Genomic DNA, 922,746 nt, shown 5'->3' on the forward strand with positions numbered 1-922,746 from the left:
GGCTTATGTTTTAATTATGATACGGCTAGCCCGATGTGCCCATCTTTTAAAGCAACAGGAGACCGACGCTACTCTCCCAAAGGTCGTGCGGGTTTGATGCGCGAATGGTTACGGCAATTAGCGAACTTAAAAATAGATCCATTAGAGCAAGAGCAAAAACTCAAAACTCGCTTTGTTGCTCCGGATAATTTGTTGTTAAAAATTCGAAATAGCATCGCCAAGAGTAAAGGTGAGTATGACTATAGCCATGAAGTATATGATGCGATGCAAAGCTGTTTGGCTTGTAAAGCCTGTACTACGGGCTGTCCAATTAAGGTTGATGTGCCGACTTTTCGTTCGCGCTTCCTAAATATTTATCATGGCCGTTATCTACGACCTATTAAAGATTATTTTGTTGCTTATGTTGAAAGCTATGCTCCACTGATGGCAAAAGCGCCAAGACTCTTTAATCAGTTGATGGCACCGCAGTGGGTTGACGCCTTGGTGACCAAAACCATTGGTATGGTTGATATTCCCAAGCTTAGTTTTCCAACCTTAAAACAACGGATCCCCGAATCCTTAGTTAGTCAGTATGACTATAAAATATTGCAAAATTTAAGCGAGCAACAAAAGCAACGTACAGTACTCATTGTACAAGATCCCTTTACCAGTTTTTATGAAGCGGAATTGGTGGAAGATTTTATAAAGTTAGCCCAGAAATTAGGGTTTAATCCGGTATTGTTACCATTTAAGCCCAATGGTAAACCTCAGCATATTAAAGGCTTTTTAAGTAAATTTGAAAAATCTGCGCAAACTTCAGCTGACTTTTTGAATCAGGTGAGTGAATTAAATATACCAATGGTGGGCGTAGAGCCTGCCTTGGTATTGTGTTATCGCGACGAATATTTGCATGCTTTGGGAGATAAACGCGGCAACTTTGAGGTTCAAGTTGTTCAAGAATGGCTGCAGCAGGTTCAAGTTTCTCAAGATTTGAGCTTTGGCGTGAGTGATCATGAGCCGTGGTACTTATTTGGTCACTGTACCGAAAAAGCATTAAAAGCAGATGCTTTTGCTCAGTGGCAACAGGTATTTCAATACTTCGATGCTCAGCTGCAAGATGTTGCTGTTGGTTGTTGTGGAATGGCTGGTACCTATGGTCATGATGCCAAGCAGTTGGCAACTTCTAAAGCGATTTATGATTTAAGCTGGAAACATAAAATGGCAACTTTACCGGTAGAACGTATTATGGTGACTGGCTATTCTTGTCGTAGCCAGGTGAAACGCATCGAAGGTCACAAACCAAAACATCCGCTGCAGATATTATTGGAGATTTTAGTTTGAGTATATGGCAGTTACCGATGTCTCTGGAAAAGCTGAATGCCATGGGCGAGGGCAATATGCTCGCTTATTTAGGTATTGAGTTTATCGAGATTGGTGACGATTATTTGGTAGCAACGATGCCTGTGACAGCCAAAGTAAAGCAACCTATGGGCTTGTTACATGGTGGGGCTAGCGTGGTTCTTGCTGAAAGTATTGCAAGTTGTGCGGCCTATTGTGTTGCGGGGGACGGCGCAATGGTACTCGGCTTGGAAATTAATGCGAATCATATTAAAGCGGTTAGGAATGGCGAGGTCACAGCGAAAGCTCAGCCAATCCAGTTAGGCAAATCGATTCAAGTTTGGCAGATCAATATTACTCAACAGCAGCAATTGGTCTGTAGTTCCCGTCTCACGGTGATGGTTAAGTCAAGCTAAGCTTGCCAGACGGTTCAGTCCTTCTCTTGAGAACTGCGAACAACATTATCATGGGAATGCACCGCATCGATTAACCAGGCAAGGGGAGTTTGCGCATTAAATTATAGCAATCGAACTCATTATCGCTTGATTCTTGCTTGTCTGAATCACCGCTAACTGCGTCATGTATCTTGTCATGAGAGCCACGAGTGACTGCGCTCCATGCCTAGTTATCGGCAGATTTATTCTGCGCAATAAGTTGATCATATAATGAGTCAGATTAGTATTAGAAAATATTAAATAGAAGGAGGGCGTTCGAAGTCTTTAACTAGTTTTGCTGTGTGGCCAGGCAGCATTGAAGCTGTTGATTTGTGCTAAGAGTTTTCCGGATTCATATTAGGGAAAGCAAACGAGTCAAAATAAAAAGGGATTTGATTGGACAAAAATTGGTTGCGGGAGCCGGATTTGAACCAACGACCTTCGGGTTATGAGCCCGACGAGCTACCAGACTGCTCCATCCCGCGTCCGGTCTTAACTATAAAAGCTAAGTGATAGTGAATAATTAATTGGCCTAGCTATTCAAACTAGTTAATCGCTACCGAAGTAGAGATTGGTTGCGGGAGCCGGATTTGAACCAACGACCTTCGGGTTATGAGCCCGACGAGCTACCAGACTGCTCCATCCCGCGTCCGGTCTTAACTATAAAAGTTAAGTGATAGTGAATAATTATTTGGCCTAGCTATTCAAACTAGTTAATCGCTACCGAAGTAGAGATTGGTTGCGGGAGCCGGATTTGAACCAACGACCTTCGGGTTATGAGCCCGACGAGCTACCAGACTGCTCCATCCCGCGTCCGGTCTTAACTATAAAAGCTAAGTGATAGTGAATAATTATTTGGCCTAGCTATTCAAACTAGTTAATCGCTACCGAAGTAGAGATTGGTTGCGGGAGCCGGATTTGAACCAACGACCTTCGGGTTATGAGCCCGACGAGCTACCAGACTGCTCCATCCCGCGTCCGGTCTTAACTATAAAAGCTAAGTGATAATGAATAATTAATTGGCCTAGCTATTCAAACTAGTCAATCGCTACCGAAGTAGAAATTGGTTGCGGGAGCCGGATTTGAACCAACGACCTTCGGGTTATGAGCCCGACGAGCTACCAGACTGCTCCATCCCGCGTTCGGTCTTAACTATAAAAGTTAAGTGATAGTGAATAATTATTTGGCCTAGCTATTCAAACTAGTCAATCGCTACCGAAGTAGAAATTGGTTGCGGGAGCCGGATTTGAACCAACGACCTTCGGGTTATGAGCCCGACGAGCTACCAGACTGCTCCATCCCGCGTCCGTAACGAGGTGCGGATATTACGCAGAGCTCGCTTAGATTACAAGAGATAATTTCCTGTTCTTAACCAACTGCCGAATATTTGTCCGAAAGCCCCTTTTACTACTGATCCTCGTTAAAACAGGTATAATCCTTGGGTTAATTTAATTGAGTATCAAAATGGCAGATTTTTTCGCTTCGACCGCTAAAGGTTTAGAAAGCTTATGTTTAGATGAGTTAGTGGCCTTAGGGGCCGACAACTGCAAACAAACCGTCGCGGGTGTGAGTTTTACCTGTGATTGGCCTACCGCTTATAAAATATGTTTATGGACACGTTTTGCTTCGCGGATCCTGTTACGTTTGGTGGAAACCCAAGCGGACAAAGTAGATGACTTATACGATAGTGCCTATCAAGTGCCTTGGGATAAGTACTTTAGTGTCGATCAAACCTTCTCCGTGCATTGTAGTGGCACCAATCATTTCATAGACAATAGTCAGTTTGGCGCATTGAAAGTGAAAGACGCTATTGTCGACCAATATAAAGAGAACTGCGGTACTCGGCCTAATGTTGCCAAGATAGATGAAGATGCGCGGATCGTGGTGCGGATCGCAGGTAAACATTTGGCTATTTCTTTAGATCTATCAGGTAGTGGCTTACATAGACGCGGATATCGAACCGAACAGGGTGAGGCTCCGGTACGCGAAAACCTTGCAGCAGCCTTGGTCACAAGAAGTGCTTGGACAGAAAAATACCTCATCGATCCGATGTGTGGCTCGGCAACCTTACTGATTGAAGCGGCGATGCAGGCTGCCGATATCGCGCCGGGTCTACAGCGCCAGTTTGGCTTCGAACGTTTAAGTAATTTTGCAGCGTCTGCTTGGCGGGATATTAAAACCGATGCGCAAGCCAGAGCTGAACTTGGCTTGGCTAATTGTAAACAAAGATTGATTGGCTACGATATTGATAAACGAATGGTGGCGATAGCCAAAGCCAATATCGAGCGTGCAGGTTTAGATAAGTTGATTTCAGTACATGTACATGATGCTGCCAATTTGCCTGTAGCGCCGAGTGAACCAGGGCTAATTTTGTCAAACCCCCCCTATGGGGAGCGATTAGGTGAGTTAACCAAATTGATTGGCTTGTTTCTTTCTTTTGGTGCCAGCGTTCGACAAAACTACGGTGGTTGGCGTTTATCGCTATTTACCGGTGCGCCCGAATTACTTGATTACTTGCGCTTACGTGCCGATAAAACCTATAAGTTTTTCAATGGTTCGTTGGCTTGTGTATTAAAGATTTATCAAATTGCCGAAAGTGGTCAAGCGGAAAATCGCCAATATGCGGCTGATTTTGTCAATCGTTTAACCAAGAATCAAAAAAAGTTACAAAAGTGGATTAAACGCGAGCAGATCAGCTGTTATCGCTTATATGATGCAGACTTACCCGAGTATAATGTTGCAGTTGATCGTTACGACGATTATATGATTGTCCAAGAGTATCGAGCTCCAAAAACCATTGATCCTAACAAGGCTCGCAGACGCTTACTGGATTTGCTTACCGGACTTTTGCAAAGCGGTTTAGTGGACAACGATAAGCTGGTGATTAAACAACGTGCTCAGCAAAAAGGGAAACAACAATACCAACGTCATAGCGATGAAAAAGAGCGGGTTGTGGTACAAGAGTATGGAGCTAAGTTCTACGTTAACTTAACCGATTATCTCGATACCGGACTCTTTTTGGACCATCGAAATATGCGGCATTATATTCAGCAACACAGTCAAGCGAAGAGCGTGCTTAATCTGTTCGCATATACGGGCTCGGCAAGTGTGCATGCGGCTTTAGGGGGGGCTAAAAAGGTCACCACAGTTGATATGTCGAATACATATCTGAACTGGGCCAAAGATAATTTCCGTTTAAACCAATTGCCAATCAATAAACACGAGTTTATTCGTGCTGATTGTATGGCCTGGTTAAAAACTCAAATATCTCAGCGCTGGGATCTGATTTTTCTTGATCCGCCCACATTTTCTAACTCAAAGAAAATGGATGAAGTATTTGATATTCAAAAAGATCACGTTGATTTGATTGTGTCGGTGGCGCGCTTGCTTAATAAGGGGGGTGATTTAATATTCTCCAATAATAAACGTCACTTTAAGCTTGACCAAGAGGCTTTAGTTAAACATGGTTTGAGCCTGGAAAATATCTCCTCGAAGTCTTTGTCTGCAGATTTCGAACGCAATAAACATATCCACAATTGTTGGATGATCCACAAGGAATAGCGCTATGACTTGGGTGTTATACAGTACCGATGGTTGTCATTTGTGTGAAGATGCCAAAGCATTGATATTAGCCAGTCCTAATATCAGCGAACTGAGTGAACAAGATATTATTGATGATGAAGCTTTGACTGAGCAGTTTCGCTATAGTATTCCGGTGCTGTGTCATGCGCCTAGCCAGCAACAGTTAAGCTGGCCTTTTGATGCGAGTCAGTTAGAGCAATTTATAGAGAGTTGTACGTGTTAATTAACTTACAAGATGCAGTTTTGGCTTATGGTGATACACCTCTGCTAAACAAAGCCAATTTACAAATTAATAAGTCAGAAAGAGTATGTTTGGTCGGCCGTAATGGCGCAGGTAAAAGCTCTTTATTACAAGTGATTGAAGGTGCCGTATTACTCGATTCTGGGCAACGGCAGTTGGTGAATGATGTTGTGATTACTCGATTACAACAAGATCCGCCGCAAGCCAGTGATCAACGTATTTTTGATTATGTTGCTGAAGGTAAGCCACATATCGGTAAGTTGCTCAGTGAGTTTCATCACCTAGCTAACCATATTGGGGATGGTAGTGATGAAAAATTACTAAAACGTTTGCAAGATGTTCAGCATCATATTGATGTCGTTGATGGCTGGCAATTTGATAGTGAAATCCAAAAAGTACTTACAACCATGAAATTGGATGGTGATAAGCCTTTACAGGGTTTATCTGGGGGTTGGCTACGTAAAGTTGCATTGGCTAAAGCCTTGGCCGGTGAGCCGGATATCTTGTTGCTAGACGAACCCACGAACCACTTAGACATCACGACGATTAAGTGGTTAGAAGATTTTTTGATTAACTTTAAAGGCACCATTGTCTTTATTAGTCACGACAGAGCATTTATTCGAAAAATTGCCACGCGGATTGTAGATATTGACCGTGGCGTTCTCACTTCTTGGCCCGGTAACTATGATGCCTATCTCGAAGGTAAAATCGAATGGTTGCGGGTTGAAGAAGAGAAAAATGCCTTATTCGATAAACGCCTCGCCGAGGAAGAGAGTTGGATCCGTCAAGGTATTAAGGCCCGTAGAACCCGTAACGAGGGGCGCGTTCGTGCACTTAAGGCAATGCGTAACGAGCGTGGAGAGCGGGTTAACCGTTTGGGTACCAGCAAGATGCAAATCGATGATGGTTTGCGTTCAGGGAAAATAGTCTTTGAAGCCGAGAACATTAGTTTTAGTTACCCTAATCAACAGCCAATTATCTCTCCGGTTGATTTATTGGTGATGCGCGGTGACAAAATTGCCCTTGTGGGTGCCAATGGTTGTGGTAAATCTACATTGATTAAGATATTACTCGGCCAGTTGCAGCCGAGCAGCGGTCATGTGAAGGTAGGCACAAAACTCAGTGTTGCGTACTTTGACCAATATCGCCAAGAACTTGATCCCGAGAAAACACTTATCGATAATTTGGCCGGTGGTAAACAGGAGGTCGAGATCAATGGTGGGAAGCGCCATGTGATGGGCTATTTACAAGATTTTTTGTTTCACCCAAAACGTGCGTTTACCCCGGTCAAGGCATTGTCTGGTGGTGAAAAAAATCGCCTGATGCTCGCCAAGCTATTTTTAAAACCAGCAAATTTATTGGTGCTTGATGAACCAACCAATGATCTCGATGTCGAAACGCTGGAGTTATTGGAAGAATTAGTGAGCCAATATCCGGGGACTGTACTGTTGGTGAGTCACGATCGAAGTTTCATCGATAATACTGCCAGTCATGTTTGGTATTTTCCCGGTGAAGGGCAAGTCGATACTTATGTCGGCGGCTATTCGGAAGTACAGACTTATATCGAGCAACAGCAGCAAGGGCAACGCAGCAACTCGGTACAGAAAACAGAAGTGGGTAGCCGTAGTGTTAAGCCCACTAAAAAGTTATCTTATAAATTACAACTTGAGCTTGACCAATTGCCTCAAAAGTTAGAAGCTGCCGAAAACTTACTCGAAAAGCTACAAAAACAAGTAAATGAGCCAGAGTTTTATAGTTTAGAACAAAGTTTGGTTCAGACCACCCTAAGCCAACTGAATGAAGCTGAAACAGAATTAGAAGTGCTTTATTCACGTTGGGAAGAATTGGAAGAATTAAAAAATTCATGAAGAAGTCTATTATTAATCGTTCGTTATCGCTGGTATTTGCGCCCTTATTACTTTCTGCTGGTATGGTCCATGCCGCGCAAGTTGAGGCGTACTATTTGGTTGAAGAAATTCCTATTGAAATGGCGAATGGCTTAGCAGAAGCGAATAGCAGTTTTAATGTCACCGCTGTTAGTGAGGATGGGGAGTATGTTGCGGGCAATGCCTTAACTTTTCGTAGCCCATTTCGTTTTTATGATTTCTCCGACCGCACTAGTTTTGACTACGGCTGTCAATATGCTGTAGAAGTATGTGATCTGTTTTTTGAAGGTGACAATAGTTTTTATGGTACCTATCGACATCGCTTATTTAATCAAGCCTCGGTCTTATATAAGTCTAATGTATTAGCATTCATTGCGCAGCGCAATGTGACAGGGACTCACCTTAACGGAACTAACAGTGAGATCCCGACCTGGGACACCGTTAACGATAAGTTGTTCATTTTTGACGATAGTAGTCAGCAAACTTATACGACAGATACTCGAGTGAATCGAATTAATAGTTCGCTTGGTTGGGCTGTCGGTTACGATTCCGCACCTTTTAGTAATGGCTCTAGCGCGGTCTATACTCGAGAGTTTATTCAACGCGGGTTTGCGCTGCGCCTTAGTGACGATGCCAAAATTACTTTATTACCAACACCATTTAGTAGTGATGGACAATTGAGTAGCGACAAAGGTGGTGTTTCGTCGGGTTTACAAGTCATTCAGAAAGACGGTAAGACGCTTGTGATTGGTTTGAGTAGTGTTAGTTACTCGAATAGCGATAGTTTTGGCGAATGTCAAACTGGTGACCAGGATTATTATTATCGCTGTTCTGGTTTTAATACGCAGGCTTGGGTGTGGGATATTACTAACGCCGACGATGGCGATGCGGTGGAAGGCGTGCCCTTGGTTGAAGGTTACGTTCGTTCTCAATATGGCGATGCACCCAATTATAATTTCATCAAGGACTACAACAGTCATGCGGATATATTTGTTGGGATCTCTTCTGACGATGTTTATGATTCAACCGTAGGTTCTCGCGGACGAGCGGTATTTTATAGCGCAAATGACGATGGAAGTTATTCACTAAATCAAATTCCTAACATTAACATCGGTGGTGATAGTGCAGACTTTGAAGACTCGGTCTCACATACTTGGGCAAATGCCGTTAATGATGCGGAATTGATGGTTGGCAACTTGCGTTATACGCAAGTGAAATCACGTAATCGCCCAGTAGAAGCTTTTGTTTATGATAATGATCAAGCTTCTAGTTCTTATCAACAAGTGGTTTGGCCACTGCGTGACTTGCCATTTAATGGCGCTAATAGCGAATTTAGTGATATTAATAATGATAATTTGATTGTCGGTTGGGTTGATGCGGATGGTGAAGAACAGCCTTCTTATAGTGGTACGACTCGTTGGCAGAGTGCAATTTTGCTAGATTTTGATCGTTATAAGAATGGTGAAAGTACCTATAACTGGAGCCTCAATTCCTTAACTTGTTATGAACAAGACGGACAACCACGGATGCCACTATATCGGATTGAGTATGCTTCTCAAATCCTCGATGACGGCACTGTTTACGCGAGTGGGTATCACTACGAAACACCGGATGACCTTATTCATGGTGTTAATCCGAGACCCGTGTTACTGCGTTTAGAGCGTAACCCTGTAGTCACTGATATCAATGATATTGCTCGTTGCCCAATGCTTGAAGAAGCGTCTTATGAGCGCCAAGGTGCAGGCGTTTCTTGGTTTGGTTTATTGTTATTACCCTTAATTTATGTGAGACGCTTCAAAAAACGTTAATCTTTTTGTTGGTTGTAACAAAAAGATCAAATGCTTAGCGAATACTTAAAAATTTGTTTTTGATCTTTGTAAAACGATAGGCGATAGTAGAACGGTGGTCCTAAACGGACCGCTGGTTTATTTTCTGATCTTGATGAGGAATAGTCTATGAAAAGACAAAAACGCGATCGTTTAGAAAGAGCGCATGCCAAAGGTTATCAAGCAGGGTTATCTGGTCGTTCTAAGGAGACCTGTCCGTACGGAGGAGTTGACGCGAGAGGGCATTGGTACGGAGGATGGCGCGAGGCGCTTGAAGAACGCGTTTCAGGATTAGACAATCATTAATGAATAAAAAAAGCCCTGTTGGTTAACAGGGCTTTTTTATAGGAGATGATTTACTTAGAAGCTTGATGTGTCAGTAAATAAACCAACTTTCAGGTCATTTGCGGAATAAATTTCTCGCCCATCGACCTCTACAATACCATTGGCAATACCCATCACTAATTTGCGCATGATTACGCGTTTCATTTGGATTTTATAGGTCACTTTCTTTGCTGTGGGTAAGACTTGTCCAGTAAATTTAACCTCACCAACACCCAGAGCTCGTCCTTTTCCTGGACCGCCACTCCAACCTAAGAAAAACCCAACTAACTGCCACATCGCATCGAGCCCGAGACAACCTGGCATCACTGGGTCGCCAGGAAAGTGGCAACCAAAAAACCATAAATCTGGATCAATATCTAATTCGGCAATAATTTCACCATTTCCAAATTCACCACCTTCATGACTAATTTTGAGAATGCGATCCATCATTAACATATTGGGGGCAGGAAGCTTACTATTTCCTTCACCAAATAAAAGACCTTGGCTACAGTCGAGTAATTCTTGGCGTTCATAGCTAGTTTTACCTAGATCTTTTTGTGAAACCTGAGTCATGATTTAAACCTTTAAAAAATTTGCCGCTACTTTAGCGAACAGGTGTGCGCTAAACAAGTCCGATGACTAATAAATTTGTTAGAGTTTGAATACGCCGAGTATTTTTCTAAGTAAGTAAGCGAAAAAACTGTTGTTTTGGCCTTCAGGATGAATGTTTCTATGGATCTGTCCATAGACACTTTGCGCATCATATACATCACCGGCAGGTTGATTAAAGAGTAACTGAACGGCTTGTTCAATATGCTCAATAGCAAACAACTTAAGTTTACCTTGAGTGCAGGCCTGTATCACATCGTGATTCAAATTTAACTGATTAAGGTTGGCTTTGGGAAGTATCAATGCAAAGGGGCCTGCAATCTTACTTTGTTGAGCTATCCGATAGAAGCCTTCAATTTTTTCGTTAAGCCCACCAACTGCGAGAATATTACCTTTTTGGTCGAGCGCTCCGGTTACGGCGAAGCTTTGTTTAATGGGAAGGTTCGCCAATGCGCTCATCATCACCAAAGCGCCCGCCATTGAGGCACTATCACCATCGATCTCATGATAAGATTGTTCAAATACGATGTTACCAGACAGCGGGAAATGGTGTTCTTTGGCAAATAACTCGCTGAGATAACCTTGAATAATCATCATGGATTTTGCATGAATATTGCCGCCTAGCTCAGCTTTGCGTTCAACATCGGTAAAATCACCTTCGCCTTGGTGAGCGGTCGCAGTGATCCGGATTGGCTCTCCAAAAGACAAACCGAGACCGTTAAAGTCAATAACTGATAAGCCATTGATTTGACCTATTTTTTCACCAGAAAGCTCAATCTTAGTTTGTTGATCTCGATATGCTAGATCACTAAATTGTTGCTGGCTATTGATGTTTCTATGTAGTGTATTTAATGCGCTGGCGAAGCCCTCGGCATTATGGTTCAGCTGTAAATGGGCCAATAAACGAAGTGGCTTGATGATGTGGAGAATATCGAGGCTGAGCAAGTCGTTATGTTCACACAAGCGTGAGGCATAACCAAGTACCGAAGTATAAAGTTTAGCATCGAGTGGTGCTAGTTTCGTATCGCTCAGCGTAGCATTAATCTGACTTAGATAGGCTTCGATATTGACACTGTTTAGTTCAACTTCACTGGGTAGTTCGGTTTCAATCAAGCTGAGTTGATATATTTCTGGGTCGAGTTCTAACAGAGCAGAGATAGCCATCGGCTCACCGAGTAATACGAGCTTCGGTTTGAAGTCTGAGGCTTCTGGTATCATTGTCGCTTTGTGACTCTTCGCTCGAGACCAATCCAAACGGGATGATTTTAAGCAAGCCTTTAATTCAAACCACAATCCGGGATCTGCTATAACATCATCACTATTGAGCACAAATACACCGTGCGGAGATTGTTGGAACAAACCTAAGTCGATGCCTGTTAAATCGGCAGCAGAGCTACCACTGCGAATTGAGCCAAACAGAGCAGCTCTTGAAAACTCTGGACACAGTATTGGCTGATGTTGGCTTTGCCAAACTTTGTAATAAGCTGAAATATCATTCGCCGGCTGTTGTTCAATTAAAGCATGATATAAGTCTTGAACAGCATCAACTAAGCCGAGTTGTTGCTGGCAGCTGTGTAGCTGTATAAATAGCGACTCATTGGCTTCAGCTTGTACGCTTATGCTCGATGCTGGCTCAGCTCTGATGAGTTCGTTTAGTTGTTGCATGAGTTGCTTAAATAACGGTAGAGAGCCTGTTTTAAGCTGAAAATAACTGGGCTGATAGGGCGTTTTTGGCCGGTACAACATGACATAGTTTGATGGAGGCGCGCTGGTTATGGTTGGTGAGCGCAACAGGGCTTGAAGTATTGACTGATGTTGTAGGTAACTGGCTGCTTGGCATAGCATGAGAGGCAGACTAGGAGCTTGTGACAAAAAATAATCAAAGCTTGCTTTTGCCAAAGGCATTAAGTCTGCCCATTGGTGATGACTATTGGGAGTCACATTAGCCAAATTAAATGTAGGCTGTAGTTTATCGAGCGGTATTTCAAAGTTGGTCAAGTTGGTGTTCCCATAAAATATTAGTCGTCAGACGCGAGTCGTTAAATCACCAGTAAATCAGATTGTTATCACTTTTTATAAAACAATAACTGCTATCCAGCCAAATACCAATAATGGTAGGTTGAAGTGGATAAATGTTGGTACAACCGTATCCCAAATATGATCATGCTGGCCGTCACTATTTAATCCCGCCGTTGGACCTAAAGTTGAATCGGATGCCGGTGAACCCGCATCACCCAGTGCCGCCGCTGTTCCCACTAAAGCAACGGTTGCCAGTTCCGAAAATCCTAAAGAAATAGCTAAGGGGACATATATAGCGGCGATAATCGGGATCGTTGAAAACGATGAGCCGATCCCCATGGTGATTAACAGACCCACAATCAGTAATACTGCTGCGGCTAACATTTTATTGCTACCTAACATATCTGCGGCGCTCGATACCAAGTCGGGTACGCCACCGGTTTCTTTCATTACGGCGGCAAAGCCCGCTGCGGCAATCATAATAAAGCCAATCAAAGCCATAAGTTTTACGCCTTCAATGAATAAATCTTGGCTGTTTTGAGGGCGGATCCCTGATGCTGTCGTTAATAATAGAAAGCCAGCTAAAGCGCCGATAATGATCGAGTTACTATAAAGCTGAATCGCCAGAGCTGCGAATATAGCAATAATGTTAATCAACAGCTTTTGAGTCGGCATTGCAGGCGCGGAACTCGCCGAAGCCTTAAGCATATCACTACGATATTCGCGTGGTTTACGATAAGAAATAAAAATCGCACTCAGCAAGCCGACAACCATCCCAAGAGCCGGGATGGTCATAGCCAAGGGAAGTTGTGCTTTATCGATACTTAAACCATTGTTTTGTAGATTGGTAAATAAAAGTTGATTTAGGAAGATGCCACCAAACCCAACTGGCAACCACATATAGGTTGTAACCAAGCCAAAAGTTAAACAGCAAGCGATTAAACGGCGATCGATTTTTAGCTGATTTAAAGCACCAATCAGCGGTGGAATTAAAATGGGGATAAAGGCAATGTGCACTGGCACCAGATTTTGCGAAGCGATGGCCATGAGAATGATGGCGCTTAACATCAACCATTTCACTAAGCTTAAGCGGCTTTCTCGGTGTTTGTCTACGCGGCTGATAATCTTTTCGGCAATAAAATCAGTCAGTCCACTGCGAGATATTGCCACAGCAAAAGCACCAAGTAGGGCGTAACTGAGAGCAATTTGAGCACCATTGCCTAAACCTTGTTCGAAGCTAGAAATTGTTTCCGCCAGGGGCAGTCCTGAAACGAGGCCTCCGACTAACGCGCTAATGGTGAGCGCTAATACTACATTTACCCGCATGAGACTAAGTATTAGCATTAAACAAACGGAAACAACAACGGGGTTAAACATGAATGAGATCCTATGGTTCTTCAGGGGTATCTTGTGGAATAGGAAGCGGCCAACCACCTAAGGTCTGCCATTTATTTACTATTTTGCAAAATAGTTCTGCGGTTTTTTGCGCATCGTAAAGTGCCGAATGAGCTTCTTGATTACTAAATTCAATATCAGCTTCCCGACAGGCCTTCGCTAACACGGTTTGGCCGAGCGCTAAAGCGCTCAAACTTGTGGTATCAAAACTCACGAAAGGGTGAAAAGGGTTACGTTTGATCCGACATCGCTCAACCGCAGCGTTAAAGAAACTCATATCAAAAGCGGCATTGTGAGCCACCATGACAGCACGGCTACAGCCGTGGGCTTTCAAGGCCTTACGAATTGGCTTAAACATTTCTTTTAGTGCGAACTCTTCACTCACCGCAGCACGGAGCGGGTTTGTGGGATCGATACCGGTAAACTCTAAAGCAGCTTTTTCTAAGTTTGCTCCCACAAAGGGATCAACGTTAAATTGCACGCTGTCGAGTACATATAACTCGCCATTTGCATCGAAGCTGAGTAAGCAAGCCGCTATTTCCAATAATGCATCGGTGTTGGCATTAAAGCCTGCCGTTTCAATGTCGATAACAACCGGGTAATACCCTCGAAAGCGGTTCGACATAAGCTGAGAGCTGTGTTCTGTAATGGTCATAATCTGGCATAGTATTTACTGAGGCGCGCATTATTACAAAAGCAGCAAAGAATCGCGAATTTGCTTTAAAGATAATTGGCCTTTGGCCGATATTTTAAGGAGAACAGAGGATTTGCGACTATGAAACCTTATTTATTGTTAACTTTGGCGCTTGGGACGACGGTCACTCACGCTAGTGTACGCAGCTATTCAGCATCAATGGACGATTCAACCTGGGTCATGTCCAGCCAATCTCCTATTGAATGTCGTATGGACCATTTTATTCCATCGTTTGGGATCGCTAGTTTTGTTAGTCGCGCCTCGAAGAATGTTAATTTAGACTTCTACTTAGACATGTACAAAATTTCGCCGCAGACGCATCAGGTTTCATTACGCAGTGTGCCGCCGATGTGGAAACCTGGGGCAAGTTCTAAAAAAATTAGTGAATTGTCTTTTTACCAGCAATTTGACGGTTACGTGCATGCCCAGCCAGCTTGGCAAATGCTGAGCGAATTAGAAGACGGTAATATCCCCACTTTTTATTTTGACGATTGGTATGCTAATAATGCGACGACATCGGTGGGGATCTCATCGGTTAACTTTAAGCAACAATATAACGATTTTTTGAAGTGTGTGGGGCGATTGTTACCTTACTCATTCGATGATATCGCCTTCACGGTTTTGACTTATCAATCCAATAGTAACGAGTTGACTCCGCGTTCTAAACAACGTTTAAGATTGATTGGTGACTATGTCAAGAATGACCCAGACATTGATGTTGTATTGGTTGATGCTTACACCGATAGTTATGGTGGTAAATGGACAAATCAAGAATTGTCGGATAAACGCGCCAAGCGAATCAAAGATTTTTTTAAATCGAGTGGTTTAGACGACAGCGTGATCGAGGTGGCGGGTCATGGTGAGCGGCGCCATGTCGCAAGTAATGATAATACCTTAGGTCGCGAACGAAATCGCCGAGTGGTTATTTCCTTAGGTAAAGATCTACTCTAAATTTCTATGATGTGCTGTAATGGTGGCGCTTTATGACTCAAGAGCCAACAGCTAATCGCCTAGCGAATGTCGCCCGCAGCTAAAGGCTGCGAGCAGCTTGTTGAGGACGAGCATTAACAGCGTCAACTTAGGCGTAAATACTTAGCTTCTTTGATTAAAACGAACCTGAAAGGTATTATGCTGTTGAGTGCGCGGTAATAAGCGTACCGTCGCGTGATGTAGCTCTGCAATATCTCGGCTAATCGACATCCCTAAACCCGCACCATCGCCTTTTTCGGTATTTGCCCGATAGAAGTTATCAAATAGTTTCTCTCTGGTGTCTTGGCTGATGTCCGTACCACTATCACTGATCGTGACTTCGATGTCATTGGCTTGCGCCTTCAGTTTGACGTCAATTTCACTGTGGCTTCCTGAGTATCGGATTGCATTATCAATTAGATTCCTAAATAAAATACTTAATAGTATTTCATCACCATCAATGTAACAGCTATCGCCTTCAAAACTGAGTTCTTGATGTTGGCGCAGTGCAATGGGGGCTAAATCTGCTAAAGCTTGCTGTAGAACTTTGGCAAGATCAAAATTTTGGCTGATTAAATCTGTGATACTTTCCACTTTGGCAAGTGTGAGTAGTTGATGTAACAAACGATCGGTACGATCAATGCCTTTAAGAATGTTATCTAAATCTTGCCTTAGTTGCTGTGGATTTTCACTAAGAATAGCGTTTTCAGCATTGAGTCGTAAGATGGTTAATGGGGTTTTTAGTTCATGAGCTGCCATACGAGTAAAGCGTTTTTCCCGTTGCCAAGCTTGTTCCAGCTGCACTAGAAGCTGGTTTAAAGCATCCACTAAGGGGGACAGCTCTCGAGTTTGATTGGTCACATAGATCCGATCTAATTTGTGTGCACTACGTTGAGCAATGGCGGTACCCAATTCGGCAATCGGTTTGAAGTTTTTGTCGATTAGAAGTACCAATAGCATGATCAGGCAGGGGACCAGGATCAATTGCGGTAAGGTTGCGGTAAAGGCAATTTTATCGATCACTTCTTGGCGGATACTTTGTTTTTCTGCCACCACTATATATTGCTGGTGCTCAGAAGTATTCGCCATTGCTAGTTTAAAATATCGCCACTGCTCATTTTTCATTGAAATGTCACCATAGCCAGAAGCGTGTTTTAGCAGTGGCAGTGGTCCAAGCCGCTTGTTTGAACTCCATAGTAGGTGCTCATCTTGATAGAATTGGAATAAGATGTTTTGCTCATAAGGATGGCCGTAAGCAGTCGCAGGGCTGTCATCATCTTCGGTCAATTTTTGAATACGATTCATCCATAAATCAAATTGTTGCTGTTGCTGAGTAAACGTTAAGCGGTCGGTCGCAACAGGACTTACCATGAGCAGCAATTTTGCCGATTGGCCGAGCCGGGCGTCATAGACTTCTTCAATTTCATCGCGAGCAGATAAAAGACTAAAATACAGTGAGACCACCAGTAATAAACTTGCAACTACAATGATCGATATTGTTAATCGGCGCTTTATTGAGAATGTTTTATTTTTCAATGATATAACCCACACCTCGAATGTTCTTGATCACTTTGTTTGGTACTTTTTTACGCAGATTATGAATATGTACTTCAATGGCGTTGTCACTGGTTCCTTCATCCCAGCCATGCAGTGACTGTTGTAGTTTCTCTTTACTCAGAACTCGGCCTGCATTAGTGATTAAACTTGCTAATATTTTGTATTCGTTGCGGGTGAGTTTTAGAGGATTTTGCTGAAAGTTAATGGTTTGTTCAATGAGAGAAAGTGATAGTTCTCCTAATTGGATTGTTTCATTTGCGCTACCGGATTGACGGCGGATCAACACCCGCAAACGGGCTAATAACTCTTCGAGGGCGAAGGGTTTGCCGAGGTACTCGTCGGCACCAGCATCCAGCCCTTTAACGCGGTCGTTAATATCATCGCGGGCCGTTAAGATCATCACCGGTAAGTCAAAACCAGTTCTGCGAATTTCATGCAGTACTTCTAAACCGTCAATGTCGGGGAGTGTCAGATCTAAAATAACGGCAATAAATTGTTCGGCTTTGAGTGTTGCTGCGACCCCCATGCCACGCTCAAGCCAATCTACAGTATAACCGTGGCGCGTCAGTGATGCAGTCATTGATTGGCCGAGTAATACATCATCTTCTACTAGTAACAAACGCATAGGTTATTTTAAGCTCTCCAAACGTAAGGCGATTTGTTGTTGCCGACCTTTGTCTGCCAGCGGTCGATCTGGCCGAGCTGCGGCTTGCTGGGCGCGGGTTAAATATTCAATGGCCTGTTGCTTACGGCCATCTTCAGCCAAAAAGTCACCATAAAAATAGTTTGGGTCAATCCCATCGGGATTAAGGGCTAGTGCTTGTTTAAGCATCGCTTCTGCCTTGTCATCGTCGCCAAAACCGATTGGCCATCCTGGCACTTTGTAGTATAGCGAACCTAAGCTGGTATAGGCAGAGCCATCTAAAGTTTTTGGGTTTTTATCAATTACTTGCTCTAAGAGTTGCTTCGCTTCTTTGGCTAAACGTAATGCGGATAAACCGCCTTTGGCGCCAGCTAGTGAGGCTTTGTTAATTGCTAACCAAACTTGTAACTCCAAATCCTTGGGATCGTTATTTACGGCTTGATAGTTGAGCTCGATGAGTTGTTCAAAACATTGTACTTGTGCTTTGTTTGGTTCAACTTGGTATTGGCAATGCGCCCAGTCACTTTGGATCTGTGGTAAGTTGTCGTTTGCAGCGAATGAAGCGCTGCTAGCGAAAAGGCTACTCACAAGTAAGCCGCTTAAGGTAAGAGTCGTTTTCATTGTATGTTCCTTGTTTATTGGCTGTTGTGATTAATGAATTGGTGGATTGTCGCCTGTTGTTTACGAATCGAGTTTGCGACCAGCGACGGGAATATTTGATTCACTCGAGCAAATAGCTTTTCTGGCCAACCGATCCATTTCGCACGGTGTTCATGCTGGAGTATATTCAGCACATGCTGTGCAACAATTTGCGGTAAGTCGCTATGGTTGCCTAATTGTTGGTTGAGTTGACAAACTGCATCGCTATTGAGTTCGGTGTCGGTGGCGCGCGGCGCAAGGTAAAGCATTCTGATTCCGGTACCATCCAGCTCTCTATCCATGGCTTCACTAAAACGATGTACGCCCGCTTTTGCGGCGCAATAGCTTGCGTAGCCTGGATAGCCGATCGAGCCAAAAGTGGAACCAATGTTAAGAATGATCCCTGGGCGGCTAATCCAATCCAAAGCTGCCTGACTTAGTATGATTGGGGCCATTAAATTTAGCTGCATTTCTTGTTGTAGTGACTCAGTGCTTCGTTGCCTGAGAAAGCGAAATTGATTGCTACCAGCATTGTTGATCACAACACTAATCGTTTGCCCCTGTTGTTGGTAGTCAAGCGCCACAGATTTGAGCCGTTTGATGTCGTGAGAGGACAGTAAGTCAATACTTAAACTCTGGTGTCGTTCAGGGGCGCTAAGGGATTGGCGCAGCACTTCTAGCTTTTGCTGATTTCTTGCCACTAACAATAACCGTGCACCTTGCTCACTAAGTTGCTTTGCGATGGCTTTTCCAATCCCGCCAGATGCGCCTGTTAGTAACACTGTTTTGTCTTGAATAAGCATTTCTTATCCTTATGCTGCCTGCTCGGCAGCACTAATATTGAGCTCTCTTAACATCTGCCCGTAGAGTGAAAACACCATATTGGCCGAATCAATAATGACCTTTTGATCATCCTGATCTGTGATTTGATTCATTAACTCTTCAAAAAATAAAATGTGCTGTTGGTCTAACTCACTATGCGAAAGCAAGTAACTAAGAGCTTCATCGGGAAGGTCAAGCGTGCTCTTCACTAGCTTTGCTATCTGAGCGCCAACTCCCACGCTAGTGCCTTCCAATACCCAAACCATGCCAAATAAAGCCAAAGGATTATGACGATCAATCTGGTGATACAGGTAGGCAACCATCAGCTCGATAGCTGGGCTCACTTTACCTTGGGCTTGATTGTCTCGAACTAGTTGGGCGTTGCCATGACAAGCTTCGATATCATTCAAGATCCACTCATGATGACCTTGTTCTTCGGTAATATATTCTGCGATTGCTTCTCGTACCCACTCGTAGTCCGCTGATAGTCGGCCACCGCAGGCCATGAGTAAGGGCACGGTATGTTTCACATGGTGATAGGCTTGAGTGAGAAAGGCGAGGTACATTTCGCGATTAATTTCCCCGCGACTACAAGCAGCGAACACTGGCGCTTGTAACATTTGTTGTTGAGCAGCTCGGGTTTGTTGTTGTAAGGTTTCAAAAAAAAGACTCATTGGACTCTCCTGCAAATTTGCTTAGTTGATTTCGGTTATTTGAATATGGTCGAGTGCGTCACTTGGCGTATCCAAGACTTCCTGTACCCATTGTTCAAGCACCATTCGTTTGGGTCGACCGTTAGCGGTGAACCATTCTTGATGAGAATAAAGTGATGGAATCGCTATCACTCGCTTGATTTGCGCGTAATCGGGGAGCTTTTGGTTGAGTACTTGTATACGTTGGTTGATGTTTGCTTGGCTCTCAGTGACCGCAGTTAGAAAAGCTTGGGCATCTCCGGTTATGATGAATGGGCGACCAGCAAAATGACTCTGCGCTTCAGATTCAATCCACTCTGGAGAAATATTGCGACCAAAACTAGTAATAAGCTGGTTTTTCTTACGGCCCAGTAATGTGACAAATCCCTGATCATCTATGGTGGCTAAATCTCCGGTTGCGAGCCAAGGGGCGGTGAAAGCCATACCTAAGTAACCAAGTGCAATATTACCTTTTACCAGCAATTCACCGTCATCGGCTAGCTTGACTTCTACATGCTCTAATACTTGGCCGCAGCTCCCAGGTTTATACGATTTCTCGGTGTTAATACATACCACTGAGCCGCATTCAGAAAGACCATAGCCCTCATAGGCTGGGATCGAAAGTTGATGAGCGAGCTGGATAAGCTCTGGCGCAACGCGAGCCCCGCCAACAGCAACAAAGCGTAACGATTCTGCCAACTGAGCTTGCTGTTGAACCAGTTGGATAAGCGCCATTAATAATGCGGGTGTCAGCACCAAGCTATTGGGTTTCTCGCGTATTAGGGCGCTGGCAAAAACGTTAGCTTCAAATCGACTGGAACCATGTAAACCGAGGCTCTGGCCATGATAGATCTTCGCCGTAACACCGAGTAATAGCGGAACATAAACCCCAGTAATATTTTCTAGTAAGGTTGATAAAGGGAGTAACACTAAATGTTGCTCGCTTTGATCTCGAATTTTGTCGGCTAAAACTTCGCTGACTCGTTGTAAGTTTTGCTCGCTAAGGCAAACCCCCTTTGGGTTCCCGGTCGAGCCAGAGGTAAAGGTAATTTTGCAAGTCTGTTTTAAGGGAAGCACCGCTTGTGTCACTGGTCGTCGATAGGCGGCTAAACCTGCAATTTGTAAGTCTAGTTGAGCGTATTCAGGCCAATCGCCAATTAATAAGTCAGCAGCTGATTGCTCAAGACTATGTTCGACTTGTTGTGCTGCAAAGAAGGTCGGAATGGGGATGATTACCACCCGAGCCTGCATCGCTGCTAAGTCGGCGATCACCCAGTCTAAGCAGTTTTCTGCTTTCAAGGCGATGGCATTCACATTTAGCGAGACGATACTTAAGGCTGCGGCATCAACTTGTTGTTTTAGTTGGCGATAAGTTAAGCTACTTGCTTGACCTTTAACATCGTGACCGATAAAAGCAAGTTGATCAGGGTGATCATTAGCGTGGCGGCTAATTGCTTGTAAAATGCTGTTCATTTAGAGACCTATCTGTTGCATATTTGTTATACCCACGCGACTAGTTAGGTGGTTTAATCCCACTTGCAGATTACCTGCGAAGATCCGTGGTTGATGTTGGTAATAACTCCCCCAACGTTGTTTTGCTCTTGGGACTCGTTGTGGATCCGCTTCAGCAATCAGCGTAGGGACAAGACCAAGGCGCTTCATTAGGGCGTATAAGGGATCTGTTGCGGTGAATATGCACCAAGCAAACCCACGCTCAACTAAGGCTTCAGCCATCAATAAAAAATGTAAGGGAGAAGCGCCTTTGGTAAAAGATGCGAGCTGGCCGAACTCAATTAATTGGTTTCGCTTGATGCTTTGATTGAACGCTTTTGAGAGCAACAGCTCTGCTGTTTGATCTAAGTATTGTTCCAAAAATAAAGGCTCATGATTGGCGAGGCGATAACCGCATAAAGATTTGATTTGACCGTTTTCGGTCAGAGCCATATAAGTGGGCATGAACGAGTCTAGTTTGGCATCAAAAGCTTGTTGGTATCGAGTGGTTATATACTGAATAACTTGCTGCCAGAGTGGGTGGGCAGCCGTGATAAATTCCAAACTTACCGAGTCTCGTTGAAAGTCTTGATTCATTCGCTAACCTCATCTTCATCATTTATTTAAAGATAAGGGGGGAAACTTAAGAAACGCTTAAGAAATGATGGATTAATGTAGGTATTGTAAGTTACAGATTGTTAGATAAAGTTGCGTGAGATTTTTCGAACTCGGGATTCAGAGCGAGTGCCGCTTTTAAAATATGAGTTAGGTGACTTGATATTTAGGCAAGTGTGGTCCGGGTAAGTACAGGCTAAAGGGCCGGATTAGGCGATATGCATATTGGCTGTCCAATTGAGCTTATCGCAAACGGGGGAGTGGTCACCGTGCTGCCCACTAATATCAGCGAGCAGCTCCTTAAGGGATGCTACAGCTCGGTCTTGTCGGCAAACTCACATAAATCTTCAATCATGCAGGAGCCGCAACGCGGCTTTCGCGCAACACAGGTATAGCGGCCATGCAGAATGAGCCAATGATGCACATCAACTTTAAATTCTTTGGGTACAACTTTAAGTAATTTTTGTTCGACTTGCTCAACATTTTTGCCCATGGCAAATTTTGTACGGTTTGAAACGCGATAAATGTGAGTGTCGACAGCTATGGTTGGCCAGCCAAAAGCCGTATTGAGCACAACATTCGCCGTTTTCCGCCCCACACCGGGCAGCGCTTCTAAGAATTCTCGATTTTCAGGCACCTTTCCCTGATGCTGATCGATTAAGATCTTACAGGTCTTCAGTAGGTTTTCAGCTTTAGAGTTATATAAACCAATGGTCTTAATGTAGCTTTTCAGCGTGTCTAAGCCGAGTTCTAAAATAGCTTTTGGCGTATTGGCCACTGGGAATAGCTTAGCCGTTGCCTTATTTACTGACACATCGGTTGCTTGTGCCGATAGTAATACCGCGGTTAGCAGCTCAAAAGGGCTTGAAAAATTAAGCTCCGTTGTGGGATGCGGGTTATCGTTACGTAGTCGCGTTAAGATTTCTCGTCGTTTACTGTTATTCATTGTGTTGAAGATCTTCCATGACTAAGTCAGTGGCTTGTTGTTTGGTTTTTACTCGATGATCGATGATATTCTTCAAGGCGATAATAAACCCCATGACTAAGAAAGCGCCCGGCGGAAGGATCGCAACTAGAAAATGTTCGTTAAAATTGATGACTTGTACATGTAAAACCGATGCCCAGTCACCCAGTAACAGCTCGATACCTTCAAACAAACTGCCATTGCCTAATAGTTCACGAATGGCCCCAACCAGAGTTAATACTAACGCAAAACCTAAACCCATCATTAAACCATCGAAGGCTGCGGCGGGGACAGGGTTGCGAGCCGCAAATGCTTCGGCACGGCCGATAATAATGCAGTTAGTCACAATTAAAGGAATAAAGATCCCCAGATTTTGGTACAAGCCATAGCTGTAGGCATTCATTAATAACTGAACGCATGTTACAAAAGAGGCAATAACCATCACAAATACGGGAATGCGAATTTCTTTGGCGACCCATTTCCGGATCAATGACACGGTCGTGTTTGAGGCGATAAGTACCAACATGGTGGCAAAACCTAAACCTAAAGCGTTACTGATCGTAGACGTCACCGCGAGCAGGGGACATAGGCCCAGTAATTGAACTAAACCGGGATTGTTTTTCCATAGCCCTTGCCAAGCTATTTGTTTGTAATCACTCATCGCTTTTCCTTCGGGTTAACAATCAACAGCAGAGATGCCGATGGTTTGATGATTTTTGGCATGATAAATCAAAGCTTTCTTAACCGCCTTAACTACAGCTCTAGGCGTTATGGTTGCTCCGGTAAAAGCGTCGAATTGACCTCCATCTTTTTTAACTGCCCAACGACTATCATTTTCATCTAACAAGAACTGTTGATTAAATTGATAAATCCAATCCGATTTACGGGTTTCTATCTTGTCACCTAAGCCTGGAGTTTCATTATGTTGGACAACTCGTACCCCACTTATCTTACCGTTTGCCTCAACCCCAACTAACAAGGAAATTGCACCGCCATAACCATCAGGTGCAGTAATTGGGTATACATAGGCTTGAACTTGGCCTTTGTTAGAGATCACACGAATGGTTTGCGCCTTATCACTCCCTAAGTACCCTAAATTAGTGTCGATATAACATTGCTGCTGATAGGCAATACTCGTTAATTGAGTGGGGAGAACTTCATTCATCGATTTTCTACGTTGCTGTTCAATCTGGTGCTCGATTTGTGGTGCAGTAAAGTAGTTCACCACGACGACTAGCAAGGTGCAGCAGAAGGCAAAAGTGGCCAACATAATGGCATTGCTGCGGATGGATTGGCTCTTAGTGCTCATGTTTGTTTCCTTCGCCGTATCCGTAAACTTTTGGTTTGGTAAAATGGTCAATCATTGGCACCGCCATGTTACTCAGTAAAACCGCAAAGGCTACGGCATCAGGATAGCCGCCGTAATTTCGGATCAGAAAGACGAATAAGGCGACTAAAGCACCATAAATAATCCGGCCTCGGTTGGTTGTGGAAGCACTGACCGGATCCGTCAAAATGAAGAACGCGCCAAGCATTGTTGCGCCAGAAAAGAGCTGTAGCAAGATTGGCGTCGTATGATCTGGGTTAATTGCGTTAGAGATTAAACTTAGTAACAATAATACTGATAAGAAAGCCAAGGGAATATGCCAGCGAATAACTTTCAAGTAAAGTAGCGCTACACCTCCGAGTAAGTAAGCGAGGTTTATCCACTGCCAACCAACACCAGCTAAGGCGCCATAGATTGCTTTACTTGCGATCTCTGATGAGGTGAAGCCAAGCTTGAGCTGGGTTTTCATTTCATCGAGTGGAGTGGCAATGGTATGTCCATCGATGCTGGCAATTTGTTTTAAGCTAAAGCCGTCGACAGTGAAACCATTAAAAATTAAGCCCAAACCGTCAACACTGTTAAATGATTCGTGTAATAAGGCCTGGGGTGGCATCCAACTGGTCATGCTGACTGGAAAAGAGACCAGCAACAATACATAAGCCGCCATGGCTGGATTAAAAATGTTATGACCTAAGCCGCCATATAAGTGTTTGACCACGATAATGGCAAAGCAAGAGCCTATTAGAGTCATCCACCAAGGCGCATAAGCGGGTAGGGCTAAACCGAGTAATATTCCGGTGACTAATGCGCTGTTGTCACTTAACGTTGGCCATAGGGGACGTCGACGTAGTAACAGTATTAATGTCTCACTTGCTATCGCGATGCTACTTGCTAACAGCACTTGCACTAATGTGCCGATCCCAAATTGGTAAGTTTGTACCAAGAAACCGGGAACAAGACATAAAATAACCCAAAACATCAAAGTCTTGGTTTTTACAGGCTTGTGTACAAACGGCGAGCTTTGCAGGGTATTACTGGTCATTTGGCTTGGTCTCTTGTGGTTTGGTTTGCTCTGCACGTTTCTTCGCTTTAGCCTTGGCGCGAGCAACTGCAGCGGCCACCGCAGGATTCGTCGACTTAGTGGTGGCAGTTACCTTGGCATCGTCTGCGACTGGCATTTCTGTTTGCGCCGTATCGGTTGCGGCTAGCTTTTTAGCCTTGGCGCGGGCAATTGCTGCAGCCACCGCTGGATTAGTCGATTTGGCTTTGACAGCTACCTTGGTGTCGTTTGCGACTGACGTCTCTGTTTGTGCTGCGTCAGTTGCCGCTAGCTTTTTAGCCTTGGCGCGAGCAACTGCAGCGGCCACCGCAGGATTCGTCGACTTAGTGGTGGCAGCTACCTTGGCATCGCTTGCGACTGGCGTTTCTGTTTGTGCAGCGTCGGTTGCCCCTAGCTTTTTAGCCTTGGCGCGGGCAATTGCTGCAGCCACCGCAGGATTAGTTGATTTGGCTTTGACTGCTACCTTGGTGTCGTCAGCGACAGGGGTCTCTGTTTGCACCGTGTCGGTTGCGGCTAGCTTTTTAGCCTTGGCGCGGGCAATTGCAGCGGCCACCGCAGGGTTAGTCGACTTAGTGGTGGCAGCTACCTTGGTGTCGTTTGCGACTGGCGTTTCTGTTTGTGCCGTGTCGGTTGCGGCTAGCTTTTTAGCCTTGGCGCGAGCAATTGCTGCGGCCACCGCAGGGTTGCTTGATTTGGCTTTGTCACTGTGGCTTTCAGCTTGAGTCTCGTTTGAATCACTAGAGGCCTTGAGTCCTTGTTCTTTAGCCAAACGGCGCTGTTGTTTACGAGCTTCACGTTCGGCGATTGCTTGTTGATTATCGGGGATCCATTCTCCGCTGGTCGTTTGTATCGCTGCCGGAGCTTGAGCTTTCGATTGTTTTACCCGCGCCAAGGCCGCAGCAACAGGATCAGGCTTGTTGGCCGAAGAGTTGGCATTGGTTTGCTCTTGTCTACGGAGCGCAGCTTGTTGATGTTTGGCTTTTCGCTCTAATTTATCTTTTTCTAAACGCGCGAGGCGGGCTTCAAAACGTTGTTTGGCAATATCAGCTTCTTGTTTCGCTAGATCTTCGGCTCTAATTTTAGCTTTGGCAGTGCGGTAGTGCTGCACTAGCGATATTTGACTGGGACAAACAAAGGCACAGGCACCACATTCGATACAATCCATCATGTTGTAGCTGCGGGCTTTGTTGAGCTCATCCGCTTGGCTAAACCAGTAAAGTTGTTGCGGTAATAAGCCCATAGGACAAGCTTGAGCACATTCACCGCAGCGAATACAAGGGGATTCCGTCGCGGCTGCTTGTGGGTGGTTGACAATTAAACAGTTACTGGTTTTTACGATAGGAGCCTGATTATTGGGCAGCATGAACCCCATCATCGAACCGCCCATAATTGTCGGAGTATTGTTGGCGACTTGCAGTTTTTCACTCAATATATGTGCGACGCTGGTCCCGAGGGGTAGCCAGTAGTTAGCTGGCTGCTCAACCAAATCTCCGGCGATAGTTACGATTCGAGAGATCAATGGTTCACCGATATCAACTGCACGATGAACCGCATAGGCAGTTCCAACATTCTGCACCAACATTCCTAAATCGATAGGTAGTTGACTGGCAGTGACTTGTTGTCCGGTTAAAATTTCGATCAGTTGTTTTTCCCCGCCAGAAGGGTACTTGGTGGGAATGCTACGGATGATGATCGAATCATTGGTGTGCTTGCTTAAGGCTTCAATTGCTTCCGGTTTATCATTTTCAATGGCAATAATTGTTAACTTCGGCTGCAGCGCTGTTTGTAATATTTGTACCCCTTTAATGACTTCGGCTGGGTAATTGCGCATTAAACAGTCATCAGCCGTAATATAAGGCTCACATTCGGCGCCGTTAATAATGAGTATATCTAAGGGCTTATGTGGGCTTATTTTTAGAGCCGTGGGGAATCCAGCTCCGCCCATACCGGCAATCCCAGATTGATGGACTCGCTGGCAAATAAGTTCTGGGGTTTGTTGATTTTGGCTAAGGGGGGCAGGCCAAACCGCATCTCGTTGTTGTTCATCGACCTTAATCACGATCGCTAACTCTGGAATCGCTGAGGCGTGCGCTGTGACACGAGGTTCTATCGCAACAATGGTACCGGAGCATGAGGCATGCACCGGAGGCGCTTGATAAAACTGCGACTCATTTAATGCTTGTCCACGGAGTACTTTTTGGCCGACGACAACTAATAATTTGGCAGCGCTGCCAATGTGTTGCTGTACAGGAATGGTGAGATACTCCGGGTTCGCCAGCCACTCTGGTTTTTCGCAATTAATCAGCTGTTTATTGGTTTCAGGATGAACCCCACCTTGGTAGTTCCAGGTAAAGCCTTGTTTTATTTTTTCTAGCCAAGCCACCATCTATTTCATTTCCTCAATGATTGAGACGTCAATTTGGTTTAATTTCCAATCCCAATTTTTGGTGGTTGTCTCAATTGGACGCATTTCGATACAATCAGTTGGGCAGGGGGCAACGCACAACTCGCAACCGGTACATTCTTTTGCGATCACCGTGTGCATGTGTTTATTGGAACCCATAATCGCGTCTACTGGACAAGCTTGAATGCACTTGGTGCAACCGATACAAGCATCTTCAATAATAAAGGCGACTTTTTTACGGTCGTCTTCTTTCACTGCAGCTGCATCTAAAGGGATTGCTTCCACACCGAGTAAATCTGCGATTTTAGCGATAGTTTCGTCCCCGCCGGGAGGGCACTTATTGATGGGCTCACCATTGGCGATGGCTTCGGCGTAGGGACGACATCCAGGGTGACCACACTGGCCACACTGCGTTTGCGGCAATAAGCTTTCGACTTGATCCGCAATTGGATTGCCTTCCACCTTATATTTAATTGCGGCATAACCAAGAATGGCGCCAAATACTAAGGCCAATAGAGTAATGGTAATTAAGGCTACTAACATGCTGTGGTTACTTAATTAGGCCGGCAAAACCGACGAAGGCTAAAGACATGAGTCCAGCGGTGATCATCGCGATCGCAGCCCCTTTAAAAGGGAGGGGAATATCGGCAACGACTAAACGTTCGCGCATGGCAGAAAATAGTATCAGTACTAATGAGAAACCGACCGCAGCCCCAAAACCATAAATGATGGACTCAAATAGATCATGCTGCTCATTTATATTTAATAGCGCCACGCCCAACACCGCACAGTTGGTGGTAATTAAGGGTAAATAGATCCCCAATACGCGGTGCAATGCGGGGCTAGCTTTTTGGACAAACATTTCCGTAAATTGAACCACAACTGCGATCACAAGGATAAAACTCATGGTACGCAAATAGGTGATATCTAGTGGTGCCAAAATATACTGTTCGACCAGATACGAGCACATAGAAGCCAGAGTCAATACAAATGTAGTGGCTAATGCCATTCCTATAGCGGTTTCTACTTTGCTAGAAACCCCCATGAAGGGACACAGGCCCAAGAACTTAACCAGTACAAAGTTGTTAACCAGTACGGTACTAATCAATAACAACAGATATTCAGTCATTTATATAAGATGCAGCCAAACAAAAGCGTATTATCCCCGTTTGTGGTCTTTATAACAACCGTGAGATCACTGTGGAAAAAGGCCATAAATTTTGCCGTGATTTGTGGAGCATTTTTAGGCAAACAGATCAGCTTTTTTAGCTTAGCTTGATCTTGATCATTTGATTTTGCTTTAACGTTTAAACTTCTCGACTACCATATCTAGTGGGAACTACAATTCTCAACCACAATATATGGTTATCCGATCATCCAGATGCTTTTTTATACAATATCGACAGCTAAGCCTTTGGTAGCGCGGGTTCCGCAATTTTCTAATGAATGAGTGAGTAAAATTGGAGCGTAAATCGTGAAAACAGTCGTGATCAAGCGAGACGGAAGCCGTGTACCTTACGACGCTAAACGGATTGTTGACGCCGTATTGAAAGCCGCAGAGGCTTTAGGCGTAAAAGATAATCTTGTCGCATTACAAATAGCGCAGCAGGTGACCGAACAATTTATCAATCTGGCAGAAGTTGATATCAACGACATTCAAGCCTCAGTTGAAAATTGCCTGATGGAAAATGACAATAAGACTTTGGCTCGCGCCTATATTGAGTATCGTCATGATCGAGATGTTGCCCGCGACAAACGTAGCGTTTTAAATAACGAAATCAGAGGACTGGTCGAGCAAAGTAATGCCGCCTTGCTTAATGAGAACGCCAATAAAGATAGCAAAGTGATCCCGACTCAACGTGATCTTTTAGCCGGGATTGTTGCAAAGCATTATGCGAAAACCCATTTGTTACCTCGAGATGTTGTTAAGGCTCACGATAGCGGTGAGATCCACTTCCATGACTTAGACTACGCTCCATTTTTCCCGATGTTTAATTGTATGCTAATTGACCTTGAAGGCATGCTCACTGGTGGTTTTAAAATGGGCAATGCTGAAATTGAGACGCCAAAGTCCATTTCTACAGCAACTGCGGTGACAGCGCAGATTATTGCTCAGGTTGCGAGTCATATTTATGGTGGCACGACTATCAATCGAATTGATGAGATTCTGGCGCCTTATGTTCTCAAAAGTCATGAAAAGCATTTAGCTACTGCTAAACAATGGGAAATAGCGGATCAAGAGGCTTATGCGAAAGCACAAACTGAGAAAGAATGTCATGATGCTTTTCAGTCTTTAGAGTATGAAGTGAATACTTTACATACAGCCAACGGGCAAACACCGTTTGTCACCTTCGGTTTTGGTTTAGGCTCCTGTTGGGCGGCACGGTTGATTCAGCGCTCAATTTTGCAAAATCGTATTGCAGGTTTAGGCAAAAATGCCAAAACCGCAGTATTCCCTAAATTGGTCTTTGCGATTAAAGATGGTTTAAATCATAAGCCTGAAGATCCGAGTTACGATATTAAACAACTTGCCTTAGAGTGTGCATCCAAACGAATGTACCCTGATATTTTGAACTACGACAAAGTCGTTGAAGTGACCGGTTCTTTTAAAACCCCAATGGGGTGTCGCAGTTTCTTGGGACCTTATCAAGAGGGCGGTAAAGAAGTCCATGATGGTCGAAATAACCTCGGTGTTGTCAGTTTAAATTTACCGCGGATAGCCATCGAAGCAAAAGGGGATGAACAACGATTCTATGAGTTGTTAGACCAACGATTAAGTATCGCCAAGCAAGGTCTTGATACCCGAATAGAGCGTCTAAAAGGGGTGAAAGCCAAAGTTGCTCCTATTTTATATATGGAAGGAGCTTGTGGTGTTCGCTTAAACGCCGAAGACGATGTCTCCAAAATATTTGAAAATGGTCGAGCTTCTATTTCATTGGGTTATATTGGTCTACATGAAACAGTAAATGCTTTATATGCTGATGACCAACATGTTTACGATAGTAAACAGTTACGACAAAAGGCCCTTGGGATCGTAACGGCGCTGAAACAAGCAACTCTGCGTTGGGAGAAAGAAAGTGGGTATGCTTTCAGCTTGTATAGTACGCCTAGTGAGAATTTATGTGACCGTTTCTGCCGTTTAGATGCGAAGAAGTTTGGGGTGATAGCAGGAGTCACGGATAAAGGTTATTACACCAATAGTTTCCATTTGGATGTAGAGAAACAGGTCAATCCCTTTGATAAGATCGACTTTGAACAACCTTACCCTGCGATCTCTAGCGGCGGGTTTATTTGCTATGGTGAATATCCAAATATGCAACATAATACAGAAGCCCTAGAAGACGTTTGGGACTATAGCTATGATCGGGTGCCTTATTATGGGACAAATACACCGATTGATGAGTGTTATGAATGTCATTTTACGGGCGAATTTAACTGTACCAGCAAAGGCTTTGAATGTCCTTCATGTGGCAATAGTGAAGCCAGTAAGGTATCGGTTATTCGTCGGGTTTGCGGTTACTTAGGTAGTCCTGATGCACGTCCGTTTAACTATGGCAAACAAGAAGAAGTGAAACGTCGGGTCAAACATCTGTAAATGCATTATCTTAGCTACCATACGATCGACGTGGTGAATGGACAGGGTACGCGTTGTACCTTGTTTGTTGCTGGTTGTGAGCATCAGTGTAAGGGCTGTTATAATCAGAAGTCTTGGCGTTGTGATGCGGGGCATGAATTTACCGATGCCTTAGAACAGAAAATTATTGATGATCTAAATGACCCTCGAATTAAACGCAAAGGTTTAAGTTTGACTGGTGGCGATCCACTGCATCCTAACAACCTCGCAGCGATTAAACGTTTAGTATTACGAGTTAAAACTGAATGTATTGGCAAAGATATTTGGTTATGGACTGGTTATCGCTTAGCCGAGCTTAATCCTGCGCAACAAGATATCGTACGAATGATTGATACACTTATCGATGGTAAGTTCGAACAAAGCTTAGCCGATGCTAAGTTAGTTTGGCGGGGCAGTAGTAATCAGGTTATATATCAACACCCCTTGCGTGACTCAATGTATGAGCTTGGGTCGGGCAATTAAATAGCCTTGCAAGCTATCAACATACATCGATTCCAAAAGTTGTTTTTGTTCTAATGTCTCAACGCCTTGAGCGATAACTTGGCAGCCTAAGCGGTGCGACACTTCCACCAGCATACCGACCAGTTGCTGGTTGGATTTGTCATTTGCAAGTTGTTGCACTAAATCGCTGCTAATTTTTACATAGTTTGGCTTCAATTCTTTAAATAGCTTAAAAGAGCCGATCCCCGTACCAAAGTCTGCAATAGCGGTATGGCAACTGTTTTTCCTTAATATTTCGAACAATTTTTTTGCATTGCTTAAGTGCAAATTCAGAACTTCTTCTTCTAGTTCAAATACGACTCGTGATTGCAGGTTGGGGTATTTTGACAATTCTTGACTTAACCAAGTGCAAAAACTCGGTTCGATTAAAACTAACTTACTCAGGTTGATCCCCCAGCGATATTCTGCATTCTGTTCGGCGATGGTTTGCAATACATAAGCAAGGGTCGATTGTTCGAGTTTTGCAATTAACCCAAGACGTTCAGCCATAACTAAACATGTTTCGGTAGGCAATTGTTGCTGGTCTTCAGATAAGAAACGAATGAAAACTTCATGATAAGCGGGCATTGTACGATGCAGTGATTGAATGGCCTGAGAAGCGATACGAAAGCGCTGGTGTGTTAATAATGAACTGAGGGTCGTATGCCATTGTAGTTCGCTACTCTCGAGAGTATGGCTATCTTCGAGTACCAGCTCCCAAGCATTTGGAGAAAGACTTTGGGCGATTTCTAAGGCGGCATCTGCTCGGGTGATGATTCGCTCGATAGTATCCCCATTTTTAAATTCGGTGATACCGATGTAGGCGGCACTTTGCATTTGTTTACGATGACTCAAATCACTAAATGACGCGCTTAAGTTTTGCGCAACTTGACTGATTCGAGTCGCAGGTAGTCTTGGAATGATCAACGCAAATTCAGCGCCAAGCAAACGGTATAATAAGCTGTTGTGGTATTCTTTACGGTTGTAATCGATGATATTAGCCACTTCTTGTATATATTCATCTCCGGCTTGATGACCTCGCACTTTATTAATTTCTTGTAACTGAGAAGCTCTGACTAAAAATAGTACCGTATCTTTGAGTTCAGATTTTAATAGACTTTGCATTTTCTGGCGAAATGAATGGCGATTTAACTGGCCAGTTAAAGGATCTAATGCAACTTGTTTTTCTAATTGGCCAATCGCATGTTTTTGTTCGCGGATTTGCTGAGTGAGTTGTAATTTTTGTTCTTTAATCAATTCTCCCACGGAGCCTAATACGGGTTGTTCATCGACATAACGTTCGGTATTTAGTAGCGTTTTAAGTTTACTTTTTACGCGCGAGATTGAACGCAAGAATAGAAGGCTGGTTAATACATAACCAAATAAACAAATACCAGCAATGGTTAAATAGAGCTTAAGGTAGTTGTCGCTGACAAATTCGAAAGACGGCTTATAGTTAACCTGGTAATTGTCGACGGTGATCGTTTGTAGTTTTGTTTTATTGGGTTCAACCAGCTCTACCAACCAATGTTGGGGAGGGCCAACTAAGGCAAGGTTGTTATCAATGGCTAACTGCGTTGAAATAAAACTGAGTTTATGCTGCTCAAGCAGCTGTTGTAAGTAAGTTTGCTTGAGCTGTGCATCATCATTTAATTGCAGCTGTAGTAGGGTATTAATTTGTTGATTTTCGTGTGCTAAATCTTGCTTAAACAGTTGCACATGAACACTGACTAATCCACCCCATAAAGCGATAAATAAAAGAGCGTTTACAACAAAGAATGTTCTAAGGCCTTTCATAATCTACCTGTTCATTAAATCAGCAATATTTAATGATAATACATGTAAACAATAGACTTATCTATCAGATGGTTAGTGAATTGAGATCAACTAGCTAGAATAAACAATATTTAACAGAAGAGTGAGCTAGATAATGGCTCCCCAGGTTGGGCTTGAACCAACGACACATGGATTAACAGTCCACCGCTCTACCAACTGAGCTACTGGGGAATTATCAGCATTTACCTATGATAGTTTTGATGTGGCTCCCCAAGTTGGGCTTGAACCAACGACACATGGATTAACAGTCCACCGCTCTACCAACTGAGCTATTGGGGAATTATCAACACTATCTGCTTATATGATTGGCTCCCCAAGTTGGGCTTGAACCAACGACACATGGATTAACAGTCCACCGCTCTACCAACTGAGCTATTGGGGAATCATATAAGGTCTAACTTATTGTCATCAAGATTGGCTCCCCAAGTTGGGCTTGAACCAACGACACATGGATTAACAGTCCACCGCTCTACCAACTGAGCTATTGGGGAATCTTGATATGTACTAAAGCGAAACAGATTGGCTCCCCAGGTTGGAGTTGAACCAACGACACATGGATTAACAGTCCACCGCTCTAACCAACTGAGCTACTGGGGAATCGCTTTGCTTAAGTGCGGGGCGCATAGTAATAATTGCCCTGATAGCTGTCAACTAATTCTACCTCAAAAATGATAAATAGTGTTTGTTTGCTCAAACTACATCCACATATCACCCATCTTCGATCAAATCTTGCTCAGCGGTGATGAAAAACTGCTGAATTGGCGTCTGATGTAATTCGTTGTACGTAACCAACAAAGTCATGCTGGCTGCCTATCGTAAAGTAGTTTGTGATGCCTTGCCTAAAGTCTCGCGTTGTTATGTTTACTTACTGCAGAGCTGGTCGTTTATGCCTGTCTTAAATAATAGGCAGCGGTTAGCATTACCTTATGCTTGTATTGAATCGTTACCTTAAAACATGCGTCAATAATGGAAGAATAGTGGGGTGAGCCTAAATGATGTTGTTCACGAATCTGCCGTAAATTGAAATAGCCAACAACGCTCACTTTATTTAGGTGTCGAATAACAAAGGTCTTATACCTACACATGGCGCGAAAAAGTCGTTCTAACCAAATACCCTAAAACCAATTTGAAGGCTTGCTCTGCACTGCGCTTGTCACGCATTTAGCACCTGGCTGCCGTTTAATTCATAGCAAAAGTTTGCGGTGAGCTTAGGAAGATAGTTTTGTGAAGCTCTGTGACATCGGGTTTGCGATATTTTCAAAATTGCTTGCCAAAATTTTTTAAACTCGGTGTGTCATCATGGTTAAACTCTTGCGGTGCGCTACACTTTATTGCTGAGATTTATACACAATCCCGCAAAGCCTTTGGTTGTGGATGTTTCTATGACTTATCCACTGATTTTGTGGATAACTATGTGCATTAAAATATTATATCTGGCTGCAGGCCAATAAAGACGCGGGGTCAAGAGAAATTAAACGAAATTCAAAAATAAGCTTAACTCTATATATAACAAACACTTATTGTTATTTCTAGGATAAAAGCTCAAAATTCGACCGAGAAAATAAATATTGCATTTAACAAAAAAATCGGTGTGCATTACTTTTTGTTACAAGAAGTTTACTGTACACAATTCAGCAATTTCTGCTGTTAATTATACAAAACCGATATTCTCTACTGAACCGCAATAAATTGGCTGATAGCTATCGCGCGCTTATTTAAACTGAGCGACATTCGAGTAGAATGACGCTCATCTGGTTTTTAGTTGGTTATCGATTTATGAAAAAAACTTTCGATTTGGTTTCTGAATATACGCCTGCAGGCGATCAACCTAAAGCGATTGAAAGTCTAAATGAAGGCTTAGCAGATGGCTTAGCTCACCAAACCTTGCTAGGTGTCACTGGCTCCGGTAAAACTTTTACCATAGCCAACGTGATTGCCGAACAAAACCGTCCAACAATTATTTTGGCGCCAAACAAAACTTTAGCTGCGCAGCTATATGGTGAAATGAAGGAATTTTTCCCTCATAACGCCGTCGAGTTTTTTGTATCTTACTACGATTATTACCAACCAGAAGCCTACGTACCGACCACTGATACCTTTATTGAGAAAGATGCTTCGGTTAACTCGCATATTGAACAGATGCGACTCTCGGCCACTAAGGCGCTATTAGAGCGTAGGGACGTGGTGTTAGTTGCTTCAGTTTCTGCAATTTATGGTTTGGGAGATCCACAGTCGTATTTACAGATGATGTTGCACTTGAGTGTTGGGGATATGATTGACCAACGGGCCATTTTACGACGTCTCGCGGAATTACAATATTCTCGTAATGATGCGGCATTTCAACGCTCAACCTTTCGGGTTAGGGGAGATGTAATCGATGTTTTTCCTGCTGAATCCGATAAAAATGCTTTACGTATAGAATTATTTGACGGTGAAGTAGAACGACTCAGCAGCTTTGACCCGCTCACCGGAGTAGAAGAAGCTTCGATGGTCAGGGCAACCATTTTTCCTAAAACGCACTATGTGACTCCTCGCGAAACTATCGTTAACGCAATTTCTTCCATTAAAGAAGAGTTAAATGAGCGTAAAAAGCAGTTGCTTGACGTTAATAAGCTTATTGAAGAGCAACGAATTTCCCAACGGACTTTGTTTGACATCGAAATGATGAATGAATTGGGATATTGCTCTGGGATTGAAAACTACTCCCGATATCTCTCCAGTCGCGCCCCCGGCGAGCCACCACCAACCTTATTAGATTATCTTCCTGCTGATGGGCTGATGGTGATAGATGAGTCGCACGTCACCGTACCGCAAATTGGCGCGATGTATAAAGGTGACCGTTCACGAAAAGAAAATTTAGTGAATTACGGTTTTCGCTTGCCTTCAGCGCTGGACAATCGACCATTAAAATTTGAAGAATTCGAGTCGATTGCGCCGCAAACTATTTTTGTTTCGGCGACGCCGAGTACCTATGAACTTGAGAAAACTAATCAAGAATTTGTTGAGCAGGTCGTTAGGCCCACAGGGTTGCTGGATCCGGTCATTGAAGTGCGACCCGTTGCCACCCAAGTAGATGATTTACTATCAGAGATCCGAATTAGAACAGCGATTGATGAACGAGTGCTTGTAACTACGCTGACCAAGCGAATGGCCGAGGATTTAAGCGAGTATCTGGCAGAGCATCAAGTTAAAGTGCGCTATTTACACTCCGATATTGATACTGTAGAGCGGGTTGAAATCATTCGAGACTTACGTATGGGGATCTTTGACGTACTGGTTGGGATTAACTTGCTACGAGAAGGTTTAGACATGCCGGAAGTTTCGTTAGTCGCTATTCTGGATGCGGATAAGGAAGGCTTCTTGCGTTCAGAACGGTCTTTGATCCAAACCATTGGCCGTGCTGCCCGACATCCGCAAGGCAAAGCTATTTTGTACGGGGAAAAAATTACTGGTTCGATGGATAAAGCTATCTCTGAGACCAACCGACGTCGTGAAATTCAACATGCTTACAATCAAGAGCGGGGGATTATTCCGCAAAAACTCAACAAAAAAGTTGTCGATATTAGTAACTTTGGAAAATCAAAAGCGCTGCAAGCTACAGAACCACAAGCACAATATCGAACTCTGACTCCAGAGATGATGTTAAAGAAAATTGCTGATTTAGAAAAGCAAATGATTGGTCATGCTAAGGAACTTGAGTTTGAACAAGCCGCAAGCTTGCGTGATAGTATCGCAGAGTTACATCAACAACTTATTAAAATTAGTTAAAAAAAAGCCGCGATGCTAAACGTCGCGGCTTAATAACAATGAATCGTGATTAGTTCGCAGCAAGAATAATTGCGCCAAACTCTTCAGCCATTAATGAAGCTCCGCCAACAAGCGCGCCGTCAATGTCAGCTTGAGAGAACAATTCTTTTGCAGTCGCAGCTTTTACGCTACCGCCGTAAAGAATTTGAACTTTTTCTGCAACACTTGCGCTTTGTGCTGCTAACCAGCCACGGATATGAGCATGAACCGCTTGTGCTTGCTCAGAGGTTGCTGACTTACCAGTACCAATGGCCCATACCGGCTCGTAAGCAATCACTGCATTAGCTAGGGCATCAATACCACAAAGCTCAATTACAGCTTTTAATTGAGCTTCAACAACAGCTTCAGTTTTTCCGCTTTCATTCTCTTCAAGCGTTTCACCAATACAAAGAACAGGTACCAATTGGTTTTCCTGAATTGCTTTGAATTTTGCGGCGACGACTGCGTCAGTTTCGTTATGGTATTGGCGACGTTCGCTGTGGCCAACCAAGCTGTAAGTACAGCCGAATTCTTTTAACATGACGGGTGAATTTTCACCTGTAAATGCACCAGAAACGTTCACACTAGCATCTTGAGCGCCGTAAGCGATAGGAGCGTCACCGACTAAGGCTTCTACTTGACCTAAGAAAATCACTGGGGGGCAAATCGCTGTTTGTACATTGGTTGCAGCTTTTGCTGGCTCAATTAAACCATTCACTAACGCAGTAACTGAATCTTTCGTACCGTTTAGCTTCCAGTTACCCATTACAAGAGGTGTTCTCATCACGCTTTCTCCTTTAAGTAAATTGGCTCGATTATAGAGAATAAATTACAAAATCGTAGTGTTTACACGAAATTATCTGGTTAAAACTGAAAGTAGCTGATCTAAAACAAACGATTATGAAAAATGGTCACGAATTTTTTGCCACCAAATCCCCAATTTCTCGTGCCAAACCGCATCATAACGATAGATGAAGCGAGCATCCGGTAAAAATTCGTAAAGGCGTTGTTTTCCTTGGGCTTCTTTCCCTAAGTAATCCGTGGGAACAGGACTAATGTTGTTCGAGTATTGACGGAAGTACTGCAGTGCGCGTTGCATATGGGTTGCACTGGTAATCAGCGCTGTAGGTCGTTGACCAATATAACTAGCGATGACTGCGGCTTCTTGCTCTGTATCCATCGCTTTTGGAATGGTGATAATATTGGCTGGCGGAATATTAGCTGCTGTAGCAACCTTTTGCATTAATTCAGCATTACTATTGGGATCGCTTCCACCATAACCAGATACGATTAAGCGGCTCTGTGGATTCACAAGACTCAATTCGATGCCCTTAGTGATGCGGGCAAAAGATGAACGACTGAGTTGCTCAGTAGGGGACAACAAGGGGTCACTGATATGTCCGCCCCCCAAGACCACAACAAAGTCAAAACTATTGACCAGCTGACTCGGAGGCAGAACTTGTCGCTCGTTTGCGATTAACTGCTGATTAACCCACCAAGGATTACTGGTAAGCAATAATATGACTAAAGCAGGTAAAAGGGTGATCGCGGCGCGATAAGGCCGTTTAGTGAGGCAAAAGTAAAGTGATAACACCAAAAAAAATAGCGAAATGTTGAGAGGCATCAGTAACGAACCTAACCATTTTTTTACAATAAAACCTAAACTTAAATCCATATAGCTGGTTCTCTAGTTTGCGATGCAAGCATCTTAATCTATCCTTATTCATAGGTGTTTAAAATTATCAAAAATCTCGACTTAATCCAAATTAATGCGTTAAATCAAAATTTACTTGTTATTTTTTCCTCTACATAAAGACAGCTTTCTAAACTTAAGGTAATCTTCGCTCAATACAGGCAAGTAATTAGCAGTGAGGAAAGTATGTTTGAGCGTGTTTCCGCGGCCGCGGCAGATCCCATTTTAGGTTTAACTGAAGCTTTTAAAGCCGATCCCCGTCTTAACAAGATTAATCTAGGAGTCGGTATTTATAAAAACGAAGCTGGTGCAACTCCAGTTTTAAAGACCGTTAAAATTGCAGAGCAGAAGTTACTGGAAACGGAAAGTAGTAAGTCTTATCTTAGTATTGAAGGTAATCCTGCTTATGGCTTGGAAGTACAGAAACTGTTGTTTGGTGAAAATAGTGAAATCGTAAGCAGCCAACGCGCTTTTACGGCTCAGTCGCCAGGTGGTACCGGGGCTCTGCATAATGCCGCTGAATTCGCTTATAATCATTTAGGTGTACGTACTGTTTGGGTGAGTAACCCAACTTGGGCCAACCACGGCAATATTTTTAAAGCCTTAGGCCTTGAAGTAAAAGCTTACGATTACTACAACCCAGAGACCCAAGATCTCGACTTTGCAGCGATGTTAAGTTCTTTAGAGCAAGTTAGTGCGGGCGACTTAGTACTTTTCCACGGCTGTTGTCATAATCCTACTGGCATCGACCCAACAATTGAACAATGGCAGCAATTAGCCAACTTAGCAGCAAGCAAAAAGATATTGCCATTGTTTGATTTCGCTTACCAAGGGTTTTCTATAGGTGTGGAAGAAGACGCCGCTGGTTTGCGACTTTTTGCCGAACAAATTAAAGAGTTAATGGTTGCCAGTTCTTTTTCTAAAAACTTTGGCTTATATAATGAGCGGGTGGGTGCATTCACTTTGGTTGCTCAAAACAAAGAGCAGGGCGCCGCGGCATTTAGCCAAGTAAAAGCAGGTATTCGAGCGAACTACTCGAACCCACCATCTCACGGCGCTGCTGTGGTGACTACAATTTTGCAAAATCCAGAGCTAAAAGCGCAATGGCATAGCGAAGTCACAGAGATGCGTGAGCGGATTAAAGAAATGCGTGACTTGTTTGTTGCCACGTTAGCTGAAAAAGGCGCTGAGGGTGATTACAGCTTTATTCAGCGCCAGAATGGTATGTTCTCGTTCTCTGGTTTAAGTAAACAACAAGTGCAAATCTTAAAAGAGCAACATGCGGTATATATTGTTGGCTCGGGTCGGATCAGCGTCGCCGGGATGACCAAAGACAATATGCAAGCATTATGTGAAGCGATAGCAGCGGTTGTGTAGCAAGTAAACAATAAGGCTTAGCTTGCTAAGCCTTATCCTATCACGACATTGCGCCCCTTCTTTTTCGCTTCATACAAGGCATTATCTGCATCTTTTATCACTTCCTCTGCACTGGCGTGTAGATTAGATTTCTCTGCCACTCCAATACTTACCGTAATTTGTACCGTATTTTTAGGCTCGGGTTGTTCCCCTCGGCGTGATTTATCGCTGGTATTACGACTGTTATTATCACGAATAGCGAAAGGGGTTTGAGCAATGAGCTCGCGTATGTCATCTAAAAATATTTTGGCATGCTCGAGTTGCTTGCCCTTAAATAATACAGTGAACTCTTCTCCCCCATAACGAAACACTTGACCTCCACCTTCAATTTGGTCCAGCTTTGCTGCCACCATCGCCAAGACATCATCACCCACATCATGGCCATAGGTATCATTAAATTTTTTGAAATGGTCAATATCCACCATGGCTAGGCAATAGTTTTTAGACAATCCCGCTAAGCGCTCAAATAACATGCGTCGACCTAATAATCCGGTGAGCTCATCGCGATAAGCCAGTTCATGTGAAGCATTAAATCCGCTGAACAACATGATTAACATCGATGCTGTAAAAAAAATTGAAGAAATAGCTTCTCTGTCGAGAAAAATCAACGGAAAGGTACTGGCTAAGAAACTAAAAAACAGTCCAATCGAAATACTGGTTGGTTTATTGATGAAACGAATAAATGAGATAACCAAACAAAACATGATGAACCCGAGCGCATTTAGGCTAATCACGAGGCCTTCGAGCGGGCGGGGGCTAAACCATTGTTTAATCATACCTTGCATATCGAGGGCAAAAAAGTCGATGATGACTGGTATGCTTAGCATTTGTAATGCTAAGCAAATATACCAAACGAGAGCTCGCCGAGTTATCCAGCCGTTATCTTTGACTAATTGATTAAGAAACAAGTTGAAAGGAATGAATAAACCGAGCACAGTAAAGCAGGTCGAAGCAGTTGGCTCTGCGAGCGGTTGCTGTAAGTAGTTGACTATTAACCAATAACTAAAAGTGTTTACAAGTGCTACCACGAATAACTGCCGTCGATTAAACTGCAGCGCCAGCATTGTGATAATGGTAGCAAAGCCATAGGGTAACCAATAAATGAGTTCGCGAATATTGGTAGACAAGCTTGAATACCAAATTAGTGTCCCTGTCGCTATCATCAAAATGGCGAGGGACGGGAATACATTATGGCTTGTTAAGCGACTTTCCATAAATTTCAAGTAATTGAGTTTGGAATGATTTTATAGAATATTTAACTATTTTAAAATCGATATAGGCCAATAAGCAGGCTGGCCTCGAAGTTTTCTACAGTAACTGCATATTAGTCTTTGATATTATGCAGTTACTGTCCTAATTTTATTGTAACGAAAAAATACGGAGCGGCGCATGAGTGACTTTCTGTTCATTGATGATACTGAAGAACCAGAAAAAAAAGTTACCAAGGCATCTTGGAAGTTATTGGTTATTGATGATGAAGCTGAAATTCACTCAGTGACGCGCTTAGTGCTGTCTGGGGTTGAAATTGATGGTTATGAGTTAGAGTTTCTTTCTGCTTATAGTGCGGAGGAGGCGCGCCAAATATTTAATGAGCATGATGATATCGCGATTGCCTTAGTTGATGTGGTGATGGAAACCGAACATGCGGGCTTGGAATTAGTTCGCTGGATCCGCGAAACCAAGGGAAACCATGCCACGCGCTTGATTCTAAGGACCGGCCAGCCAGGGCAGGCTCCTGAAGAGTCGGTGATTAAAGATTACGATATCAATGATTATAAGAGCAAAACAGAGTTAACCGCCACCAAGTTAAAAACCATTACTTATTCAGCGATCCGTTCTTATCGAGATATTCTATTCATCGAACGTCATCGCTCTGGTTTGTTGAAGGTTATAGAGTCCACATCCTTAGTTTTAAAGAGTAAAACGCTTTACCACTTCGGTTCAGCGGTGTTAGAGCAGTTGGTCGAATTGTTCCAGTTAGAAACGTCGGCCATGTATATCACGACCTTAACTGAAGACGTATTACATCATCAGTCGTTTAATGTATTGGCTGCGACCGGTGATTTTGTGACGAATGAGCACAATGAATCTGATTTTGATCAGAGTAAGATCCCTGACAACGTAAAAGCATTGCTCAAACACGCGTTACAAGAGCGCAGGACCATCGTAAATGAAGACTGTTATGTTGGATTTTATTCAACCGATAATCGCAGTGTTAGTCTGCTTTATGTACAACATGAAAAACCGCTTGATGATATAGAAAAGGGCTTGTTAGAAGTATTTGCGACTAATATCGCATTAACTTTTGAAAACCTCACGATTAAAGAAGAGATCCAAGATACCCAAAAAGAACTTATTTTCATTATTGGTGACGCCATCGAACAACGTAGTAAAGAAACTGGGTCACACGTTAAACGGGTGTCGTTGATTTGCGAACTAATGGCCAAAAAATTAAATTTTGACCCTGAATTTGTTGAATTGTTTAAGTACGCGGCCCCATTACATGATTTGGGTAAGATTGCTATACCGGAGTCGATTCTGCATAAACCTGGTAAGCTAGATGCTCAGGAGTGGGAGGTGATGCAAACTCACGCTCAAGTTGGTCACGATTTGCTTGCCGATTCCAATAAGATTATTGCCCGTCTCGGAGCCGAAATATCTATTTGCCATCATGAAAAATGGGATGGTAGCGGATATCCTCGTCAATTAGCGGGGGAAGACATTCCTTTAGTGGGCCGAATCATGGCTATTACCGATGTATTTGATGCTTTGGGGTCGAAGCGCTCTTATAAAGAGCCCTGGTCGAACGCAGAAATCAAACAATTTATCATCGAACAAAAAGGAAAACACTTTGATCCAACCTTAGTTGATCTGTTAATCGAGAATTTTGACGAGTTCTTAGAAATTCGCAACAGCCATCCGGATTAACGATCGATAGCTAATAGGCCAAAGGCTAATATTTTCGTGTTATTTCATTGAATTTACTTAATAAAAAGCGCATTCTCTTCATTTAACTAGCTCTGTGCCTAAGCGCTCAGAGCTCAGCTATCTCGAATAGGCGCTACAGTGGCACTAAAACCCACCATCTATAAATTGCGGATCTCTCTCTCTGATTTAAACCGTAATTACTATGACACACTCAATTTAACCATTGCCCAACACCCTTCTGAAACGCTTGAAAGGATGATGGCTCGGGTAATGGCTTATTGCCACAGTGCAGAACAAGGTTTGGAGTTTACCAAGGGCTTAAGTGAAATCGAACAGCCCGACCTTTGGTCGAAGTCTCTCGATGGTCAGGTTCAACTATGGATTGATGTGGGGGAACCCAGTGCTGAACGTATTAAGAAGGCGACGCGTCTCGCGGAAACGGTAAAAGTGTATAGTTTTAACTCTAAATCAAATACTTGGTGGCAACAAATCCAAGGAAAACTGACTCGGTTGGATTTGCAAGTTTGGCAACTTGATTGGCAAGAGGTTTGTAAACTGGCATCTTATGTGGAGCGAACCATGGATCTATCTGTGACGATTACCGAACAATCCGCCTATGTCACGATTGGTAGTCATGAATTAGATATTAACTGGAAGCCGCTTCAGTTGCCGATTTCAGATTAAGTGAGGGTTAAATATTCAAGCTTAATTCCACCAGAATTATCAAGTATATGAATCGCTTAACCACAACATTTTTTATATTTTTTACCGCTGCCACAGTGGCAAGGGTCATTGCGTTTTGGGGTTTTATCAAAGGTAGCTGTTTGAGGTGTATCTAATAAAACTTTTAGCGCTTGGATATCTTCCTCGGTCTCAGGTGCTAAGACGATATTGGCAATCAGTTGTAGCTCTGATAACTGGGTTTCAAGCTCAAGCTTTCGAGCCTCAGTTTGTACCCTCAGCTGAAGAGGCTTTTCAGCCGAACCAGGTTTGATGTTTCGTTTTGTACTAAAACCAAAACTTTCATATTTAGGTCTTTTCTCGATTTTTCCCTTATAAAAAAACTTTGACATCACTCGAGTCCTCTTGCTAAAAATAATCCGGAGCATGCTTATACAGCAATTACGAGGCTAAAGAAACCTTCTCGTTGGGTAAAGTTTATAGCTTGTGGACCCGACTTAACTCATAAGGCAATGTAAATTTATCATTGGCATTTTTTACTCTAGCCAAGAGTGAAGTCTAAGGCGGCAAGCATAAGCTTTCTATAGAGAAGTCATTTGCATCAGGACGTTCAATGGATAAAAAAAACCACTACATAATAGAGTGGTGTCCATAAGGGAGGATTTGTTTTCAGCCATCGCTGAAAATATATCGTCACCAAGCAAACTGTAACGATGAAAGTAGTTTAAAAACGCGAGAGCTAATCAAATAATTGATAAGTTCTATTTGATTAAAGCAGAGCATTTCAATTTTATTAACTGTAAACATTAACAGTTGTGAAACCGAACTATTTGTACGCGATATTTATGTCTTTCTATTTAGTACAAAATTGACATGTCTTTCACTTATGGGGCAGTCTATCAAGCAAACTTTCCCTTGATTATGGTTGGGATAGATTGGTGAATAGTGTATATATGTAGCCAATGCCATTTATGTAGATTTAACAATGCCTAGACCCAAAATACCTCGCAATATATGCGGTACGGCAGCAGATAGCTGTTTTAAGCCAAATCGGATCCCAATGAGTGAACTGGAGAAGGTTCAGTTGGATAAAGACGAATTTGAAGCTTTACGTTTGGTTGATCAAATGAAAATGCAACAGCAAAAAGCGGCGATAGAAATGGGGGTTTCACGGCAAACTCTTGCTAACATTCTTAAGTCAGCTCGCTTTAAAGTGGTCGATTGCTTAAGTAATGGTAAAGCGTTAATGATGCATAGTGAAAATGATGAGAATATTGAGTGAAGCTAAAGCGGAGCATGTTTAAAACAAAAAAGGCGAGATAACAAGTTGTTGCTTCACTTAAAGGCTCCAATCCTATCGGGCATGGTTATCTACATGTCGTTTTATCGAAGAGCACCAGGGTGAAACCGATTGCAATCGTTATAGGGCTAAGTAAAATCTTGTTCGCTCGTTTAGAACAACTATAGGTATCGGCATGTCAGAAGTTATAATTAACAGTTTTTATTGTCATTTACGGGCAAAAACTAAGTATATAAATTGGATTATTCCTTTCTGCGTTTGTGTATGTGTTGTGTTTGCGGTTCATTACGTGTTAGTTCACCGTGAGTTAAAATTATTAGAAAGTTATGGTGATTCTGCTTTTGCAACAGCAATGGATATTGGAAACGAGGTCGATCACAGTATCCGCATCGCGAATAGTGTTAAAGATGACTTTTGCTCTAGTAGCGATATCCGTTTTTTGACAGAAGTGATGTTTGCGTATGAGTATATAGTCGATGTTGGTCGAGTTGATAATGGCCATGTGGCTTGTACCGTTAAGCTTGGTTCCTTAACCCCCCCAGTAGAGCTTGGCACCTACACTATTAAACACAAGGAAAAGCTGATTCAACGGGATAATGGTCTGTCTGCAAAAGAAGCGAGTAATATAAGAGTATTTTCCAAGGGAAGTGTGATTGTCAGCGTTAACGACATGTTTTTTCATAATGTTGACTTATCGTCTCTATCTTTACATGGCATGGGGGGGATCTTATACAACAAACAAACTAAGCAAGTGGTTCAAAAGTTTGGAGAAGTTTCCGAGATAGATGTTTCTAGTCTATTAGGAAAGCAAAACTTTAATTGGTTGCCGTTACCGAATAACTTCTTGGAGCATCGAGAATGTAACGATGACTATAATATTTGCTTAGTGGTGTTTCAAATCAAGCCCGGCATTTATCAATTGGATCTATTTTTGATAGTCTTTCTTGGTCTGATTGGGTTCTCAATTGGTAAGTTATTTTTATGGAAATATAAAGATTACTACTACGGGCAGCAAGCATTTACCAGAGCCCTGAGTCATGCGATAAACAATAATCAAATCTATCCGGTTTATCAGCCAAAGGTTCATTTAAGCAACGGTAAAATGGCTGGGGTTGAGGCGTTAGCGCGATGGCACGATCCGCAATTAGGACAGATTTCGCCAGAAATCTTTATTGCTGCAGCAGAACAATCACTACTGATTAGTAAACTAACGCGTAAATTTATCGTGAAGGTTTTCGATGAGCTAAATACCCCCGAGTTTGTGAATGCTGGTTATACCGTGAGTATTAACATTGCAATTTCAACCTTGTTAGAAGAAGATTTTTTCGATTTTATTGAAAGTCAGCGGATTAAAACGCAACTGCCAACAGAAAATATTATTTTAGAAATCACGGAACGTTCTTCCGCTGACTTCAAGCAGATGTCTGCCTATGCCAAGCGATTTTCGAGAGCGGGTTATAAAATATCTTTAGATGACTTCGGTACGGGAATGTCCAACCTTACTTGGATAAATACCTTTGAACCGAATGAAATCAAAATAGACAAAGAGTTTACTCAGGCGATTGACTGCGACACTCTAAATAAATTAACTCTGGAAGGTATATTTGGCTTGTTAGAGAAGTTCAACGTGCACGTTGTTTTTGAAGGGATCGAAACACAAGTGCAATTGAACTATATATTGCAACGTTCACCTCAAGCGATCGGCCAAGGCTGGCTGTTTGCTAAGCCGCTAGAGCCATCGGCTCTATTTGATTATATTGAGCGAGATGGTTAATACCTCGATTGTTTGAAGGCTGCATGTTGCTTTTTATTCGAGGGTAATTGAGAGCCGTAGCTAACAGCTTCTTAGTATTTTTTCTACACCGAGTTGTATCGCAAACAGCATCGGCTTAAGCTCGAGTGGTAGGCTTACAATAAGCGGTGTCGAGATTCTAATAAGGAAGAACCAGCTTGCTTGATGCAGAAAGTAGCGGTTTTTCAGTTTTATCGAAAGCAATATATTTAGAATAAAAAGCCCAAGCTGGTGCCTGGGCTTTTAACTTGGTGAACTTAAGCTGGAAGTGAAGCGTGAGCTTTTCGTCTAAATCCCATCACGCCAAGCCCCATCAACAACATCGCCAGTGACGCTGGTTCTGATACTTGAGGCGTGTTGGCGATTTGGTCACCAAATGAATCTGCGATATAGACGTTGATGAACTCAAATGATTGGGCTGAAAAAGCCGACTGAGCGGTAAAGCTCGCACTGGCTAGTTCAAACACGCCAACCGGAACGTCTAGGTTATCAAACCATAGGCTGTATACACTTAGTGTATTACTGGCTGATAAGAACGCATCGGTTACCATTGCCCACTGAGTGTTTAAGACATTAAATCCGCTGTCTTGGTAGCTGGCCAAGGTCTCATCAAAGCGCAGACCAAAATCTAGTTCGGCGATATCTGCTGCCGAATTATCAACCATCATACGTACATCCACTAAGTCACCAGCGGCATATTGACTGGCATTTGTTTCCAGTGAGATAAACGCTGCATTGGCTTGTAATGTGAACAATGTTGCAAGTAGTGTGATTATATATTTCATCGGTAATTCCCTTAGTGAGTTGCACAACGAGCGCGAGTACAAAGATCCATTAAACCACGTAGGTCACGGCGATTAATCTGGCCATCATGATTGAAGTCGTAAGCTAAGTCGCTTATCGAAGCCGAGCGGATCGCTTGATAAAACGAAGATACATCTAATGAATCAATATCAAGATCTCCATCAAAGTCGCCAAGCAATTGCTGAGGTTTAAAGCTCAAAGCAACAATCACGGGGTCATGGTCTGATGCTCGGTAGGCGTCAGCGTACTTTGGCAAATCGCCGCTGTACTCGGATGAATATTCAAATAAGCTCGATTCAACGGCGTTAATGTTCCATTCAGCAGCATCCACTAGATGTGATATCAAACTAGGAGACGCCAATATGTAATCTAAGGTGCCGACTTCATCATTGTAAGAGTAGCCATAGGCGTTTGGATGGAATGTTTTTACCACATTGGTGTATCCATAGGATTTGGTGATAACAGCCCCTTCATCACCGTGTAGCGGGGTCTCTCCCAGATAAGTGCTACGAGCAGCCTTCACTTCGTAGTCGGTTGGTAAATGAGTCATATCGGTTAATACACTAATTGGATCTTCAGCCGCGTATGAGTTTAAATCGCCAATAATGAGCTTGTGTCCTGACACCGCCATTAAGCTTTCACCCAGTTGATAAGCAGCCGATACTCTTAGATTCTCACATGAGCCTTGACGGTTTGGATCTTGTCCTTGTTGTATTGCCACGTCTTCCCAGCAGGTTGAGCCCTTTGACTTGAAGTGATTGACTGCAACCGTCAGTGTTTGGTCGCTACCATTAATGCTAAAAGTTGGAGTGATCGCATCGCGCTGATAGTTATTACCATCTTCATCGCCTACAGCAGGCGCATGTTGTTCTGGCATTTGCAGTACCCGCATTTGCTTCAGAGTCACCTTCGCGGGTTTATAAATCACTTGATTGGTGATTGCATCGCTGCCGACTTGTTCAAGCTCACCGTCCCAAGCAATCTGGTATTGATCCGCTAGCGGTAATTCAGCATTTAACTGGCTAACCAGATCAACAATGGCTGAGTTAGCCCCAAAACCATTATTCTCTATCTCCATTAAACCGACAATATCTGCGTTCATCGCTTTAAGTGCAGCCACTATCTTATTAGCCTGCATTTCAAAATCTACCAGTGTCGTTGCGCCCCGGTTTTGTCCTTTAGGGTTAGCAGCTCCACCAAATGGTGAATTAAAGTAATTCAGCACATTAAAGGTTGCGACCTGTAGGTCCCCTTTGGTGAGTTCAGGCGTATTAGTACGGTCATTCTCTTCATGAATAAAGCTGTCAGTGTGAGCTTGGTTGGTCACATATAAGCGATATTCAGCATATGAATATCCCAGCACACCGTGCAGGCCGTCCACTAAGTCGCCAATTCGAATGTAGTCCTCGGTCGATCCGTTTTGATCAATGTCAGTAATACCAAACTCCGGATACCAAGGCACAACGCCATTGCTTGCTTTTTCAAAACTTTCGATAACGATTCGTTGGTCTTTATTATTAGCCAATTGCTGCTCTGCAGGGCTATCAATCACATCATCGTAAGTAACTGGCGTATTCAACTGATTGGGATGGAAGTTGACTCGTTGATGAGCGACTACCATATTGTTGCGGTAAGCACTGTAATCAAAGCCGTAAGTTCGAGTGACTCGCAGATCAGATGCTTTCTCTAACGATACGAGCATGCCTTCGTAGCGTTCTAAGGTCTCACGGAAACTCTCATCTGAACTCAGGGTTTGTAGCGACGTTGCTTCAATTGATTCTCCAGAAGAAACGCGTTCTACTTGAGATCCTAATAAAGTTGTCCAACCATAGTTTTCATTCACCTTACCAACCACCACCACTTTATCGCCAACATTCAGGCCGGCTAAATCTGCGTAGTCAACAAACAGACCGTCTGAGGTTAGTGGGTTGTTGTCACCTTGTTGGTCTTGGATAAAAAAACCTTGGTTAATGTCGTTACCAAGCGCTTTGTTTTGGATCGCAGTGATCACACCTTCAGTTTGATAATTTTCAGTTGATAGATAACCGGAATCAATTAATGGTGAAAACCAAGAGTCGCCTTGGATATCCATAATAGTCACTTCGCTTGCTTCTACAGCTGGGCTATTTCCATCAGCCAGCTGCCCTAAATCAGAACTATCGTTTTTGCGGCGAACTTCCCATTGCGCCAGATTAAACGCTGTACTAGGTGTGTAGTCGATACGCACTAGTGTTTGGTCTTTCCCAAAATTAATGTCACCCATAACACCAATAATGTCGACGATGGTATCGTTTAAAAATAGCGCGATAGGATCATCGCCATTAAAGTTAATAACATTAGCGTCTGACTGATCTGTCACTAGCTGAATATCGCTGTTTGCACTGGGGTGAGACAGTACAAATACAGAATGAGGCGCGATAGTCACATTATCGAGAGCTATTGATTGCCCCCAAGTATCTCGACCATTGGTTGCTTTTTTTAGACTATAACCGTTGAGGGTTATCGCATTCTCTGAATCATTGGCAATTTCAATCGCCTTGTTATACGAGCTACCTTCAATGTACTCCGACAAGAAGATTGTCGATTGCGCCTGCGGTGCCAGCAATGTGGCCACCGTAGCCGCAAGAATATTCATTTTCATAGTCAATCCATTTTCTATTGGTTAAAAACATGCACAAAAATTCAAGGAAACCGCGGCAGCTAAAAGCAAGTGCATTTTCCTTGGATAAATAGTGGTGAGGCCTAGCGTTAAGGATGTTTTGTTGCATTGATTAGGGATGTGACCAACGAAACTGAGAAATATCGCGCAGAAGGGCACAGCAATTAGATTTGCGTGATAATTCATTTCAAACTCCATTTTGAACGAATAACTAGGGCTTCTAAATTATGGAACGCATAAGATCTGCAACAAATTCAGGGCTTAGCGACGAGGATTAAAATAGAATGATTTTTTGACAGTTGTGTGTCAATCGGGTGAAGTTATTGTCAATACTAAGTTTGTATCGTGGATGCATCTAGATGCTGGCAGGCCAATATCTGATTGAAAGCGCAGTATCTCATCGTTTGTTAAATACGCTTAAAAATCTGTGGGAGCGAGAAAGAGTCTTTAATTTAAAAGCTCGCCACATAGCGAGCTTTTAAGGCTTATAGATGATTAGGTCTCAGTTGCCGTTATTGAGGGGGGGATGTTTCTGCCTTATTACATCGGGCACCACGGCTAAGCCATGTTGAGTCGCTGATGCGCCTCTGAAGGCTTATCGGCTACTGACTGAACGATGTCTTTCCAAATCTGCTGAAAATGACCGCGAAGACACTCGCTTTGCGTGGTTCATTGAATATAGGCGAATGAATGATCAGATGAAGATCCCGATATAACTTGGCAAGATTCCCAACAACCCGTAATTTTGCCATCCTCAAGTTGGAAATGTGCCAACACCTCCAGTAATGACTCTGAATTGTCTTGTTTGACAAGATGGACATAATGATGAGTTAGTACGTCAGATCCTTGTTCTGCAATGGCCTTAAACTCTATAGTCAGGCTTTTCGTTTCATTTTTCAGTTTTTTTAAATGTAAATAAAATTCTTCATAATTGAGTTGATGTCCATCCGCATATTGGCGGTAGGTCTTTGAAAAAAAACGCTCGACCGTCGACAGTTCTATAAGTTCTGAACTAAACAACGTTGTAAAAACATGGCGAACTAAATCTCGATTATTTGAATATTTCATGCTGGATCTCATTAGAGGGGAATTGAGTGCCTATGCTACCTGCGTATTTAGCGGTATTCTTTCTACATTAGGACAATTTATATAGAATATAGGCCAACATGAATCGCATGAAGATCTCCAATATTCAGCATATACACGATCACGAAACTGCTTGGCATCGCCACGCCATAGGCCAGTTATTCTGGGTGACTAAAGGTATACTTAGCGTGGATACTGTTGAATCCAGTTGGACTTTAGCACCCGGTTGTTTAGGTTGGATCCCCGCTGAGTGTCCACATCGGGCAAAGGTTATCGTTGGTTGTCAGGGAAAAATACTAAGATTGGATCCAGACGTCATTACGGCTGATAACACGATGGAAAAACTAGTAAAAACACCGTTGCTTATACATGCAATATTGCTTCGCTTAACCGCCACAGAGCATTTAGTCATGGAGGGGGCGATGCACCGTTTGTTGGGTGTTCTGTTTGATGAAATATCATCAGCGGAGCGAACTAACTTTGAGCTTCCAATGCCTCGTGATAAACGATTAACAAAGTTAGCCGCTTATTTATTGTCTACTCCCGATGCTCCTTTCTCAAAAGCAATGCTCGAAACAAAATTTGCCTTAAGTGGGCGTTCAATTTCTCGCTTGTTTATGCAACAAACTGGGATCACTTTTAAGCAATGGAGAGCATTAGCAAAATTACAGCATGCGCTTCGTTTACTTGAGAGTCCGTTATCGATTAGCGATATCGCCTTATCTTGTGGCTACAGTAGTACCAGTAGTTTCATATATGCATTCAAACAACATCTTGGTGAGACACCGAATAACTATAGGAAGGGCCAATTGAGTAGCAGGCTTAACCAATCATAAGGCAGTGCAGTGATGTAATTGAGAAGGCATTTAGTAAATTTAATGATTCTGGGTAGCAGCTGTATTGATGGACACTCGATATACAAAATAAAAAGCCCAAGCTGGTGCCTGGGCTTTTAACTTGGTGAACTTAAGCTGGAAGTGAAGCGTGAGCTTTTCGTCTAAATCCCATCACGCCAAGCCCCATCAACAACATCGCCAGTGACGCTGGTTCTGATACTTGAGGCGTGTTGGCGATTTGGTCACCAAATGAATCTGCGATATAGACGTTTATTAACTCAAATGATTCGGCTGAAAAAGCCGACTGAGCGGTAAAGCTCGCACTGGCTAGTTCAAACACGCCAACCGGAACGTCTAGGCTATCAAACCATAGGCTGTAAACACTTAGTGTATTACTGGCTGATAAGAACGCATCGGTTACCATTGCCCACTGAGTGTTTAAGACATTAAATCCGCTGTCTTGGTAGCTGGCCAAGGTCTCATCAAAGCGCAGACCAAAATCTAGTTCGGCAATATCTGCTGCCGAATTATCAACCATCATACGTACATCCACTAAGTCACCAGCGGCATATTGACTGGCATTTGTTTCCAGTGAGATAAACGCTGCATTGGCTTGTAATGTGAACAATGTTGCAAGCAGTGTGATTATATATTTCATCGGTAATTCCCTTAGTGAGTTGCACAACGAGCGCGAGTACAAAGATCCGTTAAACCACGTAGGTCACGGCGATTAATCTGGCCATCGTGATTGAAGTCGTAAGCTAAATCGCTTATCGAAGCCGAGCGGATCGCTTGATAAAACAAAGATACATCTAATGAATCAATATCAAAATCTCCATCAAAATCGCCAATCATTTGCTTACCCCATTTATTGAGGATCGCTCGATACTCTTTTGCGGTGACTGGTAACACGGTTCCGTGGCGTGGTCGCGACGGTAAAGTGTAATCCTTGGCTAAGCTCCAGTTACCACTGGATAGGTCGGTTGTTTCAAAGGGAATGTAACCACGGCCACCAAATTCATCGATAAACAAGTACCACTTCTGCTCGGTATTGGATTTAAATACTAAGGGACCTTCACCTTGGCTCATATCCCCTTTACCAATACACTCACTTTGGAAATCCCAATTATCGTTATTAAGAGTCGTTGATGTTTCCGAAAGAATGAACTTACCACAGGCCGACTCCGACGCTGAGCGCTCGTCTTTAGTAAACCGGTAATAAACATCATCATGTTTGATCAAGGTTGAATCGATAGTGGAGTAGCCTTCATCGACCCATACCTGAGCGTCACTAAAGTTCACAAAGTCACGGGTGAGGGCATACATCATTTTATTGTAGGTACCATTGGAATGGCTGGCGTCGTTATATATTTTAGAGGCCCAAAAAACCACGTACGCATTTCGCTCGGGATCCCAAAAGGCTTCTGGTGCCCAGGTATTACCAGCAGTGTCTGGTGAGACTTGCACCAGGCGTGCATCACTCCAGTTCACCAAATCGTTAGATTCCCAAACGAGTAGCGAACGAGACCCCCAAGTTTGAGAGCGTCCCCAATCCCAATTACCGTAGATTTTCAGATCGGTTGCAATCATGAAGAACTTATCGCCTTCGGGGGAGCGAATAATAAATGGATCGCGAGCTCCTTTTTCTCCTAATGTGGTGGATAGTACTGGCTGTTCGCTATTTAAAGTTTGCCAATCGAGCGGGTTGTTACCATTAGACAGGGCGAAATAAACCTGCTCTCCATCGGCTGTTCCTTCACCAGTAAAGTAGCTGAACATATACGCTTCGAAATCGTCTAATGTGGTGAGTGGCGGTACGGTCGCAATAAAGGTTTTGGTAGCCGACTCTTCGCCTTTAGTTATCGTAGCTGTTAATGTCACGGTTTGAACTAAACCGCAGAGCTTGTTACGCGGTTCGGCAACACAGACCGGAGCCCGTGTGACGAGACCATCGGGGGTAATCACATCGGTATTATCTGATGACCAAGAAATGCTGGTTTCATATTTACCCTGGGTTGCGAGAAATATATGTCCACGCACATCATCAACATTAACGATTGCTAACGCTTCGCTATCAGCTGCGACAGACTCGGCATCATCGAGCTGAATTTCAGCAAGCGCTTGTTCTGCGGTAGTGGCTATCACGCTGGCGCTTAGAGCCCCATTCCAAATTTGGAAGTCGTCAAAGCGACCATGTAAGAAGTTATCGCCGCTGTAAAGTGACCGACCGAGGAAATTGGCAAGGGTGGTCCCATCACCGATGTCGGCAGGTGTGATTGTGATATTGGTGTTGCGCGCAACTTCTACGCCGTCTAAGTACACAATCCCAATACTGCCTTTTAAGCTATAAGCTAAATGATGCCATTCGCCCCGACTCAAATTACTACCAGAAGTCCCGGTATTTTGCTCACAAGACCAATGACAAGTTGACAGGGTGGTTCGGTAATAGTTACCCGTAGTGAACAGATATCCGTTACCATTACTCCCCGAAGTATTTCCTAAACCATAAATGAAATAGGGAGATGGCTGGTCGTTTTCGATAAAGACCTTAGTCATCACCGTGATTTCATCGAGGCCCGCCATTAAGTTATCGGGCAGATCGATATAAGCATCTTTACCGTCTAGTTCTGCAACGTCGCCGTCTAAAGTAACCCCTCCTTCAACGGTTCCATGGTGGTTGTTACCGGAAGCATCGGTGATCACACTTGAGGTTGGTGCGTCATCGAAGGGATACCACAGCACCAGTTGCGGTACCGTTGCGGCTATTTCTTCCGGACTTAAGGCACCGTTCCAGATTTGGAAATCCGCAAAATCACCATAGAAGTAATTATCGGCACTATACAGCGAGCGTCCCAAGAAGTTATCTAAGGTGATACCGTCGCCAATGGTGCCAGGCATGAGAGTGATAGCATCGTTTCGAGCGACTTCAACCCCATTCAAATATAAAATGCCGAGGTTATTGTCTTGGGTATAAGCAATGTGTTGCCAAGAACCCCTTGGTAAATTAGCACTCGCAGTTGCGGTACTTTGTTCGCAACTCCAGTGACAGCTAGACAGCGTGGTACGGTAATGATTGCCGGTGGTGAACAAATAACCATCACCATATGCGCCAGAAATATTGCCTAATCCATAAATAAAATACGGAGAAGGCTGACTGTTCTCGATAAAAATTTCAGCGGTAATCGAAATCGCGTTTAAGCTTGTGAGTAAATTGTCTGGCAGGTCGATGTAACCGTCTATGCCATCAAAATGCGCGGCTCCGCCAGTGAGCGTGACGCCGCCAATAATGTCAGCATCATAGCCATGACCAGAGGCATCAGACAGAGTAGTTGAACCGGCAGGATCGTCAAACGGATACCACAATATTTGCTGAGCTGCATTGGCTGCATATGAAGCACTTAGCAGGGATACCGCTATACCGACTGACCGCACAATATTGCAGGGTCGCCATCGGCTAACATGTGGTAAGTTCAGTTGTATTTTCATCTCGTATATTCCTTATACTTATTATTTTATTTGTAGAGTTATCAATTACCAACATCAGGGTTTGAGTTGGTAATCTGAAAGACTAGACCAATTCAGAAAGTTTGACCTATTTTTATTTCGACTGGTGTATTAAATTAGAATAGACCTCCAAAAATTTAGCCTATTAAGGTAAATCAGTTGCTGATAACCGCTGTGATTTTTTAGTTAACGAAGGTCTCGAATAACGTTTGCTGGAAGTGAAAGCAAATGATAATGACAGTCTGAACTGCGCATATTGGTCGCCAGTGCTGCTGTTCATTTAGCAATTGCCCTTGAGTTACCCTCACAGCCTTAGTCTCAAGACTAAAAAGGGTGTTGACCTCAACTTAGCTTGAGGTTTTATCTTTATCCCAAATAACGACGAAGGGATAAAGAATGCAAAATAATTACGTAAAGGAACTTGCCAAGAGAAGTTTTCAAGAAGGGCCGGTAAAAGCGCCTTATAAGAAGCGTAAAGGTTTTAATCAGGGACCGAATATCTTTATCGGCGTATTCGCCTCGGTGATGTTAAGTGCAGTTGTTTACTTCATTTAATATAGAATCAAGTCGCTACGCCAGCCTAAGTCGGTCTGTTGTAGCCGCGACTAATTGCGCTAAACCTTGGTTTTTTCGGTTATGCTTTAAGTAAGGTACCAGTAGGGCATTCTATTCATGTAGTACAGGTAAAGGTTGTAGAGTAGGGAAGGCGAGAGTCTGCACCAAGAACATGAGAAGAGCATGGACATCCATGATAAAAACTACAGGGACAGTAACAGTGTTAGTGAAGTGAACACCACTGCCATTATTTAGTTCTCAGGCGTTAATCATGCTGATTGGCGGCTCGCGCAATGTGTTCGTTTAAATGGCGCATAAACCAGCTTAAGTCATACAGGCGAGTCCGATACACTTCGGCGGTGGCGCAAATGGCTTCTCACTTAACTGCGGACGTAACTCAAGGTTGAGATACATCTGAGTCAGTAAGGTGCCCTGATGCAAACTATGCCAGCGTTCTAAGACTTCATCCATTGACCAAGCTTCTGCTTGCGGCTGATTAACATGTAGCACGAGGTGGGTATGATTACTCATGACAGCATAAGCACAAACATCAATGGCGAACACCGACGCTAATTTGAGCAGATAATCTTCGACCCACTGGCGGCGGTGCTCATAGCTTTTACCGGTTTGTTGGTCTTCGCCACACAGAAACGCCCGTCGAACACAACGGGAAACACAATGATAGTAGGGTGTATCCGATAAGCTCACTTGCGAGCGTCTTGACCTAGGCATGATGATAACTCCCCAAATAAATAACTATTGATAGTTTAGAGTATAAAAACGTTTCGTTAGTTTGGGTGTCTTGTTTGCCGACCCCCGGACTGTGATGCAAATTCAATAACAGGTGTTAACCCTTTATTTCCATTCAATAACCACATAGAAAGTGATAGATTGTTGTTTGCGTAATCATGAAAGAATAAGGACATTCTGTATGAAGCTTGCGAACATCCTCTCTGCTGTCAACCAAGTCGAAAAATCTAAGTTTATCAATTTCATTGATCGCATCTGTAATGATGCTATAGAGCACGATAAAGAGCTTGCTCGTCGAGTCCGAAACCTAGATGGCCAGATAAAGAACGCCTCTAGTAGTGAAATCACGCAACTGTTCAAATTGGTACTCCCATATTACGAAAAGAGTGTCAAAGAGCAGCTGGCAATGCTTGGAGTTCAGGCATCTTTGTTAGTAAACATACTAAGTCGAGATGGCAATTGTATCGCTAGAATTTCCTGGATCGAGTCGCTGTACACAAAAGAGTGGAAGCTTATTAACCAACGTTCTAAAGAGTTGGCGGAAACCATGCAGAGAACAAGTGAGCAAGATGCCTTTGATGAATCGAAAAGATTGGATATTTATTTCTCATGTCTCAGCGAAGCTTACACAAACGATGAGAAAAACAATCGTGAAGCGAAAATTACTGATGACGAACGAGGGGTCCTAAATTTACTCGCACACAAGCTTGACATTACATCCGACGATAAATCTGCTCTAGAGCATTTAGTAAATGCTATTCCCCAGACTGGCGTACAAGATGCGTTAAACACATTGCGCGAAATTGGCTTACTGTTTATCAGCCGAAAGCGCCACATGGTCTATGTGCCAGATGAAATTGTGTCCATGCTTAACAACATGCTAGGTAAAGATCTTGCGGATAAGCATGTCCTGAGAATCTTGCGGACATTCAGCGATGCAGAACTGTCAAACATCCTTAAAAATCATGGAAAACGAATCCGTGGGGTAGAGCGCTTACAAAAAATAAGCACCGTAATGCATATGTGTTTACCGTGTGCTCAGCTTTTACAGAGCGACTTGTTTAGCACTGATGCCGCGCTTAATGAACGTAAGGAGCGCCTCAAACAACTCATCGTAGATCTCGATTTGACGGTCGATAAACTCGGCTCGACTATCGAAGAACGTACCAACCTCATCGTATCTGCTTTAAATAGTTCAACAGAAGCTGAGTTTAATTCGCTTAGCGCCACAGGATTTCGAGAGTTGTTTAATGGGTTACAAGCTCACTTTTCACCTTTATCTAAACGCCTGCGACAAGAGTTTGAGCTGGAAAATAACGACGAAATTGATGTCGACATGCTTAGAGCTTTAAGCATCACGCCACATGACATTTTGTACATGCTGACCAATGATGAAGTAAAAGATGTAAAAGACAGTATGGGCATAAGCAAGCGAGGTAACCCTCGTCTCGTCATTCTGGAAAGCTTTGCAGATGCGACAGATAAGTTGATAGACAACTATGACGTGCTAGCACGTAGAGATTTACAAGAGCTCAAAAAGCAAGGAATTGAGCTACCTGAAGCCGAAATTGGCGTTAAATTTGAGGAAGTTACCAAGGCCATCTTTGAGCAACTAGGTCTGGAAGTAGACGAAGATTTACGGCGTTCGATTAATACAGCCAAAGATAAAGCCGATATCCTTATTGCATTAAGTGACGATGACGTAATTGTAGGCGAAGCAAAAACATGCAAAAACGGTGATTTTGCCAAATACTCAACTACTTCTCGCCAGGTGAAAGCTTACGTAAACCGCTGTGAAAATACTGGTAAACGTGTAGCTCAAGTACTTATCATCGCTCCTTCATTTTCGGATGACTTTGTTGAGTCAGCCGAAATGGATACTGAAGTAAATATTTCCTTGCTCGAAGCTTCCGGTCTCAAGCAGATCTTAGATGCATACAAAGCGCGAAGAGCCCCCAAATTCTCTGCAAAATTGTTTACTAAAGGTGGATTACTGAAGTCTTCACTGATAGCTAAGAATATATAGATGCCAAAGGGTTTAAGTACAGTTACTTAAAGTGGAAAAACTTGCTCTAGGGAGTATTAGCATGCTGAGCTTAAAAACCCATAAGGATAAATAATGACAAGCGTCAGATTGATTAATGGTGGTTTTTATATTTACGATTTAACATAATATACATTATGCGCCTTAAGGGCGTAGGTTTGTAATCTGACACGATTTATGAGTCTAGACTGTGGTTATTCTCAGTTTTCAGCTAAATGATCCAAAGGCTTATGTTCTGCAGATTGGTGACGCTCTACTCGGGAGACATGAAGATATTGAGAAGTTGTTTCGATACTATCGTGGCCTGCATCGGCTTGCACATGCGCCAATGGTCGGCCTACTAAATTAATATCGTGGGAAATCCCCGTATGACGAATACTGTGTGGTGTAAGTTGGCGCATTTCTAAAGCATCTTGAGTAAAGCCATCTTTTTCGGCTATCTCTGCGGCGTGCTCGATCACGATATATATTTGTTCGCGCAACTGTCTTATCCCAAGGTTCGCATTGAGTAGTCCGCTTTGGCGACCTCTACCTGGCGCTCGGTGGCGAACAAATAAAGGTGTATCTTCGCTCGGCGCTGGTAATGGCGTTAAACCAAGAAATAAGCGATATCGTTTAAGCGCTGCAAGTAGTTGCTTAGAAACTGCGACGGTTCTTTTTTTGCCACCTTTGCTGCGAGGAATGAAAAAACCCCAGACTCCAGTTTTTTTATCTCGGCGAAATTGTCCCATGACGGGTGAAAATCCTGGTCGCGCTGCAGCTTCCGATATTCGCAAATAACAGCCGTAAATAAGGCTAACTAAAAACAATAAACGTTCATTCTCTGGTGGATTCATCTTGGCGAGTTGTTTTGCGCTACTCATGACATAAGACCACTGCAAGTCGCTGAAGGACTTAATATCTTCTTGATCTTCATGGCTAACAAGGTGTTGGCTACTGGAACGAAAACGGCCATTTTTCATCAGCATCATTGCTGGGTTTATTTCGCTGTATTCTTCGTTAATCAGATAACTATAAAATGACGATAATATCGCCAGTTTTGTTTTTAGTGCTTTGTCACTAATAGTATAGCTTTGTTCGACACCGTCCTTTTTTTTACCTAGAAACGGTCGCCATGCTGGATTTGGACGACGTAATTTTAGTTCTTTGTCGAGTACAAACTGCGCAACATTACGATAAGCCACCAGATACTTTGGCGGATTACAACAGTAATCGATGTATTTAGATAAGCTACGGCGCTTGATTTCTCCTACCGAGATTTGTTCAACGCTGTAAGCCCAATGCAAAAAAGTCGTGAGTTCACTACGGTAGGTTTTATAATTGTTTTCGCTAAAACGCTGCTCCAGCAACCACTCAACAGCAAATTCATAAACATAAGCCGCGTCATTCACCGCATTCATGGTGATGTTGGCTAAATAGAGGTTCACTTCAGCATTGCCATCTTCTAGATGATGAACTGAATCAAATAAAGGTAAGGCGGGTGGTAGATCTAGCATAAGCGGTCTCGAAGAAATTAATGATTTTACTTAAAAATCAATGAAATGGCAATTGCCGATAAATAGCATTATCGGCAATGTAGGGTCTAAACATCGGTAGATTTAAAAACAAATGTTTTTACAATGGTAACGACTAGAACTGTTATAATGCACCACTAATAACTCTATGTGTCTTACGTTCTATTTTATTTGTATTGAGATCAGTAATGAATTTAAAGAAAGAAATCCAAGAAATTAGCAATAAATTGGATTCAGCTAAGCGAAAACTTAATGCCGCTCATGAGCGCGGAGATAAGGTGATGATTCAGCAATTTAATCACACCATTGAAGTTTTAAATAAACGCTTGAAAAGTGTGAAAGGCCAGCACACTCAGCAGTTGAGTAAAAAAGGGGGGGAAATAAAAGGCCTACCCTACAGTCGCGTACTCACCAAGACTGAACAAGCAGATATGGGCAAGCTTAAGAAGTCGGTGAAGGGTTTAGTGGTTGTTCACCCTATGACAACGCTTGGCCGTGAAATGGGAGTAAAAGAAGTCACGGGGTTTGCGCCTAAAGAGTTTTAAGCCTTATTTTTCGGGACCGAGTGATCCTGCTTTGTCCCCTACTCTTTTGGTTATTGCCTCACATAGTTTAACTTGCCTCCCTTCGACCCTTACGCAAGCACGTCAGCTTGTTGTTTGCTTTCAGGCTGATGCACTGGTGATTCCTTAAATTTTTCTTTCACTTCTAGAATTTCATCGGTTGCTGCGATAAATAAGGGGACAAGTTTAGGGTCGAAGTGCTTACCGGATTCTCGTTCAAGTAAATCAAAGGCTTTGGCTACAGGCCAGGCTTCCTTATACGGGCGAGCAGATGTTAAAGCGTCAAATACGTCAGCAATTGCGACGATCCTGCCGACAATTGGGATGGAGTCTGTTGTGAGCCCATGAGGATAGCCACTACCATCCCATTTTTCATGGTGACTTAGAACAATGGTTCTGGCAAGTTCGATTAGTTCTGGGTTATCGTTGTTGCCAAGAATCTCGGCGCCAATATAGACATGGCTTTTCATAATAGCCCACTCTTCTGAGTCTAATTTCCCCGGTTTTTGTAATATTTTATCTGGTATCCCAATTTTACCTATATCATGCATCGGCGCTGCGTTCATGAGCATATCTGCGTCCGCTTCGCTCATCCCAGCGGCTAGGGCTAGGATCTTAGCGTAATAACTCATCCGTATTACATGCATACCGGTTTCATTATCTTTATATTCAGCGGCTCGCCCTAAACGTTGAATTATTTGTAAACGGGTATCATGAATAACCCTCGTCTGCAATTTTACCTTTCTGTCTAACTCTCGGTTTTGGTTAAACAGTGCTAATTGAGTTTTTACTCTTAGTTTAACCACTGGTGGGCTAACTGGTTTGGTGATGTAGTCTACAGCACCTAATTCAAGGCCTCTTAGCTCATCGGCAGGAGTAATTTTGGCCGTCACAAAAATAACGGGAATGTGGCGCGTGGTAAGATCTTGTTTGAGGCGATGGCAGACTTCATACCCATCAATCCCCGGCATCATAATGTCTAATAAGATTAAATCTGGTTTGTTCGCTTTTGCCGCAATTTTGAGGGCCATGTCGCCATTCCTAGCGACTTGTAGTTTATATTCGTCACGTAAAATACCGGCTAATACATCAATGTTCTCAGGGGTATCGTCGACAATCAGAATCGTCGCTCGGTTTTCCATCATATGTCCCTTCCTGAAAATTCGGATCTACTTAAGTGTTGAATTTAACTATAGTCATCAAATCAACAATACAGTAACAAGATGAGGTACTTTCATGTTAAATCTATCAGCGTATATAATTTTTGCATTTCATGAATTCGGGTAAAATTCATTCACAAAGGCAGAGGCGATAAGCTTAAGAGCTGACTATGCTCGTTGGCAGTTAATGTCATTAAGATGTGAGTTTAAAGCCAAAAATAATTATTGATCTAGATCAATAGAGTACATAGATTGGAAAGAAATTGTTAATAATTTGGCTTAGGTATGCAAATAACTAGTTTTTCAATCTGTTATTTGCTGTATCGATCAAGTATGATCTTGCGGTTAGTTTAGCGTTGGTGTTTGAGGACTCTGCGCAATCATTCGTTAAACTAGCATGTCGTTCCATTTTGTTAATGCACCCGCATTTAACTCGCTTTAACAAATAATAATAGCAACGGAAGCATCTATTTATGAACCAAGCAGCTAGCACAGAATTGGACTACAACTATACGGTTGTACGCCAATTCACTGTAATGACCATTGTTTGGGGTATAGTTGGAATGAGTGTTGGGGTATTAATTGCAGCGCAATTAGTTTGGCCCGCACTAAATTTCGATACCCCATGGCTAACCTATAGCCGACTCCGCCCACTTCATACCAATGCGGTAATTTTTGCATTTGGTACCAGTGCATTAATGGCCTGTTCTTTTTATGTGGTACAGCGTACCTGTCAAACCCGGTTATTTGGCGGTTCCCTCGCCGCCTTCGTATTTTGGGGGTGGCAAGCTATTATTTTGTCAGCCGCAATCACCTTGCCGATGGGCTTAACGTCCTCTAAAGAGTATGCCGAACTTGAGTGGCCTATCGATATCGCAATCGCTGTGGTATGGGTGGTATATGGCATCGTGTTTTTTGGCACGATCGTGAAGAGAAAAACGTCTCACATTTATGTGGCAAACTGGTTTTTTGGTGCCTTTATTATCACGGTTGCGGTGCTGCACATCGTTAATAATGCTGCCATACCGTTAACGATGACCAAGTCCTATTCGGTTTATGCGGGTGCAGTTGATGCCATGGTGCAGTGGTGGTATGGCCACAATGCCGTAGGCTTCTTACTTACCGCTGGTTTCTTAGGTATGATGTACTATTTCGTACCGAAACAAGCTGGGCGTCCGGTTTATAGTTATCGTTTATCGATTGTGCATTTTTGGGCGTTAATCTCTATTTATATTTGGGCTGGCCCTCACCATCTTCATTACACTGCGCTACCTGATTGGGCGCAATCGCTTGGTATGGTTATGTCTTTGATTCTATTTGCCCCCTCTTGGGGCGGTATGATTAACGGTATTATGACCTTGTCGGGTGCTTGGCATAAGTTGCGTTATGACCCTATTTTACGGTTTCTTATTGTTTCATTGTCTTTCTATGGTATGTCCACCTTTGAAGGTCCGATGATGGCGATTAAAACGGTGAACGCCTTATCTCACTACACTGACTGGACCATTGGTCATGTTCACTCCGGCGCTTTAGGTTGGGTGGCCATGGTATCGATAGGCAGTATTTACCACCTTATTCCTGTGTTGTTTGGCCAAAGTCGCATGCATAGCGTTAAATTAATCAACGTGCATTTCTGGTTAGCAACCATTGGCGTGGTTTTGTACATCGTTGCGATGTGGATTTCTGGTGTTATGCAAGGTCTAATGTGGCGCGCAGTCAACGAAGACGGTACCTTAACTTATTCTTTCGTTGAATCGCTGCAAGCGTCTTACCCATTCTATATTGTCCGCTTTATTGGTGGCCTATTCTTCCTTTCTGGCATGTTGGTTATGGCATATAACGCCTACAAGACTATTTTCGCCGAGAAAGGCTCATTAGAAGCCATCGAGCAGGCATAGGAGGCATAACATGAAGCACGAGTTAATCGAAAAAAATATAGGCCTACTTGCTATTTTCATCGTTATTGCCATCAGCTTTGGTGGTTTGGTGCAAATTACGCCGTTAATCTTTCAACCTGAAACGACCGAGCCAGTTGAAGGTTTAGTGCCCTACACTGCTTTGCAAATGGAAGGTCGCGATATCTATATTCGCGAAGGCTGTAATAACTGTCATAGTCAGATGATTCGTCCATTTAGGTCAGAGACCGAACGTTATGGCCATTACTCAGTGGCTGGCGAAAGTGTTTGGGAACATCCCTTTTTATGGGGTTCTAAACGGACAGGTCCTGATTTAGCACGAGTTGGTCAACGTTATTCAGACCAGTGGCATCATGTACACTTAATGAATCCGCGGGATGTGGTTCCAGAATCGAATATGCCGGGATTCCCTTGGTTGGCTGAAAATATGGTTGATAGCTCATTGACCAGTAAAAAATTAAGCCTATTTAGAAACCAATTTGGTGTTCCCTATACCGATGCCGATATCGACGGCGCAGCAGCAGCGGTTCAAGGTAAAACAGAAATCGAAGCACTTATTGCTTATCTACAAGTGTTAGGTACTGCACTGAAATAAGGAGTTAGTTATGGACTTTGGCACATTCAGTGGCCTTTACACTGCGTTCTTGATGGCTATTTTCTTTGGCATTATTGCTTGGGCTTATAGTAAAAAACGGAATAAAGATTTTTCTGAGGCCGCTAACTTAGTGTTTGCCGATGAACCGGCAACTAAGCTCGAAAAGGATTTTGAAGGAGCACAGAAAAAATGACAACATTTTGGAGCGTGTGGATTACGGTAATAACCCTAGGTAGTATCGCTGGATGCTATTGGTTATTAAGGACTTTCACAAAAAATGATACTGGGGTTAAAGAAGGCGAATCAATGGGCCACAGCTTTGACGGAATTGAGGAATTAAACAACCCTCTTCCGAAATGGTGGACCTATCTATTTCTTGCAACCATTATTTATTCATTGGGTTACTTAGCGCTTTACCCTGGTTTAGGAAATTGGGAAGGCCTATTTGGTTGGAAAAGTGCCGAAAAAGACATCAAAACTATCGCTGAAGGTCAACAACGTGAAGCGGCTTATGATGGAACGGTTGCCAACCAATACCACAATGAAATGGGTAAAGCAGACCAACGTTTTGGCGAAGTTTTTCGCAAAGTTGCATATAACGATTCTGGTGAGTATCGCAGCGTGGAAGAGTTATCAACCGATCCTGATGCGATTAAGATTGGACAACGTTTATTCTTACAAAACTGTTCTCAATGTCATGGTGCTTCGGCTCGTGGCGGGAAGGGTTTCCCCAATTTGACCGATAATGACTGGCTATATGGTGGTAGTGGTGAAACCATTAAAACAACCATCATGAATGGTCGCCAAGGGCAAATGCCAACCTGGGAAGCCGTTTTGGGTGACGATGGTATCAGAGATGTCACTGCATACGTATTAAGCTTATCGGGACGTAAGGTGAATGACGTTGATGCGGCGAATGGTAAAAGTCGGTTCGTTATTTGTGCCGCTTGTCACGGTGCTGATGGAACTGGTGGTCAGGCGGTCGGTGCACCGAATTTAACGGATAGCATTTGGTTATATGGCGGTTCTAAACGGGCGGTTGAACAAACCCTACGTTATGGCCGTAACGGTGTGATGCCTGCGTGGAAGGATATTCTAGGCGAAGATAAGATCCAGCTTATTTCTGCTTATGTTTATCAGCTTTCTAAAACTGAATAAACTAAAAACTTATTAAAGGCGACGCTTTCGCGTCGCTTTTTTTGTTATATTTAAACCCTCTTATTTCTGGAATCCTATCCTTATGCAACAAGCATGGTACAAACAGTTTTGGCCTTGGTTCTTGATTACTCTTCCCATGTGTGCAGTTGTCGCGAGTTTTTATACTCTGTATCTAGCACTGACAAGCAACAACGACCTGGTGGTTGAGTCTTATTATAAAAAAGGTAAAGCCATTAACGCTGACCTTTCTTTGCTTCACCGAGCACAAGAACTAAATATTACAGCGAAATTAAGCCAAGTTGCTTCAGGTCTTATTCTGAACATAGATCTACCCGATACGATTAAAAACCAACCTTTAAAAATCGCTTTAGCCCATAAGACTTTAGCTAAGTACGATCGCAACTATATTGTGACCGCCGATGCAAATGGCTTATATCGTTTTGGGGATGACTTAACCGATGATAGTCGCTGGTTTATTAGTGTTAGTCCAATGGACGATAGCTGGCGTTTACAAGAAGAACTACAACTACCGCTGTATAAGGTAGAAGAGATTGATGGCCAATAAAGGGAGTCACTGTTTTCATTGTAATGAATTAATTCCTAAAGGTTTTAAGCTAGATGTAATGATTTTGGGCAAGCCACAACCAATGTGTTGTCAGGGTTGCGCCGCGGTTGCTAAAACCATCATCGATAGTGGCTTAGAAGATTATTATAAACATCGCACAGCAGCAGCGCCCAGCGCGCAAGATCTGGTGCCAAGCGCCTTGATGAAGATGCTCGAATATGATGATGAGAACGTTCAATTAGAGTTTGTTGCAAATACTGAACAATATAAAGAAGTATTGCTGTCTATCGAAGGTATTAGTTGTGCCGCTTGTGCATGGTTAATTGAGAAACAGTTATCACAAATGGGTGGGGTTCACAAAATTCATGTGAACTCTACCACGCAACGCGCCACGTTGCTGTGGGACGACCAACAAGTAAAACTGAGTCAGTTGTTAAATGCTGTTCAGCATATTGGTTATCAAGCCACTCCCTTTCAAACGGATGAACAAGAAAAGATAGACCGTAAGCTTTACCGCAGTCATCTACTTAAACTCGGAGTGGCGGGCCTTGCGAGTATGCAGGTGATGATGTTTGCAATTGCCTTGTATGGCGATTTTTTAGATGAAATGGATTTGCTGTATCGGGATTACTTTCGTTGGGTGAGCCTAATTATGGCAACGCCGGTATTGCTTTTTTCTGCTCAACCATTTTACTTTGGTGCTTATCGCAGTTTAAAAGCCAAGACGCTGAATATGGATGTTCCAGTCTCTATTGCGTTACTAAGCGCGTATAGCGCCTCTTTTTATGCCACCTTGAAAGGAACCGGCGAGGTTTATTTTGAATCGGTGTCAATGTTTACATTCTTCTTATTATTAGGTCGTTTGCTGGAACTTAGAGCGAGACGAAAATCCAGTGAAACCAGTTCCAACCTATTGAAGTTGATCCCTAAGTTAGCACAGCGTTTACGCGATGATGGCAGTCAAGAAAGAGTCGCAGCAAGCCAATTAAAAGTTGGTGAGCGTATTGTGATCATGCCGGGCGAAGCGGTCGCTGCTGATGGTGATATTTGCTTTGGCGAAAGTGATTTCGACGAGTCTTCGCTTACTGGAGAATCTTTACCGGTAAACAGACGTTTAAATGATAGGGTATATGCGGGCACGATTAATCACGAGCAAACGGTCCACTTAAGGGTTCGGGCAGTGGCTCAGAATACCTTTGTCGCAAATATATTACGCTTACAAGAACAGGCGCAAAGCGAAAAGCCTAAAATAGCGACCATTGCAGATCAGGTTGCACGTTACTTTATTTTTGGTTTATTACTAATAGCGGCCGCAACTTATACTTTTTGGCACTATTATTCGCCACAAGACGCCTTTTGGATCACGCTTGCAGTATTAGTCGCAACCTGCCCCTGCGCCTTATCGTTAGCCACCCCTGCCGCATTGACTGCTGCGACGCATCAGTTGTCAAAGAATGGTCTATTGGTCAAGCGAGGACACGTATTAGAAACTTTAGCCAAACTGACCACCGTCGTCTCAGATAAAACTGGGACTCTGACCGAAGGCAATTTAACCATCTCTCAAGTTATTTGTGAGCCTAGTTTTACAAAACAGCAGGTGTTGAACTTCGCTGGTGCTTTAGAAAGACAAAGCTCTCACCCAATTGCCCAAGCTTTTGCACATTTCAACGATTTGAATGCTACTCAACTTATACACCATACAGGCTTGGGATTAGAAGGAAGCATTGAGGGTCGCCATTTCACGCTTGGCAAAGCGTCTTTCTGCAAGCAAAGGTCCATTCATCAACCCGGAATGTTAGAGTTAGTTTTATGCTGTGACAATCAGCTTGCGGCACGCATTTATTTGTCCGACGTAATAAAGGCAGATGCTAAACTATTTTCAGAAGGTCTTCGTAAACGAGGCATTAGCTTAACCATGTTAACTGGTGATGACTCAGGACAAGTTGCGTTTGTAGCAGAGCAACTTGCCATCGATGATGTGATGAGCGGTGCCCTGCCTCAAGATAAGTTGAAATTGGTGCAGCAAAAATGTATGCATTATCCCCACTTACTGATGTTGGGCGATGGCGTGAATGATGGCCCCGTGTTAGCTGCGTCACCGCTATCGATTGCCATGGGTTTGGGGACGGATGTTGCAAAATCTAGTGCCGATGCAGTTCTACTGGGCAGTAAGCTGTGCACTTTATTAACGGCAATTGACCTTGCCAAGCGAACAAAAACAATTATTACTCAAAACCTCGCTTGGGCGCTGGGATATAATGCTCTTATCTTGCCTTTAGCCGCCGCTGGTTGGGTGACGCCATACATGGCCGCTATTGGGATGTCTTTATCTTCGCTGGCAGTTTTAACTAACTCCTTAAGGCTAAATAAATAATGTCTATCATTTTTGTATTAATTCCTATCGCCTTAATTTTTATAGCAGCAGGGATCGGCGCTTTTTTTTGGGCGGTTAAAAGTGAGCAGTTTGAAGATTTGGATCGTCAGGGCGTAAATATATTGTTTGATGAAAAAAGCTCTGACAAGAGCAAGAAACAGCATGACAACGATGCAATCTGATTACTTGGCTGCTTTTATTACCGGCTTACTTGGAGCAAGCCACTGTGTTGCGATGTGTGGTGGTATCGCTTGTATACTCGGTAGCCGAGTGAGCGACAATAGCTCAAAATTTTTGCTTAGCCTAGGTTTTAACTTTGGGCGAATTATAAGTTATTCAATAGCAGGCGCCTTTGTTGCTGGTTCTTTTCAGGCTATAAGTCTGGTTCATTCTTCATTCCAGTTACTTTTCTTATTGCAATGGCTCGCTGCCATTATGTTGATCCTACTGGGGATCCATCTCACCCGTTGGTTTTCTGTACTTTCGCCGATTGAAGCCTTAGGCCGGGGATTGTGGGGTAAAATTCAACCAACAGCGAGTAAGGTAATGGCGATTAAACATCCTTTGGCCAGCTTACCTTTGGGCATGTTATGGGGATGGCTACCTTGTGGTTTGGTTTATTCCAATTTGACTTTAAGTGCTAGCCAGGCAAATTGGTTTAATGGGGCGATTGTGATGTTCTGTTTTGGTTTAGGAACCTTCAGTGTGATGTTGCTCGCCGTGATGTTGGGCCAAAAACTCACTCGAATATTAGCCAACCGCTATCTACAGATTTGTTCCGGCTTAATGGTATTTAGTTTAGGACTATATCAAGTTGTTACATTGTTGTAGCAATAACTATAGAAAATGACTTACAGAAAGAGTAGAATTGCCTCGAACTCCAGTAGCATAGTTTGAGTATGAGCATTAACCCAAAAGCCAATCAAAGAATCCAAACCGGTGGATGTGAGATCCATTGCCAAGATTGTAGTATTGCACAATTGTGTATCCCGTTTTCATTAAATGAAACTGAGCTCGATCGCTTAGACAGCATTATTGAAAGAAAAAAACCAATTCAAAAAGGCGAAGAAATTTTTGCTGCTGGTGACAAATTGAAAAGCTTGTATGCTATTCGCTCGGGCACAATTAAGTCTTATACAATCACCGAGCAAGGCGACGAACAAATCACCGGTTTTCATCTAGCGGGAGATTTAGTAGGTTTTGATGCCATTAATAATCAAGTCCATCCCAGTTTCGCTCAAGCCCTTGAAACATCAATGGTTTGTGAAATACCATTTGATACCATGGATGAACTTTCTGCAAGCATGCCCAAATTGCGTCGGCAAATGATGCGTTTAATGAGCAACGAAATTGTCGCTGATCAAGAAATGATTTTGTTGCTTAGTAAAAAGAATGCAGAAGAGCGTTTAGCTGCTTTTATTTATGGCTTATCACAACGTTTTTCAGAACGTGGTTTTTCTCCGCGCGAATTTCGTTTAACCATGACTCGAGGCGATATCGGAAACTACTTGGGCTTAACTGTAGAGACTATTTCTCGACTCCTAGGTCGTTTCCAAAAAGCGGACATGATCGCTGTAAAGGGTAAATATATTTCAATTACCGATCGTGACGCGCTTCGTCATTTGGCCGGCACGAAACCAAGCTAAGCTATTAAAAACACTGACCTGATTTATATCAATCAACTGCATAATAATGAGGTCAGTGTTAACCACCTCTAATATATTTTCAACAATATGAGCTAAAGTTAAGTAGCTATTCCAGACAAATTCTAGGAGCTGCTTTATGATTAAGTATCGTAATATATTGGTGGTAATTGATCCCCTACACGACTCTCAAGCGGCATTGTCTCGTGCTGTTTTCTTAGCAAACAAAGAAGATAAAGCCAAGATCAAAGCGCTACTCACTATCTATGATTTCTCTTATGAGATGACTTCAATGCTCTCGATTGAAGAACGTGAAGCGATGCGTTCTGGGGTGATCGAAGAGCGTAACGTTTGGCTTCAAGATATCGTGGCTAATACCCAGACTCATGGTATTGAAGTTGAAACCAAAGTGATATGGAACAATCGCCTGTACGAAAGCGTGATTCAAGAGGTGTTAGATTTTGGTCACGATTTAGTGGTTAAAGCGACTCATCCGCACCCAACTTTACAGTCAATTATTTTCACGCCAAATGATTGGCATATTTTACGAAAATGCCCCACTCCAGTATTAATGGTGAAAGAACATCAATGGCCCACCAAAGGTAAAATTTTGGCGGCGATTCATGCTGGTTCTGAAAACGAAGATCATCATAAACTTAATCTCAATATCGCCAACGAAACTAAAGATCTGTGTCATCTATTAGATGCTTCAGCTCATGTCGTAACGGCCTATCCTTCAGCACCAGTGAATATCGCTATAGAGTTACCCGATTTTGATCCTTTAAAATACAACCAAAATGTGAAAGAGTTTCACGAAAAAGCCTTGGCTGATTTTGTAAAACAAAACTTTGAACATGAAGTGAAAACACACCTTGAAGAAGGCTTACCAGATGATGTTATTCCAGAAGTCGCTAACAATATTGATGCTGAAATTGTTATTTTGGGTACTTCTGGTCGAAGTGGATTTAGCGCAGCTTTGATCGGCAACACCGCTGAGCACGTAATTGATCAATTAGATTGTGACCTTTTGGCACTTAAACCAGATAATTTTGTGAGTCCATTTCAAAAATAACGCCAAATAAGGCGTCGTTTAAATAGTTGCGTCGTGTTAGCGGGGATATATAATAGCCCCGCTTTTTCATTGGGAACACGACATGTCATTTACAGCAAAACAACAGTACAACCATAACAAACTACAAAAACGGATCCGTCGTCATGTTGGACAAGCGATTGCCGATTACAACATGATAGAAGCGGGAGACAAAGTGATGGTTTGTCTATCTGGTGGTAAAGACAGTTACGCCATGTTAGATATTTTGCTGAACCTTCGGGCCCATGCTCCGATCGATTTTGATGTGATTGCGGTGAATTTAGACCAAAAGCAACCGGGATTTCCAGAACATATCTTGCCAGAATATCTTTCAAGTTTAGGTATTGAATATAAAATCGTTGAAGAAGATACCTACTCCATCGTAAAAGACAAAATACCTGAAGGAAAGACAACATGTTCCTTATGTTCACGCTTACGTCGTGGCATTTTATACCGTACTGCAACTGAACTTGGCGCGTCAAAAATCGCCTTAGGCCATCATCGCGACGACATCTTAGAAACCCTTTTTCTAAATATGTTTCATGGCGGGAAGCTTAAAACAATGCCGCCAAAATTAGTGAGTGATGATGGCAAACATGTGGTCATTAGACCGATGGCTTATTGCAAAGAAAGTGATATGCAACGTTATGCGGAATTAAAAAACTTTCCAATTATTCCATGTAATTTATGCGGATCTCAGGAAAATTTGCAGCGCCAAGCGATAAAACAGATGCTCAATGATTGGGAAAAGAGGTTCCCTGGACGAGTAGAATCTATGTTTAGATCGGTGCAAAATATCGTCCCTTCTCATCTACTTGACCATCAACAATTTGATTTTAAATCGATTGACCGTAATAGTGGCATTATTGATGGAGGGGATATTGGATTTGATCAGCCAGAGCTGGACACCAGTCCAGCAGCCCAACCATCTTCAAGTCTTGTTCAGATCGTCGAATTGTAATCTAGCTTGAAGTGACAGCGATAGAAGATGGCCATAATTTCTGATTAATTTGTATCATCTTCTTTAGTTCTTCGACATAAGCTTCGCCACGTTCCGAGTAATTTGTAAGGTGTGAAGCAAGATCGATGGCATTAAGCGCACCGGTTTGTCGCGCTTGCTGTCGATACTGCTGAAAATCCGAATAGGCAGGGTTACTGTTGAGGTTCAACATATATGCGCTCACCGATTGATACACCGAAGTAAATTTTCGGACCTCATGGCTGGCTCCACTAACCCGGCTTAATGGAACCAAACCGCAGCCTTTTGTATAACACCACTGACCAAACAGATTATTACCTTCTCGAGCAAATCGAGACGTTCCCCAAGCCGATTCATTTGCTGCCTGCGCCAAAACCAAAGCAGACGGGATCACATCAACCTTCATTAATAGTTGCTGTAAAACACGATTGATATCAGAATCAAACGCTACCCGATATGTTTTGGCCAGTTGCTCAACACGCTTAAGTTTAGTCTTATTTAATTTGTGGTTTGAAGCAGACTCTTGATACCCAATTAGTTGTTGGCGAAGCTCTCGTAATTGTTGGTTGTTGACATCAACTAATGGCAAAATAAAATCAGTAAAAGCCTGCTTTTTCTCTGTAACATCACTTATTGATTGGAAATTAGGCAATTTAGCCTTAGCGAAGGCGGAAGGATCTTGTTGCGGTGTTTTGTCACAGCCAACTAAGGCGCACAGTAACAACGCCGTTAATATTTTATTTTTCAAGCAGTTTCTCTTTAAGGTGATAATTGCCCCAAAAACTGAGGTACCAAGTCGCTAGCGGGACCATAATAGCGTTCAGCGAATTCACTCTGCATTTCCGATGGGGCCAAGTTTAATTCTATAGTTCTTGCATCGTGACTAGCCGCTTCATGAACAAAGCCTCCTGCTGGAAAAACGTGTCCAGAGGTACCAATCGCAATAAATATATCACAATGGCTAAGTCGGTGGTAAATCTTGTCAAGGCCGATGGGCATTTCTCCAAACCACACGACATGAGGCCTAAGTCGTGCTGGGAACTGACAGCAAGTACACAATGCATTTTTACCAAGATCCCCTTTCCATTCGGTGGTTTGATTGGAGACTGGGCAACGTGCCTTTAATAACTCGCCATGCATATGTAAAACATTTTTGCTGCCTGCTCGTTCGTGCAGGTCATCGATGTTCTGAGTAATCAGCAGCAATTCTATATTTTCTTGTTGCTCTAATTCCGCCAACGCAAAGTGAGCCGCGTTGGGGTGAACTATTTTATTCTGCAATTGCTGACGGCGTAAGTTATAAAACTGATCAACAAAGTCCGGATCTCGAATGTAAGCTTCAGGTGTTGCAACATCTTCTACTCGATGTTTCTCCCATAAACCGTCGGCATCGCGAAACGTTTGGATCCCCGATTCAGCAGATACTCCGGCACCAGTCAACACCACGATATTTTTTCTCATATTCATCTTCTATTAATCCGAGAACCAAATAATAATTCATAAATATATAATATCGCCGCGCCCTTCCCCATCAGACTTAAGTTGTAATGTGACATAGAATGGTGAAAAGTTACCAAGCCTTAACATAATTTGTAGTATTATTCTCGACAGTCCTTTAAATATCTAGTTACTCTAACTAAGTTAAGAAAGCAATTGTGCTTTATGCAACATTTCTCGCTTTTAGCAAGTTAGTAAGAGTTAAATCAGAGTATTAAAGGGACTTGTGCTAAAATTGACTTAGCGCAAATAAAATATGGATTTTTGAGCAAAATATGTAGGTGAGACTATATTCATTAATAGTGAATAATTTTTCGCTTATGGTCACTTATTCGGCATAAGCATCGAATTTCAGTGTTACAATTTTGTTGACAGCGAATATTTGAATGTTTATGTTGTTATTGGCTCTGGATATATCTCTTTTAAATCTTGAGATTTGTACATACATAAACAAATGACAAACTGTACAGGGAAGAAAACATGTTAAAAAACACACATATTAAAGCCGCTGTGGCAGCTGTTGCTTTAGCATTCGCTGCTAATGCGAGTGCTGCTGATAGCATATTAGACAGTGTTAAAAGTAAAGGATTTTTGCAGTGTGGTGTAAGCACCGGCTTACCTGGATTCTCTAATCCAGATGCAACTGGTAATTGGCAAGGCTTAGATGTAGACGTTTGTCGTGCAGTTGCTGCCGCAGTACTAGGCGACGCATCTAAAGTGAAGTACACACCTTTAACTGCGAAAGAACGTTTTACTGCGCTTCAATCCGGCGAAATCGATATCCTTTCACGAAACACAACTTGGACTCTGACTCGAGATAGTTCTCTAGGTCTTAACTTTGCTGGTGTGAACTACTATGATGGTCAAGGCTTCATGGTCAGTAAGCAACTAGGTGTATCAAGTGCGAAAGAGCTTGATGGCGCCGCGGTTTGTATCCAATCTGGTACAACGACTGAATTGAACTTAGCGGATTACTTCCGCGAGCATGGCATGAAATACACTCCTGTTGTGTTTGATACTTCTGACCAAACCGTTAAAGGGTTTGAAGCTGGCCGCTGTGACGTATTAACTTCTGACCAATCACAATTATATGCATTACGTATTAAGTTAGCTAAACCTGATAGCGCAATGGTACTACCTGAGATCATTTCTAAAGAGCCTCTAGGCCCAGTGGTTCGTCAAGGTGATGACCAATGGTTGAATATTGTTAAGTGGTCATTATTTGCAATGGTCAATGCCGAAGAGTATGGATTAACTTCAACCAACGCTGATGACATGTTGAAATCAACTAATCCTAACGTTCGTCGTATCTTAGGACTAGAAGGTCCAAAAGGTAAAGGCTTGGGTTTAGATGACAAATGGGGTTATAACATCGTCAAGCAAGTAGGTAGCTACGGTGAGTCATTTGAAAGAAACGTAGGTTCAGGTTCTCCGTTAGGCATCGCTCGTGGCGTGAACGCGCTATGGAGCAAAGGTGGTTTCCAATACGCGCCGCCAATTCGTTAATATCATCGTAATAACTTAGAGCAGGCCTAGCCTGCTCTCTTTTCATTTAACTTCCACACTAGGTTGATTTATATGGCTGCTCATCCTTCTACCAAGGATAACTCAGCAAACAGTCTTCGTAAGATCTGGTTTGATCCCAACGTAAGAGCGCTAGTTTTCCAAATTATTGTTGTAATTGGTGTAATCGGATTTTTTTATTACATTATTAGCAATGCTCTTTTTAATTTAGAGCAACGTGGTATTACAACCGGTTTTGGTTTTCTAAACCAAACCGCTGGTTTTGGTATTATTCAAACCCTAATTGAATACGACGAAAGCCACTCTTTTGGTGATACTTTCATTGTTGGTTTGCTCAATACTATTCTTATTTCAGTTCTCGGGATAATTTTTGCAACGATATTGGGCTTTATTATGGGGGTCGCTCGACTTTCGAATAATTGGCTCATCGCAAAAGTTGCGACTGTTTATATTGAGACACTACGTAACATTCCTTTATTACTTCAGATCTTTTTTTGGTATTTTGCGGTTTTACGTGCATTACCAAGTCCGAAACAGAGTATTAACGTCGGCGACGCTCTATTTTTAAATGTCCGTGGTTTATATTTACCCTCGCCAATAATGGAAGCTGGATCCAATGTTGTTGTCATCAGCTTCATGATTGCTGTGATTGGATGTTTCTTGATGGCCCGATGGGCTAAAAAGCGTCAGGTGTTAACCGGACAACCCTTTCCTACCCTATTGGTATCTTTAGCCGTTATCGTATTGGTTCCTTTAGTGGTTTTCTTTGCGATGGGGGCCCCTATAGGCTTGGATTACCCCGCATTAAAAGGTTTTAATTTCCGCGGTGGGATGGTCGTGATTCCTGAGCTGGCGGCCTTATTAGTGGCACTTACATTTTACACTGCTACTTTTATCGCAGAGATCGTTCGCTCCGGTATATTAGCAGTCAGTAAAGGGCAAAGTGAGGCAGCAGAGTCTTTGGGGCTCACTAGAACTCAGGCGCTTAAATTGGTTATTATCCCGCAAGCCATGCGGGTGATTATTCCACCCTTAACTAGTCAATATCTAAACTTAGCCAAGAACTCCTCTTTGGCAACGGCAATTGGTTATCCAGATTTAGTATCGGTTTTTATGGGAACGACTCTCAACCAAACGGGTCAAGCGATTGAAGTGATTGCGTTAACGATGGCAGTGTATTTAACCATCAGTATTACCACGTCTTTCCTCATGAATCTGTACAACAAAAAAATGGCTTTAGTGGAGCGTTAATATGTCAGAACATCAATTTAAACCTGATCTTGCTCCACCAAATATGAGTGTTGGATTTATCGGTTGGTTCAAGAAAAATCTATTCTCTTCTTGGGGGAATACGATATTAACCTTGCTTATTGCTTACATCATCATACCGCCGATTATATCTGCATTTCAGTGGGTGGTTATCGATGCGGATTGGATAGGTAATAGCCGTGAAGCTTGTACCAGTGATGGTGCGTGCTGGGTATTCGTAGCAGATCGCTTTTCACAGTTAATCTACGGTTTTTATCCGCATGCCGAACGCTGGCGGGTAAATATTGTTTTTGTTAGCTTTTTATTATTAATCGCCGCATTGGTTTATGAAAAAACGCCACACAAGCCTAAAATTGCGATTTTTACTTTAGTGATTTATCCGGTGATCGTGTTTTTCTTACTTATCGGTGATTCATTTGGTTTACCTAAAGTAGAAACCCATCAATGGGGTGGCTTAATGCTAACTTTAGTATTAGCCATTACTGGTATCGTTGCGGCATTACCATTTGGCATTTTACTTGCTTTAGGTCGCCGTTCACATATGCCTATCGTACGGAGTTTTTGTACGATATATATTGAGTTCTGGCGAGCAGTACCATTGATTACCGTATTATTTATGGCCTCTGTGATGCTCCCTCTATTTGTTGGTTCAGAAGTTGACTTCAACAAATTGTTAAGAGCAATTATCGGTATTATTTTGTTCCAATCTGCTTATATGGCAGAGGTTATTCGTGGTGGCTTACAAGCAATTCCGAAAGGTCAGTACGAAGCGGGAGAAGCACTTTGCTTAACTTATTGGCAGTCAATGGGCTTGGTGATTTTGCCGCAAGCGCTAAAAATTACAATTCCTTCGATTGTGAATACCTTTATTTCCTTATTCAAAGACACTAGCTTAGTGTTAATTGTTGGTTTATTCGATTTACTAGCCATTGGGCAGTCAGCATTAGCCGATCCGGCTTGGTTAGGCTTCTCAAGCGAAATGTATGTATTTATAGCGTTTGTATTTTGGGTGTTCTGTTTCAGTATGTCTAGGTATTCAATTTACCTCGAGAAGAAACTACACACAGGACATTAATAAGGAAGTTTGAAATGAATTCAAATCAAAATAGCCCTGAAGTGGTCATTCAATTAAAGGGAATGAACAAATGGTACGGGGAGTTTCACGTATTAAAGGACTTAGATCTTACCGTCACGAAAGGCGAAAAGATCGTTATTTGTGGTCCTTCTGGTTCAGGTAAATCAACGATGATCCGTTGTATTAACCGCTTAGAAGAACATCAGAAAGGCGACATCATCGTCAATGGTACTGAACTATTGAGCGATCTGAAAAGCATCGAAATGGTACGTAGCGATGTTGGTATGTGTTTTCAGCACTTTAATCTGTTCCCTCACCTAACGGTATTACAAAATTGCTGTTTAGCGCCAATTTGGGTAAAGAAAATACCAAAAGCTGAAGCTGAAGCCACTGCCATGAAGTACTTAGAAAGGGTCAAGATCCCCGAGCAAGCCGATAAATTTCCAGGACAATTGTCCGGAGGCCAACAGCAGCGTGTAGCAATTGCCAGAAGCTTATGTATGAATCCATCGATTATGCTGTTTGATGAACCCACCTCAGCGCTTGATCCAGAAATGGTCCGAGAAGTGCTCGATGTGATGGTGGAATTGGCAGATGAAGGTATGACCATGTTGTGTGTAACGCATGAAATGGGTTTTGCAAAGCAAGTTGCAGACCGAGTTATCTTTATGGATCGGGGGGAGATTATTGAAGAAAACGAACCAGTTCAATTTTTCGAAAACCCGCAATCCGATAGAACCAAGTTATTCTTGAGCCAAATTTTAAATCACTAACCATCGTTAGAATCATTTGGATAAAAAAAGGAAGCCATCTGGCTTCCTTTTTTATTACGGTTAAAATCTATTTCGGTTCAGCGTTCTCTACCCGGCTCTTGAGCTTTTGCCCAGGACGAAAGGTGACTACTCGACGCGCAGAAATGGGGATATCTTCACCAGTTTTGGGGTTACGACCAGGGCGTTGATTTTTCTCCCTAAGATCAAAGTTCCCAAAACCTGAAATTTTGACTTGCTCCCCATTTTCCAAAGCGACCCGTATTTCTTCAAAAAATGCTTCTACAACTTCTTTAGACTCTCTTTTGCTAAAGCCTAAGTTTTCAAATAAATTTTCTGCCAGGTCAGCTTTAGTTAATGCCATAACTAGTCCCTCAAGGATGCGTCAAACTCGGTACGTAACGCCTCTACAATAATATCAACTGTAGCGGCAATCTCTTTTTCTTCAAGGGTACGGCCCTGCTCCTGCAAAGTTAAGCTAATCGCTATACTCTGCATATTGTCTGCAATACCTTTCCCTTTGTATACATCGAATAAGTTTACGCCAACTAATTGATTTCCGCCAACTTTCTTAATGCAATTTAATAAATCACCTGCTTGAACGTTTTGCGATACCAATAAAGCTAAGTCTCGGCGGTTTGCTGGAAACTTCGAAACGGGCTTTGCTTCGGGCAAACGGCGTAAGCTTACAGCGTTCATTTCAAGCTCAAACAAGAATACTTTTCCGCTGAGACCAAAGGCTTTTAGATGTTGTGGATGAAGCGCGCCTACATAACCAATCACCTCCCCTTGATAGATTACTTTTGCCGATTGTCCTGGATGCAATGCGGGGTGACTTCCCACAGCAAAGCTAAAGGCATCGTCGTTAGCGCTTAATTGTAATAAGGCTTGTACATCGCCTTTGATATCGAAAAAATCCAGTTCACGATCACTGACATTCCAAGCTTCTTGGTTTGCATTACCACAGATAACCCCTGCGATCATGGGTGTTTGCTTCACTCCATTCTCGCTATTTTCATCTGGTACAAAGCGTAAGCCAGACTCAAAAACTCTTACCCTCGTCTGTTGACGTTTCTGGTTGTAGGATAGGGTATCGAGTAATCCGGTCCATAAACTTAAACGCATTGCTGACATCTCAACCGAAATTGGATGCGGTAAAATCATAGCCTGCTGTTCTGGGTGAAGTAGTTGTTGTCGTTTAGGGTCGACAAAGCTATAAGTAATTGCTTCTTGGTAACCACGCGCACAAAGTAACTGTCGTAACTTAGCGCTGGGTAAAATGTTTTCTTGGTGTTGAGCGGTCGTTAATGAGGCTTTAGGCGACAGATTCGGGATATTATTATATCCATAAATACGTGCGACTTCCTCGATCAAATCTTCCTCAATATCCATATCAAAACGGTAGCTTGGTGCTAAGGCTTGCCAACCCTGCTCAGTTGCTTCCACCGTCATACCTAAGCGGGTTAAAATGTCGGTCACATTAGACTTTTCAAATGGATAACCAATCACTTTCTCTAAACGAGCATGACGTAAGGTGATATTGGATGACGTTGGTAGTTGCTTTAAGTCTCCGGATTCAAGTACAGGGCCGACTTGTCCCCCACATATTTCAACTAACAGTTGGGTGGCTCGTTCCATCGCTTGGTTTTGTAATTCAAAATCAACGCCGCGTTCGTAGCGATGAGAAGAATCAGTGTGCAAACCATATTGACGGGCACGCCCAGTGATCGCTAGTTTGCTGAAAAAGGCACATTCCAAGAAGATATCTTGGCTAGCATTAGTGACACCAGTGGCTAAACCACCAAAGATACCCGCCATGGCAATAGGCCCACTTTGGTCACAGATTGCCAGTGTATTTTCTTGTAACTCAACTTCATTACCATCTAGAAGCACTAGTTTTTCGTTTGCTTTGGCTAAGCGAACTTCAATACTCCCCTGCAGTTTCGCAAGATCGAAGGCGTGCATCGGCTGGCCTTGTTCAAGCAATACGTAGTTGGTGACATCAACAACAGGGTCAATTGAACGAACGCCACTACGGCGTAAACGCTCTTGCATCCATAACGGTGTAGTCGCTTGCACATTCACACCTTTAATGACCCGACCTAAGTAGCGAGGGCACTCTTGGGTTGCAAGCACATTGACAGCAAACGTATCGTCGATGGTCACCGCAGCATCAACCCATTGAGGTGTGACTACATCAATTTGATTTAACACGCCAACTTCACGAGCTAAGCCGCGTAGGCTAAGACAATCAGCACGATTGGGGGTTAAATCAACTTCAATCGCTACATCATCTAACTGTAGGTAGTCGCGTAAATCGGTGCCAATTGGCGCATCACTTGGCAGTTCCATGATGCCATCAGACTCATCACTAATGCCTAACTCACTATAGGCACATAACATACCGTGAGAAGCTTGGCCGCGAAGCTTAGCTTTTTTAATTTTAAAGTCGCCAGGCAGTACAGCACCAACCATCGCCACGGCAACTTTTAAGCCTTGGCGGCAATTCGGCGCACCACAAACGATATCGAGTAATTCGTTTTGACCGACATTTATTTTGGTTACCCGTAGTTTGTCCGCATCTGGATGTTGGCCACATTCGACAACTTCACCAATCACAACACCACTAAATTCGGCAGCGACGGGCTCAATACCGTCAACTTCTAGCCCTGCCATAGTAATTTGTTCTGCTAGTTGTTCTCGGGTAATTGCAGGGTTAACCCACTCTCTTAGCCAGGATTCACTAAATTTCATATCAATTAACCCTTAATTGAATTGTTTTAAGAAGCGTAAGTCATTTTCGAAAAATGAACGCAAATCGTTAACGCCGTAACGCAACATGGTTAAGCGCTCCACCCCAATCCCAAAGGCAAAACCTGTGTATTCCTCAGGGTCAATATTTACCGAGCGAAGTACATTCGGATGTACCATGCCGCAACCTAGAATTTCCAACCAACCATTTTTTCCGAGTACATCAACTTCTGCGGAAGTTTCGGTAAAAGGAAAGTAAGATGGTCGGAAGCGCACTTGTAGGTCGTCTTCAAAGAAGTTTTGTAAGAAATCGTATAAAACGCCTTTTAGTTCGGTAAAGTTAACATTTTTGTCAACCATTAAGCCTTCGACCTGATGAAACATCGGTGTATGTGTCTGATCGTAATCATTTCGATACACCCGACCTGGAGAAATTATGCGTATTGGCGGCTTCTCTGTCTCCATCGTGCGAATTTGCACCCCAGAAGTTTGAGTTCGCAATACTAAATTAGGATTAAAGTAAAAGGTATCATGGTCGGCGCGAGCGGGATGATGCTCGGGGATATTTAGGGCATCAAAGTTATGGAAGCCATCTTCAATTTCTGGCCCTGATTTGACTTGAAAACCGAGTTCACCAAAGAAGGTCTGAATACGTTCAATGGTACGTGTCACGGGGTGTAAGCCCCCCAGCTCATCGGTGCGACCCGGTAAGGTTACATCGACGGTTTCCGAAGCGAGCTTGGCATTAAGCTCTTGTTGTACCAAGGCTTCGCGTTTTTCATTTAACGCATCTTGGATAAGCTGTTTGGCTTGGTTAATAAGTTGCCCCGCCTGCGGACGTTCTTCTGGCGATAATTTGCCAAGTCCTTGCAGTTGTTTGGTCATTAACCCTTTTTTACCTAAGTATTCCACGCGAACAGCGTCAAGTTCATTCATCGCTGAAGCTGCATCAATGTGAGTCTTAGCCTGATTGATTAGCGCATCAAGATCTAGCATGATTTCCTCATATTCCCCCAAGGGAAAGGCTGATTTTTTAGTTTTAAATAAGACCGGAAATAGTACTTTAATGAACCGCTTATAGCTAGACTTGTTCCCGGAAAAAGGCTGGATGTTAGTGATTTTTATATATAAAAAAAGGGAGCCTAGGCTCCCATTTCAAACATTAGCGACGCTTATAAAGCAGCTTTTGCTTTTTCTACCAACACTGTGAAGGCTGCTTTATCAAAAACAGCAATATCAGCTAGGATCTTACGATCGATTTCGATAGATGCTTTTTTAAGTCCGTTAATCAAACGGCTGTAAGACAAACCATTTTGACGAGACGCAGCATTAATTCGTGCAATCCATAATTGACGGAATTGACGTTTACGCTGACGACGGTCACGGTAAGCATATTGACCTGCTTTAGTTACCGCTTGGAAGGCTACGCGATAAACACGTGAACGTGCTCCGTAGTAACCTTTGGCTTGCTTTAAGACTTTCTTATGACGTGCACGTGCTTGTACACCGCGTTTAACTCTGGCCATTCTTAACTTCCTCTAAACTTATGCGTACGGCAACATGCGAACAATTGATGCAACATCAGATGCAGCAATCATACCCTTCGGACGAAGGTGACGTTTAACCTTAGTACGGCGCTTAGTCAGGATGTGACGAAGACCAGCTTGTTTGTATTTAAAACCACCAGAAGCAGTTTTCTTAAAGCGCTTCGCAGCACCTTTGTTTGATTTCATTTTTGGCATTTACATGCACTCCGCATTGCAATATGAACAACATATAGTTAAAGGCGAACAAAAACAGCTTACTTATAAAGTAAGCTGCTTGTTACTTGTGAGCCTCAACTACTTCTTTTTAGGGCCTAACACCATCACAGCTTGGCGACCTTCCATTTTTGGAAAAGCTTCCACAACTGCAATCTCTTCTAAATCCGCTTTAATACGGTTTAGTAGATCAAAGCCTAAGCTTTGGTGTGCCATTTCACGACCACGGAAACGTAGCGTTACTTTAGCTTTGTTACCCTCGCTTAGAAAACGAATCAGGTTGCGTAGTTTTACCTGATAGTCGCCTTCATCAGTTCCAGGTCGGAATTTAATTTCCTTAACCTGAACCTGTATTTGCTTTTTCTTCTGCTCTTTAACAGATTTACTCTTTTCGTAAATGAACTTACCGTAGTCCATGACCCGACAAACAGGTGGTTCAGCATTCGGACTAATTTCAACTAAATCTACGCCTGATTCTTCGGCGGTGTTTAGCGCTTCATCCAAACTCACAATGCCAATGGCTTCGCCATCTAAGCCCGTAAGGCGTACTTCTTGTGCTTGAATTTCTTCATTTATCTTGTGTGCTCTTGCAGCTTGTTGCTGACCACGTCTTCCGGTTTTTATAATTTATACCTCAATACAATTATTATCACGATTGGCAATTTCTTGTTTTATCTGTTGAATAAAATCATCAACAGCAAATTTACCAAGATCATCACCCTTACGAGTTCTAACCGCAACCTCATTGCTGGCGACTTCTTGATCACCGACGACTAGCAAGTATGGTATACGCTTTAGAGTATGTTCGCGGATTTTAAAGCCTATCTTCTCATTTCTCAAGTCCGCAATGGCTCTAATACCCTGTTTATTTAATTTTTTTACAACTTTATGGACAAAATCAGCCTGTTTGTCAGTAATATTCATCACCACGACCTGTCTTGGCGCTAACCAAGTTGGGAAGAAGCCCGAATACTCTTCGGTTAAAATGCCAATAAAGCGCTCTAAAGATCCTAAAATGGCGCGGTGAATCATCACCGGCACATGGCGTTCGTTATCTTCTCCAACAAAAGAAGCGGATAAACGACCCGGCATAGAGAAATCTAGCTGTACAGTACCACATTGCCACGCTCTGTCTAAGCAATCATGCAATGTAAATTCAATTTTAGGTCCGTAGAAAGCTCCTTCTCCTGGTAAATAGGAGAATTCAATCCCTTTCGAGCTCAATGCATCGGCCAAAGCTTTTTCCGATTTATCCCATGTTTCGTCATCACCAACGCGTTGTTCTGGGCGAGTTGACAGTTTTACTTCAATTTCTTCAAAACCAAAGGTTTTATAAGTCTCGTAAACCATGTCGATACATGAAGACACTTCATCTTGAATTTGATCTTCTGTACAGAAAATGTGCGCATCATCTTGGGTGAAGCCACGAACGCGCATCAAGCCATGCAGAGAACCAGATGGCTCGTTTCGGTGACACGAACCAAATTCAGCCATCCGCAATGGTAAATCGCGGTAGGACTTTAATCCTTGGTTGAAAATTTGAATATGCCCCGGACAGTTCATCGGCTTCACCGCATATTCGCGGTTTTCCGACTGGGTGGTAAACATCGCATCGGCATACTTATCCCAGTGGCCCGACTTTTCCCACATGCTGCGGTCCATGATTTGAGGCGCTTTAACTTCCTGGTATTGGTATTTAGTGAGCTGCTCACGCACATAGCTTTCCAGCTGACGGAAGATTGTCCAACCAGAATCATGCCAGAACACCATGCCGGGTGCTTCTTCCTGCATGTGGTATAAATCTAATTGTTTACCGATTTTACGATGGTCTCGCTTCGCCGCTTCTTCCAAACGTTTTAAGTAAGCTGCCAATTGTTTTTTATCTGCCCAAGCGGTGCCGTAGACCCGTTGCAGCATTTTATTTTTGCTATCACCACGCCAATAAGCACCCGCAACCTTCATCAGTTTAAAATGCTGACAAAATTTCATGTTTGGAACATGTGGCCCACGGCACATATCAACATATTCTTCATGATGGTATAAACCCGGTGTGGCGGCGCTATCGATGCCCTCGATAATCTCCAGTTTATAGGGTTCTTCACGTTCGACGAACACTGCTTTTGCATCGGCTAAGGGGACGGTCTTTTTAATGACATCGTAATTGGTTTTTGCTAAAGCCTTCATTCGTTTCTCAAGATTATCGATATCTTCTTGAGTGAGTGAATGATCTAAATCGACGTCATAATAAAAGCCGTTATCAATCGTCGGCCCAATCGCCATTTTGGTGTTCGGCCAAAGCTGCTTGATCGCGTGACCTAAAAGGTGCGCACAAGAGTGGCGAATGATCTCTAAACCATCCTCATCTTTCGCGGTAATAATCGCAACTTTTGCATCATGGTGAATCAACTCGCAGGCATCGACTCGGTTTCCATCTACTCGGCCAGCGATACAGGCTTTGGCCAAACCAGGGCCAATATCTGCGGCGATGTCCATAGTAGATACAGCATTTTCGAATTGACGTTGACTACCGTCGGGGAGAGTTATAACTGGCATATTTATCCTTGCTTTTACAGTGGTGATGCCTACTAAACATCACGTGTCTCGTCGATAAAATAAGTGCATTGAGGCACTAAAAAGAGAGCAATATTAATGCGCTGGGCGAATAACTTCAATAGCGGAAGTTTTATTGACCGAATTGCTCGTTGTTCATAGCGGTTTGCGCCATACTTAAATCGTGGACATATGGAGTGATTGCCATGAAAAACTATGTTGAAAAAATGATTAGCTGTCCAAACTGTGGTCACCATACCCCATTAGTGTTAGATGCGAGCAATGGTGACCAAGATTATTATGAAGATTGCCGCGTTTGTTGTTATACCATCCACTGTAGACTGTCAGTTGATGAACAAAACAGCAAAATTGTCGCTTATATCGACGCCGACGACGAGCAAATTTTTTAGTTTAGCCAGCGTTTAATATCACCGTTGCTCATGAGATGCTTCAGGGTATCAATCACCGTCTGAGTGCTACTGTCTATCTCGATATTCACCAGGTCATTAACTTTTTTATCACCAAGCGTGGTGGTTCTTAAAGTTTCAGGTATGAGGTGTAGCCAGAATCCTGATTCACTTAACTGCCCGACCGTTAGGCTTGCCCCGTCTACGCAGATAAATCCTTTGTAGATGACGTAATCTTGCCACTGCTTATCGAGCGCGAGGTGTATGGCTAGGTTGTTCTCACTGCTTCGTTTTTCTTGGATGCGTGCGGTTGTATGGATATGACCCGAGACGAGATGACCACCAATTTCGTCCCCCACCTTTGCCGCCCGTTCAATATTCACAAAATCTCCTTCGTGAATCAGCTCTAAATTTGTTAAACTCAGCGTTTCTTGAATCAAGTCAAATTGAACGCCCTGCTCGCTGATAGCAACAACGGTTAAACAAGTGCCATTAATTGCTACACTAGCGCCAATACTTAAGCCCTCGGTCTCTCCTAAATCGACCCAAAGTTGCATAAGCCCGGGTGATCTTTTAACGCTGATTATTTTTTTCTTACTCTGAACTATTCCGGTGAACATGAAGTATTTTATCCTCGGTTTTAAGCAACGCTTTGCTAAAGAATGTTTTGCTATTTTAAGACTTGCGGGGCCAATTGTCGTGGCCCAATTAACAATTACTGGTATGGGGTTTGTTGATACGTTGATGGCTGGTTCGGTGAGTCCAACCGATTTAGCAGCGGTTGCCGTTGCGTCCAGCTTCTTTAACCCAGTGATCTTATTGTTGCAAGGGATCCTCATGGCAGTCACGCCCTTAGTCGCTTATCAAGTGGGTGCAAAACAAGCGCATCGAGGGGGCATGATATTTCAGCAAGCGGTGGTTATCTCCTTAGGCTTAACCGTTATTGGATGGCTGATCCTTTGGTTTGCACCGAGCGTATTTAAATTGATGGATGTCGATCCTAAGCTCGTGGGTTTAACCCAACAATATCTGTTATTTGTGAGTTTTGGGCTACCTGCTTTTGCCGTCTATCAAGTGCTTAGAGGGGTGAACGAAGCCTGTTCGAATATAAAAGCCATCATGGTTATTGGAATTTTGGGACTATTGGTAAACATCCCGGTTAATTATATTTTTATTAACGGTTTATTGGGTTTACCTAAATTAGGCGGAGCGGGTTGCGGTGTCGCCACTGCAATTGTTAACTGGTTTATGGTTATTGCCATGATCATTTATGTGTTTAGAAGTCAGACCCTCGAGAAACTTCATTTATTTGAAGCTAAGCTCACCATTGACTGGCCAACCATCTCGAGAATTTTTAAATTGGGCTTGCCTATAGGCTGTGCGATATTTTTTGAAGTGACCTTGTTTTCAATGATTGCATTATTACTATCGCCTTTGGGTGCAGATATTGTGGCTGCTCATCAAATTGCGCTTAACTTTACCTCAATGGTGTTTATGTTGCCCTTAAGTATCGCGATTGCGCTAACCATTCGTGTCGGCAACTACATGGGCGAGAAATCTTATGATAAGGCGCAAATTAGTGCCTATAGCGGCATTATATTGTCGGTAATAGCAACCGTATTTATCGCATCTGCTACCATTTTGTTCAGACTCGAAATTATTAGTTGGTATACCGATAACGCAACCGTTGCAGCGATTGCTGCACCGCTATTTTTACTTGCTGCGACTTATCAGCTATCAGACTCATTGCAAGTATGCTGTGCAGGTGCCTTAAGAGGTTATCAAGACACTCGCTTTATCTTGTTGGTGACTCTTATTAGCTTCTGGCCAATTGGCTTAGGTATTGGTTCGTTGTTAACCTTTACCAATACCTTTACCGAGCACCCAATGGGTGTACAAGGTTTTTGGATTGCGATTGTGATTGCCTTAACGGCATGTGCGATAGGCCTACTTGCTCGCTTGGTTTGGGCATCGAATAATCCAGGGCGACTCTATCTCATCAATAAGGAAGCATGAGCCTTAGGCAATGCTTAAAAATACTAGCAGCTACTTTATTGCTGCTAGCAGCCATTGCATTGGTTCACGATGGGTTGCTCCCCCGCAGCGACAAGTTATTTAATGATTACCGACAACGTTTACAACGGGTACTCAATATTAAGATTGGCGTTGTGAACCCACATCAACTTGGGCAAGGCACCATTATATGGCGAAATTACCATCTCACTGAGCCAGACTTAAGGCTTTCCTTTGTGGATAGCTTTAAGTTGAATCGCTGCGGTTTGCAACAGACCGTTTTCCAGAAAAACTCCAGTTTAGGCAAACAAGCCAGTGCTGTGTATAAATTGATTTGGCATTCTCAAATTATATTTGGTTTAGCTCGTTGTTCAAATAACGCGGATATCGACCCTAAGTTTTCTTTAGTTCTAAATCGCCTGCTGAGCCGAAAGCTGCAAGCTAGCGCGATTTATTGGCATAATTTCTTAGTGGATGAGATAAGCCTAAGGCAATTATGGACTCGGCGAGATCGTTTATCCCAGACGCCTAGCGGAGCCTATCGCAAATTAGCTGAGCGAATCAAGCACCTGGCGAGTTACCAAACGGTATTGCAAAATGGGGCTGCGCTAGATGAAGCCGCTTTACTTTTACAGCTAAAACAACTTGATCAAAGCCCTAGCATATTCAGCTTATTTAGCGAATTAAATCGGGCCACCATTTGGTTAAAATCTATTTCCGAATCCTTAAAGCATGCTGAATTTCGCTGTGTTTCTTCGAATCAACAACAATACAAGATCTTAGATAATGTGCTAAATAAGGTGTACATGGCGAAAGTACAGCGCTATCTAGCCGAACTCGACCAAAGTGCAAGTGTGGTGAATATTGCCCTCGCCCAACTGTATCATGCTCCCTCCTTCACAACACTAATCAGCAAGACGCAATTGATTCAGCAAAGGTTTCATCAAGCAAATAGACAACACGTTATTCAATGGCAGGAAATTATTGCGAGTTGCACTGCAACTTGAAGCGGAAGCGAAGACCTTGTTGAGTTGAATTGACGAGTAGAACGAAAAATCAGCAAAAAAGCGTCCCTTGCCTTTTGGTTGATTAATGATTAAGCATACAGTTCGCATATTCGCGAACAGCAGTTGACGGACGCATTAACTTGCAGTACCTTTCACGCCGTAGTTTGTTCACAAGCACAATACAACCGTAGCTCAGTTGGTTAGAGCACCACCTTGACATGGTGGGGGTCGGTGGTTCGAATCCACTCGGTTGTACCAAAATATTCGCGTAGCTCAGTTGGTTAGAGCGCTACCTTGACATGGTAGAGGTCGGTGGTTCAAATCCACTCGCGAATACCATCTGACTCCCCCCAGTCAGATAATTTAGATTTCCCGTAGTGATTATTTAGCCTTGGAATTTGCCTGTATGTATATGGTGGATTAAAACCTCGCTAAGTTATTTGTTTGGCTTTTATAGTGCACGCCCCATGAGTAAGCTAAAACCTTTATCGCATATAAGCCAATCACCTCTCCGGATTTGTGTTGATAAGAAGCAGCGGCTTTACTTGATTAATCAGGAAAGATCACCTTGTTCCAAGCGGGAAATGGAATATTATTCGGATTCAGTCGCCATGGTAAGGCTCTGGTTTTTTGCTTGATGATCTTACAGTAGAGGCTCAAATCGATGGTTCGATAGCCTTTGGCTAATTTAAAATGTTCCTGTTTTGCCTCCAGTTCCATCCATACGGTATCTCGCCCTGCGACTAACTGACAACGGATAGGCTGGTCAACATTAGAAGTTATGGTCACTTTAAGTTGGTCGTTTTGTAACATGGTGGTCATCGACCCAGGATAGGCAAAACTGATGTTTGGCCAAATGAGGGCAACACTAAAAGCAGTCGCCCAGCACAGTCGAACCACGGTTGAGTGCCACATCTTATTCCCCCCGTTTTTTAAACCATTTCGCCAAATAGTTACCGGTATTTCTCAACTCTCCTAGCGTTTTGGCATGGGCGTTAAAGTTGGCAGATTTGGGCACCGCTATCCGTTGTGAAGAATAGATCCCCGTATGCCCACTAAAATAGTAGGCAACAAAACAGGCGACCGCAAAATACATCAAGTGTTCTGAGCCAAATAACTCGACCCCCATGATGGTACAAGCTAAAGGCGTATTGGTGGCTGCGGCAAATACCGCAATAAATCCAATCGCGGCGAACAAATCAATTGGAGCCCCCATTAGCCAAGCAAGCGTATTGCCTAAGGTCGCACCAATGAAAAATAGTGGTGTAACTTCGCCACCCTTAAAGCCGGCAGCAAGGGTGATAGCGGTAAGCAATAATTTTAACATCCAGCTGTACCATTCAGCGCCACCTGGACTAAAAGCGCTAATGATGCTGACTCCGCCTTCGCGATAGCTATTCACGCCCAAGCCAACATAATCTTGATTACCTATCAGAGTCACTAAAACAATCACAATAATGCCTCCCATCACAGCGATGAGATAAGGGTTTTTAAAGACAAATTTAAAAATGTCTTTAAACATAAACACCATTTCGCCAAACAAATATCCGACCAAACCAAAGGCCATTGAGGCAACCACAACTTTCGCTAATAACAGCAGATCAATATGAACTATATGATGAAATAACATCACCTGTTCTAAAAAATCGACTTTATATTGAGTGTGTGGTGTGCCCCAGGCGGTACAAACCAAGTCAGCTAAAATTGCGGCAAATAGTGCTGGGATAACGGAGTCGAAGCGGATCCGACCCACTGCCAATACTTCTAGAGCAAAGATAGTGGCGGCTAAAGGAGTACTAAATAAAGCAGAAAAACCGGCAGCGACACCGGCAGCGAGAAAGACTTGATAGTCTCGCCCTTGTAACTTAAATAATCGACCATAAGCCGCACTGCAAGCGCCACCAATTTGTATTGCGGTACCCTCGCGTCCGGCAGAGCCACCAAACAGGTGGGTAACGACCGTAGAAAGTAAAACTAAGGGGGCCATCCGCGCAGGGATCCCAGCACCTGGTTGATGAATTTCATCGATAATGAGATTGTTTCCCGATTCCGAGTTTTTACCAAACCGTCGGTAGATAAATACCACCACTAAGCCAGCAATTGGCAAAAAGTATAATAAGTAAGGCTGGTCGGCTCTAGTTCGGCTCGCAAAGTCCAACAGCCACAAAAACAAGGCATTCAGAGACCCAACTACTAAGGCCATTGGAATTAACAATAATAGCCAACGACATAATACAAATAAGGTACTGGGGCTATTTTGAACGGGGTTTGGCATGTAGCTTCCTTAAAACTCTAGCTGCTATGGGTGTGGCGTGGTTCATTTTGGGTTAGAGATAACGTATTTTAATCGCGGCGTGTGGTGCAGCTTAGCATTCTAAGTAAATACCTCGCAATCATCCCGTGAGTTAAGCAAGCGAATAAGCTCACTCTAGGCGACTATTGTGATGAAAATAACCAAGACTTAACGCTGCTTTAACTCATTCTCTACAGCATTGCGATAGGATTTATCAACCCTAAAAAAAGCGAACCAAATGGTTCGCTTAATGAGAATGACTGGCAGCAGTATATAATGCTGAGATGCGCTACTCGGCAGCGGCTTGAAACAACTGGGTAAACTTAGCCATGCCCTCGTCAACAATTTCGTCTTCAATGGTAAGCGCAGGTAAGAAACGAAGCACATTTCCGTAGTAACCACATGCAAGCAAGATCAAACCAAACTCGGCTGCTTTAGCAATGAGCTTTTGTGTCAGACTGGTGTTGGCCAACTCTGGATCGCCATCACAGATCAGTTCTAAAGCGATCATCGCCCCAGAGATACGAATTTCACCAATTAACTGAGGATAGTCAGCTTTCAATTGCATCAAGTGTTCATTAAAACGCAGACCAATCATTTGCGCACGACTAACTAGCTGTTGTTGTTCAATTTGTTCCAGAACCGCCAAGCCTGCTGCACAAGCAACGGGAGAACCACCATAAGTCCCGCCTAAACCGCCAGGTAAAGGTGCATCCATGATATGGCTCTTACCAACCACTGCAGAAAGCGGGAAACCGCCAGCAATGCCCTTGGCCATGGTGATGAGATCCGGTTCAATGCCGCTATCTTCACAACAGAACATCTTACCGGTACGACCAAAGCCAGTTTGAATTTCATCCAAAATTAAGACGATGCCATGCTCATCACAAAGCGCTCTTAATGATTGCAATAAAGCATGAGGCGCAGGATAGAAACCTCCCTCGCCTTGTATTGGTTCGATAATGATAGCCGCCACGTCTTGTGGGCCAATATCTACCTTAAACAGATTTTCCAGCGCTTTTAAAGTGTCTTCGGTGGTCACTCCATGGGCAGCCATCGGAAAAGGCACATGATAGATATCGCCAGCGAAAGGACCAAATAGATGTTTATATGGCGTAATTTTACCGGTCAGCGCCATTGTGAGATTGGTTCTTCCGTGGAAACCGCCGTTAAAGGCAATCACGCCACGACGTCCGGTAGATGCCCGAGCAATTTTGACTGCATTTTCTACTGCTTCAGCACCAGTGGTGACAAAAATCGCTTTTTTCTCACTCTCGCCAGGAGCAATTTCGACTAACTTTTCGGCTAAGGCGACAGCACTTTCATAGGGATTCACCATCACGCAAGTATGACTGAACCTATCCAGTTGTTGTTTCACTGCAGCGACTACCGCCGGATTCGAATGACCGGTATTACATACCGCGATCCCGGTGGCAAAATCAATGTAGCGATTGCCTTCTACATCCCAGACTTCGGCGTTAAGTGCCTTATCGACAAACACTGGATAGGCGTTACCTTGACCCCGAGCGAATACCGCTTGTTTTCTTTGTTGTAGTAATTGATTAGACATTGCTGAGTTCCTCTAAACTAGGCGTTTAAGCCACCTAAACACAAATATTTAATTTCCATGTAATCGTCTAAGCCGTAATGCGAGCCTTCGCGTCCGTTACCGGACTGTTTAACCCCCCCAAAAGGAGCCGCAGCATTAGAAATAATCCCCTCATTGACGCCGACCATGCCATATTCAAGCGCTTCGCCAACACGCCAAACGCGACCAATATCTCGTGTATAAAAATACGCCGCTAAACCATATTCGGTATCATTAGCCAGTGCGATTGCTTGTGCTTCATCTTCAAACATAATTAAGGGCGCGACTGGGCCGAAAATTTCATTCGCGGCAATCGGCATGTCATTACTAACATGAGTCATAATTGTTGGACTATAAAATTGTTTTCCGGCTGGATGCTCTTCACCGCCACACAGGATCTTGGCACCAAGCGCAACCGAGTCAGTCACCAGTTTGTGTACTTCTTGTTTCGCTTGTTCACTGATCATTGGACCGATGACAGCTGCTTCACTCAAGCCATCAGCAACCTTCAGTTGACTTAAAGCCTGGGCCAATTTCTCGCTAAAGGCCTGATAAACACCTTTTTGTACCAAGAATCGATTGGCGCACACACAGGTTTGCCCTGCATTACGGTATTTTGACGCAAGAGCACCTTGAATAGCAGCATCTAAATCTGCGTCATCAAATACAATGAAGGGGGCATTACCTCCTAGTTCCATCGATACTTTTTTCACCGTACTGGCACATTGTGCGATCAGTTGTTTACCCACCGCGGTTGAACCAGTAAAGGTGAATTTGGCAACATCTGGACTTTCGGTTAGCACCCGCCCCATACCGCGCGCATCTTCACCAACCACCACGTTAAATACACCTTTGGGGATACCTGCTCGGTCGGCTAATTCGGCCATAGCCAGCGCTGATAAAGGCGTGAGTTGGGCAGGACGAACCACAAAGGTACAACCCGCCGCCAGTGCCGCAGCCGCCTTACGAGCAATCATTGCATTTGGAAAGTTCCATGGAGTGACCGCCGCCACAACTCCAACCGCCTGTTTGATCACGACAATCCGTTTATCTGACGCGGGGCCGGGTATCACGTCTCCATAACAACGTTTACCTTCTTCGGCGAACCAATCAATGTACGAAGCGCCATAGGCTATTTCACCTTTGGCTTCGGCCAAAGGTTTACCCTGTTCAAGGGTTAAAATAGCGGCAAGATCGTCTTGATGCTCCAACATCAGCTGATACCAGCTACGTAATAGTTTTGCTCGCTCAGCAGCTGCCATATTAGACCAAGCTTTAAAGGCAGCCTTGGCGGCAGCAATCGCACTCTCCACGCCTTGAATTCCAGCATCGTCTACTTGAGCTATTGCTTGTTGATTGGCCGGGTTATATACAGAAAACTGCTGTTCGCTAGCCATCCATTGGCCGTTAATGTAAGACTGATGACGAACTAATTGTTGGTCGATGATTCTATCCATGGCTCTGGCCTCATGTACGAAGTTGAAATAACAATTTAGCGTTATTGAATACCAAGTAAAAACAATGTTAAATATCAAACAATAAAACTAAAGTTTGAAGTAGATAAAACTATGCTCGATCCAAATAATGGCAAACAACTCAGCGAATACGATTTACGTCTATTGCGGGTATTTAAAGCGGTAGTTGAACACGGCGGATTTGCTGCCGCAGAAAATGCCTTAGGTATTACCCGTTCCACCATTAGTGTCCACATGTCTAGCTTAGAGAGCCGCATGAATATGCGGCTCTGCGTACGAGGCCGCAGTGGTTTTGCTTTAACCGAGCGTGGGCAAACGGTTTATCAGGCTTGCTTAAGGTTATTTTCAAGTATTAGTGAATTTAGTGCCCTCGTCGACAACCTTGGCAAAGCACTCACCGGTGAGCTAATTATACTGTACTCCGATCTCCTTGATCGCTTGAGTATTCAAAAAATTGGAAAAGCCATTGCCTTAATTAAGCAGCAGGCGCCTAGCTTATGTATCTGCCTGAACATGGATACGGTCGCTAATATTGAAGCTGCCCTTATCAATAATAGGGCTCACATTGGCTTTTATCCGGCTTATCGAAGTATTGATGGGCTGACGAGCCAAGTAGTCTTTAGTGAATCCTTATATTTATGCGCAAGCGAACAATCGGAATTATATGCGATGAATGATGGTAATATTGATAACGAAGAACTCTCCAAGCATGCCGCTATCCATCCCGGCATCGAGCTAAACCCAATGGGAAGAGCGCAGCTACAAGCCTTAAATTTTGGTGCAAAAGGCTATCAGTTTGATAGCCGTGTGGCCTTGATCCTCTCGGGTGCTTATATTGGTTATCTGCCTTTGAGTGAGCTGAAGGGTTATTTAGAAACAGAATTGATACGGCTGATAAAACCAGCGGAATATAGCTACCCTTTCGAACTGAGCTTAGTGCATAAACAAAATCCTAACGATAAAGAGAAGGTTCAGTTGGCTATGGATAAACTCAGTTTGGTATTCAACTAAAATTGTTTATGTTGCATGGTTGCAATAATTGCTTCGTCGGTGGGCAACATTGCGGTTTTGGACAAGAACCCCAGTTGTTGAATACTATCATCAGCGGAATCAAATACGATCCCCTGTTGCGCACTCACCGTATTTCCCGAGACAGCCAAAATAGCTGATTTAACTGCACTCCCCGCGCCCGTCGAGACTTTCATTGCACAACCAGCCTTCGCACCATCACAAAATACACCCGAGATGTCCCCTACCATGGCATTAATTGCCCGATGAATTGCGGCAAGGTCTCCGCCCAACAACCAAGTTAATCCTGCCGCTGCGCCCATAGATGCAGTGGTAGCGGCACATAAAGCCGACAGTTTGTTTTGTTTGGATTTAACGTAGATAGCAACGAGGTGGCTTAGCATCAGCGCTCGGGTAAATTGCTCGTCACTGAGTTGGCGTAATTCGGCAAAAGCAATAATAGGCATGGTCGCTGCTATTCCTTGATTACCGCTACCGGAGTTACTCATCGCAGCATGTGGTGCGCCCCCCATGCGAGCATCTGACGCAGCGGCTCCCAAACGCATGGCTCGCCCCATTAAATCATCGCTCAATAAGCCCTGAGTAATTTGTTGCTGTAAACTTGCTCCTAAGGCTAGCCCATACTCTCCGGTCATCCCAATGCTGGCCAACGCTCGATTTAATTCCGCGGCACGTTTTATAAATATGATTTGATTAAGCGGGACCTGAGTTACAAATGTATAGATCTCAGACAGCGTTAATAATGGCAAAGGTGGTACCGCTAAATGCTCACCACAAGCATTGTCCGTCACTTGCGGGCTCCGCTGACCGTTTACTTCGATATATTCAAAATGAGTATGTGATTGCGCAATACACACTTCAACCAAAGACTCACCAAGACCAGCTTGGACAACGGTATACAATACATCTGGATGAGAAATCATCTCAATCTTGACACGTTTTTGCACGAGCATCTGGTTCGCTTCAGCTAAGGCGGCACTGGAGATATCAGCCAGTACCTCCAAACCCTTATCGGCATTCCCTGCACAAGCTCCTGCCGCAGCAGCAATGGCAAGACCAGCTTTACCTGTGCCTGGAACCATAACACCCATCCCATTTTTATAGAGATTGGGCGTGACTTTAACTTTAAGGTTATCTGGTGTGGCACCAAGAATTTGTCTTGCTTTCGCGCTGGCCAAAGCGACTGTAACTGGTTCGGTGCAACCCAAAGCGGGTACAACTTGAGACTGAACGAGGTTTATGTAAGCTTGCCACTGGTGCATAAAGCTATCCAACTGATTAACTGATAAACCATGTTAACCTCGACTCACTAGAAAAAACTGGCTGATTTAGCTAATAAAAAAGAACGATAGAGAAATAAATTCTCAATATAACTAAATTTATAGTATTTTAATTTATATTTTGATGAGTGCTCAATATCATTTCGCGCCAATAATTGATGATTGAATATCTACCAGTCAATCCCTTTACGTGCTTTGATGCCATTTTCGAAGGCATGTCTCTGACTTTTTACTTCTGATATGGTGTCGGCAATTTCCAAGAGTTTTCGATGACAAGCTCGTCCAGTCACAACAACTGTTTGTTCTCTTGGACGCTGCGCAATAGCTTCAACAACCTCATCAACATCCAAGTAGTCGTAGCTCAACATATAGGTGAGCTCATCCAGCAAAACCAAGTAAATGGACGGATCTGTCAGCCACTGTTTACAACGCTGCCATACTTCCTCGGCCGCTTGGCGATCTAAGTCGCGATTTTGCGTTTCCCAAGTGAAACCAGTCGCCATCGTCGCAAATTCTACACCATGTTGACTCAGCAACTCGCGTTCACCGCAGTCCCAACCGCCTTTAATAAATTGAGCGACTACTGCCTTAAAACCATGGCCCACAGCGCGGGTTACATTGCCAAATCCGCCAGTGGATTTTCCCTTGCCGTTTCCGGTAATCACCAGTAGTAAGCCGCGTTCTATTTGCGCTTGTTCAACTTTAGCATCAACGTTTTCCTTTATTTTTTGTTGGCGCTGTTGGTGTTTTTGCTTGTCTTTACTCATCTACAATCCATTTAGTTGACATCGTATTAGTAAGTGTAACTCGCGGGAAAGCCAACAAACCAGTACTGTTTCTCTAGAATAGCTAGAAACCTTTGGGTATAGTGCCTGCACAATGTATGACGGATCCCTTTATGCTTAAAGATAACCCTCTATTAGCCCAGCTGAAACAGCAAATTAGAGAGACCATTCCCACGGTTGAAGGCGTGGTGAAAGCCACCGATAAGAATTTTGGTTTTCTACAAACCGATAATAAAAAAAGTTATTTTATTTCGCCTCCTTCGATGAAGCAGCTGATTCATGGTGACCGAATCAAGGCCGCTATCCGTGAAAATAATGGCAAAGAAGCCGCTGAGCCAGAAACTTTAGTGGAAGCAGCACTAGACAGCTTTGTTGCACGGATCAAGTTTGTTGATAATCGCACTAAGGTGATCGTTGATCATCCACTGATTAATCAAGCCTTGAGTGCAAGGGTGAAGAAAGGTAGTGATTTCACCATCAAGCAAGGAGACTGGGTAATCGCTCGTTTGTTGAAACACGCACTGAGAGATAAGCAGTTTCAAGTCGAGATCATTGAATTTATTGCCGATAGTGATGACAATTTTGCGCGCTGGAAAGCAACCACGCTAAAACATGGTTTAGTTTGGGATCAACCTGATCTTACAGAGCCACTTGAACTCATTGATCCTCAAGAGGCACGCCGTAACGTAGTCGATGAGCTATTTTTCACCATTGATGGTGAAAGTACCAAGGATATGGACGACGCGATTGCGATTCAGCGTCACGATAATGGCTGGTGTCTTAAGGTAGCTATCGCAGACCCCAGTGCATATTTCAATCCAGAGAGTGAGTTGGAAGCCGCTGCAGCAAAGCGTGCTTTTACGTTGTATTTGCCTGCTCGTACTGTGCCGATGATGCCAAATCAATTAGCCAACGAAAAATGCTCATTGCACGCGGACCAGCAGCGGCCCGCTTTAATCTGTGAAATGAATATTAGCTTGGACGGTGAATTACTTGATGATGCCACGTTTTATCTGGCGACTGTGGAATCTAAATATCGTCTTAACTACCAACAAGTTTCCGATTTTATAGATAATGAAACCGGAACGTTTGATGGTTTAGAAGATTTGCAGCAAGCACTAAGCCAGCTTCATCAACTTAGCGAACAACGTTATCATTGGCGCGCTGCACATCGTTCAGTATTTGGTGATCAGGCTGATTATGAATTTGTTCTGGACCATAAAGGGCAAGTCATCGATATCCTTCGTCAATCACGGCGCAGTGCTAATCGAATGGTGGAAGAAGCGATGGTGGCTGCCAACATATGTGGTGGACGATTGCTTGATGAACGACTCGGTCACGGGGTGTTTACCTGCCATTCTGGTTTTAAAGTTGAAAAACTAGAAGGCCTGGTTGAACTACTGAAAAAGTTTGAGTTTAGCGTCGACAGTACACGATTGGATGACTTGGATTATTTCTGTGAATTACGTAGAAAGATTAGTCAATCGGGGAATAAGACTTTAGATCAATTAGTAAAGCGTCACTTCAACTTCAGTGTTTACAGTGCGCAGTGTCAAGCCCACTTTGGCTTAGGTGAAGCCAAATACGCGACCTGGACGTCACCAATTCGAAAATACAGTGATTTGCTGAATCATCGATTGATTAAAGCAGCAATTAGAGGTGACCAAGTTGACTCACCTTTAACCGAGGCCCTCACTGAACATTTAAGCGATTGTCGCAAAAAACAGAAATTTGCAGAAAGAGAAATGGCCAACTATCTCTACTGTGAATATTTCAGTGAACAAGCTGCCACAACCAGCTTAGATGCAGAAATTACGAATGTGAATCGAGGGGGCTTAAATGTTCGCTTACTTGATAGTGGAGCCACTGCGTTTATTGCTAAGGGTAAATTAGCTAAATCAGCTGAAGAGCTAAAAATAGATAATGAAATGGGCTCCATCTCAAGTGATAGCTACCATTATCAAATTGGCGATATTATTCAGGTCAAAATTATAGAAGTTAAAAAGCTGCAACAATCCATATTGGCTAGCCCTGTGTTCTCTGATTAAACGCTTGTCATCAACACAAAAGCCAGCGTAAAGCTGGCTTTTTTTAGGTGGATTACATATTTAGCTGTTCTTGCTGAGCGCCAAATAGTCTAAAGAAATTTCTGCAGCTTCATCTAAAAAAGCGTCATCAATTTCAAAATCCTTTGGTGCATCATCTAAACTTTTAACTGGCTTTTTACCCAAACGAGTCAAGCGCTCATTTAATCGAACTAACTGCTTCTGTTCTTTGTCATCGCGTTGGGCGACTCGAGTTTTCTCGTTGAGACTTATCTCAACCATATCCTTATCTTTTCGAAAATCGGCAATATCATTAATAATATACTGAAACTCAGGATCATGACTGATTCTCGCTAAATGCTTCTTCTCAAGGGTCGCAATATACGGATGAATATTACTTAATACTTTATATTCCGCAGGTTTGATCTTATCCCAAGGTAAGGCATTTTTCTCTAAGCTTTCTCCGGTTTCTTCCGGCAACAATGCCACCGGGTAAGCAATGTCAGGGATCACACCTCGATGTTGAGTACTGCCGCCATTAATTCGATAAAACTTAGCAATTGTATATTGTACATGGCCAAGTTCGTTTTCATATAAATCATAAATACGGCCTAAACCACGATGCTGTTGCACAGTACCTTTACCATAGCTTTGTTCGCCCACAATAATTGCTCGGCCGTAATCTTGCAGTGCTGCAGCAAAAATCTCAGACGCTGACGCGCTATAACGATCGATTAAAATAACCATTGGGCCATCGTAATTCACATGGTTACTGGTATCGCTATTGACACTAATTCGTCCCAATTGGTCTCGAACTTGAACCACCGGACCTTGCGGGATAAATAAACCAGTTAACGCAGTGGCTTCGGTCAACGCGCCTCCGCCATTACCACGAAGATCAACCACTAAAGAGCTAATATTTTGCTCTGCTAGTTTAGCCAGTTCTTTGCTCGCGTCCTTGCTCAGATTAACGTAAAAACTAGGGACATTCAGTACCCCTACTTTCTTTCCTTCAATCTCTAATACTTCACTTTTAGCGGCGCGATCTTCCAGACGAACTTTATCGCGAACGATGCCAACAATTTTAGTTTTACCGTCGACCTTGCCATGAGAAGATAATATTTCTAAGCGAACCGTAGTTCCTTTAGGTCCTTTGATAAGATCGACAACATCATCTAAACGCCAACCGATAATATCAACAAATTCGCCTTCGCCTTGTGCTACACCAACAATTTTATCGTCAGGCCCTAATTGGTTACTCAGCGCCGCAGGGCCTCCGGGAACCAAACTACGAATAATGGTGTATTCATCTTCGCCCTGCAGTACTGCCCCAATCCCTTCTAAAGATAAGTTCATCTCCATTTGAAAGCGTTCGGCGGTACGGGGAGAAAGATAACTAGTGTGAGGTTCGATACTGCGAGAATAAGCATTCATTGCAGTTTGAAAAACATCTTCACTCGAGGTTTGTACCAGACGTTTAATCGCGCTGTTATAACGTTTTGCTAAAATTTCAACGATTTTATCGTGGTCACGCCCCGCCAATTTAAGGCTTAGTGCATCGTACTTAACTTTTAATCGCCATAGCTCCTTGACTTCAGCTTGATCTTTTGGCCAATCTGCCTTGCTACGGTCAAATTGAAACTGTTCGTCTTTACTAAAATCCATTTGCTCGTCAATCACCTGCAACGAATATACTAATTGCTGATAACGACGTTTTAGCGACAAGTCAAAAATAGAATAAAGCGGTTCCAAACGGCCAGCTGGAATATCTTGGTCTAAAACATAACGATAACGTTCAAAACGAGCAATATCTTCTTTTAGAAACAAGCTACGATTGTAATCAAGTTGTTGGATGTATTTATCGAAAATCTCACTCGATAATTCATCGTCAAAGGGAATACTACGGTAATGCGAGCGAGAGTAGAGCGCACTTATCCTTTTAGCCGCTGTAGCATGTTGACTTTGCTGACTTAATGTCGGTAAAGCTTCTTCGCTTAAATTAGCCGTTTGAGCTAACAAAAATGTTGAATAACAGAGTGTTAAAAAAAACAGCCAAAGACGGCTCGAATATTTCATAGGCACCTATCTCACTACTAAATTAATTTATGCAACGATATGCTCAGCTTTCACTTTTACTAACATACCGCTTTTAAGCGTGACCGCAATGCCATCTTTACTGACTTCGGAAATCTGCCCAGGCATAGGAGTCTGACCAACTAATACCCTCACTTCTTTGCCTGCAACCAAATCTTTACTATCAATTTTCTCGATTGGTTTTTTCTCTACCGCAGGTTTACTAACACTGGCTTTGGGTTTCTCGTTGCGTTTTACATCAGCTTTTGCCTTACGCTCAGCCAATTTAGCTTTGTTAGCTTTTTCTGCTTGCGCCTTTTTGTGAGCAAAGGCTTTATCTTTACTCTCTTTTAAGGTTTTTTGTGCATGTTCAACATGCTCTTGCTCAATCTCTGCACCTTCAACGCCGTCTAGGTCAACTCGTTTGGAGCCCACCTTCACGCCATGTAAGTAACGCCAACTTGAAGTGTATTGACGTAAAGCTGAGCGCAATACGGTATTACTGATCTTTTCATCTTCTTTAAGACGTTCAGCTAAATCCTGAAAAATACCAATTTTAAGTGGCTTAGCTTCACCTTCCGTCGAAAAACAAAGCGGAAATTGAGTCGCTAAATATTGAATAACTTCTTTACTATTTTTCAGTTTATTAGTTTGTTCCATGATGACCTTTCTTATACATCTTTACTGGTACAGCGATAGGGCTGATTTCGGCTATTATAGTGAGGGTATATTGAAAAGCCATTAAAAATGCACTTCTGATAAGTTATTTTCTAGCTCTTTAACTAAATACTCGATACCAATTTGATCAGAATCGTCGAATCGTGAAAGCTGTGGGCTATCGATATCAATCACTCCTATCAGTCGACCATTTAGATGAAACGGGACCACGATTTCCGACGCGCTTGCGCCATCACAAGCAATATGGCCGGGAAACTGGTGGACGTCGGGAACACAGATAGAGCTTTGTTTGGCGAAGGCTTCTCCGCAGACACCTTTGCCCACAACAATGGAGCTACAAGCTGGTTTTCCTTGAAAAGGACCTAACAACAATGTGTCGTTGCTTTGATTAATGAGATAGCAGCCGACCCAATTAATATGCTCTAACTCCATCCATAACAAGGCCGAAAAATTAGCCAAATTAGAAATATAGGGTAAATCTCTATCAAGCAAGGCTGAAATTTGCTTGGCGAGGGTTAGATACCTGCTAGAAACTTGCTGCAAGCGCTATTCCTCTTCTGCTTCAATCATTGATTCCGAAAACTCTTGGCCTTTTAATAACTGTTGCACCGCATTACGTTGCAAAGACAAGAAGTAACCTAGGTTTTCAGCTTGCGCCTCACTCATTTTAGGATCGGCATGTTTCACTAATAAAGTAAGCTGATCGGCGACATCTAACATCTTGTCGTAACTGTCGGCTTGTTTTTTTGAGCTAAAAGTCATTTTTTCTACACCGTTACGTTCGACGACATATTTAATAATTACAGCCACGGCTGCCTCCATCTACTGTTTTTATGTACAGGTTATTATGCATCATCAATCACAAAACTACTAGAGAGAAAAATTATGCAGTATTCTGTAGCTTAGTTGAGCTAATATACATAACTATGAATTCTTTAGAAATATCAAAGCTGTCCATTTGCCCTAGCTGTGACTTGTTGCTCGAAAAGCAGCAACAATGTAAGGCTGGCCAAGTGACCACTTGTCCCCGCTGTGACCAGGTGTTATTTCGTGGTTCTTCGCTTCGTTTTTCAAGTCAACTAGCGCTTTCTTTAGCCTGTTTAGTCATGGTTATTCTCGCCAATACCTACCCGCTACTCAGCTTCACAGTATTAGGGATCCCTAACTCAGCAAACATACTGCGTGGCACGGTATTATTGCTGGAGCATGGGCATTATTTAGTCGGCTTTTGTGTTTTTCTTGCCAGTTTTATTGCGCCAATCTTACTTTTTAGTTTAATTTCTTACACGTCTTTTAGCCTCGCAATCGCTTGGAAATCGCCCGGTTTGGCTACCGCGCTGCACTTTCAAGACGACTTAATTGATTGGAGCATGATCGAAGTGTATATCGTCAGCTTTTTAGTGGCCTTAGTTAAACTGGTTGATTTTGCAGATATCCACCTAGGTTACGGGCTATGGTGTATTTGTACCACCTTGTTTTTGTCCACTTATTTGGTTCAACGCTATCGAGCGGCTGATTATTGGGATCGTTATGTTCACATCAGCTAAACAACTCGGTTTAAAGTTATGCAGGCATTGCGAATTAACGATGCCAGTTGAACAGGCGACTTGTCCACGTTGTCATATGCCAGTGCATAGTCGATTACCGAATAGTTTACAGCGCTGTTGGGCTTTCGTTATCACCGCTACCATCGGTCTATTCCCTGCGAATTTATTACCGATTACGGTGCTGACTACTCGGGGGGCTCCGCAATACGAAACCATTATGTCGGGAGTCGCTTCATTGATTAAAGATGACATGGTCGGAATTGCCATTGTGGTTTTTGTCGCCAGTATTGTTGTTCCGGTCATGAAACTCATCGGCTTAGCGGTCATATTATTAAGCTTACATTTCCGTTTTAACTTAACTAACAAGCAACGTATTGTTATTTATCGGATCATCGACATTATAGGTAAGTGGTCAATGTTAGATTTATTTGTATTGTCGATTATGATCGCGGTATTTGAGCGTAATAATTTGGTTGGCGTGGAAGCGGGTGCAGGGGCAACTGCCTTTGGTGCAGTGGTGCTATTGACCTTATTTGCTGCGAAGTCTTTCGATACCAGACTCATTTGGGATAAAGAAATTGAATAAAATTAGTACCGCAGAGTATAAAAAAGAGCGAATTATTTCTCCCATTTGGCTGCTACCCATTTTGGCTGTATTACTCGGCGGATGGTTACTATTTAAGGCCTGGTCAGAAGCGGGGATAAAAATTGATATTGTTTTCGAAAGCGCCCAAGGCATCACAACAGGTCAAACCCAAGTATTTTACCAAGGGCTCGATATCGGTGTGGTTAAGTCAGTCAAACTGGGTCCTAAACTTCAGGGCGTGGTGGTAAAAGTTGAAATCAAACGCGAAGCAGAAAGTCTTCTTACTAGCGATGCCCAGTTCTGGTTAGTTCGTCCAAAAGCATCAATCACCGAAATTAGCGGTTTAGATGCCTTAGTATCCGGAAACTACATCGAACTAAATCCAGGAACTGGAGAACTTGCCGATCAGTTTGTCGCGCTAAATGAGCCTCCCAATATAGTGCGTGGGGAAGGTTTAAACTTAAAACTAAGTGCCGCTGATTTAGGTTCTTTAAATATCGGCTCCGGTATCTACTATAAAAAGATCAAGGTTGGGGATGTACAGCGATTTCAGCTTAAAAATGACCTACAAGTTGAATTTGACATCTTGATTAAGCCGCAATTTGCACATTTAGTGAAGACTAATTCGCACTTTTGGAATGTAAGTGGTTTTAAAGCCGATATCTCTCTGGACGGGATGCAAATTAGCAGTGAAGGTTTAGCCAGTGTTATTACGGGCGGGATCAGTTTTGATAGCCCCCCGGATTCTCCTGTCGCAGTCAAGGGTCACCAATTTAAACTTTTTAATAACTTGCAAGAGGCCCATCGCGGCAAAGTCATTGAAATTACCATGGCAAAACAATATGGCCTGATTGCGCAACGTAGTAAATTGCTCTATCGCGGCGCTGTCGTCGGTTTCATTACTGAGATAAACACTAACAGTAGCCAAGATGATTTTGTGGCCAAAGCTCTAGTTGAACCCAAGTACGAAGGGCTGTTTAACCAGAGCACACAACTGGTACTAATTAAACCGAACATCAGTCTTAAGGGGTTCAAAAATATTGATGCTTTGATCGGTGCAAAACAAATTGAAGTCTATAGCGACCCCTCCCCTCAAGAACTACAAAATAGCTTTCGATTATCGCAAACCGTAAAACCACCTTTAGGCAGTAAGTCGTTACGCTTACTAAGCGATAACGTGCGCGATCTTACCATTGGTAGTCCTGTTATCTATCAAGGCCTGAGCATTGGTCAATTAAGTAATATACGTTTAGTTAAGCGTCATTTTGAGATAGATGCCTTTATTGAGCCTGATTATGTATCACTGGTTTCAAAAAATAGTCGTTTCTACTTACAGAGTCCCTTAGCTCTGCGAGCTGACATCAATGGTATTAGTGTGGAAAGTAGTGGCTTAAGTGGTTTTTTAAACACGCCGATTGTCTTAATGCCGGGAACAAGCACCACCGCTTCGACCCAAAAACAATTCACTCTCTACCCAAACCAACAAGCTGCGAAACTTTCTAAAGAGAAATCGCAACCGGCGCTTAAGTTACGTTTAATGACTGAAGAATTGGGCTCACTTGGAGAAGGCTCGCCGGTTCTATACCACAAATTACCGATAGGAAAAGTGAGCCATTATCAATTGGCCGCGAATGGCGAGTTACAAATTGATCTTATCATTGAAGGGCAATATAGACACCTTATCACCAACCACAGCCGTTTTTGGCACGCATCAGGCATCGAAATTCAAGCCAGCCTTGATGGGCTATCAGTGAATAGTGAGTCGCTCAAAAGCCTAATGATTGGCGGAATAAGTGTTGACCAGTTTGATCAATTAGCCAAAGAAACCCAGAGAATAGTCCACAAAGATAAGCAATCTGCGACCAAACGACAACTGACCATCAAGCTGCATAGTCAAGATGCTCAAGGTTTACGCCGGCATATGCCAATAAAATACCAAGGCCAGCAAATTGGAAGAATCGTCGATTTAAGCTTTGACGATTCGCTCAGCGGATTAACCGCAACAGCTGAACTTGATTATCCTTATTATCGTAATTTTGCTCGAACTGGTAGCCTCTATTGGCAAGAGAGTGCACAGCTCAGCCTTTCTTCTGTTAAAAACTTAGACACGCTAGTAAAAGGTGACTTTATCAGTGCCTTACCTGGCAAAGGTCAGCCTAGGCTAGAATTTAGTTTACATAAACAGCAACCCAATACCGATCGTAAGGCCTTGATTGTGTGGCTTAGTGCTAGCCACTTTGGTTCTTTGAAAGTTGGTAGCCCAGTGTTATATAAGCAATACCAGGTGGGTAAAGTCGATGCAGCTAAGTTAAGCCTTGATGGTTCTAAAATCATGGCTAGACTGAAGATAAACTCTAAATATCGTCACTTAGTGAGAGCCAATAGCCTTTTTTGGAATGCATCCGGTATCGATGTGAAACTGGGTTTAAGTGGCGCAGACATTCGAGTGGATTCAATGGAAACACTACTCAGTGGGGGGATTGCTTTTGCAACTCCAGATAAACTGCCCTTAGCGAAAGCAGCCGCAAACGAAGATAAGTTTGAATTGCAGTCCACTTATGATGAAAAATGGCTACAATGGAGCCCATCAATTCAACCTTAACTGAAATCTATTTATTTTGTCGAAAACGATTAACTTTCCCAGCCAGTTCATTTCGCGTATTGAACAAGATCTACCTAACGATTTGAGTTTGGCAAGCTTTAAAGACATATGCCAACAACCTTTGCGCAAGAGTATTCGAGTCAATACTTTAAAAATATCGGTCTCGGCATTTATCAGCCTTGCAGACCAACTTGATTGGCAATTGCAGCCTATTCCTTGGTGTGAACAAGGCTTTTGGATCGATCGTGCAGAAGACAGTGTTTCTTTAGGTAATACTGCTGAACATATGGCCGGGCTATTTTATATCCAAGAAGCAAGCTCGATGTTGCCAGTGAGTGCTTTGTTTAATTTTTACCAAGGACAAGACGACAGCCTCATTTTGGATGCCGCCGCCGCCCCAGGGTCAAAAACCACTCAAATTGCCGCTCAGCTCAACGGTTGTGGCGTCATCATTGCCAATGAGTTTTCAGCTAGTCGAATTAAAGTGCTTAGTGCAAACTTATTACGCTGTGGTGTAAATAACGCTGCTATCACTCACTTTAGCGCGGAAGTATTTGGCCAGTGGATGCCTGAAAAATTTGATGCCATTTTATTGGATGCACCATGCTCTGGTGAAGGCACCTTAAGAAAAGATCCCTTAGCCTTAGAAAACTGGAGTGAACAGCACCTGAGCGAGATCTCCGCCTTACAATTTAAGCTCTTGGAAAGTGCTCTGTTTGCTTTGAAGCCTGAAGGCTTATTGGTATATTCCACCTGCACCCTCAATCGACAAGAAAACCAGCAAGTTATCTCCCGCTTGATGTCTGAATATCCGAAGCAGTTAGCCCCACTTCAACTTGCCGATTTATTTCCCGGTGCTGAGCGAGCCTTAACCGAGGAAGGTTACTTGCATATATGGCCGCAATATTTCGATAGTGAAGGCTTCTTTGTTGCAGCCCTGCGTAAAACAACGCATGGATTGTCAGCAGAGAAAATACAAAAAAATATTAAGGGTTTTACTTACCATAAAGCCAATACCAAACAATGCCAAGCGATTAAACGGCACTTTACGGATGGTTTTGCTTTAAGTCTGCCAGAATCCTATAGCGTATTTATAAAGGGCGACAGCTATTGGTTAATCCCCGATACGTTCTTAGCCATAAAGGATGAAATGCGTTTTGAACGAGTTGGTCTAAAGCTTGCCGAATCATTCAAGCAAGGTTTTCGAACCAGCCATGATGCGATCACCAGCTTAGGCGCTTTGATCGGGAAAAATACGGTCACACTTGATGAACAGCAAGCACATCACTTTTATCAGGGAAAAGATATCGCCTACCCAAATAGTAATCGTGGTGAAGTAGCCTTAATTTATAAAGACCAAGTGATTGGTTTAGGAAAGTGGATCCGCAACAAAATTAAGAATGCTTACCCGCGAGAATTGGTCAAAGACAAAGGCCTATATTGAGTTTGCAAAGTCAGTGTTGACAGCTAGACTTATACCAATCTGATTCATCATATGAGTAACTTATTGCGCACAATAAATCTGCCGATAACGAGGCATGAAGTGAAGTCACTAGTGACTCTAACTACAAGATACATAACCCCGTTAGCAGTGATTTGGGCCAACAAAAATGAACAGATAATTAGTTAGATTGGAATTAAATGATTATTAGCGCAAGGCTCTTTAAAGAGCCCTTCCCCTACTCTCCACTCAAGGATTAGAGTGGAGATGTCTTTTTAAGGTTTAGCTAAACTAAATAACTCAAAGAAATTATGACTGGTCTGTTCTGCGACTTGCTCAAAACTGATGCCTTTGATATTCGCTAAACACTCCGCTACCACCCGGGTATAGGCTGGTTGGTTCTCTTCACCGCGATGTGGGATCGGCGCTAAGTAAGGACTATCCGTTTCAACGAGAATACGTTCGAGGGGGATCTGCTTAAAGGTCTTTTGTAATTCTTTTGCTGAATTAAAACTAATAATGCCAGACGCTGATATATAAAAACCCATTTCGATGGCCGCGAGAGCCATCTCTAAACTTTCGGTAAAACAGTGTAATACACCGCCACATTGCTCTGCCCGATGCTCAGCCAATAAACGTAGGGTATCGTCTCGAGCATCACGAGTATGCACAATTAAAGGTTTGTTGTATTCAACCGCTAATTGGATCTGCTCAATAAATACAGTCTGCTGTAACTCTTTATGTTCTTTTGCATAAAAATAGTCTAAGCCAGTTTCACCCACAGCAACCACTTTAGCTTGCTGAAGATATTGAGCGAGTAAAGCTTTATCGAAGGCTTGCTCTTGAACATACAATGGATGCATACCACAAGAGGCAAATACATTATCGAATTGTTCGACTTTTTCCATCATCGCCGGAAACTTATCCGGCGAAATAGCAACCGCCAAACAATAATCGACCCCCGCTTGTTTCGCTTTACTTAAAGCATCGGCGACATTGTTATGTTTGCCTGGGTAATCTAATCGGTCTAAGTGGCAATGAGAGTCAACTAACACGAAACGGGTTCCTTAAATCGATTGAATAATGGGTAGAGCTGCTGGCCAAGATTTAAACTTGGAAATGATTCTAGCTGTTTCACCAACAATAACCAATCTTGGTAGGCTTTGTTTAAGGTTGAAGCTGATAACTGCTTGACTGGTAATTGTGGGAACAATGCTTGATTAAGTAATCCTCCACGAATACTGCTGCTTAAAGCCAGCGTATGGCCTAACCATGATAGTTGTGCCGGTTGTTTTTGTATTATATCGCCGAGTTTATGTGTTTGACCATGAACCATCTGCTGGTACTGCGTTAAAAACAGCTGTAAATCTTTCAGTGATTGCTGGCGATAAAACTCAGCCATGATTAACGGCGCACCATTACAAAAACGGTGTATCAGCAGAAAATTTTCATCGAGTCTTATTTTTTGTTTCACCAGCCAAGTTTTGACTAACTCAAGTGGTGGAGTTGGAAGGTTAAATGATTGGCAACGACTGCGAATGGTTGGCATCGCTTTAAACGGTAAGTGGTTAATGAGTATGAAAAAGGTGCCATCAACAGGTTCTTCAAGTGTTTTCAATAAGGCATTATTAGAAGCATCGTTGAGTAAGCTAATATCGTGAATAATAGCAACCTTATGTGGCCCGAGGTGACTAGTTTGGCCCGCCCAAGCGCTAAGCTCTCGAATATCATCAAGCTTTGGCTTGTCTTGATTCACCTGATACAAGCCACCATGACTATTCGCCTCAAATACCTGACAGCTATGACAAGCATTACAAGCTTGGTGAGTCTGTTCAGTACATAACAGTGTTTTCGCAAGAAATTGTGCCATTTGCTGCTTGCCCAGGCCTTTCTCTCCTCTTAATAGTATGGATTGAGGAAAGTGCTGTTGTTGTAGCTGTGAAGCTAACTGCTTCCAAATTGGGCCTAACCAGGGCAAACTCATAAATGACTCTCGCTTAGATATTATCTACATATTGGATAAGTATCGCCGTAATGGACGCGGCGACTTGCGCCATGTTTTGGCTGGCATCGATAAGCATGATGCTCTCTTTTTCTGCAACTTGCTGTAGATAAACTTCTCGAGTACGTTCAAAGAAGTTCAAATCTTGCTGCTCGATACGATCGAGCTCTCCGCGCTGGCGGGCTCGACTCAAGCCTAAACTCGGCTCAATATCTAAGTACAAGGTGAGATCAGGTTCAAAATCACCAATTGCAATCTGCTTAATCGCTTTTAGCTTGGCCATTCCCAGCTCTCGCCCGCCACCTTGATAGGCGAGTGAACTTAAGTCATGGCGATCACCGATAACCCAGGTACCGTTCGCTAAAGCGGGACGGATCAGCGTTTCTACCAATTGCGCGCGCGCGGCATACATCAGCAACAATTCCGTACTATCACATACATGTTCGTTTGCCATCCCCTGCTTCACAATGTCTCGTAGGGCTTCAGCAATTGGCGTTCCACCGGGCTCTCGGGTGCTAATAAATGGGATATCACGGTGATTCAGGACCGTTTTAATCGCGCTAACTGCACTGCTTTTACCTGCGCCTTCCAAGCCTTCTATTACAATAAATTTTCCAGGAGTCATCATCTACTTCTTTAAAATGTATTTACGTACAGCACGATTGTGCTCTGCTAGCGATTTTGAAAAATAATGTTCACCACGACCCTTCGCGACAAAATATAAATATTGGGTGTGTTCAGGGTTTAAGGCTGCAGCGATAGCGTCTTCACTCGCCATCGCTATCGGTGTGGGCGGTAAGGCTTTAATTACATAAGTATTATATTCGGTAGCCTCACGTAGATCTTTACGACGAATATTACCATCGTAACGGTCCCCCATGCCATAAATAACCGTAGGATCGGTTTGTAAACGCATGCCTTTATTTAGACGGTTAATAAATACCGATGCAATTCGCGGACGCTCGAATTTTGCGCCCGTTTCCTTTTCAATAATAGAGGCTAAAATAAGCGCGTCATAGGGCTTGGCTAAAGGTAAATGTTTATCCCGTAGCTGCCAATGAGCAAGCAGTGTTTTGTCTAAAGCTAAATAAGCTCGTTTAACAATTTCTTCCGCAGAAGTACCGTGGACGTAAAAATAGGTTTCCGGTAACAACAAACCTTCTAACTTGCTCCGTTCACTGCCCAACCAAGAGGCTAGTTCTTGCTCAGTTTTCGAACTCGATTTGATGCCTTCGGCTTGGTTTAACTTTTGCCAAAATTGTTTAAAGGTTTCCCCTTCAATCAAACTTACTTTCAGCTGCACCACATTACCGCTCGTTAACAACTGACTAAGCGTCGCATAGCTAAGGTGTTTAGCCAGTTGGTAGTGACCAACTTTTATCTTCCCAAATTGTGGATTGAGCTTAATCCAAAACCTTAACCACCAATTGTCTTGCTCGGCATCAGTAAATGCCAAGTTAACCATCTTATAAAAATTATCGCCTGGCTCAACAGCAAGCAATGCCACTTGGCTGCTCCTCTGTTGGTTCCATTGTTGTTCCAGAAAATGTTTGAAACTTATAAAGCCAATGCTTACCAACATGGCTAACAGCATGACGCTAATAAAAAATTTACGCAAAACGAATTACCAACTGTTGAAACCAACGACAAGCATGATGCTCTGTGAATACTCGCTCATTGAACTGTTTTATAGGTGCAAACTGAAGGACGGCATTGCTAATAAAAATTTCATCTGCTGCTGCGAGTTCATCAAGTTGAAATTGGCCTACCTGCCATTTGTAAGGCGAATGATGACAGTGGTCCATCAGAAACCGACGCTGGATCCCTGCGACACCAGCCGTCTTGAGATCAGGACTATATAGCGTATTTCCTTTTAACCAGAATAAGTTAGAAGATACACATTCAATCAAGTGATCAAAAATATCCAGACAAATCAAATCATCAAACTTAGATTGATCCGCTTCCTTGCGCAACATCACTTGTTCTAAACGATTGAGCGTCTTTATGGAAGAAAAGCTACAGCCAGCTGCCAAGCGTTGGCCGGCCACCCCTAAACTTAAGCCATCTTGTTGCCAACATGTATAATGCTCGGGGTAAGCAGACATCGAAATAAGCAGCGTCGGTTCAACTTTGTCTGGAATTGCATACCCTCGCCCACCGACACCTCGGGAAATCAATATTTTTGCAACCGCATGTGGATGCTCAATTCGACTTAATAGTTCTATGTACAGACTATCTAAATCAAGTTGTGGAAATCCCAATTGTTGTTGCGCGGCTACCAGTCTCTGGCAATGGTAATCCCATAGCACAGGTTTGCCTTGAGCAATTAACACCGTGGTGAAAAAACCATCTCCATAGTTTAAACCACGATCATGACTATTAACGTTAACCACTTTCAATTGTGATGCCCCTAAACATAAAAAAGCCTGATATGAACATCAGGCTTTCAATTTTTCATAGTATCGAAGTGAGTTTAATCGTCAACTTTCTTAAATACTAACGAACCGTTGGTGCCACCAAAACCAAAAGAATTGGATAAAGCGTAATCGATTTTAGCTTCGCGTGCTTGACCAACCACATAATCTAAATCACAACCTTCACTTGGGTTTTCCAAGTTGATGGTTGGCGGAGCGATTTGATCTCGGATTGCTAATACAGAAATAATCGCTTCAACAGCGCCTGCGGCACCTAATAGATGACCGGTCATCGATTTAGTCGAGCTAACCAATACGGTTTTAGCATGTTCACCAAATACCGTTTTCACCGCTTGAGTTTCTGCGATATCACCTGCCGGAGTCGAGGTACCGTGGGCATTAATGTAATCAATATCCGCAGCATCAATGCCGGCATCTTTAATCGCTGCTGCCATCGAACGTGCAGCACCATCACCGTCAGCTGGTGGAGATGTCATATGGTAAGCGTCACCACTCATCCCAAAACCAACGAGCTCTGCATAAATCTTAGCGCCACGAGCTTTTGCCGCTTCATATTCTTCAAGCACAATCACGCCAGCGCCATCGCCTAATACAAAACCATCGCGATCCTGATCCCAAGGCCGACTCGCCTTTGATGGATCATCGTTGCGAGTGGATAGCGCTTTGGCAGCACCAAAACCGCCCATACCTAAATGAGTTGATGCTTTTTCAGCACCGCCAGCCACCATCGTATCAGCATCGCCATAGGCGATCATTCTGGCAGCCAAACCAATAGCATGAGCGCCTGTGGTACAGGCTGTCGTAACCGCAATGTTCGGTCCTTTAAGGCCTTTCATAATAGAAAGATGCCCAGCTACCATATTGATAATGGTTGATGGAACAAAAAACGGACTAATTTTACGCGGTCCATTTTTTAAATAATGTTCGTGATTTTGCTCAATTAAGCCTAATCCGCCAATGCCCGAACCAATTGATACACCAATCCGGTCAGCGTTTTCTTCGGAGACTTCAATACCCGAATCTTCGAAAGCCATGATGCCAGCAGCGACACCATATTGAATAAACGCGTCCATTTTACGAGCATCTTTCTTACTCATGAACTGTTCTACATTGAAGTCTTTAACGAGACCAGCAAAACGGGTGGGAAATGCGGATATATCGAAATGCTCAATTGGCCCAATACCACTTTGGCCTGCTTTGAGTGCCTGCCAAGTTAATTCAGCGGTATTACCTACTGGTGATAACGCACCAATACCAGTAACAACGACTCTACGCTTAGTCACTGAAATGCCTCCAAGGGGGGATTTACTTATCTTAGGGGGATGCAAAATGGGCGACCTATGTCGCCCACTTTTTAACTAATCTTGATTATTTAGAACGTAATCAATTGCAGCTTGTACAGTAGTTATTTTTTCAGCTTCTTCATCAGGAATCTCAGTATCAAATTCTTCTTCCAAAGCCATAACCAATTCTACTGTATCTAAAGAATCAGCACCTAGGTCATCAACAAAAGACGCTTCGTTTTTAACTTCGTCTTCACTTACACCAAGTTGCTCAATGATGATTTTTTTAACACGTTCTTCAATTGCACTCATGACAATATTTTTCCTTAGTAATACGCTTCTGCGTTGTTGCGATAGTGTATTCAAACCGAGATACTTTGCAAGCCTAACCGTAGTGGTCTAACCACATTTTTCGTAGTTATTTTTATGAAAAACTTGCGATCTATCAATTTTTTGCGTTTTTTTTAAGCCATTGCTTAAACCATGTACATTCCGCCATTCACATGAATGGTTTCACCGGTAATATAAGCAGCATCGTCGCTGGCCAAAAATGCAACCGTCTTTGCTATCTCTTCAGCATCACCTAAACGGCCCATAGGCACTTGCGACAAGATAGCACCACGTTGATTCTCGTCAAGTGCCCGAGTCATATCTGTTTCAATAAAACCAGGAGCAATCGCATTTACGGTGATCCCTCTAGAGGCAACTTCGCGCGCTAAAGAACGGGTGAAACCAAGTACACCGGCTTTCGCAGCCGCATAATTTGCCTGACCCGCATTACCCATCGTGCCAACCACGGAACCGATGCTGATAATACGCCCATGGCGTTTTTTCATCATCGAGCGTAATACCGCTTTACTTAAACGAAAGATAGAGCTGAGATTAGTATTGATTATGTCTTCCCACTCGTCATCTTTCATTCGCATCAACAGGTTATCGCGAGTAATCCCAGCATTATTGATCAAAATATCGATATCGCCATATTTTTCTTTAATATCGATAAACAACTGCTGAATAGATTCGCTGGAGGTGACATCCAAGGCGAGCCCTGTACCATGCTCTCCGAGGTAGTCACCGATTGACTCCGCCCCTTTCTGCGATGTTGCGGTACCAATAACGATAGCGCCTTTGGCAACCAACGTTTCGGCGATTGCGCGACCAATTCCACGACTGGCTCCCGTTACTAGTGCTACTTTACCTTGTAAAGTCATCAATATTCCTCGTTACTTATCTAATGCAGACTTAATCGATGTCAAATCATTAATAGTCGCTGCTACCAATGGTTTATGAATTCGTTTTACCAATCCTGTCAATACTTTGCCCGGACCACACTCATATACAGTGTCAATGCCTTTGGCTGCCATGGCTTCGATGGTTTCAGTCCAACGTACTGGGCTATAAAGCTGCTTAATTAACGCTAATTTAATCGCTTTGGCATCTTTCTCAATGGCAACATCAACGTTATTAATCACGTCGAATTTGGGCTCAGAGAATTGAATCCCTTCAATATAGCCTGCTAATTCATCGGCTGCAGGCTGCATTAACGCGCAGTGAGACGGTACGCTTACCGGCAACGGCAAGGCTCTTTTTGCACCCGCTTCTTTACATAATACGTTGGCTCGCTCGACTGCTTCTTTGTGCCCGGCGATAACCACTTGACCCGGAGAATTAAAATTAACAGCTGTCACCACTTGGTCTTGCGCAGCTTTCTCGCAAGCATCAATAATGTCTTGATTACCTAAACCAATGATTGCAGACATGGCACCAACCCCAGCAGGAACAGCTTGTTGCATCAACTGGCCACGGTATTCAACCAACTTCAGTGCATCAGCAAAATCTAATACACCGGCGCAAGTTAAGGCTGAATACTCGCCTAAGCTGTGTCCAGCTAATAAGCTTGGCATTGTGCCACCAAGTTCCTGCCAAAGTCGCCATAGGGCGACTGATGTGGCTAATAATGCAGGTTGAGTACGACTGGTGACATTCAAATCTTCGACAGGCCCATTCGCAATAAGTTCGGCTAAATCATAGCCTAGAACTTCAGATGCTTGTTTTAAGGTATCCGCTACCACAGAATACTCGTTCGCCAATTCAGCCAACATGCCCACACTTTGTGAACCTTGGCCTGGAAATACGAATGCTAAATTATTCATCTTCTATCCTAATTGTTAAAATCTAACTAGGGCACTGCCCCATGCAAAACCGCCACCAAAGGCCTCTAATAATACAAGGTGCCCGCGTTGAATGCGACCATCGGTTACCGCTTCATCTAAAGCAATCGGCACTGATGCCGCCGAAGTATTACCATGTCGGTCCAAAGTCAACACAACTTTCTCTATCGGCATAGCGAGCTTTTTGGCTGTGGCTTTAATAATTCTAAAGTTAGCTTGGTGAGGAACTAACCAATCTAATGCTGATTTTTCGACTCCGTTTGCCTGCAATGTATCGGTCACAATTTCACTGAGGCGAGTCACGGCAACTTTAAATACTTCATTACCACTCATGCTCATATATGATTCCATGGTAGAGCCTGACATACCACGGCGTGGATGAGGTAATTTAAGCAATTCACCAAATCGACCATCAGCATGAATATGAGTAGACAAAATTCCGGGTTCTTCGCTTGCTCCCAATAGAACTGCGCCAGCACCATCGCCGAATAGAATAATGGTGGAACGATCATCGGGATCACACATATGAGACAACTTGTCTGCGCCGATGACTAACGCGGTTTTAACAAGACCACTCTTAATATATTGGTCCGCAACACTCAGTGCATAGGTAAAACCTGCGCAAGCTGCGGCGATATCAAAAGCCGGAACCCCGGGTAACTCCAATTTAGCTTGCACTTCACAGGCCGCAGCGGGAAATGCATTTTCGCTTGAAGTCGTGGCAAGGATGATTAAGCCAATGTCGCTTTTGTCAATAGCTGCACGCTCAATTGCCAACTGTGCTGCATAAAATCCCATGTCTGCAACAGACTCATCGTTACCCGCAATTCGACGCTCTTTAATCCCTGTACGATCAGTGATCCACTGATCGCTCGTCTCTACCATGCGCTCAAGATCAGAGTTGGTTCTCACGTTAATTGGTAGGTAACTACCGGTAGATAAAATTTTTGAGTACATAAATGATTTAATGCTTATCAATTAATAATGATTCAAGTTTGTCGGTAATACGGCTAGGAACTTGTTGCTGTATTTCGGCAACCGCTTGATGAATAGCTTGAAGAAATGCTTGTTCATCGGCATGACCATGACTTTTAATCACAATACCGCGCAATCCTAACAGACTGGCGCCATTATACTGGTCGGGGTTCAGTTGTTTTAACTGAGTTTTAAAACTCGGAAGAAATAGTTTGAGTACAAAACGCGCAAACCAATTTACATCAAATTGGTTTTTTAATTTTGACAGTATCAGCTGAGAGACACCTTCCGCTGTTTTTAGTGCAACATTACCAACAAAACCATCGCACACGATCACGTCAGCCTTACCACTAAATAACTGATTACCTTCGACAAAGCCGATATAATTTATTGCGTTTAAGTTTTCAAGAAGTTGGGCCGTTTGTTTTACGACATCGTTACCCTTAATTTGTTCCTCACCAATATTTAGTAATGCAACCCGTGGACGAGTCATTCCCCAGACACTCTCGGCCAAAGCAGAACCCATTAGGGCAAATTGCATTAAAACATCGGAGTCACAACTCGAATTCGCACCCAAATCCAATAATAAACTGCCTCGCCCATTTTCCTCGGGTAAATGACTGACCAATGCAGGGCGTTCGATCCCCGGAAGCAGCTTTAGCACAACCTTGGCCATCGCCATTAAAGCACCTGTATTACCGGCACTGATGCAAGCATCAGCTTGGCGCTGATGAACTAGGTCTAAGGCAAGGCGCATCGATGAATGTCGACGGGAACGAAGTGCGATTAACGGTTTATCATTCGCACTCACTACCTGTGAGGTATGAATAAAATTGAATCGAGGGTGAAGATTGATTTTGTGGCTAACGAGCAAAGTCTCAACCACCTGCTTGTCGCCAGTTAAGATAATATTAAGATGAGGGTAATAGTTAAGTGCCTGCGCAACGGCAGGCACTGTAACATGGGGGCCAACATCGCCCCCCATTGCATCAACTGCAATTGTAATTTTTTGCAAAATGCAAAAATTTACTTGTTGATTACCTTGTTACCGCGGTAGAAACCGTCAGCAGTAACATGGTGACGACGGTGAAGTTCACCTGAAGTTGCGTCAGTTGTTAATGCAACATTGTTTTCAATTGCGTCGTGTGAACGGCGCATGCCACGTCTTGAACGTGTAACTTTACTTTTCTGAACAGCCATTGACCCAGTCTCCTAGTCTTTCTTTTTTAAACTTTCTAACACTGCAAATGGATTCGGTTTCGATTCTTCCACTACTTCCTCAATCTCGCCAAATACTTGTTCGCTTTCTTTCACTAAACAATCGCTTAATGAATGTCTAGGAATAATCGGTAACGCCAATAATAGCTCGTCTTCGATCAACTCTTGCACAACAAAGTAGTTATCGTCATTAAGTTGTAGTGGTTCGTAATCTTCAGTTAACGCTTCCACTTGCGATTCATCGCAGACTGGCGAATAGGTAAACTCAACATCAATGGCGTAACTAAACGCTTCACCACAACGTTGGCATTCCAACTCCACCTCAGTTAACGCTCTGCCTTGAACGACAACCAACCCAAGAGGGTCAGTTTCAAAGCGTAACCAGACGTCTACATCACTATTCACTTTCAAGCTTGCTTCGCTTAGACGGGGCAAACGCTTAACCTCAAGAGTACCTTGATAGTCTAACTTTCGCTTAGCCGCCCTAAACGGGTCAATCTCTACTGGTAATTTCACTTTCTGCATAAGGCGCGCATAATATAGTTACAGTTAGCGATAGTCAAAACAAATTCTGCTTTTTTCATGGCTTTAAAGCATCGCCATTGCTGAAGATTGTGTTTAAAATCATCGTTCTCTCATTTTTGGTTAAAAAACGATGAAAAATCGCCTAGTTCTTGCCTCTAGCTCTCCGTTCAGAAAACAGTTACTTCAGAAAATCGTTCCTGAGTTTAGCACTTTCAATCCCGATATAGATGAGACGCCATTCGCAAATGAAACAGCCGAGCACTTGGTTAAGCGCCTAGCTGAACAAAAAGCGATAGCTGGTGAGTCTCGATTTCAGCAACATTTGATTATAGGCTCCGACCAAGTTTGCTGTATTAACCACAAGATTGTCGGCAAACCAGGGGATCACCAAACTGCAATTAAGCAACTCACTGAAGCCAGCGGTCAAACAATTACCTTTTATACCGGCATGGCTTTATATAATAGTGAAAATAAACAAATGAATAGCTTGGTTGAACCCTTTGAAGTTAAATTCAGAGATTTAAGCGTTGAGCTCATCGAACGATATCTTCAGCTTGAACAACCTTATAATTGTGCGGGCAGCTTTAAAAGCGAAGGTTCGGGTATTGTATTGTTCAAACACCTACGCGGAGATGATCCAAATAGCTTAATCGGGTTACCGTTAATTAAGCTATGTGCTTTACTCGAGGCTCAGGGCTTCACATTGCTGGTTTAGCAATAGATGGCAGGCAAAAGCCAAAGGGAGGCTCACCTCCCTCACTTCACCTAAATCGGCTTTAAACAATCGCAAACCGCTTGTAACTCAGGATCTAATGGCGCAGTCAACTGCATTTGCTGTTGAGTGCCTGGATGTTCAAAGCGGATCTGCCAAGCATGCAGAAATAGACGATGTAAGCCGATATCGGCAACTTCGGCGATGAGTTTCTTATCAGTATACTTATCGTCACCAGCAATACTATGCCCTGCATATTGGCTATGTACACGGATTTGATGAGTTCGTCCGGTGACCGGGCTGGCTTTCATCAAGGTCATATCGGTGTAACGTCGTTCTATTTTGTAGCGAGTAAGAGATTGTTTCCCTTCCATTGGGTCAACCACCACAACACGTTCGCCAGAAGCCAAGGCATTCTTTCGCAATGGCGCGTCTACCGATTTCGTTCCTTTAGGCCACTGACCATGAACTAAAGTGAGATAGTCCTTCTGAACAAGCTTCTCTCTTAACTGTCGATGCATTTCTCGCAACGCGCTACGTTTCTTCGCGACAACCAGTAATCCCGATGTATCACGGTCGATGCGATGCACCAATTCCAGATAGCGGCAATCTTGGCGCAATGAGCGCAGTGCTTCAATCACACCAAAACTTAATCCGCTGCCACCGTGTACTGCCATCCCAGAGGGTTTATTCAAAACTAACAAATAATCATCTTCATAGACAATTTGTTGTTCGAGTTGAGTCACTTGATTAAGTTTATTTGAAGGTAAACTATTCGGCTCCGCGACCCTAATCGGCGGGATCCTGACCAAGTCTTCAGTTAGTAACTTATATTCGGGCTTTACCCGCTTTTTGTTAACCCTAACCTCTCCTTTGCGTAAAATACGGTAAATACGACTTTTAGGAACCCCTTTTAGCCGCTTTAGGAGGAAGTTATCTATTCTTTGTCCAGCCTCGTCGTCACTTACCGTGACCATCTGAACCGCTTTATTTTCGGTATTCATAGCAAAAAGTGTAACATGTTCATAAATAATTTGATGGAAAAATATAGCTTTGCTATATTTAACAGGCTTAAAGTGCCCGTTTTTAAACATTTTCCTAATTTGGCACCAACTTCAAGCTGTTATTTTTTGTAAAAAACGCAAAGCTTGATAGTAAGAATTTTCATAGCAACCTGATAGGCAATCAAAAATACTTGCCTTAAATCAACGCTATATAGAATAGATTTTTCAGTTCTGCAAGACTTTTTTGCGGCACTTATTATTTATAAAAGCGCCAAAATGCGCCCTAAGGATTAGAGTAGCTAACCGAGAGGTTACCTAATCGCTCTAACAAAAAACACAGGGTCTGGCCATTTAAGGCAGGTTAATTGCTGCTTGTGAGGTTGTTTTAATCAAACAAACCCCAAGGCAATATAAATGAAAAGAATGTTAATTAATGCAATGCAGCTAGAAGAGATGCGCGTTGCATTGGTCGATGGCCAGCGGCTATACGACTTAGACATAGAAAGTCCTGGTCACGAACAGAAAAAAGCGAATATCTACAAAGGTAAAATTACTCGCGTAGAGCCTAGTTTAGAAGCTGCATTTGTTGACTATGGCGCAGAACGTCATGGCTTCCTTCCCATGAAGGAAATAGCTAAAGAATACTTCCCCGAAGGCTATGTTTATCAAGGCCGCCCCAGTATTAAGGAAGTGATCAAGGAAGGCCAAGAGGTCATCGTTCAAATCGATAAAGAAGAACGTGGCAACAAAGGCGCGGCCTTGACCACTTTTATAAGTTTGGCGGGTAGCTATCTGGTTTTAATGCCAAATAATCCGCGTGCCGGAGGCATATCTCGTCGTATCGAAGGTGATGAGCGAACCCAATTAAAAGAATCGATGAACGGATTAGAGCTACCTAAAGGTATGGGCTTAATCGTTCGTACTGCAGGTGTTGGTAAGTCAGCTGAAGAATTACAGTGGGACCTAAAAGTTCTACTTAATCATTGGGGTGCAATTATTGATGCATCCAAGTCAAAACAAGCCCCATTTTTAATTCACCAAGAAAGTAACGTGATTGTTCGGGCTATTCGTGATTACCTTCGTCGCGATGTTGGTGAGATCTTAATTGATAACAAAACTATCTTTGAACAAGCGAAAAAACATATCGACTTGGTTCGCCCCGACTTCGTTAATCGCGTGAAACGCTACGAAGGCGAAGTACCAATGTTCAATCATTATCAGATCGAATCACAAATTGAGTCTGCATTTCAGCGTGAAGTTCGCCTTCCTTCTGGCGGTTCCATTGTAATTGACCCGACCGAAGCCTTAACTTCTATTGATATTAACTCGGCCCGAGCGACAAAAGGCGGAGATATTGAAGAAACAGCCTTACAAACCAACTTAGAAGCTGCAGATGAAATAGCTCGTCAACTTCGTTTGCGTGACCTTGGTGGCTTGGTGGTTATCGACTTCATCGATATGACACCTGTTAGAAATCAGCGAGAAGTCGAAAATCGCTTCCGTGACGCCATCCGTCAAGATCGTGCGCGAGTGCAAATTGGTCGAATTTCTCGCTTTGGTTTATTGGAAATGTCTCGACAACGCTTACGCCCTTCTTTAGGGGAATCTAGCACCCACATTTGTCCTCGTTGTAGTGGTCAAGGTACTATTCGAGATAATGAATCTTTGGCGCTTTCGATCCTCCGTTTATTTGAAGAAGAAGCGTTAAAAGAAAACACCTCTGAAGTACACGCTCAAGTACCTGTGCCAGTCGCCGCTTATTTATTGAATGAGAAACGGGTCGCGATTAACAAACTAGAAAAACGTCATGATGTTCGCTTGATTATTATCCCAAATCAGCACATGGAAACACCACATTATGATGTGACTCGGGTTCGTAGTGGCGAAGAGACTCAAGAAACCAGTTATCAATTGACCGCTGAAAATCCATCTCCGGTATATCAACCAAATCAAGTAGCCAAGGAAAAAACTGAGGCAGAACAACCCGTTTTACAAGGCTTTTCTGCTCCAGCGGCCCCTGCCCCGACTGCAGCGCCTAAGCCTGTAGCTAAGAGCCCTAAAGCTGAAGTCCAACAAACCAGCGGACCTTCTCTGGGCGCCCGTATCGTTGCTTTTATTTCTGGCCTATTTAAAACCGAAGAAGCACCGGCTGCTAAACCAGCGCCACGCAGTCAGTCGAATGAGAAGGACAAGCGTAATCCTCGACGCAATAATCCTCGAAATGATAAGCGTAATGGCAAAACCCAAGAGCGAACAGAACGCAGCCGCGGCGAAAACAGCAGCAACAACCGTCGCCGTAAAGAACCGCGGAATAATAAAGGTGGACGCAACAACGCACTAAACGATGAAGCAAAAGCAAGCGTAAACACTTCGAATACTGCCGTTGCAGAAAAATCGCAAGTATCTAAAGCGCCAAAAGAAGCGGCTGCACCAAAAGAGCAACGCGTAAAAGAACGTAGAGAACGTCGTAATTTGCGTAAAAAAGTGCGTATGACAACTGAAGTATCCGAAGAACTCAGCCAAAGTGCATCGGTTGCAGAAAAGGTTAGTCAAGAGATTACACCAAAAGCAAAGGCAAAAGCTAAAGCGGTGGAATCGACTTCACTTGAAAATACGCTAGACGCAACTGAGACTGAACAAGCAGAAGTCGTTAAACCTAAACGCCGTCGTCGTTCTTCAAGCAATGCTGGGCGTAAACGCTTTAATGACTTACCAAAAGCGGAAACTAACGCAGAAGCCGTCGATTCACGTTACCCAGAAGCAGAAGCACCTGCAGACACAGTGAAAGCCGAAGCACCTGCAGAAACAGCGAAAGCTGAAGCACCTGCAGAAACAGCGAAAGCCGAAGCACCTGTAGCAGCAGCGAAAGCCGAAGCACCTGTAGCAGCAGCGAAAGCCGAAGCACCTGTAGCAGCAGCGAAAGCTGAAGCACCTGCAGCAGCAGCGAAAGCTGAAGCACCTGTAGAAACAGCGAAAGCCGAAGCACCTGCAGAAACAGCGAAAGCTGAAGCGCCTGCAGAAACAGCGAAAGCTGAAGCACCTGCAGAAACAGCGAAAGCTGAAGCACCTGCAGAAACAGCGAAAGCTGAAGCACCTGTAGCAGCAGCGAAAGCCGAAGCACCTGCAGAAACAGCGAAAGCCGAAGCACCTGTAGCAGCAGCGAAAGCTGAAGCACCTGCAGAAACAGCGAAAGCCGAAGCACCTGCAGAGCCAGTGAAAGCCGAAACTCCTGTGGAAACAGCGAAAGCCGAAGCACCTGCAGAAACAGCGAAAGCTGAAGCACCTGTAGCAGCAGCGAAAGCTGAAGCACCTGCAGCAGCAGCGAAAGCTGAAGCACCTGCAGAAACAGCGAAAGCCGAAGCACCTGCAGAAACAGCGAAAGCCGAAGCACCTGCAGCAGCAGCGAAAGCAGAAGCACCTGTGGAAACAGTGAAAGCTGAAGCACCTGCAGACACAGCGAAAGCTGAAGCGCCTGTGGAAACAGTGAAAGCCGAAGCACCGGCAAAAGCGATTGTTAAAGCGAAACGTAGTAATCGCGGGAAACTAAAGCCTAGCCCTGTCGACACCAAGGGCAGCGCTTCTGCTGCTATGGCAAAACCTGCAGCTCCGGTAGTAAGGTCAGCCCCTGTGCAGGAAGAAGTGAAAAAACCTTATGTTCGTAAGCCGATTAAAACTGGGACGCGACGCATATCAAGCAGCAGTTCAACCAGTTCGTCACAAAGCCCAATGACGAAGCCGAATAAATAGTTTTAAACGGTATAACAAAAAGGCCAGCATATGCTGGCCTTTTTTAATACATCTATTTTTATAGATTCGTTGGTCTTTAAAGTTTTAGTCTGGTAATGAGGCCATCGCTAGCTTGCTCTATTAGTCCCAAAACTTGTTTAAACCCTTGTACGCTGCCGTAATATGGGTCTGGTACTTCTTCGATATCCAGACCACCAGAGGGCAACAACAGCGCTAACTTGTGGCTATAATGACTAGGGCAATGTTGTTGCAAGTAACTAAGATTTTTTTTATCCGATGCAAGAATCAAATCAAATTTCGTAAAATCTTTATCAGCAACCTTACGCGAACGGATCCCTTTAAAGTTATAGCCTTTCTCCTCTGCAACTCTCATCGCTCTAGGATCTGGCTTATCACCACGGTGGTAATCGGTGGTGCCAGCCGAATCAACTTTAACCTTCAACGCTTGCTGTTTAAATTTCTCTCTGAGTACCGCTTCTGCGGTTGTCGAGCGACAAATATTGCCCATACAAACAACAAGAATCGATTTGACACCATTTAATTTATCCACTCAGTTCCCTTTACTCGCACCATCAGACCATTATAAAAGTTCTATTCCATTGGTAATAATGTATGCCTCTATTTAAAGAAGCTACCTAAACTATCCAATAATTTTTTATTACCTTCTTTTCCACCTAAGGCTTTATTCAACTCTTTATTCAGTGCTTCCTTCGCTTGGCCTTCAAGTAATTTCTTCATATCTAACTGCACTTTTGGTTGCGTCCAAGATCCACTGATTTTCAAAGGAATATCTAAACCTGCTAAATCATTAGAAGCCCCCTGTCCCTCTAAACTGGCAACAACCTTGGTAATAAAACTAAAATCTAAGCTTTCGTTAACTAAATGAGTTTTCCCTTTGCCATCAACCCTTAATAAGGGGGATACCATTTGAGCCTTAGTAACCGAAGCCAATGACTGACCGAGTTTGGTATGAATAACCAGTTCACTAAAATCAGTTTTTTGCTCTTGTTGAGCTTGTTGCTTATCACCCCCTTTTAAGGATACCGTTGCAGCTCGGATCATTTGTGGAATATTAATGCCATAAATTGCACCGTCACTAAAAGTCGCATTAATCGGTCCACTAATCCGCTGCTTGACCGCCATCGAAGTCAGCCCCTTACCTTTTAGGTTAAGGTCGACATCTAATTTTCCAGCAACAAACTCAAAGTTAGCAGCATCACTTAACAAAGGCTGAGCTTTCACTCCAGACAATTTAGCCGACATTGAATAACTCGCTTGCTTCTCATTGCCATTCACAAGCGCGCTGCTATCCAGTTTGCCGCCATAAAGATCTGCGCTTAACTGCTTAAGGCTTAACACGCCACTTTTAATGACTAAGTGCTGCTTAATATTTTCCAAATGTAATTTTTGGTGCTGCAGCTTCGTAATGGTCAAACGCCCGTCGAGATTAATTGTTTTAAGCGCACTCAGATCAGGTTCCTGTTCAGTGCCAGAAGTCTGCTCAGGCGAAGTTTTAACCGCATCAGTTTGTTGAGCGTCTTGGCTAGGACTAATGAACGCAGAAGTATCTAGTAATGGGATCATCAGGTTAAAGCTCAAACTTGGTATGGCATCGCTAAGCTGTAAACGACTGCTACCGCTAAGTTGAGTCTTACCATCAATATCGACGTTCAATGAAGATAGTTCGGCTATTTTCTGTGAAACCAAGTATTCCAAGTTCAGGTTAGACTGAATATTCATTTTACCATTCGGAATCGCATCACCATTTATTTCAAGGTTATTGTCTAAGTCTTTCACTGACAAACTTGAAAAATCTTTAGTGACAAACAAAATGCCGTGAGCTTGCTGTATTAAACTTAACTCTCCGTCGCTGTATTGGCTGGTCAATTCAAAACGATTGTCTTTACCAAGTTCTAAACCCTCTAACTTAAAGTCAATTGGGCCTACTTTTTGTGTCTTATTAGTTTTTAAATCAATCAGTTCAATGTTGGCATCTTTAATCACAAGTCCGGATAAGCTGATATTCCAAGGACTTGCTGCTTCCGTTGCGACTTGCTCGCTAGGAGCTTGACTGACCGACGGCTCTGTTTGAGATGCTGCGTCGCCAGTTTTGGTCAAATCATCCAAATTGCTTGAGCCGTCAGCATTGGTTTGATAACGAAAAGATAAACCGGAAAGCGAAATCTCACCCAAATCAATAGTCTTACTAAATAGGGGCATGAGTGCGACCGACATTTCTGCACCGTCAATGCTCAATGTTTCCCCTTGACCAAAGTTAGGATGATCTAATAAATGAAGCGAGCCTAACTGAAAACCAATACTTGGGAAAAAACGCCAAGATAAATCGCCATCAATCACCAGCTCTCTGCCAGTGGCCTCCTTGGTCTTACTTACAATAAGCTGTTTAACATCGTTGGTATCAACCAAAGAGACAGCAATCACTACCACAACGAGCAGCAACACAACGATAGCAATAAAGCCATATAGCAACTTCTTCATAACTTTCCCTACTTATAAAAGCGCTTGAATAATATGTAAATGACAATTAGATAATAATAAACTTTGTGATACTGCGTGTACTTTGTTTAGTAAAACAAGTGAATAGCACTCAAGATCCCAGTAAATGACGTATTTTACTTTTAATAATATCGATCGCGATTCGGTTTTTACCGCCACGAGGCACAATCACATCGGCATACTGCTTGGACGGTTCAATAAATTGCAAATACATTGGTCGTACCGTGTTGTGATACTGAGCCAATACCGAATCGAGAGTACGACCTCGCTCTTTAATGTCTCGCTGAATACGACGAGCCAGGCAAATATCTAAAGGTGTATCGACAAAAATACTGATATCCAGTTGTTCTCGAATCGCTGGGTCGGTAAACAAAAGTATACCTTCTAATACAATAATCTTAGTCGGCCACACAGTTTTTGTTTCGCTCATTCGATTGTTGACTGTGTAATTGTATTGCGGGCGCTCGATGGTTTGCCCCTGTTTAAGCGCTTGCAAATGTGTTGCTAATAAGGCGTGATCCATCGATTTAGGGTGGTCATAATTGGTCAGTTTACGCTTTTCCCTTGGAATATGGCTCTGATCATTGTAATAACTGTCTTCATTGATAACTGCAATACAACTATCACCGAGTTCATTACGAATATCACTTACTATCGTTTTAGAAAATAGGCTTTTACCGGATGCAGACGCCCCCGATATCCCGATAACGACAACATGATGATTTTGATTTTGCATTGAATTGACCTAAAATTTTTGCCGCAATTATAGGTGGTAAGCGTCGATTAGTCATTAGACTAATCGCTTTGTATCAGTGATTTATCATATATTAAACGCCCTTCCCTCTGCTCATACCAGCGAACAGTTTGAATTTTAGGTGGTGCACTATTTCGCGGCAATAGCGTTCATAAATTGACCCTTGAAGCAGCATCATGACTAAGCGCTATATCGTAAGTCATATCAATTCATCTATATCACAAAGCACTGAGCACAGTTAGATGAAACGAAGTGTAGATTGCTCATAAATACAGCATTTTTTGAGAATTCATCTGGATTACTAGATTAGATAGGAACAGCCGTGCTCAAATCATCCATAAACGACTGTAAACCAAGCTTCAAAGGCCAACAGCCTCTAGGCATAAACCTTTGCTTAAGGTAGTATTACATCCCTTGATTCCCCTGTTTATTGACTGAGCTTACAGTAGATCACATGACAAACGAACAACGAGAAATTCTGGTCACCAGCGCTTTACCCTATGCCAATGGACCCATTCACCTTGGCCATTTATTAGAATATATTCAAACGGATATATGGGTTCGTTTCCAAAAGTTACGCGGTCATACCTGCACTTATGTGTGTGCCGATGATGCCCACGGAACGCCAATCATGCTAAAAGCTCAGCAGATGGGCATTAGCCCTGAAGAAATGATCAATCAGGTTCATAGCGAACATAGTGCCGACTTTAAAGAATTCAACATTGCGTTTGATAACTATCACTCTACGCACAGCCCTGAGAATAAAATTTTATCAGAAGATATCTATAGTCGATTGAACCAAGCCGGTCACATAAAAACGCGGACTATTTCTCAACTATACGACCCTGAGAAAAACATGTTTTTGCCCGATCGATTTGTTAAAGGAACCTGCCCTAAATGTGGCAGCGACGATCAAAATGGCGACAACTGTGATAATTGCGGCGCAACCTATAGCCCAGCGGATCTAGTTTCACCTAAATCGGTAGTTTCAGGTGCCGAACCGGTCCTCAAAGATTCCGAGCACTACTTCTTTGATTTGCCAGCCTTTCAGAAAATGCTGAAAGATTGGACTGTATCTGGATCGCTGCAGGATGAAATGTCTAACAAACTAAGCGAATGGTTTGAACAAGGCTTGCAACAATGGGACATCAGTCGCGATGCACCGTACTTTGGTTTCCAAATACCAGAGACCGACGATAAATACTTTTATGTTTGGCTCGATGCGCCGATTGGTTATATGGGCAGCTTTAAGAATTTATGTGACAAACGTGACGATTTAGATTTTGCTCATTATTGGAACCAAGACTCAAAAGCAGAAGTTTATCACTTCATCGGTAAAGACATTATTTACTTCCACAGTCTGTTTTGGCCGGCAATGTTAGAAGGTGCAGGTTACCGTAAACCAACCAGTGTTTACGCGCATGGTTTCGTCACGGTGAATGGTGCCAAAATGTCTAAGTCTCGTGGTACCTTTATTAAGGCGCGCACTTATTTAGATCATCTAGATCCTGAGTATTTACGCTACTATTATGCAGCCAAATTAAACAATAAAATCGATGATTTAGATTTAAATCTTGAAGATTTTGCGCAGCGGGTTAATTCCGATTTAGTTGGCAAGGTGATCAACATCGCCAGTCGTACTGCTGGCTTTATTAGTAAACGTTTTGACTCCCGTTTGTCTAGCGAACTGATTAATCCGGGCTTATTAAAAGAATTTACCGATGCAGAGCAAACCATCGCCGCACTCTATGAAGATCGTGAGTTTGGTAAGGCGATGCGAGAAATTATGGCGCTGGCTGATAAAGCTAATCAATATATTGCCGAAGAAGCACCATGGCAACTTGCCAAACAAGAAGACACCTTAGAGCGTGCGCATCAAGTCTGCTCTATGGGGATCCACTTATTTAAAGTGCTGATCACTTACCTCAAACCGGTTCTCCCAGAACTATCAATTAAAGTAGAAAAGTTCCTCAATGTTGAATTGAAGTGGAATGAAATTGGCGAGCACTTGGTGGGTTGTGAAATACAAAGCTTTAAGGCCTTGATGCAACGTATCGACATGAGCATAGTTGAAGCCATGGTTGAGGCCTCAAAAGACAACTTACAGGCATCGAGCCAAACCACCACTGAAACAGAAACCGCGACACCGGCCAAGTCTGTCGAAATTGAACCAATTGCAGAAACTATCAGTTTTGATGATTTCGCAAAAATTGATTTACGGATCGCTCGTATCGTTAAAGCGGAACATGTGGAAAAAGCCGAAAAGCTGCTTCGCCTCGAACTCGATATTGGTGGTGAAAATCGCCAGGTATTTGCGGGGATTAAATCCGCTTATTCCCCTGAAGACCTAGAAGGTAAGTTAACCGTAATGGTGGCAAATCTTGCACCTAGAAAAATGCGCTTTGGTAATTCTGAAGGTATGGTGTTAGCCGCTGGACCGGGTGGAAAAGATTTATGGATCTTAAGTCCCGATGATGGTGCTCAACCGGGCATGCGAGTCATGTAATTTACCGACGATTGGTCATCAATCAATGGTTCTATCCGAGTCTAAGGGCTCGGATTTTTTATCTTTAAAATAAGTGACACTTGCCTTATAACAATTTAACTAATTGTCGGTTCATTGTTGCTGCCTAAATCACCGTTCACTGCATGATGAACCTTGTGATTAAAGCGACTAGTTACGCCCTTCATACCTGTTTATCGGCAGATTTATTCTACGCAATAAGTTGATCATATAACCAACCAAATTGGTATTAACAAAACGATTAACGACTATGTTTTAAACGTCGTAATTTTCGATAAAGCGTATTACGGCTGATCCCTAGCAGTCTGGCACTCTGGCTAATGTTGCCATGGCAACGTTGATAAACCTGTAGGATATTCTCATCAATCGTCTGCTTTAACCCCACCTCTCCAGAAAGTCTATCTTCAGCTGGATGACCAAGTTGCTGTTGCAGAGACTCCGGTAAATCATCCCATTGTAATAACTTTTGATGTTCCGCCATCAAACAAGCAACCTGCATAAAATTATCTAATTCACGCAGATTTCCCGGCCATTGATATGCGCAGAGAATAGCCAGTAACTGAGGACAAATACGTTGACCTGCATGGCAATGCTGCAAATGGATCTGTTCGATCATTTGTTGAATATCTCGACGCTCGCGTAATGCTGGTAAAGTTAGCTGAAATCCATTTAAACGATAATATAAATCCTCTCTAAATAATCCCTGCTGTACTCGTTGTTTCAAATTTACGTGGGTAGCGGCAACCACTTGAACATCGACCGCAATCGCTTGATGTCCACCCACCGGGACCACTTCACGCTCTTGCAATACTCTCAATAAACGAGTTTGTGCCGATAGAGACATTTCACCAATTTCATCCAGAAATAGAAACCCGCCTGCCGCTTGACGAATTTTTCCCAAAGCGCCTTTTGGAGCGGCACCGGTAAAAGCACCAGCTTGATAACCAAATAGTTCACTTTCGACTAAGTCGTGCGGCAAGGCCGCGCAGTTCACGGCTTGTAAAACGTGATTCGCGCGTTGGCTAGCCTGATGCAGACGTTTTACAAATTGCTCTTTACCGACCCCTGTTTCCCCATAAATTAACAAAGGAATAGATTTCTCGATCACCTTGAGAGCATGCAGCCAAGCGCGTTGAATTGATGGTTCTTTAAAACCTGAAAGTTTTGGCTGTGCCGGAGGCCTCGCATGCACAAATTTAGGTGTGCTTAAGGTTTTAGTCTGCATATGTAAGCGCAAGTTAGCTGAGCGCACCTTGCTTAACCACTGCTCGCCTAAATGAGTCGTCAAACTCTGGCCCACTTCGAGTTGTTTGATCAACTGGCGAGCCATTGGGTTATGACCCAATACTTTACCTTCTTCATCGGCCACTACAATCCCCTGCCAGCCAGAATGAAGCAGATGCGGTTGCGCAGCTAAGTCAATCCGGTAAACACTTTGGGGGAGTCGACACAGCAAGGCAATCTCAACTTGTTGGGCGAGACTCGCTACTAAAGACATAGCTTGTTGGTTATGGCGCTGTTGTTCACTGGTGATATCTAACACTGCGACCATCTCGCCCTGTGGAGAAAAGATTGGACAGGCACTACAGCTCATAAAGCGATGGTGTTTAATATAATGCTGTTCACCAACCACAGATACAGCTTGTCCGATCGCGATAGCGGTGCCAATGGCATTGGTCCCTTTATACTGCTCTAACCAGTTCACTCCAGACTCAAGAGCCACATTCGCGAGTTTATCGGCGAACTTGTCTATTCCCCAATGATCAATCACAAAACCATCTATATCAGACAAAATCAATCGACAAGACGTGTGGGCCATCAATTGCTCAAATAATGGATAGGCATAAGTTTTTACTAATTGAATCAGATCGTCATACCGTTGGTGGCGCATTTTTAATTCAGCCTTGGCTAAACGAAGTTCGTCTGGTGAATAACTCTCCGATAAGCCCGCATTTTGGCTTCTTAACCAAGAGGCATTGAGTGAATTGGGCAGTTGGTACTTTACGCTCATAACACTGTTCCAAAATGTAACACATTGTGTGTGCCAGAATATAACAGTGTGACAGCCCACCTGATGACTCAACAACCAGCCCGCCACACCTTGAGAAAATAGTTTATTTTACCAATCATAACTTTACATTTCATTAACAACAAGCCCTGATTAATTGGTTCATCACTTGCAATACGCTGATTAAGTGCAATATATCAGCACCCACGAAAGCAACAACTTGATAACAAAAAGTAAATTATAGAAGGATTTGACGATGCTATATGCGCAGCCAGGAACCGAAGGTTCATTGATTACTTTTAAAGAACAATACGACAATTTTATCGGTGGTCGGTGGGTCCCACCCAAAAATGGACAATATTTTGAGAATCGTTCACCGGTCAACGGTGAAGTCTATTGCAAGGTCGCTCGTTCCGATGCTCAAGATGTCGGTTTAGCACTCGATGCCGCTCATGCAGCAAGTGCGGGCTGGGGCAAAACTTCGGTCGCAGATCGCTCTAAGGTCTTATTAAAAATAGCCGATCGCGTCGAACAACATTTAGAATCGCTTGCTGTTGCCGAAACTTGGGGAAACGGCAAAGCAATCCGCGAAACATTGAACGCAGACATACCACTATTTGTTGACCACTTCCGCTATTTCGCGGGCTGTATTCGAGCCCAAGAAGGTGGTGCTGCCGATATAGATTCAACCACTGTCAGTTATCACTTTCCCGAACCTTTAGGCGTTGTAGGACAGATTATTCCTTGGAACTTCCCTTTACTCATGGCGGCATGGAAACTAGCGCCAGCACTTGCTGCTGGTAACTGTGTGGTATTAAAACCCGCAGAACAAACCCCGGTATCGATTATGGTACTCATGGAGCTAATTGAAGATCTAGTGCCTGTCGGTGTGATTAACGTGATCAACGGCTTTGGTGCTGAAGCTGGGCAAGCACTGGCAATCAGTAAGCGTATCGCCAAGTTAGCCTTTACCGGCTCCACTGAAGTTGGTCAGCATATATTAAAATGTGCCGCCGATTCACTGATCCCCTCAACGGTTGAACTTGGCGGAAAATCGCCCAATATCTATTTTGCCGACGTGATGGCTCATGAAGATGACTATTTGGATAAAGCTGTGGAAGGTATGCTACTCGCATTTTTCAATCAAGGGGAAGTTTGTACCTGCCCTTCCCGCGCGTTGATCCAAGAATCCATTTATGACCAATTTATGCAACGAGTCCTAGAGCGTGTAAAAACCATCAAGCAAGGGGATCCACTTGATCTGACAACTCAAGTGGGGGCTCAAGTTTCTAAAGAACAACTGGATAAAATTCTCAGTTATTTTGAGATCGGCCGCAATGAGGGTGCAGAGTTATTAACGGGTGGTGATACCTGTAAGTTACCCGGTCAACATAACAACGGTTACTTTGTGAGTCCCACGATTCTAAAAGGGACCAATGACATGCGGATCTTTCAGGAGGAAATATTTGGACCGGTGATTTCGGTCACCACGTTTAAAGATGAAGCCGACGCCTTACGTATCGCCAACGATACCGAGTATGGTTTAGGCGCAGGCGTGTGGACCCGCGATATCAATTTAGCACAAAGAATGGGGCGAAATATCCAAGCTGGTCGCGTGTGGGTAAATTGTTACCACGCCTACGCCGCACATGCTGCTTTTGGTGGCTACAAACGTTCCGGTATCGGTCGTGAAACCCACAAAATAGCCCTCTCACATTACCAAAATACTAAAAATATGTTGGTTAGTTACGACGTGAACCCGCTGGGTTTCTTCTAAAAGCAAATAAGCTTAGCCAATAGCAAACAGTGGCAAAGTATGTAAAGCCACTGTTTGTTATTCATTACAAAATAATTCGGAAGTGAAACACAGAAGAACAGCTAATAGCAGACAAAGTTGGTTTTGGATTTTTGATCGATAGAAATAAATTCCAAAGTCTCCACCTCAGACACCCGGCCAAGCGGTGATGCATGATATAAAAATGAAATAAGTTGCTCCAAATTGGTTTGTTTTCCTTCGGCAAATATTTCAACATCACCGTTTGCCAAATTCTTAGCGTAACCAACAATATCTGATTTACTTGCTTGTTGCATCACATGATATCGATAGCCTACGCCTTGAACATGACCTTTAACAACCGCCAATAAACGATAATTTCTCATACTACCTCATTAACGAAGTCGCACAGTCTAACTGCGAATAGTCAAAACTCAAGCCCTCAACAGAAGGCCTATCCAGAGGCACTTTGCAATGTTCCAAATCCAAACGAAAATAACGTTGTAACTGATAATGGGGGTTCAGTATCTCTATTTCTTCAAAACCAAACTGACCCAAGGTCCAACGAAGTCGTTGGTCTTGGCAATTGCAAATAAGACTCAGCAGTGTATATCCTTTTTTTAAGGCACTGCAACGCGCCCAATCCACCATTGCCTTGGCAATACCTTGACCCGCAAATTCTCGTTTAACGGTTAGCTTATGCATAAATAAGCTTTCGCGTTTTTCTTCTAAACCGACATCAATAATTCCACTGTTTTTGTCTAAAATCATCGCGGCGACAGGTTTACCAGCGATATACCCCATATACATCTCATCTAAACGATGACTTGCTAACATGGAGTGAGGAGTGATGTGATGGCATTTCCACAAGGTTTCCCCCCGTGACTCAAACCAAGACGCAGCTTCCATCAATAACTCACAAAATTGATAAAGCTCGATGCTGGAAATAGCACGAACGACTAGATTCGGACTCGGCTCTGTGGACATATAAACTTCCTTGAAAATATTCTGGCCTAAATTTGCCACAGCTGTAACAAACCAGTTAAATCATAGCTGTATTATGTTAATCCGTAACATAAAAAATAACAAGCCGTTAACTTTTGATGGTTTCACATTTAATATTATTAAATCAACCATTCATAGTACATTAAACTAATGCGTGTTCGCTATACTTAAGCAAAATCAAAGGCGAGTTAGTTATACAGTATTTTCGACTAAATTGTTTTTTTAATGAATTCCCTGCCCCTACAGTCAAAGATACGATAATCTTGTTATATTAATAATCAAGCACTCATATATAGGAAAATCAATGGATTGTTGTCACCAACCTGGACTATTACCACTGGAACAAGCCAAAGCACTGCTCAATGAAAATGTAAAAGTAATCACCAAGACTGAAATGGTCGGTTTAGATTCAGCCTTAAACCGAGTGCTCGCTGCTGATCTTATTTCACCATTGAATATCCCTCCCTTCGATAACAGTGCCATGGACGGTTACGCACTATGTGTGAGTCACTTACCGGCCAATCAACAACTTCCGCTCAGTGAAAAGGTGTTTGCCGGAGACGTAAACAAACACCAACTTAAATCAAAGCACTGTGTCAGGATCATGACCGGAGCACCTCTACCATGCGGTGCCGATGCAGTCGAAATGCAAGAAAATACCAGTGTCGATGGTTCTCTGATTACCTTTAAACAGCCAATATCCATCGGGAATAATATCCGAAAAATGGGAGAGGATATCACTCAAGGGCAAATCGTGATTAGCGCGAATACTTTGCTCAATTCAAGTCATATTGGCCTATTAGCCAGCTTAGGGTTCGATCAAATTGCGGTGCAAACTCGTCTGAAAGTAGCGCTGATGTCCACAGGAGATGAACTTATCGCCCCCGGCAATCCGTTAAGTCATGGGCAAATTTATGACAGTAATCGCTTTGCAATTAAAGCGATGCTAGAACGCTTACCTGTTGAAGTGCTCGATTTTGGGCTTATTCCAGATCAACATTCATTGATCAAACAAGCATTCGAGCAAGCAGACCAACAGGCTGATATTGTGATCTGTAGTGGCGGCGTATCAGTTGGTGAAGCAGATTATACAAAATTGGTGCTGGACGAACTGGGAGAGATCGGATTTTGGAAAGTGGCAATGAAACCGGGTAAGCCTTTCGCTTTTGGCCAGTTAAAAGAGTCTTACTTTATTGGCCTTCCCGGCAACCCAGTTTCCGCTTACATTACTTTTTACAAATTGGCCTTGCTTGTCATTGCAAAGGCAAGTGCCTGGAATTATCAAGCGCCACCGCAAATCAGCGCTCAAACGACGACAGCGTTGAAAAAACGTCCCGGAAGACTCGATTTCCAGCGTGGTATTGTGAGTACAGATGCGCAAGGTCAGCTGCAAGTATCTCCCACAGGAAATCAAGGCAGCGCTATTTTTAGCAGCCTTAGTCAAGCAAACTGTTTTATCGTGTTAGAACAAGAGCGAGGCAAGGTGATGGCAGGAGAATGGGTCAAAATAGAGCTATTCGCCAGCCCCATGATTTAATGCTAGGTTTGATCTCTATCTCGATGCTAGGTGCTCCACTAAACAAGGCAAAGCTTATGAAAGCTTAGCCGTTAACCAACAAGGCATTAGGATCGCAAAATGAAGGACCATCAGTGTAAGGCTATAGGTTGAAGCCCTTAAAGCGTTACCATTTACTTGTGGCACGTAAATCAGACTGTCTCGCATCGAGCCAAGATTCGCCCTGCTGACCACGTTCCTTTTTCCAAAATGTAGCTTGTGTCTTTAAGTAATCCATGATGAATTGACACGCGGCAAATGACGTTTCGCGGTGTTCACTATTCACTCCAACAAACACAATCTGTTGGTTAACTTCCAAATCCCCCACTCGATGGATAATATTAGCATCTTGGATCGGCCAACGTTGTTTGGCCTGCTCAACAATATCAGCCAGCTGCTTTTCGGTCATCCCGGGATAGTGCTCAAGATGCAAGCTGTCGACTTGCTCTCCAAGATTCATATCCCGCACTAAACCGACAAAAAACACAATCGAGCCGGTGTGGCAATTGGTTGCCAAACGTTGGTATTCGGCGCCTACATCGAAATCTTGTTGCTGAACTTTAATCATCTAACCACCTGTAACGGGAGGGAAAAATGCGACTTCGTCACCAGCATGTAAAGCCACATCGTGGTTTACATGCTGGTGATTAACGGCCATTAATAACGCTGGATCTTGCAATGCAGTCCAGCGAGAGCCTAGGCTCAAAAGCTGCTGTTTTAGTGTGGCAGTGTCGCCGCCATTGGTGAGTTCGATAGTCACCGCCGATTGGCCGAGCTGATCTTTTAAGCGAGCAAAAAATAACACCTTAATTAACATTTATTTTCCTCACGGCCACTCACTTGGAAAGAACCAGACTTACCGCCATGTTTTTCAAGTAATCGAATATCTTGAATGACAATATCCTTTTGAATCGCTTTACACATATCATAAATAGTTAATGCTGCAACGCTAGCAGCAGTTAAAGCTTCCATCTCGACCCCAGTTACGCCGCTTAATTTAACAGTACTTACAATCAAGATCTCTCGACGAGATGCATCTAGAGTTAAATCGACACTCACTTTGCTCAGCATCAAGGGGTGACAAAGCGGGATTAAATCGGAAGTTTTTTTAGCCGCTTGAATACCTGCAATACGAGCACAAGCAAAAACATCTCCTTTGTGCTGCTCTGCACCTAATAAATTATCAACCACCTGCTGGTTAACCAATACTAAAGCCTGAGCCTTGGCCACGCGGCTGGTCGCTATCTTATCAGAGACATCAACCATGATGGCTTCGCCAGAAGCATTAATATGACTAAATTTACTCATCAAAAATCACCTGATATGGGGCATAAAGTTACAAGGCTTGTGGGTACTATTAAGTTGTTCTAAAAGTATTTTTTGCCATGCGGTCTTACAGGCATTGGTTGACCCTGGGACACAAAAAATCACAGTCTTATTGGCAAAACCTGCTAAAGCACGACTTTGCACCGTAGATGTGCCTATTTCTTGATAAGAAATACTCCGGAACAATTCGCCAAAACCTTCAATGTCTTTATCAAATAATACGCTCATAGCTTCCGGAGTATTATCTCTAGCAGTAAAGCCTGTTCCGCCAGTGCTAATCACGCAATCAATCTCAGACGAAGCAATCCATTGGCTGACAATCGCGCGAATTTGATAAACATCGTCAATTACGATGTGCTTATCCGCTAACCGGTGTCCTGCTTGCTGAAGTGCCTCCGCAAGATATTGGCCGGAACTATCGGTAGCTTCATTACGGGTATCTGAAACCGTAAGTACCGCAATATTTAAGAATGTTTGTTGAACGGTAGCCAAATGGCTCATGAGTGTTCTCCATTGGTTTTTTGGGCCGCTTGCCATTGGTCAGGCGTATTAGTATTGACCATCACTGTTTGATATTCAGCGGGTAACTCAATGACGTTTGCACCAATCGCTGAACTAAAGGCAACAATTGAAGCGCGCTTGGGATCTTGTTCATCTAGCAGCGAGCGTAAGATCGATTCTGTTTGTTGATTCCGAACCACATAAAGTGGAAACATACTATTTTGGCAATAGGCACTCCGATTTGTTTGCTGAAAGCATGCCAATAATTGGCGGAGGACCACATCGGACAGTAATGGCATATCAACCGGTACAAATAAAAACGCTGGCGACTCCAACTGATTTAAACAACTATAAATACCTGACAAAGGGCCGCGGGAAATATCAATATCCACGATACACTGATAGCCCGGATATTGGCCGCTCACATATACTGCAGAGCCAAGCAGCCTTTGTAATTGTTCAACCTTGGTCTGCAATAGAGTTTTGCCCTGCCAGTGAAGAAGCGCTTTGTCGCGCCCCATCCTGCTAGATCGCCCGCCTGCAAGTACTACCCCGATAATTGCCTGCATAAATAACGACTCATCAATCCTTTTGTTGCATCGGCTTGCTCACCATAATAATGCCTATTTAGCGTAATGATTAAAAGTATTAATATAATATAAACTTATTGGTGTTTCTCTTGTTCGGCTCAGCGGCCAATTTAAGGGCCTTGGCTAAAGGGATAAACGGAAATAACGTGACTTCGACCTTCCCGATGACTCACAATGATACATCATCGTTAACAATTAACCGCCTATTGACGCTAAATGAGGCGTGGCGCCAGTATTACCATCATGAAGGAAGTGAGTCCCTTTTTTACTCAACAAGGCTTGTTCAATTCGTTGAGTTAAAGCGGCCTGCTGTAATGGGGAGTACAACAAATCACGCAGTTCAATCCCCTCTTCACCAAACAAACACAGATGCAGCCGCCCTTGAGAAGAGACGCGTAATCGATTGCACGTACTACAAAAATCTTTAGCATAGGGCATGATTAAACCAACCTTACCGGCGTAATCTGGATGGTAAAAAACCTCAGCAGGGCCGGCATTATGGGCTCTTATCTGCGCTTGCCATCCGCGAGACAGCAGTTGCTGTTTAAATCCCGTCCCAGCAATATGATGTTGTTCAAAATATTCGGGATTTGCCCCTATTTCCATCACTTCAATAAAGCGGACTTCGACCGGACGGTGTTTGATCCAGTTTAGATATTGTTCAAAGCCATGTTTTGCAAGCTGCTTAATCAACACCGCGTTCAATTTTATAGAGCGAAAACCTTGGTTGAGAGCCTCGTCAACCCCCGCCATAACTTTCACAAAGCTGTTGGTGCCAGTAATCGCAGCAAATTGACGCGGGTCCAAACTATCAACACTAATATTAATATGGTTTAAGCCGGCTTGTTTCCATTGCTTGGCATGTTTAGCTAATTTAAAACCATTGGTGGTCATCGCCAAGTGCTCAATTCCCTCGGTTTGGGAACAGATTTCGATCACTTCGACTAAGTCTTTGCGTAAGCTGGGTTCACCGCCAGTTAAACGGATCTTATTGGTGCCTAAGTCTGCAAAACAACGCGCGAGCAACGCGATCTCCGACAGCTTAAGTTCGCTTTTAGGCGTATCGCAATGATAGCCATCGGGAAGACAGTAGTTGCACTTAAAATTACAAACTTCGGTGAGCGAAAGCCGCAAATAGCTAAACTGTCGGGAAAATGAATCCGATAACATAAATCAACCTTTCCAAATGCGGGAGGCAAAGGCATTTCTGTCCTTTACCCTGCTTAGACTATTGCTAAGGGTCTAAACGCCATATCGTTATGACTTAGGTCGATTTAGACTTCGGTGATTGCTGAATGCTAAGCAATAAATCGCTGTTTGTTAAGTAATTTATTTCGAGTGATGGGTTTATGTAACATGCTTTTAGCATTAAGCTGGTGGAACTAAAAGGAATTTGGCTTGGAAATTTATCTCACCAGACCTTTGCTGTCGTTCGCTATAACTGAAAGTCAAATACGATAATGTCGTCTAATAAAGGTCTGAGTACTTGCTTAAGCGCAAGGTGCTCGGGATGAGGTAAATAGTTTTGTCGCCCAGCCTCGTCTGCAAAAGTCATCAGTACCGAATGCGTATATCCCTTATTTCGATACTCTGGGCTGTTGTTTACGCCCCATTCAACCGTAAGCACCCCAGTAACTTTTTGCGGCATCGCTTCAAATAAGGTTTGCAAGTGCTTAATCTGCGCCGTGTCTGCCGTGGCCAGGAACTTAATCAGCAATATATGCCGTATCATGATGTTCTCCTTCAAATGCCTATATCGGAGCGATAAACATTGAAATGATTCAACAATCTATCGCTCCGTTGAGCCATGCCGCTATAACCTAGAGGCTGAAACTAAGTCACTAATAAAAAGAATATTCAAATCAACCACCAGCCTATTTACGTTTAAATTGCTTATTGGTAAATCGGGTGGCGGCAAACTGGCTGTTTTTGGCACCTTTAAAACCACGATTACCGGCGCGACGACCATCACGACGACCTTCGGCAGGTACCAGATGGTGTAAGCCATTCCCAATTAACTTGGTTAAGCCCATGTTGGTTAAACCTTCCCGAATAATTGGCCAGTTCTTCTCATCATGATAACGCAGTAAAGCCTTATGCAAACGCCGCTGACGCCCTTTTTTAGCCACTGGAACTCGCTCGCTGCTATGGCTGATCTTGTGCAAAGGATTGCGCTCGGTATGATACATCGTGGTAGCATTGGCCAGCGGCGAAGGATAGAAATTTTGCACCTGATCTAAGCGAAACTTATTTTTCTTCAACCACAATGCAAGGGTGACCATGTCTTCATCTTTGGTTCCCGGATGAGCCGAAATAAAGTACGGGATAAGGTACTGCTTCTTCCCTGCTTCCTGTGAGTACTTATCAAATAACTCTTTAAATTTATAATAAGTTCCCATGCCCGGTTTCATCATCTTTGATAAGGGCCCTTCTTCGGTATGCTCAGGCGCAATTTTCAGATATCCACCCACATGGTGCAGTGCTAACTCTTTAATATAGCGCGGATCTTCAATAGCAATGTCGTACCGCACACCAGAAGCAATTAGGATTTTTTTGATCCCTTCAACCTTGCGAGCCCGCCGATATAGATCGATGGTCGGTTGGTGGTCGGTGTCCATATGATGGCAAATACTCGGATAAACGCAGGATAAGCGTCGACAAGTTTCTTCGGCCTTGGGGCTCTTGCAATTCAGCCGATACATGTTTGCTGTTGGTCCGCCTAAATCCGAAATAACCCCCGTAAAACCAGGAACTTGATCTCTGATCTGCTCGATCTCTTCAATGATCGAGTCTTCCGAGCGACTCTGAATAATTCGCCCTTCATGTTCGGTGATCGAACAGAAGGTACAGCCGCCGTAACAGCCCCGCATGATGTTGATGGAAAACTTAATCATGTCATAGGCTGGGATCTTCGCTTTGCCATAACTGGGATGTGGAATGCGTTGATAAGGCAGACCAAATACCCCGTCCATATCTTCAGTACTCAAAGGTAAAGCCGGTGGATTTAACCAGACAATCCGGTCGCCATGACGCTGCGCTAAAGCACGTGCACAACCGGGATTAGTTTCGAGGTGAAAAATACGCGAAGCATGAGCGTATAACACCGGGTTCACTTTCACCTGCTCGTAGGCCGGCAAGTTAATGTAAACTTCTTCCCAAGGCCGTTTCTTTTCCATCTGCACCACAATCGGCTTGGCTTGCTGTGGATCAATCGTTTCTACCGAATCATCTTGAGTAGAACAGCTTTCTTCAATCTCGGCATAAGGGCTAATAATCGGATCGATTTTACCGGGTTTATCCAAATGACTGGAATCTAAACCGCTCCAACCGGGCAGCGCTTGTTTACGAATAATCGCAGTACCACGCACATCGTTGAGCTCGGCGATAGCTTCGCCCTGACTCAAACGATAGGCCACTTCAACCAAGGGACGTTCGGCATTACCGTAAATCAATAGTTCAGCCTTGGCATCAAACAAAACCGAGCGACGCACTTTGTCAGACCAATAATCATAATGGGCAATTCGTCGTAAGCTGGCTTCAATACCACCTAAGATCACCGGCACATCTTTATAGGCTTCTTTACAGCGCTGTGAATACACAATTACCGCCCGATCGGGTCGTTTGCCACCTTCATTGTTTGGCGTGTAGGCATCGTCATGGCGTAATTTACGATCGGCTGTATAACGATTAATCATCGAGTCCATATTGCCGGCCGTCACCCCAAAAAACAGATTGGGTTTACCAAGGCGCATAAAATCATTTTTGTTGGTCCATTCGGGCTGCGCAATAATGCCGACCCGAAACCCCTTGGCTTCCAGCATTCGACCAATCACCGCCATACCAAAACTGGGGTGATCAACATAAGCATCGCCAGTCACGAGTATCACATCGCAACTATCCCAACCTAAAGCTTTCATCTCTTTGCGCGACATCGGCAAAAACGGCGCAGCCTTACGCTGACGATTCACGCAGCTTTCAGGTTTAAATAGGGTTTCAGCGGTGTGCATAGGCTTAAGGTCTCGAAAATGAAGGCCGCATATTATATACGTATTCACCAAGCTAAGGAAACGGATTAACACCAAATTAACAAACTAACTTTTTATCTGCCTGTTGGTTAGCTAGCTTAAACACTAAATAACAGCTAACATTTCTTTGTAATTTAAATAGTTAAGCAAAGCGAGAGGCCTTCGGCCCAAATTCACAATATATACCATTGGTGATAGCGCTTTTGGTTTAGATCAATCGTATGGCCAAACAGATTGCAACGCTTAGTAAAAAACGCTGCTTACCGAGCCTTAGGGAGATAACGACTGCTCGATGAAAAAAGCGCTTACTGGGCGATGTTCGCAGCCAACCCTTGGTCCTCAATTCAATTTATTTGGAAAAGAACAAGCACATGGACGCGACTAAATTTTTAGTAAAGTTAATCATCATGGCATTCGCTGGCCTGGTATTTTTTGGTTGTGCACAGCGTCCCGACCCCGCACTTATCGCCCAATACAAACAAGCGAGCTACGCACTAATTGCGCCAGATGAGCTGTCCAATAAACAAAGTATCATGCAACTTCAGAGCTACCAGCCGGGTAAAAATGGCATTGCGATATTACCTGATGGGGTGAGTGCGCTGGCCGCACGAATAGCCCTCATCGAAAAGGCTCAGTTATCGATAGATGCCCAATACTATATGATTAAGGAAGATCTAACGGGGGCAATTTTTCTGGGTCATTTGTTAAAAGCTGCGGAGCGAGGGGTACGGGTGCGCTTGCTCATGGACGACATTAACACCAATAACTACGACGATATGCTCAAAGCCATTACGATGCACCCGAATATCGAAGTGAGAATATTCAATCCCTTCTATAATCGACGCTTTCGCGTGACCAATATGCTGGGAGATTTTCAGCGTTTAAATAGCCGGATGCACAATAAATCATTAACCATCGATGGCTTGATCAGTGTGGTTGGTGGTCGAAATATTGGCGATGAGTATTTTAGCGCGCGGGATGACCTCGACTTTGCCGACATCGACGCCATGGCTTTTGGGCCGGTGGTTCAGCAGGTGAGCCAAGCCTTCGACTTGTACTGGAATGATCGACGTAGCTACCCGATGGAAGCCCTCAACCTTAAATCGGTCGACCAAGATGCCCAATTACGACGTTTAGAACAACAATTATTCAGCCAAAGCCTTAAGCCGCTGCTACAGGCGCATACTCGCTATCAACAGCTAATTAGCAACCATTCTTTACGCGATGTACTGTATTGGTGTGACGCTGAATTATTCGTCGACCATCCCGATAAAAACCCCGATTTTGCGCAAGATGTTGCTAGCAATCTGGCACAAGTATTGGGTCGGGCTAAACAAACTATCCTGCTTAGTTCGCCATATTTTGTACCCGGAGTAGCAGGTAGCCAAGGTTTGTCCGCTATAGCCAAAAGCGGCGTAGATGTGAGTGTGATTACCAATTCTTTAGCCGCAACCGATGTCGCAGCGGTGCATGCCGGATATAAAAACTACCGCCAGCAACTGCTGGAAGCAAACGTGTTTATTTATGAAATAAAACCCGATGCAAAGCAACGTCAACGGCTTGCTTTTTTCGGTAAGGGGGCCTCTCGAGCCAGCTTACATAGCAAGTTGTTTGTTATCGATCAGGAAAAATTATTTATCGGCTCCTTTAATTGGGATCCTCGCTCCATCAATTTAAACACCGAAATGGGCTTGTTACTAAGCTGCCCTAATTTGGCGGACAAGGTCACCCAACAAATACGTGATAATCTGGATTATAAAAGTTATCAAGTTCAGCTCGATAGTAATCATCGGCTACGCTGGCGCGAAAAATTACGCAATCAAACCGAGATTATTTACAGCCAAGAACCGAAAGCCACCCTATGGCGGAAATTTCAAGCCTGGTTGGTGGGTTTGTTGCCACTGGAAGATCAACTGTAATCGCTCGCAAACGAGCCATATTGGATAATTATTTGCGGGGTGAATAGTGATGTTACGACGATAAATACTGTCGCTCGCGAGGCACGCCTCGCAACAAGCTGGTTATTGTTGAGCCACCAGCTTGCGCGACACTTTAAGCCGCTTCGTCTTAGTGGTGGTGACCACAACCGCCAGCCGCATGAACGTGCCCATGGGCCAGTTCTTCTTCGGTGGCCTTACGCGTTTCAACCACTTCGATACTAAACGCTAAATCAATACCAGATAAAGGATGGTTACCATCAACAATGACTTCATCATCTTCGATACCAATAATAATCACCGATTGCTCACCTTCATCGGTCGTAGCTCGGAACTGCATGCCAACTTCCACTTCAACTTCGCCGAACATTGATTTAGGCACGGCTTGCACAAGGTTATCATTACGCTCACCATAACCGTCTGCGGCAGCGATCTCTGCGTCAAACTTATCGCCAACTTTTTTACCAAGTAGCGCGTTTTCTAGACCTGGTACGAGTTGACCTTGACCAACAATCACTGCCAGTGGTTCTTTACCTTCAGAGGTGTCTAATTGCTCACCGTTTGCATGTACCGTGTATTCGATTATGGCAACATCGTCTTTTGCGATAGTCATCAATGATTCCTCAATTTATGGGTTGTGGCGATGCCACGAAACCGCCAATTCTAAAGCTTTGGCTTACAAAATGCCACGCTAACGGCTTAATCCGTACTTCCAGTTGCGATAATCAAGCTATAAACCCTTGTAGTACTGCTTAATTTGAGTCGGGCTTATATGGCTATGTAATGTTTGATCTGCGTTTGGCTCTGCATTTAATAAACTGACAAACTCGGCGATTAAAGCTTGCTTAGTAAGGTGCGCCGCTATCCTTGTCTGATTTTTCACATCTCTAAGATCAACTAAGACGTCGCTAAATATGCCAGGCAATTTTGTTAAGATCTCACTGTTTAAGAAATGTTGCTGACTATACAAACTATTATGCTCACCAGCCTTTTTACTAATCACATATTCAGCGTCTTTCAAATTAATAATCGAGCTTGTTTTTACGCACTTACGTAAACACTTATGATCAACTTGAGTTTTCTTACAACCAACCACTTGCTGAAATAAACACTGACGGCTGGTCAACATCTTGATTGGATGGTAAATGCTGTAAAAGCAACGAAAGCCTTGCGGTGCTTTTAATTGGCGCATTTGTCCGGCATTAAGTTCGTTACTCACAAATGCGCCAACGCAGCCCCCCTGCTGTTGAAGGGCCTGCATCGCCCATGAATTTGCTGTATTCAACTGTGGCCCGGCAATCCAGTTGAGCCCTAATTGTTGTGCCAAAGCGCCGATCCCACTATTGTTGGTCACCAACAGTTTCGGTTGAACCACCCTTAAAAACTCCCCCGCAGCTTGGTAATGCTCACCGATTAAGATTGCAGGAAACCAGGCCTTAAGCCTTGGTTTAGCTTGGAATAATGCAATGCTGTCATCAAGAGAATCAGCGAAGGCATTTGGTAAGTGCCAATATAAATCTACCTCTTCTATTTCAGCCAACTCAAGATCATTATGATCATCAACCAAAACCGCAAGTCGAGGCACAGTTATTGGTTTGTCGGCGCTTGCCACAACGGAACAACTCAATGCAGATGGATCAAGCACTTTTACCTTTGGCGGCTGCCGAAGTACCAATTGATCAAACTGTTGCTTGAGCGCAAATAACGATTTGACCGAAATAGCCAACCCAAGGGAAACTTCGCTCACATCAAGCGCTGCTAGGCAATAGCCCCGATTGTTGATAGTAAATAAATCTTGCAGTCGTTGGGTCGACAAACCCTGTGAGTTAGCTGTCTGCAAATTTTCTTCGCTGCAGAGAATAAATTGTTGCGAGCCGCAGTGAGCGATTAATTTGAGTGGTTGAGCAAGCTTAGCAATCAGCTTAATTTTTACCGGGATTTGGCTGATGCTTAAGCGGTCAATCACCTGCTGCATGTTTGCAATGAGCGCGCTATTATCATCATATAGCGACTGTTTTAACACTTGCCGTGCCGACTCGCTCAGTGCAGATTGTTGCTGAGAAAAATGTTGTAGTGCATGATTCCGAGAGTTATCAATATACATCTGTTGGCTAAGCTTGCCCTTTAAATAACCGTTACTAAAATCACGATTAAACACCTTATACAAAGGCGTGCTGTCGCTTAACAACGGCTGACTCTGATAGTAGCGGTCTAACTGCTGGCGCCATTGTCCAACGACTGTGTATACGTAATGCGCTTGTTTCATGCGCCCTTCCACTTTTAAGGAATAAACACCAGCATCGGCCAAAGCCTGAAGATCATGAAAAGCAGAATTATCTTTTAGGTTTAACGGAAAGTCTTTGCCCATTTGGGTAGTTTGGTATTGATCGCGACAAGGCTGACTACAGCGGCCGCGATTTCCAGAACAACCGTTACGTACCGAACTGATGTAACATAGTCCGGAAAAGCCAATGCAATAGGAACCATGTACAAATACTTCCATCAGTACATTGTGTTGATGTCCGTAGTCTGCCAATAATTTAATTTCTTCAATATTGAGTTCTCGAGCAAGATTTACACGACTCACCCCAAGTTTGTTCAACAAACTAATTTGCCCAATGTTATGGGTATTTAGTTGGGTTGAAGCATGCGCGTCCAGGCTGGGAAAATGTTGCTTAACCATATGCAACAAGCCCAAGTCTTGCGCGATAATGCCGTCAATCGCGATGTTCACCAAACGATTGAGTAAGCGAGTCATCGTAGGCAGTTCGCTCTCTAATAAAATAATATTTAGTGCGACAAAAATTTTACAATTTTGCTGATGTGCCAAAATGCACAGATCATCAAGCTGATCCAGTGAGATGTTGCTTGCTCGACTCCGAGCATTGAACTTCTCCAAGCCTAAATAAACCGCATCGGCCCCAGCTGCGATAGCAGCCTTTACCGAGCCAAGATCTCCTCCAGGAGCCAACAATTCAAACTGAGATTTCATAAGCACAAACTTTACACGACTCGTCAGGATCAAAGCCGTGCATTCTACCGATTGCTCAGCGCAAAGGGATAACTAAGCGCCACAAGTTTAATTTGAATCAAATAAAATTTTAATTAATAAAAACATGATTAATACTGAACCTAGTCCCAAGCACTCCCCACTTCCTGCAAAAATAATCGCTTAAAATAAGCCAGCCTTGAGCATGATTAATCCAAAACCAATTTGCAAATGATAATCATTATCATCTATAGTAGTGTGGTTATTTACCTAAAAGGAAACAGTCATGGCACTTCGGTTTTGGCTCACGAGTTCAATTTTGTTGTTTGCAATTGGTGTTCCTTACACCGCACACGCTAAGTTCAAAGTTGTCACCACTTTCACCATTATTCAAGACATTGCTCAGAACGTCGCCGGAACAAATGCAGATGTGCTATCGATAACCAAAGCGGGCGCAGAAATTCACGATTATCAACCAACACCCAAAGACATAGTTAAAGCACAAGCGGCCGATCTTATTTTGTGGAATGGCTTAAACCTTGAGCGTTGGTTTAAACAGTTTTTTAGTAACATGCCTACAAAGCCGTCAGTGGTGGTTACAGAGGGGATCGAACCGATCTCTATTTATGCAGGTCCCTATCAAGGAAAGCCCAATCCACACGCATGGATGTCGACCCAAAATGCATTGATATACATTGAAAATATCCGCAAAGCCTTGGTGAAATATGATCCCCAAAATGCTGCCAGTTATAACCGTAACGCTAAGAATTACGCCCTACAGATCAGCCAGCTAGAACAAACAATCAAACAGAGTTTTACAACTCTTCCGGTAAGCCAAAAATGGTTAGCCACCAGCGAAGGCGCGTTTAGCTACCTAGCAAGAGATTTAGCGTTCAATGAAACCTATTTATGGCCAATCAATGCCGATAGACAGGGAACTCCCAAACAAGTAAAACGATTAATCGAAACCATTAGGCAACACCACATCCCGGTGATATTTAGCGAAAGTACTATTTCGGACCGAGCAGCCAAGCAAGTGGCCCGCGAAACCGGGATCCACTACGGCGGAGTACTTTATGTGGATTCACTGTCTGAAAAAGGCGGCCCGGTTGCAAATTATATCGATTTATTACGCGTGACCACCAGCACCATTAAACGGGGGTTTGATTTATGAGTAAAGCTGTCAGCATTCAGGCCCAAGAGGTCAGCGTGATTTACAATAATGGGTTTACCGCAATCCAAGATGTGAGCTTTGATTTATCTGGGGGAACCATATGCGCTTTAGTTGGGGTCAATGGTGGCGGTAAGTCCACGCTATTTAAAAGCATAATGGGCTTGGTAAAATTAACCAGCGGCAAAATACTTTTATCCGGTATGTCCACCCAACAAGCCTTAAAAAGTAACTTAGTCTCCTATGTGCCACAATCCGAAGACATTGATTGGGATTTTCCAATTTTGGTTAAAGATGTGGTGATGCAAGGGCGCTATGGGTATATGGGCTGGTTAAAACGACCCACAAAAAAAGACCATGCAATTGTCGACCAAGCGATGCAGCGAATGGGCATTGCTGAATTAGCCACCCGACAGATCGGCGAGTTGTCAGGCGGCCAAAAGAAACGCGTGTTTTTAGCTCGGGCATTGAGCCAGCAAAGCCGCATCATGCTGCTTGATGAACCATTTACCGGCGTCGATTTCAATACCGAAAATGCAATTATGGATTTACTTAAGTCTCTAAAAAAGCAAGGCTATTTGATTCTCGTATCGACCCATAACTTAGGTAACGTGGCCGACTATTGTAATGATGTGATATTGATCAATCGCAGTGTGGTCGCAACGGGTACGGTAGAAACTACCTTTACCCAACAAAACCTTGCTGCAACCTTCGGTGGCGTGCTCAAACAGATGGGTATTTCTGGTTCAGACCTGCATAAGGACGACGACCAACGTACCGTAACGATTATTTCTGACCATGAAAAACCAGCGGTATTTTATGGGAGTAAAACCGAACACAGCCAACTGTTAACAGAAACCAGCAGGCAAGATTATGATTGAGTATTTGTTGGAACCTTTCAGTTATCAATATATGAATAATGCACTACTCGCAGGTGCATTAGTGGGCTCAGTCTGCGCATTTTTATCCACTTACTTGGTGCTGAAGGGCTGGTCGCTAATTGGTGATGCCCTATCCCACTCTGTCGTGCCAGGTGTTGCGGTGGCTTACACTCTTCACCTGCCGCTTGCTGTGGGCGCATTTTTTGCTGGTTTCTTAGCCGCTGGCAGTATGGCGATCATTAAACAGCTTTCCCATCTAAAAGAAGACGCCATTATTGGTTTAGTGTTCACCAGTTTCTTCGCCTTAGGCTTGTTAATTATTTCGCTAAATCCAACCTCAATTAATATTCAAGCGGTGATCTTTGGCAACATCTTAATGATTACCCAGAGCGAGCTACTGCAAATACTCATTATTTCCGTCTCAACCTTTGTCATTATCGGCTTGTTTTGGAAACCCTTATTATTAGTTTTTTTTGATGAAAACCAAGCGGCCACCACCGGTATCTCTGCCCGTGGATTCAAACTGCTATTTTTTGTTCTGTTAAGTGCTTGCACCGTTGCCTCTTTACAGGCTGTTGGCGCGCTACTGGTGATCGCCATGGTGATCATCCCTGGCGCCTCCGCCTATCTCTTGAGCGATAGATTTGGAGTAATGCTGATTATTTCTACGCTGTTTGGTCTGGTCACCAGTTTAGTTGGAGTGTACCTCAGTTATTTTTGGGATACCTCCACTGGCGGCTTAATCGTGTTGAGTCAAGTGAGCATTTTTGCCACAGCGTTATTGTTCGCCCCCAAGTACGGACTGCTCAACAGCCATCACCGACAAGCTCGGTCGCTAAACAAATTACTGTCAGGAATTAAACATGCTTAATATGCTGATAGAGCCACTGCAATATCAATTCATGCAGCACGCCTTATTCACCGGGCTGGTCGTCAGCCTGGTTTGTGCTTTGCTTTCTTGTTTCTTAGTTCTGAAGGGCTGGGCGTTAATGGGAGATGCAATATCTCACGCAGTACTCCCCGGCGTAGTGATAGCCTATTGCTTAAGCATTCCACTTTTAATCGGCGCATTCATCTCTGGCTTTAGTTGCGCCCTATTAACTGGTTATATAAAACAACGCAGTCGAATCAAAGAAGATACTGTGATGGGGGTTGTCTTCTCCAGTATGTTTGCCCTTGGCTTAGTCCTATTTACCCAAGTAGAAACAGACCAACACCTAATGCATGTATTATTTGGCAATATCTTAGGCATATCAAAAAACCTGATGCTACAAACCATCACCATTTGTTCAGTGGTATTGCTGTGTACGCTCTGGTTCCGTAAAGATTTAAAATTATATTGTTTTGACAAAAGTCATGCTCGGGTGGTCGGCTTAAATACTAACTTTCTTTATTACTTATTGTTGGTTCTTATGGCGATGACCACGGTGGCAGCCATTCAAGTGGTTGGCATTGTATTGGTGGTTGCGATGTTGGTTGGACCCGGGGTGATTGCATTAATTCTTAGCAAACGCTTTGAACAAATGCTAATCATCGCTTGTCTGGTTGCGAGCTGTTCGACTTTTATGGGAGTCTTAATTAGCTACCATATTGATGGTTCAACTAGCGCCTGTATCGTCTTGTTTCAAGCGCTCGTGTTCATCTGTGCTTTTAGCTACAAGAGCCTGTATAACAAAGGCAAGCGACGCGCGGCGAAACTAGCCTCGCAGCCAAAAACCGTACTTTCATCGACTCAGCCCTAAACACGCCCATGGTGTCAGCGCTTTGCTGGCACCGACTTATTCATCAAACTGGCGATTGCGACTATGCTGCAACACCTGATACATATAGAGAACAATGGCTAAGTTAAGCAGTAGCACCACCACACTTAAAAGGTTCTGTTGGGTCAACAGCTCATAGATTTCAAAGGGAAGGTAAATCGCACCACTTAGTAAAGCGAACCATTCGGTCCACACAAAGCCATGCCATAAACCATAGGCTTCGATAAATCGAACCATGGTATAAACCAGCGAGCCAATTAAAACCAGATACAAGTTTTGTTCAGTCACTAAACTTGCGTCATGTAATAAAATACTCGCGAAGTGACTTGCAGGGTTAAAATGCAAATGTTCTAACAGCCTTAATAAAACCTGCTGTAAATTTTCACCCGCCAGTTGAAATAGTCCTAAAGCCACAATGAACGACAAGCCCCCCTTGCAGGCTTCTAACATTGCCACGGCTCGTAAGCCTTTCTTTATTTTTAGCATAACGACTCTTTCATGGCAGGGGCTGATGAATTTGCCTTCTTAGCAGCATACGACAGAAGACGAATTGAGCACAGCGCCAGCTGCGGGCTTCAACTTCGCGGTGATATTCACGCAGCAGCTTAGCACTCAAAGTAAATACCTCGCAACTACCTTTGAACAAACACCACCGAAGGTCTGCGTTGCTCAACGCGGCACCTTAAAATGCTTCACCAGTATTCATCGTGGCACGGCACTCTGCAAACGCCTAAACCTCACTGTCAAATTTCAATGATTGACATTAACTATTAGTATTTCCTCAAGCTTATCCCCTAAGAACGACTATATTGATCAATTAAGCTCTGTCGCTTATGTCTTACTATATAAAGCATAAAATAATCGGATTAAAGAGCGCGTGCTAAATGTAAGCCAATCGCGCGCTCACTTTTGGAGTCAATGGATATGTTTTTTAGAAAAAGGATTTTCGCTAAACAAGAGCAAACCGAGGTGTCGGTGAGCATCACCCGCGCCATAAACAGTCAGCAACTCAAACTCGCAGAATTGAAAGATTTTGAGTTAGAGGGAGGCACTGCATTGGTACTCGCTTTTGTATCACCCCACTGCAATTTTGCAGAAGTGAACCGACAGCTGAAAACAGCGCTGCCTTTTGCCGATCATATTATTGCGGTGATGACAGCCGGTGAGTTAGGCGGCGGACGTACAAAACTGTATCATGAGACCCCGCAAACTTGGGATGGGATGGTATTGCATGCATTCTCACGTAAAATATTAAGCGATGTATCGATCCACCGTATTACACTCAAGGCCACAAGTGCGCATGCCACCGATGATAGTGCCGAACGTCGAATTAAGCATATCCTCGGCGAACTGAAAGCGATTCAGTTACCCTTTCAAGTGGAAAGTCGAGACACCCTTGCCCTCACCTATTTTGATGGCTTAGCTGGCAGCGAAGACTTTTTCACCCAAGCCCTTTATCGCAGCCAACGTTTCCCCTTAGTGCCGAACGTCGAATTAAGCATATCCTCGGCGAACTGAAAGCGATTCAGTTACCCTTTCAAGTGGAAAGTCGAGACACCCTTGCCCTCACCTATTTTGATGGCTTAGCTGGCAGCGAAGACTTTTTCACCCAAGCCCTTTATCGCAGCCAACGTTTCCCCTGTTACTTCATTGGTGGCAGCGCTGGCGGAAAACTGGACTTCAAACAAGCCGAAGTCGGTTTAGATGGCCAGGTACTCAGCGAGCAAGCAATTGTTGGTTTTTGTAAAGTTGCCCCCGCTTATCGTTACGGCATCATGAAGAGTCACAACTTTGAAGCCACGGGTCATGGCTTCGACGTGGCCGAATTCGACCCATTTACTCGCGTATTACATTCGGTGTTAGACGACAAGATGCAACTCCGCAGCCCGGTCGATTGCCTCAGTGAGCATTTTCATTGCAGCGCAGAGCAAGTCGAGCAGCAACTCAATAAACACTCCTTTGGTATTCAGATCAACAAGGAATTATTTATTCGCTCGGTTGCGGCAATCAACGCGGATGGTAGCATTCGTTTCTTTAGTGATTTTAGTTTTGGCGACCGTTTATTATTGGTCAAAGCAAAAGACTTTAACCAATCGACTCAGCGTGACTATCAGCAATTTATGCGGGGTAAACCTAACAAGCCGCTGGCGATGATCGCCAACGACTGTATTTTACGACGGCTCAACAATGGCTCCAGTCTAAATCAAGCCAATAGTTTTGATGGGATCTGCCTATCGGGATTTTCCACTTTTGGTGAGTTTTTAGGCTTACACCAAAATCAAACCATTACCGCCGTTGCTTTCTTCAAAGTAGATGACCATAGCCAGTTTAGTGACGAATATGCCGACAACTACCCCTTTTATTTAGCGTCTTTTAACAATTATTACTTACGCTCGAAATTGGTGAGTACCCAGAAGATAAATACTTTGCAAGCCGATGTAATTCAGCACATGAGTAAAATTCACCCCTTGTTACAATCGGCAACCGCACAACTGCAGCAGGGCTCGAGCCAAACTGCAGACTCCGCCCAACAGCTGCGAACTTTAGGCGAACAATTTGCTACGTTTATTCATCAACAGAGCCAACGCCAAGAATTGATGGAAGGTGTAAGCACCCTTAAAAATAACGCCGATAAAATCGTTAACATTATTCAATCAATCAGCGGGATTGCCGATCAAACTAACCTACTGGCACTAAATGCAGCCATCGAAGCGGCACGTGCCGGAGAAGCAGGCCGCGGATTTGCGGTAGTGGCCGATGAAGTACGTCAATTATCCAAACGTACCCAAACCAGCGTTCATGAAACTGGCGAGACGATTAAAGAAGTAACCCAGTCGATTAACCATATCACCCATGGGATAGACAGTATCGACACCGTTTTAAGTGATATAGAGCTTGGTTCTCAATCTTTTAGCAACGAACTGACAACGCTTTCAGATAACTCGCAAAATGCGGCCTTAAGCGCCGAACGAGATATCCAGCAGGCGCAAGATGCTCAGCAAAGCATTACTTTAATCGAAGAAGAAAGTCAGCTGATCGATCAACTCAGCCAAATCGCCATCCGGCAGAGAAAGTAAGTAATACTGATCTGATTCATTATATGATCAACTTATTGCACAAAATAAATCTGCTAATAACCCGGCATGAAGAGCAGTAATGAGCGGCTCTAATGGCAAGATACATAACTTAGTTAGTGGTGGTTTACAGCCACGAGCAACAAATAATGAGTTAGAACAGTATAAAAGCCCAAGCGTCTGAAGCAAAAACGTTTGGGCTTTGTTCCACGATTATGCTTATAAACTACGTTAACTAATAACTGGGACTTCAAAACCAGATTGGCTTCTAATATCGAGATATAGTCAGCTAACGACTAACATTGCTGCGCCCACATGCTTCAAGATATCAACTACGCCAATTGCACACTCAGCATCGATTCCAGAGGAGGCTATGCTCTTCACTTTCTGGTGAATAAGCAACACATCCTGATGCCGGTTCTCGAGGGGGCAGGTTGCGGGGGTTTATTTCCAATGGCTCCAATTGCTAACCGAGTCACTGGCAATACAATTCCCTGGCGTGGACAAAACCTATCCTTACCAAATGTCGAGTGGGACGAGCTGTTTTTTTTACATGGAGATGCCTGGAAGAAACCATGGCGCGTCCTCAACAAAAATAAAAGCACCATTCAATTAGTTTTAGAGTCGCATATTAGCCCGCAAATTGATTATTTAGCGATGCTTAGCTATCAATTATCCGAGTCATCCTTAGCGGTGACGCTTCGGGTGACAAATCAATCTGCAAATGCGTTCCCATTTAATATCGGTCTTCACCCATTTTTCTCCGCCAATGATAAAACTGAACTGTGTTTGTTGCATCAAGGATATTGGCCTGAGGGTGAGCATCACCTCCCCATGGCTTACCAAGAACGCGTCGCAACACAATATGATTTCAGAACAAAAAAAGCGTTGTTGAAAGGATGGTTGAATCACTGTTATAGAGTCTCAGCCCCGGCAACAACCCTGTTTCGTCCGGATCTCGGTTATCGTATCGTGATTACCTATAACACCCACTATATAACACTGTATCAACCTTCAATAAGCGATGGCTATATCTGTATCGAGCCACAGGCTTACCCCATCGATGCTCACCATCAGATCATAATGCCAGAAATAGAGCCCAAAGCCTGCCAGGAGGTTAAAATGACCATCAAGGTATTGCCACTCTAGGGCCATGTTGAGCTTTTGGGGCTATTTTTAAGCCTTACGGTTGGTGCGTTTTATAATAAAGATGAGATGTATAAAACCACTAAAAGTCTTCCAAGATTTTTTCGATAAACAAGTAGCCTATTCCCTTGAGTAACTCTGTATCACTCAAATCTCCAAATCGAATACTGGCTTTTTGTTCTTTAACCGAGGCTACATTGTCTTCAAAAGGATTGAAATGAGCTTGGTCCTTAACCTGAGCTAACCACTGCTCACCTAATTTTCTGGCTTCGCCATAAATGACGATATCATTCACACTCATCGTGACCAAAAAATTATAAATACTGATCCCCAATGTGCTTGCCGCTTTATTACAGACGCGGCGAACCAGCGGATCGTTTTCAAAATACCGTTGAACCGCTTGCTCAAATTCCAGCTCATCGAACTGGTACAACTCGTCAGAAAATCGGTTTTTTATTTGTTTTCTAATATCTGCCAACATGGCTTTAGTTGACGATATGGTTTCCAGACATCCGTAGCGACCGCAGCCACATTTTCGACCATCTTGATCGATGATTGAATGGCCTATCTGTCCGCTGCCATAAAGTGGCCCTCTAAATATTTGATCATCAATCAAAAATGAAGAACCAATCCCATAATCGACATTAATCACGCAAAAATCACGAATATGCTCGGGATTGGTCCACTTCTCCGCCAGAGCCAGCATCACACAGTCGTTATCAACCGCCACTTGGGTCTCTAATTCAGCTTCGAGAATATACTTAAAATCAATCGGACTATCCCAAGGTGCTTGGGGCATAAACATTGAAGTGCCAGCATGGACGTCTACCTGACCATGCAGTGCCAAAGCAATTTTTAATTTACCAACCGCAGCCGCGTTAACGCACTGCCGATAAGCCTTAATCACCAACTGCACCAACTCTTCGGGAATAGCAGGCGCTATATGCCACTCACGCAGCTCAAGTAGCAACTCCATTTTACCGTTAACCACTAACGCTGATATTTTACTGGGCGTGATGTGTATACAAATGATTGGACTGGATTTGTGAGATATTTGATACACACCGCTAGAGTTACCTCTTCCGATATGCTCGGTATGCACATGCTCTACCCAGCCCCTGTCTTCCAAAAACAGTAAAATTTTACTAATGGCAGGTATACTCAATTCAAGTAAGCGAGACAGACGTGACTTACTTAATTGTTGGTACTGAAAAAGGAGCCTAATAATCAACTTTGCGTTATAAGTTCTCACCGACTGATTATTCATGCCTTTCAGCATTTTAGACTCCTTGCTCATCCACTAAATAAGTTACCCTCTTTCGGCTAATCGTTGACGATATTGGTCTGCGCCAACTGCAAGCAACAAAATACCACCGCGTACTAAGTATTGGTAAAACGAGTCAATATTAAGCAGGTTCAGTGCATTTTCCACCGTTCCCATAATAAGTACCCCGACCGCAACCCCAACAATACTGGCCTTCCCGCCGTTTAGCGATACACCGCCCAGCACGCAAGCCGATATCACACTCAGCTCAAAACCTAAGGATGCGTTGGGTTGGCCACTGGTAATACGCGACGCCAGTATGACACCTGCAATGGCACAAATTGCCCCTTGTATCGCAAAATTGGCAATTCGAACTTTATCAACATCCACCCCGGCGAGTTTTGCCGCATCAGCATTCCCACCCACTGCTAAAGCATTTCGTCCATAAGCGGTATTTTTCAGCAAGAAGCCAAATACAATAAAGCACAATATAGTGATCACAATTGGCGTTGGTACTCCCAGAACCGTCGACTGGCCTAACATAAAGAAGTTCATGTTAACCACGCCTACCGCATTCCCACCGGAGATAATATAAGCGCCGCCGCGGACAATTTCCATCATCGCTAAGGTTGCAATAAGCGCATTCACCCGAACTTTAGTCACAAAAATACCATTCATGAGACCTATGAAAATACCCGCGACAAGCGCACCAAAAATCCCCAAGATAAAGCTATCGCTTGCGTTCACAATGAGTGCCGCCAATACGCCGTAAAATGCGACCTGAGAGCCCACCGATAGATCAAAATCTTTCGATGCGAGGCAGAACATCATCGTACAGGCCACCATGCCAATTTGTGAAATTGAAAGCCCAAGGCCCACCATATTCCTCAGTGAGAAAAAATAAGGGACAAATATTGCCAGTGCAATAAACAACAATATGTACACCACAATAATATTGAAGTTCTCACTACTGCGGATCAACGACCAAGTTGAGGTTTTTGCCGGGCTAGATAGATCGATCTGGGCCGTTTTATTTAAAGCGGTCATGCGCTCATCTCCTGTTCAGGGAAAGCTTTAGAAAGAATGCTTTCTTCTTGATATTCTTCACGTTTAAATTGGGCCGATATCTGATTTTCTCGCATCACATACAAGCGATCAGTAATGCCCATAATCTCGGGTAACTCGCTGGAAATCACAATAATCGATATTCCCTTGTTCGCTAATTCGTATAACACGTTATAAATTTGGTTCTTTGCCGAGACATCAATGCCCCGCGTTGGCTCATCGACAATCAATACATTGATACTGGGCTCTGCCAACCAACGGGCAAGGATCACTTTTTGCTGGTTCCCACCGGATAAAAACTGGATCTCTTTCTCTAAAGATGGCGTTTTAATATCCAGCCGTTTTACAAAGCGTTCCGCTTCCGACAACTCTTTAGCAAGATTGAGGATACCACCGAACCGCCAGAAGTTTCGGCGACTACTGACAGTGATGTTCTCCCAAACCGAACGAAAGGTGATATTGCCCTCTTTTTTGCGATCTTCAGAGCAATACAAGATCCCCTTTTGAATCGCCTTTTTAGGCGTTAACGACGGCAGCTTACAATGATTGAATGAAGCACTGATCTGCTGACTCGATATCGCGCCAATGATCGACTTCATCAATTCGGTACGGCCCGAACCAACCAAGCCAAAAAAACCTAGAATTTCACTTTTACGAACATTAAATTCAACGCTTTGAGGAAACTGATGGCTATGAATGCTGTCCAGCGAAAAATTAATTGCTCCGAGTTCTCTTGGGGAATAGTTATACATATCGCCCAAGTTACGGCCGATCATTTTCTCAATAATGGTTTTGCGATCAATTTGTTTCAAATCGTCATAAGAAATCACATGCTTCCCGTCTTTCATCACGGTGCACGAACTACATAAGTCGAATATCTCCGCCATTCGGTGTGAGATATAAATCAGGATCCGACCTTCGGCTTGTAACTGGCGGATCACTCTAAACAGAACTTTGGTTTCGGCCGACGACAAACTGCTGGTCGGTTCGTCTAATGCAATAATATTGGCATTTAATATCAACGCTTTGGCTATCTCCACCATTTGTTGCTGACCCATCGATAGCCCACTCACTTTATCTTTGGAAGAAAAGCTCAAGCCAAGGCTTTGCAACTGAATGTCGGCCTGTTGATTCATCTTTTTCCAATCAATTTTTCCCCGATGTGACGGAAAGCGACCCAAAAAAATATTCTCTGCAACACTCAGTTCTGGAACCAATTGCAGCTCTTGATGAATAATAGCGATACCGCCTTTAATCGCTTCACTGGGAGAACGAAAGTTGACGCTTTGGCCGTTGATGGCCACATGTCCCGAGCTCGCTGGGTAAATTCCCCCAAGTACTTTCATCAAGGTACTTTTGCCAGCGCCGTTAGCACCGATAAGACCGTGAACTTCGCCATGGCCTATCGAGAAACTAATGGCGTCGAGGGCTTTCACTCCGGGAAAGTTTTTAGATACATCGCAAAATTCGAGTTTGTTATTCATTCACACAATCCTTGATGAAATCGGGGTGAAACACCCCGAACATTGTACAATTACAAACCTAAACTTTTACGCACTTGTTGATAGTTATCTCGGGTTGCCAGATACCCTGAGGTATAAATTAACTTCTCAGGCTCGACTCCATTGGCGATCCAGTTATACATATTGATCGAGGTTTGATAGCCATGTGCTTTGGCACTTAAAATAATGGTCCCGTAGAATCCGGTAGAAACAGGCTTGCGGAATTCATTAATCGCTTCTTCGGTACCGTTAATACCAACACCAATAATGTCCGATGAAGCAATTCCGTTCCCTTCTAAGGCCCGAACGCCACCGATCACCACTTGATCATTCATGCCATAGACAATCCATTTTTTAAATTGGCCTTTCTGGGTGATTAAACTATTCGCGGCATTAAATGCTTGTTCGGTATTATCGAGTCGATGCGGTGCTTCAAACATATTGGCGGCTGGGTAATTTGCCTCGTTTAAAACATCAGTCGCCCCTTTGGTTCGTTGGTAAGCCGTTGGTAGCTGTTTGTAGGTGAGTGCCATCGCCGCCACTTCGTTGCGGTCCCAGCCACGCGCATCTATTTCTGCCAATAAAGCGTCCCCCACTTCACGTCCGATGTTATAAGCAGAAATCCCCATATGAACCACATCTTCAATGGGATTACCTTTGCCATCAATCAGTCGGTCATCCACCGACATTAACTTGAGTCCGTTTCTGTTGGCAGCAGCAACAACGGCAGGGCCTAATTTTACATTAGGGACACACACAATCACCCCATCAGCCTGTTGAGTGCCTAAGTTGTCCAACGCCGACATCAATTTTTGACCATCTTGCGCGCCAATTTTAATTAACTCGAAGCCTTTTTCTTTGGCCGCTACCTCTGCAAACTTCCATTCATCTTGGAACCAGCCTGCTTCGGGTTGTTTAACAATAAAACCAATTTTCTTTTTCGCTTCGGCAGCTGCGCCTAAAGACATAGAGCAAAGCGATGCAGTTAGTAATGCGGTACCAATTTTTTTGTAGAGTATATTCATAATTTGACCTATTTTAATCACCCAAAATGGTAATGCGTTCAGCCCTTGTTCAACTGAAATTCACACATTTCACGTCGTATTTTATATTTCTAAACTGCCGTTATTGTTTAACAGCTATCGTTATTATTCATGCTGATGTTAATGTAATGTTTGCTATATATTGTGAAGTTCAATCACGCTATATAGTAATCTTTGTTTAGTATTAATGTCCCTCCTCATTCGCTTTTAAAAAACTGCCATAGAGTTGGCTTATTAAACACAAGCTGGCAATAACAATGGATAAAGGCTTTCGATCAGACTGATCTTGGCGTGCCCCGGCTCCAATTGAAGAACCGCTAATCGGTCTTGGTTTGTTTCTGCGACACCACTATTGCTAAGTAGACTGCAGCCAAGTGATGCCAAATAGCGAATAAACCGACAATGAATTTGATGGTTTTTAGCAATGTCGCGATCAAATACGATCAGTTCTGGCAGCGACACCGCAAAAAAGTCCTCAACAACTGGGTCACTCAAGTGCGCATCGGCCCAGCGCTTCATCTCGGTGAAACGCGCCAGTGCTTGCTCTCGTTGACCACACTTGGCTAAGGCTAGCGCCTGAAAGAAAAGGTAATCGGCTGGTTGATCGTTGTAGTAACGGCTTTCGCTTAAGCTGGAACAACCGAGCATCGCTTTTTGCCAACACTGCTGTGCGTGCTGTAAATTTCCTCTCCATTCAGCAACACAACCTAATAAAAAATAAACATCATTGTCGGTTTGGCCTACCAGACGACCTTCGCTGAGATTATCAGGATAAGCAAAGGCATCGGACAACGCTTGTTCGGCTTCGGCGTAGTCTTTATTCATCATCAAGCTGCAAGCTTTGCGGATCAGCGAATTAATGTATTGACCGGTTATTTTCCCCTCGCCCCCCTCCCAAGGATGAAACTTTTTCTGTTGAAGGACTGAAAAAGCTAGCTCATGACGCCCTTCAATATTGAGTAAGCTGATCCATTCCGCAGTTAAATCATCTCGCTGCAACACCACATTTTGATGCAGATCCAATGCCTCGAGACGCTGTTGCGGTGAATAAGCGGCCAGCTTTCTTAAATGGTCGAGTTCAAACAAAACCCTCGCATCGCTTAAATCTAGCGCCCAAGCATAGGACATATGGCTAATCGCGTGTTCATAATCCCCATGTTTATTAGCGTGGTACACCGCCAAATTACGATGACAAGCTTTAAAACTAGGCCTATTGGATAAAGCTGTCTCCCATAACTTAACCGCTTTTGCGTAAGACTTTTTCGCATAGAAAAAACAACCGAGCAGATAATCGGCAAAGGGCTGACCAGCTAACTTGCTTAATGCAAGGCACTCGATAGGCGTATTCGGAAACAATACATTTTGATTAAATTGTTGTTCCGCCAGCGCCAACAAGGCTTGTGGATGCTGTTCACTTAATCCCGCTTTGATGAGCAAGGCATTTGCTCCTTCCGCATCGATTAAATCGATGGCCTGAATGGCTAAGTGAGTTAAACCTAAAGAATGATACAAACCGCTCACATGAACCGCATTAGCTTGTCGACCCTGACACAGCGTGATAAATCGCTGCTTCGATTCATGAGTTTGTTCAAGCCGGTAACGCTCCATAAATAGCGCGTAACCCAATGGAAACTGCTGAATTGCCGATTCGATATGTGCCTTCGCTTGTTGCTGGTGGCCCAATGCGATCAAAATCGCTGCTTTTACAAACGCGGCCTGGTAACTGGTTCCGTTGAGCGCTAACGAACGATTAATCTCATCCAATGCGTCTAAGTAACGCTGTTGAATAAATGAGATCCGCGCAGCCGCCAACAAACCACTATCACGACAGTTGCCACTCCAAGTCGATTTATAATAATCGGCATAGGCCAAATCCAACTGACCCAGTTTTTCATGTACACAAGCCCGAAGAAAACTAGCACGGCCGCAAGCCGGGTTCTTATTGTAACGATGCACTCGTTGGAGTGCTTTATCGAGTAAGGCCAATGCTTGTTGGTAATCGCAACGGTCATACTCTTGATGTGCCAAAGCAAGATTGCAGCGATAATCTAAGGGGTCTCTGGCCAAAGCTTCTAGATAATAGGCTTCTGGCTTACCACTAGCATGATGATACTGTTCTAAGTGTTGTCCAATTAAATACAGCTCGTCGACGGACAACACCTCCTTAGGTGGCAAAGGCGCATCGGCGGGATCTGGAATAGCCTGATCCGAAGCCCCGTGTTCCTGATAAACAAGCACCTTTTGACCATTCTGAGTAGTCACCGTGATACTTAATCGCTCGTCGGCAGAATAATCCAAGGTTTGTAAATACACCTCGCAAGGCTCAAACGAGAACGCTTCATCAACCAAGATCTCTTCATCGTTACGGATCACTACCCGTGCATGTTCAATCTTCGAGATAGCATATAGTCCCCACTGCACTTCATCTGCATCACGTTGCAGCTTTAATGCAACATCAGTATTGGCCTGATGCACCATGCCAAGTTGACTATAAGGAAGGAAGTTTTGTACGAAGATCTTCTCTTCGTTGGGATCGATCCAAGTAAAATCAGGCTGATTATCGGTAAATACACCAGTCATTAACTCAATGTAAGGGCCATTGCTATCGGTGAGATTTTTATCCCAAGCTAGGCCAAAATCGCAATTTCCCCAGGTCCACTGCTTTTTCCCCGGAGACAAATGATGGTTAGCGATATGTAAAAGGCCGCCTTGTTCATGATGGCTATAGGCCCCCACAAAATCGTAATCGGAACCAGCAGCCATATAAGAGGTCGGTACTGGCAGGTTTTTATATCTGGATATATCGGTACCCGGCGAGTAATCCACCTTATAATAAGTGCCCTTAGCTATCGGGAATTCACTCACATCGCGCTTGCCGTGATCATAAACTGCCGTAACATCGGGCGGGAAAATGCTCTGATGATCGTCGCCGCCTTTCACCGCTGGGTTAGACCACCATAGAAAATGCCGAGGCACAGCATTACCGTTATACACTTTACCCGTGATCTCAATAAGCGCCTTATCGGGATAAAGCTTAAAGCCTGCACTTACTTGTAAGCCATACATGTGCTCGACTTCACCCAGCCATACTTCTGCGCTACCATCGTTCAAGCTGCGAATATTCACATCAACTGGCATATAAGTGGTAGGCCGATGATGTTGCGGCCAGTTAAATTCAATCCCGCCAGATATCCACGGACCAACTAATCCAACCAGCGCCGGTTTTACCACCTCGTTGTAGTAAACAAAATCTCGTTGATTGACCTTATCGTAAGCGCGATGAATGCGACCACCAAGCTCTGGCAACAGCATTACTTTGATATAGTCATTTTCTAAATAGATGGCTTGGTATTCTTGGTCGACCGCTTGCTCGCGAATCGAATCAATCACCCCGTAGGGATACACTGCCCCAGAAGAGCCTTGGTAAACCCGCTTCTCAAGAAATAGTGGATTGGGATCCACAGAACCGGTGGGGTATGTTGGCAAAACAATTGTTTCTGACCATACATTCACGCTATTTCCCATACATATGCCTCAAAAGTACACGCTTCTAATTAAAAATAATGAAGATGCGGCAAGCTTATGCGCTATTTGAAATGAATTATTGTGAATGCTTCACGCTGTTTAATAATCTGAGTTTACTAACAGCGTTTTGATGAAGGGCTAAGCGCAACGTAGCCATGCGCGGCTTTAGAATTGTTATTCGAAAACGACAACACCCCAGCCTCTAAGTAATGAGTCAATTGACAATAGAGTTTTGTGTCAATATAGTGCCCTTTAATTTGTGATGATGGAATATCACTGCAAGATAAGATCTGCCCAGTGATCATCAATGTTAAATTTAACGACGCGAGTCGCCAAGCGATCGACGATATAGAGCCCATATTATTAAAGTAAAAAAATAGGCTGGGTAGTGATGCTTGTTGGCCAACTCAGTCTTATTTTTGCTGGTGGTGCTTTCAGAACAAGCGCTCGTGGCAAAATAATTGAAAATAGTAATCTTTTTAAGGTGATGTCTGCTGACGCCAACCACGTTTCATAGAGCATATACCAAACCAATTGAGAGTATTTTTTTAATAGCTTTTCTTCGTTAGATAGGCACGCTAATAGCCAAATTGAAAACTTGCTCTACAGCAACATTTGAGAACATCAGCGAGCCCAAAAGAGAAAATTTCGGGGGCGCTATTTACAAAAAATGTAAGGTAAAATAACGCGATGAATCATATTATTTTGGCTTTTGGCATTTTATGCACATTGAGCTGCGAAGCGAATACTTCAAGCGAGGTGATAGATTTTGGAAAAGATATATTACAAACAAGATATGAAGCATTTGCTGACAAAATGAACCAATGTGATAAGCAAGCAAGAAACACAAATGTATCAAACGAAACCTTAGTCCAATTGCAAAAAATCCCCTCTGAGGCTGCCTTAGCCTTAGCGGTGGTAAATTATAAAGCATTACAGCAATGTGCATTGTACGAATACAGCGAAGCGCTTAGGACCCTAGTATCTCTGGAAAACTTAGATGAGTTCAATCCGAGCACTGATGAAGCGTTAAAAATCAACAGGATTAAAGCCCTACTTGTTGCTGACATGAATATGTATATTGAAAAAGAATATGCAGAGATTTCCCCTGAGCTAAAAGTAAAACTAGAGGGAATGGCAGAACTCAAGTTTCCTTTTAATTTAAGTAACACGATTGAAAAAGCCTGGCCAAGCTCTTTCTAAAAATAGTATCACGTTGTATTTTTTTTATTCAATTTATCATTCCGGTTTAAGATGCCCTAGTGTGGTAAGGCTATCGGTTTTGTGTTTATGGACTACAGTCGTATCTCATATGGCTAACTGCCAAGTGTAAATAATACAGTGCTAGGGATTAAGGGAGTAACCAAAGCAATCGGCACCACATTTTTAAATACTGAACTGCCAAATCATCAAACACCGAATCAGGAGTCTAGCAATGATAAAAAGTGTACTCATTAGCCTTATTTACTGTCTGGTCATCTTTAGTTTTGTTGCATGGTACTGGCAGCAATCTGCAGAGCCACAACGTACTTGGCTATTTTATTTTGTGTTTACCATAGCCTTTGGCCAGAATGTTTATTACAGCTATAAACGCTCAAAAAAGTAATTTTAAACAGCTTAATCAAACCAAACCTTCGAGTGAGCAACTTCAAGGTGCTGGTCTAGGAGCTGCCGCGGGTTTATTGTTCGCTCATAGTAATAAGTCGAAGAACTCATTAGTGTATATATTGGCCAGTGGGCTTGTCGGGTGCATGGCTGCCAACGCCACTCGAAGATATAATTGTGTGGTATAAAAAAAGAGTGGGATGCATAGAGTCCCAATCCTTTTCCTAAACTGTATTAGTATGATTACCAAGCAATTTTGACGTAATCACACTGATACAATTAATAGATAGACAATTTTTCAGAAAGTCTCGCAGAAACCAATCTACACCCAATCCAAGGGTGATTAAATCATACGCTCTGTCATACCCAAAATCGCCGAACGTTATGAGACAAACCGAAACAAGATGAGATGATAAGCTATTGATTTAACTATTATATTACAGGCATAAAAAAAGACGCCCTTAGACGTCTTTTCATTTGAATATGGCGGTGACGGAGAGATTCGAACTCTCGATACCTTGCGGTATACACACTTTCCAGGCGTGCTCCTTCAGCCACTCGGACACGTCACCTAAATTGTTTTTCGCTCGGGGCGATAATGAGGCGCTAGATTACGGATAGCGTTGGCGAGGGTCAACTATTTTTTTCTAAAAAGGCGTTGGTTGCTGACTTCTTGCACAAGTATTGCTGTTGCAACGATAAAAGTACTCACAAAAAAAGGAAGCCGATGCTTCCTTTTATCCCTTTATCCATGCTTTGAATCGATCAACTTTAGATACGGTAGCCATTGCTTTGACGCAAATAAGCCGATGCGCCTTGTAAACCTGGTTGTTCTTCGGTGATCACATAAACGGGTACTTTAGCGACAAAATTTGCAAAACGCCCTTTAGCTTCGAAGCGCGCGCGGAATTCACTATGTTTAAAGAATTCCATAAAGCGACTAATAATACCGCCTGCAATGTAAACCCCGCCAAAGGTCGACATGTTTAAGGCAAGGTTGCCACCAAAGGAGCCAAGGGCGCGACAAAATACTTGCATCGCTTCAACGCATACCGGGCAACTTTCTTGCAAACCGCGGGTAGTAATGTCGGCAGGCTGTAAGTCTTCGGCTGCTTTGCCATGGTAGTCCATTAAGCCGAGATAAATATTGACCAAACCGGGTCCCGATAACAAGCGTTCTGCCGAAACGTGATCATAACGCTGTTGTAGGAAGCTCAAAACATGTGCTTCAAGTGCATCATTGGGTGCAAATTCAACATGCCCTCCCTCACCCGGAATGCACACATATTCGCTGTCGTGATGAATTAAATGCGCCACGCCTAAACCAGTGCCGGGGCCGTATACCGCGATAGGCTCTCCAGATTTGGCGGGTTCACCACCAATTTGTATTTTCTGGCTATCGCTCAAGGTTGGGATCGACATGGCAATGCCGGTGTAATCGTTGATCACATAAAAGTTTTCAAAGCCCAGTTGCTCTTGAACCGCCTTGCGAGAAAATGCCCAGCTATGATTGGTCATCGCAATCCAGTCTTGATCGGTTGGGCAAGCAATGGCGATACAGGCTTGGGTGACCGTTTCTTGTTGTTCGCTCAAGTACAACGACATAACATCAGCAATGCTGGGGAAGTCACCACACAGGTACTTCTGTAAACGACCTATTTCGCCAGTCTTTAACTCGACTAACGCCAAACGAATATTTGTGCCACCTACATCAGCGATCAACCCAAAACCGGCCATTATGTTTTCCTCGATAACAAATTAAAAAATAAAAACAAAAATATCATTAAATAACTCTAACAAACTATCATTAAATAGCTGTTGTTCTTAATTATCTGTGGATTTTAGCGCTTTTGTACTGGAATTTCGTTAGTAAATTACTAATATTTAGATTGATTTCAAAAATATTAGACCTAGCTCATACTATGAAAACGTTGTCTGGTCTATCATTCATGCTAATTTATCTTGTTTCAGCCAGCGGTCTATGTAATTGTATTACATATCTATATGTTGAAAAATTATTACATTTGACAATTTAACCTTAACAAATGCGCTTAATATAACGAGTATTATGAATACGCTTGAAAAAATAACAAAAAATTTAGAGAACTTTAGTAAGTCCGAACGAAAGGTTGCTGAAGTTATTATTGCCTCTCCTCAAACGGCAATCCATTCAAGTATTGCCGCATTGGCTAAATTAGCTGATGTAAGCGAACCGACCGTTAACCGCTTTTGTCGTCGCTTAGATACTAAGGGATTTCCCGACTTTAAACTACATTTAGCGCAAAGCTTGGCTAACGGTACACCTTATGTGAACCGCCATGTAGATGAGGAAGACGGACCAGAAGCCTACACTGCCAAAATATTCGAATCTTCGATGGCCAGTTTAGAAGCGGCAAAAAATAGCTTAGATCCGGTGGCGGTGAATCGTGCTGTCGATTTACTCACTCAGGCGAAGAAGATTTCATTCTTTGGTTTAGGCGCTTCAGCCTCGGTTGCCCAAGATGCATTAAATAAGTTTTTCCGCTTCAACGTGCCAGTAAGCTACTTTGATGATGTTGTGATGATGCGCATGAGCTGTATTGTGGCCACCGAAGAAGATGTGATTATTTTAATTTCACATACTGGTCGCACCAAAGCGATGATCGATATTGCAATACTTGCCCAACAAAATGATTCGATGGTTATTGGCATCACCACTAAAGACTCCCCACTCGCCAAAGAATGTAATTTGGTGTTGTCGATGGATGTTCCGGAAGATACTGACGTTTATATGCCAATGGCATCACGTATTGCGCAAATGGCTCTTATCGACGTACTCGCAACAGGCTTTACACTGCGTCGTGGTGAACGATTCAGAGAGAATTTGCGTAAAGTGAAACAAAGCTTAAAAGACTCTAGAACCGATAAAGGTATCGAATAATCAAACGCAGCCTGCTAAGCGCTAGTCTTTATACTAACTTTTAGCAGGCTTACCATTAGATGTTCCCTGAACTGTTACCACAGTTCGTGATTCTATCTTTGTGAATACAAAAAAAGGATGCAATGGCATCCTTTTTTATTTGTAGTCGCCAAATGAATTAGGCAACATGCACAGCGCTAATTGGCGTGTTTTTCGCTTCTAATACGCCAGGTTCGAAGTGGTCAACCTGAATCGCCTTGGAACGTAAAGCATCTGCTTTGAGTAACTCAGCGGCTTCGGTCTCACTTAAGATATCCTGCGCCTGAGCAGCAGCAACGATTTCTGCAAGCTCAACCTTACGTGGTAACTGACCCGCTTTCTGAGCTTTGGCGATCTTCCGCTCGAGTGGTCTCACTTTATACATCGCCAAAAATGCCTGCTCAATAATTGCAACCGCATCTCCTTTACTGCCATCGGTCACACATAACTGACTTAAGCGCTCGCGAGCGGAGCCTGGTGTCATCATGGTTTCACAAATTTTATGGCCTATTGCATCATTCGCGAGCTTAAAGCGATTGCCATATGGGAACACCACCGATTTTAATACTCGTGCCACCACCCGACTCGAGAAGTTTTGAAAGAAACCTTCAAAAGCTATACCAATTTCGTAAAGATTACGTTCTATCGCCCACTTCACAAACGGTAGATCTTCTGCCGGACGCCCTTGATCTTCATAATGTTTTAAGGTGGCTGACGCTAAGTAAAGATGACTCAGCACATCACCTAAGCGCGCAGAGATCCGTTCTTTACGTTTTAATTCTCCACCTAGAATCAACATCGACATATCGGCACACAAAGCTAATCCTCGGCTCATCCGGGTTAATTGGCGATAATAAACAGCGGTTTCTCCCGAAACCGGGCTTGAATTAAAATAAGCACCGGTTAAGCCTTGGAATAAGCTACCCACAAAGTTGCCTGCGCCAAAAGCGATATGTTTGATTAACAGGCCATCGAATTCGGCGAGTCCTGCGGCTTCGTCTGGATTAGCAGCCGCCTGCAATTCTTTGAGAACATATGGATGACAGCGTGTAGCACCCTGACCAAAGATCATTAAGTTACGGGTGAGAATGTTGGCACCTTCCACCGTGATCGCAACTGGGATCCCGTTATAGGCATGGCCTAAGTAGTTCATTTCACCCAGTTGGATCCCCCGTCCCGAATGAATATCCATGGCATCATCTAACACGGTACGCGCCATTTCGGTCATATGGTACTTAGCAATCGCGGTGACAATGGCAGGGCTTTGATCTAAATCTAAAGCGCCTGCGGTAAGACGACGGGCAGCCTCTAATTGATAGGTCATGCCGCCAATCCGAGCCAAGGCCTCTTCAACGCCTTCAAAACGCCCAATCGATAAACCAAATTGTTTACGAACATAGGCATAAGCACTGGTAGTTCGTGAACTCATATGGCCCACCGCCGTACCCAAGGCTGGAAGCGAAATACCGCGACCGGCCGATAAACATTCAACCAGCATTCGCCAACCTTTACCGGCGTAATCAGAGCCACCAATAATCCAATCTAAGGGAATGAATACATCATCACCAAACGTTGGGCCATTCATAAAGGCTAAACCTAACGGAAAATGGCGATCGCCGGTACGCACACCGGGATGGTCGGTTGGGATCAGCGCACAGGTAATACCCAGCTCTTGCTGCTCACCGAGCAGATGTTCGGGATCATACAGTTTAAAGGCTAAGCCAAGAACCGTAGCAACAGGTGCCAGCGTAATGTAGCGCTTATTCCAATTTAAGCGGATCCCCACAACCTCTTCACCATTAAACTCCCCCTTACATATAATCCCTTTATCGGGTATCGCTCCTGCATCAGAGCCTGCTTCTGGGCCAGTTAAGGCAAAACAAGGCACATGAGTGCCATCGGCTAAGCCGGGTAACCAATGATCTTTCTGTTGCTGGGTGCCATAGTGCAGTAACAGCTCACCTGGGCCTAAAGAGTTAGGCACCATCACCGTTACCGCAGCCGATAAACTGCGAGTGGCAATGGTGCTAACAATGGTTGAATTAGCAATTGCCGAAAACTCTCGTCCGCCATAACTTTTAGGGATAATTAATGCAAAAAAACCTTCGGCTTTTAAGTAATCCCATACCGGTTTGGGCAAATCGCGTTGGTTTTGCACAATGTCGAAGTCATCTAGTAGCTTGAGTAAGCTTGCAACCTGATTATCCATAAAGGCTTGTTCGGCTTCACTTAAACGCGCTTTAGGATATTGATGTAATTTACTCCAGTCGGGTTTTCCTCCAAATAGTTCGCCGTCCCACCATACCGACCCCGCTTCCATGGCTTCTTTTTCAGTTTGCGACAGGGGGGGCAAAATCTTTTTAAACATCTTAAAGGCTGGTCGCGAAACCAGCTTGATCCGTGTCTCGGTAATACTTAACAGCACCACGATAGCGGTCAGCAACATTAGTATAATTGTCATGGCTGTATCCTTTATTTCACGTCGTATTTTTGGCTCACTAGCCTATCGTTATTATGGGTTATTTGGCGCACCGACCCCGGCGGCCAGATAAGGAATCACCTTACGGATCAGTCCTTCGGTATTAATTTGTTCGTTAAAGTCGGCGCTGGCGATATCTTTTAAGGCCGCGCTTGATGCCATAGTGAATACCACCGTACCGAGGGTAAAGTGTAAACGCCAAAAGATGTCACTGTCAGATAACTCCGGATAAGCACGCTTCACCGCTTGCTGGAAACGACTTAATACTTCTCCGAAATGGTGAGTAATAAATTTTCGTAGGTGACCTTGGCTATCGGTATAACCTCGGCCTAGCAGTAACAACAACATTGCAGTGCCGTGCTTTTTAATTTGATTCATCGCCAGCAAGGGTTCAATAAATGAATTGAACACCTGCTCCAGACTGGGCGCGTGCTCGCTCTGCGTATGCACGAGCATCGCCTCGTCAACTAACGGCATAAACTGCTCTAAATAGCGCATCAACACTGCTTGGATCAGCTCTTTTTTTGAACCAAAATGATAGTTCACCGAAGCAAGGTTCACTTCTGCCTCCGAAGTAATTAGTCTCAATGAGGTATCGGCAAAACCGCGTTCTGCAAATAAACGCTCTGCTGCATCGAGGATCTTACTTTTTGTTCCTTGTCTCACCATCACACCTTTAAAAATTAAACAACTGTTTAAAAACTACGTTTAAGACCCCGCGATGTCAATGTTTATGGCATGGATATTTGGTGAAGAGAACAAAAAACGAGAACTGTCGTCGACTTTTTTATATAGAAAATAAAAAAATTTGAAACTTTCTAGAAAACGGCGGGTCTTAATCTATGCCACTGCAATTAAACACTTAAATTGAACGCCCAGCATCCCTGTAGCTGGGCTTTTTTTTTGCCTTCGAAAACTTAAGGCCGAATAGCGTCGACTTTCAAATGCGCAAAGATACGGTTTATCACATAATCAACACCCTCAGGCTTAAGCTTCAGCTTTCTACGTCCCTGTTGATCGATTTCCACCGCAGCAAAGGCTTGCATACTTAACTGCCAACTGGGGCGACCTGAACCAGGCTGATATAAACTGAGGTATAGAGTTGCTCGCTGAAAATCTTGATTGCCATCATCGGCTAAACCGGGAGACACCCCAAATAAACTCATCAGTTGCAGGTCACTAAGTTGCTGGCTGCTAGGAATAGCAAAGGCCAACCAATAGTCACAACTTTCGCTCGCCTTACTTTGATAAGCAAGCCCGCGCTCGAGCAATGCATTGGTAAGTGCGTGGTGCATCAGATCATAGGCTGCTAAATCCGACAATTGTGGATTACGCAGCGCTTCGGCCAACATGGGATGGTCACATACGGTTTGTTGGGCTATTAAAGCAAAACCCGTGTCGGCGCTCACCACTATCGTGTCGCGCTGTTGCTGAGCACTGCGTTGCGGTTGGTTTAGCGGCACCTGCGGACTACAAGCGCCTAACAATAAAACCCCTACACTCCAGCAAATTGCCAGTTTCATATCGTTCGCCTCTATTTATTGAGTACTTACATGATTCACTATGAATGGCGGTTCCACAAGCATTGTTGCCCAATACCCGCTGTCAACTCGCCTCAAAATATCGAGAGCCCCCTGTTTTTTCCTACGCTTCGTTTCACTTCCAGCTAACATTCTGGCTACTTAATACACAATTGACTCGACTTCACAAAATATAATCTAATTTCCAACTCACACCCACAAGCATCTGTTAAATATACATTTATTGTAAAAACCAACCGGACTAAAACAGCCATTATCATTAAATAATTAATATTTTTTTCATGCATCGTGAAATCTTTTTTTAATAAACTCGGTTTCATTAGTTACAACGAAGTAAGCAAGTTGTAACAAACACCAGACTAAATGAATAAGGGAACAACCATGAAGAAATCTAACCTCGCCGTCGCTACTGCCATATCAGGTTTAATCGCTTTAGGAACTTTGGGTGCAAGCCCTGCATTCGCAGCAGATAAAGAAAAATGCTACGGCGTTGCCAAAGCGGGTCAAAATGATTGTGCCACTAAAAACAGCTCTTGTGCTGGCACTGCAAAATCTGACAGCCAGAAAGATGCATTTGTGGTTTTACCCAAAGGTCTCTGCGGCAAATTGGCCGGCGGCAGTACCCAAGCTAGCTAATAAATAACATTGAATAAGCAAACCAACATTTAAAGATCACTACATTAGGAATCAACTATGAAAAAATCTAACCTCGCCATCGCTACTGCTGTTTCAGGTTTAATCGCTTTAGGAACTTTAGGTGCAAGCCCTGCATTCGCCGCCGATAAAGAAAAATGCTACGGCGTTGCCAAAGCAGGCCAAAATGACTGCGCGACTAAAAATAGCTCTTGTGCTGGCACTGCAAAATCTGACAGCCAGAAAGATGCATTTGTGGTTTTACCTAAGGGTCTTTGTGGCAAATTAGCTGGCGGTAGCACCGAAGCTAGCTAAGTTGATGATGTCGAACCAAGTTTGGTTCGACAGTCCCTTCCCACCCCGTAAAGATGACGATAAATATGACTAAAAAACAATACGGCTTGGGTTTACGATCCGCCTTTGCGACACAGCTATTAGCCAAACATCCCAACATCGATTGGCTAGAAATTCACGCCGAAAATTATTTCAATCTACATAGCTACGACTATCACCAGCTGACTCAAATTGCTGAACACACCCCTATTAGCGTACATGGCGTTGGGCTATCACTAGGTTCTAGCGATGCATTGAGTATTGCTCATTTAAGCAAACTAAAAACCTTAATTGATCACATTCAACCTTTTATAATTTCCGAACATTTAAGCTGGAGTAGTATAAATGGCCGTTATTACAACGACCTGCTACCCCTACCTTATACTGAAGAATGCTTAAAAGTATTTGTTGACCACGTGAATCAAGCCCAAGATTTTCTAGGACGACAGCTATTAATCGAAAACCCTTCCGCATATTTGGCCTATGCAGAAAGCCATATCCCTGAACCCGAATTTTTAAACCAACTCGTGGCGCAAACGGGCTGTGGGCTCTTGCTTGATATTAACAATGTATATGTGAGTGCTTATAACTTAGGCTGGGATTATCAGCAGTACCTCGAGCACCTCAATCTTAACGCCGTACAAGAGATCCATCTAGCGGGCTACACCGAAAAACAATTTGATGGAAAAACGGTGCTGATTGATAGCCATAACCAAGCCGTCCATCAACCCGTTTGGGATTTATATCAATACTTCCAGCAACACTTTACAAACCAGATTCCTGTACTCATCGAATGGGATAGTGACTTCCCTGCGCTAGAAGTACTGTGCCAGGAAATGGATCGAGCGCGCGCAATTGATCAACTAGTGACAGAGGTGGCTTGTGCTTAAACAATTACAACAGCAGTTTTCAAATGCACTAAACCATCAAGAAAACGCCATCCATCAACATCTTCAGCAAGGCCAGTTGACTGCCGACGAATCGATGCAGATATACCAAAACAACTACTTGTTGAGTTTAAGCGAAGCCCTCTCTGCGAGCTACCCAACCATCCAAAAATTGGTTGGTGAAGAATATTTTTGTCAATCGGCTAAGCGTTTCATCTTGGCCAAAGGACACGATCAAGGCGACTTGAATTTATTTGGTCAAGGTTTTGATTTATTTCTGCAACAACAACCCGAGTTAGCCGAGCTCCCCTATTTGCCAGCAGTTGCTCAACTCGATTGGCTGATTGAGCAAACCGCCGGGCAAGCATTGAGTTCCACGTTTTTGTCTATCGCTGAACTGCAAACCATTGCGCCTGAAAACTTGGGGTCTGTGGTTTTGCACTTGGCCCCGCAATATACCTTGTTATCCAGCCAGTATCCTATTTTTGATATTTATCAGATGGTACAGACCGAGCAAGTTGAGGCGATCGAGCTACAACAAAATGACTATCTATTACTCACTAAACAAGCCAACTTTGAAGTTGCCATAGAACAAATATCGGCTCTTAGTTTTGAGTTCTTAGCCCACTGTCATCAGCAACGGCCTTTAGAACAATTACCGGAACATTGTCTGTTTGAACTAGAAGCCTTATTGGGTGATGCCATCCATCAACAAAGGTTTGCCAGCTTTAGCGACGCAAACGCCACCGGAGGGCCAGAGCATGGCAATCTATAATCTCTATTTAAAAGCTGTCACGGCGATGCAATCACTTCTGATCCCGCTGTTACTCACCATCACCCGACTGTGGGTTGCTTCGGTGTTTTTTCGTTCTGGTTATCTTAAGATCAGTTCATGGGATTCAACTCTTTACTTATTTGAAGAAGAATATCAGGTTCCGATTATTCCTTGGGAGTTAGCCGCTTACTTGGGCACCGCCGCAGAATTAATTTTGCCAATCTTTTTAGTCTTGGGTTTATTTACCCGTATATTTTCCTTAAAACTGTTCGTATTCAACATTATTGCGGTCGTGTCTTATCCTGTGCTGTGGCCGGGCGGATTCTATGATCACCAATTATGGGGACTGATGTTACTGATCAACTTAATATGGGGCGCAGGTCCTCTTTCATTGGATCGTTACCTCACGCATAAAATGGCACAAAAAAAAGCGGCCTAAGCCGCTTTTTCATTAAGCTTTCATTTTTGCATCCAGCTCTTCAATCTTGGCCTTCCAAATAGCAGGGCCTTGTTGATGAGCTGAGTTGCCATCACTATCTACCGCTACCGTGACTGGCATATCTTCAACTTCAAACTCGTAGATGGCTTCCATACCTAAATCTTCAAACGCGACGACTTTGGCTTGCTTAATCGCTTTAGACACCAAATAGGCGGCGCCACCTACTGCCATTAGGTAAACCGATTGGTGCTTCGCGATAGAATCAACGGTTGCTTGGCCGCGTTCTGCCTTACCAATCATGCCCAACAAACCGGTTTCTTCAAGCATCATGTCGGTAAACTTATCCATCCGAGTCGAGGTCGTTGGGCCTGCAGGGCCTACAGCTTCGTCGCGTACCGCATCAACTGGCCCTACGTAGTAAATAAAGCGACCGTTAAAATCGACGCCATTGGGGAATGGTTTACCTTGCTCTAAGTATTCTTTAATACGCTTATGCGCTGCATCGCGACCCGTTAAAATCTTACCATTAAGCAATACCGTTTCGCCCATTTTCCAGCTGGCTATTTCTTCTTTAGTAATGCTGTTTACATCAACACGGCGTACATTGTCACCCACATCCCAGGTAATTTCTGGCCAGTCTTCCAGCTTCGGTGGCGTGAGCAGTGCTGGACCACTACCATCCAAAACAAAATGAGCATGCCGAGTCGCCGCACAGTTGGGGATCAAAACCACCGGCTTGGATGCCGCATGAGTTGGGCAAGATTTTACTTTGACATCTAAAACCGTGGTTAAGCCCCCCAAGCCTTGCGCACCAATTCCCAGCTTATTAATACCTTCCATTAATTCTAAACGTAGCTCTTCATCGGCGTTAGTTGCGCCACGCTCCTGTAGGTCTTGAATATCTACCGGATCCATCAGCGATTCTTTTGCCATCACTGCAGCCTTCTCTGCGGTACCACCAATGCCAATTCCAACCATGCCGGGAGGACACCAACCGGCTCCCATGGTCGGCAAGGTTTTAAGTACCCACTCGGCCACAGAGTCAGAAGGGTTAAGCATCGCCATTTTTGATTTGTTTTCACTACCACCGCCCTTCGCGGCGACCATAATTTCCACTTTATCACCAGCGACTAAATCGATGTGAACCACCGCGGGCGTATTATCTTTGGTATTTTTCCTCGCCCCATTCGGGTCGGCGACAATAGAAGCGCGCAGTGGATTATCGGGATTGGTATAGGCTCGTCGCACGCCTTCGTCGACCATTTCCTGCACGGTAAGGTCGCTGTCCCACTGAACCTGCATACCGACTTTGACAAAGGCTGTAATAATGCCGGTATCTTGACAAATCGGTCGTAAACCTTGGGCGCACATTCGTGAGTTAATTAAAATTTGTGCGATGGCATCTTTTGCCGCGGTACTTTGCTCTTTCTCGTAAGCCGCAGCCATCGCTTTCACAAAATCGAGAGGATGGTAATAAGAAATGAATTGCAGTGATTCAGCGACACTGTCAATAAAGTCTTGTTTTCGGATGATGGTCATAAAGTCTCCACAGGTCCTTATTTTGCCTTGGTACATTGAGTGAACTCAGTCCTTGGCTATTCGGGTTATAATCGTTATCCTTCCCGCCTATAATACGCTTGCGCTATAAAGCCTGCTATAACCTAGTCCGAAATTTTTACAATTTATCTACGTATTTATAATACCTTTAGCTAATGGCCAGTAAAAACCAACCCTATGATTGTTAGTAAATCTTTTTGTTTAGAATCGGCAACGCTATTCGAGCGGATCGCCAACCAACAGTGGTGTTGCTTCTTGCAATCCGCATCCAGTGAGCATGAGAATAGCCGTTACGACATTTTAGTGGCTGATCCCATCGCCACGGTTTGTACTCGAGCGGAAATATCCACGGTTAGACTTGGCGAGCAACACTACCAAAGCAAACAAGCCCCCTTCGATTTATTAGAAAAACTGCGGCTGCAATTATTTTCTAAGGCGACGGATCAGCAACTTGAACTCCCATTTTGCGGTGGTGCTCTGGGACTTTGGTCATACGATTTGGGTCGCCAATTGGAGCCGCTACCACAGCGTCTTCAAGCTGATCTGCGTAGTCCGGATATGGCAGTCGGATTTTATGACTGGGCCTTGATCTATGACCACCAACAACAACGTAGTACTCTCGTGCACTACGCTGATCATGATGATCAATTAAGCGCCTATGCGCAGCTGGTAGAACGCGAGCAATGGTTATTACAACAGCAAGCGGCACCTGAGCAAACATTTAGTTTAACCAGCCAATGGCAGAGCAACCTTAGTCAGGCACAGTATCAGCAACGTTTTGCTCAGGTGCAACAATACCTACTCAGTGGCGACTGCTACCAAATTAATTTAACCCAACGCTTTCAAGCCAGCTATCAAGGTAGTGAACTCACTGCTTATCAAAAACTGATTGCAGCCAACAAAGCACCATTTTCGGCGTTTTTACGCCTCGAAGACAGCTGTATTCTGAGTGTATCGCCCGAACGTTTTATTCGCCTGAAACAAGGAATGATCGAAACCAAACCGATTAAAGGCACTCGCCCGCGCAGTAGCGATCCGGCTAAAGATAGAGCTTTAGCCGAAGAACTGGCCATCGCGGAAAAAGATCAAGCCGAGAACTTGATGATTGTCGACCTATTGCGAAATGACATTGGCCGAGTCGCCAAGTCTGGCAGTGTGACAGTGCCCAAGCTATTTAATATAGAATCGTTCCCTGCGGTGCACCATCTGGTGAGTACCATTCGCGCAGAACTTGCCAAACAGTACTCAAGCGAACAACTTCTAGCGGCCTGTTTTCCTGGAGGATCAATCACTGGCGCGCCTAAAATCCGGGCGATGCAGATTATTGAAGAACTTGAAGCAAACCGCCGTAACGCCTATTGTGGAGCTATCGGTTATATCAGCGCCAATGGCGATATGGATACCAATATCACGATCCGAACTTTGGTATGTGAACAACAGCAGATCTATTGTTGGGCTGGCGGCGGGATTGTGGTTGACTCTGAGGTCGATGCCGAATACCAAGAATGTTTCGATAAGCTCAGTCGTATTTTGCCAGCCTTACAGTAAGGCTGAGACTCAAGGATCCAATTGTATTTATGCATACCCACCACTACCTACAACGCTATCTATTGCATCCTGCTGTGGCCAACTCAGCCAAGTCAACAAAGCAAGCTGCGGCAGTCTTGGTGCCAATCATCGCCCAGCCAGGACAAACGGAGCAACTGGTACTGACTCAGCGCAGCGCTCAGTTACGGCATCACCCCTCGGAGATCAGCTTTCCCGGCGGGAAATACGACAGCACCGATCACAACTTACAACACACTGCATTGCGTGAAACCGAAGAAGAAATAGGAATTAACCCCAAGTTATTTACCATTTTAGGGCAACTTCCGCAGTTAAATACCGTCAGCAATTTCTCGGTGAGTCCCTTTATCGCGACCGCCAAGCAAGACCTTGCGTTTAAGATCAACGACAACGAAGTGGCTCAAGTGATTGTTTTACCCTTGCAGCCTTTTTTGTCTTTAAGCAATTATCAGGGCTATCGTTTTTATCGCAAAGGCCGCGTGAAACAGGTTTATTTCATCGAAGTCGAAAAGCACGTCATTTGGGGAGCAACCGCGCAAATATTGTATAATTTGGCCTCTCATTGTTGCGGATAACTAGATATACTTAGCACAACAGAATTAATAACTTATTCGATTCGATTTTTTAGGTAACAACATAAATGGTAAGTTTATTTGACCTTTTTTCCATTGGTATTGGTCCATCCAGCTCTCATACCGTAGGCCCGATGAAGGCGGCGAAACTATTTGCTGAAAATTTACAACCGCAATTCCAGCGGATCAATCACTTACAAGTCGAGCTATTTGGCTCGTTAGGCGCCACCGGGAAAGGCCACGGCACAGGTAAGGCAGTCATTCTCGGCCTATTAGGCGAAACTCCCGAGTCTATTGATATTGATGCCGTTGAGCAAATGTTACAAGAGGTAGAACAAAGCCAAGAGTTAAATTTATTAAACTCTAAAATAATTAACTTTCCAAAAGTTGGCGCGATTGTTTTTCACCGACGTAGAAGCTTGCCTGTGCACAGTAATGCCTTACGTTTTACCGCCACACTCGACAATGGTAAAACCATTTCGGCAACCTACTACTCGATTGGTGGAGGTTACATTATTGAAGATGGCGAAGCCGTTGCAGCCCATGAGGCTAACTACCCCTACCCTTACGACAGTGCCGATTCCTTACTATTACGCTGTAAAGAAAGCGGTAAAAGCATCGCTGCGGTGGTTTCTTGCAATGAGCAAGTACATTGTTCTACGCGTAGCATTAGCGCGTATACCCAACAAATTTGGCAAACAATGCAAGCCTGTGTGGCTCGCGGTATGGGAGAAGAGGGGATCTTACCCGGCGGCCTTAAGCTAGCTCGACGAGCCCCCTGCTTAAAGCGCCAGCTCAATTCGCAACAAAACCTAAGCTCTGATCCCCTCAATGTTATGGACTGGGTCAATTTATATGCGCTTGCCGTTAGCGAAGAAAATGCCGCAGGTGGACGCGTGGTTACCGCTCCGACCAATGGGGCCGCGGGGATCATTCCTGCCGTATTACATTACTATCACAATTTTGTACAAGCCTTAGACCAAGATGCCCTAAATCAGTTTTTTTTGACCGCCACCGCAATTGGCTCTTTATATAAAACCAACGCTTCAATTTCTGGTGCCGAAGTTGGATGTCAGGGCGAGGTGGGCGTCGCCTGCTCAATGGCGGCAGCTGGCTTAACGGCTCTATTTGGCGGCAAACCCGAACAAATTGAAAATGCAGCCGAGATCGGCATCGAACATAATCTAGGACTCACCTGTGACCCCATCGGTGGTTTGGTACAAGTTCCTTGTATCGAACGCAATGCGATGGGCGCATTGAAAGCGATTAATGCCGCACGTTTAGCGCTTCGCGGGAGTGGAGAACACAAGGTATCGCTAGACAAAGCGATAAAAACGATGTGGGAAACTGGTCGTGATATGAAGAGTAAGTACAAAGAAACATCGCGCGGTGGTTTAGCGGTCAACATTATCGAGTGTTAAAGCAGCCAGCTAACTAGCGAATTAAAATCAGAAACAATAAAAGCAGTCACTTCGACTGCTTTTTTGAACACTTAAATGGTTGGTAATTGGATCTCGTTGAACAAAGCTTCAACTTCATCGAATGATTTTGCTTGTACTGCCCTATCGACTAAATCGCGAGTCAAATGAGGAGCAAAGCGTTCGATGAAATCATACATATAGGTCCGTAGGAAGGTTCCTTTTCGGAAACAAATTTTAGTGGTACTCGCTCTAAATAAGTGACTCGCATCAATCGCGACTAAGTCCTGATCTTGTTGCTTATCAATCGCCATCGTTGCCAATACCCCGACACCAATGCCCATTCGCACATAAGTTTTAATCACGTCGGCGTCGGTGGCAGTAAAGACAATTTTGGGTACCTTACCCGCACGGCCAAAGGCGTCGTCAAGGTCTGAGCGTCCAGTAAAACCAAAAATATAGGTGACAATTGAATGTTTAGCTAAATCATTAATGGTCACAACTTCACCATTCAGATGTTTCTTCGCCAGCTCATGATCGGGTGGTACGAGAATACTCCGGTTCCAGTGATAACACGGCAACATCACCAAATCGGAAAAGATATGCAAGGCCTCGGTCGCAATCGCAAAGTCTGCACTGCCCTTGGCAACCGCTTCGTTAATTTGATTGGGCGTGCCTTGATGCATATTTAACGAAACATTCGGATAACGATGAATAAAACCTTGAATCACTTCTGGTAGGGCATAACGTGCTTGAGTATGGGTGGTGGAAATGTTTAATGAGCCTTGGTCAGGATGAGTATGCTGACTAGCCACAGCTTTAATGCTCTCCACCTTCGCCATAATTTCATTGCTGATCCGTATAATTTCTTGGCCAGCAGGGGTGACTTGGCTAAGATGTTTGCCACTACGTTTAAAGATTTGTACCCCTAACTCGTCTTCTAACAAGCGGATCTGCTTACTGATCCCCGGTTGCGAGGTATATAAACTTTCGGCAGTTGCAGATACGTTAAGGTTATTATTAACGACTTCTGCGATATAGCGTAATTGCTGCAATTTCATTTTGTTAGATTCTCTAGCGCCAAACTGTCTTAACCACAAATATACCCGCGAGTTAAGCTCTTATTACATTTTTTCATAAGTATATAGCCATTGCAGACCATAATGAAATCACTTTCCATTGATTTTAACAAAGCGGAAGCAACATTAGCTTAGATTGGGCTGCGACTTACCACTTAAGTGAATACAAAGACCACTAAAGCGAGAAAAGCTTAACGCAAACTTCTCACCAACTGAGCCGAGTTTCGCTTCAGTAAACGTAAGGTTGAACTCGCCCCCATACTGGCAATCACCACCATTCCCAACACTGGGCCAATCAACCACAGGCTCCAGTTCAACATCGGTCGGATCTCAAACACTTGAGTTTGTAGTAACAATAATACCCCTTGAGCTGCGCACGCGGCGATGAAGCCAGATAATAGACCGAGGATAACAAATTCATAAATCACAGCATTTCTCAATACTTTACCGCTGGCACCTAGAGTGCGTAGAATCACCGTTTGCAGTCGGCGTTCTTGTAACGAGCCCTGCACTTGAGCAAATAGCACTAAACTACTGGCTAACAGTACCACCACCAACACCAATCGAAGCGCCAGTGATACTTGGTCAACCACTTGGCTTAACTGCTGAATCAGAGCCTTCACATCAATTAATACCAAGGTAGGAAAACTCGCCATAGTTTCAGCCATCCAAGCACTTTTATTGGCTGGTAAATTAAAAGAACTCAAATATCCACTTGGAAAAGAGGCCATCACATCTTGACTCAATAGCACAAAGAAATTTGGTTGCATGGTATTCCAATCAACACTGCGAATACTGCTTACCTTTACTTCAAAGGTACTGGCTCCCACCATAAAACGCAGCGTATCACCGAGTTTAATCGCTAAACGCTCGGCAAAATCTTGCTCCACCGAAGCTTGCTGCTGGCTTTGAGGGCTTAACCACTGGCCATCAATTACTTGATTTCGATAGGGTAAGTCTGCAGTGCTACTTAAATTAAGTTCCCGACCAGCCCCACGACGACGCGACGATTCCTTATCTGAATATTCGCCATTGGCTTGCTGACTCACTAGCTCATCATTGATCGCCACTAAGCGCCCACGCAACATCGGAAACAAGGGGCCCAAATTAATATTCTCGGCAGCGAAACGATCGATTAATGGCTGTTTTTGCTGTTGGCTAATATTGTAAACAAAATGGTTAGGAGCCCCGGCCGGCAGTTGTTGCTGCCATTCGCTAATGAGATCCTGTTGAATCACCCACACCACTAAAGCAAGTTTGATGGCAACGGTAAAGCCAATCAACTGAACCCGATTCTGTTTCGCTCTTTTATAAAGCGATGAGACCGCAATTTTAAGGCTCACGTGACCTAAATTGCTTGAACGTTTTTTAAGTAGCCACAGCAATAGCTGGCTGGTTAACAACAGCACCAACACCGCCAATAAACCTACGCCCAATAGAATAAGGCTGAGCGATAAAGATGCGCTATACAACCATAATAAGCCAAACACGCTCAGCAGCATCCATAGGCCGACCCATAACGGCTTCACCACACCATCGTCACTGTCACGACGGATCACCCGCATTGGTGCCACATTAAATAACTGTAAGAGAGTTGGCAAAGTAAAGGCAAAGCCACAAATCAAACCACTACCCACCGCCATCAGATAAGGTTTCAAACCTGCGCTTGGCAAGGTAATGTTAATACTAGCTTCCACATAATTGACCACAGGCCATTGCAAAATGGAGGCAAGTCCCAATCCCAGCAATGTTGATAACAAAACGACGCTAGATAAATGTCCAATGTAAATGCGTCTGATCTGTACTTTACTTGCCCCAACAACTTTAAACATCGCCACCGTATCGTAATGACGTTGACAGTACAGCCTGCTGGCGACCGCAATCGCCACGCAAGCCAACAAAACCCCAATTAAGCCCGCAAGCAATAAAAATTGCTGCGCCTTGGTTAAGGCATTGGCTAGCGGAGAGCTACCACTACTGACGTTAATGAAACGTTGATTATCCGCGAGCAAGGGCTTTAATTGCAGCTCTAAGTCGGCTAAACGAGATTTACTTCCTGCGAACATGTAGCGGTAAGATAAGCGACTGCCAGGCTGAACCACCTCGGTTTGAAGCACATCGGCGATATTCATCATGACCCGAGGCGCAGTCATAAATACGCTAAATGGCGCATCTGGTTCATTCACGATACGCCCGGCGATCTTTAATGTCGCCTCGCCTATCTCAATTTGATCGCCAATATTTACGCCAAGCTGATAAAACAAACGTTCGGCTAAATACACTTGTCCTATCGGAACGCCTTTTATCGAGGCACCACCACTGCCAGTCGGCTGTTTACTCACTCGCAACGCCCCCTTCAGTGGATAGTGATTCGACACCGCCTTCACACTCGCCAAAACTAACTTATCATTGGCATATAACATCGATGGAAAGAGCAATTGCTCCGCGTAATCTAATTGTAAGCGGCTTGCTCGCTGCGCCAAATCAAGATCAACGGGATGTCCACTACGAACCAAGCGGTCGGCGGCAATAAAGTCTCCGCTCTTAGAAAAAATGGCCTGTTCTAAACGATCAGTAATACTACTGAACAACCATACTGAGCTCACCGCAAGCACAATAGCAGCGGCAATAATCGTCAGTTCCCCACGCCGCAGTTCAGCACGAAATAAACGCCAAATCAGCTTATTCATCGAAGATTCCTTATCCGTCAATCATTTGCCCAGCTTGTAAGGTTATTTGCCTTGAGCAACGCTCCGCCAAACCTCGTTCATGGGTCACCAAAACTAAGGTCGCACCCGATTGTTGGTTTAATGCAAATAACAAGTCTTCAATGTTTTTTCCGTTGTCACTATCTAAATTGGCGGAAGGTTCATCCGCAAACAAGACCTCAGGCTGGCAAATAAAGGCTCTCGCAATTGCGACCCTTTGTTGCTCGCCACCAGACAGTTGATTAGGATAATGATGATGGCGCTCGGTTAAGCCCACCTTATTTAGCCACTGTTCCGCCAACTCCTTAGCCTTGGCGATCCCTTTTAATTCTGCCGGTAACATAACGTTTTCCAGAGCGGTTAAGGCCGGAACTAATAAAAACTGTTGAAAAATAAAACCCACTTTATCGCGTCTTAAACGTGCCCGTTGCTCTTCATCTAAGGCCGACAATTTTTCGCTGCATAATTCAACCTCCCCCTGGCTGGCGCTATCCAAGCCAGCTAAGATACTGAGTAAGGTAGTTTTTCCTGAACCAGATGCGCCCACAATGGCAAGTGATTCACCTTGGTTAATTTGCACATTGATATCTTTTAATAAGCTCAAACTCCCATTTGGAGTGGCAACCTGATGATTGAGTCCAGTTGCATTTATGATTATCTTAGGGGGAGACGACTGTGATTCTACTGACATAAATAGGTACTCAATAATGATTGTTACTCGGAAAACTGGGTATTACGTATTCAGCTTATTGCTGGTTTTACTCTGTTTGACAATAAATACCAAAGCTAGAGCAAATAGCAAATCGATGTTAATCCTCGGTGATAGTTTAAGTGCCGCCTACGGTATGACCCTTGAGCAAGGCTGGGTATCACTCACTGAACAACACTATCGAGACAACAATAAGCCGTTATACTTAATTAATGCAAGTATCAGCGGTGAAACCAGCGCTGGTGCTTTACGAAGATTACCAGATTTATTGGCGGAACATCCTGTCGATTGGCTACTTATTGAGCTTGGCGGTAATGATGGCCTACAAGGCCAGGCGATTAACAGTATCACCGATAATCTTACAGCAATGGTGCAACTCGCCAAGCAGCAAGGTATACGAGTGGCGGTGATGCAAATCCGCATCCCGCCAAACTATGGCAAACGTTACACCACTGCCTTTGAAAGCTTATATAAAACGCTGGCAGAACAACAACAGATCAATTACTTACCTTTTTTTATTGAAGATATCGCGACCCAAAGCGAATTGATGCAAAACGATGGGATCCATCCCAATCAGCAGGCGCAAGCCTTGATTAGTCGGCGGATGCAGCAGCAATTACTTGAATTAGTTCAAGATTAGCCACAGTAACTTTAAATAATTAATGCTTCGAGAAACGGCTTATTCGTCCGTAAAACAGTCTATTGATTAGACCGAGCTGACGCTGATAACCGACAAGCTTGATTTGAATCAGAACGCTCAATTATCCATCAATCAGTTTGTGGTAACTATATATGAATGTGAAACCAAGCTTATGCCCGAAATGAAGCAATTGAGGAGGCCTAAGCTGTTTGGGCGAAACCGCGAGATGGTTGAAGTAAACGAGAGAGAGGCATGACCCGATCGTGCATCACTTTAATGGCTTCAAATTGACCTAAACTTTTACGCTGGTCCAATTGCAAGCCTGCTTCAATGGTCATCACCGTATAGCTTTGCTCACTGCGCTCAACAATCACACAGCGACTATGCGCGTAATCACTTTGTAGTACCACCAGTTGACCCAATTGCAAATCGCTTTGCTGAACGGTGCCGATACTCTTGAAAAACCAACTTTGCGGCATCAACGGTTTAAGAAATTGCGCGGCGGCTAAAGCATTTAAACAAATTTGAACTTTAATCGCTTCAGACCAATTAACCTCTTCTAATTGCTCTAAAAATTGATAATAAAGCTGAGTCTGTTCGGTCGTGAAAGGACTGTCTTCTTGAGCATGTAGAACACAACGCTTTTTACACAACTTAGACACAAACAGCATATTAGGCCCCAAGTCCAGAGTCATTACTCCTTTATTGGTATCGAATATCCAGTGCCATTGTTTATTAGGTTGTATTAACATTTTAAAAAGACAGATCTATCCATGTGAGTTCACTTAATAAACAAATGTACTACGTGAACTCAATAATAACAAATAAATTTAAAAATTTTTTATATAACTTTGGAAATCTGCTTAATTAATTCGGGACCTTTATAAATAAATCCACTATATATTTGAACTAGTTTGGCTCCCGCTTCCATTTTTTCTTTTGCAGCCATCCCTGAGTCTATTCCGCCAACACCAATGATCGGGATCTCCGATTTTAAATAATGATCTAATTTACGAATAACTTCTGTCGATTTTAATTGCAAAGGACGCCCGCTTAAACCTCCAGCCTCACTAGCATGGTTCATCCCCTCAACCATTGAGCGCTCTAGGGTGGTATTGGTTGCAATCACCCCATCTAATTTATAACGGATCAGACTGTCACTAATTTGTTCAATTTCCGCTTCTGATAAATCAGGTGCTATTTTAATCAACAGTGGTACATGTTTATTATATTGTTGGCTAAGTTGATCTTTTCGCTCAGTAAGATCCTTTAATAGATCTTCTAGCGCTTCACCATATTGTAAGGATCTTAAACCGGGAGTATTTGGACTAGAAATATTAACTGCGATATAAGAGGCATGGGCAAAGGCTTTATTCATACCGATTAAATAATCGTCTTTACCATTTTCAACAGGCGTATCAAAGTTTTTACCAATATTGATCCCAAGGATCCCTTTGAACTGGCTTTGCTCAACCTGATTGATTAAATAATCGATCCCTTTATTATTAAAGCCCATTCGATTAATTAAACCTTCGGCTTCTAATACCCTAAAAATACGAGGCTTTTCGTTACCTGACTGAGCGCGAGGGGTTACCGTTCCAACTTCTATAAAACCAAAGCCCATTGCAGCAAAAGCTTGAATACACTCGCCATTCTTATCTAAACCAGCCGCTAAGCCGACCGGATTAGGAAACGTAAGTCCCATTAGTTCTACTGGGTTGGCTGGAACTTGTTGGCGGTACAGTCTGTCAAGTAAGGTTCCGCCAGTACGCTTAAACATCTCGATAGTCAGATCATGAGCGGATTCAGGATTTAGTTGAAAAATTAGTTTACGAGCGAGTGGGTAATACATTTAGACTCCTAGTATAAGACCCCCGAAGATGCAGGGCTTCGGGGGCAGTATTTTATACTAGTTTACCGAGCAATTTAAATTTAATAGATTCAATTCCCTTAATAATACTGAAAATTTCGCAAATTCATGGATATTTCCGGTTTTGAAGTCGGCCAACATCTGATTCCAGCGAAGCAAAAGGCTCTCGTGAGCGGCTAACCAATCATCCAAAGCATTTTCACTTTCCATCTGAGTCGCCCATTTTAGAGCACTCATGGTAAGCTGCCGTTGTTGCCAGTCGAGATCTTCTCTAAAAGAAGAACGCGCTAAGGCCTGCCAATGGTTATCTACCGCTTGGATATTAATTTGCTCTAGGAACCAATGTAAGCCGATATTTGCACCAAGATTAAAGTACAGTCTTGCCACCGTAACAATATCTTGCTCGCCTTGTTCAGCAATCTCGGTGAGGTCTAAGATCGAAAACATCGAATCCATCTTGGCCATGGTACTCGCTAACTCTGCTGGCACATGCTGCTGCTGCAGTTTATCTGCTTGCTGATTTACCAAGTCCACCTCATCGCTGGCAAGTACGTCCAGTAACTGCTGATGTAGTTGCAAATAACTCGGGCGATAACGTTCTATTTGCTCTGCGATGGTCAAGGAGCGATCTCTTAGTGTTAAGAAACGTCGCGTGGCTCGACGTATATTCCTGCGCAAGCTGTTAATCATGCTTAATTGAAGTTGCGCATTCACTCGATTATCCAAGGCTTCAATTTGCTCATAAAGCTCCCATGCGCCAAAGACTTCACAAGCAATCATATAACAAGTACAAATTTCTGCGGCGCTCGACCCCGTTTCTTCAATCAGGCGAGTGACAAAGTTAAAGCCAACATCATCGACCACTTGATTCGCCAAACGAGTCGCCACAATCTCTTGGCGAAGTGGATGCTGATGCATCTGTTCAACATAACGTTGCTGCAATAAAGCAGGGAAAGACTTAATCAAAGTTTGACTGAGATAGGGATCCTCGGTTACTTCGGACACATTAAACCATTCTTTCAAGGCCATTTTGCCATAAGCAACCAACACCGCTAATTCGGGTCTGGTGAGCCCTTGACCATTTGCCTCTCGCTCTAATAACTCTTCATCGCTAGGCAAAAACTCTAAACTTCGGTTTAAGCGCCCTTCCCGCTCTAAAATATGCATAAAACGGCTAACTTCTTTAACGGTACTCTCACCAAGTTGTTCCGTCGCACTGATCGATTGACTCTGACGATAGGCATTTTCTAATACAATAAGTGACACATCTTCGGTCATTTCAACTAACAATTTGTTACGTTGTTTTTCTGTAAGATCACCATTTGTCACCAAGCCATTGAGCAAAATTTTAATATTCACTTCATTATCGGAGCAATCTACACCACCCACATTATCGGTGAAATCGGTATTAATTCGACCGCCATTCTCGGCAATTTCAATACGGCCAAGCTGAGTAATCCCAAGATTCCCCCCTTCACCAACAATTTTCGCGCGAAGTTGCTTACCATTGATCCGCAACGAATCATTAGCGCGATCACCAACGTCGGTATTGGATTCGGAACTGGCTTTGATATAAGTCCCAATACCACCGTTCCAAAATAAATCAACAGATGCACATAGGATCAACTGAATCAAAGCATTTGGCGTAACACTGCTTAGTTTGGTATCGAGTAGACGCTGAATTTCAGGGCTTAGCTTAATCGACTTAGCACTACGTAAGAAAATGCCTCCACCTTCAGAGATTAAACTGTTGTCGTAGTCTTGCCATGAGGAACGCGGTAATTCAAATAGCCGTTTACGTTCTTGGTAAGAACGCGCTGCATCAGGACTGGGGTCAATAAAGATATGCATATGGTTGAAGGCAGCAACTAAACAGGTATGTTCCGAAAGCAACATCCCATTCCCAAATACATCACCTGCCATATCCCCAACTGCGACACAGCTAAAGTCGGTGGTTTGACAATTTACGCCAATTTCTCGGAAATGACGTTTTACCGACTCCCAAGCCCCTCGAGCAGTAATCCCCATACCTTTATGATCGTAACCGTTACTGCCACCGGATGCGAAGGCATCCCCCATCCAGAATTGATACTCCTGACTAATTTGGTTGGCAATGTCAGAGAAAGTTGCGGTACCTTTATCGGCGGCCACCACCAAATAAGGATCATCAGGGTCACGTCGAACCACTTGGGGAGGCGCAATGATCTCTCCCTTAATATTATTATCGGTAATATCCAATAAACCGCGAATAAAGGTGCGATAACACTGTTTGCCTTCGGTTAACCAAGCATCTCGATCACTCGGCGCAGGCAAACGCTTACAAACAAAACCACCTTTAGCACCGACTGGTACGATCACCGTGTTTTTCACCTGTTGAGCTTTGACTAGACCTAGTACCTCAGTTCTAAAGTCTTCACGTCGATCAGACCAGCGCAGTCCACCTCGAGCAACTTTACCTCCCCGTAGGTGAACCCCTTCGACTCTCGGCGAATAAACAAAAACTTCGAACATTGGCACAGGCTGCGGCATATCCGAAATTTGCCGAGGGTCAATTTTAAAGGAGATATAGTCTTTAACTTGTTTGTCTGCAGTAAGCTGGTAAAAATTGGTCCGTAAAGTTGCTTTAATCATCTCTAAGTAACGACGAATAATTCGGTCATCATCTAGGTTTTCGACACCATCCAACAAACTAATCAACTTCGCTTCTATCTTTTCTTCGGTCTTTTCAGAACGCTTTAGACTGGGATTAAAACGACGATGGAATAAATCCATTAATAAGGTAGATATTTGCGGGTAACTTGCGAAGGTTTCTTCAATATAACTTTGGTTAAAATTACTGCCGATCTGACGCATATACTTCGCGTAGGCTCTGAGTAAGGCAACATTTCTACCGGACACTTGCGCAGCCAAAACCAAGCGATTGAAACCGTCGTTTTCAAGCTGTCCAGACCAAATTTCAGCAAAGGCTTGTTGGAAATTATCACGATTTTTTTCGATGTCCAAAGCTTGTTCGCCCACAAACAACATCGAAAAGTCCAACAACCAATATACTTTATTATCGCTGCTGGTTAAGCGATATGGTGTTTCACCAATCACCCGCAAGCCCATATTTTCTAACATCGGTAATACATCAGAAAGATGTAACGGTTCATTCAAATGAAATAATTTTAAGCGGACATGATTGTTATTAATATTCTCTTCTTGGGGCCGATAGAACAACATCCCCAATTGATTCTCATCACTGAGTTCTTCAAATTGCATGATATCGGCAACAGCCGAACCCGGTAGCACGTCTTCTTTATATGAACGAGGAAAAGCACTTTGATATTTACTGCTTAATTGAATCGCACGCTCTTCACCGAAATTAGATACCAAAGAATCTGATAAACGGTCTTCCCAGGTTCTAGCGGCTTCAATTAGGTTAGTTTGTAACTGGCTCAAATCAAACTCCTGATTGCTATTATCTACTCTCACTAGATAGTGAGTGCGCGCCATTGAGCCTTCAGTGTAATAGGTTGTAAATTCGACTTCTTCCGTGGATTTAAAGTGTTGCTTGAATATCTCTTGGCTATCTATCCTTAAAGCCGTGTTATAACGGTCTTTGCTGGTATAAACCAAGCAAGAGTAGAAACGCCCGTATAAATCTTTTCGCACAAACAACTTCACTAAGTCGCGCTCTTGAATTTGCTCGACACCTAAACCAATATTCAACAATTCCTCTTCACTCGCCTGGATCAACTCATCTCTGGGATAAGTTTCCATAATATTCAGCAATGACTTATATGCATGAGACCCTTCGGGTAGAGCCGAGTTAACCATAATTCGAGCAAGCTTTTGATTAATCAAGGGGATTTCTAGAGGACTGCGATTATAGATAGAAGAAGCATATAAACCGACAAAACGATGCTCTCCAATCACCTGACCCGCTTTATTAAAAACTTTAATCCCAACGTGATCGATATAAGCAGGACGATGCACTCGCGACTTATGATTACTCTTGTTCAACACCAACGGCGTCTGATTCGTCGCCAGTTCACGACCGGCCTCGGTATAGCTCGATAAAGAGACTACCTGACTCGTCACATATTCTCGGTAGAGACCTAAACTGCCTTCGTCATCGGGAATCAACTGAAAGTCCCCTTTCACTTCTTTGAGTGCGTAGTGACGATAGCCCATCAGCGTAAAGTTGTGATCAGACATCCACTCTAAAAAAGCACAGCTCTGAGCTAGTAAATAGTTGTCTATTGGCCCTTTAGTTTTGGCCAAGTCTGCGGTGACATCAATTAACTTTTGCAGCATCACCTGCCAATCATTAACCACCACTGCGACTTCGTCCAAGACCTTACTCAGTTCGTTACTCAACTTACGCAAGGCTGTTTCGTCGCTTTGGCGGTCAACTTCAATCATGAATATGGTTTGATTGCCAAACTCACTATGCTGCACGTCATATACAGCGGTCACTTGATTATTCTCATCGCGGTCTAAACGCATTGGTTGATGCAATAATAAGTGAGTATTAATGCCACTGCGAACCAAGGCCATTCGAACCGAATCAACTAAAAACGGTGAATCTGGTACAACAATTTCGATAATCGTGTGGGTAGATTGCCAACCGTGACGGCTTAACTCAGGGTTATAGACTTTAATATGTCGGTCACAAGTTTTTGTAAGATTTAGCGTATTCCATAAGCCAACTCCGACCCCATATAAGTCGCTGTCACTGCGATTGGCCAGGTCGTCACTGCCTAGCCCAGAAAACAGCCGAGTTAAAAACTGCTCAGCTAAGGGCGCCGCCCTTGCATCCAGTTTCTGGTTAACAATTTGATAGACTTTCTTAAGTAATACGGAGGCGTGTTGCTGCGCTCTTGTCATAACGCATTCCTTTTCTAAGTAGAGTAATATTATTATTGTGTAAAACAACAGCTTATTGTTTATTTGAGTGTAGTCCGGTTTAAAAATTAATCGAAAAATAACTCGAACAACTACAGCGGCAATTAAACCATGTTTTTACATATATTCAACATTGTTCACTAGATTTTTTGAAGAGATATGAATTTATTTTGGTTATCGGTCGATAATACAAAACGACCGCTAATGCCTGAAGCATTTAAAAAGGACAAAAAACGCAACGCGGGAATTTGCACCCGCGTGCCTTTATCATCAACAGCGATCACCGAACGGGCACTACCTCGGTAGACCCGCTCAAACTCCAGATATGAAATATGTAAATTAAAATAATACTGTTTCATACTGAAAACGATACTGATTAAGCTCTGAGTTGTTGTAAACCATTGGTGACTTTTTCATAAAGATCTTTACTCAAGTCTGGCAAATCTGCTAAACGTTGTAATTGCTCAATAATCAAGTCTTTACGTGGTTGATCAAGTTTTACCGTTTGGATCAAAGGTGTAATCAAGCGCGATGCCACTTGTGGGTTTTGTTGATTTAAGATACACAAAACATCGGTTAAATAACAATAGCCAGAACCATCTTTTGCGTGAAACTTTCGAAGGTTATTATTTACAAAACTTCCAATTAAGGCGCGAACACGGTTGGGATTTTCCATGCTAAAGCTCGGATGTTCGGTGAGGGCTTTAACCCGAGCGAGACTATCTCCTTGTGCAAAATTAGCCTGTAAGGCAAACCATTTATCCATGACTAAACCATCATGTTGCCAGTGTTGCTCATAATCATCAAACATCTGCTGCCGCTGCTCAATTTGGGCATTGTTAGCCGCTGCCATTGCCGCCAGCTTATCGGTCATTAATGAACTCTCAAAATAGGCTGCCAAGACCACTTCTGGCTTAATATATGCCACATACTGTAAGCAAGCGGCACGCAAAGAGCGCCACGCGATATCAGAATGCGCCAGAGTTTGCTGCTCAGATCCGGCACATAAACGCTCAAGGGATACAAATTCTTCACTTAAACGATTGGCCAGTACAGAAATAAAGAAGTCTCTCGACTCAGCAATCGCATCGACATCCACCGCAGCAAAGCTATCGGCGATTTCGTTTTCACTACTAATCGTTAATAATTCAGCCAATAAACCATTATCGAGCTGACGATCATTGAGTAATTGTCGGAAGGTTTCAACAATTTCATCGGCAACATTCAGCGTTTGGCCCTGCTGTAACAGCCCAACCGCTTGCTGCATCCAACGTGCGACTAACTTTTGCATGCCATCCCAACGAGCAAAAGTATTACTCGCATGGTTAATGATCAGTAACAATTCAGTTAGTGAATAATCCATTTCTAGTTTTACAGGTGCAGATAAATCTTGCAGCAATACCACGGTTGGTTGGCTAGTGATGCCATCAAATACCCAGCTTTGCTCAGCCGATGTTAACTCAAGCACTGAAGATAGCGTTTGCCCTTGAGCAGTAAGCGCTAAACTTTGACCATCACTGGCTAATAACTCGATAGACACCGGAATATGTAAGGCCTGCTTTTGCGTTTGATCTGCGGTGGCCGCAGTATGTTGCGAAATACTAAGATTAAACTGCTGCGCTTGTTTATCGTAATTGCCAATGGCATTTAAAATAGGGGTACCCGACTGGCTGTACCATAACTTAAATTGGCTAAGATCTTTGCCGCTGGCATCTTGCATCGCATTCACAAAGTCATCGCAGGTGACTGCTTGTCCGTCGTGACGCTCAACATAAGTTTTCATCCCAGCTTGAAAGGCCGCTTCACCTAATAAGGTGTGTAACATGCGGATCACTTCTGCGCCCTTTTCGTAAACTGTTAAAGTGTAGAAATTATTCATTTCAATCACCTTATCAGGGCGAATTGGGTGGGCCATTGGTCCCGCATCTTCGGCAAACTGATGACTACGTAAAATACGTACATTTTTGATCCGATTGACGGCCCTTGAGCCCAAATCAGAGCTGAATTCTTGATCTCGGAATACCGTCAAGCCTTCTTTTAAAGAGAGTTGAAACCAATCTCTACAGGTAATTCGGTTACCGGTCCAGTTATGAAAATACTCGTGACCAATGACCGCTTCTATGCCTAAGAAATCACTATCGGTGGCGCTCTGTTTGTTCGCTAGAACATATTTTGAATTAAAGACATTAAGGCCTTTATTTTCCATCGCGCCCATATTGAAGAAATCGACAGCTACAATCATATAAATGTCGAGATCATATTCTAAGTTAAAACGTTGCTCGTCCCACTTCATCGCCTCTTTCAGGGATTGCATCGCGTGTTCACTTCGATCCAAATTACCCTTATCGACAAATAACTCGAGCGCAATCCGCCGCCCCGATTGGGTAACAAAACTGTCTTCAAGTAAATCAAAATCACCCGCAACTAATGCAAACAAGTAACATGGTTTGGGAAATGGGTCTTGCCAGCGCACCCAATGTTTACCATTGTCGAGGTCGCCCTGCTCTATCTTATTACCATTAGCGAGTAGATACGGATAAGCTGCTTTGTCAGCAATAATTTTGGTGTGATAGGTCGCTAAAACATCTGGCCGATCGAGGAAGTAGGTGATCCGTCGAAATCCTTCGGCTTCACACTGAGTACAAAAAGCATTCCCTGACTGATACAAACCTTCGAAGGCCTTGTTTTCGACCGGATTAATTTGAGTCACAATTTCTAAATCGAAACTTGTCGGCAAGTTACTCAACACTAATTGACTGTCAGTAACGTGGTAATCGGTGTGTGCTTGCTGATTGACCTTGATGGACAGCAGTTGCAGCTTTTCCCCATCTAAGACTAAATCTTCGGCGGAAGCATCGACCCGAAGCACCTTGGATACCGCTGTCACCTTAGTATGATTAGGCTCGAGGTCAAATTCTAAATCCACCTGCTCGATGGTATATTGAGGTGCTTGATAATCTGCACGATATTTAGCGACGGGTTGGGCTGCTAGTTCTGCCATGACTCTTCCTTTTAGTAGAAATTCAAAAATAAACTAAAACGTGTTTAAGTCGGTTTATCTTCAGTCGTAAAATTGTAATAAACGCTCAGCTTTAAAAAAACCATTTTAAAACAATATGCTGATGAATCTAAACTAAAAAAGCGACATCAATGAGTACTTGGGCAAAGAAGTGTCAATCGAGTGACTACAATCGTAAAAGATAAACAGACCGAGTTGTATTGTAAGAGATATTGGCGACTGCTGCTAACGATTTTAAAGGGACTAAAAAGCAAAAAGTCGGCCTAAGCCGACTTATCAGGTGTTGTATATCAAAATGCCAGCAAACCAACGGCGTTTAAAAACACCAGTGCGATGGCAATTGGAGAAATAAAACGAACACTCTTCATGAACAAGCTAAAGTTACGGCTTTTCATACCAATCCCCTGTTTAACACGCTCCCCCTGCATCATCCAACCGACAAATATAGTGATTAGTAATCCGCCTAATGGTAGTAATACGCTTGCCGTTAGATAATCAAGGATCTCAAAAAAGTTGCTTCCCATGGGGCCGGCATCTATCTGTGCAAATTCCCAACCACTAAATGAAGCAATCGTTCCCAAACTGAGTAGCCAAACGGCGAAGCCTGCAATGACGGCGGCAACGTTACGACGTAAGCCGCGACGCTCAACCAAGTAAGCAGCACTCGATTCGAGCAAGGCGATTGCAGAAGTAAATGCAGCGACCACCACCATCACAAAGAATACCACAGAGACAAGCGATCCCATTGGCATGGAGCCAAAAGCAATCGGTAATGACACGAACAATAAACCGGGTCCTGCACTCGGCTCAATACCGTGAGCAAACACAATAGGATAAATAGCTAAACCAGCCATCAGCGCAACCACGGTATCGGCAATCGCGATATAAATAGAAGTTTTAGCTATCGAAGTGCCTTCAGGCAAGTAAGCACCGTAGATCATCATGATCCCAGATGACAAACTGAGGGTGAAGAAAGCATGACCGAGAGCTATCATCACGCCATGAACAGTTAATTTAGAAAAATCAGGCTTAAACATAAAATTAACTGCGGCAGCAAAATCACCGGTCACTGCGGCATAAACCATAATCATTGCCAACAATACAAACAACGCAGGCATCAACAAATAGACCACCCGTTCTAAACCCTTAGTGACCCCCTTTGCTAAGACCAGAATGGTTGCCCCAATCACAATGCTTGCCCACAAGGTGAGTTGCAAAGGATCAGAAGTTAAAGCACCAAACATTGCTCCAACTTGCTCAGCATTACCTGCAGCTGCCGAGATATCTCCTGATAACGATTTAAATACATAAGCCACTGCCCAGCCAGCAATCACAATGTAAAAGCTTAACACCAAGAACCCAGCCAATACCCCCATGCCACCAATAAATGCCCAATGTTTAGAGCGTCCATGTTCAAGCGCTACTTTCGCGACCGCGTTGGCTGGTGTAGAACGCCCTTGTTTACCTAGGTAAACCTCTGCCATCATCACCGGAATGCCGATGAACATAATGCATAAAAGGTAAACGAGTACGAAAGCACCGCCGCCGTTCTCTCCCATGATATAGGGAAACTTCCAGATATTACCAAGCCCTACTGCGGCCCCTGTTGCCGCTAAAACGTAGGCAAAATTACTCGACCAGCGATTATTCACTGAGGTGTTATTACTCATATTTTCTCTTAATAATTGTGTATGCGAATTGCGTTCTTGTTATTGGGCGCAGATCTAAGCATAAAGCACATGTAAATTACAGAAAAAATGAATATTTATGCTAATAATCAGGGTTCCATCTCCATATATAATCTAGTAAATACTCAGTAATGAGTATTAAACGCTGAATGTTCATGCATATACAAAGCATGTTTCTAATTGAGAGCTTGCCACTGCTTTTCCAACCAATCTCTCTCATAAACTAATATTGGATGCACCACACGACGCTCTTTCACTGCTTGGCGCTGTTGTTCGTTGAGAGCAACCCCATTGCTCATAAATACAAACGGGCTTAGGTGACCTTGTTTTTCAATAAATCCAACTAGGTTCATCACGCCTGTCACATAACCACTTTTAGCGTGAATATGATGTTTTAACGGAGATTTGGTGACACTGCGGCGATATTTAAGAGTGCCATTTTCTCCAGCGATGGCGAGTATACTAGGCAAAACTTTTAGTTGCGGGTCTGTTTGCCAGCGTTGCAAAAGCTGATATAACAACTCGGCACTAATCAAGTTCTCCCGTGACAATCCCGAACCATCGCGCATCACGACCTGACTCACATCCAAACCCAAAGCAGTCAATTGAGCCAAAACAATTTTACTCGCAACTGCGTAACTCGCTTTACGTCCTTGTGCTGCGGCTAGACTTTTAAAAATACTATCTGCGGTCAAATTGTCAGACTCAACCAACATAAATTTCAGTAAATCGATCAGCGGTACTGACTGATGCGTATAAACTGTTGGAAACGGAGCTAACCGAGAACGATATTGTATTTGTCCGCTATACTTCGCCCCCAGTTGCGCCAGCACTCGGCCTAGCTTCAACGAAAAGTAACGATGCTCATCGGTAATCGAAAAGCGTAATGGCATCATTTTGGCATTTTTTGGTATACAGCCTGAAAGCTGGTAGTGATTATGATCTTTAACCACCAGACGTTGTTCACAATCTGCAGTATCAGCCGCCACCGTCATAATTTGATTGTCCATATTAAGCAAGCTCGGATCACTAATATGTAAATCACTCAATTGCCCGATTTTACCTGGTTTCAAATTGCCATTAATACAATTGCCATCAATATTCAGTGCCGATACTGGCGAAGCAAAACAAATCCCAATATCGTTCCACACCTGACCACGACTGCGATTGTGACCACTAAAGACACCATCGTCGATGGTGATTGAATGGATTTTTTTGCCATAACGGCTGAAGGCTCTCGTCAACAACGCATTCAGATCTTTGCTGCTGAAACTAGGATCGCCACTCATATGAAGATAAAGATCTAAACCTTGCTCGCTCAACTTGATACTGAGCTGAGTATTAAAACGAAAATCTGCACCTAAAAGTTTGATCGCAGCAGTTGCCGTTACGATTTTTAAGGTACTGGCTGGCACCAATAATCGTTGGCTATTCGCCTGACTGGCTGGTCCAATATAACTAAGTGTTGCGCCCCGTAAGGGCATCGTCTCGGCTTGCAACAAACCACAGACCAACAATAAAGGGATAACAAGAGGGAGGAAAAAACGCATCTTAACTCGCAGTGCACCAATGGTACCGAGAGTATATAAAAAAAGGTGAAACTAAGTTCACCTTTTCCTTTCAATTTTAGCAGTTATTGTTATTGAGCAATCAGCTCTAAACGCATTGCACGTTGGCGAACAAAGCTACGCTTAAGATGATTAAAAGTTTTCTCTGGCATACCGCTCGGTAATTCAACCGTTGAATAACTATCAAATAACTTCACGCTACCGATGTAATCGCTGCTAATGTTGGCTTCGTTAGCAATCGCGCCTACGATATGCTTGGTTTGTACACCATGTTCACGACCAGCATCAACTCGATAGGTGTTCATTTCAACATCAGCGGTACGGCGTTTACGTTTTGTCGCGCCAGCTTCAGAGCGGCTAGGACGTTCGCCTCTTTCGCCGCGAGCACTGCGCTCACCACGAGGAGCGCGAGACCGATCACCACGATCGTTACCAGCGAAACGAGCTGAACGAGGTTCAGGATCGGCTGGCAGCTTGAATGGTCGTGCTAACTGACTTTGGAACAATAAGGCTGTCGCTAATTCTAATTCAGTCATACCAAGGTTTGTCGCTAATTCGCTAGCAATGGCTTGATAATCTTCTAACTTAGTATTTTTAACCGCGGTGGTTAATTTATCTTGAAAACTCGCAATACGTTGTTTTTCGATTTGTTCACGAGTAGGCAACTCCATCGCTTCAATCTTTTGTCGTGTGGTGCGCTCGATATTGCGCAACAAACGCTGCTCACGATAACCCACAAACATAATCGCTTTACCACTACGTCCTGCTCGACCAGTACGGCCAATGCGGTGAACGTAAGCCTCAGCATCATAAGGAATATCGAAGTTAACCACGAGGCCAATACGCTCTACATCAAGACCACGAGCGGCAACATCGGTAGCGACAACAATATCCAACTTACCCGATTTTAAACGGGTGATGGTGCGCTCACGCATGGTTTGGTTCATGTCACCGTTTAAAGCGGCAACACTAAAGCCCTTCGCTTCGAGGCGCTCAGCAATTTCAGTGGTCGAACTTTTGGTACGCGAAAAGATAATCGCAGCACCATCACTATTCACTTCAAGGATCCGAGCCAAAGCTTCTATTTTGTTTAAACCAGCAACATTCCAATAGTATTGGTCAATGTTAGACACTGTTTGCGTCTTGTTGGCAATTTTTACTTCTTTCGGAGCTGACATGTAGTTCTTAGTCAGATTTTTAATTGCTGGCGGCATGGTTGCTGAAAACAACGCTGTTTGGCGTTCTTTTGGCATGTCACGCATGATGCGTTCGACATCATCAATAAAGCCCATACGCAACATTTCGTCGGCTTCATCTAATACTAAGGCTCTAAGTTGATCTAACTTCAACTTACCACGTTCTAAGTGGTCAATCGTACGTCCTGGTGTTCCTACAATAATTTGAGGGCCACGACGCAGTTCTTTAATTTGTTGTCCATAATCGGCACCGCCATAAATGGCAAGTACGCGTAAACCAGGTACATGACGGCTAAAGTCTTTAATTGCATCCGCAACCTGATTCGCCAGTTCGCGAGTTGGTGCTAACACCAACATCTGCGGCACATTTAATTGTGGATCAAGCTTTGCGATTAAAGGCAAAGAAAAAGCTGCAGTTTTACCCGTTCCGGTCTGCGCTAAGCCAAGTACATCGTGTCCTTCCAGCAGTAATGGAATGGTTTTTTCCTGAATTGGAGACGGCGTCTCAAATCCAATCTCGGCAATTGCTTTTAAAATTGTTTCAGGGAGAGCAAATTGCTCAAAACTCGTACTGCTGGATTCTGTCATATTTGGCCCACGATTATTTAAAGGATGCGCACTATACGCTTTTGATCACAAAATGTCTCATTGATTTTAGCTTTTTATGGAAAAATTTTAAGCAACTTGATATGAGACAAAAAAAACCACTCGAATAAAGAGCGGTTGATTCCTTCAATTAGAGCTGAATATTAGTCTATTCAGCCTCACTTTCTGGCGCAGGATGTTTTGCCGCCGTATCTTTAATTAAAGGGTGTAATTCGCCACTGCGGAACATCTCCATCACGATGTCACAACCGCCAACTAATTCGCCTTCAACCCACAGTTGTGGGAAAGTTGGCCAATCAGCATAGTTAGGCAGTTCAGCGCGAATGTCAGGGTTTTGCAAAATATCGACATAGGCAAAACGTTCACCACATTGCATTAAAGCTTCAACCGTTTGCGCTGAGAAACCACAACTAGGGAACTTCGGAGAACCTTTCATGTAGAGTAGGATCGGGTTTTCAGCAATTTGCTGCTTAATTTTATCAACAGTTTCCATTTTAAAATTCTCTAATTTTTTACACTAAGTCTATTCTAGGTGCTATGACTATACCGTAGCAAAAAAAATCTCTGATTTCACCACTTTGAGCTAGATCAATATTTTTTAATATTTTTGCTTTTCCGCCTACTGTTGTAATGCTAAACTAGTTTGTAAAGTTTTTACTATATAAAATATTGTGCTGTTGCTTCAGCCAATTATTACAAGGAGAGAGAAACATGGCTTTTACACTACCTGAACTACCTTATGCACAAGACGCGTTAGAACCGCACATCTCTGCTGAGACCTTATCTTTCCACTACGGTAAACACCACAATACCTATGTGGTAAAACTAAATGGTTTAATCGAAGGCACTGATTTAGCTGAGAAAAGTTTAGAAGAAATCGTTAAAAATTCCACTGGCGGCGTATTTAACAACGCAGCGCAAGTTTGGAACCATACCTTTTACTGGAACTGCTTGGCGCCAAATGCTGGCGGTCAACCAAGTGGAGCACTTGCAGCAGCCATTGACGCAAGTTTTGGTTCTTTCGAAGAATTTAAAGCGAAATTTACCGATAGCGCAGTCAACAACTTTGGCTCCAGCTGGACTTGGTTAGTCAAAAATGCTGACGGCAGTCTCGCGATCGTAAATACCAGTAATGCAGCTACACCACTGACTGACGAAACGGTTACGCCAGTGCTAACCTGTGACTTATGGGAACATGCTTACTACATCGATTACCGTAACGTTCGCCCTGATTACCTCAATGCATTCTGGGCATTGGTAAACTGGGAGTTTGCCTCAGCAAATTTTGCTTAAGCAAAAAAGCTTGCTAAGGACCAAGGGCGCTAATCAGCGCCCTTTTTATTTTTGTCACTGTGTCCTAAATTCATTTCCGGTGCGATCAGGTCGCGTACTCGTTGCTTTAGAATTTTAGCTTCCGGAAAACCTTCATCAGCCACTCGACACCAAATCAATTTTCCATCGAGGTAAATTTGAAAACGTCCTTTACTCGCTGGTTTTAAAGCCACTTCTGCCAACTCTTGTGAAAATGTCGTAAGTAGCTCTTGACTCAACCAAGAGGCGCGTAATAACCAACCACACAAACTACAATAATAAATTACGACGCGAGGCTGGTCTTTTGATTGTTGTAATGCCAACGTTATTTCCCTTTTTGTAACTCACTCATATGACTCAGCACTCTTTTTAAGGAAATTGGATATTTAGTGCCCAATTGCTGAGCAAACAGCGATACCCGCAGCTCTTCTATCATCCAGCGAAGTTCTTGACCCTGTTCATTATATATGGGTAAGGCTAAGACTTGTTCCCGTTCAACCGCCGTTTCAATTTGTTGCATGGCTAAACGGTCTTTATGCGCGTCGATCGCTAATTTTTCCAAGCGCTTTTCAATTGCTTTTAAATAACGCTGTAAATCGGCTAAACGCGCTACGCCAACCTCTCGCACGAATCCTTTATAAACCAATCTAGCAAGCTGCGCTTTAATATCAGCATGAGCCATCACTCGATCAAAACCGACTTTACCTTTCAAGGACTTATTAATTTGGTAATGCAAACTTAAAATTTTCTCTACCTGTACGACTACAGCTAAAGTTTCAGTTGCCAACTCGGCCCGTACGGTATCACATAAGGCAACAAAGTCCGCTTGATTATCCACCGGCTGTAGTCGCGAGTATTTGTCGATGACCGCTAAACAACAGTCATCCAATAACACATCAACCCGACCAAAAGGATTAAAGTACAAACCAAGTTTGGCTTTATTAGGCAGATGCTGCTGCAAATAACTCAGCGGTGAAGGAATATTCAGTTGCAATAACTTACTTAAGCCACGTGACTGACTCCAACTCGCTTCTTCGGCTTTATCAAACAACTTAAGGGCCACTGTTTTCCCCTCATCCACCAATGCCGGATAAGCGGTTATTTGATAACCTTGACGTTGTTCTTCTATCATCGTCGGCAACTCACCAAAGCTCCATTGACTAACACTCGCTTGCTCGGCGAACGCACTAGGCGCAATTTCAGCAAGCGTTTGCTCAACTTCGTCCTGAAGTTTGGTTTGCAATACTTGATAACTTCGCCCCTGAGAAACGACTTTACCTTGATCATTCACCACCTTAAAGTTGACCTTAAGATGGTCTGGTACAGCATCTAGATTCCAGGCATCCTCGGGGATCTTACAGCCGGTCATTCTGAGTAATTGCTTGGTCAATATTGGTAACAACTCGCCTTCGGCCTGCGGGACCGCTTGCATAAAGGCTTGAACGTAATTCGGTACTGGTACGAAATTACGTCGTATAGGCTTAGGCAAAGATTTAATCAGAGCGCTAATTAAAGCTTCTCTAAACGCTGGGATCTGCCAATCGAAACGTGAGTAATCAATCTGGTTTAATAATGCCAATGGAATATGGACACTCACCCCATCGTCTACTTCACTAGGTTCAAAAACATAACTAAGGGCCAACGCAAAGCCATCTAACTGCCAGCTATCTGGATATTGCTGCTCAGTCACATGACTCGCATCATGTTGATACAACATTTGTTTTGAAAAATTGAGTAAGTCTGGCTGTTGTCGCTGCGCTTGCTTCCACCAGCGATTAAAGTGAGAAGCAGAGACAATATCTTCTGCTAAACGTGCGGCATAAAAATCAAACAACACCTGATCATCCACCCGCACATCGCGGCGACGTTGCTTTTGCTCTAAGGCTTCGACATCCTCGAGTAAGCGCTGATTTTGTTTAAAAAAGCTGTGTTTACTTGACCACTGCCCCTCGACTAAAGCGGAGCGAATAAATACTTCTCGGGCCACAACGGGATCAATTCGACCATAATTGATCAGACGTTTGCTCACTAAACTTACACCATACAAACGCACGCTTTCGTAAGCCATCACCGCTTGTTGCTTGGTCGACCAGTGTGGCTCACTATAAGACTTTTTAATCAGGTGTTCAGCCTGCGCTTCTAACCAATTAGGCTGAATCTTTGCTACGCCACGCGCAAACAAACGAGAGGTTTCCACCAGCTCGGCAGCCACCACCCATTTAGGGGGCTTTTTCGCTTGGCTAGATCCCGGGAATACCACAAAACGTGCGTTTCGTGCGCCTAAAAACTCTCGCTCTTTGTCTTTAAAACCAAAGTGACTGAGCAAACCAGCGGTCACTGCCTGGTGAATGGCATCGTAATTCGCCTCATTTTGACTCAGTGGATAACCTAACTCTTTTACCACCGTTGAAAGCTGAAACACTAAGTCTTGCCACTCGCGAATCCGCATGTAAGCTAAAAACTCTTGCTTACATTGTTTACGAAATTGGTTACTTGATAAAGCCTTTTGTTGTTCTTGTAAATAACGCCATAGTAATAAGTAGCTCGAGAAATCGGAGTCTTTATCAACAAAGCGTGCGTGTTGTTGGTCTGCCGCTTGTTTACGGTCACTAGGTCGCTCTCGCGGATCTTGGATCGATAAGGCTGCACAAATCACCATCATTTCTTGAACACAGCCAAAACTCTTAGCAGCCACCATCATTCTCGCTAAGCGAGGATCGATGGGAAACTTAATCACCTCACGCCCTAAAGCGCTAAGGCTTGGCTTCCCGTGCTGCTGATGTAAAGCCCCAATTTCCTCGAGTAGATTCAAACCATCTTTAATATTTCGCTGATCGGGCATATCAATAAATGGAAAGTCTTCCAACTTACCAAGCCTTAAGCCAAGCATTTGCAAAATAACCGAGGCTAAATTGGTTCGTAAAATTTCAGGATCGGTAAACTCCGGCCGACCAGCAAAGTCATCTTCACTATATAAACGAATACAGATCCCTTCTGCCACCCGCCCACAACGTCCTTTACGCTGATTGGCACTCGCTTGAGAAATCGCTTCAATTGGCAAGCGTTGAACTTTAGAACGATAGCTATAGCGACTAATTCTGGCGGAACCGGGGTCGATTACATAACGGATCCCTGGCACCGTTAAACTGGTTTCGGCAACGTTCGTGGCTAACACGATACGACGACCACGATGGGCTGCAAAAATGCGATTTTGCTCCGCATTAGAGAGACGAGAATATAAAGGCAATACTTCAGTGTCACGTAACTGGCGCTTCTGTAAGTAATCTGTCGCATCTCTAATTTCACGTTCGCCATTCATGAAAATTAATATGTCACCGGGTTTCTCCCGATATAGCTCGTCAACCGCGTCGGCGATACCTTCTAGGACATCTTTGGTTTGCTCTGCTTCGTTAAGCGGGCGATATCGAGTATCAACCGGATAGGTTCTGCCTGAGACTTCAATCACCGGAGCGTCGTTAAAATGCCTAGAAAATCGTTGCGGATCAATGGTTGCCGAAGTGATAATAATTTTTAAATCAGGTCGCTTGGGCAATAATTGCTTGAGCACTCCGAGGATGAAATCAATATTCAGACTACGTTCATGGGCCTCATCAATAATCAAAACTTCGTATTGAGAAAGAAAACGGTCCTGTTGCATCTCGGCAAGCAACATCCCGTCAGTCATCAGCTTAATTAAACTATCCGCTTTAATTTGATCGTTAAAACGAATTTTATAACCGACCAAATCGCCTACTGGAGTCTCTAATTCTTCTGCAATACGAGCGGCTACACTACGAGCGGCCAACCGCCGAGGCTGAGTATGACCGATGAAACCACGACTCCCTAAGCCTAACTCTAAACAAATTTTTGGGATCTGGGTTGTTTTACCCGAGCCCGTTTCACCAGCGATGATCACCACTTGATGATCACGGATCGCTTCATAAAGTTTTTGTTTTTGCTCAACGACGGGTAGCTGCGGAGGGTAATGAATGACAGGAATAGTCGCTCGTCGACGACTTGCTAACTGACAAGAGCGATCGAGAGCCTGAGCAAATTTAACAAAAGCGGCACTTTTTTGTTCCAGATCGTCGGATGTTAACTTAGTCAGCTGCCGCTGAAGACGATAACGATCCTTTGCCAAAGCGAAGCTGATTTGTTGTTTCAAGTTTGATAGAGCGGACTGCAAGAATAAAACCTCGTAGGGTTGCATACGAGGCGCAAATGCTAACAACAATCGCTAAGAAAACAAGTCTAAGCCACCTGTTTATAGCAACAAGCACATCGAGTAACACCAGCTGCAGCGAAATGATGATGACTCTGTTCATCATCGACCCTCAGCTGGACTAAAAAGCAACCAGTTGAAAAACAAAATACATCAAGAAAATCTCAATGTTGACTTCATTCACCCATTTGGGGAATGGTCAGTCTAAGCACTGAACTATATCCTATACGCAACTGATTTGTTTATTCAGTTATCGCGTTTAGTTATTTATTGCGGTGTAATTTTTACACATTTTATGCAGGCCCTTTGCTTATATATTAGGCAAAGGGCTTTTTTATATTCTGACCGCAGTGAAATCGCCAGAAATCAGCAAACATACGCCTTTCCCTATGCGCCATCGCTATTCTTATGAATATCCACTTAATTCACCCATTTGGGGAATGGATAGCTAGATGGCCTCACTATATGATTTAACTGACTGATTTGCTAATTCAGTCATCGCGTTTAGTTACCTATTGCTGTGTTTACTACACAATTTATGCATGCCCTTTGTTTATATTAAACAGAGGGCTTTTTTTTCTCTGTGATTCGCGACCAGCAAGCCTCATAAAAACACCAAACAAAAGCCAATATTAACTCAATTCACCCATTTGGGGCATGGTGTAATGCTTGATCCCGCTGTAATGTTAAAAAGACTGATTTGCTAATTCAGTCTTCGCGTTTAGTTACCTATTGCAGTGTTTGTAATTATACAATTTATGCGGCCCTTTGCTTTATTAAGCAAAGGGCTTTTTTTATCTGACTTGCCATTGCAGAGTTTCACCAGCATAGAATGGTACCAAGGCTTGTTCCTCGACCATCACCTGTGATGGGACCTGCCAAGCCTGCCTGCTTAGGGTAATGGTCTCTTTATTACGGGGTAAGCCATAAAAATCAGGACCATTAAAACTAGCAAAGGCTTCCAACTTGTCCAAAATTCCCAGTTGCTCAAATATTTCTGCATATAACTCGATAGCAGCTGGCGCACTATAACAGCCGGCACAACCACAGGCGCTTTCTTTTGCACCTTGTAAATGTGGCGCTGAATCCGTTCCCAAAAAAATCTTAGGCGTTCCGCTGGCAACCGCTTGTTGTAAAGCCTGTTGGTGACTTTGACGCTTTAATACTGGTAAACAATAGTTATGAGGTCTTAAGCCCCCCGCCAAAAGATGGTTGCGGTTATACATTAAATGCTGAGGCGTAATTGTTGCCCCGACATGATCTGGCGCGCTGAGGACAAATTCCGCAGCTTCGGCAGTCGTGATATGTTCAAAAACAATTTTCAGTTCCGGTAGGGACTTGACCAAATTCCGCATATAGCTATCGATAAATACTGCTTCACGATCAAAAATATCGATATCGGCATGTGTCACTTCCCCATGCACCAGCAGTAAAATATTATGCTTTGCCATTGTTTCAAACACTGGGCGCAAGGCATCGACGTCGGTCACACCATGAGCTGAGTTTGTCGTGGCATTGGCTGGATACAATTTACAGGCTTTAATGATGCCACTGGCTGCCGCCTCTTCAATCAATTGTGGGCTTGTCGCATCGGTTAAATAGAGAGTCATCAGTGGTTCAAAAGAGCTCTCCTGGGGAAGAACCTGTTTGATCCGTTGCAAATACGCTCGAGCATCTTCAACTCGAGTCACTGGCGGAGTTAAATTTGGCATCACAATCGCTCGGGAAAAATGTTTAGCGGTTGCATTCGCGGCAACTGATAACATTGCTCCATCACGCAAATGTAAATGCCAATCATCAGGCCGAATAATAGTCAACTCTTGCGTCACAACGTTCCCCTAATTCAATATGAAATCGTGAAAGTCTACCCCAAGTTGTTTCGCAAGTCTCCCCCCTAAAAGTAAACTGGGTGAGGCGATAAGCTACAGTCTCAATCAATAGTCGAAGTTAGTACGAGTTATCGATGATGGTCGGTTAAGCATGGATAATAACCGAGCGGAACGCTCAGTACGTCCGTTCACGGTAGGGTGGAACAACTGGTTGTTCTGGAAGAGTCATAATGGAGCACGGGCCAGTGCCGTGCTGTACAGTCTTATCGAAACCGCGAAGACTAACGACTGTCAACCGTATGAATACCTGGAATACGTGCTACGAGAAATCCCGACACTGAAGAGTGGGGTGACCATGCTCATCATCTTCCTTGGAACATGCCAAAAACGGACTAGCCCTCCCTCCCCGAATAGCGTTCAGAATGACAGATACCGCCTTAGTTGGCGGTATCTGTGTTGATATTAGAAAGTCAATGAGTCGGTTCGCAGACGCTTACGGAGTGATTGTGTATCTCCATCGGTCACACTTCACCAGCTTTCTGGCATCGCGGTGATCTGTATAGCCTTAGCTTTGTAATTTATGGAGAGTATGGGTGTCGAGTGTTTTTTATCTCATATATCACTAGGTGTCGCTGCTTTAATCCCGAGGATTTCATGCCGCATTATTGAAGGTTGGTACCAAACCTAGAAGTACATGAAGCAAATTGGAAGGCCGAGCATGCGACCTTTACCAAACAAATAAGCCAACAAAAATGTTGGCTTATTATTCATCCTATTGTAACAATCACTACCATTGATAACGCATTCGTATGCTAACCGTATCAACATCGTTAACATCAATGAAATAACGATCAAACTTAAGTTGAATGCTCACCGCCTCTGAGGCTCTATAACCTATCCCTAACCCAGCGTTCGCATCGAATCCGTTAAACTTGGTCTTAATCGTTTTACCTTGATAGTGACTCTCTACTTCTGATTTCCAACGAAATACTCCTACATTAGCATTGGCAAACAAGTATTCACCCTGCCAAAAGTTGTACTGCACTTCAGTAGCTAGGCCCTCTGGTAGAATAGGAGCGACCGCTGCGACGCTCTTGTGATATTCATCAGGGTCGACAGAGACTGTTTTTAACTTTGTAGTTCCTTCACCCATATCAATATATTTCAATCCAATCGACCAACGATCACTGAAAGCATAACCGACTCCAAGTGAGTACAGTAAATCAGAATCGTCTGTTTCGTATTCTGTCTCTGAGACAAACGAGCGTCGTTCATCGGCTATACTCATTCCAAGGTCAACGTCCAAAAACCAATTAGCCTGACTCTGGAAACTAGCCAATAACAACCCGAGCAAGACCAAAACTCGTTTTGGTCGGCGCAAACGCATCATCGCTAACAACAAGAGAACAACACCTCCCACCGACATAGCACCTCCCGAAGTATTCGTCACTTCAATGTCATGAGACAAGGCCACTTTGACTTTTACTTGGCCCGTGCTTTGCAGTGCAAATGAGTCATTGATTGTATAGGAGATTACATCTTCCCCTTCAAACCCACGTTTTGGTGTATAAGTTAACGTGTTGTCACTATTCACTAAAACCTCACCTTGTAGTGCTGATGCAGACACGAGCGTTAATGTATCCCCATCAGGATCCGTATCATTACTCATAACATCTATTCGAATAGTTGTACGATCATCAGTTTCTGCAAAATCGTCCACAGCACTTGGCACTTGGCTATTGACCACAGTCACATTTACCGTACCACTACCTGTACCTCCAACTCCGTCGGTAATGCTGTAGACAATCGTATCCTCACCAAAGAACTCAGGTACTGTGGTGTACTCCAGCTGATTATTTGAAATAGCAATTTGACCGATATTTGCGGTTGCATTATTAAGCGTGAGAATATCTCCATCGACATCAGTGTCGTTACTCAATACGTCAATCAAGGAACGCCCATAACGATTAACCGTCACCGTATCGTCATTTGCCGTAGGCAAGGTGTTAAAGCTACTCATTACGGCTACACCACTAGGGTCGATAATACTGCCATTAACTTTTCCATCATCATCGTTAGGACCTCCATCTTCTATGGTTACTTGGATACACCAATGCCCCTCGGTCATTCCATTTATCCAACTTTCATCCCCTGGAGGTGGGCAATAACCTTGCTCCCCTTCAGCTGAGGCTAGTGAGTTCGACGCATCTTCAATGAAATTGCTCCAGCCCGTTTCGACACGATATTTACGATAGATGGCGTTCGCAGGTATCGGTAGACGCTGTGGAAATACCAATTGATAACTACCACCAGGTTGCGGTAAACCAACAGCAACAAAGTCAAAAATACCACCAACATTATCCGCAATTGCATCAGTAATTAATTCATCAACAAAGAGCTCACTACCACCCGTTTGATTGTTTAATATCGACTCCCCTTTTTTCAAACATACGCCAGGCTGTCCTTCCACTAAGAAGCGGGCCGGTTGACTCACCCGCTGCGGTAACACATTGCATTCAGATATAGCGTCAAGGTAATCTGGAATACCATCGTTATCACTATCGTTATGACCTTCCTGGTTATCCGGGATCAAGTCACCATCACTGTCTGCATCACCCAGTACCGCCAAAGCTTCTACCACCTCAAGGTAAACATCTTCTTTCACTGACAACGTACCGCTATCCGTCACAGTCAACTGCATGTGATAAATCGCCGGGCTCAACTCTGATGGCGAGAAACTTAGAGTCAATTCTTGCGTCTGACCCACAATGGCTGCAGCCAGCTTGTCATCAGTAGCAACCCAAGCATAAGTATGGGTATCTCCGACATTCGGATCTGCTACCGTAGCGGTAACTGTCACTCTCTGTTCGCTGTTTTCCACCTTGTTACGTTGCTCGTCACTCTGCTTCACGATTACGCTCACTTTCGGCGCAATATTCTGCTCATAGATGCTCAGCGTATACTGGTTCTTACTGCCCAGATTCAAGGACGAATCCAGTGCGATAGTAAGAGTTTCTGCTCCTTCAGATACATCGTCAGAGTTCACATCAAATGTGATCTCCCCGACAGTGCCTGTCGTGATGCTCACTTCACCACTTGTCAGCGTGTGATCTTTACCGTCGCTAGTTCCTGACACAGTATAAAAGATAATCATTGGATACGACGGGGCCGGGCCATTAAGGTAGACTTTCACAGTATGCGAAGTACCTTCCGTGGTTTCCCCATCTTTCTCGATGCTCACCAACGGATGAACCGTTACCGTCTGACTCGCTTCAGCCACATTGCCTTGTGAATCTTTAGTCTGCCAGTACGCGGTATTCACGCCAGGACGGAAGAAAGTCGTGTTATCGACCAACGAAACAGGCAGTGGTTTACCCGTATTGTCAAAGGCGACCGCCGTGCCCAAATCCACTTTGGTCGACAAGGCGGTTGCATTCACTTCCACATCATCCGGTGCAGTGATCGTTGGAGCTTCAAGTTTGTCGCTCTTAATGGTCACTGTGGCTTTAGCCGTTGCTTTGCCGCCATTGCCATCAACAATCCCATACTGCACCGTTACTGTGCCGCTTTGCGTGGTAGCCAGTAGGATATTATTATCCTGAAGACTGGCCTGCCCAGATGTAGGTATCACCCAGTCAAGCTGCACTGTGTCTTCATCTACATCGCTATCATTGGTAAGAACATCTAGCGCATAAATCGCCTGGTCAATAGCAGTCAGGACAAAAGCATCATCCACCGCAATCGGATCATCATTCACTGCAGCAATGTTCAACGTCACGCTATACGTAACTGAAGACGCCTGACCGTCGCTCACCTGATATTCAAAAGTATCGCTACCGTTGTAGTCTGCTACCGGGGTATAGGTCCAGCCATTCTCGGTTGCCATCAACGAACCATGAGCTGGCGAAGAAATTACATATCGTGTCAGGTTACTACTGTCTACATCAGACAACACAGGTGAAATGTCAGTGCTGGTATCCTCGTCAAAATTGATAACAAAAGACTCACCCACCGGAGCGTCATTGACGTTTTTCACTGTCAGGTTGAAGGCAGGTAATGAGTCACTTGCCGCCCCGTCAGAGACCGAAATCACAATCCCGCTGGTCGTGCCGACATGACTGTTATCAGGGGTACCACTCAGCGCCCCTGTCACTTCATCGAAGCTGGCCCAGCTTGGTTTGTTGACGATATCGAAGCTCAGTGTATCCGCCGTGTCATTATCATGACCGACAGGGGTAAATAGATAAGCCGTATCTTCATCAACCGAAGTGCCTGGTGTACCACTGATCGTCGGTGCGTCATTGACCCCGGCTACCGTTATCGTCACTGTCGCAATTGCCGAGTCCAGCTCACCGTCATTAGCCTTGTAGGTAAAGCTGTCCTGACCGAAGAAGTTAGCATCCGCCTGATACGTCACTTTATTGCCACTCAACAGAGCGCTGCCATTTTCTGGCGGCGTCACCAATTGATATGTCAGTGACGAGTTTTCCACATCGCTGCCAACCAGAGTAATGATCAGGGCTTTGTCTTCTTCTCCGTTTACCGACAGGCTCTGCACACTTGGCGCGTCATTGACAGGATTAACCGTCAGCGACACTTCAACCGGTTCGGAGTCCAGCTCGCTGTCATTGACCTTGAACTTGAAGCTATCTGCACCGTTAAAGTGTGTATTCGGTGTATAACGCCAGCTATTTTCACTCAACTGCTCAAGCTCACCATTGCTGGTGCTTTCAGTAATGCTGTACACCAGGGCATCGTCTTCGATGTCTGTCCCGCTCAGTGTGAGTGTCAGTGTGGTATCTTCATCCAGCGTTTGAGACTGGGCAGTCGCAACCGGTGCATCGTTAACCGAAGTGACAGTCATGGTCACCGTTGCCTCATTAGACACCGCACCGGCAGCATCCTTCACGGTATACGTGAAGGTATCATCACCGTAATAGTTGGCATTAGCAGTATAGACAATCGCCCCGGTCGATATCACCTCAACCTGGCCGTTGGCCGGTGACTGGACAACCGTCACACTGGTCAGGTCGAAGCTATCGTTGGTATCGACATCGGTATCATTGCCCAGCACGTTGACCTCGAACGAGCCCTCTTCCTGTAGCTCAGCGGTATTGTCTGCTGCCACTGGCGCATCATTGACCGGAGTCAGGACAACCGTCACGGTCGCCGGCTCAGACTGCAAGCCTTCACTATCAGTCAGGGTATAGGTAAAGCTGAGAGTACCGTTCTCGTTTGCACGCGGTGTGATCGCCAGACTGCCATCATCCTGAATTGTGACTTCCGCTTTGGCATAGTTACCCGCACCATTACCCTGATCTTCCAGAGTGATATTCGCTTTGGTGAAGGTCTGATCTTCGATATCCGAGTCGTTGGTCAGGATCGCCAGCGTAGCCGCTACGTCCTCGTCCGTGGTCACACTGTCATTTCCAGCAACCGGACGGTCGTTCACTGCCCCGATGTTCACCGTCACCGTAGCCGGCTCAGAGACCCCGCCTTCGCTATCAGTGATAGTGTAAGTGAAGGTATCGGTGCCGACTTCGTTGAGATCAGGTGTATACACCAGAGTACCCGCGGCCTGGTCGATGGCGACGCTACCGATAGTCGGCTCGGTAGCCAACTTAATATCACCGGTTGGTTTGCCGTCTTCGACATCACTGGCCGCATCCCTCACCGCCAGGGAGTCTGTGGCGGTATCCTCATCCACCGTGGCGCTCAGGTTCCCCGCGACCGGCAGATCGTTCACTGCAGTAATTGTCACCGTGACCGTCGCTTCTGACGACGTATTGAGCAAGGCATCTTTCACTGTATAGGTGAAACTGTCCTGGCCATTGGCATTGGTATTCGGTGTATAGCTGGCAATACCATTGGTAATTGTCACGCTACCTTTGCCAGGTTCGGTCACCACTGCAGTTGAGGAAGGCACCATATCCTCTTCCGGATCATAATCATTATCCAGCAGCTTGATAATGACTGCGACATCCTCACTGGTTGTTGCCGTGTCGTTGACAGTAAGAGGTGCATCTGCCACCGCATTCATGGTCAAATTCACGGTGCGGGTTTCAGATCTTGCACTGGACGCATCGACAACCTGGAAAGTAAAGCTATCACTGTGGTTTTCACTGCCGTCGTGCTGATAGCTGAAACTGCCATCTTCGCTTAGGTTTAGCTGACCATACTGAGGACCTGTAACAACGGATACCGTTAAGGTATCGCCACTGTCCGTATCGTCATCCGCCGCATTGCTGAGCAGACCATTTGCAGTGGCTACCGTCAGAGTGGCGGCTTCATCCAGGGTAAAGCCAAAGTTTTGCCCAACCGGGGCATCATTGGTATTGCCGACTTCGATGTTGAAGCTATCCAGCGTATCCTCATCCGTCCCGTCAGAGACTTTGATTTGGACGTTGCTGTAATTACCAACCGCTGCATCATCCGGTGTACCGGTCAACGCGCCGGTCGAGGTATCAAACTCCGCCCAGTCTGGTTTGTTTTCAATACTATAGGTATGAGAATCTCCCTGATCCGGGTCGGTCAGGGTCGGGGTAAAGCTATAGGCGGCATCCTCATTGACCGACGTTGCAGGCGTACCGGATAACTGCGGCGCGACATTATATTTCTTCACAACCGTCGCAGAAGTGCTCGCGGCAACATTGCCCGCCTCATCCGAGACCTCAACAGACAACGTCAGGGTACCTTCGGCCAGCGTGCTGACATCGATACCCGTCACCTGCTCACTCACAGCATCAACAGCAACCGGTGAAGAGCCAGACATGCTGTTGGTACCATCACCGATTTGATAGGTAAATGAACCTGCACTTTCCAGACCTGATACGGTAAAGCTGAGCGCAGCCTCGTTCACCCGGTTAATCAGCGCCTGATCAATGATCACGCTGTGACCGCTCGGTGCCTGCGTATCAACCGTCAGCGCCAGCTGGGTGGCCGCGGTATTGCCGTTGCCCGCCGCATCGGTGAAGGTATCAGCATTGATGTCTAACGTCGCATTGGTTTCGGAATCAGCCGTCGGGGTGAAGAGCACGCTGTACTGGGTAGCGCTGGTTGAAGCGAAGTTCGACAGCTCGCCGCCCGTTACGCTGATATCACTCTGGGCAAAGTCACCGCTGGCCTCGCTCAGAACAATACTGATGGTGGCCGTCTCGCCCGCTTTTAGCTCCGTATCCGAGGCGCTGAAGGTAGTTGCCGTCGGCTTGGTGCTGTCATAATTCCGGCTCAGCTGGGTGGCCGCACTGTTGGTATTGTCTGCAGCATCGCTGAAGGCTCCCGCGACCACATCGACGGTTACCGCACCCTCGGTGCTTGGCGTAACCGTGGCGCTGTAGCTGGTGCCCGAGCCGCTGAAGTTACTCAGAGTACCGCCACTCACTGTCACGTCCGTATCGGCAAAATTACTGCTCGACTCTGACAAGGTAAAGCTAACGGTAAAGGCACCGTTGACGTCGGCAGCGCTGGTCGAGGCAATCACCACCGTCGGTTGGGTGGCATCATACGTCCGGCTCAGCTGAGTAGCCGCACTGTTGTTATTGCCTGCGGCATCGCTGAAGACGCCCGCGACCACATCGACGGTCACCGCGCCCTCGGTATTTGGCGTGACCGTGGCGCTGTAGCTGGTGCCCGAGCCGCTGAAGTTGCTCAGGGTACCGCCGCTGACGGTCACGTCCGTATCGGCAAAATCACTGCTTGATTCTGACAAGGTAAAGCTGACGGTAAAGGCACCGTTGACGTCGGCATCGCTGGTCGAGGCGATCGCCACCGTCGGCTGGGCTGTATCCACACTAATCGTTTCTTGGGTGGCTGCATCGTTATTATTGCCAGCACTATCCGTAAACTTACCTGCTGAAACATCTATAGTTGCTGTAACATTACTATCAGCACTCGGTGTGAAAGTCGCTGTATAACTAGTTCCGCTACCAAAAAAATCACTTAGCGTTCCACCAACCACGGTGACATCGTCTTTGATTAAATCGCTGCTGGTCTCACTTAACGTAAAACTAATTGTGGCCGTCTCGCTACGCTTCAGAGCAGACTTATCGCTACTGATCGTAACCGTAGGCTGCGTAGTATCAATCACAATAGCCTTGTTGGCACCCAGGCTGTTGGCTGAGCCTGGTGATGCAAGCGTCAAGTCTGCTGCATTGCCATTACTATCATTGATGGTACCGCTGTTGAGCTCCAACGCTGTTGTGCTGGCATAATCGAGATCACTGGCGGTATCACCCGCCTGTACCGTATACTGAAATACCAATGTCGTGCTGCCCGAGCCAGAGGTATAGGTCGCATAGCGATCTGTGGTACCCGTCTCCAACAATAATCGCGGTGTGCCTGTTACTGCCTCGTCAAAACTTACCGTGAGGGCAATAGTATCGCCTTCATTGTATTGACCATCAGCCGTACTAGCACTCACTCCCGTTACCGTTGGCGCCACACTATCAACCTGCACATTTGTCAGCGAACCCACTGAATTAAGTGCAACATTTAAGTCATTCCCTGCCGCGTCTTGGATCTCGTTGGCACTCATATTCAAAGCCGTTACCGAAATACCATCATTATCGACCAGACCTGTTTCAACAGAATAAGTAAAGACCAATGCCTGAGAGCCTGAGCCCGACGCATAGGTAGCTGATTTCGTTGTGCCACCAATATCCAACGTCAGGCTGGGCGAACCGCTGACGGTCACAGCTTCATCGGTATTGACGGTAAAACTGAGTGATTGACCCGCAACATAGGTACTATCTGCAGGCACAGAAACACTGGCTATCTCAGGTTGGGTTGTATCATCATCGTCACTAATCGTGATTGTTTGTTGCTGGGCGCCATTTTCGGAAGAACCACCGCCAGCAACACTGCCGATATCGATAACAATGGTTTCAGCACCTTCCTCGTCACCATCATCACTGCCGGTTATACCCGTAGCGGCATTGGCCGAGGTAGCACCACTTGAAATAATGATGCTACTGCTCGGTGTCGCAAAGTCGGTGCCACTTGTCGCAGTACCGGAATAGCTCAGACCAACCGTGACATCTTCATAGGTCGCATGATCCAACGTCGCCGTTATGCTGGCAATACCATTGTTTTCGGCCACCGTACTTGAGCCCACGGACAGAGACACAGTAGGAGCTGCTTCGGCATCAGTAATTGAAATTGTCTGTTGCTGAGTACCATCTTCAGTGCCAACCGACACAGTAGAGACGTCAACAATCACAGTTTCTGCGCTGGCAGCATCGTACAAGGTATCCGCTACACCAGTGACTGCAGCGGTGCCAGAACTACTTCCCGCTGAAATAGAAATACTGTTGGATTTGGTATAATCCGTCGTGACCGTGGCTGTGCCCGAGTAGGACAAATTAACGGTAATGTCCTCGGGCCACTGATTATTCAAACTATTTGCAAGTGAAACCGTAAGTGTGCTAACCCCACCATCTTCATTGATGGTATTGGTATCAGCCCCCAGTGAAACTTTAGGGTAGTTCGCGTAAATAGCGTCGCCTGACTGACTGATTGCTGTTGAATAGGTGCTAGAGGTATTACCGACGCTATCTGTGAGGGTAACGTTAACCGCTACATCACTGCCTGCTGCGACATCAGTACCACCATCAGTGATGGTGAACTGGGCAGTATAAGTCGTATCGCTGGATCTCGATAAATTACTTAGCGTGTAGCCATTAATAGTGCCCGAAATTCCACCACTGCCCGTGATGTAATCGTCAGTATCTGAACTGACTGTAATAGTTGTAGTAACCGTATCGCCGACTTTGTAAGTTGAATCAGGAATAGTGACGTTGGTGATTGTTGGTGCGACATCATCAGTTACAGAAATACTAAAAGCTTCTTCGAAAGTCGTTGTGCCATCGTTAGTTTGAATACACACACTGTAACTGCCGGCACTTAAACTACTGCTAGTCTCTAGAGTGCTGCCATTAAACTGAAAATTAGTATTATCTCCGTCACTTCCGCTACAGCTACCATTTGCAGCAGAGCCCGAACTCACCAGAGAATAGCTATGACTATCTGCTCCATCACTATCGACAGTCGACAAGGTCCCGACATCAGCACCCGTAGCTGTGACGCTTTGGTTTATGGTACTGGAGCTTAAGCCGATGTCGGTTGGTGCTGCATTAACGGAGAGGACTTCAAGATTAAATGCGGCAAGGCTAACAGTTTCAGTCCCATCACTCACAGAAATCACAATATTTGACGTGGTACCTATATCACTGCTGGTAGGGGTACCTGTAAGCGCTCCTGTTGATGTATTAAAGTTTGCCCAGCTTGGCCTGGTATTGATACTGAATGTTAGCGAATCAGAATCAGCATCATTAGCTACAGGGGTAAAACTGTAACTGGTACCCTGATTGACAGTCGTTGCAGGTGACCCGCTGATAGTCGGAGCTGTATTACTGCTTCCACCATTCCAGTTATGTCCCGCTGTAGTACAAGCCGTTTCAGTTGTGTATACACTTGGATATTTTGAACAGGACACAAAGTTCTTTCGCCCTTTCAAGTTTGTTAAATCACCACTAACTGAGGTTGGTTTAAGTGATTCTTCAGCAATAAAATTATTATCAGCCAGAAAGGACAAAACCGACTGATTAATCGCTTCTTCTTGTTGGATTTTAGCCACCGCTGCATGGTTTTCACTAAAACCAGAAAAACTAACAAGTGCTTGGTTTTTTGATGCCGAATAAATCGACTTTGTTGCTACCGATACCCGTTGGTTATGTTGCCTGCTGATGCTTCGTGTCAGTGTTTGCGCCACTGCAGGCGTTCCCAAGGCAAGCAAGGGCAGCATTGCTTGAAGCTTATTCACTTTCATGCGAGATCCCTCTCTTTAGTTTGATTATCAGCTGACGTTTCAGTCTCAAGGATGGGATAGTGAAATACATTGCTCAACAGCGAATGATTCGGCTCAAGCAATTCTGGATAGCAGCAATTTTTTAATACCGCCACATCATAAATTTGGTTAATATCCCCCTCGAATTTCAGGCAACCTACTACTTGTTGATTATCGAGGTTAATGATCCATATCCCACACTCAGTCTCCGTTGATGATCTTGCTATGGGGGGCGCCTGCTTAATATCGCTTGATCGCACCTTAGATAAGCCGACAAACATCAAAGGGCCGAAAAAGTCCATTCCGCGCACAAAACCATTCAATTGTAGAATTGTGGTTACTTCACGAGTATTGGGATCAAAGCAACGCACCTTGCCATAACCTGATTCACAAAAATAAACCAGCCCTTGATAACAACGCGGAGAATGCGGCATCACTAAGTCATTTAGTAACACTTCATTTGTTTTGACATCAATCAGAGTGCCCTGCTGGCGCAACCCACGCCAAGCTCCAGCTTCATCAGATTGATTAAAGGTTGTGACATAACGAGGCTTTCCATCCAACATCGCCATACCGTTTAAATGACATCTGTCCTCAGGTGCTAATTCCGATATAAATGAAGGTACCCAACGAGGAACAAAGCTGTAATCTGGCTCGATCGTGGCTAAACAAGAAAAAGAGCTGTTTGTAACCCATAACCCTTCATCACCATAGGCAATATCATGGATATTGATCATTCCTGTGGTATGACTCACATTCGTAACAAAACAAGCATCAACATTGTCTTGCTCATCCAATAAAGAAATAACCTCATCATCCCGCCGAAATCGAATAATTTCAGTAAATGTTCCAACCGTAATCTGCTGCTCAGAAACATCCAACCCCATTGGTCGATGAAAAGTCTTAAAATGAACATCAATACCGTCATTGATAGAGCGAATAAAAAATAATTTCTGAGACTGATAACTGGTTACCACCAGGGAAATATTCAAATTTGACAAAACCTGATGAAAACTATCGTTGTAAACACTATCAAAATTAAATGGTGGCGATAGTTCTTCAGCCTGCCCATTATCTATAACGCTCATTACAGTCCCTTTTATTTTTTCCATGCTAGCAAAGAAAGCTTATTATTTATCTCTGCTAACGATATTTCGTAGTTACTTGCTATAAGCAAAGCAATGTACCCCGTTGCCAATGCAGCTGAAAATGATGTGCCGCTGTACTTCCCATACTTATTGTTAACATTCGTACTTAATAGCTTACTCCCGGGGAAATACACATCTACAAACGGGCCTCGGTTTGAGAAAGAAGCAATTTGAAAAGACTGATCCAGGGCTCCTACCACAATCGCCGACCTTATTGCTGCTTCATGCTCGTTTATGCTAATTACTTTGCCCTTATTGCCAGCAGCAAATACAATTGGCAACCCTCGCCCTGCTCTTCCCCATTTAGCCAAGTCATTGACAATATCCGCGACCGGCTGCATCAAACTTTCACTGTGCCAACTGCAATTGATTACCTCTGCCCCCGCACGGGCAGCTACACTCAGAGCCAATAGCGTATGAGAAGTCCATTGCTTTGTCTGTCGAATCGCGATTAATCGGGCATCGGTAAAAATCCCATCTGGCCCCTGATTATTGTGGGCCCCAAAAATCACACCGGCGACTCGTTGACCATGCCCGTCTACAGGCAAAATAGGCATAACATCAAAAGATTGGCGCTCAACATCATAAGCAAATGCCACATCGACATGAGATAAATCCCCATGCGTAAAATCAAAGCCATCATCAATAATCGCAATTCGGACTTCTCTCGTGTTTCCCACTTGTCCAATTCCCTGCACATTCCAAAAAGGCATTATTGAACTCAGTGGACTAGGCTCTCTTTGAATATTGCCACTCAACTCATTTTGGCTACTCCGATTCCGGATCAGCAAAACATCTGGCTGAACTAACAAAACCTCACTTTTCTCTGACAGTTCCTTAATCACAACTGTAGATACAGCCTCAAGTGGCACTGAAACCACAAAATAATTAAAACGAGGAGAGGCATACAATGCGCTAACCTGTACACGACAATCACATATACCTTCAGCTAAACTTTCTAGGCTATATTTGTCTGTCATACTATGAGTTTTGATAATTAATCGATTTGAAAGCTGACCATATAGTTCGCCGCCTTCAATAGACGTTAAGCGGTCATCTGAAACATCAACTTCAACATCTTGACTAAAATTCTGAAACTCTAGCGATTGGGCACACACGTTTGTTGCATTTAATATACCTTCGACACATATCAACCCTGTCAACCCAAGAAAACAATAGTTCAGAAAGACAGTGCCCCTCACTTTACTATTTAATTTGATTCTGAATCTTCGCCAGAGACTCAAACAGTACATATCTATTTTACATCTCTTAATTTCTTAACGGGAAATCTCCCATTAGTGCAATACAAAAATTAACTGCCAAATAGGGTTGCCTATTTTCATGACCTTGTGTCCCACCCGCGTTTGACAAAGTTCTTGATGCCATATCAACATTTGGCGTCGCCGTCTTATTCATAAAAAAGAAGTTATTTCCTGCGGCAGTGTCTAGCGCCAACATCTTATTATCTGGCGAATTGGTCGTTCCCGGTTTATTAACACCTGATAATTCATGAGTGTGTGGGGGAATTTGACTCGGGAGTATCGTTACTTCTGGGGTTCCTCCATCGTCTCCCGTATGACGCGGCCACAAGCCAAAACCTTGACCTGCATGCATAGGAACACGCCCCTTTAGATTTGGCAATCCCATATTAACACGGCCATCGCCGCCATAAAGAGTACCAATCACCGCATACAGAGCACTGTTGTCACCGATACTTATTATTCTTCCATCACACCATGCCCAATTTCTAGGGGAATACGTATAAGGTAGCATTTGAATTTCAGCAAGAAATGGTTCTGACATAATCATGACTCCAAATTAGTTACGAGAAGGGTAAATGCCTTCAAGAGCAATAATGAAATTGACACATAAAAACGGCATTTCATTTGTGTGCACTTGCCCGGCTCCCGTTTCCTTCACAATATTTTCTCTAAGTGAGGCCTGTTTTGCTGAATCAAAATCAACAAACAAAGTCTCACCGGTATCAGGCGTAGCAACCATTCTTCCTTCCGGGGACGCCGACTGGGTACTCAGTGTTGAGGCTTGTAACGCATGGGTATGTGTAGGCAGTTCATTAGCCGTTAAATTGACACTCTCGACACCAAAACGAGAGCCTAGAAGTCTGTTCGTCAACCCAGGACCTTGGCCATAATTCATTGACAAGCGCCCGCGCATATCCGGCAGGGCAAAACTCGAACGGCCATTCCCTCCATAAAACGTACCGATTAAAGAAAACAATTTCGTATATGGTGATATAGGTAATAATTGCCCATCGCACAGCGCCCAATTCCGCGGAGCAAAAGGACCTGCAAACATTTTAATTTGACCAATAAATGGATCCATTGTGATTCTCCAATTAATTTCGGGATGGGTAAATACCTTCAAGTGCAATACAAAAGTTCAGCACCTGGCTCGGCTGCATATTATTATGGGCGCGACCTTCCCCGAATGGCGAAACGCTCATTGAGTTCAGAGCATGGTTCCAACTTGCTGATGTGCTATAAAAATCAATAACTGGCCCCGTCTTGCCGTCATGGGCTTCTGCAAATACCGCCCCGGTATATGGCTTATTACTCGCAGCCTCAGTGGTTGCTTGCACTGCATGGGTATGGCTTGGCATGGTTGCCTCAGTTAGAGTGACGTTTTCAGATCCTCCCTGACGGCCCTGAACATAACCATCACCAACTCCTATCGGAACACGGCCACGAAAGTCTGGCAGCGCATAGGTTGTTTGACCGTTACCACCAAATTGGATACCAAGTAAAGAAAATAATGCCTCGTTGCTATTTATTGGCATTATATTCCCATCGCAATTAGCCCATTTCACAGGTGCAAAATTAAAGCCAAACATTGCAATCTCACCAAGGAATGGATCCGACATAAAATGATCTCCTTATGATTAATATGATACTTTACGACATTACTAATTCAGGCCGTTTGCGGCTAATGACAGTTTCATACTCGGTCTCACTTTTGGGCGAAACAAACAAAGCAATCTCACCAAATACCGAATGACAGAAAGTAAACGTTCCCTGCGGTATATGAAAACTAGCATCACCTTTGTAAATCACAGAAAAAGCCTCCCATTCATCACCATTCAGGCTGCTAATATTCACCTCGGCAACCGTAAGAGGTACCTCGTTTTCTTGCTCATCTCGTACTATGATTTCTTTACCCAAAATACGAGTTAAGTTTTCCGCGTTATAATTTGCCATCGACACCTTTTCCTTTATTCTTCTATTCTTTTGTTTATTCACTTATACGCCAACAACAACCCTATTGCTCGGTGGGTACCACACCATTAAGGTATAAGGCTGCTGTTCACTCTCAACAATAAATCCCAGAGAGTGATATAAGCGTCTGGCAAACAGATTCTGCTGATCAACGGTTAAGCTCAGCGGCGCACCTGCCTGAGTTGCAGCAAATTGCAACGACTGGATCACCCCTTTACCCAAATTCTTCCCTCTCGCTTCACGAACCAAGGCTAAGTCGACAATCCGAATATCATTCGCTCCAAAATCAATCGACACTTTTCCAACTGGCTGGTGGTGATGTTCAATAATGAAATACAGTGCATTCGGAAACTGCTCACCATAACCTGCGCATTGCGCTTGATACTGCATTTCAACCAACTGCTGGTATTCACTCTGGCTCTGATCTATCAACAGCAAATCATCACGGGTAGAGATATAGAGAGCCTGCAAAAATGGCTCATCTGACTGTACTTTAGGACGTAAATACAATCCATCCGGTAACTTCAACGCTTGCATCTGTTTTATCCTTGTTACAGCTTGTTCTAGAGCGAGAACACCCACTTCTGTTCACCACTCAGCCCACCAATCACCTCAATAGGATCTCGAATCGAGGCTGTAAAGAAACTGAATCATAAACGTGTATTGAAGACTCGTTCTGGTATGAAAGATATAAGAGATCCTTATATCGACGCGCCATTCTCAGCTGGCGTGTCACAAAGTCAGCGTCTCCCCCTCAGGCGTTTCTACGGTAAAGGTAGACGCGTTGATTCCCAATGAAGCAACTTGCTGCTCGGTCAAACGACTGCAATTATCTTGAGCGGCACTGTCTGTTGATAATTGGTTATTGGCAAATACCGGTGCTGATAATCCCGCGACACTAGCCACGCTCAAAGCAGCAAGGCCCGTACCGATAATCTGACGACGTTGCAGATCTAATTCTACAGGTGATCCTTTTTGCATTACTCTTGCCCCTCGATTTCTGCAGTATCAGTTGTTGATGGTATTAACGATAAGGAGTAACCCGGCTCTGAGCCTGTGGAATACGCTAGCTGTACAACGCCTCTGGCCTTCGACGTCTCAGAACCGCAAATGAATTGCTGCGTCGATGATGAAAAAGGGATCACGAAAGGAAGGTTAAGGCTACAGTCATAGGCGGTTAAACGGTGATGCCCATAAACCTGAATGTCGGTGCAAATCTCGATAGCCTGAATACTGCACCGCTCGGATAGAGGTGCACTCATGTCCAATGCCTGTTGATTACCGTTAGCGAAATCAGACGCCGTTGTCCGATCCAGCCGCCCTTTCGCCGTTAAAGGAATGCGTTTTCCTTCGCGATATAACCCATTCGCTGTCAGTTCAACAGCCTGCGGAATCAATGATCCTGTCGGTTTTAGGGATGACACCAAGTGCGAGAAAATACTGACCTGTGGTTCTGTAGCCAGCGCAGCCTTCATGGTTTCCGAAACGATCAAATCAAACTGGATTTCAGGCTGCCAACGGGTCGCATCGGCACAGATATAATCTGCCACGCGATCCCCCAAGCCAAACGCTTCGACTAAAGCTTGGAGTTTCTCCAAGGACTCGGCATGAATATCGAGCATGGTCACTTGAATCTGCTCTGCTGAAAACATTCCCATCAGAGGCAGTAATAAAGTCGCAAAAGGACCGGTTCCGGCATATAACACAGAAACGGGTTGTTCAGGGTGTAATCTTTCGCTAATGGCCTGATGGATAGCACGTACAAATACCGCGGTGCGCAACACTTCTTCCGCACACTGCGCCGCCGTTGTCATTGATACCGCCTTCCCATAGGGTGTCATGGTAAAGTCGGTGTCCAGGAAAATATCGGGGTGCAAGTCCAAAGCGCTCAAATTGGCTAGGCTGGTTGCCAGTTCCCTTAACGGCTTACGTAATCCATAACGTTCTTCGTGTGGACAGGACACAATCTGCTCAGCCAACTTAGTTAACCAGGCTTGTCGCTCTGGGACTGAATAGTCTGCCAGCTCACGATACTCCGGCAACCCCAGCATATTTCGCAGCCAATCGTTGGCAATGCAGTCAATCACCACATGGATACGGTCTTTGCTTCCCCGGTGGTATACCGCATGTTCCATATCTGCATTGAGGTACCACAACTCGCCCTCGCCCATATGGACCGACTCGCCCTCGACGATAAACTCGACATCGGGATCGGTTTGCAGACAGAGATGAAGCCGAGCCTGACCTTTCGAGAAACACAAGCCGTGATCTCGATGCGGTGCAATTGTTGCTCCGGGGCTCAAGCGCATTAAGCGAACAGAAAGAATGGGACAGCTTAGTTGAGCGAGAAAAGTGGTAAGCTCCGGGCAGTTCTGTAACGAGGCATAATTATCAAAATCTGCCTCAGATTCTGACTCTTCCAGCGCAAATGCCTGCAAGATCGGTGACTGATCCTGATACTTGGCAAGACCGCGTAATGGAAAAACATCCCATTCGCCGTCATAGCAAGCACGGTTAACATGGGCTAACCACTCGCCATCCGACAGCGCTTCAATAGAAGCCAGCAGGGTTGGAGAGACAGGAAAGTCTAGCGGTATACGACGAATAGCAACACCCAATATTCAAACACCTTATTAATGATAAAACAATCCATTTGCATTAATATCAAACAATGATTATACATGCAAGGTTCTACATCTAAAAGAGTAAATGCACAATTAAGCTCACAACATTTAAATGCATACCAGTGTTGCTTTTACATTTTGTAGGATGAAGGAAAGGAGGCTCGTCTTTATTACTACTTGGAATTGAGTGTTTGCGACACAGCGCTCAATGGAGATGAAGCAAAGTGTGAGATCACCGGAAGCCTTAGAATAGCTCATAAAGAGGCTAGAATAGATCAGGTAGGATATTATTACGTGGGCGTAGTAAGCAATATATTATAGGTATCTAATACCCTTCAAACCAACACACACATCAGTTGCGATACTCAGGTGCCTAAAGAGCTATGATTTTTAACTCCGTAATAGACAAAGTCAGAGTTAAAATCCTTAGTTTTAGCGCCAAAGACCCTTGGACCTCTTCATCATTCAGGATTGGTGTTTAACTGACGCTGCATACTTAATACAATCTGCCCAGCAGCCTCATAGTCATATTCTTCAATAAGCCGTTGTAATTCTTTAGCCAATGGAGGAAATCGAGATAATATTTCATGATGATTATCCAAGTATTCATTACTTTCGCTGTCGAAATCTTCTAATAAAGTCGCGAGTTTGTCTAAACAAAGACTCAAGGCTTTATCTGAGACCTCAGGAGTAGACTCATCATCGACCCCATTCGACGTCTCTGGATTATCTGTAAAATATTCTCGTAAGCTCTGTTGCAAAGGAACCATCTTGGCTTGTAACTGTTCAATGTCGATAGCGTTAATAAAACCACTCTCAGCTTGACCTTCGATTGACATCGCCAATTGTGATAAAGACGCCATACCCAAAGTCGCACTCACCCCTTTTATGGTATGTGCGATCCGTTCAGCATCCTGAAGTCGCTCCTCTAGATTAGCCAATACTAAGCTATCAATCACATCCTGCTGAGAGAACTTGCTAAGAAGTTTGCAATAGAGGGACTTGCTACCATTAGCATTCGCGAGGCCAACAACCGTGTCGATACCTTCTATGTCTGGTAAGGGTATATCAACATGATGCTGTACCAAGCGATGATCGAGTATTTGCGTCTCCGGCGGACGCTCCCCTAGATTGATCCATTTAGCCAGCACCGCAAACAAGTTATTCACATTAATCGGTTTAGAAATGTGATCATTCATCCCCGCATCGATGGCTTTTTGCCGATCGCCAGCCAAAGCGTTAGCCGTAAGTGCAATAATTGGTAAATCAGCAAGCGCTAATTGATGGCGGATAACTTTGGTTGCAGTATAACCATCCATAATCGGCATTTGACAATCCATCAACACCCCATCCACATGGTGAGTCCTGAGGTATTCAACGGCTTCTGCCCCATCACAACATAGCTGACTATGAATTTGATTTGATTCGAGCAGTTCGATAATTAACTCTTGGTTAATATCATTGTCTTCAACCACCAATATATTGGCTCCGACTAAGTTGGCAATATCTTGATTAGCCCCCTGCAACTTAACTTCTCGTCGTGTTTGTTCAAATATTTCAATTTTTCTTACCTGAATAATGGTGTCAAATAAATGAGAAGGCGTAACCGGTTTGGTTAATATTGCGTCAAGAGGTACCCCTTTGGCCTCTTGACTCAGCTCTTCGCGGCCAAAAGCAGTAATCATGATCACGTCTGGATCCAATCCCAGTTGTCTGATGCGCCGAACCGTTTCCACACCGTCCATATCCGGCATTTTCCAATCCATAAACACCATGTCTACCGTGACGTCCGGCGCAAAGGATTGCAGTAAAGCCAAAGCATCTTTCCCCCCGGCGGTCGAGTGGACGCTTAAGCCAAAACTTTGCAAGACTTGTACGTTAATTTGTCGAGCACTTTGGTTATCATCCACAACTAGGGCGGTTAAATGCGATAAGCTGGCATGCGTGGTGGCATTGACCAGCAGTGTATTATCTTGAGTCAACATTGGTAACTCAAAATAAAAACTACTCCCTTGACCAACCTCACTCTTCAACGCAATCTTCCCTCCCATAAGTTCTGTTAATTTCAAACAGATAGCCAAGCCCAAACCAGTTCCGCCATGCTTACGAGTGGTCGAACTGTCGGCCTGAGAGAAAGGTTTAAATAGCTTCTCTTGTTGTGCCGGCGACATCCCAATCCCTGTATCAGTCACCGCAAAGTGTAATCGTATTGCATTTTCCGTCAGTTCAGACCCCTCAATTTTCAACACCACAACGCCTTGTTCGGTAAATTTAATAGCATTGTTACACAGGTTAACCAATACTTGAGTGAGTCGTAAGGAATCACCAATCAGCGCCGTTGGTATATTGGGATCGATATCAAACAGTAACTCTAAGCCTTTTTGTTCGGCCTTTAAGCCCACCAAATTAGCTAAATTATCTAACACGTCTTCTAAGCGAAATCCCACCGACTCAATATCCAGTTTACCCGCCTCTATTTTCGAAAAATCTAAAATATCATTGATGATCCCCAACAAGGCTTCCGCAGAGCGATGAACCTTATCGATATAATTACGCTGTCTTGGGTCGAGTTGCGTTTCCAAAGCGAGGTAAGACATCCCAATAATTGCGTTCATAGGGGTACGAATTTCATGTGACATGTTGGCTAAGAAGTCACTTTTCGCCTGACTTGCCGCATCAGCCTGCGCTCTCGCATCATTCAGCGCCTCCTCTAATTGCTTGATTTCATCAATATCGACATGAATACCACTAATCCGCAGTGGCCGACCTTCACTGTCGACTTCAGACACACGGCCAATACTTAATATCCACCGATACTCGCCGTTTTTACAACGAAGACGTATTTCGTTACGCAAAAAATCACTTTTGTCGGCTAAATGTTCGGCTAACTTTTCTTCGGTACTCAATACATCATGCGGGTGAATCAAACTTAACCAAGTGTGAGTATCATTTTTCAAACGGGCCCATAAACCCACGCCATCCCGAAGTTCACCGGCTTGATAACCAAGCATGCTTTCATAGATATTATTCACCTCGATCCGATCTTCTTGCGGGTAATAATCCCACATTCCCAAACCTGCGCCAGAAGCAGCAGAATCTAAACGCTCTTCACTCTCACGCAGTTGTGCCTCAACCTGCTTAAGGTCTGAAATATCGAAGATCACCCCATCGGAATAGCTGTGCTGGCTATCTTGGTCATGTGATACCACCGCTTTGTGTAATACGTGCCGTACAGTACCTGCCGCATCAATAATTCGAAATTCTTGGGATATTTGACCGCCATGGCGATAGGCCTCACTCACCGATGCTAAGGCTTGCGCTTTATCTTCGGGGTGAATTAAGTCTCGATAGTTGCGTTTTGGATGTTTCCCGATAAAGTCTTGATGTGGGTAGCCAGTCTGTTCTTCAATACGTTCACTCAGGTATAACCAATCTTTTCCGCCATCCTCGAGTGATTGCATACGATACACCACGCATTGCAGATTATTGGTTAACGTTCTAAATTGCCGCTCACTATCCGCCAATTCTTGCTGAGCTTTTTTGCGAGCAGTGATATCTCGAACCACCCCTGTAAAATGACGCTGACCCTTTAAATAGATCTCTTTAACCGTTAATTCCATAGGAAACGGTTCACCGCCCTTACGAAGTCCAAACACTTCTCGTTCATTGCTAAATACAAAGGAACCATTTGTTGACTGATATTGGCTCAAATAAGCATCATGGTCGACGGAAATATCATTTGGCATCAATAGATTAACATTTTTACCAACAATTTCTGCCTCACGATAGCCAAAAATATGCTCGGCTGCGGGACTAAAACTACTGATGATCCCGCGCTGGTCAATTAAAATAATACCATCAGCAATCGTGTCGACAATGGTTCGGATCCGCTCTTCATTATCCGCTAACGCAAGCCGTGCTAAGTAACGTTCGGTGACATCTGTAAGTGACACTTTCACTTCCGCAACTTGATTACTCCCCTTTCTTCGCGGTGTCATACTAACGCTCAGATGTAATTCACGACCATCTGGTGCCTTAATCATCAAGTTTCTATCCGTCAGACTCTGGCCATCTATCACCTCATCTAATAGCTGTTGCGATTTTTGCTGTTGCTGTGGGTCAGCAGCAAAATCTTGCCACCGGTGCTGTTCAAAAAAACTGCGTTCGACACCTAACAATTCTGCAAAATTATGATTGTGCTTTAAAAATACGCCTTCCGTTGACAACGATGCATAGGCCACAGGGGCATTTTCATATAGATCCCATAAGGTTTGTTCTCGCTCTTGTAACTCCGCAGTTCGTTGCTTCACCTGTTGTTCCAAATCGATATTCGATCGCTTCAGCCGCAAATTAAGCTTTCTCACTAAACCAAACACTAAGACAAACAGAAACAAACTAAATGTAAGAGTTGCAGCAAGTAGCAACAATACAATGTTGCGAAAATGAGAATAGCCTTGCATCACTTCTTGATAATCGATCTCAGAAACAATGCCGATCTCCATGTCCCTATCCCAGTGCCAAGCACCTACCACCGCAACACCGCGATAATCAAGATAGTGAACGAAATTTCCCCCAGTTTGCTTATTTAGGACCCCATAACCACTCTCCGTCCACTCTTGTTGTACTGAGTCACCATTCGGAACCTGTAACTTAATATTTAAAACTGAGGATTGACCGGTCTCTAATAGCCCTAGTTCGCGTAGCTGCGCCTCAAATTTACTTGGTGAGACTAGAAATCCGGAGCGACTCACTAAATAAGTTTCACCCGTTTCACCTACCCTCGCTCCCTCTAACAGACTGCTAAACTCTTGCTCTGGATCCAAGCGTAAACTAAGTAATGCCACCACTTGCCCATCACCATTTCGAATGGGAGCAACAATAAACATTGTCGAATGGCTATTGCCCCGCGGCCCTTTAAATCGCTCTTGATCACCCTCTTGCAGCCTGATCGGTGGAATTAACACGGTATCACCTGCAAATGCTCGGGTTAATAAATGTGGATAATAGCGAGTAATGTCATTGATTTCGCCTATCTCATCGTCATGCATCGATGCGATATTAATCCGCTGCTGTGAAATAATGACAAAACCAAGATCATCAAAAATAGAACGGTAATTAGCAACGGTTTGACGCAGGCCCGCCAAGGCAGGATTTTCGATTAAACTTTGTTTGGAATGCTCCGCTTCAAGTAACACATATGAGAAATGTTGAAAAGCTGGATCGTGAGCAATGATATCAACTTTCGCTTGCCACGATTGCATCCATTCATCCAAGCCTGCATCAGTGGTATCGAGTATCGACTCCACCACATTTTCCACTTGCACGAAGCGATGATGTTTTAATTGCATCAATCCAATACTAGTGATCGCCGCAATCACACCAATGGCGGACACCACCACCACTAAAATAACCAATATACTTTTACGAGAACTAAAAAGAGCACTCAAATTTTCGATAGAACTAGTACGTAATTTATTTAAAAAGAAACCGACCACAATTAACAAAATCAGTAGGGTAAATAACGACTGCAACATTGTCATATCTCATCCTTGAAATAGCATACAGCTCAGTGAACACAACAGCTAAAACCAACAAACTTAACTATATTGCTGATATATTTCTAAATATAGTTTAGTTACTCTCGAAGCGGTTTATCTTTATATAATCCATTTTGTGGTCTCGAGGTCATCTTCATGGGTTCCTCAGTCAATAACTTGCAACAAAGGCCCTCAAAATGAGTCTGTGAATCTAGAGCAATACCCACTACTTCAAATGATGAAAGTAGCAGCATTAAAAAAGTGGCTTACTGTATGCAAACTAAACACTCAATCCTGAGAGCAAGTTTGTTCACTCTGTTTTATGGTAAGGTTAGTTTTATTAAAACAGTGAAGCATCTACAAAGCGTGACGATAGACCAATGAACCAACAAACTTTTTTATTTCACGACTATGAAACTTTCGGAATTCACCCAGGGCGAGATCGACCCTGCCAATTTGCCGCAATTCGGACCGATTTGGAGCTAAATCCGATTGGCGAACCAATTGAATTATTTTGCCAACCGGCAAATGACTACATTCCTCAACCACAAGCTTGCTTAGTGACTGGCATTACCCCGCAGCAGGCATTACAAAAAGGGATGATAGAGAGCGAATTCATCGACAAAATTAACCAAGAGTTTAGTCAACCAGGAACCTGTGGCGTAGGTTACAACAGCATTCGCTTTGACGATGAAGTGACTCGCTACACTTTATTTAGAAACTTTCTCGACCCCTATGAACGCGAATGGAAAAATGGTAATTCACGTTGGGATCTGATTGATATGGTTCGTGCTTGTTATGCGCTACGCCCCGATGGTATCGAGTGGCCCACTGACGCGAACGGTATCGTAAGTTTTCGACTCGAATTACTCACTGCGGCCAACGGTTTAAGCCATGCCAATGCTCATGATGCTGTTTCCGATGTGTATGCAACCATTGCTATGGCTAAACTGATCAAAGATAAACAACCTAAGTTGTTCAGCTATTTACTTAATATGCGGAATAAAAAGATGGTTGCAGAAAAATTTGATTTATTAAATAACAAACCCTTAGTTCATATTTCCGGCATGTTTGGTGCCACACAAGGCTGCGCATCTTGGATCCTCCCTATCGCTTGGCACCCGGTTAATAAAAATGCAATGATTGTGGTGGATTTGAACCAAGACGCCAGTGTATTACTCGCGCTCAACGCTGAGCAAATTAACCAACGCCTTTATACTGCCCGTGCCAATTTAGCTGCAGATGAACTACCGATCCCGGTCAAACTGGTCCACACCAATAAGTGTCCGGTGTTAGCCCCCGCCAGTACCTTAACGCCTGAACGAGCGGAACAATTGGGTTTAAATCGATCACAATGTCGCCAAAGCCTCGATCTATTAGTTAACAATAAATTGCTAATTCAAGAAAAATTGAACCAAGTATTTTCGCTAGAGAGTGAATTCGCCGAGGATGACAATCCTGATACCAGTTTATACCGAGGATTTGTTGGCAACGCAGACAAAAATTTAATGCAAGTATTACGCGATAGTGACCCCAATCTAATTTCCAAGGAACGGTTTCAATTTGCCGATCCTCGCTTAAATCGCTTGCTATTGCGTTTTAAAGCAAGAAATTACCCCGAGTGCTTAAGCGAAGACGAACTTCAGCAATGGCAAGCTCACCGACAAATCGTATTAAGTGAACAAATGAGTCAAATATTACCAAACTTAGAAGACTTATTAATTGAGCATCAAAATGACCCGAACAAGACTCAGATCTTAAAAAGGCTCTATGACTATATACAATTACTTTAAAATGTGAGCAAACAACTAGCTTAAGCCAAACCTTTCGCTATAATTGATTCACTAGATCACAACAATTACTGACGATTGATGGAACAAACTCAGCAATTAAAAGCATCGACAGTCAAGGCATTTGCCTTGGCGCTTAGTTTGTTGTTTGGTTGTATTACAACTTGTCACGCCACAGAAAATAAGCAACCCATACGCCCTTCTTCATTATTGAGGCTGAGTGCAGAACAATTTGCATTGTTAGGTCATCTATTCGAACAGGCCTATCAAAAAACTGATTTTTCTCCCACCTTAACCAATAGTTACTTTGCAGAATCTGACTTATACGAACTGGTTGCAATTCCAGTGGTTCAAACGCCCTTCAACTCATTTCGTTTAGAATTATTTAGCCATATCTACGACCCTAAGTACTCAGTCTATACTCAGCTACATAAAGACTCCATCTACCATGGTTTGGGCCGTCGCCAATTAGCCTACTTAGCCGACAAATCTGAGTTTGCAGTTGGTCTAGGTTTTGTTGCCCCATTAAGTGAATATCTCTCACTAAAAACCATTATTTCTAATCACGATATTCCTGGTTATGGCGATAGTAAGTTTTCCTTAGGTTTTGAGTTTAAGTACTAAAACGCTAACAACTTGAAACACTCCAGTCTCCCATCCATAACTTGTAAAGCTCGACCCTCATTCACTAACTTTGCTCAATGCCTTACGCTCAATCGTGAAAAACCAAATCATCAATGATCAACATCTTTAGTTACCTTGGTATCTCGGTAGTTGAGTTAAGGTGAAAATAGGCAGAAATGTTAAGTCAATGATCGTTGCGACAATTATAATCAAAGACTTGATAAACGAATGATTGTTATCGCTCGCGAGCAACATCGAGGAACCTTATATGTCACCTAACAAGCTCCAAGATCCAGCCTTACTACAAGCCTTACAACGAGTTTTATTCACAGAACAAGTGCCTCACATGCTAAACAGTGCTCAAAGTGCGGCTTTATGCAAACAACTAAGTTGTAGTGTTCTCGAGCTTGCTGAAAGAATGCTTCCTTTAGCAGCAAGCTTCGCGGTAACACCAAAATCTCATTTTAACGTTGGCGCGATTGCTATCGATACACAACAACAGCTATTTTTGGGCGCAAACTATGAGTTAGCTTATGGCCCATTAACGGGCAGCCTACATGGCGAACAAAGTGCTATTTTCAATGCTTTGAGCCATCAAGCCAGCTCGATAGAAAGTCTGGTGATTAATGCCGCCCCTTGCGGTTATTGCCGCCAATTCATGAATGAACTGGAAAATGCAAAAGACTTGCAGATCCGCTTTAATCAGCAAAACTACCGCCTACCGCAATTACTCCCTGAATCATTTGGCCCAGGGGATCTTGGCATTACTGCTCCTTTACATCACTTAGCGCTCAGCGATGCACATAAGCCGAGTGATTTTGCCAAAGCCAGTTATGCTCCCTATAGCCACACTCAAAGCGCAATGTTCGCTTATCAAGGCGATAAATTGCTCGCTTGGAGCTGTTATATCGAAAACGTTGCTTTTAGCCCTTCTCTCTCTCCGCTTCTCACTTTATTATCTCAACTGAATTTAAATCATCTGAGCTTAGACAAAGTTGAGCGCTTTGAATTATGGGAACATAACGACAATCGGTTTAGTTTTAAGCAAGAATTACAGAATTTCGCAGAATATTCTGAAAAACCCATGACTCATCATGGTTACTCTAAAACATAGGAGCATCTAAATGTTAGGAACTGCGCTTAGCGTTTCTGGAACGAAAGTGTTATTACTTGGGGCGGGCGAACTCGGTAAAGAAGTTGCCATTGAACTACAACGTTATGGCGTTGAAATTATCGCCGTTGACCGTTATGCAAATGCCCCAGCGATGCACCTTGCTCATCGCAGTTATGTCATCGATATGTTAGATGGCGAAGCCTTAAAAGCCATCATCATCAAAGAACAACCGCAACACATTGTTCCAGAGATTGAAGCAATTGCGACTCAAACCCTCGTTGAGTTAGAGCAACAGGGTTTTGCTGTAACGCCCACCGCAAGAGCGACTCAATTAACCATGAATCGCGAAGGGATCCGCCGCTTAGCCGCAGAAACATTGCAGCTGCCAACATCTGCTTATCAATTTGCCGATAGCTTGGAGGACTGCCAACAGGCGGTCGCCAAGGTAGGATTACCTTGTGTATTAAAACCGGTAATGAGCTCTTCAGGTAAAGGCCAGTCGACACTTCGTAATAGTAATGATGTCACTGCGGCTTGGGATTACTCGCAGCAAGGCGGCCGTTCCGGTGCAGGACGAATTATCGTTGAAGGTTTTGTTGATTTTGACTACGAAATCACCTTACTCACGGTAAGCGCCATCGATGGCATTCATTTTTGCGCACCTATTGGCCATCGCCAACAAGATGGTGATTACCGCGAGTCTTGGCAGCCACAACAAATGTCTGAGCAAGCGCTGGCTAAATCTCAAGAAATAGCTCATAAGATTGTTAGCGAATTAGGCGGCTATGGTCTGTTTGGTGTTGAACTATTTATTAAAGGCGACCAGGTTTACTTTAGTGAGGTTTCCCCTCGCCCACATGATACTGGAATGGTGACTTTAATTTCTCAAGACTTATCTGAATTTGCCCTGCATGCCAAAGCCATCTTGGGCCTGCCGATCAAACAAATCCACCAATTTGGCGCCAGCGCTTCGGCGGTGATCATGGGAGAAGGCCAATCCAAAGATATTAAGTTTAGCGGATTAAGCGAAGCTTTAGACTTAGCCAATAGCCAGGTACGCTTATTTTCTAAACCCGAAATTAATGGCCAACGCCGCTTGGGCGTCGCGCTCAATCGCGCCGATAGCATCGAGCAAGCGGTTAGTCATGCCAAACAAATTGCAGCAGCGATCAAGGTTCATTACTAACAATGACGGCGGACTCATTTTCTTTAAATGAAGAGGAGCTGGCGCTATTATTAGCGCCAACTACTCTACCCGCTAATTCAAAGCTACTCCGAGTATTGTGGTTTCAGCAGCCTCTTTTTCAAGTCAATTATCCTATCGATCATATTCAAGTCTCTCACTTAGAAGAGCTACAGCTGCAACTTCAACAAACCAACGAATTTGATGCCATTGTATTTAACTGCATCCAACTCAATAGTGCTCAGTTAAGCCTGTTAGCTAACTTGCTAGAAGAGCAATCGCAAATGTCGGTATTTTTGGTTGGCAAACTGCCAGATATGGCCTTCGATATTGCAGATTTCACCTACTGCGCTGAACAAATTGAGTTTGAAGAACAATTCACTTTCTGGTGTTACAAAATTAATCGGCAATATCAACGATGGCTCAATAATAAACGACTTTACTGGTATAGTCCGGAGCCAGACTCATCGTTCGCAGAACAACTGTCCCACTTACAATTTACCAATAATCACCGCTGGTGGCCCCAACAAGAGAATTTAAGACATCAATTACGGCAGGCCAATCTAGTATTAGTCGTGGTATATGACAATGACCCTAATTTGGTTGAGGTTATCGAAATATTAGCTTCTGTACTACATCGCCCCGGCTTATTTTTAGTTTTTCAAAGCAACTCTCGACTACGCAGTAGCATTATTTTGCTAGCAAAACATTATGGCTTAAATCTCTACACCTGTTTCGAGCAAAGCTTATTCCAACAACAAGTGGCTTACCTGAGCCGTCAATTTTTCCGACGTTACCGCCATAAACTCAACCAGCAAGAACAAGCCGCCGAGCATCGTTGTTACCTGATTAAAAATATTGATGATCAACAATTATTTGGTTATTGGGATTGGCCGATTCTCCAGCAACCATCCGACTCCGATAGACCATCAAGCAAGCCAGCGCTATTCAATGCCAACTATTGGCCGTATTTTAAACAGCAGCTAACAAGCAATCACGCTTCCCTGAATCACCTCGCAACGCATTATCCTCAACAAATTTTAGTCTTTAGTCCAGATTTACCGATGGATCATCTTTCGAGATTAATCCGCTTAAAGCAACAGCACTTTCAACTGGCTTGGCAGCCCAACTTAATCGCTCAATTAAAGAATCAAGTAACCGTATTCGAACTGATCGACATCTTGGTATTATCCTTAGATATGTGGATCTTACTGAATATCAACAACGATAATAAAGACTTTTGGCAACAACTAAAGCTGCATTGCCAGGAACATCATATTGCGCTTGCCATTCTTGGCGTACAGCCTAATCTAATTCAATACTGGCGAGATAAAGGCTTTGATTTATTGATCCATCGAGAAGAAGATCAAATCGTTAAGCCGAAGGATAGTTGATGTTGGGGGAATGATTCATTGTACGGGGTGATTGCTTACGTTTGATTGATTCAAGAGTGTATAAAAATGGCAGGCATGCCAAAAAGTTTAGCATGCCTCAATCACAATTATTTCAATCATTAAGCTACTGGTGTTAACCAATCGAGTAAATTAGCACGTTTTCCAGTCACGGCTTCAAAATAGGTCGATTGCAACTGCTCGGTAATTGGGCCACGCTGACCATTACCAATTTGACGGCCATCCAATTCGCGAATTGGTAATACTTCAGCCGCAGTTCCAGTAAAGAAAGCTTCGTCAGCGATATACACTTCATCGCGGGTAATTCGTTTTTCAATCACTTGATAACCATAGCTTTGCGCAATTTGAATGACGGTTTTGCGAGTAATCCCATCTAAGCAAGAGGTTAACTCCGGTGTATAGATAACACCATCACGCACCATAAAGAAGTTTTCACCACTGCCTTCTGCAACGTAACCTTCTGGATCGAGTAACAAAGCCTCTTCACAACCACAATCCAAGGCTTCTTTTAAAGCCAACATCGAATTAATATAATTACCATTGGCTTTGGCTTTCGTCATTGCAATATTCACGTGATGGCGAGTATAAGACGAGGTGCGGATCTTAATCCCCAATTCTTTAGACTCTGGTGACATATAGGCTGGCCATTCCCAGGCAGCAACGATCACGTGGGTACTTAAATTATCAGCCCGTAAGCCCATCCCTTCCGAACCATAGAAACACATTGGACGTAAGTAGGCATGCGCAAGTTTGTTTTCTCTTACCACTGCCCGCTGCGCTTCATTTATGTCTTGTTTAGAATAAGGCAGCTTCATATTTAAGATGTGCGCAGAACGGAATAGACGATCAGTATGTTCTTGCAACTTAAAGATACACGCGCCCTGATCATCGGTGGCATAAGCCCTCACGCCTTCAAACACACCTAAACCATAATGTAAGGTATGGGTTAACACGTGAACTTTCGCTTCGCGCCAAGGTACCATTTCACCATCAAACCAAATCAATCCGTCGCGGTCTGCCATCGACATATGTGCGTCTCCTAATTACTGTCTTCTTATCATCAGGCTACCATCATATTGGAGTCATTGTGCCGCTGCAACAGGTCTCACAATTCTAGACCATAAGGTCGGCCATAAGCAGTGATTAAATTCAAAACTAAGTTTGCGATAGTTGATTGATGAGACTTGATGGACGGACTCGAAAAACGTTTGCGACGCGGTTTAAACATGGTGCCAATCTAACTGATGATTAGTTCGTTCTTGCTGAGCTAAATCACCGTTAGCTGCGTGATGTATCTAGTGATTAGAGCCACTCGTTACTGCACTTCGTGCCTAGTATCAGCCGCTTTATTCTGCGCAATAAGTTGAGCATATAATGAATCAGATTGGTATTAGATAGAACCATCACAACGATGATGAAAACGGCTTAGAAGATGAAGCGTTAGCTCAAACTTAGAGGGAGGGGGTAATTAAAACAAAAATAACTACCCGCGGGGAATTTAAGCGACTTGGTAATATTTAGGTGTCACTTCTAATTGTTTGTTGATGATCTGTTTCGCCATACGCGCACAACGACCGCATTCGGAAGCAACCCCGAGCTGTTCACGCACGTCGCTCAAACTTTCGCAGCCTTGTTCAACCGCCTGCTTAATTTGCTTATCTGTGATGCTATGACATAAACATACAAACATGAATTAATCCTCATCCCCATCAATAGCTAAATTATATTGCGAACTATTATCATTCGCAATATTTTTTTACAATTTAGCAGAAAATCAGATAATCGCCACTGTAGAACTATAATAAACCAACTAAAATTTACAGCGCAATTAAGCCATGTAGCTTGTTTAAACAGGGTTATCGACATCGATAAAACGAACATCTAACTGATGCTGCTCGGCGAGCCATTCTCCTAAGGCTTGAACCCCATAACGTTCGGTGGCATGGTGCCCAGCTGCAAAATAATCAATCTGCATCTCTCTGGCAGTGTGTACCGTATTTTCAGAGATCTCTCCGCTCACAAAGGCATCAAGTCCCTGCTCCGCAGCTAAACCTAAATACGACTGGCCACCCCCCGTGCAAATACCCACTTTATGAATTTTTCGCTGATTCGAAATATGTAAGGGCTTACGCTGTAACACGGCTTCGATCTGCGCAGCAAAAGCCTCTCCGGAAATGGGTTCAGCCAACTTGCCTACCATCGCCACGCTGCGAGGATCCCAGGGTTCTAAACCCCGTGTCAGTGTCATGCCCAGTCGCTTAGCCAATTGAGCGTTGTTGCCTAATTCCGGATGAACATCTAAAGGTAAGTGATAGGCATAGAGATTAATATCATGCTTGAGCAAAGCCTGCAGGCGACGGCGCTTCATACCAGTGACAACCGCTGCTTCATTTTTCCAGAAAAAGCCATGATGCACTAAAATAGCATCAGCTTTATGAGCAATCGCCTGATCGATCAAGGCTTGGCAAGCCGTCACCCCGGTAACGATGCGCTGCACCGATTCACGCCCTTCAACCTGTAGACCATTCGGGCAATAATCTTTAAATTTAAAGCTATCGAGATGTTGATTCAGGATATTTTCTAATCGAGTATTTTTCATTCGGCTCACTCACAATGGTTTGTCTGTATTGTAAGTAGCAGCAAGCTCTAGAAACAAGTACTTAGCCTAAATATCATCACTGTAGCTCACTTAATACAGAACAAACTGATTGATCCGCTCAGCCTGCTGCATCCAAGCTGGCAAATTATTACGTTTAACCCATTGTCGATGTAAGGCACTATAAAATGGAGCTCGTAATCCTAATAGTGCGATCCATGGGAACAATAGAGTACCCACAAGTAGTAATACACTACGACGCAGCCAAATAAGCGGGAGAGAATATTGTTTACTCATAGAACGACCTCAACTGGTTAGACCAGAAAATATTAGCTGCATTTTAGTAATTAAACTACAAAAATCGTTGAAATTGACTAAAAAAAACACTTATAGTTTGATTATTTGTAAATATAATAACAAAAGAGAAACATAAATGGATTCAAATACCTTGCAAGAAGATTTGCAATGGTGCTTAAATGCACGGCCATTACTTCCCTATTCGCTACCCTATAGTGTAAATCTGGCTTGGCAGCAGCAATGGAAAAGTGCCCTATTCAACCAATTAAACAGATTACCTTCGATTAAACCTCACCCACGTTTAGGTTTATATTTTGAACAGCTATGGCGAGCCTTAATAAAACGACATCCCGATTGGCAGTTATTAGCCGATAATATCCCCGTACAAGAAAATGGAAAGACGCTGGGTGCGATTGATTTCTTACTCGTAAATCATCGGCAGCAAAAGGTTGAACATTGGGAATTAGCCCTAAAATTTTATTTGGCCGTAAAAAGTAACAGTAGTGCCTACAATTATGTTGGCCCAAACCTGCAAGATCGGCTAAGCAACAAGCTAAGTAAACTGTTACTCAAACAGATCCCTCTCGGCCGTCATCCACAAATCCAAGCACTACGACAAGTTTACTCACACTATCAATTTAAACAGCGCATCATATTGTCAGGTTATCTGTTCGAGCAAGCGCCGGAACGCAGTGAAACACTGCAGAGTCTCCATTGGTATAGTCATCAACAATGGCGAAAAAATCATCGAGGAGAAGATTGGTGTGAACTCAATAAACAGCAATGGTTAAGCCCGCCGGCTCATCAGTTAGAGCCCATTAAATCAACAAGCTGGCAAATCGATCGGCCAGTGCAACTGTATTGTCCACAACAACAGAAAAGAATTTTTGTTTGCCCTGACGAATGGTTCATCAGGGCAAAAGCGAGTTAGGAATAAGAGATAACTTAAGCTTTATTCTCGTCCAGAGAATATTCGCGCATCATCGCTTCAACCGTTTCAACCATGTTGGTACTGCCACAGAAAAAAGGAACACGTTGATGTAACTCAGTCGGCTCAATATCCATAATTCGATTAAAGCCATCACTGGCTTTACCGCCTGCTTGCTCAATAAGGAAGGCCATTGGGTTGCACTCATACAATAAGCGTAGCTTCCCGGAGGGCGCAGACGCTGTTGAAGGATAAATGTAGATCCCCCCCTTAAGCAAGTTACGATGGAAATCAGACACTAAAGACCCAATGTAACGAGAGGTATAGGGGCGATTAGTATTCGGTTCAATCTCTTGACAATATTTGAGGTACTTCTTCACCCCAGTTGGAAACTTAAGGTAATTCCCTTCATTAATCGAATAGATAATCCCATCTTTAGGGATCGTCATGTTCTCGTGGGATAAATAGAATACACCTAAAGATGGATCGCAGGTAAAACCATGTACGCCATGACCCGTGGTATAGACCAACATAGTTGATGAACCATAAACCACGTAACCAGCCGCGACCTGACGATAGCCTGGTTGCAAAAAGTCTTCTAATACAACAGGGGAACTACAAGGACTGATCCGTCGATAAATAGAAAAAATAGTGCCTACCGATACATTCACATCAATATTAGAAGAACCATCTAAGGGGTCCATCAGAACAACGTATTTACTGTCGATAGAACGAGTACTATCAAAACTAACAAATTCATCTTCTTCTTCAGAAGCGACACCACATACTTCACCCCTTGCTTCCAATGCCGCTTTAAACATTTCATTGGCATAAAGATCGAGCTTTTGTTGTACTTCTCCTTGTACATTTTCTACGCCAGTTGCGCCAATAATATCGACTAAACCAGCCTTATTGATTTCGCGGTTAACCACCTTTGCGGCTAAACGAATCGCCCCAAGCAGTTGGGTCAGCTCTCCCGTAGCTTCAGGAAACTGGTGCTGCTTCTCAATTATGTATTCACCCAGAGTTATCATTTGTATCCCTATTTATTGACTCGCCCATGAAAACCTTTTCAATCTCCACAGTTATTTTGCAAGTATTTATTAAAAATTACTAGCATCATTAGTCAATTGTAATACATATAAGCAAAAAAATATTTGCAAATGCATAAAATTAACACTACTGTATATACATACAGTAATTGTAAGGCCGTTAAATTTGGCATCGACTGAGAGCATGGAGCAAACAATGGCACAACAAATCAATCAACTGCTACAGAACAACAAAGTTTGGCAAGGTAAGCAATGGCATCGCAGCCAGCTAACGGTACAAGCAAGCGGCTTTGAACAGCTTGATCAACAGCTCCCAGGCCAAGGTTGGCCACAAGGCGCAATGACAGAAGTCCTCTATGAACAACAAGGTATTGGGGAACTACAACTGCTGTTACCGGCCCTGGCTAAATTAAGTAAAAAATCACAATGGATCATATGGGTGGCGCCTCCGTTCATGCCAAATGCCCCAGCACTGCAACAACACAACATTGATATAAGTAAGGTGATTGTGATCCGCCCAGAACAGTGCAGCGATATTATCTGGACCATTGAACAAGCCCTTAAAAGTGGCTGTTGCAGCGCCGTGTTAGGCTGGGTTGATCATTTAGATTTAAAAGCCAGTCGCCGCTTGCAACTAGCTGCCGAACAAGGCGACTGTCTCAGTTATTTATTTAGACCTTTGCAGCAACAACAAAGCTCCAGCGCTAGTGTTCGCATTGCACTACATCCCAATAGAAATACCGACCAAATCAGCTACCAGCTATTAAAACGACGCGGCGCAGCTCCGCTCTACGGGCAACATATTCCTCGTCAAGTTTAATAGCAAAGCCCTCAATGTGACTAAAGCATGTATTGGATTTACCTTGATTTCCCACAACTCGCGCTGGACTTGCTACAGCGCGAACATTCGCCCTCCGAAGCCTTAGCTATTCACCATAAGCAACAACTCACTCAGTTCAACAAGGCTGCGCATCAGCTAGGGCTCTACTTTGGCTGTTCGCTCAATACCGCCTATCAGCTGGCACCACAGCTCCATCTCTATGAACAACAAACGCAAGTTACTGATGATTTGTTTCAAAACTTAGCCCAACAAGCTTTAAGCTATGCTGCGCAAGTCGCCCTGCACCCAGACCATGGCCTATTTATTAATGGTTCTGGCATGCAAAGTATTTATCCCACCCCCCAGACTCATGCTCAACAACTAAGCATCATCTATCAACAACAAGGCTTGAGCTTTCGACTGGCCTGGGCCAACACCGCGCTCGCTGCTCGCTGGCTGGTTTGCTCAAAGCATAAACAAGCACCCTATAGAGGGGTCGAAACACTCGACGCTCTACCACTAAGCGCCTGTGATTTGCCAAAAGCACAAATTGCCAGCTTACAAGCCATGGGGCTTTACACATTTAAACAGCTTTGCGCATTACCTCGCCCAGAACTGCGAAAACGTTTAGGAGAACAAAGCCTAAAAAGCTTAGATCAGGCGCGAGGTAAGCAGCCATACCCGCTCGCTTTTATTCAAGCACAAGACCGTTACCAGCAAATGTTTCCACTGCTGAGTGAAATCAATACCACTCAAGCTTTAATGTTTCCTTTGAAGCAAGCTTGCCAACATTTACAACACTGGCTAAGAGAACGCCAGTATTGCTGTAATGAAATCGTCCTTGAATTATGTTTTCGTGATAAGGCCAAACAAAGGCTCCTGTTACGCAGTGCCCGTATGCTACAAAGTCGTCACGACTGGTTTGCCTTATTTCAGCTGAAACTAGAGACTCTGAGATTACCAGCGGCGTTGCTCGAGTTTAACCTCAGTAGCGAAGCGCTCTACCCTTTAAATCATTCGAGCAATGGGCTATTTGACCAAGACCAAACTCAACTCGATGATCTGTTATTTGATCAACTCAACATCCGTTTAGGTAGCCAACGGATCCATCGTTTAAGCTGTCGAGCTGATTATCGGCCTGAACTAGCCAGCCAATATCAACCCTTAGAACATGCCTCCGCACTTAATTATCCGAGTAACTTTCCTCGACCATGTTGGTTACTGCCCCAGCTTAAGCCAATCAATATTGTGCATTATGAGCTGCTCTCAGCTCCAGAGCGTATTGCCAGCGGATGGTGGGATGAGCACCAAATTAACCGCGATTATTATTTGGCGAAAAGTCAGCATGAGGCGCTTGCTTGGATATGCCAAGAGAATAAGCAATGGTTTTTACATGGTTGGTTTGGCTAGGCTGTTGCACTTAATTAATGATTTTTAATCAAGTACTTAGTCGCAGAAAAAGCGGCTTAATGCCGCAGCTATCACTCTCTATTCGCAATGAGGAAGAAAATGTATTTAGCCCCGCTTTCCAAATGCGCTTATCAACATGACCTCGTTTATTTTAGCGGCTTATCTATGACGCCATCACACAGACTCGGCCTCATACAAGCTGCGGTCCGATCATTACCAGAAATAGACAAGCAGTAAGATGAATACGATTCCTTTTGCCGAACTCAATGCTCAGAGTAACTTTAGTTTTTTATATGGCGCATCCCACCCTGAGGAGTTGGTCGAACAGGCCCAGCAATATCAATATCAAGCGATTGCCATCACCGACGAATGTAGCTTAAGTGGTGTTGTACGCGCCCACCAACAAGCGACTCAACTCGGGATCAAACTGCTCATTGGTAGCCAATTTACTTGTCAGGAACAATGCCAAATCGTGTTGCTTGCCAAAGATCTACAAGGCTATCAACAGCTTTGTCGCTTGATTACAGCAGCTAGAAAAAATAGTCATAAGGGTCACTACCAACTCAACTTGAGTCAGTTTGAAAAAGACTTAGACAACTGCATACTGCTCATAAAAGCTACGCCACAACTAACGACTGCCCAGCTCCACCAGCTACAAATAGTCCGAAAACAACCGCTATATCTGCTATTGCACAATGATTTAACCGAAACCAGTCAACAGCTAAATGACTACCGCCACTTAGCAAAATCTAACCAAGTTCGCTGTGTTGCCTCAATGAATCCTCGCATGCATCTCGCCAAGCGGAAAAAGCTGGCCGATGTGCTCGATGCGATCCGCCACCATACCTGTGTACAACAGGCTGGATTTTTACTCTCCCCCAATGCCGAACGCCGCCTTTTAAGATGGCCACAACTACAGCAGCGTTACCGAGCAGAAGAACTAGCACTAAGCAGTGAATTGGCAGAACAATGTCAATTCAGTTTAAATGAGCTTCGTTACCAATACCCAAAAGACTGTGTTCCAAAGGGTTACACAGCCCAAGACTACTTACGAATACTCGTAGAACGGGGGGCAAAAAAGCGTTTTGGTAAAACCTTAGCGGACGAGATCCGTCAACAGATTGACCACGAATTAGCCTTAATTAGCGAACTCAACTACGAGCATTACTTTTTAACCATTTATGACATCGTCGATTACGCACGGAAACAACAGATCCTGTGCCAAGGGCGAGGCTCAGCCGCTAATTCGGTGGTCTGTTACTGTTTATATATTACCGAAGTTCATCCCCAGCAAGCAGGTTTATTATTTGAACGCTTTATCTCTAAAGAGCGAGATGAGCCACCCGACATTGATGTTGATTTTGAGCACCAACGCCGTGAAGAAGTGATCCAATATATCTACCAAAAATATGGTCGTGACCGCGCGGCTCTTGCTGCCAGCATTGTGACCTACCGAACCCGTAGCGCCATCAATGACATCGGCAAAGCCTTAGCGATCCCTGCACATATTCTGCATTGTCTCAACCATCATATCGACTGGCGCGATAAAAGTTCCAACACCCGTGAAAAGATTATTAAATCTGGCTCACTACCCGCCGCTCACGCACATCACTTTGCCGAATTAGTGGAACAATTACGGGGCTTTCCGCGCCACCTTTCGCAACACGTCGGGGGATTTGTTATCGCGCAAGGGCAACTTTGTGACTTAGTGCCGATTGAAAATGCTGCCATGGCCGAACGCACGATTATTCACTGGGATAAGAATGATTTAGAAGCACTACATTTAATGAAAGTCGATATTCTCGCGCTTGGCATGCTAAGCGCGATCCGCCGCTGTCTGAGGAGTTTGAGTGAACGGGAACAGCGCCGTATTAGCCTGAGCGACATTCCACAGAACGACCCTTGCACCTACGATATGTTATGTCGTGGCGACAGCATTGGGATTTTTCAAGTCGAGTCGCGAGCACAAATGAGTATGTTGCCGCGTTTAAAGCCCAGAAGCTATTACGACTTAGTGATCGAAGTCGCCATCGTACGTCCCGGCCCCATCCAAGGCGATATGGTGCATCCTTACCTACGACGACGTCACGGAGAAGAAGCCGTTAGCTATCCTAGCCCAGAGGTCGAATCGGTATTAAGTCGAACCCTCGGGATCCCAATTTTCCAAGAACAAGTCATCAAATTGGCGATGGTCGCGGCCGGATTTAGTGGCGGCGAAGCCGATCAATTACGTCGCGCGATGGCCGCTTGGAAACGTAATGGTAAGCTCAGCTATTTTAAAGATAAATTAATCAACGGTATGCTTAGTCGCGGCTATCAACTCGATTTTGCCGAACGCTTATTCTCACAAATATTGGGCTTTGGTGAATATGGTTTTCCGGAGTCCCATGCCGCCAGCTTTGCTCTGTTGGTTTACATTTCTTCTTGGTTAAAGTGTCACGAACCCGCCGCCTTTTGCTGTGCATTGCTCAATAGCCAACCAATGGGATTTTATAGTCCTAGTCAACTGATACAAGATATTCAACGCCATGGGGTTAGCATCTTAGCAATCGACATTAACCACAGCGCTTGGGAGCATCACCTAGATTACCAAAGCGCAGCTAAGGGAGCGATCCGCTTAGGCTTAAAACAAATCAAAGGCTTAAATCGACATAAGATCAATCGCTTGCTACAACAGCGCCCCGCTCAAGGCTTCACTCATCTGGCGCAAATCACCGCCTGCTTAGACCAAAGTAGTTTAAACGCCTTAGCTTCAGCCGATGCTTTCGCGGGTCTTGCCGGTCATCGCCATCAAACACGTTGGAAAATGAGTGGTATCGAGCCAGATCTACCGCTATTTGCAATGCCCTCTGAGGCAAAAGTGCAACTGCCTGTCCCGAGTGAAATTGAAGATATCACCCAAGATTATCTCACGACTAACCTGAGTTTACGCCACCACCCTCTGCAGCTGTTGCGCGAACACCAAGCCCTAAAAAGTTGTTTGTCACAATTGCAATTACAAGGCTGCCAACACGGTCAATTAGTTACCGTCGTTGGTTTAGTGGTAGGACGTCAACGCCCAGGGGCAACGGCCGATGTCACCTTCGTCACCCTAGAGGATGAAACGGGTAATAGCAATGTGATAGTCTGGCCAGCAACCGCCAAAGCTCAGCGTAAAGCGCTTATTTCATCTCGCTTACTTAAAGTGACAGGGCGCTTAGAACGCTGTGATAATGTATTGCATATTATCGCCGGAAAGTTAGAGGATTGCTCATGGCTATTGGCCGATTTATCGATCCACTCCCGCGACTTTCGTTAAATGAAGGCTGAACAATAGGATATCTATGTTAGATCGCTACGCCGTAAAACTGATTAAAGCACCACTGGACTACGTCGCCAAGCATTTAGATAAGGCGGGTTTGAATGCCAACCAAATCACCCTCAGCGGATTTGTGCTCGGCTTAGCAGCCATTCCTATGTTGGCCTTTCAACACTATGATTGGGCCTTAGGCTTGATCATACTCAACCGTATATTCGATGGTTTAGACGGCGCATTGGCAAGGCGTCAAGGTTGTAGCGATTTTGGCGGCTACCTTGATATTGTCTGTGATTTTATCTTTTACTCTGGTGTCGTTTTGGGATTTGCTCTGGCCGCTCCTGAGCAAAATTCCATTGCAGCCAATGTACTCATCTGGACTTTTATGGGGACTGGCTCAAGTTTCCTCACTTTTGCCATTATGGCCGCCAAAAGAGATATAGAGAATACGGTATATCCACACAAGTCCTTATATTACTTGGGAGGACTCACCGAAGGTAGTGAAACCATCGCTTTATTCCTGCTATTTTGCATATATCCGGAGCATTTCCCCACCTTGGCTCTAGGTTTTGCCGCTCTGTGTTTCATCACCACATTAACTCGGATCTTAGCAGCCAAGGCCACTTTTATTGATTCACCAAATCAAGGGCCAGAAACTCCAAAGGCAGGTGACTAGAAACACCTCGGTTTATGCTTGTTTACCGTCTATTTTGTTGAATTGTCATATCCCTAGAGGCTGAAACATCACAGTGAATGGGCGAAACCAAAGAACAAGAAAGAACCTGAGAATCGCTTTTATGACAGAACGCTCAGCGTAACCCAAAATAGAGAAAGGTTACGCCATTTCCTAAAGACGAGAATTGGTCTCTATCTACAATAAAGACCAGAAATAAGCACCTGGATTAAGCCACAGCACCTTTTGCCAACTGCTGTGGGCCCAAAGCTAATAAAGCAAGATTTGCCTGTCGAGCTTGCTCTGCATCACCGGCCATAATCGATTGATAAATAGCCGTATGTTCAGGCATACAAGTATGACCATCCTGAGAAGCATATTTAAAGTAATGTACGTACATCACCTGTAAGACATTCGCGAAAGGAATAAAGAAGCAGTTTCCAGTCGCCAAATAGATTAAACGATGAAAACGCAAGTCCGCCTCGACCCATTCAGACCAATCTTGTTTTTTAGCGACCGCCGACATTTGTAAAAAAGCTTCGGTTAATGCACTACGTTGCTGGGACGTGGCATTCTTCGCAGCCAAAGCCGCAGCTTGGGGTTCAATAGCTTGGCGTAAAGCAATAAATTCATCCATTGCTTGCTGTTGCATTCCCAGGCCAGACATCCAACTCAATAACTGAGGATCGAGCATATTCCAGTGTTCTCGAGCTCTAACTCGAGTCCCAATCTTAGGTCGCGACTCCAATAAGCCTTTGGAGCTAAGATGTTTAATCGCTTCTCGCAAGGCCGTTCGACTCACCGCAAACTGTTCACACAACTCCATCTCGGATGGGATAATACTATGTTGCGCAAGTGCTCCCGATAAAATGCTTTTAGCAACTTCTCTTGCCACTTGTAAGTGCAAACTCCGAGCAGCACCTTCGATCGTTGAAAATTCACTAGCCATAGGGATCCTTATACTTTCCTATGATTTAATCCAAAATAAATATGAAAACAACTCGCCACCTATAATGACCAAAGCATCACTACGGTAGCATGATTTAATTTTTTCTCTATAGGTAATGATTTAATAATTTGATAATACTGTATTTTTTTCAATACACTTGTGAATCCAAATCCACAAATCGTAGTCGTGATTTTACGAAAATTGGTAACAGATCAGCTTACTTGTATGATGATTAAGCATAGTTTGACAGCCAATTTAAAATCATCAGTACGCCCTATTTCGAGTATGACTCTCTTCACTTAATACAAGAAAAATGCCATCAGGTGAGTGTTGAAGGGGATTCGACCATTGCTTATCTGTGAATCAGAATCAGCCATTAAAGCAACTTGAAGCCAAAGCCTATCTTCAATATGCAATACAATAAGTTAATATTAATTTATGGCGGAGTTCAATCCATATTGAGGATGGCCTGTTGGTACTGCAGTGACCAATACTCTCGATAAAAACCCCGGTATAACCAGTGAGCAACTCTTTAACACCGCTCACCCAATGACAAGGTATGATAATACTCACTCTATTTTAGCCATTCGCGGCCGCAACAGCCCGACACGCTTTTGGCATCATAAAATACTCCGCTTGTTGCTGATCACTCCGGGTTTCTCCATAAGGTATCACTTGTCGACCTCGTCATAGCTGCTGGCCAAGTTCGCTACTCGGCTTATCTAAAGCGCCTTCAAGCATTTGGCGAAGCCCTTCAACTCGGTTTCAAGCATCTTCCGAGCAGTAAACACCAATAAACATAAACCTCGTTGGAAAGCGCAGGCGAACATCGGCCCAAATGGCATAAAAAACGAGTCATATGAATCACCACCTGATGATGTATTGAGTAAGGGGCTTCACCAAACAAAAGGCGATATTACTGGTGAAAGCCACTGAGTGACTGACAACCATTATAGACAGCTGAATTAGTTACCGATTGTCGCTTGTTAAATATCGCCACACGCCGAATTCATCTAGCATAGCTTGATAGACGCGACAACTTGACCGACAAAAAGTGGTATTACCCCCTTCATACTGGGTGTCACGGCGATTCATTGCGTTATACTTCTGCTGAAACTGAAGGCTTAGCTCAAACATTGGTTTTGCTGCGCTGTAATCAGTTCGGATGAAGCTAAACTAACAACCGATCAGCACCCTCGCTACCGAAAAATAAGCAAGTATTTTTCGGTAGCGACAAATAGAAGGCACAACCACAAGCAAGGTTGCGTCTTCAAGTTTTTATCCCAATTGCTGTTTAAAAAAGTCTAGCGTGCGACTCCAGGCGAGTTCGGCCTGCAGCTCGTCATAACGGCCAGTGGAGTCATTATGAAAACCATGATTGGCCCCCTGATACATATGCATCTGGTAAGCAACCTTGTTCGCCAGCAGATCTTGTTCATAATCGGGCCAGGTAGCATTCACCCGTTTATCTAACTCAGCCAGGTGGATCAACAAGGGCGCTTTAATATTTGACCGAAGCTCTTTCGCGGATGGCGTTCCGTAAAATGGTACGCCTGCATTCAGCTGCTTGGCCATTCTTGCTGCTAGCATATTCACCACATAACCACCAAAACAAAAACCAACCGCGCCCAACTTACCGTTACTGGCGGGATGTTCCTTCAAAAAAACGGCTGCGGCCAAAAAGTCTTGTTCAATTTTACCTTTATCAAGGGACTTTTGCATACTACGCCCTTGATCATCATTCCCCGGATAGCCGCCTAATATATGCAATGCATCGGGTGCAAATGCAATATAGCCAGCCTTGGCTAAGCGCCGCGCAACGTCTTTAATATAAGGATTTAAGCCCCGGTTTTCATGGATCACTAAGATCACCGGCAGCGTTTTGTCGGCATTCTTCGGTGTGACCAGATAACCTCGCCCTTCACCATGTCCCATTGGTGAATCAAACAAGACATACTCGGCTTTAATCTCGGGATCATTAAACGACACCTGCTCAGCCAAGGCATAATTAGGAAGTAGAGCGGAAGACAACATCGCCATAGAAAAACCCAAAGCGGTCAGCTTTGCCAAACGCGCCAGAAAGGTTCGCCGGTCAATCAAGCCATGTGCATATTCGTCATACCAGTCAAAAGCCTCTTGCGGAATCGCGTAAGACTGAGCATCGATACTTGCTGCTGTGCTAGAAAACTGATTAGATTGAGCCACTATCATACCCTCACGTAAAAATAAATTTGCATCCAATGCGACGGCTCACACAGTTGCTTCTGAGCTGCGGCATCTCCATTTACCAACAATCGTTACTCTGGTTCAGCATCAATCGATTGCCCAAACGGCAATCATTAATAAACGCCAAGCATGTTGCTTGTCCTTCACCCAAAACAGAGTGGCTTGAAGTACTCCCATACCACAACGATCAGCTTCACAACAAACCAGGCAACACATCAACTACAAATTACCAACCAAATATCAACATAAATGATCTAAGCAATAAGCGCAAACTATCACGAGAGATCCCTCAACCATCAAATCAAATGGTTTGCGATAAACAATACCGTACGCGCTTAGCTAAGTGCGCTAAACTTTGCGAACCAACCGCTAATAAAGGAAATCAAGTCAATATGCTGGAGCGATTCAAACTGGTAATTAGCTTGAGTGTTATGGTCAATATTTCGGTGATGGCAGCCAGTCACCCTTGGGAGCAGATCAATAGCCCCTCACATGGGAGCCCTAATGCCATAGGCACCTATAACCAAGGTTGTCTAGCCGGAGGCCAGCCCTTAGCGCTCACCGGCGAAGGCTATCGGGTGGTTCACCCCGAACGTCGACGCAATTATGGTCATCCAAGCTTACTCGGATTTATTCAAGACTATGCCAAAACGCTAAAAGCTAAGGGCCTGCAGAATATTCTCATTGCCGATATGTCAATGCCGCGAGGCGGATCATTTAGTCATGGTCATCGTAGTCATCAAATCGGCTTAGATGTGGATATTTGGTTTAAAACCACCACAGACAAACTCACGCCATCCCAACAGACAAACCTTAGGCCTATCAACTTAGTTGACTCAAAAAACTTCCGACTTGAATCTGCTTGGTCAAGTACGCATCAGCAAATGCTAAAAATTGCCGCGCAAGACCCGCGAGTCGCGAGGATCTTCGTCAATCCGGTCATCAAACAGCAGCTCTGCACTCACACTCAAGCCAAACAACACTGGTTGGCTAAAATTCGACCTTGGTGGGGGCATACCAAACATATGCACATCAGGCTTCACTGCCCTATCGATCAACCACTGTGCCAAGAACAAACGGCCTTAGCTGAAGGCAATGGCTGTCAAGATCTGGTTTGGTGGAAACAACAACTGACGCAACCAGCAACTCTGCGCAACACTCCCCCAGCAAAGCCCAAACCTAAAGTAGACTTACCAGCCCCATGCGCTCAATTACTTGCTCGACCCGAAACCAAAGCATAGGCCCAATCATCGCGACCGCGCAGCTCCGCCAGTGCAACAGCTTTTTGTATATCGTAGGCAACCTGATATTGCGCCACTGTCCAACCTTGCGCGGTCAACTCTACAATGGCATAACGTGCATGCGGGCTAAAATTTTCCATCACATGTGAATTGGGCCAATCATCTCGATAAGCTTGTAAGCCGACACTGCCGGGGTTCACCAGCAATTGCTGCTCCCCTATGTTCACCACCCTTGGCGTATGGCTATGACCGCATAAAATTAACGGTGATGTTTGCCCTTCGAGTAAAGCTAATATTTCATGCTCTGAACGTAGCTGGGCAAAGCCTTGACTCACGTCATCTACGAGGTAGATCAAGTCATCCCCAGGGCTTGCATGACACAAATAAACCTGCTCGTTCAATTGCAGATCAAAAGGAAGCTGCTGCATCCACTGGAGTGGCTCAGGCCCTAAGTCGTCTAAAATAAACTGCATCGTTGGGTTCGTCGCGCAATCAGCAGCACTTGCTTGATAAATCTGGCGATCTTGATTTCCACAAATCGTCACAAAATCAAGTTCCCTCAGGCGCTCGTAAGTCGCCCGAGGCGCAATCGGTCCATATAAAATATCACCTAGATTGACCACCACATCAACCCCTCGGCTCTCAATATCTGCCACCACCGCCTCAAGTGCGTACAGATTGCTGTGGATATCTGACAATACCGCAATTCGCATCAACTCATCCTCTTTAAAATTCAACTTGGTCGCTTCAATAACTCGAGTCAAACAATACCCGTCCGTGTCTTAAACCTAATGGACGAACTGGGATTGCCGGTAAGTTTTTACCGCAAGCCTATGAAGTAACAGATTTATATCAGAAATTCACTAGAGTTAACCAGCAAAGTATTGTCATTGCGATAAACCTGAAGCTTGTACGAGCAATGGATTAATGATTAGTATCATCAAACAAACCCAAAAAAGAGAAGCTAAGCATTTGTCAACAGAGTCTATTTTGGGCTTAAGCGCCTTAGTTACATCATTGATTGCCGCCATATTTGGCTTTGGTGGTGGCATGTTATTGATTGCCGTACTGCCTTTATACCTAAGTCCAAGTACCATCATTCCCATTCATGGGGTCACACAATTCGCCAGCAATATCTCACGAAGTTTATTTTCGCTCAAGCACGTACAGTGGCCGCTCATCGTCCCGTTTTTAATTGGCTCAATCCTCGGCGTTGGTTTATTTGGCTTGCTACTAAGCCATCTACCCAGCAAATATATTCCTGCGCTTATAGGCTCCTACATTGTGTTGAACTTATGGAGCAGCAAGTTTTCTCGCCTCATCAATCGATATGAGAGTTATTACCTGATTGGTGTCCTGCAAACCGGATTGGGTTTAGTCGTGGGTGCAACTGGCCCTATCGGTACCAGCGTGTTAGCCAAAAAGCTGAGCGACCATAACCAACTGATTGCTACCAGTTCAATGTTTATGACGATTAGTCATTTACTTAAAATATTGGTATTTGGCTTTATCGGCTTTAGCTACACTGAGCATCTTAACTTACTGATAAGCATGGTGCTTGGTTCGGTACTCGGCTCTTATTTAGGGACCAAAATGCGCAGGCTGGTCGGAAATCAGCGACTCATATGGCTAATTAAAGCATTGTTAACTGGACTCGCCCTAAAAATGATATTCAGCGTGATATTGACTTAGAACTAGAATGCTTTCACCCTCTCTATGGTGAGGCTGATATCACTTGTATAAAACTTACTCATATCGTCGAACTAAAAAGACCGGAGAAATTCAATTTTCGGCTTAATACAACACACATAAACGCAACTATACGGATATTCCTATTTATGAAACTAGTCACATTCATTACAGCTGTTAGCCTTTTGTTCAGCGCAGCCTCCCAAGCAGACCGTTTACAAGACATTCAAAAACAAGGCTACATCACCGTCGGTACCACTGGTGATTACAAGCCTTTCTCTTTTTACGATGGCGCAACGTTCAAAGGTTACGACATCGACGTCGCAAAACACTTGGCCCATGAAATGGGCGTAGAAGTTAAATTTGTTCAAACCACCTGGAAAAACCTACTGTTGGGCTTAGATGAAAACCAGTATGACATCGCTATGGGCGGCATTACACGTCGTATCTCTCGTCAAATGGCCGCAGAACAAAGTCAAGGTTACATGACTTTTGGCAAGTGCTTCTTAGTCGCTCAGGGACGCGGTTCTCTATTTGATACCTTAGAAGAAGTAAACCGTCCAGAAGTTAAAGTTGGGATAAATATTGGCGGAACCAACGAAAAATTTGCCGAAAAATACCTGAGTAAAGCCACTTTGGTACGTTTTGATAACAACCTAGACGTCCCTAAAGCTTTAGAAGCCGGGAAAATCGACGTGATGGTAACCGAAACACCTGAAGCCCTTTATTATCAAGTGATTAATAAAAAACTAGAAGCGGTACGCGAAGACAATCCATTCACCAAAAGTCAATTTGGTTACCTGATCCCAGATGGTGAACAACGTCTGCTGAATACTGTTAACTTCATCATGGATGAGATGAAACTAAAAGGGATCGACCAAGATTTAATGAAGAAAAACTCATTAAAATAAGTGCTGATTAAAATTCAAAATCACCGCTTCATTAAGCATCGATGAAGCGGTGAGCCTTGTCATCCAGACGTTCACCTAACTGGTTGATGTAAGTTAAGAGCACAAACATCATTCGAGCGGAGCTGGATCAATCATGACACGGCTTTTTATACACTAAGCGAGAAATTCAGATCTAATATTTTCAAGAACGGATAACGGCGTAATCCCTTATTAAATAGGCAATATAAATCATATGAATGTTTTTGTAGTTGGGAATGGAAAACTAGCAAACGAGCTACTCAGTCAATTGCAGTTTAACCAAGTGAAGGCTTGGCACGAAAGAGCGAACAACAACAACCCGGCGATTATTGTACATGCGGGTTCAGGCAGAGAACTCGAAGAAATCATGACCTATTGCCGAAATACAAATTCGGTGTTGGTTGAGCTTTCAACAGGATCGCAGATAGAAGAGATAGCTATCGACTTTAGCGCAGTAGTCTGTCCGAATATCAATATATTGATGCTCAAATTCATGCATATGATTTCAAACCACGGACAACAATTCCAACAATATAACATCCAACTAAGTGAATCGCATCAGTCAGAAAAAACCTCGGTGCCGGGCACTGCAGTTTATTTAGCGAATGCATTCGACCTGCCTGTTGAGGACATTCACTCCATCAGAGATCCAGAACAGCAGCAACACTTATGCGGAGTTCCTTCGGAACATTTATCCAGACACGCAGTCCATCAAATAACGATTCAAGATAGTTCATGCAGCATCTCCTTGGAATCGCGGGTGTACGGTGATTCCCCCTATGCATCGGGGGTTTTAAAAGTCATACACGCTATTGAGAACCACCAATTGGAGCAGCGCCTATATACCATTCATGAACTGATCGAAAAAGAATGGCTGTAAATAACGAGTAAACCAAAGCTATAAAGCTCAACTCGAAAGATCAGCGTGGTATTTCAAAACCGGTGTCCAATTACCCCTCAATCGTTAGCTTAGGCCACTGCGCCAACCACGCTTTGGCCTGTATTCGCTGCTCAAAGACTTCACGCGACCGCTTAGGATTATGGGTAATGTTCAATTGAAATAACGACTCAAAGCCAAAGGCCGAAACACACTCATAGCCTTGAGAAGTTTTACGGATCGCCACCGCTGTTTCTTTTTCCGGCCAAAAACTCATTGCATCCAAAGTACTTAAGTACGGTCGATCATGATTACGCAGGTGCATCCGGGCTTGGTTGCGCACCTGCCAGTGAAGCTGGGGCATGTAAGATCTAAGCTTAGCTTCGAGTTTCAGCTGCCTTTCTGGATCCGTCTCCTCGGCATCAAAGTAAATCACATCCACATCATTGAGAGGCGTAGCAACTGGTTTATGATGCAGATGATCCCAAACCATATTACGCACAAAACCGGCCGCTAAATACCCCTGAGGCAAGCCAAGTCGGTGAACACAGTCAAGTGCCTGCAAACGTTGCCGATCGTTTTGCAGCAGCTGGATGATAGTTTCCATTTGAACCTAAGTATTCACATATTAACGAATAACAACTGATTACTTTCTGTATTCACGACTGAGATGCTAAAACAAAACGCAACCAACAAGACTAATTATTTATTTTTCAACCAAATGGTAGAATTAGAAAATACAATTTGCTTACAATTGTTAGTAATTTCAAATGTTACTCCCCAATCAGTTGAATTACCGCCCAAGTGATCGATTTCTCCGGTTGCCGTTTGACTTTTTTCATTTATCAAAACAATTTTATCTGCATTCTGAGTCACATAAGTTGCACCACCATAAACCTGACAATACCCAGTACAAACATAGTAACCTGCGATATCGACATACCCTTGTTCGTTCATAACGCACTGAGCTTGAGCATTCCAAGAAGAAAAAGACAAAACAGCCAAAGAAATAATGCTTTTAACAAAATAATTCATTTACAACGTCCTTGATATTAAAAGAAAATTAATTTTATAAAAAAATAGTTAACCGCGCCACTAAGCATCCTTATCGAGGCTAAGAACATAATCCCCTGCACGATTCGCAATATCTCTCTAAACTGGGTATTTATATCGTGAGGATTAGCCCCGCTAAGCAAAGCGCGCGCTTCGTGCTACAATCGCAAGCTTATCTGCGCTTAGTGCTATTTGCCTTAATCGCGGCCCTATTGTTCGTCATCTGAGACCCTTCATGCCATTTTCTAAACTTGGATTAAGTACGCCGATCTTACAAGCTTTGAGCGAGCGTGCATATCAACAGCCCACGCCCATTCAGCAACAGGCCATTCCGGCTATTTTAGCGGGTAAAAACCTGCTCGCCGCGGCGCAAACCGGCACCGGCAAAACGGCCAGCTTTGTATTGCCCATTTTGCAAAAACTAAGTAAAGCGCAAACGCCCCTGCGCGGTAAACGGATTCGGGTGCTGATCCTTACCCCCACCCGTGAACTGGCGGTTCAGGTTGAAGAGAATATTGGCCATTACGCAAAACATTTAGAAATCAGCTCACTGGCAATGGTTGGCGGTGTTGACGCAGAACCACAGAAACAAGCCCTAATCTACGGCGTAGATATTCTGGTCGCAACCCCGGGTCGCCTGCTGGATATGATCCATCAACGTGCCCTGCACTTCGACCAACTTGATACTTTGGTGCTCGATGAAGCCGACCGAATGCTGGATATGGGCTTCATCGACGACCTTGAGAAAATTTTGCAGCGCCTGCCCGAGCAGCGTCAAAGTCTGTTGTTTTCGGCAACTTTATCTCCACAAATTAAGCGCTTAGCCAAAACGACTATCGAAAATCCGCTGGAAATCAATGTGGCGTCGTCTTCGGATAACAGCCCTAAAATCGAGCAATGGTTAATTACCGTCGACAAAGACAAAAAGTCGGCATTACTCAGCCAGATGATCATTGATAACAACTGGCAACAGGCGCTGATCTTTATTCAAACCAAACATGGCTCGGCCAAACTGGTGAGCCAATTGGAGAAGCGTGGCATTCAAGCCGAAGCCTTTCATAGCGGCCGAAGCCAGGCCTCACGTAGTAAGTTACTCGCCGATTTTAAATCCGGTGAAGTCCAGTTTGTGGTGGCTACTGGTATTGCAGCGCGCGGCATCGACATCGATGAATTAAGCCGTGTGGTCAATTATGATCTGCCCGATCAAGCCGACGACTATATTCATCGCATCGGCAGAACCGGCCGGGCTGGCGCTGTTGGCGAAGCGATCTCTTTTGTCTCAAAAGATGACTTTAGAAACCTTTGTTCGATTGAGAGTCGCCTCGGTCAGCTGATAGAACGCCGGGTCGTTGAAGGCTTAGAGCCGAAAAAAGAAGTGCCAATTTCTATCCTGAATCATCGGCCCAAATCAAACAAGGGTTCGGGGCATTACAAGCCAAGAAACAAAGTCAGCCACTAAACCCGCGAGCCAATCACAAACTAAATATTGCAAAAGGCCTTGTCACTGACAAGGCCTTTTTGTAGCTCGGTGATTGCAAACGACAGCGTCTAGTGACCAATACGGTCTCTAAACCACAGCTTCAAAAAGTCGGTGATTGCAGCAGCTCGGCAGGTTTGCGCTCAATTAGGATCTGACCTTGGCGCACCGACAACAATACCTCGCCTTGCTTTTGCAAGACCTCGACATCATTCCCACCTTCTAATACGATGAAATTTGCTGGTTTGCCCAGCTCAATACCGTATTCATCTTCTACCTGTAGGGTTCTTGCACCATTATCAGTGATCAAATCTAAACAGTTTTGAAGTTCACTGTAGCCCATCATATGGCAGCTGTGGATCCCCGAGTCCAATACCCGCAACAGCTTACCGTTGCCAAGGGTATACCAAGGATCTTGGATAGAGTCTTGGGCAAAACATACATTTAAACCGGCTTCACGTAGTTCTTTAACCCGAGTGATACCACGCCGCTTGGGGTAGCTGTCGAAACGACCTTGTAAATGAATGCTCTCGGTTGGACAAGAAACAAAATTGATTTTCGACATTTTTAGTAAGCGAAACAGCTTGGAGCAATAGGCGTTATTATAGGAATGCATGGCAGTGGTATGACTGGCGGTTACCCGTGGTCCTATATTGGCTTCCAAGGCGGCGGTGGCGAGAACCTCCAGAAAACGCGCCGCATCGTCATCAATTTCATCACAATGCACATCGACCAATTTACCGGTTTGCTGCGCCAACTCTATCACCCAACGCATCGATTCCACCCCGTATTCACGAGTAAATTCAAAGTGCGGGATCCCACCAATCACGTCGGCGCCCTCTTCCAACGCCTGTAGCATTAACTCGCGACCGTTAGGATAAGACCAAATACCTTCCTGAGGAAACGCCACGATTTGCAACAATATCTTATCTTGAAGACGAGACTTGAGCTTAGCAATCGCTTTTAGCGCCACTAACTGCGGATCGGTAACATCCACATGGGTACGAATATACTGCACGCCATTGGCCACCAACAGTTCGACTGTTTTAAGCACCCTTTGCTCAACATCTTCGGCACTTAACATCGGTTTGCGCTCGGCCCAACGTTCGATCCCCTCAAATAACGTTCCGCTCATATTCCAATTGGGTTGCCCTGCCGTGAGGGCTGCATCGAGGTGAATATGTGGTTCAACGAAGGGGGCGCAGCAAAGATTTCCCTTAGCATCATAACTACCTGCACTGATCGCTAGGGTACTTTGTTGTTGCTCTATTTGGCTAAAGCAACCATCACGAATGCTGATACTAAATAGCGATTCTTGGCCACGTAGCCGAGCATTAATAATTTTCATCGGATGATCATCCATAGTGATTGTTCTCATCTAAAATCAAGGCTTCCATCATCAGCGCATTTTGTAGCGCTAAACGCTGTTGCGCATTGTTTAGTTGCCGCTGGCTTAAGCTTTCAAACTTTTGCAGACGATGCTGCAGGGTATTACGATGAATACCTAAACTTTGCGCCGTTTGTCGGGCGCTACATAGGTTTTCAAAATAAACTGCTAGCGTGTGTTTTAAAAGTTTCGCCTGCGGCTCTCGATTGGCAAACAAAGGACCCAGCTGCTGGCGGCAAAAATCGGCTAACAACTCATGATTGTCCACCGCAGAAAAAATTTGATTGATACCGAGATCGGCATAATGCAACACCGTTTGGCGCGCACTATTACGGGCAAATTGAGCAGCTTGTTTGGCTTGCTGCGCCGCCAAACCTAAATGAATTATCCCCTGAGGACTCGCACTCACCCCTAAAGCACAATTAAGATGAGCCGCCGCTAACTGTGTCGCAAGTTCGCTCCACAAGTGAATTTGTTGCTCGTGGTTCAAGCCCTCAGGATTTGCCAGAAACAAATACCAGCCATCTTGATACTCTAAAATAGGCAAACGATGGGGATAAGCTTCCAGTTGACGGTTCAAGCTAAAGGCCCAAGCACTTAAGTCGACATCATCGCTCACCATGGGCAGCACCAAAGCCACTAACAGTGGCTGGTGCAAATCAAGTTCAAGACTGTTGGCCCGTTGCCGAGCTAAAGCGGGTAGTTTTCGAGGGGACTCGATCACATGGCTTAAAAACCAACGCAGAGAATGTTCGGCCAGATCAGCTTGGATAATCCGATTACAAATAAGCTCGGTGACCTTCACCATCGGCAAACTATAGGGTTGCTCAAACAACGGAAAATCACGTTGTTCGGCAAAGGCCAATACTGCCTCAGGGATCATAGGAATAAATTCCGAGCCGGTCAAAATCACAATACCTGCCGCGTACTTAGCTTGAGCCTCTACAATTAGCTGCTGATAATCTTCAACACTGCGTTGCAAATTGATCCCGGTAACAAAAATCAACTCACCGCCGAGTAGCCAAGGACCTACCTCGAGGTTTTCTGCCACATAGGGCCAACGAACTGAATTGTCTGCACCACCAGCACCGGCTCGAAGAACAAAGGCTTCCAATCCAGCGATAGCGGTGATCTCACTAACTTTTAAGGCCACATTAAGCTTCTTTAGCAAGGCTCGGTTGAGCCGAAGCAATAAACACCAACAGACTATAGAAGGCGCTTGCCACCACAATCCCCACCAAAGGCGCAATCCATGGAGAGAAATAGGCAGCAGCCGAACCCACGACATAGGCGGCTAAGCCTTGTAGATTAAATTGCGGTAAATTAACCTGCTCCAAGGCGGGTGGCGCAGCCTTATACTTCACCCAAAAATCAGTCATGATAATCGCACCAATCGGTGGAATAAAGGTTCCTAACAGGATCAAGAAAGGAATCAATAGATTATACATCCCAAATATGGCCAGCAAAGTACCAATGGCGGCGCCACCTACGGTGACTAAGCGACGTTTATCTGTTCGCAATAAGTTGCACCCCGCAGCAGCAAAATTGTAAATCGTGTTATCTTGAGTGGTCCAAATATTAGTAAACAACATCAATATTGCCACCAGCATAAAGCCTTGCGCCACCAATACATCCACCACATCCGCCTGCTGATAAATTAAGGTGCCAAAGGCGCCAACAAATACCATTAAACCGTTGCCCACAAAAAACGCAGCCAGTGTGGTGTACACTGCGATCTTGCCACTCTTGGAAAAGCGACTCCAGTTGGTCGCCTGGGTACCGCCACTCACAAAAGTACCAAATACCATGGTAATCGCAGCGGCAATCGGCATCGCCTGAGTGGGTTCAACCGCAATCAGCTCGCTCAAGCCGCCGACATCAATCAAGCCTTGATACAAAGACAGTGCGATAAACACCAACATGGCAGGTACCGACACCTTAGACAATAACTCAATGCCTTTATAACCAATAGTGGCGGTGATACAAAAACCAAAACCAAATACCACCATCAAAGGAATGGTCAAACTCTCTGGCAAAGCCAGCAATTTAACCAATACGATCGCAATAGTCGCAGTGCCCCAGGCATACCAACCCACTTGAGTGAAACCCAAGACAAAATCTGACAACATACTGCCCTTCAAACCAAAGCAGTATCGTCCTAATAGCACCGAGTTTAGTCCAGTTTTATAGGCGACATAGGCTAGCCCTGCGGCGTAGGCGCCTAACAGCAGATTACCCACCACAATAATAACCAGCAACTGGGAGAAGGAAAATGCAGCACCTAAGCTACCACCAGCCCACATCGTTGCGGTGAAAAAAGTAAAACCGAGTAAAACTGAGGCCATCGACCAAAGACCTTTTCGTTGGTCATCTGGCACAGCTGATAAAGGAAAATCGTTTGTTTGACTCATGCTGTATCTCCTGAATATAAGTGATCCCTTCAGCGAATAAGTATCAAGAGCTGTGCCATAAGTAGTGCCTAAATCCAAATATTAAAAACTGTGCACGGCGAGCAAAGCCAAGCAAAGAAAATATACCAAATGCACAAAGGAAGGACTGACGATACTCAACGCAACAATGAAGTCAGGCGTGCAGCACCCCGCCAAGCACCAATTCAAACCAAATTTGCCCAAAAAGTGTGCATCGATGGTGGTTTCCTTATCAGCCAGCGCTAGCTTGGCAAGCTACAAAATAGCCACTGATTTAATTTGCAACCAAACTTGCTGCTGGAGTTTCAATTGTAAGTGCGCCACTGAATATTCCGAAATCAACGCTTGAACGAGCTGTGAAGAACTCAGTTTTGCTTTCACCAAACACTCTCCCGCTCTTAGCCCCGGATGAATGCTCTGCACTTCGGCAGGAAACACATTTAAAATTGAACTTTGCTGCGGCTTCACTCGACAAATGCTGACATCGCGAGCGTTGATCCGACAGCGCACCGTTTCTCCAGGCTGCCAGTTTTGCCCGACTAAATAAAAAGCTAAGCCATTCACCGTCAATTGAGTTAAACCATGCTCATGATTCGCGACCACCCGCCCTGTAAGCAAGGTATTAGTTTGGCCGCTAAATAGTGGACCAGATAATTCATTCAGCATCACTTCTTCGAGGCGCCCTTGCAGCACTACCCTGCCCTGATTGAGAACCACCACATGGTCGGCTAAACGCGCGACTTCATCCAGCGAATGACTAACGTAAACGATGGGGATCGCCAGCTGTTGATGTAAACGCTCTAAATAAGGCATGATCTCTTGTTTTAAACTGAGATCGAGGGCCGATAAGGGTTCATCCATTAACAATAACTTGGGAGAGGTGAGCAAGGCTCTTGCGATAGCCACCCGTTGTCGCTCGCCCCCCGATAGCGCTCGAGGGTGACGTTGCAAGAGTTCGGTAATGCCTAACAGCGCAGAGACTTCGCCAATGTCCAACTTCTGTTTATCTGCAGACAAACGTTTATAACCAAAGAGCAGATTTTGTTGCACGTTCAGATGAGGAAATAAGCTGGCTTCTTGAAAAACGTAAGCGATGTCACGTTGATAAGTCGGCACAAATTGTCCCATTTGATGATCCTGCCAGACTTCGCCATTCACTGCAAAGTAACTCTGAGGTAGTCGCTCTAACCCCGCCATGGCACGTAAACAGGTGGTTTTGCCCGATCCTGAGGGCCCAAATAATACGGTCACTCCTTGGCTGGGAAACGTCATATTGACATCTAAACAAAAGTCGCCGCGATCGGCCACAAAACGAACTTGTATTTGTGTCATGCCATGACCCTCCGCCGCGCGGCATCATTAAGACTGTAAATTAAGAGCAAAGCGATAAAAGAGAAAGCCAACATGCCACCAGCTAACCAATGGGCCTGGCTGTATTCTAAGGCTTCCACATGATTATAAATTTCTATCGACATTACGCGCGTTTGCCCAGCGATATTCCCACCAATCATCAACACCACGCCAAATTCACCGATGGTGTGACAAAATCCCAGAATGGCGGCGGCAAATACACCTGGACGGGCCAGCGGAAAAGCCACTTGCCAGAAACTGGCAATCGGTCCGGCACGTAGGGTTGCTGCAACTTCCAAAGGCCGCTTCCCTATCGCTTCAAAGGCATTTTGCAGCGGTTGCACCACAAACGGAAAAGTGTGGATCACACAGGCAATCACAATACCGGTAAAGGTAAACGGTAAACTGCCCCAACCGAGAGCATTAAACAACTTGCCAACCGTGCCATTAGGCCCCAAAGCAAGTAATAAGTAAAATCCCAACACCGTCGGCGGCAATACCAAAGGCAAGGCGAACAAGGCACCCACAATGGGTTTGAAACGCGAACGGGTTTGTGCCATCCACCATGCCAAGGGCGTCGCCAACAATAGCAAAATGAGGGTGACTACGGCGGCTAACTTCAAGGTTAACCACACCACCGAAAAATCAGTCATCGACAACTATCCTTCATTTAGAAATACCAACATTTTCGAGCGACAAGGCTCATTTCTACTTACTCATTCACTTGATAACCAAAACTTTTAATTAAGGCTTGAATGGGTGGTGTTTGTAGGTAGCTTAAAAACGCTTTGGCCTGAGGATTCCCCTCGCCTTTTTTAAGGATCACCGCATCTTGTTTGATCGCTTGATATAAGTCACTTGGTACAATCCACGCCGAACCATGGCTGATTTCACCATCAACATATACCTGAGAAAGCGCCACAAAACCTAAAGGCGCAGCCCCTGAACTCACTTGCTGAAAGGTTTGTCCTACCGATTGACCTTCCACCAATTTAGGCTGTAATTGTTGATATAGTTCCAAGTTTTTCAATACGGTCACCGAGGCAGCGCCATAGGGGGCCGTTTTGGGATTACTTATCGCCAAATAAGGTAACTGAAAATTGTTTAATACCTTGCCTTGTTGATCCACCAAATCATTTTGATTCGACCACAACACTAAACGTCCTTGGGCATAGGTAAATTGGCTGTCGGCCAGCGCCATCCCCTCGGCAACCAGCTGACTCGGTCGAACTTGATCGGCCGCCATAAAAAACTCAAAGGGCGCTCCATTACGAATTTGCGCATACAGTTTGCCGGTAGAACCGGTGGAAATAAGCAGCCGATGGCCCGTATCTTGATGATACCGCGCCGCTATTTGTAGTAGCGGCTTATAAAAATTGCCAGCAACCGCCACTTTTAAGCCTTCGGCATGCCCCCCAAAGGCGACTGTTTGACCTAACAAAAAACTAAAAACCAAGGTCATTGTTTTAAAAATGCTCATATTATATTTCATGATGAAAGCTCCGTTGACAACTTATCCATAACAACACACAATGACCGAAGACGCAGAGAAACATAGCTTAATCTCAGTATTTTCGGTTAAATCTAAATTCGCTGCACTTTCACTAGGAACCATTGCAGCAAGCGTTTTTTGGTCGGCTAACTCAATACTAATGTCGTCGCACACCGCCCCACGAATAACTCGCGATACCCGTCCCGTAAACTGATTGTCAGCCGCCACCTTAAGTCCTTCACCTTGATAGAGCATCAGCTGCGGCGCTTTAATTAAACACAGCACTTCTGAGCCCAGCGCCAAACCTAAACACTCCATGGACTCACAGCTCAACATGGCAGTGACAGTTAAATGCTCCGATACGGCTATTTTTATCACCGAATTAACTTGCCCCAGCTGAATCGCTTCTACCTGACCAAATAATTGGTTACGTGCGCTGCTGCGAAAGCTCAAGCGACGCATCAATTGACGAAAGTGTGCCACTTCGTGATTGCTAATTTTCAGAGGTTGACTCAGCTGCGGTTTAAGTTGCTCGAAGGCCTGCTGGTATTCTAACTCTAGCGCCTTATGTAAGGCGATTAAGCGCTTGGCATATTCGGTTAGTACACTTCCCCCCCCATTCTTACCGCCGCTTTGCTTAATCACCAAAGCCTTCTCAGACAGGTTATTCATTGCATCTAAGGCATCCCAGGCAGCCTTATAAGACATGGGTAAGGCGCGAGCCGCCGCACTTAATGAGCCGTGCTGTTGAATGCCATCCAATAAACGGATCCGGCTATCACTGAGAAAAGGCCCTAACTCACTACACAGTTTTATTTTCCCCAACAAGGGTTGGGTGATGACTGACTTTGTTGATTCCGTCATAGTTTCACCTATATAACGCTAGTGTTAAACATATTTTCGTGCTGTAAACCAAAGTCTTTTGGATGAAGTGAATCACCGCTCAAGACTCTTCTAGCGTTTTACTGCAAGTCCAATTCCACTCAGTAAGTAAGTTCTAAGGCATTGTATATAATGGAAATAATTGATAGCCAAAGGTTCCGTGGCTTGTCATAGTAACAACAAAATTCGCTATATTGTAAGTTATACGACGAAATAGACCGTCCAATACTCCCGCAAGGTCTAGGTCCAGCGGCAAACCAATCAGCGGACCACTTTACCGATCGAATCCTAGTGGTTTATGATTCAGCCAACAGCCCAGCATAAATCACCATACCGTTAACCTCAGTGATTCCGATTTAGTTTAAAAAAAGTGAACTGTGTTAGTCTAAGCGTATTATTTAGATCTGAGCCGCTTGGCTTAAACTATCAACACCTTTGGCTATGATTTTATTTATTGTTTGTTTTTCAAACGATTATACTGATAAAAAATGAAATGGCGCTAGGCAAACACCACTCATAATGGCATAAACTATTTTAAGTTAATGCCGATAATACAGAATTAACACAACATATTTTGCTGCAAAAAAAGGAGAGTTTCATGGGAAGTTTTTTTTCCCCGGCGGTCTATCTGAGTGACCGCATCGGGTTTAAGTATAAATTCCTATTATGGACTTGTTTGTTTTTAGTACCTATCGCCTACGGCTTTAGTTCCCTTATTTTAACCATGAACGAAGATATTGAGTCTGCGAAACGGGAATTCTCCGGTTACCAACTTGTCAGTAAAATCCCCGAATTATCAGCCTCGATCGTGCAACATCAACACTTGATGACTTTAAAATCAATGGATAGAGAGTTTGAGCCTGAAAAACTCGTTTCACTCGACCAGTCCATTGATGGTATTTTTGCTCAACTCGCATCCATGATGTCAGAAAATCATCAAACAGAATTACAACAAGTTCAACAGCAATGGCTGGCGTTAAAAGGCAAGCAGCATGGTTCCTTAAATGATCTCTTAGTCGAACACGAAGCATTATTAAGTGATATCAGAGGATTGACTCATAGTATTGGTGCCGACAGTGGATTAACACGAGACCCCCAAGTCACCAGTTATTACCTGATTGCTGTCTCAGTAAATAATCTACCTATTTTACAAAGTAATATCGCCAGACTTAGAGATAAAGGCGGCGACATCGCCGATTTTGGGATCCTAGATGCCGAAGGCAATGCTGATCTCAACTTTAGAACCGACCTGGCCAACGAAGAATTAAAAAATATGCAAAAAGCCCTAACCCTGTTAGGCAATCATGACCCACTTTTCCAGGAAAAGCTCGGCAACCAAGCGACACAGTCTGTTGAATCTATCGGTGCGAGCATCTCATTAATTCGCGATAACATCCTAAAAGACCAGCAGGTAAAAACCAATACCGAGGCGGTTTTCCAAAGCACTCAACTCAGCCTCGATAATATAGAACAACTGGCGACGGCATCCATGAGTTATCTCGGTGAAGAACTCACCGCCCGGAAGTATAATGCCGAAAATAAACGGATTGTACTGCTGGTTGCACTCAGCCTGATCCTGCTCGTCTGTGCTTATTTCATGATTGGTGCTTACCTCTCCGTCAAACGTACCGTGAAACAAATTCGCTTAGTGGCCGGTAAAGTCAACCAAGGTGATCTAAGCGCAGATTTAGTGGTTCATGGTTCAGATGAGCTGGCCGATATTGCTCAAGATTACAAAACAACTCTGCAAGCCTTGCGTCATCTACTGCAACAAGTGACCGCCAGCTCTCTGGAAATGCTCAACGCAACTCAGCGAATTGGTGATAAATCACAAGCCGTGCGTGATGCGATTAATCAACAGCAACAAGAAACTCAGCAAGTGGCGACTGCGGTTGCCGAAATGAATGCGACCGTCAATAACATGGCCGAAGACGCGAACAAAGCGGCAGACTCAACGCTCGCCTCGCAACAAGCGGTGGTGAATGGGCAAGAGATCGTTGGCGGTACAATCACCACGATTGGCCTAATTAATGAGGAAGTGGTGACCACTTCAGATTCATTAAGTCAGCTACAACAACAAAGCAATGCGATTGGCAGTGTGATTGATGTAATTAGCAACATTGCCGAACAAACCAATTTATTAGCGCTTAACGCCGCCATCGAAGCTGCACGTGCTGGCGAGCAGGGCCGCGGCTTTGCCGTAGTTGCTGACGAAGTTCGTACCTTAGCCAGTCGCACCCAAACGTCTACTGATGAAATACAAAAGATGATCGAAGGCTTACAGTCTGGATCACTAAGCTCGGTGAACGCTATGGCCAATGCCAGTAATCGAGCACAAAGTGGTGTGGAGCAAGCGGAAGAGGCGCGTGGAGCCTTTAATAATATCACCGAGCGGGTGGATGAAGTGGTCGACCTCAATACCAATATTGCTAGCGCAATCGAGGAACAAAGCAAGGTGATGGATGAAGTTGAACACAATATTGTGCAAATATCCGACGGCGCAAATGCGGCCTTACAAGTTGCCGAAGAAGCCAGTCAAGCCAGCGAAAGCATTCGTCAAGAGGTCAACCAGCTACAACAACTAGTCGACCGTTATAAACTATAAACCACCAGACTAGCGCCCCACTAACCCGCTTAGGCGGGTTGGTTTTTATTTTTAAAATCTGAACTTCTCTCAAGCGAGCAGCTAAGCATCATCAATAGCCATCACCATTAATGATGATTCGAACCGTTGACGAGCAGACTAATTCAGCGGAACTAGCAGCTTATGCATAATGTAGCTATCCACATAGCCTTGGTCAGAGTGGAGATAAGCTTGAGGTATCGTACCTAAAATTTGATAACCCAATTTCTTCCACAAGCGCACCGCGACCTCATTCGTCGACACAACAGAGTTAAACTGCATCGCTTTAAAGCCAAGATCTAAAGCAACTTGCTGTGAATGTAAACACAACAACGCCGCGATCCCCTTACCACGGGCAAGTTCAGCAACCATGTAACCGCAGTTACATACATGGCTGCCCGGCCCCATGGCATTGGCTTTTATATAGTAAGTACCCAAGATATGGCCATTCTCTTCATAAACATAACTTTTAAGTGGGCTAAGGCACCACAGCTCATAAGCTTGTTCAATATTGATATCTGGGTCAAAGGCATAGCTTTGCCGATCACTGACTATTTTTTGGAAGCTTGGCCAAAATATCAGGAAATCTGCGTAGGTGGTTGCTCTGATTTGCATATTTAATTTACCTCCGAGATGGCACTGTATCAGTCACCGTACCAAAACGGAAGCGTCCAACTAAACCTCACAACTAAAGCTCACAACTACGCTGCGAGGAGATGGTATTTTACTGTTGATTCAATAACTTTAACTCATGTCGAGGTTTAAGGCTTAGCAATTGATGCCCTAAAGGCTGGGTGTGATCCACGAAGAAAGGTAAACTCAGTTTTCGTTCTCGAGAGGAACTGGACAAGGCCAACAGGTATTCCCCTTTTTCCAACAGCCACTGCGAACCAAAATCATCAAACGAAGCGAGTTGCTCAGCAGTTAAAGTAAAACTCAGTGTTTGTGATTGGCCAGGTTCTAACAACACCGTTTTAGCAAAAGCCTTCAACTCTTGTTGCGGTTTTTCTAACTGACCTTGAGGCGCGCTGACATAAAGTTGAACCACTTCTTTTCCAGCTCGTTCCCCTGTATTGGTAACCGTAAGCCAAGCCTTGATTTCACCGTTAAAAGTAGCGCGATTTAGTTTCGCATTGCCGTATGCAAAATTGGTATAAGACAAACCGTAACCAAAAGGAAAAGAGACATCTTGAGCGAAGCTGTCAAAATAACGATAACCCACATAAATACCTTCGTTATATTGAATTTCTGAAGGCATACCTAATGCAAATTTTAAGTAAGGATCCATCACGATTTGTTCACTAGTCGCTTTACCAGGGAAGGTTTTTGCTGAAGGAAGCTGTTGATATTTTAACGGAAATGTCACAGCTAACTTGCCAGAAGGATTAACCTCACCACTGAGCACATCAACCACCGCATTGCCTGCTTCCTGCCCCCCCTGCCAAGGCAAAACAATTGCATCAACTTTATCCTTCCAAGAGGCGGTTTCAATCACATTGCCCACATTTAACACCACCACAACTTTCTTGTTTTGCCGATGGAAATGCTTGGATACCTGAGTGATCAACGCTTGTTCCGAGGGAGATAAGTTAAAATCACTCAATTCTCGGTCCTGAAATTCCCCGGAGTTCCGACCTAAGGTGATTAAGGCGATATCAGCAGTTTTTGCTTTTTGTTCAACTAAGGCTGGATCAATTGGCATTTCAGGGATGAGCGGTACTAATTCAAACATCGTTTTCGGTTTGATTCGCTTGGCTTTTTGTTGTTTTGCATAGCGTTGATAGATGTCCGCTAGCTCAGCATCGACAACTAAATGATGCTGGTTTAAGCCCTCAACCAAAGACACGGTATAAGCCTCGTTCACATCTCCGCTGCCAGAGCCTCCAGCGATAAAATCATAAGAAGTATTACCAAAAGCGGCTATCTGCTGAATATCTTTACTAAAGGGGAGCACTTGGTGGGCATTCTTTAGTAAAACCACAGCCTCAGCCGCCGCCTGACGCGCAAGCTGTGCGTGCTCAAGTAATGCGGGATGATCACTGTATTGATAGTTTTGCATTGATGGTGAACGAAATACCAATTGTAGTACCCGCTTCAGATTTCGATCCAACTCCGCTCCACTTAATCTGCCAAGCTCTATCGCCTTGCTTATTTCATCCCTATCGGGCTGGATCCCGGGCATAATTAAGTCATTCCCCGCCGCTGCCTGTTCCGCAGCATCATCTCCCGAGAACCAATCACTCATGACCATACCGGTATATCCCCACTCCCCTCGCAGCACCGAATGAAGTAAGTCAAAACTTTGTGAAGTATAGGTCCCATTCACCTTGTTATATGAACTCATAACGGCCCATGGATAGGCATTTTTTATAGCCAATTCAAAACCTTTCAAATAGATTTCGCGCATTGCCCTTTCGCCAATTTTAGCATCAAGTACCATCCGGCTGGTTTCTACGTTATTCGCAACATAATGCTTAATGGTTGCGCCAACGCCTTGTGACTGAACCCCGTTAACCATCGACGCCGCCAGCGTGCCGCTCACTAAGGGATCTTCAGAGTAATATTCAAAATTTCGTCCCGCCAAAGGATTTAATTGAATATTCATCGCCGGAGCTAATAATACATCAACCCCATATTCTTTCACCTCGTTGCCCATTGCTTGCCCCACCCGCTCCACTAGATGAGGGTCCCAAGTTGAAGCTAAAGCCGTTGCAATAGGAAATGCCGTAGCATAGTAGCTTTTGCGGTCGTCTTCTCGCGTTGGTTTAATACGTAACCCAGCGGGACCGTCGGCAAATACTATGGAAGGAATTCCAAATCGCTTAAGGGCATAACTCTCCCCCGCAGCGCCCGGTACTTTTTGTGAACCTCCAGAGGCCCCAACACTAAAGCCAGTCCCCGTTAACATGTTAATTTTTTCAATCAAAGTCATTCGCGAAATAAGATCATCTATTCTCTGCTCGTCTGGCAGCGTAGTATCTTCGTAGGGCTCAAGAAGCCCATTGCCATTTAGATCGGATGTTGCCGCACCAGCTGAGGCTGGTAATTGATACAGATTGGCGGAGACCGAAGAACAAATAAAAAATAGTGAAATACAAGCGGCCACCGATGACAAATACGAGGAAGAGTTCATATATTTTCCTTATAACTAATTCAAACTTAATGATGAAAAAACAATGCATATACTGTTTAAAAATCCACTCAGCTTAAGATGCGATCTAAACATTGATTTATTCGGCAACGTGATGCTGCCGATAATGAGAGGGCGTACAGCCAAACTGTTCCCGAAAAAAACGATTAAAACTACTTTGATTGGTAAAGCCTAAACTCTGACTAATACACAACAGAGAAAATTGTGGTTCGGCCAATAAACGAGATGCTTCAGCACACCGAACCTTTGTGTAAATTCCTGAAAAATTTATGTTTTCTTGATTGAGCCGACGGGCAAGAGTCCAACGGCTTATCCTCAGTTGCTCACAAACCAGTGTTTGCATCGATTCAGCGTGACAATCGATATCTAACTCAGTCCATATCAACTTTTGTAAGATTTTTTCCACTTGAGCTGAATAAGTAAGAGCCGGGCGTAACTGTTGTAACTGCTCTTCCGCTTGCTGCAACAAGTAAGGTTGTAAGGCAGAATTACTCGACTTGTGGGGCAAATGTAAACATTGGCGATGAATGTAATAACTGTTCTGTATACCAGATTCCACCGAGCAATAAAAAATTTCACTCAAATTACGCTTTTCTTCAATCGATATTGGGAAATTTAGCCGCAAACCTAAATTCGTAGAGTTGTCATCCACATATTCACGAACAATTGCGTAAAAAACATAAAAATGATTAAGAACGACGAGTTTGGTGATCAAAGGATTATCACTTTCAGAATGATATACGATCTTTAAATAATGATCCTGAATGACAAACTCGATGTCATCACATTCTCCGATCAAAGCTCGATAGCGGACATACGCCTTTAACGCTTCAAGCAAAGTGGGTGCATTCCCACACACGGCTCCTAACACATTAAAGTTTGAAAATAAGAAGCTTAAATCCGGTTCTGAATCAAACTGTACTTCGGGGAATATAGAAGTATACAGTTCAAAAAAACGAAAATGCCGCTGAGCGTCAAGCCTACCATTTGCAACGCTAAGCTCTTGCATATTAATCCCTGTGCGCTGCAATAATTGACGCTCATCCACATTCGCACTGAAAACTTGCTCTAAATAAATTTGTGCAATTCGGTTGGAAACAGTTTTCATCCCATAAACTCTTATCTTTTGTAAAGCGCTATTATTTGCGGAGACCTCGCTAAAGGTTGTGAGACGGTTCATGCTTCACAATAATCAGATGTAACAAATAGTAAGTAATATGTAAGCCTCAGGTAGTCTGCGTGTAAATACTTTTCGCTCAATTTAACAACCGATACATGATGCGAACATTCAGTAAATCATGAGCAATTCAGGATAAAAAATTTTGCTGCATTCTACACTTTCCAAGCAAGAGATGTATCAATAGAACAAAGCTTAAGCTAGATCGATCTACAGACCTTAGACGATACTCACAAATATATGTAACGGATTGTAATATAGGGTAAAAAATGCATATTATTCACACTTCGTTACACTCGCACCATTTTGAGTGTTGCATGCTCCATATTGCAAAAACATATTTTCGTCTCCTAGATATAGTCGATGGTGAACCGAAATCATGACTGACAAATGATTCCGTTTACTCACCCCGAATCACAGGAACTAAGATGAAAATAACAATGCTAGTGTTAATCCTCACAGCCGTTACCTTCTCACTACTCAATGGCTGTGGATCCGATGATAGAATCTACTTTCAACCCTCTCTCGGCTATAAAACACTGAGTCTCATTGAAGTGGACAATTACCATTTTAAAGACCTTAATAGAGACGGGCAGCTCAGCCCCTATGAAGATTGGCGTTTAACTAGTGCAGAACGAGCCTCAGATCTCGTCAGCCAAATGAACACCAAACAAAAAGCGGGCTTAATGATGCATGGCACCTTGCCCCTAGACTCCGCTGGCCGCATATCCAGCAATGCGATGACACCACTGCTCAACAACTATGTAAATACCTTTATTACGCGCATGGCTGGCGACCCTCTCGCAATCGCCGAAGATAACAATGCCCTACAACAACGGGCAGAAGCGATTGGTCTTGGGATCCCGGTTACCATTAGCACCGATCCTCGAAATCATTTTATCAACGATCCAAACGCCACCGCCGTTGGGGCTGGCGGTTTTTCACAGTGGCCTGAGTTATTAGGTTTTGCCGCCCTGAATGATCCTGAGCTGGTAAAAGAATTTGCCGATATTGCTCGTCAGGAATATCGTACGGTAGGGATCCATGAAGCGCTCTCTCCTCAAGCTGATTTGTCCACCGAACCTCGTTGGGGTAGGAGCGCCGGAACCTTTGGTGAAGATAACATAATTGCCAAAAATTTGGTGGGAGCTTACATTGAAGGTTTTCAGCGTGGTATCGAAGGGCTCAATCCAAACAGTGTCATCTCTGTCGTGAAACACTTTGCTGGCGGGGGCCCACAACTCAACGGCTTTGATGCACATAACCACTTTGGTAAAGAACAAGTCTATCCCGGCAGTAACTTTCAATATCACTTACTCCCCTTTGAAGGCGCCTTTGATGCAAACGTGGGCTCGGTGATGCCCTATTACGGCCAGCCTATCGGATTAAACTATAACGACCAGCACATTGAAGCAGTTGGCTTTGGCTTTAACAAACAAATACTCGACACTTTGCTGCGAGGTAAATACAACTTTAAAGGCGTCGTGCTCAGCGACTGGGGGATAGTGAATGACTGTAATGACAAATGTCAGCTCGGCTTAAGCGATCAAGAGCTTAACGATGGTGTGAGCGTTTGGACGGTTCCTTTTGGAATGTCCTGGGGCGTTGAGCCTTTATCAATCGCCGAACGTTATGCCAAAAGCGTCGATGCTGGCGTTGACCAGTTTGGTGGCGTACAAGATCCTTCTCATTTACTGGAAGCGATAGCCGCAGGATTAATAACAAATGAACAAATCGATAAAGCAGCGCAGCGGATCTTAATTCAAAAATTTGACCTTGGCTTATTTGAAAATCCCTATGTTGACACTTCTATTGTGACAAATTTTGTCGGCAATGAGGATTTTCAACGCGTCGCAACCAAGACCCAGAGCCGTGCTCATGTATTGCTAAAAAACGACGCGGAAACTTTGCCGCTCAGTCCAAACAAGACCCCGAAGGTTTACTTATATCAAGTCAATGCTCAAGTGGCGACAGACTATGGTTTTACCGTTGTAGATAAACTAGAAGATGCCGATATCGCAATCTTACGGGTGAATACACCTTACGAAACTGATCCGCGCTTACCATTTGGTAACGTACATTTTGGTCAACTTGGATTTTTCGACCAAACCAACTTGATCCAAGACCAAGACCATCAAGGTGTTTATTCGGGCAGTGAAGACTACGCAGCAATCCAGGCTGCCACTGCAGCAGCCATCCCCACGGTTATTTCCATTTACTTGGACCGCCCTGCTATTCTCACGGCAATTGAGCCCAGTGCAAGCGCATTGTTGGCAAACTTTGGGGCTTTAGACAGCGCTTTTTTCGATGTCTTGCTTGGCAAGACACCACCGCAAGGACATTTACCCTTCGAGCTCCCTTCAAGTTGGCAAGCCGTATTAGAACAAGATGAAGATGTAGCACATGACTCGGCCAACCCACTCTACCAACTTGGCTTCGGCTTGAGCTATTAAATCCCTCGCCCGCCCCAACAAGGTGGGCATTTTCTTAAGACAACGACCTTAAACGACATTATTTGTAGCCACGGTATTACTCAATGTATCGGTTGATGATCCGCTGATAGGTTCCGTCACGCTTTAACGCCTTTAAAGTATCACTAAACGCAGCGACCAGTTCAGGCGCAACCGTATTTTTAGAAAAAGCGATATAAGTAGGAACAACCTCAATATGTGGCGACAGTTGTTTTAAGCGTCCCTCTTGTCCCAGCTCCTTGATAATATAAGCCATGGTATAATCCGGGCCAATAATGACATCGAGCCGCTGGTTAACCAACTTCATAACGTTCTGACGATAATCGGCAACTCTTTCTATTTTAGAAATGCCACCACTATCGATAACCTGCTCCCACATCAGTCCATAAGTCGCACCGCGTAGTACCCCAAAGCGATAGGCTCCCAGATCGCCTAATTGTCCATTAAAGGTAATTTCAGATTGTGCTTGCACATATAATACTGCGGCTTGCTCAATCAACACTTCATCACTGTAGTTAAGATAAAGTTGTCGCTCTGATTTTTTTACAATGGCAAAAATTCCATCCGCTTTGCTTTCTTCAAGCATGCGCAGCGCTCGAGCAAAAGGATAAACTTCGATGGTGACCGGTCGATGCAAACGGGCAAATACTTCTTTTACAATATCGACCGCAATTCCCTTATTATAACCATTTTGTTGATACTCAATTGGCGGTTGTTCCAGAATTAACAGCTTCAAATGATTGGCATAGCAATAAGGGCTCAACAAGAGCCAAAGGCCTAGGCTTAATCGCCATAAAAACTTCATAAAACTCCAAAAGTGAATGGGCTTAAAGCGAGCGTTCAAATGAATAAGAATACAGTTAAGTATAGAAAAGCGCACTGGGGTCAGCACTTAAATTAGAACTTACAACAACAGTCCATCAAGTTAGCTCGCTGTAATCTTGAGCCAACACCACCAGTTATGTTCAAGCCTATCGGTTAATGAGGACGAAGCGTTCGCGGTGGTTCCGTGTTTATTGATGATTTAGACAAACCTAGATAAGTCGTGCATGAAAGCGGCTTCAAGTAACAATAAGCGCAAGCTGGTGCTTATAACCAAGGCAATAGCTATCGCCGTTAACCAAAGGCTAACGGCGATATAATCGGTCAATCTTAGTCATCAAAGCTGGCTTGGATCGTCTGCCAATCAACTAATTTAAAGTTTTGGTTCAACTGTTGGTAGTTGGCATCGATATTATACCAATCCTGCGCAATAAATAATCCCTTAGGGTAAGCACTTCCCAAATTCGCCGATACCGCGTGAATTCCATCTGTATCACTGGCACCATCGACCCCCAGATTATCATCACCGATAATCGCAAAATGCCCCACCAAACGATTATTCTGAGCCAGATCGTAGGCCACATAAGTATTATTACCTTGGCTCGAAGCCAGTAGATATTTATGAATGCCATCATCATATAGGGTTAAGCCTTCAATATCGGCAACCAAGTTCTCTCCATCAACTTTGGCAAATAAGCTCGCTTGAGTATCGGCTCCTTCTTCGGCGCTAAATTGCCAGATTGCCTGGTCCTCTTCGCCTAGATATAAGGTAGCGCTACTGTCATCCACTACACAACCTTCCGGCTGACTGGCAACACTCAGCGTTCGAACCACCTCACCACTAAAGCCCCCCTCAACTGGTGTTAAGCGCCATTGCTCAACTTGACCGTTTTTACCATTCACAAACACATAGGCGGTATTGTCTGCCGATTGGTACATACACAGACCGTAAACTTCATCGAGTGAAGATTGAAGTTCCGCCGCATCTGGATGCACGGCATTACCCAAAGCAGCAAGCGGCACGATTGGATCTTGGCCATCAGCAGAGCGTATTTGATAAAGAGCGATGGTATTCAGTTCACGATTGCTGGCTGCCGCTATGCTAATGTCTTGCCCGGCGAAATTTTGCACCTTGGAACGGATATCTACGTTATTGGGTTTACCTTGAGCCAAGTACTGTACTTGCTGACCTTGCAAGTTATAAGCAAGCAAGCCGCCTTGTTTATTGGTCGCAATAATCAAGCTTTGTTCGGCATCATCGGGATTTAACCAAAACGCTGGATCATCGGCTGCATCACCATCGTCGTCAACCGCTGCGGTTTCTCCTGTCGCCGCGACTAAAGCCACCCCGGAGAGAGAAAGTTCTCGATGCGCTAATACATCGCTGATTGGCCGAGCACTTAAGCCATTTTGCTGATTAAGCGCCGTAAAGCTCAATTTCTCATAAATTGGTTGTTCTAATTCGGAGTTAGCCAACCATAAGCCATCTTCAGCCACGGCTAACGCTTTGGTTTCATCGATACCAGCAACCCGCTGCTGCGAATTAAAAACCCAGTTATCACGCTGATAAAACAGTAGGCCTGCACCTTCATCAGCAGCAACTAAGTAACCTTTCCCCTGTGCTTGATAGATAAGCTCTAAACCTTCAATTTCTTGTAAGTGACCAAGTGGTGCCACCCCATCCACCAGCTGACGCTCTTTCACATTCTCGGGATTTGCACCATAAGCCCAAATCCCTATATTTTGCTCGGCGATATACAAGTTTGCCAATTCGTCATCGGCAATACATGCACTTAACTTCCCCCCCACTGAAAATTCTCGAACTGGCAGTGCCACTCCGTTCACATCTTGCAATCGACTGCTCACTTGGCTGCCATCAAAACTCAATTTAAATTGTTTCGCCATCCCGTCATCGGCTACACCAGTGACCATCAGCTCACCCGTGGTGATATTTTTATATAAACATAAACCTTCGGCATTGAAGCCAACATCAAAGCTGCCTAAATCAGTCAACGGCCCACTTGGATCATCGCTAATCGCATAAAATCCGAAAGACTGCTGCTCGGGTAAAGCCACTGCTAAAATATCGGCACTGCCGGCATGTTGATCGCTAATGTCATAACGAATATCAGCGCTGGTCGGTGCAATACCCTGCAACTGTTGTAGCTGTTCTCCATGGCTTGAAAACACCGCTAAACCGTCGTCTTCAAGCGTCGCAATTAATAGGCTCTTGCTCGAGTCACTGTGATTAAACCAATAAGCTGCATCGCCGAAGTCATCATAAGTGAGCGTTGTTTTAAGTTCGGTGCTCAAGGGCGTTGTGACTGCAGCAGTTGTATCGCTGTTGCCACATGCGCTTAAACCACCAATGCTCAAGATAATGGTTAAACTACTTAATCCTAAATGACGCATTCGATATTCCTTTGTAATGAAGATTGCCAGCGACCTTAAGCAGCCCAAATGGCACTTTTATGACAGTAAGTTGGCGTACTCCCTGTACAGAGCGTTGAAGTGCACATACTCAACGAGAAGTGAGCTATTGAGACTAATTGAATCAAATTAAAACCGTCATAAAAGCGGTTTAAACTATGCCTAAACTATGGATCCGCCACGAATAACGGGGTTCAATGAAAAACAATATGAGCTAATCGGACTATTTTTCATTTTTCCCCGCGAGAGGCGAAGGTTAAGCAAGGTTAAACAAGATTGAATCATCGAAAAAATTTAGGCTACGTGTGTGCCGAACTTTATTATGCTTTAAAGCCACATCGCTGGTGGTTGTTGTTACAAGTGGTGAGCTTAGTGGGATTAATTGGCTTAAATGCTCACCATGGCGAAATAAAATCATGGGCTCAATTAGACTGGGTCGACATTGTTGGAGAAGGCGCGACGGCGCTGCTGATTGTATGTTGGCTGATAATTATTCTTTCAGTACGTGCTAAGGGTTGGCTTACCGATCTATTTGCTTGCGGATTAATCGCCATGGTATTAGCACTTAGCCAAGATCTATTAGATGAGTTTTTTCAACTTGAATCTGGGATCCGCTGGGACAGTTGGCTAGAGTCGATGCCTGTTGGATTTTTATTGCTCACCGCCGCGCTATGGTTTTGGCGGGCCGAACAGCAACAAATTAGCCGTTACTTGAGCCGTCGTAAATTGTTAAGCCCTGCTCCGACAGCAATCGATGGTGGATTGAACATTCCTGGCTTTGAATATTTACAGCAACAGTTATCGCAACGCGCCAAACAGCCGAAAACTTGGCTAAATAACCAACTGTTGTTGCTAGAAGTTGCCGATTTTAATGCGCTCAGTCGACGCTATGGCGGCAGCGCGGCCGATAAGCTATTAATGACCATCACCGAATTATTACTGTTGGCTTTGCCACAGGATGCACTGTTGTGCCGTTACGCTGGACAACGATTTGCGATTTTGCTCAATCACTCGCCGCCACAAGCCGCGATACTCAGTCAGCAACTATCCACGCTACTGCAACATTTTTGCTTTCGTAATCAGCAAAACCAAGCAATTCACCCCAGTTTTCACTGGGTAAAAGTGTCAGCAGAACTTGCCGATTCGCCGCAACAGGCGGTTCAACAACTCCTAGAACAAGCGAATCAACAGCTAACGATTCTCAAACAAGCAAGTCATGGTGAAGTCCTTGCCAATTAATCTCAGCATTCAGGTCTTGGAAAACCAGCAACGTTTCATCCCCGCCGAACACCAGTTAGCCCTATTACTCGATCTGCTGCTTGAGCGCGGGGCTGAGCCGCACTTTTTACTCCGTAAAACGGGAATTTTTTATCAAGATATTTTAGGCGGCGAGCTAAAGATCAGCCCTAAACAACTGGCCCGACTATGTTTAAATATTAGTCTTCAGTCGAACGATCGAGACATTAGCTTTGTATTTGGTCAACGTTTGTTTCCCGGCGTATTTGAACAGTACTCCCACTTATTAACACACGCTCCCAACCTTAGAAGCTTACTCGGCGTTCTTTGTCGGCATTTTACTGACTATTTTCCACTGCTAAAACCACGCCTCGTTGACTGCCGCGAGCAGACTCACTTATTGTTTGAAGATCCCTTTGGCGAAAGCCTTCGACCCAACCAACAACCAGAACAACTCGCCTATCGGCGCTGGATACAAGAAGCGCTGGTGAGCGCAATTGTCTCCTTATGTGAATGGCGAGCCGCTGCGCCCCTGCCTTGGCAGATCCAATTTGATTACCCCGCCCCCAGCTGGCGGGCAGAATATCAAGTTCACCTTGGAGACCAAGTAAAATTTAACCAAACTTATAGTGCCTTGAGCATCACTCAACAATATTTGGATAAACCTTGGCAACAACACTCAGCCATCATTTATCAACTGGCCCACAGCAAAGTAAACCTTAGCCAGCACGACAGTCTACTGAGTATCATTCGTGAGCTGCTACGACAAAACATCAGCCAATTACCCAGTCTAGAACAAATCGCCCAACAACTCGCGTTGAGTCCAGCGACCTTAAAGCGCAGATTAAAAAGTCACCACAGCAGTTACCGCTTACTGTGTGATGAAGTTCGCCAGCAACATGCATTTTTTCTACAAGCGCAATATAACTACAGCGATAATGAGCTAAGCACCGCGATGAACTTTTTTGATGTCAGTAATTTTCGTCGCGCCTTTCGGCGTTGGTTAAGCCAATAATTGACTGAACATTCACTAATCAAGACTTTTCTTGAAGCGGAATGAGGCCACCACTAAACCAATGATCGTGAAGGCCACCATCCATAGGCTATCTCGCCATAAATCGCTCAAATCAGCACCTCGTAACACAATCCCGCGGATCATCCGCATGAAGTGAGTCGCGGGCAAAATTTCAGAAATCCATTGAGCGGCAACGGGCATCGCTTCATAGGGAAACATAAATCCTGACAATAAAATTGAAGGCAGTAAAATAAACACCGTCATTTGCATGGACTGTAACTGAGTTTGAGCAATGGTGGATATCACCAAACCCAAGGTAAGGCTGGCCGCTATAAAGAGCAGCGTCCCGAATAAAACTTGGCTGAGCGCACCGTTAATTGGCACCGAAAAAATGAAATGCCCTAAACCCAAGATAATGGTCACTTGAATCAATCCCACAAACACATAGGGCACAATTTTAGCGATCATTAGCTCAATAGAGTGGATTGGGGTCGCAATCAACAACTCCAAATTGCCCCGTTCTCGCTCGCGAACAATCGCGGCACTGGTAAATAGAATCATCGTCATAGTAAGAATAACACCGAGCAAACCCGGTACAATATTCACCGCCGAACGGCGGCTTGGATTGTACAACAGGGTCACATCAAAAGTATTAGGCTGAGTATTGATTCGCCATTGTAAATCATTTAAAGGCATCATCCGCAACTGCATAATAGCGGAGCTGACCATGGTATCTGAACCATCTACCAACCACTGCCCCAAGGCTCTGTTTTGCGCTAAGCGTTGCTCTAAATCCTTCGGTAAAATGAGTACCGCGCGCACCCTACCTTGTTCAATCGCTTGCTCTGCTTCGGCAATGCTTGCATAGAACTGGTTCACCTGGACCACCTGAGCCACCTTGAGCGACTCGACAATGAGGCGACCACTGCTGCTGCCACTTTGATCCACCACCGCCACTGGGATGTTGCGCACATCGGTATTAATTGCAAAGCCAAACAGCAACAACTGGATCAAAGGGATCATCACCACCATACCAAAGGTAATTCTATCTCTGGCCAGTTGACGAAACTCTTTAAGCATCACCGCCTTAATTCGAAATACAGATTTCATTGGCGCCCCTTACCGGTCACGCTTACAAATACATCTTCTAAACTCGCCCGAGCAAGGCTTAGCTCAGCCCCTTGCAGCTGTGGATAATGCTTCACTAGCCAGCCAATAGGATCAGCAACTTGCTGATCGACCAAGACCCGCAAGCGGATCCCTAATTGTGCTGCAGAACGAATTTCTGGATGCCGAATTAACTGTTGTTTTAACTCCCGCAAGTTGGCGGCTTTTAATTCCACCACGTTCACCCCCATATTGTTCATCAGCGTTTCTGGATCGCCGTCGGCGCGCATCTCTCCTGATTCCAAAATCGCCAATCGATGACAACGTTCGGCCTCATCCATATAGTGGGTGGCCACCAAAATAGTGGTGCCTTGATCACTTAAATCAAACAATTGCTCCCAAAACTCGCGACGATTTTCCGGATCCACCGCCGAGGTAGGTTCATCCAAAAATAACAGTTCTGGCTGATGCATGGTGGCTGCGGCTAACGATAAGCGTTGCTTTTGTCCGCCACTCATTCCGCCCACTCGCTGCTTACGCCGCTGAGTCAAACCATAGGTACTCAACTGTTGCTCTAAACGATGGTTTAAGGACTTATTGGGCATACCAAAAATTTGTCCCATAAATTGTAAATTTTCTTGCACCGTTAAATCATCATATAAAGAGAACTTCTGCGTCATATAACCTATTTTTAAACGCAAGGCCTCGGCCTGTTTAGGAATATCCAATCCTAAGACTTTCACTTCACCACTACTCGGGCTTAACAGACCAGTTAACATTCGAATGGTGGTGGATTTTCCGCAACCGTTCGGTCCCAAGAAACCGTAAATATGACCCTTGGTAACATTCAAATTCACCTGGTTTACGGCGGTAAAATCGCCAAATTTGCGACTGATATTATTAGCAACAATCGCGTACTCACTCATATTGGCTGGCCTCAGGCAAATCTACTTGTGCCGGTAAACCCGAGGGTAATGCGCCAGCGGCGGCGTCTAGATCGACTTCGGCTAAATACATAAGGCGCGAGCGTTCATTCTCGGTGAGTGCATAATAGGGAGTAAACGCGGGTTCTGTCGCTAACCAACGCACCACCCCACTAAAACTGCGATCGACGCCATCCACATGTACCGTTAAGGCCTGACCAAGCTGTAGCTTAGCCCGGTATGACTGGGGCACATACACGCGTGCATAGGGCAAACGATCGGCGAGCAACACCGCCACCACCGCATTGTTAGTCACTCGCTCCCCCAAGTTGAAGGGGAGACTGTCTAAGATCCCATCTCGGGTAGCCACAATGCTCAGCTCATCCAATTTATGTTGTTGTAAGGCAACTTCGGCGCGAGCGGCATCTAAAGCGGCCTTGGCTTGTTCTACATCTTCAAATCGAGACCCTGCAGTCAGCTTAGCAAAGCCTTCCTGCGCAGCGGCTAAACTAGCCTGAGCACTATCTCGCTCGGCTAAAGCGCTATCTAAACTCGATTGACTCGCTAATTGTTGCTTCACCAATTGTTGGGCTCGCAAATAACTTTTTTGCATTTCTACAACCCGAGCCTGAGCCCGATTAACCTCTGCTTGAGCACTCGCAATATCTTCGCTCCGCTCACCATTACTTAAGCGTAATAGGTAAGCTTGGGCTTTTGCCTGTTCAGCCTTCGCTCGAGCGACAATTGCCGTTTGGCTAAGGTTATCTAGCTGCACCAACAGCTGCCCCTGCTTTACCGCTGAACCTTCGGTCATTGGCAAACTGCGAATAATTTCATTGCTGGTGGCACTAAGCGTGATGCGATCACGCTCTATGGTCCCTAGGGCCTGAGATGGTGTTGAAGAGTCGCAAGCACTCAGGCCCCCCAACATCAACAAAGACCAAAAAATACGTCTCATGATTCATTCCTTTAAAACTCTATGTAAACAGTATAGAGACAAGCAGAAGTGATTGTTTAGTAAAATAATTCTTCAATATTCATAACTTGATGAATTTTTTATAAGAGCGACTGAAATACCTAATAATACAGCTCAACTACCGTGCTAAAGCCTCCGCGTCGACACCCTCGGTTTAGCCAGTAACGACCAGACTTGAAAAACTTTAGAGTAAATGAGAAATTAATTGTATGACTAAAGACAATAAATGATTCAAGCCTTGAGTAAAAAACCCGACCGAGTGACCGCCATGCTACAAATCATTCACGCAGTTAAACAAGAATTCCCGCTTTATCAAGAAGATACCTTTGTATGCGGACCAGATAACAGCTGTATTGGCTGCCCTAAGAAATTAATGGAACTGGTAGACGATCAGCTCACTTACTGGGAACATGCGATTCGGCGAGGGGTGATCCCCAGCTTTGATGATCTCTCTCGTTTTGGCAAACTGTGTAGAAATGTTAAACGGGGTCTGGTCCGCAACAACCGCGTTTCTAGTGAATAGTAAACCTGAGTTGGGCTTGGGGCTAAGCGCTAATTCAAACTAAAAACATGTGGCTAAACCAAGGGCTATATGCTTGTTATTCATTAGCCAGACCTTGTCGGTAGACAATTTAGTTTGATCGCATTCCAATAAATTTCGTCACGGATTACCTCCGTTACCCATTCGTGAAGAACCGTGAAGCTAGACCGCTATCAAGTCTTCTTCTTGATCTTGTATTCCATGGGGCTGCGTTTGAGTAGTTGGGGTGGGTGTCTTGTTTGACTGTTGCCAAACTCGCCTTGTAAAAAGTAACAAGGCCTTGGCCCCGCCAACATCAATACCGTTATTTACTATAGAAGGGAGCATCGGGCTTGTTCAACACCCGAATAAGGTGGCGGCTACGCGACACCTATTCTTATTGTATGGCATTTTTACAACTAAACCATATTTTAAAATATAGTAAAGCAAGAAAAGTTTCTGTCATAACGGCTAAAGAAATACCGAAACCAGCAAACCCACGAAGGTATTCTATAGTCCCAAGTACAGCCAACGAAAACATAGAAATGGCAAGGCCCAGGCATACTGCTTGCCTAGAGTCTGAATGGGAGGCATTTCGACCGACCCAAGTTATTAATGAAATCCCCAAAAATAACATTGCAGCTCTTCTACCAATAAAGAAAGCCGAGCTATTCTCATCGATATTAAACAACATAAATATAACTTCAGGCGTGATCAGAAAAACCAGACACAATGTAAGTGCTATAACTGCGGTAATTACACTTACCATTTTAAATTTAATCATACTCATCCTTGAATGCCGTCGTGGTAGAACGACCGCATCCGGCTCCTCAGTTATATTCGCTCGTGTAAAACACGACCCTAGTACCAGTCAACAACAATAGCTCGTTTGCTAACGCGTAACTTCTCAATATGAAAACACTGTAACATTTGCTTAAGCCCCAGCCAATTGTAACTTCGCCGTCCACTTCTGCGATTTAACCACTTAAATAGACTATGCAATACATCGCCATACAGTCGACTCAGGCTTCGGCTATAAACGTCAAACATCCGAATTCAAGATCTAAGTGCACCACCCCAGGACAACGTCAAACGAGACACCCACTCCTAGACAACGTCAAACGAGACACCCACTCCAACTAACGAAACGCTTTTAATAGTCTAAACTATCAATAGTGATTTATTTGGGGAGTTATCATTATGCCTCGGCCAAGACGCTCGCAAGTGAGCTTATCGGATACCCCCTACTATCATTGTGTTTCCCGTTGTGTTCGACGGGCGTTTCTGTGTGGCGAAGACCAACAAACCGGCAAAAGCTATGAGCACCGCCGCCAGTGGGTCGAGGATTATCTACTCAAATTAGCGTCAGTGTTCGCCATTGATGTTTGTGCTTATGCCGTCATGAGTAATCATACCCACCTCGTGCTACATGTTAATCCGCAACAAGCAGAAGCCTGGTCAATGGATGAAGTGTTAGAACGCTGGCATAGCTTGCATCAGGGCACCTTACTGACTCAGATGTATCTCAACCTTGAATTACGTCCGCAGTTGAGTGAGGTGCAACTACAAGCCATTCGCGCCACCGCCGAAGTGTATCGGACTCGCCTGTATGACTTAAGCTGGTTTATGCGCCATTTAAACGAACACATTGCGCGAGCCGCCAATCAAGAAGACCAATGTACCGGTCGATTTTGGGAAGGACGCTTTAAATCCCAAGCGCTTTTGGATGAAGCCGCACTCATGGCGTGTATGGCTTACGTAGACTTAAACCCCATCAGAGCCAAGATGGCGAGCACTCCGGAGGACTCGGCCCATACCAGCGTACAGCGACGAGCAAAAGCAGCTCAGCTAAAACAAGCCCAGGCAACAAACCTGTTTCCCTTTGTGGGTAACCCAAGAGAGCCGATGCCCCAAGGCTTACCCTTTGAGCTGAAAGACTACCTTGAGTTAGTCGATATGACCGGACGCATGGTAAGAGAAGATAAACGGGGTTACATCGACAGTGGAGAAAGTTCCATCATCCAACGCTTAGGGATAAATGAAGCGCAGTGGCTGACTTTAAGCGGTGAGTTTGAACGGCACTTTTCTGGGGCTGTTGGTCAAGAGCGCTTGCTCAGGGAATACCATCAGCATATGGGGCATCAACGAACGGCCGGTTTAAGTTGCAGCAAACGTTTGCTAAACCGCGCTTAAGCGCGAGCTTACTTTCGAACCACCCTCAATCATCAGCTTTGTATGGGGGGATACCTTGCCTTGCTGAGACGCACATTGGCCCAGAAATCACCAAACTGAGCCACCTAGTGTGAATTTAGCCGTTAATCGGCATGACAATCGCCTCAGAACTAAATGATTGTAGTGGTGTTCACTTCACCAACGCTGTTACTGTATTTATGGTTTTTAATATGGATGTCCACTTTAACACAGCAAACGTTTGCTAAATCGCGCTTAAGCGCGAGTTTACTTTCGAACAATATCTTAATCATCAGCCTTGCTGAGGCGTGCATTGCCTCAGAAATCATCAAGATGAGTCACTTACTGTGAATTCAGCCACCAATCAGCATGACAACAGCCTCAGAACTAAATAATTACAGTCGAATTACTTTCACAAACGGTGTTGCTGTCTCCATGGTTCTTATGATGGATGTCCATGCTCTTCCTTTCGAACCACCCTCAATCATCAGCCTTGTATGGGGGGATACCTTGCCTTGCTGAGACGCACATTGGCCCAGAAATTATCAAACCGAGTCACCTACGGTGAATTTAGCCGTTAATCGGCATGACAATCGCCTCAGAACTAAATGATTGTAGTGGTGTTCACTTCACCAACGCTGTTACTGTATTTATGGTTTTTAATATGGATGTCCACTTTAACACACTAAATCGCACTTAAGTGCGAGTTTACTTTCGAACCTCCCTCAATCATCAGTCTTGCTGAGGCCCTCATTGCGTCAAAAATCATCAAGATGAGTCATAAATGATGAATTAAGCCGTTAATCGGCATGACAACAGCCTGAGGACTAAATGGTTGCAGTGGTGTTCAGCTCACTAACGTCGTAACTGTTTCCATGATTATTATCATGGATGTCCATAGTCTTTTCATAGTCTTTTCATAGTCTTTTCATAGTCTTTTCATAGTCTTTTCATAGTCTTTTTTTCATGGATGTCCATAGTCTTTGTTCTTTCACAAACGGTGTTGCTGTCTCTATGGTTATTATCATGGATGTCCATAGTCTTTTACGGGGCAACGCCAAACACATATTGCGGCGCATTCAGTTACTCCTGCGAGTGCCACAACGCGTGAACCTCGCCGCGCTCCAAACCGACAAGCACAGCGCGACCCGGCCATGCCCTTGCTGCCAGCACCCCATGCACTGCACAGGCGTGAGTCGAACGAGCTAGCCGAAAGGCGAACAGGATAAGGAGAATGGCAGGGCTTAACATGAGGATGAATACATACAAAAAAAAACAGCTTAGCACCATGTATGACAGGTAAAGGCTTAACGCCATTCACCCAGTCTTAGCCAAACTCGCCTTGTAAAAAGTAACAAGGCCTTGGCCCCGCCAACATCAATACCGTTATTTACTATAGAAGGGAGCATCGGGCTTGTTCAACACCCGAATAAGGTGGCGGCTACGCGACACCTATTCTTATTTGTTATGCGTAATTTTTGACGCACTTTGTCATTGCTGTTTCCGAGACTGACAAACCGTCGATTCTATATTGATCTTTGAACTCTCCAACAACATTGAACCCTGCTTTTAGGTAGAGATTCTTTGCTGGCAAATTCTCTGATAATACACAAAGATCCAGCCAGTCAATTTCAGCTTTTCCTTGGCAAAAATTTATAACAGCATCAATGAGTCTTTGACCAATACCTTGCTTCCTACAAGAAACATCTACACCCATACCGAGTAGAACTCGATGAGAACGGCTTTCATCACTGTGGTGGCGAAGATCAATATGACCTTTGATACTTCCATAGGTGTCTTTTACAACCCAGAGCTTTCTCCAACCTACATCGCCAAATTGATGGGAAAAACCTTGGATAAACTTATCTTTTGTTGCTTCTGGAATTTCACTTTGCTCTCTGGACATTGGCTGAAAAAGGGGAACTTCGCCATTACCATTTTCAGACAGCTGATTTTCAAGATACTTAAAGAATGAAACTAAATCCGATTTTTCCGCTTCTACAACTTCCATCTAATATTCCGTATTCCATCGATTACGCATAACGCCGCGCTCACGTGCACAGCAAGTTGGACTGATTTTTGCGCCTTTGCTCCTTGAGCAAATCACTTGCAGCGCTTTGTTAACCCTCGACTACGAGCAATCCCATCCTAATAGCACTAAACCACAATGACGGCATTTAAACTTATAGAACGCAGTATCACCTTTTGGATAGTAGCCATCTGTTACCGTATTCCAAAATTTTTCATCAGCTTCATTTTCGAGCATCCATTGCTTTTTTGTTGCATCAGATGCGTTATTTACATCTTGTTCAGATGCGTCGCCATGAAACTCGCATGCATCGTTACAATGAGATAGCCAGCATTCTTGCTGCCATGAAACGTAGCCTGGATTTCTTTGCGTTACTTCCTCAGTTATTTCTTTAGATATTTTGCTACTCAATAAAGGATGTGAATCAGAAAATTCAGCATCGTATTTTTTAGCTGCCTTTCCATTTGCAATACACCATGGGCAAATGGAATCATCTAAATCTTCAATCGCATAGACTGGGCCAGTGTAAATGTAGCCGCGCTTCTCACCACAACATACACAGGTAATATCACTTTCCTCTATTACATCATTACCTTCTGGGTCTATGTGATATTTAAACTTTGGTAAGTCCATAATTATCCTTGTGAGGGTTAACGCCCAACATAAAGGGCAGCAAAATAGTGCGGCGGTTTTCGTTAAAATTAGACCTCAAAACAAAACCGCCGCGCTGTTTTGACTGTCCCAGCCCAAACTTGCTTGGGCGATTTTGATGTACTTGTTAGAAGGCCGTACGAGTTACCTTAGTTGGGCGGCCATTTACAAAGAAGATATCGGTATAGATGTACCACTCTGACCAATCATTAGGTTGCCAAAACCCATCAAAATGAAAGTAATCTTCTTTGTGGGTACCGTGCATTACTTCGTTAACGGGAGCTTCTGTGTTTGGGTGCTCAATAGGCGATTTATCGTCATACCAAATTAATGCGCGCTCTGACTTAACATGGGAGAAAGTTACCGTTGCATTTCTTAATTCGATAACTTCCCCACCTGCGTCTGGGTGCTCGGGAGCCACAATAACGAAATCAAATAATACTTCGATATGGTCTTTACCTCGTTTAACCGACTCAATAGATGCATCGTGAAAACTGAGCTGGTTAAAATTACGCGAAATTTCCATGAGGCCTTCTAACGCTTTGCTAAGGGGCAATTAATGGTTGGCCATACTGACGCGAAGCGGCCGGCCGCCTATTAATTGTCCCAGTGAGTTTACGAACGACTTGAGCAACTTGTGTACGCCCAGCATGGGCATGAACTAATGAGGTGAAAGTCCTCTGTAGGAAGGTCACCGTTTAATAACACTTTGATTATTAAACGCTAACTACTAGCGAATGGCAAGGGCATTGCCGCGAGGGAATGTCTGAAGGAAGCCGGACGCAAATCTGCGAGCTGATGAACAAGAACATCATATGAGGCGTAGGCTGGAGGCGAGTTGGCACAAGACAACGAAGCCATGTGATCTAACGGCCACCGTAAATGATGCAGCAGTGCAGAGACAGTACATGTTCTTATCTGGGGAGATCTGCTTAACAGGCGATCGTTAAACTCACTAGCTTGGCCGCTAGCTCAAACAGGCCAGGCACTTAAGTCTCATCAACTTAAGTGAGCAAATACGATGAACAACGATAGCGCTATTTGGGGTAACTCAAACGGTGATTAAGCAGAAGTCAGCAGACGGCATAGTAGCCCAACGCCCATCGTAATGGTTGGGACATGGTGAAGGCCTGAACCTGAAAATCAATGAGGAGCCTGTGCAGCTCATTGTCTCCGTATCCGACCGGACTGAGGAGTCATGGCGCAAAAAACAGAAGCCATCATTGGAATGCAAAGGAGCTAATCGGCCGTTGTATTTTAACCGTTTTCAGGAAACGCCCTGTGCGGAGCCGCATGCAGGGTGTTGTGGGGGCTGGAGGTTAGATACCTCCGGCTACCCGATTAGCTTACTTTCCGACGCCACTTTGAAGTGCTTGATTAAGCCTTAAGAACACATTTTCTGACTCTGTATTGGGGTTGTATATTGGTATACTAAAACACCTATCATATATCCCATACATTTCATTTTTTATGTCAATAAATGGTATACATGAGTATGTGATAATTGAAATGCAGTCATCTCCATAACTATCGAAAATTGATTTAACATGTGGTGCAGTCTTTTGATCAGCAAGCATAGCCAAACGAGAATGTTCTCTTATATCTTCCGTGATCAATATTTCATTGTTAGGAAAAAGTAAGCTTGTAATATCAATCGCAGCTAAGCCTTTTTGATGCTTAGTACAATTGTCTTTAAAACGTTTCTTCGATTGTTTCAGTGCCTTTTCTATATTCTTGCCAATAGCATCTTCTGTTCTCGGTCTCTTACATTCAATAAATATAGAGTCAATTTGGTTAAATGCGTTAAAATCAGCAATTGTATCAAAGCTTAACTCATAACCACTTCTCTGAAAGTAACGAGCCATATACAATTCGAAGGCATAGTCTCTTGGAGAACTAGCATTCTTTTTTTCATCGCTATAGTGCACTTGACCTTTGAGTGTCTTCTGAATAGTTTCCATAAAACCATCACAATTTATTGAATCAAGTTTTTCTTTAATTTCAATAAGATGCTGTGTCTCTATTAAGGCACTTGAGCACTGTTTGTCTTCAGCTATCTCCCTAAAAGTTCGCTCACCCCAGCTTTCAATCATTACCACCAACTGCTTTCTATACGCTTTGTATCTGGTAGGGTTTACATTAAAGCCATTGCTATTCAACCACTCCAATGCGCTGTCATATTTATCCAAAGTTTCTGTCATTGGTGTCAATATTTGCTTATTTTTTATATGTACAGGCATACTTCCTCTTCTGCTTGTAAGCTAACAGTATATTAATATGCAAATTCCCATCTTTCACGCATGCGAAGTTACCACCTATCACGCATCACAGAAATTCACATACCCTTTAATGTTCAATTCTATCAACAGCATATCAGTGAATCACCATTTTGACCATGCGTGAAAGATGGTAATGCATTTGCAGAAAGATGGGAACCCATTTGACTGTATATAATCACAGTGTAAAGGTCGACATATGAGCCCACCATATCTCGCGTTTATCGAGGAACAAATGCGCTTAAAGCGCTTTAGAGAAACAACAATTCGAAGGGACTTAGCATGGATAAAGCGCTTTATTTTGTTCAACCCAAAACGCCATCCCAAAGACATGCACAACCGAGAAGTTGAGCGCTTTTTAAGTGAGCTAAACAAAGGGATCTCGCACCATTCAAACGCAACTGGGGCGTAGCGATATCCAAACCACCCAAATCTATACTCATGTATTGAATATGGGGGCCGATGGCGTCGCCAGCCCCTTAGAACTGTCGTGGTGCAAAAATTATATCTAAGTTAGATAGACCTATTTACAAATGATATTGCGCCCCTCACCTGCTAATTCAACTGTCCGCCCTGACAAAGCCGAGTTAACCACTGCCGCTGGCGCAACTTATGCGCCTGATTGAGCAAACCATCTTGGATTTTTTGCTTGGCTTGTGCAAAAGGCACCTGATGCTCGGCAACATGCTGCTTACACCAAACTAGGTGATAACCCATGTCCGACAAAATAGCAGGACTGAAGCTTTCTGCTGCCATATTAAACAGCACCATGTCTAACTCAGGTAGCAGCTGCCCCTGCTCGACCAAGCCTAAATAGCCACCGTTTACCGCTGTTGGGCATTCTGAATGTCGCTCTGCCAGCTGCTCAAAGTTGTCCGCATTGACTTGCTTAGTCAGTTGAGAAATCCGCGCCTTCGCCTGAGCCGGAGTATTTTCTTTAAATTGGGGATTAATGGTGATCAGTAGATGATGAGCTTCTCGCCGCTGCACCTGAGTAAACTTGGCGATGTTGTGTTGGTAATAGTCTAAGGCTTGCTGCTCACTCACCGGTAAAATATCACGGCACACATAGGCTAATACCGCATCACTGGTCAGCTCCTGAGCCACCGCACTGCGTAAGCTTTGCTCACTGAGCTGATTGGCACTCAGGGCTTTGGCAAATTCAGCTGGCGAATCAAAGCTGTGTTCAACCAGCTCAATCGCCTTGTCCAATTGCTCTGGAGTGATATATACCTGGCTGGCCTCGGCAGAACCAAGCACCTTTTGCTGAATGGTTTGGGTTTTGCTCACCACTCTGGCTAATTCTTTAGTTTGCGCAGCATCCAATTGATCCGGATTTAACTCAAACAGCGCTAAGCTAGTTTTCATCACGAGGTAAGCCTGAGTTTCTTCCGAGGCTGGCGCTAATAAACCTAATTCATCCAACATAGGCCAATTCCTCTAAAGGCATTAAGGCTCGCTCCGGTACTTCCACATCAATTTCGCCATACTGAATTCGGTAATGTGGCTGCATCTGCGGTTTTCGCCTTACCGCCAGTACATCAACAATACTACCTTTACTCGCAACCACTTCCCCCTGCTGCGACAAGGATAGTGTTAAAGCGGCCTTGTCCCCATATTCAAATTGATTAGGCTGCCATACCAGTTCAGCATCCATCAACTCAACTTCTTTACAGCCAATGGTTAAACCGCGGCTAAGAAATTGAACTTGATAAACAATTTGATTCTGTAAATGATATCCCGATTGACGAACGTAGCCAGTGGCACCACGTCGAACCAGCAGCGCACCTTTCTTACACCCTGGAAAACTACCGTCATTACGGATGTTCTCAATCACCCTAACCTTACATCCATAACCAAATTTTGCTGTATACATCGGCTTTACCTCTATAACTTCAACATCCTTTACAGGTACTACATGCTGGGGCGGCATGCGCCACCACCACACCTTTTTCCAACAAACAGTAGGCCTTGGCGACCGCTGCTTGATACTCTTGATAAGTCGTGGCTGGTTTTTTTTCCAACAACTGCCCTAATAAACGTAAATACACCACCCGCTTGGCTTGCAATAAAGCGGGTTGATAGCTCACCTCAAAACACTGTAAAAACGCTTCGGCGCCGTCTAAGGAGGCCACCAATTGTTCAATATCTTGCGTCTGGGCCGCTTGCTGCTTTGCTAATGCCACACTGTAACTCCACTCTGTTAGGCGCTAAGTTCCAAACTTAAGGGACTGAAGCTTTTAAGACTGTATTGATAAAAATCGACTAATTCTTGATTAGAAGGACTCCGCTTGTAGGTTTCCGCCCAATCACTCAAGATGGCTTTGAGCAAACCACACTGCTTCAAATCTACAGCGATCCCCAGCTCACGGTACACTGAGCGGATCGCCTTTGTGCCAGAGTGCTTACCCAATACCAAGTGATGTTTGCGCCCCAATAATTCGGGTGCAAAACCCTGATAGTTGTTCGGGTCTTTGAGTAGACCATCAACGTGGATCCCCGATTCATGGGTAAACACCTGTTGGCCAATAATGCTTTTATTCACTCCAATTGCGCGACCCGATGCCCGCTCCACCATGGCGCAAATCGCGGGCAAACTTGCTAATTGAATATCTGGAAGCTGGCACTTATCCACCAATTGAGTCACATTTAATGCCATAACCACTTCTTCTAAGGCCGCATTACCGGCACGTTCGCCTAAGCCAATCACTGTTGTATTAACCGAGTCAGCGCCCGCCCGAATTGCTGCCAAGCTATTGGCCGTGGCCATGCCCAAGTCATCATGGGCGTGCATTTCGATCTGCAAATCACAATGGCTTTTCAGCCCAGCGATCAAGATTTCGGTGGTAAATGGATCTAACACTCCCAAAGTGTCGGCAAAACGTAAACGCAGAGCTCCGGCCCGTTGCGCGGCATCAGCAATTCTATAGAGTTCATCGAGCGGCGTACGCGAAGCATCTTCCATCCCAACACAAACCTGCAAACCCAGATCCTGTGCTTGCGCGATATGCCATTGCAAACGGTGTAGTAAGCTTGCCTGACTTATCGCCATTTTAGATTGGCGTTGCTGGGTCGACGCTGGCACCGAGATATCCAAATAATCCAGACCTAAATTAGCGGCGGCGGCAATATCATCGCGATGTAAACGGCTCCAGCCCATCGTTTTAGTCTGCCTTAATTGGCCGCTAATGGTTTGAATCACTTCACGCTCGGCAGCGCCCATTGCGGGCACCCCCACTTCTAACTCGCTCACCCCCGCTGCCTGTAACGCTTGCGCAATTTGTAGCTTCTCACTGGCACTAAAGGCGACGCCTGCCGTTTGTTCACCATCACGTAGCGTTGTATCGTTAATGATCAGCATGCTTACCTCCGTTATTCCACAATAAGCCTAAGTTAGCCATAAACTGGACTAAAACTTTCCTGCGCAGGTTGATCCGCTGCGGCATCCCAATAAGGAGAAAGCATCCGCAACTTGGCAATAATTCCCGGCAATACCGCTAATACCTGATCAATCATGGTATCGGTGGTAAAGCGCGATAATGAGAAGCGGATAGCCCCGTGCGCTGCCGTATAAGGAATGTCCATCGCTCGCATCACATGCGAAGGCTCTAGCGACCCCGAGGTACAGGCTGAACCTGAAGAAGCAGCGATACCATGTTGATCTAACATCAACAAAATCGACTCCCCCTCCACAAACTCAAAGGCGATATTGCTGGTATTGGGGACACGATGACGGGGATCTCCGGTCACAAAGCAATTTGGCACTTTCGCCAACAAACCTTGCTCGAGTCGGTCTCGTAACATACTAATTCGAGGTGAATCTTGTTCAATCGAGAACTGCGCTAACTCGCAAGCCTTACCCAGAGCAACAATACCACTGCTATTTTCGGTGCCAGCACGACGACCACGTTCTTGATGGCCTCCTCGCAACAAGGGTCTAAATTTTGCGCCGCGACGTAAATACAAAGCACCAACACCTTTAGGTGCATGAAACTTATGACCCGATAAAGACAACAAATCAATACCGCTATCGGCAACTTGGATCGGAAGTTTTCCGGCAACTTGAACCGCATCCGTATGAAACAATACATCGTGCTGCTTGGCTAATTCGGCCATCCCGCGGATTGGAAATAAACTACCCGTTTCATTGTTTGCCCACATAAAGCTCGCGATCGCGACATTGGGGCTTAGCGCCTTTTTATAGGCCTCCATATCTAAACGTCCCCGGGAATCAACTTCGATCCAATGAATTTTATAACCCTTACGTGCTAGGGTTTGGCACAGATCTAAAGTGGCGGGATGCTCGATCACCGAGGTGATAACTTCTTTACGCTGAGGAAAGGCTTCCAGTGCCGACATGATGGCGGTGGTGGTCGCCTCCGTGGCACAGGAAGTAAAAATAATTTCGCTGCTGTGACTGGCACCGATCATTGTCTGAACCTGAGTACGCGCCAATTCCAAGGCTTTGCCTACTTGCTCACCAAACTGATGGATCGACGATGGGTTCCCATAGTGTTCACTTAAGTAAGGTAGCATGGTTTCCAATACTTTAGGGTCAACTTGGGTGGTCGCATTATTATCTAGATAAGCCAATGGCTTTAATTCGCTCATATCTGTTCTCCCTTACACTAAGCTAGGCGCACCAGTTGGGTACACAGTAATGGTTTCACCTAGGGCTTCACTGATTTTTTGCTCAATCATGGCCAAGGTTGCCGCCGACAATCCACAGCCAGAACAAGCACCGCTGAGTGACAAAAACACCATATCGTCTTCCACATCCGAAAGCTGCACATTGCCACCATCGGCTTGCAACTGTGGACGAATGTCATCTAGAGTCTGCTCAATGATGCGGATCCTTGCCACAATGGTACTGGCGGCAACAACTGGCTTCACCACCTTGCTAGTTTCTTGCAAAGGCTCACCCAAACATTCTTCCAGTACCCATTCAATTTTTTCATGACAAGCAGCACAAGCCCCACCCGCCTTGGTGTAATTGATCACCTCTTCCAAGCTTGATAATTGGTTTTGTGCAACAACTCGCTTAATCATTGCGTCGTCAATGGCGAAACACTTACAAATCAGCTCACCTTCTTCATGTTCTTCGGCGATCTCTTCACCACGATACTGCGCTACTGCAGCATGTAGGGCTTCCATGCCCATCACCGAACAATGCATCTTTTCTGGCGGTAAACCATCTAAGTAATCGGCAATATCTTTATTAGAAATCTGCAGCGCTTGGTCGATGGTGCGACCAATGATCATTTCAGTTAATGCCGAAGATGATGCGATAGCACTGCCGCAGCCAAAGGTTTGAAAGCCCGCATCTTCGATCACGTCAGTATCTGGATCCACTTTCAAACTCAGGCGTAAAGCATCACCGCAAGAGATTGAGCCGACATCACCAATCGCATTGGCTTGTTCTACGGCTTTGGCGTTTTTAGGTGTAAAGAAGTGTTCCTTTACCTTTTCTGAATAGTTCCACATACGCTACCCCACGATGATTATTGTTAAATAAAGGCAATGACCAAACGGTAAAACAATCATGACGCCTTCGCTCAGTGTCGATAAGCCATTGGGAACCTAAAACACAGCATTTCTTGCTGAAAGGGTCAAGGTCTTACACGAGTTGGTCATTGCCTACAGAGGTTGTTGCAAGCAAGATACCCAAACGAACATAATTACTAACATATTGTTTTTAATGGATTTAGTATTGGGTGAGCAACTTCGCATCCTGTGAGCTACATCACATTAAGTCACTAATGTTAGTTTTGCGACATCGAATTGTCGGCTTTAACTGAGGTGCTATGGGTAGGATAAATGGATAAGCGTTGACGTAATTGTGAAACCACATTGTGTGCTAAGAAACGACTAATCAACAGGCCCAGGCCAAACCCCAATAGGCTGGCGAGCCCTGAGCCAATGTTTTGCAGATCGCTGGTAGCATCACTTAAGTACAGTTGCACAGTAATGGCTAACAATAACATCCCGATTAAAGGGGGGATGAACAGCACGATAATCGCCTTCAATAAAAAACCATCGTCACAATTCACCGCCACTTGTTGGCCAACTTCTAAAGGTTCGGTCAGCTTAAATTCTGCACGATGCATCACGCCTGAATCAGATTCGAAGCTAACACAAGTTTGTTGCTTGGCGCAGGCGCTGCAGGCACTTTGGCGTTGCCCCTGCAACTGTACAGAATTCTGATGAATACTCACCACTTGCATCTTCAACTGCGCCATTGCTCGCTCCTATTACTTAAGCCAAACTACTCGCCGAGGTATGCGTATGACAATTTTTGGGACAAACCTTGGCACAGGATCCACAGCCAATGCAGTCACCTTGATTATCCAATGCCATCACCATCACCACATCATCGTCATAATCATCGTAGGCGTCATCGTCTTCATCGATTTCCCGCTCCACTAAGTCAAACACATCCCGAGGACATACTTTGTAACAACGACCACAACCAATACAGACGGCTTGATCAAGGTCGGTCACAAACTGTGGCTCCCAAGGCGTTCCCTCGCGGGTGAGTCCCATATGTTTACTTTCACTCATTGCTATTTCCTTTGTTAACTTAAAACACAAATGTTGGCTTACCAGGGTTCATCGAGTAGCTCGTTGAGACGTTGCTGCTGTTGCTCTGCGCAGTCATCCGTGGCACGCATCCACGGTAGTGGATGCTCAACAAACTGTTGATGCATTTCTTCCAGCAGAGCACTCAGGGGCTCGCCAGCATCCGCCATAATCCCCAAGATCCCGGCCTGCTTCAGTTGCTGCATCGCCCCTCTCCCACAGGCAGTACTAAACACTGCAGCACAGCCCTTTAAGGCGTTGACTCGTTGTTGCAGCCGTTTACTGTCGTGCCCCGGCAGGCTTGGTTCAAACTGCAAAGCCTCGATCAGTTGAATATGTTGTTCACCAAAGCCATACACCAAGAAGGTATGAGCGCTGCCAAAATGCTGGTCTAAATGCTGTTTACTGTCGCTGGCGAAGGCGACCTTAAAGCAGTGTTCACGCTGCTGAGCATCTTCGATCACCCGCAGTTTGCGTTGTATTTGTGGCATATCGGCCTCACTGTGATTTGGTCTGTGTTTGCTCTGGGCCAAAACGGTAAGCACTCACATGGACCGGTACTTCATCTTGGTGGTGACTTTTGAATAAGTTCGCCATCGCAAACAACCTTGCTCTTGCCCCTTCGTAACCCAGCTGCAATACATCACTATTGCCAAATTGATCATGACAGGGATAGCCAGCGCGCAATACCGGCACCTGAGGCTCACATAAATTGGCACAATGGGTATTGCCCACCACCATCTCAAGCACGGCTAAATCGGGTTCAAGATCAGATAAGTCGCCAACCACAATACGCTCAGCCTTGAGTCGTTTCAGAGCCGGGCTATTCATCGTGGTAACCACCAGTTTTAGTTCCGCGCCCACTTCAGACAGTAAATTGGCGTAACCCTCGGCCGCATCTGGCTCCAGCGCCAACGCCATCGGGCTGGCCGATAACAAGAAGTGAGTATCGAGCATTGCATCTTGCAGTCGTTGACGCTGGCGAACGATCCAGCCGGGAACGGCTTGCTTAGAAAGCTGTGATAAAATCAGCACCAGTTGGTCGGTCGCCGCCAAACCCATCGCCATGCCTAAAGGGTAACTGGGGATCTGACATTGCTTCTCTAATAAGCCTGCGGCAGCGTTCATCGATGTGCCAAACACAAGGCTGGCAACACTGGACTGCATCCGAGTTAGTTGCTCAATAGTGGTGCCGCCGGTGGAGGTCACCGAAAAATCGTCCGCTGCTAAATGACCATCGAGGGAATGCGCGATATTGGGTAAAATGATCGGCTCAAAACCAAAGGCATGGCAATAACGCTCTAGCAGTTCCAGATCGGCGCTAGTTAGTGCCACCGAACAAAATACATTCAATTGCTTACTTTGCGTTACTGGTAACTCGGACTTGTTGCTCGCCGCAGCCAGTACCTGCTCGACGCAGGACTCAAGCGCTGCGGCAAAACCGCTCTGCATCGAACCGACAAAGTCGGGGGTACTCACGGGCACAATGTAAATATGCTGATATTGAGGATATGTGGCTCGAAATTCCCGGATCACCCGTGTCACATCGCAGCCCTGCATCTCGGTTAGCCCAGTGGTCATAATCATCAGCAAGCGTGGTTGATGTTGTTCGCATAACAACAACAGTGCTTGTGCCAGGTTATCATCCCCACCCATCACCGCTGCGATATGGTCAATGGCGGTATTTTGTAGCGGAATAGGCTCTCTAAAATGTTGAATTAAATATACTTTGGCAAAGGCACCGCAGCCCTGCGAACCATGCATCAACGGAATACTGTCGGCCAGCCCCATACAGGCCAAAGTCGCCCCCGTTGCAGCACTGGTTTTCAATGGCTGCTCCACTAAAGGACTTCGATTTTGTTCGATCACTCTGCTCATATTAGCTCTCCTACTGGCAATCGTGATGGGATTGATTTGCCCAAGGTGGTGCATCATTGACTAACTGCCATATCGGGCTCTCCAGGGTACGGCAAAGCTCTTTGGCAAAGGTCAACATCCCTTGATAACCGGCATAGGCATGTTCGCGTTCTTGGTTGATATCTAAAAACGGAAGTCGCGCCTTTAACGCGGTATACATGTTACGGCCACCAGCAATCATCAAATCGGCTTGCTGTTGCTGTGCCACATCGAGCAGCTTACGCGCGCCGCCCTCGTCAAGCATTAAGGCTTGCTCCCCCATAATGTCGACAATTCGCGCCTTATCTTCGGCTGTGGATTTTTTAGTCCCAGTCGCCACCACCTCAACGCCAAGCTCTTGCAGCGCCGAAACAATCGACCACGATTTCACACCACCGGTATACAGCAGCGCCTTCTTGCCCTTTAAGCGTTGCTGGTAAGGGGCCAGTTGTTGGCGGATCCTCGATTCTTGCTCGGCAATTAAAGCTTCCGTTTCCGCCAGTAAGCGAGGTTCATTAATGAGTTGGGCAAATTGACGCAACGCCGCCGAGGTATCTTCTACCCCATAAAAGCTTCCCTCAAACCACGGGATATTCCACTGCTCTTGCAACAAGCGGGCGACATTAATTTGCGCCCGCGAACACACCACCATCGCGGCGTCGGCACGGTGCATGGTTTGTATTTCGTGGTAACGCGTATCTCCCGACATACAGCTAAGCACGCGATAACCCAAACGCTCTAACAAAGGGGATACATGCCAAAATTCACCAGCAATGTTGTATTCGCCAATCAGCACAATGTCATTCACTAGACGACTCGGGTCGTGCTGCATCATCGGTTTGGCTGGCGGCTCGGCGCTGCCAACGACCTGTTTCACCATCACCTCGCCGGCAATCCGATTGCCTAAGTTTTTACTGCCATAAAAACCTGCAGCATCCACCGCCACCACCGGGATCTGCCAGCGTTGTTGCGCCAAACTGCAAATTGCGCCCACATCGTTACCTTCCAAGGCTGGCACACAAGTCACATATACAAACACTGCGGGAGGCTGATGTTTTTCCACCACGGTTTTAATCGCGTGCAATAGCCGCTTTTCGGCCCGCCCCATGATCACGTCTTGTTCATTCAGATCGGTGGTAAAGCCCAAACGAAACAAGTTACGACCCGAGGCGCGGGTACCGCGATTATTCCAACTATTTCCGGCACACGCGATGGGACCGTGCACAATATGGGCGACATCGGCGATGGGCAGCAAACTAATTTGTGCGCCATCAAAACTACAACCACCCGCAGTGGCGCCTGGGGTAGGTCGAGCACAGCCACTTTTCTCACCGCTATTATGTTCGCAAGCGGGCTCGTCTAATAATTCAGCTATATCACTACGCTTCATGGCGACCTCTCATTACATTGGTTTTACTTCTGTCAGACGATACTCAGAGTGACTAAAACATCTCACATCAAGCACAATGCAACTTACAAACCAAAGTTAAAACATTGATAAATAAGTGTTTTAGATTGTAGTAAAACCGACAAAACAGCGAAGGAAGAGACAATGTGATGATGAACAAACGAATCATTTGGCTACGCAATGAGCCCCCACAAACATCAAGATAAAGCCTTAGGCCGAGGTATCGGCATCAACGCAGGGCATTATTCGTCGAAGCATGCTTGCATTATTTGCAGCAATGAACTGCAAATAACCGGTATTGTCATGCATTATTTGCAGTGCAATACTGTTATTCCTTGCTTAAACAGATGATTTGGAGATAAGACCGATGGTGACAACAAAAATTGGGACATCGACTTCATTCACGTCACAACATGCAGATGAAATAGCGGCACTGATTAGCCTGGCTCACCATCATTCATTTGCCCAGGCAGGAAAAGCCTTACGACGTCATCCCAGCATTATTTCCAAACGAATTGCAGCCATGGAGACTCGTTTAGGGATCCGCCTGGTGGAACGCTCAACTCGCCAGCTACGGTTAAGCCAAGCTGCATTAGAACTGGTTGAACAACTCAAATCTGCGCTTGATATCATTAACACCGCCGAACAAAGAGCGCTGTGCGGTGCCGCTGAGGTTGCAGGCCGATTACGCTTAGCACTCCCCGCAGAAATGGGGCGACGTTGTATCGCGCCACTATTGCCTGAATTTATCAAGATGTACCCGAAGATCAGCCTCACGGCAGATTACAGCAATCGTTTTGTCGATATTATAAGCGAGGGTTATGATGCTGCTATCCGGGTTGGCGAACTTAAGGACAGCCGACTGGTCGCCAATAAACTCGCCCCCCACCGTCGCATTCTCTGCGCCAGTCCAGGCTACCTCCAGCAATTTGGAGAGCCACAGCATCCGCGAGAGCTGACTCAGCACAACTGTCTGCAATTTAGTGGCTTTAAAAGTTATCCCGAATGGCGACTGTTTCAGGGTAAACAATCAGAAAAAATAGTGGTTTCTGGAAATTTAATATCTAACGATAACGACACCCTTCTGGCAGCAGCCAAATCTGATCTCGGGATACTCTGCGCCGGAGAATGGTTGTTCCAACAAGCGATTGCTGAAGGCCAACTCATCCATATTCTTAAAGATTGGATATTGGATGGCGAAGGCGGCGTTTATTTTGTCAGAACCTCAGCTAAGTATACTCCAGCATCAGTCCAGGTCTTCAAACAATGGATTAGCGCCAAGGCAAGCTCGGGGCTGCTATAAGCGTTTCAAACGCCGTCCTGCTTATTTAAAATATTGAGGATATAACTATGTTTCATGGCATTTTACTGTCCATCGCTTCGTCGTGCTTGTTTGCCGCTATTTATTACTATTCGACACTACTTACGCCGCTCAATGGTGCAGAGGTGTTTGGCTGGAGAATGGCGCTTACCCTCCCCTTTGTTTCATTATTAATGTGGATGAGTAAAGATTTGCCGCTAATCAAATCTGTATTTACGGCGCTATTACAAAGACCAAGCCTGATCTTTGGGCTCATACTCAGCAGTTTTCTAATTGGTATTCAGCAATGGTTATTTATGTGGGCACCTTTAAACGGCCAAGCTTTAGAAGTTTCTATTGGATACTTTTTACTCCCGCTTAGTATGCTGTTGGTTGGCCGATTTATTTATCATGAACGACTATCCTGGTTGCAGTGGCTGGCTGCGCTATGTGCGCTGTTAGGTGTCTCTCACGAAATCTATTTATTCGGTGAATTTCCCTGGGAAGCGGCATTAGTCGCCCTGGGTTTTCCTTGCTATTTTATTTTGAGACGCAGGCTAGGCACTAATCACCTCGGTGGATTTTGGCTTGATTTACTACTAATGTTGCCAGTGGCTGGGTTTATTATTACTCGCCACAGTGCAACCATTACGCTTCCAAGTCATGTTGTGCTGTATCTTCTATTAATCGGGCTAGCAATTTTGAGTGCAACGTCATTTATGTTCTACATTGTTGCCAGTCGTTTGTTACCTTTGAGTTTATTTGGTTTATTAGGCTACGTAGAGCCTGTATTACTGGTTGCGATATCACTGTATCTCGGTGAGCAGATTAGTCATGCGCAATGGTTAACGTATATCCCAATATGGCTGGCGGTAGGATTGCTTACCTGCAACGGCATCCTCAAAATTTATCATGGGAAGCAACAGAGATGTTTAAACTAAACGCCAGCCCAGTATTCAGCTTTCAAGCAAGACAGCGAGAAAGCTAAGGTCACTTAGTCTGCGCAGAGAGCCTCTCGACAAGCGCTGAGTATTTGCTGGTAAAACACTGCAACAATGAATCTCCCAACAGAGATATGCGCAACGAAGCAAGCGATACTTTAAAGGAACCACGGTGTTTTGCTTAAGCGCCTAATAAAACAAGCCCCTGCTGATAATCGTTTTTGTGCTCATCATGTGGAACTTTCTGACCACCTGTCGCCCAAATAATATGCGTCGCCTGAGACAATTTGTCTGTCAGTTGTTCCGCCTCAAGATAAGCTTTGCCCTCGGTAAGCAAACGAGTCAAACCGGCAATGCCCGCTGTCGCAGAAGGTTCCAGCGAGATATGTTCGCTATCCTCAAACATCGTCAAATAACGATATAAGTTTTCATCGGAGACGGTCACAATACCACTAAGCAAATGCATCATCATCGAGCCAACAAATGCCGATGGCCGGCCCACGGCTAAACCGTCGGCACAGGTTTGGTTATTTAAGCCAATATCCTGCACCGCGATCTTATTCTGCAAACCCGTTGCCATACCTAATAACATGCACGGTGAATGGGTCGGCTCGACAAAAAAACAATGTACATAATCACCAAAAACCTGCTTCAGCCCAAAGGTAATGCCGCCAGGTGCACCGCCTACGCCACAGGGCAAATAAACCAATAGCGGATGCGCTGCGTCGACAGTAATATCCTGCTCGGCAAGCTGCGCCTTCAAACGCAATGCTGCCACGCTGTAGCCTAGAAATAGCGATCGTGAATCTTCATCATCAATAAAATAGGCCTGCGCATCAGCCATCGCTTGTTCACGCCCTTGCGCCACCGCAATACTGTAGTCGCTCTGATGTTCAACAACCTGAACACCTTTACTTTTCAATAAATTTTTCTTCCACTCGCGTGCATCGGCAGACATATGCACGATGACCTGAAAACCCAGCTGCGCGCCCATCATGCCGATGCTTAAACCGAGGTTCCCAGTGGAGCCCACCACTATTTTATGTTTGGCAAATAGCTGTTTAAATGGAGCGTCGTTAAAAACTCGATAATTATCCCCCGTCCTTAACAAGCCATTGGCTAGCGCCAACGTTTCAGCGTGCAGTAATACTTCATAAAAACCACCACGCGCCTTAATTGAGCCAGCCACTGGCAGTTGGTGGTCACATTTCAACCATAAACGCCCAGGGATCTCGAAGCCATGCCATTGTTCAAGCGCTGCTTGCATCTTAGGAATGGCTTTCAACTGGGATTCAATAATCCCTTTGGTTACCGTTGTTTCTGCAAAGACCTTCGCCAGATAAGGCGCAAAACGAGACAAGCGCTGCGACGCATCAAGTAAATCGCTCCAGTTTAAGGCGAGCTCTGCTTGGCTCTGCTGAAACAAAACTTTGTTGGAATTTAGCCAGATAATCTCTTGCTTTGACTGGAGTATGGGCACCACAGCATTCGATAGATAATCCGCCATAAAATTTAACTCCACACGAGTGCCCCGCTATTTTTAACTCAAGCTCTTGCTCATCACAAAACAAACAAGTATCCGAATAATTACGCCATGAAAAGATTCAAAAAGATAGCCTATATTGCAGAACATAAAAACAGCTTAACTGCAACATTCCAACTTCAACTTTCAACCAGACTTGCTGCACTTCTATAGCTCTCACCAAAAAGGTATCAATGGCTAATCACAACTAGAGTAGCTAGTGGGTGGAGATGTTTAACTGAGTCCAGGTATATAGAAATAGCCATGTTTCAGAGATTAATTATCAATTATCCTCGTATATTGAACGCCTGAATGACGGTTATCACAAAGGCGTTCATTTAAACTTTAGTGGCAATTCTAAATTTCAATCATTTTGGTTAATGATTCTAAAAAACCTATTTTCGAGTCTGATTTTTTAGGGATTTGTAAATCGGCGGCAACGTAGCACTGAGCAACAATATTTTCCGCATCTAAAGCTTTACACTGCTCCAAATAATGCTGTACTTCTTGTTCGCTTCCGCGCGCTTTATAGACTGAGATATATTGCGGAAGAAATGGATCACTAATTCCAATAATTTGTCGCCCTTTATTCAGAATTTCCTCCGCCTTGTCTAATTTTCCCTGTTGTCGATAGGCTTGAGCCGCCAAACTAAAGGTTTGAATTGAAGCGCTGTCCCAATTTTTAATGAGCGCTAAGTTCTGTAAAGCTTTCGATTGTTTATTTTGCCGCTCACGCACGCTATAAAATGCTAAACGAGTGTAGGCATCGTACTTGGTTACGCCTGTCGTCGCCTTTCTGGCCAACTTTTCAGCCGCCTTAATATCGCCGTATTCAAGAGCTCGAAACGCTTCAGAGGCCGCCCAATAATTTTCGAATACTTGCTTCCCTTTACCTTTTCTTAAAGCAGCATCTAAGCTTTTAGTCGTAAGATTCTGCCGCCTTTCTTTACGATATTCGCGTTTCACATATGCGGTAATATCTATCTTGCGTTCTGCAGGTGAATTATGTCGATCCGCAAATTTCTGCAACAAATTGGTTGCAGCTTCATTTGCCGCCATATATCCCACAGTCTCCCAATTTAAACCAGTTACATTCTTATTGGCTTTAGTCGCCATGGAAACAAACGACTTAAAATCTTTTTTCTTCTCTTCAAGCTGCGTTTTATTAAATACTAAACTGCTCTCTAAACGTTCCATGGTGTCTTTATAAGCCCTTGGACTGTAGCCTGCTTTTACAAGTAAATCTATACCGAGTAAGTCGGCTTCATCTTCATCAGTACGACTCATCGAAGAACTAATAACATCTCGACTCAAGCGGTTTATTGATACACCAATTCTATATGACTTCTCAACCATCTCTTGAGATTCTCGAGAATTTCTAGCAACAATCTTGTAACCATTGGCTGTTTTACTTGAGTCCAAATCTTTGATAGTGGCGGCGGCCATCGCAACATTAGTGGCTTTGCTCACTAACGCACTTTGCTTCTCAAAGTACTCATTCGAATTCTGATGCTTTAGAAGAATATGCGAAAGCTCATGAGCAATAATAAAAGCCAACTCGTCTTCAGATTCAACATCCGCTAAAACCCCTTGAGTCACCACAATTGTATCTTGTGTCGCAAGGGCGCTGTAATTTCTATCAGCAGAAATAACGATATTCACTTTTTTTTCTAATGGTTGATCCCATTGCGCTAATAACTTTTCAAGAATCTCATTTAGATACAATTCTGCATATGGATTGACGATCAAGTTTTTGTCTGCAGCCGAACGCATTCTGGAACTTAACGAGCCCAGCTCGGCAGTTTTTTCAACTTCAGTTTCAGCTCTAATTTGTTGAGTTTGATAGTCAATATATTTACCGTCAAAAGATTCATAGGTACTACCAGTTAAACTATTCAAGCTGTTCAAATTTAAACGGCTCAAGCTATCACTAGCACACCCAAATAAAGAAGTAGCAATGATTAAAAGGAAAATAAGTCGCATATTTAACACCCTTCTCCTAAGCCAAACGAAGCAAAAGTAACTTTATCACTCGCTTTAGAAATGGTTGTTGCGGTACAAGTCACCGAAGCAATTGCTTTCATATTAAGTTCGACTTCTGTGATATGTACCCACTTTTCCTCTCCATCATCCTCAAACATCAACATACCTTCCTTTTTATCATATTTTTTTACAGGGATGGCTTGTTTTGTCGCATCAGGCAAACTGCTTTTAGCTACATCGATACAGTCAAATTCAGAGCTACATATCTCAACTTCATCAAGCAAAAAATCGATTATCAATACACGGTCATTCTTCGCGTAAGAGGACAACGAGGTTGCGCTTAATATAAGTCCAATCAACAGTACTTTAGACATTGTCATAGATGCTCCTTTATCTTGCGTTTTATTATTGAAATTTGGGGGAATTTCTTTCTAAACTTATTGAGTATTGTTAGATATTTCTGGCATTTATTTTTCATGCTCTCGAACAAATAAAATAAAAAAATAGGTAAATCAAAAAATATAATGAGGATTAATCCGTACCAATTGGGCGCACCAACCTTAAGAATAAACTGAGAAATAAGTACTGAACTCAAAATAATGAATAAGATAATAAAGGCAGGCATCAAACCCGAAATAATTTGTTTTCGCGTGTCTAACTTCTGCTTTTGCTCCAAATGAGTATACCGATACCAAATGACTAAAAATAAGGTGCTTATTTGCACCACTATTTCTAGCATATCGGCAATACTTAACTTAAAGAATCCAGTCGCACTTGGAACTCGCCAATAGTCATCTTCTAAAGTCATTAAATTATCTAAAGCCATTGCATGATAGAACACTCCTGGCAGTGTCCCATGTACTGGAGACCGAACAATATCAACGCCACCTGATAAATCATAACCAATCATGATAACTCGATCTTTGATAGCGTCATTTAGAGGAGCAGACTTAACAGCCCCTGATTCAAATAACCGAGTGGCAGACAAAGTAAGGAATGGAGGACAGCGTTCCCGCAATTGTTTATCCAGTTCTTGATCACTTCGTAGGCCCTGTGTCAAACTTAAAAAAGTAATATTGATAAACTGTTTGAACCGACTCATATGCTCTGGAATGCAGTTTTTTATGTTGTCGTAATCAATCTGATTAAGCGCCGATTTATTACTCCATTGTACGATCATAGGATCTAAATATTGAGACTGTTCCGCAGGGGAGCATTGAGATGTAATTCGACACCATGACTTGTATAAAGCCAACGCAGGAGTATCCATGCGCTGTTGCTGCCAATCAACAGATAGAGGGTAGTAATGCTGATAACCACTCCACGATACCGCTGTCAGTTGACTAACTGCTGAAATCTTGTGGCGTAATGAATCTGGATCATTTAGAACCGCTGCCGTATCATATTCCGTATCACTTGCCATAAACACCGGAAAGGAGCGAGAGTTAAGCGTTTTAAGCCATTTGTTGAGTCGAGAAGAATGTTCATGGTGTTGTAAAATGTCAAAAAAAACAGATTGTGGATGGTGAGCACTGATAACTTTTAGAAGTTGTGAAAGCGTGGCGTAATTAACAGGATAAGTTTCAATTTGTTGTAAGAATTCATCATCTAACAAAACAACTGTGATATCTTTTGATACCGTTTGACTATAAAACGGTGACCACATTCGAAGAATATGATCTTCATAATGCTTTTCCGCAGCATTTCTTATACCTAAAGGGTCAACGATAAAGACCAATAAGATAAATACTGTTGTAAGAACTGCGCGAGTGAGCACATTTTTATTAAGGGTCATGCCGTATTAACTCTAAACTTCCGTTGTTATTCACCCCATTTCAGACTATTCATTTAATCTGAATGTGCAGCACATATATCACACGAATACATCCACCTGTAATTAATTATTTACAAGCTTACAAATTTTAATGCAACAATTATTTGTAAAATAATTGCTTAGGTCAATAATTTTCTTATGCATTTAGATAGTTAACTCATTTCATCATTCAACATTCCAGTATCAATCTTGGTTCAAGTGCAAACAAGTTGATATGGAAATCCCTATAGAACTAGCAGTGAAACTAGGATGCCCCCACGCAAAATTGATGATCAAACACATTGTTTATGAGCAAACTACAAAAGTTAATCTCTGCATATATGCCTTTAAAATATTTAATTGTTGAGTGAAATTCACTCCAATTTTGAGCTGAAAACTTAGCCGCTATACCGAGTCAAAGCCCCCCAATGGTACTTCCCAAATACAACGCTAACCTGTCTAATGCAACTGCAAGACGACATCAAGCAAACATATGCAATGCTCAACTAAAACCCAGTACATAGACAACTAGCGACAAAGTAGTCACTTTTATTTTGCCGTTCAAAGCGACCTTTCAAAGACGCGAAGATAAAACTTTCGACAACGTCACTATCAACAAGTAACAACATTTAGCCCAATGGACAGCCTAAATATCGTTACAATATGACGAGTCAAATCGAGAAACCTAACAAAAACCCCCATAGAGCAAAGCGTCATAGTGTCGACAATCTAAGCTCCAAAGGAACACTGCATATCGTTCCTACGGACAAACATTTTTTTATTCACAGACGTTAGCTCACATCCCTCACACAACAAAATCTATTATACCTCGGTCACTCTGCCGCTTTATTGTTATATCAATGGCATGAATCAGCTGAAAGCGGCAAGAATTGGAGTTAAACTCGGTGATTTATCCAGTCGCACTAAAAAATTTATCCATTTGGACAAGGGATTTCTGTCATGAACACCATCGCTTTTATTCACAACATCGCTGCCGAAGAAGAAAAGCAGTGGCTACTTAAATTCGAAACGCTGTTACCCAATGAAAGCATTGTATTAGCCACAGATTTAAGCGATGAGCAAGCCCAGCTTGTCGAAATAGCCATCGTTGCCAACCCAAATGTCGATCAACTAAAGCGCTTTCCTCACTTAATCTGGGTGCAAAGTTTGTGGGCAGGTGTTGAAGCACTAGTTAGCGGCTTTCGAAGCTTCAATCACGACAAAGAAACATATCAAACTCAATTGGTAAGGCTCATCGACCCGTTTCTTGCCGACACCATGGCCGAAGCCGTATTAACTTGGAGTTTGTATTTATATCGCAATATTCCAGACTACATCGCTCAACAAAGACAAGGGATTTGGCGCCCAATCCCCAGCCCTTCAGTGAATACCGTACAAGTATCCATCTTAGGAGCGGGTAAACTTGCAAGCGCTTCGATGAAAGCCCTTGTTCATCAAGGTTTTACGGTAAATAGTTGGAGCCGAAGTCACAAAGAGATTGCCCATGTAACCCACTATTCGGGAGATGACGGTTTAGCTGCTATTCTTCAAAAAACCCAGATATTGATCTGCCTCCTCCCTCTCACCGATCAAACCCATCATTTACTCAACCAACAAACCTTAAACCTTTTGCCGAAAGGTGCCAAACTGATAAACTTCGCAAGGGGTGGCATTATTAACCACCAAGATTTACTAGCAATGTTAGATTCCGATCACTTATCACACGCCGTCTTAGACGTGTTTGAACAAGAACCTCTAGAAGTAAACAGTCCTTTTTGGTATCACCCCAAAATATCGGTATTACCGCATATATCCGCCACAACCAATATAGACACCGCCTCTCAAATTGTCGCGAACAATATCCACACCTATAGAAAAGACGGCCTTATTCCTGAATCAGTTGATTTGATAAGAGGATACTAGCTGTCGTTGATTTTGCTCAAATACAGCAAATATTATCAAAGATACGGCGTTTCCAATGGCCTCTTATCGCTGTTAGGGCAAGTAACTAGTTAAAAGTTTCGTCGGTGAATCTTGGCCAACAATTCAGAAATTGAAAAATTTTAAAGTACGACAATTAAGCTTTTATTCATTATTATTACGTAATATTATTTCAGATTTTTTAGTATTGGCCGATACGAAGAACTTATAATATCTGACCGCTAAGTCAAAAATGTAAGGCCGCTTTATGTGCTGTTTTAGGTCAAAATGATTTCAACACAAATCTTTACTCGAGACGATGAACTCTCACGGAGTGGCTCTCGTGAGTCTATCTATTTGAATGAATATGGAAATAATAATGTTTGTGGCATGCTGTGTTATCCCTCGTTCCTTCATCTCCAAGTGGCCCGATGTCTACTCTCGTTTTGTCCTCACCAACATATCGATTGGTGAAGGATAATTTTATTTATGTTAGATATTCGTATAGCTTGGCTTATTTGTTTTGCCATTCTCTCTACCTTTAGTTTCACCAGTCATGCTACGGCACTCAAGTTGGCTGATTATTATACCGATGTATGGACCTCGGTTGATGGACTGCCGCATAACAGTATTAATGCGATTACTCAAACCGACGATGGCTATTTGTGGTTTGCCACTTGGGAGGGAGTGGCTCGTTACGATGGCTTACATTTTACCTTATTTGGTAGAGGTGAAACGACAGGCATGAAAGATTCCGGCACGCGCACCCTGGTCGCGGATAGCAACAATAGCCTTTGGCTTGCGGGTGCCAGAGGCAGCATGGCGCTGCGCAAAGGTTACCAATGGTCAAATCAAGCCAATGCCGCCAGCTTAGTGAATCATGCACTGGTGGATCAGCATAAGAATCTATGGATAGCGGTTGAAGGTCTGGGGGTTTATTATCGAGCGCGAGGCAAAGATGGAAACTACTTACCGGATGTTCATATACTCTCTGGATTTAGTGCCTATCACTTGGCCCAGTCTAGTTCTGGCGACATTTTTGCGGCCACCGATAATGGACTCTATCGAGTCACACCAAAAAGCTACCATAAACTCGAGTTGCCCTTATTAGGCGATCGAACTCGGGTTTATTCTCTGGCTTTCGATCATCAAGACCGGCTGCTGTTAGCCTCGAATCATGGACCTTGGCGCTATGATGGCCAACAATTTACTCGACTGAATAACACCTTAGATCATGTAATTACCACCGCAATTATCGAAGACCGTGAGGGTAATATTTGGTTTGGAACCTCCACTCAAGGCGTAGGACGGATTGCAAATCATCAGCTTGAATTTAAAAATGCCAACAGCGGCTTACCACATAATCGAGTGATCTCGCTATTTGAAGATCAAGAAGGCAGTATTTGGGTTGGCACCAATGGCGGCCTGATACGATTTAGAAATGCGGCATTTCAATCATTCACGGAACAAGATGGGCTGATCGGCAATTACGTTAGAACGGTATTGCCAATTAATTCAAAGCAAGTGCTAGTTGGAACCAGTCAAGGCTTAAGCCTACTCGAAGATGGTCAGGCCATGGCGGCCACGCAAGACCCCGTTTCTCGGCAAGGCATATTAAGCCTTGCTAAGAATCATCAGGGGGGAGCTTATGTTGGTACCTACAGAAATGGAGTTTACCAATGGCAAAACCATCAGCTACAGCAGCTTTGGAATGAGGATTCAGGACTGCCACATAATGAAGTCCGCGCCTTACTCAAAGATAGCCATAACAACCTATGGATTGGCACCCCCAATGGCTTAGTCAAAATAAAACCGCAAGGCGAAATGCAGTATTTCACCAAGCAAAATTCTAATTTACCCGATAATTATATTCTAGCCATCGCTGAAGATGAATTTGGCAAAATTTGGGTTGGTACTGGAGTTGGCTTGGCATTTATTCGGGACGATAAGGTATCAAATGTTCCAATTCACAACTTGGAGCAAGCGCAATATGCTTTCGGCTTTTACCTTGAGCCTGGTTATGTATGGATAGCAAGCGACCGCGGGATCATTCGCTACCAGCAACACACCCAACAAATGGGTCTGGTTGGCCGCCCAGCAGGGCTTCCCATTGATAAGTTTTTTCAAATCGTGAACGACCAACAGGGCAGCCTGTGGCTTTCGAGTAATCGAGGACTATGGAAAATCAGCTATCAGCAGGCTCATTTAGTCGCGAGCGGTCAGCAAAAACAAATTAATTTTGAGCTATACAGTGAAATAGACGGCATGGCGAGTAGCCAAGCCAATGGTGGTTCCAATCCTGCGGCGGCAATCACTGAACAAGGCCAGCTACTCTTCGCCTCGGCTAAGGGTTTAATAAGTATCCAACCGCAAGATTTAGCGATATTCTCTGCTCACCCGCTACCGGTGACAATAGATTCGATTCAATTTGACAGTCAATCCATCTCTCCCGATACCCAATCGATAGCCCCTGCAGGAACCAACTTGGTTCGTTTTATTTATTCAGGTTTAGGCTACGTTATGCCCAAGCGCTTGCAGTTCAGAACCAAACTGGAAGGATTTGACCGTGAATGGTCATACCGCGGGACTCAACGAGTGGCAGAATTCACCAACCTTCCACCAGGAAGCTATCGCTTTCTGGTCAGCGCTCGTTACCCTTATGGGGAATGGAACGATAGCAACTTCATCTATCAGTTTAAAATTGAACCCTTGTTTTGGCAACGTAGAGAGATTCAGGCCTTATTGGCTTTGTTACTGCTGTTGGTGATTGGTGGCATGGTCTATTTCCGGATTTATTTACTCAAACGCAATGAAGAACGTTTGACTGAACAAGTGGAAATACAAGTCAAGGCATTGCGAGAACAATCTGCACAATTCGAGCGTTTATCGAACGAAGATGCATTAACCAAACTTCCCAATCGACGAGCCTTCGATGCCAATTTAAGCGCTCAATTTAGCCAGTGTAGTCAGCAACAGCAGCCCATTAGCTTGGTGGTGCTGGACATCGACCATTTTAAATCGATTAACGACAACTACTCCCACTTGGTGGGCGATAAAGTGATTCAAGCATTAGCCACCACCTTAGTCGACTATGTGGGTGACACAAACAAAGTCGCACGCTGGGGCGGTGAAGAATTTACTATCCTTTATTTGGGCAACCAGCAACAGGCAAGAGATTATTTTCAAGCGCTATTACTGCAGATTCAGGCGATGACCTTAGATGCGCTGAAAGGTAAACGCAATATTACCGTGAGCATGGGAATTTGTGATAGTGATCATTGTGATGATTACAGCTCGCTGCTGAAATTAGCGGATCACGCTTTGTATCAAGCCAAACACAAGGGGCGTAACCGTATCGAAATTTATAATAACAACCAACCACAGTGAAAATTCCTATTGAATCAGTCACAGATAGTTTGCAAACCGCCGCGATGTATTTGCATTAAAAATCGCTAATTCACATTAACCTTGAATGCCTCTGAACTATCGGGTGATGACTGAAACTCGTCAGCTTGGTTTGGTTATCAAATGTTCAGCTATACCTGCTTAATACCAATCTGATTGATTATATAATCAACTCATTGCGCAGAATTAGTCTGCCGATACCCAGGCATGAAGCGCAGTCACTGGTGGCTCTATACAAGATACATAACCAGTTAGCCGTGATTGAGGCCTGTAAGTGACCCGCTGTGTTCTCAGGCTGTTACTCACCAAACTCTAGAACCTGAAACTTGAAGCAGCGCATCTTCTCAACTGGACTATTGAGCGACCATCCACCTTTGCGCTTTAACTGCTGAATGAAGTCATTGGAGTTTGGCAGCTGTTGCCACACTTGCGGTAAAAACACCGCTTGTTTGTTGCCTTGTGCCAAAATAAGACCATCCTGATTGGGGCGAAGGCGCGCAATTAATGCGGCTTCATTCAACTGTGGGGGAAGCGCTTGGCTTGGGCTTAAAATAGAGATACTAATATGAATGAGTGGCAACTCTTGTAGCGTCAGTGGTGCAAATCTGAGATCTTCAAAAGCGGCCTGATAAGCGTGTAAAGCAACCTCTTGAACTAGCGCTTGATAAGCTTCTAGTGAACCAATGCAACCTCGAAGTTGCGCATTTTTGTGCAAAGTCACAAAGCTTGCCGCCTGCACCTGAAGGATTGTGGGATATTGCTCAGGCTCGGCTTGCCAGCGCTGCTGCTCACTCAGATAGTGCTCAATCGCATATCGGGCAACTTTGAGTAGCGCTTGTTGATGCTCGCGCTTAATGCTCGAAAAACGCAATACTGGCATAACCCACCACCCTTTGATGATCGTTCGTTACATCCCCTGAATTGCCTTTCGCCAATAATGTTGCTTGCAGCTGATGCTGCCTGGCCGCTGCTAGAAATCCATTAATAACCTGGTAACCACAAGCTTGCTCCCCCTGCAAACCGCCCTGCCCTGAGATGATATTTTTAAGAGTAGCCTCATCGCTCAAACGGGCATCTCGGTAAGATAAAAAGTGGCTTAAATCGCTGCTGATCACCAGCAAGGTTTGAGGATCTGAACAAAACACCTCAAACAGAGCCGCCAGTTGCGCCGGTGCGACATCCCCCACCACCAATGGCACAATGGCAAATTGCGCTAAACAAAGCTGCAAAAAAGGCAGCTGTACTTCAATCGCATGTTCCAGACGATGCGCTTCATCAGAGCAATGAACAAAATCGAACTGAGTTAATGCAGATAAGCAATGTTGCTCAACTGGCAAGCTTCCCAAGGGGGTTTCAAACTGTTCCGCCGACGAAATGGCCACCCCTGCCAGTGGAACCCGATGATTCGGGCCGGCGATAAGCACTCGGCGAAACGCTGGTTGGTGATAGACTAAATATCGGTAAGCGGCGGCGGCAATTTGTCCCGAATATTGATAACCAGCGTGGGGAACCAACAACGCCTTCGGCCGAGCCGACTCTGAATGCGTCGCTAACAACCAGGGGCTAAGCTGTTGTTTGATATGCTCAGCACCAGCGGGATAAAACTGTCCAGCCACGGCTGCGGGTCGACTTTTCATCGCTCAATTCCGCTTATTTCAACTAAAGTTAAGTATAGTTCAGTCCGTTACGGTGAAGCGCTTATGGCAAGTCAATATAGTCCTCCTGAGTACTTTCCCACTCAGTATTGGCAGCAATTAGACGATGGCCGAATACAATGCGATGTTTGCCCCCGGCATTGCCAACTACGCCAAGGAAAACGTGGCGTCTGTTACATTCGAATGAATCATCAGCAGCAAATTGTGCTGACCTCTTATGGTCGCTCCAGTGGCTTTTGTATCGATCCGATTGAGAAGAAACCCTTAAAACATTTTTATCCCGGCTCTGCGGTACTATCTTTTGGCACCGCTGGCTGTAACTTGGGCTGCAAGTTTTGTCAAAACTGGGATATCAGTAAGTCACGCCAAATGGATACCCTCGCCGACTCCGCCATGCCAGACGCTCTGGCTCAACTGGCACAAAAATATGGCTGTAGCGGCATTGCTTTCACCTACAACGATCCGGTGATTTTTCTAGAATATGCCGTAGATGTGGCGCAGGCCGCAAAAGCCCTTGGTTTGCAATCCATCGCGGTTTCCGCTGGTTATATTTGTGCTGAACCAAGAGCTGAATTGTTTACTCACATGGATGCTGCAAACATCGATTTAAAAGCCTTTCGCGAACCCTTTTACCGAAAAGTATGCAGTGGCCACCTGGCGGATGTATTGGATACGCTGCTATACCTTAAACATGAAAGCCATGTGTGGTTTGAGCTAAGCACCTTACTGATCCCCGGAGAGAATGACTCCAATCAAGAGCTACAACAAATGTGCACCTGGATAGCTGAGCACTTGGGCGCTGATGTCCCGATCCATTTCACCGCCTTTCATCCTGACTTTAAGATGCGAAATAAAACCCAAACCCCCATCGCCACGCTGTTAAGAGCGAGAGAAATAGCCCTTAACCATGGACTTCACTATGCCTATGTGGGAAATGTCTACGACCCGTCCCACGAAAGCACCTATTGTCCCGGCTGCGGCAACCTATTATTGGAAAGAAATTGCTATCAACTGGGAAAATACCGGCTCAACTCGCAAGGCCTCTGCCCCGATTGTGGCACAACTATCGCGGGGGTCTGGACGGAGCACTGTGGCAGCTTTGGCCGCCGTCGGATCCCGCTGCGGCTGGGAAACTAGACGGAATACCATTTAACAAAGGTGCCGCTCCTCCCGTTTCCCACCTGGCTTGCCCAAGCCTGAGCGAAAGCGCCGAGATAGTTTAAAGGCTCAATTCGGCACGCATAAACCGGAGAGCCTTTTATCTCAGCATGCAATAACATTCAAGTATCAGTGCTATTGCTGCAGCCTTATCGGCCCATCCCTGGTTTGGCTAAGGTCCAGTAGTGGATGGGCTGCCATGGCATCGGCTGAGTTGCGCTCAGTTTTAAGCGACTATTTCCCGGCTCAGTAAACACCACCGCGGTCATCACAAACTCTCCATCATTAATAAAAATTTCAATGGAAGACTGATCGACCAATATTTGCAGTTTTACATCCTGTTGGTTGACCATGTCCAGCTCGCGAATTTTTTCGCCGTCGGTAGGCAGAGCCCCGCTCCTATCCAGTACAATTTTCTGCCGCAGGCCATCTAAGCTAAAACGACAGTAGCTTTGCTCGTCGCTCATAAAGTGCAAATCAACAGCGCCCTCCGTCAGCCAGCTCAAATTCATTTGCAGTTCATAACTTCGGCCTTTGGGGAGTGTTATCTGCTGTTCAGCGGCCACGCTTAACTCAAAATCTTGATAAGCGCTGCGTAAGGCCTGTAATTCGCGGGCAGGACGTTGATAAAGTTTACCATCGTCAAAACTCAGTTCCCGAATACAAGTCAGTTGATGTAACCAGCCCTGCGCCTTTGTCGGGTGTTGATTCTCATCGGGAAGCCCCATCCATGCCACTAATAAGGCGCGACCATCGGGGCTTTTTCCCGTTTGCATCGCATAAAAATCGAAACCATAATCAAGTCTTGAGAAGCCATCTAAATGCAGTTCATCTTGCGGATCCAGACTGGCCTTCAAATAACCATTATGATGGTCGATTTGATAGTGGGGACTGTTAGAGACGATGCCTTGTGGGCAAATAATCGCTATCAGCTGCCCGTCAACTTCAATCAAGTCAGGGCATTCCCACATATAACCAAAATCACCGAGCTCGTCACCAAATATCCCGGCAAACTCCCAATGATGCAGATCGGCTGAACGATAGCTCGCCAGACGCCCTAAACCAGAGGTCAACTGAGCCCCAACAAACATCAACCAATGATCGCCATTACGTACAATTTTAGGATCACGACAATGAGCGGTTACCTGAGGCGGTAAGTCTTCAATAACTGGCCCCTGTTTGCGAAAGTTGAAACCATCTGTTGAAGTCGCTAGGCATTGATAAGTCATTCGTTGTCGCTGCTCACCAATCCGCACATTACCGGTATAAAAAAGCATCAATTGTTCGTCATGCACAATGCAATGACCTGAATATACGCCATGGCTATCAAACCAATCACTGGGCATCAGAGCAATCGGATGCTCTACCCAATTCACTAAATCGGTACTAGTTACATGTGCCCAAGCAATGCGCTTATCCTCACAATCAGGGCTGAGCACATAAAACAAGTGGTAAGCCCCTTGAAAATAAACAAAAGCATTCGGATCACCGAGAAAGCCTTGCTCGGCAGAAATATGCCAAGTTGGCCGATACGGTGAAGAAACAGGCGCCGCTTTTTCTTGAAGCTGTTTTCGCAAATTTGTATCCACTATACTACCGAGTATTTGCCATTGCTGAGTTGATAAGGGAGGCGCGGGTTGCCAAACGATTTGTTCTTGTGGTGCATTAAAAGTAAGTGGGAGCGAAGAAACCATCCTTAACTCTGGATCAACTAACTCCGCAATTAACAAGTTATGAACTTTTTGGATCCGTTGTAGATTATCTTTGCCACCACAAGCAACGATCAGAGGCTCAAGCATGTCCATCTCACAACCTTATTATAAAAACATATTATTAAGCTTAACTTTATAACAAATCAGGGAAGCCTGTCTGTAACTGTATATTTATTTATCGCAATATTGATACACCCGCGACACTTAAGCTTAAGTGTTAATTTTACCGACCTTGCCTAGTGATGATTCAAATAGGTCACGCAATGTTGGCGGATAGCTCTAAAGCCGTCTGTCACTTGAGAGCAAGCATCGTGGTATTCAACAAGACCGGGCAAAAACCAACTTTACTTGCTGACAGAAGTCACTCGCAGTCGGAGGCTCTCTGATAAGCTTAGCTTGGTTGTTTTCAATTCATCTGACAAATTCAATATTTTAGCTCGACTCATTTCGAGAACAAAACACCACAGCATTACGCCCCTTCGCCTTTGCCTGATACATCGCAACGTCGGCACATTTAAGAATATCCTGTTCAGCCACTTCTAGGCCAACAAACAACGCAACACCAATACTTGAGCTGCAGTGATGTTCAATCGTAGACGCTTGTTTGCCAGCGTTTCGCCGCTGAATGAAGTAAGGTTTAGCCAACGCTTCGCGAATTTTTTCGGCGACCAGTGCAGCCTGATTGACCGCACATTGACGATTACAATGTAATTCATTCAACATCACCACAAATTCATCTCCCCCCACCCGTGCAACCGTATCCATTGCCCGGACACTTGCACTAATACGTCGACCCACTTCAATTAACAATTCATCACCCACTTCATGGCCAAAATGGTCATTGAGTGGTTTGAAATTATCCAGATCTAAAAACAGTAAAGCCGTATAAAGACGACTGCGCTCGCTAGCAAGCATCGTCTGAATCAAGCGCTGATGTAATAATCGACGGTTTGGCAATTGGGTTAATGTATCTTTAAATGCCAGCTCCCGGATCTCTTCTTCGGCCTTTTTCTGCTCGGTAACATCTTCCGTGATCCCCATAATTCTGAGCACATCTCCAAAATTGTTCTTGATCGGAACAAAACAAGACTTCAAGGTGTCGAGATAAGCCGCAATGGGGTGAAATTCAAAGTGAACAATTTCCCCCTGATAAGCTCTTTTCAACAAGTCTGCCACTCGCGCTCTATCAGCAAAACTTATAAAGTTTAAAAAGGAACAACCTATCACTTGCTGTTCCTGCTGCACATGAAGCATCCGCAACCCGGCTTTACTCATCGATGTAACTTTGCCACCCATATCGATTTCATGAATACATACCGGGGAGTTATCCAGAAACAAACGGTGATTACGTTCATTTTCGCGTAACACTCGATTAATTTTTTCGTTCTCTTTTAGCGCGGCTTCTAATTGGCGGGTACGCTGACGCACTTGTTGCTCTAACGCGGCGGCGGTCTGAAATAAATAAAATCCCGAATTTCGTTCTACAGCGCTGGCGTCACACTCTGCGCGATCCATTAAAGACTCGACCATTTTGTTTAAACGGATCACCTCCGCCTGTAAGTCCGCATATGAAGGAGACAAGAGTTTCACCATGACTGACTGTTTTCCACGTTCTGAGAGGTCGAACCAATCGCAATACCAGTTAAAGTCTGGTTCATATGGACACCGTAATATTGTTCGCCGTAGCTGTTAAAGCCGATAGCATGGTGTGCATCGAGTTGTTCGGCGATCAAAAGATTAATGCCTTTCTCAACAGCTTCCAATCTGCGTAGAATACAATCACACACGATCACCAGCTGAATAGAACCAAGCTTTTCAGTCATGCACTCCAAGCTGTGCCTTACATTCTCAAGCATGTGTCCGCTCTCCCCAATTCTAAAGACAACGCCCTCTTCGATGGCACCAAAGAACGACAAACTGCCATCGGAGTTAACCTTCTGAATGGAACGGACATACTCGCAAGTACCAATTAAGACCACCATCGGAGAAGCAGCAAACACCGCACTATTCAACTGGTGTTCCGCCACTCCGACCAATCTCGCGTACTCAGAAGCGGCTGGAAATCCATTAATCTCAATAACTCTGCGGCTTTGGGTATCGGCTTTGGTGACCACCAAACGTTCGGTATTACCAACAAAGTGATGGGTGGTAAATACAATGAAAGGCAAGCGAGTGTGAACGACCATCAGCACCGCGCTATTAACATGAAACTGCCCTTGGAAAAACACATAAGTATTGCTGTACCGTTGATCATCAGCTGCAGAGCCACCCAGCGAGACAATCTCTCCCAAGGCATCTTGTAGGGCATGCGCCACCATTTCTTCCTGTTTGGACAAACCATCAATCAACATGAATGCAAAGCTATTCGCCGCATCAAATTTCGGCTCTTTACTTTTGAGTTGCTGCAATAAGCTTTGCACACACTGATGCCCCTGATTGCGCTCAAAGTTTTGCAAATCATTGAGTAAGCCGCACGCGACGGTAAAATGATCTGCGGCAAAGCTAACGCCAACTAGACTATGTTGCAAAAGACCAACAGGGCCTATTTCACCAGCAGTGGTACACCCCATCACCTGAATGCCTCGAAACCAGCGGTTCATCTCCTGGCTTAAGCGTTCAAGGTCATATTGGCTAGAACAAAAAAATAGCACGAGAGACATATCAGGCTGCTTCACAGCTTGATAAAATTCGGCAGCGGCTACAGCCGCGTCGACGGCTTGCGATTGCCCTAAATTAACATTTTTTATCTTCATGTAGCACACCTATATTACTCGCGTTTGTCAAATAAGCTTGGGACCGCAGCAGAACCGCCGACTACAGGTTATTTTTAATTAAGTATATACAAGCATTAGCATTTCAGTTAATTTTCAGACAATAGATAAGTCGACTTTTAGCTCGTTTTTTTAACCTCATCTCCCCCTGACATGAATCTTGCGCAGCACCAGCGTGCGTGACAACTTAATCGGTTTTTACGAAATTTAGTATAGGTACTGCCGCCAGAAAATGACTGAACACTCAATGCAGCAACAATGCAGTTAGCAACAAATAGCGCTTTTTTCATAAAACAGAGCTGTGTAAACTGGTGACTTGGCGCCAATTTACGGAATCAATATGGATTTTTCCATTTTATTAATATTTATCCCTACTTTCTTTTTTGTTTCAATAACCCCGGGCATGTGTATGACGCTCGCTATGACCTTAGGTATGACCATTGGCCTGCGTCGTACCTTATGGATGATGCTTGGGGAAATGTTAGGGGTTGGCATTGTCGCTATCTTGGCGGTGTTAGGGGTGGCCGCAATCATGTTGCGCTACCCTGAGGTATTTATGATATTGAAATGGATTGGCGGCGCTTATCTCGGCTACCTAGGGATTCAAATGTGGCGTTCTAGGGGCAAAATGGCCATCCCGGATACCATCGCGGAGCCTCAGCAAGTGCAACGCTCACAACTGGTGATCCAAGGTTTTGTGACAGCTATTGCCAACCCCAAAGGTTGGGCTTTTATGATTTCGCTACTCCCCCCCTTCATCCAACCCAATTATTCGCTGAGCCTGCAATTGAGTCTATTAGTGGGAATTATTCTAGTTTCAGAATTTGTTTGTATGAGCCTCTACGCCACCGGCGGTAAAACCCTGCGAGTGTTTTTAAATCAAAGTGGTAATGTTCGTTTGCTTAACCGAATTTCAGGCAGTTTGATGATTTGCGTAGGAATTTGGTTAATATTCAGCTAATTTCGCGCTTACTTCTCTAAGCGCATCAGCCAAAGTACTCGCATAACCTTCACAAATAAAACTATTCACCCATTGACCATCAGCCAGCTCCACCTTGCCCAAGCCAAGTGAGCAACACCCTATAAAAAACTGGTCACTGGGCATATGCCATACTTCGATTTCAATCGCCTGCCCTTGTTCTTCATCGCGAATTAAACTAGGTCGAGCTGGCAGCCCTCCTGCTAGTGCATACAAACGATAGCAACTTGCGCTGGTGGTTTGTTTCAGCAGACTCGCACCGCGTTCCAATAACTGGTGGTTTAAGGCCAAACCGGATAAATGTGCGCCACAGACTGCCAGCTCAATTGTCATGCAGTGGGCTCAGCTAAGGGCGGCAAGGGCTGTCCGGTGGCACCGAGGGGACAGCCATTGTGTTGCAGCAACAAGGCCGAAATACTCAGCAACTTACGGTCATGGAGAGCTTGGCTAAACTGAATGATCCCAAAGGGAAGACCACGCGCGAGTAGATAATGGGAAACACTTAACTCAACTAGATTGACTTTTTGGCCTTTGAGATCCGCTAAAGACTTGTCACCTTTCAGCACCACCCCATCATTGCCATTAGAGAAATCGCCAACGATTAAGGCAGTGGAATCAACGCCACTTGCCGTAGGAATGGTCAGTGCATTCATACTGGTCATTACCGTGGCAGCAAAAACCCCGGCAGTATATTGGTTAATTGACTCGATATAGTCGTTTACTTGCACCATATCGATATTGATATTGTATTTATCAGCCCATTTTCTAACGATGCCCGTTGCAGCGCCATAATCCCATGGCATCCAACCAACATAGATGGTCCTAGCTAATCGATGCATGCGCAATTTGTGTGGTGCTGGCAACAGAAGCACTGATCAAGGTAGCCGCTCAACTCCCTTCATTCACTGATGCTGTTACGGAGACGATATACGGTATATCTAGACAGCCAAGATACCGCTCAAAAGATCGCAACACCACCAACTAGCTCAGACATGGTCGCTAAACTGCTCCGAAATCCATTTGCCGATCACTTGCATTGCCGCGGAATTACTTACAAGATCTAAATGTCCAACATCTTCGATGATACTTACATCGCCATCACTGTTGGCGCGGATCAATGCTTGGTATTGCTCAGCCATGAATGCCTCATCTAGGCGACCCACAACCAACAACAGCGGCACCTTAATCGCTTGTAACTCCCGTTGATAATGTTTAGGAGCATAGGATTTATTCAAACGATAACTATAACTATCGGTTTCGCTGCCATCACGAAATGCGCTGGGGAGATTAAAGCTAATCACTTTAAGATGATTAAGTGCTTTAAAACCGAATCGATTCACCAACTCTAAGCCAATAATTCGGCGAATAAAGGGGCGAGCCCATCCCCCCGAGTTGTGCCTCATGGTAGGGGCTTGATAGTGAAGATAAGGCGCCAACAATAAATAACCGTCGATGGCTCGTTCTGGCGCACTGCCCGCAAAGCGCAAGGCTAAACCGCCACCAGAAGAGTGTCCTGCCAGCAGGATTTTTGTCTGAGGCGAAGCTTCGTGAATCAAATCAATGAAATCAGTCAAGTCATCATTATATTGACCAATATAATCCACATCACCACGACGACATGGATTCATCCCATGACCCCGTAAATCCGGCGTATAAACCTTCGCGATACCTTGGCGAGCAAGATGAGAGGCTAAAGGCTCCAGATAGCCACTGTGCCATCCAGAGCCATGTAACAAGATCAAAACGATGTCACTATCCGCTGGATAATACCGATAATCTAGGGAAGTCCCATCTATTGCAATATAACGCGAGCACTTGGCTAAGCACTTTACCTGAGTCAGTCGTTTATAATCGAGTCCTGAATGGTTCTCGACTCGGCTTGGAACCTGCGGGATCAGAATCAAACACAATACGCTCAAGCCAACAATCATTACGATGACTAAGCTGGTCACAAATAAGTTTATCATGCTGCTTTCCATTGCTCGTCCTCCTCACCCCTTCGATACTTGCTACTTTAGCCCGCATAGGCCAATAACAACAAACGCCGTTGCCATTTAAATTAGTTAAATTCTGACTAACCGGGATAAATGCATCATAAAGCGACTCGTGGTAAGTCTAAGAGATAATGTAAGAATTGAAGTCGCATGTTGTACACATGGCGGCATTTTTTAATGCCAATTAGCGCTAGCTTAAATACTCGACGACTGGCACCACAAATAAACACTTGAGCGAAAGATGTAAAAAAGCCAGTAGCAAATGCTACTGGCTTTTTTGAATTGGTGCCCGGGGCCGGACTTGAACCGGCACGTCCTTTCAAACGAGGGATTTTAAATCCCTTGTGTCTACCAATTTCACCACCCGGGCAAAAAGTTTAAATCTTCGTCTCAGCGCGATTGCCTGAGAACGAGGCGTACTTTAACGTATTCAAAAAATGAGTCAACCATAAATTAAAGATTTTTGTTCAAGTGCTCAAAAAGCGATCTGCATGGCTAATTCTGCTTCTCGGCACCGCCAATTGAACAGATGTAAATCAGGCCTCACTATTTAGCGTCATCACGGAAAATGTTTAATACTGCTGCAGTGATAGATCAATAAAGCGAGATTATTGATGCTGAACTCTGCGTTTAACTTCGCTAGTTTATACCAAGCTAAGTAAAAACATGACCTAATTAAGGCTTGGTAAGACTTCAGGAAAAACCAAAAACCAGAAGGCTACCGTTTTTAACTTTTGAGCAAAGAGAGCAATTGGTTCAATATCAAAGACAAAGCTCATAATGCACAAAGTGGACGACTGACAGATGCCAATATCCACGCTTATGTCGTGAAAGAATTTGGCAAGCATGACCACCCAGACTCCATCTATTGTCTGCTCGACCATATGGGCTTTCATAGATAACTTCCCGCTCTAAACGCCTTAAGTAATTTCAAGAAACACAGGACTATTTTAAAAAATTGAAACTCGAAACGACCCTTAAAATCCTAGGGCATAAGGCTCTAGAGTGGGTTGATGAGTGGTTTCAGGATGAAGCCAGATTTGGGCAACAAAAAGCAATTTATGGGCTGAAAGAGGAAAGCGCCCAAGAGCGGTGAAGCAACAACAATTTGAAGTTGAGTATGCCTATCTATTTGGTTCAACCTGGTGAGGCTATCGTCGTCCCTTAGGCCAATAAAGACATATGATAGAACATTTAAAGCAAATACCATTAGTCACAGAACAGGGACGTCAGCCCTTGTTGTGAATGGCGCAGGATGGCATACGAAAGATATTGCCAATCAATTTAATAACGTCACTATCATCAAACTATCACCATACTCCCCAGAGTTAAACCCTATAGAACAGGTATAGAGTTGGTTAAGCCAACACCGCCTAGCCAATCAAAGCTGCAGTGATTATGATGAATTTGTTGACACGTTTATGCAGCATGGAATAGGTTTTTGCAATGCACGCAGCAGGTCGAAAAGATGTGTTCTAGGAAATGGATTGACCTGACCAGTTCATTTTGCAGATTGCCATAAGGCTTAGAGCGAAGCGGAATGTTGGAATAGCAGACACAAAAAAACCAGCTTCAATGCTGGTTACTACTGCAATATGGAGGCGGGTCCCGGAGTCGAACCGAGGTCCACGGATTTGCAATCCGCTGCATAGCCACTCTGCCAACCCGCCACGCAGTTTTAGAAATTTGGAGCGGCACATCGGGTTCGAACCGATGACCTCAACCTTGGCAAGGTTGCGCTCTACCAACTGAGCTAGTGCCGCTTAACTTACAATCACTATTTAGTATGAATCAGAGTTCAACCAAGGTTGCGCTACTCTTTATACCCACACTGAGCTAGTGCCGCTTAACTTACAATCACTATTTAGTATGAATCAGAGTCAACCAAAGTTGCGCTACTCTTTATACCCACACTGAGCTAATGCCGCTTAACTTACAATCACTATTTAGTATGAATCAGAGTCAACCAAGGTTGCGCTACTCTTTATACCCACACTGAGCTAATGCCGCTTAACTTACAATCACTATTTAGTATGAATCAGAGTCAACCAAGGTTGCGCTACTCTTTATACCCACACTGAGCTAGTGCCGCTTAATCTCAACTCAAAGAAGGAGTTGGTGCCCGGGGCCGGACTTGAACCGGCACGTCCTTTCAGACGAGGGATTTTAAATCCCTTGTGTCTACCAATTTCACCACCCGGGCGACACAATTTTATAGTAATGGAGGCGGGTCCCGGAGTCGAACCGAGGTCCACGGATTTGCAATCCGCTGCATAGCCACTCTGCCAACCCGCCATACTATGGTTTTTCTATTACTGTAAATTTGGAGCGGCACATCGGGTTCGAACCGATGACCTCAACCTTGGCAAGGTTGCGCTCTACCAACTGAGCTAGTGCCGCTTAACTTACAATCACTATTTAGCGTGAATCAGAGTCAACCAAGGTTGCGCTACTCTCTATACCCACACTGAGCTAGTGCCGCTTAACTTACAATCACTATTTAGCGTGAATCAGAGTCAACCAAGGTTGCGCTACTCTCTATACCCACACTGAGCTAGTGCCGCTTAACTTACAATCACTATTTAGCGTGAATCAGAGTTCAACCAAGGTTGCGCTACTCTCTATACCCACACTGAGCTAGTGCCGCTTAACTTACAATCACTATTTAGCGTGAATCAGAGTTCAACCAAGGTTGCGCTACTCTCTATACCCACACTGAGCCAGTGCCGCTTAACTTACAATCACTATTTAGCATGAATCAGAGTTCAACCAAGGTTGCGCTACTCTCTATACCCACACTGAGCTAGTGCCGCTTAACTTATTTTACTGTTTAGTAAACTGAGCCTTCAACCGAAGTTGCTCCGTACTTAAAACACTAAACAATTCCCTAAGTCGTTTCGCTAAATCCACCAGAGAACTGCGTTCCCGCTGAATGTGCTGTGCATTTTAGCGAGCTAAATCTTTACGTCAACAGTCTTTTTCCAACTTTCTAACTGTTCGCCTGATTTTTAGTCGAAAGCCGCTATTTATTGGCCACTTTGTCGTAAATCTGGCCATGCTAAAACCAAATAACTGATCATTGACCACAAGGTAAGTACAGTGGCGGCAAAAAAGAGCCCAAAACTAAGTTGATCGATCAAAGGATTAAGCTGAGCGGTTAATCCAGTTATCGCAGCCATTTGCGCCGCGGTTTTATATTTACCGATCCAAGAAACCGCAACACTAGAGCGTTTACCAAGTTCAGCCATCCATTCGCGTAACGCAGAAATTATAATTTCTCGAGATATCATGATTAAAGCGGGAATGGTTATCCACATCGACTGATAATGTTCAACCAATACCACCAATGCAGCGACCACCATCGCCTTATCCGCCACAGGATCCAAAAAGGCACCAAAGGGTGTGGTTTGGCCAAGCCTGCGTGCTAAGTAGCCATCTAAGTAATCAGTTGCTGCCGCTAAACCAAAAATAAATGCTGCAGCTAACATTCCCCACTCTACCGGAAGGTAAAAGGCGACCAAAAAAAACGGAATCAACACAACTCTAAACGCGGTTAGTATATTTGGTATATTTATCATTATTTTTCATTTATAAAACTACTGGCGCTATGTTGCCTAATCTTGCTTAGTGATGCAACGTATCATGGATTTTTTGCGCCAATGCAGGGCTAATTCCCGGTACTTTTTTCAATTCATCAACACTTGCACTCTTCATTTGCTGCATTCCACCTAAATGAGTCAACAAAGCTTGACGACGTTTCGCACCGATCCCGGGGATCTCTTCTAAGATACTGGTCTTGCGAGCCTTGTCGCGACGGTTACGGTGTCCTGTAATGGCAAAGCGATGACTTTCATCTCGAATATGTTGAATTAAGTGCAGCGCAGCTGAATCACTGGGTAAATGTAACTCGGTCATTGCCTTACCGATAAGCAATGTTTCCAAACCAGGTTTACGAGTCGTCCCCTTCGCGACCCCCACCAACAAAGGCATCGGTACCAAGTTCAACGGCTCAATACTAGCAAAAGCCGCCGATAACTGACCTTTTCCGCCATCGATAAACAAAATGTCGGGCATTTTTTCAGCTAATTGGGCTTTTTGATAACGACGTTTCAGTGCTTGTGCCATTGCAGCGTAGTCATCCCCCCCAGTAATACCTTCAATATTAAATCGTCGATATTCAGATTTATTCGGTCCTTGGCGATCAAACACCACACAAGAAGCTACCGTACGTTCGCCTTGCGTATGACTAATATCGAAACATTCCATCCGTTTAATTGGCGTATCTCGTTTAAGCAAACTCTCAAGCTCAGTCACCCGATGATGAATTGTCGCTTCCTGGTTGAGCTTGGTTAATAATGCATTTTCAGCATTAGTATTTGCTAAAGCAACAAATCTAAACTTTTCGCCACGTTTTGGGATACTCAGTTTAACTTTCACACCCAATTCGATTTCTATCGCATTTTCAATCTCTGGCCAGTCTCCTTCGACATCAGGTAACAACACTTCATTCGGCTGGTTGCCCTTGCGCTGCTCAGAGAGATAGTACTGAATAACAAAACTACGCAATACCTCGGGGAGTTCAGTTTGTTTGGGGACCTTTGGATAATACGAACGACTACCTAACACTTGACCGTCACGGATCAACAGTAGATGCACCACCGCAATGCCATTTCTAAACGCGAAACCCAGCACATCACTTTGGGCTGTATTACCGCTCACAAATTGTTGTTCCTGCACTTTACGTAAGGCTTGAATTTGATCGCGAAAAGTCGCAGCGGCTTCAAACTGAAGTTGTTCACTCGCCTGTGACATCTTATCTGCCAACTGATTAATCACCTGCTGGCTTTTACCTTTTAAGAAGAGGCTAGCCAGCTCGACCTGCTGGCAATAGTCTTGCTCGCTCACTAAGTTGACGCAAGGTGCAGAACAGCGTTTTAACTGGTATTGCAGACAGGGGCGCTGACGATTGGCATATTCACTATCACTGCACTGGCGGATCGGAAATAATTTCTGCATCAAGTGCAAACTTTCACGCACTGCGCTGCCGTTAGGGTAAGGTCCAAAATAGTGTCCTTTGGCCCGTTTAGCACCGCGATGCATCGAGATCCGTGGATGTTTATGCTGACTAATTAAAATATAAGGGTAAGACTTATCATCTCGCAATAATACATTATATTTAGGCAGATATTTCTTAATTAAATTGTGCTCCAAAATCAAAGCTTCGGTCTCGGTATGAGTGACCGTAACTTCAATTCGGGCAATGTTAGTGACTAAGGCGCGGGTTTTCTTGCTATCGACCGTTTTTCGAAAATAACTGGTTAAACGTTTTTTTAAAGACTTCGCTTTACCAACATAAATCACCTCGTCTGCGGCGTTATACATCATGTATATGCCGCTAGACTCAGAAACTTGACTTAAAAAGGTTTTACTATCAAAAATAGAGTCAGTCAAAACAACTTACAACTTGTCAGTATCAATCATACCGTGACGAATAGCTAAATGAGTTAACTCCACGTCGCCGTTAATATCGAGTTTACTAAATAAACGGTAACGGTAAGAATTCACAGTTTTAGGGCTAAGATTAAGCTGCTCAGAAATATCGGTAACTTTTTCACCTTTGGTTATCATCAACATGATTTGTAATTCACGCTCTGATAAATGTTGAAAAGGATTGTCTTCCGCAGGACTAAACTGACTTAAGGCCATTTGTTGCGCAATTTCTGGAGACAAGTAACGTTGGCCAGAATTAACCGCTCGAATTGCTTTTAGCATTTCGTCCGGCGCGGCACTCTTGGTTAAATAACCACATGCCCCTGCCTGCATCACTTTGGTTGGGAATGGGTTTTCGCTATGTATAGTTAATACAATAATTTTGGCATCTGGATCATAGCGTAATATTTTACGCGTAGCTTCTAGGCCCCCAATACCAGGCATGTTCATATCCATTAGGATAACATTGGCTTGGTTATTTCGACACCATTGAACGGCTTTCTCACCGCTCTCGACTTCACCAACGACTTTAAATCCTCTAACGTCTTCTAAAATGCGACGGATCCCTGTACGCACTAGCTCATGATCGTCAACCAGAAATACGTTTATCAAGCGTTCTCTCCGCTGTAACTAAAACATCAATCAACTAATTGGGCGGGTTGGCAGGCTTCAATTTACCTACGCAGCAGACGTTATATCCCATCAAGATGAGAATTTAAAGCGTTAAACTTTATAAGTTATGCGTAGATCTTTGCTTATTCACTTTTTAGTTGATTGAAACGAAGTTGTCGTACAATAAATCAGCAACAAAATAACCTTAGCCAACTCGGTCACTTATCATACATAAGGTACTGTTAAGACTGGTGAACACCTATAACGAAGCACTCTAATGACAACTGCAGTTTTAGCGGTGTTCGACAAACCGATAGTTGAAGCAGGCATAACTCAAGGACTGATACCAATCTAACTCATTATCTGTTCATTCTTGCTGGCTTAAATCACCGCTAACTGCGTGGTGTGTTTTGTCATTAGAGCCACTAGTTACTGCACATCAAGCCAGGTTATCGGCAGATTTATTCTGCGCAATAAGTTGATCATATAATGAATCCGATTGATATTATTTTGAAAGGCTGGAAAGAAATTTATTCGAGTGCAGTTTAATGGGAGAGCTAAAATCGGATGGCGCTATAAACAAAAAAACCATGCAAATGCATGGTTTTTCAAAATGGCGGAGGAGGAGAGATTTGAACTCTCGAAGGGCTATTAACCCTTGCCGGTTTTCAAGACCGGTGCATTCGACCACTCTGCCACCCCTCCGCAGCAACGGGGCGCATATTACCTAGCAAATTTGCGCTTGTAAACTGTCTTTTATGGTTTTTTTGAAAATCAACTGCTTTGTCGCGAAACCAAGTCGTCGTTGGTCACAAATAACCCAGCCGAAGCTGGGTTATTTGATGGCCTTGAATGCCGTCGCTTACGAAGGTAAGTAACTCTTACCCATTAAGAAGGTATCAATTGCTTTCGCTGCACCACGACCTTCATTAATCGCCCATACAATGAGGCTCTGGCCACGACGCGCATCACCCGCAGCAAATACACCGCTTACATTGGTCGCATATTGGCCATAAACGGCTTTTGCGTTGGAACGTTCGTCTTTCTCTACGCCTAAGCTATCAATAATCCCTGCTTCTGGACCCATAAAGCCCATCGCCAGTAATACTAAGTCAGCCTTAAGCACTTCTTCACTGCCCTTAATTGGCTCTGGGATCATTTGCCCATTTGGATTTTTAACCCAATTAATCTTGGTGGTATGAATAGCGCTGACATCGCCCTGTTCATTGCCGACCATTTTTTGCGTCATAACCAAGTAGCGACGAGGATCTTCACCTTGGATGGCAATCGCTTCATCCTGACCATAGTCGCGTTTCAAGGTACGCTTAAACTCTGGCCATGGATTGTCTTGCCCACGTTCCAACGGTGGTTGAGGCATAATTTCTAATTGAATCACACTCTTACAACCATGACGTAATGAGGTACCGACACAGTCAGTCCCTGTATCACCCCCACCAATTACCACCACATGCTTATCTTTAGCGCTGATGAATTGACCATCTTTGAGTTGGCTGTCTAATAGACTCTTGGTATTTTTCGCTAAGAACTCCATCGCGAAATGAACCCCATTTAACTCACGACCGGGGACAGGCAGATCCCGAGGTACTGTTGCGCCGGTAGCAATGAGTAGCGCGTCGAAGTCTTCATCTAGGCGGTTAATTGAAATATCTTTGCCAACTTCAACCGAAGTTTTAAAAGTAATCCCTTCTTCTCGCATGATATCGATACGGCGCTCGACAATTTCTTTTTGCAGCTTCATATTTGGAATGCCATACATCAGCAATCCACCAATACGATCGGCTCGTTCAAATACCGTGACCTGATGACCAGCAGAATTAAGCTGAGCTGCTGCCGCTAAGCCAGCGGGTCCTGAGCCGATTACAGCCACTGTTTTACCACTGCGGCACTTGGGAATATTTGGTTTAACCCAACCTTCCTTAAATGCGCGCTCAATAATATTTACTTCCTGACTTTTAATGGTTACTGGTGGCGCATTAATCCCAAGCACACAGGAGTCTTCACAAGGTGCCGGACACACTCGCCCTGTAAACTCAGGAAAGTTATTGGTTTTGTGTAAACGGTCGATAGCATCCTTCCAACGACCACGATAAACCAAATCATTCCACTCGGGGATCAAGTTATTAATCGGACAACCAGCCACGCGCGGAGCGTAAGCTGAGTCACCAGAATGACAAAACGGGATCCCACAATCCATACAACGAGAAGCTTGGTCTTTGACAGCTTGTTCGCTCATGGGCGATTTCACTTCTAACCAATCTATCAAACGTTCTGCTGGATCGCGGTCTGCCGATAGCTTCCTATCTATTTCCATAAATCCTGTTGGATTTGCCATGTCTCTCTCCTAAACCGCTTCAGCTTTTTGTTTGGCTTGTTCAGCCTTGGCTTTTTTTGCTTGGGCAACACTGTCTAAGTGCATATCGAATGCTGCAACCGCGACATCATAATCGGTTTCATAGTCACCCGTGGCTTTCGCCTGCTTCATGTAGTCTTGCATCCGTTCATAGTCCGTTGGCATGACGCGAACAAACATAGCCAGAGCCTTGTCCCAATCGGCTAGCAATTCTTTGGCAACGTCTGAGCCCGTATAAGCGAGATGTTTTTCAAGCAAATCTTTCAGCTCGGCAGCTTCTGCGGCATCTTCAATGCCACCAAGTCGGACCATTTCCATGTTACAACGCGAAGCAAACTGCTGACTACGGTCGAGCACATAGGCGACCCCACCAGACATCCCTGCTGCAAAGTTACGACCAGTTTCGCCAAGAATAATCGCCTTACCGCCAGTCATATATTCACAACCATGATCACCAACACCTTCGACAATGGCAGTGACCCCAGAGTTACGGACACAGAAACGCTCTCCTGCAATCCCATGAATATAGGCTTCGCCTGAGGTACCGCCAAAGAAGGCCACGTTACCAACAATAATATTGTTACGTGCTTCAAATGGAGCTTTGCGATCAGGATAAACAATTAGCTTCGCGCCGGATAAACCTTTGCCGAAGTAATCGTTAGCATCGCCTTCTAACTCAAACTTAATACCTTTCGCTGCAAAGGTCCCAAAACTTTGGCCTGCGCTACCGTTAAATTTAACCTTAATAGTATCTTCCGGTAGCCCTTCTGAGCCATAACGTTTCGAGATTTCGTTCGACAACATCGTACCCACACTTCGGTTGGTATTAATAATTGGAGAACTAAGCGCTACCGCTTTACCACTTTCTAAGGCTTCGCTGGCTTGTTTAATTAACTCACGATCAACAATATCGTGAATCAAATGCTTCTGCTCTTGGCTACGATAAAGTGTCTCGTCACCATCCACTTCTGCTTTATACAAGATTGGCGATAGGTCAACCGCTTTGTACTTCCAGTGATCAATGTCATCACGCTGAGTCAAACATTGGCTTTGCCCAACCATCTCATTGATGCTGCGAAAACCAAGTTCAGCCATAATTTCTCGTAAACCTTCCGCCATCATCTTGAAGAAGTTGACCACATGATCAACTTGACCAGCATAACGTTCACGTAAACGGCGATCTTGAGTGGCAATCCCAACTGGGCAAGTATTTAAATGACACTTACGCATCATCGTACAGCCTTCAACAACAAGTGCTGCGGTAGCCACCCCCCACTCTTCGGCACCTAGCAAAGTGGCGACCGCCAAATCACGAGGTGTTTTTAGTTGACCATCGGCCTGTACCGTAATACGACTGCGTAATTTATTCTGAATCAAGGTTTGATGCGTTTCAGCTAAACCTAATTCCCATGGTAACCCAGCATGTTTAATAGAGCTCAGAGGAGATGCACCCGTACCACCATCGTAGCCAGCGATCAATACCACATCGGCGTAGCCTTTACACACACCCGAAGCAATCGTACCAACACCCGCTTCAGACACTAACTTAACGTTAATCCGAGCATCACGGTTAGCATTTTTCAAATCGTAAATAAGCTGAGCTAAATCTTCGATTGAATAAATATCGTGGTGTGGTGGGGGTGAAATGAGACCCACACCTGGCGTTGAACCACGGGTTTTACCAATCCATGCATCCACCTTATCACCAGGAAGTTGACCACCTTCACCAGGCTTAGCGCCCTGCGCCATCTTGATCTGTAATTCTTCGGCATTCGCCAAATAATGACTAGTTACCCCAAAACGACCCGATGCAACCTGTTTGATCTTAGAGATCATTGAGTCGCCATTCTCCATCGGTTCGAAACGAATCGGATCTTCACCGCCCTCACCAGAATTACTCTTGCCACCAATGCGATTCATGGCAATGGCTAAGGTGGTATGCGCTTCCCAAGAAATTGAACCAAAACTCATCGCACCAGTAGCGAAACGTTTTAGGATCGTTTCAGCTGAATCCACTTCATGTAATGGAACACTAGGGCGATCGGACTTAAATTTAAGTAAGCCACGCAAGGTGAATGCTTCTTTCGCCTGATGATCAACTTCTGCCGCATATTCTTTAAATACTTGATAGTTATTGGTCGAAGATGCATTTTGCAATAAACGGATCGTGGTTGGATTAAATAAATGACGCTCGCCATCTTTTCGCCAGGCATAATCGCCGCCAGTGCTTAAGATCAAGTCCCTAAATGGATTATCATCCGTCGGAAAACCTTCGCGATGTCGATTTAAGGCTTCCGTAGCAATCGAATCTAAATCCATGCCTTCAATACGGGTCACGGTACCAGTGAAATACTTGCTCACAACCTCAGAGTTAATACCGAGCGCTTCAAAGATTTGTGCACCTTGATAGGATTGCAACGTAGATATTCCCATTTTAGAGAAGATCTTCAACAAACCACTATTAATTGCATAGGTATAACGCGAGATCACCGCGTCATTAGATAAACTACTATCGATGATTGCCTGGTCTCGCATATCGAGCAAGGTTTCTATCGCCAAATATGGGTTAACCGCTGCCGCACCATAACCTAATACCGTGGCAAAATGATGAGTTTCACGAATATCGCCCGATTCAACGACTAAATCGGCATGAGCGCGAATACCTTCTCGAATTAAGTAATGGTGAACCGCCGCTGTCGCGAGTACTGAAGGTACAGCCGCGTGGTCGCTATCAACTTTACGGTCACTCAAAATTAATATCGAGAAACCATCATCCACGGCATCTTTTGCATGTCGACAAATCCGCTCTAACGCCTTTTCTAGTTCACCCTCTTCGCCAGAGGCATGGAAAGTGGTGTGAATCGTCGCCGCTTGGAAGTGGTTATGGTCAATACTTCGTAACTTGGCCAATTGATCATTGGTTAACACCGGTTGCTTAATTTCAACTTTACGGCAGTGTAACGGTGTCTCTTCCAATAAATTTAAATCCGCACCCACATAGGTACGTAACGACATCACCATCTCTTCACGAATAGGATCGATAGGCGGATTGGTGACCTGAGCAAACAACTGTTTGAAATAATGGGATAAATGTGGGTTTTTATCCGATAACACCGCCAATGGTGTATCCGTTCCCATCGCGCCAAGCGGCTCTTTAGTGGTACCGACCATTGGCTTCAAAACCGCATTAACGTCTTCTTGACTATAACCAAATGCTTTTTGACGCTTGGCTAAACTATGCAAAGTGGCAAAACGATCGTTATATCCATCAGGAAGAGGCAGGTCGTCGATAACAATTTTATTTTCTTCAACCCATTTTCCATAGGGTTGCTTCGAGCAAACCGTGTGTTTTACTTCATCATCGGCGATGATGCGACCTTGCTCTAAATCAGCAATGAAAATTTTACCGGGCTGTAAACGGCCTTTTTGGACCACTTTAGACTGATCAACCACTAAAGCACCGGTTTCTGAGCCCATCACAACTAGGCCATCGTCGGTCACTAAATAACGTGATGGACGCAAACCGTTTCGATCCAGTGTTGCACCAATCACTTTACCATTGGTAAAAGAAATAGAAGCTGGGCCGTCCCAAGGTTCCATGATACAAGAGTAATACTCGTAAAATGCACGTTTCACTGGGTCCATGTTTTCTTGAGTTTGCCAAGCTTCCGGAACCACCATCATCATCACTTGCTCAAGCGGACGACCACTCAATACCAGCAACTCAACACACATGTCTAAGTTAGCTGAATCTGAACGCGTGATATCACACACTGGATGAATCATATCCAGCTCTTCTTTGCTAAAATTAACACTTGCAAGCAAAGATTCACGTGCTCGCATCCAGTTCACGTTGCCCTTCACCGTGTTAATTTCACCATTATGAGCGATGTAACGGAACGGTTGCGCTAAACGCCACGCGGGGAAAGTATTGGTTGAGAAACGAGAATGGAACATGGCAATGGCCGATACCACACGCGGATCCTGTAAATCCAAATAGTACTTTCGTACTTGCGCCGTGGTTAACTGACCTTTATAAACGATGGTTCGCGATGACATCGAGGCCATATAAAAGCTTTCATCGACACCAGTAACTGTGGCGTCAGCCAAGTGTAGCGAGTATTTACGTAACACAAACAGTTTACGTTCGAATACTTGTTGGTCAATATTCGCAGGACGAGCCACAAAAACTTGTTCAATTTTAGGTTCATTGTCAAGTGATGCTTGACCCAAACTAGAATTGTCCTTAGGCACCACACGGTAGCCTAGTAGACTTAGACCAAGTTTATTAATATTTCGATTTAAAATTTCTCGACATTCACGACGAATGGCTTCATCAGCAGGAAAGTAAACCATGCCCACGCCATACTCACCGGGATTCGGTAAAGCGAAACCCAGTTGAGTTGCTTCTTCTTTGAAAAACTCGTGAGGAAGCTGAATGAGAATACCAGCGCCGTCTCCACTATCGACGTCACACCCAGTGCCGCCACGATGCTCCATGCAAGTTAGCATAGTCAATGCGTTTTCGATCACATCATGACTTTTTCGCCCTTTTAAATGGGCAACAAATCCGATACCACAGCTATCGTGTTCGAATTCAGGCCGATAAAGGCTCTTATTGTGTTGAGTTATGTTTGTCATCCAGTAATTCCTATTTACTGCTATATTGAAGTTATTCAGACCGTGAGACTGCTCACTTCAATAGTATTTTCATTTAAAGAGGAGCCACGCCATCTATCGATGATGTGTGAACAATCGCCTTTGTTAGATGATTATCCTTTAAACCTCCAAAACAACAGCATTCAATAACGCAGGAGTTAATCCATTCGTCACGAAAGTAAAGGAAATGCTACCACAGATATAAAGCGAATTTCAGACTTGATTTGAAATAAAACGCATTTTTTTTTCAAAATAGTCCATAACAAACTAAAAAAACGAGTTTTTTTTCACATTTTGTGCAGAAAAATTCACTATCAATAGTTAACAAAGGTCAAATAAATCACAAAGGTAATAAAATAACGTAATTTGCCAACAGCGCAGACTATGATCTGGCAGAAAGCCCTTTCGTGATAGATTTTGTACTAAATACAAACCAAAGGACTCACCTTATATCAATCTAAGTCATGATCTGTTCATTCTTGCTAGCCTAAATCACCACAACAGCGTTATGTATCTTGTGATTAGAGCCACGAATTACTGCGCTTCATGGTTCGTTATCAGCAGATTTATTTGCTCAATAAGCTGGTCATGTAATTAATCAGATTGGTATTAGTTTTTTTGCCTGCCCATCAATTCATCATACAAATTGGAGTCTGTCAATACAGTTCACCATTAAAAAGTAAATCATCGCGGCGGACACGACTTATTTAAACGCATCCAAGAATGATAAAAGTCTGCGGGTATATTCATCTAAAGAGTGTTAAAAATACTTGCCCGTATAATAGAAAGAAGCCTTTCAAGCTTTCTCTATCGACTCTCCCATATTTTAAACATAAAAAAACCAGCGACTCTGCGCTGGCTTTTAAAAGTACAAGATATGCAGACTAGACGTCAAATTGGCGCTGTAGAGGCGGCATGACCTGCTTCTTACGGCTTACCACGCCAGGTAAATCAATCACACTCCCCTCAAGTTTGCCACCTAGAGTACTGGCAACAAGCTCTGCTTCATCACTACAAATTAAACCCGTTGAATTCAAAGTTGTAATATCTGTTAGCAACACTAAAGCGGTGTGATAACCATTGGCTTGCTTTAGCGCAACGAGAGCTGTTTCCAACTCATCTAAACGCGCAAGCACTGGTTTTACCGACGTAAGTTCCAACTGAGCGATAGCAAACTGTTTACCATTAATTTCGTAAACCTTCTGATCGCGTAACACCAATTCTTCAGCGGCTACAGAAGCCACGTCTGATTTAGCTGCAAACTGTTCGTCAGCAAAAGCATTGATATCGCTAACCCCAGCAAGTTCAGCCAAAGCCTCGGCGGCTTGACGGTCTACAGGGGTGTAAGTAGGGGAGTTAAACTTAACGGTATCACTTAAAATAGCACCTAACATTAAAGTTGCGGCTTCTTTACTTGGCGTAATATTAGCTGCTTGGTACATGCTATAAACAATCGTACAGCTACAACCCACGGGACGGATCCAACATTCTAGTGGTTCCGCCGTCGTAATATCACCCAGTTTATGGTGATCAACAATACCGCGAATAGACGCTTTTTTAGCATCTTTAGGAGCTTGCCCCCAATCAGAGTAATCAATTAACCAGACTTCTTCACCAGCAATTTCGCTGCGGATCTCAGGCGCGTCAAAGCCAATTTTATCAAGTAAAAATTGCGCTTCAGGGTTCGGTGCGCCTTGAGCTATAGCAGTTGCTGGTGTGCCTTGCTTCGTTAATAACTCTGCTAAAGATATTGCGCCAGCAATACTGTCACAGTCTGGATTAGTGTGTCCTAAAACTAACATTGGTTATCCGTCTCACTTTGAACGATTAAGGATTAAGGCAAAGCGCCCTGTTAGCGGTGATCATAGGGCTATGCGCCATGGAGTGCAACTGTGCCTTCGTATTATCTAGTCGCAAAACGCTCTCAAGAATCAACAACAAGCAGCTATCTATATGTTTTTGTGACATTCTAATCAACCAGCGGTACGGTTTTAGATCTTAGATTTGATTCTCTTTAGCAAAAATATCGTTATACTAGAAATTCATTCTATCAAAACTTACCATTAACTCAGTCATAATACGGAGTGAAATAATGAATCAGCCCAGCACGATAAACTATAGCGCTGCATCGACACTGGAAACCAATAAGGTTTTGCGTAATACCTACGCCTTACTATCGATGACCTTGTTTACCAGTGCTCTTGCAGCATTTTTTGCGGTCATTGCCGGTATCGGCTCTATGGCATCAATGGTAATGATGCTTGGTGCGATGGGAATTGTGTGGTTTGTCCTCCCCCGTAGCATCAACTCTTCGATGGGACTTGTGTGGACTTTTGTATTCACCACCCTTATGGGGGGCTCATTAGGTCCGCTACTGACCCATTACCTACAGTTTCCGCAAGGTACTGCGATTGTGATGCAAGCCTTGGGAATGACCGGTTTGGTCTTCTTTGGCTTATCCGGTTATGTGCTGACCACCAAGAAAGATTTTTCATTCATGGGCGGCTTCTTATTCGCCGGTTTGATCGTTCTTGTGGTTGCTAGCCTACTGAACATATTTTTGCATGTACCAATGCTAAGTCTCACTATCAGCGGTGCGTGTGTGTTGCTATTCTCTGGTTATATTTTGTATGACACCAGCGATATTATCAGCGGTCGCGAAACAAATTACATCAGCGCAACCATTCGTTTGTACTTAGATGTGTTTAATATCTTTATATCACTACTCCACATTTTAGGCTTTTTAAACGACGACTAAGTCGACTAGGTAAGGATACCCACGCCCTGTTTTATACGGGGCGTTTTCATTTATGGCTTTAGTTAAATATAAAATCGATCCCTCCAGCTTAAATTGGGCTGTGGCATTAAAGGCCGCGAGTCTTGCGATCTTAATGCTAAGCCTAAGTCTAGTGTTTGACTTGGAACTGGCAATATCCCTAACCCTTGGGGTCGTTGCCGCAGGATTAGCTGATAGTCCCGACTTTTACCAGCAGCGCCTACAAAGTACCCTGCTAATGATGGGGTGCTTTACCCTCGCCTGCATTTCCGTGACCTTGCTTTACCCCTGGCCTTGGCTGTTTGCTATTGGCTTATTCAGTTCCACCTACTTGTTTATGCGAATGCCTGTTTTAGGACAAAAGTATGGCTCCATTGCCATGTGTTCGTTGATAATTGGTATTTATACCATGCTGGGATATAGCACTTACAGCAACCCATGGATGCAACCTCTGTGGTTGGTATTAGGTGCGCTCTGTTATGCGCTACTCTCCTTAGTTGCTAATGCTGTCGCCCCTAATCGCTGGTTAGATGCGCAACTGGCTCAAGTATTTCGGCAAATTAGTCTTTATCAACTGACCAAAACTCGTTTATTTCGACGGGGGGCTAATATCAGCGACATCCAGGTCCGCTTAACTCGCCAAAGTGCAGACATTGCAGAGCAACTCGGGGTGATTCGTCACGGCCTTTACGTTTATCAGCAACGGAATAAGCAGCTGGTGGGCTCTAGCCAGATGGACCGATTTTTTAAAGCGCAGCTACTCCACGAAAGGCTCAACTCATCTCACCTCGACTATGAGCGGCTACAAAACGTTCTTCCTCGGCAATTGTTAACTGACACCCGAGCCATCATGGTCCGTATCGCACGAGCCATTGGTGCCAGTCAACTTGACAAAGATGTAGAATTACAACTCAATCAAGCCATCGATACCTTAGAAGAACAACGAGCACAACTTCCCCTGTTGCCTCCTCGTTTTGAATATTTATTAAAAAACTTAAAAAAAGTCACTGCATTGTGCTTTAACGAACAAGCTTTTCCCGAACCAGAAAATCGGTTTTCTCCTTTTAAGACCCTATCGATAAAACAATATTTACAACAAGCTTTTGATCTAAAGCTACAGGTCAATCGTCACGCCTTGCGAATGGCCTGCACCATGGTGATTGCCTATGGTTTAATCTTGATCATGAATGACGAGCACGCATTTTGGTTGATGCTAAGTTGTCTATTAGTCATTAAGCCCAACTACCATGAGACTAAAAAGCGAGTTGGGAAACGGGTATTCGGAACCATCGCAGGAGTATTTGTCGCCGCAGGTTTAAGTTATTTAAACCTTCCCGATTCAGTGAGTATCGGTTTGCTGCCGATATTAGTGTTGATGTTTTTTTTATTTTTTCATTTCAACTATGCAATTTCAGTGGCTTTTATCACCATTTTTGTTGCAATGTCTCTGGATTTACAAGGTTATCCCGCCAATGAAGCTCTAACCATTAGAACCATTGTCACCTTGATTGGCGCGTTAATGGCTTTAGCATCAATGCGTTATTTCTGGCCTGACTGGCAACATAAGATCAGCCGTAAAATTGTGAGTCAACTATTTGCCAATATAGCAGCTTATCAAGGTGCCATTTTCCAGCAATATTTCAGTACGTCTCCGGCAGAAAGCACCGAATTTCGCTTAAATCGTTACCACGCTTATCAAAGCGAGGCCGAATTGGTTCGTCATTGGCAATACATGCTAGCCGAGCCTAGTGACAAACGTCGACTTTCTCCTGATCTCTACCACTTAGTTGGTATGAGCCACAATTTACTATCTCACTTGTCAGCCTTATCAACCCATCGAAGCCAATTACAATCTGGATATGCGGCGAATCAATTGGCTAAATTAGGCGAGCAAATAAATGGCGAGTTGGAGCTAATGCACGATTACCTACTATTATTTTCTGACCAGCGACCCAGTTTAAAACCACAACATGAGCGACTACTTACCGAAATCAATAAATTATTGCCAAAACTAGTCGGTGACGAATTGCTAATTGCTTACCAGTTACAACTAATATGCAAAGACTTACAGCAAATTCGCCAATTATTATTAAATGGTCGATGGTAAACTTAGCGGCAACTTATAGTGATTCAAAAGGTTTATTAAGACACAATGATTGAGTTTAATGGGCAGCGTTATCAAACTGACAAGAATGGCTACTTACTCGACTTAGAGGCATGGTCAAAAGAGCTCGCAGCACATATTGCCCAACGAGAAGGTATCGAGATGGGTGAAGCCCACTGGGAAGTCGTCATATTTGTAAGAAATTTCTACCTAGAGTTTAATACCTCCCCTGCAATGCGTGCCTTAGTCAAAGCAATGGCCAAAAAGTTTGGCCCCGACAAAGGCAATAGCCGCTACTTATATAAATTATTTCCCGATGGGCCCGCCAAGCAGGCCACAAAAATTGCGGGCTTACCCAAACCAGTCAAATGCATATAAAAAAAGCGCCTCGGGCGCTTTTTTTATAATTCTATGAAACTATACACTAATTCGTTCTAGCCCGCCCATATAGGGAACTAATGCTTCTGGAATAGTAATGCTACCATCTGCGTTTTGATAATTTTCTAAAATTGCTACTAGGGTGCGACCCACCGCCAAACCAGAACCATTTAATGAATGTAATAACTCTGGCTTTTTAGCGCCATTAGGACGGAACCGAGCCTGCATTCGACGAGTTTGAAAATCTTCACAGTTAGACACCGATGAGATTTCACGGTAAGTATTTTGCGCAGGAACCCACACTTCTAAATCGTAAGTTTTCGCTGCACCAAAGCCCATATCACCAGTACACAAAGTCACCACACGGTAAGGTAAGTTCAGTTTTTGTAGAATATTTTCTGCATGTTGACGCATTTCTTCTAAGGCTGCGTAAGATTTTTCGGGATGAACCAATTGAACCATTTCAACTTTATCAAATTGGTGTTGGCGGATCAGACCGCGTGTATCTCGCCCATAAGAACCCGCTTCGCTTCTAAAACAAGGCGTATGAGCGGTCATACGGATCGGCAACTCGGCTTCTTCCACAATACTATCGCGCAACATATTAGTTAAGGGCACTTCGGCAGTTGGGATCAGACTCATGCCGATCCCTTCTTCTGTTGCAGGCTGGGTATGGAACAGATCTTTACCAAACTTAGGCAACTGACCAGTACCGTAGAGTGAATCAGCATTAACCAAGTAAGGTACGTACATCTCTTGATATGCATGCTCTTCGGTATGCGTATCAAGCATCAATTGAGCAATAGCGCGATGCAGCTTAGCAATTTTACCCTTCATGACAATAAAACGAGAGCCACTAATTTTGACCGCATTAGCAAAATCTAAACCTTGTAAATCGGAGCCAACATCCACATGATCTTTCAGCTCAAAGTCAAAGCTCGGCAACTCGCCCCAGGTATGCAGCTCTACATTTTCCAACTCATCTTTACCAAGCGGTACGCTCGGATGCGGTAGATTAGGCACCGCTAGAGAATAATCTTTAATTTCGTCTAATAGCGCATTTAATTCGGCTTTAGCAGCATCGAGCTTTTCACCTAATTGGCCAACTTCGGCTAACAAGGGGGCAATGTCTTCGCCGCGCCCTTTCGCTTGCCCGATGGATTTGGAACGAGTGTTACGCTCATTTTGCAGTTCTTGGGTAAGAACTTGTAATTCTTTACGGCGACTCTCTAAAGTCGTCAAACGAGCTACATCTAGTTCAAATCCTCGAGTTTTTAAGCGCTGAGCAGTGCTCTCTATATCGCTTCGCAACAAATTAGCGTCTAACATTCAATAACCTACTTCCAATTCAATGAGTAAAAAACAGTGGATGCGGCTTGCAATTGCTAGTTAGCCACATTTACGCTGCTTCAATAAAATTTATAAGTCGCCATTATAAAGCAACTCATAGCAGACACAATCGGGCTTTCTACTTGTTTTAACAAAAAAATGCCGTAAATAAGCTGAACTAGGAATAATCAGCCTTGCTAGCCAGACGACAAATAAACTAAAGCCTGAAAGCCACGATTCAGCGATCCTGAGGCCCCCGTTTAAACGACATCATCACCGCTAAACTCTCAGCCTATTCTGCTTGCTGATCGAGCTGTTTTAGATAAGCCAATTTCTCTGCAATCTTTTGCTCTAACCCACGACTTTGTGGGTGGTAAAATTGCATCCCCGTAAGCGCGTCAGGTAAATATTGTTGTCCGGCGGCATAAGCATTGGGCTCATCATGTGCATAACGATATTCCGCACCATAGCCTAACTCAGCCATTAGCTGGGTCGGAGCATTTCGCAGGTGCACAGGCACCTCGGTATCACCGTACTCTTTCGCCGCCGCTCTTGCGGCTTTAAATGCCGTGTATACGGCATTACTTTTAGCGGCACATGCCAAATAAACAACGGCTTGAGCAATCGCCCGCTCGCCTTCAGCGGCCCCAACCCGAGTATAACAATCCCAAGCACTCACTGCGATTTGCATGGCCCTAGGATCCGCATTACCAATGTCTTCAGAGGCAATCGCCAAACAGCGTCTCGCCACCGCTAAAGGATCCCCACTGGCTTCTAAAATTCGACAATACCAAAATAAGGCTGCATCGGGAGATGAGCCCCGAATAGATTTATGCAAGGCAGACAATAAATCGTAATATTTGTCTCCTCCCTTATCGATATGGCTATAACGTTCGCCAGCCACCTGCTTTAACAAATCAAAACAAAGCTGTTTACCGCTACTACTAACTTCCGCTAATTCAGCCATCATTTCCAGCAAGTTTAAAGCTCGACGAGCATCACCACTGACTAACTCTGCTAGCGCTTCTAACACCCCTGATTCAAACTGCAAATTCTGCTGTTTTAAAATTTCATCATCACGAATCGCGCGTTCCAGTAGCTGCAAAATCGCCGAACTATCTAAAGACCGTAGCACGTAGGTTTTAGCCCGAGACAACAAGGCATTGTTCAGTTCAAAGGAAGGATTTTCGGTAGTCGCACCAATAAAAATTACCGTCCCATTTTCTACATAAGGTAAAAACGCATCTTGTTGACTTTTGTTAAAGCGATGCACTTCATCAACAAATAAGATCGTCCGTCGGCTCACTTGCTGATTTTGCTGCGCGCGCTCTATAGCCGCTCTCACCTCTTTGATACCGCCAGTTACAGCCGAGATTTTTTCAACTTCTGCATCCGCATAATATGCGGCCAACTCAGCGATAGTGGTTTTTCCTGTGCCAGGTGGCCCCCACAAGATCATCGAGTGTAGCTGACCTGAAGCTATCGCTTTATACAGCGGCTGCTCTTTAGCCAAAATATGCTTTTGACCCACATAATGAGCCAGCTCAGTAGGGCGCATCCGCGCCGCCAAAGGTCTAAAATCGGCGTCGAAGTTTAACTCAAAACTCATTAACGTTGGTCATCAATCATAGTATTGCTGGGAATGTCGAAGTGAAACAAACGGTCACTCAACTTAGGGTTCGCCTTAAAGGCTTGCAGGCTAAACTCACTTCGCTGGCCAGTACTTTCAATAAGATCAAAGCGAGCAATACTATTATCAGCATTGAGCTTCACCCAAAATGCTGCTTGTAGAGGATCGCGTTTAGATTTTACCAAGTAACCCTGATCAACCTTTTCAACTTGGTATTGCTGCCAACTCTCGTTACGGTCATCGGCCAACAAAATGAATGGTGACTGACGGATCGCTTCACCAGCACTCATAATTGTCACTTGCTCAACGAATGGACTGTAATACCAAATGGTCGTACCATCAGAAACAATCATGTCTTGTTCTGGGGCAACCTGTTGCCAATTTAATTTGGCAGGACGCGCTAAACTAAGCTTGCCTTCGGCTTGATGAATTTGACTACCATCAGCATCCAGCACCGTTTGCTTAAACTCGGCTTGGAAACTACTTAACGTCGACAAATGTTGCTTCAATTCGGTTGCCGCATCATTCGCCAATGCAACAGAGGATAAACACAACGCCACAATCACTGTACCCAGTTTTTTCATAAATAATTCTTCTTAATCAATTCTTACCGGTGGGGGCGCAAGTACTTCACGATTACCATTGTGTCCAGGCGCACTGACAATACCCTGCACTTCCATTTGTTCAACGATCCGCGCTGCACGGTTATAACCTATCTTAAATTTACGTTGTACGCCCGACACCGAGCCTCTGCGCGTTTCTGTCACATGCATCACCGCTTGATCAAACAAGGTATCAAGCTCTTCATCTGAATCAGCGACTTCCCCGGGGAGCATTGCATCCGGTCCAGCTTCACCATTCAAAATTTCATCGATGTAGTTTGGTTCACCACGCGCCTTCCAAGCGGAAACCACCGCATGTACTTCATGGTCATCGACAAACGCACCATGCACACGCGTAGGGACTCCAGTACCTGCTGGTAGATAGAGCATATCGCCCATCCCGAGTAACGTTTCTGCTCCCTGTTGGTCAAGAATGGTTCGAGAATCAATACGACTCGAAACTTGAAAAGCCATTCGTGTTGGGATATTCGCTTTAATTAGACCAGTAATCACATCCACCGAAGGACGTTGAGTCGCTAATATTAAATGGATACCCGCCGCCCGCGCTTTTTGGGCAATTCGAGCAATCAGTTCTTCTACTTTTTTACCAACAATCATCATCATGTCGGCAAATTCATCAATCACGACCACGATATGCGGCAGCTTTTCTAATAAGGGCGCCGTTTCGTCCATACTATCACCAGGTTTCCACAACGGATCAATGATCGGGTTTCCTGAATTGATGGCATCAACAACTTTCTGGTTGAAACCCTTAAGATTACGTACGCCCATAGCCGACATCAGCTTATAACGGCGTTCCATTTCTCCAACACACCAACGCAGTGCATTGGCCGCTTCTTTCATATCTGTCACAACTTCTGAGAGCAGATGCGGGATCCCTTCATAGACCGACAACTCCAGCATTTTAGGATCGATCATAATCAAACGAACATCGTCTGGTGTCGACTTATACAACAAGCTAACGATCATCACGTTAACCCCAACCGATTTACCAGAACCAGTGGTTCCCGCAACTAACAGGTGCGGCATCTTAGCCAAATCAACCACCACTGGTTGGCCCGCAATATCCTTGCCTAGTACCATCGTTAACGGAGATTTAGATTGATGGAATACGCTGCTATCAACCACTTCACTCAAATAAACAATTTCTCGATAACGATTGGGGAGCTCCAAACCAATCACCGACTTGCCGGGAATCACCTCCACGACTCGTACGCTAATGGCCGACAAGGCTCGGGCTAAGTCTTTAGACAAGTTGGTGATTTTACTCACCTTAACCCCCGGCGCCAAATCCAACTCGAAACGGGTAATCACCGGTCCTGGATGCACAGCCACAACGCTTGCTTGAATATTGAAATCCAGCAGTTTAGCTTCCACCAGCCGCGATACTTGATCTAATTCTTCTGCGGAAATTGGATTCTGTTTCTTGTCGGGCCTATCTAACAAGTTCATATCAGGCAATGGGCTTAAACGAGGCTGAGCGGGTTTAGACTTAACCACCTCAGCAGCCGTGGAAGGTTGATTGGTCATTGGCTGACTTGATTCAGTAAAAGGAATTTCTGGCATCGGCTCTGGGGGGCTCTGATCCAGGATAACACTCGGAGGGTCAACGGCTTCAGCTTCATAAGCAAACTCCACTTCTGCTTTAGCTTGGCTCAATTGCTCCTCGAAATCATCATCAAGATTAAAATGTGGCTCAACAGCGTGTAAAGATCCCTCGGTGACGGTGTCCAATGGCTCTTCAAAGCTCTCTTGCTGGGCAGTTTCACTGTCATCGAGAGGGTTAATAGCAGCTTCTTCTAGCTCTGGTTTACGCAAAGGCGCTTGATAAGTCTCATTGGTCGATTCATCCGCGGCAAGCCGTGATTGTTTGCGACCGCTAATTCGTTTCGGTAAATGAATCAGATTGGTAAACACTGAGCCTAAGCCCTCACCCAACAACTCAACAAACTGAACCCATGAAACACCTGTAAACAAGGTAATACTACCCGCAAATACGGCCAATAAAATAATGCTAGTACCCAATAAACCGAAGGTCGGGATCATTAACTGAGTGAAAATATCTCCCACTAAGCCTCCTGATGAAAAATAATAAAAATCGTCAATATGAATGCTCGCTAAGGTCGTTAAGCTGGCGAAAGTGAAAATGAAACCAATAAGGCGTAAGCCTAAAGTAAAAAAATCAACTTGGGCTATCGGACAGGGCCGCCAGAATAGCGCCCATGCTAAAAAGCCACAAACCAAAGGTACGCTATAGGCAATGAATCCAAAACTAAACAGCAGTAAGTCAGCAAACCATGCACCGGAGCTTCCCGCGGCATTGGCAATGCTTTGTTGAATAGCCGTTTGCGACCAACTTGGATCACTTGGGTCAAAGCTTAACAAGGCGACCATTAGGTATACTCCTAGCGCCCCCATAGCAATTGCGCCTACTTCGGCAATTCGGGCAAAACCAGACAATCTATTGTCTGTCATATCTGTCACAAGCGTTCCCTTGAGCTAATACCAACTTAAATAATACTCGAATCATTTTAACAGTTAAAAATCGATAATCACGGCTTTAAACATCGGACAATTGAACTCTCCGCTCACTTCCATCTCAGCCTTATCCTTATTGGTTTCGCGAACCATTTTGTTGACCATCGGCTTATCCTGAAGGATATAAATAAATCCAATTAAAATTTATCTTTGACTAAAAAACAAAACAAGCGGCTAAGCCGCTTGTTTTACTTTACCAAAAATGAATTGGAGGGGGAAACCGCTCGCTTAGTTTTTAATGACTAATCGATTGCTTTGCTTCACTTCTTCCATCACAACATAGGTACGGGTGTCGTTAACACCAGGTAAACGCAATAAGGTTTCACCTAACAACTTACGATAAGCGGACATGTCAGCTACACGTGTTTTCAATAGATAATCGAAATCGCCTGAGACCAAATGACACTCTTGGATTTCTTCAAGTTGTTGTACCGCATGGTTAAACTGTTCAAACACATCCGGAGCGCCACGATTCAAGGTGATTTCAACAAACACTAGCAGCGAGGCGTCTAAGTATTGTGGATTCAGAATTGCTGTATAACCGCAAATATAACCTTGACGCTCTAAACGTCGAACTCTTTCTAAACAAGGCGTAGGGCTTAATCCTACACGTTTCGACAATTCCACATTTGATATGCGGCCATCTTTTTGCAACTCATTAAGTATGTTGCGATCAATACGATCCAGTTCCTTCATTGGTCGACCTTTTGCTTCCATTAGTGGTAATACGTTTATTGTCCCTAAATATCTAAGTTATACCTGACTGTTTATGCATTAAAACTGGCAGTCATTGCATATGTTATGTGTTTATCCATTCCCACATAAATAAGTCATTACAACCAAGATACGGAGCTAAAACCCAAGTGAACAGACTTTTTTAAACTTTTGTTTTACGCCCGAGCATTATTTATTCCACAAAATTCACCGACTATCAAGTAAAAAGCCGAATTAATAGCTAGATAAATACGCATATCCATATAAAGTTTTATTATTTGCTGGAATTATATAAGCCGATTATGCTGCATCCATGAAAATATAGCTTTGCGTCCAACAGCATATTTTACGTAATTAGCGCTTGATATTGAGATTTACACCCTCATATTTTAAGCAAGAACTATAAGGAATGATAACCACCATGAGTAATGCGAATCACCACCAACTAATTATTCTTGGCTCCGGCCCAGCCGGTTACACCGCTGCCGTATATGCAGCGAGAGCCAATCTCAATCCGGTGCTTATTACTGGGATCCAACAAGGCGGTCAACTGACAACCACCACCGAAGTTGAAAACTGGCCTGGAGATGCAGAAGGTTTGACCGGACCAGTGTTGATGGAACGGATGCAAGCGCATGCAGAAAAATTTGATACGGAAATTATTTTTGACCATATCAATCAAGTGGATTTTCAAACAAAGCCTTATAAATTGAAAGGCGACAATCAACAATACACTTGTGACTCGCTCATCATCGCCACAGGGGCTTCTGCCAAATACCTTGGCCTTCCCTCCGAAGAAGCCTTTAAAGGTAAAGGCGTGTCTGCTTGTGCCACTTGTGATGGCTTTTTCTATCGTAATCAAAAGGTCGCTGTAGTGGGGGGGGGAAACACGGCTGTTGAAGAGGCACTCTATCTAGCGAATATTGCCTCTGAAGTGCATCTTATTCATCGCCGTGAAGAATTTCGTAGTGAAAAAATCCTCACCAAGCGTTTAATGGATAAAGTAAACAATGGCAACATTGTGTTACACCTCAATCAAACCCTAGATGAAGTATTGGGTGACGAGATGGGCGTGACTCATGTTCGTACCAAGCAAGTTCAAGATGGCAGTACCCAAGACATCGAAGTCATGGGCGCCTTCATCGCCATTGGCCATCAACCCAATACAGGCATTTTTGAGGGTCAATTGGCAATGAAAGACGGTTATCTCAAAATTCAGTCTGGCACCGAAGGAAATGCCACTCAAACCAGCATTCCGGGAATTTTTGCGGCTGGTGATGTCGCTGACCACGTCTATCGTCAAGCGATTACCTCTGCAGGCGCAGGCTGTATGGCGGCCTTAGATGCTGAGCGTTACTTAGATAGCTTACACGACTAAGCACTAGTTTATTCTCGCGACACCTTAAATTTAAAGCCGATAATCTTATCGGCTTTTTCATTTTGCCTTTTAAATCAAGTTTCTTGATAATCAACCACAAATCACTTCAGATAAAAAGAAACTTGTGCAGGCCATATTACTTGACACCGATAGCCCCTTTCCCGCAGTTAACCTTGCTTTAGATGATCCCAATGGCTTGTTAGCTATCGGTGCGGATCTAAACCCAACACGATTAATTTCGGCCTATCACCATGGTATTTTCCCTTGGTTTAATGAGGACCAACCCGTGTTATGGTGGAGTCCAGACCCGCGAATTGGCCTAAATTTATCAATGCATACCATCAATAAAAGTATGCGAAAATTCATCCGTAAAACCCCCTTACGAGTCACAATCAACACCAGTTTTGAAGCGGTGATTCGCAACTGTGCAGCGCTACGCGCCAATGAAACATGGATAAACCCCAACATGATAGAGGCTTATCTTAAACTTCATCAATTAGGACATGCTCACTCGGTTGAAGTGTGGCATCAACAACATTTGGTGGGTGGTTTATATGGCATCGCTGTCGGCAGTATGTTTTGCGGCGAATCAATGTTTCATCTAGAGAGTAACGCCTCCAAGCTGGCCTTTCATTTATTTTGCTACCATTTTAAATATTGGGGCGGCAGTTATATTGATGGACAGGTTGAAAATTCCCATTTACTTAGCCTCGGAATGCAAAACCTACCGCGGGCACAATTTATAACCAAGCTCAACCTAGCAAAATTGGACCAAATCAGTTCACAGTGCTGGTACCCGCAGGAACTAAAGCAATGCAATTACCCTTAGGTCTAAGCCAAGTAACGCCCTGCCCCTATTTAGCTGAACAACAAGAACAGCTATGTTTTGCGCTTTGTTCTAAACCAGAAAAGCAAGCCTATTACCCACAGCTCATTGAATTAGGTTTTAGGCGTAGCGGGCAAGAGCTGTATCGACCCCATTGCAGCGGCTGCCAGGCCTGTCAGTCCCTAAGGGTCGATGTGAATGCCTTTATACCATCACGCTCCCAAAAACGCGTCCTGAGCAAAACCAAAGATCTTCAGCTGGTATGGAGTAAACATTTAAGTAATCTTGATTACTGCTTATTTGAGCGTTACATCGAAGCGCGCCATCGTGACGGTAGCATGTACCCCACCAGCGAAGCCGCATTCCATCAATTTTTAAGCTGTGATTGGGCAGACACCCAATACTTACGTCTATATCAAGGCGACAGATTGCTTGCATTATGTGTAACCGATGTTTTCACTAATGGTTTGAGTGCCGTTTACACGTTTTTCGAACCCGAGCTGGCGAGCTTATCGCTCGGCTCTTTGGCTGTATTAAAACAAATTGAGCAAGCAAAACAACAAAAACGCAGATGGCTTTACCTTGGATACCAAGTGGATGATTGCAGAAAAATGAGCTACAAACAAAATTATACCCCGCATCAACGCTTTATTAATGATAAATGGCAATAGTTTTGGAGGATAAACTTTACACAAGGCGCTAAATCTGGCATTCTCCCAGCGTTTTTATAAGTGCGTGTCAAACAGAGGACTCAATGGCGAAAGAAGACAATATTGAAATGCAAGGCACAGTGTTAGACACCTTGCCTAACACAATGTTCCGTGTAGAACTAGAAAACGGACATGTTGTTACTGCCCATATTTCTGGCAAAATGCGTAAGAACTACATCCGCATTCTTACCGGGGATAAAGTTACGGTTCAATTAACACCGTACGACTTGTCAAAAGGGCGCATTGTTTTCCGCGCGCGCTAAACCGCTAATTACTCAGAGCAAGTAATTATTAAAAAAGCCAGCATTTAGCTGGCTTTTTTGCCTTCAACTCATTCAGACTATACCTCTGCAACCACATCTTCATATTGAAAATCTAATTGGCCATCTTTCATGGCAATATCAACATGCCCTCCATGATTAAGACGTCCAAATAAGATCTCATTTGCCAAGGGTTTGCGTAGCTGTTCGCGAATCACTCTTGCCATTGGTCGAGCGCCCATTGATTTATCGTAGCCCTGCTCCGCCAACCACAAACGAGCTTCTGTATTCACCTCCATTGAGACACCATTCGCGTCTAACTGCGCTTGTAGTTCAACAATAAACTTATCGACAACCTGTTCAATAATTTGTTCATCCAAGTGATTAAACCAAATGATATTATCTAAGCGGTTTCTAAACTCAGGCGCAAATATCCGATTAATTTCGGCCATGGCATCGAAGCTAAGATCTTGTTCTTTAAAACCAATACTTGAGCGATGGGTTTCTTTAACACCTGCGTTACTGGTCATAACCAAGATAACATTGCGGAAATCAGCATGACGCCCGTTATTGTCGGTTAAAGTACCGTGATCCATGACTTGCAATAGCAAATTAAACACATCTTCATGCGCCTTTTCGATTTCATCCAACAAGATCACACAGTGAGGATGTTTAAATACTGCGTCAGTTAATAAACCACCTTGATCAAAGCCGACATAACCAGGAGGCGCACCAATCAATCGGGATACCGCATGCCGCTCCATATATTCGGACATATCAAAACGAATTAATTCAACCCCAAGAGCCTTTGCTAACTGCTGAGTAACTTCGGTTTTACCAACCCCAGTCGGCCCGGCAAATAAGAATGAGCCAACTGGTTTTTGCTCTGCCCCTAAACCGGAGCGATTAAGGCGAATTGCATCGACCAATACATCAATCGCAGGGTTTTGACCAAATACCACCATCTTCAAGGTTTCGTTTAAATTTCGGAGTACTTCTCGATCGGATGAAGAAACTTTCGCCTCAGGGATCCGAGCGATTTTGGCCACAATGGCCTCAATATCACCGGCACCAATGGTTTTTTTACGTTTACTCACCGGCAACATACGCATACTCGCGCCAGCCTCGTCGATAACATCAATTGCTTTATCGGGTAAGTGACGCTCATTAATGTACTTAGCCGCTAATTCTGCCGCGCTACGCATCGCTTGCTTGGTATAACGAACCTCATGATGCGCTTCATAACGACTTTTCAAGCCCATCAAGATTTTGGTTGTATCCTCAACGGTAGGTTCAACCACATCTATTTTCTGGAAACGTCGCGCTAAGGCGCGATCTTTTTCAAAAATCTGATTATATTCTTGGTACGTTGTAGAACCCACACAACGTAACAAACCATTACTAAGCAATGGCTTAATCAGATTAGCTGCGTCCAACTGCCCACCAGATGCAGCTCCAGCGCCAATAATGGTATGAATTTCATCAATGAACAAAATCGCATTCTCGGCGTTCTCGAGTTGCTTCAATAAGGACTTAAAGCGTTTTTCGAAATCCCCCCGATATTTAGTTCCTGCCAATAAAGAACCGATATCTAAAGAATAAATGGTGGCATCTTTAATAACATCAGGCACATCTTCATGTACAATTCGATAAGCCAAGCCTTCGGCGATTGCTGTTTTACCCACGCCAGCTTCCCCCACTAACAGCGGGTTATTTTTACGACGACGACATAACACTTGAATAGTTCGAGATAACTCCTGATCACGACCAATCAGTGGATCAATTTTACCTTTTAGCACCAACTGATTGAGGTTGCTGGCAAAATTTTCTAGCTGTTTGCTTTCCTCCGATTGAAGGTCACTCTCAACAGCTCCCTGCTCTGCATCAGATTCATCTTCTTTACGGATCCCGTGAGAGATATAATTAACCACATCAAGTCGGCTAATATCAGCTTTTTTCAGAAAATAAACCGCCTGACTCTCTTGCTCACTAAAAATAGCGACCAAAACATTAGCACCACTAACTTCACTATTCCCAGAAGATTGCACATGAAAAACAGCACGCTGTAAAACACGTTGAAATCCTAAAGTAGGCTGAGTTTCACGCTCACTATCATCTTCTGAAATAACAGGCGTTGTTTGTTCAATAAAGCTACTCAATTCTTGAGTCAATTGGTTAAGATTAGCGCCACAAGCCACTAAAGCTTCTTTTGCTGAGGCATTTTCTAATAAACCCAACAACAGATGTTCAACGGTCATAAATTCATGTTGTTGTTGTCTTGCTTCTTTAAATGCTTGATTTAAAGTTTGTTCCAACTCTTTGTTTAGCATGCATAGGCCCCCTACAGACAATCAATACTACTTAGCTATGCTTTCTCCATGGAACACATCAGAGGATGGTCATTTTGCTTTGCATAACGATTTACTTGGGCAGCTTTGGTTTCAGCTACTTCTGCCGTAAAAATCCCACAAACTCCTTTTCCTTTATAATGAATGGTTAACATCACTTGAGTTGCTTGGTCTAAATCCATATTAAAATACAACTGCAACACTTCGATAACAAACTCCATTGGAGTATAGTCATCATTATTCAAAACCACCTTATACATTGGTGGTGGTTCGGTAACACTTTTGGCTTCTTTGGTTATTTCTTCAACATCCAGCCAGTCAGATAATTTGGTCATATGAAACTATAGTCTTAAAAATGCGTCTCTGTTTTCAACATAACTGCTTTGAGTTAACAACGCTAGTAGAAAAACTCATTGAAAACTTGACTGTAGTAAATATTTTACTAGATTGTTACACAGCTGACTTGAAAAAGTGTCGCAATTGACCAATCAAGTGAGTCTGGTAGGTAAATTTTATAGGGAAATGTCGTATGCCAAGCGGAACAGTTAAATGGTTTAACAACGCAAAAGGATTTGGTTTTATTTGCCCGGATACAGGCGGTGAAGATATCTTTGCCCACTATTCGACAATTCAAATGGAAGGTTACCGCACGCTAAAAGCTGGTCAACCCGTTCAATTTGAAACACAACAGGGACCAAAGGGTAGTCACGCGGTAAGCATCGTATTCGATGAGAGTCAAAACTAAAACCGCGCCAAGCCAAGAAAAAAACAAATGCCAGTCATCTAGACTGGCATTTTATTTTGCGCTAACAAATATATGATTATTTGCTGATCTCACAAAAAAGGCCAACAACCGATGCAGGCCTTTATATATACTGTGTTAAATCAACGTTTAGCGAAGATCATCGATGATCGCATTGAAGCTAAGACTTGGACGCATCGCGGCAGATGCTTTGTCAGTATCTGGTAAGTAATAACCATCAAGGTCTACACCTGATCCTTGTACTGAGTTTAACTGTCCAATAATCACAGATTCATTGATAGTCAACTTATCGGCAAGTTCTGAGAACGTAGCCTTTAGCGAAGGATCGGTATCTTGTTCAGCTAAACATTGAGCCCAATATAAACTCAGATAGAAATGACTGCCTCGGTTATCTAACTCTTTCACCTTACGTGATGGTGATTTATTTTTATCCAAGAAGATACCGGTGGCCTTGTCTAAGGTACTCGCCAATACGCTCGCCTTAGCATTGTCACTCACTTGGCCTAAATGCTCCAGTGACGCCGACAGAGCAAGAAACTCACCCAGAGAATCCCAACGTAGGTGATTTTCTTTGGTAAACTGTTGCACATGCTTCGGTGCCGAACCACCAGCCCCAGTTTCAAATAATCCGCCACCATTCATTAAGGGCACGATTGACAACATTTTGGCAGAAGTACCTAATTCAAGGATCGGGAACAAATCCGTTAAGTAATCACGCAACACATTACCAGTCACCGAAATAGTATCTAAGCCCTGCTTCACTCGTTCTAATGAATACAAGGTTGCTTCATCAGGAGACATGATTTGAATATCCAAACCACTCACATCATGCTCAGTTAGGTAGGTTTCAACCTTGGCAATCAGTTGAGCATCGTGAGCACGAGCACTATCTAACCAGAAAATTGCCGGCGTATTGGTTAAACGAGCACGATTAACCGCCAGTTTCACCCAATCACGAATGGGCGCATCTTTCACCTGACACATTCTGAAGATATCACCTTGATTGACCACTTGGCTCAGCAAGACTGTCCCATCATCGCTGACCACCTCAACCTTACCGCTAGCAGGAACCACGAAAGTCTTATCGTGCGAGCCATATTCTTCAGCTTTTTGTGCCATCAAGCCCACGTTAGCAACCGAGCCCATGGTGGTCGGATTGAATGCACCATGTTGTTTACAAAAATCGATAGTTTGCTGATAAATACCGGCATAACAACGATCAGGAATAACTGCTTTAGTATCTTGCTGCTGACCTTCGCTATTCCACATTTGACCAGAAGCGCGGATCATGGCTGGCATCGACGCATCAATAATCACATCACTTGGTACATGAAGGTTGGTAATCCCCTTATCCGAGTCAACCATCGCTAAGCTAGGACGCTGTGCGTACACCGCAGCGATAGCCGCTTCTATCTCGGCCTGTTGAGTACTATCTAAGTTTTTGATTTTTGCGTAAACGTCGCCTAACCCATTACTAACATCGACGCCCAACTCGTCAAATAATTCACCATATTTAGCAAATACGTCTTTAAAGAATACTTTCACCACGTGACCAAAAATAATTGGATCAGAAACCTTCATCATGGTGGCTTTCATATGCAATGAAAACAGTACGCCTTTCGCTTTAGCATCTTCAATTTCAGCTTCAATGAAAGAAGCGAGTTCGGCAACATTGAGCGCGGCGGCATCAATCACTTCACCCTCGAGTACCGGAAAAGCATCTTTCAAAACAAGCGCTTCACCCGCATCTGTTTTCAATTGAATAGACACCGAACCGGCTTGCTTAATGGTGGTAGACACTTCGCTACCATAGAAATCCCCTTGGCTCATGCTCGCCACATGGCTTAAGGAGTCTTTTGCCCACGCGCCCATCGAATGCGGGTTGTTACGTGCGTATTGTTTCACCGAGCCCGGTGCTCTGCGGTCAGAGTTCCCTTCACGTAATACTGGATTAACCGCACTGCCTTTCACTTTGTCGTATTTAGCTTTAGCAGTTAGTTGCTGCTCATTGCTTGGCTCTTCAGGGTAATCGGGCAAATCGTAACCTTGCGCCTGAAGCTCTTTTATCGCCGCTTTTAACTGCGGGAGCGAAGCACTAATATTGGGCAATTTAATGATATTGGCTTCTGGTTGGTTCGCCAACTCGCCTAATTCAGCCAAGGCATCAGAAGTCTGTTGTTGTTCAGTTAAGCACTCTGGGAAGCTAGCAATAATACGAGCAGCTAAAGAAATATCACGAGTTTCAACGAGCACACCAGCGGCGTTGGTAAACGCTTGTACTATAGGTAATAGTGAGTAAGTGGCTAAGGCTGGCGCTTCGTCCGTTAAGGTATAAATAATCTTTGACGTCATGTCGATCCCTAAAGTTGTGGTTGCTTTCACCGCGGCTATCACTGGTTAATCGCTCTAGTCCGCGCGCTAGTTAACAGTGACCAACAACATACGATAATCTCGCAGCTGTGGGCTAACCGGCCGATAATTCGGAAAAAATAATAAACCATTTACAAACGCATTAACATTGTTTTGCTAGTGGTCGTTCCAATAGCTGTTACAATTGCCCTATGAAAAATACCAATCCCGCGTCTAAGCCACGCCGTTTCAAACGAAAGGTTGACTCAAAATCAACAAAAACCTTAAACGGGCCGCGCCGTTTAGTGCTATTTAACAAACCCTTTGATGTATTAAGCCAATTTACCGATGGGCAAGGCCGACCCACTTTAAAAGACTATATTGACATCCCCGATATTTACGCTGCGGGTCGCTTAGATAGAGACAGTGAAGGCTTATTGCTACTCACCAACGATGGCAAACTGCAGCACCAGTTGGCAGATCCCAAAAATAAAACCAATAAAACCTATTGGGTACAGGTAGAAGGCTCCCCCTCTGAGAAGGACTTAGATAGACTAAGGAAAGGTATCCATCTAAAAGATGGGGCCTGTCGACCGGCCAAGGTCAAGCTCATTAACGAGCCAGATTTATGGCCACGTAATCCACCGGTAAGAAAACGCTTAACGATTCCGACGACATGGTTAAGCATGACGATTCAAGAAGGCCGTAATCGGCAGGTTCGGAGAATGACCGCAGCAATCGGTTTTCCAACTTTACGCTTGATTCGCTATCAAATTGGTCGCTATACCTTGGCAGGAATAAATAACGGCGAATACCAGCAGCTAATTGATGAGCAAATAGCTTAGCTAGACTGGCGAAATGCTGTTTTCATCACAGAATTTCTGGTAGAATTTGCCGCAAATTTTTCCCAAAGATTTAACATGAATTCAAACAACACTAAAAAAGTGATTGTCGGTATGTCCGGCGGTGTCGACTCTTCCGTTTCAGCCTACTTGCTGCTTGAACAAGGCTACCAAGTTGAAGGCTTGTTTATGAAAAATTGGGAAGAAGACGACAACAGTGAGTATTGCGCGGCGGCAGAAGATTTAGCCGACGCTCAAGCAGTCTGCGACAGATTAGGCATTAAACTTCACACGATTAATTTTGCCGCGGAATATTGGGACAATGTATTTGAACATTTTCTCGAAGAGTACAAGGCTGGCCGAACCCCCAACCCTGATATCATGTGTAACAAGGAAATTAAGTTTAAAGCCTTTCTGGAATTTGCCGCCGAAGAATTGGCCGCCGATTACATCGCCACCGGCCATTATGTACAGCGACGCTTTCAAGATGGACATTGGCAAATGTTAAGAGGCTTAGACAGCAATAAAGATCAAAGCTATTTTTTGTATACCCTAGAAGAAAAGCACATTGCCCAAACACTATTTCCGGTTGGTGAGATAGAAAAACCTGAAGTACGACGCATTGCCGAACAACAAGGTTTAATCACAGCCAGCAAAAAAGATTCAACCGGGATCTGCTTTATCGGTGAACGTAAATTTACTGATTTTCTATCGCAATACTTGCCCGCTCAACCGGGAGACATTGAAACCTGTGAAGGTAAAGTCATTGGCACCCATCAGGGCTTGATGTATCACACCTTAGGCCAACGAAAAGGCTTAGGCATTGGTGGCACTAAAGATGGTGATGAGAATCCTTGGTACACCGTTGATAAAGACATTGAACGTAATGTCTTGATCGTTGGACAAGGTCATGACCACCCACGCCTTAAATCCAAAGCCTTAATTGCCGGGCAAATACACTGGGTCGATCGTCTGCCTCTCACCGAAGAGCTTCGCTGCAGCGTTAAAATTCGCTATCGACAAATAGATGTGCCCTGCACCCTCAAACCGATCAGTGACGATGAAATAGAAGTGTGGTTTGATGAACCGCAAATTGCTGTGACGCCCGGACAATCGGCGGTCTTCTATCTCGATGAGGTCTGTTTAGGCGGAGCGATTATTGAACATAAAATTGGCCTATAACAACCATGAGTAGTCAACTATCTAACCGAGTGATTGCCTTTGCTGGAATTTGCCAAGCCGCCAAGTTAGTTCAAGATGTGGCGCGCACCAGTAGCTGCGAAGAAGCCGACTTAAGTACCAGTTTAAAAAGCATTTTGGTGACCGATCCTCAACAAACAATTGAAGTCTTCGGCGACCTAAGCCAAATTAAGCTGGGCTTAAGCGTGATGAATGCCCAATTGAATAGCTCACAACAACAACGTAACTCTGAGATCACTCGCTATCTCGTGAGTATGCTCGCTCTAGAACGACGTCTGCAAAAGCGTCCTGACCTAATGCATATGATGGGAGAGCGGATCAGTCAACTTGATCGCCAACTACAACATTTTAGCTTGCTTGAGCAACAGGTATTGGGCGGCATTGCTGATATTTATAGCGATATTATTAGCCCCTTAGGTCCGCGGATCCAAGTCGCAGGGAACGTTAGTTACCTGCAACAGCCAGTTGTACAACACAAAGTTCGCGCTTTATTACTGGCAGGCATTCGCGCTTGTGTATTATGGCGTCAACTGGGCGGTCAACGTCGCCAACTTATATTTTCACGAAAAAAATATTTACAGCAAACCACACAACTTTTAAACACCATTGATTAGTTAATTTAGGAGATCACCATGGAACTGTCTACCTTGACAGCCATTTCCCCGATAGATGGACGCTACGGGGACAAAACTCTTGAACTGCGCAGTATTTTCAGCGAATTTGGCTTAGTAAAATACCGAGTACGAGTAGAAATTCGCTGGCTACAAAAGCTAGCGGCGCAGCAGAATATTGCTGAAGTACCTGCTTTTTCTCAACAAGCTATCGCGTTTTTAGAGCAAATAAACGACAATTTTAGTGAAGCTGATGCTGCTCGCGTAAAAGAAATCGAACGCACCACTAATCATGATGTGAAAGCCGTTGAGTACTTTTTAAAAGAAAAAGTGGCAGCGAATACGGAGCTAAATGCGGTTTCTGAATTCATTCACTTTGCTTGTACTTCAGAAGACATTAATAACTTATCTCACGCGCTGATGCTCAGTGAAGCGCGCCGCGAGGTCCTCGTCCCCTATTTACAACAGCTAATTGATGCCATTACTTCCCTAGCCAAGGAACTACGCGATACGCCTTTACTATCACGCACTCACGGCCAACCCGCGTCGCCTTCCACCATGGGTAAAGAAATGGCTAACGTGGTAGCGCGTTTACGTCGCCAGTTAAAGCAGATCGAAGCTGTCGAGATTTTGGGGAAAATCAACGGCGCGGTGGGTAACTACAACGCGCACGTATCGGCCTACCCAGAAGTCGACTGGCATCAATTTTCGGAAGAGTTTGTCACCAGTTTGGGGATCCAGTGGAACCCCTACACCACTCAAATTGAACCTCATGATTACATCGCCGAACTTTATGATGCAATTGCCCGTTTCAACACCATCTTGTTAGATTTCGACCGCGATATCTGGGGTTACATTTGTCTTGGCCATTTCAAGCAAAAAACCATTGCCGGTGAAATTGGCTCGTCTACCATGCCACACAAAGTGAATCCGATAGATTTTGAAAACTCAGAAGGTAACCTAGGCATTGCGAACGCTTTATTTGGTCATTTAGCGGCCAAACTACCAGTTTCACGCTGGCAGCGTGACCTCACCGACTCAACGGTTTTACGTAACCTTGGAGTAGCAATGGCTTACTCGTTAATTGCTTACCAAGCGACCCTTAAAGGCGTGAGTAAGTTGCAAATTAACGAAGCTAACCTACTCAGTGATCTAGACCATAACTGGGAAGTATTAGCCGAACCAGTACAAACGGTAATGCGTCGCTACGGCATTGAAAAACCTTACGAGAAGCTCAAAGAATTGACCCGCGGTAAGCGAGTTGACGCAGAAGCGATGCGCGTGTTCATCGATGGTTTAGAGATGCCAGAAGCCGCTAAAGATGAATTGAAAAAGCTCACCCCTGCCAACTACATTGGCGAAGCAGTAAAATTAGTCGACCAATTATAAGTCGCACAACCAGCGTTGGCGAAAAACAACAATAAGGTTCAGTTTTTCGCCAGCTCTCATACAGATACAAAAAAGCAGCCTAGGCTGCTTTTTTTCACTTAGCTATTGGACTTAAACATTTAAACCTTGGCTGTTTAAGTACTCTTCATAAGTACCGTGGAAGTCAACAATCCCCTCGGGTTTCATTTCAATCACGCGAGTCGCAAGGCTTGAGACAAACTCTCGGTCATGACTTACAAAAATCAACGTCCCCGGATAATTTTCCAAGGCCAAGTTTAATGACTCAATGGATTCCATATCCAAGTGGTTAGTCGGCTCGTCCATCACCAAGATATTTGGTTTTTGTAAAATCATTTTACCAAATAACATTCGGCCTTGTTCCCCACCGGAAATCACCTTCACCGATTTATGAATATCATTTTGCGAAAATAATAAGCGTCCTAAAGTACCACGGATCACTTGCTCATCATCCCCTTCTTTACCCCATTGCCACATCCAATCAAGTAAAGTTTTATCGTTTTCAAAATCAGCAGAATGATCCTGAGCATAATAACCAAGCTGGGCATTTTCAGACCACTTTATATCACCGTCAAAGTCAGTATCACCCACTAAACACTTAAGCAAAGTCGTTTTACCAATACCATTCTGGCCAATAACGGCTATGCGTTCACCAACCTCAACCATCAGGTTTAAATCTTTAAACAAATTTTGCTCGTAAGATTTCTCTAAACCTTCAACCTGTAAAGCCAAGCGATGCAACTTTTTCTCTTCTTCAAAGCGAATATATGGGTTTTGACGGCTAGATGGTTTCACTTCAGCTAACTGAATTTTATCTATTTGCTTAGCACGAGAAGTCGCTTGCTTAGATTTGGACGCATTGGCAGAGAAACGGCTCACAAACGTTTTAAGCTCGGCAATTTGTGCTTTCTTCTTGGCATTATCAGATAACATTTGATCGCGAGCCTGAGTGGCTGCAGTCATGTATTCATCGTACGAGCCTGGGAAAGTCCGTAATTCACCGTAATCTAAATCGGCCATATGAGTACAGACACTATTCAAAAAGTGGCGGTCGTGCGAGATGATAATCATGGTACAGTTACGCTCGTTGAGCACACCTTCCAACCAACGAATCGTATTAATATCCAAGTTGTTGGTTGGTTCGTCGAGTAGCATGATATCCGGGTCGCCAAATAGAACTTGAGCCAGCAATACCCGCAATTTCCATCCGGGAGCTACCTCACTCATTGGCCCGTAGTGCTGTTCGATTGGGATACCAACACCGAGCAACAATTCTCCAGCGCGAGCCTCTGCGGTATAACCGTCCATTTCAGCAAATTCGGCTTCTAATTCGGCGGCTCGTATACCATCTTCTTCAGTCATATCAGGATTGGCATAAATCGCATCACGCTCCGATTTCACCGACCATAGCTCTTCATAGCCCATAATCACAGTGTCGATCACTGCGCATTCTTCATAGGCAAACTGATCTTGTTTCAGTTTTCCGATCCGCTCATTGGGATCTTTAGAGACATTTCCCGAACTCGGCTCTAAATCTCCCCCCAAGATCTTCATAAAGGTAGATTTACCGCAGCCATTGGCGCCGATAAGACCGTAGCGATTGCCTTCGCCAAATTTAACTGAAACATTTTCAAACAAAGGCTTAGCGCCAAATTGCATGGTGACATTAGAAGAAGTAAGCAATGTAAAAAATTCCGCTTAGTTAGGTTACGCCGAGCCAATTACACTGCGTAACAAGAGTGCTAAAAGTTTGGTCGCGTATTATGCCACAATTTGTTCAAACACTGCACATATAACGACACGGCTCACAAAAACTTCCGTTGTGAGCGGGATAATTGCTGTTGTTTTAAGCGAACAAATGACTAAAACTCGGCTTTATATGACGGCTTAAGCAATTTCCATTATGCTAAGTTATTACTCGAACATTTAGGACAACCACCATGTCTGCAACTATCGACTCATCTCAACTTGCCACGATTCAACAATATGACAGCGAGCGCCGTTATCAATATTTACTGAAACAAGTGAAAAACCATAATCAACTGTGGATCTTAATCGACCAAGATGGTTGTGTGATGCTGAACTCAGATGAGGAAGACTGCGTTCCGGTATGGCCGAACAAAGAATTTGCCGAGGCCTGGGCCACAGGCGAATGGGAGCATTGTACTGCCGAGGCCATTTCTTTAAATAAATGGCGAAGCCGCTGGACCGAAGGCCTCAGCAGCGACGAATTGTATATCGCGATATTTCCCAACGATCTCGAAGAAGGCCTTATCCTATCGCCCGATGAGTTTGACCAGGCCTTACACAATGCCCGCTAATTGTTAGCTGCAGCCCTTGAATCAATTCACGGCCAGCCTTGTGTGTGTTTCTTGATTAATTCACAAAACATCGCTACATGCTCAGGGCTATCATTTAAAGCTGGAATATATTGATACTGCTTGCCACCAGCATCGAGAAACTCATCTCGCAACTCGCAGGATACTTCTTCAATGGTTTCTAAACAGTCAGCGGCAAACGCTGGAGAAATCACATCCACCGAGGTTACGCCCTGCGCTGCCAATTGACGCAGTAACTGGTCTGTATAGGGTTGGATCCAAGGATCTTTACCAAAACGCGATTGGTAACATAAACGCCACTGGTGCTGTTTTAAACCGAGCGCAGCGGCAACCTTAGCCGCAGTGTCTTCACATTGTTTAGGATATGGGTCACCATTACGCGCGTATCGTTCTGGGATCCCGTGAAATGAAAATAACAATACCTCCGCTCTCTCGCTAACCTCCCAATGCTGCAGAATAGAGTTTGCTAACGCTTGAATATAGGCAGGTTCAGCATAATAGTCTTTAACGGTTCGAAGTTCCGGCAGATTATAGCTATTGGCCAAGGCACGATGATAGGCATCATTGACAGACGCGGTAGTGGATACTGAATATTGTGGATACATCGGTAATAACAATACCTTTTGGTGACCAGATGCGACAACATCGTGTACCACTTGTTCAATGTAAGGTTCGCTATAACTCATTGCCAAGTACACCTCATACTCTGCATTCAGTTTAGCCGCTACTTTTTGTTGAATTTGCTCACTAATAACCTGTAAAGGTGAACCATTTTTCAGCCAGATTTGTTGGTATAACTTAGCGACTCGTCGTGAGCGAAGCGGTAAAATAACGCCATAAAGTAAGGGTAACCATAATAATTTGGGTAAGTTAACGACTCGTTTATCGGCTAAAAAGCGCGCCAGAAATTTTCGCACTGCTCGCGCTGTTGGCTGCTCTGGAGTCCCCAAATTCACCAAAATAACCGCACATTTTAATTCTTTATCTACTTGCGCCATTAAGCTATTCCTCTAGTCATCAGCACTCAGTGTATGGTATTTATGACCATAAAAAAAAGCGGCAAAAGCCGCTTTCTCATCAAGTGTTCGAAATTCAATCAAGTAATTCGACTAATTGCTTGCTAATCGCTTCAACCGACTGGGTGCCGTCTAATTTGAAGTACTTACTGTTACCTTGTTCAGCTTCTTTCCCATAGTAGCTAACCAAAGGTTTAGTTTGCTGATGGTAAATCGCTAAGCGGTCACGAACGATACTTTCTTCGTCATCGGGACGGATCACTAAATCTTCACCGCTGACATCATCTTTACCTTCCACTTTCGGTGGATTATAAACAATATGATACACCCGTCCGCTACCTGGATGAACGCGACGACCACTCATGCGTTTTACGATTTCTTCGTCTGCCACATCAAACTCAAGTACTGCATCAATACTAATCGCTGCTTCTTTCATTGCATCAGCTTGCGGAATGGTGCGAGGAAAACCATCCAAAAGAAAACCTTTTTTGCAGTCGTCTTCCAAAATACGTTCTTTTACTAGGCCGATAATCAGCTCATCAGAGACCAGTTGTCCAGCGTCCATGACTTCTTTGGCTTTAATGCCTAAGGGGGTGCCTGCTTTTACCGCTGCCCGCAGCATGTCACCAGTAGAAATTTGGGGGATGCCGTAACGCTCCATAATAAACTGTGCTTGGGTACCTTTGCCCGCACCAGGTGCGCCTAAAAGAATGATACGCATAATCTGCTATTCCTTGGTCTAGTTTTATCGTGCTTATTTTTAAGAAAAGTGAATTTACACTGCTGAGACAAATACTACAAGTGACTCTCGACTAAAGTTCAGTTTGACGAAGCCTCAAGTAATAGCTTTGTTTATCATGGTACATATTTTGGTCAGCCAATCGATATAATCCGCTAAATTGGACCTCTTCAGTTGTTGCATAACCAACCGAAAAGCTCACCAATGGCTCTCCTCCAAAACTATCTAAGTCAATAAATACCCGGTTATTTTGCTGAGAACGCAAGCGTTTCAATAAAACTTCAGCCATCGTCAATTGAACTCCAGACAGCACCACCGCAAATTCATCGCCACCGATACGAAAATAATTATCGGTGATACCATCACAACATTCGCGCAACACCCTAGCCACCGAGATAATCAGCTGATCGCCTTTTTCATGCCCTTTTTCGTCGTTCATTTTTTTTAAGCCATTCACGTCGATCACAAACAAACCCACCTCGGCATCAAGTTGAGTTTCAAGGGTGAATTGCAATTCATCGAAGGCTTTACGATTGCTAATTCCAGTAAGTGAATCAGTTCGCGCAATCGTATCTAATTCCTCATGTAAACTGCGATTTTCTAAGAAACTACTTAATTCCGTAATAACCAGTAAGAGTCGGTTATAAACTTGTTCACTTAAGCTCGAGTGATTCACTAATAACCACCCCTCTTTTTTAGAGCCACAGCTAATTGCGAATAAATTCACCCATTGCTGTTCAAACTCGATGACGGTTCGCTCCACATTTGGCTTTAAGGCTTCAGATGCTTGCAGCTTTATATCTTCAAAACTCGCCACAGAAACAGATAAACTATCCGTCACTTGGCTATGTTTACCAGATGCTGGGAGGTGTAGTACTATTTCGATATCAGGAAAGCAAGCAGCTAAGGCCAGCAAAGCATCATGCACAATTTGTTTGTTACCCGAGCTGGCTTCTAAAGACCGACGAAATTGAACCAATTGTTGAAAAAAGAAGTGACTTTGGGCCAAATCTGCCATCGATAACTCTAGGTCACGAGTGCGCTCCTCCACTTTAAATTCTAATTGACTATTTAAAGTTTGGACTTCTTCCAAATAGCCCGCACGAAGTTGGTCAATTCTTGCGAGTTCCTTATTTTTATGATTCACCGTTCTGAGCTGTTCACCAATGGTTCGTTTCATTTCAACCAACAGATGTGAGACATCAGCAAACTCCCGAATGCTAAATTTACTACAATTAAACCAATAAGCCTCTTTATCCGTTTCAAAGTCTTTAATAAGCGTGTAAAGCTGACCGAAAGACTTCGCTACAAAGTGAGCAAACAACACCACAATAACCAAAATAATCGCAATCACAATGGTGCTATTCGCGACCCCAGGAGCTATAAAATTTTGTACTCGTGAACTCAAACTTTGTAAACTTTCACCGACCCTAATTTTAAGCCAAACTGCGTTTTGATAACCGCCCCCCGTTAGCACTAAAGCGGCAACATGAAATAACTCGTCCTGTTCAACGGCCACCGAATCATCATCCAAGAGTTCTTGACGGAAGAATATAGCTAAATTTTCATGCGGTTCTAAGCGCTTCTTCGCTGTTTCGATGAATCGATACATGGGGACTACGGCAATCAAGTAGCCTTTTATGCCTATATTTTTTCCGGTATGAATAGGAATCATATGGACGATGCTATGTTGCTTACCGCTACGTTTAACCAAAGCATACTCATCAGCCAAATTCAGCGTCGCCTTCCGTTGACTTGGCCGCTTCTCATGAGCAGGTGGATGAGGCAAGTAATCGAACAGATTATCAGCAGCGGACAGCGTAAGACCATTACCAGCATAGGAAACAACAATTTGACCGTCATTTTTCACCAAATACAAGGATTCAATCAAGGGCGCATCAAGCACAAAATGTTCTAAAAATGAACTTAACTCTTTAGCTGATATGTTGTTATCTAAGCTCTTTAAAATGCGGGGTTGTTCAGACAATAGCCAAAGCTCATTGGTGAGAATTTGGTGACTATGAGATAATTCTGCAGTAATTTGTTTCAGTGAGGCAGCTAAACGACTGTCAACAGATTTATAGGCGAAGTTGTACATTTGCTGGTAAAGCGTAAATGCCAGCACAGCTACCGGTATGATGGCAACTAAGATGAGTAAAATAAAAGTTATAGACCGAAGTCTTATGGTCATTCTTCATGTCCGATTTTACGAGCGTACTGCCGACGAAGCAGGCAACTAATCCAGCACCTAATCAGTCTCAACAAGACAACAACATTTATCAGCTCTACAGTATCACTAGATGGTAGCGAAGTTATCCGTATTTTAGTATCTCAATGACTCGCTCTAAAGCAAATGGTCATTCACACTAACAGATTATAATGGGTTACCGACCATTCCCGATTAACCCTGGTTTGTGTTTCTTGAACACAGATAAATTTTTCACGGTGTGCCATCAACAAAGTTAAATGAATATCAAATACGTTCAAAACCATAATCACGATCAATGCTTGGCGACCATTGCATAGACCAGCAAGCCCATTGGCAACCTACAAAGAGAGATGATAACAGGCGATACTCATCCTAGCTCTTTGTTATTACAGTGAGTGAACTCACTTTGAACAAGCGAATATTTATATGTTCTTAAAACCTTAAAAACAAAAACGCTCGCCATTTAGCGAGCGTTTTTATCCTGCTATCAACTAGCTCAACAGTTGGTTCACACGTTTAATGAACTCTGATGGATTATCTAAACTACCACGTTCGGCTAAAGTTGCTTGATCCAACAACAAGTTCACCCACTCGACAAACTTCTGTTCATCTTGTTCATCAGCAACACGTTTCACTAAGCTGTGCTGAGGGTTTAATTCAAAAATGTATTTTTGCTCGGGTACATCTTGCCCAACAGCTTGCATCAGTTTTTGCATTTGAGTGCTCATATCGTCGTCGTCAACCACAATACAAGAAGGTGTATCGGTTAAACGGTAAGTCAAACGAACATCTTTCACCTTGTCGCCAAGGTTTTCTTTCACTCGAGTCACGAAGCTGGCGTATTCAGTCTCATCTTGCTCTTTCTGCTTCTTGGTTTCTTCATCATCGAGGTCACCAAGATCAAGGTCGCCTTTTGTCACAGAGACCAGCGCTTTACCCTCAGCTTCAGATAAATGACTAATCAACCACTCATCCACACGATCATGCATCAATAAGACTTCAATACCTTTACGTTTAAAGATTTCGAGGTGCGGACTATTCGCTGCTGCGGCGTAACTATCGGCAGTGACGTAATAGATCTTATCTTGCCCTTCCTTCATTCGCTCAATGTATTGAGCAAAGGAAACATCTTGCGTTGCGCTATCAGCGTGGGTAGAAGCAAAGCGTAATAACTTAGCAATTTGTTCTTTATTAGCAAAGTCTTCCGCTGGACCTTCTTTCAATACTTGACCAAATTCCGCCCAGAAACTTTGGTATTTCTCGGCATCGTTTTTCGCCATACGCTCAAGCATGGTGAGTACGCGTTTAGTACATGCGCTACGTAAGTTAGCCGTTGTCTTAGTATCCTGAAGAATTTCACGCGAAACGTTCAATGGTAAATCGTTAGAATCAAGAACCCCCTTCACAAAGCGCAGGTAACTCGGCATAAATTCATCGGCATCATCCATAATGAAGACCCGTTGAACATATAGTTTCAAACCGTGTTGACGCTCGCGATTCCACATATCGAACGGTGCTTTGCTTGGAATATACAGCAAGCTGGTGTAATCCTGCTTTCCTTCAACTTTATTATGAGCCCAGCTAAGTGGGTCGCTAAAGTCATGAGAGATGTGCTTGTAAAACTCGTTGTACTCTTCTGCTGAAATATCGTTTTTAGAACGGGTCCAAAGTGCAGTTGCTTTGTTAATTGCTTCCCACACACCAGGAACCGCCGCGATTTTCTCGCCATCAGGTCCATCACTTTCTGGTTGCTCGTCCTTCCACATTTGTACTGGAATAGAAATATGGTCCGAGTATTTGGTAATAATAGAGCGAACTTTCCAACTATCTAGAAACTCTTGTTCGTCTTCACGTAGATGCAAAATAATGTCGGTACCACGGTTTTGTTTGGTGATATTAGCAACGGTGTAATCACCTTCTCCGCCGCTTTCCCAGCGCACGCCGCTGTCTATATCAGCACCTGCAGCACGGGTTTCAACGGTCACTTTATCTGCCACAATGAAAGCAGAATAAAAACCAACACCAAACTGACCAATTAGTTGAGAATCTTTAGCGCTATCGCCACTCAACTGACCGAAGAACTCTTTAGTGCCTGATTTAGCAATAGTACCAAGATGTTCTATCACTTCATCTCGAGTCATACCGATACCATTATCTGACAAAGTAATTGTCTTGGCATCTTGATCAAAGCTAACACGAACGCATAGCTCGCCGTCATTTTCGTAAAGTGCGTTATTTTCTAGTGCTTTGAAGCGCAGTTTATCTGCGGCATCGGCGGCGTTAGACACTAATTCGCGGAGAAAAATCTCTTTGTTTGAATAGAGGGAGTGGATCATCAATTGAAGTAATTGTTTTACTTCAGTTTGAAAGCCATGAGTTTCTGCATGTGCTGCATCAGTCATCGTTATATTTCCTTGCTTTAAAACATACTACGTCAGTTGATAGACGATATGGGGATGACAAAAATTATTTCAAGCAATCACAGCAAAAAAGTCCGAAGCAAACGGTTTATCCCCGCTATTTGATAACGCCAATCACAAAGTAAAGATAAATAAGTGAATTTGTAGCGGCTATACTTCAACATCGCATGAAAGAGGCAGAAACACCGCACCGCAGTCACCAACCACTAGGGTGCGGGTTAAACCAGCACAATGAGCGAGCAAAGGTGCTGGCTACAAGTTTTATCAATCAGCTTTTGGTAAGAGAAAGTTTCTACCGACAGTCGCGTGACTCAATTGAGTTTCATCTTTCAGAGCAACCCCAGAGTAACCCCGTTGATTGGCTTGGCTAATCAAATATTCCAAGCGATGTGAGGCATCTTTGACCGACATCCCTGCATCGCGAATATTCGACAGACAGTTGCGTTTCGATTCTTCAATGCCACGATAGGCTTGATAGGTGAAATAAATTCCCAAACTGTCTGGAGAACTTAAACCGGGTCGCTCGCCCACCAATATCGCCACCATTTTTGCACCCAATGACTGAGCAACATCATCACCTACCCCGACTCGCCCCTGCTCAACCAGCGCGATAGGAGCAACAGACAGACCTAAACCGGTAATTTTAGGGAGTAACTCAGTTAACATCTTCTGAACATTTTCGATAATAGCTTTTGAAGACAAACCCTCCGTAACCACCAATACAATATCGTAGCCATGTTGATGGTTAACTAAGTGCTGACGTGATGTTTCATCAAGCAAACGACCTAAATCAGGGCGTTGTAAATAACAAGATCGGGAATCTGCTTGCGATTTTAAGTGAAACACACCGAGCTCAAAGTGCTCAAGTTGATTTGCTAAGGCCCGATAGTCCAAGGGCATTAATACCGCATCGCGTGCGGCAGCATGAGCCAACTGAAACTGCAAATGCGCTTGGGTTGGCAAACTGGTTCCAGCACGCCCTAGCGCAATCCTTGCATCGGTATAACTTTTCAGCGATTGCCAAGGATTTTGGTTTACTAGCGGATCACCATCCGCGGTTACCGCATACCCGAGGCCCGCCATCGGCTGCATATTGTGGTCACTCATGCGCCTAACTCCTTGCTAATTGAGTTAAAAGACTTCGGCAATTGTTGTTTCACACTCAAGCGCCCATTGCGATCCATAATCCCTTGCTGTTGCAACCACGCTTCAAATTCTGGCGCGGGCTTTTTACCCGAAATCTGCCGAGCAAAAAGCGCATCATGAAAAGAGGTAGTTTGATAATTCAACATAATATCGTCAGATCCCGGGATCCCCATAATAAAGTTCACTCCGGCACTCACCAACTGTACCAACAGCATATCCATATCATCTTGATCGGCATCGGCGTGATTGGTATAACAAATATCACAGCCCATCGGCAAACCCATCAGCTTGCCACAAAAATGGTCTTCTAAGCCGGCCCGAATAATTTGTTTCCCGTTATAAAGATATTCCGGTCCAATAAAACCAACCACCGTATTCACCAGTAACGGCTGATAACGACGCGCGACGGCATAAGCCCTCACCTCACAAGTTTGTTGGTCGACCCCGTGATGACCATTTGAGCTTAATGCACTGCCCTGACCGGTCTCAAAATACATCACATTTTGGCCTTTCACGCCACGCTTCAACGACAAGGCCGCACTATAGGCTTCATCTAATAAAGCTAAATTAATGCCAAAGCCCTGATTTGCTTGCTCGGTACCCGCTATCGATTGAAATACTAAATCAACAGGAGCCCCGCGAGAAATAGCCTCTAAATGCGTGGTTACGTGGGTTAAAACACAACTTTGAGTCGGAATTTGGTAGTGCTCAATAACATCATCCAACATCTTCATCAGTGTCATCACTGCCTGCAAATTATCAGTTGCAGGGTTAATCCCAATCACCGCATCTCCATTGGCATACAGCAATCCATCTAAAATACTGGCCGCGACACCAGCTGGGTCGTCAGTCGGATGATTTGGCTGAAGCCGAGTCGACATTCTGCCTTTAAGCCCTAAAGTATTGCGAAAAGCGGTCACTACCTCACACTTACTCGCCACTAAGATAAGATCTTGAATGCGCATTAACTTACTCACCGCAGCCAGCATCTCTGGCGTAAAACCGGGAGCCAGAGCCTGCAGTTCAAGCGATGTGACCGTTTCACTCAATAAATAATTACGGAGATCTCCCACCGTCATATGCGCGATACTGATAAATGCTTGCGCATCATGACCATCGATGATTAACCGAGTCACTTCATCTTGCTCGTAGGGGATGAGTGCTTCATTTAAGAAGTGTTTTAGCGGCAGTTCGGCTAAAGCCATCTGCGCAGCCACCCGCTGCTGGTCGGTAACAGCTGCAAGCCCGGCTAACTGATCACCACTGCGTAATGGCGAAGCTTTTGCCATTAGGTCTTTTAGGTCGGCAAAGCAAAAGCGCTCTCCACCAGCGTTCATTACAAATTCAGCCATCATTTGTCCTAAAAAAAACAGCGCCCATCACAGGCGCTTGATTAGACATCTTAATCGTTAAACGGTCGCGATTAAGCGGGGTCTGCGCTCAAAGCCGAAGATTTTCGACCAAAGGCGATAAACAAAGCATATGAACCCAGCATGATAGCAAAGAAAATAGCGGCAATGCTTAAGTTATAAACAGTCATAGCTATTAACGCTACCACCGCGATGACTAAGGCAATATAGGCTGGCACGACCCCACCTTTCACCCGATAAGGGCGTTCCAATTCTGGCTCTTGCTTACGCAGTTGAATAAACGACACCATCGACAAGGCATACAGCACAATTGCGCCAAAACAAGCCATGGTAATAATTTCGCCAGTTTTACCCGTGAGCAGAGCTAAAATTCCGACCAAGCTATTCGCAACGAGCGCGACTACCGGCGTTTTCAGTTTTGGATGAATATATTTAAAGGCTTTTGGAAAATAACCCACTCGACCAAATTCAAAAGTAGCCCGTCCACCAGCTAATAAAATCCCGTGGAACGAAGCCACTAGACCAAAAATACCGATGCCAACTAACAGATGAACAAAAGGAGAACCGTCACCCAATACCGACGACAATACCAATACTAGCGGTGTATCTTGAGCCTCAGTGCTTCCAGCTGAATAAACCGCGGTTTCCCAACCACTCACCCCAACTGAAGAGATAAAAACTAACAAACATAGTGCAACTAAAGTGGCAAGCGCGGCACCAAAACCGATGGCAATGTTACGCTGTGGATTTACCGTTTCTTCGGCGACATTCGCAACACCTTCAATGGCTAAAAAGAACCAAATTGCAAAGGGTATCGCAGCCAATATGCCCGAAGCGCCATTAGGTAAAGCATTCAAGCTCAAATTAGATAACTCTACATGAGGTAATGTTAAACCGCAGAATAATAGGAGTTCGCCAACCGCAATCACGGTAATCACCAATTCAAAGGTTGCCGCAAACCGCACCCCAATAATATTCACGAGGGTAAATATCATATAAGTAATGATTGCAATGGTGAGGGTATGGTCGCCGGGAATAAAGTGATTAAGATAGGCGGCAATCGCAAAAGCAATCGCTGGTGGTGCAAATACAAACTCAATATTTTGCGCCATACCTGCTAAAAATCCCCAACGTTTGCCTAAGGCGCGATCAGCGTAATCAAATGCGCCACCCGCCTTGGGAATGGCACAAGCCATTTCGGTATAACAAAAAGTAAAACACACATACATGGTAATAATAAACAAGGTGGCAATGCCAAGGCCCAGAGTACCGCCTTCGGCGAGACCTAAATTCCACCCAAAATACATACCGGAGATAACATATCCGACGCCCAAACCCCAAAGCATGATTGGCCCCAAAGTTTTTTTCAACTGATGCTGACTCATAAAATCCATCCACTAATTTATAATCCTAATAAGCCAACAGCATAAGCTATGCCATTTTAATAAAATCCACTCAACAGGCCTGCTGAAAGGCCTGAGGGAACATGATTGAAATACTGGTTTAGAGTATTTGCACCAAAATAGAGTTGCGCTGTACTAAACTGGCGCAGTCGAATTTGTTTTAATAAAATTAAAATCTAATAATTAACAACAAAGCCAATAGATAATCTAGATTCTAGTTTTTAGCAGTGAACTAAACTAAAGAACAGACATAATTTAGAGTGTTGAATCAAATCGAGGCAAGCCCCAGGGGCACCGATTAACTCCATTCACGAAAATATCGATAAGTTTAAGGATAAGCAGTTGTTTCTTTTAACCCTCGACCAAACACAATTATTGATTGCCATAAGCTTAAGCAAACAGTAGCGTTGAATAGATGATGTAAGCTAAATTAAAGAGCCGCGAGCCTCTAATAAAGTTAAGCCTGTCATTAGGCTGGGATTCAGCTCAAAATTCATCCATAGGAAGTCATACAGAAAATGAAAAACTCTCTTATTATATTCGTCACTGGATGCCTATTATTCGGCTGTGATAACAACGAAGTTGGCGATGTCTCCTTAGGTTTACTCACCACCAAGGACATCAAAATATCGAATATGGATGACGATAAAATTTCTGGTGTAACTTGTCATATTGCATCAATTGAAGCCAATTTAAGCTTGTCTGATCCAAGTGATAGCTCTATCTCCTGTCGTCAGACCGGCGAAATCACCCCCGAGATGATCGCAACCATCGACAAAAGTAAATCAGGTGAGGTTGTGTTTAAACAGTCTAAAAGTATTTTCTTTAAAACGATGAAAGTTAGACGGATCTACGATGCAGAAAATCAAACGCTTCTTTATTTGTCGTACACCACTAAAGAGACCGAGGGAAGTTTCAAGCACAGCCTGTCTACAGTGCCATTATGGGGAACCAAAGCTTATCAAACACCACTAGCTGCAACTCAATAAGCTCTCTAAACAAAAAAAGCCCTCTACATAGAGAGGGCTTATCTAACACCAACAAAACAACGCGTTATTTAGCGGCTAAAATCTTAAGTTCGTTAGCAACAAACTCAACATGTGGTCCAATCACTACCTGTACCGCAGTTTTACTTGGAATAATCACCCCAGGGACATGTTTCTTCAATTCTGAAGCTTGTACCTTAGAACTGTCTTTCACCTCTAAACGAAGTCGAGTCGCGCAGTTGTCAACAAGAACCAAGTTCTCTTGTCCTCCTAACATACGAAGCACTAGACTTGCGGTATCACGATGTGAGCCTCCAACACTAACACTCGCTTCATCTTCTGATGCATCTTCACGTCCGGGAGTATTCAGATCCATCTTCACAATCATCGTTTTGAAGATAAAGTAGTAGATTGCAAAGAACGCCAAACCTTGTACGATCAGCATGTACCAGCCAGTCGCCAAGGGATTACGTGACGATAACACCATATCGACTAAACCAGCACTAAAGCCAAATCCAGCCATCCAATGCATTGATGAAGCAATAAACACCGAAAGGCCAGTTAACAGCGCGTGCACAACATACAGTGCAGGAGCCACAAACATAAAGGCAAACTCTAAAGGTTCGGTGACACCCGTAAAGAATGAGGCCGTAGCAGCAGCGATCATTAATGATGCAACTTTCTGCTTATTCTCGGGTTTCGCCGTGTGGTAAATCGCCAATGCAGCACCGGGCAGACCAAACATCATGATTGGGAAGAAACCAGCCATATAACGACCTGTTTCTCCAGGGATCGCATCTGGCGATACGCTAAGGAATTTCCCAAGATCATTAATGCCTGCCATATCAAACCAGAACACCGCATTCAGAGCATGGTGCAGACCCACGGGGATCAATAGGCGGTTAAAGAAACCATAGATACCCGCACCTACCGAACCCAAACCAGTGATGCTTTCACCAAAGCTCACCAAGCCACCAAAAATTAACGGCCATAGATACATAAGGACGAAGGCTGCCACAATACCTGCGATAGAAGTCAGGATCGGAACTAATCGCTTACCACTAAAGAAAGATAAAGCCTTATGTAACTCCACTTGATAAAAACGATTGTATAACTCGGCAGCAATAATACCGCTAATAATACCGACGAATTGGTTGTTAATTTTGGAAAAAGCTAAAGTACTTGACTCGTTTAAGGTCACGAGCCCAATCTGCTCTACGGCACCTGGCGACAACAAAGTGGTGATGACCATGTACCCCACAAAACCAGCAAGGGCGGCTGCGCCGTCTTTATCGCGTGACATACCATAGGCGACACCAATCGCAAATAATACCGACATATTATCGATAATTGCCGCACCAGATTTAATTAAAAACGCCGCTAATGCGTTGTTTCCACCCCATCCATTGGGGTCAATCCAGTAACCAATACCCATTAATATGGCAGCAGCAGGTAATACTGCAACAGGCACCATCAGCGCCCGACCAATCTTTTGTAAATAGCTAAACATAGCATCCCTCTTCATAGCTGTAATTAAGCAAACTTCGTTAAACTGGCGATTCCGCCAAATCTCCTTTGCGAAGAAAAACAACTTATCATTTGTTTCTATATTCGCCAAGAACTTATTTCGCAGTGTAAATAAATAAAAGTACAGCAACAAACAAAGCGCTTCTAAAACGTGATCTACACCCGCATAATTAGACGGTAATCCAAATTCTCTCACAGTTTTTATAAAACTTATTTTTCAGCGAGAATAAAACTGCTAAGCTAAGTTAAAAATATCGGAGAGAAACAATGAGATTAATACCATTACTAAACAAAGAGCAGGTTGGGCGCTGGTCTGCTCTTTATATCGCAGAGAAAATTAAGTCTTATAATCCTAGCCAAGAGAGGCCCTTTGTTCTGGGTTGTCCAACTGGTGGTACACCGTTATATACTTATCAGCACTTAATCGAGCTGCATCGCCAAAACCAAGTTAGCTTTGAGCACGTGGTGACCTTTAACATGGACGAGTATGTGGGGATCCCTGCCGAACATCCTGAAAGCTACCGTAGCTTTATGCACAATAACTTCTTTGAACACATTGATATTAAGCCAGAAAATATTAATCTGCTGGACGGTAATGCACCCGATCTGCAAATAGAATGTGAACGTTACGAACAAAAGATCAAACACTACGGCAAAATCAATTTGTTTATGGGTGGTGTTGGTGTGGATGGACATATTGCCTTTAACGAACCAGCTTCCTCTCTTGCCTCTCGGACCAGAATTAAAACCCTGACTGAAGATACCCGAATCGCAAACTCTCGTTTCTTCAATCATCTTGATGAAGTGCCTAAACTTGCACTCACCGTTGGGGTCGGTACCTTACTCGATGCGGAAGAAATTTTAATATTGGTGACCGGGCATAATAAGGCGCAAGCCCTGCAGGCTGCTGTAGAAGGTAGCGTTAATCATCTATGGACGATTTCTGCTTTACAATTACATCCTCGATCGATGATTGTCTGCGACCAACCCTCCACCATGGAGCTAAAAGTAAAAACCGTGCGTTACTTCCATGAACTTGAAGCAAATAACATAAAAAATATTTAGGATAAGTCGAATGATGTATGCCCTTACTAATGCCTCAGTTTTTGACGGCAACGAATTGCTAAATAACTACGCGGTTATCATCGATAAAGAGCGTATTGCGGCCGTATGCCCCGAGCAAGACGTTTCACCTCAGATAAACCAAATCAATTTAAATGGAGCCACGCTGTGCCCCGGCTTTATCGATTTGCAACTCAACGGTTGTGGCGGGGTGATGCTAAACGGTGACTTTTCCAACACAAATCTGGAACTGATGCATCGCACCAATTTAAAAAGTGGAACCACTCATTTTCTACCGACTTTAATTACCACCGACGATCAAGAGATGGAACAAGCCATAGCAGTCTCTCGTAGCAATCAACAGAATCATGGTTCAGGTAACTTAGGCCTACATTTAGAAGGCCCCTATTTAAGTAAAATCAAAAAAGGGATCCATAGTGAACAACATATTCGTCAACTTAATCAACAACGCCTGCAGTTTTTATTAGACAATCATGACGCGATTAAAAAGATCACCTTGGCCCCTGAGCATGTAACCGCCCATGATGTTCAAGCATTAACCGAAGCCGGCATACTCGTTTCACTTGGTCATACTAACGCAAGTTACCAGCAAGCCAGCGACGCAATCAAGGCCGGCGCAAGCTTCGCCACACATTTATTTAACGCCATGAGCTCAATCACCGGTCGAGAGCCCGGCGTCGTAGGCGCAGTATTCGACCACCAACTTTATGCAGGTATTATTGTGGATGGCCACCACGTTGCCGCAGCCAACATTCGCCTCGCGAAGCGCCTACTCGAGCATAAGTTATATTTAGTCACGGATGCGACCGCAGCAGCAGGCGCGAACATTAGCCACTTCGATTTTGTTGGCCGAGAGATCCAAGTACAGAATGGCGTTTGTATAGGTGATGATGGTACACTCGGCGGCTCAGCTTTAACGATGATAGAAGCGATAGAAAACTGCGTACAAACGGTTGGCTTATCTCTCACTGAATCTTTAAGAATGGCCTCTCTCTACCCAGCATCAGCACTTTCAATAGATGATATGTTAGGGCGAATTAAACCTGGTTACAGTGCAAACCTAAGCGCCTTTAATAAAGACTTCAAGCTAACTTTAACGGTTAGCGATGGCAAACTGACTCAGTTTTAAGCAATGAATGGTATGAATGACAAACAAATCGTAAATGTAGACCAAGTAAAACGGATCAACATGGCCGCGGTATATCGAATGATCGACCAACAAGGTCCAATCTCCCGAGTCAAAGTTGCCGAACAAAGTCAATTAGCCCCCGCGAGCGTCACCAAAATCACTCGCCAACTTCTCACAACCGGCCTGATTAAAGAAGTGGCACAACAAGCTTCTACCGGGGGGCGCAGAGCTATTTCGCTCATGACCGAGCAAAGTCATTACTACTTTATTTCAGTGCGCTTAGGCCGCGGTGAAATGGATATATCGTTGTTTGATTTAAGTGGCATTCAACATGCGCATAGCAAATTGTATTTAAGTGAAGTGGAGCAAACCCCTCTGGTCGCTCGGTTATTAGGTAATATAGAACAATTTATTGAACAACGGCTTAATCCAAACCAGCAATTAATTGCTATCGCGGTTACGTTGTCGGGCTTGGTCAATCCTGGCGAAGGTATTGTGGTTTACACACCACATTACCAGTTGCGTGAATGTCCACTCGCAAACTTAATTGAGCAGCGCTTTAAACTACCAGCCTACATCGGCAACGATACCCGGGCCATGGCGCTCGCTGAACACTATTTTGGAGCTACCCGCGATTGTCTCGATTCAATCCTGATCAGCGCTCATAGTGGTACCAGCGCAGGCATTATTGTCGATGGAAAGGTTTTTATGAGCCAACATCGTGACGTTGGGGAAATCGGCCATATTCAAATGGATCCCCTTGGTGATAAGTGCCAATGCGGCAACGTTGGTTGTTTAGAAACCATCGTCTCAAATACGGCCATCGTTCAGCGAGTCAAAACCTTAATCGACCAAGGCTGTCCGTCGATCTTAGAAAACAATTTTGGCATAGAAGATATCTGCTTAGCCGCCAATCAAGGCGATATGTTATGCCATCAAGTACTACGAAGAGTGGGTAAAATGCTGGGTAATAGTATTGCTTTGACCATCAACCTGTTTCATCCTGAAAAGATAATATTGGCTGGCGAAATCATGATCGCCAAAGACATTTTACTGTCGACCATTAACCAGTGTATTCAACATCAAGCGCTGAAATCTTTTGCCAAAGACCTGCCGATTGAAATGGCTCATTTTCAAAACAATCCTACGATGGGAGGTTTAGCCTTAATTAAGCGTGCCCTACTCGACGGCAGCCTGCTGATCCGGCTGATAAATGAGAAAGCCCAACTCAGCTGAGCAATAATTTGGTTCACATCAAACTGATATTGCTGACAGCGCGCAACTCAACGCGCTCAGGTCACTATCAAGTAATTCGCCTCACAAAAACACAGTAAACACTTTTAGCCTTAGGTTTTACCACTAATTTCATGTTTTAATATCCGCAACCATCCGCAGAGATTGAAATTAGTGCAAGAAATAAAGCAACGAGTTGTCGTCACCGCCAGTGGGATCCTCATGGGAACGCTGGCCATGTTCATTTCCCTTTTTTTACTCTCGAAAGACATTAGCAAAAGCCAGCAATATTACGCCAACGAATCACTCGGACTGGCTCAGGCGGTGATCTACGAATCACTGCAAACTCTAGAGACGCTCAATAGCTTAGAACACCATGATTGCGGAAAAGACCTGCTGATAAAAATCAGGCAAATAGTTTTCCTCAGTAATTTCATTAAAGATATTGGAGTACTTCAAGAAGATAAATTGCTCTGCACTAGTATTGGGGGGCCCTTAACAGAGCCTATTGTTGTCATTCCACCAGACTTCACCAGTAAACAAGGGCTGGATGTTTGGCTAAATCAAAAACTCATTGCCTTAAATAGGCTCAACTCTGGCTTGATCATGAAGAAGGGCCAATTCAATGTCGTTATTGCCAATACAACTTTTGCTAACCTTGATTATGGTGATAATTACTGGGAAATGGTCAGTGGTTTTAAAGGACAATACCGACATATAAGTGGTACACCAGAGCTATTTCGTCAGGTGGGGAGAGACAACGACAGTGAAGTTACCCTCAGTTACCATTATTTTCATCAATGTAACAGCACTTATCAATTTTGTATCGCGTTAAAGCTTTATAATTCTTCGTTGGTGAAAAACAGACTAACTTTCTTACTATTAAGCTTATTGCTGAGTGTCACTGTTGGCGTCATCAGCAGCATGCTGGCAGTAACACTAATAAAACGCCACCTTAGTGTGAATGCCCGACTCCGTAGGGGGCTTAAGAAAGGCTATTTTTACTATCAAATCCAACCCTTGGTTGATTTGAAAACACAACAAATCATTGGTGGTGAGGTATTAGCCAGATTTACCGATCCCCATGGAAGCCTTACTCCCGAAGAATTTATTCCATTGTTGCCTAAACTACGTATGACTTGGCCTTTTACTCTACACATCATCAAAGGCGCACTAACAGAACTACAAGCAAGCCAGGCGATGCAAGCGTCAACTAAAATCAGTTTTAATATCTTTCCCTTGGATGTTGAAACCAACAGAATTGCAGAATTACGCCAACAACCAGAGCTTGAACAATTTTCAGGCAATATCACCCTTGAAATCACCGAAGACCTGCAACTCGACGGATTAAATGCACGACGTAATATCAATCTGATTATTCAACAAGGTTTCGAAGTAGCTATTGATGACTTTGGCACTGGATACTCTAACCTCAAGCAACTGAAGCATTTTCGCTGCCACTACCTCAAAATAGATAAAAGCTTTGTATGTGAGTTAGCCAATGGAACGGTGCGTTCTAGCCTCATTCCGCATATTGTAGATATTGCGCGTCAATCCAAACTCAAAATCGTGGCTGAAGGGATAGAGAATGAAATCCAAGCCGAAGCTCTACGAGATCTAAAGGTTGAGTACGGCCAAGGACAAATGTTTGGTGAAGCAATGGCGATAAGCGATTTTGTTGCGTTATATCTAGCATCACAGCAACAGACAAAATAATCGAAACCGGAAAACAAAAGGATTGTGCAAGCACAATCCTTTTGATGCGTAGTGATGCTTACTCTAAAATGAGCTCTGCAAACGTGCAGCCCCCCTCAAATTAGCAAGTAATGCCTATCTGTTGCTCACTCTGCCAATACAATTGCCACTGCGCTTCATTGGCACCACAACCACAGCCCCTTGAACACGCCGCCAGTTTTACCAATTTTATGCGATGTCGTTTAACCCAGGGTTGCAACATCGCCAACGTTGCATCTTCACTCAGTGAGAAATGTTTCGCCAACTGACTTAACATTAAGCCAGGATTTTGCTGAATGTACTCTTTAAGCTTGTGTAATATCAAAATGCTCAACCTTCTGACGTTTTAAAAATACCACCCAGAGTGCTAACATCATCACCATTGCTAACAATAATATGCTGGCAGATATCGGTGCTTGTTGCCATGTAGCCAACTGGTAGTAAATAGTCGAAATGCTATAAGCCAACAAGGTGGACCATACCGCTATCAAGCGAGCCCATTTTGACCCAAGCTCCTTCACTAAAGCGCCCATCGCCGCAGCACAGGGCATGTACAATAAAATAAACAACATGAAGGCGACGGCAGACTCCGCGGTAAAGTTCTTTTCTAACTGCGACATGGTGGTCAAGTTCACCCCATTCATTTCAGCGGCACCAGCTAAATCGTCCGCCTGATCGATAGCAATCCCCAGAGGGTCGCTATAGTTCAAACCATTAAAATTATCGATAATAGTTTGTCCCGCATCCTGAAAACGACCTAAGTAAGTCCACTCTTCTTCCGCTTCACCTTCTTGAGAATATAGGCTATTGAGACTACCAATAACGGCTTCCTTAGCGAATAAACCCGTCACAATACCAACGGTTGCTGGCCAGTTGTCTTTTTCAATCCCCATGGGGGTAAAAACAGGTGTCACAAACTGACTAGCACGACTTAATAACGAGTTTTCTTTGCCTTCAGCATCTAACTCACCGCCAGTACCAATATGGTTAAGCACACTTAATATCGCGACCACCAACACAATCGTTTTACCTGCACCAACAATAAAACCTCTGACTTTTTGCCAAGTCAATAACATCACACCAAAAGCGGTTGGCAACTGATAATCGGGTAGCTCAAGAACAGATTCTTGGGCGCTGCCTGGCAATAAGGTATGCTTGAGCAATAGACCCGTCGCAATTGCGGCAAGGATCCCAACCATATACAGTGCAAACACCATATTCTGACCTTGCTCTGGAAAGAAAGCTGCCACAAATAAGGCATAAACCGGTAAGCGAGCACCGCAAGACATGAAAGGACTCATTGCTGAAGTTAATACCCGTTCACGATGCTTCTCTAAAACACGAGTAGCCATGATTGCCGGAACAGTACAACCAAAACCCATCAACATCGGCACAAACGCCTTGCCTGGTAAGCCTATGGTTTGCATAGCCCGATCCACCACAAATGCAGCGCGAGCCAGATAACCGGAACTTTCCAATAAGGCTAAGAATAAGTACAAACAGGCAATCACCGGAATAAATGTAGCGACCGTTTGGATCCCCACACCAACACCATTTGCTAGCACCACGGTAAGCCACTGCGGAGCTCCCAGACTCGCAAGTAATTCACTCACCCCGTCAACAAAAATAGTCCCAGCGGTAATATCAAAGAAATCGATGAAGACTGCACCGCCGTTGATGGCAAACATAAACATGCAATACATCACCACTAAAAACGCAGGAATACCGATCCAGCGATTAAGCAACACCCGATCAATATACATCGAATAATCTCGTCTCAACTCCCCTTTCTTGGTAATTGATGACTGAGTTAACTCATAAATAAGGTTATAGCGGCTACCAGCCAAGGCCAAATCGATATCAACATCGGCTAAGCTTGCGATAGCCAGTTGTACTTGCTGTTGCTGCTCAGCGTCAAGCGGCTCAAGCTGCAAGGGATCTTGTTCTAACAGCCGAATTGCTTGACCACGGGAAAGGCCCAATTTACCTTGCCAATCACTCACAAATTGTTCAAGCTCTTCAGAATAAACCAACTGTAAAGCCTCAGTTTGCTGAGCTTCACGCATTAGAGCTGGTAGCTCTTGCTTAAATTTTGCGACTTGTTTGTTATTGGTTGCGGCTAAACAAACTAACGGAACCTGAAAACGCTCGCTAAACTGCTGCACTTTAATCTTTAAAAGTTTCGCTTTTGCGGTGTCCATTTTATTCAGCACTAATACCACTGGTAAACCCAGTTCTTTTAATTGAATACTCAAGTACAAACTACGTTCTACGGCACTTGCATCGACGACATTAATAACTAAATCAAGCGCTTCAGTTTGTAAATATTCACAAGCAATTTTTTCATCTAGCGAGCTATTATCGAGTTGCGGGTCGATGTTGTAGACCCCTGGTAAATCAACGACTTCAGCTTGCCAGCCGTCTTGTGATATAAAACCAGACTTTTTGTCGACGGTAATACCACTGAAATTCCCGACCCTTTGTTTGCTGCCGGTTAAAGCATTAAACAAAGTACTCTTACCACTATTTGGATTACCGACCGTTGCGATTAGATGCCCACTCATAATGATTGTACCTCTATCGATTTTGCTTGCTGAGCACTTAAAGCCAGATTAATCCCTGGTGCAGTCACCTGAATGGGGTCACCTAAGGGTGCTCGACGAACAACCGTTAATATGGTGTTAGGCATGATTCCCAAAGACATAAATTTTTTTCGGTTAATCCTGTTTAAGCTTTGCAAACTCAATATCAGAGCTTGCTGGCCAGTTACAATTTCATCCAATGACATAGTTGCTCCGAAAATAATTCTAAATAACAATGATTAGCATTTAATTGATTGTGCGCCACTATGTAACTCGCAACATTGATCCATGTCAAATGTTGTTTTATGTCACGATGAAATTTTTAGATTATTTTTTTGAAAGCTCTTAGCGAAATAGGCTACCATTTTGCTATTCATTCTAATGGTAGCTAAAAATGTCGTTTAAAGATCAATTATCACAACTGGTTTATTCTACAGATCAAGGCCGCATTGAGCCTGAGACTGAAGTCGAACAGATCCCTCCAAGCGATGGTTTTATAAAACTACGACGCGAAACGAAAGGCCGTAAAGGCAAAGGCGTGACTTGTCTAAGCGACTTTGGTCTCGAGCAATCGGCATTAAAAGCACTTTGTAAAGACATGAAGAAACATTGTGGAGTTGGTGGTAGCGTAAAGGACTACATCATTGAAATCCAAGGTGATCAACGGGACAAGTTAGAAGCTTGGTTAAAGCAACGAGACTATAAAACCAAGCGAATTGGCGGTTAAGGCCTTGTATACCAACGTCTATTTCGCTATATTCTCGGAACTTTTGGGGAGTAGCCGCTTATAGCTGTTTAGCAATAAGGCATTTATCAACATACTTAGTGCAAAATCACTATGGTAAATGCAGCCATTAATGGCCTGGCAAGACCAACTGCACAACAGCACATTCTAAGAGGTGGGCGCTACTGTTGTGCATTGGTTTATTTACCCACCTCTTAACGAGAATTAAATGGAAGCCCTGTTCACCTCCATCACCGCGGTCGCAATCGCTGAAATTGGTGATAAAACCCAACTTTTAGCCCTACTGTTAGCCTGCAAATTTCGTAAACCTTTGCCGATTATCGCCGGAATTATCATTGCAACGGTGTTTAATCATGCGCTCGCAGCTTGGTTGGGCTCAGCCCTCCAACAATGGTTACAGCCTGAAGTGTTACGCTGGCTTGTCGGGCTATCATTTATTGCGATGGCTTTATGGGTGCTGATCCCTGACAAAATCGAAGATCAAGAGAGTGTTTTGCTCAAGTATGGCCCTTTCCTCGCCTCACTCGTGTTATTTTTCATCGCAGAAATTGGTGATAAGACTCAAGTAGCGACCGTGATTTTGGCCGCCAAATACGATTCATTAAGCTTAGTGATCCTAGGGACCACTATTGGTATGTGCATTGCCAATATTCCGGTGGTATTAATCGGTAAGCTTGGTGTAGAAAAATTACCATTGAAACTAATTCACCGCCTCACTTCGCTACTATTTTTGAGTTTGGGATTACTCACCATTTTCTATCAGTAGCAAGCATTCAAGCCAATCCATTTTATGTTACACTCTGCCGCAAATTGTTATAGAGAGTAATTAAATGAAAGCGATTCGTTGGCTATTAGGGCGGGTGATCTTGTTATTAAATGCGATTTTTTCACCAAAATCGGTAGAACGCGATGCTGCAACGCAGGCCCTTATCGACCAAAAACTAAAGGGTTTACAGCTATATCAACTGCCGGCTTGCCCTTTTTGTGTCAAAGTGAGAAGAGCCATGAAACGAAATGGTATTTATATCGATTTACGAGACATTAAAGCACAACCTGAATACTTGGAAGAGCTGGTCAGCCAAGGTGGCTCAAGAAAAGTGCCTTGTTTACGCATTGCACAAGGAGAACAAGTTAAATGGCTATATGAATCGAATGACATTATCGACTATTTAGAAAGAAAAATAGCTTAAGAAGCTAGGCTCCGACCGCATTGCGGAGCCTAATTTTATCCCAAGCATACTAACGCTAATCAACTTCCATGATATTGCTCGGCATACCATCACGTAGCCGTTTCCAAACTTCGCTACTCGCAAGCCCGTAATTACGAACTACCTGCAAGGCCTTATCATGCTCCCCTGATTCAGCCAAGCCAATTAAGTCTTGATAAAATGTGTCCACTAAAACTCGTGATTCTGGATCATCAAAGTAGTATTTTCCAACACTCTGATACATCCCTCTAAAACCGTTAAGGATCAGCGCATACAGAGGATTTCCGGAAGCAAAGGCCAAACCATGTAACACTTGATAATCAAATTCAGCATAAGCTTCGCCGCTTTGGGCTAAAGTCTGGTACTGCTCGATCAACTGTTTACTTTTTTGAGGATTATTCTTCAGCGCACCGCGGATAAAAATAACGCTAATATTGGTTCGAGCGGACAACAGTTGTTCAAAGAGCTCAGGAACCCCTTCATGATCTAAACGCGCTAATGTTTCGAGTATACTTAATCCGGCTGTCTCCCAAAAATTATTAACCTTAGTTGGTTTACCATGCTGAATCGTTAACCAACCATCTCGGGCCAAACGTTGTAATACTTCCCGCAAGGTGGTACGGGTAACGCCAATTAGCTCCGATAATTCTCTTTCAGCAGGCAAGATTGTGCCGGGCGCAAAACGGTTATTCCAGATAGATTCAATAATATATTGTTCAGCGAATCCCGCTGGACTTTTTGCTTTAATTACCATCAATTACTCAGTCTATTTTCATTTTATTATGCTGATAATAACAAACCATTAACCAAAGCAAAAGCAAGTGGTTTGAGCTCCAACCTCTTTGCCTAGAGTCAAGCTATTTTATTACTAAATTATTCAATAAATTCAAGGTTTAGTTGACTAATGCCTACCAAAAATTGAGTAATTCACATACAATCCCTACGGGTTTCTTCACTAGAATCCCACCTGCCGTTTGATCAACAAAGAGAATTCAGGATGAACATTAGTCTTTCAGAAGCATTTGCTAAGAACTTTCTTGGTAATGCTCCTATATGGTATAAAAAAGCCATCGTTTTATTTCTTATTATCAATCCCATCGTCTTCTATATAAATCCCTTTATCGCTGGTTGGCTGTTAGTCACAGAATTCATTTTCACCTTAGCCATGGCCTTAAAATGCTACCCACTGCAACCGGGTGGTTTACTCGCAATCGAAGCGGTTGCCATTGGAATGACTTCAGCAGAAACAGTGAAGCATGAGCTAGTGGGGAATTTTGAAGTGGTTCTGCTACTTATATTTATGGTCGCAGGCATTTTCTTCATGAAGCAATTATTGCTATTCGTGTTTACCAAGCTACTCATAAAGATTAAAGATAAAGCCATTTTGTCTTTAGCCTTCTGTATTGCAGGTGCGTTTCTTTCCGCCTTTTTAGATGCGCTCACGGTGATAGCCGTAGTAATTAGCGTAGCGATTGGCTTTTACAGCATTTATCACAAAGTTGCCTCTGGAAAAGATTTTAACCAAAATCACGACCACACCAGCGATGATCTAAGTGGTGATGACTTAGAAGGGTTTCGCGCATTCTTACGTAGCTTAATGATGCATGCTGGTGTTGGGACCGCTCTTGGTGGCGTATGCACCATGGTTGGTGAACCACAAAACTTGATTATTGCCGATCAATCCAGCTGGCAATTCCTCGAGTTTTTCTTACGTATGGCCCCGGTTTCGATGCCTGTATTGGCCTTTGGCTTACTAACCTGCTTTTTATTAGAAAAAACCCACAAATTTGGTTACGGCCATACTTTGCCAGACAACGTACGACACATCCTTGAAGACTATGATCAATATGAAGACGAGCGACGCAATAACCGTGATCGAGCTAAATTAATCATTCAAGCTGTGATTGCGGTATGGTTAATCCTTGGTTTAGCGCTACATTTGGCCGCCGTTGGTTTAATCGGTTTGTCAGTAATTATTCTCGCCACTGCATTCAGCGGTATCATTGAAGAACATCAATTGGGTAAGGCCTTTGAAGAAGCCCTCCCCTTTACTGCATTACTCGCGGTATTCTTTTCGATTGTTGCTGTCATCATCGACTTAGATCTATTTAAACCCATCATTCATTGGGTGCTTTCCATTGAGAATGAGGGACAACTGGTTGCGTTCTACATTGCAAATGGCTTGTTGTCGATGGTCAGTGACAACGTATTTGTAGGCACCGTTTATATCAACGAAGTAAAATCTGCTTGGCTAGCGGGTGAAATAACTCGCGACCAATTTGATATGTTAGCGGTCGCCATTAATACCGGCACCAATCTCCCTTCTGTTGCGACCCCGAACGGTCAGGCTGCCTTTTTATTCTTACTCACCTCGTCGTTAGCGCCTTTACTGCGTTTGTCTTATGGGCGTATGGTATGGATGGCCCTGCCCTACACGATTGTTTTAGCTGGCATCGGTTTGTTATCGGTTGAGTTTGCACTTGTTCCCATGACTCAATATTTCTATGAACTAGGCTGGATTAGCCATCATGTTGCAAGCGCGGTATCGGCTGTTACTACTGGACATTAAACTGAAAAACGGCGATGCTTGCGTCGCCTTTTTGTAACTGGAGCTAATTGTTTATGTTCAGCTTTCTAAACCAAATGCCCTATCAACGCGGGCCTTGGTTATTGCTTTTTATTGGCGGCTTATCACTAGAGTTTTGCGCCCTCTATTTTCAACACGTTATGAAGTTAGATCCCTGCGTAATGTGTGTTTATGAGCGAGTAGCAATGCTTGGTTTAACTCTAGCAGGCTTATTTACCTGTATCGCTCCCAATTATTTATTGTTCCGCTTGACCGGATTTGCACTTTGGATCGCCAGTGCCGCTTGGGGCTTACAATTGGCACTCACTCACACTGATTACCAAATGAATCCGAGTCCATTTGCCACCTGTGACTTTTTTGCCAATTTCCCTGATTGGTTTAAATTAGATCAGTGGTTCCCTTGGATGTTTAATCCAACCGGATACTGTGATGAGATCGCTTGGATGTTTTTAGGCTGGTCGATGCCCCAGTGGCTAATTGCTATCTTTGCTGGTTTCCTCGCCTTGGGTATTGTGTTTTTTGTCCTACAATGGCGGAAAAAATAACCATCAGAAAACCAACTAAACCCGCATAGACGGGCTCCAAACGATGTCACTATTAGTTCAATTCAAAAAAGCCGATAACTTAAGCAATCGGCTTTTTTCACAATAAAAACCAATCATTATTCACATTCGTCAATTGGCCAACGAACAATATAGTTTTGTGAAGGGCCGTTTAATTGGGTCTCACATACCACCTTGCCACGTACCGAAGCACTGCGTTTATGCATTTCAGAATGCTTACCTGCATGAAGAAGAGGATGCCAAGCAGGCAAACTCTTACCTTCGATCAAACGTTTGTAAGCGCAGCTAGGGGGCAACCAGTGAAACACCTCGATATCATCGAGAGTGATTTTCACACAATCAGGAACCTTGGCAAAACGATGCTGATAATCGCTACATTGGCAACTTTTACTATTTAATAAGACACAAGCAATATTAGTAAAATATAACTCATCGGTGTCTTCATCAATTAATTTAGATAAACAACATTTACCACAGCCATCACACAAAGACTCCCACTCTTGGGCAGACATCTGCGCCAACGTTTTTGTTTCCCAAAACCGAACATCACTCACTTAAAACAACCTCTGTTGTGGCAGAAATTCCCGCCACCTTTATCACTAAATTATCAGCCTGATTTAATGGCCCAACACCAGCAGGCGTGCCGGTTAACAAAACGTCACCTGGTTGTAAGGTAAAACAACTAGAGGCTTCGCAAAGTAAACTAGACATGTCACGGATCATTTGTCCGGTTGAACCTTGCTGCTTAACCTGACCATTCTGCTCAAAGCTCAAAGCCACGTCTGCTAACTCATTTAAACCATTTATTGGCTTAAAGTAGCTAAGTACACAACTGCCATCAAACGCTTTTGCCCGCTCCCACGGATGCCCTTGCTTTTTCAACTCGGCCTGCTGGTCACGCAAGGTTAGATCTAACGCTGCAGCATAACCCCAAACCGCGGCATCAAGCTGCTCTGGTTTAGCATTCTTTAATGGTTTACTAATTAACAATGCCAGCTCTAGCTCATAGTGCACAGCACCACTTAGGCCAGCAATGACTAAGTGCTCGGTTAAGTTGACAAAGGCACTATTTGGCTTAATAAAAAACAGCGCTTGTTTCACCGGCTGGCCACCCATTTCTCGCATGTGAGCCAAGTAGTTTTGCCCGACACAAACGGCTTTATTCGCCGCCAGGGGCAAAACTCGTCCTTGTTCATCTATATGTTGATACATATTAAAACACCGGAGGATAAGAAATACGATCGGCTAAAGTACCGACAGCCGCCACGAAATAGTGTGAGCGATTCCACTTCATCAGTACTTCATAATTAGCGTAAGCCAAATAAGCTCGGCCGTGGGCATCATCTGGCTGAACAATTGACGCTTGGATGTCTCGTATCGGTAGATCGGCGCCATCATAACGGCGTACCCCTAAAGCCTGCCATTCACTCAAACTCTTTTTGGTCGCGAGGCCACTATATTTAGAATCAAAGCCTTTCGGTAACTGTACCTGACGTCCCCAAGTTAAATCATGATGCCAACCACTTTGAGCTAAATAATTTGCTGCGGAAGCTAAGGCATCGGCAGTATTATTCCAAATATCCTTATGACCATCGCCATCGAAGTCTTGCGCATAGTGTACAAATGAACTCGGCATAAATTGCACCTGGCCCATTGCTCCTGCCCAAGAACCTTTCATCTTCGCAGCGCTGATGTGCCCTTGCTGCAAAATGTCCAAAGCATGCATCAATTCTTTTTTAAAGAAAGCTTCACGGCGACCTTCATAGGACATAGTGGCTAAAGCCGAAACCACATTATAGTTACCAGTAAACTTACCAAAATTAGACTCTACCCCCCACAAAGCCACTATAAAGCGCGGCTGAACCGCATACTTTTTTTCCAACTGATTGAGCAAAGGGTAATGCTTTTTGTAGAGGGCTCTCGCTTGTTGTACCTTCCAACTCGGTATTGCTCTAGGCAAATAAGTGTCTAAGGTTAACTTAAACTCGGGTTGTTGCTTATCGGCCTTCACTGCACGCGGGTAAAACTTAACGCCATCAAACGCCGCCTCAATGGTTGCTTGAGAGATCCCCCTTTCAGCCGCATCTATTTTCAATTGTTCAACATAAGCGTCGAAGCCAGGGTCAGCCTGAGCAGAAAAGGCCACGGAGAATAACAAACTTGCTAAAAATTTTTTCACTCACTTTCCTTCTTGGATAACTTGGCCTTGGCTTGTGCAGCTAAGTGCTGCTTAAGATAATTCTCAGGAGGCGGGGGAAGTTGTAAATAGTAACCCGGTTCTTTAAAAGCCAGCTCTAGCGACTCAATACTCACGCAGGAAAAGTCCTTAGTGGGTCGTTTGGGAACCAACATGACTAACTCTTTAGCCCCCATTAAAGCCATCAATGAATCGGGAACTTTAGAAAAATCGTCCTTCTTCTCAATATAAAGATAAGTTTGCTGTTTTTTGAGACTTTTATAGACTGCACAGAACATGAAAATGTTAGTATCCTAGGGGTTGATCGGGTTATGCTAAAACCCTGACTATATCAGAATATTTAGTGTGGCGTCATCGCTACAATACAAATGTAAAAAGGAATCTGCTGTTCATGTCCGGACAGGAAATAGAATTTAAAGGGACAAACTTCACCCTTTCTGTTGTTTACCTCGGAAAAAATGATTTAGAGTCGTTAAATAATAAGCTGATGGAGAAGGTCGCACAGGCCCCTCAGTTTTTTAATTGTGCGCCTATCGTTGTCAATGTGAGTGAAGTCGAAACAAATTTTGACTTCTTACAGTTGAAAGAAGTTGTTGAAACTCAAGATTTTGTCTTAGTTGGCGTCACTGGCTGTAGTAATAACGAGCAAAAAATTGCAGCTCGAGCCGCAGGTTTAGCTGTGATGACTAGCGGTGGACAGCAAGTTGCGGCGAAACCAGAGCCGAAGCAGGAACCAGCTGCTGAAATCGTCACCCAAGCTCCAACGCCCCCTTGTAAAGTCGTCCGAGGTCAAATCCGCTCAGGGCAACAAATTTACGCACAAAACACAGATTTAGTTATTATTGGCTCAGTGGGTAATGGCGCAGAAGTAATTGCCGATGGCAACATTCATATTTATGGCGCTCTCCGTGGAAGAGCCATCGCTGGCGCCAGTGGTCGAAAAGATAGCAAAATATTCTGTCAAAATTTACAAGCTGAACTAATTTCTATTGCAGGCACTTATATGCTGCATGAACAAATTGGAGAGCACGCGAACTTGCCCCAGTGCATTCAAATAGAAAATCAGCAAATCGTATTTAATAATTTGGCTTAGCTGAATTAAGCAATTTATAAAGGAAAGATAATGGCTAAAATTATCGTCGTGACCTCCGGGAAGGGTGGCGTTGGGAAAACAACTTCCAGCGCCGCAATTGGAACAGGTCTCGCCATCAAAGGTTTTAAAACTGTAATCATCGATTTCGACATCGGTTTACGTAATCTTGATCTTATTATGGGATGTGAACGACGAGTCGTATACGACTTCGTGAACGTGATCAAAGGCGAAGCGAACCTCAGTCAATCATTGATTAAAGATAAACGCACCGAAAATCTATTTATTTTACCAGCATCGCAGACTCGTGATAAAGACGCGCTCACTAAAGAAGGCGTTCAGAAGGTATTAGAAGATTTAGCCACCCAAGATTTTGATTACATAGTCTGTGATTCCCCTGCAGGGATCGAAACTGGGGCGATTATGGCTCTGTACTTTGCTGATGAAGCGATTGTCACCACCAATCCAGAAGTCTCATCGGTTCGCGATTCCGATCGGATCCTTGGCATGCTTGCTAGTAAATCACAACGTGCAGAACAAGGTAAAGAGCCAGTGAAAGAACATTTGCTACTCACCCGCTACCATCCAGAACGCGTGAATCGAGGTGACATGCTTAGTGTTGAAGATGTGCAAGACATATTGGCGATCCCCTTATTGGGAGTCATACCCGAATCGCCTGCGGTTCTCAAGGCATCAAACTCTGGTGAGCCAGTGATCCTTGATACCCAAAGTGACGCAGGTCTGGCCTACTCAGATGCAGTGGCCAGACTAATTGGCGAAACTGTCGACTTTCGTTTCCTAGAAGAACAGAAGAAAGGCTTATTTAGCCGTTTATTTGGAGGATAACAATGTCTCTTTTAGACTACTTTCGAACCTCAAAACAGTCTAAAACGGCGCAAACCGCCAAAGAACGACTGCAAATCATTGTCGCCCATGAACGTGGCCAACGCAGTGGCCCCGATTACTTGCCAGCGATGAAACAAGATATCATCGAAGTGATAAAAAAATACGTGGCCATCGAGTCCGATCAGGTCCAAGTCAGTCTTGATAATAAGAGCGATGACATCAGCGTATTAGAGCTTAACATCACGCTTCCTGAGCAACGTGACTAGCAAATAGCGGTTGGCGCCATCCCGTCAGCAACAAAGGTAACTTTGTTGCTGACGGTTGCATCTTCCATAACCAAGCTAGATACTGATTTAATACTTTTTTGCTGGACAATACATCCTCAGGCAAACCTGACTCCTCTGCCACTTTGGTCACAACCAATTTCAGTGCTTGGATCTTTTGCTTGTAATCTGGATAGTCAACAATACGCTTGATCGCTTGAGGATAATCACTGGCCGTAAGCTGCTTTGCTTGATGCACTAACTTCAATAAACGATGTCCATGGATCCGCAACTCTTGTGCAGGTAAATTAAGTTGTTGTAATTGTTCCATATTGCTTGGCTGATAACGGGCTAAAGCCCATAAATTATCGCCATGCACCACGTTATTAATGGCTAAATCGCGACTCATCGCTTGTTTCATTCTCCAATCACTCAAAACTTTAAGTACTGCAAGTTGTTGAGGATTCAACTTCCAAGCATTCTTGATCTCTTTATAAGCATCTTCCGATTTATTCGCTTGTTGTTTTTGGGCAGCTAAGCGAGCACTTTCCTCTAAAGCCGCGTCATAACGATCCAGTTGTTCCAGCTGTTGCTTAATCTTAAGGTACGCTGGCAATAAATAAATAACGTCTAAAGCCGCATAATCTAATTGAGAGGCTCGCAACGGCCGCGCAAGCCAATCGGTGCGCGACTCTCCTTTATCCAATTGAATGCCTAACTCGGTATCAATAAACCGCTGATAGCCTAAGCTGATCCCATGACCGAGGAACGCCGCCCCCACCTGAGTATCAAACACCGACAGTCCAAACTGGCCACTAAGCCGCTGAATGATCTCTAAATCTTCACTAAAGGCATGCAAAACCCAATGATGCTTGGCTAGCGCCTGCCATAAGGGCTGCATATCTAAACTAAGCGGGTCGATGAGATAACAAGTCACACCATCATAAATCTGTAGTAAACCCAAATGTGCGTAATAGGTCCTAGTTCGAACAAATTCAGTATCGAGGGCCAGTGTCAGAGGGGGCTGTTGATTTAAATAAGCTAACAGAGGCGCAAGTTGCGCCTCTGTATCGATCATTTCAAAGTTTGCGTCTGCCAAAATTGCGGCGTCCTAAGGGAAAACATCTAATTAGCCTTCATTTTACGGTTTATGCCTCGGCACGCAAGGCTCGACGTAAGATCTTACCGACATTTGTTTTCGGTAATTCATCACGAAACTCAATTAACTTAGGAACTTTGTAGCCCGTTAACAACTCTCGACAATGAGACAACACTTGTTTTTCGGTTAGTGAGTCATCTTTTTTAACAATGAAAACCTTCACGACTTCGCCACACACCTCGTTTGGTACGCCCACCGCAGCCACTTCGAGAACTTTCTGATTGCCAGCAATCACTGCTTCAATTTCGTTCGGGAAAACATTAAATCCTGAAACTAGAATCATATCTTTTTTCCGATCCACAATATGTAAAAAACCCTGGTGATCGATGGTCGCAATATCGCCGGTGGCAAACCAGCCTCCGGGCATGGCCTCTGCGGTCGCTTCTGGGCGCTGCCAATAGCCTCCCATTACCTGCGGGCCTTTCACTAAAATCTCCCCAGACTCTCCTTCGGCAACTTCTTCTCCCGCATCATTCACCAACTTAATATCGGTAGATGGCGCAGGTAAACCAATACTGCCGTTATAGGCCTCTAAATCGTAAGGACAAACCGTCACCAACGGCGCACACTCTGTTAATCCATAACCTTCAATAAGACGAGAACCTGTGACATTTTGCCAACGTTCAGCCACTGCACGCTGTACCGACATCCCACCACCTAAAGATAATCTGAGCCGAGAAAAATCCAACTGAGCAAAGTTGGGATCATTCAATAAAGCATTGAATAAAGTATTCACTCCTGTAATTGCGGTGAACGGTACTTTTGTCAGTTCCTTCACAAAGGTAGGGATATCTCGTGGATTAGTAATCAATAGGTTTTGACAGCCCAGCGCGAAAAAAACCATACAGTTAGCGGTTAACGCAAAGATATGGTATAGCGGCAAAGCGGTTACCACCACTTCCTTCCCTTCTCGCAAACACGGACCAACAATAGCCAAAGCCTGCAGCAAGTTTGAGACCATATTACGATGCGAAAGCATTGCCCCTTTGGCGACTCCTGTGGTCCCCCCTGTATATTGCAAGAAGGCTAAATCATCAGTAGAAAGCTCCGGTCGAACATACTGCAGATGCTCACCTTTCGCTAATACATAACGCAAAGATTGCGCATGCGGCAAATGATACTTGGGTACCATTTTTTTAACGTACTTAATCACAAAATTAACTAACGTTCGTTTCGTTGCCGAAAGCTGGTCACCTAAACGACTCAGAATAACGTGTTCAACGCCAGTTTCATCGACAATTTCTTCGAGGATGTGGGCAAAATTAGACACAATCACAATCGCTTTTGCACCACTATCATTGAGCTGATGTTTCAGCTCACGCGGCGTATACAGGGGGTTGACATTCACCACCACCAAACCAGCACGTAACGCTCCGAATAAACAAATGGGATACTGCAACAAATTCGGCATCATCAGGGCCACCCGATCACCCTGTTTAAGTTGTAACTCATGTTGCAAATAGGCGGCGAAAGCACGAGATTGCTGCTCTAGCTTGCGATAGGTAAGCACCTGCCCCATATTAATAAACGCAACTCTATCGGCATGCTTAGTGACCCCCTCTTCAAATGCATCGAGCAGCGTTTGATAACGCGAAGAGTCTATTTCTGCAGGCACATCCTTGGGGTATCGATTTAACCAAACCTTATCCACGCAGCTCTCCTAAACATTTATATTCCATTAATTATAATTTGCCAATTTGGCTTATTGTGAATTTAATAATGCACTGACTCAACGAGCCGATTAGAGTCGACGCGCCAAATTTCAAACGATTGTTTCACGGCAACCTTGGAATAACAATATTTTAACAATATGGAGATAAATTTAGATCGAAAACAGTGAAGCAGTTCAAACAATCGTTTGAATATAGTTGTTCATCAATGCTGCGCAAGCCGCAGAGTTTTGCATATGTAAATGATGGCCGCCGACCAATTCAACTATAGATAATTGGCTAAACCAAGTTTGTCGCTGACGGATAAATTCGGCGCTCAGCAAAGGATGTTCTTGTGCCGCAATCAACAAACAGGGTCGTTGAATTGACTGACAAATTTGTTTTGCTTGCGACTCACTAAAGCGCAGGGGAGAGCTCAATTTCAGCTTGGGATCATGTCGCCAATACCATAAACCCTGGCTCTGCTTGGTGGCTCGGGTAACTAACAGCCGACTATTTTCCTGACTCAAACCATTGCTTCTTGACCGCAATCTAATCGCCTGATTTAAGTCAGTAAACCCCCTGACCGACATCGGTCGATGGCGTTCACGAATAGCGTCAGTCAGATGAGTCGTCGTATTTGAGATCGGCAAACTCAAAGGCCCCAAGCCGTCTATCGCAATCAGTGCCAGTAAACCTTCCCCAAAAGCGGCAGCATAAGTACTCGCCACCAAAGCACCTAAAGAATGGCCCACCAAGATGATAGGCTTGTTTAAATTCAATTCGCTTAAAGCGCTAAATAGATCATCCACATAGTCAACAAAATGATAGTGACCTTGGCGATGTGGTGAGTGACCATGGCCGGGGAAATCAAGAGCAATACAATGATAATCAGGGAGCGACTGGAGCAGAGGAATAAAACTGGCGGCATTGTCCATCCAGCCATGAAGCATCACCAAGCAAAATGGGCTATCTGCGGTTTGCTCAAGGTAACAAAGCTGGCTTATTGGTAACTGGGATTCAATCAACATGCTGACGGGTATGTACTAGGCTAAGCGAACAAATCGATGCCAAACATCTCATTCACTTGCTGACGTTTGAGTTGATTCGCGACATCCTGATAATGAGACACAGCGTGATCAGCACTGCCTTGAGCATGCTCATAACGTAGTTTTTCAACGCTTTGTTCATCCATTCCCGCCCAAGGTACCACGCCTTTAGTGGCTTTCGTTGCCACACTGAGTTCGGTGCCCGCGACTCGTTGCTGAGTTTTCGATTGCTGCGGTATGGGCTGGCCAAGGCCCTGTATTTTCACGCTCATCGTCCTTTTGTTTAAACTCTACCGGGAAGCTTCTGCCAAGTGACTTTATCGCGAAGATAAACCGGTTCGGCTTTCTCTGCACTCACAAGGCAGCGATTGGCAAATGCCCACTGCGCATATACAAGCATATCTCGTGCCGAAGGGTAAAGTACTGAATCGAGTCGCTCTGCGCCAGAAAATTGACCCGATAATAAAGTTTGATAAGTTTGCCAGCCGGTTCCAACAGCGGCTCCCGGTGTATCGCTCGACGTCATTAACTCAGGCTTAATCACCTGCTCTTCTCCTGCTAACACCATTAAACCATCGCTGAGTTGGTATTGGCCCCAATAAATTTCCCCCATACGCGCATCAATAGCAGCATAACAAGTTTGAGACTGATGTTGCTGATAAGCGGCTTGCGCCATCGCCTGTAAAGTGGAGACCGCGATCATCGGCTTATCGGCACCAAAGGCTAAGCCCTGCGCCGTAGCGGCACCAATGCGTACTCCCGTAAAACTGCCTGGACCACGACCAAAGGCAATAGCATCAAGCTGTTTCAGGCTCGCGCCAGCCGCTGCTAATATTTGCTCGACAAAAGGCAAAATCTTTTGTGTGTGATCTCGAGGGCTGTATTCTTGCTGACTATAAATTTGTCCCTGCCATTGCAAGGCGACGGAACAATTTTCAGTCGATGTATCTAAAGCGAGTATATTTGCTGTCATGTTTCCTCAGCGTTATTTTTTACAAATTCTAAAACTTTTGACAGTTCTCTGGTTCGGGGCATAGCCGGTAGGCTGCTAATAAACAAGGCACCATAATCACGGTTTACCAAGCGATTATCGCAGATAATCACCACGCCATGATCCGCTTGGGTACGTATCAATCGCCCCACGCCTTGTTTAAGGCTTATCACGGCTTGCGGCAAATATACCTGACGAAAAGGATCTCCGCCACGTAAACGACAATCCTCACTTTTCGCTTTCAATAAAGGATCATCGGGAGCTGCAAACGGTAGTTTATCGATAATGACACAAGACAGTGCCTTGCCTGGAACGTCAACCCCTTCCCAGAAAGTGCTAGTGGCAACCAACACCGCGTGGCCATCGGTGACAAATTGGCTAAGCAACTCTTGTTTACCAGCCTCGCCCTGCACCAATACCAATAATTCGGTACGCTGACGTAGCTCCGTCGCAACCTTTTGGATCATCCGATGACTGGTACACAAGAAGAAACATCGGCCTTGATTGGCTTCTATCACTGGCGCTAATTGATCTAACATTAGCTGTTCTGAATTATGTTGTTTGGTTTCGGGAAGATAACGAGGCACACATAATAAGGCCTGCTTCTGATAATCAAAGGGGCTATCCAATAACATACTCTCTGCATCGCTCAAGCCCATTTGAGTTTGAAAATGCTCAAAGTTACCATCAACAGCCAGCGTTGCAGAGGTAAAGATCCAGGCCGCTTCGCGTTGTTTAACTTCATTCATAAAACGTTCAGCAATATTGAGCGGGGTAATGTTTAAGGTAAAATGTAAGCGAGACGTTTCGTACCAATAGCTATAGCCCGTTTTATCGACGTCCATCACCTTCTCAAATAACAAACGCATTCTCGCTAAACGCTCAAAGCAACTATCCGCAAGCTCACAACGAGACAGCGCTAACTTTAACACTTGATAAACAAAATCCATGTCTTCATGCAAATGACGCATCATTTCAGCAAAGCGGCTTTGTTTAGCCAATGGACGCCACTCGCCTCTATCACGCAAGCCTTCGAAGGCTAGTCGGCACTCTCGAATGCGTTGTTCCAACTTCTTAGCCGCTTTGGACAACTGCGCCATGTCACGCAATTCGGTTTTATAGCTCAGCTCGATGTCTTTGCATAAATCTAAGATCTGCCGACTGGAAAAATGCTGACCAAAATAGCTGGCTGCAATATCAGGCAGCTGATGTGCTTCATCGAAGATAAAGGCATCGGCTTCAGGGATCAATTCACCAAATCCGGTTTCTTTTACCACCATATCGGCAAAAAACAAATGATGATTCACCACCACTAAATCTGCTTCTAGTGCTCGATTTCGTGCCTTCACTAAATAACAGTCTTTATAAGATGGGCAATCACGGCCAAGACAATTATCATTGCTGCTGGTAATCAGAGGAAATACATCGGAGCGCTCAGCAACCGGACCTAAATCACCAATATCTCCAGATTCACTGCCCTGCGCCCAGCGCTTAATTTTCACTAACTCGGCCAAGGTTTGGCGATCTTGACCGCTACTGTAGTGCGAAAAGCTATTTAGCCGTTCAATGCACAAGTAATTGGAACGTCCTTTTAATAAAGCCACTGATTTAGCGTAAGCCAAAGCCTTTTGCATTTTTGGTAAGTCTTTATTAAACAGCTGGTCTTGTAAGGCTTTGCTTCCGGTGCTGATGACTATTTTTTTGCCGCTGTCCATCGCCGGAACTAAATAAGCGTAGGTTTTACCAGTGCCGGTCCCCGCTTCAACCAACAGACTGGTGCGTTGCTTAATCGTTGCAGAAACAGATTCAGCCATTTGCTGCTGTTGGGGACGAGGTGAAAACCCTGGGATGGCTTGAGAGAGCTGTCCGTCGTTGGCAAAGTAGTGCTGTTTCAATCTAAATTCCGGTAGGCAATAGTCGCCGCAACTATACCAGCCCACAAACCCTAGACCAAACCTTGAGACAAAAATGTTAGTCAAGGAGACAGCTTCGGACTATTTTTACTGCCCAAATCCCTTAACGTTTACACCGCGATAACAGAGCATGGCCGCAAGCAATATCCAATAAAACCGTATACGCTAGGTCGCCGTAAGTCGAATTGAGCTGAATAAAAATCACACTCGTAGCTAAGCCGTCTCTAAACAAACAGATCAATATCATGCTGTTCATCCTCGTCAGGTTTTTTCTTATGTTGACTTGGCTCGGCTTGGGATTTAGGCCGAACTTGGATGTCGTTATGGGCCGATAACTTGCTTTTCTTTTCCACCTTCGTGGTACGCAATGGTGGCTTTTGGCCATCAGGCTTCGCCAGCGGCCTTGGCAAAATGGGTAAAATCGCATCTTGGCTCACGATCGTTCTCCTATAGACGCTCTCCACCTAATTATCGGCTATTTTTTGCACAACTTGAACTGTTTAGCAAAAACTGCGGAAAAAAGGTTGCAATTTAGCGCTAGCTTGGTAACTTTATGGGCAGAATTTGCCACAAAGGCAAACTAACGTTGACAGGAACGTAACATGATTTTTAACCAAATGAAGCATCACCACCACCATCATCCAGAGTAAGCTTCAGGCGGTTATCTGCTGGGAGCTTATGAATAGCTTCCGGTGGTAGAATATAAAATATTGTAAACCCCCGGAAGGTAATCCTCCCGGGGGTTTTTTAGTTTTATAATTAGGGACATAAACATGACAGAGCAAAAACGACTACGCATCGCCATCCAAAAATCCGGACGCTTAAGCGATGATTCTCAGGCACTATTAAGAAGCTGCGGGATGAAGATCAACCTTCGTCAACAACGCCTGATTGCCCACTCTGAAAACATGCCCGTCGACTTGTTACGGGTTCGTGATGACGATATTCCGGGCTTAGTCATGGATGGCGTGGTCGATTTTGGCATCGTGGGGGAAAACGTACTTGAAGAAGAAACCATGCTACGTAGTGCTAAAGATGAGCCTACCGACTGCGAAGTATTAAAACGTTTAGACTTTGGCGATTGCCGTTTCTCCATCGCAGTGGCTGAAGAATTTGACTACACTGGCCCACAATGCCTGGCCAATAAACGCATCGCTACCAGCTACCCTGGGATCTTAAAACGCTACTTAGACCAACAAGGCGTCCCCTTCTCAACTTGTATGTTAGCCGGCTCTGTTGAAGTTGCCACTCGTGCAGGACTCGCCGATGCCATCTGTGACTTAGTCTCAACTGGTGCCACTCTTGAAGCCAATGGCTTAAAAGAAGTCGAAGTGATTTACCGCTCTCAAGCCGTACTAATTAAGTCTAAAAACAAACTCAGTGACGAACACCAAACACTATTAGACAAGCTATTACTGCGCATGCAAGGCACCATGGAAGCCAAAGAAAGCAAATACATCATGTTGCATGCACCGAAGACCCATCTCGAACAAATCGTTGACCTACTGCCAGGCAGCGAGCATCCCACCGTATTAGCCTTAGCCGGCGATGAAGAGAAGGTGGCACTCCATGTGGTCAGTACCGAGAATTTATTCTGGGAAACCATGGAGAAGTTAAAAGCCTTAGGAGCGAGCTCTATTTTAGTCATGCCAATCGAGAAAATGTTGAGATAAAAGCCATGCAAACGGTCATTTGGAATCGCTTAACTACCGAACAACAGCAACAAGTCTTATCGCGGCCAGCGGTCAATAGCTCGCAAGATACTGCCGCGATTGTCAGCGACGTGATCAATACTGTGCGTCGCCAAGGTGACCAAGCGTTAATTGCGCTTGCCACTAAGTTTGACAAGACCACGCTGTCGCAAGTTCGTGTGAGCCAGCAACAAATCGATGCTGCTGGAGATAATTTAAGTACAGAGTTTAAAAGCGCCGTCGCCCAAGCGAAGGCCAATATCGAAGTATTTCACCAAGCACAGAAGCCGCAAGGCTTTAGTCTGGAAACCCAAGCAGGGGTGCGCTGCGAAATGCACTACGCCGCCATTGCTCAAGTCGGTTTGTATGTTCCGGGCGGCACCGCGCCACTGCCCTCTACGGTATTAATGTTGGCCATTCCAGCCCAAATAGCTGGTTGTAAAAAGGTAGTGCTCTGCTCACCGCCGCCGATTGCACCAGAAATTCTATACACCGCCAAACTGTGTGGTGTTGACGAAATCTATTCAGCTGGCGGCGCACAAGCGATTGCCGCGATGGCCTATGGCACCGAGAGCGTGGCTAAGGTCGACAAAATTTTTGGCCCCGGCAATGCCTTTGTGACTCAAGCCAAGCAACAAGTAAATACCGACCACGCCGGCGCCGCCATCGACATGCCCGCTGGCCCCTCGGAAGTATTGGTGATTGCTGACGAACAAGCGAACCCCGCTTTTGTTGCCGCCGACTTACTGTCACAAGCAGAGCACGGGCCCGATTCGCAAGTTATTTTTGTGACCACCGCTGAGGCGCAAGCGGCGGCAGTGAATCAAGAGTTAACACGTCAACTTAGCTTGCTCAGTCGAACTAATATTGCCGATCAAGCCTTATCGCACAGCACTGCGATTGTGGTCGACGATTTACAACAAGCGGTTCAAGTGAATAATCTTTATGGCCCCGAGCACCTGATTGTACAGACCGAGCAAGCTCGCCAGCTATTACCCCAGTTAGAAAATGCCGGCAGCATCTTCTTGGGTGAGTGGACGCCAGAATCGGTGGGTGACTATGCCAGTGGCACCAATCACACCTTGCCAACCTACGGTTATACCCGGACTTATTCAAGCTTAGGTACCTTAGATTTTATGAAGCGCTTCACTGTTCAAGAATTAACTCAACAAGGCTTAAAAGACTTAAGCGCCGCTGTCGTACCGATTGCCGACGCTGAGGGGCTCGATGCCCACCGCCGCGCCGTCACTATCCGTTTAGGTGAGGAGCAATAATATGTCAGTCTCATTATTAGCCCGCAAGAAAATTCAGGCGCTGGTTCCCTATCAAAGTGCACGTCGCATTGGTGGCAGCGGTGAAGTCTGGCTCAACGCCAACGAAAGCCCAGAGGTAAGTGATTTTAACTACGACGGTGACCAGCTCAATCGTTACCCAGAGTTTCAACCAGCAGCGCTGATTAACGGCTATGCCGCTTATGCCGGGGTTTCGCAATCACAAGTGTTGGCCAGTCGCGGTGCCGATGAAGCCATTGAAGTGCTGATCCGGGCCTTTTGTGAGCCAAACCAAGACAGCGTAGTCATTTGTAGCCCAACCTATGGCATGTATTCAGTGAGTGCCGAAACCATCGGGGTTGAGGTAAAAACCGTCGAATTAGATAGTGATTTTAACCCTGACTATAGCGCTTTGGCAGCAATAGACAGCAAAATCATCTTTCTATGTGCCCCCAATAATCCGACCGGTTCTATGTTAGACCACGCCAAACTCAGTAAGGTGTTAGAGGCACAACGCGATAAAGCACTGGTGGTGGTTGATGAAGCCTACATTGAGTTTTGCGCAGAACAAAGTGTGCAGGGTTTACTGACCGACTTCGACAACTTAGTGATTACCCGTACCTTGTCAAAAGCCTTTGCCTTGGCTGGCCTGCGTTGTGGATTTACCCTCGCCAATGCAGAAGTGATTGAAGTGATGAGTAAGGTGATTGCACCCTATCCTATCGCCCGCCCAGTGGCCGAAATTGCAGCCAAAGCCCTGACTACCGATGGGCTAAAAATCATGCGCGAGCGAGTAGCATCCTTGAACACGATCCGCAGTCAAGCCGTGGATGAATTAAGCAGACTGAAGATTGTAAAACAAATTTTCCCTGCCACTGGCAACTACATTTTGATCCGTTTTGACGACTCTGCCCGCATCTTTAAAGCACTGGGCGAGCAAGGCATTGTACTGCGAGACTTTGCCAACAAACCGCGTTTAGACAATTGTATTCGAATGAGTATTGGTAACCAGCAAGAAGTGTCAATTACACTGAAAGCGATTCAAGGATTGGAGCGAAGCTAAGTGAGCCAGGTAAAACAAAAAATCTTATTCATCGACCGCGATGGCACCATGATCGACGAACCCATCACCGACAAGCAGGTTGATAGCGTAGAGAAAGTAAAACTGGAGCCTCAAGTGATCCCGGTATTACTCAAGTTACAAGCCAACGGCTATCGCTTGGTCATGGTGACCAATCAGGATGGCCTAGGCACCGACAGCTTTCCAGAAGCTGATTTTCACCTCGCGCAAAACTACATGATGGACATTTTCGAGTCGCAGGGGATCCAATTTGATGCAGTACTGGTTTGTCCGCACTTTGACGCCGACAACTGTAGCTGTCGCAAACCCAAACTCGGCTTGGTCAAAGACTACCTGAAAAGCGGCGTGATTGACTTTGCCAACTCCTACGTGATTGGCGACCGCCATACCGATATGCAGCTGGCCGAAAATATGGGGCTGGACGGTCTGCAGTATCAAAGGGACGGCTTAAACTGGCCCACTATTGAAAAGCAGCTCACCCAACAGGGCCGTAAAGCCAGCGTTGAGCGCAATACCAAAGAAACCCAAATTAGCATTGCCGTCGACCTGGACAATGCCGGTGGCAGCCAAATTGATACCGGCCTTGGTTTTTTCGACCACATGCTCGATCAAATCGCCACCCACGCCGGCTTCCAGCTCAATTGTAAGGTCATCGGCGATTATCACATCGATGACCATCACAGCGTAGAAGACACCGCAATCGCACTGGGCCAGGCTTTAAAAGTCGCCTTAGGCGACAAGCGGGGAATTGGCCGCTTTGGTTTTGTGTTGCCCATGGATGAGTGTTTAGCCCAATGCGCCTTAGATTTAAGTGGACGAGCGCATTTGGAATTTAAAGCCGATTTTCCACGTGCCGCGATTGGTGACTTTGCCACCGAAATGGTGCCACATTTTTTCCGCTCACTGAGTGATGCAATGGCCTGTACTCTGCATCTGGAAACCACCGGAAAGAATACCCATCACATGGTTGAAGCGCTGTTTAAAGTATTTGGGCGGGCGCTAGGCCAAGCCATTGTTAAATCTGGTGATGCATTGCCAAGTAGCAAAGGCACCTTATAGGTTAAGGAACAACAATGAATGTAATTATTGATACCGGATGTGCCAACCTTTCATCGGTAAAGTTTGCCGTAGAACGCTTGGGATTTCCGGTCACGGTCAGCCGTGACCCTCAGGTGATTCTTGCCGCAGACAAGCTGTTTCTACCCGGTGTAGGTACCGCCACCGAAGCCATGAAAAACTTAGCCGATCGAGAGCTGATTGACTTAGTCAAACAAGTGAAAAAGCCACTTCTAGGGATTTGTTTAGGCATGCAAATGCTGGCCGAATTCTCCATTGAAGGCGGTGCGAAAGAAGCGCTGGAACCCGTTCCCTGTTTAGGCCTGGTACCCGGCACCGTAAGCTTAATGAAGCCTAACGCAGGCCAACGCTTGCCACACATGGGTTGGAACCAAATTCAGCCTAAATCTGGTCATCCGCTGTTTAAAGACATTGAAGCCGGCAGTTACTTCTACTTTGTACACAGCTACGCCTTGCCCGTTAACAATGCCACCATTGCCCAGTGCGATTATGGTAACGCCTTTACTGCTGCAGTAAACAAAGACAACTTTTACGGTGTGCAATTTCACCCAGAGCGCAGCGGTCAGGCCGGTGCGCAATTAATTAAAAACTTCTTGGAGATGTAACATGATCATTCCTGCTTTAGATCTCATCGACGGAAAGATTGTGCGTTTGTTCCAAGGAGATTACGCGCAAAAAACCATTTATGGGGACGACCCGCAAGCCCAGTTTTCGGACTACCACAGCCAAGGCGCTGATTGGTTACACCTAGTCGACTTAGATGGTGCTAAAGATACCAGCGCTCGCCAACTCGACGTAATCGCTCAGCTACTTAAAAACACCCCCGCAAAAATTCAGATTGGTGGCGGTGTACGCAGTGAGCAAGACGTAAAAGACTTACTCGATGCGGGCGCAGAACGAGTAGTGATCGGCTCCACTGCCGTTAAACAGCCACAAGTTGTGGCGCAGTGGATGGAAAAATACGGCGCCGAGCACATTGTGCTAGCACTAGACATTAACATCGACGCGCAGGGCAACAAAGTGGTCGCGGTATCGGGCTGGCAAGAAGACAGCGGCGTGACCATTGAAGAGTTAGTGGCAATTTACGCCCCGGTGGGCCTGAAACACGTCTTATGTACCGACATTTCTAAAGACGGTACTCTCGAGGGTTCAAACGTCAGTTTATACCGCGAGTTATGTGCTCAGTATCCAGATATTCAGTGGCAAAGTTCTGGTGGCATTGGCAACTTAGATGACATAGCAGCCTTAACCGACACGGGTGTTGCTGGTGTAATTGTTGGCCGAGCGCTGTTAGAAGGCAAGTTTACCGTAAAACAAGCCATCGCTTGTTGGCAGCAAGGAGGCAATAATGCTCGCTAAACGAATAATTCCCTGCCTAGACGTCAAAGACGGCATGGTGGTTAAAGGCGTGAAATTTCGAAACCACGAAATTATTGGCGACATCGTGCCACTGGCGAAACGTTACGCTGAAGAAGGCGCCGACGAACTGGTGTTTTACGATATTACCGCCAGCTCTGATCAGCGGGTGGTGGATAAAAGCTGGGTCAGCCGTGTTGCCGAAGTGATCGACATTCCCTTTTGTGTCGCCGGCGGTATTAAAACCATCGAAGACGCCAACCGCACCTTGCAAAACGGTGCCGACAAGATCTCGATTAACTCCCCTGCTTTAGCCGATCCAAGTTTAATTACTAAACTGGCCGACAAATTTGGCGTGCAGTGCATCGTGGTCGGTATCGATTCTTACTACTGCGAAGAAACCCAACAATACCAAGTGAAACAATTTACTGGCGATGAAAAACGCACCGTGACCACCACCTGGAACACCTTTGATTGGGTGAAAGAAGTGCAAGCTCGTGGCGCTGGCGAAATTGTACTCAATGTCATGAACCAAGATGGGGTGCGCCAAGGTTACGATTTAGAACAACTCAGCCGAGTGCGTGAGATTTGTCATGTACCCTTAATCGCCTCTGGCGGAGCCGGCGAAATGCAGCATTTTAAAGACGCCTTTAAAATTTCCGACGTCGATGGCGCACTCGCCGCCAGCGTATTTCATAAAAGCATTATTGATATTGGCGAACTCAAGCAATATCTCAAACAACAACAGGTGGCAATTCGACTATGAGCCAATTTGAACAGTTAAACCAACAAATCGATTGGGACAAAGTTGAAGGCTTGATCCCTGCCGTGGTACAAAACGACCACAGTGGTCAAGTTTTGATGCTCGGCTATATGAATTCAGATGCGCTAGCAAAAACCCTTGAAAGCAAACAGGTCACTTTCTTTAGTCGCAGCAAACAGCGACTGTGGACCAAAGGGGAAACCTCAGGCAATGTACTTAAGCTAAAAAGCATCAGTCTAGACTGTGACCAAGACACTCTACTGGTGGCAGTAGAGCCGATTGGCCCCACCTGTCACAAAGGAACCCAAAGCTGTTTTGACGGTCACAACGAGCCGAAGCTTACCTTTATTGCCCAACTGCAAGCGGTATTGGCCGAACGGAAGTTAGCCGACCCAGAACAAAGCTACACCGCGAGCCTATTTGCTCGCGGCACCAAACGGATTTGCCAAAAAGTCGGTGAAGAAGGCGTAGAAGTTGCGCTAGCGGCCATGGCCAACGATCGCGAAGAACTGATCAACGAAAGCTCTGATTTACTCTATCACTTGCTGGTATTGCTAGAAAAACAAGAAGTCGGTTTTGATGAAGTCGTGGCTTGTTTACAGGCTAGGCATAAGTAACTTTTTTATGACTTAACCTTAAGAAGCCTCTATTAAAGAGGCTTTTTTGTTTCACTTGATTGCTCATCAAATCAGACTTTACGAGTTAAATACCCAATATTTAATCTTCTAAAAATAGCGATAACAACTACTTAGTAGACTATATCCAGAACCACAATTGATTAATCACGATGAAATAGTAAATTGCCGCTGAAAGATACAAAACCAGAGATGAAAAATTGTAATGCCATGCTAATTTTATATCTTTACTGCGCGCATGGCGCTTAACCGCTCATCAACTAAGGGATGCTTTTAGCTCTTTATTTACAATCACTATAGCGTAAGTGATAATGCGAGCACCGTAAGCTTTATCCCGTGTTGCTGGTCCGCAGCCTTGCTCCACGAGCTTATGGTCCAAATAGCGAACACTCATTTTTCTAAAGACTCTCGTCGCTATCTCCCAGTTTAAAAATAAAGAACATTGTTATCGAGGCGAGAGAATTTAAATTAATCATGATTGTTTATTCTATGAGGTGATTAAGCTAATACCAAGTCATACGCTTCCGTTGCTAGTGACCGTCCTATCACATCTCCGGTAACTGCTGCAAAGTAACCCACGGTTAAGCCAATACCAATAGCCACTAGCCACTACCCAGCCAACAGATGTAGCGAACATCGCAATCTCCAATAATGATGATGTTACAGTTAAGCCTGCTGCTATGGTAATAATCCCATTTTTAACCACAACAAAATTAGGCAACTTAGCCATTGTAATTGGAATACTCAAAGGGATATGACCGATCAGATATTAACGACTATACCTTGGTTGGCCTGTTTAACTAGCTGACTGACGCAATTTTCCCTATAATAGCCCCACAAAATACGGCTACTAGTCGCCTAAAGCCAACTTTGGCTTAGGTATAACTGTTTCAAAAAGCCACCCTAAATTGAAGACTAAAGAGAACTTACCATGAGCGATATCCCTCCTTGCCCTAAATGTGAATCAGCCTATGTTTACCAAGATGGTTCACTACTTATTTGCCCAGAGTGCGCGCATGAGTGGAACCCAAACGAAGTAACAGTGGACCCTGATGCCATTGTATTAAAAGACGCGGTAGGTAACCTATTGGCTGAAGACGACAAAGTGACCTTGATTAAAGATCTAAAAGTGAAAGGCTCTTCTTTAGTATTAAAAGTAGGCACCAAAGCGGTGATTAAGCGCTTTGTGGATGCAGACCACGACATCGACTGTAAAGTAGATGGCCACGGCAGCATGATGCTGAAGTCAAAGTTCGTGCGAAAACAAAGCTAAGAAATTGAATCACCAAGGTTAAAAAAACCTGCATAAGCAGGTTTTTTTATCTCTGAACTATCCGACATAATGCCAAAAAGTCGATTTAGATCAATATGCTAGCAAGCTCATGTGGCTAGAGTAATCACCAAGTTTCCGCCGATGAGACCTTGTCTAGCCGATGCAGCAACCACGCAAGATGGTTTATACATCACGGTAAAAAAATAGCTTGGTAAAATGATAATGATTAAAGTCCTTTGCTTCGGCGACTCCAATACTTGGGGCTACTCACCTAAGAATGGTCAACGCCTCCCCCTTCACGCGCGCTGGCCAGGTGTATTAGGCAACTTACTCGGTGACAATTTCCAGGTAATTGAGGAAGGTCAGCCCGGCCGCACCAGCTACCGAAATGCCACTGAATTTGGCTTACAGCGCGGAATTGAAGCGCTGTTAGAGAAAGTCTCTCAGCAACAACCACAGTGGCTGGTGATGATGCTAGGCACCAATGACCTATACCCAGCCTTTGAGCTAAGCGCTGAGCAAGTTGCCGCAGATCTGCAGCGTATGATTGTTGAATTACGAACGCATTGCCTAAGCCTGCAGATTGCCGCTCCATATGTATTCGTGCTAGCGCCACCCACGGTCAATAACAACGGTAATTTTGCGAAGTACTTTCGGGGTGCGAGTGAAAAGTCCAAGCAGCTAGCAAAGCATTATCAAGTCGTGGCCAAATCACTTGAGTGTGGATTCTTAGATGTAGGAAAACTGGTAATGGTTGATCCTCAAGATGGGGTTCACCTGAACGGCGCTGAGCATCGAGTGCTGGCAAGTGCTGTGGCCGACAAATTGCGGCAATTGATATAGTAGCGACCTCTTACCACTTAGCAGTACAGCATAAGTCAATGGCTGCCGAACAGACTCATTTGCGCTAAAATCATTGACGTTTTATGGTCAAGCAAGGCCCTTATTTTGTTTTCCTAAACACGATATTATTGAGGTTTAGGTTGGAAGGAAGATTTATGCTATTTGTATGTTCCGATATTCATGGCGACCATCAAGCTTTACAGCTCACCCTAGCCGCTTTTGAGCGCAGTGGCGCTTCGCATTTTATCTGTTTGGGGGATGTACTCAATCACGGACCGCGTAATCCGCTCCCCGAGCACTATGCGCCTTTGGCGGTAGCAGCAGATTTAAACAAAATTGCGGAACGTATTATTGCAGTACGTGGTAATTGTGACAGCGAGGTCGACCAAGCCCTGTGTGATTTCCCCTTGTTAGCCGACTATAACCAGTTAGTACTCGGTAAGCGTAAGGTGTTTCTTTGCCATGGCCACCAGTACGGACCAAACAAGCTGCCGCCTTTGGCTGAAGGCGACCTACTCGTAAGCGGCCATAGCCATATTCCACAAGCGAGCCAAGAAGGCTCTCATTTTGTGCTTAACCCAGGTTCTGTTTCCATGCCGCGCCAAGATTGGCAGGCCAGTTATGCACTAATCACCGAGCAGCAATTGCTCGTTTGCAGCTTAATTGATAACAAGCCCCTAATCACTTGCAACTTGAACTAGGGCAATTGGGCGTAGAATAAAAAATACCTCTTGTATCCATAAGGGCTCGTATTACACTGAGCGGCACACAACAATGGCTTGATAACTGGTTCAAATAGATTGGGAAGTAGATGGATAAAAAATTAACCTCAAGACAGCAAAAAAGCCTTATCACCAAGAAAAAACTCTATAACAGTGCCTTAGCTTTAATGAATGACTCGAATATCGAAGACATTACCATCAGTCATATTTGTTCGAGTGCAGGGGTCTCGGTAGGCTCCTTTTATAAGCATTTCGCCACCAAAACCGATATTTTTGTCGAAATGTATGATCAAGCGGATGTTTTTTTCGAAGAAAAGTATACCGTTCAGAAGACGACTAGCACCACCAAAGAGGCTATTCTTGAGTACTTTGAAACCTACGCTCAATACCATCTGAAAGTCGGTTTACAGACCGTAAAACAACTCTATACCTGCAATAATAAGCTCTTCATTATGAAAGGCCGCAATATGCAAAAGTTTCTGACCTTGATCATCCAACAAGGACAAAAAAACCATCAGATTGACGAAACGACAAGCGCTGAAAGATTAACAGAGTATCTTTTCATTTCGGCACGCGGACTCATTTACAACTGGTGCCTTCATGATGGTCATCTGGACTTATCAGCTGAAATGAACATTTATATGCAGCGCTTATTAAAGTCGATTGCTGCTTAAAATGCGACAAATTGGCCACCTTTATTTTGCTTATAAAGGTGGCTCAAAAAGTAACATAGCCGCTATATGTTCCTTGCTACTTCATAAGCATCCCAGATCGCATACATAATATTTTGTACCTGCTTTGCATCCCCCAGCAAGTAGCTTTGCGGCAGCTCATTTCGCAAGGACTCGTAAAGATTACGTTGAGAATTATAACCAACCGCCAAAATCGCCGAATCCGCAGCCAGAACAGTTTCTTCACCATCGGAATTCTTCAATACAAAGCCTTGCTCAGTAGCCCCGGAAACCACGCAATTGGTCAGTAATTCGATATTCTTATAAGCCACTAAGTCCCGTAACATGTCTTCGTTCGCATGACATAATGGCCCTCCAATGGTGAGTATATCGCCTTGCATTTCCACCAATGAAACCTGCTTCCCTTGATCGGCCAACCATAAAGCCGTCTCACAACCAACTAGACCGCCGCCAATAATCAACGTCGATTGCCCCGGATCTTGATGACCAAGTAATACATCTTCAGCCGAATACACATTGGTTGCAGCATCAATTGCAAATGTTCTAGGTGTTGAACCGGTTGCAAAAATCACAACATCCGCATTTTGTTCAATAATCATCGCCTTACTTAATGGACTATTTAAATGCACATCTACTTTGAGATCTTGCAGCTCAGCTTGATACCAGTTTGCCAAATCATGATCATCTTCTTTAAAATCTGGTACCCCGCCCGGAATTAAGTTCCCGCCCAAACGCGATGCTTTTTCGTAAAGCTTAACCCGATGGCCGCGAAGAGCTGCAACCCGGGCCGCTTCGCAGCCCGCAGGGCCGCCGCCAACCACCAACACACTTTTTTGCTGATCGCTGTTCGTGATCGCATAGTCTAACTCTCGGCCACAGGCCGGATTTACCGCGCAGGAGATAACCGCATAGCTGGCCAATCGACCCATACATCCTTCTTGGCAAGAAAGACAAGGGCGCACCTTATTGAATTTATCGGCTCTAATTTTGTTGGGTATCTCTGAATCGGCTAGCAAAGGACGCCCTAAGGCAATAAAATCAGTTTGCCGTTCACGAATGGCTTGGCTTGCCAAATCAGGGTTTTCCATTCGCCCTGCCGTAATCACCGGCACCTGAAGTACTTCTTTCAAAATTTGATTATAAGGCAGGTATAAACCCTTCTCTTGGTACATTGGTGGATGTGCCCAATACCAAGAATCATAAGAGCCAACATCTCCGTTAAAAGCATCATAACCAGCGGCTTCTAAAATTTTAGCCGCTTCGATCCCTTCTTGAATATCTCGACCTTTTTCAACAAATTCTTCATTGGGTAAACCGCCCTTACACCAATCCTTAATAAAACTTTTGATGCTATAACGCAGTGACACCGGATAATCTGCCCCACACTCCGCCTTAATCGCTTGAACAATTTCAATCGCAAAACGAAGTCGGTTCTGCAAACTACCACCGTATTGATCAGTCCTTTGGTTAAAAAATGATATCGCGAACTGATCGAGTAGATAACCTTCATGGACCGCGTGAATTTCAATACCATCGAATCCGGCTTTTTTGGCTATTGCCGCCGACTCAGCAAATTTACCAACATAGCGATGAATTTCTTCTATGCTTAACTCCCGACACGTTACCTCGGGCAACCAACGATGTGGAATGGGTGATGGCCCTACCGCCGTATTTCCAACGATCGATGGAATACTCACACGACCGAAACCCGCCGATAACTGTAGAAATATTTTCGACCCATAAGCATGGATCCGCTCAGTCATCATCTTCGCGGTTTTGACAAAATTAAGCGGGTTTAAGGTGGGACAAGGCATGGAAGGTAAAGCGCATTTTTCTATTTCATTTTCAACCATGGTTACACCGGTAATAAGCAAGCCAGTACCGCCACGAGCCCGTTCTACGTAATATTCAACGCCTCTCTCATTAAACGAACCATCTGCGCTACATAAGCCTCCCGGCCCCATCGGCGCCATAACAAATCGATTTTTTATTTCTAAATTACCAATTTTAAAGGGTTCAAACAGGATCTTGTGATGTTCTTTCATGAGAAAGTTCCTCGAGTTAAAAAACAAAAGTGAACGCGTTCACCGAATGAGTTCACTATATATGTGTTCTTTGTTTTTTAATCATTATTTTTTGATTAACTGCAATAAGTTTGGAATAGATCAATAAACCATCGCCGGACTAAAAGCGTTTACAAAAAATTAGAGAGGAAAAGCGACACTGATCGCTGCTTTTAAGCAAGGGCAGCTTAGAACAAAGCCATGCCCTCGCATTGAAAATCTACATCCATTGCTGATTAGGCAAACAAAAAATACAATTTTAACTGTAAAAAACGCTCTCAAACGGTCGCATAAGAGTCACAGTGAGCCTCTTTCAACACATCGCTAGCGCGCTTAAACCCATGGACACATTGCTCGACTTACTATCCTCGATAACCGATGCCAAATACGCCGCCTTCACTTATTGCGTTGTAGCCAAGGCTAAAAATCAAATGACGGCTTGGCGCGTAGCGCAAGCCTAACTCTGCGCCCCATTTTTTTTCGATATCAGTTTGCCAAGTCGGCTGACAATCGCGACACATCGGCGTAATACCACTGGTATAGTGAATACTTCTTTCCAGCATGGCTCCACCGCCATAGATACTAAAATCGTGGCTTAGACTATAACTCAAGCCCAGCCTCAGCATTGTTGAGTCTTGCTGCGCCTCTGCTGGTTCACTCACAAGCAATGATTGTTGTTTCGACTTAGCATACCCAAAGTAGTAGCCCCAATTGGGATAAGCTCGGTCATAATGATTCAATGACAGCGTCACCCCCAACATCGGTTCGGAAACCTGCAAGTAATCGAGATAAACCGCCGACCAGGGCTGGTTTATGACTTCAATCGCTTGAGACTGAGCCATCGCAGGAGTCGTATTAGGCAGCACAACAAGCAATACCAGACCCCTTGTAATCAGTTTATTTAAAATACTGCTCTGAGAAGAAAACGCCAATATTTACACCTTTCATCAACAACATCCGTGTAAATATAAATGTCGATATATAAACCGATAATCGGTGAGTCGGTCAAATCAAAAAGTCATCAAAAATGGCACAAGCCTATACCTAGTCGCTAAATACATTTACAGTAGGCTAGTTACGGACAGGCTAGCCATTGATGCTGCATGAGTCGCGCTAATGCAGACCATAGTTTTATTTTAAGCTATTGATTAAATTCACGACTTGACTATGCTGAGAACATTAAATCAGCTTGAGGATGTCTCTATGTTTCAACTCACTGGCCGCAAGGTTATCGGTATTTTTCTGGTGATAGTCATCATCAATTATGTTTTTGCGGTAATTTGGAGTAGTGAGCCCGACCGTATCGACCTAAATAGCTACATGAAAGAGCAAGCACTGGCAAACAATGAACAAGTTGTGACGGGCTATGCGACATCAACCGCTTTGATATTTGTCGCTGAAACCTTATTAAATAAGTCGGGTGGCTACCTTAGCAACGACAAGATGCCACCGAGTGTTTTCATGGATAATATGCCCAGTTGGGAACTTGGCGCTTTAAACCAGATCCGCGATTTGTCACTGATCATGCGTAAAGATTTTAGCCGCTCTCAGGCTCAGTCAGAAGAACACCCTCAACTAAAAATCGCCCAACCAAAGTTTAATATCGATCATACTAGCTGGCAGTTTCCCAGTGCCGAAGGTGAGTACCAAGGTGCGATTAATGCCTTGCTCAAATATCGTAGCCAACTCGCAGACCCAAAAGATCCAAACGCTCAGTTCTATGCAAGAGCAGATAATCTGGTGAATTGGTTGAACGAAGTGCAGTCTCGTTTAGGCGGCATGTCACAAAAACTCTCAGCGTCAGTGGGTAGAGAGCGGATCAATACCAGCCTCGCTGGCGACGAAGGTGCCACTCAGTCTACGTTTGCGCCCTCAGAGTCTCGAGTCAAAACTTCTTGGTGGAAAATTGACGATGTATTTTACGAGGCGCGCGGTGAAGCTTGGGCCTTACTACATTTTTTCCAAGCGGTAGAAATCGATTTTAAAGGTGTATTGGAGAAGAAAAATGCCACCGTTGCGGTTCGCCAAATCGTTCGCGAGTTAGAAGCAACACAAGAGTCAGTATGGAGCCCAATGGTGCTAAACGGTACCGGTTTTGGTTTAGTGGCAAACCATTCGCTGGTCATGGCAAATTATGTGTCTCGTGCTAATGCCGCGATTATTAACCTAAATAACCTTCTCACGAAAGGCTAAGCCCTCTTCTAAGTAGAGCAGCGTTGCTTCACTGCTCTACTGCGTTTACACTTTGTTAACTTTTATTTTTTGGATAACATCATGGATAAACAACAAGCTATTGAAGCAGCCACCTTTCGTCAGCTACTGACTCATCTCGATCAGCATAAAGAAGTTCAAAATATTGAGTTAATGAATCTTGCCGATTTCTGTCGCAACTGCTTAGCCAAGTGGATGGTTGCGGCGGCCGAGGAACAAGGCGTGACTCTCGATTATTCCAGCGCTCAAGAAAAAGTCTACGGCATGCCTTATGCTCAATGGAAAGAGCATCATCAACAACCGGCTACCGAGGAACAACTGGCAATTTTTAACGCGAAACAAGCCGCAAAATCTTAGCCTCAACTGGAGCCCTATTAAAGAAGCCTATTGCAATGAACCGCGCTTAAGTTCGGTCCGTATATAAACAAACACAATTGTTCATTTGGTGACTTGAATGCCTAAATCGATCTTAATAAAAAGTAAGTTAGGCCATAATGCTAAGGCGCTAATTTTATTGGGTTCGTTATTGGTATTTGCGGCAATAGGCACTCTTTATGTACCAGCCGTGCTGGTTTCCTTAATCGCATCTATGTTGTTTTTTCTTGCCTATTTGGGCATTCGAGTGGGTCTCGCGAAGCTATTTCAACCCGTGTATTCAGTGGTATTATGTTACGACCACCTACAATTTCACCATCGTTACGGGGGATGGAGCCTTCCCTGGGGAAAGTTACAACGGATCGATATCCCTCGACTGCACGATGGGCTCAATTGGCAAGAGATGAATTATGTGGGATTGCGACTAACCGACCCTGACTATCTACTGGATACCTTATCGCCTCGCCTCGCCGCCCACCTACTCACCGAACAACGTAGCGCGCTACTTGCGTCTTTACGACGCAGCTGCGCCCATTGCCAAGACAGCCAGGTGAGTGAGCATCTAATTGAAGATGACTACTACAAATCGGCGAGTGGTAAGATTTACACTGGATTAACTGGCATGTTTGCCAATCGCATGAAAAAACTCAGAGAATTAACCGGCTACGATCTATTAGTCGACCAGAGTATTTTAGACCGTGAGGCGCAAGACTTTGTAGTACTGGTAAGACGTTATAAAAGCCAAGCCCTACAAAGTCGCGACGGTTAATACCTGGGTTGATCACTACCTTCCACAGTACGAAGTAACTTTAAGCTCCACATATATTGTTCTGGCGAGCGTTGAATGAGTTTTTCGACTTCTTGATTCATCCGTAAAGTATCATCGGCCACGTCAGCGCTGGGATAATCTTGCATGGGTGGGTGAATGTAAAGTTTCACCTTATGTCGTTCACTATCATAACCAGCATAAATCGGTATCACTTTAGCACCACTTAACTTAGCCATTTTACCAAGTACAGGTAGCGTAGCTTTTTGGGTCGCAAATAATGGCGTCATCAGGCTGGCGTCTGGACCAAAGTCTTCATCGGGGAGGTAAATACAGCCGTAACCAGCACGTACCGCTTTAATTAAGGTTTTAATTCCGGCATCACGTTCAAAAATTACGCCGCCAAAACGAGTCCGTTGTTTGGTCATCACCCAGTCAACAATGGGATCACCCGTTTTTTTAAACATGGTGCACATCTGATGACCGCGGGTACAAAAATAGGTCCCTAAAAAATCTACCGGGTAAGTATGCGGTAACAAAACAATGAAGCGCTCATTATTCGCCAACAAGGCTTGAATATGTTCTTCGCCATCGACCTCGATACGATTTTGCAAATATGCCTTTGAGCGAACGCTCATTTCACCAAAACCTAAAATCAATTGCGCAAAAATCTGCACATTTTTTTCCATCAATTGTTCGCGCGCTGGCGCGTCCATATCAGGAAAACAAAGCGCTAAATTGGTGTCAGCGATGGCACGACGTTTTTTCAGGGCTTTTAAATTAAAAATGCGTTTAGCGATGGCAATCGCGCAACGGTCTCGTAACTTAACGGGGACGAAGGCAAACAATAAAATAAGTCCGCCGAGCAGCCAAGTGCCCCAATATTTTGGGGCTAACCAAGACCAAGAAAAAGAAATGAAAAACGCTTGTGAATCAAACTTTGCCATATAGCTATTCGCGCAACCTTGAAGCTAATCGATACTGCGCGTCAGTTTACTTTGCTTCGCAACGAAAGCAAGTCAGCAAATTTGCTCTGCCTAAAATTTGGCATGATTTGTTTCAATACCCATCGCAACAAAATGGTCTAATTGTGGAGACATCAGCAAAGGCTCATCCTGCCACAAGATAGCTTCACGCATCTTGTCTCGAGCCTTAACAACATAGGATTCTGATTCTTTGGAACGCAACCAATGCTCCTTACTTGGCCACTGCGAATACGAGATCCAAGTCCCATCAGAGGCCTTATGTAAGCGCGAGCCCAAGGCACCACATTTATCGACATTAAAATGAATAATTTCCGACCAACCCTCTTTGAAAGATTGAATATGTTGTTCATCTAGTTTCCAACGAAACAATACAACAAACATTGGCACCCTCCTCTGTCACTTATTTATTCAATCAGCACATTCTCATACTATGGTGAAGACTAGTCAGAAAACTCAAGTGGGCTAAGCAAACTCTGCAACGCAGTTATCAATTAATTGCATTAATTCTAGTTTACGGCTTGGGGAAGCATAGCTCGCTTGCACCGCCGTTTTTGCAAGGTGGGTAATTTGAGCTTGCTTCCAATCAAAGGTTTCAGCGCAAGCTTGCATATTTTCCAACAAATAGCCGCCAAAATAAGCAGGGTCGTCGGAATTAATGGTAACCGCTAAACCGAGTTCAAGCATTTCAGGCAGAGGATGGTCGGCCAGCGCTTCAACAACTTTTAATTTAACGTTGCTAAATGGGCAAACCGTTAATGGCATCTTCGCCTCAACCAATTGTTGAACCAATTCAGCATCTTCTAAACAGCGAACCCCGTGGTCGATGCGCGACACATCCAGCAGCTGCCAAGCATCCTGAACATTACTCGCGGGGCCTTCTTCTCCCGCATGCGCTACCCGCTTTAAGCCCAATTGCTTCGCTTGCGCAAATACTCCTTTAAATTTTTCTGGAGGATGGCCTTGCTCACTAGAGTCCAGCCCGACACCAATAATATGTTGAAGATATGGTTTCGCCGCCTCTAGCGTCGCAATGGCTGATTCTTCAGATAAATGACGTAGAAAACACAATATATACTCACAGCTAATACCAAACTGCTGCTCCGCCGCTAGCTTCGCTGCCACCAAACCGTTAATCACAGTTCCAATATCAACGCCCCTATCGGTATGAGTTTGTGGATCGAAAAACACCTCGCAATGCGCCACGTTATCTCGCTGACATGTTTCGAAATAAGCCCAAGCCAAATCAAAAAAATCTTGCTCCGTTTGTAATACATCAGCACCTTGGTAATACAGATCGAGAAATTCTTGAAGATTATTAAAGTTATATGCCTGCTTTAAGGCATCAACCGACGCATAGGGCAAGCGCATATTATTTCGTTCGGCTAAGGCAAACATCAGCTCTGGTTCTAAACTGCCTTCAATATGCAGGTGTAACTCTACTTTCGGGATTTTTTTAATCAACTCAGAACGATTCAACATCTAATGACTCCTTTTTGCCTAGCTTAACAAATCTTTCCAAGCTGTGAACTAACAAACCGTTTCACATCTGTCGGCTAAGCACCTAAATAACTATCAGGCAGTTAAATAAAAACTGGTTTTATTTGATTGATTTTATTGAAAATATAAATGCAGCATGGGTCTCTCACCAGAAACCAATTGAGAAATAACTTGTTTACCGCAATTAATCTTACAAACCAAAACCCGGCTTCTCTAGCGAAGGCCCGACTAGAGAGTCAACTTCCAAGCAATCGTTCAAGCAATGGCTTAGAGGATAGTTCTCAAGCAAATCGTCTTTCTTCATCTCTTTTGATCGAGTGGGAGTTGGAGTAGCTAAAGTTTGGTATGTATTGTTTAAACAGACCTCAGTAGCGCAACAGACATCGTTATATCGAAGTGATTTAAGATCGGCCCCACCGCCAGCACTTAAGCAACATCAACATCGATTCGCCTCCCAAATTAAAAATGTCAGACCTTGTTCAATCCACGTAAGCTTAAATAAACGTTGCGGCGGAGCCACTTTTGTTAAGCCACAGAAGATTAGTTTCCTAGACGCTCTGCAAAATAAGAGCCCTGATGGGCTGCTTGAATTTATCGCATCTCTCTTATCCCGGCAAACACTGGCCCAATATAAGCTCACAAATATTTAACATTAGTGATTTTTAGCTAGCCCTAAGCTAGCCCCCTAAGTTACTCTGAATCATAGATAATATTGCTAATGAGAGATGATGATGAGCAAAGCAGTTATTTGCGACATTGATGGTGTACTACTGCACGATAACCAACTAATCGAAGGTGCGAAAGCCTTTATCGAACGCTTACTCGCACAAAAAACTAAACTAGTTATTTTAACTAACTATCCAGCGCAAACTCCGCAAGACTTACAGAACCGTTTCCAAACCGCAGGGGTCGAAATACCCGAGAACTGTTTTTACACCTCTGCGATGGCAACCGCAGACTTTTTGAAAAGACAAGAAGGTAACAAAGCCTATGTGGTTGGTGAAGGGGCCTTAATTCATGAACTGTATAGTGCAGGTTTTACCATCACCGATATCAATCCGGATTTCGTAGTGGTCGGTGAAACCAAAAATTACAATTGGAATATGATTCAACATGCCGCCAAATTTGTCGCCGACGGCGCGCAGTTTATCGCCACCAATCCAGATACCCATGGACCCAATTTAACACCCGCCTGTGGCGCGCTGTGTGCTCCCATTGAACGCATGACCGGACGCCAGCCTTTTGTTGTGGGTAAACCCAGTGCCTGGATTATTCGAGCAGCCTTAAATAAAATGGGCGCTCATGCTGAAGAAACTATGATTATCGGTGATAATTTACGTACCGATATTTTGGCTGGGTTTCAAGCTGGCCTCGAAACGATTTTGGTCTTATCGGGAGTGAGCACTGAGCAAGATATTGATGTGGTGCCCTTTAGACCGAATTATATTTTCCCAAACGTTGCCGCCATCGACATCCTATAAAACGATAATTAAGGTATAAATGGATATTTCTTTACTTATCACGATTACTTTTTTGGCGGGCTTTATCGCCCACCTAGCACATTTACCACCACTAATTGGTTTTTTGGCGGCTGGTTTTATATTGCATAATATGGGTTTTGAACAAAATGAACTCATTTCGACCTGTGCTGATTTAGGGGTTACTCTGCTACTCTTTACAGTCGGTCTCAAACTCGATATTAAAACTCTCTTCAGACGTGAAGTTTGGGGCACCGCAAGCGCTCACATGCTAAGTAATATCGCGATATTTGTTGGCTTATTATCGGCTATAAGATGGCTCGGGATCACGAGTATTAGTGAACTCTCAAATACTGGTATTTTGGTATTAGCTTTCGCGCTGTGTTTTTCCAGTACCGTGTTTGCGGTAAAAGTACTGGAAGCCAAAAGTGAAATGAACGCACTCTACGGCCGTGTTGCGATTGGTATTCTGATTATGCAGGATATCTTTGCGGTGATTTTTTTGGCCGCTACCACCGGTAAAGTCCCAACCTTGTATGCACCGCTATTACTATTACTGCTACCACTACGGCCGGTGTTATACAAACTTCTCAATCGCGTCGGTCATGGTGAGCTGCAGCTGGTTCTTGGTTTTTTTCTAACCTTTGTATTAGGTGCTAAATTATTTGATCTAGTCGGATTAAAAGCTGATTTAGGCGCTCTTATTATTGGCATGTTACTGGCTGGCCATCCAGCCGCCAGCGGTATGGCGAAAGCACTATTTAGCTTTAAAGAGCTGTTTCTGGTTGCGTTTTTCTTATCAATTGGACTATCCAGTGAGCTTAGTTTTGAATCCCTCTATATCGCATTATTTATCGTGCTAATGCTGGTATTAAAATCGGCGTTTTATTTACTATATTTACTACTATTTCGATTACGCTCGCGAACCTCGTTTCTCGGTGCAATGAGTTTGGCAAACTATAGCGAGTTTGGCCTGATTGTGATCGCCGTGGCGGTCCACAAGCAATGGTTAGATAGTTCATGGATGGCAACCCTCGCCTTGGCCGTCAGCATGAGCTTCTTAATCGCGGCCCCAATTTATAAAAATGCTGATATTATCTATCAGCTATTTCGACCTTGTCTGAAACGACTACAACGCACAAAATTGCACTTAGAAGACCAACCGATTGAGCTTGGTCAAATGCAAGTGGTCATCTTGGGCATGGGCCGGATTGGTGAAGGTGCCTACGATATGTTGCAACAACACTACCCTGATTTAGTATTAGGTATCGATACCGACTTGGAAAAAATTGAACATCAAATCGAAAGTGGTCGCGCGGTAATACAAGGGGACGCCACCGATTCAGACTTTTGGGAAAAATTAGCCCCCTCCCAAGACTTAAAGTTAGTTCTTCTTGCAATGCCTCATCACCACGGGAATCAGTACGCATTAAAACAACTTAAAAAGGGCTCTTTTACCGGTAAAATTGCCGCAATAGCCCAGTTTGCAGACGATGCTGAAAAACTAAAGCATCTCGGCGCCGATGAAGTATTCAACTTATATAACGAAGCTGGAGCGGGCTTTGCAGAGCACGTTCAATCACAACTCATTAATGATAATAAATCAGTAGAGCAAGACCCAAAAAGTAGCTAGAGATATGTAAAAACGGACAGTTTGTTACAATTTCGTTGTTTTCAGGCTTTTTTTAGCAAAAAAACTGATTCAGGGCTTGCAATAATTTCTGATATTGGCAAATTGAGAGCAATATTTGAGTAAATGGCGAAGCACCATTCACTCGAGGGTAAACACAAAGTAGTTAAGGGAAGAGTATGTGTTCCATATTTGGAGTTCTAGATATAAAATCTGATCTCAGTGTATTGCGTAAGCAAGCACTTGAGATGTCAAAACGTTTACGCCACCGTGGCCCCGACTGGTCAGGTATTTACACATCAAAAAATGCCATCTTAGTGCATGAGCGTTTATCTATTGTTGACGTAAATACTGGCGCACAACCTCTCTACAATCCCGAGAAAACTCACGCGCTTGCCGTTAATGGCGAGATCTACAATCACAAAGATCTTAAAACTCAACTCAATGTCGATTTTGAATTTCAGACCGAGTCCGATTGTGAAATCATTTTGGCCTTATACAAAGAAAAAGGGGTTGAGTTTTTAGATGACTTAAACGGTATCTTTGGTTTTTGTTTGTATGATGCAGAACAAGACGCTTACCTAATTGGTCGCGATCATATTGGGATTATCCCCCTATATACGGGCTACGACGAGCACGGTAACTTTTACGTAGCCTCAGAAATGAAAGCACTGACACCGATTTGTAAAACCGTCAGCGAATTCCCTCCAGGCCATTACTTGTATAGCAAAAACGGCGAGCCCGTTAAATACTACAAACGCGACTGGATGGACTACAGCAATGTAGAAAACAACGATGCCAGTGTAGAAGATCTAAAAGTAGCCTTAGAAGCGGCGGTGAAGCGCCAGTTAATGTGTGACGTTCCATATGGCGTATTACTTTCTGGCGGTCTGGATTCTTCGGTTATCTCTGCGATTACCAAAATGTACGCTGATAAGCGTATTGAAGATAACGATAACTCTGAAGCTTGGTGGCCACAACTACACTCCTTCGCGGTTGGCCTTGTCGGTTCTCCCGATCTTATCGCCGCACAAAAAGTAGCCACACATTTAGGCACCGTTCACCATGAAATTCATTTCACGGTTCAAGAAGGTATCGATGCGCTACAAGACGTTATCTACCATCTAGAAACTTATGATGTCACCACTATTCGCGCATCAACTCCAATGTACTTAATGGCACGTAAGATTAAAGCCATGGGTATTAAAATGGTATTGTCTGGCGAAGGTGCCGACGAGATCTTCGGTGGCTATCTGTATTTCCATAAAGCGCCCAATGACCAAGAGTTCCACGAGGAAACGCTGCGTAAACTTGAAAAGTTACATATGTTCGATTGTAACCGAGCCAACAAGTCTCTTGCCGCTTGGGGCATTGAAGGCCGTGTTCCCTTTCTAGACAAAGAGTTTATGGATGTGGCAATGCGCATTAATCCAAAAGCCAAAATGTGTGCTGGTGACAAGATTGAGAAGCATATTCTACGTGAAGCTTTTGAAGGTTATTTACCCGCAGAAGTCGCTTGGCGTCAAAAAGAACAGTTCTCTGATGGTGTTGGTTACTCTTGGATTGACAGTTTAAAAGAGCTGGTTGAGTTAGAAGTGTCGGATAAAGAGTTAGAGAATGCGGCCTTCCGTTTTCCAATTAATACACCCGATACTAAAGAAGCCTACTTCTACCGTTGTATCTTTGAAGAACACTTCCCACAGGACTCTGCAGCAGAATGTGTGCCCCATGGTAAGTCTGTAGCCTGTTCAACGGCTGAAGCGATTGCTTGGGATGCAAGCTTCGCGAATAATGCCGATCCTTCAGGTCGTGCGGTACTCTCGGTACACAACGAAGCTTACTAAGCTGTTTTAGACTTTAATTGCTTCAAGGCAAACAAAAACCGATGCGCTTGCATCGGTTTTTTTATCGTGAAAAATTACTCATTTTTATTCAGCCATACAAGCAACATAAGCCGTTGTAAAAGCAATTTCTTGGAAGGCTTTAAGACCCGTAGTGGAGAAATCTACAGGCATTGGGTTATCTTTAAGAACCTGTTTTGATTGTGTCGCCGAAATCAACACCACTTTAAGCTCACTAATCAACTCAATCGCAGCTTCTAGTTTAAAACCAACTGCGCCGCCAGCAAACTTACCTTTCATTGGCCGTTGCTTAATTGCAACAACTTCTACTTGATAATCACTCATTAGCTTCGCAAAGGCAAATTGAAACTCTCGAAGATCTTGGGTGCTATTAATGTTAGTCAGTGTTAATCGTCGCGCACGGCAATCAGGGATTAGAAACAAGCCATCATCGAGGCTCAATAGGCTAACAATTACTTCATTACTTTTTATTTCTACGCCACATACTTTCATATTCATACCCGTTAAAAATAGACCGTGCAATCAGTTTATTGCACAAAAAAGGCCGCTAAGCGACCTTTTATCGGTTCGCTGTGCAATATTAAAATGGCATTTTCATACCAGGTGGCATTTGCATGCCACCGGTCACTTCAGCCATTTTGTCTTTGCTGGTTTCTTCTACTCGGCGCACCGCATCGTTGACAGCTGCTGCAAGCAAGTCTTCGATCATATCTTTGTCATCGTCCATCAAGCTGTCATCAATCTCCACTCGACGCACATTATGGTTACCTAACATAACTACTTTCACTAGGCCCGCGCCAGCTTCACCGGTCACTTCCATTTTGGCGATTTCTTCCTGAGCGCGCTGCATGCGATCTTGCATTTGCTGCGCTTGCTTCATAAGGTTGCCCATTCCGCCTTTAAACATAACTGTTCTCTTCTCTTCGGTTAGTTATAACTTCGACATTACATCTAGATTAATGTCGAAAATCAAGTTGTTCAGTGGTATTTAACGCTTTCGCCGACTAATTGTGCGCCAAAACGTTGTTGTAAAATTTGAATGTTAGGATCCGCGAGTAAACGCTGGGTAGCCGCTTCGATATTTTGGGCGTGTAATTGCTGTTGCAATTCAAGAGGGGTCTGTTGCTGACCATCCTCTCCAATATTAATCACCAACTCTATCGGTGCTTGCAAACTGGTACTCAGCTGCTGCTTAAGTTCTGCAACAGAATTTGGTTTCAGCAAATTTTTAAACTCGGGCTTGAGCAATAGTTGCACAGCATTTTCGTTTCGTGAATAAAGAGTATTTATCGCGATTTGACGCGCAATGGGCCCTAAGTTCATCTGGCTGACCATATTGGCCCAAGTTTCATCGTTGCTGCCAATAAACACCGGAACTTGAGCTGCAAGCGCGACCGTTTGTTCTAGGACTTGCGCGGTAGCGTCTTGCACAGTTTCAGACGCTTGAAGGGGTTGAGGCACTGGCGAGCTGGCTGCTACAGACTGAGAGGCGCTCGCCTCTTCAGACTTTTTTTCAGTTTTGCCTCGTCCGCGTAATTGACTGCGTAACTGTAGTAGCGAGGCGGTGTCTTCCGCACCAACCGGAGTCGATGATGATGAATTTATTGGATTGCTTTGCCTAGCATCAGAAAGAGGCTGAGCATATTCGGCAGCATAATTCAGATCAGGCTCGGCTGGTTGCTGATCCATTTCAGCTAACTGCGCATAATAGCTATCATCCACTGGCGGTTGCTGCTCGGTCAGCGGTACCGCTGACTGGCTTGGCTCTGCTGCTAAAACCGTCGGCTTATTCACAACAGCACTTGTTGATTCTGACAGTGAATTATTGGTAGCTGGTGCTGAATGTTGCGATTGTTTGTCAGTCGCTGGGCTGACACTTGAACTTGATTCAGAAACCGAGTCGACCTGCATTGCCTGCTGCGTTATTGGAGGGCTTGAACTCGGTGCATCACTAGACAGTTGCGCCTTTAATTTCGCAATACTTTGTTCGCGTTGTTGTACTCGAGGTTGACCAGTGATCGGTGTTGCAAGCTCACTCACCGCCGAGCTTTGAGTCGCCGGAGTCTGTAATTGATAACCTTGTTGTTCAGCCTGCGCCAAAATCTCCTGCTGCTCTTTGACTAAACTGCTATCAGCAAGCGCTGAATTATCGGGGCCTTGTGCGACAGGCTCTCGCGACGCTGCAATCCCCTGCTCCGCAGGTTGAAAAGCCAACATCCGTAACACACTCATTTCAAAACCAGTTCGAGGATTAGGAGCGTAGGCTAAATCCCGTTTACCAGTAATCACTATTTGATACAAAAGCTGTAACAATTGCGCATCAACCTGTTCGGCCAACATTTGAATCGTTTCATCCTGTTGACTCGCAGGCAATACCTGCGCCATAGCTACATGATGAATTAATTCAGCAAGTTGTTGATGTAAGTGCTCATAGTCGGGAGACATGCTGGCCAACTCAGCAATTTTATTGAAAGCCGATTCACTTTGGCCCGCGACTACATGGCATAATAACTGCCGTAATTGATGGGGATCGAGTACCCCAAGCATATCTAGAACTTGCTGATATTCAAGCGTTTGCTCACAAAGCGCCAGCGCCTGATCAGTCAAACTTAAAGCATCTCGCATACTACCATCGGCGGCATGTGCGAGTGCATTCAGTGCTGGTAGCTGATAACCACGTTGTTCCGCATCCAAGATATGTGCTAATTGACCCGCGATCTGCGGTTCACTCAAAGCTTTTAGGTGAAACTGTAAGCAACGAGATAACACGGTCACCGGCAACTTCTGAGGATCGGTGGTTGCTAATAAAAATTTAACGTGTTCCGGAGGCTCTTCCAGCGTTTTCAACAAAGCATTAAAGCTATGTCGAGATAACATGTGCACTTCATCAATCAAGTACACCTTATAACGACCTTTCGCCGGGCTATATTGCACGTTGTCCAACAGTTCGCGGGTATCTTCAACTTTGGTCCGAGATGCCGCATCAATTTCTAACAAGTCGACAAAGTTACCTTGGTCAACCTCGATGCAATTACTACATTGTCCACAAGGCTGAGATGAAACGCCCAGTTCACAGTTAAGACTCTTGGCAAACAAACGTGCAATAGTCGTTTTACCCACACCACGAGTACCACTAAATAAATAGGCATGGTGAAGACGCTGCTGATCTAAAGAGTTAATCAAGCCCGCGAGAACATGCTGTTGAGCAACCACCTGCTGAAAGGTTTTCGGCCGCCATTTTCTTGCCAGTGCTTGATACTTCATGAATGATACTTTCCTATTCGCCTTCAAACTCAACTAAGCAAGTTGATTCTACCCCAAGGGTGGTTAACTTTTGCGATCCCGGTAAGTCTATCAAATTAATCACAAAAGCCGCATAGTTAATCTCTCCCCCTAAGCGCCGAATCAATTTTACTGCGGCTTCAGCAGTTCCACCAGTCGCTATCAGATCATCGACTAATAAAACCTTATCACCGGGTTCAATTGCATCGGTATGGATCTCTAGCGTGTCCATGCCGTATTCAAGCTCATAACTTTCACCAATCACTGCTCGGGGCAACTTTCCAGGTTTACGTACTGGAATAAAACCAACACCAAGAGCTAAGGCGAGAGGTGCGCCAAAAATAAAGCCGCGTGCTTCAGTACCAACCACCTTGGTGATACCCAGATCTTTAAAAGCTTGATGCCATAATTCAATGACCAGAGCAAAAGCTTTAGGATCTTCAATTAAACTCGTAACATCCCGAAATAAGATCCCCTCTTTTGGGTAATCAGGTATGGTAATAATTGCATCTTTAATATAGTCGAGGTTAATGCTGCTCATGTTATATTCCATTTATCAAAAAAAAACGCCCAAACAATGGTGGGCGCTATTTATAATTTTTAATTATCTCAATTTGACAGGATAAAGCAACGAACAGAAACCGCAAAAATTGCTGCAGTATTAGCCAAACATTTTAATTAAAGACAAACTCAATGGTAGTGTCGGTAACAACAAAGCTACCACAAAACCTAGTAAATAGAATACGTTATAACTTTCTTTAAATTGATGATCCATCAACACTTTTCCCAAAAATTAAACTCAAGCAACTTTGATCTAGATCAATTATACTCGAATCACACGCCGTTAAACACCCAAAAAAATTATGGAAATAGCTGTCATCGACTCATTTACCCTTCATTAATATCTGTAGCCGTAAGGCCTATGAAACGCTAGACTGTGCGCTTTTGACTGAAGGTAAAATATGCGTGTAGTTCTCGCCCCAATGGAAGGTGTCGCTGATGCGTCAATGCGACAACTATTATCCAGTTGTGGTGGCTACGATTGGTGTGTGACCGAATTTATTCGCGTTACAAATATGCTATTACCTGACAAAGTCTTTTATAAGTATTGTCCTGAGCTATATGACAATGGTTACATTGACCAGCAAACGCCAGTAAGAGTTCAACTGTTAGGTCAACACCCCACTCCGATGGCAGATAATGCCTGCCGGGCGATCGAGTTAGGCTCACACGGTTTAGACCTAAACTTTGGCTGCCCCAGTAAAACGGTTACGGGAAGTTGCGGTGGTGCATCAATGTTAAAAACCCCCCAGTCAATCTATGACGTGGTACGAGCGGTCCGCCAGGCAGTGCCCACTCTACACACCATTTCGGCTAAAATTCGACTCGGTTGGGAAGATAGAAGTGACTGCTTCGACATCGTGCAAGCGGTACAAGAAGCTGGAGCCGATGAACTCACCATCCATGCTCGCAGTAAACTTGACGGTTACAAAGCGCCCGCACACTGGCACTATATAAAACAACTCAAACAACGTTATCAAATCCCGATTATCGCCAATGGCGAAGTTTGGGACCGCGAAAGTTACTTGCAATGCCAACACCACAGTGGCTGCGATGATGTGATGATTGGGCGTGGGGCCCTCACTATTCCAAACTTAGCCAAGGTAGTACGTGGAGAAGAATCTCCCTTAAGCTGGCAGGGTGTAATCGCCTTATTGCTCCGATATTCAGAGCACCAGATCAATCACGAGAAATCTAAATACTATCAAAGCCGGGTAAAACAATGGCTGCGCTACTTAGCCGGATTTTATCCACAAGCCGATCAACTATTTAGAGATATTCGCAGCCTAAAAGAGACCCCCTCAATCATTCAAGCCATTGAAGCCCAACACAAGTATCTGTAGCGCAACCAAGCCACCCGATAATGATAGAATTATTATTTATTTGTATTAGATCAACAAATAGTGAATAAATGGGGGCTTATAAGTTTATAGGCTTTAGTTTTGATTCACATCATATCTCAAGAGTCAGCCCACTGTTTATACTGCTAACTCACTTTATTATTTGGGGTTAACCGTGGAAACTAGAGATTATCAGCTGCAATTATTACAGCAACTTGAGCAGTTAAAGTCTGAAATAATCTCATTTTTAACTGCCTCAGAAAAATCCAGCATGAAATTAACTGCAGACAAGTTGCAAGCAATGAGTAATGAGCAGTTGATCGATCAGGCCTTAAAGCTTCAATACACCGAACTAAATAATCAATTGAAGCAATTAAAAAGAGTAGATGCTGCTTTGTGCCAAATTGACCTAGGCCTTTATGGTTTATGCAGTGATTGTGAAGAAGTCATCGAGCAAGAACGTTTGGATAACGACCCAAGTACCCAGCGTTGTCAATGTTGCAGTGATAAACACCGACTATCAAGAAGACACCAATGCTTAGCGCTATAAGTACGAAAAGTGTCGCTTACTGAGCGTCAGCACCACTTAAACAAACAATCCGAAATATTGATTATTATTTCGGATTGTTTATGTCCTAATTTATAGTTCGCACTCCAGAAAGCCCTCATTTCAAAACAACCTATTTATCATTTCGTTTATCTTCATCCAACAACAAAAATGCCGCTCAACACTGTGAACGGCAGGGTTTAGTCCCGAGAAACTAAAGCGCTCGCGGATTGCTTAGAAATTTAAAAATTGTAACGAACACCCGCAGCTAAGCGGTTGTCATCAGTCACTGCACCAGACACTGATTTAGAGCTACTGTCCTGATACTCGGTGTACAACAAGATATCGTTCCAATCATACATGGCACCCACTAAACCAGTTTTTAATTCAGCAGCTGAATGTTTATCTTCCTGGTAGTTCCAGCCAGTGTATAGCTGTAAGCCCATGTCGAGAGTGTACATGAATACACCTTCATGGCCGTTTGCTTTATCCGATACACCATCAGCTGCGGTAAATTCAATATTGTTTTTAAATTCACCGTAAGTCACCGCCGCATAGATAGGACCTTGATTGTAACTAGCCGCAAATACCGCAAGTTTGATGTCACCGTCGTTGTTTACCGCAACTTTCTCAGCATCGGTGCGGTTCATTTGGTGATAAGTTGCCGCTAAATTCAAACCAAAATCAAAGTCATAAGATAGTGCCGCAGAATAGCTGTCTTTACGGCCTTCTGTTTCATCAGCAAATTGGTATTGAGCGCTAAGGTTTATGTTGTGGAAGCTGCCATTGTATTGCAAAGCATCGTTGGCACGACCAGTCCCCGTTTCACCAGATTCACCATCGTATAAACTCATGGCTGAGCCACCGTAGACCCAAAATACATCAGTTGCGGCCGCCACCGTCGAATAAGTCGACCATTGCTTACCATAAGAAACTGAACCGTAGTCCTGATGATCAAAGGCGATAAAACCTAAGCGATTGTAAAATGGTGCATCACTATCGCCATTTGGTGTATTCATACCATATTCTAGAGTCGCTCGTGCAGCAAAGCCATGGCTTAATTGACGAGAGAAGTTAAGGTTTATCCGTGAAGAATTATCTTCTGAACGCAGATCACGCTCACCGTCTTTATTGGCTGACTCAAGCATCAAGTTGATTCGACCACCAACCGAGAATGCATTCTCACCGTCGTTGTAAAGCTCTTGTGCGGTCGTTGTACCCGCGGTGAATAAAGCTGGAATAGCGATAGCTAAAATTGTTTTTTTCATTGTTCCACTGCCTATTAAAGATGAATTATTAGCCTCTTCCATGACCCATTCTTACATCCTACGAATGGTATCCCTGAGCAGTGAAGTCCATCTCACGAGCGATATATTCACCTATAAACAGAATAAATTCAATATATTCACAATATAAATTGAACTTTTTAAAAATTAAAAACCAATAAATAAAATAAATATGATATTTAAATCTAAAGCATTGTGAATACCTAAAAACCATATAAATAACAACATTCATCCATCGGTTGAAGGCTTACAAAAATCAATCCATCGATGGCCTCATCATCCGGTGATGAAAAACGCCAAGCCCAAGCTATCTTCAAACCTTGGAGCCCATTAGCGCTTTGTGTTCAATTTTTATTTAACATGAAATATTATCCATCACAGCTGGAGATATGCGCTGAGTGAAACCCGCGAACCACAATCAAACAATGATTAAGTACTGTACTAAAGGAGAAAAACGATTAAATCCAGCGACTTCGACTGTGTTTTTTAGTTCTCTAGTGAGGCTTGCTTCGGCTTGAAAGCGTGAGTCGAGCACTGATTCACCGAACAACCACAACGGGCAACAGCAACGGGCAACAGCAACGCAGCAGCCTAACAAGCTCAGCATTATAGAAATAGCGAGAAGATAAAAGATAAAAGATAGAAGGTAGAAATAGTCCAGCAACAGGACAAGAGAAACAAATACAAAAAAGCCCGCCGAAGCGAGCTTTTCATCAGGACTAAACACTCAAGGTGTTTAAGACACTAACACAACTTAGAAGTTGTATTGAACAGCAATAGTCCAAAGATCTTCTTTGCCGTCAATTGAATCAGCTTTGTATTCTGCCCAAGTTTTCATGTTGCTGTTAAATGAGTATTGAACACCTAAAGTGAACTCATCAACAGTATCGCCTTGAGCGCTGATGCTGCCTTTAGCTTCTTGCGCAGTGTAACCACCAAACAATTTAACTGCATCGATGTCGTAAGTTGCAACTAAATCATAACCTTGAAGTTTAGCACCTTCTAGATCAGTCGCTGCGTATACAGCACCCAAGTAAAGGTCATTCAAAGTGTAAGCAGCAGATAATGCGTAGTTTTCTTTGTCAGCATTAGCAAACTTCTCTTTATGGTAACCACCATAAACAGCTAGACCAAGATCGGCAAAGTTGTAACCAATAGTAGTTGCGTAAGATGAATCAAGCTTAGCGGCAGTAGACACTTCATTTGAGTTATTTGGAGTACCTAGATCAACAGTAAATGCGTCATCTTTAAATTGGTAAGAAGCACCAACGTAAAAACCACCAAATTCGCCGTTATAAATGATTTGACCTTCTTGACGGCCGTCTTCAACATGGTTAAATGCACTGTAACCGTATGAGTTCCATACGTCAGTTGCTTCTACTGATTTGTAGAAAGCGGTATCGGTTTGACCAAATACAACAGTACCTGCATCATCAAAATCAAAACCAGCGTAAAGGTGGCGAGCTTTGAATTTAGAATCATCAGAATTTTCAGCAGCAATTTGCCATTCGCCTTTCGCTACACCAGCAATACCAGGAGCAATTTCAGAACGAGCATTAAAGCCCATACGAGCGGAACCTACACCATTGGTATCTGTGCCATCAAGCAAATTGTCATTTGCGTCTTTATTTTGCTCGTCTCTAATATCGAACTGCATGCGACCATATACGTCAGCAGATACGCCGTCTGCATCATATACGTTTGCAGCTTGTGCTGAAGCTGCAAATAAAGCTGGTATTGCTACAGCTAGAATAGTTTTTTTCATTTTCCTGTGCCTTCTTTAATTAATTAAACACTTATTCCTTAAATTCCCTGTGCGGCAGTGGTTTAGCACTGCACGAGCAATACATTAGCAAGCTGAAATTTTTTTGCAATAAAAAATTGAACTTTTATAAAATCGTGTAAATCGCTGTATCTACAACGATTTAAAGTGGTTAAACTGAATTATGGCGCGATATTCACCAATAAAATTGATAAAAGTGTGATCTATGCAACTTAGTGCTAAGATTGAATTTTTACCCCATTTGCAGCATTTTATGCCATACAGGGGATAAACTTGCGAACAAGCCTAGACAAAGCACTCCAATTTAAGTGGTTCACAACATTGAGATCTTCATGTTATCGGAAAAAAACAAACAAAAAATCCGCCTTTGGTATCGCACGCTTCAGGAGCAAAATTCAAATTTTGTGCCTAGAGCTGCACAAACTGCTTTGATTGCACAAATTTCCAAAACAATTGCTGGAGATATCAATCGCCACTCGCGGATCCTATTAGCAGAGGCGGGAACCGGAACCGGTAAATCGTTGGCTTATCTATTAGCGGCAATCCCTCTGGCCAAGGCCCTCAATAAAAAAATTGTAATCTCCACCGCAACGGTGGCCCTACAACAACAACTCCTCGACAGCGATTTACCTTTAGTGCACCGCGCTGCCCACGGTGAGTTTCAATTCTGTTTAGCCAAGGGACGGCAACGTTATTGCTGTGCACATAAACTGGTTGCCGCCCTCGCCCCAGAACAAGGCTTAAGTGCTAAACACATAGAACTTTGCAAACAACTGGCAGTGGCCCTGCAACAAGGTAAATGGGATGGCGACCGCGATACTTGGCCAAAGCCAATACCGTGGCAATTATGGCAACATGTGGTGGTCGATGGCTTAAGTTGCTCGGTACAATCGGCTCGCCACCGGAGTTGCCCCTTTCATAAGGCCCGTAAAGGCCTTAAAAAGGCCGATGTGATTATCAGCAATCACAGCTTATTACTCGCCGATTTACATGCCGGCAGCGGTCATATTTTGCCACCCGCAGAAGATTGCATCTATATATTAGATGAAGCTCATCAATTTCCAGAGATAGCCAGAGAATCCAGTGCCAACCATATTGCTTTAACGCAAGCCCTCAAGGAGTTAGCGGCCATTCAGCTGTTAGATAAAGAATTGTCGGCGCAACTAGACGCTTCTGCAATTGCCGCGACCAGCCTACAAGTCAGAGAAGCCTGCGCCGAGTTACAGCGCTGCTTCAATCAATTCAAAGACTTTGCAACCAGCAATCGAAGTCTATTCGACCCCAGCGGTCATTGGCGTTTCCCACTAGAGCAAACCCCCAGTGCGGTAAGTAATTTGGCAAAGAACTATCATCGCCAAGCCACCAAGCTCAATAACAATCTGCAATCCTATGCAGGGGTGATCCAGGAAAGCGTCGACAATAATCAACTCAAGTCTTCACTGGCCGAGGCTTTATTAAGCCGACTCAGCGTATTTCAGTACCTGACTGAATCTTGGGTTGATACCTTATATAGCTATGCCAATGACAACCAGCAAAAAAATTATGCATTCTGGTTCAGCCTTCAAGACAAGGAAAGCTATGTTTGCTGCTCGCCAATCGAAGTCGGGGGCTTACTGCAACAACTGCTGTGGCAAGATGCATTCTCGGTTATCGCGGTCTCTGCAACCTTAAGTGCCCTAGGCAAGTTTTCTTATTTCTTACAGCAAGTAGGGCTACAAAAACTCAAGGCCGAACAACTGATCAAACTCCCCTCTCCCTTTAATTACCAACAAGTCTCATTGTCGGTTCCCAATGACGTGAGCGATCCTGACTCACCCAGTTTTGCCGCAGACGTTGCCCGTTACATCATCCGGGCCCAACAGCATCAAGGCGGCATTTTGGTGCTATGTAACTCTTATCGACTAGTTTCATTGGTCGCAGAACAACTCGAGTCGGCAAAGATTGAGCACTTGTGGACCCAAGGAGAGTTGAGCAATCACCAATTGTTAGCCAAGCATCGCGCTTGTCGCAATAAACAACAAACCAGTACCATACTCGCGACCATCGGCTTTAGTGAAGGGATCGATTTACCCGGAGAGTTACTCACCGATTTAATTATTGCCCGCTTGCCCTTTGCCGTCCCCACTGATCCGGTAATGGCTAGCCATGCAGAATTATTAGAAAGTCGCAATCAAAATCCCTTTATGCAGCTCACCTTACCCAGTGCCAGTCGAAAGCTGATACAAAGCTGTGGAAGATTAATGAGAAAAGAAAGTGATTCAGGTAGAATCACGCTGCTTGATAGTCGGCTCAGTGCTCGCCGCTATGGTAGCCAATTGCTGGCTGCTTTACCTCCATATAATAGAAGTGATAGTTAATGTTAGAATTGGGACTCGACTCCTCTGTTTTAATCCTCATCGTTGGTATCGGTTTAACTGCCGGATTCATCGACGCAATTGCTGGCGGTGGTGGCCTACTCACCATTCCGGCACTGCTCAGTATCGGCTTACCACCACATATTGCACTGGGGACCAATAAACTTGCCGCCAGCTTTGGCTCCAGTACCGCAGCATGGACCTTTTATCGAAAACAACTCTTTAATCCGCTATTTTGGTTTTATAGCTTTGTCGCCACCGCGCTTGGTGCCTTCGCGGGTACCATGGTAGTCGATTTCATTAGTACCGATTGGCTCGAGAAATTATTACCGTTGGTGATCATGGCCACCGCCGTTTATACCGTGTTGAATCGTCAACAAGCGGATGGCCAAGCGGTATTGCCGCCGATGAATAAGAAGTTGAAACAGCAAATGAGTGTTCAAGGCCTGAGTCTTGGTTTTTATGATGGTGTTGCAGGACCTGGCACAGGCGCATTTTGGACGGTCTCTTCAATGGCCTTATATAAAATGAATATCTTGCTGTCTTCTGGTTTGGCTAAAGCGATGAACTTCACCAGTAATTTTGTATCCTTTTTAACTTTTGTTTATCTGGGGCATGTCAACTGGCTGATAGGTCTGGCGATGGGTTTCAGTATTATGCTCGGCGCGGTCGCAGGGGCTCATTCGGCAATTCATTTCGGTGCCAAGTTCATACGTCCAGTATTTGTCACGGTGGTGATGGTGATCGCAGGAAAACTCGCATGGCAAGCATGGTTCAGCTAGAGCTGCAACGCTTAGCTGACAAATTAAGACAACTCAAACAACAAGCGGAGCATCGTGATTTACAAGGCGATCGCAGCGCTTATGCAAAAATGGCAGTTCTAGATGAACGCTTTAGTTGTCGCAGTGACTTATTTTTTGACTACGTGTTGGAGTTGGAAAACGACTTGTCACGTATCGCACGTCTGAGCGACATCAGTCAAGATGTAGAACTCATCAAACTATACTGCGATCGCTTTATTGGTAAATTTGCGATGTTGCAGAGTCAAATGAACAAGGCTTTAGCGCTGCAACAACGCCAACGAGCACCACAGCAACAAAAAGTTCTTTCCTGGCAAAATAAGCTGGATAAAATAATTCGTTCTGGTGATCGCTCGCAACTTCAAGAAAAATTGCTGCAACAAAAACAATTCGAGCAACAATTGGAGTATAAAATTGCCGAAAAAAGCCAACGACTTAATCGTAGCAATCCACAGACAGATACTGCTAGACTAAGCGCCGAGATCCTCAACCTAAAGAGTCGCTTAGGTGAGTGTCAGAAAACAACTTGGAAACTAGAACAAAAGATTAATCAAATTAAGTAAGCTGAACTAATCATAAGCAATATTGCTTACTCAGCTTAAATAGAATCACACTTTAAGGAGTAATTCATGCGATTCTTAGTAAAGGCGGTAACATTAACATGTGCTTGTTTGGCAAGTTGGAGTGCGTTGGCTGCCAGTTTTTCTACGCCAAATCATTTTGAACTAATGTATGTCGATAAAAAGCCGGTTCGCGCCTTGAGTTTAAACAAAAGCAACGTCGAACTGCCGACAGGCCAACATCAAGTTGTGGTTCGTTATAGCGACAATATAGGCTCTAACAATAATTCAGAACTCGTTAAGTCTAGCCCTATCGTCATCAATATTGAGCTTAAAAATGGTCAAGAGATCTTCTTAGAGTCGAAGCAACCCAATACCCTAAGTCGCGCCAAAAGCTTCGCTAAAAAACCGCAATTCACTTTAAAAGATCAACATGGCGGCACCGTCAACGCAAGCCATTACATTTTACCTAAAAAATCAGGGCTACAGCTTTCACGTAACTATTTAAATGAAATTGCCGCTATCGAGGCCGAGCAAGCGAAGGCAAATCCAGTCGCGGCAAGTACTATTGCAGTAGCGGAGACCACAACCCGTGCAGCAACGCCAGCGCCAGCTGCCAAACCAGTCGTGATGAATAGTGCAACCGGCACTGCAGTAACAGTGGCAACAACAAGCGCAGCAACAGCAGCAGTCACTATACCAAGTAACACAGACGCAAGCGATAACACCGAATTACAAATGCTACAGTTCTGGTATCAGCGTGCAGATGCTACCACCCGTAAACAATTTCAAATTTGGGTTATCCAACAACAATAATTTGTGCATGGGTTTGGATGGATAATGCTGTTCATCCATCCAAACCTTGTTACAACGCCTTGGAATCTGGAATCGCAATGTCTCTAAATCAGGCCCCCAAACATATCCAACTCGCAGTCGATCTAATTCAACTGCTCGAACAACATAACCTTGAAGCGCAAACTGTCCTAGATGCCTTGGAAATTGTTAACCAAGATTACCAACGCAAGCTAAAACAAACTGCAGCTCAGTTCAGCAATTCGATAGATATCGAAGCTTAAAAACGCAGTACCACCCTCCTAACTCACCTCTATCTGTTAAATTAAATTTGGCCACAAACCACCAAGCAAACTAAAACGCCTCTAAATAGATATCATATTGATGACAAGACTGTGATCAGTCGATGAAAATCGATGGATCCTCATACAAACATAAACATTTTTAGTTAATAACTAACGAGCTGTACAAAAATAATTAAAAAAAACCGTGAACCATACTGAACTTTTTCAAGTTTCAGGGATAAGATTGGCGTGAGAGCGATATAAGCCACATTCGGTAATTCACATACAGTGAACAAGGAACTACCTCAATGAAAAAATTTGGATTAATAGCTGCAACATTGCTTGCAGCAGCATCCTTCTCAGCCAACGCTGCAGAAGTTCAAGATGATGTACACGCTAACGACTATAATTGGATGCAGTTCAACTTGATGCATACTCTAGATCAAAGACCTTATAGTGGTTCAGACTACCAAGATACCTACCTAGAAATGGAGTTTGGTGGACGTTCTGGCTTATGGGATGTTTATGGCTATGTCGATGTCTTCGATATTCTCGACAGTGGCAGCAGTAATAAACACTTAAACGCTTCTGGACATAAACAAGGTGGCATGTTCATGAAGTTTGCCCCTCGCCTATCTTTAGATGCACTTACCGGTAAAGATCTATCCTTCGGTCCAGTTCAAGAACTCTACATCGCCACGCTAAATAACTTTGGTGACCAACAGCAAGAACACTTCATCGGCCTTGGCTCTGACGTGAACGTGCCTTGGTTGGGTAAAACTGGCATGAACTTGTATGCTCGTTACAGTGCGAAAAACTTTGGCAATGACGACGAAGGTTCATTCAACGGTTACCAATTCTCGATGAACTGGTTCAAACCTTTGTACTTCTTCGACAATAAGAGCTTTATCTCTTACCAAGGTTACTGGGACCACCTATTTGGCGCCAGTGACTACTCAGACCAATTTGGCCGTACCAGCTCTGGTGGTAACCTGTTCCAAGGTATCTACTGGCACTCAGACCGCTTTGCAGTGGGTTACGGTCTAAAATACTTCTATGATGTGTATGGATTTGAAGATGGTGGATTTATGGATTCAACCGGCTTCGGTCACTACTTCTCAGTGACTTACAAAATCTAAACTGAGTCTCTCACGTACTTTCAAAGCCTGGCCTCGCCAGGCTTTTTTATTCCAACACTGATAAACTAACCACAGCCGGTTACGGTAATACCAATTGCGTGTGGCTGCCACTGGCAGTTTTTAAGACATCAATCCGAGTCGCGATCTGTTCTTTCATTTCAGCTACATGGGAAATCACCCCCACCATGCGACCAGCACTCTGTAAATCCACCAAGGTGCGAATGGCCAGATCTAAGGATTCTTGATCGAGGCTACCAAAACCCTCGTCGATAAATAAGGTATCCAGCTTAATGCCCCCAGCGTAGGCCTGCACCACATCCGACAAACCAAGCGCCATCGCCAATGCAGCCATAAAACTCTCCCCACCACTCAAGGTCGCAACCGATCGCAGCTTTGAGCTATAACTATCTTCCACTTCCAGCTCTAAACCCGAGGCCTTGTTCCCTTTGGCGCGCTGCGCTTTGCGGATCAACTGATAGCGCCCCTTACTCATCACTTGCAAACGCTGGCTCGCTTGCAGCAATACATCATCGAGCAATACGCTCAAAACAAAGCGCTGTAAACTGATTTTATTACCGGTATTGCCATTGGCCACGTCAGCCAAGGTGCCAATCACCTGATATTGTTGCTGCAATTCTTCGGCTTTTCTATCGGCGTCCAGTAATTTGTGTTGTACCGCCAATAATTCCTGTTGACGGCTATTCAGTCGGTTCCATAGCGCGTCCCGTTCGCTACGCTGCTCCGCTAAAGTGTTCAGCTGTTGTTGCAACAGCGTCAAGTCTTCGGTTTTTTTCCCTTTGAGCTTACTCTTTAGCTGCTCAAACTTAGCCTGTTCACTGGTGAAGTGAGTGCTAAAATGCTCTACAACTTGTTTTAAGTTGGCAATTTCACCATCACTGATCAAAGCCTGATTATAAGCATTCTCATTGGTAAAACAGGACTCAGCTAAACGCTGACTAAATAGCTGCTGCGCCTCCAATAAGCCTTGCTGAGCAAGTTTCAGCGCTTGCTGGGCGGCTTCCGCTGCCGACTGTTTTGCCGAGTAATCCTCACGGGCCTGAGCATGACGCTGAGTAAGCTGTTTGATATTTTGCTGTAGCTTACTGACTTTATCGCCCTGTAATTGCAGCGCCTGCTCTAATAACTGCGCCTCACAATATTGCTTAGGCAGCGCTTGTTGCGCCTGCTCACATTGACCACTCAAGATGTCCTGCTGACTTTTCTGCTGTTGGTAAGACTCGCGTGCCAGTTCAATCTGTTGCTGTAATTGTTGTTCCTCGAGTTGTAATTGATCCAACTGAGTTTGTAAGGCTTGCACCTGCTGTTGCGCTTGTTCAGCCAAGCTTAAGTCCTGCTGGGCTTGCTGGAGCAAAATTTGCGCCTGCTCCAGCGTCATCTTAGCCGCGTCCCCTAAACCCTGCTCTAAAGAAGCTTGCTGAGTCCGCCATTCATTGAGCTGTACCGTCAACGTCTTGTGCTGATGGCGGGCTTCTTGTAAACGTTGATTAGCCTGTTGTTCAGCTTCTCTCGCCAACTCTAAGTCACGCTCTGTTGGCAGTATTTCGCTACTGCGAGCCAAATGAGGGTGCTCAATACTGCCACACACTGGACAAGCTTGTCCCTGCTGTAAGCTTTGAGCAATAATCGCTGCCTGCCCCTGATGCCAGCTCAGCTGAATTTGCTGAGCCTGCTGCAACGCAGCCTGATGAGCATCCGCAAGTTTTTTACCACGAAGTAAAGAAGCCTCCAGTTGCTGCTGAGTTTCTATCAACTTACCGTTGAGCTCAGCTAAAGCCTGACATTGGCTAAAGCGCTGCTCTACAAGATGCAGCTGTTTTTGGCAGCTTAGCTGCCGTTGCGCTTGCTGCTGGGCCGAAGTGAGTTGTTGCTGTATCGCTGATTTACTATTTTCTAGTGTACTCAGCTTTGCTTTTAAACTTTTGCCCTGTAACTCTTGTTCGTTTAAACGGCGCTTTGCCTCGCCCAGCTCACGCTCTATTTGCTGCTGCTTTTGCAACAGCGGCTTAAAACTTTCCAGTAACCGAAGTTGCTCTTGGCTGGCACTAAGTTGCTGCTCTTTCTCCGCCACTTGTTGGAAATCTTGCTCCGCGAGTGTCAGGGCTTGTTTAGCTTCGGCAAAAGCAGTTTGGCTTTGGCTTTGGGCCAAACTGGCATTTTTAGCGTCATTAAAGCGCTTTGCCTTCGCTTGATCGGCTGGCTCTAAACGCTGAGCCGCTAAAGCCTGCTCTAATTCCAATTGTTGTTTTTGGATCCCCGCTTGCTGTTTTTTCAGCGCGCCAACACTCACCTTGAGTTTTTCTAACTCGGTAAATTCACTGGCCACCAGGTTAGCCGATTCAAACTGTTTATTTGCGATGTCATAGGCTTCACTGGCCTTTAACTGCGCTTGCTTGGCTGCTTCCAACTGCGGGCCAAGTTGGCTAATTTGTTCTGCTAATGCACTTTCTTCGCTCAACTCGGCGCCTTGTAAAATTCCCTCGCGGACATTTTTTTGCTCCAACGCCGTAGCACGGATCGTCGCGGCTTTTACTTTTAAACGCTCTTCTATTCGCCGATAGATGTGAGTTTGGAACAATTGGCTGAAGATCTTCTCGCGTTCTTTGGAATCTGCCATCAACAATTGGCGAAATTTACCCTGCGGTAAAACCATCACCTGACGAAATTGGTCTGCATCTAAACCAGTTAAACGTTCAATTTCGGCATTCGCTTCGGAGACTTTGGCTGCCACCATCAATGAAGACTCTCCCGCGAGGTCAAATTGGTATAACTGCGCCTCCGGTTTTTGCTGCGTATAACCATCCCCGGATTTTTTCAGCCGCGGCTGCTCTGGCACCCGACGGATCCGATAGCGTTTAGTTCCCAATTCAAATTCAAATGTAACTTCGGTCAATAAGGCTTCGTCACTGATATCACAACGCATTTGACCGCCTTCTCGCTCATCCCCGGTGGTTTTGCCATAGAGCGCAAAACAAATCGCATCCAGAATGGTCGTTTTCCCCGCCCCCGTCGGCCCATTGAGTAGAAATAGCGGGTTGCTACCAAGTTGGCTGAAATCGATATTCTCACAAGTGGAAAATGGCCCAAAGGCGCTCATGCTCAGGTGAATGGGTCGCATTATGCTGGCTCTCCGCGGTGTAGCTGCTCAATAGTCTGCTGTACAAACAGCTGCTGAGCCTCGCTTAAAGGCTCGCCCGAGACCTGCTCAAAAAAATCGCTGAACATGGCATATTCGCCTTTTTTGATGTGATCGCGCTGCAGTTCTAAATGCGGCTGCTGCGCCATTAAGCCGCTGCGCTCCAAATGCAACACGTTGGGGTAAACCGCACGCAGTTTGCCCATAGCATCCAAAATAGCCGACTTGTCGAGCAGCCGAATCATCAGGTAATCGTCGGCATGCGGGTCACTTAAACCCGCGGCTAATAACTCGCTAAAAAAGCCCTCGATCACCCGTACATTACGCAGGGGTTTAAGCGGCAACAACGTGACCTGCGGCCCTTGTGGAGTCAATTCAACCAAGCTAAGCGACTTGTTTTGATGCTGTTCGCTAAAAGAATACTTTAATAAAGAGCCAGAATAGCGGATATGTTCAGCCCCCTTATATTGCGGCCCATGCAGATGACCAAGCGCGCTATAAGCAAAATCTGCGAAAAGTGATGGCGAAATCTTATCGGCACCGCCCATGCTGAGTGGCCGTTCAGAATCAGACTCGTCACCACCATCCAAAAAGCAATGCGCCACCACCACTTTGGCTAAATCGCCACTGTCATGTTGCTTCACTTGCTCCACTAACACCGCCATCGCTTCTTGATGGGTACTCACTTCACAATCAAAGACTTGCCTGACCATCGCAGGCTCTGCATAAGGCAAACCGTAAAACATCGCCGACTCGCCATTTTTCGCGCCAATTTTAATAGCTTGCAGCTCCCGACTTAATGGGCCTACGATATACAGACCACTGGCTTGCATTTGTCGAGCAGCAAAGGCGAGACGCTGCGCGCCGTCATGATTGCCGGCAATCATGATCACCGGAATAGCCAGTTGCTTCACCAATCGGTCTAAGACCTCATCGAGCACTGTAACAGCTTGGCTCGGCGGTACTGAACGGTCGAACACATCACCGGCGACCACCAAAGCATCCACCTCATGTTGTTTGGCGAATTGAATCACTTGCTCCAAGACAAAGACTTGGTCCTCTAACAAAGAGTGATTGTGTAACTGTCGACCTAAATGCCAATCGGAAGTATGCAGAAACTTCATGAAATGCCTGTGCGTTAACGAAATGAGATATCAAGAATTTGCGAATTATTTGCGCGCCTCATTATCGCCAAGCAAAGCCCCTAAATCAACGAAAGCTCGGGCTTTAACGACCGCAATTGTACAAAGCTGTCGATTTTTCCTTTCGCAAAACTCGCCTCAAGCGACTGTCTCTGGCAACATAGCAACACAAACCTGATTTTAACTAAGGAAGCGTCGTGTCTACGCAAGGTTCTGCTGGCAATGTGATTGCCGCAATCTGTAGTTTTTTTATTCCCGGTCTGGGTCAGTTAGTCCAGGGAAGATTGTTAGCCGCATTGCTATTTTTTGTGGTGACCGCCGCAGGTTACGCCATGTGGTGGCTGATTTTTCCTTCAGTCATTGCTGCATTGGTTCATCTATGGGCGATTATTGACGCAGCTCGGTTTCGCTCTGGAGAATAAAAATGAGAATACTAACCCTTATGTTACTGCTGAGCTTGATACAGGGCTGTGAATCAACCTACTACTCGGCCATGGAAAAAGTAGGTTACCACAAGCGCGAAATATTGGTGGACCGAGTCGAAGACGCTCAACAGAGCCAACAACAAGCGCAACAACAGTTTGGCTCGGCCCTAGAGCAACTAAAAACACTAAGCCAATTTGAAGGTGGCGACCTCGAAGATATCTATGATGAAGTCAACGCCCAATATCAAGATGCTCAGGCTGCGGCCGAAGACGTGAGTCAGCAAATCAATCAAGTCGCCAGTGTCGCCGAGGCTATGTTTGATGAATGGCGTGGCGAATTGGACCAATACCAGTCGAAGAGTCTCAAAGCGCAAAGTAGTAAACAACTCACCACTACCCGCCAACGCTACGCCAGCATGTTAAAGGCGATGCGCAAGGCCGAAGCACAAATGCAACCGGTATTAAGTCGACTCAAGGACAATCAACTTTACTTGAAACACAACCTGAATGCCCGTGCCATTGGGGCGGTTGGCCAAGAGTTTTCACGCTTAGAAAAAGAGGTGGCGAGTGTCATCGAACAGATGAGTAAGGCGATTGCCGAGTCCGATAAATTTATTGCCAGCATGCAATAAATACTAAATAGCCAATGCTGGCAGTCAGTTAATGACTCGCCAGCAGTGTTTTAGGCACTTCAAGAAAGCCCCCTTTCTGCAACATTTCCTTCATAAAATTGTAGTAAATTTGCCATTGCTCATACTTAGCCTAGGCGCAACAGTGACCCGCAATGCATATATTTAACCATCAAATTCGATTGACTCAGCCCCCTTCAGAACATCAGCAACGGACCCGGCAAAGTTGGTTTTCTTCGCGACATGTTAGGCCGATACTATTCACGCTTATTTGCAGCCTCCTGCCCATCGTAATGAGTTATTCTTGGACCTTAGCGCATACTAAGCAGCAGCGTCGTGAAGCATTTGCTCAGCAATTTGAACTCAGTTATCAAGCAATAAACCAAAACCTGCTGGCGCTGCATCACTATTTTATTGGCTTAGATCGACTCGATATTAACTGTGCTCCTGAAACCCTACTAGCACTACGCAAGGTGCATTTTCAAATCACTTATGTCGCAGAACTTGGTTTAGTTGATCAAAGCGGACAACTCAGATGTAGCAGCTGGGGGCCGGTCAATCCCCCTTATGAGGTCCTTAAACCAGTCGCGAATCAGCAACTGCGTTACTATGGGCCAAGCGTTCTGGAATACAGTCAAGAGGTGGCGATGATTATCGCCAAAACACGCAGCAATGGGAGTGAAATTAACGCGGCAATCCCGTTATCTGTATTTAAGGCTTTTGTTCAAGGCAACGACAATAAACAAGATCTCGTTGCTTTGGTCGACTCAAACAATGGCACACCATTATTTGTCAATGGTCACTACAGCTTACCACTGCAGCACGGCAAGACACTATTTCCTTTAACTCAATCGGTGATCGATCAAACCGCCCACTTTGACGACTCAAACAGGCGGTATTACTTAGCGAAACCGTTTTCCGCTCTGCCCGGTTTAAGCTTGTTATCGACTCGTACCGAGCAACAACTTTATCTTGGGGCCCATCGCTTATCCCTGTTACAGGTCGCATTGTATTTATTGCTAATTTGCGGCATCTTTTATTTTATCCAACGCCAACAGGGGCGTCGACTTAGCCAAAAAAGTCAGTTAAAAACAGCCATCCGTAATCAAGAATTCATTAACTATTACCAAGCAATCTGGGATAGCCGAACGGGTCGTTTAATCGGCGTAGAACTGTTAGCTCGATGGTTACACCCAATTGACGGCATACGCAGCCCAGATTCATTTTTGCCAGACATCCAACGGTACCGACTTCAGGTGGCTTTAACCGAGCAGCTACTGGCGACCTTAAAGACCGATCTCAATGGCCTGCTCACACACAATGCTTTACTAAAGATCAATATCAACATCACTGGTCAGCATCTCAACGATCCCGAGTTTGTGGTGAAACTGTTGGCGATTCATCAAACTTGCCGGCAAATTTGTCTGGAAATTACCGAAACTCAACTGGTGGATATAGACTCACCACAGGTTCAAGACGCGCTCAGTAAACTACAAACCCAAGGCGTAAAATTAGCCATCGATGACTTTGGAACAGGTTATGCTGGCTTACAGTATTTACAACAACTCCCCTTAGATACGCTAAAAATTGACCGAAGCTTTGTAGCTGCTATCCATACCGACTCTCCGCAGGCTAAAGTACTCGATGGAGTCATAGACCTAGCCTTAAATCTTAATCTACAAATTGTGGCAGAAGGAGTAGAAACCGAGGCTCAAGCTCAGTATTTACGTGACAAAGGCGTCTACTTACACCAAGGTTGGTTGTATAGCAAAGCAGGCCCTATCGAGGATTTATTAACACTCACACCAATCATTGAACCGCCAGCGGCGCGACAATTTAACCCGGTTTATGGTGAGAGCTCTTGAATTGCTCAACACTTGCCAATCCCCAAAGACTCTATCAAGCACTCCAAGGCAAATGTGCTGCTCAAGCATCAAGCTCGATACCGTTAGCAAGGATCTCTATAGAATTTACAAAACAAATTTAGTTTCAAACCGTTAGCGAAACTTGCAAGCAGGCGTCAAGTTCCGCAGAATAGCGCGGTACAATTAGCAGAGACTTAATCATGATTTCAAAATGGGCAAAACGCTTCTTTCAAATGGCTGAACTGGTTGGCTCTTGGAGTAAAGATCCTTCCACTCAAGTTGGTGCGGTCATCACCGAGCACAATCGTATCGTATCGCTAGGATTTAACGGTTACCCACACGGAATTTCCGACAGTGCAGAAACCGACAATCGCGAGATGAAACTGCTTAAAACCCTACACGCAGAAGAAAACGCGATCTTATTTGCCAAGCGCGATCTATCTGGTTGTGAAATTTGGGTCACCCACTTTCCCTGCCCCAATTGCGCCGCAAAAATCATTCAAACTGGGATTAGCGAAGTTCATTGTCCTGAGCAAAACCAAGAATTTATGGCTCGTTGGGGAGACAAAATAAAAATAAGCCAAGATATGTTTGAGCAAGCTGGTGTGCGAGTTGACTGGTTGCCTCAACAGGAACTAAGTAAAGCATCAGCAGACTAACCCCTTGCTACTGGTTGATGTAAGTCCTTAACTTTTTCGGCTGCGGCATAGCGATTGGCTAGTAGCGCACAGTAAAAAATCTGGATTGGATGATAGAGCATAATCGGTAGCAACAGCATCCCGAGGTCTGGGTTAGCGCTAAAGATCACCTTAGCCATCGGCACTCCCGCCGCTAAGGTTTTCTTGCTACCACAAAAAACTGCGGCAATTTCATCGGCCGAATTAAAGTCCAGTAGTCTCGCAACCAAACGAATACTATGCACGACACTAAGCAACACCAATAGCGAGATCAGGAATGAAAATAATAAATATCGCGGACTAAACTCCCCCCAAATATGCTCCACCACCGAATCACTAAAAGCATTAAACACAATCAATAAGATCACTAGCTTATCAATTTTATTTAAGATGCTTTTATAACGCTGAAACAGGCTTAACAACAGTGGTCGTAGAGCTTGCCCAATGATCATCGGCAACAACAATAATTGACAAATGGAACTCACCGTTGCCATTAAATCCATAGCGCCGCCGTCTCCGCCCATGAATAACTGCACTAACAAAGGCGTGATAAAGACCCCAAGCAGACTCGATAGGGAGGCATTAAATACAGCCCCCGCAACGTTCCCTTGAGCAATACTGGTCATCGCGACCGACGACGAAATAGTACTGGGCAAGGCGAATAAGTAACAGAAACCAAAGGCCAGCGCACTGGGCAATAAGGCATGTAACAAGTCACCAAACAGTACCCATAGTAAGGGATAAACCACAAAAGTGGTCACTTGAACCATCAGATGTAATCGCCAATTAAACAGCCCTTTTTTGATTTCCTTCGGTGCCAAACCTAAACCATGCAAAAAGAAAATTAAGGCAATACCGATCGCCGTCAGCTGATCAAGATGCAAATAGCCTCCGGAGCGTCCCCATTGTGGCACCAGCAACGCCAGTACAATAGCGAACAACATACCGAGTAAAAACCATTCTTTTTTTATCCAACGGAAGTACATCATAATTGGGATAAGCTCTTGATATTTAAGCGACAGTCATATCATACGAAATGAACTAGCACAAATGCAAAATAATCTTTATATGAACCTATTCCGCTTTATCATCCGCTCTCATTTAATTGAATAAACAAATATTCTACTTCAACGCTCAGAGCAAGCTCAGCAGCTTTGTATTGGATATCTTAATAAAGGCTATTAAGCACTTAATCACAACTTTTCGATAAGCTGGCGCCAAATCAGAGGAGATATATGATGATTACCCCTAGCTTATGTAAGTTATCTTTAGCAGCGCTTATCGCATCGAGCTGTTTATTCAATGTCAGCCCCAGCACAGCGGGCACTCCCCAAGCCACTCAGGCCGAGCAACTGCAACAAGCGCTGTACAACGAATCCTATACCTTAGCGGTGAATGCCTATCTATGGGGTTCAACCTTAGTCAGAATGGAGCAAATCGCTCGCCAATATTCCGATGTATCTGAACCCCAAGCGGCCACCAGTTATCGTGGCCCACTCAATCAGTTTGGTCATGCTCGTCGACTCAGTACGCCTGCCGATACCGACATGCCAACAGCCAACCGCGACACCTTGTACTCCAGCGCGGTACTGGACTTAAGCCAAGAGCCAATGGTCTTGAGTGTACCAAAGCTTGATCAACGCTACTACGTCATCAACATGTTCGACATGTGGCATAACTTATTTCAATATGTAGGCACTCGCGAAACTGGCAGCCTAGCCAAACAGTTCCTAATTGTTCCTCCGGGCTGGGAAAAAAAACCAACCACCCCGCGCGACCTGAGCATTATTGAAGCGCCCACGAGCAAAGTGTGGTTATGGGGGCGTACCCAAGTATTTGATGAGCAAGATTACCCAGCAGCACACCAGATCCAAGATCAGTACACCCTCACCCCACTGAGCGAGTATGCCGGTGAAGCCAGTAGTAAAGTAACATTCAGCCCCTTAGCACCTCGTCCAGGTAAGGCCGATGATCCGCTCCGTTTCTTCGTTGAACTTGGTGAATACTTAATGGCCAATCCACTACCGGAACGTCAACAAGCCTTAGCGGGTCAATTTAGCAAAATCGGTCTCAGCCAAGATGGTTTCGATGTAAGTTCACTGAGTGAGTCCAGCCAAGAAGCGCTAATTGCTGGTATACAAGACGCACAGAAAATTGTTATGGCACAACAGGCCAACCCTGCCAATCTCGAATTTAAAGACGGTTGGGTATATACCTTCGCGCTAGACGCCTTTGGTGATGACAATGCAATGCGCTCACTTATTGCTCACCCCTACCTCGGTGGCCAAGGGCCTCAAGAAGCCATCTATCCGATGGCCGCGATGGACGTAAACGGCCAAGCGTTATCTGGTGAAAACAGCTATGTAATGAATTTTGACGGCGAGCCTCCAGTCGACGCATTTTGGTCAGTCACAGTCTATGATGCGCAAACCAAAATGTTGGTTGAAAATTCGATCCACCGCTACAGCATCAGCAACTTGAATCAATTGAATAAAAACCCAGACGGTTCATTTCAGTTGCAACTTAGCCATAAAAAACCGACCGACGGACAGCTTGCAAACTGGCTGCCACTACCAGAAGGTCGCTTCTATGTATTAGCTCGACTGTATATTCCGTCAAAACAAATTCTCGACATGAGCTGGACGGTGCCAGGGATCAGCAAGCTCCAATAGCATTATTTCACCCGGAAATAGCCGAACCATATCGGCTACTTCCGATTGATTGACTTGATCATGAGTAATCCATAGTCCTAGGAAAAAATTGATGACTAAATTGGTAACCAGCCTCTGTACGCTTCCTTTAATAATCTCTGGTTTGACTTGGGCAGAAACCGCCAGCGACGATTTACAAGACATGTCGGACCCACTTGCTGTTTATACCCAAGTTGGCGGCGGTATCACCGATATGGGCCTCAACCTAAAAATTGGCCAAAGCTATGATACCGGGGTCGAAAACCTCGGCGGAATGAATGTGTTTGAAGTAAAAGGCTTTGCCGGTGACATCACCGGTTGGAGTGACTCCCAAACGGGACCCAGAAACAATAGTATTGACTCAATCCGCTTTCGAAATTTTGAAGCCAGTCTAGAAAGCGGTCGCGGCAGACAATTAGATGTGAATTATAACCTTGCCCAAGAGTTCGGCACGGCTTCCTATAGCTTCATTCAAGCCTTGCCCAAGTTTGGCCAACTTAGTCTGTTTCCTCTGCTTGGTGCGGGTGTTGCCTTTGGCAATAATGTGATGGGCGACCACCAACAAACAATCAGCGGCTACTCGGTACCCGGAACGTTTGCGGTGGTCGGAACTTACGCCAAGTATGCGCTTAGTGACCGCCTGTGGCTTAACTATAATCCGATGTGGATGAATACATTGTCGGGCTCGGATATATACAAACAACATGGCTTTGAGGGCCACAATAGCGTGTTAACTCACGAAATAGCGCTCTCCTACCAAGTATCGCCGCGCTTTAATGTTAGGTATTTTGCCAACTGGTCTGAGTATAGCGACATAGGCAAAGGCAACCATCGGATAGAATTTAACTACCAGCTCTAAATCATCGAGCAACCATTTACGCTGCCACTCAAGTCGAGCGGCAGCGTGAACCCACGCCCTACACAAGAACACCGAATGGTCATTCACCCAACAACATTTCACTATCAACACTACCCCACAGTCTATGGTTTATTAGAATCACTTGCCTTTATGTGGTTTGTGGTATTGGTTACCCTCGGGATTGCAATTTGGCTCATCGCTAAACTTTGGCATATCCATTCTATCCCCAAGCACCTGGCACAGGAGCAAGGCCTGGCACAGGCAAAACTGATTTTTTGGTTGTGCATTCTTGGACTGTTTTATAAACCACTATGGATCCTTGCCGTTTTGGCCATCGTCACCGACTGGGAAAACTACAACAGTGGCTTAAAGGAGCGGTCTCATGAAAGAAATCATGTTGCCCTATATATTGATCGTATGGTTACTATTCAAATTTAAGGTTCTCAAACCAAGCGCCAGAAACTACTTTGCCAGCATCGTGATTGGTTGTTTATTGGCACTGGCACTGTTTGTCGGTCACCGCTTCTACTCGTCGCTAGATTTGACCAATTCAACTACGGTCAAGGCCCCCACGCAGTGCTCTCACCCGCATTGGGTCAGCACATCGATAAGATCTACGTCGATCATAACCAACAAGTGAATGAGGGAGAGATCCTTTATACCTTAAAGGACGATAAAATTGCCGCCGCGATGAGCGAAGTACACTCGGGCTTAAGTGAAGTAAAACGAAGCATTGAAGCCCAGCAGGTGCTGCTTTCTCAGGCGCAGCGCGATTACCAGCGTAACTACGATATGCAACAGCACGTCAGCCTTAAAGAACTGGAAGAGTCAGAAGATGCGGTCGCGATGATCAAAGCCGAGTTGAAAATACTTGAGGCGAAGCGAAATGGCCTGCTGGCGAAACTTGATAACCTCAAATTTGACTTATCACGACTCACGGTTCGCGCGCCCTTCACTGGCATGGTCACACATGTATACATTGCCGATGGTTCACGGATTGGCTCGCTGCATCTTTGGGATATCAACAAAAAATTTGTCGAAATGCGGATTGCCGATCAAGCCTATCAATACATTAAACCGGGACAGTTTAGCGAATTTTATGTGGATAGCTTTCCGGGACAAATATTTCGCGCCAAAGTCCATAGTATCGTGAAGGCAACGGGCGAAGCCCAAGGCAATCTATTGCCCACGGAGCAAGCCGTATCCAACCATATTCAACGCGGTGGCGCGCCAGTAGGTCGAACCGTAATCTTGAGTATCGACCAAACCACCATGGACATGATGCCCATCGGAGCCACTGGCTCGGCATGGATCAGTGCCGAGAAGCCTCACGCCCTATTCGGCTTTCTTGACATTATTGGCGGAGCGACCTTAAGGCTAAGCTCAGTCAAATCCTATCTGACCGCACTCTAAGCGCACGCCCCTGACGCAAAGTACAGTGCTGTGCGAGCACTGGACTTTTCCTGCGGAATCAAACGCAGCCCCGATAAATGGAGGCCGCAATGGAGGCCGCAATGGAGGCCGCTATGATATTGACAAGGCCTAAAGCCATGCATCACAAGCTTGGAATTAATGACGGCTTTCCTCCCCTGAGCCAACATGGAGACTCAGCCTTGCCTTCGGAACTGACAAAATCTGGCTATCCTCTGATTGACACACTCCGACCAAAGCGAAACTGCAGACCAAGCCAATCCACTAACGGCCAGTCGAGGCATTTTGGCCAATCAGCGTCTATGTGGCGAAAACCAAGCGACTGCTTGAAAATTTAATCTATCACGATGGTGTCAGCAACTGCTCTCAAAGTAATGAAAATCCGGACATTTCATTGCGCTTACAAGTCAAGCATAAAAAAGCAGTCGATAGACCACTTGCAAACCAGCGGCCACGACGAAACGCCCACTTGCTTGTATTCAGCCGCGGGGATATTCCGTCACAACAAATTTTCGACATGAACTGGACGGTGCCAGACAGCAGCACAATTCAATCACCGCATTTCCACCGGAAATAACCGAGTCATATCGGATTTTTCCAATTGAACGCTAAACCGCCTTAGACTTTTCCCAAGAAACAACCGCGCGCTTCACCAGCTTGTAAAAAAATTAATAGCGAAGGCATTGAAGATGTCTACAAAAAAACCGCACACCAGCGGCACAATAATAAACGCCCGATGCGCCGCTCCATGTTGTTTACTCACCGCCGTCATATTAGCGATGGCAGTCGCGGTAGAGCCAAGGGTGATCCCACCAAAGCCAGAGCAAATGACGCAGGCTTGGTAGTCTCTTCCCATCAAACGAAACACCACCAACAAGGAAAACATAACCGACAGTAAAATTTGTAAGCTCATCACCACCGACAAGTAGCGAAACAAACCCGCTAGCTCCCAAACTTTTAAATCCATCAGCGCCATCACAATAAACATCCCCAAACAAATATCGGAGATCAGTGACAAGCCCTGATCACTGCCCTCAACATGTGCTTTGGGTAGCACTTTACCGGGACGATTACCAATCAATATGCCAGCCATTAGACAGGACACAAACATCGGAAGCTCGGCACCGGCAGCCTGGAGACCTTGTTGTATGCCATAGCCCAACATTAAGGCCAAGTTAAGCCGAAGCCAGGCAAATAGCAGGCTATAACTGTCGACCATTTGGTGGGGTTTGGTATAGGCCTGACCAATATCTAAAGACGCTTCCTGATTCCCCTGTAAACGGTGTTTACTCATTAAATAATTGGCAATTGGTCCGCCAATTACGCAGGCAAAGATCAGACCAATGGTATTACTGGCAATGCCTAACTCCATAGCATTACTGATCCCTAAGTCATTCACAAACTTTGGCGCCCACGCCAAAGTTGTACCCACCCCACCAATCAGCGCAATCGAGCCAGACATAAGACCAGCTCGGGGATCCATCCCAAAACTACTCGCAACCCCCATGCCGATAAGATTTTGCAACACAATATAAATAGCAGCCAAGCCACTTAAAATCAGTAAAGGTTTCCCCCCGCGGAGCAACGATTTGATATCCGCATTCAGCCCCATCGCAGCAAAAAAGTACAGTAGCAAAATATCTCTAGCTTCAAGATCAAAACTAATTTGAATGCCAAACAAAAAGTAAACGGCCGCCACCACACAGGCACATAAAAAGCCGCCAATCACCGGCTCAGGAATGCTATAACGTCTCAGTAATTCATAGCGATTAAGGCTGGCTTTACCGACAAACAATAAAATAATGGCGAGGGTAAATGAAAAGAAACCACTGGCACTCAAATTTTCCACAGCTAAACCCTTAAAATAAATATGGATACTTCGCGTTGTCAGTTTAGCACTATTGATACATTTCGTTTGCGTATATCTATCGCAGCTGGGCTCTCTGTAAAGCTGAACGCTTTGCTTTTTTATCTTTTAAATCAATCACACATCAAGCGCTGCAATCTTTCAATAAGCCGCAAGCGCTAAATCAACAAGCCTGATCTGGCCGCCAGCCCCATTTTAGACCAGCGATGTGCATGACTCAGACGAATCCTTTGTGTTGCGCTCACCCTTATGGCGCTAAAACGAGTGATTTAAAGTGACACCGATAAACTGATTATGATTATTAAAATAGCCATTCATTAAGCCAGATTGGATCGCCGGCGAGCCATAATCCACGTAGCTATAATAAACATTCATCGACAACTTTTCGTTCCACTGATAAGTCGCGCCGATACTGTAACGATGCTGCTCTGCAACCGGTAGATCTGCCGATTGGCGGCTGGCATCATCCAGTGGTGAACTGGTGTAACCCAAGCCAGCTTCTAAACGAAGTGTCGGATTGAGTTGATAACGTCCACCAATAGCTGCAAACCAAACATCCTTGAAATCACGGTTCTTTTCCGCCAGCTGCTGATTATTTAATTCGATATAAGTGATTTCGTTAGCACTCCATTGCTCCCAACCAAGGCTCCATACCATGCTCATGGGCTGGCTCAGTTGGTGCAAACCAGACAGTTCAAACTGGGCAGGATGAACCAAATTGATCCCAACATCGCCTTCCAGAGGAGAACTGGAACGCAGATGTCCCCCAAAATTGTGGTGCATCGCAGAGCGATAGCTCGCGCCTAAGCGATGCAGGTGGTTAATTTGATAGCTCAAACCTAAGTTGTACCCAAAGGCAAAAGAGTCGGTTTCTAAAACAGCGTGATCCCTAAACATCTGTTGCTCAAAGTTTGCGTAATCCACTTGAATACCAGCACCCAGCGACCACGCCTCCGACAGGCGATATGAGAGTGAAGGGTTAAATTGCAACACCGATAGTTGCAGGCTGTTTAAACTCAAGGCCCCGGCATATTGCTTCCCGTAATCCAAAGCACTGCCGCCGGTGGCTACCAAACTAGCTCCCACAGCAAGGGTGTCAGAAAGGGGCTCAAGCCAATAGAGTGAGCCATAAGCCTGAACGCCGCCCGCATTAGCGCTGTCCAGGGCTGAACTGCGCTGGTCGTGATATTGCACCTGAAGATCCATGGCTGCCAAATTTACCGCCAGCTGTCGTTCACTAAAATAGGCCATCGCTGCTGGGTTGCTATAGGCCGTACTGGCATTGTCGGCAAGTACCGCACTGCCCGCACCCGCAGTCCCCACATTGAGCTTGCTCATCTCCTGTACCAACGAGCCCGCCGCATAGGCAGGACTGGATAGAACGGCGATGGTGAATAGCGATAACCTGCTGCCTAACTGCATCATCATGAACTCCTGGATACTGCATCGCGATGTTGAGTCGCTAACAACAAGCGCTTGTGAGTGAAAAAATGAATGCCCTAGGCTAGCAAATTCAAGCGGCTGAACTTGCTATAAAAAAGAATAGTGTGAATTAAATAATTTAATAGAAAACCAATTCTCCATAAAGAATATTCAAAAAATTAACTCAACGTGAATCATCCATCACGATTAGCAAGTGCCACCCCTATCGTTTATTACATATATTAATAAAGCTTATTAAACCAAACCAACACCAGCTTCGCTACACTGGGCTCGTCCAACATCGGTTTGGAGCTTCTGAACTGGTGAGCGATACGTTGCAGGCAGTTGCTTGCAACGCACCGCTCGCCGCCAAACCATTAAGAGGTAAATAACATGACCATAAATCGTTCTATACTGGCACTGGCGCTCGGAGCATCTTTTAGCGCCTACGCTGCGCCACAGCAACCCAATGTCGTTGCCATCATGCTTGATGACGTCACCACCATGGATATTTCGGCCTATCACCGAGGCTTAGGCGCCATTAAAACCCCCAACATTGACCGCATCGCCAAAAGCGGCATGATGATCAGTGACTACTATGCACAAGGAAGCTCCACCGCTGGCCGCTCCGCCTTTATTACCGGACAATACCCATTTCGCACTGGCTTAACGTCGGTGGGTCAACCGGGCTCCAGCATCGGTTTGCAAAAAGAGGATCCGACCCTCGCCGAAATGTTAAAAGCCAAGGGCTATGCGACGGTGCAGGTGGGAAAACACCATCTTGGAGATCGCAACTCAATGCTTCCCACAGTGCATGGTTTTGATGAGTTTTTCGGCTTTTTGTATCACCTGAATGTGATGGAAATGCCCGAACAACCGGAATATCCACAAGATCCAAATTTTGTGGGCCGCCCGCGTAACGTATTACATAGCATCGCGACCGACAAATTTGATCCGACCGAAGACCCTCGTTTTGGTGTGGTTGGCAAACAAATCATTACCGACCAAGGGAAACTCGGTGCCAAACGCATGGAAACGGTGGATGAAGAGTTTCTCAACTTTGCCACTCAATGGTTGGATAAACAGCACGCAGAGGCACCCGAACAACCTTACTTCATGTGGTATAACCCCACTCGCATGCACCAGAAAACCCATGTTCGCGCCGAACATCAGGGGAGTAGCCAAACCAGTGTTTACTATGACGGTTTAAAAGAACTGGACCTCCAAGTAGGTGAATTGCTCGACAAACTGGAGTCGCTTGGCGAAATGGAGAATACCATCGTGATGTTTACCTCCGATAACGGAGTTAATCTCGACCATTGGCCAGATGGTGGCGCGGCTTCTTTCCGTGGCCAAAAAGGCACCACCTGGGATGGCGCTTTCCGAGTCCCAATGCTGATTAGCTGGCCCGGACATATTCCAGAGAACAGCTATACCGACGGATTTATGACCGCCGAAGACTGGGTACCCACCATCATGGCGGCAACCGGAGACAGCAGCATTAAACAACAGTTGCTGAAAGGTAAAACCATCAATGGCGTCAACTACAAAGTGCATCTCGATGGCTACAACCAACTCGACATGCTGACCAAAGACGCCCCCAGTAATCGTCATGAGTTCTTCTACTATAACGAGCAAGATCTAAACGCGGTTCGAGTGGATGAATGGAAAGTGCATTTAAAGACCAAAACCGAATGGATGGCACCTGCCAAAGAGTGGCCCTTGGGGATTTTGCTAAACATTAAAGCCGATCCCTACGAGCGCTCACCCGATACCTACGGTTGGTTTTTGTGGATGAAAGAGAAAACCTGGGTGGTACCAAGCCTGCAACACAAAATTGTGCAATACCAGCAATCTCTCAAGGACTTTCCACCGCGCCAAAAAGCCGGAGGAATAGGCATGGCAGATAAATCGGTTATCGCCAAGTAACTGACCAGCTTCGGTAGAGGGTTAAGCCTCTACCGAAACGTTAAATCCAGACCAACAGCGGACTTTGCGGCTCATGGACGACTGAACGACAACTCACCAGAGGTAATCCATGACAACTCAAGCATCTGTTCCCTATAGCCTATTCATTAAAGCCGAAGGTGCAAAGTGCAACTTAGATTGCAGCTATTGCTACTACCTTAAGCAAGCCGAGCAGCGCAGCACCAGAATGAGTAAGGCCAAGCTGAAACAAGTGATCAAAAATCACATTCAATCGCAACCCGATTCAAGCCAGCCTGTCGACTTTATTTGGCATGGCGGCGAACCCATGTTACGTGGCCTGGAGTTCTATCAGCAAGCGGTGGCTCTGCAACAACAACATGCGGCGGGCCGCCCCCTGGCCAACACTCTGCAAACCAATGGCACGCTGATCAACCAGCGCTGGGCTCAGTTTTTCCGTGAGCACAAATTTTTTATCGGGGTGAGCATCGATGGAGACCAAGTGCATAACGATATCGCGCGGATCGATCATTCCGGTCAGTCGTCATTTCAGCGCACCATGCGTGGCATTGCCCACCTCAAGGCCCATCAGGTTGATTTTAATACCCTGACCGTAGTGAATAATCGCACTTATCAACAGGGCAAGGCTATCTATCAGTTCTTGAAACAACATGGCAGCGGCTACATGCAGTTTCAACCCTGTATTGACCACCCCTTGGACCGGCGTTCAGAACACGACTGGAGCCTTAATGGTAAGCAGTGGGGAGAGTTTCTTTGTGATGTTTTTGACCAATGGAGCGAGCAAGATGTGGGTCAAGTTTACGTGCAATTTTTTGAAAATTGTCTGATGTTGTTGATGGGCTACCCCAGCCAAATGTGCCACCATGCCGCCAGCTGTGGACAACAGTTGATGGCAGAAGCCGATGGTGAAGTTTATAGCTGTGATCACTTCGCCTACTCTGATCACCGCCTCGGCAATGTGCAACAAGACTCGCTGCAAAGCATGGTCAGCGGCCAACAGCAACGTCAATTTGCCGCGAATAAATCGGCGAGCCTTTGCAGCCAGTGCCAAAGCTGTGATTTTTTAGCCCTATGTCAAGGTGGCTGTCCGAAAAATCGTAGCCTCGCCGCTGAACCAGGCAAAGCCCTGAATCAGCTCTGCGAAGGCTATCAAATGTTTTTTATCTATGCACTGCCCCGATTATTAAAGATGAGCGATGCAATGATGAAGGGCTATTCCCCTGCCCACTACAAGATGTTTTAAGCCTCTGTAGAGGCAACAACAGCTGTTTAAGCATAGCAGAGAGCGCCCGTGCCTAATCACCAAATGCCATGCTCAAATTCAAGCTGGCATGAAATGGTTGCCCCACTGCCACCGCATAGGCGGAGCTACCAATAGACGAGCTGTAATATTGGGTATTAAACAAATTGTTCAAATTCAATTGCACAGTAATCGGATGTTCGCGCTCGAAGGTATAGGCTGCAAATACATCGGCAACACTGTAAGCTGGCAGGGAAAAAGAGTTGTTATTGTCACCCGCCCGTTTACTGGCGGCGCGAAGCCCCCCACCGTAACGTAAACTCCCCTTACCAGAGAAAAGCGATCCTTGATCATAACTTAACCACACCGAAGCGGTATGTTTCGCAACGTTCGCCAAACGCTTGCCTGCATAGTCAGGATCTTCCAACACCTTCGCATCCGTCAGACCATAACTGGCAACAACTTGCAATCGCTCGAAAAGTTCACCCGCCACATCCAATTCGATGCCTTGAGAGCGAACCTGACCTGCGGTGCGATAAACCGTTTCATCGTTCACCGTTTCGGAGTAAGCCACGTTTTGCTTAAGTGCATGATAAAACGCCAGCGTCATGCTAAAACGCTGGCCCAGATCAAACTTACTGCCAAATTCGTAAGCCGTGCCCTGTTCAGGGTCCAAATTACCGTAGGGATTGCCAATTGAACTATTCGGACGAAAAGTTTGGCCAACATTAGCATACAGCGAGCTATCCCCAGTCACCTTCCATACCAGACCTGCATTAGGTAATAAGGCGGTGCCACTGGAGTCGGTATTGTGCGCAGCGCCTCGACCAGCATCGATATCAAACTGCTGCATCCGTAATCCAGCAACAGCTATCCATTGCTCATTTAAGTGCAGTTGGTCCTGCAGATAAAACGCACTCGTTGTTATGGTTTCATATTCGCCCACTGCTTGCTCGGCATTGTAATCACAGCCCTGCATCTGTCCATACAGCGGGTCATAAATATTAAAATCTGAGTTGGTATTACAGTTTTGCAGTTTGGAACGTCGAGTTGTTTCATGGTCGAAGGAGGCGCCCAATAATAAATGATGCTGCCCCCCCAGACTGGCGGTCTGGCCGGTGAGGTCGCTGCGAACCGCATGCATACTCCGTTTATAATAGTCTCGAACATCCGCCCGTCGGGTCACATTGCCGGTCGCCGAATCGTAGCCTCGAGTTCGAACCTGATTGGCGACAAAATCATCCTGAGAATAGGCATAATTGAGTGCCACATCCCAACTTGCATTGAGATGATGGTTCAGCGCTAGTTTTGCCAGATCCGAGTCCCCTTCGATTTCCGAGAACACTTCATCGAAACGAAGTCGTGGGTCTGTCGCAACAAAATCTCCCTGAGTCACATCAAAGATGGTGCCGCGATCATAGGGGGCTAAATATTGTTGATGGGTATAAGAAAGTAGCACTTCGGTGTTCATTCCTTGCCAAAGCAACGAAGGTGCAATCGTCCAGTTTCGATTCTGACCAAAATTTCTCCAGTAGTCGCTGTCTTCAAATTCACCAATCATCCGGTAGGAAAAATCACTATTGCCGAGCTGCCCGGTCAGGTCGCCCCCCAATACTTCGCCAAAACGCCCCGCCCCCAAGGCAGAATACTTTGACCAAACTTCAGCAGAAAAAATTTGCTGCGGCTTTTTACTCACCACATTTACCATTCCACTTGGGTCGAGCACACCATATAGCGTAGAAGAGGGACCCTTTAATACTTCGACATAGGCGGTGGTTACATTAAACGAATGAGGAAAAGCCGTCTTTAAACCATCGCTTAACAAAGAGCCATCACGACTAGAGCCAAAGCCGCGACGAATAATTGCGTCTTCTTTCCCACCAATGGTATTGGTTTCGCTCACGCCACTCACATGAGAAAGAGCATCGATCAGGGAGTCACTGGAGCGGTCTTTGAGCAGCTGAAGGCTGACCACGGTTATCGATTTTGGGATGTCCATGAAAGAGGTGGCTGTTCGTGTCGCCAGCGAACTGTTTGCTAAACGATAACGGTCTTGAGCGGCTTGAACCTTCATCACCGTAAGCTCTAAGGTTTCCTTGGTCAGGCTGCTTTCAGTCGCAGCATACAGTAAACGAGGACATACCAGTAAAGTAAAACCCAAAACAACGCGGCATTGGCCTGCCTGTCTAGAAGAAATATTGAATAACATCGATCATTCCATTTATACGATGGCTACACTGCAAACGGGTTATTTTTCAGCCTATCGCCACAACTTAATTTAACAAGACCATAAATGTTACGTGATTTTCACCTCAATAGAAACTAAAATGCGAATCGTTTGCGTTACCATTTGTATGAAATTTAAACATAATTTAGGCAAACATCGATGTCACATACGACTATTACCATCTAGGAGATAAATAAATGGACAAGCGCGCTCAGCCGACCTCAGAGCCTGCAATCCTGCGTGCTGAACATTTAGATGCCGGACACGCTGGCCATACCGTTCTAAAAAACCTCAATCTCAAACTGGCATCCGGAAAAATGACGGTGTTACTGGGACCCAATGGATCGGGGAAGTCGACCTTGTTAGCCAGCCTTTCACGTTTATTACCAGCCCAGCGAGGCTCTGTCTTTTTACAACAGCGGAATATAGCTGATATACCCAGCAAGCAAGTGGCCCGTACGCTTGGCTTATTACCACAACAACCAAGCGTGCCGGAAGATCTCAGCGTTAAAGATTTAGTTGCCCGGGGTCGCTTTCCACACCAAGGCTTGCTCAAGCAATGGAGCGAACAGGATCAACAGGCCGTGGCCGAAGCAATGCGGTTAACCGCGACCACTCATCTTGCCGCAAGATTGGTCGATAGTTTATCCGGCGGACAGCGCCAGCGCGTATGGATAGCCATGATCTTAGCGCAGCAAACCGAGCTGATCTTGCTAGATGAGCCCACTAGCTTTCTCGACATGCGCCATCAGGTTGAATTGCTTGAATTATTAAGAGATTTAGTCAAGCATCACGGGCGAACCATTGTTTGTGTATTGCATGATCTCAACCTAGCCTTGCAATACACCGACCATCTGGTGTTCCTTAAACAAGGTCAGATCCTCCATCAGCTTGAGCACCCAAGCCAATGCACGACGGCCATCGTGGAGCAGGTATTCGAAACGCCACTGTTGGCAGTACCACATCCCCAAACTGGTTTACCGATTTTTTTAAGCAAAACCGCTCCCAATCAACACCAAGCCCAAAGCGCATGAACATATCAGCACTTAGCCCACCGCGACAGCTTCACTTGACGACCAGCGGACAGCTCAGCTTAATGCTGCTTGTCACGCTCATATTAGGCTTGGTACATCTCATCGAAGGGCCACGCGATATTCCCTTCAGCAGTTTGGCCCATGCCATTATTGACTACGACCCAAACAACTTTGAGCAACGGGTATTGATAGCTCTGCGGCTGCCAAGAGTTACGGCGATCCTGCTTGCAGGCATCTGCCTCGCTATAGCCGGATATTTAATGCAACTCACGCTGGCTAACCGTCTCTGCGAACCCCATATCTTAGGTCTTAATGCTGGTGCCAGCTTAATGGTGGTAAGCCTGACGGCCTTTCCAATTGTGCCATTAATTGGCCCTTTACGGCCGCTGGCTGCAAGTATTGGTGCCGCCATCATGTTCAGCATGGTATTAACGCTAGCCTCCTCTGGACGCAAGGGTTTACAGGCACTGAAACTCATTTTTTGTGGCATCGCGTTTTCCACTCTCGCGAATGCCATTAGCGCCACCATCTTGCTACTGGATGAAAACACTCTGGACGAGTTGCGCTTTTGGTTAGTGGGTGACGGGGCCAGTGCGCAGCTATCCACAGTGCTCGCGGGCTTGCCCTTTATCGGCCTGGCGGTGTTGATGAGCTTGCTACTACTGCCGCAATTAAATGCAATGTCACTGGGCGACAATATGGCTCGAGGTTTAGGAGCCTCGGTTAAGCTGACCCGATTTTTTGCCCTTTGTGCCGCAGCGCTGTTAAGCGGAACTGCGGTATCCCTAGTGGGACCGATTGGTTTTGTGGGTTTAATCTCCCCTTCAATATGGCGAGGTGTGCACGCCCGTCCCACGCTGCAATCAATGCTGCTTATTGCTCTTACCGGGGCAAGTTTATTACTGGCTGCCGACCTTGCTGCCACCAGCATCATCTCGCCTCAGGAGTTACCCACGGGAGCCCTAACCGGATTGGTTGGTGCCCCGGTGTTTATGTGGATTTTCACGAGACGGATACGATGAACAAAGCAAGCGCGTTGACCCTGCGCACGGGTCCTTTTTCACTCACATTTCATTTATTGCCGCTACTCAGCCTGGCGGGGCTGAGTATGACACTCGTTGCGGTGGCAATGACGGCCTTGCTAACCGGCAGTGAAGCTGTGCCCTTCGACACATTGTTGAGCTATTTTCATCTGGGAAGCCTCGACGGCTCGGCGGCTCAACGGGCTGATTTGTTGATCCTTGATGCGTTTCGTGCGCCTCGGATCTGCTTAGCCATGTTGTGTGGTGCAATGCTCGGCTGTGCTGGTGCGGTGATGCAATCTTTAACCCGAAATGGTTTAGCCGATCCCTCCATTTTGGGGGTACGCGAAGGCGCTGCGTTAGCAATTGTAAGCGTGATACTGATGCGCTCAGAGCTGGCGTTAATTTGGCGCCCCTTACTGGGGATGGCTGGGGGATTAGCTGCCGGACTGTCGGTTAAATTGCTCGCCAAACAGAGTACCGGTCTGCGTTTGGTGATGATCGGCATTTGTTTATCGTGGTTATTATCCGCGGTGATGCTGATTTTGCTATCCTCAAGCAGTACCCAAGATCTACAAACGGTGATGCTTTGGCTTGCCGGCGATCTGCAGGCGGCAACCTGGTCCAGTGTGCAACTTGCCAGCTTGATATTGCTTAGCTGCGCACTGATATTAATCCTGTGCTGCCCCTCGGCAAATATAGAAGCACTGGGCGACGCTCTGGCAACAAGCCTTGGCGTGCGCCGATCTTTAATTGCCAGTTTGCGTTTTTGCGCAGCCGTTTTATTAGTGGCCACCAGCGTATCGGTCGCCGGGGGGATGGCCTTTGTTGGCTTAATTGCACCACATCTCGCCCGTTTGCTGGCAAACAACAGTGAACGCAGTTTGCTGCTCGGCAGTGGCGTGATTGGCGCTTTATTGGTACTCAGTGCTGATACCCTCGCCCGCGCCGCCTTTAGCCCACTCACCTTACCTACGGGGATTATATTGTCAGTGCTTGGAGCACCCAGTTTAATTTTCCTTCTTTGGATGCGCAGGGATCAATTTTGAAATTAATTCGTACGGTTTTATTCACTCTGTGTTGCTGTTTCTTAAATAACAGCAATGTATTCGCACTCACCACCACCTTCTATATTGATGACCTTGGCAGAAGCGTAGCTGTGCCGGTGCACCCGAAACGGCTCGTGTCTACCTACGACGTCGATATCACCATTCCGCTCATTGAATTAGGTATTTTGCCTATCGGCAGTCATGGTCGACTGAATCGTAATGGCACTCCCTATCTGCGCTCCAGTGCACGATTAACCGGTGTTGATTTCGATAACAGTTCAATCTCTTTTATCGGCGCCACGAAGCTTGATCTGGAAAAAATCGTGAGCTTGAAACCCGATTTGATCATCACCGAAAAAAACCGCTCAACTCCAATTGAACTGTTAGCCAGGATTGCGCCAACGGTGGTCATCGATAGTAGTAAAGGGGCGCCACAGGTCTATCGCAAGCTGGCTAAATTAACCGCAAGCCAAGTTCAACTTGGCAGACTAGAGCGCCGTTATGCCATGCAAATCGCCGCGCTTAAAAATAGCATCGGTTCGGCCACTATCACCGCATCGGTATTTCAATCACTACGTGGCAAACTCAGTGTTTACCATAGCTATCGCGCCTTAGGCCAGGTCTTACGTGATGCCGGTTTTCATTTTCCAGAGTTAATCAATGCCATCGACCCAGGCCAGCGTATCTCGCTCAGCGTAGAGCGCCTACCGGAACTGGATGCCGACATTATTTTTTCCCCCTATCGCGCCGATCAAGCTGGTGGCGCGGCAACTGAAATAGCGCATATGAATACCATGCTGGCAAACTTTTGCAACTTTCTGCAAGCCTGTCGAAGTGGCAATTATGTATTGGTGCCACGCGACTTGGCCATCTCAAACTCTTATGCTGGCTTACAGGCAATGGCCACTATGGTACAAGCGCATCTTATTGCCCGGCCAAAACAAAACAGCTTGCCGGACGAGCCAATAAAGCCTGCCGACTCAGCCTTTATACCTTAAAGCTGCCCACCTGCTTGTTCAGCTCTTGGTATAAATCGGAAATATTATGCGACTGAGACTGAATTTCATCCGCGACATTTTGCACACCATCGGTTTGCTCTTTTAACGAAACAAGATTTTGATTGATTTCGCTGGAGACTGCCGATTGCTCCTGAGTCGCCTGGGCCGTGTGATCGGCCATTTCCTGAACCCGCCCAAAAGACGCACGAAGCTCATCAAATATTTGAATAACCTGACTAAAGTTATCAACCGTACTCTCGGCATTTTTCCGACTATTTTGAATGGCACTTGAGGAACGTTCCACGTTTACTTTCAACTGTTCAATCATGCCCTCAATTTCATTGGTACTGTCTTGGGTACGAGTCGCTAAGGTTCGGACTTCGTCAGCAACCACTGCAAATCCACGCCCCTGCTCTCCGGCTCGAGCCGCTTCAATCGCCGCATTCAAAGCCAGCAAATTAGTTTGCTCGGCAATTTTACGGATCACCTCCAGTACTGAGGCGATGGTTTGTGAGCTTTTTTCTAACTCTATAGATTGACTCTCGGTCACCTCGATATCATTGACCAAGCTAGATATGGCTTGATTAGAGGTATTGACCGCGGCAATCCCCTGTTTGGAAAGCTGATTGGAGTTATTCGCTTCCTTAACTGTATCTTTGGCAACCTCAGCCATTTGCTGATTAGACATATTCATTTCGCTACTGGCACTCACAATTGAGTTTGAGGCATCCACTAAAGCCAAGGTGATCGCGCTTGCTTCACTGGACACACCGTTAAACTGTTCGGTCATCCCTCCTAGGGCCTCACTTTTATTGTGAATCACTTTAATAATTGAACGTAGGTGCTCCACAAAACCGTCAAACTCATGAGCGAGGTCACCTAGTTCGTCACCAGCGCTGGAATTAATACGAGCAGTTAAATCACCATCACCCTCGGCGATTTCTTTAATTCGATTGGCCATATTTTTTACGTTACGCGTCAACAGCAAAGGCATGTAATAACCAAATCCGATCGCGACGATAAAAGCTAATATAATGATCACCATGGCAATACTTTCTAGACTTTCCACCTGTTCTCTTAAAATTTCATCACTCTCTTGGGATTTTGCTCTAACGTCTTCTCCGGCTTGATCTAATTGAGAGCGAACCACTTTAAACTTTTCATCGAGCCGCATTAATGCCTCAGAGAGTGCACCGTTAGTCTTGACTTCAGTGGATTCAATAAAAGCAATACTGTTGTGATGCCACTCGGTAAACAAGGTATCAAGCTCCTGATAAGGTTCCGTTAAATTAGGCTCATCAATTAAGTAAGCACGATAGGCATGAAAACGTTGCAAGGCTTGAGCGGCATTTTTTTTAAAAGAAGCTTTATTCTGCTGCGGCAGACCATCGTGAATCATCAATTTCTGCATCGCTAAGCGCGCTTGATAGATGTCCACATCTGCTTTCAGTACTTCAGATATAGCTTCAATGTAACGATTCAGTGTAGCCTGATCGATGTTTTCCGCTTCCAATTTCTGAGTATGTTCATTCAGCTTCTCTCCCGCTTGGTCAAGCATCTGCCGAATCACTCCAAATTGCCGATCCAACTCAATAAATTTAGGACCAAAATCAACCCCCTCTTTTGCAGATGCCATGACCAGTTTGCTCGCAGAGTACCAATCCTGAAAATACTGTTCAAATTGGGTGTAGGAAGCGAGTAACTCGGGTTCACTTTCAAGATTCTTACGATATAAATGGAAACGGTCCAGTACCTGTTGGGCATTTTCTTCAAATTCAGCTCTATTCTCAACGAGAGCCCCTTCGCCACAATAGATTTTTTCGATTGCTAAACGCGCCTGATAGATATCTCGGTCCGCATTTAATACCGCCGATATCGCTGCAAAATAATGCTCATTCTGAACGGTTAGAGCTTTTTGTTGAATAGAAGTCATAGCTTTAGAAAAAATAAATAAGCCAACCAAAATAACCGCCAGCAAGGCGGTTGGAAACATCGCCTTTAATCGAATAGAGTTAATTCGCATGTTCACCCTTTATATGCATGTTATGACGCCATACAACTAGTCTAGGTAATAGATACAAAAAACAACAAAAAAATAATCTTAAAATCAATAGCGATTTTTTGGTCATAAATATATTTATTCACAAGCTTAATGTTTTGCTACACAGCAAAGATTATTAGAAGCAACATCGTATTGAATCAAAGAGCATCAGCCTTCTTCTTCATTGTCTTAATGGGAGCGACAAAACCACCAACACTCATCAAACCAAAAGGACGAACAACATACACTTAGTGGAAGACGACTCACTTGCAGGATTTTATTTTAAACGACACACAAGGCCATAAAAAGACAAAAAACCATATAAACAAATCAGTAACTTAAGGTGGTCTATTTTTTGTTCCGGTGTTACTGGTACATAAAACTCTGGTATTCAGGAAACAAAACCCATGGAATGTCCACTGGGTTTTGAACAAGCGAAAATAAATCGCTTAAAGAGTTTGTTTGATCACCTGTGGCATTGGATACTCATTATCAAGCACTTGTTGAGTCGGCTCATATAAGCGAAGATGCAAATAGAAGTCATCTTCTGGTGCTGGTAGCCAATTACAATGCTCGCCTTCTGGAGGTTGATGTTGAATGCAAATCGGCAAGGTGCCATCTGTCGCATACTTCAACTCTTCAGGACGATTAGTGGAAATCGAATAACGATTGATTTCATTCTCCACCATAAACAAATTTGTAGCATCGTACATAGTTAAGGACCAGAACTCTTTTGCTGGTGCATCCGCTGGCATGGTCATTCGATACTGATATTTACTCGATAATTGCATACCTTGAGAGTCGGTGTAGCGGTTTGGGTAAAGTGCTCGCTCTGGCACATTTAAGCCAGCGGCGCGTAAATTAATACTCGCGCGGCTCAAATAATCCTGGCCATAACGCCCCCCTTCAAACATCATCGACCAACCGTAACTAGTTGCGCCAAGTTGACGACCTGCGTAGTCAATAATACGGGCTGAAGATTCCACCGCACGCAGCAAACCGCGTTTTTGCGCTGCAGAAAGCAGCTCCGAATTAAAAGGCGTTTCTCCTCCAATACCAATGTATTTAAATTGCGCCACCATAGCGGCATCTTCGGCTAAAGGGTTTTTTCTTAATTCTTGATCAATTAAGGCAAACCACTCCAAACCTTGGGGACGAGCCATTGGCGGAATACCACCTGAAGATTGTTGAAGGCTAACTACGCCGTGAGACTCACCGTATTCAGATAAAGGATAATGGATAAAACCGTCATGTACTTCAAGCGCCGCATCCAGATCTTGCTCTCCTGCCACACCAGTACGTTGAATATACCAAACCATGGGGGTACGTGACTCAATCACCCCGCTAATGCCCTCTGGGATTTCCCCCTTGCCAACCCTGCTGGACCAATAAAAATTTAGCCCCTTGAGTGCCAGCATTTTGCTTAATAAGGTCATCGATAGAATCAGAGTAGGCATCGAGCAACTGAACAATAAAATAACGGTTATCGGTTCTAGGGACTTCGATAACCATCGGCCCAGATACATCCAAATCAATATGTGATTGAGAGTATAAGGTGTCGTTGTTTACCGTAGGAACAATACGGTGTTGCGGACCCGATAAGACGCGCGTTTTGCCCATTTGATTTAGCGGTGCCATCGCGTTATCCATCGGTGCTGTCACCGATGTAGAGGTTTGGCGAACGGCTGCCACAGTGAGCGGACCCGTCCCATAAATAAAAGCTTGTACCCCGAGATGATAAGCAAGCTCCTCTTCAGCGCTGTGTTGAGACTGCGCAAAACTAGAAAGAGCAAAACCTGAAGCAAAACAAAACATGACTGCGGAACAGAACTTATGGTTCATTTAAACCCCTTATAAAGTGAATCATTAAATTACTTTATAAGCCTAACAAAAGCGCTTTCCTCCCCCCATCGATGAATTTCTATAAGCTCCATTAGAAATATTAATAATGCAATTCACCGTCAATAATTGCGGAAGCTTCCTCAAATAGCCAGTTGGTAAGCGGGTCAATGCGATTTCGCTGATGGGTAAATAGCGCAATACTTCGGAATCGGCTTTTATCAGGCAGAGAATGAGGTAAAGGCTCGAAGCGGAATTTGTAAGGAAATCGAGCTGCAATATTCTTAGAAACAATACCAATATAATCACCATCAGCAACCAAGGCTAACATTAAGCCAATATCACTGGTACGCACACTAATCTTTTTGTCGAGCTCAAGAGACTTAAGTATCTGCTCACTACGAGAGACGCTGGATTCACCAAAGATTAAATTAATACACAAGGGATAAGCTAACACGGCACTGAGTTCTGAGGACTGAAGCGGATGGTCTTTACGCATCACCATTACAAATTCATCATCACCAATATCCTTTTGCAAAATATTTTTATTGGTTTCCATGGGTAGATAACTAAAACCCCAGCATTGGTTTTTTAACTCCAGATCTCGCTGAGCCTCAAAGCCCCAATGGTAACACTCGACCGTAATTAACGGGGCCTGAGCACTAAGCTTACTCACTAAGGGGGCGGCGAAAGAGCTCATTAAAGGTGGTGACAATATCAAGGTGATCTCGCCTTCGAGCAGGGAAATGTCCCAATTTTTCTGGTTAATATATAACGAGTCCAATTGATCCAGCAGCGCAGGGAGCTGCATCAGTAACTGCTGACAACGCACCGTTGGCTCCAACTGATTTTTGTCTCGAACAAACAGCGGGTCATTAAATTGCTCACGTAATTTTCGCAGCATGACGCTGATCGTTGGTTGACTAAGATGCAATCGTTTCGCAGCTAATGTTGTTTGCCGCTCTTCGTTTAACACCAGTAACAGCCGCAATAAATTAAAGTCTTTGATCATCATTGGGTATCATTTTCAACTAAAGCCCTATGATACAACAATGGCTTAGCGCAAGCTGCAATGCTACGAGTATTTATAACTCAGACCCGATTTTAATCTTATCGAGCTTGGTTGAGCAGGCACGCCTTTGCAATAGAGAACCGAGCTAAATAACAAGATCAAAAATAGTCTAAACTAATACCATCGCATCAACTATGTAGAACTTATGAAAAAGCTCTCAACAGGGATACTATTTGCACTTTTACTCTATCCGTCATTTCCAACATTAGCGCCGCTCCATTCGCTAATTCTTAGCAATGGCGAATGGGAGCCTTATCTATCTGTAAATTTGAAACACGGTGGCGTTGCTTCACACATCGTGAGTGAAGCATTCAAACTTCAAGGGATCGAGGTTCATTATCAATTTTTCCCTTGGAAAAGAGCCTACCTATTAGCTGAATTGGGTGAAGTCGATGGCTCGCTCATTTGGTCTTACAATGACAATCGCGCACAACAGTTTTTGTATAGTGCTGACTTCGTAATAGAGGGGACTTCGGTGTTTTTTCATCTGAAAAGTTTTGCATTCGATTGGCATAAACCGCAAGACTTATATGGCGTTAAATTTGGTGGGGCGGCGGGTTATAAGTACCAACTACTCGAAAAACTAGAGAGACAGAAGCTCATCACAATTGACCGAAGTAAGTCGGACCGCAGTAACTTCGCTCGCTTACTAAGAGGTTATATTCAAGTTTTTCAACTCGATAAAGCTGCTGGTTATTATCTATTGCAGCAATATTTTAATCCCAATGAAATCGCTCAAATCACTCATCACCCCAAATCAGTCACGAGCGATCGTTATTACCTCATCATTTCTAAACAAACACCAAATGCGCAACAGCTGATAGCTAAATTCAATCGAGGGCTAAGCCAATTAAAGCAAAGTGGACGTTATCAGCACATGCTTCAAGCCTCACTCGATGGTCAGTATATGGACACCGACATGGAACCATAAACGATGATCAAGCTATTTAGTTTGACCAACAAACATCGCCCCTATTGCTACTCACAACTTATAACTATTCACAAGCCGTTTAAGCTCGGTTGCCAATGCAACGACACGTTCGCTAATAATATGCTGCTGGCTGGCATCATGCGCGGTGACGTCAGCGATATCTTGAATGCTCGTCACATGCTGATTCACCTCTGAAACCGCTTGGTTCTGCTGATCAGCGGCTTGCGCCACTTGTGAGTTTAGCTGGGCTATCTCGCGGCTTTGTATGGCAATGTCTTCCAAGATCGCACATAACTCTTCAATACTCGTTTCCGAGTTACTAACTGCAGTATTCGCCTCGTTCATCACCGAAATCACACGATCTTTTTGTTGTGTCAGCTGCTCATTAATCTGTTTAATCTCCCCTGTCGACTGATGGGTTCGACTCGCTAACGAACGCACCTCATCTGCGACAACCGCAAACCCTCGACCTTGCTCTCCCGCTCGCGCTGCTTCAATGGCGGCGTTCAAGGCTAATAGATTGGTTTGCTCAGCAATAGCTGAAATGGCTTCAACCATCGAATTCACCCTTTCGCTTCGCTCGCCTAATTCAAGTAAGCTTTCGTTGGCATCTTTTACTATCGCCACTAAGGCTTGCATATAAGCAAGTATTTGTTGCGCCTTCTTCGCACCAGACTCAACATGTAGACTGGCGTGCTGGGTTCGGTCGGTGGTGAACTGCGCATTTTGTTTCACATCATTCGATGAGGCTTCTATTTGGACTAAGGTGGTCGCAACAGAATCGGTTCCAGCCTTCAGCCTTGTGACTGATTGTTCAGTTGAACCAGCCACATGACTGACCTGCTCGGCAGTATCATGTAATTCGTCACTACTACTCGTCAGCTGAGTTAAACTCTGTTTAAAACTATTCACTAATGATTGTAACGAAGCATAAACGCCACTAATTTCATCGTGGTATTGATCCGAAAAATCCACAGCTAGATCTGAGTTATCAGCCGCTTTCAACAAACGATTACGCAGTAATTTAAGACGCTTTGCCACCGCACTTCGAAAAATCAAGGCCAACATCAACATGCCAATAAAAAAGACTACCGTTAACAGACTGGCTTGCTTAAGCAGTGCGCTATAAATAATTTTTTGAGCGCTGGCGAGTGAAAATGCAACTTCAATCACCGCTGCGGTCTCGCCTTCCTTACTGGTCACATGACAAGAAAGGCAATCAACACCGCCATGATCGCGGCTCATGATGATAGGTGTCAGTACCGTCAGCGCAGATTGTTGTTCAATCATACTTTGCTTAACCACCGTCTGCCCAGTGAAAGCCTGACGTTGATTGTCGGTTAAACTAACCGAAGCTTCACTGGGATGAAACATCGCCTGAATCGATTCTGAGCGAATCAGTTTGATATCAAGGATATTCTCTTGGCTAGACATCTTTTTATGCAATAAATTTTTATTTGCCATCGCCCCCGATAACATCAAAGTATTCAGGCCCTCGAAATAACTTTCGCTCATGGCCTTAATTTGCTGACGAGCCATCGCTTCAACCAAAGATTTTTCGTGTTGATAGGTGTAGTTAAGGGTGATGATCAACAGCGAGCAGCCCACCACAAGCATCGTCACATATAGTTTTGTCGCAATGGATAAGCGCCCCCAAAAAAAACTCATAACTGTCTCCCATACTTGAAGAAATCAGTGCACTACATTACTCGGATTCGGGGTAAAAAATTGCTCAACACCAGTCTTAAGGCGATTCACAACCTCTACTTTGCTTACCGTAAATCAGTATCTGATATGCACTTTAAATACAGCATCAGTAAAGCGCTTCATTGCCATTGGGCTAAATTGATTTTATTCGCGTGGCAAGCCCCTACATTCTCAAACAATTCACATAAAACTGGCGAATTGTTACTAAAATATGAATTGCATCGTAAGTTAAGCCTACATTACCCCACTCGGCAAGATTCAAAAAGTCCAGTTCACCGCGATGTGATGCGCTTATCGCTTCCACGCAAAATAGAAGTAGAATCAAATGATAATGTGAAATATACAAGGACAACAACAGCGCCCAAAAAAACACGAAATGTAAAACAAGGAGGGAGAAACCAAGCCTTTCGATAAAATAATATCAGTTTGGGTTCACGATTTTTTTAAACACACTGCTAACAATTATGACATTTATTGTCGCAAGCTAAAGGCATCTAGCGCTTCGGCGGACCCAAAATATCCTCAATGAAATAAGTTTACCTCGCCTAAGCCGATCATATTCAAGGATTCATATATAAAAAGAGCGACTAACAAACTTAGCAGCTCAATCAATAAAGTAAGGGAGCCGGAGCAGCTAACGATTGAAGGAGATATCTGGTATCACTGTCGCTCCGCTCCCCAAAGACCTAAGCCTAATACAAACGGCTTAGCCCCACTTCATTTCGCCCATGGCCACTTTTGCACCAATTTGTAGGGCTACGCCCATTCCAGCATTCGGGTAACGTTTCGTCATGGCTTTGATAAGCTGTTCGCTATTCGTAGCTTTAGCGAGTTCTTCTTCAAAAGCCAATAAATAGTCTCGAGTATAACGAATAGCACTGGCGTCAGTCGGTGCATCGGGACTCATGTGCCCAGCAATCACCATCTTAGGTTCACGCTCAAGCATGGCATTCAGATTGTTGATCCAGGCTTCACGCCCCGCTGCACCAGCGGTATCAGCGGTCCATACATGCACCCCTGAAAATACCATCACACCACCCAAAATAGCTCGACTTGAAGGCTCCCACAAGTAACGACGGTTGGCTAAACCCTCTGCGTTGACGATATCCAAGTGATGCGATTCGATACGAAGAGAAGACTCATCATAGGCTTCTGGTAGCACAATATCGTCCATGGTTTGTGGACCATTCGCTTGAAGTTGAGGCCCCCAAATAGCGAGTTTTTTCTTCACATTAGCTTTAATTGCCTCAATCGTTGCCGATGCAGCAATCACCCGTACATCAGGAAATGCCGCTTTTATCGGCGCGAGACTGAAATAATAATCGGGATCGCTTTGACTCACATAAATAGTGGTTAAGGTCTTACCCGAAGCATTAATAGCAGCCACTAAAGCCTGACCGTCGGGGTAAGTAAAACCACCGTCAATCAACAGCGCGTCATGTTCGCCGCTAAGCAATACTGGAGCGCGATAAAAGCCGTGTTCTCCAGCTGGAAAATGCTGCACCTTCAATGTAGACTCTGCCGCAAATGCAGCACCGTTGATACTAGACACAGCAACGATGCCAGCCGCGATAAACTTCATGAAATTATTTTTAATAGACATTATCTTTCCTTTTAAATTGTAACTAATCGCACATTAAGAGTGCAGAAATAAATAAGCTTAGCTAGCGCTTTAAAGCGCTTTAAGCTGACGCAATAAAGCTTGTGAGTCGGCATAAAAATCTGCGGTAGATAATTGCACACGACGTCCCTTAGACTCAGCAATCAAACTTGGCACTCCACGGGCAGCGAACTCTTGCATTAAATTTTGAGCCTGCTCGAGGCGCTGTTGATTCGCTTTGTGCAACTCAGGGCTGTCTAATAATGCAACTGCATCGCTAAGTTCTAAGGTGTGTAAGGCCTGCTCCAAGGTCGCTCGGTCAGTGACATTGCGGCCTTCCACATAGCGAAGTTTCTGAATCGCTTTCAGCATCTCCAGCTCTTTTTCTGGCTGGGTTAAAGCAACCGCCGTCAGCACGATTGTTGGCAAGCTACTGTCAAAACGTTGCTGATGATCAGCTAATACACTGTGACGATATTGTTCACTAAAAGGCTGTCCAGTTAGGCTGGCAATACGCTGATCATTTGACCAGGCAAAAGCTGCAAATTCTTCGTTCATCGCTCTTGAGCCTGCGCCGGAAAAAAGTCCAGTGGGTAGCAGTTTGATATGAACTTGCTCGCTAGCGTTCGCGAGCGCTGAAAACGCAGGGGAGATGCCGTAGCACCAACCGCATAATGGATCGAACAAATAGTTAAGGGTGATGTTCATTGTTTATCTCCTCAGTTAAGTGTAGCTACTTTAAACCGAATACATTGACAGTTAAACGCATTACATATATACATATAGTATGCTAAAAATAAACAATAAGACTGAAACTAACTTAGGTGACCTCGGTAACATGCGTCGCTTAGTCTATTTTACCGCTGTGGTAGAGACGGGTTCCTTCACCGCAGCAGCCGAGCGTCTCGGCATCACCAAAGCCGTGGTGAGCCAGCAAGTCGCTAGACTGGAGCAAGAATTCCGAGTATCGCTATTAGTACGAACCACTCGCTCAGTTAAAGTCACAGATGTAGGGCAAGCCTTTTACCAACGCTGCGTATTAATTTTGCGTGAAGCGGAAGAGGCCTTCGACGAATTAACCGACACCGTACTTGAACCTTCAGGGACCTTGCGGATCGCCGCACCTTTCGATTACGGGATCGGTATTATCGTCCCCACCATTGCTGCATTCACCCGACACTATCCAAACTGCAGAGTAGATGCCGCCTTAAGCGATCAAACTGTCGACATCATGTCTGGACAGGTTGAACTGGCAATCCGCGTTGGTTGGCTTAGCGAAGATAACCTGCCCGTAAGACGAATTGGCGAATTTCAACAATTTTTAGTGGTATCCAAGTCGCTGCATGCTCAATTACCAGAACCGCTGAACCTAAAAGATCTAAGCCAATTACCTTTCATCGCCAACACCGCATTAAATAATCCTTTACGCTGGAATTTTTTATCCGATGATGGTGAGCAGCAGAGTATTGAGATGCAAGCTTCGATCTACTTAGATGCCACGCTCGCAGTACGAGAAGCAGTACTTGCCGATGCTGGCATCTCCGTATTACCTGATTATGCGATTGCCGACGATCTTGCCGCCGGCCGATTAATCAAACTTCTGCCACAATGGCAGCTACCGAGCGGCGATATTCATGTGGTCTTCCCTTCGGCCCGCTTTCGCCCAGCGAAAGTAAGAGCTTTTGTCGACCTCTTAATCGAAAAGATAAATGGATGAGCGCCAACAGGATAAGACTTAGCACCACAGAAGAGTGCAGCCAACAAGTTCTCAATTGCTAAACCGCCCCCTTAAAACGAAGACTTGGCGTCAAAGGCTCGAATTAATCGCTCAAGACTATCCAGCTCAAGAATCACTTGCCGAGTCCGATCTTCTGACAACTCGGAGAGACTACCAGTACCTGAAATAGCCTCTTTCATTCGATGAATATGGTTAACCATTTCATGAGTCACCGTCGCTTGTTCCGAAAGCGCTTCGGAAGTGCGCGCCGAGCGTTCACCAATTGAATTAATATGAGAGACAATGTCGCTAAAGGCTGAATGGGTTTGCTGCGTTTGCTCAACGCTTTGATTTGAATAATGCTGCCCTGCTAAAATTTTCTTACCAGTATCTGTTGCTGTGGCTTTCAAACCCTCAATCTTGTTTCTAATATCATCCACAGAATGAGTGGTTTTCTCCGACAAGGTCCTCACTTCGTCGGCCACCACCGCAAAACCACGACCAGACTCCCCGGCTCTCGCCGCTTCGATTGCAGCATTGAGGGCCAGTAAATTGGTTTGCTCAGCAATAGCTTGGATTAAACCTAAGATCCCTTCAACACTATTCACATCTTGGTTTAACTGTTCTAGCGATGAGTGCGACACCAATAACTCTTGATGTAACTGTTGTGCCGAATCTAAGGTATTATTGACCACCGCTTGTCCATCCAATGCAATCTGCTGAACTTTTTGAGCATATACTGAATTCTCTTGGGCGTCGTTAGCCACTTCCTCAATTGCCGACAGCATTTCTTCGGCTGAAGCCGCCATTGCCTCCGTGGCGACCGTTTGCTCGTTGAGATTCTCTGTGAGACGTTTTCGACTGGCTAATTCGTCACGATTGGCTTCACGAATTTGGCTTGTGGTATCGATTGACCTTGCGGTCACAGCTCTAAGCTCAGCCCCTTTCATTTTTACCGCTAATTCAATCGCTGACCAGTCATCAAAATGGCCGGTATAAGGGTATTCCATCAAAGCATTGCTATATTGGCGCTGCGCTAAATCTACAACGGATCGATGGCGACGATGATTCCACCACATGACTGGCAATTGCAGACCCGCAACAATAACTGGCAGCCACCACCAAAGATAGCCTGCCGCTCCCAGCAACACCGCCACAAATGTAACGCACGCTAAAGCGGAAGAGACTCCCAGCCAACGACGGCGAAAACGCTTATCCTCTCCCTTATTCAAGGCTTGATAGACAGTTTCAGCACGACGGATCTGCGCATCATCCGGTTCGGTTCGAACCGATTGATACTCGTATACTTTGCCGCTTTTATCAACGATGGGGGTAACAAATGCCGACACCCAATAATGACCGCTGCCTTTACAGCGGTTTTTAACCAAGCCCATCCAACTCTGACCCGATTGAATATACTGCCACAACTGAGTAAATGCGGCTTTAGGCATGTCTTGATGACGGATCACATTATGCGGTTTACCTTTCAGTTCCGCGGCTTGGTATCCAGACACTTGGCAAAAATCCTGATTACAATAAGTGATGTGGCTATCTGAAGTGGTAGTAGAAATTAAACTGTCTTGTTTGCTATAACGGACCCGCTCATCGCTCATAGAATTACCCCAAATATGAATAGATTAGTCACATATCGAGTGTAGCCCATTGCACCTAATAATTGTCTTTTTAGTTAATATAAACATGCTGCGTGAACTGCTAGTGCCTATCGCGCTTATGATACTGTCGTTTAGCCAGACTTTTGAGCAAGCAATAAAAACAGGCTTGCTCTGCCGCAACAAATCCAGCAAGTAAATACTCAATAGTCTAGTCCTCCCCCCCAAAAAATAATCCACCAAACTATTCGTTGGCGCACATCTCAGGGCTTTAATTTTTTGCGCAGTTAGGCCGGCCCGTTCAGCTTTTATCGGACAGTCATCCCATAAACTGGCTAAGCGGTCAAAATAAGCACGCCAAAAAAACTCACCTTAAATCAATAACAAAACACTTCGCTAGCAACAAACTCGGATGCAAATCAGATCCAGACATCAAACTCAGATAACAGCTTAATCCAACGGCCACGCCTCTGCTGTAGGCGGTTAGCATGAACAATGTCATCCCAAATGTTGCATATGCTAAAAATAACGAGTATAAATAGCATATGCCAAATACAGGCTAGTTTTTTAATACCAAACTGCACTCGATGAGGGCGTAAATGATGAACATTGATATGCCCTGCAAACAGCGTTGTGCTGATGTACTTTCATACCTAGGAGTAACACCCAATGATAATTGCCATCCCCATTAATGATGATCGACTCGCACCACACTTCACCAAAGCCGACAGTATCTTGTTTGTCAACGAACAGGGGGAACAACTGTCCCGGCACGCTAATCCTGGATTGAACACCAACTGCTCGGGGAAAAAAGACTTACTTATTCTACTTCAGCAGCAACAGGCCAACTTAGTGATCGTTCGCAACATTGGCGAACAAATGCTCGGTAAGTTACTCGCTCTATCATTAAACGTATTACAATCACCAACCAGTAATAAAACCATTGAGCAGTTAGCTAGCAACGCCAGCCAGTTAATTCCGCTTCAAAATGCCTCTCAAGGACGTCCATCGATCAATCATCTGAAAAAACAAGCTGAAGGTGGTTGTGGCTGCACCCATGATGAACCTGCAAATTCAAAGCAAGGGCGCTGCTGTGAAGAACGCCATCATCAAGGACATCACCATGAGCAAAAATCAGGTCGATGTAACGACAACCCAGGCCATGCTCACCCGCAACACCAAAAAGGCCGCGGCCGATGCTGTCACTCTTAGCTTATTGCCTCAGCGCCTTTGTTATCATATTGCTATTTGTTGGGATCATGCTCGGTTTTAAACGAAAAAAACGGGCTAGACTCACCAAACCAATGCTTCACGATCAACGTTTATGTGGCTGTAAAACTGCCTGTGCTGAACACCTTTATCAAATCGAAGAACCACCCACAGCACCATAATTATCGAGCTCCGCAGGCGCGGAGCCCATATCTCATGAGACCCCATATGCAAACTTATCCAAAAGCCATGCAAAGCCATTCGCACTGTATGGTCTGTAGCGACCCCAAGTTCAACCCACACTCTCTTAATTTACGCTTTCAACTAGATGCAGAAGGTTGGACCAACAGCCAATTTTTGGTGACCGCTCAACATCAGAGTTATCATGGATTATTACACGGCGGCATGACCAGTACACTACTTGATGCAGCCATGACCCACTGCTTGTTGATGCGTGGCATTAAAGCGCTAACCGCCGAATTAAGCGTACGTTTTATTGCCCCAATTCGGGTGGGAACAACAGTAACAGTGCAAGCTAAACTACTGAGCCAAAAAAGAGGATTTTATCGACTGGAAGCTTTTATTTGCCAAGGATCACAGCAACTAGCGCGGGCCTCGGCGAAATTTATTCAAGCTAGCGATGCACTACTCACCAATGACTGAGCGAAACCTCGGTATCACAGCAAAACAAAATGGCCGATGATTGACAATAAACCCAGCAACGGATTGTCAGAAAACATCGAATATTCTGACTATATGACCCGAGGCTTATGTACCAATAAGGCTTCCACAATATATCGCTGCTGGGCTCCACCACTTAATTGGTTAAAGGGATAACAAGTAATCAAGGTGAGGCGGTTGTCGTCACTTGGTGCCATAAACTGAGTCGCGGATTGATCGACGATCTGAGTATTCATCACTTGATAAAGCAAGGTTTCGCCATGACTCGCTTCAATCTGCAACAAATCCCCCTTATTCACCGCAGCTAAATTTGCAAAATGAGTATCTCGATGCCCAGCGATCACGGTATTGCCCACCTCCCCAATCTTCGCACCACTCAGAACTAAGCCAGGGCCAAAAGCGAGCGTGCGCCCAGATGCCCCCGCCAACACATAAACGGAATCCACTTGATGCTTAAAATTTATGCTCTCTTGTTTGGTCACGAAGCTAAGCTTACCCACCGGATAAGTATCGGCCCACTGCCAAGGTTTATGCGGTTGCTGATCAACTAAAGTATGCTGCCATGCCTGCGCAATCAACAGCTGTGCAAGATAAGCTTTGGCCTGAATATACAAACCGTGGCTCAACACCAGAACACCGAATAGAAATAAACTACATGGTAACGGATGTTTGGCTAAGAAACTTAAGATCATAACTTGCTCCCCATACTGTCAACTCCCTCTAACAAAACCAGCCAAAGAGAGCTGACTCATTAAGCTAAATCAAGGCGGAAGTTCGCACTGCGGCTGCACGACGATGATTAAAGTATCCCCATCCCCAGGCACCAAGCAGCAAGCTTAGCCCAAATAAAATATCTAGCCGACTGCCCGTCGCGGTTTGAGGCAATACGCCATTCGATTGCCATCCCTTCGGCATCCCACCATCTATCGGTTTGTCGACCGCACGAAGCGTTGCAGGTTTCACCGGACTAATATCTACCGCCACCAAGCTAGTTTGCGAACTAACGAGGTGATATTTCATCGCCAGTGCTAATACTTGCTGATCAACGCGTTGCTCGTTAGCACCGTTTTTACTCAGCTCTAAGGCCGATATTTGCTGCCTCGCCCAAAGCAAATCTAAACCTGCAACCTGTTTATTGCTCTTTAAATTCACATTTTGTTGCCATTGTTGTGTGCCAAATTTACCGCTGACCCAAACTTGTGAATGTCGACCATGCGCCTGTTTAATACTTAACATTAAAGGTTGCCCCGAATACAAATCAGGAATATTCGTGGGCCAATAATCAGGGACGGTGCCATCATCATATCTCAGCTGAATGTCACTCAATACCGGATGAGCTATCTGTTCAAACAAGGCTGTTACTTTTTGTTCCACTTCGCTCTGCTTACCAATGTAGGTAAATGTGCCTTTACCTAATTCGGCAGCCCGCTGCATAAAATGTGAATTAGGCGCGGAGCCTATCCCAATGGTAAATAGGCGATTCGCACCAAGCTGCAGCCGAATTAATTCAAATAGCTGCACTTCGTTACTCACTGCACCATCGGTAATAAATATAACTTGGCGTAAAGAGCCATTTTTTTGGCCTTCGTTGTGGCTCAGGGCAGCCTGAAGTGCACTAAACATTTCGGTGCCGCCGTCTGCGCTTAAACTTGCAATAAAGCCTTTAGCGGCTTGTAAATTACCTTTATTTGCCACCAAGGAGTGCGCCGAAAATTGCCGATAATCCGAGTTAAATTCGATGATATTAAAGGAATCATCAGGCTCTAAACCATCCAATGCATATTGTAGCGCTTGACGAGCCTGAGTCATCGACTGCCCCGACATCGATCCTGAAGTATCAATCACTAAGATCAGTTCTCTTGGCAAGTCTAACTGATCCACTTTAGCCCCTTGAGGCGGCATTAACATCAACAAAACATAGTCATCTCGATTGCTGGTTTGAGCCTTTTGGTGACTTTGCCCCTGCTGCACATAAATGGCCGCTTCTGGCCGCAGACCGACTTGAGGGCGAAACTTCAGCACAAAATCTTGATTGGCATCACTAGAAAGCAAGTCAATATCAACACTGCCATCCTTGCGCGGATGACTGGCAATTGGATGATACAAACTAGTGAGTTGCGCTAAGTCAAAACCACTGTCGAGATGGATCTTCAATTTAACTGGTAGAGGCTTTGCTCCTATCGAAGTATATTGAGCAATACTGTGCTCTACTAAACGATAGGCGCTATTGTGATACGAATTTATCGCGTTCAATCCACTGAAATGCTCAGCAGACCAAGCGCCTGAGTGCTCCGCCCTTGGTTCCGCATCTGGAGGCTGGATAATCGCCATCGATTTACGAAAAATAAGCGGCGTATAACGCGGATTAACCAGCATCGGAAACCGCAGACTAAATTCACCATTTAGATAATCCAAACGCTGTTGATAAGTGATTCTCACCTGCAATCGCTGGTGAGGACCGAGGTTGGCGATGGCGGTATTAAATACATTCGGCCTTAACTGGCTAACCAAACTCGCCCGTTTACCTTGCCGCTTAGCCACTTCAAAAGTGCGTAGTGCTTGCTGTTTGGCCTGAACCTGCCCCTCAATCACCCGATCCCCTACCACTAACTGAAGCTGATCAACCGCCGCCTCATTAGGTAGCGGGAAAAGGTACTGACCGTTAATCCACTGCTCACTCTCATTAATAAAGGTTTGAGTCAGCGTCACTCGATTGGTCAGACCCGAGACCGTCATCGAGACGTCACTATGCAGTGGTAAACTGCGTTGAGCTTGACCATTTTGATCGATATAGCGTAGTTGTCCTAAACCTAAAGGATCTTGCGGCGTCGTCAGGCTTTGATTAGCGACTACCGCACAGGGTGACAATAACGCAGCCCCGAATGCGAGAACCACAGCACCAAAGTTAAAGGGGGAACCCCAGCCTCGGCGACAGCGGATTAATTGCTGGTCCATTTGCTATCTCCTAAACGCAATTACTGGGCGGCTAACATGCCACGCTGAGCACTAAGTTTGAGAGTGACTCGGCGGTCAAAAAAGTTGTTTTCTACACTGGGCTCGGCCAGCAATGGAGAACGATCACCAAAGGCTTGCGAATTCAGTCGTTGCTCAGCAATCCCTTGATGAATTAAATAGGCGCGAACCTCAGCTAAACGTTGTTCCGACAGCGCTTGGTTATAACGAGAATCGCCTTGACGATCGGCATAGCCAGTTAAGTTCAACTTCAGCTCTGGCGCGAGAGACATGGTATAAACCACATCATCTAATTGCTGTTTAAAATGCGGTTCGATCACCGATGAACCGGTTTTAAATTGCACATTCAGACCTAATTCAAGTTCTGACATCTTTTCTTGATGGGCGTTTTTAAGTTGCTCCAACTGAGCATTAACTCTGGCATGCTGCGCCGCTAATGTCTGGTATTGCTCAGTCTGTTCACTCAACTGAGCCAACTGCTGCTGTTGCTCACTTAACTGCTGCTGTTGACTGGCAAGTGCCTCTTCGTCAGCCACCGATTTACCAATAAACACCCCTGTAAAACCGCCAATAAAGGCGCCAATCGGGCCACCAATAATCGCACCAACAGCAGCGCCAGAACCTAAACCGATCATTTCCGTTTTCCCATCACGTTCACTCAGTTGCGGACTAGGCTCAGCCGCATAACTCAATGAAGAAAGGCTTAAGCTGGTCACTAAGGCGAGACTAATAACTGACTTGTTCATAATTAATATCCTTGTTCAATGGTTTCATTCACGAGGTTTGAAAAGCTCAAACCGTTTCGATGGATCCATTAAACAATAAACAAATGGCATTCACGGGCCGCAAAAATGGCAGTACGCTTATCAATTGTGGCAATAAAATGGCAATTCACTTAAGCCCCGCAAACTTGCTTAAAAATGAGGTATAGTTCACCTGAGTCAATCACTTAGAAGATCCATGCCCCTATGAAACGCATTGCCATCGTAGAAGATGAAGCGGCTATCCGCGAAAACTACAAAGACGTCCTACAGCAACAAGGCTATAGCGTCCAAGCCTATGCAAATCGCCCTAGCGCTCTGGCAGCCTTTAACACCCGCTTACCCGATTTAGCGATTATTGATATTGGCCTAGAAGATGAGATTGACGGCGGTTTTTCGTTGTGTCAGTCGCTGCGTGCGATGTCTAGCAGCTTACCGATTATTTTTCTAACGGCCCGTGACAGCGACTTCGACACCGTTTGTGGCTTGCGCTTAGGAGCCGACGATTACCTCACTAAAGACATTAGTTTTCCGCACTTAGTAGCACGCATCGCCGCCCTCTTTCGCCGCTCAGAATTACTGGCGGCCCCCCCTGTAGAAGATAACTTACTACAACGAGGCCCCTTAGCCATCGACGGCAACCGGATGCAAGTTTTATGGAATCAACACACGATTGAACTAACCGTCACCGAGTTTTGGATGGTACATGCCCTCGCCAAACGCCCTGGGCATGTGCGTAGTCGTCAGGACTTGATGAGCGAGGCGAAAATTTTTGTCGATGACAGTACCATTACTTCCCATGTTAAACGGATCCGCAAGAAGTTTTTAGCCAGCGACCCCAATTTCGAATGCATCGATACGGTCTATGGCATGGGTTACCGCTGGGATAGCCTCGCCTAATGCTGCCGGTATTACCTTTAGGCTTGCGAGCCAAGGTCACTTTTTTATCATTATTTTTGCTCTGCCTGCCTTGGTTGGGTTATCAATACGTCTGGGAAATGGAGAAATACTTACGTTTAGGCCAAGAGAAAACCCTCGAAGGAACGACCCAAGCCTTAGCGACCGCCTTACACGAACGCCCCAAATTATTTGACAGCCAAGCCAGCTTTTTAAGCCAAGTAGAGAAAGGACGCGATCTCTATGCTTATCCATTGGCGGGCCCGATCCTATTAGATGGTAAATTAAGTGATTGGCAAGACTACCAGCATCGAATGCTCACTTACGGCAAAGAACATGTGATTTACCAAGCCGATCCCGATGCACCGATCAACAGTCAATTTACTCACATGGTAGGCAAGTTTGGCCGCTATCTTTATGCCAGTTTTGAAGTCACAGATCCCGATGTGGTGTATCGCGGCAAAAATACCCTGCGCATCGATAATAACGATCATCTGGCGATCGCAACTTTGGCTCCTGACGGTAATTTTCGCCGCTATATTGTGGCCACCACCGAAGACGGTTGGATCAATGCCTTCGAGCTACCGCTCGATCCCAAGCTAAACACCCCCGTCAAACCAGAGATAAAGATCCAAGGACAGTGGCTAAGCACCAAGCAAGGCTATAACATAGAATTACGGATCCCGCTGAAGATGGTGGGCAGTAAACTTGGCTTTGCGATTTATAACGTGAATCGCCAAGCCAAACGAAAACTGATCTCTATTATTGGCACCTCAGCAATTGATAGTGTCGACCAACTCGGTACTGTGTTAGTCCCTTCGCCTGAAATTGAAAGCATTATTAAAGGCATGAGCCATAATAGCTCGCGTATTTGGGTGGTTGACAAACACGGTCGTGTATTGGCTAAATCTGGTGATATTCGCAATACCCAAAGTATTTGGGCGCGTAGTCTCAATCATAAATCCAAGACAAATTGGTGGAACCAGCTGATGCAACAATATCTGTATCCGCTGTACTACAAAATACTCACCAAACCGCCGCAAGACTTTGTTGACTCCTTGCAGGACTCAACCGAACTTAGGGGCAGCCATATTCAGCAAGCTTTGAATGGTAAACCCGGTTCAACTTGGCGGCTCACGCCCGATGGCCGTGCGGTTGTGTTGGCTGCCGCGAGTCCGATTTGGATCGACGACAAGGTTATGGGGGTGGTCATTGCCGAGGAAACCACCAACGGTATTCGAACGCTGCGTAATCATGCCCTCGAACGACTATTCAATATTATTCTGATTGTGATGTCGGTGGGTACATTGTCGCTATTTATTTTCGCTTCGAGTATTTCAAATCGGATCCGGAAGTTACGCGACCAAGCCGAACAGGCCATCGATAGTCAAGGTAGAGTGAGCGCACCACTGCGAGGCTCCAAAGATAAGGATGAAATCGGCGATTTATCCCGTAGTTTTGCCAATGTGGTTAGCCGTTTAAGCCAATATACTCATTATTTGGAAAATATGTCTTCTCGGCTGTCTCACGAACTGCGCACACCGGTCGCCGTCGTGCGCTCTTCATTAGAACATCTCGGTTTACAACGCCTCGACCGGGACGCTCAAAAATATGTCGACCGCGCTCAAGAAGGTGTCAATCGCTTAAATATGATCTTAAATAATATGAGCGAAGCGACTCGACTTGAACAAAGCCTATCGCAAGCAGAACGCTGTTCTTTTCCACTCACGAAGGTGATATCGGGCTGCATGCAGGGCTACCAATACACTTATCCTGAACAAGTCTTCGACTGTGATATTTGCACTGATGACTTAAACATCATTGGAGTTCCTGAATATATAGCCCAATTAATGGACAAATTGGTCGCCAACGCAATGGAGTTTAGCCTGCCCAATAAAGCTATTCAGGTGAGCTTTCAACGAGACAATAAAGACGCAGTATTACTTATTAGTAATCATGGCCCGACTCTGCCAGACAACATGGTAGAACAAATTTTTGAATCAATGGTGTCAATTCGCAGCCAACAAGCGCAACAAAAACCCCACTTAGGCTTGGGTTTATATATCGCACGTCTAGTCTGTGAATTTCACAAAGGTAAGATCTCAGCTCGTAATTTCAGTGACAACAGCGGTGTTGAATTTTGCGTCAGGTTGCCACTGATCTAATTAAATATTGAGTGGGCAGTTCACAAACTGATATTTAAGGGAAAAGCATAAGTCAGCTTCGCTCACTATACTTGAACTATCCAACTGTAGTGAGCGTATCATCATGCGGCTTTCCCAATATTTATTTCTATTGCTTGTTTCTCTCTCTCCGGCGCTTACCTCAGCAGCAACGCCTGCTCTCTCCTATATCACTGAAGAAGCCTTTCCGTTTAATTATACCGATGAGCGTGGTCAACTTCAGGGTATTTCGGTAGAACTATTAAGGCTGACATGGCAAGTCATGGGCGAGCCCGAACAAGAAATTAGAGTGATGCCTTGGGCGAGAGCCTATTATCTGATGACCCAAAAACCAGATATTGTACTATTTTCTACCGCCCGAACCAGCAAACGTGAACCTTATTTTAAATGGGCTTGTCCGATCGATAGGATTAAAGTGGTCATCTTCGGGCCCAAAAATACGGCAATAAAAATAAGCCATTTAAATCAATTCAAAAGCAGCATGATTGCTGCAATGCGCACTGATGTAGGGGAGCAACTGTTGCTCAATCACAGCTTTGACGACCACAATATCAAGCTAACCAATAACTACCGACAATTAATACGGCTGTTATTATCGAAACGGGTCGAGTACATTTCCGGCGTAGAAACCATTATTCGCCAAGCCGCAATTGAAAATCAACTGCCACTAGACGCTTATGAGGTGAAATGGCTACTCCAAGACGTGCCTCTTTGTTATGCCTTTAATCGTACGATTAGCGATCACTTTATAGAGCGCTTTCAAACCGCCTTACTCAAGATTTTGGACAGCCCTCGTTACTCGGAGATCCTAAAGAAATATCAATCTTTGCGAGCACCAAGCAACCATATACCTAAGTAGTGACTCGTCCTATCAAACGTTTAGCTGTCATACATCCCAACATAATGACTGCTCCTGCAACCACCCCAACTAGAGCGTTAAGCAATACTGGCACACTATATTTCAGTAATAGTAGGAAACCTTTTGCCGAAGCAAAGTAATGACTTATCTGATGCGTTAAGTCCGCGAACAACGGGATACCATGCACTAATATACCGCCACCAACCAAAAACATGGCAGCGGTGCCAACAATGACTAACAGCTTCATTAAGCGCGGTGCAAACCCTAATAGGGCACGGGCAAAAGCTCGCAGTATAAAACCACGATGATGAACTTCTGCATATTTCAACAAATATAGACCCGCATCATCAAGCTTCACGATACCTGCAACCAAGCCATACACGCCCGCAGTCATCATCACCGCAATCCCCGAAACGACGATTGTTTGAGTAAGCAGTTCCGCACCGTTCACCGTGCCCAAAGCGATCACGATAATTTCCGCCGATAAAATAAAATCAGTACGGATCGCACCTCGTATTTTTTCTTTTTCAAAAGCGACGAGGTCAATGGCCGGATCCGAGTTTGCCCGTATACGCTGCTGCCGATGCGCATCTTGCTCTGGTCCCGTTTGCTCAAACAAGGCATGAGATACTTTTTCAAAACCTTCAAAACAAAGGAATAAACCGCCTAACATTAACAGCCAAGTGATTGCCACAGGTAAAAATACACTCAACAACAAGGCCAAAGGAACCAAAATTAACTTGTTGAGCAAAGAGCCCTTAGCGACCGCCCATACTACAGGTAACTCACGATCAGCGTTAACCCCGGAAACCTGTTGAGCATTTAGCGCTAAATCATCACCTAACACACCCGCCGTTTTCTTTGCCGCCACTTTGGTCATCAGCGCGACATCATCTAATACCGCGGCGATATCATCGAGTAAGGCAATTAAACTTAAACCAGCCATGCAGACCCTTATTGTGATGGGAAACACCCATTTCCATTATTACTTTAAGAGCTAGAGTGCCAATCGCTCCTTCGCTGGCATTGCTCAGAGGCTTACAAAAATAGGCGCTTTATCCCGATTGGTATAAGTCCGCAGAGCTTAAAGTTCAGCCTTAAATCTCGCCAAACCCGCCGCTAAATCGGCGAGCAAATCAGCCGTATCTTCTAGTCCAATGTGCACCCGAATCAGAGTACCGGTTGCCTGCCACTGAGTCGCAGTGCGCAGTTTATCAACCCCGTTTACGCCCATGATCAAGCTTTCGTAGCCGCCCCATGAGTAGCCCATTTTAAAATGCTGCATGCCATCAAGTAAGGCAGTTAAAGCCTGTGAATTTCCCCCTTTCATCACAAAAGAAAATAGACCACAAGAACCTTGAAAATCCCGCTTGAAAAACTCATGCCCGGGACAACTGGCTAAAGCAGGGTGACGAACGTGATCCACATCATCATGTTGCATCAACCAATGAGCGACTTCTAAGGCGTTTTTTTGATGCTGAGCTAAACGTACGCCAAGGGTACGTATGCCTCGCATTGCCAAATAAATATCATCCGGCGAGGTACATTGACCCAATAAGTAAGAGTTTTCGCGAAGTTGATCCCAACAGCGTTTATTGGCGGTTGCCGTCCCCAACATCACATCGGAATGGCCAACAATGTATTTAGTCGCAGCCTGAATAGAAATGTCGATATCAAACTCAAAGGGGCTAAAATTAAGTGGTGAAGCCCAAGTATTATCGAGCATCACCACAATATCGTGATTTGCTTGTCGCGCAGCAGCGACAATCGCTGGCGCATCTTGTACTTCCATGGTTAAGGAACCAGGAGACTCGAGGAAAATCACTTTGGTATTGGCTTGGATAAGATCGCAGATGCCAGCGCCGATCAAAGGGTCATAATAAGTGGTACTAATGCCATAACGTTTTAACAGCATGTCACATAAATTACGAGTCGGCTCGTAGGCGGTATCCACCATCAGTAGATGATCACCCTGCTGTAGAAATGACAACAGCGCCCCACTAATGGCAGCGGTACCACAAGGATACAAGGCACAACCCTCGCCACCTTCAATTTGATTCATCGCTTCTTGGAAAGCAAAATGGGTTTGAGTACCACGGCGGCCATAAAATAAAGTTTTATCATGGCGATTAGCCGTTGCCAACTTCATTTCTTTAACACTGTTAAATACCACGGTAGAGGCACGCGAGACCGGCGGATTGACTAAACCTTGGGTCCACTTCTTATCACGACCCGCACTAATTAATGTTGTTTGTTTTTTCATTTGTTTAAGTCCAGATTAACCCCAATGCCACCCATTTGATAAACACTTAAGCCGAAGGCACTTGAGTAAAGCAAGCGATTGATTGCTATCGCTGCAGTTCCAATTGCTAAGCGCATCATCAAGCTAGCATTCATTTTTAGCAAGGTAAATAGGGGATGATTACCTTAGGTAGCAGCAACAAAAAACCAGCCCGTAGGCTGGCTTTATTAAGACTGACTCATTAACCTCGAGAGGTCTTATTTAACTCAGTGACAACCATGTCACCAAAAGCATCGGTATCGATTAATTTGGCATCATCACCTTTCGCGAGATCCGGCGTGCCATAACCATTAGCAAATACCGATTTCATCGCATGCCACAGATTTTTCGCTTCTTGTTCCATACCAAAGCTCATCTCTAACATCAGCGCAACCGAGCCAATCATGGAGTAAGGGTTGGCTATATTTTTACCCGCGATATCAGGAGCACTGCCATGAGAAGGCTCATAATAAGACTTCTCAGGTCCCATACAAGCTGAAGGCATCAAACCTAAAGAACCCAAGATCCCACCACCTTGGTCACTTAAGATGTCACCAAACATGTTTTCCATCACCATCACATCAAACTGGCCTGGATTTAAACATAAGTAAGTCGCCGCAGCGTCAACCAAAATATGTTTAACTTCAACATCGGGGTAATCCACCGCTACTTCTTCTAAAATTTCGTTCCACAATACGCTAGATTTTAAAACATTACTTTTGTGAATATTATGCAGTACTTTCTTACGACGTTGGGCGGTCTCAAAACCAACTTTTAAAATGTCACGAATTTGGTCTTCATCATACTCAAGCACTTCACGCACATAGCGTTTACCACTCTCATCTTTACCCATTTCTTTTTCGCCGAAATACAAACCACCCACCAATTCGCGAATGATCATGATATCGATACCCTCACCAATCACTTCTGGTTTCAATGGTGAGAAATGCGCTAATTCTTTGGGTAGATATACAGGGCGGAAGTTCGCATAAGTATTGTAACGTCGACGCAAAGGTAACAAAGCGCCCCGCTCGGGTTGCTCATCTACCGGAATTTTTTTAGAATCTTCGTGATTTAAACCAATCGTACCTTTAAGAATCGCATCCGCCTCATCACAGATGGCCATGGTCTCTTCAGGGAAAGATTTACCCGTTTCAAAATAAGCTACGGCACCAAATAAGGCTTCATTAAGTTCAAATGCGACTTCTGGGTTACGCGCTTCAACAGCTTTAAGTACTTTGACCGCTTGTTTCATTACTTCTGGGCCGATACCGTCACCAGCCAATAAGGCGATCTTATAGGTCTTCATTATGTTTGCGTCTCCATTGCTCTAATTTATATTTTTGCTTGCCGCATCATAGCAAAACCAGCGCAAGGGTAAACCTAAGAACGCGCTTTTTCACCGTCAAAGCAGCATCAGCTAGCTGTCAAAATCGGATTTATTACGAATATTATGTTCTCGAAGTTTATTGGCTATCGCGGTATGAGATAAACCCAACTTCTTCGCCAGTAAACGCGAACTTGGATGTTGCGGATAATGGTAACTCAGCAGCAAATGTTCAAATTGGCCCATCGCTGAATGATAATCTTGTTGCAACAGACTTTCGATATTCACACTGTCCACTACTTTTTCATGATGGTATTTAATATCATTCACTTGCCAGTGTTTAATATTACCGAAGTCGAGTGAATCTTGTAAAACCTGATAAAGTTGCGGAATGTTGCCCGGCCAACTCAGAGAACTTAAATAGCGCTTTACCTCTCGCGTTAGCGGAGGCGAAACTTCCTGATGTTTTGCATACTGAAAGTCTAACCAGGATTGACTTAAGGGGACAATATCTTCTTTTCGTTGCCGAAGCGGAGGCACACATATGCTATTTTTGATCAACGTATAATAACGATCGCCGCCCCATAACGCCGCCAGTTGTTCTGGCGTATAACGACTAGTAAACAAGAGGTGTTTAATCCCAAGTTGAGGTGCGGACAGCGCGCTAATCGCATCTTCAACCTCAACACTTTTTAAGCCTTCAATATTACTTAACAATACCGTATGCGGCCGTTCGGCAGCAATTTCTGCCAACTGTTCCAACAAACTATATTGCTGATCTTGACAATTGAATGCATAAAGACCTTGATCACTGCCCATCGAGAGCTCGTTCAGTAAACGGCCAAAAAATCGTTTTCCTACGCCCGCTTCGCCGAATAATAAGGTTGGCATCGGATGCTCAACCAGACGTTTGATACCGCTTAAGACAAGATTGGTTTCATCGCTGCTCGCAACCAAGCGACCTTCGCTAATTCCCAATTCAAGCTGAGATAAGTCAAAACTTGACTCTAGCCAATGCGCCGATTTAAACAGCATAATCGCGCCAGGAAGGTGAGAAAATAATACCGTTTCAGACAGCGGAATGATGTCAGCCATATAAACTCGACCACTCAGCTGAACTTCCACTAACTCACGTTTTCCAGAACCGCCACCGAACCAACGTTGTACACTAAAACCTCGTAAAAATCGGCCTACATCACTGTTTGTTAGAGACTGCGTGGAATCTGGGCAGGATTGTTCAAATGCCTGATTAAACTGTCGGATCTGACCTACCTTATCGATCAAGACCACCGGATAAGGCACATTGTCTAACAAAATTTGTACTTCTTTATGCTCAATTTCCGAAGGTAAAGCTGAAACAATACGCGCATCGGAAACGCCATTCACATAACGAAACTCACTCAGTAGTTGTTGCGTAAGAGAGAGTTCCATTTCAGCTAAATGTAAAAACAAATGGCCACTATCAACACTTTGCATAGCTTTTAGCGCCAATCCATGTTTTACCAATACTGTTAATACGGCACTAAAAACTGAGGTACTTTGCTCACAATTAAGTTCTATGCGCATAAAACGCCTACTACATCACCCCGTGGTTTGATACATTGACTGAGGCTCAAAAAAAAGCCACCTTCGTATTGTATTGCTTTCTGCTTAAACATCCGCGTTAACTGCAAAAAAGCTCTCCTATTCCTTAGTGACTTCAACATACTATTCGATTTAATGCGCTTATATGTGTTTAGTCTAACCAAAAAAGCTAGCTTAACCAAAGTGTCATTTGCTAATGAATTGGGTTAATTTGAGGCGTAAGCAATTTACTGCTCCAATATCGGTTAGATCAAGCGCTGAGGGCAACATTAATTCCAAGAGGGTGATTGCGCAATGGTTATTTGTGAATAACGATCGCCAATAAATGTAAGCTGTAATGAGGTGAGAGTCGAAAGGCTTGATGCCATCCCCAACGACTTCACCTAGGCCAGAATCATAACTACTGCCTGAAGCCATATCCATGGCACAGTCAACTGAATATTCATGTAATTCGAATTACAAATCCTTAAACTGACTATGGAGGTCAAAGTTACGAGCAGTAACCATTTTTTCAACTTTACGTAAGCGTTGCTCAAATCCATCAAATTGAGAGTCGAGTTCTTTTAAGGCTTGACTTGGCGTTTCGCCACGTTGCCATACTTTCGATTTTACGGTGACCTCATCGTTAACTTTGGCGTCGACAGGCTGCTTGTCCAAAAATAGCCAAGCCGCGCCATATACAATTAAAAATAACCCAAAATTGGTAATCGCCAAGGTCACTGCGATGATTCGAATTAACCAAGTTTCAGCGCCTAGGCTATGTGCCAATCCAGCACAAACACCCGCAACTTTGCCTTTAACTGGATCGCGATAAAAAGGTCGTTCAAACATTAGCGGTCCCTCCAGTGCGGCACTCGCTCATCAAGAATACTTTCTAATGCGCTAATACGAGACGACATTTCTTTCGCTCGTGCCGCTATCGCATTCAGTTGCTCTCGCTCTTGTTCACTAATGCCGTGTTCCAGCTGACGTTTACTTTTATAATGCAAAATCAACCATAAGGGAGCAACTATCGCCATAAATAGTATTAACGGTGTGACTAATACAGTAAGCATACCCTCTCCCATTATTTAGCCAATTTTGCTTTTAGTTTAGCTAACTCATCGGCAATTTCCGCATCAGCGCTCAACTCAGCAAACTGCTTCGCTAAGTCTTGATTCCCCTCATCCGTGCCTAACACTTCCGCTTTAGCTTCTAGTTGATCGATTTTAGCCTGAAACTGCTCAAACTTCTCACGAGTTTTTAAGGCGCGATCGTTATCTAATTGTTGTCGAACCGCATGACGATTTTTTACCGTGGTTTGACGAGCTATCAATCCCGCTTGTCGATTACGAGATTCAAGCAATTTAAGTTCTAACTGCTCAATTTCTTGCTGTAGTTGTATTAAGCTATCATCCACTAAACCGAGCTCGTGTTGCTGAACCTTGATTGACTCTTGTAAATGTTTCTTTTCCACCAAAGCTAAACGGGCCAAATCTTCACGCTCGCGACTTAAAGCTAATTCAGCTTTCGCTTGCCAGTCGTCCATTTGCAACGCCAAATGTTCGATTTTTCGAAGCAATTGTTTTTTATCAGCCAAAACCTTTGCGGTACTTGCGCGTACTTCTACCAAAGTATCTTCCATTTCCTGGATGATAAGACGCAACATTTTTTGTGGATCTTCAGCCTTATCTAACATTGCACTAATATTGGCATTAATGATATCGGCTAATCGAGTGAACATACCCATGGGAATTCCTCATTCAGTAAAATTGGTCTATTGTTCTCTATCAAGACTCATACCAATAATTTAAACCATTGATATTAAAGGGTATAATCTATAGGTGACAGAAGTGACGACCAAAGATATAGTTAAATTAACCAACTATTAGTGAGAATAACCAATGGAAAGCCCCAGTTTACTCGGAAATAGTCCTAGTTTTTTGGAAGTACTCGACCGAGTGTCATTACTGGCGCCACTGAATCGTCCGGTATTGGTCATCGGCGAAAGAGGAACCGGTAAAGAACTAATTGCCGCTCGTCTTCATTACCTGTCGGAACGCTGGGATAAACAATATCTAGGTTTAAACTGCGCCAGCCTCAATCCCAATTTAATCGAATCAGAACTATTTGGTCATCAAGCGGGGGCATTTACCGGTGCAACTCAGCAACGCCAAGGACGATTTGAACAAGCCAACCATGGAACGCTATTGTTAGATGAATTGGCGAATATGCCGATGGAAGTACAAGAAAAACTACTGAGAACTATCGAGTCAAACCAAATCGAGCGAGTTGGTGGCAATAAAAGCATCAACATCGACGTACGTTTAGTCTGCGCCACAAATCAAGATCTGCCCACCCTCGCCCAACAAGGACAATTTCGAGCCGACCTGTTAGACCGATTATCTTTTGCAGTCATCACTCTGCCTCCCTTACGCCATCGACCTGAAGACATTCTGCTACTGGCCAACTATTTTGCTTTAAAAATGACCCGTGAACTAAATCTACAATCTAAACCTCGATTCAGCCAAGCAGCGCAACTCAAATTGGAACAATATCATTGGCCTGGAAACATCCGCGAGCTAAAAAATGTGGTGGAACGAGCGGTGGTTGAAAATGGAGATCCCAAAGACTTAATTAACGACATAAACTTTGACGCTTTCGCGTCTCCTTGGCGTCCCAAGCAAGCTCCCCAAGCAACTCTAGAGGACAGTCACGACAGCACTGGATTTTACCAACAAGTCGCAACCTTCGAAAAAAAATTAATTACTCAAACGCTTAAGAAAAATCATTTTAAACAAACGCTTACTGCCAAATCGCTACAAATAAGCTACCATCAGCTAAGAGGATTAATTAAAAAGCATCAAATTAATACTCAAGCTTAGGTCTATCATTGGTTGAGATAAGCAGATGGTTAATGGTAAATTATCCCGCGGTTATCAGGATATCAGCTTTACATGAATGCATTTTTATACGGCACAATGATGTGCCTAAGCTTGCTGCTAGTCGGTTGTGAGCAACAACAAGACGTTAAAAAGCTAGGTTTAGTTTATTGTACCGAAACCGCACCTCGTACTTTTAACCCCCAACTCGAAAGCTCTATCAATGCGATTGCGGTCACTTCGCGGCATTTATACGACCGTTTAGTTGAAATTAATCCAATCACCCAACAATTGATCGGCGGGGTCGCCAGTAGCTGGCAAATTAGTGAAGATGGTCTGCACTATCGTTTCGATCTTAGACAGGGGATCCATTTTCATCAAACCAAGTACTTCTCGCCAAGCAGAACGCTTAATGCCGATGATGTGATGTTAAGTTTTCAGCGAATTCTGGATTCCGATCACCCCTTATATAAACTGGTGCACGGTGACTATCCATTCTTCAATAATATTGGTTTCGCAAATAATATTCGTCAACTCCATAAGCTTTCGCAAAGCACGGTCGAGTTTGTTTTAAAAAAACCTGATGCAGCTTTTCTCGCCAGCTTAGCCAGTGACTATGCGGTGATACTATCCGCAGAATACGCTGATCACCTGCGACAACAGAATCAGTTAGCCTTAATCGACCAGCAACCAATCGGCAGTGGGCCTTTCTATTTCGCCAATCAGCGCAAAGATCACTTTATTCGTTATTATCGCCATTGGCGACATTGGCGAGGTGCCCCACCGATGCAGCAGTTGGTATTTGATATTACTCCAAGCTCATCGGTCCGTTTAGCAAAATTACTCACCGGACAGTGTGACATTATGGCGCAACCTGCCGCCAACCAGTTGCAAGTATTGAAACAACGCGATGACTTATTAGTTTCGGTACAAGCAGGATTGAATGTCTCTTATCTGGCCTTTAATACCCAAAAACCGCCCTTTGCCGATGTGCGGATCAGACGCGAAGTGGCAGGTTTAATTGATAAACAGCGTATTGTTGATTCCGTTTACTTAAATACCGCTGAGATTGCACATGGGCTACTTTCGCCTTCTTCTTGGGCTTATCGACGTGAAGCCCATTCACCCGCCCAAAATAACTTGGTTTATCCTTATGTGGAAAAAGCCAAACAAACCGCGATAGAGTTTTGGGTTTTAAATCAAGCCAAGAGTTATAATCCTCAACCCCGTAAAACAGCTGAACTGATCCGTAATGATCTGATCAGCGATGGGTACCAAGTCAATGTGCGTTTGATCGATTGGCAGGTGTTACGACGCCACCTACTCGCCGGACAAGCAAATTACGACCTACTGTTAGTTGGCTGGTCTAGCGATAACAGCGACCCCGACGACTTTTTTAGGCAACAATTTTCTTGTGATGCAATAGAACAAGGCTATAACTATAGCCGTTGGTGTAATGGTCAAATTGAAAGCTTAATAGAAGATGCAATCCGTTCACCGCGTTTAATTAACAGATTAAAAAACTATTACAAAATTCAAGAGATCATCGAACAAGACGTTCCAGTACTGCCCTTAACTCACGCCTTAAAGATGTATTCATACAGTGATACTCTTGGTGGTATCACTTGGAATCCATACGGTGGTGTGTCGTTTAACAACGCATACAGGAAGTAAGCCATGCTACGCTATTTAATACGACGAATTAATCTATTTATAATCACCTTTTTAATTATTAATTTAATTGCTTTTATGTTCCAACATAGTCAGTCACTGGCGAGTCCAGCCGAAGCCAAAAGCGTTCAGCAATTCAGCCAATTTGTTTGGCATAATCTGAACGGTGACTTTGGCATATCGAGAGTCACTGGGAAGCCTGTTTTTGATCAATTGATTATTTTTCTACCCGCCACTTTAGAGTTATGTTTTACCGCCTTTATTCTGGCATTTCTAATCGGCATTCCTTTAGGAACCTTAGCTGGTATTTTCCATCAGCACTGGATCAGAAACGTCATTCTTAGCCTCACCATGATTGGCTACAGTATTCCGGTCTTTTGGTTAGCACTGTTATTAGTGATGAATTCTTCATTATTACTCGGATGGTTTCCTGTCTCAGGACGTTATGATCTGCTACTAGAGATCCCTCAAGTTACCGGATTTGGCATTATCGACGTATTCTGGTTACCACAACAGGCCCGCTGGCCAGCATTAATGAGTGTAATAAGTCACCTAATTTTGCCGACTTTAGTATTAGCAGTCGTACCAACCACCGAAGTCATCCGCCAACTCTCAAATTCGATGGCGAAAGTCATGAATGAAAACTACATAAAAGCTGCAGCGACCAAAGGTTTATCCAAGAGTCAAATTGTGATCCGCCATGCGCTGCATAATGCTTTACCGCCCATTTTACCCAGTTTAGGTTTACAATTTGGTAATGTACTCACCATGGCAATGGTATTAGAAGTGGTGTTTGCTTGGCCGGGGATTGGCCGTTGGCTAATATCAAGCATCTACCAGCAAGATTATGCGGTGATCCAAGGCGGCATGTTAGCCATATCGACTCTCGTTATTGGCACTTTTGTTTTCACCGACTTATTTACCGTCTTGATCCACCCGCTTCGCCGAAGAGAAGTGTATGCTCAGCACTAACGTTTTTTCTGAAACTACGGTTTCCAGCGCTCTACAAAGGGTTCTTAGTCGATTTCGTGATAATTCAATTGCGATGATTGGCTTTTGGGTATTCTTGATTTATATGGTCATCGCCTTGTTTGGTCCACTGCTCGCTCCCTATGCGTTGGACTTCCAGGGAGATAATCTAATGCAACCCCCGTCATGGAATCCAAGTGGCCATGTTGATAACTTTTTTGGGACCGATGATTTAGGTAGAGATGTATTTAGCCGACTCATTTACGGTTGTCAGCTTACCTTTGGCGGCGGATTATTGGTCGTCTGCTTCGCCGCATTTATCGGCATTCCATTAGGGGTATTTTCTGGCATGAGCCGCGGTGTAAAATCCAGTATATTACACCACTTAATGGACACCGCTTTATCCATACCCTCATTGTTAATCGCCATTATGGTGGTATCATTCTTAGGACCAGGATTACAAAATACTCTAATTGCGATTACCTTAGCTCAAATTCCGCAATTTATCCGTTTCACCTACATCGTAGTCTCTGCCGAGATCCAAAAGGAGTACATCACAGCAACTCGTTTGGATGGTGCCACCCACTACCGGATCTTAAAAAACGGCGTGCTACCTAACATCGCCGATGCCATTGTATTTCAAATCAACCGTAGCTTTTCGTCTTCACTGATTGATATTACCGCCTTGGGATTTATTGGCATTGGCGCGCAAGCGCCCCTTCCTGAATGGGGAGCAATGCTCGGTAACAGTCATGATTTGTTATTTTCAGCCCCTTGGACTGTAACCTTACCAGGATTTGTAATCATGAGCAGTATTCTAAGCGTTAACTTGGTTGGGGAAGGCTTGCGTAAAGCGATGCTCGAGGGAGTCGATTAATGGCATTATTAGACATTAGAAATCTGACGATTGAAATTGATACTCCCGCAGGAATCGTCAAAGCAGTGGATAGAGTCAACTTAACCATTGCCGAGGGAGAGATCAAAGCTTTAGTTGGCGAATCCGGCTCAGGGAAAAGTTTGATTGCCAAAGCTTTACTTGGCGTGACCAAACCCAATTGGAAGATCAAGGCTGACCGGATGCATTTGGGCGATATCGACCTGTTATCGCTCAGTGCCCGCCAACGCAGAAAAGTACTCGGCAATGATATTGCGATGATTTTCCAAGAACCGAGCTCCTGCTTAGACCCTTCAGAAGAAGTCGGCAAACAGATCGAAGAAGCCATCCCTTGCCATAATATCAAAGGTGGATTTTGGCGTCGTTTTCAATGGCGTAAAAAACAAGCGCATGCACTACTCCATAAAGTGGGCGTAAAAGACCACCATAAAGTAATGCGTAGCTATCCTTACGAATTATCCGACGGCTTATGTCAAAAAGTAATGATAGCCATGGCCATTGCAGGTCAACCAAAACTACTGGTAGCAGACGAGCCGACCACCTCGATGGAAATTACCACCGCCAGCCAGATCCTGCGCTTACTCGACAAGCTCAATAAGTTGAATAACACTGCGATTTTATTGATCAGTCATGATTTAAGTACCTTAGCTGGCTTAGCCGATACCATTAGTGTGATTTATTGTGGCCAAATCGTTGAAGTGGGTAGCTCAGTGCAAGTTACCAATGATACTCGGCATCATTATACCTCGGCGCTATTAAACTCTGCGCCAAAATTTGACCATCCCTTCGAACACAAGAGCTTTTTACCTGGCTTACCAGGTTCGATCCCAGCGCTACAGCACCTGCCGATTGGTTGCCGACTTGGACCTCGATGCCCTAAAGCACAACGAGAGTGTGTGATTCAACCTAAGTTGAAAAAGGTTAAAGGTCATCTATTTGCTTGCCACTACCCACTGAACATGGAACCAAAGGTCGTCTCTGATAATGGATAAATCAAAAATGGGGAACTTATTACAAGTTCGTCACTTATCACAACATGTTTATGTTCACAAAGGTTGGCTTAGTCGACAACGAGTATCTGCTATCGACGACATTAGCTTCGGCTTAAATATGGGCGAGAGTTTGGCGATTATTGGTGAAGCTGGCTCAGGAAAATCAAGCCTTGCCAAGGTATTGACCGGTATCAATAAACCGAGTCAAGGAGATATATTCATTCAGGGCGAAGCACTACAATTTGGTGATTATACACGTCGCTGTCGCTTAATTCGGATGATTTTTCAGGATCCCAGCAGCTCACTCAATCCACGTTCAAATATAGGACGCATTTTATCCGCCCCCTTAAGCTTAAATACCGAGCTTTCGGCTCAAGAGCAGCAACAAAAAGTAATGGCGACACTTCGATTAGTTGGGCTATTGGAAGAACATGCCGAATTCTATCCTAATATGTTATCCAGTGGGCAGAAGCAACGGGTTGGACTCGCAAGGGCTCTAATACTCAACCCTAAAATCATCGTGATTGACGAAAGCATTGCCGCACTTGATGTTTCAGTTCGCGCCCAAATAATCAACCTATTATTGGGCTTACAACGCCGTTTTGCCATCAGCTACATCTTTGTTTCAAACGACTTAGGCCTTGTACGCCACTTCAGTGACAAGGTACTGGTCATGCAACAAGGAAAAGCCGTTGAATTTAAAGACACCGAAGATTTTTTCACCCACCCAGAGCATGAATTAAGCCAACGCCTACTGTCGGCCTACCAAGATGCAATTCGCAAGTAAATCTTGGGCAGGTCTATAAAGCTCGGTCAGGGACTCACATTAGCGGTCGTTACGAAATAAAAGCCTTTCTTGAGCATCCATAATCCTTGTCATGGAAAGAGATTGCAGGACTTCTCTTTCAATCATGTCCATTAGAGGCTGGAGAGTAATTGGCAAGTCACTCCGTATCTTTTCCGCGGTAATATAATACGGCGCGCGCTGGCCATGGTATTCAACCACAGGTCCTATCTGTTGAAATTTAATGCCAAGTAAAGCCGTACTTCGAGCAAGACGAGGCTCCATCATGACATAAGCGTGCCGAACATGTTGTTGCTCAGCTAACACTGTTGCCGCTAAATACATGCTAGCCGTGATAAAAGGAAAACAACGTAATTCTTCTTCATACAATTCAGCAACGTTAATCCCGCCAATAGCTGAATCTTGAAACTTATCAGCCTTACGACGTCTAAAGGTTGAACGTAAGGCTAACCTTGATATTTCACAGATGTCTGCTCGGTCAAAGTTATCAGGATGCAACTTTTCATCTGTGATGGCACCTCGACAATACTTTTCTAGTGGTAACAATTGTGAACCAGAAGGGGCCACGACTCTCACCGTACTTGCATAACTATTGGAAGACAAATGACGAACTAAACAGTAATCAGAATATTCATCAAATTCGTCCCGCTCTTGCTTTAAGGCATTGACCGGCTCAAAATTTAGTTCCTCACAGTAAACATCATGACGCAAACGATAAACTTGGTGCACATCTTCATCATTCAGCGCCACCATCGGCTTAAAGTAATTTTCGTAATGCCTGGCTATCTCAACGGCTTTTTTCTTCGCCATTTGCCGAGTCGCATTATTGCTGGGTAAACCGACGACTTTTCCTTTTATACTGGTCGCTAATATATTTTCTTTCAATGGCTAAATCCTTACTCCATTAAGTGATTTATGGTTTAAATAATTCAAACGCTTAGACATTGATACTACCTTACTGAATTGATGTATAGTTTTTTTTGACAACCAATAGGCTCAACTCAAATCGCTTCATCAATTGTTAAAAAACATAATAAATTGAACTTAATGTCAAGATAGGAACATCTGGTGAAGCACAGCCAATCTTTTAAAATGACTTTCCGGTGCTAACTTGAATCAAAAGAAAAAAGAACCGCTATTCGTCAACTAATCGACAACATCGCTTAATTGGAGTAACGGCTGGGGCGCAAATGAGAAAGGAGTGTTGGACTAGCTGCGTTTAACTAACTTGCGAGGAACGACTTCCACACCAGTTTGGTATTTCCCGCTGACCGCAGCAAAAGCCAGATATAAGATCTTTTCTGCAATGAGTTCGAGTTGTTGCGGCAACGATTGCACGCTAATGGTTAACATATCAAGTAAGGCGTGGTCACCAAAAGTCGCTAACTTAACCTTACTCGACAGTTCTGGATGGCTCACTAATACGTCCATCACACCTTCAAATAAAATATAAGACGTTGTCACAATGCCTTCCGGTAATTGACCCTCTGCTAACCAACGATTAATAATACTTCGGCCCTGTTCTCTGCTAAAACGATCACCATAACAGATCTGACTATCAACCTGAGGCTCGCTCTTAGTAATGGCAGCCAGAAAGCCCTGTTCCCGCTCTTTAGAAACGATTAAATCATACGATGCAGCCACTAAACCAACACTGTGACATCCTAATTCAATCAACGACCGAGTTAACGCTGCAGCACCGTCAAAATCTTCACTAATCACACTACAAAAGTGTTCATCGTTGAACATCCGGTCAACAGCAATAACTGGGACCCCTTGATTTTGTACGCTTAAGTAAAAATCATCAGAAGCGGGTAAACAGCTTGCGACAATCAGCACATCAATTCGCCGTCCAATCAAACTGCTCACCACAAGCCGTTCGTTATCTGCACTATCATCGCTACAACAAATAATAAAATGATAGCCTTGCTTTCGGGCATCTCGTTCAAGCAACTTAGCGAGTTTAGCGTAACTGCTGTTTTCCAAGTCAGGAACAATTAAACCGAAGGTTTTACTCGCCCCCCCTCTGAGTAGGCTCGCGGCATGGTTAGGCTGATAATCATGTTGCCGAACAATATCAAGTACCCGTTGTTGTGTCTTTAAACTAATCCGGTACTTATCTGCCTTACCATTAATGACGTAACTCGCCGTCGTTTTGGATACCCCTGCCAACGAAGCTATTTCATCTAGTTTCACACGTTTACCCTTTACCAATTTGCGAATAAAAAAGGATCGAGCGTGATCTTGATCTCTTTTTGTTAACAAATACTTTGAGAATAATTGCAACTCTAGCTGAATCGATTCAGTATGTCACCATTAGTTTGAATATAGCTCAATTAGCCAGTTCAAACTTTTTTTTAAAACAATGGGCTGAATCGGTTCAGCTGATTAGCTTGCTAACCTATACTAAGTAGACTAACTAGTAAGTACCAAGATCATAGGAGTGATTCTGATGTTAACGCTTTCCCTAGAAAATATATGCCTTAATCAACAGGCGCAAGATAAGCAAGCAGCGATAAAAAAAATCGCAGCTGCGCTACAAGCAGAAGGCTTTATTCAAGCCAAATATGTCGAAGGCATGTTACAACGTGAGCAAGTTAACTCTACTTATTTAGGTAATGGTATTGCCATTCCGCATGGCACCACCGATACCCGTGACCAAGTCATCCAAACTGGTGTCTCGGTGCATCACTTTCCCGAAGGTGTTGACTGGGGGGATGGCAACATCGTTTATTTGGCCATTGGTATTGCTGCTAAGTCAGGTGAACACCTGATGATCCTAAAGCAGCTTACCAAAGTGCTTTCGGTGGATGGGGCAGAAGAGCTAATCAAGAATGCTAAAGACAGTAGCACCATTATGAATCTAATTAATGGTGATACCCAGTTAGAAATTGAATTTGATGCCTCACTCATCTTAGAAGATTTTCCAGTCCAAAGCATGGTACAGCTCAATGCCGTTGCCGCCGGCACTCTTAAAAATAAAGATTTATTAAACCAACAAGGTATTGCGACTAGCCTTGAACAAGCAGCGACCTACTTAGGTAACGGATATTGGCTGAACTGTGTTGCCAAAGGAGCGTTACGCAGTGGTATATGTGTCATCAAGGTACAAGAGCAATTCCAACATCATAATAAACCAGTAAATGGCTTAATCATGATCAGCGCCGCCAATGCCTGCTATCTACCAGCACTCAAATTTTTAGGTCAACAAGTCTATCAAGATCAATTAGCTGCTGTCGCAAAACTAAGTAAAGTCGAACTCATCACCAGCCTTACCGAAAATAAACTTGCCGGAGCCAATCCAGCGCAAAGTGATGGAAATGTTGCGATATTCCAAATCGTTAACCCACACGGTTTACACGCTCGTCCCGGCGCGTTACTCGTGGCAGAAGCAAAAAAATTCAAATCCAATATCACGGTGGTGAACGTCGATAGCGAAGCGCCAGCAGTCAATGCTAAAAGTCTAATGAAAGTAATGACCCTTGGCGTTAAATATCAAAGTAAATTGCAGTTCACTGCCGAAGGTGAAGATGCTCAAGAAGCATTAAAAGCCATTGGCGAAGCTATCGCGGCAGGCTTAGGAGAACTCTAAAATGAGTCAAGCTAAAGCAGTGTTATGTATCACCCTTAACCCAGCATTAGACCTGACGGGTTCATTAGAGAACATGACCGTCGGCAGTGTCAATAATGTCACTGAAGCAAATCTGCACCCTGCGGGTAAAGGCGTAAATGTAGCGAAAGTACTTGCAGACCTAGGCGCACAAGTCTGTGTTAGCGGATTTTTAGGGAAAGATAATGCCGCAGCTTTCGAATGCTTATTCGAACAAAGCCAGATCCGCGACGAGTTTATTCGAGTCGCCGGTGAAACGCGTACCAATGTTAAAATGGTTGAAGCAAGTGGCCAAGTCACAGACTTAAACTTTCCAGGTTTTAGTGTGGATGCAGCGGATCTATTAGCTTTTGAGCAATCACTTGAGCAACTATGTGAACAATATTCTCATGTAGTATTTGCGGGAAGTTTAACCAAGGGCATAGAACTCAGCGATTTTGAAGCGTGGATTAATCTCGCCAAAAGCAAGGGATGTACGGTCTTAATTGATACCTCAGGGGCTGCACTGAATACAGCCATTGCCACCGCTCCCAACATGGTAAAACCAAACCAAGATGAGTTAGAAGACTGGTGTGGAACAGCATTAAACAGTATTGATAAACTAAAAGAAAAAGGCCAAGAACTTGCTGATTTAGGGATTGAGCACGTGCTGATTTCTCGCGGCGAACATGGCTCATTATGGCTTAACCAAAACCACTGGATGCAAGCCACGCCTCCATCAATGAATGTAGTCAGTACCGTAGGAGCAGGCGATACTTTTGTTGCCAGTTTCTGCTGGGGCTTACTCAATCAATCCAGCGCGAAAGAATTACTTCGCTTCGCCAGTGCCATGTCGTCTCTCGCGGTCAGTCAAACGAACGTTGGTTTGCCTAGCCAAGAAGCATTGGACTCGGTTCTGCAACAAACTACTATTACGCAAATGTAAACAGACCAAGGAATTGTATATGAATACCATTATTGTGACCGCATGCCCCAGTGGCATTGCAAATAGCATAATTACAGCCGGTCTACTCGAGCAAGCCACGAGAGAGAAAGGTTGGAAAAGTGTAATTGAATGCCACTCAACGGTTCAAGATTGCCAGCGCTTAGCTCCGGCAGATATTGATAGTGCAGAATTAGTGATCATTGTTGCTGACCCGCAGTGTTACGCTGATTTAGACTTGGCGCGTTTCAATAACAAAAATGCTTATCTAGCGTCAGCAAGCGAAGTCATCGATAACCCTAAAGAATTCTTGAGTGCAGCACAAAGCAGAGCAACCGCTTTTGTTGCACCTAAAATAGAAGCACAGGCACCCGCGGCATCAAGCCAATTGAAAGTGGTTGGTATTACCGCTTGTCCCACTGGTGTTGCACATACTTTCATGGCTGCAGAAGCACTTGAAGACTTTGGTAAGAAGCAAGGTTACCAAGTTAAAATTGAAACTAGAGGTTCAGTTGGTGCAAAGAACCAACTTAGCGAAGCTGAAATAGCTGAAGCTGATTTAGTTATTATCGCGGCCGATATTGAAGTTGATTTAGCGCGCTTTGACGGTAAAAAGTTACATAAAACGTCAACCGGAATCGCCCTGAAAAAAACCAAAGACTGCTATGCTACAGCCATCGCTGACGCTAAAGTTTACCAGCACTCAGCAAAATCAAGTAGCTCTGAAGGGGCTGCTAAAGCTGAAAAAACCGGTGCCTACAAACACTTGATGACGGGTGTATCACATATGCTACCGGTTGTGGTAGCTGGTGGTCTTTGTATTGCGCTTTCGTTTATATTTGGTATCGAAGCATTTAAAGAAGAAGGCACCTTAGCCGCAGCCCTAATGACCATTGGTGGCGGTTCTGCTTTTGCATTAATGATCCCTGTATTAGCTGGTTATATCGCCTACTCAATTGCGGATAGACCCGGTTTAGCCCCTGGTTTAGTCGGTGGTATGTTAGCAAGTTCAACTGGCGCCGGTTTCTTAGGTGGTATTTTAGCTGGTTTCATTGCGGGTTATTTAGCGAAATGGCTCATCGAAAATATTAAATTGCCAAATTCGATGGAAGCACTCAAACCCATTTTGATTGTCCCCTTCCTTGCGACCTTAGCGGTTGGCCTTATCATGATCTACGTGATTGGTAGCCCAGTAGCAGCAGCAATGACCAGTTTGACTGATTTCTTGAACAACATGGGTTCAACTAATGCGGTATTACTCGGTATCATATTAGGTGCAATGATGTGCTTCGACTTAGGTGGCCCAGTCAACAAAGCGGCATACACCTTTGGTGTAGGTCTATTGTCAACTCAAACCTACGGTCCTATGGCTGCCATCATGGCAGCGGGTATGGTTCCAGCCTTAGGCATGGGTTTAGCCACCTTCCTTGCACGTAATAAATTTATTGAAAGTGAGCGAGAAGCAGGCAAAGCCTCATTTGTACTTGGCCTATGTTTCATCTCTGAAGGTGCTATTCCATTCGCAGCGAAAGATCCAATGCGAGTGATTCCAGCATGTATGATCGGCGGAGCGGTAACTGGTGCCTTATCGATGTTATTCGGTGCGCAACTATTAGCGCCTCATGGCGGATTATTTGTACTCTTTATTCCAAATGCTATTTCACCCGTATTTCTTTACCTAGCTGCTATTGCGGTCGGTACAGCAATTACCGGTTTCGGATACGCGTTTGTTAAAAAATCGGATACGGCAATCAGCTAATTCTAATTCAACATGATTAGAATCACTGAGTGAAATCTTAAAAACGGAAACCCACATTGGTTTCCGTTTTTTTATGCTTCTTACAACACTTCATATGACAATTCCCATTAACACTAAATCCAGCAGCTAATAGGCATCAAACCGTTAGCAATAGCTCTGGTATTAAGACAGGCGTATCGAAACAACTTCTGGGGCTAGTATTATTTTACCTCAGCGATGAGGTATGACTTTGTTACGATAACTTTTAATCGAGTGTAGCTTGAACCACGATAGATAATAACATCGTGATTTAAGCACCTAACGAACCCGTTCTGCGCAAATCATCACTGTATTAAGCAAAACGAATAGCGAAAATTACCTGGAAATTTCAGCTGGAAGTGTAGAGGAAAATTAGCACTCTTGGCTTTTTAAAAGAGAAATTGCTTCGGTAGACTTGACTGCCTTACAAGGTCTCACATGACCCGAACTCGGAATACTGAGCCCGTGAAGCGTGATAACCAGCAAATTCTATTCGTTATTTTTTCATCCGTGTATTTAAAGCCGACGCCAGATCAGTTGATAGAAAACAAGCTTAGGTTGAAAAGAATTTAGCTCAAAATAAAGCGAACCAGTTGCTCCAAGGCAGTCACCGTAAAATAGCTTAAGGTCTGAGCGACGACAACTGATAATGAGACCAATCATGACTAAAGATATGAAAGGTCTCGAGCCTCAACTGATTACGTAGTATGAGCTACTACATATGAGCCAGCGTGACGCTCCGCCTCTAAAACGCCTTAAATTGCAAAACAACGGTATCGCTTAACCACTGACCTTGAACCGGTTCATTTGCTGGCTTAACAAATTCGCTAATTCTAATGCGGAGTGGGCGTCTGCTTGTGACTCCGTCGAATTTTCTAAGTTTAGTTTAGTTTTATCTGCTAATTCTGTGAGGTTACGGTTAATATCTTCGGTCACATGGCTCTGCTGCTCTGTCGATGCAGCTGTAGAAGCAGATACCTCTGACACCTTAGACGTTGACTCAAGGATTTGCGTTAATGCTTGCTGGGTTTGTCCAGCAAGTTCAACCGTACCTTCAGCGTCAACCGCGCCCTTATTAATTGCTTCAACCGCTTGAGTCACGCCACTTTGCAAGGCTTCTATCATTTTTTGAATATCTTCAGTGGATTGTTGCGTTTTACTCGCCAAGCTTCTGACTTCGTCAGCGACCACCGCAAAACCTCTTCCTTGTTCTCCCGCTCGCGCAGCTTCAATCGCGGCATTCAGTGCCAACAGGTTAGTTTGCTCGGCAATTCCACGGATAACATCGAGTACCGAAGCAATACGATCAGAATCCTTGGAAAGAAGCTCAACCACATTAGCTGCGTCTTGAACAGATGTTGACAATAAGGTGATATGTTCAACAGATTGTTGAGTAATATTTTGTCCCTGCACTGTTTGCGCATTAACCGTATTAATTTCCTCCGCGGTGTGGCCCGCATTACTGGCCACCTCTCTGATGGCAGCGGCCATTTCTGTTACTGCCGTTGCAATCATTTCCACCGACTGGTTTTGCTCCAAACTCACTTCTGCTGTTTGCTGTGATTTATCATTTAGGCTGCTAATCGATGAACTTAAATCATTGGCCTGTGCTCTCACTGAACTGATCAATCTATCTAACAATTCGACAAATTGATTAAAACTATTCGCTAATCCCGCGATTTCATCGCGACCTTTAACCTCCAATCGTTGCGTCAAATCGCCCTCGCCTTGAGAGATATCCCGAATTCTTGATGTCACCACATTAATCGCGTCAACTAACATTTTAGGGCCAAAATAGGCTAGTAATACCGCCAAAATAACAGAAGAAATCCCCACAAAGCTCAATACATTCATGTTTGTATCTACAGCAACGTCCGAAGCTTGATTAATATCATCAGCAATCGCTTCAGCGGCTTCGGTCGCAACATTGTATAATTCCCGCAAATTTTGAAAATGCTCATAGCTGGCTTTCTGACTTAGAGCTTCCGCATCAGCCAGCTGATTTGCTTTCAGCAATGAGAAGACTTGCAAGCTAGTTTGTTTCCAAAGCTTATACCTTTGGTCAAAGTTCTGAAGCCCTTGATTCGCCTGAGGATAATCAGCTAATAAAGCTTGAAATTTGTGCATTCGATCTTCGGCTTGTTGCGCGTTTTCATTAAAATCATCTAAATATTGAGCAAGCTGATCACTTGACTTCATTGCTTCGAGTTCAGCTACCCGAGCCTGATATAGATCCCGATCAGCGTTAAGTACCGAAGACATAGCCGGGAGAATCTTTCCACCAAGAGCATCTAAACTTTCAGAAGTTTTTACACCCATATTCATACCAATTAGCCCAACAACAACCAGTAAAATGGCATTCACCACAAACACTAATGAGTATTTAAACCTTAAGCTTCCAAAATTCATTTCATTACCCCTTATCCACTCTCTTCCCTAATCTATGCTGAATAATATTTATTATTTTTTAACAAGATTATGATTAAAAGATTTAACTATCATCACATCCAACATCATAAGATAAAATTTGACGCCCACGCCTTACCCTCATTAAACCCTCGCTAATCTACTTCTAAGCATATGGTCATTTTTTAACAGATAAAAAGATGGATAAAATGTAGCTAACTAAATTATAGGCAATAACAAAAAGCTAGGATAAAAAGATAGTTTGATATCAGGATAGTTATCCATGAAAATCATGTGAAAAACCAAAATTTATGTTTAAATCCCTTCATTTTCAACAAACTAGCCTCCTGTATTGTTTGATTAGTTATTTTCAAAATAAACGGCTTAATTCACATTTTTTATTTAAAATAATTAGCATAATTCACTTCGAAACAATGAAGGTTATCCTTTGCATCATTTTAAAAATTAATTTTAGATGTCAAAATTTTAGGTAGAGAACAAACTCAACAATAATCATATTTATCTACAATTGAAATCATCAAAAGAGTCAAGGGAATTAACAGAGTTAATCAAGACATTTACAACTAAAGAAACCTTTCCTTCCGCCAATAAAACGCAACAACCAAGACCTTTTTTACTCGGCGCATGCTAGCTATCAAAGCGCTTCCGTCACCTATACAAAAATCGAAGAGCCTATTTGTGCTTCTCTTTAATTTGTAACGATTATCCGCAAAACCATTCATTAGCCAATCTAATCCATAAGGCGTTTAAATTAGGTTGTACCACTATTTGTTTATTTTTAAATTAGCGTATCTTATCCAGCATTCATGCATACCACCATTTAAGTAGGGAGAGAACCATGGCTTTTCGTTTTCCTGATACATTTCTATGGGGCGGAGCAACCGCAGCTAATCAAATTGAAGGCGCCTATAACGCCGATGGCAAAGGACTGTCAACATCAGACATCCAACCGTATGGCACCTTTGGTGAATTAAAGCCTCGAGTTGAGGGAGACTTCAACATAAAAGACAACGCCATTGATTTTTATCATCGCTATCCCGAAGACATCGCATTGTTTGCCGAGCTTGGTTTCAGCTGTTTTCGCTTATCCATAGCCTGGAGTCGGATCTTCCCCAAAGGCGACGAGCTAGAGCCAAACCAGCAGGGGCTCGAATACTACGACAAAATTTTTGATGAATTAGAAAAACACAACATCACTCCACTGGTAACCCTCTCCCATTATGAAATGCCTTTACATCTCGCTCAGCATTATCAGGGCTGGACCAACCGAAAACTCATTGAGTTCTTTGAACGTTATGCAAGCACTGTTTTCTCTCGATATGGTGATCGGGTTAAACATTGGCTAACCTTCAATGAAATTAATATCACGCTACATGAACCTTTCACTGGAGCCGGCATTCCGCGAGGAACAGATCCACAAAACCTTTATCAGGGGATCCACCATCAACTGGTCGCCAGCGCAAAAGCCGTGAAAGCCTGCCATCAACTGGTCCCCAATGGAAAAATTGGCAATATGATGTTAGGCGCAATTCAATACCCTCTCACCAGCCATCCAGATGATATCTTCGAAGCCTTACAACAAAATCGAGAATGGTTATTTTTTGGCGATGTCCAAAGCCGTGGTTATTACCCAAGCTACATTTGGCGAAAATTCAAACAAATGGGCGTAAAGCTAGACATAACCGAAGCTGATAAAGAAGCCTTAACTGAGACCATTGATTTCATTTCCTTTAGCTACTACATGACGGGATGTGTCAGTGTTCATCAAAGTGATATGGCCTTTACTGATGAAGATATACTCAAAATGGGCTGCAATCCTTATTTGGAATCTTCAGACTGGGGTTGGCAAATTGACCCCAAAGGGCTCCGCATCGTGCTAAACCTCCTCTATGACCGCTATCAAAAACCTCTATTCATTGTCGAAAATGGACTTGGCGCAGTTGATACGGTCAATGAAAATGGACAGATAGAAGACGACTATCGAATAGACTACTTAAACGACCACTTATATCAGGTGGGTGAAGCCTTACAGGACGGCGTGGAGATCATGGGTTACACCAGCTGGGCTCCAATTGACTTGGTGAGTGCCTCAACCGCACAAATGTCTAAACGTTATGGTTATATCTATGTCGATAGTGATGACCAAGGGCAAGGGAGTCTATTGAGAAAGCGCAAAAAAAGTTTCTTTTGGTATCAAGATGTAATCCAATCGAAAGGAGAAAACCTTACTCCCCCAACAAAATAACAAGCAAATCATCGCTTCAATGTGAGTCGCACTCACCATCACTCTATATAAACGACGCCAGATAATTATGACGTCGTTTTTTTTATTCACTGACTTGAGAAGCAGCATTCAGCAAACCAGTGACATCACACCCGAAGGACCTCTGCCGCTCAAGAGCTAAGTTTTCCCCAAGCACACTGTTCCAGCAGCCTAATCTTTAAGGGTCAAATCAGCATTTAATTGTTCTGCGGACTCTCCCGCCAAATTGTACAATTCGCGTAACTCAATGAAGTTTTGATAGCCTCGATTCAGACTCAATTGCTCAGCCTTTGTTGATTGACCTGAATCCAACAAGTAAAATACCTCCGAACTACTTTGTTGCCAACGCGCGAAGTACGTTTCAAAAACCTCCAATCCTTGTAAAACTTCAGGAAAATCTCTTAGCAATATCAAAAAATTCAGCATTCCTTGTTTCGCTTGTTGGGCATGCTGATGATGAATATCCACATAATGTTGCTGCTGAGTACTTGCTAATGAAATCGCTTCTAACTCTGCAGTTCTCGCTTGATAAAGATGTCGGTCAGCATTTAAGATCTCCTGCATCGCTGGTAGCAATTTGGCCTCAAGTACATCTATCGACTTGCTATACCGAACGCCGATATGACTGAGGATTAACAACACCATGCTCACAAGCAAAACGTTGATCACCAAAACTAATCCATACTTGAATTTTTTAGCGTCTAAATCCATAGGGTGCAGCTCCTCTCATATTTGATAAGCCAAGTAGCGTCAACAGATAAGCTGAAAGGGGCCTATCCAGCTTGAGTTCGGTTGTTAAACGATAGCTAAATTTATCAAAAATAGACTCAAAACATTGAACCTTATCGTCAACAAACTAAGCTGGCGGTCGCCTTAGTTCCGCAACTAAACTCTGAACCGATTCAGGCGCATCCTGCGTACAATGATGCACCAAGAAAGCCACCGCAAAATTACTTAGCATTCCCAGTGCGCCAATTCCCTCTGGTGAGATCCCAAACCACCAGTACTCTGGAACATTAGCCGTCGGCTCAATAAATTTGAAGTAACTAATATAAGTAAGCGTCAAACTCATCCCAACCAACATACCGCTCAACGCACCCAGCCGATTCATCTTCTTAGAAAATATCCCCATAACCATAGCTGGAAAAATAGAACAGGCAGCTAAACCAAACGCATAAGCAATAACCTCTGCAACCAAAGCTGGTGGATTAACACCCAAATATCCAGCGGTTAAAATTGCCGCGCAAACACTCATTCGCGCCCACTTGAGCTCTTGCTTATCAGTTAAATCAGGTTTGATTATGTGTTTGCCGAGATCATGAGCAATGCTACTTGCAATAACCAGTAATAAACCTGCAGCAGTTGACAAAGAAGCTGCCAAACCTCCCGCTGCTACCAAGGCGATAACCCAATTGGGCAAACTCGCCAGCTCTGGGGAGGCTAATACCACCATATCTTGATTAAGATAAACTTCATTGCGCTCATCACCACTATAGAATAAATGCTCGTCACCATTAACGTCCTGCCATTCAACAAGCCCCGTTTGTAGCCAGTTATTCAACCACTGTGGTTCTTGCGAAACCTCAAGTTGCAGCGGCTTCTGGGGATTAATCGACTCGATGATATTTAACCTGGCAAAAGCAGCTACAGCGGGGATTGCAGTGTAAAGCAGCGCAATGAAAACCAGGGTATATCCCACAGATGAACGGACTTTTTTGACCCCAGAAACGGTAAAAAAACGGGTAATTATATGCGGTAAACCAGCAGTCCCCATCATTAAGGCCAGTGTAACAAAACCAATATCGATCAATGATTTATGACCACTGGTAAACGAAGCAAGACCGAGTTCAAGGGATAAAATATCTAGCCTATCCAGAACATACTGTTCTGGTTGTCCAAGTAAGTGGCTACCTAAACCCATTTGCGGTAGATACTGGCCAGTTAAACTAAATGAGGTGAGAAATGCGGGGACTAAAAAAGCAAAAATAAGTAAGCAGTACTGAGCAACTTGAGTATAAGTCACCCCTCGCATGCCTCCCCATACGGTGTAGATAAACATAATCACCATCCCGAGCAACACGCCAAGATTCATGTTTACATCTAAAAACCGAGAAAACACCAGACCAATACCCCGCATCTGTCCCGCGATATAGATAAATGAAATAAACACAATACAGATAACCGCCACCAGCCGAGCTATACGCGAGTAATAACGTTCGGCGATGAAATCCGCGATCGTTATTTTTGCAAATAGCCGTAGGTAGGGCACTAAACAGAGCGCTAATATGACATAGCCACCGGTCCACCCCATCAAATAAATACCGCCATCATAACCAGCAATAGAGATGAGCCCAGCCAAGGATAAAAACGAAGCCGCAGACATCCAACTGGCCGCCGTAGCAATACCATTAGTGACCGGATGAACCTGCGCACCAGCGAGGTAAAACTCGCGCGTCGTATTGGCCTTAGTCCAAATAGCAATGATCATATAAGAGGTAAAACTACAGCCTATAAATATAAAGACCCAAGTTTGAATACTCATTTTCGCCCAACAAGCCGTGTTCTACACGATGATTTTAAATTGGCAAACATGGTTTGATGTCTCACCAATAAAACACGGCATTCGTTAATAATTTGTTAAAAAATAGAGCTTAATCGAAGGCTTGAAACTTAGACTTTGGTATATTGTAGCTTAGCTTGCCCCATAGACCGCACAACTTGGAATAACAAAAAACACAACTCATTGTTTTTTATATCCAATTTATAAAATATAAGCTAACTAATTCTTTAGTCTAAATGCTTACTTCAACGGTTAATATTGGAGCGCCGCAATGCTTAGAGAAAGGTAAACTACATTTTCTTCTATTTATTTAAGGCATAAAAAAAGCTCTCGCAAAGCAAGAGCGAATGGAAACGTGCTTTTTGTAAACCTTCAACACTACTCCCCTCGATGCAGTGCTCGCCGACCAAAGCTGGAAGGTTTAAGCCACCCCCTAAAAATAACATAGCAAACGCTCATGGCAACATTTTATTTACAATAATTTAACGTTATTTGAGCTATATAACATCGTGACTAAGTGAATCACCCGATCGATTTCATTGTTCACAGCGTATAAAACGTCAGTGAAAGGCACACATGAACTTGTCAAGAAAACGATGAAATTGTTGGTTTAAATTTAGTACAAGGTTTCTCTGGTTCAATCATATATGCAACATCATCCAGTAATATACCTTGCAACACACAAACAATAGGACTTAAATATCGGTTAAATCTTACGCTGTTAGTCGCCGTTGCTTCACCAGCGATGACATCAATAATGGCCGATTAGCTGGACTGTTTTTCATCTTCGTATGGTCTTAGCAGCAAACCTTGGTGCATTGAAACATCAGCGATTTGTTACAAAAAAATGCTTATTTTTTATTAATTTATTTTTGTCATGGTATAAACTTACTTTAACGCTTCATCAAATTTATTGTTTCTAAATACTATCTGTTATCAAGATAGCTTGTTTTAGGGGGCCTAGGCTATGAGTATTTTTGACCACTATCAACAGCGTTACGAGCAAGCTCAGGAAGAAGAGCTCACGCTCAATGAATTCTTAACTCTATGTAAAAATAATCCCAGCACTTACGCCAGCGCAGCAGAGCGTTTACTGATTGCCATTGGCGAACCCCAAATGGTAGATACTTCCAAAGATCCACACCTCAGTCGGTTATTTTCGAATCGAGTAATTGCTCGTTATCCAGCCTTTAAAGAGTTTTACGGCATGGAAGATAGCATTGAGCAAATCGTCTCTTACCTGAAGCACGCCTCTCAGGGATTAGAAGAACGTAAGCAAATACTCTACTTACTCGGTCCTGTTGGCGGGGGTAAGTCATCGCTTGCCGAAAAACTTAAAGCTTTAATGCAGCTCGTTCCCATTTATCGGATTAAAGGTTCTCCAGTAAACGATCATCCTTTCTGTTTATTTGATGCGAATGAAGATGGTGACATTTTACAGCGAGAATACGGGATTAATAAACGCCATTTAAAAACGATTATGTCACCTTGGGCCGCAAAACGCCTTCAGGAATATAACGGTGATATTAGCCAATTCACAGTGGTAAAAAGTTTCCCATCCATCCTTCAACAGGTGGCTATCGCTAAAACCGAACCAGGAGATGAAAATAACCAAGATATCTCATCCTTAGTGGGCAAAGTCGATATTCGTCAACTAGAACACTATGCGCAAAATGATCCCGATGCCTATAGCTTCTCCGGCGCTTTATGTCGAGCCAATCAAGGTTTGATGGAATTTGTTGAAATGTTTAAAGCCCCTATCAAGGTATTACATCCGTTGTTGACAGCAACCCAAGAGGGGAACTTTAATGGTACCGAAGGCCTATCGGCAATTCCATTTGAAGGCATTATCCTCGCTCACTCAAACGAATCAGAATGGCAAAGTTTTAGAAACAACCGCAACAATGAAGCATTTTTAGACCGTGTTTACATTGTGAAAGTGCCCTACTGTTTACGAGTCAGTGAAGAAATAAATATTTATCAAAAACTATTAGATAATAGTGAGTTAAATACCGCTAAATGTGCCCCTAGCACCTTAGAACTGTTAGCCCAGTTTTCAGTCTTATCGCGATTGAATGACCCCGAAAACTCTAGTATTTACTCTAAAATGCGGGTATACAACGGAGAAACTCTGAAAGACACCGATCCGAAAGCGAAGTCTTATCAAGAATACCGGGATTTTGCAGGGGTGAATGAGGGAATGGAAGGTCTATCGACGCGCTTTGCCTTTAAAATTTTGTCGCGCGTATTTAACTTTGACACCACCGAAGTTGCAGCAAATCCAGTCCATTTATTCTATGTCTTAGAACAACAAATTGAACGCGAGCAATTCAGTCAAGAGCTGGCCGATCGCTACCTCGAACATTTAAAAGGCTACTTAATTCCTAAATATGTAGACTTTATTGGCAAAGAAATTCAAACCGCTTATCTCGAATCTTATTCCGAATACGGGCAGAATATTTTTGACCGCTATGTCATTTATGCTGATTTTTGGATCCAAGATCAAGAATATCGAGACCCAGACACCGGACAGTTATTTGACCGAGCAGCCTTAAACGCCGAGCTTGAAAAAATTGAAAAACCCGCAGGGATTAGTAACCCTAAAGACTTCCGTAACGAAATCGTTAACTTTGTATTAAGGGCTCGAGCCAGCAATGATGGCAAAAATCCAAGTTGGACCAGTTATGAAAAACTGCGTACCGTCATTGAGAAAAAAATGTTCTCTAATACCGAGGACTTACTACCCGTTATTTCTTTCAATGCTAAAACCTCCGTTGATGACCAACAAAAACATGACGACTTTGTTGACCGTATGATGGAGAAAGGGTACACCCGGAAGCAAGTACGCTTGTTATCTGAGTGGTATTTACGCGTTCGTAAATCTTCATAGATTTGATGGAGGGCGTCAATGGCTCATTTTATCGATCGACGTTTGAATGGTAAAAATAAAAGCGCGGTGAACCGCCAGCGCTTTATTCGCCGCTATAAAAGTCAAATTAAGCGGGCGGTGAATGACGCCGTTAATCAACGTAGTATTCAAGACTTAGAGAACAGCGAAAGCATTAGTATTCCGCATAAAGATATTAGTGAACCATTTTTCCATCAAGGCGAAGGAGGCCATCGTCAGCGAACTTTACCAGGCAATGACCAGTTTGGAACCGGAGACAAAATAGACCGTCCAATGCAAGAGCAAGGCGGCGGTTCAGGTGATGGTGAAGCCAGTGATCAAGGCGAAGGCACTGAAGAATTTCAATTTACCATTTCCAAAGATGAATATTTAGATATTCTATTTGACGACTTGGAGCTCCCCAATCTGCAGGAGACCGATGTAGACAGCATTGTTGAATACCGAACTGCTCGCGCTGGCTATACCAATGACGGTGTGCCTGCCAATATCAATATTGTGCGATCCTTGCAAAACTCTTTGGCTCGAAGGATGGCTATGGGGGGGGATAAACGTAAGCAACTTAAACAGTTAGAACAGGAACTTGCAGAAAAAATTTTAGATCCACTCGTAAACCAAAGAGTAATAGAACAATTAAAACAAGATATCGCTAACTTAAAAAAACGTTTAGCAAAGATCCCTTTTATCGATACTTTTGATCTTAAATTCAACAATTTTGCGAAATACCCCGTACCGAGTACTCAAGCCGTTATGTTTTGTTTGATGGATGTTTCAGGTTCGATGGACCAAGCAACCAAAGACATCGCCAAACGATTCTATTTACTCCTATATCTATTCTTAACTCGTAGCTATAAAAAGATAGAAGTGGTGTTTATTCGCCACCACACTCAAGCAAAAGAAGTTGATGAACATGAGTTTTTCTACTCTCAAGAAACCGGAGGCACGATTGTTTCTAGTGCGCTGACTTTAATGGATGACATCATCAAAGCGCGTTACCCCAAAGAGCAGTGGAATATCTATGCGGCTCAGGCATCAGATGGCGATAATTGGGCCGACGATTCACCCAAGTGTCGAGAATTGTTGGAAAAAACGCTACTTCCACTCAGTCGCCACTATTCGTACATAGAAATCACCAATAGAGCCCATCAAAGCTTATGGCATCAGTATGAGCAACTCAGTGAAATCTTCCCAAACTTCTCTATTCGTCATGTAAAAACGGCCGAAGAAATTCTGCCAACCTTTAGAGATCTCTTTAAAAAAGCCACAGCGTGAGGCCCACATGAGCAAAACTAAGATGTTGCCCGATGGACCAGATTGGACCTTCGAGATGCTAGAAAGCTATCATCAAGAAATAGCCAAGGTAGCTGAACATTACCAACTAGAGACCTATCCAAATCAGATTGAAGTCATCACTGCCGAACAAATGATGGATGCCTACTCCAGTGTCGGTATGCCAATCGGCTACCACCATTGGTCTTACGGCAAAAAATTCATTCAAACCGAACAAACCTATAAACGGGGACAAATGGGTTTAGCTTATGAGATTGTGATTAATTCCGATCCTTGTATTGCTTATTTAATGGAAGAAAACACCATGCCTATGCAGGCTTTAGTGATCGCTCACGCCTGTTTCGGTCATAATAGTTTTTTCAAAAATAACTATCTCTTTAAAACTTGGACCGATGCTAGCTCGATTATTGATTACTTAGTTTTCGCAAGAAACTACATTAGCAAATGCGAGGCTCGTCATGGCGTAAATGCGGTTGAAGATCTATTAGATTCCTGTCATGCATTAATGAACTATGGAGTTGACCGCTATAAACGCCCGAGCCCGATATCTATGGAAGAAGAAAAACTACGGCAGGATTCCAGAGCCGAGTATTTACAAAGTCAAATCAATGAGCTGTGGAAAACCATTCCAACGAAACAAAATAGTGATCCCCAAGCTAAAGGTCGTTTCCCGGTATCACCTGAAGAAAATATTTTGTACTTTGTGGAAAAACACGCACCTCTATTGGAAACGTGGCAACGAGAAATAGTTAGGATCGTGCGTAAAATTAGTCAATATTTTTATCCTCAGAAACAAACCCAAGTGATGAATGAGGGTTGGGCTACCTTCTGGCACTATACCATCACCAATCACTTGTTTGATCAAGGCTTAGTCAGTGAACGATTTATCTTAGAAATATTACATAGTCACACCAGCGTAATATTGCAACCCAACTATAACAGCCCATACTTTAATGGCATAAACCCCTACGCATTAGGCTTTGCCATGATGACTGATATTCGTCGGATCTGCGAGTCTCCAACGGAAGAAGATAAACGCTGGTTTCCAGATATTGCCGGGAAAGATTGGTTAACAACCTTACACTTTGCAATGCGCAACTTTAAAGATGAAAGTTTTATCAGTCAGTTTCTATCGCCTAAAGTCATTCGCGATTTAAAACTATTTACGCTTGATGACAATGAACATAAACCTTATTTAAAGGTAAAAGCAATACATGATGATCAAGGCTACCAGCAAATTCGAGAAGCGCTCAGCTCACAATATAACCTAAGTAACATCGAACCAAATATTCAAGTATATAATGTTAACTTACGGGGTGACCGTTCACTAACCCTTCGCTACGTTCCTCATCAGGGCATTCCTTTAGCCAAAAGTAAACATGAGGTACTCAAGCATCTACATCGATTATGGGGCTTCGATGTAATACTTGAACAAGTTGATGAACAAGGAAAAGTAAAGCAAATTGCACGCTGCCCTAATCCAGAATAGCTACAAAAGGAATGGGCGACATATATTCTAAGGGGAATTAGCTTCAGCAAAAATAAATTTATTCCCGACCTCACCAGCAATTAAGCTTTTAAGGTCTGTTTTTATTCAAGATAAAAATTTTAATCTCTACAAGCGGTATCAAGCAAAGCAAACAAATACCGCTTTAACAGAGTATACGGCCCAACTGGCAATGTATAAACGTATAAGCCCCCTACTCCCTAGAGTGCGTGACTGCGGTCAGTAGAAACCGAGAAACCGTTTGATGGCTAGAATTAAAAGATTAACAGGCTGAATAAAACTGGTATTTCAAGCAACAAGCCCCTCAAAATAACGAAGCATTAAGTAACAAATGGCAATAAATCGAGGCCACGTAACCCAGCGCAATCACCGGACTCCAGCGCAGGTGGCTAATAAAACTATAGTGACCACGGGCTTGCCCCATCAGCGCCACACCCGCAGCAGAACCGATAGATAATAAGCTTCCCCCAACCCCAGCAGTTAAGGTCACCAATAACCACTGTCCCAACACCATGTTGGGCTCCATAGTGAGGACCGCAAACATTACTGGAATGTTATCCACAATTGCACTCAACACGCCAATCGCAATATTTGCATGAGTTGGCTCCCATCGCTGATACATCAGAGAAGATGCCATCTCCAAATAACCAATAAATCCAAGCCCTCCGACGCAAATAACCACCCCATAAAAAAACAACAAGGTATCCCACTCGGCTCTAGCAACCCGGTTGAATATATCAAAAGGCACCACACTACCAAGAGCTTTTAAGCGTGCATCATCTCGTTGAGCAATCGCATTCACCGCTTTTTTATGTAAGCTAGAAGCTAAGGTTTTACGTAAAAAGAAGCCAAAGAACTGCAGATAACCGAGCCCCATCATCATGCCTAACACAGGCGGCATATGGAATAGACTATGACCTAATACAGCGGTAGCAATCGTCACCAAAAACAGCAGTACAATTCTTTTTGCGCCACGTTTTAGCTCTACCGTTTCATTTTCAGCTTCCACAGAGTCTGCTGAAACAAACACCGACATGATGATGGCAGGAATCAAAAAATTCACCATCGAAGGTAACAATAAGTCAAAAAACTGAGAAAAATGAACCAATCCTTTTTGCCACACCATCAGCGTTGTAATATCACCAAAGGGACTAAAAGCGCCTCCAGAATTGGCACCAATCACAATATTGATGCAGGCTAAATTAATGAATTTGCTATTGCCATTAGCCACCTTCATTACTACTGCGCACATTAACAAAGCCGTCGTCAGATTATCGGCGACCGGAGAGATCACGAAGGCCAAACTTCCCGTTAGCCAAAATAATTGACGATAACTGAGCTGCTTACGAACCAGCCAGGCTCGCAGTACATCAAACAGCCGCCGCTCTTCCATCGCATTGATATAGGTCATCGCCACCAACAAAAACAGCATCAACTCAGAAAACTCAAGTAAATTGTGCCTGAAAGCCTCAGTGACGAGGTGCTCTTGGCCAGAGCCTCGATAATAGATAGCAATTAAAAACCAAATTAAGCCTGCAGCAACCAATACTGGCTTAGATTTTCGTAAATGAATCACCTCTTCGCTCATCACCAATAAATAGGCAACAATAAAAATAACCAAGGCGCCATAACCTAACCATGAATCGACCAAATTACTATTTTCAGCGGCATTTACAGTTAAAGAAAAAACACATAATAGCAAGAATAAAGGGGCCCGCATCCAATCCAACTCCTAAGTGAAACCGAATATATTCAAAAACTTAACGGCCGTAGCTCAAAGCTACCGGACTACGATGGTTATTCATGGCATGTTCAGCTTTCATCAGTAATTGTTCAACAGTCATCACGGAACTATCGATACAAGCCACCCCAAATCTCGTTTCCAGTTGTAAGTCCTCAGCAAAACGACTCCAAAATTCTGTACTCAATGCAGTCTGCATACGTTCTGCGGTATCGAGCGCTTGATAAAGGCTTGTCTCAGGTAAACCAATAACAAACTTGTCTTGTTGATAACGAGCGATTAGGTCTACTTTTCTAATCTTAGGATGCAATAGATTTACCATGTTAATCAGAAGCTTATCGGCTTCTTCTTGCCCCCGCGTATCTTGGTAGTTAAAAAAATGATTAATTTTTATTAAGATGACAGAATAAGCATTTTGATAACGAGAGCTTCGTTCGATTTCTGTCTCGGAGAATCGTTTAAAACAGGTCTCATTTGCTAAGCCAGTTACGGGATCAACGTCTACTACTGGCGATAATGATTCATCATCCGCAGCGCTAGCGAAATACTGTTCGCTAAACAGTTGTAATCCCTGTTCAGCAATATATTGATTACGCCATAATTTATGCAATAAAAAGATCCCGACAACCAACAGCACATAAACTAAACCCATGGTTGAAAGTATCGAATATGCCCATTGGCCCAAGTGCAGGGAAGAGGCCTGAAAATCGATATATACCACAAATCCGCCAGCAATACTTATCATGCTATGTGCCAATACTATTGGTATATAAATAGTTGTGAGTAACACCGGTAAACTAAAAATCAACCAGAAAGGTAAAACAAGGACAGAATGGTTAAAGAGTAATAAGCAGAGCAACAGGCAGTGCTGGCAGAACATCGCAAGGACAAAAGCCGATACCTCTTTTACGCTAAGGATCTGCTGACCAAACCAGCCTAATATAACTTGAATAAACAACCAGCAAGCAAGGGCTCCAGTCGCCTGCCAATCTGCGACCACCCACCAAGCTTGTAATAAACCGGTTTGTGTAAAAAAAAACAACACACTCAATGCATATATCACTTGAATACCAGCCAGCCGACGACACTGTTGTAACCACTTCATCTCGCGAAATTGACTTTCCTGACTCGGCTGAGCAAAGCCAAAATAGACTTTTTGCCAAGTAACTAAGCTTGAAGACTGTGGCATCTTATCTGTAACTCCATTACTAAAATCAAAGATAACATCGATATAGGCTAGTGTAGAATCTCCGCTACCGATACAATAACCGCTTTATTTGCTATGGTAAGACAACTGTGACTTCAGCTAAACAGCATATCTATCGGCGGTATTTTCCGTCTTTAAACCGCGAAAACCAACAGCTTACCTATTTGGATAGTGCGGCATCGACACAAGTTCCTGAAGCCGTGCTCAACGCGATTCAAAACTACTACCAACACGGTCATGGAAACGTTCATAGAGCGAGTCATCAATTCGCGCGACAAGCCACCAATGCCTTCGAATCAGCCAGAAAGACCATTGCTGAATTTATTGGTAGCAAAGCTGACAACATCATTTGGACCAGCGGCACCACCCAAGGCTGTAATATGCTAGCGAATGGCTTAGCCTATAGCTTAACCGAGGGTGATGAAATTTGGGTGAGTGAATTAGAACATCACTCCAACCTCGTCCCTTGGCAACAATTAGCAGCCAGAACCCGTGCCACTCTTAAGTGTATACCTATATTAAATAATGGTGATATTGATATAGCTAATTTTAAAGAACACTTTAGTGAAAAATGTAAAATTTTAGCGATCTCTCACGTCTCCAATAGCATTGGGGCGCTGTTGCCTATTCCAGAACTAGTCCGACACGCGCAACAATACGGCGCAAAAGTGATTGTTGATGGCGCTCAGGCGATCGCTCATCTAGATGTTAACGTTGAGCGTTTAGGCTGCGATTACTATCTTTTTTCTGGTCATAAAGTCTATGGTCCAACAGGTATTGGAGTACTTTATGGAAAAACGGAAGCCTTGGAAGCCTTACAACCAAGTATATTTGGCGGAGAAATGATCAGCCAAGTGAGCTGCGAAACAAGCACTTGGAATCGTCTGCCCTACCGATTAGAAGCGGGAACACCGAACATTGTGGGGGCCATCGGTTTAGCCGCAGCCCTAAAATTTTTAAAGCAGTTTCCGCTCAAAGAACGTTTAAATCACGAACGCAGCCTATTAAATTACGCACTAACAAAGTTAAAAGAACACCCCAAGGTCGAGCTGATTGGGACGCCAATGATGCGTGTTGGTTTAATTTCCTTTGTTCTCAAAGGGATCCATCCTCAAGATGCTGCGACGCTGTTCGACCAGTATAATATAGCGCTACGATGTGGCCATCATTGTGCGATGCCTTTAAGTAAAAAACTCGCCAAACAAGGTAGTATTCGTCTGTCTCTAGGGCTCTATAATACTCAGCAAGAGATCGATAAACTCATCGAGGCAATAGACAATATCATGGAGCTATTTGATGAGTAATACACCGCAAATCGGTTTAACTTTAGAGCATATAGAGCAAATTTTTCAGCCATGCCAATCTTGGGAAGAACGTTACCGACAATTGCTATTATTAAGCAAACAGCTTCAACCGATAGATCCGCAATACCAGACCGAACAACACAAAGTTATTGGCTGCGAAAGCGACGTATGGCTGCATTACCATCAAGGTCAACTACAAATAGATAGTAACGCTCGAATCATCAAAGGCTTACTGGTGATCTTGCTGGCTTGCATTGCTGAATACCCTCAACAAACAGAACCAGCCAAAATCTTATTCCGTAAGACCTTAACCCAATTGGGTTTAGCTCAGCACCTCAGCGAATCGAGAAACAATGGCATTACTGCCATATGGCAGCAAATAAACACCAACGGTTGCTAATCAATTATTCTTCACTAGGAATGGTGTATTGGCGACGTTTTTTGGTTTTAATGATCACTTGTGGCTTAGAAGCACCTTCCTCAACCACCGCTCTATATTGACTTCTTGGAATAGACTCGGCTGTAATTTTTGGCTTAACTAAAACGTTTGGCTTAGCTGAAACGTTTGGCTTAGCTGGCTCAGGAGGACGACCAGCAACAACATATTTAAATCCGCAATCACGGCATGCCATTAAAGCAGGTTTATGTCCACCACAAGATGGACATACTTGATTAGCACTCACGACTTAATCCTATAAAAATAATAGATAAAAGTAACAAACACCAATTGTATTGGATTGGCTGCATTTAATCACAACAAATTAATCATTTAATGATCTAGAAACTAGTTTTTGACATCAAAGAACCGAATGAATGCACTGCATCTTGTTGCACACCAAAGAAGTATATTCTCTCAATTAGGTGATATTTAACGCACGGTTTGACTGTAGAATTCGCTGATATATTTGCCACCTTTAATATTAGCGATGATACGTAGTTTATAGCTATTTCCCTGATTAGGGATCAAACTCCGCAATTCAGTGCTGCGCTGCCAATAATAAGGGCTATCTTTCATTTCCATGGGATAAGCGGTAACCTGCTCCGAACTATCAACCAAGAATAAAGTGGCTTGGTCTAAAGGAAAGGTTGAGTTCACTTCGGTGACTCCCGCTTGATCAGAGATATTTAAACGAAAATCACCCGATTGCAAAATACATTGTTGATTAATAATATCGCAATGACCATAAGTACTGAGCTGAATCACTCTATCCTTACCCGCGTCATGCTCTAAATAAATATCAGAAGCAATGTAGCCGCCGATAGCCAAAAATGGCATCACCAGTATCGCCAACTTAGTATGTTTGTTCATTTATACATCCTGTATTTGGAGCTTTAAAATTGGACACTCTGTAGCAAAACTGATTGTCTGGTTTTGAGTATTTGAAAACCATCACTACGTAAAAATGTCCAACAATTTTTAACACCTCATGATAGAACGGCGATTTGCCTCTACTATCAACAATCATTGATCGTAAGTCATCTTAAACCTGAATAGACCTATCACTATCTGGTTTTAAGTATGATTCATAATACGGTCATTTAAGATAAAGAAAGGCTCCAACTAGGGAGCCTTTTGCTTCACTAAGTTCAATCAATACTCGAATTAATGGTCGTGTGCTGCCCCCGCACCATGCGGTATACGGAAGTTTTCCACCATATCTTGAATATGTTGCGGCGCGGGTCCTGTGACCTTGCAAACAGCAAAAGCAACGGCAAAGTTAACTAAAGCCCCAACAACACCAAAGGCATTAGGCGAAATTCCCAAGAACCAATTGGGAGCCATATCACCCAAGAAAGAGGTACCAGGAATAAACATAATGCCCTTATGCTGGAATACGTACAGCATAGTCACGCCAATCCCCGAGCACATGCCTGCAATCGCTGCTGTGCCACTCATTTTCTTGGCGAAAATACCCATCATCAACGCAGGGAAAATAGAAGACGCAGCTAAACCAAAGGCCAATGCCACCGTACCTGCGGCAAATCCAGGCGGATTTAAACCGAGATAACCCGAGACAAGAATGGCTAAGGTCATCACAATACGACCCGCCAGCAACTCATTTTTATCCGAGAGGTTGGGCGTTAACACCCCCTTCATCAAGTCATGAGATATAGAGGAAGATATCGCCAATAATAGACCCGCCGCCGTAGATAGAGCTGCAGCCAAACCACCCGCAGCAACTAAGGCGATCACCCAATTAGGCAAATTCGCAATGGCTGGATTAGCAAGCACCATAATATCACGGTCCACTTTCACCATCTCATTTGCGCCTTTATCGGCCACATACTGAATTTTGCCATCACCATTTTTATCTTCAAATTTTAGCAGCCCAGTTTGCTCCCAATCTTTAAACCACTGAGGACGCTCATCATATACCAGATTGTTATCCGCTGAAGGAACAATGGTATTCATCAAATTAAAGCGAGCCATGGCGCCTACTGCTGGTGCCACAGTGTAAAGAAGCGCAATAAATACTAAAGCATAACCTGCCGAAGAACGAGCCGCTTGCACCGTTGGTACGGTGAAGAAGCGCATAATCACATGTGGTAAGCCCGCAGTACCGATCATTAACGACATGGTGTAGGCAAACATATTCAGCGTGCCTCCCATATTATCAGTGGTATACTCTTTAAAGCCTAAATCAGTGACCACCATATCCAACTTATCCAACAGGTATACACCACTGCCATCAGCCAAAGTGCTCCCTAAACCAAGCTGCGGAATAGGATTACCCGTTAACTGCAAAGAAATGAATACTGCCGGAATCGTGTAAGCAAATATCAACACACAATATTGAGCAATTTGCGTATAAGTGATGCCTTTCATCCCACCTAACACCGCATAAACCCAAACGACCGCCATACCGATATATAAGCCGTTATCGTATTCCACTTCCAAGAAACGGGAAAAGGCCACACCCACCCCTTTCATTTGACCGATAATATAAGTTAGTGAAGCAATGATAAGACATATAACTGCAACAATTCGTGCCCCCCTAGAGTAATATCGATCAGAAATAAACTCCGGTACGGTAAATTTACCGTGTTTACGCATATAGGGTGCTAACAACATTGCCAATAATACGTAACCCCCGGTCCAACCCATTAAAAATACCGAGCCACCATATCCAAGGAAGGCAATCAAACCTGCCATAGAAATAAACGATGCGGCACTCATCCAGTCGGCGCCAATTGCCATCCCATTCTGGATCGGTGTTACCCCACCACCAGCCACATAAAAATCGCTAGTTGATGAGGCGCGAGCCCACCACGCAATAGCAAAATAAAGCCCAAATGAGCCAAATACGGCGATGTAGGTATAGAGTTTTAACTCGTCCATTTATGACTCCTTCACATGGTATTTTTTATCGAGCTTATTCATTTTGGCGGTATACCAAAAAATTAAAGCGACGAAGGTATAAATTGAGCCTTGTTGCGCAAACCAAAAACCTAATTTATATCCACCTAAACGGATCTCATTCAACGGTTCAACCAATAACAAGCCAAAACCAAATGAGACCACGAACCATATGACGAGACAGATAAATATCAAACGCAAGTTTTCTTGCCAATATGTAGTCTGTTCTTCCATGACATTTCTCCAAGCAATCTAGGTCACGCATTGCTGATTGTAGGGTGACTAATATGTTGCATTATTGTTAATGGCCAAATTTGATTTAAATCAGCTTCTTTGCTGTAGCAATAGATCCGATATCAAATCAATTCAAGCCTACCGAATAAAAACTTAACAAATACTTAACAGGACAGGTATTAATCTTTAGTCTAAAGCTTTGCGAAATTGACTAAAAGTGAGAGCTCGTCGCACTCAAATAGGCCATATTTGGCACCAAAGATCACTTCAGATAACGAGGTTTAACCAAGCAAGCAATAGAGACTGGCTTCAAGCTAGGAGTGGTGGGCTAAAATAGTTGCCAATAAAGGCTAGAAATATACTATAGCGTGGTTTATTTAGGGGATTATCGTGAAACTCAACCGCCGCTTAGCATTTATTGACCAACTGATCACTCAGCACTACCGTGATATATGGGACTGCTGCTGCGATCACGGACAACTGGGAGCCCAATTACTACAACGGGAGATAGCCGGGACGGTGCACTTCGTCGATCAAGTTTCCACGATAAGCGCCCAACTAGAACAACAATTACAACGATTTTTCCCGTGCAATAAGTCTCATTCGAGTCCGAAGTGGTTAGTTCATTGTATTGATGCTGGCGAGCTCCCATTAAGCGCGGCTCATCCAAGCCAAACGGAGGAGCTGATTATCATTGCAGGTGTCGGCGGCGAATTGTGCATCCAGCTGATTGATAGCATTTTATCGAAACATCCACAGCGGCCGCTAGAATTCATTCTTTGCCCAGTCCATCACCAATACGAATTACGCGAATTTTTAGCCAAGAAGAAACTGGCATTACTCAGTGAACATCTAATTGAAGACAAACGGCGCTGTTACGAAGTGCTGCATGTGAGCACAACTGCAGGCCTTAACATTAGCCCAATCGGTCAGCAGATGTGGCAACTAACGAATCCCGAGCATCGACGTTATCTATTAAGGACTATTCAGCATTATCAGCGAATGAGCCAAGCCTCGGCACATCCTGCCTTAAGCCAGTATCAAGCTTTACTCGAGCCAGATGAACATCAATAAAAGGTGAAATCACCTCATTTTCATCGCAAAGAGGTGTATATCAATTCAAAAAGTCACATTTCATACAGCCTGTGGTAAAATCGCCGCCGCTCAACAAGGTAGCAGCTAAGCTGCTAAAACAAGCACTATTGAAACAAGCGACTTTTGCATGAAATTTCCTGGCCAACGTAAATCCAAACACTATTTTCCGGTAGAGTCTCGCGACCCTTTAACCAATTTGCTGGATCCGGTGCAACGCCCGCAACATACCCACATTACAGGCATCGATCAAACCTTAGTGGATATAGAGGCGCATGTTAGTGAAGACTTCATTCAACGCCATAACTTAGTGAAGGGAAATTCTTTGCTGATTGATGATGAGGCCGCGAGTCTTCTCTATCAGGAGCTACAAGACGCTCAGCTGATTAGCGCTGAATTTGCTGGTGGTACTATCGGTAATACACTGCACAACTATTCTACTTTAGCTGATGGTAGGTCGGTGATGTTTGGCGTGATGAGCAAGAACATCACCATTGGAGATTACGCTTACCGCTACTTATGCAACACTTCTTCGCGCGTCGATCTTAATCATTTAGAACCAGTTGCCGGTCCTGTTGGGCGTTGTTTTACCCTCATCACTGAATGTGGTGAGCGAACTTTCGCCATCTCTAAAGGCGACATGGATAAGCTCAGTCCCCAGCACATTGATGAACAACTAATTAAATCTGGTGCCGCCTTAGCTTTAACCGCTTATTTAATGCGAGCCGGGAATGATCCGATCACTGATGCGGCAATGTTAGCGATTGAATATGCACATCAAGCCGAAGTCCCAGTGGTACTAACGCTCGGCACTCGCTTTTTAATTGAAGATGATCCTCAATGGTGGCAAAAATTTATCGCAGAGCATGTCACTGTATTGGCTATGAATGAAGAAGAAGCAGAAGCCTTAACTGGACACAGTGATATATTACAGGCTTGCGAAACCGCTTTAGAATGGTGTGATTTGATCCTTTGCACCGCAGGGTCCCGTGGTTTATTCATGGCCGGTTATACCGACGAAAATCATAAACGTAGCACCACACATACCCTGTTACCCGGCTCTATTCCAGAATTTAACCGCTATGAGTTTTCTCGGCCCATGTTGCGCCAACATTGCCAACAAGCAGTCAAAGTATATTCACACATAGCCCCATTTATGGGCGGTCCCGAAAAAATAACCAATACCAATGGTGCGGGTGATGGGGCGTTATCGGCACTACTACATGATATGGCGGCTAACGTTTTTCATCGTACAAATGTACAACAATCCAGTAAACACCGTTATCAAGCCTTAAGCTATTCCTCATTTGCGCAAATTTGTAAATACGCAAATCGAGTCAGCTATGAAGTATTGGCCCAAGATAGTCCTCGACTATCCCGTGGTTTACCAGAGCGTGAAGAAAGCCTAGAAGAGGCTTATTGGGAACGCTAAGCGCCCCAATATAGCGTTATCTACAAGGTTTTTGCTTGTAAATAACGCTCGTAAAAGGCCTGCTTAGGAAGCGGCCTTGACATAAAGTAACCTTGTCCATAATCGCAACCAACGTCAGCAATATATTGCCTTTGCAACTCTGATTCCACCCCTTCAGCAACCACTTTCAAGTCTAAATGGTGGGCCATCGTAATAATTCCCTTCACCAACGCTGCGCTATCTTTATTGTTCTCTAGATGCTGAATGAATGAACGGTCTATTTTTAATAAATCAATATCCAACTGCTGTAGATAAGCCAAAGAAGAATAGCCAACGCCAAAATCATCGATAGCCACATCGATGCCTTGTTGATGTAAAAGCGTCAGTTGCTGCTTAATCGAAGCGTTGGTTTTCATCAGCACATTTTCGGTGATTTCAATCATAATACTATGTTCTGGTAGCTCATAGGCTCTGACTTCTCGTAGCCAATCGTCAATCCAAATACCGCCGTCATCAAACTGCGATGGTGAGGTATTCACACTAATTTGTATTGGTAAATACCCTTGCTGACGCCAAAGGCTAATCGTTGCAACCGTTTCGTGCATCACCCATGCACTAAGTTCTCGGATCAAACCAGAATCTTCCGCAGCAGCAATAAATTCTCCAGGACTAATCAAACCTCTTTCAGGGTGATTCCAGCGTAATAAAGCCTCTGCTTTACTAACTCGCTCAGTGTTTCCGGTGGTGCTAACGGCAACAATCGGCTGAAAATATAACTCAAACTGCTGCTCGTTTATGCCAGTTCGTAATTCCTCTAACAACTTACGTTTTTGTTGCGCCTCAATTTGCATTTCTGAAGAGAAAAATTGATAACAATTGCGACCACGACTTTTAGACACATACATCGCTTGATCGGCGTGTTTAACTAATTGCTCTACACTATCGCCATCTTGCGGATAAAAAGTGATCCCAATACTACCGCTCACATAAACAGCTTCGTGTTTAATATTAAAACGTTTCGCTAAACCTTCTAATACCGTTTCTGCAATCCCTGTTATCCGTTCTTTATTACTGACCCCTTCAATAACAATAGTGAATTCATCTCCACCTAAACGAGCGACTGTATCCTGTTCGCGCACACAACGTAGTATTCGTTGCCCTGCTTGGCCCAACAAAATATCACCATAATCATGGCCCAAAGTATCGTTTATTTCCTTAAACCCATCTAAGTCGATGAATATAATAGAAAAACTCACATTGTTCTTGACTAAGCCTTGAATTTTTTCATAAAAATATCGACGATTAGGTAAGCTAGTTAAACCATCGGTATAGGCATACTCCAAGAGTTGGTTGTTGACACTTTCCAACTCTTGAGTGCGTACCTTCACTTGAGTTTCTAACTTGCGGTCCCGAGCCTCAATCGTTTCTAACATACTGTTAAAGCATTCGGTCAAGTTGGCGACTTCATCCCCCGAGGATTGCTGCGCGCGTAAACTATAATCATTACTCGAAGTGACTCGCTCGGCAACATCGGTCAAATGTAATAAAGGCCGTAAAAATCCGCGCTGTAAAAATAATGAAAAAAACCAACTTAAACCAAAGGTGATAAGCAGCAGAACCACTAAAAATTGACCATAAAATATGATCCGTTGCTCGATATAACTCTGATTGGCCGAGAGGCTCAACTCTCCATAAATTTGTCCATCCATCACCAATAAACTAGAGGTTCGAATAATCGCACCGGGCTGCTGCTCTAAAGCAACAGAGTCCGCAGGACTAACCACGCTCGCAATCAGCTGCTGCTGTGAATCAAATATTTCAGCTTTAACCACATCTTTGCGTAACAACAATGGTTTAATTAATTCGTGCATCGACTCTTGGTCATCAAACAGCAACGCTGCCGTCACGTTCGGCGCGATAATATTAGCCAAGTTTTGTAAGCCCTGCTGTTGCTCACGCTTAGCGCTGACCAACTCATAAGCACTAAAAACCCCAGCGACCATTAGAGTTGAGAATACTGCCATACTCATTAGAATAAATAGCAGTTTTTTACTCATTGTATTCATTAGAAAAAAAGCTCTCATTGAGCCCCCTCACTGATAACTCGACTGAGCCTCAATACTTTGGAACTCATCACAATACCAACCTCTTTGAGTGCATCAGGAGCGACTTCGAAGCGGATTTTACCGGATAGTAAAAAAAATCGGATATGTCCACCGTACTTAATAAAATCAGCGGTTTCTCCGACCAACATGGTATGTCGAAATAAATGCTTATCGAGTGCTTGCCATGGTGCTCGATAAGCTGCACTTACAAATAGCAAGTTACATTGGGACATCGCTTGATGAACCAATTCGACATGACTGACAGTAATAGGAAGACCATGTACAGTTTGCCCCGCCAAGACATCTTCAGCCACCGTTACAAAATGCAAATCAGGACTACATAGCTGAAACGAGCCTCGCAACGCAGCTTGACCCGACCATTCGCTATATCGGGCAAAGTTAAATGTAAAGCCAGCTTTCAATGCGATTTCTGTGTCACTGGCCTCAACCTGATTCATAAACAAAGTCAAGCCACAACACAACAGCAAAGTGAGCAGGCAACGCTTACCCAGAACAGCAACCATCTAGATTAGAACTCAGCCGACAATCTGAGCACCACTGTTTTATCTATATAATGTGGTTGAGTGTATGTTTCAGAAGTATTTCTATATTCCAAGTGCTCTCCGGCTAATAAGTTTTTACCACTTAAAGATAACCCAGTCTGGGGGGAAAACTGCCAATGCCAAGTCACATCAAGAGCATCGAAATCATCGGTTCCGTAGGCTTCACTTTTCAATGAACGAAACAAACCAAATAACGAATGCTGTTCAAACAGCTGCCAACCCGCCTTTACAAAAAATTGTCGGCTGTCAGAATCAAAGCCAATCGCTTCACTCGTCCCCTCTTGCAAACGATAACGATATGCCATTTGACTATAACCAAATTCACTTCTAAAGCGCCTATTCGGCCGCCATGACAGTACCGCTTCTCCCCCTTTAGTATTCAAATCCGCATTAGACACAATATCAAGCTCTACCTGAGACTCAGTTAATAACTGCTGCGCCTCTGCAAATTGCCCACTAGCCAGTAAACTCGCAATACTGTCAATATCAATACTGTTAGTATTCGGAGTAACTGCAATCACATTTCTGGATTGGGTGTGGAACAAAGCTAAATCAAAGGACCAATTGTGTCTGCTAAACCGATATCCTAGCTCGTAAGACCGTGACTTTTCGGGTTGGACCGATTGATTACCATTGAGCACAGTGCGCACCATATATTGATCAATCGCATCAATACCAGTGGTAAAATAGTCTGCCACTCGACTACCGTTCACCGCAGAATCAGAATCGAATTCGGTTAAAGACGGGATCCGTACCGCTTTTGAAACTGCAGCCCAAACCACTTGCTGCTCGCTCGGCTGCCAAAGCAAACGAGCGGCAGGCTGATTCTCCCAACCGGTCAAGCTATTGTGCTCCAATTTATTGCCAAAAATCACCGTCAAGTGATTGGGCACTAAAGCATACTGAGCCTGAATGAAGGCTCCATAATAGCGTAAATTATCTATTCCTCGATCATTACTGATGAGCCAATTTTCTTCATAGGGCAAATCATTATTACGATAGTTCAAGCCCCAGTCTAATTGCAGATCACCAAAAGCAGAATTCATTTGGTAGTCAATATCGAGCGACTTAAAATGTTCATTCAAATAGAGTTGCTGACTATCTTGATGTCCCCAAGAGAGCTGTAACATTTGATTAGAGCGGGTCGACAAGCGATGCTCTAAACGAGCCATTAGGCGCAGATCATCACGTTTAAAACGATCTTGATAAAAGGTATTCTGGTTCACCTCTTGAGACAAAGCTTTTAGATTTTGTCCAATATTGGTGTGGGTATAACTAAACTGAGTCAAAATCGATAAATCATCACTTGGAGCAATGTCTAAGCGAAAACCAGCGGAGCCCTGCTGTGAATCATCATTCGCCGTGAGATCTAAACCACGCTTAGAAGTATCGGCATCGCGAATGCTGCCATAGACTCGATAACTCCCGTCATTACCAATGTCGTCACCATAACGCATATCAACATCATAATTTAATTGATCACCACGACTGACCTGAACCAAAGCCGTTCGTGTATCAATACTGTTTTTGGTAATGATATTAATCACGCCATTAACCGCGTTATTTCCCCACAATAAACCACCTTGACCACGAATAACTTCAATGCGCTCAATATCATACAGAGGGATATCCAACGCTTCCCAATATACGCCAGCGAACATCGGATTATAAACACTCTGGCCATCGACCATCACCAATAACTTACTGGTATAGCGGCCAGCAACACCACGGGCAGTAATCGCCCATTGATTACTATCTAACTGCCTTATTTGTATCCCCGGAACCAACTTTAGCGATTCCGCGACAGAAACCGCTCCGGAGGCTCTAATATCTTGCTTGCGAAGAACATAAATCGATGCAGCAGTGCTAAAAGCTGATTGAGCGCGCTTCATTGCAGACGTCACCTGTACGTCTGTGTCCATTAAAGATTCTAAGTCAAGACTTGAAAGAGAATTAGCCACAGCACTCACACTGGCCGTCAACAAACCAAGCACATAACATGCGCTATACTGTAACTTCAACGAGACAACTCCTAGTCATTTAAACTGTCCATAAGGGTCAACTTAGCGATTTATTGAGAACATTAAGAGTAAATGCCCACAAAAGTCTAATTTTTAATTTACAAAAAATTGATGATATTTACCTACCTAGAATTAAGCAAGCAATATGCGTGATTAATTACCGTTAAGTCAGGGCCGTACGTCTTTTAGGTGATTTTAAGGACTTAACCATTCATTTTCCGAGCGAAATCATAACATGACCTTTCACAACTAAGCCTCAGAAAGCGAGCGACAGACTTGGAGGCACAAATAAATCTTATTCATCGAAATAATCAGCTTATTTAACAGATGAACAATCCAAGGCGAATAATTAAGAGTGGCATTGTTCCAATTGTTGCGCTGCCAGCGCTAACACACATCGGCTTACCAGCGCCACTTGCTCAATCTGTAACAAGTGCCCCTGATCGGCTAAACGAAGTACTTTGCTGTACTTCGGATTTAAATGACTTTCGGCAAAATCAGCATTTTTGGGATCAACCAAATCATCTTTAGAACCCTGAACCACAATGGTAGGAATTTTTAAGTTCGCTAATAGGCGGTCTGAATGGCGTAAACCAGTTGCCAAGGCATACATATCCAAATTCGAATGGTTAAGCACTTGACCAAACTCAAAAAGGCCTAACAACGAGTGACCAACACCACTTCGTGCAAAACGATTATACCAACGCGGCTGAGTTAGTTCAGCACTAAGACCACCAGCCAATAACAACAATCCATCGACTTCAGCATTACTGCTAGCTAACAGAGGAGCCAAAGAGGCTCCCCAAGAATGTCCCACAACAATCAGCGGCAATTCAGGGTGTTGTTGCTTGAGTTGCTTTATCAGCGGACGAATATAATGAACTTGCTGTGAAAACTCAGAGATCGGCTTAGCCACATCCAAATATTGAGACTGCCCCCAACCCGGCCTATCAATACTGACCACCAATACTTTACTGAGCAAAGGAGATTGGCTAATAAAATAAGCACTATCTTCCCACGAACCAGGAGTGCCATGGATCCACAGCATAACCGCCTGTTGGGCGACACCATTACTATGAACACTCAAACTAAAGTTATCTTCCTTTAGCTGATAATGTTTGATGGCAGGATCGACTAATACCGTATTATCAATAAACTGTTGCTGCGTTTGCAGTGCTTTGGGCATCCAACCGCAGCCTTTCAGTGTAATGCTCATCAGCAAAAAAATAGGCCAATTTATCGCAACAGATAAACGACATCGACTAAATATGGCTAATAAATTTAGCTTCACGAGAGTCCCTTGTTTTAATTTATAAGAATCGGTCTATGAACTAGAAAGCTTAAGTTCAGGTTTTCTTTCAAAACACCGCCTTATCACTGCACTTGACCGTCGCAACTTGCATCGCCATACTTTGACGCAAAACCCTTAAGTGACAATAAAAGATGACCGAATCACGTATACCAACGGAAGAAATTGAAGTCGAAGCCCTTGAAGTCCTGATCAGCCAACAACCTATCGAGCTATACAAAGTATTGAAAATTGGGAATTTGGTCAATGGTGGTGGCGAAGCGAAGATGGTCATCGCTGAAGGGTATGTAGGACTAAACGGTGAATTAGAGCAACGTAAACGAAAAAAAGTCTACGCTGGAGACATCATTGAATTTAACGGTCAATATTTAGTGGTGGTCTGTGATGAGCAAGCTAAACCCTCAGAACAACAATCAAGTATTACCACACCAACTCCGCCGAAGCAAAACCAAACAGTTATTGCAACCAGTGCCAAAACCGGCCGCCGCTCAATTAAATTCTAAAAGCGATTATGCTGATTAATGCGCGCATGGTGAGGCAAGCGCATACGGCAACATTGCCAACAGAAATTCTTATGGTTATACCAATCTGATTGATCATATGAACAACTTGTTGCGCGAAATAAATCTGCCGATAACGAAGCATCAGACACAGTAACGAGTGGCTCTAATTACAAAATACATCACGCAGTTAGCGGTGATTTATACCAGCAAGAATGAACAGATTATTTATTAGATAAGTATTCTACAACAGTAACAATTTGGTCGTTCGTTATATTTATCTTAGACAAAAAAAAGCCGCTCTTTAAGAGCGGCTTAGTACTAAAAAGTTAGCTTACTTCTTAGCTTGCCTCTCTTTCTCTGCAGCAATTACAGTTTCAGCCACGTTTTGTGGTGTCGGTGCATAGTGCGAGAATTCCATTGAGAACTGACCACGACCAGAAGTCATGGTACGTAGTGAACCAATGTAACCAAACATTTCTGCAAGAGGAACATCTGCTTTAATCCGTACGCCAGTAACACCCGCTTCTTGGTCTTTGATCATGCCACGACGACGGTTCAAATCACCAATCACATCACCCACGTGATCTTCTGGAGAGAATACGTCAACTTTCATGATCGGCTCAAGTAATTGAGGACCCGCTTTTGGCACAGATTGACGGTAAGCGCCTTTCGCTGCAATTTCAAAAGCAATTGCTGATGAATCCACGGCGTGGAAAGCACCATCATAAAGCTCAACTTCCATATCAAGTAATGGGAAGCCAGCTAATGGGCCTGTTTCCATCATGCTTTGGAAACCTTTCTGAACTGCAGGCCAGAATTCTTTAGGAACGTTACCACCAACAACCGAAGAGGTGAAGGTGAAACCAGAACCAACTTCGCCAGGCTTAATACGGTAATCAATTTTACCAAATTGACCAGAACCACCAGACTGTTTCTTATGCGTATAGCTATCTTCAATTGCTTGAGTAATCGTTTCACGGTAAGCAACCTGTGGTTGACCAACAGATAGGTCTACACCGTAGGTACGCTTCAAGATATCAACTTTAATATCTAAGTGAAGTTCACCCATACCTTTAAGGATGGTCTCACCTGAATCTTCGTCAGTTTCAACTTGGAACGATGGATCTTCAGCAACCATTTTACCGATAGCAATACCCATTTTCTCAGTTGAACCTTTATCTTTCGGTGCAACCGCAATCGAAATCACAGGAACTGGGAATACCATAGGCTCTAAAGTACATGGGTCTTTAGGATCACATAAGGTATGACCCGTTTGAACATTTTTCATTCCCACGATGGCGATAATATCACCAGCTTGAGCTGAAGTAAGCTCATTACGGTCATCGGCTTGCATTTCAACCATACGACCAACACGTTCAGTTTTACCAGTGAACGAGTTAAGGATGGTGTCGCCTTTGTTTAATTTACCTGAGTAAATACGCACGAAGGTTAATGCACCAAAACGGTCATCCATAATTTTGAATGCCAAAGCTTTAAAGGTTTCATCAGCCGAAACAATTGCGTGATTGCCAGTTTCTTCGCCTTCTTCGTCCATCAAAGGTTGAGGATCAACTTCTGTTGGAGATGGTAAGTAATCAACAACCGCATCAAGAACTAACTGAATACCTTTGTTTTTGAAAGCGGAACCACAGTAAGTTGGGAAGAAGTCCATGGTACGCGTACCCTTGCGGATACACATCTTCAGTTGCTCAATAGTCGGCTCTTCACCTTCCATGTAAGCTTCCATTAGATCGTCATCTTGCTCAACCGCAGTTTCAACTAACATTTCACGATATTCTTCAACTTTCTCAAGCATGTCTTCTGGAATATCAGTGATTTCGTAGTTTTCTGGAAGACCAGTGTCATCCCAGATGTAAGCTTTACGGCTCAGTAGGTCAACAACACCAGTAAAGTCATCTTCAATACCGATCGGTAAAACCATGACTAACGGGTTCGCCGCAAGTACGTCTTGAGTTTGCTTAACAACACGGTAGAAGTCAGCACCCATACGGTCTAGTTTGTTCACGAAAATAATACGTGCAACTTCAGATTCGTTCGCATAACGCCAGTTAGTTTCTGACTGAGGTTCTACCCCACCAGAACCACAGAATACACCGATACCGCCATCAAGCACTTTAAGTGAACGGTATACTTCAACGGTGAAGTCAACGTGTCCAGGAGTGTCAATAACGTTGAAGCGGTGATCGTTCCAGAAACAACTTACTGCAGCAGACTGAATGGTAATACCACGCTCAGCTTCCTGTTCCATGAAGTCAGTGGTAGATTCACCATCATGCACTTCACCAGTTTTGTGGATCTGGCCAGTTAGTTTTAGGATACGCTCAGTTGTGGTAGTTTTACCCGCATCAACGTGAGCAAAGATACCAATATTTCTATATTTTGATAAATCAGCCATTGTTCAACTCTAATCAATTGTTTTTCAAATTCGGCGGGGAGTATACCACTACTGTCGCACAAGGCGAGAGGGTGAACTGTATTTGAGCGATTTATTGCGAAATTTCTTAAAAAAAAACTGACAAATTAAGCCTTAAAGCGACAAATGACTCCAGAACTATCATTTTCGCCCCCTTAAATACCGTATTTAGCCTATTTTCGTAATGTTTAACTCTCCGCTGCCCAATACTGAGCATAGCCGCCCTTATAGCCAACGCAAATTTGTTATCTAACCTAGCAATACCTCAACTTGAAGGGCAAACCAAGAGGCTTATGGTGATATATAACACCGTTAAACCAGCAATAATGCGCATTAGAAGCACTTTACAACCAAATGCAATTCAAAATTCTTATCTCAACATTCTATATAAAATTTTTATCAAGCTAAATTGACCAAGCAAGCACCGATTATGATCCGAAAAGTTAACCCTAAACAGTCCCTTAGGGCTTCATTCAGCGCGACGAATTATCTCAAATTTAGTTGGAAGCCATTGCTAGTTAAATTCGGAATGAACAGATCTGAGCATTCAATTCGCCTTAGCGCTACTTTTTCTGGTCCATCATGGCCTTTAAACTCGCGAAAGGATTACTGGTCGCCAAATCCTGTTTTAGATCACTGCCCGCTTCCACGCTAGAACCGTATTGTGCGGCTTCAGTGTATTTAGAATGCTCATGGTCATGGCAATATAAACATAACAACTCCCAATTTGAGCCATCGTTGGGATTATGAGTATGATCATGATCGATATGGTGAACGGTGAGCTCTCGTAAATTTGAATAAGGAAATTCGCGTGCACATCGTCCACAGACCCATGGGAACAATTTCAGTGCTTTCTCTCGATAACCCTGTTCTAGCTTCGCATAATTATTTGGAATATTGGCCATTTTCTCTCTCCAGCGTTTTTTGAAAATATTATAGCAATCCCCAGCCTCGAACAAACAAAGTCGCGAATTAATAGCTTATCGCTATTCCCAAAATTCAAAACTTAAACCACAATTAAAAATATCAATAAATTAGGAGGCTCAATGCCATTCGCTGTAACTCGTATTCAATGTAATCGCTGTGATTGCTGCACCCACTCAAAGGAAGTCAATGCTTGGCGAGTTTATTTACATCATGGTTTAGCGATACCTCTGCGAAAAACCCTAGGCTGGTGCCAACAGTGCAATCATTTAGTAAACGCCGAAAAGTTTCGAGATATTGATGCCATCGTTGAAGACATGGCGAGCCTGGTGCAGCAAGTCTCTATCTTAGAACAAACGCTAAAGACCAATTATTGGCAACGTCTCTTTAATAGGAAGTTACGTCAAACCAGAAGAAACCGTGTTGAAATGCTACTCACCCTAGCCGCCGAACTGGACATGTCAAAACAACACGCCTATCGAGCTAAATGTGAAAATTGTGGATCTTTAGATCTCAACACAATCTCTTCGTCAATCAATATTACAAAGCATTATTGGCTTCACCATGATGAGCCAGCCATTGCGACTGGACTTATCCACCCAGCTTGTGGCGGAGAGTTTATTGCGACCCCAGCGTTTACGTCTCGACTAAGCATCAACTCCCCCCACAAAATCAGCAATAAGCAGTCAGGTATTGGATTCGTTTAACAAGCTCAAAGCCAGGCTGCTTCTACTCAGTTTTAGCAATTTAACAGGACAATAACTGATTCACCTGCTGAGCTCTTTCATACCAACTCTCGGAGCGTACATACATCCGCTGAAAAGAGGTACGTCGGCGCTGCAAAGCCATTGGCGTTTGTAAGCTATCTTCCAGTGCTCGCACAATTTGATGGACCTCCTTCGCTTGAGTCACCATCCCCAAGTAGGGCTTAAGTGCCGGGAAAGGCGTACTCACTATCGGCCGACCCGCCGCTAAATATTCACGCAATTTAAGCGGATCACAAGCAGCAATTTGCTTACAGTTGCGAAAGGGTAACCAAGAAACCTGCCAATGCTGGACATAACATGGCAACTGCTCATGTGGCACCGCTGCATGCACTTCAATATTGGGGAGCGCTTTAAAGGCCGATATATCGGTTTGCACATCGCCAATAAAGATGAAACGCCACTGTGGTAGGGCCTTGGCAACTTTTACAATCAGCTGTATATCTAACCAAGCTGCGATACTGCCATAAAATCCGGCAACCGGGCGCGCTTCTTTAACGAGCGCGGGTGCAGGGTTGGATGGATGGACAAATAATTGATAATCCACGCCGTGGGCCAACATTCTCGTTTTTGCAGCAAACTTAGCGTCTTTTGAAAATTTGGCTCTGAGCATTTCGCTAGCCACCAATACATGATCCGCTTTAGCGACTAACTGTTGTTCGCAGCGACTCACATGCTGATGGTCAACCCCAGCTAAGGCGCTAAAGTCATCGCCACAATAATAAATAACTTGCTGCTCATTTAAGTGACCTAAGAGATCGACGGCAGTAGGCAGGGCCAGCCAAAGGTCGGGATGCTTGATCCCGATCCGCCTCACTTGCCGAGCGACCTGCGCCTTTAATAAGCAGCGGTTAATCCAACGAAACAAAGTTGAACGAGGCGCCGGAAAAGCAATTGGCGACATCACATGAATGTTGGACGGTTTAGCGGCCCCCGTTGCAGCCTTGCCAAGCTGGCCCTGATGCTGAGAATAACGATTCCCCAGCATCGATTTAGCCTTCTCGAACAATCGTTTTAGATCTCGCCAGCTTAAACGAGGGCGACGTAAACCAATAGAATTAATCCACAAAATACGATGGTCTTTGGCCAGCTCCGTGATCACATGCTGACTGCTGCTTGGATGACGCTGCCAGTCTTCACCAAATACAATAAGGTCGCGTTTCATGATGAGTACTCCTCTAATGATTTAATCACTTTGGCAGGTACCCCTGCCGCAAGCACATTCGCTGGCAAACTCTTGGTCACCACACTCCCTGCTGCAACCACGGTACCGCGGCCAATACTCACCCCCGCCATGACCGAAACACCAGTGGCGAGCCAAACATCATCTTCCAAGATCACGTCGCCAACTTGACTGGCCTCTTCAGCCAAACCCTGAGCCCGCTTTTTAGCATTAAGCGGATGGCCCGGATAGCCCGCGATAAAACAACGTCCAGCAATCCGCACGTTATTACCCAAGCTCACAACTCTTCCAACCGCAATGGTGGTTTGCCATCCCACATCCACATTGTTAGCAATGATGAGTTGCGGCGTTTGTCCTGCGGTGCAACGCCCACTAAAGGTGCTGGCTCCCGAGATCCGACAATGATTGCCCAAACTCACCTGCAAACCTTCACTGAGCAGCGGCATTCCGCCATATAGATACAGCGCTCGAGACGGCCCCTGCGTTTTACTTCTAAATAGTGGTGTCCACCAACACACTCGAACACAAGCCTGCAACAGCGCGCTTAAGCTGGTATGCAGACGATATAAACCGCTAAATAGCAATGGCACTTTAGGCAATTGAAATAAACGGAAAGCCTTTAAGACTCGAAATAGCTGCCTCGCAACTGGCGATTCCCCTTGCTTGAGCCAAAGCTTGGTGCGTTGTATATAAGTCGTTGTCATGCTGTTTTCCCCATCGGCAATATTGCATTTTGCGTTTCTATAGATGGTTATTGCAGCTACCATGCCAAAAAAATAAAACCTTTAGATACAGATGTTTATATGATTATTCTAGTGATTTTTGCAAAATGAAAATCCTCCTTTAAAGACCCGCGGAATTAGGCGGATGGGAGCACAAACCAGCGAGATCTCGCTCATCCCAAGCTTGCAAACCATCAGCAAAACGCGCTCAGGCGATAAAAATGTAGAATTCAATAACGAACATCAGCCACAAGAGGTCAAGAGCTCCTAATCACAAACCAAAGTCCTTGCACGTAGGCTTATTAGACGGGTACTGGCCACAAATAACCAGAATAAGGCCAAATGAGGTAGCAGGTAAAACCATAGTGAGCCCGCGACAAATGGCAATAACACGAATACAACTAAAGGAGGTATAAAGCTAAACAATAAACAAGCTAAGGGATAAGCGAGCGGCTGTAAGCGTAAACTGACCCAAGTGAACAGGATGAATCGCGCGGCAAACACCAAATTGCTAGCAACCACTAGACCCCATACTCCCCAACGGGGGATCAAACAATAATACAGAACCAAGGCAAACACCGCGGCTAATGCATTAATGCGTGGTAACCAAACCGGACTATTCGGTAAATAACATCCGATATCGGTCACCGAGGTCGCAAGTTTAAAACCCAACGCCAGCAGCATTAACGGCAACCAAATCAGTCCCTGCAAATAATCGCTGGGTAAAACCCAGGGTAACAGCGGTGGAGCAAAAATCATGGCTAATAATAGCAAGCTGAAAATAATCAATAGCAAGCGCTGATGAATTTGTAATACTTGTTGCGGCCCATTTTGTTGCTTTAAAACCTTAAAACGACGGGGTAACCACCAACTTTCTACAATACCAAACCCGAGTGCGGTGGCCTCCACCACTTTAATCATAATCGCATAACGGGCTAAGGTCTCACTCCCTAGCCACTCGGCCAGTAATAAGCGATCTAGGCCATGCATCACAAACAGTGATAACGACGCACCAATTAAACACACTTGATAAGTTAGGGTTTGTTTCACCAAAAAAAAGTCTAATTTCAGTTTGAGCTGCGCTCGACAGCAGCCTAGCCCAATCGCTAAACCCAAAGCATTAGCGCAAGCACTGGCGATGAGCACCGAATCGATTCCCCAACCGTGTTTCAATCCCCAGAAGGTGATCAGCACTTGTGCAGCCGTTTGGCAAATAACTAAATAAAAGTAGCTCACGGCGCGCATTTCAATACGCAACCAAATCATCAGAGGCTGCAGTCCAATAGAAAAGGTAATGACTGCTGCAATCAAACACCACTGCGCCGTAACGAGTGTATCAAAAATAGCAAATGGTAGATGAGCCAGCAGGCTCACGGTTAAACAGGCTAATACCAAGCCATAACAGAGGCTGAGTAGTACTGACGACGACAACAAACGTTGACGACCAGCATCATCCTCGCAATCTGGGTAAAAACGAGGCAATGCACCAGCGCTAATTTCCAACAAGGAGCATAAGGAAAAAATCACCACTAAGCTCTCTAACAAACCATACTCAGCCAAGCTCAAATAATGGGTAGTCACTGGTAACATCATCAGACCAGCTCCCTTTTGTAACAACATCAATAAGCCATAGATGCCCATTTCTTGAGTGGACTGTTTCAGCGCAAGCAATTTATTCCACAGCATAGTTGGCCTTCCCCGCTCGAAGACGCAACAACCACAAAGCCCATTCTCGCTTATGCCATTTGATATAACTGGCAACAAAATAATCTTTAGCCATTGGCTCAAAGGCGTTCATCAAGCGGTATTTATCGATCAAATGGCGGGTGAAGCGCCAGTAACACAGCAAATCACTCCAACTCACGTCGGTGCGCAGCTGTAAAAAAGCATGCCGACAGAGCATTTGTAAACAGAGCGGCGCAGCCACCGTAGTTAAGTTGGCCAGTTCGATCCGCTGCATAAAATCAGCAATGGAGCACATTCGCGCGTGCAACCTTTGTTTATCGGCACCCGGCTTGCGGCAGATCCCTTGAGGGTTATGTCGATAGTGGTAATGAGGCTGCTCAACATGACACACCTTGGTGGCTAATATTTCCGCCATATAAGAAAATATTTCATCTTCAAACCACTCTCCTACCGGAAATTCAAGCGCGTGTTGTAATACAAACTGACGCTTAAATAGCTTATTGCACACTGAAGTATTTTCAATAATTTCACGATGCTGGTACTGCTCTACATGTTGCTCAGAAAACTTAGTAAAACCACAGCTCACCCAGTCTGCATCCTGAGCCAAAGCCTGCTGTAATAAATCTGCATACATTGCTTTGGCAACAAAGTCATCGCTATCGACAAAAGCCAAATAACGACCTTGGGCATGTTTGATCCCAATATTTCTTGCTTGTGCCAATCCAACATTGCTTTTTAAATTAAGCAAGGTGATCGCCAATGAACTTTGCGCACTAAACTTTCGAACCAACTGATAGGAATCGTCAGGTGAGGCGTCAATCACCACTATCACTTCTATAGATTGGAGGATTTGTTCACTTAAACTATTTAAACATTGCCACAAATAAGCTTCGGTATTAAACACCGGAACAATCACCGATACCATCGGCGCAGAGCTGGTAAGTACTGGCATTATTTCACTCCCTGAGGCATAAATTGCGCAAGTTGTAAGCTATCGACAAAGTGCTGTTTTGCTTCGCGACTTTTCACCCAGTAACTCAGCAAAGCAATCCTCAAAGCAGAGCCTCGAAATTTTAAATAACGATTCACTTTGTAATCTTGCGGTATCGAAATACACAAACTCAGCAGCTTGTACTTCTCTACCAAATGGTCAATAAAACTGAAAAATCCCACCAGGTCGATCGCCGATATCTTATAGTACAAGGCACTGAGGGCATGGTTGGCTAAGCAACGCAGCAAATCCTCTGCGTGGCCGGCTATCGCCCCACGCCGCTCCATGTCGGCTAGAAATCTAGCCAACATCAACTGCTTATCATAAAGGTTAAAACGGCCATGGTTATCACCTCGGCACAAGCCTTGAGGACTCATCCGATAGTTATAGAGTGCTTGCTTCACCTGAGCGATATGCTCAGTGGCAAAGCGCGCGGTATATGCGAAGGGCTCATCTTCAAAAATTACATTGCTATAAAAGTTAATCTGTTTTGAAACAAGGTAAGCTCGTCGAAATAACTTATTAGTGACATAGGTATCGTCATAATATTCTTGGGTCGGTAATAGCTGGTAAAAGGTGTGGTTATCATTCACCTCAAAGCTGCGCATCTGGCAACTGACCACATCAGCCTGACTTTGCAAAGCCTTACAGAACATCAGTTCAAACATATTGGCCTCAACATAGTCGTCGCTATCGACAAAACCAATGAATTCACCTTGGGCTGATTGCATGGCAATATTTCGCGCCATCGATACCCCCACATTTTGCTCTAATACAATCTTTCGAAAGCGTTCTGGATACGCTAAGCAAAATTCACCAGCAATCGCGGCACAGTTATCTGGCGAGCCATCGATAACCACTATTACCTCAATGTGCGCCAAGCTTTGGTTGGCTAACGAGCTAAGACAGGTCGCCAAGTATTGTTCTGATTTATAGACAGGGACAATAATCGATACGTTATACATAAGCCTATCCTCTTTACCGCAGCGCCACCTTGCCCAGTCACTGCAGAAATAATCAACGGGTCATAACAAGGAATAGAGCAAAAGCCGGACCAATAACGTATTAGGCATTTAATTCAGTGAGTTAGGTTAGATAAATGTAGTCATAGGATTTGTCTCTAGCTGGATTTTGCATTCTGCAAAGCTTGTCTAAGTAATTGCGCCATGGCCACCACCAAGCCAGTGAAAATATACACAGGCCAGGTAAACCCTTGGGTTAAGAAAGTACCCGATACAATAGTGCCCAACAATCCGGCCAATACTCCTTCAGCACAAGCCTGCAAACCCAAGTTTCGCGGCTCAATACAGGCACTCAATTGCTGCAGATTACGCTGCGCCAAACGGCAGATCTTAAGGATGAGCGTACAAAAAACCGCAAATCCCAAGAAGCCCGTTTCGGCCAATACGCCAAACCAAGTGCTATGAACCGCATGATTTTTACCGTCCCAGTGATTTGAAAAGAAGTAATAATTAGCATAAAAATTATCAATCCCCACACCAGTGATCGGATTATACAGCGCCATCTTAAAGGCTGCTTGCCAGGCATAGATCCGCCCCATTGACGATTCATCAATCCCCGACTCCGCCGCGCCACCAGAACTTCGCTCAGACACCCCCGCCAATACAAATAAAATTGCCATCGCACATCCCCCCAAACACAGCAGCAACAGCTTATTCTTCACTCTACGCCAAGCAAATACAGCACTAATGGTTGCGATCCCCAGCAAGCCGCCACGACTCTGGGTGGCCAAGATTGCCATGATGAGCGCCAGCATGCTGGCAATAGCCAATAGCCGTAGCAGCCAATTTCCACGTTTTAAACTGAAAGCCATGGCAAAACCTAAAGGAAACAACAGCGTTAAGGCTAAATCATTGGGATCTCCCAGCACCGAGCCCATTGAGCGACCAATGGTAACGCGAGTCCCCTCCACCATTTCGATACCCGCGGCGGCATTTTGCAAAGCAACTATCGAGATCAACAAACCACAGCAGAAGAAGGCAATAGCCGCTTTGACGATGTCTTCAGGTCGACGTAACAACCAAGCAATCGCCACCGTCATCAAACCGATTTTACTAAAGACCCCATTAAAATAGGCCATCGCAACGGGTCGGCTACTGGCAAAAATAACCCCAATGGCACACAACAGTATAAAGGCTAATAACCAGCTCAATTCGCGACTCCAATAGATTTGCAATTTGCGAGACAAAGCTAAATGCCAAGCTAAACTGGCCAAAGAAGCAAGCGCTAAAAGCTGCGGAATGCGTAATGCGTAGAGCGCAGGAAAAGCCTCATGTAAGCGGAAAAAAGAGAAACAAACGAAGCCCAACACGACCCAAAATGGCTGGCGAATGACCACTACCACCGCCACAGGAATCAAAGATAATATTATGGGGATCAGTGGGTTAGAAAATTTTATCCATACCAAGCCCAGTAATAGGCAAACCATGCAACCAAGCAATAACTGGCTCACATGACGAGGACACGGGGTACGGCTTGGAGACTCTGAAAACATCACACTTCTCTCTATGGCATAAGTCATGCTTATACCAAGCTATAAGCAAACTCAGTACCAAGGACAACAACATGCCTTCAGCTAAGCACTTTGTTCAAGCCAATTTCGCGCAGCCTATATGTTCGGTGATCATTCCCAGCTACAACTGCTTAACCTATTTAAAACAGGCGCTCATCAGTGTTCAACTGCAAGCCATTGCAGATCTCGAGATCATCGTAGTGGATGACAACTCTAACGACGGCACCTGGCAGTGGTTGCAAAGCCAGCAAGCGACGCTCAGCAACTTAGTCTGTATTAAACAGCAGGGCAATGGCCCCGCTCATGCCAGAAACGTGGCCATTGATGCGGCGAAAGCACCACTAATTGCCTTTCTTGACGCGGATGATTGGTGGTTAGAAGGCAAGTTGCAACGTCAAATTGCTTTTCATCAGGCGCATCCAGAGTTAAGTTTTAGCTTTACCGATTATCGCCACATAGGGCCCAAAGGAGAAGACCGTGGCACCTGTTTCGAATTTTGGCCAAATTACCAAGATCAACGACAACAAACGCTAGGCTATCGCATTAAGAACGATGCCGCCGCAAGCCTATTTGCTGAGAATGTGGTGGGAACCTCCACGGTGATGGCCTCACGCTCAGCCTTACGCCGCTGTTTCGCTTTTGATGAACATTTACCTTCAGCCGAAGATTGGGATCTATGGTTAAAATTAGCCTTACATGGTCCAGTCGCGGTCAGTAATCACTGCGATTGCCATTACCTAATGCGCGATGGTTCAGAAAGTAGTAAAAGTGAGCAGCGCTTAAAAGCAATGAACATCATTTACCAACGTTATGCGGCCAACTTTGCAAGCAATACCCTTTCTGTTTTAAGTCAAGCCAAAGCGCGGATTGCCACCGCTGAAGCCGAACTTTATAACGATGAACAACAACGACTACTGGCCATCGGCGCTCGACTCAAGGCGCTCTATTATTCACCCAGCAAACGCCATTTGTTTGAAACGCTAGCCGATACCCGTAACTTGCTACTGATACGCTAACAAAATCGCAAACCTAATGGCAGCGTTACGCTCATCGTAAGCATCTAAATCTGCCCAAGAGGACAGTCAACAAAGCTGAACAGACAGAACCTCGCGGCACGCATTCGAAATAATGAGTCAAGCGATAAGCAGCCAAATTCTCACTGGTGATTTGCTCTGGCATCATTGGGAGCGGTTAAGCGACTCGGCCCCCAATGAGAAGAGCTGCTTGCCTGCAACTTCCAGCGGCGTTTAACCAGCTGCTTACGCATAAAAAATTGTAAGTAACCGTGACCAAACACTGCCACCTTTTGATGCTCTTCGGCTAAACATATGACCAACTCAGCGGCCAAACAAGCGCGCTGTTTCGCTTCGCTATAAGATTCGAAAGGCCCCTTCAACCCTATCGTCCATAACAAGCGGTTTAGATAAAGCCAATAATTTGCTTTGATTGTAAACGGCAGTTTATAGCGAGGAATTTCCATTTCCCTTAAGAGTTTATAGGTTTTGGGAGGTTGGTCTGTACAACGAATCGCCGATTCCACGGCTCGTTTAAGATCACTACCAACCACATAATGCGACTCAAGCTGTGACTTTAGCTGTTGTGGCGGCAGACTATCAACCAGCAATCCTGAGTGATGGTATTTTCTCACCCAAGCCACAAAGCCAGCCGCAGAGAGTTTCGGGTAAACTGCAGCGCTGGGTTTTCCATGACGAACCAATACTATTTCCAAGATTTAGCCTAATAAAGTTAACAGCAAGACCAATGACCAGAGCAAGGCCTTCCTTCAATGATGTTTAATTCGAATCAGTCACAGTTTTTAAGACTCAACTTTTCACACAAGCGATCCGCGAGACGGTGAGTCGCAATATTTCTTTCGATAATGGCAGAAGAAAGTTGCCCCTTGGCAACCACAGTCAACCAATCGTCGACCATCGCAGCAAAACCTTTACTCTCAAGCATTGGCACCCAGTCCTTTTGCATCAGTTTAGTCTCGATATTGTTTTGCCAATACTTGCCTTCGGTAAAGGAATTAAATTCGAATGCGCGATCTTCATAACAAGCGGTCAGCCGTTCCGAAGTTTGACCAAATTGGCGATTCATCGAAGCATGGAATAAACACGCCCCAGTTTGCCATTGCACATCAATCCGAGCTAACTGCTCGCCCTGCATTTGCCAAGTCAGATAGACATCATCCAGATCAGCCTTGGCGGCAAGGTTGACACTATCAAGCGGGTGAATGAAATCATCAAAAATGAAGCTGCGGATCTCGCCCGGTAGGTGATGACGATTTTTTTCCCAACGCAAGGCCTGCAAACTGCCAATATTAGCTTGAGCGAGTTCCGGAATATATTGGTTAAACAAAGGAACATGACGCCGATTAAACCCCAAATAAAGTGGCAGTCTCTTTTGGGCTGCTAGCTCATAGAGCTGTTCCACTTCGATGGCACTGTCACTCAATGGCTTATCAACGAAGGTTGGAATGCCCTGTTTTAAAAAAAAAGTCGCGATTTGAGCATGTGCCGGAGTCGCGGCATGGATCATTACCGCATCGACCTGAAAACGAGGCAACTCTCGATAATCCTGACAATACTCCGCCACCCGAAAGGTTTTTGACAACTGTTTGAGCGTGTCTGTATTACGGGTGCAGAATACTAAATCAAGCTTGGCTAATTGAGTTATAAACGGTAGGTAGGCTTTCTGGGCGATATCACCCAAACCAATCATCGCAACTTTCATGTTTATCCCTTTTAATCATTAACGCCAGAATTGACTAAGCGCGTCTTATTAAAAAGGAATTATGGTAACCGATAATTACAATCAAAGACACTCGCTATTTACCTGAATTTAAACAAAAAATAATCTGTTAGATGATTTTGAATAACATCCCTTGGCCGCCGTCAAGCCCCCACATGGCATCCAAAAAGAAAATAAATTGATGCGCCACAAATAGGTCCATACCGGTCACTAACGCGGCAAAGGCAAAGCTACAAAGAAGCAAAGAAGCAAAGAAGCAAAGAAGCAAAGAAGCAAAGAAGCAAAACATAGCCTTAAATAAACGGAGATGATACTCACGATTTATGGTAACACTTTGTAAGTTATCGTAACAATCACAGCCCCCTCACACTTCAACAAAGCCGCACCCTTTAACTAATTACTCGCACCATATTGTAAACACTTACCTCTTTTCGCCAGATATAGTCGAGCAAAACTAAAAACATAAACTCGACTGAATAGGACAAGTTATGAAACTCTGTGCACGCAAAATAATACACTTATGTGCCGCCTTACTCATCGCCATATTAATGGCAGGATGTAATGATGATCACTCGCAAACATTTCCTTACCAAGGTGTCGCACTACAAGAAACCCAATATGGTTTTGTGGAAGGTTTCGAAAGCCAAGAAAATAACACCATTGGCTGGCTAGGGCTCCCTTACGCTCAGCCCCCCATCGGTGAATTGCGCTGGAAAGCTCCGCAAAGCCCTGAAGCATGGCATGGCACTTTGCAGGCAAAAGCATTTAAAGATGGGTCAATACAAGGAGATAACTCCGAGAATGCGACAGGCAGTGAAGATAGCCTGTACCTGAATATTTGGCGTCCCAACACGGCAGACAAAGACTTACCAGTGTTGCTGTTTGTCCATGGCGGCGGCAATCGAAGCGGATCACCAAAAGAGTTTATTGGTGACAAGTTAGCTGAAGCGACAAACAGTATCGTGATATCAATCGATTATCGCTTAGGGGCCATAGGCTGGTTTAGACATCCGGCGTTAAAAAGTGGCGATCTGGCGAGTGATTCTGGCAACTTTGGTCTGCTTGATATTATTCAATCGCTGAAATGGGTGAATCAAAACATCAGTAGCTTCGGGGGCGATCCCGGTAACGTGACCCTAGCCGGTCAATCTGCTGGTGCGAGAGATACACTGGCACTGATGATCTCGCCCCTTGCCAGTGGATTATTCCATAAAATATTGGCACTCAGTGGCGGCATGACCACTTCCGAGACAAGTGCTGGTGACGCTATCGCACAACAAGCCGTGATCCAGCTAGTCATCAATAATGGCGAGGCAGATAACCAAGCAGATGCCATGATCTGGATAACTCAACACGAAGATTTTGCCGCTTACTTAAGAGCGCAAGAAGCAGATAAATTTCTCGCTTTATATGGCCCAGCACCGATCAAAATGGCACCTTTCCCACACTTGTTTAAAGATGGCTATGTACTCCCTGCTGAGGGTTTTGAAGTACTTAAAACCGGTCACTACAACAAAGTTCCGGTGATGCTGGGCAGCGCGCAACAAGAATTTGCTATTTTTGCGCTAACCGATCCTGAATTTGCCCCATTACTTAGAGGATCGCAAGATCCCGATTTACTGGACTCTTATGGCACCGCAATGCATTACGGCAGCAACATCTACGCGGCATTCAATGTGGAAAATGTGGCCGACCAACTGGTAGGGAATCCAGACCAGCCTCCGGTATTTGGTTACCGTTTTGCTTGGGGCACAAGGTCTGGCGTGGTGAAATCACCAGCAGACACGCTTGGTTTATCCGCGACTCACGGCGCTGACATGGACTTTATAACGGGTCAATGGAGTAGTGGTATGAATCAGTGGTTCAATGGCGCGTTCTATTTCGACGAAAACCAACCAGGACGTGATGCTCTAAGCGCTGCAATGATGGCATATATAGGCAACTTCCTGCATACCGACTCGCCGAATGGTGAAGACCTCACAGAGTGGCAAGCTTATAGCGTGCAGCATCAAATCATGCGTTTAGATGCAGATCTTGGCACTTCGATCATCGCAATGTCTGATGCTGTCTACAACAAAAATCAAGTTGATGCAGAAATGCAAACGGACTTAGCTTCCGATGAGTATCATTATTATATCGATAAGATTATTTCCGGATGTTTCTTCTGGGATCTTTGGATGGAGTAAACTTAAGCCGTATCCGCTATCGCAGTCAGCGAAAATTCAGCTGACTGTTGCGGGGCCAAAACTGACAGCATACACATCCGCCATTCACTTCGCCTATAGATAGTTTGCTGCGATCAGACTCATCTTCTTAAAATCATGTCCCTACTCAGGGCTCGCACCTAGTTGTGGCACTCACTTAATCACGATTTAACAGTTTAACCAGCGCCAGCTTAAATAAACTGAATGTTAATACGCTTCACGCGCTTTCAGCTCGCTAAAATCACTCATGATCCATTTTTTATAACCACGCCGACATCTTAAGCGTTGATACCATTGTGTCACTTTGGGCGGGAGCGTTATCTCTAATCCTTGGGATGTTAAGCGATAAAGAATAGAGCCAACACAAATGTCGCCAAGTGAAAGCGATGAACCAGCTAAATACGGACTCTCATTGAGCCTTTGCTCAAGAATATTTAAACATGCCTCGCATTTTTGTAATTGATGATTAACCTCCACCATATTCCGTTGGTTTACTGGCATTCGATAATACCCCCAAAATGTTCCCATAAACGCGGGCTGGAAAAGTACCTGTGACCAGTCCATCCAGCGCTCGTATAAAGAACACTGATAAGGATCTTGAGAATGCCATTGAGGATAACCGTAACTCGCGGCCAAATACCGCAAAATACTGTGTGATTCCCAAATCACTTTATCACCATCAATCAGGACAGGAACTTTCTTCATCGGATTTAGTTTTGAAAATTCAGCGGCATCTAATCCACCAAATCGCCCCCCTAATTCAATATGCTGATAAGAATTGCCTAGCTCTTCAAGAAACCACAAAACTTTTTGAACATTAAATGATGTCGTTCTTCCGTAAATTTTCACCTAACCATCCATTAAAAAGAAGACCATAAGTAGATCTCTATCATCCAAAATCAGAGTCGATATAACGACGACATCCCCAATTCAAAGGAAACTAATCAAGATCCACTGACCCCTCTTAACTCACCATTTAAACTGCGCAGCGGTAGAGCTTGGCATGTTCTAGCAGAGACTCACCCGCTAAGCCAATAGCAACATCTTCGGCTTACAGCATTTCCTCAGGATTACCGTAAACGTAAACCAGACATACTTCGCGAGTGTCTTTACAAACAGCTTGAATTTCTAGTCTACGATAACCATCTGGCTGATGAACCCGCTCAAATCACTCCATTTCCGCCAAGGCTTAGTGGCTCGCTGTTTGCTGTCGCGCCACAAGTACATAGATGTTGACCAAGGGAGGCTCAGAGCGACTTCGACACTCACTAGATTGTAACCACAATGAATCGTCAGAGCATCGACCAGCTGCAAGTCTGAAGGTTTAATACCTTCACCCGAGAATAAGGACTTAACGGCTACTTAAGGCGAGAGCCCCTGATGCGCCGACTAAAATACCACCACTAATTCGATTCACTACATTTAATCTTGCTTTTCCTGCACGCAAAACCTTATTTGCAGAGAAGGCATATAACATCACCATCGTAAAATCTAATAATGCCATAGTAGGACACATAATAGCCATTTGCGAAAACACTGGCTGAGTAGTATCAATAAATTGAGGAAAAAAGGCAGTAAAAAACACGATCGCTTTGGGATTGCCAGCTGCCACCATAAAACCCGACACGTAGAGTTTAGAATTTGAAACGTTTTCTAAATGATCATCCCTTTTGAACTTACTTTCTGAAGCAAACAACATCTTCACCCCCATATAAAACAGGGTTGCCGCGCCCAACCACTTAATCACATCAAAGGCCGCTTCAGAATTAGCAATAATTACTCCCAAACCAATCGAAACCAAAATCATTTGAATGAAATTAGCGCTAATATCCCCAAGGGCGGTAAATATGGTTCTTCTCACACCGTAATTAATGGAATGAACGATACCAAGAAAAACACTTGGGCCCGGTGTCGCTGTCAGCACCAACGATGCAGCAACATATGCGAACCAAACATCAACACTCATAAAACATCCCGACTTCATTTTGCTTACATCTCTGAGATGGTAACTCATTTAATGAAGTGAAGCACGAGCACTATACGAGAGTGCTTAAGTTCACGACGACTGTGTCAATGGTGTTCGGCCTCGATTGCAGTGAACAGACAAGGCTAAAGCGATTCGATCAAAAACCAATCTCGACTAGACTCGCACGCATTGCTTCACCGGAACACTGCAATGCAGCCAGTTCATCGTCCACAACAAGAAGCTCAATGCCTTTTTCCACACCTCTAGTCCCAATGCAAACCGATAAACTTAAGGCCACATGACTCAAGCCATATTACCGTTTAAATGAACCGATATTGGTCATACGGTTTTACTATTGTCTAATATAGCTTCCACTAAGGAGTAATCACCACGCCAATGACTAAGTTGGTGTATTCTTTACCTTCAATAATTTTATAAACGGCTTGTTTTACCTCTAGAGCCAACCGCTTTATATGCTCAGATCATAGTCAAGCCCAAACACCTCTTGATTGAGCAAGGCTAAACCCAATATTCACCTTAGACCAAGCCGACACTTTAGAGTCACCATCCAGGCTCCGCCTGATTCATCATCTGTACAATCTCAAGTAGGTTTTTATCTGCGAGTGAGGTTTTAATCTGCGAGTGATAAACCCCTTGCAGCAACAGTAAAGTTTTATCTTCTTTCATTGAATAATGAAGAGGCAGGTCTGAGCCCAAGAAATAGATCCAACTTGAATTTTTAACCGATGCTTGGCCAACAACCATGATCAAAAGACTTTGATTTTAAGTGTCAGTAAATTTTACACCACGCTCACTAAAATGTAATACTATATACATAAAGCATTGTTTTTAAAGTATTTAAAATATTGGCCTCATATTTGCATTTACTGGAATCATATAAAACTCCTAAATGAACCAATAGATGAGCAACATGAATAAATTTAAATTAACTTGTATCGCATTAGGCTTAGGTTTTTCAAGCATTTCAGCAAACGCAGTTCTAATTACAGATTGGGATTACCTAAACGATGCTGGCTTCGGCACTGATTATACTTCAGAAGCTGGCGACGCAACAGGTGTGACTGCAACGGGTGCTACTTTAGACCAATTTGACCCACTTTTTAGTGGTGAACTCCCTAAAACATTGTCTTGGGGTCAACCTTATAAAGCGGTGAACCCAAACGAATTGCAAAGCTCTTTAGCAATTGATGATTCTAAAACTGGTTCAGTAACCACCAGTGTTGTAGATGGTGTTGGTGCCTTAGCGTTCTCTGAAGGTACAGGTTTAACCCATGAAAACTGGGGGGTAACGGGTGATACTTTAGTATCGGCAACTTTATTCGACGGTTTGTTTTTAGCCCCAACCGCGCCAGTGTCATTGCCTCCTACAGCTGCACCAGCTCTCCAATTTCAAATTCAATTTGAAGAAACCTACAACCACCCTACTGGCGGCACATGTGAATATGGCGGTACTCTAGACGGTGAAGTTGGTATCAACCAATCTGGTTGTGCCGATTTATTCACCATTATATTAGATGATGATGTTTCTTTCACTCAAGATGGTGATGCTATTTTCTTAAGTAATAGCTTCGTTATCCCAGCAGACGGCTTAGACGACTACGAATATACCTTAACAACTCGTTTGTTAGGTCTAACATTCGTTGAAAATGTAGATTGTCCAGAAGGTAAAACCTGTATCGGTTTCTTAACTGAAGAAGATAATACCAATACCCTTGAAGCTGCATTTGCTATCTCAGCTAGAGAAGTGACAGAGCCAGGTACTTTAGCTATCTTTGGTTTAGGTTTATTAGGTTTGGCTGGCTTACGCCGCCGTGCTTAAGACCGAATAAAAATGATGCGAAGAATTTAGCATCATTGCTTAAGATGAAAAGCGCAGCCCCCTGTACTGCGCTTTTTTTTCAAATTTTATATGTAGAAGCTTTATTCGAAGCCAGTGGGCTGCTTTCGACAGCAGCTGTTTGGCTCTGATGTTTATCAAGTAAGCCAAGACGAGAAAAGTTCGACGCAACTAAAAGTAATACTCGAGTCCCAGTGATAAGTAACTGTCTTTGCTCATGTAGAAAATCGGCTCAGTGGGTGACATGGCCGATAACCAGAACCCTTCTGCCACCCAACGAAAATGATGACTCACCCGACCTGACGCGGTTAATTGATATAGCTGCGAGTTTTTTTTAAGATCAAACAGGCCCGACAACAATAACTCCGTGTCACTCACATCGTTTGCCTGCCATCGAAGCCCTACAAACAAATCGTTATTATAAAGCGTTGGAGGTGCCAAAGAATCCCGATTATCCCAAGTATACTCGGCAATCAATCCTAATTGTCCCGGGCTAAATTCAAAGCCATATAGGGAATACTCCCCCCCAGTGACCAGCGTCAGATAATTTTTTCCTTCCCCATGTTTGGCAACACTTTCCCATTTCCACAGCAGATCATCTTTGGTCCACTGCAGGTCTAATCCGAGCTGAGTAATACTGGCGTAAGACTGCAGTAGCTGAGCACCGTCATCGAGCAACATAGGCTCTCGGCTATTCCCATTGAATAAGCTAATCCCAAGATCTAGCTCATCTCGCCAAAATGCCACTCTGGCCGCCAAATCAAGATTACGCTTACCGTCAGAATAAACAATCTCTTCACCCACTGGCTTCCCCGGAGACAAACGTTGCTGCGGTTCGCGAAATGGTCTCGCTTGATGAAACGGCAACAACAATAGCTGCGCTTCCCCCCACCGAGGCCAATACTGAAAGTGCAGCATCGGCTGACCAATCTTCTCGTCGTTACCTAACGCTATCCGCCCGTCATACTGATTTACGATATTGATTGGCTGATAGACTTCGGTAACCCCCCAGTAAACGGTATCAATACCGACCGTCACCGAATAACGCTGCGCATTATAAGCAATGTTCGCCTCACGCCAGTTCCCAAAAATCATATCAGCTTGTGGCTCATACCGTGAATAAGGTGCCAGCAGAACATTCCAGCCATCGTCATTCCACCACTTCAACTTAGGCGCTAAGGTAATTTGCGGATTAAAGCGATGGCAACACTGTTCTGCTGATAGCGGCGCTTCTGCGTATACTTCGCCTGCCAGACCCGCATAGCCTTCCAGCATCATCTCTGCCGAGACATCCCCGACATAAAAGGCCATCAATACACAAGCCAGACACCTCATGCTTTTAACCATCATCAATTATGCCTGTAAGCCCGCTGCAACTGTCTGGGGTCGAACTGACTTTCAGGGAGCGTTAATCCCAAGCGATAGTCCTGCCAGGTAAGCTCGGTGGTGCGTTTCGAAATTAAGTTCTCCATAAAGGCAATATGTGGACGCCAGTAGCGATCTTCATATTGCTTATACTCTCTCAGAGAAAGCTTCTTAAGTGGTGTTCCTTTGCGATCGAAATATTCAATCTTGCGTGGCTGGTAAATGGACTGATCGATCCAGGCAATCAATTTAGAGTAACCGGAATTCACATATTGTGGATAACAGGCCAGCAACCAGTAACGATGCTCACCTTGCACTGTTTCACCCACCAGTTGATAGCGATATTTATCCAACTCCCACGAACTCATATCTTCATAAGCAAATTCACTTCCCATAAATGGGCCGGAGCGATTATTCGACGAAATCCGCTTCACTCGCTTAATGGACGGCAGATACAGCCACTGATCATCCGCTTCAATCGCATGGCTAAAAGTCAGTAAACTGGTCCCGGCTATATCGCGAGGCGCTTTAAAATAGGTAATGATTTTATCACCCTCATCAGCCTGCTCTTTACCTTGCACCGTCAGTTGGCGCTGCACCGCGTCACCATTGGCGGCTGTAATCGTCATTTCAACCGTCGCAGTGTAAGACTGATAACCACTATCTCGATTCACCATCTCGGTTGCGATATCCAAACCAGTGGGTTCTTGGCCAAACGCCAGGCTCGATATCATTAATAGCAGCAGTATGCTTTTTATCATGTTTCCTCCTTGATGCCATATCCCCATATTCAACGTTGAAATATGAACAGGCAGTAAACATACATAAGTTGTTGAAAAACTTAACCTGTACGATCAGACAGGTTTATTCAGACAAGCGGACAGGATAAAAATATAAGCAAAGCAGCTAGCATGATTTTCTCAAATAACTGTTCGTATGTTAGGAGTAGAAACCGAAATGGAAGCTGAACCAATCTTAGAACAAGGATGTACACTCATTCCACATATCGATGATGCACTCGGCCCCGCCGCACAACGTTATTTTGGCGAGGGATATAAAAAAACCCAGTATCGGTGCAACGTCAAATACACCGCCAGCTTCGCCGAAGGGACCATCGCGATTGATTACCGAACCGACTGGTCACAAAAGGAAAAAGTCAGTAGCCGCCCGCCCCACCTGAGTACTATCGATGCGTTTCTGGTTGCGGGTCGAATTGCCTGTGAGCTGCTCAGACGAGAATTCAACTTAAGCGAACAACAGACATCCCAGGCATGGATCCGACACTTGTCCATCAAGGCTGGCAGTGAAGCTTTAGAGGATCTGGTTGCCGTTCCGCTCAGCACCCGGCTGATAAAATCGGTGACCAACAACAACAGTATGTTTGGGGTTCTCAGTCATTTCAAAACAGTCTTAAAAACAATGGAAGTTGAGATCATTATTGACCACCCGCCGGGTATTGACAGCCACACGGTGAATGCGGCTCCCTTAAACGCTGAAGAGTATTTCATCGATGAGTTCCGGGAAAGACACTGCGAACTATACAACAACAGCTTTAATGATAAATCCTGTGCAGTTTCTTGTGAACTCACCCTACAACGACCGGGAAATCAATTCAGCGGTCTGATGGGCCAATATCCGCACGCCCTGATGATTGTGGATTGGCTAACCAGCTTCGCTCAGCTTTCACAATTAGTGATGTATCGTTTAGATAATGTGCAACGAAACCAAACCAATAACCTGTGGATGCGTTCAGTCAAAATCACTGCCCCGTACCCAATTATTCCCCAGCAAAAACATACCCTTACTTTACGAAGTACGCGCAACTCGCTAATCAACAAAAATCACGAACAATGGCGTCTTGCTACCGTTTCTGGCTCTATTGCCAGCCATCCGGAATTCTCACTTAGCGCCAAGCTTTGCCACTCACTTCCCCAAGGAACAATCGCATGAAAATTGCCATATCAGGAACCTATTCAACCGGGAAAACAACCCTAACCGAAGCGCTCGCCATTGCAACTGAGATCCCCAGAACTCAGGCCAGAACGATGCGGGAAATCCTGCCGGATGCAGTTCCAGGAAAGACTCTGGAACAATGTAAACCCTTTGAGTTACTCACCCTTGGTTTAAGCAGACTAACCGAGCGGATGATTAACGAAGAACAGTTTGGTGATCGTTTTTTTTCCGACGGTTCTAGCCTTCACGAATGGGTATATGGTGCCGCCAGATTAGAAACCGGAATTAATCCATCTGAAAGTGACTTGCTGTTAGCCCTAAAACGTATCGCAGGCGCTCCTTATGCCTCACTTCACAAAGGCTATATTGAAGCATTTGGCAATGTCGCCAAACGCCATGCAAAAAAAACCTACAGCCAATTTGTCCATCTACCGATTGAATTTGATTTGGTCGCAGATGGTCACCGACCGGTCTCCGAAGTATTTCGTCAGCTCTCCAATGATCTGTTACTGAATACACTCAAAGAACTGAATATCCCGTACATTGTCGTCGGTGGTGAGCTGCGAGAACGTCTGCTCACCATTGCGCAACACTTTCACCTACCGCTACGCATGGATCCCGATGAGGCGATCGAAACCGCAGTCAATAAAGTCAAGGCGGAAGCGATCGAAATCGAAAATCATCGTCTGTCGGTCCTTGCCACTCAACAAGCTTAACCTTAGGATATAAATCATGATTAATTGGACTAAAAAGCGTGCCTGGCTGGCGATTTTTGCTTGGCTTGCCACCCTGGCGGTAGCCTTTATTGGCCTTGGCAAACTGACACTGAATAACGACTATAAGGTGTTCTTCAGTAAAGATAACCCCGATCTGGTTGCTTTCGAACAGATTGAAGATAAGTACAATAGCAATGACAGCGTATTAGTGGTACTCAGGCCCAAATCTGGCGACATTTTTCAGCCCGATGTACTGCAAACCATCATCGAGCTCACCGAGCAAGGCTGGCAAACCCCCCATTCTTACCGAGTCGACTCCGTTAGCAACTATCAATATACCCGCGCCGTCGATGATGAACTGCTGGTCGAGGATTTCATCTCATCAGATGAACTTCAACAGCAAGCTGTACTGGCGGATAAAAAGCAATATGCATTACAACAACCCGAGTTGCTCAATCGCTACCTCGCAGCCGATGCTAAATCGACAGCAATCAACGTACTGGTTCGGCTTTCAGTCGATGAACAGTCGGAAGAAGTGCGAGAAATAGCCCAATTCTGGCAAGATCTGATTGCTCAAACTCAAGAGCAACACCCAGAGATCGAATTTTACCTGACTGGTCAAGTGATGCAGAATGATGCCTTTGGCGAAGCCTCGCAACGAGACATGGGCAGCCTCGTGCCCATCGCATTATTACTGATCATTCTGGGTACCGGAATCTACCTGCGCAGCATCTGGAATTCTGTCGTAATCACTCTAGCTATCTTATCCTCGATCTTTATAGCGCTTGGCGCAGCTGGCTGGCTGGGCATCGCCATTACCTCACCTTCGGCTTCCGCACCTATCATTATTTTGACCATGGCGGTCGCCGACTGCATCCATTTTCTGCAAGGCTTCAAAAAAGCCCAACTGGACGGCAAGGCAAAACTGGAAGCCATCGCTGATGCAATGGCCAAACACCGATTGCCCATCATACTCACCAGCTTAACAACTGCCGTTGGCTTCCTGTCGATGAACTTCAGTGATTCACCACCGTTTAATGACCTTGGCAACATCACCGCCATGGGCGTTTTTGCCGCTATGCTGCTCACCCTGTACTTCGCCCCAGCCTTACTGGTCGTTCTCCCCTTGCGCAGGCCCCCAGCACATCAGCAACAATGGTTAAGCAAGCCCTTAACAAAACTGGCCCGCTGGACAATCAAAAACCCAGCATTAAAAATTGCAGCGGTGCTGATCTTCAGTTTAGTGATTGCCGCCAACCTGGTCCGCAATAAAATCGACGATACCCTGTTCGAGTACTTCGATGAGAGTTATGCGGTTCGACAAGCCAATGATTTCACCTACGCCAAGCTCACAGGCGTCGCCAGTATTCAATTTGCACTCCGTCCCGAAAGCGGCGAAGCGGTCACCTCACCCAACTTCTTGCAAAAACTGGATGCCTTTGTCACCTCGGCCCGTGATACCGATGGCGTCTATCACGTCCAGTCACTCACCGACATCATGAAACGGCTCAATAGCAGTCTGCATAATGATGATCCCAGTTACTATGTTTTGCCACAGGATCCGCAACTGTCTGCACAAACGCTGCTACTTTACGACATGTCGCTCCCTTACGGACTCAACCTGAGTAATCAGGTCGCATTAGATAAAAAAGAGTTACGGATCATCATCACGGCCAAAAAGATGTCTTCGAATCAACTGGTCGTGCTGGAATCCAATCTAAGAAAACAGCTCTTAGAACATTTTAATGCAAGCAGTATCAGCCCGGGTGTTAGCGCAGACATCATGTTTGCCCATATTGGCTACCGCAATAATATCAGTATGCTCACTGCTTCTGTGGCCGCCTTAGTACTCATTTCCCTGCTGATCGGCATCATGCTGCGTTCGGTCCGACTCGGCCTTATCAGTATCTTACCGAATATTCTTCCCGCCTCGATTGCTTTTGGCGCCTGGGGAATGATGGTTGGAGAAGTTGGCTTGAGTTTATCGGTCATTGCCAGTATGACCTTGGGGATTGTGGTCGACGATACCATTCACCTCCTCTACCGCTACAATACACTCCGCAAGTCGGGATATTCAGAACAAGAAGCGATTCAATCCTCGGTCAAACATACCGGGCTCGCCATCATCGGCACCAGTCTGGTGCTGAGTCTTGGTTTCTTGGTCCTCGCCTGCAGCAGCTTCAAGATGAATGCAGATATGGGACTCATGACCGCCATTACCATCTTAATAGCATTGGTCCTCGATCTGCTGCTGGTCCCTGCAATGCTAAAAATAACCAGCGCTAAAAGCCGGCCAATCGAGTCAAATGAACAGGCAATCGGGCTACCTTTGGGATAATACCGAACTAAAAAGTAAGGGCTCGCTCACCGAGCGGCCCGCTACTTTTGATGACATTGCTTGCAGCACCGATGATTCATTGAGACCAAGCCGCCTCGCCAGCATGCAAGCGACACAAACAATGGAGAAGCATAAAAAATCGACAATAAGAACTATCTAAAGCGTTCAGCGAAAGGCGGGGCGTAGTTTTTCCTTGCAGAAATAATTGAGCAGAATTTGCGTCATTCTGAAAACGGCATACCGCACAGCATCATCAAACATGTTTATCTGGAAAAATAGACTGTCAGGATTCAAGCCACATTAGCAGCAGCTTATTTTATCCGTCGCACCAGCCTTGCTCAATTGCCTTGGCAACCGCATGTGTCCGATTATGGGTACCCAGCTTTTTATAGATGTTCTGCAAATGATACTTTACCGTTCTCTCACTGATATTAAGTAATCGACTGATTTCCCAGTTACTCTTCCCCATTTTTAACCAAGGCAATAACTCCTGTTCTCGCTGAGTCATCAAGCTCGGCTTTGACGCCGCTTCACGCGCCTTATTTTCGCAAATACTCTGGCGTACCATATTAAGATGCGGGCTTAACAGGTAAAGCGCATTTATTTCGTCACTCGATGGTTGCCGCTCACCAAATGACAATAAGAACATGCTGCTCTCTTTCCCTTGACGACCTGAAATAACCAAACGTTTACCATAATCAGGATGAACGATGGGATCCATCAATACCGAAATACTGCGCGAGTGAGTGCGTGCGGCAGAAAATAAGGGATCGCTGGCCAGTGACCGAGCGCTAAAGCAGCGAACAAAATGCTGCTGTGAAAAACCAAAGCAAACGGGCGCACTAGCGCTTTCCTTAGACAATGAACCTAATATACTAAAATCAAAAGATATTTCGTTTTTCAAAGCGCTAAACCAAGCTTGAAAATCTTCATCCTTTTGTACTTCGGTTAACTGGTGTGATAATTCAAACAGTTTCTGCTTATCCATAAGCACTATTGATACCTACCGAGCCGAGTGACTTTAACAAGCTCAAATCTGTATAAGCATCTGAGTCATTGATGCTGGTATGTATACCCGCTCCTAGCTTTGCATTCAAGGCCTTATTGACAAACAAAGTATTATTGAAAATAAATCCATGACTCAAGGCCGCCACTTTAAATGCTAGCGATCCGGGAAAAATCGTTGCATGTCATATCTGTCGCTTACATATTTGAGCGTAGCATGCTCTTTTACCGGACTTTTCTAGGATCTCCTGAACCCAAAATTTCAGCTTATTCAGAGCCAAGTCATCGACATTTTATTGATCTGGAGACAAGCCATTGGCTTGCCCCTTGATGCGAATACCGATGCAATCGCGCCAGTGATCCCTGTAAATAAAATGTCACTATAACAAAACATCCACTTGCTTCATCAACTTGCCATAACCGCCAGCCATCAAGCCCTGGATTTGTCCATCCCTTGCAACAATAAGCTCTACTGAAATCTGACTCAGAGACGCAGGCTGCATGTACTTCCCTTGCTCGATGGTGATTGAAGATTGCTTAAGCCCGAGATAATCATGCAATAGACAAGCTAAAGGTCCCGCTGCCATTCCTGTTGCCGACTCTTCGTTAATCGCAAAGCGCGGCGCGAACATCCGGGTCGTCGCATCTTTAGTGGTGGCTGCAGCATCAGTGGTAAAAACATAATAACCAATAAGCTCAAGCCTCTCGCTAATCTCAGAAATTTTGGCAAAGTCTGGGCTTAGCCGAGCCAGTCTAGCGCCATCTGACACCCCGACCATAGCAAAACTGTTACCCGTATTCACAACCATAGGCTCAATACGCGGATCCAAATCGGCGGCATCCAAGCCCAATGAATCAAGAACGTCCTCAAGCGTCACCCCCTTAGGGTTCCAATCCCGATGGTTCAGATAAGTGGGTGCCACCTGTTCCATATAGGCAGCCCCATTTTTGATCATAATCTTACGCGAACCATCCACAGTTTCTTTACTCGACTCTCCTTGCGTAATCCTGCCTGTTTCAGCTAAGTAAGAAAATGTTGCGATAGTTGCATGACCACAATGAGCAATACGGCGATTAGGCGTGAAAAAGTCAAGCTTGAACGCTGCAGTATTCGACTGAGAGACAAACGCGGTCTCAGACAAGCCGATTTGAGACGCAATATCTAACATGTCACGTTCACTCAAGCCATCGGCGTCCAGAACCAGCCCCGCAGGATTGCCACCACAGCCTTCAACAACAAAACCATTCACAATTTTTGCTGGTATTTTTCTAGCCATAACATGAGATATATTCATATAAATATCCTATTTTATCGTATCTATAAATTGTTAGCGCTTATAATAAAACCAAAGATATCCTTAAAGACACTCATAAAGGCATGAGGTAAATTCATGAATAAATTCACGGACGAAACCGACAAAGAGACCGTCAATCGATTAAGCCAGGCGGCCCCCTTACTCGCGGCGATCGTTGACGAGCTAAACTTTACCAAGGCTGCCGAGCGACTCAATGTACAACAGTCTGCAATCAGCCATAGAGTCCGGGCATTGGAAGAAAAACTTGGGCTCACCCTTTTCGAACGCAGCACCAAAAATCTTCGTCTGACAGCGGCAGGAAAAATACTCTGTGAAGCCGCACGACAGTCCATGTCGGTCTGGCAACCCGCATTAGATAAGCTGGAAAAAAACCAAAGCGCTGACCAGATTAGACTTTCTTTACCTTCTTCTCTCGCCATGAAATGGGCGATCCCAATTTTGCCAAATGCAAGCTCAGAGGGACTATCAATATCGCTTGAAGTGAAAGACGATTTGACTGACTTTCATCATGATGATACCGACGCAGCCATCAGATTCGGCGTCGGCCCCTACCCCGGCTTACATGCAATTCACCTGACTCACTGCAAAATACAAGCCGTGGTCAGTCCTCGCTTCCTCAACGGTGTCGTAGACCAAAGCGAACAAGCCTTACTCGAGCAAAAAATGTCACTATTGTCAGACCGACGAGGGGCCAAAGACAATACTGGTTATCACTGGCAAAACTACTTCGAAAAAACCGGCTCTCTCATCGAACCCTTCACCTGCAAACATCAATTTGATCGGGCCGACCTAATGATTCAGGCCGCGGTTAGTGGTATGGGGATTGGTCTGGGCAGAACATTACTGATAGAAAATGACCTGAAGGCGGGTTTTCTAAAAACACTTGGCCCTTCAGTGAACATCGAGTCCAGTTACTGGCTGGTTTGTTCGGCTAGTTTTGCGCAAAGCAAACGCTTTAAGCTGCTGCAGCATTGGCTCAAAAAGGAAATTCAAGCGACGGTCAATCAATCTCATGCCATTCAATAAACATCGATATGCAAGCAAGGCGGAACACTATCCTTGCTTACGAATGACTCGGGGAGCAGGTCGCTTCATCGGCAAACATCCATCAATTTAGTGCCGCCCCCAAATCTGCCATCACCGCGACCCATGCATCCGGGCGTGCATATTTCGCTACCTAACGAAGCAAGCCTCGGCAAACCGATTATAGTACCCGGCATTCACACACAATTGATGAGCGACCCAATGATTGCCGTAATTTTTGAAGCCAAAGCCAAGCCAGAACAACAACAGCGTTACTTTCAGCTGTCGGCAGAGCTAAAACCCTTACTCTCTGATATAGATGGATTTATTTCTGTAGAGCGTTTCACCAGCCTCGCGGACCCAGAGAAATTTCTATCCCTATCCTGGTGGCGCGATGCAGAATCGATTCGCCAATGGAAAACAAATATGCAGCACCAATCGGCGCAAACCGAGGGCTATCAGTCGATTTTTTCTTTTTATCAGATCCGAGTTGCCGAAGTGATTAAAGATGATTCATCAAACACCAAAGGAAAGCACAATGTATGATATTCATGTCTGTTTAAAAAATCAGCCCGGACAACTGGCGGCATTAGCAAGTCTGCTTGGCAGCCATGGCGTGGGCCTTGAAGGCGGCGGGGTATTTTCCAGCGCGGGTCAAAGCCATGCTCATTTTCTGGTGGAAGATGGCGAGAAGGCAAAACAAGTATTACAAAGTCACGACTTGCAAGTCATCGGCGTTTGTAAACCACTGATCAGAAAACTAAAACAAGAGCGCCCCGGAGAGCTGGGTGAAATTGCAGCAAGCCTCGCCAATATTGGGGTAAATATTGTGACCCAGTACAGCGATCATGCCAACCGCTTGATCCTGATTACAGATAATTTTAAGCTGGCCGAACAAGCCACCAAACAATGGACCGTCAACGCTTGAGCAGCCACCCGCATCTTTCTCAGCAAAATGTTGAAGATAATATTCAACCCGTCTCAATGGCAGCACTTGCTGCTGCCCTATCGGATGTCTCCAGAGTCAAAATTATTTGCGCCTTAATGGATGGTCGGGCCTGGACCGCTACTGAGCTGAGCGTGATAGCAGATATTGCGCCCTCCACCACGAGTGCTCATCTTGCTCGACTGCTCAAGGAAGCATTGATTAGCTGCCTGTCTCAAGGGCGGCATCGCTATTACCGCCTCGCGGGTGCGGATGTCGCCAATCTGGTTGAAACGCTGATGGGCGTCTCCTGGAAAAGAATCGAACCGCCCAAAAGTCGAACGCCAATTGAATTAAAGCAGGCCAGAACCTGTTACGACCACCTCGCTGGTGAACTGGCGGTCAATATTTATGATGCGCTGCTCAGCAATCAGTGGATAGAGAAAGATGGGCAACACTTAAGCCCCTTGGGAAAGCAAAAATTTGCAGATCTTGGGCTAAACCTCCAGCCAAAAACCAAGCGTAAATACTGTTGTCCTTGTTTAGACTGGAGCGAGAGGAAATACCACCTTGGCGGCCACCTGGGCGCAGAACTCTTCAGCTGCTTCGAGAATCACGGCTGGCTGATTCGCGTCAGCGAATATCGAATGGTGAACATCTCGAAAACAGGCCGGCAAGCTTTTAAAAAATTATTTGCGATTACCGTCTAGCCAGCGAAGGCTAATGCAAATCTTCAGCGAACAATGATCAGCCGGGCGGGACTCACTGCCGCTTGCTAAAAATACCACTGGCAATCAGTACTCCAGCGCTCACCAATAGCAGCCCCACGATGGAATAAACCTCGATCATTTCGCCCAAAACAGGAACCGCTATCAAGGCCGCTAAAACAGGGGTAAAGGCACCAATCGCGGCCATGTTTTCGGCTCCCAAGCGTTGAATGGCAAAGCCATAACTAAAACCCGTGAGCAAACCGACCAATAAGCTTTGCACCAAAAACTGCCACGCTAACATCTGCCATGGCGAGTCCACTAACTGACTAGACACCAAACCAGTCGACCATAACAACAGCAAAACCAGCACCGAAACCAGTCCCATCAAAGCCGTAGAAACCAGCGGCGGCAGGCCAGCTATCCGTAAACTCACCGTATAAATCGCCCAAAAAAGACTCGCGGCAAGCAACAATAAGTCGCCAATCCAAGTTCCAGCAGGGGCCGTGAGCAAAGATAAGCTAAAGAGGACCACGACGCCCAGAGTCACTAGGCAGAGACCGATTTTACGTTGAATGCTCACCCTTTCTTGATAAAAAACCACCGCCAATAAAGTCACAAATAGCGGATAAGCCCCCAAAATTAATAAACCGGCATGGGAGGCTGGAGCGTACTTAAGACCGGTGGCGCTCAAATAGAAAAATGGCACGCCCGCACCGGCAACTATCCCCAATAACAGCGTTGGCGAAACACCTTTCAGTAAGGCTCTCGAGCGCCATAAAATAGGCAGCAGCAACAGCGCTGGCGGCGAATAACGCAACAAGCCAAGGTCAAAAAAGCCTAAAGAATTGGTCACCCCGGCCCGCATGCTCACCAGCCAGAAAGCCCAAATAGAAATACTCACCAGAGCGGCGAGTAAACCATAACGAAACGCCCCGCCAGTGGCATACTGTTTATAGTGGGGGGCGGTGTTGGAGCTGCAAGTATCAGACATAACGCTTTCCTTATGGCGTACCGAAAGTCTATTATCCAGCCAATATGGTGAGCATGTCCTTGCAATATCCAACCCAAATTTTGAATAAATTGCTATACTATGCCAAATTACCCTTCCTAATATTAATAGTATGCCAAAATGAACAAAACAGACATCGAGATCTTATCCCGACTGCAAGACGATGGACGCCTCACCAATGTCGCCCTCTCGGAGCAGATTTGTTTATCGCCCTCGCCGTGTCTGCGACGCGTAAAACAATTAGAGCAAAGTGGCGTGATTCAGGGCTACCACGCGCGCGTTGATCGGCAAAAAGCGGGCTTCTCGATGACTATTTTTGTAGAGGTACGACTGAACACCCATGAAGTTAGCGCCCATACGGCTTTTGAAACGGCGATGATCGACATGCAAGACATCGTTAGCGCCCATCTGGTTTCAGGCACCGCCGATTATAGTCTGGAAGTTGTGGCGATTGATTTAAATGATTACGAAGGTATTTTAAAACGCCTGCAAGGACTCCCCCATGTGAAGGATATCCAGAGTCACTTCGCGATCCGTTGTGTGAAATCAGCGGCCCCACTGCCGTTGACAAAGGTGAGCCGGTAACGGATAAAACGTGGCGGCTGCTGAAGTACTTTTGGCAAGCTTAACTTGTTGCAGCTTACGCAAATAGCACACCGCTGCGCTTCAGCGGCCACTCATTGAGCCAGTGCCATCATGTCTTGCTCAAGCTCCGCCAGCGGCTTGTCCTCGGCGAACCATGCCATCACCTGCTGCATGGTGGGTTCTGCGATCCCTTGATTGGCGGCCAGGTAAAGCCAGCTAAGCTGGTTGTTATCGATTGCCGCGCAGAGCCGATGGTTTGCGCTGGCCGCCTGAATGGTTCTGCTGTGCGCTGTCGTGAGCGCAAGATGAATACGTTCATCGAGCCGTTGCAGACTTTGTTGACTCTCGATTTGATACAGATAAGCACTTGTGGTTTTTCGTCTCACCCAATAGTCAATCTGGCCAAGTTCGACAGGCTCTCGAACCAACAACAGCGCAAAGCTGCTCATCGGACAGTCGGCAATTTTAACCGGCGTAAATTTAAACTCCGGCTGCCCCGATAAGCGATCCGCTCTTGCGTCAATCAAGCCCCCCGGCTTACTGTTCGACGCGGTCAGTTCATTCCAGTGGATCGGCACAAAAACTTCATCGCGCCGCATCGATGTCGTTTCAATCACTCGGCTCATACAATCGCCATGGCGATTACTCACTTTTGCCAGCTGCCCATGTGTTACTGCATATTTTTTCGCCGTATCGGGATGCACCAGCAGATAAGGCTCTGGCATATGTGTGGCCAGTCGCGCAGACAAACCGGTTCGAGTCATGGTATGCCAATGATCGCGAGTTCGTCCGGTATTCAAAATCACCGGGAAATCTGCGCAGACCTGAATTGATGGCGCACGATAAGTCACCGCTACAAAGTTAGCTTTTCGATTGGGAGTATAAAACCTGCCATCTTCAAACAGCCGCTGATGGCTCACGGAGCTTTGCTGTTTCAACACCGGCCATTGTTGCGGCAATAACTGTTGGTATTCGCTGCTGCTGAGATTACTCAAACCCGCCAGATTTAAGTCTCTTTCAAAACCTTGATTATCTAGCGCGGTGAGCGCCGCATGCTCTTTAAATACCGCCCCTTCATGGGCGTAGCTAAATTGTTCTTTAAACCCCATCCTCTGCGCCACCTGTGAAATAATCCACCAGTCGGGTTTGGCCTGCCCCGGGCTGGCTAATAAACGCCGCTGGCGGGAGATCCGACGTTCCGAGTTAGTGACCGTTCCCGACTTTTCACTCCAGCCCTGCGCCGGCAGTAATACATCGGCAAACTGCGTCGTTGCGGTTTTTTCGATGCAATCGGAGACGACGACAAAGGGGCATTTTTCAAGGGCGCGTTTAATTTTACTGCTATCGGGCAAACTCACCACTGGATTGGTCGCCATGATCCACAGCGCTTTGATTTTGCCGGCAGCGATGGCCTCAAACATATCCAGCGCTTTTAGTCCCGGCTCGGTGGCCATGTGCTCGGCCTGCCAAAAGCTGGCAACCCGCTCAATATCCTGCGGATTAAACTCCATATGCGCGGCTAAGGTATTGGCTAAAGCCCCAACTTCCCTGCCCCCCATGGCATTGGGCTGGCCAGTGATGGAAAACGGCCCGCAGCCGGGTTTACCAATTTTCCCGGTGGCCAAATGACAGTTAATAATACTATTAACTTTGTCAGAGCCTTGCGAAGACTGATTCACCCCTTGAGAATAAATGGTAAGCACCCGCTCGGTGCGAGCAAAAGCCTCAAAAAATGCCTGACATTCGGCTTCACTGAGGCCAATGTCATGCACCGCATGAGCATCACTGCTGGCCGAGGCATAAGCCTGCTCAAAGTGCTGAGTATGTTGGACAATAAAGTCCTGATCAAGCTCACCCTGCGCCGCCAGATAAGCCAATAATTGATTAAACAGTACCACATCGCTTCCCGGTGCAATCGCAAGATGCAGATCGGCAATATCGCAAGATTCGTTGTTGCGGGGATCGATCACAATGACTTGAAGCGCTGCATTGTTCTGTTTCGCCACAATTAATCGCTGAAATAACACCGGATGGCACCACGCCAGATTAGACCCAACTAAAATAACCAGCTCGGCTTGCTCCATATCCTGATAGCACACCGCAACCGTATCCATGCCAAATGCCCGTTTCTGCCCCACCACCGCCGAGGCCATACATAAACGGGAGTTACTATCGATATTTGCGGTTCCCAGAAAACCCTTGATCAGTTTATTCGCCACATAATAGTCTTCAGTTAATAGCTGCCCAGAGACGTAAAATGCCACGGCATCGGGGCCGTGCTCACCAATGGTTTGGCTAAACTGCTCTGCAACCCGATTTAAGGCATGCTCCCAGTCGATGTCCACAAAGCCATCAGGCTGCTTCAGTTGCGGCGACATTAATCGCCCATCGTGAATCACCGTATCGCCAAGCGCGATGCCCTTGGTACACAATTTCCCAAAATTTGCCGGGTGCTGTTGGTCTCCTCTGATCTCTAAACGACCACTGGCGAGCACTCTTGCCTCTACACCACAACCCACACCACAATAGGCACAGGTGGTTTTTATCCATCCTTCCGCGTCTCTCATAAGCAACCTCAAAGACCAACATTAGAGAGAATTGGAGCAAATACCATTCCAAACTAATGAAAACAACAAAAAACAAATTAAAGGTGTTTTTAATCAGCACCTTGAATTCACAACTACCACTAAAGTGGTAGCTATATAAGGACCTTCCATCTACCTATTTAGTTGTAGTTTGGTCGATTATAAATAATCATCGCACCTTAAATGCCCATAATCATTATTATTTGAAAAACCCAAGCTTCACACTCAAAGCTAGAAATTCAAAAGCAAACAATATAAACAGTTGATAAACAACAATAAATAAAAAAACAAAACGAACCTTTATCTAGCCTTGGCACTCATATTGCGTTGAGTGAAATATGAATTTTATAAAACGCAGTGGTGGCCGCAATGCATGTCAATCAATCACTTTATGGTGTGGTTTCTTTAGTCGGCGCAGGCCCGGGCGATCCGGAGCTACTGACGCTAAAGGCACTCAAAACCATTCAGGCTGCCGATGTGATTGTGTATGACAAGCTGGTCAGTCAGGATATACAAACGCAGTTCCCCGCTGGGGCAGAACAAATCTGCGTCGGCAAAGCCAAAGGCAAGCACAGCTATCAGCAGGATCAAATCAACCGTCTTCTCCGCGATTATGCCCAAAGAGGTTACCGGGTATGTCGCCTCAAAGGCGGAGATGCTTTGGTGTTTGGCCGCGGTAGTGAAGAAATGCTCTATCTTGCCAGACACGGTATTCAAGTGAATGTGGTGCCGGGCATTACCGCAGCTTCTGGCTGCTCAACTTACGCCAACATTCCCCTCACCCACCGAGGCCTTGCGCAAGGCTGCAGCTTTATAACTGCGCATGCCGAACAGTCACTCGATGTGAACTGGCAAGCGCTAGCACAATTGAAGCAAACCCTGGTTATCTATATGGGATTAAGCAAAGTCAGGCTGATCCAATCTCAATTAATGCGCTACGACATGGATCCGGCGACGCCGGTCGCCATCATTGAAAATGGCTGCACCGCCAAACAAAGACAGTTTATCGGTCAATTAGATGGCTTGGAAAACCTCGCCAGCAAACATCAGCTAAAGTCTCCTGCGCTGATTGTAATTGGCAAAGTGGTGACGCTTGCTTCGCAATTAGCAACTCTGGAGCAAGACCATCTTCTCCAGTTTTCCAGCCCAGCAACACAACAACTCTCGTTAATCGCCTAAACCTCGGGTCAATGAGTCGATTTAATTAAAAAGGAATTTGCATCATGAATAAGCAAAAAGTCATCGTGGTTGGCAACGGCATGGTTGGTCACAAATTTATCGAGCAGCTGCTGCAAAGCCAAGCCGAAGATCTGGAGATCCTGACCTTCTCAGAAGAACCTCGCCTGGCTTACGACCGGGTCCAGTTAACCGCCTATTTTTCCGGAAAATCAGCGGACGATCTGGCCTTAACCAACGAAGGCTATTATCAACAGCACGGGGTCAATTATCTGCTAAATGAAAAAGTAACTGCGATTCACCCCAGCAATAAAACTATCCAAACCGCCTCGGGACGCGAAGAGTCCTACGACAAGCTGATATTGGCAACCGGCTCCTATCCGTTTGTACCGGCTATTCCCGGTCATGATCGGGAGCATTGTTATGTCTATCGTACTCTCGAAGACCTCGATGCCATCGCCTTGGCGAGTCAGTCCTGCAAGTCTGGCGTGATTATCGGCGGTGGATTGTTGGGACTGGAAGCCGCCAATGCCATCAAAAATCTGGCATTAGAGACTCACGTGGTAGAATTTGCCCCACGCTTGATGGCGGTACAACTCGATCAGGATGGGGGCGACTTACTGCGCCATAAAATCGAAGCATTGGGCGTGCAGGTACATACCGCTAAAGCCACCACCGAAATCATTGACGGCGAACAGTCTCGCTACCGCATGAATTTTGCCGATGGCTCTTATCTCGAAACCGATATGATCGTATTCTCCGCGGGGATCCGTCCTCAAGATAGCTTAGCCAAAAATGCCGATATTCAGATTGGTCCCCGTGGCGGCATCGTGATTAACAATTTCTGCCAAACCAATGTCGAGGATATCTACGCCATTGGCGAATGTGCCCTATGGCAGCAGCGTATCTTTGGTCTGGTAGCACCCGGCTACCAAATGGCCAAGGTGGCGGCCCAGCATTTGCTCGGTCAGCCCGAGCCCATAGAATTTACCGGTGCCGACATGAGCACCAAATTGAAGTTACTGGGGATCGATGTAGCCAGCATTGGCGAGGTGCATGGCGCAACGCAGGGGGCACTCTCCTATACCTACAAAGACGATATTGAACAAATCTACAAGCGACTAATTGTCTCGGCAGATAAACAAAAAATTATTGGCGCAGTGCTGGTTGGCGATACTCAAGCCTACGGCAATATTTTACAACTACAGCAAAATAACTTGGCACTGCCGGAAAATCCATCGGTACTGATCCTGCCCAATGTTGCCGAAGATCAGTCGCCAGGCTTAGGTGTTGATGCGCTGCCCGACAGTGCGGTGATTTGCTCCTGCTTCGATGTAAGCAAAGGCCACATTAAACAGGCGGTTGCTGCAGGCTGTAGTTCGATGGCCGCACTCAAAGAAATGACCAATGCCTCCACCGGATGTGGCGGCTGCAGTGCGCTGGCCAAGCAAGTCTTAGACAGCGAACTGGCAAAATCAGGACTTGAAGTGAACAACCACGTTTGCGAACACTTCGCCTATTCTCGCCAGGAATTGAGTGATCTGATTCGGGTCAATCAAATCAAAACCTTTGAGCAATTGCTCACAAGCTACGGTTCAGGCTTAGGTTGTGAGATCTGCAAACCCACGGCGGGCTCTATTCTCGCCTCCTACTGGAATGAGTATATTTTGCAGGATCAGCATATCGAGCTACAGGATACCAACGATATCTACCTTGGCAATATGCAAAAAGACGGGAGCTATTCAGTGGTGCCAAGAATACCTGGCGGAGAAATCACTCCCGAAAAACTAATTGTCATTGGTCAGGTGGCCTGCGAGTTTCAGCTTTATACCAAAATTACCGGTGGCCAGCGCATCGATTTATTTGGCGCTCAACTCAACGACTTGCCGCAAATCTGGCAGCGTCTGGTGGATGCCGGTTTTGAAACGGGTCATGCCTATGGCAAATCCTTGCGAACGGTTAAATCTTGCGTGGGGAACAGCTGGTGTCGTTATGGTGTGCAAGATAGCTTGGGCTTCGCCATTGATCTGGAAAACCGTTATAAAGGCTTACGCTCTCCGCATAAATTAAAATTTGCCGTCTCGGGTTGCACCCGGGAATGTGCCGAAGCGCAATCCAAAGACATTGGCATCATCGCCACAGACCAAGGCTGGAATTTATACGTCTGCGGCAACGGCGGCATGCGCCCCCGACATGCCGATCTTTTCGCGACTGATTTGGATGATGCCACGCTGATCCAATATGTCGACCGCCTGTTAATGTTCTACATACGCACCGCCGATCGACTCCAAAGAACCTCTGTCTGGTTAGAAAATCTAGAAGGCGGCATCGACTACCTCAAGCAAGTGATTATCGAAGATAAACTCGGCCTGAACGCCGAATTAGAACAGGCCATGGCCGCCACCATCAGTCAATATCAGTGTGAATGGAAAACCACCCTTGAGTCACCCGACAAATTAAAACGTTTTAATCACTTCATTAACAGCGACGAGCGGGATGAAAACCAGCGCTTTATCAGCATTCGCCAGCAGAAATGTCCTGATCTCAAGATAAACCAATTAGCAATTGACGTTGCCACCGTTGATTAATACCACCAGCCCTGAGGAGAATATGCCATGGATAACTGGCTCACGATTTGTAAGAGCGAAGATATTGCACCAAACACCGGTGTATGCGCCAAAGTTGGCGATAATCAGGTTGCGATCTTTCTCAGCAGCCGAACCAACAGTGTACACGCGATTGCCAACTTCGATCCCTTTGGGAAAGCCAACGTACTTTCCCGCGGCATCATTGGCACCATCAACGACCGCCTGTGTGTCGCGTCCCCCCTATACAAACAGCACTTTGATCTGCATACCGGAGAGTGTCTGGAACAACCAGAAATTCAACTACACACCTATCAAGTTCGAATCAGTCAAGGTTCTATCGAAATCAAACAATAGACGAGACAACCTCATCCCCCATAAAGAACTGAACAAGCTGACCCAGGCTTCAGTCATGGGCGAGATGTCGCGTTCTAAAAAATACTAGTTATATAGGGAAATATTATGGATAGCACAAAAATTTCACTCCTTTCCTTTCAAGGAAAAATGAAAACCCTCCATCTCAGCTGGATGGCATTTTTTATTACTTTCGTAGTTTGGTTTAACTTTGCACCTTTGCTGCAAGCGGTAAAAGTCTCGCTGGGATTATCAACGGAAGAAGTCAAAACTTTACTAATTCTAAATGTGGCGTTAACCATCCCCGCCCGAGTCCTGATAGGCATGTTTACTGACCGATTTGGGCCTCGCATCGTTTATTCGGCCCTATTAGCCATTTGTTCCATCCCCTGCTTTATGTTTGCTTTTGCCGACTCATTTATTCAAGCGGCAATTGCTCGCTTCTTATTGGGCTTCATCGGTGCTGGATTTGTGATTGGGATCCGCCTTGTTTCTGAGTGGTTTCCTCACCACCAACTAGGGATGGCTGAAGGTATTTATGGGGGCTGGGGGAACTTCGGCTCTGCCGCTGCGGCGTTTACATTGCCAACACTAGCGCTAATTTTGGGTGGAGATGACGGTTGGCGTTATGCCATTGCTATCACTGGTTTAATGAGTTTGTTGTTCTCGTTTGTATTCTTCTTTAACGTTAGCGATACCCCTAAAGGGGCGACCTATTTCAAACCAAAGCACCTGTCGGCCATGGAAGTGACATCCAAAGGTGATTTCTTCCTGTTACTCGCCATGAAAGTACCGATGTATGCGGTGCTTGCTTTACTGGCATGGAAATTATCTCCGGGTGGTGTGGGGATGCTAGAGCAATGGATCGTCAACTCAATCTATATGGGTTTAATTGGGCTTTATGTCCTCGATGCTCATCAGGTATGGAAGGTAAATAAATCGGTATTTGTGGAACCTGTTGAAGCGATCCATCAATACAAATTTAAACAAGTGGCAGTATTAAACTTACTGTACTTCGCCACCTTTGGTTCTGAGCTTGCGGTGATTTCTATGTTGCCATTATTTTTCTCTGAAACCTTCGAACTGTCGCCAGTGGTCGCCGGGATGGTTGCCTCAGCGTATGCCTTCATGAATTTAATGTCGCGACCCGGCGGTGGCTTAATTTCCGATAAATTTGGTCGCAAGCTTACCCTGCTGATTTTAACCGCCGGATTAGCCGTGGGTTATTTTCTGATGGGAAATGTCAATGCCCAGTGGCCTTTATGGTTAGCCGTTGCCGCTGCCATGGCGTGCTCATTCTTCGTACAAGCGGGTGAAGGCGCGGTATTTGCCACGGTGCCCTTGATTAAACGTCGTATGACTGGACAAATTGCAGGCATGACCGGGGCTTATGGTAATGTGGGAGCGGTAGTCTATTTAACCATTCTTTCGTTTGTGGAATATCAGACTTTCTTTTATGTCATCGCATGTACCGCGGTTGTCGGCTTTATCGCACTGATGTTTATGGAAGAGCCAAACGGTAAAATCGCTGAAGTAAACGATGATGGTAGTGTCACTTTAATCGATGTTTCCAACTAAATATCGCGACATCATCGCCAAGCGATTGATATAAAACACTCAGAGCTCGAATGGCAAGCCCATCGAGCTTTTATCTACGAGCCAATTTATGAACCAGAGTGAGTCAGGAATACAGCGAATGTTGGGCGCAGAAGGGGCGAATTGGATAAGTTTTTCCGGTCACTCCAGCCAAGGGGTCCGCGATCAAAACCAAGATGCATTTATCGTCAAATCGCCATTGAGCAGCGATGAACTCACCTATAAGGGCATTCTTGGATGCATCGCTGATGGCGTGAGCTGCAGTGAACAAGGGCAGCGTGCAAGCCATACTGCGGTCACTCAATTTGTCAGCGACTACTATTCAACACCAGTCAGTTGGAGTGTGAAACATGCGGTGATGAAAATTCTCAAACCTCTAAATTATTGGCTCTTTTCACAAGGAAAACCCCATCTGCAACACAATGGCATGATCACCACATTCAGCGCGATTATTTTTAAATCAAATACCGCCCACCTATTTCACGTAGGAGACAGCCGAATTTATCGATATAGAGATCAGCAACTAACCCTGCTGACTCGGGATCATCAACGGATTGGCATTGGCACAAACGGGGTATTAACACGCGCCTTGGGAATGGATGAGCACCTAGAAATCGACTATCAAAGCTGTTTACTTCAAGCAGGCGATCGATTTGTGCTAACCACCGATGGGGTTCACGAATTTATTCCAGATGAGCAATTACAGCAGTTACTTTGCCAGTCACTGCCAATAACCTGTCTCAGCGAGCAAATATGTCAGGCGGCGCTGGAACGAGGCAGCAGCGATAATACCAGCTGCATTGCTTTTGAAATACTCAACTTAAGCAAATATGATCTGTTAGAACACCAACAAATACTACTAGCTAGAAACATCCCACCAGCACTAAGCGAAGGGCATGTTATCGACCATTTTCAAGTACTGAAAGTGCTCTACGAAGGCAGTCGAAGCCATCTGTATCTGGCAATGGATAAGATTGCCAATCAAAAACGAGTCATTAAAGTCCCTTCACTGAATGCACAAGACGAGCGCGCGACCCTCCAGCGATTCGCCAACGAGTATTGGATTGCTTCTCAACTGCAAAACCCTCGCATCATGAAGATGTATCCTTGCCCCGCAACCAGCGACTATCTCTACCAGATCTGTGAATATATCGAAGGGGTGACGCTACGCCAGTGGATGCTTGATAACCCTTGCCCGTCCTTAAGAACCGTCAGAGAAATATTGAAAGAAGTGATTGCTGCTTTACGGGTTTTGCAGCGCGCCGATATGGTTCATCGAGATCTAAAACCAGAAAACATTATGCTGATGCCCGGCAATTTGGTAAAAATTATAGATTTTGGCACGGTCGAGGTTAAAGGCGCCTTGGAAGCCTTGCCTGAAGTAAACCAAGTGCTCCCCTTGGGTTCGGTGAATTACACCGCACCAGAATACATAAATACAGGCCAAGCCACAATTTACTCGGATCTATTTTCCGTCGCCGTGATCGGCTATGAAATGTTATGTGGGAACCTGCCTTTTAAAAGCTCATCACAACAAAATATCCAACACGCTAGACAAATAAAATGGGCCTATCGGCCAATGCAACAGAACCGTTCTGATATCCCCTTATGGGTGGATTTAGCGTTTGCAAAAGCCACTTCCCCCCAGCCAAATCAGCGCTACTCAGCCTTGGGGGATTTTATCACTGATATTTATAGCCCTAATATGGCACTATCTAAACGAACAGAAAATAGACCTTTATTAAAACGAAATCCGTTGTTGTTTTGGAAATGTCTGGCCTTATTCGCTAGTGTGCTCTCGGTTATCGAAGGGCTTTTACTTTTATCACAGAGAATACAATAAACATTGCTATGGTTGCATTAGTGTTTCATAAATTTGGTCGCTCCGTTGTACTTCGAATTACGTCGATGATGATTAGCGTGATTTTAATGGCATTCATCAGCATTTTTTCTTCGATGTATATGTCTCAAATCAGCGAGAATGACGGAAAAGCCATCAACCTCTCGGGCTCGCTACGCATGATGAGCTACCGGATCACGACCCAAGCCGCCACCTTACAAAAGTCGCCCAATCAACAAAACCAGCAAAAAGTACAAGCTCTGATACAACGTTTCGAAACCTTATTTAGCGACCCGGTTCTTAAAAAGGATTTCATACGTTTTAACGAAATCGAACTACAACAAGAATACCAAGCCATTCGTCACAGCTGGCAAACCGTGATCAAGCCGCAATTAGCCAATGCCGATCAACATTTCGACTTAGAGCGATTTTTGCCCACCTTAGAATCCTTCGTCGAGAACATTGACCTGCTGGTTTACGGCTATCAACAAGTACTAGAAGAGCGCCTCGCTCTACTGAAGATAATTCAAACCGTAATGCTGTCGATTACTTTGCTGCTGATTGGTTTATCCTTGTATTCGATTCATCGACATATTGCACAACCACTCAAGGCATTAACTGCGGTTGCCGAAGCCTCATCCAAGGGAGATTGGAGTAAACGCTGTCATATTGAACGTGAAGACGAATTGGGGCTGTTGTCGCAAACCATCAATCAGGCTCACGACAGTATTCAAGCAATCCATCGAGACCTTGAACAGCGGATCCACAATAAAACCATCCAGTTGAGTAGAAACAATGAAATTTTAACCTTTCTGTATAACGTGGCTCAGCAGGTAAATCAGTCGCATCTCGGCCAGCTTGCTTTTCGCGCTATTCTTGAGGAATTATGTTTAGTGAGCGAACGAAAAAAAATTGAGCTCAAACTATTCGCCAATGACTATCAGTTGCCCTATCAACATATTATTGTTGACCACCAAAGCCCTCCAGAGCAGCACTCTGAATCTGCAGCGATCAGCACCTTTATCATCGAGCGGAACAATACCCAATTTGGCGAACTTATCGTAGCAGATGATCCCAGTGCTCCCTTAGAAGACTGGCAACAGAATTTATTACATTCCCTGGTCGATCAATTCGCAATCGCCTTAAGCTTAACCGAGCAACTCAATCAACAACGACGCATCGCCTTATTGGACGAACGGTCGATCATCGCCCGCGAGCTGCACGATTCATTAGCACAATCCTTGTCCTATTTAAAAATACAAGTCACCCGTATCGAAAAAGGCCTACAAGATGTTGATGTTCCAGAACAGGTGAGCAAACCGGTAGCAGAGCTTAAGGAAGGCCTCAGCTCAGCCTATCGACAATTGCGCGAGCTGCTCACGACATTTCGTTTGCAAATTGGCAATGGTGGCTTAAAGGCAGCACTGACCGATACCATCAAAACCCTCGCAGAGCGCAGTGACATCGATATTCGCCTTGACTACGACTGCACGCACGTACCTTTTGAGCCCAGTGAAGCCATTCATATTTTACAAATCACCAAAGAAGCCTTACAAAATGCCATTAAGCACTCCCATGGCTCGTTGGTCAGCATATCGTTGATTGAAAAGTCAAATAAATCAATTGAATTGTTGATCAAAGATAATGGAATTGGTATCAAAGAGATGGCGCTAAAATTAAACCATTATGGAACAGAAATTATGCAGGAGCGTTGTCATTCCTTACATGGCGAATTAACCATCCGCTCCCCTGATACGATGGGGACCGAAGTCGGTCTAACTTTCCTGCCAAATTATCTGAGCAAAGTCGAGAAAAATGCTTAACCTGCCTGAATAGCGTTAAGCCGAATGAACTTGTGACAAGGAGTGTAATGTGAGTACAAATGCAGCAACGGTGATGTTAGTCGATGATCACCCGCTATTTCGTAAAGGCTTACAGCAACTGATTGCCATGGAAGATGATCTGGTGGTACTGAGCGAATATAACAATGGCTCGGACGCCATCATCGGGGCACTTCACGATGATCCTGATTTAATTATTTTAGACCTGAATATGCAAGGTATGGATGGCTTAGAAACCGTTCGTTTAATGCGTGAACAACACATCACCGCTCGCATTGTGATGTTAACTGTATCTGACGCCGAAGATGATGTATTAGCCGCCATTGAAAATGGAGCCGACGGTTACTTACTCAAAGATATGGAACCAGAAGACATTGTTGAAAACATTAAACAAGCGGTATTGGGAAAGCTGGCCCTATCTGATCGTCTGACTAAAGTTCTCGCCCAATCATGGCACAAACCCAAGCAACAGCCAGATGAAAACTTACTGGAAAGCTTAACTGGTCGAGAATCCCAAATTCTGATATTGATCGCCAAAGGCATGAGTAACAAACTGATTGCCCAAGAACTACGAATTACGGATGCCACCGTGAAAGTCCATGTAAAACACTTACTCAAGAAATTAAACTTACGCTCACGCTTAGAAGCTGCGGTTTGGCTGAAAGATCAGCAATTGTAAAAAACAGAAATAAACTAAAGCCTTAAACGAGATTTCGATTGGCAGCTCAAATTTGATCCCACTATTTCCGCTCAAAAGACTTACTGGGGAATATTGTATTTTTGCAGGATTTGCTTATACCGAGCACCCGATTTAAATTTGTTCAATTCATCAGAAAACAGCTTCACGAATGTTCGCTCAACATTTAGCTGATTAAACGCGATATAGAAATGCGTAGAGTCGATGGGATTAGCAGTAAGGGCTGCAACACTATTTTCAATACCACGTTTCTTTGCTAAAAACATTCCCGTAAGATAATCGCTGATGATGTAATCAACCCGCCCTGCAACCAACTTTTTAAAATTTAATTCTTCCCCGACGACCAGTTCATAATTATTTTCTTTTTTGACAAATTCCCAGAGCGCTTCACTGTATCTAACATCAATCACTAAACCAATTCGTTTCCCCTTTAGATCTTCAAAAGAATCAAATTTAAGTTTTCCAACATCAGCTCTACGGATAAAAAACACCCATTGGGCATCTAAGAGATGTTCATCCGGGTAATGAAAAAGCGCCTCTCTATCCTTGCTTTTCATAATCGTATAAAGGCTATCCGTTTGGCCAACTTTGAGCATACGCAAGGCTCTTGCCCACGGATAGATGGTATTCTTGTAATCAACGCCCATGTTCTGAAATACTTCGGCCACGATTTCCGAGACCACTCCCCCAACTTCTCCGTTTTCAAGCTTATAGACGTAAGGCGGAAACTCAGGGGAGGCAACTCTAAGCAAAGTCTGAGCTTGCGCCAACAAAGAAACAGGTAAAGTCAGCCAGCACATCAGCAAAAAAAAGAAAACAGATTTTGTCATATTCATTAACCCCCTTAATTCAAAACAACGAATAAGCTATCGGAAAAAACTGGGGCATCGGGTCACCAGCCACTTTTTCACACTGGGAAAACTTATCAAATTAACCATTCCATCATCAGACTACAGACCCGTTTAACTAAATATAATTCTAAGCCAAAACCATATGACCCGCACAAAATAGTTAAAAATGTGTACAATAATGTTAAAGATAAGACAATAAACGATTAGCAAGCAGTTAAAGATCAATGATGGTGAGATGAAACAGCAGCATGCTTTCATCGATGAAACCGAGCCTTACGCGGTTAAATATAAGCAAGCAGAGCTGATGGCTCCGCGCCAACAAACTCTAGGGACGCGTATCGATGCTTCAACCATTGATTGAACAATAAACAGTGAGACTCCTGCGACAAAGCGTAAACAGCCAAGGCCCTACGTATTAATGGACAGCTCTTGTATAAAACAAACTAAGATCACACGAAATAATATAAAACAATCTTTATCCACTCATATCAAAGCCAAGCGTCAAGCAAAACTGCTATAAAAATCAAATAACTTAAAGTGACTACTAATAAATGCCCACTCATCAAGGGGGTTGTTAAATACTGTTCACCTCCGCGCCCAGCTATTAGAGCAAATAGTCTAACCAGCTTAGAGTTAACCCATATTCTATAAAACCAATAAGAATAAAAATTAATAATTTATGCGCAAGATGTTACGTTTCAAAAAAAATAAAAACAAAAGACCACTGATTTCAAAAAATATAAAACAAATAAATCAATCACTTAAAGATTAACTCTTGGAAATTAGTAAGGAAATAAATAAAGAGGTAACACAAACAACCTGCCATAACACCAAGTGAGGTATAAAAAATTTCTGGAAGAATCTATCCAGCGAGTTTCGCCAACAACCAAGATCGATTATAAAATATTGATTTTTATATGAAATAATGCACCTGACAGATAAGATAAAAACTCACACCTGGTGTTCAAATGAACCCATTCACTTTGTCTTTCATTTATATGAACAAACAAGGTTGTTCACTATTTATATAATAAGTATTTTCATACTATAAATAATCAAAAACCATGCATAAATCACACATGCTTACTCTTATATGCGTTCAAGATCTCAAAATAAAAGCTTGTATTTGATAAATTACTCACACCGAAAATATCACTTATAAATAAAACTTCGGTTACACAATTGAACTTATAAATGGAGTATATAAACTTGAATAGATTACGAACCAAAAAAATAATATCAAGCCTCGTGACAGGTGTCAGCCTGTTCCCCTTAGCTCTACACATTCAAGCCGCAGAATACTGTAAAGACCAACCTGTTGACGGCGCTATATATAAAATAGTCAATGTTGGTTCTGAATTATTGCTTGCCGCAGAATCAGATTCAGAAAATGCAAATGTAGCAATTGAAAACAATGCAGGAAAAAACTCGCAACGCTTCTATTTAAACTACCAATCCAGCACTCATTATTGGACGATTCAAGCATCCAACACCGATTATGCGGCGAGCGTTAAAGATAGCTCGAGTAGCAACGGTGCAACGGTTCGACAAGAAGCATATGATTTTGGCGATAATCAACAATGGGAGCTCAAGCAAGCCACCTCAGGTGATTACATAGGTGCTTACAAAATTGTAAATAAAAAGTCGTCGTTATCTTTAAGTGCTAACGGTACCAGTAACGGTTCAAATGTTCGCCAAGAAAACGACAGCAATACCGATACCCAACGTTGGTGGCTAGAGCCTGTAACCAGCAGTTGTTCTGGCTCAGCGGTGACCGAAAGCGTGGTGCTCAATGGCTCGGCTGGAGATGGCATCGTCAAATTAAGTTGGAATGACTCGAATACCAACTCAAATTACCAAATTTACCAAGATACCGACAGTGATCCTTCTGGTCGAACTCGCATTGCCAGCGTGTCGCCAAGCACCCTGAGTTACACAGCTTCCGGTCTACAAAACGGCAAAACCTATTACTTCTGGGTTAAATATACCAACAGTGATGGCGGCTACTCGAACTCATCGATGTTTAGTGCCACTCCCAAAGCTTCATCTTCTGGTGGCTCTAACGGTGATTCGTCTAGTTCTGCTGCTGCCCCAACGGCCGACGCAGCCAAATATGCAGGAGCCAACAGCGAGCCTAGAACCAACGGCTACCCTTCTTTTATTAAGAGTACCGTGAGCGGCGCAACCGTCGTATCTAGCTTAAGTAGTCTATTAAGTGCAATTGATAAAGCCAGCGCTGGTGATGTGATTTACATCCGTAGTGGCACTTATAAACCGTCTTCGCCAATTATTATCGACAACGATGGCTCCTCCTCTAAAACCATTGTGCTCAGTGCATACCCAGGGGATAACCGACCCGTCTTAGATTTTTCTGCAATGTCTGAAAGTGGTTCAAACCGCGGTATCGAAATGAAAGCCGATTACTGGCACATCTACGGCTTTGATATTAAAAAAGCCGGTGACAACGGTATGCATATGACTGGATCGCACAATACAGTTGAATTTATGGCTTTCTATGAAAATGCCGATACTGGCTTACAAATAGACAGCAATGCTGCGTACAACTTCATCAAAAATTCAGACTCTTACTACAATGCAGACTCTTCATTAGAAAATGCGGATGGTTTTGCGGCGAAATTAGGTGTGGGTACCGGTAACTATTTCTACGGCTGCCGTGCTTGGCAGAACTTAGATGATGGTTTTGATGGATACTTGCGTGACAACGGCAGCAGCATCACCACAACCCATGAATATTCTTGGATGATCCGAAACGGTTATCAAAAGAATGGTTCAGAAGGTGTGGGCGACGGTAACGGTTTTAAAACGGGTGGTAGTGACAATAAAGATCTTGCCCACAACGGCATTTACATTAACACCATCTCTGCCGATAACACGGCTGACGGTTACGACCAAAACAGTAACCGTGGTGAAGTCACCATCTACAATGCGATATCCTACAAGAATGCACGCAACTATGGTTTAGGTGATGGCAGTAGTCGTCAACTTAAAAAACTCACCATCAAAAACAGTATTTCTTTAGATGGTGACAGTAGTGACAAACTTGACGCAGCATCAACAAGCATCAGTAAAAACGGCTGGCAAAATGTATCAACCTCTTCTTCTGACTTTGTAAGTTTGAACGTGGATGACCTACTGGCTGACCGTCAAGATGATGGTAGCCTGCCAGTGGTTGATTTCTTCCACCTGAAAAGTGACAGTGATTTAATTGATGCAGGGACCAATGTTGGTTTGAGCTACAACGGCTCAGCGCCCGATATCGGTGCTTTCGAATCGAACTAAGCATAACCGTTTAACACTGGCTTCATCTAAAGGGGACACATTGCTGTCCCCTTTTTCTATCTTTCTTGGATAACAGACTTCGAGACGGACTCACCCGTAACGAGTCTTTAAGCGTGCATAACAAGACACACAAAGAACTTCCCTTAATCATGCTCCGAACAGCGATCTCAAGTTAGAATGCTTATCGAGAACAACTACTTGGGACTTATTTTGTATAAATTGCCACTATCAGCGGTGAAGTAAAGATAACCTTGTGGATCCACCGTTAAGGCTCTAATTCGCTCGCCCAAGTCTTCAAATAAACGTTCTTCTCCCACAGGCATGCCCTGTTGGTTCATAATGATGCGATTCAGATGTTGCAGTTTTAACGCCCCACTGAATAAATCTCCTTGCCAGGCTGGAAAGGCGGCGCCTGTATAACTGAGTAACGAACCGGGTGCAATAGAGGGAATATACACTTTAAGGGGCGAATTTATACCCGCTAGGGTTTCAGCCTCGCCCACCTTGAGCGGCCCCCAATACTCTTGACCATGCGAGGTAAGCGGCCAGCCGTAATTCCCTCCTGCTTCAATTAAATTAAGCTCATCGCCACCACGAGGGCCGTGTTCTATTGCCCACAAGCGATTGAACTTTCGGTCAAAAGCCAAGCCTTGCGGATTGCGATGACCATAACTATAAATGGCGTCGTCGACTTTGCTGTTCGCCACAAATGGATTATTGCTCGGCACGCTACCATCGAGGTTCAAGCGCAATATAGTCGCGGCGTGGTTCAGAGTATTTTGCCCGTTATCTCTGTTTCCGCGATCGCCAATAGAGAAGTAAATATGTTGCTGGGGATCAAATGCGATACGGCTACCATAATGGCGATTGGTAGCGCTCACAGAATCCGTGACCAACAAATCCTGCCAGTTAATCATCTGCACTTGGCCAAAGTCATTTATCACAATCTTGGCTTTGGCTAAGCTGGTGACCCCGCTATTGTTTTTTGGTTTGCTGTAGGTAAAGTAAAACCAGCCGTCGGGGCCTTTAACCACATCTAGTAAGCCACCTTGACCTTGCGCCCAAATGGCGGGCAAGCCCGATATTTTTTGCCACGCTTGCTGACCAGCCTGGGTTTTAGTGAGATCGACACTGAGTAACTCACCATGACGTAAGGTCACCAGTAAGGTCGACGAGTTTAACCAAGCCATTGCCCAGGGCGTACCGGGCAGCTGAACCAGCTTTTCCACTTGCAGTATATAGTCTTTGCTGGCCTGTAGTTGCAGTTTTTGAGCCGCCGAAACGCACCACGTAACGGCCCATAACAAACAAAGCATAACTTTAAACAACTGACTAAATACGGATGAGTTTGGCATAACACACCTCCTATAAAAGTGGCGCCCACTAAGCAGTTTGAATATGTCGCTTGATCATAGATCTAACGCAAAACTCAAATAGTGACAAGTCCTTGAACCATCCTCCCAATAATCAGCCCGCATTGCCCTTAAAACAAGCCGCCCCGCATTAACCTAAGGAGGCTTATTTTGGTTAAGAAGTGGCGGCTACGCAAATAAAGCCGCCTCTCTCATTGGGTCTTTAGGTATCGCAGAAATTAATTTTCGGGTGTATTCATGTTGTGGATCGGCATAAATACGGTCTGAATCACCAATCTCAACAACTTTGCCTTGTTGCATTACCATAATTTGATCGGAGATGTGTTTAACCACCGACAAGTCATGAGAAATAAACAAATAAGAAATTTGGAACTCGTCTTGTAAGTCTTGGAGTAAATTCAAGACCTGCGACTGAACTGACACATCGAGGGCGGAAACCGATTCATCGCAAATCAGCACATCGGGTTTCAAGGTTAAACAGCGGGCTATCGCAATCCGTTGACGTTGACCTCCAGAAAATTCATGGGGATACTTGTTAAATGCACTTTTGGGCAGACTCACCCGCTCTAAAAGTGATTCAGCCATTTGTCTACGGTCTGCTTTATCCTGACCAATCCCATGCAGTAACATCGGTTCCATCAATATTTGGCCGACCGTAAATCTCGGATTTAGAGAAGCGTAAGGATTTTGGAAAATAATCTGTACCCGGCGTTTCAGCGGTTTAAACGCCTCATCGGACATTCCCAGAATTTCTTCTCCCTTAAAAAAAGCATCCCCAGACGTCGCATTAAGCAGACGCATAATGGTATGACCCACGGTAGATTTACCCGAACCAGACTCTCCTACGATGCCTAAGGTTTTACCACGTTGTAATTGAAAGGACACCCCATCCACAGCTTTTAATTGCTTGCGATGAAACAATCCTGTCTTAATATTAAAGTACTTACATAGGTTATTCACCTCAAGCACTACCTCTCCCGTTTCCTGATATCCTCGGGCTCGCTCTGAGGGAAGCTGATAGGGCTCGTCTTGCAGGAAATCATCAATCACAGCCAGTCGCTCGGGTCTATAGTCAAGTGTTGGACGACAGTTCAAAAGGGCCTTGGTGTATGGGTGCTGCGGTTGCGTAAAAATAGACTTAATGTCTCCTTGCTCGCAAATCACACCATGGCGCATCACAATCACTTGATCGGCAAATTCAGCGACCACGCCAAGATCATGGGTGATAAATAACACCGACATCTTGTGCTTTTTTTGCATTTTGGCCAACAGATCCAGAATCTGTTTCTGAATCGTCACATCCAGCGCCGTGGTTGGTTCGTCGGCGATCAACAGCTTGGGTTCACAGGCAATCGCCATCGCGATCATAACCCGTTGTTGCTGGCCACCCGATAATTCATGTGGATAAGCATGAATACGATTTTCCGGATCGGGCAAGCCCACTTCGGTCAACAAATCAATCGCTTTGCGCTTCGCGGACTTTTTGCTAATGTCTTTGTGTTGCAACAAGGTTTCAATGATTTGGTTACCAATGGTGAACACTGGATTGAGCGAGCTCATCGGCTCCTGAAAAATCATCGCAACATCGCCACCGCGTAATTTACGTAAAGATTTTTTCGACATGCTTAACACGTCGCTGCCATCAAATTCTATCTCACTTTCAGAAGAAATTAAGGTATTAGAACTTGGTAATAATCCCATAAGCGCCATTGAAGTCACTGATTTTCCAGACCCTGATTCACCAACCAGCGCAACGGTCATATTTCTTGGGATCTCGAAATTAACCCTTTTTAGGGCGTGAAATAGACGACCATCTTCCAATCTAAAATCAACGCTTAAGTTTTTAACATTGAGTAAGGAACTGTCCATTATATTCTCCACCGTTACTTCACTTTAGGGTCTAATGCGTCACGCAAGCTATCGGTCAATAAGCTAAATGCAGTCACCAGAATCGACATAAATACAGTAACGGTAATCATTTGCCACCAATAACCTTGTATCAACTCTGCTGGCACCTCCGCTAACATCGCCCCCCAACTGGTTTGGGTGATATCAACCCCAAATCCAAGGAAGGAAAGTACCACTTCCGATTTGATCATCCCCACCGTGAGAATGGAAAACTGCACCAATAACAAGTGACTCACATTGGGAAGAATATGCAAAAACATCTTGCGAACATGGCCCGCACCAATGGCATCCGCGGCTTGCACATACTCACGATGCTTATGTTTCATAAACTCGGCTCGCATCACACGAAATACCGATGTCCATGAAGTCACGGCAAAGATGATGATCAAGGTATCAATGCCTCGAGAAAACACCACCGCAAAAGATAACAGCAATAACATCTCGGGAATGGAAGTAAAGATGCTGTAAAACCACATCAGCAGATCATCAACCCACTTACCGAAATAACCCGCAATCGCGCCTAAAATAGTACCAATAATAATCGCGCAAAAAGAGCCAAACAGCGCCACAGTCACCGACACTGAAGTTCCTTTAATGGTTTTTTGTAAAATGTCGCGTCCACGACCATCCGCCCCTAAGATAAGAGAATGGGCTTTTTCTATGGTTTCGGTTTCATATTGCTCGGCATTCGAACTGGCTTCCGCCATCAATGCCGCCAAAGGGTCGTCGGCAGCATCGGCAATCTCATTTTGAGCGCTCGGAGATTCCGAATAACTAACAGCTTTGACTTCAGCGCCACGCGCTTCCCAAGTCGCAAAACTTGGCGGTGCATGGGGTAATGCAATTTCTTCGCGCCAATTTTCACCCGCAAGATTCATCCATCCAGCGAGTGATAACAATAAGTATAAACTGACAATCATCAAGCTAATATAACCGACTTTGTCGTTTTTTAGCCGTTGCCAGCCGAGCGTCCATAAACTTCGGGTATGGGCATCTTCTTGTTGCACCACATTTTCTAGTTCGATAGCAACATCGTTAGTTTGATATTTCACGGTCTATTCTTCCCTACCTTACATTCCTAATTTAATTGCACGCGTGGATCGACCAGCTTATAAATCAAGTCCGCAAGCAGATTAAAAATCATAATGGTAATCACGAGATAGATGGTAATGGCTTTAATCACAGGAAAATCACTGGCATTAACTGCTCTTAGTATTTCGTTGCCTAAACCGGGGATACCAAAAAACCGTTCGATCAACACCGACCCAGTGATCATATAAGGTAAGGAAGACATCACTCCCGTAACAATCGGAATCAGTGCATTACGCATCACATGTTTTAAAACAACGGTTCTCTCCGACAAACCCTTTGCTCTCGCAGTACGAACGTAATCGTTGTTCATCTCTTCAACAAAACAGGTACGATAAAAGCGCGTGTCTGGTGCAATGCTCACGGCAACCCCAATCAATAGCGGTAGCGGTATATAAATCAGGAAGTTTTGCCACATATCATTGCCCCAGCCGAACACTGGAAACCATTGCATTTTATAGGCAAGAAAGTATTGCCCGGCGATGATATACACCAAGATACTGATCGACATTGCAACCGTTGAAATAATAGTCACAGCACGATCATAAGCGCTGCCGTTGTAGTAAGCGACAGATGCGGCAAACAGCAGTGAGAAAAACAGTGAACACATTTGCCAAGTCAACAACAGCATCACCGATGGACCAATGCGACTATTGATGATCTCAGAGACAGGCTGTTGGGTTGACCAAGAGGTGCCAAAGTCCATACTGATCACTTGCTTAACAAAAATCCAGAACTGTTCAGGCAGACTTTTATCCAAGCCTAATTGAGCATGAATGCTGGCCAGCATCTCATTACTCAGGCTTTTCCCTGCCAAAATATAAGATGGATCACCGCCAACCAGGGTGTACAGTGTAAACAGTAGCAACATCACCCCAAGCAAGGTGGGGATCATTTGCCAGCTGCGGCGAATAACATAAGAAAGCATGCAGTCTCCTCGAGCAAAAAAACATCAATACAACGCACCTCATGGTGAGTTGTATTGAATAATACAGATGAAATAGAACAGTTATTTGTCTACTTCTATGTAACGCCAAGGAGCTTGCATAATTGGATGGGTTTTATAGCCATGAACATTTTTGTGAGACACATAGCTACGTACCCGCGTGTCGCCAAAAATGTAGGGCTGGTACTGTACAACCAGTTTATTCATATGGTCATAAAGCTTCTGTCGCTTCTCTCCATTTGGCAGGCTTAACGCTTCCTCATAATCTTTATTAAAGGCGGGTAAGTTAAACGCTGCAAAATTAGAATCACCTTTATTGGGACCATAAAACATCTGCATGAAATTCTCGCCATCAGGGTAGTCGGCACTCCATGCCAATCCCCACATCTGCAATTTACCTTCACGGTTGGCTTTTGACAATTCAGGCCATTTACCGGGTTTGAACGAGAGTTTTATTTTAAGCGAATCAAAATCTTGCTGCCAAAATTCATTCCATTCGCGGTCAACAGCGGAAGTGGTGGTTCCCATTTGAACCGATAATGGCGAACCATCCGGTAGGGTACGGTAACCGTCGTCACCGATTTTGTAACCCGCTGCATCCAATAATGCATTAGCTTTTGCTGGGTTATATTTCACTGAACTTTTTACTTTAGGATTATGGCCTGCAACCCCTTCTGGGATCGCATATTCTACAGGAACCGCCTGCCCACGACGAATTCTGGCAATCGTTTCATTAATCGGAAAACCCATGGCAATTGCACGGCGTAATGCAATGTTAGCCGGGGTATAGCCGCCAACAACGGGATCTTCCATATTAAAGAAGTAAAATACAATTTCGAGTATTTTACTACGTTGCAGGGTAATGCCTTCATCCACATATTTTTGTGCTAATTTCACATCCAGCGGGTCGTTAGGATTCATCACTAACGCTTCTTTCAGCGCGGGTTGGGGAATCATATTCAGATCAAGCTGATTATTTAAAAAAGCAAGCCAGGCGGGTTGTTCCTCTTCAATAATACTAATGTTGATGTGCTGCATTTGTGGCAAAGTTTTACCATGCATCTCTTGAGCAACCCGAACAGAAATTGGATCGCTCGGATCAGGCTGATAATTAAACACCGATTTACGGAAATTTGGGTTTGCGTCTAGGATAATTTTACTGCCCGGTTTCCACTCTGTGAGCATGTATGGACCGGTTCCAACCGGATGCGCATTGGTATTTGCGGCATTGGCTTCAATCACTTCTCGTGCAACAGCGCCAAAAGTAGGCATTGCCAAAATAGTCGCAAAATTATAGTTCTTGCTGGTTAGGTTCAATTGTAAGGTATATTTATCTAACGCTTTAATACCTTCAATCTGCGTGTCGTAATTCAGCGCACCATTACCAGCTTGGGTGACCATTTCATCGGTACCAACAAACTTGCCATCAACCAGATAGCTCTGTGGCGAATTAATGGTTTTATCGAATATCCGTTTCAAGGAATAAACGTAATCAGCAGCAACCAGCTCTCTCTTTTTACCTTTAAACGCGGGGTCATCTGCAAAATAGATCCCCGGTTTTATTTTAAAAGTATAGGTTTTTCCGTCATTCGTAATAGTTGGTAAGGCTTCAATGGTATTAGGAATAAGCTTAATCGGGCGAGCAAGGTAGTCATAGGTGAGTAAAGAGTCGTAAATATTTTCAATGACTTTACCGGAATAAATATCAGAAACTTTCGCAGGGTCAAAGCCCGTTGCTGCAAGTTCGAATGCAACATTGAGTGTACTTTTACTTTCTCCAGCATACAGCGAACAAGAAGCTAGCATCGCCGCAGAGAGCAGGCCTATTTTATAGAGTTTGTTCTTCATTCGATCCTCTTCATATTAAGTTGTTAGGTAACTAATTGATATGACATAGCAAATAACAAGCCATCTCCTTTTTTCTTTTCACAGACTCTTTAACTTATACAGTTTTGCGACATTTCCAACCGACTCATCGCTCACCTTGCCCGAGCCCACAGCTACATGTATATACAACACATTGTATTATATAGGTCTTTGCTATAGCCATCCCGCCAATATCTTGTAAGGTTTTTGTTTAGGCATATTTATGACGAATCGCTCCAAACTGGACATTTTCCGTTGAGTGTTTCACTGAATTGGCTCACAACACCCTGCAAATCGCACCAAGTTGGACATTTCCAATTGAAAGCGACTCGATAGATAACCACCTTAAAACCCACTTACGTTCACCGCTTGCAAACTGCATTTTTTTTCCATTGAGACAAAAGCTTAAAAAAATCCACATAGCAAAATAAACTGCCTCACTTACTGATAGCGCCTTCTGGCTCAAAAGACCCAAACACCAAACCAGCTATTAGTTTCCTTCCATTTTTATCCCAAGCTCAAGCCAATGAAAGGCATTATTCAGTACTGCGGCGTACCGCCTCAATATTATACTTATCAGTATCGATAACAAAAGCGTCAGAAGCCAAAGCTGCTTCATAAAATGGCTCAAGCTGTTTTCGGCTATCAGCAGTAAAAGAAACATGTATAGGTGACTGTTGTAGGCGACCGTTCCCAAACCACAACTCTGGTTTTCCATTCTTTCCGAAACCTCTCGCGCCATCAAACGCCACTATCTTCTTAATGCCCAATGTAGTAAGCGCATTGGAGTAAAATTAATTACGCTTTGTTAAATCTGATACTGAAAATCCAATATTCACAGTCATATCCTTTATGCTTCTGATGCCTAGCCATAATACTCTGCTAGTGAAAGTAGCGATATTCAGTATTTCAGACGGCTTCAACAAACTAGCTCGACACCCTTAGCTGCAATGCTTTCCAAAACAGAAGAATCATGACAAATGAAACTGACCGATAATATAGCGGTTTAGAAGACTGCTAAGGCAACTCGTGTCATTTCAAGAGTTGCCATGGATGTCTACCTAATTTTCTATGTCACTTATGTATAAAGTTGCGTTGAAGTCATCGCCAACAATTACTTGAGCGTTATTCTGAATAGTTTCAATTCGTTGTTCCAATATCTCATGCGACCTTTTAGTAGACGAGTCATCGGCAGCAGAGTAAAAAGTAAATGCACCAAATTCTATTGAAGACTGCAACTTCTTTCGTTTTAGAACGCCAGTAATTCTTTTTAAATCTGATTCATATTGTGTCTTATTAAATACTCTGTTCTTTACTTCAATTACGGCTCTAGGAGCTCCTTTTGCCCACCAAAGTAGAAGATCAAAACGTCCGCCGGATCGTATATCTCTATGAATTCGACCTTTACCAACAGCTCCAGCATAGTCAAGAGCATCGTATGCACCGTTTTCAATCGTTACATACTTATTGCCTTTTGCTTGATGCAAACACCGCGCAACAGTTGTTGTTATAAAGTACTCAGGAGCCCAACAAACCCAGTCCCCGCCAGACATATCACAGTATTCGTTTTGTGCCAATACAACACCTTCAAGACATACATCTACTATTGTCAATCTTGATATTCGACCTTTCAAATTTTCTCCAAGTAATTAACAGCTTCTGACAAAAATTTAATTTAGACACCCATGATAAAAACCTACGGTTATTTACATTAACTGAGCCTTGAAGTGGGTATCTTGTTTTTTGTTGTTGTTTCTTTGTTGTTTTTGACGAAAGCCAAAACCTGTTCAGACCATTGCTGCCATTTTGCGGCTTGGAATAAGCGACTCCGTAATTTTATTTCAGCCCCAACAAGCGCCAGAATGATTTTTTTGGACTCTCTGGTTGAGGGATCAGCCGACCGAATTCATTCAGTAATTCAGCATTTAGAGAAGCCGCAATTTCGAGCAATGCAGAGACTTCATTGGCTGTTGAATTAGTGATGGTAATTTCATTGTTTTCAAAGTGAAGCTCAACAACATTGTCTTGATTTTCAAGCTTTAAAAAGAACAAGTGCTCTCGGCAAGCGTCCTCAACAAGTGACTCAAACTCACCTTTATCGTGAATGTCATTCATTTCATTTATTCGAGTGACCATTTCACCCACAGATTCCATAAACATGGGATCTGTGGCTCTGAATAGCTTTGCATTCAAGTCAGCTTCAAGCATGGCTTCATGCAAAGCTAAAGGCCCATCCAGTTCACATTGTTTGTTATTACGTTTTATCTTCAAAACTTTCTCCGTTAAATACAGTTTTAAAAGCGCAGTTAATTTAGACACCCATAATAAAAATCTATGATTATTTACACGGTCAAATAGTTGAGACGACCATTTTATTATTTATAATTTTGACTACTGCTAAATTTCGGGGAATTGTTTCTACACACATTCTTATTTGTTAGCTATCCTTGCGTATAGCTATTATCTTTACTGTTTGTATTACGCAACTTTTCATAAACTCACCACGGAATGATCCCACATCTTTTTGCACTTTTTCCAACTCTAATGCTTTGATAGAATCTTTATTAAGTGCATTTCTGTAAATAACCCTTAATTCATTCACTGTATTTTGGTCGATTAATTGTTAAATTCCGACTTAAGCTTAATTTTATATAAAGCATCATTAATAACTTCTTCTTCATTTTTCTTGAATAGATGAAAATCAACCAAAGCAGTCCATGTAACCATACAACCAAATTCAGCCTCAATAGTAATACTGTCCTTAATTTTACGACCAGTCGGAACATCTTCTCCAGTATTATTATTTGCTATTTGGTTCTGATGAGTAAATAAAGTTGGTTGTTCTATACGACATGTTTTATTCCAAGATATGCATGAGTTACCACAGGGCTGCCCCTTTTTACAAACCTTTGCGAAAGCGCTTGTCGAAAGTAAAATAAAAAATAAAAAATGTATTAAAATATTCATAAAACCTGCTGGGCTAGCTAACAGCTTCTTAAGAAAAAATCCCTTTTTATCACACGGGAGTCGACCTTATTTTACCCATTTATTGTTCAATAGCATATCACTACTTTTTAATAATTTCAGTCAGTTAGAACACGAATTGATAGTTAAATCATATTCAAGGATGCATTCATTGGTAGCAACAAGGCATTGCATGAACACAGCAAAAGCTTGACCCGGATCACCATTTTATTTAACATCCCGCGTCGAAAAAATTTTAGGTCGGTATGGTTATTCCGGCCCTCCCCCCTCGGTGAGATCTAGTCGCGATTGGCGAACCCACGGCACTAACCTTTAATTAGGATGGTGCAGCGGTGTATTTAATCATGTCCTAAGCATCATCCATGACTTGGATGAAACCATGCAAAACCCAAAAACCATTATTATTGCTCAGTTCCTCATTTCATTAATGATGGCGTTCTTAATGACCGGCATTTTCAGCTTTATCGAATTAGGCTTTAACGCACAATGGCTGAGTATCTGGCTCGAGCGTTTCCTACTGGCCTGGCCGATTGCCTTTTTACTTTCACTGGTGGTCAGTAAAGTTTCCTTTGGTATTGCCCTGAAACTCACGACCTCGCGCGAAACCTGAGGCAGGCTGCTCACAAGCCAGGACAACTGCGTTTTTGGCATGCCGGCAGGCGAATGAGATTGAACCAGCATCCGCCTGCTCAGAAGCTAAATTTAGTCCACGAGTTGCTGATAACGCTCGGCCAGGCGCTGTTTCAATGCGTTTAGCATGCTGCGTTCTATTTCCTGTTCCAATTCGTCGCTATCGTCATCCACCAACAAACTCTCGATGGTGGCCATCAGTGATAACAGCAAGTGATGATTTTCAGCATCCCAGTACCATTGGTCAGCGTCCTGCAACAGGCCAATTAACTGGGCTCGCTGGTTGAGCAACTCACTCAGTTTCAATTGACACTGCGTATGGTAAGCGGCGCTGTTGGTTAGCTGCTCGGCGAGCTCTGCTAACCAGACCGGATCCTGAGCTTCAAACATGCAAAAACAGCGTGACCAGTCATTTTTATCTTCAATCGCCTGTAATAAGCTTTCTAAGGAATGGGGCTGGTGACTTTGCGGCTGCTGAACCTGTACATGGCCGTGACCATCGCAGTGATAAACGGGCGCTAAAAACGGATACTGCTGCAAGTGGGCCACCGGATCTTCAATCTCGGCGGTACTGGCAAACCGCGAGTCCATGGCCGAGCGCTGGGCTTGATTAAGCTCACTCAGCATTTGCTCGATCCGCCTGAATAAGGGAGCCCCCTGCTCACAACCGGCAAACCGTAGCTCGGCTTTAAGGGTGGGAAGTAGCTCCAACAGCGCCGCGATTTGCGCACGGGCAGCGGCTTGCCCGGGGTTTTGCTCATTCATATTTTTTCACCCTTAAACGATATTCGGCATAGGGATGGGCCGACACCTGAATCCTGATCCAAGTGTGCGGCTGTTCCACCAGCACATGGTCTCCCTCCGCCTGTTGTTGAGCTTGGTAGCCCTCACCTCCAAGCGAGTAGCCAGCGTCCCCCTCCAGTGAATCGATGGCAATCGAGAATTGATCGCCCGCAAAACCAAGGATGAAGTATTGGTTTTCGTGCTCGCCCCCCACAATATCCTGAACCTGAAAGGGCTGGGCCGGCGACTCGATATTCAGGTAATAGTAATCTCGGCTCAGCCCTTGAACATGACGTAACAGCTGGGTATCGGCGGCCGACAACGGCCAGCTTGCCACGCTAAGTAAGGCCACCAGCAATCCACTGCATAAACAAGCGTTCATGATTTAACTCCCAAATAACACGTATTGTTGCGGCGTTTCAAAAAATTGCAGCGGATTATCACCATCCGGCTGCAGCTGCAGCGCATTGAGGATCCAGTTATCGATGGGTGGCATGTAGTTTTCATCCACGCTCAGCTTCAGCCCGTCCAGCCAAATGCCGACCTCGGGATCTGAAGCATGTTGCAAGATATTTTCAAGCGCCACCGCACTATGCCAATGGGTTTCATCCATAACTATCACCTCACTAATCATACTTTCGCGAAACTTCGCCAGACTGGGGATGACGATGCTGCACATTAAATCCTGCACATTATTCGGCTGAATTTGTTGCCAATCGAGTTGCTCGTTGTAGCGCAGATAGTGACAGAACAGCTGCACAAAGGCAGCCAGTGCCTGTGGCTCCCGAGTTTTACTCAGGATGAAAAAAAACGGTTTGCCGGCTTCGTAGATCAAGGGATTATAAATAAGCTCTTGCGCTTGACCTTGGCTCAGCTTGAGCATGATGTTTTCACATAATGCCGACTCCGCCAGCAACTGAGCCAGTGGTGCCTGCCAAAAGGCGTCTGGCTCCAAGCTATCGTCAATCGTGAGACTATCACTCAACTCGAAATGCTCGTCCGCTGCAGCATCGGCTTGCTCCGACCCGTATTGATGGCGAAAACACCCCACAGGCTGGCCATCTTTGAGCCATTGCAGCAGCTCGCGGATTGGCTTTAGTTTGGAAGAATATGGCGCACGAAAATGTAACTCGGCTTCAATATCTTTGAGCAGATATGCCGCTTGTTTGAGAAGATTTGCTTGGCTCTGTATCAGACTCACCGCGGTTCCTTATTCACTCACGCTCCATGAAACCCTGATTAGGGCTGACTGAGGCCAACGGCGGCCTCAAACACTAATCATAAAGACAGAGCACTAAGCTTGCATTGATTTGACCCCGCAAGCTGCTCAAACCAAGCATCACTGGCGGTTTTGGCTTTGCCAGAGTTGCCGATAGAGAGCTTCAAATTGCGGCAATACTGCCTCTGCAGAATAATGCTGTGCCACAGTTTGCCTCGCCCGAGCGCTCAACGCATGCTGTAGCTGAGTGCTATGCTGCCACTCCAGCAAACATTTGACCCCGCAAGCTGCTCAAACCAAACGTCACTGGCCGCTTTAGCTTTGCCAGAGTTGCCGATAGAGAGCTTCAAACTGCGGCAATACTGCCTCTGCAGAATAATGCTGTGCCACTACAGTTTGCCTCGCCCGAGCGCTCAACGCATGCTGTAGCTAAGTGCTATGCTGCCACTCCAGCAAACATTTGACCCCGCAAGCTGCTCACACCAAGCATCACTGGCGGTTTTAGCTTTGCCAGAGTTGCCGATAGAGAGCTTCAAATTGCGGCAATACTGCCTCTGCAGAATAATGCTGTGCCACGGTTTGCCTCGCCCGAGCGCTCAACGCATGCTGTAGCTGGGTGCTATGCTGCCACTCCAGCAAACAATCCCGCCATTGGCTGCGCTGAAATTGCTCAAATAGGAAACCATTCACCCGATGTTGGATTAACTGACCCAAGGCGCCCACATTAGTGGCCATCACCGGGATCCCCCGCGCCATGGCTTCCAGCGCCGCTAAGGGTAAACCTTCGTGGCGCGATGGCATGCACAATAAGTCGATATTCGCCCAATGATTGCTCATGGCAGATTTTCGGCCATGAAAGACGAGGTTCGCTAAAGGGGGGAGATTTGCCTGTTCAAACCAGTCGCCTTCCCCGTACACCGCAAAATCAAACTGCGGCAGCGCCTTGGCTAAGTCATAGAAACGATCGGGACCTTTCACCTGAGTTAAGCGCCCAACCAATGCGATGGTCGGGCTGCGATTCACGCTTGCCAGGCTGGCCCTTGCTGCGGGTAACTCAACAAAGTTATTGATGACTTGGCAAGACGCCGCCACCCGGCTGGCGATTGGCTGGCTCACCGCAATGCGTTGCTGCGACAGCCACGCGCTATAGCGATCCGCAAAATCATACAGTGCTAAACGACCCTGGCAGGCTTCACCCGCATGAAAGCTGGACACCAGCCTGATGGGCTGAAACAGACGCACCAAGCGGGCGACAATACTGGCCTTGTAGCCATGACTATGCACCACACAAGGCGAATAATCATTCAACGCTCGGCGCAGTGTTCGTATCGAACCATCCAGCACCAGCCAAGCCACCTGATGCTGATTAAGCTGGGCCAGCATCGGATGGTCTGGTTGATAGGCGCGCCACAATATCACACAAACCGGATGCCTGCGCTTGGCCAGAGCCTGAGCTAAATTGACCACGTGGCTTTCAATCCCGCCGACCGTTTGGCTGTCGATAAACAGCCAAATCGCCTGAGTTTGCGGGGGAGTATCACTGCTTCGATAAGTTTGCATCGGCGCTACTCAATTAAAAGTTAAAAGTCAGGGTTTGTGTCCCAAACTCAGCCAAGCTCAGCTGCTGCTGAACGCTGTTCACATTTCCCGAAGACAACTGCCATACTTCGGCAATTAACAGCGAAGCATGGGCCGGTACGGTCAATTGCAGCGCCATTTGCGAAGCACTGATTTGGCCTCGCCATAAACAAGAGCTGTATTCGATGCTGCCACTGTCGGCATTTTTCCAATGAGTGCAAATATTTAGATAAGCACGCTCGCCTTGCGAATAGGGGTAGCGAATGTTCAGCTGCCGCTGCTGCTGATTAACAAAACTAAAATTTTCGGCAACCTGGAGCTGCTCAAGGCTACTCACCACAGGCGCAGGTTCTGGGCTGGGCGCCGGTGGCTCGACGGTTGATGGCTGCTCTACTGGTGCAGGTTCAATCGGCGCTGCGGGCTGCTCGTTATTCTGATTATTTGCAGGGGCGCTGTCACCGCCACCACCACAGCCCACCATTAGTAAACTGGTCGCCAAGATTGAGCTATAAAACAGTCGGTTTGTGATTTGTGTAAAGCCAGTCATGTTACTTCCCCTCTTGTTGATAAATTAACTCGCTACGCGCATTTTCTAATAAGTACCAATCACCACTTTCTAAACCTTCGCTTTGTGCATATTGCAAAAACTGTGGATAGGCATCGGCAACGCTGACTCGCTCGAAGGGATACTGCCAGTTATAGGGCACAATAATCGCCCAGGGCAGGCCATTAGCAGTTTGGTAATAACTGCCCGAAGATGGATTTGAACTGTCATCGAAACTTCCCCAAAGGCTATCGCTGGCTTGGGTACTTGGGCTTTGATTTTTCACATGCACTTCTAAACCACGCGCTGGCGAGTCACTAAAATAGGGCTCGCGTGAATGTTCGGTAGCAAAAATAAAAGGGTCAAACGGCGCACTTGGCAGGCTCGCCAAATCAAGCCCTTCAAGCAAGGGTAAATGCACTTTAAAATGGAGCTGCCCCGCCCCTTCACAATCGCTTTGAGTTTTGTAAAAATCACATTGATTTTGCGGATTAATGTACTGGCGCACATCACTCGCAATAATCGCCACAATCTCATCACTGGCTTCGTCAATTACGCTGTGTGCTTGCAGCTCGCCATTGATTTCAAAACGGATGGTAGCCCTGTCGAGCAAACTTTTAGCGAGGCCCGGAATACGAATGGCAAAACCATTATGAAAGCTGGCACCCACCGCCCGCACCTCACCCTGCAACTCAATACGGGCGACCTCTGCATTGTTAAAGCTAAGCACTTTGGTTTGCAAATTCACCACTAAATCGTTCAGATCGTAGTCGCCCGCTGCGGGCCAGTTATCTTCAAAGGCAACCGTGGCATAGCCATCGGCACTGGGGTAGTAACTCACCTGAGTCGCCGCATCCCCCACATAAATTTGATAATCTTCCACCTCTCCGTCGGGCGCCCCGCCAGTGGCTTGCACCCCAGCGACCGAGCTAACTCTAAAGCGAGCCCAACGCTCGCCACTGGTATAGCCTTCGGGGATAGAGACCAACAAAGACTGAACACCGGGATCCACCGCTTGGTCATTCAAGATCTGCTCTTGAACGTCAAATACGCCGTTCCCATTGAGATCGATCCAGCCATTCAAATAGCCTTCGCCAGAACTATCTACTTGCAGTACAAAATCTAAACCCACCTGCAGAGCGGTGACAAAGGCGATACCGTCTTCATCATCCAACAAACGAGAACTGTCATCGCTGGCTGGATAAACATAGGCATCCATTTCCCCATCCACCCGCTGACCGAGGCGAATGCCCCCGGCCACCAACTGGTGTCTGGCGCCGTTTTCGGCCAAACGGGTGCCAAAACTTGACGGTGCATCGCCAAAGTCGATGTTGGCATCATCTTCCGCGACAATTGGTGCGATGGCGCAACGCGCACCATCGTTATTACTCGAAGCGGGGCCCTGGGCATATCGCAGTGCGGTAGGCTGTGCTGCACTAATGTCGATTTGAAAAATTAAACCATCACTATTACGGCTAATGTAGAGATTACCGTCTACATCAAAATACACTGCGCCAAAGGTGCCAGTTTGACCGACCGTTGCTAACGACTGGCTGCTACCATCGTTGGGATCAATCCGCCATAACACCCCCTTATTATCAACGCTATACAGCATGCCGTTGTCGGGATGAAAGGCCATATCAAAGATCCGCAGGTTTAGCGCGGCCCCATCAACGATCCGTTGCATACTCAAATAGTCAGCCTCATTGGGGGCTAAAGACACCCGGTACAGACCGCGATCCACCCCACTGCGATACAAATAGTGAGCGTTTTCATCCACCGCCACATCTCCCACATAAAAATTCACCTGACTATCGATGCCATTCCAATTCAGACTGAGCGGCTGCAGCTGATAGTCGTCACCAATTTTGGCCAGCGTTTGATGTTGGTAACTCCAGGCGTAGAGGTGATCGTCATGCAGGTTAAACCCGATGGCGTTTAGTTTGCCGCTGGTCCCCATATCAGAAGAGAGGGTTTGGTAATGACCAGTGGCTAAATTCACACCAAAGAGCTGTGCAACGTTTTGCTGCACTAAAAATGCCTGCGTCGGGCAAGTTGAGAATGCCGCCCCATAGCTACTCATTGGAGAGCAGAGCAAGGCCAAGGCGAGAGGTTTCCAAGGTTTCATAATCCATCCTGTCTGTGCTGAGTTAGATACCGATAGCCCTTGGATAGCAAAAGCCAAGCCAGATCCATAATGACCTGATTTAACTAGATATTACTCGGATTTATAAAACCATATTCAGTTAGCCTGAAGGTAGATTCGCAAACTGCAAAAACCAGCATAGCTTATACTTGCTTGGCCATTTGACGACGATTTAAGCGGAATTAAACAGCCAAACCAAGCTTAAGTCGAGTCCAAGCGTTAAGCCTTATAGACCCAAATTAACACTGAGGCCTTCCTTAAGCCTTAAGCGCTAGAAGCTAGAAGTTAGAATTAAAAGTGGGGCTTCCCTGAACCCTAAACCTTAGACCTTGGGCGCTGGCAACTAAAATAAAAGTGGGGACTCCTTAAGCCTGAGCCTTAAGCGCTAGAAGCTAGAAGTTAGAATTAAACGTGGGGCTTCCCTGAACCCTAAACCTTAGACCTTGGGCGCTGGCAACTAAAATAAAAGTGGGGACTCCTTGAGCCTGAGCCTTAAGCGCTAGAAGCTAGAAGTTAGAATTAAACGTGGGGCTTCCCTGAACCCTAAACCTTAGGCCTTGGGCGCTGGCAACTAAAATAAAAGTGGGGACTCCTTGAGCCTGAGCCTTAAGCGCTAGAAGGTAGAATTAAAAATGGGGACTTCCTTGGGCCTTAAACCTAAGACCTTAGGCGCAGAAAGCTAGAGTTGAGAATAGGGCCTTAATACCAATCTAATTCATTATGTGAGCAAGTTATGGCGCAGAATAAATCTGCCAATAACGAGCAATGAAGCGCTGTCACCCGTGACTATAATTACCATATACATCCATCGGTTAACGGTGATTTAGGCGAGCAAGAATGAATAGATAATTCCTTAGATTGGTATAAGCCTTAGACATTGCGGCCCCATGAGCGAGCCGCAGAATTGAACCATCAATCTTTTTTTAAAATACTATCGAGGCTTAAAGCTCGGCCTCATCCCAAGTCTGTTTTTTACGGTAAATGGTGGATGGACTCACATCTAACAGCTCTGCGGCTTTGGGGATATTGCCATCACAATGATCGATGGCATGCTCAATCGCCTCTTTTTCGGTGATCCACAGCGGCTGTATTTGGTACTGGCTGCCATGATTGCTCGATGGTTCACTGGTCGCCACTTCCTCCGCATGGCGACCATCGGCACCAATCGCGCCTTCCGGAATTAATTGATTCAGCGGCGGCGGCAACTGGCTGGCTAATACTTCTTTACCATCGTGCAATACGCAAATATTGCGGATCACATTTTGTAGCTGCCGAACATTACCCGGCCAATCATAATTGCTGATGATGGTCGCGCTTAAGCTGGAAAAACGTCGAAATTGCTTGCCTTCTTCCTTGGCATAGCGGCGCAAAAACTGTTGCGCAATGGCTGGTACATCCAGACCCCGGTCACGCAGTGGCGGTAAGTGGATCGGCACCACATATAAACGGTAATACAAATCTTCCCGAAACCGACCCGCTTGCACCTCTTCCCAGGGATCGCGATTGGTCGCACACAAGAAGCGCACATCAACCTGCTCTTCCTGACTGCCACCCACTTTTTGAAAACGACCGGTCTGCACAAATCGTAATAACTTGGTTTGCAGATCCATGTCCATTTCTCCGATTTCATCGAGAAACAGAGTGCCACCATTAGCCTGCGCAGCTGCCCCTTGCCGGGCCGAAGAGGCACCAGTAAAAGCACCTTTCACATGACCGAAGATCTCGCTTTCCATGAGATCTTTAGGAATAGCACCGCAATTAAGGGCAATAAAAGGTTTATCGGCCCGCTGTCCCTGTTGATGGATGGCCTCGGCGCAAACCTCTTTACCGGTGCCACTTTCGCCAGTAATAAACACCGTTGCCTTACTGGCGGCCACCGCTTCAATCATTCGATAGACATTCTGCATCGCCAAGCTGCCACCAATAAAGCCATGGAAACGCTCACGCCCAGCGTCCGCCTGATAGTCCTCGACTAAGGATTTTAGTTTATGTAATTTCAGCGCATTGTTTACCGTTACCCGCAAGCGACTGGCGTCGAAGGGTTTTTCGATAAAGTCCACCACCCCCAAACGCATCGAATCGACCGCCACATCGACCGAGCCGTAGGCGGTAATAATAATCACCGAAGTTGGCAGGCTGCGCTCTACCATCCATTCTAAAACCTGCATGCCACTCATATCGGGAAGATTGAGGTCAAGCAACATGACCTGCACCGATTGCTTAGAAAGAAATTCGATAGCTGCACCACCAGTGGCGACTCGTTCAAGTTTAAGCTCGTCTTTACTGAGATAAGCCTGATAGGTGGCGGCCAGTGTGGCACTGTCTTCCACCAACAAAACCGAGGCTTTCATATCACTTCCCATGTACCGTCCTCAACTTGCTAAGTTTTGTTCATATTGTTTAATCGCATTCATGGTTGCGCCAAGCACCGCATCAAGCTCGGCGACAGGCGCTTTTAAACTTGCCGCATCGCCGGCCTTGGCGGCCAATTCAATAGCTAATGCTAACTGGCGTACTTTTTCTCCACCAAAGGTTGCGAGGTTGCCCTTCATGGTATGTGCCGCCAGCGCCAACTGCTCAAACTGCTGTCCGGCAAACGCCTCTTTAATGGCAAGCGCTTGCTGCTCGGTTTCCTGATAGAGCAGCGACAACATCACAGGCAAAGCCTCCATCCCCGCATCTTTAACCAGTTGATCCAAAACCTTAAAATCGATCATTGGCAAAATAGGATCGCTCTCAGGCTGAAGCGCAGTATCGCTTTGCTGGTCTTGATTTAATAATGCAAGGGGCTGCTCCACCGTGCACGCAGAAGGCTTAACCTTATCCGCTTCGAGCTTTGAAGCATGAAACCATTGGATTAGTTTAGCCCGAAGTAAGGCAATGTCGATAGGCTTAGTGATAAAATCATTCATACCTGCGCTAAAACAAGCTTGTTTGTCTTCGGCAAAGGCATTGGCGGTCATCGCAATAATCGGTGTATTTTGGTTGAGTCCAGCGTGATTACGAATCTCCCGCGTTGCACTAACACCATCCATCACCGGCATTGCCATATCCATTAAAATCACATCGAAGTGCTGCTGTTGGCATCGCTCTACCGCTAATTGACCATTTTCAGCACAATCAAGTTGCTGCACCACATCTTTGAGCACTTGGCTTACCACGGTGCGGTTCATCGCGCTATCTTCCACTAACAAGACTCTGGCGGTGAGTGCATCTAAATGCTGGTGCGGATCCAATACATCTTCGAGCTGAACCGCAGGCGCCGCGCGACCTTTGAAAGGAAACTCAACACAAAAAGTGGTGCCCTCCCCAAGCTGACTTTCCACGGAGATCTGCCCGCCCATTTTCTCAACCAACTGTAAGCTAATCGCCAACCCCAATCCAGTTCCCGAATAACGCTTGGTTGAACCACTCTCTACTTGATAAAACTCTTCAAACAAACGTGCTTTGTCTTCGTCACTAATCCCGATCCCAGTATCTTTTACCTGCAATACTAAGCCCTTATGCTGGCTGCGGTGTAAAGCCAGACTCACCCCGCCTTGCTGGGTGAATTTAATCGCGTTACCCATTAAGTTAAATACAATTTGACGAAAACGCAGGGGTTCACCGAAGTATTCCGACATAACCTGTGAGTCAACATCGAGTTTAAAGCTGAGAGATTTTTGTGCCGCGGTGGTACTAAACAATTTAACGATGCTTTGCAGCACCTTCACCGGAGAAAACCATTCGTTATTGAAGTCTAATTGGCCCGCTTCAATTTTGGAGAAATCTAAGACATTGTTCACTAAGGCCATCAGAGTATGGCCAGCTTCATGACCAACATCCACGAAACTTTGCTGTTCCGCACTCAACTCTGTTTCCTTCAAGATCTGATACATATTGATAATAGCATTCAAAGGAGTGCGAATTTCGTGACTCATGCTTGCTAAAAAACGGCTCTTGGCGAGGCTGGCAGCTTCGGCATCGTGTTTCGCTCTTTCCAGAGACTGTTCAACCGCTTTTTGTTCACTCAGATCGGTAAAATGTGCGACATAATGGCTTGGTTTTCCTTGGCTATCTTTGACTGAGGAAATGCTTAACCACTCCGGTAATAATTCACCATTTTTACGTCGATTGACAATTTCACCAGACCACTCTCCCTGTTCGCGGATCCCCTGCCACATCTGTTCAAAGAAAGCCTTGTCATGCTGACCAGAGCTTAATAAAGAAGGTTGTTGTCCAATCGCTTCCTCGGCCGAATAACCGGTAATATGAGTAAAAGCTTTATTCACGCGAACAATCTTAGAGTACCGATCGGTCATAAATATCGCTTCATTAGCATCGAAGGCACACGCGGCCAGTTGCAACTCTTGCTCAGTCCGTTTCTTGTCGGAAATATCCCGCATAAAGGCAGTAAAAATAGTGTTATCGCCCAGCTCCACCGCACTGATGGTCAACTCAGCCAAAAACTCATGTCCCTCTTTATGCAAGGCTGGCAACTCTAAACGCTGGCCAAGTACTGGCGCTTCACCGCTTTCTCGAAAATGCTGCATACCCTTGCGATGCGCCTCACGAAAAGCCTTCGGTACAATAAATTCCGCCAGCTCTTGGCCAAGCATCTCATCACGGCTATAGCCAAACATACGCTCGGCACTCTGGCTAAATTCCAGCACGTAACCATAGCGGTCGGTGGTGATCACTGCGTCCATCGCCGAGGCGATGGTCGCGCTTAGCATCGACTGATTCTTCTCTAATTCCAAGGCCAGTTGCTGCTGCACATTAATAGCTTGCTTAAACTCAAGATGAGATTGCTCCAAGGCTGCCGACATCTTATTGAAGGCACTGGCAACTTCAGAAATCTCATCATGACCTTTGACCGCCAATTGAAAACCTGGCCCCACCTGAGCAATGGTTTTTGCGGCATCCCGTAAGCCACCCAACTGGCGCGTTAAATAGGTCCCCAACAAAAAGGAAAATAGCGCCACTAACGCAATTTCCAATACCGCAATGCCAACCCCAAATGAACTCGCTTCACTAATCAAACCATGCAGACCATGGTCATAAATGCCCACATCAATTTCACCGTATAAGTGATTGGCGGCCATGACTTCAATGTGAGTATTAAATACCTTGTGGACATGGTCTCCCAGTTCAGGATTATTGGCTGGGTCTTCATTGGGATCGGCCCCCGACTGAGCCAAAACGCGCTGCTGCTCATCGCGAATAATCACATAGGCCACATCACTCTGCGAAGCGAATTCTGAGGCAAGGCTATCGAGGGTGGCGATATCTGTGGTGATCAGCGCATTTTTAGTACTTGAGGCGAACAAAGTGGACATCATTCGCCCATGTTGTTCAACTTGCATCTCATTGGAGTCGTAGAGCCAACCAATGCTGCTATATACCAAAATCGCTAATAGCACTGATTCGATTAAGGCGACCCCTAATACGGTTTTTGCTTTAAAGCTCAATGCCATCGCAATTTTATTCCTCAAGTCACGCTATTTAGTGATAGGGGTTCCAATATTTAGTTGGCGTACGTCATCCCAATCTTGGTCCTTAGCACTGACAAAACCGTCGATATTCAATTCGGCGAGTAAGAGTTGATCATCCGGTTGTTCAGCGAGCCCTATCAGCGCTTGCTGTACTGCAGAACTGACCGCCGGAGCCACTCGCGGATGAACTGCGATGGCGTGGGGAGTAAAACCAGCTGACGTCCAAAGGATCCTCAACTGTTTTAAAATTTCTGGATCGATGCTGGCAAAGGTTCGAGGAATACCGCCACCTGCCGGATATAAACCCGCAGCAACCGCCCGATAAACCGAATCGTGAGAGCCCACATACTTCGACTTGAAGTCTAATTGTTGTTGAGCTAAATAACCTCTTATCACCACACTAGCAGCGAAAGCTTGCGGTGCAGGGAAAGCCAAGGTGTCGCCCGATAATTGCGCAATATTTTGGATCTCACTATCGGCCCTCACCACCAGGATCCCCTGCAGCGTTTTATCCTTTGATTTAGCCAAGGCTTGATAACCAGGATTGGCTGAAAACACCTGATAATGGTAGGGATTCATATAAGCAAAATCATAGTCGCCGTTCGCTAAGCGTTGCTCAAATTCAGGAATGCTCGGCGCGGTTTTAAACGTTAAGGGATAGCCACTGGCAAGACTCACCGCATCCAGCAACGGCCCCCATTGCTCTACCAAACGAGTCGCTGATTGCTGCGGCACAATACCAAAAGAGTAAGTTTTTTGTACCGCTTGTGCATTTAAAGAAAACAGCACAACTAACAGCAGACACAGTAGTAATAGGGTCGCTTTAAGCTGAACCTTACGTTGTGCCCAGTACCGTTTTCCCTTTAACACTAAGGGGTTTTCTGCTGGCTTTTGCTTGGTCAAGTTTTCCGTCACTCCATCGACGATTTGTATATTCGAAAACATATCACACCCTTATTGAAAGTAGTTGAGAATTAACAAGAAATCTTCTTAGATATTGACTAAATCGAGGGAATAATATGGTAATTCGTGAGGACTCTCTCAATAACTCGGCTTTTAAACTCGGATTAAAGCGATCGTTCATCACAACCCCCAATAAGCGCACATCTTCTAGCTTTAAATCGTTCACTGCGGTTTGAAATGCTGGCCGGGCGGTCACCCCAGCCAACACCGTTAAAATGCAGGCATCACTGGCCGCTAAAGCGCGTTGCGCCGAAACATTACCGCCGTTGTTTTGATTGATCGCCGAGGTGTCAATCAAGATCAATTGATAGTCTTGCTTCCAAGCTTCAATCTGTTGTTCGATATACCCCGGCTCTTTGAGTTTAAGTAATGAGGCCTTATCCAGAGGAGCTGGCAAATAATCCACCAGCGAAGATGGGTCTTTCACCACTCCTTTCACTTCACCTCGGTCCCAACCCAAGTCAAATAAGGGGCAATCGAAGCGCCGTGGATGATGTAAATTAAAGTCCACCACTAATACCGAACGCCCTGCGCCTGCGGCGCGTTTAGCGATGGCATCCACCAACGTTGATACGCCCTCTCCGGGTTGGGCAGCACTCACCCCGATGCAACTATTTTGATGATTCGGTAGTCGTTGATAGACCCGCTCTAGTTCTTGATAAGTTGAAGGTAATGCAATCATAGGAACCCCAATAATGCGCTCACAGAAATCAATCTAAAGACATCTTCTAGCCCTTGACGAGCTTTTACCCAGCCACTTTCGGCACGCGATGGAATATATACGGTGTCTCCTGCACGGATCACCGGTAACAGGCTGAAATCACCCGTTTTAGAAAATTCGAGCAAGTCAAAAGTTCGCGCCTGATCCTTACAACAAGATAGGTTCACCACGGTGATTTTTTGCGGATAGCCCTCGCTATCAATCCCACCCGCTTCGGCTAACAGGTCTAATAAGGTCATCTCATCATTAAAGCGGTAACGACCCGGCTTACTAACCGAACCTAATACCCGTACCGTGCGCTCCTTCTTTTCAGACAACCAATTGCGGTTTTTTTCTGGAATATAAATCGAATCACCAGGAACCACCTTGGGTAATATCGACTCATCGCCCGTTTCGAAGTACAAAGCTAAATCGAGTTTCGATACCGACGCATGTTTACCATTACGATGACTAATCCGTACATTACTAATATCAGCCTGCTCTGAAGGACCATCGGCGGCGGCAAGAATGTCTAAAAAGTGCATACTCGGGTCAAAACGATAGCGGCCAGGTGCCACCACTTGACCAAATACATAGATTGAATCTTCCGAACTTTGGCGCACCCACTGCGATTTATTATCACTTGGGTCATCGGGTAGTTGCGGCACCATAATAGTAGTGCCCGCCACGATCCGCGGCATCTGTTGATTGTTTATCTCGCCATTAAGGTAGGCGTTTAAATTAAAGTTAACCGAGCGGGTCGTGCCACCAGCATCACTGAATAATACGGTGATTTTGGCCATGTCTGCGTTTGGTTTTGGGCCGCCGGCATGCGCCAAAAGATCCATCAGATTCATTTCGTCAGCCCACTCAAAACGACCGGGCCGATTAACTTCGCCCATCACTTTTACCGCTTGGTTCGGTGACACCTTGGTCCATGATTTTTCATTTAAATCGGTTTTTTCGGGCACAAAAATCGCGTCACCCGCCATGATTCTAGGCAACTGAGCACTGCGACCTTCGGTAAAAGACTGCAAATCAAAACGTTCTACCGCGCCACTGCTACGAATAATTCGAATTTGTCGGGTTTCGGCAAAGCGACTCGGCCCACCGGCATTCGCTAATACATCTAAGAACCCCGCCGCTTGATTGCCTTCGTAGGCACCAGGTTTGAACACTTCCCCCATCACATACACCGTATTCGCGCCCGCTTTAATCTCCTCTTCCTGCTTCGGTACAAAAATGGTGGTGCCCGCAGTTAAGCTCAGCAACAAATCGTTATCGCCGGTATCCAGATAGCGTTTCAGATTAAATAACTTAGGTTCTCCGTCAATAATCACCCGAATTTGCTCTACGCTGGCATAACGAGTCACCCCGCCAGCGCGCATTAACATATCCACTAAATTAGCTGAACTTTTATAAGAAAAACTCCCTGGATTATAAACCTCGCCAAATACTTTAACCGCGGTGCGGTCTTCAGCGGCATCACCATTGTCGTTCAAACTATTCGGATCAAAATCCACCGCCACATTGCCAATTTTCGGCGATGCAGGAACAAATAATACATCGAGCGAATGCAAGCGAGGCAACGCAGCCAAATCGCCCGAATCGAGATATTGTTTGTAGTTAAATACCTGCGGCTGACTAAAACTAGCCCGGCGGAGTTGCAAGCGATCTAGCTGAGCACCAGCCCGTAAGCCACCAGCCGCTTGAATCGCCATCTGCACCCCAGCGCCTTCAGCAAGAACCACTTCACCTGGTTTATCAACAAAGCCCAATACACTAATCCGAATTCGACGCTCCTCTAGCAATACTCGCAAACCAGCCAAATCTCGGTAAGCGTTGGACAATTCTCGCTTAATTTTTTGTTGCATTTGTGCTTCGGTAAAACCGGACACCATGATTGGTCCCACTTCAGGCAGTATCAACCGACCATTGCGATCCACCTCAAAACGTTTGTCTAGGGAGGTTTCGCCCGGGAGAACAATTCGAACCACATCGCCAGGTTGTACTTGAGGATTGGCAGCATTGGCTTCGAATATCATGAACATATTGATCACTAAACCAATGAGCATCCAAGCGGGAAATGGAATTTTGCTAATTTTCATAATGCGATTCCTTATTCTGCGGCAGCAAAACGCGGCATGGCGTTGCTAGGATAGGAGTCAATCAGACTCACGGTGACACGTCGGTTAGAATGGCGAACCTCATCGCTATCGCCAGTAAAGTAGGGCTGAGAATCGGCGGCGGCTTGTAGCTTAATCAACGATTGCGGCATGCCTAACTCCACCATGTAGTCGGCCACTCGTTGCGCTCGTGCCAAAGACAAATCTTGCTTATAAGCCTGATCGCCCTTGCTATCACTGTGTCCGGTGATCATCAGCGATAACTTGCTAGCAACAATGATTGGCGTTAAACGGCTGAGCTGATCGCGATAAGCTGGTGTAAGTTCGCTGGAATCGAAGGCAAACTGGTTGTTACTGTTTAGCGCATCACTAATGCTCACCATGAGCCGCGATGACTGGATCTGCCCAAAACTATCAGTTTGACAAGCGCCACTTTGTAAGACTCGGTCGAGCCGCTGCTCTAACATTGCGAGAAAATGCTGCTGTATTTCTAAGTCATTGGCGGCATCTAGGGTTAAACCACCTTCCAGTTCCCGAATGATCCGTTGTTGCTGACTGCGCGCCTGTGCCACTGAGGCTGGGAAACACAGTTCAGCACCTTCCAAAACCAGTAAGTCGAGCTGGTGTTTGGTCAGTATTGACTCAAACTGCAAGCCGTGTTCCGGACCAATTTCACTCTGCTGGAGACTGCCGCTACTACCATCTAACCAAGCTAAAATACTCAACTGGTGCTCAGCAAAACCGCCTCGACCCTGCTTTGGCCAAGAACTACAACCCGAGCCAATCAATAACAACAGACCTATCACAATACAACGCATGGCAGACTCCTTGAGTTTCAATTATGCAGCTATCGACGACAATGATTGGTGCACGCTGGCGCTTGAAGGTAAGGTATCAAACATGGTGATAATTTGATTAACTCTTAGCATCATCAATAAATCGCGAGGTTGTTGCTGAGCACCACAAATAATCAAATGTCCGCCTGCGGCATGAATCCGCTTAAACATAAATACCAAGGCGCCAATACCAGAAGCATCCAATTGGCTGACTTGAGTCATATTCACCACAATGACCTTGTTGGCCGAACTCTGACAAAGATCTTCAAAGACATGTTTATATTGGCCACATGAGCTGGCGTCTAAGGCACCTACGATGGATGCGGTAATATCACCTTGAACGGAAGTTGTTAATTGCATATTCATAATTAGCTCCACAAAACATTTGTTCTCGACGGATTTAGTGCCAATATCATGCCAATGAATATATAGCCTTAAATATCAATTAATTACATAAAAACAGAGACCATAAACAAAGGGTTTTCAGAAGCAAAATCGCAGCTTTTGCAATATGCAAAAGCTGCGCTTAAGGATTCTTTGCTTGGAGCAAACACTGAGGGCTAATCTGGCTCAACAAACATGCCAAAAACCAGTGGAGATCATATTGCAAGATCCAGCAGAGTTAAGCAGTGAACTTTTGTTTTGCTGGTAATTGTTGCGCACTAATAAAAGGGATGGCCGAATGCTAAGCAAATAAAATACGACTCGTGCCAAGAACGAATCAAAATAGCAATGCTGCTCTTGTCCGTACCTCACGATTGTGTTTATATTTAATTTACCGCAGTTGTTATTTTATTGTTGTTTTTGTTATCCTTTTATTTACTTCTGAACAAACTCACGATTCGAGCAAGCTGCTTCATCTCTCCCTGAGCAACGGCCTGTTTTTATTGGGTACACAGCTGCAATCACTAGTCGAAGAAAGATATAACTTTTAGCACAAATTGACTTCAAGTTATGGCATGCATTATGCTCTGCGAAATTTTTTGCGCGGTAGCTACTGGGCAATAAAGCTTATTTATTTTAGGAATCAACAAAATGGAATTAATAGAGTCATTTTTTGGGGTCATTGGTGACCTCACTTGGGGATGGGCACTTATCCCGTTTCTGGTGATCTTAGGTTTGTTTTTCACCTTGGTCACAGGATTTGTTCAATTTAAGTTTTTTGGGCGGATGTTCCACGTTCTTTTAAACAAAAACCAAACCGCTGGCAAAAATGCGATTTCTGGTCGTGAAGCGCTACTACTCTCTGTGGGTGGCCGCGTGGGGGGTGGTAATATCGCTGGCGTTGCGGTTGCTATCACTTTAGGCGGACCGGGTGCGGTATTCTGGATGTGGGCCATTGCGCTGGTAGGAATGGCGACCAGTCTGATCGAATGTTCACTCGCTCAGCTTTACAAACGTAAAGAAGGCAACGCCTTTCGTGGCGGCCCCGCTCGCACCATCATTCATGGCCTTGGAGAGGATTACAAATGGCTGGCCTATGTTTATGCCGTTTGTTTGATCGCATCATTTGCAATCGGATTTAATGCCTTCCAAGGCAACACTGTGGCCGGTGCTGCGCAAGACAGTATGGGCATTGACCGTATGTGGAGTGGCATTGTTCTGGCTGTTATCACTGGTTTCATCGTTTACGGTGGGATTAAACGTATCGCAAAAGTAGCAGATGTGATTGTGCCTATCATGGCCGTTGGGTATGTGGCGATGGCACTGATTGTTATCCTGCTCAACATTACTGAAATTCCAAGTGTTATCTATTCAATTGTATCCAATGCTTTTGGTTTTGAAGAAGCGGTTGGTGGCGGTATGGGTGCTGCACTGGCACAAGGTCTACGCCGTGGTCTGTTCTCTAACGAAGCGGGTCTTGGTTCTGCGCCAAACGTTGCCGCTACGGCCGATGTAACCCACCCGATCAGTCAGGGGATTACTCAATCACTTTCAGTATTTATTGATACGATATTAATCTGTAGTTGTACTGCATTCATCATCTTACTTGGTGATGTTTATGTACCAGGTGCTGCCAATATCGACGGAGTGGTGTTGACTCAGCAATCGCTAGTCTCTCATGTCGGTGAATGGGCCAAGTATTACCTAACCACTGCGATTTTACTGTTTTCAATCAGTTCGATTATCTACAACTACTACCTTGGTGAGAACGCAATCACCTTTATGTCGAAGAGTAAAGCTGCGCTGCATTCACTACGTATGTTTGTGGTTGCGATGGTATTTCTCGGTGCCGTTGCGCCAGCAGCAACATCGGTGTTTTTCTTCTCCGATCCGATGATGGGTGTTTTGGCAATTGTGAATTTATTAGCGCTGCTGATGTTATTCCCGACCATTACCCGTTTATTAAATGACTACAAAGCACAATTAAAGGCAGGCATAGAGCACCCTGTATTTGATCCTGCCAAGTTCTCAGACCTAGATATCGATCACAAAGCTTGGGATAAAGCCCGCTTGAAGACTGACGCTTAAACCCGAGAGCGCTGAAGCAACGAAACGCTCAACTCGAGATATCGAGTCACAAACTTTCGGAAAAATACTATTTGGTGTTTTCATGGACATGGTTCATTTCGTCTGATGGCTATCTTCGATAGCTTTAAATGAACCATGTTCTGAAGCTTCAATTTCAAGATTAATGAGCGCTGTATCTCTAAAACCGAGCCGCTTGGAACTATCTGCGGACAATAAAGTTTGCTCGTTTACAATAAATGTTGATCATTATTGCTTTAAACAAACTGTTGGGCATCCGTGATCTGTCCCAGTCCTGCTCCGTTCTGTGTTAGCTACGGGGTAAAAGCGTTCGCCTACGGCGACATCATTAAGCTTCAACGAGCAAAGCTTAGCGAAGCAAAAAGAAAGCTCGCCCAGCATCTTCTTAGATCCTCCGTTGCTCACTCACAAGGGCGTTGAAGTAAACACTACGCTCAAACAGACTTCAACTTTGCTCCCTTGTTCATTTGCGCGACTCGGCGAAGATGATGGGATTTAAAAGCGTAATCTTGGCTATCGAGAGCGTGAAAGGTTTTTGTTTTTAGAATGGGTGTCTAGTTTATTTCTATCATATAATTCCGGTTCAAGTTTAAGCTTTGACCAAATTGACTCGGCCTCGCCACCTTGAAAACCGTCAGGAAAATACTTATCTAACCATACAACCAGACGTTCGCGTATTTTCTCAGGTTCTTTATCAAATTGTGCACCAAAGATCTTACGCCATACAAACTCATGACAATTATCCTGAGCTAACAGTTGCATAGAAGTAACTAATAATACCACGCCAAATATTAGCATTCTCATAGTTTATTATTATCCCCTTTAGGTACCCACAAATACTTAACATCAAATCCATGACTGTTATGTGATAACCATGGAGTAATATCATAATCTGACTCAACAAAATAGTTGTTATAGACAGCCTCCCCAGCCCCTACAATAGCATTCGCTGCAAATTTTGGTAACGTGGCTTTTCCTTTTAAGGCTTCCTTTGCTATCGTTATGAAAGCTTCTTCATATGCGGAAGCAAACACATCAACAAATCGGCCACCTTCTAATCCTACTTTTGTAGATAGGTCTCTTGTTAACTCAGTAGAAACATGTCAAAAAGACTTGGGTGTCCTTTCTTTCTTTTTTTATTTCAGTGGTTAGTTTATCAAATCAGTCGAACTGTACTTAAAGGAAGAGAAAAAGATAAACAAGCTAGGTGCTAGAGCTAGGATTTTCATAATTGGATGCTCAAAGTATACAAACAACCAAAGAGAAAATAACGAGCATATAACCGTTTTGATCGCAAAGGATTTGCTCCTAAGTAGTAAAGAAATAATGTGCTTCTGGGGCAAGCCTAGAGCTACTAGAAACAAACAAATAACAATCAATGGGTAATTCAGTGGTTCTGGAGAAAGTAGCCCATCAACTACCCCGTCTACAAGGCCAAGTGCACCAGCGTATCCTCCACCGAAGAGCCCAGCCTTTAAGTTTGAACCTCGCAATGTTTCCAAATTACTTTGTTTCATTGTTAGCCGCCTCTCTAAACATAAATGAGCTTACTTGCCCATATGCGTCAGTTGCTAGGAAAATATCTAGACACCCATCCTAAATATCAAATATGTCATCTTCAATAAAAATAATCTAATGGGTAATCCAGGGCGATAATACGAGCGTTTTTCAATCAAGAGTGGAATAGTTATCGAACGTAAATTGGATGCTAACTAACCGCTTAAACTGTGCTTTTTAAACTATGATTGGTTTGAAATCAAACTGCACGTAAAATGAACACTCTTGCTCTCACCCTGATGGTGGTTGCCAGTTGGGATGGCTGTCTAGTTATTTTGGTTGGAACATTGACTGTTAAACCATTATCAACGCTTTCTATCCATACCTTTGCCTTGGTTAAGAGGTTCAGCTTAAGCATAGTTGCTTTAATTTGACACTGACCCCTTTTATTAAATTGACCGGCTAAGTTTTTAAGTGAAGAGTCGGCCAATCCTAAATCGCGACCAAACATTAATGCAGTCATACTCAAATCCCTGTTGAACTCATGGATAACGCGTCGCCTGCGCAGCGTTATGAGGTTAATTTTTCTTGTTTACTAAATTAGTTATCAAACGAGATCTTGGTTTGTTAAGTAGTTTGCTGGTTTATTTTTTGATGGTGGGGGGTTGAGGAACATCGATTAATGTAAATATTGAGAGCAAGGCCGAAGATCCCATCGACCCTGTAAATAATTCTGTGTAACTGCTTTGGGTTACAAGTAATCAGTAAGTCGGTCTTCAAACATAATCATAAAGCGATTGAGAGCCTGTCGCCAGTTTCTTATTGGCATCGACCAGCGTTTCGATGCATCCATAATTGCAAGATAGACAACTTTCCTCGCTGATTCATCCGTGGGGAATAGCTTACGCTTCTTTGTCGCTTTGCGTATCACACTGTTCAAGGACTCTATCGCATTCGTCGTGTAAATGGCTTTACGAATGTCCTGAGGGTAGCTGAACAATGTATTTAAATTATCCCAATGCGCTGTCCAAGAGCGGCTTATCTGTGGGTATTTATCATCCCACTGGTCACCAAATTGTTCGAGGGCCAGAAGCGCTTCTTCCTCGGTATTCGACTGGTAAATACCTTTGAGATCTGCCGTTACAGCCTTGTAGTCTTTCCAAGGGACATACTTCATTGAATTGCGCACCATGTGGACGATACAGAGCTGTATTTGGGTTTTTGGGAATACGGCATTAATAGCATCTGGAAAGCCCTTCAAGCCATCAACACAAGCGATAAGAATGTCGTTGATACCTCGAGTCTGGAGTTCAGTGAGAACGCTGAGCCAGAACTTCGCACCTTCCGTTTCAGATATCCACATCCCTAAAAGTTCTTTCTGACCTTCGATATTTACGCCCAGAGCCAAGTAAATCGCCTTATTGACGAGCTGTTTGTTTTGGCGGATTTTCACCACGATGCAATCAAGGTAGACGATGGGATAGACTGCATCCAGTGGCCGTGATTGCCATTCAACAACCTGCTCTAGAACTGAGTCGGTAACTTTAGATATGAGGCTTGCAGAGACATCAGCATCGTACATTTCTTTGAACGTAGCGACGATTTCACGAGTTGTCATGCCTTTGGCGTAAAGGCTTAATATCTTGTCATCCATCGATTGAAATCGAGTTTGATGCTTACGAACAAGCTTCGGTTCAAACGAGGCATCTCGGTCTCGAGGTACATCCAGTTCAATCTCACCATCGTCGGTGATCAAGGTCTTGGATGAATAACCATTACGACTATTCTTATCGGGCTTTTCAGCGTGTTTCTGATAACCGAGGTGGTCATCAAGCTCAGCATTTAACGCTGTCTCAACAGTCACCTTGGTTAACATTTTACGAAAGTCATCTAGATCTGAAGGGGTCTTGATTGACTTAGCGGCTTCACGAGCAAATGCTTCGAGAGCTTTCTTATCCATGTTGCTTATCCTTAGCCTGTTCAGGCCTAATTATAAGCAATTACACAATTTAATTTACAGGCTCATCCCATCGCGTATTTGTTATCGAATATTATTTCACTTTGCTTCTTGTCATGCCGCATGTGGGGGACAATTGATGATTGTATTGGCCTACATTGATCGCCAATTGGGATAGATGTCTTATTATTTTCGTTGGTCTAAACAAATTTGCTGTTCACGTGCTCGAGTTGAGTGTATTTAAAGCCTAGAAGTGCTGTTGGGAGCTGCCAAAAAGACTTGGGTGTCCTTTGTTTTGTGCTTTTTTTCTCCCTTCTTTTCTTTTTTATCGAAAGATGCTATGAAAGTTACAATCGAGTGAGTAAATTCGACCAGAACCTGCGACTTTATTGTCTCCCTTTACCTCTAAGACTGATAAGAATGACTGCTCTCCTTTTGACGAATGGCTAAATCTCATAAGGTAAAAACCTTCTTGGCCTTCGATTAATACATATGACTTTTCGCTAGCCCTAGAGTGATTTGATAATACTGCGGAGCTTAGGCAATTAATGGATAGAGAGTCTAAAGTTCCTTCCGCACTAGCGTTCCCATCAAAATAATCACCTAATGTATTAAAAACTAAGTACTTCGCGTCTATAGATATTTTCAAATAATCTAACTCAAGGCTCTTGTTATTTACACAATTAGATTCTTTTTGCATTAAAAAAATAAAAACAAAGATAACTAACAAAGATAACAAAATAGTAGTTTTATTTCTCATAGAAATTGTTAATACCTATATTCATATTCACTCAGTACTGAACCTTGACCGGTTTGAGTATGAATCTCAATTTTCGGCGTTCCTAACGATAAAGTTATTTGCCCTCCTGATATCGAAGGTTGCTGCGGTGATGAAGATGTAGTTATCACTTCTAAAGTCACAGGAACTCCATATACTGGACCTTGCCCACCAGTGGCATTAAAGAAACCGCAAAAAGACTTGGGTGTCCTATTTCTTCTACTCGGTCAACTGCTGATAATTCATGGTAGTACTGCTTGTTTCTTTGGCGAGAAGAGCGTACCACTTTCGGCAGTTGGCTTCCTCTTCTACACCTTTCCATGAATGTCGCAGTTATTATCTGAAATCGGGAGTATTAATGTCACAATAGTTATTGATATCAAATGCTTTAAAAACAAGTTTTTTCTTACCCATCATCATAAAGTAACTCCCATTCATACCTAAATAAATGAATATTGTGTCTTCCTTCATACCTTTTAATTTCTGAAGCCTATATCCACAAAATTCAACATCTTCATTTAAGCTTGCAGCAATCTTGAAATTTTCAACCTCAACAAGTTTTTCAAATTCATCAACTGCATAATCTTTATCTAAATATTTGATTAAAGATACAGAGTACTCTTTAACATCGTCTATTGAACTGTCACGAGTATCCCAAACAGAGTACCAAACCTGGTTATATTCGGTACTATATGCATTCTGCTTTAAAACTAAATGGCTTTCATTATTCATCGTCAAAGGCGCTATTGATATAAAATTTAACTCTGTATCACCTGAATGTGCTTTAACTATAAAAATAAAAACAACAACAATACAAAATAAAGTAGTTTTAATCACTCGTTGATAATTCATATGTCATATTTCCTATTTCTAATGCAAAGAGTGCCCTAGCTACAGCGCCCTCCACCGGTATCATGTTAGTTAAAACCATTGTAGTAATATCGGTTCCGGCAGACATTATTGAAACCCCTGTTTGGTGCCAAATTGCGTGATAATTGTTCAATTGTAAAACTGCCACTTTTTGAATCATTGGCTCTGGCATTCCTTTCAAGCTTGGTAGTAACAACTCTATCTGTTCCGCTGTCATATTAGGGAGCATATCTAACAGTTCATTTTGCATCTTTCCTACAGACAAAGCATCTCTAACTTTATTAACCGCGTTATAAATAGTTAGTAAGTCATTTCCTTTTGAAGCAAGCTCAATAAGTCAAACAAGACACCCACCCCAACTACTCAAACGCAGCCCCATGGAATACAAGACCAAGAAGAAGACTTGATAGCGGTCTAGCTTCACGGTGCTCCACGAATGGGAGCGAATGAGTTGGGCAAAATAGGCCTTTAAATCAGCGGTACTTAAGGTATCTGGGCAGCGGTCAAAGGAATAAACTAGACACCCATTCTAAAAACAAAAACCTTTCACACTCTCGGTAGCCAAGATTACGCTTTTAAATCCCATCATCTTCGCCGAGTAGCGCAAATGAACAAGGGAGCAAAGTTGAAGTCTGTTTGAGCGTAGCGAGTTACTTCAACGCCCTTGTGAGTGAGCAACGGAGGATCTAAGAAGATGCTGGGTGGCCTTTCTTTTGTATACTAAGCTTTAGCCAAGCAAGCTTAGTATATCGCCGTCTGGGCGAAACCCTCACTAACTGATCGATCCAAAACTAAATGATAAAAACGAGACTGAAATAAACCAGACACCCATTCTAAAAACAAAAACCTTTCACACTCTCGATAGCCAAGATTACACTTTTAAATCCCATCATCTTCGCCGAGTAGCGCAAATGAACAAGGGAGCAAAGTTGAAGTCTGTTTGAGCGTAGTGTTTACTTCAACGCCCTTGAGAATGAGCAACGCAGGGTTTAAGAAGATGCAGGGCGAGCTTTCTTTTTGCTTAGCTAAGCTTTGCTCGTTGAAGCTTAATGATGTCGCCGTAGGCGAAAGCTTTTACCCCGTTGCTAACACAGAACGGGGCAGAAACGTGTTTGAATATGATCAACCTTTATTGTCACACTCCTACCTTTGACTCGCGCAATGTACCTGAAACGATCAAACTTTATTGTCCTCCGACAGGAACCAAGCTGATCCGCAAATCAAGTCGACATCGATAGGTGCTTCTAGCGAGTAAAGACACCAGAACCATGATCGACTATTCGTTATTTGTTCGCCTTTAGCACGTTTCAAATCTCAGACAAATTGTTGCTTTAACGATTTGTCTAAAATCTTGAGCGTCAGTCTCGCATTGTCTACAATAAGCCACTTTTATTTATTTCAGGTCATAAACATGAGCGACACAAACTCAAAGCCAGCCTTACCCGATCGCCTTGCAGGCAACCCTCGCAGCCCACATCATGTAGCAGAGTGTTTCGAACACGACATCGGTATTCGATTGAACGGTAAAGAGCGCAATAATGTTGAAGAATATTGCATTAGTGAAGGCTGGGTAAAAATCCCATCCCCTAAAGCCTTAGATCGTCGCGGCCAACCTATCCTCATCACGCTCAAAGGAACGGTTGAAGCCTTCTATATTTAAGCCTTTTATAAACCACGACTTGCTATCAATAGTTCAAGCTTGAAATAACTTAGCTTTTCAGTTGCATAGCTTGTCGAGCCCTTTGCTCTGCTTCACATCTTCGATGCTGGAATCATATTGCAGCTCCACCAAAGCCAAGCCAGTAATATCCAGACTTACACCCACAGAGCGTTCTGCAATAAAATTGCCTTACTGGCCCCTCCCCGCAACGACCACCCATAAGGTTTTCACTAATACACTCAAGTCTTGATATAACCAACTACTACACTGGCTTAAAGAAAGCGCGTAACGGTGATCATAAGCAAGTTTTTGCTTTACATCTTCGATACTGGAATCGTATTGCAGATTCACCTGAGCCAAACCAGTAATACCCGGCTTGAGCCCCACGGTTCGTTCGCTATAAAACGGAATGGCCTGCTCCAGGGTTTGATAAAAGGCCGGACGTTCCGGCCGAGGCCCCACCAATGACATATCCCCCCGGATCACATTCCATAGCTGCGGCAACTCATCGAGCCGAGTCTTGCGCAGCCAGCGCCCTACCCGCGTGATCCGGCTATCTTGTTTAGTAGCCCATACCGCGCCACTGGCTTGTTCGGCATCGGCGCGCATACTGCGAAATTTAATAATCGAGAATAGTACGGCCCGATCCTCGGCGATTAAACCCACTCGCGTTTGTTGATAAAACACCGGCCCCTTGCTATCAAGTTTGATGGCCAAGGCAATCAAAGGAAATAAGGGACTCACCAATAGCAACAATAAACTAGCCGCAAACATATCGAAGCCGCGTTTCAAGACCACCACCCAAGGATTTAGTAAGTGAGTAAAGTAGTGTTTCTTAATCTTCTTGTAGCCATAGTCAATACAACCCAACATGCTGGAAAAGTGTCCTTCGACGAGGTAATTCAAGCTGCCAATCGGCCCTGGAAACTTTAACATGGGTAACATCCTCGGCAACGCAGCCAACAAATAAGCACTGAGCTGTAAGGCCAGTAAAGCCATAAAAACCAGAGAATGTGAGGCGAGCAGCACTGAGCCAAGCAAGCTGCTTAACATCAAAAATGGAATGGTCACCCGCAATGCCTTACCTGAAAAAAAGGTAAAAGCCACCCCTTTGAAACGTGGTAACAACATGTGGCGTAGCCGGATCAACTGTTGCAAATTGCCTGCGCCAATGCGTTTCCTACGGCTGCGATCCTGGCTGTCGGCCGCGTGTTCTAACTCTAAAGCGCGAATATTTGGCTCGTATACCGCTCGGTAGCCCTGCGCCACAATATCCATGGGGATCACAAAATCATCATTTATAGTATCTTCTGGCATCGCTCGAAATAAACGCTGCTTAATCAGATAAAAAGCGCCGTGAGCCCCCAGCGGTGCCCCCATGTCGGCTTCGCAACGTTTCACCTGCCGCTGATAATTCCAGTACGCTTGTTCGCCCACTGAGCCGGGGCTTAACAGGTGATAATAACCACACACCACTCCCACATCATCCTGAGCAAAGTGACTGGCAGCAATCAGCAGCGCATCCACCGAAATTAACGCCGAGACATCCGACAGCGCCACGATGTCGGCACCACTTTGGGCGATGTGTTGATTGAGCACCGCCACCTTACCGCTATTTTGCGGCTGCTCACAAACCTCGAAACTAAAATTACAAAATGCTAATTGTGCGATGGTTTCTCTAGCCACCGTCGCTGTTGCATCGCTGCAGCCATCACACACCACTTTAATGCTTAAGCGCTCATCGGGATAATCCAGAGTGGCCAAATTAATCAGTTTTGCCGCGACATAGTCTTGCTCGTTGTAGGCAGGGATCAGCAACTCAATGCTTGGCAATTGCTCATCGTTAAGCGAGCGATGATATTTTCGAACCACCGCCACTGGCTCCTGTGGTTCTGTCTTACCCGCCAACTGACTCAGTAACTTGAGCAACAAGGGATAGAGCGCATGGTGATAAACGACCAAAAACATCGATATCAGAGTCAAGTAAGTGACAATGGTCATAGTAAGCTCCTATAAGTAACGATGACGTAAAGCTGCATAATTGCGGGCGGTGGTTCGTAAATCGCCCACCTGTTTAACGAACTGGCGCGGATTGCCTGTCACTTTCAGTGCCAATTGCTGCCCCAAGGCTTGCGCCATCGCAAAGGCTGAACCGGGCTCCACCAAAGTGCCAGTACGTGGACACAGGGCTTCGGTTGAAGCCCCAACATCGGTCACCACTGCCGGAATGCCGCAGGCTTGCGCTTCGAGAATCACCAACGACAAACCTTCAAAATAAGAAGGTAAACAAAACAAATCGAGCGCTTGATAAAACTGCGGCATTGATTCGATGGCGCCAAGAAAATGCACTCGCGCTTGTAATTTCAGAGCCATCACCAAACGTTGTAGCGCCTGGCGTTGGCTACCATCGCCGGCAAACACCAAATGTACGTCTTGGGGCAAACTATTGAGGGCTTCAATCAATACCGCCTGACCTTTTTCTGGCTCTAAACGACCCGCACAACCAATCAATCGAGGCTGTATTGGCAAACCTAGCAGCTGGCGAGCTAAGTGTTTGTCTCCCACCGCGAAACTGTGAGTATCAACGCCGTTTTTAATCACTTGCACTTGTTCATCGTTAAACCCCAATGCCGACTTCAGCTCACTCGCCACCAAATTGGCATCGGCGACGATCATCGGCCGAACCCATTTCAGCGCGAAGGATTGCAGCATACGACGCCGCTGCTGGCGCAGATGCCAGGCATCATGTTCGGTATGAATCACCACTTTCACCCCGGCTAAACGCGCTGCGATACCGCCGTAAATTAATGGTCCGATGTGGTGAGTATGCACCACGGGTACAGCCCAACGACGAAACAGCTTCACCAGCTTCCATAGGGTGCTAAGGCGAAATCCCGGCTGCTTATTTAAAAACATCAGGCGATTGGCGTAGGGGCGCAGTCGCGGCCAGTCTTGCAAGGCCTGCTGCTTGGTGCCTTCCAAGGAAATAATCACCCCTTGCTCGTGCGCCTCTTCCATACGCTGTAAATCGAGCGCCATGGTTTCGATGCCACCCGGCTGTAGGTGCTGTACCACTTGGATCCAAATACTCATAAGTTGTTCCTCTTAAGCACAATAGGCTGTTAATTCGAGTGAGACAGTGGTGGAATACGGCTAAGCACCGTCACCCCGGCGATATCTTCGATGTCTTTAATGGTGCGTAAACTGGGATCGGCCAGTTCAGCCAATAGCGCTAAACTGAACCCAGTCACGATCCCAGCCACCAGCCCAGCAAGCACAAACAACCACATTGGCAGCGTTGAAGGCCCACTGGGAGTAAAAGCACGATCGATAATTTTAATCCGATCAGATTGTTCAAATACCCCTAAAGCACCCGTCACTTGGGCCATCTCGTAACGTGTCAGCATGTTTTCATACAGGCTACGCTTGACTTTGAGATTTCGATTAAGGATCCGCAGTTGTTTCTCTTGCTCACCCACTGAGCCAATTTGCTGCTGCAACGAGCTCGCTAAACTGCGTAATTGTGAGACTTCTTCGGCGAGGGCATCGACTCGCTGGCGAGCGATCATTAAGGCTTCAACTTGCACGATCAACATCTCCCCATTGGATTCGGTCAGGGAAATTTGTTGCTGTAATAAGGCCGAGCTATCCGTGTTCGAAATCGAGGACAGAGGTAAAGATAAGACTTGCTCACGCTCCTGTTCGAGATGGCGCAATACCCGTTGCAGCGCTTGTACCTTGGAGTGACCTTGGGTATAACGCGACATGAGGGTGGCCAGCTCGGCACGATTCATCACGATCTGCTCTTCGAGTCGAGTGAGGACGGGGTTGGTTCGAGAGAGTTGCTGATCGATACTGCCTAAGCTTTGTTTTGCACCAGCAAGTTCTGCTTCTCGCTCAATCAAACGTTGACGGATCTGCGACAAACGCTGGGTATTAGCCGCATGTTGCTCGGGTAAACCATCGGCATGCAGGGTGCGGTAATCCGCTAAGGCTTCTTCGGCCTCTTCTAAAGCAAAACTACTGGACATTAAATGCTCCCGCAGAAAACGTTCTGATTCTTTAATGGAAGAACGCTCTGGCGCGAGTAACTGCTCAATAAAATGTGAAGAGACGGTTTCTAGTAATTCACGCATCCCCTGCGGATGCGCTGAGCGATAATCAATCCGAATTAAGTCCTTGCCCACTTGACGCACTGTGAGCGCCGCCGATAAACGGTTAATCACCTGCTGCTTTTGCTGTGGACTGTCACTCTCGACCATCAAGCCTTGTTCAATGGCCACTTCAGTTAACACATGCCGACTATGTAATAAGGTCGTCAGGGCTTCCATCCGGCCCTCTAGATTTGCCGACACCGCTAAATCTTCCAGAAAAGGATTTAAACTAGCGGTTTCTTGCACCAACATACTGGTATGTGAAGCATACTGCTTCGCGGAGAATAACGAGACTAAGACACCACAAATGGGCATCAACAGGATCGGCATGACGATAAGATAACGTCGACGCCATAAGGCATCTACAATCAAATATAGTCTTGGTAATAATTCGCCCATGCCACTCTCCGTCTGAATTCAAGAGAGTTATAGCCAAAATCATGCCATTAATAATTAATTAAATAAAACAATGAATTACAGACAATAAATGATTTTTAATTAGGCGAATTTGCAGATTGCGAAGCCGTAAAATAAACGCCCAGACCGATGGCTTTAAATCCGCGATCGGTCTGAGAAATTAAATTAAACACACAGCGGATTAGTGATCGGCTGACCAATTTCTGGCAATGGTCGTTGCTCACTATCGCCGTAGCCAATCTTAAAGCGCACTCGATTCACACATAGTTTCTCGATCTCGGGTTTCAATAAATCAAACATCTCAAACCGTTCCTGCAACTGCGGGTGTGCCGCTTGATAGCTGCGGATTTCATCGGCTAAATAGCGATAAAACTGTGTTTCATCAATCCCAAGGCTAATTAACTTGGGTGATACAAAACGCAATACCGTGACAAAATGGCCCGTTAATAAGTCGTGGATCAAGTAATGGGCGGGCAAGCGGGTCAAGTTCTGGCGGATCGCCTGCGGCAAGCGATTAAGTTCTGGGAAATCTTGATCTATCAGACGTAAGTCGCCATGAAAATCTTTAATCAAGCAGCCAACGGGTTGATGGCCTTGCAAGGCCAAGGTAATGTTTTGACCGTGCGCCACCAAGGCCACTCCATAGCGACACATCAAATGATATAACGGCACCACCACATGCTTAAACAGCTTTCTGAGCCAGGCTTCGGCGCTCAAGCCCGAGAGTTCGATCAAGGTAACAATCGCCGCCTTGCCTTGACTATCGGTTTGCATCAACGTGGCCATTGACATCGGACGCTGCTGCTCACTTAATACACTCTCGGCACGTTCACGCCAAATACAACCGAGCATTTCTTGATAACGATAGCTGCCTCCTGCGACTTGTTGCTGATAAGGCTGCGGGCAAAATACCCCCGCAACTTCTTGCTGTACCCTCAGTCCCAGCTGAGCAAACAAGGGATCTTGAATGGTTAACTGGGCCAACCATGCCGACAGCTTGGGCCCCTGCACGATAAATTTGCCAGGAATACCGCGGTAACAGGAGGTATTTAAAATCGTTAATGCCGTTTTCACGTCATAACGGCCCCTTGGGTCAACAGCGCTCAAGGTACGGATTGATTGCTGCGCCAGCCAATCACCAGTAACAGGACCCAAATCAATCGCGTCGCCATTGGCAAACCATTCGACAAACTGCCCAACTAAAAAGCGCGACATTTGCCAAGGATGAACCGCCATAATCAAGAACTGATCGCGATTCTTCGCGGGCAATTTATTAATCAACGCCAGATACGCTTCACTCCCCAGCACCTCTTCAAGCAAGCGCTGCGGACTCAAACCTTCGGCAAAACCCACCTCACAATGTTGCTTGTTCAGCGCCAAATAATGGAGTTGAAATGCCCGACCTGATTCCGGCGAATACAGCGCTAACTCCGCAGCCCCCCAACCCAAGCGCCCCTTATTGGCAATCGCCTTAGGGTGCGCGTCTAAATAACGTTGCCGAGAGGTTTCATCCATAGTCACCAGCGCATCACTGGCTAAGTTTCGCAGTTGAGTAATGCGCAACATATCGCTGTATAGCGTTTGTTGAATTTCTTCTAATAGGCCTGCGAGATTAATATCGTTAATTTGAATTTGCGACTGAATATCAATCAACAACTGACTTGCATTCGGCGCTAAACCGTCGCTGCATTGAATACTATCAGGCGTAATGATAAACATGCCCCAAATGCTTTGGCTCGCCTGAAAATCCCAGTGGCGCGAGGTAGTCACCAGACGCCAATTCGTCAGCTTGCTCGCCACAGCATGACCTTCGCACACAGCTGGCGACCGAGGTTCAAACGCTAAACGTTCCTCAAAATGTAACTCACTCAATATCTTAGCGACTAGTTGTTGACTCGCTAATTGCCAAGCACGGTGTTGTGTCATGGTGGTTCCCTACTCGCTTTTTGTTTTAAATACACAATGAAATTTATTTGTTAAAAACATCATCAATATATTGACAAACTACCTTAAAATCAACAATGATAATACAAACCATTATCATTAAGATTGACAAGTTAATGCTGTATCGCTGTTTACTCATCGCTTTGGGATTAAACCAAACTCTGCTACTCGCCTTGTTGCCAAACATTGCAGCATTAAAGGGTTTGCAGGGATCGGAACAGGGTCTAGGACTGATTGCGGCGGTCGTGAATGTTAATTTAATTAGCTTTTGGTTGGGAAGCGGTCTTTGGGGCAAGTGGCTGCCAAAACTGGGGATCCGCTTCTGTTCACGCATCACCATCAGTGGCTTTATCCTTGCAAATCTGTTGTTTTACTTCGCCTTGCTTATACCAACAACGCCTTCGCTACCGGTAATGGCACTGGCACGCTTAGCGCTAGGGCTATTTAGCAGCGCTTTTATTATATTGGCGCAAACCCATTTGGCGATTACAAAACAAAATGGCTTAGGCCAACTCGCTAAAACCAGTGGCGCAATTACTCTCGGTCGCTTACTCGGCCCAAGCTTAGTATTACTGCCTTTTAGCATGCAGTACTTACTGCTGATCCCCCTGATTTTAGTGCTACCCTTACTAATCAAGCAACTGTGCGAAAAGGCTGAAAATCAGGTCGATTTTGCCAAAGATTTCCCCCTCCAGACATACTCAGGCAAGTCCCCTCGTGAACAAGCCAAAACCAGACGCCGCCCCAATCAGCTGAAACTAATTTTGCTCAGTGCGCTATTGATGACTGCCTTGGTGAGCACACTACAATTCTACCTGTTGCCACTATTGCTCGACTTAGGCTATCAAGGGGAACAGGCCTCAAGTTTATACGCCTCCATCTTGTTATACATCAGCATCACCTTACTGATCTCTCAGTTACTTTTAATCCCCTGGTGGTCAAAACAACAACGCCCACTAGCCCCCATTTTACTACTGTGTTTAGCACTTGGGTGCCTGCTACTTAGCCTCTCGGTTGGCCTCAGCTCAAGCGGGGCACAACAACCATGGCTGATATTACTCGCAGGGCTAACCAGCCTGACCCTTGCAGTTTCTGGTTTCCCAGTTTGGTACAGCCAGTTAGCGCTGTCCCAATCATCGAGTTTGAGCGAACGGAGTCGACGCAGTGGCTCTTTGTCGCGGGCTCATAGCAGTGGTTACTTAGTCGGTAGCGCCGTATCGAGCAGCTGTTTGTATTTCAGCATTCCCTTATTAACGCCCATTTGGGTATTCGCGCTTGGGCTGGTGGCCTGTGTATTGTGCCTCCAGCAATACCTGCGCCCTGCCACCCAAGTTATTTAATGATGTCACTTTAGTTCAAGGAATCGAATGAACAAATTAACGCCTTTAACAGCCAAGTTGAGCCCCATTGCATTATTGTTAATGGCTTCAAGTGCTCAAGCCGTCACCAACCTGGACACGATGGTGGTCACTGCCAGTCGGACCGATACCGCAATCGCCGATGTAGCAGCCACCATGTGGGTGATTGACCAGCAGCAAATTGAACGCCAAGTGAACGCTGGCGCCGATTTAAAAACCGCACTCGGTCGATTGATCCCAAGTTTTGACTTTGGCGGTGAGGGTCGAACCAATTACGGTCAAAACTTACGGGGACGCTCGGCATTAGTGATGATCGATGGTGTGTCACTCAACTCAACTCGAGCCATTAGCCGCCAGTTAGACAGTATCGACCCTTTCAATATTGCTCATGTAGAAGTGCTCTCCGGCGCGACCGCGATTTACGGCGCGGGAGCCGCTGGCGGTATCATCAATATTATTACCAAGAAGGCCAGCGTCGGCCCGGCTGAAGTAGCGCTCAACTTAGCGGGTTCATCTGGGTTTAACAATAGTGATGACCAGAATAAAAAACTGGCACTCAGTGTGGCTGGCGGCTCAGAAAAACTGCGCGGCCGTTTATCTGCCGCCTACCAAGATAGCGGCGCAGCCTATGATGCCAACGGTCAGATGATTTTGCCAGATATCACCCAAACTGACTTACAGTTTAATCAAAGCATCGACATCATGGGCAATCTTGAATTTGAACCCGATAACCAGCAACTACTGTCGTTGAGTGCTCAATATTACAACAGCGAACAAGATAGCGACTACGGCACCTATTTAGGGCCAAATCTCGCCGGGATTTTTGGTCGGCCAGATCTAATTTCGGTGCAACAAGGCTTGTCCCTTGAAGAACAGCCATCCACCGAACGGGTCATGGTGAATGGTCAATACCAGCACCACAACATTCTGGGCCAAACGCTGATGGCGCAACTGTTTTACCGCAGTGAGTCGATGCAGTTTTTTCCTTTTCCTTCTATTTATCGGGTGACCGGCTCCCCCTTAGCTGGCAATAGCTATCCGATCTATGGCGCGTCTCTTCAAGAAACCGATGTATTAGGCGGCAAACTGGTATTGGTGAAAGACTTTGACCAGGTTCAGCTCACCTACGGCATCGATGCCGAATCAGAATCATTTTCCGCCAAACAGCGAATTTACGATGCCAATACCGCACTTGCTTCTGGCGGTCTCAACTTTAAACAGACCCAAAACCTGCAGCGCTACCCCGATATTGACACCCTCAATATCGCAGCATTTTCCCAAGCCAAGTGGGAAGTGAATAACGATTGGTCTCTGTCGGGTGGGTTCCGCTATCAGCACATCGAACATGAAGTCGGTGACATTGTAGGCCTCTTACAGCAACACCTGTCAGCGATTGGGATGTATAACGATCCGGATGTAATTAAAGGAGGTAAAAGTGATTATAATGAATTGCTATTTAATCTCAGTGCCATCTATAAAATCGACCACCAGCAGCAAATTTGGGCTAACTTCAGCCAAGGTTTCAACTTGCCCGATCCCGCGAAGTATTACGGGAACGGTAACTACGATGGTACCTATGGCGATGGTCCAAACTTAATCAACAGCATTAATGTGGCCGACAATCGACTCAGCGGCGTAAAAACCAATGCCTTTGAACTTGGTTGGCGTAAAACCAGCAGTAACTATGATCTACAAGTTGCCAGCTACTATTCGATCTCCGACAAAACGACCTCCTACAACAAAAGTACCCTAGCCGTGGTGGTTAACGATGACCAACGCCGAATTTATGGTATTGAAGGTCAGGCAAACTACTACTTCGACAATAACTTCTACACCGGTCTGCAAGCACATTTAATCAAAAGCGAAACCCAAAGCAATGGTGCCTGGAACAAACTCGCGGCAGAAGAAGCGAGTCCTTCTAACGGTAGCTTAAACCTTGGTTATGACAACCAAGCTTACGGCGCTGAATTACAATGGCAAACCTTGGCCGACTACAGTGATGATCAAGGTAGCGAGCTTCATGGTTACTCACTGGCAAACCTAAACGGCTACTACGCACTGCCGCTGGGACAAGTTAACTTTGGGATCCAAAATCTGTTTAACAAAGATTACGAAACCCTATGGAGTCAGCGCGCACAGATCCTTTATAGCAGCTTGTCAGCCTCGGAGTTATTTACCTACAAGGGTAAAGGCACCACCTTCTCAGTTAGCTACAACGCCGTTTTCTAAGGATAACTCATTGTTAAGCTTCCATAACATTTCCCTCCAATTGGGGGGAACAACCATTCTTAATAGCATGAGTGGTGAAATCATCGAGGGCTCGATCACTGCGTTGATCGGACCCAATGGTTCAGGCAAAAGTAGTTTATTGTCGGTATTAAGCGGTTTAGTCCGTCCCTTACAGGGCGAAGTTGTATTGCAAGGACAGGCGCTACAATCCATTCCTCGCGCCCAATTGGCGAAACAGCTGGCACTGCTGCCACAACGTAATCCGGTTCCGGCCAGCCTAAGCGTCTCTGATCTGGTCACCTTTGGTCGTCACCCACATCGGCCGTGGTACCAACGCTTAAATGCCAGTGACAAGCAACTCATCGACTGGTCAATGCATGAAACCGGGATCGGTGACTACGCCCACCGCCAACTCACCGAATTATCGGGTGGTGAATTGCAACGCGCCTGGCTGGCCATGGTATTAGCCCAGGACACGCCAGTGGTGATGCTCGACGAACCCACCTCTTGGTTAGACATCTCCCATCAATTAGCCTTGCTTAAAATAGTGCAGCGACTCAATCGTCAATATAAAAAAACCATCGTTTGGGTATTACATGATCTCAACCAAGCGAGCCGTTATAGCGACCGAGCCATTCTCATCAACCAGGGCCGCATCGTTAGCCAGGGCCCGGTAGCTCAAGTGATCAATGCGACCTTGATCAGTCAAGTTTATCAAACGCCAGTACGGAGCCACCAAATCGGCCAGCAGCATGTCCTTTGGCCAGAGGAGCAGCTATGAGCCGCATATTCAAAGGCGCTTACCGAAGACAATTGAAGTGCTTACTGGTGCTCGGTGCATTACTTAGCTGCTCTAGCCAAGCGGCACCCGTGCAGCTGTGTTTAGCCAGCTGCATTCACTTAAACCACAGCGCCCAACGGGTGGTCGCCTTAAATTGGTCGGCCGCAGAGATGCTCTTAAGTTTAGGCGTCACACCAGTTGGCCTGACCCAAAATGCCGGCTACCGAAAGTGGCAAACCAACCACCCCGAGCTGCCTGAACAAGTGACCGAATTAGGGCGACGTCAAGAGCCAAATTTAGCAGCCATTGCACAACTAAAGCCCGATCTTATTATTGGTTACGAATTTCGCCATGCTCGCTTATTAAGCGCTTTGGAACAGATTGCTCCCACGCTCATCTATCAGCAATTTCCTCATCCACAGCAAGCAGATTTTAACTATTTCGAGCACTCGCAGCGAGTATTTCGCCACATCGCTCAAGCGCTTGGCAAAACCGAACAAGCCGTGCAACAACTCAAAGCGATGGATGAGCGTTTCATGCAGCTGAAACAACAACTCGCCACTGCCGGTTTAGCCAATTATTCAGTCAGCTATGCCAAATTTGTTGGCATGGGTTATGGCTTAAGAGTATTCACACGAGACAGCTTAGCTGGCGCGGTCGCGCTGCAACTAGGCTTACGCTATCAATGGCAAACTGGCTTACCGGGAAAAGACTTTACTCACTTGCAACTCGAGCAATTACCTCAGCTCAAGCATAGCCATTTAATTTTGGCGGGAAATCAGGCCGATGGCGAGCGAATGACCCTTTCCCCTGTTTGGTCTAAGCTGCCCTTTGTGCAAGCACAACGCTTTTCCAAGGTGACTCCTTTATGGAGCTTTGGCGGCCCAGAATCAGCTATCAGAATGGCAGAGGCTTTCACTCAATCACTGTTAGATTGGCAGGAGCAACAACATGGTTAAGCCACTACTATCAGTATCTTCACTGATGCTACTGAGCATCGCCGTCTATTTTCTAAGTCGCCCGAATATTGCCCCGGCTGATTTGGCTCAAGCCATGCTTGACTATGTGTGGCTGCCCACCGCTGCCATGGCCTTGCTCACCGGCGCGCTATTTGCCAGTTCTGGCTTATTCATTCAAACCACCTTAGATAACGATTTTGCTTCACCCTCAACCTTGGGTATTTCCGCCGGTGCCTTATTAGGTGCAGTGTTGGTGCGGGCACTGCTCCCCGAAGCCGGACTCAGCCTGTTATGGGGCGGCGCATTGCTCGGCGCAGCCTTATTATCCCTATTAGTCTTGACGGTCAGCCAGCTAATTGGTGGCGGTAAGCTGCCTGTGGTACTGATTGGTATGGCGCTGGGCCTGGGTGCTGGCGCGGTCTCTTCATTACTATTGTTGTATTTTGAAAACCAAACCGACGGCCTGTTCCTATGGGGCAGCGGTCAGGTCTTGCAAACCAATACCGAACTACTCAAACAAACGGCATTGCCTATCAGCCTTGCTTTATTGATAGGTCTCCTAGCCTTACCACGACTGGCCTTATTTCTATTAGGCGATACCCACGCCAGCGCCTTAGGCTTAGCGGTGAAACGCTGGCGTTGGGCGATTTTATTGCTGGCGATCAGTCAGGCTGCCCTTGCCACCGCACTGGTGGGTATGGTTGGTTTTGTCGGTTTAATGGCACCCCACCTCGCCCGCTTAGTATTACGCGCCAGTCATACGCGCCAAGCGATGCTACTACAATGGCTGCTCACCATGATACTCGGAGCAGTATTAGTGCTGGCCGCCGAGTGGTGTTCACGTAGCCTGTTATTCTTAGGCTATCGTCTACCTACGGGGGCATTTACTGCGCTGCTCGGAGCCCCCTACTTTATTTACTTATTATTCCAAAAATCTGGCAGGGCCTTAGCGGCTACGGAAACCCAAACCATCGCCTTAAAACCACTGATCCATGCCCGCGCCCAATGGGTACTCGGTGGCTTAATACTGCTACTCTTGGCCACTTTAACGCTTTGCCTAAAAATGCCGGGAGAACTTGGCGCAAGCTGGGTAAACCAGCGGGTATTACTAGCAGGGCTAGGCGGTTTTGGCCTCGCCTGCGCCGGAACCTTACTGCAAACCCTATTTAAAAACCCGATGGCGAGTCCCGATATATCCGGCGTGAGCGCTTTTGCTGTCTTATTAATTGCCTGCGTATTAGTGATTTATCCCGGCGCCGGACAATTCAGCCTTACCATCGCAGCTTTAGTTGGTGCGGGCCTGGTGATTGGCTTGTTATCTTGGGGATTAAAGCAGCAGTTAAGTGTCTCGCAACTGGCCTTGTTTGGCATTGTAATCTCCGCCTTTGCCGGCACAGCCACCCATATTCTACTCACCTTTGGCAGCTCGACCGCTTCTGTCACCATGATGTGGTTAGCGGGCACCACCTATGGTGCATCGACTGATCGGATCTTACCCTTAGCGGCGGTTCTCCTACTCAGCCTCGGCAGTATTGTGCCATTCCTGCGCAGTTTAGATATTTTGCCGCTGGGCGAAATTATTCCCCGAGCCGTCGGGATCCCTTTGCAACATCAGCGACGCATCTTACTGATTGTATCGGCGCTACTCACTGCCATTTGTGTTTCCAGCATTGGCGCAATTAGCTTTGTTGGCTTACTGGCGCCGCATTGCGCCCGCCTTCTAGGATTATACCGTCATGTTCAGTTGCTCCCGGCCGCGGGCCTAACCGGAGCTATTTTACTAATTTGGGCCGATGGCTTAGGCCGCAGCCTATTGTCACCGAACGAAATTCCCGCTGGCTTAATGGTGTCCGTCATCGGCAGCCTGTACTTCTTATTATTGCTATTTATTGGATATCGAAAAAATAATGACCGAGCTACTCAATAGTCTGAATCGTCGGGTGTCTTATCATGTACATGAAATGGGCTTTCCCGCGCCCAATCCAAGCCAACTGCAACAAATCTTGCAGGCAGCCATGAGCACCCCCGATCACGGCAACTTGAACCCGTGGCACTTTTTAGTGATCGAACACCAACAGATCGGGGAATTAATCGAGCACTTACAGCAAGCTTGGCAGGATTCTGAACAAGACTTAGATCCGCAACGCGCCAAACGCCTCGCCAACTACTTAAAGCAGGCACCAAGCATGATATTGGTGTCGGCGGCACTCCAACCGCATAGCAAGATCTCCGAGCAGGATCAGATCTTGTCGGCCGCAGCCGCCTGCCAAATGATTCTGCTGGCAGCCGATGGGCTGGGTTTTGGTGGCGTATGGTACAGCACCGATGCGGTCTCACTCCCCAAAGTGAGACCGCTACTGGGCTTGCAACCACAGCATCACCCGGTAGGCTTTTTGATCTTAGGCACGCCGCTCAATCCTCGACAAAAAAAACGCAAAGATGCTCGAACTTACACCTTTCAATGGCAAGGGGCTGGCCAGCTCAGCCCTTGGCTAAATCACTCGTCCAGCAAACAGGAGGCAAATAAGTGAACACTCATCCGCTAGGCCAACAAGCTTTCTTCAATAGCCTACTTGTTGAAACCACTAACAAACACTTGGAGGGTAATTCGGTATTCCTGCCGCTTTGTCCAAACCAGAGCCTGGAGTTGAAACTTAGCTATTGCTCCCCTGCGTGGCGTCATCGTTATACGGGCGAAATCATCTTACATCAGGCAGAGCAGCAGCAAATCATTGACTTTTCTCAAGCCCTAGATTTAGTGCTCGAGCAGCTCTATCCCGAGATTGACGAGCAGCGAAAACAAAACTTTCGGCAACGCATATGCGGATCGCAGCAATCAATTATAGAGGCGGAAGCAGCCCTCGCCGCCCGCTCAGAGGATTCGACCGAGCAATTTATTCATGCCGAGCAAAGTCTCACTGCTGGTCATAGCATGCATCCAGCGGCGAAAAGTTGTGAGCCTTTAAACGCCCAGCAACAACGCCAATATCTGCCAGAACATGCAGGCCAATTTGCCATAGAATGGTTTGCAGTCCATCAACAGCACTTCGTTGGCCAATGTTCACTCGGCCAACCAGAGCAAGACAGTACAGGTACAGCGCAAACCGAATTACAGCGTGTTCAGCAACAACTATTGGCCTTTTTTCAGGCCAGTTTTGCGCAGCAACCTGAGCTTGTGGCGCAAGCACAATTGGGTCAAGAGTGGTGGCCGCTGCCGATGCACCCCTTGCAGGCGCAGGCCTGGCGCAATAGCGATTCAGCCACACAACTGTCAGCGGTGGTGAAAGATCTGCAACTGAATTCGACAGGCTGGACCGCCACCTCATCAACACGTGCCATCTATCACCCTCAGCTCCCATGGATGCTCAAGGTCTCATTACCAGTCAAACTAACCAATTCATTGCGCCTACTATCCAGTACCGAGGCCGAGCGCGGCATTCAATTTAGTCGGCTGTTGCAAACTCGCAGCGGTCAAGAGTTGCAACAACGCTTACCCAGCACCTGTTTTATGGAAGAACCCCTGTGGGCTGCGATCGCCGATCAGCATGGCAATGTGCTCGACTTAAGTCTGAGCTGCTTACGGCAAAACCCTTTCTATCAGGCAAGCGATGAAGCGCAAACGCTCGCCCCAGCTAATTACTATCTATTAGCCAGTGCCAATCAGACCAGCCTGGCGCAACCTTCGGCACAGACCTGTCGATGGATCCGAGGCTATGCTGAACAACAAAACTTAAGCCAGCAGAATGCGGCTCTAGTCTGGTTTTCGGCCTTCATGGACCAGGTGATTGCCCCGCTGTGTATTGCCCGCAGCGATTACGGAATCGTGTTGTTGGCGCATCAACAAAACATTGTTTTGCAAATTGAGAATAACCTGCCAGCAGGAATGGCCTACCGCGATTGCCAGGGCATCGGCCTAACCGATCTTGCCCTAAAACGCTTTAAAGAAGAGTTTAACCAGCAGCCGCCCGCCTATTTTATGCCAGCGCAACAGCTTAATCCCTTCCATGCTTATTACTTGATTGGCAACACCCTCCTCAACACCATTGCGGCAATCGGCGCCGAGGGCTTGATAAGCGAGCAACAATTATGGTCTCTCTGCTGCGATAAACTCTCGGCGCTACGCGCAGCCCGGCCAAAAGATAGCTCCTTCTATGACTATGTATTGGACTCACCCACGCTGCATTGGAAGCGTAATTTTTATTGCTTCTTGGCCGATCATAACGAAGCCACGCTCAGTGATCCCAGTCGAATCTATTGCGACATTGCCAATCCCTTACAGCTGAGCGCAGCACAACCACAAAGCCATAAAACCTTAGCAGGTGGCCGCCAGCTGTGTTTTACAGACGAGCAAACGAGTGCTGGTCGTCTTGAATTCAGCGTACGAGAATACGGCCAAACCATTGCTCAGGGCAAAGCACTGTTGCACCAACGGCAATGCCATCTGGATTTAAGGCTTGTTAGCGATGCACCACACAGTGATGATTTAGTTTGGTGGAGCGCCGCCGAGCATGCTTTTTACCAGCTCAAAGCAAGCCACTTACAAGCAGACTATTTCCCCGAGGCTGCCAGCGCTCATTTAGAAGCCTCCAGTCAAGGCGAAACTGGGCCCTGCTTGAGCCTGCATCAATTTTTACAAATTGCCCCGCTATGGCGAGAGCCACAAGCCGAGTTGCCACCCACTCAACACTTAACGGCTGCCAATGGCATTGAGCACCCACGGCGTCCCAACAAACCCACTGGCCAAGTATTCACCCGTTACTACTATCATTTGAAGCGACAACTAAGCTTTCGAGTGATCGATCAACAGCGCGACTTGAATAGCTTTCATCACTGGCACAACCACCCCATGATCGCCCCCGTTTGGGAATTAGCTGGCAGCCTTGACCAACATGCAAGCTATCTAGAACAGATGCGCTCAGATCCTCACCAATACGCGGTAATTGGCGAATTTGATGGCGTGCCCTTTGGTTACTTCGAGGTTTACTGGACCCCTGAAGACCGTTTAGGTCCCCATTATGCCTATCAGAATTATGACCGAGGAGTACACATTTTGGTGGGCAATTTCGATTTTCGCGGCGGTGTTTATTTTGATACCTGGGGCTGCGCAATTATTCAATATTGTTTTCTTGATGATCCGCGAACCCAGCGGGTGATGGGCGAACCACGCGCAGATAACCATCGCGTGGTTAAAATCACCGAGCGCTTAGGCTTAGAAAAGCAATTTGAGTTTGATTTTCCACACAAACGAGCCGCATTACTACAGTGCGAGCGAGAACGTTTCTTTAATCAGTTTGTAATCTAGAGGTTTCGCATGATGAATACACCAGCATATGATTTACTGGGCATTGGCATTGGCCCGTTCAACCTCAGCATTGCAGCGCTTGCCAGCAGCAAAGCGCAGCTCTCAACTTTATTTTTAGAAAAACAAGCCCGCTTTGCCTGGCATCCCGGCATGCTGCTAAGTGATGCAAAAATGCAAACCTCTTATTTGAAAGATTTAGTGACTAGTGTCGATCCCACCAATCCCTATAGCTTTCTTAACTATTTGGTGAGCCAACAAAAGCTCTACCCCTTCATTGCCTCGGGTCAGTCGGTTATTTCTCGTTTAGAGTTTTCCGACTATCTGTCATGGGCGGCGCAGGCACTGCCCAATACTCAATTTGATCATGAAGTTCAGTCGGTGAGCTTTGAGCAAGGTCGGTTTACCCTGGAAACCAAACAACAGCGCTTGCATAGTCGCCATTTGGTGATCGGCACTGGCACTCGCCCCAAGATGCCCGATTTCTGCCAAGCCTTAGTCAACGATACTTGTTTTCATGCCAGTGAATTGGGCCTTCGTAAACCCAACTTAAGCGACAAACGAGTGGCGATTATTGGTGGCGGACAAAGCGGCGCCGATATATTTCAACATGTTTTTGATGGTGAGTTTGGCAAAGTCAGTCAATTAACCTGGGTATCGCGCAGACCAAACATCGAAGTTCTCGATGAAAGCTGCTTTACCGACCAATATTTTATGCCCGACTACGTTAATGGTTTCTACTCACTGCAACAAGACATCAAGAATAGCGAGGTAGCACGCCAAAAATTCACCAGCGATGGCATCACTAACGATTGCCTCTTGAGCATTTACCAGCGCCTTTATCATGACCGCTATGTACTTAGAAATCCGCCTTGGTGGTCGATTCAGCCAAATCGCAGCTTAACTTCACTCAGCGATCACAACACTGGCTATCAACTGCAGCTCAAGCATGGCCTGAATCAGAATACGACCCAACTGGACGCCGACGTGGTGATCCTCTGCACTGGCTACCAACGCGCCCTTCCTCCCTGCATCGCAGAGCTCAGCAAGTTATTTGAGCGCGATACGGCTGGTCAAATTCAGCTAAACGCCGATTTTGATGTGAACTGGCAGGGCCCCAGTAAAAACCGCATTTATATGGTGAATGCCGGACTGCATAGCCACGGGATCGCCGAACCACAACTAAGCTTAGCCAGTTGGCGAGCGGCCAAAATTCTCAACCATGCCAGCGAGCAAAGCTTATATAAGATCGAAGAAAAGCACAGTATGATCGACTGGGGCCTCAGCCCTTCAAGTCTAGCCAGCCGTCATCAAAGCGCCACGCTGTCGGCGATTAACGCTTAATCGAATCATAAAGCAATCGCTCAAGTCATTGAGCGATTGCACTTAAACGCGACGAACCCATGATAGCGATTTGACAGCCAAGGCATCAATTGGTGCCATGGCTGCTAAACTGAACATTTTACCGTTATAGCGTATAGCCATGGACAAATGAGCCCTTAATCAGTAATCATTCTAGGCGTCATTTTCGCATTTATAAGGATGTCGCTCAGTCTCAGGCCTGCTCATCACCAATAAACTGGCTTACAACCGACTTGTCGTTAGGGGCTGCGCCCAACACCATATCCCCATGGGCTGGATAATGCGTACTTTTGCGCTCTCCCTTAATTCACTGCGGCTATATTGAGCGAGTAACTCCCGCAGTTCAAAACTAATATTGATCATTACTTTATCGCCAGCTCGCAGGTCTATCGCGGGAACTTTCGCTAAAGATTTCCCCATTCCCAATATCGGCAGCCATATCCGCTCCTAAGGCAAAGATTGCGCCCTTAACCGAATTTGTAGCAATAGATGTTTGGTACTACCAATAGTCGCGGCTGCTTTTAGAGGAGTGTAAGGCTTGTGTACTACCTGTAGGATATAAATATTGATTGCGTACCATTGGGAATCACGGGCTATGGGCTTGGTTTTTCCGCCCGTATTTATAAATAGGAATGCACCACCCCTAGTAAAGCTGAGCAAGGCTTTGAACTTTGTAACAAAAGCCCAAACTTTGCCAAGCCTAGCGGGTGATTGTTGGTTAAAAGAAACTAAACAAGTGATTCACTGAAAATGCTCATCTTCATTTTATCAGCTCGCTGATTATTCTAAATGCGCCATCTTGTTATCAGTCGATACTTATCGCGAAACCATCTATGAGAAGTCAAGAGACAAACCAACACCAACATCTACCACATGGCTTGATTTAGACAAATTTATTTTATACTCCAAGCTTGTGCAATGACATGGGTGAATCGTTTCTATATTCTGCTCGCTGAAGTATTTTAATGTGCCTACCGCTTGAAGTTCACTTGGATTCATAAGATGAAAACCGCCAATGACATCGATCACTCGCTCATCACCGCAAACCTTTTTTGCGTATTCGATAATATTACAAATCCCGGAATGAGAACATCCAGTAACAATCACTAGACCCTGTGATGATTTATAGACGAGTGCGGAGTCATCCTTCACATAATCATCGACCATTGAGTCTAAGTGCTCACACCGACCAATTGGTTCGATATTTTCAAAATTATTCGCTCTTTCTATCTCACCTAAAAATACAATGTGCTCAGTAATCCATAATGGTTCAGTGACTAAACGTGTATTGAAATACCGAGCTAATCGCTTACGATCTAAACTTGAACCGATGTCATCACCTTCATATTCTTTATATGAGAAAGCATCTGGATGAGCGATAAGTGTTGGATGGGGATAGTTAAAATGTTCAGCTTTTGCTTCGGAGTAATATTTCACAAGAGGAACTAAACCACCGGTATGATCATTATGCCCGTGAGAAATAACCACATAATCAATATCCATAAGAGATTCATTCATTTTTTGAGCGTTTTTTATCAAAATATCTGAATATCCCACATCAAATAATATCTTGGTATCACCCTCGCGAATTAAATATGAAACAGCGGGCTCAGCCAAAAAATAACGATCAATGATGGTGTTGTTATCGACTAAAACTTTCAATTCCATAATTTAATTCTCAGCGACCATTTTGAGCTTGGAGTGTATCAACAAGATACACCTGAATATAAACAATATCGAACTTAACCTATCCTTCACTCACTTTAGTTTCACTTAAGTAATCATCAACATAAGTTGTTTGGCAAAGAAACAAAAATAAAGTAGTGTCTAGAGTATCAGCTAGTGATACTGACAGCGCAAAAAGATGACGAGGCTCCATCAGTCATTCTAAAGAGAAACCATCGTCGCCATCGAAACTCAATCATCGAATTCAAAGTTAAGGATAAAGATGAAAAATTTACTCATATCATTTCAACTCATTTCTGTTTTTCTACTACTCGGCTGTGGTCAAGGAGATTCAGGCGACAGCAATCCAGTTGCTACGGCAGAACAAGCGCTACAAAACCACGTATGGCGTCTGTACTCTGAGCAAAAAGGAAATAAACTGACCCTCTATCCCATTGAAAAAATACAAGATAAAGACAACGATGGAAGCGACGAGCTATTTTCCAGAGACTACTACTATCTTTTCCTAGACGGATGGGTATACCAAGCGACAGAGCTACATGTAATTCAAGACGACGGTTTCGATCAAGATTATATGGCTTCCATCGAGGGTAAACTCTATGCCTTGGGCGGTTCCTACTATGAGATAAACGAAAGCAAACTGACATCTTACGAACAAGATTGGAACTATAGCTTAGAGACAGATGGGTTTACCCTCACATTGGGAGACACCCAACAACGCTTTGTGTTAGATAAAAATTATACCACCCAAGCGATTATCGAAGCGCCGTCGGAATAAATTGCGATGAGACAAACATCGTCAACAATAAGTAAGTTGTTGCACAATATTTAGTTTAAAAACAATCTAAACTGGAGTTAAAAATTAATGATCACTTGCTATCTGAACTATGTAATTGACCCGAAAAAAGCAAAGGAATTCGAAAAATATGCAAAGATGTGGATCCCTTTGGTCGAAAGGTTTGGTGGTCAACACCATGGCTATTTCCTACCGTCGGAAGGCGCTAACAATATTGCCTTAGCCCTATTCAGCTTTCCCAGTCTAGCCATATATGAAGACTATCGGACTAAATCCTTGGCCGATCCAGAGTGTATTGCAGCCTTTCGATTTGCTGAAGAGACGGACTGTATTGTGAGTTACCAACGCAGTTTTTTCCGCCCTGTATTTAAATAAGCATCCCTATGAAACTTAGGCTTAACCGTCAACTTTATTCAATCGGAACAGCAAATTTGAAACTCTTTTTCCCAAATATTTCGCGGTTGCGAGATCAACGGGATTGACCTGATCGTGACGACTTTGCGCCACAAGCCCAAGCTGACAACCGAGTCGATTTAAGCCATCATTTCGATAACCATCAGCGGTATCTAAACCAAGCCAATACATCCCATGTTGGCTCGCCAGAATCGTTAAATATTGCAAGGTACTCGACTGATCACCATTTAAAGCGCTGCCACAAGTGAAGCCAGCTGCCAGCTTATTCGCCCACTGTTGCTCAGACCAATACTCACTGCTCGCATCGGCAAATGCTTTAAATTGTGCCGAGACCCCGCCCATATAAGTTGGCGTTCCCATGATCAATGCATCACAACTCAGAATCGATTCAAATAATGGTTTATTCTGAAACCTGCCCGCTATGATTTCTTTCCCCGTAATACAATGCTCAAGCACCTCGATACAAGCTTGTGTTTTCAGTCCCTCAATAATCGCTTGCGCTAATTGTCGCGTGATATCGGTTTTGCTGTAATAAACAACGGCTACTTTCATCTTTTTTGCTCCTGAACAGTTAATATTCAGCAGCATAAAACCTCAAGTCAACTTAAGGTCAAGAGTTTTTGGAGCGAGTTAAGAGTTTAAAGCGCTATAGATACATAGTACGAAGGCAGATACATTTTGAACGAGCGGTCGTCCCTGTTTCCCAATGTTGCCAAACAAACCAGCCAGTTAAGATCGTGAGCCCCGCTCTGCTTCGCTGTCCATAGAGCCATCTCATACAAATTTAAATGCTGGAGATTTTTAGCTTGGACTCACTTTTATATTCACCCTAATCTTGTTAGGCTGAAGCCATGCTTTACCAATATTTAACAAAGAGTTAAGTATCAATATATTCGAGGACTAGATGCCAATCATTGAAAAATATAGCGCCCAACGGGCGCAACAAGTGAGTGGCTTAAGTGTGAAACCTGAACAAGCCATATTTGCCATTGACAATGTCTCTGGGTTAATCGCAAAACTTGCAGCGCATGAACACCCGCACCTCGTCATCGTTGAAGATCAAGTGGTCGGATTTTTCATCCTGGATTTAGCGTATAGCGCAAGTTATGACTTTTGTCCGCCAGACTCATTAGGGATCCGCTCATTACTCATAGACCAGCACTCTCAGGGCAAAGGCATTGCAAAAAAAGTACTCTTACAACTCCCCAATTATATCGAGAAAGTTTACCCATCTTTTAGAGCGCTATATTTAACCGTGAACTGCCGAAATAAAGCAGCCTATCAATGTTACGCACAATGTGGTTTTCAAGACACCGGAGATTTGTATCGAGGAGGGCCTGCTGGGCCGCAGCACATCATGAACTATAAAATGCTGGTGTAACACAGAAACGAGTTAAGCTTTGATGGTGTAACGTGGCGAGCAACGCCACCATCCTACCAAACCATTGTGACATAAACACTAAACCCAAAATAAGCCGGAAAATACCAAGCGTTGAATCGGTCTTAAACGCTTGTATGCGTGCGCTTACTCCGATAATTTCAACCATTCAGATTCCGAAGGCATTGTGGCAAACTTTTCGACGTTGTCGCAGATAAATGCCTCATCCCAGTTTGCTCGCGAATTAACGTAAACATGAGCCTTGATTGTCGTTGCTAAATCTTCAGACATCAAACCAACTGGTACCCAATATGTGTCTTTGCTAGAGCTTATGTTTGGTACAGGGCTTCCACAACATTGGCAAAACTCCGATTTAAAACCTGAACTTGAAACATAACGACTAATAGAATTTGTCCCCGAAAGCCATTTAAAACTATCAGCTCTGACGATTAAAGCTGAATTCGATGACGCCCCAGATACTTTGCGACAAAGCGAACAATGACACTGATAAATCGGAGGTAAGATACCAGATAATTCAAACGACACCTCGCCACACAAACAGTTACCTTTCAAACTCGATCTCCTTAATCGAAAAGTACGCATAGACATAATGACCCCCACGAGGTGCTAGCCTCCATTGTCGTGGGTTAGCGCGAAGCCAGAGCCATACTTAGTGTGTTAACAACTAAAGCTGGAGGCTAGCATGAATAACGATAACATAATTTTTATTGGCTTAGATACGCATAAGTCCTTTATACAAGTGGCTGTATTACAAGAACATCGAGCATAGACTGAAGCCAGGTGCCACGACGAAATAAGTAAGGTTGGCTCTACTCATCAAATAGTGAGTAATCCACGCATATCAGCATGAGAACCAACGAAGTTACTTGCTTCATCTATGCGGTAACACTATACCCAAAACAAGTAGTAGGCTCTCAAATGTAAGAGTCGAAATTTCTGCGCTTTATATTGACTGTGGGGGTCATATCAACGCCTCAATAAAGGGCTCGCGTTAGCGCGTCCAGCCGAAGGCGAACTTTGATTGACTTGTTATAGCTATACACCGTCAAATTGCCCCCATGCTAGCCACTTGGTAACGGCCTTGTTTTGATCATAAATGACTTTGATACCACCGCAAGACTGCATAAATGGGAACCCCCAATATGGCTTACATGACTGGTGATCTCTCACTATTTTATTTTGGTATGTGCTTTCACGAAACTCGACGCCAATGCACTTTTCAACAGCGCTCATACTTTTACCGATGGATACACATTTGCTACCGAGACTATTGTAACGACTCTCCAATTGTTCAGGGCTTACACAAGATGCAAGCAAAACAGTAATAGCGATAATCGCAAGTGCTGGCTTAATCATTCTTGGGCCTATAACGCCCGCGTAATAGGCGCAAGCTTGCGAGCGTCCTAATTGACGCGTTTGTGTACGCCCAGCATGGGCATGAACTAATGAGGTGAAAGTCCTCTGTAGGAAGGTCACCATTTAATAACACTTTGATTATTAAACGCTAACTACTAGCGAATGGCAAGGGCGTTACCGTGAGGGAATGTCTGAAGGAAGCCGGACGCAAATCTGCGAGCTGATGAACAAAAACATCATATGAGGCGTAGGCTGGAGGCGAGTTGGCACAAGACAACGAAGCCATGTGATCTAACGGCCACCGTAAATGATGCAGCAGTGCAGAGACAGTGCATGTTCTTATCTGGGGAGATCTGCTTAACAGGCGATCGTTAAACTGACTAGCTTGGCCGCTAGTTCAACAGGCCCGGCACTTAATTCTCATCAACTTAAGTGAGCAAATACGATGAACAACGATAGCGCTATTTGGGGTAACTCAAACGGTGATTAAGCAGAAGTCAGCAGACGGCATAGTAGCCCAACGCCCATCGTAATGGTTGGGACACGGTGAAGGCCTGAACACTTAGAATAAAGGAGGAGCCTTGTTAAACTTGAACACCCATTCGCCGTCCAGCGTAGATGCGATTCAGCGTAATAACTCGCAGCCAACCTTTAGCCAACATCTATTCGAACATATGCTAACGCGGCAGAATATTCAGCTCGCGTGGCAAGGTGTTCGAGCCAATAAAGGGGCTGCTGGAGTGGATAACATGTCCATTGATGCATTTCCTTCTTGGGCAAAACTACACTGGAAGCAGGTTGCTGCTGCGCTGCGTAATGGCCAGTATCAGCCTAAACCGGTTCGCCGTGTGGAGATTGACAAACCCGATGGCGGTAAACGCCAACTGGGGATCCCAACGGTGCTAGACCGTGTTATTCAACAGGCCATAGCTCAAGTGCTTACGCCCATTTTTGACCCTAGTTTCTCAGCTAATAGCTTTGGATTTAGGCCAAATAAGAATGGGCAGCAAGCAGTGAAGCAAGTTCAAGGCATCATCAAGCAAGGCCGACGTTTTGCGGTTGATGTGGACTTATCTAAATTCTTTGACCGAGTTAACCATGATCTGCTCATGAGTCAGCTGGGAAATCGAGTTCAAGATAAACGGCTACTGACACTGATTGGAAAATACCTGAGAGCGGGTTTTATCCATAACCAGTGCTATCAGCAAAGTCGAGAAGGTGTACCGCAAGGGGGACCATTATCGCCCTTGCTGGCCAATATCATGCTCGATCCATTGGACAAAGAGCTGGAAAATCGAGGGCACAAGTTTGCTCGTTACGCCGATGATTTTACCATTTTGCTGAGAAGTCAGCGTGCGGGTGAACGAGTGCTTACGAGCATTAGTAGCTTCTTGCAACGGCGCTTAAAACTTGTGGTTAATACAGCCAAAAGTCAGGTGGTTAAAACGGCGAAGAGTAAGTTCTTAGGGTTTACCTTTAAAGCGGGACGGCTGCAAATTCATGCCAAAACGTTACACCGTTTTAAACAACAAATTAGGCGTCTAACAAACCGTAACTGGGGCGTGTCGATGGGCTATCAGCTATTTAAAGTAAGCCAATACTTGCGAGGATGGATAAACTACTTTGGGATCGCGAATTGCTATCAACTGTGCGTAGATCTAGATCACTGGATAAGGCGCAGAGTGCGAATGGCCTACTGGCGACAGTGGCGAAAACCGAGAACCAAAGTAAGAAATCTGATGCGTAGAGGAGTACATGTTCAAGCCGCGGTAGCCTGTGGCATAACCAGTAAAGGCCCATGGAGAAGCTCGAAAACACCGGGGATCCAACAAGCATTATCGAATGCTTATTTAGCATCCCAAGGTCTATTTGCGCTTCGAGATGGATGGATTAAGCTTCACCATTCTAAGTGAAACGCCCTGTGCGGAGCCGCATGCAGGGTGTTGTGGGGGCTGGAGGCTAGATACCTTCGGCTACCCGATTACGTGTTTACAGGGTGGGATATGCAAGTTTTTCATTATGATCATGAGCATCATCTTCCCAAACCAAGCGGATAACATGCTTGCTTTTAGTTCCCATGTGAACAGCCGCAATTAGCTCTACCGACTGGAATTTCTCAAGGCTTTCAAGAGGGAACTTTTCTTCGATATCTGAGCCTATGAGAACGTCATTTTCTTCTGGAAATTCGAGTCGAACATTTCTTGCAGTTGCACTTCCTTTGTTCCATATTTTAAGCCTATACTTACTGCTTCCAAGCTTAACAAAGGAAGCACCTAAATCTGCTTTTTTGTCACTTAGAGCTTCGCCTTCCTCTTTTTCAAGCAATAGATTATTAAGCTTTTCTTGGCTCTCAATTAGTGACTTTTGCTTTTCATTAAAGCTTGTAGTTCGCCATGTTGCATAAGCTGACATCGCAAGGGCGAAACCTGCGATAATATCACCAGCATCAATTGTTATGGGCATTACTTAATCCTGATGCTTTTGCTGCCTTTGAATGCTTTCTTTAGAGATGCCTTCAACTCTTTTGCTAAGTCATCGGTCACTTGCTTACCTACTTCAGAAATATGCTCTTGAATATTCTCGCTGTTCTCTTGAAGCAACTCATCCTTGGTTATTTCGCGGCCACAAGATGCGCACTTTGCAACTTCGATGGTTTCATCAACGCCGTGCTCATACTCATATGATGTGCATCCACAGGTAGGACATTGCAATCCAATACTTCTATTGTACTTTTCATCTTTCATAGAGTTACTCCATTCTCATACGACACGTAACGCCCGCTTAAGCGGACTAAAACTGCTGGCTAAACTTGTTGAGGAACGAAAACAAAGCCAGCTGTTTTTGTTCCGATTTGAAGCGCTTATGTACGCCCAGCATGGTCATGAACTAATGAGGTGAAAGTCCTCTGTAGGAAGGTCACCGTTTAATAATATTCTGATTATTAAACGCTAACTACTAGCGAACGGCAAGGCGAAATCAGCGTAATTAGATTCAATAAAAAAACACGGTGTCATGTTAATGACTCCGTGTTTTTTTATGGTATGTTTTTTTATTTTTAAGCCGCGCGACTACTGTCTGATAGGGTGGGGTTTACCAAGGCATTATGCCATTTGATGATCCTTCTGACTCTGAGAGGAAGCAGCCCGTTGGACCGTTTTCAGGAAGCGTTGCGGCATAGGTTATAAATTTCGCGGCCTCAGCTGGGTCATGTATACCATGAAAACCATTAAAGGCCGTTTTGACAAAGCCTGGATCAACAACGTTAACCTTACACCTCGTTGATTTAAGTTTTGCTGCTAGTGCAACACAATAAGCATTAAGTGCTGTTTTAGATGGAAAGTAAGCTTCACTTTTGTAATGAGAAAACAACCAGTCTGGATCGCTTTGATTCGTAAGTGATCCAAGCCCACTGCTAATATGGACGATACGTGGCGCATTAGACTGTTGTAACAAGGGAAGGAAAGCGCGTGTGACTCTTATCACGCCATAAACATTGGTTTCAAAGACGCGTTTAATTTCTTCAATAGAGACGCTTCCATCGGGGTTAAAGTTACCAAGAATACCTGCGTTATTGATGAGTGCATCTAGACTATTCGAGTGTTTTAGCACCTCTTTTACGGCTAAATCAATTGATGCCTGATCAGTAACGTCTAACAGTACACATGAGGCATTTTCAATCCCTTCTGCTTTTAGTATTTCAACGGCTAATGTTCCAGCATCTGGGTTACGGCATGCCAAGTAAACATAATATCCTTGATGAGCTAAATTCTTAGCTGTTGCCAAACCTATTCCCTGATTTGCGCCAGTGATTAAAACACTTTTCATTACGACACCTCTTGATACATTTGTGATAGAGGTAGTGTAGAAAAACGGGCTGACATGACACAGAGACAGATCATTGTACTAGCTAGACATATCTTTAAATTTCACTAAAAAGTCTGTAATCGATTGCCCTGTTTGCTTACGAAAAAAACGAGAAAGGTAGTTTTCATCGGCAAACCCTAGCCGCACAGCTAGCTCTTTTACTGATAGATTGGAGTAAATCAGTAGACGTTGAGCTTCTAAAACAATACGGCGATTAAGGTATTCTTTCGGTGATACTCCAGCCCATTCTTTTACCAGCTGATATAGGCTGGTATCACTAAGAGCAAGTGTCTTTGCTATTTCAGAAATGGTAAGTTGTTCTATGAACTTGTTTTCAATCAGGGTTTGGAAATGAAGGAATGATTGAACATGCCGTTTCTTGGGTTCATTTTCAACGTTAGAAAAATAAGCATGCTCTAATTCCTGTAATACCGAATTTAAATACGCCATTCTGATATTTAAGGGAGCTGATGTTAGGATAGCGGTGCGCAAGAGCATTAATGCATCGTTCATTCGCTGCCATGCCTGTGTTGACATAGCAACCTTTTGCTCATTCAGCGGATCCAACCAAAAGCGGCAAGGACTAGGTAATAGTCCATAGATTTCTTCATTGAAAATAACTTTGTAGTATTCTGCTTTGTTTTTACTACTTGGAGGAATGCGGATTTGCCTTGGTTTGATGAATAGAACTTGCCCAGCGGATACCGTGATATCTTTTAAATCCACGCAATAATGAACAAGGCTGTGATTGACGAACATCAGAAAATAGTTGGTGCTGGTATGGGGTTTTAAAAGTTTCTGAGTCATCTCTTCTGTCAAGGGCGAGTCGAGATGAGACCACAGGCTAATGCCTGAACTTTCAAATGAAACGTGATCATATAAAGGTGTTGTCATCGTCACTCGAAATTGAAGATACCGTGTTTGAAAAGATGAAATGCTTTACATCCAGCTGGCATCATTCACTGACAGAAACTGGACACGTGACAGAAACTGGACACGCACGTTAAAAACTTAACCTCATCATACAAAATCCGCCCCCGAACAAAAAGCGCATTTGTCTAAAATGCCCTCTTTCGCTCTTTTTAATACGCTAAAGTAATGAACTAAAAGTAGGTTTATTGGTTTTTAGGCGAGTTTATTTCTTCCTAATGATTTAGTAGGAAATATTGAAAGGACTAGGATGATTTGAGGAGGTTAAGCGAGTCGTTGGTTGTAGCTGAATCTTGGCTTTCTATTGAGTTTATTTGAATTGCAATAATGGGCAATTGAATGTTCTGCACCAACAACGGCACCCGTTCTTTCTCCAAATTCTGTAGCGATACATGGCCAGTTTTCTGAAGATATATTGAGGCGCTGTAAAATTGGCAACAATGTAGTGTCTATTGCACCTCGCTTGTCTTCTCGGATGATTCTGCCTGTCATGTCAACAAGCTCAAGGTAATCTGATAAATGGAAAGGCAAACCATCAGGCATGAGCCTGTAAATTAAATTGTGTAATTGCTTATAATTAGGCCTGAACAGGCTAAGGATAAGCAACATGGATAAGAAAGCTCTCGAAGCATTTGCTCGTGAAGCCGCTAAGTCAATCAAGACCCCTTCAGATCTAGATGACTTTCGTAAAATGTTAACCAAGGTGACTGTTGAGACAGCGTTAAATGCTGAGCTTGATGACCACCTCGGTTATCAGAAACACGCTGAAAAGCCCGATAAGAATAGTCGTAATGGTTATTCATCCAAGACCTTGATCACCGACGATGGTGAGATTGAACTGGATGTACCTCGAGACCGAGATGCCTCGTTTGAACCGAAGCTTGTTCGTAAGCATCAAACTCGATTTCAATCGATGGATGACAAGATATTAAGCCTTTACGCCAAAGGCATGACAACTCGTGAAATCGTCGCTACGTTCAAAGAAATGTACGATGCTGATGTCTCTGCAAGCCTCATATCTAAAGTTACCGACTCAGTTCTAGAGCAGGTTGTTGAATGGCAATCACGGCCACTGGATGCAGTCTATCCCATCGTCTACCTTGATTGCATCGTGGTGAAAATCCGCCAAAACAAACAGCTCGTCAATAAGGCGATTTACTTGGCTCTGGGCGTAAATATCGAAGGTCAGAAAGAACTTTTAGGGATGTGGATATCTGAAACGGAAGGTGCGAAGTTCTGGCTCAGCGTTCTCACTGAACTCCAGACTCGAGGTATCAACGACATTCTTATCGCTTGTGTTGATGGCTTGAAGGGCTTTCCAGATGCTATTAATGCCGTATTCCCAAAAACCCAAATACAGCTCTGTATCGTCCACATGGTGCGCAATTCAATGAAGTATGTCCCTTGGAAAGACTACAAGGCTGTAACGGCAGATCTCAAAGGTATTTACCAGTCGAATACCGAGGAAGAAGCGCTTCTGGCCCTCGAACAATTTGGTGACCAGTGGGATGATAAATACCCACAGATAAGCCGCTCTTGGACAGCGCATTGGGATAATTTAAATACATTGTTCAGCTACCCTCAGGACATTCGTAAAGCCATTTACACGACGAATGCGATAGAGTCCTTGAACAGTGTGATACGCAAAGCGACAAAGAAGCGTAAGCTATTCCCCACGGATGAATCAGCGAGGAAAGTTGTCTATCTTGCAATTATGGATGCATCGAAACGCTGGTCGATGCCAATAAGAAACTGGCGACAGGCTCTCAATCGCTTTATGATTATGTTTGAAGACCGACTTACTGATTACTTGTAACCCAAAGCAGTTACACAGAATTATTTACAGGGTCTCAGGCATGTTTTCTCTTGGGTTACCGACAAAAGGATAAAGCGGTTTAGGTTGTTTTTGGTGTCTTGCAGCAACCACACGTTTTTTCACACTGGTGAACTCTGAGGTTTCAAGTGTTCGGCTTATTTTTGCTCTTAAGGGGTTGAGGTCAACATACGCCATATAAGCCGCTAATGCGGCTTCATCTAGTAAAGCTTGAGACTTAAAACGCCCTTCCCAGAATCGTCCTGTGCATTGATCTTCAAAGTTAGCTTGTCTGGCAATGGGCTCATTTAACTCTTTCATGAACCAGCTAATGTCCATGAGACGATTTCTAAAGGTCTCGGCTGACGATTCCACTAACATTAGAGCGTATTCAGATAGGGACTTACCTCGTACATATTGCTGAGTAAACAAGGTGCCTTTATGGATCTTATGCCACCTTTGAATAACCTCCAACGTAGACCATTTTGCTATTTTCTCTGAGTTAATATGTAACACCACATGAAGGTGGTTACCATCACCGCATAAGCACAAATATCGATAGCGAAGACACTCGCTAGAAATAACAGTCTATTCTCAACCCAACCTCGGCGATGCTCAAAACTTTCACCTGATATAGGATCTTCCCCGCACACAACAATGCAAACAAGACATCCATTTAAACATTTCAATTGCTGATAGGCATGGCTGCTTATGTGATTTTGTCCCACGAGTTAGAGTGGGTGTCTCAATAATGCCACGAAAAAATGTTTAGGATTCAAGCAACCCGCCGTCATTTTCAAAGAAATAATGGAGGCGGCTTGAGAATTAAGAATGTCGCAGTTCGGAGTTGAATTCGGGGCTGTTTAAAGTTAATCAGCCAACACGAGAATTTATGAAGCAAGATGTGGCTGCTTATATGAAGTATTACAACTTAGAGCGGTTTCATTCGGCCAATGGTGATTTATCACCAGTGGCGTTTGAAAATTCTCAACTAAAAGCGAGTTAGAGTGGGTGTCTCAATAATTTGGTTGGGATGGGTGTCTTGTTTGACGCTTATAATTTGGTTGGGGTGAGTGTCTTGTTTGACGCTCTCGGCCCCGCCGACACCAACACCGTTTTACTATAGAAAGGAGCATCGGGCTTGTTCAACACCCGAATAAGGTGTCGGCTGCGCAATACCTATTCTTATTTGTTGTATTTTACCTTTAACCACTGGCCAAACGAACACGAACTAAAGCATTACGAGCAATCAAAACATGAAATGGAAGAATGGTCTTAAGGTAAATTTTACCGCCTATATTATTTGTACGCACCCATGTAGATAAAAACACCCTTCCATTTTGAGATATTACGGACACTCTAAAATTTAAATGTTTATCGTTAAAACCAGCAATCAATTCTTGATTATTTTCAACTTCAACAGGAAAGAACCCTATTTTATCTTTTGCTTCGGGACCATCGCTTGAAAGACCAAAGGGAGAAGTTACCAAATTTCTAATACTAACTAGAAAGCGAGCCCAAACAGGAAAATCCGTGATGATTTCCGCCGCATGACGAGGCGTCAAATCAGACTTTACGGAAAAACAGTCTATAAAATCCGTAGCTCTAATTCGTTTACTCAGAAGACTGCTCAATGGAAGTTCAGTTGCAATAACTTTATTCATCATGTCCATTCTTAATTTTAATGTAAAACGTCCCAATAGAGGGGGGGAATAGTTATACTTTACTTTTTTACTAACTCAAAAAACTGAGAGTGGTTTTGGTTGCCTTTAAAGCGAATAAACCACATGCGCCCAATTGCGCAGGTGCCAATTTAACCACCGAAAACACCGCCGCCGATTGATACCAAAACTGCTAAGGAATTGGGTCGAATGCTGCTGTTTGTTATAGCTCAGCGATATGTGACAAAGTTTCTGGGTGACTCTGAACCAGCTTTAGAAGGGTAACAGCTTGGCCGTTTGGAGCACTACGTCCTTGCTCCCAGTTTTCCAATGTTCGAGATGATGTATGCAGCAAACGAGCGAAAACACCACGTGACATATTAAACTGCTCACGAATACTCACAATTTCATCAGGTGAGATATTTAGATCGCTAATATCGTTAACTTGATGGGTTTTAAGGGTAAGCTTGCCCTCTGAGTGCTCTTTCGCTTCAACAAGAGCGGAACTTAATTCTGCAAATAGGTCACGATTGCTCATTGCGCCACGCCTCCATAAAAGACTTTAACTGTTTCTTTTGTTCTGCGGTCAAGTCTGACATTTCATTTTTGCCATAGATAGTTAGCAAGTAGAAACGCCGCTTATCATCGAGGAAGTAATAGATCACACGTGAGCCTCCACGCTTACCTTTGCCTTTACTTGCAACTCGAATCTTTCGCAAACCAACTGTACCTTGAATCACATCCCCTTGCTTAGGGTTGGACATTAACTCAGCTTGAAAGAGTCTGAACTCTTCATCACGGAGGTATTCATTTCGGTACTTTTCAAAGATGGTTGATTCGACAAATACGCTTTTCATACAGAAAGTGTACGCAACTAGCGTAGAGAAGGCAAACTCTACGTATAACTCCCCAAATAAATCACTATTGACAGTTTAGGCTATAAAGGCGTTTCGTTAGTTGGGATGGGTGTCTTGTTTGACTGACTGCGAATTAAGGTGTCGGCTGCGTGACACCTATTCTTATCTGTTAGTTACAACTTGTTATTTTCCAGTTCAGATATCCTGTCTTTTAGCTTGTCTAACCTTCTTGAGTAAAGGAAAAAACCAATTTGAGAGAATATTATTGCAACATAGAATAGATTATCTTTGTGTTCAGCGGAAGAATCATTCCAAAGCCAAATCGCAAAAACAGTGACAGCTACATATGAAAGAACATTATAAATCATTAGTGTAACTCCGAAGTTAATAGCACACTACGATTCGCAAGTTCTCTATTCACTTTTTTAAGTTCTGACTTGTTAAAAGCAACAGCACCCCAAATCACTAGCATAGCCACTACGACCAAACTTTCCTTTTGCAAGGGACTTCTCATATAGATCTTTAATACCCAAACTGGATGCACCAATCCCAACATAACTAACGAATGTATCTAAAAACTCATGAAAGCTCTTGTCATTCTGTAGCTCTTTATTCGTCATGGACCACACTCCATACTGTGAATTCAAAAATGTCGCATCCAATGCCCCAGTGATAAGTTTCCCCATCAATGCTCGATTCGATACACTCCGAATAATTTTCATTGCATCGATTCGCTGTTTTTGACTTAGATGCCTATACAAAATCATAGAGCAAATTGCATCGGTTTCATTCTTTCCTCCTCCGACAAGTAACTCCGGTCGGAAACCGATAATTTTTGCAAGGGTTCTTAATTGCTCTCGCTCACTCGATGGTAAGTTGTAGGGCAGTTTACTGATTGAAATTACACTAGCCATTTATGCCTCCGTGCATATTTTTTGATATAAAACTTAAGGTCGCATATCTCTCCTACGATATACGACGTATATTTTTCGAATACTAACCCTGCTTTAAAGGGTAAATAGCACAGACTTCACGCCAAATTGCCACCTTTAGCACCAAAAACTAGACATAATGATCCCCTGGTGAAAGTGTCGACTTCCTGCGTTTATTGTGGGGTCGTCAAACTAGAGCCACACTGTTAAATGCAAGTCATAACAGAACAGGAGATCGACATGTCTAATCTAGCTCGTTTGTCATTGGACTAGACGTTCACAAAGAAACCACAGATGTCGCTTATTGTGTTGATAATTCAAGAGATGAGCCTGTATTCCATGCCACCATCCCCACCAACACTCGCTCTATCAACAAATCTATCAAAAATACAAAATCTTGGCTACTCATCTTTGTGTAGTTTATGAAGCAGGGACTAAAAACAAGACATCCACTTAACCGACTGAAAACAAGACAGCTACTTGAACATTTCAATAGCTGATGGTCATGGCTGTCTATGTGATTTTGTCCCACGAGTTAGAGTGGGTGTCTCAATAATTTGCTTCCAAACGCCAGAACCAGGGGGAATTAGGGTTTACCGCCGTACTGCATACCCATAGCCGCCAGCGTAACCTGCATCCCCACTTACATGTATTGGTGGCCGGTGGGCGCTATCACAGTGCGAAGCAGCAGTGGCATCACTGCAACAAGAAGTACTTGTTTAACGCCTTTGCGCTGGCCAAGGTATGGCGAGGGAGAATGCTAGATGCGCTCAGTCAACACCCAAACATCAAGTTGCCCCCGCATATCCCCACCAAATGGGTGGTCGATTGTCGCAACGTAGGTTTTGGGCTGCCCGCGCTACAGTACTTATCTCGCTACTTGTATCGCGGGATCTTATCCGATAACGACATCATCAGTACCAATAATGACCAAGTGAGTTTTAGGTATCTAGATAGCCAAAGCCACACCACCAAAATCCGCACCTTGCCTACCTTAAGGTTCTTAAGGCTTATCTTGGCGCATGTATTGCCCAAGGGATTACAGCGGGTGAGAGATTATGGTTTTTTACGAGGCAACGCCAAACACATATTGCGGCGCATTCAGTTACTCCTGCGAGTGCCGCAACGCGTGAACCTCGCCGCGCTCCAAACCGACAACCACAGCGCGACCCGGCCATGCCCTTGCTGCCAGCACCCCATGCACTGCACAGGCATGAGTCGAACGAGCTAGCCGAAAGGCGAACAATATAAGGAGAATGGCAGGGCTTAACATGAGGATGAATACATAAAAAAAAAACAGCTTAGCACCATGTATGACAGGTAAAGGCTTAACGCCATTCACCCAGTCTTAGCCAAACTCGCCTTGTAAAAAGTAACAAGGCCTTGGCCCCGCCAACATCAATACCGTTATTTACTATAGAAAGGAGCATCGGGCTTGTTCAACACCCGAATAAGGTGGCGGCTGCGCGACACCTATCCTTATTTGTTAGGTATTCTTTCCACCGATGCTTTCAATCTTGTTCGGCATTCCCCGCCCATTGTTCCACCAACGGTTTGGATTTTCACTATTCGGGTTGTAAGCGGCCCGGCTTGCCCAATCTTCTCGTAGAAAAATAACAGGTTCTTCATAGTGATGGACGAAATGGATGGCGTCCATGACCTTTTCCAGAACTGCAACGTCGCGCTCAATAGATACCTTCAATTCAACCATTGGGTAAGTTTCAGGCTGTCCTGCGACGTAAGTTTCTACATGTGTTGTGGTCGTTGAGTCCTCTTCTGGTTGTGAGGTTTCCATACCTTGACCGGAGATACTAGCATTACGTCGATAACGCCCATATTTAAGAGGGTGTACTGCAATAACTGCATCCAGAATTTTATCAACATCCTCAATGGGAGTTTGGATTTCTAACGTCCATACGGGAACGAAACTCCCGGAAGTAGCCTGATAACTATTCAACACCATTTGTACGCTCCTATATTTTAGTAATTCAGATTTTCAATAGAATACCTAACGCCTTGCTAAACGGAACTTGTTAGATCGATATATTTAAATTCTATCTCGATAGCCACTCATTCTTAAAACCTTTTCTAGCAATCAATACGTGTGAAATGATCATACCTATTAAGGGCAGTGTAAACATTGAAATAAATGTAAGTACTACCCATAAAAACCAATTCAACTTATTCTTTGATGCTATTATTCCCAAAGAAATAATATACCCAAATAGTAAAGAGCCCGTATAAATACCAAGCTCTAATTCTTTGTTCATAATTGATACTGTAACCAACACAATAATCGAAATTAGAATGATAGTGTGGATAACAAACCATTTTCTATTGTTACTTTTATACATCTGAAAATCTTCTGCATTCAATAACGTTTTTGGGCTAAGTTCAACTTTGTTCATTTTTTGCATTTTTCACTAACTCCGAGTGAGATCTAACGCCCGCGTAAGAGGCAGCAAAATTTAGCGGCGGTTTGTTAAACTTGGGCGGAGCACCAAACTAACCGCCGCGTAGTTTTGATGTCCCAGCCCCCGCTTTTCAGGGGGCGACTTGATGCGATTGTTGAACGAAGCCGCTCTGCGGCAGAGTGCATAGCACCTGATATCTCATACTCAATGTGACACGGCCAATCGGTCGTGATGAACCGGAGTATGCAGCATGAACCCTACCCAACAACATCGTTATCATGTTTTATATAAACAACACCTTACCAATTTAACCTTACAAGGGAAACGACCAGCCACCATTGATGCGTATTCGCGTGCGGTACGTCGGATTTCTGCCCACTTTGACCGCTCCCCCGATACCTTAAGCACCGCTGATTTAAAGGCCTATTTTGCTCAACTGATTCGCAGCCATTCTTGGAGCACCGTGAAGCTAGACCGCAATGGCTTGCAATTTTTTTATCGCTACACCCTCGAGAAACAATGGCAGTGGTTAAACATTGTGAAGCCTCCTCAAGTGAAGCGCTTACCCGATATCTTAAGCCCTGCGCAAGTCGGCTTCGTGATTAGCATGACGTCGCAACCCCGCTATCAAGTCTTCTTCTTGGTGTTGTATTCCATGGGGCTGCGCTTGAGCGAGGGCTTACACTTAAGCATTCATGATATTGATAGTCAGGCCATGCAAATCCATGTGCGGGATGCTAAAGGCGGTAAAGACCGCTTCGTGCCCATGCCACATCGCACCCTTCAGGTTTTACGTCACCATTGGCAAAGCCATCGCCATGCTCGTCTGCTGTTTCCACGCCAAGGTAAACAGGTGGATGTGCCTATGGATAAAGGCGGCGTACAAAAAGCCTTGAAGCGGGTATTGCGCGATTGCGGTATTCATAAAACCATTAGCCCGCATTCGCTGCGCCATTGTTATGCCACCCATCTGCTTGAACAAGGCTTGGATTTACGCTCCTTGCAACACTTGCTGGGACACGCCAGTTTAAATACCACTGCACATTATACCCAGTTGACCCAAGTGAAGCAACTAGATGCCGTAAAGGCAGTGAATAAACTCACTGACTCTCTCACTCTCATGTGGCCGTAACCATGAGCACCTTTATTGATTTACTTCACCAACATGAGGCCGAGCTTGCACCGCTTTTAAGGGCGGATGCTAAACGGGCAATGTATGCCATGCTGCGTTGTAAAACTGAGCAACAAGGTCACAGCCTTTGGCAGTGTGAACATTGCCCGCATCAAGACCAATTGACGCTGTCTTGCGGCCATAGGCATTGCCCGCAGTGCCAACACCATTGCACCACTGGCTGGTTAACTCGCCAACAACACAAGCTGCTACCCACGACTTACTTTATGGTGACCTTCACCCTGCCTCATGAGCTAAGGGCTTTAGCCCGCGTGCAGCCTAAAGCCTTATACCAAATCATGTTCAAGGTGGTATCAAGCCTGTTAAAGGACTTTGCCAAACGCCAGAACCAGGGGGAATTAGGGTTTACCGCCGTACTGCATACCCATAGCCGCCAGCGTAACCTGCATCCCCACTTACATGTATTGGTGGCCGGTGGGCGCTATCACAGTGCGAAGCAGCAGTGGCATCACTGCAACAAGAAGTACTTGTTTAACGCCTTTGCGCTGGCCAAGGTATGGCGAGGGAGAATGCTAGATGCGCTCAGTCAACACCCAAACATCAAGTTGCCCCCGCATATCCCCACCAAATGGGTGGTCGATTGTCGCAACGTAGGTTTTGGGCTGCCCGCGCTACAGTACTTATCTCGCTACTTGTATCGCGGGATCTTATCCGATAACGACATCATCAGTACCAATAATGACCAAGTGAGTTTTAGGTATCTAGATAGCCAAAGCCACACCACCAAAATCCGCACCTTGCCTACCTTAAGGTTCTTAAGGCTTATCTTGGCGCATGTATTGCCCAAGGGATTACAGCGGGTGAGAGATTATGGTTTTTTACGAGGCAACGCCAAACACATATTGCGGCGCATTCAGTTACTCCTGCGAGTGCCGCAACGCGTGAACCTCGCCGCGCTCCAAACCGACAACCACAGCGCGACCCGGCCATGCCCTTGCTGCCAGCACCCCATGCACTGCACAGGCGTGAGTCGAACGAGCTAGCCGAAAGGCGAACAGGATAAGGAGAATGGCAGGGCTTAACATGAGGATGAATACATAAAAAAATAACAGCTTAGCACCATGTATGACAGGTAAAGGCTTAACGCCATTCACCCAGTCTTAGCCAAACTCGCCTTGTAAAAAGTAACAAGGCCTTGGCCCCGCCAACATCAATACCGTTATTTACTATAGAAGGGAGCATCGGGCTTGTTCAACACCCGAATAAGGTGGCGGCTACGCGACACCTATTCTTATTTGTATGGATAATTATTAAGAAATATGAGTAAAGTGAGACTCAGGCTTAAGCAGCAACTTAAGCTTCTATTTAATAGCTCGATATTCTTAAGGCTCCTTTCAAAGGCCGATAACAAACGTGAGCATTAAGTGGAACTCCAAGCACCACACTCGAATAGTCTACAGGGTCTAGAACCCGTATTACGCAATATAGAGTCAGCTTATTATGAATACAGTAACAAATAAATGTATTAACGTCGGTGTCGATACAGGTAAAGAACAACTTGATGTTTATATTAGACCCCTCGACATTTTCTTCACTGTCTCCAACGATGATAAAGGTATCAAGCAAGCAATAAAAATCATTCAAAAACACACGCCATTACGAGTCGTGATTGAAGCTACAGGTCGATTAGAAATGCCTTTTATTATAGCTTGTCACAATGGCAAACTACCTTATGTAATAGCCAACCCTGTTCATGTAAGACGTTTTGCAGGCGCTATCGGGCAGAGGGCTAAAACAGACAAACTTGACGCAAAACTTATCGCGCACTACGCCGAAGCTATAAAGCCCAATTTAACTACACTAAAGCCAGATTCTATGCGACTCATGGCAGATTTAGTCATCCGAAGAAACCAGCTTCTTTCGATGCAAACAATGGAAAAAAATCGCATGAAAATTATGCCCTCGCAACTCATTCTGACGATTAAACCTATTTTAACTGCGTTTAAAAATCAGATAGAGAAAATTGAAAGCAAGATTATCAAGCTAATTGAAAGTAACCCTGAGTATCAAGCCAAGAATGAGATATTACAAAGCATGCCAGGAATAGGGAAAATTGCAGCGGCGTCTATCATTAGTAACCTTCCAGAGTTAGGGTTAATAACCAATAAACAAGCCTCATCTCTCGTCGGAGTGGCCCCAATGAACCGAGAAAGTGGCCGCTATAAAGGGCTCAGAAAAATTCAAGGGGGACGAGCTCAAGTAAGAACCGTTTTATACATGGCCATGATGTCAGCCATCCAATGTAACCCCATTTTTAAGAGCACATATCAGAGGCTTTTAGCTGAAGGGAAACCTAAAAAAGTAGCCATCATTGCATGCGTAAGAAAGATGGTAACCATCCTAAACTCAATGCTACGAGATGGCGCCTTATGGGATGCAAAAATAATTTAATCTAACTTATTGACACCATAGTCGTTTGTTAAGTTTCTTTATATTGCAAAATCAGCTTCGATTAAATCTATGTATGTCCCTGAAACTTTTGATATTTCGCCACAAACCCAAATAGGAGTGTGCTCGTCCATAATTTTAAGTTGAGAAATATCTTTAGTTTTTTCAATTTTAAACTCAACAGTATTAAGCATTTTTTCGCTCTCAGCACTAACTTGATAATGGTCGTCATATTCAGTAATACTAGAAAAAGCACACTTCCATTGAACTTTTAAGCCAATATAACTTTTGACTCGGTATTCTTTGTCGTATGGTTTTGAATTTTTTATATCAGCTTTTATATCAGTAAAACTCGGAGTTGTATTATAAATACTTTTTTCAAAAGGAGCCGGTTTAGTAAAACCTTCAATTGAGGCTTCGACTGAAAAGGTATTGTGTGATTTGACATTTTCTTGTTTTCTATTAAGAGACACCGAATTCATTGGAACCTCAATTTCCTCGGTAGATAAGGTATTCTTTTGTTCCAGTGCGACAATTCTAGCTTCTAAAGAACTGATCTTTTCACTTGGGACACCATCGTCTTTCTTTAAACCAAATATTGAATAAAAAAGAGCAATAACACATGCGGCAATCTCACCAATTAACCCTTTTACTAAAAGCTCTCGTTCACTTTCATTTGGTGTACCAAAACCAAAAAAAACTACTCCCAGGGTACCTAAAACCGACATGACAAATAAGACCAAAAAAGTCCAAAACATAATCCATTTCATTTTTTCATTTGAGGTATTCATGAATCTCCAGTAGAAACTTAACGCTAAGTAGGCCGCACGTGCGGTCTATCCCATTCAATGAGCGCGCGTCCTATCACAAAAAACATGATCTTCATCACGTTCGCCCATCAATTTATGATTTGATATTAACCCATTGTCTACCTTAGTTTTTTACTCGGAATCAATCAATCGTCGATCCATTTCTATCATTGATTACTTTGACAAATGACGCAAACGAAACTAAAAATACTGTATTTATATGGCTCTTCACCGAATGTAGTGGAAACACTTTCAACAAACATTAATGAGCGAGATAATAAGTAAACGTTCATGAATACCTCGCGACCATGCAAGACACGACGCTTTATCAATCTATTCTTGGATTAACTCATCCTTGGGCTGTTTCATCTGTTGAACTCAATGAGTCAACCCAAACCATCACCGTACGCGTTGACTATGACCGAGGTTCATTAACGGCTTGCCCCTCTTGCGGTAAGGCTGTTCGTCGACACGATACTCGGCGGCGGGTTTGGCGACATTTAGATACCTGTCAGTTTGAAACACGTATTGAGGCTGAAGTACCTAGGGCTGATTGCCCCGAGCATGGGGTACAAACACTTCAAGTGCCTTGGGCCACGAGTAAGAGCCGCTACACAGAGCTGTTTGAGGCTCGCGTTATAGAGATGCTTAAAGTCAGTTCATTATACGCGGTGAGTAAAACCTATCGGCTTAGCTGGGGAGCCATTGACCGGATGATGACTCGGGCCGTTCAACGTGGTCTGACAGCCAGAACCACCATCAACTACCAAGACCTGTTGGTCGATGAAACGGCATTTAAGAAAGGCCATGACTATGTCACGGTATTATCCAATCGTGATGGTCAGGTGATATCGGTTGAAGACGGTCGAACAGGCCTGAGCTTATCTGCTTGCTTTAAGGCATTGCCCCCTGAGTCAACAATGGTTACACGTTCCATATCGATGGACATGAGCAGAGCATATATAAACGCAGCATATGACTACTTCGGTGAGCGGGCTAAGCAAATGATAGCCATAGACCATTTTCATATCGCAAAGGTCCTCACTAAAGCGGTTAATGAAGTGAGAAAAAGCGAACTCATGGCGTTGCCCCAGCATTTAAAAAGAGAGTGCCACCAAACACGGTATGGATGGTTAAAACGAAACAGCCACCTACATGGGACATTGAGAGAAAGAGTGAGTGCGCTGGCCAAAATGATGCAAAACACAGGCTTGAGCTGGATATTTAAAGAGCAAGCAAGAGCCATTTGGTATGGCGATGCAGCTAACGCCAAAGCGGCTTGGAATGATTGGTTAGCACTCATAAAGGTCAGTCAAATCAGGCCGATGATGACAGCAGCAGAAACCGTGAAAACGCACTTAAAGGGCATCATCAATGCGATGCGTTATAAGGTATCAAATGGCTTAGCGGAAGCGATAAATGGAAACATTCAGCGCCTAAAAATACGTTCGATGGGTTTTAGAAATAAAGAACGCTTTAAGCGAGCTATTTTATTTCACTTTGGAGGGCTTGATATGACTTTCCACCAAGAACGGTGAAGAGCCATTTATATACAGATAAAAGGTGCGCAACATGTCAAACACACCATTGCGGCTCCAGCAGCGATTTAGAAATACGATTTATCAGCACCATTACAGTATTCGCACCGAGCAAACCTACTGGCATTGGATAAAACGTTTTTTGTACTTTTATCACAAGCAGCACCCAGCAAAGCTCGGAGCTGCTGATATTGAACGATTTCTAACTCATCTAGCGGTCGATAGGCAAGTCGCTCCGGCGACTCAAAACATCGCATTTAATGCCTTAATGTTTCTCTATAACAAAGTACTACGTATCGAAATGATTGGAATTCAGGCGAAACGCGCGAAAAAACAAGTCAACATTCCCGTAGTTTTTACTCGAGCTGAAGTGAGCCAAGTGATTGCGAATTTACCCGCGGATTATCAGATCATGGCTTCACTGCTTTACGGTTCGGGACTAAGACTCAGTGAATGCTTGAGATTACGGATTAAAGACTTAGATTTTGATCAACATACAATTACCGTACGGCAAGGCAAAGGAAATAAAGATCGCGTGACTTTGTTACCCCCTAACTTGATCCCAAAGCTTCGCGATAACATTCTCCTGAGCAAAAGTGTTTTTGCCCACGATATGAGCCTACATTACGCTGGAACGACGATGCCTTACGCGTTAGCCCGTAAGTATCCACATTCTCAACGCTCGTTTTCTTGGCCGTTTTTGTTGCCTTCATATCGACGCTAGAACGGGTGAGCTCAAACGCCATCATATTCACCATAGTGTGCGCCAGAAAGCCGTCACCAAAGCCGTCACCAAAGCCGTCACCAAAGCCGTGCATAATGCCGGAATAAATAAGCCTGCAAGTTGCCATACCTTTAGGCACAGTTTTGCCACCCACTTATTAGAACAAGGGACTGATTTAAGAACTATACAAGAACTACTTGACCATCAAGATGTAACAACGATTGAGATTTACACGCATGTTATCAGTCGTTATACCACGGGCGTCAAAAGCCCTTTAGAGTGCTTGGTTCAAGTTGCAAAATAGATGACCGATGAAAAAGCATCAAGGCGCTTATGCATGAGAGGGTCGTTCGTAAGAAGACCTAACACGTTTTGGAACACCAACGAGTCAGTACGCCCTAAGCCACTTCGGGACAAGAGCGACACAACTGATATCCACTGCCCCTCAACAAACTTCGGATTAAAAATCACTGCACATATACGGCAGCGCAATAACTGTCGATAACAAGGGTGAAGTCATCATCCTGTCACTGCTGGCGGCACTTCTTTAGGTATTTTAGGCTTGCGCTCTTGGCTTAAATAAACACCAAAGAAAATAACCCCTACCGCAACCCACTGAGTCGTTTCCAAACGTTCGCCAAGCAGCAACATCGAAAAAATCAATGACAAAGCCGGCAATAGATTGGCGTAGCCTGCAGCGGTTGAAGCCTTTACATGAGTCAAAGAATAATTATATAAGCCATACGCACCTAATGTGACCACCAGCCCTAAATACACAATGGTGCCAACCGATGCCAATGACACCTGCTCAGGCCACTCAGAAACAAATGCTAAGGGGAAGAAAAATATAGCGCCGCAAAAACTTTGTAGTGCAGTTAATAAAAAAGCCGAGTAACGTTTGGTGAGATGTTTAACCAACAACGTGTAACCAACGGCAGTACACATTGCCAAAAATTCAAGGAAATTCCCCAATATCGCATTAGGTGCTTGCAGGCTATTTTCGCCAGTTACCGACATCCATACCACACCAACAACGGCGATCATAAAACCAGTCCATTGTTTAAGGGTATTCCTTTCCCCTAAAAAAAAGAACGCCGTGACCGCAACCATTAACGGTAACATGGCCGTAATCATGCCCGCTTGCCCGGCGCTAGTATAAATCAGCGCTTGAGACTCAAACAAAAAGTACAAACATGGTTCAAAAAACGCCATCCCCATGAGAAACTTCCAATCACCCGCTTGATACTTAAAGTCTTGCCTTAACCAAGGCCAAACGACCAAAAATGCAGTCGTTCCAATACTCATTCGCAAAAACACCACGATCATTGGTGCCATTTCATTAACAGCAACTTTCAAGGCAATAAAAGAACTGCCCCACAACACCATCGCGAGTAACAATGCCATATGCGCGCGCAAGGTGGATGTTTCCATAACAACTCCTATCTAAAATGAAAGTAACCCAAAAATGCGGCAATCGCCTTGCCTATACCGATCGCATTTGTGGCACATAGTAAGGGAACCAAATATGCCTAATACGCAAATAAAAGTGATGTCTCTATTCAAGCTTTTCTTGCCCGAATATTATTTCAGAGTGATAGAGACTAGGTTAACAAAGATAAATTTGAGGCATCTTGGAAAATGCCAGTCGGCGAGTATACATTTTTATTGCATAAAAATTCAACCGTATAATTCGAAGCAATGCGCTTACTCTGCCTCATCCTTGAAACGAAATCAGCAATGGCTCGGTGACGAGCTAGCCAAGCTTGCATTTGAGTCAAGCAATTGAATATTAAAATTATTGTCAAAAATCCATAAGCCTTGGTTAATTTATTCTTAGCATTCGCAAATCATTCGCATTTAAACATCAAACACTTATAAAATAGCTGTGACTTGTGTCATGCTGTTTGCGAATGAATTTCTGGCAGTATCAAGGTTACCGCCAAGCCAAATAACAAAGATGTCGAATTCCTGCACACTCAAAACTGAGTGTTTGAATAACTATAAGAGGTGAATATTGAAAGCACATCGAATCAAAATTGCTCGGTTCATCACCGCAATCATTTTGCTCACTCCCATGATGTCTTGGGCTGGTCAGGCCTTAGTGCATGTTCCGGGCACCACTGTATCCATGACGCCTCCTGCAGGTTTTACGCTGTCTAACAGTTTTTCAGGCTTTGAAAATTTGACAACACATTCCAGCATTGTGATTGCCGAGCTCCCCGGAGACGCCTACGCTCAACTACAAATACTCTTCACTGATGCCGCGATTGCAAAAAAGGGCTTCGCCACAAAAGGGATCCAGATAAGCAAACGTCAAAACATCAAAGTTGGCGCCAACAGCATTCCATTGCTATCGGGAAATCAGCATATTAATGGCATAAATGTTGTTAAATATATAAGTCTACTCGATGGGAACTCAAGCGTTCTGATTAACTACAATCTTTTAAACCAGGAGCAGCTGAGCGAAAATGACGTCATAAAATCACTACAATCCATCTCACTTTCTGCAGCTGAACCGCTTGAAACAAAGTTGCAAAACTTACCTTTTAAATTTACAGCATTCTCTCCCTTTAAAGTCGTGGATGTACTGCTTGGTAGCTCCGCCATACTCACCACTTTCGACGGTAGCGATCCAAGCGGCAATTTACCGATCATGGTCCTTGCAAGCTCACAAGCTCAGCACAACATTGGTGATATTAAGCCTGCTGCAGAACAATTTTTGAAATCGACAACTGGTTTTCAGGATGCCCGCATTACCAACGCTCAGCCCGTTAAATTTGCGAACTTAGACGGATACAAAATACAAGCGACTGCTGGCGATAAAACAATTGTTCAATATCTAGCAATGAAAGAAGACGGAAGCTATCTGCGCCTCGTCTCAACAGGAGCCACGCAGAAGATAACAGAACTAGTAAATGCCATTCAATTAGTCGCCGATTCAATGACTTTGACACCCTAAACGACTGTATAGAAGCAACAACGCTGGCGACTCGGTGTTGCTTCTACCAGAGATCGATCAGCTCAAGAGTTCACCATGCAAGGTATCAATATTATTGGGACCAGCGGCAGCGGTAAAACTGCCTTTAGCAAACAATTAGCGAAAGCCTTAGCTTACCCGCATTATGAGATGGATGCGATGTTCTGGAAGTCCAATTGGACTGAATCCACCGATCCACAACTATTCGCAGCGATTACTGCCGTTACCGAGCAAGAAAACTGGGTTTTAGATGGCAACTATAATCGAACGATCCCAGTGAAATGGGCCCATGTTGATACCGTAATTTGGCTCGATTATTCACTCCGCAGAACCTTATTTCAGGCGGTAAGACGGGCGTTGAGCCGCAGCTTACATCGCCAAGAACTATGGCAGGGAACTGGCAATCGAGAAAGTTTTCGAAAAAACTTTATGAGCCGAGATTCGATAATACTTTGGACGCTAAGAACCTATAGAAGCAATCAGCGCTATTACCAACAACTGATGCATACCAACACCTACCAACATATCAAATTTATTCGCTTAAGCTGCCCTAAACAAACCTCAAAATTTATTGCAGAACTGAATCATTAGGCCGCAGTTTTATGTTGTTACATTTATGTCTCGCAGATCCGAACAGGCCCAAGCAGGGGATTACAGAGGTTTAGGGACCGCGGGTAGGTTTTCCTTTAATAGCTTAATAAACTGATTGCCTGACCAACTTCGCTTATACACTAAGCCAAAGCTGTAGTTCACTGCGGGTTTAAAAGGACGAATTGCGACTTTATCCAGATTAGCTAAGTCATAAGCGGTAATGGGGTTAATCAGGCTCATTCCCACATTGTGTGCAACCAAAGAACAAATCGCGGCAATATTTGCCTCGGTTTTCCCAGAAATTCGAATATTACTCTTGGCAATATGCATTAACAGCTGGTCCGCCGCTAAGTTAGGTTGATTGGGGATCACCAAATGTTGATCCTTAAAATCATCGGTAGATATTTGCGCCTTATTGGCAAGCGGATGTTCAATGGGGACCAAACAGACCGCTTCCACTTCACAAATTTTATCAACAATCAGCGTTTGACTACTAACAGGCAAGGTAACAAAACCGGCATCAAACTGCCCCGCCTCTACAGCCCGCACCACCTCTGAACTCGTCAAGATGTCGAAAGAGATATTATATCCAGAGTTAATGCCTAACACCGCCGCAATCACTTGTGGTACAAAAGCAAAACCCAAACCGGGCACCGCGGCTAAGCGGATCCTTGATGCGCCAAACTCACGCAAAGCCACAATACTATGCTTCATCTCTTCAAGGTTACCCAGTAGGCCGAGTATTTCGCCATATAATTCATCGGCTTCCGGAGTGGTGATGAGACGCTTTTTATATCGAGTAAACAAAGGCATCCCTATGTTTTCTTCGAGTAAGGCCAAGGAACGGCTCACCCCAGATTGAGTAATGCCTAAATCTTTTGCAGTACGAGTCGCCGTTCCTGTTTCATAAAGCACTTTAAAAATAATCAGTGATTTCAACGAATTTAAATTAATTTGCGACATATCCTGCCCTTATTTTGGATGCCAATGCGGGATTTCAATACTAAATAGTATCACTCAGCATATGAGTAAAAGTCATCAATTAATGAAAAAACATTATAATTTACAATATTAAATTCCTTCTTATAATCGATCTTGTATTGAGGAAAACCAATATTTTTCAAACACGGATGTGAGGGGTGTAATGACAACAAATAATGCTTTGTTTTATCAAACTAGTGATGATGCGCCATTGATTGATCGTGCTGATGGTATCTATCTTTGGGACAATAACGGTAAACGCTACATTGATGGCTGTTCCGGCGCGATTACTTGTAATATGGGTCATAATCATCCGGCAATTAAAGCAGCGATGAAACAACAACTAGAGACGATAGCCTTCAGCTATCGCACCCAGTTTGAGAATCAGGCGGCGATTGATTTAGCCAATCAGTTGGTTGAAATAACCAATCATGACTTAGATAAAGTGTTCTTTGTCGGCAGCGGTTCAGAAGCCGTAGAAAGTGCGATTAAACTCGCTCGCCAGTACTTTTTTGCACTTGGACAAACCCAACGTCAGCATTTCGTGTCACTGCGACCGTCCTATCACGGCAGCACCTTGGGAGCCTTAGGCTTAACCAGTTACCAACCGTTAGAGCAGCCCTTTAGCAGCATTATTAATTCAGCAATTAAAGTGCCCTCACCCGATCTTTACCGCTATTCACAAGCCTCACTGCAACTCCATATTGAAGCGGTATTGGGCGAAACTGAAGCGGCGATCAACGAGGTAGGCGGTGAAAATATTATAGCCATCGTACTCGAGCCCGTTGGCGGTGCCAGCACCGGTGCAAGAATGCTTACTCAGCAATATTATGATGGTATTCAACAACTTTGCCAGCGCTTCGGCTGCTTACTTATTCTTGATGAAGTGCTTTCAGGAATGGGGCGCACCGGCCAATGGTTAGCATACCAACACTGGGATATAAAACCCGATATTGTCGCCTTGGCGAAAGGCTTAGGTGCCGGTTACTACCCTATCGCAGCAATGCTGGCGAGACAAGAATTGGTCAGCCCCGTCCTTGAGAGCGGCGGGTTTCAACATGGTCATACTTACGCAGGGAATCCATTAGCTTGCGCGACAGGTCGCGCCATTATTCAAGCAATGCATGACGAGCAAATCGTGGCCAATGCCGCCAAACAAGGAGCTTACTTGCGCGAGAAGCTCGATCAATTACAAGATGACCATCCGATGATTGGTCATGTTCGAGGGATTGGTTTACTACAAGGTGTTGAATTTGTTCAAAACCGACAAACTAAACAAGCATGGCCAGCCGAATTCAATATTTTTGCGCAGATTACCAATATTGCGAAACAAATGGGCTTATTAATCTATCCCCGTCGCAGTCTCAACGGAGTCGCAGGTGACCATATCCTGATTGCTCCTCCATTAACCGTCACAAGTGAAGAAATCGATTTAATCGTTTCGTTATTTAGTGATGCTTTACACAAGCTCGAACAGGCCTATTTATAGCAGCTGTATACGCCTTAATTTACATTCGACATTAAAAGGAAATTAATATGTTTTTAAGAATACTACTAAGTGCATGTCTAAGTTTGGGATTAACACTATCGGCTCACGCCGAGGATGGGATCGCCAAGGTAAAACAAGACAAACAACTCAGTTTTGCCCTAAGTGGGGCCTACCCGCCGTTCAACTATGTTGATGACAACGGTAAATTGGTTGGTTTTGATGTTGAAATTGGTCAAGAAATAGCGCGTCGGATTGGTGTTAAAGGTAAACCCGTTGCCACCGCCTGGGATGGGATTATTGCGGGTCTGTTGGCCAAGCGCTATACCACCATCATTGGCTCCATGGCCATTACCGAAGACCGCCTAAAAACTATCGACTTTTCGCAACCCTACTATCGCTCTGGCGCGCAACTATTTGTCAAAAAAGGCGCTAAAACGATGAACATAGAAGATCTCAAAGGCAAAAAAGTAGGGGTAACCCTAGGCACCACCTTCGAGGCGTGGTTACGTAAAAATGCTCCGGAAGTCGAAGTTCGTACCTATAAAGGCGTTCCGCAACTGATTATGGAAACTCAATCAGGCAGACTTGCTGGATTTGTCTCTGACCGAATGACGGGCTTAATGGCAATTAAACAGCATGATTTCAAATTACAGATGGCTGGAGAACTGCTCTACCCTGAATTGATTGGCATCGCCCTCAATAAAGGAAACCCAGAGTTGCTTAAGGCAATTAATAGCGCCATTACCGAAATGCAATCTGACGGTACTTATACCCAGATCAGCCAGAAGTACTTCGGTACCGATATTCGATAAGGAGTGAATTCATGTTTGACTGGGCTATCATCATAAAATATATGCCCGTGCTTTCTGAGGCGGCAATTCTCACCTTATATATCGCCATCGTGGCGCTTGCTTTAGGCTTAGCGTTTGGTTTGATTGCGGCATTGGCAAAGGTCTCTAATAATCTACTATTTAGAGCAATCGCCAACTTCTATATTTGGTTAATTCGCTCGACCCCATTATTAGTACAACTGTTTCTTATTTACTATGGATTGCCCCAGTTTGGACTTGATTTATCCCCCTTCTTGTCTGGTGTACTTGGTTTAGCGCTCAATGTGGGCGCTTACAATGCCGAAACCATAAGAGCTGGCATTCAATCGATTGGACAAGGCCAAACAGAAGCAGCCAAATCAATCGGAATGAATCATGCGCAAACCATGCGGCGCATTATTCTTCCGCAAGCGCTGCGCAATATTATTCCTCCTTTAGGAAACAATTTTATTATCTTAATCAAAGATACCTCTCTGGTTTCCACGATTACGCTGGTTGAACTCACCATGAAAACGCAACAATTAGTTGGAACCACCTATAAGCCATTTGAGCTCTACCTCGCGGCAACCATGCTGTACGCCGTCATGACTAGCGTCACCGCCGCCTTACTGCATAAATTAGAACGACACCTGCATCAAAAAACCACGAGGAGCTAAGGAATGGCCAACTCCATTGTAAAAATCAACGCCCTAAAGAAAAGCTATGGCCAACTAGAAGTGCTTCGTTCGGTCAACTTAGATGTAAACGCAGGGGAAGTGATTGTCATCATTGGTCCTAGCGGCTCAGGCAAGAGCACTCTGTTGCGCACCATGAACCATTTGGAGACCCCCAGCGGAGGTACCATTATCGTGAATAACACGCTCGTAAATGACGATAATCTCAACGGAAAAATGCTCGAGCGTCATTTATGTAAAGTTCGTACCAACTTAGGCATGGTTTTCCAGCACTTCAATTTATTCCCGCACATGACGATCCTCGAAAATATAATTGAAGGCCCAACTATTGTGCTCAAACAAGCCCGCCAAGAAGCGACTCGTCGAGCCATCAAATTACTGGAAAGTGTCGGTTTAGCCAACAAACAAAATGCCTATCCAGACATGCTTTCTGGTGGTCAAAAGCAGCGCGTTGCGATTGTCCGAGCGTTAGCGATGAACCCAGCGGTTATGTTGTTTGATGAACCCACATCGGCTCTCGATCCCGAACTGGTGGGCGAAGTACTGGCGGTTATAGAACAGTTGGCTCGCGATGGTATGACCATGCTGATTGTGACTCACGAAATGAGTTTTGCACAAAAAGTTGCTGACCGCGTCATATTTATGGACGGTGGTTACATCGTTGAAGACGGCACACCAGAGCAATTATTTGGCAATCCTCAGCATCAGCGAACCCAGCAATTTCTAGCGAGCATTCATTCATGAACAAACAACAAACATTACAGCAGGCAATTGCTGTAATCCCCGAGGGTGCGACGGTTATGGTGGGCGGTTTTGGTTGCCCAGGAACCCCTTTCACCCTGATCAACGAATTATTACGCCAAGGGCAGCGTCATTTAACCTTAATCAAAAACGATGCCAACGAGAGTGGTATTGGGATCAGTAAACTTATCGAAAATGGTCAGGTCGATAAACTAATTACCACCCATCTAGGTTTAAATAAACCGGTGATCGACTTGATGAACAGCGGCCAATTAGAAGTTGAATTTCACCCGCAAGGCATTCTCGCCGAAAAGATCCGTACTGCCGGAGCCGGCAGCTTTGGCTTTTTATCTGATATTGGGCTCGATTCTGAAATCACCTTACCGGAACAGCTTTTGGAATGGCAAGGACAGCGCTATAAAGTTGAAATGGCGCAAAGCGCAGAGTTTGCCTTATTGCACGCAGCCCAAGCCGATCACTACGGCAACTTAATGTATCAGGGGTCGGCGATCAACTTCAGTCCCTTAATGGCAATGGCAGCAAACCATGTGATTGTGGAAACCGCTGATTGCCAAGAACCCGGGAGCCTTAATCCAAATCACATTCATACGCCATCGGTATTTGTGAGCAGTTTAGTGCCATTAGCCGCATTATCTGATGAATACGGAGCACTTTCTCATCATGTCAAATATTAGTCGAATCATCGAACGAGCCGCGCGCGAGATACAAGCCGACACTGTCATCAATCTTGGGATTGGTTTACCAGCTAAAGTTGTCGAATTTTTACCAAAGGAATTAAACATTTTAATCCATTGCGAAAATGGCGTGCTCGGCGCCGCCGAACAACCGAAACCGGAGGATATAGACCCCTTTGTTATCGACTCCGCCGGAAACTATATTTCAACTTGTCTCGGCAGTAGCTATTTCGATAGTGCAGTATCTTTTGCGATGATCCGACGTGCAAAACTGGATTTAACCATGATTGGGGCGTTTGAAGTGGATCAATCCGGTAACTTAGCCAACTGGAAGATCCCGGGGCGTTTTTCGCCGGGCATCGGCGGCGCGATGGAGCTTGCACAAAAAACCCCGCGTATTGTGGTATTGATGACCCACTGTGACAAAAAAGGCCAGCCTAAAATTCTAAAGCAGTGCCGATTACCACTTACCGCAAAACACTGCGTATCGCGGATTATTACTGATAAGGCGGTGATGGATGTGACCCCGCTGGGTTTAGTGCTTAAAGAAAAAGCCAAAGATATAAGTCTAGAGCAACTGATTCACTTCACCGAAGCTGATCTTATCATTCCAGAACAAATAGGTGAGCTATGAGCTTTAATCAATGTGAACAAGCCATCCTCAATAGCTGCGAGCAACTCTTCGAAGATGCCCTCTCTTTCACCGAAGACATGGTCCAACAATACGGCGTACTCAACCATGAGCAAGGTGTTCTAGATATTGTTGAAAGACAGCTCTGCGCCTTAAAACTTCCGGTGGAACGTGTCGCAATGAAGCATAGTGATATGTGCGGTCACGCCCTCTATGCCCCCGTGCCATGGGATCATGAGAATAAATACAACCTGGTGAGTCAACTCAACAAAGGCGCTCCAGGTAAAACGCTGGTACTGAATGGTCATCTCGATGTTGTGAGCTCAGACCCAGCAGATATGTGGACTCAGGCTCCTAATCAACCATGGCGAAAGGACGGTTGGTTATATGGTCGAGGCGCAGGTGATATGCAATCGGGCGTCGCCGCAATGATTTTTGCGGTACATGCCATTCAACACGCCGGGTATACAATTAAGTCACCGTTAATTATTCAAGCCGTGGTCGAAGAAGAGTGCTCTGGAAATGGCGCTCTGGCATGTTTACAGCAAGGATTTGGCGGCGACTTCGTGCTAATTCCAGAACCCTTCGGACCACAAATTTATGCCGCTCAAGTTGGTGTCTTATGGTTCAAACTGCTGGTCAGAGGCCGACCCGCCCATGTTTTAGATACATCAGCTGGCGACAATGCGATCGAGAAAATACAGAAATTAATTCCTTGGTTAAAATCGCTAGAAGCTGAACTTAATGAGCTCGAACGACCAGCACCCTATGATCAAATTGCGCAACCGTTTAACCTGAACATTGGTAAAATTAAAGGCGGTAATTGGGCTTCGAGTGTTCCCGCACATGCCGAAATGGAAGGACGGATCGGCTTTCCGCCTGGCATGAGTGCCAGTCATATCATGCAACGGGTAAACGATTGTATTGAACAAGCAGCCTTAAAAGATAAAGCCTTTGTGAGTCAAAAACCGATCCTGCGGTTTCATGGCTTTCGTTCTGAAGGACATATCGTGGATACTGGCCATGCAGGGGTCGGCTTGCTTGCTAACTGTCATCACACATTATTAGGAAAAGAACCTGAGCATTATTTATCCACTTGTACCACCGACTTACGCGCATTCCATTTCTATAGTCGAACCGCTGGAACCTGCTACGGGCCAATAGCAAAGAACATTCATGGCGTTGATGAGTGCGTCGATATCGAATCCATTCGCCACACCTTAAAAACCTACGCTCTCTTTATCAGCCGCTGGTGTCAACTGGAGAAAAAATGAAAGCTGTTTATCTAAGTCATTATCAACGAACTGCCTTTAGTCGAGCCCACCCTAAAAAATCTGAGGTTGACGCCTTAGCGCCAATACGTGGCGATACACTTTTGGCACAACTGATCGACCATGCGTTAATCGAAACCGCGGTTAATGCAGATAAGGTGGATGACCTATCGCTTGGCTGCGCACTCAGTGTTAAAGATCAGTGGAGTTTTGGTGGACGTTATCCGCTTTATCAAAGCCAATTAGGCGATCAGTGTGCCAGCAGAAGTATCGACCAGCAATGTGGTTCCGGGATCTCAGCAATCCGTTCCAGTGCATTAATTTTAGCTTCGGGGGCAGCCGATATCGCACTCGCCGGAGGCTATGAAAACATGACTCGGATCCCCATGGGCCCCTCGTTATTTCAGCAAGGTATTCTCACGATTCCAGAACATTACGCCGATCGTTATCAAATGGATGTCGTGATGAATATGGGCCTCACAGCAGAAGCCTTGATGAAAAAAACACAGTGCGACCGAAACACAATGGACGAATTCGCTTTAAGCTCACACCAACGTGCAGCCAATGCCCAAGCCAGTGGTTACTTAAGCCAAGAAATTCTGCCGATCCATACCAAGCATGACTCCGTATTTGAACAGGATGCCAACATTCGAAGCGATACCAGCCTCAGCCAACTCGCAGCGCTTAAACCGGTATTCACTGAAAACGGTCATATAACCGCTGGGAATAGCTCCCCCTTAACCAGTGGTGCGGCGCTGATGATGTTAATGACGGAGTCAGCTTTAGAGGAGCATCATGCTCAACCACTCGCTCGAATAGTTGCTTGCGCCGATCGAGGTACTCAACCAGAACTTATGGGACAAGGTGTGGTGCCCGCGATACAGCGAGTGCTGCAAATGGCGAAGCTAAAACCAGAGCAAATCGATTGCTGGGAAATTAACGAAGCATTTAGCATCGTACCACTTTATGCAATGGCACAATTGGGAATTAGCCATGAACAGCTAAATATAAACGGCGGAGCCATCGCCCTCGGCCATCCCCTTGGAGCCAGTGGTATTCGCTTAGTTGGCACACTTGCTCGAACTTTACACCAACAACAAGCTCGCTACGGTGTTGCTGCCGCTTGTATCGGAGGCGGTCAAGGGATCGCGATGTTAATCGAGCGAGTCTAAAATCCATATCATTGTTCATATACTCCCCATATCCATGTAACAGTTTGTTCCATGGATATGCAACCACCGTTACTTTCGAGTCATTCAGCAATGCTAAAAAACCTAGAGACAAATTACTAACGTTTTGTTTACATAGAACATTATAGAGATGTAATCCTTTATAAATCAGGCGTATACTTCAATGCTTCTCGACTGGCTTACAGGTCGAGTCACTCTTAATATGAGAGTGACATTATGTCAAAGCCCTGCCGTAACGTGACTCTATTCACCCTGCGCTTGCCAGCCAGAGAAATAATAATATGAGCACTGATTAGCCGCTCATCAAAGGTACTCTCTTTTAATCAGCGGCATTGTGTAAAAAATATTGACTTATTAAGGGAATTAAAATGAAAGTTACAGTCTTACCATTCTTTATGTTAGCGGTTTCAATCGGGGGTTGTGGTAGTAGCAATAGCGAGAGTGGCGATGTAAAAAACATCGATATCGAGAATGCCTCCATTTGTTTTAATGAAGATTTATATGAGCTCGGTGCAACACAGACTATCAGCATGGTCGCGCAAGATGGATCCATTGAGACCAGTTTAACGAAAGTGATTGAAGAAACAACTTACCGGAGCCAGCCTGCATTGCTCGCTCAAACAACCGAAAATAACGTCACCGATAACGCCTATTTATTCATCGATGAAGGGAATAAAGAACAAATCATGTTGGGAGAAACTGATAATGCAAATGAAAACGAATTGAGCTATACGCCTGGTACCTCAATGCGATTTGACGTAGATAAAGGTGATATTCATCGTCAAACCATTACCATGATCGTAAACAACTCATCGGGGGTTGACCAAGAATTTGTGACCAACATTAGTTCAGAATTTCAAGGCTTTGAAAACATCACTGTTCCTGCTGGTACCTTCAAAACATGCAAATTTGAACAAAGTTATTCAATGACATTACCTGACGGCTCTCCGGCTGAGGGTAAGGATATCATCTGGTACGCAGCAAACTACGGAGTGGAAGTTCAAATATCAAATGATGGAACTATTAGCAAACTGGTTGAAGCAGAGCTCAATGGCGTCAAAATGTAAATTCCAAATGGTGTTTATTTCAATATTTAAACGATGATACAGCTGGTTAAAAAATGGGGGGATAAGTCTCCTCGCTCCACCCGCACTAGCCATTAAAAACGCTGCCATCAGGCTCGGCCTAAAGGTAGCGTTTTAAACATCTCATCAAGCAAGCTCTAGCGCAACTTAAAGCTGCTCCGAGTAAGCCTTGAAAGTCAGCTCACAGTGCCACGCTGGTAAACCAGCTGACGACAACAATCAGCCCACTAATCAACAACCCTTCGCCAAGACCAACCGCCATCACAATCTGTCGTCGCGGTAAACCGGCCAAGCGCGCGAGATAGACAATCAGCTCGGTAAATACCAAAGGGAAAAAAGCCCATCCGGCAATCGCCGCAACACCAAAAGAGCGAACCCAGCGCTGCGCTCGTTGCACACTCTTGCTAGGCAAGGCTTCCAGTCGCTTTTGCATATCCATGTAATCAATCGCCAGACAAACCAAATAGGCGGAGCTACAAGATGCCACCAAAGTAAGAAGAAACATCAGCAGCGGATCGATACTACTTGCCATTAACAGAATCAAGGGCATAGTCGGGATAAAAAGTACCCCACGCAGAAAAATAACCAAAGTATAAGCCGGCAGAATATACCAATAATATGCATCCACCACGGCCCGCATATCACTCAAGCTATAGTTGCTACTTAAACCTTGCATCCCGACAATCGCCAACAAGGCTATCGCAATCCAAAGCACCAGTTTTAACTTTGCCTTCATTTGTCATGTCTCTTACGTTCAGGACAAATATGTTGGACTCGAGCCACTTCACAACTGGCCTTACTGTTACAGCGCAGCCCTTCGACCTGCCAGCTTATATCGATACTCCGGTGCAGGCCGAAAATCATAAACTGACAAGGCTGCGGATAATCATGAACCACAAACATACGCGCAAAAAAAGTACTTTTATCGTGGCTCTCAGGCAAACCTTGTTTCAGCGCTTGTAACAGCGCATCATCATTAGAAAAAGAGGTACTCAGCTGCCAACGCTCAGCCAACTCAGATTTTGCCTGAACCCTGTAGCTTACAAATTTGTGCTCTGGCAATAACGCTAAGCTGGTATTTAAGGCTACGGTAAATATGGGCGGAGTATAAACGATAAGCGCAATGCTCAGGGCGATGGAGAGACCCAGAGCGATCACGACTCGAAATAAAATTTTTTTCACCCTTTTAAAGCGAGTGCCTGTTTTCAACTCCTTTTTGCCGCTTTTCATTCTCATCCCTCAAACACCGAAGCTTTCCTGTCTTACCACTGATGCTATTTTTAATCCAAGTTACAGGCCGATCCCTGCCACGACTTCTAGACCCCCCAAGCTTACCGGATTATTTTACGGAGATCGTTTTGTGTAAAAATGAAGCGCAGTGCAATTCACAAAAACGAGCGTAATAAAATAATTCCGAGTGCAGCTTTTTGTGTGCCGCCAGCATGGGCATGAACTCATGAGGTGAAAGTCCGCTGTTGGAAGGTCACCGCTTAATAAGACTTTGATTATTAAACGCCAAGAACTAGCGAATGGCAAGGGCATAACTGCGAAGGGCTCTCCAAATAGAAACTATATATATCTGATTATTACGCAAATACGGCGACAGCCAGATGGCCTGCCGTCAAAAATTAGCGGCATTTAAAAATGCCGCAGCAGGCAATGTAATTAGCCTTAAATAGTGAACCTTATGACTTAAGCTTCCAATAAGCTTTGGTGTGATTATTTTTTCCCTTGATATGGCGCTGATTACGCAGGTAGTGTCGTACTTTTGTCGCTGAAGACGACTCTAGCGCAGCCCATACCGCATCGATGTTATCGAGACTGCGTAATATGCGTAACACTTCTGTGGCTTGCTCTTGTTCTGCACAAACCACTCGGTGAAGTTGAGCGCCGCGAGGCAGGCTGTCTTCAGAAAAGTAGTTCTGCTGCTCTTTGTTGGCACTTAATATAATGACCACTGGCGGTAATGCATTACTCCAATGTTCAATAATACCCGCCGCCGCAGGATATGCCGTTTCATCAGCAATAATCAGAGCTTGACCATTGGCTAAATGGGGGTGTTGGTCTTGGGTTTGTGAACGACTCATAAATACATCACCGATACTCAAGCGCTCTGCCCACTGGCTCCCCGCGCTATTTCCATGCGTATAAATATCTATCTGCCCACGGTCGGGGAAAGGGGCGGAATCACTGCTTTTCCATGATTTACGTAAGGTGTAAAGCCGCACATTTTTATTGGCTTTATATAACAGTTTTTCACGATTCTTCGTTGAAAGGTGCTTCATTAACCAAATAAACAGATGGTCAGCTATACGCTTTAAGCAATGTTTTTGAGTACTTTGTTGGACCGAATTTGCCCGCTTTTTTTGCATGCCTTTTAACACCAAAGCATAGGCATAGCCTGGGTAGTATTCTGGTAAAGGCATGTCACTTTTTACGGTCAAGCGAATGATATTGGCGGTGAGCCATTGTTTATCAAGCACTTCAAAAAACTGCTTACCATTGCCCGAAAAGTCAAGCCCCTGCTTTACAATACTCGCGTAAGCTAAATAGAGAATTCTTTCTTCTAAACTGCCCTCTATTTCAAAGGGGACAAGTATTGTGTGTTGAGCCGATTCAACTGCAAATACGATATCAAGTTGAATCCCCTCTTGGAAGATATCTTTAACCCTTGCCGATACTATTTGTTTATCCGACACATGGCTTTTAGCAATGGCTAATAACTCCTCGGGGTGGTCTTGATTAACATGGTCAATAATGTCGACTTTATGGTCAACATCGCGAATGGGGGTTGGTGACATGCTCATGAGTTTTTCGTACTTCTGCTGGACTTAAACGAGCAGAGCTTAATAAAGCTCTGCGAAAAAACGAATCATTGTGGCGAATCAATCTACATACGGTACATGGCACTCATGCCAATAGTGCGTGACTGGCCAACCGAGGCAAGCGCGCCAGCACGATAGGAAACCGCATCATCATTGGTGAGATTTTTAATGTAGGCATTAATGGTGAAGTCTCCTACTCGGTAACTCGCGCGAGCATCAAGCAGAGCATAATCACCAGCGACTGATGTCTCGGTATTTTCTAAGTCTGAGTAGTACTCTCCGACATAGGTGGCGTTGGCACCTAGAGTCCAACGTTCATCGATATACACCGTGAAACCAAGGCTCGCATTCAGTTTTGGCGCATTAGTGAGCCGATTCCCCTGATATGACTCATCATCACTGATTTCACTGTCTAGCAAACCAATCGCCGTTGTTATTTCTAGATTGTTGGTCAACCAAGTGGTGCCCTCTAGCTCTAAGCCGTAGGTATAAGATTTGCCGACATTCTCAATGGTAAAACCACTGGTTCCTGCTTGATAATTTTTGTAATCGTTATAAAACAAATTGGCATTTAATACGCTTCCACCGACAAATATACTCTTGCTGCTTAGCTCAAATGCCGATACCGTTTCACTGTCATAACTATATTCTTCGCCAAAAAAGTTAATCCCTAAACCGGAAGGGCTGTAACCTTTGCTGGCTGTTGCAGCAAGAGTGGTTGAGTCGGCCAAGTCATAGAGCAAACTCAGCTTCGGCAGATAATAGGTTTCACTGTCGTTTTGACTATTATCGCCCCCAGAAAACGCTGTAGAACTGGTCTTGTCTGCGTCTTCATTTTCGACCCGTACGCCCGCCACTAGCCTGTATTTTGGCGAAAGTGAATATGTTCCCTCCCCATATAAGGCGCTGGTTGTGGTTTGATATTCGGTTGCAATAGTAAAGTTAGAGGTAGCAAGAGAAGCATCTTTATGAGAAATAAAGATCCCAACAACCCCGGTTAGCGCCGACTCGTTTTCGCTGAGTAGCAGCCGATTCTCCAAGGCATAAGTTTCATTGTTAATATCGTAGGTATTGCCTGTCGAATAGGCATCGTCATGGATATCAGAGCTACTGCGACTGATATGCAACGAGTTAGTTAGGCTATCATTGATCTGATAATCAATGTCTGCCGCAATAGAGTCCGCTTTAGAGTCTTGCAAACGCACTTCGTTAGAGCCGTTTAAGGAGAATGTCTTAGAGGCAATGCCCTCATCGGTATTACTGGCAAAGTTAGCATGCTCCCCTTGATTATTATGATAATTAAGAGTGAGCTTTGCAGACAAAGCAGGGATATGAGTAGGCAGCCACAGCAATTTTCCTCTAGCGTTAAGGTTATCTGACTCACTTAGATTCGGCGTATCATAACCATTAGTATCGTAATTTAACCAGCCTTCTCCAGTGGTAGCATCAATCACCACTCGGTAGGCCAGTTCATCTTCAAGCAAGGGCCCCGATGACATAAGGCCAAGGTTATAATTCATATTGCCATTTTTATAATTTTCAAAACCGCCTCTAAACGCGGCTTCGCGATAAAAAGTAGGGTCGTTGGTATTGATCACCAGCGCACCACCAATAGCACTAGAACCTTGACTGCTCGATTGAGGCCCTCGAAGCACTTCTAATTGTTCGATATCCCAAACAGAAACAGGGTTAAAATTATAACCAGAGAAATCTTGGGTCACACCATCCACCACGCTCACCACTCTAGCGCGAGCCCCGGTTAAATATGCGAGTCCCCCGGTGGCCGCTCCGCCGCCCGAAATACCCCGTATAGAGATATTATTAAACGAATCGGCGATAACATTAGGCGCCAATACCGCACTCTCTTTGGCTTCTTTATATTCTCCAGACTCTAAGCGCTCGCCTGAGATAAGTGTGACACCAGTGGGGACATCCTTGATGTTTTTATCTCTTTTTTCACCCGTGACCACGTATGTTTCAAGCGATACCGGTTCCGCACTCAATATTGAAGAATATGCCATGCTGCTAACAACACACGCCAATAAGCACCGAGAATAAAACAAACTGGCTCGAATATTTCTTTGGCAATGACTCATCATAAGACTTCCTTTCCAAATAAAATGAAATAAATTAAAAATTGTAATGAATGTTTTAACTTTGGATTTAGCAAAGCTATTAAAAATGAAAATGATCTCTATTATTCAAGGCTGGTTAGTTACATTGATTATCGAGTTGAAGACGGGTATCGGGACCTTGCCTGTATAATAAAATCCATACTAAACCGACAATAATAAGAGAAATAACCGCACCCAACAGGCTTGTCATGCCATAACCAAGCTGTTTAGCCACCGCCATACTTAACCACGAGTAAACAAAGCCCAGTAGCGACGCAAAACTGGCTTGCAGGGTGAAAAATGTAGCCTTACGGGAGGTAACCGAAGCGTTGTCCATAAATATGGTTGATGAAATAACAAGCAAAGCAGGGAAACTAACGAAATGAGTAACGATGGCAAGGTAAACCGTGACTTTATCGGTATAACCAAAGGCAGGTAAAATAATTAGGCACAAGCCTGCCATTTGTAAAACAAGGGCACTAATAAGTGCTTTTTGTCGACCGAGTTTCGTGATTAACGGGGCTGCCAACATAGCGGAGAACACGCCAACGATGGAGCCGAAAATTTTGATCGACGAACCTATCTCATCCAACGACCAAGCGCCATCAACAAGAATAGGATTAAGTAAAGCAAAGCCCCATGTAGACACAAAGGGATAAAGCGCTAAAACAACAAACCATGATTTATGCTTTGCCATAAAGCCATTAATATCCTTGAACAGGTATTGATGATTCTCTTGGCTCACATTGTTGGTTGTATTGGGTTCTTTAAATAAGCAAACTTGAATTAATGCGAGTGCGGTTAAGCCCGCCAATACCCCAAACGAACCTTGCCATCCTAACCACGGGTAAAAGATCAGTAATAGACCGCCACCAATAATATTACCGAGCAAGTTTCCCGAAAACTGCACACTACTCGCAAACTTTCGCTCGCTCATTGAAAATAACTTACAAGATAAACCGTCGACCGAAACATCTTGTAGGCTCATAAAAAAGACATATAAGCCAATCACTCCAAGTATGCCTAAAAAGCCCTGTGAGGCATCCATGGTTCCGATGATAAGCAACAGCAAGACCATGCCAAGGTTAGAAAGAATTAACCAACTACGGTACTTTCCTTGTAACGAGAGCTTATATTTATCAATCAGCGGTGCATAAAATATCTTGCCCACCATGGGTAAAACAGCGAGGTTAAGCAACGCTAACTTGTCGAGAGGAACACCCTGCTGGCGTAAAATTGCCATGGCCGCAGAAAGTATGAAGGCAATACCAATATATTGAGTGATATATATGCTGGCGAGCATTATCCATGGGTGTTTAGTCTTAAGCATTGAATGGGACCAACTTCCTTTTGTGACATGACGGCTAATGCTGTCTTAGTGAGCAGCTAGCCTTGGGTAACACGATGCTATTCTTCCAAGGTAATCGCGTAATACGAATGTGTTGCATAAGTAACACTGTTTACATCAAGCAGGTATTATAAAAGGTAGGTCGTTGAGCGCTTTCAAATGGGGTCATGTTTCTTTTGAAAACAGACAATTTTAAGCGCTTCTCTTTAACAATAGCGCCTGTCGATATTCACTGGGGCTTAGACCAAACTCACCTTTAAATAGGGTGGCAAGGTAGGCTTGGCTTTTGATGCCGATATCATCAGCGATCTGATGGATGGGAGCATCGCCAGACAATAGTTCAAGCGCAATGTTGAGCCGTTTTTTATTTAGCCATTTGCGAAAACTGGTTCCCACCAAACCTTTAATGTCTTGCTTAATATAGGTTTGATTACTCCCCGCAAGACGAGCCAGTGAAGACAAAGTCCAATCTTGGTCAAGGTTATCTTCAACATGATTAAGCGCTTCACGCAATTGTGACATGCGAGATGACATACCGTACTGGGAGTATTCGCGCCGCTTATGAAGAAATAGAGACAACACTTCAAAAGCTTTTGCTCTGATAAACAACTGCCTTTCTAGTCCTTTAAATTCACACTGCCACACTGACTCACAACACCTCAGAATGTCGCCAGAAATAGCGCCCAGTTCGGAGATCCTTGCTTCAGGTCTAAAGTGATGGGCAACCTCGCACACGGAACTAATGCCATACTCATGAAGCTGGGCAAGAGGCAGCATAATCGACAGGGTTTGCCAAGTAGCGTTACTAGGAAACACTACACTGCTGGTGCAAGGTTCATCGGCTAATGCAACCGCATAGTGATAATTGTAGTTATCCAGTTTTTCTTGGGGGCTATTTGGCGTACTGTACTGACACTGACCAAGTAAGGTGATGTAAAGCCCTGGCAAATAGGCATTTTCAACTATCGTATCCTCTGTAAAACAGTGGTTGATAGACCGTACCCAGCTTTGTGAATGAGCGTCCAATTCTAAGTGTTCGAATGTAGATACATTCCGAATAGAGAGATTTTCCAAAGTACAGCCCTCATATAAAGTCGTAGGTAACGCACAACAACCTTAACGGTAATAATTATCATTAGTATTTAATTACCAGATATATTGGATTTTCGCAACTAGAATTTATGCTAGGGCCAGCACAAATATTCAGTCAAGTGGCTAATAACGGCGAGTCTTCGCAGCCAATGAACTCAGCGTTTCCAGCACCAACCACGGCTTAATCGTACTACTGTTTTACGCACAATAAATGCGCGTTTTACACAAAGAAGCCTACTTGGCTAATACCGATCAGATAAGAGCAGTTGACGACCTGTTTTAAAAGTTCAAATCGGATGTCATTACTGGCGGATTTTTGTGGTTTTGTCTGGCGTTCTAATAAAAATAATAATAAAAAGACAGCCATTTTAAAATACTATTCAATCACTTCCATCGGGTAACAAGCATTACAACTCATCCAATAAGAAACAGCCAAACGTAGAAAAGAGCAGCTTTGAATTTATGTTTTTACGGCGAAAAGCCACTAAAAGCAAAGCAGCAAGCACAGCGATTCGAGAGAAGCTTAAATGCCGACTCAGAGGGAATGAAGTTAGGTTGTCAATATTTAGCCAACATCAAGCCAGCGCTTGGCGGCACCCATGCCTTTAATCCGTTGTTGCTTGTGTTGGCGCTTATAATGTCGCAGTGATTGCCCTGTCCCCACCGCGCTAGCAAAGTAGTTTTCTAAGCCAGTACTCAAAGCTAACCAGCTTTCTTCGTCAATTTGTAAGCGTTGCAGAATAGGCGCTTGCGCATCATCGATATAACCGTGTTTATCTTCTCTAATAACTCGACCAGTGAGTTCCACCAATTGCAGATAATCTTGTAGTTCAAAGGGTAAGCCTTTGAGCATGGTTTCACTGTGATTGCCAGCAAAGGGCATCAGCGCGTTAGGTTGTTGACCTTGCTTAGCTTGCCGAATACGCTGCTTAATACTGGTGTGGTCTGAGGTTTCTGACGTAGAGGCCATGTTTGAACGAATGGGGTTTAAGTCCACATAAGCCATACAAGCTGCAAGCGCAGCTTCATCTAATAGTGCTTGTGATTTAAAGCGGCCTTCCCAAAAGCGACCTGTACACTTATCTTCTTTATTTGCTTCTCGAGCAATGTGTTCATTCAAATGGCGCATAAACCAACTTAAATCATAGAGGCGAGCGCGATACATATCCGCAGTATCTTTGATGGCTTGTAATTGAGCTTCATCAAGTCGTAAACGAACTTGAGGATTAAGGTACATTTGGGTCAGCAAGGTACCTTTGTGCAGAATGTGCCAGCGCTCTAGCACTTCATCCATCGACCACGCTTCGGCTTGCTCCTTATCAACATGCAACACCACATGACTGTGATTACTCATAACAGCATAAGCACAAACATCAATAGCGAACACCGCTGCCAGTTGTAGTAAATAGTCTTCTACCCATTGACGCCGGTGCTCATAACTCTTACCAGTGTGTTGGTCTTCACCACACAAAAAAGCACGACGAACACAGCGCGAAACGCAATGATAATAAAGAGTATCCGCTAAGCTCACTTGCGATTGTCTTGAACGAGGCATAACTAAAACTCCCAAAAAACATCTATTGACAGTTTAGACAATTAATAATGGGTTCGCTAGTTGGTATGGATGTCTCGCTTATTGTTCTTATTGTCTGGATGTTACAGAATTTCATCAATTCCATACTTTTTCCTTGACGCAGTGTATACCTATCGGTATATATGACACATGAATAAAAAAGACGAAATGTTATCAGCCGCTTTACGGTTATTTACGGCAAATGGATATGAAAATGTCGGGATCCAAAAAATCGTAGAGGCCGTGAGCGTGAAGAAACCCACACTGTACTATTATTTTGGCAGCAAACAAGGGTTACTTGTAACATTGCTAGAACAGTATTTTGACCCGTTTCTCGAAGGTCTGGCGCACAATGCGGTCTATTCTGGCGATATGACGCTCACCTTAGAGAATATTGTGAAAACATACTTCCGTTTTGCCACGAAATCACCAGATCTATATCGGTTCGCCTTATCACTGATGTATTCATCCGAACAAAGCGAAGCCCGAAAGACAATATTTCCTTTTGTTGAACAGCAATATGCGATCCTTGAAGACATCTTTCGCAGTGCTGAACAGGATCATGGAAATATGCGGGGCCGCAGCACGCGTTACGCTGTGACATTTTTGGGGATGGTCAATGCCTATATCACTACAAATTTCTATGATCGTCAGATTACTTTAAATGACGAAAGAGCCCATATTGCCTGTCAGCAGTACATGTATGGGATCTTTTCATGATAAGTAAAACACTATTTAAACCGATGCTTTATTTGGGAGAAAACTGAACAAGGCATCCATTTTTTTTACCACTTTTATATACCTAACGGTACGTACTTAATAAGGAGAACAACCATGACTCATGCCTGGTATGAAGAGTCCGTGTTTTATCATATCTATCCACTCGGGTTTTGCGGAGCCCCTGAGCACAATGACTATCATTCGCAAAATAAAGAACGACTGTTTAAAATTTGTGAATGGATCCCCCATATGAAGGCATTGGGCATAAATACCGTGTATCTGGGCCCCATCTTTGAGTCAGAATCTCATGGGTACGATACCGTTAATTATTTTGAACTGGATCGTCGATTAGGTACAAACGAGACCTTAAAACAGCTTATTAAACACCTTCATCAACACGATATCCGAGTTGTGCTGGATGGCGTATTTAATCATGTCAGTCGTGATTTCTTTGCGTTTCAGGATCTTCAGCAACATCAACAACATTCAATCTTTACGGAGTGGTTTTGCGAGATCAATTTTCAGCAACGCAGTCCCTTCGGCGATCCGTTTTCCTATGAGGGTTGGAATGACCATTTCAATTTGGTCAAACTCAACGTCACCAATCCACAGGTAGAGGAACACCTCTTTAAGGCCGTACGTCTCTGGATAGAAGAATTTGAAATTGACGGGTTGCGCTTAGATGTCGCTGACGTGTTAAATAAGCAGTTCATGAAACGCCTCGCCTCGTACACAAAAAAAATAAAGAAAGATTTTTGGTTAATGGGTGAAGTTATTCATGGTGATTACACGCAGTGGGCAAACCCAGATATGTTACATGCAACCACAAACTATGAATGTTATAAAGGACTATATTCTAGCCATAATGATCACAATTATTTTGAGATAGCCTATTCTCTGAACCGTCTTTTCAACCAAGAGCATGGCATTTACCGCGGTCTATACCTATATAATTTTGCCGATAATCATGATGTTAATCGTGTAGCCTCCACACTACATGATCCAGCGCATCTCTATCCCTTGTATATCTTGCTGTTTACTATTCCAGGAGTCCCATCACTATATTATGGGAGTGAATGGGGCTTAGAAGGAGAAAGACAACATAATAGCGAACACAACTTACGCCCAGAACTCCAATTGGAGTCCATGGGAACACAAAAGCACGCTGATTTACGAGCCGCTATTATTCATATCAGTTATCTCCGCCAACAATCTCCGGCGTTACAGCATGGGACCTACCAACAGTTGTTTGTGGCCTCGGAGCAATTTGCCTTTCTCCGGCAATATGAGCAGGAAAAGATAATCGTGGTTGTGAATGCATGTCAGCAACCAGTAACAGTCCACATCCCGATCGCCGTACTAGGACAAACTGTGCTTGACCTGCTTAATCATAGGCAGTGTTTTCAGTGTCATCACGGCGAACTCTCTCTCGAAATTCCAGGATGTTGGGGACGTGTGCTCAAAGTCCTAGAATAATCGGGGGTTTAGAATTGTAACTTGGTTTCTATGGCAAAACTATGTGTGGTTTGATGCGGCGATCCCTAGCTGTACTTCTAGACACTTGGTTAAGTACTGGAATGGGTGTCTCCGTATCACAATTCGAGAGAAGCTTAAATACCAACTCAGAGGGAATGAAGTTAGGTTGTCAATATTTAGCTAACATCAAGCCAGCGCTTGGCGGCACCCATGCCTTTAATCCGTTGTTGCTGGTGTTGGCGCTTATAATGTCGCAGTGATTGCCCTACCCCCACTACGCTAGCAAAGGGATTTTGTCCAACGAGTTAGTGTGGGTGTCTCAATAATTGTACTTCACACCACCTTTATTTACTTATCCATCAATTACTGTAGGGTGTCTTAAATTCTCTATAAAAATAGCCAATTATATAAAGGGTAGCCCGTGTCTTCACCAACTAGAGTTCATGACAAAGTTATACACATTGTTGAAAAATCGATGTCGATCGACCAACTAATTATGATTATGTATAACTCTCCGAATCAAATGGTTTATGACCACTTCAAGATGGTTAACGCCCACCTAAAAAACGATAAGGTGCAAGTTGGCCAAATTGTGTTGCTATCCCCTGCCAATAGTAATCAATGTACGCAAGAAGAAGCTGACTTTTTAGAAATTGCGCTCGCAGTTGATAAAACGCTATTAATGCTCGATCGTTCAGAACGAAAAATATTAGCCAAGAGATATGACTTTTTGTCGAATGTAGCAAGCTACAATGGCTTACTATTAGGCGTGAGCAATACCACATGGAATGCACACACTAACCAAGTAAAGGCTATATTAAAAGACTTAGAGCGTTCTTACGTGAGTAGCTACAACTCAACCGGTAACTTATCTTTGCTAAAAGAAAAGTGCATTTTCAAAGGCTAAACACTGCTCTGAGTCGGTTTGGACAACCAACACTCGGTCGTCATTTAGTCGCTGGAGATATTCGTAGTAATTTAGGCTTAAGTAGTAAAAGTATTGTCCATCAGTGGCGTAAACAGCCCGGAAACGCAACCACTATTCCTAACTTTGCAAGAAACTATAAAACAGTTGCCAAAATGGCTCGTCACCTAAAACGTGTTGGCTACGTAGGAATTGCCTTAACCGAAGTTGATGCCGTTTCTAACATACAAAAAGCTTGCTCGCTTGCTAATGAGGCAACGTGCACTAAAGCTAAATATAAAAATACAATGAAAGCGGCAGGCACTATTGCAGGGGGAGCCACAGGCGGAGCTATTAGTATCTGGGCTACTTGTTCTTTAGTTTTTGGTTTGCCATCAGGAGGAACAAGCTTTTTTTGGTGTTCTGTTGTTGCAGGTGCTGCTGGTGGTTATGCCAGTGGCAAAATAGCAGGTAACAAAGCCGAATCATTCGGCGAAGAATTATATAAATGGAATGGAATTAAGTAAATTATGAGTGAAATTACCCTTTTATCAAAAATTTCGCTTATTTGTTTTATGGCTGGCTGTTTTGGTGTTTTTTTCTGGCTTGGGTTGGTAGCCTACTTGAAGTCAAAATGGCTGATATATTTAGAAGATGAACTTGATGATGGAGTAAGATTTTACTCTTTAAACATGTTTTTCTCGGGTCAAGGCGTTTTACAATACGCCACTGTATTTTTAAGCTCTTTCCATGCGAAACGTTATGGGATGCTAGAAAAAAGAGACCATGTTCCAAAGCATATTCGTAATCTATTTGTTTTTGCTTTTTGTTGGTTCATCTTGAGTTTCGCTTTAATGGTGGCTGGCGGCGTAATTATGGAAATCTATGACATTTGAGGTCAGGCCGTCCACAATAAAGTAATAACATTGTAAAAACTTGCTGGCTCTAACTTGACAAAATGGCTCGTCACCTAAAACGTGTTGGCTACGTAGGAATTGCCTTAACCGGAGTTGATGCCGTTTCTAACATACAAAAAGCTTGCTCGCTTGCTAATGAGGCAACGTGCACTAAAGCTAAATATACCCAAACAGGAAAAGCAGGACTCGGTGTGGTGGGCGGCATTGGTAGTGGAATGGTCGCGACTTGGACAACTTGTACCTTAGTTTTTGGTTTGCCATCAGGAGGAACAAGCTTTTTTTGGTGTTCTGTTGTTGCAGGTGCTGCTAGTGGTTATGCTGGTAGTGAATTGGGAGGTGTTTTAGGCAACAAAGGAGGGGAATTATTGTACCGCACTAATTCCATTCAATAATATGCAGCTTCAGTTACCAGAAGTTGTTTTTTTAACCCTTTCACTTTTTGGTGGTATAGGGGTATTTATTTGGATCGGTATCGTTGCCTACTTGAAGTCAAAATGGCTGATATATTTAGAAGATGAACTTGATGATGGAGTAAGATTTTACTCTTTAAACATGTTTTTCTCTGGGCAAGGCGTTTTACAATACGCCACTGTATTTTTAAGCTCTTTCCATGCGAAACGTTATGGGATGCTAGAAAAAAGAGACCATGTTCCAAAGCATATTCGTAATCTATTTGTTTTTGCTTTTTGTTGGTTCATCTTGAGTTTCGCTTTAATGGTGGCTGGCGGCGTAATTATGGAAATCTATGACATTTGAGGTCAGGCCGTCCACAATAAAGTAATAACATTGTAAAAACTTGCTGGCTCTAACTTGACCCAGCGGGAATGAACCTATGTGTCTTGCTATTTGCTTATCTTGCCAATGAACGTTTACCGATTACCTCGCTTATTAATGTTTGTTGAAAGTCTTTCCACCACATTTGGTGAACAGCCATATAAGCTCTAGCCAAGGTGCGACATATGAGCGCTCCATCACTGGCGCTTCTTGAGGAAGCAACCGGCTTAAAACGCTTGGGAGATCCACACTCATGAACGGTGAGCGTGAGCATCTGCGGCTCACGCAGCCAAGGCTTTAAACTGCCTTAAATAAGCGGCTCAGCAAGGCGGTAAATTCCGTTCGTGCGGCTTGTTGTTGAGGATGTTGAAAATCGCAGATCACTGGTTTTCCGGCCACATAGACATGACGGATCAGGTTTTCATTACAGGCAAATAGCCAGCGATTGAGGATATCCTGGGGCTTGCTGGCGGCAATAAATGGATGCTGATGATCGAGCACCATAAAGTCGGCGCGATGACCTTCGGCCAAACCCAATTGTACCTGCGTCGCTTGGTTGCCTCCCAAACGAGCTTGCTCGAACAAAAAGTCGCCAACATGGTTTTGACTCTGGCTATACAGCCGATTACGTTGCTGGTCACGCAGTCGTTGGCCGTATTCCAAGCTGCGTAATTCTTCCACCAGTGACAGGCTTACATGGCTGTCGGAGCCGATGCCCCAACGTCCCTGCGCCCGTATATAGTCAGCGGCGGGGAAGATTCCATCGCCTAAATTCGCCTCGGTACTGGGGCATAAACCCGCCACCGCCTGGCTGCGTGCCAGCGTGAGCATTTCCTGCTCGCTTAAATGGGTGGCATGCACCAAACACCAACGTTCATCTAAGCCAATTTCGTTGGCCAGCCATTGCACCGGACGCTGACCACTCCAGGCCAAACAGTCTGCGACTTCTTTTTGTTGCTCTGCAATATGAATATGGATCGGCATGGGGCTGCGAAGTGCTGCCATCACCCGCTTGATTTGCTCGGGACTAACCGCTCTCAGTGAATGAAAGCAGATCCCTAACTGATGTAAGGGCTTGCCCGCAATCGACTGCTCACAAGCTTGATGTAGCGCTAAGTATTGCTCGCTACCATTAATAAAACGGGCTTGCCCTGCATTGGGCAATTGACCGCCAAATCCAGAATAACTATATAACACGGGCAATAGGGTTAAACCGACACCTGCGGTATCGGCGGCGTCAAGCAGCTGTTGGCTGACCTCGTTAAGCTGTGCATAAGCCTGACCATTTTGCTGATGATGCAAATAATTAAACTCTGCCACCTGGCTGTAACCCGCCTTGAGCAAATCAATGTATAACTGAGTGGCAATGATCCGCACATCATCCGGGCTCAACTGACCAACCATGCGATACATCAGCTCACGCCAACTCCAAAAACTATCGTTTGCCTTAAGGCTCACCTCGGCCATCCCGGCCATCGCCCGCTGAAAGGCGTGCGAGTGAAGATTAGCAAGCGTAGGTAAGGTTGGTCCACTCAGGACCGTGGCATCTTGGGCATGACTATTTTGGACAATCCGCAGGATCACTCCGTCAAGTACCTCAATACGAACATTTTGCGCCCAACCTTGTTGGAGCAAGGCCTGCTCGGCAAAATAAACTTGGCTGCTCATAGCCTTCTCTCGCAATTCATTGGATGAATTCAGTGTAATAGAAGCCATATTGTATATACAAGATAATTTTTTTACGATCCCTATACTGTGATGACAGCGCATTACTGGGTATAATCCAAACATTCGTTCCGCTATCGCTTATGACACAGGACCCCCTATGGTAGAGACCGCCAGCAGCATCATGCACAGCCTATCTCAATCAATTGAAGATTCTCCAGCGCCAATTTATGCTCGGGTAAAACAGGCCATTTGCCACAAAATAAGTAGCGGAGAGTGGCAGGCCGACCAGCGGGTGCCTTCAGAATCAGAGATGGTGAAGGCGCTCAATATCAGCCGCATGACGGTTAATCGCGCCCTACGAGAACTGACCGATGAAGGCATCCTGATTCGCCAACAAGGGGTTGGCACTTTTGTCGCGCAAAAAAAAGCCCATTCGGCGCTGTTCGAAGTACACAATATTGCTGATGAAATTGCCGCTCGCGGACACCAGCACCGTGCTCAATTAATCGAAATCACCCGTACCAAAGCCACCATGGAAGAGGCGATGAATCTAGGGGTGAGAACCAGTCACAGCATTTTTAGAGCGACTATTTTACACTTCGAAAATGAGCTACCGATCCAACTAGAAGAACGAGTGGTAAACGCCAGCCTTGCGCCTGATTACGATAAACAAGATTTTCAATTGAATACCACCTATGACTACCTGATGAAGGTCGCCCCCATGACTGAGGGTGAACATTTGGTTGAGGCGGTGATGGCCAGCGCTGAAGAGTGTCAGTTATTGCAAATCGAACCCAGCGAACCCTGCTTGCAAATTAAGCGTCGCACCTGGTCCAAGGAACAATTGGTGACCACTGCTCGCTTATTATCTCCCAGCTCAAGATTCCAACTATTTGGTCACTTTCATCGCTAGATGAGCACTGAGCTTTAGGGGATTTTTCAAGACATTTTTATCGTATGTGCGGATTATTGCTGAGTGAAACCAGCAAGTCCCACTCACGACGCATTGCAAAGACCAAACAATAAGCGCATTGCAGCAAAAGCTTACCGCTGTATTAATGAGTGATTTCCCTAGCATTTCCTCAAAAATTGATGCACATGGCGAGCTTTCATCCAGATAACTTTGCCTCACTCCCGCACAAGTGGCCCACAATATTGACCCGATTAGGTTTACTCGCATCGGTTTTTCCACAGAAAATACTTGCGCTGAATCACATTTGATTTTATTGTTTGGCTAACTTGTATATACATGTTAAGCCAAGCGGCGGAAATCATGTTCATAATTAATATGAGTTGAGCAAGCAAAACCACTTCGATCGTGATACTAGCCCTGTGCAGTCATTACGATCAAACTGGCAATTACAACGACTAAACTAAGATAAGCGTTATAGCGAAGTTGAATTGCCACTGCGCTGGTTCACCTCATCAAACAGCAAACATTGCGGAGCAGATAATTCATGTTTGAATTTACAATCGTACCAGGAAAAATCAGTCTTAATCAGTTGCGCCAAATCAGCCGCCGTAGTGTTCAATTATCCCTCGATCCAAACGCGATTGCCGGCATCGATGCCAGCACTCAGGTCGTAAACGATGTCATCGCCGAAGACCGCACCGTATACGGGATTAACACCGGTTTTGGTTTGTTGGCCAATACCCGCATTGCCGCTGACGATCTGGAAGAATTACAACGCAGCATCGTGTTATCTCACGCGGCTGGTATTGGCGAGCTGATGAGTGATGCTACGGTAAAAATGGTGATGGCGCTGAAGGTAAACAGTCTGGCTCGCGGCTTCTCGGGGATCCGCTTCAGTGTCATTGAAGCTTTGCTCACCCTGATTAATAAACAGGTATACCCCTGTATTCCACAGAAAGGTTCGGTGGGCGCTTCCGGTGATTTGGCCCCGCTGGCCCATATGAGCGCGGTACTGCTTGGCGAAGGTCAGGCTCGCTACAAGGGGGAAATCATTTCTGGACAAGCCGCGCTTGCCATCGCGGGTTTAGCGCCAATTACTCTCGCGCCCAAAGAAGGCTTGGCCTTGCTCAACGGCACTCAGGCCTCCACCGCCTTTGCTTTGGAAGGCCTATTCCATGCCGAAGATTTGTACGCTTCAGCAATTGTCTGCGGTTCTCTATCGGTAGAAGCAGCGCTCGGCAGCCGCCGTCCCTTTGATGCGCGAGTCCATGAAGTGCGCGGTCATCAAACACAAATCGACGCTGCTGCCGCTTATCGTCATTTGCTTGGTGAGAGTAGTGACTTAGGCGAATCACACGTGGGCTGCGAAAAAGTACAAGATCCCTACTCGCTGCGTTGCCAACCTCAGGTAATGGGCGCATGTTTAGATCAGATCCGCAATTCTGCCAACACCCTGTTAGTGGAAGCTAACGCAGTCTCCGACAATCCCTTAGTGTTTGCAGCCGAAGGCGATATTATTTCCGGCGGTAACTTCCATGCCGAACCGGTGGCCTTTGCCGCCGATAACCTAGCACTGGCAATTGCCGAAATAGGCAGTTTATCGGAGCGGCGGATGGCGCTGCTCATCGACAGCAGCCTCAGCAAACTGCCGCCATTTTTGGTAGATAACGGTGGGGTAAACTCCGGTTTTATGATTGCGCAGGTGACCGCTGCCGCCCTGGCCAGCGAAAACAAAAGCTTTGCTCATCCGGCGTCAGTAGACAGCCTCCCCACTTCGGCCAACCAAGAAGACCATGTCTCCATGGCCACCTTTGCGGCACGCCGCTTAAAAGATATGTCAGAGAATACCCGTGGGATCTTAGCCGTAGAGATGCTCTCCGCGGCGCAAGGTTTAGATTTTAGATCGCCTCTGAAGTCGACCGAGCGACTGGAGCAAGCCAAAGCCGAGCTTCGCGCCCGAGTACCGTTTTACGATAAAGATCGCTACTTCGCAGCAGATATCGAAAAAGCCAACCAGCTGCTTGCCGAAGCACTCCATAACGAGCAAATGCCGCAGGGTTTATTACCCAGCCAAAACGAAATGAAGGCATAAGCCTGGGTTCGGCGGCAAGCCTTAATCGCTCACCGTCGGTATTTACCGTAGCGCCACAGCTGCAAACCAGCCGTGGCCTGACCGTTTTAATCATCAAACAAGAAACGAGGCGCAGATGAGTCAAGCCATCAAATTTGATTCTCTTTGGTACGGTTTCCACCTCGCCAGCATGCAAGGTGGCCACTATCAAAGCATCGAAAACGCAGCTATTGGCGTCAACCAACAACACATCGTCTGGATTGGTGAATATGCAGCGCTCCCCGCTTATCAGGCTGAACAGGAACATGATTTGGGCGGCGGTTGGGTGACCCCCGGTTTAATTGATTGCCATACTCACCTTATTTTTGGTGGCAATCGCGCTAGCGAATTTGAGCAACGCCTCAATGGCATCAGCTATCAACAAATCGCCAAGGCAGGCGGTGGCATCGCCGCTTCGGTAAGAGACACTCGGGCGGCCAGTCAACAACAGTTGGCCGACTCCGCCAAACGCCGCTTAAGCGCGCTGCTAAAAGATGGCGTAACCACGGTAGAAATAAAATCGGGTTATGGCCTCACAAGCACTGATGAAGCCAAAATGCTGCAAGTGGCTCGCGATTTAGCCAAAGATTTTCCAGTGGATGTTCAAACCACTTGCCTCGCCGCGCATGCCCTGCCACCAGAATTTGAGGGCCGCGCCGACGACTACATCGACTATTTGTGTGAACAACTACTGCCACAAATCGCCCATTTAGGCTTGGCCGATGCAGTGGATGCCTTTTGTGAAGGCATTGCTTTTAGTCCCGCACAAGTGGAGCGCTACTTTAAGGTCGCGCAATCTTTAGGACTACCGGTAAAATTACACGCTGAGCAGTTGTCGGCGCTTGGTGGCAGTTCTTTAGCTGCTCGCTACCAAGCGCTGTCGGCTGACCATTTGGAATATTTAACCGAGCAAGATGTTGCCGCCATGGCGCAATCGGGCACCGTCGCGGTGTTATTGCCCGGCGCCTTCTTCTGCTTGAAAGAAAGCCAAAAGCCACCAATTGCGCTATTACGCCAGTACGGAGTGCCGATGGCGATTGCCAGCGATGCCAATCCCGGCACCTCACCAGTACTCTCGCTGCGGCTGATGATGAACATGGCCTGTACCCTGTTTGGTTTAACGCCCGAAGAAGCACTGGCAGGCACCACCATTCACGCCGCCAAAGCTTTGGGTTTGGCCAAGACTCATGGCCAACTCAGCCTTGGCAAAATCGCCGATTTTGTCTGTTGGGACATCGACAGCCCAGGGGAGCTTAGTTATTGGCTGGGTGGGGATTTGTTAAAGGCTCGGGTCAAAGCAGGAGAACTCACAGATGTTTAAGTGCGAAAAACCATTTCAGTTTCATCAGGGCAATAACCCACTCCTGGTCAGCATGCCACATAGTGGCCTGCAATTATTGCCCGGGATGCAAGCGCGCCTGAGCGAATCGGCCAGGCACTTGCCGGATACCGACTGGTATTTGCCTCAGTTATACGAGTTCTTAAGCGAGTTGGATGTATCCATCATCAGCGCCAACTATTCACGCTATGTAGTGGATTTAAATCGCCCGCAGGATGACCAAGCACTTTATGCCAGTAAAACCACCGGGTTATTTCCGGAGATATTATTTGATGAACGCCCGGTTTTTTTAACCGACAAGCAGCATAGCGCCGCTTTAAAAGCACAGATTAAGACTGAAATTTGGCAGCCCTATCACCAACAGATTGCCAGCGAACTGGCGCGGCTGAAAGCCCAATTTGGCTATGCCATCTTATTTGACGCGCATAGCATTGCCGCACAGGTGCCGATGTTATTTGCAGGAAAACTGCCCGATTTCAACTTTGGCAACAATGACGGCCTCGCCTGCGCGCCTGACTTACTCACTGACTTAGAAAAGATTGTAGCCAGTAGCCACTATAGCCATGTTTGTAACGGACGCTTTAAGGGCGGCTACATCACCCGCCATTTTGGCCAGCCCCAACACAACATTCACGCGATTCAGCTCGAGCTCTCACAAGATACTTATCTAGCTGATTCTTCTAAAACTTATCAGCTGGATAGCGGCAAAATTGAGCCCCTTAAGCCGTTGTTACAGCAGCTCATCAGCTGTTTATTAGCGCCCGGCAAAGCAGCATACTTAAAGAATACAAACGAGGTTTAAAATGACTGAGCAAAGTTTCAAGGACATGATCTTAGAAGGTATCCCGAAGATCTTACCGGCCAAAAGAGCCAGAAATGAGAACTTAAGCCATGCGCCAAAAAGAAAAGATATTCTCACTAAGACCGAGAAAAAATTAGCCATAAAAAATGCCCTAAGATACTTTCCCGAAGCGCATCATCAGGAACTTGCTGAAGATTTTTATCAGGAGCTGGAAACCTACGGCCGCATTTACATGTATCGTTTCATGCCGAACTATCAGATTTCGGCAAGGTCTATCGATGAGTACCCGCAACAATCCAAGCAGGCCGCTGCCATTATGCTGATGCTGAGCAACAACCTAGATCATGCGATTGCCCAGCATCCTGAAGAACTGATTACCTATGGTGGCAACGGTTCGGTGTTCTCGAATTGGATCCAGTATCGCCTTACCATGAAGTACCTCGCAGAGATGAGCGATGAACAAACCTTAGTGTTGTATTCGGGTCATCCTATGGGTTTATATCCGTCACACAAAGACGCACCTCGGGTGGTGGTGACCAATGGCATGATGATCCCCAACTATTCAAAGCCCGATGATTGGGAAAAATTTAACGCACTGGGGGTGACTCAATATGGTCAGATGACAGCGGGTTCATTCATGTATATCGGACCACAAGGGATTGTGCATGGCACCACACTGACCGTTTTAAATGCCACCCGAATGAAACCGGATCGCGATCCATCCAAACTACCGATATTTGTCACCTCTGGGCTGGGCGGAATGAGTGGCGCCCAACCCAAAGCAGCAGTCATCGCCAAAACCATCGGTATCGTGGCCGAGGTGAATCCTAAAGCGGCTTATAAACGCCATCAACAAGGCTGGGTTGATGAAATCTATGAAGATATCGAGCAACTCATGGCCCGAGTGAAACTCGCGCTGGAGCAAGGCAAGCCTGTCTCCTTGGCTTATCTTGGCAACATCGTTGACCTTTGGGAAAGGTTTGCTCAGGAAGATATTCAAGTGGATCTCGGCTCCGATCAAACCTCGCTGCATAATCCCTGGGCGGGTGGCTACTACCCGGTTGGTTACAGCTTTGAGGAGTCCAATGAGATGATGGCCAATCAAGCTGAAAAATTCAAAGCTGCGGTGCAACACTCCCTGAAAAGGCATGTTGATGCGATTAACCAGCTCACCGCCAAGGGCATGTATTTCTTTGATTATGGGAATGCTTTTCTGCTCGAAGCGAGTCGCGCCGGGGCCGATATTATGCAAGCCGACGGCTCCTTTAAATATCCTTCCTACGTGCAGGATATTATGGGACCAATTTGTTTTGATTATGGTTTTGGACCGTTTCGCTGGGTATGTGCCTCTTCCAGTGAACAGGATCTGGATGTTACCGACCAAATTGCCGCTGAAGTACTGGAAGCCATGTATCTGGAGGCACCAAAAGAAATTAAACAACAGATTGCCGATAACCTGCTTTGGATCCGAGAAGCCAAGGAAAACAAATTGGTGGTGGGTTCTCAAGCTAGAATTTTATATGCCGATGCCGAAGGACGGATCAAGATTGCTGATGCATTTAATCAGGCCATCAAGTCGGGCAGACTATCTGCACCAGTGATTCTGGGTCGCGATCATCATGATGTATCCGGCACCGACTCACCTTATCGAGAAACCTCAAATATCTACGACGGTTCTAGGTTTACCGCCGATATGGCGATCCACAATGTGATTGGCGATTCATTCCGCGGGGCAACCTGGGTCAGTATTCACAATGGCGGTGGCGTTGGCTGGGGCGAAGTGATCAATGGCGGTTTCGGGATGCTGCTGGACGGCTCAGATGATTGTGCCAGACGCTTGAAGTCGATGCTGCATTGGGATGTAAATAACGGCATATCAAGAAGAAACTGGGCTCGAAATGAAGGCGCGGTGTTTGCCATCAAACGAGCCATGGCCGCCGAGCCGCGACTAAAAGTTACCATCCCCACGGTCGCAGATGACGCGCTAATTGATCAACTGATTCAATAACTAAGCGGCACAGGTCTTGAGTGAGCATACACTCATTCAAGACTTTGTTTGCGGATACTCGATGCATTGGCAATCGACAGGCAAGCTCAGAATGAAGCAAATTGATCAATAACTCCGTCCCCAACCCATTCCCCACAATCTCGCTCTCTATGCCACTCTTACTCACAAATTCTCACGATCGGGGAACTTATATCTGTAGCATTGCCATACCAATCAAGTTGGTGTTTCAATTCATCATGATGTGTTTAAATTCCTTTTCCCAGCTAATACCGATTTGATTCAGTATATGATCCGCTGATTGCATAGAATAAATCTGCCGAGAACTAGGCATGAAGTGCTGTCACCAGTGGCTCTAATTACAAAACACATAACGCGGTCGTGCTGTTCCAGGCTAGCAAGAATGAACAGATAATCTGTTAGCCTGGTATAAATAGGCATATACAAGCACTCATTTAGCCGAGTCATTAGGCCGAACCGAGGCCTCTGTCATATGCACTGGAAACCCTTAAGGCAAAGACAAGATAATAACAACGCCCCCACAAAGTATTGAGCAAAAATAACTCACGACCAGAAAAAATATCTCGTCCTCACTCGTAAAACCTTCAAGAAATCGCCCCGAAAGCACTAAATAGGTGCATTTATCACCTCAAACTGGTGCAGAAAGACCTGGAATGGGCGAGCCATCGATGCATCTTGCTTGGCTGACGCTGTATTTATGGATGCTTATCACTTGGCATATAGATTGCTAATTAATGATTAGTCTTAGTTGTATATACATATATATAACTTATATCAAGCTTCGTCTTCACGTCGCTAACAAATTGAATGTAAAATGGAGAGTGCAATGAGTCAGCTGGTCAAGTCGAGTGCTTCACCAAGCTTGGTTTGGGCAAGATTGCTTGGACTAAGTAGTGTCGGTATCTTTATGTTTTTTATTCCAATCACGGTTGCTGGAAAACAAAGCATTCCTTTAGACCATATTGTCGCTTGGTTAAAAACAAGCCTTGGTGCTGGAACCGCTTGGTATGCGATGGCCATGATTTTGGCTGGTGCCATTTACCCAATCATCAGTAATGAATGGCGTAAAAGCTTCTCCAATAAAGTTTTTCTTGCGTTGAAATGGCTCGGTGTTATCGCAGCCATTCTCGCCATCAGTCAATCGGGGCCAGCGTTTTTACAAACTCCCGATATGCTGCCGTTTTTATTCAATAAGCTGGTAATATCGGTCGGTTTAATCGTACCAGTTGGCTCAGTATTTCTCGCGTTTTTAGTCAGTTACGGTCTATTAGAAAGTATTGGCATCATTTTACAAAAATTAATGCAGCCAATTTGGCGCACTCCAGGGCGCTCTGCAATCGACGCAGTCGCCTCTTTCGTCGGCAGCTATTCCATCGGTTTACTGATCACCAACCGAGTCTACCTCTCTGGTCACTACTCGGCACGCGAAGCGGCGATTATCGCAACCGGCTTTTCAACGGTTTCTGCGACCTTTATGATTATCGTTGCAAAAACTTTAGATTTAATGGCGATTTGGAATCTTTACTTTTGGTTAACACTGTTGATTACTTTCATCGTCACCGCAATCACAGTCCGCCTCCCCCCATTAACAACAATCAATAACCACGCTAGCCATCGAGAGCCAAATTGCGAGCCAGGAAATAGACTCGCGAGTGCTCTTAAAAACGGCTTGCAAGTCGCAGAACAAGCACAACCACTTGGCAAAAGTATTTTGGTCAATCTAAAAGATGGCTTACTGATGACGATTAGCATTTTGCCCTCAATTATGTCAGTCGGCTTAATCGGTTTATTGCTCGCCAAATACACGCCGCTGTTTGATTGGATTGGTTACCTGTTCTATCCGGTAATTTGGATATTTAATATCGAGAATGCGATGGCGCTCTCTAAGGCCAGTGCCGCTGGGTTAGCCGAAATGTTTTTGCCCGCTTTGTTGATGAAAGATGCCGATTTGGTTGCTCGCTTTTCAGCAGGAGTGGTTGCGATTTCATCCATCCTATTTTTCTCGGCATCCATCCCATGTATTCTTTCAACCAAAATCCCCTTAAGTGTTGCTAAATTAGTGGTGATTTGGTTTATTCGCACACTTTTAAGCTTGCTACTTGCGGTACCCACAGCACTCGTGCTTTTTAGTTAATCAATCACAAGCTCATAATCATTTGCTTATGAGCTTGTTCACCCTTGCTGACGACAGCGATTCCATCAGCCCCAAGCAAGCACTGACTATCTACGGCTTACCGTCTTGATATCACTAATCCAGACTTTTTGCTGTCTAGCAATCGCCTTCCAATCATAAAACTTAAGCAGCAAAACTTAAGCTCAAAAACTCAAGCTCAAAAATTAAGACATTCACGCACTCGCGCAGATGTTTCGCTTGCTATAATGCTGGCCTAAACCTTAACGCTTAAGCCATCATCCATGGACTTATTTTTACTCCTGACAGTCGTACTTGCCTGCCTGCTACTATGCTTTCCGCTGATCTTGCATCGGGTCTATCGCGCACCACGGATCATCGAACAATCGACACCCGCAGCGCTGGGGATAAATTTCTCTGAGCAATGGCTCAGCAGCGTAAACGGTAAACAACTGTTTTCCTGGTTTCTGCCCGCCAACAACAGTCGATGTACTCTGGTCATCGTGCACGGTTGGGGGGCAAACGCCGAAATGATGCTACCACTGGCGCAACCCTTCTACGCTGCCGGAATGGATGTTCTACTTTATGATGCGCGCAATCATGGTCGCAGTGACCGAGACAGTTTTTCCTCACTGCCGCGCTTTGCTGAAGATCTTGGCTGCGCACTTGATTGGCTTCAACAGCGCTCCCCTGGCCATCAACTGGTGGTCCTAGGCCATTCGCTTGGCGCGGCGGCAGCTATTCTGAGTGCTTCCCGGCGCCATGACATCGATTTGGTAATAGGCCTGTCGGGCTTTGCACATCCCAACCTGCTAATGAAGCGCCATTTAGACAAACCCTGGTTGCCTCGCTTCATGCGTACGCAGATCTTAAACTACATTCAACATGTGATAGGATTTCGTTTCGAAGATATTGCCCCGATGAACCGAATCAGCGAGCTTCGCTGTCCAGTATTACTGGCCCACGGCACGGAAGATAAGGTGGTCCCGATCAGCGATATGCAACTGATTCAACAGAATGCTACAGACAAACAGTCGGTGACAATTATGGCTGTTGAAGGAGCAAAACATGACTCCATTGAACACTTCCACGATCAGTCCGACAAATTATTAGCCTTTATTCAGCAAAAACTTAGCATCACGCCTCTATCTTCAAAACATCGCGAGTGAACAGTAAGCCACTAGTCTTCCCCTAGAATAATCAAAGTACTGGCAGGTACAGATGAAGCCAAGCTTGCTTCATCGTTGAACCCCAAGTGGCCAATAGACACCAACTTTAACCACAAGCCATACTGGGTATGTCATTCCATTTTATGAGCAAATTGTGCTTACCAAATTTTGTCGAGGTCTTTGGCATATAACAAAATAGCCGCTTGGTATTCTTGAATGGATCCACTATTTGTGGTTGAAACCAAGAGCTCAAGCAGCAATGAAATGGCCTCCTTGTGGCGACCCACATTATACAAACACATGGCATAAAAAGGCTGAGCTTCAATTGACTCAGGATATTCATTCATAACTTGCTCAAAGTAAAGTAAAGCTTCGGCATAAGCACCGAGACTTCTATAAGTACTTGCGAGACCAAATAAGCAATCAAAGCATTCGGATGCAGAAAGTGGACCCAATAAGGCTAATTTATAATGCCGAATTGCCGCTTGTTCTTTGCCTTGATTGTCGTACGACCATGCAATTTGCAAGTGAGCTTTGGCCGCGAATGTCCGATCCTTAAGCAAACTTTCGAGCAAAGATCGAGATTCTTGGTACAGACCGTCCTTACGCAAAGCAATAGCCCGATTGATTACTGTTTCCATAAATACTTAAACACTTATAAGTTATCAAACAATGGCGCATAACAGACTCTGTTTGCGACCTTTGTTTTATACAAAAAGCCCCCTTACTACATACAATGCTGTAAGGGTGACAGCTTTAGCTAAATACAGGTTCATCATCATGTAATTTTAGCCACGCGGCTTTGTCGGTCGTGTACACTTGAATTTGCGGTGCCAGCGCTTCTGAATAGTGATCAATTGAGCCGAGAGGCAGCACAAAGTCTTCTGGGAAATGCTTACCATTAACCAAATATGCTGAACAACCGCAATTAGAACAAAATGCCTTACTGGATGACTCTGTGGCATTATATTTAGCGATATATTCATGACCTTTAATCACTTCGAACTGTGCCTGAGGCACAACAATCCATGTACTGTAATCAGAGCCCTGCAATTTCCGACAACTATTACAATGACATTTGACCACCGTTTTAATCGGTAATTCAAACGCCCATTGTACTGAATTACAATGACAACTACCGTTGATTTGACGCATTCAATACTCCAAAGTTTGTAAGCAGATATATTCAGGAAAAATACTTTCGAGAAGCGGTGATCAATTAAAGCACAAAACCACAATAGGGCAACGGCAAGAAGATCTCTCAATCTCAAACATCTTCGGTGGCCAATAAATCATATTCGCTTACCAGACAAACCTTCGGGACAAGATCGACGCATACAGTCCTGCAACCAGGCTAAAAACTGAGCCTCATCTTCTACAAGTTCATTGCGACAACTAAGTAAAATATAGTGATGCCCTGACAAGATAAAACCCAAAGGAGCAATTAAACGACCGCAAGCTAAATCATCGGCCACTAACGGATAAGAGCCCATTGCAGCCCCAAGACCATCTGCAGCAGCTTGCAAGCAAAAATAAAAATGTTCGAAGGTCTTTTCAAACGGATGTACTGGCAGTACATGGCAAGAGTGTTGTGACCAATCCTGCCATGCACTGGCTCTCGTTTCGGAGTGTAATAAAGTCATCTTGGTAAGATCTGCTTGAACTTTATCCCAGTAAGCCGCAGACATCACCGGCCCAACCCATTCCTCGACTAAGGGGTGAACACCATAATCTTCGGGGATATCAAAATCATCACGTCGGATCGCCATCGATAGGCCATTCTCATTTAAGGCAATAGAACCACCAGCGGTAGAGAGCCGGACATCAATCCCTGTGCTTTGGTGAAACTGCGATAGCCTCGGCATTAACCAACGCATGGTTAAGGTTGGCTCACAGGACACTTCAAGATGATGCTCATCCATACTAATCACTTGCTTGGCACCATTGTCAAGCGCATCAAACGCCACATCAGTATAGTGTTTCAGAACTTTTCCTTGCGCTGTTAGCTGCATTCGTCGCCCTTGCTTGATAAATAAAGGCTTTTGTAAATGCTGTTCCAACACTTTGATCTGTTTACTAATGGCACCATGGGTTAAGTAGAGTTTTTTAGCGGCTTCACTATAACTGCTCGACTGAGCGGCGATATGAAAAACATGAAACGCCTTTAAATGCCTCATGAGTGAGTATTTCTCACAGTTGTTGTGACGTATTTTCGATTATATATAAACTAAAAATAGATACAATAAATTCAAATCCTCAACCTATCAGGGAAGTTATGGAGTTTTTGAGTTTAGCAGTTTTTGGTTTTCTTATTGTTGTTAGTCCCGGTTCTGACTTTGTTTTAGTGCTTAAAAACAGCATGGCTAAGGGCCGAACTGCTGGCATGCTCACCGCGCTTGGCATAGCGCTCAGTATCTGCGTACATAGCAGCTATTCTATATTCGGGATTAGTCACCTAATCTCACAAAATATTTTTCTGTTTAACGCCATCAAATATATAGGCGCGCTCTATCTTATCTACTTAGGGATCTGTGGCTTATTCGCTTCAAAAACCCAAATCAGTGAGCAACATGCAAAACAACCCCATCAAACTGCTGGCAAATATGTGATGCAGGGGTTTTTATGTAACTTACTAAACCCAAAAACGATGCTGTTTTTTCTCAGTGTATTTAGCCAACTGCTCACTACAGACAACAGTACACTCAGCTTCGTTATCGTCTATGGCTTATACATTGCCCTGCTCCATGGGATTTGGTTTAGCTTGCTGTCGTTTGTTGTCACCAGCAAAGGGAGCTCAAATATTTTTCAACGCTTTGGGCAGCGGATCAATCAACTGTGCGGTGCTGGCTTAGTTTCTTTTGGCGCTGCACTGTTAGCCAGTAAACAGTTGTAACCGCATATTTTAGCAACAGGATAACAAAAAAACTTGTCTCATTTACTCTCTCGAGGGCGATTTGAATGCAAGCTAAAAAACTTGAATAATCACCAGCAGTATCCACTGGGTGAGTCGAATATCGACCACCCAGTGCTACTTTATAAAGCAACAAAGTCAAATTATTTTCGCCGGATGCTGCAAGCAATCGGCTATTTTACGCCAAAAAGATCGGCCTTAATGATATACAAGTGGTTGTGATCAACCGTGTTGGCATCGAGATGTTTTTGTTCTAACTTCCCCTTCGTTGACCAAGTAGCGAAGTCATCATCATTCAGCACCCCCAGATGCTGTTGATCAATCACCCACAAGCCTTCCATCTTGTCGTGTGGATAGGCAACGGCTTGTACCATATCCACCACCAAGGTTTTCGTCACCGGCTTAATCCCGTGCTTAGCCAGGCCATCCCAGCCATATTTAACGCTGTACTGCTCCAGCGTTAGACCGTCAATCAGTAATCCAAGGCTGGGATCGCGGGTCACTGAAGCCGATAAAGGCACTTGAGAAAGCGGCGTCCCGCTGTGAAGATCGATGCGATACACTTGTTTCTGCACTTTGGGGTTGGCTTTACTAGCCCCCTTAGGCCCGCCCAGCAAAAAACCACCATCACGTTCTATCACTAGAAAATCATGGCTGGTCAAAGCCGCCAACTCAGAATTTGAGTTTTGTTTTTTCTGCTGACGATATAAATACTGTTCAGTTTTGCCATTAGCTAAGGCAATACTCACGATACGAGTCAAATCGCCTTTTTGTGCCGCTTTATCAGGATTTTTCATGGTGGACTGCATGATCCCCACCAAGGTGCCTTGGTCTGGCGTAATCGCTAAACCTTCCATACCTCGATTGGCACGTCGATGCTGAAACACCGCAGGCAAGTGGTAAGTCGCCCGCTTGTCGTTTTGAAACGCATTCATCCGTTCAAGTTCCACCCCATTGGCATCAAAATGAACCAGATGCGGGCCATATTCATCGCTCACCCAGAAAGTACCATCGCGCAAGGCTGCTAAACCTTCCCCATCCAAACCAAAATCATCCAGCTTAATTGGATTACGCTGCGCGTCATAAGGCCGATTGTCATTCACCAACACTGGCTTGCCATTGGCATGATAAGGCGTTTCACCTGTCCCACCCAATGCCGAGCTATTGGGTAAACCTGAAATAAGGCTGCCATCTGGCCGCTTCAGTAAAATAGTTTTTAGGAGGCTGATCTCGCCATTCTCAGCCACTTCAAATAAGCCGATCCGCGGCGTGTAACTAGCTGTTGGAAAGCTCTTCCCTTTCCCGTAATCACCACTGTAGTTCGCGTTCGGACCTCGGTCGGTCAGTGCGTAAAACTGATTCGCTTGATTTGGATTGCCAGTCATGGCTGAGCCAAAACCACCATTACGAATTTCCAAGGGTAAACTGGTTTTAGCGTCGATAAGATCATCTCGCAATACCGTGTAAGGTAGACGACTCCCCTGCTGAGGAAAACTATCTACAAAACCGGTCGCTGTAGTTGGCGCTGTAGTTGCTGAATGGGTACAAGCAACTAAAAGGCTCGCTGAAATGATTCCTGCTAAGCAGGCTTGATTGCTCATGGTCGTTCCCTTTACTGTTAAAACTGCCGTGTTTGGTGACTCTTTCCCTAGCCTAATCAACGGCTATGACATTTTAATGACCACTCAACGATGCCGTTGTGCGGAAACCTTTCGAAGCCCCGCTGCTCTTGTTGTGACAAAAATACCTACCCAAGCTACAGCACGATAAAAATGGTTCATCAAAATCATCAAACTTTTGTATGAACTCACTCGGATAAAATTTGCATGAATGGAACCGCGAGTCCCATCAGCGCAAAAAAGACCGCAAAATGTGTGACCGCCAACCGCCAGAAAAGCAATGTGTGAGCTCAATCGTAGATCCGCTCCCAACAATGCAAGCCCCCTTCCCGCTGACGCTATTTGTTCCAATTCTCTTCGGCGTAAAGTCTGCCTCAAGTTCATTGCGACAGAGATAGAAGTCATGCTCAGTAAACAAACTCTTAGCCCCCAACAAGCCATCGCACATATCCAAGATGGGATGACGGTGATGGTTGGCGGGTTTATGACGGTTGGTACGCCAGAGAAGTTGATCGATGCCCTGGTAGAAAAAAATATCACCAATCTTACCGTTATTTGTAACGACGCAGGTCTACCAGACAAAGGCGTCGGCAAACTCATTAAAAATGGTCAAGTAAGTAAGTTAATTGCATCCCATATCGGCTTAAATCGAATTGCCGGTGAAAAAATGAATAGTGGAGAAATGCAGGTTGAGTTAATCCCACAAGGCACCTTAGCCGAGCAAATTCGCGCAGGGGGAGCTGGTCTTGGTGGAGTCTTAACCAAAACAGGGCTCAATACTCTGGTCGAAGACGCGAAACAACAAGTCACAGTGGCAGGTCAACGCTACCTAATTGAAGAACCACTTAAAGCAGATGTTTCACTAATTCGTACCCATCTGAGCGACCCATACGGCAACTCCAGCTTCAACAAAACCGCCGCCAATTTTAATCCTGTGATGGCAACCGCTGGCGAACTGGTTCTGGTAGAGCCTGAGCAAATCATCGATTACGACCATGTCGAACCAGCGTTATTTACCCTGCCGTCGGTTCTTGTCGATTTCATCGTGGAGTAAACAATATGTCAATTAAAAACCTCATCGCTAAACGCGTCGCTGAAGAACTCAATATTGGAGACCTGGTGAATCTTGGGATTGGCATGCCCACTCTGGTGGCAGATTTTGTGGCACCTGAAAAACACGTCATCTTTCAATCAGAGAATGGCATGGTCGGTCTGGATTCGACGGCTATAGCGGGGCAAGAAGACTGGGACCTCACCAATGCGGGCGGCCAAGCCGCGACGGCTTGCCACGGTGCGGCTTATTTTGATTCGAGCCTATCGTTTGCGCTGATCCGTGGAGGACACGTAGACGCAACCGTTCTTGGCGCCATGGAAGTCGACCGACATGGCAATCTCGCTAACTACATGATCCCCGGAAAAATGGTGGCCGGAATGGGCGGTGCAATGGATCTGGTGAACGGGGCCAAGAAAGTCATCATCATGATGACTCATTGCAATAAAAACGGTGAGCCCAAAATTCTTAATCAATGCACCCTGCCACTCACAGCAAGCCATTGTGTCGACCTCATCGTTACCGAGCTAGCGGTGATTAAACCCACGAAAGCGGGCTTGTTACTGCTAGAAATTGCCTATAACACCAGCGTTGAAGAAGTGATTCAAAAAACCGGAACCGAACTGGTGATCGCTGGATCTATCAAGCTATTTGGAGAAGAAAAATGAAGCTATCGCAATTGGAAACACTAAACCAATACCAACCGCCCAAGCATTTCAATGTGTCCTGTTTAAAAGTTCAGGGCGAAGACACAGGCCTCACAAAGTTCTGGCAAGGCTTGTCGACTTTTAAGGCCGATGGAGGAGCCGACTGGCAATACGGAGAAGGCACATTTGGCGCTGGCACCGAGAAAAGTTACTTCGTTATCGAGGGTCAAATTACCGTCGAAAATGAAGCTGGCCAGAGCTATGTAGTCAATCGTTTCGAATCCATTAGCTTGCAGCCAAATGAAAAACGAAAAATGTGGAATAGCAGCAATACCGATGCGGTGGTTTTAGTCACGGTCTCAGCATAAGTAAACGATTTAAATCAAATAACGAGGAAATAAAAATGGTGATGACATCAAGTTGGAGCGACGAATTCGCCCGTAAATGTTTTGACCTACAAGACAAAGTTGTGGTGATTACCGGCGGCAACGGCACCCTAGGGGCAGCCTATGCTCAGGCATTTGCACTACACGGTGCCAAAACAATCGTCACGGCACGTCGTATGGAAACTCTAGAAGAGACGGTGCGCAGTGTTGCTCAAGTAGGTGGGGAATGTACAGCGATTTGTGGCGATGTAACCAGTGTTGAGGCACAACAGGCAATTGTGAAACAAGTACATGAAACCTATGGGCGCATCGACATTCTGGTTAATAACGCTGGTATGGCCTTTCGTGCCCCGGCAGAAGAAATACCCGTCGACAAGTTTAACCAAGTATTAAACGTTAATGTCACTGGCACCTTAGTGCCCTGCCAAGTGTTTGGTCAATACTTCATGCAGCAAGGCCATGGCAAAATTGTGAATACCTCAAGTGTACGTGGATTCTGTGGCCACCCCGACGGTTATGCTGCCTATGCAGCATCCAAGGCAGCTGTTGATTCGCTGACCAAACAACTTGCTACCGAATGGGCAATCAAAGGCGCTAAACAAGACTTCTCCATCAATGTGAATGCAATAGCGCCCACTCTGATCAAATCACCACTCACCCAAGAAATTTGTGAAGATCCCGATCGCATCGCGCCATTTCTTGCTCGATTGCCTATGGGGCGTGTCGCCGAAACAAAAGACATGATCGGCTTGGTGTTATTCCTCTCTTCTGCTGGTGCGAATTTTATTAACGGCCAAATCATCTACGTCGATGGCGGCTGTACCGCAGGTTAAGCAATCAATAAGAGAAAACATAAATGAATAGTTTAGATATCAAAAACATCACCATTGTGGGTGGTTCGGGAATGATGGGAGTGGGTATCGCTCAAATATTTTCCGGCGGTGGTCGTAACGTCACCATCAAGACCCGCAATGTTTCAAACTGTACCGCTATTGAGGATATGTCAGCTCAACTGGATATGTTTGTTCGCGAAGGCCTGCTCGATGAGAGCAAAAAGGATGGCATTCTCGATCGCGTATCAGTGACTGCTGATGCCATTGAAGCCTATGCAGATGCCGATTTAATCTTCGAATCGGTACCAGAGGTCATGGAAATCAAACATGCCACTTTTAAAGAGATGGAAGAGTACGCCAAGCCCGAATGTATTTTTGCCTCTGGCACCTCGGTCAAGTCAATCACCGAAATTGCCGCTGCCGTCGAAAAGCGAGACCGGGTGATTGGTATGCACTTTTGGAATCCAGCGGTATTAATCCCACTGGTAGAGGTGATCCGTACTCAAGCAAGCCGCGATGATATTGTTAGTAGCGCGATGCATTTGTTGCAGGAGTGCGGTAAAGCCCCTGCCGAATGCAAAAAAGATGTTCCAGGATTTTTAGCCAATCGATTACAACACGCCCTATGGCGTGAAGCCTTCTACATGCTCGATCAAGGGATTGCCGATGCAAATACCATCGATGAGTGCATCAAAAATTCTTTCGGTTTTCGGCTGCCACAAATTGCACCGTTTGAAAACGCAGACATGGTCTCAACCGAACTCAGCTTGAATATTCACAACTATATCTTTGAACATCTGTATTCAGGACTTGAGCCAAGTACCAAGCTAAAGCAACTAGTTGCCGAAGGGAAACAAGGGTTCAAAACTGGAGAAGGCTTCCAGCACTGGAGTGAAGCCTCTGCTACAGAATCAAAGAATCGACTATTTCAATACCTGATTGATCAAACTAAATACAGACAACAAAACGCCTAATTTAACGGAGAAACAAGATGTCCAACCATAACTTTTTTAAGGGTAAAACCATTGTTGATTTGTCTCACCCAATTGGCAACCAATCACCACAGTGGCCTTATTTTCCTCAGCCAGAAGTCTCTCGAGCACACGGCTTAGCAAAATCAGGGGTTCTGACCCAGTATTTTAAAATGCCAATGCACTGCGGTACCCACGCAGACTCCCCCCGTCATGTGATTGAAACTGAGTTTGATGGTCGGCGAGCTCGCTATACCCATGAAATGGAACTCAGTGCCTATTGCGGCGACGCCGTATGCCTGGACCTTTCTCACCTTGAGCAATGGACCCTGATCAAAGCCGAACATCTAGATGAAGCATTGGCTAAGACCGGCGTCACGCATCAAGAGCTACAAGGAATGATTGTCATCATATATACCGGCATGGCTCAGAAATGGGACGACAGCAAACAATACTACCATTATGCCACTGGCGTCGGTGCATCAGTGGGCCACTGGTGTGTACGCCACGACATTAAAGCGCTGGGAGTTGACCAACAAGCCCTTGACCACCCACTGCATACCTCTATTGCAGAGAAGTGCGCCGGACATCTTTCAATGAATCTGGAAGGCTATTCCGGTTTACCACTCAAAGAAGAATATATTGCCAAATTTGGAATTGAGGAATACGCCCACTTTGATCGTGAGCTGTATAAAGAAATCCATGGCGAAGCTGCATACCAAGATCTGTATGGCTTAGTTGAATCGAAAGGCCTGTGCAACGGTGTATGGGAACCCTGCCATAAATTATTACTAGGCAACGGTAAAGTTGGCTGGGAAAACGTTGGCGGTAATGTGGCAAAAATTGCAGGCAAACGCTGCACCATTATTGGCACACCGTTAAACCTTTACTGCGGTGACGGTTCGATGACTCGCCTGATGGCCATCATTGATGACAACCAAGTCAATCCAGTTGCCGATCGTGTCTATCCATTTGGCGATCACTAATATCGAGTTTGATCCCTCTGCTCAGGGGATGAGCAATGCGCTCTTGCCTAGAGTGAGGTAGCAGTGGGATCTTTTTTTGAGGTTACAAATATGAAAGATGTAGTCATTGTAAGTGCCAAACGCACTGCAATTGGTAGCTATCTCGGTGCATTTGTGAATGTATCGGCGATAGAACTTGGCACTGTCGCGGTCAAAGCGGCGATTGAAGCGGCAGGCATACGACCTGAGCAAGTTGACCATGTGGTTTTAGGAAATGTGCTTTCTGCAGGCCTAGGACAAAATCCGGCTCGGCAAGTCGCCAAATTAGCTGGGATCCCCGATGAAAAAACTGCCAGTCTCGTGTCAATGGTCTGTGGTTCGGGTTTAAAAGCAGTGATGGAAGCAGCCAATCAAATTCGTACTGGTGAGGTCGATATAGTGGTTGCTGGTGGAATGGAGTCGATGTCGAATGCTGGTCACTTATTGCAATCCCATCGTATCGGCATCAAAGCGGGCCATGCAAAGTTAACCGATACCATGCTGTGTGATGGCTTAACCGATGCATTTGGCGGATTCCATATGGGCATCACTGCCGAGAACCTTGCCAAACAGTACGATATCTCACGTGCAGAGCAAGACCGCTTCGCCCTTCAGTCGCAAAACCGAGCAGAAGCGGCAATCACATCGGGACGATTTAAAGATGAAATCGCCCCAGTCGTGATCCCTTCACGTAAAGGCGATGTGGTGGTTGATAACGATGAATTTCCACGCTTTGATTCAAGCTTAGGCAGTATTTCGAAACCGAAACCGGCCTTTATCAAAGATGGTTCCGGTACGGTTACCGCTGCAAATTCCTCGGGCTTAAACGATGGCGCAGCGGCATTAGTTCTGATGAGTAAGCAAAAAGCAGCTGAACTAAAACTACAACCTTTGGTTGAAATTGTCGCCCAAGCTTCTGCCGGTGTCGATCCTCAAACCATGGGGTATGCCCCTGTTCCTGCGAGTTCAAAAGCGCTACAAAACGCGGGTTTAAACATTCGCGACATCCAATTAGTCGAAGCAAATGAGGCCTTCGCCTCCCAAGCGCTCGCCGTAACAAGAGGTCTTGATCTTGATCCAAGCATCACCAACGTCAACGGTGGTGCCATCGCACTTGGCCATCCAATTGGTGCTTCAGGTGCTCGCATCTTGGTAACGCTGGTCAATGAACTGGTCAAGCGTAAACAAGAGCATGGCCTTGCCACCTTATGTATCGGCGGTGGCCAGGGAGTTGCCGTTATTGTGAAACGACCTAACTAACACTCACTTCTCCACACCCAAAACAAGGTATACGAAATAGACAACATTGCTTGTTTGCTTCAGTGCACCTTGAATTTGGGTCAGGAGGACAAAATGAAGGGAAATTTAATCATGAGTTTACAAAACAAAAGAATATTAACCGTCGCGTGTACTGGTGCATGGCCGAAGAAAGAGATGTTTCCTGACGTCCCTGTGACACCACGTGAACAAGCCGACGAGATCATCGCTTGCCATGCTGCAGGGGCATCTATTGCGCATATTCATGTGCGTGATACACAGCAAAATGCATCGATGGATATCAATGCGTTTCGTGAAACCGTTCAATATATCCGAGAAGCTAAATGCGACATCGTCATCAACTTGACCACATCTGGAGGGCTGGGTCTTGAAGATGAAGTGCGTATGCTACCTTTCCAGGAATTACGCCCTGAAATCGCCACCTTTGATGCGGGTACCATGAATTGGGCTCACAGCTGTATTTTTGAAAATAATCCGGTTTTTCTAGGTAAACTCGCACAACAAATGCCTTTAGTTCAGGTCACCCCTGAAATAGAAATTTTCGACATTGGCATGATCCATAACGTGTTGTTTTATCGCAACAGCATCAACAAACAAAACCAAAAAGCCCAACAGGAAGGTCAACCGGAAGTACACAACCCATTTTTAACACCTCACTTTCAATTTGTGCTCGGAGCGCCTGGTGGCTCACCTGCCGAAGTGCACATCTTACTGCAAATGCTCGATGAAGTACGTCGTCACTGGGGAAGCAACTTCACTTGGGGCGGATTAGGTATTGGACGAGGCCATTTGCCAATTATCAACGCTTGTATTGCACTTGGCGGTCACATACGAGTCGGTATGGAAGACAACGTGTACTACCGTAAAGGCCAATTGGCAAAATCGAATGTTGAATTTGTTGAGCGCACTCAGCGCATGCTTGCCTGTAACGACTTACAAATTGCGACTCCTGATGAAGCGCGACAGATCCTTAAGTTAAACAAAGCTAACTTCCCAAGCTGGAAAAACTATTCGTCTTAAGTCACTCGATTTATACGATGCCTATTGGGGAGGTATTTTAATTAAACTCCCCATTTTTAGAGCTAGAGCTCAATAATGAACATGGATGATTAAGTACAACAGTTAAGTTCAATAAGATACGTCTAACCATTTAATAACTCGAGAACATTATGTTAGATGAAAACTTTAAAAAAGGCTGCACACACAACCAAGCAAATAACATTGACCCACAACAACTTGTAAGAATGTTATTTTTTATTGAACTGATAAATGCTGGTTCCATCACCAAAGCAGCTGAAACACTAAATATATCAACCAGTACCGGTTCGCGTTGGTTGAATGACTTAGAATTAGATCTAGGCATTAGTTTATACCAACGAAATAATCCCAATGAACGATTAACCGAAGCCGGCAATTTTCTATACAGTAAATTTTCTGAAATTACCGATGATATTAATTTAATGATCAACGAACTAACCCATTTCACCACCGAAACACGAGGCAATATACGTGTCTGTTGTACCCCAATTTATGCTGAAAATGTGGTGATGCCAATCGTCAGCGAATTTTTGGAAGATAACCCTTTGGTGAATGTGCAACTCACCGTCACGCCCCGCGGCATGGAACATTACAAAGATCACGATTTTATTATTTCGGCCATATCAGGCAACGCCAAAAGCAAAGATGCCGATCTTCTATTAGTTCGGCGAAACTTACTCACTCAAAAATTTATTACGGTAGCCTCGCCAGAGTATATTCGAAAAAATGGAGAACCATTGGTTCTTGACGAATTAAGAAATCACCGTTGCCTTTATTCTAAAGCACTGCAAAACCAAAACATTTGGATCTATAAAGACAATAATGAGGCGGTTCCAATAAAACTAGAAAAATATGTCGAATTGTCTGACGCAAAAATGATGCTATCGGCCTGCCTACGCTCATCTGGGATTACCTACCTTCCCGAATTCATCGTCACCAGACACATTAATGAAGGACGCTTAGTTCGTTTACTCCCCGATTATGACACAGATGATTGGTTTTTAAACATTTATTATTTACCACAACGATTCATGACCCATTCAACTAAATTATTTAAAGACTTCCTACTCTCTAGAAACAGAGAAAAAATAAATGAAATGAAGTAGCGATCACCACCCATGAAAAAACCATTCCCATGGATGAAATAAAACAATTTTATAAAAGTGATCATCTTAAAAAACTATTTATATGAATAGTTGATAATAAAAAAAACATTATAAACGTGAAACAAGGGGTAAGAAATGAATACCGTTTTAATCATGGTAATAATCTACAATGTGGTCGTTATCGGTGGCATAGGATTATACCTGAATAAACAAGAAAGACAGTCTGGTGTGGTAATGGATATGGCAAACGGCGGACGAGATGCAAATCTTGCGATGTTTTCTATAACCTTGGCCATTACTTACTTGGGCTCGGCGCATGTCTACGGTTTAATGGAAATGTCGTTTAGCGTTGGGGCTGTAGCGCTGTGGTTCAGCTTTGCGCACACCATTCTGATGTGTGTAATCTGCCTTGGCACTGGCCGCTGGGTGCGTCGCCTAGGCTGCTCTACCATTCCCGAACTGATTGGTACCATGTACGGCAAACAACTACGAACGATTACCGCTTGTGTTGGAGCAATGGTGGTGTTTGGTTTGGTAACCTTAGAAACACAAACAATGGGCATAGGTATTTCCGCCATTAGTGGTTGGTCTCTCGGCTGGTCGGCGGTTGTTGGTGCTGCAATTGGCACAGCGTATGTGATGATGGGTGGCATCAAACAAACCATGTGGGTGAACTTAGTCAATGCGGTGATCATGTATGGCTCAATCATCTTAGCTGGCTGTTACCTTACATTTGCCCTTCCTGGGGGGTGGGAAGGCGTACAGCAATACTATGTAGAACACGGTGAAACATTTAAATTAAGCATCTTTGCGACCCCCGATCTATTGTTTGGCTTTGCTTTAGCCGCGATTTTCTCTGTGGTTTTCGCTCAATCGGTTAATCAGCAAGGGATGGCAGCGGCGATGTCGGCCAAAGATGAGCGTACCATTCGTCGCTCATTATGGATAGCCGCCCCTATTAACGGGTTGTTTGGGGTGTTCCCTGTATTATGCGGTTTAGCTGCAGCCACCATTCCAGAGTTTTCCGAATTAGGACCTAAACTTGCGGGGGCAACCATGGTGGTAAAATTACTGCCAACGTGGTTAGTGGTATTAGTACAAGCAGGATTTTTAGGAGCCTTATTATCCACCTTTGCCATGTCTGCGCTCGCACCCGCAACTATTTTTGCCAAAGATATTGTTGGTGCCAATAGTAAAAAACCACTGAGCCCGTTAAAAGAAAAGCAGATGATCCAAGCTATCATCCTGATTATTGGAATCATTTCTGCTGGACTCACTTTATTCAACCAACCCAATGTGATTAAGGCGATTACTTGGTTATTTGCTTGGTTAGTCCCGTTATTCTTTATTATCTTGGCCGGTTTGTTTTGGAAACGTAATGCTTCTGCAGCCTTTACCGTTGTCGTATGGTCTTGGGCGGTTAACTGCGCATGGTCTATTACACCGCTAAAAAACGCCATTGTTGAACTCTTCCCAGCAATGGGCGTTCTCGAAAATGCTCACCTGGTAGCCATTGTTGCCTCACTAAGCACCCTGATTTTATTTGGTTTAGTCAAACACAGCGACAAACCGCTCTTTGCCAAATCTGATGTCCCTACGATTATCGAAGGAGAAGTACTATGAATATCGCCACCACACTGACCTTAAACGCATTTTGCGTCATCATGATCATCGTGATTTGTTCGGTCACCATCACCAAAGTTTTTAACATGTTCAAGGGAGATTAAAGCATGGATCAAACGACCTATTGGATGTTAGGCGTTATCGCCGTTGGGCTTGTGTTTTACTGTTTTTCCGTCTATTTCGCCAATCAAGCTGAGTAGATTTTTCTCAAAGAGTAACCACCCGGTTACTCTTTTCTATGCCTGTCGCTCAGTTTGCCAATACTTTGAACATCTTCAGATTAATACACTTATGTTCTGTTATTTCAATTAGTTAAAAAGATAAATATTGAGCAGGACAGCACCAAATAAGCTATGCTTTGATATCTCTCCTAGCAGCACGGAATTCATTTTGAAGCAGAGTATCGTTCATATCGCCTTGGTCGTGAAAGACTATGACGAAGCCATCGATTTTTACGTCAACAAACTAAAATTTGAGTTACTCGAAGATAGCTATCAAGCCGAACAAGATAAACGTTGGGTGGTGGTTGCGCCGCCAAACTCTCAGGGAGTAAGTTTGTTACTGGCCAAAGCCTCAAAGCCGGAACAACAGGATTTTATCGGCAATCAGGCCGGTGGACGAGTATTCTTGTTTTTAAATACCGATGATTTTTGGCGAGATTATCAGCGTATGCTCGATGATGGTATTCAGTTTATACGTCAACCCAAGCAGCAAGATTATGGCTTAGTCGCTGTGTTTGAAGATCTATATGGAAACCGTTGGGATCTATTACAACTCAAACCAGATCATCCCATCGCAATACGAACCGCTTAATCGCATCGACTGGCAATGCTTTTGAGCTAAATAAAAGGGATCAGGGATGAAGAAACAAGTGTTCTGCCTACTGCCAAGCCTATGGCTACTCACTGCCTGCTCGGGTAGCGCACCAATGCTTGGCGTGCATCAACAACTGCTGCAAGCCTGTCCCGATTCGCCTAACTGCGTAATCAGCCAAGCGGCAAACGATGGCAACTATATTCAGCCTTTAGTTTACCAAGGAACGATGCTGCAGGCACAACAGCGTTTACTACAGATCCTCAAAGCCGAGAAGCGTAGCCATATAGTGACTCAACAAACCAACTACCTGCGAGTAGAATTTCACTCCGCATTATTTGGCTTTGTCGATGATCTTGAGTTCTATCTGCTTGCTCAACAAAACGAACAAATCCTAATCCATGTTCGCTCCGCAGCGCGCCTCGGATATTATGATTTTGGAGTAAATCGCCAACGCATCGAACATATTCGCCGTGAATTAAGCAATCAAACAAAATAGACTGACAACAGCGTCATCATTACCGTGAAATCAACAGAATCCTTAAGTGGCTTGCAATTTAATTAGCAATGCACACTATGACCCATGATTGCCATCAATCTATCGAGTTGTTGCTTTAGGTTTTGATCTAGTGGCCAACCCATATTAAGCCTTAAGCAGTCTTGATAACGTTGCGATGCAGTAAACAGCTGGCCGACGCGAATATCCAATTGAGCACCTTGAGCAAGCTTTATTAGTTTCTGAGGATCTAACCCCGGGATCTGCAACCATAATACTAAGCCACCATCAGGAGCGGTGATGCGACTCGACGGAGGTAAGTGCTGAGTCAGGTAGGCAAGGTAGTGCTGTTTTTGTTGCTGAAGCTGATAACGTACTCGCTTCATATGTTTAGCGTAATCCCCTTTGTCAATGAAATCAGCTAACGCAAATTGGAGTATGGTCGACACCCCAAAACTTCGTTCGATAAACGCCTGTCGATAACGACCAGGACGGCACCATCCAACACGAAGACTGGCTGACAAGGTTTTTGAAACCGAACCACACCAGAGCATATAACCCGATTGATCATAATAGCTGGCTGGCAGTGGCATTTGAGTTTGGTGAGACAGCTCCAAGTATATGTCATCTTCAATCATAGGGGTTTTATAATCTGCAGCAAGCCTCGCCAAGCGTTGCTTCTGCTCAACAGACATGGTGATCCCCTGCGGGTTCATATGGCTAGTACAGAATAAACCCGCTTGCACTGTCCCCTGTTGTAAATGCGCTTCTAATTGGGCTAAATCAATCCCCTCTTTGAGTGAAGGAAGCTCAACAATTTGTAGCCCCAGCACTGACAATAAGTCCAGCAAGCCGTCATAACAGGGCGAGCTTATCGCCACCGAATCGCCCGGCTGAGTACAAACTTCCAAAGCTCGGCGCACCGCATCCATACAACCGTGCGTAATCACCAACTCTTCGGCCTTCAGTAGCAAGCCATTTTGAGTAAAATGTTCGGCCAAAACCTGCCTTAACACCGGCTCACCTTGTCGCGCTGGATAATCACCAAACAACGCACTGGTTTGTCGAATCGCGGCTCGAAGGCTTTTATTTACCAATTGCAGCGTACTGTCATCTATCGCCAATTGCGCTCTTCCCAAAGGACCATCTGGCACCTGCGAGCGATGCGCTTGAACTCTAGGTTTAGCCACCTTGCTCGTAAATCCTTGCCAATCTGGTTGCCGCAAATTTTGGCTTCGGGCACTCACAAAAAAGCCAGCTTGGGGACGAGCAACTAACCAGCCTAGAGCTTCCAGCTCTTGATAACAACTCACCGCGGTGGTCATACTAATGCTTTGCTGATTGGCCAACCGGCGTAGCGAGGGCATTTTCACTCCAGCACTCAACTTGCCTGCTTCAATATCATCAATAAATTGTCGAGCGATTTGCTTATATTTTGCCATAGCCAGCCTAACTGTACCCTATATATGATAAATAATTGTATCTGTACTTGTTTTATTCAACAAGTGACACTAGCGATAAATATCGATAAGGGATAAAGCCAGATGAAACTAAGGGATTTATTGTTAAGCCTAAGCGTGATGGCCATATGGGGATTTAATTTCTCGATGATCAAACTGGGGGTCAGCGAGATCGATCCGCTATTGGTTGCTGCAATGCGCTTCTTGTGTGCAACTTTCCCGCTGATTTTATTTATTAAAAGGCCTGAGGTTGCTTGGCGCCATTTAATCGCCTATGGCCTGGTTTTTGGCACTGGAGTCTGGGGTATGGCTTCTTGCGCCATCACCTTTGGCTTATCTTCAGGAATGGCCTCTGTGCTATTGCAAACCGATGTGCTGACTAGCGTATTCGCTGGCGTTTGGTTTTACAAAGAACGAATCTCTTCACGAATGAAGTTGGGCATTGGCATTTCCCTGCTCGGATTAATCGTATCGCTCCTCTACACCAATGGCAATGTCACACTACTCGGCATTCTATTGATCTCAATATCGGCTATTTGCTGGCCGCTCGCCGGGGTGATTATGAAACAATCGGGGACGACTGCACCTTTTGCGTTTAACATTTGGGGAATATTGTTTGCGCCACTACCACTACTCGCTTTAAGCGTGCTCATTAATGGAGTTGATGTGCTCGCAACCAGCTATCAACATTGGACCAGCAAGGCATGGTTATCGGTACTATTTCAAGCCTACCCCACTACCGTATTTGGTTATTGGGTCTGGAACAAAATGTTACTCAAATATCCTATGAGTCTTATGGCACCGTTTACGCTACTGGTCTCTGTATTTGCCTTATTTAGCGGCTACTTAGTCTATGGGGAACAACTTAATCCTACGCAATGGGTGGCTTGCAGCGCCTTCTTGCTTGGGATCGCCTTGGTGGTTTACCGCGGTCCCTTGGGTATTACGATAAAATCAACCTCAACCAAGCCATTATAAAACACAACAACATTGCCCCCCTTGTAAAAAGGGGGCCCGGAACGGCACGCTAGATTCGACAAATGGCTCTCAGCTTAACCATGATCTGGTATCAGTTTTCAGCTCCTTCATTAAATAAAAAAGTATAGGATATATAAGTCATTAGCTTATGATCACGCTAACAAATTAGTGGATTAGACATGTCATTTATCTGGTTAGAGACTACAATAATATTTGTCATATCGCAGCTTTGTTCCGCAAGACTTATTGCGTGGTTGAGGGCACAGTACAATTAAGTTAAATTGGTAAAATTATCACTTAATTTAATTGCCAAGCGGTCGATAACTAAGTTGTTGAAAAGAATCGAAAGGAGAGTCAATTCATGTCGATAGCCCCTGTAGGCGGAGCCAATAACGCATATCTAGTGAATGCGGCCATGCAAGCAAAACAGAACAACAACATGGAATCTGCTAAACCACAGCTGTCAGTCGCCAACGATGGGCCAGCCAAGCTTGAACAAAATAAAGTTGAGACCAAGAGCAGCGATTCAGAACCTAGTACTATCACATCTTTTGGTTATGGCGTGTTAGGTATGGATAAACCTAACGAAGTAGAAGAGACAGAAGATGGTGCCTATACCGCTGGGCAAGTGCTGAAAGCCATCGGTACCGTCGGTAGCATTATCGCCATCTTGGTGTAGCAGATAAAGCATCGCGTATGAAGGCATAAAGCCACTTAAGTTTTCTTAAATAGAGCACCAAGTTAAGCGAAGTATTAACGATTAAGAGTATGCGACGGCGGGACCTTAACCGCCATCAAGCACCAAAATCATATCTATTTCGCTTTTAAACAGAATTCTTGAATCACATATTTAGCATCTAAGTTCGCAAGATCAATCACTTCAATATTCTTGGTTAATTCTTCCACATCTAATATCACGGTGCAGTTTCTTCCAGCCCGTTTGGCCTCATATAAAGCCAAATCGGCACACTTAATCGAATCTTTAATATCATAATACGGGCTGAGCTGAGTCACTCCAAACGAGGCTGTCACCCCAAGCTCTCGCCCCTGATGTACAATCGACGACTCCGCCAATTTCAACCTAATTCTTTCAATCACTTGCGTCGCCTCTTCAAGCTTCATTTCAGGCATCATAAATAGAAACTCTTCACCACCAAATCGGGCGACGGTATCATGGCGTCGAATTGACTCGCGAAATAACGAAGCGGTATGTGCTAAAACCAAGTCACCAACATCATGTCCATAAGTGTCATTGAAATCTTTAAACTTATCGATATCGGCCAATACAATGCAACAATTTGAGCCGATGACACGTTGCATACGATGCTTTTCATTAGTCAGCACAATATCAAGAGTGCGTCGGTTCATTAGCTTGGTGGTGTCGTCAAACTGGTGCTTATGAATCACCGAAAACTCAAAAATCATCAGCACCATATCCACAAACTCGTTTTGAATTTGAAAGAAGCACTCTAGATCGGCAGGAGAAATTTCCCCTCGTTTAGCCAAATGACTCAACAATACTTTAGCGCAATCATGTAACTGTTGGTGAACGTCATCAATATTAAAAAATGCCTGTTGATGAAATTGCTCATCTTCCAAGACATGTTTCATCCAGCGACCAAAGGAACAATGTGAGTGCGCATCATCGGCGACAAAGTCTTGCTCGTGCATCGGTTGACGTAATACCAAGGCCATACCAATTTTATGGGACCATTTACGATGCTCTAACAGCGCATACTTAATGTCATGAGATAGAACCTCGAACTCTTCTTGGTTTATTCGTTCCAATAAGTGCTCTAGCATTATTTAGATCCCTATCAACTTTATTATCGACACCAACAACCCTAAGCTCACAATTGCGTTACTCACTAACCACTGAATGCTTCACTTTAGCAATCAGTAAGGTTTCGTATTCGGGTGTGGGATGGCGAGGCACCAATAAAGCAAACATCAGCGATAAAATCGCAATCACTGCACCACACCAAAACACCATAGAAGGTGAATATAACCAAATAAATCCTAACAAGGCGGGTAATACCACCGCTGCAATATGATTAATCGTAAAACTCACCCCAGCAGTACTCGCGATATCGGCGGGCGCTGCAATTTTTTGAAAGTAACTTTTTATCGCAATCGCCATAGCAAAGAATAGATGGTCAATCACATATAACGTTGCGGCCCATTCGGCTTGCTCAACCAAGGCATAGCCTGCAAACACAAAGAATAACCCACTGTACTCTATGATGAGTGCTTTACGTTCGCCTACACGCCCAATTAAACGACCGATTTTCCCTGCAAAAAAGATATTTAAGACTTGATTGACCAAATACAACAGCGCGATATCGGATACCGAATAACCAAACTTTTCGACCATTAAAAAGCCCGCAAATACCACAAATATTTGGCGGCGCGCACCGCTCAGAAACACCAAGGTATAAAACAGCCAGTAGCGAGAACGCAAAATCAGCGTTTTATGTTGTTCGTGCTCGGCGGTGTAATGTGGAAAACGTAAAGCAATCAATAAGATCGCCAAAATTGTAAGTCCACCAAACATGGCATATAAACTGGAATAGGCAAGGTCACTATATTCCAATAAACTCCATAATAGACTATAAGCAAGCACTGCCGCCGCGCCGCGCACCGCAATTGCTTTTCCCATGAATTCGGGGGTTTCAGATTTTGGGACCCATTGTAAGGTAAGTGATTGGTTCACTGTTTCGAAATAATGAAACCCGACCGACATCAGCACCGTGGTAAAGTACAAACCGTACACACTTGGGAAAAAGCCAGTTAAGCTAATCCCAATCGCCAAGATCAATAAACTTAACAAGGCAAAGGTTTGCTCTTTAAGTAACAACAAAACAAAGATGGCGGTAAAGGATAGGAAACCAGGTACTTCACGTAAGCTTTGTAAGATCCCAATTTCGCGTCCACTAAACTGAGCCACTTCAATCGCAAAATTATTCAGTAAAACCATCCAAATGGAAAAACTAAAAGGCATTAAAAATGCCATCATTAACAACAATTGCTTTTTAGAACGATGCATATACTTCCTTGAATACAAACCAAACGGCTTGCATTAACTAACTGATTTTAGCGAGCGCTAGACGGATCCCAAACCACATAAATAAACCGCCAAGGCAACGATTAAGCCAGTCTCTAAACTGGTCACTCACCCGTACCTTGTCACGAATCACCACACTGCACCAAGCCAGTAAATGACACCAAATCATTCCATTGAGATTGAACACTAAACCCAGAACCAAAAATGCCAAGGCTTTATTGTCGGCGTTAGAGGCAATAAACTGGGGGACAAAAGCCAAGAAAAACAAGGCCACTTTAGGGTTCAAACTGTTACTTAAAAAACCCATGCGGAAAATTTTCAAATAACCGCTGTCTGGTAACGCACATTCCTTGGTGACAATATTAGCTTTGGTGAATATCATGGTTAAGCCCATCAACAATAGATAAAGACAACCAAGTATTTTTATCAGCGTAAAGGCTGTAGCTGAGCTGGCTAATATAGCAGACAAACCAAAAGCCGCAGCAAAAATGTGTACAAAAGTCCCACAACCAATTCCCAAGGCCGCCACTGATCCCGCTTTCAAGCCTTGGCTTGACGCTCGAGCCACAACATAAAGAGAATCCGGTCCGGGAAGCATATTTAGCAAAATCCCAGATCCCACAAACAACCAAAAATCGGTGATCCCTAACATGGTCGTAGAACTCTAATAGTCACCTGCACCTCAAAAAAAAATCAAGCGTAACATAACTGGTATGACAAGTGTTAATGTTAAATCTACCAGCAAAATGCGCAATTTAATTAACACGCGTAAAAACAAAGTATTATTTGAAAAAATATTTCATAAAAATTATCGAGAACCAGCTAAAACAGGAATAAAACAAATAATAAAATTGCTATATGTATCAATCTCATAAACTTAGATGTGATGTTTTATCGCTGTCGCTTATCGCTCCTCTCGTGAAGCCCGGCCATCAAGCAAGTAATATGTCTTGGCAAGCAATTGCACATCCGGCCACGCTTGAATCAAACAATTATTTAACAGCCAAAATTCAATAAGCTTTAAGCTCCGCAATCACGATGACAAGCAATGACAAATTGGCACTATCGAAGCGCATCAAAACCAAGCTGCCTTTACTTCATCTGACTCAAGTCTAATTCGACACCTTACTATACGTAGAAACGACTATACGTAGACACCCAAAAAACATAGGTTAACTATTTAAATAATTAAAGTTATTTCGCAGATAAGTATGGGGCCGGCTTGTTAGTGAGCACTACATTCAGAAATGAAATCATCGCCGCAATCGACTTACTGGGAACAAGCATGTCAGAGCTGACTCACCAACAACTCAGTTTTTGCAGGCTCTTTTAGCAAAACCACGACAAGCGTTACGTGCTTAAAATACCACCCTCATATCAACATGACTCAAATCAGCACAAGCGGTAAAAAATTACCCAAGCGATTGAAAATTGAACTCATGATAGAATTTACGCGCAAAAACACCCAACTTTTATGTCCCCCAGCTAAACCAGACTCTTAACCGTTGATTTGCCTAAAACCTGAGTTTAATCATCGCCTTTTAAAAGCTTGTAAGACTAAAAACCGCCATTTAGGAAGCGATGTAAGGCTTAACTGGGAGCATAGGAGCGGTGCTTGCAGTCATCGGTGTGTCCATACATCTGTTGTTTATTTCTATTATGTTTTAGGTATTAAACCTGAACGACACCCAAAACAAATAGAAATGAGAACTACTTTTGTTTGAGTCTATTTTGATGAATAATGAGATCCCCTTTTATCATGGGTTAACCAAGTGGAACGTATTGTCATTGGTCATCAAGATGTAGAACCATTATTTCATCATCAAAGTACTGGTTTAAAATTTAAGGTTTGTAATCCCGCTGGTGCCTTGAGTTTTTACTCTAAGCACTTGTCCGACGATGTCGCATTTAGTCGCAATCAGGTCTTTTTTAAGCAATTTACTCGTATTGAAAGAAGCAGTCTGTTAGGGGCATTTTATGTGTCTATTTTCTTTATGCAAAAAGGAATATCACACTCTAAAATGCAGAGTTGGAAACACCCCGAACATTTTTTCGCGGGTAAATTTTGTTTAAGTTTTTCACCGGAATCATGTGGCTTTTCAGAGTATGCTGCTCATCAACTAAATCTCAGCTATGGGCTTCATATTAAACTACCTTATTGGCGTAATTTTGTTTTACAAGATGAGCGCTTAGGTTTGCACAAGTTGTTTCAAAATATTCTTAACCCTAGCCCTGAACCAATATTGTTGTCTGGAACGATTAACTCACATATCACGCAATTACTCACTTATTGTAATCAAACTCAAGATCTTACTCGTGACCATGATGAACTGATTCAAGACTTGCTTAGTGCTGTATTAGATGAGATTGCAATTCGCTATTGTATCGATGAAAGTCGACTTGTGCTGAATTCACAGGACATACAAAAATTACAAATGGTGAAATACATATTAGAGCAAGAAATGCAGGAGCCACCTTCATTAAAAAACTTAGCTCATCGTGTTGGCTTAAATGACTTTAAACTTAAAAAAGGTTTCAAAACCATCACCCAACAAACGGTTGGTCAGTATTTACTTAGTCTGAGAATGCGCAAAGCAGCGCGCCTTATGCTCGAATCTAATCACCCCATTATTGATATCGCGGGACAAGTTGGATGCAACAATCATGGGCATTTTTCAGTGGCTTTTAAAAAATACTTTGGTCAAAGCCCTCGGTCTTATCGCGCTTAAACGTGGTCGATTGAGAATAGAGTATCATTCCCCCCTCCGATAATCCCTTTTTGAGTAGTTCGGTCTTCTGCCCTTGTTTACCATTTAATTCGATTAAATCAATTTCGAGGTAGACCGTGAATAAACAAATCAAACTTTTCCCTTTATTGTTAGCTAGCATGCTATGCGCCGCGACCATGCAAATTTTTGCTGTGGTGATCGGCCCTATCAGTCGAGCGCTGTCTATGCCTGAATGGCAAAGCGGCCTGATGGTCACAATGGCCGGTTTTGTTTGGTTAATGACTTCGCGAGCATGGGGAATAAAAAGTGATCGTTTAGGCCGAAAGAAAATTCTACTCTGGGGCTCTTTAGGTTTAACTCTAAGTTACCTTGGTTTGGCCATTTTTACGGAATATTCGTTGCAAAATCACAACGAAATTTGGGTGATGTTACTGATTTTTATTGTATTAAGAGGCATGATGGGGGGATTTTTTGCAGCCATTCCGGTTGCAAATAGCGCACTCATCGCCGATCACTATGAACCAGCAACTCGAGGACCCAAAATGGCATTGTTGGGCGCATCCAACGGCTTTGGTTTGGTTCTTGGCCCACTCATGGCGAGTTTTATTGTTGGCGATGGTTTAACTCACCCCTTATTTCTCGGTGGGTTTCTAGCAATGTTAGCCTTACTCATCGTTTATTTTGGCCTCCCTCAGACACAAGTGATAAGCGCAGCCCCCAAAGCGACCGTTCGCTTGTTTGATCCTCGTTTACGCTTACCCATGTTAAGTGCATTTATTAGTATGAGTTGTGTGATCACTTGCCAAATCGTAGTGGGATTCTTTTGTCTTGATGTGTTGCACCTAGACAATCAATCTGCGGCTAAAGTATCGGCACAAGCGATGGCCTCTGTAGGAGTTGCACTTATATTCACCCAAATAGTCATTACAAAGTTAGTTTATATTCAGCCGAAAACGTGGTTAAGCACTGGGACATTAATCGCTGCGATAGCCATGGTATTGATGTTTTGGGTCTCGACTCCCATTCATCTTATGGCCGTGTATGCCCTTATTGCAGTGGGGCTAGGCATGGTATTTCCTTCTATACAAACTTTAGCGGCTAATGCAGTGACGAATTCAGAGCAAGGGGTTGCGGCAGGAAGCCTAGGTGCGGCGCAAGCGATGGGGACTTGCCTTGCGCCACTAGCTGCGACTCTCATTTATACACTCTCTCCTTCTCTGCCCTATTTGCTATTTGGCTTGAGCTTAGCGGTATTAAGTGTATTTTCGTTTTATTCCGCAACAGATACCTCTGCAAAGGAGATGTTAGAAAATTAATGACGAATCGTTCATCCATCCCTTTCATTCGCTTTTCTTAGCGACTCAAAACGCAAGATGATGGCTATATTTTAGTAAACCGTGCCAGCTGCTATACGCTGGCTTCGATTGACCAATGATACAGCTGACCAAATCCCTACTCGATAAGAACAGCCAGCGCTCACTAAATCAGGATGGATGATTCATGGTTTTACGATGCTGGGGAGAGTCTAGCTTTCAAGCTATCTGAACAGGCATCATGAATTCTTAATCAACAGGGTTTCGCTAATTGCCATATTGCGGCTCAGTTTATCTTCAATGACTCTGAATTATCGGGTGATTACTGAAACTCATCACCTTGGTTTGCGAGCGTTTTACGACCACACTTCTGGCAAACCAAATAACGGTCTATGAGATCCAGTGAAGCGCCAACAGGGCTGGCTTGGCCAGCAAAAAAACCTTCGATAAAGGCTTTTATTTGTTCTTTTTTAGTCGTGCCATATTTGGAAGGTTTTTGTTTAAGTAACTGTTGATGCTCAGTTTGTTCACCACATGTCTGACAAAATTGGGTTAACATCTATACACTCCTAGCAGCATATCCCCCCTTAAGCTATGAACGGACATTCATAGCAAAGGCGCAAACCACCGAGGGGAACCAATGATTAATTATGAATTAGAAGCTCATGACAGATAAAAAGCAAGATAATACCTTTAATCATCAAATACATAGAATTTTTTATAAGTTTGCTCATCCCCTCAAGCGCAAGCAATAAGGCGCTCACATCACTAGGGTCATGCCAAGCTTAGCCAGCGTTTAGTCAAATGATTGAAAATAAGTCCTAAATCCATCAGCCAGAGCCTCAAATACCCGCACACATGGCTGACTGTTACGCAGGTCTTCATGCATGGTGACCCATACATCCATCTTTAGCTGAAAGGCTTCGGCTAAAACAGGCACCAATTTATCATCACCTTTTGCCAAAATCGCCTGACAGATCCCGATGCCAGCTCCTGCACGAATCAACGCTAATTGTGCGAGATCACTGTCACAACTAAAAACGAAGTTTTCTCGGTCAAGCTCTGGCGGTAAACTTTTAGTCAATTTACGAATAAAATCACTCAATGAATCAAAACCAATAATGGCATGTTGGGCGAGCGCCTCAACACTCTCCGGGTAGCCAAAGCGCTCAAGATAGGCAGGGCTTGCATGTAAAGCTAATACAGAGTGGCCCACTCTACGAGCAACCAGTTGAGTTTGCTTTGGTCGAAACATACGAATCGCAATATCAGCTTCGCGATGCAGTAAGTCTTGTGCTTGGCTCGATAATACCAACTCCAATTTTAAGCCTGGGTACTGCTGCTGTAGTGGTGTAATAATATCCGGTAATAAGGCAACCCCCACCACCTCACTGGCGGTAATTCGAACCACGCCACCTAGCTCCTGCTGTTGACCTGTAGCAACTCGCTCTATTGCTGCAGCGGTGCTCGCCATCACTTCCACCTGGCCGCGTAGTGCTTTGGCTGCATCGGTAGCCAATAATCCGCCCGGAGAACGGATAAACAAGCTAAGTTCCAGTGCCTTCTCAAGAGCGGCAATATGCCGACCGATGGTGGGTTGAGTGGAGTTTAATGCTCTCGCTGCTGCCGATAAGGAGCCCTGCTGTAATACAGCGAGAAATGAACGATAGAGTTCCCAGTCAATATTGCCACTATACATAAATGCATACCTGATCGTTTGTTTTGCTCAATTTCATTTAGCTAACAATAATACTATGCTCTCCCCATCAAATGAATAGAGGTTCAAAACAATGACAAATCAAGCAAAAGTATTAGTGCTCGGCGCAACCGGGGGGATTGGCGGGGAGCTCACTCGACAACTACTTCACGCCAACTGGCAAGTGTGTGCCATGACCAGAAACTTAAGCCGCGCCAAGCAATCACAAGCAGGGGTCCAGTGGATGAAAGGTGACGCACTGAATGCAAGCCAAGTCGAAGCTGCAGCCCAAGGCTGTGACGTGATCATTCATGCGGTAAACCCTCCTGGTTATAAAAACTGGGAAAAATGGGTACTCCCAATGTTAGACAATACCATTGCCGCAGCAAGAAAAGTTGGCGCAACCATCGTATTGCCCGGCACCGTTTATAATTTTGGCCCAGAAGTATCTTTACAAATTGATGAAAACACACCGCAGCACCCGCAAACGCGTAAGGGGCGGATCAGAGTCCAACTAGAACAGCGTTTATTCAACTATGCACAAAATGGCGGTCGAGTCATCATTGTACGCGCTGGAGATTTTTTTGGTGGCCAGCCGGGTAACAACTGGTTTTCCCAAGGACTCATCAAACCTGGCCAAGCGGTAAGCACAATCAATAATCCAAGCCAAAAGGGAACTGGCCATCAATGGTCTTATATACCTGATGTTGCCCAAGTGATGCGACAACTATTAGAACGTCGTCACCAACTTGAAGCCTTCGCGGTATATCATATGGCTGGACACTGGGACGCCAACGGCCGCCAAATGGTGGAGACCATTCGCGATGTAGTTCTTCAACATAGTGGTAAAACAGCCAATATCCGCAGCTTTCCTTGGGGAGTAGTCAAGCTTATTAGTCCTTTTAATGCCACCATGAGAGAACTACTAGAAATGCGCTATTTATGGCAACGGCCACTTCAGATGAATAATAGCAAACTGCTCGCAGAGCTCGGTGAAGAAGCTCATACACCACTAGCCTTAGCGGTAGAACAGACTCTCATTGGCCTACAATGTTTACCTGCCGCCGCTCCAACTTAAGGAATGTTCATTGAACAAGGCTGTCGAAGTTATTCGAGACGAAGTTATCTGAGACAGCCATCTTAAGAAGTTATCTGAGACAGCCATCTTAAGGCTAGTTATCTGAGAGAAGTTATCCGAGACAGCCATCTAAAGGCTTATATTCATCCGCCACCATCAAGCGATATAAATCATCTCTCATCCGCATAAAAGCAGCCTGATGCTGAAAATTGCAATCTTAATACACGTTTTTACAACGAAAATCTGCAACAAGCAAGACGGCAAGCGCTGCGATTCTAGATAACCTGAATCACTCGCAAGTTAATGAAATTTAACCTGTAAGTTCTTAACCTAGCTCCAGCCAGCGCTTGGCAGCTGCCATGCCTTTAATTCGTTGTTGCTTGTGCTCACGCTTGTAGCGTTCTAGTGAATGCCCAGCCCCAACCACACTGGCAAAGTGATGCTCTAAGCCTGTACTCAAGGCTAACCAGCTTTCTTCATCGATTTGTAAGCGCTGTAAAATGGGCGCTTGTGCATCATCGATATACCCACGTTTATCTTCTCTGATAACGCGGCCGGTGAGCTCTACCAGTTGCAGATAATCTTGGAGCTCAAAGGGTAAACCTTCGGGCATGGTTTCTCTGGGGTTACCGACAAAAGGCATTAGCGGCTTGGGTTGCTGACCTTGTTTGGCTTGCTGAATGCGCTGTTTGATACTGGTGTGGTCCGAGGTTTCAGGCGTACTTGCCATATTTGAGCGAACCGGGTTTAAATCCACATAGGCCATACAGGCGGCAAGAGCTGCTTCATCGAGTAAGGCTTGTGATTTAAAACGGCCTTCCCAAAAGCACCCAGTGCATTGGTCTTCTTTATTGGCAGCTCGAGCAATATGTTCATTCAAATGGCGCATAAACCAGCTTAAATCAAAAAGGCGAGTCCGATACACTTCGGCGGTGGCGTGAATGGCCTGTAGTTGCACCTCACTTAACTTCGGACGTAACTCAGAATTAAGATACATCTGAGTCAGTAAGGTGCCTTGGTGCAAACGATGCCAGCGTTCCAAGACTTCATCCATGGACCAGGCTTCGGCTTTGGCCTTATTGATGTGCAATACCACATGGGTGTGATTGCTCATAACTGCATAAGCACAGACATCAATGGCAAAAACCGCAGTAAGTTGCAGCAAATAATCTTCCACCCACTGGCGGCGGTGCTCATAGCTTTTACCTGTGTGTTGGTCTTTACCGCACAAAAAAGCCCGCCGAACACAGCGGGAAACACAGTGATAATAAGGTGTATCCGATAAGCTCACTTGCGACTGTCTTGACCGAGGCATGGCAATAACTCCAAAAAAACACTATTGATAGTTTAGACTATTACCGAGTTCTGGCTAGTTGAGATGGCTGTCTAGTTATTTGCTGTTGAGATGGCTGTCTAGTTATTTGGTTATTTGAGTTATTTGCTCCGATCTCCGGATATATGTCAGCGAACCGATCTTCAATCAGGAGTTGCAAAACACGGGGTGTCCATAAATGTCTCAATAATTCTTTTAACTGGCTGTTACTCAAGAACTTTTACGCCTTCCATTTGTGAAATAGTAATATATATGCTCGGCTCTAAAGCCAATACCGAATGATCTGTACTCGCGCTAATAAGAACAAAATCATTTGCGGCATAAATTTCTGAGTTGATTTGTAAACGGCCTTCAAGAACATATATTTGTTCCCAGCCAGGATGATTGTGCAACGGCAGCTCTGCATGAGCTTCAAATTTGAGTATTGCCGTTCTACCATTTTCAGTTTTCTCTGATAACCAAAAAAATTCAACACCAGAAAATGGAGTTTTTGACCATTTTATATTTTCGTTCATACGAGGGCTTATCATATATTTTCTTTACATAATTATTAGTGGATATAAGAGGATGGTAAGACAGAAAAAATTCCTAGAATTTATAAAATTTGATTGCCTTTGAAGGCTTTGTAAGTTAACGCTGCATTCCAGCGAACCCCTCATAATTTCTAGTAAATTCAATACAGTAGACGCACACTCGTTGTTTAATCTAATTAATTTCGTCAAAACAAATTCTATCTAAGCCTACACGGAGGCAGTCAGGATGCGCGAAATTCAAATCCTACACCAAATGCTTATTGAACTAGGGCGGAATAGTGTGGTAACTCGATACAGCAGCCAACAAACGATGAGGCATTAGAGCAATCTGTCGGTTCGGTCCACAACCAGATGTAAGCACTGACAGGCTAAGTGCTGAGGAATCCACTTAATCACTAAAAGGCAAGCTCAACTGTGCCGACTCTGTTTGCTGCTCGTAAGCTAAACCAATATGTAAGCCAACTAAACGCACCGCTTTGCCCTTACCGCGCGCAAAGGCTTGATGAAACAGCTCCACTAAGGTTGATTCATCAATCTGTTGGCACTGCTGCTCCTTGGTAGTTTGCTGAAAATCGGCGAATTTTACTTTTACCCCTAACTTATTCATCTTGGCCTGTCGTAAATGTTGCTCGCTACGCCGCCGTAACTCAGGTAACAAAGCCAGTAAACGCTCAACGACTAAGCTTTTATCTCGCTCATCTTGGGCAAAAGTTCGTTCTACCGCCACCGACTTACGTTTACGGTCATTACTTACGGCTCGCTCATCGATCCCTTGACAACGCAACCATAACATCTCACCAAACTTACCAAACAAAGTCTGCAGTTTATCGCGTTTGGCACGACGAATATCTCCGCCAGTATATAAGCCATGGTGATGCAGCTTTTCAATACTCACCTTACCAACACCCGATATTTTCTCTAGGGCGAGTGTTTCAATAAATGCCGAAACCTGCTCGGGTTTAATCACATATAGTCCGTTAGGCTTATTTAGGTCGGACGCGATTTTTGCCAAAAATTTGACCGGCGCTACACCAGCCGAAGCGGTTAATCCGGTGCAGTTATAGATATCTTGGCGGATTTGCTCAGCAATTAGAGTCGCCGAACCATGACAAGTCTCACACGCACTCACATCAAGATAAGCTTCATCGAGGGATAAAGGTTCGATCACTTGAGTATAAGTGGCAAAAATAGCCTGTACTTGCTGGCTGACCTCTCGGTACAAACTCAGCCGCGGCGGCACTAAAACCAATTGGGGACACAGTTGTAGCGCTCTATGGGTTGGCATTGCAGAGCGAATACCATATTGACGGGCCAGATAATTACAGGTTGTTAATACGCCTCGACCGCTACTCAAGCCACCTACGGCTAAAGGAAGGTTCGCGAATTCGGGTTGCTCACGCATTTCCACCGCAGCATAGAAACAATCCATATCCACATGAATGATTTTACGATTCATTAAAGTCATAAGTAAGCAAATACGCCACAACAACTGTATATAAAAACAGTATAGTTATGCGTTTACCAAATACAAGCCTTTCCTCATAAGAAATCGCTCATCAGGGTAATTTGAGCTAGCCTCGATGCACCACCTTAAGTAAGATTAAAATTATGAGCAAAGAATAATAAGGCATTATTGTGAGTCAAGCGCAGATCAGCCAGTTAAGCATTTACCCCATAAAATCAACCTTAGGGATTGATTTAAATCACGCTTACGTAGAAGAACATGGCCTAGCATTCGACCGACGTTTTGTGGTTTGCTTACCCGATGGCAAACAACTAACCGCCAGAACTCACCCCAAGTTAGCGCAAATCCACAGTGTTTTACGGCCTGAAGGCTTATATCTGGAAGCCCCTAACATGGCAGGGGTAAACATTAAATACACCGATTTTTCAGATCATTATATTCCAGTAAAGCTTTGGCAGGATACGGTTCAAGCACAACATTGCCATAACGATTACGATCATTGGTTTAGCCAATATTTAGGGGAAAACTGCCACCTAGTATTTTTTGGGGAACAATCTCAGCGTATGGTCAAAAAGCGGGATAGTCAGGTCGCGTTCGCCGACGCCTATCCCCTATTGTTAGTGTCTGAAGCCTCATTAGAAGATCTCAATTCACGCAGCCCAACGCAACACAATATGGCTCAATTTAGACCCAACCTAGTAGTCACAAACACTGCTGCATTTGCCGAAGATGGCTGGAAACGTTTTCGTATTGGAGAAGTAGAATTTGAGGTGCAAAACCCTTGTTCGCGCTGTATTTTTACAACCCTCGATCAAGCCCGTGGAGAGTTTCATCCGCAAAAAGAACCACTATCAACACTCGCTAAGTATCGTAAGGGTAACGATGGAAACGTTTATTTCGGACAAAATGTGGTGGCACTCAATCATGGTAAGATCAGTCTGTATGACACCATAGAAGTACTAGAAACCAAGACGCCAGAACATTATCCCGAGCAAATCAAAAAAACACAATCCAGCCCAACAGTGACTACAAATTGGCAAGCGGGACAAAGCCGCTTACTCAAGTGTATTGCAATACGCGAAGAAACTCATGATGTAAAAACTTTCATTTTGGAGGCTCCAGAGGGCAACATCTGCCATTATCAAGCAGGCCAATATATAGGCATTGAGCTGGAGATAGACGGCAGCCCAGTACACCGAAATTATACGCTGTCGAGTTCTCCTAGTCGCCCCTTAAGCTTAGCAATAACCGTTAAGCGGGTTTCCAACGGACTGGCATCAAATTGGTTACATGACAACTTGAAGCCAGGTATGCAACTCAAAGCCTTAGCCCCTGCGGGCGACTTTCATTTACCCGCCAGCCCAAGCAACAAATTATTACTGCTGTCAGCTGGCAGCGGCATCACCCCGATGCTGTCGATGCTGCGCTACCTGAGTGACATCAACAGCCAGCTAGATGTGGTGTTTCTACACAGTGCACATAGCGAACAAGATCTGATCGCTCGAGCCGAACTAGAAGTGCTCGCTCAACAAATGCCACACTGCAGTATTCGTTATAGTTTAAGCCAATCCGCTCAAAGCACTTGGCAAGGCTATCAGGGCAGACTCAATCGCGGGATGTTACTCGATATTGAAGATTTAGAACTACGCTCGGTATTTGTCTGTGGTCCACAGGGCTTTATGGACAGCGCAAAACAGCAGTTGCTCGCCTTAGGGGTGCATCCCGACGATTATTTTTCTGAAAGCTTTGGCCACCAGATCAGCGACTCGGTGGAGAGTAAGAGCATTAATATTCTGTTTGATAGTTGGGATAGTCACGTTCAAGGTAATAATCAACAAAGTATCTTAGAACAAGCGGAACAGGCCGGGCTAAATTTGAACTATTCCTGCCGCGGTGGATTTTGTGGTGCCTGTAAAGTCAAACTAGAAAGTGGTGAAGTCAGCATCCTCGAAGACAGTGGTTTAAACGATGAAGAGAAGCAACAAGGCTACATCCTGAGCTGTAGTTGTATTCCACAAACAGACTTATGTATTACCCAAGCGTAATGTTACGCTAGTTTAGATTTATTTAATTTGTAGTCATTAATAATAGGAAGAATAAATGAAGTTTCTACACACCATGGTAAGAGTAAAAGATCTCGATCAATCCATGAATTTTTACTGCAATTTATTGGGCATGAGCGAAGTCCGCCGTTATGAGAGTGACCAAGGCAGATTCAGTTTAATCTATCTCAGTTGTGATGAAGATATTGAACGAGTCAAAACCGAAGATTCCCCATGTTTGGAACTCACTTATAACTGGCCTGATGAAAATGGCCAATCAGAAACCTACACCGGCGGACGTAATTTCGGACACATTGCCGTATCGGTAGAAAATATCTATGCGCTATGCGACAAATTACAAAAAGCTGGCGTCATCATCAATCGTCCACCTCGTGACGGTCACATGGCCTTTGTCGTATCTCCCGATGGTATTTCAGTGGAGTTACTACAACAAGGTGAATCGCTAGCTGCGCAAGAACCTTGGGCTTCGATGGGCAATACCGGAAGCTGGTAAGCCTGCAAAAAAGTGAGTTTTTTACTCAACATATTTAGTGAGGGGAACGGCCATGCTAAGCCATTTCCCTCACTAAATTATTCAGCGAATAAATAAGCGATAGCTATAATGTACAAGGTGTTGATAAAATAAGCACAAATGGTTTACAAATTAATAAAACACTAACTATGGATGATAGTGACCCGAAAATTGTCGAATTACGTCGGCAAAACCAGCAATTGCGTGAGCAACTCAACGAGAACATCAATTTACTTAATATTGTATTGAACGATAGTGGCTTAGTGCTTTGGGAACAACACATTCCCAGTGGGCGGCTCAGTCTGTATAACTCCGAATACGGTAAAATTTGTGGTCTTTCCGCCAATGAGCAAAAAGCCTACTATAAAAATTGGCAATCCAACCTACATCCCGATGATAAAGATTTTGCGATCAAGGCTTTTGAAGCCTTGATCGCTGGCGAAACAGACGAATACGATGTCGAGTATAAAATGCTGCATAAAGACGGTTCAATTCGCTGGGTGAAAGATCGAGGAACCATTCAAGACTATGATGAAAATGGCCACCCCCTGCGTGTTCTGGGGACACACAGCGATATTACTCAACAACGAATCGCTCACCAACGCTTAGCCAAACTGGCCCATCATGATCCCTTAACCGGACTTCTCAATCGGCATGCCTTTCGAAATCAATTCGAACAATATTGTCAAAACATCGGAGCTGAAGGCGGCACTTTGATGTTCATTGATTTAGATAAGTTTAAACCGGTTAATGACCGCTATGGGCATACTGTCGGTGACCGGATCTTAAAATGCTGCGCCGAACGGATCCAACAACATTGCCCAGAACAAGGGCAATGTGGACGAATTGGAGGCGATGAATTTGCCCTATTGATCCCCTTCAGTGAAGTGAACCAACTGAAACAATTATCTAAGCGTTTACTCGACGCTTTTACACCAGCCATTGGCTACCAACAGATCTCGGTCGCGGTGACCATCAGTATTGGAATGTGTCGCTTTCACCGCCACGATGAACAATTTGAACAAACCCTACATCGCGCCGACCAAGCCATGTATCAAGTCAAAGATGAGGGTAAAAACAACTTTCATTTATGGGGGTTTAATTCTGAGGCGTAAAGCTTTTTATCCATCGTCGTAAGGGAACCCTGCGCATAGACAACAAAACAAAGGTCAAACCTAAGTATATAATGGGCTCAATCCATCCAGACTTCAAAGACCACCAAAAATGAATGATTATCGCCAATGTAACGGAATAGATAAATCCGTGAAGTTGCAACCAGACTCGGCCCAGTTTTTGTTGTATGCGCTTAAATGAGGTCAGGCTTTGAGCCAACAATAATATAAAGGCAAACATACCAAACCATATATAGGGCCGTTCCAATACTTCTTGTCCAAACAAGGCCCAATCTAAGCCTAAGTCAAACACCAAATAAGCGAGCATGTGTAACAGCGAATAAAAGAATACATATAGGCCCACTAAACGCCTAAAAGCAAACAACACGGGTAAACGAAAACGCCGAGCAAAGGGGGCTAAACACAGCGTAATCAGGAGTATATTCAGCGCTACATTAGCCAAATAGTGGATCAGGGGTTTGACCGGATCGCCCCCCCACCAGCCATCACTAAGCGCTAAAAAACAATAAAGCAGTGGGCTTAACAACAATAAATGTAATAGCACCCGCACTTGCCATTGATGCTTAGCTAAATACTGATTAATTTTTTTACTCACGCGTCTCTCACTAAAAATACTTATTTAAGTCCATGCCTTGATAAAGATGAGCGACCTGCTCACTATAACCATTAAACATTTCTGTTTTTATTCGTTTACGCCCTAACAAGCCCGTTGAATCAATCCGCCGTTCTGATGCTTGACTCCAGCGCGGATGGTCGGCCAGCGGATTCACGTTGGCATAAAAGCCATACTCATGAGGTGCAAGCCGATTCCAAGTGGTTGGTGGTTGAGCCTCAAGTAAATGGATTTTAACAATCGACTTAATACTCTTAAAACCGTATTTCCATGGCACAACCAAACGTAATGGCGCACCATTTTGTGCGGGTAGGGTTTTGCCGTACATACCTACAGCCATAAACGTGAGTGGATTCGTCGCTTCGTCAATCCGCAAACCTTCAACGTAGGGATAACGGATCCCCCCGCCTGTAAACGAATTTTTCTGTCCCGGCATTTGCTCCGGATCATAAAGCGTTTCAAAGGCAACATAACGAGCCGACGACAAGGGCTTCACCATTTTCAGCAGATCGGCCAACGAAAACCCCACCCAAGGGATGACCATCGACCAAGCTTCGACACAACGTAAGCGGTAAATCCGTTGTTCTAAAGCCATTTTTGCCATCAATTTATCTAAATCAAGCGTGAGTTCTTGCTCTACCTCTCCGGTAATTTTAATCGTCCATGGCGAAGGATTAAAGCTGCGGCTATTCTTCGCCGGATCATTTTTACCAGTACCAAACTCATAAAAATTATTATGGCTAGTGGCAGTCGACTCAGGGGTTAGCACATCTTGATGGATCGGTGGAATGTCAATTTTGTTCAATGCTCGACGAACCAATGCCACTGGCTCGGGGTCGTCAGCACTAAACCAAGATGCGCCTGCTACACTCGTAGGCAAGGCCGCACCAGCGCCAATAAAACCTAAACCTTTCATAATATTACGGCGCTGTTTAAATAAAGACTCGGGCGTCACCGCCGACTCTGCTTCTTCCCAATCACGCTTCATTTTAAACCACATAGCATCTCCTTTTTCTATCAGACCTCGCTTGCGGTAAAAAAATTTCACGAGGCTTAATTTTTACTGGCGATCCGCTTGATGTGCTGATATTCCCCGAACACTGGTAAATCAGTGAGGTAACGGCGCAACATGTCCATCGCAACCGCAGTCGCCATCACCCGCACCACCGAGCGACTCCGATTACTCAGCAATAGTTGCTGGCTAATACAACGGTCGCCCTCCGCAAGGCTAAAACAAACGGTACCGACCGGTTTTTGCTCACTACCACCATCCGGACCCGCGATCCCAGTAATTGATAAGGCAATATTGGCGGCACTATTGGCGAGCGCACCGAAAGCCATCGCTTGACTGGTTTCCATGGACACCGCGCCATATTGTTCAAGTAGTGCCTCGGGAACCCCAATGCTTTGTTGCTTCGCTAGATTGCTATAGGTCACAAAGCCACGATCTAAGTAAGCTGAACTCCCCGCTACAGCCACTAGCTCGGCAGCTAACATGCCACCAGTGCAAGATTCAGCTAAAACTAACTTTTTCCCCGCTGCAACCATCAATTGCTGAAGATGCAAGGCCCAATTGCCTTGATCTTCAGTAAAAATATGTGCTGCAAGTTGTGCTCGCAATAATTGACTCAAGCGCTCAAATTCAGCGTCTTGGCGAGGATAAAACAGCTTCACCTCAATACTCGGTCGTGATGAACGGTAGCCTAAACGCGCCCCGGGCGGTAACTCTAGGGGATCAAAACGGTCACTCAATGAAGACTCTGATAAACCGAAAGTATAAAAACGCTTCACTTCACCATTCGATTCTGGCACCGCAGCTTGTAAACGCGGAAACCACTGTTGCTTGACCATTTTTTTGAATTCACTCGGCACGCCAGGTGTAAACAGCAACTGAGCACCAGCATGTTGTACGATAAAACCACAGGCGGTCCCAATGGGGTTATCGACTAATTCCGCCCCTTCGGGCAACATCGCTTGTTTAACATTACTTTCTGGCATCGCTATGTTTTGTAGTTGATACCACTCTTGCAACTGACTTAACCAGTGCTGATTTAACTGTAAGGGCTTACCGATCAGTTGCGCTGCAGCCTCGGCACTTAAATCGTCAGAAGTCGGTCCCAATCCCCCATTCACCAATACCCAATCACTGCGCAGGGCCGCCTGATGGAGGGCGTCGACGATATCTTCAAGCTTATCCGCTACCGTTTGCCGACGGCTAAAACTCAAACCGATATCATTCAGCTCTTGACCACACCATGCAGCGTTAGTATCCGCGATATCACCTTGGAGAACTTCATCGCCGGTACTGAGCATTTCTATTTTCATGATGACTTCCTTAATTAATTCATTGGCCTAGCGGTATTGTTGCTTATCACAGCCGCTGATTCAGCGTAAAAGGCTTTAATCGCGCCAATGAGTTGTTTTATATCTTGTTGATTCACATCAAGATGGGTCAAGAAACGGATCGGCGTTCCGGCGGTAACAAATATCCCCCGTTCGGCTAAATACTCTGCTAAGGCAAAGGATTGTTGGTGACGACAACGCGCATAAACCACATTGGTTTGCACCGAGTGTGCGTCACATTCTAATTCCTCAATTTGCGCCAGTTGTTCCGCCAACAATTGTGCATTAGCGTGATCTTCGGCTAAACGAGCGACATGATGCTCCAAAGCGTATTGGCCAGCGGCTGCAATAATGCCCGCTTGACGCATGCCACCCCCTAACATTTTTCGCAATCGCTTGGCGCGCTCGATTAAGCGTTTATCGCCAAGCAGTAACGAACCAATCGGCGCTCCCAAACCCTTCGATAAACAAATGGTAAAACTGTCGAAAGGCGCTACCAGCAGACGTTCATCGACACCGCTTTGAACCACGGCATTAAACAATCGAGCACCATCCAGGTGCAGTGCCAGCTGATGCTCTGCCACGAAGGAAGGTAAGCTAGCCAAATAATCCATCGGTAATACCCGCCCGCCAATGGTATTTTCCAAAGATAACAGGCGAGTTTGGGCAAAGTGAAAATCATCTTCTTTAATTGCCGCCTGAACCTTGTTGAGACACAGGCTTCCATCAGCACTATTTTCTATTGGCTGTGGCTGCACACTCCCAAGTACTGCGGCACCACCAGCTTCATATCTATAATTATGTGCACTCTGACCACAAATATACTCATCCCCTCGCTGGCAGTGCGCCATAATGGCTAACAGGTTGGCTTGAGTCCCCGAACTACAGAACAAGGCGGCTTCGGTTCCCATTCTCTCGGCAGCATAATCCTGCAAACGATTGACCGTAGGATCATCACCATATACGTCATCCCCCACTTCCGCTTGACTCATTAATAAACGCATTGCTTGCGTAGGACGGGTGACAGTATCACTTCTAAAATCACTCATGACTCAGCCTCTTGTTGATGTTCGATTAACCATTGCATCGGATCGGGGTAGCTAAATTGATAATTCAATACAGCCTTAATTCTATGATTGTCGATCCGCTTATTACTGACTTCACCGGCGGTAAACGTGGGCGCAACCAGTCCCAACTGCTCAGCCGCTAGCTCATAAAACTCTTGTTTAGTTGGATGTAAATCACTACAGGCATTGAACTGCTCGCCCCAAATATCCCGCTGAATTAAAGCACCAATCAACGCGATACAGTCCTGACGATGGATCACATTCACCGGACTCTTTGCGCCACTCACAGTTTTCCCCGATAAAAATCGTCCAGGTTTACGCTGTCCGCCCAGTAAGCCAGAAAAACGCAGTACACTCGCTTGATAAGCGCGACTAGCAAATAACTTATCTTCAATATGGCTTAAGGCAATACCAGAACTGGTGGTCGGATGACGAGCCGTGTATTCATCTATGATTCCCTGTTGAGGCCCATAAACCGAAGTAGACGAGATAAAGAGGATCTTTTTAACGCCATGCTCTGTAGCGGCATCAAGTAACGCGGTGATTTGGGCGATATGGTAGTCTGCGGTATTTGTTTTACGCCCTGGAGGAATATTTATAATGAGCAAGTCACAAGCAAGCAACGCTGCAATATTATTTGACTGTAACTGCGGCGCTAAATCCAACTGATATGCTTCTATGCCTAGATGGCCAAGTGATTCCAGCTCTTCGAGCTTACGCCGAGACCCCAATACCCGATAGCCTTCGGCCAACAAAAACTGCGCTAAAGGTAAACCCAACCAACCGCAGCCCACTATACTAATTCGTTTGATCACTCACTGTCCTTTTAAGTTTAGCGGCAATTACACCCCATTCGCGAATGGGGGATCTATTTAGACCGAGGGGAAATAGATGAGAGCAAGCCGTTGATTGCTGGAATACTTTATTAAAAATAGAAAATAAACAACAAAACTAACATTCATTTTAACCAGCGTAAATCAATCGATAATGAATAGAGTTGCTATTCTATCAACCGAGCACAATATCTGAACAATCGATAGCGATTCAAATCATGTTAGACAAGGGGGATGATTGAGTGCGTTTATGCTAATTCTAAAGCAAAAACACTTAGGCCGAAGATTTCATTAAAATGGCCACGGAGTAAACTTGCGTCTTCGCTGTCATAAAAGTGATCTTGAGTTGTATTCGCCAACCGTAAAACGAAGGCAAAAAAAAACGACCCAAAAATTTAGGTCGTAACAGCAAGTTCTTAGAATTGTAGATAGCTAGAAATGCTAGTTAAATCAATCAATTCTATACAGCGGGAAAGTTTCAATTAAGTCATCTCAAACTCAATCTTCAAATGCGGCTAACAATTGCATCCGATGTGAAAACGATACCAGAAAAGCCTTTCATAGCAAAATAAAAAAAGGGCTAAGAACAGCCCTTGCTTAGAATGTTTGATTTAGATCACAGTTTATTGATTACGGAATCACGCACAATCAACTCTGGAATAAATTTAAGCCCGATAATATTAGGCTCAATTTCCTTGCCTTTCTTTTCCAAAATATCGATAGCTAACTGAGCGGCACGCTTGCCCATATCCTCAATAGGATAACGAACGGTGGTGAGCTTAGGATGAACAAAACGCGCATAGTGATTATCATCATAACCCACAACAGAGATTTGCCCGGGAATATCGAAGCCTTTATCACGTAAAGCCGATACGGCTCCAGCAACCATCGAGTCGTTATACCCCACGATGGCAGTAAAACTCATTCCTCGCTCTAATAATTGACTTACTGCCTGGCTCCCCCCAACTTCATCGGGGTAAGCTCGAGCAATCAGCTGCTCATCAATAGGTGCGGATATTTGTTCCATCGCTTGACGATAACCTGATAAACGCTCAACGCCATCGGTGAATGACAGATCATCGGTAGTAATAAAGGCAATATCTTTATGGCCTTTTTCTTGTAAATGGCGAGTCGACTTATACGTCCCCTCACTATTGTCCAAGTACACACAACGATTCTCGAAGCCCGGAACTAAACGGTTAATAAAAATAAACGGGGTCTTACAATCCGCAATTTCTCTTAACTCCTCATTACTTAATGCCATCGAATGAACAATAACTGCATCACACTGACGCTGTAATAATATATCGATCGCATGACGCTCTTTCTCTGCACTATGATGGCCCGACATAACAATGGTATATTTACCGGCCATATCAACAATTTCTTCTATACCCTTCATCATCTGCACAAAGAACGGGCCACCACCGAGATCACCCACCACTAAACCAATACAGTCGGAACGTTTGCTAACCAAGGCTTGGGCAAAACTATTTGGGCGATAATGAAGCTCTTCCATCGCTCGGAGAACGGCCTCTCGTTTCTCTGGTGCTACCTGAGCAGTATCGTTAATCACGCGAGATACGGTTGATATCGACACATTTGCCAACTGAGAAACATCTTTAATTGTGGCCAAATTACTTACCCTCTTATCGTCTGCAAAGCAGAATTAAACTTGAAAAACGATCTGGGTAAAACTATACCAAGACAGAGCAAAACTTGATAGTGAAACCGCGCCACAGAGTGTAAACTATAGTTTAAATTTAGATATCCGTTGCTGCTTCATGCAATGAGTTTTTTTACTTGTTGCATCAACTAATTAAGTAAGTTAATTATGTCATTTATTAGTAAGTTACGTTGTGCCTTAACCTTGGGTCAAGGAGTGTTGGTCTCGCTTCCTGAGCCGACTGGCAAAGAAGATCCCATAGAGCTATTTGGGGAATGGTTTAAACAAGCCAAAAAATCAGGAATTGTACTGCCTGAGTCAATGACAGTTTCGTCGGTAGGCGCTGATGGTCGTCCTTCGGCTAGAGTCGTATTGTTAAAAGAATTTGACGCAGAGGGCTTTGTTTTTTACACCAATTATTCGAGTAGAAAAGGACAGGAGTTAGAGCTTCATCCTCTCGCTTGTTTAACCTTTCATTGGAATATTTTACAACGCCAAGTTCGCATTGAAGGGCGTGTTGAAAGAGTCAGTCAACAACAGTCCGAGCACTACTTCCATAGCCGCGGACGAGGCAGCCAAATTGGTGCTTGGGCCAGCCACCAAAGCCAAGTCATCGCAAACCGTAGTATTCTTGAAAAACAAGTCAGCAATTGCAAACAAGAGTTTGCAGATAAAGAGGTGCCACTGCCTGAGTTTTGGGGTGGCTACCGAGTCATTCCCGATACAATTGAGTTTTGGCAAGGTAAAGCCGATCGTCTGCATGACCGCTTCCGTTATAGTTGCGACGCCAAGGGCTGGAAAGCGGACCGCCTTAGCCCTTAGGCACACCATAGGAGTAACTTAACTCCTGTGGAGTAAGTAAAGATTGAAGCGGTTGCTTACGCCGATATTGATATACGACTTGATACGCCAATACGCTCTGTACGTAATGGCGTGTTTCTTTAAACGGAATCGACTCTATCCATACATCGGCAGGTACCTTGCCTGACTTGGCAAGCCAACGACTAACCCGTGTCGGGCCAGCATTATAAGCAGCGGCAGCCAAGATACGATTGCCTTGATAACGGTCAAGTAAACTGTCTAAATAGGCACTCCCCAAACGAATATTATCTTCCGGTTCAAATAGTTGACTTCGTGAACGATACTTAAAACCAATTTTTTTCGCGGTGTGTTTCGCAGTCGCTGGCATTAACTGCATCAAGCCACGTGCGCCAACCGAACTTTGTGCCAAAGGATACATCGCACTTTCTTGACGCGCTAAGGCGTACAATAAACTAGCTTCTACTTGGCGCTTATTCGCAAAATACTCAAACTCTTGAGCAAAACTCAAAGGAAAACGCATTTGCAGTTGATCCCATTGCTTTGCAATGATTGACGCCTGTACCGCCATGTCTTGCCAGTTATGACTAAGGGCCAGAGCCCCTAAATCTAACTGGCGCGATAACTTGGAGCGCCTTAATAAATGATCCCATTCGGAACGCGCCGAATAATACTCTTCTAGGGCCAATAGCTCTTTGACTTTGAGCACCACTGGATGCTGGTCGATTTGCTTAAGTTCAGCAGCGCTCATACGATGTTGCTGCTCTTGGAGTTGAAATGGCTTCTTTAAATATTGAGCAGCAAGAAAACCATGGTAACTTCGTTCTACGGAAAGTTTATCGAAGCTGGCCATAGCAAGCTCGGTTTGTCCCAAAGCAAGCATCGAGCGAGCCTGCCAGTAACGCCAACGCTCCTGCCGCTGAGTCGCTTCAGGTAATCGCGCTAACCATAGACTAATCTGCGCCCACTGTTGCTGCGCAATCGCTAAACGAACCCGCTGCTCAATACTATGGCTATCAGGATGTAAACGAAGCTGGCGGTCGGCCCACTTCAGCAAAACCGGAGTTGGCTGACCAATCACCTTGCGGACCAAACTTCGCTCACAGTTTAAATACAACTGATTTGACTGACTTAAGGGCTTCGCCCAACGCGTCAAATACCCCACCGCTGCAGCCAAATCACGCCTCGCCAACCTTTTTATTGCTAATAAGGCAATTTGCTGATGAGACCTCGATTGACTAATTTTAAGTTGTCCGGAGCTCAAAACAACAGCTGGCTGAGTATAGGCTTTCACCAATAACTTCACCTCTGGTTGATGTATTTTGGACTGAGATTTACCGAGATATTTTAATAAACTAATCTGCCGCGCTTGAAAAGCCAACAGCATCCGTTGCCAACGTAATTGATCGCTGATTTTAACCGCTTTTTGCCAATGGGTGAATAAAACGTCACAGGCCTTCGGTCTAGAACGACCGTGCAACCACAGTTTTTTGGCACCTTGCCATGCTTGAGGAGCATCTCCGGTTTTGTATAAGGCATAATAATAATGACATTGTAAGTCGATGCTATTCGGCAACTGAGGGTAAAATTCTAAATAACTTTGCCATTCTCCCCTTCTGGCAAGCTCTAACATAAAACGACGCTGCATCGCATTACTTAAATAAGACAATGAATTCGCGCCGATAAATTGTTCTACTTCGGCGCGACTAACAGTGCGGATCTGTCCTCGTAGCTGGTAATAACGTAGGTAATCAAACAAGGGGTAGTCTTTAAGTTGATTTAAAGATTGCTCTGCTTGTGTCCACTTCGCTGCGCGTTGCAATTGCCGCACGTCTTTATAGGCTTGCTGCTGCGGCGTTAATTGCCCTGCCTGAGCGAAGCCTAAGCCACTACAGAGCAGAAAAACACATAGTTGCCAAAACCACTGTGGCATAGTCTGTCACGCCTAATTGTTGCTACCATCAATCTTTAGATTAACGCAGCATCAATTAATCGGCGAGTATATTCTTGCTGAGGTTGGCAAAAAACTGCTTCAGTTGCGCCCTGCTCCACCACCTGCCCATATTGCATGACCATCACCCGATGACTTAGCGTACGAATAACCGCTAAGTCATGGCTAATAAATAAATAACTTAAATTGTATTTAAACTGTAACTGACGCAGCAATTCAAGCAATTGCTTTTGTACGGTTCGGTCGAGAGCAGATGTGGGTTCATCCAAAATTAGGACTTCTGGTTTCAGTACCAAAGCACGAGCCAAAGAAATACGTTGACGCTGCCCACCGGAAAATTCGTGAGGATAACGGTGCATCACATCTGGCGTGAGACCAACATCGAGCAACACTTCCGCAACGGCTTGCTTTAATTGCTGTTTGCTCAGGTCAAAATGCAAACTTAAACCTTCACCAATAATTTGCGCTACCGTCATTCGTGGACTCAAACTAGAGAACGGATCTTGAAAGACTATTTGCATAAAACGACGCAGCGGCTGCATCTGTTTAACACCATAAGCTTGAATGGCTTGCTGTTTGAAATAAATTTCACCTTGGCTGTCAATCAGACGCAGTACCGCCTGCGCTAAGGTACTTTTCCCTGAACCGCTTTCCCCAACAATACCTAAGGTTTCACCTCGCTTTAATTCAAAATCAACTAAGTTGACCGCTTTAATATGGTCGACGGTTCGCTGCCAAAAACCCTGTTTAATGGGAAACCATACCTTCAGTTGCGCAACCTTCAGTAAAGTTTCCGCCTGTGCATCACAGAGGCTTTGGCGAACCGGCTCAGAATCGAGCAAAGTTTTAGTATAGGCATGCTGAGGCGCCGCAAACAGCGCCGCGCAATCATTCACTTCAACCAGTTGGCCAGCTTGCATTACCGCCACACGATCGGCGTAACCACGGACCACATTTAAATCATGAGTGATCAGTAAAATCGCCATCCCTAGCTGTTGTTGCAACTGTTTAAGCAAATTTAAAATTTGCTGCTGAATAGTGACATCTAAGGCTGTTGTCGGCTCATCAGCGATTAACAGTTTTGGCTCGGTGGCCAGGGCCATTGCAATCATCACCCGCTGACGTTGCCCTCCCGACAATTGATGAGGAAAGCTAGCCAAACGTTTTTCCGGTTGTTCGATCCCCACTAAGTCGAGTAACTCTAAGACGCGCTGCTGCGCCTGCTGCTTATCCATACCACGATGAACATAGAGTACTTCACTAATTTGCTTCTCTACGCTATGCAAGGGGTTGAGCGAGGTTAAAGGTTCCTGAAAAATCATCGCAATTTGGTTACCTCGCAGCGCTTGCAGCGTCTTGCTTGGTTGATTTAACAAGGCTTGCTGCTGCAACCAAATTTGACCACTCACTTTGGCATTCCCGCCCAGTAAAGACAGAATCGACAAGGCGGTTACCGATTTGCCCGAGCCACTCTCACCGACCAGAGCTAAAGTTTCACCCTGCATCAACTCCAAGCTGACATCTTTAACCACTGGGTCAGGCAAACCAAAGCACACCGATAGCTGGTTAATTTCTAATAGTTTTTTCACAAGCCGCTACCTAAATACGCTTTCTGGGATCGAAGGCGTCACGCGCCGCTTCGCCAATAAACACCAACAAAATTAAAATAATCGACATCGATAGGAAAGCAGTAATACCGAGCCAAGGTGCCTGTAGGTTGTTTTTACCTTGGGCAACCATCTCTCCCAATGAAGGGGAACCTGGCGGTAAACCAAAACCTAGATAATCTAAACCAGTTAAGGCTGTCAGACCTCCAATGAAAATAAAAGGTAAAAATGTCAAAGTTGCAATCATCGCATTAGGTAAAATATGCCGTGCCATAATCGCTGGATCGCTTACCCCTAAGGCTCGAGCAGCTTTCACATATTCGAGGTTACGACCTCGAAGAAATTCAGCTCGAACCACGTCAACCAGACTCATCCAGCTAAATAACAATAAGATTGTAAGTAGCCACCAAAAACTCGGTTGAATGATGCTCGATAAAATAATGAGTAAAAACAACTGCGGCATCCCCGACCATATTTCGATAAAACGTTGACCCCAAAGGTCAACCCGCCCACCAAAATAACCTTGTATGGCGCCAACCGCGACGCCAATCACAGAGCTAGTAACTGCCAATACCAGCGCAAATAATACCGACAAGCGAAAACCGTAAAGTAAGCGAGCAAATACATCGCGTCCTTGATCGTCGGTGCCTAACCAGTTGTCAAATGTAGGGGGTGAGGGGGAAGGCACCGTCAAATTAAAATTAATGCTGTCGTAAGAAAACTTCACTGGAGGCCATAGCAACCATCCCCCTTGCTGCTCGATTAAACCTTGAATATAAGGATCGGAGTAATCCGCCTCAATATCTAAGTCTCCGCCAAACTGCAGCTCGCTATATTCGGTGATGATCGGCATCATCCACTGTTGCTGATAGGAAATCAGCAACGGTTTATCATTGGCAATAAACTCGGCAAACAAACTAATGAAGAACAGCAACAAAAATAAATAAAAACTCCAATAACCACGTCGATTCGCTTTAAATTGCAACCAACGGCGTTGGGTAATTGGGCTGGCCTTTACTCGCAGCCACTGCGCGACTAAGCCCATGGTTAACGCCTCCCCTCGAAATTAATCCGTGGATCAATCATGGTATAGGTCACATCGCTGATTAACTTGAGCAACAAAGCGATAAGGGTTGAGATATACAGAGTACCAAATACCACCGGGTAATCTCGATTAACTACCGACTCAAAACCCAACAGACCAAGACCATCTAAGGAGAAAATCACCTCTATCATGAAAGAACCCGTTAGAAAAATGCTAATCAAGGTCGCTGGTAAACTGGAAATCACCAACAACATCGCATTACGAAATACATGACCATACAACACGCGATTTTCGCTAAGCCCTTTGGCTCTTGCGGTTAATACATATTGCTTATTAATTTCATCAAGGAAGGAGTTTTTAGTCAACATGGTAAGAGTCGCAAAACTACTAATCACCATCGCGGTGACGGGCAAGGCCAGATGCCAAAAGTAATCGCCCACTTTAGCCAACCAGCTTAACTCCTGCCAATTAGCTGAGGTAAGCCCTCGCAGTGGAAACCAATCCCAATAACTGCCCCCTGCAAACAGTACGATCAACATAATCGCAAACAGGAAATTAGGTATAGCAAAACCAACCGTGACCACAGTTGAGCTCCACACATCGAAACGGCTACCGTGTTGCACCGCTTTACGGATCCCAAGCGGGATCGAAATCCCATAAACCAATAGCGAGGTCCACAAGCCTAAGGAGATCGACACCGGCATTTTTTCAATAATGAGGTCAACCACCGAACTATCCCGATAGAAACTATCCCCAAAATCAAACCGCAAGTAATTCCCCAACATATCAAAATAACGTTCATACAAGGGTTTATCAAAACCGTAGAGCTGTTCTAACTCCGCCACCAGTTCTGGGGGTAAACCTTGCGCGCCACGATATGAACTAGAACTTGCACCAGCGTTAGATTGGATAACTTCGCTATCGACCCCCGAATCTACCCGACGAGTCGCTGAAGTATCAATCCCTTGGATCTTGGCGATAGCTTGCTCAACCGGACCACCGGGGGCTGACTGGATGATCACAAAATTAAGCGTCATAATCCCCAATAAAGTAGGGATCATCAGTAACAGGCGTCGCAGAATATAACTAGTCATGGTCGTTTATTCGACCCACCAAGTATCCAAACCAGGCGAGAATTTGGGGTTACGTGTCGGTCGCTTTAACTTATCCCAGTAGGCGATACGCCAAGTATTAAGGTGCCACTGAGGGACCACATAATAAGACCACAACAAAACCCGATCGAGAGCGCGAGTGGCATCCACCAACGCGGCTCGACTATCAGCAGCAATCACTGCATCAACCAACTCATCAATCACCGAACTTTTCACCCCAATGTAATTGCGTGAACCAAAATGATCGGCAGCTGCACTGCCCCAGTAACCGCGCTGCTCATTACCCGGTGAAGAAGACTGTCCAAAACTACCCACTATCATATCAAAATCAAATTTCTGTACGCGGTTGATATATTGCGAAACATCCACCACCCGAACTTCAGTACTAATCCCAATTTTTTGTAAATTGCGTGTATAGGGCAAAACAATTCGCTCAAAATTCTTCTGATAAATCAAAATTTCGATATGCATTTGTTTACCATGAACATCCACTAACTTACCTTTGCTCAAAGTCCATCCTGCCTTTTTAAGCAAGGCTAAAGCTTCGCGCATTTGCGGGCGAATATTCCCATCGCCTCGGGTGCGTTCGAGCTGAAATGGCTGATTAAATACCTCAGGCGGAAGCTGCGCTTTAAATGGCGTCAGTAAGGCTAACTCGCCCCCTTTAGGTAACCCGGTTGCCGCCAATTCGGAGGCAGCAAAATAGCTCTCTGTACGGGTATAAGCACCATAAAATAACTGCTCGTTAGTCCATTCAAAATCAAACAATAAACCAATAGCCTTGCGCACGCCTCGCTGACTAAACACACTTCGCCGAGTATTAAAGACAAAACCCTGCATCCCCTGCGGATTTTCATTTCTCAGATTATCGGTATGAATTTTACCTTCTGCGAACAACGGACCGTTGTATGCGGTGGCCCAATCTTTGGCGCTGGTTTCTAAGCGAAAATCAATCCGTCCCGATTTAAAGGCTTCTAAAGCCACCGAAGAGTCACGATAATATTCATATGCGATGGTTTGAATATTATGACGACCGCGATTAATCGCTAAGTCTTTGCCCCAATAATCATCGACCAAGCGGTAGCTCACCGCACGCCCAATATCAAACTTATCCAACTGATAAGGCCCGGAACCCAAAGGGGGGGTTAAATCGGCTTTACTAAAGTCATGCTGCTGCCAATAATGCTTGGGTAACACTGGTAACTCACCAAGAATCAGCGGTAATTCGCGATTATTGCCATTAACAAAACTAAATTTCACACTCAGCGGCGACTCTGCCACCACATCTTTCACGCTGGCATAATAGGCCCGATAATGAGGCGCACCCTTTTCCATCAGTAAATGAAAGGTAAAGACCACATCTTCCGCGGTGACTGGGTGACCATCGTGAAAACGAGCTTGTGGGCGTAAATTAAAGCGTACCCAAGAGCGATCGGCTGGTAAATCGACGGTTTCGGCGAGCAGACCATAGCGAGAAAATGCTTCATCATCGTTAGAGACCATCAAGGTATCGTATATTTGACCAATCCCTGCGGCGGGATTTCCCTTCACAATAAAGGGATTGAAAGTATCAAAGGTTCCCAATGCATCGTAAGTGATACGCCCTTGTTTCGGAGCATCACTGTTCACATAAGGTAAATGAGAGAAATCAGCAGCTAAGGCTGGCTCGCCATGCATCACCAGCGCGTGAGAACGACTAAATTCCTCGGCGTGAGCAAAACCAATAAGCAAAATACAAAGTGCCGATAGCAGTCGTGTCATGATAAGCGCGTCCTCACAAATAAAAATAGAATGTTCAACTTAAGCAGAATCGGTTGAACTGTCCTGGTGAAATAGGCTCAAGTTCACCACAATACTCACTATAAAGGCCATGAATGCAACGAAAAACATCGTGACAAACTTAGCCTGTATAAAAATCCACCCCAGCTGGCAACAGACCCTATGGCTGTAGTTATAACCGACTAGAAACTAAAAGATAAAGAGCTTTTAAGCAAATTTACGCTGAAAACGTTGAATATATCGTTCCATCGCATCGGCAGGGATCGCTTTACTGGATAGAAAACCTTGATAAAAGGTGCAACCTTGTTGCTTCAGAAATTCTAATTGCTGACGCGTTTCCACGCCTTCAGCTGTCACCGTAAAACCAAGATGACGGGCAATTGCTAATACTGCATCAACGATCGCCATATCACGGCTATCACGAGGAATATCACGAATAAAGGAGCGGTCGATTTTCAGCTCATCCACAGGTAAGCGTTTCAGGTAACTTAATGAAGAATAGCCCGCGCCGAAATCATCGATAGCAAAACGCAGCCCTAATTCCTTTAGCTGTTCCATTCTACGAATCGTATCCTCGGCATGCCCGAGCACCACCGACTCGGTCACTTCCAAATTTAACATCGCATTATCGATATCATAACGCATCATCAAATCTTCAACTTTCTCAACAAATTCAGGATGATGGAATTGCTTGGCACTCACATTAACTGAAAGCTCTGGCAGCGTTAAGCCCATCGCTTGCCATTTAGCCATGTGTTTACAGCTTTGTTCAAGTACCCACATGCCAATATCGATTATCAAATCGGATTCTTCAGCGATGGGGATAAATTCGGTCGGCGACACCAAACTCTTCCCCAAAGGCTGCCAACGTACTAAGGCCTCCGCCCCAACTAACTCACCCGTAGCGACCATATGTTGTGGCTGGTAATAAACCAATAATTCTTCATTGGCTAAAGCGCTACGCAATGCATTGTGCATTTGCAAACGTTTATCCGCTTGCCGCTGCATACCATCTTCAAAAAAGATCACGGTACGTCGCCCCGCCGATTTCGCCTGATACATCGCTGTATCAGCTTGCTTGAGCAGATCCTCTGCTGTCTGCCCCTTTCCCGGAAATAAAGTAATCCCCACACTGGCACCAATATGCAACGATTGACCATCGAAGGGATAAGGTGCAGAGATGGTTTTAATAAGACGTTTTCCAACTAAGTGCGCTTGTTGTTCTGCATGAGGCGGACTTCCGCCGAGATCAGCCAGTAACAGGACAAACTCATCGCCACCTAAACGAGCCAATACATCGCCTTGGCGGATCAAACCTTGTAAACGTTGCGCGACCTGCTGTAATACCCAGTCGCCTGCGGCATGCCCTAAAGAATCATTAATATTTTTAAAATGATCTAAATCGATAAACAGCAAGGCTCCAATCACATGGCTCTTTTTAGCGCGGTTAAAACAACTGTCTAACTCTTCACGTAATTTTCGCCGATTTGGTAAACCCGTTAGCTCGTCAAAATAGGCTAAATGTTGAATTTGTTTTTCCGATGCAATATTGGCCGAGATATCTTGAATATTCACCACATAATGGCTCTGTCCCGTATCGGCATTCGTTACCGCGGTAATGGTCTCTGATTGAGTATAACTTTGACCATTTTTTCTCAAGCGCTCGACTTCACCTTTACGCCGAACGGAACCATCCACAGCGTCAATAAACACTGGGTTTGGACTACCAAAAACCTCCGTCAACTCGGCACCTAATACTTCCGATTGGCGATAACCAGTAATTTGCGAGAACGCGGTGTTAACTTTCACGATGCGATAGTCTGCATCGGTAATCAATAAGCCGTCATTACTTTCAAACGCCACCGCTGAGAGCGCCAACGCTTCGCTCTCTTGTAACAAAGAGCATTCGGTCCCAATCCGCTCCATAAATGGCAAACAGAGTTGTTTAACAAATTCCGAATCAAATTCTGAAGCCACAAAAGTTAGCGCTAAATAAGCCACCAGCTTTGCATCATCAACAATTTGTAATGCTAAAAAGCCTGAGGGCTTACGCGCTAGCTCGGAGGGAAGGAAGGCATAATCGGGATACTGCTCTGCTAAATCGCTTGAGAGAGTCATAGCCTGATATCGAATATCAGCCAATAACTGAGGCGTGACAGGGCTTAAGGTTCTAGAAAACAATTGACCATCACGACAATAAGCAATACAGGGTACATTCGCCAAACGAGAATCAAAACGGGCAACATAAACTTCGCAAGCACCACAGCGCTCTGCCAATTGACGAACCAATTCAGAAAAGAAATGTTGACTGGGCTGACGAGCTAATACAAGAGCGAGCTCAGATATTGAAACCGCTAACTCGGAAGGACCAGAAGATGAATTCAGCAAAGGTGTAGTATCTATGACGCCATCCATATCGATTAAAATTACAACGACTTTCTTTTTCGGTTACGAACTAAGCGTGACCGACGGGTTAACACCAACTGCTTGTTATCCCATCCAATGTGCCGAATTACCCAACAATATTCAAGCATTATTCAGCAATTTATAATACTTTTCACTAACAAGTCACAATCATACTCGAACAAATTCAAGCGCTAAAAAAATGTGACGAATGTCTGTTTTTTTATTTTTAAAGATCGTATGCTGAAAGTGAAATAATTACTAGATAGTCTTTGGGAGGCTTATGATTATTGATATTACCAGCAAAACAATCTCCATTACCCCAACCATTCGTGAGCATATTGCCACGCGCTTTGAAAAGTTAGAAAAAAACCAAATCCCATTAATCTCACCAAAAGTTATTATTATTAGCGATAACAAGAAGGTTAAGGTAGAAGCTAAAATTAACTTACCCAATGGACAACTATTTGCCAGTGATGAGCATCAGGACCTCATCACCGCCATCAATAATCTTGGACACAAGCTAGAGCGACAATTACATCGCTTCCAAGAGAAGCCAAATGCACATCGAGCGAGTCGCTCAGGAAAAGAATTCCTAAGAGAGCCTGCCGAGATTGATGATGGCGAGCCGAATAACGATGATGAAGAAGCCGCATAGGCTTTCGATAATACAGTAATACCAGGCATCAATTTGCTTGGTATTACTTGACTTTAAGATGATTGCTTTTTAGTCTGGTCGCATGAAAATATTTACAATCCGATTTTTGTTTGGTTTCTTTTTTACTCCACCCTTTTAGGGAGGCGGACGGAATTGGTGTAAAAACGAAAACACACAGATCCATAAAGCCTCCTACCGGGAGGCTTTTTTTTTACAGGGAATAATAAATGGCAGACTTAGAGCAGATCCGAACAAAAATCACCGAGCTCGACCAAAACTTATTAAGCTTATTGACTGAGCGTCGCCAACTCAGCGTTGAAGTGGCTAAAAGTAAAATTGAATCCCCAAAGGCGATTCGCGATCAAGAACGTGAACAACAACTACTGGTTAAACTGATCACCAAAGGGCGCGAACTTGGCCTTGATGCGCACTATGTCACCCAGCTTTATCACACCATCATCGAAGATTCGGTTCTATCACAGCAAGCATTTCTGCAAGGGATAACCAACCCCGATAAACTTGCACCAGCGGTACGTGTCGCCTTCCTGGGCAACAAAGGCTCATATAGCAATATCGCCACCCATCAATACTTCTCACGTTACAAAAAGCAAATTGTTGAATTTGGCTGTAGTGGTTTTCAGGATATTGTCGATACCGTCGAGTCTGGTCAAGCGGATTACGGCATGTTACCGATAGAGAACACCAGTTCTGGTAGTATTAACGAAGTTTATGATGTGCTGCAACACACGAGCCTCTCAATTGTTGGAGAACTATCGATTGCCATTGACCATTGTATTCTTGCAAACCCTGAGGCAAAGTTAGAACAGGTAACCACCTTGTATGCGCATCCCCAACCCTACCAGCAATGCAGTCTATACCTGCGAACACTGCCCGGAACCCGAGTTGATTTTGTCGATAGTTCCTCTAAAGCGATGGAAATGGTCGCCGCCAGTGATGATCTGAGTATCGGCGCGATCGGCAGTAAACTTGGTGGAGAGATGTATGGTCTGCGAGCCTTCAAAACAGATATTGCCAATCAACAACAAAACTATACTCGTTTTATCGTCGTTTCACGCAAGCCGATTGAAGTTGCAGATCAAGTTCCTGCTCGCACGACCTTTATTATGTCAACAGCCCAACAGCCAGGTTCACTGGTTGAAGCCTTGCTGGTATTGCGTGAGCACAGCATTAATATGAGTAAGTTAGAATCTCGCCCGGTACAAGGTAATCCATGGGAAGAAATGTTTTATGTCGATGTATCGGCCAACGTTAATTCCCCACAAATGCAAGCGGCTCTTGCAGAGTTAACCCGCCTAACCCGCTATATTAAGGTGTTAGGCTGTTATCCCAGCGAAAATGTTGATCCAACCCAGATCCCGCTGGCGATACTCGCTCACCAACAAAACTCAGGAACAGAAACACCGAGCTTAATTAAAACCATTCAGGCTGATGGCGCGCTTTCGAGTCGCAGTCATAAACAAGTGAATACCGTGGTACGAGTCGGTGATGTGAAAATAGGAGGGGGAGACTTTATTACTTTTGCTGGCCCCGGAGCAGTTGAGTCGGAGCAACAAATCATCAACTGTGCAGCAACGGTAAAAGAAACAGGAGCCGCTATTCTCGCCGCAGGTTGCTTTAAACCACGCAGTTCACCCTATAGCTTTCAGGGACTAGGAGAAGAAGGTTTAAATTATCTCAATACCGCAGGCAAAAAATATCGGCTCCCCATCATGACGGAAGTGAGTTACGTCGACCAAGTTGCCGCCCTTGCCGCCAAATCAGATATTTTGCATGTTCGTTCACGCCATATGAAAAACTTCCATTTGCTGAAGGAATTAGGCAAGTCGACTCGTCCAATTGTGTTGGAACGTAACAATATGTGCTCCCTAGAGGAATGGTTACATGCTGCTGACTATATTCTAGCGCAGGGCAATCAACAGGTGATTCTGTGTGAAGCCGGCGTTCGAACGCTAGAAGGCAAAACCAAGACCACCCTCGATTTAGGCGCCATCAGCCTGTTACGCGAAAAAACTCACTTACCCATCGTGGTCAATCCAGGAGAAGTAGTAGAGAACATCGAGTCTATCGCCCCCTTGGCCAAGGCCGCAAAATTACTTGGTGCAGACGGAGTAATTTTATGTACTCACCCGGCCCCTAGTGAAGCGAGTGTTGATACCGATAAATCACTGGATTTTAATCAATTCAAACAACTTATGGCGGAGCTTTATTAAACACTTCGCTGGTCATTTGTCTTGCTTCAATCAAGCCAGCGCTAAGGCGCTGGCTAATTCAACTCCCCTTCCCAAAGACCAACCTCGCCCTTAGTTGACCCGTTATTTTCCTTCCTATCACCCATTTAGGTGATGCGTGAAAATGGCCTCTTTTATATCTTGAGGTCGCCAAATCTATCACTTTGGCAGATCAACTCATAAAGGGACAATCATGAAAAAACTACATCCTTTAGCCTTAGCAGTTGGGATGGCGATAAGCTTAAGTGGCTGCGGCGGAGGTGAAGATAAACCACCAATTGGCCAGTTAACACTCGAAGCGACCGCCATCGACGGCTATCTACAAAACGCTTCAGTTTGGCTGGATATCAATGGCGATTATATATGGAACAATCGAGAACCAATTGCGACATCAGGAGAAGGCGGCAAAGCGATTCTCATTGTTAGCGACTACCCCGATTACGCAAAATACCCAATTGTAGTCAAGGCAATTGCAGGACAAACTATCGACGAAGACGCGCCAGAGCAAACCATTAGTTTTAGTTATCTCATGGCTGCTCCGGCAGGACAAACCAAGATATCGCCGCTCTCAACCTTAGTGCATCTCGCAATGCAAAATGATAGCGAATTAAGCGTAGAACAAGCCAAGCAGGCAATTGCGAATGACTTGCATATTGATCCTGAAAGTATCCTCGGTGACTTTATCAGTCAACAAAACAGTGAAACAGCACGCTATGCGCAACTACTCGTTGAAGCGCAATTAATGCCGATTGATAGCCTGTCGGCGGGTGCGGCCAGTCAAATCGTCGAAAGCTATCAACAAAATAAACAATTGCTTGCAAGCGTCACTGAAGAGGAAACCATCATCATTAACAACGGTGAACTGGCAAAGGTGATTGACGACGACGATGACGATAACGATGGCGTATTAGATAAACAAGATCGTTATCCGAATAATGCCAATGAAACAAGCGATAGTGACAACGATGGCATCGGCGATAATGCTGATAAATTCCCCAACAATGCCAGTGAAACCCAAGATTCAGACAACGATGGTGTCGGTGACAACCATGATAATTGTAAAAATGTCGCCAATAGCCAGCAGACCGATAGCAACGACAACGGCATAGGGGATGCTTGTGAGCCCAAGCCAGCCGCAACTTTTGATAAGGCCGTATTTGACCAAGCTACATGGCAATAATTTAAAAATATCTAAAGGACCAGATAATGAAAAAGTTTAATAATTCACTCTCAATGCTCACCTGCTACATCGTACTAAGCACTGGAATAGCTGTCGCCGATACAAGCCCCACAACTTTAACCACGTTTAAAGCAGGAGAGACCATTAAAGCCAATGAGATGAACGGCAATTTTAGCTACCTAGAGCGCTTGGCAAACTCAAGTACCACCCCAAACAATCAGGCCATTACGCTCGATATTGACTGTGCTAGCAATGCCGATGCGCTCAACGATTACTTTGCCAACCCTGGCTCGGAGCGTTTTGTGAGTTTAACGCTAACAGGAACCTGCGGCGGTGATGGCAATGCTGAACTTGTGATCAGTCGTGACAACATTAAAATCACTGGTGGTAGCATTGATAGCTTAATCAAAGTCGTTGGTAAGCAGGATGTGAATATCATCGGCACCAGCATTTTAGGCAACACCGATAGTAATCGTGCAGCCTTCATCGATGCAGGAAGCGCCGTCTATTTTGAAAATAACACTTACCCTGCGGGCAGTGAATTACTGGCGACAGGAACGTCATCGATCGTATATAACGATGATGTCGACGGTTTAAAGTTTGTTGCAACTTTATCATCTCGTTTATTCTTTTTTTCTCCCGAAGGTAAAGCGCAACTGATCCTACTTGATACCGCAAGCAGCATGGAATATACCAATTTAAGCAGTGCTGAATTAACCGCAAGTAACGCATCTGGATTCAAGCACCTTGGCGAAGGTTCCTTGCTGGTTGATAACTTGCGAATACGCACCAATGCAGGCGGTACCGTATATAATGCCAGCATGGCAAACGAGTTAGACCTATTTAATAATGGTGGTCTATTAATCGAAGGCGATCTAAGAGCGGACACAGTTTATATCGGTAGCTCTTCCTCTTTGGGCGGAAACACAATGACTGCCAACAATATCGAATTGGAAGGTAATGCCTCGATCGACGTAGATGCTATCGGTACACTCAATGACCCCGTTGCAGAACTCACGCTTCGCTCAGGCTCTAGCCTATGGACCAAGCAAGTCTACGCAGACAAAGTAGAACTTCAATCTGCGAAAGTCGATGCCGCCAATTTCACCATAAACAGTGCTTTGTTTGTACGTAACGCTAGCGTCATTTCAAATGAAAGCTTTGTACTTGGTAGCACCGCGAGCAACAATAGTGACTTCGGCGGATTTAGCTATTTTGAACTTGCCTACCCGATTGATGCTATGTGTAACAATTTTAACCGCTATGCCAATGTAGATGGCTGGTCATACGCCAGCAATAAAGGCTTTCCCAACGATTGTCCAAATATGAACTAAATCATGGTCAATTGATCTAGATGCTAACTTTTTACAGTTAGCATCTAATTTTGCTTTATCTTTGTCGTCGGTCTAGTTAACGTGATTTTCATTTCCTTAGACGAAAGCATCGAATGAAAGGGTATTATGCACAACACGGAGCCACTATCTGAACACCTTATCGCTAAGATTTATGATACCTCACTAAACCCTGCATTATGGCCTGAATTATTAGAACAAATTGTTGAACTACTGCCCCGATTATCATCTCAACAGCAAGTCAGCGAGCAGACAATGCTGAGTATGGGGGCTGGACAACTGCACACGATAAGCCCCATCTCACCAACTGCGTCATTCGAACACTTAGTCGACCACTTACAACGCAGTGCTCAAATTTGCCAACAACTAACCAAAGAACAAGATCAACAAGCCTTACAGCAACAACTATTTGAGCAACTTCCCTTACCCGCTTTGCTTTTATCCGCAGCGGGTGAAGTATTGCAACTCAATCAACAAGCGCGACATGCCTTAGAAAAAACCACCGCAATAAATTTATACAATAATCGTCTGCAATTAGCCGAACACCATCTTCAGCGACAATTCAATCAAGCGATTGAGCAGCTATCCGCCGCCAACCCTCAACACCACTCATTAACTCTGCAACTCCGTGAAAGTTTCCAAGCGCAACCGATTAGCTTAAACCTCTCAAGAGTCATGGATAGATGGCAACAGACTGGACAAGTACTGGCATTAATCGCCTGCGCGGAAGCACAGGTGGAGCTTGATCTTGAAGGTTTTGCTTTAAGCTACAACATCAGTCCTGCGGAATTACGAATTGTGGCACTACTGCTTGAAGAACGCACTCTGCATCAAATTGCCGAAAAAAATAAAGTCTCAATCAATACCGTACGCAGCCAATTGAAAGCTATTTTTGCGAAAACTGGCTGCCATAGGCAAAGCGAACTGATCAAACTTGCGCTTACAAGTAGCGCCACCAACAAAACATCAGTATCCACTGTCACCAGTTTATTACAACAGCAACACCTGAACGCGCCTTGTTATCACCATCAACTGAAACTCGGCGAACGCCAGCTTGGCTATAGCGATATTGGTCGAAGCAGTGACCTGCCGCTTATCATGTTCCATCCGAGCACGGGTTCAAGGCTGCAACAACACCCCAATAAAAACTTGATATATGAGCAAGGGCTGCGATTAATCACTGCTGATCGCGCTGGGTTTGGCCTCACAACAGCAAGCGATAAACCTTGCTTGGAGCAATCGGCCCAAGACGCTCTACAACTCGCGGACCGATTAGAACTGGAAAAGTTTTGCGTCGCGGGGTTCTGCGGCGGCGGACCATTTGCTTTAGCTCTCACAGCACTGGCCCCTGAACGTATCATTCACACAACATTGATTAGTAGCGTGACGCCTTATCAACCAATCAAACTACTACATGGGGTAAAAACCAGTAATAAACTATTGGCTTATATCGCACTCAATGCCCCCAGTATTATCCACCCACTATTTACATTTATTGCGCGTAATGTAATGGACAATCCTGAACGTTACTTCGATCAAGTTTACCAATTTTTATGTGAAAGTGATGCCAATGCCCTTTCAGAGCCAGAGCTGATGAATAACTTTTTATTAGCTTTTCGAGAAGCGATGCGCCAAGGACCGACTGCATTTTCTCATGAACTTACTTTATTAAGTCAAGACTGGTCAATCGACTTTTCAGCCTTAGAAACCCCCATCAGCATGTGGCATGGTAGCCAAGACCAGCACGTCCCTGCTCAACTCGCTCGTTTATTGTGTAACGCGCTACCCAATACCAAACTATATGAATTGAAACCACATGGTCATCTGCTGATTTATCATTGCTGGGACAAAATACTCAAGCATATAAAAGAAAGCCACCACATGGCTGAGCAATGCGTCGTGTAGATAGTTCACCTAACGGTCTGCTAGGACAGATTCATTGCGACGTGACACGCCCCTGAATTTGCCTCTGCTATACATCTAGGTCGCACCTATATTTAACAAAAGCATCCGCTAAAAAGCAAAAACCCAGCAAGGCGCTGGGTTTTAGTCTCAAGGGTCACGACTAAAAACGACCGGGGCCTCTGCCACCGCCGAAGCCGCCCATCCCACCTGGAGGCATCATCCCTTTCATTTGGCCCATCATTTTACGCATGCCACCTTTACCCGACATCTTCTTCATCATTTTCTGCATTTGAGTAAACTGTTTTAATAACTTGTTTACATCTTGAATTTGAGTCCCAGAACCAGCAGCGATTCGACGCTTACGCGAGCCCTTAATGATCTCCGGTTGCTTACGCTCACCCGGTGTCATCGAGTTAATGATAGCTTCCATTTGATTGGTCAACTTATCATTCATTTGATCTTTCACGTTAGCGGGGACTTGTCCCATACCGGGCAACTTATCCAGCATGCCCATCATGCCGCCCATATTCTTCATTTGAACCAACTGCTCGCGGAAGTCTTCTAGATCAAACCCCTTACCCTTTTGTACTTTTTTGGCAAGTTTTTGCGCTTGATCTTTATCAACCTTACGCTCAACTTCTTCAATCAACGATAAAACATCACCCATCCCTAAAATACGTGACGCAATACGATCTGGATGGAAGGGTTCTAGAGCGTCGGTTTTTTCACCAACCCCCATAAATTTAATCGGCTTACCAGTGATATGACGAATCGACAGCGCCGCGCCACCACGCGCATCACCATCGGTCTTGGTTAAGATCACACCGGTAAGCGGCAATGCTTGATTAAAGGCTTGAGCCGTATTTGCAGCATCTTGGCCGGTCATCGCATCCACCACAAATAAGGTTTCGACTGGGTCAACCGCTTGATGCAAGGCCTTAATTTCGTCCATCATGTCTTCATCAACATGTAAACGACCAGCGGTATCGACGATTAATACGTCAGCAAACTGTTTTCTCGCTTCTACAATGGCTGCGTTGACAATATCCACCGGGTTTTGTTTTTCGTGACTCGGGTAGAAAATTGCGTCCACTTCTGTGGCGAGGGTTTCTAACTGTTTGATCGCCGCCGGACGATAAACGTCGGCACTGACCACCATCACTTTTTTCTTTTCACGTTCTTTCAGATACTTAGCAAGTTTGGCGACACTGGTGGTTTTACCCGCCCCTTGTAAACCCGCCATCATCACCACGGCTGGCGGTTGTACCGCCAAATTGAGGCTTTCGTTAGAATCCCCCATCGCCGCTTCAAGCTCTTGCTGTACGATTTTAACAAATACCTGGCCTGGGCTAAGGCTCTTGTTAACTTCTTGACCTAAGGCACGTTCTTTTACTTTTTTTACAAACTCACGAACCACAGGTAAAGCAACGTCGGCTTCCAATAAAGCCATCCGAACTTCGCGTAGCGTATCTTTGATATTGTCTTCGGTTAAACGGCCACGGCCACTAATATTTTTTAAGGTTTTCGAGAGTCGATCAGATAAGTTTTCAAACATGCTTTTTCCTGTTGATCATATAACGAGCATCGTTCAGCGCTGGCATTATACCCTAGGGCCTGTTTATCTTTCGAGATTATTTTTGCAGCTGTTTATCGGATCTTGCGAAAAGGTGGAGCCTACACCGCTGAGCCAGTCGACAAAAGCAAGCAATAGCGCGTCGAAAATGGTGAGAAATGCCGCATGGAGGCTTCAACCCAAAGCTTTCAATTAAATTTTTCTCGCTTTAAGGAGAACCTATCACCATGATTTAACGCCGTTTCTCACCGAAAAACACCAATCACCAAAGATCAATGGTTAGCAAGCAACATTTTCTAAACGCTAATTCTAGCTCTGATTGGATAGGCCGAGTATACTGATTTCAAACAATTAGTTAGTTAGCTTTAAATCATGAATGTATTGGTACTCCCTACCACCATATTTTATCTATTAGCATCCTATGTATGCATTTCTGGGCTGCTGAATAAACAGGCTGGCGCCAATAAGTGGCTGTGGCTAAGTGCCGCCTGTGGCATGGCTCTGCATGGCATATGGGAATTTCAGCATTTATTTTTAGCCCAAGGCCAAGACCTTAGTCTATTCAATGTCGCAGCCTTAGTGAGCCTATTAATGTCCTTGAGTGTCACCGTACTGGCGAAGCCCTTTAAACTTTGGTTTATCCTTCCAGTTGCTTACCTATTTTCGATTATCAGCATATTTTTAGCGGTATTAATTCCAAGTGATTATATTCTTCATCTAGAGCTAAAACCGCAGGTGCTGATCCATATTTGCGTCGCGCTTGCAACATTCACGGTGTTAATGATTGCCAGCCTTTATGCCCTGCAAATGGCCTACCTAGATTGGACGTTGAAGCGGCATAAGCCTGGCGCAATCCACCCTGCGTTACCTTCATTAATGAGAATTGAGAAACAACTATTTACTCTAATTCGACTAGGTTTTGTATTACTCAGTATCTCGCTACTCAGCGGCTTCATTTTCTTAAATCAGTTTTTTGCCCATGGGCAGGCTCATAAGGCACTGTTTAGCCTATTGGCCTGGATAATTTACGCTAGTTTATTATGGGGACAACATTATCGGGGATGGCGAGGTAAAACAGTGGTTGTGATGACTGTCAGTGGCTCAATCTTGCTCACTCTCGCCTATTTTGGCTCACGCTTTGTTAAAGAAATCATCATCGGCTCATAAACATCACTTGACAGCCCTTAAACTCAACATATAAATTAGTCCCTTATATTTACCAAGGATTTTCCTGTTTGAACGACATCTCAACGAGTAGCTTATTAATACTGCTCGTGTTCCTCATAGTTTGTTCTGCTTTTTTCTCTAGCTCCGAAACTGGCATGATGTCGCTTAATCGATATCGGCTTCGGCACTTAGTCAATACCAAACATAAAGCGGCAAAACGGGTCGACAAGCTATTACAGCGTCCTGATCGGCTGATCGGTTTGATCCTTATTGGCAATAACTTAGTTAATATTTTGGCATCAGCAATTGCCACCATTATTGGCTTACGCCTATTCGGCGATGTCGGTGTAGCGATCGCAACACTGGCACTAACCTTCGCCATTTTGATTTTTGCTGAAGTCACACCAAAAACCATGGCGGCACTCTACCCTGAACGGATTGCCTTTCCAGCCTCACTGTTACTTCGCCCACTCATGAAATTGCTATTCCCTGTGATTTGGGCCACCAATGCAGTGACGAATGGAATATTACGCCTGTTGGGTGTGAATCCGAATAGCAAGGGCGATGAGGCTTTAAATCCTGATGAATTACGCACCGTAGTCGATGAAGCGGGGACGATGATCCCGAAACGCCACCAAGACATGCTACTCAGTATTCTCGATCTAGAAAAAGTCACCGTTGATGACATTATGATCCCCCGCAACGAAATTGCAGCGATCGACATCAATGACGATTGGGATAGCATTCTTCGGCAACTCACTCAAAGTACGCATACTAAAATCTTGCTATTTCGCGACTCTATCGATGACTCGGTTGGTTTTGTCCACTCTAGGGATGCGCTGAGGCTGCTATCTCGTGAACAATTTGATAAGACCTCAATGTTACGCGCGGCCAAGGAAATTTATTTCATCCCAGAAGGCACCCCACTTAATGTACAGTTATTAAAGTTTCAACGCCGCAAAGAGCGGATTGGGCTAATTGTTGATGAGTATGGTGATATTCAAGGCTTGGTGACGCTTGAAGATATTCTGGAAGAAATTGTGGGTGACTTTACCACGAGCATGGCACCAGCCCCCAGCGATGAAATTCATCCACAAATTGATGGAAGCTACTTAATTGAAGGTACGGTTAACATTCGCGACCTCAATAAAGAAATGGCGTGGTCTTTTCCTATTGATGGTCCTAAAACCTTAAATGGTTTGATCATCGAATATTTAGAAGATATCCCTGAAGCCAACCTATGCTTGAGACTGAGTGGCTATCCCATAGAAATTGTTGAAATTGAAAATAATACGGTGAGCCTAGCGCGAGTTATGCCTGCTTTTTATAACAAACCCAAATCAAATTAAAGCAACTAAAAAGCCAGCATTTTGCTGGCTTTTTAGTTTTACAAGCGCCTATTGATACCAATCTAACTCATTAGCTATTCATTCTTACGGGTCTAACCGCTAACTGCGTGATGTATTTTGGAATTAAAACCACGAGTTACTTCACTTCATAGCTTGTTATTAGCAAATTTATTCTGCGCAATAAGTTGATCATATAATGAATCTGATTTGGTATTAAAGGGTTCCCAAAATATCGTTAGATAAGGCTAATTGTTCGTTTTTATTCACACTAATACCACGTTCAATGATCTGACTCGCGATAGCTTTGGCTTCATCCAAAGAGTGCATAGTATAAGTTCCACATTGATACTCATTTAGCTCAGGAATATCATTTTGGTTTTTCACCGCCAATACATCATGCATCGAAGCTAACCAAGCTTCAGCCACCTGCTGCTCGGAAGGGCTTCCAATCAAACTCATATAAAAACCAGTACGACAGCCCATAGGAGAAATGTCGATAATTTCAACCTGCTCAGAATTCAAATGCTCACGCATGAAGCCTGCATACAGGTGCTCTAGCGTGTGGATACCACGCTCTGACAATATCTCTTCATTAGGCACACAATAGCGAAGGTCAAAAACGGTAATCGTATCATTGCTAGGGGTCGCCATGGTTTTGGCGACTCGAACCGCAGGTGCATGCATACGGGTATGATCAACAGTAAAACTATCTAATAAAGGCATGATTATCTCTCTCGGATATACTCAGCTAAGCGGAGTTTAATTTATAGGGTATTCAAGCAAAAAATAGCCGCCATAGCCAGCTACTATCTAGATCTTCTTTACATTTACTATATTGTGCGGCATAACGCTTAGACCGTTGGTCAACCCGATTGGCAACCTTGACGAGCCACTGCTTTTGTTTATAAGAGCCCCGTTTATATCCCCCCCAACCTTCATGGTAGTTAAGATATTGATTGCGAGCATCCCACTTGGAAACACCATTAATTTTATGAGTCTTATAAGTAAACCAGCCCATAAAATCGATGGCATCATCAAAATTACTTCGCGAAGACCATGAGTTACCCGTTTCTCTAACATAGTCTTCCCAAGTCATGGTCTTTGCTTGGCTATAACCATAGGCCGAACTCGCACGACCCACCGGAATAAAGCCAAACCAGTACTCCATTGGTGGTCGAGCATTGTGTTTAAAGCTCGACTCTTGGTACATCATTGCCAAAGGAACATGGACCGGCGTTCCCCACTTCTTATTCATTTTTTTGGCCGACTGATACCAATCACTTTTTTCCTCAAAAATACTACATATATTTTCGGGATCTCTCGGCGGAGCACTACTACACCCCGCCAGCATTGCCAACCCAAGCGAGGCTAATAAACAGCGAGTCATCGGTGTCAAATTTACAGTTCTATTGATTCGCATTTTCAAAATACTTTATTAAAAATTGGTCAAAATACATATCATCCGCTGCTTCTATCGACTGCTGCTCGATAAAACTCCGCTCAGCCATGGCCGCAAAATCTTTTTCTTGCCAGTTAGTCGGTTGATGATTCAGCATCTGTTGACGATATTCTGCCGCCCATCGCAAGCCCAAATGACTATTATCTGCAGCTTGTGTGGTTAGCAAGCGTAAAAAATATGCTGAATAGCTATTATCGTCGCTCACATCTTGAATAGCTTCTGCTAAAGCCATCGCAAAATCAGGCCGACTACGCTTGATATCGAGTAGCTCGGCAGCTTGTTTCATATAAGAAAACAGTTCTTCAATATGCTGCGGCAATGGCTGCTGTTTACCTGCAATGTTGAGCTCAAGAGAAGGGTTACGCCCTTGAATAGCGACTTGGTTAAAGTTGTCTCGACAAGCTTGTAATTCGGCATGACTCATCGCCGGTGAGTCCATTAAGGTACAAGCTAATAACAAACAATCAATCACCCTCACTTGTGCTTCGGTGACACCAACCGCACTGTAGGGATTGACATCTAAAGCGCGAATTTCAATGTATTCAATACCGTCTGTTGCCAACGCTTGTGAAGGAGTTTGACCCGGTTTAGCCACTCTTTTAGCTCGGATCGGAGCATATAGCTCATTCTCAATTTGTAAGATATTCGCATTCAGCTGACGATATTCACCGTCGACCTTTACCCCTATATCAGCAAAGCCATCAGAATGAGTACTCACAGCTTCCCGAACACTATGCACGTATTCCTCAACGCTATTATAGTTAATCTCTAACTGGTTTTGATCCGCGCTGGTATAACCCAAATCACTCAAACGTAAGGAGGTTGCATAGGGAAGGTACAAAGTACCTTTCCCCATGTGCTGAAAGTCTAACTGACTTTCAGCTGCATTCATGAAGGAACCACAAAGAGCTGGAGATGCACCATACAAATACGCAACCATCCAGCCAAAACGGTAGAAATTGCGGATTAATCCCATATAACGTTGCGAGATAAACGCCGATAAATCTTGGCTATCCCCTTCAACTTTTTGCAAAGCTTGCCAAAAACTCGAAGGCAACGAAAAGTTATAATGAACCCCCGAGATCACCTGCATCGCACTCCCATAACGATGACGTAATCCCTGTCGATAAACATGCTTCATTTTGCCGATATTTGACTGACCATAGTCAGCCAAAATGATATCTTGCTCATTCCCAATATAACAAGGCATGCTAAGCGGCCATAGACACTGTCCATCGAGTTTTTTTAATGCTTGATGATGTATATCAGTTAAACGCGATAACAACTGCTCTACACTATCAGAAACTGGGGTAATAAATTCCAGCAAGTTTTCAGCATAATCGGTGGTAATCAAAGGGTGAGTTAAAGCCGCACCAAGTTCCTTTGGATGACCATTGCTAGCCAACTTACCTTGCTCACCTATTCGCAAAGCTTCTCGCTCGATACCACGTTGAATACCCTGAACGCCGGTATCCGCCATTGCTGCGCTTAATTGCGCAAGCCGTCTAGAAAACTGTTGAGTCAAATTCAAACTCACTATTTGTTAAAGCGCTTGGTGCAGCAAAGCATAACGAGCTTAGCATCCTTTTACCACCCTAAGCGCGGGTCCATTTACAATGCAAGTTGTTGAACAGGCATACCTAATTTGTTTAACTGTGGCAACAACTGTTGCTTGTCACCCACCACAACGATGATCATCTGTTGTGGTGATAAATATTTTGACGCGAACTTTTTCAAGGTCTCACGACTAATTGTCGCGGCAATCTGATTCTGCTGGGCAACAAAGCTGGGATCCAGTTGATGTACCTGCATCTGCATCAAAAATGACGCTTTTTGGGAAGGCGTTGCGTAAGCCAGCGCTTCTTGTTGAGACACCGCACTACGCATGTAGGCGAGTTCTTTATCTGTCGGCCCGGTGGTTGAGTAATGTTCCAGCTCGGCAAGTAATTCTTTAATTGCATCAGCGCTTGCATCTTGACGAACATCGGTAGAAATCACAAAACTACCGCCGTCTTCAAAACCAGAGAAGCCACTGCTTACCCCATAGGTGTAGCCCTTATCTTCGCGCAAATTCATATTGATCCGGCTGTTAAAATTGCCACCAAAGTTAAAATTCATTAAGTTGGCTTTGAAGTACTCACCCGTTGCATCATAGGGCATCGCCAAACGACCAATACGGATTACCGATTGCACCGCACCAGGCTTATCAATCAAATAAATCGTCGGCTTACTGACTGATTCGGTAATGCGAAGATGACCACTAGGACTTGCTTGACCACGCCATTTCTGTTGCAAGGGCTGTAAGGCTTGCTCCATTTGAGCTTGCCCCAAGTTACTCACCACAACCAATTGACTTCCCATCGGCTGGTAATGACGCTGCCAAAATTGCTTCACATCCTCGAGACTAAGCGCGCTAACACTCTGCCTCGTCCCGGCACTGGATGTTGCAAGCCGGCTGCTTTCACCAAAAATCAGGCCCTGACTCGCAATACTCGCCAACCAACTAGGTCGGTTATAATTCTGCTCAATGCTTTGCAAATGACGGGCTTTCTCGCGTGCAAACTCTTGCTCATCGAAGGCCGGCGTTAACAAACGTTGCTGTAAGATATCCAGCACTTGAGGCAGGGTTTCGGTCAGTGAACTCAAACTGATACTTTGACTATACAAACCAGAACCAAAACTAATTGAGGCCCCCAACTCATCTAATTGGTCTGCTAACTCTGCGGCGCTATGGCCTTGAGTGCTTTGCATTAACATTCTTGCGGTTAACTTGGCCAATCCCTCTTGACCAGGCGCTTCGGCGAGACTACCTCCGGGTAAGCGAAACTGTAAGGTGACCGTTGGTGTTGCTTGCGCAGAGGTGCCTAATAGCTGTAAACCATTACGGAGCTGACCGTGCCACAAGGGTGGCAATTTTACCGTTAGCGCCGGTCCCGCACTGGGTTCAATACTTCGGTCAAAACTATCGACGACTTTAGCCTGCTTCAATTGCTGTTCATCGATATGTTGATACACAGGCAGTTGGCGCGCTTTTGGCTGATAATTATCAGGCCCAGCCAATAACTGTCTTTGGCCCTTAGGAACCACACTCATCACGACCCGCGGTTTATCCAAAATATACTGCTGATATGCCTGTTGCACTTGTTGATCATCGACATGCTCAAATTGTTCTAGTACTTTGCTCACATAAAGCGGTTGGCCAAAAAAAGTTTCACCATAAGCCAATTGACTGACCACATCAGAGACGCTTTCTAAGCTATAAATAGTAGAAGCCTTGAGTGAACCGCGAACTCTTTGTAAGTCAGCCGCATCCATCCCACGCGCAGCGACTTTACTAATGGCTCGGTCAACTTCTTGCTCTAGCTGAGCTAAGCTCAGACCCGCCTGCGGATTAGCCCGAACAGCGATCGACAAGGTACAAGCCATTTCTCGACAATAATGAGAACTATATGCCGATAGTGCTTTACCGCTTTCAACCAATGATTGATACAGTAATGAACTTTTTCCACCGCCTAATATCTCAGAAAACATATCCAAGGCGACTTCGTCTTTTGCTCCCGCGAACACCGTTGGGTAGCTGATGTAGAGTAAAGGGATATGCACCCGATCTTCTAAAGAAATATAACGAGTCTCACTCAATTGAGCCGGCCGCGGTTTAATTTTAGGAACTTCTGGTCCGGTCGGGATCGTCGCAAAGTACTTATTAACCCAAGTCAGCGTTTGTTCAATGTTGATGTCACCACCAATACTAAGCACCGCGTTATTCGGACCATACCAACGTAAGAAAAAGGCTTTAAGATCGTTTACATCCACTCGATTTAAATCTTCGATATAACCAATTGGCTGCCAAGAATATGGATGATCTCGAGGATACAAGGCTTCATCGACCCGCTCCGACAATAAACCATAAGGCGCATTATCAACCCGTTGAGCGCGCTCATTTTTAACCGTAGCACGCTGGATTTCGAATTTCTTTTGACTGACCGCATCAAGTAAAAATCCCATCCGGTCGGCTTCCAACCACAACACTTTTTCAAGTTGATTCGCCGGCACGGTTTCATAATAATTAGTACGGTCTTTGGTGGTCGATCCATTCATCGTACCACCAGCCTCATTGATGATCCGAAAGTGTTCCTGATCTCCGACGTGTTTTGAGCCTTGGAACATCATGTGTTCAAAAAAATGAGCAAATCCTGATTTCCCGACCACTTCGCGATTCGAACCGACATGATAAGTCACATCAACATGTGCTAAAGGCGCGGAATCATCTTGATATAAAATGACGGTTAGACCGTTTGCCAAACGATATTTTTTATAGGCAATCTGGAGTGCTCCGTCACTTGCTGGCGAAGCTTCAACTAAGGTCACACCTGCTGGCAACGTTGGCAACTGTTGCGTGTCAAACTGCGAGCATCCAACAACTAAGTAAAGAATGCTAAAAACACTCAACCATCTAAGCACTATTGTTTCCTCATTTATAACAATTTAAATCGACGCGAGTGACGCGCCGAAGGCTAATATCAAACCGTAGCGAGCCGTTTTACCAATCAACATCGCGATCGCGCACTGCCAGACCGACAACTTAGCGGCCCCAGCCAATAAACACAAAAGATCACCCACCAGCGGCACCCAGCTCAACAGTAAGCTCCAAGGGCCGTATTTATTCAACCAGAATTTAACCTTCGCTTGCCGAGCTAAATTCGGAGGGCCAACCAAACGCTGTTTGAGAGAAGCCATTAAGCCCCACCCCATAGCGAAACTGAATAAGCTACCCAAGGTGTTGCCAACACTCGCCACAACTAGCAGACTTAACCAACGCTGTGGATATTGTAACAACAATGTACTAAACACCAGTTCCGAGCTTCCTGGCAGCAAAGTCGCCGAACTAAAAGCGCTAAAAAACAGTAAACTTAACAAAATAATGACCGAGCAGCGACCGACTTTTTTTGGACGCCCCTGCAATTTCGTGGACAACACTGACTAGAGCTCTCGCCGCTTTCAGCAAGCAGAGCACTTAAGCAGGCGATGAAAACAGTACTTTCTGCAAGCAACACCAATGCTATTGAGCCAACTTAGAGTGAGGCTGTAACTGTTTCAAGCCTTGCAAGACGAGATCTGCGACAACTTTTGCACCTTCGGGTTGAAAATGAGTATTGTCACTCTTACCCTCTGGGTATGCTTGGTAAATCCCTGCAGGAAGATTCATAAAATAGTGTTCCGTGACATAATCACGCCCCTGCTGTGAAAAATATTTAGCCGAAGAGCTCGTCAAATCAATCAAATCTACCTGGAGTTGTTTCGCGACTTCTTTCATTGCTGCGGGATATGCTCCATGAGCACTCCCTAAAACTGCACCAGACCAAGGATAGTTACGGGTCACTGGGGTAACAAGAATTGGGACAGCCTGCTTTTGACGAGTTTGCGCAACAAATAAACGCAAAAACTGCTGATAACCCTGAATATTGACATAGCGCTCTGGCTTTTCAAGCGCAGCATCATTGTGACCAAATTGAATCAATACCAAATCATTCGGCTGCAAGGCATGGTATACAGCTTCCCAACGGCCTTCTTCAAAAAAAGTTCGACTACTGCGCCCCCCCTTGGCGCGATCATCTACCAGCGCTAGTTCACCAGAAATCAGCGCAATATCCGCCAAATTGTCTTTGGTCAACAAAGGTTGAAGAACTTGTCCCCAACCCGTTAAAGGATAACGATGACTCATATAAGCTGACTCGAGAGAATAGTCAGTCATCGTTGAGTCACCAACTAAATAAATCGTAATACTTGGCATACCCTGCTCTTTACTGCGTGCTGAAAAACTAAGGGAGAGTAACATCGCGAGTAATATAGTGATGGTCTTATTCATAATCGTGGACTCTCTGGACAACTTGATAACCGCATTTACTCAAGTGTAAGATGCTGATCAAAGTACTTATTTGGCCACAGTGGTCGGACATCAACAACATCCATAGAGGCCGCCTTCGCCGCCATGATGCCAGCGTCAGCATCTTCAAACACCAAACAGCGCTGAGGCTCAACATTCATTAACTTCGCGCACAACAAGAAAGTATCCGGCGCGGGTTTATGAGCATCGACCAAATCAGCGCCAACAATGGCAACTAATTGCTCAGCGATGCCTAATTTATTGAGCAAGAACTCCGCTTCCTGCTGAGAAGCACCAGTGCCCACAGACATCGGTTTTTTGCCCTGAAAGTGATTAAATACAGTCAATAAAGGCGTCGCCTGTATTTCTGCATGAACTAAGTGCTGATAGTGCTGATTTTTCGCTTCTACCACCGCATCCACTTTAATCCGTGTCATATTGGCCTGCGCTAGTAAATTTTCTACAGTTTGTTCCGCTGGCATACCACTCATCGCCAACATTTGCTGCGCGGTGTAAGGAATCGCAAAATGCTTTAATACTCGCTCCCAAGCAGCTTGATGCTGTTGCAACGAATCGATTAAAGTCCCATCCATATCAAAAATAAAAGCGTCATAATCTTGGTATTGTTGGATATTCATTGTCTACTCGAAATTATCTAGAACTAAACAGCAGCCCTTTCAGCCGATCATCATACCAACAAGCCTTCATAAAATAGACAAAAATAATTTATAAATACCGCCGTACAGCTAAGGCAAACAACAAATCGCTAGCCAGTAGATGCCCACAGAAAGAGTCAACTGAAAAACACACAGTCGCTTTCCACGGGGATAAATTTAAAATGCCCAATGCAGAATCCTTGTCTTAAGCCCTGGTCACCTAAATTTCAAAGTCTTATCTGGGGTTAAGCAGCATGCTGTAAAACCAACACGCGAGAAGCGTCTCGAAAATAACACGAAACTAGGTTGAGTTTATATTTTTAGGTTAAACTAACATTATTCAAACAGTTAAGAGTAATAATGGAAAAACTATGGTGCGTTTCTTCTTAGTTCCTTTGCTACTTACAATACTGTGGACGTTATTTTTGTTCCACTACGGTCTAAGTTTTAAACAAGGTCGAAAAGGATATTATTGGATCATCGCAATCAGCAGCCTACTCATTGGCTTTTTCGGCGTCATGATGTGGTTAACACGTTAAGCATAAAAAAAGCTTGCCTAAGCAAGCTTTTTTTAGATGGTTAGAGTTATTAGCCTCCAACTAAGGATAGTAATACTCCGGCGGCAACTGCGCTACCCAATACTCCGGCAACGTTCGGTCCCATCGCATGCATTAATAAGAAGTTATGAGGATTAGCCTCTAAACCGACCTTATTGGCGACTCGGGCCGCCATTGGCACTGCCGATACACCAGCTGCCCCAATCAATGGGTTAATATTTCCCCCGCTGACACGATTCATCACTTTCGCCATCAACACCCCTGAAGCGGTACCAATAGCAAATGCGATCGCCCCAAGCCCCAAAATCCCTAAGGTTTCAACCGTTAAGAACTTGTCAGCTGACAACTTAGAACCAACGGCCAAACCAAGGAAAATGGTTACAATATTAATCAGTTCGTTTTGTGCAGTTTTGCTTAAACGATCAACCACGCCACTCTCACGCATTAAATTCCCCAGACAAAACATCCCAACCAAGGGCGTTGCCGCTGGTAAAAACAGAATCGTTAAGCCAAGCACTGCGATTGGAAAAATTATTTTCTCCCGCATGCTAACTGGGCGTAATTGTTCCATTTGAATTTCACGTTCTTGTTTAGTCGTCAACGCGCGCATAATAGGCGGTTGAATAATCGGAACCAAGGCCATGTAAGAATAAGCAGCTACCGCAATCGCGCCCAATAAATCAGGCGCCAATTTAGAAGCTAAAAAGATAGCCGTAGGTCCGTCGGCACCACCAATAATGGCAATCGCAGATGCGTCGGCAAGCGTAAAATTAAAACCAGGCACCCAGTTTAAGGCTATCGCGCCAAATAAAGTCGCAAAAATCCCGAATTGAGCGGCGGCACCTAATAACAACATTTTGGGATTAGCAATTAATGCCCCAAAATCCGTTAAAGCCCCCACCCCCATAAAGATCAATAAAGGGAAAACGCCAGTTTCGATCCCCACATGATAAATGTAATACAGTAAACCACCCTCTTCAGTAAAACCTGCGTTAGGAATGTTTGCTAATACTGCACCAAAGCCAATGGGTAATAACAATAAGGGTTCAAATTTACGGACAATCGCCAAATATAGCAGTAATAAACCCACTGCCATCATGACCACCTGACCAAGCTCAAAATTGGCGATACCCGTTTCGAGCCAAAGCTTCATTAATCCTTCCACTGTCACTCCTTTATGCGATGCTAAGCAGGATTTCGCCTACCGCTACCGCATCACCTTCTTTAACTAGAACCTCTGCAACCACCCCGGTTTTAGCGGAACGAATTTCGGTTTCCATTTTCATTGCTTCCATGATCAACAATACGTCACCTTCCTGAACTTGCACCCCAGGTTTGGCCAAGACTTTAAAAATATTTCCAGCTAATGGTGCCGGCAGTGCTTCACCGCCAGTTGAGACCGCCACAGGGCTTGCAGGCGCAGAAGAACTTACTGCCGCCACTCCATCAATGGAGCCTTCAGGACCGACATCAACAGTGTAAAGCTGCCCATCGACCCGTACCGAATAAGTCTCGACAGAACCTTGCTTAACAGCAACCGCGGGCGCGGGCTTAACGTCATCGGCGCTAGGCATCGGCTCAAAAGCGGATGCATCGCCACGATTCTCCAGAAATTTCAAGCCGATTTGTGGGAATAAAGCATAAGTTAAAGCGTCGTCAATCACCGCATCTGCCAGCTTAAAGCCTTTGTCTGCTGAATGTTGTTTTATTTCAGACTCTAAACGTTCCATTTCAGCTTCGAGTAAATCAGCTGGACGACAAGTAATGGCTTGTTCGCCATCAAGCACTCGTTTTTGTAGTTCACTATTGAGTTCGCCGGGAGCTTTACCGTAATGACCAGTTAAAATACCAGCCGTCTCTTTGGTAATGGTTTTATAGCGCTCCCCGGTAAGCACATTAATCACCGCTTGCGTGCCCACAATTTGTGAGGTTGGCGTGACTAGCGGGATATAACCTAAATCTTTACGAACTTTAGGGATCTCTGCCAGTACTTGGTCCATTTTATCGGCCGCACCCTGCTCTTTCAGTTGGCCTTCCATGTTCGTCAGCATCCCACCAGGCACTTGCGCAATCAGGATCCGAGAATCAACCCCCTTCAAACTGCCCTCAAACTTCGCATACTTCTTACGAACTTCACGGAAGTAAGCGGCAATGGCTTCCAATTTCGTCAGATCTAAACCAGTGTCACGCTCAGTCCCTTCTAGCATCGCCACGATGGTTTCTGTTGGGCTATGTCCATAGGTACAGCTCATCGAAGAAATGGCAGTATCAATAATATCCACTCCGGCTTCAATGGCCTTCATATGAGTCGGTAGACTTAAACCCGTGGTCGCATGACAATGCAAAGCTATCTCTACGTCAGTATCGGCTTTCAGACGTTTAATTAATGCCTCAGCTTCATAAGGCTTAAGTAGGCCAGACATATCCTTAATTGCAATCGAATGACAACCAAGGTCTTCCAAGCGCTTCGCCAAATCAACCCAGTTTTCGATAGAGTGAATCGGACTAGTGGTGTAAGAAATCGTTCCTTGGGCATGCGCCCCACAATCAAGCGCCGCTTTTACCGCCGTTTGAAAGTTACGAGGATCGTTCATCGCATCGAAGATACGAAAAACATCCATCCCATTTTTAACTGCGCGCTCTACAAAACGTTCGACCACATCGTCAGCATAATGCCGGTAACCCAATAAATTTTGTCCCCGTAGCAACATCTGTTGCTTGGTATTTGGCATGGCTTTTTTCAGTTCTCGCAGACGCTCCCATGGATCTTCACCCAGATAACGAATACAAGCATCGAAGGTCGCCCCACCCCATGTCTCCAGAGACCAATAACCAATTTGGTCTAATTGCTCAGCAATGGGCAACATATCTTCAATACGAAGACGGGTTGCTAGCAATGATTGGTGCGCATCACGTAGCACAACATCGGTTAAAGCAAGTGGTTTAGACATTGCGTTAAATCCCCTTTAGTTATTGAGCCTTCCGGTACTGTTGAACCGCTGCAGAGATCGCAGCAACAACGGCGGTATTATTGGCTTGTTTAGTCGAAGTAGAAGACGAGTGACTAGGCTTGGTTGGTTCGATCAATGGCGGAGCTAATTTGGCAAGACCTAAAACGGCTAAAATAAGCAACGATAGGAAAGCAAACACGGCGACCATCCCGATCCCCATAAGTGTGGCTGCTTCCAACAACAGCTCGGTCATATCTATCATATTATTAATCCACATCCTTTAAGATTGCCGTAAGAATTACATGCAAACTGACAAAAATCAAACTGGAATTTGAATAAATATTCAAAATATTAGTATTGTTAATTTTATTTTATCAATAGGAAAATTCATAATCTAGTGACGGCGAAACCTGACAAGGCTAAATAAGCTATATATTAACAAGCTGTTAACATTCATCGCGATACAGATTATTGTCCGATTTATAAGCTAATTTACCAGCTTAGCTAAACTAAAAGAAGCCTGCAGGATCACAACAGTTACAAAATGAAGCTGAATAAGAGATGAATACCAATTTCAACTAGAGATCCTAACTTCGTAAGATAAAAATGTCCCCTATAAACCATCAAATTATTCACAAGCAGGTATCACTAAAGGCTAAAAAAATACCCTGATTTAAAAACCTTAGCGCGCTATCAATGATAGCTATGAAGCCAGCTTCGACAAATTAATATCAAATAATAGTGAGGGACTTGGCTTTTAAGCAAAGCGCAACAAAAATGAATCAACTCATTGAAGAGGCCGCCGTCTGCGCGCAGATTCAAAGCTATCGATCAACCAATAACAATTCTAAATATCGATGTCATTCATCGAATGTCGATGATGATTAGCTGAGCGCAAATACAATATTTGTAAGAGCATAAGCGCATCGAAACCGCTTTAGAGCAGTAAACAAAAGAGAAGTCATAGAAAGGAGATGGCGCGCGTGGAAGGATTCGAACCTCCGACCGCCTGGTTCGTAGCCAGGTACTCTATCCAGCTGAGCTACACGCGCACAGATAACACTTGAATAAAAAACTCACATTAATGGTGAGCCTCTTAAAGAATGGCGCGCGTGGAAGGATTCGAACCTCCGACCGCCTGGTTCGTAGCCAGGTACTCTATCCAGCTGAGCTACACGCGCGTTGAAATCGATGGCGGTGAGGGAGGGATTCGAACCCTCGATAGGGCTACAAACCCTATACTCCCTTAGCAGGGGAGCGCCTTCGGCCACTCGGCCACCTCACCACGATTTCACTCCAACAAAATCAGCATAACACTGATTTTAAGAAGAATGGCGCGCGTGGAAGGATTCGAACCTCCGACCGCCTGGTTCGTAGCCAGGTACTCTATCCAGCTGAGCTACACGCGCGCAAAAACACTGCAATATAAGAATGATCACTCATTCTATTGTAAATAATGGCGCGCGTGGAAGGATTCGAACCTCCGACCGCCTGGTTCGTAGCCAGGTACTCTATCCAGCTGAGCTACACGCGCACAGAAACACTTGAATAAAAAAAGCTCACATGAACTATGAGCTTTTAAAATAATGGCGCGCGTGGAAGGATTCGAACCTCCGACCGCCTGGTTCGTAGCCAGGTACTCTATCCAGCTGAGCTACACGCGCACAAAAAAACTGTTTATATAAAAACGACCGAAATCATTCTACTTTAAATATGGCGCGCGTGGAAGGATTCGAACCTCCGACCGCCTGGTTCGTAGCCAGGTACTCTATCCAGCTGAGCTACACGCGCGTTGAAATCGATGGCGGTGAGGGAGGGATTCGAACCCTCGATAGGGCTACAAACCCTATACTCCCTTAGCAGGGGAGCGCCTTCGGCCACTCGGCCACCTCACCGCGATTTCGGATGCAGATATTACTGCTTCCAAAAATATAGTCAAACCTTTTTTGCCAGTTTTCTTTTGTTCGTACAGCTTTCGAACAGTTCGCTGTATTTTTGATAGATATACGTCCAAAAATGCAGCGAGCACAATTCTTTCTGAACCAGCAAGCGAACCGAAGAACACCGCATAAACAACACATCAGGCGATATATCTTGCTGCACTGTTTTCAATCAAATGGTCAAACCAAAGCCCCCGAGAACATCAGATGACACAATAAACTTCAAAACATCATTTACCAAACCCGACAAAGCCGATCGAAGTGAAATCGATTGATGACGATGTGAGCATTACTCATACGCATTTAAATAGCTAAATCGCTAAAAACTAACCAAATACAAATCGCAAATAACGGTGCTTCAATGAGGTAGGTGTTCAAAGTAAGCAAAGGCTGATATCAATGTCTGTGCTTTGCGCTTACTTTAGATAAGCCACAGCAAGCAAATGTCACCGATAACATGATGCATCAACGAAGCCGTGACCAATCACCAGCGACTTGAGGTTCAACTTAAAAGCATTTTTGGAAGTAAACCAAATGGCATACCTTGCGACATCAATGATGGTTCATGAAAAATCAATCAAATGAAGATGAGACATGTTAAACAACAAACAGTTAAAGCTTTTAGGCGCCGACTGAAGGTCTACCTCAACGGCTTGGTTAGAGGGCGCTGCAGTCCCAAAAACACAAAAGGAAGCCTAAGCTTCCTTTTGTAAATTTGAGCACCAACGCGTGCTTATGCGCTGGCATTTTTCTCGGCTTGAATGCGCATATAAATTTCTTCACGGTGAACCGAAACTTCTTTCGGTGCATTAACACCGATACGTACTTGGTTTCCTTTCACACCCAATACGGTCACAGTCACTTCATCCCCAATCATCAAGGTTTCGCCTACACGACGAGTCAAAATTAGCATTTATATCTCCTTAAATTCGATTTCTTATTCTTTAGCGACTTAACAGACTATTATTTTCAATTATTCAGCCTATAGACTAGCCTGTTTAAGTCGCAGAGTCATTATTATTGGTCGAGCTTGTAGGCGCTATGCAACGCACGCACGCCCAGTTCCAAATATTTTTCATCAACCACTACCGATACTTTGATTTCAGAAGTTGAAATAAGTTGCATATTTATTCCTTCTGCACCAAAAGTCTCAAACATAGTTTTAGCGACACCGGGGTGGTTCATCATGCCAACGCCAACAATAGATATTTTTGCTAAAGAATCTTTACCTTGGACTGCTCGGGCACCCAATTTTTCGCAAGTTTGCTCTAGTAAGACTTTGGCGCGTTTATAATCATTACGATGTACCGTAAAAGTAAAGTCAGCTGTACCATCGCCCATTGAGTTTTGAATAATCATATCCACATCAATGTTCGCTTCCCCAATCGGAGTCAAAATTGCCGCTGCCACCGCAGGTTTATCTGGCACACCCAAAATCGTTAAGCTCGCTTCATCCCGATTAAAGGCAATACCAGAAATGACCGGTGATTCCATTTTATTTCCCTCATAGCTAATTAGAGTGCCATTACCTTCTGCAAAACTGGATAATACTCGCAGTGGCACATTATATTTCCCGGCAAATTCCACTGCACGAATTTGCAGAACCTTCGCTCCCAAGCTAGCCATTTCAAGCATTTCTTCAAAAGTAATACTCTCTAAACGGCGCGCCTTAGGCTCAACCCGCGGATCAGTGGTGTATACACCATCCACATCGGTGTAGATCTGGCACTCATCGGCCTTCAGCGCGGCTGCAATGGCAACAGCAGTGGTGTCTGAACCACCACGACCAAGCGTAGTAATATAGTTATCTGGGCTACGCCCCTGAAACCCAGCAATCACCACAACTTTATTCTTCGTTAAGTGAGCCTTGATGTTTTGATCGTCAATGCTAGTAATACGCGCTTTACCATGCGCATTATCAGTATGCATTTGGATCTGATCTCCCGTCATCGAAATCGCATCACAGCCCTTCTTCTGTAAAGCAATACTCAACAAGGCTATTGTCACCTGCTCACCAGTTGATACCAGAACATCCTTTTCACGCTCACTGGCGTTTTCATCGATTTGATTCGCTAAGCCCAACAAGCGATTGGTTTCACCAGACATCGCTGAAAGCACCACAACTAAATCGTCACCCGCTTGTTTATGCTTAATCACTCGGTCAGCCACGGCTTCGATACGCTCTATCGTACCCACCGATGTACCGCCATATTTTTGAACAATTAGTGCCACTTGCTTTCCTTCTTTCTTAACACTGAATGTTGATATGTTTAAAGCTTTTCGCCTAGCCACTGTTTCACTTGTGCCAGCGCATTTGCTATACCATCGGGATTATTACCACCAGCTTGTGCCATATCAGGTCGACCGCCGCCTTTACCGCCAACGCATTGGGCTGCAATATTAACCATTTCACCCGCTTTAACACGGCTTGTTAAATCTTTAGTGACGCCAGCAATTAGACTGACTTTACCGTCGCTTACCGTGCCCAAGAGTACCACGCCACTTTCCAATTTAACTTTCAACTCGTCTACGATGCTGCGCAAGGCTTTGCCTTCAACACCATCGAGGAAGGCAATTAATACTTTCACACCGTTAATCGTTTGTACTTGATCTGCCACATCGTTACTGGCGACACTGGCCAATTTGTCTTTCAATTGGGAGATTTCTTTTTCCAACATCTTGTTTCGGTCAACCAGCTGCATCACTTTTTCACCGATGGTGAATTGATCACCTTTGACCAAGTTAGCTGCCGTTTGAACTTCTTCGGTTAATCGATGGATCAGATCAATCGCAAATTGCCCGGTAACGGCTTCGATACGACGGACGCCAGCTGCAATCCCTGATTCGCTAGTCACTTTGAAAAAGCCAATATCACCAGTATGATTTACATGGGTACCACCACAAAGCTCTGTAGAGAAGTCACCCATGCTCACCACCCGCACGTCATCATCATATTTTTCACCAAATAGCGCCATTGCACCGGCTTGTTTGGCTTCTTCCAAGTTCATCACCTTGGTGAGTACTGGTAGGTTACGGCGAATTTGTTGATTGACTAAATGTTCGATCTGACTAATCGACTTCATCGAAATCGCTTCAAAATGAGAGAAATCAAAGCGTAAACGTTGCGCTTCAACTAACGAACCTTTTTGCGATACATGCTCGCCAAGTGTTTGTCGTAAAGCTGCATGTAATAAATGAGTCACCGAGTGATTAAGTGCCGTGTTCCAGCGGCGACGTGAATCTACTTTGGCCCTTAGTTGCTGCTGGGCAAGACTAGCCCCTTGAACATATCCCTTATGTAGAAAGGCTTTTCCTAACTTAATGGTGTCTTCAACGACAAAGCTACCGCCGTCAAATTGAAGCTCACCAGCATCCCCAGCCTGACCGCCAGATTCAGCATAAAATGGCGTTTTATCAAGCACTAAAATGCCATGATCACCATTCTCTAACACCGACTGTTCCTCACCTTCTTTAAACATTGCAACAATGTTTACCTCGGCTTCTAGATGTTGATAACCTAAAAACTCGGTTTCGGCGTTAATTTGCAGATTATCGTTGTAGTCCGTATCGAAATGACTCGCTTTTTTAGCGCGTTCTCGTTGCGCTTGCATTGCTGCGGTAAACTCAGCCTCATCGACACTAAGCTCACGCTCTCGAGCGATATCGGCAGTTAAGTCCGCAGGGAATCCATAGGTATCATAGAGTTTAAAAACTAACTCACCCGGGATAACGGAGCCCTCTAAGCCCTGAAGCGCCTCATCTAAAATCATTAAGCCGCGATCTAAAGTCTTAGCAAATTGCTCTTCTTCTTGACGTAAGACTCGCTCAATAACAGGCTGCTGCTTGGCCAATTCTGGGTATGCATCCCCCATTTCGGTAATTAAGGCCGCTAACAGTTGATAAAAGAAACCTTCTTGCGCACCAAGCTTATTCCCGTGACGCACAGCTCGACGAATAATTCGACGCAATACATAGCCGCGGCCTTCATTAGCGGGCATAACACCGTCGGCAATCAAGAACCCACATGCTCGAATATGATCAGCAATGACCCGTAACGATTTATTTTCTAAATCATTGGTACCGATGATTTTTGCAGCTGCTGCAATCAAGTTTTGGAAAATATCAATTTCGTAGTTGGAGTGGACCCCTTGTAAAATCGCAGAGATCCGCTCAAGGCCCATGCCGGTATCAACGGATGGGTTTGGTAAAGGCTCCATATGCCCGTTAGCTTGGCGGTTAAACTGCATGAATACGACGTTCCATATCTCGATGAAACGATCTCCATCTTCTTCAGGGGATCCCGGAGGGCCACCCCAAATATGCTCGCCATGATCATAGAAAATTTCGGTACAAGGACCACAGGGTCCTGTGTCACCCATTTGCCAAAAGTTATCAGACTCAAACTTTTTCTCTGGTGACTTGTCACCAATACGAATAATCCGATCTTGTGGTACACCGATTTTATCGGCCCATATATTAAAAGCTTCATCATCCGAGTGATAAACCGTCACCAACAACTTTTCTTTAGGTAACTTAACCACTTCGGTTAAAAACTCCCATGCGTAAGCAATTGCATCTTCTTTGAAGTAATCACCAAAACTGAAGTTGCCTAGCATTTCGAAAAAAGTGTGGTGACGTGCAGTATAGCCAACATTTTCTAAATCATTGTGCTTACCGCCCGCCCGAACACAACGCTGTGAGGTTGTCGCTCGGGTATAACTACGCTTGTCAATTCCGAGAAATACATCTTTAAATTGATTCATACCCGCGTTAGTAAATAGTAAGGTTGGGTCGTCATGTGGCACTAACGAACCACTTGCCACAACTTGGTGATTTTTGCTGTTAAAGAAGCTTAAAAACGCTTCTCTTACTTCAGCTGAAGTCATCTTCATGAAACTCTTTCCTGGGGGTTTGTAGCAACTCGACTTAGTGGTAAAGCTAGTATTACTCGTCGACAAGCGCTGAAAAAAATGAAACTCAAATTAATCGCGACAATATAGCACGCAGACCTTTATAGGCAAAGTGTTCGACACTTATTGCTGCTGCTCGCTAAACAAAAGATTGATCAGTTCAAAATCGAAGCCACGACGATATAGGTAAGCGCTGCATTTTTGCTGTAAAAGTCGTTCGGAGGGGAAGCCTTGACTGAATTTACGTGCAAACAGCTGCTGAAGGGCTTGATACCAATCCCATTCAGGAAGCGCTAACACTTCTGTGACAATCGCCTTATCGATTCCTTTACTGAGCAAGTATTGATAGAGGTAATTACGTCCATAACCTTTAGCAAGGCGGGAGCGAGTTAATTGCATCGCATAATTAATATCATCCAACCAAGCATTCTGCTCAGCATAGTCAATGGCGTCAGCGATATCCGAGGGTGAATAACCCTTTTGTTGCAGTTTTTGCGATAATTGACGGCGACTATAGGCGCGTCGAGAAAGTAAATTGATGGCTGAGTTTAAAGCGCTACGCTGGTTCATCATTAATAAAAAGGAGCCTTACGGCTCCTCTAGATTGGCTTACGCTTCGCTATCGACTGGCAAGTCTTCAACGTTTACCGGCTCTTCCGCAACCACGGGATTAAGAAGGTTATTACGAATGGTCAATTCAATTTCTTGAGCGATTTCTGGATGCTCTTTTAAGTAATTTGAGGCATTCGCCTTACCTTGACCAATTTTTTTACCTTTATAAGAGAACCAAGCACCAGCTTTATCAACTAGTTTTTCAGCCACTCCAAGGTCAATTAATTCACCGTAGCGATTAAAACCTTCACCATACAAAATCTGAAACTCGGCCTGCTTGAACGGAGCCGCTATTTTATTTTTAACAACTTTAACGCGCGTTTCGTTACCAACAATTTCATCACCGCTTTTCACTGCACCGATACGACGAATATCTAAACGAACCGAAGCATAAAACTTCAAGGCATTACCACCCGAAGTGGTTTCAGGGTTACCAAACATCACGCCAATCTTCATCCGGATTTGGTTGATAAAGATACACATACAGTTGGTTTGTTTCAAAGTACCCGTTAACTTACGTAAAGCTTGAGACATTAAGCGTGCTTGCAAGCCAACGTGGCTATCACCCATATCGCCTTCAATTTCGGCTTTTGGTGTCAGTGCGGCCACTGAGTCAATCACTATCATATCAACCGCGCCAGAACGGGCCAACATATCAGTGATTTCTAAGGCTTGCTCACCCGTATCAGGTTGAGAGATAAGTAGCTCATCAACATCGACGCCTAACTTTTTAGCATAGATAGGATCCAGAGCATGCTCAGCATCGACAAAAGCACAAACCTTACCGGCTTTTTGCGCCTGCGCAATGGCTTCTAGTGTTAAGGTTGTTTTACCAGAACTTTCAGGGCCATAGATCTCAATCACCCGGCCCATAGGTAAGCCACCAGCGCCTAAAGCGATATCCAAAGATAACGAACCGGTAGAAACCGTTTCAATATCCATAGTACGGTTATCGCCAAGTTTCATAATTGAACCTTTGCCAAATTGTTTTTCAATTTGACCTAAGGCCGCAGCCAGTGCCTTTTGTTTATTTTGATCCATATCGCCCTCATCAGGTGCTTTAAACAATCTTATTGTCCAGTAGTATACTGTTTATTCATACAGCATCAAGTTTATTCCACTATAAATTAGTAAAAGAGTTTTGCCTAATCCAGCCACAACTTTTATCCTTGCAGCTTCATTTAGCCAGTTCACTATGCAGTTCGATGACCGAAATGACCGATATCAATCTAGAAAAACATACACCGATGATGCGCCAATACCTTAGCTTAAAGGCACAGCACCCCGAAATTTTACTATTTTATCGGATGGGTGACTTCTATGAATTGTTCTATGAAGATGCCAAGCGTGCTTCTGAATTGATGGATATTTCCTTAACCAAACGAGGACAATCTGCGGGCAACCCAATACCAATGGCCGGGATCCCCTATCATGCCGTAGAAACGTACTTATCCCGTCTGGTGCAACTCGGTGAATCGGTCGCGATATGCGAACAGATCGGCGACCCGGCAACCAGTAAAGGTCCAGTAGAACGTAAAGTGGTTCGCATCATCACACCAGGCACAGTCAGCGATGAGGCTTTATTAGAAGAAAAGCAAGAAAACCTATTGGTAAGCGTTGTAAATCAACAGCTGCAGATTGGACTCGCCTATTTAGATATTGCCAGCGGCCGGTTTGTGATTAATCAATTCAGCGGTGAACAACAGCTTCAAGCTGAGTTGCAAAGACTTAAGCCCTCTGAGCTACTATACCCCGATAACTTTGAGTTTGTAGAGATCTTACAAGCGAATAAAGGCCTACGTCGGCGCGGAGAGTGGGAGTACGATCTTGCCAGCGCACAAAAAATATTAAACCTACAATTTGGTACCCGTCACCTAGATGGTTTTGGCGTTAGTGAATACCCATTAGCGATAGCTGCCGCAGGTTGCTTAATGCAATATGTTCAAGATACACAACGCACCGCCTTACCGCATATCAATACGATCATCATCGAAAAGCAAAATCAATTTATTCAACTCGATGCTGCTAGTCGTAAGAACCTTGAACTCACCCGTAATTTGTCTGGCGGGCAAGAGCACACCCTCAGCGCAGTATTAGACCGCAGCGCAACCGCAATGGGGAGTCGGCTGCTAAATCGTTGGCTGCATCAGCCCTTAAGAGATCAGGCTCAAGTCCGTGTGCGTCAAGATTGCATCGCCGAATTAATCCAAGCAGATTTATACGGACAACTACAAACTCAGCTCAAAGCAATTGGAGATATTGAGCGAATTTTAGCGCGTTTGGCGCTGCGCTCAGCGAGGCCTCGAGATCTGGCCAGACTTCGCAATGCATTTAATATCTTGCCCGAATTACAAAGCAACTTACAACAAACTGTCGCTTTAGCACCATTGGCTAAAGACATTGCTGATTTTCCAGAACTACTGGAACTATTACAGCGAGCGCTGATCGATAATCCGCCAGTGTTAATTCGTGACGGTGGGGTAATAGCCGCAGGCTATAATCAGGAGCTTGATGAATGGCGAGATCTAAGTGACGGCGCCAATGACTACCTTCGTCAAATTGAACAACGAGAGCGAGAGCAAACCGGGATTGCCAACTTAAAAATCGGTTATAACCGAGTACACGGCTTCTATATTGAAGTCAGTCGCCTATATGCAGACCAAGTACCGGAGCACTATATTCGTCGTCAAACTTTGAAGAATATGGAGCGTTACATTATTGCCGAACTCAAAGAGCATGAAGAAAAAGTACTCTCCAGCCAAGGCAAAGCACTTGCTCTTGAAAAACAATTATATGACCAATTATTAGATCTACTGCTACCAAAAATCAGTGAATTACAGCGTAGTGCCCAAGCTTTGGCACAGTTGGATGTTCTTAGCTGCCTCGCTGAACGCGCCGAGTATTTAAACTACGTTCGCCCTAGTTTTGTCCAACAAGCTTGTATCAACATTCAAGGTGGGCGCCATCCAGTCGTTGAACAAGTTAACGAAACGCCATTTATTGCTAATCCCGTCCAACTTAATCCGCAACGTAAATTATTGATTGTGACTGGCCCTAACATGGGCGGGAAATCAACCTATATGCGACAAACCGCACTGATTAGTTTAATGGCCTATATTGGTAGCTATGTACCCGCGGATAGTGTCGAAATCGGCCCTATAGACCGAATTTTCACTCGAATTGGCGCATCTGATGACTTAGCGAGTGGGCGTTCTACATTTATGGTTGAAATGACCGAAACCGCTAATATTTTACACAATGCGACCCCCCATAGTCTGGTCCTCATGGATGAGATTGGTCGCGGAACTAGCACTTATGATGGAATGTCCTTAGCATGGGCTGTTGCCGAACAACTCGCCAACATAAGCTCTTTAACTTTATTCGCGACCCATTACTTCGAACTCACTCAATTACCGAAGCTCATCGACGCAGTCGCCAATGTTCACTTAGACGCTGTAGAGCATCATGACACCATTGCATTCATGCATCAGGTTCAAGAAGGTGCAGCCAGCAAAAGCTTTGGTTTACAAGTTGCTGCCTTGGCAGGGATCCCCCAATCGGTGATCTCAAAGGCCAAAATAAAGCTAACACAACTGGAAGCATCAGTGCCACACGATAGTCCGGCTCAGCCACAAGACCAAGCATTTGAACAGCAACTGAACATTGAGCTTCCCCTCCCCCAACAACATCCAGTCATTGAGCAACTTAAAATGCTAGATCCCAATGAACTGTCACCACGAGCGGCCCTAGACTTGCTCTTTATGCTCAAGCAACAAACGAGTCACTAATCTTTAGTGCTCAAATAAAACTCAATCAAAAAAGGAAGCCGAAGCTTCCTTTTTTATTCAAACGATAAAATATTAGACTTTAAATAAAGCGTCTATAGACAAATTTTGTAATGACAAAATATCCCGTAAACGACGCAATGCCTCCACCTGAATTTGTCGAACCCGTTCCCGGGTAAGGCCAATTTCGCGTCCTACATCTTCTAAAGTCGATGCTTCATAGCCGAGTAAGCCAAAACGGCGCGCCAATACTTCACGCTGTTTACTATTCAGTTCACCTAACCAGCCAACAATGCTATTTTTCATATCATCGTCTTGGGTTCGATGCTCTGGACCGTGATCATTTTCATCAGAAATGATATCGAGCAAGGCTTTATCGTTATCTCCGCCAATTGGTGTATCCACAGAGCTAATACGTTCGTTCAAACGCAGCATCTTAGTCACATCTTCAACGGGACGGTCGAGAGTCTCGGCAATTTCTTCTGCGGTTGGTTCATGATCTAAACGATGAGCTAACTCACGTGCTGTACGTAAATAAACATTCAGTTCTTTTACCACGTGAATCGGCAAACGAATGGTACGAGTTTGATTCATGATGGCACGTTCAATGGTTTGACGGATCCACCAAGTTGCGTAAGTCGAGAAACGAAACCCGCGTTCCGGATCAAACTTTTCTACCGCTCGAATCAATCCCAGATTACCCTCTTCAATCAAGTCTAATAACGCTAAACCACGGTTATTATAACGGCGAGCAATTTTAACCACTAAACGTAAGTTACTTTCGATCATTCGTTTACGAGCGGCCTCATCACCACGCAGCGCTCGTCGTGCGTATAAAACTTCTTCCTCTGCAGTTAATAGTGGAGAGAAACCAATTTCACCAAGATAGAGCTGAGTCGCATCTAAACTCTTGGAGACATCGGCTTGCATGATGTCATCTTTTTCAGCGGTACGTTCAACCTTAGTATTACCTGTCGTTGAAACACTTTTTAGTTTTACAGCAGTTTTTGCTTGAGTCATAGCATAGCCTCCCTGAACAGACCTGATTGCTAATTATTATTGTGTGCAATCTAGGCTAGAGTGTCGGTAGAAACCTTGTTGGATCGACCGACTTTCCTTTGAAACGGATCTCAAAATGTAATCGCGTATCAGTTGTCCCTGTATCCCCCATATCAGCGATATGTTGTCCTACTACTACTTGCTGTTTTTCCTTCACTCTTAAACGACTGTTATGTGCATAAGCACTTAAGTAATCGTCATCGTGTTTTATAATTATAAGTTTTCCATAACCTCTTAACGCGCTCCCTGCATAAACCACTTTGCCTGACGCTGACGCTACTACTTTCTGACCTTGCTTGCCACCAATATCGAGTCCCTTATTACCATTGGCTTTAGTTGAGAAGCCTTTGATAATTCTACCCTTTGTAGGCCAAACCCAGCCTTTAGCAGCTTTCGTTGGAGCCTTGGTTACACGCTTGGTCGAGTTTTTAGCGTATGCCTTTGTTGACGTTGATTCAAGTTTTTTTGACGATTCATTAACATATTTGACTTGCGCTTGCGCTGTTTTATGCTTGCTTGGTTTAGCCTTACCGGACTTAACTCCGTTAGATTTCAATTTAATAGTTTGACCTACAAAGATTGTATACGGAGCTGAGATATTGTTTCTTTTTGCTAAAACTTTGGGGTCAAGCCCAGCTCGCCATGCAATGGAGTAAAGAGTCTCTCCTTGCTTAACGGTATAGCGAGTAGAATTTAAGACCCCATGATTATCAGCATTGTAAATTCCAGCATCACTCACTGGCGCTGGCGCGCCCTCTCGACTACAGCCAAATAACAGGCTAAGCGAAATGAAGAAAATGAGATACTGCAATGTTTTCATCTAATTAACGTAATAGTAAATAGGCAACCACTGCTAACACAATAACCAACCAACCCAATAATTCAACGTATTTCCGCAGTTGTTCTTCCATTCTCTTGCCGCCCCACTTCATCAGCCCGGCCACCAAATAGAAGCGCATCCCACGGCCAATGAATGAAATAAGTAAGAATGGAACGAAAGCCATATTCAATATACCAGCTGTTAAAGTAAATACTTTATAGGGGATTGGCGTAAAACTAGCGACAAACACCACCAATACTCCCCAATGCTCAAACCAACGAAAAGCAACCTCCATTTTATCTTGGTAACCGACTGACTTCACCAACGGAGCGACCAGTGGTTCATAGAAAAACTGCCCTAAGCCGTAACCCAAAGCGGCTCCGAGTACTGAAAAGATAGTGGCCAATAAGGCAAAGCGCCAAGCCCTGTATGGTTGCGACAATGCCATCGGTGCTAACATCACATCCACCGGGATTGGCCAGAAAACTGATTCGATAAAGCTCATGCTACAAAGATAGCGAACTGCATGTTTATGCTCTGACCACAACATCACTCGGTCATATAAATGACTAAATATCTTCACGCTAATTCACCATTCACAAGAGGGACAAAACGTACTGGCTCTAAACAGCGCTCGCTGTAACCCTGTACCTGTTTTTCGATCAACAATAAAGTTTGCTGTTGCTGTTGCGCGCCAACTGGAATAATCATCCGCCCACCAACATTTAACTGCTCCACCAGTGCTTGTGGCACCTCGGTTGCTGCGGCCGTCACCAGAATCGCATCAAAAGGCCCCTTACTTGCCCACCCCAGCCAGCCATCACCATGCTTTGTCGCTACATTATGTAAATCGAGTAGTTTGAGACGACGCTTAGCTTGAAACTGTAAAGTTTTGATCCGTTCTACCGAATAAACTTGCTCAACCAGAGCCGCTAATACCGCGGTTTGATAGCCCGAGCCGGTCCCGATTTCCAATACTTTTTTCGGCTTTGCTTCTAGCAACAACTCGGTCATTTTCGCCACGATGTAAGGCTGAGATAAAGTTTGCCCTTGACCAATTGGTAAAGCGGTATTGTCCCAAGCTTGATGAGCTAAAGCTTCATCGATAAAATACTGACGAGGGAGTTTGGCGATGGCGCTAAGTACCTCGCGATTACTAATGCCGTGTTGGCGCAGTTGATTCACTAACTTCAAACTATGAGGGCTTTCGCCAAATTGCATTACAGTGCCTCCCAATCCTTGATCCACATATCGAGTGAGTCCAAATATGCGTGTGCCGTCATGTCGATGGTAAGTGGGGTTATCGATACATAGCCTGCCGCAATGGCGGCAAAGTCGGTTCCCTCACCAGCATCCTGCATGGCTCCCGGAGGACCTAACCAATATATATCGTGCCCTCGCGGATCTTGTTGTTTAACCATCATTTCTGCACGGTGACGACTTCCTAAACGAGTTACTTTTATGCCCTTTATTTGACTTAAAGGCAAATCAGGAACATTAACATTTAAAATTTGATTACTGGGTAAACTCTGTTGACGGAGTTGTTTGACCAATTTCAAGCTGATTGCTGCAGCGCTCTCATAGTGCTTTCCTTCGCTACCAACCAATGAGACCGCAATGGCAGGCAAACCTAAATTGCGACCTTCCATGGCTGCCGCGACAGTCCCCGAATACAATACATCATCGCCCAGATTTGCACCTTCATTTATCCCTGATACCACGAGCTCAGGCAACTCATCAACCAGCTCATTGATCGCGAAGTGCACACAATCGGTCGGCGTTCCTTTTACCGAAATAATATTATTTTCCAGCTCAACGATCCGTAAAGGATTTTCTAAGGTCAATGAGTTACTAGCACCACTGCAATTTCGATCTGGGGCAACCATCATCACTGGAGCGATACTTTGTAAGGCCTCTGCTAAACAGTGGATCCCTGGAGCATATACACCATCATCATTACTCACTAATATGGTCATTATCATCGCCCTCGCAATTAACAATTTCTCGAAGAATACTTGTAGCGTAATTCCCCGCCGTTAAAAAAAAGCTCAGAACTAAATCGTTACCTTCAGCATGATAATTAAATTCTTTAGGCCGTAATGCTATAGCGCGACGTTCCATTTTCAAGCCAGCTTCAGCCAAACCCGCCACAATGTCTGGGTAGGCGGCAAGCACCGCACTTTCAAATGCCAAAGCCTTATCTAAAGATACCAGCTCCCCTTTGCCAACCATGGGCGCCGATAACTCTATTTCCCCTTGCTGAAAACGCTCTACGATGCTTGACTCTGCTTGCTCAGCCACAAAATAAGCATTGCTCGTAGCAAACTTCATCACATCGCCATCGAGTATTTGATTAAATAACTGCTGCTCAATGCGTTGGCTAATCGCATGATTAAACACTAAACTGCGCGCCGCTGATAAATACATACTGCGTTTTTCACGGTTTTTAATCCGTTTGCCTGTAAACATCGCCAAAGCATTATCAATATTCCCTGCTCCCCGGCCGAAGCGCTGTGAGCCAAAATAATTTGGAACGCCCATCTTTGAGACTAACTTAGCCCGGGCCATAGCTTGCTCGATGTCGGAAACATCACGCAGACGGATCACAAAGTTATTCCCCGACAAAGCCCCCCGTTTCAGCTTACGATTATGACGAGCAATCGCGATAACTTTCACGCCCGAGCCCAAATCTTCGGCCAACTCAATATTGGATTTTCCAGGCAATTGGATACTAAACCATTGACGGGTAACCGCATGACGGTCCTTTAAACCCGCGTAGCTCACGTCTTTAGGGCTTACTTGGCAAGCTTCCGCGAGCATCTTGGCAACCCAAGCGGTGTTCTCTCCTGTTTTTTCGATTTGAACCAACATGTGCTCGCCATCACCGCTAAATTCAAACGGCAGCACCTCATCAACCCGAAAATCGACGGCTTGTTGCTTTAACAAACCAGTGCCAGTAGGTTGGCCATGCAGAAAATTAAACTCAGAGATAACTTGTGAATAATTGCTCACTTAACAAGCCTCCAATAACACAACTGCATGACTAGAAATCCCTTCTTTTCGCCCTTCAAAACCGAGCTTTTCAGTAGTGGTGGCTTTTACATTCACGCGGTCAATATCCACATTTAGATCCTCGGCAATGTTTTGACGCATCATTTCAATGTGAGGCGCCATCTTAGGCGCTTGTGCAACAATTGTTAGGTCAAGATTACCGAGTTTATAAGCGCGCTGGCTCACCTCCGCCATCACTTGACGCAGTAAAATACGCGAGTCAATCCCTGCATAAGCGGGGTCATTATCGGGGAAATGATGGCCGATATCACCTAAGGCTAAAGCACCCAGTAATGCGTCGCAGAGAGCATGCAAAGCAACATCACCATCAGAGTGGGCGATAAAACCCTGTGGATAAGGAATGGCAACACCTGCAACCATCAATGGTCCTGGTCCACCAAATTTATGTACATCAAAGCCGTGCCCAATGCGGATACTCACGCGGTTTCCTCTTTATTAAGTTGTTGACTGACATACCACTCGGCTAACGCTAAATCTTCAGGGCAAGTCACTTTTATATTATCGCTTCGACCAACCACAATGCTCACCGGCTGACCCGCCCATTCCATGGCCGAAGCTTCATCAGTAATCTGCCCCCCAGCTTTTAAGGCTTGAGAGAGACATTGTTTTAATGGCGCGACTTGAAACATTTGTGGCGTTAATGCATGCCAAAGCTGCTCCCTGGAAACGGTATGCTCAACTTTACCTGAAGCGGCGCGTTTCATGGTATCGCGTACTGGAGTGGCTAAAATAGCGCCATCGGCGTGTAACTCTACGTGGCGAATTAACTTGCTAATATCTTGATGAGTAATACATGGCCGAGCGGCATCGTGTACCAAAACCCAAGCATTCTGATCGATAACCCCCAGCCCAGCCAATACCGAATCGGCTCTTTCTTCTCCACCAAACACCGTTAAAACCTTATCAGAAGCGGCTATAGCTAAGTGCTTAAACCATTGGTCCTCGGGGTGTAACACCACGACCACCCGCGCAATATCAGGGTGAGAAAGGAAAACACCAAGTGTGGTTTCTAAGATTGTTTGCTGACCAATCTTTAAGTATTGCTTGGGAATATCCGCCTGCATTCGCGAACCAATTCCCGCGGCAGGAAGCAATGCAATATATTGCTTCGATATAAAGTTCATTAATAGTAACTACTCAATGGCTGCGATTAGTTCCGTTCGGGGGAAGGAATGATTCGATAAAAGGTTTCACCTTGTTTTATCAGACCGAGTTCGTTTCGAGCGTGTTCCTCAACGGCATCTAAACCATTACGCAAATCCGCAATCTCCGCCTGCAATACAACGTTACGTTGGCTCAACTCCTGATTAGCGAGTAGCTGTTTCGAAACTTGTTCTCGCAAGCCGAAATAATCGTTAAGCGAATTTTTCCCAAACCATAGTTGGTACTGTAATAACATAACGAGCAGTATGAGCAGAATTTTAAACGAACGCATGATTCCTCCGTGAGCTAGATAATCCCATAAAGCCGATTGTTACTCCACTCTTAGTGCGTTGATTTAGCCAATTCAATGGCAAAAAAATCCCTAGTCGTAATTGCGACTAGGGATCCATGGAGGTTCGAGTCAAAGTTAATTTATAATTAAGCTTGAGCTTTAACTTCTTTAAGACCCTTAATATGGTGCTTTTGAAGCTAGTGCTTCTTCGATTCGTAGCAATTGCTTGCCCGTAGTTAACAAAGAGTAGCAACACGCTCAGAACGGCTCGCCGCTCTTCCACTTTAGCCTCGCCATCAACATTCATATAAAAAATCCCCGCCTAAGCGAGGATTTTATAATCAAAGTAGAATATTAGGCTTAACCGAAGTTAAGCCTTAATATTACTGACCTTTAACTTCTTTAAGACCATTGTAAGGTGCTTTTGAACCTAGTGCTTCTTCGATTCGTAGCAATTGGTTGTATTTAGCAACCCGATCAGAACGGCTCAATGAACCTGTTTTGATTTGGCCAGCAGCAGTACCAACCGCTAGATCAGCGATAGTTGCATCTTCAGTTTCGCCTGAACGGTGAGAGATAACGGCAGTGAAACCAGCATCTTTCGCCATTTTAATAGCAGCCAAAGTTTCGCTTAAAGAACCGATTTGGTTGAATTTAATCAGGATAGAGTTAGCAATACCATTGTCGATACCACGCTTAAGGATCTTAGTGTTAGTTACGAACAAATCGTCACCAACCAATTGGATTTTGTCGCCCAAAAGTTTAGTTTGGTGTGCAAAACCATCCCAATCAGACTCGTCAAGACCGTCTTCAATCGATACGATTGGGTACTGTTCAGTCAAATCTTTAAGGAAGAAGTTGAACTCTTCAGAAGTGAATTTTTTACCTTCGCCTTTAAGGTCGTAGATATTAGCTTCTTTGTCGTAGAACTCAGATGCAGCACAATCCATCGCTAGAGTGATGTCTTTACCTAGTTCGTAACCTGCATTTGCAACCGCAACTTTAATTGCTGCAAGTGCCGCTTCGTTTGAAGCCAAGTTAGGCGCAAAACCACCTTCATCACCAACTGCAGTTGAGTGACCATCAGCTTTAAGTACTTTAGCAAGGCTATGGAATACTTCAGCGCCCATACGTAGGCCTTCACGGAAGTTTGCAGCACCAACGGGTTGAATCATAAATTCTTGGATGTCTACGCTGTTATCTGCATGCTCACCACCATTGATGATGTTCATCATTGGAAGAGGCATAGAGTAAACACCAGGAGTACCATTTAAGTCAGCGATGTGAGCGTATAGTGGTACTTTTTTAGAAGCTGCTGCAGCTTTAGCAGCCGCTAAAGAAACCGCTAGAATAGCGTTTGCGCCAAACTTAGCTTTGTTTTCGGTGCCATCAAGATCGATCATGATTTGGTCAAGCTCAGCTTGAGCCAAAGCATCTTTACCAACTAATGCTTCAGCAATTGGGCCGTTTACAGCAGCAACAGCTTTTAATACACCTTTGCCTAAGTAACGAGCTTTATCGCCATCACGTAATTCTAGGGCTTCACGAGAACCAGTTGAAGCACCAGAAGGCGCAGCAGCCATACCGAAAGAACCATCAGCTAGATGAACTTCAGCTTCTACAGTAGGGTTACCGCGTGAATCCATGATTTCGCGACCAAGTACTTTTACGATATTAGACATTACTAATTTCCTCTATAAGTTAATAAACTACAAACTTTCTAAAAATCTCTACTCGCTAGTAGATACTAGCGAGCTTTATTAAATTCGCCAGCGGCTTTCACAAACCCGGCAAATAATGGGTGTCCATCACGCGGGGTAGATGTAAATTCAGGGTGAAACTGTGAAGCAACAAACCAAGGATGAGCAGGGTTTTCGATGATTTCCACTAGTTTCTTGTCTGCCGACAAGCCGGTCACTTTTAGACCTTTTTTGGTGATCTTTGGCAACAAGGTATTATTCACCTCATAACGATGGCGATGACGTTCATAAATTTCTAAACTACCGTACAATTCTGCAACTTTAGAGCCCTTAGTTAAATGGCAAAGCTGAGAGCCAAGGCGCATTGTACCACCTAAATCTGAATCAACATTCCGCGTTTCTCGTTTGCCATCTTCGTCGATCCACTCGGTAATAAGCCCAACCACGGGTGCCGATGATTCCGCATTAAACTCGGTAGAATGGGCTTCTGTCAAGCCAGCCACATTCCGCGCATATTCAATTAAAGCGACTTGCATCCCCAAACAAATACCAAGGTAAGGTACGTTATTTTCACGAGCATATTGCGCAGCTAAAATCTTACCTTCTACACCACGCTCACCAAAACCACCAGGCACTAAAATAGCATCTAAGTCTTTAAGGACCTCAGGTCCTTTTACTTCTAAATCTTGAGAATCGACATATTGAATCTTCACACTTAAGCGATTCTTAAGGCCAGCATGTTTCAAGGCCTCATTCACCGACTTATAGGCATCAGGTAATTCAACATATTTGCCAATCATGCCAATCACAATCTCATTCGTTGGATTCGCTTCTTCGTAAATGACTTGTTCCCATTCACTTAAGTCGGCTTCAGGACATTCAATACCAAAGCGATTGGTGACCAATGCATCTAAACCCTGAGACTTCAGCAAAGCGGGGATTTTGTAAATACTGTCGACGTCTTTCAGCGAGATAACCGCGCGATCGGGTACATTAGTGAACAAAGCGATTTTGGCGCGTTCGTTAGCTGGAATCGCTCGGTCACTCCGGCAAATCAAAATATCGGGTTGAATGCCGATAGAACGGAGTTCTTTCACGGAGTGTTGAGTCGGCTTCGTTTTTACTTCACCAGCCGCCCCCAAATAAGGCACTAAGGTCAAATGCATATACATCGCGCGTTCACGACCAATTTCAGTGCCTAACTGACGAATTGCTTCTAAAAACGGTTGTGACTCAATATCACCCACCGTTCCACCAATTTCCACAATAGCAACATCAACACCTTCACCACCTGCGACAATCCGTTCTTTAATCGCATTGGTAATATGTGGAATGACTTGGATGGTAGCACCTAGATAGTCGCCACGACGCTCTTTACGCAGGACGTCTTCATAGACGCGTCCCGTCGTGAAGTTATTACGCTTAGTCATTTTGGTACGAATAAAACGCTCATAATGACCTAAATCTAGATCGGTTTCGGCACCGTCTTCAGTCACAAATACTTCGCCGTGCTGGATCGGACTCATAGTACCGGGATCTACATTGATGTATGGGTCAAGCTTCATAATGGTCACTTTAAGACCACGAGCTTCTAAAATGGCAGCCAGCGATGCAGCGGCAATACCTTTACCCAAAGAGGACACTACGCCTCCGGTGACGAAAATGTATTTTGTTGTCATGTCGAACCTGAGAAGTTGGATGTGTTAAGGGCGTATCTGCGATACTTGGACGGGGGCATAGTATAGCAAAGCCTCTTTAACACCACAATCGATGTCACTCTATCAAGACTAAGTTTTAGTGTATTTGTTGTAAATCAATTTTTGTAATTTTCTTTCACTTTATCCCACAAGGCATCCATCTCTTGCAGGCTCATGCTGTCAAGTTGCCGCCCTTGGTTTCTTGCCAAAGCCTCTACACCACGAAATCTTCGACTAAATTTATGATTCGCTTGGCGTAACAGCGCTTCAGCATCAAAATCGCAAACCCGTGCCAAATTTACGCAAGAAAACAACAAATCGCCAATTTCTTCGGCAACATCCTGCCGCTGTTGTTCGTCGATAGCCTGTTCGACCTCCGCCAATTCTTCTTTAACCTTGTCGATCACCGGAGCGACGCTGGGCCAGTCGAACCCCACATGAGCACAGCGTTTTTGTAACTTTTGTGCTCGGCTCAAAGCTGGCAATGCTTGCGGCACATCATCTAACACGCTTGGTGCGTGATGATGAGACTTATTTGCCCGCTCTCGCACTTTCTCGGCTTCCCAGTTAACTTTTAGCTGGGCATCATCCAATTGGATTTTTTGTTGCTGATTAAAAACATGTGGATGACGGCGGATCAATTTTTCGCAGAGACCATCAACCACCTCAGCAAAGTCAAAGTCTCCTTGCTCTTGAGCAAACTGAGCGTAGTACACCACCTGAAACAGTAAATCACCAAGCTCTAACTTTACTTCAGCAAAATCACCAGAATCCAGCGCTTGGTGAATGGCTTCTACCACCTCGTAAGTCTCTTCTACAGTATGTGGCAAGATAGATTGCCAATCTTGTTTAAGATCCCAAGGACAACCACACTCGGGGTCACGTAATTTCGCCATAATGGCGAGTAAGGTATCAATACGATAAGGACGTTGCAGCATAGAGTTCAAAATTTCCTAAGGATTATTAGCCTTTCATTTTAAATTTTCGATAGCTTCAGATAACGCTGGCGATTCATCACTCTAGCACTTACATAAAGTTCTGGTTAATGAGGCTATTTTCAACATCCTACGATGCGAAAATAGCCCTCGATGATTAGCGTAAACGCCGCGCTTCAATAATATGATTAAGTTGATTTATTTTGGACAATACCCGAGACAGAGTATCGAGATTATAAATTTCAATTTCCATATCGATGGTTGCCGTCTGACTCTTGACGTCAGAGTGACTCTGCATCCCCATAACATTCACCTTATCATTCGCCAACACGGTAGTAATATCCCGCAACAACCCACTACGATCGTTCGCCACAATGCGAATTGTAAGGTTATAACCTCCCGAGTAATTTTCGCCCCATACCGCGTCAATCACACGTTCTGGTGTGCGACTATGCAATTCAGCAAGTTGTTCACAATCAACATTATGAATTGAAATTCCACGCCCCTGGGTAATAAAGCCTTTAATTGAGTCACCGGGTATCGGTTGACAGCAACGAGCAATATGAGTCATAAGATTCCCAACGCCATCCACCACGATGGAGTCTTTTGCCCGCTTCTTCTTCTGTCCATGGTGCTCGGCTTTCTTCGTGATAGTTTCCAGCGCTTGACGATCAAGTTCTTCCGCAGAAGGCTTATATAGCGTCGCTTGCAAATAATGAATCAATTGATTCAGTCGCACATCACCTGCACCAATAGCGGCTAATAAATCTTCTACAGTTTTCACATTGAAACGCTCAAGACAATGGTCGATATCACTCATTTTAAAACCGTGGCGATTGAGCTCTGCCTCAAGTAAATCTTTACCCGCCAAGAGGTTTTTATCTTTATCTTGCTTCTTAAACCAAGTGGCAATTTTATTACGCGCCCGAGAAGACTTTACAAAGCCTAGATTAGGATTGAGCCAATCACGGCTAGGGCTCGATTCCTTTTGGGTAATAATCTCAACTTGTTCACCTGTATGTAATTGATAGGTAAAAGGCACAATCCGCCCACCAATCTTAGCGCCAATACAACGATGACCGACTTGGCTATGCACGTAATAGGCAAAATCAAGCGGTGTTGAGCCAGCGGGCAAATCAATCACTTCACCACTAGGGGTAAAGACATAAACGCGGTCATCAAATACTTGTGAACGTAACTCTTCAAGCATCGCACCATTTTCAGCGATATCATCCTGCCAAGCCAGTAACTTACGTAACCAGGCAATCTTATCTTCGAAGTCGCTGCGCCCACCAGTTCCGCCTTCTTTATATTTCCAATGCGCCGCAACCCCGAGTTCAGAATCTTCATGCATCTGCCGAGTACGGATCTGTACTTCGATAGATTTACCTTCTGGACCAATGACCACCGTATGGATAGATTGATAACCATTCGGTTTAGGGTTGGCCACATAATCATCAAATTCGCTAGGAATATGATGCCAAGAAGTATGTACGATGCCTAAGATGGCATAACAATCTTGTAGCTTCTCAGCCACGATACGAATCGCCCGTACATCAAACAATTTGTCGAAAGACAAATCTTTCTTTTGCATCTTTCGCCAAATACTATAGATGTGTTTGGGTCGACCATACACCTCGGCATTAATACTGGAAGCTACGATATCCTGCTGTAATTTGGCAACAAAGTCTTCGATATATTGTGTGCGCGCAATCCGCTTTTCATCCAATTGTTTCGCGATTTGTTTATAGGTATCGGGATGCAGATAACGGAAGGTAAAGTCTTCAAGCTCCCATTTGAGTTGACCGATCCCTAAGCGATTTGCTAACGGAGCGTAAATATCTTTGCTTTCTTTTGCGGCCAATACACGAACTTCTTCCGATTCATTTTTAACTTCGCGTAAAAAACAGATCCGCTCTGCCAATTTAATCACGATGGCTCGCACATCGCCTACCATCGCGAGCAGCATTCGTCTCACGTTATCGATTTGTGTCGAAGATAAATTTTTATTTTGCCCGGTATGTAATACCTTCATCGCATCCATTTGGGCAGCATCAAATTGCAACTTAATCACTTCTTCAGAAAAATACTGCGGCAGTTGCTCTTTGCTTAATAGGCCGCTATCCACGAAAGGAAATAACAAAGCAGCTTCCAAGGTCGGTAAATCCATGTTGAGTGTTACAAGGATCTCAACCATCTCCTTGCCCTTCGTCAGACAGATATGGATCTGCTCTTTTTCGGCATCTAAAGCGCGATAAAAATTAGTGGAGCCAAATAAATGCTGCTGGTCTTCAAGCGCAATGCCAAGGCTTTCTACCCATTGATTTTCATCAAACAACAACTGTTGATTAAGATGCGTTTCTCTCACCGAGACCATAACACTACTGTTCCTTATTTTGGTCGCTGACCACTTTTATCTTGTTAAAGTTAACGTTCAAACAGAGCCATTGTCTCGATATGCTCTGTCTGAGGGAACATATCAACAACCGCGAGCTTAACCATTTTATAGCCAGCTTCTTTTAGCACCTTGGCATCTCTGGCCAAGGTTGCAGGATTACATGACACATATACTACGGTGCTTAGGCCAAGCTTGGCAACCTGAGTTATGGCCTGTTTTGCTCCCGCGCGGGCCGGATCAAGAAGTACTTTGGTGACTGCTCTCGATTGCCAAAACTTGGCTGTCTCGGGCTGTTCCAAATCCCCACAATAGGCACTGATATTCATTAAGCCATTACGCTTGGCGTTATCCATCACCCGCTGACTCATCGCAGGAACGCCCTCGATAGCAATCACTTGTTTCGCTCGTTGCGCCAAAGGCAAACTAAAATTCCCGATACCAGAGTATAGGTCGAGCACTACATCTTGTGGTTTAAGCTTTAGCCAAGCCAAGGCTTTATTAATCATCAGCTGATTGATAGTGACGTTCACCTGAATAAAATCACCGGGGTGAAAGGCTAAATCAAGCTGCTGGTCATGCAAAGTATAATAAGCTTGCTCGCCAGTGAGCCAAGTATGCTGCTCGGCTTCGGTAAGCAGCATCGCAAAATTAAAACGCTCAGCGATTGCCTGTAATTGAGTTTGCCACTTTGCAGCTAAAGGCTTCGTTAAGCGCACCCGACAAACCACCTTGGGTTCGCAATCAATCAACTCAACATGACCCAAGCCGACATTTTTGGGCCAGCCTTTAAGTAAAGCCTGTAAAGGCTCGAGTAAAACCGACAAGTTCTTACTCAATACCAAACAATCACTAATGGTCACCAATTGTTGACTGCCTTTTTGTCTAAAACCAAGCTGCCAACCAAGAGACTTATCATACCAAGTGCTCAGCCGAGTTACTCTGCGATAATGCCAATCATCGCCACTCAATAGTTCCAGCGCTGTCATCTCTGGGTAGCCCGACAATCGCGAAATCAACTGCGCCACCGCTCTTTGTTTATACTGCCGCTGTGTGGCCGCGTCCAAATGTTGGACACTACAACCACCGCATTGTTGATAAAACTGACAAATTGGCGAGATACGCTGTGCGCTGTCCTTGAGTCGTTTGATTAGCTTTGCTGGTCCAGACTTATGGCTCGGAAAAATATTGACTCGCTCACCGGGCAACGTATTGGGCACAAAGTAAGTTTGCCGCCCCGCTCTTACAATGCCGTGTAAGTGATGATCTAATTGCTCGACTTGACAATCATCGATCCTCTTGAGAGAGGTGGTCTTGGGTTTTGCTTTAAAAAATTGCGCCATAGAAGAGACTTATTTTACCAGTGAATACAAAAAGAGATGGGCTTATGTCATCATAGCCGATTGGAACCATGTCATTTTCCCATAAGAAACGTTTATGACCAAGTATGGCTTACGTGCCCGCGTATATATTCTTACCATTATCCCCACGCTTATTGTGGGAATTTTGCTTGCTAGCTACTTTACGTTTAATCGTAATCAGCAATTAGATAGCTTCGTGATTGAACAGGGAGTTAACGTTATTGAGCCCTTAGCTATCGCCAGCGAAGTGGGCTTAAGTCGTTATAATCGAGAGCGAGTAAAATCACTAATCAGCGTCACCCACCGAAAAATGTCGCCTTTAATTAAAAGCATCGCCGTTTACGATAAACATAACCAATTATTTGTTACCAGTAATTACCATCGTAATATTCGATTGTTGCAAAGCGATCCCGAACTGCCCTTGCCACAATCTACCCAAGTCGAAATTTATCCGGATAAAATCATCCTCCGGGCCCCAATTTGGGCCGAAGCTGAAGGCAGCTTCGCCGCCTTTGCCGATGGGAAACCCGAATTACTCGGTTATATCTCGATGCAATACAATAAAGACCGAGCATTATTGTTACAGTTTCGCGACACCACCGTCGCACTTTTCATCGTTCTGTTTGGCGTATTGATCAGTGTTTTATTTGCGTTCCAATTAAGTAAGCAAGTCACCCAGCCCATCACCAACATGGTGAATATTGTTGACCGGATCCGCCAAGGCCGTTTAGATGCGCGGGTTGAAGGAAGTTACACTGGTGAACTAGGTTTGCTCAAACACGGCATTAATTCGATGGCAAAATCACTTGCCGAATACCACGAGGAGATGCATCAAAGTATTGATCAAGCCACTAGCGATTTACGAGAAACCTTAGAACAAATTGAAATTCAAAATATTGAACTCGATATCGCGAAGAAAGAAGCGCAACAAGCCGCTAAAGCCAAATCGGAATTCCTCGCCAATATGAGTCATGAGCTACGAACCCCGTTAAACGGAGTGATCGGTTTTGCCCGACAGTTGCTGAAAACATCTTTAAATCATAACCAAGCTGATTATCTACTCACCATTGAGAAATCAGCGAATAACCTATTGGCAATCATTAACGATATCCTTGATTTTTCTAAGCTTGAGGCTGGCAAATTAAAACTTGACCGTACCGAGTTTAATTTACACGATACGCTAAACGAAGTTTTAACATTGTTAGGGCCAAGCGCCCAAGACAAAAAGTTAGAACTAAATTTACTGATCGAGCCTAACGTCCCCGACGGCCTGCGTGGTGACCCATTACGTTTACAGCAGGTATTTACCAACTTACTGGGTAATGCCATTAAATTTACCCATAAAGGACAAATTACCGTTAGTGTTGGTTTGGCGAAACAACAAGGCCAGCAAGTGGTATTGCACGCCAGCGTTCGAGATAGTGGTATTGGGATCTCTAAGGAACAACAGTCACAATTATTCCAAGCCTTTAAACAAGCCGATACTAGTATTAACCGAGAATATGGCGGTACAGGTCTAGGTCTGGTGATTACTCAAAAACTAGTCCAACAAATGGGGGGCGATATCCGACTCAGCTCTGAACCAGAGCAAGGCTCGGAGTTCACCTTTAATATCCACCTAGAATTAACCGACATGGTATTAGGGGCACCGCTGCCGATGCAGGCTTTGGGGCAGCTATCGGTATTGCTTTATGAACCTCATCCGGTGAGCCAAGAAGTGATTCAAAGCTTGAGTCAACAATGGCAACTGTCATTCAATAAAGCCACCGATCAACCACAATGGCAGCAAGCCCTGCAACAACACTATGCCAGTATCTTGATTGGTCATAGTGATTGGCAAGACTTAAAACCACTTCTGAGCAAAATCAAGCAAGCTAAACAGCACTGCGACCAAGTCATTGTATTGATAAATAGCAGCGACCCCGATATTCATCAACGCATTACAGATGCAGGAGCCAAGCACTGTATCAGTAAGCCTGTGAACCACCGTAAATTAGCGCAGGCCCTCGTCGATCAACATACCGATCACCCGCCAATACTGGCCCCCATGCCTTCGCTATCACGCGCCAAGTTGATACTAAGAGTATTAGCTGTAGACGATAACGCCGCCAACTTAAAACTCATTTCCGCAATGCTGCATGAACTCGTGACAGAGGTGGATACCTGCAGCAATGGCCTTGAAGCAATTACCCGTACCGAAACCCAGGCTTATGACTTGATCTTAATGGATATTCAGATGCCGATCCTCGATGGAATTAGCGCTACCCAAAAAATCCGTCAACAGAGTAAAAATCAAGAAACGCCAATTATTGCAGTTTCAGCCCACGCCTTAAATGGAGAAAAGGCCCAATTGCTGCGTCAAGGGATTGATGATTATCTGGCAAAGCCAATCGACGAATCGTCTTTAGAGCAAGTGATTCACCGTTGGCAACCCAACGCCAGAGTCATCACAGATAGACCCTTGGAATCCTCTAAACAGCTGAGCTCTACTGTTGAATTCGAACATGCGAGCCTTTCCTGGAAACTCGCCATGCAGCGATCGAATAATAATCAAGCTTTAGCCATCGATATGCTGAATATGTTGCAGCAAAGCTTTCCCGAAATGCAGAGTAACATCGAGCTAATTTTGGCACAGCAGATCAGTTGCAGTGAATTTATTGCGGTCATCCACCGCTTTCGCGGAGGATGTGCTTACAGTGGTTGTTTGCGGCTTGAAAACCTGAGTGCGACTATCGAAGAAAACTTACGCCAGCATAATGATGTTAAGCAAGTGGAACCTGAATTACTCGAATTAAATGATGAGATAGAGAAAGTCCAACAAGCTGCCGAACAACTGATGGCGGCATTCGCTTAAATCGATATTCAATATATAAAAAGCCGCAACTTACAAGATGCGGCTTTTTTATTGGTTAAATATCGGTTTGACTTTGTTGATCTTTTAGGAAACGCCCGGTCAATATTTGGCCGCGATTCCGCTTACAATACCAATTGTAAAAAGGGTAACTCACCAGCCCAAAAATAGCCGTCACCAACGCATTGCTAAAGGGAGAGATAATCATAGGAAGCAACACCTGAATTACATTCCCCCCTTGGCTTAAGGTGTAAATCACTAAGGCTAAACCAGCAATAATACCGACCCCAAAACCAACTAAGGCCATGAGTTTCATCAAACCGAATAAATCTAGCTGTACTCGATATCGCTCAATCAATTTTTTTCTCCAAAACTTAACGCTCCAAAATTACCGTCGCAACGGCGTACTCACGTTCATCACTAATACTAATAAATTGGCTGGTGACCCCTAACTGTTCAACTAACGCTAAGGCCGCCCCATAAAATTGCAGTACCGGTTTGCCTAAGGCATCGTTACTAACTTCAATCTGCTGGAAACCAACTCCGTTGGCAATCCCAGTCCCCAAAGCTTTTGCAGCGGCTTCTTTGGCTGCAAAACGTTTCGCCAAAAAGCGTTCTGCGGCATGCGTGTTTTCAAAACGTTGATACTCGGCAAGCGTGAGAATGCGCTTCGCTAAACCCGCCAACTGCTTGCTCTGCGCAATTCGAGCCACTTGCACAATATCGGTGCCCAAACCAACAATTGCCACTAATTAAGCTTCCGCTCTACGAGCTTGCACCATTAAGGCTTTCATTTCACGAACCGCTTCACTCATGCCGACTAACACCGCGCGAGCAATAATGGCGTGACCAATATTTAGCTCAATAACTTCAGGCATAGCGGCTATCGGCAATACGTTGTGATAATGCAAGCCATGACCTGCGTTCACTTTCAGGCCTTTATCACTGGCGTAACTCGCTGCCGCTGCAATTTTTTTAAGCTCCGCTTGCTGCGCCGACTCCGTTGCAGCATCGGCGTAGTGACCCGTATGCAGTTCAATAAAAGGTGCGCCTGAGGCAACAGCTGCATCAATCTGTTCATCATCGGCATCGATAAATAATGAAACGAGGATGCCTGCTTCTGTCAATTTTTCCACAGCGGCGGTAATTTTCTCAAGCTGGCCGACTATATCCAGCCCCCCTTCCGTGGTCAGTTCTTCACGTTTTTCAGGAACTAAGCAGACAAAATGCGGTTTATGCTGGCAGGCTATTTCAATCATTTCATCGGTCACAGCCATTTCTAAATTAAGTCGGGTTTGCACCGTTTGGCTCATGATCGCCACATCACGATCAATAATATGCCGGCGATCTTCTCTCAAGTGAATGGTGATCCCATCGGCGCCTGCAGTTTCAGCGATACCCGCTGCTAATACAGGATCGGGATAAGTGGTTCCACGGGCTTGACGTAAAGTAGCGATGTGGTCGACGTTAACGCCTAATAATATTTCACTCACGAGCTTTCCTTATTCAACAATGCGGTTAACGAACCGCTTTATTGGTTGTTTTAATTTGTTTAAATAATGCACGACTAGTCAATTCACGTCCATTAAGTAATTGTGCAATGACGATACGACAAAAGCGTTTAGCACAGGCCAAATGTTCTGCCTGCTGAGCATCAAAGCTCAGCAACATCAGCACTTCTTGATAACTAAATCCAGCGTTCACAGGAGCCAATGGGCTAGCAATAAATCCCTGCTCGAGACGATATTGATAACTTTGACCTTGAATAAAACAGCTTGGTTCACTTAAAGCAAAGCCGAGTTCGGCGATCAACTGTAATTCAAAGCGACGTAAACTCGCCTCCAAAGGTTGTTGCTTCGCCAATGCCAGTAAACTCTGCTGATATTGTTGATACAAACGAGGATAAGCAGTTTTTTCCTCCAGCAAGTAATATAACAACTCATTTAAGTACAAAGCGCTATATAGATGCTCACCAAATAATGGAAAAGCCAAGTTGGTCGCTTCCGCCTGAGTTAAATTAGCTAACTCCGTCTTTCCCGAAAACCCCACCAGTAAAGGAACTGCGGGTTGTAAGATAGCCCGCCAGCGAGAACGCTTTGCCCTCGCCCCTCTGGCCACCACACTAATTTTCCCTTGTTCCAGAGTAAACAACTGAACCAATAAACTGGTTTCACGGTAGGGTCGAGTATGCAGCACAAACGCGGGGCTAAGCGCTAACTCTGACAAAACTTAGTCGTCTCCGTAACCTAAACTACGCAAGGCTCGTTCGTCATCAGCCCAACCAGATTTAACCTTCACCCACATCTCAAGGAATACTTTGTTATCAAACAATTTTTCCATATCCAATCGCGCTTCTTTACCAATGGTTTTTAGCTTTTCGCCTTTATTCCCGATAATCATTCGTTTTTGGCTGGGCCGCTCAACCAAAATAAGTGCGTTAATTTGGTAAACCCCATTCTCTTGCATTTTAAACTGCTCAATCTCCACGGTAGTGGAATAGGGCAACTCTTGACCAGTAAACCGCATTAACTTCTCTCTCACAATTTCGGCAGCCATAAAACGCGAAGAGCGGTCCGTAATATAGTCTTCGGGAAAGAAGTGCACGTTTTCCGGTAATGTTTGCTGAGCCCACTCGCGCAGCTGCTCAACATTCTTGGCTTGTTTAGCAGAGATAGGCAAAATATGAGAAAACGAATATTTCTCACTCATCGCCTGCATATGTGGGAACAGCAATTCTTTATCTTGAACGTTATCCACCTTGTTAATCGCCAGCACGACAGGCACTTTTAAATGCCGCAATTTACCCAGAACTAATTCATCATCGGCGGTCCATTTAGTGCCTTCAACCACAAAAATCACCATCGACACATCCCCCAAAGAGCTGGTTGCGGCGCGGTTCATCAAGCGATTTATCGCGCGTTGCTCTTCGATATGTAAGCCTGGCGTATCTACAAAGATAGTTTGATAGATATCATGAGTATCGATACCTAAAATTCGATGCCGGGTGGTCTGAGGTTTTTTAGAGGTAATACTGACTTTCTGACCCAACAGGGTATTCAGCAAGGTTGATTTACCCACATTCGGTCGACCAACAATTGCCACAAAACCACAGCGCGTATCATAGTTCATCGTAAATGCTCCAATACCAACTCTGCGGCAACTTGTTCGGCCTTGCGTCGACTGGTACTGGTGCCAATAATCGGTTTATCTAAACCAGCCACGCTGCAGCTCACGGTAAATTGTTGGTTATGTGCTTCCCCCTTAATCTCAACCACTTGATAATCAGGTAAAGCTTGCTTACGAGATTGCAAAATTTCTTGCAAGCGCGTCTTCGGATCTTTTTGACTCAAACCCGGCTCTATTTTATTTAAACGAGGTTGGTACCAACTCAGGAGCAATTGCTTCACGGTTTGGGGGTCACTATCTAAATACACCGCACCAATGATCGCTTCAACTGCGTCGGCTAAAATCGATTCACGACGAAAGCCACCACTCTTTAATTCACCGGGGCCTAATTTAATATACTCGCCTAATTCAAAACTACGCGCTAACTCTGCGAGAGTTTTCCCCTTCACTAAAGTAGAGCGCATTGGACTCAGATCGCCTTCAGAAACCTTAGGAAAACGCTGATACAGTTCTTCGGCAATCACCCAACTTAATACCGCATCACCTAAAAATTCGAGACGTTCGTTGTGAATGCCTCCGGCACTGCGATGAGTCAAAGCCAACGTCAACAAATTAGCATCTTCAAATTGGTAACCAATGATGCGCTGCAGGCGTTCCTGATTGTTGCTATTCATCATGACCCTTTTACTTGATCGCGCCAATGCGATTAAATCGAACCCCAGTTGGGATCCATGTTGGCAAAAATGAATCTTTACCACGCTCAAACTCGAAACTAATCCAGATCGCGACCGCTTTACCTACCAAATTATGTTCTGGCACAAAGCCCCAGTAACGACTATCCATACTGTTGTCTCGGTTGTCTCCAAAAGCCAGATAGTGCCCTTCAGGTACGATCCACTCATCTTTAGCAGTCCCTGGCTGCTGGTAAAAGGAGTGCACTCGGTCAGGAGCCGCAGGGTTAATCAATATTTCGTGATTGACCTCGGCTAACTGCTCTCGATAATTTTCAAGTGGCATTAAGCCTTGCTTAAAGCGTCCAGAAACTTCAAAGTCTAAGGGTACAGGGCGCAACTCTGGGCAAGGCTCTTTTTCACATTTTTCTTGAATAAACAATTGCTTATTACGGTAAATGATACGATCGCCCGGTAAACCCACCACACGTTTGATATAGTCAACGCGGGGATCTTGAGGATATTTAAAGACCGCCACATCACCCCGTTCTGGATGACCGGTTGGTACTAAAGTGGTGCGAGTCACTGGATCTTTTAAACCGTAAGCAAACTTTTCAACCAAGATGAAATCCCCAACCAATAAGGTTGGCATCATCGAACCCGAGGGGATCTGAAAAGGTTCATAAATAAACGAGCGTAAGATCATCACCAAGGCGATCACCGGAAATACCGAGCTGCAATTTTCTATCCAGCTCGGCGCGTTACTAATCGTTTGCTCCGCATTGCTGGGTAACTCACCCCCAGCAGCAATTCGAGCATCTTGCAGCTTAAGCTGTCGCTGTTTTGCCCAATGAAACTTGTCTAAAGCCCAAACAACACCCGTTACAAATGTTGCGATAACTAAAATAAGCGGAAATATAGTGGCCATATTAGTCCTTTCCAATATGTAGAACAGCTAAGAATGCTTCTTGAGGTACTTCAACATTACCCACTTGTTTCATTCGTTTCTTACCTGCTTTTTGTTTAGCGAGTAGTTTTTTCTTACGACTTACATCTCCGCCATAACACTTCGCAATCACATTTTTACGTAACTGCTTAACCGTTGAACGAGCAATGATATGCATGCCTATCGAAGCCTGAATGGCAATATCAAACATTTGCCGAGGGATCAGCTCTTTCATCTTATCGACCACTTGCCGACCTCGAGACTCAGAGTGGTCTTTATGAGTGATAAGCGCTAGCGCGTCAACACGATCACCATTAATCATAATATCAACCCGCACCATACTCGCGGCCTGAAAATGTTTAAAGTTATAGTCCAGTGATGCATAACCGCGGCTGGTTGACTTAAGTTTATCGAAGAAATCGAGCACCACCTCCGCCATTGGAATTTCATAGGTTAATGCGACTTGCTTGCCGTGATAAGCCATATTAGTTTGTAAACCACGTTTTTCCACACATAGCGTAATCACGTTGCCAAGATAATCTTGCGGCACCAAGATATTCACTTCGGCAATCGGTTCGCGAATTTCAGCAATATTATTGGTTGGAGGTAACTTGGCTGGACTATCTACAAATAACTCTTCGCCATTATTCATCACCACTTGATAGACCACGGTCGGCGCGGTCGTGATCAAATCGAGATCATATTCCCGCTCTAAACGCTCTTGGATAATTTCCATGTGCAGCATCCCTAAGAAGCCACAACGGAAACCAAAACCTAAGGCAGTAGAATTCTCCGGTTCATAAAATAACGATGAATCATTTAAGCTTAACTTACCGAGCGCATCACGGAAGTTCTCGTATTCATCTGAACTGGTGGGAAATAAGCCCGCATAAACCTGAGGTTTAACCTTTTTAAAACCAGGTAATGCTTCAGTAGAACCATTTTTTAAGGTCGTAAGCGTATCTCCTACCGGCGCCCCCAAAATATCTTTAATACCCGCGACGATGTAACCCACTTCACCGGTTTTTAATACCCCGGTACTGGTTTGTTTCGGTTTGAAAATGCCCACTTCATTGACCACATGAGACTGACCTGTAGACATCACAAGCATCCGCTCGCCAGCTTTCATTTCACCATTAGTAATGCGAACTAACGAGACCACGCCTTGATAGTTATCAAACCAAGAGTCGATAATCAGCGCCTGCAAAGGCCCTTCACTATTACCGACTGGGGGCGGTACATCGCGAACAATCGTTTCCAATACATCTTCAATGCCTAAGCCAGTTTTAGCCGAGCATACGGTGGCATCAGTCGCGTCGATCCCAACAATATCTTCAATCTCTTCAGCAACCCGGTCTGGGTCAGCTTGCGGTAAATCGATTTTATTCAGAACTGGAATAACTTCCAGATCCATTTCCATCGCGGTATAACAGTTGGCGAGAGTTTGAGCCTCTACCCCTTGCGCTGCGTCAACCACCAATAAAGCACCTTCACAGGCCGCCAAAGAACGAGAGACTTCATAGGTGAAGTCGACGTGCCCTGGCGTATCAATAAAGTTGAGCTGATAAGTCTCACCGTCTTTAGCGATGTAATCTAAAGTGACACTTTGCGCTTTAATGGTGATTCCGCGTTCGCGCTCAAGATCCATAGAATCTAATACCTGAGCTTCCATCTCGCGCGCACTCAATCCACCACAGTGCTGAATTAAACGGTCAGATAGGGTCGATTTACCATGGTCAATATGGGCAATAATCGAAAAATTACGAATATTCTTATTTATCAAGGGGGTACCTATGTAAAATCATTGGCTAAAGAATCAAATCTTGCCTTTCTAAAAAATGCGGCAATCGCACATTATATCGTTGACGCGGATACTACCACAATCCATCAAGATCCAAAAAAAATGCGCGACTATTTCAAGGGGATCAGATCCCAGTGAAAGAGAGCGATTGCTCTCTGCTGTTGTAAATTGGTTCGAATTCCAGGCTTTTTAATCGCGGCGAAAAGCACATTAGCAAGAAGGCTAAGCCAATATCGCTCATTAAACAGTAAAAACGATTGAATACAATGCTTCGAAAAACGCTGTTAGCCATTCTACCAATCTAACTCACTATCTGTTCATTCTTGCGGGCCTAAATCACCACAAGCCGCGTGATATAACTTGTAATCAGAGGCACCAGTTACAGGATTATTCAGTCCTGTAACAACGATTGCAAATCGATAATTTTACGCAAATCAACAACCAAGCTCGCTAAAACTAACACTAAAGATCATCCGACGAGTGCCCCCGCAAGCTTAAAGAACTTAAATTTGTATTTTACACCAAATAAATAACGATAAAACTTGAAAGCACAGTTAGCAAACGCTCGTAAATTGGGAAATAAAGCAAGCTAAGAATCATTATGCCACAGAAGTAGCTAGCTTAAACAAGTCAACAATAACCTTCACTTCCTCAAAAAAAGAAAAATAATCCGGGCATTTATATCGAACAAAAACTGTAATAAATACTTAACCTCAACGCATCATAATTCACAATTAATGACAAGAATAAAAACAACCAAAGAGATTTCTAGATAGCAGAGTTAATGATATTTCCTTGATAAAAAACAGTTATTCAGTTCGAGTTTGCGAAAAAACATACAAAACATCAAACTAATTGATCTAAATCAACAAAATAGCCAATCCCCAGATAGCTAAATTTTGTCTAAATATGTAAATTAGACTGTCCTAATGTAGGACTACATTTAACCCTCGGAGTCGGTTTATGGATATTATTGAACTCTCACGATTGCAGTTTGCATTCACCGCGATGTACCACTTCTTATTTGTCCCACTCACCCTGGGTATGACCTTTTTACTTGCCATCATGGAATCTGTTTATGTGATGACAGGTAAACAGATTTACCGAGATATGACTAAGTTTTGGGGCAAACTATTTGGTATTAACTTTGCGCTGGGAGTAACGACTGGTTTAGCCATGGAATTCCAGTTTGGTACCAACTGGTCCTATTACTCACATTATGTGGGCGACATTTTTGGTGCGCCATTGGCAATTGAAGGCTTAATGGCCTTTTTCCTTGAATCAACTTTGGTTGGTTTATTCTTTTTTGGTTGGGATCGGCTGACTAAAGTTCAACACTTAGCGGTAACTTGGCTGGTTGCATTGGGCTCTAACTTATCGGCATTATGGATCTTAATCGCCAATGGTTGGATGCAAAACCCTGTCGGAGCAGAGTTTAACTACACCACCATGCGCATGGAAATGACCAGCTTTGCTGAAGTGGTATTTAATCCAGTCGCTCAAGTAAAATTCGTCCATACGGTATCTGCGGGTTATGTGACTGGCGCAATGTTTGTATTGGCCATTTCAGCTTGGTACATGCTTAAAGGCCGCGACTTAGCCTTTGCTCGCCGCAGTTTTGCCATTGCAGCGGCCTTTGGTCTTGCCTCTTCAGTGTCGGTGATTATCCTTGGCGATGAATCAGGTTATGAATTAGGCGATGTGCAACAAGTGAAGCTCGCCGCCGTTGAGGCCGAGTGGGAAACTCATCCAGCCCCCGCTGCATTTACTCTGTTTGGCCTGCCAAATAGTGAAACACAAACCACAGACTACGCAATAAAAATTCCCTATGCATTGGGCCTTATTGCGACACGCTCGGTTGATGAGCAGGTATTAGGTCTCAAAGACTTGAAAGAAATCCACCGCGAACGGATTGTCAACGGTAAAGAAGCCTATCGCTTATTACAATTACTAAGAGCCGGAGATACCACAGAACAAACCAAAGCCGCCTTTGAAGTAGTCAAACAGGATCTGGGGTACGGACTATTGTTAACGGCCTATACAGACAATCCAGCCAACGCAACCGATCAACAGGTACAATTAGCCGTAGACAACAGTATTCCCCAAATTGCGCCAATGTTTTGGTCCTTCCGCATCATGGTCGCCGCAGGCTTTTTGATGTTGTTAGTCTTTGCACTCGCCTTTTGGTTTAGTGCGAAACGGATTCAACACAAACCGAAATGGTTCTTAAAGATGGCTTTATTTAGTTTACCTTTGCCGTGGATTGCCTGTGAAGCTGGTTGGTTTGTCGCTGAATATGGTCGTCAACCTTGGGCCGTTGGTGAGGTACTACCAACGCATTTAGCCGCCTCATTACTTACACCGGCGGAAATTTGGATCAGTCTAGGTCTAATTACCACTTTATATAGCATATTCATTGTCATTGAAGTTTGGCTAATGCAACATTTTGCACGGAAAGGCCCCTCATCATTGCATACCGGTAAATACGCCTTAGAAACGGATCAACTTGGAGAGCTATAACATGGATTATGAATTTTTAAGATTTATCTGGTGGCTGTTAATCGGCGTACTACTGATTGGTTTTTCTGTTACCGATGGCTTTGATATGGGCGTCGGTGCCCTATTAAAAGTGGTTGGTAAAAACGATGAAGAAAGACGCGTCATGATTAACAGCGTTGCTCCCCATTGGGATGGCAACCAGGTCTGGCTGGTTACGGCTGGAGGAGCACTATTCGCCGCTTGGCCACCAGTTTATGCGACAGCATTTAGTGGTTTTTATTTGGCGATGATCTTGACTCTGGCCGCGCTATTTTTACGACCTATTGGATTCGATTATCGCTCCAAATTAGACAATACAAAATGGCGTAGTAATTGGGACTGGGCTCTCACCGTTGGTTCAGCTGTTCCGCCCATTATCTTCGGGGTCGCTTTTGGTAATTTATTACAAGGGGTTCCATTTCATTTTGACGAACTTCTACGGATCCATTACACAGGCTCATTCTTTGCGTTACTGAATCCCTTCGCCTTACTAGTTGGAGTTCTAAGTTTGCTGATGTTTGTCAGCCAAGGCGCTGCTTATCTGCAAATGAAAACCGAAGGTGTCATTTTGCAACGAAGCCAATCTATCGGCGTTATTGCTGGCTTTGGCGCAACGCTAATATTTGTGCTTGCAGGTCTTTGGTTACATATGGGGATCGATGGGTATACCCTTACCAGTACCATTGATACCAACGCGATTAATAATGTAGTGGCTAAAACTGTAGAGGTTCAGCCCGCAGCATGGCTCAGTAATTTTTCCAAGTACCCTATTTTATGGCTATTTCCAATTTTAGGTGTGGGCGCATTCTTATTCACCGGGCTATTTAGCAAGATGGGCAAAGGTGCCATTGCATTTGTTTGCTCCTCGCTCGGCCAAGCGGGTGTTATTATGACTTGTGGCATCGCGATGTTCCCATTCATTATGCCATCGAGCTCGCGACCCAATCATAGTCTAACCATGTGGGATGCAACGTCTAGCGAACTCACTCTCAAAATTATGTTTGTAGTCGCCTGTATTTTTGTTCCCATCGTATTGGCTTACACCATTTGGTGTTATGTCAAAATGTTTGGTCGCCTCAATGAACAAACTATTCGTGATAACTCTCATTCACTATATTAAGGAGCATTCTATGTGGTATTTTACTTGGATTTTAGGTGTACTACTGGCCTGTTCCTTTGGCATTATCAATGCTATGTGGCTAGAATTTAACGGATATTCGGACGACGAACCTGAACAATAATAATTCATCACGACTTCTTAGAAGTTGGTTGCGGCCAATCCGGCCGCAACTATTAATCGCAACCCTACTCGCGCTACTCAGTATCCCTTTGCTTATTCTGCAAATGTACTTTTTGGCGCTCATTTCTAACTCACTGATCCAACTAAACCAACCAGAGCCATTGCTCTGGTATGGTTTTGGTGGTGCATTTTTGATTCGACTAATACTCTTAAGTAGCAAAGACTTTATAGCCCAAGGTGCCAGCCGAAATTTACGTCAGCAATTGCGCAACCAAATTTGGCAAGGTTTATCACTATTAGGGCCCGCGAAGCTCAAATACGGTAGTGATGGCCAGCTATCCAGTTTATTAACTGAGCATATCGACGCACTCGATGGTTACATCTGTCGTTATTGGCCACAGCAATTTCTAGTATTAGTCGCACCACTAACAATCGCTATCGTAGTAAGTCAACACAGCCTATTGGCTAGTGCGTTATTATTATGTACCGCCCCCTTAGTGCCGCTATTTATGATCCTCGTTGGCAAAGAAGCGAGCAAAGCCAGTACCAAACAACTACAAGTACAAAGTCGAATGAGTGGTCGACTGTATGACTTTTTACTAGGTTTGAATATCTTAAAAAGACTCAATGCCAGTCATGTTGCTGAAGCACACCTTGCTAACGCAGCGGAAGGATATCAACGCAGTACCATGCAAGTCCTAAAACTGGCGTTTTTATCCACTGCCGTATTAGAGTTATTTAGCTCATTGGCAATCGCGTTGGTCGCCCTATATTTAGGCTTAGGTCTGTTAGGAGAACTCCCCTGGCTTAAACAGGTGGTTCCTGTAGATTATGCTTCAGCATTATTTATCCTGCTGCTTGCGCCCGAGTTTTATCAACCGCTTCGGCAACTGGGCAACGATTATCATGCAAAAGCACAAGCACAGTCGGCGAGCTTACTACTAGCACCATTATGGCGAGCCATCAGCGAAGCCGAGAGCCGCCAACAAAGGTCAGATTTAGCGACCCATGATTTACCAGAAAAATTACTGCAAGCGAAGCAGTTTTCACTGACACTCTCTCACATTGTGGTGGGACAAACCCAAACGCCTCGACTAGCACTAGAGCAACTAAACATTCCCGCTCAATCTCGACTCCTTATCACTGGCCCAAGTGGCAGCGGCAAGTCCACTCTATTGCAATTATTCGCTGGTTTTCTTCCTTTTCAAGGTAATTTAACGGTCAATGAAATTGATATATCTGCGAGTCAAATGCCCCGACTAAGACAACACATTGCCTATTTAAACCAGCACGCCGAATTGATGCCCGGCAGCATTGCCGATAACTTGCAACTTGCAAAACGCAACGCCACTGAAACGGAAATGATTCAAGCCCTTACTTCAGTCGGCTTATGGACATGGTTAGCCACCACGCAACAAGGCTTGGACTATCCCATCGGTGAAAGCGGACTCGGGCTATCAGGTGGACAACAACAACGTTTGGCCCTCGCGCGCTTATTACTACAACCTAAAGCCATTTGGCTACTCGATGAACCCTTTGCCGAGCTGGACCAACAAAGTGTTCAACCACTCTGCGAAGTCCTCGCAGAAATAAGCCGAGGAAAAACGCTGCTCATCGCGAGCCATCAATGGCAGCACCTTCATTTTTTAGACGCTTGTATTTATCTGAGCGAAGGTAAAATGACTCATTCTGATGAGTTATCACCGCTGCCAAGCAGTTGCCATATACAAGAGCCGACACCATGAAATCATTAAAATTACGTCACTTATTAGTTTGGCAGTGGCGAGGCTGGAGCCTCAGTGGGCTGCTTGGTTTACTCACCGTTGCAGCCACCGTATTACTATTGGCCTATTCTGGTTGGTTTATTAGCGCCGCCGCGATGGCAGGGGTTGCAGCCATTCAAGCAGGCAGCTTCAATTACATGCGGCCGGGAGCCGTGATCAGGTTTTTAGCCATTACCCGAACGGCGGGGCGCTACGCAGAGCGTTTACAATCACACCATACGGTATTATCGCTGCTGAAAAATTTGCGGGTAAACACCTTTCATCGACTGAGTCATCAAAGCATTGCTGATTCTTTGCGATTTGAGCAGCCCGATAGCGCCGAAACCTTGCAACGTTTAATCAGTGACATTGACTTACTTGACCAATTTCCACTACGAGCTATCGCACCTTGGTTCTGGGCTATTGCCCTTGGCGGATTTTTTAGTTTAGCCATCGCCTACTATCTTCCCAGTGCACTGTTCAGCATCGTTTTGCTCCTGCTGATGCGACTTATACTACTCCCCCTTATGATGTTGCCTCTGGGTATTCATTTAGCCAAGCAAGAAGTCAATTGCAATGGCCAACGTCGACAAGTCACGCTCATTGGTTTGCAATTATTAACCACCCTTTTAACCTTTGGTCGCTGGCAAGACTATGCTCAAACCGTGGCAGACAATGAACAGACAATCAACCGTTTACAGCAACGACTCCAACTCTCTGTTCTCATCGCCGATAGCCTTGCCCAGCTGTTGCTTTTAGTCGGTATAATCTGTTTAGCGATGCCTGGAACATCGATGGTTCTCGAGCAAGCATTGCATCCGGCTATTTTAGTGGCTCTGCTCTTAGCTTGGTTAGGTTTATCTGAGGTCTTTCAAGCTTTATCCTCTCTCCACCTTGCCATCGGTTATAGCGTCGCAGCCAAAAATAGAACCAATCAACTGATCGCAAGCTCACCAAGTGCAAAGACAGAATCGGCAAGCAAAACGGTCGATATTCTTTCTCAAGCGGAGTTGAATTTTAGCATCGCAGATCTATGCTTTGGATTTAAACCACAAGCAATTCTCACTCACCAGCAAAACCAAACCTTTAAGGCTGGCGACGTGGTCTTATTAAGCGGTCCTTCAGGTATTGGCAAGAGTTGTTTATTGCAAACCCTTGCTGGCGATATACCGAAAATAGCAGGTTCGATTGCTCTAAACCAACAACTACAGCACCAGTTTAACGATAACACTTGGCATCAATATGTTGGCTACTTGCCGCAATGTCCATTTATCTTCCAGCTAACCATCGCTGCCGACTTAAGACTCGCAAAACCCAAAGCAAGTGATACGGAGTTATCCGAAATATTATCATTAGTCGGCTTACAAGAATGGTTAGCCAAACAAAGTCACGGCCTACAAACCATTTTAGGTGAGTACGGTGTCGGCTTATCTGGCGGCGAGCTACGTCGCTTCACCTTAGCTCGCCTATTGTTAGCCAAAACCCCAGTTTTACTACTCGATGAACCCTTTTCAGGTTTAGACCAAGCCTCTACAGAGCAACTACTGCAGGGTCTATTGCACTGGCAACGCGATGGTATTTTAATTATCGCGAGCCACCAACAATTAGAACATCCAGCATTTACGAAGCGTTGGCATTTAGGCGTTCAATAATTAAAACCAATCGTTGACGGTATAAGATCCGAGTCGAGCATCAAACAAACAAGCCGAGAGCAGTGAATCCTCTCGGCTTGTTTAATCGTTCGGTTCTTGGTGCACAGGCAACCAATAATCACTCTTCAGCAAATAGAAAAGTCCACGTAGGCTTTTTACAAGCTCAAATTTAAGCATCATTTAGCCAATATCATCGATATTGCGATCACCGTCGACTAGCTGATTAATTTTCACTGTAGTGCCAATTTTGGCCAACGATGACAATCCCTTCACCTTCAAAACCTTAATAATAGGGACAAAATCTCGAGCTTATAATGAGTTGCCGCTAACGTCTTGTGCAACTAATGCCCCGCATCAACTTCAGACCCGTTACCAGAGCATGCATGGCACCATTCAGGGCAAATGATAAGCATAGATAGATTCATCTTGAGGACAAGTAGCAATTGTATCGGTCATTCGCTCATCACATTAAACAAGCATACATTCGATATTCTAGGCCGCCCTTACCCTAATAAAGCGAGATAATAAAGCAAAGATGATTGCTGTTAATTATAATGACATTATAATGTAATTGTAATGCACCTTTCTAAATTGGAGCGATAAATGATTGCGATTAGCGAAGCGCTAAGAGCGGGATTACTTAAGCCTAAGAACTGGGTAAGTAATATTATTGCAGGCGTCATTGTTGGTGTTGTTGCTCTTCCCCTCGCGATGGCCTTCGCCATCGCCTCCGGCGCCAAACCAGAGCAAGGCTTATATACCGCAATTGTCGCAGGCTTTTTGGTCTCAATTTTTGGCGGTAGCCGGGTACAAATTGCCGGCCCGACCGGCGCCTTCATTGTGGTACTTTCAAGTATCACCGCCCAGCATGGTATTGAAGGATTACAAATAGCCACATTCATGGCTGGACTGATCTTAATGCTTTTGGGAATCACCAAGCTGGGAAGTGTCATCAAATTTATTCCTGCGCCAGTTATCGTTGGTTTCACGGCAGGAATTGGGGTCATCATTTGGGTCGGCCAATGGAAGGATTTTTTTGGTTTACCTGAGGTTACTGGTCAGCATTTCCATAACAAGCTATATCATCTGATTAATGTTCTTCCACAATTTCATCTTAGCACTAGCATGCTAGCCATATTTGCCCTATTGCTGGTAATTTATAGTCCGAAAGTACCGCTATTAAAACGAGTTCCTGGCCCCTTAATTGCGCTCGTCCTCACCACCCTTATTCAAGTATTCTTTCAATTTGACGGCGTACGCACAATTGGCTCAGCTTTTGGCGAAATACCACAAGGCTTACCCGAGCTAAGCATTCCTTCACTAAGCTGGACGAAAGTAATAGAACTGATTGGCCCAGCCTTTACCATCGCCATGTTAGGCGCGATTGAATCCTTACTCTCAGCGGTGGTTGCCGATGGGATGGCGGGTACTCGTCATGACTCCAATCAAGAATTAATTGGTCAAGGACTGGCAAATATAGCAGCGCCATTATTTGGCGGTTTCGCGGCAACCGGGGCGATTGCTCGTACCGCAACCAACATTCGTAATGGTGGTAACAGTCCCTTAGCTGGTATTGTCCACTCAATCACTTTATTAGTCATATTGTTAGTGCTTGCCCCCCTAGCAAAACACATTCCTTTAGCGGCCCTTGCGGCCATTTTATTTGTTGTCGCTTGGAATATGAGTGAAGCGAAACACTTCATTAAAATGGTTCGCCGCGCACCACGAGCCGACGTGCTAATCCTATTAATTACCTTTGCTCTTACGGTATTTGCCGATCTCGTTGTAGCAGTCAATATTGGCGTAATATTAGCAACTTTACATTTTTTACGACGTATGGCGAGCAGTGTTGAAGTGAAGCAATCTTCGGCACAAGAACTCGCCTTAGAGTTTGCAGAGAAAGGCTTAGGAGAATTACCAGAGAATATATTGGTATTTGCGGTTGAAGGTCCTTTCTTCTTCGGAGCCGTTGAAAATTTTGAACGAGCGCTGGCCTATACTCACAGCGATCCTGAACACCTTATCATTCGTTTAAAATGGGTCCCATTTATCGATATTACTGGGCTGCAAGCCTTAGAAGAAGTCATCAGCGGCTTACAGCGTCGTGGCGTGAATGTATTGCTATCTGGAGCCAATCAACGGGTCTCGGCCAAATTGAAGAAAGCAGGAATTATCGAGCTAGTTGGCCACGACCATATGTTCCTGTTATTTGATGAAGCGGTTCGAGTTTTACTAAACAATAACTCAAAACAGCAGCGCTAACGTTTCACTTGTGGGTTATGGGTGGCACTGTCAGCATAACTCACATTATGTTGCTCAAGATATTCTCGGATCAATTGCCTAACGACTTGTGACGGCGTTAAGTCTTGAGAAGCACATAGCTTCTCAAATGCCTGCTTTTTACGCGGGTCCATCAGCACTGTAAAACGCGCGGTCTTGTTTTCCACTGGGGTGTACCTCACTAACATTATAATTTGATTATAACGTCAGTGTAATTAAGATCAGATTTTAATACTAGGGTCTGTTAATCTTTGCTTATTATTTTTGCAGTCGCTTGTTGTTATAGTTAGGCAGGACAAACTCAATAAAGTGTCATCGCCACCATGGATCATACGGGAAGGCAGCATCACTAAACAAGCAGCACCAACCGAAGGGCTCGGTTACAATTTATCGCTGAAACAGCAATTACCATCACCGTTCAAACCACTCTGCGGTGACGTCCCAGCATCTTAGGTCGATATTGAAGCTGTCGACTAACACGTTTAGCAAATAAACGAACGAATACAAAACCGAGCCCTAGACTCAGCAAGGCCATCAACACTACGCCCCATTCATTCGATGATTGCTGCGCAAACAAAAACTTCCCAAGACCCGCGCCAACAATTAAACACAACAAAGGCACTAAATAAATCAGTAAAGCACTTGTGAGCATGTTTTTAGCATTTAGGCCTAAGTCTATCTGTTCACCAACTTGCACCTCTTCGGTAAGTTTCACACTGAGCCGATGAACTCGATGAGGAAACGCCTTGGCGATAGAACTATTACCACAATGCTCAGCACTCCCACAGCTGCCACAAGCGCTTTTACTCACGCATTCAACGACTGCATATTCCTGCTCTAGCACAACAACCTTGGCCGTTTCGATAATTAAATTGGAATTATTGGGCAGGGTCACTTGGCAGCTCCAGATAAGGACCCAATTTCACAAAATCAGCAATTTTAGAGGCTGTTTCTGGAGGGATCTCTCCGACAACAGTAATTTCAACTCCCTGCCTGACAACCGTATGTAAACTGGTGGCCCCTTGGCGAACCAATTGTTCACGTAAGGGATTGGTTTTACCTATAGCATTTGCATAAACAGAGATATCAAATAAACCATCACTTAACTTGAGATAATCCACTGGCTCAGCTAACAATAATAATGAATGTCGTTCTTTTTGCGCAACTTTCATACCTTCCGGCTGCCAGCCTAAACGCCAATTAATTTTCTGCTTCGACTCATCAACGGGGAGCTTACCAACCACTGCTTTTGGTAAATCCAAACTAGCAAGTTCATGCATCCAGGCTGTGGGTTGTTCAAATTCGGCTAAATTCACAGCCATTTGCTGTTCAACAAGCTCGCCATCATGGTCAACGATATCTAATCGCAAGGGTAATTGCGTCGCGTAATCAATCCAAAAATACAGACCATAAAGATCGGAAGACTTAGGAACGATCCGCATCACTTGGGCAGGACGTCCAGCAACCCTACTCTTGCCCGCGATCACTAAATCATAATTCGTGGTTAAACCATCAATATCAATAGCCGCCAAATTACCAAACATGCCCGGTAAACGAGTAGAAGCTAAACTATAAGGTGTTTGTCCTGGTTCAAAAAAAGCCACAACACCTTGACGATAAACCCCTTCATTGGCAGGACCATTGAGATATACACGATGCGCAACTTCAACCCCATCGACAACACCATGAATTAACCGTACTGGTTCAATATGACCTTGACGTACCGTGATAAAAGACAACTCGTAGTTACGTTGATGAAAGGCTTGTTGATATTCTTGTAATAAATTAATCGCGGGGCTAGCTTGGCTGACCTCACTAGGAGCGCTAGGGGGACTATCAGTGCTCTCTGCCGAAACAGAAAAAGATGCCAGTAATATAATTACTGGCATCAAAAGTTGTTTAAAACGCATAAGTTATATAACTACTCTACTATTCTCTGTTGAAAACGATGATCCTGTAAATAAGCACTAATACGTTTACGTTGTTCAATCATTTCGGCTTCACTTAACTCGCGTGGCTGTGGGCTAGATTGCAAACTAACCGGAGCAACCGAACCACCGACAGGCACAGTATTAAATACCGGTAAAGGTTGCTCTGTATCACTTGCTACTTGTAAAGAATACTGTTGAACACCAACAATAGCAGCCACCGCGACTGATGCCGCAATTGCATACTGTCCCGTATACTTGAAAAACCGCACCAACTTACCAGAAGATTCTTTTTCAGAAGAATGAGAAGGCCGAGGTGCGACAATGGCGGGCTCATCTTCTAAGGCCAACGCGATATTATCAGCAATATTCAAATTAATCTTCTTGGGGGTTTCCCCACGAAGCACATCGCCAATCAAATGGTAATTACTCCATTGCTGAGCACGCTCTGGCTCGTTGGCTAACAGCTCTAACAGTGATGCGTCGGTCGACTCGTTATCAACCAATGCGGATAACTGTTCTTGATTTGCCATATTAGTCACTCATCCCCAAAATTACCTGCTTAAAAGCGGTTGGATCCGCTTCTCTATTGCATCCCTTGCTCGGAATATCCGCGAACGGACAGTACCAACAGGACAATCCATCACACTTGCAATCTCTTCATAACTAAGACCATCTATCTCTCGAAGCGTAATTGCCGTACGTAAATCATCGGGTAGTCCTTCCATTGTAGCAAAAACTACCTCTTTTATTTCTTCAGATAGCAACAAGGTTTCTGGTGTATCAGCTTCTTTCAATGCTTCTGCACCATCGTAAAACTCGGCTTCATCTGCGTCTACATCATTTGCTGGAGGCCTTCTCCCCTGAGCAACAATGTAATTTTTCGCGGTATTCACGGCGATTCGATACAACCATGTATAAAATGCGCTCTCACCACGAAAATTAGGTAACGCTCGGTAAGCCTTAATAAATGCTTCCTGCGTTACATCGGCTACATCACCATGATTCACAATATAACGTGATACCAGGTTAGCCACCTTATGTTGGTATTTTTGCACCAACAAATTAAATGCCGCCTTATCTCCGCGCTGAGTTCTTTCGACCAACGCTTGATCTGTCCACTGTTCTGACATCAGTAACTACCGACCTCCTAATGCTTGGGTGTCGGTAACTTCTCTGGCGGCACATCTCTTCAGACTACTTGTTTTCAAAAAAGTTCTCTTTTCATCAAATAAATTTTTGCGCCTCTGTGAGACAGTGCAAACTTGAGTAAGTTTCAGTTAAACTACGATATACTCAAATTTCCCTTTAACTTCATATAAGAGCGCATCTAATGGAATACACTAGCGATGTTCTAATAATAGGCAGTGGCGCTGCAGGCTTAACAATGGCGTTAAACTTGGCAGATTATGCCAAAGTCCACGTCCTGAGCAAAGGACCACTAAAAGAAGGCTCCACATATTATGCCCAAGGCGGCATCGCTGCCGTGTTCGATAAGAATGACAGCGTAGAAGAACATGTCAATGATACTCTTATCGCCGGTGATGGCTTATGTGAAGAAGCCACCGTTCGATTCACCGCAGAAAACAGTAAACGCTGTATCGACTGGCTCATCAACCTTGGGGTTCCCTTCGATCAAGAGACCACCAAAGATGGCGAGGCCCAGTATCATCTCACTCGTGAAGGCGGGCATAGTCGACGTCGCATTTTGCACGCTGCCGATGCGACAGGCAAGGCCGTTCAACAAACCTTGGTCAGAGCGGTATTAAGCCACCCTAATATCACGATTCTAGAGCGATTTAATGCGGTCGACTTAATTGTGAAAGAAGGTGACCCGAAAAAAACTGTTGTCGGTGCCTATGTATGGAATCGAAATACCGAACGAGTTGATGTAGTCAAAGCAAAATTTGTGGCGATGGCGACTGGCGGTGCAAGCAAGGTTTATCAGTACACCAGTAACCCTGATGTCAGTAGTGGCGATGGGGTTGCCATGGCTTGGCGCGCCGGCTGTCGAGTTGCGAACATGGAATTTAATCAATTTCATCCCACCTGTTTATACCACCCAGAAGCTCGAAACTTCTTGCTCACTGAGGCACTCCGAGGAGAGGGCGCGTTATTAAAACGTCCCGATGGGACTCGTTTCATGCCTGACTTTGATGCCAGAGAAGAATTAGCCCCTCGTGATGTCGTGGCCCGCGCCATCGATTTCGAAATGAAGCGCCTCGGTGCAGACTGTGTCTACTTAGACATCAGCCATCGCGATGATGAGTTTATCGAATTACACTTTCCCACTATTTTACAACGTTGCTTAGATCTCGGGATCGATATCCGTAAACAAGCAATACCGGTTGTACCAGCAGCCCATTATACTTGTGGTGGTGTAGTCACCAACTTGAATGGCGAAACGGATATTGCAAACTTATATGGCATTGGCGAAGTGGCATACACTGGTTTACATGGCGCCAACCGAATGGCCAGCAACTCTCTATTGGAATGCGTGGTGTTTGCTCATTCCGCTAGCCAGCATATAAAAGCACATCTAAACGAAGTGAGTATATGCAACCAAATTAAGCCTTGGGACGACAGCCAAGTGAGTAATTCAGATGAAGAAGTCATCATTACCCACAATTGGCACGAACTACGGTTATTTATGTGGGATTATGTTGGCATTGTGCGTACCAACAAGCGCTTACAACGTGCCATGCATCGAATCCATTTACTACAGCAAGAAATCTATGAATATTACTCAAACTTTAAAGTGGGGAATAATCTCTTAGAATTACGTAACTTGGTGCAAGTCGCCGAGTTAATCGTGGGCTGTGCCATGCGCCGTCATGAAAGTCGCGGTCTACATTACAATTTGGATTACCCAGATAAACTGGACATCGTGAAGCCGACTATCCTCGATCCAAACACCTTTTATCAAGAACCAGATAACGTAGACTAAATCGATGGATTTAAACAAGGCTTAGCTTAGCTAAGCCTTCATACTATTCACCACCGTTGCAACGATATTCCGCCCTTATGGTTGTTCAGACTCGATGGGAAAGTTAATTACAAAGCACATCCTACGATAAATATCATGCTCAATACTATCTGCAAAAATCACATTTAATTTTAAACGGTCTTGGCGAATACCAATAATAATGCAACAAGTAAAAGCCACGCGAGAGTTCGCTAACCATTGGTAAACCTCAGTTTTCCCACCTTGTTGGTAAGCAATCTGTTCCGCAGAAAAATAACCCTTAGGGCGATACCGCCACCAATGCCAATAGCACAGCACTATCGAAAAAAGACTCAGAGGGAGTAAAGGAAGTAAACGAGGGAAACAAAATAACAACAAGACTTGCGCCGCAGCCATCAGGCAGATCAGCGCAAAATAAGTCGACGAACGAGTCGCCCTAAATTCACACTTTGACGCGCTTGAGAATAACATTAACCATCGCAGCTAGTTGCGGATCATCACAGACCTTATGACCCATAAACCAAGCAAATAGATCAGGATCATCACAGGCGAGTAAGCGTTTAAAGGTTTGTTTTTGCGCCTCACTCAAATCATCATAAGCTTCATCTACAAACGGCATAAACAATACATCAAGTTCCAACATCCCCCGACGACAAGCCCATTTTAAACGTGATTTATTTTCCTGCATGTTGTTCCTTGTATACATCAGTGACACTGGTAAACTCGGTATTAGCCACAGTTAATAACCAGTTAAAAAATGCTGCAAAAGTATTGACGACAATACCATTTCAGCAACAAAATTACACGCTAATAAGCTTGATCTAGCTCTCAACGGAAGCCGACTATGTCTCAACAAACCTTATGCACTCTCCCTCCGCTGTTAGTTCAGCCTCTGGACCAATGGCATTTAGTCAGGGTGAGTGGAATTGACGCCCAAAGCTATTTGCAAGGACAGCTTAGCTGTGACGTAAACAGTCTTGATCCGGGCCAACAAAGTCTGGCAGCGCACTGCGACCCCACAGGTAAAATGTGGTCAGTATTGCGACTGCTGCGTTTAAACGATGACTACTTATACCTGCAACCAAAATCGCTTGCCGACAGCCAATTAGCCCAGCTAAAGAAATATGCGGTATTTTCTAAAGTGGCCATCGAAACCGAAACCAAGCTGAAGATTATCGCAGTACTTGGCAGTGAAGCCCCACATTACATCGCGGAACATTTTGGCGATGATATCGCCAGCTATGGTGGTTTAATCGATAGTGGCATCTGTGTGCACCTGGATGGTCCCAAACGCCGCTATTTAGTGATTACCGATCTCGCCAATTGGGGAGAAGATGCGCCAACCAGCCCACTCGACGCCAATCAATTATGGCGCGCGTTACAGATTGTCTCCGGCCTCCCCATGCTGGAGCTGGCCACCAGCCAGCAATTCATTCCTCAAGCCTTAAACCTACAGTGTTTAAACGCCATTAGCTTTTCCAAAGGCTGTTATACCGGTCAGGAAACCATTGCACGCGCCAAGTATCGCGGCAACAACAAGCGAGCGACGCTGCGCTTTGCCGGACATGGCGATCTCTTACCCAAAGCTGGCGACCGTCTAGAACAAAAACTGGGTGAAAACTGGCGAGCCAAAGCCACCGTATTACAGGCCGTTCAGCTCGATCCTGGCTATATTGAACTATTAGCGGTGTTAAATAAGGATACGGATGCCACCGCAAAGTTTCGCTTAGAAGGGGATGAACAGAGTCTCTATACCATTGCTCAGCTACCTTACGGCTTAGAAGATTGAGACAAGGGCAAACACTGAGCGCCCCGCATCTATTTGCTGGTAGCTATACTGTACTTTAGATGCAAGGATCCGTGCATTGGTGATTTTTTTTGGCGCGCCATTGATCGCCGAAAAAACCGAAAATTCAGACCAGGAAAACACAATGAGCGCTCCACAAGCTATCGCATCCCCTTGTATTCGGCATTGCACGTTGGATGACAAAGATCAGTGCGTCGGTTGTTTTCGGCAACTCGATGAAATCTGCGCCTGGAGTGGGCTGGATGAGCAAGCCAAACGGGAAGTTTTACAACGCTGTGAGCAACGGCGTCAGCAAGCGCCCACCTGGAAATTTAGCAAGCTCAACTCCCGCTTATAGGAATAAAAATGCCGAGTTTTCTAATCACGGCATTTTTATCAAGCCCTCAGCGAGCCTTAGCCGAAGTCTCCATTCACATACCCCTGGGTTCGTTGGTCCTTTGGCGCGCTAAATATTTGCTCAGTATCACCATGCTCCACCAATTCCCCCATCCAGAAGAAAGCGGTCTTATCTGAAATACGCTTCGCCTGCGCCATCGAGTGCGTGACAATCACAATGGTGAACTTTTTACGCAGCGCCTCCATCAACTCCTCAATTTTATGAGTGGCGATGGGATCCAGGGCACTGGTTGGTTCATCCATCAAAATCACATCAGGCTGTATTGCAATGGTTCGCGCGATACACAAACGTTGTTGCTGACCGCCCGACAAACCAAAAGCATGACTCTGTAAACGATCGCTCACTTCATCCCACAGGGCGGCACTGCGCAAGGCATTTTCAACCACCTCATCGAGCGTCTGCTTATTGCGGATCCCCTGAGCGCGTAACCCATAAGCCACATTCTCGTAAATACTCATGGGAAAGGGATTGGCCTTTTGAAAAACCATTCCCACCTTCATCCGTAGCGCAGCCACATTACGCTCTTGATAAATGTCTTTCCCTTCTAAATGCACACGCCCGGTAATACGCACATTTTCAATTAAATCATTCATCCGATTTAAAGTCCGTAACAGGGTTGATTTACCACAACCAGACGGGCCAATAAGTGCCGTAACTTGTTTCTCAGGAATTTCTAAATCAATCGCCTTTAGTGCGTGCGTATCACCGTAATGTAAATCAAGTTGTTGAACATCAAACTTATTCATATCTATCTCTTAGTAAGCAGCTTTGTTGAATCGACTCGCGATCAATTTAGTCAGTAGGTTAATGGCTAAAACCAAGACAATCAGTACCGTGGCAGTTGCATACGCCTGATTCCATTCATGAACGGTGAACAATTCTTGAGTTAATTTATACAAGTGAACGGTTAAAGTTCGCCCTGAATCGAACACCGACTCCGGCAGTCTGGTAACCATACCCGCGGTTAAAAAGACAGGGGCTGATTCGCCAATCACTCGCCCGGTACTTAAAATTACCGCGGTGACAATACCAGGCATCGCTGATGGAAGGATCACCCGCCAGATGGTATAGATCCGTGAACAGCCTAAGCCATAAGAAGCTTCTCGGTATGCTTGTGGGACTGCAATCAGGGCCTCTTCAGTGGTCCGAATAATCACCGGTAAAATCAAAATGGCTAAGGTGAGCGCGCCCGACAGAATCGAAAAGCCCAAACCAAGGGTGACCACAAAAAAAGTCATCCCAAATAAACCATAAATAATCGATGGAATACCCGCCAAAGACTCCGTGCAAAAACCAATCACCTTGACAACTTTGCTCCCGGGCTTGGCATACTCGGTTAAGTAAAGTGCAGTCATAATGCCAATTGGGGCTGCGATGCCTATCGATAGCAGCACCATATATAAGGTGGCGACAATCATCGAGAAAATACCCGAGGTTTTACCAATCGTGGTGTAGCTTGAACTAATAAACTCCCAACTTACATGGCTTAAACCATTGCTTAAGATGTGCCATAACATCCACAGCAAAAATAAAATAGTCAAGCCTGCTCCGGCCCAAACGAGGCTTAAAGCAGCCAGATCTTCAATACGACGGCGCATTACTTAACCCTCTGACGATTCAAAATTAACAAGGTCCCATTTAACAACATCACAAAAACCAGCAACACAATCCCAGTTGAATACAATGAGCTGGCATGAATTCCACTTGCATAAGACATTTCCAGAGCGATGTTTGCGGTCAGCGAGCGAGCCGAGTCAAGCAGTGAGCCAGGCATCGCAGGGGAGTTTCCCATCACCATAATAATGGCCATGGTTTCGCCGACGGCGCGCGCAATTCCGAGCACCACACCGGCTAAAATCCCTGAGCGGGCAGCCGGCAAGATCACCTTAAAAATGGTAAATATCGGCGAAGCTCCTAGCGCATAAGATCCTTCTTTATAACTGCGAGGAATGGCACGAATAGAAGTCTCAGCAATGGTAATCACCGTGGGTAAAATCATCACCGCCAACACAATAATGGCCGCTAAAATGGTGCTACCCGCGGGTACCTTAAACACCGATTCAATTGCCGGAACAATGATCACCAAGCCAAAAAAACCATAAACAACCGATGGGATCCCCGCCAGCAGCTCTACCGCCGGGCGGATCATATTGGCCAAGCGTTTCGGTGCAACTTCAGCTAAAAATACCGCCGTTAACAACGCAACCGGAACCCCAATGAGCACGGCTCCGAGGGCTGAAACAAGTGATGCCACAATCATCGCGCCGACACCAAATAAGGCCGGCGGATACCAATCAGTTCCGATCAAGAAATGACTTAAACCCGCAAACTGAATGGCTGGTAAGCCCTCAAGCACCAAAAAATAACCAATAATCGCGACCGACAGAACACCAATCAGTGCGCTCAGCAAAAAGAGTAGATTAAAAAAACGTCCAAGCCAGTCAACCTTTTCAGATGACTGCTTGAGCGCTGCAACTAATGCTGGGTTGTTAAACTCAGCCTGTGGCGTAATAACCGTTTGATTCATAAGATTTTATTTCCAATCCCAAGGCACAACAAAGAGGCATACTCATGCCCCTTTGTTAAGCTTTTAAAGGAAAACCTAGTTAACTTCGATGTAGCCGTGTTCAGCAACAATGGTTTGGCCGGCATCACTCATAATGTAATCAACAAACTGCTGAGCTTCTGGTGCGGGGTCTGTATTGACTAACAGAATAAAAGGACGGGCAATTTCGTAACGACCAGCTTGAATATTGGCTTTGCTTGCGGCGACACCTTCAATGTTTAAGGCGGTAAGAGAATCGTCAACCGAACCAAGAGAAATGAAACCTATGGCGTTGACGTTGTTCGCCACTAAGGTTTTAATGGCACCATTGCCACTGGCCACTTGAGCGCGAGGGGAAATAGCGGTAACGGTTACCCCATTAATTTTTCGAGTGAGCCCCATAATATCTTCAAAGGCACCACGAGTACCGGAACCCACTTCACGAGTGACGGCAACAATCGCTTGATCGGCGCCACCGACTTCTTGCCAGTTTTTAATCTCACCAGAGTAGATTTTTTTAACTTGTTCAATGCTTAGATTTTGAACCGCATTGGCCTTGTTTACGGCCACTGCAATACCGTCCTGCGCCATCACAACTTTCTTAGTATCAGCATTGAGTTCGTCATCTTGTACTTCACGAGAAGACATACCAATCATGCTTGTCCCTTCTTTAACAGCACGGATCCCCGCCGAAGAGCCGGTACTTTGCACTTCAACCACATCATTTTGAGTGCTTTGGTAGTTTTCGGCCAATATTTCCATAATACCAGATACAGAAGTGGAACCTGACACCGTCACTGTATTACTGGCATAAGCATTGGTTGCCAATAGGATAGATGCGATACTTAACGCTGTGATTAACTTATTTCTCATAATATTTCTCTTTGCATTTAAATAATGACAAACAACTTGTCTAAGGCGGATGCATTGAAGCAAGCAAAAGTGACAGAAATATTACAAACAGAATATTACACAGGAATTGTGCAGCTTAGGCGGTTTTATAAACTAAATAAGAAAGAAAAAATGAAATATAGATATATAATATATGCATGAGCGCAAACATTCATTCTTGCGCTCATCGCAAATTAAGAACCTCGCCAATGACGGACTCGACCAGTATCGATATGCACAAAACCACTATTTGGATAATAGCCAACCCCACCTAAACCCAACTCTAAAGCGGCGCTGTGAACCTTATGCAGTGCGACATTTTTGACTCTCACATCAACAGCTTGTCCGGTCATATGAAAACTCTTTTTAGCTACGCCTGTGGTGCTATTGCGTAACATTTCATTGGTAGCAGGAGAGCGATAGCCAGAAATGATTTCAAATAAGACTTCCCCACCCAAACGTTCTTGTAACAAGGCCATCTGCATGTATAAAGATTTATCCATATTGATAATTTCGTTGCGCCTAAAATCACGCAACAAATTATCTAAACGTTTAACTTGTTTCTCTTGAAATTGACCATCTTTCCAGAAACAGACTTCACAACTTTCATTGGTGTGTAAGTTGTTCATATTTAAAACGCGTGTTCCCGGAAGTTCTCTGGCAATACTAGAACTTGCATAGCTTTTTGGTATCCCAAGACCGATAAATCCAGCGCCCAACCCCAATAACAATGACCGCCTATTTAACTTTCGGTCTAACATTTACACTTACCTCAAACGGATTAAAAAAACATCAATTTGGTGTAAAATACCGAAAAGCACCACAAAAAGCAAACAAATCACTACAGTGAGTGATTTTTTAGTGAGCTAAAGTTTAAGTAAAGGTAAGCTAACAAGCTGTTTAAAAAGATGTTTTCAGCTCTGTTATCAGCCAATCTTCGGGTCGAAATTATAAATATCTTTGCGGTAATTCAAGCTACCGGAGCTATCAAACCAAGAAGTAAAATACACTAAATAAACCGGAACACGTTTTCGTAAAGGTAACCATTTAGGCTCACCTTTTGCCATGAGTGACTGCTTGTAACGTTGGCTATAACCATCTTGCTTGAGTAGTTGTTCTGCCAATGATTCAGCAGCTTCAACCCGAACACAGCCAGAACTAAACGCTCGTTGTGACTCAGAAAACAGCTCAGGGGAAGACGTATCATGCAAATAAACCGCAAATTGGTTGGCAAAGTAAAATTTATAGTTACCTAACGCATTTGCTGAGCCTGGCCGCTGACGCATTCGATAGGGAAATCTTCCGGTATCCTTAACCAGAGTCCAATCCACTTGCTCCGGTTCAACCGCCTGACCTTGATAATCAAATAGTTCAAAGCCCAAGCGTTGCACATAGCTGGGATCGAGGCGAAGCTTGGGAATAATATCTCTACGGACAATGGTTCTAGGCACATTCCAATAGGGGTTAATCACCACACTACTGATTTCACTCACTAATAATGGTGTCGCACGAGACGCTCTACCCACCACAACTTTAGAACGAAACAATTCGATATCTTGGTCGATATAGCTCATTTGATAGGCAGGCACATTTACCACGATCCGTTGTTGATTTGGAGGCATCACCAGAAAACGATCTAAAAGCTGCTGCCTGAGTAAGTTTTTGGCAAGCATTTTTGAGCGCTCTAGCGGTTGAAAATTCAACCAATACAATGTGTCTTTACCCACAATACCGTCAGCTTTCAAGCCATGTTGCTGCTGAAAACGTTGCAAAGCATTGTAAGTTTCACTTTCGAATAATGGCAAATTCTGCTCAAGCAGTTGATGATTAGAGTCAAATTCAATTAAACGCTCCCGGATCAAAGGAACCCGCGGATCGGAATCTCCTAAACGAATTAAAGGACCATTTGCAATACGGGTGTTTTCGGTACGCTGTTGAGCCACATTAAGCCAATACAACATTTGTTGGCGATAACGCAGCCGCTCAATGTCTAGTTCACCCCGTAAAGTCATGACTTGCTGATAAACTTGCTGCTGATTAAGATTTGCTATCCAGGCTTGATCGATAAACAATTGTAACGGCAATTCTGCGATATGATTCAAAGCCATACTTTGCGAATAATCCAAAGCCATCAACTGCTGATAACAGGCAATTACACCGAGAAATGCATCGGTGTATAAAGACTCCCATTGAGCATCACTACTATCGATAATGTTTAGCTGAACCAGCCATCGGCTTATTTGTTCTGGTGCACCCGCCAGGCTGAGTTCAAACAGCAACCATTGTAGTTGGTCTCGCGCCTTACGCGCTTGGGCATAACCATACCAAAGCGCCTGAGGATGATAAGCATAGATACGCTGTTGCAGCTGAGGATAGCGTAATTGATAATTATCAGCACGATTGGCTAACCATCTCTGCGATGCCCCACCAGCCTGAGGCCAATCTAAACGGCTGAGTAAACGTTGGCTTACCGGATCGTCGTCAACCTTAGTGGCAATCACTGCCGCCCCGCCTTTTAATTCAACCATCCCCGCTTGTTCAAGTGTATTTGACTGTACTACAGCTTGTTCTTCTGGCGCTAATAGGCTCACCGCGGCATATAAATGTAGGCTAAATAAATAGACTCCCAGTCCAATGACTACGCTTTTCACCCAACACTCCTGAATGAGATGATATTAATTAAGCATAGCGTGTAAGCCAGTCGCTATGCTTAAAAAATGCTATGCATTTCGCAAGCAGAAGCTTAAGTGCTTGAGAATCCTAAAAAGATGAATTAGGCCCTGCTAAAAATGCTAATTCAGCTGCGCTCGACTGCCGCCCCAAAATTTGATTACGATGGGGGTAGCGTCCAAATTTCTCGAGAATGGTTTTATGCTTTAATTCAAATTGGTACTGTTGCTCCAAACCGGGTTGATGAAACAACTGTTCCGCCTGTTGGTGGATCACTAAAGATTCGCTATGCATATAGGGCATATATAAAAATGCACGCATCGTTGGTGTTAGCCGCTGATCAAATTGCTTCGCCACCGCATTTTGCGCCAAGGCTAATGCCAACGGATCGCAAGCAAAAGCTTGGGCAGAACCTCGGTGAATATGACGAGAGAATTGGTCTAATACAATGACTTCCGCAAGACTCCCCTTAGCACTATCACGCCAAGCCCATAGCTCCGCAAAACTAGCGCTTTGCAGTAGCCCACTATAACTTTCCGTTATTTGCAGATCAACGCTCGCTTCAATCACAAATCGCTGCTCTGCCTGTAAGTGTTCAAACCAAAACTCAAGGATCGCTTGATATTCCATCTAATCCTCTCTAGCTTAAAAAGCTGGCTTTGTCGGGTTTACCCGCTCATTTTAAAGATTGAGAAAAGTATCCAAGCACTCAAACGCAGAGCTCAATCATCAGTGAGCCTAGCAGCCACAATCCCCTTGCACCAACCATTGACATTGCTGGTAATTGTCAGCCATGGCAAGTTGGCTCAAATAACCCAGAACATCACAACCCGCTTCACCCCAAGTACAACCGCGACGAAGCTCGCTATAAAGCTTAATTGAGGTTGCCTGATAGCGAAATTTTTGTTCGCTAACCCAACCCGGCTGAGTGTATAAAGGTCGGGCTTTAGCCCCCCACAACTCAACCAGCTGTCCTTCACGCATCATCCTTGGCTGTAGCCCATCCAATTGGGTTTGCAGCACAATCTTCGGTGGCAGTGGTGGTTTGGCAGGGAAGTAATAACTGCAACCGCAGCCCCGCTGCACTTGCGCTGGCGGAATTGCTTGTAATTCACAAGCTTGAGATAAAAAACTCACAATATATAGAGTGGCTCCAAGGGTGACCTTGGGTAGCTGCAGTGTAAAGGTCATTGTTCGCCTTCTATAGGGCTTAAGCGATAAGCACAACGACGAGCCCCCTCAACGATGTGCTCAATCCGCTCGACTTGGCAATTGCTGAACAACTTTGCCAGTAACGCTAACTCAGACTGGCACAAACCTTGGTTTTCACTAGCGGCAACACAAATAGGGCAATGATCTTCAATAAACAAGTAGTGCTCTCCCTCACGTTGCCAATTTGCCATATAACCCTCAGCGCCCCGCTTTTGACTCAAAGCTTCTAGCTTGTCTTCTAAACTGCGCTCACCTGCTAACAAAGTTTGGTAAATATTAAAGCTTTGCTGCTCGCGATGAGCCAGCAACTGTTCAATCGCCTGTTCACCAAATACTTGTTGTACCGCACCGAGCAGTTGCACGCTCAAGTCACTATGGCAATCGGGAAAACGACCATGTCCCCCCTCAGTCAATTGCCAATACCGAGTCGGCCGACCTACTTTCACTTTCTTATCAAAATGCTCGATCAAACCTTCTTTTTCTAGTGCTTGTAAATGCTGGCGCACCCCCATGGTTGTAATGTCTAGGTACTCAGCCAGCATTTTAACCGTTTGCACACCTCGACTTTTGATTCGATACAAGATGCTATCTGTGGTTTTCATAATGGGTCTCTGGCTATAACATCAACTGATTATTGTCATTCACCTAGAGTTTGTAAAGTTAAGGCTTTATAAAGCTCGAAAACAATCGAAATGCTTAAGCCTCCTAAAACGAGACTCTTCCAAAACAAGACAGCCATTTTAATAATCATACAAGATGCTATCTGTGGTTTTCATAATGGGTCTCTGGCTATAACATCAACTGATTATTGTCATTCGCCTAGAGTTTGTAAAGTTAAGGCTTTATAAAGCTCGAAAACAATCGAAATGCTTAAGCCTCCTAAAACGAGACTCTTCCAAAATAAGACAGCCATTTTAAAATCCACTCTTAAAGTCACTTTAACCGCCACCATTAAGCAATAAACATCACATTTCATCCATGTAAAGGCAGCTTGATGTTGAAAAGTTCAGTATTAATAAAGAGGGGGATAATAAAAACTGGCAATCAGCGAGACGGAAGACACAGCTAGCCTAGATAACCTGAATCACTCGCGAGTCAATGAAATTGAACCTGTAAGTTCTTAACCTAGATCCAGCCAGCGCTTGGCAGCTGCCATGCCTTTAATTCGTTGTTGATTGTGCTCACGCTTGTAGCGCTCTAGTGAATGCCCAGCCCCAACCACGCTGGCAAAGTGATGCTCTAAACCCGTGCTTAAGGCTAACCAGCTTTCCTCATCGATTTGTAAGCGCTGTAAAATGGGCGCTTGTGCATCATCGATATAACCGCGTTTATCTTCTCTGATAACTCGACCGGTAAGTTCCACCAGTTGCAGGTAGTCTTGTAACGCGAAAGGCAAGCCTTTAGGCATGGTTTCTCTGGGGTTACCGACAAAGGGCATTAGCGGCTTGGGTTGCTGACCTTGTTTGGCTTGCTGAATGCGCTGTTTGATACTGGTGTGGTCCGAGGTTTCAGGCGTGCTCGCTATATTTGAGCGAACCGGGTTTAAATCCACATAGGCCATGCAAGCTGCGAGGGCTGCTTCATCTAAAAGCGCTTGAGATTTAAAACGCCCCTCCCAAAAACGCCCGGTACATTGGTCTTCTTTATTGGCAGCTCGAGCAATATGTTCATTTAAATGGCGCATAAACCAGCTTAAATCAAAGAGGCGAGTCCGATACACTTCGGCGGTGGCGTGAATGGCCTGTAGTTGCACCTCACTTAACTTTGGACGTAACTCAGAATTGAGGTACATCTGAGTCAGTAAGGTGCCCTGATGCAGAATATGCCAGCGTTCTAAGACTTCATCCATGGACCAGGCTTCGGCTTTAGCCTTATCAATGTGCAATACCACATGGGTATGATTACTCATAACTGCATAAGCACAGACATCAATGGCAAAAACCGCAGTAAGTTGCAGCAAATAATCTTCCACCCACTGGCGGCGGTGCTCATAGCTTTTACCTGTGTGTTGGTCTTTACCGCACAAAAAAGCCCGCCGAACACAGCGGGAAACACAGTGATAATAAGGTGTATCCGATAAGCTCACTTGCGACTGTCTTGACCGAGGCATGGCAATAACTCCAAAAAACACTATTGATAGTTTAGACTATTACTGGCATTTGGCTAGTTGGGGTGGATGTCTAATTATTTCCATTTTCCATTTTCCATTTTGCTATTTGCTATTTGCTATTTGCTATTTGCAAAGAGTTAAAGTGGGTGTCTCAATAATTTGTCCAAAAACCACTATTGATAGTTTAGATTATTACTGGCATTTGGCTAGTTGGGGTAGATGTCTAATTATTTCCACACAAAAAACTCCATAGTACTCTGATACTTGCCACTAAATATCTACTTGATAGGGCCGCCTGCTACTCACTGAATTAGGATGGCTGTTTACTAATCTCGCTGTTATTGCGAACCGAGAGCCTCGTATTTTTAGGTGTCACGCGATACCGAAGATAGAGATTATTAAGAATCAGTGCCGCTCCTGTGATACTGGCCCCAGCGATTTCAGGAAAGCCAGGGTTTATTCCCATCATCGCTGAGATAGAGAAAGCGGTAATAGGCACAATATCCATAAATAAAACACCATTAAGTGGCGTCAGAATCTTGTTACCAATATTCCAACATAGGATCCCGATGAAACTAGCCACAATAGCGGTATAAAAAACATGGGGAATCACATAAACAAAGGCACTAGTCGTCGGCACAGCAACCACACCGCTGGCATATAATATTCCATTTATCACCAATACGCTGGTCATCCCCAAACAAGTTGTCAATGCGGTATATTTAAGCGGTGACCAGCGAGGAAAAAACGAGGCCCCTACGGTATATATAACCCAACACAGTGCACCAAAAATAATGAAAGCATTGGCTTTATAGCTGGTGGGAGAATCAAACAAACTAGCGTAATGGCCTTTTGTAATCACGGTCATTACGCCAAAAAATGACATCATAATCAGCCCTATAGAAATCGTCGGAGGCACTACTTTTCGTAAGACACCATTCACCAAAATGCCCAACATTGGCATCGTTGCCATCATGATAGAGGTTGTTAATGCGCCATTTTCTGACCTAAAAACACAAAAAAACCAAACCCCACAAAAGCGGCAGAGCCGAGTAACCAAGCCAACCCAATGCGCTCCCCTTTCAGATTCAGTCCCTGCTCACCTTCTCGTAGCCATAGTGCGATGGCTAACGCGATACCAGCAAAGCCATAGCGTAGCGTGGTAAATGTATAAGGATCAATGTGTATCAGTGCGCTGGTCATGATTGGAAATGTGGCTCCCCAAGAAAAGGTCGCGATAAGACAGCAGATTACGCCCATCGAATATGAATTTTTCATTTTATATCTCATTTCTCGCTTCAGGCATGTTCAGATGACTCACACCCAGTTGTTGATGAAGAATCGTGCAGAAACAATATTTCTACGTGATCGTTTGTTTAGCCAATACAACAACCATCTGTTGACTATCTGTGGTTTTGATCTGGACTAGCAATGAGTCACTCAGAAGCCACCCAATGGGTGATGAAAATTTATTATATTTAACTCCAAACTCATGATAAATACGTGTTAAGTTGATTGATTTAAAACCTGTAGGTTCTTAATCATGAGTGTACTTTCTGGGATGAAAATGTTTGTCAAAGTGGTGGAATGCGGAAATTTCACCGCCGCAGCTGCGGCTAGTAACGTGTCGCCAACCATGGTAGCCAAGCAGATCAGATTAGTGGAAGAACGGATCGGGGCTCGGTTATTACACCGAACCACTCGACGACAACATCTCACTGAAGTCGGTCAACTCTATTTTGAACGTTGCCTTCGAGTATTGTCTGAAGTTGAATATGCTGAGAATAGCGCAATAGAATTACAGTCGGCACCAAAAGGCCTAGTACGAATGGTTGCCCCGGTCAGTTTTGGTAGTCAATGTTTAGTGCCAGAGCTGAGCCTTTATATGGAACAAAATCCAGATGTGGACGTGATGCTAAATCTGGATAATCGAATTTCAAACCTTAGTAATGACAATTACGAATTAGGCATTCAGATTGGCAAGATATGTGAACCCGGTGTGGTTGCACGCCCCTTACGCGCATATCGCAGGATACTGGCCGCGTCTCCAGCTTATATCCGTCAGCATGGTATGCCCGAGCATCCAAATCAGCTCAGTCATCACAGCTGTCTGGGCCTATCATACTGGCAACGTCAGGATCGCTGGGACTTAATAGGACCTAAAGATGAAACCTTTCAGGTGTATATTCATGGACGCTTTATGTCCAATCAGGGGGATGCTCTCAGAATGGCCGCGATCAATAACTGTGGTGTCGTGATGCAACCCGATTATGTTTTAATAAATGACATTGCTCAAGGCCATCTAGTCCAAGTATTGCCAGACTGGTCCTATAAGCCAACACCCTTGTACCTTACCTATCACCAAGATACTCGTCCGTCCGCTAAGTTGCGTAGTTTGATCGACTTTTTAGTCGAACGTCTGGGGAGCAAGCAATAAGAACATCCCAACCTTTTCTACCAAGTAAGCACTAGTTGGGATAGGTGGCCTTTTATGTCGCTTTAGATAACGACTATTGTTTTACTCGCTGGAGGGTTTTGAGGTGTCTTATGAAGTACCAACTATCCGGTGTTTTTGATAAAAGGCTTGCTTCACCTTGTAATATGCATAAATATAATCAGTATGACATCTTAAATAGAAATAGTGCATATTAGGTCACAAGTAATGACAGAATTTCCTCCAAGTGCCAGAAGTGAAGACGCTTTGAAGCAAATCGATCTCAATCTGCTCAGGGTCTTTGATGTCCTTATGCAAGAACGTAGCGTGACACTAGCGGCTGCCCGTCTAAATCGAACCCAACCGGCCATAAGCCACTCTCTGGCAAGGCTACGGCTATTATTAGACGATGAATTGTTCTCTCGAGAGTCTCGAGCCTTGTTACCAACACCGCGAGCAATGGAACTTTGGCCCGCAATTTCCCAAGCGATCTCGCAAATCCGCGCAGCGATAGACCAGCATTTACAATTTAAGCCAAGCAAAACACAGCGGAACTTCCGGATTGGCGTGAACGACTATACTGCCGTTACTTTCCTACCGGGCTTAATTGAGGCCTTTTCAATCGAAGCACCAAATGCAAGCCTAAACGCGATACATGAACGGGAAAATGACGCAGCATCTTCGTTAAGAAATAAGCAAGTCGACGGTATTATCATTGGCAACTCAACGATGAAAGATGGCATGTTTAGAGTGGTCGAATTGGCTCGCGATAAAATGGTCTGCGCCGGCTGGGCTGGCAATGAAAAGCTCGACCACCTGAATCTGGAAGGCTATCTTTCTGCTCAGCACTTACAAATATCGGCAGACGGAATCTCGCCAGGATTAGCCGATAATGCATTAAAAAATATGGGCAAGTCTCGAAATATCGTGGCAACTGTGCCGCATTACCTCGTCGCACCTTGGGTCATCAAGGGCTCAGACTTACTCACCACCTTTGGCGACGGCATCTTGCCTGTATTATCGCAGGAAAGCGAAATCCGCATCCTGCCCCCGCCGATTTCGTTACCCGACGTCACCCTGTCGCTTATCTATGAGCATGAGATGGAAAACGACCTTGGACATATTTGGTTCCGAAGCCTGCTGCGCTCCGTTGTAGAGAAGCAACGTGAAGGTAAGCAAGCCGCTTATCGTCGCTTTAAACTTTAGCCATTACATAACTCGTCAACCGAAGGGAAATACTTAAAGGTTCACCGTAATTAGTCTTGCTTGAACCATCGTCTTTACGCGACTTCAATAGGATTTCCATCCTCCGCTTACTTTTGCAAATATTGGATAAAAATCAGTCACAAAAATTCCCGTTATGTGATCAACTGCAAGCTTTATATGCATGGTTTGCATGAATGTCATTAAAATTATTTATTTGATTTATGTATTCGCTTGCTTGATAGTCAAATGAATCCAACGGAAGGAAACCCAAATGATCTTACTTAAACCTATCAGCCCCCTGCTCAGCGCCATTTTCATGGTCGCCATAACAAGTCAAGTCAGCGCTCAAGAAATTACCGTAATCAAAGACGTGAAACAGACTGGCAAATTCACCATCGCAAATACCCTGTCTTATGCTCCTTTTGAATATATCGACGAAAACGGTAAGGCCGCCGGCTTCGACATCGAGCTTGCGACCGCCGCGGCCAAGTTGATGGAAGCCAAACTGGAAATTCAAACCATGCCTTTTTCCAACCAAATCCCAGCTTTAGTTGCGGGAAGGAACAAGGTAGCTTGGGCAACCTTCACCGTCACCGAAGAACGTTTAAAGCAGGTAGACTTTGTCTCATTCCTGCAATCTGGGGTCGTCGTGGTCACCACACCTAACAAAGCCGCCGCATTTAAAATGGACAACGCCCTTTGCGGCAAAACGATTGCGCTGCAAACTGGCTCCGCTGCCGATTTTGTAGCAGACAAAGTTTCCGAAAGCTGTACCGCAGCCGGTTTAGAAATTGTCAATAAGGCGCTCTATCCCGAACAAAAGGACACCATCCAAGCGGTCATCTCTGGTCGCGTAGACGCCAGGCTCGACGACTCGACGGCTGCCGGGTATTTTGAAAAAACCACCAACGGCAAACAAGTCGTGGTTGGAGACGCGATGCTGCCCTCGCCTCTGGGCGTTGCGATCCGCAAGGGCGATACCGAGACCGCCAATATGATGAAAGCTATTTTTGATAAGCTTATCGCTGACGGCACCTATGCCAATATCCTTCGTCGCTACAGTCTCACCACCTCTGCCGTCAACACTTCAGTGATCTACACCAATGCCTCTCAACTCGCCGATTAAGGTGATTCACAAGCACCCCGTCATCCTCATATGACGGGGTTAAGTTTCATCCCCCATCAGCCAGGAAACAGCCATGTCCGCCTCCCATACACCGAAACCAAAACTTGATCCCGAAAACCTGATGGTCGTTCCGCTGCGCCATCCTGTCCGGGTGATTGCCAGCATCTTAACTGTTCTCATCGTGGCCTTTCTGATTAATGGCGCTATCTCGAATCCTGAACTTCAATGGCCAGTTGTGAGCAAATACCTGTTTCACCCAATGATTGTGAAGGGGCTGTGGATGACCATCGTCCTAACCATTGTGATTATGCTCCTTGCCACCTCAATTGGCCTGATTGCAGCTCTGATGATGATGTCCTCCAGCAAGTTGCTAACCATCCCCGCACGGATCTTTGTATGGTTCTTTCGCGGCACGCCGGCACTGGTGCAACTGGTTCTGTGGTACAACCTAGCCATTCTCGTAAAAGAATTTTCGCTTTGGCTCCCGGGGCTTGGCACCGTCTTTTCGGTGGCCACTAACGACATCATGACCCCGTTTGTCGCGGCGACGATAGCCTTGTCACTTCATGAGTCTGGCTATATGGCCGAGATCATTCGCAGCGGACTCAATTCAATAGACAAAGGGCAGACCGAAGCCGCAGCCTGTCTCGGCATGACACCAAGCCTGCTGACCCGTCGTATCATTATCCCGCAAGCCATGCGATTGATTATTCCACCGACTGGAAATGAAACGATTAACCTGCTGAAAACCACCTCACTGGTGAGCATCATCGCGGTAGGTGACCTATTCTATTCCGCTCAGGCCATCTATGCTCGGACCTTTGAAACCATTCCCTTGCTGATCGTTGTCACCTTCTGGTACCTCCTCATGGTCTCGCTCATGTCGATGGGGCAATCGTATCTAGAACGCTATTTCGGCCGTGAAGAGCGCAGCCACAGCAAGGGCTTCATAGCTCAGATCCTATCCTTACGAAGCAAGAGTAGCCAAATATGAAAGCTCCAACTAACCATAGAGAAACCTTCGGCGTACCAAGCAATACCATGGTGTACGCTGCCGGTATTCATAAATCCTACGGTAATCTTGAAGTACTAAAGGGCGTTGATATAAGCGTACCAACAGGCTCTGTTGCTTGTATTATTGGCCCGTCAGGCTCTGGTAAAAGTACACTCCTGCGCTGCATCAATCATCTGGAAGAGATAAACGCTGGCCTCATGCTGGTTGATGGGGATTTTGTCGGCTACCGCTTTGATGGCAAAAAGCTACACGAACTCCCCCCTGCGGCAATCTGCCAGCGACGCGCGGAAATCGGCATGGTATTCCAGCAATTTAACCTATTTCAACATATGACCGTGCTTGAAAACTTAATGGAAGCCCCAATACAGGTACGCCGCCAACCCATTGCCGACGCTCGGGCCCATGCCGAAGCCCTGCTCGCTCGCGTGGGCCTGGCAGAAAAGCGAGACGCTTTCCCGCGTCAGCTATCTGGCGGACAACAACAGCGTGTCGCGATTGCTCGAGCCTTGGCAATGAATCCCAAGGTACTACTTTTTGATGAGCCCACCTCGGCGCTCGACCCGGAGCTAGTGGGTGAAGTTCTAGATGTGATGAAGGATCTCGCTCGAGATGGGATCACCATGGTGGTCGTGACACACGAAATCGGTTTTGCTCGCGAAGTCGCAGACCAGTTAATTTTCATGGATGCCGGTGTCGTTGTCGAAAGCGGACAACCACGAGAAATGATTGACAAACCACAATCACCTCGCACCCGTGAATTTCTCGCTAGAGTACTCTAATCCGCATTTCCCTAAAGGTTTACTATAGGCTTAATATGACAAGCAAATTATCTAAAAATGATTTTCAGACCTCGGTGGACGACCCCTACGGTTTTGATACCCCGATAGACCGAACCTATCTCAGCACCAAAAAATGGGAGGCCGAGATAGCCAGAACCAACAATCCGGATCTGCTTTGCTTTGGTACCGCCGAGATGGATTTCGCAGCAGCGCCTGCCATCAACCAAGCGATGCAACGAGTCGTCGAAAACAAGCATTTTGGCTACCCAAGCAAGCGCGATAGCTATTTCGATGCCGTTATCGAATATTTCGAACGCCATTTTGACTGGAGAATCGACAAGGATTGGATTTCAAGTAATGTAGGTGTCTATCCGGCGATGCAGTCATTGATCGAGGAACTCACGGAACCCGGCGACGAAATTCTGTACCAAACGCCAGTTCATCATGTTTTTGAAGAGCTGATCACCGCTAGCGGCCGCGTCGCCGTGCCGAACCAATTGCTAAAACGCAATGGGCATTACGAAATGAATTTCGAAGATCTTGCTCGCTGCGTCACACCCCGTAGCAAACTTTTTCTTTTGTGCAGTCCGCATAATCCTGTCGGTCGCGTGTGGCGCCGAGAAGAACTAGAACAACTCAATAGGTTTTGTCTGGCTCATGGCTTAATCGTTGTTACAGATGAGATTTATTGCGGCCTTCTTTATAAGGGCGTGCCTTTCACCCCCTTTGCAAGCCTATCAGACGAGGCATCTCTCAATAGCGTCACTCTGGTCTCAGCAAGCAAATCATTCAATACCACCGGGCTTAAACATGCACTGATGATCGCCGAAAGCGAACACTTGCAAGCCGCCTATTCACGGGGCCTAAAACGCAGTAACCTGGGCTACGGCGGCAGTATCTTTGGAGAAGCCGCGACCGAAGCCGCCTTCCGAGACTGTGACCACTGGAGTGAGGCACTGATGCACTACATCGAGGGGAACTTTAAACGGCTCAAAAGTAAACTTGCTCAAGATCTGCCACTGGTAACCGCGACTCAACCAGAAGCCACCTACTTTGCCTGGCTGGACTTTAGCGCATTGGGACTAACAGATGCAGCGCTTCTGCGTTTTTTCGAAACCGAAGCACAAGTGAACCTGGTGACGGGAGCTTCCCTTGGCCCAGGGGGAGAAGGCCATGTTCGCTTCAACCTGGCAACCACTCGAGCCTGCCTCTCTGAGGGCTTAAATCGCATCTCTACAGCATGGCGACAGCGCCAGACCCATGATGCTTAAATAGCAATGAAACTGGATGTCCGGTTATCATCGAGACATCCACTTAAAAACATGAAAACAAGACATCCACTTAAACATTTCAATAAATGAGTTAGAATGGGTGTCTATGTGATTTTGTCCCTTTATGCGCTTTACTCAGTCCCACGAGTTAGAGTGGGTGTCTCAATAATTTCTATTAAAGACGCCGGATATATGTCAGCGAACCTATCTTCAATCAGGAGTTGCAAAACACGGGGCGTCCATATCTGTCTCAATAATTTCTGAAACAATAACTGTGACAGTTTAGATAATAACACTTGTTTCACGAGTTGGAATGAAGTCTAAGGTGCCTTTTGTCATATCGACCATCTGAATAGTGCTTTATCATTGATCTAGACACAAGTAACAAAACACCGGAACGTTTAAAGTAATAATAGGAAAATAGTGCACACTCCTTATCACTCTACAACTGCGTCACGAGCACTATGTAAGCTTAGCTAGATATGCCGGGTTAACTACAGATAAGAGCAATAAGGTCCAAAGCTTTATAACTACGGAAAGTGAAAAGGTATGATAGAACCCAACCTAGAAGATGTTAAAAAAACACTAAGAGAATATAAATTCCCTGTTGATGTCATTGTGGAAGTTACTAATTATTGTAACCTAAGATGTATTATGTGCCCTTACCCTGGATTGAAAAGACCAAAAGGCAATATGGACTTTTCTATTTTTAAAAAGATAGTCGATGAAATTGCAGCAGTTAGCCCTAACACAAGAATATGGTTGGCAATAATGGGAGAACCACTACTCCTAGGCAATAAACTTATCGAAATGATTAAGTACGCTAAAAGTAATAACATTCAAGTTAATCTAAACACCAATGCAGTTTACCTAGACAAAGAGCTAGGAGAAAAACTATTAAACGCCAGTGTAGACTACATCATTGTAAGCATAGATGGTGTATCTGAGGATTCCTATAATAAAATCAGGGTAAGAGGAGACTTCAACAAAGTCGTTGATAATGTTACAACCGTATTAGAACACAAACGAAAACATCCTGAAATTAAAACAAAAATTGTTTCACAGTTCATTGTAATGGACGAAAACGAACCCGAGGTTGAAGAGTTTAAAAACTACTGGTTATCTAAAGGTGCCATTGTGAAAATCAGGCCCAAGTTAGGTTGGGGCGATGCAGTTAAAGCGTGTAATCTGGAACAAGTAAGATCCGAGGTCGAACGATTCCCATGCGCATGGTTAACAAGAACCGTTTCAATACATTGGGATGGTACTATCTCACAATGTGATGCGGATTATGAAGGTTTATATAGCCCGGGAAGTTTGCTAAATAACAGCATAAAAGAAATCTGGGACAGCCAAATAGCGATACGAAGACAAAATCATTGGAATAATAATTTTGATTTTGAACCCTGTAAGAGTTGTAATGACTGGCTGGCAGGAAGGTCATATTTTTACTATCCAGAATTAGATAAGGAAGACTCTCTAACTTAGGAAGTACATAGATCTACATTAAGCAGCATCATAGAGGGCGTTCAGAATTCTGTGTCAGCTAATTTTGGTAGTGTTTGGAAATCTGTGTCATTTCAGTAGTATATATATAAAACAGGAATGACATATGATCAAAGACTTCGATTTAGAACAAGCCATTAAAGCTCTTCAGTCAGGTCAGGGCAAGACCTGACAGGCAAAGATGGCTCTTAACTCCTCTCATCAAACAGATCACTGAAGCGGCTTTAAAAGCCGAGCTTGAGCAGCATCTTGAAAGTGACGAGCTGTCCACTTCCCCATTAATGAGACAGTTCTAAAGTAGCGACTGAAAACAAGACATCCACTTAAACATTTCAATAAATGAGTTAGAATGGGTGTCTATGTGATTTTGTCCCACGAGTTAGAGTGGGTGTCTCAATAATTTCGCAATTGGTGATTAAGTAGAAGTCAGCAGACGGCATAGTAGCCCAACGCCCATCGTAATGGTTGGGACACGGTGAAGGCCTGAACACTTAGAATAAAGGAGGAGCCTTGTTAAACTTGAACACCCATTCGCCGGCCGGCGTAGATGCGATTCAGCGTATTAACCCGCAGCCAGCCTTTAGCCAACATCTATTTGAACACATGCTACAACGTGAAAATATTCTGCGTGCGTGGCAGCGTGTTCGAGCCAATAAAGGGGCGGCTGGCGTAGATAACATGTCCATTGACGCCTTCCCTGCCTGGGCAAAAGCACACTGGAAACAGGTGGCGGCGGAACTGCGCTGCGGCCAGTATCAACCTAAACCGGTACGCCGTGTGGAGATAGATAAACCCGATGGCGGTAAACGCCTACTGGGGATCCCAACCGTGCTCGACCGTGTCATCCAGCAAGCCATTGCCCAAGTGCTAACGCCTATCTTTGACCCTAGCTTCTCAGCGAACAGCTTTGGATTTAGGCTAAACAAGAATGGGCAACAAGCGGTGAAACAAGTGCAAAGCATCATCAAGCAAGGCCAACGCTTTGCCGTTGATGTCGATTTATCTAAATTCTTTGACCGAGTTAACCATGATCTATTAATGAGTCAACTGGGACAAAGCGTGCAAGATAAACGGCTACTGACACTGATTGGAAAATACCTGAGAGCGGGTTTTGTCCATAACCAGTGCTATCAGCAAAGTCGAGAAGGTGTACCGCAAGGGGGACCATTATCGCCCTTGCTGGCCAACATCATGCTCGACCCACTAGATAAAGAGCTAGAAAATCGAGGGCATCAATTTGCTCGTTACGCCGATGATTTTACCATTTTGCTGAGAAGTCAGCGTGCGGGCGAACGGGTGCTGACGAGCATTAGTCGATACTTGCAACGGCGCTTAAAACTTGTAGTTAATACAAGCAAAAGTCAGGTAGTTAAAACGGCGAAGAGTAAGTTCTTAGGGTTTACCTTCAAAGCGGGACGGCTGCAAATTCATACCAAAACGCTACACCGTTTTAAACAACAAATTAGGCGTCTAACAAACCGTAACTGGGGCGTGGCGATGGGTTATCAGCTATTTAAAGTAAGCCAATACTTGCGAGGATGGATAAACTACTTTGGGATCGCGAATTGCTATCAACTGTGCGTAGTTCTAGATCACTGGATAAGGCGCAGAGTGCGAATGGCCTACTGGCGACAGTGGCGTAAGCCTAGAACCAAAGTGAGGAATCTCATGCGCCGAAGGGTACATGTTCAAGCCGCAGTGGCGTGTGGTATCACCAGTAAAGGCCCATGGAGGAGCTCAAAAACACCGGGGATCCAACAAGCATTATCGAATGCTTATTTAGTATCCCAAGGTCTATTTGCGCTTCGAGATGGATGGATTAAGCTTCACCATTCTAAGTGAAACGCCCTGTGCGGAGCCGCATGCAGGGTGTTGTGGGGGCTGGAGGCTAGATACCTCCGGCTACCCGATTATGTTCGTTTTAACAAAGATGAATGGGCCTCATTTACTTTAGCTAAATAAAGACTTTTATCGGGAAAACCTAATTTATTCGCTTTATCTAAAATTACCATTCCACGATAGCAAACCTCTCCAATCAAATTTATGATGGCTGGCCAATTATTAAACATTTCAAATTCTGATACATTTATCAGATTATTAATCTTTGCCAAATAATGTCTCAAGTGCACAACTGAATTGATCTCGTGCATTGGAAGAATGTTTGAATAAGTAATTATTTTATCTAGCGCAAATTCTATATCTATTTGTGTTCGCTTTAATTCACTGAGAAAGATACCTTTGGAAATGTGCTTTCTTAATGGTCCTACGAAATCTGGATTTGCAACATGAGTCCAATTTTCATATTTTAAAGAAAGTTCAGTGCTTCCCGAACGAGGATATTTTTCTATAAAATAGTTCTCAATTTCAAATTCAGCTTCAAACTTGATGATAAGATCATTGATTCATCCAGCTAAACTGTGATAATCACAATACAAAGTCCCATATGCAAACCTCTCTCTAGATTTTTTTGGAGTATATACATCTAAATACCAAACTGAAAAACCAATCAAATAACCACTAGACAAAGTAAAAAAAATTTCTCCATACTCTTTATTTCTTGCAAATATAGGATAAAAATAATTTAGCATGTCAGGCAACGGAGCAGTTGATTGCTTAATAAGAATAACCAAACAAACGAAAAATAAAGTAATTATAACTTTGTCTCTATTCTCAACATACACTTTGTTTTTTTTAAAGAATTTATTTCTTCTAAAGATTCTGAGTATTTTCAACTTCAAAGACTTCCTATATGAATCGATATAGCTGATTTAATTAAGAACATAACAGTATATTAATATGCAAATTCCCATCTTTCACGCATGCGAAGTTACCACCTATCACGCACCACAGAAATTCACATAGCCTTTAATATTTAGATTTATCAACAGCATACCAGTCAATCACAATTTTGACCATGCGTGAAAGATGGGATCCCACCAAACTGTATACTTACAGTGGAAATAGAAACAAGCAGTCACTTAAGCATTTTACTAGCGAATGGGAATGGCTGACTATGTGATTGTCACGAGACTTTATGAACAGCTAGCGTTCTTTAACTCGCTTGCAAAGAACACGGAGGCTTCCTTTAAGATGCCGCTTTTGTTGTGTGCGTTTAGGCCCTTGCTAAAGCCTAGCGACTTCACCCTGAAGATCTTGCTCCTGTAAACTATGTTTCGATGGTTTCGCGTAAATACCCATCCAGTGATACAGCGCCTTAGTGCTAACACCTCAACGTTCTGCCACTTCTGCGATGGCATAACCCTGAACAACAATTGAATGAACAGCTTCTTGCTTGAATTCCTGTCGAGTCGCACGTGCCTTTAGCCATAAATGTTAATTTTTATGCTTTAGTTACATTTTTAGCATAAAAAGTGTCGGGGTCTCTCAGGCCTTGCCACTCATGTTGAAGTAACTAAGCGAAACCACTAAAAACAAAGCAAACAATTAACACCCTAAACACAGCGCAAACAATTTACTTCACATTTCGGTAAAGTTTTTGTCACACAACTTTTCTATGTTACTCCGCACTCGTATGGATTAAACCAGCGTAAAACAACGACTCAGGAGAGAGAAATGAGCAAGGAAATATTTAACCCGACTCGCTTTAACAAAAGTGATAATCCAGATTTTGACCAAGTATTAGAAGCCCACTTAGCGCGTCGTAGCGTATTAAAAGGCGGTCTGGGTTTGGGGGCAATGGCCACTTTCGGCGCCTTTGGGTTAGCGGGTTGTAACTCCAGCAGCAGTAATACGGCTGCACCCGCAGTGTCTACTGCCAAGTTAGGCTTTAACTCTATTGCGGGTTCCAAAACCGACGCTGTGAATGTGCCAGAAGGCTATAGCGCACAAGTGCTAGCGCCATGGGGCCAACCGCTTACCGACCAAGCTTCGGCTTGGCAAGCTGACGGCAGCAACAATGCCGTAGATCAAGAGAATGCCATGGGCATGCACCACGACGGCTTACACTTCTTCCCCTTAAATGACTCTGGTAGCGACGGCCTGTTATGTGTTAACCACGAATACATCGACCAAAACGCTCTGCATCCCAATGGCAGCGATGCCGATGCTAACGGTGTTCGTAGCAGTGTTGATCAAGTGCGCAAAGAAATTAATGCCCACGGCGTTGCGGTAGTACGAATTCAGCAGCAAGATAACGGCCAATGGATGGTGGTAGATAATGATCCACTTAACCGCCGTTACACTGGCGCCACCACCATGGATATTTCAGGCCCACTTGCTTACTCGGATAAATTGGCAACGCCATTTTCACCCGATGGCAGCCAAGCGCGTGGCACTTTAAACAACTGTGGTAACGGTTATACTCCTTGGGGCACTTACCTTACCTGTGAAGAAAACTGGCCGGGCTACTTCATCAACACCGGCACCACTAGCGCCGACCAAGAGCGCATTGGCATTACCACTGCAGGCACTGGTCGTTATGGCTGGGAAACCCTTGCGGGTAATGCAGCAGAGCGAGTCGATGAATTCTCTCGTTTTAACATCACACCAAGTGGTAACAGCGCCATGGATGACTACCGCAACGAAGCCAACGGCCACGGTTTCATTGTGGAAATTGACCCCTACACCGCAAACTCACGCGCAGTAAAACGTACGGCCTTAGGTCGTTTCCGCCACGAAGGCTGCACCTTTGGTCAGCTAAAAGCAGGCCAACCAATCAGCTTCTATTCTGGCCACGATTCGCGCTTCGAGTATATGTATAAGTTTGTTTCAGCCGCAGCCTGGGATCCAAGCGATGCGAACGCGAGCGACCGCTTAGCCATGGGTAACAAATACATGGACGAAGGAACACTGTATGTGGCTAAGTTTGACGCAGAGGGCGTCGGTAGCTGGCTGCCATTAAGTATGGATGGCGCAACCAAAGACGGTGCTAGCCTAAGCGATCATTTCAACAGCTTAGAAGACATTATCCTCAATACCGCGGGAGCCGCCGATTTAGTGGGTGCCACCCCAATGGACCGTCCAGAATGGTGTGCCGTAGACCCGATCACTGGCGCGGTTTATCTGTCACTCACCAACAATACCCGTCGTAACGAAACCACTGGCACCAACCCTGCTAATCCACGCCTAAACAACAAGTTTGGTCATGTGATCCGTTGGGACGAAGGTGAAACGGTGAGCGAATTTACATGGGATATTTTCGTGTTTGGCTCAGACGCCAACGGCGATGCGGCAACTAACTTGTCTGGTTTGAATGAGTTTAACCAATTTGCTAGCCCAGATGGTTTGAACTTCGATGAGCGAGGCATACTGTGGATCCAAACCGACAACGGTGCCAGTGAAGTCACTAACTATACTAACGACCAAATGTTAGCGGTAGTGCCTTCTAAGCTCACTGACAATGAAGGTAATCTGGATACCATTAACGCCGACAACCAAGGCGAATTACGTCGCTTCTTTGTAGGACCCAACGGCTGTGAAGTCACGGGTTTCACCATCACCCCGGACAACACCACCATGTTTGTTTCGATTCAACATCCTGGTAACTGGCCATACAGCAACAATGCTGCTGAAGCCACGCCGACCGGAGTAAACGTTCGCCCTCGCGCGGCTCTGGTTGCCATTCGCAAAAACGATGGCAGCCCACTAGGGGTTTAATCAGCCCATTTAGCGTCACTAGGCAGGCCTTATGGCCTGCCTATTTTAAACAACTCAAACCTTAAGGAAATAACATGGCAGGAATTAGTATTTGGCAGCTAGCCATCATCGCGGTAATCGTCGTATTGCTATTTGGCACCAAGCGCCTACGCGGACTAGGCGGCGACCTAGGCTCCACCATCAAAGGCTTTAAGCAAGCGATGGCTGAAGATAAAGACCAAGATTTGCTTAGCCAAACCAAGCAGACCACCGCAGAAAGCGCAGAGCTTAAACAACAGCAAGGTAGCTAAAAGTGTTTGATATCGGCTTTTGGGAACTTAGCCTTATTGCCGTTGTGAGCCTGGTAATCATTGGCCCGCAGCGCCTACCCGACACCCTGCGCAATGTGTTTTCAGGCTGGCGACGCGTCAAACAGATGATGAGTCAGCTGGGCGCAACACTAGAGTCTGAATTGGGTTTAGAAGAACTGAATCAGGGGATAAAGCAAGCGCAACAGCCGCTAGCCAGCCCCAAAGTGCGGCCTCGAAAAAGTGCAGCGAGCGAGAGCCAACCAAATCAAGCCCCCCCATCTTCTAATACTGCTATCAAGGAGCAGGCATGAGTCTCAACCGCGCCTTAGTGCAACACCTGGTAGAACTACGCAAGCGCCTATTGCTGGCGCTAGCATCGGTAATATTCTGCTTTGTGAGTTTAGTGTACTTTGCAAACCACATTTATCAGCTACTCGCCAGCCCCTTAATGCGCTACTTACCAGCAGGCACCAGTATGATCGCCACCGATGTGGCGACTCCTTTCTTTACCCCCATCAAGCTCACTTTGTTCTGCGCCGTCGCGTTGTCGGTACCGATGATCTTGTATCAACTTTGGCAATTTATTGCTCCAGGCTTAAAACGACAAGAGCGCAACTTGTTTGCCCCCATGTTGCTATCGGGATCCTTGTTATTTTACCTAGGCATCAGCTTTGCCTACATGGTCGTGCTGCCAGCAGCCTTTAGCTTCTTCACCGCCACTACGCCGCAAGGCGTTACTATGGCGACTGACATCAGTAGCTACCTCGACTTCGTACTGGCGCTGTTCATGGCCTTTGGGCTGGCCTTTGAAATTCCCATCCTTGTATTTCTGCTCTGTAAACTGGGGCTCTGCGAAGTCAGCGAGTTAACTAAAGCAAGACCACACGTGGTGGTAGCCAGCTTCGTATTGGGCATGCTACTCACTCCACCCGATATTATCTCGCAAACCTTGCTCGCAATACCGATGTGTTTGTTATTTGAACTAGGCATACTGGCTAGCCGCTGCTGGATTAGCACCACGCCAGAGCACACGGCTAAACTAAGTATATAAGCGCTTAAACGCAGCCGGCAAGGGACATTCAAGTCAACACTAGGGCATGTTGCTCTTTCGTGAGTATTTTTTGAGCGACATGATAAGAAGTTATAATTTCTTTCGCCAAAAACAAACCACCGCTCCAAATCATGCCAAGCGGTGAACAAAACGAACCAAAAGACAGCAGATATTAAAATAGCAGTTTTAATTCATGTTGTTATGGTAAAAATCCACGATGTGCAAGCGGATAGCTACAGTGATTAGGGAGAAGCTTAAATACCGACTCCGAGAGAATGATATGAGGTTATCAATGTATAGCCAACATCAAACCAGCGTTTAGCTGCACCCATCCCTTTAATCCGTTGTGATTATGCTGGCGCTTATAATGTCGCAGTGATTGCCCTGCCCCTACTACGCTAGCAAAGTGATATTCTAAGCCCGTACTCAAAGCTAACCAGCTTTCTTCATCAATTTGTAAGCGTTGCAGAATAGGCGTTTGCACATCATCAATATAACCGCGTTTATCTTTTCTGATGACTCGACCTGTAAGCGCCACCAATTGCAGGTAATCTTGTAGTTCAAAGGGTAGGCCTTTAGGCATGGTTTCATTAGGGTGACCCGCAAAGGGCATCAGAACTTTGGACTATTGGCCTTGCTTGGCTTGCCGAATACGCCATTTGATACTGGTGTGGGCTGAGGTTTCTGGCGTTGCGGCGATATTTGAGCGGATTGGATTTAAGTCGACATAAGCCATGCAAGCCGCAAGCGCTGTTTCATCGAGTAGCGCTTGGGATATAAAGCGGCCTTCCCAAAAACGTCCCGTACATTTATCTTCCTTATTTGCTTCTCGAGCAATATGTTCATTTAAATAGCGCATAAACCAGCTCAAGTCATAGAATCGAGCGCGATAGACTTCTGCAATGGTGTGAACGGCTTGCAGTTGCACTTCATCGAGCTTTGAGCGTAAGTCTGGATTAAGGGACATCTGAGCCAGTAAGGTGCCTTTATGCAAACGATGCCAGCGCTCTAGCACCTTATCTTATCAACCACGCTTCGGCTTGAGCCTTATCAATATGCAACACCACATGGCTGTGATTGTTCATGACTGCATAACACAAACAACAATGGCAAACACCGCTGCGAGCTTAAGCAAATAATCTTCGACCCACTGGCGGCGGTGCTCTTAGCTTTTGCCGATTTGCTAGTCTTCGCCACACAAAAACGCCCGTCGAACACAACGCGAAACACAATGATAGTAAGGTGTATCCGATAAGCTTACTTGCGAGCGTCTTGGCCGAGGCATAATGATAACTCCCCAAATAAATGGCTATTGGCAATTCAAACTATTGCAAGCGTTTTGTTAGTTGGGTGGGTGTCTTGTTTGATGCTGTGTTTGATGTTGGCCAGTTTTCTAGTGGCATTTGAAGTCGGTTAAGAATGTTTTCAGTACTAGCAAATTAGAATGGGTGTCTCAATAATTCCTTAGAATTCTCAACTAAAAGTGTCCAGTTTGGGTTGACCAGTACAGTGGGTCTTGTTTGATGCTGTGTTTGATGTTGGCCAGCTTTCTAGTGGCATTTGAAGTCGGTTAAGAATGTTTTCAGTACTAGCAAATTAGAATGGGTGTCTCAATAATTCCAGTACTAGCAAATTAGAATGGGTGTCTCAATAATTCCAGGTGTTCGTAGCGATCTCAGCGCTATAGATACCACCTCCACCGACTTTATGCAGCAAGCGTTAATCCCCTCGGGGAGTGAAACCCATTCCGGTGAAGATGTCGCCGTATTTGCGATGGGACCTCAATCTTACCTGCTTCAAGGTGCGATTGAACAAAGTGTAATCTTTCACGCCATTAACCAAGCAGCGGCCTTGGGCGGCAACGCTTATATAGGTAAGGAGTAAGACCATGAAACTGAATTATTTAGCCTTATCCATTGCAGTCAGTTCGACACTTGTCCTCACAGCCTGTAATAACGACGATAACAACAGCGCTTCTGTACAGCGCAGCGAATGGATTGCCCCTAGCAGCGAGAGCGCCAATCCAGCAGCAATTAACAGCTGGTACAATGCTGGCGTTAAAGCCGTTGCCGAAGCGAAAATGGCTTGGCAAAAAGACACCGCAGTATCCGCTTTAAGCACCGCACAAGGCAAAGCCAAAAACGTAATTTTGTTCATCGGCGATGGCATGGGGATGTCTACAGTCACCGCTGCGCGGATCCTGCAAGGACAAATCAATAACCCGGCAGGCGGCGAAGAAAATAAACTTAGTTTTGAAACCTTCCCCTTCACCGGTTTATCTAAAACCTATAATACCGATGCTCAAACACCGGACTCTGCAGGCACCATGACAGCCATGATGACTGGCGTGAAAAGTTTTGCTGGCGGGATTAGCATCGCCGAAACCGCTACCCGCGGCGATTGTGCCAGCGCCCAAGGCCAAGAACTGACAACCGCCCTCGATCTGGCCAAAATGGCAGGTATGAAAGCTGGGATTGTTTCTACCGCACGAATTACCCATGCAACGCCTGCCGCCACCTACGCCAAAGTACCAGAACGCAACTGGGAAAATGATAACGAAGTGGTTACGGGTTGTAGCGACATCGCCAAGCAACTGATTAACTACAAAGTAGGCACTGGTCTAGACGTGGTACTCGGCGGCGGTTTACGCAACTTTACCCTCACCACTGATGGTGGAAAACGCTCTGACCAAGACTTAACCCAAGCATGGCAGACCGCTCATCCAAATGGCAGTTTTGTGAGTAATCGTGATCAATTCATCACGGTTGACCCAAGCAATACCAGCCAATTACTGGGTCTATTTGGTAGTTCACATATGGACTATGAAGCCGACCGCGAAAAATATGGTAGTGCCAGCCAACCTTCACTCGCTGAAATGACCGAAAAAGCCATTGAAATGATGCAAGGCAACGAGCAAGGCTTCTTCCTAATGGTAGAAGCAGGCCGTATTGATCACGCGCACCACGCCGGTAATGCCAGTCGTGCACTGAAAGATACCATTGCCTTATCCGATGCCGTGGCAATGGCCGACAGTTTAACCAATGATGATGACACGCTAATCATTGTCACTGCCGACCACTCCCATGTATTCACTATCGCGGGCTACCCCCGCCGTGGTAATCCGATTTTGGGTCTAGTGGAAAATCAAGATGGCAGCATCGCCAAGGCTGGAGATGACAAACCCTACACCACCGTTGGATATACCAATGGCCCCGGTGCAGCGGGTTCATTTAGCGATGGCACGCGAGCGGACTTAAGCCAAGTTAAAGTACAAGACTTGGATTTCATGCAGCAAGCAGCCGTGCCCATGGGGAGCGAAACCCATGCCGGTGAAGATGTTCCGGTTTACGCCAAAGGACCAGCCGCAAGCCTGATCCGCTCTACCATGGAACAGAATGAAATTTTCCATGTCATGAACTTTGCCAGCAACTTGGTTGAACGCGCGAATGCCGTTGAATAAATTAATTGGCAGCACATTTTATTAGTACGATAAGGGGGCCTAGCCCCCTTTAAAGGATCATCAATGTCTCGACGCTACACCGCCTTTATTATTTTGTTGTTCAGCCTGCTGAGCAGCCATGTGATGGCTTTACCCGAAGTGACGGCCACCTATCAAAGCACCTCCAAACAAGGCTTTAATAAGAAAGTTTCAAATTTCACTTTCAGTCGCAATAATCAGCAAGTGGTGACCATCTATCCACAAAAAAATACAGCTGAATATTGGCAAAAGAGTGCCGATGGCCGCCACCAATTTTATCGTTTTTTTACCGCAAACCAACGCAGTGTCTATTACCCTAGCAGTGACTTACGCAGCCTTAACATTAATCGTAATTGGGATAGCATCGAGCAATTAGTACCCGCAATTTGGCTGACTCGCCTGAAAAAAATGCCCGCGAGCCAACAAGCAGATAGCAGCACTATCGAACACTATAAAGGCCAACTTGGTGAGCTATGGATTGAGCTGGACTGGCGCAGCGAACAGCAAATTCCGCAGCGCTTACTCACTAAAAAAGGCTATAAAAGCAAAGAGCTAATATTGCAGGACTTCAGTCTCGACACCAAGTCCATTCAACAACAGCTTGTCGGTTGGATGCGCTTTTCGTCGATTGATTATGCTGATGTTGGCGACAGTGAAGATGACCCTTTCCTTGCTCAAATGATCAATCAAGGTTTTATCGAACATGCCGCGTCTAGCGTCTATGATGCGAACGGCAAAATGATCAAAAGTGGCCACGTCCACTAAAGGAATGCAGCGAGGCCCACTTGGCTTCGCTTACATCGGGCAAACAACCATTAAGCTTGCTGCAACGCAGCTAAGTCGTGACCAACAATCGCGGCTAAATTTGCAGTGATTTTTTCCGCTGACCAATCCCACCATGCAATTCGAAGCAAAGCTTCAATAAGCGATGGCTCAAAGCGATTTTTAATAACTTGAGCAGGATTCCCCCCCACCACACTGTACGCGGGGACATCTTTGGTCACCACCGATTGACTAGCAATCACCGCACCGTGACCAACTTTAACCCCGGGCATAATGGTCGCTTGATAACCAATCCAAACATCGCTGCCAATTTCAGTATCACCTTTAAAGGGTAATTCTCCCGCTTGAGGCATGGCTTTTTGCCAACCTTGACCAAAGATCTGAAATGGGTAAGTCGAAAATCCTGAAACTTTATGATTGGCACCATTCATGATGAATTTCACATCTTTGGCTATTGCACAAAATTTGCCGATAAGCAGCTTATCGCCAATGAATGGAAAGTGATAAAGCACATTTTTTTCAAAGTTTTCAGGCCCATCGGGATCATCATAGTAGGTGTAATCCCCCACCAAAATAAATTCACTTTTAATAAAGTTTTTCAGGTAACCCACTTGGGGAAATCCCTTCATCGGTTGTTTATCATCAGGGTTGGGACCAAACAAAATTACCTCCTTACGGGAATACGAGTGAATCATTGCAGTTAATGCATTCATGATGCGCCGATAAACATTCAATGTTATACAGCGCAAGACTGTTGTTATCTCCGATGAATATTCATTGGTACTTAAAAACGCCTCTCCGTTCGTTTGGTTATCGCTTGGGAATCATTTCCGAGACAGTTTTAAGCGGCGAGCAATTCATTAACCATTCTCTGTGGCCAGTATGTATATCCGTCTGCTCTTGAACAAACGAAAATCCTTGCTGCAAATAAAACTGACAAGCGGGATGATTATTTTTATAAACAGTCAACATCAACTCATGACGCTTGCGTTTCGCATCACCGATCAGCGCCTTACCAATCCCTTGACCTTGCAACGATGGCTTTACAAAGAGAGCTGCCAGCGTATTGCCATGCAGTGCGTAAAAACCACCAACGCTTGATTGCTGCTGGTAAACATAAACTTCCGAACTCGGTAAATAAACATCCCGCATAGTTGCAAGTTGAGCGTGCCAAAAGGAAGATTCAACAAAATCATGGGCGATGCGCGAAGCATCAAGCCAAATATTGAGAATTGAGTCCATATCATCAACTTGGAAAGGTCGGATCATAAACTACTCCAATCGGTCAAAACGAGAGATGGCTTTTAGCAAACTTAAAACTAAACAACAGTTTCCCACGCAATGTTCTGTAATTGTTATGCCACACTAGTTTTTCTATAGTAATGGCGGTAATAGCCGATTAAGTTGCTGGTGATGAATAGCACTTCCATTAATACTGCAGTTGGTGAACCGACCAGATAATTGTGGACCAGCCAAAAACAAGTGCCAACGATCATCAGCTGCCTTAGTCTTTGGTCATTGCTGTTGAATGCGGCGACCGTTTGAAAGACCGAGCCTAAGCAACTCAGCATACTAGCGACACCTGCATAAGTCAGCACCGTCGCAAATACAGAAGTGAAACAAAATAGATATTTAAGCTTAGCCGAGCTTGAAAAAATACTCACGAAGTATCGGATCGTAGCTATCCCCATGAGACTGGTGGCCGTCCACTGACCCAGCAGCGCAAAATGCAAAGAGATTAAAATCCCAGCACAAAACAAGCATGTCACTATTTTTGCTCTCTCACGAAACTGAAACGACATAAAGTCGCAGCAAATAGCGACGGCAACGAATAATTGAGAGATTAGAAATAACGACATAAGGGCCTATTACATATTGATCATTATAGTGTAAATAACTGGGAGCTTATTCAGGCGAAACCGACCGGATTAAAGCTTTGCGACTAGATCCATTCTTGATCTGCATATGCCACTGTCATATCGCTTTCTAAGGCCCCGGTATGCGCGGTACTGGCAGGCTCTATCATCATGAAATGAGTGTCTGGCTCTGCACGAGGGCAATGCTCCACACCTTTTGGTACAACAAACATCTCCCCTACACCTAGCTCAATATCCTTATCTCTCAACTGAATCGTGAGATGGCCTTTAAAAACCATAAATAGCTCATCCTCGTGTTGATGTTGATGCCACACCAGTTCGCCACTACCTTTCGCAATTTTAACGAGTTGTCCGTTAGATTGAGCAATCACCTTAGGCGTCCACTCTTCGCTAAACAATTCAAATTTATGACTAATCGTAATCTTACTCATTTCATTCCTTCAGTTTTATTAGAAATAAAAACAGATAATAAGCATATCTGAGCAAACATGGCCAAAATACATCATCGCTTAAATCATTAAAATGTCATGGAAAGCTTGGCTAGAAAGCACCTTCAATCATTACCGTTTGGGTTCGGGCAAAACCGGAGGCGTGCTATCCATATAAGTTAAGAAGTTTTCCCATAGCTGATGCGTCCGCAGTTTGGTCAGCTTGGTTTTACAAGACAGTGCCATCACGCCTCGAATCGATCCCTCCCGCCACTGGGTATACACAGAATCACAGTGCGATTTATAGTATTTTCGCCAATCTTGCTGCGCCAATTTAATCGCGTCAAGCAATTCAGGATCATCCTCATTGTGCTTTAAACTGGTCGCAAGATAGCGTTGCATTTGCTGTTCGGCCAAATCTAATTCGATTCCAGCACAGTAATTAATGTCGAGCGTCGAATAGGCTTTTTCACAATCTATGGTTTGTTCTGTTGCGGAAACTAAAAACACAAAACATAAGCCAAGCAAACACCAATAACGATTCATCATCTTCCTTTTCACCAATTTCGAATTAAAAATTAGTTTAACAGTAAGTCGATTTAAACACTCACCTTTGATGGATGGCTGAAGCTTTAATCAGTTATTGATGGGCCATCAAGCGTTTATTTTCGCTGCGCCCTTTAAGGCAGCGCTACGTCACTGAACCCGATAGCGCGAGGGATGCTGAAGATGCCGAATTCATCAGAAACCTTCGGCAATTCAAGCACGAGAGATTGAAACACTTCTAATTTAAATGGTCGGGATAAAGAGGTAAATAATACGCCCGGTCATACAAGGCAAGTCGCGCGTTGATGCATCATGATTCATCATTCTCTCGCATACATCACTGAGCTCAGCCTTTAATAAATCAAGCTAAATTGCTTACGATAACCTTTGGGGCTGATCCCATTTAGTTTTTTAAACACTCGAGAAAAATACAGAGGATCGTTATAACCCACCTGTAAGCTAATCCGGCTAATACTCACGTTATTGGTGATCAACAACTGCTTGGCGCGGCTAATTCGTTGATCGTCTCGCCATTGAGTAATGGTCATGCCCAGTTCATCACGGAATAAGTGACCCAGACGAGAGCTCGATAAACAGACTGTTTCAGCTATCTCTTGGTATTGAAAGTCTCGCGTTAAATTGCGAGTCATAAAATTAATGGCGGTTTCGATACGTGGATCTAAAGCCTTGCTACGTACATCCGGTTGCATCTGTTTACAGCGCAGTAACAACTGCTCTAATAAATTCAAGGACAACTCTACATCGAAGGGATCGCCAGTTTTCGAATGACGTTCCACATCTTGAAATAGATGTTCTAGTTCAACTTGCTGTTCCACTCCCGGCTTGGGAGAGAAATAAACACCATTTTTGATTTGTGCCCACTGTAGCCAGTCTTGCCAAAAAGCACGCGGACGAAAATAGACCCAGCGATGTTTCCAAGTATCACTGTCAGCCTGTCGACGATAATAATGGGGTACTCCCGGTGGGAATAACAACAGATCGCCAGCACTTACATCAAATTGCTTATCCCCTTGAAAAACTGAACCTTGCCCTTCGCAGGTATAGTTGATGATAAATCCCTTCATCCCTTGAGGACGATCGATACAAAAATCTAAATCTTCACCTTTTGTAATTGGGGTTAAACCAGCGACTAAATGCGCATCAAAATTATAACCCGGCTTAAGAGGATCGTTTTGCATATGCTTTAAATAGGTTTTATTTGAAACAATTGTCGAAATCATAGCATTAGATTCTCAGTAGTTTGTGTTTGTTGGATCGCAGATATGAACAAGGGTTGCTTAGCAACCCTTGTTCGCGGGTGATTAACCCAAAGAGTTCAAACGATAATGCAGATTGTTATGGCGTAACTCCATTTGTAAGGAACGGACATCGGTCGAGTTGTCAATAATAATCAGTTCAATATCATGCATTTGTGCATAATCGATCACCGTTTCCATGCTCAAGGCTTGAGTATATACCGAGTGGTGAGCCCCACCCGCATGGATCCAACTCGCAGCGGCAACCGGTAAATTTGGTTGTGGCTGCCATAGCGCATGCGCAACCGGTAAGTTGGGCATGTCTTCGGGCAAATCAACCGTATCCACCGCATTAGCGATTAAACGGAAGCGATCCCCTAAATCAATTAACGACAAGTTAATTGCTGGTCCAGCCTTCGCCGAGAATTTAAGCCGCGGAATATCACACTTACAGCCAATGGTATGGCGAGCAATAATTAGTTCGGGTTTATTTTCACTAATACTTGGACAAACCTCTAACATATGCGCCCCGAGCACCTGATCAACCGCACCGAAGTCGTAGGTATAATCTTCCATAAAGGAGGTACCACCCGCTTCACCTTCAGTCATTGCCTTCACAATGCGAACCAAAGCTGCGGTTTTCCAATCACCTTCACCGCCATAACCATAACCTTTGGCCATCAAACGTTGGGTAGCGAGGCCTGGCAAGTTAGTCAAACCATGCAGATCTTCAAAGCAGTTGGTGAAGGCCATACAACCATGGTCGCTTAGGAAACGCTCCATACCAATTTCTAAACGGGCTTCGTTCACCAGTAACTGGTAACTTTCTGGATCACTCAATAAAGCTTGATCCACTACGTATGAAGCACAATATTCATCGATGAGGCTGGCACAATCATCGTCTGACACCTTGTCGACATAAACTTTAAGGTCACCGACCCCATAGGCATTGACTTCGTAGCCAAATTTAATTTGTGCCGACACCTTATTTCCATCCGTCACCGCCACCTGACGCATATTGTCACCAAAGCGCGCCACTTTTAGGCTTTCGGATTCATACACACCGCGAGTTGCACGGGCCCATTGATCGACTTCTTCCAATACCCGAGGTTCTTGCCAATGCCCAACCACCACTTTACGTGGAACATTCATTCTGGTCACAACAAAGCCAAACTCTCGGCCGCCGTGGGCGCTTTGGTTAGTATTCATAAAGTTCATATCAATACTTTGCCAAGGCAGATTCGCATTAAATTGGGTATGTAAATGCAGCATCGGCTTATTGAGCTGACCTAAACCAGCTATCCACATCTTGGCGGGAGAAAAAGTATGCATCCATAACATGATCCCAGCACAGCTTTCATCGCTATTCGCGCGACGCATCAGTCGACTGATTTCTGCAGCATCGGTGACCACCCCTTGGTCTACAATATTCAGCGAAATCTCTCCGCTGTCATTTAAACCCTGAACAAGCTGATTGCTGTCATTGGCCACTTCTTCGAGCACTTTAGGCCCATACAAGTGTTGCGAACCAGTTACAAACCACAGTGATAGAGTTGAATTAGTCATATAAAAATTTCCTTAATTAACGCGAACCTTTTTGACCGTAATAGGCATTTTTACCGTGCTTACGTAAATAGTGTTTATCAAGCAGCCCCTGATTAAGTGAGCCGACCTGCGGATTCAGTTGACGGGTGTACAGCGCCATTTTTGCTACTTCTTCTAAAACCACTGCGTTATGTACAGCATTCTCGGGACTGGTCCCCCAACTAAACGGACCATGTTCGCTCACCACGATACCTGGCATAGCAAGTGGCGGAGTATCGGCCAGCGTTTCGATAATCACTAAACCAGTATTGGCTTCATAATCGACGTCAATCTCAGACTGAGTGAGTGGCCGAGTACATGGGATATCGCCATAGAAATAGTCAGCATGAGTGGTTCCAAGTGCAGGGATAGCTAAACCCGCTTGTGCCCAGGCACAAGCAAAGGGGGAATGGGTATGTACGATGCCTGCGATCTCTGGGTATTGCTGATACAGAGCCAGATGAGTGGCGGTATCAGAGGAAGGTCGAAGCTCTCCTTCTACGACTTCACCAGCCAAATTGACCACCGCCATATTCTCGGGGCTCAGCTGTTCATAGGCCACGCCACTGGGCTTAATCACCACTAAACCGCGCTGACGGTCGATACCGGAAACATTTCCCCAAGTAAAAGTCACTAACTTGTGCGTTTGCAGCGCCATATTGGCTAAATACACCTGCTCCCGAAGCTGGGCCAGCGTCACCGCGGTATTATCTCGATCAGCCATCAATTTTTCTCCCCTTGCTGAGCGACCAAGTTTTCGACACTCTCACCAAGCTGACGATATTGCAGATGTCGCTGTTGATAGAAAGCTACCCGCTCAGGATTAGGTTGATAGGTTAAATGAACCGCACTAGCCATTGCTTGCTGAGCACTCGCGGTATTGGCATATACTCCAGCAGCCACCGCCGCAAAAATACCAGCTCCAAGAGCGCAACATTGTTCGCTGTCCATGACCAACAGCTCGCAATTCATCACATCCGCACAAGTTTGCATGACTAAAGGCGATTTTTTGGCAATACCACCAATCGCAATCACCCGCTTCACTTCCACTTGTTGATTCACAAAACAGTCCATGATCGCCTTGGCACCGTGCGCCGTCGCTTCGACCAAGCTATTAAAGATCATTGGCGCACTAGAGCCCAAGTTCAGCCCAGCCACCGTGCCCGTGAGGCGCTGATTAGCGAAGGGTGTCCGACGACCGTTATGCCAATCCATTGCGACCGGATCGGCTAAGCTTTGTGCCTGACAATGTTCGCTAAGCAACGGAATTAAACTTTGTTCAAGCTGTTTGAGGGCTGCCGCCGCTTCGGAACTTTGGCCGGCAATTTGCTGCAGCGGCCACAATAGCACTCGCTTATACCAGGCATATAAATCACCAAAAGCCGATTGACCGGCTTCTAAGGCCACCAACTCTGGCATCGCGCTGCCTAATACCTGACCACAAATCCCTTCAATAGTACGCTCGCCCAGCTCGGCCGGATCGACCATCAAAATATCGCAGGTTGAAGTCCCCATCACTTTCACTAAGTCATGAGCGCCCGCGCCAGCCCCGACCGCGCCCATGTGACAGTCAAATTCACCAACGGCTACCGCAATACCGGCCGGTAAACCGAGTTTATCGGCCCACTGTTCGCTCAAATAACCCGCCACTTGATCGGCGGTGAACACCTGTTGATACATGCGTTCACGCATCCCATCTAAGCTCGGAGAAATAGCACTTAAAAACTGTTGATCAGGCAAGCCGTCCCAAGACTCATGCCAAAGGGCTTTGTGCCCTCCAGCACAGATCCCCCTTTTGATACTATCTGGCGCCAAATTATCGGCCAGTAGCGCGGGAACCCAATCGGCAAGTTCCACCCATGCGTAAATCGATTTCGCCAGTTCGGGATCCTGCTCTGCAACCCAAGCGGCCTTCGCCCAAAACCATTCGCTGGAATAAACACCTCCCACATAACGGGTGTAATCTTCAAATTCTCCACCATGAGCAAGCTGATTAATTAACTCAGCTTTCGTTACACTGGTATGGTCTTTCCATAGAATGAACATTGCATTGGGGTTATCTTTATGTTCATCGAGTAATGCTAATACTCTCCCCTGCGCATCAATCGGTGCGGGAGTTGAGCCGGTGCTATCAACACCAATCCCAACAATATTACCTCGAACGTCTGCACTACAGCCTTCCAGCGCCTGCAGAATGGCGGCGCTCATCGCATCGATATAGTCCTGAGGATGATGTCTAAATTGAGAAACTTCGGCCTTGGAATATAAACCTTTCATCCATCGAGGGTATTCACTAACACTGGTACCGACTTCTTGACCATCGTCGGTTCCAATAATTAGAGCCCGTACTGAATCTGATCCAAAATCGAGCCCGATCACATAACGCTGCTTATCCACCCGCCACTCTCCTGATAATTGCTACATTATCAATATAGTGGTCGTTGCTTGGTAAACCTGCCATAAACGATAACGCTATTGTCATGGATATTATCGTTACTTAGAAAATTATCAATCATGGGTCAAAATATTGAGAATCGCTATGAAAAGCCTTTCTTATAGCAAAAATCACGTTTTTTCACGGCAAACATGTACAAATTTGTCAATTCACATACTGGCAACATGTCAATAACAGCTAAATATATGGATAAGAACGCTGTCATGCCAAACTTGTCGTTTTGTTAGCGACTTATTTTTAAAAGATGATGAATACTTGTCCCAGTTAAACGAGAGACGCAATTAGCTCGACCCTTAACTTGGTGAAAGATTAGCTAAATATTTTACACGGAGCGAAAAAATGAAGCTTTATAAAACCCTCATAAGTGCAGCAATGGTGAGCCTGTTGGCGCTTGCGCCATCAATCGCTAGCGCAAAGAAAACCGTTGGTATTGCGATGCCAACCAAATCATCGGCCCGTTGGATCGGTGATGGTAATAATATGAAAGCATTATTTGAAAAAAGTGGATATAGAGTTGTATTGCAATATGCCGGTGATGATATTCCTAATCAATTGGCGCAAATAGAAAACATGGTAGTACGTGGTGTCGACGCGCTAGTGATTGCCTCTATCGATGGGACAACCCTATCGAAGGTACTAGAACAAGCCGCAGAAAGTGATATTCCAGTGGTAGCTTACGATCGCCTCATTAAAGGCTCACCTCACGTGAGTTACTACGCCACCTTTGATAACTTCCAAGTCGGCGTATTACAAGCACAAACCATCGAAAAAGCGCTCGATCTCGCGAACGGCGCTGGACCTTTTAATATTGAGTTATTTGGCGGTTCCCCCGATGATAACAATGCCTACTTCTTCTATAACGGCGCAATCTCTGTACTACAGCCTTACCTTGATAGCGGTAAGTTAGTGATCCGTAGTGGTCAAACTGGCATGGAAAAAGTGTCAACCTTACGTTGGGATGGTGCAACCGCACAAGCACGGATGGATAACCTACTCAGTGCCTACTACACCGACGAACCTATTGATGCTGTCTTGTCTCCCTACGATGGCATCAGTATTGGGATCTTATCTTCATTGAAAGGGGTTGGTTACGGTAGTGGCGACTTAAAAATGCCTTATGTCACCGGACAAGACGCTGAACTGCAGTCAATTAAATCAATTATTGCCAACGAGCAGGGCTCTACTATTTTCAAAGATACCCGTGAACTTGCCAAGGTTACAGTTGGCATGGTTGAAGCGTTGTTAAGTGGCTCCGAGCCACAAATCAACGACACTAAAACCTATGACAATGGCTATAAAGTTGTCCCTTCCTTCCTACTCAAACCAGTTCCAGTCGATAAATCAAACTGGGAAGAAATACTTATTGGTAGTGGCTACTACAGTAAAGACCAGCTGTAGTGTCGATTTGAGACCTTTTGATCCATGGATCAAAAGGTCTCGCTTATTCGATCCTTGATTTTCCTGAGGGAACTATGAATACCATTTTAGAAATGCGCAATATCACCAAAACCTTCCCTGGTGTAAAAGCGCTAAACAACGTCAGCCTCAGTTTAGACAATGCTGAAATTCACGCACTAGTGGGCGAAAATGGCGCGGGTAAATCCACGCTGATGAAAGTTCTCAGTGGCGTATATCCACATAGTAGTTTTGATGGTGAGATTGTTTATCGGGGCCAAAAGCAACAATTTAATACCATTTCAGATAGTGAACACAAAGGCATCATCATCATTCACCAAGAGCTCGCCTTGGTTCCGATGTTATCGATTGCCGAAAATGTATTTTTAGGGAACGAAATCGAAGACAAAGGTGTCATCGATTGGCCACAAACCTTCCTTAAAACCCAAAAAGTCTTGGCCAAAGTTGGCTTAGGCAATGAAAATCCGCAGACAAAAATTCAGAATTTAGGCGTGGGCAAACAACAATTGGTTGAAATTGCCAAGGCACTTTCCAAAGACGTGGAAGTACTTATCTTAGACGAGCCAACCGCCAGCTTAAACGAAACCGATAGTGATGCCCTGCTCGAATTACTGTTAGAGTTTAAACGCCAAGGCATTGCTTCAATCCTGATTTCCCACAAATTGAATGAAGTGGCCAAAGTCGCCGACAAAATTACGGTGATCCGCGATGGCGGAGCGGTGAGCACCATGGATTGTCGCACCCAGCAGATCAGTGAAGATGACATTATTCGCGATATGGTTGGCCGCGAATTACAAGACCGTTATCCACACCGTAAAGCCACCATTAGTGAAGAAATTCTCAGCGTGAATAACTGGGAAGTTTATCACCCACTACACAGTGAACGGCGAATCATTCATAACATTGATTTTGCGGTAAAACGCGGACAGGTGGTTGGTATCGCTGGACTAATGGGAGCTGGTCGAACCGAATTAGCCCGCAGTATTTTTGGTCACTCTTATGGGCAAAAAATATCGGGCGAATTAAAATTACATGGCAAACCTGTCAAGCTCAATACCATAGAAAAAGCCATTGAAGCAGGTTTAGCCTACGTGACCGAAGACCGGAAGGACTATGGTCTGGTGTTAATCGACAGCATTTTGCACAATATTCCTTTGGCAAATTTGTCGGCTATCTCAAATCATACGGTCATTAATAACGCGCAAGAAACCATGCTTGGCAATGACTACAAGAATAAGATGAACATTCGCTGCTCATCACTCAGCCAGCATACCGATAACTTATCGGGTGGTAATCAGCAAAAAGTAGTGCTTGCCAAATGGTTGTTTGCCGATCCAGAAGTCCTAATCCTCGATGAACCCACTCGGGGCATCGATGTGGGCGCAAAATATGAAATATACACACTGATTAATCACCTCGCAGAGCAAGGAAAAGGCATCGTCATCATCTCTTCTGAAATGCCAGAGCTATTAGGCATGTGTGACCACATCTACGTGATGAATGAAGGGGAGTTCGTGGGTGAACTCACTGCCGAACAGGCATCTCAGGAAAAAATTATGCAATTGATCATTCAATCGGGGAGAGAATGAAATGAGTACCAAAGTTGTAAACAATGCTAAAGATAGCGACAACTCGGTGAGTGGATTTGGCGCTGTCACTCGTCATCTGAGAGAATATGGCATTTTATTAGCCCTGATTGTAATTATGGGATTCTTTCAGATTATTACCGAAGGCACCCTACTCAAACCGGTTAACCTTACCAACTTATTTTTACAAAACTCCTATATCATTATTATGGCCTTAGGCATGTTACTGGTGATTGTTGCAGGTCATATCGACTTATCAGTCGGTTCTGTCTGTGGCTTTGTCGGCGCGCTGGCTGCGGTGTTAATGGTTAACTTTGACTTTAACTGGTTTGTTACGGTAATCATTTGTTTAGCCGCAGGTTTCGTGATTGGAGCAATGCAGGGCTACTGGATCGCTTATCATAAGATCCCAGCGTTTATTGTGACTCTAGCGGGCATGTTAGTCTTTAAAGGTTTAACCATTGCGCTGCTACAAGGGCAATCGGTAGGGCCATTCCCTAGTGAATTTCAGGCTTTAAGTTCGGGGTTCATTGGCGATATCTTTGATATGCACAAATTTAACCTCACTTCTTTCATCTTAGGAATTATTTTAGTCTCAGCTTTTATCGGCTTTAACTTACGCAGTCGCCTCAAACAACAGCAGTTGATGCCCAGCGAAGAACCCACCAATATATTTTTACTCAGAATTGGTTTCATCTCCGCGGCGCTACTCTACTTGGTCTATTTATTGTCTACCTATAAAGGTATTCCCAATATTTTAATGGTAATGGCCCTGCTCATTTCACTGTATGTATTTATTACCAATAACACCACTATCGGACGACGCATCTATGCCATTGGTGGTAACGAAAAAGCGGCCTTGATGTCAGGAATTAATACCAAAAAAATCACCTTCTTAACTTTTGCCAATATGGGAATGTTAGCTGCGCTGGCAGGTTTGGTATTTGCGGCTCGACTTAATACGGCGACACCAAAAGCGGGTTTATCTTTCGAACTGGATGTGATTGCGGCGGTATTTATTGGTGGCGCCTCGGTACATGGCGGCGTTGGTAAAATCATGGGTGCGGTGATTGGTGCATTCATCATGGGCGTGATGAATAACGGTATGTCAATCATGGGCGTTGGCATCGACTGGCAACAAGTCATTAAAGGTTTGGTATTACTGGCTGCGGTTATTTTCGATGTTTACAGCAAAAAACGCAGTGCATAAATTTGAATGCTTAAGCCGAAGGACTTAAGCCTATAAAAAAGAGATTAAGTCCCGACTTAATCTCTTTTTTTATGACCGATACTGCTTAGTGAATGCCGAGGACAAATTAGCCAACAGCAAGCAACTCAGGCATCACAGGAACAAATCCCTCTCATAGCAAAATTCCAAGTCGGCACGCCACTATTTTTAGCCCTAAAGCTGAACGGCGACGACGAAGCGACTTGCTATCAAGCGCCCCTTAGTGAAACACCGATACTTGCTGCTGAAGTGCATCAGCCATAGATTGTAATTGCGTGGCACTGTCGGCGCTTTTCGCCGCGGTATTGCGGCCATCGGCATTTGCCTCACTGAGTTTGGCGGCATTGGCGGCAATCTCTTGAGACACCTGCGCCTGCTGTTCAGTCGTGGCGGCGATAGTCTCCGATTGACTGGCAATTAAACTGACTTGCTCAGTAATCTTGCTCAGAGCCTCACCGGTATTAGCGGCATGCTCGGTAAACAACTCACCCCGTTGTTGGCTCTCAGTCATCATGCTCACCGCATTGCCAGTACTGGCTTGCAGTTTCCCAACAATGGCTTCCACTTCTTTCACCGAATCTTGGGTTCGTTTGGCTAAGGTTCGAACTTCATCGGCGACCACCGCAAAACCACGACCTTGTTCACCCGCCCTCGCTGCCTCAATTGCCGCGTTCAAGGCAAGTAAATTGGTTTGGTCTGCAATTTCGTTGATCATTCGTGTTACATCTTGAATATTACGGCTCTCTTCTCCCGCCAAAGCTATCGCATCAGAAGACTGCTTCAGCTGTTGATTCAGCAAGCCAATCTCTGAAATCATCTGCTCAACTAAATGGGAGCCATGTTGGCTACTGCTATCGGCTAAACGCACACTGCCGGCGATATCTTCGACTTGATGCGCCACCGAATTTGCCGATGCAGCCAGTTCTTCTATCGCCGCAGCGACCTGATCCACCTGAAGCTGCTGGCCATCGAGCTGTTGCAAACTATTTTCAGAATCGGTAAATACACTGCTCGCCTGCTGTTGCACACGATTACTCGTGTCTCGAATATGAGTAATCAATTGATTGAGCTCTCTGGCCATTTGGTGCACGCCTGCATTTAAGCGCTCAATCTCGTTATCGGCTTCGGCGTTACCCTCGCCCATCTGTAGGCTCATTTCGCCAGCACCCATGCGTTCAATATTTCCGGTTAAGCTGAGCAAGGGTTTAGTAAAGCGACGCACAAATAAACTGAGCGACACAAAACTCAAAATTGCAGCGAATACAGCAATCATGATCACAATATGCAGTAAATCGCGACTGGCTTCGGTGACTTCCTCCACCAAGGTTCCGCCTAATAGCTTCCAATTCCACCCAGGGACTTCGGCATAAACCAAATACTGTTCAGCAACCTTACCTTGATGCTCAGCAGTAAAGCTAATCACCCCTGAAGCTTGCTCAAAAATCTGTTTAAATAGTTTATGTCCTTGCGCATCGACCCGGTCGATGATCGAAGCTCCATCCTTAATATAGGGATGATAAAGATAGTTCCCTAAGGCCTCACTCGGGCTATTATCCACGACAATACTGTGTCCGGTTTTACCCCAATTAATTTGCGACAAATTAGCGAAAATACGCTGAGTCGGTTCTTCAATGGGGATCCCAATAAAGCTTAAACCCATGACTTTTCCTTGAGGTGTTTTCAAGGGATAGTAATAGGTCAAATAGTCATGACCAAACAATTTGACCTTGGCGTAATAATCTTGACCATTCATCAGACGTTGATAACCCGGATGTTGCTTGCCCAAGCGACTCCCAAGTACCCGTTGACCATCTTGGTTGGTTAATGAGGTGCTCACCCGAATAAAATCATCACCACTGGCAGAAAACAAAGTCGCGACCGCATCAGTATCCTGAGTAAAGCGATCTATTTGACTAAAATCCCCTAACAACGACTGGCCGTTAAGAACAATCTCATAGACCTTAAACTGTTGGTAATTAACCGACTGAGCCAATACTTGAAAGCCGTCGAGATAACCATTTCGAAAGGTTCGCTCCAACACTTTTGCTTGTTTTAAATAATCGTCAAACTCACCAGCGATATTCTCAGCTAAAGCTTCTACTTTAGATCGATGATCGTACATGGTTTGTTCAAACAAAGCTGCAGCGGCTTTTTCATAAACCAGAGAGCTAATCGCACCAAACGCAATCACGATCAATAAACCCACAAATAATTGCAGTTGTAAGCCAATTCGGCGATGGCCAAAACCGTTTAAAATGCAAAATGCTTGCATAAATTTGTAACCTAAAAAAATGTGAATGCGGATGCTACAAAAATGGAAAATTTAAGTAAACACGAGTCACCAATAAATTGCGTTTATTTTGCTATCGATCAATATCAGACAAAAATAAGTATAAGATACCGCACTTGTGAATTTATATTTTTAAAAAAGAATAGAAGGCAATAATTTAAACTAAATTATACGAAATATTTAAAATTAAAGGTTTAATGTAAATAAAACAGACAGTCATTAAACTAAACATCTAAGGAAAGCGCAGGCTTCATCTCAAAACACACTTAAGTTTCGGTCGGCGGCCACAGTGAAACATCCCTTGCTCGCACCAGCAGTAAGCATTTATTCAACTTCGTTATATTTGCAATAGACTGGCGAGGTAGACCCGTATGAAAAAAAACTGAGCGATTGCTTTTAATCCGAAGTACCAGTGAGTGTTTCGAATACCAATATGAAATACTCACAATCACCACAACGTGCCATGAATTGTCCTTAAGGCCGCCAAATTCCTGAAGAAATACAGCAATAGAGAGCTCCTGTTAACGATTCTCTATTGAGCGATATTTTGACAATGATGACGCAGCTTGTCAGGGAAGATATAGACAAATGTAGACTCAAGATTGACACTCTGCGGAACTAACCACCAAGATGGATCGAAGGGGAGTAAATACCAAGCTTGTTGTTGCCAGTGCAACGCTAAATTGGGCTTAAGTTTAGTTGCCGCGAGAGTGATAGCTTGCTGCTGCGACAAGCTTAGATCTTGAATCGCAATGCGCGCCAGCTGCTCCGGACGCAAATCAGCTAAAGCATCGCGAATGCAATGACGCTGCTCATCTGACAAGGCGCTTGCCGCTTCAAATACCGAAAGAGAAGGTGTATTTATCGCAGGCTCCCCCCCCATATCACTGGCGATACTTTGCTTAGCGACTGCTCGCGCTGATTCTTGTAGTATTCGAGCTTGGCTTGTCGACTGTTGAGCTTCCGCCCGTTGCAGCTCGTGGTCTCGCCGCTCCACTCCTCCTACAGAAGACGGACTTGCAACGGAACGAAGGGCTTCGTTTTGATAGCTCAATTCGCTGGGTGTTGCCAGACTTGGATCGTGCATCACGCTCTGCCACAACCACCAGCCCAATACGCCAACACAGCCAATCGAAGCGGCACTGGCCCATAACGGAGCCCCCGCCCAACTTTTGCGACGAACCAAAGGCACTACTTTGGCTTGTTTAGTCTGCTGCTCGGCCAAATTTAAGATCTGCTGATCCAACTCGGGCGAAGGTTGCAGTGGGTCGATGGCTTGCTGAAATGCTTGATCGATTTGCGCGTCACTCGGGGGATTATCAGTATGCTCAGCCATGGTGTTTCTCCCAACATTCACGTAATTGCTGATAAGCAGTGCGTATTCGGCTTTTCACCGCATCGAAGGAGGCATCCAATACCACACTAATTTCGGCAACTGCCAAGCCATTTTGTTTCAACATAAAAACATCCTGCTGCTTTCTCGGCAAGCGCGATACACAGAGCAGAATCACCTGCTTGGCTTGTGCCTGTTGATGACTTAACTCTGGATTTGTGGTCGCCAAAAGCCCCGCTAAGGCCTGTTCATCTTGCTCACCTTGACCACCTTGGCGACGCCAATGATCGGCAATACGGCGACGAGCAATAGTATAAAGGAAGGCCCGAAACTTACCTTCACAGCCCGCATAGACAGAGACCCCCGCCTCACTGGTAACCATCAGGTGGAAACTACTCGCTTGGCTTATCAGCGACTCCCAAATATCCTGAAACACTTCATTAGCAGCTGTTTCAGGCATTTTTTGTCGAACAAAGGCAAATAACGCTTTACGATAACGTTGATACAAGCACTCAAAGGCCGCGAGATCGCCACGCTGTCCATAGTCGAGCATCAGTTGCTCATCACTGGCTAAGCTCATAAGTTTGGGCTTGATTCCTTGCTGGTAAAATACGACCTTGCGGCTGAGAAATGAGGCTTGAGTGGGAATCAAGCAAGGCCGCATTCTGCTGCGCTAAGCTAAACGTTAATCTGACCAATTTAACAAACTCTGCACGATATCCAAAGTTATCCTTGCCTTTAGCCTGATTTGCCCAATCAATAATTTGCTGATAGCTAACATCACCAAGGTAGGGAGCGGCAGTTAATTTTTGGCCAAAAGCCGCCACCGCTAACGCAAACCTATCGTCATCTGATATTTTTGAAAGTGCAATAAAGTCATCTTTGTGGACTCTTTGAAGCTGCTTCGCAGAAACTTTAGAGTGAGCAGTTTTATAACGTAGCCTCAGTTCGGCAATCGCAGGACTAGTTTCTGCCGAGGCTTGCTTCGCTTGCGACGCAGACTGAAATACCAGCGGTTCGATTAAGCCTTGATCACCGACTAAGGTGAGTTCATATATGGCGGTCACACTATGGCCGGCACCGATATCGCCAGCATCCTTTTGATCGTTATTAAAATCGGCACGCTCGAGTTGGCGATTCTGATAACCAAGTAAACGATATTCTAAGACCTGCGCTGGATTAAATTCCACTTGAAATTTTACATCATGAGCGACGGTGTACAGGCTACTCCCCAACTGATCCACCAACACCTTCTGCGCTTCATGGAGGGTATCAATATATGCGGAGACGCCGTTGCCAGTATCGGCCAGTTGTTCCATTAAGTAATCGTTATAATTTCCCTGACCAAAACCAAGTGTCGAAAATTGAACCCCCGCCTTACGCCGCTCGCCTATCAAATGTTTGAGCGCATCCACATCACTCACCCCAACATTTAAATCGCCATCCGAGATCAAGTAAACTTGATTGATACCGCCGGAAATAAAGCCTTGCTGTGCTTGCTGGTAGGCTAAAGCAATACCCGCTTCACCATTGGTGGCTCCACCAGCCCTTAAACTATCAATCGCTCTTTCGATCGTCTGTCGGCTACTCGCTTTGGTTGCGGGCAGTGCCACACTGGTGCCACTGGCATAGGTGACAATTGCCACACTATCATCGGCTTTAAGTTGGCTCAGCATCAACAACATCGACTGCTTGGCTAGCGTGAGCTTATCACTGGATTGCATCGAACCCGAGACATCCACCAAAAATACTAAGTTAGCTGCAGGACGTTGCTGTATGTCCGGTTGGTAACTATTAATACCAATCCGCAGTAAATGATTATTGGGGTTCCAAGGCGACGCGGTAAGCAATGTATTCGCAGCAATTGGCTGCGCTTCAGTCAGAGAATGCGGCATCAGATAATCATAGGAAAAGTAGTTAAGCAGCTCTTCAACCCGCACAGCGGCTTTAGGTGGCATTTGCCCCTGATTAATGAAACGTCGAACATTGGCATAACTAGCCGTATCTACATCAGCGCTAAAAGTAGACACCGGCTGCTCACTCACCAAGTGCACAGTTGAGTCTTCAAGCACTTGATAATTTTCCTGATTGCTTACTTTAGGCAATGATTGTATCTGTGAAACATAACGAAGGTCTGCTTGTGGCGAAAGTTTGGCGTGGCGAGTCAATTGTTGAACCGCCGCGGCTTGCTCTAACCTTTGCCGGGGAATAGCAGCGTCTTCGGCTAAAATCAGCGGCTCGGCGGTTGGAGCTACTGGCGCTTTAGACTGCTCTGCTTGCGTATCGCTGTATTGACCACAGGCGACCAAAGCTGATACAGCTAGCACCAAACCCACAGCGCGCGCCACCGGAGAAAAAGTAGAAACAGAAGAAAATTGCATCATCGATTACCTTATTTAAGAAAGTCTCAACTTAGTAATCGTTGCAAGTCCAAAAACGAGGCTAAAAAAATGAAAAATATTAATCAGGGCCAATTTCTCGTGGCATTTGGCTAAGGCAGTTTGCGGTTTAAGAACACAAAAAATTTCACCTCGATAGTAAGTAGAATAAATACTAAGGTTAAACGAATCAGTACATGAAGCAACACGGGCTCGCTCGTTTCACTGCCCTCTATTGCTGCCATAATCAGTGCATAAATAGATGAAAGATCCATGTTAACTCCCAAGTGTTATGATCCATGTTCGGCCATGTAATAATCAGCGTCGGTCAACTCTGCAGCATCAGTGAAGCTGAGATTTAGCGGTTTAAACAACGCTTTGAGATCATTGCTTGATTGACAATCAACATAAATCAACACGATAAAAACCATCAACACAATCAACTTTACCAACACAACAGTTTTCATTTGCTATCAATTATTCATCTAAAAGTTGCCCCCAAAACCAGAGATTTCGAGGGCACTAAGGTCTATTTATAAGGCTTGTTTATAAAGCTGCATCACTTGATCAGGGCTGGGTTGGCGAGGGTTCCCCGGTAAACAAGGGTCCTGCATCGCTTTATCAATCCATTGACCAAAATCAGTGTCGCGGATCCCTAACTCAGCAAAGCCTGACGGAATTTCAACTGTCGCCGACAACTGACGAACCAAAGCGACCGCGAGGGCTGCCGCGTCTTTATCATTGAGATCAAAGGTTCTACCGCCCATTGCCTCGGCAACCGCGCGAAACGGCTCAGGGCAGGTTTCAGCGTTAAATTCACACACTTCCGGCAGCAAAATTGCGTTGCATACACCATGCGGTAGATTATGCGTCGCACCGGGTTGGTGAGCCATCGCATGCACTAAACCAAGACCTGCGCTATTAAACGCCATCCCCGCCAAAAACTGAGCACATGCTAAGTTATCACGTGCCTCAAAGTTTTGGCCCTCTGCAACAGCCACTGGCAACCATTTGCTAATTAAGCGGATCGCCTCTAAGGCTGTCGGCCGGGTTAAAATATGCGCCCCCGGCGTCACGTAGGCTTCAATCGCATGAGTGAGAGCGTCCATACCAGTAGCAGCCGTGGTTGCCGCTGGTAAACCAAGCATCAAGCTGGGATCATTCACCGCAATATCCGGGATTTGTTTGGCATCGATAATCACCATTTTGACTTGGTTTTCTTCATCGGTAATCACCGAATTAGAAGTCATCTCTGCAGCCGTACCTGCGGTGGTATTAATGGCAACAAAATATGCCCCTGAGTGAGTCACCTTGCCGACGCCATTAAAATCACAAATATCACCGTCGTTAGAGGCCATAATACGAATGGCTTTAGCACAATCGACTGGGCTGCCCCCACCCACTGCGATAAAACAATCACACTCGGCTTTTTGATATACCGCAAGACCCCGCCGCACCAGAGATGCAGTAGGATTTGGTAAGACTTCATCGAACATCTCATAAGCAATCGAATAGCTATCTAGGGCACTCAACAAAGTATCTAACAAACCTAATTTAACTAAATTAGTATCCGTGACAATCAAGGCTTTTTTTACAAATTGCTGACTCAGTACCGTCACCGCATCTTCAACGGCCCCGCTACCCGCTAAACTTAACTTTGGAAGATTCAATGCAAATGCCATGGCTATTCCCTCTCATAATTTACAATTAAGTAACACCAATAGTTACGCTAGGCACATTGTATGTAGCGAGCGAGGGGGAGTTTGTGCTCGGTTTTTCAAAACTACCGACTAGCCAATATATTGTTACAAGTCGACAATTTTGTACTATTCAACTCGCATCTCTTCAGGCGGCAAGTCTCGCGTCAATCAAAGCTTTCACGACTTAAAAAATAAGTCCAAAAATCCAACACAGACACGCTTTACAAACTATTCTTTGAGTGGTCGGTCAAGTGACTACCCGCAGCAAACTGTTGTTACTGCAAGTTGATATCGACAAGGAGCGCTAGCCATGGTTAGCAGCGATACAGGTATCTTCTTTATTTTATTCGCAATTGTGGCTCTCTTGCTGGGGGCCCTACTGCGTTCTGTATTAAAGAAAAGTATTCTGCCCTACAGCGTTGCCCTGCTGCTGCTTGGTTTGGCGGCGGGTCTGGTACTGCGTTCTTTCAACTTCAAGCTTGAAGGTTTATCAGAGGCCTTAATTACCGTGACCTCTATCGACCCACATCTGATCCTATTTATGTTTTTACCCACCTTGATCTTTGAGTCCGCCTTCGCCATGGAAACCCATTTGTTTCGACGGATCTTCAGCCAAATTGCACTACTCGCAGTTCCCGGATTAATGCTCGCGATGCTCGCAACCGCTGGGCTGGTCCACGCTGTATTACCTCTGGATTGGAGTTGGGCGCTGTGTTTACTGTTTGGCGCTTTAATCAGCGCCACCGACCCGGTAGCGGTGGTGGCCCTGCTTAAAGAAGTCAGCTCTAGAAAACGCTTGGAAACCCTAATCGAAGGTGAATCACTACTCAACGACGGAACTGCCATTGTACTGTTCTCGCTGTTTCTTGGTTTACTGAGTCATACTGAATCACTTACCTTTTTCGAAGGCGTGAATGAATTTTTTCGAGTGGTACTGGCGGGCTTACTGCTTGGCTTAACCATTGGTTATCTCGCGCTGTTATGGATGGACCGACTATTTAATAATCCAATGGTCGAAATCAGTATCAGCATTGCCAGTGCCTATTTGGTTTACTTTATAGCTGAAAATGTGTTGCATGTTTCCGGTGTGGTGGCTGTCGTCACCATGGCAATCCTATTTGCAGGCCCCGGTCGCACTCGAATATCCGTTCAAAGCGCCGATTTTCTGCACTCATTTTGGCAAATGATGGCTTATATCGCCAATACGCTAATTTTTTTACTGGTCGGATTAATCGTTGCTCTTAAGGTGCGTTTGGATTTACTTGAGTGGTGGTGGACCTTAGCCGCATTATACCTCGGGGTAATGCTCATACGAGCCCTCTCAATCGCCATTTTAATGCCGATATTAGGTCGAATTAGTATTGGACTCTCTTGGCAAAAGGCCTGCGTATTAACTTGGGGGGGACTACGCGGTGCGGTTTCTCTGGCACTGGCACTGACTTTAGTCAACCACCCACAAATCGAGCCACTTGTTGGTCAACAGATCCTATTCATGACCGCAGGAATCGTGGTACTGACAATTGTGATCAACGGCAGCAGCATGGGCTGGCTGCTAAATAAGTTGCAGCTAAGTGGCTTACCCCACTCAAAGCAGGTCACCGTAAATAAGGCCCAACACCTTATCTACCGCGAGCTGAATCAGGAAATCAAAGTATTAAAACAAGACCCTCTCACCATTCGTGCTGACTGGACAAAAATAGCCAAAGGGCTCCAGCTCAGTGAAAACGACCTCGATGACAGCTTAGGCGGCGATGCCGAGTCGGGTGAACTCAGGATTGCTTATCAACGGCGCTTACTGGAAACCGAACGTCAATTTTACTGGAAACTCTATCGCAGCGGCGGTCTTGAAAGACTCGCGGTAAGTAAGCTGGTCGATGGCGTAGATCGCGCCCTCGATGGCGCGCCTTCCATCGGTCCAAGAGAAGTCTTGTTCCACTACTGGAAAACACCACTATTGGTGAAATTACTTGGGCGTATCTCCTGGCTTAGCCGACTCTCGCTTAGTCTGTCTTTCAACCAAATGGCCTTAGGTTATGAAGTGGCTCGCGGGTATATTTTGGCCCAAGATCATATCCTACAGATCGCCACCGAGTTAGCACCAACCCCGCAAATAGCAGACGTATTCACCCAGCAAATTGCCCATAATAAAACCAAAGTCTTAGAGATGATCTGGCAATTACAAGAAAGCTTTCCGGAAGTAGCCTACAGCTTAGAAACCCAAACGGCCAGCCGCCAACTGCATAATAAAGAGCGCTTTTTAATCACTCAGCTGGTCGAAGAAGCACAGCTGGAGCAGGCCGAAGCCCAGAAAATGTTAGATGACGTAGAACGGCGTTTAATGGCACTGCGTAATATGCCCAGATTCACCACTCCCAGTGATTTTTGTAGCATACTCAAACAGGTGACTTGGCTTGCGCAGGCCAAGGAGCGCTCTCTATTAAGCTTAAGTCGTCACGCCTGGCGACGGATCTACCCGCAAGGCGAGTTACTCCAGAGAAGGGGCGAGCAAGCCGATGCAATCGCCATTTTATGTCGTGGAAAAATCCAGCAACACCAGCAAAAAATCGACACTTTAGGCAGCTGTTTAGGACTGGAAGCACTACTGACAGGCCATTTTCAACAGGATATCTACAGCGAAGGTCCCTGTGATCTTATCTGGATAGATTTAAACGTATTAAGAAGCGTATCTAGTGAAGACCCCAAACTGGCGGAACGATTAAGTGTAGAGCTACAACAACAACTATCGCAGCAGCAAGCTGTCACCTCACCTGAGCCTATAAATCCAAACCAGTAAAAAACGCTCACCAGCCAGTAGTGCCCCAAAGCCCGCAGAAATTAAGTGGATTGAGGACAAAGCGCATGACTCATGTTGACCTTAAAGGCTTTCACTTCCTTAAGTTTGCTTACCATTCTTCTCGATAACTTTGTAAACTAACGGTGCTGAAGAGGGGACATATTGCGCCGAGTAAACGACTTGCTTGGAATTCGAGTCATCACAAGCATACTCCCAGATACAACTTAACTCATAATGAGCGCCAGTCTGTTATTATCGACACGCATCATAAAATGGCTATCAATATCGAGGCTTGCTAAGCTAAATACACTCGGTAAATTATTTGATGAGCTTAAAACCAACTGTAATCGCTAGTGATCACATAAAGCCTTGCTCGGATTATTGAAGGTGAAACATGATAAAAACCATCTCATGGATAACTGTAGCAATCACTCTCTTTTCAAGCCAGTTAACGGCCCAAGAGATGCTTGGCTACACCATCCATGCTCCCCCACTAAACTTTGTGCTTACCCCAAAACAAGGAGAGCCAGGCGAGCCTGAAATAACAGGTTTCACCACCGACGTGATTAAGGAAATCTTCCATCGAACCAGAGATATAGTAAACATTGAAATCATCCCCTGGGCACGCGCTTATCGTAACGCGAAAACCGTCAACAATAATTTCATTTTTAGTATTGCCCGAACCGCTAAACGTGAAGCGCAATTTAAATGGGTAGGCCCTATCGCTCGTAAAAAAGCACGCCTGTTTGCTAAAAGCGATAGTCTAATTTCGATAAATAGTTTAGCCGACGCCAAAAAGGTTGCGAGCATAGGGACCATGCGCGAAGACTCAAAAGAACAATACTTGAAACAACAAGGCTTTACTAATCTGCAAAGCACCACCCATTGGGAACAGGGATTAGGGAAATTATTATTAGGGCGAACCACCTTATTTGCAGCCACCGATCTCGATATACAAGCCATTTCACGAGAAGCTCAAATCAATCCTCATCTCATGAAAGCAGTGTTTACTATGTATGGTTACAATATTTATATCGGCTTTTCTCAACTCACCTCAGATAGGCTGATTGCTCGCTGGCAAGCGGCCTTAGATGACATGAAAAACGATGGCTCTTTTCAAAAGCTCGTCGACAAATGGGCCGCTTATTACCAAGCACCTAACTGGGAGGTAAAAGATGGCATGTTACAAGTCGAATAAGCACCTCGGCAAACGAGCCCCAAGCATTCATTAGCGGTTACACATCCATTCCAAAAATCAAGGCCCCTAGTCTTGAGCAGCAAGTTGCAACGTTAAGGCTCTGGCAGAAATATTTTTACATCCAGTGGTATTTTGCCCACACCACAGTGGAGAAAAAGCATCAGAATTTAACTTTTCAGCTTCGCCACGGAGTTGGGTCATTTCAATTGAAGCATAAGGAAAGCTTGGTGCCAGCGGATGCATATAACCGAGCTCTTTCATCACTCGATTCACGATGCCACGAGCAGGCCTGCCAGAGAACACATTGGTTAACGCCGTATGCTGTGATTTACTACTCTTTATCGCAGCACGATGTAAGCGAGACGTTTTAGCTTCAGGGCAAAGTAAATAAGCGGTGCCAATCAATACTGCACCCGCCCCCAGCTGCAAAGCGGCTTGAACACCTTGGCTATCAGCGATGCCACCCGCGGCAATTACTGGCACGCTAACTTTATTTACAATTTGAGGGACCAGCGCAGACATCCCCATTTGGGTCGAAATATCGTCTGACAGGAACATCCCTCGATGTCCCCCCGCCTCCAAGCCCTGAGCAATAATCCCATCAACACCTTTAGATTCCAGCCACAATGCCTCTTTGATAGTGGTCGCTGAAGATACAATCTTGGTTCCCCATCCTTTTATCCGAGCCAGCAATGACTGCTCGGGCAGACCAAAATGAAAACTTATAAATTCCGGCTTAAATGGCTCTATCGCATCGGCAATATCATGATTAAATGGAGTTCTATTAGCATAATGAGGCAAACTTTCGCTGTGGATCGCCAATTCTTCAAAATATGGCTTTAACTTTTTTCGCCACAACATATGCTGATATTCAGCATATGCCTGCATCTTATGGCAGAAAAAATTAAGATTATAAGGTTTATCGGTGGCCTGTTTAATGAAACCTATTTCGCTAACGATTTGTTCTATGCTTAACATGCCACAGGGCAAAGAACCTAAACCCCCTGCCTCACTTACCGCGATAGTTAACGCGCTATCTTGAACGCCTGCCATCGGCGACTGAATAATTGGTAATTGAGTCCCCAGTAGTGCTCTCATATTTGCTTTATACATATTCGCTCTCCATAACGTCGCCCCTTTTATCAGCCACTTTATCACCAGCGTCACGCATATTTAAAGCGCTCGCTTTTGAAACCATCACCCCAAATATTCGTCACCTTCAGCGTTTCAAGAGCTCTGTGTATTCAATGGAACAGTTGCCCTTGATGGCAAGACCTTGCGCGACTCTTATAACAGAGACGACAAACAAGCACTATCCATATGGTGAATATCCACGTCAGCGCCAAACAGTTGCTCTACGGCCAACTAAAAACCGATAATAAAAGCAATAAAATCAACACGATATAGGCGCTGATTCAAACGCTCGACTTGCATGACTCCATCGCGACAATTGCTGCCATCACCTGTCAGACCCAAATTGCCAAGGCAATCACCCGTAAGGTGGCTGATGACTTATTAGCTGTGAGGGGTAAACAGAACAAGTGAACCGCAGCCCAGCAGACCACCTTTCCCCCCACACCGCGGCGCCCCGATTGACAAAAGCACGGGTCAAATCGAAACGCTGAAAAGCCGGGATAAAGTCCCATCTGCCATAAACTGAATGCCAGTGAGCCGGGCGCTCACCTCCACTTGGATCAGGCTGAACAGCAGCGTAATCGTCGAAAACTACCCAGCGGAAAAAAGCCCAATAAATTCAAGCCACCGATCTAAACCCTTATCAAGACAAGTCGCTTCGTAATATATTCTTGGTGTTCAGATATATTTACATTATAAACAATAATGAATTCATTCACTTTTATAAGATAATTGCTTTGCATTAATTTGACTACTAATCTGGCGGCTTACCAAATAAACAACCTATTGTTTGTTTTTTAAGAAGTTCAAGAGGTAGCAAATGATATTTACCATAAAGAGAAAACTTTTATTTATACTAAGTATATTCGTTCTAATTATTATCGTATTAGGAACATTAACAACCGTTCAAATCCAACAACAAGCATATCAAACTAAGATCGTACGAGAATTAAACCAAGCAGATACTTCACTTTATCTTGCTCGCCTAGCACAAGCCGACTACATGATTTCAGAAAAATCTAAATTTAAAGAGAATGCTTATATACAAACCGAGAAAACACGGTCAATTCTCAACCAAGTTAAATCGATGATGGAAGTAGTTTCCAGTAAAAAAGAAGTTGAAAATATAACCAACAGCGTTGAAGATTTCATTGACGCATTTAGTCATTTTTCAACATCAAAACAAAATGCAATCAAAGCTCGCGGAGAATTTAGCCAAGCAGCGGCCAGTATCTCTTCGAACATCGATAACACACTGCTCTCCATTGATGATTTTTACTCGAAGAATCAGCATCTTTTTGATGAATTTGGACGATACAAGCGAGCCAAAGAATTAAAAGACAAATTCAACGATCTTAGAGTGAACATTTGGACTTACAATGCAAAATATAATCAAGAATCAGAAGGTAAAATCATCAATGAAATTGAAAACCTAAACACTCAAGCATCAGAAATAAAAAATGTCATGTTATCTGATGATACAAAAAACACTATTTCTCTCTTAGAAAGAAACTTACAAAACTATTTAGCATTATTTAAAAGGATCAAAACGGAAAATAGCAACTTAAACCAAGCCACGGATTCTATGTTAAGTTCAGCCATGATGGCGTCAAAAAAAATGACTCAACTAGTATCGATAGAACTTGGAATCGCTGAACAAAAACGCCAACAAGCAATCACCTTAATTGTCTTGGCGATTGGAATATCTATTGTGGCTGCTATTAGTATGGGATATTGGTTAATTCGTTCAATTATGAGCCCATTAAATCAATCTATATATTTTGCTCAAAGAATATCATCAGGGGATTTAACAAAAGATATCGAAATTGCCGTAAATGATGAGTTTGGTTCATTAAATACAGCCCTAAATGAATCGGCTTTGGCATTACGTAAAATTATTTCACGCTTGTCCGACTTAACAAATATTATTTCGGAATCCAGTACCATCATCAGCGGCTCAGCCAAAAAATCAACCGAATCAGTCCAAATTCAGTTATCTCAAACAGATATGCTCGCCTCCGCTATACATGAAATGGCAATGTCGACAAACGATATCTCTGAGAATGCACAAAATGCTTCAGATCAAAGCCAAACTGCAGAAAACGAGGCCAAAAGTGGTATTGATAAAGTCAAACAAACATTAGGTGCGATCAATCATCTATCTCAGGAAATGACATCATCAACGACCTTAGTAAGCAAGCTAAGTGACGACAGTCATAACATTGCCAGCATACTCAATGTTATCCGCAGTATTGCCGATCAAACCAACTTGTTAGCGCTGAATGCTGCTATTGAAGCCGCCAGAGCAGGAGAGCAAGGAAGAGGTTTTTCCGTCGTAGCCGATGAAGTGCGTAGCTTAGCTCAGAAAACTCAAAATTCTATCGCAGAAATAACAAACATTATTAATACTATTCAAGTCGGTGCAAAAAATGTCGTGCAAGCCATTTCTTCATCATCAGAGAGTACCAAAGAAGTGGTCGGCTTAATGGAGCTATCTGGTTCAGCCTATGATTCGATTGTAAATGCAATTGATGAAGTATCGCAGATGAATACCCAAGTATCTGTTGCAACAGAAGAGCAAACATCCGTCGCTAAAGAAATCAGTATGAATGTAGAACAGATCAAAACACTTTTAGAAGATAATGTGCAGACGCTCACCGAGATCGAAACACAAATAATCAAACAGCATCAGCAATCAGATGATTTGGTCAATTTGGTCTCATTTTTTAAATTATAAACTGTTGGGCCTGATACGATAATGCCCATAAATAGGATCGAGTGTCATTTCGAAAAACATACGGAATGACACCCCACAGTTCAGCAATAATTAGAGGCTACAAAGAGCTACGCCTCCGGCTTTTCGATTTTACAAACAAGTACTCTATGTTCTTCGTTCCTACAGAGTAAGCATTGATGGAATATTTAGGTCATTAACCACCAATGCTTGTTCGCCCGTTGAGAAGAGCTCTAGACATGTATAACGGCAGTGACACTAGAATATATGGGGATTAGTTAGGGTCTTCCGTCGGTTCATCATCAATCCGATGAGTCCAAGTGATAATAGAAATATTGAGCTTGGTTCAGGGACCTGAACATCGTTAGGAATATCTGAAGCTACAATTAGAAGGTTGTCTATCGCTGCATAACCGCCCCCTAACAAATCAATTCTCAATGTAACATTGCCGTTGGTATTACCATCCGTTTCAAGAGGAAGCAAAACGCTACTCCAGTCAAAAGTATCGACGTCAGAAGCCGTTCCTGATGCAACACCACTATCGAGAACCTTCCCTGAACCAGTGCCATTCACACCCGTCGGATTGTCAAACAGAGTGAACTCAAATATAGGAGTACCTATAACACCATGAGGCCCCCAAGAGCTAAGCTCAATGCTTGATATATCAGCCATAAAATTTAGAAAATCGTAATGACCAACATTAAATGACAAACCAATTAAATCGTTTTGCGGGCTATTCTGCATCCCCAAGGCATAATTCCCACCTTGGCGAGACGAGTCTAAATACCCTGTACCATAGGCTTCGTTCCCCGATATATATAGCGTTTCGACCGTCTTTTTTTGAGCGAAAGAAAAACCTGTGGGTTGATCACCATACAAGGCATTAACAGACTGCAGACTCGCATCGCCATTCCCATTAATATAACCCGTCGGATTTTCGAAATCTTGTTCGTATAAAACAACATTTGAAAATGCGCTAACTGAAATGATGCTTAATAATAAAGATAAAATTGATAGCATAATTATTTTCATTTCTACTCCATATAATAGTTTTGATTTTCCATAAGAGCGATTTAAATAAATCGCTCCCCCAAGATCTCTATACACGAACCGCCAAAAAAATCAACAAAAACAAGTAGTTATATATTGATTAATTCAACGCCAACATGCTAGACTGAAATGAAATAAAACTGAAATATTGATTTAATCATCCCGAAGAATAGAAATATAAAAACCACAACATTCCCACTAGCAATCAAACCAACAAAATGAGAACATTTATATATATTCCTTAACAAAGAATAATGTAAGTTCGTTATTTATAAGGCTGAATGAGGGCCATTCCAATCAAAAAAATAAACGCTGACATTGAAAAAAGTGAAAAAAGTGAAAAAATATCAAAGTAGACAATCAGTTAATGCAAGAGCATCAGTACATGAACAACTTTGTGCTAATACGACTACTCTTTCCGTGGTAGGAAGCTGAATTTTCTATTTCCTGTTATACAGCAATATTTAGGGTTCGAAGATGTCTATAAAGCCAATAAATGAAGCCACTTGGTCAGAAATTTTAAAGCTTCAAGCCGAAGCTTATGCTCTGGTCGATCCGGAAAGTTTGGAAGTTCTGAAAAGTAAGTGGTTGTGTTCTCCAGAATGTTGCTTCGTGTATGAAAAAGCAGGCAACGTAATTGGATACTTGTTGGCTCATTCATGGAATAAGGATACCCCACCAAAGCTCTTTCAAGCTCTGCCAGTTGGCTCAGAGGGAACAATTCTTTTTTTACATGATTTGGCTATTTCGAGTACTGCTGCAGGTCACGGCCTAGGCAAAAAGATGGTGGGGAATTTGCTAAAAATTGCGAAAAATTCCGGTTTTCAGCAGATTCGCTTGGTTGCAGTGCAAGACTCTTTTGAGTTCTGGAAAAAGCAAGGCTTTTCATCTTTAGGAAACCAAGCGGTAGACCCCAGTTACGGTGTAGGTGCTCAGCTTATGCTTCATGAACTTTCGACATAACAATGCCAAGCACAACCAAAGCTGCTTTGTTGCGACTTCGCTTTCACCACAAAGCAGCGCGTTTCGTTAACCTGAAAAAATATGCGTAGCGGCTGCCAGCGTTATGTCTATTAGTTGCGAGCGTGTTATGTCTAATAATTGAAAATAAGTCTTTATTGGTTTTGCGCTCCAAAGGGAACGATACTTTTTTTGCCCCAGGAGGAAAGCCTGATATGGGAGAGTCTCCAGAAGACGCCTTAGTGAGGAAGTTAAAAGAAGAAGTTGGAATCACCATAAAAAAGGGCGACTTTTCATTTTTTAACTCATATAAAGCGCCAGCCTCAGCTAATGAAAAAATTGAGCTCGAGATGGATGTTTATGTAGTCCATTCATATCAAGGTAAGCTGAAAGAAGCAGCTGAAATTGCTGAGCTAAAGTGGATCAATACCTCCAATATCAAGCAAGTTCAGGTTAGTTCAATATTCGAAACCAAGGTATTTCCAATGCTTGTTGAAAAAACTTGGTATCCTAGTCAAAAATACCCATAACAAAATTATAAAGACAGTTACTGCAACTCGTTTAATTGATGCTTTAAAATCGCTGTCTTTAACAAAAATGCGGGAAAGATGGAACATCTCCTTGTTATCACAAGGAAATTTTCTTCATAACAACCCTTATCTGTTTATATATTGCAAAGTGAAAATAAACAATGACTGATGTTCCAGATAAAATTACGTTTTATGAATTTCTTACGCCATTGATTACATCTGGTAAAAAGACAATCACGATCCGAGACAAATCTGAAAGCCATTATGTTGTCGGCTCTCAAGTCGAAGTTTTCACCTTGGAAACCGATCAAAAAGTTTGCGATATAGAAATTGAATCTGTAGCACCAATAAAGTTTGATGAGATCAATGAATTCCATGCTCAGCAAGAGTTTTTGGAATTACCAAGACTTAAAGAGCTCATCAAAGAAATCTACCCAGATACCAATGAATTGTTTGTGATTACATATCAGTTACGGCCAAACAACGCATAACAACTTGCGCCACGCAGGGAAAAAAATGCCCCGGGGCGGCCTTCTTTTCAGCAACTAAACTTTGGCTGAGCAAATAAAAATGGCGGTACCGTCAAAGCAAAACAGCAATCAACAGCATTCGCCAAACAATATTGAAACAAGTATTCGCCAGGGAGCGAAGTGCTGCTGATGAAGGGGCATAAAAGCCACCCCACCGCATCGGCTTTAACTCAACCAATATAATAAAAACAGATAACAGAGCAGTTCTGATAACTGCTGAATCGCACCCAGCGCATCACCGGTATAGCCACCGATCTGAGCATGCAACCAACGGCCGAAACCAAACCGCGCCAGTAACAATACACCAACTAAAGCCACCGCTAGGCCCAAGCTTGGTAACAAGCTTAACGACAGCAGACTAATCAACAACAATACCAGACGATCATTGTTACGGCTTGGGCTATGAGCAATGTTTAACTTCGACTGTTCACTTTGGCGCACATAACCATGGCTGTAGATAAAACTCACCGCAACGCTGCGGCTTAAGGTATGGGCAATCATCAAGGCTAAGGGCACTTGATGCAGCTCGCTGAGGCTGACATATTTGAGCAATAGTACCAACACCATGCCTATCAGCGCGTAAGCGCCCACCCGCGAATCCTTCATAATTTCCAGCTTGCGGAGCGGAGTAAAACCACCGCCAAAGCCATCGCAGGTATCGGCAAAGCCGTCTTCATGAAAAGCACCGGTCATATAAATACTGGCAATCATCGATAACACCACCGCCACACTTTGCGGCCACAGCTGGGCGCTGAGCGAATACACCAAAGCGCTTAAACAACCCACCAGCAAGCCCACTAGGGGGCTGAATTTATAAGACTCGTTCTTGCGATCTTCGCTATAAGGCAGATCCGCAGGAACCGGCAAACGGGTAAAAATAGAAATCGCCAGTAGCAGAACCTGCCACTGATAGATGATTTTAGAAGCAATTGTCATGTAAAACTTACCTGAGGCCAAAGTTGGCCATCTGAATCGTGAAAAACCGAAATGGAGATCCTTGCTGCATAGCCAATCTCCAAGCGTTGCAAGTAACTGGCGGTTCTTGGCAGCTGCAAGACGTAACGCAAAATTTGTTTAATCACCCCGCCATGGGTGACTAACAACACGCGCTTACCTCGATGTTGTTTGAGTAGCGCCTTCCAGGCACTCACAATCCGCTGTTCATAGGCCAATAAACTCTCGCCGCCGGGCGGTGTCACATGCCAGGGATCGGCCCAAAAGGCACTCAAGACTTGCTGCTCTCGCTCCCAAACCTGCTGCTTGGGCAGACCGTCCCAATCGCCAAAATCAATTTCCATGAATTGTTTGGCCTGCAGCAGTTCTAATTGATGCTGCTGCGCGTATTGCTCGGCAAAATCACGGCAACGACGGAGCGGCGAACTCACCAATCGCTCAGCCACGGGGGCATGTTGCATGGCGGCAAACATTTGCGCCATCCCCTCTTCGGTTAAGGCAAAATCGCTATGGCCGCGAAAGCAGTCTGCCCCTTTGGGCAAACCATGGCGCAGTAAATCAATGCTGGTAGTGCTCATCTAAATCATTCTTATGTTATAGGTAAATGCGCCAATCGCTCCATTCAAGCACTGCATTGCAGTCCCGAGTGCTGTATTGGAAAGTCCAGCCTTTGGACGATCCCATTGCTACCAATGCCTTGACCTTCTGCCCAGGAGCATTGCCCACGCAGAATATTGCTCAAGGCACGTAACCATTCGCCGTGACCGACGATGATAATGTCGTGTTGCTCAGCGAAAGGGGCCAGAGAGGCTAAGAAAGAATGAATTCTCGCCGCAAAATCAGCTTCCGACTCGAGCCCGGCCACACCCTGCATTTGTCGTTGATAACGTTGCTGGTAGACTCGCCACTGCTCACTTAAGTGCTGATTTTGATCGATCACCTCACCCTGTAGTTCACCAAAACAGCGTTCGCGAAGCCGCACATCAACGCTTGGTTTCAAGCCTAAACGCTTTCCCAATAGCTGAGCGCTGTGATAAGCGCGAGCTAAATCGCTGCAAAACAACAACGGCAGATGACAAGCGGGCAAAGGCAGCGTAAGCAATTGCTGCAGCGCTTGCTCGGTTAAGGGGCTATCCAGCCAGCCTTGGATGCGCCGCTGCGCATTCCACTGCGTTTGACCGTGGCGGATCAATATAAGGCTCACAACTCCCCCTTAAAGATACTGGCAACTAACTGAGGATTATAGGGAAAGTACCAATGAATATAAGAGGCTATCAACTTTTCTTGCTGCCACACCGGATCCATCTCGCGGCCCGATTGGGCAATCGGCGTGCATAATACCCACTGCTGCGACTGGGTTTTAGAATAATGAAAACTGTGACCGCGCAGTTTTTGACCGGAAAAATCAGCTTCCACCAGACCTAAGGCGCATAGCCTATCCTGCATTTGCGCCGTGGCATCCAGCACCCCACAGAGCTCGGCGCTCACCCCATCGACATCACTTAGACTTCGATTGAGATAAAGCATACCGCCGCATTCTGCCAAAATCGGCTTGCTCTGGGCATGCAGTCTGATCTGCTGCATCAATACTTGGTTGGCCTGTAAGGCTTGCAGATGTAACTCAGGATAACCGCCGGGCAAATACAGCGCATCGCAGAGTGGGAGTTCATCACCTGCAATGGGCGAGAAAAATACTAAGTGAGCGCCCAGTTGCTGCAATACATCTAAATTCGCCTGATAGATGAAACTAAAAGCCTTATCGCGAGCAATCGCGATGGTGCAGTTGACCAATAAGAGGGGCAAAGGTTCTGCCTGGGGGGCCTGTAAGGCGACAGGGGGAGGCAACTTGAGCTTGGCGGTTTCGGCGAGCATCGCGGCGGCCAAATCCAATCGTTGATCGAGATCGGCCAACTCTTCGGCTTGCACTAAACCTAAATGACGCTCTGGCAAGGTAAGCCCTGAATTTTTTTGCAGATAACCACAAAATGTCAATGAATCGGCCAAGGCATCTTTAAGCATTTGTGCATGACCCGCAGAACCAACCCGATTGGCAAACACGCCATACATTGCAACATCCTGACGATAATGACTCAGACCAAAGGCGATCGCCGCAAAGGTTTGTGCCATAGCGGCGGCGTCGATTACCGCCAGCACAGGGATCCCCAACACAGCTGCAATATCGGCGCTGGAACATTGGCCATCAAACATGCCCATCACCCCTTCAATCAGGATCAAATCGGCCTGTTGCGCAGCCTCGGCCACCAGAGCTTTACAGTGGGCTTCACCGCACATCCAAAAATCCAACTGATACACAGGCTGCCCGCTGGCAAAGGCCAAAAAGTTAGGATCAATAAAATCGGGGCCAGTTTTAAATACTCGTACGGTTTTACCCAAGTTAGTAAAATACCGGGCGATGGCCGCAACCACCGTGGTTTTACCACTGCCCGAACTAGGCGCGGCGACCACTAAGGCCGGACATAGGTGTTGTTGCTTAGGCAATGTTAACTCCAGTGGCTTGTGGAACGCTGGGAGCGACTGGAGATGAAAAATCAAACTCTGGCCACAGCTTTTGTAAATCGAGATGCTGTTCTATGGCATCAGCCACCCGGTTAATGCCCTGCTCGCGCAGCGCCTCAAAATCCAGCCCCTTGGCATCGCTTAAACCAGCCCAGCGTAAAATGGCGGCACAGGCTTCGCTGGATTCAAAGATGCCATGTAAATAAGTTGCAAACACCTGTTGCTCCATTCCAAATGCACCGTCGGGGCCAGAGTCTAAACTCAGCGGTGCCTGAGGACCAATCCCCGAGGTGCGGCCAGCATGGATTTCATATCCAAATACTGCTACGGATTCGGCCCCTGGCATCGTCAGAATACCCTTGCTACGCCGCAGCTGCTTGTTGTTCTGCAATTCAGTTTGTAAAGGCAAATATCCCAAACCTTCGCTTTCACCCGCAACGCCCTCGATACCGAGAGGATCCGCAATCACTTCCCCCAACATCTGCAAACCACCACAAATTCCCATCAACTTACCGCCAAACCGCAAATGCCGCTCGATTTGCTTATCCCAGCCTTGGTCGCGTAAAAATGCCAAATCACTGCGAACACTCTTCGAACCGGGCAAGATAATTAAATCCGCAGCTGGCAAGGGTTGATGTTTAGCGACAAACACCAGATCCACATTGGGGTGTAAGCGCAATGGATCAAAGTCAGTGTGATTGCTAATGCGCGGTAAAATCGGCACCACTACCTTCAAGGGATGTTCCGCCTGTTTCAGCTGATTCACATTAATTGCATCTTCAGCTTCCAGCATCAAACCATGTAAATAAGGCAATACGCCTAATACTGGCTTGCCCGTTGTCTGCTCCAGCCATTGTAAACCGCTCTCCAATAAGGCTTTATCACCGCGAAAGCGATTAATCACAAAGCCCACCACCTGCGCCTGTTCCGCCTCGGTGAGTAATGCAAGAGTACCGTACAAATGCGCAAATACCCCGCCGCGATCGATATCAGCCACAATAATCACCGGCACATTGGCGGCTTGAGCAAAGCCCATATTGGCAATGTCATGCTCACGCAAGTTGATCTCGGCTGGGCTTCCCGCGCCTTCAATGAGTACGCTTTGATATTTCGCCTGTAAACGAGCAAAAGACTCCAACACATACTTCATCGCCTTAGGTTTATAGGCATGATAAGACACTGCATCCATCTCCGCATGCGCCTTACCATGAATAATCACCTGCGCCCCCACATCAGTATTGGGCTTCAGTAAAATCGGATTCATATCGGTGCTTGGCTCAATACCGCAAGCATAAGCCTGTACCGCTTGGGCGCGGCCTATTTCGCCATGGTCGATGGTAACCGCACTATTCAAAGCCATATTCTGTGGCTTAAAAGGCGCAACCTGAACGCCCCTGCGTGCCAGTACGCGACACAAACCGGCCACCAGCACCGATTTACCCGCATCTGAAGTCGTGCCTTGAACCATCAGGGCTTTAGTGCATGCTTGCATGAGCGGATCCTTGTTGCTGTTGTTGCGGTTTCAACCATGGCGTCACCGCACTATCGAGGCTGGCGAGTAGCTGTTGTGGCTTAATTGCCTGCTGCTCGGCAAATACCAAACAAGCGCCTAAACCACAGCCTTCAATCACGTAGCCTCTTTCATACATTTGCAATGCCTTAAACTTCGAGCCATCAAAACGTAGTTCGGGAGTCAATACACGACAATTCGCAGGCAGTGCCGCGGCGATAATTTGCGAATCACCGGAGGCCATCACCCAGCGCGTAGTGGCAATGCTCAATTGTTTATCACGAAGTTGATGTTGCATGGCAATCACTGGTGCAAACATCATCACGCCTCCGGCAAAGTCGAGACGAACTAACTCCGAATCGAGTAATGCACAACAGGCTCGCTGAATGGGATCCGACCATTGTAAACTAGCCACATAAGGCTCCACCGCCAGCGGCAGTTGTGCGGTCTGACTCAGCAGAGATTCAATCAATTGTTCTTTTACTCGCAACTTTTCCGGATCTTTGGTACTCCCAGCAAAACTCAAGACTTGACCCAACCAACGTCGTAGCCAAAGGCTGGCAAAGCTAGTGCCTCCTATTCCTGACTCGGCGATCAGATGCCGCTCGCCCGCTGCCGCCTGACGTTTCAACTCAGGAATCAACTGTTGTTGCATCAGCTGTTGCTCTGCACCCAGCGCACAGTGATGCACCACCAGGTGATCAACCATGCTGCCATTAAAATCAGGTTCATGCTCCAGCCCTAATTGATAACAATGCAGTCGAATTTTATAACCTTTGGCCTGCAGGGCGCGAAATATTCCATGAACCAAAATCGCCGGAGTCACCGAGCCGTTGGCCAATTCCGGAGAAGGCAAAAATTGGCCATCCAGTAAGGTATTCGCCTGACCACAGGCAATCAACTCGGTATCGCGCGAGGGGTGCAATTGCATCAGCCCGTCACCTGCGCCCGCGTCACTAATCTGATGTAGGTTTGGGATCGGAGCAACCGAGTTTAAAGTTATAAAATTCAACCACATAATATTCATCCTTTGAGATGCATGGGAAGGCCAGCGGTGACCAACGTCACCTTGTTTACTTGGGCTGCAATCGCTTGATGTAGCCAGCCAGCTTGATCCACAAAACGACGCGACTGCTCGCCCATCGGCACAATGCCACAACCCACTTCGTTGCTAACTAAAATCACTTGTCCGGGAAGTTCGGCCAAGCTGGTCAGTAAACTTTGCTTACGCTCGGGCCATTGCACCGGGTCAAACTCAAACAGGCAATTGCTCAACCACAGGGTTAAACAATCCACCAAAATGCAATTATCGGCGCGGCTATGGGCGAGTAATGCCTCGGGCAATGCAACTGGCTCTTCAATCACTTGCCAGTGGGCTGGGCGCTGCTGTTGATGCATTGCCACCCGCTGCGCCATCTCCGGATCACGCACCTGAGAGGTGGCAAGATAAATCACGCTTTTGCCCGATAGCTGCGCCTGTTGCTCGGCGTAAGCACTTTTCCCGGAACGGGCACCGCCCAAAACTAGTTCAATCCGATTCGCCATCGCTGGTCTCCTTGATGGCGCGGCTTAACTGTTGCAACGCCTTGGTTAATTTTGTCCAATCAGCCTCACTGGCGGGTAAACCAAAGCGCAGCGCATCCCCTTCGTCACATAAACGGGTGTAAATTTGGGCTTCACAGAGTTGCCTATGCCAGTCACTCGCTTGCACCAGATAAGCGCTGGTAAATAGCTGGCTGCCCGCCAGCCGACAGTTTAAATATTTCGCTAATAATTGATTAAGGCGCTGCGAGGCTGCGCCTAACGCACGCTTGGTTTGCTGCTGCCAGGGTTTATCGAGCAGTGCCTGTTGTACCACCCAGCGACAAGGACCTGCCACCGTCCAAGGACCCAGCCGATCTGCCAACGCTACCTGCATGGCCAGCTCGGCAAATACAAAACCAACCCGTGCCCCTGCTAAACCAAAAAATTTACCTACCGAGCGCAGCACCACCAGATGCGATAAATCCAGCTCAGGGTGCAATAACGAGCACTGCGGTGTGCAATCCATAAAGGCTTCGTCCACCAGTAAATACCCGCCTCTGGCAGCCAGATGCTGGCGCAACTCAAGCAGTTGCTGCACCGAATAACGCTCCCCGCTTGGGTTATTGGGATGGATCACCACCAGTACATCGCTGCGAGCCACCAGCTGCGGGCTAGGGAAATCATCATAAAACATCAACTCGCACCCGCCGCACTGTTGCCAAGCATGTTGGTGCTCTTTATAGCCAACTCTAGGCAAGGCCACCACGGCCTTGGAACACTCGAGACGCGCCAAAATAATACTCGGCAAGGCCATAATCGCCGCCTGAGAGCCAGCAACCGCCAGCGGTTTAAACGGCGCATTATAATAACGACGAGCGGCCTGTTCTAAACCGTCATCGATTTGCGGCAAATGCTGCCAAACCTCGGCAGGCAGGCTGCCCACCGGATAGGCAAAAGGGCTCACCCCAGTGGAAAGATCCAGCCAGTCGGTCAATGCTCCGCCGTAACGAGCCACCTGCTCACGCAAATTCCCACCATGCTGTGGCGCGACTGCCTTCATTCTCTGCTCCTCAATCAAGTCATCCCCTCAAACTTCCGTTCACCAAAAACTCAATCAACTCAAGCAATCGACTCACTCAATCAACTCATCAATTAACCAACGCCAAGCCCAAAGCTCAGCAGGCCAATAGCCAAATCAACCACACCAGCGCTAAGCCAATGCAGCCCCTTTCAACCAAGGCAATCGCCCTTGGAATTGCCTGTAGCGGTGATAAAGGCCCATGCCCCATCGGCGGCTTTTGGTGCAGCACGCCATGATAATAGGTGGGACCACCAATACTGATCCCCAAAGCGCCAGCTCCGCTGGTCATGGTGACGCCTCCATTGGGGCTGGCACAATGCCGAGCCTGCTGTAGCCAGCACTGTAGCGCCAATTTGAAATCGCCCTGAACCGCATAGCTCAGCGCAGTGAGCCGTGCGGGCAGCCATGCCAGTAGATCATCGAGTCTGGCACTCACATAACCAAACTCTAAATACTGAGAGGTTTTATAGCCCCACATCGCATCCAAGGTATTGGCTAAGCGAAATAACAACGCACCAGGTGCGCCCAAGAGCACAAACCAAAGCATCGGTGCGATCACCGCATCATTCCCATTTTCCAGCACCGATTCGATGGTCGATGAGCTAATCGCAGTGGCATCCATACGCTCGGTATCACGACTCACGATTTGCGCCAACTGATACCGCGCCTGCGCCATATCGCCCTGCTGTAAAGGCCGATAAATCTGTTGGGCATGTTCACTTAAGCTACGGCCACCCATACTTAAATAGAGGATCAGGCTGCTGGCGACAAACCACGCCAAAGGCGAGCGCACCAACAGCCAATGACAAGCGCCAAAGCATAGCAATACCGGCGGCAGCACCGCGAAGCTCCAAGCCAAAGCACCTTGTTGTTTTTCACTCAAGCAAACCATCGCGCGACAGCGCCGCTCAATGTATTGCGCCAAATTGCCAAACACGACCAAGGGATGACCACGGCTAGGCTCGCCTAGGGCTTTATCTAAACCCAGCGCCAGCAGTAAGGCCAATGCGCCAGCTAAACTTCGATCGGCGAGGAGCGCTTCAAGCCACATCGGCGGCCTCGTATACCAAGGCCTCGGGTAAATCAAACAGGCTCAGCGCTTCGGCTTCACCAAGTACATGGCCTTGCTGAGCAGCCCAATCCCGGACCCGCTCATTCAAGGCGATCAACTTGGCTCCTTGCAGGGCCTCGGCATGATGTTTATAGAGCGAGGCGGCAATCGCACTATCTTCCACCAATAACCAGTCAACCGACGGCAATGGATAAGCCAAGGCTTGACTCAATCGCTGACCAATATTGTGGTAACGACTGTTAGGATCTCGCTCCAAGGCATCCAGCGTTAAGATCAATGCATGTTCCGACAGTACTGCGGGGGCAATCCCCAATGCTTCTAAAGCCCGACAAACCGCTGGATCATCACTCCCCATTGGCATCCTAAATTGACGAATATCCCGCTGCTGCTGTTTTAAGCTCTGCCACCACAGTTTAAAACTACTTAGGTCGGCAAATCCCAGCTCCACTTGATTGGCAAAAAATCGCCAATCTTCAGCATGAATGCTCGACTCGCAAGGTAAACTATCCACCTGAATCACCTCTGCCCCAAGCTCGGAAATCGCCTGCTGTTGTGGGTAGTCACCACACAGCAGCACTCTTGAGCCAAACAAGGGCAAACGAGCACACCAGTCAAATTCCTTGGCTTGGGCAACCACTTCTCCAACAATCACTAAAGCAGGGCCAGCCTGTTGTAAGCCTGCGACTTTATCGGCGATACTCGCCAGCGTCGCCACAACACAGTGATGGTCGGCACTAGTCGCCGAAAATATCAGCGCGATCGGCGTCTCTGGCGAGCGTCCCTGACGAATAAAATTCTGCACATGTTTGGCCAATTGTTTAGCCCCCATATACAACACCAGAGTGCCGCCGTCTTGTCCAAGCGCACCCCAAGAAGCAATGCTATCACTAGATTTATGACCACTCACAAAGGTCACACTCGAAGCGATCCCGCCACTGGTTAAAGGAAAGCCAGAATAGGCAGCAGCACCTAAAGCAGCGGTGATGCCGGGCACTAACTCGTAGTCAATCTGATGAGCTTCCAAATCGCGGCATTCTTCGGTCATTCGACCAAAAATACAAGGGTCGCCCGCTTTTAAACGCGCCACTCGTTTACCTGAATGGGCGAAAGCCAATACATCGGGATGCATCCCGTAATCAATATGACAGCCCTGATAGCCACGATAGCCCACCTGATAGAGCTGCACATGCGCAGGCACCACCGATAATATGGCGGCACTCACCAGTTTGTCGTAGCACACCACATCACAATCACTGAGTAGTTGTTTGGCGCGACAGGTGAGTAGGCCGGGATCGCCGGGACCCGCACCAATTAGATAAACTTTACCCTTACTCATCGAAAGCCTCCTCGCTTAACGGCGCAATGCTTGCCTGACGGCAGGCGTGGGAAAAACTGGGGTCATATAACTTTGAATCGACAAAATCATCGATGGCCAAAACCTTGCTCACGATGATCATCGCTGTGGAACGGATCTTCGCCTGATGCATCTTGTCGGCAATATCGGCCAGCGTACCCCGAATGATCCGTTGCTCTGGATGTGAGGCCTTTTCAACCACCGCCACTGGCCAGCTCAAGGGATAAACTTCACTCAATTCACGGACCACCTTACGGATCAAAGTTGCGCTGAGAAACAAACACAGGGTGGCTTCGTGCTGCGCCAAAGATTTAAGGTTTTCCTTCTCCGGCACCGGAGTGCGCCCCGACATGCGGCTTAGAATAATGGTTTGGCACTGCTCAGGCAGGGTCAGTTCCTGACCGAGCGCAGCGGCGGATGCTTGAAACGAAGACACTCCCGGCACCACCTGCCAATCAATCTCCAGCGCATCCAAACGGCGAACCTGCTCGGCCAGCGAAGAATAAATCGATAGGTCGCCAGTTTGCACTCTGGCCACATCCTTGCCTTGCTGCTTCGCCTCAAGGTAAACCTGAGTGATAGCATCCAGATCCATATCTGCAGAATTCAAAACTAAAGCGTCGACGCGCGCACGCTCAATCACCGCTTTGGGCACTAAACTGCCGGTATACAGCACCACTGGACAAGTCTCGACCAACTTCGCGCCTTTCACCGTAATCAGATCCGGGTCACCGGGCCCCGCACCAATAAAAAATACCGTCATCACTGTTCCTCTTGTCGCTGCTGTAGTGCCCGCCCAGGCGTTTGTCCGTCTCGGGTTTCACCATCTTGCAAGGTATATTTGTTGTCGTAACCACGCGGGGTTACGATCCAATCTTTAAAACGAAAACTGCTATTATTGCCAACAATCACCGCAGCGTTCATGGCAAACTCTAAGTCAGTAAATTTGTCCAAAGTCGATAATTGCACCGACTGCTCTGGGCGATAAGCCGCATTCACAATCGCCACCGGGGTTTTGGGGTGACGGTGTTGCAGCAAAATTTGCTGTGCTTCAACAATCTGTTGCTGGCGCTTACGTGAACGTGGGTTATAAAAAGTAATCGCAAAGTCGGCAAGTGCCGCCGCTTCAATGCGCTTCACAATGACTGGCCAGGGGGTGAGTAAGTCCGATAAGGAAATAGTGCAACTATCGTGGCCCAATGGGGCTCCGACTAAAGAAGCGCAGGCATTGGCGGCGGTAATTCCGGGCACAATTTCCAGCTCAATATTAAGATCGTTGGTGCTCACTAACTCGAGGATCAGCGGCGCCATGGCGTACATCCCCGCGTCACCCGAACAAACCATCGCCACATTGTGACCTAACTGCACTTGCGATATCGCGGCATCGGCACGCTGCCACTCTTTAGTCATACCACTGCGTACAATGGTTTGCTGACCCAATAAGGGCTGAATCAATTTGATGTACAAGCCGTAACCCACCACCACGTCAACCGACCGAATCACCTGCTGGGCCTTCACCGACATCAAATCTAAGCTGCCAGGGCCTAAACCCACTAAATATAACTTAGCCAAAAGCTTGCTCCTGCTTTGCCAACTTCATTTGAAGTGGTCTTTTGAACCCATATTTGATTAACATGCAGCGACTCCCGATTGTCGCTCAAGGATATCTTCAACGGCGGCAAAATGTTCCACGGAAAATAACGCCCGCAAAGGCCGATCCTCGGCCAAGGCTTGAAATAGCGTTTTCCATTGCGCCTCAGAAAACTGTTCAATATTTTTTAACCATAAAGCGTGATTGGCCTGACTGGCCGGATCCACATGGCGTTGATAAATCACCATAGTGGCACGCTGTCGACAAGCACCAACGCAATGGCTACGACTGATTTTGATCCGCTGTTCACCACTGGCCAAACCCATCGTCTTCAGAATAGCGCGCAAGTCGTGGGCTAAAGATTGACTGCCGGCCTTGGCGCAACGACTACCTTCACATAAAAAGATATGTTGACGGTGATGCAACATTGGACGATTTAAGTCGACATGCTCAGGCTTGCAGCGGCAGCCTTCAACAACCGGATTACCATGCGCGTTCAGTTTAGGCTCTGCGCCATGGCGCGCTTGGCCAAACCAATTTTTCCGTTGTTGTTGCTTAAGCGGTTCACTAAAGCGCAAGCGGCAACAGGCTAAGGTAAGATTATATCCCTGCTGAGTGAACACCCACTTACTAACAAGTAGTTGCTCACTCTGGGCCTGGCGTAATGCCGCAGCTTCGGCGACCGAATCACTTCCGGTGATTTTTTTCACATAGGCTGAAGGATTTTCCACCCCAGCTAAACCATCAAGCTGGGGAGCCGGATAAGTCACAAACGGCCACTGTCGCTTAGCCGATAAGGCGAGCAAGGCCGACTCATCGGCTTTGAGGTCGATGCTGGCAAACCCCGCCACCGAATCCAGACTCAGATGAAACTGTTGGCTAAACTGCGCAAGCCCGGCCTCAATGACCGCCAATGGCGTGTTTCGGTCACAACCAATGCCCAAGACCAGCGACTTTGGCCGCCATAACACCAGCTTATCTTGCCAACCCGCAACAATAGGGCTTAAGTCATCACTGATTAACACTGCCCCGTGAAAGTCCGCTGCCGACAAATCGTCAAGTTTGCTGTGACAAATCAAATGAGCAGGCATCCGTTTCTCGAAGGTCCACCAGCGTTTATCACCCGCTTGTTGCACGATTGCCACTGGCTGCTGATTCACCACCGCCGCAGAAACACGAGTAATTGAGGCCTCGCATGTCGGGTCGAGCTGCCAAGCAAAGGGCGCACCCAACATATCCACCGCAAGGGTTTCAGACACATCGGAGGCGGTGGTTAATACTGGCTGCGCCTTCAGTACATAAGCGATACGTTCGGCCAGTTGATTGGCCCCTCCTCGATGCCCCGATAACAGCGGGATCACAAAATTAGCCTGCTCATCAATACACAGCACCGCAGGATCGTGGCGTTTATCCTGGATCAAGGGTGCAATCACTCGGCTTACAATGCCGGTCGCACAAATGAAAATATGTCCATCATAGTCTGCAAAACGTTCACTGAGCGCTTGGCTCAAGGGAAACGACAAGGGGTTCACCCGCTCTGGCGTGGCGTCAAACAGCTCTAAACCCACCGCAGAGATAAATAGCTCGGCAAAGGGTAAGTGCTTGGCAAGCCGACGGGCTTGCTTGGCGCCGTTTAAGGTAATGGCGTAAATGGCTAGTTTCATCAGATCTCAGGCCACCGCAATATGTTTCGAAGCGCCATCCGGGTGGCGCAATACGCCACGACGCGAACGAATGGAAATCTGTACCATCGAGAAGTAGCGATGCTCGGTGGGTACCTCATCGAGTCGATGATAAATTTCTTGCTGCTCACTACTGGCATGAGACACGTAGGTGGCCGCATCCTCCAAACCCAGCAGTTTTAACTTGGCTGATAACTGGCTAATCATTCGTCCCGCTTTAATCAGAATAATCGTGTCGAATTCTTCTACTAAGCTAGCTAAACACTCGATGCCATAGGTGGCGGGAACCACACAAAAACGCTCTTGACCATCGGCTAAAGGAATTTTGGTGGCTGCGGGCACCGCAGTAATCGAGGTAATCCCGGGCACAATCACCGGTTCCAAGCTCGGGGCAAGCTCCGCCAGCTCTTCCTGAATGTAGGCCCAGGTGCTATACACCGATGGGTCGCCTTCGGTGACAAAAACCACCGACTTGCCCTGCTGCAAGTACCCAAGAATTTGCTCGGCCGCCGCTTGCCAGGCGGGCACATTTTGCAAGGGGTCACGGGTCATCGGAAAATGTAAAAAGCAGGCTTCACCATGGAGTTCGTCTTCACTGACCGCGCCACCGACAATTTGCCAGGCGAAGGAGTCAGCCTTACCCTTGGTTTTTTCTGGGATGGCAATGATATCCGCCTGTTTGATTAAACGAACCGCCTTCAAAGTGAGTAACTCACTGTCGCCGGTACCCACGCCAACGGCGTAGAGTTGGCCGTAATGATGATGTTTTGCTTGATTCACAATAGGTCTCCTGACACTGGTTTGCTAATCGAAAATAAATGAATAGGATTTTCCGCCTGATAGCGCTGATAGTTAGCCAGCGGCTGCGTTTGCGCCACGTTCACCAACTGCACCTGAAACCTCAGATTTTGCTGTTTTCCCCACTGGTAAAGTTCTGCCACGGTGTCCAAGGTAACCGCCGAAATCAGTAGTCGACCCTGTGGCTTCAGCACCTGCCAACAATGGTCGAGGATCAACTGCATTTGCCCACGACTACCACCAATAAAAATCGCATCGGGTGGGGCTAAATCTTGCAGCGCCTGCGGTGCTTTAGCTTGCACCAAACAAACATTATCGGTGCTATGAGCGTGTATATTGTGTTCAATGCCGGCATAACACTCGGGATTAGATTCAATCGCAAATACCTGGCCCTGCCAGCAAAATTTTGCCGCTTCGATAGCGATAGAACCGGAGCCTGCACCGATATCCCAGACCGTATCTGCGGGACGAATTCTCATTGCAGCCAGCGCCAAATGACGCACTGGCTGTTTACTAATCAAACCGTGTTGTGGGCTCCGTTTGCTAAAACAACTATCTTCAGAAAACTGGCCATAGCCGCCCCAGACCTGTTCACTTTGCCGCTGCGCGATAATCAGGTTTAAGGGGGAAAACGGCTCGGGGTGGGCGGCTAATTGCGCCACACTAAACTCACTGATCTGTTCATTTACATCCGCTAACTGCTCACACACGCTTAAGCGCCAGTCCGCTTGATTAAACTTGGCTAAGTGCTGAGCAATCACCTGAGGGGTATTTTTATCATCGGTCAAAATCGCAAACAAACTGGCTTGCTGCATTTGACTCACCAAGCCTGCCAGAGCTCGGCCATGGCAGGAAATGAACTGAGCCTGCGACCAAGGCAGTGCCAACTTGGCAAAGGCCAATTGGACCGAGCTTAAGGCCGGAATAAAAGCCAATTCTTCGCGCTTCACTCGTTTGAGTAGCGCATGACCAATCCCGTAAAATAAGGGGTCGCCAGAAGCTAGAATCACCACTGCGCCCTCTTCGCTCTCATCAATTAACTCGTTCAACCATTCACTAAAACCCTGGCTCATATCGAGAAATAGCCCGTCAAATTGCGGAAACCATGCCATATGACGCGGATGCCCCGCCACCACCCGGGCCTGTGCTATCGCATTCACTGCGCGACTGGAAAGGCTAATGCAACCGTCTTCGTTCACCCCGACTACCGTAATGTTATTCATCATCATTACACCGACTGATATAACAAGGCGTGAACCGCAGACACCACAATCGGGCTGCCGCCTTTACGGCCCACACTGGCAATATAAGGCACTTGGTCTTGCTCGATCAGTGCCTGCTTAGATTCCGCCGCCTTCACAAATCCCACCGGGATCCCAATCACCAGCGCAGGCTTTATTTCGCCTTTCTCCACCAAATCAAGCACTTCAAACAGTGCCGTTGGCGCATTCCCAATGGCGATAATGGCACCATCCAATAAACCCAAATCCCGAGCCTTACGCATCGCCCAGACGGCACGGGTATCGCCATGTTGTTTGGCGCTGGTAATCACCCCTTTGTCGCTAATAAAGCAATACATTTGATTTTGATAAACCGATAAACGTTGCTCACTAATTCCCGAGCTAATCATCGATACATCACTCACAATTGGGCAACCTTGTTTGAGCGCATTCACCCCCGAGACAATGGCATCAGCGCTAAACTTAAACAATTGAGCAAACTCAAAATCTCCAGTGGTATGGATGGCACGCCGCACCACTGGCCACTGGCTGTCGCTGAAGGAATGTCCGCCATGAATTTGGGCGATTTCGCGATCGATAATCGCGAACGAGTCATTCTCTATTTCATGACCACGAGCGGTCATCTGTTGCATTCTATCCATCGGCCGAGATTCCTTTACTACTTTAAATTTTTTAAACGGTTCGGTATGCCCCAGTGGGCGACCATCAAAATCAATCAGCATCAGCTCGATGCGCAATTGTTGAGCGGTATATTGTTGGGCATGCTGCTGCGCCTGCTGACACATTCTTAGAAAAAAGGGCAGCTTGAGAAATTGTTGTGGGTACTCGTCGCGGATCAACTCGAGCATTTGCCTTGCAGTATTAGCTTTGGCTATCTGCTCAGACAGTGCCAATTTCAAGCCCGATTGCTTGGCCAATTCACTCAAACTCTCAAAATCGATCGCATGGCCAGAGACATGGGTCATCATCCGACCCGAGACCAACTTGGCCATTTTGCCAATCATCGCAACAATGGTGACTTTTTTGACCCGATAACGTTTTGCCGCCCGTAAACCAACCCCAATGAAATCCCCCGCTTGGATAAAAGCCAGGCTAGCTAAATCAGGAAATTGCTGCATCGCTGCCTGTTCAGAGCGACTGCCTGTGGTCAAAATTACATGTGCCGCCTGATGAGTTTTCGCTAACTGAATGGCTTGTCGAACTGAGGCTGCAAAAGCAGAGGTTGAAAAGGGTTTAACCGTGCCACGGGTGCCTAAAATAGAAATACCACCTATCAAACCGAGACGTTGATTAATGGTTTGTTTGGCGGCTTGTTCACCGCCCGGTACCGATATCGTCAACTCTAAACCCAAGGAACCCTGCTGCGCCGCAGCTGAGGGTTGCCATTCCAGCATCGCCATATCGATAATATTTTGCCGGGGTACCGGATTAATTGCCGGTTCACCCACAGCAAGCTCCAAGCCTTCCAGAGTGACCGTTGCAACGCCGCTGCCGCCCCGGATTTGGATCCCCGGTTGACCCGATAAACTCGCGGTACACTGAATTTCTAAACCATGAGTACAGTCGGGATCATCCCCCGCATCCTTAATCACTCCAGCGGTAACATGACTAGAACCACTGAGACTGGCAATGGCAAAACTGACAAATTCACGATTCGGGAGCTGGATTTCGATTTCTGAAACCGGCTGTTGACTGAGTAAACACCTCACCGCAGCGCGTGCGGCGGCTGCCGCACAGGCACCGGTGGTATATCCACCTCTCAGTTCTTTATTACTGGCAGAACGCTTTAATCTAGCCACGGGAGCCCCCCGCAGGATCAATAATAAGCGCCAAATAGTGGTCGTCTCGACCGCAAAAGTAATGGTCGGTGTGATATTGATGGCTTTTTAGGACAAGACTAGCCGATACAACGGCGAACACCGCGTTTAGCATAGACACAAGTATTCCTTCCTCGTTTAACAACCAAGTAAATCGTCATCGATAAATGACGGACACTTAAAAAACAAACAGCACGGAAGGAACTCATGAGAATAATCGTTCACTGAGAAATCCCGCCCAGAATCTTTGAAATACATTTACACCAACTTTTATCATTGAATACTTAGCAGGTTCTGGCTTGTGATCACGAGATCACTTACAGTTGCGGGAACAGCTTAGGAATTGAACCTAATTCACTTTTAACCAAATAAGGACACTGGCACTAAGTATTTTTAAAAAATCCGTTAAGACATATAACCCTCAACAAAACTAAACATTAACAAGCGTTTCACCCTCATGATTTAAACTATTTCTAAATTCTTGAGGGGTTATATTGTAAGCATTTCTAAAAACCTTACAGAAATAGCTAGAGCAGGAGTAACCCAAATTGTGAGCAATCCTAGAAATAGACCAATCGCTATACTGTAGCATTTTTTTAGCACCAATTAGACGCTGCTGATTCACGTATGAATTAAACCCCACACCCATTTCTTTCTTAAACAATTTACTAAAGTAATGTGGACTTAAATAAACATAATCAGCAATATCCTCTAAAGATATATCTTCAAAATAATGGGCTTCAATATAACGAACCGCTTTCTTTATTTTACTATCATAAGAATGATTTGAATCATGCGATTTAAATATATTTTTTATATCATACTTGTCATTAATGACCACAAAATCCAAATGTTTCTTAATTGAATCATCGACCAAAGTTTTTAATAAATCTGCTGCAGAAAATAACTTGGGATAATCTACCGTGATGATTTTTTCATAATCTTCAACTAACTCGGCATTTTGCATCCATTTTTTATCCACTGGTTGAATATCACCCAAAGATACAAAGTTATTCACCCGAACCTGACCACAAAGCACAAAGCCAACTAAGTGCCCATTCACCTCCAGTGGGATTGAAAAATCAGTCAAACCCGCATGACAACGGTAAACACAAGGTTTATTCACCTTAGAAGCTTCTAGACCACCACAACGATCGCTATTCTTACAGCGGGCATATAAATCTGGGTCCTGGCGGATCCGTTGACAAAAATCAGTAAAGTTAAAACTGGCTGACACTTCACGTCCATCAATATCAACCAATACCACCGCCAAGCCCGTTGCATTGGCAAAATCTTGCAGTATTTTATTAATACCTTGAGATTCTAAAAAACTATCTGGTTTCATTGTCTAAGCAACTCCCTGTTTATTTAGAATGACCATCCATTACAACATCGCAGACTTTACAATATTGAACATTTATAACTTTGATTTAGCATTGATTTAAGTCATCGGATACCCAAATATTTATCACGCTAAACGCTTTCTACAACACTCTCTTTTTCAGTCTCGGTATCATCGGCCAAATGACGGGTAATAAAGTAGCGATAGCCAGCACCACCCAGACAAGCACCAATCAGCGGAGCCACAATTGGAATAATAAAATAGGGAAGCTCACGTGCTCCGGTAAAGCTCACTTTTCCCCAACCCGCCACAAAGGCAAATACTTTAGGACCGAAATCACGCGCTGGATTCATCGCAAAGCCAGTTAAGGGGCCTGTTGCAGCGCCAATCACCGCCACCAAGATCCCAATCAATAACGGCGCCAGCGGCCCTTTGGGAACGCCGTTGCCATCATCAGTTAAGGCTAAAATTAAACCCATTAAGGTCGCAGAAATAATCACTTCTACAGCGGCTGCACGCCAAGTCGGAAGATCGGGATGTGGATAAGTACTAAAAATACTCGCAAGATACAGGCTTTCGTCACTGCCGCGTAGCATATTATGGCTTTGTTCAAACACCGTAAACAGATCCGCATAAATGAAATAGCACACCGCAACCCCAAAGAAAGCACCAGCGACCTGGGCGAGAATGTAAGGTACAACTTTTTGTTTATCAAAGTTGGCAAACAACCATAAACCCACGGTCACCGCAGGATTAAGATGCGCCCCAGAAATTCCCGCGGTTAAGTAAACTGCAAGTGCAATTCCCAAGCCCCATACAATACAAATCTCCCATAAACCAAATTGTGCGCCTGCCAATTTGACTGCGCATAAACAAGCCGCGCCAAAGAACAAAAATAAGCCAGTGCCTAAAAACTCCGCGATACATTGGCCTTTTAATGAATCCTTCATAGCTATTCCTTCACTTCGTATTCTCAGTAAAATTTAATTTGCACCACCATAAATTAATCGCTTTGGTTATTTATATTGTTTCAGCAAGAAATGGATGGTACCCAATAATCACGCTGCTAATGTTAATCCTGAATAATCTTATGTCATGCTAATAAATTGTCATCTATACACTAAGTAAATGTAACTCTGCGCCTTAGGAATGCTAAAAAATTGTTTTAAATACACCTCATCCTAACTTTTATCTTTTATATTCATGGAGATAACACAAAGCCACCGATGCTATTTTTTTGTCATGAACAAATTCTTTAATTGTCGTATAGCTCATGTTTTCGCTATTTATTTAACCAATGTCTCGATTTCAACAAGTCGGACTGAGTGATTTATTCGCCTATCCGAATGACGAGCAAAGCCTTTATATTCCGTCTAAACCTGCAAATTGATGACAAATTTTTATTGTCAGCACCGCAGATTATTTCCATTCCACACCTTCAAATGGACAATTTTTTTGCTTAAACAAAGGCTAGATTAATGCCGAGAGTTTTACTGTCTGTTCACACATAGCAAATATAAATAGAGGTTTATTATGCAACAAGAAGCATTAGGAATGGTTGAAACCAAAGGACTAACCGCCGCAATTGAAGCCGCTGACACCATGGTTAAATCAGCTAACGTCGATTTAGTCGGTTACGAAAAAATTGGCTCAGGCTTAGTCACTGTGATTGTTCGTGGCGATGTAGGTGCTGTGAAAGCTGCCGTTGACGCAGGCTCATCTGCAGCGGCCAATGTTGGTGAAATCGTCGCCACTCATGTAATTCCTCGTCCCCATACTGACGTAGAAAAAATTCTACCAAAAGGACTTGAATAATGAACAGCAACCTGGTCGATACCGTCATGGCTCAGGTGATGGCGAAAGTAAATGATCAAACGGATGTAGCTCCTCCACAACCCAACCAGCAACGAGGCGAAAAAATGGTCGAGAAAACCTGTGGTTTAACAGAATTTGTCGGTACGGCAATTGGCGACACCATTGGCTTAGTCATTGCGAATGTCGATAACGAAGTACTCGACGCGATGAAGCTAGAGAAACGTTACCGCTCTATCGGTATTTTAGGTGCCCGCACCGGTGCAGGCCCGCACATTATGGCAGCCGATGAAGCGGTAAAAAGTACCAACACTGAAGTCGTCAGCATTGAACTACCGCGCGATACCAAAGGTGGCGCAGGTCATGGTTCTTTAATCGTATTTGGCGGCGAAGATGTATCTGACGTAAGACGCGCAATCGAAGTCGCACTTAAAGAACTCGACCGCACCTTTGGCGATGTATATGCCAATGAGGCCGGTCATATTGAGTTGCAATACAGCGCTCGCGCCAGTTACGCCTTAGAGAAAGCCTTTGGAGCCCCACTCGGAAAAGCCTGCGGCATCATTGTTGGCGCCCCTGCGGCTGTTGGCGTATTGATGGCCGATACAGCGGTGAAATCAGCCAATGTTGAAACTGTCGCTTATAGCTCCCCAGCCAACGGAACCAGCTTTAGTAATGAAGCCATCTTAGTGGTTTCTGGTGACTCCGGCGCAGTTCGTCAAGCGGTGATTTCAGCACGTGAAGTTGGCAAAACCCTACTTGCAACAATGGGTGACGAGCCAAGCAACGATCGTCCGTCTTACATCTAAGCCACGCAGAGGTTGTTCCATGAAATCAAAACGATTTGAAGCATTAGCAAAACGCCCGGTCAACCAGGATGGTTTTGTGAAAGAGTGGATCGAAGAAGGGTTTATCGCAATGGATAGCCCGAATGATCCAAAACCATCGATTAAAATAGTCAATGGTGACGTGGTTGAGCTCGATGGCAAAACCAAAGCCGACTTCGATTTAATCGACCATTTTATCGCCCGCTACGGCATTAACTTGGCCAACGCTGAAAAAGTGATGGCAATGGATTCGGTGAAACTCGCCAATATGTTGTGCGATCCGAATGTGCCACGCAAAGAAATTGTGCCACTGACTACCGCGATGACACCCGCCAAGATTGTCCAGGTTATGTCGCATATGAATGTAGTTGAGATGATGATGTCGATGCAGAAAATGCGCGCCAGAAAATCGCCTTCTCAACAAGCTCACGTCACCAACATCAAAGACAACCCAGTACAAATTGCTGCGGATGCTGCCGAAGGTGCACTACGTGGCTTTGATGAACAAGAAACCACCGTGGCGGTTGCCCGTTACGCGCCGTTTAACGCCATTGCCTTACTCGTCGGTTCACAAGTTGGCCGTCCAGGGGTATTGACTCAATGTTCATTAGAAGAAGCCACCGAATTGAAGCTCGGCATGTTAGGCCATACCTGCTATGCCGAAACTATTTCAGTTTATGGTACAGAACCGGTATTTACTGACGGCGATGATACGCCTTGGTCGAAGGGTTTTCTTGCCTCTTCTTATGCCTCTCGTGGCCTAAAAATGCGTTTTACCTCTGGCAGTGGCTCAGAAGTTCAAATGGGTTATGCCGAAGGCAAATCGATGCTATATCTGGAAGCGCGGTGTATCTACATCACCAAAGCAGCCGGTGTTCAAGGCTTACAAAATGGCTCTGTGAGCTGTATTGGTGTTCCTTCAGCGGTCCCTTCAGGTATTCGTGCAGTATTGGCCGAAAACTTAATTTGTTCAGCGCTAGATTTAGAATGTGCATCGAGTAATGACCAAACCTTTACCCACTCAGATATGCGCCGTACCGCGCGCTTATTGATGCAGTTTCTGCCTGGAACTGACTTTATTTCTTCTGGTTATTCAGCAACGCCAAACTACGACAACATGTTTGCCGGTTCTAACGAAGATGCCGAAGATTTCGATGATTACAACGTAATTCAACGCGACTTAAAAGTTGACGGCGGATTAAACCCAGTGCGTGAAGAAGATGTGGTGGCGACTCGTAACAAAGCTGCCCGCGCCTTACAAGCCATCTTCAAAGGCATGGGTCTACCAGCCATCACCGATGAAGAAGTGACGGCAGCTACTTACGCTCACGGCTCTAAAGATATGCCAGAACGCAACATGGTTGAAGACATTAAAGCAGCACAAGAAATCATTGATCAAAACCGGACGGGTTTAGAAGTAGTGCAAGCCTTGGCAAAAGGTGGTTTCGAAGATATCGCGCAAAATATGTTGGATATCCAAAAAGCTAAACTAAGCGGCGATTACTTGCATACCTCAGCCATCATCGTTGGCGACAACCAAGTCCTTTCTGCAGTCAATCATCTCAATGACTATGCCGGACCCGGTACCGGTTATCAACTTGAAGGTGAGCGTTGGGAACTGTTGAAGAACATTCCAAATGCCTTAGACCCGAATGAGTTTAATTAAGGAAGCTGACTATGGAAATCAATGAAAAACTATTGCGTCAGATTATTGAAGACGTAATCGGCAACATGCAAACGCAGCCGCAAGCGGTGTCGTTTGATAGCACGCCGAATCAGCGTGCAAGCTCAGGCTTTTTACAAGACATGGGCGAAGCAAAAATCAGTACCAAACGTGATGAAGTTGTCATTGCGGTTGGTCCAGCCTTTGGCTTATCACAAACCGAAAGCATTGTTGGCGTGCCGCACCAAGCGATTTTACGCGAAATGATTGCAGGTATTGAAGAAGAAGGTCTCAGTGCGCGCGTGGTACGTTGCTTTAAATCATCGGATGTGGCCTTTGTTGCCGTGGAAGGTGAAGAGTTATGTGGTTCTGGTATTTGCGTGGGGATCCAATCTAAGGGCACCACCGTGATTCACCAAAAAGGCTTGCCACCACTTTCTAACTTAGAGCTATTTCCACAGGCACCTTTGCTCACCCAGGAAACCTATCGCCACATAGGTAAAAACGCCGCCAAATATGCAAAAGGTGAAACACCACAACCGGTGCCTACCATGAACGATCAGATGGCGCGACCTAAGTATCAAGCCAAATCTGCGGTCTTACATATCAAAGAAACCAAACATGTGGTGACTGGTAAAAAAGCCGTCGAACTGAAAGTTGCCGTTTAATAAGGATGATGAAATGAATTCAGAAGCGATTGAATCAATGGTTCGAGACGTGCTGGAAAAAATGACCAACCAGCAAGCCTCGATACCGAGTGCCAGTGCAACACCGAAGAGTTCCGGCGGTGTCACAGTGGATGATTACCCTTTAGTCACCAAACATCCTGACTGGATCAAAACCCCAACTGGTAAAACCGCCGAAGACATCACGCTTGCCAACGTGTTAAACGGCTCGGTAACCAATCAGGACATGCGGATCACCCCTGAAATTTTAAGAATTCAGGCTGAGGTCGCAAGAGATGCTGGGCGTGATCGACTCGCGCTCAACTTCGAGCGTGCCGCTGAACTCACCGCGGTACCCGATGACAAGGTATTAGATATTTACAATGCCCTGCGTCCTTACCGCTCAAGCAAGCAAGAGCTAATGGACATTGCTCAAGAGTTAGAGAGCAAGTACCAAGCAAAAATCTGTGCCGATTTTGTTAGAGAAGCAGCAGAACTCTACGTACCGAGAAAGAAACTGAAAGGCGACAACTAATTTCTTTTTCATTCGACAGATTATTTGAAAATAAAAACGGAAAGATTATGAGCTACATTGTTGGTGTTGATATTGGCAACTCATCCACAGAAGTCACTTTAGCAAAACAAAGTGAGGGTAATGAGGTGCAGTTCATCTGTGCTTCGATTACCGAAACGACTGGGATCAAAGGCACTAAACAAAACCTCATGGGGATTTATAAAGCGCTAAATCAATTAGTCGCCAAAGCTGGGATCGCCCTCGAGGATCTTAATCTTATCCGTATTAACGAAGCCACGCCGGTGATCGGTGATGTTGCCATGGAGATGATTACCGAAACCATCATCACCGAGTCAACCATGATCGGCCACAACCCTAAAACGCCTGGCGGTTTAGGGGTTGGCGTAGGCATCACGATTACCTTTGATGAATTATTAAAGCGCGACAGTTCAGAACCTTATCTGCTGGTAGTGCCAAAAAATATCGACTTTGCCGATGCCGCCCAGATGATCAATGCCGCCAGTCAAGCGGGTTACCAGATTGTCGGTGCAATTCTACAAAATGACGATGGCGTGTTGGTCAATAACCGCCTCGACAAAGTGATTCCAATCGTTGACGAGGTCAGCTTCATTGAGAAAATCCCGATGGGGATGCGCGCCGCAATTGAAGTTGCCCAGCAAGGCCAAGTGATTAAAACTCTGGCCAATCCTTATGGAATTGCCACCCTATTTTCACTCAGTGCCGAAGAGACCAAAAGCGTGGTGCCGGTAGCGCGCGCCTTAATTGGTACGCGTTCGGCGGTGGTGGTTAAAACGCCCAAAGGCGATGTGAAAGCGCGGACCATTCCCGCTGGACAACTTTCCTTATTTAGTCGCGGTCGTAGTCTCAATATTGATATTACCCAAGGTAGCGAAGCGATCATGGACGCTGTTACCTCATTTGAACACTTAGATAATGCTTCCGGTGAAGCTGGCACCAACATTGGTGGCATGTTAGAGAATGTTCGCCAAACCATGGCCGAACTCACCAATAAACCCAGCAACGAAGTATTTATTCAAGACTTACTGGCGGTTGATACCTTTGTCCCCATGAATGTACAAGGCGGTCTGGCTGGTGAATTTTCCTTAGAGCATGCCGTGGGTATCGCCTCCATGGTGAAATCAGATCATCTACAGATGGCCCGCATCGCTGAAGAGATCCATCACACCCTAAACATCGAGGTACAAATTGGAGGGGCCGAAGCCGAAGCAGCTATTTTAGGTGCACTCACTACCCCTGGTACCGATAAACCGATGGCGATCCTCGACTTAGGCGCGGGTTCTACCGATGCCTCCATCATAAATGGCAAAGGCGACATCATTGCCATCCACTTAGCGGGTGCTGGTGAAATGGTCACCATGATCATTGCCGCTGAATTGGATTTACAAGACCGCTACTTAGCCGAAGACATCAAACGTTATCCGCTCGCGAAAGTCGAAAGCCTATTCCATATTCGTCACGAAGATGGCTCAGTTCAATTCTTCGATAAAGCGCTGCCTTCGGAAGTTTTTGCCCGAGTGGTAGTGGTCAAAGAAGACAACTTTATCCCGCTTGATGGTGAACTCACCTTAGAAAAAGTGAAGGCCATCCGGCAAAGCGCTAAATCTCGGGTTTTTGTCACTAATTCTCTGCGCGCTCTCAAGTCCGTGAGCCCTACGGGCAACATTCGCGATATACCTTTCGTGGTTTTGGTCGGCGGCTCTTCACTCGACTTCGAAGTGCCACAATTGGTGACCGACGCCCTTGCCCATTACCAACTGGTTGCAGGCCAAGGCAATGTTCGTGGCTGTGAAGGGCCACGCAACGCGGTTGCCACGGGTTTAATTTTGTCTTTAGCTAAAAGAGACCCCACCAATGACATTGAATAACAAGCCCAGCATCTTGATATGTAGTTCGGAAATTGACTTTCCAGAAACATGGCAACAAGTACTTTTAGGGATTGAAGAAGAAGGGATCCCCTACCAAATTCGCCAAGATGATGAACCGCAAATAAACCATCGAGCCTATCGTGCTGCACAAGCATCAGCGCTGGCGGTGGGCATTGCCTGCTCATCACAGGAATTGATCGTACATCATCGTAACTTACCCGAACAGCAACCTTTGTTTCGAGCGCAATTAACGCCCACACCGCCACCAAGTCAACTCAGAGATTTGGGGAGCAATGCGGCACGCTTAGTCAAAGGTATTCCGTTTAAGAACACGCTTTACCAGCAAGGAGAATAACAGGTGAAAGTCTCTCTCGGTTTATTAGAAGTGAAAGGATTAGCGCTCGCCATCAATACCGCCGATGCCATGGCCAAATCGGCAGCTATTCGCATCGCTGATGTAGAAAGCAGCAAGGGCTCTGGCTGGACATTGATCAAAATTACCGGTGATGTTGCAGCAGTACAAGCAGCCATTAGCACTGGCGCAGCTCTCGCTGAAAAATGCGCAGGTTTGGTCTCGAAAAAAGTTTTATCTCGCCCAGACGTGAAGCTGCTGGCAATGACAATACCCACTCCCGCTAAGCCAAAAGCCGCGCCAGCTGCCAATAAAGTGAAAGCGAGTCGCGTGACCAAAGCCGCAAGCCCTGCCGCTGCAATCATTGACCAGCCAGAGCCAACAGTGGAACCAACCGCTGTCGTCACCGAATTGCCGGAGCAACATGCGGAGCCGGTCACTGCAAGCACAGAGCCGCCTGAGCCAACAGCGGAGCCA

At 44.7% G+C, this 922,746-nt stretch carries 787 protein-coding genes, 29 tRNA genes, 6 pseudogenes, 3 riboswitches and 2 other annotated features (2 of these 827 running past the window's edge); of the genes and pseudogenes, 335 read left to right on the top strand and 487 right to left on the bottom strand.

The window, feature by feature from the left end; all coding sequences use genetic code 11:
* Nucleotides 1-1,320, top strand: the 3' end of a protein-coding gene (ydiJ, locus tag ACRRS1_RS10940) for a D-2-hydroxyglutarate dehydrogenase YdiJ (protein ID WP_432459368.1). The gene continues 1,731 nt to the left of window position 1, outside the view; the window shows 1,320 of its 3,051 coding nt (coding positions 1,732-3,051); the start codon falls outside the window, past its left edge; its stop codon occupies nt 1,318-1,320.
* The gene (locus ACRRS1_RS10945) at nt 1,317-1,733 is read left to right on the top strand and encodes a hotdog fold thioesterase (protein ID WP_432453154.1); all 417 of its coding nucleotides are present in this window, start codon (nt 1,317-1,319) and stop codon (nt 1,731-1,733) included. The genes ydiJ and ACRRS1_RS10945 overlap by 4 nt, the downstream gene beginning before the upstream one ends.
* Nucleotides 1,734-2,159: 426 nt before the next feature.
* On the opposite strand, the gene ACRRS1_RS10950 is transcribed toward ACRRS1_RS10945, so the two are convergent.
* From ACRRS1_RS10950 to ACRRS1_RS10975, 6 genes are all read right to left on the bottom strand, one after another.
* Nucleotides 2,160-2,236, bottom strand: a tRNA-Met gene (locus ACRRS1_RS10950).
* Between the two features lie 87 nt (nt 2,237-2,323).
* Nucleotides 2,324-2,400, bottom strand: a tRNA-Met gene (locus ACRRS1_RS10955).
* An 87-nt stretch (nt 2,401-2,487) separates the two neighbouring features.
* A tRNA-Met gene (locus ACRRS1_RS10960) sits at nt 2,488-2,564 on the bottom strand.
* A gap of 87 nt (nt 2,565-2,651) precedes the next feature.
* A tRNA-Met gene (locus ACRRS1_RS10965) sits at nt 2,652-2,728 on the bottom strand.
* Between the two features lie 87 nt (nt 2,729-2,815).
* Nucleotides 2,816-2,892 (bottom strand) — tRNA-Met (locus tag ACRRS1_RS10970).
* Between the two features lie 87 nt (nt 2,893-2,979).
* Nucleotides 2,980-3,056: transfer RNA gene (locus ACRRS1_RS10975), tRNA-Met, on the bottom strand.
* Between the two features lie 159 nt (nt 3,057-3,215).
* Between ACRRS1_RS10975 and rlmKL the strand changes: the two genes are divergently transcribed.
* The 5 genes from rlmKL (at nt 3,216) to rmf (ending at nt 9,592) form a co-directional block, all read left to right on the top strand.
* The gene (gene rlmKL / locus ACRRS1_RS10980; RefSeq protein WP_432459369.1) at nt 3,216-5,312 is read left to right on the top strand and encodes a bifunctional 23S rRNA (guanine(2069)-N(7))-methyltransferase RlmK/23S rRNA (guanine(2445)-N(2))-methyltransferase RlmL; all 2,097 of its coding nucleotides are present in this window, start codon (nt 3,216-3,218) and stop codon (nt 5,310-5,312) included.
* A gap of 4 nt (nt 5,313-5,316) precedes the next feature.
* Nucleotides 5,317-5,556: a glutaredoxin family protein gene (locus tag ACRRS1_RS10985; RefSeq protein ID WP_432459370.1), complete on the top strand. Its 240-nt coding sequence runs from the start codon at nt 5,317-5,319 to the stop codon at nt 5,554-5,556.
* Complete coding sequence (gene uup / locus ACRRS1_RS10990) at nt 5,550-7,442, top strand: ATP-binding cassette ATPase Uup (protein ID WP_432459371.1); 1,893 nt, start codon at nt 5,550-5,552, stop codon at nt 7,440-7,442. The genes ACRRS1_RS10985 and uup overlap by 7 nt, the downstream gene beginning before the upstream one ends.
* Nucleotides 7,439-9,268: a DUF3466 family protein gene (locus tag ACRRS1_RS10995; protein WP_432459372.1), complete on the top strand. Its 1,830-nt coding sequence runs from the start codon at nt 7,439-7,441 to the stop codon at nt 9,266-9,268. Before uup ends, ACRRS1_RS10995 begins: the two co-directional genes overlap by 4 nt.
* A 147-nt stretch (nt 9,269-9,415) precedes the next feature.
* Nucleotides 9,416-9,592: a ribosome modulation factor gene (gene rmf, locus ACRRS1_RS11000; protein ID WP_432453149.1), complete on the top strand. Its 177-nt coding sequence runs from the start codon at nt 9,416-9,418 to the stop codon at nt 9,590-9,592.
* 54 nt (nt 9,593-9,646) lie between these two features.
* On the opposite strand, the gene fabA is transcribed toward rmf, so the two are convergent.
* The 4 genes from fabA to rnt form a co-directional block, all read right to left on the bottom strand.
* Nucleotides 9,647-10,183 carry a bifunctional 3-hydroxydecanoyl-ACP dehydratase/trans-2-decenoyl-ACP isomerase gene (fabA, locus tag ACRRS1_RS11005; RefSeq protein WP_432459373.1) on the bottom strand — a complete coding sequence of 179 codons (537 nt, stop codon included), beginning with the start codon at nt 10,181-10,183 and terminating at the stop codon, nt 9,647-9,649.
* Between the two features lie 78 nt (nt 10,184-10,261).
* Nucleotides 10,262-12,217: an AAA family ATPase gene (locus ACRRS1_RS11010; protein ID WP_432467831.1), complete on the bottom strand. Its 1,956-nt coding sequence runs from the start codon at nt 12,215-12,217 to the stop codon at nt 10,262-10,264.
* A 75-nt stretch (nt 12,218-12,292) separates the two neighbouring features.
* A complete protein-coding gene (locus ACRRS1_RS11015; RefSeq protein ID WP_432453146.1) occupies nt 12,293-13,615 on the bottom strand; it encodes a Na+/H+ antiporter family protein in 1,323 nt (440 codons plus the stop codon).
* Nucleotides 13,616-13,625: 10 nt separating this feature from the next.
* On the bottom strand, nt 13,626-14,288 hold the full coding sequence (rnt, locus tag ACRRS1_RS11020) for a ribonuclease T (protein ID WP_432453145.1): 663 nt from the start codon (nt 14,286-14,288) through the stop codon (nt 13,626-13,628).
* Nucleotides 14,289-14,408: 120 nt separating this feature from the next.
* Between rnt and ACRRS1_RS11025 the strand changes: the two genes are divergently transcribed.
* A complete protein-coding gene (locus ACRRS1_RS11025) occupies nt 14,409-15,278 on the top strand; it encodes a flagellar protein MotY (protein ID WP_432459375.1) in 870 nt (289 codons plus the stop codon).
* Between the two features lie 141 nt (nt 15,279-15,419).
* On the opposite strand, the gene ACRRS1_RS11030 is transcribed toward ACRRS1_RS11025, so the two are convergent.
* From ACRRS1_RS11030 to rsxA, 14 genes are all read right to left on the bottom strand, one after another.
* Nucleotides 15,420-16,832: an ATP-binding protein gene (locus ACRRS1_RS11030; RefSeq protein ID WP_432459376.1), complete on the bottom strand. Its 1,413-nt coding sequence runs from the start codon at nt 16,830-16,832 to the stop codon at nt 15,420-15,422.
* A complete protein-coding gene (locus tag ACRRS1_RS11035; protein ID WP_432459377.1) occupies nt 16,822-17,478 on the bottom strand; it encodes a response regulator in 657 nt (218 codons plus the stop codon). Before ACRRS1_RS11035 ends, ACRRS1_RS11030 begins: the two co-directional genes overlap by 11 nt.
* Nucleotides 17,479-17,481: 3 nt before the next feature.
* Nucleotides 17,482-18,117, bottom strand: a complete 636-nt coding sequence (locus ACRRS1_RS11040; protein ID WP_432459378.1) for a tetratricopeptide repeat protein — start codon at nt 18,115-18,117, stop codon at nt 17,482-17,484.
* Nucleotides 18,118-18,131: 14 nt separating this feature from the next.
* A complete protein-coding gene (locus tag ACRRS1_RS11045; protein WP_432459379.1) occupies nt 18,132-18,938 on the bottom strand; it encodes an SDR family oxidoreductase in 807 nt (268 codons plus the stop codon).
* A 9-nt stretch (nt 18,939-18,947) separates the two neighbouring features.
* Complete coding sequence (locus ACRRS1_RS11050) at nt 18,948-19,631, bottom strand: TenA family transcriptional regulator (RefSeq protein ID WP_432459380.1); 684 nt, start codon at nt 19,629-19,631, stop codon at nt 18,948-18,950.
* Nucleotides 19,632-19,652: 21 nt separating this feature from the next.
* Nucleotides 19,653-21,122 carry an AMP-binding protein gene (locus ACRRS1_RS11055; protein WP_432459381.1) on the bottom strand — a complete coding sequence of 490 codons (1,470 nt, stop codon included), beginning with the start codon at nt 21,120-21,122 and terminating at the stop codon, nt 19,653-19,655.
* A complete protein-coding gene (locus ACRRS1_RS11060) occupies nt 21,123-21,737 on the bottom strand; it encodes a thermostable hemolysin (RefSeq protein WP_432459383.1) in 615 nt (204 codons plus the stop codon). It lies immediately after the preceding gene.
* Between the two features lie 328 nt (nt 21,738-22,065).
* Nucleotides 22,066-22,701 carry an endonuclease III gene (gene nth, locus ACRRS1_RS11065; protein WP_432453136.1) on the bottom strand — a complete coding sequence of 212 codons (636 nt, stop codon included), beginning with the start codon at nt 22,699-22,701 and terminating at the stop codon, nt 22,066-22,068.
* On the bottom strand, nt 22,694-23,380 hold the full coding sequence (locus ACRRS1_RS11070) for an electron transport complex subunit E (RefSeq protein ID WP_432453135.1): 687 nt from the start codon (nt 23,378-23,380) through the stop codon (nt 22,694-22,696). The genes nth and ACRRS1_RS11070 overlap by 8 nt, the downstream gene beginning before the upstream one ends.
* A gap of 15 nt (nt 23,381-23,395) precedes the next feature.
* Entirely contained in the window at nt 23,396-24,028 is a 633-nt protein-coding gene (rsxG, locus tag ACRRS1_RS11075) for an electron transport complex subunit RsxG (RefSeq protein WP_432463191.1), read from the bottom strand.
* Nucleotides 24,018-25,088 carry an electron transport complex subunit RsxD gene (rsxD, locus tag ACRRS1_RS11080; protein WP_432459385.1) on the bottom strand — a complete coding sequence of 357 codons (1,071 nt, stop codon included), beginning with the start codon at nt 25,086-25,088 and terminating at the stop codon, nt 24,018-24,020. The genes rsxG and rsxD overlap by 11 nt, the downstream gene beginning before the upstream one ends.
* Nucleotides 25,078-27,492: an electron transport complex subunit RsxC gene (gene rsxC / locus ACRRS1_RS11085; protein ID WP_432467830.1), complete on the bottom strand. Its 2,415-nt coding sequence runs from the start codon at nt 27,490-27,492 to the stop codon at nt 25,078-25,080. The genes rsxD and rsxC overlap by 11 nt, the downstream gene beginning before the upstream one ends.
* Entirely contained in the window at nt 27,493-28,053 is a 561-nt protein-coding gene (gene rsxB / locus ACRRS1_RS11090) for an electron transport complex subunit RsxB (RefSeq protein WP_432453131.1), read from the bottom strand.
* Between the two features lie 7 nt (nt 28,054-28,060).
* Entirely contained in the window at nt 28,061-28,639 is a 579-nt protein-coding gene (gene rsxA, locus ACRRS1_RS11095; RefSeq protein WP_432453130.1) for an electron transport complex subunit RsxA, read from the bottom strand.
* A gap of 345 nt (nt 28,640-28,984) precedes the next feature.
* Here rsxA and nrdD point away from each other — a divergent pair, with 345 nt between their 5' ends.
* Nucleotides 28,985-31,105: an anaerobic ribonucleoside-triphosphate reductase gene (gene nrdD / locus ACRRS1_RS11100; RefSeq protein ID WP_432453129.1), complete on the top strand. Its 2,121-nt coding sequence runs from the start codon at nt 28,985-28,987 to the stop codon at nt 31,103-31,105.
* A complete protein-coding gene (nrdG, locus tag ACRRS1_RS11105; protein WP_432453128.1) occupies nt 31,106-31,606 on the top strand; it encodes an anaerobic ribonucleoside-triphosphate reductase-activating protein in 501 nt (166 codons plus the stop codon).
* Here the strand turns inward: nrdG and ACRRS1_RS11110 are convergent.
* The 6 genes from ACRRS1_RS11110 to ACRRS1_RS11135 all read right to left on the bottom strand — a co-directional run bounded on the left by ACRRS1_RS11110 (nt 31,577) and on the right by ACRRS1_RS11135 (nt 34,057).
* The gene (locus tag ACRRS1_RS11110; protein ID WP_432467829.1) at nt 31,577-33,421 is read right to left on the bottom strand and encodes an EAL domain-containing protein; all 1,845 of its coding nucleotides are present in this window, start codon (nt 33,419-33,421) and stop codon (nt 31,577-31,579) included. The genes nrdG and ACRRS1_RS11110 overlap by 30 nt on opposite strands.
* 134 nt (nt 33,422-33,555) lie before the next feature.
* Nucleotides 33,556-33,631 (bottom strand) — tRNA-Asn (locus ACRRS1_RS11115).
* A gap of 32 nt (nt 33,632-33,663) precedes the next feature.
* A tRNA-Asn gene (locus ACRRS1_RS11120) sits at nt 33,664-33,739 on the bottom strand.
* Nucleotides 33,740-33,766: 27 nt separating this feature from the next.
* A tRNA-Asn gene (locus tag ACRRS1_RS11125) sits at nt 33,767-33,842 on the bottom strand.
* A gap of 33 nt (nt 33,843-33,875) precedes the next feature.
* Nucleotides 33,876-33,951 (bottom strand) — tRNA-Asn (locus tag ACRRS1_RS11130).
* 29 nt (nt 33,952-33,980) lie between these two features.
* Nucleotides 33,981-34,057: transfer RNA gene (locus ACRRS1_RS11135), tRNA-Asn, on the bottom strand.
* A 1,179-nt stretch (nt 34,058-35,236) separates the two neighbouring features.
* Here ACRRS1_RS11135 and uvrB point away from each other — a divergent pair.
* Nucleotides 35,237-37,228, top strand: coding sequence for an excinuclease ABC subunit UvrB (gene uvrB, locus ACRRS1_RS11140; protein WP_432467828.1), 1,992 nt, complete (start codon nt 35,237-35,239; stop codon nt 37,226-37,228).
* A 49-nt stretch (nt 37,229-37,277) separates the two neighbouring features.
* Here the strand turns inward: uvrB and tpiA are convergent, their stop codons facing one another.
* Nucleotides 37,278-38,030: a triose-phosphate isomerase gene (tpiA, locus tag ACRRS1_RS11145; RefSeq protein WP_432453124.1), complete on the bottom strand. Its 753-nt coding sequence runs from the start codon at nt 38,028-38,030 to the stop codon at nt 37,278-37,280.
* A gap of 114 nt (nt 38,031-38,144) precedes the next feature.
* The gene (locus tag ACRRS1_RS11150; RefSeq protein WP_432453123.1) at nt 38,145-38,921 is read right to left on the bottom strand and encodes an ElyC/SanA/YdcF family protein; all 777 of its coding nucleotides are present in this window, start codon (nt 38,919-38,921) and stop codon (nt 38,145-38,147) included.
* A gap of 204 nt (nt 38,922-39,125) precedes the next feature.
* Here ACRRS1_RS11150 and ACRRS1_RS11155 point away from each other — a divergent pair, with 204 nt between their 5' ends.
* The gene (locus ACRRS1_RS11155) at nt 39,126-40,316 is read left to right on the top strand and encodes an amino acid aminotransferase (protein ID WP_432467827.1); all 1,191 of its coding nucleotides are present in this window, start codon (nt 39,126-39,128) and stop codon (nt 40,314-40,316) included.
* 32 nt (nt 40,317-40,348) lie between these two features.
* Here the strand turns inward: ACRRS1_RS11155 and ACRRS1_RS11160 are convergent, their stop codons facing one another.
* Nucleotides 40,349-41,482 (bottom strand): GGDEF domain-containing protein, encoded by a 1,134-nt coding sequence (locus ACRRS1_RS11160; RefSeq protein ID WP_432463184.1) that lies wholly within the window; start codon nt 41,480-41,482, stop codon nt 40,349-40,351.
* A 262-nt stretch (nt 41,483-41,744) separates the two neighbouring features.
* Here ACRRS1_RS11160 and ACRRS1_RS11165 point away from each other — a divergent pair, with 262 nt between their 5' ends.
* Together ACRRS1_RS11165 and ACRRS1_RS11170 are read left to right on the top strand one after the other, a co-directional pair.
* Nucleotides 41,745-43,283, top strand: a complete 1,539-nt coding sequence (locus tag ACRRS1_RS11165) for a DUF3369 domain-containing protein (RefSeq protein WP_432467826.1) — start codon at nt 41,745-41,747, stop codon at nt 43,281-43,283.
* A gap of 138 nt (nt 43,284-43,421) precedes the next feature.
* Nucleotides 43,422-43,967 (top strand): YaeQ family protein, encoded by a 546-nt coding sequence (locus ACRRS1_RS11170; protein WP_432453116.1) that lies wholly within the window; start codon nt 43,422-43,424, stop codon nt 43,965-43,967.
* 56 nt (nt 43,968-44,023) lie between these two features.
* On the opposite strand, the gene ACRRS1_RS11175 is transcribed toward ACRRS1_RS11170, so the two are convergent.
* Nucleotides 44,024-44,356 carry a PBPRA1643 family SWIM/SEC-C metal-binding motif protein gene (locus ACRRS1_RS11175; RefSeq protein ID WP_432467825.1) on the bottom strand — a complete coding sequence of 111 codons (333 nt, stop codon included), beginning with the start codon at nt 44,354-44,356 and terminating at the stop codon, nt 44,024-44,026.
* 593 nt (nt 44,357-44,949) lie between these two features.
* Between ACRRS1_RS11175 and ACRRS1_RS11180 the strand changes: the two genes are divergently transcribed.
* Together ACRRS1_RS11180 and ACRRS1_RS11185 are read left to right on the top strand one after the other, a co-directional pair.
* Entirely contained in the window at nt 44,950-45,246 is a 297-nt protein-coding gene (locus ACRRS1_RS11180; protein WP_432453113.1) for a DUF134 domain-containing protein, read from the top strand.
* 193 nt (nt 45,247-45,439) lie between these two features.
* A complete protein-coding gene (locus tag ACRRS1_RS11185) occupies nt 45,440-47,038 on the top strand; it encodes an EAL domain-containing protein (RefSeq protein ID WP_432467824.1) in 1,599 nt (532 codons plus the stop codon).
* A 275-nt stretch (nt 47,039-47,313) separates the two neighbouring features.
* Here ACRRS1_RS11185 and ACRRS1_RS11190 read toward each other — a convergent pair whose 3' ends face one another.
* The 3 genes from ACRRS1_RS11190 to ACRRS1_RS11200 all read right to left on the bottom strand — a co-directional run bounded on the left by ACRRS1_RS11190 (nt 47,314) and on the right by ACRRS1_RS11200 (nt 51,587).
* The gene (locus ACRRS1_RS11190) at nt 47,314-47,841 is read right to left on the bottom strand and encodes a PEP-CTERM sorting domain-containing protein (protein ID WP_432467823.1); all 528 of its coding nucleotides are present in this window, start codon (nt 47,839-47,841) and stop codon (nt 47,314-47,316) included.
* An 11-nt stretch (nt 47,842-47,852) separates the two neighbouring features.
* Complete coding sequence (locus tag ACRRS1_RS11195) at nt 47,853-50,501, bottom strand: ExeM/NucH family extracellular endonuclease (protein ID WP_432467822.1); 2,649 nt, start codon at nt 50,499-50,501, stop codon at nt 47,853-47,855.
* Between the two features lie 687 nt (nt 50,502-51,188).
* The gene (locus ACRRS1_RS11200; RefSeq protein ID WP_432467821.1) at nt 51,189-51,587 is read right to left on the bottom strand and encodes a nuclear transport factor 2 family protein; all 399 of its coding nucleotides are present in this window, start codon (nt 51,585-51,587) and stop codon (nt 51,189-51,191) included.
* Between the two features lie 107 nt (nt 51,588-51,694).
* Between ACRRS1_RS11200 and ACRRS1_RS11205 the strand changes: the two genes are divergently transcribed.
* Nucleotides 51,695-52,441 (top strand): helix-turn-helix domain-containing protein, encoded by a 747-nt coding sequence (locus ACRRS1_RS11205; protein WP_439036013.1) that lies wholly within the window; start codon nt 51,695-51,697, stop codon nt 52,439-52,441.
* A gap of 130 nt (nt 52,442-52,571) precedes the next feature.
* Here ACRRS1_RS11205 and ACRRS1_RS11210 read toward each other — a convergent pair whose 3' ends face one another.
* Nucleotides 52,572-53,099: a PEP-CTERM sorting domain-containing protein gene (locus tag ACRRS1_RS11210; protein WP_432467818.1), complete on the bottom strand. Its 528-nt coding sequence runs from the start codon at nt 53,097-53,099 to the stop codon at nt 52,572-52,574.
* Nucleotides 53,100-53,110: 11 nt separating this feature from the next.
* A complete protein-coding gene (locus ACRRS1_RS11215) occupies nt 53,111-55,927 on the bottom strand; it encodes a LamG-like jellyroll fold domain-containing protein (protein WP_432467817.1) in 2,817 nt (938 codons plus the stop codon).
* Nucleotides 55,928-56,341: 414 nt separating this feature from the next.
* On the opposite strand from ACRRS1_RS11215, the gene ACRRS1_RS11220 reads away from it, so the two are divergent.
* Nucleotides 56,342-56,500, top strand: coding sequence for a hypothetical protein (locus ACRRS1_RS11220; RefSeq protein WP_432453102.1), 159 nt, complete (start codon nt 56,342-56,344; stop codon nt 56,498-56,500).
* Nucleotides 56,501-56,768: 268 nt separating this feature from the next.
* Here the strand turns inward: ACRRS1_RS11220 and ACRRS1_RS11225 are convergent.
* A pseudogene (locus ACRRS1_RS11225) lies at nt 56,769-57,232 on the bottom strand (transposase); the annotation flags it as partial.
* A 199-nt stretch (nt 57,233-57,431) separates the two neighbouring features.
* On the opposite strand from ACRRS1_RS11225, the gene ACRRS1_RS11230 reads away from it, so the two are divergent.
* Entirely contained in the window at nt 57,432-59,276 is a 1,845-nt protein-coding gene (locus ACRRS1_RS11230) for a hypothetical protein (RefSeq protein ID WP_432467816.1), read from the top strand.
* Nucleotides 59,277-59,494: 218 nt separating this feature from the next.
* On the opposite strand, the gene ACRRS1_RS11235 is transcribed toward ACRRS1_RS11230, so the two are convergent.
* A complete protein-coding gene (locus ACRRS1_RS11235; protein WP_432467815.1) occupies nt 59,495-60,790 on the bottom strand; it encodes a tyrosine-type recombinase/integrase in 1,296 nt (431 codons plus the stop codon).
* A gap of 206 nt (nt 60,791-60,996) precedes the next feature.
* On the opposite strand from ACRRS1_RS11235, the gene ACRRS1_RS11240 reads away from it, so the two are divergent.
* Nucleotides 60,997-61,353, top strand: a complete 357-nt coding sequence (locus tag ACRRS1_RS11240) for a YibL family ribosome-associated protein (protein ID WP_432453099.1) — start codon at nt 60,997-60,999, stop codon at nt 61,351-61,353.
* An 89-nt stretch (nt 61,354-61,442) separates the two neighbouring features.
* On the opposite strand, the gene ACRRS1_RS11245 is transcribed toward ACRRS1_RS11240, so the two are convergent.
* Nucleotides 61,443-62,513 (bottom strand): HD-GYP domain-containing protein, encoded by a 1,071-nt coding sequence (locus ACRRS1_RS11245; RefSeq protein ID WP_432468981.1) that lies wholly within the window; start codon nt 62,511-62,513, stop codon nt 61,443-61,445.
* Between the two features lie 491 nt (nt 62,514-63,004).
* Between ACRRS1_RS11245 and ccoN the strand changes: the two genes are divergently transcribed.
* From ccoN to ttcA, 11 genes are all read left to right on the top strand, one after another.
* Nucleotides 63,005-64,429 carry a cytochrome-c oxidase, cbb3-type subunit I gene (gene ccoN / locus ACRRS1_RS11250; RefSeq protein WP_432453097.1) on the top strand — a complete coding sequence of 475 codons (1,425 nt, stop codon included), beginning with the start codon at nt 63,005-63,007 and terminating at the stop codon, nt 64,427-64,429.
* A 10-nt stretch (nt 64,430-64,439) separates the two neighbouring features.
* Nucleotides 64,440-65,042 carry a cytochrome-c oxidase, cbb3-type subunit II gene (ccoO, locus tag ACRRS1_RS11255; RefSeq protein ID WP_432453096.1) on the top strand — a complete coding sequence of 201 codons (603 nt, stop codon included), beginning with the start codon at nt 64,440-64,442 and terminating at the stop codon, nt 65,040-65,042.
* A 10-nt stretch (nt 65,043-65,052) separates the two neighbouring features.
* Entirely contained in the window at nt 65,053-65,235 is a 183-nt protein-coding gene (locus tag ACRRS1_RS11260) for a cbb3-type cytochrome oxidase subunit 3 (protein WP_432453095.1), read from the top strand.
* Nucleotides 65,232-66,200 (top strand): cytochrome-c oxidase, cbb3-type subunit III, encoded by a 969-nt coding sequence (gene ccoP / locus ACRRS1_RS11265; protein ID WP_432453094.1) that lies wholly within the window; start codon nt 65,232-65,234, stop codon nt 66,198-66,200. The genes ACRRS1_RS11260 and ccoP overlap by 4 nt, the downstream gene beginning before the upstream one ends.
* 82 nt (nt 66,201-66,282) lie before the next feature.
* Nucleotides 66,283-66,765, top strand: coding sequence for a FixH family protein (locus tag ACRRS1_RS11270; RefSeq protein WP_432453092.1), 483 nt, complete (start codon nt 66,283-66,285; stop codon nt 66,763-66,765).
* Complete coding sequence (locus ACRRS1_RS11275; protein ID WP_432467814.1) at nt 66,755-69,139, top strand: heavy metal translocating P-type ATPase; 2,385 nt, start codon at nt 66,755-66,757, stop codon at nt 69,137-69,139. Before ACRRS1_RS11270 ends, ACRRS1_RS11275 begins: the two co-directional genes overlap by 11 nt.
* Nucleotides 69,139-69,321, top strand: coding sequence for a cbb3-type cytochrome oxidase assembly protein CcoS (gene ccoS, locus ACRRS1_RS11280; RefSeq protein ID WP_432453089.1), 183 nt, complete (start codon nt 69,139-69,141; stop codon nt 69,319-69,321). The genes ACRRS1_RS11275 and ccoS overlap by 1 nt, the downstream gene beginning before the upstream one ends.
* Nucleotides 69,302-69,970 (top strand): sulfite exporter TauE/SafE family protein, encoded by a 669-nt coding sequence (locus tag ACRRS1_RS11285; protein ID WP_432453087.1) that lies wholly within the window; start codon nt 69,302-69,304, stop codon nt 69,968-69,970. Before ccoS ends, ACRRS1_RS11285 begins: the two co-directional genes overlap by 20 nt.
* 68 nt (nt 69,971-70,038) lie before the next feature.
* Nucleotides 70,039-70,785 carry an FNR family transcription factor gene (locus ACRRS1_RS11290; protein WP_432453086.1) on the top strand — a complete coding sequence of 249 codons (747 nt, stop codon included), beginning with the start codon at nt 70,039-70,041 and terminating at the stop codon, nt 70,783-70,785.
* Nucleotides 70,786-70,921: 136 nt separating this feature from the next.
* Nucleotides 70,922-71,854 carry a universal stress protein UspE gene (uspE, locus tag ACRRS1_RS11295; RefSeq protein WP_432453085.1) on the top strand — a complete coding sequence of 311 codons (933 nt, stop codon included), beginning with the start codon at nt 70,922-70,924 and terminating at the stop codon, nt 71,852-71,854.
* Between the two features lie 82 nt (nt 71,855-71,936).
* Nucleotides 71,937-72,833, top strand: a complete 897-nt coding sequence (gene ttcA / locus ACRRS1_RS11300) for a tRNA 2-thiocytidine(32) synthetase TtcA (RefSeq protein ID WP_432467813.1) — start codon at nt 71,937-71,939, stop codon at nt 72,831-72,833.
* Nucleotide 72,834: 1 nt separating this feature from the next.
* Here ttcA and ACRRS1_RS11305 read toward each other — a convergent pair whose 3' ends face one another.
* Complete coding sequence (locus ACRRS1_RS11305; RefSeq protein ID WP_432453083.1) at nt 72,835-73,599, bottom strand: glucosaminidase domain-containing protein; 765 nt, start codon at nt 73,597-73,599, stop codon at nt 72,835-72,837.
* An 11-nt stretch (nt 73,600-73,610) separates the two neighbouring features.
* A complete protein-coding gene (gene cobB / locus ACRRS1_RS11310) occupies nt 73,611-74,312 on the bottom strand; it encodes a Sir2 family NAD+-dependent deacetylase (protein WP_432453081.1) in 702 nt (233 codons plus the stop codon).
* Nucleotides 74,313-74,828: 516 nt separating this feature from the next.
* On the opposite strand from cobB, the gene ACRRS1_RS11315 reads away from it, so the two are divergent.
* The 4 genes from ACRRS1_RS11315 to ACRRS1_RS11330 all read left to right on the top strand — a co-directional run bounded on the left by ACRRS1_RS11315 (nt 74,829) and on the right by ACRRS1_RS11330 (nt 78,989).
* Nucleotides 74,829-75,854, top strand: coding sequence for an amino acid ABC transporter substrate-binding protein (locus ACRRS1_RS11315; protein WP_432453080.1), 1,026 nt, complete (start codon nt 74,829-74,831; stop codon nt 75,852-75,854).
* A 72-nt stretch (nt 75,855-75,926) separates the two neighbouring features.
* Nucleotides 75,927-77,123 (top strand): amino acid ABC transporter permease, encoded by a 1,197-nt coding sequence (locus ACRRS1_RS11320; protein WP_432467812.1) that lies wholly within the window; start codon nt 75,927-75,929, stop codon nt 77,121-77,123.
* 1 nt (nt 77,124) lies between these two features.
* Nucleotides 77,125-78,216, top strand: coding sequence for an amino acid ABC transporter permease (locus tag ACRRS1_RS11325; RefSeq protein WP_432453078.1), 1,092 nt, complete (start codon nt 77,125-77,127; stop codon nt 78,214-78,216).
* Between the two features lie 14 nt (nt 78,217-78,230).
* On the top strand, nt 78,231-78,989 hold the full coding sequence (locus ACRRS1_RS11330; RefSeq protein WP_432453077.1) for an amino acid ABC transporter ATP-binding protein: 759 nt from the start codon (nt 78,231-78,233) through the stop codon (nt 78,987-78,989).
* A 67-nt stretch (nt 78,990-79,056) separates the two neighbouring features.
* Here the strand turns inward: ACRRS1_RS11330 and ihfA are convergent, their stop codons facing one another.
* The 7 genes from ihfA to thrS form a co-directional block, all read right to left on the bottom strand.
* Nucleotides 79,057-79,350 carry an integration host factor subunit alpha gene (gene ihfA, locus ACRRS1_RS11335; protein WP_432453075.1) on the bottom strand — a complete coding sequence of 98 codons (294 nt, stop codon included), beginning with the start codon at nt 79,348-79,350 and terminating at the stop codon, nt 79,057-79,059.
* Nucleotides 79,351-79,352: 2 nt separating this feature from the next.
* The gene (gene pheT, locus ACRRS1_RS11340; protein ID WP_432467811.1) at nt 79,353-81,740 is read right to left on the bottom strand and encodes a phenylalanine--tRNA ligase subunit beta; all 2,388 of its coding nucleotides are present in this window, start codon (nt 81,738-81,740) and stop codon (nt 79,353-79,355) included.
* A gap of 12 nt (nt 81,741-81,752) precedes the next feature.
* Nucleotides 81,753-82,733 (bottom strand): phenylalanine--tRNA ligase subunit alpha, encoded by a 981-nt coding sequence (pheS, locus tag ACRRS1_RS11345; RefSeq protein WP_432453073.1) that lies wholly within the window; start codon nt 82,731-82,733, stop codon nt 81,753-81,755.
* Between the two features lie 176 nt (nt 82,734-82,909).
* Nucleotides 82,910-83,263, bottom strand: a complete 354-nt coding sequence (gene rplT, locus ACRRS1_RS11350) for a 50S ribosomal protein L20 (protein WP_432453072.1) — start codon at nt 83,261-83,263, stop codon at nt 82,910-82,912.
* 18 nt (nt 83,264-83,281) lie between these two features.
* Nucleotides 83,282-83,479, bottom strand: a complete 198-nt coding sequence (gene rpmI / locus ACRRS1_RS11355) for a 50S ribosomal protein L35 (protein WP_016401507.1) — start codon at nt 83,477-83,479, stop codon at nt 83,282-83,284.
* Between the two features lie 99 nt (nt 83,480-83,578).
* Nucleotides 83,579-84,121: a translation initiation factor IF-3 gene (infC, locus tag ACRRS1_RS11360; RefSeq protein WP_432456180.1), complete on the bottom strand. Its 543-nt coding sequence runs from the start codon at nt 84,119-84,121 to the stop codon at nt 83,579-83,581.
* 3 nt (nt 84,122-84,124) lie between these two features.
* Nucleotides 84,125-86,050, bottom strand: coding sequence for a threonine--tRNA ligase (gene thrS / locus ACRRS1_RS11365; protein ID WP_432453071.1), 1,926 nt, complete (start codon nt 86,048-86,050; stop codon nt 84,125-84,127).
* A 203-nt stretch (nt 86,051-86,253) separates the two neighbouring features.
* Between thrS and ACRRS1_RS11370 the strand changes: the two genes are divergently transcribed.
* Complete coding sequence (locus ACRRS1_RS11370; protein WP_432453070.1) at nt 86,254-86,457, top strand: CPXCG motif-containing cysteine-rich protein; 204 nt, start codon at nt 86,254-86,256, stop codon at nt 86,455-86,457.
* Here ACRRS1_RS11370 and ACRRS1_RS11375 read toward each other — a convergent pair.
* Nucleotides 86,454-87,074 carry a riboflavin synthase subunit alpha gene (locus tag ACRRS1_RS11375; RefSeq protein WP_432453069.1) on the bottom strand — a complete coding sequence of 207 codons (621 nt, stop codon included), beginning with the start codon at nt 87,072-87,074 and terminating at the stop codon, nt 86,454-86,456. The genes ACRRS1_RS11370 and ACRRS1_RS11375 overlap by 4 nt on opposite strands.
* Here ACRRS1_RS11375 and ACRRS1_RS11380 point away from each other — a divergent pair.
* The 4 genes from ACRRS1_RS11380 to ACRRS1_RS11395 all read left to right on the top strand — a co-directional run bounded on the left by ACRRS1_RS11380 (nt 87,073) and on the right by ACRRS1_RS11395 (nt 89,813).
* The gene (locus ACRRS1_RS11380) at nt 87,073-88,470 is read left to right on the top strand and encodes an MATE family efflux transporter (protein ID WP_432453068.1); all 1,398 of its coding nucleotides are present in this window, start codon (nt 87,073-87,075) and stop codon (nt 88,468-88,470) included. The two genes, ACRRS1_RS11375 and ACRRS1_RS11380, sit on opposite strands and share 2 nt — an antisense overlap.
* A complete protein-coding gene (locus ACRRS1_RS11385; protein ID WP_432459423.1) occupies nt 88,467-89,474 on the top strand; it encodes a DUF3080 family protein in 1,008 nt (335 codons plus the stop codon). The genes ACRRS1_RS11380 and ACRRS1_RS11385 overlap by 4 nt, the downstream gene beginning before the upstream one ends.
* 181 nt (nt 89,475-89,655) lie before the next feature.
* Nucleotides 89,656-89,732 (top strand) — tRNA-Val (locus ACRRS1_RS11390).
* A 4-nt stretch (nt 89,733-89,736) separates the two neighbouring features.
* Nucleotides 89,737-89,813: transfer RNA gene (locus ACRRS1_RS11395), tRNA-Val, on the top strand.
* A gap of 210 nt (nt 89,814-90,023) precedes the next feature.
* Here the strand turns inward: ACRRS1_RS11395 and ACRRS1_RS11400 are convergent.
* The 4 genes from ACRRS1_RS11400 to ACRRS1_RS11415 form a co-directional block, all read right to left on the bottom strand.
* A complete protein-coding gene (locus ACRRS1_RS11400; RefSeq protein WP_432453065.1) occupies nt 90,024-90,389 on the bottom strand; it encodes a hypothetical protein in 366 nt (121 codons plus the stop codon).
* Nucleotide 90,390: 1 nt separating this feature from the next.
* Nucleotides 90,391-91,749: a voltage-gated chloride channel family protein gene (locus ACRRS1_RS11405; RefSeq protein ID WP_432453064.1), complete on the bottom strand. Its 1,359-nt coding sequence runs from the start codon at nt 91,747-91,749 to the stop codon at nt 90,391-90,393.
* Nucleotides 91,750-92,056: 307 nt separating this feature from the next.
* On the bottom strand, nt 92,057-93,337 hold the full coding sequence (gene gabT, locus ACRRS1_RS11410; RefSeq protein WP_432453062.1) for a 4-aminobutyrate--2-oxoglutarate transaminase: 1,281 nt from the start codon (nt 93,335-93,337) through the stop codon (nt 92,057-92,059).
* A 17-nt stretch (nt 93,338-93,354) separates the two neighbouring features.
* A complete protein-coding gene (locus tag ACRRS1_RS11415; protein WP_432467810.1) occupies nt 93,355-94,812 on the bottom strand; it encodes an NAD-dependent succinate-semialdehyde dehydrogenase in 1,458 nt (485 codons plus the stop codon).
* A 111-nt stretch (nt 94,813-94,923) separates the two neighbouring features.
* Here ACRRS1_RS11415 and ACRRS1_RS11420 point away from each other — a divergent pair, with 111 nt between their 5' ends.
* Nucleotides 94,924-95,841 (top strand): LysR family transcriptional regulator, encoded by a 918-nt coding sequence (locus ACRRS1_RS11420; RefSeq protein ID WP_432453060.1) that lies wholly within the window; start codon nt 94,924-94,926, stop codon nt 95,839-95,841.
* On the opposite strand, the gene ACRRS1_RS11425 is transcribed toward ACRRS1_RS11420, so the two are convergent.
* Both ACRRS1_RS11425 and cobO read right to left on the bottom strand, forming a co-directional pair.
* Nucleotides 95,838-97,121 (bottom strand): serine dehydratase subunit alpha family protein, encoded by a 1,284-nt coding sequence (locus ACRRS1_RS11425; RefSeq protein ID WP_432467809.1) that lies wholly within the window; start codon nt 97,119-97,121, stop codon nt 95,838-95,840. The two genes, ACRRS1_RS11420 and ACRRS1_RS11425, sit on opposite strands and share 4 nt — an antisense overlap.
* 188 nt (nt 97,122-97,309) lie before the next feature.
* Complete coding sequence (gene cobO, locus ACRRS1_RS11430; protein WP_432467807.1) at nt 97,310-97,906, bottom strand: cob(I)yrinic acid a,c-diamide adenosyltransferase; 597 nt, start codon at nt 97,904-97,906, stop codon at nt 97,310-97,312.
* A gap of 131 nt (nt 97,907-98,037) precedes the next feature.
* Here cobO and ACRRS1_RS11435 point away from each other — a divergent pair, with 131 nt between their 5' ends.
* Entirely contained in the window at nt 98,038-99,972 is a 1,935-nt protein-coding gene (locus ACRRS1_RS11435; RefSeq protein WP_432467806.1) for an exoribonuclease II, read from the top strand.
* Nucleotides 99,973-100,032: 60 nt separating this feature from the next.
* On the opposite strand, the gene prc is transcribed toward ACRRS1_RS11435, so the two are convergent.
* The 4 genes from prc to ACRRS1_RS11455 all read right to left on the bottom strand — a co-directional run bounded on the left by prc (nt 100,033) and on the right by ACRRS1_RS11455 (nt 103,530).
* Nucleotides 100,033-102,045, bottom strand: coding sequence for a carboxy terminal-processing peptidase (gene prc, locus ACRRS1_RS11440; protein ID WP_432453056.1), 2,013 nt, complete (start codon nt 102,043-102,045; stop codon nt 100,033-100,035).
* Nucleotides 102,046-102,072: 27 nt separating this feature from the next.
* Nucleotides 102,073-102,702, bottom strand: coding sequence for an RNA chaperone ProQ (gene proQ / locus ACRRS1_RS11445; RefSeq protein ID WP_432453055.1), 630 nt, complete (start codon nt 102,700-102,702; stop codon nt 102,073-102,075).
* Nucleotides 102,703-102,783: 81 nt separating this feature from the next.
* Nucleotides 102,784-103,263 carry a GAF domain-containing protein gene (locus ACRRS1_RS11450; RefSeq protein ID WP_432453054.1) on the bottom strand — a complete coding sequence of 160 codons (480 nt, stop codon included), beginning with the start codon at nt 103,261-103,263 and terminating at the stop codon, nt 102,784-102,786.
* 3 nt (nt 103,264-103,266) lie between these two features.
* Nucleotides 103,267-103,530, bottom strand: a complete 264-nt coding sequence (locus ACRRS1_RS11455; RefSeq protein ID WP_432453053.1) for a YebG family protein — start codon at nt 103,528-103,530, stop codon at nt 103,267-103,269.
* A 203-nt stretch (nt 103,531-103,733) separates the two neighbouring features.
* Between ACRRS1_RS11455 and ACRRS1_RS11460 the strand changes: the two genes are divergently transcribed.
* The 4 genes from ACRRS1_RS11460 to rsmF are packed head-to-tail and all read left to right on the top strand — an operon-like array spanning nt 103,734 to nt 108,899.
* Nucleotides 103,734-104,267 (top strand): paraquat-inducible protein A, encoded by a 534-nt coding sequence (locus tag ACRRS1_RS11460; protein WP_432459428.1) that lies wholly within the window; start codon nt 103,734-103,736, stop codon nt 104,265-104,267.
* Nucleotides 104,251-104,853, top strand: coding sequence for a paraquat-inducible protein A (locus ACRRS1_RS11465; protein WP_432453050.1), 603 nt, complete (start codon nt 104,251-104,253; stop codon nt 104,851-104,853). The genes ACRRS1_RS11460 and ACRRS1_RS11465 overlap by 17 nt, the downstream gene beginning before the upstream one ends.
* Complete coding sequence (locus ACRRS1_RS11470) at nt 104,846-107,455, top strand: MlaD family protein (protein ID WP_432459430.1); 2,610 nt, start codon at nt 104,846-104,848, stop codon at nt 107,453-107,455. Before ACRRS1_RS11465 ends, ACRRS1_RS11470 begins: the two co-directional genes overlap by 8 nt.
* A gap of 16 nt (nt 107,456-107,471) precedes the next feature.
* Entirely contained in the window at nt 107,472-108,899 is a 1,428-nt protein-coding gene (gene rsmF / locus ACRRS1_RS11475; RefSeq protein WP_432453047.1) for a 16S rRNA (cytosine(1407)-C(5))-methyltransferase RsmF, read from the top strand.
* Between the two features lie 272 nt (nt 108,900-109,171).
* On the opposite strand, the gene ACRRS1_RS11480 is transcribed toward rsmF, so the two are convergent.
* From ACRRS1_RS11480 to yceD, 13 genes are all read right to left on the bottom strand, one after another.
* Complete coding sequence (locus tag ACRRS1_RS11480) at nt 109,172-109,951, bottom strand: TatD family hydrolase (RefSeq protein ID WP_432453046.1); 780 nt, start codon at nt 109,949-109,951, stop codon at nt 109,172-109,174.
* The gene (locus ACRRS1_RS11485; protein WP_432467805.1) at nt 109,945-110,880 is read right to left on the bottom strand and encodes a DNA polymerase III subunit; all 936 of its coding nucleotides are present in this window, start codon (nt 110,878-110,880) and stop codon (nt 109,945-109,947) included. The genes ACRRS1_RS11480 and ACRRS1_RS11485 overlap by 7 nt, the downstream gene beginning before the upstream one ends.
* A 13-nt stretch (nt 110,881-110,893) precedes the next feature.
* On the bottom strand, nt 110,894-111,526 hold the full coding sequence (gene tmk / locus ACRRS1_RS11490) for a dTMP kinase (RefSeq protein ID WP_432467804.1): 633 nt from the start codon (nt 111,524-111,526) through the stop codon (nt 110,894-110,896).
* On the bottom strand, nt 111,527-112,516 hold the full coding sequence (gene mltG, locus ACRRS1_RS11495) for an endolytic transglycosylase MltG (protein WP_432459435.1): 990 nt from the start codon (nt 112,514-112,516) through the stop codon (nt 111,527-111,529).
* Nucleotides 112,509-113,291: an aminodeoxychorismate lyase gene (gene pabC, locus ACRRS1_RS11500; RefSeq protein WP_432461115.1), complete on the bottom strand. Its 783-nt coding sequence runs from the start codon at nt 113,289-113,291 to the stop codon at nt 112,509-112,511. The genes mltG and pabC overlap by 8 nt, the downstream gene beginning before the upstream one ends.
* An 80-nt stretch (nt 113,292-113,371) precedes the next feature.
* Complete coding sequence (gene fabF / locus ACRRS1_RS11505) at nt 113,372-114,616, bottom strand: beta-ketoacyl-ACP synthase II (protein WP_432453042.1); 1,245 nt, start codon at nt 114,614-114,616, stop codon at nt 113,372-113,374.
* Between the two features lie 75 nt (nt 114,617-114,691).
* Nucleotides 114,692-114,928, bottom strand: coding sequence for an acyl carrier protein (gene acpP / locus ACRRS1_RS11510; protein ID WP_016403339.1), 237 nt, complete (start codon nt 114,926-114,928; stop codon nt 114,692-114,694).
* A 164-nt stretch (nt 114,929-115,092) separates the two neighbouring features.
* On the bottom strand, nt 115,093-115,827 hold the full coding sequence (fabG, locus tag ACRRS1_RS11515) for a 3-oxoacyl-ACP reductase FabG (RefSeq protein WP_432459436.1): 735 nt from the start codon (nt 115,825-115,827) through the stop codon (nt 115,093-115,095).
* A 12-nt stretch (nt 115,828-115,839) separates the two neighbouring features.
* Complete coding sequence (gene fabD, locus ACRRS1_RS11520) at nt 115,840-116,769, bottom strand: ACP S-malonyltransferase (protein WP_432467803.1); 930 nt, start codon at nt 116,767-116,769, stop codon at nt 115,840-115,842.
* A 15-nt stretch (nt 116,770-116,784) separates the two neighbouring features.
* The gene (locus ACRRS1_RS11525) at nt 116,785-117,744 is read right to left on the bottom strand and encodes a beta-ketoacyl-ACP synthase III (RefSeq protein WP_432459438.1); all 960 of its coding nucleotides are present in this window, start codon (nt 117,742-117,744) and stop codon (nt 116,785-116,787) included.
* A gap of 7 nt (nt 117,745-117,751) precedes the next feature.
* Nucleotides 117,752-118,777: a phosphate acyltransferase PlsX gene (plsX, locus tag ACRRS1_RS11530; RefSeq protein WP_432453036.1), complete on the bottom strand. Its 1,026-nt coding sequence runs from the start codon at nt 118,775-118,777 to the stop codon at nt 117,752-117,754.
* Nucleotides 118,778-118,788: 11 nt separating this feature from the next.
* Complete coding sequence (gene rpmF, locus ACRRS1_RS11535) at nt 118,789-118,962, bottom strand: 50S ribosomal protein L32 (RefSeq protein WP_432453035.1); 174 nt, start codon at nt 118,960-118,962, stop codon at nt 118,789-118,791.
* 12 nt (nt 118,963-118,974) lie between these two features.
* On the bottom strand, nt 118,975-119,505 hold the full coding sequence (gene yceD, locus ACRRS1_RS11540; protein ID WP_432467802.1) for a 23S rRNA accumulation protein YceD: 531 nt from the start codon (nt 119,503-119,505) through the stop codon (nt 118,975-118,977).
* A 130-nt stretch (nt 119,506-119,635) separates the two neighbouring features.
* Here yceD and ACRRS1_RS11545 point away from each other — a divergent pair, with 130 nt between their 5' ends.
* A complete protein-coding gene (locus ACRRS1_RS11545) occupies nt 119,636-120,220 on the top strand; it encodes a Maf family protein (protein WP_432459439.1) in 585 nt (194 codons plus the stop codon).
* 50 nt (nt 120,221-120,270) lie between these two features.
* Here ACRRS1_RS11545 and rluC read toward each other — a convergent pair whose 3' ends face one another.
* Nucleotides 120,271-121,221 carry a 23S rRNA pseudouridine(955/2504/2580) synthase RluC gene (gene rluC / locus ACRRS1_RS11550; RefSeq protein WP_432467801.1) on the bottom strand — a complete coding sequence of 317 codons (951 nt, stop codon included), beginning with the start codon at nt 121,219-121,221 and terminating at the stop codon, nt 120,271-120,273.
* 414 nt (nt 121,222-121,635) lie between these two features.
* Between rluC and rne the strand changes: the two genes are divergently transcribed.
* Nucleotides 121,636-124,968, top strand: coding sequence for a ribonuclease E (gene rne / locus ACRRS1_RS11555; protein WP_432467800.1), 3,333 nt, complete (start codon nt 121,636-121,638; stop codon nt 124,966-124,968).
* A 76-nt stretch (nt 124,969-125,044) separates the two neighbouring features.
* Here rne and ACRRS1_RS11560 read toward each other — a convergent pair whose 3' ends face one another.
* From ACRRS1_RS11560 to udk, 3 genes are all read right to left on the bottom strand, one after another.
* Nucleotides 125,045-125,476 carry a low molecular weight protein-tyrosine-phosphatase gene (locus ACRRS1_RS11560; protein WP_432456178.1) on the bottom strand — a complete coding sequence of 144 codons (432 nt, stop codon included), beginning with the start codon at nt 125,474-125,476 and terminating at the stop codon, nt 125,045-125,047.
* A gap of 110 nt (nt 125,477-125,586) precedes the next feature.
* Entirely contained in the window at nt 125,587-127,467 is a 1,881-nt protein-coding gene (locus ACRRS1_RS11565) for an AsmA family protein (RefSeq protein ID WP_432463153.1), read from the bottom strand.
* Between the two features lie 109 nt (nt 127,468-127,576).
* Nucleotides 127,577-128,221, bottom strand: a complete 645-nt coding sequence (gene udk / locus ACRRS1_RS11570) for a uridine kinase (RefSeq protein ID WP_432453029.1) — start codon at nt 128,219-128,221, stop codon at nt 127,577-127,579.
* Between the two features lie 472 nt (nt 128,222-128,693).
* Here udk and metG point away from each other — a divergent pair, with 472 nt between their 5' ends.
* A complete protein-coding gene (gene metG / locus ACRRS1_RS11575; protein WP_432453028.1) occupies nt 128,694-130,745 on the top strand; it encodes a methionine--tRNA ligase in 2,052 nt (683 codons plus the stop codon).
* 259 nt (nt 130,746-131,004) lie between these two features.
* On the opposite strand, the gene ACRRS1_RS11580 is transcribed toward metG, so the two are convergent.
* A complete protein-coding gene (locus ACRRS1_RS11580) occupies nt 131,005-132,774 on the bottom strand; it encodes a sigma-54-dependent Fis family transcriptional regulator (RefSeq protein WP_432453026.1) in 1,770 nt (589 codons plus the stop codon).
* Nucleotides 132,775-133,027: 253 nt separating this feature from the next.
* On the opposite strand from ACRRS1_RS11580, the gene exaC reads away from it, so the two are divergent.
* On the top strand, nt 133,028-134,548 hold the full coding sequence (gene exaC / locus ACRRS1_RS11585) for an acetaldehyde dehydrogenase ExaC (RefSeq protein WP_432453025.1): 1,521 nt from the start codon (nt 133,028-133,030) through the stop codon (nt 134,546-134,548).
* 101 nt (nt 134,549-134,649) lie between these two features.
* Here the strand turns inward: exaC and ACRRS1_RS11590 are convergent, their stop codons facing one another.
* On the bottom strand, nt 134,650-134,931 hold the full coding sequence (locus tag ACRRS1_RS11590; RefSeq protein ID WP_432467799.1) for an acylphosphatase: 282 nt from the start codon (nt 134,929-134,931) through the stop codon (nt 134,650-134,652).
* Between the two features lies 1 nt (nt 134,932).
* Nucleotides 134,933-135,532 (bottom strand): GNAT family N-acetyltransferase, encoded by a 600-nt coding sequence (locus ACRRS1_RS11595; protein ID WP_432453023.1) that lies wholly within the window; start codon nt 135,530-135,532, stop codon nt 134,933-134,935.
* A 322-nt stretch (nt 135,533-135,854) separates the two neighbouring features.
* On the opposite strand from ACRRS1_RS11595, the gene moeA reads away from it, so the two are divergent.
* Nucleotides 135,855-137,087: a molybdopterin molybdotransferase MoeA gene (gene moeA / locus ACRRS1_RS11600; RefSeq protein WP_432467798.1), complete on the top strand. Its 1,233-nt coding sequence runs from the start codon at nt 135,855-135,857 to the stop codon at nt 137,085-137,087.
* Between the two features lie 145 nt (nt 137,088-137,232).
* Here the strand turns inward: moeA and moaE are convergent, their stop codons facing one another.
* The 8 genes from moaE to ACRRS1_RS11640 form a co-directional block, all read right to left on the bottom strand.
* On the bottom strand, nt 137,233-137,673 hold the full coding sequence (gene moaE, locus ACRRS1_RS11605; protein ID WP_432453021.1) for a molybdopterin synthase catalytic subunit MoaE: 441 nt from the start codon (nt 137,671-137,673) through the stop codon (nt 137,233-137,235).
* Nucleotides 137,674-137,922, bottom strand: coding sequence for a molybdopterin converting factor subunit 1 (moaD, locus tag ACRRS1_RS11610; RefSeq protein ID WP_432453020.1), 249 nt, complete (start codon nt 137,920-137,922; stop codon nt 137,674-137,676). It abuts the gene before it with no gap.
* Nucleotides 137,916-138,416: a cyclic pyranopterin monophosphate synthase MoaC gene (gene moaC, locus ACRRS1_RS11615; RefSeq protein WP_432467796.1), complete on the bottom strand. Its 501-nt coding sequence runs from the start codon at nt 138,414-138,416 to the stop codon at nt 137,916-137,918. The genes moaD and moaC overlap by 7 nt, the downstream gene beginning before the upstream one ends.
* A gap of 3 nt (nt 138,417-138,419) precedes the next feature.
* A complete protein-coding gene (gene moaB / locus ACRRS1_RS11620; RefSeq protein ID WP_432467795.1) occupies nt 138,420-138,932 on the bottom strand; it encodes a molybdenum cofactor biosynthesis protein B in 513 nt (170 codons plus the stop codon).
* A complete protein-coding gene (mobA, locus tag ACRRS1_RS11625; RefSeq protein WP_432453017.1) occupies nt 138,929-139,501 on the bottom strand; it encodes a molybdenum cofactor guanylyltransferase in 573 nt (190 codons plus the stop codon). The genes moaB and mobA overlap by 4 nt, the downstream gene beginning before the upstream one ends.
* A 216-nt stretch (nt 139,502-139,717) precedes the next feature.
* On the bottom strand, nt 139,718-140,692 hold the full coding sequence (moaA, locus tag ACRRS1_RS11630) for a GTP 3',8-cyclase MoaA (protein WP_432467794.1): 975 nt from the start codon (nt 140,690-140,692) through the stop codon (nt 139,718-139,720).
* A riboswitch (molybdenum cofactor riboswitch) is annotated at nt 140,681-140,821 on the bottom strand. (Overlaps the previous gene by 12 nt.)
* A 136-nt stretch (nt 140,822-140,957) precedes the next feature.
* Complete coding sequence (locus ACRRS1_RS11635; RefSeq protein ID WP_432467793.1) at nt 140,958-141,254, bottom strand: Dabb family protein; 297 nt, start codon at nt 141,252-141,254, stop codon at nt 140,958-140,960.
* Between the two features lie 142 nt (nt 141,255-141,396).
* Entirely contained in the window at nt 141,397-143,529 is a 2,133-nt protein-coding gene (locus tag ACRRS1_RS11640) for a YgiQ family radical SAM protein (protein ID WP_432453014.1), read from the bottom strand.
* A 389-nt stretch (nt 143,530-143,918) separates the two neighbouring features.
* Here ACRRS1_RS11640 and ACRRS1_RS11645 point away from each other — a divergent pair, with 389 nt between their 5' ends.
* Nucleotides 143,919-145,466, top strand: a complete 1,548-nt coding sequence (locus ACRRS1_RS11645; RefSeq protein ID WP_432463152.1) for a phospholipase D family protein — start codon at nt 143,919-143,921, stop codon at nt 145,464-145,466.
* Nucleotides 145,467-145,614: 148 nt separating this feature from the next.
* Here the strand turns inward: ACRRS1_RS11645 and ACRRS1_RS11650 are convergent, their stop codons facing one another.
* Together ACRRS1_RS11650 and ACRRS1_RS11655 are read right to left on the bottom strand one after the other, a co-directional pair.
* Nucleotides 145,615-146,097, bottom strand: coding sequence for an FKBP-type peptidyl-prolyl cis-trans isomerase (locus ACRRS1_RS11650; RefSeq protein ID WP_432453012.1), 483 nt, complete (start codon nt 146,095-146,097; stop codon nt 145,615-145,617).
* 117 nt (nt 146,098-146,214) lie between these two features.
* Nucleotides 146,215-148,476, bottom strand: a complete 2,262-nt coding sequence (locus ACRRS1_RS11655; RefSeq protein WP_432467791.1) for a peptidase U32 family protein — start codon at nt 148,474-148,476, stop codon at nt 146,215-146,217.
* A 283-nt stretch (nt 148,477-148,759) separates the two neighbouring features.
* Here ACRRS1_RS11655 and ACRRS1_RS11660 point away from each other — a divergent pair, with 283 nt between their 5' ends.
* The 4 genes from ACRRS1_RS11660 to ACRRS1_RS11675 are packed head-to-tail and all read left to right on the top strand — an operon-like array spanning nt 148,760 to nt 152,267.
* Entirely contained in the window at nt 148,760-149,647 is an 888-nt protein-coding gene (locus tag ACRRS1_RS11660; protein WP_432463150.1) for a metal ABC transporter substrate-binding protein, read from the top strand.
* On the top strand, nt 149,644-150,525 hold the full coding sequence (locus ACRRS1_RS11665; protein WP_432453009.1) for a metal ABC transporter ATP-binding protein: 882 nt from the start codon (nt 149,644-149,646) through the stop codon (nt 150,523-150,525). Before ACRRS1_RS11660 ends, ACRRS1_RS11665 begins: the two co-directional genes overlap by 4 nt.
* Nucleotides 150,518-151,396, top strand: a complete 879-nt coding sequence (locus ACRRS1_RS11670) for a metal ABC transporter permease (RefSeq protein ID WP_432467790.1) — start codon at nt 150,518-150,520, stop codon at nt 151,394-151,396. Before ACRRS1_RS11665 ends, ACRRS1_RS11670 begins: the two co-directional genes overlap by 8 nt.
* Nucleotides 151,389-152,267: a metal ABC transporter permease gene (locus tag ACRRS1_RS11675; protein WP_432463147.1), complete on the top strand. Its 879-nt coding sequence runs from the start codon at nt 151,389-151,391 to the stop codon at nt 152,265-152,267. Before ACRRS1_RS11670 ends, ACRRS1_RS11675 begins: the two co-directional genes overlap by 8 nt.
* Nucleotides 152,268-152,303: 36 nt before the next feature.
* Here the strand turns inward: ACRRS1_RS11675 and ACRRS1_RS11680 are convergent, their stop codons facing one another.
* Nucleotides 152,304-152,771 (bottom strand): DUF2127 domain-containing protein, encoded by a 468-nt coding sequence (locus tag ACRRS1_RS11680; protein WP_432453006.1) that lies wholly within the window; start codon nt 152,769-152,771, stop codon nt 152,304-152,306.
* A gap of 438 nt (nt 152,772-153,209) precedes the next feature.
* Here ACRRS1_RS11680 and ACRRS1_RS11685 point away from each other — a divergent pair, with 438 nt between their 5' ends.
* The 3 genes from ACRRS1_RS11685 (at nt 153,210) to ACRRS1_RS11695 (ending at nt 156,508) form a co-directional block, all read left to right on the top strand.
* On the top strand, nt 153,210-153,803 hold the full coding sequence (locus ACRRS1_RS11685; RefSeq protein ID WP_432467789.1) for an FIST N-terminal domain-containing protein: 594 nt from the start codon (nt 153,210-153,212) through the stop codon (nt 153,801-153,803).
* A 23-nt stretch (nt 153,804-153,826) separates the two neighbouring features.
* Entirely contained in the window at nt 153,827-155,362 is a 1,536-nt protein-coding gene (locus ACRRS1_RS11690; protein ID WP_432467788.1) for a methyl-accepting chemotaxis protein, read from the top strand.
* Nucleotides 155,363-155,674: 312 nt separating this feature from the next.
* Nucleotides 155,675-156,508: a hypothetical protein gene (locus ACRRS1_RS11695; RefSeq protein ID WP_432467787.1), complete on the top strand. Its 834-nt coding sequence runs from the start codon at nt 155,675-155,677 to the stop codon at nt 156,506-156,508.
* A gap of 79 nt (nt 156,509-156,587) precedes the next feature.
* Here ACRRS1_RS11695 and ACRRS1_RS11700 read toward each other — a convergent pair whose 3' ends face one another.
* The 5 genes from ACRRS1_RS11700 to ACRRS1_RS11720 form a co-directional block, all read right to left on the bottom strand.
* Complete coding sequence (locus ACRRS1_RS11700; RefSeq protein WP_432467785.1) at nt 156,588-157,784, bottom strand: ROK family protein; 1,197 nt, start codon at nt 157,782-157,784, stop codon at nt 156,588-156,590.
* A gap of 30 nt (nt 157,785-157,814) precedes the next feature.
* Nucleotides 157,815-158,816: an L-arabinose ABC transporter permease AraH gene (gene araH / locus ACRRS1_RS11705; protein WP_432453002.1), complete on the bottom strand. Its 1,002-nt coding sequence runs from the start codon at nt 158,814-158,816 to the stop codon at nt 157,815-157,817.
* Nucleotides 158,813-160,318, bottom strand: coding sequence for an ATP-binding cassette domain-containing protein (locus ACRRS1_RS11710; RefSeq protein WP_432467784.1), 1,506 nt, complete (start codon nt 160,316-160,318; stop codon nt 158,813-158,815). The genes araH and ACRRS1_RS11710 overlap by 4 nt, the downstream gene beginning before the upstream one ends.
* A 50-nt stretch (nt 160,319-160,368) precedes the next feature.
* Nucleotides 160,369-161,361, bottom strand: coding sequence for an arabinose ABC transporter substrate-binding protein (locus ACRRS1_RS11715; RefSeq protein ID WP_432453000.1), 993 nt, complete (start codon nt 161,359-161,361; stop codon nt 160,369-160,371).
* A 252-nt stretch (nt 161,362-161,613) separates the two neighbouring features.
* Nucleotides 161,614-164,892 carry a DUF5107 domain-containing protein gene (locus tag ACRRS1_RS11720; RefSeq protein WP_432467783.1) on the bottom strand — a complete coding sequence of 1,093 codons (3,279 nt, stop codon included), beginning with the start codon at nt 164,890-164,892 and terminating at the stop codon, nt 161,614-161,616.
* 702 nt (nt 164,893-165,594) lie between these two features.
* Between ACRRS1_RS11720 and ACRRS1_RS11725 the strand changes: the two genes are divergently transcribed.
* Both ACRRS1_RS11725 and ACRRS1_RS11730 read left to right on the top strand, forming a co-directional pair.
* Entirely contained in the window at nt 165,595-166,107 is a 513-nt protein-coding gene (locus tag ACRRS1_RS11725) for a hypothetical protein (protein ID WP_432452998.1), read from the top strand.
* Nucleotides 166,108-166,339: 232 nt separating this feature from the next.
* Entirely contained in the window at nt 166,340-166,510 is a 171-nt protein-coding gene (locus tag ACRRS1_RS11730) for a hypothetical protein (protein ID WP_432467781.1), read from the top strand.
* A gap of 483 nt (nt 166,511-166,993) precedes the next feature.
* On the opposite strand, the gene ACRRS1_RS11735 is transcribed toward ACRRS1_RS11730, so the two are convergent.
* Nucleotides 166,994-167,081: transfer RNA gene (locus ACRRS1_RS11735), tRNA-Ser, on the bottom strand.
* 199 nt (nt 167,082-167,280) lie between these two features.
* A complete protein-coding gene (locus ACRRS1_RS11740; protein WP_432467779.1) occupies nt 167,281-168,246 on the bottom strand; it encodes a glucokinase in 966 nt (321 codons plus the stop codon).
* A 331-nt stretch (nt 168,247-168,577) separates the two neighbouring features.
* On the opposite strand from ACRRS1_RS11740, the gene ACRRS1_RS11745 reads away from it, so the two are divergent.
* Entirely contained in the window at nt 168,578-169,429 is an 852-nt protein-coding gene (locus ACRRS1_RS11745; RefSeq protein ID WP_432452995.1) for a MurR/RpiR family transcriptional regulator, read from the top strand.
* Between the two features lie 157 nt (nt 169,430-169,586).
* Here ACRRS1_RS11745 and ACRRS1_RS11750 read toward each other — a convergent pair whose 3' ends face one another.
* From ACRRS1_RS11750 to ACRRS1_RS11760, 3 genes are all read right to left on the bottom strand, one after another.
* Nucleotides 169,587-171,908 carry an acyl-CoA dehydrogenase gene (locus ACRRS1_RS11750; protein ID WP_432467778.1) on the bottom strand — a complete coding sequence of 774 codons (2,322 nt, stop codon included), beginning with the start codon at nt 171,906-171,908 and terminating at the stop codon, nt 169,587-169,589.
* A gap of 51 nt (nt 171,909-171,959) precedes the next feature.
* On the bottom strand, nt 171,960-172,598 hold the full coding sequence (locus tag ACRRS1_RS11755) for a TetR/AcrR family transcriptional regulator (RefSeq protein WP_432452993.1): 639 nt from the start codon (nt 172,596-172,598) through the stop codon (nt 171,960-171,962).
* Between the two features lie 245 nt (nt 172,599-172,843).
* A complete protein-coding gene (locus tag ACRRS1_RS11760; RefSeq protein ID WP_432467776.1) occupies nt 172,844-173,449 on the bottom strand; it encodes a hypothetical protein in 606 nt (201 codons plus the stop codon).
* Between the two features lie 399 nt (nt 173,450-173,848).
* On the opposite strand from ACRRS1_RS11760, the gene ACRRS1_RS11765 reads away from it, so the two are divergent.
* The 5 genes from ACRRS1_RS11765 (at nt 173,849) to ACRRS1_RS11785 (ending at nt 176,534) form a co-directional block, all read left to right on the top strand.
* Complete coding sequence (locus ACRRS1_RS11765) at nt 173,849-174,103, top strand: BufA1 family periplasmic bufferin-type metallophore (protein ID WP_432467775.1); 255 nt, start codon at nt 173,849-173,851, stop codon at nt 174,101-174,103.
* Nucleotides 174,104-174,160: 57 nt separating this feature from the next.
* The gene (locus ACRRS1_RS11770; protein WP_432452989.1) at nt 174,161-174,415 is read left to right on the top strand and encodes a BufA1 family periplasmic bufferin-type metallophore; all 255 of its coding nucleotides are present in this window, start codon (nt 174,161-174,163) and stop codon (nt 174,413-174,415) included.
* Between the two features lie 65 nt (nt 174,416-174,480).
* On the top strand, nt 174,481-175,323 hold the full coding sequence (bufB, locus tag ACRRS1_RS11775) for an MNIO family bufferin maturase (protein WP_432467774.1): 843 nt from the start codon (nt 174,481-174,483) through the stop codon (nt 175,321-175,323).
* Nucleotides 175,316-176,095: an HvfC/BufC family peptide modification chaperone gene (locus ACRRS1_RS11780; RefSeq protein ID WP_432459466.1), complete on the top strand. Its 780-nt coding sequence runs from the start codon at nt 175,316-175,318 to the stop codon at nt 176,093-176,095. Before bufB ends, ACRRS1_RS11780 begins: the two co-directional genes overlap by 8 nt.
* The gene (locus tag ACRRS1_RS11785; protein ID WP_432452985.1) at nt 176,082-176,534 is read left to right on the top strand and encodes a DoxX family protein; all 453 of its coding nucleotides are present in this window, start codon (nt 176,082-176,084) and stop codon (nt 176,532-176,534) included. Before ACRRS1_RS11780 ends, ACRRS1_RS11785 begins: the two co-directional genes overlap by 14 nt.
* 12 nt (nt 176,535-176,546) lie before the next feature.
* Here the strand turns inward: ACRRS1_RS11785 and ACRRS1_RS11790 are convergent, their stop codons facing one another.
* Nucleotides 176,547-178,073: a fumarate hydratase gene (locus ACRRS1_RS11790; RefSeq protein WP_432452984.1), complete on the bottom strand. Its 1,527-nt coding sequence runs from the start codon at nt 178,071-178,073 to the stop codon at nt 176,547-176,549.
* Nucleotides 178,074-178,268: 195 nt separating this feature from the next.
* Here ACRRS1_RS11790 and pabB point away from each other — a divergent pair, with 195 nt between their 5' ends.
* The 3 genes from pabB (at nt 178,269) to ACRRS1_RS11805 (ending at nt 181,650) form a co-directional block, all read left to right on the top strand.
* Nucleotides 178,269-179,639 (top strand): aminodeoxychorismate synthase component I, encoded by a 1,371-nt coding sequence (pabB, locus tag ACRRS1_RS11795; protein WP_432467773.1) that lies wholly within the window; start codon nt 178,269-178,271, stop codon nt 179,637-179,639.
* A gap of 29 nt (nt 179,640-179,668) precedes the next feature.
* Nucleotides 179,669-180,232, top strand: a complete 564-nt coding sequence (locus tag ACRRS1_RS11800) for a CoA pyrophosphatase (RefSeq protein WP_432452982.1) — start codon at nt 179,669-179,671, stop codon at nt 180,230-180,232.
* A 65-nt stretch (nt 180,233-180,297) separates the two neighbouring features.
* Nucleotides 180,298-181,650: an L-serine ammonia-lyase gene (locus ACRRS1_RS11805; protein WP_432463137.1), complete on the top strand. Its 1,353-nt coding sequence runs from the start codon at nt 180,298-180,300 to the stop codon at nt 181,648-181,650.
* A gap of 71 nt (nt 181,651-181,721) precedes the next feature.
* Here ACRRS1_RS11805 and cysB read toward each other — a convergent pair whose 3' ends face one another.
* From cysB to ACRRS1_RS11820, 3 genes are all read right to left on the bottom strand, one after another.
* Entirely contained in the window at nt 181,722-182,708 is a 987-nt protein-coding gene (gene cysB / locus ACRRS1_RS11810) for an HTH-type transcriptional regulator CysB (protein ID WP_432452980.1), read from the bottom strand.
* A gap of 209 nt (nt 182,709-182,917) precedes the next feature.
* Nucleotides 182,918-185,416 (bottom strand): ABC transporter permease, encoded by a 2,499-nt coding sequence (locus ACRRS1_RS11815; RefSeq protein ID WP_432467771.1) that lies wholly within the window; start codon nt 185,414-185,416, stop codon nt 182,918-182,920.
* 10 nt (nt 185,417-185,426) lie between these two features.
* On the bottom strand, nt 185,427-186,125 hold the full coding sequence (locus ACRRS1_RS11820; protein ID WP_432467769.1) for an ABC transporter ATP-binding protein: 699 nt from the start codon (nt 186,123-186,125) through the stop codon (nt 185,427-185,429).
* A 16-nt stretch (nt 186,126-186,141) separates the two neighbouring features.
* Here ACRRS1_RS11820 and ACRRS1_RS11825 point away from each other — a divergent pair, with 16 nt between their 5' ends.
* Entirely contained in the window at nt 186,142-186,783 is a 642-nt protein-coding gene (locus tag ACRRS1_RS11825) for an arylesterase (protein WP_432467768.1), read from the top strand.
* 200 nt (nt 186,784-186,983) lie between these two features.
* Here ACRRS1_RS11825 and ACRRS1_RS11830 read toward each other — a convergent pair whose 3' ends face one another.
* From ACRRS1_RS11830 to ACRRS1_RS11870, 9 genes are all read right to left on the bottom strand, one after another.
* Nucleotides 186,984-187,535 carry a cell division protein ZapC domain-containing protein gene (locus ACRRS1_RS11830; RefSeq protein WP_432463134.1) on the bottom strand — a complete coding sequence of 184 codons (552 nt, stop codon included), beginning with the start codon at nt 187,533-187,535 and terminating at the stop codon, nt 186,984-186,986.
* Between the two features lie 89 nt (nt 187,536-187,624).
* A complete protein-coding gene (gene pyrD / locus ACRRS1_RS11835) occupies nt 187,625-188,635 on the bottom strand; it encodes a quinone-dependent dihydroorotate dehydrogenase (RefSeq protein WP_432459473.1) in 1,011 nt (336 codons plus the stop codon).
* Nucleotides 188,636-188,692: 57 nt separating this feature from the next.
* Nucleotides 188,693-193,525, bottom strand: a complete 4,833-nt coding sequence (locus tag ACRRS1_RS11840; protein WP_432467766.1) for an NAD-glutamate dehydrogenase — start codon at nt 193,523-193,525, stop codon at nt 188,693-188,695.
* Nucleotides 193,526-193,683: 158 nt separating this feature from the next.
* Nucleotides 193,684-193,902 carry a DUF2835 family protein gene (locus tag ACRRS1_RS11845; RefSeq protein ID WP_432452973.1) on the bottom strand — a complete coding sequence of 73 codons (219 nt, stop codon included), beginning with the start codon at nt 193,900-193,902 and terminating at the stop codon, nt 193,684-193,686.
* 17 nt (nt 193,903-193,919) lie between these two features.
* Complete coding sequence (gene pepN, locus ACRRS1_RS11850; RefSeq protein WP_432459475.1) at nt 193,920-196,544, bottom strand: aminopeptidase N; 2,625 nt, start codon at nt 196,542-196,544, stop codon at nt 193,920-193,922.
* A 308-nt stretch (nt 196,545-196,852) separates the two neighbouring features.
* On the bottom strand, nt 196,853-198,232 hold the full coding sequence (locus ACRRS1_RS11855) for a sodium-dependent transporter (protein WP_432452971.1): 1,380 nt from the start codon (nt 198,230-198,232) through the stop codon (nt 196,853-196,855).
* 194 nt (nt 198,233-198,426) lie between these two features.
* Nucleotides 198,427-199,800, bottom strand: coding sequence for a D-alanyl-D-alanine carboxypeptidase/D-alanyl-D-alanine endopeptidase (gene dacB / locus ACRRS1_RS11860; protein ID WP_432467764.1), 1,374 nt, complete (start codon nt 199,798-199,800; stop codon nt 198,427-198,429).
* A gap of 89 nt (nt 199,801-199,889) precedes the next feature.
* Nucleotides 199,890-201,602, bottom strand: a complete 1,713-nt coding sequence (locus ACRRS1_RS11865) for a DEAD/DEAH box helicase (RefSeq protein WP_432459477.1) — start codon at nt 201,600-201,602, stop codon at nt 199,890-199,892.
* 166 nt (nt 201,603-201,768) lie between these two features.
* Nucleotides 201,769-202,113 carry a Grx4 family monothiol glutaredoxin gene (locus tag ACRRS1_RS11870; protein WP_432452968.1) on the bottom strand — a complete coding sequence of 115 codons (345 nt, stop codon included), beginning with the start codon at nt 202,111-202,113 and terminating at the stop codon, nt 201,769-201,771.
* A 218-nt stretch (nt 202,114-202,331) separates the two neighbouring features.
* On the opposite strand from ACRRS1_RS11870, the gene sodB reads away from it, so the two are divergent.
* Nucleotides 202,332-202,913: a superoxide dismutase [Fe] gene (gene sodB / locus ACRRS1_RS11875; RefSeq protein WP_432452967.1), complete on the top strand. Its 582-nt coding sequence runs from the start codon at nt 202,332-202,334 to the stop codon at nt 202,911-202,913.
* A gap of 29 nt (nt 202,914-202,942) precedes the next feature.
* Here the strand turns inward: sodB and ACRRS1_RS11880 are convergent, their stop codons facing one another.
* The 3 genes from ACRRS1_RS11880 to pyrC all read right to left on the bottom strand — a co-directional run bounded on the left by ACRRS1_RS11880 (nt 202,943) and on the right by pyrC (nt 208,919).
* Nucleotides 202,943-203,254, bottom strand: coding sequence for a SelT/SelW/SelH family protein (locus tag ACRRS1_RS11880; protein WP_432452966.1), 312 nt, complete (start codon nt 203,252-203,254; stop codon nt 202,943-202,945).
* A 2-nt stretch (nt 203,255-203,256) separates the two neighbouring features.
* The gene (gene hrpA / locus ACRRS1_RS11885; protein WP_432463130.1) at nt 203,257-207,117 is read right to left on the bottom strand and encodes an ATP-dependent RNA helicase HrpA; all 3,861 of its coding nucleotides are present in this window, start codon (nt 207,115-207,117) and stop codon (nt 203,257-203,259) included.
* Nucleotides 207,118-207,947: 830 nt separating this feature from the next.
* A complete protein-coding gene (pyrC, locus tag ACRRS1_RS11890) occupies nt 207,948-208,919 on the bottom strand; it encodes a dihydroorotase (RefSeq protein WP_439033356.1) in 972 nt (323 codons plus the stop codon).
* 127 nt (nt 208,920-209,046) lie between these two features.
* Here pyrC and ACRRS1_RS11895 point away from each other — a divergent pair.
* A pseudogene (locus ACRRS1_RS11895) lies at nt 209,047-209,304 on the top strand (IS66 family transposase); the annotation flags it as partial.
* Between the two features lie 465 nt (nt 209,305-209,769).
* Here ACRRS1_RS11895 and ACRRS1_RS11900 read toward each other — a convergent pair.
* The 11 genes from ACRRS1_RS11900 to ACRRS1_RS11950 form a co-directional block, all read right to left on the bottom strand.
* Entirely contained in the window at nt 209,770-219,807 is a 10,038-nt protein-coding gene (locus tag ACRRS1_RS11900) for a tandem-95 repeat protein (protein WP_432467763.1), read from the bottom strand.
* A complete protein-coding gene (locus tag ACRRS1_RS11905; RefSeq protein WP_432467762.1) occupies nt 219,804-220,913 on the bottom strand; it encodes a TIGR03032 family protein in 1,110 nt (369 codons plus the stop codon). Before ACRRS1_RS11905 ends, ACRRS1_RS11900 begins: the two co-directional genes overlap by 4 nt.
* 11 nt (nt 220,914-220,924) lie before the next feature.
* Entirely contained in the window at nt 220,925-222,091 is a 1,167-nt protein-coding gene (locus ACRRS1_RS11910; RefSeq protein WP_432467760.1) for a S8 family peptidase, read from the bottom strand.
* 151 nt (nt 222,092-222,242) lie between these two features.
* The gene (locus tag ACRRS1_RS11915; protein WP_432467759.1) at nt 222,243-222,776 is read right to left on the bottom strand and encodes a phage tail protein; all 534 of its coding nucleotides are present in this window, start codon (nt 222,774-222,776) and stop codon (nt 222,243-222,245) included.
* Nucleotides 222,777-222,791: 15 nt separating this feature from the next.
* Nucleotides 222,792-223,316 (bottom strand): phage tail protein, encoded by a 525-nt coding sequence (locus tag ACRRS1_RS11920; RefSeq protein ID WP_432467758.1) that lies wholly within the window; start codon nt 223,314-223,316, stop codon nt 222,792-222,794.
* Between the two features lie 13 nt (nt 223,317-223,329).
* Nucleotides 223,330-223,854 carry a phage tail protein gene (locus tag ACRRS1_RS11925; RefSeq protein ID WP_432467757.1) on the bottom strand — a complete coding sequence of 175 codons (525 nt, stop codon included), beginning with the start codon at nt 223,852-223,854 and terminating at the stop codon, nt 223,330-223,332.
* Nucleotides 223,855-223,885: 31 nt separating this feature from the next.
* Entirely contained in the window at nt 223,886-224,188 is a 303-nt protein-coding gene (locus tag ACRRS1_RS11930) for a DUF6916 family protein (RefSeq protein ID WP_432467755.1), read from the bottom strand.
* Nucleotides 224,189-224,230: 42 nt separating this feature from the next.
* On the bottom strand, nt 224,231-224,743 hold the full coding sequence (locus tag ACRRS1_RS11935) for a GNAT family N-acetyltransferase (RefSeq protein ID WP_432467754.1): 513 nt from the start codon (nt 224,741-224,743) through the stop codon (nt 224,231-224,233).
* Nucleotides 224,744-224,938: 195 nt separating this feature from the next.
* Entirely contained in the window at nt 224,939-225,187 is a 249-nt protein-coding gene (locus ACRRS1_RS11940) for a hypothetical protein (protein WP_432467753.1), read from the bottom strand.
* Complete coding sequence (locus tag ACRRS1_RS11945) at nt 225,187-226,824, bottom strand: aspartyl/asparaginyl beta-hydroxylase domain-containing protein (RefSeq protein ID WP_432467751.1); 1,638 nt, start codon at nt 226,822-226,824, stop codon at nt 225,187-225,189. Before ACRRS1_RS11945 ends, ACRRS1_RS11940 begins: the two co-directional genes overlap by 1 nt.
* A gap of 467 nt (nt 226,825-227,291) precedes the next feature.
* Nucleotides 227,292-232,370, bottom strand: a complete 5,079-nt coding sequence (locus ACRRS1_RS11950) for a PAS domain S-box protein (RefSeq protein ID WP_432467750.1) — start codon at nt 232,368-232,370, stop codon at nt 227,292-227,294.
* A 377-nt stretch (nt 232,371-232,747) separates the two neighbouring features.
* On the opposite strand from ACRRS1_RS11950, the gene sbcB reads away from it, so the two are divergent.
* The 5 genes from sbcB (at nt 232,748) to ACRRS1_RS11975 (ending at nt 238,472) form a co-directional block, all read left to right on the top strand.
* Complete coding sequence (sbcB, locus tag ACRRS1_RS11955) at nt 232,748-234,160, top strand: exodeoxyribonuclease I (protein WP_432467749.1); 1,413 nt, start codon at nt 232,748-232,750, stop codon at nt 234,158-234,160.
* Nucleotides 234,161-234,238: 78 nt separating this feature from the next.
* Nucleotides 234,239-234,781 carry a hypothetical protein gene (locus ACRRS1_RS11960; RefSeq protein WP_432463126.1) on the top strand — a complete coding sequence of 181 codons (543 nt, stop codon included), beginning with the start codon at nt 234,239-234,241 and terminating at the stop codon, nt 234,779-234,781.
* A gap of 268 nt (nt 234,782-235,049) precedes the next feature.
* Nucleotides 235,050-235,895, top strand: coding sequence for a cytidine deaminase (cdd, locus tag ACRRS1_RS11965; RefSeq protein WP_432467748.1), 846 nt, complete (start codon nt 235,050-235,052; stop codon nt 235,893-235,895).
* A gap of 10 nt (nt 235,896-235,905) precedes the next feature.
* Nucleotides 235,906-237,081 carry a formate-dependent phosphoribosylglycinamide formyltransferase gene (gene purT, locus ACRRS1_RS11970; RefSeq protein ID WP_432467747.1) on the top strand — a complete coding sequence of 392 codons (1,176 nt, stop codon included), beginning with the start codon at nt 235,906-235,908 and terminating at the stop codon, nt 237,079-237,081.
* A 2-nt stretch (nt 237,082-237,083) separates the two neighbouring features.
* Nucleotides 237,084-238,472, top strand: a complete 1,389-nt coding sequence (locus tag ACRRS1_RS11975) for a hypothetical protein (RefSeq protein WP_432467746.1) — start codon at nt 237,084-237,086, stop codon at nt 238,470-238,472.
* A gap of 119 nt (nt 238,473-238,591) precedes the next feature.
* Here the strand turns inward: ACRRS1_RS11975 and ACRRS1_RS11980 are convergent, their stop codons facing one another.
* The 4 genes from ACRRS1_RS11980 to ACRRS1_RS11995 all read right to left on the bottom strand — a co-directional run bounded on the left by ACRRS1_RS11980 (nt 238,592) and on the right by ACRRS1_RS11995 (nt 241,383).
* A complete protein-coding gene (locus ACRRS1_RS11980; protein WP_432452957.1) occupies nt 238,592-239,518 on the bottom strand; it encodes a branched-chain amino acid transaminase in 927 nt (308 codons plus the stop codon).
* 470 nt (nt 239,519-239,988) lie between these two features.
* Nucleotides 239,989-240,180, bottom strand: a complete 192-nt coding sequence (locus ACRRS1_RS11985; RefSeq protein WP_432452956.1) for a bacterioferritin-associated ferredoxin — start codon at nt 240,178-240,180, stop codon at nt 239,989-239,991.
* 156 nt (nt 240,181-240,336) lie between these two features.
* On the bottom strand, nt 240,337-241,089 hold the full coding sequence (locus ACRRS1_RS11990; protein WP_432463123.1) for a Nif3-like dinuclear metal center hexameric protein: 753 nt from the start codon (nt 241,087-241,089) through the stop codon (nt 240,337-240,339).
* A 90-nt stretch (nt 241,090-241,179) separates the two neighbouring features.
* A complete protein-coding gene (locus tag ACRRS1_RS11995) occupies nt 241,180-241,383 on the bottom strand; it encodes a DUF2517 family protein (protein ID WP_432452953.1) in 204 nt (67 codons plus the stop codon).
* A gap of 136 nt (nt 241,384-241,519) precedes the next feature.
* Between ACRRS1_RS11995 and ACRRS1_RS12000 the strand changes: the two genes are divergently transcribed.
* Nucleotides 241,520-242,314, top strand: coding sequence for a DUF1853 family protein (locus tag ACRRS1_RS12000; RefSeq protein WP_432467745.1), 795 nt, complete (start codon nt 241,520-241,522; stop codon nt 242,312-242,314).
* Nucleotides 242,315-242,328: 14 nt separating this feature from the next.
* Here the strand turns inward: ACRRS1_RS12000 and fbp are convergent, their stop codons facing one another.
* Nucleotides 242,329-243,345 carry a class 1 fructose-bisphosphatase gene (fbp, locus tag ACRRS1_RS12005; RefSeq protein WP_432452951.1) on the bottom strand — a complete coding sequence of 339 codons (1,017 nt, stop codon included), beginning with the start codon at nt 243,343-243,345 and terminating at the stop codon, nt 242,329-242,331.
* 214 nt (nt 243,346-243,559) lie between these two features.
* Here fbp and imuA point away from each other — a divergent pair, with 214 nt between their 5' ends.
* From imuA to ACRRS1_RS12025, 4 genes are all read left to right on the top strand, one after another.
* Nucleotides 243,560-244,183 carry a translesion DNA synthesis-associated protein ImuA gene (imuA, locus tag ACRRS1_RS12010; protein ID WP_432467743.1) on the top strand — a complete coding sequence of 208 codons (624 nt, stop codon included), beginning with the start codon at nt 243,560-243,562 and terminating at the stop codon, nt 244,181-244,183.
* 27 nt (nt 244,184-244,210) lie between these two features.
* Nucleotides 244,211-245,593, top strand: a complete 1,383-nt coding sequence (locus ACRRS1_RS12015; protein ID WP_432467742.1) for a Y-family DNA polymerase — start codon at nt 244,211-244,213, stop codon at nt 245,591-245,593.
* Between the two features lie 238 nt (nt 245,594-245,831).
* A complete protein-coding gene (locus tag ACRRS1_RS12020; RefSeq protein ID WP_432467741.1) occupies nt 245,832-248,891 on the top strand; it encodes an error-prone DNA polymerase in 3,060 nt (1,019 codons plus the stop codon).
* A 25-nt stretch (nt 248,892-248,916) separates the two neighbouring features.
* Nucleotides 248,917-249,564, top strand: a complete 648-nt coding sequence (locus ACRRS1_RS12025; protein ID WP_432459485.1) for a CDP-alcohol phosphatidyltransferase family protein — start codon at nt 248,917-248,919, stop codon at nt 249,562-249,564.
* A gap of 226 nt (nt 249,565-249,790) precedes the next feature.
* Here ACRRS1_RS12025 and ACRRS1_RS12030 read toward each other — a convergent pair whose 3' ends face one another.
* A complete protein-coding gene (locus ACRRS1_RS12030) occupies nt 249,791-250,510 on the bottom strand; it encodes a FadR/GntR family transcriptional regulator (protein ID WP_432452946.1) in 720 nt (239 codons plus the stop codon).
* A 1,278-nt stretch (nt 250,511-251,788) separates the two neighbouring features.
* Nucleotides 251,789-252,715 (bottom strand): dienelactone hydrolase family protein, encoded by a 927-nt coding sequence (locus ACRRS1_RS12035; RefSeq protein ID WP_432467739.1) that lies wholly within the window; start codon nt 252,713-252,715, stop codon nt 251,789-251,791.
* Between the two features lie 413 nt (nt 252,716-253,128).
* Here ACRRS1_RS12035 and mepA point away from each other — a divergent pair, with 413 nt between their 5' ends.
* Nucleotides 253,129-253,977, top strand: a complete 849-nt coding sequence (mepA, locus tag ACRRS1_RS12040) for a penicillin-insensitive murein endopeptidase (protein ID WP_432467738.1) — start codon at nt 253,129-253,131, stop codon at nt 253,975-253,977.
* Here the strand turns inward: mepA and ACRRS1_RS12045 are convergent.
* Entirely contained in the window at nt 253,944-254,741 is a 798-nt protein-coding gene (locus tag ACRRS1_RS12045; protein WP_432452941.1) for a metallophosphoesterase family protein, read from the bottom strand. The genes mepA and ACRRS1_RS12045 overlap by 34 nt on opposite strands.
* A gap of 163 nt (nt 254,742-254,904) precedes the next feature.
* On the opposite strand from ACRRS1_RS12045, the gene ACRRS1_RS12050 reads away from it, so the two are divergent.
* From ACRRS1_RS12050 to ACRRS1_RS12060, 3 genes are all read left to right on the top strand, one after another.
* Nucleotides 254,905-255,669, top strand: a complete 765-nt coding sequence (locus tag ACRRS1_RS12050; protein ID WP_432467737.1) for a sulfite exporter TauE/SafE family protein — start codon at nt 254,905-254,907, stop codon at nt 255,667-255,669.
* A gap of 146 nt (nt 255,670-255,815) precedes the next feature.
* Nucleotides 255,816-256,577 (top strand): transporter substrate-binding domain-containing protein, encoded by a 762-nt coding sequence (locus ACRRS1_RS12055; RefSeq protein ID WP_432452938.1) that lies wholly within the window; start codon nt 255,816-255,818, stop codon nt 256,575-256,577.
* 232 nt (nt 256,578-256,809) lie between these two features.
* Complete coding sequence (locus ACRRS1_RS12060; RefSeq protein ID WP_432467735.1) at nt 256,810-257,475, top strand: dihydrodipicolinate reductase C-terminal domain-containing protein; 666 nt, start codon at nt 256,810-256,812, stop codon at nt 257,473-257,475.
* A gap of 70 nt (nt 257,476-257,545) precedes the next feature.
* Here the strand turns inward: ACRRS1_RS12060 and ACRRS1_RS12065 are convergent, their stop codons facing one another.
* Together ACRRS1_RS12065 and ACRRS1_RS12070 are read right to left on the bottom strand one after the other, a co-directional pair.
* Nucleotides 257,546-258,079: a nucleotidyltransferase family protein gene (locus ACRRS1_RS12065; protein ID WP_432463119.1), complete on the bottom strand. Its 534-nt coding sequence runs from the start codon at nt 258,077-258,079 to the stop codon at nt 257,546-257,548.
* A 95-nt stretch (nt 258,080-258,174) separates the two neighbouring features.
* Nucleotides 258,175-258,507 carry a hypothetical protein gene (locus tag ACRRS1_RS12070; protein ID WP_432452934.1) on the bottom strand — a complete coding sequence of 111 codons (333 nt, stop codon included), beginning with the start codon at nt 258,505-258,507 and terminating at the stop codon, nt 258,175-258,177.
* A 253-nt stretch (nt 258,508-258,760) separates the two neighbouring features.
* On the opposite strand from ACRRS1_RS12070, the gene ACRRS1_RS12075 reads away from it, so the two are divergent.
* A complete protein-coding gene (locus ACRRS1_RS12075) occupies nt 258,761-259,984 on the top strand; it encodes a DEAD/DEAH box helicase (protein WP_432467734.1) in 1,224 nt (407 codons plus the stop codon).
* Nucleotides 259,985-260,105: 121 nt separating this feature from the next.
* Here ACRRS1_RS12075 and codA read toward each other — a convergent pair whose 3' ends face one another.
* From codA to ACRRS1_RS12110, 7 genes are all read right to left on the bottom strand, one after another.
* Nucleotides 260,106-261,350 (bottom strand): cytosine deaminase, encoded by a 1,245-nt coding sequence (gene codA / locus ACRRS1_RS12080; protein WP_439035995.1) that lies wholly within the window; start codon nt 261,348-261,350, stop codon nt 260,106-260,108.
* A 7-nt stretch (nt 261,351-261,357) separates the two neighbouring features.
* The gene (locus ACRRS1_RS12085) at nt 261,358-262,542 is read right to left on the bottom strand and encodes a PucR family transcriptional regulator (RefSeq protein WP_432452931.1); all 1,185 of its coding nucleotides are present in this window, start codon (nt 262,540-262,542) and stop codon (nt 261,358-261,360) included.
* A gap of 1 nt (nt 262,543) precedes the next feature.
* Entirely contained in the window at nt 262,544-263,800 is a 1,257-nt protein-coding gene (codB, locus tag ACRRS1_RS12090; protein ID WP_432463117.1) for a cytosine permease, read from the bottom strand.
* Between the two features lie 273 nt (nt 263,801-264,073).
* Nucleotides 264,074-265,150: a molybdenum ABC transporter ATP-binding protein gene (gene modC / locus ACRRS1_RS12095; RefSeq protein WP_432467732.1), complete on the bottom strand. Its 1,077-nt coding sequence runs from the start codon at nt 265,148-265,150 to the stop codon at nt 264,074-264,076.
* Nucleotides 265,147-265,821 carry a molybdate ABC transporter permease subunit gene (modB, locus tag ACRRS1_RS12100; protein WP_432452927.1) on the bottom strand — a complete coding sequence of 225 codons (675 nt, stop codon included), beginning with the start codon at nt 265,819-265,821 and terminating at the stop codon, nt 265,147-265,149. The genes modC and modB overlap by 4 nt, the downstream gene beginning before the upstream one ends.
* Nucleotides 265,822-265,880: 59 nt before the next feature.
* Nucleotides 265,881-266,660, bottom strand: coding sequence for a molybdate ABC transporter substrate-binding protein (modA, locus tag ACRRS1_RS12105; RefSeq protein WP_432452926.1), 780 nt, complete (start codon nt 266,658-266,660; stop codon nt 265,881-265,883).
* 21 nt (nt 266,661-266,681) lie between these two features.
* On the bottom strand, nt 266,682-267,524 hold the full coding sequence (locus ACRRS1_RS12110) for a TOBE domain-containing protein (RefSeq protein WP_432467731.1): 843 nt from the start codon (nt 267,522-267,524) through the stop codon (nt 266,682-266,684).
* 616 nt (nt 267,525-268,140) lie between these two features.
* Between ACRRS1_RS12110 and ACRRS1_RS12115 the strand changes: the two genes are divergently transcribed.
* Entirely contained in the window at nt 268,141-270,147 is a 2,007-nt protein-coding gene (locus ACRRS1_RS12115; protein WP_432452924.1) for a methyl-accepting chemotaxis protein, read from the top strand.
* A 138-nt stretch (nt 270,148-270,285) separates the two neighbouring features.
* On the opposite strand, the gene ACRRS1_RS12120 is transcribed toward ACRRS1_RS12115, so the two are convergent.
* The 3 genes from ACRRS1_RS12120 to ACRRS1_RS12130 all read right to left on the bottom strand — a co-directional run bounded on the left by ACRRS1_RS12120 (nt 270,286) and on the right by ACRRS1_RS12130 (nt 274,424).
* Complete coding sequence (locus ACRRS1_RS12120; RefSeq protein ID WP_432452923.1) at nt 270,286-270,780, bottom strand: GNAT family N-acetyltransferase; 495 nt, start codon at nt 270,778-270,780, stop codon at nt 270,286-270,288.
* Nucleotides 270,781-270,889: 109 nt separating this feature from the next.
* Nucleotides 270,890-273,298: a beta-glucosidase gene (locus ACRRS1_RS12125; protein ID WP_432467729.1), complete on the bottom strand. Its 2,409-nt coding sequence runs from the start codon at nt 273,296-273,298 to the stop codon at nt 270,890-270,892.
* A gap of 97 nt (nt 273,299-273,395) precedes the next feature.
* On the bottom strand, nt 273,396-274,424 hold the full coding sequence (locus tag ACRRS1_RS12130) for a helix-turn-helix domain-containing protein (RefSeq protein ID WP_432467728.1): 1,029 nt from the start codon (nt 274,422-274,424) through the stop codon (nt 273,396-273,398).
* Nucleotides 274,425-274,921: 497 nt separating this feature from the next.
* Between ACRRS1_RS12130 and ACRRS1_RS12135 the strand changes: the two genes are divergently transcribed.
* Nucleotides 274,922-276,946, top strand: a complete 2,025-nt coding sequence (locus ACRRS1_RS12135) for a glycoside hydrolase family 3 N-terminal domain-containing protein (RefSeq protein ID WP_432467727.1) — start codon at nt 274,922-274,924, stop codon at nt 276,944-276,946.
* Nucleotides 276,947-277,022: 76 nt separating this feature from the next.
* On the opposite strand, the gene ACRRS1_RS12140 is transcribed toward ACRRS1_RS12135, so the two are convergent.
* Together ACRRS1_RS12140 and ACRRS1_RS12145 are read right to left on the bottom strand one after the other, a co-directional pair.
* Nucleotides 277,023-277,769, bottom strand: coding sequence for a substrate-binding periplasmic protein (locus ACRRS1_RS12140; protein WP_432467726.1), 747 nt, complete (start codon nt 277,767-277,769; stop codon nt 277,023-277,025).
* Nucleotides 277,770-278,116: 347 nt separating this feature from the next.
* Nucleotides 278,117-280,198, bottom strand: a complete 2,082-nt coding sequence (locus ACRRS1_RS12145; protein WP_432467725.1) for a phytase — start codon at nt 280,196-280,198, stop codon at nt 278,117-278,119.
* A 294-nt stretch (nt 280,199-280,492) separates the two neighbouring features.
* Here ACRRS1_RS12145 and ACRRS1_RS12150 point away from each other — a divergent pair, with 294 nt between their 5' ends.
* Both ACRRS1_RS12150 and ACRRS1_RS12155 read left to right on the top strand, forming a co-directional pair.
* On the top strand, nt 280,493-281,455 hold the full coding sequence (locus ACRRS1_RS12150) for a diguanylate cyclase domain-containing protein (protein WP_432467724.1): 963 nt from the start codon (nt 280,493-280,495) through the stop codon (nt 281,453-281,455).
* Nucleotides 281,445-282,467 carry an AraC family transcriptional regulator ligand-binding domain-containing protein gene (locus tag ACRRS1_RS12155; RefSeq protein WP_432467723.1) on the top strand — a complete coding sequence of 341 codons (1,023 nt, stop codon included), beginning with the start codon at nt 281,445-281,447 and terminating at the stop codon, nt 282,465-282,467. Before ACRRS1_RS12150 ends, ACRRS1_RS12155 begins: the two co-directional genes overlap by 11 nt.
* A gap of 15 nt (nt 282,468-282,482) precedes the next feature.
* On the opposite strand, the gene ACRRS1_RS12160 is transcribed toward ACRRS1_RS12155, so the two are convergent.
* Genes ACRRS1_RS12160 through ACRRS1_RS12170 form a run of 3 tightly spaced genes read right to left on the bottom strand, consistent with a single transcriptional unit; the run spans nt 282,483 to nt 285,455 of the window.
* Nucleotides 282,483-283,577: an ABC transporter permease gene (locus ACRRS1_RS12160; protein WP_432452915.1), complete on the bottom strand. Its 1,095-nt coding sequence runs from the start codon at nt 283,575-283,577 to the stop codon at nt 282,483-282,485.
* A complete protein-coding gene (locus ACRRS1_RS12165; RefSeq protein WP_432467722.1) occupies nt 283,574-284,500 on the bottom strand; it encodes an ABC transporter ATP-binding protein in 927 nt (308 codons plus the stop codon). The genes ACRRS1_RS12160 and ACRRS1_RS12165 overlap by 4 nt, the downstream gene beginning before the upstream one ends.
* Nucleotides 284,493-285,455 (bottom strand): HlyD family secretion protein, encoded by a 963-nt coding sequence (locus ACRRS1_RS12170; protein WP_432467721.1) that lies wholly within the window; start codon nt 285,453-285,455, stop codon nt 284,493-284,495. The genes ACRRS1_RS12165 and ACRRS1_RS12170 overlap by 8 nt, the downstream gene beginning before the upstream one ends.
* 244 nt (nt 285,456-285,699) lie before the next feature.
* Between ACRRS1_RS12170 and ACRRS1_RS12175 the strand changes: the two genes are divergently transcribed.
* Nucleotides 285,700-285,996 (top strand): hypothetical protein, encoded by a 297-nt coding sequence (locus ACRRS1_RS12175; protein WP_432452912.1) that lies wholly within the window; start codon nt 285,700-285,702, stop codon nt 285,994-285,996.
* Between the two features lie 394 nt (nt 285,997-286,390).
* On the opposite strand, the gene ACRRS1_RS12180 is transcribed toward ACRRS1_RS12175, so the two are convergent.
* The gene (locus ACRRS1_RS12180; protein WP_432452911.1) at nt 286,391-286,777 is read right to left on the bottom strand and encodes a hypothetical protein; all 387 of its coding nucleotides are present in this window, start codon (nt 286,775-286,777) and stop codon (nt 286,391-286,393) included.
* Between the two features lie 416 nt (nt 286,778-287,193).
* Between ACRRS1_RS12180 and ACRRS1_RS12185 the strand changes: the two genes are divergently transcribed.
* Entirely contained in the window at nt 287,194-288,186 is a 993-nt protein-coding gene (locus ACRRS1_RS12185; protein ID WP_432467720.1) for a transposase, read from the top strand.
* Nucleotides 288,187-289,648: 1,462 nt separating this feature from the next.
* Here ACRRS1_RS12185 and ACRRS1_RS12190 read toward each other — a convergent pair.
* From ACRRS1_RS12190 to ACRRS1_RS12205, 4 genes are all read right to left on the bottom strand, one after another.
* On the bottom strand, nt 289,649-290,194 hold the full coding sequence (locus ACRRS1_RS12190; protein WP_432467719.1) for a GNAT family N-acetyltransferase: 546 nt from the start codon (nt 290,192-290,194) through the stop codon (nt 289,649-289,651).
* Between the two features lie 120 nt (nt 290,195-290,314).
* Complete coding sequence (locus tag ACRRS1_RS12195) at nt 290,315-290,845, bottom strand: CbrC family protein (protein ID WP_432467718.1); 531 nt, start codon at nt 290,843-290,845, stop codon at nt 290,315-290,317.
* Between the two features lie 145 nt (nt 290,846-290,990).
* The gene (locus ACRRS1_RS12200) at nt 290,991-291,389 is read right to left on the bottom strand and encodes a hypothetical protein (RefSeq protein ID WP_432467717.1); all 399 of its coding nucleotides are present in this window, start codon (nt 291,387-291,389) and stop codon (nt 290,991-290,993) included.
* Nucleotides 291,390-292,209: 820 nt separating this feature from the next.
* Nucleotides 292,210-293,103 carry a hypothetical protein gene (locus tag ACRRS1_RS12205; RefSeq protein WP_432467716.1) on the bottom strand — a complete coding sequence of 298 codons (894 nt, stop codon included), beginning with the start codon at nt 293,101-293,103 and terminating at the stop codon, nt 292,210-292,212.
* A 271-nt stretch (nt 293,104-293,374) separates the two neighbouring features.
* Here ACRRS1_RS12205 and ACRRS1_RS12210 point away from each other — a divergent pair, with 271 nt between their 5' ends.
* Complete coding sequence (locus ACRRS1_RS12210) at nt 293,375-293,551, top strand: phage integrase N-terminal SAM-like domain-containing protein (protein ID WP_432461117.1); 177 nt, start codon at nt 293,375-293,377, stop codon at nt 293,549-293,551.
* A gap of 143 nt (nt 293,552-293,694) precedes the next feature.
* Here the strand turns inward: ACRRS1_RS12210 and ACRRS1_RS12215 are convergent, their stop codons facing one another.
* The 11 genes from ACRRS1_RS12215 to nifE all read right to left on the bottom strand — a co-directional run bounded on the left by ACRRS1_RS12215 (nt 293,695) and on the right by nifE (nt 303,004).
* Complete coding sequence (locus ACRRS1_RS12215) at nt 293,695-294,567, bottom strand: peptidylprolyl isomerase (protein WP_432467715.1); 873 nt, start codon at nt 294,565-294,567, stop codon at nt 293,695-293,697.
* Entirely contained in the window at nt 294,557-295,015 is a 459-nt protein-coding gene (locus tag ACRRS1_RS12220; RefSeq protein ID WP_432452905.1) for a nitrogen fixation protein NifZ, read from the bottom strand. Before ACRRS1_RS12220 ends, ACRRS1_RS12215 begins: the two co-directional genes overlap by 11 nt.
* A gap of 19 nt (nt 295,016-295,034) precedes the next feature.
* A complete protein-coding gene (locus ACRRS1_RS12225; RefSeq protein WP_432452904.1) occupies nt 295,035-295,325 on the bottom strand; it encodes a nitrogenase-stabilizing/protective protein NifW in 291 nt (96 codons plus the stop codon).
* 17 nt (nt 295,326-295,342) lie between these two features.
* Nucleotides 295,343-296,500, bottom strand: coding sequence for a homocitrate synthase (gene nifV, locus ACRRS1_RS12230; protein ID WP_432467714.1), 1,158 nt, complete (start codon nt 296,498-296,500; stop codon nt 295,343-295,345).
* Between the two features lie 32 nt (nt 296,501-296,532).
* Nucleotides 296,533-297,750: a cysteine desulfurase NifS gene (gene nifS / locus ACRRS1_RS12235; protein ID WP_432467713.1), complete on the bottom strand. Its 1,218-nt coding sequence runs from the start codon at nt 297,748-297,750 to the stop codon at nt 296,533-296,535.
* Between the two features lie 12 nt (nt 297,751-297,762).
* Nucleotides 297,763-298,623 (bottom strand): Fe-S cluster assembly protein NifU, encoded by an 861-nt coding sequence (gene nifU / locus ACRRS1_RS12240; RefSeq protein ID WP_432452901.1) that lies wholly within the window; start codon nt 298,621-298,623, stop codon nt 297,763-297,765.
* Nucleotides 298,624-298,901: 278 nt separating this feature from the next.
* Nucleotides 298,902-299,378 (bottom strand): SoxR reducing system RseC family protein, encoded by a 477-nt coding sequence (locus ACRRS1_RS12245; protein WP_432467712.1) that lies wholly within the window; start codon nt 299,376-299,378, stop codon nt 298,902-298,904.
* Nucleotides 299,379-299,394: 16 nt separating this feature from the next.
* Nucleotides 299,395-299,700, bottom strand: a complete 306-nt coding sequence (gene fdxB / locus ACRRS1_RS12250; RefSeq protein WP_432452899.1) for a ferredoxin III, nif-specific — start codon at nt 299,698-299,700, stop codon at nt 299,395-299,397.
* A 38-nt stretch (nt 299,701-299,738) separates the two neighbouring features.
* Entirely contained in the window at nt 299,739-300,209 is a 471-nt protein-coding gene (locus ACRRS1_RS12255; RefSeq protein WP_432452898.1) for a NifB/NifX family molybdenum-iron cluster-binding protein, read from the bottom strand.
* A 7-nt stretch (nt 300,210-300,216) separates the two neighbouring features.
* Nucleotides 300,217-301,596 (bottom strand): nitrogenase iron-molybdenum cofactor biosynthesis protein NifN, encoded by a 1,380-nt coding sequence (gene nifN / locus ACRRS1_RS12260; RefSeq protein WP_432467711.1) that lies wholly within the window; start codon nt 301,594-301,596, stop codon nt 300,217-300,219.
* Between the two features lie 10 nt (nt 301,597-301,606).
* A complete protein-coding gene (nifE, locus tag ACRRS1_RS12265; RefSeq protein WP_432467710.1) occupies nt 301,607-303,004 on the bottom strand; it encodes a nitrogenase iron-molybdenum cofactor biosynthesis protein NifE in 1,398 nt (465 codons plus the stop codon).
* Between the two features lie 385 nt (nt 303,005-303,389).
* Here nifE and ACRRS1_RS12270 point away from each other — a divergent pair, with 385 nt between their 5' ends.
* Together ACRRS1_RS12270 and rarD are read left to right on the top strand one after the other, a co-directional pair.
* A complete protein-coding gene (locus ACRRS1_RS12270; protein ID WP_432452895.1) occupies nt 303,390-304,325 on the top strand; it encodes a LysR family transcriptional regulator in 936 nt (311 codons plus the stop codon).
* A gap of 47 nt (nt 304,326-304,372) precedes the next feature.
* Nucleotides 304,373-305,263, top strand: coding sequence for an EamA family transporter RarD (rarD, locus tag ACRRS1_RS12275; RefSeq protein WP_432467709.1), 891 nt, complete (start codon nt 304,373-304,375; stop codon nt 305,261-305,263).
* Nucleotides 305,264-305,444: 181 nt separating this feature from the next.
* Here the strand turns inward: rarD and ACRRS1_RS12280 are convergent, their stop codons facing one another.
* From ACRRS1_RS12280 to ACRRS1_RS12295, 4 genes are all read right to left on the bottom strand, one after another.
* Nucleotides 305,445-306,770, bottom strand: a complete 1,326-nt coding sequence (locus ACRRS1_RS12280; protein WP_432467708.1) for a D-serine ammonia-lyase — start codon at nt 306,768-306,770, stop codon at nt 305,445-305,447.
* A 372-nt stretch (nt 306,771-307,142) separates the two neighbouring features.
* Nucleotides 307,143-308,768 carry a M48 family metalloprotease gene (locus ACRRS1_RS12285; RefSeq protein ID WP_432452891.1) on the bottom strand — a complete coding sequence of 542 codons (1,626 nt, stop codon included), beginning with the start codon at nt 308,766-308,768 and terminating at the stop codon, nt 307,143-307,145.
* A gap of 2 nt (nt 308,769-308,770) precedes the next feature.
* Nucleotides 308,771-309,142: a hypothetical protein gene (locus ACRRS1_RS12290; RefSeq protein ID WP_432452890.1), complete on the bottom strand. Its 372-nt coding sequence runs from the start codon at nt 309,140-309,142 to the stop codon at nt 308,771-308,773.
* A 2-nt stretch (nt 309,143-309,144) separates the two neighbouring features.
* The gene (locus ACRRS1_RS12295) at nt 309,145-310,563 is read right to left on the bottom strand and encodes a CHASE2 domain-containing protein (protein WP_432467706.1); all 1,419 of its coding nucleotides are present in this window, start codon (nt 310,561-310,563) and stop codon (nt 309,145-309,147) included.
* 978 nt (nt 310,564-311,541) lie between these two features.
* On the opposite strand from ACRRS1_RS12295, the gene ACRRS1_RS12300 reads away from it, so the two are divergent.
* Nucleotides 311,542-312,504: a 2-hydroxyacid dehydrogenase gene (locus ACRRS1_RS12300; protein WP_432452888.1), complete on the top strand. Its 963-nt coding sequence runs from the start codon at nt 311,542-311,544 to the stop codon at nt 312,502-312,504.
* A 486-nt stretch (nt 312,505-312,990) separates the two neighbouring features.
* Nucleotides 312,991-315,888 (top strand): two-component regulator propeller domain-containing protein, encoded by a 2,898-nt coding sequence (locus ACRRS1_RS12305; protein WP_432467705.1) that lies wholly within the window; start codon nt 312,991-312,993, stop codon nt 315,886-315,888.
* A gap of 316 nt (nt 315,889-316,204) precedes the next feature.
* On the opposite strand, the gene amrA is transcribed toward ACRRS1_RS12305, so the two are convergent.
* Both amrA and amrB read right to left on the bottom strand, forming a co-directional pair.
* The gene (amrA, locus tag ACRRS1_RS12310) at nt 316,205-316,786 is read right to left on the bottom strand and encodes an AmmeMemoRadiSam system protein A (protein ID WP_432467704.1); all 582 of its coding nucleotides are present in this window, start codon (nt 316,784-316,786) and stop codon (nt 316,205-316,207) included.
* Nucleotides 316,758-317,543 (bottom strand): AmmeMemoRadiSam system protein B, encoded by a 786-nt coding sequence (gene amrB / locus ACRRS1_RS12315; protein WP_432467703.1) that lies wholly within the window; start codon nt 317,541-317,543, stop codon nt 316,758-316,760. The genes amrA and amrB overlap by 29 nt, the downstream gene beginning before the upstream one ends.
* A gap of 63 nt (nt 317,544-317,606) precedes the next feature.
* On the opposite strand from amrB, the gene amrS reads away from it, so the two are divergent.
* Nucleotides 317,607-318,698, top strand: coding sequence for an AmmeMemoRadiSam system radical SAM enzyme (amrS, locus tag ACRRS1_RS12320; RefSeq protein WP_432467702.1), 1,092 nt, complete (start codon nt 317,607-317,609; stop codon nt 318,696-318,698).
* A gap of 170 nt (nt 318,699-318,868) precedes the next feature.
* Here the strand turns inward: amrS and ACRRS1_RS12325 are convergent, their stop codons facing one another.
* The 3 genes from ACRRS1_RS12325 to nosP form a co-directional block, all read right to left on the bottom strand.
* Nucleotides 318,869-320,524 carry a glycoside hydrolase family 32 protein gene (locus ACRRS1_RS12325; RefSeq protein ID WP_432467701.1) on the bottom strand — a complete coding sequence of 552 codons (1,656 nt, stop codon included), beginning with the start codon at nt 320,522-320,524 and terminating at the stop codon, nt 318,869-318,871.
* Between the two features lie 339 nt (nt 320,525-320,863).
* The gene (locus ACRRS1_RS12330; protein WP_432467700.1) at nt 320,864-322,012 is read right to left on the bottom strand and encodes a diguanylate cyclase; all 1,149 of its coding nucleotides are present in this window, start codon (nt 322,010-322,012) and stop codon (nt 320,864-320,866) included.
* A gap of 5 nt (nt 322,013-322,017) precedes the next feature.
* The gene (nosP, locus tag ACRRS1_RS12335) at nt 322,018-323,184 is read right to left on the bottom strand and encodes a nitric oxide-sensing protein NosP (protein WP_432467699.1); all 1,167 of its coding nucleotides are present in this window, start codon (nt 323,182-323,184) and stop codon (nt 322,018-322,020) included.
* Between the two features lie 358 nt (nt 323,185-323,542).
* On the opposite strand from nosP, the gene ACRRS1_RS12340 reads away from it, so the two are divergent.
* Nucleotides 323,543-324,163, top strand: coding sequence for a LysE family translocator (locus ACRRS1_RS12340; RefSeq protein WP_432452880.1), 621 nt, complete (start codon nt 323,543-323,545; stop codon nt 324,161-324,163).
* Here the strand turns inward: ACRRS1_RS12340 and ACRRS1_RS12345 are convergent.
* The 17 genes from ACRRS1_RS12345 to ACRRS1_RS12425 form a co-directional block, all read right to left on the bottom strand.
* Nucleotides 324,149-324,514 (bottom strand): allophanate hydrolase-related protein, encoded by a 366-nt coding sequence (locus ACRRS1_RS12345; RefSeq protein ID WP_432452879.1) that lies wholly within the window; start codon nt 324,512-324,514, stop codon nt 324,149-324,151. The genes ACRRS1_RS12340 and ACRRS1_RS12345 overlap by 15 nt on opposite strands.
* Complete coding sequence (locus ACRRS1_RS12350; protein WP_439035996.1) at nt 324,511-325,020, bottom strand: hypothetical protein; 510 nt, start codon at nt 325,018-325,020, stop codon at nt 324,511-324,513. Before ACRRS1_RS12350 ends, ACRRS1_RS12345 begins: the two co-directional genes overlap by 4 nt.
* Before the next feature lie 147 nt (nt 325,021-325,167).
* A complete protein-coding gene (locus ACRRS1_RS12355; protein ID WP_432467698.1) occupies nt 325,168-326,148 on the bottom strand; it encodes an alpha/beta hydrolase in 981 nt (326 codons plus the stop codon).
* A gap of 310 nt (nt 326,149-326,458) precedes the next feature.
* Nucleotides 326,459-326,545: transfer RNA gene (locus ACRRS1_RS12360), tRNA-Leu, on the bottom strand.
* Nucleotides 326,546-326,846: 301 nt separating this feature from the next.
* Nucleotides 326,847-327,071 (bottom strand): hypothetical protein, encoded by a 225-nt coding sequence (locus tag ACRRS1_RS12365; RefSeq protein WP_432452876.1) that lies wholly within the window; start codon nt 327,069-327,071, stop codon nt 326,847-326,849.
* A 700-nt stretch (nt 327,072-327,771) separates the two neighbouring features.
* Nucleotides 327,772-327,845, bottom strand: a tRNA-Cys gene (locus tag ACRRS1_RS12370).
* A 17-nt stretch (nt 327,846-327,862) separates the two neighbouring features.
* A tRNA-Gly gene (locus ACRRS1_RS12375) sits at nt 327,863-327,938 on the bottom strand.
* A gap of 353 nt (nt 327,939-328,291) precedes the next feature.
* Nucleotides 328,292-328,378 (bottom strand) — tRNA-Leu (locus ACRRS1_RS12380).
* Nucleotides 328,379-328,396: 18 nt separating this feature from the next.
* Nucleotides 328,397-328,470: transfer RNA gene (locus tag ACRRS1_RS12385), tRNA-Cys, on the bottom strand.
* Nucleotides 328,471-328,499: 29 nt separating this feature from the next.
* Nucleotides 328,500-328,575: transfer RNA gene (locus tag ACRRS1_RS12390), tRNA-Gly, on the bottom strand.
* A 626-nt stretch (nt 328,576-329,201) separates the two neighbouring features.
* On the bottom strand, nt 329,202-329,756 hold the full coding sequence (gene pgsA / locus ACRRS1_RS12395; RefSeq protein WP_432456176.1) for a CDP-diacylglycerol--glycerol-3-phosphate 3-phosphatidyltransferase: 555 nt from the start codon (nt 329,754-329,756) through the stop codon (nt 329,202-329,204).
* 43 nt (nt 329,757-329,799) lie between these two features.
* Nucleotides 329,800-331,560, bottom strand: coding sequence for an excinuclease ABC subunit UvrC (uvrC, locus tag ACRRS1_RS12400; RefSeq protein ID WP_439036014.1), 1,761 nt, complete (start codon nt 331,558-331,560; stop codon nt 329,800-329,802).
* A 72-nt stretch (nt 331,561-331,632) separates the two neighbouring features.
* Nucleotides 331,633-332,277 (bottom strand): UvrY/SirA/GacA family response regulator transcription factor, encoded by a 645-nt coding sequence (gene uvrY, locus ACRRS1_RS12405; RefSeq protein WP_432452874.1) that lies wholly within the window; start codon nt 332,275-332,277, stop codon nt 331,633-331,635.
* A 614-nt stretch (nt 332,278-332,891) separates the two neighbouring features.
* A tRNA-Ser gene (locus ACRRS1_RS12410) sits at nt 332,892-332,982 on the bottom strand.
* A gap of 157 nt (nt 332,983-333,139) precedes the next feature.
* Nucleotides 333,140-334,630, bottom strand: coding sequence for a glutamate synthase subunit beta (locus ACRRS1_RS12415; protein WP_432467696.1), 1,491 nt, complete (start codon nt 334,628-334,630; stop codon nt 333,140-333,142).
* 9 nt (nt 334,631-334,639) lie between these two features.
* Entirely contained in the window at nt 334,640-339,289 is a 4,650-nt protein-coding gene (gene gltB / locus ACRRS1_RS12420; RefSeq protein ID WP_432467695.1) for a glutamate synthase large subunit, read from the bottom strand.
* Between the two features lie 902 nt (nt 339,290-340,191).
* Nucleotides 340,192-341,109: a manganese-dependent inorganic pyrophosphatase gene (locus tag ACRRS1_RS12425; RefSeq protein ID WP_432452871.1), complete on the bottom strand. Its 918-nt coding sequence runs from the start codon at nt 341,107-341,109 to the stop codon at nt 340,192-340,194.
* 290 nt (nt 341,110-341,399) lie between these two features.
* Here ACRRS1_RS12425 and ACRRS1_RS12430 point away from each other — a divergent pair, with 290 nt between their 5' ends.
* The 3 genes from ACRRS1_RS12430 to ACRRS1_RS12440 are packed head-to-tail and all read left to right on the top strand — an operon-like array spanning nt 341,400 to nt 344,565.
* Nucleotides 341,400-342,065: a Bax inhibitor-1/YccA family protein gene (locus tag ACRRS1_RS12430; RefSeq protein WP_432452870.1), complete on the top strand. Its 666-nt coding sequence runs from the start codon at nt 341,400-341,402 to the stop codon at nt 342,063-342,065.
* Between the two features lie 52 nt (nt 342,066-342,117).
* Nucleotides 342,118-344,190 carry an FUSC family membrane protein gene (locus ACRRS1_RS12435; RefSeq protein ID WP_432452869.1) on the top strand — a complete coding sequence of 691 codons (2,073 nt, stop codon included), beginning with the start codon at nt 342,118-342,120 and terminating at the stop codon, nt 344,188-344,190.
* Between the two features lie 45 nt (nt 344,191-344,235).
* The gene (locus ACRRS1_RS12440) at nt 344,236-344,565 is read left to right on the top strand and encodes a TusE/DsrC/DsvC family sulfur relay protein (RefSeq protein ID WP_432452868.1); all 330 of its coding nucleotides are present in this window, start codon (nt 344,236-344,238) and stop codon (nt 344,563-344,565) included.
* 39 nt (nt 344,566-344,604) lie between these two features.
* Here the strand turns inward: ACRRS1_RS12440 and serS are convergent, their stop codons facing one another.
* The 5 genes from serS to lrp all read right to left on the bottom strand — a co-directional run bounded on the left by serS (nt 344,605) and on the right by lrp (nt 351,402).
* The gene (gene serS / locus ACRRS1_RS12445; protein WP_432452867.1) at nt 344,605-345,894 is read right to left on the bottom strand and encodes a serine--tRNA ligase; all 1,290 of its coding nucleotides are present in this window, start codon (nt 345,892-345,894) and stop codon (nt 344,605-344,607) included.
* Between the two features lie 292 nt (nt 345,895-346,186).
* On the bottom strand, nt 346,187-347,503 hold the full coding sequence (locus ACRRS1_RS12450; RefSeq protein WP_432463331.1) for a replication-associated recombination protein A: 1,317 nt from the start codon (nt 347,501-347,503) through the stop codon (nt 346,187-346,189).
* On the bottom strand, nt 347,503-348,108 hold the full coding sequence (gene lolA / locus ACRRS1_RS12455) for an outer membrane lipoprotein chaperone LolA (RefSeq protein ID WP_432452863.1): 606 nt from the start codon (nt 348,106-348,108) through the stop codon (nt 347,503-347,505). The genes ACRRS1_RS12450 and lolA overlap by 1 nt, the downstream gene beginning before the upstream one ends.
* Before the next feature lie 12 nt (nt 348,109-348,120).
* A complete protein-coding gene (locus ACRRS1_RS12460) occupies nt 348,121-350,622 on the bottom strand; it encodes a DNA translocase FtsK (protein WP_432452862.1) in 2,502 nt (833 codons plus the stop codon).
* A gap of 291 nt (nt 350,623-350,913) precedes the next feature.
* A complete protein-coding gene (gene lrp, locus ACRRS1_RS12465) occupies nt 350,914-351,402 on the bottom strand; it encodes a leucine-responsive transcriptional regulator Lrp (protein WP_432452861.1) in 489 nt (162 codons plus the stop codon).
* 418 nt (nt 351,403-351,820) lie between these two features.
* Here lrp and trxB point away from each other — a divergent pair, with 418 nt between their 5' ends.
* The 4 genes from trxB to infA all read left to right on the top strand — a co-directional run bounded on the left by trxB (nt 351,821) and on the right by infA (nt 354,576).
* Nucleotides 351,821-352,777: a thioredoxin-disulfide reductase gene (trxB, locus tag ACRRS1_RS12470; RefSeq protein ID WP_432467694.1), complete on the top strand. Its 957-nt coding sequence runs from the start codon at nt 351,821-351,823 to the stop codon at nt 352,775-352,777.
* Between the two features lie 124 nt (nt 352,778-352,901).
* Entirely contained in the window at nt 352,902-353,606 is a 705-nt protein-coding gene (aat, locus tag ACRRS1_RS12475) for a leucyl/phenylalanyl-tRNA--protein transferase (RefSeq protein WP_432463333.1), read from the top strand.
* A complete protein-coding gene (locus tag ACRRS1_RS12480; protein WP_432467693.1) occupies nt 353,591-354,274 on the top strand; it encodes an arginyltransferase in 684 nt (227 codons plus the stop codon). Before aat ends, ACRRS1_RS12480 begins: the two co-directional genes overlap by 16 nt.
* 83 nt (nt 354,275-354,357) lie before the next feature.
* Nucleotides 354,358-354,576: a translation initiation factor IF-1 gene (gene infA, locus ACRRS1_RS12485; protein ID WP_016401030.1), complete on the top strand. Its 219-nt coding sequence runs from the start codon at nt 354,358-354,360 to the stop codon at nt 354,574-354,576.
* A gap of 77 nt (nt 354,577-354,653) precedes the next feature.
* Here the strand turns inward: infA and clpA are convergent, their stop codons facing one another.
* Together clpA and clpS are read right to left on the bottom strand one after the other, a co-directional pair.
* Nucleotides 354,654-356,903 carry an ATP-dependent Clp protease ATP-binding subunit ClpA gene (clpA, locus tag ACRRS1_RS12490; RefSeq protein WP_432459521.1) on the bottom strand — a complete coding sequence of 750 codons (2,250 nt, stop codon included), beginning with the start codon at nt 356,901-356,903 and terminating at the stop codon, nt 354,654-354,656.
* A 35-nt stretch (nt 356,904-356,938) separates the two neighbouring features.
* The gene (gene clpS, locus ACRRS1_RS12495) at nt 356,939-357,256 is read right to left on the bottom strand and encodes an ATP-dependent Clp protease adapter ClpS (protein WP_432452856.1); all 318 of its coding nucleotides are present in this window, start codon (nt 357,254-357,256) and stop codon (nt 356,939-356,941) included.
* Between the two features lie 194 nt (nt 357,257-357,450).
* Here clpS and cspD point away from each other — a divergent pair, with 194 nt between their 5' ends.
* The gene (cspD, locus tag ACRRS1_RS12500) at nt 357,451-357,666 is read left to right on the top strand and encodes a cold shock domain-containing protein CspD (RefSeq protein ID WP_432452855.1); all 216 of its coding nucleotides are present in this window, start codon (nt 357,451-357,453) and stop codon (nt 357,664-357,666) included.
* Nucleotides 357,667-357,813: 147 nt separating this feature from the next.
* Here cspD and ACRRS1_RS12505 read toward each other — a convergent pair whose 3' ends face one another.
* The gene (locus tag ACRRS1_RS12505) at nt 357,814-360,036 is read right to left on the bottom strand and encodes an NADP-dependent isocitrate dehydrogenase (protein WP_432452853.1); all 2,223 of its coding nucleotides are present in this window, start codon (nt 360,034-360,036) and stop codon (nt 357,814-357,816) included.
* Between the two features lie 209 nt (nt 360,037-360,245).
* Between ACRRS1_RS12505 and ACRRS1_RS12510 the strand changes: the two genes are divergently transcribed.
* The 4 genes from ACRRS1_RS12510 (at nt 360,246) to purB (ending at nt 364,075) form a co-directional block, all read left to right on the top strand.
* Entirely contained in the window at nt 360,246-360,878 is a 633-nt protein-coding gene (locus ACRRS1_RS12510; protein ID WP_432452851.1) for a pseudouridine synthase, read from the top strand.
* A 75-nt stretch (nt 360,879-360,953) separates the two neighbouring features.
* Nucleotides 360,954-362,057, top strand: a complete 1,104-nt coding sequence (mnmA, locus tag ACRRS1_RS12515) for a tRNA 2-thiouridine(34) synthase MnmA (RefSeq protein ID WP_432467692.1) — start codon at nt 360,954-360,956, stop codon at nt 362,055-362,057.
* A gap of 5 nt (nt 362,058-362,062) precedes the next feature.
* Complete coding sequence (gene hflD / locus ACRRS1_RS12520; protein ID WP_432452848.1) at nt 362,063-362,689, top strand: high frequency lysogenization protein HflD; 627 nt, start codon at nt 362,063-362,065, stop codon at nt 362,687-362,689.
* A gap of 18 nt (nt 362,690-362,707) precedes the next feature.
* Nucleotides 362,708-364,075, top strand: a complete 1,368-nt coding sequence (gene purB / locus ACRRS1_RS12525; RefSeq protein WP_432452846.1) for an adenylosuccinate lyase — start codon at nt 362,708-362,710, stop codon at nt 364,073-364,075.
* Nucleotides 364,076-364,186: 111 nt separating this feature from the next.
* On the opposite strand, the gene ACRRS1_RS12530 is transcribed toward purB, so the two are convergent.
* Nucleotides 364,187-365,776, bottom strand: coding sequence for an ABC-F family ATPase (locus ACRRS1_RS12530; RefSeq protein ID WP_432452844.1), 1,590 nt, complete (start codon nt 365,774-365,776; stop codon nt 364,187-364,189).
* Nucleotides 365,777-366,033: 257 nt separating this feature from the next.
* On the opposite strand from ACRRS1_RS12530, the gene ACRRS1_RS12535 reads away from it, so the two are divergent.
* Entirely contained in the window at nt 366,034-366,414 is a 381-nt protein-coding gene (locus tag ACRRS1_RS12535; protein ID WP_432452843.1) for a DUF2750 domain-containing protein, read from the top strand.
* Nucleotides 366,415-366,440: 26 nt separating this feature from the next.
* Here the strand turns inward: ACRRS1_RS12535 and hemH are convergent, their stop codons facing one another.
* From hemH to eat, 7 genes are all read right to left on the bottom strand, one after another.
* Nucleotides 366,441-367,430, bottom strand: a complete 990-nt coding sequence (gene hemH, locus ACRRS1_RS12540) for a ferrochelatase (protein WP_432467691.1) — start codon at nt 367,428-367,430, stop codon at nt 366,441-366,443.
* Between the two features lie 94 nt (nt 367,431-367,524).
* A complete protein-coding gene (gene adk / locus ACRRS1_RS12545; protein WP_432452841.1) occupies nt 367,525-368,169 on the bottom strand; it encodes an adenylate kinase in 645 nt (214 codons plus the stop codon).
* Nucleotides 368,170-368,260: 91 nt separating this feature from the next.
* Nucleotides 368,261-370,378, bottom strand: a complete 2,118-nt coding sequence (locus tag ACRRS1_RS12550; RefSeq protein WP_432467690.1) for a GGDEF domain-containing protein — start codon at nt 370,376-370,378, stop codon at nt 368,261-368,263.
* Between the two features lie 509 nt (nt 370,379-370,887).
* On the bottom strand, nt 370,888-372,798 hold the full coding sequence (gene htpG, locus ACRRS1_RS12555; protein WP_432452839.1) for a molecular chaperone HtpG: 1,911 nt from the start codon (nt 372,796-372,798) through the stop codon (nt 370,888-370,890).
* Between the two features lie 282 nt (nt 372,799-373,080).
* On the bottom strand, nt 373,081-373,923 hold the full coding sequence (gene eutC / locus ACRRS1_RS12560; RefSeq protein WP_432467689.1) for an ethanolamine ammonia-lyase subunit EutC: 843 nt from the start codon (nt 373,921-373,923) through the stop codon (nt 373,081-373,083).
* Entirely contained in the window at nt 373,920-375,314 is a 1,395-nt protein-coding gene (locus tag ACRRS1_RS12565; protein WP_432463342.1) for an ethanolamine ammonia-lyase subunit EutB, read from the bottom strand. Before ACRRS1_RS12565 ends, eutC begins: the two co-directional genes overlap by 4 nt.
* Before the next feature lie 71 nt (nt 375,315-375,385).
* Nucleotides 375,386-376,717 (bottom strand): ethanolamine permease, encoded by a 1,332-nt coding sequence (eat, locus tag ACRRS1_RS12570; RefSeq protein ID WP_432452836.1) that lies wholly within the window; start codon nt 376,715-376,717, stop codon nt 375,386-375,388.
* A gap of 536 nt (nt 376,718-377,253) precedes the next feature.
* On the opposite strand from eat, the gene ACRRS1_RS12575 reads away from it, so the two are divergent.
* Entirely contained in the window at nt 377,254-377,724 is a 471-nt protein-coding gene (locus tag ACRRS1_RS12575; RefSeq protein ID WP_432452835.1) for a CreA family protein, read from the top strand.
* A gap of 64 nt (nt 377,725-377,788) precedes the next feature.
* On the opposite strand, the gene nagE is transcribed toward ACRRS1_RS12575, so the two are convergent.
* Complete coding sequence (gene nagE, locus ACRRS1_RS12580; protein WP_432467687.1) at nt 377,789-379,231, bottom strand: N-acetylglucosamine-specific PTS transporter subunit IIBC; 1,443 nt, start codon at nt 379,229-379,231, stop codon at nt 377,789-377,791.
* A 284-nt stretch (nt 379,232-379,515) separates the two neighbouring features.
* Here nagE and nagB point away from each other — a divergent pair, with 284 nt between their 5' ends.
* From nagB to ACRRS1_RS12600, 4 genes are all read left to right on the top strand, one after another.
* Complete coding sequence (gene nagB / locus ACRRS1_RS12585) at nt 379,516-380,313, top strand: glucosamine-6-phosphate deaminase (protein ID WP_432452833.1); 798 nt, start codon at nt 379,516-379,518, stop codon at nt 380,311-380,313.
* A gap of 10 nt (nt 380,314-380,323) precedes the next feature.
* Nucleotides 380,324-381,460: an N-acetylglucosamine-6-phosphate deacetylase gene (nagA, locus tag ACRRS1_RS12590; RefSeq protein WP_432463343.1), complete on the top strand. Its 1,137-nt coding sequence runs from the start codon at nt 380,324-380,326 to the stop codon at nt 381,458-381,460.
* A gap of 12 nt (nt 381,461-381,472) precedes the next feature.
* Nucleotides 381,473-382,696: an ROK family protein gene (locus ACRRS1_RS12595; RefSeq protein WP_432452829.1), complete on the top strand. Its 1,224-nt coding sequence runs from the start codon at nt 381,473-381,475 to the stop codon at nt 382,694-382,696.
* A 171-nt stretch (nt 382,697-382,867) separates the two neighbouring features.
* Nucleotides 382,868-384,409: an EAL domain-containing protein gene (locus ACRRS1_RS12600; protein WP_432459524.1), complete on the top strand. Its 1,542-nt coding sequence runs from the start codon at nt 382,868-382,870 to the stop codon at nt 384,407-384,409.
* A 100-nt stretch (nt 384,410-384,509) separates the two neighbouring features.
* On the opposite strand, the gene ACRRS1_RS12605 is transcribed toward ACRRS1_RS12600, so the two are convergent.
* The 3 genes from ACRRS1_RS12605 to ACRRS1_RS12615 are packed head-to-tail and all read right to left on the bottom strand — an operon-like array spanning nt 384,510 to nt 387,215.
* Nucleotides 384,510-384,752, bottom strand: coding sequence for a FeoC-like transcriptional regulator (locus ACRRS1_RS12605; protein WP_432452827.1), 243 nt, complete (start codon nt 384,750-384,752; stop codon nt 384,510-384,512).
* Nucleotides 384,733-386,991, bottom strand: a complete 2,259-nt coding sequence (gene feoB / locus ACRRS1_RS12610) for a Fe(2+) transporter permease subunit FeoB (protein ID WP_432452826.1) — start codon at nt 386,989-386,991, stop codon at nt 384,733-384,735. Before feoB ends, ACRRS1_RS12605 begins: the two co-directional genes overlap by 20 nt.
* Nucleotides 386,988-387,215 (bottom strand): FeoA family protein, encoded by a 228-nt coding sequence (locus ACRRS1_RS12615; RefSeq protein ID WP_432452825.1) that lies wholly within the window; start codon nt 387,213-387,215, stop codon nt 386,988-386,990. Before ACRRS1_RS12615 ends, feoB begins: the two co-directional genes overlap by 4 nt.
* A 188-nt stretch (nt 387,216-387,403) precedes the next feature.
* On the opposite strand from ACRRS1_RS12615, the gene ACRRS1_RS12620 reads away from it, so the two are divergent.
* The 3 genes from ACRRS1_RS12620 (at nt 387,404) to ACRRS1_RS12630 (ending at nt 388,944) form a co-directional block, all read left to right on the top strand.
* Complete coding sequence (locus ACRRS1_RS12620) at nt 387,404-387,736, top strand: translation initiation factor (RefSeq protein ID WP_432459526.1); 333 nt, start codon at nt 387,404-387,406, stop codon at nt 387,734-387,736.
* A gap of 43 nt (nt 387,737-387,779) precedes the next feature.
* Nucleotides 387,780-387,948, top strand: a riboswitch (yybP-ykoY riboswitch).
* Nucleotides 387,949-387,962: 14 nt separating this feature from the next.
* Nucleotides 387,963-388,520 (top strand): TMEM165/GDT1 family protein, encoded by a 558-nt coding sequence (locus tag ACRRS1_RS12625; protein WP_432452823.1) that lies wholly within the window; start codon nt 387,963-387,965, stop codon nt 388,518-388,520.
* A gap of 64 nt (nt 388,521-388,584) precedes the next feature.
* Entirely contained in the window at nt 388,585-388,944 is a 360-nt protein-coding gene (locus ACRRS1_RS12630; RefSeq protein ID WP_432452822.1) for a glutaredoxin family protein, read from the top strand.
* Between the two features lie 55 nt (nt 388,945-388,999).
* Here the strand turns inward: ACRRS1_RS12630 and fadR are convergent, their stop codons facing one another.
* Nucleotides 389,000-389,716 carry a fatty acid metabolism transcriptional regulator FadR gene (gene fadR, locus ACRRS1_RS12635; protein ID WP_432459527.1) on the bottom strand — a complete coding sequence of 239 codons (717 nt, stop codon included), beginning with the start codon at nt 389,714-389,716 and terminating at the stop codon, nt 389,000-389,002.
* A gap of 243 nt (nt 389,717-389,959) precedes the next feature.
* On the opposite strand from fadR, the gene nhaB reads away from it, so the two are divergent.
* A complete protein-coding gene (nhaB, locus tag ACRRS1_RS12640) occupies nt 389,960-391,531 on the top strand; it encodes a sodium/proton antiporter NhaB (protein ID WP_432452819.1) in 1,572 nt (523 codons plus the stop codon).
* Between the two features lie 53 nt (nt 391,532-391,584).
* Entirely contained in the window at nt 391,585-392,094 is a 510-nt protein-coding gene (gene dsbB, locus ACRRS1_RS12645) for a disulfide bond formation protein DsbB (RefSeq protein ID WP_432463345.1), read from the top strand.
* A 116-nt stretch (nt 392,095-392,210) separates the two neighbouring features.
* Here the strand turns inward: dsbB and ACRRS1_RS12650 are convergent, their stop codons facing one another.
* Genes ACRRS1_RS12650 through ACRRS1_RS12665 form a run of 4 tightly spaced genes read right to left on the bottom strand, consistent with a single transcriptional unit; the run spans nt 392,211 to nt 394,587 of the window.
* A complete protein-coding gene (locus tag ACRRS1_RS12650; protein WP_439036015.1) occupies nt 392,211-392,624 on the bottom strand; it encodes a YcgN family cysteine cluster protein in 414 nt (137 codons plus the stop codon).
* Nucleotides 392,625-392,658: 34 nt separating this feature from the next.
* Nucleotides 392,659-393,324 carry a fumarylacetoacetate hydrolase family protein gene (locus tag ACRRS1_RS12655; RefSeq protein WP_432452816.1) on the bottom strand — a complete coding sequence of 222 codons (666 nt, stop codon included), beginning with the start codon at nt 393,322-393,324 and terminating at the stop codon, nt 392,659-392,661.
* Nucleotide 393,325: 1 nt separating this feature from the next.
* Complete coding sequence (locus ACRRS1_RS12660) at nt 393,326-394,291, bottom strand: lytic murein transglycosylase (protein WP_432467685.1); 966 nt, start codon at nt 394,289-394,291, stop codon at nt 393,326-393,328.
* Nucleotides 394,288-394,587, bottom strand: coding sequence for a YcgL domain-containing protein (locus ACRRS1_RS12665; RefSeq protein WP_432452814.1), 300 nt, complete (start codon nt 394,585-394,587; stop codon nt 394,288-394,290). Before ACRRS1_RS12665 ends, ACRRS1_RS12660 begins: the two co-directional genes overlap by 4 nt.
* A 113-nt stretch (nt 394,588-394,700) precedes the next feature.
* On the opposite strand from ACRRS1_RS12665, the gene minC reads away from it, so the two are divergent.
* From minC to minE, 3 genes are read left to right on the top strand one after another with little or no spacing between them, the layout of a single operon-like run.
* Nucleotides 394,701-395,402, top strand: coding sequence for a septum site-determining protein MinC (minC, locus tag ACRRS1_RS12670; RefSeq protein ID WP_432452812.1), 702 nt, complete (start codon nt 394,701-394,703; stop codon nt 395,400-395,402).
* Nucleotides 395,403-395,432: 30 nt separating this feature from the next.
* A complete protein-coding gene (gene minD, locus ACRRS1_RS12675; protein WP_432452810.1) occupies nt 395,433-396,245 on the top strand; it encodes a septum site-determining protein MinD in 813 nt (270 codons plus the stop codon).
* A gap of 2 nt (nt 396,246-396,247) precedes the next feature.
* Nucleotides 396,248-396,511, top strand: coding sequence for a cell division topological specificity factor MinE (minE, locus tag ACRRS1_RS12680; RefSeq protein WP_432452809.1), 264 nt, complete (start codon nt 396,248-396,250; stop codon nt 396,509-396,511).
* Here the strand turns inward: minE and rnd are convergent.
* From rnd to ACRRS1_RS12715, 7 genes are all read right to left on the bottom strand, one after another.
* A complete protein-coding gene (gene rnd, locus ACRRS1_RS12685; RefSeq protein WP_432467684.1) occupies nt 396,486-397,607 on the bottom strand; it encodes a ribonuclease D in 1,122 nt (373 codons plus the stop codon). The genes minE and rnd overlap by 26 nt on opposite strands.
* 49 nt (nt 397,608-397,656) lie before the next feature.
* Complete coding sequence (gene fadD, locus ACRRS1_RS12690) at nt 397,657-399,318, bottom strand: long-chain-fatty-acid--CoA ligase FadD (protein WP_432467683.1); 1,662 nt, start codon at nt 399,316-399,318, stop codon at nt 397,657-397,659.
* A gap of 195 nt (nt 399,319-399,513) precedes the next feature.
* Nucleotides 399,514-400,347 (bottom strand): alpha/beta fold hydrolase, encoded by an 834-nt coding sequence (locus ACRRS1_RS12695; RefSeq protein WP_432452806.1) that lies wholly within the window; start codon nt 400,345-400,347, stop codon nt 399,514-399,516.
* Between the two features lie 20 nt (nt 400,348-400,367).
* Nucleotides 400,368-400,631, bottom strand: coding sequence for a hypothetical protein (locus ACRRS1_RS12700; protein ID WP_432452805.1), 264 nt, complete (start codon nt 400,629-400,631; stop codon nt 400,368-400,370).
* 17 nt (nt 400,632-400,648) lie between these two features.
* Nucleotides 400,649-401,338 (bottom strand): tRNA (adenosine(37)-N6)-threonylcarbamoyltransferase complex dimerization subunit type 1 TsaB, encoded by a 690-nt coding sequence (gene tsaB, locus ACRRS1_RS12705; RefSeq protein ID WP_432467682.1) that lies wholly within the window; start codon nt 401,336-401,338, stop codon nt 400,649-400,651.
* The gene (locus ACRRS1_RS12710; protein WP_432467681.1) at nt 401,335-403,251 is read right to left on the bottom strand and encodes an ATP-dependent DNA helicase; all 1,917 of its coding nucleotides are present in this window, start codon (nt 403,249-403,251) and stop codon (nt 401,335-401,337) included. The genes tsaB and ACRRS1_RS12710 overlap by 4 nt, the downstream gene beginning before the upstream one ends.
* A 242-nt stretch (nt 403,252-403,493) precedes the next feature.
* Nucleotides 403,494-403,706 carry a hypothetical protein gene (locus ACRRS1_RS12715; RefSeq protein WP_432467680.1) on the bottom strand — a complete coding sequence of 71 codons (213 nt, stop codon included), beginning with the start codon at nt 403,704-403,706 and terminating at the stop codon, nt 403,494-403,496.
* Nucleotides 403,707-403,894: 188 nt separating this feature from the next.
* Nucleotides 403,895-404,021 (top strand) — a sequence feature (His leader region).
* A gap of 21 nt (nt 404,022-404,042) precedes the next feature.
* Here ACRRS1_RS12715 and hisG point away from each other — a divergent pair.
* The 12 genes from hisG to ACRRS1_RS12775 all read left to right on the top strand — a co-directional run bounded on the left by hisG (nt 404,043) and on the right by ACRRS1_RS12775 (nt 414,655).
* Nucleotides 404,043-404,942: an ATP phosphoribosyltransferase gene (gene hisG / locus ACRRS1_RS12720; RefSeq protein WP_432452801.1), complete on the top strand. Its 900-nt coding sequence runs from the start codon at nt 404,043-404,045 to the stop codon at nt 404,940-404,942.
* A 5-nt stretch (nt 404,943-404,947) separates the two neighbouring features.
* Nucleotides 404,948-406,234 (top strand): histidinol dehydrogenase, encoded by a 1,287-nt coding sequence (gene hisD / locus ACRRS1_RS12725; protein WP_432467679.1) that lies wholly within the window; start codon nt 404,948-404,950, stop codon nt 406,232-406,234.
* Between the two features lies 1 nt (nt 406,235).
* Nucleotides 406,236-407,294 carry a histidinol-phosphate transaminase gene (hisC, locus tag ACRRS1_RS12730; protein ID WP_432467677.1) on the top strand — a complete coding sequence of 353 codons (1,059 nt, stop codon included), beginning with the start codon at nt 406,236-406,238 and terminating at the stop codon, nt 407,292-407,294.
* 48 nt (nt 407,295-407,342) lie between these two features.
* A complete protein-coding gene (gene hisB / locus ACRRS1_RS12735; RefSeq protein ID WP_432468980.1) occupies nt 407,343-408,371 on the top strand; it encodes a bifunctional histidinol-phosphatase/imidazoleglycerol-phosphate dehydratase HisB in 1,029 nt (342 codons plus the stop codon).
* 14 nt (nt 408,372-408,385) lie between these two features.
* Nucleotides 408,386-408,994, top strand: coding sequence for an imidazole glycerol phosphate synthase subunit HisH (gene hisH / locus ACRRS1_RS12740; protein WP_432467675.1), 609 nt, complete (start codon nt 408,386-408,388; stop codon nt 408,992-408,994).
* A gap of 1 nt (nt 408,995) precedes the next feature.
* Nucleotides 408,996-409,748 (top strand): 1-(5-phosphoribosyl)-5-[(5-phosphoribosylamino)methylideneamino]imidazole-4-carboxamide isomerase, encoded by a 753-nt coding sequence (gene hisA / locus ACRRS1_RS12745; RefSeq protein ID WP_432452797.1) that lies wholly within the window; start codon nt 408,996-408,998, stop codon nt 409,746-409,748.
* The gene (gene hisF, locus ACRRS1_RS12750) at nt 409,738-410,511 is read left to right on the top strand and encodes an imidazole glycerol phosphate synthase subunit HisF (protein ID WP_432452796.1); all 774 of its coding nucleotides are present in this window, start codon (nt 409,738-409,740) and stop codon (nt 410,509-410,511) included. Before hisA ends, hisF begins: the two co-directional genes overlap by 11 nt.
* Entirely contained in the window at nt 410,508-411,125 is a 618-nt protein-coding gene (hisIE, locus tag ACRRS1_RS12755) for a bifunctional phosphoribosyl-AMP cyclohydrolase/phosphoribosyl-ATP diphosphatase HisIE (RefSeq protein ID WP_432467673.1), read from the top strand. Before hisF ends, hisIE begins: the two co-directional genes overlap by 4 nt.
* A gap of 949 nt (nt 411,126-412,074) precedes the next feature.
* Entirely contained in the window at nt 412,075-412,416 is a 342-nt protein-coding gene (locus ACRRS1_RS12760; RefSeq protein WP_432463350.1) for a zinc ribbon domain-containing protein YjdM, read from the top strand.
* A gap of 222 nt (nt 412,417-412,638) precedes the next feature.
* The gene (locus tag ACRRS1_RS12765; protein WP_432467672.1) at nt 412,639-413,259 is read left to right on the top strand and encodes a GDSL-type esterase/lipase family protein; all 621 of its coding nucleotides are present in this window, start codon (nt 412,639-412,641) and stop codon (nt 413,257-413,259) included.
* Between the two features lie 155 nt (nt 413,260-413,414).
* A complete protein-coding gene (yfcE, locus tag ACRRS1_RS12770) occupies nt 413,415-413,960 on the top strand; it encodes a phosphodiesterase (protein ID WP_432452792.1) in 546 nt (181 codons plus the stop codon).
* A gap of 110 nt (nt 413,961-414,070) precedes the next feature.
* Nucleotides 414,071-414,655, top strand: coding sequence for a TetR/AcrR family transcriptional regulator (locus ACRRS1_RS12775; protein WP_432467671.1), 585 nt, complete (start codon nt 414,071-414,073; stop codon nt 414,653-414,655).
* Nucleotides 414,656-414,717: 62 nt separating this feature from the next.
* Here ACRRS1_RS12775 and ACRRS1_RS12780 read toward each other — a convergent pair whose 3' ends face one another.
* Nucleotides 414,718-416,718, bottom strand: a complete 2,001-nt coding sequence (locus tag ACRRS1_RS12780; RefSeq protein WP_432452790.1) for an oxidoreductase — start codon at nt 416,716-416,718, stop codon at nt 414,718-414,720.
* Between the two features lie 380 nt (nt 416,719-417,098).
* Nucleotides 417,099-417,668, bottom strand: a complete 570-nt coding sequence (locus tag ACRRS1_RS12785; protein ID WP_432452789.1) for a TonB-dependent receptor — start codon at nt 417,666-417,668, stop codon at nt 417,099-417,101.
* A gap of 271 nt (nt 417,669-417,939) precedes the next feature.
* Here ACRRS1_RS12785 and ACRRS1_RS12790 point away from each other — a divergent pair, with 271 nt between their 5' ends.
* From ACRRS1_RS12790 to ACRRS1_RS12800, 3 genes are all read left to right on the top strand, one after another.
* Nucleotides 417,940-418,929 (top strand): DUF2333 family protein, encoded by a 990-nt coding sequence (locus tag ACRRS1_RS12790; protein WP_432452788.1) that lies wholly within the window; start codon nt 417,940-417,942, stop codon nt 418,927-418,929.
* A gap of 81 nt (nt 418,930-419,010) precedes the next feature.
* Complete coding sequence (locus ACRRS1_RS12795) at nt 419,011-419,304, top strand: DUF1244 domain-containing protein (protein WP_432452787.1); 294 nt, start codon at nt 419,011-419,013, stop codon at nt 419,302-419,304.
* Between the two features lie 97 nt (nt 419,305-419,401).
* A complete protein-coding gene (locus ACRRS1_RS12800) occupies nt 419,402-420,091 on the top strand; it encodes a DUF2982 domain-containing protein (protein ID WP_432452786.1) in 690 nt (229 codons plus the stop codon).
* Here the strand turns inward: ACRRS1_RS12800 and lpxM are convergent.
* The 3 genes from lpxM to ACRRS1_RS12815 all read right to left on the bottom strand — a co-directional run bounded on the left by lpxM (nt 420,088) and on the right by ACRRS1_RS12815 (nt 422,553).
* Complete coding sequence (lpxM, locus tag ACRRS1_RS12805) at nt 420,088-421,035, bottom strand: lauroyl-Kdo(2)-lipid IV(A) myristoyltransferase (protein WP_432459548.1); 948 nt, start codon at nt 421,033-421,035, stop codon at nt 420,088-420,090. The genes ACRRS1_RS12800 and lpxM overlap by 4 nt on opposite strands.
* 90 nt (nt 421,036-421,125) lie before the next feature.
* Nucleotides 421,126-421,455 (bottom strand): antibiotic biosynthesis monooxygenase family protein, encoded by a 330-nt coding sequence (locus ACRRS1_RS12810; protein ID WP_432452784.1) that lies wholly within the window; start codon nt 421,453-421,455, stop codon nt 421,126-421,128.
* An 81-nt stretch (nt 421,456-421,536) separates the two neighbouring features.
* Nucleotides 421,537-422,553 carry an adenosine deaminase gene (locus ACRRS1_RS12815; protein WP_432452783.1) on the bottom strand — a complete coding sequence of 339 codons (1,017 nt, stop codon included), beginning with the start codon at nt 422,551-422,553 and terminating at the stop codon, nt 421,537-421,539.
* A gap of 749 nt (nt 422,554-423,302) precedes the next feature.
* Here ACRRS1_RS12815 and ACRRS1_RS12820 point away from each other — a divergent pair.
* The 3 genes from ACRRS1_RS12820 (at nt 423,303) to asnB (ending at nt 427,523) form a co-directional block, all read left to right on the top strand.
* Nucleotides 423,303-424,052: an HAD-IIA family hydrolase gene (locus ACRRS1_RS12820; protein ID WP_432456174.1), complete on the top strand. Its 750-nt coding sequence runs from the start codon at nt 423,303-423,305 to the stop codon at nt 424,050-424,052.
* Nucleotides 424,053-424,071: 19 nt separating this feature from the next.
* Nucleotides 424,072-425,682, top strand: coding sequence for a cation:proton antiporter domain-containing protein (locus tag ACRRS1_RS12825; RefSeq protein WP_432467670.1), 1,611 nt, complete (start codon nt 424,072-424,074; stop codon nt 425,680-425,682).
* 176 nt (nt 425,683-425,858) lie between these two features.
* Nucleotides 425,859-427,523, top strand: coding sequence for an asparagine synthase B (asnB, locus tag ACRRS1_RS12830; protein ID WP_432452781.1), 1,665 nt, complete (start codon nt 425,859-425,861; stop codon nt 427,521-427,523).
* A gap of 84 nt (nt 427,524-427,607) precedes the next feature.
* On the opposite strand, the gene ACRRS1_RS12835 is transcribed toward asnB, so the two are convergent.
* From ACRRS1_RS12835 to apt, 4 genes are all read right to left on the bottom strand, one after another.
* Nucleotides 427,608-428,033, bottom strand: a complete 426-nt coding sequence (locus ACRRS1_RS12835) for a DUF3010 family protein (protein ID WP_432467669.1) — start codon at nt 428,031-428,033, stop codon at nt 427,608-427,610.
* 88 nt (nt 428,034-428,121) lie between these two features.
* A complete protein-coding gene (locus ACRRS1_RS12840; protein WP_432452779.1) occupies nt 428,122-428,448 on the bottom strand; it encodes a YbaB/EbfC family nucleoid-associated protein in 327 nt (108 codons plus the stop codon).
* 71 nt (nt 428,449-428,519) lie between these two features.
* Nucleotides 428,520-430,805, bottom strand: a complete 2,286-nt coding sequence (gene dnaX / locus ACRRS1_RS12845) for a DNA polymerase III subunit gamma/tau (RefSeq protein WP_432452778.1) — start codon at nt 430,803-430,805, stop codon at nt 428,520-428,522.
* A 13-nt stretch (nt 430,806-430,818) separates the two neighbouring features.
* The gene (gene apt, locus ACRRS1_RS12850) at nt 430,819-431,364 is read right to left on the bottom strand and encodes an adenine phosphoribosyltransferase (protein WP_432452777.1); all 546 of its coding nucleotides are present in this window, start codon (nt 431,362-431,364) and stop codon (nt 430,819-430,821) included.
* Between the two features lie 421 nt (nt 431,365-431,785).
* On the opposite strand from apt, the gene ACRRS1_RS12855 reads away from it, so the two are divergent.
* On the top strand, nt 431,786-432,727 hold the full coding sequence (locus ACRRS1_RS12855; RefSeq protein ID WP_432463358.1) for a tRNA-dihydrouridine synthase: 942 nt from the start codon (nt 431,786-431,788) through the stop codon (nt 432,725-432,727).
* Nucleotides 432,728-432,899: 172 nt separating this feature from the next.
* Entirely contained in the window at nt 432,900-433,274 is a 375-nt protein-coding gene (locus ACRRS1_RS12860) for a TraR/DksA family transcriptional regulator (protein WP_432452775.1), read from the top strand.
* A gap of 239 nt (nt 433,275-433,513) precedes the next feature.
* Here the strand turns inward: ACRRS1_RS12860 and ACRRS1_RS12865 are convergent, their stop codons facing one another.
* Nucleotides 433,514-434,539, bottom strand: a complete 1,026-nt coding sequence (locus ACRRS1_RS12865) for a porin (RefSeq protein ID WP_432467668.1) — start codon at nt 434,537-434,539, stop codon at nt 433,514-433,516.
* 772 nt (nt 434,540-435,311) lie between these two features.
* Nucleotides 435,312-436,322, bottom strand: coding sequence for a porin (locus ACRRS1_RS12870; protein ID WP_432467666.1), 1,011 nt, complete (start codon nt 436,320-436,322; stop codon nt 435,312-435,314).
* Nucleotides 436,323-436,672: 350 nt separating this feature from the next.
* Here ACRRS1_RS12870 and dinG point away from each other — a divergent pair, with 350 nt between their 5' ends.
* From dinG to ACRRS1_RS12900, 6 genes are all read left to right on the top strand, one after another.
* Nucleotides 436,673-438,697, top strand: coding sequence for an ATP-dependent DNA helicase DinG (dinG, locus tag ACRRS1_RS12875; protein WP_432463361.1), 2,025 nt, complete (start codon nt 436,673-436,675; stop codon nt 438,695-438,697).
* Nucleotides 438,697-439,476 carry a TSUP family transporter gene (locus ACRRS1_RS12880; RefSeq protein ID WP_432452771.1) on the top strand — a complete coding sequence of 260 codons (780 nt, stop codon included), beginning with the start codon at nt 438,697-438,699 and terminating at the stop codon, nt 439,474-439,476. Before dinG ends, ACRRS1_RS12880 begins: the two co-directional genes overlap by 1 nt.
* Entirely contained in the window at nt 439,455-440,057 is a 603-nt protein-coding gene (priC, locus tag ACRRS1_RS12885) for a primosomal replication protein PriC (RefSeq protein ID WP_432463362.1), read from the top strand. The genes ACRRS1_RS12880 and priC overlap by 22 nt, the downstream gene beginning before the upstream one ends.
* Before the next feature lie 66 nt (nt 440,058-440,123).
* Nucleotides 440,124-440,870, top strand: a complete 747-nt coding sequence (locus ACRRS1_RS12890; RefSeq protein WP_432467665.1) for a YccT family protein — start codon at nt 440,124-440,126, stop codon at nt 440,868-440,870.
* Nucleotides 440,871-440,947: 77 nt separating this feature from the next.
* Nucleotides 440,948-441,130 carry a pleiotropic regulatory protein RsmS gene (gene rsmS, locus ACRRS1_RS12895; protein ID WP_432452768.1) on the top strand — a complete coding sequence of 61 codons (183 nt, stop codon included), beginning with the start codon at nt 440,948-440,950 and terminating at the stop codon, nt 441,128-441,130.
* Nucleotides 441,131-441,438: 308 nt separating this feature from the next.
* Nucleotides 441,439-442,269: an outer membrane protein OmpK gene (locus ACRRS1_RS12900; protein WP_432459557.1), complete on the top strand. Its 831-nt coding sequence runs from the start codon at nt 441,439-441,441 to the stop codon at nt 442,267-442,269.
* A gap of 79 nt (nt 442,270-442,348) precedes the next feature.
* Here ACRRS1_RS12900 and ACRRS1_RS12905 read toward each other — a convergent pair whose 3' ends face one another.
* Both ACRRS1_RS12905 and ACRRS1_RS12910 read right to left on the bottom strand, forming a co-directional pair.
* Complete coding sequence (locus tag ACRRS1_RS12905; protein WP_432459559.1) at nt 442,349-445,405, bottom strand: SbcC/MukB-like Walker B domain-containing protein; 3,057 nt, start codon at nt 445,403-445,405, stop codon at nt 442,349-442,351.
* Entirely contained in the window at nt 445,405-446,547 is a 1,143-nt protein-coding gene (locus tag ACRRS1_RS12910) for an exonuclease SbcCD subunit D (RefSeq protein WP_432467663.1), read from the bottom strand. Before ACRRS1_RS12910 ends, ACRRS1_RS12905 begins: the two co-directional genes overlap by 1 nt.
* A gap of 215 nt (nt 446,548-446,762) precedes the next feature.
* Between ACRRS1_RS12910 and ACRRS1_RS12915 the strand changes: the two genes are divergently transcribed.
* The 4 genes from ACRRS1_RS12915 to ACRRS1_RS12930 all read left to right on the top strand — a co-directional run bounded on the left by ACRRS1_RS12915 (nt 446,763) and on the right by ACRRS1_RS12930 (nt 450,143).
* Nucleotides 446,763-446,987 (top strand): hypothetical protein, encoded by a 225-nt coding sequence (locus tag ACRRS1_RS12915; protein ID WP_432452764.1) that lies wholly within the window; start codon nt 446,763-446,765, stop codon nt 446,985-446,987.
* 2 nt (nt 446,988-446,989) lie between these two features.
* On the top strand, nt 446,990-447,622 hold the full coding sequence (locus ACRRS1_RS12920) for a DUF2959 family protein (protein WP_432459561.1): 633 nt from the start codon (nt 446,990-446,992) through the stop codon (nt 447,620-447,622).
* 152 nt (nt 447,623-447,774) lie between these two features.
* On the top strand, nt 447,775-449,484 hold the full coding sequence (locus tag ACRRS1_RS12925; protein ID WP_432467662.1) for an EAL domain-containing protein: 1,710 nt from the start codon (nt 447,775-447,777) through the stop codon (nt 449,482-449,484).
* 200 nt (nt 449,485-449,684) lie between these two features.
* On the top strand, nt 449,685-450,143 hold the full coding sequence (locus ACRRS1_RS12930) for a dCMP deaminase family protein (RefSeq protein ID WP_432463367.1): 459 nt from the start codon (nt 449,685-449,687) through the stop codon (nt 450,141-450,143).
* On the opposite strand, the gene ACRRS1_RS12935 is transcribed toward ACRRS1_RS12930, so the two are convergent.
* Entirely contained in the window at nt 450,140-451,150 is a 1,011-nt protein-coding gene (locus ACRRS1_RS12935) for a bile acid:sodium symporter family protein (protein WP_432463368.1), read from the bottom strand. The genes ACRRS1_RS12930 and ACRRS1_RS12935 overlap by 4 nt on opposite strands.
* A 246-nt stretch (nt 451,151-451,396) precedes the next feature.
* On the opposite strand from ACRRS1_RS12935, the gene ACRRS1_RS12940 reads away from it, so the two are divergent.
* The 4 genes from ACRRS1_RS12940 (at nt 451,397) to ACRRS1_RS12955 (ending at nt 455,123) form a co-directional block, all read left to right on the top strand.
* Nucleotides 451,397-452,833 carry a DUF1254 domain-containing protein gene (locus ACRRS1_RS12940; RefSeq protein WP_432467661.1) on the top strand — a complete coding sequence of 479 codons (1,437 nt, stop codon included), beginning with the start codon at nt 451,397-451,399 and terminating at the stop codon, nt 452,831-452,833.
* 91 nt (nt 452,834-452,924) lie between these two features.
* Nucleotides 452,925-453,710 (top strand): hypothetical protein, encoded by a 786-nt coding sequence (locus tag ACRRS1_RS12945; protein WP_432467660.1) that lies wholly within the window; start codon nt 452,925-452,927, stop codon nt 453,708-453,710.
* A gap of 75 nt (nt 453,711-453,785) precedes the next feature.
* On the top strand, nt 453,786-454,148 hold the full coding sequence (locus ACRRS1_RS12950) for an Mg2+ and Co2+ transporter (RefSeq protein ID WP_432452757.1): 363 nt from the start codon (nt 453,786-453,788) through the stop codon (nt 454,146-454,148).
* 138 nt (nt 454,149-454,286) lie between these two features.
* Nucleotides 454,287-455,123 carry an HlyD family secretion protein gene (locus ACRRS1_RS12955; RefSeq protein WP_432452756.1) on the top strand — a complete coding sequence of 279 codons (837 nt, stop codon included), beginning with the start codon at nt 454,287-454,289 and terminating at the stop codon, nt 455,121-455,123.
* Nucleotides 455,124-455,790: 667 nt separating this feature from the next.
* Here the strand turns inward: ACRRS1_RS12955 and gltS are convergent.
* Together gltS and ACRRS1_RS12965 are read right to left on the bottom strand one after the other, a co-directional pair.
* Nucleotides 455,791-456,990, bottom strand: a complete 1,200-nt coding sequence (gene gltS / locus ACRRS1_RS12960; protein WP_432467659.1) for a sodium/glutamate symporter — start codon at nt 456,988-456,990, stop codon at nt 455,791-455,793.
* A gap of 273 nt (nt 456,991-457,263) precedes the next feature.
* Nucleotides 457,264-458,436, bottom strand: a complete 1,173-nt coding sequence (locus ACRRS1_RS12965) for an OmpP1/FadL family transporter (RefSeq protein WP_432452754.1) — start codon at nt 458,434-458,436, stop codon at nt 457,264-457,266.
* A gap of 387 nt (nt 458,437-458,823) precedes the next feature.
* On the opposite strand from ACRRS1_RS12965, the gene ACRRS1_RS12970 reads away from it, so the two are divergent.
* Both ACRRS1_RS12970 and ACRRS1_RS12975 read left to right on the top strand, forming a co-directional pair.
* Complete coding sequence (locus ACRRS1_RS12970) at nt 458,824-460,359, top strand: sulfatase-like hydrolase/transferase (RefSeq protein ID WP_432459570.1); 1,536 nt, start codon at nt 458,824-458,826, stop codon at nt 460,357-460,359.
* Between the two features lie 109 nt (nt 460,360-460,468).
* Nucleotides 460,469-461,620 (top strand): anaerobic sulfatase maturase, encoded by a 1,152-nt coding sequence (locus ACRRS1_RS12975; RefSeq protein ID WP_432467658.1) that lies wholly within the window; start codon nt 460,469-460,471, stop codon nt 461,618-461,620.
* Nucleotides 461,621-461,672: 52 nt separating this feature from the next.
* Here ACRRS1_RS12975 and ACRRS1_RS12980 read toward each other — a convergent pair whose 3' ends face one another.
* Nucleotides 461,673-463,826 carry a TonB-dependent siderophore receptor gene (locus tag ACRRS1_RS12980; protein WP_432467657.1) on the bottom strand — a complete coding sequence of 718 codons (2,154 nt, stop codon included), beginning with the start codon at nt 463,824-463,826 and terminating at the stop codon, nt 461,673-461,675.
* Nucleotides 463,827-464,041: 215 nt separating this feature from the next.
* On the opposite strand from ACRRS1_RS12980, the gene ACRRS1_RS12985 reads away from it, so the two are divergent.
* Genes ACRRS1_RS12985 through ACRRS1_RS13000 form a run of 4 tightly spaced genes read left to right on the top strand, consistent with a single transcriptional unit; the run spans nt 464,042 to nt 467,947 of the window.
* The gene (locus tag ACRRS1_RS12985; protein ID WP_432452750.1) at nt 464,042-464,878 is read left to right on the top strand and encodes an ABC transporter ATP-binding protein; all 837 of its coding nucleotides are present in this window, start codon (nt 464,042-464,044) and stop codon (nt 464,876-464,878) included.
* Nucleotides 464,875-465,900 carry a FecCD family ABC transporter permease gene (locus ACRRS1_RS12990; RefSeq protein WP_432459573.1) on the top strand — a complete coding sequence of 342 codons (1,026 nt, stop codon included), beginning with the start codon at nt 464,875-464,877 and terminating at the stop codon, nt 465,898-465,900. Before ACRRS1_RS12985 ends, ACRRS1_RS12990 begins: the two co-directional genes overlap by 4 nt.
* Nucleotides 465,897-466,949: a FecCD family ABC transporter permease gene (locus tag ACRRS1_RS12995; RefSeq protein ID WP_432459574.1), complete on the top strand. Its 1,053-nt coding sequence runs from the start codon at nt 465,897-465,899 to the stop codon at nt 466,947-466,949. Before ACRRS1_RS12990 ends, ACRRS1_RS12995 begins: the two co-directional genes overlap by 4 nt.
* Entirely contained in the window at nt 466,946-467,947 is a 1,002-nt protein-coding gene (locus tag ACRRS1_RS13000; RefSeq protein ID WP_432452747.1) for an ABC transporter substrate-binding protein, read from the top strand. The genes ACRRS1_RS12995 and ACRRS1_RS13000 overlap by 4 nt, the downstream gene beginning before the upstream one ends.
* On the opposite strand, the gene ACRRS1_RS13005 is transcribed toward ACRRS1_RS13000, so the two are convergent.
* The 4 genes from ACRRS1_RS13005 to ACRRS1_RS13020 all read right to left on the bottom strand — a co-directional run bounded on the left by ACRRS1_RS13005 (nt 467,937) and on the right by ACRRS1_RS13020 (nt 472,842).
* On the bottom strand, nt 467,937-469,970 hold the full coding sequence (locus tag ACRRS1_RS13005) for a methyl-accepting chemotaxis protein (RefSeq protein WP_432467656.1): 2,034 nt from the start codon (nt 469,968-469,970) through the stop codon (nt 467,937-467,939). The genes ACRRS1_RS13000 and ACRRS1_RS13005 overlap by 11 nt on opposite strands.
* A gap of 467 nt (nt 469,971-470,437) precedes the next feature.
* A complete protein-coding gene (locus ACRRS1_RS13010; RefSeq protein ID WP_432467655.1) occupies nt 470,438-471,328 on the bottom strand; it encodes a DUF1214 domain-containing protein in 891 nt (296 codons plus the stop codon).
* 4 nt (nt 471,329-471,332) lie between these two features.
* Nucleotides 471,333-471,830 carry a DUF1254 domain-containing protein gene (locus ACRRS1_RS13015; RefSeq protein ID WP_432467654.1) on the bottom strand — a complete coding sequence of 166 codons (498 nt, stop codon included), beginning with the start codon at nt 471,828-471,830 and terminating at the stop codon, nt 471,333-471,335.
* Nucleotides 471,831-471,930: 100 nt separating this feature from the next.
* Nucleotides 471,931-472,842: a LysR family transcriptional regulator gene (locus ACRRS1_RS13020; protein ID WP_432452744.1), complete on the bottom strand. Its 912-nt coding sequence runs from the start codon at nt 472,840-472,842 to the stop codon at nt 471,931-471,933.
* 202 nt (nt 472,843-473,044) lie between these two features.
* On the opposite strand from ACRRS1_RS13020, the gene ACRRS1_RS13025 reads away from it, so the two are divergent.
* Nucleotides 473,045-473,830, top strand: a complete 786-nt coding sequence (locus ACRRS1_RS13025; protein WP_432467653.1) for a substrate-binding periplasmic protein — start codon at nt 473,045-473,047, stop codon at nt 473,828-473,830.
* Between the two features lie 51 nt (nt 473,831-473,881).
* On the opposite strand, the gene ACRRS1_RS13030 is transcribed toward ACRRS1_RS13025, so the two are convergent.
* The 3 genes from ACRRS1_RS13030 to ACRRS1_RS13040 form a co-directional block, all read right to left on the bottom strand.
* On the bottom strand, nt 473,882-475,498 hold the full coding sequence (locus ACRRS1_RS13030) for a methyl-accepting chemotaxis protein (protein WP_432452742.1): 1,617 nt from the start codon (nt 475,496-475,498) through the stop codon (nt 473,882-473,884).
* A gap of 745 nt (nt 475,499-476,243) precedes the next feature.
* Nucleotides 476,244-477,140 (bottom strand): MBL fold metallo-hydrolase, encoded by an 897-nt coding sequence (locus tag ACRRS1_RS13035; RefSeq protein WP_432459578.1) that lies wholly within the window; start codon nt 477,138-477,140, stop codon nt 476,244-476,246.
* A gap of 69 nt (nt 477,141-477,209) precedes the next feature.
* On the bottom strand, nt 477,210-477,845 hold the full coding sequence (locus tag ACRRS1_RS13040) for a DsbA family protein (RefSeq protein ID WP_432467652.1): 636 nt from the start codon (nt 477,843-477,845) through the stop codon (nt 477,210-477,212).
* A 130-nt stretch (nt 477,846-477,975) separates the two neighbouring features.
* Here ACRRS1_RS13040 and ACRRS1_RS13045 point away from each other — a divergent pair, with 130 nt between their 5' ends.
* The gene (locus ACRRS1_RS13045; RefSeq protein ID WP_432463387.1) at nt 477,976-478,854 is read left to right on the top strand and encodes a LysR family transcriptional regulator; all 879 of its coding nucleotides are present in this window, start codon (nt 477,976-477,978) and stop codon (nt 478,852-478,854) included.
* Nucleotides 478,855-478,925: 71 nt separating this feature from the next.
* On the opposite strand, the gene ACRRS1_RS13050 is transcribed toward ACRRS1_RS13045, so the two are convergent.
* Nucleotides 478,926-480,467, bottom strand: a complete 1,542-nt coding sequence (locus ACRRS1_RS13050) for a methyl-accepting chemotaxis protein (protein WP_432467651.1) — start codon at nt 480,465-480,467, stop codon at nt 478,926-478,928.
* Between the two features lie 666 nt (nt 480,468-481,133).
* On the opposite strand from ACRRS1_RS13050, the gene ACRRS1_RS13055 reads away from it, so the two are divergent.
* Nucleotides 481,134-481,676, top strand: coding sequence for a NifB/NifX family molybdenum-iron cluster-binding protein (locus ACRRS1_RS13055; RefSeq protein ID WP_432452737.1), 543 nt, complete (start codon nt 481,134-481,136; stop codon nt 481,674-481,676).
* A gap of 225 nt (nt 481,677-481,901) precedes the next feature.
* Nucleotides 481,902-482,336, top strand: coding sequence for a PaaI family thioesterase (locus ACRRS1_RS13060; RefSeq protein ID WP_432467650.1), 435 nt, complete (start codon nt 481,902-481,904; stop codon nt 482,334-482,336).
* Nucleotides 482,337-482,425: 89 nt separating this feature from the next.
* Here the strand turns inward: ACRRS1_RS13060 and ACRRS1_RS13065 are convergent, their stop codons facing one another.
* From ACRRS1_RS13065 to pdsO, 3 genes are all read right to left on the bottom strand, one after another.
* Nucleotides 482,426-483,046, bottom strand: coding sequence for a class GN sortase (locus tag ACRRS1_RS13065; RefSeq protein WP_432459581.1), 621 nt, complete (start codon nt 483,044-483,046; stop codon nt 482,426-482,428).
* A 64-nt stretch (nt 483,047-483,110) separates the two neighbouring features.
* Nucleotides 483,111-485,309, bottom strand: a complete 2,199-nt coding sequence (locus ACRRS1_RS13070) for a marine proteobacterial sortase target protein (protein WP_432467649.1) — start codon at nt 485,307-485,309, stop codon at nt 483,111-483,113.
* A gap of 20 nt (nt 485,310-485,329) precedes the next feature.
* Nucleotides 485,330-486,073, bottom strand: coding sequence for a sortase-associated OmpA-like protein PdsO (gene pdsO / locus ACRRS1_RS13075; protein WP_432463390.1), 744 nt, complete (start codon nt 486,071-486,073; stop codon nt 485,330-485,332).
* A gap of 222 nt (nt 486,074-486,295) precedes the next feature.
* On the opposite strand from pdsO, the gene pdsR reads away from it, so the two are divergent.
* The 3 genes from pdsR (at nt 486,296) to ACRRS1_RS13090 (ending at nt 490,027) form a co-directional block, all read left to right on the top strand.
* Nucleotides 486,296-486,988, top strand: a complete 693-nt coding sequence (pdsR, locus tag ACRRS1_RS13080; protein WP_432452731.1) for a proteobacterial dedicated sortase system response regulator — start codon at nt 486,296-486,298, stop codon at nt 486,986-486,988.
* Entirely contained in the window at nt 486,988-489,150 is a 2,163-nt protein-coding gene (gene pdsS, locus ACRRS1_RS13085; protein WP_432452730.1) for a proteobacterial dedicated sortase system histidine kinase, read from the top strand. Before pdsR ends, pdsS begins: the two co-directional genes overlap by 1 nt.
* Before the next feature lie 103 nt (nt 489,151-489,253).
* Nucleotides 489,254-490,027 carry a substrate-binding periplasmic protein gene (locus tag ACRRS1_RS13090; protein ID WP_432467648.1) on the top strand — a complete coding sequence of 258 codons (774 nt, stop codon included), beginning with the start codon at nt 489,254-489,256 and terminating at the stop codon, nt 490,025-490,027.
* Here ACRRS1_RS13090 and ACRRS1_RS13095 read toward each other — a convergent pair.
* The 7 genes from ACRRS1_RS13095 to pspA form a co-directional block, all read right to left on the bottom strand.
* Entirely contained in the window at nt 490,020-490,973 is a 954-nt protein-coding gene (locus ACRRS1_RS13095; RefSeq protein WP_432467646.1) for a DUF808 domain-containing protein, read from the bottom strand. The genes ACRRS1_RS13090 and ACRRS1_RS13095 overlap by 8 nt on opposite strands.
* A 138-nt stretch (nt 490,974-491,111) precedes the next feature.
* Nucleotides 491,112-492,290, bottom strand: coding sequence for a cystathionine beta-lyase (locus ACRRS1_RS13100; protein WP_432467645.1), 1,179 nt, complete (start codon nt 492,288-492,290; stop codon nt 491,112-491,114).
* A 220-nt stretch (nt 492,291-492,510) separates the two neighbouring features.
* Nucleotides 492,511-493,617 (bottom strand): 3-isopropylmalate dehydrogenase, encoded by a 1,107-nt coding sequence (leuB, locus tag ACRRS1_RS13105; protein ID WP_432467644.1) that lies wholly within the window; start codon nt 493,615-493,617, stop codon nt 492,511-492,513.
* Nucleotides 493,618-493,728: 111 nt separating this feature from the next.
* Complete coding sequence (locus ACRRS1_RS13110; RefSeq protein ID WP_432452725.1) at nt 493,729-495,201, bottom strand: TyrR/PhhR family helix-turn-helix DNA-binding protein; 1,473 nt, start codon at nt 495,199-495,201, stop codon at nt 493,729-493,731.
* A 474-nt stretch (nt 495,202-495,675) separates the two neighbouring features.
* Nucleotides 495,676-496,050, bottom strand: coding sequence for an envelope stress response membrane protein PspC (pspC, locus tag ACRRS1_RS13115; RefSeq protein ID WP_432452724.1), 375 nt, complete (start codon nt 496,048-496,050; stop codon nt 495,676-495,678).
* Nucleotides 496,050-496,274 carry an envelope stress response membrane protein PspB gene (pspB, locus tag ACRRS1_RS13120; protein ID WP_432452723.1) on the bottom strand — a complete coding sequence of 75 codons (225 nt, stop codon included), beginning with the start codon at nt 496,272-496,274 and terminating at the stop codon, nt 496,050-496,052. Before pspB ends, pspC begins: the two co-directional genes overlap by 1 nt.
* An 11-nt stretch (nt 496,275-496,285) precedes the next feature.
* The gene (gene pspA, locus ACRRS1_RS13125) at nt 496,286-496,948 is read right to left on the bottom strand and encodes a phage shock protein PspA (RefSeq protein ID WP_432452722.1); all 663 of its coding nucleotides are present in this window, start codon (nt 496,946-496,948) and stop codon (nt 496,286-496,288) included.
* A gap of 154 nt (nt 496,949-497,102) precedes the next feature.
* Here pspA and pspF point away from each other — a divergent pair, with 154 nt between their 5' ends.
* The 6 genes from pspF (at nt 497,103) to ACRRS1_RS13155 (ending at nt 503,394) form a co-directional block, all read left to right on the top strand.
* Nucleotides 497,103-498,083 (top strand): phage shock protein operon transcriptional activator, encoded by a 981-nt coding sequence (gene pspF / locus ACRRS1_RS13130; protein ID WP_432459584.1) that lies wholly within the window; start codon nt 497,103-497,105, stop codon nt 498,081-498,083.
* A gap of 72 nt (nt 498,084-498,155) precedes the next feature.
* Complete coding sequence (locus tag ACRRS1_RS13135; RefSeq protein WP_432467643.1) at nt 498,156-499,754, top strand: ABC transporter substrate-binding protein; 1,599 nt, start codon at nt 498,156-498,158, stop codon at nt 499,752-499,754.
* A 3-nt stretch (nt 499,755-499,757) separates the two neighbouring features.
* A complete protein-coding gene (locus ACRRS1_RS13140; protein WP_432467642.1) occupies nt 499,758-500,723 on the top strand; it encodes an ABC transporter permease in 966 nt (321 codons plus the stop codon).
* Nucleotides 500,710-501,597, top strand: coding sequence for an ABC transporter permease subunit (locus tag ACRRS1_RS13145; protein ID WP_432467640.1), 888 nt, complete (start codon nt 500,710-500,712; stop codon nt 501,595-501,597). The genes ACRRS1_RS13140 and ACRRS1_RS13145 overlap by 14 nt, the downstream gene beginning before the upstream one ends.
* The gene (locus tag ACRRS1_RS13150; RefSeq protein WP_432467639.1) at nt 501,597-502,607 is read left to right on the top strand and encodes a peptide ABC transporter ATP-binding protein; all 1,011 of its coding nucleotides are present in this window, start codon (nt 501,597-501,599) and stop codon (nt 502,605-502,607) included. The genes ACRRS1_RS13145 and ACRRS1_RS13150 overlap by 1 nt, the downstream gene beginning before the upstream one ends.
* The gene (locus ACRRS1_RS13155) at nt 502,600-503,394 is read left to right on the top strand and encodes a peptide ABC transporter ATP-binding protein (protein ID WP_432452716.1); all 795 of its coding nucleotides are present in this window, start codon (nt 502,600-502,602) and stop codon (nt 503,392-503,394) included. Before ACRRS1_RS13150 ends, ACRRS1_RS13155 begins: the two co-directional genes overlap by 8 nt.
* A 39-nt stretch (nt 503,395-503,433) precedes the next feature.
* Here ACRRS1_RS13155 and ACRRS1_RS13160 read toward each other — a convergent pair whose 3' ends face one another.
* Both ACRRS1_RS13160 and cra read right to left on the bottom strand, forming a co-directional pair.
* Nucleotides 503,434-504,297 (bottom strand): PEP-CTERM/exosortase system-associated acyltransferase, encoded by an 864-nt coding sequence (locus ACRRS1_RS13160; protein ID WP_432452715.1) that lies wholly within the window; start codon nt 504,295-504,297, stop codon nt 503,434-503,436.
* A gap of 324 nt (nt 504,298-504,621) precedes the next feature.
* A complete protein-coding gene (cra, locus tag ACRRS1_RS13165) occupies nt 504,622-505,608 on the bottom strand; it encodes a catabolite repressor/activator (RefSeq protein ID WP_432452714.1) in 987 nt (328 codons plus the stop codon).
* Nucleotides 505,609-505,864: 256 nt separating this feature from the next.
* On the opposite strand from cra, the gene fruB reads away from it, so the two are divergent.
* The 3 genes from fruB to fruA are packed head-to-tail and all read left to right on the top strand — an operon-like array spanning nt 505,865 to nt 509,703.
* Nucleotides 505,865-507,004 (top strand): fused PTS fructose transporter subunit IIA/HPr protein, encoded by a 1,140-nt coding sequence (fruB, locus tag ACRRS1_RS13170; RefSeq protein ID WP_432452713.1) that lies wholly within the window; start codon nt 505,865-505,867, stop codon nt 507,002-507,004.
* Nucleotide 507,005: 1 nt separating this feature from the next.
* Complete coding sequence (gene pfkB / locus ACRRS1_RS13175) at nt 507,006-507,947, top strand: 1-phosphofructokinase (RefSeq protein ID WP_432467638.1); 942 nt, start codon at nt 507,006-507,008, stop codon at nt 507,945-507,947.
* Nucleotides 507,948-507,966: 19 nt separating this feature from the next.
* Nucleotides 507,967-509,703: a PTS fructose transporter subunit IIBC gene (gene fruA, locus ACRRS1_RS13180; RefSeq protein ID WP_432452710.1), complete on the top strand. Its 1,737-nt coding sequence runs from the start codon at nt 507,967-507,969 to the stop codon at nt 509,701-509,703.
* Nucleotides 509,704-510,501: 798 nt separating this feature from the next.
* On the opposite strand, the gene ACRRS1_RS13185 is transcribed toward fruA, so the two are convergent.
* A complete protein-coding gene (locus ACRRS1_RS13185) occupies nt 510,502-512,130 on the bottom strand; it encodes a methyl-accepting chemotaxis protein (RefSeq protein ID WP_432452709.1) in 1,629 nt (542 codons plus the stop codon).
* Nucleotides 512,131-512,986: 856 nt separating this feature from the next.
* Here ACRRS1_RS13185 and ACRRS1_RS13190 point away from each other — a divergent pair.
* Entirely contained in the window at nt 512,987-514,393 is a 1,407-nt protein-coding gene (locus ACRRS1_RS13190; RefSeq protein WP_432463396.1) for a glycoside hydrolase family 1 protein, read from the top strand.
* 189 nt (nt 514,394-514,582) lie between these two features.
* Here ACRRS1_RS13190 and ACRRS1_RS13195 read toward each other — a convergent pair whose 3' ends face one another.
* Both ACRRS1_RS13195 and ACRRS1_RS13200 read right to left on the bottom strand, forming a co-directional pair.
* Nucleotides 514,583-515,122 (bottom strand): hypothetical protein, encoded by a 540-nt coding sequence (locus ACRRS1_RS13195; RefSeq protein WP_432459590.1) that lies wholly within the window; start codon nt 515,120-515,122, stop codon nt 514,583-514,585.
* A 145-nt stretch (nt 515,123-515,267) separates the two neighbouring features.
* Nucleotides 515,268-516,953, bottom strand: a complete 1,686-nt coding sequence (locus tag ACRRS1_RS13200; RefSeq protein WP_432452706.1) for a sodium:solute symporter family protein — start codon at nt 516,951-516,953, stop codon at nt 515,268-515,270.
* Nucleotides 516,954-517,938: 985 nt separating this feature from the next.
* Between ACRRS1_RS13200 and ACRRS1_RS13205 the strand changes: the two genes are divergently transcribed.
* The 3 genes from ACRRS1_RS13205 to ACRRS1_RS13215 are packed head-to-tail and all read left to right on the top strand — an operon-like array spanning nt 517,939 to nt 522,655.
* Nucleotides 517,939-519,861: a PrkA family serine protein kinase gene (locus ACRRS1_RS13205; RefSeq protein WP_432452705.1), complete on the top strand. Its 1,923-nt coding sequence runs from the start codon at nt 517,939-517,941 to the stop codon at nt 519,859-519,861.
* Between the two features lie 18 nt (nt 519,862-519,879).
* Nucleotides 519,880-521,148 carry a YeaH/YhbH family protein gene (locus ACRRS1_RS13210; RefSeq protein ID WP_432452704.1) on the top strand — a complete coding sequence of 423 codons (1,269 nt, stop codon included), beginning with the start codon at nt 519,880-519,882 and terminating at the stop codon, nt 521,146-521,148.
* Between the two features lie 7 nt (nt 521,149-521,155).
* Complete coding sequence (locus tag ACRRS1_RS13215) at nt 521,156-522,655, top strand: SpoVR family protein (RefSeq protein ID WP_432452703.1); 1,500 nt, start codon at nt 521,156-521,158, stop codon at nt 522,653-522,655.
* 322 nt (nt 522,656-522,977) lie between these two features.
* Here the strand turns inward: ACRRS1_RS13215 and nhaD are convergent, their stop codons facing one another.
* A complete protein-coding gene (nhaD, locus tag ACRRS1_RS13220; protein WP_432459592.1) occupies nt 522,978-524,393 on the bottom strand; it encodes a sodium:proton antiporter NhaD in 1,416 nt (471 codons plus the stop codon).
* Between the two features lie 40 nt (nt 524,394-524,433).
* Nucleotides 524,434-525,603 carry a GGDEF domain-containing protein gene (locus ACRRS1_RS13225; RefSeq protein ID WP_432459593.1) on the bottom strand — a complete coding sequence of 390 codons (1,170 nt, stop codon included), beginning with the start codon at nt 525,601-525,603 and terminating at the stop codon, nt 524,434-524,436.
* Nucleotides 525,604-525,710: 107 nt separating this feature from the next.
* Between ACRRS1_RS13225 and ACRRS1_RS13230 the strand changes: the two genes are divergently transcribed.
* Both ACRRS1_RS13230 and ACRRS1_RS13235 read left to right on the top strand, forming a co-directional pair.
* On the top strand, nt 525,711-526,925 hold the full coding sequence (locus ACRRS1_RS13230; RefSeq protein WP_432459594.1) for an aminotransferase class V-fold PLP-dependent enzyme: 1,215 nt from the start codon (nt 525,711-525,713) through the stop codon (nt 526,923-526,925).
* Nucleotides 526,918-527,325 carry a SufE family protein gene (locus ACRRS1_RS13235; RefSeq protein ID WP_432459595.1) on the top strand — a complete coding sequence of 136 codons (408 nt, stop codon included), beginning with the start codon at nt 526,918-526,920 and terminating at the stop codon, nt 527,323-527,325. The genes ACRRS1_RS13230 and ACRRS1_RS13235 overlap by 8 nt, the downstream gene beginning before the upstream one ends.
* Nucleotides 527,326-527,329: 4 nt before the next feature.
* Here ACRRS1_RS13235 and ACRRS1_RS13240 read toward each other — a convergent pair whose 3' ends face one another.
* The 4 genes from ACRRS1_RS13240 to ACRRS1_RS13255 form a co-directional block, all read right to left on the bottom strand.
* A complete protein-coding gene (locus tag ACRRS1_RS13240; RefSeq protein ID WP_432452698.1) occupies nt 527,330-527,608 on the bottom strand; it encodes a hypothetical protein in 279 nt (92 codons plus the stop codon).
* Between the two features lie 185 nt (nt 527,609-527,793).
* Complete coding sequence (locus ACRRS1_RS13245; protein WP_432459597.1) at nt 527,794-528,234, bottom strand: hypothetical protein; 441 nt, start codon at nt 528,232-528,234, stop codon at nt 527,794-527,796.
* Nucleotides 528,235-528,528: 294 nt separating this feature from the next.
* Nucleotides 528,529-530,265: a sodium:solute symporter family protein gene (locus tag ACRRS1_RS13250; RefSeq protein WP_432452696.1), complete on the bottom strand. Its 1,737-nt coding sequence runs from the start codon at nt 530,263-530,265 to the stop codon at nt 528,529-528,531.
* Nucleotides 530,266-530,517, bottom strand: a complete 252-nt coding sequence (locus tag ACRRS1_RS13255) for a DUF4212 domain-containing protein (RefSeq protein WP_432452695.1) — start codon at nt 530,515-530,517, stop codon at nt 530,266-530,268.
* A 390-nt stretch (nt 530,518-530,907) separates the two neighbouring features.
* Here ACRRS1_RS13255 and ACRRS1_RS13260 point away from each other — a divergent pair, with 390 nt between their 5' ends.
* Both ACRRS1_RS13260 and ACRRS1_RS13265 read left to right on the top strand, forming a co-directional pair.
* Entirely contained in the window at nt 530,908-531,591 is a 684-nt protein-coding gene (locus ACRRS1_RS13260; RefSeq protein WP_432452694.1) for a tRNA (adenine(22)-N(1))-methyltransferase, read from the top strand.
* A 148-nt stretch (nt 531,592-531,739) separates the two neighbouring features.
* Nucleotides 531,740-533,041, top strand: a complete 1,302-nt coding sequence (locus tag ACRRS1_RS13265) for an inosine/guanosine kinase (RefSeq protein ID WP_432452693.1) — start codon at nt 531,740-531,742, stop codon at nt 533,039-533,041.
* 20 nt (nt 533,042-533,061) lie between these two features.
* Here ACRRS1_RS13265 and ACRRS1_RS13270 read toward each other — a convergent pair whose 3' ends face one another.
* The 4 genes from ACRRS1_RS13270 to ACRRS1_RS13285 all read right to left on the bottom strand — a co-directional run bounded on the left by ACRRS1_RS13270 (nt 533,062) and on the right by ACRRS1_RS13285 (nt 539,000).
* A complete protein-coding gene (locus tag ACRRS1_RS13270; RefSeq protein ID WP_432467637.1) occupies nt 533,062-535,077 on the bottom strand; it encodes a putative bifunctional diguanylate cyclase/phosphodiesterase in 2,016 nt (671 codons plus the stop codon).
* 23 nt (nt 535,078-535,100) lie between these two features.
* Nucleotides 535,101-535,583, bottom strand: a complete 483-nt coding sequence (locus ACRRS1_RS13275; protein ID WP_432463402.1) for a YfiR family protein — start codon at nt 535,581-535,583, stop codon at nt 535,101-535,103.
* 71 nt (nt 535,584-535,654) lie between these two features.
* Nucleotides 535,655-537,709, bottom strand: a complete 2,055-nt coding sequence (locus tag ACRRS1_RS13280; RefSeq protein WP_432459601.1) for a TonB-dependent receptor plug domain-containing protein — start codon at nt 537,707-537,709, stop codon at nt 535,655-535,657.
* A gap of 349 nt (nt 537,710-538,058) precedes the next feature.
* Nucleotides 538,059-539,000: an alpha/beta fold hydrolase gene (locus tag ACRRS1_RS13285; protein WP_432463404.1), complete on the bottom strand. Its 942-nt coding sequence runs from the start codon at nt 538,998-539,000 to the stop codon at nt 538,059-538,061.
* Nucleotides 539,001-539,152: 152 nt separating this feature from the next.
* Here ACRRS1_RS13285 and ACRRS1_RS13290 point away from each other — a divergent pair, with 152 nt between their 5' ends.
* On the top strand, nt 539,153-539,521 hold the full coding sequence (locus ACRRS1_RS13290; RefSeq protein WP_432463405.1) for an RNA-binding S4 domain-containing protein: 369 nt from the start codon (nt 539,153-539,155) through the stop codon (nt 539,519-539,521).
* A 331-nt stretch (nt 539,522-539,852) separates the two neighbouring features.
* On the opposite strand, the gene fusA is transcribed toward ACRRS1_RS13290, so the two are convergent.
* Nucleotides 539,853-541,937: an elongation factor G gene (gene fusA, locus ACRRS1_RS13295; RefSeq protein WP_432463406.1), complete on the bottom strand. Its 2,085-nt coding sequence runs from the start codon at nt 541,935-541,937 to the stop codon at nt 539,853-539,855.
* A 581-nt stretch (nt 541,938-542,518) separates the two neighbouring features.
* On the bottom strand, nt 542,519-542,860 hold the full coding sequence (locus ACRRS1_RS13300) for a YajD family HNH nuclease (RefSeq protein ID WP_432452686.1): 342 nt from the start codon (nt 542,858-542,860) through the stop codon (nt 542,519-542,521).
* A 141-nt stretch (nt 542,861-543,001) separates the two neighbouring features.
* Between ACRRS1_RS13300 and ACRRS1_RS13305 the strand changes: the two genes are divergently transcribed.
* A complete protein-coding gene (locus tag ACRRS1_RS13305; protein ID WP_432467636.1) occupies nt 543,002-543,586 on the top strand; it encodes a hypothetical protein in 585 nt (194 codons plus the stop codon).
* A 40-nt stretch (nt 543,587-543,626) separates the two neighbouring features.
* On the opposite strand, the gene ACRRS1_RS13310 is transcribed toward ACRRS1_RS13305, so the two are convergent.
* The 6 genes from ACRRS1_RS13310 to ACRRS1_RS13335 form a co-directional block, all read right to left on the bottom strand.
* Nucleotides 543,627-544,808 carry a glycosyltransferase gene (locus ACRRS1_RS13310; RefSeq protein ID WP_432452684.1) on the bottom strand — a complete coding sequence of 394 codons (1,182 nt, stop codon included), beginning with the start codon at nt 544,806-544,808 and terminating at the stop codon, nt 543,627-543,629.
* Nucleotides 544,805-545,530, bottom strand: a complete 726-nt coding sequence (locus ACRRS1_RS13315) for an acyltransferase (RefSeq protein WP_432452683.1) — start codon at nt 545,528-545,530, stop codon at nt 544,805-544,807. The genes ACRRS1_RS13310 and ACRRS1_RS13315 overlap by 4 nt, the downstream gene beginning before the upstream one ends.
* A gap of 285 nt (nt 545,531-545,815) precedes the next feature.
* Entirely contained in the window at nt 545,816-547,234 is a 1,419-nt protein-coding gene (locus ACRRS1_RS13320) for a lipopolysaccharide biosynthesis protein (protein WP_432467635.1), read from the bottom strand.
* On the bottom strand, nt 547,221-548,186 hold the full coding sequence (locus tag ACRRS1_RS13325) for a glycosyltransferase family 2 protein (protein ID WP_432452681.1): 966 nt from the start codon (nt 548,184-548,186) through the stop codon (nt 547,221-547,223). Before ACRRS1_RS13325 ends, ACRRS1_RS13320 begins: the two co-directional genes overlap by 14 nt.
* Nucleotides 548,186-549,190, bottom strand: coding sequence for a glycosyltransferase family 2 protein (locus ACRRS1_RS13330; RefSeq protein ID WP_432467634.1), 1,005 nt, complete (start codon nt 549,188-549,190; stop codon nt 548,186-548,188). The genes ACRRS1_RS13325 and ACRRS1_RS13330 overlap by 1 nt, the downstream gene beginning before the upstream one ends.
* Nucleotides 549,191-549,345: 155 nt before the next feature.
* On the bottom strand, nt 549,346-550,767 hold the full coding sequence (locus tag ACRRS1_RS13335) for an O-antigen ligase family protein (RefSeq protein WP_432463410.1): 1,422 nt from the start codon (nt 550,765-550,767) through the stop codon (nt 549,346-549,348).
* Between the two features lie 44 nt (nt 550,768-550,811).
* Here ACRRS1_RS13335 and ACRRS1_RS13340 point away from each other — a divergent pair, with 44 nt between their 5' ends.
* Nucleotides 550,812-551,774 carry a glycosyltransferase family 2 protein gene (locus ACRRS1_RS13340; protein ID WP_432463411.1) on the top strand — a complete coding sequence of 321 codons (963 nt, stop codon included), beginning with the start codon at nt 550,812-550,814 and terminating at the stop codon, nt 551,772-551,774.
* A gap of 140 nt (nt 551,775-551,914) precedes the next feature.
* Here the strand turns inward: ACRRS1_RS13340 and ACRRS1_RS13345 are convergent, their stop codons facing one another.
* Together ACRRS1_RS13345 and ACRRS1_RS13350 are read right to left on the bottom strand one after the other, a co-directional pair.
* The gene (locus ACRRS1_RS13345) at nt 551,915-552,487 is read right to left on the bottom strand and encodes a hypothetical protein (protein ID WP_432467633.1); all 573 of its coding nucleotides are present in this window, start codon (nt 552,485-552,487) and stop codon (nt 551,915-551,917) included.
* A gap of 74 nt (nt 552,488-552,561) precedes the next feature.
* Nucleotides 552,562-553,494: a Gfo/Idh/MocA family protein gene (locus ACRRS1_RS13350; RefSeq protein WP_432452676.1), complete on the bottom strand. Its 933-nt coding sequence runs from the start codon at nt 553,492-553,494 to the stop codon at nt 552,562-552,564.
* A 506-nt stretch (nt 553,495-554,000) separates the two neighbouring features.
* Between ACRRS1_RS13350 and ACRRS1_RS13355 the strand changes: the two genes are divergently transcribed.
* On the top strand, nt 554,001-555,698 hold the full coding sequence (locus ACRRS1_RS13355) for a carboxylesterase/lipase family protein (protein WP_432467631.1): 1,698 nt from the start codon (nt 554,001-554,003) through the stop codon (nt 555,696-555,698).
* 225 nt (nt 555,699-555,923) lie between these two features.
* On the opposite strand, the gene ACRRS1_RS13360 is transcribed toward ACRRS1_RS13355, so the two are convergent.
* Together ACRRS1_RS13360 and ACRRS1_RS13365 are read right to left on the bottom strand one after the other, a co-directional pair.
* Nucleotides 555,924-556,565 carry a glutathione S-transferase family protein gene (locus ACRRS1_RS13360; RefSeq protein WP_432452674.1) on the bottom strand — a complete coding sequence of 214 codons (642 nt, stop codon included), beginning with the start codon at nt 556,563-556,565 and terminating at the stop codon, nt 555,924-555,926.
* A gap of 502 nt (nt 556,566-557,067) precedes the next feature.
* Nucleotides 557,068-557,682: a LysE family translocator gene (locus ACRRS1_RS13365; protein WP_432452673.1), complete on the bottom strand. Its 615-nt coding sequence runs from the start codon at nt 557,680-557,682 to the stop codon at nt 557,068-557,070.
* Nucleotides 557,683-558,613: 931 nt separating this feature from the next.
* On the opposite strand from ACRRS1_RS13365, the gene ACRRS1_RS13370 reads away from it, so the two are divergent.
* Nucleotides 558,614-559,522, top strand: a complete 909-nt coding sequence (locus tag ACRRS1_RS13370; RefSeq protein ID WP_432452671.1) for a THxN family PEP-CTERM protein — start codon at nt 558,614-558,616, stop codon at nt 559,520-559,522.
* Between the two features lie 189 nt (nt 559,523-559,711).
* Here the strand turns inward: ACRRS1_RS13370 and ACRRS1_RS13375 are convergent, their stop codons facing one another.
* Both ACRRS1_RS13375 and ACRRS1_RS13380 read right to left on the bottom strand, forming a co-directional pair.
* On the bottom strand, nt 559,712-560,890 hold the full coding sequence (locus ACRRS1_RS13375) for a hypothetical protein (RefSeq protein WP_432467630.1): 1,179 nt from the start codon (nt 560,888-560,890) through the stop codon (nt 559,712-559,714).
* A complete protein-coding gene (locus ACRRS1_RS13380; protein WP_432463425.1) occupies nt 560,890-561,666 on the bottom strand; it encodes an outer membrane lipoprotein-sorting protein in 777 nt (258 codons plus the stop codon). Before ACRRS1_RS13380 ends, ACRRS1_RS13375 begins: the two co-directional genes overlap by 1 nt.
* A gap of 196 nt (nt 561,667-561,862) precedes the next feature.
* On the opposite strand from ACRRS1_RS13380, the gene ACRRS1_RS13385 reads away from it, so the two are divergent.
* From ACRRS1_RS13385 to ACRRS1_RS13395, 3 genes are read left to right on the top strand one after another with little or no spacing between them, the layout of a single operon-like run.
* The gene (locus ACRRS1_RS13385) at nt 561,863-562,855 is read left to right on the top strand and encodes an AvrD family protein (RefSeq protein ID WP_432452668.1); all 993 of its coding nucleotides are present in this window, start codon (nt 561,863-561,865) and stop codon (nt 562,853-562,855) included.
* Nucleotides 562,852-563,574, top strand: coding sequence for an ATP/GTP-binding protein (locus ACRRS1_RS13390; protein WP_432467629.1), 723 nt, complete (start codon nt 562,852-562,854; stop codon nt 563,572-563,574). Before ACRRS1_RS13385 ends, ACRRS1_RS13390 begins: the two co-directional genes overlap by 4 nt.
* 16 nt (nt 563,575-563,590) lie before the next feature.
* Nucleotides 563,591-565,912, top strand: a complete 2,322-nt coding sequence (locus tag ACRRS1_RS13395) for an efflux RND transporter permease subunit (protein ID WP_432467628.1) — start codon at nt 563,591-563,593, stop codon at nt 565,910-565,912.
* A 316-nt stretch (nt 565,913-566,228) separates the two neighbouring features.
* On the opposite strand, the gene ACRRS1_RS13400 is transcribed toward ACRRS1_RS13395, so the two are convergent.
* Together ACRRS1_RS13400 and ACRRS1_RS13405 are read right to left on the bottom strand one after the other, a co-directional pair.
* Nucleotides 566,229-566,900 carry a response regulator transcription factor gene (locus ACRRS1_RS13400; RefSeq protein WP_432467627.1) on the bottom strand — a complete coding sequence of 224 codons (672 nt, stop codon included), beginning with the start codon at nt 566,898-566,900 and terminating at the stop codon, nt 566,229-566,231.
* A 397-nt stretch (nt 566,901-567,297) separates the two neighbouring features.
* The gene (locus tag ACRRS1_RS13405; RefSeq protein WP_432467626.1) at nt 567,298-568,212 is read right to left on the bottom strand and encodes a PhzF family phenazine biosynthesis protein; all 915 of its coding nucleotides are present in this window, start codon (nt 568,210-568,212) and stop codon (nt 567,298-567,300) included.
* A gap of 96 nt (nt 568,213-568,308) precedes the next feature.
* On the opposite strand from ACRRS1_RS13405, the gene ACRRS1_RS13410 reads away from it, so the two are divergent.
* The 4 genes from ACRRS1_RS13410 to ACRRS1_RS13425 all read left to right on the top strand — a co-directional run bounded on the left by ACRRS1_RS13410 (nt 568,309) and on the right by ACRRS1_RS13425 (nt 570,891).
* Entirely contained in the window at nt 568,309-569,259 is a 951-nt protein-coding gene (locus tag ACRRS1_RS13410; RefSeq protein ID WP_432467625.1) for a LysR family transcriptional regulator, read from the top strand.
* 219 nt (nt 569,260-569,478) lie between these two features.
* Entirely contained in the window at nt 569,479-569,802 is a 324-nt protein-coding gene (locus tag ACRRS1_RS13415) for an antibiotic biosynthesis monooxygenase family protein (protein ID WP_432452662.1), read from the top strand.
* Nucleotides 569,795-570,184 carry a hypothetical protein gene (locus ACRRS1_RS13420; protein WP_432452661.1) on the top strand — a complete coding sequence of 130 codons (390 nt, stop codon included), beginning with the start codon at nt 569,795-569,797 and terminating at the stop codon, nt 570,182-570,184. Before ACRRS1_RS13415 ends, ACRRS1_RS13420 begins: the two co-directional genes overlap by 8 nt.
* Nucleotides 570,166-570,891: an ArsR/SmtB family transcription factor gene (locus ACRRS1_RS13425; RefSeq protein ID WP_432452660.1), complete on the top strand. Its 726-nt coding sequence runs from the start codon at nt 570,166-570,168 to the stop codon at nt 570,889-570,891. Before ACRRS1_RS13420 ends, ACRRS1_RS13425 begins: the two co-directional genes overlap by 19 nt.
* 52 nt (nt 570,892-570,943) lie before the next feature.
* Here the strand turns inward: ACRRS1_RS13425 and ACRRS1_RS13430 are convergent, their stop codons facing one another.
* Nucleotides 570,944-571,882 (bottom strand): DMT family transporter, encoded by a 939-nt coding sequence (locus tag ACRRS1_RS13430; RefSeq protein ID WP_432452659.1) that lies wholly within the window; start codon nt 571,880-571,882, stop codon nt 570,944-570,946.
* 138 nt (nt 571,883-572,020) lie between these two features.
* Here ACRRS1_RS13430 and ACRRS1_RS13435 point away from each other — a divergent pair, with 138 nt between their 5' ends.
* A complete protein-coding gene (locus ACRRS1_RS13435; protein WP_432452658.1) occupies nt 572,021-572,485 on the top strand; it encodes an Lrp/AsnC family transcriptional regulator in 465 nt (154 codons plus the stop codon).
* A gap of 92 nt (nt 572,486-572,577) precedes the next feature.
* Here the strand turns inward: ACRRS1_RS13435 and ACRRS1_RS13440 are convergent, their stop codons facing one another.
* On the bottom strand, nt 572,578-575,052 hold the full coding sequence (locus ACRRS1_RS13440) for a molybdopterin oxidoreductase family protein (protein ID WP_432467624.1): 2,475 nt from the start codon (nt 575,050-575,052) through the stop codon (nt 572,578-572,580).
* A gap of 387 nt (nt 575,053-575,439) precedes the next feature.
* Between ACRRS1_RS13440 and cobA (ACRRS1_RS13445) the strand changes: the two genes are divergently transcribed.
* From cobA (ACRRS1_RS13445) to narL, 7 genes are all read left to right on the top strand, one after another.
* On the top strand, nt 575,440-576,249 hold the full coding sequence (gene cobA / locus ACRRS1_RS13445; RefSeq protein ID WP_432467623.1) for a uroporphyrinogen-III C-methyltransferase: 810 nt from the start codon (nt 575,440-575,442) through the stop codon (nt 576,247-576,249).
* 44 nt (nt 576,250-576,293) lie between these two features.
* Complete coding sequence (gene nirB, locus ACRRS1_RS13450) at nt 576,294-578,834, top strand: nitrite reductase large subunit NirB (protein ID WP_432467622.1); 2,541 nt, start codon at nt 576,294-576,296, stop codon at nt 578,832-578,834.
* Between the two features lie 27 nt (nt 578,835-578,861).
* Nucleotides 578,862-579,188: a nitrite reductase small subunit NirD gene (nirD, locus tag ACRRS1_RS13455; RefSeq protein WP_432467621.1), complete on the top strand. Its 327-nt coding sequence runs from the start codon at nt 578,862-578,864 to the stop codon at nt 579,186-579,188.
* A 105-nt stretch (nt 579,189-579,293) separates the two neighbouring features.
* Entirely contained in the window at nt 579,294-580,763 is a 1,470-nt protein-coding gene (locus ACRRS1_RS13460; RefSeq protein ID WP_432467620.1) for a NarK family nitrate/nitrite MFS transporter, read from the top strand.
* An 88-nt stretch (nt 580,764-580,851) separates the two neighbouring features.
* Entirely contained in the window at nt 580,852-582,624 is a 1,773-nt protein-coding gene (locus tag ACRRS1_RS13465; protein WP_432467619.1) for a protein kinase domain-containing protein, read from the top strand.
* A gap of 20 nt (nt 582,625-582,644) precedes the next feature.
* A complete protein-coding gene (locus ACRRS1_RS13470; protein WP_432467618.1) occupies nt 582,645-584,444 on the top strand; it encodes a type IV pili methyl-accepting chemotaxis transducer N-terminal domain-containing protein in 1,800 nt (599 codons plus the stop codon).
* A gap of 49 nt (nt 584,445-584,493) precedes the next feature.
* Nucleotides 584,494-585,141: a two-component system response regulator NarL gene (narL, locus tag ACRRS1_RS13475; RefSeq protein ID WP_432452650.1), complete on the top strand. Its 648-nt coding sequence runs from the start codon at nt 584,494-584,496 to the stop codon at nt 585,139-585,141.
* 80 nt (nt 585,142-585,221) lie between these two features.
* On the opposite strand, the gene ACRRS1_RS13480 is transcribed toward narL, so the two are convergent.
* The gene (locus ACRRS1_RS13480; RefSeq protein WP_432467616.1) at nt 585,222-585,995 is read right to left on the bottom strand and encodes a substrate-binding periplasmic protein; all 774 of its coding nucleotides are present in this window, start codon (nt 585,993-585,995) and stop codon (nt 585,222-585,224) included.
* A gap of 250 nt (nt 585,996-586,245) precedes the next feature.
* Between ACRRS1_RS13480 and ACRRS1_RS13485 the strand changes: the two genes are divergently transcribed.
* Both ACRRS1_RS13485 and ACRRS1_RS13490 read left to right on the top strand, forming a co-directional pair.
* A complete protein-coding gene (locus tag ACRRS1_RS13485) occupies nt 586,246-586,371 on the top strand; it encodes a hypothetical protein (RefSeq protein WP_432467614.1) in 126 nt (41 codons plus the stop codon).
* 848 nt (nt 586,372-587,219) lie between these two features.
* Nucleotides 587,220-589,310 (top strand): RICIN domain-containing protein, encoded by a 2,091-nt coding sequence (locus ACRRS1_RS13490; RefSeq protein ID WP_432467613.1) that lies wholly within the window; start codon nt 587,220-587,222, stop codon nt 589,308-589,310.
* A gap of 194 nt (nt 589,311-589,504) precedes the next feature.
* On the opposite strand, the gene ACRRS1_RS13495 is transcribed toward ACRRS1_RS13490, so the two are convergent.
* From ACRRS1_RS13495 to ACRRS1_RS13535, 9 genes are all read right to left on the bottom strand, one after another.
* The gene (locus tag ACRRS1_RS13495; RefSeq protein WP_432467612.1) at nt 589,505-590,665 is read right to left on the bottom strand and encodes a PQQ-dependent sugar dehydrogenase; all 1,161 of its coding nucleotides are present in this window, start codon (nt 590,663-590,665) and stop codon (nt 589,505-589,507) included.
* Between the two features lie 186 nt (nt 590,666-590,851).
* Entirely contained in the window at nt 590,852-592,552 is a 1,701-nt protein-coding gene (locus ACRRS1_RS13500; RefSeq protein ID WP_432452645.1) for an ABC transporter ATP-binding protein, read from the bottom strand.
* Between the two features lie 14 nt (nt 592,553-592,566).
* Nucleotides 592,567-593,643 (bottom strand): ABC transporter permease, encoded by a 1,077-nt coding sequence (locus ACRRS1_RS13505; protein WP_432452644.1) that lies wholly within the window; start codon nt 593,641-593,643, stop codon nt 592,567-592,569.
* Nucleotides 593,644-593,669: 26 nt separating this feature from the next.
* Nucleotides 593,670-594,608 carry an ABC transporter permease gene (locus tag ACRRS1_RS13510; RefSeq protein WP_432467611.1) on the bottom strand — a complete coding sequence of 313 codons (939 nt, stop codon included), beginning with the start codon at nt 594,606-594,608 and terminating at the stop codon, nt 593,670-593,672.
* An 81-nt stretch (nt 594,609-594,689) separates the two neighbouring features.
* Entirely contained in the window at nt 594,690-596,474 is a 1,785-nt protein-coding gene (locus ACRRS1_RS13515) for an ABC transporter substrate-binding protein (RefSeq protein ID WP_432467610.1), read from the bottom strand.
* Between the two features lie 554 nt (nt 596,475-597,028).
* Entirely contained in the window at nt 597,029-597,244 is a 216-nt protein-coding gene (locus ACRRS1_RS13520) for a hypothetical protein (RefSeq protein WP_432467609.1), read from the bottom strand.
* Nucleotides 597,245-597,553: 309 nt separating this feature from the next.
* The gene (locus ACRRS1_RS13525) at nt 597,554-598,126 is read right to left on the bottom strand and encodes a hypothetical protein (RefSeq protein ID WP_432467608.1); all 573 of its coding nucleotides are present in this window, start codon (nt 598,124-598,126) and stop codon (nt 597,554-597,556) included.
* A gap of 202 nt (nt 598,127-598,328) precedes the next feature.
* The gene (locus ACRRS1_RS13530) at nt 598,329-598,811 is read right to left on the bottom strand and encodes a hypothetical protein (RefSeq protein WP_432463447.1); all 483 of its coding nucleotides are present in this window, start codon (nt 598,809-598,811) and stop codon (nt 598,329-598,331) included.
* A 297-nt stretch (nt 598,812-599,108) separates the two neighbouring features.
* Entirely contained in the window at nt 599,109-599,459 is a 351-nt protein-coding gene (locus ACRRS1_RS13535) for a hypothetical protein (RefSeq protein ID WP_432467607.1), read from the bottom strand.
* Nucleotides 599,460-599,856: 397 nt separating this feature from the next.
* Between ACRRS1_RS13535 and ACRRS1_RS13540 the strand changes: the two genes are divergently transcribed.
* Nucleotides 599,857-600,087, top strand: a complete 231-nt coding sequence (locus ACRRS1_RS13540) for a DUF2798 domain-containing protein (RefSeq protein ID WP_432452636.1) — start codon at nt 599,857-599,859, stop codon at nt 600,085-600,087.
* A 92-nt stretch (nt 600,088-600,179) separates the two neighbouring features.
* Here the strand turns inward: ACRRS1_RS13540 and ACRRS1_RS13545 are convergent, their stop codons facing one another.
* From ACRRS1_RS13545 to ACRRS1_RS13605, 13 genes are all read right to left on the bottom strand, one after another.
* On the bottom strand, nt 600,180-600,872 hold the full coding sequence (locus ACRRS1_RS13545; protein WP_432467606.1) for a hypothetical protein: 693 nt from the start codon (nt 600,870-600,872) through the stop codon (nt 600,180-600,182).
* A complete protein-coding gene (locus ACRRS1_RS13550) occupies nt 600,865-601,272 on the bottom strand; it encodes a hypothetical protein (protein ID WP_432452634.1) in 408 nt (135 codons plus the stop codon). The genes ACRRS1_RS13545 and ACRRS1_RS13550 overlap by 8 nt, the downstream gene beginning before the upstream one ends.
* Before the next feature lie 3 nt (nt 601,273-601,275).
* Nucleotides 601,276-602,091: a hypothetical protein gene (locus ACRRS1_RS13555; protein ID WP_432467605.1), complete on the bottom strand. Its 816-nt coding sequence runs from the start codon at nt 602,089-602,091 to the stop codon at nt 601,276-601,278.
* 519 nt (nt 602,092-602,610) lie between these two features.
* On the bottom strand, nt 602,611-603,669 hold the full coding sequence (locus ACRRS1_RS13560) for a glycosyltransferase family 4 protein (protein WP_432463453.1): 1,059 nt from the start codon (nt 603,667-603,669) through the stop codon (nt 602,611-602,613).
* 13 nt (nt 603,670-603,682) lie between these two features.
* Complete coding sequence (locus ACRRS1_RS13565) at nt 603,683-604,234, bottom strand: hypothetical protein (protein WP_432467604.1); 552 nt, start codon at nt 604,232-604,234, stop codon at nt 603,683-603,685.
* A 1-nt stretch (nt 604,235) separates the two neighbouring features.
* Entirely contained in the window at nt 604,236-606,359 is a 2,124-nt protein-coding gene (locus ACRRS1_RS13570; RefSeq protein WP_432467603.1) for an LruC domain-containing protein, read from the bottom strand.
* A gap of 959 nt (nt 606,360-607,318) precedes the next feature.
* Nucleotides 607,319-608,728 (bottom strand): sigma-54-dependent transcriptional regulator, encoded by a 1,410-nt coding sequence (locus ACRRS1_RS13575; RefSeq protein ID WP_432467602.1) that lies wholly within the window; start codon nt 608,726-608,728, stop codon nt 607,319-607,321.
* Between the two features lie 21 nt (nt 608,729-608,749).
* The gene (locus tag ACRRS1_RS13580) at nt 608,750-611,833 is read right to left on the bottom strand and encodes a PAS domain S-box protein (protein ID WP_432452628.1); all 3,084 of its coding nucleotides are present in this window, start codon (nt 611,831-611,833) and stop codon (nt 608,750-608,752) included.
* 24 nt (nt 611,834-611,857) lie between these two features.
* Nucleotides 611,858-612,796 carry a phosphate/phosphite/phosphonate ABC transporter substrate-binding protein gene (locus tag ACRRS1_RS13585; RefSeq protein WP_432467601.1) on the bottom strand — a complete coding sequence of 313 codons (939 nt, stop codon included), beginning with the start codon at nt 612,794-612,796 and terminating at the stop codon, nt 611,858-611,860.
* A gap of 1 nt (nt 612,797) precedes the next feature.
* The gene (locus tag ACRRS1_RS13590) at nt 612,798-613,496 is read right to left on the bottom strand and encodes a hypothetical protein (RefSeq protein WP_432452626.1); all 699 of its coding nucleotides are present in this window, start codon (nt 613,494-613,496) and stop codon (nt 612,798-612,800) included.
* A complete protein-coding gene (locus tag ACRRS1_RS13595; protein WP_432467600.1) occupies nt 613,493-615,622 on the bottom strand; it encodes an SLBB domain-containing protein in 2,130 nt (709 codons plus the stop codon). The genes ACRRS1_RS13590 and ACRRS1_RS13595 overlap by 4 nt, the downstream gene beginning before the upstream one ends.
* An 11-nt stretch (nt 615,623-615,633) precedes the next feature.
* Entirely contained in the window at nt 615,634-616,458 is an 825-nt protein-coding gene (locus tag ACRRS1_RS13600; RefSeq protein WP_432452624.1) for an OmpA family protein, read from the bottom strand.
* A gap of 21 nt (nt 616,459-616,479) precedes the next feature.
* On the bottom strand, nt 616,480-616,842 hold the full coding sequence (locus ACRRS1_RS13605) for an STAS domain-containing protein (RefSeq protein ID WP_432463462.1): 363 nt from the start codon (nt 616,840-616,842) through the stop codon (nt 616,480-616,482).
* A gap of 669 nt (nt 616,843-617,511) precedes the next feature.
* Between ACRRS1_RS13605 and ACRRS1_RS13610 the strand changes: the two genes are divergently transcribed.
* Nucleotides 617,512-618,948 carry an alanine/glycine:cation symporter family protein gene (locus ACRRS1_RS13610; RefSeq protein WP_432467599.1) on the top strand — a complete coding sequence of 479 codons (1,437 nt, stop codon included), beginning with the start codon at nt 617,512-617,514 and terminating at the stop codon, nt 618,946-618,948.
* 531 nt (nt 618,949-619,479) lie between these two features.
* On the opposite strand, the gene ACRRS1_RS13615 is transcribed toward ACRRS1_RS13610, so the two are convergent.
* From ACRRS1_RS13615 to ACRRS1_RS13645, 7 genes are all read right to left on the bottom strand, one after another.
* Nucleotides 619,480-619,770 carry a hypothetical protein gene (locus tag ACRRS1_RS13615; RefSeq protein ID WP_432467598.1) on the bottom strand — a complete coding sequence of 97 codons (291 nt, stop codon included), beginning with the start codon at nt 619,768-619,770 and terminating at the stop codon, nt 619,480-619,482.
* On the bottom strand, nt 619,767-620,000 hold the full coding sequence (locus ACRRS1_RS13620) for a hypothetical protein (protein ID WP_432467597.1): 234 nt from the start codon (nt 619,998-620,000) through the stop codon (nt 619,767-619,769). Before ACRRS1_RS13620 ends, ACRRS1_RS13615 begins: the two co-directional genes overlap by 4 nt.
* A 114-nt stretch (nt 620,001-620,114) precedes the next feature.
* Nucleotides 620,115-620,483 (bottom strand): hypothetical protein, encoded by a 369-nt coding sequence (locus tag ACRRS1_RS13625; protein WP_432467596.1) that lies wholly within the window; start codon nt 620,481-620,483, stop codon nt 620,115-620,117.
* Between the two features lie 239 nt (nt 620,484-620,722).
* On the bottom strand, nt 620,723-620,986 hold the full coding sequence (locus ACRRS1_RS13630; protein WP_432467595.1) for a hypothetical protein: 264 nt from the start codon (nt 620,984-620,986) through the stop codon (nt 620,723-620,725).
* Between the two features lie 228 nt (nt 620,987-621,214).
* Nucleotides 621,215-622,423 (bottom strand): IS256 family transposase, encoded by a 1,209-nt coding sequence (locus tag ACRRS1_RS13635; protein WP_432454380.1) that lies wholly within the window; start codon nt 622,421-622,423, stop codon nt 621,215-621,217.
* Between the two features lie 1,111 nt (nt 622,424-623,534).
* Entirely contained in the window at nt 623,535-624,050 is a 516-nt protein-coding gene (locus ACRRS1_RS13640) for a hypothetical protein (protein WP_432467594.1), read from the bottom strand.
* On the bottom strand, nt 624,028-624,318 hold the full coding sequence (locus ACRRS1_RS13645; RefSeq protein ID WP_432467593.1) for a hypothetical protein: 291 nt from the start codon (nt 624,316-624,318) through the stop codon (nt 624,028-624,030). Before ACRRS1_RS13645 ends, ACRRS1_RS13640 begins: the two co-directional genes overlap by 23 nt.
* A gap of 1,161 nt (nt 624,319-625,479) precedes the next feature.
* Here ACRRS1_RS13645 and ACRRS1_RS13650 point away from each other — a divergent pair.
* Nucleotides 625,480-625,728: a DUF3297 family protein gene (locus tag ACRRS1_RS13650; protein WP_432452620.1), complete on the top strand. Its 249-nt coding sequence runs from the start codon at nt 625,480-625,482 to the stop codon at nt 625,726-625,728.
* 189 nt (nt 625,729-625,917) lie between these two features.
* Here ACRRS1_RS13650 and ACRRS1_RS13655 read toward each other — a convergent pair whose 3' ends face one another.
* From ACRRS1_RS13655 to ACRRS1_RS13670, 4 genes are all read right to left on the bottom strand, one after another.
* Nucleotides 625,918-627,729, bottom strand: a complete 1,812-nt coding sequence (locus ACRRS1_RS13655) for a sugar transferase (RefSeq protein ID WP_432467592.1) — start codon at nt 627,727-627,729, stop codon at nt 625,918-625,920.
* A gap of 9 nt (nt 627,730-627,738) precedes the next feature.
* On the bottom strand, nt 627,739-628,821 hold the full coding sequence (locus ACRRS1_RS13660) for a glycosyltransferase (protein ID WP_432467591.1): 1,083 nt from the start codon (nt 628,819-628,821) through the stop codon (nt 627,739-627,741).
* A gap of 29 nt (nt 628,822-628,850) precedes the next feature.
* Nucleotides 628,851-630,281, bottom strand: a complete 1,431-nt coding sequence (locus ACRRS1_RS13665; RefSeq protein ID WP_432452616.1) for a Wzz/FepE/Etk N-terminal domain-containing protein — start codon at nt 630,279-630,281, stop codon at nt 628,851-628,853.
* Between the two features lie 183 nt (nt 630,282-630,464).
* Nucleotides 630,465-632,225 (bottom strand): IucA/IucC family protein, encoded by a 1,761-nt coding sequence (locus ACRRS1_RS13670; RefSeq protein ID WP_432467590.1) that lies wholly within the window; start codon nt 632,223-632,225, stop codon nt 630,465-630,467.
* Nucleotides 632,226-632,320: 95 nt separating this feature from the next.
* On the opposite strand from ACRRS1_RS13670, the gene ACRRS1_RS13675 reads away from it, so the two are divergent.
* The 8 genes from ACRRS1_RS13675 to ACRRS1_RS13710 are packed head-to-tail and all read left to right on the top strand — an operon-like array spanning nt 632,321 to nt 644,213.
* Nucleotides 632,321-633,583, top strand: a complete 1,263-nt coding sequence (locus ACRRS1_RS13675; RefSeq protein WP_432467589.1) for an MFS transporter — start codon at nt 632,321-632,323, stop codon at nt 633,581-633,583.
* Nucleotides 633,584-633,610: 27 nt separating this feature from the next.
* On the top strand, nt 633,611-635,830 hold the full coding sequence (locus ACRRS1_RS13680) for a TonB-dependent receptor (RefSeq protein ID WP_432467588.1): 2,220 nt from the start codon (nt 633,611-633,613) through the stop codon (nt 635,828-635,830).
* Nucleotides 635,831-635,840: 10 nt separating this feature from the next.
* The gene (locus ACRRS1_RS13685; RefSeq protein WP_432452612.1) at nt 635,841-636,611 is read left to right on the top strand and encodes an ABC transporter ATP-binding protein; all 771 of its coding nucleotides are present in this window, start codon (nt 635,841-635,843) and stop codon (nt 636,609-636,611) included.
* Nucleotides 636,608-637,570 (top strand): ABC transporter substrate-binding protein, encoded by a 963-nt coding sequence (locus ACRRS1_RS13690; RefSeq protein ID WP_432467586.1) that lies wholly within the window; start codon nt 636,608-636,610, stop codon nt 637,568-637,570. Before ACRRS1_RS13685 ends, ACRRS1_RS13690 begins: the two co-directional genes overlap by 4 nt.
* Nucleotides 637,563-639,497, top strand: coding sequence for an iron ABC transporter permease (locus ACRRS1_RS13695; protein ID WP_432467585.1), 1,935 nt, complete (start codon nt 637,563-637,565; stop codon nt 639,495-639,497). Before ACRRS1_RS13690 ends, ACRRS1_RS13695 begins: the two co-directional genes overlap by 8 nt.
* The gene (locus tag ACRRS1_RS13700; RefSeq protein WP_432452609.1) at nt 639,478-640,101 is read left to right on the top strand and encodes a nitroreductase family protein; all 624 of its coding nucleotides are present in this window, start codon (nt 639,478-639,480) and stop codon (nt 640,099-640,101) included. The genes ACRRS1_RS13695 and ACRRS1_RS13700 overlap by 20 nt, the downstream gene beginning before the upstream one ends.
* Nucleotides 640,098-642,872 carry a GNAT family N-acetyltransferase gene (locus tag ACRRS1_RS13705; protein WP_432467584.1) on the top strand — a complete coding sequence of 925 codons (2,775 nt, stop codon included), beginning with the start codon at nt 640,098-640,100 and terminating at the stop codon, nt 642,870-642,872. The genes ACRRS1_RS13700 and ACRRS1_RS13705 overlap by 4 nt, the downstream gene beginning before the upstream one ends.
* 9 nt (nt 642,873-642,881) lie before the next feature.
* Complete coding sequence (locus ACRRS1_RS13710) at nt 642,882-644,213, top strand: lysine N(6)-hydroxylase/L-ornithine N(5)-oxygenase family protein (RefSeq protein ID WP_432452607.1); 1,332 nt, start codon at nt 642,882-642,884, stop codon at nt 644,211-644,213.
* A gap of 849 nt (nt 644,214-645,062) precedes the next feature.
* Here ACRRS1_RS13710 and ACRRS1_RS13715 read toward each other — a convergent pair.
* Nucleotides 645,063-645,899 carry an MBL fold metallo-hydrolase gene (locus tag ACRRS1_RS13715; RefSeq protein WP_432463480.1) on the bottom strand — a complete coding sequence of 279 codons (837 nt, stop codon included), beginning with the start codon at nt 645,897-645,899 and terminating at the stop codon, nt 645,063-645,065.
* 280 nt (nt 645,900-646,179) lie between these two features.
* Here ACRRS1_RS13715 and ACRRS1_RS13720 point away from each other — a divergent pair, with 280 nt between their 5' ends.
* Nucleotides 646,180-646,695: a hypothetical protein gene (locus tag ACRRS1_RS13720; protein WP_432452605.1), complete on the top strand. Its 516-nt coding sequence runs from the start codon at nt 646,180-646,182 to the stop codon at nt 646,693-646,695.
* Between the two features lie 87 nt (nt 646,696-646,782).
* Nucleotides 646,783-647,088, top strand: a complete 306-nt coding sequence (locus ACRRS1_RS13725) for an NIPSNAP family protein (protein WP_432461120.1) — start codon at nt 646,783-646,785, stop codon at nt 647,086-647,088.
* Nucleotides 647,089-647,109: 21 nt separating this feature from the next.
* On the opposite strand, the gene ACRRS1_RS13730 is transcribed toward ACRRS1_RS13725, so the two are convergent.
* Complete coding sequence (locus tag ACRRS1_RS13730) at nt 647,110-647,679, bottom strand: flavodoxin family protein (protein ID WP_432452603.1); 570 nt, start codon at nt 647,677-647,679, stop codon at nt 647,110-647,112.
* Nucleotides 647,680-648,031: 352 nt separating this feature from the next.
* On the opposite strand from ACRRS1_RS13730, the gene ACRRS1_RS13735 reads away from it, so the two are divergent.
* A complete protein-coding gene (locus tag ACRRS1_RS13735; RefSeq protein ID WP_432452602.1) occupies nt 648,032-648,508 on the top strand; it encodes a GNAT family N-acetyltransferase in 477 nt (158 codons plus the stop codon).
* 144 nt (nt 648,509-648,652) lie between these two features.
* Here ACRRS1_RS13735 and ACRRS1_RS13740 read toward each other — a convergent pair whose 3' ends face one another.
* On the bottom strand, nt 648,653-649,114 hold the full coding sequence (locus ACRRS1_RS13740; protein ID WP_432459641.1) for a GFA family protein: 462 nt from the start codon (nt 649,112-649,114) through the stop codon (nt 648,653-648,655).
* Nucleotides 649,115-650,463: 1,349 nt separating this feature from the next.
* On the opposite strand from ACRRS1_RS13740, the gene ltrA (ACRRS1_RS13745) reads away from it, so the two are divergent.
* The gene (ltrA, locus tag ACRRS1_RS13745; protein ID WP_432467313.1) at nt 650,464-651,795 is read left to right on the top strand and encodes a group II intron reverse transcriptase/maturase; all 1,332 of its coding nucleotides are present in this window, start codon (nt 650,464-650,466) and stop codon (nt 651,793-651,795) included.
* Nucleotides 651,796-651,871: 76 nt separating this feature from the next.
* Here the strand turns inward: ltrA (ACRRS1_RS13745) and ACRRS1_RS13750 are convergent, their stop codons facing one another.
* From ACRRS1_RS13750 to ACRRS1_RS13770, 5 genes are all read right to left on the bottom strand, one after another.
* On the bottom strand, nt 651,872-652,345 hold the full coding sequence (locus ACRRS1_RS13750) for a hypothetical protein (protein ID WP_432452601.1): 474 nt from the start codon (nt 652,343-652,345) through the stop codon (nt 651,872-651,874).
* Complete coding sequence (locus tag ACRRS1_RS13755) at nt 652,345-652,626, bottom strand: ECs_2282 family putative zinc-binding protein (RefSeq protein ID WP_432467583.1); 282 nt, start codon at nt 652,624-652,626, stop codon at nt 652,345-652,347. Before ACRRS1_RS13755 ends, ACRRS1_RS13750 begins: the two co-directional genes overlap by 1 nt.
* 346 nt (nt 652,627-652,972) lie before the next feature.
* A complete protein-coding gene (locus ACRRS1_RS13760) occupies nt 652,973-653,707 on the bottom strand; it encodes an SDR family oxidoreductase (RefSeq protein ID WP_432452599.1) in 735 nt (244 codons plus the stop codon).
* 78 nt (nt 653,708-653,785) lie between these two features.
* Entirely contained in the window at nt 653,786-654,640 is an 855-nt protein-coding gene (locus tag ACRRS1_RS13765; protein WP_432452598.1) for a helix-turn-helix domain-containing protein, read from the bottom strand.
* Nucleotides 654,641-654,940: 300 nt separating this feature from the next.
* Nucleotides 654,941-655,285: a hypothetical protein gene (locus ACRRS1_RS13770; protein ID WP_432467582.1), complete on the bottom strand. Its 345-nt coding sequence runs from the start codon at nt 655,283-655,285 to the stop codon at nt 654,941-654,943.
* Between ACRRS1_RS13770 and ACRRS1_RS13775 the strand changes: the two genes are divergently transcribed.
* Nucleotides 655,284-656,492 (top strand): IS256 family transposase, encoded by a 1,209-nt coding sequence (locus ACRRS1_RS13775; protein WP_432454380.1) that lies wholly within the window; start codon nt 655,284-655,286, stop codon nt 656,490-656,492. The two genes, ACRRS1_RS13770 and ACRRS1_RS13775, sit on opposite strands and share 2 nt — an antisense overlap.
* Before the next feature lie 24 nt (nt 656,493-656,516).
* On the opposite strand, the gene ACRRS1_RS13780 is transcribed toward ACRRS1_RS13775, so the two are convergent.
* On the bottom strand, nt 656,517-656,810 hold the full coding sequence (locus tag ACRRS1_RS13780) for a hypothetical protein (protein ID WP_432467581.1): 294 nt from the start codon (nt 656,808-656,810) through the stop codon (nt 656,517-656,519).
* 538 nt (nt 656,811-657,348) lie between these two features.
* Here ACRRS1_RS13780 and ACRRS1_RS13785 point away from each other — a divergent pair.
* Nucleotides 657,349-657,495 (top strand): annotated as a pseudogene (locus tag ACRRS1_RS13785) (IS3 family transposase); the annotation flags it as partial.
* 199 nt (nt 657,496-657,694) lie between these two features.
* On the opposite strand, the gene ACRRS1_RS13790 reads toward ACRRS1_RS13785, so the two are convergent.
* The 4 genes from ACRRS1_RS13790 to ACRRS1_RS13805 all read right to left on the bottom strand — a co-directional run bounded on the left by ACRRS1_RS13790 (nt 657,695) and on the right by ACRRS1_RS13805 (nt 659,921).
* The gene (locus tag ACRRS1_RS13790; protein ID WP_432459643.1) at nt 657,695-658,156 is read right to left on the bottom strand and encodes a DUF2867 domain-containing protein; all 462 of its coding nucleotides are present in this window, start codon (nt 658,154-658,156) and stop codon (nt 657,695-657,697) included.
* A 217-nt stretch (nt 658,157-658,373) separates the two neighbouring features.
* Nucleotides 658,374-658,688, bottom strand: coding sequence for a helix-turn-helix domain-containing protein (locus tag ACRRS1_RS13795; RefSeq protein ID WP_432452593.1), 315 nt, complete (start codon nt 658,686-658,688; stop codon nt 658,374-658,376).
* Complete coding sequence (locus ACRRS1_RS13800; protein ID WP_432459644.1) at nt 658,675-659,007, bottom strand: type II toxin-antitoxin system RelE/ParE family toxin; 333 nt, start codon at nt 659,005-659,007, stop codon at nt 658,675-658,677. Before ACRRS1_RS13800 ends, ACRRS1_RS13795 begins: the two co-directional genes overlap by 14 nt.
* Before the next feature lie 440 nt (nt 659,008-659,447).
* Entirely contained in the window at nt 659,448-659,921 is a 474-nt protein-coding gene (locus tag ACRRS1_RS13805) for a hypothetical protein (RefSeq protein ID WP_432459645.1), read from the bottom strand.
* 580 nt (nt 659,922-660,501) lie between these two features.
* Here ACRRS1_RS13805 and ACRRS1_RS13810 point away from each other — a divergent pair.
* Nucleotides 660,502-661,170 (top strand): annotated as a pseudogene (locus tag ACRRS1_RS13810) (IS91 family transposase); the annotation flags it as partial.
* Between the two features lie 255 nt (nt 661,171-661,425).
* Here the strand turns inward: ACRRS1_RS13810 and ACRRS1_RS13815 are convergent.
* Both ACRRS1_RS13815 and ACRRS1_RS13820 read right to left on the bottom strand, forming a co-directional pair.
* Nucleotides 661,426-661,902, bottom strand: a complete 477-nt coding sequence (locus tag ACRRS1_RS13815; RefSeq protein WP_432459647.1) for a hypothetical protein — start codon at nt 661,900-661,902, stop codon at nt 661,426-661,428.
* Between the two features lie 91 nt (nt 661,903-661,993).
* Nucleotides 661,994-662,356 (bottom strand): hypothetical protein, encoded by a 363-nt coding sequence (locus ACRRS1_RS13820; RefSeq protein ID WP_432459648.1) that lies wholly within the window; start codon nt 662,354-662,356, stop codon nt 661,994-661,996.
* A gap of 247 nt (nt 662,357-662,603) precedes the next feature.
* On the opposite strand from ACRRS1_RS13820, the gene ACRRS1_RS13825 reads away from it, so the two are divergent.
* From ACRRS1_RS13825 to ACRRS1_RS13835, 3 genes are all read left to right on the top strand, one after another.
* Complete coding sequence (locus tag ACRRS1_RS13825; RefSeq protein ID WP_432467580.1) at nt 662,604-663,485, top strand: site-specific integrase; 882 nt, start codon at nt 662,604-662,606, stop codon at nt 663,483-663,485.
* 2 nt (nt 663,486-663,487) lie between these two features.
* The gene (locus ACRRS1_RS13830; RefSeq protein ID WP_432467578.1) at nt 663,488-664,528 is read left to right on the top strand and encodes an IS91 family transposase; all 1,041 of its coding nucleotides are present in this window, start codon (nt 663,488-663,490) and stop codon (nt 664,526-664,528) included.
* A gap of 457 nt (nt 664,529-664,985) precedes the next feature.
* Nucleotides 664,986-665,936 carry an IS110 family transposase gene (locus ACRRS1_RS13835; RefSeq protein WP_432467577.1) on the top strand — a complete coding sequence of 317 codons (951 nt, stop codon included), beginning with the start codon at nt 664,986-664,988 and terminating at the stop codon, nt 665,934-665,936.
* A 38-nt stretch (nt 665,937-665,974) separates the two neighbouring features.
* Here ACRRS1_RS13835 and ACRRS1_RS13840 read toward each other — a convergent pair whose 3' ends face one another.
* Nucleotides 665,975-666,724, bottom strand: coding sequence for a hypothetical protein (locus ACRRS1_RS13840; RefSeq protein ID WP_432467576.1), 750 nt, complete (start codon nt 666,722-666,724; stop codon nt 665,975-665,977).
* Nucleotides 666,725-667,050: 326 nt separating this feature from the next.
* Here ACRRS1_RS13840 and ACRRS1_RS13845 point away from each other — a divergent pair, with 326 nt between their 5' ends.
* The 3 genes from ACRRS1_RS13845 to ACRRS1_RS13855 are packed head-to-tail and all read left to right on the top strand — an operon-like array spanning nt 667,051 to nt 669,308.
* Nucleotides 667,051-668,280 carry an ISL3 family transposase gene (locus tag ACRRS1_RS13845; protein ID WP_432467308.1) on the top strand — a complete coding sequence of 410 codons (1,230 nt, stop codon included), beginning with the start codon at nt 667,051-667,053 and terminating at the stop codon, nt 668,278-668,280.
* Nucleotides 668,281-668,314: 34 nt separating this feature from the next.
* Nucleotides 668,315-669,004: an integron integrase gene (locus ACRRS1_RS13850; RefSeq protein ID WP_432467575.1), complete on the top strand. Its 690-nt coding sequence runs from the start codon at nt 668,315-668,317 to the stop codon at nt 669,002-669,004.
* Nucleotides 669,005-669,041: 37 nt separating this feature from the next.
* A complete protein-coding gene (locus tag ACRRS1_RS13855) occupies nt 669,042-669,308 on the top strand; it encodes a tyrosine-type recombinase/integrase (RefSeq protein WP_432467574.1) in 267 nt (88 codons plus the stop codon).
* A 215-nt stretch (nt 669,309-669,523) separates the two neighbouring features.
* On the opposite strand, the gene ACRRS1_RS13860 is transcribed toward ACRRS1_RS13855, so the two are convergent.
* Nucleotides 669,524-670,435: a DMT family transporter gene (locus tag ACRRS1_RS13860; RefSeq protein WP_432467573.1), complete on the bottom strand. Its 912-nt coding sequence runs from the start codon at nt 670,433-670,435 to the stop codon at nt 669,524-669,526.
* Nucleotides 670,436-671,018: 583 nt separating this feature from the next.
* On the opposite strand from ACRRS1_RS13860, the gene ACRRS1_RS13865 reads away from it, so the two are divergent.
* Nucleotides 671,019-671,963 (top strand): hypothetical protein, encoded by a 945-nt coding sequence (locus ACRRS1_RS13865; protein ID WP_432467572.1) that lies wholly within the window; start codon nt 671,019-671,021, stop codon nt 671,961-671,963.
* Nucleotides 671,964-672,038: 75 nt separating this feature from the next.
* The gene (locus ACRRS1_RS13870; protein WP_432467571.1) at nt 672,039-672,572 is read left to right on the top strand and encodes an AAA family ATPase; all 534 of its coding nucleotides are present in this window, start codon (nt 672,039-672,041) and stop codon (nt 672,570-672,572) included.
* Between the two features lie 60 nt (nt 672,573-672,632).
* Here the strand turns inward: ACRRS1_RS13870 and ACRRS1_RS13875 are convergent, their stop codons facing one another.
* Nucleotides 672,633-673,535 (bottom strand): LysR family transcriptional regulator, encoded by a 903-nt coding sequence (locus ACRRS1_RS13875; protein WP_432452586.1) that lies wholly within the window; start codon nt 673,533-673,535, stop codon nt 672,633-672,635.
* A 181-nt stretch (nt 673,536-673,716) separates the two neighbouring features.
* On the opposite strand from ACRRS1_RS13875, the gene ACRRS1_RS13880 reads away from it, so the two are divergent.
* The 9 genes from ACRRS1_RS13880 (at nt 673,717) to ACRRS1_RS13920 (ending at nt 682,141) form a co-directional block, all read left to right on the top strand.
* Nucleotides 673,717-675,042, top strand: coding sequence for an aspartate aminotransferase family protein (locus tag ACRRS1_RS13880; RefSeq protein ID WP_432459654.1), 1,326 nt, complete (start codon nt 673,717-673,719; stop codon nt 675,040-675,042).
* A gap of 47 nt (nt 675,043-675,089) precedes the next feature.
* A complete protein-coding gene (locus ACRRS1_RS13885) occupies nt 675,090-675,854 on the top strand; it encodes an ABC transporter substrate-binding protein (RefSeq protein WP_432459655.1) in 765 nt (254 codons plus the stop codon).
* 11 nt (nt 675,855-675,865) lie between these two features.
* Nucleotides 675,866-676,528 carry an amino acid ABC transporter permease gene (locus tag ACRRS1_RS13890; protein WP_432452583.1) on the top strand — a complete coding sequence of 221 codons (663 nt, stop codon included), beginning with the start codon at nt 675,866-675,868 and terminating at the stop codon, nt 676,526-676,528.
* A 15-nt stretch (nt 676,529-676,543) separates the two neighbouring features.
* Nucleotides 676,544-677,290: an amino acid ABC transporter ATP-binding protein gene (locus ACRRS1_RS13895; RefSeq protein ID WP_432461121.1), complete on the top strand. Its 747-nt coding sequence runs from the start codon at nt 676,544-676,546 to the stop codon at nt 677,288-677,290.
* Nucleotides 677,287-677,982 carry a CoA transferase subunit A gene (locus ACRRS1_RS13900; protein ID WP_432452582.1) on the top strand — a complete coding sequence of 232 codons (696 nt, stop codon included), beginning with the start codon at nt 677,287-677,289 and terminating at the stop codon, nt 677,980-677,982. The genes ACRRS1_RS13895 and ACRRS1_RS13900 overlap by 4 nt, the downstream gene beginning before the upstream one ends.
* Nucleotides 677,969-678,616: a 3-oxoacid CoA-transferase subunit B gene (locus tag ACRRS1_RS13905; protein ID WP_432467570.1), complete on the top strand. Its 648-nt coding sequence runs from the start codon at nt 677,969-677,971 to the stop codon at nt 678,614-678,616. The genes ACRRS1_RS13900 and ACRRS1_RS13905 overlap by 14 nt, the downstream gene beginning before the upstream one ends.
* Complete coding sequence (locus tag ACRRS1_RS13910) at nt 678,613-679,887, top strand: ArgE/DapE family deacylase (protein ID WP_432467569.1); 1,275 nt, start codon at nt 678,613-678,615, stop codon at nt 679,885-679,887. The genes ACRRS1_RS13905 and ACRRS1_RS13910 overlap by 4 nt, the downstream gene beginning before the upstream one ends.
* Complete coding sequence (locus tag ACRRS1_RS13915) at nt 679,884-681,056, top strand: acetyl-CoA C-acyltransferase (protein WP_432459658.1); 1,173 nt, start codon at nt 679,884-679,886, stop codon at nt 681,054-681,056. The genes ACRRS1_RS13910 and ACRRS1_RS13915 overlap by 4 nt, the downstream gene beginning before the upstream one ends.
* A 386-nt stretch (nt 681,057-681,442) precedes the next feature.
* Nucleotides 681,443-682,141 carry a TapB family protein gene (locus ACRRS1_RS13920; RefSeq protein WP_432452578.1) on the top strand — a complete coding sequence of 233 codons (699 nt, stop codon included), beginning with the start codon at nt 681,443-681,445 and terminating at the stop codon, nt 682,139-682,141.
* 199 nt (nt 682,142-682,340) lie between these two features.
* On the opposite strand, the gene ACRRS1_RS13925 is transcribed toward ACRRS1_RS13920, so the two are convergent.
* The 7 genes from ACRRS1_RS13925 to ACRRS1_RS13955 all read right to left on the bottom strand — a co-directional run bounded on the left by ACRRS1_RS13925 (nt 682,341) and on the right by ACRRS1_RS13955 (nt 691,093).
* Nucleotides 682,341-682,895: a hypothetical protein gene (locus ACRRS1_RS13925; RefSeq protein WP_432452577.1), complete on the bottom strand. Its 555-nt coding sequence runs from the start codon at nt 682,893-682,895 to the stop codon at nt 682,341-682,343.
* Nucleotides 682,892-683,389: a hypothetical protein gene (locus tag ACRRS1_RS13930; protein ID WP_432452576.1), complete on the bottom strand. Its 498-nt coding sequence runs from the start codon at nt 683,387-683,389 to the stop codon at nt 682,892-682,894. Before ACRRS1_RS13930 ends, ACRRS1_RS13925 begins: the two co-directional genes overlap by 4 nt.
* Before the next feature lie 455 nt (nt 683,390-683,844).
* A complete protein-coding gene (locus ACRRS1_RS13935) occupies nt 683,845-684,966 on the bottom strand; it encodes an SIP domain-containing protein (RefSeq protein ID WP_432452575.1) in 1,122 nt (373 codons plus the stop codon).
* Between the two features lie 83 nt (nt 684,967-685,049).
* Complete coding sequence (locus ACRRS1_RS13940; protein WP_432467568.1) at nt 685,050-687,083, bottom strand: TonB-dependent receptor; 2,034 nt, start codon at nt 687,081-687,083, stop codon at nt 685,050-685,052.
* A 112-nt stretch (nt 687,084-687,195) separates the two neighbouring features.
* Nucleotides 687,196-688,428 (bottom strand): MFS transporter, encoded by a 1,233-nt coding sequence (locus ACRRS1_RS13945; protein ID WP_432467567.1) that lies wholly within the window; start codon nt 688,426-688,428, stop codon nt 687,196-687,198.
* A 210-nt stretch (nt 688,429-688,638) separates the two neighbouring features.
* Nucleotides 688,639-689,520 (bottom strand): helix-turn-helix transcriptional regulator, encoded by an 882-nt coding sequence (locus ACRRS1_RS13950; protein ID WP_432467566.1) that lies wholly within the window; start codon nt 689,518-689,520, stop codon nt 688,639-688,641.
* A gap of 583 nt (nt 689,521-690,103) precedes the next feature.
* The gene (locus tag ACRRS1_RS13955; RefSeq protein WP_432467565.1) at nt 690,104-691,093 is read right to left on the bottom strand and encodes a transposase; all 990 of its coding nucleotides are present in this window, start codon (nt 691,091-691,093) and stop codon (nt 690,104-690,106) included.
* A gap of 168 nt (nt 691,094-691,261) precedes the next feature.
* Here ACRRS1_RS13955 and ACRRS1_RS13960 point away from each other — a divergent pair, with 168 nt between their 5' ends.
* From ACRRS1_RS13960 to ACRRS1_RS13990, 7 genes are all read left to right on the top strand, one after another.
* Entirely contained in the window at nt 691,262-691,831 is a 570-nt protein-coding gene (locus ACRRS1_RS13960) for a TetR/AcrR family transcriptional regulator (RefSeq protein WP_432459667.1), read from the top strand.
* A gap of 114 nt (nt 691,832-691,945) precedes the next feature.
* The gene (locus tag ACRRS1_RS13965) at nt 691,946-693,307 is read left to right on the top strand and encodes an alpha-amylase family glycosyl hydrolase (protein WP_432467564.1); all 1,362 of its coding nucleotides are present in this window, start codon (nt 691,946-691,948) and stop codon (nt 693,305-693,307) included.
* 421 nt (nt 693,308-693,728) lie between these two features.
* Complete coding sequence (locus tag ACRRS1_RS13970; protein ID WP_432467563.1) at nt 693,729-694,214, top strand: hypothetical protein; 486 nt, start codon at nt 693,729-693,731, stop codon at nt 694,212-694,214.
* A complete protein-coding gene (locus tag ACRRS1_RS13975) occupies nt 694,196-694,738 on the top strand; it encodes a hypothetical protein (RefSeq protein WP_432467562.1) in 543 nt (180 codons plus the stop codon). The genes ACRRS1_RS13970 and ACRRS1_RS13975 overlap by 19 nt, the downstream gene beginning before the upstream one ends.
* A 3-nt stretch (nt 694,739-694,741) precedes the next feature.
* Nucleotides 694,742-695,107, top strand: coding sequence for a hypothetical protein (locus tag ACRRS1_RS13980; RefSeq protein ID WP_432463513.1), 366 nt, complete (start codon nt 694,742-694,744; stop codon nt 695,105-695,107).
* 62 nt (nt 695,108-695,169) lie between these two features.
* Nucleotides 695,170-695,520 (top strand): hypothetical protein, encoded by a 351-nt coding sequence (locus tag ACRRS1_RS13985; RefSeq protein ID WP_432467561.1) that lies wholly within the window; start codon nt 695,170-695,172, stop codon nt 695,518-695,520.
* 1 nt (nt 695,521) lies between these two features.
* Complete coding sequence (locus ACRRS1_RS13990; RefSeq protein WP_432463515.1) at nt 695,522-695,884, top strand: hypothetical protein; 363 nt, start codon at nt 695,522-695,524, stop codon at nt 695,882-695,884.
* A 315-nt stretch (nt 695,885-696,199) separates the two neighbouring features.
* On the opposite strand, the gene ACRRS1_RS13995 is transcribed toward ACRRS1_RS13990, so the two are convergent.
* Nucleotides 696,200-697,570 (bottom strand): formimidoylglutamate deiminase, encoded by a 1,371-nt coding sequence (locus ACRRS1_RS13995; protein ID WP_432467560.1) that lies wholly within the window; start codon nt 697,568-697,570, stop codon nt 696,200-696,202.
* 157 nt (nt 697,571-697,727) lie between these two features.
* On the opposite strand from ACRRS1_RS13995, the gene hutC reads away from it, so the two are divergent.
* From hutC to ACRRS1_RS14030, 7 genes are all read left to right on the top strand, one after another.
* Complete coding sequence (gene hutC, locus ACRRS1_RS14000; protein WP_432467559.1) at nt 697,728-698,483, top strand: histidine utilization repressor; 756 nt, start codon at nt 697,728-697,730, stop codon at nt 698,481-698,483.
* Nucleotides 698,484-699,027: 544 nt separating this feature from the next.
* Nucleotides 699,028-700,575, top strand: a complete 1,548-nt coding sequence (hutH, locus tag ACRRS1_RS14005; RefSeq protein ID WP_432467558.1) for a histidine ammonia-lyase — start codon at nt 699,028-699,030, stop codon at nt 700,573-700,575.
* Nucleotides 700,576-700,690: 115 nt separating this feature from the next.
* Nucleotides 700,691-701,914: an imidazolonepropionase gene (gene hutI, locus ACRRS1_RS14010; RefSeq protein ID WP_432452562.1), complete on the top strand. Its 1,224-nt coding sequence runs from the start codon at nt 700,691-700,693 to the stop codon at nt 701,912-701,914.
* On the top strand, nt 701,907-702,734 hold the full coding sequence (gene hutG, locus ACRRS1_RS14015; protein ID WP_432467557.1) for an N-formylglutamate deformylase: 828 nt from the start codon (nt 701,907-701,909) through the stop codon (nt 702,732-702,734). The genes hutI and hutG overlap by 8 nt, the downstream gene beginning before the upstream one ends.
* A 1-nt stretch (nt 702,735) precedes the next feature.
* On the top strand, nt 702,736-704,742 hold the full coding sequence (locus ACRRS1_RS14020; RefSeq protein ID WP_432467555.1) for a urocanate hydratase: 2,007 nt from the start codon (nt 702,736-702,738) through the stop codon (nt 704,740-704,742).
* An 844-nt stretch (nt 704,743-705,586) separates the two neighbouring features.
* Nucleotides 705,587-706,894 (top strand): YjiH family protein, encoded by a 1,308-nt coding sequence (locus ACRRS1_RS14025; RefSeq protein WP_432467553.1) that lies wholly within the window; start codon nt 705,587-705,589, stop codon nt 706,892-706,894.
* A 281-nt stretch (nt 706,895-707,175) separates the two neighbouring features.
* The gene (locus tag ACRRS1_RS14030) at nt 707,176-708,060 is read left to right on the top strand and encodes an alpha/beta hydrolase (protein WP_432467551.1); all 885 of its coding nucleotides are present in this window, start codon (nt 707,176-707,178) and stop codon (nt 708,058-708,060) included.
* A 158-nt stretch (nt 708,061-708,218) separates the two neighbouring features.
* Here the strand turns inward: ACRRS1_RS14030 and ACRRS1_RS14035 are convergent, their stop codons facing one another.
* From ACRRS1_RS14035 to ACRRS1_RS14045, 3 genes are all read right to left on the bottom strand, one after another.
* Nucleotides 708,219-708,701, bottom strand: a complete 483-nt coding sequence (locus ACRRS1_RS14035; RefSeq protein ID WP_432452556.1) for a tetratricopeptide repeat protein — start codon at nt 708,699-708,701, stop codon at nt 708,219-708,221.
* Between the two features lie 115 nt (nt 708,702-708,816).
* Nucleotides 708,817-709,215, bottom strand: a complete 399-nt coding sequence (locus ACRRS1_RS14040; protein ID WP_432452555.1) for a GFA family protein — start codon at nt 709,213-709,215, stop codon at nt 708,817-708,819.
* 137 nt (nt 709,216-709,352) lie between these two features.
* Nucleotides 709,353-710,237: a LysR family transcriptional regulator gene (locus ACRRS1_RS14045; protein WP_432467549.1), complete on the bottom strand. Its 885-nt coding sequence runs from the start codon at nt 710,235-710,237 to the stop codon at nt 709,353-709,355.
* A 98-nt stretch (nt 710,238-710,335) separates the two neighbouring features.
* Between ACRRS1_RS14045 and ACRRS1_RS14050 the strand changes: the two genes are divergently transcribed.
* Nucleotides 710,336-710,953, top strand: a complete 618-nt coding sequence (locus ACRRS1_RS14050) for a LysE family translocator (RefSeq protein WP_432452553.1) — start codon at nt 710,336-710,338, stop codon at nt 710,951-710,953.
* Between the two features lie 191 nt (nt 710,954-711,144).
* Here the strand turns inward: ACRRS1_RS14050 and ACRRS1_RS14055 are convergent, their stop codons facing one another.
* On the bottom strand, nt 711,145-712,572 hold the full coding sequence (locus ACRRS1_RS14055) for an esterase-like activity of phytase family protein (RefSeq protein ID WP_432467547.1): 1,428 nt from the start codon (nt 712,570-712,572) through the stop codon (nt 711,145-711,147).
* A gap of 421 nt (nt 712,573-712,993) precedes the next feature.
* Between ACRRS1_RS14055 and ACRRS1_RS14060 the strand changes: the two genes are divergently transcribed.
* The 12 genes from ACRRS1_RS14060 to ACRRS1_RS14115 all read left to right on the top strand — a co-directional run bounded on the left by ACRRS1_RS14060 (nt 712,994) and on the right by ACRRS1_RS14115 (nt 723,839).
* On the top strand, nt 712,994-713,644 hold the full coding sequence (locus tag ACRRS1_RS14060) for a CoA transferase subunit A (RefSeq protein ID WP_432452551.1): 651 nt from the start codon (nt 712,994-712,996) through the stop codon (nt 713,642-713,644).
* A gap of 5 nt (nt 713,645-713,649) precedes the next feature.
* Nucleotides 713,650-714,309 carry a 3-oxoacid CoA-transferase subunit B gene (locus ACRRS1_RS14065; RefSeq protein ID WP_432452550.1) on the top strand — a complete coding sequence of 220 codons (660 nt, stop codon included), beginning with the start codon at nt 713,650-713,652 and terminating at the stop codon, nt 714,307-714,309.
* Entirely contained in the window at nt 714,306-714,656 is a 351-nt protein-coding gene (locus ACRRS1_RS14070; RefSeq protein WP_432452549.1) for a cupin domain-containing protein, read from the top strand. Before ACRRS1_RS14065 ends, ACRRS1_RS14070 begins: the two co-directional genes overlap by 4 nt.
* A 35-nt stretch (nt 714,657-714,691) precedes the next feature.
* Nucleotides 714,692-715,507, top strand: coding sequence for an SDR family NAD(P)-dependent oxidoreductase (locus tag ACRRS1_RS14075; RefSeq protein ID WP_432452548.1), 816 nt, complete (start codon nt 714,692-714,694; stop codon nt 715,505-715,507).
* Between the two features lie 23 nt (nt 715,508-715,530).
* Complete coding sequence (locus ACRRS1_RS14080; RefSeq protein ID WP_432452547.1) at nt 715,531-716,481, top strand: 3-hydroxyacyl-CoA dehydrogenase family protein; 951 nt, start codon at nt 715,531-715,533, stop codon at nt 716,479-716,481.
* 17 nt (nt 716,482-716,498) lie between these two features.
* Nucleotides 716,499-717,464, top strand: coding sequence for a cyclase family protein (locus ACRRS1_RS14085; protein ID WP_432452546.1), 966 nt, complete (start codon nt 716,499-716,501; stop codon nt 717,462-717,464).
* 90 nt (nt 717,465-717,554) lie between these two features.
* Nucleotides 717,555-718,742, top strand: coding sequence for an acetyl-CoA C-acetyltransferase (locus ACRRS1_RS14090; protein ID WP_432459681.1), 1,188 nt, complete (start codon nt 717,555-717,557; stop codon nt 718,740-718,742).
* A 93-nt stretch (nt 718,743-718,835) separates the two neighbouring features.
* Nucleotides 718,836-719,780 carry a 3-keto-5-aminohexanoate cleavage protein gene (locus tag ACRRS1_RS14095; protein WP_432452544.1) on the top strand — a complete coding sequence of 315 codons (945 nt, stop codon included), beginning with the start codon at nt 718,836-718,838 and terminating at the stop codon, nt 719,778-719,780.
* Nucleotides 719,781-719,929: 149 nt separating this feature from the next.
* The gene (locus ACRRS1_RS14100; RefSeq protein WP_432463532.1) at nt 719,930-720,904 is read left to right on the top strand and encodes a LysR family transcriptional regulator; all 975 of its coding nucleotides are present in this window, start codon (nt 719,930-719,932) and stop codon (nt 720,902-720,904) included.
* A gap of 135 nt (nt 720,905-721,039) precedes the next feature.
* On the top strand, nt 721,040-722,527 hold the full coding sequence (locus ACRRS1_RS14105) for a sodium:solute symporter family protein (protein WP_432452542.1): 1,488 nt from the start codon (nt 721,040-721,042) through the stop codon (nt 722,525-722,527).
* 390 nt (nt 722,528-722,917) lie between these two features.
* Nucleotides 722,918-723,340, top strand: coding sequence for a VOC family protein (locus ACRRS1_RS14110; RefSeq protein WP_432459683.1), 423 nt, complete (start codon nt 722,918-722,920; stop codon nt 723,338-723,340).
* A 46-nt stretch (nt 723,341-723,386) separates the two neighbouring features.
* The gene (locus tag ACRRS1_RS14115; protein WP_432467545.1) at nt 723,387-723,839 is read left to right on the top strand and encodes a DUF1499 domain-containing protein; all 453 of its coding nucleotides are present in this window, start codon (nt 723,387-723,389) and stop codon (nt 723,837-723,839) included.
* 62 nt (nt 723,840-723,901) lie between these two features.
* Here ACRRS1_RS14115 and ACRRS1_RS14120 read toward each other — a convergent pair whose 3' ends face one another.
* Nucleotides 723,902-725,278, bottom strand: a complete 1,377-nt coding sequence (locus ACRRS1_RS14120; protein ID WP_432467544.1) for a PLP-dependent aminotransferase family protein — start codon at nt 725,276-725,278, stop codon at nt 723,902-723,904.
* Nucleotides 725,279-725,380: 102 nt separating this feature from the next.
* Between ACRRS1_RS14120 and ACRRS1_RS14125 the strand changes: the two genes are divergently transcribed.
* Together ACRRS1_RS14125 and ACRRS1_RS14130 are read left to right on the top strand one after the other, a co-directional pair.
* A complete protein-coding gene (locus ACRRS1_RS14125; protein WP_432467542.1) occupies nt 725,381-726,274 on the top strand; it encodes an EamA family transporter in 894 nt (297 codons plus the stop codon).
* A 361-nt stretch (nt 726,275-726,635) separates the two neighbouring features.
* The gene (locus ACRRS1_RS14130; RefSeq protein ID WP_432452537.1) at nt 726,636-726,953 is read left to right on the top strand and encodes a hypothetical protein; all 318 of its coding nucleotides are present in this window, start codon (nt 726,636-726,638) and stop codon (nt 726,951-726,953) included.
* Nucleotides 726,954-727,087: 134 nt separating this feature from the next.
* Here the strand turns inward: ACRRS1_RS14130 and ACRRS1_RS14135 are convergent, their stop codons facing one another.
* The 3 genes from ACRRS1_RS14135 to ACRRS1_RS14145 are packed head-to-tail and all read right to left on the bottom strand — an operon-like array spanning nt 727,088 to nt 729,990.
* A complete protein-coding gene (locus ACRRS1_RS14135) occupies nt 727,088-728,077 on the bottom strand; it encodes a diguanylate cyclase (RefSeq protein WP_432467540.1) in 990 nt (329 codons plus the stop codon).
* A 58-nt stretch (nt 728,078-728,135) separates the two neighbouring features.
* Entirely contained in the window at nt 728,136-729,320 is a 1,185-nt protein-coding gene (locus ACRRS1_RS14140) for an MFS transporter (RefSeq protein WP_432452535.1), read from the bottom strand.
* 37 nt (nt 729,321-729,357) lie between these two features.
* The gene (locus ACRRS1_RS14145; RefSeq protein WP_432467538.1) at nt 729,358-729,990 is read right to left on the bottom strand and encodes a LysE family translocator; all 633 of its coding nucleotides are present in this window, start codon (nt 729,988-729,990) and stop codon (nt 729,358-729,360) included.
* Nucleotides 729,991-731,110: 1,120 nt separating this feature from the next.
* Between ACRRS1_RS14145 and ACRRS1_RS14150 the strand changes: the two genes are divergently transcribed.
* Both ACRRS1_RS14150 and ACRRS1_RS14155 read left to right on the top strand, forming a co-directional pair.
* A complete protein-coding gene (locus ACRRS1_RS14150; RefSeq protein WP_432452533.1) occupies nt 731,111-732,067 on the top strand; it encodes a helix-turn-helix transcriptional regulator in 957 nt (318 codons plus the stop codon).
* 116 nt (nt 732,068-732,183) lie between these two features.
* Nucleotides 732,184-733,383 (top strand): MFS transporter, encoded by a 1,200-nt coding sequence (locus tag ACRRS1_RS14155; RefSeq protein ID WP_432452532.1) that lies wholly within the window; start codon nt 732,184-732,186, stop codon nt 733,381-733,383.
* A gap of 319 nt (nt 733,384-733,702) precedes the next feature.
* On the opposite strand, the gene ACRRS1_RS14160 is transcribed toward ACRRS1_RS14155, so the two are convergent.
* Both ACRRS1_RS14160 and ACRRS1_RS14165 read right to left on the bottom strand, forming a co-directional pair.
* A complete protein-coding gene (locus tag ACRRS1_RS14160) occupies nt 733,703-733,939 on the bottom strand; it encodes a hypothetical protein (protein WP_432463541.1) in 237 nt (78 codons plus the stop codon).
* A gap of 237 nt (nt 733,940-734,176) precedes the next feature.
* Entirely contained in the window at nt 734,177-735,079 is a 903-nt protein-coding gene (locus ACRRS1_RS14165) for a LysR family transcriptional regulator (protein WP_432467536.1), read from the bottom strand.
* Nucleotides 735,080-735,170: 91 nt separating this feature from the next.
* Between ACRRS1_RS14165 and ACRRS1_RS14170 the strand changes: the two genes are divergently transcribed.
* Complete coding sequence (locus ACRRS1_RS14170; protein ID WP_432467534.1) at nt 735,171-736,154, top strand: NAD(P)H-binding protein; 984 nt, start codon at nt 735,171-735,173, stop codon at nt 736,152-736,154.
* A gap of 325 nt (nt 736,155-736,479) precedes the next feature.
* On the opposite strand, the gene ACRRS1_RS14175 is transcribed toward ACRRS1_RS14170, so the two are convergent.
* The 3 genes from ACRRS1_RS14175 to dinB form a co-directional block, all read right to left on the bottom strand.
* Nucleotides 736,480-737,469 carry a transposase gene (locus ACRRS1_RS14175; protein ID WP_432467533.1) on the bottom strand — a complete coding sequence of 330 codons (990 nt, stop codon included), beginning with the start codon at nt 737,467-737,469 and terminating at the stop codon, nt 736,480-736,482.
* A 224-nt stretch (nt 737,470-737,693) separates the two neighbouring features.
* On the bottom strand, nt 737,694-738,017 hold the full coding sequence (locus ACRRS1_RS14180; RefSeq protein ID WP_432459690.1) for a cupin domain-containing protein: 324 nt from the start codon (nt 738,015-738,017) through the stop codon (nt 737,694-737,696).
* A gap of 391 nt (nt 738,018-738,408) precedes the next feature.
* Nucleotides 738,409-739,476, bottom strand: coding sequence for a DNA polymerase IV (gene dinB, locus ACRRS1_RS14185; RefSeq protein WP_432467531.1), 1,068 nt, complete (start codon nt 739,474-739,476; stop codon nt 738,409-738,411).
* A gap of 179 nt (nt 739,477-739,655) precedes the next feature.
* Between dinB and ACRRS1_RS14190 the strand changes: the two genes are divergently transcribed.
* The 3 genes from ACRRS1_RS14190 (at nt 739,656) to ACRRS1_RS14200 (ending at nt 743,174) form a co-directional block, all read left to right on the top strand.
* Nucleotides 739,656-741,530 carry an MOSC N-terminal beta barrel domain-containing protein gene (locus ACRRS1_RS14190; RefSeq protein ID WP_432467529.1) on the top strand — a complete coding sequence of 625 codons (1,875 nt, stop codon included), beginning with the start codon at nt 739,656-739,658 and terminating at the stop codon, nt 741,528-741,530.
* Nucleotides 741,531-741,585: 55 nt separating this feature from the next.
* Nucleotides 741,586-742,041, top strand: a complete 456-nt coding sequence (gloA, locus tag ACRRS1_RS14195; RefSeq protein WP_432459693.1) for a lactoylglutathione lyase — start codon at nt 741,586-741,588, stop codon at nt 742,039-742,041.
* 167 nt (nt 742,042-742,208) lie between these two features.
* Nucleotides 742,209-743,174, top strand: a complete 966-nt coding sequence (locus ACRRS1_RS14200) for a sensor domain-containing diguanylate cyclase (protein ID WP_432467527.1) — start codon at nt 742,209-742,211, stop codon at nt 743,172-743,174.
* Here ACRRS1_RS14200 and ACRRS1_RS14205 read toward each other — a convergent pair.
* The 6 genes from ACRRS1_RS14205 to ACRRS1_RS14230 all read right to left on the bottom strand — a co-directional run bounded on the left by ACRRS1_RS14205 (nt 743,158) and on the right by ACRRS1_RS14230 (nt 749,684).
* Nucleotides 743,158-743,787: a protein-methionine-sulfoxide reductase heme-binding subunit MsrQ gene (locus ACRRS1_RS14205; protein WP_432467525.1), complete on the bottom strand. Its 630-nt coding sequence runs from the start codon at nt 743,785-743,787 to the stop codon at nt 743,158-743,160. The genes ACRRS1_RS14200 and ACRRS1_RS14205 overlap by 17 nt on opposite strands.
* A 10-nt stretch (nt 743,788-743,797) precedes the next feature.
* On the bottom strand, nt 743,798-744,805 hold the full coding sequence (msrP, locus tag ACRRS1_RS14210) for a protein-methionine-sulfoxide reductase catalytic subunit MsrP (RefSeq protein ID WP_432467523.1): 1,008 nt from the start codon (nt 744,803-744,805) through the stop codon (nt 743,798-743,800).
* Nucleotides 744,806-744,858: 53 nt separating this feature from the next.
* The gene (locus ACRRS1_RS14215) at nt 744,859-746,130 is read right to left on the bottom strand and encodes a CinA family nicotinamide mononucleotide deamidase-related protein (RefSeq protein ID WP_432467521.1); all 1,272 of its coding nucleotides are present in this window, start codon (nt 746,128-746,130) and stop codon (nt 744,859-744,861) included.
* A 14-nt stretch (nt 746,131-746,144) separates the two neighbouring features.
* The gene (ltaE, locus tag ACRRS1_RS14220; protein ID WP_432452519.1) at nt 746,145-747,197 is read right to left on the bottom strand and encodes a low-specificity L-threonine aldolase; all 1,053 of its coding nucleotides are present in this window, start codon (nt 747,195-747,197) and stop codon (nt 746,145-746,147) included.
* Nucleotides 747,194-748,030 carry an SDR family oxidoreductase gene (locus ACRRS1_RS14225; RefSeq protein WP_432467519.1) on the bottom strand — a complete coding sequence of 279 codons (837 nt, stop codon included), beginning with the start codon at nt 748,028-748,030 and terminating at the stop codon, nt 747,194-747,196. The genes ltaE and ACRRS1_RS14225 overlap by 4 nt, the downstream gene beginning before the upstream one ends.
* Before the next feature lie 634 nt (nt 748,031-748,664).
* The gene (locus ACRRS1_RS14230) at nt 748,665-749,684 is read right to left on the bottom strand and encodes a LacI family DNA-binding transcriptional regulator (RefSeq protein ID WP_432452517.1); all 1,020 of its coding nucleotides are present in this window, start codon (nt 749,682-749,684) and stop codon (nt 748,665-748,667) included.
* Nucleotides 749,685-749,882: 198 nt separating this feature from the next.
* On the opposite strand from ACRRS1_RS14230, the gene pdxH reads away from it, so the two are divergent.
* Nucleotides 749,883-750,536, top strand: a complete 654-nt coding sequence (pdxH, locus tag ACRRS1_RS14235; protein WP_432467516.1) for a pyridoxamine 5'-phosphate oxidase — start codon at nt 749,883-749,885, stop codon at nt 750,534-750,536.
* Here pdxH and ACRRS1_RS14240 read toward each other — a convergent pair.
* The 6 genes from ACRRS1_RS14240 to ACRRS1_RS14265 form a co-directional block, all read right to left on the bottom strand.
* On the bottom strand, nt 750,526-752,466 hold the full coding sequence (locus tag ACRRS1_RS14240; RefSeq protein ID WP_432463546.1) for a transglycosylase SLT domain-containing protein: 1,941 nt from the start codon (nt 752,464-752,466) through the stop codon (nt 750,526-750,528). The two genes, pdxH and ACRRS1_RS14240, sit on opposite strands and share 11 nt — an antisense overlap.
* A gap of 35 nt (nt 752,467-752,501) precedes the next feature.
* Nucleotides 752,502-754,073 (bottom strand): ABC transporter ATP-binding protein, encoded by a 1,572-nt coding sequence (locus ACRRS1_RS14245; protein WP_432459702.1) that lies wholly within the window; start codon nt 754,071-754,073, stop codon nt 752,502-752,504.
* A gap of 10 nt (nt 754,074-754,083) precedes the next feature.
* Complete coding sequence (locus tag ACRRS1_RS14250) at nt 754,084-755,136, bottom strand: ABC transporter permease (RefSeq protein ID WP_432459703.1); 1,053 nt, start codon at nt 755,134-755,136, stop codon at nt 754,084-754,086.
* 2 nt (nt 755,137-755,138) lie between these two features.
* Nucleotides 755,139-756,230: a microcin C ABC transporter permease YejB gene (locus ACRRS1_RS14255; RefSeq protein ID WP_432459704.1), complete on the bottom strand. Its 1,092-nt coding sequence runs from the start codon at nt 756,228-756,230 to the stop codon at nt 755,139-755,141.
* Nucleotides 756,231-756,236: 6 nt separating this feature from the next.
* Nucleotides 756,237-758,009, bottom strand: coding sequence for an extracellular solute-binding protein (locus tag ACRRS1_RS14260; RefSeq protein WP_432459705.1), 1,773 nt, complete (start codon nt 758,007-758,009; stop codon nt 756,237-756,239).
* 225 nt (nt 758,010-758,234) lie between these two features.
* Nucleotides 758,235-760,442: a putative bifunctional diguanylate cyclase/phosphodiesterase gene (locus tag ACRRS1_RS14265; protein ID WP_432459706.1), complete on the bottom strand. Its 2,208-nt coding sequence runs from the start codon at nt 760,440-760,442 to the stop codon at nt 758,235-758,237.
* Nucleotides 760,443-760,713: 271 nt separating this feature from the next.
* Here ACRRS1_RS14265 and hpf point away from each other — a divergent pair, with 271 nt between their 5' ends.
* The 5 genes from hpf to ACRRS1_RS14290 all read left to right on the top strand — a co-directional run bounded on the left by hpf (nt 760,714) and on the right by ACRRS1_RS14290 (nt 767,774).
* Entirely contained in the window at nt 760,714-761,088 is a 375-nt protein-coding gene (hpf, locus tag ACRRS1_RS14270; protein WP_432452509.1) for a ribosome hibernation-promoting factor, HPF/YfiA family, read from the top strand.
* Between the two features lie 86 nt (nt 761,089-761,174).
* Nucleotides 761,175-761,301, top strand: a sequence feature (Phe leader region).
* A gap of 14 nt (nt 761,302-761,315) precedes the next feature.
* A complete protein-coding gene (gene aroF / locus ACRRS1_RS14275) occupies nt 761,316-763,319 on the top strand; it encodes a 3-deoxy-7-phosphoheptulonate synthase (protein ID WP_432452508.1) in 2,004 nt (667 codons plus the stop codon).
* Nucleotides 763,320-763,530: 211 nt separating this feature from the next.
* Entirely contained in the window at nt 763,531-764,517 is a 987-nt protein-coding gene (locus tag ACRRS1_RS14280) for a thrombospondin type 3 repeat-containing protein (RefSeq protein WP_432459707.1), read from the top strand.
* A gap of 26 nt (nt 764,518-764,543) precedes the next feature.
* A complete protein-coding gene (locus ACRRS1_RS14285; RefSeq protein WP_432459708.1) occupies nt 764,544-765,851 on the top strand; it encodes a hypothetical protein in 1,308 nt (435 codons plus the stop codon).
* 126 nt (nt 765,852-765,977) lie between these two features.
* A complete protein-coding gene (locus tag ACRRS1_RS14290; RefSeq protein ID WP_432459710.1) occupies nt 765,978-767,774 on the top strand; it encodes an alpha/beta fold hydrolase in 1,797 nt (598 codons plus the stop codon).
* A 160-nt stretch (nt 767,775-767,934) separates the two neighbouring features.
* Here the strand turns inward: ACRRS1_RS14290 and ffh are convergent, their stop codons facing one another.
* The gene (ffh, locus tag ACRRS1_RS14295) at nt 767,935-769,329 is read right to left on the bottom strand and encodes a signal recognition particle protein (RefSeq protein WP_432452504.1); all 1,395 of its coding nucleotides are present in this window, start codon (nt 769,327-769,329) and stop codon (nt 767,935-767,937) included.
* 390 nt (nt 769,330-769,719) lie between these two features.
* On the opposite strand from ffh, the gene ACRRS1_RS14300 reads away from it, so the two are divergent.
* Together ACRRS1_RS14300 and ACRRS1_RS14305 are read left to right on the top strand one after the other, a co-directional pair.
* Nucleotides 769,720-770,514, top strand: a complete 795-nt coding sequence (locus ACRRS1_RS14300) for a cytochrome C assembly family protein (RefSeq protein WP_432467515.1) — start codon at nt 769,720-769,722, stop codon at nt 770,512-770,514.
* Nucleotides 770,515-770,582: 68 nt separating this feature from the next.
* Entirely contained in the window at nt 770,583-771,863 is a 1,281-nt protein-coding gene (locus ACRRS1_RS14305; RefSeq protein ID WP_432452502.1) for an HlyC/CorC family transporter, read from the top strand.
* Nucleotides 771,864-772,076: 213 nt separating this feature from the next.
* Here ACRRS1_RS14305 and luxS read toward each other — a convergent pair whose 3' ends face one another.
* From luxS to recA, 23 genes are all read right to left on the bottom strand, one after another.
* The gene (gene luxS / locus ACRRS1_RS14310) at nt 772,077-772,586 is read right to left on the bottom strand and encodes an S-ribosylhomocysteine lyase (RefSeq protein WP_432459712.1); all 510 of its coding nucleotides are present in this window, start codon (nt 772,584-772,586) and stop codon (nt 772,077-772,079) included.
* 52 nt (nt 772,587-772,638) lie between these two features.
* Nucleotides 772,639-773,250, bottom strand: coding sequence for a hypothetical protein (locus tag ACRRS1_RS14315; RefSeq protein WP_432456169.1), 612 nt, complete (start codon nt 773,248-773,250; stop codon nt 772,639-772,641).
* Nucleotides 773,251-773,269: 19 nt separating this feature from the next.
* A complete protein-coding gene (gene gshA, locus ACRRS1_RS14320) occupies nt 773,270-774,847 on the bottom strand; it encodes a glutamate--cysteine ligase (protein WP_432459713.1) in 1,578 nt (525 codons plus the stop codon).
* An 86-nt stretch (nt 774,848-774,933) separates the two neighbouring features.
* Nucleotides 774,934-777,783 carry a M16 family metallopeptidase gene (locus tag ACRRS1_RS14325; RefSeq protein WP_432459714.1) on the bottom strand — a complete coding sequence of 950 codons (2,850 nt, stop codon included), beginning with the start codon at nt 777,781-777,783 and terminating at the stop codon, nt 774,934-774,936.
* Nucleotides 777,784-777,807: 24 nt separating this feature from the next.
* Nucleotides 777,808-778,299, bottom strand: a complete 492-nt coding sequence (locus ACRRS1_RS14330) for a YqaA family protein (RefSeq protein WP_432459715.1) — start codon at nt 778,297-778,299, stop codon at nt 777,808-777,810.
* A gap of 82 nt (nt 778,300-778,381) precedes the next feature.
* On the bottom strand, nt 778,382-779,188 hold the full coding sequence (locus tag ACRRS1_RS14335; protein WP_432467513.1) for a rhamnogalacturonan acetylesterase: 807 nt from the start codon (nt 779,186-779,188) through the stop codon (nt 778,382-778,384).
* A 35-nt stretch (nt 779,189-779,223) separates the two neighbouring features.
* Nucleotides 779,224-779,844, bottom strand: coding sequence for a beta-phosphoglucomutase family hydrolase (locus ACRRS1_RS14340; protein ID WP_432459717.1), 621 nt, complete (start codon nt 779,842-779,844; stop codon nt 779,224-779,226).
* 606 nt (nt 779,845-780,450) lie between these two features.
* Nucleotides 780,451-781,584, bottom strand: coding sequence for a sodium ion-translocating decarboxylase subunit beta (locus tag ACRRS1_RS14345; RefSeq protein ID WP_432459718.1), 1,134 nt, complete (start codon nt 781,582-781,584; stop codon nt 780,451-780,453).
* A 10-nt stretch (nt 781,585-781,594) separates the two neighbouring features.
* Nucleotides 781,595-783,370: a sodium-extruding oxaloacetate decarboxylase subunit alpha gene (gene oadA / locus ACRRS1_RS14350; protein WP_432459719.1), complete on the bottom strand. Its 1,776-nt coding sequence runs from the start codon at nt 783,368-783,370 to the stop codon at nt 781,595-781,597.
* A gap of 19 nt (nt 783,371-783,389) precedes the next feature.
* Nucleotides 783,390-783,632, bottom strand: coding sequence for an OadG family transporter subunit (locus tag ACRRS1_RS14355; protein WP_432452493.1), 243 nt, complete (start codon nt 783,630-783,632; stop codon nt 783,390-783,392).
* Nucleotides 783,633-784,345: 713 nt separating this feature from the next.
* Nucleotides 784,346-784,422, bottom strand: a tRNA-Arg gene (locus tag ACRRS1_RS14360).
* Between the two features lie 52 nt (nt 784,423-784,474).
* Nucleotides 784,475-784,551 (bottom strand) — tRNA-Arg (locus ACRRS1_RS14365).
* Between the two features lie 11 nt (nt 784,552-784,562).
* A tRNA-Ser gene (locus ACRRS1_RS14370) sits at nt 784,563-784,655 on the bottom strand.
* Nucleotides 784,656-784,702: 47 nt separating this feature from the next.
* A tRNA-Arg gene (locus ACRRS1_RS14375) sits at nt 784,703-784,779 on the bottom strand.
* A gap of 48 nt (nt 784,780-784,827) precedes the next feature.
* Nucleotides 784,828-784,904, bottom strand: a tRNA-Arg gene (locus ACRRS1_RS14380).
* 53 nt (nt 784,905-784,957) lie between these two features.
* Nucleotides 784,958-785,034: transfer RNA gene (locus ACRRS1_RS14385), tRNA-Arg, on the bottom strand.
* Between the two features lie 50 nt (nt 785,035-785,084).
* Nucleotides 785,085-785,161, bottom strand: a tRNA-Arg gene (locus tag ACRRS1_RS14390).
* 11 nt (nt 785,162-785,172) lie between these two features.
* Nucleotides 785,173-785,265 (bottom strand) — tRNA-Ser (locus tag ACRRS1_RS14395).
* A 778-nt stretch (nt 785,266-786,043) separates the two neighbouring features.
* Nucleotides 786,044-786,223, bottom strand: a complete 180-nt coding sequence (gene csrA / locus ACRRS1_RS14400; RefSeq protein WP_137671596.1) for a carbon storage regulator CsrA — start codon at nt 786,221-786,223, stop codon at nt 786,044-786,046.
* Between the two features lie 104 nt (nt 786,224-786,327).
* Nucleotides 786,328-787,542, bottom strand: a complete 1,215-nt coding sequence (locus ACRRS1_RS14405; RefSeq protein ID WP_432452492.1) for an aspartate kinase — start codon at nt 787,540-787,542, stop codon at nt 786,328-786,330.
* Between the two features lie 38 nt (nt 787,543-787,580).
* Nucleotides 787,581-790,202: an alanine--tRNA ligase gene (gene alaS / locus ACRRS1_RS14410; RefSeq protein WP_432452491.1), complete on the bottom strand. Its 2,622-nt coding sequence runs from the start codon at nt 790,200-790,202 to the stop codon at nt 787,581-787,583.
* Between the two features lie 141 nt (nt 790,203-790,343).
* Nucleotides 790,344-790,793, bottom strand: a complete 450-nt coding sequence (locus tag ACRRS1_RS14415) for a regulatory protein RecX (RefSeq protein ID WP_432452490.1) — start codon at nt 790,791-790,793, stop codon at nt 790,344-790,346.
* A 36-nt stretch (nt 790,794-790,829) separates the two neighbouring features.
* A complete protein-coding gene (gene recA, locus ACRRS1_RS14420) occupies nt 790,830-791,873 on the bottom strand; it encodes a recombinase RecA (RefSeq protein ID WP_432452489.1) in 1,044 nt (347 codons plus the stop codon).
* Between the two features lie 164 nt (nt 791,874-792,037).
* On the opposite strand from recA, the gene mutS reads away from it, so the two are divergent.
* Nucleotides 792,038-794,620: a DNA mismatch repair protein MutS gene (gene mutS / locus ACRRS1_RS14425; RefSeq protein ID WP_432452488.1), complete on the top strand. Its 2,583-nt coding sequence runs from the start codon at nt 792,038-792,040 to the stop codon at nt 794,618-794,620.
* 72 nt (nt 794,621-794,692) lie between these two features.
* Here the strand turns inward: mutS and rpoS are convergent, their stop codons facing one another.
* The 14 genes from rpoS to rlmD form a co-directional block, all read right to left on the bottom strand.
* Nucleotides 794,693-795,547, bottom strand: coding sequence for an RNA polymerase sigma factor RpoS (gene rpoS / locus ACRRS1_RS14430; RefSeq protein ID WP_432456168.1), 855 nt, complete (start codon nt 795,545-795,547; stop codon nt 794,693-794,695).
* 145 nt (nt 795,548-795,692) lie between these two features.
* The gene (locus ACRRS1_RS14435; protein ID WP_432452487.1) at nt 795,693-796,496 is read right to left on the bottom strand and encodes a peptidoglycan DD-metalloendopeptidase family protein; all 804 of its coding nucleotides are present in this window, start codon (nt 796,494-796,496) and stop codon (nt 795,693-795,695) included.
* A gap of 4 nt (nt 796,497-796,500) precedes the next feature.
* Entirely contained in the window at nt 796,501-797,079 is a 579-nt protein-coding gene (locus tag ACRRS1_RS14440; protein WP_432452486.1) for a YqaA family protein, read from the bottom strand.
* The gene (locus tag ACRRS1_RS14445) at nt 797,076-797,717 is read right to left on the bottom strand and encodes a protein-L-isoaspartate(D-aspartate) O-methyltransferase (protein WP_432452485.1); all 642 of its coding nucleotides are present in this window, start codon (nt 797,715-797,717) and stop codon (nt 797,076-797,078) included. Before ACRRS1_RS14445 ends, ACRRS1_RS14440 begins: the two co-directional genes overlap by 4 nt.
* On the bottom strand, nt 797,717-798,475 hold the full coding sequence (surE, locus tag ACRRS1_RS14450; RefSeq protein WP_432456167.1) for a 5'/3'-nucleotidase SurE: 759 nt from the start codon (nt 798,473-798,475) through the stop codon (nt 797,717-797,719). Before surE ends, ACRRS1_RS14445 begins: the two co-directional genes overlap by 1 nt.
* The gene (truD, locus tag ACRRS1_RS14455) at nt 798,453-799,508 is read right to left on the bottom strand and encodes a tRNA pseudouridine(13) synthase TruD (protein WP_432452484.1); all 1,056 of its coding nucleotides are present in this window, start codon (nt 799,506-799,508) and stop codon (nt 798,453-798,455) included. The genes surE and truD overlap by 23 nt, the downstream gene beginning before the upstream one ends.
* Entirely contained in the window at nt 799,509-799,988 is a 480-nt protein-coding gene (gene ispF, locus ACRRS1_RS14460; RefSeq protein ID WP_432463562.1) for a 2-C-methyl-D-erythritol 2,4-cyclodiphosphate synthase, read from the bottom strand.
* Entirely contained in the window at nt 799,985-800,692 is a 708-nt protein-coding gene (gene ispD, locus ACRRS1_RS14465; RefSeq protein WP_432463563.1) for a 2-C-methyl-D-erythritol 4-phosphate cytidylyltransferase, read from the bottom strand. Before ispD ends, ispF begins: the two co-directional genes overlap by 4 nt.
* Nucleotides 800,693-800,718: 26 nt before the next feature.
* Nucleotides 800,719-801,003, bottom strand: a complete 285-nt coding sequence (ftsB, locus tag ACRRS1_RS14470) for a cell division protein FtsB (RefSeq protein WP_432452482.1) — start codon at nt 801,001-801,003, stop codon at nt 800,719-800,721.
* A 383-nt stretch (nt 801,004-801,386) separates the two neighbouring features.
* Nucleotides 801,387-802,685, bottom strand: coding sequence for a phosphopyruvate hydratase (eno, locus tag ACRRS1_RS14475; RefSeq protein ID WP_432452481.1), 1,299 nt, complete (start codon nt 802,683-802,685; stop codon nt 801,387-801,389).
* Between the two features lie 65 nt (nt 802,686-802,750).
* Complete coding sequence (locus ACRRS1_RS14480) at nt 802,751-804,382, bottom strand: CTP synthase (RefSeq protein WP_432463564.1); 1,632 nt, start codon at nt 804,380-804,382, stop codon at nt 802,751-802,753.
* Between the two features lie 134 nt (nt 804,383-804,516).
* Nucleotides 804,517-805,338, bottom strand: coding sequence for a nucleoside triphosphate pyrophosphohydrolase (mazG, locus tag ACRRS1_RS14485; RefSeq protein ID WP_432463565.1), 822 nt, complete (start codon nt 805,336-805,338; stop codon nt 804,517-804,519).
* Nucleotides 805,339-805,492: 154 nt separating this feature from the next.
* Nucleotides 805,493-807,712 (bottom strand): GTP diphosphokinase, encoded by a 2,220-nt coding sequence (relA, locus tag ACRRS1_RS14490; RefSeq protein WP_432463566.1) that lies wholly within the window; start codon nt 807,710-807,712, stop codon nt 805,493-805,495.
* Between the two features lie 50 nt (nt 807,713-807,762).
* Nucleotides 807,763-809,073, bottom strand: a complete 1,311-nt coding sequence (gene rlmD, locus ACRRS1_RS14495) for a 23S rRNA (uracil(1939)-C(5))-methyltransferase RlmD (protein ID WP_432463567.1) — start codon at nt 809,071-809,073, stop codon at nt 807,763-807,765.
* Between the two features lie 94 nt (nt 809,074-809,167).
* On the opposite strand from rlmD, the gene barA reads away from it, so the two are divergent.
* Nucleotides 809,168-811,945 (top strand): two-component sensor histidine kinase BarA, encoded by a 2,778-nt coding sequence (barA, locus tag ACRRS1_RS14500; protein WP_432459723.1) that lies wholly within the window; start codon nt 809,168-809,170, stop codon nt 811,943-811,945.
* A 55-nt stretch (nt 811,946-812,000) separates the two neighbouring features.
* Here the strand turns inward: barA and ACRRS1_RS14505 are convergent, their stop codons facing one another.
* The 8 genes from ACRRS1_RS14505 to lepA are packed head-to-tail and all read right to left on the bottom strand — an operon-like array spanning nt 812,001 to nt 818,468.
* On the bottom strand, nt 812,001-812,300 hold the full coding sequence (locus ACRRS1_RS14505) for a hypothetical protein (RefSeq protein ID WP_432452475.1): 300 nt from the start codon (nt 812,298-812,300) through the stop codon (nt 812,001-812,003).
* Nucleotides 812,301-812,316: 16 nt separating this feature from the next.
* Nucleotides 812,317-812,691 (bottom strand): holo-ACP synthase, encoded by a 375-nt coding sequence (gene acpS / locus ACRRS1_RS14510; RefSeq protein ID WP_432452474.1) that lies wholly within the window; start codon nt 812,689-812,691, stop codon nt 812,317-812,319.
* Between the two features lie 3 nt (nt 812,692-812,694).
* On the bottom strand, nt 812,695-813,435 hold the full coding sequence (gene pdxJ, locus ACRRS1_RS14515) for a pyridoxine 5'-phosphate synthase (RefSeq protein WP_432452473.1): 741 nt from the start codon (nt 813,433-813,435) through the stop codon (nt 812,695-812,697).
* A 25-nt stretch (nt 813,436-813,460) separates the two neighbouring features.
* Nucleotides 813,461-814,168 carry a DNA repair protein RecO gene (recO, locus tag ACRRS1_RS14520; RefSeq protein WP_432467512.1) on the bottom strand — a complete coding sequence of 236 codons (708 nt, stop codon included), beginning with the start codon at nt 814,166-814,168 and terminating at the stop codon, nt 813,461-813,463.
* A 3-nt stretch (nt 814,169-814,171) separates the two neighbouring features.
* Nucleotides 814,172-815,071: a GTPase Era gene (gene era, locus ACRRS1_RS14525; RefSeq protein ID WP_432452471.1), complete on the bottom strand. Its 900-nt coding sequence runs from the start codon at nt 815,069-815,071 to the stop codon at nt 814,172-814,174.
* Nucleotides 815,068-815,742 carry a ribonuclease III gene (rnc, locus tag ACRRS1_RS14530; RefSeq protein ID WP_432456165.1) on the bottom strand — a complete coding sequence of 225 codons (675 nt, stop codon included), beginning with the start codon at nt 815,740-815,742 and terminating at the stop codon, nt 815,068-815,070. The genes era and rnc overlap by 4 nt, the downstream gene beginning before the upstream one ends.
* 10 nt (nt 815,743-815,752) lie before the next feature.
* Nucleotides 815,753-816,667: a signal peptidase I gene (lepB, locus tag ACRRS1_RS14535; RefSeq protein WP_432452470.1), complete on the bottom strand. Its 915-nt coding sequence runs from the start codon at nt 816,665-816,667 to the stop codon at nt 815,753-815,755.
* 1 nt (nt 816,668) lies between these two features.
* Entirely contained in the window at nt 816,669-818,468 is a 1,800-nt protein-coding gene (gene lepA / locus ACRRS1_RS14540; protein WP_432452469.1) for a translation elongation factor 4, read from the bottom strand.
* A 981-nt stretch (nt 818,469-819,449) separates the two neighbouring features.
* Here lepA and ACRRS1_RS14545 point away from each other — a divergent pair.
* From ACRRS1_RS14545 to ACRRS1_RS14565, 5 genes are read left to right on the top strand one after another with little or no spacing between them, the layout of a single operon-like run.
* Entirely contained in the window at nt 819,450-821,006 is a 1,557-nt protein-coding gene (locus ACRRS1_RS14545; RefSeq protein ID WP_432452468.1) for a cytochrome ubiquinol oxidase subunit I, read from the top strand.
* A 1-nt stretch (nt 821,007) separates the two neighbouring features.
* Nucleotides 821,008-822,144 (top strand): cytochrome d ubiquinol oxidase subunit II, encoded by a 1,137-nt coding sequence (cydB, locus tag ACRRS1_RS14550; protein ID WP_432452467.1) that lies wholly within the window; start codon nt 821,008-821,010, stop codon nt 822,142-822,144.
* 10 nt (nt 822,145-822,154) lie between these two features.
* Complete coding sequence (cydX, locus tag ACRRS1_RS14555; protein WP_432452466.1) at nt 822,155-822,265, top strand: cytochrome bd-I oxidase subunit CydX; 111 nt, start codon at nt 822,155-822,157, stop codon at nt 822,263-822,265.
* A 28-nt stretch (nt 822,266-822,293) separates the two neighbouring features.
* Nucleotides 822,294-824,009, top strand: a complete 1,716-nt coding sequence (gene cydD, locus ACRRS1_RS14560; RefSeq protein WP_432463569.1) for a thiol reductant ABC exporter subunit CydD — start codon at nt 822,294-822,296, stop codon at nt 824,007-824,009.
* Nucleotides 824,006-825,679: an amino acid ABC transporter ATP-binding/permease protein gene (locus tag ACRRS1_RS14565; protein WP_432467511.1), complete on the top strand. Its 1,674-nt coding sequence runs from the start codon at nt 824,006-824,008 to the stop codon at nt 825,677-825,679. The genes cydD and ACRRS1_RS14565 overlap by 4 nt, the downstream gene beginning before the upstream one ends.
* A 180-nt stretch (nt 825,680-825,859) precedes the next feature.
* On the opposite strand, the gene ACRRS1_RS14570 is transcribed toward ACRRS1_RS14565, so the two are convergent.
* Nucleotides 825,860-825,952 carry a hypothetical protein gene (locus ACRRS1_RS14570; RefSeq protein ID WP_439035997.1) on the bottom strand — a complete coding sequence of 31 codons (93 nt, stop codon included), beginning with the start codon at nt 825,950-825,952 and terminating at the stop codon, nt 825,860-825,862.
* A 330-nt stretch (nt 825,953-826,282) separates the two neighbouring features.
* Here ACRRS1_RS14570 and ACRRS1_RS14575 point away from each other — a divergent pair, with 330 nt between their 5' ends.
* Nucleotides 826,283-827,941 (top strand): SulP family inorganic anion transporter, encoded by a 1,659-nt coding sequence (locus ACRRS1_RS14575; RefSeq protein WP_432467510.1) that lies wholly within the window; start codon nt 826,283-826,285, stop codon nt 827,939-827,941.
* Here ACRRS1_RS14575 and ACRRS1_RS14580 read toward each other — a convergent pair.
* From ACRRS1_RS14580 to rpoE, 5 genes are all read right to left on the bottom strand, one after another.
* Nucleotides 827,938-828,126 (bottom strand): CopG family transcriptional regulator, encoded by a 189-nt coding sequence (locus tag ACRRS1_RS14580; protein WP_432452462.1) that lies wholly within the window; start codon nt 828,124-828,126, stop codon nt 827,938-827,940. The two genes, ACRRS1_RS14575 and ACRRS1_RS14580, sit on opposite strands and share 4 nt — an antisense overlap.
* Nucleotides 828,127-828,377: 251 nt before the next feature.
* Nucleotides 828,378-828,854, bottom strand: a complete 477-nt coding sequence (locus tag ACRRS1_RS14585) for a SoxR reducing system RseC family protein (protein WP_432467509.1) — start codon at nt 828,852-828,854, stop codon at nt 828,378-828,380.
* A complete protein-coding gene (locus ACRRS1_RS14590) occupies nt 828,838-829,848 on the bottom strand; it encodes a MucB/RseB C-terminal domain-containing protein (protein WP_432467508.1) in 1,011 nt (336 codons plus the stop codon). The genes ACRRS1_RS14585 and ACRRS1_RS14590 overlap by 17 nt, the downstream gene beginning before the upstream one ends.
* 32 nt (nt 829,849-829,880) lie before the next feature.
* Nucleotides 829,881-830,420 carry a sigma-E factor negative regulatory protein gene (locus ACRRS1_RS14595; protein WP_432452459.1) on the bottom strand — a complete coding sequence of 180 codons (540 nt, stop codon included), beginning with the start codon at nt 830,418-830,420 and terminating at the stop codon, nt 829,881-829,883.
* A 21-nt stretch (nt 830,421-830,441) separates the two neighbouring features.
* The gene (gene rpoE / locus ACRRS1_RS14600) at nt 830,442-831,020 is read right to left on the bottom strand and encodes an RNA polymerase sigma factor RpoE (protein WP_432452458.1); all 579 of its coding nucleotides are present in this window, start codon (nt 831,018-831,020) and stop codon (nt 830,442-830,444) included.
* A gap of 200 nt (nt 831,021-831,220) precedes the next feature.
* Between rpoE and nadB the strand changes: the two genes are divergently transcribed.
* Complete coding sequence (gene nadB / locus ACRRS1_RS14605) at nt 831,221-832,834, top strand: L-aspartate oxidase (RefSeq protein ID WP_432459727.1); 1,614 nt, start codon at nt 831,221-831,223, stop codon at nt 832,832-832,834.
* Nucleotides 832,835-832,909: 75 nt separating this feature from the next.
* On the opposite strand, the gene ACRRS1_RS14610 is transcribed toward nadB, so the two are convergent.
* Together ACRRS1_RS14610 and ACRRS1_RS14615 are read right to left on the bottom strand one after the other, a co-directional pair.
* Complete coding sequence (locus ACRRS1_RS14610; protein ID WP_432459728.1) at nt 832,910-833,323, bottom strand: hypothetical protein; 414 nt, start codon at nt 833,321-833,323, stop codon at nt 832,910-832,912.
* On the bottom strand, nt 833,295-833,540 hold the full coding sequence (locus ACRRS1_RS14615; RefSeq protein ID WP_432459729.1) for a succinate dehydrogenase assembly factor 2: 246 nt from the start codon (nt 833,538-833,540) through the stop codon (nt 833,295-833,297). Before ACRRS1_RS14615 ends, ACRRS1_RS14610 begins: the two co-directional genes overlap by 29 nt.
* 156 nt (nt 833,541-833,696) lie before the next feature.
* On the opposite strand from ACRRS1_RS14615, the gene ygfZ reads away from it, so the two are divergent.
* Together ygfZ and ACRRS1_RS14625 are read left to right on the top strand one after the other, a co-directional pair.
* Nucleotides 833,697-834,641, top strand: a complete 945-nt coding sequence (gene ygfZ, locus ACRRS1_RS14620) for a tRNA-modifying protein YgfZ (protein ID WP_432459730.1) — start codon at nt 833,697-833,699, stop codon at nt 834,639-834,641.
* Between the two features lie 142 nt (nt 834,642-834,783).
* Nucleotides 834,784-834,996: a DUF1289 domain-containing protein gene (locus ACRRS1_RS14625; protein WP_432452453.1), complete on the top strand. Its 213-nt coding sequence runs from the start codon at nt 834,784-834,786 to the stop codon at nt 834,994-834,996.
* A gap of 56 nt (nt 834,997-835,052) precedes the next feature.
* Here the strand turns inward: ACRRS1_RS14625 and pstB are convergent, their stop codons facing one another.
* The 12 genes from pstB to ACRRS1_RS14685 form a co-directional block, all read right to left on the bottom strand.
* On the bottom strand, nt 835,053-835,802 hold the full coding sequence (pstB, locus tag ACRRS1_RS14630) for a phosphate ABC transporter ATP-binding protein PstB (RefSeq protein ID WP_432452452.1): 750 nt from the start codon (nt 835,800-835,802) through the stop codon (nt 835,053-835,055).
* A gap of 9 nt (nt 835,803-835,811) precedes the next feature.
* Nucleotides 835,812-836,654: a phosphate ABC transporter permease PstA gene (pstA, locus tag ACRRS1_RS14635; RefSeq protein ID WP_432452451.1), complete on the bottom strand. Its 843-nt coding sequence runs from the start codon at nt 836,652-836,654 to the stop codon at nt 835,812-835,814.
* Nucleotides 836,654-837,583: a phosphate ABC transporter permease subunit PstC gene (pstC, locus tag ACRRS1_RS14640; protein ID WP_432452450.1), complete on the bottom strand. Its 930-nt coding sequence runs from the start codon at nt 837,581-837,583 to the stop codon at nt 836,654-836,656. The genes pstA and pstC overlap by 1 nt, the downstream gene beginning before the upstream one ends.
* Before the next feature lie 75 nt (nt 837,584-837,658).
* Nucleotides 837,659-838,474: a phosphate ABC transporter substrate-binding protein gene (locus tag ACRRS1_RS14645; protein WP_432459731.1), complete on the bottom strand. Its 816-nt coding sequence runs from the start codon at nt 838,472-838,474 to the stop codon at nt 837,659-837,661.
* 212 nt (nt 838,475-838,686) lie between these two features.
* On the bottom strand, nt 838,687-839,121 hold the full coding sequence (locus tag ACRRS1_RS14650) for a YcbK family protein (protein ID WP_439033328.1): 435 nt from the start codon (nt 839,119-839,121) through the stop codon (nt 838,687-838,689).
* A 297-nt stretch (nt 839,122-839,418) separates the two neighbouring features.
* The gene (locus ACRRS1_RS14655; RefSeq protein WP_432459732.1) at nt 839,419-841,143 is read right to left on the bottom strand and encodes a L,D-transpeptidase family protein; all 1,725 of its coding nucleotides are present in this window, start codon (nt 841,141-841,143) and stop codon (nt 839,419-839,421) included.
* A gap of 109 nt (nt 841,144-841,252) precedes the next feature.
* A complete protein-coding gene (locus tag ACRRS1_RS14660; RefSeq protein ID WP_432459733.1) occupies nt 841,253-841,792 on the bottom strand; it encodes a DUF924 family protein in 540 nt (179 codons plus the stop codon).
* Between the two features lie 108 nt (nt 841,793-841,900).
* A complete protein-coding gene (locus ACRRS1_RS14665) occupies nt 841,901-842,353 on the bottom strand; it encodes a hypothetical protein (RefSeq protein ID WP_432459734.1) in 453 nt (150 codons plus the stop codon).
* Complete coding sequence (locus ACRRS1_RS14670) at nt 842,350-842,976, bottom strand: helix-turn-helix transcriptional regulator (RefSeq protein ID WP_432452444.1); 627 nt, start codon at nt 842,974-842,976, stop codon at nt 842,350-842,352. Before ACRRS1_RS14670 ends, ACRRS1_RS14665 begins: the two co-directional genes overlap by 4 nt.
* Before the next feature lie 518 nt (nt 842,977-843,494).
* Nucleotides 843,495-844,484, bottom strand: a complete 990-nt coding sequence (locus ACRRS1_RS14675) for a transposase (protein ID WP_432459735.1) — start codon at nt 844,482-844,484, stop codon at nt 843,495-843,497.
* 310 nt (nt 844,485-844,794) lie between these two features.
* Entirely contained in the window at nt 844,795-845,373 is a 579-nt protein-coding gene (locus ACRRS1_RS14680; RefSeq protein WP_432467507.1) for an EamA family transporter, read from the bottom strand.
* A gap of 98 nt (nt 845,374-845,471) precedes the next feature.
* Nucleotides 845,472-845,762: a DMT family transporter gene (locus ACRRS1_RS14685; protein WP_432467506.1), complete on the bottom strand. Its 291-nt coding sequence runs from the start codon at nt 845,760-845,762 to the stop codon at nt 845,472-845,474.
* A gap of 265 nt (nt 845,763-846,027) precedes the next feature.
* On the opposite strand from ACRRS1_RS14685, the gene ACRRS1_RS14690 reads away from it, so the two are divergent.
* The 9 genes and pseudogenes from ACRRS1_RS14690 to ltrA (ACRRS1_RS14730) all read left to right on the top strand — a co-directional run bounded on the left by ACRRS1_RS14690 (nt 846,028) and on the right by ltrA (ACRRS1_RS14730) (nt 855,663).
* Nucleotides 846,028-846,921: a LysR family transcriptional regulator gene (locus ACRRS1_RS14690; protein ID WP_432459737.1), complete on the top strand. Its 894-nt coding sequence runs from the start codon at nt 846,028-846,030 to the stop codon at nt 846,919-846,921.
* A gap of 225 nt (nt 846,922-847,146) precedes the next feature.
* The gene (locus tag ACRRS1_RS14695) at nt 847,147-848,124 is read left to right on the top strand and encodes a LysR family transcriptional regulator (RefSeq protein ID WP_432452440.1); all 978 of its coding nucleotides are present in this window, start codon (nt 847,147-847,149) and stop codon (nt 848,122-848,124) included.
* A 271-nt stretch (nt 848,125-848,395) separates the two neighbouring features.
* Complete coding sequence (locus tag ACRRS1_RS14700) at nt 848,396-849,250, top strand: ABC transporter substrate-binding protein (RefSeq protein ID WP_432452439.1); 855 nt, start codon at nt 848,396-848,398, stop codon at nt 849,248-849,250.
* Nucleotides 849,251-849,323: 73 nt separating this feature from the next.
* The gene (locus tag ACRRS1_RS14705) at nt 849,324-850,244 is read left to right on the top strand and encodes an amino acid ABC transporter permease (RefSeq protein ID WP_432452438.1); all 921 of its coding nucleotides are present in this window, start codon (nt 849,324-849,326) and stop codon (nt 850,242-850,244) included.
* A gap of 47 nt (nt 850,245-850,291) precedes the next feature.
* Nucleotides 850,292-851,044 (top strand): amino acid ABC transporter ATP-binding protein, encoded by a 753-nt coding sequence (locus ACRRS1_RS14710; RefSeq protein ID WP_432456163.1) that lies wholly within the window; start codon nt 850,292-850,294, stop codon nt 851,042-851,044.
* Nucleotides 851,045-851,079: 35 nt separating this feature from the next.
* Nucleotides 851,080-852,315 carry a MalY/PatB family protein gene (locus ACRRS1_RS14715; RefSeq protein WP_432452437.1) on the top strand — a complete coding sequence of 412 codons (1,236 nt, stop codon included), beginning with the start codon at nt 851,080-851,082 and terminating at the stop codon, nt 852,313-852,315.
* Between the two features lie 549 nt (nt 852,316-852,864).
* A complete protein-coding gene (locus ACRRS1_RS14720; protein WP_432467504.1) occupies nt 852,865-853,803 on the top strand; it encodes a radical SAM/SPASM domain-containing protein in 939 nt (312 codons plus the stop codon).
* 124 nt (nt 853,804-853,927) lie between these two features.
* A pseudogene (locus ACRRS1_RS14725) lies at nt 853,928-854,084 on the top strand (IS256 family transposase); the annotation flags it as partial.
* 247 nt (nt 854,085-854,331) lie between these two features.
* Nucleotides 854,332-855,663, top strand: coding sequence for a group II intron reverse transcriptase/maturase (gene ltrA, locus ACRRS1_RS14730; RefSeq protein WP_432467503.1), 1,332 nt, complete (start codon nt 854,332-854,334; stop codon nt 855,661-855,663).
* A 560-nt stretch (nt 855,664-856,223) separates the two neighbouring features.
* Here the strand turns inward: ltrA (ACRRS1_RS14730) and ACRRS1_RS14735 are convergent.
* Entirely contained in the window at nt 856,224-856,559 is a 336-nt protein-coding gene (locus ACRRS1_RS14735) for a hypothetical protein (protein ID WP_432467501.1), read from the bottom strand.
* Between the two features lie 835 nt (nt 856,560-857,394).
* Here ACRRS1_RS14735 and ACRRS1_RS14740 point away from each other — a divergent pair.
* From ACRRS1_RS14740 to tatC, 4 genes are all read left to right on the top strand, one after another.
* Nucleotides 857,395-859,437: a PhoX family protein gene (locus ACRRS1_RS14740; protein WP_432467500.1), complete on the top strand. Its 2,043-nt coding sequence runs from the start codon at nt 857,395-857,397 to the stop codon at nt 859,435-859,437.
* A gap of 74 nt (nt 859,438-859,511) precedes the next feature.
* Nucleotides 859,512-859,727, top strand: a complete 216-nt coding sequence (gene tatA / locus ACRRS1_RS14745; RefSeq protein ID WP_432452432.1) for a twin-arginine translocase TatA/TatE family subunit — start codon at nt 859,512-859,514, stop codon at nt 859,725-859,727.
* Nucleotides 859,728-859,729: 2 nt separating this feature from the next.
* Nucleotides 859,730-860,038, top strand: coding sequence for a Sec-independent protein translocase protein TatB (tatB, locus tag ACRRS1_RS14750; protein ID WP_432463588.1), 309 nt, complete (start codon nt 859,730-859,732; stop codon nt 860,036-860,038).
* Entirely contained in the window at nt 860,035-860,778 is a 744-nt protein-coding gene (tatC, locus tag ACRRS1_RS14755; RefSeq protein WP_432467499.1) for a twin-arginine translocase subunit TatC, read from the top strand. The genes tatB and tatC overlap by 4 nt, the downstream gene beginning before the upstream one ends.
* A gap of 289 nt (nt 860,779-861,067) precedes the next feature.
* Here the strand turns inward: tatC and ACRRS1_RS14760 are convergent.
* Nucleotides 861,068-861,895 (bottom strand): annotated as a pseudogene (locus tag ACRRS1_RS14760) (transposase).
* A 521-nt stretch (nt 861,896-862,416) separates the two neighbouring features.
* Between ACRRS1_RS14760 and ACRRS1_RS14765 the strand changes: the two are divergent.
* The 3 genes from ACRRS1_RS14765 to ACRRS1_RS14775 all read left to right on the top strand — a co-directional run bounded on the left by ACRRS1_RS14765 (nt 862,417) and on the right by ACRRS1_RS14775 (nt 865,021).
* On the top strand, nt 862,417-862,662 hold the full coding sequence (locus tag ACRRS1_RS14765; protein ID WP_432463591.1) for an alkaline phosphatase: 246 nt from the start codon (nt 862,417-862,419) through the stop codon (nt 862,660-862,662).
* A 10-nt stretch (nt 862,663-862,672) separates the two neighbouring features.
* Nucleotides 862,673-864,238, top strand: coding sequence for an alkaline phosphatase (locus ACRRS1_RS14770; RefSeq protein ID WP_432468978.1), 1,566 nt, complete (start codon nt 862,673-862,675; stop codon nt 864,236-864,238).
* Between the two features lie 63 nt (nt 864,239-864,301).
* Nucleotides 864,302-865,021: a hypothetical protein gene (locus ACRRS1_RS14775; RefSeq protein WP_432467498.1), complete on the top strand. Its 720-nt coding sequence runs from the start codon at nt 864,302-864,304 to the stop codon at nt 865,019-865,021.
* Between the two features lie 50 nt (nt 865,022-865,071).
* On the opposite strand, the gene ACRRS1_RS14780 is transcribed toward ACRRS1_RS14775, so the two are convergent.
* The 9 genes from ACRRS1_RS14780 to ACRRS1_RS14820 form a co-directional block, all read right to left on the bottom strand.
* A complete protein-coding gene (locus tag ACRRS1_RS14780) occupies nt 865,072-865,734 on the bottom strand; it encodes a Vat family streptogramin A O-acetyltransferase (RefSeq protein WP_432464727.1) in 663 nt (220 codons plus the stop codon).
* Nucleotides 865,735-865,849: 115 nt separating this feature from the next.
* Nucleotides 865,850-866,308: an N-acetyltransferase gene (locus ACRRS1_RS14785; RefSeq protein WP_432467497.1), complete on the bottom strand. Its 459-nt coding sequence runs from the start codon at nt 866,306-866,308 to the stop codon at nt 865,850-865,852.
* 86 nt (nt 866,309-866,394) lie between these two features.
* Nucleotides 866,395-866,898, bottom strand: coding sequence for a YgjV family protein (locus tag ACRRS1_RS14790; protein ID WP_432467496.1), 504 nt, complete (start codon nt 866,896-866,898; stop codon nt 866,395-866,397).
* Between the two features lie 83 nt (nt 866,899-866,981).
* Nucleotides 866,982-867,347 (bottom strand): cupin domain-containing protein, encoded by a 366-nt coding sequence (locus ACRRS1_RS14795; RefSeq protein WP_432452423.1) that lies wholly within the window; start codon nt 867,345-867,347, stop codon nt 866,982-866,984.
* A 129-nt stretch (nt 867,348-867,476) separates the two neighbouring features.
* The gene (locus tag ACRRS1_RS14800; RefSeq protein ID WP_432452422.1) at nt 867,477-867,893 is read right to left on the bottom strand and encodes a lysozyme inhibitor LprI family protein; all 417 of its coding nucleotides are present in this window, start codon (nt 867,891-867,893) and stop codon (nt 867,477-867,479) included.
* A gap of 350 nt (nt 867,894-868,243) precedes the next feature.
* Nucleotides 868,244-869,131 carry an arabinose operon transcriptional regulator AraC gene (araC, locus tag ACRRS1_RS14805; protein ID WP_432452421.1) on the bottom strand — a complete coding sequence of 296 codons (888 nt, stop codon included), beginning with the start codon at nt 869,129-869,131 and terminating at the stop codon, nt 868,244-868,246.
* Between the two features lie 81 nt (nt 869,132-869,212).
* The gene (gene araA, locus ACRRS1_RS14810) at nt 869,213-870,712 is read right to left on the bottom strand and encodes an L-arabinose isomerase (protein WP_432459747.1); all 1,500 of its coding nucleotides are present in this window, start codon (nt 870,710-870,712) and stop codon (nt 869,213-869,215) included.
* A 16-nt stretch (nt 870,713-870,728) separates the two neighbouring features.
* The gene (locus ACRRS1_RS14815; protein WP_432452419.1) at nt 870,729-871,454 is read right to left on the bottom strand and encodes an L-ribulose-5-phosphate 4-epimerase; all 726 of its coding nucleotides are present in this window, start codon (nt 871,452-871,454) and stop codon (nt 870,729-870,731) included.
* A complete protein-coding gene (locus ACRRS1_RS14820; RefSeq protein ID WP_432467495.1) occupies nt 871,454-873,127 on the bottom strand; it encodes a ribulokinase in 1,674 nt (557 codons plus the stop codon). Before ACRRS1_RS14820 ends, ACRRS1_RS14815 begins: the two co-directional genes overlap by 1 nt.
* Nucleotides 873,128-873,524: 397 nt before the next feature.
* Between ACRRS1_RS14820 and chvE the strand changes: the two genes are divergently transcribed.
* The 3 genes from chvE (at nt 873,525) to mmsB (ending at nt 877,397) form a co-directional block, all read left to right on the top strand.
* On the top strand, nt 873,525-874,583 hold the full coding sequence (chvE, locus tag ACRRS1_RS14825) for a multiple monosaccharide ABC transporter substrate-binding protein (RefSeq protein ID WP_432452417.1): 1,059 nt from the start codon (nt 873,525-873,527) through the stop codon (nt 874,581-874,583).
* Between the two features lie 74 nt (nt 874,584-874,657).
* A complete protein-coding gene (gene mmsA, locus ACRRS1_RS14830; RefSeq protein ID WP_432452416.1) occupies nt 874,658-876,190 on the top strand; it encodes a multiple monosaccharide ABC transporter ATP-binding protein in 1,533 nt (510 codons plus the stop codon).
* A 1-nt stretch (nt 876,191) separates the two neighbouring features.
* On the top strand, nt 876,192-877,397 hold the full coding sequence (mmsB, locus tag ACRRS1_RS14835; RefSeq protein ID WP_432452415.1) for a multiple monosaccharide ABC transporter permease: 1,206 nt from the start codon (nt 876,192-876,194) through the stop codon (nt 877,395-877,397).
* A 238-nt stretch (nt 877,398-877,635) separates the two neighbouring features.
* On the opposite strand, the gene ACRRS1_RS14840 is transcribed toward mmsB, so the two are convergent.
* The 7 genes from ACRRS1_RS14840 to fucO all read right to left on the bottom strand — a co-directional run bounded on the left by ACRRS1_RS14840 (nt 877,636) and on the right by fucO (nt 885,098).
* Nucleotides 877,636-879,687 (bottom strand): Cache 3/Cache 2 fusion domain-containing protein, encoded by a 2,052-nt coding sequence (locus ACRRS1_RS14840; RefSeq protein WP_432467494.1) that lies wholly within the window; start codon nt 879,685-879,687, stop codon nt 877,636-877,638.
* Nucleotides 879,688-880,237: 550 nt separating this feature from the next.
* Nucleotides 880,238-881,041 carry a hypothetical protein gene (locus ACRRS1_RS14845; protein ID WP_432452413.1) on the bottom strand — a complete coding sequence of 268 codons (804 nt, stop codon included), beginning with the start codon at nt 881,039-881,041 and terminating at the stop codon, nt 880,238-880,240.
* Nucleotides 881,034-881,618, bottom strand: coding sequence for a sigma-70 family RNA polymerase sigma factor (locus tag ACRRS1_RS14850; protein WP_432452412.1), 585 nt, complete (start codon nt 881,616-881,618; stop codon nt 881,034-881,036). Before ACRRS1_RS14850 ends, ACRRS1_RS14845 begins: the two co-directional genes overlap by 8 nt.
* A complete protein-coding gene (locus ACRRS1_RS14855; protein ID WP_432467493.1) occupies nt 881,602-883,422 on the bottom strand; it encodes a vWA domain-containing protein in 1,821 nt (606 codons plus the stop codon). The genes ACRRS1_RS14850 and ACRRS1_RS14855 overlap by 17 nt, the downstream gene beginning before the upstream one ends.
* 107 nt (nt 883,423-883,529) lie before the next feature.
* A complete protein-coding gene (locus tag ACRRS1_RS14860; RefSeq protein WP_432452410.1) occupies nt 883,530-883,691 on the bottom strand; it encodes a hypothetical protein in 162 nt (53 codons plus the stop codon).
* Nucleotides 883,692-883,706: 15 nt separating this feature from the next.
* A complete protein-coding gene (locus ACRRS1_RS14865; protein ID WP_432467492.1) occupies nt 883,707-883,883 on the bottom strand; it encodes a hypothetical protein in 177 nt (58 codons plus the stop codon).
* A 66-nt stretch (nt 883,884-883,949) separates the two neighbouring features.
* Nucleotides 883,950-885,098, bottom strand: coding sequence for a lactaldehyde reductase (gene fucO, locus ACRRS1_RS14870; protein ID WP_432467491.1), 1,149 nt, complete (start codon nt 885,096-885,098; stop codon nt 883,950-883,952).
* Nucleotides 885,099-885,426: 328 nt separating this feature from the next.
* On the opposite strand from fucO, the gene ACRRS1_RS14875 reads away from it, so the two are divergent.
* On the top strand, nt 885,427-887,910 hold the full coding sequence (locus ACRRS1_RS14875; RefSeq protein WP_432467489.1) for a cation:proton antiporter domain-containing protein: 2,484 nt from the start codon (nt 885,427-885,429) through the stop codon (nt 887,908-887,910).
* 394 nt (nt 887,911-888,304) lie between these two features.
* Entirely contained in the window at nt 888,305-889,108 is an 804-nt protein-coding gene (locus ACRRS1_RS14880) for a substrate-binding periplasmic protein (RefSeq protein ID WP_432467488.1), read from the top strand.
* A 66-nt stretch (nt 889,109-889,174) separates the two neighbouring features.
* Here ACRRS1_RS14880 and ACRRS1_RS14885 read toward each other — a convergent pair whose 3' ends face one another.
* Nucleotides 889,175-890,221, bottom strand: a complete 1,047-nt coding sequence (locus tag ACRRS1_RS14885) for an NAD(P)H-dependent flavin oxidoreductase (RefSeq protein WP_432467487.1) — start codon at nt 890,219-890,221, stop codon at nt 889,175-889,177.
* Nucleotides 890,222-891,062: 841 nt separating this feature from the next.
* On the opposite strand from ACRRS1_RS14885, the gene ACRRS1_RS14890 reads away from it, so the two are divergent.
* Nucleotides 891,063-892,979, top strand: coding sequence for a methyl-accepting chemotaxis protein (locus tag ACRRS1_RS14890; RefSeq protein WP_432452405.1), 1,917 nt, complete (start codon nt 891,063-891,065; stop codon nt 892,977-892,979).
* Nucleotides 892,980-893,234: 255 nt separating this feature from the next.
* Here ACRRS1_RS14890 and ACRRS1_RS14895 read toward each other — a convergent pair whose 3' ends face one another.
* Nucleotides 893,235-894,008, bottom strand: a complete 774-nt coding sequence (locus tag ACRRS1_RS14895) for a PEP-CTERM sorting domain-containing protein (RefSeq protein WP_432452404.1) — start codon at nt 894,006-894,008, stop codon at nt 893,235-893,237.
* Nucleotides 894,009-894,503: 495 nt separating this feature from the next.
* Between ACRRS1_RS14895 and ACRRS1_RS14900 the strand changes: the two genes are divergently transcribed.
* The 3 genes from ACRRS1_RS14900 (at nt 894,504) to yqfB (ending at nt 896,007) form a co-directional block, all read left to right on the top strand.
* Complete coding sequence (locus ACRRS1_RS14900) at nt 894,504-894,989, top strand: GNAT family N-acetyltransferase (protein ID WP_432467486.1); 486 nt, start codon at nt 894,504-894,506, stop codon at nt 894,987-894,989.
* Between the two features lie 122 nt (nt 894,990-895,111).
* Nucleotides 895,112-895,516, top strand: a complete 405-nt coding sequence (locus tag ACRRS1_RS14905) for an NUDIX hydrolase (RefSeq protein WP_432467485.1) — start codon at nt 895,112-895,114, stop codon at nt 895,514-895,516.
* Between the two features lie 161 nt (nt 895,517-895,677).
* Nucleotides 895,678-896,007 (top strand): N(4)-acetylcytidine aminohydrolase, encoded by a 330-nt coding sequence (yqfB, locus tag ACRRS1_RS14910; protein WP_432467483.1) that lies wholly within the window; start codon nt 895,678-895,680, stop codon nt 896,005-896,007.
* Between the two features lie 204 nt (nt 896,008-896,211).
* Here yqfB and ACRRS1_RS14915 read toward each other — a convergent pair whose 3' ends face one another.
* From ACRRS1_RS14915 to ACRRS1_RS15005, 19 genes are all read right to left on the bottom strand, one after another.
* On the bottom strand, nt 896,212-896,982 hold the full coding sequence (locus tag ACRRS1_RS14915) for an adenosylcobinamide-GDP ribazoletransferase (protein ID WP_432467482.1): 771 nt from the start codon (nt 896,980-896,982) through the stop codon (nt 896,212-896,214).
* A complete protein-coding gene (locus tag ACRRS1_RS14920; RefSeq protein ID WP_432459761.1) occupies nt 896,979-897,578 on the bottom strand; it encodes a histidine phosphatase family protein in 600 nt (199 codons plus the stop codon). Before ACRRS1_RS14920 ends, ACRRS1_RS14915 begins: the two co-directional genes overlap by 4 nt.
* Nucleotides 897,579-897,622: 44 nt before the next feature.
* Nucleotides 897,623-898,204 (bottom strand): histidine phosphatase family protein, encoded by a 582-nt coding sequence (locus ACRRS1_RS14925; RefSeq protein WP_432467481.1) that lies wholly within the window; start codon nt 898,202-898,204, stop codon nt 897,623-897,625.
* Nucleotides 898,201-899,499: a cobyrinate a,c-diamide synthase gene (locus ACRRS1_RS14930; protein WP_432467480.1), complete on the bottom strand. Its 1,299-nt coding sequence runs from the start codon at nt 899,497-899,499 to the stop codon at nt 898,201-898,203. The genes ACRRS1_RS14925 and ACRRS1_RS14930 overlap by 4 nt, the downstream gene beginning before the upstream one ends.
* The gene (locus ACRRS1_RS14935) at nt 899,492-901,009 is read right to left on the bottom strand and encodes a cobyric acid synthase (protein WP_432467479.1); all 1,518 of its coding nucleotides are present in this window, start codon (nt 901,007-901,009) and stop codon (nt 899,492-899,494) included. The genes ACRRS1_RS14930 and ACRRS1_RS14935 overlap by 8 nt, the downstream gene beginning before the upstream one ends.
* The gene (locus ACRRS1_RS14940) at nt 900,993-902,045 is read right to left on the bottom strand and encodes a hypothetical protein (RefSeq protein ID WP_432467478.1); all 1,053 of its coding nucleotides are present in this window, start codon (nt 902,043-902,045) and stop codon (nt 900,993-900,995) included. The genes ACRRS1_RS14935 and ACRRS1_RS14940 overlap by 17 nt, the downstream gene beginning before the upstream one ends.
* Before the next feature lie 5 nt (nt 902,046-902,050).
* Nucleotides 902,051-902,572, bottom strand: coding sequence for a bifunctional adenosylcobinamide kinase/adenosylcobinamide-phosphate guanylyltransferase (gene cobU / locus ACRRS1_RS14945; RefSeq protein WP_432467477.1), 522 nt, complete (start codon nt 902,570-902,572; stop codon nt 902,051-902,053).
* Entirely contained in the window at nt 902,556-903,611 is a 1,056-nt protein-coding gene (cobD, locus tag ACRRS1_RS14950; RefSeq protein ID WP_432467476.1) for a threonine-phosphate decarboxylase CobD, read from the bottom strand. Before cobD ends, cobU begins: the two co-directional genes overlap by 17 nt.
* Nucleotides 903,612-903,726: 115 nt before the next feature.
* Nucleotides 903,727-904,683 carry an adenosylcobinamide-phosphate synthase CbiB gene (cbiB, locus tag ACRRS1_RS14955; protein WP_432467475.1) on the bottom strand — a complete coding sequence of 319 codons (957 nt, stop codon included), beginning with the start codon at nt 904,681-904,683 and terminating at the stop codon, nt 903,727-903,729.
* The gene (cobA, locus tag ACRRS1_RS14960) at nt 904,673-906,040 is read right to left on the bottom strand and encodes a uroporphyrinogen-III C-methyltransferase (RefSeq protein WP_432459766.1); all 1,368 of its coding nucleotides are present in this window, start codon (nt 906,038-906,040) and stop codon (nt 904,673-904,675) included. Before cobA (ACRRS1_RS14960) ends, cbiB begins: the two co-directional genes overlap by 11 nt.
* The gene (gene cobM, locus ACRRS1_RS14965; RefSeq protein ID WP_432452390.1) at nt 906,033-906,821 is read right to left on the bottom strand and encodes a precorrin-4 C(11)-methyltransferase; all 789 of its coding nucleotides are present in this window, start codon (nt 906,819-906,821) and stop codon (nt 906,033-906,035) included. Before cobM ends, cobA (ACRRS1_RS14960) begins: the two co-directional genes overlap by 8 nt.
* Nucleotides 906,821-907,630 (bottom strand): precorrin-3B C(17)-methyltransferase, encoded by an 810-nt coding sequence (gene cobJ, locus ACRRS1_RS14970; RefSeq protein WP_432452389.1) that lies wholly within the window; start codon nt 907,628-907,630, stop codon nt 906,821-906,823. Before cobJ ends, cobM begins: the two co-directional genes overlap by 1 nt.
* A 57-nt stretch (nt 907,631-907,687) precedes the next feature.
* On the bottom strand, nt 907,688-909,313 hold the full coding sequence (locus ACRRS1_RS14975; protein ID WP_432467474.1) for a cobalamin biosynthesis protein: 1,626 nt from the start codon (nt 909,311-909,313) through the stop codon (nt 907,688-907,690).
* Nucleotides 909,314-909,319: 6 nt separating this feature from the next.
* Entirely contained in the window at nt 909,320-910,111 is a 792-nt protein-coding gene (gene cobI / locus ACRRS1_RS14980; protein WP_432467473.1) for a precorrin-2 C(20)-methyltransferase, read from the bottom strand.
* Entirely contained in the window at nt 910,108-911,358 is a 1,251-nt protein-coding gene (cbiE, locus tag ACRRS1_RS14985) for a precorrin-6y C5,15-methyltransferase (decarboxylating) subunit CbiE (protein ID WP_432467472.1), read from the bottom strand. The genes cobI and cbiE overlap by 4 nt, the downstream gene beginning before the upstream one ends.
* The gene (locus ACRRS1_RS14990; RefSeq protein WP_432467471.1) at nt 911,358-913,169 is read right to left on the bottom strand and encodes a cobalt-precorrin-5B (C(1))-methyltransferase; all 1,812 of its coding nucleotides are present in this window, start codon (nt 913,167-913,169) and stop codon (nt 911,358-911,360) included. The genes cbiE and ACRRS1_RS14990 overlap by 1 nt, the downstream gene beginning before the upstream one ends.
* The gene (locus ACRRS1_RS14995) at nt 913,162-913,308 is read right to left on the bottom strand and encodes a hypothetical protein (protein WP_432467470.1); all 147 of its coding nucleotides are present in this window, start codon (nt 913,306-913,308) and stop codon (nt 913,162-913,164) included. Before ACRRS1_RS14995 ends, ACRRS1_RS14990 begins: the two co-directional genes overlap by 8 nt.
* Before the next feature lie 148 nt (nt 913,309-913,456).
* Nucleotides 913,457-913,590: riboswitch (cobalamin riboswitch) on the bottom strand.
* Between the two features lie 27 nt (nt 913,591-913,617).
* Entirely contained in the window at nt 913,618-914,532 is a 915-nt protein-coding gene (locus ACRRS1_RS15000) for a PocR ligand-binding domain-containing protein (protein WP_432452383.1), read from the bottom strand.
* 128 nt (nt 914,533-914,660) lie between these two features.
* The gene (locus ACRRS1_RS15005; RefSeq protein WP_432452382.1) at nt 914,661-915,479 is read right to left on the bottom strand and encodes an MIP/aquaporin family protein; all 819 of its coding nucleotides are present in this window, start codon (nt 915,477-915,479) and stop codon (nt 914,661-914,663) included.
* Between the two features lie 583 nt (nt 915,480-916,062).
* Here ACRRS1_RS15005 and pduA point away from each other — a divergent pair.
* The 8 genes in view from pduA to ACRRS1_RS15045 are tightly spaced (at most 47 nt apart) and all read left to right on the top strand, a layout consistent with a single transcriptional unit that may run on beyond the window.
* The gene (pduA, locus tag ACRRS1_RS15010; protein ID WP_432452381.1) at nt 916,063-916,344 is read left to right on the top strand and encodes a propanediol utilization microcompartment protein PduA; all 282 of its coding nucleotides are present in this window, start codon (nt 916,063-916,065) and stop codon (nt 916,342-916,344) included.
* Nucleotides 916,344-917,150, top strand: coding sequence for a propanediol utilization microcompartment protein PduB (gene pduB / locus ACRRS1_RS15015; protein ID WP_432459771.1), 807 nt, complete (start codon nt 916,344-916,346; stop codon nt 917,148-917,150). The genes pduA and pduB overlap by 1 nt, the downstream gene beginning before the upstream one ends.
* A 19-nt stretch (nt 917,151-917,169) precedes the next feature.
* Entirely contained in the window at nt 917,170-918,834 is a 1,665-nt protein-coding gene (gene pduC, locus ACRRS1_RS15020) for a propanediol dehydratase large subunit PduC (RefSeq protein WP_432452379.1), read from the top strand.
* An 11-nt stretch (nt 918,835-918,845) separates the two neighbouring features.
* Nucleotides 918,846-919,499: a propanediol/glycerol family dehydratase medium subunit gene (locus ACRRS1_RS15025; RefSeq protein ID WP_432452378.1), complete on the top strand. Its 654-nt coding sequence runs from the start codon at nt 918,846-918,848 to the stop codon at nt 919,497-919,499.
* A gap of 13 nt (nt 919,500-919,512) precedes the next feature.
* Nucleotides 919,513-920,031: a propanediol dehydratase small subunit PduE gene (gene pduE, locus ACRRS1_RS15030; protein WP_432452377.1), complete on the top strand. Its 519-nt coding sequence runs from the start codon at nt 919,513-919,515 to the stop codon at nt 920,029-920,031.
* Between the two features lie 47 nt (nt 920,032-920,078).
* Nucleotides 920,079-921,917, top strand: a complete 1,839-nt coding sequence (locus ACRRS1_RS15035) for a diol dehydratase reactivase subunit alpha (RefSeq protein ID WP_432459772.1) — start codon at nt 920,079-920,081, stop codon at nt 921,915-921,917.
* Complete coding sequence (locus ACRRS1_RS15040; RefSeq protein ID WP_432459773.1) at nt 921,904-922,272, top strand: glycerol dehydratase reactivase beta/small subunit family protein; 369 nt, start codon at nt 921,904-921,906, stop codon at nt 922,270-922,272. Before ACRRS1_RS15035 ends, ACRRS1_RS15040 begins: the two co-directional genes overlap by 14 nt.
* A 3-nt stretch (nt 922,273-922,275) precedes the next feature.
* Nucleotides 922,276-922,746: the 5' portion of a BMC domain-containing protein gene (locus tag ACRRS1_RS15045; RefSeq protein WP_432467469.1), read on the top strand. The gene runs 186 nt beyond the window's last position; 471 of the gene's 657 nt are visible here — the first part of the coding sequence; the start codon lies at nt 922,276-922,278; its stop codon lies off the right edge, out of view.

The sequence above is a fragment of the Agarivorans sp. Z349TD_8 genome, from assembly GCF_050870825.2.
In the GTDB taxonomy this organism is placed as follows: domain Bacteria; phylum Pseudomonadota; class Gammaproteobacteria; order Enterobacterales; family Celerinatantimonadaceae; genus Agarivorans.

What these genes read in the sequence shown, in the direction of transcription:
- rlmKL (WP_432459369.1), top strand. Translation starts at nt 3,216, where the DNA reads ATGGCAGATTTTTTCGCTTCGACCGCTAAAGGTTTAGAAAGCTTATGT.
- ACRRS1_RS10985 (WP_432459370.1), top strand. Translation starts at nt 5,317, where the DNA reads ATGACTTGGGTGTTATACAGTACCGATGGTTGTCATTTGTGTGAAGAT.
- ACRRS1_RS10995 (WP_432459372.1), top strand. Translation starts at nt 7,439, where the DNA reads ATGAAGAAGTCTATTATTAATCGTTCGTTATCGCTGGTATTTGCGCCC.
- rmf (WP_432453149.1), top strand. Translation starts at nt 9,416, where the DNA reads ATGAAAAGACAAAAACGCGATCGTTTAGAAAGAGCGCATGCCAAAGGT.
- fabA (WP_432459373.1), bottom strand. Translation starts at nt 10,183, where the DNA reads ATGACTCAGGTTTCACAAAAAGATCTAGGTAAAACTAGCTATGAACGC.
- ACRRS1_RS11015 (WP_432453146.1), bottom strand. Translation starts at nt 13,615, where the DNA reads ATGTTTAACCCCGTTGTTGTTTCCGTTTGTTTAATGCTAATACTTAGT.
- rnt (WP_432453145.1), bottom strand. Translation starts at nt 14,288, where the DNA reads ATGACCATTACAGAACACAGCTCTCAGCTTATGTCGAACCGCTTTCGA.
- ACRRS1_RS11025 (WP_432459375.1), top strand. Translation starts at nt 14,409, where the DNA reads ATGAAACCTTATTTATTGTTAACTTTGGCGCTTGGGACGACGGTCACT.
- ACRRS1_RS11035 (WP_432459377.1), bottom strand. Translation starts at nt 17,478, where the DNA reads ATGCGTTTGTTACTAGTAGAAGATGATGTATTACTCGGCCAATCAATG.
- ACRRS1_RS11040 (WP_432459378.1), bottom strand. Translation starts at nt 18,117, where the DNA reads ATGAAAACGACTCTTACCTTAAGCGGCTTACTTGTGAGTAGCCTTTTC.
- ACRRS1_RS11045 (WP_432459379.1), bottom strand. Translation starts at nt 18,938, where the DNA reads ATGCTTATTCAAGACAAAACAGTGTTACTAACAGGCGCATCTGGCGGG.
- ACRRS1_RS11050 (WP_432459380.1), bottom strand. Translation starts at nt 19,631, where the DNA reads ATGAGTCTTTTTTTTGAAACCTTACAACAACAAACCCGAGCTGCTCAA.
- ACRRS1_RS11055 (WP_432459381.1), bottom strand. Translation starts at nt 21,122, where the DNA reads ATGAACAGCATTTTACAAGCAATTAGCCGCCACGCTAATGATCACCCT.
- ACRRS1_RS11060 (WP_432459383.1), bottom strand. Translation starts at nt 21,737, where the DNA reads ATGAATCAAGACTTTCAACGAGACTCGGTAAGTTTGGAATTTATCACG.
- nth (WP_432453136.1), bottom strand. Translation starts at nt 22,701, where the DNA reads ATGAATAACAGTAAACGACGAGAAATCTTAACGCGACTACGTAACGAT.
- ACRRS1_RS11070 (WP_432453135.1), bottom strand. Translation starts at nt 23,380, where the DNA reads ATGAGTGATTACAAACAAATAGCTTGGCAAGGGCTATGGAAAAACAAT.
- rsxG (WP_432463191.1), bottom strand. Translation starts at nt 24,028, where the DNA reads ATGAGCACTAAGAGCCAATCCATCCGCAGCAATGCCATTATGTTGGCC.
- rsxD (WP_432459385.1), bottom strand. Translation starts at nt 25,088, where the DNA reads ATGACCAGTAATACCCTGCAAAGCTCGCCGTTTGTACACAAGCCTGTA.
- rsxC (WP_432467830.1), bottom strand. Translation starts at nt 27,492, where the DNA reads ATGGTGGCTTGGCTAGAAAAAATAAAACAAGGCTTTACCTGGAACTAC.
- rsxB (WP_432453131.1), bottom strand. Translation starts at nt 28,053, where the DNA reads ATGTTAGTAGCCTTAATTACCATTACTCTATTGGCCTTAGTATTTGGC.
- rsxA (WP_432453130.1), bottom strand. Translation starts at nt 28,639, where the DNA reads ATGACTGAATATCTGTTGTTATTGATTAGTACCGTACTGGTTAACAAC.
- nrdG (WP_432453128.1), top strand. Translation starts at nt 31,106, where the DNA reads ATGCATTATCTTAGCTACCATACGATCGACGTGGTGAATGGACAGGGT.
- ACRRS1_RS11110 (WP_432467829.1), bottom strand. Translation starts at nt 33,421, where the DNA reads ATGAAAGGCCTTAGAACATTCTTTGTTGTAAACGCTCTTTTATTTATC.
- uvrB (WP_432467828.1), top strand. Translation starts at nt 35,237, where the DNA reads ATGAAAAAAACTTTCGATTTGGTTTCTGAATATACGCCTGCAGGCGAT.
- tpiA (WP_432453124.1), bottom strand. Translation starts at nt 38,030, where the DNA reads ATGAGAACACCTCTTGTAATGGGTAACTGGAAGCTAAACGGTACGAAA.
- ACRRS1_RS11150 (WP_432453123.1), bottom strand. Translation starts at nt 38,921, where the DNA reads ATGGATTTAAGTTTAGGTTTTATTGTAAAAAAATGGTTAGGTTCGTTA.
- ACRRS1_RS11155 (WP_432467827.1), top strand. Translation starts at nt 39,126, where the DNA reads ATGTTTGAGCGTGTTTCCGCGGCCGCGGCAGATCCCATTTTAGGTTTA.
- ACRRS1_RS11165 (WP_432467826.1), top strand. Translation starts at nt 41,745, where the DNA reads ATGAGTGACTTTCTGTTCATTGATGATACTGAAGAACCAGAAAAAAAA.
- ACRRS1_RS11175 (WP_432467825.1), bottom strand. Translation starts at nt 44,356, where the DNA reads ATGTCAAAGTTTTTTTATAAGGGAAAAATCGAGAAAAGACCTAAATAT.
- ACRRS1_RS11180 (WP_432453113.1), top strand. Translation starts at nt 44,950, where the DNA reads ATGCCTAGACCCAAAATACCTCGCAATATATGCGGTACGGCAGCAGAT.
- ACRRS1_RS11185 (WP_432467824.1), top strand. Translation starts at nt 45,440, where the DNA reads ATGTCAGAAGTTATAATTAACAGTTTTTATTGTCATTTACGGGCAAAA.
- ACRRS1_RS11190 (WP_432467823.1), bottom strand. Translation starts at nt 47,841, where the DNA reads ATGAAATATATAATCACACTACTTGCAACATTGTTCACATTACAAGCC.
- ACRRS1_RS11195 (WP_432467822.1), bottom strand. Translation starts at nt 50,501, where the DNA reads ATGAAAATGAATATTCTTGCGGCTACGGTGGCCACATTGCTGGCACCG.
- ACRRS1_RS11200 (WP_432467821.1), bottom strand. Translation starts at nt 51,587, where the DNA reads ATGAAATATTCAAATAATCGAGATTTAGTTCGCCATGTTTTTACAACG.
- ACRRS1_RS11205 (WP_439036013.1), top strand. Translation starts at nt 51,695, where the DNA reads ATGAAGATCTCCAATATTCAGCATATACACGATCACGAAACTGCTTGG.
- ACRRS1_RS11210 (WP_432467818.1), bottom strand. Translation starts at nt 53,099, where the DNA reads ATGAAATATATAATCACACTGCTTGCAACATTGTTCACATTACAAGCC.
- ACRRS1_RS11215 (WP_432467817.1), bottom strand. Translation starts at nt 55,927, where the DNA reads ATGAAAATACAACTGAACTTACCACATGTTAGCCGATGGCGACCCTGC.
- ACRRS1_RS11220 (WP_432453102.1), top strand. Translation starts at nt 56,342, where the DNA reads ATGCAAAATAATTACGTAAAGGAACTTGCCAAGAGAAGTTTTCAAGAA.
- ACRRS1_RS11230 (WP_432467816.1), top strand. Translation starts at nt 57,432, where the DNA reads ATGAAGCTTGCGAACATCCTCTCTGCTGTCAACCAAGTCGAAAAATCT.
- ACRRS1_RS11235 (WP_432467815.1), bottom strand. Translation starts at nt 60,790, where the DNA reads ATGCTAGATCTACCACCCGCCTTACCTTTATTTGATTCAGTTCATCAT.
- ACRRS1_RS11240 (WP_432453099.1), top strand. Translation starts at nt 60,997, where the DNA reads ATGAATTTAAAGAAAGAAATCCAAGAAATTAGCAATAAATTGGATTCA.
- ACRRS1_RS11245 (WP_432468981.1), bottom strand. Translation starts at nt 62,513, where the DNA reads ATGGAAAACCGAGCGACGATTCTGATTGTCGACGATACCCCTGAGAAC.
- ccoN (WP_432453097.1), top strand. Translation starts at nt 63,005, where the DNA reads ATGAACCAAGCAGCTAGCACAGAATTGGACTACAACTATACGGTTGTA.
- ccoO (WP_432453096.1), top strand. Translation starts at nt 64,440, where the DNA reads ATGAAGCACGAGTTAATCGAAAAAAATATAGGCCTACTTGCTATTTTC.
- ACRRS1_RS11260 (WP_432453095.1), top strand. Translation starts at nt 65,053, where the DNA reads ATGGACTTTGGCACATTCAGTGGCCTTTACACTGCGTTCTTGATGGCT.
- ccoP (WP_432453094.1), top strand. Translation starts at nt 65,232, where the DNA reads ATGACAACATTTTGGAGCGTGTGGATTACGGTAATAACCCTAGGTAGT.
- ACRRS1_RS11270 (WP_432453092.1), top strand. Translation starts at nt 66,283, where the DNA reads ATGCAACAAGCATGGTACAAACAGTTTTGGCCTTGGTTCTTGATTACT.
- ACRRS1_RS11275 (WP_432467814.1), top strand. Translation starts at nt 66,755, where the DNA reads ATGGCCAATAAAGGGAGTCACTGTTTTCATTGTAATGAATTAATTCCT.
- ccoS (WP_432453089.1), top strand. Translation starts at nt 69,139, where the DNA reads ATGTCTATCATTTTTGTATTAATTCCTATCGCCTTAATTTTTATAGCA.
- ACRRS1_RS11285 (WP_432453087.1), top strand. Translation starts at nt 69,302, where the DNA reads ATGACAACGATGCAATCTGATTACTTGGCTGCTTTTATTACCGGCTTA.
- ACRRS1_RS11290 (WP_432453086.1), top strand. Translation starts at nt 70,039, where the DNA reads ATGAGCATTAACCCAAAAGCCAATCAAAGAATCCAAACCGGTGGATGT.
- uspE (WP_432453085.1), top strand. Translation starts at nt 70,922, where the DNA reads ATGATTAAGTATCGTAATATATTGGTGGTAATTGATCCCCTACACGAC.
- ttcA (WP_432467813.1), top strand. Translation starts at nt 71,937, where the DNA reads ATGTCATTTACAGCAAAACAACAGTACAACCATAACAAACTACAAAAA.
- cobB (WP_432453081.1), bottom strand. Translation starts at nt 74,312, where the DNA reads ATGAGAAAAAATATCGTGGTGTTGACTGGTGCCGGAGTATCTGCTGAA.
- ACRRS1_RS11315 (WP_432453080.1), top strand. Translation starts at nt 74,829, where the DNA reads ATGTTAAAAAACACACATATTAAAGCCGCTGTGGCAGCTGTTGCTTTA.
- ACRRS1_RS11320 (WP_432467812.1), top strand. Translation starts at nt 75,927, where the DNA reads ATGGCTGCTCATCCTTCTACCAAGGATAACTCAGCAAACAGTCTTCGT.
- ACRRS1_RS11325 (WP_432453078.1), top strand. Translation starts at nt 77,125, where the DNA reads ATGTCAGAACATCAATTTAAACCTGATCTTGCTCCACCAAATATGAGT.
- ACRRS1_RS11330 (WP_432453077.1), top strand. Translation starts at nt 78,231, where the DNA reads ATGAATTCAAATCAAAATAGCCCTGAAGTGGTCATTCAATTAAAGGGA.
- ihfA (WP_432453075.1), bottom strand. Translation starts at nt 79,350, where the DNA reads ATGGCATTAACTAAAGCTGACCTGGCAGAAAATTTATTTGAAAACTTA.
- pheT (WP_432467811.1), bottom strand. Translation starts at nt 81,740, where the DNA reads ATGAAATTTAGTGAATCCTGGCTAAGAGAGTGGGTTAACCCTGCAATT.
- pheS (WP_432453073.1), bottom strand. Translation starts at nt 82,733, where the DNA reads ATGCTAGATCTTGATGCGCTAATCAATCAGGCTAAGACTCACATTGAT.
- rplT (WP_432453072.1), bottom strand. Translation starts at nt 83,263, where the DNA reads ATGGCCAGAGTTAAACGCGGTGTACAAGCACGTGCACGTCATAAGAAA.
- rpmI (WP_016401507.1), bottom strand. Translation starts at nt 83,479, where the DNA reads ATGCCAAAAATGAAATCAAACAAAGGTGCTGCGAAGCGCTTTAAGAAA.
- thrS (WP_432453071.1), bottom strand. Translation starts at nt 86,050, where the DNA reads ATGCCAGTTATAACTCTCCCCGACGGTAGTCAACGTCAATTCGAAAAT.
- ACRRS1_RS11370 (WP_432453070.1), top strand. Translation starts at nt 86,254, where the DNA reads ATGAAAAACTATGTTGAAAAAATGATTAGCTGTCCAAACTGTGGTCAC.
- ACRRS1_RS11380 (WP_432453068.1), top strand. Translation starts at nt 87,073, where the DNA reads ATGAAGTATTTTATCCTCGGTTTTAAGCAACGCTTTGCTAAAGAATGT.
- ACRRS1_RS11375 (WP_432453069.1), bottom strand. Translation starts at nt 87,074, where the DNA reads ATGTTCACCGGAATAGTTCAGAGTAAGAAAAAAATAATCAGCGTTAAA.
- ACRRS1_RS11385 (WP_432459423.1), top strand. Translation starts at nt 88,467, where the DNA reads ATGAGCCTTAGGCAATGCTTAAAAATACTAGCAGCTACTTTATTGCTG.
- ACRRS1_RS11400 (WP_432453065.1), bottom strand. Translation starts at nt 90,389, where the DNA reads ATGTGGCACTCAACCGTGGTTCGACTGTGCTGGGCGACTGCTTTTAGT.
- ACRRS1_RS11405 (WP_432453064.1), bottom strand. Translation starts at nt 91,749, where the DNA reads ATGCCAAACCCCGTTCAAAATAGCCCCAGTACCTTATTTGTATTATGT.
- gabT (WP_432453062.1), bottom strand. Translation starts at nt 93,337, where the DNA reads ATGTCTAATCAATTACTACAACAAAGAAAACAAGCGGTATTCGCTCGG.
- ACRRS1_RS11415 (WP_432467810.1), bottom strand. Translation starts at nt 94,812, where the DNA reads ATGGATAGAATCATCGACCAACAATTAGTTCGTCATCAGTCTTACATT.
- ACRRS1_RS11420 (WP_432453060.1), top strand. Translation starts at nt 94,924, where the DNA reads ATGCTCGATCCAAATAATGGCAAACAACTCAGCGAATACGATTTACGT.
- ACRRS1_RS11425 (WP_432467809.1), bottom strand. Translation starts at nt 97,121, where the DNA reads ATGCACCAGTGGCAAGCTTACATAAACCTCGTTCAGTCTCAAGTTGTA.
- cobO (WP_432467807.1), bottom strand. Translation starts at nt 97,906, where the DNA reads ATGAGTAAAGACAAGCAAAAACACCAACAGCGCCAACAAAAAATAAAG.
- ACRRS1_RS11435 (WP_432467806.1), top strand. Translation starts at nt 98,038, where the DNA reads ATGCTTAAAGATAACCCTCTATTAGCCCAGCTGAAACAGCAAATTAGA.
- prc (WP_432453056.1), bottom strand. Translation starts at nt 102,045, where the DNA reads ATGAAATATTCGAGCCGTCTTTGGCTGTTTTTTTTAACACTCTGTTAT.
- proQ (WP_432453055.1), bottom strand. Translation starts at nt 102,702, where the DNA reads ATGGAACAAACTAATAAACTGAAAAATAGTAAAGAAGTTATTCAATAT.
- ACRRS1_RS11465 (WP_432453050.1), top strand. Translation starts at nt 104,251, where the DNA reads ATGTTCACATCAGCTAAACAACTCGGTTTAAAGTTATGCAGGCATTGC.
- ACRRS1_RS11485 (WP_432467805.1), bottom strand. Translation starts at nt 110,880, where the DNA reads ATGAGTTTGCCCTGGTTAGGCCCAATTTGGAAGCAGTTAGCTTCACAG.
- tmk (WP_432467804.1), bottom strand. Translation starts at nt 111,526, where the DNA reads ATGATGACTCCTGGAAAATTTATTGTAATAGAAGGCTTGGAAGGCGCA.
- acpP (WP_016403339.1), bottom strand. Translation starts at nt 114,928, where the DNA reads ATGAGTGCAATTGAAGAACGTGTTAAAAAAATCATCATTGAGCAACTT.
- fabG (WP_432459436.1), bottom strand. Translation starts at nt 115,827, where the DNA reads ATGACTTTACAAGGTAAAGTAGCACTAGTAACGGGAGCCAGTCGTGGA.
- fabD (WP_432467803.1), bottom strand. Translation starts at nt 116,769, where the DNA reads ATGAATAATTTAGCATTCGTATTTCCAGGCCAAGGTTCACAAAGTGTG.
- ACRRS1_RS11525 (WP_432459438.1), bottom strand. Translation starts at nt 117,744, where the DNA reads ATGTACTCAAAAATTTTATCTACCGGTAGTTACCTACCAATTAACGTG.
- rpmF (WP_432453035.1), bottom strand. Translation starts at nt 118,962, where the DNA reads ATGGCTGTTCAGAAAAGTAAAGTTACACGTTCAAGACGTGGCATGCGC.
- yceD (WP_432467802.1), bottom strand. Translation starts at nt 119,505, where the DNA reads ATGCAGAAAGTGAAATTACCAGTAGAGATTGACCCGTTTAGGGCGGCT.
- ACRRS1_RS11545 (WP_432459439.1), top strand. Translation starts at nt 119,636, where the DNA reads ATGAAAAATCGCCTAGTTCTTGCCTCTAGCTCTCCGTTCAGAAAACAG.
- rluC (WP_432467801.1), bottom strand. Translation starts at nt 121,221, where the DNA reads ATGAATACCGAAAATAAAGCGGTTCAGATGGTCACGGTAAGTGACGAC.
- rne (WP_432467800.1), top strand. Translation starts at nt 121,636, where the DNA reads ATGAAAAGAATGTTAATTAATGCAATGCAGCTAGAAGAGATGCGCGTT.
- ACRRS1_RS11560 (WP_432456178.1), bottom strand. Translation starts at nt 125,476, where the DNA reads ATGGGCAATATTTGTCGCTCGACAACCGCAGAAGCGGTACTCAGAGAG.
- ACRRS1_RS11565 (WP_432463153.1), bottom strand. Translation starts at nt 127,467, where the DNA reads ATGAAGAAGTTGCTATATGGCTTTATTGCTATCGTTGTGTTGCTGCTC.
- udk (WP_432453029.1), bottom strand. Translation starts at nt 128,221, where the DNA reads ATGCAAAATCAAAATCATCATGTTGTCGTTATCGGGATATCGGGGGCG.
- metG (WP_432453028.1), top strand. Translation starts at nt 128,694, where the DNA reads ATGACAAACGAACAACGAGAAATTCTGGTCACCAGCGCTTTACCCTAT.
- ACRRS1_RS11580 (WP_432453026.1), bottom strand. Translation starts at nt 132,774, where the DNA reads ATGAGCGTAAAGTACCAACTGCCCAATTCACTCAATGCCTCTTGGTTA.
- exaC (WP_432453025.1), top strand. Translation starts at nt 133,028, where the DNA reads ATGCTATATGCGCAGCCAGGAACCGAAGGTTCATTGATTACTTTTAAA.
- ACRRS1_RS11590 (WP_432467799.1), bottom strand. Translation starts at nt 134,931, where the DNA reads ATGAGAAATTATCGTTTATTGGCGGTTGTTAAAGGTCATGTTCAAGGC.
- ACRRS1_RS11595 (WP_432453023.1), bottom strand. Translation starts at nt 135,532, where the DNA reads ATGTCCACAGAGCCGAGTCCGAATCTAGTCGTTCGTGCTATTTCCAGC.
- moeA (WP_432467798.1), top strand. Translation starts at nt 135,855, where the DNA reads ATGGATTGTTGTCACCAACCTGGACTATTACCACTGGAACAAGCCAAA.
- moaE (WP_432453021.1), bottom strand. Translation starts at nt 137,673, where the DNA reads ATGATTAAAGTTCAGCAACAAGATTTCGATGTAGGCGCCGAATACCAA.
- moaD (WP_432453020.1), bottom strand. Translation starts at nt 137,922, where the DNA reads ATGTTAATTAAGGTGTTATTTTTTGCTCGCTTAAAAGATCAGCTCGGC.
- moaB (WP_432467795.1), bottom strand. Translation starts at nt 138,932, where the DNA reads ATGAGCCATTTGGCTACCGTTCAACAAACATTCTTAAATATTGCGGTA.
- mobA (WP_432453017.1), bottom strand. Translation starts at nt 139,501, where the DNA reads ATGCAGGCAATTATCGGGGTAGTACTTGCAGGCGGGCGATCTAGCAGG.
- moaA (WP_432467794.1), bottom strand. Translation starts at nt 140,692, where the DNA reads ATGTTATCGGATTCATTTTCCCGACAGTTTAGCTATTTGCGGCTTTCG.
- ACRRS1_RS11635 (WP_432467793.1), bottom strand. Translation starts at nt 141,254, where the DNA reads ATGATACGGCATATATTGCTGATTAAGTTCCTGGCCACGGCAGACACG.
- ACRRS1_RS11640 (WP_432453014.1), bottom strand. Translation starts at nt 143,529, where the DNA reads ATGCACACCGCTGAAACCCTATTTAAACCTGAAAGCTGCGTGAATCGT.
- ACRRS1_RS11645 (WP_432463152.1), top strand. Translation starts at nt 143,919, where the DNA reads ATGGACGCGACTAAATTTTTAGTAAAGTTAATCATCATGGCATTCGCT.
- ACRRS1_RS11650 (WP_432453012.1), bottom strand. Translation starts at nt 146,097, where the DNA reads ATGACTATCGCAAAAGACGATGTTGCCATAATCGAATACACGGTACAT.
- ACRRS1_RS11655 (WP_432467791.1), bottom strand. Translation starts at nt 148,476, where the DNA reads ATGAAATCTCAGTTTGAATTGTTGGCTCCTGGAGGAGATCTTGGCTCG.
- ACRRS1_RS11660 (WP_432463150.1), top strand. Translation starts at nt 148,760, where the DNA reads ATGGCACTTCGGTTTTGGCTCACGAGTTCAATTTTGTTGTTTGCAATT.
- ACRRS1_RS11665 (WP_432453009.1), top strand. Translation starts at nt 149,644, where the DNA reads ATGAGTAAAGCTGTCAGCATTCAGGCCCAAGAGGTCAGCGTGATTTAC.
- ACRRS1_RS11670 (WP_432467790.1), top strand. Translation starts at nt 150,518, where the DNA reads ATGATTGAGTATTTGTTGGAACCTTTCAGTTATCAATATATGAATAAT.
- ACRRS1_RS11675 (WP_432463147.1), top strand. Translation starts at nt 151,389, where the DNA reads ATGCTTAATATGCTGATAGAGCCACTGCAATATCAATTCATGCAGCAC.
- ACRRS1_RS11680 (WP_432453006.1), bottom strand. Translation starts at nt 152,771, where the DNA reads ATGCTAAAAATAAAGAAAGGCTTACGAGCCGTGGCAATGTTAGAAGCC.
- ACRRS1_RS11685 (WP_432467789.1), top strand. Translation starts at nt 153,210, where the DNA reads ATGTTTTTTAGAAAAAGGATTTTCGCTAAACAAGAGCAAACCGAGGTG.
- ACRRS1_RS11695 (WP_432467787.1), top strand. Translation starts at nt 155,675, where the DNA reads ATGCTTCAAGATATCAACTACGCCAATTGCACACTCAGCATCGATTCC.
- ACRRS1_RS11700 (WP_432467785.1), bottom strand. Translation starts at nt 157,784, where the DNA reads ATGCTGAAAGGCATGAATAATCAGTCGGTGAGAACTTATAACGCAAAG.
- araH (WP_432453002.1), bottom strand. Translation starts at nt 158,816, where the DNA reads ATGACCGCTTTAAATAAAACGGCCCAGATCGATCTATCTAGCCCGGCA.
- ACRRS1_RS11710 (WP_432467784.1), bottom strand. Translation starts at nt 160,318, where the DNA reads ATGAATAACAAACTCGAATTTTGCGATGTATCTAAAAACTTTCCCGGA.
- ACRRS1_RS11715 (WP_432453000.1), bottom strand. Translation starts at nt 161,361, where the DNA reads ATGAATATACTCTACAAAAAAATTGGTACCGCATTACTAACTGCATCG.
- ACRRS1_RS11725 (WP_432452998.1), top strand. Translation starts at nt 165,595, where the DNA reads ATGAATCATATTATTTTGGCTTTTGGCATTTTATGCACATTGAGCTGC.
- ACRRS1_RS11730 (WP_432467781.1), top strand. Translation starts at nt 166,340, where the DNA reads ATGATAAAAAGTGTACTCATTAGCCTTATTTACTGTCTGGTCATCTTT.
- ACRRS1_RS11740 (WP_432467779.1), bottom strand. Translation starts at nt 168,246, where the DNA reads ATGGCCGGTTTTGGGTTGATCGCTGATGTAGGTGGCACAAATATTCGT.
- ACRRS1_RS11745 (WP_432452995.1), top strand. Translation starts at nt 168,578, where the DNA reads ATGAATACGCTTGAAAAAATAACAAAAAATTTAGAGAACTTTAGTAAG.
- ACRRS1_RS11750 (WP_432467778.1), bottom strand. Translation starts at nt 171,908, where the DNA reads ATGACAATTATACTAATGTTGCTGACCGCTATCGTGGTGCTGTTAAGT.
- ACRRS1_RS11760 (WP_432467776.1), bottom strand. Translation starts at nt 173,449, where the DNA reads ATGAAACTGGCAATTTGCTGGAGTGTAGGGGTTTTATTGTTAGGCGCT.
- ACRRS1_RS11765 (WP_432467775.1), top strand. Translation starts at nt 173,849, where the DNA reads ATGAAGAAATCTAACCTCGCCGTCGCTACTGCCATATCAGGTTTAATC.
- ACRRS1_RS11770 (WP_432452989.1), top strand. Translation starts at nt 174,161, where the DNA reads ATGAAAAAATCTAACCTCGCCATCGCTACTGCTGTTTCAGGTTTAATC.
- bufB (WP_432467774.1), top strand. Translation starts at nt 174,481, where the DNA reads ATGACTAAAAAACAATACGGCTTGGGTTTACGATCCGCCTTTGCGACA.
- ACRRS1_RS11785 (WP_432452985.1), top strand. Translation starts at nt 176,082, where the DNA reads ATGGCAATCTATAATCTCTATTTAAAAGCTGTCACGGCGATGCAATCA.
- ACRRS1_RS11790 (WP_432452984.1), bottom strand. Translation starts at nt 178,073, where the DNA reads ATGACCATCATCCGAAAACAAGACTTTATTGACAGTGTCGCTGAATCA.
- pabB (WP_432467773.1), top strand. Translation starts at nt 178,269, where the DNA reads ATGATTGTTAGTAAATCTTTTTGTTTAGAATCGGCAACGCTATTCGAG.
- ACRRS1_RS11800 (WP_432452982.1), top strand. Translation starts at nt 179,669, where the DNA reads ATGCATACCCACCACTACCTACAACGCTATCTATTGCATCCTGCTGTG.
- ACRRS1_RS11805 (WP_432463137.1), top strand. Translation starts at nt 180,298, where the DNA reads ATGGTAAGTTTATTTGACCTTTTTTCCATTGGTATTGGTCCATCCAGC.
- cysB (WP_432452980.1), bottom strand. Translation starts at nt 182,708, where the DNA reads ATGAAATTGCAGCAATTACGCTATATCGCAGAAGTCGTTAATAATAAC.
- ACRRS1_RS11815 (WP_432467771.1), bottom strand. Translation starts at nt 185,416, where the DNA reads ATGAATAAGCTGATTTGGCGTTTATTTCGTGCTGAACTGCGGCGTGGG.
- ACRRS1_RS11820 (WP_432467769.1), bottom strand. Translation starts at nt 186,125, where the DNA reads ATGTCAGTAGAATCACAGTCGTCTCCCCCTAAGATAATCATAAATGCA.
- ACRRS1_RS11825 (WP_432467768.1), top strand. Translation starts at nt 186,142, where the DNA reads ATGATTGTTACTCGGAAAACTGGGTATTACGTATTCAGCTTATTGCTG.
- ACRRS1_RS11830 (WP_432463134.1), bottom strand. Translation starts at nt 187,535, where the DNA reads ATGTTAATACAACCTAATAAACAATGGCACTGGATATTCGATACCAAT.
- pyrD (WP_432459473.1), bottom strand. Translation starts at nt 188,635, where the DNA reads ATGTATTACCCACTCGCTCGTAAACTAATTTTTCAACTAAATCCTGAA.
- ACRRS1_RS11840 (WP_432467766.1), bottom strand. Translation starts at nt 193,525, where the DNA reads ATGACAAGAGCGCAGCAACACGCCTCCGTATTACTTAAGAAAGTCTAT.
- ACRRS1_RS11845 (WP_432452973.1), bottom strand. Translation starts at nt 193,902, where the DNA reads ATGAAACAGTATTATTTTAATTTACATATTTCATATCTGGAGTTTGAG.
- pepN (WP_432459475.1), bottom strand. Translation starts at nt 196,544, where the DNA reads ATGGCAGAACTAGCAGCCCAACCCGTCGCTAAATATCGTGCAGATTAT.
- ACRRS1_RS11855 (WP_432452971.1), bottom strand. Translation starts at nt 198,232, where the DNA reads ATGAGTAATAACACCTCAGTGAATAATCGCTGGTCGAGTAATTTTGCC.
- dacB (WP_432467764.1), bottom strand. Translation starts at nt 199,800, where the DNA reads ATGCGTTTTTTCCTCCCTCTTGTTATCCCTTTATTGTTGGTCTGTGGT.
- ACRRS1_RS11865 (WP_432459477.1), bottom strand. Translation starts at nt 201,602, where the DNA reads ATGACAGAATCCAGCAGTACGAGTTTTGAGCAATTTGCTCTCCCTGAA.
- ACRRS1_RS11870 (WP_432452968.1), bottom strand. Translation starts at nt 202,113, where the DNA reads ATGGAAACTGTTGATAAAATTAAGCAGCAAATTGCTGAAAACCCGATC.
- sodB (WP_432452967.1), top strand. Translation starts at nt 202,332, where the DNA reads ATGGCTTTTACACTACCTGAACTACCTTATGCACAAGACGCGTTAGAA.
- pyrC (WP_439033356.1), bottom strand. Translation starts at nt 208,919, where the DNA reads ATGTTATCAGTTGCCGCGAATGCAACCGCTAAACATTTTTCCCGAGCG.
- ACRRS1_RS11900 (WP_432467763.1), bottom strand. Translation starts at nt 219,807, where the DNA reads ATGAAAGTGAATAAGCTTCAAGCAATGCTGCCCTTGCTTGCCTTGGGA.
- ACRRS1_RS11905 (WP_432467762.1), bottom strand. Translation starts at nt 220,913, where the DNA reads ATGAGCGTTATAGATAATGGGCAGGCTGAAGAACTATCGCCACCATTT.
- ACRRS1_RS11915 (WP_432467759.1), bottom strand. Translation starts at nt 222,776, where the DNA reads ATGTCAGAACCATTTCTTGCTGAAATTCAAATGCTACCTTATACGTAT.
- ACRRS1_RS11920 (WP_432467758.1), bottom strand. Translation starts at nt 223,316, where the DNA reads ATGGATCCATTTATTGGTCAAATTAAAATGTTTGCAGGTCCTTTTGCT.
- ACRRS1_RS11925 (WP_432467757.1), bottom strand. Translation starts at nt 223,854, where the DNA reads ATGTCGGATCCATTCCTTGGTGAGATTGCAATGTTTGGCTTTAATTTT.
- ACRRS1_RS11930 (WP_432467755.1), bottom strand. Translation starts at nt 224,188, where the DNA reads ATGGCAAATTATAACGCGGAAAACTTAACTCGTATTTTGGGTAAAGAA.
- ACRRS1_RS11935 (WP_432467754.1), bottom strand. Translation starts at nt 224,743, where the DNA reads ATGCAAGCGTTGAAGTTACCGGATGGATTGTATTTACGTCCTAAAGTA.
- ACRRS1_RS11940 (WP_432467753.1), bottom strand. Translation starts at nt 225,187, where the DNA reads ATGCAAAAAGGATCACCTGTAGAATTAGATCTGCAACGTCGTCAGATT.
- ACRRS1_RS11950 (WP_432467750.1), bottom strand. Translation starts at nt 232,370, where the DNA reads ATGACAATGTTGCAGTCGTTATTTACCCTACTGATTTTGTTAATTGTG.
- sbcB (WP_432467749.1), top strand. Translation starts at nt 232,748, where the DNA reads ATGAACCAACAAACTTTTTTATTTCACGACTATGAAACTTTCGGAATT.
- ACRRS1_RS11960 (WP_432463126.1), top strand. Translation starts at nt 234,239, where the DNA reads ATGGAACAAACTCAGCAATTAAAAGCATCGACAGTCAAGGCATTTGCC.
- cdd (WP_432467748.1), top strand. Translation starts at nt 235,050, where the DNA reads ATGTCACCTAACAAGCTCCAAGATCCAGCCTTACTACAAGCCTTACAA.
- purT (WP_432467747.1), top strand. Translation starts at nt 235,906, where the DNA reads ATGTTAGGAACTGCGCTTAGCGTTTCTGGAACGAAAGTGTTATTACTT.
- ACRRS1_RS11975 (WP_432467746.1), top strand. Translation starts at nt 237,084, where the DNA reads ATGACGGCGGACTCATTTTCTTTAAATGAAGAGGAGCTGGCGCTATTA.
- ACRRS1_RS11980 (WP_432452957.1), bottom strand. Translation starts at nt 239,518, where the DNA reads ATGTCGATGGCAGACCGCGACGGATTGATTTGGTTTGATGGTGAAATG.
- ACRRS1_RS11985 (WP_432452956.1), bottom strand. Translation starts at nt 240,180, where the DNA reads ATGTTTGTATGTTTATGTCATAGCATCACAGATAAGCAAATTAAGCAG.
- ACRRS1_RS11990 (WP_432463123.1), bottom strand. Translation starts at nt 241,089, where the DNA reads ATGAAAAATACTCGATTAGAAAATATCCTGAATCAACATCTCGATAGC.
- ACRRS1_RS11995 (WP_432452953.1), bottom strand. Translation starts at nt 241,383, where the DNA reads ATGAGTAAACAATATTCTCTCCCGCTTATTTGGCTGCGTCGTAGTGTA.
- ACRRS1_RS12000 (WP_432467745.1), top strand. Translation starts at nt 241,520, where the DNA reads ATGGATTCAAATACCTTGCAAGAAGATTTGCAATGGTGCTTAAATGCA.
- fbp (WP_432452951.1), bottom strand. Translation starts at nt 243,345, where the DNA reads ATGATAACTCTGGGTGAATACATAATTGAGAAGCAGCACCAGTTTCCT.
- imuA (WP_432467743.1), top strand. Translation starts at nt 243,560, where the DNA reads ATGGCACAACAAATCAATCAACTGCTACAGAACAACAAAGTTTGGCAA.
- ACRRS1_RS12015 (WP_432467742.1), top strand. Translation starts at nt 244,211, where the DNA reads ATGTATTGGATTTACCTTGATTTCCCACAACTCGCGCTGGACTTGCTA.
- ACRRS1_RS12020 (WP_432467741.1), top strand. Translation starts at nt 245,832, where the DNA reads ATGAATACGATTCCTTTTGCCGAACTCAATGCTCAGAGTAACTTTAGT.
- ACRRS1_RS12025 (WP_432459485.1), top strand. Translation starts at nt 248,917, where the DNA reads ATGTTAGATCGCTACGCCGTAAAACTGATTAAAGCACCACTGGACTAC.
- ACRRS1_RS12030 (WP_432452946.1), bottom strand. Translation starts at nt 250,510, where the DNA reads ATGGCTAGTGAATTTTCAACGATCGAAGGTGCTGCTCGGAGTTTGCAC.
- mepA (WP_432467738.1), top strand. Translation starts at nt 253,129, where the DNA reads ATGCTGGAGCGATTCAAACTGGTAATTAGCTTGAGTGTTATGGTCAAT.
- ACRRS1_RS12050 (WP_432467737.1), top strand. Translation starts at nt 254,905, where the DNA reads ATGATTAGTATCATCAAACAAACCCAAAAAAGAGAAGCTAAGCATTTG.
- ACRRS1_RS12055 (WP_432452938.1), top strand. Translation starts at nt 255,816, where the DNA reads ATGAAACTAGTCACATTCATTACAGCTGTTAGCCTTTTGTTCAGCGCA.
- ACRRS1_RS12060 (WP_432467735.1), top strand. Translation starts at nt 256,810, where the DNA reads ATGAATGTTTTTGTAGTTGGGAATGGAAAACTAGCAAACGAGCTACTC.
- ACRRS1_RS12065 (WP_432463119.1), bottom strand. Translation starts at nt 258,079, where the DNA reads ATGGAAACTATCATCCAGCTGCTGCAAAACGATCGGCAACGTTTGCAG.
- ACRRS1_RS12070 (WP_432452934.1), bottom strand. Translation starts at nt 258,507, where the DNA reads ATGAATTATTTTGTTAAAAGCATTATTTCTTTGGCTGTTTTGTCTTTT.
- ACRRS1_RS12075 (WP_432467734.1), top strand. Translation starts at nt 258,761, where the DNA reads ATGCCATTTTCTAAACTTGGATTAAGTACGCCGATCTTACAAGCTTTG.
- codA (WP_439035995.1), bottom strand. Translation starts at nt 261,350, where the DNA reads ATGAAAATTATTAATGCTCGGCTACGTGGCCAAGAATCGCTATTTAGT.
- codB (WP_432463117.1), bottom strand. Translation starts at nt 263,800, where the DNA reads ATGAGTCAAACAAACGATTTTCCTTTATCAGCTGTGCCAGATGACCAA.
- modC (WP_432467732.1), bottom strand. Translation starts at nt 265,150, where the DNA reads ATGACACAAATACAAGTTCGTTTTGTGGCCGATCGCGGCGACTTTTGT.
- modB (WP_432452927.1), bottom strand. Translation starts at nt 265,821, where the DNA reads ATGACTGATTTTTCGGTGGTGTGGTTAACCTTGAAGTTAGCCGCCGTA.
- modA (WP_432452926.1), bottom strand. Translation starts at nt 266,660, where the DNA reads ATGAAATATAATATGAGCATTTTTAAAACAATGACCTTGGTTTTTAGT.
- ACRRS1_RS12110 (WP_432467731.1), bottom strand. Translation starts at nt 267,524, where the DNA reads ATGACGGAATCAACAAAGTCAGTCATCACCCAACCCTTGTTGGGGAAA.
- ACRRS1_RS12115 (WP_432452924.1), top strand. Translation starts at nt 268,141, where the DNA reads ATGGGAAGTTTTTTTTCCCCGGCGGTCTATCTGAGTGACCGCATCGGG.
- ACRRS1_RS12120 (WP_432452923.1), bottom strand. Translation starts at nt 270,780, where the DNA reads ATGCAAATCAGAGCAACCACCTACGCAGATTTCCTGATATTTTGGCCA.
- ACRRS1_RS12125 (WP_432467729.1), bottom strand. Translation starts at nt 273,298, where the DNA reads ATGAACTCTTCCTCGTATTTGTCATCGGTGGCCGCTTGTATTTCACTA.
- ACRRS1_RS12130 (WP_432467728.1), bottom strand. Translation starts at nt 274,424, where the DNA reads ATGAAAACTGTTTCCAACCGAATTGCACAAATTTATTTAGAGCAAGTT.
- ACRRS1_RS12135 (WP_432467727.1), top strand. Translation starts at nt 274,922, where the DNA reads ATGAAAATAACAATGCTAGTGTTAATCCTCACAGCCGTTACCTTCTCA.
- ACRRS1_RS12140 (WP_432467726.1), bottom strand. Translation starts at nt 277,769, where the DNA reads ATGAAGTTTTTATGGCGATTAAGCCTAGGCCTTTGGCTCTTGTTGAGC.
- ACRRS1_RS12145 (WP_432467725.1), bottom strand. Translation starts at nt 280,198, where the DNA reads ATGCGTCATTTAGGATTAAGTAGTTTAACCATTATCTTGAGCATTGGT.
- ACRRS1_RS12160 (WP_432452915.1), bottom strand. Translation starts at nt 283,577, where the DNA reads ATGAAATCTGTATTTCGAATTAAGGCGGTGATGCTTAAAGAGTTTCGT.
- ACRRS1_RS12165 (WP_432467722.1), bottom strand. Translation starts at nt 284,500, where the DNA reads ATGAGTGAGTACGCGATTGTTGCTAATAATATCAGTCGCAAATTTGGC.
- ACRRS1_RS12170 (WP_432467721.1), bottom strand. Translation starts at nt 285,455, where the DNA reads ATGAGACGTATTTTTTGGTCTTTGTTGATGTTGGGGGGCCTGAGTGCT.
- ACRRS1_RS12175 (WP_432452912.1), top strand. Translation starts at nt 285,700, where the DNA reads ATGATTCAAGCCTTGAGTAAAAAACCCGACCGAGTGACCGCCATGCTA.
- ACRRS1_RS12180 (WP_432452911.1), bottom strand. Translation starts at nt 286,777, where the DNA reads ATGATTAAATTTAAAATGGTAAGTGTAATTACCGCAGTTATAGCACTT.
- ACRRS1_RS12185 (WP_432467720.1), top strand. Translation starts at nt 287,194, where the DNA reads ATGCCTCGGCCAAGACGCTCGCAAGTGAGCTTATCGGATACCCCCTAC.
- ACRRS1_RS12190 (WP_432467719.1), bottom strand. Translation starts at nt 290,194, where the DNA reads ATGGAAGTTGTAGAAGCGGAAAAATCGGATTTAGTTTCATTCTTTAAG.
- ACRRS1_RS12195 (WP_432467718.1), bottom strand. Translation starts at nt 290,845, where the DNA reads ATGGACTTACCAAAGTTTAAATATCACATAGACCCAGAAGGTAATGAT.
- ACRRS1_RS12200 (WP_432467717.1), bottom strand. Translation starts at nt 291,389, where the DNA reads ATGGAAATTTCGCGTAATTTTAACCAGCTCAGTTTTCACGATGCATCT.
- ACRRS1_RS12205 (WP_432467716.1), bottom strand. Translation starts at nt 293,103, where the DNA reads ATGCCTGTACATATAAAAAATAAGCAAATATTGACACCAATGACAGAA.
- ACRRS1_RS12210 (WP_432461117.1), top strand. Translation starts at nt 293,375, where the DNA reads ATGCGCTTAAAGCGCTTTAGAGAAACAACAATTCGAAGGGACTTAGCA.
- ACRRS1_RS12215 (WP_432467715.1), bottom strand. Translation starts at nt 294,567, where the DNA reads ATGTTGGATGAATTAGGTTTATTAGCGCCAGCCTCGGAAGAAACTCAG.
- ACRRS1_RS12220 (WP_432452905.1), bottom strand. Translation starts at nt 295,015, where the DNA reads ATGTATACAGCAAAATTTGGTTATGGATGTAAGGTTAGGGTGATTGAG.
- nifV (WP_432467714.1), bottom strand. Translation starts at nt 296,500, where the DNA reads ATGCTGATCATTAACGATACAACGCTACGTGATGGTGAACAAACGGCA.
- nifS (WP_432467713.1), bottom strand. Translation starts at nt 297,750, where the DNA reads ATGAGCGAATTAAAGCCATTGGCTTATCTAGATAATAATGCGACCACC.
- nifU (WP_432452901.1), bottom strand. Translation starts at nt 298,623, where the DNA reads ATGTGGAACTATTCAGAAAAGGTAAAGGAACACTTCTTTACACCTAAA.
- ACRRS1_RS12245 (WP_432467712.1), bottom strand. Translation starts at nt 299,378, where the DNA reads ATGGCGCAGTTGAAGATGCAAGTGGTGAGTATTCATCAGAATTCTGTA.
- fdxB (WP_432452899.1), bottom strand. Translation starts at nt 299,700, where the DNA reads ATGAGTGAAAGTAAACATATGGGACTCACCCGCGAGGGAACGCCTTGG.
- ACRRS1_RS12255 (WP_432452898.1), bottom strand. Translation starts at nt 300,209, where the DNA reads ATGCCACAAATACAACGCAAACTGCGGGTGATCGAAGATGCTCAGCAG.
- nifN (WP_432467711.1), bottom strand. Translation starts at nt 301,596, where the DNA reads ATGAGCAGAGTGATCGAACAAAATCGAAGTCCTTTAGTGGAGCAGCCA.
- nifE (WP_432467710.1), bottom strand. Translation starts at nt 303,004, where the DNA reads ATGAAGCGTAGTGATATAGCTGAATTATTAGACGAGCCCGCTTGCGAA.
- ACRRS1_RS12270 (WP_432452895.1), top strand. Translation starts at nt 303,390, where the DNA reads ATGGTGACAACAAAAATTGGGACATCGACTTCATTCACGTCACAACAT.
- rarD (WP_432467709.1), top strand. Translation starts at nt 304,373, where the DNA reads ATGTTTCATGGCATTTTACTGTCCATCGCTTCGTCGTGCTTGTTTGCC.
- ACRRS1_RS12280 (WP_432467708.1), bottom strand. Translation starts at nt 306,770, where the DNA reads ATGGCGGATTATCTATCGAATGCTGTGGTGCCCATACTCCAGTCAAAG.
- ACRRS1_RS12285 (WP_432452891.1), bottom strand. Translation starts at nt 308,768, where the DNA reads ATGCGACTTATTTTCCTTTTAATCATTGCTACTTCTTTATTTGGGTGT.
- ACRRS1_RS12290 (WP_432452890.1), bottom strand. Translation starts at nt 309,142, where the DNA reads ATGTCTAAAGTACTGTTGATTGGACTTATATTAAGCGCAACCTCGTTG.
- ACRRS1_RS12295 (WP_432467706.1), bottom strand. Translation starts at nt 310,563, where the DNA reads ATGACCCTTAATAAAAATGTGCTCACTCGCGCAGTTCTTACAACAGTA.
- ACRRS1_RS12300 (WP_432452888.1), top strand. Translation starts at nt 311,542, where the DNA reads ATGAACACCATCGCTTTTATTCACAACATCGCTGCCGAAGAAGAAAAG.
- ACRRS1_RS12305 (WP_432467705.1), top strand. Translation starts at nt 312,991, where the DNA reads ATGTTAGATATTCGTATAGCTTGGCTTATTTGTTTTGCCATTCTCTCT.
- amrA (WP_432467704.1), bottom strand. Translation starts at nt 316,786, where the DNA reads ATGCCAGTATTGCGTTTTTCGAGCATTAAGCGCGAGCATCAACAAGCG.
- amrB (WP_432467703.1), bottom strand. Translation starts at nt 317,543, where the DNA reads ATGAAAAGTCGACCCGCAGCCGTGGCTGGACAGTTTTATCCCGCTGGT.
- amrS (WP_432467702.1), top strand. Translation starts at nt 317,607, where the DNA reads ATGGCAAGTCAATATAGTCCTCCTGAGTACTTTCCCACTCAGTATTGG.
- ACRRS1_RS12325 (WP_432467701.1), bottom strand. Translation starts at nt 320,524, where the DNA reads ATGGACATGCTTGAGCCTCTGATCGTTGCTTGTGGTGGCAAAGATAAT.
- nosP (WP_432467699.1), bottom strand. Translation starts at nt 323,184, where the DNA reads ATGAAGATAAAAAATGTTAATTTAGGGCAATCGCAAGCCGTCGACGCG.
- ACRRS1_RS12340 (WP_432452880.1), top strand. Translation starts at nt 323,543, where the DNA reads ATGGATTTTTCCATTTTATTAATATTTATCCCTACTTTCTTTTTTGTT.
- ACRRS1_RS12345 (WP_432452879.1), bottom strand. Translation starts at nt 324,514, where the DNA reads ATGACAATTGAGCTGGCAGTCTGTGGCGCACATTTATCCGGTTTGGCC.
- ACRRS1_RS12350 (WP_439035996.1), bottom strand. Translation starts at nt 325,020, where the DNA reads ATGCATCGATTAGCTAGGACCATCTATGTTGGTTGGATGCCATGGGAT.
- ACRRS1_RS12355 (WP_432467698.1), bottom strand. Translation starts at nt 326,148, where the DNA reads ATGATAAACTTATTTGTGACCAGCTTAGTCATCGTAATGATTGTTGGC.
- ACRRS1_RS12365 (WP_432452876.1), bottom strand. Translation starts at nt 327,071, where the DNA reads ATGAAAGCCCATATGGTCGAGCAGACAATAGATGGAGTCTGGGTGGTC.
- uvrC (WP_439036014.1), bottom strand. Translation starts at nt 331,560, where the DNA reads ATGATGTATAACGCCGCAGACGAGGTGATTTATGTTGGTAAAGCGAAG.
- ACRRS1_RS12415 (WP_432467696.1), bottom strand. Translation starts at nt 334,630, where the DNA reads ATGGCAAATCCAACAGGATTTATGGAAATAGATAGGAAGCTATCGGCA.
- gltB (WP_432467695.1), bottom strand. Translation starts at nt 339,289, where the DNA reads ATGACAAACATAACTCAACACAATAAGAGCCTTTATCGGCCTGAATTC.
- ACRRS1_RS12425 (WP_432452871.1), bottom strand. Translation starts at nt 341,109, where the DNA reads ATGTTAGTTTTAGGACACACTAATCCAGACTGTGACAGTATTGCTGGC.
- ACRRS1_RS12430 (WP_432452870.1), top strand. Translation starts at nt 341,400, where the DNA reads ATGAATCAGCCCAGCACGATAAACTATAGCGCTGCATCGACACTGGAA.
- ACRRS1_RS12435 (WP_432452869.1), top strand. Translation starts at nt 342,118, where the DNA reads ATGGCTTTAGTTAAATATAAAATCGATCCCTCCAGCTTAAATTGGGCT.
- ACRRS1_RS12440 (WP_432452868.1), top strand. Translation starts at nt 344,236, where the DNA reads ATGATTGAGTTTAATGGGCAGCGTTATCAAACTGACAAGAATGGCTAC.
- serS (WP_432452867.1), bottom strand. Translation starts at nt 345,894, where the DNA reads ATGTTAGACGCTAATTTGTTGCGAAGCGATATAGAGAGCACTGCTCAG.
- ACRRS1_RS12450 (WP_432463331.1), bottom strand. Translation starts at nt 347,503, where the DNA reads ATGAGTTTTGAGTTAAACTTCGACGCCGATTTTAGACCTTTGGCGGCG.
- lolA (WP_432452863.1), bottom strand. Translation starts at nt 348,108, where the DNA reads ATGAAAAAACTGGGTACAGTGATTGTGGCGTTGTGTTTATCCTCTGTT.
- ACRRS1_RS12460 (WP_432452862.1), bottom strand. Translation starts at nt 350,622, where the DNA reads ATGACAGACAATAGATTGTCTGGTTTTGCCCGAATTGCCGAAGTAGGC.
- lrp (WP_432452861.1), bottom strand. Translation starts at nt 351,402, where the DNA reads ATGGAAGCAAAAGGTCGACCAATGAAGGAACTGGATCGTATTGATCGC.
- trxB (WP_432467694.1), top strand. Translation starts at nt 351,821, where the DNA reads ATGAGTAATGCGAATCACCACCAACTAATTATTCTTGGCTCCGGCCCA.
- ACRRS1_RS12480 (WP_432467693.1), top strand. Translation starts at nt 353,591, where the DNA reads ATGCAATTACCCTTAGGTCTAAGCCAAGTAACGCCCTGCCCCTATTTA.
- infA (WP_016401030.1), top strand. Translation starts at nt 354,358, where the DNA reads ATGGCGAAAGAAGACAATATTGAAATGCAAGGCACAGTGTTAGACACC.
- clpA (WP_432459521.1), bottom strand. Translation starts at nt 356,903, where the DNA reads ATGCTAAACAAAGAGTTGGAACAAACTTTAAATCAAGCATTTAAAGAA.
- clpS (WP_432452856.1), bottom strand. Translation starts at nt 357,256, where the DNA reads ATGACCAAATTATCTGACTGGCTGGATGTTGAAGAAATAACCAAAGAA.
- cspD (WP_432452855.1), top strand. Translation starts at nt 357,451, where the DNA reads ATGCCAAGCGGAACAGTTAAATGGTTTAACAACGCAAAAGGATTTGGT.
- ACRRS1_RS12505 (WP_432452853.1), bottom strand. Translation starts at nt 360,036, where the DNA reads ATGACGTCAAAGATTATTTATACCTTAACGGACGAAGCGCCAGCCTTA.
- ACRRS1_RS12510 (WP_432452851.1), top strand. Translation starts at nt 360,246, where the DNA reads ATGAAAAATACCAATCCCGCGTCTAAGCCACGCCGTTTCAAACGAAAG.
- mnmA (WP_432467692.1), top strand. Translation starts at nt 360,954, where the DNA reads ATGAATTCAAACAACACTAAAAAAGTGATTGTCGGTATGTCCGGCGGT.
- hflD (WP_432452848.1), top strand. Translation starts at nt 362,063, where the DNA reads ATGAGTAGTCAACTATCTAACCGAGTGATTGCCTTTGCTGGAATTTGC.
- purB (WP_432452846.1), top strand. Translation starts at nt 362,708, where the DNA reads ATGGAACTGTCTACCTTGACAGCCATTTCCCCGATAGATGGACGCTAC.
- ACRRS1_RS12535 (WP_432452843.1), top strand. Translation starts at nt 366,034, where the DNA reads ATGTCTGCAACTATCGACTCATCTCAACTTGCCACGATTCAACAATAT.
- hemH (WP_432467691.1), bottom strand. Translation starts at nt 367,430, where the DNA reads ATGGCGCAAGTAGATAAAGAATTAAAATGTGCGGTTATTTTGGTGAAT.
- adk (WP_432452841.1), bottom strand. Translation starts at nt 368,169, where the DNA reads ATGCGTATCATTCTTTTAGGCGCACCTGGTGCGGGCAAAGGTACCCAA.
- ACRRS1_RS12550 (WP_432467690.1), bottom strand. Translation starts at nt 370,378, where the DNA reads ATGACCATAAGACTTCGGTCTATAACTTTTATTTTACTCATCTTAGTT.
- htpG (WP_432452839.1), bottom strand. Translation starts at nt 372,798, where the DNA reads ATGACTGATGCAGCACATGCAGAAACTCATGGCTTTCAAACTGAAGTA.
- eutC (WP_432467689.1), bottom strand. Translation starts at nt 373,923, where the DNA reads ATGAGTGACCACAATATGCAGCCGATGGCGGGCCTCGGGTATGCGGTA.
- ACRRS1_RS12565 (WP_432463342.1), bottom strand. Translation starts at nt 375,314, where the DNA reads ATGGCTGAATTTGTAATGAACGCTGGTGGAGAGCGCTTTTGCTTTGCC.
- eat (WP_432452836.1), bottom strand. Translation starts at nt 376,717, where the DNA reads ATGAGTCAGCATCAGTTGAAAAAAACTTTGGGGCCAATCATGCTTTGG.
- ACRRS1_RS12575 (WP_432452835.1), top strand. Translation starts at nt 377,254, where the DNA reads ATGAAAAACTCTCTTATTATATTCGTCACTGGATGCCTATTATTCGGC.
- nagE (WP_432467687.1), bottom strand. Translation starts at nt 379,231, where the DNA reads ATGTTTAGCTATTTACAAAAGATTGGTCGGGCGCTGATGGTGCCTGTT.
- nagB (WP_432452833.1), top strand. Translation starts at nt 379,516, where the DNA reads ATGAGATTAATACCATTACTAAACAAAGAGCAGGTTGGGCGCTGGTCT.
- nagA (WP_432463343.1), top strand. Translation starts at nt 380,324, where the DNA reads ATGATGTATGCCCTTACTAATGCCTCAGTTTTTGACGGCAACGAATTG.
- ACRRS1_RS12595 (WP_432452829.1), top strand. Translation starts at nt 381,473, where the DNA reads ATGAATGACAAACAAATCGTAAATGTAGACCAAGTAAAACGGATCAAC.
- feoB (WP_432452826.1), bottom strand. Translation starts at nt 386,991, where the DNA reads ATGAGTGGGCATCTAATCGCAACGGTCGGTAATCCAAATAGTGGTAAG.
- ACRRS1_RS12615 (WP_432452825.1), bottom strand. Translation starts at nt 387,215, where the DNA reads ATGTCATTGGATGAAATTGTAACTGGCCAGCAAGCTCTGATATTGAGT.
- ACRRS1_RS12620 (WP_432459526.1), top strand. Translation starts at nt 387,404, where the DNA reads ATGTCGTTTAAAGATCAATTATCACAACTGGTTTATTCTACAGATCAA.
- ACRRS1_RS12625 (WP_432452823.1), top strand. Translation starts at nt 387,963, where the DNA reads ATGGAAGCCCTGTTCACCTCCATCACCGCGGTCGCAATCGCTGAAATT.
- ACRRS1_RS12630 (WP_432452822.1), top strand. Translation starts at nt 388,585, where the DNA reads ATGAAAGCGATTCGTTGGCTATTAGGGCGGGTGATCTTGTTATTAAAT.
- fadR (WP_432459527.1), bottom strand. Translation starts at nt 389,716, where the DNA reads ATGGTAATTAAAGCAAAAAGTCCAGCGGGATTCGCTGAACAATATATT.
- nhaB (WP_432452819.1), top strand. Translation starts at nt 389,960, where the DNA reads ATGAACATTAGTCTTTCAGAAGCATTTGCTAAGAACTTTCTTGGTAAT.
- dsbB (WP_432463345.1), top strand. Translation starts at nt 391,585, where the DNA reads ATGTTCAGCTTTCTAAACCAAATGCCCTATCAACGCGGGCCTTGGTTA.
- ACRRS1_RS12650 (WP_439036015.1), bottom strand. Translation starts at nt 392,624, where the DNA reads ATGTCTGCCCAAGAGTGGGAGTCTTTGTGTGATGGCTGTGGTAAATGT.
- ACRRS1_RS12655 (WP_432452816.1), bottom strand. Translation starts at nt 393,324, where the DNA reads ATGTATCAACATATAGATGAACAAGGACGAGTTTTGCCCCTGGCGGCG.
- ACRRS1_RS12665 (WP_432452814.1), bottom strand. Translation starts at nt 394,587, where the DNA reads ATGTTCTGTGCAGTCTATAAAAGTCTCAAAAAACAGCAAACTTATCTT.
- minC (WP_432452812.1), top strand. Translation starts at nt 394,701, where the DNA reads ATGTCCGGACAGGAAATAGAATTTAAAGGGACAAACTTCACCCTTTCT.
- minD (WP_432452810.1), top strand. Translation starts at nt 395,433, where the DNA reads ATGGCTAAAATTATCGTCGTGACCTCCGGGAAGGGTGGCGTTGGGAAA.
- minE (WP_432452809.1), top strand. Translation starts at nt 396,248, where the DNA reads ATGTCTCTTTTAGACTACTTTCGAACCTCAAAACAGTCTAAAACGGCG.
- ACRRS1_RS12695 (WP_432452806.1), bottom strand. Translation starts at nt 400,347, where the DNA reads ATGTTGATTGAATCCCAGTTACCAATAAGCCAGCTTTGTTACCTTGAG.
- tsaB (WP_432467682.1), bottom strand. Translation starts at nt 401,338, where the DNA reads ATGACAGCAAATATACTCGCTTTAGATACATCGACTGAAAATTGTTCC.
- hisG (WP_432452801.1), top strand. Translation starts at nt 404,043, where the DNA reads ATGACAGAGCAAAAACGACTACGCATCGCCATCCAAAAATCCGGACGC.
- hisD (WP_432467679.1), top strand. Translation starts at nt 404,948, where the DNA reads ATGCAAACGGTCATTTGGAATCGCTTAACTACCGAACAACAGCAACAA.
- hisC (WP_432467677.1), top strand. Translation starts at nt 406,236, where the DNA reads ATGTCAGTCTCATTATTAGCCCGCAAGAAAATTCAGGCGCTGGTTCCC.
- hisB (WP_432468980.1), top strand. Translation starts at nt 407,343, where the DNA reads ATGATCGACGAACCCATCACCGACAAGCAGGTTGATAGCGTAGAGAAA.
- hisH (WP_432467675.1), top strand. Translation starts at nt 408,386, where the DNA reads ATGAATGTAATTATTGATACCGGATGTGCCAACCTTTCATCGGTAAAG.
- hisA (WP_432452797.1), top strand. Translation starts at nt 408,996, where the DNA reads ATGATCATTCCTGCTTTAGATCTCATCGACGGAAAGATTGTGCGTTTG.
- hisF (WP_432452796.1), top strand. Translation starts at nt 409,738, where the DNA reads ATGCTCGCTAAACGAATAATTCCCTGCCTAGACGTCAAAGACGGCATG.
- hisIE (WP_432467673.1), top strand. Translation starts at nt 410,508, where the DNA reads ATGAGCCAATTTGAACAGTTAAACCAACAAATCGATTGGGACAAAGTT.
- ACRRS1_RS12760 (WP_432463350.1), top strand. Translation starts at nt 412,075, where the DNA reads ATGAGCGATATCCCTCCTTGCCCTAAATGTGAATCAGCCTATGTTTAC.
- ACRRS1_RS12765 (WP_432467672.1), top strand. Translation starts at nt 412,639, where the DNA reads ATGATTAAAGTCCTTTGCTTCGGCGACTCCAATACTTGGGGCTACTCA.
- yfcE (WP_432452792.1), top strand. Translation starts at nt 413,415, where the DNA reads ATGCTATTTGTATGTTCCGATATTCATGGCGACCATCAAGCTTTACAG.
- ACRRS1_RS12775 (WP_432467671.1), top strand. Translation starts at nt 414,071, where the DNA reads ATGGATAAAAAATTAACCTCAAGACAGCAAAAAAGCCTTATCACCAAG.
- ACRRS1_RS12780 (WP_432452790.1), bottom strand. Translation starts at nt 416,718, where the DNA reads ATGAAAGAACATCACAAGATCCTGTTTGAACCCTTTAAAATTGGTAAT.
- ACRRS1_RS12790 (WP_432452788.1), top strand. Translation starts at nt 417,940, where the DNA reads ATGTTTCAACTCACTGGCCGCAAGGTTATCGGTATTTTTCTGGTGATA.
- ACRRS1_RS12795 (WP_432452787.1), top strand. Translation starts at nt 419,011, where the DNA reads ATGGATAAACAACAAGCTATTGAAGCAGCCACCTTTCGTCAGCTACTG.
- ACRRS1_RS12800 (WP_432452786.1), top strand. Translation starts at nt 419,402, where the DNA reads ATGCCTAAATCGATCTTAATAAAAAGTAAGTTAGGCCATAATGCTAAG.
- lpxM (WP_432459548.1), bottom strand. Translation starts at nt 421,035, where the DNA reads ATGGCAAAGTTTGATTCACAAGCGTTTTTCATTTCTTTTTCTTGGTCT.
- ACRRS1_RS12810 (WP_432452784.1), bottom strand. Translation starts at nt 421,455, where the DNA reads ATGTTTGTTGTATTGTTTCGTTGGAAACTAGATGAACAACATATTCAA.
- ACRRS1_RS12815 (WP_432452783.1), bottom strand. Translation starts at nt 422,553, where the DNA reads ATGTTGAATCGTTCTGAGTTGATTAAAAAAATCCCGAAAGTAGAGTTA.
- ACRRS1_RS12820 (WP_432456174.1), top strand. Translation starts at nt 423,303, where the DNA reads ATGAGCAAAGCAGTTATTTGCGACATTGATGGTGTACTACTGCACGAT.
- ACRRS1_RS12825 (WP_432467670.1), top strand. Translation starts at nt 424,072, where the DNA reads ATGGATATTTCTTTACTTATCACGATTACTTTTTTGGCGGGCTTTATC.
- asnB (WP_432452781.1), top strand. Translation starts at nt 425,859, where the DNA reads ATGTGTTCCATATTTGGAGTTCTAGATATAAAATCTGATCTCAGTGTA.
- ACRRS1_RS12835 (WP_432467669.1), bottom strand. Translation starts at nt 428,033, where the DNA reads ATGAAAGTATGTGGCGTAGAAATAAAAAGTAATGAAGTAATTGTTAGC.
- ACRRS1_RS12840 (WP_432452779.1), bottom strand. Translation starts at nt 428,448, where the DNA reads ATGTTTAAAGGCGGAATGGGCAACCTTATGAAGCAAGCGCAGCAAATG.
- dnaX (WP_432452778.1), bottom strand. Translation starts at nt 430,805, where the DNA reads ATGAAGTATCAAGCACTGGCAAGAAAATGGCGGCCGAAAACCTTTCAG.
- apt (WP_432452777.1), bottom strand. Translation starts at nt 431,364, where the DNA reads ATGAGCAGCATTAACCTCGACTATATTAAAGATGCAATTATTACCATA.
- ACRRS1_RS12855 (WP_432463358.1), top strand. Translation starts at nt 431,786, where the DNA reads ATGCGTGTAGTTCTCGCCCCAATGGAAGGTGTCGCTGATGCGTCAATG.
- ACRRS1_RS12865 (WP_432467668.1), bottom strand. Translation starts at nt 434,539, where the DNA reads ATGAAAAAAACAATTTTAGCTATCGCTATTCCAGCTTTATTCACCGCG.
- ACRRS1_RS12870 (WP_432467666.1), bottom strand. Translation starts at nt 436,322, where the DNA reads ATGAAAAAAACTATTCTAGCTGTAGCAATACCAGCTTTATTTGCAGCT.
- dinG (WP_432463361.1), top strand. Translation starts at nt 436,673, where the DNA reads ATGTTATCGGAAAAAAACAAACAAAAAATCCGCCTTTGGTATCGCACG.
- ACRRS1_RS12880 (WP_432452771.1), top strand. Translation starts at nt 438,697, where the DNA reads ATGTTAGAATTGGGACTCGACTCCTCTGTTTTAATCCTCATCGTTGGT.
- priC (WP_432463362.1), top strand. Translation starts at nt 439,455, where the DNA reads ATGGCAAGCATGGTTCAGCTAGAGCTGCAACGCTTAGCTGACAAATTA.
- ACRRS1_RS12890 (WP_432467665.1), top strand. Translation starts at nt 440,124, where the DNA reads ATGCGATTCTTAGTAAAGGCGGTAACATTAACATGTGCTTGTTTGGCA.
- rsmS (WP_432452768.1), top strand. Translation starts at nt 440,948, where the DNA reads ATGTCTCTAAATCAGGCCCCCAAACATATCCAACTCGCAGTCGATCTA.
- ACRRS1_RS12900 (WP_432459557.1), top strand. Translation starts at nt 441,439, where the DNA reads ATGAAAAAATTTGGATTAATAGCTGCAACATTGCTTGCAGCAGCATCC.
- ACRRS1_RS12905 (WP_432459559.1), bottom strand. Translation starts at nt 445,405, where the DNA reads ATGCGACCCATTCACCTGAGCATGAGCGCCTTTGGGCCATTTTCCACT.
- ACRRS1_RS12910 (WP_432467663.1), bottom strand. Translation starts at nt 446,547, where the DNA reads ATGAAGTTTCTGCATACTTCCGATTGGCATTTAGGTCGACAGTTACAC.
- ACRRS1_RS12920 (WP_432459561.1), top strand. Translation starts at nt 446,990, where the DNA reads ATGAGAATACTAACCCTTATGTTACTGCTGAGCTTGATACAGGGCTGT.
- ACRRS1_RS12925 (WP_432467662.1), top strand. Translation starts at nt 447,775, where the DNA reads ATGCATATATTTAACCATCAAATTCGATTGACTCAGCCCCCTTCAGAA.
- ACRRS1_RS12930 (WP_432463367.1), top strand. Translation starts at nt 449,685, where the DNA reads ATGATTTCAAAATGGGCAAAACGCTTCTTTCAAATGGCTGAACTGGTT.
- ACRRS1_RS12935 (WP_432463368.1), bottom strand. Translation starts at nt 451,150, where the DNA reads ATGATGTACTTCCGTTGGATAAAAAAAGAATGGTTTTTACTCGGTATG.
- ACRRS1_RS12940 (WP_432467661.1), top strand. Translation starts at nt 451,397, where the DNA reads ATGATGATTACCCCTAGCTTATGTAAGTTATCTTTAGCAGCGCTTATC.
- ACRRS1_RS12945 (WP_432467660.1), top strand. Translation starts at nt 452,925, where the DNA reads ATGACTAAATTGGTAACCAGCCTCTGTACGCTTCCTTTAATAATCTCT.
- ACRRS1_RS12950 (WP_432452757.1), top strand. Translation starts at nt 453,786, where the DNA reads ATGGTCATTCACCCAACAACATTTCACTATCAACACTACCCCACAGTC.
- ACRRS1_RS12965 (WP_432452754.1), bottom strand. Translation starts at nt 458,436, where the DNA reads ATGATGATGCAGTTAGGCAGCAGGTTATCGCTATTCACCATCGCCGTT.
- ACRRS1_RS12970 (WP_432459570.1), top strand. Translation starts at nt 458,824, where the DNA reads ATGACCATAAATCGTTCTATACTGGCACTGGCGCTCGGAGCATCTTTT.
- ACRRS1_RS12975 (WP_432467658.1), top strand. Translation starts at nt 460,469, where the DNA reads ATGACAACTCAAGCATCTGTTCCCTATAGCCTATTCATTAAAGCCGAA.
- ACRRS1_RS12980 (WP_432467657.1), bottom strand. Translation starts at nt 463,826, where the DNA reads ATGTTATTCAATATTTCTTCTAGACAGGCAGGCCAATGCCGCGTTGTT.
- ACRRS1_RS12985 (WP_432452750.1), top strand. Translation starts at nt 464,042, where the DNA reads ATGGACAAGCGCGCTCAGCCGACCTCAGAGCCTGCAATCCTGCGTGCT.
- ACRRS1_RS12990 (WP_432459573.1), top strand. Translation starts at nt 464,875, where the DNA reads ATGAACATATCAGCACTTAGCCCACCGCGACAGCTTCACTTGACGACC.
- ACRRS1_RS12995 (WP_432459574.1), top strand. Translation starts at nt 465,897, where the DNA reads ATGAACAAAGCAAGCGCGTTGACCCTGCGCACGGGTCCTTTTTCACTC.
- ACRRS1_RS13005 (WP_432467656.1), bottom strand. Translation starts at nt 469,970, where the DNA reads ATGCGAATTAACTCTATTCGATTAAAGGCGATGTTTCCAACCGCCTTG.
- ACRRS1_RS13015 (WP_432467654.1), bottom strand. Translation starts at nt 471,830, where the DNA reads ATGAACCATAAGTTCTGTTCCGCAGTCATGTTTTGTTTTGCTTCAGGT.
- ACRRS1_RS13020 (WP_432452744.1), bottom strand. Translation starts at nt 472,842, where the DNA reads ATGATGATCAAAGACTTTAATTTATTGCGGCTGTTACTGGTGTTAAAC.
- ACRRS1_RS13025 (WP_432467653.1), top strand. Translation starts at nt 473,045, where the DNA reads ATGAAAAAGCTCTCAACAGGGATACTATTTGCACTTTTACTCTATCCG.
- ACRRS1_RS13030 (WP_432452742.1), bottom strand. Translation starts at nt 475,498, where the DNA reads ATGAGTTTTTTTTGGGGGCGCTTATCCATTGCGACAAAACTATATGTG.
- ACRRS1_RS13035 (WP_432459578.1), bottom strand. Translation starts at nt 477,140, where the DNA reads ATGTCTATTAAAAATAATTTCATGAAGTTTATCGCGGCTGGCATCGTT.
- ACRRS1_RS13040 (WP_432467652.1), bottom strand. Translation starts at nt 477,845, where the DNA reads ATGAACATCACCCTTAACTATTTGTTCGATCCATTATGCGGTTGGTGC.
- ACRRS1_RS13045 (WP_432463387.1), top strand. Translation starts at nt 477,976, where the DNA reads ATGCGTCGCTTAGTCTATTTTACCGCTGTGGTAGAGACGGGTTCCTTC.
- ACRRS1_RS13050 (WP_432467651.1), bottom strand. Translation starts at nt 480,467, where the DNA reads ATGAGCGATGAGCGGGTCCGTTATAGCAAACAAGACAGTTTAATTTCT.
- ACRRS1_RS13055 (WP_432452737.1), top strand. Translation starts at nt 481,134, where the DNA reads ATGATAATTGCCATCCCCATTAATGATGATCGACTCGCACCACACTTC.
- ACRRS1_RS13060 (WP_432467650.1), top strand. Translation starts at nt 481,902, where the DNA reads ATGCAAACTTATCCAAAAGCCATGCAAAGCCATTCGCACTGTATGGTC.
- ACRRS1_RS13065 (WP_432459581.1), bottom strand. Translation starts at nt 483,046, where the DNA reads ATGATCTTAAGTTTCTTAGCCAAACATCCGTTACCATGTAGTTTATTT.
- ACRRS1_RS13070 (WP_432467649.1), bottom strand. Translation starts at nt 485,309, where the DNA reads ATGGACCAGCAATTAATCCGCTGTCGCCGAGGCTGGGGTTCCCCCTTT.
- pdsO (WP_432463390.1), bottom strand. Translation starts at nt 486,073, where the DNA reads ATGAACAAGTCAGTTATTAGTCTCGCCTTAGTGACCAGCTTAAGCCTT.
- pdsR (WP_432452731.1), top strand. Translation starts at nt 486,296, where the DNA reads ATGAAACGCATTGCCATCGTAGAAGATGAAGCGGCTATCCGCGAAAAC.
- pdsS (WP_432452730.1), top strand. Translation starts at nt 486,988, where the DNA reads ATGCTGCCGGTATTACCTTTAGGCTTGCGAGCCAAGGTCACTTTTTTA.
- ACRRS1_RS13090 (WP_432467648.1), top strand. Translation starts at nt 489,254, where the DNA reads ATGCGGCTTTCCCAATATTTATTTCTATTGCTTGTTTCTCTCTCTCCG.
- ACRRS1_RS13095 (WP_432467646.1), bottom strand. Translation starts at nt 490,973, where the DNA reads ATGGCTGGTTTAAGTTTAATTGCCTTACTCGATGATATCGCCGCGGTA.
- ACRRS1_RS13100 (WP_432467645.1), bottom strand. Translation starts at nt 492,290, where the DNA reads ATGAAAAAACAAACAACATTAATTAGTGCGGGTCGTGATAAGAAGTGG.
- leuB (WP_432467644.1), bottom strand. Translation starts at nt 493,617, where the DNA reads ATGAAGACCTATAAGATCGCCTTATTGGCTGGTGACGGTATCGGCCCA.
- ACRRS1_RS13110 (WP_432452725.1), bottom strand. Translation starts at nt 495,201, where the DNA reads ATGCGCATAGAACTTAATTGTGAGCAAAGTACCTCAGTTTTTAGTGCC.
- pspC (WP_432452724.1), bottom strand. Translation starts at nt 496,050, where the DNA reads ATGTTTGAACGACCTTTTTATCGCGATCCAGTTAAAGGCAAAGTTGCG.
- pspB (WP_432452723.1), bottom strand. Translation starts at nt 496,274, where the DNA reads ATGCTTACTGTATTAGTCACACCGTTAATACTATTTATGGCGATAGTT.
- pspA (WP_432452722.1), bottom strand. Translation starts at nt 496,948, where the DNA reads ATGGGTATGTTCACTCGATTAGCCGATATCATTAATGCCAATATTAGT.
- pspF (WP_432459584.1), top strand. Translation starts at nt 497,103, where the DNA reads ATGGAAAGCCCCAGTTTACTCGGAAATAGTCCTAGTTTTTTGGAAGTA.
- ACRRS1_RS13135 (WP_432467643.1), top strand. Translation starts at nt 498,156, where the DNA reads ATGAATGCATTTTTATACGGCACAATGATGTGCCTAAGCTTGCTGCTA.
- ACRRS1_RS13140 (WP_432467642.1), top strand. Translation starts at nt 499,758, where the DNA reads ATGCTACGCTATTTAATACGACGAATTAATCTATTTATAATCACCTTT.
- ACRRS1_RS13145 (WP_432467640.1), top strand. Translation starts at nt 500,710, where the DNA reads ATGCTCAGCACTAACGTTTTTTCTGAAACTACGGTTTCCAGCGCTCTA.
- ACRRS1_RS13150 (WP_432467639.1), top strand. Translation starts at nt 501,597, where the DNA reads ATGGCATTATTAGACATTAGAAATCTGACGATTGAAATTGATACTCCC.
- ACRRS1_RS13155 (WP_432452716.1), top strand. Translation starts at nt 502,600, where the DNA reads ATGGATAAATCAAAAATGGGGAACTTATTACAAGTTCGTCACTTATCA.
- fruB (WP_432452713.1), top strand. Translation starts at nt 505,865, where the DNA reads ATGTTAACGCTTTCCCTAGAAAATATATGCCTTAATCAACAGGCGCAA.
- pfkB (WP_432467638.1), top strand. Translation starts at nt 507,006, where the DNA reads ATGAGTCAAGCTAAAGCAGTGTTATGTATCACCCTTAACCCAGCATTA.
- fruA (WP_432452710.1), top strand. Translation starts at nt 507,967, where the DNA reads ATGAATACCATTATTGTGACCGCATGCCCCAGTGGCATTGCAAATAGC.
- ACRRS1_RS13185 (WP_432452709.1), bottom strand. Translation starts at nt 512,130, where the DNA reads ATGAATTTTGGAAGCTTAAGGTTTAAATACTCATTAGTGTTTGTGGTG.
- ACRRS1_RS13190 (WP_432463396.1), top strand. Translation starts at nt 512,987, where the DNA reads ATGGCTTTTCGTTTTCCTGATACATTTCTATGGGGCGGAGCAACCGCA.
- ACRRS1_RS13195 (WP_432459590.1), bottom strand. Translation starts at nt 515,122, where the DNA reads ATGGATTTAGACGCTAAAAAATTCAAGTATGGATTAGTTTTGGTGATC.
- ACRRS1_RS13200 (WP_432452706.1), bottom strand. Translation starts at nt 516,953, where the DNA reads ATGAGTATTCAAACTTGGGTCTTTATATTTATAGGCTGTAGTTTTACC.
- ACRRS1_RS13205 (WP_432452705.1), top strand. Translation starts at nt 517,939, where the DNA reads ATGAGTATTTTTGACCACTATCAACAGCGTTACGAGCAAGCTCAGGAA.
- ACRRS1_RS13210 (WP_432452704.1), top strand. Translation starts at nt 519,880, where the DNA reads ATGGCTCATTTTATCGATCGACGTTTGAATGGTAAAAATAAAAGCGCG.
- ACRRS1_RS13215 (WP_432452703.1), top strand. Translation starts at nt 521,156, where the DNA reads ATGAGCAAAACTAAGATGTTGCCCGATGGACCAGATTGGACCTTCGAG.
- nhaD (WP_432459592.1), bottom strand. Translation starts at nt 524,393, where the DNA reads ATGCGGGCCCCTTTATTCTTGCTATTATGTGTTTTTTCTTTAACTGTA.
- ACRRS1_RS13225 (WP_432459593.1), bottom strand. Translation starts at nt 525,603, where the DNA reads ATGCCACAGTCTTCAAGCTTAGTTACTTGGCAAAAAGTCTATTTTGGC.
- ACRRS1_RS13235 (WP_432459595.1), top strand. Translation starts at nt 526,918, where the DNA reads ATGAGTAATACACCGCAAATCGGTTTAACTTTAGAGCATATAGAGCAA.
- ACRRS1_RS13245 (WP_432459597.1), bottom strand. Translation starts at nt 528,234, where the DNA reads ATGAACAAACATACTAAGTTGGCGATACTGGTGATGCCATTTTTGGCT.
- ACRRS1_RS13250 (WP_432452696.1), bottom strand. Translation starts at nt 530,265, where the DNA reads ATGGACGAGTTAAAACTCTATACCTACATCGCCGTATTTGGCTCATTT.
- ACRRS1_RS13255 (WP_432452695.1), bottom strand. Translation starts at nt 530,517, where the DNA reads ATGGAAGAACAGACTACATATTGGCAAGAAAACTTGCGTTTGATATTT.
- ACRRS1_RS13265 (WP_432452693.1), top strand. Translation starts at nt 531,740, where the DNA reads ATGAAATTTCCTGGCCAACGTAAATCCAAACACTATTTTCCGGTAGAG.
- ACRRS1_RS13270 (WP_432467637.1), bottom strand. Translation starts at nt 535,077, where the DNA reads ATGAGTAAAAAACTGCTATTTATTCTAATGAGTATGGCAGTATTCTCA.
- ACRRS1_RS13275 (WP_432463402.1), bottom strand. Translation starts at nt 535,583, where the DNA reads ATGAATCAGGTTGAGGCCAGTGACACAGAAATCGCATTGAAAGCTGGC.
- ACRRS1_RS13290 (WP_432463405.1), top strand. Translation starts at nt 539,153, where the DNA reads ATGACCGAATCACGTATACCAACGGAAGAAATTGAAGTCGAAGCCCTT.
- fusA (WP_432463406.1), bottom strand. Translation starts at nt 541,937, where the DNA reads ATGGCTGATTTATCAAAATATAGAAATATTGGTATCTTTGCTCACGTT.
- ACRRS1_RS13300 (WP_432452686.1), bottom strand. Translation starts at nt 542,860, where the DNA reads ATGGCCAATATTCCAAATAATTATGCGAAGCTAGAACAGGGTTATCGA.
- ACRRS1_RS13305 (WP_432467636.1), top strand. Translation starts at nt 543,002, where the DNA reads ATGCCATTCGCTGTAACTCGTATTCAATGTAATCGCTGTGATTGCTGC.
- ACRRS1_RS13310 (WP_432452684.1), bottom strand. Translation starts at nt 544,808, where the DNA reads ATGAAACGCGACCTTATTGTATTTGGTGAAGACTGGCAGCGTCATCCA.
- ACRRS1_RS13315 (WP_432452683.1), bottom strand. Translation starts at nt 545,530, where the DNA reads ATGACAACGACTTATATACAACGCACCAAGCTTTGGCTCAAGCAAGGG.
- ACRRS1_RS13320 (WP_432467635.1), bottom strand. Translation starts at nt 547,234, where the DNA reads ATGCTGTGGAATAAATTGCTTGCGCTGAAACAGTCCACTCAAGAAATG.
- ACRRS1_RS13325 (WP_432452681.1), bottom strand. Translation starts at nt 548,186, where the DNA reads ATGCCAGTACTTACCAGCTCTGCGCCGATGGTATCGGTGATTGTTCCG.
- ACRRS1_RS13330 (WP_432467634.1), bottom strand. Translation starts at nt 549,190, where the DNA reads ATGTATAACGTATCGATTATTGTCCCTGTCTATAAATCAGAACAATAC.
- ACRRS1_RS13335 (WP_432463410.1), bottom strand. Translation starts at nt 550,767, where the DNA reads ATGACTTATGCCATAGAGAGAAGTGTGATGTTTTCAGAGTCTCCAAGC.
- ACRRS1_RS13340 (WP_432463411.1), top strand. Translation starts at nt 550,812, where the DNA reads ATGCCTTCAGCTAAGCACTTTGTTCAAGCCAATTTCGCGCAGCCTATA.
- ACRRS1_RS13350 (WP_432452676.1), bottom strand. Translation starts at nt 553,494, where the DNA reads ATGAAAGTTGCGATGATTGGTTTGGGTGATATCGCCCAGAAAGCCTAC.
- ACRRS1_RS13355 (WP_432467631.1), top strand. Translation starts at nt 554,001, where the DNA reads ATGAAACTCTGTGCACGCAAAATAATACACTTATGTGCCGCCTTACTC.
- ACRRS1_RS13365 (WP_432452673.1), bottom strand. Translation starts at nt 557,682, where the DNA reads ATGAGTGTTGATGTTTGGTTCGCATATGTTGCTGCATCGTTGGTGCTG.
- ACRRS1_RS13370 (WP_432452671.1), top strand. Translation starts at nt 558,614, where the DNA reads ATGAATAAATTTAAATTAACTTGTATCGCATTAGGCTTAGGTTTTTCA.
- ACRRS1_RS13375 (WP_432467630.1), bottom strand. Translation starts at nt 560,890, where the DNA reads ATGATGGTTAAAAGCATGAGGTGTCTGGCTTGTGTATTGATGGCCTTT.
- ACRRS1_RS13380 (WP_432463425.1), bottom strand. Translation starts at nt 561,666, where the DNA reads ATGATAAAAAGCATACTGCTGCTATTAATGATATCGAGCCTGGCGTTT.
- ACRRS1_RS13385 (WP_432452668.1), top strand. Translation starts at nt 561,863, where the DNA reads ATGGAAGCTGAACCAATCTTAGAACAAGGATGTACACTCATTCCACAT.
- ACRRS1_RS13390 (WP_432467629.1), top strand. Translation starts at nt 562,852, where the DNA reads ATGAAAATTGCCATATCAGGAACCTATTCAACCGGGAAAACAACCCTA.
- ACRRS1_RS13395 (WP_432467628.1), top strand. Translation starts at nt 563,591, where the DNA reads ATGATTAATTGGACTAAAAAGCGTGCCTGGCTGGCGATTTTTGCTTGG.
- ACRRS1_RS13400 (WP_432467627.1), bottom strand. Translation starts at nt 566,900, where the DNA reads ATGGATAAGCAGAAACTGTTTGAATTATCACACCAGTTAACCGAAGTA.
- ACRRS1_RS13405 (WP_432467626.1), bottom strand. Translation starts at nt 568,212, where the DNA reads ATGAATATATCTCATGTTATGGCTAGAAAAATACCAGCAAAAATTGTG.
- ACRRS1_RS13410 (WP_432467625.1), top strand. Translation starts at nt 568,309, where the DNA reads ATGAATAAATTCACGGACGAAACCGACAAAGAGACCGTCAATCGATTA.
- ACRRS1_RS13415 (WP_432452662.1), top strand. Translation starts at nt 569,479, where the DNA reads ATGATTGCCGTAATTTTTGAAGCCAAAGCCAAGCCAGAACAACAACAG.
- ACRRS1_RS13420 (WP_432452661.1), top strand. Translation starts at nt 569,795, where the DNA reads ATGTATGATATTCATGTCTGTTTAAAAAATCAGCCCGGACAACTGGCG.
- ACRRS1_RS13425 (WP_432452660.1), top strand. Translation starts at nt 570,166, where the DNA reads ATGGACCGTCAACGCTTGAGCAGCCACCCGCATCTTTCTCAGCAAAAT.
- ACRRS1_RS13430 (WP_432452659.1), bottom strand. Translation starts at nt 571,882, where the DNA reads ATGTCTGATACTTGCAGCTCCAACACCGCCCCCCACTATAAACAGTAT.
- ACRRS1_RS13435 (WP_432452658.1), top strand. Translation starts at nt 572,021, where the DNA reads ATGAACAAAACAGACATCGAGATCTTATCCCGACTGCAAGACGATGGA.
- ACRRS1_RS13440 (WP_432467624.1), bottom strand. Translation starts at nt 575,052, where the DNA reads ATGAGAGACGCGGAAGGATGGATAAAAACCACCTGTGCCTATTGTGGT.
- cobA (WP_432467623.1), top strand. Translation starts at nt 575,440, where the DNA reads ATGCATGTCAATCAATCACTTTATGGTGTGGTTTCTTTAGTCGGCGCA.
- nirB (WP_432467622.1), top strand. Translation starts at nt 576,294, where the DNA reads ATGAATAAGCAAAAAGTCATCGTGGTTGGCAACGGCATGGTTGGTCAC.
- nirD (WP_432467621.1), top strand. Translation starts at nt 578,862, where the DNA reads ATGGATAACTGGCTCACGATTTGTAAGAGCGAAGATATTGCACCAAAC.
- ACRRS1_RS13460 (WP_432467620.1), top strand. Translation starts at nt 579,294, where the DNA reads ATGGATAGCACAAAAATTTCACTCCTTTCCTTTCAAGGAAAAATGAAA.
- ACRRS1_RS13465 (WP_432467619.1), top strand. Translation starts at nt 580,852, where the DNA reads ATGAACCAGAGTGAGTCAGGAATACAGCGAATGTTGGGCGCAGAAGGG.
- ACRRS1_RS13480 (WP_432467616.1), bottom strand. Translation starts at nt 585,995, where the DNA reads ATGAATATGACAAAATCTGTTTTCTTTTTTTTGCTGATGTGCTGGCTG.
- ACRRS1_RS13485 (WP_432467614.1), top strand. Translation starts at nt 586,246, where the DNA reads ATGAAACAGCAGCATGCTTTCATCGATGAAACCGAGCCTTACGCGGTT.
- ACRRS1_RS13495 (WP_432467612.1), bottom strand. Translation starts at nt 590,665, where the DNA reads ATGCCAAACTCATCCGTATTTAGTCAGTTGTTTAAAGTTATGCTTTGT.
- ACRRS1_RS13500 (WP_432452645.1), bottom strand. Translation starts at nt 592,552, where the DNA reads ATGGACAGTTCCTTACTCAATGTTAAAAACTTAAGCGTTGATTTTAGA.
- ACRRS1_RS13510 (WP_432467611.1), bottom strand. Translation starts at nt 594,608, where the DNA reads ATGCTTTCTTATGTTATTCGCCGCAGCTGGCAAATGATCCCCACCTTG.
- ACRRS1_RS13515 (WP_432467610.1), bottom strand. Translation starts at nt 596,474, where the DNA reads ATGAAGAACAAACTCTATAAAATAGGCCTGCTCTCTGCGGCGATGCTA.
- ACRRS1_RS13535 (WP_432467607.1), bottom strand. Translation starts at nt 599,459, where the DNA reads ATGAATATTTTAATACATTTTTTATTTTTTATTTTACTTTCGACAAGC.
- ACRRS1_RS13540 (WP_432452636.1), top strand. Translation starts at nt 599,857, where the DNA reads ATGCAAAACCCAAAAACCATTATTATTGCTCAGTTCCTCATTTCATTA.
- ACRRS1_RS13545 (WP_432467606.1), bottom strand. Translation starts at nt 600,872, where the DNA reads ATGAATGAGCAAAACCCCGGGCAAGCCGCTGCCCGTGCGCAAATCGCG.
- ACRRS1_RS13550 (WP_432452634.1), bottom strand. Translation starts at nt 601,272, where the DNA reads ATGAACGCTTGTTTATGCAGTGGATTGCTGGTGGCCTTACTTAGCGTG.
- ACRRS1_RS13560 (WP_432463453.1), bottom strand. Translation starts at nt 603,669, where the DNA reads ATGCAAACTTATCGAAGCAGTGATACTCCCCCGCAAACTCAGGCGATT.
- ACRRS1_RS13565 (WP_432467604.1), bottom strand. Translation starts at nt 604,234, where the DNA reads ATGACTGGCTTTACACAAATCACAAACCGACTGTTTTATAGCTCAATC.
- ACRRS1_RS13570 (WP_432467603.1), bottom strand. Translation starts at nt 606,359, where the DNA reads ATGAAACCTTGGAAACCTCTCGCCTTGGCCTTGCTCTGCTCTCCAATG.
- ACRRS1_RS13575 (WP_432467602.1), bottom strand. Translation starts at nt 608,728, where the DNA reads ATGAAAGCCTCGGTTTTGTTGGTGGAAGACAGTGCCACACTGGCCGCC.
- ACRRS1_RS13580 (WP_432452628.1), bottom strand. Translation starts at nt 611,833, where the DNA reads ATGGCATTGAGCTTTAAAGCAAAAACCGTATTAGGGGTCGCCTTAATC.
- ACRRS1_RS13585 (WP_432467601.1), bottom strand. Translation starts at nt 612,796, where the DNA reads ATGTTTTCGAATATACAAATCGTCGATGGAGTGACGGAAAACTTGACC.
- ACRRS1_RS13590 (WP_432452626.1), bottom strand. Translation starts at nt 613,496, where the DNA reads ATGATTGCATTACCTTCAACTTATCAAGAACTAGAGCGGGTCTATCAA.
- ACRRS1_RS13595 (WP_432467600.1), bottom strand. Translation starts at nt 615,622, where the DNA reads ATGAAAATTAGCAAAATTCCATTTCCCGCTTGGATGCTCATTGGTTTA.
- ACRRS1_RS13600 (WP_432452624.1), bottom strand. Translation starts at nt 616,458, where the DNA reads ATGCGTTGTATTGTGATAGGTCTGTTGTTATTGATTGGCTCGGGTTGT.
- ACRRS1_RS13605 (WP_432463462.1), bottom strand. Translation starts at nt 616,842, where the DNA reads ATGAATATGCAATTAACAACTTCCGTTCAAGGTGATATTACCGCATCC.
- ACRRS1_RS13610 (WP_432467599.1), top strand. Translation starts at nt 617,512, where the DNA reads ATGGAATTAATAGAGTCATTTTTTGGGGTCATTGGTGACCTCACTTGG.
- ACRRS1_RS13615 (WP_432467598.1), bottom strand. Translation starts at nt 619,770, where the DNA reads ATGAGAATGCTAATATTTGGCGTGGTATTATTAGTTACTTCTATGCAA.
- ACRRS1_RS13625 (WP_432467596.1), bottom strand. Translation starts at nt 620,483, where the DNA reads ATGAAACAAAGTAATTTGGAAACATTGCGAGGTTCAAACTTAAAGGCT.
- ACRRS1_RS13630 (WP_432467595.1), bottom strand. Translation starts at nt 620,986, where the DNA reads ATGACTGCATTAATGTTTGGTCGCGATTTAGGATTGGCCGACTCTTCA.
- ACRRS1_RS13635 (WP_432454380.1), bottom strand. Translation starts at nt 622,423, where the DNA reads ATGGATAAGAAAGCTCTCGAAGCATTTGCTCGTGAAGCCGCTAAGTCA.
- ACRRS1_RS13640 (WP_432467594.1), bottom strand. Translation starts at nt 624,050, where the DNA reads ATGAATTATCAACGAGTGATTAAAACTACTTTATTTTGTATTGTTGTT.
- ACRRS1_RS13645 (WP_432467593.1), bottom strand. Translation starts at nt 624,318, where the DNA reads ATGCAAAATGAACTGTTAGATATGCTCCCTAATATGACAGCGGAACAG.
- ACRRS1_RS13650 (WP_432452620.1), top strand. Translation starts at nt 625,480, where the DNA reads ATGAGCGACACAAACTCAAAGCCAGCCTTACCCGATCGCCTTGCAGGC.
- ACRRS1_RS13655 (WP_432467592.1), bottom strand. Translation starts at nt 627,729, where the DNA reads ATGACCATTGTCACTTACTTGACTCTGATATCGATGTTTTTGGTCGTT.
- ACRRS1_RS13660 (WP_432467591.1), bottom strand. Translation starts at nt 628,821, where the DNA reads ATGAGTATTTGGATCCAAGTGGTACAGCACCTACAGCCGGGTGGCATC.
- ACRRS1_RS13665 (WP_432452616.1), bottom strand. Translation starts at nt 630,281, where the DNA reads ATGGGCGAATTATTACCAAGACTATATTTGATTGTAGATGCCTTATGG.
- ACRRS1_RS13670 (WP_432467590.1), bottom strand. Translation starts at nt 632,225, where the DNA reads ATGACACAACACCGTGCTTGGCAATTAGCGAGTCAACAACTAGTCGCT.
- ACRRS1_RS13675 (WP_432467589.1), top strand. Translation starts at nt 632,321, where the DNA reads ATGATAATACAAACCATTATCATTAAGATTGACAAGTTAATGCTGTAT.
- ACRRS1_RS13680 (WP_432467588.1), top strand. Translation starts at nt 633,611, where the DNA reads ATGAACAAATTAACGCCTTTAACAGCCAAGTTGAGCCCCATTGCATTA.
- ACRRS1_RS13690 (WP_432467586.1), top strand. Translation starts at nt 636,608, where the DNA reads ATGAGCCGCATATTCAAAGGCGCTTACCGAAGACAATTGAAGTGCTTA.
- ACRRS1_RS13695 (WP_432467585.1), top strand. Translation starts at nt 637,563, where the DNA reads ATGGTTAAGCCACTACTATCAGTATCTTCACTGATGCTACTGAGCATC.
- ACRRS1_RS13700 (WP_432452609.1), top strand. Translation starts at nt 639,478, where the DNA reads ATGACCGAGCTACTCAATAGTCTGAATCGTCGGGTGTCTTATCATGTA.
- ACRRS1_RS13710 (WP_432452607.1), top strand. Translation starts at nt 642,882, where the DNA reads ATGATGAATACACCAGCATATGATTTACTGGGCATTGGCATTGGCCCG.
- ACRRS1_RS13715 (WP_432463480.1), bottom strand. Translation starts at nt 645,899, where the DNA reads ATGGAATTGAAAGTTTTAGTCGATAACAACACCATCATTGATCGTTAT.
- ACRRS1_RS13720 (WP_432452605.1), top strand. Translation starts at nt 646,180, where the DNA reads ATGAAAAATTTACTCATATCATTTCAACTCATTTCTGTTTTTCTACTA.
- ACRRS1_RS13725 (WP_432461120.1), top strand. Translation starts at nt 646,783, where the DNA reads ATGATCACTTGCTATCTGAACTATGTAATTGACCCGAAAAAAGCAAAG.
- ACRRS1_RS13730 (WP_432452603.1), bottom strand. Translation starts at nt 647,679, where the DNA reads ATGAAAGTAGCCGTTGTTTATTACAGCAAAACCGATATCACGCGACAA.
- ACRRS1_RS13735 (WP_432452602.1), top strand. Translation starts at nt 648,032, where the DNA reads ATGCCAATCATTGAAAAATATAGCGCCCAACGGGCGCAACAAGTGAGT.
- ACRRS1_RS13740 (WP_432459641.1), bottom strand. Translation starts at nt 649,114, where the DNA reads ATGTCTATGCGTACTTTTCGATTAAGGAGATCGAGTTTGAAAGGTAAC.
- ACRRS1_RS13750 (WP_432452601.1), bottom strand. Translation starts at nt 652,345, where the DNA reads ATGCCCATAACAATTGATGCTGGTGATATTATCGCAGGTTTCGCCCTT.
- ACRRS1_RS13755 (WP_432467583.1), bottom strand. Translation starts at nt 652,626, where the DNA reads ATGAAAGATGAAAAGTACAATAGAAGTATTGGATTGCAATGTCCTACC.
- ACRRS1_RS13760 (WP_432452599.1), bottom strand. Translation starts at nt 653,707, where the DNA reads ATGAAAAGTGTTTTAATCACTGGCGCAAATCAGGGAATAGGTTTGGCA.
- ACRRS1_RS13765 (WP_432452598.1), bottom strand. Translation starts at nt 654,640, where the DNA reads ATGACAACACCTTTATATGATCACGTTTCATTTGAAAGTTCAGGCATT.
- ACRRS1_RS13775 (WP_432454380.1), top strand. Translation starts at nt 655,284, where the DNA reads ATGGATAAGAAAGCTCTCGAAGCATTTGCTCGTGAAGCCGCTAAGTCA.
- ACRRS1_RS13770 (WP_432467582.1), bottom strand. Translation starts at nt 655,285, where the DNA reads ATGTTGCTTATCCTTAGCCTGTTCAGGCCTAATTATAAGCAATTACAC.
- ACRRS1_RS13780 (WP_432467581.1), bottom strand. Translation starts at nt 656,810, where the DNA reads ATGAAAGAGTTAAATGAGCCCATTGCCAGACAAGCTAACTTTGAAGAT.
- ACRRS1_RS13790 (WP_432459643.1), bottom strand. Translation starts at nt 658,156, where the DNA reads ATGATGAATAAAGTTATTGCAACTGAACTTCCATTGAGCAGTCTTCTG.
- ACRRS1_RS13795 (WP_432452593.1), bottom strand. Translation starts at nt 658,688, where the DNA reads ATGAGCAATCGTGACCTATTTGCAGAATTAAGTTCCGCTCTTGTTGAA.
- ACRRS1_RS13800 (WP_432459644.1), bottom strand. Translation starts at nt 659,007, where the DNA reads ATGAAAAGCGTATTTGTCGAATCAACCATCTTTGAAAAGTACCGAAAT.
- ACRRS1_RS13805 (WP_432459645.1), bottom strand. Translation starts at nt 659,921, where the DNA reads ATGGCTAGTGTAATTTCAATCAGTAAACTGCCCTACAACTTACCATCG.
- ACRRS1_RS13815 (WP_432459647.1), bottom strand. Translation starts at nt 661,902, where the DNA reads ATGGTGTTGAATAGTTATCAGGCTACTTCCGGGAGTTTCGTTCCCGTA.
- ACRRS1_RS13820 (WP_432459648.1), bottom strand. Translation starts at nt 662,356, where the DNA reads ATGCAAAAAATGAACAAAGTTGAACTTAGCCCAAAAACGTTATTGAAT.
- ACRRS1_RS13825 (WP_432467580.1), top strand. Translation starts at nt 662,604, where the DNA reads ATGAACCCTACCCAACAACATCGTTATCATGTTTTATATAAACAACAC.
- ACRRS1_RS13830 (WP_432467578.1), top strand. Translation starts at nt 663,488, where the DNA reads ATGAGCACCTTTATTGATTTACTTCACCAACATGAGGCCGAGCTTGCA.
- ACRRS1_RS13835 (WP_432467577.1), top strand. Translation starts at nt 664,986, where the DNA reads ATGAATACAGTAACAAATAAATGTATTAACGTCGGTGTCGATACAGGT.
- ACRRS1_RS13840 (WP_432467576.1), bottom strand. Translation starts at nt 666,724, where the DNA reads ATGAATACCTCAAATGAAAAAATGAAATGGATTATGTTTTGGACTTTT.
- ACRRS1_RS13845 (WP_432467308.1), top strand. Translation starts at nt 667,051, where the DNA reads ATGCAAGACACGACGCTTTATCAATCTATTCTTGGATTAACTCATCCT.
- ACRRS1_RS13850 (WP_432467575.1), top strand. Translation starts at nt 668,315, where the DNA reads ATGTCAAACACACCATTGCGGCTCCAGCAGCGATTTAGAAATACGATT.
- ACRRS1_RS13860 (WP_432467573.1), bottom strand. Translation starts at nt 670,435, where the DNA reads ATGGAAACATCCACCTTGCGCGCGCATATGGCATTGTTACTCGCGATG.
- ACRRS1_RS13870 (WP_432467571.1), top strand. Translation starts at nt 672,039, where the DNA reads ATGCAAGGTATCAATATTATTGGGACCAGCGGCAGCGGTAAAACTGCC.
- ACRRS1_RS13875 (WP_432452586.1), bottom strand. Translation starts at nt 673,535, where the DNA reads ATGTCGCAAATTAATTTAAATTCGTTGAAATCACTGATTATTTTTAAA.
- ACRRS1_RS13880 (WP_432459654.1), top strand. Translation starts at nt 673,717, where the DNA reads ATGACAACAAATAATGCTTTGTTTTATCAAACTAGTGATGATGCGCCA.
- ACRRS1_RS13885 (WP_432459655.1), top strand. Translation starts at nt 675,090, where the DNA reads ATGTTTTTAAGAATACTACTAAGTGCATGTCTAAGTTTGGGATTAACA.
- ACRRS1_RS13890 (WP_432452583.1), top strand. Translation starts at nt 675,866, where the DNA reads ATGTTTGACTGGGCTATCATCATAAAATATATGCCCGTGCTTTCTGAG.
- ACRRS1_RS13900 (WP_432452582.1), top strand. Translation starts at nt 677,287, where the DNA reads ATGAACAAACAACAAACATTACAGCAGGCAATTGCTGTAATCCCCGAG.
- ACRRS1_RS13905 (WP_432467570.1), top strand. Translation starts at nt 677,969, where the DNA reads ATGTCAAATATTAGTCGAATCATCGAACGAGCCGCGCGCGAGATACAA.
- ACRRS1_RS13910 (WP_432467569.1), top strand. Translation starts at nt 678,613, where the DNA reads ATGAGCTTTAATCAATGTGAACAAGCCATCCTCAATAGCTGCGAGCAA.
- ACRRS1_RS13915 (WP_432459658.1), top strand. Translation starts at nt 679,884, where the DNA reads ATGAAAGCTGTTTATCTAAGTCATTATCAACGAACTGCCTTTAGTCGA.
- ACRRS1_RS13920 (WP_432452578.1), top strand. Translation starts at nt 681,443, where the DNA reads ATGAAAGTTACAGTCTTACCATTCTTTATGTTAGCGGTTTCAATCGGG.
- ACRRS1_RS13925 (WP_432452577.1), bottom strand. Translation starts at nt 682,895, where the DNA reads ATGAAGGCAAAGTTAAAACTGGTGCTTTGGATTGCGATAGCCTTGTTG.
- ACRRS1_RS13930 (WP_432452576.1), bottom strand. Translation starts at nt 683,389, where the DNA reads ATGAAAAGCGGCAAAAAGGAGTTGAAAACAGGCACTCGCTTTAAAAGG.
- ACRRS1_RS13935 (WP_432452575.1), bottom strand. Translation starts at nt 684,966, where the DNA reads ATGAGCATGTCACCAACCCCCATTCGCGATGTTGACCATAAAGTCGAC.
- ACRRS1_RS13940 (WP_432467568.1), bottom strand. Translation starts at nt 687,083, where the DNA reads ATGATGAGTCATTGCCAAAGAAATATTCGAGCCAGTTTGTTTTATTCT.
- ACRRS1_RS13945 (WP_432467567.1), bottom strand. Translation starts at nt 688,428, where the DNA reads ATGCTTAAGACTAAACACCCATGGATAATGCTCGCCAGCATATATATC.
- ACRRS1_RS13955 (WP_432467565.1), bottom strand. Translation starts at nt 691,093, where the DNA reads ATGCCTCGTTCAAGACAATCGCAAGTGAGCTTAGCGGATACTCTTTAT.
- ACRRS1_RS13960 (WP_432459667.1), top strand. Translation starts at nt 691,262, where the DNA reads ATGAATAAAAAAGACGAAATGTTATCAGCCGCTTTACGGTTATTTACG.
- ACRRS1_RS13965 (WP_432467564.1), top strand. Translation starts at nt 691,946, where the DNA reads ATGACTCATGCCTGGTATGAAGAGTCCGTGTTTTATCATATCTATCCA.
- ACRRS1_RS13980 (WP_432463513.1), top strand. Translation starts at nt 694,742, where the DNA reads ATGAGTGAAATTACCCTTTTATCAAAAATTTCGCTTATTTGTTTTATG.
- ACRRS1_RS13985 (WP_432467561.1), top strand. Translation starts at nt 695,170, where the DNA reads ATGGCTCGTCACCTAAAACGTGTTGGCTACGTAGGAATTGCCTTAACC.
- ACRRS1_RS13990 (WP_432463515.1), top strand. Translation starts at nt 695,522, where the DNA reads ATGCAGCTTCAGTTACCAGAAGTTGTTTTTTTAACCCTTTCACTTTTT.
- ACRRS1_RS13995 (WP_432467560.1), bottom strand. Translation starts at nt 697,570, where the DNA reads ATGAGCAGCCAAGTTTATTTTGCCGAGCAGGCCTTGCTCCAACAAGGT.
- hutC (WP_432467559.1), top strand. Translation starts at nt 697,728, where the DNA reads ATGGTAGAGACCGCCAGCAGCATCATGCACAGCCTATCTCAATCAATT.
- hutH (WP_432467558.1), top strand. Translation starts at nt 699,028, where the DNA reads ATGTTTGAATTTACAATCGTACCAGGAAAAATCAGTCTTAATCAGTTG.
- hutI (WP_432452562.1), top strand. Translation starts at nt 700,691, where the DNA reads ATGAGTCAAGCCATCAAATTTGATTCTCTTTGGTACGGTTTCCACCTC.
- hutG (WP_432467557.1), top strand. Translation starts at nt 701,907, where the DNA reads ATGTTTAAGTGCGAAAAACCATTTCAGTTTCATCAGGGCAATAACCCA.
- ACRRS1_RS14020 (WP_432467555.1), top strand. Translation starts at nt 702,736, where the DNA reads ATGACTGAGCAAAGTTTCAAGGACATGATCTTAGAAGGTATCCCGAAG.
- ACRRS1_RS14025 (WP_432467553.1), top strand. Translation starts at nt 705,587, where the DNA reads ATGAGTCAGCTGGTCAAGTCGAGTGCTTCACCAAGCTTGGTTTGGGCA.
- ACRRS1_RS14030 (WP_432467551.1), top strand. Translation starts at nt 707,176, where the DNA reads ATGGACTTATTTTTACTCCTGACAGTCGTACTTGCCTGCCTGCTACTA.
- ACRRS1_RS14035 (WP_432452556.1), bottom strand. Translation starts at nt 708,701, where the DNA reads ATGGAAACAGTAATCAATCGGGCTATTGCTTTGCGTAAGGACGGTCTG.
- ACRRS1_RS14040 (WP_432452555.1), bottom strand. Translation starts at nt 709,215, where the DNA reads ATGCGTCAAATCAACGGTAGTTGTCATTGTAATTCAGTACAATGGGCG.
- ACRRS1_RS14045 (WP_432467549.1), bottom strand. Translation starts at nt 710,237, where the DNA reads ATGAGGCATTTAAAGGCGTTTCATGTTTTTCATATCGCCGCTCAGTCG.
- ACRRS1_RS14050 (WP_432452553.1), top strand. Translation starts at nt 710,336, where the DNA reads ATGGAGTTTTTGAGTTTAGCAGTTTTTGGTTTTCTTATTGTTGTTAGT.
- ACRRS1_RS14055 (WP_432467547.1), bottom strand. Translation starts at nt 712,572, where the DNA reads ATGAGCAATCAAGCCTGCTTAGCAGGAATCATTTCAGCGAGCCTTTTA.
- ACRRS1_RS14060 (WP_432452551.1), top strand. Translation starts at nt 712,994, where the DNA reads ATGCTCAGTAAACAAACTCTTAGCCCCCAACAAGCCATCGCACATATC.
- ACRRS1_RS14065 (WP_432452550.1), top strand. Translation starts at nt 713,650, where the DNA reads ATGTCAATTAAAAACCTCATCGCTAAACGCGTCGCTGAAGAACTCAAT.
- ACRRS1_RS14070 (WP_432452549.1), top strand. Translation starts at nt 714,306, where the DNA reads ATGAAGCTATCGCAATTGGAAACACTAAACCAATACCAACCGCCCAAG.
- ACRRS1_RS14075 (WP_432452548.1), top strand. Translation starts at nt 714,692, where the DNA reads ATGGTGATGACATCAAGTTGGAGCGACGAATTCGCCCGTAAATGTTTT.
- ACRRS1_RS14080 (WP_432452547.1), top strand. Translation starts at nt 715,531, where the DNA reads ATGAATAGTTTAGATATCAAAAACATCACCATTGTGGGTGGTTCGGGA.
- ACRRS1_RS14085 (WP_432452546.1), top strand. Translation starts at nt 716,499, where the DNA reads ATGTCCAACCATAACTTTTTTAAGGGTAAAACCATTGTTGATTTGTCT.
- ACRRS1_RS14090 (WP_432459681.1), top strand. Translation starts at nt 717,555, where the DNA reads ATGAAAGATGTAGTCATTGTAAGTGCCAAACGCACTGCAATTGGTAGC.
- ACRRS1_RS14095 (WP_432452544.1), top strand. Translation starts at nt 718,836, where the DNA reads ATGAAGGGAAATTTAATCATGAGTTTACAAAACAAAAGAATATTAACC.
- ACRRS1_RS14100 (WP_432463532.1), top strand. Translation starts at nt 719,930, where the DNA reads ATGTTAGATGAAAACTTTAAAAAAGGCTGCACACACAACCAAGCAAAT.
- ACRRS1_RS14105 (WP_432452542.1), top strand. Translation starts at nt 721,040, where the DNA reads ATGAATACCGTTTTAATCATGGTAATAATCTACAATGTGGTCGTTATC.
- ACRRS1_RS14115 (WP_432467545.1), top strand. Translation starts at nt 723,387, where the DNA reads ATGAAGAAACAAGTGTTCTGCCTACTGCCAAGCCTATGGCTACTCACT.
- ACRRS1_RS14120 (WP_432467544.1), bottom strand. Translation starts at nt 725,278, where the DNA reads ATGGCAAAATATAAGCAAATCGCTCGACAATTTATTGATGATATTGAA.
- ACRRS1_RS14125 (WP_432467542.1), top strand. Translation starts at nt 725,381, where the DNA reads ATGAAACTAAGGGATTTATTGTTAAGCCTAAGCGTGATGGCCATATGG.
- ACRRS1_RS14130 (WP_432452537.1), top strand. Translation starts at nt 726,636, where the DNA reads ATGTCGATAGCCCCTGTAGGCGGAGCCAATAACGCATATCTAGTGAAT.
- ACRRS1_RS14135 (WP_432467540.1), bottom strand. Translation starts at nt 728,077, where the DNA reads ATGCTAGAGCACTTATTGGAACGAATAAACCAAGAAGAGTTCGAGGTT.
- ACRRS1_RS14140 (WP_432452535.1), bottom strand. Translation starts at nt 729,320, where the DNA reads ATGCATCGTTCTAAAAAGCAATTGTTGTTAATGATGGCATTTTTAATG.
- ACRRS1_RS14145 (WP_432467538.1), bottom strand. Translation starts at nt 729,990, where the DNA reads ATGTTAGGGATCACCGATTTTTGGTTGTTTGTGGGATCTGGGATTTTG.
- ACRRS1_RS14160 (WP_432463541.1), bottom strand. Translation starts at nt 733,939, where the DNA reads ATGTTAACCCAATTTTGTCAGACATGTGGTGAACAAACTGAGCATCAA.
- ACRRS1_RS14165 (WP_432467536.1), bottom strand. Translation starts at nt 735,079, where the DNA reads ATGTATAGTGGCAATATTGACTGGGAACTCTATCGTTCATTTCTCGCT.
- ACRRS1_RS14170 (WP_432467534.1), top strand. Translation starts at nt 735,171, where the DNA reads ATGACAAATCAAGCAAAAGTATTAGTGCTCGGCGCAACCGGGGGGATT.
- ACRRS1_RS14175 (WP_432467533.1), bottom strand. Translation starts at nt 737,469, where the DNA reads ATGCCTCGGTCAAGACAGTCGCAAGTGAGCTTATCGGATACACCTTAT.
- ACRRS1_RS14180 (WP_432459690.1), bottom strand. Translation starts at nt 738,017, where the DNA reads ATGATAAGCCCTCGTATGAACGAAAATATAAAATGGTCAAAAACTCCA.
- dinB (WP_432467531.1), bottom strand. Translation starts at nt 739,476, where the DNA reads ATGAATCGTAAAATCATTCATGTGGATATGGATTGTTTCTATGCTGCG.
- gloA (WP_432459693.1), top strand. Translation starts at nt 741,586, where the DNA reads ATGAAGTTTCTACACACCATGGTAAGAGTAAAAGATCTCGATCAATCC.
- ACRRS1_RS14200 (WP_432467527.1), top strand. Translation starts at nt 742,209, where the DNA reads ATGGATGATAGTGACCCGAAAATTGTCGAATTACGTCGGCAAAACCAG.
- msrP (WP_432467523.1), bottom strand. Translation starts at nt 744,805, where the DNA reads ATGTGGTTTAAAATGAAGCGTGATTGGGAAGAAGCAGAGTCGGCGGTG.
- ACRRS1_RS14215 (WP_432467521.1), bottom strand. Translation starts at nt 746,130, where the DNA reads ATGAAAATAGAAATGCTCAGTACCGGCGATGAAGTTCTCCAAGGTGAT.
- ltaE (WP_432452519.1), bottom strand. Translation starts at nt 747,197, where the DNA reads ATGAGTGATTTTAGAAGTGATACTGTCACCCGTCCTACGCAAGCAATG.
- pdxH (WP_432467516.1), top strand. Translation starts at nt 749,883, where the DNA reads ATGTCATTTATTAGTAAGTTACGTTGTGCCTTAACCTTGGGTCAAGGA.
- ACRRS1_RS14240 (WP_432463546.1), bottom strand. Translation starts at nt 752,466, where the DNA reads ATGCCACAGTGGTTTTGGCAACTATGTGTTTTTCTGCTCTGTAGTGGC.
- ACRRS1_RS14250 (WP_432459703.1), bottom strand. Translation starts at nt 755,136, where the DNA reads ATGGGCTTAGTCGCGCAGTGGCTGCGAGTAAAGGCCAGCCCAATTACC.
- ACRRS1_RS14255 (WP_432459704.1), bottom strand. Translation starts at nt 756,230, where the DNA reads ATGACTAGTTATATTCTGCGACGCCTGTTACTGATGATCCCTACTTTA.
- ACRRS1_RS14260 (WP_432459705.1), bottom strand. Translation starts at nt 758,009, where the DNA reads ATGACACGACTGCTATCGGCACTTTGTATTTTGCTTATTGGTTTTGCT.
- ACRRS1_RS14265 (WP_432459706.1), bottom strand. Translation starts at nt 760,442, where the DNA reads ATGGATGGCGTCATAGATACTACACCTTTGCTGAATTCATCTTCTGGT.
- hpf (WP_432452509.1), top strand. Translation starts at nt 760,714, where the DNA reads ATGATTATTGATATTACCAGCAAAACAATCTCCATTACCCCAACCATT.
- aroF (WP_432452508.1), top strand. Translation starts at nt 761,316, where the DNA reads ATGGCAGACTTAGAGCAGATCCGAACAAAAATCACCGAGCTCGACCAA.
- ACRRS1_RS14280 (WP_432459707.1), top strand. Translation starts at nt 763,531, where the DNA reads ATGAAAAAACTACATCCTTTAGCCTTAGCAGTTGGGATGGCGATAAGC.
- ACRRS1_RS14285 (WP_432459708.1), top strand. Translation starts at nt 764,544, where the DNA reads ATGAAAAAGTTTAATAATTCACTCTCAATGCTCACCTGCTACATCGTA.
- ACRRS1_RS14290 (WP_432459710.1), top strand. Translation starts at nt 765,978, where the DNA reads ATGCACAACACGGAGCCACTATCTGAACACCTTATCGCTAAGATTTAT.
- ffh (WP_432452504.1), bottom strand. Translation starts at nt 769,329, where the DNA reads ATGTTTGAAAACTTATCTGATCGACTCTCGAAAACCTTAAAAAATATT.
- ACRRS1_RS14300 (WP_432467515.1), top strand. Translation starts at nt 769,720, where the DNA reads ATGAATGTATTGGTACTCCCTACCACCATATTTTATCTATTAGCATCC.
- luxS (WP_432459712.1), bottom strand. Translation starts at nt 772,586, where the DNA reads ATGCCTTTATTAGATAGTTTTACTGTTGATCATACCCGTATGCATGCA.
- ACRRS1_RS14315 (WP_432456169.1), bottom strand. Translation starts at nt 773,250, where the DNA reads ATGACTCGCTGTTTATTAGCCTCGCTTGGGTTGGCAATGCTGGCGGGG.
- ACRRS1_RS14335 (WP_432467513.1), bottom strand. Translation starts at nt 779,188, where the DNA reads ATGAATAAGACCATCACTATATTACTCGCGATGTTACTCTCCCTTAGT.
- ACRRS1_RS14340 (WP_432459717.1), bottom strand. Translation starts at nt 779,844, where the DNA reads ATGAATATCCAACAATACCAAGATTATGACGCTTTTATTTTTGATATG.
- oadA (WP_432459719.1), bottom strand. Translation starts at nt 783,370, where the DNA reads ATGTCTAAACCACTTGCTTTAACCGATGTTGTGCTACGTGATGCGCAC.
- ACRRS1_RS14355 (WP_432452493.1), bottom strand. Translation starts at nt 783,632, where the DNA reads ATGATAGATATGACCGAGCTGTTGTTGGAAGCAGCCACACTTATGGGG.
- csrA (WP_137671596.1), bottom strand. Translation starts at nt 786,223, where the DNA reads ATGCTAATTTTGACTCGTCGTGTAGGCGAAACCTTGATGATTGGGGAT.
- alaS (WP_432452491.1), bottom strand. Translation starts at nt 790,202, where the DNA reads ATGAAGATGACTTCAGCTGAAGTAAGAGAAGCGTTTTTAAGCTTCTTT.
- ACRRS1_RS14415 (WP_432452490.1), bottom strand. Translation starts at nt 790,793, where the DNA reads ATGATGAACCAGCGTAGCGCTTTAAACTCAGCCATCAATTTACTTTCT.
- recA (WP_432452489.1), bottom strand. Translation starts at nt 791,873, where the DNA reads ATGGATCAAAATAAACAAAAGGCACTGGCTGCGGCCTTAGGTCAAATT.
- mutS (WP_432452488.1), top strand. Translation starts at nt 792,038, where the DNA reads ATGACCGAAATGACCGATATCAATCTAGAAAAACATACACCGATGATG.
- rpoS (WP_432456168.1), bottom strand. Translation starts at nt 795,547, where the DNA reads ATGCAAGCCGATGTCTCCAAGAGTTTAGATGCGACTCAGCTCTATCTT.
- ACRRS1_RS14435 (WP_432452487.1), bottom strand. Translation starts at nt 796,496, where the DNA reads ATGAAAACATTGCAGTATCTCATTTTCTTCATTTCGCTTAGCCTGTTA.
- ACRRS1_RS14445 (WP_432452485.1), bottom strand. Translation starts at nt 797,717, where the DNA reads ATGCAATTTGGCGAAAGCCCTCATAGTTTGAAGTTAGTGAATCAACTG.
- ispD (WP_432463563.1), bottom strand. Translation starts at nt 800,692, where the DNA reads ATGAACTTTATATCGAAGCAATATATTGCATTGCTTCCTGCCGCGGGA.
- ftsB (WP_432452482.1), bottom strand. Translation starts at nt 801,003, where the DNA reads ATGCGTTCGTTTAAAATTCTGCTCATACTGCTCGTTATGTTATTACAG.
- eno (WP_432452481.1), bottom strand. Translation starts at nt 802,685, where the DNA reads ATGTCTAATATCGTAAAAGTACTTGGTCGCGAAATCATGGATTCACGC.
- ACRRS1_RS14480 (WP_432463564.1), bottom strand. Translation starts at nt 804,382, where the DNA reads ATGACAACAAAATACATTTTCGTCACCGGAGGCGTAGTGTCCTCTTTG.
- mazG (WP_432463565.1), bottom strand. Translation starts at nt 805,338, where the DNA reads ATGCTGCAACGTCCTTATCGTATTGATACCTTACTCGCCATTATGGCG.
- relA (WP_432463566.1), bottom strand. Translation starts at nt 807,712, where the DNA reads ATGGTCTCGGTGAGAGAAACGCATCTTAATCAACAGTTGTTGTTTGAT.
- rlmD (WP_432463567.1), bottom strand. Translation starts at nt 809,073, where the DNA reads ATGGCGCAATTTTTTAAAGCAAAACCCAAGACCACCTCTCTCAAGAGG.
- barA (WP_432459723.1), top strand. Translation starts at nt 809,168, where the DNA reads ATGACCAAGTATGGCTTACGTGCCCGCGTATATATTCTTACCATTATC.
- era (WP_432452471.1), bottom strand. Translation starts at nt 815,071, where the DNA reads ATGAACTATGATACGCGCTGTGGTTTTGTGGCAATTGTTGGTCGACCG.
- rnc (WP_432456165.1), bottom strand. Translation starts at nt 815,742, where the DNA reads ATGAATAGCAACAATCAGGAACGCCTGCAGCGCATCATTGGTTACCAA.
- lepB (WP_432452470.1), bottom strand. Translation starts at nt 816,667, where the DNA reads ATGGCCACTATATTTCCGCTTATTTTAGTTATCGCAACATTTGTAACG.
- ACRRS1_RS14545 (WP_432452468.1), top strand. Translation starts at nt 819,450, where the DNA reads ATGGATATTATTGAACTCTCACGATTGCAGTTTGCATTCACCGCGATG.
- cydB (WP_432452467.1), top strand. Translation starts at nt 821,008, where the DNA reads ATGGATTATGAATTTTTAAGATTTATCTGGTGGCTGTTAATCGGCGTA.
- cydX (WP_432452466.1), top strand. Translation starts at nt 822,155, where the DNA reads ATGTGGTATTTTACTTGGATTTTAGGTGTACTACTGGCCTGTTCCTTT.
- ACRRS1_RS14565 (WP_432467511.1), top strand. Translation starts at nt 824,006, where the DNA reads ATGAAATCATTAAAATTACGTCACTTATTAGTTTGGCAGTGGCGAGGC.
- ACRRS1_RS14575 (WP_432467510.1), top strand. Translation starts at nt 826,283, where the DNA reads ATGATTGCGATTAGCGAAGCGCTAAGAGCGGGATTACTTAAGCCTAAG.
- ACRRS1_RS14590 (WP_432467508.1), bottom strand. Translation starts at nt 829,848, where the DNA reads ATGCCAGTAATTATATTACTGGCATCTTTTTCTGTTTCGGCAGAGAGC.
- ACRRS1_RS14595 (WP_432452459.1), bottom strand. Translation starts at nt 830,420, where the DNA reads ATGGCAAATCAAGAACAGTTATCCGCATTGGTTGATAACGAGTCGACC.
- rpoE (WP_432452458.1), bottom strand. Translation starts at nt 831,020, where the DNA reads ATGTCAGAACAGTGGACAGATCAAGCGTTGGTCGAAAGAACTCAGCGC.
- nadB (WP_432459727.1), top strand. Translation starts at nt 831,221, where the DNA reads ATGGAATACACTAGCGATGTTCTAATAATAGGCAGTGGCGCTGCAGGC.
- ACRRS1_RS14610 (WP_432459728.1), bottom strand. Translation starts at nt 833,323, where the DNA reads ATGTTATTCTCAAGCGCGTCAAAGTGTGAATTTAGGGCGACTCGTTCG.
- ACRRS1_RS14615 (WP_432459729.1), bottom strand. Translation starts at nt 833,540, where the DNA reads ATGCAGGAAAATAAATCACGTTTAAAATGGGCTTGTCGTCGGGGGATG.
- ygfZ (WP_432459730.1), top strand. Translation starts at nt 833,697, where the DNA reads ATGTCTCAACAAACCTTATGCACTCTCCCTCCGCTGTTAGTTCAGCCT.
- ACRRS1_RS14625 (WP_432452453.1), top strand. Translation starts at nt 834,784, where the DNA reads ATGAGCGCTCCACAAGCTATCGCATCCCCTTGTATTCGGCATTGCACG.
- pstB (WP_432452452.1), bottom strand. Translation starts at nt 835,802, where the DNA reads ATGAATAAGTTTGATGTTCAACAACTTGATTTACATTACGGTGATACG.
- pstA (WP_432452451.1), bottom strand. Translation starts at nt 836,654, where the DNA reads ATGCGCCGTCGTATTGAAGATCTGGCTGCTTTAAGCCTCGTTTGGGCC.
- pstC (WP_432452450.1), bottom strand. Translation starts at nt 837,583, where the DNA reads ATGAATCAAACGGTTATTACGCCACAGGCTGAGTTTAACAACCCAGCA.
- ACRRS1_RS14645 (WP_432459731.1), bottom strand. Translation starts at nt 838,474, where the DNA reads ATGAGAAATAAGTTAATCACAGCGTTAAGTATCGCATCTATCCTATTG.
- ACRRS1_RS14650 (WP_439033328.1), bottom strand. Translation starts at nt 839,121, where the DNA reads ATGAACAACTTACACACCAATGAAAGTTGTGAAGTCTGTTTCTGGAAA.
- ACRRS1_RS14660 (WP_432459733.1), bottom strand. Translation starts at nt 841,792, where the DNA reads ATGGAATATCAAGCGATCCTTGAGTTTTGGTTTGAACACTTACAGGCA.
- ACRRS1_RS14665 (WP_432459734.1), bottom strand. Translation starts at nt 842,353, where the DNA reads ATGACCTTTACACTGCAGCTACCCAAGGTCACCCTTGGAGCCACTCTA.
- ACRRS1_RS14670 (WP_432452444.1), bottom strand. Translation starts at nt 842,976, where the DNA reads ATGAAAACCACAGATAGCATCTTGTATCGAATCAAAAGTCGAGGTGTG.
- ACRRS1_RS14675 (WP_432459735.1), bottom strand. Translation starts at nt 844,484, where the DNA reads ATGCCTCGGTCAAGACAGTCGCAAGTGAGCTTATCGGATACACCTTAT.
- ACRRS1_RS14680 (WP_432467507.1), bottom strand. Translation starts at nt 845,373, where the DNA reads ATGATGTCATTTTTTGGCGTAATGACCGTGATTACAAAAGGCCATTAC.
- ACRRS1_RS14685 (WP_432467506.1), bottom strand. Translation starts at nt 845,762, where the DNA reads ATGAAAAATTCATATTCGATGGGCGTAATCTGCTGTCTTATCGCGACC.
- ACRRS1_RS14690 (WP_432459737.1), top strand. Translation starts at nt 846,028, where the DNA reads ATGAGTGTACTTTCTGGGATGAAAATGTTTGTCAAAGTGGTGGAATGC.
- ACRRS1_RS14695 (WP_432452440.1), top strand. Translation starts at nt 847,147, where the DNA reads ATGACAGAATTTCCTCCAAGTGCCAGAAGTGAAGACGCTTTGAAGCAA.
- ACRRS1_RS14700 (WP_432452439.1), top strand. Translation starts at nt 848,396, where the DNA reads ATGATCTTACTTAAACCTATCAGCCCCCTGCTCAGCGCCATTTTCATG.
- ACRRS1_RS14705 (WP_432452438.1), top strand. Translation starts at nt 849,324, where the DNA reads ATGTCCGCCTCCCATACACCGAAACCAAAACTTGATCCCGAAAACCTG.
- ACRRS1_RS14710 (WP_432456163.1), top strand. Translation starts at nt 850,292, where the DNA reads ATGGTGTACGCTGCCGGTATTCATAAATCCTACGGTAATCTTGAAGTA.
- ACRRS1_RS14715 (WP_432452437.1), top strand. Translation starts at nt 851,080, where the DNA reads ATGACAAGCAAATTATCTAAAAATGATTTTCAGACCTCGGTGGACGAC.
- ACRRS1_RS14720 (WP_432467504.1), top strand. Translation starts at nt 852,865, where the DNA reads ATGATAGAACCCAACCTAGAAGATGTTAAAAAAACACTAAGAGAATAT.
- ACRRS1_RS14740 (WP_432467500.1), top strand. Translation starts at nt 857,395, where the DNA reads ATGAGCAAGGAAATATTTAACCCGACTCGCTTTAACAAAAGTGATAAT.
- tatA (WP_432452432.1), top strand. Translation starts at nt 859,512, where the DNA reads ATGGCAGGAATTAGTATTTGGCAGCTAGCCATCATCGCGGTAATCGTC.
- tatC (WP_432467499.1), top strand. Translation starts at nt 860,035, where the DNA reads ATGAGTCTCAACCGCGCCTTAGTGCAACACCTGGTAGAACTACGCAAG.
- ACRRS1_RS14765 (WP_432463591.1), top strand. Translation starts at nt 862,417, where the DNA reads ATGGGTGTCTCAATAATTCCAGGTGTTCGTAGCGATCTCAGCGCTATA.
- ACRRS1_RS14775 (WP_432467498.1), top strand. Translation starts at nt 864,302, where the DNA reads ATGTCTCGACGCTACACCGCCTTTATTATTTTGTTGTTCAGCCTGCTG.
- ACRRS1_RS14780 (WP_432464727.1), bottom strand. Translation starts at nt 865,734, where the DNA reads ATGATTCACTCGTATTCCCGTAAGGAGGTAATTTTGTTTGGTCCCAAC.
- ACRRS1_RS14785 (WP_432467497.1), bottom strand. Translation starts at nt 866,308, where the DNA reads ATGATCCGACCTTTCCAAGTTGATGATATGGACTCAATTCTCAATATT.
- ACRRS1_RS14790 (WP_432467496.1), bottom strand. Translation starts at nt 866,898, where the DNA reads ATGTCGTTATTTCTAATCTCTCAATTATTCGTTGCCGTCGCTATTTGC.
- ACRRS1_RS14795 (WP_432452423.1), bottom strand. Translation starts at nt 867,347, where the DNA reads ATGAGTAAGATTACGATTAGTCATAAATTTGAATTGTTTAGCGAAGAG.
- ACRRS1_RS14800 (WP_432452422.1), bottom strand. Translation starts at nt 867,893, where the DNA reads ATGATGAATCGTTATTGGTGTTTGCTTGGCTTATGTTTTGTGTTTTTA.
- araC (WP_432452421.1), bottom strand. Translation starts at nt 869,131, where the DNA reads ATGATTTCGACAATTGTTTCAAATAAAACCTATTTAAAGCATATGCAA.
- araA (WP_432459747.1), bottom strand. Translation starts at nt 870,712, where the DNA reads ATGACTAATTCAACTCTATCACTGTGGTTTGTAACTGGTTCGCAACAC.
- ACRRS1_RS14815 (WP_432452419.1), bottom strand. Translation starts at nt 871,454, where the DNA reads ATGGCTGATCGAGATAATACCGCGGTGACGCTGGCCCAGCTTCGGGAG.
- chvE (WP_432452417.1), top strand. Translation starts at nt 873,525, where the DNA reads ATGAAGCTTTATAAAACCCTCATAAGTGCAGCAATGGTGAGCCTGTTG.
- mmsA (WP_432452416.1), top strand. Translation starts at nt 874,658, where the DNA reads ATGAATACCATTTTAGAAATGCGCAATATCACCAAAACCTTCCCTGGT.
- mmsB (WP_432452415.1), top strand. Translation starts at nt 876,192, where the DNA reads ATGAGTACCAAAGTTGTAAACAATGCTAAAGATAGCGACAACTCGGTG.
- ACRRS1_RS14840 (WP_432467494.1), bottom strand. Translation starts at nt 879,687, where the DNA reads ATGCAAGCATTTTGCATTTTAAACGGTTTTGGCCATCGCCGAATTGGC.
- ACRRS1_RS14845 (WP_432452413.1), bottom strand. Translation starts at nt 881,041, where the DNA reads ATGGCTGAGCATACTGATAATCCCCCGAGTGACGCGCAAATCGATCAA.
- ACRRS1_RS14850 (WP_432452412.1), bottom strand. Translation starts at nt 881,618, where the DNA reads ATGAGCTTAGCCAGTGATGAGCAACTGATGCTCGACTATGGACAGCGT.
- ACRRS1_RS14855 (WP_432467493.1), bottom strand. Translation starts at nt 883,422, where the DNA reads ATGATGCAATTTTCTTCTGTTTCTACTTTTTCTCCGGTGGCGCGCGCT.
- ACRRS1_RS14860 (WP_432452410.1), bottom strand. Translation starts at nt 883,691, where the DNA reads ATGGATCTTTCATCTATTTATGCACTGATTATGGCAGCAATAGAGGGC.
- ACRRS1_RS14865 (WP_432467492.1), bottom strand. Translation starts at nt 883,883, where the DNA reads ATGAAAACTGTTGTGTTGGTAAAGTTGATTGTGTTGATGGTTTTTATC.
- fucO (WP_432467491.1), bottom strand. Translation starts at nt 885,098, where the DNA reads ATGGCATTTGCATTGAATCTTCCAAAGTTAAGTTTAGCGGGTAGCGGG.
- ACRRS1_RS14875 (WP_432467489.1), top strand. Translation starts at nt 885,427, where the DNA reads ATGGTTAGCAGCGATACAGGTATCTTCTTTATTTTATTCGCAATTGTG.
- ACRRS1_RS14880 (WP_432467488.1), top strand. Translation starts at nt 888,305, where the DNA reads ATGATAAAAACCATCTCATGGATAACTGTAGCAATCACTCTCTTTTCA.
- ACRRS1_RS14885 (WP_432467487.1), bottom strand. Translation starts at nt 890,221, where the DNA reads ATGTATAAAGCAAATATGAGAGCACTACTGGGGACTCAATTACCAATT.
- ACRRS1_RS14890 (WP_432452405.1), top strand. Translation starts at nt 891,063, where the DNA reads ATGATATTTACCATAAAGAGAAAACTTTTATTTATACTAAGTATATTC.
- ACRRS1_RS14895 (WP_432452404.1), bottom strand. Translation starts at nt 894,008, where the DNA reads ATGAAAATAATTATGCTATCAATTTTATCTTTATTATTAAGCATCATT.
- ACRRS1_RS14900 (WP_432467486.1), top strand. Translation starts at nt 894,504, where the DNA reads ATGTCTATAAAGCCAATAAATGAAGCCACTTGGTCAGAAATTTTAAAG.
- yqfB (WP_432467483.1), top strand. Translation starts at nt 895,678, where the DNA reads ATGACTGATGTTCCAGATAAAATTACGTTTTATGAATTTCTTACGCCA.
- ACRRS1_RS14915 (WP_432467482.1), bottom strand. Translation starts at nt 896,982, where the DNA reads ATGACAATTGCTTCTAAAATCATCTATCAGTGGCAGGTTCTGCTACTG.
- ACRRS1_RS14920 (WP_432459761.1), bottom strand. Translation starts at nt 897,578, where the DNA reads ATGAGCACTACCAGCATTGATTTACTGCGCCATGGTTTGCCCAAAGGG.
- ACRRS1_RS14935 (WP_432467479.1), bottom strand. Translation starts at nt 901,009, where the DNA reads ATGCAAGCATGCACTAAAGCCCTGATGGTTCAAGGCACGACTTCAGAT.
- ACRRS1_RS14940 (WP_432467478.1), bottom strand. Translation starts at nt 902,045, where the DNA reads ATGTGGTTGAATTTTATAACTTTAAACTCGGTTGCTCCGATCCCAAAC.
- cobU (WP_432467477.1), bottom strand. Translation starts at nt 902,572, where the DNA reads ATGGCGAATCGGATTGAACTAGTTTTGGGCGGTGCCCGTTCCGGGAAA.
- cobD (WP_432467476.1), bottom strand. Translation starts at nt 903,611, where the DNA reads ATGAAGGCAGTCGCGCCACAGCATGGTGGGAATTTGCGTGAGCAGGTG.
- cbiB (WP_432467475.1), bottom strand. Translation starts at nt 904,683, where the DNA reads ATGTGGCTTGAAGCGCTCCTCGCCGATCGAAGTTTAGCTGGCGCATTG.
- cobA (WP_432459766.1), bottom strand. Translation starts at nt 906,040, where the DNA reads ATGAGTAAGGGTAAAGTTTATCTAATTGGTGCGGGTCCCGGCGATCCC.
- cobM (WP_432452390.1), bottom strand. Translation starts at nt 906,821, where the DNA reads ATGACGGTATTTTTTATTGGTGCGGGGCCCGGTGACCCGGATCTGATT.
- ACRRS1_RS14975 (WP_432467474.1), bottom strand. Translation starts at nt 909,313, where the DNA reads ATGAAACTAGCCATTTACGCCATTACCTTAAACGGCGCCAAGCAAGCC.
- cbiE (WP_432467472.1), bottom strand. Translation starts at nt 911,358, where the DNA reads ATGATGATGAATAACATTACGGTAGTCGGGGTGAACGAAGACGGTTGC.
- ACRRS1_RS15000 (WP_432452383.1), bottom strand. Translation starts at nt 914,532, where the DNA reads ATGAAACCAGATAGTTTTTTAGAATCTCAAGGTATTAATAAAATACTG.
- ACRRS1_RS15005 (WP_432452382.1), bottom strand. Translation starts at nt 915,479, where the DNA reads ATGAAGGATTCATTAAAAGGCCAATGTATCGCGGAGTTTTTAGGCACT.
- pduA (WP_432452381.1), top strand. Translation starts at nt 916,063, where the DNA reads ATGCAACAAGAAGCATTAGGAATGGTTGAAACCAAAGGACTAACCGCC.
- pduB (WP_432459771.1), top strand. Translation starts at nt 916,344, where the DNA reads ATGAACAGCAACCTGGTCGATACCGTCATGGCTCAGGTGATGGCGAAA.
- pduC (WP_432452379.1), top strand. Translation starts at nt 917,170, where the DNA reads ATGAAATCAAAACGATTTGAAGCATTAGCAAAACGCCCGGTCAACCAG.
- ACRRS1_RS15025 (WP_432452378.1), top strand. Translation starts at nt 918,846, where the DNA reads ATGGAAATCAATGAAAAACTATTGCGTCAGATTATTGAAGACGTAATC.
- pduE (WP_432452377.1), top strand. Translation starts at nt 919,513, where the DNA reads ATGAATTCAGAAGCGATTGAATCAATGGTTCGAGACGTGCTGGAAAAA.
- ACRRS1_RS15035 (WP_432459772.1), top strand. Translation starts at nt 920,079, where the DNA reads ATGAGCTACATTGTTGGTGTTGATATTGGCAACTCATCCACAGAAGTC.
- ACRRS1_RS15040 (WP_432459773.1), top strand. Translation starts at nt 921,904, where the DNA reads ATGACATTGAATAACAAGCCCAGCATCTTGATATGTAGTTCGGAAATT.